At 62.5% G+C, this 886,380-nt stretch carries 967 protein-coding genes, 13 tRNA genes and 39 pseudogenes (2 of these 1019 only partly in view); 555 read left to right on the plus strand and 464 right to left on the minus strand.

All coding sequences use genetic code 11. The features are described from left to right. Together LIW51_RS01195 and LIW51_RS01200 are read left to right on the plus strand one after the other, a co-directional pair. Positions 1-490, plus strand: the 3' portion of a protein-coding gene (locus tag LIW51_RS01195) for an SAM-dependent methyltransferase (protein ID WP_227375440.1). It extends 41 nt beyond the left edge of the window; the window shows 490 of its 531 coding nt (coding positions 42-531); its start codon lies beyond the left edge, outside the window; its stop codon occupies positions 488-490. 130 nt (positions 491-620) lie between these two features. Next, entirely contained in the window at positions 621-824 is a 204-nt protein-coding gene (locus LIW51_RS01200) for a heavy-metal-associated domain-containing protein (protein WP_227375441.1), read from the plus strand. A 115-nt stretch (positions 825-939) separates the two neighbouring features. On the opposite strand, the gene LIW51_RS01205 is transcribed toward LIW51_RS01200, so the two are convergent. Continuing rightward, positions 940-1,365, minus strand: coding sequence for a UPF0146 family protein (locus tag LIW51_RS01205; protein ID WP_227375442.1), 426 nt, complete (start codon positions 1,363-1,365; stop codon positions 940-942). Between the two features lie 39 nt (positions 1,366-1,404). Between LIW51_RS01205 and LIW51_RS01210 the strand changes: the two genes are divergently transcribed. Beyond that, positions 1,405-1,941, plus strand: coding sequence for an archaemetzincin family Zn-dependent metalloprotease (locus tag LIW51_RS01210; protein ID WP_227375443.1), 537 nt, complete (start codon positions 1,405-1,407; stop codon positions 1,939-1,941). A gap of 37 nt (positions 1,942-1,978) precedes the next feature. On the opposite strand, the gene LIW51_RS01215 is transcribed toward LIW51_RS01210, so the two are convergent. Next, positions 1,979-3,355: an NHL repeat-containing protein gene (locus LIW51_RS01215; protein WP_227375444.1), complete on the minus strand. Its 1,377-nt coding sequence runs from the start codon at positions 3,353-3,355 to the stop codon at positions 1,979-1,981. Positions 3,356-3,409: 54 nt separating this feature from the next. Here LIW51_RS01215 and LIW51_RS01220 point away from each other — a divergent pair, with 54 nt between their 5' ends. Both LIW51_RS01220 and LIW51_RS01225 read left to right on the plus strand, forming a co-directional pair. Further along, a complete protein-coding gene (locus tag LIW51_RS01220) occupies positions 3,410-3,811 on the plus strand; it encodes a hypothetical protein (RefSeq protein ID WP_227375445.1) in 402 nt (133 codons plus the stop codon). Between the two features lie 79 nt (positions 3,812-3,890). Beyond that, positions 3,891-4,070 carry a glycine zipper domain-containing protein gene (locus LIW51_RS01225; RefSeq protein ID WP_227375446.1) on the plus strand — a complete coding sequence of 60 codons (180 nt, stop codon included), beginning with the start codon at positions 3,891-3,893 and terminating at the stop codon, positions 4,068-4,070. A 90-nt stretch (positions 4,071-4,160) separates the two neighbouring features. Here LIW51_RS01225 and LIW51_RS01230 read toward each other — a convergent pair whose 3' ends face one another. Beyond that, a complete protein-coding gene (locus LIW51_RS01230; RefSeq protein ID WP_227375447.1) occupies positions 4,161-5,972 on the minus strand; it encodes a ribosome biogenesis/translation initiation ATPase RLI in 1,812 nt (603 codons plus the stop codon). 2 nt (positions 5,973-5,974) lie between these two features. Continuing rightward, complete coding sequence (locus LIW51_RS01235) at positions 5,975-6,286, minus strand: EMC6-like membrane protein (RefSeq protein WP_227375448.1); 312 nt, start codon at positions 6,284-6,286, stop codon at positions 5,975-5,977. A gap of 184 nt (positions 6,287-6,470) precedes the next feature. On the opposite strand from LIW51_RS01235, the gene LIW51_RS01240 reads away from it, so the two are divergent. Further along, positions 6,471-7,883: a dihydrolipoyl dehydrogenase family protein gene (locus tag LIW51_RS01240; protein ID WP_227375449.1), complete on the plus strand. Its 1,413-nt coding sequence runs from the start codon at positions 6,471-6,473 to the stop codon at positions 7,881-7,883. Positions 7,884-7,905: 22 nt separating this feature from the next. On the opposite strand, the gene LIW51_RS01245 is transcribed toward LIW51_RS01240, so the two are convergent. Further along, the gene (locus LIW51_RS01245; RefSeq protein WP_227375450.1) at positions 7,906-8,982 is read right to left on the minus strand and encodes a YihY/virulence factor BrkB family protein; all 1,077 of its coding nucleotides are present in this window, start codon (positions 8,980-8,982) and stop codon (positions 7,906-7,908) included. 173 nt (positions 8,983-9,155) lie between these two features. On the opposite strand from LIW51_RS01245, the gene LIW51_RS01250 reads away from it, so the two are divergent. Continuing rightward, entirely contained in the window at positions 9,156-9,452 is a 297-nt protein-coding gene (locus LIW51_RS01250; protein WP_227375451.1) for a DUF6432 family protein, read from the plus strand. 42 nt (positions 9,453-9,494) lie between these two features. Beyond that, positions 9,495-10,616 carry a CAF17-like 4Fe-4S cluster assembly/insertion protein YgfZ gene (gene ygfZ / locus LIW51_RS01255; RefSeq protein ID WP_227375452.1) on the plus strand — a complete coding sequence of 374 codons (1,122 nt, stop codon included), beginning with the start codon at positions 9,495-9,497 and terminating at the stop codon, positions 10,614-10,616. 69 nt (positions 10,617-10,685) lie between these two features. On the opposite strand, the gene LIW51_RS01260 is transcribed toward ygfZ, so the two are convergent. Beyond that, positions 10,686-10,919 (minus strand): DUF8593 domain-containing protein, encoded by a 234-nt coding sequence (locus LIW51_RS01260; RefSeq protein ID WP_227375453.1) that lies wholly within the window; start codon positions 10,917-10,919, stop codon positions 10,686-10,688. A gap of 95 nt (positions 10,920-11,014) precedes the next feature. On the opposite strand from LIW51_RS01260, the gene LIW51_RS01265 reads away from it, so the two are divergent. Both LIW51_RS01265 and LIW51_RS01270 read left to right on the plus strand, forming a co-directional pair. After that, positions 11,015-11,257, plus strand: coding sequence for a DUF8593 domain-containing protein (locus tag LIW51_RS01265; RefSeq protein ID WP_227375454.1), 243 nt, complete (start codon positions 11,015-11,017; stop codon positions 11,255-11,257). A gap of 196 nt (positions 11,258-11,453) precedes the next feature. After that, positions 11,454-12,380, plus strand: a complete 927-nt coding sequence (locus LIW51_RS01270; protein WP_227375455.1) for a sulfide-dependent adenosine diphosphate thiazole synthase — start codon at positions 11,454-11,456, stop codon at positions 12,378-12,380. Positions 12,381-12,462: 82 nt separating this feature from the next. On the opposite strand, the gene LIW51_RS01275 is transcribed toward LIW51_RS01270, so the two are convergent. Next, the gene (locus LIW51_RS01275; RefSeq protein WP_227375456.1) at positions 12,463-13,140 is read right to left on the minus strand and encodes a class I SAM-dependent methyltransferase; all 678 of its coding nucleotides are present in this window, start codon (positions 13,138-13,140) and stop codon (positions 12,463-12,465) included. Between the two features lie 92 nt (positions 13,141-13,232). Beyond that, positions 13,233-13,850, minus strand: coding sequence for a DUF309 domain-containing protein (locus tag LIW51_RS01280; RefSeq protein ID WP_227375457.1), 618 nt, complete (start codon positions 13,848-13,850; stop codon positions 13,233-13,235). Positions 13,851-13,950: 100 nt separating this feature from the next. Between LIW51_RS01280 and LIW51_RS01285 the strand changes: the two genes are divergently transcribed. Together LIW51_RS01285 and LIW51_RS01290 are read left to right on the plus strand one after the other, a co-directional pair. Then, positions 13,951-14,313, plus strand: coding sequence for a DUF7344 domain-containing protein (locus LIW51_RS01285; protein WP_227375458.1), 363 nt, complete (start codon positions 13,951-13,953; stop codon positions 14,311-14,313). A 302-nt stretch (positions 14,314-14,615) separates the two neighbouring features. Then, positions 14,616-15,365, plus strand: coding sequence for a class I SAM-dependent methyltransferase (locus LIW51_RS01290; protein WP_227375459.1), 750 nt, complete (start codon positions 14,616-14,618; stop codon positions 15,363-15,365). 44 nt (positions 15,366-15,409) lie between these two features. Here the strand turns inward: LIW51_RS01290 and LIW51_RS01295 are convergent. Then, a tRNA-Arg gene (locus LIW51_RS01295) sits at positions 15,410-15,482 on the minus strand. Positions 15,483-15,645: 163 nt separating this feature from the next. Between LIW51_RS01295 and LIW51_RS01300 the strand changes: the two genes are divergently transcribed. Together LIW51_RS01300 and LIW51_RS01305 are read left to right on the plus strand one after the other, a co-directional pair. Further along, positions 15,646-16,188, plus strand: a complete 543-nt coding sequence (locus LIW51_RS01300) for a hypothetical protein (RefSeq protein WP_227375460.1) — start codon at positions 15,646-15,648, stop codon at positions 16,186-16,188. 150 nt (positions 16,189-16,338) lie between these two features. Next, complete coding sequence (locus tag LIW51_RS01305) at positions 16,339-17,844, plus strand: single-stranded DNA binding protein (protein ID WP_227375461.1); 1,506 nt, start codon at positions 16,339-16,341, stop codon at positions 17,842-17,844. Positions 17,845-17,902: 58 nt separating this feature from the next. Here LIW51_RS01305 and LIW51_RS01310 read toward each other — a convergent pair whose 3' ends face one another. Beyond that, entirely contained in the window at positions 17,903-18,109 is a 207-nt protein-coding gene (locus LIW51_RS01310) for a hypothetical protein (protein WP_227375462.1), read from the minus strand. A gap of 121 nt (positions 18,110-18,230) precedes the next feature. On the opposite strand from LIW51_RS01310, the gene LIW51_RS01315 reads away from it, so the two are divergent. Next, positions 18,231-18,662, plus strand: a complete 432-nt coding sequence (locus tag LIW51_RS01315; RefSeq protein ID WP_227375463.1) for a histone — start codon at positions 18,231-18,233, stop codon at positions 18,660-18,662. Beyond that, complete coding sequence (locus LIW51_RS01320) at positions 18,659-19,675, plus strand: histone deacetylase family protein (protein WP_227375464.1); 1,017 nt, start codon at positions 18,659-18,661, stop codon at positions 19,673-19,675. Before LIW51_RS01315 ends, LIW51_RS01320 begins: the two co-directional genes overlap by 4 nt. Before the next feature lie 205 nt (positions 19,676-19,880). On the opposite strand, the gene LIW51_RS01325 is transcribed toward LIW51_RS01320, so the two are convergent. After that, a complete protein-coding gene (locus tag LIW51_RS01325) occupies positions 19,881-20,057 on the minus strand; it encodes a YHS domain-containing protein (RefSeq protein WP_227375465.1) in 177 nt (58 codons plus the stop codon). Positions 20,058-20,171: 114 nt separating this feature from the next. Between LIW51_RS01325 and LIW51_RS01330 the strand changes: the two genes are divergently transcribed. From LIW51_RS01330 to LIW51_RS01360, 7 genes are all read left to right on the plus strand, one after another. After that, complete coding sequence (locus LIW51_RS01330) at positions 20,172-21,350, plus strand: glycosyltransferase (protein WP_227375466.1); 1,179 nt, start codon at positions 20,172-20,174, stop codon at positions 21,348-21,350. Then, entirely contained in the window at positions 21,322-21,993 is a 672-nt protein-coding gene (locus tag LIW51_RS01335; RefSeq protein ID WP_227375467.1) for a glycosyltransferase family 2 protein, read from the plus strand. The genes LIW51_RS01330 and LIW51_RS01335 overlap by 29 nt, the downstream gene beginning before the upstream one ends. Beyond that, positions 21,990-23,291 carry a sulfatase-like hydrolase/transferase gene (locus tag LIW51_RS01340; protein WP_227375468.1) on the plus strand — a complete coding sequence of 434 codons (1,302 nt, stop codon included), beginning with the start codon at positions 21,990-21,992 and terminating at the stop codon, positions 23,289-23,291. Before LIW51_RS01335 ends, LIW51_RS01340 begins: the two co-directional genes overlap by 4 nt. Continuing rightward, positions 23,288-24,745 (plus strand): oligosaccharide flippase family protein, encoded by a 1,458-nt coding sequence (locus LIW51_RS01345; protein WP_227375469.1) that lies wholly within the window; start codon positions 23,288-23,290, stop codon positions 24,743-24,745. Before LIW51_RS01340 ends, LIW51_RS01345 begins: the two co-directional genes overlap by 4 nt. A gap of 108 nt (positions 24,746-24,853) precedes the next feature. Next, entirely contained in the window at positions 24,854-25,270 is a 417-nt protein-coding gene (locus LIW51_RS01350) for a hypothetical protein (protein WP_227375470.1), read from the plus strand. Between the two features lie 90 nt (positions 25,271-25,360). Continuing rightward, a complete protein-coding gene (locus LIW51_RS01355) occupies positions 25,361-25,579 on the plus strand; it encodes a hypothetical protein (RefSeq protein WP_227375471.1) in 219 nt (72 codons plus the stop codon). A gap of 12 nt (positions 25,580-25,591) precedes the next feature. Further along, positions 25,592-25,828 (plus strand): FlaD/FlaE family flagellar protein, encoded by a 237-nt coding sequence (locus LIW51_RS01360; protein WP_227376700.1) that lies wholly within the window; start codon positions 25,592-25,594, stop codon positions 25,826-25,828. Here LIW51_RS01360 and LIW51_RS01365 read toward each other — a convergent pair whose 3' ends face one another. The 4 genes from LIW51_RS01365 to LIW51_RS01380 all read right to left on the minus strand — a co-directional run bounded on the left by LIW51_RS01365 (position 25,829) and on the right by LIW51_RS01380 (position 28,703). Then, entirely contained in the window at positions 25,829-26,788 is a 960-nt protein-coding gene (locus tag LIW51_RS01365; protein WP_227375472.1) for a hypothetical protein, read from the minus strand. Positions 26,789-26,999: 211 nt separating this feature from the next. Further along, on the minus strand, positions 27,000-28,310 hold the full coding sequence (locus tag LIW51_RS01370; protein WP_227375473.1) for a DUF8593 domain-containing protein: 1,311 nt from the start codon (positions 28,308-28,310) through the stop codon (positions 27,000-27,002). Positions 28,311-28,478: 168 nt separating this feature from the next. Continuing rightward, positions 28,479-28,553, minus strand: a tRNA-Ile gene (locus tag LIW51_RS01375). Between the two features lie 77 nt (positions 28,554-28,630). Continuing rightward, positions 28,631-28,703, minus strand: a tRNA-Asn gene (locus tag LIW51_RS01380). Positions 28,704-28,805: 102 nt separating this feature from the next. Between LIW51_RS01380 and cca the strand changes: the two genes are divergently transcribed. The 6 genes and pseudogenes from cca (at position 28,806) to LIW51_RS01405 (ending at position 32,171) form a co-directional block, all read left to right on the plus strand. After that, on the plus strand, positions 28,806-30,155 hold the full coding sequence (cca, locus tag LIW51_RS01385) for a CCA tRNA nucleotidyltransferase (RefSeq protein WP_368411749.1): 1,350 nt from the start codon (positions 28,806-28,808) through the stop codon (positions 30,153-30,155). Positions 30,156-30,296: 141 nt separating this feature from the next. Beyond that, entirely contained in the window at positions 30,297-30,464 is a 168-nt protein-coding gene (locus LIW51_RS01390) for a PAS domain-containing protein (RefSeq protein ID WP_227375474.1), read from the plus strand. A gap of 27 nt (positions 30,465-30,491) precedes the next feature. Beyond that, positions 30,492-31,181: a PAS domain-containing protein gene (locus LIW51_RS01395; RefSeq protein WP_227375475.1), complete on the plus strand. Its 690-nt coding sequence runs from the start codon at positions 30,492-30,494 to the stop codon at positions 31,179-31,181. 15 nt (positions 31,182-31,196) lie between these two features. Next, positions 31,197-31,412 (plus strand): annotated as a pseudogene (locus tag LIW51_RS38360) (PAS domain-containing protein); the annotation flags it as partial. Positions 31,413-31,442: 30 nt separating this feature from the next. Beyond that, a complete protein-coding gene (locus tag LIW51_RS38365) occupies positions 31,443-31,712 on the plus strand; it encodes a sensor histidine kinase (protein ID WP_255767428.1) in 270 nt (89 codons plus the stop codon). A gap of 279 nt (positions 31,713-31,991) precedes the next feature. After that, a complete protein-coding gene (locus LIW51_RS01405) occupies positions 31,992-32,171 on the plus strand; it encodes an HVO_0416 family zinc finger protein (RefSeq protein ID WP_227375476.1) in 180 nt (59 codons plus the stop codon). 72 nt (positions 32,172-32,243) lie between these two features. Here LIW51_RS01405 and LIW51_RS01410 read toward each other — a convergent pair whose 3' ends face one another. Continuing rightward, on the minus strand, positions 32,244-33,140 hold the full coding sequence (locus LIW51_RS01410) for a DMT family transporter (RefSeq protein ID WP_227375477.1): 897 nt from the start codon (positions 33,138-33,140) through the stop codon (positions 32,244-32,246). A gap of 93 nt (positions 33,141-33,233) precedes the next feature. Here LIW51_RS01410 and LIW51_RS01415 point away from each other — a divergent pair, with 93 nt between their 5' ends. The 3 genes from LIW51_RS01415 to LIW51_RS01425 all read left to right on the plus strand — a co-directional run bounded on the left by LIW51_RS01415 (position 33,234) and on the right by LIW51_RS01425 (position 36,903). Beyond that, the gene (locus tag LIW51_RS01415) at positions 33,234-33,392 is read left to right on the plus strand and encodes a DUF7563 family protein (protein WP_227375478.1); all 159 of its coding nucleotides are present in this window, start codon (positions 33,234-33,236) and stop codon (positions 33,390-33,392) included. 63 nt (positions 33,393-33,455) lie between these two features. Next, positions 33,456-35,315, plus strand: a complete 1,860-nt coding sequence (locus LIW51_RS01420) for a UvrD-helicase domain-containing protein (protein ID WP_227375479.1) — start codon at positions 33,456-33,458, stop codon at positions 35,313-35,315. A 76-nt stretch (positions 35,316-35,391) separates the two neighbouring features. Beyond that, entirely contained in the window at positions 35,392-36,903 is a 1,512-nt protein-coding gene (locus LIW51_RS01425) for a carboxypeptidase M32 (protein WP_227375480.1), read from the plus strand. A gap of 42 nt (positions 36,904-36,945) precedes the next feature. On the opposite strand, the gene LIW51_RS01430 is transcribed toward LIW51_RS01425, so the two are convergent. Then, complete coding sequence (locus tag LIW51_RS01430; protein ID WP_227375481.1) at positions 36,946-37,188, minus strand: DUF7533 family protein; 243 nt, start codon at positions 37,186-37,188, stop codon at positions 36,946-36,948. Between the two features lie 123 nt (positions 37,189-37,311). Between LIW51_RS01430 and LIW51_RS01435 the strand changes: the two genes are divergently transcribed. Next, positions 37,312-37,899 (plus strand): riboflavin synthase, encoded by a 588-nt coding sequence (locus LIW51_RS01435; RefSeq protein ID WP_227375482.1) that lies wholly within the window; start codon positions 37,312-37,314, stop codon positions 37,897-37,899. Positions 37,900-37,943: 44 nt separating this feature from the next. On the opposite strand, the gene LIW51_RS01440 is transcribed toward LIW51_RS01435, so the two are convergent. Beyond that, positions 37,944-38,378: an ester cyclase gene (locus tag LIW51_RS01440; protein ID WP_227375483.1), complete on the minus strand. Its 435-nt coding sequence runs from the start codon at positions 38,376-38,378 to the stop codon at positions 37,944-37,946. 141 nt (positions 38,379-38,519) lie between these two features. Further along, the gene (locus LIW51_RS01445; RefSeq protein ID WP_227375484.1) at positions 38,520-39,575 is read right to left on the minus strand and encodes a PrsW family intramembrane metalloprotease; all 1,056 of its coding nucleotides are present in this window, start codon (positions 39,573-39,575) and stop codon (positions 38,520-38,522) included. A gap of 131 nt (positions 39,576-39,706) precedes the next feature. On the opposite strand from LIW51_RS01445, the gene LIW51_RS01450 reads away from it, so the two are divergent. Together LIW51_RS01450 and LIW51_RS01455 are read left to right on the plus strand one after the other, a co-directional pair. Beyond that, a complete protein-coding gene (locus tag LIW51_RS01450; protein ID WP_227375485.1) occupies positions 39,707-39,874 on the plus strand; it encodes a hypothetical protein in 168 nt (55 codons plus the stop codon). A gap of 135 nt (positions 39,875-40,009) precedes the next feature. Further along, positions 40,010-41,422, plus strand: a complete 1,413-nt coding sequence (locus LIW51_RS01455; RefSeq protein WP_227375486.1) for a ribonuclease FAU-1 family protein — start codon at positions 40,010-40,012, stop codon at positions 41,420-41,422. 223 nt (positions 41,423-41,645) lie between these two features. Here the strand turns inward: LIW51_RS01455 and LIW51_RS01460 are convergent, their stop codons facing one another. The 3 genes from LIW51_RS01460 to LIW51_RS01470 all read right to left on the minus strand — a co-directional run bounded on the left by LIW51_RS01460 (position 41,646) and on the right by LIW51_RS01470 (position 43,173). Continuing rightward, positions 41,646-42,032 (minus strand): NifU family protein, encoded by a 387-nt coding sequence (locus LIW51_RS01460; protein WP_227375487.1) that lies wholly within the window; start codon positions 42,030-42,032, stop codon positions 41,646-41,648. Between the two features lie 128 nt (positions 42,033-42,160). Beyond that, complete coding sequence (gene azf, locus LIW51_RS01465) at positions 42,161-42,904, minus strand: NAD-dependent glucose-6-phosphate dehydrogenase Azf (RefSeq protein WP_227375488.1); 744 nt, start codon at positions 42,902-42,904, stop codon at positions 42,161-42,163. A gap of 50 nt (positions 42,905-42,954) precedes the next feature. Next, positions 42,955-43,173, minus strand: a complete 219-nt coding sequence (locus LIW51_RS01470; RefSeq protein WP_227375489.1) for a DUF8151 family protein — start codon at positions 43,171-43,173, stop codon at positions 42,955-42,957. 85 nt (positions 43,174-43,258) lie between these two features. On the opposite strand from LIW51_RS01470, the gene LIW51_RS01475 reads away from it, so the two are divergent. Next, positions 43,259-43,486, plus strand: a complete 228-nt coding sequence (locus LIW51_RS01475; protein ID WP_227375490.1) for a DUF7860 family protein — start codon at positions 43,259-43,261, stop codon at positions 43,484-43,486. 51 nt (positions 43,487-43,537) lie between these two features. Here the strand turns inward: LIW51_RS01475 and LIW51_RS01480 are convergent, their stop codons facing one another. Further along, complete coding sequence (locus LIW51_RS01480) at positions 43,538-44,146, minus strand: translation initiation factor IF-2 subunit beta (protein ID WP_227375491.1); 609 nt, start codon at positions 44,144-44,146, stop codon at positions 43,538-43,540. A gap of 83 nt (positions 44,147-44,229) precedes the next feature. On the opposite strand from LIW51_RS01480, the gene LIW51_RS01485 reads away from it, so the two are divergent. From LIW51_RS01485 to LIW51_RS01500, 4 genes are all read left to right on the plus strand, one after another. Continuing rightward, entirely contained in the window at positions 44,230-44,643 is a 414-nt protein-coding gene (locus LIW51_RS01485) for a dihydroneopterin aldolase family protein (protein WP_227375492.1), read from the plus strand. Positions 44,644-44,834: 191 nt separating this feature from the next. Further along, complete coding sequence (locus LIW51_RS01490; RefSeq protein ID WP_227375493.1) at positions 44,835-45,581, plus strand: helix-turn-helix domain-containing protein; 747 nt, start codon at positions 44,835-44,837, stop codon at positions 45,579-45,581. Positions 45,582-45,639: 58 nt separating this feature from the next. Next, positions 45,640-48,201 carry a heavy metal translocating P-type ATPase gene (locus LIW51_RS01495; protein ID WP_227375494.1) on the plus strand — a complete coding sequence of 854 codons (2,562 nt, stop codon included), beginning with the start codon at positions 45,640-45,642 and terminating at the stop codon, positions 48,199-48,201. Between the two features lie 439 nt (positions 48,202-48,640). Then, the gene (locus tag LIW51_RS01500; protein WP_227375495.1) at positions 48,641-49,111 is read left to right on the plus strand and encodes a DUF5790 family protein; all 471 of its coding nucleotides are present in this window, start codon (positions 48,641-48,643) and stop codon (positions 49,109-49,111) included. A gap of 24 nt (positions 49,112-49,135) precedes the next feature. Here the strand turns inward: LIW51_RS01500 and LIW51_RS01505 are convergent, their stop codons facing one another. Beyond that, the gene (locus LIW51_RS01505; RefSeq protein ID WP_227375496.1) at positions 49,136-49,873 is read right to left on the minus strand and encodes a creatininase family protein; all 738 of its coding nucleotides are present in this window, start codon (positions 49,871-49,873) and stop codon (positions 49,136-49,138) included. A gap of 100 nt (positions 49,874-49,973) precedes the next feature. Between LIW51_RS01505 and LIW51_RS01510 the strand changes: the two genes are divergently transcribed. The 4 genes from LIW51_RS01510 to LIW51_RS01525 all read left to right on the plus strand — a co-directional run bounded on the left by LIW51_RS01510 (position 49,974) and on the right by LIW51_RS01525 (position 53,500). Next, a complete protein-coding gene (locus LIW51_RS01510; RefSeq protein ID WP_227375497.1) occupies positions 49,974-50,288 on the plus strand; it encodes a DUF5789 family protein in 315 nt (104 codons plus the stop codon). A 191-nt stretch (positions 50,289-50,479) separates the two neighbouring features. Further along, complete coding sequence (locus tag LIW51_RS01515) at positions 50,480-52,039, plus strand: alpha,alpha-trehalose-phosphate synthase (UDP-forming) (protein ID WP_227375498.1); 1,560 nt, start codon at positions 50,480-50,482, stop codon at positions 52,037-52,039. Beyond that, a complete protein-coding gene (gene otsB / locus LIW51_RS01520) occupies positions 52,036-52,881 on the plus strand; it encodes a trehalose-phosphatase (protein ID WP_227375499.1) in 846 nt (281 codons plus the stop codon). Before LIW51_RS01515 ends, otsB begins: the two co-directional genes overlap by 4 nt. Positions 52,882-52,987: 106 nt before the next feature. Further along, positions 52,988-53,500, plus strand: coding sequence for a hypothetical protein (locus LIW51_RS01525; protein WP_227375500.1), 513 nt, complete (start codon positions 52,988-52,990; stop codon positions 53,498-53,500). Positions 53,501-53,511: 11 nt separating this feature from the next. Here LIW51_RS01525 and LIW51_RS01530 read toward each other — a convergent pair whose 3' ends face one another. Next, on the minus strand, positions 53,512-55,464 hold the full coding sequence (locus LIW51_RS01530) for an ABC transporter ATP-binding protein (protein ID WP_227375501.1): 1,953 nt from the start codon (positions 55,462-55,464) through the stop codon (positions 53,512-53,514). Positions 55,465-55,568: 104 nt separating this feature from the next. Further along, positions 55,569-55,838 (minus strand): DUF7538 family protein, encoded by a 270-nt coding sequence (locus tag LIW51_RS01535; RefSeq protein WP_227375502.1) that lies wholly within the window; start codon positions 55,836-55,838, stop codon positions 55,569-55,571. 85 nt (positions 55,839-55,923) lie between these two features. Between LIW51_RS01535 and LIW51_RS01540 the strand changes: the two genes are divergently transcribed. Both LIW51_RS01540 and LIW51_RS01545 read left to right on the plus strand, forming a co-directional pair. Continuing rightward, a tRNA-Val gene (locus tag LIW51_RS01540) sits at positions 55,924-55,997 on the plus strand. A gap of 82 nt (positions 55,998-56,079) precedes the next feature. Next, positions 56,080-56,220: a hypothetical protein gene (locus tag LIW51_RS01545; protein WP_227375503.1), complete on the plus strand. Its 141-nt coding sequence runs from the start codon at positions 56,080-56,082 to the stop codon at positions 56,218-56,220. A 2-nt stretch (positions 56,221-56,222) separates the two neighbouring features. Here the strand turns inward: LIW51_RS01545 and LIW51_RS01550 are convergent, their stop codons facing one another. The 3 genes from LIW51_RS01550 to LIW51_RS39815 form a co-directional block, all read right to left on the minus strand. Further along, positions 56,223-56,876, minus strand: coding sequence for a hypothetical protein (locus LIW51_RS01550; RefSeq protein WP_227375504.1), 654 nt, complete (start codon positions 56,874-56,876; stop codon positions 56,223-56,225). Between the two features lie 51 nt (positions 56,877-56,927). Continuing rightward, positions 56,928-57,065 (minus strand): DUF7331 family protein, encoded by a 138-nt coding sequence (locus LIW51_RS01555; RefSeq protein WP_227375505.1) that lies wholly within the window; start codon positions 57,063-57,065, stop codon positions 56,928-56,930. 82 nt (positions 57,066-57,147) lie between these two features. Then, positions 57,148-57,255 (minus strand): zinc-ribbon domain-containing protein, encoded by a 108-nt coding sequence (locus tag LIW51_RS39815; protein ID WP_438267344.1) that lies wholly within the window; start codon positions 57,253-57,255, stop codon positions 57,148-57,150. A 136-nt stretch (positions 57,256-57,391) separates the two neighbouring features. On the opposite strand from LIW51_RS39815, the gene LIW51_RS01560 reads away from it, so the two are divergent. Continuing rightward, positions 57,392-57,465, plus strand: a tRNA-Phe gene (locus LIW51_RS01560). Between the two features lie 120 nt (positions 57,466-57,585). Then, complete coding sequence (locus LIW51_RS01565) at positions 57,586-57,879, plus strand: hypothetical protein (RefSeq protein ID WP_227375506.1); 294 nt, start codon at positions 57,586-57,588, stop codon at positions 57,877-57,879. 350 nt (positions 57,880-58,229) lie between these two features. On the opposite strand, the gene LIW51_RS01570 is transcribed toward LIW51_RS01565, so the two are convergent. Beyond that, entirely contained in the window at positions 58,230-58,769 is a 540-nt protein-coding gene (locus LIW51_RS01570; RefSeq protein ID WP_227375507.1) for a hypothetical protein, read from the minus strand. A gap of 310 nt (positions 58,770-59,079) precedes the next feature. On the opposite strand from LIW51_RS01570, the gene LIW51_RS01575 reads away from it, so the two are divergent. Continuing rightward, positions 59,080-59,268, plus strand: coding sequence for a hypothetical protein (locus LIW51_RS01575; RefSeq protein ID WP_227375508.1), 189 nt, complete (start codon positions 59,080-59,082; stop codon positions 59,266-59,268). Positions 59,269-59,522: 254 nt separating this feature from the next. After that, complete coding sequence (locus tag LIW51_RS01580; RefSeq protein WP_227375509.1) at positions 59,523-59,906, plus strand: hypothetical protein; 384 nt, start codon at positions 59,523-59,525, stop codon at positions 59,904-59,906. A gap of 76 nt (positions 59,907-59,982) precedes the next feature. Here LIW51_RS01580 and LIW51_RS01585 read toward each other — a convergent pair whose 3' ends face one another. Further along, positions 59,983-60,411 carry a hypothetical protein gene (locus tag LIW51_RS01585; RefSeq protein ID WP_227375510.1) on the minus strand — a complete coding sequence of 143 codons (429 nt, stop codon included), beginning with the start codon at positions 60,409-60,411 and terminating at the stop codon, positions 59,983-59,985. Between the two features lie 419 nt (positions 60,412-60,830). Between LIW51_RS01585 and LIW51_RS01590 the strand changes: the two genes are divergently transcribed. The 3 genes from LIW51_RS01590 to LIW51_RS01600 all read left to right on the plus strand — a co-directional run bounded on the left by LIW51_RS01590 (position 60,831) and on the right by LIW51_RS01600 (position 62,882). Further along, positions 60,831-61,724, plus strand: coding sequence for an aldo/keto reductase (locus LIW51_RS01590; RefSeq protein WP_227375511.1), 894 nt, complete (start codon positions 60,831-60,833; stop codon positions 61,722-61,724). A gap of 368 nt (positions 61,725-62,092) precedes the next feature. Further along, on the plus strand, positions 62,093-62,557 hold the full coding sequence (gene gvpH, locus LIW51_RS01595; protein WP_227375512.1) for a gas vesicle protein GvpH: 465 nt from the start codon (positions 62,093-62,095) through the stop codon (positions 62,555-62,557). Positions 62,558-62,687: 130 nt separating this feature from the next. Further along, the gene (locus tag LIW51_RS01600; protein ID WP_227375513.1) at positions 62,688-62,882 is read left to right on the plus strand and encodes a cold-shock protein; all 195 of its coding nucleotides are present in this window, start codon (positions 62,688-62,690) and stop codon (positions 62,880-62,882) included. 233 nt (positions 62,883-63,115) lie between these two features. On the opposite strand, the gene LIW51_RS01605 is transcribed toward LIW51_RS01600, so the two are convergent. Continuing rightward, on the minus strand, positions 63,116-63,742 hold the full coding sequence (locus tag LIW51_RS01605) for a DUF2238 domain-containing protein (RefSeq protein ID WP_227375514.1): 627 nt from the start codon (positions 63,740-63,742) through the stop codon (positions 63,116-63,118). 160 nt (positions 63,743-63,902) lie between these two features. Here LIW51_RS01605 and LIW51_RS01610 point away from each other — a divergent pair, with 160 nt between their 5' ends. The 3 genes from LIW51_RS01610 (at position 63,903) to LIW51_RS01620 (ending at position 66,096) form a co-directional block, all read left to right on the plus strand. Next, positions 63,903-64,514: a metal-dependent hydrolase gene (locus LIW51_RS01610; RefSeq protein WP_227375515.1), complete on the plus strand. Its 612-nt coding sequence runs from the start codon at positions 63,903-63,905 to the stop codon at positions 64,512-64,514. A gap of 61 nt (positions 64,515-64,575) precedes the next feature. Continuing rightward, positions 64,576-65,106, plus strand: coding sequence for a 50S ribosomal protein L16 (locus LIW51_RS01615; RefSeq protein WP_227375516.1), 531 nt, complete (start codon positions 64,576-64,578; stop codon positions 65,104-65,106). Between the two features lie 123 nt (positions 65,107-65,229). Continuing rightward, positions 65,230-66,096, plus strand: coding sequence for an ATP-grasp domain-containing protein (locus LIW51_RS01620; protein ID WP_227375517.1), 867 nt, complete (start codon positions 65,230-65,232; stop codon positions 66,094-66,096). Here the strand turns inward: LIW51_RS01620 and LIW51_RS01625 are convergent. Together LIW51_RS01625 and LIW51_RS01630 are read right to left on the minus strand one after the other, a co-directional pair. After that, a complete protein-coding gene (locus LIW51_RS01625) occupies positions 66,083-66,472 on the minus strand; it encodes an Hsp20/alpha crystallin family protein (protein WP_227375518.1) in 390 nt (129 codons plus the stop codon). The two genes, LIW51_RS01620 and LIW51_RS01625, sit on opposite strands and share 14 nt — an antisense overlap. Positions 66,473-66,985: 513 nt before the next feature. Further along, on the minus strand, positions 66,986-67,999 hold the full coding sequence (locus LIW51_RS01630; RefSeq protein WP_227375519.1) for a type II glyceraldehyde-3-phosphate dehydrogenase: 1,014 nt from the start codon (positions 67,997-67,999) through the stop codon (positions 66,986-66,988). Between the two features lie 121 nt (positions 68,000-68,120). On the opposite strand from LIW51_RS01630, the gene LIW51_RS01635 reads away from it, so the two are divergent. Continuing rightward, positions 68,121-69,065: an aminopeptidase gene (locus LIW51_RS01635; protein ID WP_227375520.1), complete on the plus strand. Its 945-nt coding sequence runs from the start codon at positions 68,121-68,123 to the stop codon at positions 69,063-69,065. A 23-nt stretch (positions 69,066-69,088) separates the two neighbouring features. Continuing rightward, complete coding sequence (locus LIW51_RS01640) at positions 69,089-69,421, plus strand: CHY zinc finger protein (protein ID WP_227375521.1); 333 nt, start codon at positions 69,089-69,091, stop codon at positions 69,419-69,421. A gap of 59 nt (positions 69,422-69,480) precedes the next feature. On the opposite strand, the gene LIW51_RS01645 is transcribed toward LIW51_RS01640, so the two are convergent. Continuing rightward, entirely contained in the window at positions 69,481-69,711 is a 231-nt protein-coding gene (locus LIW51_RS01645; RefSeq protein WP_227375522.1) for a hypothetical protein, read from the minus strand. A 75-nt stretch (positions 69,712-69,786) separates the two neighbouring features. On the opposite strand from LIW51_RS01645, the gene LIW51_RS01650 reads away from it, so the two are divergent. Genes LIW51_RS01650 through LIW51_RS01670 form a run of 5 tightly spaced genes read left to right on the plus strand, consistent with a single transcriptional unit; the run spans position 69,787 to position 73,106 of the window. Next, on the plus strand, positions 69,787-70,014 hold the full coding sequence (locus LIW51_RS01650; protein WP_227375523.1) for a hypothetical protein: 228 nt from the start codon (positions 69,787-69,789) through the stop codon (positions 70,012-70,014). A gap of 59 nt (positions 70,015-70,073) precedes the next feature. After that, positions 70,074-70,724 carry an HVO_0476 family zinc finger protein gene (locus LIW51_RS01655; protein WP_227375524.1) on the plus strand — a complete coding sequence of 217 codons (651 nt, stop codon included), beginning with the start codon at positions 70,074-70,076 and terminating at the stop codon, positions 70,722-70,724. 1 nt (position 70,725) lies between these two features. Continuing rightward, positions 70,726-71,370, plus strand: a complete 645-nt coding sequence (locus LIW51_RS01660) for a protein-L-isoaspartate(D-aspartate) O-methyltransferase (protein WP_227375525.1) — start codon at positions 70,726-70,728, stop codon at positions 71,368-71,370. Positions 71,371-71,406: 36 nt separating this feature from the next. Further along, positions 71,407-72,318: a class I SAM-dependent methyltransferase gene (locus LIW51_RS01665; protein ID WP_227375526.1), complete on the plus strand. Its 912-nt coding sequence runs from the start codon at positions 71,407-71,409 to the stop codon at positions 72,316-72,318. 26 nt (positions 72,319-72,344) lie between these two features. Next, positions 72,345-73,106: a protein-L-isoaspartate O-methyltransferase family protein gene (locus tag LIW51_RS01670; RefSeq protein ID WP_227376703.1), complete on the plus strand. Its 762-nt coding sequence runs from the start codon at positions 72,345-72,347 to the stop codon at positions 73,104-73,106. A gap of 33 nt (positions 73,107-73,139) precedes the next feature. On the opposite strand, the gene LIW51_RS01675 is transcribed toward LIW51_RS01670, so the two are convergent. After that, complete coding sequence (locus LIW51_RS01675; protein ID WP_227375527.1) at positions 73,140-73,484, minus strand: DUF7382 domain-containing protein; 345 nt, start codon at positions 73,482-73,484, stop codon at positions 73,140-73,142. A 305-nt stretch (positions 73,485-73,789) separates the two neighbouring features. Between LIW51_RS01675 and LIW51_RS01680 the strand changes: the two genes are divergently transcribed. The 3 genes from LIW51_RS01680 (at position 73,790) to LIW51_RS01690 (ending at position 74,995) form a co-directional block, all read left to right on the plus strand. Further along, a complete protein-coding gene (locus LIW51_RS01680; protein ID WP_227375528.1) occupies positions 73,790-74,161 on the plus strand; it encodes an ATP-binding protein in 372 nt (123 codons plus the stop codon). A gap of 97 nt (positions 74,162-74,258) precedes the next feature. Further along, positions 74,259-74,645: a fluoride efflux transporter CrcB gene (crcB, locus tag LIW51_RS01685; RefSeq protein WP_227375529.1), complete on the plus strand. Its 387-nt coding sequence runs from the start codon at positions 74,259-74,261 to the stop codon at positions 74,643-74,645. Further along, positions 74,642-74,995 carry a fluoride efflux transporter FluC gene (locus LIW51_RS01690; protein WP_227375530.1) on the plus strand — a complete coding sequence of 118 codons (354 nt, stop codon included), beginning with the start codon at positions 74,642-74,644 and terminating at the stop codon, positions 74,993-74,995. The genes crcB and LIW51_RS01690 overlap by 4 nt, the downstream gene beginning before the upstream one ends. 17 nt (positions 74,996-75,012) lie before the next feature. Here LIW51_RS01690 and LIW51_RS01695 read toward each other — a convergent pair whose 3' ends face one another. The 5 genes from LIW51_RS01695 to LIW51_RS01715 form a co-directional block, all read right to left on the minus strand. Further along, positions 75,013-77,523, minus strand: a complete 2,511-nt coding sequence (locus LIW51_RS01695) for an efflux RND transporter permease subunit (protein ID WP_227375531.1) — start codon at positions 77,521-77,523, stop codon at positions 75,013-75,015. After that, on the minus strand, positions 77,524-79,152 hold the full coding sequence (locus LIW51_RS01700) for a COG1361 S-layer family protein (protein ID WP_227375532.1): 1,629 nt from the start codon (positions 79,150-79,152) through the stop codon (positions 77,524-77,526). 374 nt (positions 79,153-79,526) lie between these two features. Then, positions 79,527-79,599: transfer RNA gene (locus tag LIW51_RS01705), tRNA-Asp, on the minus strand. Between the two features lie 100 nt (positions 79,600-79,699). Continuing rightward, positions 79,700-80,131, minus strand: a complete 432-nt coding sequence (locus LIW51_RS01710) for a group I intron-associated PD-(D/E)XK endonuclease (protein ID WP_227376704.1) — start codon at positions 80,129-80,131, stop codon at positions 79,700-79,702. A gap of 232 nt (positions 80,132-80,363) precedes the next feature. Beyond that, a tRNA-Asp gene (locus LIW51_RS01715) sits at positions 80,364-80,436 on the minus strand. Positions 80,437-80,712: 276 nt separating this feature from the next. On the opposite strand from LIW51_RS01715, the gene LIW51_RS01720 reads away from it, so the two are divergent. The 9 genes from LIW51_RS01720 (at position 80,713) to LIW51_RS01760 (ending at position 90,783) form a co-directional block, all read left to right on the plus strand. Then, positions 80,713-80,940 carry a DNA-directed RNA polymerase subunit H gene (locus LIW51_RS01720; RefSeq protein WP_227375533.1) on the plus strand — a complete coding sequence of 76 codons (228 nt, stop codon included), beginning with the start codon at positions 80,713-80,715 and terminating at the stop codon, positions 80,938-80,940. Then, positions 80,940-82,496, plus strand: a complete 1,557-nt coding sequence (locus tag LIW51_RS01725) for a DNA-directed RNA polymerase subunit B'' (protein ID WP_227375534.1) — start codon at positions 80,940-80,942, stop codon at positions 82,494-82,496. The genes LIW51_RS01720 and LIW51_RS01725 overlap by 1 nt, the downstream gene beginning before the upstream one ends. A 1-nt stretch (position 82,497) precedes the next feature. Then, complete coding sequence (rpoB, locus tag LIW51_RS01730; protein ID WP_227375535.1) at positions 82,498-84,324, plus strand: DNA-directed RNA polymerase subunit B; 1,827 nt, start codon at positions 82,498-82,500, stop codon at positions 84,322-84,324. A 1-nt stretch (position 84,325) separates the two neighbouring features. Further along, positions 84,326-87,256 carry a DNA-directed RNA polymerase subunit A' gene (locus LIW51_RS01735; RefSeq protein ID WP_227375536.1) on the plus strand — a complete coding sequence of 977 codons (2,931 nt, stop codon included), beginning with the start codon at positions 84,326-84,328 and terminating at the stop codon, positions 87,254-87,256. Continuing rightward, positions 87,249-88,430 (plus strand): DNA-directed RNA polymerase subunit A'', encoded by a 1,182-nt coding sequence (gene rpoA2 / locus LIW51_RS01740; protein WP_227375537.1) that lies wholly within the window; start codon positions 87,249-87,251, stop codon positions 88,428-88,430. The genes LIW51_RS01735 and rpoA2 overlap by 8 nt, the downstream gene beginning before the upstream one ends. Beyond that, positions 88,430-88,867 carry a NusA-like transcription termination signal-binding factor gene (locus LIW51_RS01745; RefSeq protein WP_227375538.1) on the plus strand — a complete coding sequence of 146 codons (438 nt, stop codon included), beginning with the start codon at positions 88,430-88,432 and terminating at the stop codon, positions 88,865-88,867. The genes rpoA2 and LIW51_RS01745 overlap by 1 nt, the downstream gene beginning before the upstream one ends. 92 nt (positions 88,868-88,959) lie before the next feature. Next, positions 88,960-89,532 (plus strand): hypothetical protein, encoded by a 573-nt coding sequence (locus tag LIW51_RS01750; RefSeq protein ID WP_227375539.1) that lies wholly within the window; start codon positions 88,960-88,962, stop codon positions 89,530-89,532. Between the two features lie 202 nt (positions 89,533-89,734). Continuing rightward, a complete protein-coding gene (locus tag LIW51_RS01755; RefSeq protein WP_227355588.1) occupies positions 89,735-90,163 on the plus strand; it encodes a 30S ribosomal protein S12 in 429 nt (142 codons plus the stop codon). 2 nt (positions 90,164-90,165) lie between these two features. Further along, on the plus strand, positions 90,166-90,783 hold the full coding sequence (locus tag LIW51_RS01760; RefSeq protein WP_227375540.1) for a 30S ribosomal protein S7: 618 nt from the start codon (positions 90,166-90,168) through the stop codon (positions 90,781-90,783). 498 nt (positions 90,784-91,281) lie between these two features. On the opposite strand, the gene LIW51_RS01765 is transcribed toward LIW51_RS01760, so the two are convergent. Continuing rightward, positions 91,282-92,037, minus strand: coding sequence for a DUF5781 family protein (locus LIW51_RS01765; RefSeq protein WP_227376705.1), 756 nt, complete (start codon positions 92,035-92,037; stop codon positions 91,282-91,284). Between the two features lie 217 nt (positions 92,038-92,254). On the opposite strand from LIW51_RS01765, the gene LIW51_RS01770 reads away from it, so the two are divergent. Next, positions 92,255-94,444, plus strand: coding sequence for an elongation factor EF-2 (locus tag LIW51_RS01770; protein WP_227375541.1), 2,190 nt, complete (start codon positions 92,255-92,257; stop codon positions 94,442-94,444). 106 nt (positions 94,445-94,550) lie between these two features. Here the strand turns inward: LIW51_RS01770 and LIW51_RS01775 are convergent, their stop codons facing one another. Continuing rightward, positions 94,551-94,694 (minus strand): hypothetical protein, encoded by a 144-nt coding sequence (locus tag LIW51_RS01775; RefSeq protein WP_227375542.1) that lies wholly within the window; start codon positions 94,692-94,694, stop codon positions 94,551-94,553. A 189-nt stretch (positions 94,695-94,883) separates the two neighbouring features. Between LIW51_RS01775 and LIW51_RS01780 the strand changes: the two genes are divergently transcribed. The 8 genes from LIW51_RS01780 to LIW51_RS01815 all read left to right on the plus strand — a co-directional run bounded on the left by LIW51_RS01780 (position 94,884) and on the right by LIW51_RS01815 (position 100,528). Next, positions 94,884-95,423, plus strand: coding sequence for an amino acid-binding protein (locus LIW51_RS01780; RefSeq protein WP_227375543.1), 540 nt, complete (start codon positions 94,884-94,886; stop codon positions 95,421-95,423). Then, entirely contained in the window at positions 95,420-96,370 is a 951-nt protein-coding gene (locus tag LIW51_RS01785; protein WP_227375544.1) for a homoserine dehydrogenase, read from the plus strand. The genes LIW51_RS01780 and LIW51_RS01785 overlap by 4 nt, the downstream gene beginning before the upstream one ends. Positions 96,371-96,513: 143 nt before the next feature. Continuing rightward, positions 96,514-97,779, plus strand: a complete 1,266-nt coding sequence (gene tuf, locus LIW51_RS01790; RefSeq protein WP_227375545.1) for a translation elongation factor EF-1 subunit alpha — start codon at positions 96,514-96,516, stop codon at positions 97,777-97,779. Between the two features lie 3 nt (positions 97,780-97,782). After that, positions 97,783-98,091: a 30S ribosomal protein S10 gene (rpsJ, locus tag LIW51_RS01795; protein ID WP_227355580.1), complete on the plus strand. Its 309-nt coding sequence runs from the start codon at positions 97,783-97,785 to the stop codon at positions 98,089-98,091. A 100-nt stretch (positions 98,092-98,191) separates the two neighbouring features. Next, complete coding sequence (locus LIW51_RS01800; protein ID WP_227375546.1) at positions 98,192-98,806, plus strand: rhomboid family intramembrane serine protease; 615 nt, start codon at positions 98,192-98,194, stop codon at positions 98,804-98,806. Between the two features lie 8 nt (positions 98,807-98,814). Next, positions 98,815-98,886: transfer RNA gene (locus tag LIW51_RS01805), tRNA-Ala, on the plus strand. A 747-nt stretch (positions 98,887-99,633) separates the two neighbouring features. Continuing rightward, complete coding sequence (locus LIW51_RS01810; protein ID WP_227375547.1) at positions 99,634-100,110, plus strand: Lrp/AsnC family transcriptional regulator; 477 nt, start codon at positions 99,634-99,636, stop codon at positions 100,108-100,110. 112 nt (positions 100,111-100,222) lie between these two features. Next, on the plus strand, positions 100,223-100,528 hold the full coding sequence (locus LIW51_RS01815) for a HalOD1 output domain-containing protein (protein WP_227375548.1): 306 nt from the start codon (positions 100,223-100,225) through the stop codon (positions 100,526-100,528). Here the strand turns inward: LIW51_RS01815 and LIW51_RS01820 are convergent, their stop codons facing one another. The 6 genes and pseudogenes from LIW51_RS01820 to LIW51_RS01845 all read right to left on the minus strand — a co-directional run bounded on the left by LIW51_RS01820 (position 100,529) and on the right by LIW51_RS01845 (position 104,388). Beyond that, a complete protein-coding gene (locus LIW51_RS01820; protein WP_227376706.1) occupies positions 100,529-101,149 on the minus strand; it encodes a uracil-DNA glycosylase in 621 nt (206 codons plus the stop codon). A 17-nt stretch (positions 101,150-101,166) separates the two neighbouring features. Then, the gene (locus tag LIW51_RS01825) at positions 101,167-102,447 is read right to left on the minus strand and encodes a ribonuclease catalytic domain-containing protein (RefSeq protein ID WP_227375549.1); all 1,281 of its coding nucleotides are present in this window, start codon (positions 102,445-102,447) and stop codon (positions 101,167-101,169) included. Positions 102,448-102,489: 42 nt separating this feature from the next. Next, complete coding sequence (locus LIW51_RS01830; protein ID WP_227375550.1) at positions 102,490-102,792, minus strand: DUF7562 family protein; 303 nt, start codon at positions 102,790-102,792, stop codon at positions 102,490-102,492. 49 nt (positions 102,793-102,841) lie between these two features. Then, positions 102,842-103,321: an RNA-binding protein gene (locus LIW51_RS01835; protein WP_227376707.1), complete on the minus strand. Its 480-nt coding sequence runs from the start codon at positions 103,319-103,321 to the stop codon at positions 102,842-102,844. An 86-nt stretch (positions 103,322-103,407) separates the two neighbouring features. Continuing rightward, entirely contained in the window at positions 103,408-103,611 is a 204-nt protein-coding gene (locus tag LIW51_RS01840; RefSeq protein WP_227375551.1) for a hypothetical protein, read from the minus strand. A gap of 100 nt (positions 103,612-103,711) precedes the next feature. Next, positions 103,712-104,388, minus strand: a pseudogene (locus LIW51_RS01845) (DUF1028 domain-containing protein). Positions 104,389-104,498: 110 nt separating this feature from the next. Between LIW51_RS01845 and LIW51_RS01850 the strand changes: the two are divergent. Next, a complete protein-coding gene (locus LIW51_RS01850; protein ID WP_227375552.1) occupies positions 104,499-104,858 on the plus strand; it encodes a cell division protein SepF in 360 nt (119 codons plus the stop codon). Here the strand turns inward: LIW51_RS01850 and LIW51_RS01855 are convergent. The 3 genes from LIW51_RS01855 to LIW51_RS01865 form a co-directional block, all read right to left on the minus strand. Next, a complete protein-coding gene (locus LIW51_RS01855; RefSeq protein ID WP_227375553.1) occupies positions 104,855-105,247 on the minus strand; it encodes a DUF5611 family protein in 393 nt (130 codons plus the stop codon). The two genes, LIW51_RS01850 and LIW51_RS01855, sit on opposite strands and share 4 nt — an antisense overlap. Positions 105,248-105,449: 202 nt before the next feature. Then, entirely contained in the window at positions 105,450-106,256 is an 807-nt protein-coding gene (locus LIW51_RS01860; RefSeq protein WP_227375554.1) for a DUF7093 family protein, read from the minus strand. A 52-nt stretch (positions 106,257-106,308) separates the two neighbouring features. Then, positions 106,309-106,947 carry an FAD-dependent oxidoreductase gene (locus LIW51_RS01865; protein WP_227375555.1) on the minus strand — a complete coding sequence of 213 codons (639 nt, stop codon included), beginning with the start codon at positions 106,945-106,947 and terminating at the stop codon, positions 106,309-106,311. Positions 106,948-107,052: 105 nt separating this feature from the next. Here LIW51_RS01865 and LIW51_RS01870 point away from each other — a divergent pair, with 105 nt between their 5' ends. The 4 genes from LIW51_RS01870 (at position 107,053) to LIW51_RS01885 (ending at position 112,189) form a co-directional block, all read left to right on the plus strand. Then, positions 107,053-108,807, plus strand: coding sequence for a 2-oxoacid:acceptor oxidoreductase subunit alpha (locus tag LIW51_RS01870; RefSeq protein ID WP_227375556.1), 1,755 nt, complete (start codon positions 107,053-107,055; stop codon positions 108,805-108,807). Then, the gene (locus LIW51_RS01875) at positions 108,804-109,667 is read left to right on the plus strand and encodes a 2-oxoacid:ferredoxin oxidoreductase subunit beta (protein WP_227375557.1); all 864 of its coding nucleotides are present in this window, start codon (positions 108,804-108,806) and stop codon (positions 109,665-109,667) included. The genes LIW51_RS01870 and LIW51_RS01875 overlap by 4 nt, the downstream gene beginning before the upstream one ends. A gap of 195 nt (positions 109,668-109,862) precedes the next feature. After that, positions 109,863-110,642, plus strand: a complete 780-nt coding sequence (locus tag LIW51_RS01880) for a PHP domain-containing protein (RefSeq protein WP_227375558.1) — start codon at positions 109,863-109,865, stop codon at positions 110,640-110,642. Between the two features lie 170 nt (positions 110,643-110,812). Beyond that, the gene (locus tag LIW51_RS01885) at positions 110,813-112,189 is read left to right on the plus strand and encodes a geranylgeranyl reductase family protein (protein WP_227375559.1); all 1,377 of its coding nucleotides are present in this window, start codon (positions 110,813-110,815) and stop codon (positions 112,187-112,189) included. Positions 112,190-112,208: 19 nt separating this feature from the next. Here the strand turns inward: LIW51_RS01885 and LIW51_RS01890 are convergent, their stop codons facing one another. The 11 genes from LIW51_RS01890 to LIW51_RS01940 all read right to left on the minus strand — a co-directional run bounded on the left by LIW51_RS01890 (position 112,209) and on the right by LIW51_RS01940 (position 122,828). Then, positions 112,209-112,829 carry a class I SAM-dependent methyltransferase gene (locus LIW51_RS01890; RefSeq protein ID WP_227375560.1) on the minus strand — a complete coding sequence of 207 codons (621 nt, stop codon included), beginning with the start codon at positions 112,827-112,829 and terminating at the stop codon, positions 112,209-112,211. 96 nt (positions 112,830-112,925) lie between these two features. Beyond that, positions 112,926-113,120, minus strand: a complete 195-nt coding sequence (locus LIW51_RS01895) for a cold-shock protein (protein WP_227375561.1) — start codon at positions 113,118-113,120, stop codon at positions 112,926-112,928. An 82-nt stretch (positions 113,121-113,202) separates the two neighbouring features. Further along, positions 113,203-113,946, minus strand: coding sequence for a 4-phosphopantoate--beta-alanine ligase (locus LIW51_RS01900; RefSeq protein WP_227375562.1), 744 nt, complete (start codon positions 113,944-113,946; stop codon positions 113,203-113,205). Between the two features lie 45 nt (positions 113,947-113,991). Next, positions 113,992-114,822, minus strand: a complete 831-nt coding sequence (locus LIW51_RS01905; protein ID WP_227375563.1) for a pantoate kinase — start codon at positions 114,820-114,822, stop codon at positions 113,992-113,994. Positions 114,823-114,925: 103 nt separating this feature from the next. Further along, positions 114,926-115,138, minus strand: a complete 213-nt coding sequence (locus tag LIW51_RS01910) for a hypothetical protein (protein WP_227375564.1) — start codon at positions 115,136-115,138, stop codon at positions 114,926-114,928. A 341-nt stretch (positions 115,139-115,479) separates the two neighbouring features. Beyond that, complete coding sequence (aspS, locus tag LIW51_RS01915; protein ID WP_227375565.1) at positions 115,480-116,775, minus strand: aspartate--tRNA(Asn) ligase; 1,296 nt, start codon at positions 116,773-116,775, stop codon at positions 115,480-115,482. A 55-nt stretch (positions 116,776-116,830) separates the two neighbouring features. Beyond that, positions 116,831-117,442, minus strand: coding sequence for a TetR/AcrR family transcriptional regulator (locus tag LIW51_RS01920; protein ID WP_227375566.1), 612 nt, complete (start codon positions 117,440-117,442; stop codon positions 116,831-116,833). Positions 117,443-117,485: 43 nt separating this feature from the next. Next, on the minus strand, positions 117,486-118,289 hold the full coding sequence (locus tag LIW51_RS01925) for a DUF2705 family protein (RefSeq protein ID WP_227375567.1): 804 nt from the start codon (positions 118,287-118,289) through the stop codon (positions 117,486-117,488). Next, positions 118,282-119,166: an ABC transporter ATP-binding protein gene (locus LIW51_RS01930; RefSeq protein ID WP_227375568.1), complete on the minus strand. Its 885-nt coding sequence runs from the start codon at positions 119,164-119,166 to the stop codon at positions 118,282-118,284. Before LIW51_RS01930 ends, LIW51_RS01925 begins: the two co-directional genes overlap by 8 nt. Before the next feature lie 140 nt (positions 119,167-119,306). Continuing rightward, positions 119,307-120,029: a phosphoglycerol geranylgeranyltransferase gene (locus tag LIW51_RS01935; protein ID WP_227375569.1), complete on the minus strand. Its 723-nt coding sequence runs from the start codon at positions 120,027-120,029 to the stop codon at positions 119,307-119,309. Positions 120,030-120,344: 315 nt separating this feature from the next. Further along, positions 120,345-122,828, minus strand: a complete 2,484-nt coding sequence (locus LIW51_RS01940; RefSeq protein ID WP_227375570.1) for a DNA topoisomerase I — start codon at positions 122,826-122,828, stop codon at positions 120,345-120,347. Between the two features lie 197 nt (positions 122,829-123,025). Here LIW51_RS01940 and LIW51_RS01945 point away from each other — a divergent pair, with 197 nt between their 5' ends. The 3 genes from LIW51_RS01945 to LIW51_RS01955 all read left to right on the plus strand — a co-directional run bounded on the left by LIW51_RS01945 (position 123,026) and on the right by LIW51_RS01955 (position 126,101). Further along, positions 123,026-123,787: a histidine kinase N-terminal 7TM domain-containing protein gene (locus LIW51_RS01945; RefSeq protein WP_227375571.1), complete on the plus strand. Its 762-nt coding sequence runs from the start codon at positions 123,026-123,028 to the stop codon at positions 123,785-123,787. 353 nt (positions 123,788-124,140) lie between these two features. Then, on the plus strand, positions 124,141-124,560 hold the full coding sequence (locus LIW51_RS38370; protein ID WP_255766944.1) for a HalX domain-containing protein: 420 nt from the start codon (positions 124,141-124,143) through the stop codon (positions 124,558-124,560). A gap of 143 nt (positions 124,561-124,703) precedes the next feature. Further along, positions 124,704-126,101 (plus strand): MATE family efflux transporter, encoded by a 1,398-nt coding sequence (locus LIW51_RS01955; RefSeq protein WP_368411761.1) that lies wholly within the window; start codon positions 124,704-124,706, stop codon positions 126,099-126,101. Between the two features lie 66 nt (positions 126,102-126,167). Here LIW51_RS01955 and LIW51_RS01960 read toward each other — a convergent pair whose 3' ends face one another. The 3 genes from LIW51_RS01960 to LIW51_RS01970 all read right to left on the minus strand — a co-directional run bounded on the left by LIW51_RS01960 (position 126,168) and on the right by LIW51_RS01970 (position 129,246). After that, a complete protein-coding gene (locus LIW51_RS01960; protein ID WP_227375574.1) occupies positions 126,168-126,878 on the minus strand; it encodes a lytic transglycosylase domain-containing protein in 711 nt (236 codons plus the stop codon). A 218-nt stretch (positions 126,879-127,096) separates the two neighbouring features. Next, positions 127,097-128,614, minus strand: coding sequence for an Asp-tRNA(Asn)/Glu-tRNA(Gln) amidotransferase subunit GatB (gene gatB, locus LIW51_RS01965; RefSeq protein WP_227375575.1), 1,518 nt, complete (start codon positions 128,612-128,614; stop codon positions 127,097-127,099). After that, positions 128,611-129,246, minus strand: coding sequence for a histidine phosphatase family protein (locus LIW51_RS01970; protein WP_227375576.1), 636 nt, complete (start codon positions 129,244-129,246; stop codon positions 128,611-128,613). Before LIW51_RS01970 ends, gatB begins: the two co-directional genes overlap by 4 nt. Before the next feature lie 147 nt (positions 129,247-129,393). On the opposite strand from LIW51_RS01970, the gene LIW51_RS01975 reads away from it, so the two are divergent. From LIW51_RS01975 to LIW51_RS01985, 3 genes are read left to right on the plus strand one after another with little or no spacing between them, the layout of a single operon-like run. After that, positions 129,394-129,624 carry a DUF7518 family protein gene (locus LIW51_RS01975; protein WP_227375577.1) on the plus strand — a complete coding sequence of 77 codons (231 nt, stop codon included), beginning with the start codon at positions 129,394-129,396 and terminating at the stop codon, positions 129,622-129,624. A gap of 22 nt (positions 129,625-129,646) precedes the next feature. Continuing rightward, the gene (gene smc / locus LIW51_RS01980) at positions 129,647-133,225 is read left to right on the plus strand and encodes a chromosome segregation protein SMC (protein WP_227375578.1); all 3,579 of its coding nucleotides are present in this window, start codon (positions 129,647-129,649) and stop codon (positions 133,223-133,225) included. After that, the gene (locus LIW51_RS01985) at positions 133,218-134,096 is read left to right on the plus strand and encodes a segregation/condensation protein A (protein WP_227375579.1); all 879 of its coding nucleotides are present in this window, start codon (positions 133,218-133,220) and stop codon (positions 134,094-134,096) included. Before smc ends, LIW51_RS01985 begins: the two co-directional genes overlap by 8 nt. 9 nt (positions 134,097-134,105) lie before the next feature. Here LIW51_RS01985 and LIW51_RS01990 read toward each other — a convergent pair whose 3' ends face one another. Next, on the minus strand, positions 134,106-135,173 hold the full coding sequence (locus LIW51_RS01990) for a pyridoxal-phosphate-dependent aminotransferase family protein (RefSeq protein WP_227375580.1): 1,068 nt from the start codon (positions 135,171-135,173) through the stop codon (positions 134,106-134,108). A gap of 59 nt (positions 135,174-135,232) precedes the next feature. Continuing rightward, positions 135,233-136,081, minus strand: coding sequence for an S-methyl-5'-thioadenosine phosphorylase (gene mtnP / locus LIW51_RS01995; RefSeq protein WP_227375581.1), 849 nt, complete (start codon positions 136,079-136,081; stop codon positions 135,233-135,235). 107 nt (positions 136,082-136,188) lie between these two features. Here mtnP and LIW51_RS02000 point away from each other — a divergent pair, with 107 nt between their 5' ends. After that, on the plus strand, positions 136,189-137,601 hold the full coding sequence (locus LIW51_RS02000) for an MATE family efflux transporter (protein ID WP_227375582.1): 1,413 nt from the start codon (positions 136,189-136,191) through the stop codon (positions 137,599-137,601). A gap of 38 nt (positions 137,602-137,639) precedes the next feature. Here LIW51_RS02000 and LIW51_RS02005 read toward each other — a convergent pair whose 3' ends face one another. Continuing rightward, a complete protein-coding gene (locus LIW51_RS02005) occupies positions 137,640-138,362 on the minus strand; it encodes a phosphoribosyltransferase (RefSeq protein ID WP_227375583.1) in 723 nt (240 codons plus the stop codon). Positions 138,363-138,546: 184 nt separating this feature from the next. Here LIW51_RS02005 and LIW51_RS02010 point away from each other — a divergent pair, with 184 nt between their 5' ends. Both LIW51_RS02010 and LIW51_RS02015 read left to right on the plus strand, forming a co-directional pair. Further along, positions 138,547-139,887: a chymotrypsin family serine protease gene (locus LIW51_RS02010; protein WP_227375584.1), complete on the plus strand. Its 1,341-nt coding sequence runs from the start codon at positions 138,547-138,549 to the stop codon at positions 139,885-139,887. A 378-nt stretch (positions 139,888-140,265) separates the two neighbouring features. Beyond that, a complete protein-coding gene (locus LIW51_RS02015) occupies positions 140,266-141,165 on the plus strand; it encodes a PhzF family phenazine biosynthesis protein (protein WP_227375585.1) in 900 nt (299 codons plus the stop codon). On the opposite strand, the gene LIW51_RS02020 is transcribed toward LIW51_RS02015, so the two are convergent. Continuing rightward, positions 141,162-141,509: a KTSC domain-containing protein gene (locus LIW51_RS02020; RefSeq protein WP_227375586.1), complete on the minus strand. Its 348-nt coding sequence runs from the start codon at positions 141,507-141,509 to the stop codon at positions 141,162-141,164. The genes LIW51_RS02015 and LIW51_RS02020 overlap by 4 nt on opposite strands. Before the next feature lie 173 nt (positions 141,510-141,682). On the opposite strand from LIW51_RS02020, the gene ppsA reads away from it, so the two are divergent. From ppsA to mfnA, 5 genes are all read left to right on the plus strand, one after another. Then, positions 141,683-143,983: a pyruvate, water dikinase gene (gene ppsA / locus LIW51_RS02025; RefSeq protein WP_227375587.1), complete on the plus strand. Its 2,301-nt coding sequence runs from the start codon at positions 141,683-141,685 to the stop codon at positions 143,981-143,983. A 133-nt stretch (positions 143,984-144,116) separates the two neighbouring features. After that, positions 144,117-144,245 (plus strand): twin-arginine translocation signal domain-containing protein, encoded by a 129-nt coding sequence (locus LIW51_RS02030; RefSeq protein ID WP_227375588.1) that lies wholly within the window; start codon positions 144,117-144,119, stop codon positions 144,243-144,245. Between the two features lie 24 nt (positions 144,246-144,269). Further along, the gene (locus LIW51_RS02035) at positions 144,270-145,034 is read left to right on the plus strand and encodes an extracellular solute-binding protein (protein WP_227375589.1); all 765 of its coding nucleotides are present in this window, start codon (positions 144,270-144,272) and stop codon (positions 145,032-145,034) included. Next, complete coding sequence (locus LIW51_RS02040) at positions 145,034-145,531, plus strand: type 2 periplasmic-binding domain-containing protein (protein ID WP_227375590.1); 498 nt, start codon at positions 145,034-145,036, stop codon at positions 145,529-145,531. The genes LIW51_RS02035 and LIW51_RS02040 overlap by 1 nt, the downstream gene beginning before the upstream one ends. Before the next feature lie 60 nt (positions 145,532-145,591). Then, a complete protein-coding gene (gene mfnA, locus LIW51_RS02045; RefSeq protein ID WP_227375591.1) occupies positions 145,592-146,644 on the plus strand; it encodes a tyrosine decarboxylase MfnA in 1,053 nt (350 codons plus the stop codon). Here mfnA and LIW51_RS02050 read toward each other — a convergent pair. Next, positions 146,639-147,169, minus strand: a complete 531-nt coding sequence (locus LIW51_RS02050) for an HVO_2922 family protein (RefSeq protein ID WP_227375592.1) — start codon at positions 147,167-147,169, stop codon at positions 146,639-146,641. The two genes, mfnA and LIW51_RS02050, sit on opposite strands and share 6 nt — an antisense overlap. Before the next feature lie 108 nt (positions 147,170-147,277). On the opposite strand from LIW51_RS02050, the gene LIW51_RS02055 reads away from it, so the two are divergent. Both LIW51_RS02055 and metG read left to right on the plus strand, forming a co-directional pair. After that, on the plus strand, positions 147,278-147,853 hold the full coding sequence (locus tag LIW51_RS02055; protein ID WP_438267347.1) for a YqaA family protein: 576 nt from the start codon (positions 147,278-147,280) through the stop codon (positions 147,851-147,853). 310 nt (positions 147,854-148,163) lie between these two features. Beyond that, positions 148,164-150,269, plus strand: a complete 2,106-nt coding sequence (metG, locus tag LIW51_RS02060; RefSeq protein ID WP_227375593.1) for a methionine--tRNA ligase — start codon at positions 148,164-148,166, stop codon at positions 150,267-150,269. On the opposite strand, the gene LIW51_RS02065 is transcribed toward metG, so the two are convergent. Next, positions 150,270-150,554 carry a GYD domain-containing protein gene (locus tag LIW51_RS02065; protein WP_227375594.1) on the minus strand — a complete coding sequence of 95 codons (285 nt, stop codon included), beginning with the start codon at positions 150,552-150,554 and terminating at the stop codon, positions 150,270-150,272. A gap of 139 nt (positions 150,555-150,693) precedes the next feature. On the opposite strand from LIW51_RS02065, the gene pyk reads away from it, so the two are divergent. The 6 genes from pyk to LIW51_RS02095 all read left to right on the plus strand — a co-directional run bounded on the left by pyk (position 150,694) and on the right by LIW51_RS02095 (position 156,076). Then, on the plus strand, positions 150,694-152,442 hold the full coding sequence (pyk, locus tag LIW51_RS02070; protein WP_227375595.1) for a pyruvate kinase: 1,749 nt from the start codon (positions 150,694-150,696) through the stop codon (positions 152,440-152,442). A 32-nt stretch (positions 152,443-152,474) separates the two neighbouring features. After that, entirely contained in the window at positions 152,475-152,654 is a 180-nt protein-coding gene (locus LIW51_RS02075) for a DUF7312 domain-containing protein (protein WP_227375596.1), read from the plus strand. Between the two features lie 38 nt (positions 152,655-152,692). Further along, entirely contained in the window at positions 152,693-153,226 is a 534-nt protein-coding gene (locus LIW51_RS02080; RefSeq protein WP_227375597.1) for an NfeD family protein, read from the plus strand. Between the two features lie 81 nt (positions 153,227-153,307). Further along, the gene (locus LIW51_RS02085) at positions 153,308-154,459 is read left to right on the plus strand and encodes an SPFH domain-containing protein (protein WP_227375598.1); all 1,152 of its coding nucleotides are present in this window, start codon (positions 153,308-153,310) and stop codon (positions 154,457-154,459) included. A gap of 80 nt (positions 154,460-154,539) precedes the next feature. Then, a complete protein-coding gene (locus LIW51_RS02090) occupies positions 154,540-155,154 on the plus strand; it encodes a winged helix-turn-helix transcriptional regulator (protein ID WP_227375599.1) in 615 nt (204 codons plus the stop codon). A gap of 55 nt (positions 155,155-155,209) precedes the next feature. Beyond that, a complete protein-coding gene (locus LIW51_RS02095; protein WP_227375600.1) occupies positions 155,210-156,076 on the plus strand; it encodes a ribonucleotide-diphosphate reductase subunit beta in 867 nt (288 codons plus the stop codon). On the opposite strand, the gene LIW51_RS02100 is transcribed toward LIW51_RS02095, so the two are convergent. Next, positions 156,073-156,309: a DUF7123 family protein gene (locus tag LIW51_RS02100; protein WP_227375601.1), complete on the minus strand. Its 237-nt coding sequence runs from the start codon at positions 156,307-156,309 to the stop codon at positions 156,073-156,075. The two genes, LIW51_RS02095 and LIW51_RS02100, sit on opposite strands and share 4 nt — an antisense overlap. 193 nt (positions 156,310-156,502) lie before the next feature. Here LIW51_RS02100 and LIW51_RS02105 point away from each other — a divergent pair, with 193 nt between their 5' ends. Continuing rightward, a complete protein-coding gene (locus LIW51_RS02105) occupies positions 156,503-158,326 on the plus strand; it encodes a flippase-like domain-containing protein (protein WP_227375602.1) in 1,824 nt (607 codons plus the stop codon). 81 nt (positions 158,327-158,407) lie between these two features. Here the strand turns inward: LIW51_RS02105 and LIW51_RS02110 are convergent, their stop codons facing one another. The 4 genes from LIW51_RS02110 to LIW51_RS02125 all read right to left on the minus strand — a co-directional run bounded on the left by LIW51_RS02110 (position 158,408) and on the right by LIW51_RS02125 (position 160,534). After that, positions 158,408-158,773, minus strand: a complete 366-nt coding sequence (locus LIW51_RS02110) for a GNAT family N-acetyltransferase (protein ID WP_227375603.1) — start codon at positions 158,771-158,773, stop codon at positions 158,408-158,410. A 63-nt stretch (positions 158,774-158,836) separates the two neighbouring features. Further along, positions 158,837-159,169: a hypothetical protein gene (locus LIW51_RS02115; RefSeq protein WP_227375604.1), complete on the minus strand. Its 333-nt coding sequence runs from the start codon at positions 159,167-159,169 to the stop codon at positions 158,837-158,839. 49 nt (positions 159,170-159,218) lie between these two features. After that, positions 159,219-159,749, minus strand: a complete 531-nt coding sequence (gene yjjX / locus LIW51_RS02120; RefSeq protein WP_227375605.1) for an inosine/xanthosine triphosphatase — start codon at positions 159,747-159,749, stop codon at positions 159,219-159,221. A 35-nt stretch (positions 159,750-159,784) separates the two neighbouring features. Then, positions 159,785-160,534, minus strand: coding sequence for a helical backbone metal receptor (locus tag LIW51_RS02125; RefSeq protein ID WP_227375606.1), 750 nt, complete (start codon positions 160,532-160,534; stop codon positions 159,785-159,787). Between the two features lie 253 nt (positions 160,535-160,787). On the opposite strand from LIW51_RS02125, the gene LIW51_RS02130 reads away from it, so the two are divergent. The 4 genes and pseudogenes from LIW51_RS02130 (at position 160,788) to LIW51_RS02145 (ending at position 164,136) form a co-directional block, all read left to right on the plus strand. Continuing rightward, the gene (locus LIW51_RS02130; RefSeq protein WP_227375607.1) at positions 160,788-161,750 is read left to right on the plus strand and encodes a transcription initiation factor IIB; all 963 of its coding nucleotides are present in this window, start codon (positions 160,788-160,790) and stop codon (positions 161,748-161,750) included. A 64-nt stretch (positions 161,751-161,814) separates the two neighbouring features. Then, positions 161,815-162,843, plus strand: coding sequence for a DNA-methyltransferase (locus LIW51_RS02135; protein WP_227375608.1), 1,029 nt, complete (start codon positions 161,815-161,817; stop codon positions 162,841-162,843). Positions 162,844-162,890: 47 nt separating this feature from the next. Beyond that, positions 162,891-163,567 (plus strand): annotated as a pseudogene (locus tag LIW51_RS02140) (type I 3-dehydroquinate dehydratase). Between the two features lie 152 nt (positions 163,568-163,719). Further along, positions 163,720-164,136, plus strand: coding sequence for a zinc ribbon domain-containing protein (locus tag LIW51_RS02145; RefSeq protein WP_227375609.1), 417 nt, complete (start codon positions 163,720-163,722; stop codon positions 164,134-164,136). A gap of 28 nt (positions 164,137-164,164) precedes the next feature. Here LIW51_RS02145 and LIW51_RS02150 read toward each other — a convergent pair whose 3' ends face one another. From LIW51_RS02150 to trpC, 6 genes are all read right to left on the minus strand, one after another. Continuing rightward, the gene (locus tag LIW51_RS02150; RefSeq protein WP_227375610.1) at positions 164,165-165,334 is read right to left on the minus strand and encodes a 3-dehydroquinate synthase II; all 1,170 of its coding nucleotides are present in this window, start codon (positions 165,332-165,334) and stop codon (positions 164,165-164,167) included. Between the two features lie 70 nt (positions 165,335-165,404). Beyond that, on the minus strand, positions 165,405-166,193 hold the full coding sequence (locus tag LIW51_RS02155; protein ID WP_227375611.1) for an SDR family NAD(P)-dependent oxidoreductase: 789 nt from the start codon (positions 166,191-166,193) through the stop codon (positions 165,405-165,407). 169 nt (positions 166,194-166,362) lie between these two features. After that, positions 166,363-167,157 (minus strand): 2-amino-3,7-dideoxy-D-threo-hept-6-ulosonate synthase, encoded by a 795-nt coding sequence (locus tag LIW51_RS02160; RefSeq protein WP_227375612.1) that lies wholly within the window; start codon positions 167,155-167,157, stop codon positions 166,363-166,365. A gap of 27 nt (positions 167,158-167,184) precedes the next feature. Beyond that, positions 167,185-167,994 carry a tryptophan synthase subunit alpha gene (gene trpA / locus LIW51_RS02165; RefSeq protein ID WP_227375613.1) on the minus strand — a complete coding sequence of 270 codons (810 nt, stop codon included), beginning with the start codon at positions 167,992-167,994 and terminating at the stop codon, positions 167,185-167,187. Continuing rightward, complete coding sequence (trpB, locus tag LIW51_RS02170; protein WP_227375614.1) at positions 167,991-169,238, minus strand: tryptophan synthase subunit beta; 1,248 nt, start codon at positions 169,236-169,238, stop codon at positions 167,991-167,993. The genes trpA and trpB overlap by 4 nt, the downstream gene beginning before the upstream one ends. Further along, positions 169,235-170,005: an indole-3-glycerol phosphate synthase gene (gene trpC, locus LIW51_RS02175; protein ID WP_227375615.1), complete on the minus strand. Its 771-nt coding sequence runs from the start codon at positions 170,003-170,005 to the stop codon at positions 169,235-169,237. The genes trpB and trpC overlap by 4 nt, the downstream gene beginning before the upstream one ends. Before the next feature lie 85 nt (positions 170,006-170,090). Between trpC and LIW51_RS02180 the strand changes: the two genes are divergently transcribed. Beyond that, positions 170,091-170,552 (plus strand): MGMT family protein, encoded by a 462-nt coding sequence (locus LIW51_RS02180; protein ID WP_227375616.1) that lies wholly within the window; start codon positions 170,091-170,093, stop codon positions 170,550-170,552. A gap of 95 nt (positions 170,553-170,647) precedes the next feature. Then, a complete protein-coding gene (locus tag LIW51_RS02185) occupies positions 170,648-171,247 on the plus strand; it encodes a GNAT family N-acetyltransferase (RefSeq protein ID WP_227375617.1) in 600 nt (199 codons plus the stop codon). Between the two features lie 28 nt (positions 171,248-171,275). Here the strand turns inward: LIW51_RS02185 and LIW51_RS02190 are convergent, their stop codons facing one another. Further along, positions 171,276-171,737, minus strand: a complete 462-nt coding sequence (locus LIW51_RS02190; RefSeq protein ID WP_227375618.1) for an 8-oxo-dGTP diphosphatase — start codon at positions 171,735-171,737, stop codon at positions 171,276-171,278. Positions 171,738-171,885: 148 nt separating this feature from the next. On the opposite strand from LIW51_RS02190, the pseudogene LIW51_RS40375 reads away from it, so the two are divergent. Continuing rightward, a pseudogene (locus LIW51_RS40375) lies at positions 171,886-172,161 on the plus strand (DUF7994 family protein); the annotation flags it as partial. A 95-nt stretch (positions 172,162-172,256) separates the two neighbouring features. Here LIW51_RS40375 and LIW51_RS02200 read toward each other — a convergent pair. Beyond that, positions 172,257-172,733: a DUF7984 family protein gene (locus tag LIW51_RS02200; RefSeq protein ID WP_227375620.1), complete on the minus strand. Its 477-nt coding sequence runs from the start codon at positions 172,731-172,733 to the stop codon at positions 172,257-172,259. 299 nt (positions 172,734-173,032) lie between these two features. On the opposite strand from LIW51_RS02200, the gene LIW51_RS02205 reads away from it, so the two are divergent. From LIW51_RS02205 to LIW51_RS02215, 3 genes are all read left to right on the plus strand, one after another. Further along, positions 173,033-174,949 carry a beta-CASP ribonuclease aCPSF1 gene (locus LIW51_RS02205; RefSeq protein ID WP_227375621.1) on the plus strand — a complete coding sequence of 639 codons (1,917 nt, stop codon included), beginning with the start codon at positions 173,033-173,035 and terminating at the stop codon, positions 174,947-174,949. Positions 174,950-175,051: 102 nt separating this feature from the next. Beyond that, positions 175,052-175,219: a hypothetical protein gene (locus LIW51_RS02210; protein WP_227375622.1), complete on the plus strand. Its 168-nt coding sequence runs from the start codon at positions 175,052-175,054 to the stop codon at positions 175,217-175,219. A gap of 42 nt (positions 175,220-175,261) precedes the next feature. Beyond that, positions 175,262-175,633, plus strand: a complete 372-nt coding sequence (locus LIW51_RS02215) for an NUDIX domain-containing protein (RefSeq protein WP_227375623.1) — start codon at positions 175,262-175,264, stop codon at positions 175,631-175,633. On the opposite strand, the gene mce is transcribed toward LIW51_RS02215, so the two are convergent. Both mce and LIW51_RS02225 read right to left on the minus strand, forming a co-directional pair. Beyond that, positions 175,630-176,013 carry a methylmalonyl-CoA epimerase gene (mce, locus tag LIW51_RS02220; protein ID WP_227375624.1) on the minus strand — a complete coding sequence of 128 codons (384 nt, stop codon included), beginning with the start codon at positions 176,011-176,013 and terminating at the stop codon, positions 175,630-175,632. The two genes, LIW51_RS02215 and mce, sit on opposite strands and share 4 nt — an antisense overlap. A 59-nt stretch (positions 176,014-176,072) precedes the next feature. After that, positions 176,073-177,755, minus strand: a complete 1,683-nt coding sequence (locus LIW51_RS02225; RefSeq protein WP_227375625.1) for an acyl-CoA mutase large subunit family protein — start codon at positions 177,753-177,755, stop codon at positions 176,073-176,075. A gap of 141 nt (positions 177,756-177,896) precedes the next feature. Here LIW51_RS02225 and proS point away from each other — a divergent pair, with 141 nt between their 5' ends. From proS to gltB, 3 genes are all read left to right on the plus strand, one after another. Then, on the plus strand, positions 177,897-179,354 hold the full coding sequence (gene proS / locus LIW51_RS02230; RefSeq protein WP_227375626.1) for a proline--tRNA ligase: 1,458 nt from the start codon (positions 177,897-177,899) through the stop codon (positions 179,352-179,354). A gap of 333 nt (positions 179,355-179,687) precedes the next feature. Further along, entirely contained in the window at positions 179,688-180,188 is a 501-nt protein-coding gene (locus LIW51_RS02235; protein ID WP_227375627.1) for an Lrp/AsnC family transcriptional regulator, read from the plus strand. Positions 180,189-180,391: 203 nt separating this feature from the next. Then, complete coding sequence (gene gltB / locus LIW51_RS02240; protein WP_227375628.1) at positions 180,392-184,846, plus strand: glutamate synthase large subunit; 4,455 nt, start codon at positions 180,392-180,394, stop codon at positions 184,844-184,846. A 49-nt stretch (positions 184,847-184,895) separates the two neighbouring features. Here the strand turns inward: gltB and LIW51_RS02245 are convergent, their stop codons facing one another. After that, entirely contained in the window at positions 184,896-185,630 is a 735-nt protein-coding gene (locus tag LIW51_RS02245; protein ID WP_227375629.1) for a GNAT family N-acetyltransferase, read from the minus strand. Positions 185,631-185,735: 105 nt separating this feature from the next. On the opposite strand from LIW51_RS02245, the gene LIW51_RS02250 reads away from it, so the two are divergent. The 3 genes from LIW51_RS02250 (at position 185,736) to LIW51_RS02260 (ending at position 188,244) form a co-directional block, all read left to right on the plus strand. Beyond that, complete coding sequence (locus LIW51_RS02250; RefSeq protein WP_227375630.1) at positions 185,736-186,725, plus strand: NAD-dependent epimerase/dehydratase family protein; 990 nt, start codon at positions 185,736-185,738, stop codon at positions 186,723-186,725. Positions 186,726-187,051: 326 nt separating this feature from the next. Next, the gene (locus LIW51_RS02255) at positions 187,052-187,189 is read left to right on the plus strand and encodes a hypothetical protein (RefSeq protein ID WP_227375631.1); all 138 of its coding nucleotides are present in this window, start codon (positions 187,052-187,054) and stop codon (positions 187,187-187,189) included. Between the two features lie 5 nt (positions 187,190-187,194). Further along, positions 187,195-188,244, plus strand: a complete 1,050-nt coding sequence (locus tag LIW51_RS02260; RefSeq protein WP_227375632.1) for an NAD(P)-dependent glycerol-1-phosphate dehydrogenase — start codon at positions 187,195-187,197, stop codon at positions 188,242-188,244. Positions 188,245-188,271: 27 nt separating this feature from the next. Here the strand turns inward: LIW51_RS02260 and LIW51_RS02265 are convergent, their stop codons facing one another. The 3 genes from LIW51_RS02265 to LIW51_RS02275 are packed head-to-tail and all read right to left on the minus strand — an operon-like array spanning position 188,272 to position 190,892. After that, the gene (locus LIW51_RS02265; protein WP_227375633.1) at positions 188,272-189,105 is read right to left on the minus strand and encodes an ABC transporter permease; all 834 of its coding nucleotides are present in this window, start codon (positions 189,103-189,105) and stop codon (positions 188,272-188,274) included. After that, positions 189,102-190,037 carry an ABC transporter ATP-binding protein gene (locus LIW51_RS02270; RefSeq protein WP_227375634.1) on the minus strand — a complete coding sequence of 312 codons (936 nt, stop codon included), beginning with the start codon at positions 190,035-190,037 and terminating at the stop codon, positions 189,102-189,104. Before LIW51_RS02270 ends, LIW51_RS02265 begins: the two co-directional genes overlap by 4 nt. Before the next feature lie 60 nt (positions 190,038-190,097). Beyond that, positions 190,098-190,892, minus strand: coding sequence for an ABC transporter permease subunit (locus tag LIW51_RS02275; protein WP_227375635.1), 795 nt, complete (start codon positions 190,890-190,892; stop codon positions 190,098-190,100). On the opposite strand from LIW51_RS02275, the pseudogene LIW51_RS02280 reads away from it, so the two are divergent. Next, positions 190,893-191,162, plus strand: a pseudogene (locus LIW51_RS02280) (GNAT family N-acetyltransferase); the annotation flags it as partial. It lies immediately after the preceding gene. Positions 191,163-191,176: 14 nt separating this feature from the next. Here LIW51_RS02280 and LIW51_RS02285 read toward each other — a convergent pair. The 3 genes and pseudogenes from LIW51_RS02285 to LIW51_RS02295 form a co-directional block, all read right to left on the minus strand. After that, positions 191,177-191,407 (minus strand): annotated as a pseudogene (locus LIW51_RS02285) (M48 family metalloprotease); the annotation flags it as partial. 27 nt (positions 191,408-191,434) lie between these two features. Beyond that, positions 191,435-191,992, minus strand: a complete 558-nt coding sequence (locus tag LIW51_RS02290; RefSeq protein WP_227375636.1) for a hypothetical protein — start codon at positions 191,990-191,992, stop codon at positions 191,435-191,437. 369 nt (positions 191,993-192,361) lie between these two features. Next, positions 192,362-194,164 carry a S9 family peptidase gene (locus tag LIW51_RS02295; RefSeq protein ID WP_227375637.1) on the minus strand — a complete coding sequence of 601 codons (1,803 nt, stop codon included), beginning with the start codon at positions 194,162-194,164 and terminating at the stop codon, positions 192,362-192,364. A 263-nt stretch (positions 194,165-194,427) separates the two neighbouring features. On the opposite strand from LIW51_RS02295, the gene LIW51_RS02300 reads away from it, so the two are divergent. From LIW51_RS02300 to LIW51_RS02310, 3 genes are all read left to right on the plus strand, one after another. Further along, a complete protein-coding gene (locus LIW51_RS02300) occupies positions 194,428-194,673 on the plus strand; it encodes a HalOD1 output domain-containing protein (RefSeq protein ID WP_227376710.1) in 246 nt (81 codons plus the stop codon). A gap of 4 nt (positions 194,674-194,677) precedes the next feature. Continuing rightward, positions 194,678-194,866, plus strand: coding sequence for a hypothetical protein (locus tag LIW51_RS02305; protein WP_227375638.1), 189 nt, complete (start codon positions 194,678-194,680; stop codon positions 194,864-194,866). 339 nt (positions 194,867-195,205) lie between these two features. Further along, positions 195,206-195,820: a DUF7344 domain-containing protein gene (locus LIW51_RS02310; protein WP_227375639.1), complete on the plus strand. Its 615-nt coding sequence runs from the start codon at positions 195,206-195,208 to the stop codon at positions 195,818-195,820. A gap of 42 nt (positions 195,821-195,862) precedes the next feature. Here LIW51_RS02310 and LIW51_RS39820 read toward each other — a convergent pair whose 3' ends face one another. Continuing rightward, positions 195,863-196,402, minus strand: a complete 540-nt coding sequence (locus LIW51_RS39820; protein ID WP_227375640.1) for a hypothetical protein — start codon at positions 196,400-196,402, stop codon at positions 195,863-195,865. Between LIW51_RS39820 and LIW51_RS02320 the strand changes: the two genes are divergently transcribed. The 5 genes from LIW51_RS02320 (at position 196,380) to LIW51_RS02340 (ending at position 199,615) form a co-directional block, all read left to right on the plus strand. Further along, on the plus strand, positions 196,380-196,796 hold the full coding sequence (locus tag LIW51_RS02320; RefSeq protein WP_227375641.1) for a hypothetical protein: 417 nt from the start codon (positions 196,380-196,382) through the stop codon (positions 196,794-196,796). The genes LIW51_RS39820 and LIW51_RS02320 overlap by 23 nt on opposite strands. Continuing rightward, positions 196,783-197,718, plus strand: coding sequence for an ABC transporter ATP-binding protein (locus LIW51_RS02325; protein ID WP_227375642.1), 936 nt, complete (start codon positions 196,783-196,785; stop codon positions 197,716-197,718). The genes LIW51_RS02320 and LIW51_RS02325 overlap by 14 nt, the downstream gene beginning before the upstream one ends. Further along, positions 197,715-198,560, plus strand: a complete 846-nt coding sequence (locus tag LIW51_RS02330; RefSeq protein WP_227375643.1) for an ABC transporter permease — start codon at positions 197,715-197,717, stop codon at positions 198,558-198,560. The genes LIW51_RS02325 and LIW51_RS02330 overlap by 4 nt, the downstream gene beginning before the upstream one ends. 110 nt (positions 198,561-198,670) lie before the next feature. Next, positions 198,671-198,778, plus strand: a complete 108-nt coding sequence (locus LIW51_RS02335; RefSeq protein WP_227375644.1) for a twin-arginine translocation signal domain-containing protein — start codon at positions 198,671-198,673, stop codon at positions 198,776-198,778. Positions 198,779-198,781: 3 nt separating this feature from the next. Next, positions 198,782-199,615: a peptidoglycan-binding protein gene (locus tag LIW51_RS02340; RefSeq protein ID WP_255766967.1), complete on the plus strand. Its 834-nt coding sequence runs from the start codon at positions 198,782-198,784 to the stop codon at positions 199,613-199,615. Between the two features lie 25 nt (positions 199,616-199,640). On the opposite strand, the gene LIW51_RS02350 is transcribed toward LIW51_RS02340, so the two are convergent. The 4 genes and pseudogenes from LIW51_RS02350 to LIW51_RS02365 form a co-directional block, all read right to left on the minus strand. Continuing rightward, positions 199,641-200,372, minus strand: coding sequence for an alpha/beta hydrolase family protein (locus tag LIW51_RS02350; protein WP_227375645.1), 732 nt, complete (start codon positions 200,370-200,372; stop codon positions 199,641-199,643). A gap of 332 nt (positions 200,373-200,704) precedes the next feature. Next, positions 200,705-201,289 (minus strand): annotated as a pseudogene (locus tag LIW51_RS02355) (S9 family peptidase); the annotation flags it as partial. A gap of 31 nt (positions 201,290-201,320) precedes the next feature. After that, positions 201,321-203,750 carry a dihydropteroate synthase gene (gene folP, locus LIW51_RS02360; protein WP_227375647.1) on the minus strand — a complete coding sequence of 810 codons (2,430 nt, stop codon included), beginning with the start codon at positions 203,748-203,750 and terminating at the stop codon, positions 201,321-201,323. Between the two features lie 71 nt (positions 203,751-203,821). Beyond that, positions 203,822-204,334, minus strand: a complete 513-nt coding sequence (locus LIW51_RS02365) for an SHOCT domain-containing protein (protein ID WP_227375648.1) — start codon at positions 204,332-204,334, stop codon at positions 203,822-203,824. Positions 204,335-204,494: 160 nt separating this feature from the next. On the opposite strand from LIW51_RS02365, the gene LIW51_RS02370 reads away from it, so the two are divergent. Further along, a complete protein-coding gene (locus LIW51_RS02370; RefSeq protein ID WP_227376711.1) occupies positions 204,495-205,223 on the plus strand; it encodes an alpha/beta fold hydrolase in 729 nt (242 codons plus the stop codon). Between the two features lie 27 nt (positions 205,224-205,250). Here the strand turns inward: LIW51_RS02370 and LIW51_RS02375 are convergent, their stop codons facing one another. Both LIW51_RS02375 and purH read right to left on the minus strand, forming a co-directional pair. Further along, positions 205,251-205,517: a zinc ribbon domain-containing protein gene (locus LIW51_RS02375; RefSeq protein ID WP_227375649.1), complete on the minus strand. Its 267-nt coding sequence runs from the start codon at positions 205,515-205,517 to the stop codon at positions 205,251-205,253. Positions 205,518-205,719: 202 nt separating this feature from the next. Beyond that, a complete protein-coding gene (gene purH, locus LIW51_RS02380; RefSeq protein WP_227375650.1) occupies positions 205,720-207,336 on the minus strand; it encodes a bifunctional phosphoribosylaminoimidazolecarboxamide formyltransferase/IMP cyclohydrolase in 1,617 nt (538 codons plus the stop codon). Between the two features lie 167 nt (positions 207,337-207,503). On the opposite strand from purH, the gene purB reads away from it, so the two are divergent. The 3 genes from purB to LIW51_RS02395 all read left to right on the plus strand — a co-directional run bounded on the left by purB (position 207,504) and on the right by LIW51_RS02395 (position 209,391). Continuing rightward, positions 207,504-208,883: an adenylosuccinate lyase gene (purB, locus tag LIW51_RS02385; protein WP_227375651.1), complete on the plus strand. Its 1,380-nt coding sequence runs from the start codon at positions 207,504-207,506 to the stop codon at positions 208,881-208,883. Positions 208,884-209,050: 167 nt separating this feature from the next. Beyond that, on the plus strand, positions 209,051-209,230 hold the full coding sequence (locus LIW51_RS02390) for a DUF5518 domain-containing protein (protein ID WP_227375652.1): 180 nt from the start codon (positions 209,051-209,053) through the stop codon (positions 209,228-209,230). Next, the gene (locus LIW51_RS02395; protein ID WP_227375653.1) at positions 209,227-209,391 is read left to right on the plus strand and encodes a hypothetical protein; all 165 of its coding nucleotides are present in this window, start codon (positions 209,227-209,229) and stop codon (positions 209,389-209,391) included. Before LIW51_RS02390 ends, LIW51_RS02395 begins: the two co-directional genes overlap by 4 nt. Before the next feature lies 1 nt (position 209,392). Here the strand turns inward: LIW51_RS02395 and LIW51_RS02400 are convergent, their stop codons facing one another. From LIW51_RS02400 to dapA, 6 genes are read right to left on the minus strand one after another with little or no spacing between them, the layout of a single operon-like run. Then, complete coding sequence (locus LIW51_RS02400; protein WP_227375654.1) at positions 209,393-210,460, minus strand: M20 family metallopeptidase; 1,068 nt, start codon at positions 210,458-210,460, stop codon at positions 209,393-209,395. Continuing rightward, positions 210,457-211,293, minus strand: coding sequence for a diaminopimelate epimerase (gene dapF / locus LIW51_RS02405; protein ID WP_227375655.1), 837 nt, complete (start codon positions 211,291-211,293; stop codon positions 210,457-210,459). The genes LIW51_RS02400 and dapF overlap by 4 nt, the downstream gene beginning before the upstream one ends. Further along, positions 211,290-212,531 carry a diaminopimelate decarboxylase gene (gene lysA, locus LIW51_RS02410; RefSeq protein ID WP_227375656.1) on the minus strand — a complete coding sequence of 414 codons (1,242 nt, stop codon included), beginning with the start codon at positions 212,529-212,531 and terminating at the stop codon, positions 211,290-211,292. The genes dapF and lysA overlap by 4 nt, the downstream gene beginning before the upstream one ends. Beyond that, complete coding sequence (locus LIW51_RS02415; RefSeq protein ID WP_227375657.1) at positions 212,528-213,352, minus strand: 2,3,4,5-tetrahydropyridine-2,6-dicarboxylate N-succinyltransferase; 825 nt, start codon at positions 213,350-213,352, stop codon at positions 212,528-212,530. Before LIW51_RS02415 ends, lysA begins: the two co-directional genes overlap by 4 nt. Continuing rightward, positions 213,349-214,110: a 4-hydroxy-tetrahydrodipicolinate reductase gene (gene dapB / locus LIW51_RS02420; protein ID WP_227375658.1), complete on the minus strand. Its 762-nt coding sequence runs from the start codon at positions 214,108-214,110 to the stop codon at positions 213,349-213,351. Before dapB ends, LIW51_RS02415 begins: the two co-directional genes overlap by 4 nt. Beyond that, the gene (gene dapA, locus LIW51_RS02425) at positions 214,107-214,997 is read right to left on the minus strand and encodes a 4-hydroxy-tetrahydrodipicolinate synthase (RefSeq protein ID WP_227375659.1); all 891 of its coding nucleotides are present in this window, start codon (positions 214,995-214,997) and stop codon (positions 214,107-214,109) included. The genes dapB and dapA overlap by 4 nt, the downstream gene beginning before the upstream one ends. A 273-nt stretch (positions 214,998-215,270) precedes the next feature. Between dapA and LIW51_RS02430 the strand changes: the two genes are divergently transcribed. The 3 genes from LIW51_RS02430 to LIW51_RS02440 are packed head-to-tail and all read left to right on the plus strand — an operon-like array spanning position 215,271 to position 216,838. Then, positions 215,271-215,603, plus strand: a complete 333-nt coding sequence (locus LIW51_RS02430) for a DUF8070 family membrane protein (protein WP_227375660.1) — start codon at positions 215,271-215,273, stop codon at positions 215,601-215,603. Between the two features lie 46 nt (positions 215,604-215,649). Further along, positions 215,650-216,291, plus strand: a complete 642-nt coding sequence (locus LIW51_RS02435) for a metallophosphoesterase family protein (protein ID WP_227375661.1) — start codon at positions 215,650-215,652, stop codon at positions 216,289-216,291. 49 nt (positions 216,292-216,340) lie between these two features. After that, positions 216,341-216,838, plus strand: coding sequence for a LabA-like NYN domain-containing protein (locus tag LIW51_RS02440; RefSeq protein ID WP_227375662.1), 498 nt, complete (start codon positions 216,341-216,343; stop codon positions 216,836-216,838). Here LIW51_RS02440 and LIW51_RS02445 read toward each other — a convergent pair. Further along, on the minus strand, positions 216,835-217,011 hold the full coding sequence (locus tag LIW51_RS02445; protein WP_227375663.1) for a hypothetical protein: 177 nt from the start codon (positions 217,009-217,011) through the stop codon (positions 216,835-216,837). The two genes, LIW51_RS02440 and LIW51_RS02445, sit on opposite strands and share 4 nt — an antisense overlap. Before the next feature lie 147 nt (positions 217,012-217,158). Between LIW51_RS02445 and LIW51_RS02450 the strand changes: the two genes are divergently transcribed. The 3 genes from LIW51_RS02450 to LIW51_RS02460 are packed head-to-tail and all read left to right on the plus strand — an operon-like array spanning position 217,159 to position 218,791. Next, entirely contained in the window at positions 217,159-217,629 is a 471-nt protein-coding gene (locus LIW51_RS02450; RefSeq protein WP_227375664.1) for a PUA domain-containing protein, read from the plus strand. A gap of 50 nt (positions 217,630-217,679) precedes the next feature. Beyond that, positions 217,680-218,072, plus strand: coding sequence for a nascent polypeptide-associated complex protein (locus tag LIW51_RS02455; protein ID WP_227375665.1), 393 nt, complete (start codon positions 217,680-217,682; stop codon positions 218,070-218,072). Next, positions 218,069-218,791 (plus strand): methyltransferase domain-containing protein, encoded by a 723-nt coding sequence (locus tag LIW51_RS02460; RefSeq protein ID WP_227375666.1) that lies wholly within the window; start codon positions 218,069-218,071, stop codon positions 218,789-218,791. The genes LIW51_RS02455 and LIW51_RS02460 overlap by 4 nt, the downstream gene beginning before the upstream one ends. A gap of 433 nt (positions 218,792-219,224) precedes the next feature. Here LIW51_RS02460 and LIW51_RS02465 read toward each other — a convergent pair whose 3' ends face one another. Both LIW51_RS02465 and LIW51_RS02470 read right to left on the minus strand, forming a co-directional pair. Continuing rightward, a complete protein-coding gene (locus LIW51_RS02465; protein WP_227375667.1) occupies positions 219,225-219,536 on the minus strand; it encodes a transcription factor S in 312 nt (103 codons plus the stop codon). 45 nt (positions 219,537-219,581) lie between these two features. Beyond that, entirely contained in the window at positions 219,582-219,839 is a 258-nt protein-coding gene (locus LIW51_RS02470) for a DUF5789 family protein (protein WP_227375668.1), read from the minus strand. Positions 219,840-219,926: 87 nt separating this feature from the next. Here LIW51_RS02470 and LIW51_RS02475 point away from each other — a divergent pair, with 87 nt between their 5' ends. After that, positions 219,927-221,177: an MFS transporter gene (locus LIW51_RS02475; RefSeq protein WP_227375669.1), complete on the plus strand. Its 1,251-nt coding sequence runs from the start codon at positions 219,927-219,929 to the stop codon at positions 221,175-221,177. Here LIW51_RS02475 and LIW51_RS02480 read toward each other — a convergent pair whose 3' ends face one another. Then, entirely contained in the window at positions 221,178-221,954 is a 777-nt protein-coding gene (locus tag LIW51_RS02480; RefSeq protein ID WP_227375670.1) for an enoyl-CoA hydratase/isomerase family protein, read from the minus strand. It lies immediately after the preceding gene. Between the two features lie 116 nt (positions 221,955-222,070). Here LIW51_RS02480 and LIW51_RS02485 point away from each other — a divergent pair, with 116 nt between their 5' ends. Further along, complete coding sequence (locus LIW51_RS02485) at positions 222,071-222,571, plus strand: DUF5797 family protein (protein WP_227376712.1); 501 nt, start codon at positions 222,071-222,073, stop codon at positions 222,569-222,571. 12 nt (positions 222,572-222,583) lie between these two features. On the opposite strand, the gene LIW51_RS02490 is transcribed toward LIW51_RS02485, so the two are convergent. After that, positions 222,584-223,636 (minus strand): DUF5787 family protein, encoded by a 1,053-nt coding sequence (locus LIW51_RS02490; protein WP_227375671.1) that lies wholly within the window; start codon positions 223,634-223,636, stop codon positions 222,584-222,586. Between the two features lie 325 nt (positions 223,637-223,961). Between LIW51_RS02490 and LIW51_RS02495 the strand changes: the two genes are divergently transcribed. Further along, on the plus strand, positions 223,962-224,435 hold the full coding sequence (locus LIW51_RS02495) for a DUF7827 domain-containing protein (RefSeq protein WP_227375672.1): 474 nt from the start codon (positions 223,962-223,964) through the stop codon (positions 224,433-224,435). A gap of 22 nt (positions 224,436-224,457) precedes the next feature. Here the strand turns inward: LIW51_RS02495 and LIW51_RS02500 are convergent, their stop codons facing one another. Beyond that, complete coding sequence (locus tag LIW51_RS02500) at positions 224,458-224,886, minus strand: bis(5'-nucleosyl)-tetraphosphatase (RefSeq protein WP_227375673.1); 429 nt, start codon at positions 224,884-224,886, stop codon at positions 224,458-224,460. Between the two features lie 194 nt (positions 224,887-225,080). Between LIW51_RS02500 and LIW51_RS02505 the strand changes: the two genes are divergently transcribed. After that, a complete protein-coding gene (locus LIW51_RS02505; protein ID WP_227375674.1) occupies positions 225,081-225,413 on the plus strand; it encodes an uS10/mL48 family ribosomal protein in 333 nt (110 codons plus the stop codon). A 54-nt stretch (positions 225,414-225,467) separates the two neighbouring features. Here LIW51_RS02505 and LIW51_RS02510 read toward each other — a convergent pair whose 3' ends face one another. Beyond that, the gene (locus tag LIW51_RS02510) at positions 225,468-225,728 is read right to left on the minus strand and encodes a DUF7513 family protein (protein WP_227375675.1); all 261 of its coding nucleotides are present in this window, start codon (positions 225,726-225,728) and stop codon (positions 225,468-225,470) included. After that, positions 225,725-227,242: a Na+/H+ antiporter NhaC family protein gene (locus tag LIW51_RS02515; RefSeq protein WP_227376713.1), complete on the minus strand. Its 1,518-nt coding sequence runs from the start codon at positions 227,240-227,242 to the stop codon at positions 225,725-225,727. The genes LIW51_RS02510 and LIW51_RS02515 overlap by 4 nt, the downstream gene beginning before the upstream one ends. 276 nt (positions 227,243-227,518) lie before the next feature. Between LIW51_RS02515 and LIW51_RS02520 the strand changes: the two genes are divergently transcribed. The 3 genes from LIW51_RS02520 to LIW51_RS02530 all read left to right on the plus strand — a co-directional run bounded on the left by LIW51_RS02520 (position 227,519) and on the right by LIW51_RS02530 (position 229,957). After that, positions 227,519-228,802: an amidohydrolase gene (locus LIW51_RS02520; RefSeq protein ID WP_227375676.1), complete on the plus strand. Its 1,284-nt coding sequence runs from the start codon at positions 227,519-227,521 to the stop codon at positions 228,800-228,802. Continuing rightward, positions 228,799-229,509 (plus strand): plastocyanin/azurin family copper-binding protein, encoded by a 711-nt coding sequence (locus LIW51_RS02525; protein ID WP_227375677.1) that lies wholly within the window; start codon positions 228,799-228,801, stop codon positions 229,507-229,509. Before LIW51_RS02520 ends, LIW51_RS02525 begins: the two co-directional genes overlap by 4 nt. A 130-nt stretch (positions 229,510-229,639) precedes the next feature. Next, complete coding sequence (locus LIW51_RS02530) at positions 229,640-229,957, plus strand: HalOD1 output domain-containing protein (protein WP_227375678.1); 318 nt, start codon at positions 229,640-229,642, stop codon at positions 229,955-229,957. Between the two features lie 61 nt (positions 229,958-230,018). Here the strand turns inward: LIW51_RS02530 and LIW51_RS02535 are convergent, their stop codons facing one another. After that, the gene (locus tag LIW51_RS02535) at positions 230,019-231,428 is read right to left on the minus strand and encodes a geranylgeranyl reductase family protein (RefSeq protein ID WP_227375679.1); all 1,410 of its coding nucleotides are present in this window, start codon (positions 231,426-231,428) and stop codon (positions 230,019-230,021) included. Positions 231,429-231,552: 124 nt separating this feature from the next. Between LIW51_RS02535 and LIW51_RS02540 the strand changes: the two genes are divergently transcribed. Beyond that, entirely contained in the window at positions 231,553-231,888 is a 336-nt protein-coding gene (locus tag LIW51_RS02540; RefSeq protein WP_227375680.1) for a 2Fe-2S iron-sulfur cluster-binding protein, read from the plus strand. Here the strand turns inward: LIW51_RS02540 and LIW51_RS02545 are convergent. Both LIW51_RS02545 and LIW51_RS02555 read right to left on the minus strand, forming a co-directional pair. Then, positions 231,885-232,683, minus strand: a pseudogene (locus LIW51_RS02545) (AAC(3) family N-acetyltransferase). The gene LIW51_RS02540 and the pseudogene LIW51_RS02545 overlap by 4 nt on opposite strands. Then, the gene (locus LIW51_RS02555; RefSeq protein WP_227375682.1) at positions 232,680-233,264 is read right to left on the minus strand and encodes a flavin reductase family protein; all 585 of its coding nucleotides are present in this window, start codon (positions 233,262-233,264) and stop codon (positions 232,680-232,682) included. The pseudogene LIW51_RS02545 and the gene LIW51_RS02555 overlap by 4 nt, the downstream one beginning before the upstream one ends. Positions 233,265-233,272: 8 nt before the next feature. On the opposite strand from LIW51_RS02555, the gene LIW51_RS02560 reads away from it, so the two are divergent. The 3 genes from LIW51_RS02560 to LIW51_RS02570 are packed head-to-tail and all read left to right on the plus strand — an operon-like array spanning position 233,273 to position 234,483. Beyond that, positions 233,273-233,461: a hypothetical protein gene (locus tag LIW51_RS02560; RefSeq protein ID WP_227375683.1), complete on the plus strand. Its 189-nt coding sequence runs from the start codon at positions 233,273-233,275 to the stop codon at positions 233,459-233,461. Further along, complete coding sequence (locus LIW51_RS02565) at positions 233,458-234,231, plus strand: YihY/virulence factor BrkB family protein (RefSeq protein ID WP_227375684.1); 774 nt, start codon at positions 233,458-233,460, stop codon at positions 234,229-234,231. Before LIW51_RS02560 ends, LIW51_RS02565 begins: the two co-directional genes overlap by 4 nt. A gap of 39 nt (positions 234,232-234,270) precedes the next feature. Next, the gene (locus tag LIW51_RS02570; RefSeq protein ID WP_227375685.1) at positions 234,271-234,483 is read left to right on the plus strand and encodes a hypothetical protein; all 213 of its coding nucleotides are present in this window, start codon (positions 234,271-234,273) and stop codon (positions 234,481-234,483) included. On the opposite strand, the gene LIW51_RS02575 is transcribed toward LIW51_RS02570, so the two are convergent. After that, positions 234,480-235,607, minus strand: coding sequence for an MBL fold metallo-hydrolase (locus LIW51_RS02575; protein WP_227375686.1), 1,128 nt, complete (start codon positions 235,605-235,607; stop codon positions 234,480-234,482). The two genes, LIW51_RS02570 and LIW51_RS02575, sit on opposite strands and share 4 nt — an antisense overlap. A gap of 80 nt (positions 235,608-235,687) precedes the next feature. On the opposite strand from LIW51_RS02575, the gene LIW51_RS02580 reads away from it, so the two are divergent. Both LIW51_RS02580 and LIW51_RS02585 read left to right on the plus strand, forming a co-directional pair. Then, positions 235,688-236,302, plus strand: a complete 615-nt coding sequence (locus tag LIW51_RS02580) for a rubrerythrin family protein (RefSeq protein WP_227375687.1) — start codon at positions 235,688-235,690, stop codon at positions 236,300-236,302. Between the two features lie 258 nt (positions 236,303-236,560). Beyond that, entirely contained in the window at positions 236,561-236,827 is a 267-nt protein-coding gene (locus LIW51_RS02585; RefSeq protein ID WP_227375688.1) for a hypothetical protein, read from the plus strand. 132 nt (positions 236,828-236,959) lie between these two features. On the opposite strand, the gene LIW51_RS02590 is transcribed toward LIW51_RS02585, so the two are convergent. From LIW51_RS02590 to LIW51_RS02620, 7 genes are all read right to left on the minus strand, one after another. After that, positions 236,960-237,232 (minus strand): hypothetical protein, encoded by a 273-nt coding sequence (locus LIW51_RS02590; protein WP_227375689.1) that lies wholly within the window; start codon positions 237,230-237,232, stop codon positions 236,960-236,962. Between the two features lie 60 nt (positions 237,233-237,292). Further along, positions 237,293-237,718, minus strand: coding sequence for a hypothetical protein (locus tag LIW51_RS02595; protein WP_227375690.1), 426 nt, complete (start codon positions 237,716-237,718; stop codon positions 237,293-237,295). Positions 237,719-237,892: 174 nt separating this feature from the next. Continuing rightward, the gene (locus LIW51_RS02605) at positions 237,893-238,603 is read right to left on the minus strand and encodes an outer membrane protein assembly factor BamB family protein (protein ID WP_227375691.1); all 711 of its coding nucleotides are present in this window, start codon (positions 238,601-238,603) and stop codon (positions 237,893-237,895) included. Next, the gene (locus LIW51_RS02610) at positions 238,600-238,785 is read right to left on the minus strand and encodes a twin-arginine translocation signal domain-containing protein (RefSeq protein WP_227375692.1); all 186 of its coding nucleotides are present in this window, start codon (positions 238,783-238,785) and stop codon (positions 238,600-238,602) included. Before LIW51_RS02610 ends, LIW51_RS02605 begins: the two co-directional genes overlap by 4 nt. Before the next feature lie 297 nt (positions 238,786-239,082). Continuing rightward, complete coding sequence (locus tag LIW51_RS02615) at positions 239,083-240,321, minus strand: mandelate racemase/muconate lactonizing enzyme family protein (RefSeq protein ID WP_227375693.1); 1,239 nt, start codon at positions 240,319-240,321, stop codon at positions 239,083-239,085. An 80-nt stretch (positions 240,322-240,401) separates the two neighbouring features. Then, positions 240,402-240,527: a hypothetical protein gene (locus LIW51_RS38375; protein WP_255766987.1), complete on the minus strand. Its 126-nt coding sequence runs from the start codon at positions 240,525-240,527 to the stop codon at positions 240,402-240,404. A gap of 206 nt (positions 240,528-240,733) precedes the next feature. After that, the gene (locus LIW51_RS02620) at positions 240,734-241,279 is read right to left on the minus strand and encodes a hypothetical protein (RefSeq protein WP_227375694.1); all 546 of its coding nucleotides are present in this window, start codon (positions 241,277-241,279) and stop codon (positions 240,734-240,736) included. A gap of 24 nt (positions 241,280-241,303) precedes the next feature. On the opposite strand from LIW51_RS02620, the gene LIW51_RS02625 reads away from it, so the two are divergent. Next, complete coding sequence (locus LIW51_RS02625; RefSeq protein ID WP_227375695.1) at positions 241,304-241,462, plus strand: hypothetical protein; 159 nt, start codon at positions 241,304-241,306, stop codon at positions 241,460-241,462. Between the two features lie 29 nt (positions 241,463-241,491). Here LIW51_RS02625 and LIW51_RS02630 read toward each other — a convergent pair whose 3' ends face one another. Next, complete coding sequence (locus LIW51_RS02630; protein WP_227375696.1) at positions 241,492-241,983, minus strand: DsbA family protein; 492 nt, start codon at positions 241,981-241,983, stop codon at positions 241,492-241,494. Then, positions 241,980-242,198, minus strand: coding sequence for a hypothetical protein (locus LIW51_RS02635; RefSeq protein ID WP_227375697.1), 219 nt, complete (start codon positions 242,196-242,198; stop codon positions 241,980-241,982). The genes LIW51_RS02630 and LIW51_RS02635 overlap by 4 nt, the downstream gene beginning before the upstream one ends. Positions 242,199-242,436: 238 nt before the next feature. Between LIW51_RS02635 and LIW51_RS02640 the strand changes: the two genes are divergently transcribed. Further along, on the plus strand, positions 242,437-243,540 hold the full coding sequence (locus LIW51_RS02640) for a cellulase family glycosylhydrolase (protein WP_227375698.1): 1,104 nt from the start codon (positions 242,437-242,439) through the stop codon (positions 243,538-243,540). Here the strand turns inward: LIW51_RS02640 and LIW51_RS02645 are convergent. Together LIW51_RS02645 and LIW51_RS02650 are read right to left on the minus strand one after the other, a co-directional pair. Beyond that, the gene (locus LIW51_RS02645) at positions 243,524-244,336 is read right to left on the minus strand and encodes a NosD domain-containing protein (RefSeq protein ID WP_227375699.1); all 813 of its coding nucleotides are present in this window, start codon (positions 244,334-244,336) and stop codon (positions 243,524-243,526) included. The two genes, LIW51_RS02640 and LIW51_RS02645, sit on opposite strands and share 17 nt — an antisense overlap. Positions 244,337-244,402: 66 nt before the next feature. Then, positions 244,403-245,317: a dihydrodipicolinate synthase family protein gene (locus LIW51_RS02650; protein ID WP_227375700.1), complete on the minus strand. Its 915-nt coding sequence runs from the start codon at positions 245,315-245,317 to the stop codon at positions 244,403-244,405. A gap of 98 nt (positions 245,318-245,415) precedes the next feature. On the opposite strand from LIW51_RS02650, the gene LIW51_RS02655 reads away from it, so the two are divergent. Together LIW51_RS02655 and LIW51_RS02660 are read left to right on the plus strand one after the other, a co-directional pair. After that, positions 245,416-245,688, plus strand: coding sequence for a MoaD/ThiS family protein (locus LIW51_RS02655; protein WP_227375701.1), 273 nt, complete (start codon positions 245,416-245,418; stop codon positions 245,686-245,688). Positions 245,689-246,270: 582 nt separating this feature from the next. Further along, a complete protein-coding gene (locus LIW51_RS02660) occupies positions 246,271-246,429 on the plus strand; it encodes a hypothetical protein (protein ID WP_227375702.1) in 159 nt (52 codons plus the stop codon). On the opposite strand, the gene LIW51_RS02665 is transcribed toward LIW51_RS02660, so the two are convergent. Together LIW51_RS02665 and LIW51_RS02670 are read right to left on the minus strand one after the other, a co-directional pair. Further along, the gene (locus tag LIW51_RS02665; RefSeq protein WP_227375703.1) at positions 246,426-246,575 is read right to left on the minus strand and encodes a YHS domain-containing protein; all 150 of its coding nucleotides are present in this window, start codon (positions 246,573-246,575) and stop codon (positions 246,426-246,428) included. The genes LIW51_RS02660 and LIW51_RS02665 overlap by 4 nt on opposite strands. 52 nt (positions 246,576-246,627) lie before the next feature. Further along, entirely contained in the window at positions 246,628-247,851 is a 1,224-nt protein-coding gene (locus tag LIW51_RS02670) for an HAD hydrolase family protein (protein ID WP_227375704.1), read from the minus strand. Positions 247,852-248,025: 174 nt separating this feature from the next. Here LIW51_RS02670 and mutL point away from each other — a divergent pair, with 174 nt between their 5' ends. Next, positions 248,026-250,167, plus strand: a complete 2,142-nt coding sequence (gene mutL / locus LIW51_RS02675; RefSeq protein WP_227375705.1) for a DNA mismatch repair endonuclease MutL — start codon at positions 248,026-248,028, stop codon at positions 250,165-250,167. Positions 250,168-250,224: 57 nt separating this feature from the next. Here the strand turns inward: mutL and LIW51_RS02680 are convergent, their stop codons facing one another. After that, the gene (locus LIW51_RS02680) at positions 250,225-250,968 is read right to left on the minus strand and encodes a M23 family metallopeptidase (RefSeq protein ID WP_227375706.1); all 744 of its coding nucleotides are present in this window, start codon (positions 250,966-250,968) and stop codon (positions 250,225-250,227) included. A 574-nt stretch (positions 250,969-251,542) separates the two neighbouring features. Here LIW51_RS02680 and LIW51_RS02685 point away from each other — a divergent pair. Next, positions 251,543-252,168: pseudogene (locus LIW51_RS02685) on the plus strand (hypothetical protein). A 31-nt stretch (positions 252,169-252,199) separates the two neighbouring features. After that, the gene (locus LIW51_RS02690) at positions 252,200-252,385 is read left to right on the plus strand and encodes a DUF7333 family protein (RefSeq protein ID WP_227375707.1); all 186 of its coding nucleotides are present in this window, start codon (positions 252,200-252,202) and stop codon (positions 252,383-252,385) included. A gap of 433 nt (positions 252,386-252,818) precedes the next feature. Here the strand turns inward: LIW51_RS02690 and LIW51_RS02695 are convergent, their stop codons facing one another. The 6 genes from LIW51_RS02695 to LIW51_RS02720 form a co-directional block, all read right to left on the minus strand. Further along, positions 252,819-253,790 (minus strand): phosphoadenosine phosphosulfate reductase family protein, encoded by a 972-nt coding sequence (locus tag LIW51_RS02695; RefSeq protein ID WP_227375708.1) that lies wholly within the window; start codon positions 253,788-253,790, stop codon positions 252,819-252,821. A gap of 241 nt (positions 253,791-254,031) precedes the next feature. Continuing rightward, positions 254,032-254,607, minus strand: coding sequence for a DUF7110 family protein (locus LIW51_RS02700; protein ID WP_227375709.1), 576 nt, complete (start codon positions 254,605-254,607; stop codon positions 254,032-254,034). A gap of 104 nt (positions 254,608-254,711) precedes the next feature. Beyond that, positions 254,712-255,059 (minus strand): glutaredoxin family protein, encoded by a 348-nt coding sequence (locus LIW51_RS02705; RefSeq protein WP_227375710.1) that lies wholly within the window; start codon positions 255,057-255,059, stop codon positions 254,712-254,714. Positions 255,060-255,100: 41 nt separating this feature from the next. Continuing rightward, a complete protein-coding gene (gene gfcR, locus LIW51_RS02710) occupies positions 255,101-255,727 on the minus strand; it encodes a transcriptional regulator GfcR (RefSeq protein ID WP_227375711.1) in 627 nt (208 codons plus the stop codon). Continuing rightward, positions 255,724-256,788, minus strand: coding sequence for a glucose 1-dehydrogenase (locus tag LIW51_RS02715; RefSeq protein ID WP_227375712.1), 1,065 nt, complete (start codon positions 256,786-256,788; stop codon positions 255,724-255,726). The genes gfcR and LIW51_RS02715 overlap by 4 nt, the downstream gene beginning before the upstream one ends. A gap of 52 nt (positions 256,789-256,840) precedes the next feature. After that, the gene (locus LIW51_RS02720) at positions 256,841-257,041 is read right to left on the minus strand and encodes a hypothetical protein (RefSeq protein WP_227375713.1); all 201 of its coding nucleotides are present in this window, start codon (positions 257,039-257,041) and stop codon (positions 256,841-256,843) included. Here LIW51_RS02720 and LIW51_RS02725 point away from each other — a divergent pair. After that, positions 257,029-258,069 carry an NAD(P)-dependent alcohol dehydrogenase gene (locus tag LIW51_RS02725; protein WP_227375714.1) on the plus strand — a complete coding sequence of 347 codons (1,041 nt, stop codon included), beginning with the start codon at positions 257,029-257,031 and terminating at the stop codon, positions 258,067-258,069. The two genes, LIW51_RS02720 and LIW51_RS02725, sit on opposite strands and share 13 nt — an antisense overlap. A gap of 108 nt (positions 258,070-258,177) precedes the next feature. On the opposite strand, the gene LIW51_RS02730 is transcribed toward LIW51_RS02725, so the two are convergent. Beyond that, entirely contained in the window at positions 258,178-259,125 is a 948-nt protein-coding gene (locus LIW51_RS02730) for an AIR synthase family protein (protein WP_227375715.1), read from the minus strand. A 90-nt stretch (positions 259,126-259,215) separates the two neighbouring features. Here LIW51_RS02730 and rpl12p point away from each other — a divergent pair, with 90 nt between their 5' ends. After that, positions 259,216-259,536, plus strand: coding sequence for a 50S ribosomal protein P1 (rpl12p, locus tag LIW51_RS02735; RefSeq protein ID WP_227376714.1), 321 nt, complete (start codon positions 259,216-259,218; stop codon positions 259,534-259,536). An 85-nt stretch (positions 259,537-259,621) separates the two neighbouring features. Here the strand turns inward: rpl12p and LIW51_RS02740 are convergent, their stop codons facing one another. Then, the gene (locus tag LIW51_RS02740) at positions 259,622-261,139 is read right to left on the minus strand and encodes an alpha,alpha-trehalose-phosphate synthase (UDP-forming) (protein WP_227375716.1); all 1,518 of its coding nucleotides are present in this window, start codon (positions 261,137-261,139) and stop codon (positions 259,622-259,624) included. A 71-nt stretch (positions 261,140-261,210) separates the two neighbouring features. After that, positions 261,211-261,351: a hypothetical protein gene (locus LIW51_RS02745; protein ID WP_227375717.1), complete on the minus strand. Its 141-nt coding sequence runs from the start codon at positions 261,349-261,351 to the stop codon at positions 261,211-261,213. 72 nt (positions 261,352-261,423) lie between these two features. Between LIW51_RS02745 and LIW51_RS02750 the strand changes: the two genes are divergently transcribed. The 5 genes from LIW51_RS02750 (at position 261,424) to LIW51_RS02765 (ending at position 264,046) form a co-directional block, all read left to right on the plus strand. Continuing rightward, the gene (locus LIW51_RS02750) at positions 261,424-261,594 is read left to right on the plus strand and encodes a hypothetical protein (RefSeq protein ID WP_227375718.1); all 171 of its coding nucleotides are present in this window, start codon (positions 261,424-261,426) and stop codon (positions 261,592-261,594) included. Between the two features lie 87 nt (positions 261,595-261,681). Beyond that, positions 261,682-262,929: a type III ribulose-bisphosphate carboxylase gene (gene rbcL / locus LIW51_RS02755; protein WP_227375719.1), complete on the plus strand. Its 1,248-nt coding sequence runs from the start codon at positions 261,682-261,684 to the stop codon at positions 262,927-262,929. A gap of 96 nt (positions 262,930-263,025) precedes the next feature. Continuing rightward, complete coding sequence (locus LIW51_RS38380) at positions 263,026-263,157, plus strand: hypothetical protein (RefSeq protein ID WP_255766998.1); 132 nt, start codon at positions 263,026-263,028, stop codon at positions 263,155-263,157. A 137-nt stretch (positions 263,158-263,294) separates the two neighbouring features. After that, on the plus strand, positions 263,295-263,582 hold the full coding sequence (locus LIW51_RS02760) for a hypothetical protein (RefSeq protein WP_227375720.1): 288 nt from the start codon (positions 263,295-263,297) through the stop codon (positions 263,580-263,582). Between the two features lie 119 nt (positions 263,583-263,701). Beyond that, positions 263,702-264,046 carry a hypothetical protein gene (locus LIW51_RS02765; protein WP_227375721.1) on the plus strand — a complete coding sequence of 115 codons (345 nt, stop codon included), beginning with the start codon at positions 263,702-263,704 and terminating at the stop codon, positions 264,044-264,046. 73 nt (positions 264,047-264,119) lie between these two features. Here the strand turns inward: LIW51_RS02765 and LIW51_RS02770 are convergent, their stop codons facing one another. The 3 genes from LIW51_RS02770 to LIW51_RS02780 form a co-directional block, all read right to left on the minus strand. Further along, complete coding sequence (locus LIW51_RS02770) at positions 264,120-264,812, minus strand: helix-turn-helix domain-containing protein (RefSeq protein ID WP_227375722.1); 693 nt, start codon at positions 264,810-264,812, stop codon at positions 264,120-264,122. A gap of 188 nt (positions 264,813-265,000) precedes the next feature. Then, a complete protein-coding gene (locus LIW51_RS02775; RefSeq protein WP_227375723.1) occupies positions 265,001-265,669 on the minus strand; it encodes a helix-turn-helix domain-containing protein in 669 nt (222 codons plus the stop codon). Positions 265,670-265,737: 68 nt separating this feature from the next. Beyond that, positions 265,738-266,130 carry a MaoC family dehydratase gene (locus LIW51_RS02780; protein WP_227375724.1) on the minus strand — a complete coding sequence of 131 codons (393 nt, stop codon included), beginning with the start codon at positions 266,128-266,130 and terminating at the stop codon, positions 265,738-265,740. A gap of 85 nt (positions 266,131-266,215) precedes the next feature. Here LIW51_RS02780 and LIW51_RS39825 point away from each other — a divergent pair. After that, positions 266,216-267,121: pseudogene (locus LIW51_RS39825) on the plus strand (alpha/beta fold hydrolase); the annotation flags it as partial. Between the two features lie 128 nt (positions 267,122-267,249). Continuing rightward, positions 267,250-267,468, plus strand: coding sequence for a helix-turn-helix domain-containing protein (locus tag LIW51_RS39830; RefSeq protein ID WP_438267351.1), 219 nt, complete (start codon positions 267,250-267,252; stop codon positions 267,466-267,468). A gap of 1 nt (position 267,469) precedes the next feature. Here the strand turns inward: LIW51_RS39830 and LIW51_RS02795 are convergent, their stop codons facing one another. Continuing rightward, a complete protein-coding gene (locus LIW51_RS02795; protein ID WP_227376715.1) occupies positions 267,470-268,327 on the minus strand; it encodes an SDR family oxidoreductase in 858 nt (285 codons plus the stop codon). 435 nt (positions 268,328-268,762) lie between these two features. Here LIW51_RS02795 and LIW51_RS02800 point away from each other — a divergent pair. Then, positions 268,763-268,864, plus strand: a pseudogene (locus LIW51_RS02800) (ABC transporter ATP-binding protein C-terminal domain-containing protein); the annotation flags it as partial. Positions 268,865-268,891: 27 nt separating this feature from the next. Beyond that, positions 268,892-269,218 (plus strand): annotated as a pseudogene (locus tag LIW51_RS02805) (3-oxoacyl-[acyl-carrier-protein] synthase III C-terminal domain-containing protein); the annotation flags it as partial. A gap of 94 nt (positions 269,219-269,312) precedes the next feature. Here the strand turns inward: LIW51_RS02805 and LIW51_RS02810 are convergent. Beyond that, on the minus strand, positions 269,313-270,743 hold the full coding sequence (locus LIW51_RS02810) for a carotenoid oxygenase family protein (protein ID WP_227375726.1): 1,431 nt from the start codon (positions 270,741-270,743) through the stop codon (positions 269,313-269,315). 131 nt (positions 270,744-270,874) lie between these two features. Here LIW51_RS02810 and LIW51_RS02815 point away from each other — a divergent pair, with 131 nt between their 5' ends. Further along, positions 270,875-271,594 carry a fumarylacetoacetate hydrolase family protein gene (locus tag LIW51_RS02815; RefSeq protein WP_227375727.1) on the plus strand — a complete coding sequence of 240 codons (720 nt, stop codon included), beginning with the start codon at positions 270,875-270,877 and terminating at the stop codon, positions 271,592-271,594. Positions 271,595-271,739: 145 nt separating this feature from the next. Here LIW51_RS02815 and LIW51_RS02820 read toward each other — a convergent pair whose 3' ends face one another. Then, positions 271,740-271,976 carry a hypothetical protein gene (locus LIW51_RS02820; RefSeq protein ID WP_227375728.1) on the minus strand — a complete coding sequence of 79 codons (237 nt, stop codon included), beginning with the start codon at positions 271,974-271,976 and terminating at the stop codon, positions 271,740-271,742. A 110-nt stretch (positions 271,977-272,086) separates the two neighbouring features. On the opposite strand from LIW51_RS02820, the gene LIW51_RS02825 reads away from it, so the two are divergent. Beyond that, positions 272,087-275,491: a phosphodiester glycosidase family protein gene (locus LIW51_RS02825; protein ID WP_227375729.1), complete on the plus strand. Its 3,405-nt coding sequence runs from the start codon at positions 272,087-272,089 to the stop codon at positions 275,489-275,491. A 63-nt stretch (positions 275,492-275,554) separates the two neighbouring features. Here LIW51_RS02825 and LIW51_RS02830 read toward each other — a convergent pair whose 3' ends face one another. Continuing rightward, positions 275,555-276,394: an RNA ligase family protein gene (locus LIW51_RS02830; protein ID WP_227375730.1), complete on the minus strand. Its 840-nt coding sequence runs from the start codon at positions 276,392-276,394 to the stop codon at positions 275,555-275,557. Between the two features lie 93 nt (positions 276,395-276,487). Then, positions 276,488-276,940, minus strand: a complete 453-nt coding sequence (locus LIW51_RS02835; protein WP_227375731.1) for a hypothetical protein — start codon at positions 276,938-276,940, stop codon at positions 276,488-276,490. Between the two features lie 99 nt (positions 276,941-277,039). Between LIW51_RS02835 and LIW51_RS02840 the strand changes: the two genes are divergently transcribed. Further along, positions 277,040-277,267, plus strand: coding sequence for a hypothetical protein (locus tag LIW51_RS02840; protein ID WP_227375732.1), 228 nt, complete (start codon positions 277,040-277,042; stop codon positions 277,265-277,267). A gap of 94 nt (positions 277,268-277,361) precedes the next feature. Then, positions 277,362-278,048 (plus strand): metal-dependent hydrolase, encoded by a 687-nt coding sequence (locus LIW51_RS02845; protein ID WP_227375733.1) that lies wholly within the window; start codon positions 277,362-277,364, stop codon positions 278,046-278,048. A 28-nt stretch (positions 278,049-278,076) separates the two neighbouring features. Here LIW51_RS02845 and mutS (LIW51_RS02850) read toward each other — a convergent pair whose 3' ends face one another. Continuing rightward, the gene (gene mutS, locus LIW51_RS02850; protein ID WP_368411750.1) at positions 278,077-280,737 is read right to left on the minus strand and encodes a DNA mismatch repair protein MutS; all 2,661 of its coding nucleotides are present in this window, start codon (positions 280,735-280,737) and stop codon (positions 278,077-278,079) included. Positions 280,738-280,843: 106 nt separating this feature from the next. Next, complete coding sequence (locus LIW51_RS02855) at positions 280,844-281,143, minus strand: hypothetical protein (protein WP_227375735.1); 300 nt, start codon at positions 281,141-281,143, stop codon at positions 280,844-280,846. A gap of 185 nt (positions 281,144-281,328) precedes the next feature. On the opposite strand from LIW51_RS02855, the gene LIW51_RS02860 reads away from it, so the two are divergent. Then, positions 281,329-282,519 (plus strand): aryl-sulfate sulfotransferase, encoded by a 1,191-nt coding sequence (locus tag LIW51_RS02860; RefSeq protein WP_227376718.1) that lies wholly within the window; start codon positions 281,329-281,331, stop codon positions 282,517-282,519. Between the two features lie 42 nt (positions 282,520-282,561). After that, entirely contained in the window at positions 282,562-282,909 is a 348-nt protein-coding gene (locus LIW51_RS02865) for a four-helix bundle copper-binding protein (protein ID WP_227375736.1), read from the plus strand. 209 nt (positions 282,910-283,118) lie between these two features. Here LIW51_RS02865 and LIW51_RS02870 read toward each other — a convergent pair whose 3' ends face one another. After that, positions 283,119-283,388, minus strand: coding sequence for a hypothetical protein (locus tag LIW51_RS02870; RefSeq protein WP_227375737.1), 270 nt, complete (start codon positions 283,386-283,388; stop codon positions 283,119-283,121). Here LIW51_RS02870 and LIW51_RS02875 point away from each other — a divergent pair. Then, complete coding sequence (locus LIW51_RS02875) at positions 283,377-283,646, plus strand: hypothetical protein (RefSeq protein WP_227375738.1); 270 nt, start codon at positions 283,377-283,379, stop codon at positions 283,644-283,646. The two genes, LIW51_RS02870 and LIW51_RS02875, sit on opposite strands and share 12 nt — an antisense overlap. Before the next feature lie 3 nt (positions 283,647-283,649). Here LIW51_RS02875 and LIW51_RS02880 read toward each other — a convergent pair whose 3' ends face one another. The 4 genes from LIW51_RS02880 to LIW51_RS02895 are packed head-to-tail and all read right to left on the minus strand — an operon-like array spanning position 283,650 to position 288,070. Next, the gene (locus LIW51_RS02880) at positions 283,650-284,600 is read right to left on the minus strand and encodes an LLM class flavin-dependent oxidoreductase (protein WP_227375739.1); all 951 of its coding nucleotides are present in this window, start codon (positions 284,598-284,600) and stop codon (positions 283,650-283,652) included. After that, positions 284,590-285,966 (minus strand): bifunctional hydroxymethylpyrimidine kinase/phosphomethylpyrimidine kinase, encoded by a 1,377-nt coding sequence (thiD, locus tag LIW51_RS02885; protein ID WP_227375740.1) that lies wholly within the window; start codon positions 285,964-285,966, stop codon positions 284,590-284,592. Before thiD ends, LIW51_RS02880 begins: the two co-directional genes overlap by 11 nt. Continuing rightward, entirely contained in the window at positions 285,963-286,976 is a 1,014-nt protein-coding gene (locus LIW51_RS02890) for an AIR synthase family protein (protein WP_227375741.1), read from the minus strand. Before LIW51_RS02890 ends, thiD begins: the two co-directional genes overlap by 4 nt. A gap of 38 nt (positions 286,977-287,014) precedes the next feature. Further along, positions 287,015-288,070, minus strand: a complete 1,056-nt coding sequence (locus LIW51_RS02895) for an AIR synthase family protein (RefSeq protein WP_227375742.1) — start codon at positions 288,068-288,070, stop codon at positions 287,015-287,017. A 99-nt stretch (positions 288,071-288,169) separates the two neighbouring features. Between LIW51_RS02895 and LIW51_RS02900 the strand changes: the two genes are divergently transcribed. Continuing rightward, positions 288,170-288,934, plus strand: a complete 765-nt coding sequence (locus tag LIW51_RS02900; protein WP_227376719.1) for an NAD-dependent epimerase/dehydratase family protein — start codon at positions 288,170-288,172, stop codon at positions 288,932-288,934. Here LIW51_RS02900 and LIW51_RS02905 read toward each other — a convergent pair. Next, entirely contained in the window at positions 288,931-290,733 is a 1,803-nt protein-coding gene (locus tag LIW51_RS02905) for a glycoside hydrolase family 15 protein (protein ID WP_227375743.1), read from the minus strand. The genes LIW51_RS02900 and LIW51_RS02905 overlap by 4 nt on opposite strands. Before the next feature lie 169 nt (positions 290,734-290,902). Here LIW51_RS02905 and LIW51_RS39000 point away from each other — a divergent pair. From LIW51_RS39000 to LIW51_RS02920, 4 genes and pseudogenes are all read left to right on the plus strand, one after another. Further along, positions 290,903-290,947: pseudogene (locus LIW51_RS39000) on the plus strand (DUF6735 family protein); the annotation flags it as partial. 67 nt (positions 290,948-291,014) lie between these two features. Next, positions 291,015-291,416 (plus strand): DUF6735 family protein, encoded by a 402-nt coding sequence (locus LIW51_RS02910; protein ID WP_368411763.1) that lies wholly within the window; start codon positions 291,015-291,017, stop codon positions 291,414-291,416. Between the two features lie 41 nt (positions 291,417-291,457). Next, positions 291,458-292,192 (plus strand): endonuclease NucS, encoded by a 735-nt coding sequence (gene nucS, locus LIW51_RS02915; RefSeq protein ID WP_438267364.1) that lies wholly within the window; start codon positions 291,458-291,460, stop codon positions 292,190-292,192. A 182-nt stretch (positions 292,193-292,374) separates the two neighbouring features. Then, on the plus strand, positions 292,375-292,911 hold the full coding sequence (locus tag LIW51_RS02920) for a metallophosphoesterase family protein (RefSeq protein WP_227375745.1): 537 nt from the start codon (positions 292,375-292,377) through the stop codon (positions 292,909-292,911). Between the two features lie 120 nt (positions 292,912-293,031). On the opposite strand, the gene mutS (LIW51_RS02925) is transcribed toward LIW51_RS02920, so the two are convergent. Then, positions 293,032-295,608 (minus strand): DNA mismatch repair protein MutS, encoded by a 2,577-nt coding sequence (gene mutS / locus LIW51_RS02925; protein WP_227375746.1) that lies wholly within the window; start codon positions 295,606-295,608, stop codon positions 293,032-293,034. Positions 295,609-295,805: 197 nt separating this feature from the next. On the opposite strand from mutS (LIW51_RS02925), the gene LIW51_RS02930 reads away from it, so the two are divergent. From LIW51_RS02930 to LIW51_RS02945, 4 genes are all read left to right on the plus strand, one after another. Next, positions 295,806-296,876, plus strand: a complete 1,071-nt coding sequence (locus LIW51_RS02930) for a guanosine monophosphate reductase (protein WP_227375747.1) — start codon at positions 295,806-295,808, stop codon at positions 296,874-296,876. A gap of 73 nt (positions 296,877-296,949) precedes the next feature. After that, a complete protein-coding gene (locus LIW51_RS02935; RefSeq protein WP_227375748.1) occupies positions 296,950-297,600 on the plus strand; it encodes a DsbA family oxidoreductase in 651 nt (216 codons plus the stop codon). Between the two features lie 28 nt (positions 297,601-297,628). Next, a complete protein-coding gene (locus LIW51_RS02940; RefSeq protein WP_227375749.1) occupies positions 297,629-297,952 on the plus strand; it encodes a DUF7471 family protein in 324 nt (107 codons plus the stop codon). Beyond that, positions 297,949-298,461: a winged helix-turn-helix transcriptional regulator gene (locus LIW51_RS02945; protein WP_227375750.1), complete on the plus strand. Its 513-nt coding sequence runs from the start codon at positions 297,949-297,951 to the stop codon at positions 298,459-298,461. Before LIW51_RS02940 ends, LIW51_RS02945 begins: the two co-directional genes overlap by 4 nt. 22 nt (positions 298,462-298,483) lie before the next feature. On the opposite strand, the gene LIW51_RS02950 is transcribed toward LIW51_RS02945, so the two are convergent. Together LIW51_RS02950 and ubaA are read right to left on the minus strand one after the other, a co-directional pair. Then, positions 298,484-299,488: a hypothetical protein gene (locus tag LIW51_RS02950; RefSeq protein ID WP_227375751.1), complete on the minus strand. Its 1,005-nt coding sequence runs from the start codon at positions 299,486-299,488 to the stop codon at positions 298,484-298,486. 225 nt (positions 299,489-299,713) lie between these two features. Continuing rightward, on the minus strand, positions 299,714-300,532 hold the full coding sequence (gene ubaA / locus LIW51_RS02955) for an SAMP-activating enzyme E1 (RefSeq protein WP_227375752.1): 819 nt from the start codon (positions 300,530-300,532) through the stop codon (positions 299,714-299,716). Positions 300,533-300,708: 176 nt separating this feature from the next. On the opposite strand from ubaA, the gene LIW51_RS02960 reads away from it, so the two are divergent. Beyond that, positions 300,709-301,725 carry an NADP-dependent oxidoreductase gene (locus tag LIW51_RS02960; RefSeq protein WP_227375753.1) on the plus strand — a complete coding sequence of 339 codons (1,017 nt, stop codon included), beginning with the start codon at positions 300,709-300,711 and terminating at the stop codon, positions 301,723-301,725. Positions 301,726-301,780: 55 nt separating this feature from the next. Here LIW51_RS02960 and LIW51_RS02965 read toward each other — a convergent pair whose 3' ends face one another. Continuing rightward, entirely contained in the window at positions 301,781-302,395 is a 615-nt protein-coding gene (locus LIW51_RS02965; protein ID WP_227375754.1) for a TMEM175 family protein, read from the minus strand. A 243-nt stretch (positions 302,396-302,638) separates the two neighbouring features. On the opposite strand from LIW51_RS02965, the gene LIW51_RS02970 reads away from it, so the two are divergent. Beyond that, the gene (locus tag LIW51_RS02970) at positions 302,639-302,794 is read left to right on the plus strand and encodes a hypothetical protein (protein ID WP_227375755.1); all 156 of its coding nucleotides are present in this window, start codon (positions 302,639-302,641) and stop codon (positions 302,792-302,794) included. Positions 302,795-302,887: 93 nt separating this feature from the next. Here the strand turns inward: LIW51_RS02970 and LIW51_RS02975 are convergent, their stop codons facing one another. From LIW51_RS02975 to LIW51_RS02990, 4 genes are all read right to left on the minus strand, one after another. After that, positions 302,888-303,187: a M23 family metallopeptidase gene (locus LIW51_RS02975; RefSeq protein WP_255767016.1), complete on the minus strand. Its 300-nt coding sequence runs from the start codon at positions 303,185-303,187 to the stop codon at positions 302,888-302,890. 5 nt (positions 303,188-303,192) lie between these two features. Next, entirely contained in the window at positions 303,193-303,483 is a 291-nt protein-coding gene (locus tag LIW51_RS02980; protein ID WP_227375757.1) for a hypothetical protein, read from the minus strand. Positions 303,484-303,506: 23 nt separating this feature from the next. Then, positions 303,507-303,620: a twin-arginine translocation signal domain-containing protein gene (locus LIW51_RS02985; protein WP_227375758.1), complete on the minus strand. Its 114-nt coding sequence runs from the start codon at positions 303,618-303,620 to the stop codon at positions 303,507-303,509. A 382-nt stretch (positions 303,621-304,002) separates the two neighbouring features. Continuing rightward, the gene (locus LIW51_RS02990; RefSeq protein WP_227375759.1) at positions 304,003-304,593 is read right to left on the minus strand and encodes a 50S ribosomal protein L15e; all 591 of its coding nucleotides are present in this window, start codon (positions 304,591-304,593) and stop codon (positions 304,003-304,005) included. Positions 304,594-304,980: 387 nt separating this feature from the next. Between LIW51_RS02990 and LIW51_RS02995 the strand changes: the two genes are divergently transcribed. Beyond that, on the plus strand, positions 304,981-305,127 hold the full coding sequence (locus tag LIW51_RS02995; RefSeq protein ID WP_368411764.1) for a DUF1328 family protein: 147 nt from the start codon (positions 304,981-304,983) through the stop codon (positions 305,125-305,127). Here LIW51_RS02995 and LIW51_RS03000 read toward each other — a convergent pair. Both LIW51_RS03000 and LIW51_RS03005 read right to left on the minus strand, forming a co-directional pair. Continuing rightward, a complete protein-coding gene (locus LIW51_RS03000; RefSeq protein WP_227375761.1) occupies positions 305,110-306,027 on the minus strand; it encodes a serine/threonine-protein kinase RIO2 in 918 nt (305 codons plus the stop codon). The genes LIW51_RS02995 and LIW51_RS03000 overlap by 18 nt on opposite strands. 199 nt (positions 306,028-306,226) lie before the next feature. Then, entirely contained in the window at positions 306,227-306,535 is a 309-nt protein-coding gene (locus tag LIW51_RS03005; protein WP_227375762.1) for a hypothetical protein, read from the minus strand. A 715-nt stretch (positions 306,536-307,250) separates the two neighbouring features. Here LIW51_RS03005 and LIW51_RS03010 point away from each other — a divergent pair. The 5 genes from LIW51_RS03010 (at position 307,251) to LIW51_RS03030 (ending at position 310,659) form a co-directional block, all read left to right on the plus strand. Continuing rightward, positions 307,251-307,685 carry a putative immunity protein gene (locus LIW51_RS03010; protein WP_227375763.1) on the plus strand — a complete coding sequence of 145 codons (435 nt, stop codon included), beginning with the start codon at positions 307,251-307,253 and terminating at the stop codon, positions 307,683-307,685. A 298-nt stretch (positions 307,686-307,983) separates the two neighbouring features. After that, on the plus strand, positions 307,984-308,472 hold the full coding sequence (locus LIW51_RS03015) for an Lrp/AsnC family transcriptional regulator (RefSeq protein ID WP_227375764.1): 489 nt from the start codon (positions 307,984-307,986) through the stop codon (positions 308,470-308,472). Beyond that, positions 308,469-309,608, plus strand: a complete 1,140-nt coding sequence (locus LIW51_RS03020; protein ID WP_227375765.1) for a pyridoxal phosphate-dependent aminotransferase — start codon at positions 308,469-308,471, stop codon at positions 309,606-309,608. Before LIW51_RS03015 ends, LIW51_RS03020 begins: the two co-directional genes overlap by 4 nt. Before the next feature lie 87 nt (positions 309,609-309,695). Then, the gene (locus LIW51_RS03025; protein ID WP_227375766.1) at positions 309,696-310,088 is read left to right on the plus strand and encodes a VOC family protein; all 393 of its coding nucleotides are present in this window, start codon (positions 309,696-309,698) and stop codon (positions 310,086-310,088) included. A 166-nt stretch (positions 310,089-310,254) separates the two neighbouring features. Then, positions 310,255-310,659 (plus strand): hypothetical protein, encoded by a 405-nt coding sequence (locus LIW51_RS03030; protein ID WP_227375767.1) that lies wholly within the window; start codon positions 310,255-310,257, stop codon positions 310,657-310,659. A gap of 37 nt (positions 310,660-310,696) precedes the next feature. Here LIW51_RS03030 and LIW51_RS03035 read toward each other — a convergent pair whose 3' ends face one another. From LIW51_RS03035 to LIW51_RS03045, 3 genes are all read right to left on the minus strand, one after another. After that, positions 310,697-311,107 carry a VOC family protein gene (locus tag LIW51_RS03035; protein ID WP_227375768.1) on the minus strand — a complete coding sequence of 137 codons (411 nt, stop codon included), beginning with the start codon at positions 311,105-311,107 and terminating at the stop codon, positions 310,697-310,699. Positions 311,108-311,263: 156 nt separating this feature from the next. Then, complete coding sequence (locus LIW51_RS03040; protein ID WP_227375769.1) at positions 311,264-311,989, minus strand: RDD family protein; 726 nt, start codon at positions 311,987-311,989, stop codon at positions 311,264-311,266. Then, on the minus strand, positions 311,986-312,435 hold the full coding sequence (locus tag LIW51_RS03045) for a hypothetical protein (protein ID WP_227375770.1): 450 nt from the start codon (positions 312,433-312,435) through the stop codon (positions 311,986-311,988). The genes LIW51_RS03040 and LIW51_RS03045 overlap by 4 nt, the downstream gene beginning before the upstream one ends. A 70-nt stretch (positions 312,436-312,505) precedes the next feature. Between LIW51_RS03045 and LIW51_RS03050 the strand changes: the two genes are divergently transcribed. Together LIW51_RS03050 and LIW51_RS03055 are read left to right on the plus strand one after the other, a co-directional pair. Next, positions 312,506-313,063, plus strand: a complete 558-nt coding sequence (locus tag LIW51_RS03050) for a YbhB/YbcL family Raf kinase inhibitor-like protein (protein ID WP_227375771.1) — start codon at positions 312,506-312,508, stop codon at positions 313,061-313,063. A 135-nt stretch (positions 313,064-313,198) separates the two neighbouring features. Then, on the plus strand, positions 313,199-314,008 hold the full coding sequence (locus LIW51_RS03055; protein ID WP_227375772.1) for a lipoate--protein ligase family protein: 810 nt from the start codon (positions 313,199-313,201) through the stop codon (positions 314,006-314,008). On the opposite strand, the pseudogene LIW51_RS39835 reads toward LIW51_RS03055, so the two are convergent. Further along, a pseudogene (locus tag LIW51_RS39835) lies at positions 313,998-314,403 on the minus strand (cupin domain-containing protein). The gene LIW51_RS03055 and the pseudogene LIW51_RS39835 sit on opposite strands and share 11 nt — an antisense overlap. Before the next feature lie 171 nt (positions 314,404-314,574). On the opposite strand from LIW51_RS39835, the gene LIW51_RS03065 reads away from it, so the two are divergent. The 3 genes from LIW51_RS03065 to LIW51_RS03075 all read left to right on the plus strand — a co-directional run bounded on the left by LIW51_RS03065 (position 314,575) and on the right by LIW51_RS03075 (position 315,904). Continuing rightward, positions 314,575-315,414: a deoxyribonuclease IV gene (locus LIW51_RS03065; protein WP_227375773.1), complete on the plus strand. Its 840-nt coding sequence runs from the start codon at positions 314,575-314,577 to the stop codon at positions 315,412-315,414. A gap of 52 nt (positions 315,415-315,466) precedes the next feature. Then, the gene (locus LIW51_RS03070) at positions 315,467-315,622 is read left to right on the plus strand and encodes a hypothetical protein (RefSeq protein ID WP_227375774.1); all 156 of its coding nucleotides are present in this window, start codon (positions 315,467-315,469) and stop codon (positions 315,620-315,622) included. An 81-nt stretch (positions 315,623-315,703) separates the two neighbouring features. After that, positions 315,704-315,904 carry a hypothetical protein gene (locus tag LIW51_RS03075; RefSeq protein WP_227375775.1) on the plus strand — a complete coding sequence of 67 codons (201 nt, stop codon included), beginning with the start codon at positions 315,704-315,706 and terminating at the stop codon, positions 315,902-315,904. An 83-nt stretch (positions 315,905-315,987) separates the two neighbouring features. Here LIW51_RS03075 and LIW51_RS03080 read toward each other — a convergent pair whose 3' ends face one another. Both LIW51_RS03080 and LIW51_RS03085 read right to left on the minus strand, forming a co-directional pair. After that, positions 315,988-316,305, minus strand: a complete 318-nt coding sequence (locus LIW51_RS03080) for an AzlD domain-containing protein (RefSeq protein WP_368411765.1) — start codon at positions 316,303-316,305, stop codon at positions 315,988-315,990. Positions 316,306-316,332: 27 nt separating this feature from the next. Beyond that, positions 316,333-316,974, minus strand: a complete 642-nt coding sequence (locus LIW51_RS03085; RefSeq protein ID WP_227375777.1) for an AzlC family ABC transporter permease — start codon at positions 316,972-316,974, stop codon at positions 316,333-316,335. A 151-nt stretch (positions 316,975-317,125) separates the two neighbouring features. On the opposite strand from LIW51_RS03085, the gene LIW51_RS03090 reads away from it, so the two are divergent. Continuing rightward, positions 317,126-317,917, plus strand: coding sequence for a class I SAM-dependent methyltransferase (locus tag LIW51_RS03090; protein WP_227375778.1), 792 nt, complete (start codon positions 317,126-317,128; stop codon positions 317,915-317,917). A 39-nt stretch (positions 317,918-317,956) separates the two neighbouring features. Then, positions 317,957-319,048 carry an aminopeptidase gene (locus tag LIW51_RS03095; protein WP_227375779.1) on the plus strand — a complete coding sequence of 364 codons (1,092 nt, stop codon included), beginning with the start codon at positions 317,957-317,959 and terminating at the stop codon, positions 319,046-319,048. A 130-nt stretch (positions 319,049-319,178) separates the two neighbouring features. Here LIW51_RS03095 and LIW51_RS03100 read toward each other — a convergent pair whose 3' ends face one another. Beyond that, positions 319,179-319,826 (minus strand): DUF7095 family protein, encoded by a 648-nt coding sequence (locus LIW51_RS03100; RefSeq protein ID WP_227375780.1) that lies wholly within the window; start codon positions 319,824-319,826, stop codon positions 319,179-319,181. A 251-nt stretch (positions 319,827-320,077) separates the two neighbouring features. On the opposite strand from LIW51_RS03100, the gene LIW51_RS03105 reads away from it, so the two are divergent. Beyond that, positions 320,078-321,220 carry an MBL fold metallo-hydrolase gene (locus LIW51_RS03105; RefSeq protein WP_227376721.1) on the plus strand — a complete coding sequence of 381 codons (1,143 nt, stop codon included), beginning with the start codon at positions 320,078-320,080 and terminating at the stop codon, positions 321,218-321,220. A gap of 21 nt (positions 321,221-321,241) precedes the next feature. On the opposite strand, the gene LIW51_RS03110 is transcribed toward LIW51_RS03105, so the two are convergent. Next, on the minus strand, positions 321,242-321,385 hold the full coding sequence (locus LIW51_RS03110) for a hypothetical protein (protein ID WP_255767028.1): 144 nt from the start codon (positions 321,383-321,385) through the stop codon (positions 321,242-321,244). Between the two features lie 66 nt (positions 321,386-321,451). On the opposite strand from LIW51_RS03110, the gene LIW51_RS03115 reads away from it, so the two are divergent. The 3 genes from LIW51_RS03115 (at position 321,452) to LIW51_RS03125 (ending at position 323,468) form a co-directional block, all read left to right on the plus strand. Continuing rightward, a complete protein-coding gene (locus tag LIW51_RS03115; RefSeq protein ID WP_227375781.1) occupies positions 321,452-321,637 on the plus strand; it encodes a hypothetical protein in 186 nt (61 codons plus the stop codon). Between the two features lie 339 nt (positions 321,638-321,976). Beyond that, positions 321,977-322,984: a tRNA 2-thiolation protein NcsA gene (gene ncsA / locus LIW51_RS03120; RefSeq protein WP_227375782.1), complete on the plus strand. Its 1,008-nt coding sequence runs from the start codon at positions 321,977-321,979 to the stop codon at positions 322,982-322,984. Between the two features lie 265 nt (positions 322,985-323,249). Next, entirely contained in the window at positions 323,250-323,468 is a 219-nt protein-coding gene (locus tag LIW51_RS03125; RefSeq protein ID WP_227375783.1) for an outer membrane protein assembly factor BamB family protein, read from the plus strand. Between the two features lie 32 nt (positions 323,469-323,500). Here LIW51_RS03125 and ftsZ (LIW51_RS03130) read toward each other — a convergent pair whose 3' ends face one another. From ftsZ (LIW51_RS03130) to LIW51_RS03140, 3 genes are all read right to left on the minus strand, one after another. After that, on the minus strand, positions 323,501-324,691 hold the full coding sequence (gene ftsZ / locus LIW51_RS03130) for a cell division protein FtsZ (protein WP_227375784.1): 1,191 nt from the start codon (positions 324,689-324,691) through the stop codon (positions 323,501-323,503). 3 nt (positions 324,692-324,694) lie between these two features. Beyond that, positions 324,695-324,874 (minus strand): transcriptional regulator CdrS, encoded by a 180-nt coding sequence (cdrS, locus tag LIW51_RS03135; protein ID WP_227355341.1) that lies wholly within the window; start codon positions 324,872-324,874, stop codon positions 324,695-324,697. Between the two features lie 185 nt (positions 324,875-325,059). Continuing rightward, the gene (locus tag LIW51_RS03140; RefSeq protein WP_227375785.1) at positions 325,060-325,599 is read right to left on the minus strand and encodes a double zinc ribbon domain-containing protein; all 540 of its coding nucleotides are present in this window, start codon (positions 325,597-325,599) and stop codon (positions 325,060-325,062) included. Between the two features lie 125 nt (positions 325,600-325,724). Here LIW51_RS03140 and LIW51_RS03145 point away from each other — a divergent pair. After that, positions 325,725-325,798 (plus strand) — tRNA-Tyr (locus LIW51_RS03145). A gap of 308 nt (positions 325,799-326,106) precedes the next feature. Here the strand turns inward: LIW51_RS03145 and LIW51_RS03150 are convergent. Next, positions 326,107-327,906 (minus strand): SLC13 family permease, encoded by a 1,800-nt coding sequence (locus LIW51_RS03150; protein ID WP_227376723.1) that lies wholly within the window; start codon positions 327,904-327,906, stop codon positions 326,107-326,109. 287 nt (positions 327,907-328,193) lie between these two features. Here LIW51_RS03150 and LIW51_RS03155 point away from each other — a divergent pair, with 287 nt between their 5' ends. From LIW51_RS03155 to LIW51_RS03165, 3 genes are all read left to right on the plus strand, one after another. After that, positions 328,194-329,375: a M24 family metallopeptidase gene (locus LIW51_RS03155; protein WP_227375786.1), complete on the plus strand. Its 1,182-nt coding sequence runs from the start codon at positions 328,194-328,196 to the stop codon at positions 329,373-329,375. Between the two features lie 68 nt (positions 329,376-329,443). After that, positions 329,444-330,127 (plus strand): DUF7504 family protein, encoded by a 684-nt coding sequence (locus tag LIW51_RS03160; RefSeq protein ID WP_227375787.1) that lies wholly within the window; start codon positions 329,444-329,446, stop codon positions 330,125-330,127. A gap of 19 nt (positions 330,128-330,146) precedes the next feature. Continuing rightward, the gene (locus LIW51_RS03165) at positions 330,147-332,231 is read left to right on the plus strand and encodes a hypothetical protein (RefSeq protein WP_227375788.1); all 2,085 of its coding nucleotides are present in this window, start codon (positions 330,147-330,149) and stop codon (positions 332,229-332,231) included. Here LIW51_RS03165 and LIW51_RS03170 read toward each other — a convergent pair whose 3' ends face one another. After that, complete coding sequence (locus tag LIW51_RS03170) at positions 332,232-332,369, minus strand: DUF7503 family protein (protein WP_227375789.1); 138 nt, start codon at positions 332,367-332,369, stop codon at positions 332,232-332,234. It abuts the gene before it with no gap. A gap of 108 nt (positions 332,370-332,477) precedes the next feature. Continuing rightward, a complete protein-coding gene (locus tag LIW51_RS03175; RefSeq protein ID WP_227375790.1) occupies positions 332,478-332,828 on the minus strand; it encodes a histidine kinase in 351 nt (116 codons plus the stop codon). Between the two features lie 118 nt (positions 332,829-332,946). Between LIW51_RS03175 and LIW51_RS03180 the strand changes: the two genes are divergently transcribed. The 6 genes and pseudogenes from LIW51_RS03180 (at position 332,947) to chrA (ending at position 338,163) form a co-directional block, all read left to right on the plus strand. Beyond that, positions 332,947-333,243 (plus strand): hypothetical protein, encoded by a 297-nt coding sequence (locus LIW51_RS03180; protein ID WP_227375791.1) that lies wholly within the window; start codon positions 332,947-332,949, stop codon positions 333,241-333,243. A 64-nt stretch (positions 333,244-333,307) separates the two neighbouring features. Beyond that, positions 333,308-334,081: pseudogene (locus tag LIW51_RS03185) on the plus strand (nucleotide-binding protein). Continuing rightward, entirely contained in the window at positions 334,078-334,629 is a 552-nt protein-coding gene (locus LIW51_RS03190) for a DUF8054 family protein (RefSeq protein WP_497007383.1), read from the plus strand. The pseudogene LIW51_RS03185 and the gene LIW51_RS03190 overlap by 4 nt, the downstream one beginning before the upstream one ends. A 119-nt stretch (positions 334,630-334,748) precedes the next feature. Next, positions 334,749-335,201, plus strand: coding sequence for a hypothetical protein (locus LIW51_RS03195; protein ID WP_227375793.1), 453 nt, complete (start codon positions 334,749-334,751; stop codon positions 335,199-335,201). A gap of 114 nt (positions 335,202-335,315) precedes the next feature. After that, the gene (locus LIW51_RS03200) at positions 335,316-336,764 is read left to right on the plus strand and encodes an arylsulfotransferase family protein (protein ID WP_227375794.1); all 1,449 of its coding nucleotides are present in this window, start codon (positions 335,316-335,318) and stop codon (positions 336,762-336,764) included. A 52-nt stretch (positions 336,765-336,816) separates the two neighbouring features. Further along, positions 336,817-338,163 (plus strand): chromate efflux transporter, encoded by a 1,347-nt coding sequence (gene chrA, locus LIW51_RS03205; protein WP_227375795.1) that lies wholly within the window; start codon positions 336,817-336,819, stop codon positions 338,161-338,163. Between the two features lie 35 nt (positions 338,164-338,198). On the opposite strand, the gene LIW51_RS03210 is transcribed toward chrA, so the two are convergent. Continuing rightward, the gene (locus LIW51_RS03210; protein WP_227375796.1) at positions 338,199-338,549 is read right to left on the minus strand and encodes a helix-turn-helix transcriptional regulator; all 351 of its coding nucleotides are present in this window, start codon (positions 338,547-338,549) and stop codon (positions 338,199-338,201) included. Between the two features lie 26 nt (positions 338,550-338,575). Then, the gene (locus LIW51_RS03215) at positions 338,576-339,277 is read right to left on the minus strand and encodes an NRDE family protein (protein WP_227375797.1); all 702 of its coding nucleotides are present in this window, start codon (positions 339,275-339,277) and stop codon (positions 338,576-338,578) included. A gap of 94 nt (positions 339,278-339,371) precedes the next feature. Between LIW51_RS03215 and LIW51_RS03220 the strand changes: the two genes are divergently transcribed. Then, complete coding sequence (locus LIW51_RS03220; RefSeq protein ID WP_227375798.1) at positions 339,372-339,968, plus strand: CHRD domain-containing protein; 597 nt, start codon at positions 339,372-339,374, stop codon at positions 339,966-339,968. Here the strand turns inward: LIW51_RS03220 and menE are convergent. The 6 genes from menE to LIW51_RS03250 form a co-directional block, all read right to left on the minus strand. Then, positions 339,956-341,446, minus strand: a complete 1,491-nt coding sequence (gene menE / locus LIW51_RS03225; RefSeq protein ID WP_227375799.1) for an o-succinylbenzoate--CoA ligase — start codon at positions 341,444-341,446, stop codon at positions 339,956-339,958. The two genes, LIW51_RS03220 and menE, sit on opposite strands and share 13 nt — an antisense overlap. Next, positions 341,443-342,465 carry a mandelate racemase/muconate lactonizing enzyme family protein gene (locus tag LIW51_RS03230; RefSeq protein WP_227375800.1) on the minus strand — a complete coding sequence of 341 codons (1,023 nt, stop codon included), beginning with the start codon at positions 342,463-342,465 and terminating at the stop codon, positions 341,443-341,445. The genes menE and LIW51_RS03230 overlap by 4 nt, the downstream gene beginning before the upstream one ends. A 10-nt stretch (positions 342,466-342,475) precedes the next feature. Then, positions 342,476-343,417: a 1,4-dihydroxy-2-naphthoate polyprenyltransferase gene (locus LIW51_RS03235; protein ID WP_227375801.1), complete on the minus strand. Its 942-nt coding sequence runs from the start codon at positions 343,415-343,417 to the stop codon at positions 342,476-342,478. 112 nt (positions 343,418-343,529) lie between these two features. Beyond that, a complete protein-coding gene (locus tag LIW51_RS03240) occupies positions 343,530-344,291 on the minus strand; it encodes a creatininase family protein (RefSeq protein ID WP_227375802.1) in 762 nt (253 codons plus the stop codon). 225 nt (positions 344,292-344,516) lie between these two features. Beyond that, the gene (locus tag LIW51_RS03245; protein WP_227375803.1) at positions 344,517-345,260 is read right to left on the minus strand and encodes a DNA-directed RNA polymerase subunit epsilon; all 744 of its coding nucleotides are present in this window, start codon (positions 345,258-345,260) and stop codon (positions 344,517-344,519) included. 358 nt (positions 345,261-345,618) lie between these two features. Next, positions 345,619-346,515, minus strand: coding sequence for a 1,4-dihydroxy-2-naphthoyl-CoA synthase (locus LIW51_RS03250; protein ID WP_227375804.1), 897 nt, complete (start codon positions 346,513-346,515; stop codon positions 345,619-345,621). Positions 346,516-346,714: 199 nt separating this feature from the next. Between LIW51_RS03250 and LIW51_RS03255 the strand changes: the two genes are divergently transcribed. Beyond that, positions 346,715-347,878 carry a pyridoxal phosphate-dependent aminotransferase gene (locus LIW51_RS03255; RefSeq protein ID WP_368411752.1) on the plus strand — a complete coding sequence of 388 codons (1,164 nt, stop codon included), beginning with the start codon at positions 346,715-346,717 and terminating at the stop codon, positions 347,876-347,878. A gap of 19 nt (positions 347,879-347,897) precedes the next feature. On the opposite strand, the pseudogene LIW51_RS39010 reads toward LIW51_RS03255, so the two are convergent. Then, a pseudogene (locus LIW51_RS39010) lies at positions 347,898-348,108 on the minus strand (cell division protein); the annotation flags it as partial. A gap of 15 nt (positions 348,109-348,123) precedes the next feature. Here LIW51_RS39010 and LIW51_RS03260 point away from each other — a divergent pair. The 7 genes and pseudogenes from LIW51_RS03260 to LIW51_RS03290 form a co-directional block, all read left to right on the plus strand. Continuing rightward, positions 348,124-348,726 (plus strand): annotated as a pseudogene (locus LIW51_RS03260) (DUF7286 family protein); the annotation flags it as partial. After that, the gene (locus LIW51_RS39840; RefSeq protein WP_438267365.1) at positions 348,708-349,172 is read left to right on the plus strand and encodes a DUF7286 family protein; all 465 of its coding nucleotides are present in this window, start codon (positions 348,708-348,710) and stop codon (positions 349,170-349,172) included. The pseudogene LIW51_RS03260 and the gene LIW51_RS39840, both read left to right, overlap by 19 nt. A gap of 8 nt (positions 349,173-349,180) precedes the next feature. Continuing rightward, positions 349,181-349,639, plus strand: coding sequence for a DUF5791 family protein (locus tag LIW51_RS03270; RefSeq protein ID WP_368411753.1), 459 nt, complete (start codon positions 349,181-349,183; stop codon positions 349,637-349,639). Positions 349,640-349,676: 37 nt separating this feature from the next. Then, positions 349,677-350,546 carry an SDR family oxidoreductase gene (locus LIW51_RS03275; protein WP_227375807.1) on the plus strand — a complete coding sequence of 290 codons (870 nt, stop codon included), beginning with the start codon at positions 349,677-349,679 and terminating at the stop codon, positions 350,544-350,546. 51 nt (positions 350,547-350,597) lie between these two features. Next, positions 350,598-351,779 carry a DHH family phosphoesterase gene (locus LIW51_RS03280; protein WP_227375808.1) on the plus strand — a complete coding sequence of 394 codons (1,182 nt, stop codon included), beginning with the start codon at positions 350,598-350,600 and terminating at the stop codon, positions 351,777-351,779. 68 nt (positions 351,780-351,847) lie between these two features. After that, positions 351,848-352,987 (plus strand): DUF373 family protein, encoded by a 1,140-nt coding sequence (locus LIW51_RS03285; RefSeq protein ID WP_227375809.1) that lies wholly within the window; start codon positions 351,848-351,850, stop codon positions 352,985-352,987. A 38-nt stretch (positions 352,988-353,025) separates the two neighbouring features. Continuing rightward, the gene (locus tag LIW51_RS03290) at positions 353,026-353,730 is read left to right on the plus strand and encodes a diphthine--ammonia ligase (protein WP_227375810.1); all 705 of its coding nucleotides are present in this window, start codon (positions 353,026-353,028) and stop codon (positions 353,728-353,730) included. Between the two features lie 120 nt (positions 353,731-353,850). Here the strand turns inward: LIW51_RS03290 and LIW51_RS03295 are convergent, their stop codons facing one another. Both LIW51_RS03295 and LIW51_RS03300 read right to left on the minus strand, forming a co-directional pair. Next, on the minus strand, positions 353,851-354,828 hold the full coding sequence (locus LIW51_RS03295; RefSeq protein WP_227376726.1) for a nucleotidyltransferase family protein: 978 nt from the start codon (positions 354,826-354,828) through the stop codon (positions 353,851-353,853). Positions 354,829-354,978: 150 nt separating this feature from the next. After that, positions 354,979-356,994, minus strand: coding sequence for a bacterio-opsin activator domain-containing protein (locus tag LIW51_RS03300; RefSeq protein WP_227375811.1), 2,016 nt, complete (start codon positions 356,992-356,994; stop codon positions 354,979-354,981). 93 nt (positions 356,995-357,087) lie between these two features. Here LIW51_RS03300 and LIW51_RS03305 point away from each other — a divergent pair, with 93 nt between their 5' ends. After that, complete coding sequence (locus LIW51_RS03305) at positions 357,088-357,384, plus strand: transcriptional regulator (protein ID WP_227375812.1); 297 nt, start codon at positions 357,088-357,090, stop codon at positions 357,382-357,384. An 87-nt stretch (positions 357,385-357,471) separates the two neighbouring features. Here LIW51_RS03305 and LIW51_RS03310 read toward each other — a convergent pair whose 3' ends face one another. The 7 genes from LIW51_RS03310 to LIW51_RS03340 all read right to left on the minus strand — a co-directional run bounded on the left by LIW51_RS03310 (position 357,472) and on the right by LIW51_RS03340 (position 363,912). Then, a complete protein-coding gene (locus LIW51_RS03310) occupies positions 357,472-358,158 on the minus strand; it encodes an alkaline phosphatase family protein (RefSeq protein WP_227375813.1) in 687 nt (228 codons plus the stop codon). 464 nt (positions 358,159-358,622) lie between these two features. Continuing rightward, positions 358,623-359,033 (minus strand): Rieske (2Fe-2S) protein, encoded by a 411-nt coding sequence (locus tag LIW51_RS03315; protein WP_227375814.1) that lies wholly within the window; start codon positions 359,031-359,033, stop codon positions 358,623-358,625. Positions 359,034-359,069: 36 nt separating this feature from the next. Next, entirely contained in the window at positions 359,070-359,933 is an 864-nt protein-coding gene (locus tag LIW51_RS03320; RefSeq protein WP_227375815.1) for an aminotransferase class IV, read from the minus strand. Then, positions 359,918-360,493, minus strand: coding sequence for an anthranilate synthase component II (locus tag LIW51_RS03325; RefSeq protein ID WP_227376727.1), 576 nt, complete (start codon positions 360,491-360,493; stop codon positions 359,918-359,920). The genes LIW51_RS03320 and LIW51_RS03325 overlap by 16 nt, the downstream gene beginning before the upstream one ends. Positions 360,494-360,918: 425 nt before the next feature. Next, positions 360,919-362,445 (minus strand): anthranilate synthase component I family protein, encoded by a 1,527-nt coding sequence (locus LIW51_RS03330; RefSeq protein ID WP_227375816.1) that lies wholly within the window; start codon positions 362,443-362,445, stop codon positions 360,919-360,921. After that, positions 362,429-363,091 (minus strand): helix-hairpin-helix domain-containing protein, encoded by a 663-nt coding sequence (locus tag LIW51_RS03335; protein ID WP_227375817.1) that lies wholly within the window; start codon positions 363,089-363,091, stop codon positions 362,429-362,431. The genes LIW51_RS03330 and LIW51_RS03335 overlap by 17 nt, the downstream gene beginning before the upstream one ends. 26 nt (positions 363,092-363,117) lie before the next feature. Then, positions 363,118-363,912, minus strand: coding sequence for a shikimate dehydrogenase (locus tag LIW51_RS03340; protein WP_227375818.1), 795 nt, complete (start codon positions 363,910-363,912; stop codon positions 363,118-363,120). Positions 363,913-364,002: 90 nt separating this feature from the next. On the opposite strand from LIW51_RS03340, the gene LIW51_RS03345 reads away from it, so the two are divergent. The 5 genes from LIW51_RS03345 to LIW51_RS03365 all read left to right on the plus strand — a co-directional run bounded on the left by LIW51_RS03345 (position 364,003) and on the right by LIW51_RS03365 (position 368,736). Next, complete coding sequence (locus tag LIW51_RS03345; RefSeq protein WP_227375819.1) at positions 364,003-365,292, plus strand: calcium:cation antiporter family protein; 1,290 nt, start codon at positions 364,003-364,005, stop codon at positions 365,290-365,292. A 43-nt stretch (positions 365,293-365,335) separates the two neighbouring features. Then, complete coding sequence (locus LIW51_RS03350) at positions 365,336-366,658, plus strand: D-aminoacyl-tRNA deacylase (RefSeq protein ID WP_227375820.1); 1,323 nt, start codon at positions 365,336-365,338, stop codon at positions 366,656-366,658. A 77-nt stretch (positions 366,659-366,735) separates the two neighbouring features. Beyond that, positions 366,736-367,878 carry a cell division protein FtsZ gene (ftsZ, locus tag LIW51_RS03355; protein WP_227375821.1) on the plus strand — a complete coding sequence of 381 codons (1,143 nt, stop codon included), beginning with the start codon at positions 366,736-366,738 and terminating at the stop codon, positions 367,876-367,878. Between the two features lie 244 nt (positions 367,879-368,122). Beyond that, positions 368,123-368,290: a protein translocase SEC61 complex subunit gamma gene (locus tag LIW51_RS03360; protein ID WP_227375822.1), complete on the plus strand. Its 168-nt coding sequence runs from the start codon at positions 368,123-368,125 to the stop codon at positions 368,288-368,290. Positions 368,291-368,298: 8 nt separating this feature from the next. Further along, a complete protein-coding gene (locus LIW51_RS03365) occupies positions 368,299-368,736 on the plus strand; it encodes a transcription elongation factor Spt5 (protein ID WP_227355294.1) in 438 nt (145 codons plus the stop codon). 106 nt (positions 368,737-368,842) lie between these two features. Here the strand turns inward: LIW51_RS03365 and LIW51_RS03370 are convergent, their stop codons facing one another. Continuing rightward, entirely contained in the window at positions 368,843-369,724 is an 882-nt protein-coding gene (locus LIW51_RS03370; RefSeq protein WP_227375823.1) for a CPBP family intramembrane glutamic endopeptidase, read from the minus strand. A gap of 155 nt (positions 369,725-369,879) precedes the next feature. After that, positions 369,880-371,871, minus strand: a complete 1,992-nt coding sequence (lonB, locus tag LIW51_RS03375) for an ATP-dependent protease LonB (RefSeq protein ID WP_227375824.1) — start codon at positions 371,869-371,871, stop codon at positions 369,880-369,882. A 167-nt stretch (positions 371,872-372,038) separates the two neighbouring features. Between lonB and LIW51_RS03380 the strand changes: the two genes are divergently transcribed. Together LIW51_RS03380 and LIW51_RS03385 are read left to right on the plus strand one after the other, a co-directional pair. Next, the gene (locus tag LIW51_RS03380) at positions 372,039-372,557 is read left to right on the plus strand and encodes a nicotinamide-nucleotide adenylyltransferase (protein WP_227375825.1); all 519 of its coding nucleotides are present in this window, start codon (positions 372,039-372,041) and stop codon (positions 372,555-372,557) included. Positions 372,558-372,650: 93 nt separating this feature from the next. After that, complete coding sequence (locus LIW51_RS03385) at positions 372,651-373,394, plus strand: SAM hydrolase/SAM-dependent halogenase family protein (RefSeq protein WP_227375826.1); 744 nt, start codon at positions 372,651-372,653, stop codon at positions 373,392-373,394. A 28-nt stretch (positions 373,395-373,422) separates the two neighbouring features. Here LIW51_RS03385 and LIW51_RS03390 read toward each other — a convergent pair whose 3' ends face one another. Genes LIW51_RS03390 through LIW51_RS03400 form a run of 3 tightly spaced genes read right to left on the minus strand, consistent with a single transcriptional unit; the run spans position 373,423 to position 375,393 of the window. Beyond that, a complete protein-coding gene (locus tag LIW51_RS03390; protein WP_227375827.1) occupies positions 373,423-374,751 on the minus strand; it encodes an APC family permease in 1,329 nt (442 codons plus the stop codon). A gap of 48 nt (positions 374,752-374,799) precedes the next feature. Next, entirely contained in the window at positions 374,800-375,087 is a 288-nt protein-coding gene (locus tag LIW51_RS03395) for a hypothetical protein (protein ID WP_227375828.1), read from the minus strand. A gap of 42 nt (positions 375,088-375,129) precedes the next feature. Continuing rightward, a complete protein-coding gene (locus LIW51_RS03400; RefSeq protein WP_227375829.1) occupies positions 375,130-375,393 on the minus strand; it encodes a DUF7520 family protein in 264 nt (87 codons plus the stop codon). A 108-nt stretch (positions 375,394-375,501) separates the two neighbouring features. Here LIW51_RS03400 and LIW51_RS03405 point away from each other — a divergent pair, with 108 nt between their 5' ends. Then, a complete protein-coding gene (locus LIW51_RS03405; RefSeq protein WP_227375830.1) occupies positions 375,502-376,371 on the plus strand; it encodes a DUF5694 domain-containing protein in 870 nt (289 codons plus the stop codon). Between the two features lie 25 nt (positions 376,372-376,396). Here LIW51_RS03405 and thsA read toward each other — a convergent pair whose 3' ends face one another. Then, on the minus strand, positions 376,397-377,959 hold the full coding sequence (gene thsA / locus LIW51_RS03410; RefSeq protein ID WP_227376728.1) for a thermosome subunit alpha: 1,563 nt from the start codon (positions 377,957-377,959) through the stop codon (positions 376,397-376,399). 157 nt (positions 377,960-378,116) lie between these two features. Here thsA and LIW51_RS03415 point away from each other — a divergent pair. Further along, positions 378,117-378,913: pseudogene (locus LIW51_RS03415) on the plus strand (amidohydrolase family protein). A 29-nt stretch (positions 378,914-378,942) separates the two neighbouring features. Here LIW51_RS03415 and LIW51_RS03420 read toward each other — a convergent pair. Further along, positions 378,943-379,341: a hypothetical protein gene (locus LIW51_RS03420; RefSeq protein ID WP_227375831.1), complete on the minus strand. Its 399-nt coding sequence runs from the start codon at positions 379,339-379,341 to the stop codon at positions 378,943-378,945. Positions 379,342-379,495: 154 nt separating this feature from the next. On the opposite strand from LIW51_RS03420, the gene LIW51_RS03425 reads away from it, so the two are divergent. After that, the gene (locus LIW51_RS03425; protein ID WP_227375832.1) at positions 379,496-380,548 is read left to right on the plus strand and encodes a S66 family peptidase; all 1,053 of its coding nucleotides are present in this window, start codon (positions 379,496-379,498) and stop codon (positions 380,546-380,548) included. A 39-nt stretch (positions 380,549-380,587) separates the two neighbouring features. After that, on the plus strand, positions 380,588-381,016 hold the full coding sequence (locus LIW51_RS03430) for a CopG family ribbon-helix-helix protein (protein ID WP_227375833.1): 429 nt from the start codon (positions 380,588-380,590) through the stop codon (positions 381,014-381,016). A 20-nt stretch (positions 381,017-381,036) separates the two neighbouring features. Here LIW51_RS03430 and LIW51_RS03435 read toward each other — a convergent pair whose 3' ends face one another. Next, positions 381,037-381,384: a DUF192 domain-containing protein gene (locus LIW51_RS03435; RefSeq protein ID WP_227375834.1), complete on the minus strand. Its 348-nt coding sequence runs from the start codon at positions 381,382-381,384 to the stop codon at positions 381,037-381,039. A gap of 61 nt (positions 381,385-381,445) precedes the next feature. Between LIW51_RS03435 and LIW51_RS03440 the strand changes: the two genes are divergently transcribed. Further along, a complete protein-coding gene (locus tag LIW51_RS03440; RefSeq protein ID WP_227375835.1) occupies positions 381,446-382,078 on the plus strand; it encodes a DUF7097 family protein in 633 nt (210 codons plus the stop codon). On the opposite strand, the gene LIW51_RS03445 is transcribed toward LIW51_RS03440, so the two are convergent. Continuing rightward, the gene (locus LIW51_RS03445) at positions 382,057-383,325 is read right to left on the minus strand and encodes a cation:proton antiporter (RefSeq protein ID WP_227375836.1); all 1,269 of its coding nucleotides are present in this window, start codon (positions 383,323-383,325) and stop codon (positions 382,057-382,059) included. The genes LIW51_RS03440 and LIW51_RS03445 overlap by 22 nt on opposite strands. A 216-nt stretch (positions 383,326-383,541) precedes the next feature. On the opposite strand from LIW51_RS03445, the gene LIW51_RS03450 reads away from it, so the two are divergent. After that, positions 383,542-384,933: an NAD-dependent succinate-semialdehyde dehydrogenase gene (locus tag LIW51_RS03450; protein WP_227375837.1), complete on the plus strand. Its 1,392-nt coding sequence runs from the start codon at positions 383,542-383,544 to the stop codon at positions 384,931-384,933. Here the strand turns inward: LIW51_RS03450 and LIW51_RS03455 are convergent, their stop codons facing one another. The 5 genes from LIW51_RS03455 to LIW51_RS03475 form a co-directional block, all read right to left on the minus strand. Continuing rightward, positions 384,934-385,737 (minus strand): endonuclease III domain-containing protein, encoded by an 804-nt coding sequence (locus LIW51_RS03455; protein ID WP_227375838.1) that lies wholly within the window; start codon positions 385,735-385,737, stop codon positions 384,934-384,936. 41 nt (positions 385,738-385,778) lie between these two features. Then, on the minus strand, positions 385,779-386,435 hold the full coding sequence (locus tag LIW51_RS03460; protein WP_255767053.1) for a DNA polymerase beta superfamily protein: 657 nt from the start codon (positions 386,433-386,435) through the stop codon (positions 385,779-385,781). After that, a complete protein-coding gene (locus LIW51_RS03465) occupies positions 386,432-386,572 on the minus strand; it encodes a hypothetical protein (RefSeq protein WP_227375840.1) in 141 nt (46 codons plus the stop codon). The genes LIW51_RS03460 and LIW51_RS03465 overlap by 4 nt, the downstream gene beginning before the upstream one ends. Positions 386,573-386,619: 47 nt before the next feature. Further along, positions 386,620-387,036, minus strand: coding sequence for a DUF371 domain-containing protein (locus tag LIW51_RS03470; protein WP_227375841.1), 417 nt, complete (start codon positions 387,034-387,036; stop codon positions 386,620-386,622). 72 nt (positions 387,037-387,108) lie between these two features. After that, entirely contained in the window at positions 387,109-387,261 is a 153-nt protein-coding gene (locus LIW51_RS03475; protein ID WP_227375842.1) for a hypothetical protein, read from the minus strand. A 413-nt stretch (positions 387,262-387,674) separates the two neighbouring features. Between LIW51_RS03475 and LIW51_RS03480 the strand changes: the two genes are divergently transcribed. Next, positions 387,675-388,538: a coiled-coil protein gene (locus tag LIW51_RS03480; protein WP_227375843.1), complete on the plus strand. Its 864-nt coding sequence runs from the start codon at positions 387,675-387,677 to the stop codon at positions 388,536-388,538. A 62-nt stretch (positions 388,539-388,600) separates the two neighbouring features. Continuing rightward, positions 388,601-389,626 (plus strand): signal peptide peptidase SppA, encoded by a 1,026-nt coding sequence (sppA, locus tag LIW51_RS03485; RefSeq protein ID WP_227375844.1) that lies wholly within the window; start codon positions 388,601-388,603, stop codon positions 389,624-389,626. 77 nt (positions 389,627-389,703) lie between these two features. Here sppA and LIW51_RS03490 read toward each other — a convergent pair whose 3' ends face one another. Beyond that, on the minus strand, positions 389,704-390,687 hold the full coding sequence (locus LIW51_RS03490; protein ID WP_227375845.1) for an NAD-dependent epimerase/dehydratase family protein: 984 nt from the start codon (positions 390,685-390,687) through the stop codon (positions 389,704-389,706). Between the two features lie 123 nt (positions 390,688-390,810). Between LIW51_RS03490 and LIW51_RS03495 the strand changes: the two genes are divergently transcribed. Together LIW51_RS03495 and LIW51_RS03500 are read left to right on the plus strand one after the other, a co-directional pair. Next, a complete protein-coding gene (locus tag LIW51_RS03495; protein ID WP_227375846.1) occupies positions 390,811-391,899 on the plus strand; it encodes an aldo/keto reductase in 1,089 nt (362 codons plus the stop codon). A gap of 206 nt (positions 391,900-392,105) precedes the next feature. Then, positions 392,106-393,263: an MFS transporter gene (locus LIW51_RS03500; protein ID WP_227376729.1), complete on the plus strand. Its 1,158-nt coding sequence runs from the start codon at positions 392,106-392,108 to the stop codon at positions 393,261-393,263. On the opposite strand, the gene LIW51_RS03505 is transcribed toward LIW51_RS03500, so the two are convergent. Continuing rightward, positions 393,243-393,395 carry a hypothetical protein gene (locus LIW51_RS03505; RefSeq protein ID WP_227375847.1) on the minus strand — a complete coding sequence of 51 codons (153 nt, stop codon included), beginning with the start codon at positions 393,393-393,395 and terminating at the stop codon, positions 393,243-393,245. The genes LIW51_RS03500 and LIW51_RS03505 overlap by 21 nt on opposite strands. A gap of 62 nt (positions 393,396-393,457) precedes the next feature. Between LIW51_RS03505 and gvpH (LIW51_RS03510) the strand changes: the two genes are divergently transcribed. The 7 genes from gvpH (LIW51_RS03510) (at position 393,458) to LIW51_RS03540 (ending at position 399,755) form a co-directional block, all read left to right on the plus strand. After that, positions 393,458-394,033 carry a gas vesicle protein GvpH gene (gene gvpH, locus LIW51_RS03510; protein ID WP_227375848.1) on the plus strand — a complete coding sequence of 192 codons (576 nt, stop codon included), beginning with the start codon at positions 393,458-393,460 and terminating at the stop codon, positions 394,031-394,033. A 142-nt stretch (positions 394,034-394,175) separates the two neighbouring features. After that, positions 394,176-395,291, plus strand: coding sequence for a glycosyltransferase family protein (locus LIW51_RS03515; RefSeq protein ID WP_227375849.1), 1,116 nt, complete (start codon positions 394,176-394,178; stop codon positions 395,289-395,291). 26 nt (positions 395,292-395,317) lie between these two features. Next, a complete protein-coding gene (locus LIW51_RS03520; protein ID WP_227375850.1) occupies positions 395,318-395,791 on the plus strand; it encodes a DUF7109 family protein in 474 nt (157 codons plus the stop codon). A 24-nt stretch (positions 395,792-395,815) separates the two neighbouring features. Continuing rightward, positions 395,816-396,412 (plus strand): NUDIX hydrolase, encoded by a 597-nt coding sequence (locus LIW51_RS03525; protein WP_227376730.1) that lies wholly within the window; start codon positions 395,816-395,818, stop codon positions 396,410-396,412. A 603-nt stretch (positions 396,413-397,015) separates the two neighbouring features. Next, entirely contained in the window at positions 397,016-397,798 is a 783-nt protein-coding gene (locus LIW51_RS03530) for a DUF7388 family protein (protein ID WP_227375851.1), read from the plus strand. A 68-nt stretch (positions 397,799-397,866) separates the two neighbouring features. Beyond that, positions 397,867-398,631, plus strand: coding sequence for a creatininase family protein (locus LIW51_RS03535; RefSeq protein ID WP_227375852.1), 765 nt, complete (start codon positions 397,867-397,869; stop codon positions 398,629-398,631). Beyond that, entirely contained in the window at positions 398,628-399,755 is a 1,128-nt protein-coding gene (locus LIW51_RS03540; RefSeq protein ID WP_227375853.1) for an NAD(P)/FAD-dependent oxidoreductase, read from the plus strand. Before LIW51_RS03535 ends, LIW51_RS03540 begins: the two co-directional genes overlap by 4 nt. Before the next feature lie 12 nt (positions 399,756-399,767). On the opposite strand, the gene LIW51_RS03545 is transcribed toward LIW51_RS03540, so the two are convergent. Further along, entirely contained in the window at positions 399,768-400,145 is a 378-nt protein-coding gene (locus LIW51_RS03545) for an Hsp20/alpha crystallin family protein (protein WP_227375854.1), read from the minus strand. Further along, on the minus strand, positions 400,142-400,300 hold the full coding sequence (locus LIW51_RS03550) for a DUF7559 family protein (protein WP_227375855.1): 159 nt from the start codon (positions 400,298-400,300) through the stop codon (positions 400,142-400,144). The genes LIW51_RS03545 and LIW51_RS03550 overlap by 4 nt, the downstream gene beginning before the upstream one ends. A 295-nt stretch (positions 400,301-400,595) precedes the next feature. On the opposite strand from LIW51_RS03550, the gene LIW51_RS03555 reads away from it, so the two are divergent. Continuing rightward, positions 400,596-402,323 carry a radical SAM protein gene (locus LIW51_RS03555; RefSeq protein WP_227375856.1) on the plus strand — a complete coding sequence of 576 codons (1,728 nt, stop codon included), beginning with the start codon at positions 400,596-400,598 and terminating at the stop codon, positions 402,321-402,323. 305 nt (positions 402,324-402,628) lie between these two features. Here the strand turns inward: LIW51_RS03555 and LIW51_RS03560 are convergent, their stop codons facing one another. The 4 genes from LIW51_RS03560 to LIW51_RS03575 form a co-directional block, all read right to left on the minus strand. Beyond that, positions 402,629-403,057: a TRAM domain-containing protein gene (locus LIW51_RS03560; RefSeq protein ID WP_227375857.1), complete on the minus strand. Its 429-nt coding sequence runs from the start codon at positions 403,055-403,057 to the stop codon at positions 402,629-402,631. Positions 403,058-403,459: 402 nt separating this feature from the next. Beyond that, positions 403,460-404,110: a YkgJ family cysteine cluster protein gene (locus LIW51_RS03565; protein ID WP_227375858.1), complete on the minus strand. Its 651-nt coding sequence runs from the start codon at positions 404,108-404,110 to the stop codon at positions 403,460-403,462. A gap of 28 nt (positions 404,111-404,138) precedes the next feature. Further along, positions 404,139-404,882: an MBL fold metallo-hydrolase gene (locus LIW51_RS03570; protein WP_227376731.1), complete on the minus strand. Its 744-nt coding sequence runs from the start codon at positions 404,880-404,882 to the stop codon at positions 404,139-404,141. A gap of 98 nt (positions 404,883-404,980) precedes the next feature. Beyond that, positions 404,981-405,232, minus strand: coding sequence for a MarR family transcriptional regulator (locus LIW51_RS03575; protein WP_227375859.1), 252 nt, complete (start codon positions 405,230-405,232; stop codon positions 404,981-404,983). Between the two features lie 145 nt (positions 405,233-405,377). Here LIW51_RS03575 and LIW51_RS03580 point away from each other — a divergent pair. Beyond that, positions 405,378-405,775: pseudogene (locus tag LIW51_RS03580) on the plus strand (PPOX class F420-dependent oxidoreductase). Here the strand turns inward: LIW51_RS03580 and LIW51_RS03585 are convergent. Further along, a complete protein-coding gene (locus LIW51_RS03585; RefSeq protein WP_227375860.1) occupies positions 405,772-405,930 on the minus strand; it encodes a hypothetical protein in 159 nt (52 codons plus the stop codon). The pseudogene LIW51_RS03580 and the gene LIW51_RS03585 sit on opposite strands and share 4 nt — an antisense overlap. Positions 405,931-406,049: 119 nt before the next feature. Between LIW51_RS03585 and LIW51_RS03590 the strand changes: the two genes are divergently transcribed. Both LIW51_RS03590 and LIW51_RS03595 read left to right on the plus strand, forming a co-directional pair. Continuing rightward, positions 406,050-406,757, plus strand: a complete 708-nt coding sequence (locus LIW51_RS03590; RefSeq protein WP_227375861.1) for a class I SAM-dependent methyltransferase — start codon at positions 406,050-406,052, stop codon at positions 406,755-406,757. Between the two features lie 60 nt (positions 406,758-406,817). Beyond that, complete coding sequence (locus LIW51_RS03595; RefSeq protein WP_227375862.1) at positions 406,818-407,729, plus strand: glycosyltransferase family 2 protein; 912 nt, start codon at positions 406,818-406,820, stop codon at positions 407,727-407,729. A gap of 213 nt (positions 407,730-407,942) precedes the next feature. On the opposite strand, the gene LIW51_RS03600 is transcribed toward LIW51_RS03595, so the two are convergent. Beyond that, positions 407,943-408,027: transfer RNA gene (locus tag LIW51_RS03600), tRNA-Ser, on the minus strand. Positions 408,028-408,129: 102 nt separating this feature from the next. Here LIW51_RS03600 and LIW51_RS03605 point away from each other — a divergent pair. Then, positions 408,130-409,080, plus strand: coding sequence for an AAA family ATPase (locus LIW51_RS03605; RefSeq protein WP_227375863.1), 951 nt, complete (start codon positions 408,130-408,132; stop codon positions 409,078-409,080). A 37-nt stretch (positions 409,081-409,117) separates the two neighbouring features. Here LIW51_RS03605 and LIW51_RS03610 read toward each other — a convergent pair. After that, a pseudogene (locus tag LIW51_RS03610) lies at positions 409,118-409,513 on the minus strand (GNAT family N-acetyltransferase); the annotation flags it as partial. A 39-nt stretch (positions 409,514-409,552) separates the two neighbouring features. Between LIW51_RS03610 and LIW51_RS03615 the strand changes: the two are divergent. Beyond that, positions 409,553-410,002, plus strand: a complete 450-nt coding sequence (locus LIW51_RS03615) for a hypothetical protein (RefSeq protein WP_227375864.1) — start codon at positions 409,553-409,555, stop codon at positions 410,000-410,002. 53 nt (positions 410,003-410,055) lie between these two features. Here the strand turns inward: LIW51_RS03615 and LIW51_RS03620 are convergent, their stop codons facing one another. The 5 genes from LIW51_RS03620 to LIW51_RS03640 form a co-directional block, all read right to left on the minus strand. Continuing rightward, positions 410,056-410,553, minus strand: coding sequence for a DUF7519 family protein (locus LIW51_RS03620; protein ID WP_227375865.1), 498 nt, complete (start codon positions 410,551-410,553; stop codon positions 410,056-410,058). After that, entirely contained in the window at positions 410,550-411,824 is a 1,275-nt protein-coding gene (locus LIW51_RS03625; RefSeq protein WP_227375866.1) for a DUF58 domain-containing protein, read from the minus strand. Before LIW51_RS03625 ends, LIW51_RS03620 begins: the two co-directional genes overlap by 4 nt. Further along, on the minus strand, positions 411,821-412,390 hold the full coding sequence (locus LIW51_RS03630; RefSeq protein ID WP_227375867.1) for a DUF7269 family protein: 570 nt from the start codon (positions 412,388-412,390) through the stop codon (positions 411,821-411,823). The genes LIW51_RS03625 and LIW51_RS03630 overlap by 4 nt, the downstream gene beginning before the upstream one ends. Continuing rightward, positions 412,387-413,325, minus strand: coding sequence for a DUF4129 domain-containing protein (locus LIW51_RS03635; protein WP_227375868.1), 939 nt, complete (start codon positions 413,323-413,325; stop codon positions 412,387-412,389). The genes LIW51_RS03630 and LIW51_RS03635 overlap by 4 nt, the downstream gene beginning before the upstream one ends. A gap of 108 nt (positions 413,326-413,433) precedes the next feature. Further along, on the minus strand, positions 413,434-414,423 hold the full coding sequence (locus LIW51_RS03640; protein WP_227375869.1) for a GNAT family N-acetyltransferase: 990 nt from the start codon (positions 414,421-414,423) through the stop codon (positions 413,434-413,436). A 38-nt stretch (positions 414,424-414,461) separates the two neighbouring features. Here LIW51_RS03640 and LIW51_RS03645 point away from each other — a divergent pair, with 38 nt between their 5' ends. After that, a complete protein-coding gene (locus LIW51_RS03645; protein WP_227375870.1) occupies positions 414,462-415,925 on the plus strand; it encodes an Hvo_1808 family surface protein in 1,464 nt (487 codons plus the stop codon). Here LIW51_RS03645 and LIW51_RS03650 read toward each other — a convergent pair whose 3' ends face one another. Then, entirely contained in the window at positions 415,926-416,930 is a 1,005-nt protein-coding gene (locus tag LIW51_RS03650) for a transcription initiation factor IIB (RefSeq protein WP_227375871.1), read from the minus strand. A gap of 235 nt (positions 416,931-417,165) precedes the next feature. Here LIW51_RS03650 and LIW51_RS03655 point away from each other — a divergent pair, with 235 nt between their 5' ends. Continuing rightward, positions 417,166-418,383, plus strand: a complete 1,218-nt coding sequence (locus LIW51_RS03655; protein ID WP_227375872.1) for a polysaccharide deacetylase family protein — start codon at positions 417,166-417,168, stop codon at positions 418,381-418,383. A 36-nt stretch (positions 418,384-418,419) separates the two neighbouring features. Here LIW51_RS03655 and LIW51_RS03660 read toward each other — a convergent pair whose 3' ends face one another. Further along, complete coding sequence (locus LIW51_RS03660) at positions 418,420-418,899, minus strand: ester cyclase (protein ID WP_227375873.1); 480 nt, start codon at positions 418,897-418,899, stop codon at positions 418,420-418,422. Between the two features lie 103 nt (positions 418,900-419,002). On the opposite strand from LIW51_RS03660, the gene msrA reads away from it, so the two are divergent. Further along, positions 419,003-419,536: a peptide-methionine (S)-S-oxide reductase MsrA gene (gene msrA, locus LIW51_RS03665; protein WP_227375874.1), complete on the plus strand. Its 534-nt coding sequence runs from the start codon at positions 419,003-419,005 to the stop codon at positions 419,534-419,536. 59 nt (positions 419,537-419,595) lie between these two features. Here the strand turns inward: msrA and LIW51_RS03670 are convergent, their stop codons facing one another. After that, positions 419,596-420,009, minus strand: coding sequence for a hypothetical protein (locus LIW51_RS03670; RefSeq protein WP_227375875.1), 414 nt, complete (start codon positions 420,007-420,009; stop codon positions 419,596-419,598). Positions 420,010-420,103: 94 nt separating this feature from the next. Between LIW51_RS03670 and LIW51_RS03675 the strand changes: the two genes are divergently transcribed. After that, entirely contained in the window at positions 420,104-420,304 is a 201-nt protein-coding gene (locus tag LIW51_RS03675; RefSeq protein WP_227375876.1) for a 30S ribosomal protein S17e, read from the plus strand. An 86-nt stretch (positions 420,305-420,390) separates the two neighbouring features. Beyond that, the gene (locus tag LIW51_RS03680) at positions 420,391-421,365 is read left to right on the plus strand and encodes a WD40/YVTN/BNR-like repeat-containing protein (protein WP_227375877.1); all 975 of its coding nucleotides are present in this window, start codon (positions 420,391-420,393) and stop codon (positions 421,363-421,365) included. A 42-nt stretch (positions 421,366-421,407) separates the two neighbouring features. Here the strand turns inward: LIW51_RS03680 and LIW51_RS03685 are convergent, their stop codons facing one another. After that, positions 421,408-422,817: a S9 family peptidase gene (locus LIW51_RS03685; RefSeq protein WP_227375878.1), complete on the minus strand. Its 1,410-nt coding sequence runs from the start codon at positions 422,815-422,817 to the stop codon at positions 421,408-421,410. Positions 422,818-422,983: 166 nt separating this feature from the next. On the opposite strand from LIW51_RS03685, the gene LIW51_RS03690 reads away from it, so the two are divergent. The 4 genes and pseudogenes from LIW51_RS03690 (at position 422,984) to LIW51_RS03705 (ending at position 425,486) form a co-directional block, all read left to right on the plus strand. Beyond that, positions 422,984-423,418, plus strand: a complete 435-nt coding sequence (locus LIW51_RS03690; RefSeq protein WP_227375879.1) for a DUF7548 family protein — start codon at positions 422,984-422,986, stop codon at positions 423,416-423,418. Positions 423,419-423,509: 91 nt separating this feature from the next. Continuing rightward, positions 423,510-423,944: a hypothetical protein gene (locus tag LIW51_RS03695; RefSeq protein ID WP_227375880.1), complete on the plus strand. Its 435-nt coding sequence runs from the start codon at positions 423,510-423,512 to the stop codon at positions 423,942-423,944. A gap of 274 nt (positions 423,945-424,218) precedes the next feature. Continuing rightward, a pseudogene (locus LIW51_RS03700) lies at positions 424,219-424,568 on the plus strand (FAD-binding oxidoreductase); the annotation flags it as partial. Between the two features lie 789 nt (positions 424,569-425,357). Further along, the gene (locus LIW51_RS03705; RefSeq protein ID WP_227376732.1) at positions 425,358-425,486 is read left to right on the plus strand and encodes a BBE domain-containing protein; all 129 of its coding nucleotides are present in this window, start codon (positions 425,358-425,360) and stop codon (positions 425,484-425,486) included. Here the strand turns inward: LIW51_RS03705 and LIW51_RS03710 are convergent. Further along, positions 425,470-425,736 (minus strand): hypothetical protein, encoded by a 267-nt coding sequence (locus LIW51_RS03710; protein ID WP_227375881.1) that lies wholly within the window; start codon positions 425,734-425,736, stop codon positions 425,470-425,472. The genes LIW51_RS03705 and LIW51_RS03710 overlap by 17 nt on opposite strands. Positions 425,737-425,840: 104 nt before the next feature. Between LIW51_RS03710 and LIW51_RS03715 the strand changes: the two genes are divergently transcribed. The 9 genes from LIW51_RS03715 (at position 425,841) to LIW51_RS03755 (ending at position 434,525) form a co-directional block, all read left to right on the plus strand. After that, a complete protein-coding gene (locus LIW51_RS03715; RefSeq protein WP_227375882.1) occupies positions 425,841-426,722 on the plus strand; it encodes a sulfurtransferase in 882 nt (293 codons plus the stop codon). Between the two features lie 67 nt (positions 426,723-426,789). Next, a complete protein-coding gene (locus LIW51_RS03720; RefSeq protein WP_497007387.1) occupies positions 426,790-427,032 on the plus strand; it encodes a DUF8152 family protein in 243 nt (80 codons plus the stop codon). Between the two features lie 66 nt (positions 427,033-427,098). Beyond that, positions 427,099-428,808, plus strand: coding sequence for a dihydroxy-acid dehydratase (gene ilvD, locus LIW51_RS03725; RefSeq protein ID WP_227375884.1), 1,710 nt, complete (start codon positions 427,099-427,101; stop codon positions 428,806-428,808). A 325-nt stretch (positions 428,809-429,133) separates the two neighbouring features. Next, complete coding sequence (locus LIW51_RS03730) at positions 429,134-430,459, plus strand: dicarboxylate/amino acid:cation symporter (RefSeq protein ID WP_227375885.1); 1,326 nt, start codon at positions 429,134-429,136, stop codon at positions 430,457-430,459. 20 nt (positions 430,460-430,479) lie between these two features. Then, complete coding sequence (locus LIW51_RS03735; RefSeq protein WP_227375886.1) at positions 430,480-431,796, plus strand: aspartate aminotransferase family protein; 1,317 nt, start codon at positions 430,480-430,482, stop codon at positions 431,794-431,796. A 46-nt stretch (positions 431,797-431,842) separates the two neighbouring features. After that, complete coding sequence (locus LIW51_RS03740; RefSeq protein WP_227375887.1) at positions 431,843-432,814, plus strand: ABC transporter ATP-binding protein; 972 nt, start codon at positions 431,843-431,845, stop codon at positions 432,812-432,814. Beyond that, positions 432,811-433,590: an ABC transporter permease gene (locus tag LIW51_RS03745; RefSeq protein WP_227375888.1), complete on the plus strand. Its 780-nt coding sequence runs from the start codon at positions 432,811-432,813 to the stop codon at positions 433,588-433,590. Before LIW51_RS03740 ends, LIW51_RS03745 begins: the two co-directional genes overlap by 4 nt. Positions 433,591-433,697: 107 nt before the next feature. Further along, complete coding sequence (locus tag LIW51_RS03750; RefSeq protein ID WP_227375889.1) at positions 433,698-434,159, plus strand: hypothetical protein; 462 nt, start codon at positions 433,698-433,700, stop codon at positions 434,157-434,159. 129 nt (positions 434,160-434,288) lie between these two features. Continuing rightward, a complete protein-coding gene (locus LIW51_RS03755; protein WP_227375890.1) occupies positions 434,289-434,525 on the plus strand; it encodes a hypothetical protein in 237 nt (78 codons plus the stop codon). Between the two features lie 16 nt (positions 434,526-434,541). Here the strand turns inward: LIW51_RS03755 and LIW51_RS03760 are convergent, their stop codons facing one another. From LIW51_RS03760 to LIW51_RS03810, 11 genes are all read right to left on the minus strand, one after another. Further along, positions 434,542-435,522, minus strand: coding sequence for an isocitrate/isopropylmalate dehydrogenase family protein (locus LIW51_RS03760; protein ID WP_227375891.1), 981 nt, complete (start codon positions 435,520-435,522; stop codon positions 434,542-434,544). Continuing rightward, positions 435,519-436,130: a 3-isopropylmalate dehydratase small subunit gene (gene leuD, locus LIW51_RS03765; RefSeq protein ID WP_227375892.1), complete on the minus strand. Its 612-nt coding sequence runs from the start codon at positions 436,128-436,130 to the stop codon at positions 435,519-435,521. The genes LIW51_RS03760 and leuD overlap by 4 nt, the downstream gene beginning before the upstream one ends. Next, complete coding sequence (gene leuC / locus LIW51_RS03770) at positions 436,127-437,548, minus strand: 3-isopropylmalate dehydratase large subunit (RefSeq protein WP_227375893.1); 1,422 nt, start codon at positions 437,546-437,548, stop codon at positions 436,127-436,129. The genes leuD and leuC overlap by 4 nt, the downstream gene beginning before the upstream one ends. Next, on the minus strand, positions 437,545-437,841 hold the full coding sequence (locus tag LIW51_RS03775) for a DUF7989 family protein (RefSeq protein WP_227375894.1): 297 nt from the start codon (positions 437,839-437,841) through the stop codon (positions 437,545-437,547). The genes leuC and LIW51_RS03775 overlap by 4 nt, the downstream gene beginning before the upstream one ends. Then, positions 437,834-438,883, minus strand: a complete 1,050-nt coding sequence (gene ilvC / locus LIW51_RS03780) for a ketol-acid reductoisomerase (protein WP_227375895.1) — start codon at positions 438,881-438,883, stop codon at positions 437,834-437,836. Before ilvC ends, LIW51_RS03775 begins: the two co-directional genes overlap by 8 nt. 4 nt (positions 438,884-438,887) lie before the next feature. After that, positions 438,888-439,553, minus strand: a complete 666-nt coding sequence (gene ilvN / locus LIW51_RS03785; RefSeq protein WP_227376733.1) for an acetolactate synthase small subunit — start codon at positions 439,551-439,553, stop codon at positions 438,888-438,890. Positions 439,554-439,663: 110 nt separating this feature from the next. Beyond that, entirely contained in the window at positions 439,664-441,457 is a 1,794-nt protein-coding gene (gene ilvB, locus LIW51_RS03790; RefSeq protein ID WP_227375896.1) for a biosynthetic-type acetolactate synthase large subunit, read from the minus strand. A 145-nt stretch (positions 441,458-441,602) separates the two neighbouring features. Further along, on the minus strand, positions 441,603-441,779 hold the full coding sequence (locus LIW51_RS03795; protein WP_227375897.1) for a hypothetical protein: 177 nt from the start codon (positions 441,777-441,779) through the stop codon (positions 441,603-441,605). Positions 441,780-441,809: 30 nt separating this feature from the next. Then, entirely contained in the window at positions 441,810-443,015 is a 1,206-nt protein-coding gene (locus tag LIW51_RS03800) for a LeuA family protein (RefSeq protein WP_227375898.1), read from the minus strand. A gap of 314 nt (positions 443,016-443,329) precedes the next feature. Then, positions 443,330-443,974 (minus strand): twin-arginine translocation signal domain-containing protein, encoded by a 645-nt coding sequence (locus LIW51_RS03805; protein ID WP_227375899.1) that lies wholly within the window; start codon positions 443,972-443,974, stop codon positions 443,330-443,332. 294 nt (positions 443,975-444,268) lie between these two features. After that, positions 444,269-444,484, minus strand: coding sequence for a DUF7545 family protein (locus LIW51_RS03810; protein ID WP_227375900.1), 216 nt, complete (start codon positions 444,482-444,484; stop codon positions 444,269-444,271). Between LIW51_RS03810 and LIW51_RS03815 the strand changes: the two genes are divergently transcribed. Next, positions 444,468-444,635, plus strand: a complete 168-nt coding sequence (locus LIW51_RS03815; RefSeq protein WP_227375901.1) for a hypothetical protein — start codon at positions 444,468-444,470, stop codon at positions 444,633-444,635. The genes LIW51_RS03810 and LIW51_RS03815 overlap by 17 nt on opposite strands. Here the strand turns inward: LIW51_RS03815 and LIW51_RS03820 are convergent. Beyond that, a complete protein-coding gene (locus tag LIW51_RS03820) occupies positions 444,602-445,666 on the minus strand; it encodes an ABC transporter ATP-binding protein (RefSeq protein WP_227375902.1) in 1,065 nt (354 codons plus the stop codon). The genes LIW51_RS03815 and LIW51_RS03820 overlap by 34 nt on opposite strands. Before the next feature lie 134 nt (positions 445,667-445,800). Here LIW51_RS03820 and LIW51_RS03825 point away from each other — a divergent pair, with 134 nt between their 5' ends. From LIW51_RS03825 to LIW51_RS03835, 3 genes are read left to right on the plus strand one after another with little or no spacing between them, the layout of a single operon-like run. Continuing rightward, positions 445,801-446,958 (plus strand): ABC transporter substrate-binding protein, encoded by a 1,158-nt coding sequence (locus tag LIW51_RS03825; protein WP_227375903.1) that lies wholly within the window; start codon positions 445,801-445,803, stop codon positions 446,956-446,958. Between the two features lie 3 nt (positions 446,959-446,961). Continuing rightward, positions 446,962-447,888, plus strand: a complete 927-nt coding sequence (locus LIW51_RS03830) for an ABC transporter permease (protein WP_227375904.1) — start codon at positions 446,962-446,964, stop codon at positions 447,886-447,888. 1 nt (position 447,889) lies between these two features. Beyond that, positions 447,890-448,768 carry an ABC transporter permease gene (locus LIW51_RS03835; protein ID WP_227375905.1) on the plus strand — a complete coding sequence of 293 codons (879 nt, stop codon included), beginning with the start codon at positions 447,890-447,892 and terminating at the stop codon, positions 448,766-448,768. Here the strand turns inward: LIW51_RS03835 and LIW51_RS03840 are convergent. Then, complete coding sequence (locus tag LIW51_RS03840) at positions 448,738-448,926, minus strand: hypothetical protein (protein ID WP_227375906.1); 189 nt, start codon at positions 448,924-448,926, stop codon at positions 448,738-448,740. The genes LIW51_RS03835 and LIW51_RS03840 overlap by 31 nt on opposite strands. A 103-nt stretch (positions 448,927-449,029) precedes the next feature. Here LIW51_RS03840 and LIW51_RS03845 point away from each other — a divergent pair, with 103 nt between their 5' ends. The 5 genes from LIW51_RS03845 to LIW51_RS03865 are packed head-to-tail and all read left to right on the plus strand — an operon-like array spanning position 449,030 to position 453,534. After that, positions 449,030-450,040, plus strand: a complete 1,011-nt coding sequence (locus tag LIW51_RS03845; RefSeq protein WP_227375907.1) for an ABC transporter substrate-binding protein — start codon at positions 449,030-449,032, stop codon at positions 450,038-450,040. A gap of 45 nt (positions 450,041-450,085) precedes the next feature. Beyond that, positions 450,086-450,802 carry an ABC transporter permease gene (locus tag LIW51_RS03850; RefSeq protein WP_227375908.1) on the plus strand — a complete coding sequence of 239 codons (717 nt, stop codon included), beginning with the start codon at positions 450,086-450,088 and terminating at the stop codon, positions 450,800-450,802. Next, entirely contained in the window at positions 450,799-451,563 is a 765-nt protein-coding gene (locus tag LIW51_RS03855) for an ABC transporter ATP-binding protein (RefSeq protein ID WP_227375909.1), read from the plus strand. The genes LIW51_RS03850 and LIW51_RS03855 overlap by 4 nt, the downstream gene beginning before the upstream one ends. Before the next feature lie 28 nt (positions 451,564-451,591). Continuing rightward, complete coding sequence (locus LIW51_RS03860; RefSeq protein ID WP_227375910.1) at positions 451,592-452,332, plus strand: TOBE domain-containing protein; 741 nt, start codon at positions 451,592-451,594, stop codon at positions 452,330-452,332. A 59-nt stretch (positions 452,333-452,391) separates the two neighbouring features. Then, the gene (locus LIW51_RS03865; RefSeq protein WP_227375911.1) at positions 452,392-453,534 is read left to right on the plus strand and encodes an NAD(P)/FAD-dependent oxidoreductase; all 1,143 of its coding nucleotides are present in this window, start codon (positions 452,392-452,394) and stop codon (positions 453,532-453,534) included. Between the two features lies 1 nt (position 453,535). On the opposite strand, the gene solA is transcribed toward LIW51_RS03865, so the two are convergent. Further along, entirely contained in the window at positions 453,536-454,660 is a 1,125-nt protein-coding gene (gene solA, locus LIW51_RS03870; protein ID WP_227375912.1) for an N-methyl-L-tryptophan oxidase, read from the minus strand. 203 nt (positions 454,661-454,863) lie between these two features. On the opposite strand from solA, the gene LIW51_RS03875 reads away from it, so the two are divergent. The 4 genes from LIW51_RS03875 to LIW51_RS03890 all read left to right on the plus strand — a co-directional run bounded on the left by LIW51_RS03875 (position 454,864) and on the right by LIW51_RS03890 (position 457,743). After that, the gene (locus LIW51_RS03875; RefSeq protein ID WP_227375913.1) at positions 454,864-455,475 is read left to right on the plus strand and encodes a hypothetical protein; all 612 of its coding nucleotides are present in this window, start codon (positions 454,864-454,866) and stop codon (positions 455,473-455,475) included. Positions 455,476-455,816: 341 nt separating this feature from the next. Further along, positions 455,817-456,296, plus strand: a complete 480-nt coding sequence (locus tag LIW51_RS03880) for a hypothetical protein (RefSeq protein ID WP_227375914.1) — start codon at positions 455,817-455,819, stop codon at positions 456,294-456,296. Positions 456,297-456,445: 149 nt separating this feature from the next. Further along, complete coding sequence (locus LIW51_RS03885; protein WP_227375915.1) at positions 456,446-456,829, plus strand: DUF7344 domain-containing protein; 384 nt, start codon at positions 456,446-456,448, stop codon at positions 456,827-456,829. A 149-nt stretch (positions 456,830-456,978) separates the two neighbouring features. Next, complete coding sequence (locus LIW51_RS03890) at positions 456,979-457,743, plus strand: hypothetical protein (RefSeq protein WP_227375916.1); 765 nt, start codon at positions 456,979-456,981, stop codon at positions 457,741-457,743. Between the two features lie 9 nt (positions 457,744-457,752). Here the strand turns inward: LIW51_RS03890 and LIW51_RS40380 are convergent, their stop codons facing one another. Continuing rightward, the gene (locus LIW51_RS40380) at positions 457,753-458,265 is read right to left on the minus strand and encodes a potassium channel family protein (RefSeq protein ID WP_227375917.1); all 513 of its coding nucleotides are present in this window, start codon (positions 458,263-458,265) and stop codon (positions 457,753-457,755) included. Here LIW51_RS40380 and LIW51_RS39020 point away from each other — a divergent pair. Together LIW51_RS39020 and LIW51_RS03900 are read left to right on the plus strand one after the other, a co-directional pair. Next, positions 458,183-458,401: pseudogene (locus tag LIW51_RS39020) on the plus strand (ABC transporter permease); the annotation flags it as partial. The gene LIW51_RS40380 and the pseudogene LIW51_RS39020 overlap by 83 nt on opposite strands. After that, positions 458,395-459,189 (plus strand): annotated as a pseudogene (locus LIW51_RS03900) (oligopeptide/dipeptide ABC transporter ATP-binding protein); the annotation flags it as partial. The pseudogenes LIW51_RS39020 and LIW51_RS03900, both read left to right, overlap by 7 nt. Positions 459,190-459,191: 2 nt before the next feature. Here LIW51_RS03900 and LIW51_RS03905 read toward each other — a convergent pair. The 4 genes and pseudogenes from LIW51_RS03905 to LIW51_RS03915 form a co-directional block, all read right to left on the minus strand. Further along, positions 459,192-459,812, minus strand: coding sequence for a DUF7974 family protein (locus LIW51_RS03905; protein WP_227375918.1), 621 nt, complete (start codon positions 459,810-459,812; stop codon positions 459,192-459,194). A 289-nt stretch (positions 459,813-460,101) separates the two neighbouring features. After that, positions 460,102-460,475, minus strand: a pseudogene (gene ddfA, locus LIW51_RS39025) (DdfA family disk-determining factor). Between the two features lie 30 nt (positions 460,476-460,505). Beyond that, a complete protein-coding gene (locus LIW51_RS39845) occupies positions 460,506-460,835 on the minus strand; it encodes a DUF7344 domain-containing protein (protein WP_438267353.1) in 330 nt (109 codons plus the stop codon). 90 nt (positions 460,836-460,925) lie between these two features. Next, on the minus strand, positions 460,926-463,436 hold the full coding sequence (locus tag LIW51_RS03915) for a bacterio-opsin activator domain-containing protein (protein WP_227375919.1): 2,511 nt from the start codon (positions 463,434-463,436) through the stop codon (positions 460,926-460,928). 242 nt (positions 463,437-463,678) lie between these two features. Here LIW51_RS03915 and LIW51_RS03920 point away from each other — a divergent pair, with 242 nt between their 5' ends. From LIW51_RS03920 to LIW51_RS38395, 3 genes are all read left to right on the plus strand, one after another. Further along, entirely contained in the window at positions 463,679-463,861 is a 183-nt protein-coding gene (locus tag LIW51_RS03920; RefSeq protein WP_227375920.1) for a hypothetical protein, read from the plus strand. 216 nt (positions 463,862-464,077) lie between these two features. Continuing rightward, positions 464,078-465,097, plus strand: coding sequence for a hypothetical protein (locus LIW51_RS03925; RefSeq protein ID WP_227375921.1), 1,020 nt, complete (start codon positions 464,078-464,080; stop codon positions 465,095-465,097). Between the two features lie 102 nt (positions 465,098-465,199). Continuing rightward, positions 465,200-465,325, plus strand: a complete 126-nt coding sequence (locus tag LIW51_RS38395) for a hypothetical protein (protein ID WP_255767090.1) — start codon at positions 465,200-465,202, stop codon at positions 465,323-465,325. A gap of 115 nt (positions 465,326-465,440) precedes the next feature. Here the strand turns inward: LIW51_RS38395 and LIW51_RS03930 are convergent, their stop codons facing one another. Both LIW51_RS03930 and LIW51_RS03935 read right to left on the minus strand, forming a co-directional pair. Then, complete coding sequence (locus LIW51_RS03930; RefSeq protein ID WP_227375922.1) at positions 465,441-465,728, minus strand: hypothetical protein; 288 nt, start codon at positions 465,726-465,728, stop codon at positions 465,441-465,443. 82 nt (positions 465,729-465,810) lie between these two features. Beyond that, entirely contained in the window at positions 465,811-467,265 is a 1,455-nt protein-coding gene (locus tag LIW51_RS03935; protein ID WP_227375923.1) for a DoxX family protein, read from the minus strand. Between the two features lie 1,027 nt (positions 467,266-468,292). Between LIW51_RS03935 and LIW51_RS03940 the strand changes: the two genes are divergently transcribed. Further along, entirely contained in the window at positions 468,293-468,979 is a 687-nt protein-coding gene (locus LIW51_RS03940; RefSeq protein ID WP_227376734.1) for a M48 family metallopeptidase, read from the plus strand. A 277-nt stretch (positions 468,980-469,256) separates the two neighbouring features. Here the strand turns inward: LIW51_RS03940 and LIW51_RS03945 are convergent, their stop codons facing one another. The 3 genes from LIW51_RS03945 to LIW51_RS03955 all read right to left on the minus strand — a co-directional run bounded on the left by LIW51_RS03945 (position 469,257) and on the right by LIW51_RS03955 (position 472,018). Then, entirely contained in the window at positions 469,257-470,090 is an 834-nt protein-coding gene (locus LIW51_RS03945; RefSeq protein WP_227375924.1) for an alpha/beta fold hydrolase, read from the minus strand. A gap of 106 nt (positions 470,091-470,196) precedes the next feature. Next, entirely contained in the window at positions 470,197-471,024 is an 828-nt protein-coding gene (locus LIW51_RS03950) for a helix-turn-helix transcriptional regulator (RefSeq protein WP_227375925.1), read from the minus strand. A gap of 742 nt (positions 471,025-471,766) precedes the next feature. Further along, the gene (locus tag LIW51_RS03955; RefSeq protein WP_227375926.1) at positions 471,767-472,018 is read right to left on the minus strand and encodes a DUF7571 family protein; all 252 of its coding nucleotides are present in this window, start codon (positions 472,016-472,018) and stop codon (positions 471,767-471,769) included. 259 nt (positions 472,019-472,277) lie between these two features. Between LIW51_RS03955 and LIW51_RS03960 the strand changes: the two genes are divergently transcribed. Then, positions 472,278-472,442, plus strand: coding sequence for a zinc ribbon domain-containing protein (locus LIW51_RS03960; protein WP_227375927.1), 165 nt, complete (start codon positions 472,278-472,280; stop codon positions 472,440-472,442). Between the two features lie 221 nt (positions 472,443-472,663). After that, complete coding sequence (locus tag LIW51_RS03965) at positions 472,664-472,870, plus strand: cold-shock protein (protein WP_227375928.1); 207 nt, start codon at positions 472,664-472,666, stop codon at positions 472,868-472,870. A 1,401-nt stretch (positions 472,871-474,271) separates the two neighbouring features. Here the strand turns inward: LIW51_RS03965 and LIW51_RS03970 are convergent. Next, positions 474,272-476,662: a hypothetical protein gene (locus LIW51_RS03970; RefSeq protein WP_227375929.1), complete on the minus strand. Its 2,391-nt coding sequence runs from the start codon at positions 476,660-476,662 to the stop codon at positions 474,272-474,274. A 414-nt stretch (positions 476,663-477,076) separates the two neighbouring features. On the opposite strand from LIW51_RS03970, the gene LIW51_RS03975 reads away from it, so the two are divergent. After that, positions 477,077-478,093, plus strand: coding sequence for a DMT family transporter (locus LIW51_RS03975; protein ID WP_227375930.1), 1,017 nt, complete (start codon positions 477,077-477,079; stop codon positions 478,091-478,093). Positions 478,094-478,599: 506 nt separating this feature from the next. On the opposite strand, the gene LIW51_RS03980 is transcribed toward LIW51_RS03975, so the two are convergent. From LIW51_RS03980 to LIW51_RS04015, 8 genes are all read right to left on the minus strand, one after another. Beyond that, the gene (locus LIW51_RS03980) at positions 478,600-479,610 is read right to left on the minus strand and encodes an NAD(P)-dependent oxidoreductase (RefSeq protein ID WP_227375931.1); all 1,011 of its coding nucleotides are present in this window, start codon (positions 479,608-479,610) and stop codon (positions 478,600-478,602) included. Between the two features lie 14 nt (positions 479,611-479,624). Then, positions 479,625-480,437 (minus strand): sugar phosphate isomerase/epimerase family protein, encoded by an 813-nt coding sequence (locus tag LIW51_RS03985; protein WP_227375932.1) that lies wholly within the window; start codon positions 480,435-480,437, stop codon positions 479,625-479,627. Further along, positions 480,434-481,813 (minus strand): glucoamylase, encoded by a 1,380-nt coding sequence (locus LIW51_RS03990; RefSeq protein WP_227375933.1) that lies wholly within the window; start codon positions 481,811-481,813, stop codon positions 480,434-480,436. The genes LIW51_RS03985 and LIW51_RS03990 overlap by 4 nt, the downstream gene beginning before the upstream one ends. Positions 481,814-481,827: 14 nt before the next feature. Further along, entirely contained in the window at positions 481,828-482,979 is a 1,152-nt protein-coding gene (locus LIW51_RS03995) for an ABC transporter ATP-binding protein (protein ID WP_227376735.1), read from the minus strand. 63 nt (positions 482,980-483,042) lie between these two features. Further along, positions 483,043-484,167 carry an ABC transporter ATP-binding protein gene (locus LIW51_RS04000; protein WP_227375934.1) on the minus strand — a complete coding sequence of 375 codons (1,125 nt, stop codon included), beginning with the start codon at positions 484,165-484,167 and terminating at the stop codon, positions 483,043-483,045. 2 nt (positions 484,168-484,169) lie between these two features. After that, complete coding sequence (locus LIW51_RS04005; protein WP_227375935.1) at positions 484,170-485,069, minus strand: carbohydrate ABC transporter permease; 900 nt, start codon at positions 485,067-485,069, stop codon at positions 484,170-484,172. A 3-nt stretch (positions 485,070-485,072) separates the two neighbouring features. After that, positions 485,073-485,978: a carbohydrate ABC transporter permease gene (locus LIW51_RS04010; RefSeq protein WP_227375936.1), complete on the minus strand. Its 906-nt coding sequence runs from the start codon at positions 485,976-485,978 to the stop codon at positions 485,073-485,075. Between the two features lie 34 nt (positions 485,979-486,012). Then, positions 486,013-487,386 (minus strand): ABC transporter substrate-binding protein, encoded by a 1,374-nt coding sequence (locus LIW51_RS04015; protein ID WP_227375937.1) that lies wholly within the window; start codon positions 487,384-487,386, stop codon positions 486,013-486,015. A gap of 155 nt (positions 487,387-487,541) precedes the next feature. On the opposite strand from LIW51_RS04015, the gene LIW51_RS04020 reads away from it, so the two are divergent. Together LIW51_RS04020 and LIW51_RS04025 are read left to right on the plus strand one after the other, a co-directional pair. Further along, positions 487,542-488,630, plus strand: a complete 1,089-nt coding sequence (locus LIW51_RS04020; protein WP_227375938.1) for a TrmB family transcriptional regulator — start codon at positions 487,542-487,544, stop codon at positions 488,628-488,630. A 304-nt stretch (positions 488,631-488,934) separates the two neighbouring features. Beyond that, complete coding sequence (locus LIW51_RS04025; protein ID WP_227375939.1) at positions 488,935-489,834, plus strand: polysaccharide deacetylase family protein; 900 nt, start codon at positions 488,935-488,937, stop codon at positions 489,832-489,834. Here LIW51_RS04025 and LIW51_RS04030 read toward each other — a convergent pair. Further along, a complete protein-coding gene (locus LIW51_RS04030) occupies positions 489,831-490,802 on the minus strand; it encodes an asparaginase (protein ID WP_227375940.1) in 972 nt (323 codons plus the stop codon). The genes LIW51_RS04025 and LIW51_RS04030 overlap by 4 nt on opposite strands. Positions 490,803-490,937: 135 nt before the next feature. Between LIW51_RS04030 and LIW51_RS04035 the strand changes: the two genes are divergently transcribed. From LIW51_RS04035 to LIW51_RS04045, 3 genes are all read left to right on the plus strand, one after another. Further along, complete coding sequence (locus tag LIW51_RS04035) at positions 490,938-491,630, plus strand: glycosyltransferase family 2 protein (RefSeq protein WP_227375941.1); 693 nt, start codon at positions 490,938-490,940, stop codon at positions 491,628-491,630. 111 nt (positions 491,631-491,741) lie between these two features. Then, positions 491,742-492,935, plus strand: coding sequence for an MFS transporter (locus tag LIW51_RS04040; RefSeq protein ID WP_227375942.1), 1,194 nt, complete (start codon positions 491,742-491,744; stop codon positions 492,933-492,935). 186 nt (positions 492,936-493,121) lie between these two features. After that, positions 493,122-493,778, plus strand: coding sequence for a dihydrofolate reductase family protein (locus LIW51_RS04045; protein WP_227375943.1), 657 nt, complete (start codon positions 493,122-493,124; stop codon positions 493,776-493,778). Positions 493,779-493,961: 183 nt separating this feature from the next. Here LIW51_RS04045 and LIW51_RS04050 read toward each other — a convergent pair whose 3' ends face one another. The 3 genes from LIW51_RS04050 to LIW51_RS04060 form a co-directional block, all read right to left on the minus strand. Next, on the minus strand, positions 493,962-494,426 hold the full coding sequence (locus LIW51_RS04050; protein ID WP_227375944.1) for a nitroreductase/quinone reductase family protein: 465 nt from the start codon (positions 494,424-494,426) through the stop codon (positions 493,962-493,964). Continuing rightward, positions 494,417-494,887, minus strand: a complete 471-nt coding sequence (locus LIW51_RS04055) for an ATP-binding cassette domain-containing protein (RefSeq protein WP_368411767.1) — start codon at positions 494,885-494,887, stop codon at positions 494,417-494,419. Before LIW51_RS04055 ends, LIW51_RS04050 begins: the two co-directional genes overlap by 10 nt. 177 nt (positions 494,888-495,064) lie before the next feature. Beyond that, complete coding sequence (locus LIW51_RS04060; RefSeq protein ID WP_227375945.1) at positions 495,065-495,778, minus strand: class I SAM-dependent methyltransferase; 714 nt, start codon at positions 495,776-495,778, stop codon at positions 495,065-495,067. 198 nt (positions 495,779-495,976) lie between these two features. Between LIW51_RS04060 and LIW51_RS04065 the strand changes: the two genes are divergently transcribed. Further along, a complete protein-coding gene (locus tag LIW51_RS04065; protein ID WP_227375946.1) occupies positions 495,977-496,618 on the plus strand; it encodes a helix-turn-helix domain-containing protein in 642 nt (213 codons plus the stop codon). 239 nt (positions 496,619-496,857) lie between these two features. On the opposite strand, the gene LIW51_RS04070 is transcribed toward LIW51_RS04065, so the two are convergent. Together LIW51_RS04070 and LIW51_RS04075 are read right to left on the minus strand one after the other, a co-directional pair. After that, complete coding sequence (locus LIW51_RS04070; RefSeq protein ID WP_227375947.1) at positions 496,858-497,334, minus strand: hypothetical protein; 477 nt, start codon at positions 497,332-497,334, stop codon at positions 496,858-496,860. Between the two features lie 1,440 nt (positions 497,335-498,774). After that, a complete protein-coding gene (locus tag LIW51_RS04075; RefSeq protein WP_227375948.1) occupies positions 498,775-499,185 on the minus strand; it encodes a hypothetical protein in 411 nt (136 codons plus the stop codon). Positions 499,186-499,338: 153 nt separating this feature from the next. On the opposite strand from LIW51_RS04075, the gene LIW51_RS04080 reads away from it, so the two are divergent. Then, entirely contained in the window at positions 499,339-500,415 is a 1,077-nt protein-coding gene (locus tag LIW51_RS04080; protein ID WP_227375949.1) for a saccharopine dehydrogenase family protein, read from the plus strand. Between the two features lie 28 nt (positions 500,416-500,443). Here the strand turns inward: LIW51_RS04080 and LIW51_RS04085 are convergent, their stop codons facing one another. Continuing rightward, a complete protein-coding gene (locus LIW51_RS04085) occupies positions 500,444-502,093 on the minus strand; it encodes an acetate--CoA ligase (RefSeq protein WP_368411754.1) in 1,650 nt (549 codons plus the stop codon). 75 nt (positions 502,094-502,168) lie between these two features. Here LIW51_RS04085 and LIW51_RS04090 point away from each other — a divergent pair, with 75 nt between their 5' ends. From LIW51_RS04090 to LIW51_RS04115, 7 genes are all read left to right on the plus strand, one after another. Beyond that, positions 502,169-502,360: a hypothetical protein gene (locus LIW51_RS04090; protein WP_227375951.1), complete on the plus strand. Its 192-nt coding sequence runs from the start codon at positions 502,169-502,171 to the stop codon at positions 502,358-502,360. Between the two features lie 31 nt (positions 502,361-502,391). Then, the gene (locus LIW51_RS04095) at positions 502,392-503,558 is read left to right on the plus strand and encodes a glutathione-independent formaldehyde dehydrogenase (RefSeq protein ID WP_227376736.1); all 1,167 of its coding nucleotides are present in this window, start codon (positions 502,392-502,394) and stop codon (positions 503,556-503,558) included. A 125-nt stretch (positions 503,559-503,683) separates the two neighbouring features. Continuing rightward, the gene (locus tag LIW51_RS04100) at positions 503,684-504,907 is read left to right on the plus strand and encodes an ornithine cyclodeaminase, nickel-pincer nucleotide-dependent (protein WP_227376737.1); all 1,224 of its coding nucleotides are present in this window, start codon (positions 503,684-503,686) and stop codon (positions 504,905-504,907) included. Between the two features lie 43 nt (positions 504,908-504,950). Then, positions 504,951-505,085 (plus strand): hypothetical protein, encoded by a 135-nt coding sequence (locus LIW51_RS38400; protein ID WP_255767104.1) that lies wholly within the window; start codon positions 504,951-504,953, stop codon positions 505,083-505,085. 151 nt (positions 505,086-505,236) lie between these two features. Beyond that, positions 505,237-505,494 carry a hypothetical protein gene (locus tag LIW51_RS04105; protein WP_227375952.1) on the plus strand — a complete coding sequence of 86 codons (258 nt, stop codon included), beginning with the start codon at positions 505,237-505,239 and terminating at the stop codon, positions 505,492-505,494. Between the two features lie 125 nt (positions 505,495-505,619). After that, positions 505,620-506,210 (plus strand): hypothetical protein, encoded by a 591-nt coding sequence (locus LIW51_RS04110; protein ID WP_227375953.1) that lies wholly within the window; start codon positions 505,620-505,622, stop codon positions 506,208-506,210. 71 nt (positions 506,211-506,281) lie between these two features. Next, positions 506,282-507,148, plus strand: a complete 867-nt coding sequence (locus tag LIW51_RS04115; RefSeq protein WP_227375954.1) for an NmrA/HSCARG family protein — start codon at positions 506,282-506,284, stop codon at positions 507,146-507,148. Between the two features lie 63 nt (positions 507,149-507,211). On the opposite strand, the gene LIW51_RS04120 is transcribed toward LIW51_RS04115, so the two are convergent. Together LIW51_RS04120 and LIW51_RS04125 are read right to left on the minus strand one after the other, a co-directional pair. Then, positions 507,212-507,655, minus strand: coding sequence for an AAA family ATPase (locus LIW51_RS04120; RefSeq protein WP_227375955.1), 444 nt, complete (start codon positions 507,653-507,655; stop codon positions 507,212-507,214). 105 nt (positions 507,656-507,760) lie between these two features. Then, entirely contained in the window at positions 507,761-508,462 is a 702-nt protein-coding gene (locus tag LIW51_RS04125; RefSeq protein WP_227375956.1) for a hypothetical protein, read from the minus strand. 109 nt (positions 508,463-508,571) lie between these two features. Between LIW51_RS04125 and LIW51_RS04130 the strand changes: the two genes are divergently transcribed. Next, positions 508,572-508,910, plus strand: a complete 339-nt coding sequence (locus LIW51_RS04130) for a DUF6176 family protein (RefSeq protein WP_227375957.1) — start codon at positions 508,572-508,574, stop codon at positions 508,908-508,910. 231 nt (positions 508,911-509,141) lie between these two features. On the opposite strand, the gene LIW51_RS04135 is transcribed toward LIW51_RS04130, so the two are convergent. Next, positions 509,142-510,038, minus strand: coding sequence for a universal stress protein (locus tag LIW51_RS04135; protein WP_227375958.1), 897 nt, complete (start codon positions 510,036-510,038; stop codon positions 509,142-509,144). Positions 510,039-510,182: 144 nt separating this feature from the next. Between LIW51_RS04135 and LIW51_RS04140 the strand changes: the two genes are divergently transcribed. From LIW51_RS04140 to LIW51_RS04150, 3 genes are all read left to right on the plus strand, one after another. Next, positions 510,183-511,511, plus strand: coding sequence for a sodium/calcium exchanger protein (locus LIW51_RS04140; RefSeq protein WP_227375959.1), 1,329 nt, complete (start codon positions 510,183-510,185; stop codon positions 511,509-511,511). Positions 511,512-511,684: 173 nt separating this feature from the next. Next, positions 511,685-512,425: an esterase/lipase family protein gene (locus tag LIW51_RS04145; protein ID WP_227375960.1), complete on the plus strand. Its 741-nt coding sequence runs from the start codon at positions 511,685-511,687 to the stop codon at positions 512,423-512,425. A gap of 70 nt (positions 512,426-512,495) precedes the next feature. Beyond that, positions 512,496-513,692: a low temperature requirement protein A gene (locus tag LIW51_RS04150; RefSeq protein WP_227375961.1), complete on the plus strand. Its 1,197-nt coding sequence runs from the start codon at positions 512,496-512,498 to the stop codon at positions 513,690-513,692. Positions 513,693-513,912: 220 nt separating this feature from the next. On the opposite strand, the gene LIW51_RS04155 is transcribed toward LIW51_RS04150, so the two are convergent. After that, the gene (locus tag LIW51_RS04155; protein WP_227375962.1) at positions 513,913-517,005 is read right to left on the minus strand and encodes a PAS domain S-box protein; all 3,093 of its coding nucleotides are present in this window, start codon (positions 517,003-517,005) and stop codon (positions 513,913-513,915) included. Positions 517,006-517,317: 312 nt separating this feature from the next. Between LIW51_RS04155 and LIW51_RS04160 the strand changes: the two genes are divergently transcribed. The 7 genes from LIW51_RS04160 (at position 517,318) to LIW51_RS04190 (ending at position 523,129) form a co-directional block, all read left to right on the plus strand. After that, entirely contained in the window at positions 517,318-517,506 is a 189-nt protein-coding gene (locus tag LIW51_RS04160) for a hypothetical protein (RefSeq protein ID WP_227375963.1), read from the plus strand. After that, positions 517,503-518,531: an isocitrate lyase gene (gene aceA / locus LIW51_RS04165; RefSeq protein WP_227375964.1), complete on the plus strand. Its 1,029-nt coding sequence runs from the start codon at positions 517,503-517,505 to the stop codon at positions 518,529-518,531. The genes LIW51_RS04160 and aceA overlap by 4 nt, the downstream gene beginning before the upstream one ends. Further along, positions 518,524-519,444: an HpcH/HpaI aldolase/citrate lyase family protein gene (locus LIW51_RS04170; RefSeq protein WP_227375965.1), complete on the plus strand. Its 921-nt coding sequence runs from the start codon at positions 518,524-518,526 to the stop codon at positions 519,442-519,444. Before aceA ends, LIW51_RS04170 begins: the two co-directional genes overlap by 8 nt. A 216-nt stretch (positions 519,445-519,660) precedes the next feature. Next, positions 519,661-520,260 (plus strand): DUF6230 family protein, encoded by a 600-nt coding sequence (locus LIW51_RS04175; RefSeq protein ID WP_227375966.1) that lies wholly within the window; start codon positions 519,661-519,663, stop codon positions 520,258-520,260. Between the two features lie 39 nt (positions 520,261-520,299). Then, entirely contained in the window at positions 520,300-520,713 is a 414-nt protein-coding gene (locus LIW51_RS04180) for a DUF6114 domain-containing protein (RefSeq protein ID WP_227375967.1), read from the plus strand. 197 nt (positions 520,714-520,910) lie between these two features. After that, positions 520,911-521,564, plus strand: coding sequence for a helix-turn-helix domain-containing protein (locus LIW51_RS04185; protein WP_227375968.1), 654 nt, complete (start codon positions 520,911-520,913; stop codon positions 521,562-521,564). A 149-nt stretch (positions 521,565-521,713) separates the two neighbouring features. After that, entirely contained in the window at positions 521,714-523,129 is a 1,416-nt protein-coding gene (locus LIW51_RS04190) for a hypothetical protein (protein ID WP_227375969.1), read from the plus strand. 57 nt (positions 523,130-523,186) lie between these two features. On the opposite strand, the gene LIW51_RS04195 is transcribed toward LIW51_RS04190, so the two are convergent. Together LIW51_RS04195 and LIW51_RS04200 are read right to left on the minus strand one after the other, a co-directional pair. Continuing rightward, complete coding sequence (locus tag LIW51_RS04195) at positions 523,187-524,173, minus strand: TackOD1 domain-containing metal-binding protein (RefSeq protein ID WP_227375970.1); 987 nt, start codon at positions 524,171-524,173, stop codon at positions 523,187-523,189. A gap of 205 nt (positions 524,174-524,378) precedes the next feature. Beyond that, positions 524,379-524,906, minus strand: coding sequence for a hypothetical protein (locus tag LIW51_RS04200; protein WP_227375971.1), 528 nt, complete (start codon positions 524,904-524,906; stop codon positions 524,379-524,381). Between the two features lie 222 nt (positions 524,907-525,128). Between LIW51_RS04200 and LIW51_RS04205 the strand changes: the two genes are divergently transcribed. Both LIW51_RS04205 and LIW51_RS39850 read left to right on the plus strand, forming a co-directional pair. Next, positions 525,129-525,356, plus strand: coding sequence for a hypothetical protein (locus tag LIW51_RS04205; protein ID WP_227375972.1), 228 nt, complete (start codon positions 525,129-525,131; stop codon positions 525,354-525,356). Between the two features lie 21 nt (positions 525,357-525,377). Then, the gene (locus tag LIW51_RS39850; RefSeq protein ID WP_255767112.1) at positions 525,378-526,397 is read left to right on the plus strand and encodes a hypothetical protein; all 1,020 of its coding nucleotides are present in this window, start codon (positions 525,378-525,380) and stop codon (positions 526,395-526,397) included. 35 nt (positions 526,398-526,432) lie between these two features. On the opposite strand, the gene LIW51_RS04215 is transcribed toward LIW51_RS39850, so the two are convergent. After that, positions 526,433-528,133 carry a class I adenylate-forming enzyme family protein gene (locus tag LIW51_RS04215; protein WP_227375973.1) on the minus strand — a complete coding sequence of 567 codons (1,701 nt, stop codon included), beginning with the start codon at positions 528,131-528,133 and terminating at the stop codon, positions 526,433-526,435. 523 nt (positions 528,134-528,656) lie between these two features. On the opposite strand from LIW51_RS04215, the pseudogene LIW51_RS04220 reads away from it, so the two are divergent. Together LIW51_RS04220 and LIW51_RS04225 are read left to right on the plus strand one after the other, a co-directional pair. Then, positions 528,657-528,941, plus strand: a pseudogene (locus LIW51_RS04220) (DsbA family protein); the annotation flags it as partial. Between the two features lie 184 nt (positions 528,942-529,125). Next, positions 529,126-530,100, plus strand: a pseudogene (locus LIW51_RS04225) (formate/nitrite transporter family protein). Between the two features lie 21 nt (positions 530,101-530,121). On the opposite strand, the gene LIW51_RS04230 reads toward LIW51_RS04225, so the two are convergent. Continuing rightward, positions 530,122-530,460: a DsrE family protein gene (locus tag LIW51_RS04230; protein ID WP_227375974.1), complete on the minus strand. Its 339-nt coding sequence runs from the start codon at positions 530,458-530,460 to the stop codon at positions 530,122-530,124. 192 nt (positions 530,461-530,652) lie between these two features. Here LIW51_RS04230 and LIW51_RS04235 point away from each other — a divergent pair, with 192 nt between their 5' ends. Continuing rightward, positions 530,653-531,429 carry an SDR family NAD(P)-dependent oxidoreductase gene (locus LIW51_RS04235; protein ID WP_227375975.1) on the plus strand — a complete coding sequence of 259 codons (777 nt, stop codon included), beginning with the start codon at positions 530,653-530,655 and terminating at the stop codon, positions 531,427-531,429. A gap of 79 nt (positions 531,430-531,508) precedes the next feature. Further along, complete coding sequence (locus tag LIW51_RS04240; RefSeq protein ID WP_227375976.1) at positions 531,509-532,162, plus strand: helix-turn-helix domain-containing protein; 654 nt, start codon at positions 531,509-531,511, stop codon at positions 532,160-532,162. 397 nt (positions 532,163-532,559) lie between these two features. On the opposite strand, the gene LIW51_RS04245 is transcribed toward LIW51_RS04240, so the two are convergent. Next, a complete protein-coding gene (locus LIW51_RS04245; protein WP_368411769.1) occupies positions 532,560-533,879 on the minus strand; it encodes an MFS transporter in 1,320 nt (439 codons plus the stop codon). 692 nt (positions 533,880-534,571) lie between these two features. On the opposite strand from LIW51_RS04245, the gene LIW51_RS04250 reads away from it, so the two are divergent. Both LIW51_RS04250 and LIW51_RS04255 read left to right on the plus strand, forming a co-directional pair. Then, complete coding sequence (locus tag LIW51_RS04250) at positions 534,572-535,135, plus strand: SCP2 sterol-binding domain-containing protein (protein WP_227375977.1); 564 nt, start codon at positions 534,572-534,574, stop codon at positions 535,133-535,135. After that, complete coding sequence (locus LIW51_RS04255; RefSeq protein ID WP_227375978.1) at positions 535,135-536,337, plus strand: acyl-CoA dehydrogenase family protein; 1,203 nt, start codon at positions 535,135-535,137, stop codon at positions 536,335-536,337. The genes LIW51_RS04250 and LIW51_RS04255 overlap by 1 nt, the downstream gene beginning before the upstream one ends. A gap of 53 nt (positions 536,338-536,390) precedes the next feature. On the opposite strand, the gene LIW51_RS04260 is transcribed toward LIW51_RS04255, so the two are convergent. After that, positions 536,391-536,918, minus strand: a complete 528-nt coding sequence (locus tag LIW51_RS04260) for an SCP2 sterol-binding domain-containing protein (protein WP_227375979.1) — start codon at positions 536,916-536,918, stop codon at positions 536,391-536,393. Between the two features lie 216 nt (positions 536,919-537,134). On the opposite strand from LIW51_RS04260, the gene LIW51_RS04265 reads away from it, so the two are divergent. After that, positions 537,135-537,425 carry a hypothetical protein gene (locus LIW51_RS04265; protein WP_227375980.1) on the plus strand — a complete coding sequence of 97 codons (291 nt, stop codon included), beginning with the start codon at positions 537,135-537,137 and terminating at the stop codon, positions 537,423-537,425. Positions 537,426-537,503: 78 nt separating this feature from the next. On the opposite strand, the gene LIW51_RS04270 is transcribed toward LIW51_RS04265, so the two are convergent. After that, complete coding sequence (locus LIW51_RS04270; protein WP_227375981.1) at positions 537,504-538,688, minus strand: PKD domain-containing protein; 1,185 nt, start codon at positions 538,686-538,688, stop codon at positions 537,504-537,506. 241 nt (positions 538,689-538,929) lie between these two features. Between LIW51_RS04270 and LIW51_RS04275 the strand changes: the two genes are divergently transcribed. After that, on the plus strand, positions 538,930-539,997 hold the full coding sequence (locus LIW51_RS04275) for a M42 family metallopeptidase (RefSeq protein WP_227375982.1): 1,068 nt from the start codon (positions 538,930-538,932) through the stop codon (positions 539,995-539,997). Positions 539,998-540,015: 18 nt separating this feature from the next. Here LIW51_RS04275 and LIW51_RS04280 read toward each other — a convergent pair whose 3' ends face one another. Genes LIW51_RS04280 through LIW51_RS04305 form a run of 6 tightly spaced genes read right to left on the minus strand, consistent with a single transcriptional unit; the run spans position 540,016 to position 548,476 of the window. Next, a complete protein-coding gene (locus LIW51_RS04280) occupies positions 540,016-541,839 on the minus strand; it encodes an IucA/IucC family protein (protein ID WP_227375983.1) in 1,824 nt (607 codons plus the stop codon). A 2-nt stretch (positions 541,840-541,841) separates the two neighbouring features. After that, positions 541,842-543,221 (minus strand): lysine N(6)-hydroxylase/L-ornithine N(5)-oxygenase family protein, encoded by a 1,380-nt coding sequence (locus LIW51_RS04285; RefSeq protein WP_227375984.1) that lies wholly within the window; start codon positions 543,219-543,221, stop codon positions 541,842-541,844. Further along, positions 543,218-543,811, minus strand: a complete 594-nt coding sequence (locus LIW51_RS04290; RefSeq protein ID WP_227375985.1) for a GNAT family N-acetyltransferase — start codon at positions 543,809-543,811, stop codon at positions 543,218-543,220. Before LIW51_RS04290 ends, LIW51_RS04285 begins: the two co-directional genes overlap by 4 nt. Beyond that, complete coding sequence (locus LIW51_RS04295; protein ID WP_227375986.1) at positions 543,808-545,580, minus strand: IucA/IucC family protein; 1,773 nt, start codon at positions 545,578-545,580, stop codon at positions 543,808-543,810. The genes LIW51_RS04290 and LIW51_RS04295 overlap by 4 nt, the downstream gene beginning before the upstream one ends. Then, a complete protein-coding gene (locus tag LIW51_RS04300) occupies positions 545,577-547,097 on the minus strand; it encodes a pyridoxal phosphate-dependent decarboxylase family protein (RefSeq protein ID WP_227375987.1) in 1,521 nt (506 codons plus the stop codon). Before LIW51_RS04300 ends, LIW51_RS04295 begins: the two co-directional genes overlap by 4 nt. Next, on the minus strand, positions 547,094-548,476 hold the full coding sequence (locus tag LIW51_RS04305; protein WP_227375988.1) for a diaminobutyrate--2-oxoglutarate transaminase: 1,383 nt from the start codon (positions 548,474-548,476) through the stop codon (positions 547,094-547,096). The genes LIW51_RS04300 and LIW51_RS04305 overlap by 4 nt, the downstream gene beginning before the upstream one ends. A gap of 279 nt (positions 548,477-548,755) precedes the next feature. Between LIW51_RS04305 and LIW51_RS04310 the strand changes: the two genes are divergently transcribed. The 3 genes from LIW51_RS04310 to LIW51_RS04320 are packed head-to-tail and all read left to right on the plus strand — an operon-like array spanning position 548,756 to position 550,710. Then, entirely contained in the window at positions 548,756-549,403 is a 648-nt protein-coding gene (locus LIW51_RS04310; protein ID WP_227375989.1) for a metallophosphatase, read from the plus strand. Between the two features lie 12 nt (positions 549,404-549,415). Then, complete coding sequence (locus LIW51_RS04315) at positions 549,416-550,207, plus strand: 5'-nucleotidase C-terminal domain-containing protein (RefSeq protein ID WP_227375990.1); 792 nt, start codon at positions 549,416-549,418, stop codon at positions 550,205-550,207. 35 nt (positions 550,208-550,242) lie between these two features. Continuing rightward, entirely contained in the window at positions 550,243-550,710 is a 468-nt protein-coding gene (locus tag LIW51_RS04320) for a hypothetical protein (RefSeq protein WP_227375991.1), read from the plus strand. Between the two features lie 8 nt (positions 550,711-550,718). Here LIW51_RS04320 and gatA read toward each other — a convergent pair whose 3' ends face one another. Then, positions 550,719-551,987, minus strand: coding sequence for an Asp-tRNA(Asn)/Glu-tRNA(Gln) amidotransferase subunit GatA (gatA, locus tag LIW51_RS04325; RefSeq protein ID WP_227375992.1), 1,269 nt, complete (start codon positions 551,985-551,987; stop codon positions 550,719-550,721). Next, a complete protein-coding gene (gene gatC, locus LIW51_RS04330) occupies positions 551,984-552,262 on the minus strand; it encodes an Asp-tRNA(Asn)/Glu-tRNA(Gln) amidotransferase subunit GatC (RefSeq protein ID WP_227375993.1) in 279 nt (92 codons plus the stop codon). The genes gatA and gatC overlap by 4 nt, the downstream gene beginning before the upstream one ends. A gap of 319 nt (positions 552,263-552,581) precedes the next feature. On the opposite strand from gatC, the gene LIW51_RS04335 reads away from it, so the two are divergent. After that, a complete protein-coding gene (locus tag LIW51_RS04335; RefSeq protein WP_227375994.1) occupies positions 552,582-553,556 on the plus strand; it encodes a transcription initiation factor IIB in 975 nt (324 codons plus the stop codon). Between the two features lie 93 nt (positions 553,557-553,649). Here the strand turns inward: LIW51_RS04335 and LIW51_RS39855 are convergent, their stop codons facing one another. Then, positions 553,650-554,336: a hypothetical protein gene (locus tag LIW51_RS39855; protein ID WP_255767136.1), complete on the minus strand. Its 687-nt coding sequence runs from the start codon at positions 554,334-554,336 to the stop codon at positions 553,650-553,652. Between the two features lie 85 nt (positions 554,337-554,421). Here LIW51_RS39855 and LIW51_RS04345 point away from each other — a divergent pair, with 85 nt between their 5' ends. From LIW51_RS04345 to LIW51_RS04370, 6 genes are all read left to right on the plus strand, one after another. Further along, positions 554,422-555,084 carry an ATP-binding cassette domain-containing protein gene (locus LIW51_RS04345; RefSeq protein ID WP_227375996.1) on the plus strand — a complete coding sequence of 221 codons (663 nt, stop codon included), beginning with the start codon at positions 554,422-554,424 and terminating at the stop codon, positions 555,082-555,084. After that, the gene (locus LIW51_RS04350) at positions 555,062-555,211 is read left to right on the plus strand and encodes a hypothetical protein (RefSeq protein ID WP_227375997.1); all 150 of its coding nucleotides are present in this window, start codon (positions 555,062-555,064) and stop codon (positions 555,209-555,211) included. The genes LIW51_RS04345 and LIW51_RS04350 overlap by 23 nt, the downstream gene beginning before the upstream one ends. Next, complete coding sequence (locus LIW51_RS04355; RefSeq protein ID WP_227375998.1) at positions 555,208-555,879, plus strand: ABC transporter permease; 672 nt, start codon at positions 555,208-555,210, stop codon at positions 555,877-555,879. The genes LIW51_RS04350 and LIW51_RS04355 overlap by 4 nt, the downstream gene beginning before the upstream one ends. Before the next feature lie 58 nt (positions 555,880-555,937). Beyond that, the gene (locus tag LIW51_RS04360; protein WP_227375999.1) at positions 555,938-556,420 is read left to right on the plus strand and encodes an NUDIX hydrolase; all 483 of its coding nucleotides are present in this window, start codon (positions 555,938-555,940) and stop codon (positions 556,418-556,420) included. Between the two features lie 40 nt (positions 556,421-556,460). Continuing rightward, positions 556,461-556,619: an SIR2 family protein gene (locus LIW51_RS04365; protein WP_227376000.1), complete on the plus strand. Its 159-nt coding sequence runs from the start codon at positions 556,461-556,463 to the stop codon at positions 556,617-556,619. Between the two features lie 127 nt (positions 556,620-556,746). Continuing rightward, positions 556,747-556,959 (plus strand): hypothetical protein, encoded by a 213-nt coding sequence (locus tag LIW51_RS04370; protein WP_227376001.1) that lies wholly within the window; start codon positions 556,747-556,749, stop codon positions 556,957-556,959. 21 nt (positions 556,960-556,980) lie between these two features. On the opposite strand, the gene LIW51_RS04375 is transcribed toward LIW51_RS04370, so the two are convergent. Beyond that, positions 556,981-558,051 carry an asparagine synthase C-terminal domain-containing protein gene (locus LIW51_RS04375; protein ID WP_227376002.1) on the minus strand — a complete coding sequence of 357 codons (1,071 nt, stop codon included), beginning with the start codon at positions 558,049-558,051 and terminating at the stop codon, positions 556,981-556,983. Beyond that, complete coding sequence (locus tag LIW51_RS04380) at positions 558,051-558,734, minus strand: PHP domain-containing protein (protein WP_227376003.1); 684 nt, start codon at positions 558,732-558,734, stop codon at positions 558,051-558,053. The genes LIW51_RS04375 and LIW51_RS04380 overlap by 1 nt, the downstream gene beginning before the upstream one ends. A gap of 125 nt (positions 558,735-558,859) precedes the next feature. On the opposite strand from LIW51_RS04380, the gene LIW51_RS04385 reads away from it, so the two are divergent. The 5 genes from LIW51_RS04385 (at position 558,860) to purL (ending at position 562,753) form a co-directional block, all read left to right on the plus strand. Continuing rightward, entirely contained in the window at positions 558,860-559,030 is a 171-nt protein-coding gene (locus LIW51_RS04385) for a hypothetical protein (protein WP_227376004.1), read from the plus strand. 210 nt (positions 559,031-559,240) lie between these two features. Continuing rightward, the gene (locus LIW51_RS04390; RefSeq protein ID WP_227376005.1) at positions 559,241-559,402 is read left to right on the plus strand and encodes a hypothetical protein; all 162 of its coding nucleotides are present in this window, start codon (positions 559,241-559,243) and stop codon (positions 559,400-559,402) included. A gap of 483 nt (positions 559,403-559,885) precedes the next feature. Then, on the plus strand, positions 559,886-560,152 hold the full coding sequence (locus LIW51_RS04395) for a hypothetical protein (RefSeq protein ID WP_227376006.1): 267 nt from the start codon (positions 559,886-559,888) through the stop codon (positions 560,150-560,152). A gap of 282 nt (positions 560,153-560,434) precedes the next feature. After that, the gene (locus tag LIW51_RS04400) at positions 560,435-560,578 is read left to right on the plus strand and encodes a hypothetical protein (RefSeq protein ID WP_227376007.1); all 144 of its coding nucleotides are present in this window, start codon (positions 560,435-560,437) and stop codon (positions 560,576-560,578) included. Positions 560,579-560,632: 54 nt separating this feature from the next. Continuing rightward, positions 560,633-562,753, plus strand: coding sequence for a phosphoribosylformylglycinamidine synthase subunit PurL (gene purL, locus LIW51_RS04405; RefSeq protein ID WP_227376008.1), 2,121 nt, complete (start codon positions 560,633-560,635; stop codon positions 562,751-562,753). 294 nt (positions 562,754-563,047) lie between these two features. Here purL and LIW51_RS04410 read toward each other — a convergent pair whose 3' ends face one another. Then, on the minus strand, positions 563,048-563,191 hold the full coding sequence (locus tag LIW51_RS04410) for a DUF7550 family protein (RefSeq protein WP_227376009.1): 144 nt from the start codon (positions 563,189-563,191) through the stop codon (positions 563,048-563,050). Positions 563,192-563,548: 357 nt separating this feature from the next. Then, on the minus strand, positions 563,549-563,782 hold the full coding sequence (locus tag LIW51_RS04415; protein WP_227376010.1) for a hypothetical protein: 234 nt from the start codon (positions 563,780-563,782) through the stop codon (positions 563,549-563,551). Positions 563,783-563,894: 112 nt separating this feature from the next. Between LIW51_RS04415 and hisF the strand changes: the two genes are divergently transcribed. Next, positions 563,895-564,710: an imidazole glycerol phosphate synthase subunit HisF gene (gene hisF / locus LIW51_RS04420; protein WP_227376011.1), complete on the plus strand. Its 816-nt coding sequence runs from the start codon at positions 563,895-563,897 to the stop codon at positions 564,708-564,710. Between the two features lie 43 nt (positions 564,711-564,753). Here the strand turns inward: hisF and LIW51_RS04425 are convergent, their stop codons facing one another. The 6 genes from LIW51_RS04425 to coxB (LIW51_RS04450) all read right to left on the minus strand — a co-directional run bounded on the left by LIW51_RS04425 (position 564,754) and on the right by coxB (LIW51_RS04450) (position 569,457). Then, positions 564,754-565,542, minus strand: coding sequence for a TrmB family transcriptional regulator (locus tag LIW51_RS04425; RefSeq protein WP_227376012.1), 789 nt, complete (start codon positions 565,540-565,542; stop codon positions 564,754-564,756). Positions 565,543-565,587: 45 nt separating this feature from the next. Continuing rightward, positions 565,588-565,986 carry a DUF7344 domain-containing protein gene (locus LIW51_RS04430; RefSeq protein ID WP_227376013.1) on the minus strand — a complete coding sequence of 133 codons (399 nt, stop codon included), beginning with the start codon at positions 565,984-565,986 and terminating at the stop codon, positions 565,588-565,590. Positions 565,987-566,064: 78 nt separating this feature from the next. Then, on the minus strand, positions 566,065-567,060 hold the full coding sequence (locus LIW51_RS04435; RefSeq protein WP_227376014.1) for a lysylphosphatidylglycerol synthase transmembrane domain-containing protein: 996 nt from the start codon (positions 567,058-567,060) through the stop codon (positions 566,065-566,067). Positions 567,061-567,184: 124 nt separating this feature from the next. Continuing rightward, positions 567,185-567,469 (minus strand): DNA-directed RNA polymerase subunit L, encoded by a 285-nt coding sequence (locus tag LIW51_RS04440; RefSeq protein WP_227376015.1) that lies wholly within the window; start codon positions 567,467-567,469, stop codon positions 567,185-567,187. Positions 567,470-567,659: 190 nt separating this feature from the next. Then, a complete protein-coding gene (locus tag LIW51_RS04445; RefSeq protein WP_227376016.1) occupies positions 567,660-568,523 on the minus strand; it encodes a cytochrome c oxidase subunit 3 in 864 nt (287 codons plus the stop codon). A gap of 130 nt (positions 568,524-568,653) precedes the next feature. Next, on the minus strand, positions 568,654-569,457 hold the full coding sequence (coxB, locus tag LIW51_RS04450; protein ID WP_227376017.1) for a cytochrome c oxidase subunit II: 804 nt from the start codon (positions 569,455-569,457) through the stop codon (positions 568,654-568,656). Positions 569,458-569,558: 101 nt separating this feature from the next. Here coxB (LIW51_RS04450) and cyoE point away from each other — a divergent pair, with 101 nt between their 5' ends. From cyoE to LIW51_RS04480, 7 genes are all read left to right on the plus strand, one after another. Next, complete coding sequence (gene cyoE, locus LIW51_RS04455; RefSeq protein WP_227376018.1) at positions 569,559-570,947, plus strand: heme o synthase; 1,389 nt, start codon at positions 569,559-569,561, stop codon at positions 570,945-570,947. Next, a complete protein-coding gene (locus LIW51_RS04460) occupies positions 570,944-571,606 on the plus strand; it encodes a DUF7546 family protein (protein WP_227376019.1) in 663 nt (220 codons plus the stop codon). Before cyoE ends, LIW51_RS04460 begins: the two co-directional genes overlap by 4 nt. A gap of 40 nt (positions 571,607-571,646) precedes the next feature. Then, positions 571,647-571,775 (plus strand): hypothetical protein, encoded by a 129-nt coding sequence (locus LIW51_RS38415; RefSeq protein WP_255767145.1) that lies wholly within the window; start codon positions 571,647-571,649, stop codon positions 571,773-571,775. Next, positions 571,772-571,966 (plus strand): hypothetical protein, encoded by a 195-nt coding sequence (locus LIW51_RS04465; protein WP_227376020.1) that lies wholly within the window; start codon positions 571,772-571,774, stop codon positions 571,964-571,966. The genes LIW51_RS38415 and LIW51_RS04465 overlap by 4 nt, the downstream gene beginning before the upstream one ends. 386 nt (positions 571,967-572,352) lie before the next feature. Beyond that, positions 572,353-573,291, plus strand: coding sequence for an ABC transporter ATP-binding protein (locus tag LIW51_RS04470; RefSeq protein WP_227376021.1), 939 nt, complete (start codon positions 572,353-572,355; stop codon positions 573,289-573,291). After that, positions 573,288-574,100, plus strand: a complete 813-nt coding sequence (locus LIW51_RS04475) for an ABC transporter permease (protein ID WP_227376022.1) — start codon at positions 573,288-573,290, stop codon at positions 574,098-574,100. Before LIW51_RS04470 ends, LIW51_RS04475 begins: the two co-directional genes overlap by 4 nt. A gap of 68 nt (positions 574,101-574,168) precedes the next feature. After that, positions 574,169-574,639 carry a hypothetical protein gene (locus LIW51_RS04480; protein ID WP_227376023.1) on the plus strand — a complete coding sequence of 157 codons (471 nt, stop codon included), beginning with the start codon at positions 574,169-574,171 and terminating at the stop codon, positions 574,637-574,639. On the opposite strand, the gene LIW51_RS04485 is transcribed toward LIW51_RS04480, so the two are convergent. Further along, positions 574,612-575,202 carry a DUF420 domain-containing protein gene (locus LIW51_RS04485; RefSeq protein WP_227376024.1) on the minus strand — a complete coding sequence of 197 codons (591 nt, stop codon included), beginning with the start codon at positions 575,200-575,202 and terminating at the stop codon, positions 574,612-574,614. The two genes, LIW51_RS04480 and LIW51_RS04485, sit on opposite strands and share 28 nt — an antisense overlap. 20 nt (positions 575,203-575,222) lie before the next feature. On the opposite strand from LIW51_RS04485, the gene LIW51_RS04490 reads away from it, so the two are divergent. From LIW51_RS04490 to LIW51_RS04505, 4 genes are all read left to right on the plus strand, one after another. Further along, on the plus strand, positions 575,223-575,459 hold the full coding sequence (locus LIW51_RS04490) for a hypothetical protein (protein WP_227376025.1): 237 nt from the start codon (positions 575,223-575,225) through the stop codon (positions 575,457-575,459). A gap of 153 nt (positions 575,460-575,612) precedes the next feature. After that, positions 575,613-576,029: a cobalamin B12-binding domain-containing protein gene (locus tag LIW51_RS04495; protein ID WP_227376026.1), complete on the plus strand. Its 417-nt coding sequence runs from the start codon at positions 575,613-575,615 to the stop codon at positions 576,027-576,029. Further along, complete coding sequence (gene meaB, locus LIW51_RS04500; protein WP_227376027.1) at positions 576,026-577,024, plus strand: methylmalonyl Co-A mutase-associated GTPase MeaB; 999 nt, start codon at positions 576,026-576,028, stop codon at positions 577,022-577,024. Before LIW51_RS04495 ends, meaB begins: the two co-directional genes overlap by 4 nt. A 44-nt stretch (positions 577,025-577,068) precedes the next feature. Then, positions 577,069-578,007 (plus strand): alpha/beta fold hydrolase, encoded by a 939-nt coding sequence (locus tag LIW51_RS04505; protein WP_227376028.1) that lies wholly within the window; start codon positions 577,069-577,071, stop codon positions 578,005-578,007. Here the strand turns inward: LIW51_RS04505 and LIW51_RS04510 are convergent. The 5 genes from LIW51_RS04510 to LIW51_RS04530 all read right to left on the minus strand — a co-directional run bounded on the left by LIW51_RS04510 (position 577,984) and on the right by LIW51_RS04530 (position 581,896). After that, positions 577,984-578,355: a Zn-ribbon domain-containing OB-fold protein gene (locus tag LIW51_RS04510; protein WP_227376029.1), complete on the minus strand. Its 372-nt coding sequence runs from the start codon at positions 578,353-578,355 to the stop codon at positions 577,984-577,986. The two genes, LIW51_RS04505 and LIW51_RS04510, sit on opposite strands and share 24 nt — an antisense overlap. A 55-nt stretch (positions 578,356-578,410) precedes the next feature. Beyond that, on the minus strand, positions 578,411-579,577 hold the full coding sequence (locus LIW51_RS04515) for a thiolase C-terminal domain-containing protein (RefSeq protein ID WP_227376030.1): 1,167 nt from the start codon (positions 579,575-579,577) through the stop codon (positions 578,411-578,413). Between the two features lie 148 nt (positions 579,578-579,725). Beyond that, positions 579,726-579,995: an HAH_0734 family protein gene (locus LIW51_RS04520; RefSeq protein ID WP_227376031.1), complete on the minus strand. Its 270-nt coding sequence runs from the start codon at positions 579,993-579,995 to the stop codon at positions 579,726-579,728. Between the two features lie 45 nt (positions 579,996-580,040). Next, positions 580,041-580,937, minus strand: a complete 897-nt coding sequence (locus LIW51_RS04525) for an alpha/beta hydrolase (RefSeq protein ID WP_227376032.1) — start codon at positions 580,935-580,937, stop codon at positions 580,041-580,043. Positions 580,938-580,990: 53 nt separating this feature from the next. Further along, positions 580,991-581,896: a hypothetical protein gene (locus tag LIW51_RS04530; protein WP_227376033.1), complete on the minus strand. Its 906-nt coding sequence runs from the start codon at positions 581,894-581,896 to the stop codon at positions 580,991-580,993. A 199-nt stretch (positions 581,897-582,095) separates the two neighbouring features. Here LIW51_RS04530 and LIW51_RS04535 point away from each other — a divergent pair, with 199 nt between their 5' ends. From LIW51_RS04535 to LIW51_RS04555, 5 genes are read left to right on the plus strand one after another with little or no spacing between them, the layout of a single operon-like run. After that, positions 582,096-582,377 carry a 50S ribosomal protein L44e gene (locus tag LIW51_RS04535; RefSeq protein WP_227376034.1) on the plus strand — a complete coding sequence of 94 codons (282 nt, stop codon included), beginning with the start codon at positions 582,096-582,098 and terminating at the stop codon, positions 582,375-582,377. Positions 582,378-582,381: 4 nt separating this feature from the next. Beyond that, on the plus strand, positions 582,382-582,555 hold the full coding sequence (locus LIW51_RS04540; protein WP_227355123.1) for a 30S ribosomal protein S27e: 174 nt from the start codon (positions 582,382-582,384) through the stop codon (positions 582,553-582,555). Continuing rightward, positions 582,552-583,352, plus strand: a complete 801-nt coding sequence (locus LIW51_RS04545; RefSeq protein WP_227376035.1) for a translation initiation factor IF-2 subunit alpha — start codon at positions 582,552-582,554, stop codon at positions 583,350-583,352. The genes LIW51_RS04540 and LIW51_RS04545 overlap by 4 nt, the downstream gene beginning before the upstream one ends. Then, positions 583,349-583,531: an RNA-protein complex protein Nop10 gene (locus LIW51_RS04550; RefSeq protein WP_227376036.1), complete on the plus strand. Its 183-nt coding sequence runs from the start codon at positions 583,349-583,351 to the stop codon at positions 583,529-583,531. The genes LIW51_RS04545 and LIW51_RS04550 overlap by 4 nt, the downstream gene beginning before the upstream one ends. A 5-nt stretch (positions 583,532-583,536) precedes the next feature. After that, positions 583,537-584,295, plus strand: coding sequence for a proteasome assembly chaperone family protein (locus LIW51_RS04555; RefSeq protein WP_227376037.1), 759 nt, complete (start codon positions 583,537-583,539; stop codon positions 584,293-584,295). On the opposite strand, the gene LIW51_RS04560 is transcribed toward LIW51_RS04555, so the two are convergent. Next, entirely contained in the window at positions 584,292-584,861 is a 570-nt protein-coding gene (locus tag LIW51_RS04560) for a DUF7344 domain-containing protein (RefSeq protein WP_227376038.1), read from the minus strand. The two genes, LIW51_RS04555 and LIW51_RS04560, sit on opposite strands and share 4 nt — an antisense overlap. 161 nt (positions 584,862-585,022) lie before the next feature. On the opposite strand from LIW51_RS04560, the gene LIW51_RS04565 reads away from it, so the two are divergent. Beyond that, the gene (locus LIW51_RS04565) at positions 585,023-585,589 is read left to right on the plus strand and encodes a J domain-containing protein (protein WP_227376039.1); all 567 of its coding nucleotides are present in this window, start codon (positions 585,023-585,025) and stop codon (positions 585,587-585,589) included. Here LIW51_RS04565 and LIW51_RS04570 read toward each other — a convergent pair. Then, the gene (locus LIW51_RS04570) at positions 585,582-586,364 is read right to left on the minus strand and encodes a DUF7839 domain-containing protein (protein ID WP_227376040.1); all 783 of its coding nucleotides are present in this window, start codon (positions 586,362-586,364) and stop codon (positions 585,582-585,584) included. The two genes, LIW51_RS04565 and LIW51_RS04570, sit on opposite strands and share 8 nt — an antisense overlap. 106 nt (positions 586,365-586,470) lie before the next feature. Between LIW51_RS04570 and artA the strand changes: the two genes are divergently transcribed. Further along, positions 586,471-587,445 (plus strand): archaeosortase A, encoded by a 975-nt coding sequence (gene artA, locus LIW51_RS04575; RefSeq protein ID WP_227376041.1) that lies wholly within the window; start codon positions 586,471-586,473, stop codon positions 587,443-587,445. Next, complete coding sequence (locus LIW51_RS04580; RefSeq protein WP_227376042.1) at positions 587,432-588,118, plus strand: metallophosphoesterase; 687 nt, start codon at positions 587,432-587,434, stop codon at positions 588,116-588,118. Before artA ends, LIW51_RS04580 begins: the two co-directional genes overlap by 14 nt. A 25-nt stretch (positions 588,119-588,143) precedes the next feature. Here the strand turns inward: LIW51_RS04580 and LIW51_RS04585 are convergent, their stop codons facing one another. Beyond that, positions 588,144-588,665 carry an NUDIX hydrolase gene (locus tag LIW51_RS04585; protein ID WP_227376043.1) on the minus strand — a complete coding sequence of 174 codons (522 nt, stop codon included), beginning with the start codon at positions 588,663-588,665 and terminating at the stop codon, positions 588,144-588,146. Positions 588,666-588,741: 76 nt separating this feature from the next. Between LIW51_RS04585 and LIW51_RS04590 the strand changes: the two genes are divergently transcribed. From LIW51_RS04590 to LIW51_RS04605, 4 genes are all read left to right on the plus strand, one after another. Next, entirely contained in the window at positions 588,742-589,932 is a 1,191-nt protein-coding gene (locus LIW51_RS04590) for a threonine synthase (RefSeq protein WP_227376044.1), read from the plus strand. Positions 589,933-590,293: 361 nt separating this feature from the next. Beyond that, positions 590,294-590,437, plus strand: a complete 144-nt coding sequence (locus LIW51_RS04595) for a hypothetical protein (protein ID WP_227376045.1) — start codon at positions 590,294-590,296, stop codon at positions 590,435-590,437. After that, on the plus strand, positions 590,438-591,571 hold the full coding sequence (locus tag LIW51_RS04600) for a sodium:solute symporter family protein (RefSeq protein ID WP_227376046.1): 1,134 nt from the start codon (positions 590,438-590,440) through the stop codon (positions 591,569-591,571). Next, entirely contained in the window at positions 591,568-591,792 is a 225-nt protein-coding gene (locus tag LIW51_RS04605) for a hypothetical protein (protein WP_227376047.1), read from the plus strand. Before LIW51_RS04600 ends, LIW51_RS04605 begins: the two co-directional genes overlap by 4 nt. A 58-nt stretch (positions 591,793-591,850) precedes the next feature. Here the strand turns inward: LIW51_RS04605 and LIW51_RS04610 are convergent, their stop codons facing one another. Both LIW51_RS04610 and ribH read right to left on the minus strand, forming a co-directional pair. Beyond that, positions 591,851-592,993 (minus strand): pyridoxal phosphate-dependent aminotransferase, encoded by a 1,143-nt coding sequence (locus tag LIW51_RS04610; protein ID WP_227376048.1) that lies wholly within the window; start codon positions 592,991-592,993, stop codon positions 591,851-591,853. Continuing rightward, complete coding sequence (ribH, locus tag LIW51_RS04615; RefSeq protein ID WP_227376049.1) at positions 592,990-593,397, minus strand: 6,7-dimethyl-8-ribityllumazine synthase; 408 nt, start codon at positions 593,395-593,397, stop codon at positions 592,990-592,992. Before ribH ends, LIW51_RS04610 begins: the two co-directional genes overlap by 4 nt. Positions 593,398-593,478: 81 nt before the next feature. Between ribH and LIW51_RS04620 the strand changes: the two genes are divergently transcribed. The 17 genes from LIW51_RS04620 (at position 593,479) to LIW51_RS04700 (ending at position 610,840) form a co-directional block, all read left to right on the plus strand. Further along, on the plus strand, positions 593,479-595,230 hold the full coding sequence (locus LIW51_RS04620; protein WP_227376050.1) for a flippase activity-associated protein Agl23: 1,752 nt from the start codon (positions 593,479-593,481) through the stop codon (positions 595,228-595,230). A 64-nt stretch (positions 595,231-595,294) separates the two neighbouring features. Then, positions 595,295-596,515, plus strand: a complete 1,221-nt coding sequence (locus tag LIW51_RS04625; RefSeq protein ID WP_227376051.1) for a 5-(carboxyamino)imidazole ribonucleotide synthase — start codon at positions 595,295-595,297, stop codon at positions 596,513-596,515. After that, complete coding sequence (purE, locus tag LIW51_RS04630) at positions 596,512-597,132, plus strand: 5-(carboxyamino)imidazole ribonucleotide mutase (protein WP_227376052.1); 621 nt, start codon at positions 596,512-596,514, stop codon at positions 597,130-597,132. Before LIW51_RS04625 ends, purE begins: the two co-directional genes overlap by 4 nt. 186 nt (positions 597,133-597,318) lie before the next feature. Continuing rightward, positions 597,319-597,726 carry an NADH-quinone oxidoreductase subunit A gene (locus tag LIW51_RS04635; RefSeq protein ID WP_227376053.1) on the plus strand — a complete coding sequence of 136 codons (408 nt, stop codon included), beginning with the start codon at positions 597,319-597,321 and terminating at the stop codon, positions 597,724-597,726. Continuing rightward, positions 597,723-598,424: an NADH-quinone oxidoreductase subunit B gene (locus LIW51_RS04640; RefSeq protein ID WP_227355144.1), complete on the plus strand. Its 702-nt coding sequence runs from the start codon at positions 597,723-597,725 to the stop codon at positions 598,422-598,424. Before LIW51_RS04635 ends, LIW51_RS04640 begins: the two co-directional genes overlap by 4 nt. Then, positions 598,421-600,079, plus strand: a complete 1,659-nt coding sequence (locus tag LIW51_RS04645) for an NADH-quinone oxidoreductase subunit D (protein ID WP_227376054.1) — start codon at positions 598,421-598,423, stop codon at positions 600,077-600,079. Before LIW51_RS04640 ends, LIW51_RS04645 begins: the two co-directional genes overlap by 4 nt. Next, positions 600,076-601,170 (plus strand): complex I subunit 1/NuoH family protein, encoded by a 1,095-nt coding sequence (locus tag LIW51_RS04650; RefSeq protein ID WP_227376055.1) that lies wholly within the window; start codon positions 600,076-600,078, stop codon positions 601,168-601,170. The genes LIW51_RS04645 and LIW51_RS04650 overlap by 4 nt, the downstream gene beginning before the upstream one ends. Beyond that, positions 601,167-601,628 (plus strand): NuoI/complex I 23 kDa subunit family protein, encoded by a 462-nt coding sequence (locus LIW51_RS04655; protein WP_227376056.1) that lies wholly within the window; start codon positions 601,167-601,169, stop codon positions 601,626-601,628. Before LIW51_RS04650 ends, LIW51_RS04655 begins: the two co-directional genes overlap by 4 nt. A gap of 56 nt (positions 601,629-601,684) precedes the next feature. Then, entirely contained in the window at positions 601,685-601,951 is a 267-nt protein-coding gene (locus tag LIW51_RS04660) for an NADH-quinone oxidoreductase subunit J (protein ID WP_227376740.1), read from the plus strand. Continuing rightward, a complete protein-coding gene (locus LIW51_RS04665) occupies positions 601,948-602,304 on the plus strand; it encodes a proton-conducting membrane transporter (RefSeq protein ID WP_227376057.1) in 357 nt (118 codons plus the stop codon). Before LIW51_RS04660 ends, LIW51_RS04665 begins: the two co-directional genes overlap by 4 nt. Then, entirely contained in the window at positions 602,304-602,612 is a 309-nt protein-coding gene (nuoK, locus tag LIW51_RS04670) for an NADH-quinone oxidoreductase subunit NuoK (protein WP_227376058.1), read from the plus strand. Before LIW51_RS04665 ends, nuoK begins: the two co-directional genes overlap by 1 nt. Position 602,613: 1 nt before the next feature. Beyond that, positions 602,614-604,638, plus strand: a complete 2,025-nt coding sequence (nuoL, locus tag LIW51_RS04675) for an NADH-quinone oxidoreductase subunit L (protein WP_227376059.1) — start codon at positions 602,614-602,616, stop codon at positions 604,636-604,638. After that, on the plus strand, positions 604,639-606,201 hold the full coding sequence (locus LIW51_RS04680) for a complex I subunit 4 family protein (protein ID WP_227376060.1): 1,563 nt from the start codon (positions 604,639-604,641) through the stop codon (positions 606,199-606,201). Further along, positions 606,201-607,697, plus strand: a complete 1,497-nt coding sequence (locus tag LIW51_RS04685; protein WP_227376061.1) for an NADH-quinone oxidoreductase subunit N — start codon at positions 606,201-606,203, stop codon at positions 607,695-607,697. Before LIW51_RS04680 ends, LIW51_RS04685 begins: the two co-directional genes overlap by 1 nt. A gap of 239 nt (positions 607,698-607,936) precedes the next feature. After that, positions 607,937-609,421 (plus strand): DHH family phosphoesterase, encoded by a 1,485-nt coding sequence (locus LIW51_RS04690; protein ID WP_227376062.1) that lies wholly within the window; start codon positions 607,937-607,939, stop codon positions 609,419-609,421. Between the two features lie 143 nt (positions 609,422-609,564). After that, positions 609,565-610,317 (plus strand): CBS pair associated ParBc domain-containing protein, encoded by a 753-nt coding sequence (locus LIW51_RS04695; protein WP_227376741.1) that lies wholly within the window; start codon positions 609,565-609,567, stop codon positions 610,315-610,317. Positions 610,318-610,690: 373 nt separating this feature from the next. Next, positions 610,691-610,840: a hypothetical protein gene (locus LIW51_RS04700; RefSeq protein WP_227376063.1), complete on the plus strand. Its 150-nt coding sequence runs from the start codon at positions 610,691-610,693 to the stop codon at positions 610,838-610,840. A gap of 50 nt (positions 610,841-610,890) precedes the next feature. Here the strand turns inward: LIW51_RS04700 and LIW51_RS04705 are convergent, their stop codons facing one another. After that, positions 610,891-611,157, minus strand: coding sequence for a hypothetical protein (locus tag LIW51_RS04705; protein ID WP_227376064.1), 267 nt, complete (start codon positions 611,155-611,157; stop codon positions 610,891-610,893). 130 nt (positions 611,158-611,287) lie between these two features. Here LIW51_RS04705 and LIW51_RS04710 point away from each other — a divergent pair, with 130 nt between their 5' ends. From LIW51_RS04710 to acs, 3 genes are all read left to right on the plus strand, one after another. After that, positions 611,288-612,988 (plus strand): methylmalonyl-CoA mutase family protein, encoded by a 1,701-nt coding sequence (locus LIW51_RS04710; RefSeq protein WP_227376065.1) that lies wholly within the window; start codon positions 611,288-611,290, stop codon positions 612,986-612,988. A gap of 78 nt (positions 612,989-613,066) precedes the next feature. After that, the gene (locus LIW51_RS04715) at positions 613,067-613,819 is read left to right on the plus strand and encodes a competence/damage-inducible protein A (protein WP_227376066.1); all 753 of its coding nucleotides are present in this window, start codon (positions 613,067-613,069) and stop codon (positions 613,817-613,819) included. 94 nt (positions 613,820-613,913) lie between these two features. Beyond that, a complete protein-coding gene (gene acs, locus LIW51_RS04720) occupies positions 613,914-615,887 on the plus strand; it encodes an acetate--CoA ligase (RefSeq protein ID WP_227376067.1) in 1,974 nt (657 codons plus the stop codon). A gap of 234 nt (positions 615,888-616,121) precedes the next feature. Here acs and LIW51_RS04725 read toward each other — a convergent pair whose 3' ends face one another. The 9 genes from LIW51_RS04725 to LIW51_RS04765 form a co-directional block, all read right to left on the minus strand. Further along, positions 616,122-616,520, minus strand: a complete 399-nt coding sequence (locus LIW51_RS04725; protein WP_227376068.1) for a universal stress protein — start codon at positions 616,518-616,520, stop codon at positions 616,122-616,124. Between the two features lie 24 nt (positions 616,521-616,544). Further along, complete coding sequence (locus tag LIW51_RS04730) at positions 616,545-616,811, minus strand: DUF7520 family protein (protein ID WP_227376069.1); 267 nt, start codon at positions 616,809-616,811, stop codon at positions 616,545-616,547. 172 nt (positions 616,812-616,983) lie between these two features. Beyond that, a complete protein-coding gene (gene ctaD / locus LIW51_RS04735) occupies positions 616,984-618,696 on the minus strand; it encodes a cytochrome c oxidase subunit I (protein WP_368411770.1) in 1,713 nt (570 codons plus the stop codon). Between the two features lie 160 nt (positions 618,697-618,856). Then, entirely contained in the window at positions 618,857-619,084 is a 228-nt protein-coding gene (locus tag LIW51_RS04740; RefSeq protein ID WP_227376071.1) for a DUF6684 family protein, read from the minus strand. Positions 619,085-619,132: 48 nt separating this feature from the next. After that, positions 619,133-619,498, minus strand: coding sequence for a DUF7541 family protein (locus tag LIW51_RS04745; RefSeq protein WP_227376072.1), 366 nt, complete (start codon positions 619,496-619,498; stop codon positions 619,133-619,135). Positions 619,499-619,760: 262 nt separating this feature from the next. Beyond that, positions 619,761-619,997, minus strand: coding sequence for a hypothetical protein (locus LIW51_RS04750; protein ID WP_227376073.1), 237 nt, complete (start codon positions 619,995-619,997; stop codon positions 619,761-619,763). A 148-nt stretch (positions 619,998-620,145) separates the two neighbouring features. Next, a complete protein-coding gene (locus LIW51_RS04755) occupies positions 620,146-620,580 on the minus strand; it encodes a DUF7313 family protein (RefSeq protein ID WP_227376074.1) in 435 nt (144 codons plus the stop codon). Between the two features lie 56 nt (positions 620,581-620,636). Then, positions 620,637-621,359 carry an NAD(+)/NADH kinase gene (locus LIW51_RS04760; RefSeq protein WP_227376075.1) on the minus strand — a complete coding sequence of 241 codons (723 nt, stop codon included), beginning with the start codon at positions 621,357-621,359 and terminating at the stop codon, positions 620,637-620,639. Positions 621,360-621,446: 87 nt separating this feature from the next. Further along, a complete protein-coding gene (locus LIW51_RS04765) occupies positions 621,447-622,757 on the minus strand; it encodes a M20/M25/M40 family metallo-hydrolase (protein WP_227376076.1) in 1,311 nt (436 codons plus the stop codon). Positions 622,758-622,992: 235 nt separating this feature from the next. On the opposite strand from LIW51_RS04765, the gene pdhA reads away from it, so the two are divergent. After that, positions 622,993-624,033, plus strand: a complete 1,041-nt coding sequence (gene pdhA / locus LIW51_RS04770; protein WP_227376077.1) for a pyruvate dehydrogenase (acetyl-transferring) E1 component subunit alpha — start codon at positions 622,993-622,995, stop codon at positions 624,031-624,033. Positions 624,034-624,084: 51 nt separating this feature from the next. Further along, on the plus strand, positions 624,085-624,327 hold the full coding sequence (locus LIW51_RS04775; RefSeq protein WP_227376078.1) for a hypothetical protein: 243 nt from the start codon (positions 624,085-624,087) through the stop codon (positions 624,325-624,327). On the opposite strand, the gene LIW51_RS04780 is transcribed toward LIW51_RS04775, so the two are convergent. Both LIW51_RS04780 and LIW51_RS04785 read right to left on the minus strand, forming a co-directional pair. Beyond that, positions 624,328-624,585, minus strand: coding sequence for an MTH865 family protein (locus LIW51_RS04780; protein WP_227376079.1), 258 nt, complete (start codon positions 624,583-624,585; stop codon positions 624,328-624,330). Positions 624,586-624,832: 247 nt separating this feature from the next. Next, entirely contained in the window at positions 624,833-625,048 is a 216-nt protein-coding gene (locus LIW51_RS04785) for a hypothetical protein (protein ID WP_227376080.1), read from the minus strand. A gap of 164 nt (positions 625,049-625,212) precedes the next feature. Here LIW51_RS04785 and LIW51_RS04790 point away from each other — a divergent pair, with 164 nt between their 5' ends. Further along, the gene (locus tag LIW51_RS04790) at positions 625,213-625,782 is read left to right on the plus strand and encodes a plastocyanin/azurin family copper-binding protein (protein ID WP_227376081.1); all 570 of its coding nucleotides are present in this window, start codon (positions 625,213-625,215) and stop codon (positions 625,780-625,782) included. Here LIW51_RS04790 and LIW51_RS04795 read toward each other — a convergent pair whose 3' ends face one another. Together LIW51_RS04795 and LIW51_RS04800 are read right to left on the minus strand one after the other, a co-directional pair. Continuing rightward, positions 625,783-626,340, minus strand: a complete 558-nt coding sequence (locus LIW51_RS04795; protein ID WP_227376082.1) for an NAD(P)/FAD-dependent oxidoreductase — start codon at positions 626,338-626,340, stop codon at positions 625,783-625,785. Positions 626,341-626,374: 34 nt separating this feature from the next. Continuing rightward, the gene (locus tag LIW51_RS04800; RefSeq protein WP_227376083.1) at positions 626,375-626,851 is read right to left on the minus strand and encodes an SRPBCC family protein; all 477 of its coding nucleotides are present in this window, start codon (positions 626,849-626,851) and stop codon (positions 626,375-626,377) included. Positions 626,852-626,885: 34 nt separating this feature from the next. On the opposite strand from LIW51_RS04800, the gene LIW51_RS04805 reads away from it, so the two are divergent. Next, positions 626,886-627,581, plus strand: coding sequence for an arsinothricin resistance N-acetyltransferase ArsN1 family B (locus LIW51_RS04805; RefSeq protein ID WP_227376084.1), 696 nt, complete (start codon positions 626,886-626,888; stop codon positions 627,579-627,581). Here the strand turns inward: LIW51_RS04805 and lrpA1 are convergent. From lrpA1 to LIW51_RS04835, 6 genes are all read right to left on the minus strand, one after another. After that, positions 627,574-628,002 carry an HTH-type transcriptional regulator LrpA1 gene (gene lrpA1 / locus LIW51_RS04810; protein WP_227376085.1) on the minus strand — a complete coding sequence of 143 codons (429 nt, stop codon included), beginning with the start codon at positions 628,000-628,002 and terminating at the stop codon, positions 627,574-627,576. The two genes, LIW51_RS04805 and lrpA1, sit on opposite strands and share 8 nt — an antisense overlap. 104 nt (positions 628,003-628,106) lie before the next feature. After that, positions 628,107-629,042 carry a thiamine pyrophosphate-dependent enzyme gene (locus LIW51_RS04815; RefSeq protein WP_227376086.1) on the minus strand — a complete coding sequence of 312 codons (936 nt, stop codon included), beginning with the start codon at positions 629,040-629,042 and terminating at the stop codon, positions 628,107-628,109. A gap of 1 nt (position 629,043) precedes the next feature. After that, entirely contained in the window at positions 629,044-630,933 is a 1,890-nt protein-coding gene (locus LIW51_RS04820) for a 2-oxoacid:acceptor oxidoreductase subunit alpha (protein WP_227376087.1), read from the minus strand. Positions 630,934-631,365: 432 nt separating this feature from the next. Continuing rightward, positions 631,366-631,698: a hypothetical protein gene (locus LIW51_RS04825; RefSeq protein ID WP_227376088.1), complete on the minus strand. Its 333-nt coding sequence runs from the start codon at positions 631,696-631,698 to the stop codon at positions 631,366-631,368. 417 nt (positions 631,699-632,115) lie between these two features. After that, the gene (locus LIW51_RS04830; protein WP_227376089.1) at positions 632,116-632,343 is read right to left on the minus strand and encodes a DUF7976 family protein; all 228 of its coding nucleotides are present in this window, start codon (positions 632,341-632,343) and stop codon (positions 632,116-632,118) included. A gap of 2 nt (positions 632,344-632,345) precedes the next feature. After that, on the minus strand, positions 632,346-633,380 hold the full coding sequence (locus LIW51_RS04835) for an Mrp/NBP35 family ATP-binding protein (RefSeq protein ID WP_227376090.1): 1,035 nt from the start codon (positions 633,378-633,380) through the stop codon (positions 632,346-632,348). Between the two features lie 185 nt (positions 633,381-633,565). Here LIW51_RS04835 and moaA point away from each other — a divergent pair, with 185 nt between their 5' ends. The 16 genes from moaA to rpsB all read left to right on the plus strand — a co-directional run bounded on the left by moaA (position 633,566) and on the right by rpsB (position 641,820). Then, positions 633,566-634,525: a GTP 3',8-cyclase MoaA gene (gene moaA, locus LIW51_RS04840; RefSeq protein WP_227376091.1), complete on the plus strand. Its 960-nt coding sequence runs from the start codon at positions 633,566-633,568 to the stop codon at positions 634,523-634,525. Between the two features lie 43 nt (positions 634,526-634,568). Next, the gene (locus LIW51_RS04845) at positions 634,569-635,345 is read left to right on the plus strand and encodes a succinylglutamate desuccinylase/aspartoacylase family protein (RefSeq protein WP_227376092.1); all 777 of its coding nucleotides are present in this window, start codon (positions 634,569-634,571) and stop codon (positions 635,343-635,345) included. Beyond that, positions 635,342-635,626: a hypothetical protein gene (locus LIW51_RS04850; RefSeq protein ID WP_227376093.1), complete on the plus strand. Its 285-nt coding sequence runs from the start codon at positions 635,342-635,344 to the stop codon at positions 635,624-635,626. The genes LIW51_RS04845 and LIW51_RS04850 overlap by 4 nt, the downstream gene beginning before the upstream one ends. A gap of 75 nt (positions 635,627-635,701) precedes the next feature. Continuing rightward, a tRNA-Ser gene (locus LIW51_RS04855) sits at positions 635,702-635,786 on the plus strand. A 16-nt stretch (positions 635,787-635,802) separates the two neighbouring features. After that, a complete protein-coding gene (locus LIW51_RS04860) occupies positions 635,803-636,312 on the plus strand; it encodes a 30S ribosomal protein S13 (RefSeq protein WP_227376094.1) in 510 nt (169 codons plus the stop codon). Continuing rightward, positions 636,312-636,833, plus strand: a complete 522-nt coding sequence (locus tag LIW51_RS04865; protein WP_227376095.1) for a 30S ribosomal protein S4 — start codon at positions 636,312-636,314, stop codon at positions 636,831-636,833. The genes LIW51_RS04860 and LIW51_RS04865 overlap by 1 nt, the downstream gene beginning before the upstream one ends. After that, positions 636,830-637,216 (plus strand): 30S ribosomal protein S11, encoded by a 387-nt coding sequence (locus LIW51_RS04870; RefSeq protein ID WP_227376096.1) that lies wholly within the window; start codon positions 636,830-636,832, stop codon positions 637,214-637,216. Before LIW51_RS04865 ends, LIW51_RS04870 begins: the two co-directional genes overlap by 4 nt. A 3-nt stretch (positions 637,217-637,219) precedes the next feature. Then, complete coding sequence (locus tag LIW51_RS04875; RefSeq protein ID WP_227376097.1) at positions 637,220-637,966, plus strand: DNA-directed RNA polymerase subunit D; 747 nt, start codon at positions 637,220-637,222, stop codon at positions 637,964-637,966. 195 nt (positions 637,967-638,161) lie between these two features. Beyond that, positions 638,162-638,246 (plus strand) — tRNA-Leu (locus tag LIW51_RS04880). Positions 638,247-638,276: 30 nt separating this feature from the next. Then, positions 638,277-638,630, plus strand: a complete 354-nt coding sequence (locus tag LIW51_RS04885; RefSeq protein ID WP_227376098.1) for a 50S ribosomal protein L18e — start codon at positions 638,277-638,279, stop codon at positions 638,628-638,630. Further along, positions 638,627-639,064 (plus strand): 50S ribosomal protein L13, encoded by a 438-nt coding sequence (locus LIW51_RS04890; protein ID WP_227376099.1) that lies wholly within the window; start codon positions 638,627-638,629, stop codon positions 639,062-639,064. The genes LIW51_RS04885 and LIW51_RS04890 overlap by 4 nt, the downstream gene beginning before the upstream one ends. Next, positions 639,058-639,453 (plus strand): 30S ribosomal protein S9, encoded by a 396-nt coding sequence (locus LIW51_RS04895; protein ID WP_227376100.1) that lies wholly within the window; start codon positions 639,058-639,060, stop codon positions 639,451-639,453. The genes LIW51_RS04890 and LIW51_RS04895 overlap by 7 nt, the downstream gene beginning before the upstream one ends. A gap of 12 nt (positions 639,454-639,465) precedes the next feature. Beyond that, positions 639,466-639,666, plus strand: a complete 201-nt coding sequence (locus LIW51_RS04900; RefSeq protein ID WP_227376101.1) for a DNA-directed RNA polymerase subunit N — start codon at positions 639,466-639,468, stop codon at positions 639,664-639,666. Then, complete coding sequence (locus tag LIW51_RS04905; protein WP_368411755.1) at positions 639,666-639,848, plus strand: DNA-directed RNA polymerase subunit K; 183 nt, start codon at positions 639,666-639,668, stop codon at positions 639,846-639,848. The genes LIW51_RS04900 and LIW51_RS04905 overlap by 1 nt, the downstream gene beginning before the upstream one ends. After that, positions 639,845-641,050 (plus strand): phosphopyruvate hydratase, encoded by a 1,206-nt coding sequence (gene eno, locus LIW51_RS04910; protein WP_227376103.1) that lies wholly within the window; start codon positions 639,845-639,847, stop codon positions 641,048-641,050. The genes LIW51_RS04905 and eno overlap by 4 nt, the downstream gene beginning before the upstream one ends. After that, positions 641,047-641,820: a 30S ribosomal protein S2 gene (gene rpsB / locus LIW51_RS04915; RefSeq protein ID WP_227376104.1), complete on the plus strand. Its 774-nt coding sequence runs from the start codon at positions 641,047-641,049 to the stop codon at positions 641,818-641,820. Before eno ends, rpsB begins: the two co-directional genes overlap by 4 nt. 90 nt (positions 641,821-641,910) lie before the next feature. Here rpsB and LIW51_RS04920 read toward each other — a convergent pair whose 3' ends face one another. Next, entirely contained in the window at positions 641,911-642,726 is an 816-nt protein-coding gene (locus tag LIW51_RS04920; protein WP_227376105.1) for an MBL fold metallo-hydrolase, read from the minus strand. 252 nt (positions 642,727-642,978) lie between these two features. Here LIW51_RS04920 and mvk point away from each other — a divergent pair, with 252 nt between their 5' ends. Then, on the plus strand, positions 642,979-643,962 hold the full coding sequence (gene mvk, locus LIW51_RS04925; RefSeq protein WP_227376106.1) for a mevalonate kinase: 984 nt from the start codon (positions 642,979-642,981) through the stop codon (positions 643,960-643,962). Continuing rightward, positions 643,959-644,699 (plus strand): isopentenyl phosphate kinase, encoded by a 741-nt coding sequence (locus LIW51_RS04930; RefSeq protein ID WP_227376107.1) that lies wholly within the window; start codon positions 643,959-643,961, stop codon positions 644,697-644,699. The genes mvk and LIW51_RS04930 overlap by 4 nt, the downstream gene beginning before the upstream one ends. A gap of 49 nt (positions 644,700-644,748) precedes the next feature. Here LIW51_RS04930 and LIW51_RS04935 read toward each other — a convergent pair whose 3' ends face one another. From LIW51_RS04935 to LIW51_RS04970, 8 genes are all read right to left on the minus strand, one after another. Then, positions 644,749-645,003, minus strand: a complete 255-nt coding sequence (locus tag LIW51_RS04935; RefSeq protein WP_227376108.1) for a DUF7314 family protein — start codon at positions 645,001-645,003, stop codon at positions 644,749-644,751. Further along, positions 644,996-645,373, minus strand: coding sequence for a DUF7315 family membrane protein (locus LIW51_RS04940; RefSeq protein WP_227376109.1), 378 nt, complete (start codon positions 645,371-645,373; stop codon positions 644,996-644,998). The genes LIW51_RS04935 and LIW51_RS04940 overlap by 8 nt, the downstream gene beginning before the upstream one ends. 15 nt (positions 645,374-645,388) lie before the next feature. Next, positions 645,389-646,147, minus strand: a complete 759-nt coding sequence (locus tag LIW51_RS04945; protein ID WP_227376110.1) for a cytochrome b family protein — start codon at positions 646,145-646,147, stop codon at positions 645,389-645,391. A gap of 5 nt (positions 646,148-646,152) precedes the next feature. After that, a complete protein-coding gene (locus tag LIW51_RS04950) occupies positions 646,153-646,956 on the minus strand; it encodes a cytochrome b (protein WP_227376111.1) in 804 nt (267 codons plus the stop codon). A gap of 1 nt (position 646,957) precedes the next feature. Beyond that, a complete protein-coding gene (locus tag LIW51_RS04955; RefSeq protein ID WP_227376112.1) occupies positions 646,958-647,803 on the minus strand; it encodes a Rieske (2Fe-2S) protein in 846 nt (281 codons plus the stop codon). A gap of 3 nt (positions 647,804-647,806) precedes the next feature. After that, positions 647,807-648,193, minus strand: a complete 387-nt coding sequence (locus LIW51_RS04960) for a DUF7318 family protein (RefSeq protein WP_227354983.1) — start codon at positions 648,191-648,193, stop codon at positions 647,807-647,809. Further along, on the minus strand, positions 648,194-648,892 hold the full coding sequence (locus LIW51_RS04965; protein WP_227376113.1) for a plastocyanin/azurin family copper-binding protein: 699 nt from the start codon (positions 648,890-648,892) through the stop codon (positions 648,194-648,196). Between the two features lie 88 nt (positions 648,893-648,980). Further along, on the minus strand, positions 648,981-649,769 hold the full coding sequence (locus tag LIW51_RS04970; protein WP_227376114.1) for a DUF7319 domain-containing protein: 789 nt from the start codon (positions 649,767-649,769) through the stop codon (positions 648,981-648,983). Positions 649,770-649,858: 89 nt separating this feature from the next. Here LIW51_RS04970 and LIW51_RS04975 point away from each other — a divergent pair, with 89 nt between their 5' ends. After that, a complete protein-coding gene (locus tag LIW51_RS04975; RefSeq protein WP_227376115.1) occupies positions 649,859-650,344 on the plus strand; it encodes a DUF7321 family protein in 486 nt (161 codons plus the stop codon). Between the two features lie 18 nt (positions 650,345-650,362). On the opposite strand, the gene nth is transcribed toward LIW51_RS04975, so the two are convergent. The 3 genes from nth to LIW51_RS04990 all read right to left on the minus strand — a co-directional run bounded on the left by nth (position 650,363) and on the right by LIW51_RS04990 (position 652,874). Continuing rightward, a complete protein-coding gene (nth, locus tag LIW51_RS04980; RefSeq protein ID WP_227376116.1) occupies positions 650,363-651,049 on the minus strand; it encodes an endonuclease III in 687 nt (228 codons plus the stop codon). 81 nt (positions 651,050-651,130) lie between these two features. Next, positions 651,131-652,435 (minus strand): MFS transporter, encoded by a 1,305-nt coding sequence (locus LIW51_RS04985; RefSeq protein WP_227376117.1) that lies wholly within the window; start codon positions 652,433-652,435, stop codon positions 651,131-651,133. Positions 652,436-652,514: 79 nt separating this feature from the next. Then, on the minus strand, positions 652,515-652,874 hold the full coding sequence (locus LIW51_RS04990) for a hypothetical protein (protein WP_227376118.1): 360 nt from the start codon (positions 652,872-652,874) through the stop codon (positions 652,515-652,517). A 278-nt stretch (positions 652,875-653,152) separates the two neighbouring features. Between LIW51_RS04990 and LIW51_RS04995 the strand changes: the two genes are divergently transcribed. The 5 genes from LIW51_RS04995 (at position 653,153) to LIW51_RS05015 (ending at position 658,176) form a co-directional block, all read left to right on the plus strand. Further along, a complete protein-coding gene (locus LIW51_RS04995) occupies positions 653,153-653,509 on the plus strand; it encodes a DUF7344 domain-containing protein (protein ID WP_227376119.1) in 357 nt (118 codons plus the stop codon). 26 nt (positions 653,510-653,535) lie between these two features. Next, positions 653,536-654,165 (plus strand): nucleotide exchange factor GrpE, encoded by a 630-nt coding sequence (locus tag LIW51_RS05000; protein WP_227376120.1) that lies wholly within the window; start codon positions 653,536-653,538, stop codon positions 654,163-654,165. A gap of 186 nt (positions 654,166-654,351) precedes the next feature. Next, positions 654,352-656,247 (plus strand): molecular chaperone DnaK, encoded by a 1,896-nt coding sequence (gene dnaK, locus LIW51_RS05005; protein ID WP_227376121.1) that lies wholly within the window; start codon positions 654,352-654,354, stop codon positions 656,245-656,247. Positions 656,248-656,344: 97 nt separating this feature from the next. Further along, on the plus strand, positions 656,345-657,490 hold the full coding sequence (gene dnaJ, locus LIW51_RS05010; RefSeq protein ID WP_227376122.1) for a molecular chaperone DnaJ: 1,146 nt from the start codon (positions 656,345-656,347) through the stop codon (positions 657,488-657,490). Between the two features lie 59 nt (positions 657,491-657,549). Beyond that, a complete protein-coding gene (locus LIW51_RS05015) occupies positions 657,550-658,176 on the plus strand; it encodes a cupredoxin domain-containing protein (protein ID WP_227376123.1) in 627 nt (208 codons plus the stop codon). Between the two features lie 113 nt (positions 658,177-658,289). Here LIW51_RS05015 and LIW51_RS05020 read toward each other — a convergent pair whose 3' ends face one another. Beyond that, a complete protein-coding gene (locus tag LIW51_RS05020) occupies positions 658,290-659,720 on the minus strand; it encodes a short-chain fatty acid transporter (RefSeq protein ID WP_227376124.1) in 1,431 nt (476 codons plus the stop codon). A gap of 99 nt (positions 659,721-659,819) precedes the next feature. Here LIW51_RS05020 and LIW51_RS05025 point away from each other — a divergent pair, with 99 nt between their 5' ends. Then, positions 659,820-660,539 (plus strand): acyl-CoA synthetase family protein, encoded by a 720-nt coding sequence (locus tag LIW51_RS05025; protein ID WP_227376125.1) that lies wholly within the window; start codon positions 659,820-659,822, stop codon positions 660,537-660,539. Here LIW51_RS05025 and LIW51_RS05030 read toward each other — a convergent pair. From LIW51_RS05030 to LIW51_RS05040, 3 genes are read right to left on the minus strand one after another with little or no spacing between them, the layout of a single operon-like run. Then, a complete protein-coding gene (locus tag LIW51_RS05030) occupies positions 660,536-662,512 on the minus strand; it encodes an AMP-binding protein (RefSeq protein WP_227376126.1) in 1,977 nt (658 codons plus the stop codon). The two genes, LIW51_RS05025 and LIW51_RS05030, sit on opposite strands and share 4 nt — an antisense overlap. A 46-nt stretch (positions 662,513-662,558) precedes the next feature. After that, positions 662,559-662,870, minus strand: coding sequence for a DUF7565 family protein (locus LIW51_RS05035; protein WP_227376127.1), 312 nt, complete (start codon positions 662,868-662,870; stop codon positions 662,559-662,561). Between the two features lie 46 nt (positions 662,871-662,916). Further along, the gene (locus LIW51_RS05040; RefSeq protein ID WP_227376128.1) at positions 662,917-663,552 is read right to left on the minus strand and encodes an HAD family hydrolase; all 636 of its coding nucleotides are present in this window, start codon (positions 663,550-663,552) and stop codon (positions 662,917-662,919) included. A 109-nt stretch (positions 663,553-663,661) separates the two neighbouring features. Here LIW51_RS05040 and LIW51_RS05045 point away from each other — a divergent pair, with 109 nt between their 5' ends. Then, a complete protein-coding gene (locus tag LIW51_RS05045) occupies positions 663,662-664,396 on the plus strand; it encodes a PHP-associated domain-containing protein (RefSeq protein WP_368411771.1) in 735 nt (244 codons plus the stop codon). Here LIW51_RS05045 and LIW51_RS05050 read toward each other — a convergent pair. The 4 genes from LIW51_RS05050 to LIW51_RS05065 form a co-directional block, all read right to left on the minus strand. After that, complete coding sequence (locus LIW51_RS05050) at positions 664,390-664,869, minus strand: metal-dependent hydrolase (RefSeq protein ID WP_227376130.1); 480 nt, start codon at positions 664,867-664,869, stop codon at positions 664,390-664,392. The genes LIW51_RS05045 and LIW51_RS05050 overlap by 7 nt on opposite strands. Before the next feature lie 58 nt (positions 664,870-664,927). Continuing rightward, a complete protein-coding gene (locus LIW51_RS05055; protein ID WP_227376131.1) occupies positions 664,928-665,437 on the minus strand; it encodes a CinA family protein in 510 nt (169 codons plus the stop codon). A 38-nt stretch (positions 665,438-665,475) separates the two neighbouring features. Next, a complete protein-coding gene (locus LIW51_RS05060) occupies positions 665,476-667,347 on the minus strand; it encodes an ABC transporter ATP-binding protein (RefSeq protein ID WP_227376742.1) in 1,872 nt (623 codons plus the stop codon). A 394-nt stretch (positions 667,348-667,741) separates the two neighbouring features. Then, positions 667,742-668,101, minus strand: a complete 360-nt coding sequence (locus LIW51_RS05065; RefSeq protein WP_227376132.1) for a nuclear transport factor 2 family protein — start codon at positions 668,099-668,101, stop codon at positions 667,742-667,744. 75 nt (positions 668,102-668,176) lie between these two features. Between LIW51_RS05065 and LIW51_RS05070 the strand changes: the two genes are divergently transcribed. From LIW51_RS05070 to LIW51_RS05085, 4 genes are all read left to right on the plus strand, one after another. Beyond that, positions 668,177-669,277 (plus strand): pyridoxal phosphate-dependent aminotransferase, encoded by a 1,101-nt coding sequence (locus LIW51_RS05070; RefSeq protein WP_227376133.1) that lies wholly within the window; start codon positions 668,177-668,179, stop codon positions 669,275-669,277. A 361-nt stretch (positions 669,278-669,638) separates the two neighbouring features. Further along, the gene (locus LIW51_RS05075; protein ID WP_227376134.1) at positions 669,639-670,628 is read left to right on the plus strand and encodes a presenilin family intramembrane aspartyl protease PSH; all 990 of its coding nucleotides are present in this window, start codon (positions 669,639-669,641) and stop codon (positions 670,626-670,628) included. Positions 670,629-670,674: 46 nt separating this feature from the next. Beyond that, complete coding sequence (locus LIW51_RS05080) at positions 670,675-670,935, plus strand: hypothetical protein (RefSeq protein WP_227376135.1); 261 nt, start codon at positions 670,675-670,677, stop codon at positions 670,933-670,935. Between the two features lie 58 nt (positions 670,936-670,993). After that, positions 670,994-671,440 carry a hypothetical protein gene (locus LIW51_RS05085; RefSeq protein ID WP_227376136.1) on the plus strand — a complete coding sequence of 149 codons (447 nt, stop codon included), beginning with the start codon at positions 670,994-670,996 and terminating at the stop codon, positions 671,438-671,440. Positions 671,441-671,450: 10 nt separating this feature from the next. Here the strand turns inward: LIW51_RS05085 and LIW51_RS05090 are convergent, their stop codons facing one another. Both LIW51_RS05090 and LIW51_RS05095 read right to left on the minus strand, forming a co-directional pair. Next, positions 671,451-672,449: an ornithine cyclodeaminase family protein gene (locus LIW51_RS05090; protein ID WP_227376137.1), complete on the minus strand. Its 999-nt coding sequence runs from the start codon at positions 672,447-672,449 to the stop codon at positions 671,451-671,453. Positions 672,450-672,497: 48 nt separating this feature from the next. Further along, entirely contained in the window at positions 672,498-672,713 is a 216-nt protein-coding gene (locus LIW51_RS05095; RefSeq protein WP_227376138.1) for a DUF8015 family protein, read from the minus strand. A gap of 477 nt (positions 672,714-673,190) precedes the next feature. On the opposite strand from LIW51_RS05095, the gene LIW51_RS05100 reads away from it, so the two are divergent. Next, entirely contained in the window at positions 673,191-673,832 is a 642-nt protein-coding gene (locus tag LIW51_RS05100) for an SdpI family protein (protein WP_227376139.1), read from the plus strand. A gap of 27 nt (positions 673,833-673,859) precedes the next feature. On the opposite strand, the gene LIW51_RS05105 is transcribed toward LIW51_RS05100, so the two are convergent. The 3 genes from LIW51_RS05105 to LIW51_RS05115 all read right to left on the minus strand — a co-directional run bounded on the left by LIW51_RS05105 (position 673,860) and on the right by LIW51_RS05115 (position 675,380). After that, a complete protein-coding gene (locus tag LIW51_RS05105) occupies positions 673,860-674,264 on the minus strand; it encodes a TIGR03618 family F420-dependent PPOX class oxidoreductase (RefSeq protein WP_227376140.1) in 405 nt (134 codons plus the stop codon). Positions 674,265-674,355: 91 nt separating this feature from the next. Beyond that, on the minus strand, positions 674,356-674,766 hold the full coding sequence (locus tag LIW51_RS05110; protein WP_227376141.1) for a DUF3054 domain-containing protein: 411 nt from the start codon (positions 674,764-674,766) through the stop codon (positions 674,356-674,358). Between the two features lie 23 nt (positions 674,767-674,789). Beyond that, a complete protein-coding gene (locus LIW51_RS05115) occupies positions 674,790-675,380 on the minus strand; it encodes a class I SAM-dependent methyltransferase (protein WP_227376743.1) in 591 nt (196 codons plus the stop codon). A gap of 146 nt (positions 675,381-675,526) precedes the next feature. Between LIW51_RS05115 and LIW51_RS05120 the strand changes: the two genes are divergently transcribed. Continuing rightward, positions 675,527-676,084: a GNAT family N-acetyltransferase gene (locus tag LIW51_RS05120; RefSeq protein WP_227376142.1), complete on the plus strand. Its 558-nt coding sequence runs from the start codon at positions 675,527-675,529 to the stop codon at positions 676,082-676,084. Between the two features lie 65 nt (positions 676,085-676,149). Here the strand turns inward: LIW51_RS05120 and LIW51_RS05125 are convergent, their stop codons facing one another. Further along, positions 676,150-676,365, minus strand: coding sequence for a hypothetical protein (locus LIW51_RS05125; RefSeq protein WP_227376143.1), 216 nt, complete (start codon positions 676,363-676,365; stop codon positions 676,150-676,152). 111 nt (positions 676,366-676,476) lie between these two features. Between LIW51_RS05125 and fen the strand changes: the two genes are divergently transcribed. The 3 genes from fen to LIW51_RS05140 all read left to right on the plus strand — a co-directional run bounded on the left by fen (position 676,477) and on the right by LIW51_RS05140 (position 678,102). Continuing rightward, complete coding sequence (fen, locus tag LIW51_RS05130; protein WP_227376144.1) at positions 676,477-677,457, plus strand: flap endonuclease-1; 981 nt, start codon at positions 676,477-676,479, stop codon at positions 677,455-677,457. A gap of 40 nt (positions 677,458-677,497) precedes the next feature. After that, positions 677,498-677,782 carry a hypothetical protein gene (locus LIW51_RS05135; protein WP_227376145.1) on the plus strand — a complete coding sequence of 95 codons (285 nt, stop codon included), beginning with the start codon at positions 677,498-677,500 and terminating at the stop codon, positions 677,780-677,782. Between the two features lie 74 nt (positions 677,783-677,856). Continuing rightward, positions 677,857-678,102: a BolA family protein gene (locus LIW51_RS05140; protein WP_227376146.1), complete on the plus strand. Its 246-nt coding sequence runs from the start codon at positions 677,857-677,859 to the stop codon at positions 678,100-678,102. Between the two features lie 92 nt (positions 678,103-678,194). Here LIW51_RS05140 and LIW51_RS05145 read toward each other — a convergent pair whose 3' ends face one another. After that, positions 678,195-678,518 (minus strand): hypothetical protein, encoded by a 324-nt coding sequence (locus LIW51_RS05145; protein ID WP_227376147.1) that lies wholly within the window; start codon positions 678,516-678,518, stop codon positions 678,195-678,197. Positions 678,519-678,778: 260 nt separating this feature from the next. Between LIW51_RS05145 and LIW51_RS05150 the strand changes: the two genes are divergently transcribed. Further along, positions 678,779-680,191, plus strand: a complete 1,413-nt coding sequence (locus LIW51_RS05150; RefSeq protein WP_227376148.1) for a class II fumarate hydratase — start codon at positions 678,779-678,781, stop codon at positions 680,189-680,191. Positions 680,192-680,265: 74 nt separating this feature from the next. On the opposite strand, the gene LIW51_RS05155 is transcribed toward LIW51_RS05150, so the two are convergent. Continuing rightward, the gene (locus LIW51_RS05155; protein WP_227376149.1) at positions 680,266-681,204 is read right to left on the minus strand and encodes a hypothetical protein; all 939 of its coding nucleotides are present in this window, start codon (positions 681,202-681,204) and stop codon (positions 680,266-680,268) included. A 178-nt stretch (positions 681,205-681,382) separates the two neighbouring features. Here LIW51_RS05155 and LIW51_RS05160 point away from each other — a divergent pair, with 178 nt between their 5' ends. After that, positions 681,383-681,844, plus strand: a complete 462-nt coding sequence (locus tag LIW51_RS05160) for a PH domain-containing protein (protein ID WP_227376150.1) — start codon at positions 681,383-681,385, stop codon at positions 681,842-681,844. After that, positions 681,841-683,322, plus strand: a complete 1,482-nt coding sequence (locus LIW51_RS05165) for a PH domain-containing protein (RefSeq protein WP_227376151.1) — start codon at positions 681,841-681,843, stop codon at positions 683,320-683,322. The genes LIW51_RS05160 and LIW51_RS05165 overlap by 4 nt, the downstream gene beginning before the upstream one ends. Here LIW51_RS05165 and LIW51_RS05170 read toward each other — a convergent pair whose 3' ends face one another. The 3 genes and pseudogenes from LIW51_RS05170 to LIW51_RS05175 form a co-directional block, all read right to left on the minus strand. Further along, positions 683,323-683,790, minus strand: coding sequence for a sensor histidine kinase (locus LIW51_RS05170; RefSeq protein ID WP_255767447.1), 468 nt, complete (start codon positions 683,788-683,790; stop codon positions 683,323-683,325). It abuts the gene before it with no gap. Then, a pseudogene (locus LIW51_RS38420) lies at positions 683,773-683,916 on the minus strand (histidine kinase dimerization/phospho-acceptor domain-containing protein); the annotation flags it as partial. The gene LIW51_RS05170 and the pseudogene LIW51_RS38420, both read right to left, overlap by 18 nt. A 12-nt stretch (positions 683,917-683,928) precedes the next feature. Further along, positions 683,929-685,140, minus strand: coding sequence for a PAS domain-containing response regulator (locus tag LIW51_RS05175; protein ID WP_227376152.1), 1,212 nt, complete (start codon positions 685,138-685,140; stop codon positions 683,929-683,931). Between the two features lie 276 nt (positions 685,141-685,416). On the opposite strand from LIW51_RS05175, the gene gatE reads away from it, so the two are divergent. Further along, positions 685,417-687,285, plus strand: a complete 1,869-nt coding sequence (gene gatE, locus LIW51_RS05180) for a Glu-tRNA(Gln) amidotransferase subunit GatE (protein WP_227376153.1) — start codon at positions 685,417-685,419, stop codon at positions 687,283-687,285. A gap of 96 nt (positions 687,286-687,381) precedes the next feature. Further along, positions 687,382-688,247: pseudogene (locus LIW51_RS05185) on the plus strand (formate/nitrite transporter family protein). Between the two features lie 46 nt (positions 688,248-688,293). On the opposite strand, the gene LIW51_RS05190 reads toward LIW51_RS05185, so the two are convergent. The 5 genes from LIW51_RS05190 to LIW51_RS05210 form a co-directional block, all read right to left on the minus strand. Beyond that, entirely contained in the window at positions 688,294-688,815 is a 522-nt protein-coding gene (locus LIW51_RS05190; RefSeq protein ID WP_227376155.1) for an HPP family protein, read from the minus strand. 57 nt (positions 688,816-688,872) lie between these two features. Further along, on the minus strand, positions 688,873-689,256 hold the full coding sequence (locus LIW51_RS05195) for a universal stress protein (RefSeq protein ID WP_227376156.1): 384 nt from the start codon (positions 689,254-689,256) through the stop codon (positions 688,873-688,875). 89 nt (positions 689,257-689,345) lie between these two features. Then, positions 689,346-690,191, minus strand: coding sequence for a phosphatase PAP2 family protein (locus LIW51_RS05200; RefSeq protein ID WP_227376157.1), 846 nt, complete (start codon positions 690,189-690,191; stop codon positions 689,346-689,348). Between the two features lie 26 nt (positions 690,192-690,217). Next, positions 690,218-690,967: an RNA methyltransferase gene (locus LIW51_RS05205; RefSeq protein ID WP_227376158.1), complete on the minus strand. Its 750-nt coding sequence runs from the start codon at positions 690,965-690,967 to the stop codon at positions 690,218-690,220. After that, positions 690,964-691,488 carry a DUF8114 family protein gene (locus LIW51_RS05210; RefSeq protein WP_227376159.1) on the minus strand — a complete coding sequence of 175 codons (525 nt, stop codon included), beginning with the start codon at positions 691,486-691,488 and terminating at the stop codon, positions 690,964-690,966. The genes LIW51_RS05205 and LIW51_RS05210 overlap by 4 nt, the downstream gene beginning before the upstream one ends. Before the next feature lie 174 nt (positions 691,489-691,662). Here LIW51_RS05210 and LIW51_RS05215 point away from each other — a divergent pair, with 174 nt between their 5' ends. The 11 genes and pseudogenes from LIW51_RS05215 (at position 691,663) to LIW51_RS05265 (ending at position 700,030) form a co-directional block, all read left to right on the plus strand. Beyond that, a complete protein-coding gene (locus LIW51_RS05215; protein WP_227376160.1) occupies positions 691,663-692,076 on the plus strand; it encodes a methyl-accepting chemotaxis protein in 414 nt (137 codons plus the stop codon). After that, positions 691,992-692,579 (plus strand): methyl-accepting chemotaxis protein, encoded by a 588-nt coding sequence (locus LIW51_RS05220; RefSeq protein ID WP_255767185.1) that lies wholly within the window; start codon positions 691,992-691,994, stop codon positions 692,577-692,579. The genes LIW51_RS05215 and LIW51_RS05220 overlap by 85 nt, the downstream gene beginning before the upstream one ends. Before the next feature lie 55 nt (positions 692,580-692,634). Next, on the plus strand, positions 692,635-693,333 hold the full coding sequence (locus LIW51_RS05225; protein WP_227376161.1) for a DUF7504 family protein: 699 nt from the start codon (positions 692,635-692,637) through the stop codon (positions 693,331-693,333). Further along, positions 693,330-693,599 (plus strand): hypothetical protein, encoded by a 270-nt coding sequence (locus LIW51_RS05230; protein WP_227376162.1) that lies wholly within the window; start codon positions 693,330-693,332, stop codon positions 693,597-693,599. The genes LIW51_RS05225 and LIW51_RS05230 overlap by 4 nt, the downstream gene beginning before the upstream one ends. 95 nt (positions 693,600-693,694) lie before the next feature. Then, entirely contained in the window at positions 693,695-693,835 is a 141-nt protein-coding gene (locus LIW51_RS05235; protein ID WP_227376163.1) for a hypothetical protein, read from the plus strand. A gap of 162 nt (positions 693,836-693,997) precedes the next feature. Further along, entirely contained in the window at positions 693,998-694,654 is a 657-nt protein-coding gene (locus LIW51_RS05240; protein WP_227376164.1) for a hypothetical protein, read from the plus strand. A 27-nt stretch (positions 694,655-694,681) separates the two neighbouring features. Then, on the plus strand, positions 694,682-695,425 hold the full coding sequence (locus LIW51_RS05245) for a caspase family protein (RefSeq protein ID WP_227376165.1): 744 nt from the start codon (positions 694,682-694,684) through the stop codon (positions 695,423-695,425). A 39-nt stretch (positions 695,426-695,464) separates the two neighbouring features. Next, positions 695,465-696,277, plus strand: a pseudogene (folP, locus tag LIW51_RS05250) (dihydropteroate synthase); the annotation flags it as partial. A 124-nt stretch (positions 696,278-696,401) separates the two neighbouring features. After that, positions 696,402-697,091: a 6-hydroxymethylpterin diphosphokinase MptE-like protein gene (locus tag LIW51_RS05255; RefSeq protein WP_227376167.1), complete on the plus strand. Its 690-nt coding sequence runs from the start codon at positions 696,402-696,404 to the stop codon at positions 697,089-697,091. 59 nt (positions 697,092-697,150) lie between these two features. Beyond that, positions 697,151-698,557, plus strand: a complete 1,407-nt coding sequence (locus tag LIW51_RS05260; protein WP_227376168.1) for an FAD-binding oxidoreductase — start codon at positions 697,151-697,153, stop codon at positions 698,555-698,557. A 124-nt stretch (positions 698,558-698,681) separates the two neighbouring features. After that, positions 698,682-700,030 (plus strand): annotated as a pseudogene (locus LIW51_RS05265) (PQQ-dependent sugar dehydrogenase). A 51-nt stretch (positions 700,031-700,081) separates the two neighbouring features. On the opposite strand, the gene LIW51_RS05270 reads toward LIW51_RS05265, so the two are convergent. After that, complete coding sequence (locus LIW51_RS05270; RefSeq protein WP_227376169.1) at positions 700,082-701,767, minus strand: thiamine pyrophosphate-binding protein; 1,686 nt, start codon at positions 701,765-701,767, stop codon at positions 700,082-700,084. Positions 701,768-701,921: 154 nt separating this feature from the next. Here LIW51_RS05270 and LIW51_RS05275 point away from each other — a divergent pair, with 154 nt between their 5' ends. Next, positions 701,922-702,914 carry a DMT family transporter gene (locus LIW51_RS05275; protein ID WP_227376170.1) on the plus strand — a complete coding sequence of 331 codons (993 nt, stop codon included), beginning with the start codon at positions 701,922-701,924 and terminating at the stop codon, positions 702,912-702,914. Between the two features lie 93 nt (positions 702,915-703,007). Continuing rightward, positions 703,008-703,343: a hypothetical protein gene (locus LIW51_RS05280; protein ID WP_227376171.1), complete on the plus strand. Its 336-nt coding sequence runs from the start codon at positions 703,008-703,010 to the stop codon at positions 703,341-703,343. Here LIW51_RS05280 and LIW51_RS05285 read toward each other — a convergent pair. The 3 genes from LIW51_RS05285 to LIW51_RS05295 form a co-directional block, all read right to left on the minus strand. Then, positions 703,340-703,750: a luciferase domain-containing protein gene (locus LIW51_RS05285; RefSeq protein WP_227376172.1), complete on the minus strand. Its 411-nt coding sequence runs from the start codon at positions 703,748-703,750 to the stop codon at positions 703,340-703,342. The two genes, LIW51_RS05280 and LIW51_RS05285, sit on opposite strands and share 4 nt — an antisense overlap. After that, a complete protein-coding gene (locus LIW51_RS05290) occupies positions 703,747-704,061 on the minus strand; it encodes a 2Fe-2S iron-sulfur cluster-binding protein (protein ID WP_227376173.1) in 315 nt (104 codons plus the stop codon). Before LIW51_RS05290 ends, LIW51_RS05285 begins: the two co-directional genes overlap by 4 nt. Before the next feature lie 75 nt (positions 704,062-704,136). Further along, entirely contained in the window at positions 704,137-705,138 is a 1,002-nt protein-coding gene (locus LIW51_RS05295; protein ID WP_227376174.1) for a TIGR04024 family LLM class F420-dependent oxidoreductase, read from the minus strand. Positions 705,139-705,283: 145 nt separating this feature from the next. On the opposite strand from LIW51_RS05295, the gene LIW51_RS05300 reads away from it, so the two are divergent. Beyond that, entirely contained in the window at positions 705,284-705,790 is a 507-nt protein-coding gene (locus LIW51_RS05300) for an RDD family protein (protein ID WP_227376175.1), read from the plus strand. 49 nt (positions 705,791-705,839) lie between these two features. Here the strand turns inward: LIW51_RS05300 and LIW51_RS05305 are convergent, their stop codons facing one another. Next, positions 705,840-706,598 (minus strand): SDR family NAD(P)-dependent oxidoreductase, encoded by a 759-nt coding sequence (locus LIW51_RS05305; RefSeq protein WP_227376176.1) that lies wholly within the window; start codon positions 706,596-706,598, stop codon positions 705,840-705,842. 207 nt (positions 706,599-706,805) lie between these two features. Between LIW51_RS05305 and LIW51_RS05310 the strand changes: the two genes are divergently transcribed. The 4 genes from LIW51_RS05310 (at position 706,806) to LIW51_RS05325 (ending at position 712,455) form a co-directional block, all read left to right on the plus strand. Continuing rightward, complete coding sequence (locus tag LIW51_RS05310) at positions 706,806-707,882, plus strand: putative sulfate/molybdate transporter (RefSeq protein WP_227376177.1); 1,077 nt, start codon at positions 706,806-706,808, stop codon at positions 707,880-707,882. 25 nt (positions 707,883-707,907) lie between these two features. Beyond that, a complete protein-coding gene (locus LIW51_RS05315) occupies positions 707,908-709,122 on the plus strand; it encodes a lactate 2-monooxygenase (RefSeq protein WP_227376178.1) in 1,215 nt (404 codons plus the stop codon). 156 nt (positions 709,123-709,278) lie between these two features. Next, entirely contained in the window at positions 709,279-710,235 is a 957-nt protein-coding gene (gene ddfA, locus LIW51_RS05320) for a DdfA family disk-determining factor (RefSeq protein WP_227376179.1), read from the plus strand. A 75-nt stretch (positions 710,236-710,310) separates the two neighbouring features. Continuing rightward, the gene (locus tag LIW51_RS05325) at positions 710,311-712,455 is read left to right on the plus strand and encodes a hypothetical protein (protein WP_227376180.1); all 2,145 of its coding nucleotides are present in this window, start codon (positions 710,311-710,313) and stop codon (positions 712,453-712,455) included. Here LIW51_RS05325 and LIW51_RS05330 read toward each other — a convergent pair. Next, entirely contained in the window at positions 712,452-712,592 is a 141-nt protein-coding gene (locus tag LIW51_RS05330) for a DUF7503 family protein (protein ID WP_227376181.1), read from the minus strand. The two genes, LIW51_RS05325 and LIW51_RS05330, sit on opposite strands and share 4 nt — an antisense overlap. A gap of 296 nt (positions 712,593-712,888) precedes the next feature. Here LIW51_RS05330 and LIW51_RS05335 point away from each other — a divergent pair, with 296 nt between their 5' ends. Continuing rightward, positions 712,889-713,287 (plus strand): DUF7344 domain-containing protein, encoded by a 399-nt coding sequence (locus LIW51_RS05335; protein WP_227376182.1) that lies wholly within the window; start codon positions 712,889-712,891, stop codon positions 713,285-713,287. Between the two features lie 51 nt (positions 713,288-713,338). Here LIW51_RS05335 and LIW51_RS05340 read toward each other — a convergent pair whose 3' ends face one another. Beyond that, positions 713,339-714,883 carry a long-chain-fatty-acid--CoA ligase gene (locus LIW51_RS05340; RefSeq protein WP_227376183.1) on the minus strand — a complete coding sequence of 515 codons (1,545 nt, stop codon included), beginning with the start codon at positions 714,881-714,883 and terminating at the stop codon, positions 713,339-713,341. On the opposite strand from LIW51_RS05340, the gene LIW51_RS05345 reads away from it, so the two are divergent. The 4 genes from LIW51_RS05345 to sod all read left to right on the plus strand — a co-directional run bounded on the left by LIW51_RS05345 (position 714,882) and on the right by sod (position 717,165). Continuing rightward, entirely contained in the window at positions 714,882-715,073 is a 192-nt protein-coding gene (locus LIW51_RS05345) for a hypothetical protein (RefSeq protein WP_227376184.1), read from the plus strand. The two genes, LIW51_RS05340 and LIW51_RS05345, sit on opposite strands and share 2 nt — an antisense overlap. Further along, the gene (locus LIW51_RS05350) at positions 715,070-715,747 is read left to right on the plus strand and encodes a DUF2270 domain-containing protein (protein WP_227376185.1); all 678 of its coding nucleotides are present in this window, start codon (positions 715,070-715,072) and stop codon (positions 715,745-715,747) included. Before LIW51_RS05345 ends, LIW51_RS05350 begins: the two co-directional genes overlap by 4 nt. A 65-nt stretch (positions 715,748-715,812) precedes the next feature. After that, positions 715,813-716,433 (plus strand): superoxide dismutase, encoded by a 621-nt coding sequence (locus tag LIW51_RS05355; RefSeq protein ID WP_227376186.1) that lies wholly within the window; start codon positions 715,813-715,815, stop codon positions 716,431-716,433. A 120-nt stretch (positions 716,434-716,553) separates the two neighbouring features. Next, positions 716,554-717,165 carry a superoxide dismutase [Mn] gene (sod, locus tag LIW51_RS05360; protein WP_227376187.1) on the plus strand — a complete coding sequence of 204 codons (612 nt, stop codon included), beginning with the start codon at positions 716,554-716,556 and terminating at the stop codon, positions 717,163-717,165. A 78-nt stretch (positions 717,166-717,243) separates the two neighbouring features. Here the strand turns inward: sod and LIW51_RS05365 are convergent, their stop codons facing one another. Continuing rightward, the gene (locus LIW51_RS05365) at positions 717,244-717,393 is read right to left on the minus strand and encodes a hypothetical protein (protein WP_227376188.1); all 150 of its coding nucleotides are present in this window, start codon (positions 717,391-717,393) and stop codon (positions 717,244-717,246) included. Positions 717,394-717,592: 199 nt separating this feature from the next. On the opposite strand from LIW51_RS05365, the gene LIW51_RS05370 reads away from it, so the two are divergent. Continuing rightward, positions 717,593-717,859: a DUF5827 family protein gene (locus LIW51_RS05370; RefSeq protein WP_227376189.1), complete on the plus strand. Its 267-nt coding sequence runs from the start codon at positions 717,593-717,595 to the stop codon at positions 717,857-717,859. Beyond that, entirely contained in the window at positions 717,856-718,644 is a 789-nt protein-coding gene (locus LIW51_RS05375) for an ATPase (RefSeq protein WP_227376190.1), read from the plus strand. Before LIW51_RS05370 ends, LIW51_RS05375 begins: the two co-directional genes overlap by 4 nt. Positions 718,645-718,669: 25 nt before the next feature. Here the strand turns inward: LIW51_RS05375 and LIW51_RS05380 are convergent, their stop codons facing one another. Continuing rightward, positions 718,670-719,248, minus strand: coding sequence for an MBL fold metallo-hydrolase (locus LIW51_RS05380; protein ID WP_227376191.1), 579 nt, complete (start codon positions 719,246-719,248; stop codon positions 718,670-718,672). An 86-nt stretch (positions 719,249-719,334) separates the two neighbouring features. Between LIW51_RS05380 and LIW51_RS05385 the strand changes: the two genes are divergently transcribed. Then, positions 719,335-719,832 (plus strand): hypothetical protein, encoded by a 498-nt coding sequence (locus LIW51_RS05385; RefSeq protein WP_227376192.1) that lies wholly within the window; start codon positions 719,335-719,337, stop codon positions 719,830-719,832. A 1-nt stretch (position 719,833) separates the two neighbouring features. Here the strand turns inward: LIW51_RS05385 and LIW51_RS05390 are convergent, their stop codons facing one another. Continuing rightward, entirely contained in the window at positions 719,834-720,319 is a 486-nt protein-coding gene (locus LIW51_RS05390) for an Lrp/AsnC family transcriptional regulator (protein ID WP_227376746.1), read from the minus strand. A gap of 250 nt (positions 720,320-720,569) precedes the next feature. Between LIW51_RS05390 and LIW51_RS05395 the strand changes: the two genes are divergently transcribed. The 3 genes from LIW51_RS05395 (at position 720,570) to LIW51_RS05405 (ending at position 725,647) form a co-directional block, all read left to right on the plus strand. Then, positions 720,570-721,469 carry a DMT family transporter gene (locus LIW51_RS05395; protein ID WP_227376193.1) on the plus strand — a complete coding sequence of 300 codons (900 nt, stop codon included), beginning with the start codon at positions 720,570-720,572 and terminating at the stop codon, positions 721,467-721,469. 40 nt (positions 721,470-721,509) lie between these two features. After that, complete coding sequence (locus tag LIW51_RS05400; RefSeq protein WP_227376194.1) at positions 721,510-724,539, plus strand: FAD-binding and (Fe-S)-binding domain-containing protein; 3,030 nt, start codon at positions 721,510-721,512, stop codon at positions 724,537-724,539. A gap of 61 nt (positions 724,540-724,600) precedes the next feature. After that, entirely contained in the window at positions 724,601-725,647 is a 1,047-nt protein-coding gene (locus LIW51_RS05405) for a ferredoxin--NADP reductase (protein WP_227376195.1), read from the plus strand. 69 nt (positions 725,648-725,716) lie between these two features. Here LIW51_RS05405 and LIW51_RS05410 read toward each other — a convergent pair whose 3' ends face one another. Continuing rightward, a complete protein-coding gene (locus LIW51_RS05410) occupies positions 725,717-726,457 on the minus strand; it encodes an SDR family oxidoreductase (RefSeq protein ID WP_227376196.1) in 741 nt (246 codons plus the stop codon). Between the two features lie 101 nt (positions 726,458-726,558). On the opposite strand from LIW51_RS05410, the gene LIW51_RS05420 reads away from it, so the two are divergent. The 3 genes from LIW51_RS05420 (at position 726,559) to LIW51_RS05430 (ending at position 729,143) form a co-directional block, all read left to right on the plus strand. Beyond that, complete coding sequence (locus LIW51_RS05420; RefSeq protein ID WP_227376198.1) at positions 726,559-727,710, plus strand: metal-dependent hydrolase family protein; 1,152 nt, start codon at positions 726,559-726,561, stop codon at positions 727,708-727,710. A gap of 51 nt (positions 727,711-727,761) precedes the next feature. Then, on the plus strand, positions 727,762-728,952 hold the full coding sequence (locus LIW51_RS05425; protein ID WP_227376199.1) for a helix-turn-helix transcriptional regulator: 1,191 nt from the start codon (positions 727,762-727,764) through the stop codon (positions 728,950-728,952). Between the two features lie 116 nt (positions 728,953-729,068). Then, positions 729,069-729,143, plus strand: a tRNA-Glu gene (locus LIW51_RS05430). A gap of 164 nt (positions 729,144-729,307) precedes the next feature. Here LIW51_RS05430 and LIW51_RS39860 read toward each other — a convergent pair. The 4 genes and pseudogenes from LIW51_RS39860 to LIW51_RS05445 form a co-directional block, all read right to left on the minus strand. Then, positions 729,308-729,607, minus strand: a pseudogene (locus tag LIW51_RS39860) (DUF7344 domain-containing protein). A 295-nt stretch (positions 729,608-729,902) separates the two neighbouring features. After that, on the minus strand, positions 729,903-730,136 hold the full coding sequence (locus tag LIW51_RS05435; protein ID WP_227376200.1) for a bacterio-opsin activator domain-containing protein: 234 nt from the start codon (positions 730,134-730,136) through the stop codon (positions 729,903-729,905). Between the two features lie 159 nt (positions 730,137-730,295). Then, positions 730,296-730,970, minus strand: a complete 675-nt coding sequence (locus tag LIW51_RS05440) for a class I SAM-dependent methyltransferase (protein WP_227376201.1) — start codon at positions 730,968-730,970, stop codon at positions 730,296-730,298. A gap of 147 nt (positions 730,971-731,117) precedes the next feature. After that, a complete protein-coding gene (locus tag LIW51_RS05445; protein WP_227376202.1) occupies positions 731,118-731,861 on the minus strand; it encodes an Lrp/AsnC family transcriptional regulator in 744 nt (247 codons plus the stop codon). 144 nt (positions 731,862-732,005) lie between these two features. On the opposite strand from LIW51_RS05445, the gene LIW51_RS05450 reads away from it, so the two are divergent. The 3 genes and pseudogenes from LIW51_RS05450 to LIW51_RS39045 all read left to right on the plus strand — a co-directional run bounded on the left by LIW51_RS05450 (position 732,006) and on the right by LIW51_RS39045 (position 735,701). Further along, positions 732,006-732,371: a hypothetical protein gene (locus LIW51_RS05450; protein WP_227376203.1), complete on the plus strand. Its 366-nt coding sequence runs from the start codon at positions 732,006-732,008 to the stop codon at positions 732,369-732,371. A 91-nt stretch (positions 732,372-732,462) separates the two neighbouring features. Next, positions 732,463-733,144, plus strand: a pseudogene (locus LIW51_RS05455) (potassium channel family protein). Between the two features lie 222 nt (positions 733,145-733,366). Further along, positions 733,367-735,701 (plus strand): annotated as a pseudogene (locus tag LIW51_RS39045) (amino acid permease). A gap of 58 nt (positions 735,702-735,759) precedes the next feature. On the opposite strand, the gene LIW51_RS05470 reads toward LIW51_RS39045, so the two are convergent. Continuing rightward, complete coding sequence (locus tag LIW51_RS05470; protein ID WP_227376205.1) at positions 735,760-736,098, minus strand: hypothetical protein; 339 nt, start codon at positions 736,096-736,098, stop codon at positions 735,760-735,762. A 44-nt stretch (positions 736,099-736,142) separates the two neighbouring features. Here LIW51_RS05470 and LIW51_RS05475 point away from each other — a divergent pair, with 44 nt between their 5' ends. From LIW51_RS05475 to queC, 4 genes are read left to right on the plus strand one after another with little or no spacing between them, the layout of a single operon-like run. Further along, a complete protein-coding gene (locus LIW51_RS05475) occupies positions 736,143-736,301 on the plus strand; it encodes a hypothetical protein (protein WP_227376206.1) in 159 nt (52 codons plus the stop codon). A gap of 52 nt (positions 736,302-736,353) precedes the next feature. Further along, positions 736,354-736,791, plus strand: a complete 438-nt coding sequence (locus LIW51_RS05480) for a 6-pyruvoyl trahydropterin synthase family protein (RefSeq protein WP_227376207.1) — start codon at positions 736,354-736,356, stop codon at positions 736,789-736,791. Positions 736,792-736,793: 2 nt separating this feature from the next. Further along, complete coding sequence (locus LIW51_RS05485) at positions 736,794-737,564, plus strand: 7-carboxy-7-deazaguanine synthase QueE (RefSeq protein WP_227376208.1); 771 nt, start codon at positions 736,794-736,796, stop codon at positions 737,562-737,564. A 4-nt stretch (positions 737,565-737,568) separates the two neighbouring features. Beyond that, a complete protein-coding gene (gene queC / locus LIW51_RS05490; protein ID WP_438267356.1) occupies positions 737,569-738,300 on the plus strand; it encodes a 7-cyano-7-deazaguanine synthase QueC in 732 nt (243 codons plus the stop codon). A 3-nt stretch (positions 738,301-738,303) separates the two neighbouring features. Here queC and LIW51_RS05495 read toward each other — a convergent pair whose 3' ends face one another. The 3 genes from LIW51_RS05495 to LIW51_RS05505 form a co-directional block, all read right to left on the minus strand. Next, positions 738,304-739,209, minus strand: a complete 906-nt coding sequence (locus LIW51_RS05495; protein WP_227376209.1) for a DMT family transporter — start codon at positions 739,207-739,209, stop codon at positions 738,304-738,306. 78 nt (positions 739,210-739,287) lie between these two features. Continuing rightward, positions 739,288-739,974: a CPBP family glutamic-type intramembrane protease gene (locus LIW51_RS05500; RefSeq protein WP_227376210.1), complete on the minus strand. Its 687-nt coding sequence runs from the start codon at positions 739,972-739,974 to the stop codon at positions 739,288-739,290. Next, positions 739,971-740,261: a DUF5789 family protein gene (locus LIW51_RS05505; protein ID WP_227376211.1), complete on the minus strand. Its 291-nt coding sequence runs from the start codon at positions 740,259-740,261 to the stop codon at positions 739,971-739,973. The genes LIW51_RS05500 and LIW51_RS05505 overlap by 4 nt, the downstream gene beginning before the upstream one ends. A gap of 646 nt (positions 740,262-740,907) precedes the next feature. Here LIW51_RS05505 and LIW51_RS39050 point away from each other — a divergent pair. After that, positions 740,908-741,721: pseudogene (locus LIW51_RS39050) on the plus strand (cell division protein CdpA domain-containing protein). Between the two features lie 24 nt (positions 741,722-741,745). Here the strand turns inward: LIW51_RS39050 and LIW51_RS05515 are convergent. Genes LIW51_RS05515 through LIW51_RS05525 form a run of 3 tightly spaced genes read right to left on the minus strand, consistent with a single transcriptional unit; the run spans position 741,746 to position 744,353 of the window. Continuing rightward, a complete protein-coding gene (locus LIW51_RS05515; protein WP_227376213.1) occupies positions 741,746-742,180 on the minus strand; it encodes a Mut7-C RNAse domain-containing protein in 435 nt (144 codons plus the stop codon). Next, positions 742,180-743,919 carry a DNA polymerase/3'-5' exonuclease PolX gene (locus tag LIW51_RS05520; RefSeq protein WP_227376214.1) on the minus strand — a complete coding sequence of 580 codons (1,740 nt, stop codon included), beginning with the start codon at positions 743,917-743,919 and terminating at the stop codon, positions 742,180-742,182. The genes LIW51_RS05515 and LIW51_RS05520 overlap by 1 nt, the downstream gene beginning before the upstream one ends. Next, the gene (locus LIW51_RS05525) at positions 743,916-744,353 is read right to left on the minus strand and encodes a DUF5788 family protein (RefSeq protein ID WP_227376215.1); all 438 of its coding nucleotides are present in this window, start codon (positions 744,351-744,353) and stop codon (positions 743,916-743,918) included. Before LIW51_RS05525 ends, LIW51_RS05520 begins: the two co-directional genes overlap by 4 nt. Positions 744,354-744,470: 117 nt before the next feature. Between LIW51_RS05525 and LIW51_RS05530 the strand changes: the two genes are divergently transcribed. Genes LIW51_RS05530 through LIW51_RS05550 form a run of 5 tightly spaced genes read left to right on the plus strand, consistent with a single transcriptional unit; the run spans position 744,471 to position 749,141 of the window. After that, entirely contained in the window at positions 744,471-745,169 is a 699-nt protein-coding gene (locus LIW51_RS05530) for a class I SAM-dependent methyltransferase (RefSeq protein ID WP_227376216.1), read from the plus strand. A 56-nt stretch (positions 745,170-745,225) separates the two neighbouring features. Further along, positions 745,226-746,122, plus strand: coding sequence for a rhomboid family intramembrane serine protease (locus tag LIW51_RS05535; protein ID WP_227376217.1), 897 nt, complete (start codon positions 745,226-745,228; stop codon positions 746,120-746,122). Beyond that, positions 746,122-746,952: an endonuclease V gene (locus LIW51_RS05540; protein WP_227376218.1), complete on the plus strand. Its 831-nt coding sequence runs from the start codon at positions 746,122-746,124 to the stop codon at positions 746,950-746,952. The genes LIW51_RS05535 and LIW51_RS05540 overlap by 1 nt, the downstream gene beginning before the upstream one ends. A 24-nt stretch (positions 746,953-746,976) precedes the next feature. Next, on the plus strand, positions 746,977-747,828 hold the full coding sequence (locus LIW51_RS05545; RefSeq protein ID WP_227376219.1) for an SDR family oxidoreductase: 852 nt from the start codon (positions 746,977-746,979) through the stop codon (positions 747,826-747,828). Continuing rightward, positions 747,825-749,141, plus strand: coding sequence for a glycerate kinase type-2 family protein (locus LIW51_RS05550; protein WP_227376220.1), 1,317 nt, complete (start codon positions 747,825-747,827; stop codon positions 749,139-749,141). Before LIW51_RS05545 ends, LIW51_RS05550 begins: the two co-directional genes overlap by 4 nt. A gap of 15 nt (positions 749,142-749,156) precedes the next feature. On the opposite strand, the gene LIW51_RS05555 is transcribed toward LIW51_RS05550, so the two are convergent. The 4 genes from LIW51_RS05555 to LIW51_RS05570 form a co-directional block, all read right to left on the minus strand. Continuing rightward, complete coding sequence (locus tag LIW51_RS05555; protein ID WP_227376221.1) at positions 749,157-750,212, minus strand: ArsA family ATPase; 1,056 nt, start codon at positions 750,210-750,212, stop codon at positions 749,157-749,159. A gap of 514 nt (positions 750,213-750,726) precedes the next feature. Continuing rightward, a complete protein-coding gene (locus LIW51_RS05560; protein WP_227376222.1) occupies positions 750,727-750,954 on the minus strand; it encodes an H/ACA ribonucleoprotein complex subunit GAR1 in 228 nt (75 codons plus the stop codon). Beyond that, a complete protein-coding gene (gene srp19, locus LIW51_RS05565; RefSeq protein ID WP_227376223.1) occupies positions 750,954-751,235 on the minus strand; it encodes a signal recognition particle subunit SRP19 in 282 nt (93 codons plus the stop codon). Before srp19 ends, LIW51_RS05560 begins: the two co-directional genes overlap by 1 nt. Positions 751,236-751,307: 72 nt before the next feature. Continuing rightward, a complete protein-coding gene (locus LIW51_RS05570; RefSeq protein ID WP_227376224.1) occupies positions 751,308-752,399 on the minus strand; it encodes a PGF-CTERM-anchored ABC transporter substrate-binding protein in 1,092 nt (363 codons plus the stop codon). Positions 752,400-752,462: 63 nt separating this feature from the next. On the opposite strand from LIW51_RS05570, the gene btuC reads away from it, so the two are divergent. Further along, positions 752,463-753,572: a vitamin B12 ABC transporter permease BtuC gene (gene btuC, locus LIW51_RS05575; RefSeq protein ID WP_227376225.1), complete on the plus strand. Its 1,110-nt coding sequence runs from the start codon at positions 752,463-752,465 to the stop codon at positions 753,570-753,572. After that, positions 753,569-754,822: a heme ABC transporter ATP-binding protein gene (locus tag LIW51_RS05580; RefSeq protein WP_227376226.1), complete on the plus strand. Its 1,254-nt coding sequence runs from the start codon at positions 753,569-753,571 to the stop codon at positions 754,820-754,822. Before btuC ends, LIW51_RS05580 begins: the two co-directional genes overlap by 4 nt. Before the next feature lie 106 nt (positions 754,823-754,928). Here LIW51_RS05580 and LIW51_RS05585 read toward each other — a convergent pair whose 3' ends face one another. Continuing rightward, on the minus strand, positions 754,929-755,168 hold the full coding sequence (locus tag LIW51_RS05585) for a hypothetical protein (protein ID WP_227376227.1): 240 nt from the start codon (positions 755,166-755,168) through the stop codon (positions 754,929-754,931). Positions 755,169-755,504: 336 nt separating this feature from the next. Here LIW51_RS05585 and crtID point away from each other — a divergent pair, with 336 nt between their 5' ends. Genes crtID through cruF form a run of 3 tightly spaced genes read left to right on the plus strand, consistent with a single transcriptional unit; the run spans position 755,505 to position 758,704 of the window. Further along, the gene (crtID, locus tag LIW51_RS05590) at positions 755,505-757,031 is read left to right on the plus strand and encodes a bifunctional phytoene desaturase/3,4-desaturase (RefSeq protein WP_227376228.1); all 1,527 of its coding nucleotides are present in this window, start codon (positions 755,505-755,507) and stop codon (positions 757,029-757,031) included. Between the two features lie 19 nt (positions 757,032-757,050). Beyond that, positions 757,051-757,878: a prenyltransferase gene (locus LIW51_RS05595; protein ID WP_227376229.1), complete on the plus strand. Its 828-nt coding sequence runs from the start codon at positions 757,051-757,053 to the stop codon at positions 757,876-757,878. Then, the gene (cruF, locus tag LIW51_RS05600; RefSeq protein ID WP_227376230.1) at positions 757,871-758,704 is read left to right on the plus strand and encodes a bisanhydrobacterioruberin hydratase; all 834 of its coding nucleotides are present in this window, start codon (positions 757,871-757,873) and stop codon (positions 758,702-758,704) included. The genes LIW51_RS05595 and cruF overlap by 8 nt, the downstream gene beginning before the upstream one ends. Here the strand turns inward: cruF and LIW51_RS05605 are convergent. The 5 genes from LIW51_RS05605 to LIW51_RS05625 form a co-directional block, all read right to left on the minus strand. Beyond that, positions 758,701-759,648: a phytoene/squalene synthase family protein gene (locus LIW51_RS05605; protein WP_227376748.1), complete on the minus strand. Its 948-nt coding sequence runs from the start codon at positions 759,646-759,648 to the stop codon at positions 758,701-758,703. The genes cruF and LIW51_RS05605 overlap by 4 nt on opposite strands. Before the next feature lie 85 nt (positions 759,649-759,733). Next, a complete protein-coding gene (locus LIW51_RS05610) occupies positions 759,734-759,880 on the minus strand; it encodes a hypothetical protein (protein WP_227376231.1) in 147 nt (48 codons plus the stop codon). Then, positions 759,835-760,269, minus strand: coding sequence for a GerW family sporulation protein (locus tag LIW51_RS05615; RefSeq protein WP_227376232.1), 435 nt, complete (start codon positions 760,267-760,269; stop codon positions 759,835-759,837). The genes LIW51_RS05610 and LIW51_RS05615 overlap by 46 nt, the downstream gene beginning before the upstream one ends. A 14-nt stretch (positions 760,270-760,283) precedes the next feature. Next, positions 760,284-760,589 carry a hypothetical protein gene (locus LIW51_RS05620; protein WP_227376233.1) on the minus strand — a complete coding sequence of 102 codons (306 nt, stop codon included), beginning with the start codon at positions 760,587-760,589 and terminating at the stop codon, positions 760,284-760,286. Between the two features lie 91 nt (positions 760,590-760,680). Beyond that, on the minus strand, positions 760,681-761,490 hold the full coding sequence (locus tag LIW51_RS05625; RefSeq protein WP_227376234.1) for an ArsR/SmtB family transcription factor: 810 nt from the start codon (positions 761,488-761,490) through the stop codon (positions 760,681-760,683). Positions 761,491-761,592: 102 nt separating this feature from the next. Between LIW51_RS05625 and LIW51_RS05630 the strand changes: the two genes are divergently transcribed. Next, positions 761,593-761,931 (plus strand): DUF7344 domain-containing protein, encoded by a 339-nt coding sequence (locus LIW51_RS05630; RefSeq protein ID WP_227376235.1) that lies wholly within the window; start codon positions 761,593-761,595, stop codon positions 761,929-761,931. Between the two features lie 66 nt (positions 761,932-761,997). Further along, a complete protein-coding gene (locus LIW51_RS05635) occupies positions 761,998-762,444 on the plus strand; it encodes a hypothetical protein (RefSeq protein ID WP_227376236.1) in 447 nt (148 codons plus the stop codon). Between the two features lie 8 nt (positions 762,445-762,452). On the opposite strand, the gene LIW51_RS05640 is transcribed toward LIW51_RS05635, so the two are convergent. Continuing rightward, positions 762,453-762,659: a DUF7501 family protein gene (locus LIW51_RS05640; protein ID WP_227376237.1), complete on the minus strand. Its 207-nt coding sequence runs from the start codon at positions 762,657-762,659 to the stop codon at positions 762,453-762,455. A 96-nt stretch (positions 762,660-762,755) separates the two neighbouring features. On the opposite strand from LIW51_RS05640, the gene LIW51_RS05645 reads away from it, so the two are divergent. The 3 genes and pseudogenes from LIW51_RS05645 (at position 762,756) to LIW51_RS05655 (ending at position 765,219) form a co-directional block, all read left to right on the plus strand. Continuing rightward, positions 762,756-763,610 carry a GHMP family kinase ATP-binding protein gene (locus tag LIW51_RS05645; protein ID WP_227376238.1) on the plus strand — a complete coding sequence of 285 codons (855 nt, stop codon included), beginning with the start codon at positions 762,756-762,758 and terminating at the stop codon, positions 763,608-763,610. Beyond that, positions 763,591-764,322, plus strand: a pseudogene (locus LIW51_RS05650) (TIGR00266 family protein). The gene LIW51_RS05645 and the pseudogene LIW51_RS05650 overlap by 20 nt, the downstream one beginning before the upstream one ends. A gap of 54 nt (positions 764,323-764,376) precedes the next feature. After that, positions 764,377-765,219, plus strand: a complete 843-nt coding sequence (locus LIW51_RS05655; protein ID WP_227376239.1) for a cytochrome c oxidase subunit 3 — start codon at positions 764,377-764,379, stop codon at positions 765,217-765,219. A 5-nt stretch (positions 765,220-765,224) separates the two neighbouring features. Here LIW51_RS05655 and LIW51_RS05660 read toward each other — a convergent pair whose 3' ends face one another. Both LIW51_RS05660 and LIW51_RS05665 read right to left on the minus strand, forming a co-directional pair. After that, positions 765,225-765,785: a hypothetical protein gene (locus tag LIW51_RS05660; protein WP_227376240.1), complete on the minus strand. Its 561-nt coding sequence runs from the start codon at positions 765,783-765,785 to the stop codon at positions 765,225-765,227. Beyond that, entirely contained in the window at positions 765,782-768,046 is a 2,265-nt protein-coding gene (locus tag LIW51_RS05665; RefSeq protein WP_368411772.1) for a DUF6789 family protein, read from the minus strand. The genes LIW51_RS05660 and LIW51_RS05665 overlap by 4 nt, the downstream gene beginning before the upstream one ends. A 196-nt stretch (positions 768,047-768,242) precedes the next feature. Here LIW51_RS05665 and coxB (LIW51_RS05670) point away from each other — a divergent pair, with 196 nt between their 5' ends. Continuing rightward, a complete protein-coding gene (gene coxB, locus LIW51_RS05670; protein ID WP_227376749.1) occupies positions 768,243-769,010 on the plus strand; it encodes a cytochrome c oxidase subunit II in 768 nt (255 codons plus the stop codon). Continuing rightward, on the plus strand, positions 768,938-769,147 hold the full coding sequence (locus LIW51_RS05675) for a hypothetical protein (protein WP_227376241.1): 210 nt from the start codon (positions 768,938-768,940) through the stop codon (positions 769,145-769,147). The genes coxB (LIW51_RS05670) and LIW51_RS05675 overlap by 73 nt, the downstream gene beginning before the upstream one ends. Before the next feature lie 40 nt (positions 769,148-769,187). Here LIW51_RS05675 and LIW51_RS05680 read toward each other — a convergent pair whose 3' ends face one another. The 3 genes from LIW51_RS05680 to LIW51_RS05690 form a co-directional block, all read right to left on the minus strand. Beyond that, positions 769,188-769,565, minus strand: a complete 378-nt coding sequence (locus LIW51_RS05680; RefSeq protein ID WP_227376242.1) for a hypothetical protein — start codon at positions 769,563-769,565, stop codon at positions 769,188-769,190. Between the two features lie 262 nt (positions 769,566-769,827). Beyond that, positions 769,828-770,538 (minus strand): DUF2270 domain-containing protein, encoded by a 711-nt coding sequence (locus tag LIW51_RS05685; protein ID WP_227376243.1) that lies wholly within the window; start codon positions 770,536-770,538, stop codon positions 769,828-769,830. A gap of 91 nt (positions 770,539-770,629) precedes the next feature. Further along, positions 770,630-772,213, minus strand: a complete 1,584-nt coding sequence (locus tag LIW51_RS05690; RefSeq protein WP_227376244.1) for a class I adenylate-forming enzyme family protein — start codon at positions 772,211-772,213, stop codon at positions 770,630-770,632. 202 nt (positions 772,214-772,415) lie between these two features. Between LIW51_RS05690 and LIW51_RS05695 the strand changes: the two genes are divergently transcribed. Then, the gene (locus tag LIW51_RS05695; RefSeq protein ID WP_227376245.1) at positions 772,416-773,546 is read left to right on the plus strand and encodes a GNAT family N-acetyltransferase; all 1,131 of its coding nucleotides are present in this window, start codon (positions 772,416-772,418) and stop codon (positions 773,544-773,546) included. After that, positions 773,510-774,151 carry a hypothetical protein gene (locus LIW51_RS05700; RefSeq protein WP_227376246.1) on the plus strand — a complete coding sequence of 214 codons (642 nt, stop codon included), beginning with the start codon at positions 773,510-773,512 and terminating at the stop codon, positions 774,149-774,151. Before LIW51_RS05695 ends, LIW51_RS05700 begins: the two co-directional genes overlap by 37 nt. Here LIW51_RS05700 and LIW51_RS38435 read toward each other — a convergent pair. The 4 genes and pseudogenes from LIW51_RS38435 to LIW51_RS05720 form a co-directional block, all read right to left on the minus strand. Beyond that, positions 774,148-777,826 (minus strand): annotated as a pseudogene (locus LIW51_RS38435) (glycoside hydrolase family 97 N-terminal domain-containing protein). The gene LIW51_RS05700 and the pseudogene LIW51_RS38435 overlap by 4 nt on opposite strands. A gap of 866 nt (positions 777,827-778,692) precedes the next feature. After that, positions 778,693-778,905, minus strand: a complete 213-nt coding sequence (locus LIW51_RS40385) for a DUF7972 family membrane protein (protein ID WP_497007384.1) — start codon at positions 778,903-778,905, stop codon at positions 778,693-778,695. 83 nt (positions 778,906-778,988) lie between these two features. Continuing rightward, positions 778,989-779,495, minus strand: a pseudogene (locus tag LIW51_RS40390) (DUF7972 family membrane protein); the annotation flags it as partial. 11 nt (positions 779,496-779,506) lie between these two features. Next, the gene (locus LIW51_RS05720; RefSeq protein WP_227376247.1) at positions 779,507-779,782 is read right to left on the minus strand and encodes a DUF7972 family membrane protein; all 276 of its coding nucleotides are present in this window, start codon (positions 779,780-779,782) and stop codon (positions 779,507-779,509) included. 642 nt (positions 779,783-780,424) lie between these two features. Here LIW51_RS05720 and LIW51_RS05725 point away from each other — a divergent pair. Next, positions 780,425-780,595: an acyl-CoA dehydrogenase family protein gene (locus LIW51_RS05725; RefSeq protein ID WP_438267366.1), complete on the plus strand. Its 171-nt coding sequence runs from the start codon at positions 780,425-780,427 to the stop codon at positions 780,593-780,595. A 4-nt stretch (positions 780,596-780,599) separates the two neighbouring features. On the opposite strand, the gene LIW51_RS05730 is transcribed toward LIW51_RS05725, so the two are convergent. The 3 genes from LIW51_RS05730 to LIW51_RS05740 form a co-directional block, all read right to left on the minus strand. Next, positions 780,600-781,106 carry a GNAT family N-acetyltransferase gene (locus LIW51_RS05730; protein ID WP_227376248.1) on the minus strand — a complete coding sequence of 169 codons (507 nt, stop codon included), beginning with the start codon at positions 781,104-781,106 and terminating at the stop codon, positions 780,600-780,602. 141 nt (positions 781,107-781,247) lie between these two features. Next, entirely contained in the window at positions 781,248-781,931 is a 684-nt protein-coding gene (locus LIW51_RS05735) for a TetR/AcrR family transcriptional regulator (protein WP_227376249.1), read from the minus strand. Between the two features lie 74 nt (positions 781,932-782,005). Next, complete coding sequence (locus LIW51_RS05740) at positions 782,006-782,926, minus strand: DMT family transporter (RefSeq protein WP_227376250.1); 921 nt, start codon at positions 782,924-782,926, stop codon at positions 782,006-782,008. A gap of 353 nt (positions 782,927-783,279) precedes the next feature. Here LIW51_RS05740 and LIW51_RS05745 point away from each other — a divergent pair, with 353 nt between their 5' ends. Both LIW51_RS05745 and LIW51_RS05750 read left to right on the plus strand, forming a co-directional pair. Continuing rightward, positions 783,280-783,582, plus strand: coding sequence for a hypothetical protein (locus LIW51_RS05745; protein ID WP_227376251.1), 303 nt, complete (start codon positions 783,280-783,282; stop codon positions 783,580-783,582). A 70-nt stretch (positions 783,583-783,652) separates the two neighbouring features. Then, the gene (locus tag LIW51_RS05750; RefSeq protein ID WP_227376252.1) at positions 783,653-784,930 is read left to right on the plus strand and encodes a site-specific integrase; all 1,278 of its coding nucleotides are present in this window, start codon (positions 783,653-783,655) and stop codon (positions 784,928-784,930) included. A gap of 8 nt (positions 784,931-784,938) precedes the next feature. Here the strand turns inward: LIW51_RS05750 and LIW51_RS05755 are convergent, their stop codons facing one another. From LIW51_RS05755 to LIW51_RS05780, 7 genes are all read right to left on the minus strand, one after another. Further along, positions 784,939-785,139, minus strand: coding sequence for a hypothetical protein (locus LIW51_RS05755; RefSeq protein WP_227376253.1), 201 nt, complete (start codon positions 785,137-785,139; stop codon positions 784,939-784,941). Further along, complete coding sequence (locus LIW51_RS05760) at positions 785,136-785,471, minus strand: hypothetical protein (RefSeq protein WP_227376254.1); 336 nt, start codon at positions 785,469-785,471, stop codon at positions 785,136-785,138. The genes LIW51_RS05755 and LIW51_RS05760 overlap by 4 nt, the downstream gene beginning before the upstream one ends. Beyond that, positions 785,464-785,856, minus strand: a complete 393-nt coding sequence (locus LIW51_RS05765) for a hypothetical protein (protein ID WP_227376255.1) — start codon at positions 785,854-785,856, stop codon at positions 785,464-785,466. The genes LIW51_RS05760 and LIW51_RS05765 overlap by 8 nt, the downstream gene beginning before the upstream one ends. Next, positions 785,853-786,185 (minus strand): hypothetical protein, encoded by a 333-nt coding sequence (locus tag LIW51_RS05770; protein WP_227376256.1) that lies wholly within the window; start codon positions 786,183-786,185, stop codon positions 785,853-785,855. The genes LIW51_RS05765 and LIW51_RS05770 overlap by 4 nt, the downstream gene beginning before the upstream one ends. Beyond that, positions 786,182-786,616, minus strand: coding sequence for a hypothetical protein (locus tag LIW51_RS05775; protein WP_227376257.1), 435 nt, complete (start codon positions 786,614-786,616; stop codon positions 786,182-786,184). Before LIW51_RS05775 ends, LIW51_RS05770 begins: the two co-directional genes overlap by 4 nt. After that, entirely contained in the window at positions 786,616-786,738 is a 123-nt protein-coding gene (locus LIW51_RS38440) for a hypothetical protein (RefSeq protein ID WP_255767257.1), read from the minus strand. The genes LIW51_RS05775 and LIW51_RS38440 overlap by 1 nt, the downstream gene beginning before the upstream one ends. A gap of 261 nt (positions 786,739-786,999) precedes the next feature. Beyond that, positions 787,000-787,500: a hypothetical protein gene (locus LIW51_RS05780; protein WP_227376258.1), complete on the minus strand. Its 501-nt coding sequence runs from the start codon at positions 787,498-787,500 to the stop codon at positions 787,000-787,002. Between the two features lie 252 nt (positions 787,501-787,752). Here LIW51_RS05780 and LIW51_RS05785 point away from each other — a divergent pair, with 252 nt between their 5' ends. The 4 genes from LIW51_RS05785 (at position 787,753) to LIW51_RS05800 (ending at position 792,083) form a co-directional block, all read left to right on the plus strand. Continuing rightward, a complete protein-coding gene (locus tag LIW51_RS05785) occupies positions 787,753-787,977 on the plus strand; it encodes a MarR family transcriptional regulator (RefSeq protein WP_227376259.1) in 225 nt (74 codons plus the stop codon). Between the two features lie 592 nt (positions 787,978-788,569). Then, the gene (locus tag LIW51_RS05790) at positions 788,570-789,916 is read left to right on the plus strand and encodes a hypothetical protein (protein ID WP_227376260.1); all 1,347 of its coding nucleotides are present in this window, start codon (positions 788,570-788,572) and stop codon (positions 789,914-789,916) included. Positions 789,917-790,424: 508 nt separating this feature from the next. Beyond that, complete coding sequence (locus tag LIW51_RS05795; RefSeq protein WP_227376261.1) at positions 790,425-791,414, plus strand: hypothetical protein; 990 nt, start codon at positions 790,425-790,427, stop codon at positions 791,412-791,414. 3 nt (positions 791,415-791,417) lie between these two features. Further along, positions 791,418-792,083: an ASCH domain-containing protein gene (locus tag LIW51_RS05800; protein ID WP_227376262.1), complete on the plus strand. Its 666-nt coding sequence runs from the start codon at positions 791,418-791,420 to the stop codon at positions 792,081-792,083. 568 nt (positions 792,084-792,651) lie between these two features. Here LIW51_RS05800 and LIW51_RS05805 read toward each other — a convergent pair. Then, a complete protein-coding gene (locus LIW51_RS05805; RefSeq protein WP_227376263.1) occupies positions 792,652-793,638 on the minus strand; it encodes an HNH endonuclease in 987 nt (328 codons plus the stop codon). Positions 793,639-793,698: 60 nt separating this feature from the next. Between LIW51_RS05805 and LIW51_RS39055 the strand changes: the two genes are divergently transcribed. Together LIW51_RS39055 and LIW51_RS05810 are read left to right on the plus strand one after the other, a co-directional pair. Beyond that, on the plus strand, positions 793,699-794,130 hold the full coding sequence (locus tag LIW51_RS39055) for a DUF6884 domain-containing protein (RefSeq protein ID WP_368411756.1): 432 nt from the start codon (positions 793,699-793,701) through the stop codon (positions 794,128-794,130). Beyond that, the gene (locus LIW51_RS05810) at positions 794,127-794,984 is read left to right on the plus strand and encodes a GIY-YIG nuclease family protein (protein ID WP_227376264.1); all 858 of its coding nucleotides are present in this window, start codon (positions 794,127-794,129) and stop codon (positions 794,982-794,984) included. Before LIW51_RS39055 ends, LIW51_RS05810 begins: the two co-directional genes overlap by 4 nt. 656 nt (positions 794,985-795,640) lie before the next feature. Here the strand turns inward: LIW51_RS05810 and LIW51_RS05815 are convergent. The 3 genes from LIW51_RS05815 to LIW51_RS05825 form a co-directional block, all read right to left on the minus strand. Further along, positions 795,641-796,249, minus strand: coding sequence for a RipA family octameric membrane protein (locus LIW51_RS05815; protein ID WP_227376265.1), 609 nt, complete (start codon positions 796,247-796,249; stop codon positions 795,641-795,643). After that, on the minus strand, positions 796,246-796,695 hold the full coding sequence (locus LIW51_RS05820) for a TIR domain-containing protein (protein WP_227376266.1): 450 nt from the start codon (positions 796,693-796,695) through the stop codon (positions 796,246-796,248). Before LIW51_RS05820 ends, LIW51_RS05815 begins: the two co-directional genes overlap by 4 nt. Before the next feature lie 166 nt (positions 796,696-796,861). Then, positions 796,862-797,122 carry a hypothetical protein gene (locus LIW51_RS05825; protein WP_227376267.1) on the minus strand — a complete coding sequence of 87 codons (261 nt, stop codon included), beginning with the start codon at positions 797,120-797,122 and terminating at the stop codon, positions 796,862-796,864. 53 nt (positions 797,123-797,175) lie between these two features. Here LIW51_RS05825 and LIW51_RS40395 point away from each other — a divergent pair, with 53 nt between their 5' ends. From LIW51_RS40395 to LIW51_RS05835, 3 genes are all read left to right on the plus strand, one after another. Next, a complete protein-coding gene (locus tag LIW51_RS40395; RefSeq protein ID WP_497007388.1) occupies positions 797,176-797,355 on the plus strand; it encodes a hypothetical protein in 180 nt (59 codons plus the stop codon). Between the two features lie 189 nt (positions 797,356-797,544). Then, on the plus strand, positions 797,545-798,090 hold the full coding sequence (locus LIW51_RS05830; RefSeq protein WP_227376268.1) for a hypothetical protein: 546 nt from the start codon (positions 797,545-797,547) through the stop codon (positions 798,088-798,090). A 180-nt stretch (positions 798,091-798,270) separates the two neighbouring features. Further along, complete coding sequence (locus LIW51_RS05835) at positions 798,271-798,438, plus strand: hypothetical protein (RefSeq protein WP_227376269.1); 168 nt, start codon at positions 798,271-798,273, stop codon at positions 798,436-798,438. Between the two features lie 95 nt (positions 798,439-798,533). Here the strand turns inward: LIW51_RS05835 and LIW51_RS05840 are convergent, their stop codons facing one another. Together LIW51_RS05840 and LIW51_RS05845 are read right to left on the minus strand one after the other, a co-directional pair. After that, entirely contained in the window at positions 798,534-798,833 is a 300-nt protein-coding gene (locus LIW51_RS05840; protein WP_227376270.1) for a hypothetical protein, read from the minus strand. A gap of 312 nt (positions 798,834-799,145) precedes the next feature. Continuing rightward, the gene (locus LIW51_RS05845) at positions 799,146-799,421 is read right to left on the minus strand and encodes a hypothetical protein (RefSeq protein WP_227376271.1); all 276 of its coding nucleotides are present in this window, start codon (positions 799,419-799,421) and stop codon (positions 799,146-799,148) included. Between the two features lie 560 nt (positions 799,422-799,981). Here LIW51_RS05845 and LIW51_RS05850 point away from each other — a divergent pair. The 7 genes from LIW51_RS05850 (at position 799,982) to lrp (ending at position 821,746) form a co-directional block, all read left to right on the plus strand. After that, complete coding sequence (locus LIW51_RS05850) at positions 799,982-802,453, plus strand: hypothetical protein (RefSeq protein WP_227376272.1); 2,472 nt, start codon at positions 799,982-799,984, stop codon at positions 802,451-802,453. Continuing rightward, positions 802,453-806,166, plus strand: coding sequence for a DUF6603 domain-containing protein (locus LIW51_RS05855; RefSeq protein WP_227376273.1), 3,714 nt, complete (start codon positions 802,453-802,455; stop codon positions 806,164-806,166). The genes LIW51_RS05850 and LIW51_RS05855 overlap by 1 nt, the downstream gene beginning before the upstream one ends. Next, a complete protein-coding gene (locus LIW51_RS05860) occupies positions 806,163-810,317 on the plus strand; it encodes a hypothetical protein (RefSeq protein ID WP_227376835.1) in 4,155 nt (1,384 codons plus the stop codon). Before LIW51_RS05855 ends, LIW51_RS05860 begins: the two co-directional genes overlap by 4 nt. After that, entirely contained in the window at positions 810,314-817,957 is a 7,644-nt protein-coding gene (locus LIW51_RS05865; protein ID WP_227376274.1) for a hypothetical protein, read from the plus strand. The genes LIW51_RS05860 and LIW51_RS05865 overlap by 4 nt, the downstream gene beginning before the upstream one ends. Next, positions 817,954-820,695: a hypothetical protein gene (locus LIW51_RS05870; RefSeq protein ID WP_227376275.1), complete on the plus strand. Its 2,742-nt coding sequence runs from the start codon at positions 817,954-817,956 to the stop codon at positions 820,693-820,695. The genes LIW51_RS05865 and LIW51_RS05870 overlap by 4 nt, the downstream gene beginning before the upstream one ends. Positions 820,696-820,967: 272 nt before the next feature. Beyond that, positions 820,968-821,195: an SWIM zinc finger family protein gene (locus tag LIW51_RS05875; protein WP_227376276.1), complete on the plus strand. Its 228-nt coding sequence runs from the start codon at positions 820,968-820,970 to the stop codon at positions 821,193-821,195. 92 nt (positions 821,196-821,287) lie between these two features. Next, complete coding sequence (gene lrp / locus LIW51_RS05880; protein WP_227376751.1) at positions 821,288-821,746, plus strand: HTH-type transcriptional regulator Lrp; 459 nt, start codon at positions 821,288-821,290, stop codon at positions 821,744-821,746. Positions 821,747-821,805: 59 nt separating this feature from the next. Here the strand turns inward: lrp and LIW51_RS05885 are convergent, their stop codons facing one another. Then, positions 821,806-821,973 (minus strand): hypothetical protein, encoded by a 168-nt coding sequence (locus LIW51_RS05885; RefSeq protein WP_227376277.1) that lies wholly within the window; start codon positions 821,971-821,973, stop codon positions 821,806-821,808. A gap of 281 nt (positions 821,974-822,254) precedes the next feature. Beyond that, positions 822,255-822,494, minus strand: a complete 240-nt coding sequence (locus LIW51_RS05890) for a hypothetical protein (RefSeq protein WP_227376278.1) — start codon at positions 822,492-822,494, stop codon at positions 822,255-822,257. A gap of 271 nt (positions 822,495-822,765) precedes the next feature. Here LIW51_RS05890 and LIW51_RS05895 point away from each other — a divergent pair, with 271 nt between their 5' ends. Next, positions 822,766-823,071 (plus strand): SWIM zinc finger domain-containing protein, encoded by a 306-nt coding sequence (locus LIW51_RS05895; protein ID WP_227376279.1) that lies wholly within the window; start codon positions 822,766-822,768, stop codon positions 823,069-823,071. Between the two features lie 146 nt (positions 823,072-823,217). Here the strand turns inward: LIW51_RS05895 and LIW51_RS05900 are convergent, their stop codons facing one another. Both LIW51_RS05900 and LIW51_RS05905 read right to left on the minus strand, forming a co-directional pair. After that, positions 823,218-823,622 (minus strand): DUF5518 domain-containing protein, encoded by a 405-nt coding sequence (locus tag LIW51_RS05900; protein ID WP_227376280.1) that lies wholly within the window; start codon positions 823,620-823,622, stop codon positions 823,218-823,220. A 465-nt stretch (positions 823,623-824,087) separates the two neighbouring features. Then, positions 824,088-825,161: a glutamate-cysteine ligase family protein gene (locus tag LIW51_RS05905; RefSeq protein ID WP_227376281.1), complete on the minus strand. Its 1,074-nt coding sequence runs from the start codon at positions 825,159-825,161 to the stop codon at positions 824,088-824,090. 482 nt (positions 825,162-825,643) lie between these two features. On the opposite strand from LIW51_RS05905, the gene LIW51_RS05910 reads away from it, so the two are divergent. Beyond that, complete coding sequence (locus tag LIW51_RS05910) at positions 825,644-826,804, plus strand: site-2 protease family protein (RefSeq protein ID WP_227376282.1); 1,161 nt, start codon at positions 825,644-825,646, stop codon at positions 826,802-826,804. A 423-nt stretch (positions 826,805-827,227) separates the two neighbouring features. Here LIW51_RS05910 and LIW51_RS05915 read toward each other — a convergent pair whose 3' ends face one another. Further along, a complete protein-coding gene (locus LIW51_RS05915; protein WP_227376283.1) occupies positions 827,228-827,887 on the minus strand; it encodes a thermonuclease family protein in 660 nt (219 codons plus the stop codon). Between the two features lie 1,477 nt (positions 827,888-829,364). Here LIW51_RS05915 and LIW51_RS05920 point away from each other — a divergent pair. After that, positions 829,365-829,793: a helix-turn-helix domain-containing protein gene (locus LIW51_RS05920; protein WP_227376284.1), complete on the plus strand. Its 429-nt coding sequence runs from the start codon at positions 829,365-829,367 to the stop codon at positions 829,791-829,793. On the opposite strand, the gene LIW51_RS05925 is transcribed toward LIW51_RS05920, so the two are convergent. Beyond that, positions 829,790-829,987: a hypothetical protein gene (locus LIW51_RS05925; RefSeq protein ID WP_227357328.1), complete on the minus strand. Its 198-nt coding sequence runs from the start codon at positions 829,985-829,987 to the stop codon at positions 829,790-829,792. The genes LIW51_RS05920 and LIW51_RS05925 overlap by 4 nt on opposite strands. A 4-nt stretch (positions 829,988-829,991) precedes the next feature. Beyond that, positions 829,992-830,189: a hypothetical protein gene (locus tag LIW51_RS05930; RefSeq protein ID WP_227376285.1), complete on the minus strand. Its 198-nt coding sequence runs from the start codon at positions 830,187-830,189 to the stop codon at positions 829,992-829,994. 217 nt (positions 830,190-830,406) lie between these two features. Here LIW51_RS05930 and LIW51_RS05935 point away from each other — a divergent pair, with 217 nt between their 5' ends. The 4 genes from LIW51_RS05935 (at position 830,407) to LIW51_RS05950 (ending at position 838,989) form a co-directional block, all read left to right on the plus strand. Further along, positions 830,407-830,748, plus strand: coding sequence for a hypothetical protein (locus LIW51_RS05935; protein WP_227376286.1), 342 nt, complete (start codon positions 830,407-830,409; stop codon positions 830,746-830,748). A 193-nt stretch (positions 830,749-830,941) separates the two neighbouring features. After that, complete coding sequence (locus LIW51_RS05940; protein WP_227376287.1) at positions 830,942-832,285, plus strand: TrbL/VirB6 family protein; 1,344 nt, start codon at positions 830,942-830,944, stop codon at positions 832,283-832,285. A 3-nt stretch (positions 832,286-832,288) separates the two neighbouring features. After that, positions 832,289-835,408 (plus strand): VirB4 family type IV secretion system protein, encoded by a 3,120-nt coding sequence (locus tag LIW51_RS05945; protein ID WP_227376288.1) that lies wholly within the window; start codon positions 832,289-832,291, stop codon positions 835,406-835,408. Then, entirely contained in the window at positions 835,408-838,989 is a 3,582-nt protein-coding gene (locus LIW51_RS05950) for a type IV secretory system conjugative DNA transfer family protein (RefSeq protein WP_227376289.1), read from the plus strand. The genes LIW51_RS05945 and LIW51_RS05950 overlap by 1 nt, the downstream gene beginning before the upstream one ends. 168 nt (positions 838,990-839,157) lie before the next feature. Here the strand turns inward: LIW51_RS05950 and LIW51_RS05955 are convergent, their stop codons facing one another. Next, positions 839,158-839,721: a hypothetical protein gene (locus tag LIW51_RS05955; RefSeq protein WP_227376290.1), complete on the minus strand. Its 564-nt coding sequence runs from the start codon at positions 839,719-839,721 to the stop codon at positions 839,158-839,160. 165 nt (positions 839,722-839,886) lie between these two features. Between LIW51_RS05955 and LIW51_RS05960 the strand changes: the two genes are divergently transcribed. After that, positions 839,887-840,333 (plus strand): universal stress protein, encoded by a 447-nt coding sequence (locus LIW51_RS05960; RefSeq protein WP_227376291.1) that lies wholly within the window; start codon positions 839,887-839,889, stop codon positions 840,331-840,333. Between the two features lie 57 nt (positions 840,334-840,390). Here LIW51_RS05960 and LIW51_RS05965 read toward each other — a convergent pair whose 3' ends face one another. Together LIW51_RS05965 and LIW51_RS05970 are read right to left on the minus strand one after the other, a co-directional pair. Next, positions 840,391-841,728, minus strand: a complete 1,338-nt coding sequence (locus tag LIW51_RS05965) for an MFS transporter (RefSeq protein WP_227376292.1) — start codon at positions 841,726-841,728, stop codon at positions 840,391-840,393. A gap of 299 nt (positions 841,729-842,027) precedes the next feature. After that, complete coding sequence (locus tag LIW51_RS05970; RefSeq protein WP_227376293.1) at positions 842,028-842,417, minus strand: hypothetical protein; 390 nt, start codon at positions 842,415-842,417, stop codon at positions 842,028-842,030. Between the two features lie 197 nt (positions 842,418-842,614). Between LIW51_RS05970 and LIW51_RS05975 the strand changes: the two genes are divergently transcribed. Beyond that, positions 842,615-843,649 carry a DUF7972 family membrane protein gene (locus LIW51_RS05975; RefSeq protein ID WP_227376294.1) on the plus strand — a complete coding sequence of 345 codons (1,035 nt, stop codon included), beginning with the start codon at positions 842,615-842,617 and terminating at the stop codon, positions 843,647-843,649. Between the two features lie 31 nt (positions 843,650-843,680). Here the strand turns inward: LIW51_RS05975 and LIW51_RS05980 are convergent, their stop codons facing one another. The 4 genes from LIW51_RS05980 to LIW51_RS05995 all read right to left on the minus strand — a co-directional run bounded on the left by LIW51_RS05980 (position 843,681) and on the right by LIW51_RS05995 (position 845,661). Further along, positions 843,681-843,869: a DUF4177 domain-containing protein gene (locus tag LIW51_RS05980; protein WP_227376295.1), complete on the minus strand. Its 189-nt coding sequence runs from the start codon at positions 843,867-843,869 to the stop codon at positions 843,681-843,683. A 689-nt stretch (positions 843,870-844,558) separates the two neighbouring features. Further along, positions 844,559-844,807, minus strand: coding sequence for a helix-turn-helix domain-containing protein (locus LIW51_RS05985; RefSeq protein WP_227376752.1), 249 nt, complete (start codon positions 844,805-844,807; stop codon positions 844,559-844,561). Beyond that, complete coding sequence (locus LIW51_RS05990) at positions 844,735-845,229, minus strand: bacterio-opsin activator domain-containing protein (protein WP_227376296.1); 495 nt, start codon at positions 845,227-845,229, stop codon at positions 844,735-844,737. The genes LIW51_RS05985 and LIW51_RS05990 overlap by 73 nt, the downstream gene beginning before the upstream one ends. Before the next feature lie 216 nt (positions 845,230-845,445). Continuing rightward, entirely contained in the window at positions 845,446-845,661 is a 216-nt protein-coding gene (locus LIW51_RS05995; RefSeq protein WP_227376297.1) for a hypothetical protein, read from the minus strand. A gap of 357 nt (positions 845,662-846,018) precedes the next feature. Here LIW51_RS05995 and LIW51_RS06000 point away from each other — a divergent pair, with 357 nt between their 5' ends. From LIW51_RS06000 to LIW51_RS06025, 6 genes are all read left to right on the plus strand, one after another. Then, positions 846,019-846,336: a DUF7344 domain-containing protein gene (locus LIW51_RS06000; protein ID WP_227376298.1), complete on the plus strand. Its 318-nt coding sequence runs from the start codon at positions 846,019-846,021 to the stop codon at positions 846,334-846,336. Between the two features lie 526 nt (positions 846,337-846,862). Beyond that, a complete protein-coding gene (locus tag LIW51_RS06005; RefSeq protein ID WP_227376299.1) occupies positions 846,863-847,696 on the plus strand; it encodes a TrmB family transcriptional regulator in 834 nt (277 codons plus the stop codon). A 241-nt stretch (positions 847,697-847,937) separates the two neighbouring features. Beyond that, on the plus strand, positions 847,938-848,501 hold the full coding sequence (locus LIW51_RS06010) for a TATA-box-binding protein (RefSeq protein WP_227376300.1): 564 nt from the start codon (positions 847,938-847,940) through the stop codon (positions 848,499-848,501). A 228-nt stretch (positions 848,502-848,729) separates the two neighbouring features. Further along, positions 848,730-849,380, plus strand: a complete 651-nt coding sequence (locus LIW51_RS06015; RefSeq protein ID WP_227376301.1) for an HAD family hydrolase — start codon at positions 848,730-848,732, stop codon at positions 849,378-849,380. Between the two features lie 319 nt (positions 849,381-849,699). Further along, entirely contained in the window at positions 849,700-850,515 is an 816-nt protein-coding gene (gene tbsP / locus LIW51_RS06020; protein ID WP_438267357.1) for a transcriptional regulator TbsP, read from the plus strand. 303 nt (positions 850,516-850,818) lie between these two features. Further along, the gene (locus LIW51_RS06025; protein ID WP_227376303.1) at positions 850,819-851,046 is read left to right on the plus strand and encodes a DUF8015 family protein; all 228 of its coding nucleotides are present in this window, start codon (positions 850,819-850,821) and stop codon (positions 851,044-851,046) included. 9 nt (positions 851,047-851,055) lie between these two features. Here LIW51_RS06025 and LIW51_RS06030 read toward each other — a convergent pair whose 3' ends face one another. The 4 genes from LIW51_RS06030 to LIW51_RS06035 form a co-directional block, all read right to left on the minus strand. Next, positions 851,056-851,253 (minus strand): hypothetical protein, encoded by a 198-nt coding sequence (locus tag LIW51_RS06030; protein ID WP_227376304.1) that lies wholly within the window; start codon positions 851,251-851,253, stop codon positions 851,056-851,058. Between the two features lie 229 nt (positions 851,254-851,482). Next, positions 851,483-851,677, minus strand: coding sequence for a DUF7563 family protein (locus LIW51_RS39865; RefSeq protein WP_438267358.1), 195 nt, complete (start codon positions 851,675-851,677; stop codon positions 851,483-851,485). 15 nt (positions 851,678-851,692) lie between these two features. Continuing rightward, positions 851,693-851,893 carry a DUF7835 family putative zinc beta-ribbon protein gene (locus LIW51_RS39870; protein ID WP_438267359.1) on the minus strand — a complete coding sequence of 67 codons (201 nt, stop codon included), beginning with the start codon at positions 851,891-851,893 and terminating at the stop codon, positions 851,693-851,695. Positions 851,894-852,145: 252 nt separating this feature from the next. Next, positions 852,146-852,430 (minus strand): HalOD1 output domain-containing protein, encoded by a 285-nt coding sequence (locus tag LIW51_RS06035; RefSeq protein ID WP_227376305.1) that lies wholly within the window; start codon positions 852,428-852,430, stop codon positions 852,146-852,148. A gap of 1,067 nt (positions 852,431-853,497) precedes the next feature. On the opposite strand from LIW51_RS06035, the gene LIW51_RS06040 reads away from it, so the two are divergent. Next, positions 853,498-853,698: a DUF7835 family putative zinc beta-ribbon protein gene (locus LIW51_RS06040; RefSeq protein ID WP_227376306.1), complete on the plus strand. Its 201-nt coding sequence runs from the start codon at positions 853,498-853,500 to the stop codon at positions 853,696-853,698. Positions 853,699-853,954: 256 nt separating this feature from the next. On the opposite strand, the gene LIW51_RS06045 is transcribed toward LIW51_RS06040, so the two are convergent. Continuing rightward, the gene (locus LIW51_RS06045; protein WP_227376307.1) at positions 853,955-854,368 is read right to left on the minus strand and encodes a helix-turn-helix transcriptional regulator; all 414 of its coding nucleotides are present in this window, start codon (positions 854,366-854,368) and stop codon (positions 853,955-853,957) included. A gap of 116 nt (positions 854,369-854,484) precedes the next feature. Further along, positions 854,485-854,652: a DUF1931 domain-containing protein gene (locus LIW51_RS06050; protein ID WP_227376308.1), complete on the minus strand. Its 168-nt coding sequence runs from the start codon at positions 854,650-854,652 to the stop codon at positions 854,485-854,487. Between the two features lie 262 nt (positions 854,653-854,914). Between LIW51_RS06050 and LIW51_RS06055 the strand changes: the two genes are divergently transcribed. After that, complete coding sequence (locus tag LIW51_RS06055; RefSeq protein ID WP_227376309.1) at positions 854,915-856,570, plus strand: bacterio-opsin activator domain-containing protein; 1,656 nt, start codon at positions 854,915-854,917, stop codon at positions 856,568-856,570. Positions 856,571-856,681: 111 nt separating this feature from the next. Next, positions 856,682-857,050, plus strand: a complete 369-nt coding sequence (locus tag LIW51_RS06060) for a DUF7344 domain-containing protein (RefSeq protein WP_227376310.1) — start codon at positions 856,682-856,684, stop codon at positions 857,048-857,050. Positions 857,051-857,409: 359 nt separating this feature from the next. Here the strand turns inward: LIW51_RS06060 and LIW51_RS39875 are convergent. The 3 genes and pseudogenes from LIW51_RS39875 to LIW51_RS06070 form a co-directional block, all read right to left on the minus strand. Further along, positions 857,410-857,763 (minus strand): annotated as a pseudogene (locus LIW51_RS39875) (DUF7344 domain-containing protein); the annotation flags it as partial. Positions 857,764-858,794: 1,031 nt separating this feature from the next. After that, entirely contained in the window at positions 858,795-858,959 is a 165-nt protein-coding gene (locus LIW51_RS06065; protein ID WP_227376311.1) for a HalOD1 output domain-containing protein, read from the minus strand. Between the two features lie 264 nt (positions 858,960-859,223). Then, on the minus strand, positions 859,224-859,550 hold the full coding sequence (locus tag LIW51_RS06070) for a DUF7344 domain-containing protein (protein ID WP_227376312.1): 327 nt from the start codon (positions 859,548-859,550) through the stop codon (positions 859,224-859,226). A gap of 238 nt (positions 859,551-859,788) precedes the next feature. On the opposite strand from LIW51_RS06070, the gene LIW51_RS06075 reads away from it, so the two are divergent. The 6 genes from LIW51_RS06075 (at position 859,789) to LIW51_RS06100 (ending at position 864,644) form a co-directional block, all read left to right on the plus strand. Beyond that, positions 859,789-861,129, plus strand: a complete 1,341-nt coding sequence (locus LIW51_RS06075) for a DUF7504 family protein (RefSeq protein WP_227376313.1) — start codon at positions 859,789-859,791, stop codon at positions 861,127-861,129. Between the two features lie 155 nt (positions 861,130-861,284). After that, positions 861,285-861,485, plus strand: coding sequence for a DUF7835 family putative zinc beta-ribbon protein (locus LIW51_RS06080; RefSeq protein WP_227376314.1), 201 nt, complete (start codon positions 861,285-861,287; stop codon positions 861,483-861,485). Between the two features lie 233 nt (positions 861,486-861,718). Beyond that, a complete protein-coding gene (locus tag LIW51_RS06085; protein ID WP_227376315.1) occupies positions 861,719-861,925 on the plus strand; it encodes a hypothetical protein in 207 nt (68 codons plus the stop codon). Between the two features lie 431 nt (positions 861,926-862,356). Beyond that, a complete protein-coding gene (locus LIW51_RS06090; protein ID WP_227376316.1) occupies positions 862,357-862,563 on the plus strand; it encodes a hypothetical protein in 207 nt (68 codons plus the stop codon). A 49-nt stretch (positions 862,564-862,612) separates the two neighbouring features. After that, entirely contained in the window at positions 862,613-862,843 is a 231-nt protein-coding gene (locus LIW51_RS06095) for an Lrp/AsnC family transcriptional regulator (protein WP_227376317.1), read from the plus strand. A 709-nt stretch (positions 862,844-863,552) separates the two neighbouring features. Further along, complete coding sequence (locus LIW51_RS06100; protein WP_227376318.1) at positions 863,553-864,644, plus strand: Gfo/Idh/MocA family protein; 1,092 nt, start codon at positions 863,553-863,555, stop codon at positions 864,642-864,644. A gap of 18 nt (positions 864,645-864,662) precedes the next feature. Here LIW51_RS06100 and LIW51_RS39880 read toward each other — a convergent pair whose 3' ends face one another. Beyond that, a complete protein-coding gene (locus LIW51_RS39880; protein WP_438267360.1) occupies positions 864,663-865,022 on the minus strand; it encodes a DUF7344 domain-containing protein in 360 nt (119 codons plus the stop codon). A gap of 1,002 nt (positions 865,023-866,024) precedes the next feature. On the opposite strand from LIW51_RS39880, the gene LIW51_RS40400 reads away from it, so the two are divergent. Next, on the plus strand, positions 866,025-866,267 hold the full coding sequence (locus LIW51_RS40400; RefSeq protein WP_497007385.1) for a PRC-barrel domain-containing protein: 243 nt from the start codon (positions 866,025-866,027) through the stop codon (positions 866,265-866,267). A gap of 713 nt (positions 866,268-866,980) precedes the next feature. On the opposite strand, the gene LIW51_RS06110 is transcribed toward LIW51_RS40400, so the two are convergent. After that, positions 866,981-867,268, minus strand: a complete 288-nt coding sequence (locus tag LIW51_RS06110; protein ID WP_227376320.1) for a hypothetical protein — start codon at positions 867,266-867,268, stop codon at positions 866,981-866,983. Positions 867,269-868,295: 1,027 nt separating this feature from the next. Here LIW51_RS06110 and LIW51_RS06115 point away from each other — a divergent pair. After that, complete coding sequence (locus LIW51_RS06115; RefSeq protein WP_227376321.1) at positions 868,296-868,541, plus strand: hypothetical protein; 246 nt, start codon at positions 868,296-868,298, stop codon at positions 868,539-868,541. Positions 868,542-868,953: 412 nt separating this feature from the next. Here the strand turns inward: LIW51_RS06115 and LIW51_RS06120 are convergent, their stop codons facing one another. Beyond that, positions 868,954-869,328 carry a DUF7344 domain-containing protein gene (locus LIW51_RS06120; RefSeq protein WP_227376322.1) on the minus strand — a complete coding sequence of 125 codons (375 nt, stop codon included), beginning with the start codon at positions 869,326-869,328 and terminating at the stop codon, positions 868,954-868,956. A 742-nt stretch (positions 869,329-870,070) separates the two neighbouring features. On the opposite strand from LIW51_RS06120, the gene LIW51_RS06125 reads away from it, so the two are divergent. The 4 genes from LIW51_RS06125 to LIW51_RS06140 all read left to right on the plus strand — a co-directional run bounded on the left by LIW51_RS06125 (position 870,071) and on the right by LIW51_RS06140 (position 873,544). Further along, complete coding sequence (locus LIW51_RS06125) at positions 870,071-870,718, plus strand: helix-turn-helix domain-containing protein (protein WP_227376323.1); 648 nt, start codon at positions 870,071-870,073, stop codon at positions 870,716-870,718. A gap of 324 nt (positions 870,719-871,042) precedes the next feature. After that, positions 871,043-871,702 (plus strand): helix-turn-helix domain-containing protein, encoded by a 660-nt coding sequence (locus LIW51_RS06130; protein ID WP_227376324.1) that lies wholly within the window; start codon positions 871,043-871,045, stop codon positions 871,700-871,702. A gap of 163 nt (positions 871,703-871,865) precedes the next feature. Further along, the gene (locus tag LIW51_RS06135) at positions 871,866-872,096 is read left to right on the plus strand and encodes a DUF7120 family protein (RefSeq protein ID WP_227376325.1); all 231 of its coding nucleotides are present in this window, start codon (positions 871,866-871,868) and stop codon (positions 872,094-872,096) included. Positions 872,097-872,488: 392 nt separating this feature from the next. Next, the gene (locus LIW51_RS06140) at positions 872,489-873,544 is read left to right on the plus strand and encodes a DUF7972 family membrane protein (RefSeq protein ID WP_497007386.1); all 1,056 of its coding nucleotides are present in this window, start codon (positions 872,489-872,491) and stop codon (positions 873,542-873,544) included. Between the two features lie 257 nt (positions 873,545-873,801). On the opposite strand, the gene LIW51_RS06145 is transcribed toward LIW51_RS06140, so the two are convergent. From LIW51_RS06145 to LIW51_RS06160, 4 genes are all read right to left on the minus strand, one after another. After that, positions 873,802-874,776 carry a DUF7972 family membrane protein gene (locus LIW51_RS06145; protein WP_227376327.1) on the minus strand — a complete coding sequence of 325 codons (975 nt, stop codon included), beginning with the start codon at positions 874,774-874,776 and terminating at the stop codon, positions 873,802-873,804. Between the two features lie 547 nt (positions 874,777-875,323). Then, positions 875,324-875,530 (minus strand): HalOD1 output domain-containing protein, encoded by a 207-nt coding sequence (locus tag LIW51_RS06150; protein ID WP_227376328.1) that lies wholly within the window; start codon positions 875,528-875,530, stop codon positions 875,324-875,326. 166 nt (positions 875,531-875,696) lie between these two features. After that, positions 875,697-876,053 (minus strand): helix-turn-helix domain-containing protein, encoded by a 357-nt coding sequence (locus tag LIW51_RS39060; RefSeq protein WP_368411757.1) that lies wholly within the window; start codon positions 876,051-876,053, stop codon positions 875,697-875,699. 236 nt (positions 876,054-876,289) lie between these two features. Next, on the minus strand, positions 876,290-876,583 hold the full coding sequence (locus LIW51_RS06160) for a HalOD1 output domain-containing protein (RefSeq protein WP_227376329.1): 294 nt from the start codon (positions 876,581-876,583) through the stop codon (positions 876,290-876,292). Between the two features lie 1,485 nt (positions 876,584-878,068). On the opposite strand from LIW51_RS06160, the gene LIW51_RS06165 reads away from it, so the two are divergent. After that, entirely contained in the window at positions 878,069-878,359 is a 291-nt protein-coding gene (locus LIW51_RS06165) for a PadR family transcriptional regulator (protein ID WP_227376330.1), read from the plus strand. Between the two features lie 388 nt (positions 878,360-878,747). On the opposite strand, the gene LIW51_RS06170 is transcribed toward LIW51_RS06165, so the two are convergent. Next, on the minus strand, positions 878,748-879,026 hold the full coding sequence (locus LIW51_RS06170) for a hypothetical protein (protein ID WP_227376331.1): 279 nt from the start codon (positions 879,024-879,026) through the stop codon (positions 878,748-878,750). A 137-nt stretch (positions 879,027-879,163) separates the two neighbouring features. Between LIW51_RS06170 and LIW51_RS06175 the strand changes: the two genes are divergently transcribed. Together LIW51_RS06175 and LIW51_RS06180 are read left to right on the plus strand one after the other, a co-directional pair. Further along, on the plus strand, positions 879,164-879,679 hold the full coding sequence (locus tag LIW51_RS06175) for a cation:proton antiporter regulatory subunit (RefSeq protein ID WP_227376332.1): 516 nt from the start codon (positions 879,164-879,166) through the stop codon (positions 879,677-879,679). A 2-nt stretch (positions 879,680-879,681) separates the two neighbouring features. Next, a complete protein-coding gene (locus LIW51_RS06180) occupies positions 879,682-880,899 on the plus strand; it encodes a cation:proton antiporter (RefSeq protein WP_227376333.1) in 1,218 nt (405 codons plus the stop codon). Positions 880,900-881,173: 274 nt separating this feature from the next. Here the strand turns inward: LIW51_RS06180 and LIW51_RS06185 are convergent, their stop codons facing one another. From LIW51_RS06185 to LIW51_RS06195, 3 genes are all read right to left on the minus strand, one after another. After that, positions 881,174-881,659, minus strand: coding sequence for a pentapeptide repeat-containing protein (locus tag LIW51_RS06185; protein ID WP_227376334.1), 486 nt, complete (start codon positions 881,657-881,659; stop codon positions 881,174-881,176). A 160-nt stretch (positions 881,660-881,819) separates the two neighbouring features. Beyond that, complete coding sequence (locus tag LIW51_RS06190) at positions 881,820-882,539, minus strand: DUF2270 domain-containing protein (protein ID WP_227376335.1); 720 nt, start codon at positions 882,537-882,539, stop codon at positions 881,820-881,822. Positions 882,540-882,942: 403 nt separating this feature from the next. Then, the gene (locus LIW51_RS06195) at positions 882,943-883,950 is read right to left on the minus strand and encodes a DUF7972 family membrane protein (protein ID WP_227376336.1); all 1,008 of its coding nucleotides are present in this window, start codon (positions 883,948-883,950) and stop codon (positions 882,943-882,945) included. Positions 883,951-884,213: 263 nt separating this feature from the next. Here LIW51_RS06195 and LIW51_RS06200 point away from each other — a divergent pair. The 3 genes and pseudogenes from LIW51_RS06200 to LIW51_RS06210 all read left to right on the plus strand — a co-directional run. Beyond that, positions 884,214-884,590 (plus strand): annotated as a pseudogene (locus tag LIW51_RS06200) (DUF2270 domain-containing protein); the annotation flags it as partial. Positions 884,591-884,593: 3 nt separating this feature from the next. Next, a complete protein-coding gene (locus LIW51_RS06205) occupies positions 884,594-885,562 on the plus strand; it encodes a diacylglycerol/lipid kinase family protein (protein ID WP_227376338.1) in 969 nt (322 codons plus the stop codon). Between the two features lie 694 nt (positions 885,563-886,256). Continuing rightward, on the plus strand, positions 886,257-886,380 hold the 5' end (the start) of the coding sequence (locus tag LIW51_RS06210) for a YqaA family protein (protein WP_227376339.1). It continues 428 nt past the right edge of the window; 124 of the gene's 552 nt are visible here — the first part of the coding sequence; its start codon is at positions 886,257-886,259; its stop codon lies off the right edge, out of view.

Consider the following 886,380-nt stretch of genomic DNA (forward strand, 5'->3'; position numbering starts at 1 on the left):
CGACATCGGCGCGGGCGAGGGTCGTGACGCGGTGTGCCTCGCGGAGCAGGAGTACGGTGTCCTCGCAATCGACCCCGTCCCCAACGAACTCGACAAGGCCGAGCGACTCGCCGGGGAGCGCGGCGTCGAGATCCAGACCCGAGAAGCCGACGTGAACGACCTCGACTTTCCGGCGATGGACGTGGTGTACTCCTGCGGGATGCTCCAGTACCTCCGCCCGGAGAACAGATCGCGACAGTTCGAACGGTTCAAAACCGGCACCACGGACGGAGGTATTCACGTCCTGTTCGCCTTCGTCGACCGCCCCGATATTCCGACCCCGCCCGATTGGGGAGCGAACGAACACTTCTACGAGCGGGACGAACTCCGGGGCTACTACGACGATTGGGAGGTGCTGGCGGAAGACGATTTCGTCTTCAACGACGATTCCAGCGGAGAACCGCACCGACACGCGACGGAGACGCTGGTGGTACGGAGACCGGAGGAGTAGACGCTCCCACCTGTGGTGCGAAGCACGCTCGTCGCCACGTTCGCCGACGACAGTCGAATCGGAAGGATAGTCAATAAATATACACGGTGTTGGGGGATTAATTGAACCGAGGCCGTCTTTTCGACCGCAGATGGAAGAATACAGCCTCGAAGTAACCGGCATGGATTGTAAAAGCTGTGAGTGCACGGTTCGTGAGGAAGTGACGGGCCTCCGCGGAGTGAGCAGCGTCTACCCCGACGCCCAAGCCGATGAAGTCACCGTCAGTGGCGAACTCGGAACGTCCGAGCGCGTCCGTCAAGCGATAATCAAAATCGGCTACGAAGCCGAAGTGTAAGGCGGTAAACCGGCCTTCAGGACGGCGACGAAAGCGGAACCCTCCCCTTCTCCACCGGATGACCTCACTTTCCTCGCGTAAATCGCTCTCAGCCTCTTGCAGACAAGCCGTTTTTTCACCGCTCCGTTTCGGCTCTGCCGCGGTCGGTGCCCGTTTTCCGCGCCCAGAACAGCGTCTCCCCCGGAATCGTCTCCCGTCGAACCGGAATCGCGGGTTGGTCGCCGCCGAGCGTCGTAAACACAAAATCGGCGTCGCAAGCGCGCGCGACCGCCAGTGCGGGGCGATGTAGTTCGGGCGGGAGGTTGAGCGCGTAGACTACGTCCGCGCCATCGTACGCCGCCGCGTCGGGGTCGGTCACGTCGTCCAGCGCGAATCGAACGCCGTCGGGAACCTCGCGGGGCGTGATGTCGGTCGCGGTGACGGCGACCCCCGCATTCGAGAGCGCCTCCGCCACGTCGGTTCGATTACCGATTCCGATCTCGACGGCGCGCCGATGGTCGGCGAGGCGGGCGACGATTCCGTCGCGGGTGTCCGGGTTCACGGCGGGATGTTTATGGGGCGTCCCCCCATAGGGGTTGCTATGTTGATTGACATCGTCCCCGTGGGGGACGTAGCGGGACGGGTCAAGCGCGAGGCGTCTGCGGCCCTTCGGACTATCTACGACTGCGATGTAATGGTACACGACCGACAGGAGATACCGGCCGGGTCGCACGACCCCAACCGAGACCAGTACCGGGCGGAGGATTTCATCGAGCTAGCGAGTCGCATCGGAACGGGGGAGAAGAACATCGCCATCACGCCGCAGGATCTCTTCTACCGCCGCCGAAACTACGTCTTCGGTCTCGCCTATCTCGACGGGAGCGGGAGCGTCATCTCCACGTTCCGGCTTCAGCCCGCGTCCGACGGTCTCTCCTCCGACGGCGGCATCTCGACCAAGCCCGCGGACGAGGTGTTCTCCGACCGCGTGCGGAAGGAAGTCGTCCACGAAATCGGACACACGTTCGGCCTCGAACACTGCGATAACTCCCGCTGTGTCATGAACTTCTCGCCGACCGTCCGCGAGGTGGACGTGAAAGAGGAGAACCTCTGTGGCACCTGCCAGCGACGGGTGCTCTGAACTCCGACAAATCCCGTCGAGCTAACTTCGGAAAGCGTTAGCGCCACCGCTCGATGCCGGTTCCGACGAGCGCGAACAGACCGAGTACGACGACGAACGACTGTTTTGCGAGGTTGTCCGGTGCGACGTACTTCACCATCGAGATCGCCCACGAGCCGCGTTCGTGGATGACCGACGCGCCGCGCGTCTCGTTCGGTATCCCCGCCTCGCGCGCGGTCGGCCCGTCGCTACCCTCTCCTGGCAGGCGGTCCACCTCATAGGGGAGCGACCCAGTTTCTATCGCCCAAACGATGTCGCCGTCCTCGTTCAGTTCCACAACGCGGTCGTTGTACGAGTCCGCGACGAGGGTGTGGCCGTTCGGCAGGCGGTCGGCGTCCCGGGGCCAATCGAAGACCGCGCTCCCGCCGTACTCCCAGACGATTCTCCCGTTTCGAACTTCGAGCACGCGGTCGTTCTCGCTGTCCGCCACGAGCAGAGTATCGCCGAGCGTGTCGGGGTTGTGCTGCTCGTGGAGAACGTCGCCGCGCTTCGAAAACGAGTCCGGGCCGACGACCGGTTCGACGCGAACCGACTCGTCGTCGCTTCCGGTCGCGTCGCTCTTGACGTGCAGATCGACCACCGTGTCGAAGTTCCGGAGGCTGACCCGGAAGACGCCCGGTTCGACTCTGTCGACGTCGTTGGCGTGCGTCCAGTCCCCCTCCGCTCCCATCTCGGGCGGGCGCTCGTAGCGGTCGGTTGCGTTCCACCACCAGAGGATCTCCTTCGCGCGGTTCACCGCGAACACGCGGTCGTTGCCCATGTCCACGAGCACCCAGTGGTGTTCGCCGTCGACTGTGTAGTGGTCGGCGTCGTGCAGTTCGTGCGCGTGGAGCTTCGCGTCGAACCACGCGTACTCCCACAGGGTCGCCTTCGTCTCTTTATCCACGACCCGGAGCGCGTTTCGCACGCAGTTTCGATGGCCGTCGTCGCGGAACCGGGCCGGGCAGCGCTCGTCCGGAATCTCGTCGGCCACGGCGATCTGGACGCGATTTGGCCCGAGGGCTTCCACGTCGAACACGTCGTCCGCCTTCGCGTACTCCCAGACGACCTCGCCCCGCGGATTCACTTCGATGGCTCGCCCCTCGTGTTCGTAGCCTTGGAGAGCGATGAGGGTGTTGTTCGCGGGACGCTCCTCGTCGACCGTCGGATGGGGTCGGTCGGGTGCGGTGAGCGCCCCGACTCCGGCGGTCGCAAAGAGCGAGACGGCGAGGAAAGCGAACAGTTTCGCGCGGTTGTCGGAGACCGAGAGCCACGCGACGAGCGTCGAAATCACTGTCGGGCGATACGTCGGGTCGGAAAAAAGGTGATTCGGTTCGCCGTCGCCGTGAGCTGCCAGTGCAAGCGACCGGAAAACCGACCCGCCGACGCGACACAAAGCACTTATCGGCAGAAAAGTTAGAATTACATGATGTTTGGACGACTGATAGATATGGCAGGATTACTCGTCCTCTCGCTCTTGCTCGCCGGTTGCTCTGGTCTCTCTCCGAGTCCCGGCGCGGCGGAACCGGCGACGGTCGAATCGACGACGCCGACCTCGACCACCGAGACGACTGCGACACCGACGACTAGCACCACAGAGACGATGCCCGCCTACGGCACGGAGTTCCTCTCGGTCTCGGAACTGAACGAGAGCGAGGCGATGGCGTTCGACGCCAGCGAACGGGTCGCCTTCGAAAACCACTCGGCGGAGTGCAAGGAGGTGGTCGAAGAGGCCGTCGAGTGCGATTGCTCCGTGACGCTGGACGGCGAGTTCAGTTTCCACAACGAGAAGCGCGTGAAGGTCGTGCGGTACGAGGGCGGATACTACTACCTTCGAGTCGCTATCGTCTGAAACGGAGGCTCCACCCCGATGACTACCTTCGGTTCTTTCACCAGCAGTTTTATCGCTGAATACGGCGAAGTAATGTTCAATGGCTTCCGCGAACGGAGAGGACGGTTCCCAGCGAAACACGGGTGCAGGGATGTCGATTGGACTCGTACTCGGCGTCGCCATCGGTGTCGCGATGAACGAATTGGCTATGGGTATTGCTCTCGGAATCGTCCTCGGTGCGGGCATCGAAGCTGGCTGGCCTCGAAAACAGCAGTCGTAATTCATTCGTGATACGCACACGACCTCCTTGTCAGTCAATTCACGTACGTGAGTGTTGAACTAATAGGGTTTCTACGTAGAGAACGGATGGTTAGCTGTAGTAGTACTCGCCCTCGCCCTTCTGCTGGCGGTCGAGTTGGCTGCCGGGCTTATTGATGCGCGGGCGGCCCACGTTTTCGTCGCGGCGGAAGGTGATGTCGAGGTTGGCGAGGAAGTCGTTCATCCCTTCTCGCATCCCCTTCGGGCGGCCGGCGTGACCGTGCTGGGCGGGTTCGCCGTCGAACACCATCAGGCGGTCGGAGACGAGGTCTATCATGTAGATGTCGTGGTCGATGACCAACACCGTGGCGTCCTGCATCTCGGCGTAGCGCCGGATGGCGCGCGTCGCCCGGACGCGCTGTTCCACGTCGAGGTACGCCGAGGGTTCGTCCAGCAGGTAGAGGTCGGCGTCCTTCGACAGACAGGCCGCGATTGCGACGCGCTGGCGCTCGCCGCCGGAGAGGTCGGTCAAGTTCTGCTCCATGATACGGTTGAGCAGCAGCGGTTGGGCGATCTCGGTGTTCCAGTACGAGGAGCCGAAATCGTCGGTCAGCGACGAGAGGAAAGCGTCCACGCGCATCGGCTGGTCGATCTCGATGTACTGCGGTTTGTAGGAGATGCCGAGGTCGAAGTCCACGCTCCCCTCGTCGGGTTCGAGTCGCCCGGCGAGCAGTTTGGCGAACGTCGATTTCCCGATTCCGTTCGGGCCGACGATGCCGAGCACCTCGTTTTCGTAAATCGTCCCGCCCTCGACGTCGAGCGAGAACTCGCTTTCGCCGTAGGATTTCGAGAGGTCGGGATACTCCGCGAGCGGGTCGGCGGTCGTCGCCTCGCGCGGCGCGTGCTCGTCGAACTCGATAGGGTTCGGTCGGATGCGCATGTTCTCGTTGTTGAGGTAGCCTGCGAGATACTCGTTGATACCGTTGCGCACCGATTTCGGTGTCGTGATGACACCGTACGCGCCGGGTTCGCCGTAGGCCACGTGCAGGTTGTCGGCCACCAGATCGAGGATGGCGAGGTCGTGTTCGACAACGAGCATCGACCGCCCGTCCTCGCCCGCCATCTCCTGGATCAAGCGCGCGACCTTGACGCGCTGGCTGATGTCGAGATACGGCGTTATCTCGTCGAGGAAGTAGAAGTCCGCGTCGCGAGCGAGCGCCGCCACGAGCGCCACGCGCTGGAGTTCGCCGCCAGAGAGGCTGTCGATGTCTTGTTCCATCACGTGCTCGATTTCGAGACGTTCGAGCAGGTCGTCCAACACGCCGCGCTCGTCGGTCCGGGAGAGCAGTTTGGCGGTGCTCCCGTCGAATCGGTCGGGAATCTTATCGACGTACTGGGGTTTTCGCGCGACGGTCACGTCGCCGTCCCGCACGTCTTCGAGGTAGTTCTGCAACTCCGTCCCGCGGTAGCGTTCGAGCACGGCGTCCCACCCCGGTGGGTCTTGGAACTGGCCGAGGTTCGGCGCGAGTTCGCCCGCCAGAATCTTCACCGCAGTCGTCTTCCCGCTCCCGTTCGGGCCGAGGATACCGGTCACCTGCCCCTCTTGGGGAATTGGGAGACCGTACAGCGCGAAAGCGTTCTCGCCGTATCGGTGGGTCGGGTCGTCCTGTAGCTCCTGCGGGAGGTTGATGATCTCGATGGCGTCGAAGGGACACTTCTCGACGCAGATGCCGCAGGTTTCGCCGAGACAGATCTCCTCGCTGATGTGGATCTGGTCGGGCTGTCCCTCGTCCGCGTCCTCGCCTCGGAGCGTGATGCACTCCTTGCCGGTTCGGTTCGGCGGGCAGTAGTTCTTACACTCGTAGTTGCACCTATCGGGTTGGCATCGCTCCAAGTCGACGACGGCGATACTATCCTCCGCCATGATTACACCTGCACGTGGTTCATGAGCAGAATTCCCCACGTGATGAACCACAGCGAGAACGTCATGAACGCCACGTAGAGATGGTCTTTGACCCCGTCGAGTTCGTATCCGATGAATCGGAGCAGAGGGATCTGGACGACCACGAACGCGAGTACGATGGCCAGTCCCATCTGGTCTTTCGCCGCCGCTGTCGTCGTCCCCACCATGGCGGCGGAGACGAACGCCGCGACGATTCCAGCTATCGAAGCGAGCGACGTGACGGTGATACTTCGGAGATGGGCCGCCCGTCGCTCTGATGCCTGTTCAGTCGCCATGCGTGGCACTCGGGTACCCTGCCTCAAAAGGTGTTCGTTTGTCTGTATCTCGTTTCCGTCCCACCCGTTGCAAAATCGGGGCGCGACTCGGCGGCCGAACTGGACCGAAATCATCGCACGCCACGCACCTGCGGTTTCCGTCGCTACCTCAATCCCTAAACCTCCGTCGCCCGTTGCTCGATGCATGGCGATTCACGTACTCGTCGTCGGGGCGTACGGAAGCGCGGGCGTCGCCGTCGCGCGACGCCTCGCCGACGAACCGAACGTCCGGCTGATCCTCGTGGACGATGGGGAACCGGGCGGCGGGTTGTGCATCCTCAAGGGATGTATGCCCTCGAAGGAAGTGCTGTCGGCGGCGGCCCACCGCTATCACGCTCGCCACGACTCCCGGCTCTCCGGAACGCCCGAAGCAGACCTCGAATCGGTGGTCGACCTGAAGGACGAACACGTCCTCGGCTTCGCGGAACACCGCCGCGCCGCGGTTCACGACCTCGCGGAGCGCGAGAACGTCGAGTTCTACCACGACTCCGCCCGTTTCGTGGACAACCACACCGTCGCGGTCGACGACCGCGAGATCGAGGCGGATTACGTCGTCGTCGCCACGGGGTCGGTCGTGAACGTCCCCGAATTACCTGGCCTCGAAGATGTGGAGTACATGACCAGCGCGGACGTGTTGGACGCGACCGAGTTCCCCGACTCGGGCATCGTGATGGGCTTCGGGTATGTCGGTCTCGAACTCGTTCCCTACCTCAGCGAGGCGGCGGGGATGGACGTCACCGTCGTCGAACACGACGAACGACCGTTGGACGAGGCCGACGAAGCGTTCGGAGACGAACTGCTCGACATCTACCGCGAGGAGTTCGACGTCGACATCCTCACCGAAACCCGCGAGAAACGCGTCGAGCCGACAACTGACGGGGTTCGCCTCCACGTCGAGCGCGACGGCGAAGAGGGCTGTGAGGAGCACGCGATCGACGCCGACCGGCTCTTTCTCTTCACGGGTCGGCGACCGGACCTCGACGGACTCGGGCTGGAGCACACCGCGCTCGAACCGGGGACGGGCTGGGTCGACGACACGATGCAAGCCCGCGACGACCCCCGAACGTTCGTCGTCGGGGACGTGAACGGGAAAGAACCCATCCTCCACGTCGCCAAAGAACAGGGATTCACGGCCGCCGAGAACATCCTCGCGCACGCTCGCGGGGCCGACCTCGACCGGTACGAGAATGTCCACCACCACGTCATCTTCTCGGCCGTCGGCGTCTACCCCTTCGCCAGAGTCGGCGTCTCGGAGCGCGTTGCTGGCTCGGAGGGCAGGGAGTACGTGACGGTGACGCGCCGCGCGAGCGACGACGGGGTGTTCAAGACGAAACATGCTTCAGAGGGACTCGCAAAGCTCGTGGTCGACGCGAACGACGGGACGGTGCTCGGCTATCAAGGCCTCCACTATCACGCTGACGTGATGGCGAAGACGATGCAGGTCGTCGTCGAACGCGAGATGGACGTACGCGACGTTCCAAATCGGGCGTTTCACCCGACGACCCCAGAGATTCTGGATGGCCTGTTCCGCGATGCGAGTTCGAAGGTCGGACGGTGACGAGTTGCGGCGGAGCTCGGTTTCAATCGTCCGTCGACTTCGCCGGGGGGTTCGCCTCGTCGGCGACCTCCCACCGAAGCGTGACCGCCCACTGTCGGGTGTCGCCTCGGACCGAGGAGTGTTCGACCAGTTCCACGTCACCGGCGGGACGGGGATGTCCGTCGTCGGTGGCGTCGCCCACCGGACGCATCCCCTTGTAGCGACCGGCCAGTTCCTCGCGGAGGTCTCGAAGGTAGTCTGCGAGTTCGTCGCGGTTCAGCGACGCCGTGGTCTCGGTTTCGTAACTCGTCGCGCCCCGTCCGACGCCGCCCGGTGCTCCCGAGGAGTGGTCGCCGACGACCGCGTTGATCACCGCGCCGAGCAGGAGGATGAGTCCCGTGAAGTACAGGTAGGTCACGATGACGACGACGCTGCCGAGGAAGCTTCCCGAACCGGGGTCTTTGAGGACGAGGTATATCTGGAACAGCCCTTGGAGCGCCGCCCATCCGACCGCGGCGAAGAGCACGCCCGGAAGCACGTCGTCCACCCCAACCTCGGTGTCGGGAAAACGGTAGTACACGGGGAACAGCGCGACCACGAGTCCGAAAATGAGCACCACGGGCGTCAGATAACCGAGGAAGGGGACGGTGTCGGAGAACCGCGCGAAGACGGTGCTGACGCCCACCGTCGCCACGATGGCGACGACGAGTGAGACGAGGACGACGAGACCGTCCTCTAGTTGGTCGACGAACGAGTTGCGCGTCTCGGTCTCGTATATCTCCGAGAAGGCCGTGTCCAGACCGCGGAATATCTTGAGCGTTCCCCAGATCAGAACGACGAGGCCGACGAACGAGGCGCTGGCGGCCGATGAACTCCCTTCGAATATCTGTTCGACGACGTCCGCGATTGGGGCGGGGAGCCAGCTACCGGCGACCGCGGCGATGCGCGCTTCGAGACCCCCGCCGAAGATGGAGATGACGAACAGGAGCAACAGGAGCATCGGCGCGAGCGAGACGATTGCGTTGTACGCGATGCCCGCGGCCATGAACGTCACGTTCTTCTCGGAAAAATCGGAGACGACCCGCTTCGTGACCCCCTGGATATCGGAAACCCTGACCATACGTTCGGTTCGGCGGTCTGGTTTGAAATTGCTGTGGCCGTCCGGCGGAAGCGCCGTCTCGCAACCGGACGAAGAGAGTCGCCCGCCAACCGCGGACTCCGATTTTCGGCACGACACTGACCCCAGAAACGAACGCAGGTAAGGCTAAAAACCGGGGGGACATAGAGACGGATATGAAGGCCAAGCGGGAGTATCGACGCCGCCCGGACATCGAAGTCCGGGTGCTCGACGCCCTCGTGGATCGGAGCGAGGAAGGGATGACGGTCTTCGAACTCCGGTCGCACGTAGAGGCCGATATCGACGACTTGGAAGACGCACTTGCGAATCTCAAGGAGGACAATCTTATCAACGCGAAAACCGAGAACGGACGAACCCGAATTAAACCGGACGAGCGCGTCATCCCCGACCCCGACGAACGCGGCGAAGAGCCGTCCATCGTCGACCGGATCATCGACCGATTACCCCTATAGCGCATCCGACGTTTTTACTCCCCTCGGGCATCGAATACGCGTATGAGCGCTCTCGAAGAGATACACAGCGACCACGGAGCCACGTTCTGCTCGGTCGGCAACCGCCGGATTCCGCGCGACTACGGCAGACCCGAGCGAACGCACCGCGCCGTCAGAAACGGCGTCGGACTCACTGAAATGCCCTACGGCGTCGTGGTCGTCTCCGGAGACGACCGCGTCGAGTTCGTGGACAACGTCGTCTCGAACTCGATTCCGACGGACGACGGCCGGGGAACCTACGCCCTCCTCCTCGACCCGCAAGGTCGAATCGAACTCGACATGTACGCCTACTGTACAGACGACAGCCTCCTACTCTTTACGGCGCCCGGACGGGCGACCCCCCTCGTCGAAGAGTGGCGCGAGAAGGTGTTCATCCAGGACGTGGAGCTAACGGTGGCGACCGACCGGTTCGCCGTCTTCGGCGTCCACGGGCCCCACGCGACCGAGAAGGTCGCTAGCGTGCTGAACAACGCCGGCACGCCCGACGACCACCTCTCGTTCGTCCGCGGAAAGATGTCCGACGTGGGTGTAACCGTCATCCGAACCGACGCGCCCACGGGCGAGGAGGGCTACGAAGTCGTCTGTACCACTGGCGAGACGGTGGACGAGATGGGTCGCACGCGCTCGAACGTCGAACTCGTCTTCGATACCCTTCTCACCCGCGGGATGAACGCCGCACCGTTCGGCAGGCGAACGTGGGAATCGCTGACGCTGGAGGCCGGGACGCCGCTGTTCGAGTTCGAACTCGATGGGGAGATTCCGAACGTCCTCGGCTTGCGGAACGCCCTTGACTTCGAGAAAGGCTGCTACGTCGGTCAGGAGGTCGTTTCGCGCGTCGAGAACCGCGGACGGCCGAGTCGTCGACTCGCGGGACTGTTCCCCGAAACGGTGCCGGAGCAGGGGGCCGCCGTCTTCGACGGCGATGAGGCGGTCGGTGAAGTCACTCGCGCCGTCGAGAGTCCGTCCCGCGAGGAACCTATCGCCATGGCGCTGGTGGACTTCGACGTGACGGTGGGAACCGAACTGACGGTGCGGGTCGACGGCGAGGACGCGCCCGCGGAATCGGTGGCGCTCCCCTTCGTGGAGGGAAGCGACTCGTCTCAGCGCCTGCCGAGGTACGAATAGAGCGGACGGACTCCGGAGTGACGCTTCTCTTCGAGTTCCGAACCGTGGAAACCGTCACGGATACCGCGTTCAGTACTCGTTCCGGAGGTGAATCGCTTCGTCCGTTATCGTGTCCACGGCGTCGTTCCGGAGGGGATAGGTCTCCTGCTCGGTCGGCCCCCAGCCGAGGTTTAAACCGATGTCTGGGTCGCGGCCGACGTGCGCCGTTCCGTCCCGTACTTCGTCCACGATGCCGATGTGGTCGCCGTTTCCCGCGACGACGAGGCCAAGGCCGTCGTCGTCTTCAGTGACCTCGATCGACACAGACGATACTGAGGGTTCGAATCGCCGAGAATCCACCGACCGCCCGGAGCGCGGCCGCCGGGATTATGGGAGACGACGGCGTACCGTGATGCGAGATGACCGCCGAACTCAGCGACGACGACAGAGGTAAGACCGTCGTCAGCGGCACCGAACGAATCGGCACCGTCACCGACGTTAGCGGGGGGACGGCGTACGTCGACCCCGACTGGGATCACGTACCGGACGGACTCAGAGAGACGCTCGACTGGGACGAGGACGACGATACCTACGAACTCAACGAGTCGATGGTTACGGCAGTGCGGAACGCGGAAATCCGACTCCGCGACGACCTGACGTAATCGACCAGCCGAGGCGACCGCTCGCACTTAGTTTCTCGCTTCTTCGTCGAAGCACGACTCGACCGATTCGATCATCTTTTTCGAACATTGAGAGACCGTTTCGACCAGTCGAACGCCCGGTCTTTCTTTTCATCATGTTCGTGTCACCATCGGAAGGAAAACAGTTTTCAACAACTAAGTTATACCACTAGATGGTATGCAAGAGTTCGACGGATTCGCGGACGTCAGCGAGGCGGAAGTCACCCGAGCAATCGGCAGCGCGTGGAGCGAGGAGTTCGATCAGTTCTCGGAGAGCGAAGTCATCATCGTCGGTGGCGGGCCGTCCGGACTGATGGCGGCGAAGGAACTCGGCGAGCGCGGGGTGCAGACGATGGTCGTCGAGAAGAACAACTACCTCGGCGGCGGGTTCTGGCTCGGCGGGTTCCTGATGAACAAGGTCACGGTTCGCGACCCCGCCCAATCCGTGCTCGACGAACTCGGCGTCCCCTACGGGGAATCCGACGAGGCGGAGGGCCTGTACGTGGCGAACGGCCCGCATGCATGCTCTTCGCTCATCGAGTCGGCCTGCGCCGCAGGCGCGAAGATGCAGAACATGACCGAGTTCACCGACGTGGTCGTCCGCGAGAACCACCGCGTCGGCGGTATCGTCATGAACTGGACGCCGGTTCACGCCCTGCCGCGAGAACTCACCTGCGTCGACCCGATCGCAGTCGAATCCGACCTCGTCATCGACGCGACGGGCCACGACGCGGTCGTCGTCTCGAAACTCCAAGAGCGCGGCGTACTCGACGCACCCGGTCTCCGCCACGCGAACGAACACAACACGGACATGGACAAGACCGCGGATGACCAATACGGCGCGCCCGGCCACGACTCGCCCGGTCACGATTCGATGTGGGTCGCAAAGAGCGAGGACGAAGTGGTCGAACACGCCGGGAAGGTTCACGACGGTCTCGTCGCCACCGGCCTCGCCACCGCGACGACCTATGGTCTGACCCGGATGGGACCGACCTTCGGCGCGATGCTCCTCTCGGGCAAGCGCGCCGCGCAGGTCGCGCTGGACGAACTCGGCGTCGGCGGAACGGTCGAGATGTCGGAGACGCCGTCGCCCGCGGACGACTGAAAGACGATTGATGGCCAACGGTCGGTAGCTGGCTTTGCAAGTCGTTCGATTCGCGGGAAGTGGCTGACCCGATTTCGAGTCGCTACACCAACCGCCCGCCCGTGATTCGAACGACGCCCATGACGTGCTCGCTGTCCCATACCTCGACGGCGCGCTCCGAGAGCGCCCGCCGCGCCTCCGAAACTCGCTCGTCCAGCACGCTCCACGGCGGGCGTTCGAAATCCAACCCGCCGCCGGGCGTCGAAGCGACGACCAGCCCGCGGAAGGCCTGATTCACGGGCCACGAGTAGGGATGGGTGCTCTGGCCCGCGTCGAGGAGGGCGAGGTGGCCGCCGGGGCGAATCCAGTCCGCCCAATGCCCGACCGTCGCGTAAGGATCGTCCAGCATCCCCACCAGGAAGGTGGCGAGCACGGCGTCCACCTCCTCGCGGGGTTCGAACGCGGTGGCGTCGGCGTGTACGAGGTGGACGTTCTCCCACCCCTCTCGGGCCACTCGGTCGCGGGCCTGTTCGAGCATCCCGCGGGTGAAATCCACACCGACGACTTCCCCCTTGGAACCGACGTGGTTCCGAAGGTGCGGGAAGTTCGCGCCCGTGCCGCAACCCATCTCCACGACGGTGTCGCCCGGCGAGAGCGCGAGTTCGGAGACCGCACGCTCGCGCAGACTTGATAATCCGGGCGTCGTCGACGCGAGCAGGTCGTACAGTCGCGCCCACCGACCGTAGAACCGCTGGGCGGCGGAGGTTTCGCTCCGTGACATGCGTGCTCGTAGGCCGCGAATCGACAAAAGAACCGGGGCGGGATTTTCGAACCATCACCGCGGTACCTCCGTCGTCTCGGCCGAGTCTCGTACTACTCGAACAGACCGTCGACATCGCGTTCGCGCGCCGCCCGCCGTTCCGCGTGCTGTCGAAGTCGCTGAAACACCAGTCCCCGATTTTCGTCCTCCCGCACGAAATCCATGACGAGGCTGATGAACCGGCTCCCCTCGTCGCCCAATTCGAGGTCGTCACGTGCGAACTCGATGGCTCGCTCGATAGTTCCCTCGTCGTATCCGAACTCCTCGGCGAGCACGAGCGCCGCCGTCGCGGCAGCGTCGAAATCGAGGTCGTCGGGCAGGAGAACGACCTCGCGATAGGTCAACCGTGGCGGCGGCGCTCGCTCCACGTGTTCGGGGTCGTCGCGGACTGTACTGAGGTAGTCCCGAACGTCGCCGACGTTGATGCCGCGGTAGTCCGCCGGAAGCCCGTCGAGGTACGCGACCGCACTGGCGGCCAGCCCTCGAACGCCTTCCCAGTTCGAACCGCGGACGTGATACACCGCCGCGGTGAACTGGATGAGACCGTGGAGAAACCGCTCGTCGGCGGAGTCGCGTTCGAGTTCCAGCCAGTGGTCTTCCCACGCATCGTGGGCTGCGTGGAACTCGCCCGCGTTGTAGATGGCGACACCGGCTTGGAGGGAGTCCTCCATACCATCGTCTTCTCGCCGGGGGTGAAAATTCCTTCCGGAAAGAAAGGTGTTACCAAACCACAATGACTATTCGGGAGGGTAACGTACGGTTGGAGGAGGGATGCTACAGGGGTCGGTTACCGATGAACGCTCGCTCAACAAGATATTTCGCCTGCTAGCGAGCGAGCAACGACGATACGTGCTCTACTATCTCCACGAACTAGATGGCTCCGCCGACCTCGACGATATCGCCACGCAGGTCGCGGCGTGGCAGCGAGAGAAACCGTCCGAGGAGGTGACGGACGACGAGCGCGAGCGAACGCTGATTCGCTTGCAGAACGTCGACCTGCCGAAGTTGGCGGATGGAGGCGTCGTCGAGTACGATTCGAGAACTGGGATGGCTCGGTTCCGCGAACCGGGGAGACTCCTCGGACTGTTCCTCCTCTTCGCGGCGAAAGTCGAGCGACCGGTCAGAAACGAGTAGCGGTTCACGGATGCGAAACGCTTCGCTACTGGTATCGCCATCGCACGGGTGTCGCGGTATCGCGTGGAAGAAAGGTGGTTTACTTCGCCGTCTTCTTCGCGGCCCACTTCTTGGCGTCCTGTACGAACAGTCGGTAGCTCTCAAGTTTACTCATACACGAGTAAATAATCACCCGGACTTGAAAAGTATCACGGTCGAGGATACATTTGGACTGGGAACGCATAGCACGACCAGCGCTTACGATTCGTGACCAGAACTGACCGGATGGTAACGGACATACCTCCGACAGGCGTCGTTCCGGTATGGACGACCTCGAACGGAAACGACTGACGACGGCGTCGTTCGGCGAACTCGCCGACGCATATCTCGACAGCGACGTCCACCGGACGGGCGCGGATCTCGAACTGCTCGCCTCGTGGTGTGACGACGCGACCTGCGCGCTCGATATCGCCTGCGGCGCAGGACACACCGCCGTAGCACTCACGGAAGCGGGCGTCTCGACGGTGGTCGCCGCCGACGCGACGTCTGCGATGGTCGAGACCGCCACGGAAACGTTCGACCTGGTCGGCACCGTCGCCGACGCGGAGCGACTCCCGTTCGCGGACGACGCCTTCGACGCGGTCACTTGTCGAATCGCGGCCCACCACTTTCCGACCCCGAATGCGTTCGTCCGCGAGGTCGCCCGCGTGCTCGCGCCTGGCGGCATCTTCGCGTTCGAGGACAACGTCGCGCCGAACGACGAGCAACTCGCTGATTTCTTCGACCAGTTCGAACGCCTACGCGACCCGTGTCACGGCGAGGCGTTCTCGGTCGCGCAGTGGCACGACCGGTTCCGCGAGGCGGGGTTCACCGTCGACGAATCGGCGACCGTGCGGAAGGAGTTGGAGTACGAATCGTGGGTCGACCGGACGAACCCCGACGAAGAACGGCGAGAAGAACTGAACGAACTCGTTCGGCGACCGGAGGCGAAAACGGTGTACGGCGTCACCGTCGAGGACGGTGTCGTTCGCGGGTTCGGTAACGAGAAGGTGTTAATTCGGGCGACGAAATGAATCGGGAAGCAACTCGCTACGCTCGTCACGTTGGCCCCTGAAAACGTCCTGACGGAGATTTGAACTCCGGTCCCTGGCTCCGCAAGCCAAGAGGATAGTCCACTACCCTACCAGGACTCATTCATCCCTTTCGCGGTTTCGGTTATAGGGGTTACGGTCTGAAGACGCCGTGCGGATGGGGCGCAACCGAGCGTGTAACGCAGAAACCATATGAGAGTAACTCAAATCGCTGTTTTCGCCTACGGGAGTATTATTTACAACGCAGGTGTTGTTTCTTCGTATGCAACGACGGGAAATCCTCAAGAAAACGGGCGCGACGGTGACCGTCGGCCTACTCGGTGGCTGTCTCGGTCGGAGCGGCGCTCCGGGCGGGCAGGCATCCGACGACGGTTCAGGCGGGTCGGGAGGCGACACCACGACAACGACTGCGAAGCCGACCCTCGAAAATCGCTCGTTCAAAATGCTCAGCGCGAACTGCGGGAACGAGACCGACACGGCGTCGGTTTCGTTCGAAGCGGCGAAGAAAAACGTCATCGTCACCGGCACCATCACCGGCAGCGACTCCTGTGCGAAACCGGTTCTCGCAGGTGCGAACGTGAGGAAAGACGGAACCCTCACGGTCACGGTGAAGACCAAGAAGAAAAACGGCGCGACCGCCTGCACGCAGTGTCTCACCGAACTCGAGTATCGGGCGACGTTCGCGTTCGAAGGGTCGTCTCCGAAGTCAGTGAAAGTCGTCCACGAGAGTCTCGGCGAGACGAAGACGGCCGCGACAATGCAACGGGACGGTACGAGCACCACCACTACCCCCTACGGAACGTAGTCGGCGAGACGGACGAAGCGTACATTTATCTGAGAGGACGCGGGCAGTATTCTCTGTGAGCAGATTCGCATCGAAAGCGCCCGACAGCGTCGGACCGCCGACACAAAGACAACGCTTAAGCGACGGCCAACCCACCACCTTAGTACGATTATGGGCGTTATAGAGGACGTACACGGAGACCTCGACGCCGACATCTCTCTGGAGGAGTTTCGGGGTGCCGTCGAGGAAAAAGTCGAACAGATGGGCGGGCTCGCGGACGAGGAGACCGCCGCGATGCTAATCGCCCACGAACTGGACGATGACGAAGTGAACGGTGTCGCGGACGTCGAACCCGGCATGGAGGAAGCGAAGTTCGTCGCCAAAGTGACGAGCGTCGGCGACCTACGCACGTTCGAGCGCGACGGAGAAGACGCGGACGGCCACGTCCTTAACGTCGATGTCGCGGACGAGACGGGGTCGATCCGCATCTCGCTCTGGGACGAACAGGCCAAAGCCGCGGAAGACGAACTGGAACCCGGGCAGGTGCTCCGCATTAAGGGTCGCCCGAAAGACGGCTACAGCGGCACCGAGGTCAGCGTCGACCAAGTCGAACCCGACGAGGACACCGAGATCGACGTGCAAGTGCAGGACACCTACGCTATCTCTGACCTCTCGCTCGGCCTCTCGGATGTGAACGTGCGAGCGAAACTCCTCGATACGGACACTGTCCGCACCTTCGACCGTGACGACGGGTCGGAGGGCAAGGTCGCCAACCTGACCGTCGGCGACCACACCGGACGGATTCGGGTCACGCTCTGGGACGAGCGGGCCGGCATCGCCGAGGAACTCGATCCGGGCATCTCCGTCGAAATCGTGGACGGGTACGTGCGCGAACGCAACGGAAGTCTCGAACTCCACGTCGGAAATCGGGGGGCGGTCGAAGATATTGAGGAAGATATCGAGTACGTTCCGGAGAGCACACCGATCGAGGATCTCCAGATCGGCGATACGGTGGATATCGCAGGCGTGATCCGTTCGTCGGATCCGAAACGTACCTTCGACCGCGACGACGGCTCCGAAGGGCAGGTGAAGAACGTCCGTGTGCAGGACGAGACGGGAGACATCCGGGTCGCCCTCTGGGGGGAGAAAGCCGACCGCGAACTCGCTCCGGGCGACAAGGTCCAGTTCGCGGACATCGACGTTAAGGACGGCTGGGCGGACGATATCGAAGGCTCCGCCGGGTGGCAATCGACCGTCACTGTCCTCGACAGTAGCTCGCCGACGGAAACCGCGAGGGACGACACGGACAGCGATGCCACCGGACTCGACGCGTTCGCCGACGACTCCGAAGACGAATCGACGACCGCGGACTCCGGCGGAACGACATCGACGGACTCCAGTTCGACCACGGCGACAGACACCGACTCGACCGCGACGGTAGATGCCACCTCGGCAACGTCGACGGACGCCAACGCGACCACGGCAGATGCAACTGGTGGAGACGGCGAGCACGTTGAGTTCACCGGAACCGTCGTGCAGGCCGGTAACCCCGTCGTGCTGGACGACGGCGAAGAAACGGTGAGCGTCGAGACGGACGCCGACGTCCACCTCGGCCAAGAGGTCACGGCGCGAGGCGAACTCCGCGATGGGACGCTTGACGCCGACGACGTGTTCTAGCGCTCGAACAGCCGACCGTCAGACCCGTATACTGCCTGAAATGTACCGCTCAAGAGGCTTAACTCTCGAACGGCTCTTCGTCGCGGTGGTTGTCCACGTTCTGCTCGTCCGCGGCGGCGTCTTCACGATCTTGGTCGTTCTCGACCCTCGTCTCGTCTTCGAGTTCCTCTTCACGTCGTTGCTCGACCTCTTCCTCTCCTTCCGCTTCCTCCGATTCTTCTTTCTCCTTCGCCATCGTTCGGTCGCGTTCGTGTGGGTCACTCATCGTATCGAAAAATTCGCTTCCGACTTCCTTATTCGTACTGGCGGTTCGCAGCCGATCGGACGCGTTTGCCGCGAACGCCAGTAGGGAAAGATTAAGGGCGACTGCCTCCCGCTGTTGGATTATGAGCGTTGAGCTTCCGTTTGCGCCGGTCGACACGATCATCCGACGGAACGCGGGCGACCTTCGAGTGAGTGCGGGTGCTGCCGAAGAACTCGCGCGTCGCATCCAAGTTCACGGGGCTGACTTGGCTGAGGACGCCGCGAAGCAGGCGACGGCGGACAGACGGAAGACGCTGATGGCCGAGGATTTCGGCGTCCAGCAGGTCGTCGATAAGGACAACCTCACCCTGCCGGTCGCGCCGGTCGACCGCATCGCTCGTCTCGACATCGATGACGATTATCGCGTCGCCATGGACGCGCGAATCGCGCTGGCGGACATCCTCGAAGATTACGCCAACAATGTCGCGTCGGCAGCGGCGATACTCGCACACCACGCAGACCGGCGAACGGTTAAGGGCGAAGACATCGAGACCTACTTTAGGCTGTTCGAATGAAGTTCGGCTACAGCGAAGTCTGCTTGGCACACGACACGGGCAAGCGCCATCCCGAGAACCCGGATCGCCTCCGCGCGATTCGGAAGGCGCTCACGCGTAAGCACGGCGTCGAGTACGTCGAAGCCGACTCGGCGACGGAATCCGAGGTCACCGCCGTCCACGACGCGGGCTACGTCGACGAGTTCCGCGAGTTCTGCGCGAGCGGCGGCGGAAACTGGGATCCCGACACGGTCGCCGTCGAGGAGACGTGGGACGCCGCGCTCGAAAGTGCTGGACTAGCGTGCTGGGCGGCGGACGCTGCGCTAGCGGGCGAAGACGGACGCCAGACTCCCTTCTCGCTCGGCCGCCCGCCGGGGCATCACGCCGTGGCCGACGACGCCATGGGTTTCTGCTTCTTCAACAACGCCGCCGTCGCGGCCCAGTTGGTCATCGACGCAGGCGACGCCGAGCGAGTCGCCATCCTTGACTGGGACGTTCACCACGGAAACGGCACGCAGGACATCTTCTACGACGATGAAGACGTGTTCTACGCCTCGATACACGAAGATGGCCTCTACCCTGGCACGGGCGAAATCGACGAGTCGGGGATGGGCGACGGAAGGGGGGCGACGCTCAACGCGCCGCTTCCGGCGGGGTCGGGCGACCCGGAGTACCGCACCGTCTTCGACGAACTCGTCGCGCCCGCTTTCGCCGCGTTCGACCCGGACTTAGTGCTGGTGAGCGCGGGGTTCGACGCCCACCGTCATGACCCCATCTCGCGGATGCGCGTCTCGACGGACGGGTACGGCATGCTGACGGCGCGCGTTCGGGAGACGGCTGACGAGGCGGGGGCGGCCCCCGCCTTCGTCCTCGAAGGCGGGTACGGACTCGACACGCTCTCGGACGGAGTTGCGATGGTTCACGAGGTGTTCGACGGAATGGAGCCGGTGGTTTCCGAGGAAGAGGCGAACGAGGACGTGCTAGAACTCGTTTCGGGCGTGCGTGACTCACACCCGCTCTTGGATTCGGCTTAGGGTTTAAAGTTCAGGGTCACTTGAGCGAGACGGTCGCTTACGGACTCTTGGTGATTCTGGTAAGACGACCACAGCTCTCGTGCTTTTAGGACACCATGACGACTCTCGATTAACCAACGAGGGTCTATAGGAACTTCCAGACGACGTTTTCGTCCGACTCACCGGAGTCAGTGCGCTCGGAGTTATTGAACCGAACACTCGCCTCTCACTCGGCGTACTGTTCGGGATCGTTTTCGAACTCGGTTTCGTGCTCCGACGAGCAGAAGTAGTACGTCTCGCCCTCGTATTCCATCGTCGCGGGGGCGAACTCCGTCTCCTGAAAGTCGGTCTCTTGCGGACTCTCGACGTCAACGTCGGTGCCGCAGATGATGCACGTGGGCATGCTTCGTTATCCGGCGCGTATCACCGAGGGATTTGTGGCCCATCGCTTTCGAACCTTACCTGTAATTTATATTTTGACGCGGTGTAGGGTCGTCAGACCTTACGGGATGGGCCGATGAGACAGGAATCACAAAGCGTCTCTGCAGCGGTGTTGCACGACCGATTCCCCGGAATCGGGGGCGGAGAGCAGTTCGCCATCGAGGCGGCACGCGTGCTCGACGCGCCGATGTACACGATGTACGTCGCCGAAGGCGTCGAACTTCCGGACGACGTTCGAGTCGTTCCGATACGACAGGAGAAGTACACTCGGGGTGTCTCCGGGCGGTTCCTCGAATGGAAGAACGAGGGGATGAACCCCTTGGAGACGCTGTCAGTCGCGCTAGACATGACGGACGCCCACGACGAACTGGCGGGGTACGACGTGCTCGTCGAGAGCGCCCCTCTCTCGAAGTCCTACGTCCCGCAGGTCGGGCAGACGGTGCTTCACTATCCACACAGCCCGCCGCGGTGGCTCTACGACCTCTACGGCGAGCGTCTCTCGGCGTTCGATTACCCCGGCGTTCAGTTCGCGTTGAAGGCGTACGCGAAGGGGTGGCGCGCGCTCGACAAAGAGGCCAACGACTACGTCGACCGATTCGTCGCCAACAGCGAACTCGTCCGCGACCGCGTCCAGCGGTACTACGACCGGGACGCCGCCGTCATCTATCCGCCGGTGACCGGCGAGTGGCGCGACGAGGGCGACGACGGCTACTTCGTGACGTGGTCGCGCCTCGCCCCCGAGAAGCGGATCGATCTCGTCATCGATGCGTTCACAGACTTGGACGAACGCCTCCTCGTCGTGGGCGACGGCGAGGAACGCGAGAAACTCGAACGGAAGGCCCGAGGGAACGACAACATCGAGATGCGCGGATACGTGGAGCGTATCGAGGACGTGGTCGCCCGCGCCACTGCCATCGTGTACGCGCCCAAAGACGAGGATTTCGGCCTCGTCGGGGCGGAGGCGCTGTCGGCCGGAAAACCCCTCATCGGCGTGAACGAGGGTTACACCCGCCAGCAGGTCGTCGAAGGAACGACCGGCCTCCGATTCGAACCGACCGTCGCGTCGCTGCGGGATGCCATCGACCGATTCGACCCGCACGACTTCGACGCCGCCGAGATTCGGCGATTCGCCGAACGGTACGACAGGACGACGTTCGCGGATAGCCTTCTGAACCTCGTCAACAGGACCCACGCGGAAGCCGCCTCGAAGCGCTCCGCGGTCGACAATGATACGGAAACCGTACGAATCCGCTGAGCCTCGCGTCTCGGTCGTGATTCCGACCCTCCCGGCGAACGACCACGACCGGGTGGTCGCCGACCTCCGCGAACAGACGACGCGCGACTTCGAGGTGCTGGTGGTGGACGACGCGAGCCTCGACATCTGTGAGGCGCGAAACGCCGGTATCGAGGCCGCGAGCGCCGACGTGGTGGCGCTCACCGACGACGACTGTCGCCCTCCGCCGGAGTGGGTGGCTCGCGCCGACGAGGCGCTCTCGGACGATGCCGTCTGCGTCGAAGGGCGCGTCGAGGGGGGACGAACCTACCGCGGCGAAGGGAAGTACGTCGGCTGTAATCTCGCGTTCGACCGCGAGACCGCCCTCGCCGCCGGCGGATTTCGGAGCGAGTACGCCGGATGGCGCGACGACACCGAGTTCGGGTGGCGCATGGAAGAGTCCGGCCCCTGTCGCTACGACCCGAATCTGGTGATGTCCCACCCCGACCGGACGCGCGCCAGCATCGACGACGAGAAGGAGGCGCGCCTGCGACGCGAGTACCCGACCCGCTACGAGGAGCGAATCGTCCCGGATACGACGCTCGGGTGCGTCAACGACTGGCTCTGGCGACGGGGGTTCTGGGACGCTATCGACAGGGTACGCTACCCCGGGGGGAGTCGATGAAGGTCGCGCTCGTCGTCCTCGACACCCTACGAAAGGACGCCTTCGACGAGCAATTCGACTGGCTCCCCGGCCAGCGGTTCGAGAACGCCTACTCCACGTCCCACTGGACCGTCCCGGCCCACGCCTCCCTATTCGCGGGGAAGTACGCGAGCGAACTCGGCGTTTACGCCGGAGCGCAACTGTTCGACTGTCCGGAACCGGCGCTCGCCGAGTCGTTCAGGGACGCGGGCTACACGACCCGCGCGTTCAGCGCGAACGTGAACGTCTCCCGGCCGTTCGACTTCCACCGCGGCTTCGACCAGTTCGAAGGGAGTTGGCGGCTTCGGGCGCTCTCCGAGAACGTCTTCGACTGGGACGGCTTCATCGCCGAGACGCGGGAGATGGGACCGGAACGCTACCTGTTCGCCCTACGCGACGTGCTCGCCGGCGACAGCGATACGATCCCCTCGCTCAAACGCGGCGCGCTGCTCAAACTCCGCGATCTGGGCTGGGGTCGGACGACCCGCGACGACGGGGCGACCGAGGCGCTCCGATTCGTCCGCGAAACCGACTTCGGCGACGACGAGTTCCTGTTCGTCAACCTGATGGAAGCGCACACGCCCTACGCCCCGCCCGAGGAGTACCGGACGGTCGAACCGCCCGAACTGAACGGGTTGCGGGCGACGCTCGACGCGCCGGACGCCGACCCGGACAGGATTCGGCGAGCGTACCGGGATAGCGTCTGCTACCTCTCCGACGCCTACCGCGCCATCTTCGCGGAACTCCGCGAGGAGTTCGACTACGTCGTCACCCTCGCCGACCACGGCGAGGCGCTCGGCGAGTACGACGCGTGGGAGCACCTCTGCGGGCTGTACCCCGACGTGACGCGAATCCCGCTCTGCGTCTGGGGTGACGGACTCGACGGAACCCGCGACGAGACGGTGAGCTTACTCGACGTTCACGGGACGATGCTGGACATCGCCGACCTCGACGCCGAATCGCGGGGGCGATGCTTGCTCGGCAGGTTGGACGAAAGGTCCTGGCTGGCGGAGTACCATGGCCTGACGAACCGCCACCGAACGTCGCTCGCCGGGGACGGCTTCGACACCGCACCGCTCGACGCCGAACTGCACGCACTGGTCGCGCCGGGCTACTACGGCTGGGAGACGCCGGATGGCTTCCGCGAACTAGGCGAAATAGACAAGCCGCGCGAGCGAATCGAAACGCTCGTGAACCGACTCGAACGGAGAGCGGTCGAGAACGACGTGGCCGTCTCGGAGGCCGTCGAGAACCAACTCCGGGACTTGGGCTACGCGTGAGCGAAGCGGCGGGCATCAGCCTCAGCAAGGAGACGCTGGGCGGAACGGTCGCCCAGTTCACGATGGCGGCCATCGGGTTCGCCGGGACGGTCATCTTCGCGCGGTGGCTCGGCCCGAGCGCGTTCGGGGGTGTCTACCTGCTGTACGCGCTGGCGAAGCTCGCCGATCGACCGATGAACGGTTGGTCGCTGGCGGCGAAGAAACGCCTCTCCGAGTCCGACGCGCTCCGGCCGCCCGCGTTCGGAGCGCAACTGCTGTTCGACGCCGGCTGGGTCGTTCTCGCGTGTGTCGCCGTGTTCGCCGCCGCAGACGCCCTCCGGGGGTACACGAGACTCGCGGCCGCCCCCCTCCTGCTCGTCCTCCTGCTCGCCACCGAATCGGCGTACGAGACCGTCGACAGCCTCGTCCAAGGTCGCGGGCGAATCAGCGCCGCGACGTGGATAGATACTGTTCGGTCGGTGCTCACCCTCCCGCTTCAGATCGGCTTCGTCTGGCTCCTCAGCACCGCCGGAACGGTCGCCGCCGCCGGGATGGTATACGGACTCGCGGCCGCCTCGGCGCTGACGTTCCCCCTCGCGGCCGCGTTCGTCGGGGTTCGGCCCGCACTCCCGTCAGGCGCGTTCGTCCGGAGCCTCGCCGACTACGCTCGGTACAGCATCCCGACGACGGCGTTGGGGACGACATACGACCGCCTCGACGTGCTCCTGCTTGGCTTCCTGCTCGCGCCCGCCGCGGCCGGGTTCTACGAGGTGGCGTGGAAGCTCACGCTTCCGGCGGTGTTTGTCGCCGACGTGGCAGGGCGCGGACTGATGGCGGCGGTGAGCGCCCGCAGGGCGCAAGGTGCGAGCGTCGGGCGGGACGTATCGAACACCGTCGCCTACGCCGGGGTGCTCGCGTTTCCCATCTTCTTCGGGGCGCTCGCACTGTCCGAATCGCTCGTCGTGACGGTGTACGGACCGGCGTATCGGGAAGCCGCCCTCCTGCTGGTCGGGTTGGCCGGTTATCGCGTCGTCCGCACGCAGAGCGGTCCGCTCCTCCAGGCGGTCAACGGCTTGGACAGACCGGATATCGCCATGCGGCTCTCCGCGGTCGCGGTGGCCGCGAACCTCGTTCTCGGCGTCCTGCTCACGCTACGATTCGGCCCCATCGGCGTCGTCGTCGCCACGCTGGTCGCGGAGACGCTCCGGTATCTCGGTACCCTCCTGTTCCTCCGGCGAACGGTGTCGGGGTTCGTTCCCGTCTCGCGTCCAATGGTCGCCCAAATCGGGGCGAGCCTCGTCATGTTCGTCGTCGTGTCGACGGCTCACGCCTCGCTCCCCATCCGGTCGTGGGTCGACCTCGCGGTGCTCGTCTCGCTCGGCGGGGTCGTCTACATTGGTGTCCTCCTCGCCGCGAGTCCGGAAACCAGACACACGCTCGACGAGGCGGTTCGCGGAACGTTCGCCTCGCCCTGACCCGTCGATTCGCCCTTTCGAGACCTCGTCCGACGCTCCACGACGAGCGTCTCCACTCCTCCGAAATTCCGCGAACCGATCCGAACGGACGGGAAGCCAGAAGCTATAATGACGTTTGGCAACGAAGGAACCGTGATGGCGCTCTTCGAAATCAACCTCGAAAAACCCGCGCTCGTCGAAGAACGAGTGTACAGCGACGAGGACGCAGTACCCACCGGTAGGGAGCCGAAGTCCGAGTCCGAACCGTCCGGAGGACGGTCGCTCGGGAAGCTACTCGGCCCGGTGCTCGGTCTGGTGGTGATCGCCGGCCTCGGCATGCTCTTTCGCAAGCTTCGTTCGTCGTCAGACGACGACGAAGTGACGGAAGAGACGATCGAACAACCGACCGAACCCGAGGCAGACGAGTCCAGCCGGTCTCGACTGGCGCGCGGTCGAAAGGCCGCTCGCGCGGTGGGGATTCTGGGAAGCCTGCTGGGTATTGTCGTCGTCGCGCGAAAAGTCCGCGGCGGGTCGTCGGACGAGTAACCGAAAATGACGTTTTTCTGAGGTCGGATTGGAGAATCGTGCCGTGCCAAGAGTTATATAGGACGAAAGGGTTGTATTCGAAACATCAGAATGGCTACCAATCCCGCAGACTACGACCTGCACGAGCTTCGCAGGATGGCCGACGAGGACGAGGAGGCGCTCAACCTCTCCGCGGGGGGCGACGGGCGAACGGCAGAAGACCTCTACCGACTGGGCCAGCGCGAGGAGCTACTGAAACTCCAGACGAAGCTGCTGGCATCCGGGTCGCTTCCAGAGAAACACTATCTGACGGCGCTTCCGAACCGGTAAGGTGCCGAGGTCATTGTCTTCGAGTGGCTCGATTTCCTCATCGAGAAAGCCGGATTCGAGAACACCGGAAACGCGCTCTCGTACTACGAGGACGTGGACTGGCTGAGCGAAGCGGCCTACGAGAGCCTCCGGTCGTACATGTACGGGTTCTCGGAGGCAGATCGGTTCAGAGCGACCGGCCCCGCCGACCTCGATACAAACGATCACGTGTTGAGTCTCGTCTACATCGCCCAGCTCGCGTTGCTGTAGTCACTCCGCGTAGCCGAGGTTTCGCAGCCTGTCTTCTATCACGTCGTCGGTCATCTCCTCGCGCACCTCCGGCGACTCCGCCGTCACGTCGCGTCGCTCGTCCGCGTCGATTTCGGCCCATGGCACCTCTATCAGTTCGCGTTTGTGGAGTCCGCCGGGATGTCCGTAGGTTCGCATCGGTATCGGATACGTTCGCTCGCCGATGAGGTTACCGTGGTCGGCCGTGACGACCGACTTCCCCGGCAGTTCCGCGACCAGTCGTTCGACGTGCGGGAGCGTCACGTCTAGATTCTCGACGTAGGCCTCGATTATCGCCGACCTGTTCGTCGTCTCGCCGTACAGCAGGGCGTTCCACGGGTGCGGCTCGCCGCTGTGTTCGTCCGCGTCGAGCTGCATCTCGATGCCCGCGTGGCCGAGCTTCCGACCCTTCTCGCCGATGAACGGGAAGTGCGGCTGCATGAAGTGCGTGATGATGCGCTTGTCCGGATACTTCTCGAACGCCGTGAGCGTCCGTTCGACCATCGTCTCGGGCATAACCGTCCGGAACTCCTCGTTCCAGTGATCGTCTAACAGGTTGACGACGGCGTGGAACGTGCCGTCGGGGAGTTTGTGGGCGTGCGGGTTCGACGTGACGTACACCGTGTCGTGGAGTTCGCGCCCGACGAAACTCTCCCGCATGAACTCCCAACTCTCGCTCCCCGGCGAGAGCTTGCTCGTCACTCGGTCGCCGAAGTTCGCCCGCGTGGCGAACATGTCGTACCGGCAGGCGTCGAGGATGACGAGGTTGTCCCACTCTTCTGCCATCACGTCTACGCGCTCCTCGTCGTTCAACAGCCGAGAGACGTAGGCGTTCGCCCGCAGCGCGTCCTTGCGCAGTCGTCGCGTTTCCCCGCGAACTAGAGATGGATCTTTGAGAACTCGAAGGGCGTTCTGGAGATTGTACCGACCCCGAATAGACATACCGGAACGCTCTACCGCCACCGCCTTATTTATGGCCTGTTTAAAGGCTCAGCGTCCGGGGAGTAGAGCGGGAACGTCGGACTCGTGGCTCGGTCTCCCGGCAGTTCTCCCCTCCCGACAAGTTCCGTCGACACAGGGTTTCGAAGGGGTCGAACGTCGCCCGGCCACCCACTCGCCGCCGCGCCGAATCGACCAGCGGTTCGACCGCCGGCTACCCGGCGATTCGAACTTCGGTACGAGTAACCTCGTCTATCTGGTCGGCTCTGACCGGATACGTGTCCTCGTCGTGCTCCTCGATACCGAGTTCTGCCTTGACGCGGTCGGTGAAACTGGGGTTGGGGTCGACGTAGATGGTGTCCCCTTCGACTTCGGCGACCATGCCGATCTTCTCGCCGTCGCGGTTCACGACGTTCTTCCCAGTGTCACGGTTGTTGAGGGAGACGGCTTCGCTTTCGGTTTCCGTCGCTCCTTCCATCTCCGCGGTCTCGGTTTCGGTCGTCTCCGTCTCCATCGTCTCGTCCTCCGTCATCTCCGTCTCGGTCGTCTCTTCGACGACCGTTGATTCGGTCGTCCCCGTGACCACTTCGGAGCCGAACTCCCGCTCGACGTACTCGGCATCGACGATATCGCTCTCGACGAGGTCGGAGGTCGCCGTCGTACTCTCGATGACCTCGCTCTCGGTCAAGTTGTAGACGTTCTCGACTCGGTCGACGATCTCGTCCTCGACGAGTCGTCGCTCGAACAACAGGCTCTCGATGATCCGGCCTTCCGTGAACTCGCTCTCGATGTGCCCCGCTTCGATGGCCTCATTGACCGGCATTTCGCCGAAGAGGTCGCTCTGTAGGAGCGTTCGTTGGACGCCTTCGATGTCGACCACGCTTTCGAGCGAGTCCTCTTCGAGAACGTCGCGCTCGGCGACGTCGACGTCGACGACCTCGCTCTCGATTCGCTTGCGCTCCACGACCTCGCGGCGCACCAGACGCGTCTCGTCGAATTCGAGGACGAGGGTGTCGTCGTCGACGAACTCGGGTTCGGTGTCGGTCAGTTCGCGCCGGATGAGTTCGGTGTCGATGATTCGGTCGGCGACGATTTCGGAGTCGACGACTTCGCTCTCGATGGTCTCGGTTTCGACGATTTCGCGCTCGATGATGCGAGTCTCCGTGATTTCGCTCCTGACGGTCTCGCCGTCCAACAACGCCTGTTCGACCTCGGCGTTTTCGAGCGTCGCCCGCTCCGCGACCTCCGAGCGCGGGACGACCTCGTACCGTTCCGCCTCCTCGTCCGTCGCCGGATACCGGATGACCGCCATCTCCTCGTCGTCGAACGTTTCGAGGAACTCCTCCCACTCCGCCTCCTCTACCTCTACGTCGGCGTGTCGCTCAGGCGAGTAGGCGAACGGCGACCGCGTCTCCGCGTCGGTTCGGTACGCGGGCTGCCAACCGCTCTCGTCGGCCCACGTTCTAATGGTCTCTCGGTCAGTCGTGATGCGCGTCTCGCCAGTCGTTTCTGGATTCTCAGACATTATCTCCCACCAGTTGAATACTAGCCAATGAACTACTTAGATATGTTGGTAATTTTACTAGCGTCGGAATGTGTTGAATCACAGGACAATAGAGGAGTCCGGCGTTTATTTCCTCCTGGCGCGGTCGCTCGCACACGCCTCGCGGTGCTCACAGGAGTCAGGAAGAAATGGGCCCTGTCGGATTCGAACCAACGACCACCCGGTTATGAGCCGAGCGCTCTAACCAGACTGAGCTAAGGGCCCTCTCGGCAGTCGATAATCTGTGACGCCTCTTTAACGTACCGGGTTTCGACGATTCGAATCCGTGACGACCCGAGAAGCGCCGCCGCCAGGGCTCGAACCTGGGACAACCTGGGTAACAACCAGGTGCTCTACCAACTGAGCTACGGCGGCTTCTGACTGCATCCGTCCATAGATGGAGTTCTTTGATAGGGCTTTCGTTTTTCCCCGGCGGCATCGATACGCTTTCCCGCGTTCGTGGAAAACCATCGCGTGATGGAACGCTTCGAGGACGTCATCGCGGCGGTTCGAACGCGGGTCGAACCGGACGCCGACGAGCGAGCGCACCTCCGGCGCGTCGCCGACGCACTGGTGGAGCGAACCGAGGAAGCGGTCGCCCGCTTGCCGGTCGAGGCCGACGTGAAACGAGTCGGGAGCACCGCCCGCGGAACGTGGATCAGCGGCGACCGGGACATCGACCTATTCGTTCGATTCCCCCCCGCCATCGACCGCGCGACGTTGGAATCCTACGGGTTGGAAGTCGGCCACGCGGTGCTTCCGGACGGCCACGAGGAGTTCGCCGAACACCCATACGTCAAAGGCGAGTTCGAAGGATTCAATATCGACCTCGTCCCCTGCTACCGCGTCGAGTCGGCGTCGGCCATCCAGTCGGCGGTCGACCGCACTCCGTTTCACACCCAGTATCTCGAAGCGCGATTGGACGACGAACTCGCCCGTGAGGTGCTGCTGTTCAAGCAGTTCTTAAAGGGAATCGGCGCGTACGGAAGCGACCTCCGGACGCGGGGGTTTTCGGGCTACCTGACCGAACTCCTCGTCCTCGAATTTGACGGCTTCCGCGACTTGCTCGAAGCGGCGGCGGAGTGGCATCCGCCCGTTCGATTCGACCCGGAAGACCACGGACGGGCGACGTTCGATGATCCGCTGGTGGTCATCGACCCGACCGATCCGGAGCGCAACGTCGCCGCCGTCCTCTCCGCCGAGAACCTCGCGCGACTCCAACACTACGCCCGCGACCTCCTCGCCGAGTCGCGCGAATCGCTCTTCTTCCCCGACTCGCCCGACCCGCTCTCGCCGGCCGAACTCCGCGAATCCGTCGCCGAACGCGGAACAGCGCCTGTCGCCATCCGATTCGACGCACCGGACGTGGTGGACGACCAACTCTACCCGCAACTCCAGAAGTCGCTCTCGGGCGTCGGAGACGCCCTCGACCGACGGGGATTCGAAGTCCTGCGGGCAGAGCTATTCGCGGACGACACCGCGGCGCTCTTCTTCGAACTGGCGGTGACGGAGCGACCGACCATCGAGCACCACGACGGACCTCCCGTCCACGTGCGCTCCCACGCGAGTGGCTTCTACGAGAAGTACGCCGACTCTGACGCCTACGGTCCGTTCATCGACGGCGACCGCTACGCGGTCGAACGAGAACGGGAGTTCACGACCGCCGTCGAGTACCTCGAAAGCAACGCCGTCTTCGACGCCGCGCTGGGGGTTCACGTCGAGAAGGCGATGACGGACGGGTACGAGGTGCTCTCGGGTGACGAGATCGCCGCGCTGGCGGAGGAGTTCGGTGTCGAACTCGCGCGCTACTTCGACCCGACCCCGTAACCGCCGCGTCGCACTCGTCCGTCGCGGCTCCGTCGGAGAGTAACATACATACGAGAAGAAAGAGCATATCTTTCGAAGAGAACACGATATAAATCCGTCCGAAGGGACAACACTCCCTCCGACGACGTGGCGGTCGAAAATATGGTGTTTCGACGCCTCGTGCAGCAGACGACGGACGCCGTCGTCATCGCGGCCAGCGACGGCACCATCGTATTCGCAAACCGCGCTGTGGAAGACGTGTTCGGCCACGCCCCGGAGACGCTGGAGGGCCGCCAGCTCACGGCGCTCATTTCCGAACGCCTCCGTTAGCGCCATCAGGCCGGCTTCGAGCGGTACGTGCGAACTGGCGAGCGAACGATTCCGTGGGATGCCATCGAGCTACCAGGACTTCGGGCCGACGGTACCGAGATTCCGCTCTCGGTGTCGTTCCACGTCGACGACGCCAGCGAGACGGACGGTCAACGGTTCATCGGCGTCATGCGCGACATCTCCGACCGGAAGCGCATCGAGCACCGACTGGACGAGAAGACCGAACAACTGGACGAAGTGTTCGACGCGAGTCCCATCGCTCTATCCATTCGCTCGGCGGACGGGACGATTCTTCGGACGGACGAGCGCGCCGACGAGCTAGTCGGCATCCTCGGTGCCGCGGGCGACGTCACGGACGAGACCCAACTCTACGGTTCCGACGGCGAATCGCTCACCAAAGTCGACTACCCGTTCGCCCGCGTGGTGGAATCCGGACAGGCGGTGGACGACGTCGAGTTGTACGTCGACAGGCCGACCGGCGAACGGCGCTGGTTCATCGTGAACGCGAAACCGATTCACGGAGCCGACGGGACGGTCACGCAGGTCATCACGGCGGGGAAAGATATCACACAGGTCAAACGTTACCAGCGCGAACTCGAACGCCAGCGCGACGACCTGGAGCGGGAACTCGACGAGGTGTTCGACCGCATCGACGACGCGTTCTACGCACTCGACGAGGAGTGGCGGTTCACCTACGTGAACGAACGAGCCGAGTGACTCCTCGGTCGCGACGAATCGGAGTTACTCGGTCGCATCGTCTGGGATATCTTCCCGGACTCCTGCGAGACGAAGGGGTACGAGGCGTTCCGCCGGCCGGTCGAAACCCAGAAACGAGTGACTTACGAGGAGCGTTGGTCGCCCTTCGACGCTTGGTTCGAGGTTCACGTCTACCCCTCGGAGAGCGGCGTTTCCATCTACTTCCGCGACGTCACCGAGCGCAAGGAGCGCGAACAGGAACTCAAACGCGACGAAGCGACGTTGGAGATTGCAACCGAGCGGGTCGTTCACGCAGAGCCGACCCGCATCAAACAGCTCTTGGAGAACCTCTTCCGGAACGCCATCGAACACGGCGGGGAGGACGTGATCGTTCGCGTCGCGGATATCGACTCGACGGACGACTCCGCCCGCGGGTTCTACGTCGCCGATGACGGAACGGGGATTTCGGAGACGAAACGCGAGACCGTGTTCGAGGCGGGCTACACGACGCAACGGAACGGCATCGGTCTTGAACTCACGTTCATCGCCTAGATCGCCGACAGCTACGACTGGACGTACACCGTCACCGAGAGCGAGGCGGGCGGCGCGCGCTTCGAGTTCACCGGTCTCGACCCCTCCGCCGAGTGACGCAGGCTCTGCTTTCCTCCGATAATCGGAACTTGTAAACGGACACGTCGCCCACGCGCTTCTCGCGACGATTCGAAACCGAACGCGTCGAGCCTCGACAGGGTCGTATTTCGAAGAAGAACGAATCTCGGCGTCCGTCCTACCACCAGTGTTATATGGGTGGTGTGCATTACCATAGCACGTATGGCCTCCGCACCAACCGGCAACGACGAATCCGTTTTCGACCAGTTCCTCGCCGACCGCGGTCACGAGACCGAACGAGTAGACTGGGAGCAGGAGTACAACAAAAAGCAGTGCCCGGAATGCGGCGGACTCCACGACCTCGCAGCGAGCGAATGTTCCGTCTGCGGATGGCATCCGTAGTCGCGCTCGTCGAGTAGTGGAATCACGGCATCCGCGCCACAGCGCGGATCGAATTCCCGATGTTTCTCGTCCTTACAACGCGGTGATGATACCGGCACCGACGACGACCAGCGTCTCGCCCGCGACGATTCCACGGGTGACCCGTTCGACGTCCTGAAGCAGGAAGTACGCGAAGACGGTCGTGAACAGCGGTGCGGTTCCGGTGAGCGGGTCGACGATGGCGACCCGTCCGTTGGGGAGCGACAGCGCCGCGAACAGCGACAACAGTGCGACGGCGGTGAGCACGCCGCTCACCGCGAACAAGCCGTAGGTTCCGCGGGGCGCGGCGAACACGTCCCGACGGTTCCGCGCGACGGCGTACCCGAGGAGTGCGACGAGCGCCGCCGTCTCGTTCAGCGCGACCGCTTCGAGCGGCGTCGCCTGCGTGGTCTCCAGTCCGAACCGTCGGACGACGTTTCCGACCGCGAACGCCCCCGCGGCCGCCAGCGGAAACGAGAGATCGCTGGGATCCCACCCGCCGATGTCGCCGCCTTTCGCCAGCGCGAGCACCGCGAGTCCCGCAACGAGAACGACAATTCCGACGGCGGTGGCGACCGAGAGCGGTTCGTCCAGCACCGCGACCGCCAGCATCGTCGCGAAGAGCGGCCGCGTGCTGATACCGGCGCTGTTGATGCTCGCACCGACTCGCCTGATGCCGCCGAATGCGGCCAGTCGGCCGACCGCCGTTCCGACGAACCCTGCAAAGATGAAGATGGCGACGGTTGCCCGCGGGAGGTCAGCGAGCGGGTTCAGCCCTTCGAGAACGACGAGAGCGGCCCAGAACAGGGTCGAGTCCACGACGACGACGACCAGCGATGCTTGAAGCGAGTCTCCCCCGGCGGCCATCCCTCGCTTCGAGACGACCGGTTCGAACCCCCAGAGGACGGCGGGAACGAGCGAGAGGAGATACACTTCGAGAGGGAGTGCCATCGAAGAAGGTTTTCGGCCGAGTGCTTAACTTTCGTTCGAGTCGATGTCGATAGACATATACTGTAATATTGTAAACCGTTGACGAGAGAGAAAATGCCAGAGTGTCAGAACTGTGGTTCGTTCGTGACGGCAGCCTATGCGAGAGTGTTCACGCCGCGAGGGACGGAGAATCCCCGCGTCTGTCCCGACTGCGAGGATAAGATTCGGGACGGTGCCGAGATACGCACCGCACGTTCTCCGCGCGGCACCTGAGCCGATAAAATATCCGCTTCGATTCACGTCGTTTTATACGTCATTAGCCCCTGAGGTGGTGTAATGACCGTGCCAACGGCGGAGACGGACGCGAAAGTGACCCGGTTGTTCGGCGGACCGGGGAGCGGGAAGACGACCGAACTGTTAGATCGAGTGGAGGAGATCCTCGCCAGGGACGGCGTCACGATGAACGACCTTCTCGTCGTCTCGTACACCCGCGCGGCCGCGAACGAAGTCCGCGAACGACTCGCGGAACGGCTCGACGTCGACCCTCGCTCCCTACAGGGTAACGTCTGCACGATGCACGCGAAAGCGTACGAACTGCTCAACCTCTCGCGCGGCGACGTGGTCGGCGAGAAGCACAAGAAGGAGTTCTGCGAGAATTTCGGGCTGGAGTACGAGGACGAGTACAGCGGCTCCGGTCGCCGAACCGCGCGCTCGACCACGCTCGGCAACAAGATAATCGCCACCTCGCAGTGGCTCCAGCGCACGCGCCGACAGGTCGCCGACTGGTACGACGTTCCCTTCCAGTGGGATGTAGAGACGGTTCGGCTGCCGCCGGATATCGACCCGAACGCGCAGGAGGGCAACAAGTACACTCCGACGTGGCCCAGCAGCGACGACCGATTCGACGTGCCGGAGGCCATTCGAGCGTGGCGAGCGTACAAGGGCGACGAAGGACTCGTCGGCTTCGCCGACATGCTCGAACGCGTGAAACAGCGCTCGCTCCTGCCGAGCGTCGATTATCTCATCATCGACGAGTTTCAGGACATCACGCAGTTACAGTTCGACATCTACGAGGAGTGGAAACCCCACATGAAGAGCGTCCTCATCGCGGGTGACGACGACCAGGTCGTCTACGCATGGCAGGGGGCGGATCCGAAACTACTCCTCGGCGAAGGCGGCGAAGACGTGATTCTCGACACCTCGCACCGACTTCCCTCCCGCGTTCTCAAGGTCGTCCAGAAGGAGGTCAGCCACATCGAGGAGCGACAGGAGAAGAACCTCAAGCCGCGTAAGGAAGGCGGCGTGGTGGAGGCCGTCACCGACCCGTCGATGCTCGACCTCGTGCGAAATGTCCGCTACACCATCCGCGAGTTCGACGGCACCGTGATGGTGCTGTTCCGCGCCCGCTACCAGATGTTCCGATTCGTCGACGAGTTCATCGACGAGGGGATCCCGTTTAAGACGCTCACCGACCAGCGGATGTGGACCGACCGCCTGAACCAGTACGTGGACGCGGTCGAGCAGATAGAGGCGGGCGAACCCATCGACGGGTTGCAGGCTCGCAGACTCGCGGACATGCTCGCCGATTCGACGTTCGGGACGAACGAGCGCGACGAGATGTTCGACGCCATCGACGAGCGCAAGGAGGAAGCGGACGCGGACGACCTCACCGAACTGGAGTTCGAACCCGACTTCGTGAAGAACTTCGCGCCGTTCATGCCCGGCCCCACGTCGGCGTCGGATATGGTTCGGAAGGTCACGAGCTACCAGAAACGCTCCATGGACGCCTACTTCAACGGGAAGTATCAGGACATGGAACGCGACCGCCTCCGCATCGGCACCATCCACAGCGCGAAGGGTCGTGAAGCAGACCACGTGTTCGTGGCGACCGACCTCACCGAGAAGGTCGTTGAGCAGATGGCGGCAACGGTCGATAACGAAGGTATCGACGTTCCCATCGAAGGGGAGTTCACCGCCGGAACCGACCCCGTTCCGATTCTCACCGACAACGAGCGCCGCGTCTTCTACGTCGGGATGAGCCGCGCCCGCGAGCGACTCGTGATAATGGAGAATCTCGTCAGCGGCGCGCCGACCCTCAAACTCGACGTGCTGTTGTTCAACGAACCGAACGGGAAGTCGGTCGAGGACATCCTCGGCGAGGAAAACGAGGAAGTCGAAGAGATAGAAGCGAAGTAGTCGAAGCGGTCGAACGTGTTCGTTTCCGTTTTCCGATACCCGTGCATTGATACTGCCCCGCAGAGCAGTAGGTCGCATGGCAACTTCCGAACATGAATCCGAATCCGAGTATGACGAACTGCTCGACCGGGTGAAGCGAATCTCGAACGTCGGGGACGCGACCGGCATCCTCTACTGGGATCAGCAGACCAAGATGCCGGAAGGTGGGACGCCTGCACGCTCCAAACAGCTCTCCGCGCTCCAGTCGATCAGTCACGAACTGCTGACCAACGAGCGCACGGGCGAACTGCTCGACGCGCTCGAACGCGAGATGTTGGACGACGACCGGGCCGCGGTCGTCCGCGAGGTACGCCGCCAATACGAGCGAGCCGTCGACGTTCCCGGCGAACTGGTCGAAGAACTCACCGAGACGATGAGCGAAGCCCAGCAGGCGTGGCGCGACGCGAAAGCGGACGACGAGTTCGAGACGTTCGCGCCCTACCTCGACCGACTGCGCGAACTCCACGTCGAACGCGCAGAGCACATCGACCCCGACGGAGACCCCTACGAGGTCATGTTCGAGGATGGCGAGCCGTACCTCCCGCTCGACACCGTCGAGCGAATCTTCGACGAACTCCGCGAGGGGCTGGTTCCGCTCATCGAGGACGTCCAGGAGAATGGCGCGAACATCGCGGACGACGCCTTTTCCGGAACGTTCGATGCCGAGACGCAGGAAGAACTCTGCCGGGACGCGCTCGACCTGCTCGGGTACGACTGGAACCGCGGCCGCCTCGACACCGCGCCGCACCCGTTCATGTCCGGCACGCAGTTCGACGCCCGCGTCACGACGCGGTACAATGAGGACGACCCCATCGACTCCCTCACTGCGACGATCCACGAGTTCGGACACGCGACCTACCAACTCGGCCTGCGCGACGACGCCTACGGAACCCCGCTCGGCGATTCGCGGAGTTCGGGCATCCACGAGTCGCAGTCGCGGTTCTGGGAGAACCACGTCGGGCGGACGAAGGCGTTCTGGGAGCTGTTCCTGCCGACCGTGAAAGAGCGATTCCCCGAGACGGAGGACGTGACGGTCGAGGAGGCCTACGAGGCGGTCAATCAGGTGTTCACGGACAACCTCATCCGCGTGGAGGCGGACGAACTCACCTACCACATGCACATCATCCTCCGGTCGGAGATAGAACGGGAGTACGTCTCCGGCGACCTCGACGTGGACGAGATTCCTGGTCGCTGGAACGAACTGATGGACGAGTACCTCGACATCGTGCCCGAGACGGACTCGGAGGGCTGCCTGCAGGACATCCACTGGACGAGCCGGTTTGGCGGGTTCCAGAACTACACCGTCGGGAGCGTCTTCGCCGCCCAACTCTGGGCGACCATCGAGGAGGAACTGGACGACCCGGCGGAACTCATCCACGAAGGGAACTTCGACCCCATCCGCGAGTGGCTGACCGAGAACATCCACGAGCAGGGCCAACGGTACACCACCGACGAACTCATCGAGGAAGCGACCGGCGAGCCGCTGACCGCCGACTACTTCTTGGAGTACGTGACCGAGAAGTACGGCGAAATCTACGACCTCGACTAGTTCGATTCGATGTCGTATCCGATTCGTTTTCGCTCCTCGTCGTTACTCCTTTTCGTCCTCGGTTTTGGCGACCTTCCCGACCACTTTCTGCGCCGCGCTCGCCGGAATGTCGGTCGGCGTCGTCAGCCACTCGCGGAGGACGACCATGAGGGCGGCGATGACGACGAACGCGCCGCCGAAGAGGGTTTGGCCCGCGAGCAGGCGCTCGACGCCGAAGAGGGCGATGGGGATGGCGAACACCAACGTCGCGGCCAGACTCACGGTGTCGAGGATTCCCAGCTTCATGCCCCTCCGTACCCGGCCACCGACCAAAAGTGCGCCGCCATGAGTCGACGAACGACGCGACACCGACGTCGCGGCTCGGACGATTCGGAACGGTTTTCAACCGCTCGGCGTCACAGTTCTGTTATGTTTACCGGAATTGTTGCAGAGGCGGGCGAAGTGCGCCGCGTCGAAGACGCGGACGGCGGCCGCCGTCTCGTCATCGCGGCGGACGAGGCGCTTTCGGACGTGGAACACGGCGCGAGCATCAGCGTCAACGGGGCCTGCTTGACCGTCGAGCAATTCGACGAGGAGACGTTCGAGGTGTTTCTGGCGAGCGAGACGGTGGCGAAGACCTACCTCGGGGAGATAGAGGAGGGCGACACCGTCAACCTCGAACGCGCGCTCCGGGCGGACGCCCGCCTCGACGGGCACTTCGTGCAGGGTCACGTCGACACGACAACCGAGGTCACGGACGTTCGGCAGGTCGGGGAAGACTGGGAGTACGAGTTCGCCGTCCCCGAGGGGTACGGGAAATACATCGTGGAGAAGGGTTCCGTGGCGGTGGATGGCATCAGCCTCACGGTGGCCAACAGGCGCGAGGACACCTTCACCGTCGCCATCATCCCGACGACCCGCGACGTGACGAACCTTTCGGAGAAAGAACCCGGCGACCCGGTTCACATCGAAGTCGACGTGCTGGCGAAGTACGCCGAGCGACTGCTCGCGGAGTAGTTCGATACGCCACCAAAACGGAACGTGGAGTTCGGTTTCGAGCGTCAGTCCACGGGCGACTCGACGACGCCGAGTTGTTGGAGCATCCCCAGCGTGTCGGGTTGCACCCACCGTTCGGCTATCTTCCCGTCTTCGATGCGGGTGAAGACCGTGTTCTGCACCTCGAACGAGTTTCCGGTCGGCTCGATTCCCATGAACTCGCCCTCATGGGTGCCTCGGAGTGTCACGCGCATGGCGACCGTGTCACCCTCGGCGACGATATCCTCCACCGTCGCCTCGAAGTCCGGGAACGCGTCGATGAAACTCCGAAGCTGCTCCTCGTTCGCTCGTATCCCCTCCGTGCTTTCCCCGAACGGCCCGTGTTCGACGCAGTCCTCCGCGTACACCTCCTCGACGAGGTCGATGTTCCGTCCTGTGGCTATCTCCTCCGGCACGCGGCGTGCGAGTCGCTTGTTCTCCTCAATTGTTGCTGTTGCCATCTATACCTCCGTGGCGTTCGTCTCGACGTTCCTCGACACCTCCCCATCCACGCGACGAACGCTACTCGTAGTTTCTACGCTCGCAACGATAATCGTTATCGTATAGCACGGTTCAAGGGGGCGAGCGCGGACGTCAGCGATCTACTCCGAGTCGAACTCGGCCGTCTCGCTCGAGGAGTGTTCTTTCCTCTCGCCTTCGCTGACTTCCTCCTCGTCTCCGCCGAACGACACCGATTTCCGCCGGTTCGACCGGTTGTATAACTCTCGGTACCGTGTGATTTTACGGTAGAGCAGGTAGCCGAAGAAGCCGTCGTAGACGAACACGAACGCGATGTAGGCCACCGCGGGCGTGACGGACGGGAAGAAGTACGAGACCAGTCCGGGCACCAACCCGACCAGCGAGTTGTACGTCGCGTGGATAAACGCTGCGATGAGGAGACCCTTCACGACGATCGGACCGGCGTTCTCGCGGTTGAACTTCGCCAGCCCGAGGTAGTAGCCCGCGAACGAGGAGTAGATGACGTGGCCCGGACCGGCGAACAGCCGGAAGACGGCGGTTTGGCCGGCGCGAAGGAACGGATCGGTTCCCGCGGTAGTGAGATACTCTTGGCTGATGTAGATGGCGTTCTCGATGGTTGCGAACCCCAGTCCAGCCATCGCGCCGTACACCGCACCGTCGATGACCGCGTCGAATCGGTCGCTCCGGAAGGCGTACAGGCGCACCGCCAACCACTTCACCGTCTCTTCGACCGGCCCGACGACGATGTAGAAGAAAAGCACCATCCCGACGACCGGAATCTCCGTGAAGAGCGACTGTGTGTACGAGTTGAACACCGCCGCAAATCCGGCGAACAGCACACCGAGCAGGAATGTGGCGACGAGCGTCGGAAGCGGTTCTGACATCGTCACATCGGCGCGCCAGATGTATATGGCGAAGGCGAACGCAGGGACGATGGAGAGCAGGATGAACGTCCCGACCCACGGATCGGTTATCGCCGCTAATCCACCGAGTGCGAACTGTACGAGGAGAATCGCCAGCGCGAGTAGGATGACGACCACGCGTGCCGTCGCCACGATACCACTGTACAGTTTCGAGGAGAACCAGTCGAGGCGCGTTCGCTGCTCCCACGTCGAGACGCCGTAGAGATCGACCGAGTCGCCCATCCCTCGTGCGACCGGATCGCGTTTATCGTCCATAGTCCGCATTCACGCGGATACGGAGTAAAGCGTTCGGCGATGTCGTCCTAGTATCCCTTATACGCATATATTTTACATATACTCATGTAGGGGTGAATTTAATAACGGTAATCGCTGATTCGTGATACACGATGACACCCACGAGTCACAGCCGAGGAATCCTGTACTCGGCCCCGCCGACGAAAACGACACGAAACGACGCATCGGCCGAAGACGAGAGCGCGGAAGCGTCCGACGAAGAACCGACTCCCGCGACGACCGACGCGAACTGGACCGGTACCGTTCCCGCGGACGACTGACGCGGGCGCCGACAACCGACCTCGTCACGCTAAAAACCCCTCCACACCAAACGGGGGTATGCCACCCACCTTCCTTTCCGCCGCGACGACCGCCGATCACATTTCTCGTGACGACCACCGTTCTCGCGTCCAGCCATGAGCAGGGTTCGCATTCGCGGTATCTACACCACGGCCCTCACCGCATCGCTCGTCGACGAGTTCGACGTGGTGCAGGCCTCGCCGCCCATCCGGCGCCGGTTTGACCGCGAGTTCGAGATCGGGGAGTACGACGCGACGGTCGAGACGACCGACGATAGACAAGGCGTCGGAATCTTCGGCGACCCGGACGCGGTCAGAACGCTCGCCGAGCGACTGGCGGATATCGGCGTCGATACCTTCCACTGGAGCGACGCCGCCGCCCGCGGTGCGCTCTTCGACGGCGTCGTCGGCGAGACGCTCGGAAGCGGTGCGGTCGTGAATCTCGGCGACCGCGACGGCTTTCTCCCGTACGGGAAGATAGACCGTCGAATCGACGAGGGCGACCGCGTGCGAGTACAGGTACACGAACCTGCGCCGCCGTGGGCGCGCGACCGACCGCTGCTCGGAACCGACGTACGGGTGTTCGGCGGCGTCGCCGGCCTCTCGAAAGGCGTCAGTCGCGTCGTCGCCGACGCCCCAGACGACGCCGGTAGGCGCGAACTCGCGCGAACGACCGAGATGCTCCCGACCGACGTGCCCGACGGGTGGGGCGTCCGATGGGAGTACGCCGCGAGCGACGCGGACGTGGGCGAGATGGACGGCGCGCTCTCTCGGGCCGTCGAGCGCGCCGAAACCATCGACAGGGCGCTCGGGAACGATTCGGACGAGAGCGACTCCCCGCGAGCCATCGTCGAACCCGAAGCGACGGCGTGGCTCTGGTTCGGCAGGGAGTCCCGATTCGAACTGGACGACCTCCGCGGAGAGGTCATGACCACCATCCCCGGTCACCACCGAATCAAAGCCGCCGACGAGTCCGCGAGCGCGGCGGTCGATTTCGCGGAAGACCTCTACGACCCCGACGGGGAGTTTCCGACGGGCGCGACCCTCCGGCAGTTCGGGCCGGAGGAGGGCGGCGAGGTGTTCATCGACCACGGCAAACCGGACGGGCGCTGTTTCTCGCTCGGCAAGGGCGAGGTGGCCGAGTGCGACTTCGAGGAGGGGAAGTACACCGTCCGCCGCGAGATGCGCGGGTCGGGCACCTACGACGCCCTCGGCACCGAACGCGAGGCAGGCGACATGGCCGTCACGAAGTTCCGCGAAGGTCGATGGTGGTATCCCACCGCCTACCGGAGCGACGACGGTGAGTCGAAGGGCACCTACGTCAACGTCTGCACGCCGGTCGAGTTGTTTCCGCGATCGGTGCGCTACGTCGATTTGCACGTCGACGTGGTTAAGCGCCCGGACGGAGGCGTCGAGCGAGTGGACGACGACGAACTGGACGCGGCGGTGGAGGCGGGCCACGTTTCGGAGGAACTGGCCGAAAAGGCTCGGAGCGTGGCGGCGAGCGTGGAGAAAGTGTTAGACAAATAACTGAGGCAAAGAGGCCACGGCGGTCGGCCAATGACACAACCGCCGGAGGGCTAGCAGTTCCACCGCGAGTGAGGAACGGAGTGACGAACGAGCGGGCCAACGACTGAGCGGAACGGAGTGAAGCAAAGGAGGAGTGCTTTTGGTCGAGCTTTTACAGGGAGACGGTCAGCGCCTGCGTCGCTGCGACGCAGGCGCTGACCCTCGACCCTCGTAAACGGTCGTTTTAGAAGTGGTCGTTCTCGGACGAAGTGCCCATCTTTCCGCCCCGCCCGCCCTCGCTACGGTCGATTCCCATCACGCTCTCAGGCTGGTCGACCTTCCAGTCGCCGGTTCCGTCGTCGGGGACGCGAACCGTCACGTCGTCTATCTCGTCGAACTTCTTCAGGAGGTCGGCTTCGATGTTCTGGGACGTGACGGAACTGATGGCGCAGCCGCTACAGGTGCCGCCGAGTTCGATGACGACTTCGCCGTCCTCGGGGTCCGCCTTGCGAACCGCGCTCGTCCCGCCGTGCATCTGGATGATGGGCATCTGGGCGGAGAGCCAGCGCTCGACCCGCGATTTGAGGTCGTTCTCCTGTCCGTCGGTTTCCGGTTCGCTGGTCTCTGTCATTGGGTGGACGTAGGTGCTGGAAGTATGGGAATGTTGGGATTCGTCCGCGAGATGGTGGGAAATTGCTGGTCGATTCGATTCGATTCCACGAGAGGGTCGGAACTCTCCCAACGACGATTTCGAACCGCTCAGTCGTGGTGGGCGGAGTTGTCCTGCGGGTCGTACCCCAGCACCTCGCGCGCCCGGTCGATGGAGTAGTATTTCCGGTCGTTGTCGGAGATGCCGTAGACGATTTCGTACCCGTACTCGGCCGCCAGACAGCGGTCGAACAGGTGGGCGCAGTCGCGGTAGGAGAGCCACATCGCCTGTCCGCGTTCGTACTCCTTAGGGGGGTGACCCTCGGTGAGATTCCCGATCCTAACGCAGGCGACGCTGATGTCGAACTCGTCGTGGTAGTAGCGCCCGAGTATTTCACCGGTCGCCTTGCTCACGCCGTAGAGGTTGCTGGGGCGGGGGAGTTCGGTGCCGTCGAGCCGAAACGCGTCGTGTTCGCGGTAGAGGTCAGGCGTTCGCTTTTCGGTCTCATAGCCCCCGACCGCGTGGTTCGAAGAGGCGAAGACGAACTTCTCGACGCCCACGTCGGCGGCAACTTGCAGGATGGTGTGCGTCCCGTCGATGTTGTTGCCGAGGACGCTGTTCCACGGCGCTTCCGGTCGCGGGTCGCCGGCGAGGTGGACGATGGCCCCCGCACCCTCCGCCGCCTCGCGGACTGCGTCGTAATCGGTGATGTCCGCGACGAAAAACTCGTGAGATGGTTCTTCCGTCGGCGGTTCACGGTCGAGCAGTCGCCAGTCGTACTTCGAACCGAGATCGCCCAGAATCGCCGACCCGACGCGGCCCTCGGAACCCGTGAGCAGAACGGGATCGTCCATTCAGTCGGCTAGAAGCACAAGGGCGATAAGAACCATGCGATTTTGAGACGTTACGCTAGCGCGCGCCGGATGACTTTCTCGCGGGCGAGCGTGACGCCGGCGACGAGCGCGACGGTTCCCATGTAGATGAGCCATATCGCCAGCACGTTGTCGCCGGACGCCGCGCTTTGGACTCCGTCGTACTCCGCGAGCAAGCCAAGTGCGGTCAGCAGTCCCGACCCGAGGAGGTAGAGCAGAAACGCGCCAACTTCGAGAAGCGGTTCGTACATGCCCACCTATCCGGACGTGGCACGCAAGAACTTTTCGCTGGGCGCCAGCGAAACGCTTTTCCTCGATAGCCGTAGAACTGCTCCTATGGGACGATACGGCGACCTCGACTATCCGAAACTCACGAAAACGGGCTTTCTCCTCGGCGTCTCGCTGTTCGCACTCGGCGCGCTCGGCGAGTTCGTCGGCGCGACGCTGTACGGTTCACTCCCGGGCTGGGAGAACGTTCTCTTCACCGACCTCGAAATCCTCGGTATCCTGCTCGGACTGCTCTCCCCGTTCGTGTTCGGCATCGTCCTCCCGCTGACAGAGTAATAGCGCGAAGCGGGAGTAACGACGCGATCCGAGAAAATAAGTCGAGAAGATCTACGCGAGGCGGGAGAACGCGAGGTTTCCGCGCACGCTCTCGACGAAGATGGTGACGACCTGTCCTTCCTGCGCGCCGGGGACGAAGATGGTGTACTTACCGCGCTCTGCGACTCCATCACCTTTGCGCCCGGTGCCGGTGATCTTGACCTCGTAGGTGCGTCCCTCCTCCACCGCGTTCTGCTGGTGCGTTCGGCTCGTCGAACTCCGTTTCGTTACCGGTCGGAACGCGCCGCAGGCGTCGCAGCGAAGCATGAGGTTGCGGTTTTCTCGTACGAGGCGGGTGTCCGGCAGGCCGCACTCGGAGCAGATGACGAACTCCTCGACGTACTCGTCCAGCGCCGTCTCGAAGTCGGACGGCGAGAACGACCCGCTGTAGCGCGCCTGACCGGCCTCGTACTTCCCGCTCGTTCCCAGTTCGCGCTGGAGCGCGCTGTGAACGTGCTCGCCGTCCCGCGAGAGGGCGTCCGCGATGTCGTCCAGATTCGTCAGTCGCGTGAACGAACCGTCCTTCTGTACCGCCGGGTCGGGGAAGCTGAATCGCTCATCGCTGGTTTCGAGGTCGGGAACCGCGTCCATGCCTCTGTCGAGGGCTGAATTGTAATCCATACGGACACGAGGTGACGGAAACGTAAAGGTGCTCCGTGTCGCGTGTCATCACGAATTTAACCCCCGCACGCCTCACGGCAGGCATGGAACCCACCGCACGAGACGCCGCCTGCTTCGAGGCGGGCATCAAGTTCGGCGCGCTTTACCACCAGTTCGCGGGCACGCCCGTCAGCCTCGAGAGCGCGCCGAGCCTCGAACGCGCCATCGAGGAGAGCATCGAAAACCAGCCCTTCTGCGAGTCGGTCACGGTGGATATCCTGACCGACGATCTGGCCGCAGCCATCGACCACGTTCCCGCGAGTGAACATGAGGGGGAGCAAGGAAATGGTAGTCTCGCCGAAGGCGAAGAAGCGATTTCCCCCGGCTATACGGAACTCACTGGTCGGTTCATGGAAGTCGAGATAGTCGTCGAACACGAGGGAACCGAAGTCGTCACCCGAATGGAGATGGAAGGCGGGTATCCGTTGATGAAGATCGAGTCGGTGCGCGAGGAATGACGCAAAGAGCGGATCGAACGAGCGACGACCGGGACAATGGGCGCCAGACTTCCCGTGTTCGTTGAAGTACCTAATCAGTCATGGGTTTTGGCGAACATACTGCATAGAGGGCGCGTATCGGTCAGCGGTGGACGATGAAAGCGCGAGCTCTCGTCAACGCGTTCATACCCCTCTCCACCCTATACGACCGTATGCGTGAACTCGTCTTCGCCCTCGAATATGTTCCGGGAACCAACGCCGTTGCCGACATCCTCACCGCTAATCCGGAGACGAAGATTCGTTCCCTCTCCTGCCACGTCACCCCCGACAATCTCTGGCGCGTCGATTACGTAACCGGTGGTCAAAACGCACTCGACGAACTCATCGAAACCGTCGCCAACGCCGAGTACTATACCGACTGTCTGGCCCGCCGCGACTGCGAAGCCGACTGGGAAACTCAGATCCTCGACCACATCGACGACGCACTCGTCCTCTACTCGTACTGGACACGTACCCCTTCCTGTACCTCGATCCCCCACCTCGCACTCGACCACTTCGGTGACGGCCTTATTTTCCAAACGACATGGGTCGGCCACCGGTACGAGTGGCGCATCATTGCCCCTGACAACACCGCCTACCACGCCTTCCGCAGCGCCATCGAGAACGAAATCGACGACACCACTGGTGTCACCTTCGTCAGAGTCGGCGACGCGGACGACGCCACCACGGACGATGGCGAACCTTCGCTGACGCCCGAACAGGATGCTGCCGTGCGAGCCGCCGTCGAACACGGCTACTACCAGACACCCCGCAAGATCGAAACCTACGAACTCGCCGAAGAACTCGGTGTTCCCGGTTCGACGCTCTCCTACCGGCTCCGCCGTGCCGAAGCGCAACTGGCTGAAGCCTACGTTACTGACCACTTTCCGTCCACCCACCTCTCTTCACCCGACGCCTAACTGGAGTTGGTATACACCAAACTAATGGGTTTGTCGTCTCGGGCCGTCTATACGCACAATGACTACGAACGCAACCGGTTCGGATGACTTGACATCCCGAACCGTGAAACTCGATGTACCGGGGATGGATTGTCCCTCCTGCGCGGAGAAGATCGTCAACAGTGTCTCCGAACTTGATGGCGTTGTTACTGTCGAACCGCAGGTGATGACCGGCACCGTCCACATCGAGTACCTCCCCGAGAAGGTCGCGGTGAATGCCCTTATCGAACGCGTGCAAGCCGCTGGCTACGACATCGAGTCACGCGACGATCTTGAAACCGAACGGTTCGACGTGCCCACAATGGACTGTGCGTCCTGTGCAGGCAAAATCGAGAACGCACTTGATACTGTCGCGGAGATTCGGGAACGCGAGACACTTCCGACGACCGGCACTGTCATCGTCACCTACGACCCGGAGCAAACCTCTCGCGCCGACCTCGTCGCCGCCATCGAGAGTGCGGGCTACACCGTCGAAGAGACTGGGCCAGAAAGAGAGGAAGAAGACCCCGTCGAGGAGAACCGGGCGCGAGACGTGTGGCTGAGTCCTCGCGCTCTCAAGACTTGGATCGGCGGAGGGCTGTTGCTCGTCGGCCTCGTGCTGGAGTTCCTGCTGTCGGGACTTGACGTGACGCTCGTGGGGCTCCTCGGGCGCGAGTTCGGCACCGCCGAACTGTTCTACTTCGCCGGCGCGGTGATTGGCGGCGAGGAAATCCTCCGGAACGGATACTACTCTGCCCGCATGCGCTCGCTGGACATCGACCTTCTGATGAGCCTCGGTATCCTCGGCGCGATCACCGCGAGCCTCGTCTTCGGCGAGGCCCTCTACCTCGAAGCCGGGATGCTCGCCGTGCTGTTCAGCATCGCCGAGTTGATGGAAGAATACGCGATGGATCGTGCCCGCTCCTCGCTCCGCGAACTGATGGATTTCTCGCCGACGACTGCGACCATCCGCAGGGACGGCGAGGAAACGACCCTCCCGGTGGAGGAACTGCGCGTTGGCGATCACGTCATCATGCGTCCTGGAGACCGCATCCCCGCCGACGGCACAGTCGTCGAGGGTGAGAGTGCGGTCAATCAGGCTCCGATCACTGGTGAGAGCGTGCCCGTAGACAAGACGGACGGCGACGAGGTTTACGCCGGGACGATTAACGAGGAAGGGTATCTCGAAGTGGAGGTCACGGCGGAGGCCGATGACAGCACGCTTGCCCGCATTATCGAACTCGTCGAGGACGCCCAACGGGACAAGACCGAACACGAGCAGTTCGTTGACCGGTTCGCCGGCCAGTACACCCCGGTGGTGGTCACGCTGGCCGTCCTCATCGCCGCCGTGCCGCCGCTACTTATTGACGGGAGCGTGTCGCTCGGCCTCGCTGGTCAATCATTCGTGTTCGTCGGCAACTGGGCGACGTGGTTCAAACGCGGACTGGCACTTCTCGTGCTCGCCTGTCCGTGTGCGCTGGTCATCAGCACGCCCGTCAGTGTCGTCTCCGGAATCACGAGCGCCGCGAAGAATGGCGTGCTGATCAAGGGTGGCACGCACCTCGAATCTGTCGGGACAGTCCGGGCGGTCGCGTTCGACAAGACGGGGACACTCACGCACGGCCAACTCACCGTCACCGATGTCGTCCCCGCCAGTGGTGAGTCCCGGGAGTCGGTGCTGTCCGCGGCGGCGAGTCTGGAGGCGCGCAGCGAACACTCAATCGCGGAAGCAATCGTCAAGGCCGCCGACGAAGCGGGTGTCGAGACCGGCGATGTCTCGGTGTTCGAGAGCCTGACCGGGAAGGGTGTCCAGGCTAAACTAGACGGCGAAATGTACTTCGCCGGGAAGCCCGCACTGTTCGAGGAGTTGGGTCTCTCTCTCGACACCGTCCGTCCCGTGTCTGACGGTGGCGTCGCGGTCGAAGATTCCAGCAGTCACGATACCGCCGACGCTGGCAGTGATACGATTGAAGACCTGCAGGCCGACGGGAAGACTGTCATCCTTGTCGGAACCGAGAAGCGGATCGTGGGAGTTGTCGCAGTGGCGGACGAGGTACGCCCGGAGGCGAAGCGAGCGGTCGAGCGGCTCCATGACCTCGGTGTCGAGCGCGTCGTGATGCTGACCGGTGATAACGAGGTGACTGCGAGAGCAGTCGGTGAAACGGCGGGAGTCGATGACGTGCGTGCTGAGTTGTTGCCCGAGGAGAAAGCCGAGACGGTGGCCGCACTCGATGCGGAGTTCGGCGGGGTGATGATGGTTGGTGATGGGGTTAATGATGCGCCGGCGCTTGCGACGGCGACGGTCGGGGTAGCGATGGGTGCGGCGGGGACTGATACGGCGGTTGAGTCGGCAGACGTCGCGCTGATGGGCGACGAGCTGTCGAAACTTCCGTATCTCTGCGCGCTGTCGGGGAAGGCGAACGGTGTCATTCGGGAGAACATCTGGGCGAGTATCGGTGTGAAGGCGCTGTTGGCGGTAGGCGTCCCCTTTGGATTGGTGAACGTCGCGGTCGCCGTCGTCGTTGGTGACATGGGGATGAGTCTCGGTGTGACGACGAACGCACTTCGACTGGCGAGAATTAAACCCGACCGTTTCGAGTAACGATATCGTTCAAAATTCTGCTCTCACCGTAGTGAGGCTGAGTCCGACCGTGTTTCTGAAATTGTGAGAGCCCTTTGCTGAATACATCCTCTGTCTTCAGCACACAATTTCTGCCATGTAATGAAAATTTCAACAAGATAAATTTCCTGGCAAGAACCAGAAACCCTCCGCGAGCGACGAGTGAAACGAGGAGCAAGAGGCAATTGAACTTTTCACCGAGACCCAGCAGTTCCACCGCGAACGAGGAGCGAAGCGACAAGTGAGCGGACCCGGCGCGGACTGAAAGGAGCACCAAGGTTTTGGTCCAGGTTTTGCAAAGGAGGAAGGCCAAAAGCAGCGCCACATGGCGCTGCTTTTGGCTCCCGACCGCAGCAAAAGGTGGGTTTTCACTTTCAGTTTCGGGTCACCGTTTAAATGCGTTCCCGCCGAATAATCTTACATGAGCCAATCGACATTCGACGACGAACTGTTCGGTGAGGCGGCGAACGAAATGCGCGAGGATGTCGAAGAACACCTCGCCGCCGCCCGCGCGGAACTCCCGCCGGTCGACGCCGTCTGGGAGACCGACGCCGACAACACGCTGGGGGCGCTCAACGCGCTTCGCTCCGCGCTCGACGTCGGCGACGCCGCAGACCACCTCCACGACGCGAAAAAGTGGTACGCGATGGGCGAGCGCGCCGACGCCTTCGAGGATGCGGACGATCTCGAAGCGGAGATCGAGACGCTCGATTCGGCCATCGACGACATCAAGAACGCCCGCGAGCAGGTCGGCGAACTGGCGAGCACTATCCCCAGCTTGAAAGGCGCGCTCGAAGACCTGCACGCCGCGGATGAGGAAGACGGGACGGAGGACGAGGCCGAAGCGGACGCCGCGGACGACGATGGAGCGGAAGAGGTCGAAGCGGAGTAGCCGAGTACCAGACGAAGAAGGTGTTTAACGGTGTTCGGGACGCTCCACGTCCCGCGTAGCCACTGCTTCGAGCAGTTTCACCAGCGACCGCGTCGCCAGTTCCAGCAGTTCTTCGCCGCGCTCCTCGTCTCCCGCTTCCGGGTCGCCGACCACGCCGTTCTCCGTGAACTCTGCGCTGTCGAACGCGAGGTTGGTGTACGACACCCACTCGCCCCAGCCGTCGCTCGCGCCCTCGCGGGCCTCGTCGATTCGGTCTTCGCGGACGAGTTCTGGGTGGGCGTGTCGCAGGAGTGCGGTCTCAAGCGTCCCGGCGTGACCCATGTCGCTCCGGTGGTCGCCGACCGCCTCGAACCACGTGAACGAGACCGCGTAGGAAGCGTCGTGACGCGTGATCTTTCCGGCGACTTCCCGAAGCGCGGCGACGTTACCGCCGTGACCGTTGACGAGCACGACCCGGTTCCAGCCGTGGTGCGCGAGGCTGGCGACCGTTTCGCGGACGTACTGCCGGAAGGTCTCCTCCGAGACCCACAGCGTCCCCGCGAACTGTCGGTGCTCTTCGCTCACGCCGACCGAAACGGGGGGCGCAACGACCACGTCGCCGTCGTACGCCTCGGCGGCCGCGTCCGCGACCGCCTCGGCGTTCAGTCGGTCGGTGCCGAGAGGGGCATGCGGGCCGTGTTGCTCGGTGCTTCCGACAGGGAGGAGCGCGAGGCTCGTCTCCACCGCGTCCGCCTCGGTCCACGTCGCGTCAGAGAGGTGCATACCTGCCACGTGCGCGGGCACTACCTTGTACCCGACGAACCGAATCCGCTCCGGCGAACTAGCCAGAAGGTCTTACTCGGTCACGGCCATTCCTTCAGACATGGCCGACGAAGACCGCGAAATGGGCGTCGAACTCGGCGAACTGGGCGAGAAACTCGACAACCACGACTACCCCGCAACCGCGGACGAACTGGTCGAAGCGTACGGTGACTACGAGATAGAGTACGAGAACGGTTCCGAGACGTTCGAAGAGATTCTCGGGCCGATGAATGACACCTTCGAAGGCCCGGACGGCGTCCGTCAATCCATCATGACCATGGTTGATAGCGGCGCGGTAGGTCGTCAGCGGTACTCCGACCGCGGCGCGGGGGCGGAACAGAGCGAGGGTCAAGACCCCGACCAAGAGTCGTTCTGAAGCGGGAAACGGGCCGTTTCTTTCGGTATCGTCGGCTTACGTCGGCGGTACGTCGCCGTTAACTCTGTTCGTTCGGTCGAACGCAGATGAACGGACGACTGCCTTATTCCTCGCTGTCGGCAACCACCGACGTACCCGATGAGAGGTGAGCACAGACTTGCAGGTCTATCCCGCGGCCTGTGGACGACGTAATGACGGGTGAACCGCCGACAGCGGAGACGGTTTCGACGCTGCTCGAAGACCGCGAACTGGTCATCGTCTCGAACCGCCAACCGTACAGCCACGAGTACGACGATGACGGAAACGACTGGGAGGGAGACGACGGTGACGGACGAGGCGATAGGGACGGCATCACCGTGCAGCGGCCCGCGGGCGGCCTCACGTCCGCGCTCGACCCGGTCGTTCAGTCCGCCGGCGGCACGTGGGTGGCGTGGGCGAGCGGCGACGCGGACGACGAAGTGACCGACGAGAACGGGCGGGTGGGCGTCCCGCCGGAGTCGCCCGCCTACGACCTGCGTCGCGTCCGACTCTCCGACAAACAGGTCGACGGCTACTACTATGGCTACAGCAACCAGGTGCTCTGGCCGATCTGCCACGTCGACCCGGCGAAGATGAACGCCGACTCCGACTTCTGGAAGCAGTATCGATCGGCGAATCGCGCGTTCGCTGACGCCGTCGTCGAGGAGACGGACGACGAGTCGGTGGTCTGGTTTCAGGACTACCACCTCGCGCTGGCTCCGCGGATGGTGCGCGAGGAGCGTGACGCATTCTGCATGCAGTTCTGGCACATCCCGTGGCCCTCGTGGGACACCTTCCAGACGTGCCCGCAGTACGAGCACCTGCTCGATGGACTGCTGGCGAACGACCTGCTCGCGTTCCACACCCACCGCTACTGCCAGAACTTTCTCGACTGTGCGGCGATGATACCCGATACGATGGTCGACCGCGCGACCCGGAGCATCGTCTACGACGGGCGGCGAACGTTCGTCCGATCGTTCCCGCTCGGCATCGACGCCGATTACCGGCGGGAACTCGCCGACTCGGAGGACGCGACCGCGTTCTGGCGCGAGTTCCGCGAACGTCACGACCTCGGCGAGACGCTCGCGGTCGGCGTCGAACGACTCGACTACACCAAAGGAATCCCAGAGCGACTGGCGGCGCTGGAGGAGTTCTGGGAGACGCGTCCGGAGTGGCGCGAACGCTTCACCTACGTCCAGAAGGCAAGCGAAAGTCGGAGCCGGATTCCGGAGTACAGGGAGCTTCAGGCCGAAGTCGAGTCCGAGATCGAGCGACTCAACGACCGCTTCGGAACCGACGATTGGACGCCGGTCGTCTACCTGAACAAGTTCCTCCCGCCCGAAGGTCTCGCAGCGCTGTACCGCGAGGCCGACCTCGCCATCGTCAGTCCGCGCCGCGACGGGATGAATCTCGTCGTGAAGGAGTTCGTCGCGTCGCAGGTGGACGAACTGGGCGTTCTCGTCCTCAGCGAGCTGGCGGGCGCGAGCGAGGAACTGGGCGACGAGGCGGTGTCGGTGCATCCGCACGACACGCCAGGGTTCGCGGACGCCATCGAACGCGCGCTTTCGCTCCCCGAGTCCGAGCGAGCGCGCCGCATGCGCGACCTCGGACGACAGGTGCGTTCGAACGACGTGTACGCGTGGATGACCGCGCAGTTCCGAACGGTGGAGGCGATTCAGCGCGGACGCGACGTCGCCGCCAGATCCGTCCAACGACAACGATACGAGCAATGACTAGTACCGAGACACCCAATCCCCTCGACGAACACCTCTATGCGCTGGTGAACCGACTGCTGAACGCCGACGGACTGCTCGCCATGTTCGACTTCGACGGGTCGCTCGCACCCATCGAAGACCGCCCCGACGAGGCGGCGCTCCCGCCGGCGACGCGAACCGCGCTCGAAGATCTCCGCGACGCCCCTGACGTGCGGGTCGGTATCGTCAGCGGTCGCGGACGGGAAGACCTCCGCGATCGCGTCGATATCGATGGTATCTCGTACGCCGGCAATCACGGGTTGGAACTCCACGCCGGCGACGAACGACGCACCCACCCCGCCGCCGCAGACGCCAGAGACGACATCGAAGCCCTCAGTGACGAACTCGAATCACGGCTCTCCGCCGTGGACGGCGCGTTCGTCGAAGACAAGGGCGTCACCGCGTCGGTGCACTTCAGACTCGTCGACGACGACGAGATTCCCGCGGTCGAGCAGGCGGTGCGGGAGGCGGCGCGGGAGGCGGACGACGTTCGCGTCACGGCGGGCAAGCGAGTGTTGGAACTGCGGCCCGACGTGGACTGGCACAAGGGGCGGGCGATTCGCTGGCTGTACGACCACCACGTCCCCGACGACGAGACGTGGCTTCCGCTCTACGTCGGCGACGACCGAACCGACGAGGACGCGTTCGACGTGTTACCCGAGTCGGGGCTCGCCCTCAAAGTCGGACACGAACCGCCGACTATCGCGGGCTACCGCGTCGCCGACCCGACCGCGGTTCGCTCGATCATCGAGTGGCTCGCGGAGTACGGCGTTGAGTTCCTCCGGACGGAGTCGGAGGAACGCCCCGTCGCTCCCATCTGAGAAACTCCGCGTTACCGTATTCGAAACGCGGGCGCACGGCGGCGAACGGTCTAAACGGTCACGTCAGTTTATTCGCCGCTTGTGAGTATCCTGCTGGCGAGAGCCAATGGCAACCGACGACGACACCGACCGAGCAGTGCGTGACGAATCGACGAACGACTCCGCGACGGACGACCCGGCGACGGATGACTCGGAGGAACGGCGGACAGAGAGGGAACGAGCCCCGGGACGCTCGGCGACCCCGTCACGATACGAAGGCGGGCGACGGCCGAACGAAGGGTCTCGACGGCCGGAGCGGTTGTCCCGTCCGTCTCGCTCCGCTTCGTCCGATCGATCCCGTGACCGGGACGAACGCGAGCTGTGCGAGCCTGAACCGCCGCAACGTGAACCGACGCGAGAAGCGTCCCGTCCGCGGCGGAGCAAAAATCACCGTCGGTCCGAACCGACGGAGGTGCTGAAGTACGGCGGCCCGCGCGACCCGGCGTGGGAACGGCAACGGCGACGAGAACGGGACGCCGAAGTTCGGCGGTACGAACGCGGGGTGAACGCGGCGCTCGAACGCCAGCGCGACTTCCAGCGGGACAAAAGCGGGCGGAGATATCACCGCGGACGACGCTGATATCGCCTCGTTCAATCGTCGGCGTCAGTCCGCGCGGTTCTGCGAGTGGCGCGTTCGATGAACTCCTCCGGGAGTTCGTCGATCTCACCGGCCTGCACGCCCCAGAGGTGCGCGTAGAGGCCGTCGAGCGCCAAGAGTTCGTCGTGCGATCCGCGCTCCACTATCTTCCCGTCTTCGAGGACGACGATCTTGTCCGCGTCCTTGATGGTCGAGAGGCGGTGGGCGATGGCGAACGTCGTGCGGTCTTCGGTGAGGCGGTCGAGACTACGCTGGATGAGCATCTCCGTCTCGGTGTCGACGTCGCTGGTCGCTTCGTCGAGGATGAGGATCTCCGGGTCTTTGAGGATGGCGCGGGCGATGGAAATGCGCTGACGTTGGCCGCCGGAGAGTTTCACCCCGCGCTCGCCGACCTTCGTCTCGTACCCCTCCGGCAGATTCGTGATGAACTCGTGGGCTTCGGCGGCCTTCGCCGCCTCCTCTATCTCCGCGTCGGTCGCGTCGAACGTGCCGTATTCGATGTTCTCTTTCACCGTCCCGTAGAAGAGGAAGGTGTTCTGGCTGACGTAGCCAATGGCCTGTCGGATACTCGGCAGGCTCACGTCGCGGAGGTCGGTGCCGTCGATGCGAATCGCACCCTCGTCCACGTCGTACATCCGGAGCAGGAGTTTGAGGACGGTGGATTTGCCCGCGCCGGTCGGGCCGACCAGCGCGAGGGTGTCGCCGCCCTCGACCTCGAACGAGATATCCTCAACGATGGTCTCCTCGTCGTAGCCGAACGTCACGTCGTCGTAGACGACCTCGCCCTCGCCGACCACGAGGTCTTCCGCGTCGGGCTCCTCTCGGATTCGGCTCGGTTCGTCCATCAGTCCGAAGATGCGGGCGCTGGAGGCGTAGGCGCGCTGGTACATATTGATGATGGAGCCGAACTGTGCCATCGGCCAGATGAACCGCTGGGTGAGGAGCATGAACGTGACGAACTGCCCTGCTTCGAGGGTTCCCGAAAAAAACCACGGTCCCTCGCCGTTGAACACCCACAGTCCCCCGACGATGAACGTCAGTGCGAATCCGAGACCCGAGAGGATCTGGAGCGACGGGAAGAACTTGATACGCGTGACGATGGCGTCCCAGTTTGCGCCGAAGTACTCGTTCGACACGTCGTTGACGCGGTCGGACTCGAAGGACTCCGTGTTGCTCGTTTTGATGACCTGGATGCCGCCGAGGTTGTTCTCTAATCGGGAGTTCACCTTCCCGACTGAGGAACGTACATCGGCGTACTTCGGCTGGATGATTTGGATGAACTTGTAAGTGAACAGCGCGATGAGCGGCACCGGCACCAGTGCGACGAGCGCGAGTTGCCAGTTGATCTTGAGCAAGACGGCCGCGATGGCGACGACCATCACGCCCAGACGGAACGCAGAGTTCATCCCGTCGTTGAGAAACCGCTCCAATCGGTTCACGTCGTTCGAGAGGATGGACATCATCTCTCCGGTCTGCTTATCCGAGAAGAACTCCATGTCCAATCGCTGCATCTTGTCGTACGTGTCGGTACGAATCGAGTGTTGGATGTTCTGAGCGAACGAGTTCCAGCCCCAATTTCGCGCCCAGTGGAACGCCGCGCCGATGCCGAACGCCACCGCGACGACGCCGACGGAGAACCAAAACTGCCCTCGAGGCGAACCCGGCGCAATCTGAGTGGCGACTCCCCGCGAGAGAAACGGAACCGATTCGGTGAGCGCTTTGGAATACGGAATCTGCTTTCCATCTTGAAATAACGCGTCTAGAGCAACGCCGAGTATGATAGGCGGTAGGAGATTCAACACCCGAGCGAAAAAACTCGAAACGACTCCGACGACGAAGGCGAGCCTGTTCTCACCCCCGTATTCGAGGAACAGCCGTCGCATCGGATTCTCGGCGTTCTCCCGTTGTTCCTCGAACGGGTCGTCTTCGTCTGCGTGTATGCTCATTATTCTCTCTCAAGGGACACAGGATTGATAAGAGTTTCCTACGAACCGAAACACGGACTTACAGAAGAAGGTCGGTGGTTTTAGCGCACCGCGGAACCGCCTTTTCACAGATTGCGACTTTCGATTTCGGGGGCAATTCCTGCTTCGGCCAAATCCTGTCGCACGCGGTCGCGCAGGGGCGTGGGAACCGTGTTGCGCCCGACCGGAACGGCCACCTCTCCGTCGCCTTTCACTTTCCAGTAGAGCACGCACTGGCTAGGTTGGTAGAACTCGATACTGTAGTGGTCGTCCGCGCCGCGGTAGTGGACTCGGGCGGCGAACTCGTCTACCTTCCAGCCGTCTTGCTCGCCGAGCGCAGAGAGCGAGTCGTCCATACCTGCGGATTGCTAGCGGGAGTGGTAGTCGTTTCGAAACCGAGAAAGTAACAGTTATTCCTGCGGAGTGATTTCTCCCGGATACGGGTTCGTGGTCTAGTTGGTTATGACGCGGCCCTTACAAGGCCGAGGCCAGTGGTTCAAATCCGCTCGAACCCATACGAAATAAATTAAGAAGTCGTCCGATTTCTTCTGCAACGCTTGGAGGTTCTGTTATCGGGTGCGGACACGGTATCGAACGATGTTCGACCTACTTGGGACAACATCGACAGAGCAGGACGATATGATGGACATCAAGGAGGTGGGTCGACCCGTCCTCACCGCACACTTGACAGACTCGGTCGCGTGCTCTGATCTGTTCCGCCTCGCTTCTCGCCGATGAACTCACTGCTCACTGATGGTGAACAACCGTCGATACCCGATGCTCGCCAACAGGGCGAGGAAGGGAAGCGGGTAGAGCCAGTACGCTCGGTACGCGCGAACGAACAGCGGAATCGTCATCGAGAGCGCGAGAAGCGTCGTCGTCACCAGCGGCGCGTTCGACGATGGAACCAGTCGCTTGAGACCGCGGTCGGTCAGCGCCAGCTGAATGGCTATCGCCGCAGGCACGATCAGAATGAGGTGTTTCGTCCCCTCCCGGTAGAGGGATCGCATCCACTTGTCCGTATCTCCGATGAGTGACGGAACGACCGGGTTGGTCGCGTACTTCCCTGCGACTCCGAACGTCCAATAGATAGCTCCGTAGAACGACTGCGAACCCCAGACCGCGTAGACGAACGCGAACGTCACGGCGGCCACGCTCAAACCGGCGAGTGCGAACGCGGTCATCCACCGAACTCCCGAACGACGGTCGAGTTCGCGGACGAGGTCGTACGCGAGCACCGGGATGGCGAAGACCGCGTGCTGGGAGAAGAGGCCCGCAACTGCGACGGCGCCCCCGCGACTCGTCGGGTTCCGAGCATACCACGAGAGCAGTATTCCAGCCATCGCGAACGAGCGCACGTTCACAACGGTTCCGCCGGCGGCGGGCACGCTCACCAAGAACAGTAGCCCCGATATCTTTTGGACGCAGGGCGGAATCGGTCGGCGCTACGCCTGTCGTACGAGTTCGATGCTGGTGTCTGACCAGATCCACGCGTCTTCGTTCTCCGGATCATACAGTTCGACGCCGCCGTCGATTTCGCGTTCCAGGCAGTCGCCACGTTGTTCGGTGTTCTCTTGCACCATCGGGTACGTCCGGAGTGCAGAACCGTGTTGGAATAAGCTTTGTCCCTCTGCGGCTTTTCGCCGCTATCTATGCGTTCACGAGTCACCCGTCGTCCAGTATCGCTCCGCAGTCAGGGCACTCGTCGTCCACCGTCGTCACCTGCGCGTCGCATTCGGGACAGAACTCTAGATAGCAGGCCGGGTCGCCCATGATAACGAATACCACGACACTCGGTAAATGGCTTGCGTCTAGCGGCTGTCGGGGTGTGGCGTGTCGCCCCGCCGCCCGCGCGCCGTCCGGCGCATTTCGAAATCCTTTTTTGTCCCATGCGCTTCGTACCGAGTGCGCCGCCTTAGCTCAGACTGGGAGAGCACTCGACTGAAGATCGAGCTGTCCCCGGTTCAAATCCGGGAGGCGGCATAGTTTTCCGCGAGACAATACGTCGAGTGGAAAGTACCCTCACCGACCGCGATTTAAAGGATTCACTCGCACCGCCAATCCGCTCGAACTTTTTTTAGCCCTCCCACCGTACCGATATCCATGGAGATAGAACGTGCTCGCGACGAACTGAACGTGACCGGCGACTTCGACGAGTCGGCTGCCGAAGAGCACCCGACGATCGTTCGCATGATGCAAGATGTTTTGGAACACGGTGAGGTGCACGCGAAGTGGGCCGACTCGGACGAGTACGTGGAAGTCCGTCAGGGAACCGCAACGTTCGACTTCGAGGGAGCGGTCATCCTCCTCGACGACGGCATCACGACTCACACGTTCGCGATGGCACAGGTCGTCAGCTGGGAAAAGCCGATGAACGTCTTCGAAAGCGAGGCGTGAACGCCCGGACGATGCTCCGATTCGGCCGGAACGTGTCGAATCGGACATCTCACTAATGGAGACGATAGCCTTAGTTTTCTTTCATGCGCTGTGAACCTCAGTCGATTTCGTTATTGCACGAATTGGCATCACCACGTCGACAGAGGAGAGTACGACTCACTATCCGACTCGCAGAGGGTGCTGCCAGCGTCCCCCGACGACGTGACCGACTACACCGACGAACCTAGGCTTGACTGAGGACTCGGAAGAGTACGGGGCGGTAAATCGGGTTTTTCTACCATTGTTTCGGATTCGGGACGGCACTTTTCCTTCGAGATACACCGCGAGGAATCGAGTTCGTCTCTCAGTCGCTATCCGAATCGGAAGTCGATCTTGGTCGAGTTCTCGACGGACTGATACCCGAAGTGCTTCAACACTCGCTGCTTGAACGGGCTCTGCAGTACGAGATACAACAATCCTAGCAATCGCTCCCTCTCGTGAGAACTCGTTACCGTAACTCGCGTACCATCATCACTGGGCGCAATCGATAGTTTGACCGCCGCTTCGTCCTCCCCGAACTGGATTTGAACGGAATCATCGTTCGTACGCGTCACGTGGAGCGAGTACTCGCGGCGGAATAACTTCAGGAGCGTGCCTTTGAGAACCGCCGTGGCACCTCCGCCGTCCGTCGACTCCTCGTGAATCTCGTCAGCCCACGCGACCGGAAACGCAGCTATCGGATTGAGGAGTTCTTCGAACTTCTCGCGGACTGGCACCGGGGACTTCTCCGTTTCGAGGGCACCTTCGGTACGCAGGTCGAACAATGGAACTGTATCGACGAGATATAGCACGAGAAACACGTCACCGGCGACCAGGAAACCCTCCGTCGAGAAGCTGTACCAAACTACCACGCCCCAGAGGCTGAGAAACGCGAGGTGAACTCCCCCGTGAGCCGATAGTATCTGGTCACGACTGTTTTGACATCTCTATCGAGTCGACCACTCACATTGTTCATACAACATAAAATAAATAATCGAACATAAAATTTGATTTGTGAACGGATTGTTTTCGTTCCCTCCGTCCGTCATCACGAACCGAGGATGCCGACCTCGGTTCGAAATCCGATTACAACGTACCTCTCACCGAACGAGAGAATTGTCTCCAAACGAGCGTCCCCAAACCTATCTATCTCGCGCACTTACTCTCGAAAGGGAGAATACGATGACCGATCAGAACTCGGAATCCCATGACGAAGAGGAGAACGAGGAGCAAGACGAGGATACCCAGTACGGCGGAGGGGCCGAGGAGACCGACGCCGTGGAACAGACGGAACTCCGCGAGGGGGAGACGGAGTCCCCGGAGGAAGACGACGAAGACGACGAAGACGGAGATGAGGACGAGGACGGATAGCCGCTCCGGAAACATCTCGGCGATACACACGTTCTTCGGTGAGACACTTTCGTATGGCGTGAGTGGCGTTACTCACCGATTCGTTCTCCGTTCGAATTCGAGCGCCAACCCGCTTTTTGGCGCTCCCCTTTTCGATCGCTTCCGCATCGATTTCGGCCGAGACCCCACCTGCTACTTAGCGGAGCACGACGGGAGTCCGAGCGCGCATCGACCGTCCCGACACCGCTAACTGGCGCGGCGAGAGAGGACGGTACATGGGAGAGCGTGATGCTATCGCGGAGATGTCCGACGACGAGCGTGCAGCCGTCGAAGAGGTCGAGCGGGCGCTCGAAACGTTTCATCGCGCCCACGGCGCGCTCATCGAGTTCCACCATTCGGTCGGCCGCGCGATGGAGCACGTCGACGAGGCCGAATCTCACCTGCGAGGCGAACACGACGAACTCGCCGACCACCTCGAAGAGGAAATCCTCCCGGCGGGTGTCACCGCCGACGGGAAGCTGACGTACCAACTCGTCGCCGAGTTCGAGGACGGGCTTCTCGCGGAGGTCGAATCGGCCGCCGACTCGGCGTTCGAGGAACTCGCCGACGGCAGGCGCTATCCGATAGAACGCTCCCAACGGGACGGCTCGAGCGAGTGACCGTCGACTCGCGCCCGCGAGAGACTTCGACTGCAGCTTTTCCCACCTCTACCGTGGGCGCACCGGTTGCAGTGATTCAGCGACCGTTTTCGCCGAAATCCGCCGCGGCGATGACGTTCTCGTCGTCTTCCTCGGACTGACGGTACCAGAGTAGATCGAACTCGTGTCCGTCGATCTCCGTCCCCTGTTCGATTCGATAGTCGTCATCGACTTCGCCCCACGACTTCTGATCATCGTCGGTCGTCGGACGGCCGATCGGAGTCGAGCGCGTCTCCTCTTCGAGTTGTTCGGGGAAATCGATCGGGACGTAGAAATCCCCGAGTCGGTCGTCGTTGAAGTAGAGACGGGTGATCTCGTTCGGGTTTTTCGACCACGGGCTCACGACTTCTCCGTCGTAGAGGAGTCTAAAGTCGATTCGGTCGTCCGACATTCGGTCTTTCAGTTCCTCGAGTCGGTCGTTGTCCTCGAACACGGTGAGGTGTCTGATTGCTGTATCGTTCGTCATAGTATGGTTGACTGCGTTCTCGCTGGTCGGCTTACGGTGCACAGAAAACAGGAGTTCTACGGCGCGAAACGATAAGAATATGTTGCCGTCAGGGGTTCGCTTCGGGCGATAGAATCCCTTCCGACAGTCACCTTACTGGAGGATGCGCGACGAACGACCGGACGGTCGGACGGAGGTGTCGGTCGAAAGCTACCCCGACTGATTCGGGAGGCGGCGTGATTATGCCGCGAATCGACGAGGGAGCGAAGCGACCGCGTCCGTGAGTGGCAACCTTGTCCGTGACCGCGATTTGACAGAAATTGGTGGAGAGCAACGAGTTTCGGAGGATCGCAGTGACGAAGGAACTGATCCCGAAAAAAATCACGCGCCCAGTCGTCATCACGGCGGAGCTTTTTGCCCCCTGCTCACGTCCCACCGATATGGAAACTCGCCTGCTCGGCACCGCTGGTCACGACAGCTCGGTACTCACGTTCGGCGCAATCGCACTCGATTTCCTCTCGCAGTCGGAGGCGAACGAGATGGTCGAAGACGTTCTCGCGGCCGGCGTCAACCACTTCGACGTCGCACCGACTTACGGTGATGCGGAGCTGAAGCTCGCGCCGAAACTCGGCGAACATCGCGACGAGATCTTCCTCGGCTGTAAGACCCAGGAACGCACCTACAACGGTGCGTGGGGCGAACTCCACAGGTCGCTGGAGCGCCTCGACACCGACCACATCGACCTCTACCAGTTCCACGCGGTGACGCGCTACGACGAACTCGAAACCATCGTCGGCGAGGGGCAGGGCGCGAACGGTGACGACCCCGGCGCGCTGGCCGCGTTCGAGGACGCCAAACAGGACGGTCTCGTCGACCACATCGGCCTGACGAGCCACGGCGACCCGAGCGTCATCCGGACGGCGATGAGACGCATCGACGGATTGGAGACGGTGATGTTTCCGATGAACTACACCCTGTCGAGCAAGGACGGGCCGGAGTACGACTACGAAGCGGTGCTCGACCTCGCCGAGGAGCGCGGCATCGGCACCTTGGGCATCAAAGCCTTCGCAAAGGGGCCGTGGCCGGACGACCTCGACGTGGACGACCGCCCCTACGACACGTGGTACGAACCCTACGACGAGAAAGATGAACTCGTTGCCTGCTTGCGCTTCGCCCTCTCGCAAGGGTTGACCTCGATCACGAACGCGGGCGACCCTGCACTCGTCCCGGCGATCCTCGACGCCGCAGCCGACTACGAGCCACTGAGCGCAGACGAACAGGAGTCGCTCATCGAAGCCGCTCGGGAGCGCGATTCGCCAGTTCCGAGTCCGTAGGCTGTCCCGCCGTCGAACGCCCGATCTTTCGACTCGGTTCGATGTGTCTCCGTCGGAGCACTGGACAGCGGCGTCGAGGAACGCCACCCCGAATCTCCGGAGCAGTGCGTTCCGGCCGGCGGAGCCGGTCAGTTTCGTCTCAGAAGTGAACGGGCTAACAGTGCCGGCTATCGGATTCGTGTACTCGAATCTCTGTCTCGAAAACGATCACAGGAAAGGGACGTGGTGGTGGCCATCGATTTTTGGTTCGATTTTCGAACGTATGGGATCGTGTCGAGATGATTGCCAACCATTAGGCCGTGCTTTTTGGGTATCGGCAACTAGTCTCGGTGATGGTCACACGACCGTGCGACCGAGAGTAAAGCACGATGCTAAGTCCAGACCCGACAGACGAAAACGACGAACGCGCCGAGTCAGAGGGAGGGGACGACCGGTCGCAGCGACGAGATTCGGAAATCGACGTCACAGTTGCGGTTCGGGCACTGACTAATCCCGTGAACCAATTTTCGGAGACGGAGGACGCTCGTCCGTCTCACGACCGCGGTCGTCGGCAACCGACGGAGCGCGGAAGCGATACGAACCGGACGTCGGAATCGGACGACTACCACGTACGGATACATCGATTCGAGGACGAAGTGGTCGTCGTCGGGGACGTTCCCGGCGTCGGTGGAGACGAACTGTTCGTCGGACTCGACGAGGAATTTCCCGCGCTCATCGTCGTCGTGAACGAGACCGTCGTCGATCACGTTTCGCTCCCGGAGAACGTGAAGACGGGTTACCGAGGCGACGCTGAAAAACGGCGTTCTGCACGTCCACCTTCGACCGTCCGGTAACCGCGCAATCGGCGAGTAAACCACCTCGACGGGACTTTTTCGGCCCTGCCAGGCGGTCGGTACTCATGACTCGCGTGCCAACGTCCATCTCGGAAGCCTTATGCGTGTCCCGCTATTTTGTTTAGAAGCAATGGCGAAAGGAAAAGTTGATTTCTTCAACGACACTGGCGGCTACGGTTTCATCTCGACGGACGACGCGGACGACGACGTATTCTTCCACATGGAGGACGTTGGCGGCGACGATCTCGAAGAGGGGCAGGAAATCGAGTTCGATATCGAGCAGGCACCGAAAGGTCCCCGCGCGACGAACGTTACCCGCCTGTAAGTAGCTCGAACTACTCGCTACTTCGGTAGCAGAAACGAATCCAATTTTACTTAGAGCCGATTAACGGAGCGTAGCCGCCGGTTTCCTCCAGCACCGCTTTTCTCCGCTCACGGGTCTCGTGGCCGCTTTCTGCGTTTCTCTCCTCACTGTCGGGTACCGACCGCGGACGTGGCACGTCAACGGCGATATTCTGTCGGGCGACGTGACGGGGTGAGACGCTCCGGAGGAGTGAGTCACTTGGATTCGCTCCTCGACAGTCGCGCGACGAGCGAGTCTATCGTGCCAGAGAGCACGCCGGTTCCGAACAGCGTGACGAGAATTGCTCCAGCGACGTCGAAGATGAGGTCGACGATAGTATCTTCGAGCCCGTACTGGATGAGTACAGGCTCAATTCCGACGACGCTGGCGAACCCCCGCACGGTGAACTCCAACACTTCCCAGACGACGCCGAACGCGAGCGTGAAGAGGAGGACGTAGACGAACATGAACTGCGGCGGGAAGTGAACCGCGTCGGAGTGTTCGTCGAACGCCACCGCCGTCGCGTAGCCGACGCCCGCGACGAGCGTGGCGGAGAGCGTGTGCGTCAGGTGGTCCCACCACCAGACCACGTCGTAGAGACCGAGCATCCCGACCGCGTGGAAGAAGACGGCGGCGGTGATCCAGAGCGTCAGCGCAGGGTCGAGCGCGAGGCGGTAGTCGCGCTTTAGCACCGCGGGAAGGACGGTCACGCCGAGCGCGAAGACGCCGTTCACCAACACGCCGACGTTCCGGGTCACGAGACCGACAAAGACGACGCTCACGATCGCGAGTTGCATCCCTCGCACCACGTATCGCGAATGGTCGTCGATCGTCTCTCCCATTCCATCGAACGTACGGGCCGAAGGGAATTAACGGTCGCTCTCGTGGTGCACCTCGTTCCCGTGCGCTTCGACGACCGTTCGCTCCATCGCTCCTTGACGAACGTTCGTTCTTGCGCTCTCCGACAAGGGTTTACGTGAATCTCGCCTATCGGTGAGCACAATGATGGCAACCACGCACGCTCTTCTCGGCGTGCTCATCGGGAGTGCGGCGCTGTTCGTCGCACCGGAGTTCGCCCCCGTCGCGGTTGCGGCGGGGCTGGTCGGCGGTCTGTTCCCCGACCTCGACCTCTACGCCGGCCATCGGAAGACGCTCCACTTTCCCGTTTACTACTCGATGGCGACGGTGGCGGTGCTCGCGGTCGCGGCGCTCGTCCCGACTGCGCCGACGGTCGCACTCGGGGTCTTTCTTCTCTCCGCGGCGGTTCACTCTGTGTCCGACGCCTTCGGCGGCGGACTGGAGTTGAAGCCGTGGCTCGGCGAATCGGATCGGGCGGTGTACGACCACTTCCGCGACCAGTGGATTCGCCCCCGGCGGTGGGTTCGGTACGACGGCGCGCCGGAGGACTTCGCGCTCGGATTCTTCTTCGCACTCCCGAGCCTCATCCTCCACGAGGGAACGGTTCAGACGCTCGTGGTGGTCGCGGTTCTCGTCTCGGGCGTCTACTCCCTGTTCCGCAAGCGCCTCGTGCTCGCGGCGGAGTGGTTGGTCGACCGAATACCCACCTCGATATTGGCCTACGTTCCGGAGCGATTCGTCCGAGACCTCGTGTAGAAGGTCGAACGCGCTTCGAAGGGTTTATTCACGGCCTGACCATCAGACTTCAGTAGTAACCATGTCCGACAAACCTGCCTCGATGTACCGGGCCATCAACAAGCCCGCGTACACGCGACGCGAGTATATCACGGGTATCCCGGGTTCGAAGATCGCACAGTACAAGATGGGTAACGTGGAGAGCGACGAGGACGACTACCCCGTCCAGATTTCACTCGTCGTCGAAGAGGAGTGCCAAATCCGCCACGGCGCGCTGGAGGCCTCCCGCCTCTCCGCCAACCGCTTCCTGCTCAAGCAGTTGGGACAGGAGAACTACAAGATGATCCTCCGCAAGTTCCCCCACCACGTTCTGCGCGAGAACAAGCAGGCGACGGGTGCGGGTGCAGACCGTGTCTCCGACGGAATGCGACAGGCGTTCGGGAAGCCGGTCGGCACCGCCGCGCGGATTCAGACGGGCGAGCGCGTGTTCACCGCGTGGTGTAACGTCGACGACGCGACCGTCGTGAAAGACGCGCTCCGCCGCGCGTACAACAAGATATCCCCGCCGTGCAAAATCGTCGTCGAGCGCGGTCAGGAGAAGCTGGTCAGCTAAAACGGACTCGTTTTTTCGGCGTGGTTGGGTTTCCGCAGAGCGATAGCGACGTGGACTACGGGGGTCAGAGATTCGCCTCCCGACTACACATCTTTTTACGGGCTGCCGCGGAACCCCCGTCCGATGCTGAACCTCGCGGTCGCGTACAAACAGGAGTCGTTCGCGCGCATGCGCGACCCCTTCGCGGAGCGCGAAATCCGAGTTCGACACGTCCCGAGCGAGGCTCGAACCTTTGACCTCGCCGACCCGCAGTGGGGCCCCGACGAGTTCGACGTCGGCTTCGTCTACCCCTCCCGAGCAATGGAAGGCGGCGTGGTGGACGCCCTGCTCTCGGTGCCGTGGGTGAACGATCGCGAGGCGGTGCTCACCTCGCGCAACAAGGGCGGCGTCGTCGCCCAGCTCGGGCGAGCGGAGCTTCCGGTTCCGAAGACGGTCGCGGTCTCGAATCCGGTCGATGAGAGCGACCTACGGGCAGTCTTCGCGCGGTTCGACCCCCCGGTCGTGGTGAAGCCCAACTCGACCACGCGCGGGACGGGTATCGCCAAGGTCGGCGACCTCGATTCCTTCCTCGGCGTCGTCGACTACCTGAACCTCGTCCACGACTACCGAGCGACAGGCGATAAATCGTTCCTCGTACAGGAGTTTCTCCCCGGCGCGACCGACTACCGCGCGATGGTCGTGGACGGCGAGTACGTCGGCGCGGTCGAACGCCGACTGCCGGACGACGCGCTCGCCGACGGTCGGTGGAAACACAACGTCCATCGGGGTGCGGAGGCGCGCGGGAGTACTCTCTCGAAAGAACACAGAGAACTCGCGGAGCGGACTGCGGAGGTGTTGGAGATACCCTTCCTCGGCGTCGACTTGCTCGATACCGGCGACCGGGTCGTGGTGAACGAAACGAACGCCCGGCCGACGATCGACGCGGAGACGAAGTACGAAGATGGCTTTTACGACCGTCTCGCCGAACTCATCCGGGCTACTCGACGTTGATGTTCGCCGACTCGTCCGTCTTCTCCAGCGTGACTTCGAGGATGCCGTTGTTGTAGGTCGCTTTCGCGGAGCGTTCGTCCACGCGCGCCGGGAGCGAGATGCGTTCGTCGTACTCGCGGTGGTCGCTGACGGCGCTGATGGTCAGCATCTCGCCGTCGCACTTGAGGTTGATGTCGCTTTTCTCGACGCCGGGGAGGTCGGCGATGACGCGAATCGTCTCATCGTCTTCGTGGATGTCGATGTGAGTCTCCGAACCGAAGCCCGACGTGCCGGTGTCGACCCCCATGTCGACGTTCCCGCCCATCATATCGTTCATCATGCGCTCGATTTCGCGGAAGAGATCGTCGAAGGGGTCGTCGCGGTCGTCTCGTCGCATACCCGAGAGTAAGCCCTTGCCGGGGAAAAGGTTTTGGACGTTCACCGAACGCGCCGCTTCCGTGAGGTCAGAAATCACCGGGTTCACGTTCGAAACGCTTGGTTCGTCGATTCGATGCGCGTCGCGCCGACCGACGCGAAAAAATAGAATGAGGTGTCAGATTCACGACTAGTACTGCTCCTGCTGGTTCTCGTTTTCGGCTTCCGAGTAGGCGACCTGAGCGTTGCTGTTGCTCTGGGAGCTAGCCTGGACGGCCGACGCGTCGCCTTTGTAGTACGAGACGGCGGTGTTGTCGTCCTGAACGTTGATGTTCGCTGTATCACATCCTGCTCTTGATCCACGTCGGACTCAGCGTACTGCCAGCTATTCCTGTTTCTTCCACCACGGTGTGTATGCCACGGCCGTACTCGCGAAGCCGACGGCGAACAGATTCCCACGATGGTCGCCGCTCACGGGGAATGGGGCAGTTCGTACGGTACCGTTGGGTCGAAAAGGTCGAATCGAACGCCCGGTTCAGAAGCTGATGCCGAGCGCGTCGTTCGTCGTCTCGACGCTCTCGCGGGCGTCCGCGGCGTTCGTCACGGCGCGAATCGCGTCCACGTTTTCGGGAACCACGTCGCTCTCCTGGTGGATGGCTTGGAAGAGGTAGAGGTCGTTGTCCTCCATCGAGATCGACTCGCCCCAGACGCAGTTCTCCCAGAAGTCGGCACGCGGCCTGCCCCTGTCCATGGCGAACTCCTTGAGTTTGCCGGCGCCGTCGATGTCCATGTGCTCGGGGACGACGAACAGGCGCGACTGGCTTTCGAGCAGTTCGCGCACCTCCTCGGCGCCCGGTTCGGCTTCGAGCGAGACGTTGATGCTGTGCATGTGCATCAGCGTCGCCGGAACCTTCAGCCCGAGCGTGTCGATGGCGAGGTCGGGGAAAATGGTCTTCACGTCCGGTCCGTGGTGCGACGGCAGCGAAATCGGGTTCGGCAGGATATCATTGATGGGGCCGCGGCCCGACTGGGCCGGGTCGCCGCCGCGTCGGACGAGGGTCGCCCGAACCTTCTCGACGCCGTATTCCTCGCGAAGTGGCGCGATGAGCCGCGAGAGTCCGGTCGTGTTACAGGAGACGACGCGGACGTGCCGTGCGCCCACCGCGTCCTCGAAGTTGGCGCGAGCATTGAAACTCACGTCGCCCACGTCGGCGGATTCGCCGCCCTGATACAGCGCGGGCGTGTCGTGCTCGTCGTACAGCGATTTGTTCTCGGCGCCGATTCCGGAGGGACAGGCGTCCACGACCACGTCGGCCTGTTCGACCATTTCGTCTACCATCCCGGTGAGTTCGATTCCCGCGTCGTCGAACCGCTCCGCCCGCTCCTCGATGGCGGCGTAGAGCGAATACCCGTTCTCGATAGCTCCCTCGGCCTCAAAGTTGGGTCGGGTCTTCGCAACACCAACGACCTCCATATCCGGTTGCGCGCGGACGGCGTCAGCGACTCGCTTCCCGATTGTCCCGTACCCGTTAATGCCGACCTGTAGCATGTGTGTCTGGCTCCAACGCCCGCCACCAAAACGGTTTCGAGCTGTTTCGACGGAAAACAACTCTCCTGCGAGTAAGTCGCTAAAGGGAACATCTAACCACCCCCGAGCGCAAGCTTCGACCATGAGTTTGGACGACGCGGCGCGAACCGCCGTCGAACAGTGTATGGCGCTCCAACCGGATGAAACCTGCGCGGTCATCACCGACGATAAGCGGTGGGACATCGGCAAGGCGCTGTACGACGCCGCCTACGAGGTAACGAACGAAGTGGTCATCGCGCGCTATCCGGTCGGCAACCAGCACGGCGAGGAACCCCCCACCCCCGTCGCCGCCGCGATGGCCGGCGCGGACGTGGTGCTCGCCCCGACGACCAAGAGTCTCAGCCACACCCGCGCACGCGGAAAAGCGAACGAGGCGGGTGCACGAGCCGCGACCCTCCCCGGCATCACGGAGGAAGTGATGGTCACCGGCCTCGCCGCCGACTACGAGACCATCGGCGCACACTGCCGAGACGTGCTCGAACAGGCCGAGGGCGCGGACGAAATCCGCGTTACCACCGAGAAAGGAACCGACATCACCTTCGAACCCGGCGACCGGAAGTGGTACGACGACACCGGTCTCTGCCACGACCCCGGCGACTTCACCAACCTTCCCGCGGGAGAGGTGTTCGTCAGCCCCGAGAACGCGAACGGTCGCTACGTCGTCGACGGAACGATGCGCCCTCACGGCCTGCTCGACGAGGGGCAGACCCTCGGATTTGAAGTCGAAGACGGCTACGTCACGGAAATCAGCGACGACGACATCCGCGAGCAGGTCGAGACCGGCGCGGAAGAAGTTGGGCGAGACGCGTACAATCTCGCCGAACTTGGCATCGGGACGAACGTCGCCGTCACCGAACTCGTCGGCTCCGTCCTGCTGGACGAGAAGGCGGGCGGCACCGTCCACATCGCCATCGGCGACGACGCAGGAATCGGCGGCGACACGGACGCTCCGCTCCACCTTGACGGTATCATTCGGGAACCGACCGTCTACGCGGATGGTGAGGAAGTTGAACTGCCACAGCCCTGAACCCTTATCGAATCCTCCACTGAATGACACTCGTCCACGGAACCCAAGTTCATGGCGTTGACGTAGACACGGAGACGCGCTGTTCGCACTACGACACCGAGCGAGACGTAATTGCGATTCGGTTCCCTTGCTGTGACGAATTCTATCCCTGTTACCGGTGTCACGATGCAGTAGCCGACCATCCCCGAGAAGCGTGGCCCGAAATAAAACGAGCTGCGGAGGCGGTGCTGTGCGGTGTCTGCGGTGCCGAACTGATGATTGCCGAGTATCTCGCCTGTAACTCTCAGTGTCCCGAGTGCGATGCAGGATTCAATCCCGGCTGTGCTGAACACTACGAATTGTACTTCGAGGGCTGAGTTCGGGTGGTCGCCATTATGAGAAAGGTACAGTGGACGTTTCACCCATCACAAAAGCATTACTTCGTGTCAACCGAGTGGTCGCCATGAATCGCCGTGCCCTCCTCGCCGAACTCACCGTTCCTCTCGTCGGCGGCGCTGCCATCGTCGCCCGAAGGCTCGATTATCGCCGCGATAAGAACTTCTCCATTCGAACCGAGCCGCCCATCCCGGGACACTAGTTCGAACTCGTCGGCTTTGATGAACGATACGATGAAGAAAACGCACCGGATGACTCTCTTTCTAATCATGCGGAGGCCGAGTTTGATTCATCCGACAACGGTATTCGAATTGCGGGTCGGATTCCGAGCGGCGGTCGTTCCTGTATGGAAACCGAACTCAAGACGCTTCGGTACGACGAATCGTCCGATACCCTTTCTGTAGCCGTTTTTGACGACTACGTCCACCACGTCATCTGCACATTGGAGTTGGGCCCTATCTTGAATGCCGTCTCCGTGAGCTTCGAATCGAATCTCCCATCGCGCGTCGTCGTCAGACACGTCAAGGATGGCAATGGTGTCGTCTACGAAAAACCGTTCATTCGACAACGCTGAGCCTGAACGCTTCTCCCAACTCCACGCACTTTTACGCTCGCAGTCCGTACCACGATGATATGAGCGAAACTGCGGAGCGCGTGGCAGTCCCCTGCCCGTCGTGTTCCCCCGAGTTAGAGACCGTCCACGAGGTGCTCAAACCGAGCGGACAGGCGACGGTTCGCTGCACCGAGTGCGGCCACGTCCACAAGACGAAGATAGCTGAAGAGAAGACCGAAGAGATCCACGTCGTCGTCTCGCAGGGTGGCGAGTCGTTCAGCGCGACGGCGGACGTACCGATAGAGGAGACGCTGGCGGTCGGCGAGGAGTTCGTCCTCGAAACCGAGGAGGCCATCTTCGTCGTCCGAATCACGAGCCTCGAACAGGACGCAAATCGCCGCGTCGAGGAGTCGGTCGCCGAGGGCGTCGAGACCATCTGGACGCGCGCCGTGGACAACGTCTCGGTCAACGTCACCATCCACCCGAACGACGGACGCAGGGACGATTCGCGGAGCGTCACGGTGAACATTCCGGGCGACTACGAGTTCGTCGTCGGCGAGACGGAGGAACTCGCCGACGAGGAGTTCACCGTCGACGGGATTCTCGTCACCGACGATGCGACGGGCTACAACTTCGACCGACTCGACCACGACGGCGACACCGTCTTCGCCAAGGACGTGAAGCGAATCTATGCCGAGGACGAGAGTTCGACCGCGTGGTCGGCGTGGTAGCATGTTCGGACGCGGAAGCGACGACTTCGAGACTGAACGGAACGCCCTCGTCGGGCGTCTCGCCGACCGCGACCGAATCGAGCATGAGGCGACGCTAGACGCGCTCCGGGCCGTCCTGCGCCACGAGTTCGTCCCCGAAAGTAAGCGCCGAGAGGCGTACGCCGACCGCCCGCTCCCCATCGGCGAAGATCAGACCATCAGCGCCCCGCACATGGTCGCCATCATGACCGACCTGCTCGACCTCTCGCCGGGCGAGCGGGTGCTCGAAATCGGCACGGGATGCGGCTATCACGCCGCCGTCACCGCCGAAATCGTCGGCCCGGAGAACGTCTGCAGCGTCGAGTATCACGAGTCGCTGGCGGAGGAGACCCGGAAGCGATTCGCCGATCTCGGCTACGACGAAATCTCGATTCGCGTCGGCGACGGACACGACGGCTGGTCCGAGCGCGCGCCGTTCGACGCCGCCTACCTGACCTGCGCCGCCTCCGACTTCCCGACCGCCGTCGTCAAGCAGGTTCGCCCCGGCGGTCGCCTGCTCGCGCCGCTCGGCACCGCGACGCAGCGCCTCGTTCTCGCACGCGAGCGCGAAGACGGCACGCTCGACCGCGAACGACACGGCGCGGTGCGGTTCGTTCCGATGCAGTGAGCGTAGCTTTTTTCGGCTCGCCCACGAGCGGACGGTATGGACTATCGCGTACTCTGCCTGCTGTGGGCCGCCCGCGAGACCGGTATCGTCGACGCCGTCGCGTTCGACGCCGGAACGCCCGACGAAGTCGCCGACAAAACCGGGGTCACCCGCCGCGCGGCCCGAATCACGCTGGAAGCGATGGCCGAGTTGGGCTTTCTCGAACGCGTCGGCAACGAGTACGAACCCACGAACCGGGCGCTCGGCCTCTTCGCCAAGGTGGACGTGCGCTCGATTGGAAGCGTGCCCCACCGACTCGACTGTCTCGACCGATGGCTGGCGCTTCCGGAAACCATGCGAACCGGCACGCCGCCCGAAACGCCGGACGAGTGGACGACGAATTTCGTCGGAGCGATGGCCACCGTGGACGAGACGACAGTTCGAGCGTGCGTCACCGAGGCGGTTCACGAACGCCCCGACGCGGAGCGCGTCCTCGATATCGGCGGTGGCCCCGGCGTCTTCGCCAAGGAGTTCGTCCGCCGTGGGTTCGAGGTGACGCTCGTTGACCAACCCGCCGTCATCGACATCGACCGCCGATTTCTCGAACGCGAACCCATCGAACTCGTCGCCGGGGATATCACCGACGACCTGCCGACGGACTTCGACGTCGCGTTCTGCTCCCGGGTCGCGCACGCGCTCGGCCCCGACGAAAACCGAATACTCCTCCGGAACGCCTTCGCAGCGCTCGACTCCGGCGGCGTGGCGGTCTTCGTCGACCGCATCCGCGGCCGGGCCGACGGTGCGGCGTTGATGGGGGCGCACATGCTCGCGCAGACCAAAAACGGCGACGCGTACACCGCCGAGCAGTTTTCGGACTGGTTCGAGGATGCCGGCTTCGAGAGATTCGAAATCCGTGACGTTCTGGGGACGAATCTGCAAGCCGTCGTCGGACGAAGGCCGCGCAATTGAAGAACGTTCGAACCCAACGCCAGTTTATGGAACCGGCGGTGTTGCGCGACGACATGGTCGCCAGTTTGGAGCACGAGACCAAGGGATTCGTTCGAAGCGAACCGGTCAGTCTCGCGCTCCGGACGGTGCCACGTCACGAGTTCGTCCCGATAGACGCCGACCAAGGCGCCTATTCGGATCAGTCGTTCGACCACCGAGGGACTCGGATACTGGCTCCGAGCACCGTGGCTCGGCTACTGGAAGCGCTCGACGTGGACGAGGACGATTCCGTCCTCATCGTCGGCGCGGGCGTCGGCTACACCGCGGCGGTGCTGGCGGAGATGGTCGGCGACCGTAACGTCCACGCCGTCGATATTACCCGCAGAATCGTCTACGAAGCTCGGCAGAACCTCGACGCCGCGGGGTACGGCGGCGTGTTCGTCGACTGCCGCGACGGGGCCGACGGGCTGCCGGAGTACGCGCCGTTCGACCGAATTCTCGTCGAAGCCGCGGCTATCGACCCGCCGCGAGCGCTCGTCGAACAGCTCGTGCCCGAGGGACGATTGGTCATCCCCCTCGGCGGCGGCAACCAGCGATTGGTCGCCGTCGAACGGTCGGCGACCGGAGCCGCCGAAACGGCCGAGCGGTTCGGAAGCGTCGCCTTCACGCCGCTTCTCGTCGACGGCGAGCAGTCCGACTCCCTCGAACGGAACCGAACTGCTCGGGAAGACCGCGAGTTCGCGGAGCGCCACGCGCAGACGCGGCGCGGTTGGGAACACGAGTGGATCGACTGGGACGGGTACGGATAGGTCGGGCAGCTACGGAGAGGCCGGAGCGGGCGATCAACCGGAGACGACCAGTATCCGCGTATTTTCCCGCTTGTCGGCGAACTCGCTTCCTGCGGGTGGTTTGATATCTACGTCGAGCGTCCCGTCGTCCTGATTCGGCCCCAGTTCGGGATGTATCGAGAAGCTCGCCCGTCCGTCCGCTCCCGTGGTCACAGTTCCGATATCCTCCAGTGTCGGGGAATCTCCTTTCACGACGACCGTCGCGTCGGCGACCGGTTTTCCGTCTGAATCGATGACGAGTATTTCGACCGTCTGCCGATCGGGTTCGAGAACATCCGGCTGGGGCTTCGCGTCGAGTTCGCTCACCGCCAGTCCGTTGAGTCCCGACAGCATGTTCATATCCCTATCTCCGTATAGAAAACGTATAGAAAACCGACCCACCAATGGACATGCCGCGAACAGCTACCCAACACACTTCAGCTTCCGTTGAAACCCTCAATGAATGATAGGTTCAAAAGGACGTGCTGAATACAGGGCGCGTATCGGTCACGAAACGAGGGCAAAATTTCTAAGGGAACGTTCTTCAGCCTACAGGAGTGTTGGGACGATAGCACCGGCGAAGAGCATCAGAACAAGCAGGTGCAACTCGCGGCGAGAATGATGACGCGACGCCGGAGTCGATACGGACGCTTCCTTGGTTGGTCGTGGACGAGGCGCACGTTTTCTTCGACGGCGTCGTCGAACCGGCGCTTCGGACTATCGTAACGCGCGGTCGGCGACCCGGTGTCAGTTTGGTCGCGGCGGCACAGCACCCTGTCGCGCTTCCGGAGGCGGCGATTTCACAGTCGGACGTGCTCGTCGCACATCGGTTGACTTCTCGTCCCGACCGCGATGCGCTCGCTCGCACCCGGCCGGCGTACATGCGAGAGTCGTTCGCCGACCGGATGCCGGAGACGCCGGGCGCGGCGGTCGTCATGGACAACGCGACCGAGAGCGTCCACGCGGTTCGAATTCGAGAACGACGGGTGGCACACGGCGGGGGAAGTCCGAGTGCGAGCGAACTTCGAAAGGGATAGGTTCCGGTGCGAACTGCGAACGAACACGAGCGATGGGTCTCGCTCGCCGACTCGGTCGGGAACCGCCTACTGAGCTGATAGGCTCTCCGAAGAAACGATGTCGCAGGCCACGCACACACTCGAACGGTTCGAACCGCTCCTCCTCGTCGCGGTCGGAGGGTTCGCCGGCGCGATCCTTCGTTCTGCGACGAGCGCCGCCCTCCCCGGCGGCTTTCCGTGGGGAACGCTCGCGGTCAACGTCGCCGGAAGCTTCGCGCTCGGCGTACTCCTCTGCGAGGCCCACCTGACGGATTTGCTCGCACCGGAAACGCGGTTACTCGTCGGAACCGGATTCCTCTCGTCGTTCACGACTTACAGCACCTTTGCGGTTCAGACGGCGGGTCTCTCGCCGACGCTCGCCGCCGCGAACGTGGCCGTGAACTACGTACTCGGCATCCTCGCCGTCTTCCTCGGTCGCCGGGTCGTCGGAGGTGACGTCTCGTGAATCCGATCTTCCTCGTCGGCGTCGGCGGGATGCTCGGCGCGCTGAGTCGTCACCTCGTCGGGCAGTCGCTTCCCGGCGAGCGCCGGGACACGCTCGTGGTGAACGTCGTCGGGAGTTTCGTTCTCGGAGCGCTGACCGCCGGACTGAGCGACAATTCCGCCGTGTTGACCCTGTTCGGCACGGGGTTCTGCGGCGCGTTCACCACATTCTCCAGTTTCGCCTTCGAGACGGTTCGACTGTACGAGCGAGGGAAACGCCGCCGAGCGGTCGGCAACGCGGCGGTGAATCTGGTCGGCGCGCTGGTTGCGGTCGCGCTCGGCAGCGCCGCGGCGACCCTGCTTTCTGTCTGACGGAGCTACGTCCGAACTCACCTCGCCGACGCCCTCCGCGAGAGGGTCGTCCACGCGACGATCACGGCGGGCGTCACGAGGAGCGCGGTGAGGTACGAGTAGAAGATGCTCAGCGCCGTCACGAGACCGAACTGCCCGAGGACGGGGGTGATGGCGAGGCCGAGTATCCCGGTTCCGGCGATGGTCGTGAGCATACTTCCGGTCAGCGCGCCGCCGGTTCCGCGCACGGTTCGGGAGAGCGCGTCGAAAACCGCCGTCTCCCTGTCGTGTTCGATGTGCTCGTCGCGCGCGTCGTACTCGTCGGTGAACCGCTGGACGACGTGGGCGGAGTAATCGATACCTAACCCAAGGGCGATGGCGAGGACGGTCGCGGTGAGCGCGTTGAACGGAATCCCGAGCAACCGCATTGTCCCGGCGAGCAGCGCGACCGAGACGATAATCGGGACGAGATTGATGACGCCGAACACCGCGCGTCTGGCGAGGACGCGATAGACGAGCGTGAGAAAGATCGCCGTCGCGATCAGCGCCACGGCGAGACTCCTGATCGCCGACGTGAAGATGAGCGACGCGATGGACTGGAAGACGACGATTTCGCCCGTTGCGGTCGCGTCGAAGCGATACCGTTCGGCGACGGCGCGAGCGTCGCGCGTGATGGCCTCCTGTGACGCGCCGCTCTTCGTCGCGTACACGACCTGCGCGCTTCGTCGGTCGTCGGAGATGTACTGTAACGCTTGCCCGCGAGCCGGCGAGGAGAGCAACCGGTCGTAGATCGTTTCGAGATCGTCGTCGGGGATGCCGTCGCCGTCGATATCGTTCCGTTCGACGAGGCGGCGGAACTCCTCCGACTGTGCGCTGTAGTTCTGAATGACGGTGATGATGCTCTCCGCGCTCGCCCGTCTCTCGTCCGCGACGAACGACTCCGGTGGATTTCGATTGGCCTGGTGGATCGATTCGAGCGCGTAGTCTTCCTGCAGCGGCCCTTCGACGAAGATTGTGACCGTGTCGTCCTCCGCGGTGGCGAAGTTCTCGTCCAGGAACTCGATGTTTCGGGTGACGGTGTAGGTTTCGGGCGCGAACGGTTCGGGAAGCGATTCGAGGTATGCCGGCGTCTCCTCGGGCGGGAGGAAATCCTCGTTCGAGAACGACGTGTCGATGCCCGTCGCGTAGTATCCGGAAGCGACCGTCAGGACGAACGCGACGACGAGCACCGACCCGGCGCTCCGACGGGTGAGCGCGACGCTGACCTGTAACGTTCGTCCCAGCAACGACCCTTCCTCTCCGAGTGGGCGGCCGCCGAACGCCGGAACTCCGAGCCGAGCACGGAGTCGGTCTGCCGCGACCTTCGCCGCGGGGAGGAAGATGCCGAAGATGAGGAAAGTGAACACGATGCCGACCGCGGCGACGACGCCGAACTCCCGAATCGGCTGGAGGCGGCTCGTGACGTTCGACGCGAATCCGAGCACGGTCGTTCCGGTCACGACGAAGAACGCGACGAGCAGTTGATCGGTCGCTCGCCGCATCGCGCGTCCGACACCTCCCTCGACGTGCACTCCGTCCTCGACGATGCGCTCCTCGCGGTAGCGATTTATCACGTGGATTCCGTAGTCGATGCCGACCGCGAGTAACAGCGGCGGTACGGCGACAAGTAGCTGCGTGAACGGGATTCCGACGATACCCATGAATCCCAGCGTCCAGACGACGGTCATCACCAGCGACGCGACCCCGAGCAGGAGGTCGACGGGGTCGCGGTAGGCGAACACCAGAAAGACGAGGATGAGTATCGCCGCGGCGGGAACGACGATGACGAGCGAATCGAAGACGACGTTCGAGAGCTCGGCGGTGACGATGCCGCTCCCGAAGACTCGGATGTCGCTATCGACGGTTCCGACGACCGACTGCGCGCGGTTCTGTATCTCCGCCAGCGGGTCGTCCCCGCTGGCTTCCGCGCCCGCCTGTTCGGGGATGCCGCGCGGAATCCGATGCTGGACGATTCCGATGGTCGCCGACGCCGAGGCCGCGCGACGGTTGAAGTCGTCGCTCAGCAGCGTCCTGAATTCGGGGTTCGTCGCCGCCCGTCTCACCGCGGCTTCGATTTCGGTGGGCGTCGCCCGCTCCAGGGCGCGAATCTGCGCTTCCAGCGTCGTCGCGTTCCCGTCGAGCGTTCGCGCGACGATACCTGCCGCGCTCACCGTCGAACCGACGCGCAGTTCCTCTCGCCGTTCAAGTCGATGCTGGGCTTCCAACATCGCCAGCAGTTCGGGCTTCGACAACACGTTTCGCCCCGTCTGGATGAGTTGGGTGCTCCCGTTCTCCGCCGCGAAGGGGGGCGCGAACTCGCGGTCGACGGCGTCGAACGCCTCCTGAGTCGGGGTGTCCTCGGTGAACTGGCTCGTCCCGGCTTCGGTCGAAACGCGGGTCAACCCGACGCCGAATCCGACGGAGAGGACGAGAAAAATGAGCAGAACCACCCTCGACCGCTCGACGATCCACTCGTCAAGCCGGTCGATAACCGCTTGGTACCCGACCACTCACCGCCACCTCCGAATCGCGCCGACGCCCGCGATACCGAGGAGAACGCCGATGGCGACGACGAGCGGGAAGTCGAGTTCGGAATCGGTCGAAAACGGAAGTATTCCGTCCCGTTCCGGCTCGACGATTCGAATCGGAACCTCGTACGTCTCGGAAAGCTCCTCGTCGCCGTCAGGGGTTTCGTACTGGAAATCGAGAGACATCGGATACGTTCCCGCCAGCGCCCCGCCGTTCGCGCCAACCGTGAACCGTATCGTCGCCGATTCGTTCGGTTCGAGTCGCGGCACGAACGCTTGGTCGTCTTCGACGGTCAGCGGGCTGTCGACGAACGCCCGCGCGTCGATGTTTCGGAGCGTCCTGTCGTCGCGGTTCGTGATGATGAGCGAGACCGTCGAACTCGAACCGGCTTCGACCGACGCTCCCTGCGGCCTGACGGCGAACTCGTCTCGCTGCGGGGAGACGAGTACTCGAGCCTCCAGCGATTCGCTCTGTCGCGGGTCGCCGTCCTGGTTCTGGTATCCGACGACGAAGGATAGCTGTCGCGGCCCGCGGTCTGCGCTGTCGCTCACGTCGATTCGGTACTCGAAAGGAATCGACTCGCCGCGGTCGAGGGTGCCGAGCGCGTACTCCGTTTCCTTCGGAAAGACGTTCTCCCCCTGCGACGTGAGGACGAGCACCGCGTTCGGCGCTATCTGCGGCCCTTCGTTCGTGACGGTTCCGGTGACCGACCCTTCGTCGCCGACGCGCAAGGTGCTGTTCAGGTCGCCGAGCGAGAACGACTGTTCCGGTGCGGGGATGACGCCGACCACTTGCGGTGCGGTTCGGGTTCGATTTCCGTCCTCCCGATACGACACCGAGATGAAGAAGGGATAGCTCCCGACGGTGGTGTCGTTTCTCGCCGTCACCTGATACTCGAAGCTCACGTCCTCGTCGGTCGGCCACTCCTCGACGAACTGGCTGGCGTTGCCAGACTGCCCGAGCTGGAGTTGGTCGTTCGCCGATTGCAGGGTAACGATGGCGTCGCTCACGTCCCGTCCGGTGTTTTCGAGCGTGAGAGAGATCGTGCCCGTATCGCCTGCTTGTACGTTCGAGGAGATGGCCGTCACTTCGAACCGCTCCAATCGAATCGTCTCGGCGGGCGTCACGTCGAACGTGAACGGCCCGGCGCGCTCGCGCGACCCGTCCTCGGCGGTGTACGAGACGAACGCCTGAAAGGGGTAGCTCCGCAGTTCCGCGAACTCCTCCGCGAGAAGTCTGAACTCGACGGTTCGGCGCTCGCCGGCCGACCAGTTGCCCACGAACTGGCTGGCGTTCTGCGCCTGACCGAACCGAACGCTCTCGTTTGGGGACTGCACGGCGATACTCGCGTTGGAGACGTCCGTTCCGGTGTTCTCGAACGTGACGGCGAGCGTGCCGGTTCCGTTTATCGGCACGTTCGAGGAAACCGAGACCAGTTCGAACTCGCCGCTCGTTCGTTCGTTCGTGGTCTGCGTAATTGTCGTCTGCGTGGTCGTTTGCGCGGTCGTCGTCTGTTGGACTGGCGATCCGTGCTCCGCAACGACGGACGTCCCGCCCTGCGAAACGAGCAGGAGCGCGACGGTGAGTCGAATGAGCGCCCCCCGATTCATGCGTCGTGTTCCGCGAGAGTCTCCCCACTCTCCGCGATGTGCGTCATTTCTCTCTTCCCCCAGTCCTGTCACGCGACGGTGATTCCTATAGATTTGGCCCAGTTTTGACGGTCCCCGAGAATCGGTTTGCTTTCGTGTTCTGTAAGCGCGATGTGGTTCCTGCTCACCATTCGCTGCGCGGATGTGTTGCCGACGGATTCGGATCCCTTGGTACCATCGGAGTTGAAAAAGCGCCTGAGGCCGGATTTGAACCACGTTCGAGAATCTGCGCGAAGCGCAGAACCTCGGCTTACTTCAAATCCGCGTGTGTTCGTCTTCCGAATTCGGCACTCACTCGACGCACACGCCTCGCTCGCAGGTCGAGTTCGAAAGAACGCCCGAGGCGGGATTTGAACCCGCGTCACAACCGTGACAGGGTTGTATGATGGGCCACTACACCACCCGGGCTTCGTAACGCACTCTTCTCTTTTCTCTGCCCTTATTAACCGGTGTCGATTTCGTCGTTCATTGAGAGAGCTTGACGCACACTCGTGGTGACTTACTGACTCTACGGAATCTCCCCGCTGAACTCGTATTCTTCTGCCCAATTAATCGAAGGATGATTCAGTTCGGCATCGAATCGGAGTTCCATCTTTTGTTCAGTTGCATCGTCAATTCCTATCCAGTAGATTTTCTCGTTTTCAGGATATCGGACGAGAAAAGCATTCACTTCACCGTGATACGTATCTTCGTGATATTTTCCAGCTTTGGTCGTCTGGGAGTGGGTGTTGAACTGCATCGTGTTTTCTTTATTCGTCCACCTCATTTTGCGTTGAATCCGGTATAACTCTCCACCGTCATCCATGATGATATCGTACTTGTCGTTGTCTTCAAAAGGAACCGAAACGCTGTATCCGCAGGAAATCAATTCGCGAATAATTTTCGCCTCAGTTTCGTCACCTTTGTCCTTCGTATTCTCATTTCTCCCACGTTCATTTATTACCGTTTAGTAGTTCTATGCTCATAAAATAGTCTATTTTGGCGAAAGAGGTAGTCGATAAGACGTGAATCGTTTCGTTAAGAGAAATGATTCTTTACGTGAGTGTCGACAGAGAGCGTTTTGTTAGAATCCCATCTCGATGCCGAAAATTGGAACTATTTTTCGTTCGTTACTATCGTCGCGCTCGCGGCGTAACTTGCTACGTCTTGCTCGCGAATCAGATTTGAAAAAGCGCCCGAGGCGGGATTTGAACCCGCGTCACAACCGTGACAGGGTTGTATGATGGGCCACTACACCACCCGGGCTTGGACGCACTCTCTCCTTTCTGGCTTGTAGGCTTAAGGCTTTCCAAACGGAGGAGGCGTGCGGATTCGTATCGAGTGACGGCACCGCACCGGCCCAAACCATTTATACCAGAACGAAGTAGGTACTGGTGTTAGAGAACTGCCCGCACGGAGGTGCGGGGTGCGATAGCCGGGCGTGTGCGCTCTAGTTAGCAAGCCTTAAATGAGTGCCGCCAGTAATACCCTGTAGTATCTCGTGATAGCCATTTCTCCCGCTGGCCAGAAAATCGCGCACACATGGTAGACGTAAGCAAACACAAGCTGGTTCCCGAGCACTCCGTCGTCGACGAGGGCGAACTGGACGAAGTGCTCGAGGAGTACGACATCAAAAGCACCGACTTACCAAAGATCAAGCGGGCGGATCCCGCGTTGCCGGACGACGCAGAGGTCGGCGACGTGATCAAGATCGTCCGCGACTCACGAACGACCGACCGAGCGGTCGTTTACCGACTCGTGGTGGAATAATGCAAAGGGAAGACCGACGCGCACTATCGAAAGAGTATTTCTCGAAAGAACGGCTCGCAGAGCATCACTACCGCTCGTTCAACTCCTTCCTGACCCGCGGTATGCAGGAAGTAGTGACCGAGAAGGAGACCATCGACACCGACATCGGGGACAAAGAGGGCGAAGAACCGGTGTACGTCGAACTCGGCGACATCAGGGTCGTCACTCCGCGCGTACGTGAGGCGGACGGGAGCGAAGAACTCCTCTATCCGCAGGAGGCTCGCCTCCGCAACATCACCTACGCCGCGCCCGTGTTCATGGAGATGACCATCGTAAAAGGCGAAGGCGACGACAAGCGGGTCGTCGATTCGACCGAGACGAAGGTTGGGCGGATGCCGATAATGGTCGGCTCCGAAAAGTGTAACATCGCGAACTTCGACGCCGACGACTTGGTCGAGATCGGCGAAGATCCGGCCGACCCGGGCGGGTACTTCATCGTCAACGGCTCCGAGCGCGTCCTGATGACCTCGGAAGACCTCGCGCCGAACAAGATCCTCGCCGAGTACGACACGAAGTACGGCGACGAGATTCAGGTGGCGAAGACGTTCAGTCAGCGCCGGGGCTACCGCGCGCTAGTGTTGGTCGAGCGGACGCGCGACGGCCTGCTCGAAGTGTCGTTCCCCTCGGTTTCGGGAAGCGTCAACTTCGTCACGCTCGTGCGGGCGCTCGGGCTGGAATCCGACGAGGAGATCGTCCACCGCGTCTCCGACGACCCGGAGATCGTGAAGTTCATGCTCGAGAATTTGGAGGCTGCGGAGGTGCAGACCCAAGAGGGGGCCATCGAGGCGCTCGGAAAGCGGGTCGCCTCCGGACAGGGCAAGAACTACCAGTTGAAACGCGCCAACTACGTCATCGACCGCTATCTCCTGCCGCATCTCCACGAGGAGGGCGTCGATGAGGAGGAAGTGCGGATCAACAAGGCGTACTACCTCGCCCGGATGGCGGAGGCGTGTTTCGAACTCGCGCTGGGTCGGCGCGACGCGGACGACAAAGATCACTACGCCAACAAGCGCCTGAAGGTGTCCGGAAACCTGATGAAAGACCTGTTCCGCACGGCGTTGAACAAACTGGCGCGGGACGTGAAGTATCAGCTTGAACGCGCGAACATGCGGAACCGGCAGCTCTCGGTGAACACCGTCGTTCGCTCCGACGTGCTCACCGAGCGCCTCGAACACCCGATTGCGACCGGAAACTGGGTCGGCGGTCGCTCCGGCGTGTCGCAGTTGGTCGACCGGACCGACTTCATGGGCGTTCTGTCGCACCTCCGCCGCCTCCGGAGCCCGCTCTCGCGGAGTCAGCCGCACTTCGAGGCGCGCGACCTGCACGCGACCCAGTGGGGTCGCATCTGTCCCTCCGAGACCCCGGAAGGGCCGAACTGTGGGCTGGTGAAGAACTTCGCGCAGGCGATGGAACTCAGCCAGAACATCGAGGACGAACAGGAGCTCAAACAGGAACTGTCGTCGATGGGGGTCGAGGGTATCCCCGGAATCGAGAGCATCGAAGGGAGCGCAGACTAACATGAGTCAGGGACGAGAAGCAAAAGTATACGTTAACGGTAGTTTGGTCGGGACGCACCCTGACCCCGAACAGCTCGCAGATCAGGTACGAGAGGCGCGCCGACGCGGCGACGTCAGCGAGATGGTGAACGTCTCGGTCAAAGACCGCACCCGCGAGGTCATCATCAACGCCGATGCGGGGCGCGCCCGCCGCCCTCTGCTCGTCATCGAAGACGGCGAGACGCTCATAACCGACGAGGAAGTCGAGGCGCTCAAACAGGGCGACTTCTCCTTCGAAGAACTCGTCGAGCGCGGAAAGATCGAGTTCATCGACGCCGAGGAGGAAGAGGACATCTACGTCGCTGTCGACGAAGAAGACCTCAATGGGGATCACACCCACCTTGAAATCGACCCGCAACTCATCTTCGGTATCGGTGCCGGGATGATTCCGTACCCCGAGCACAACGCCAGCCCGCGCATCACGATGGGTGCGGGGATGATGAAACAGTCGCTCGGTCTCCCGGCGGCGAACTACCGCATCCGCCCGGACACGCGCCAGCACCTCTTCCACTACCCGCAGTTGTCGATGGTGAAGACGCAGACGACCGAGCAGATCGGCTACGATGACCGCCCCGCGGCGCAGAACTTCACCGTCGCCGTGATGAGCTACGAGGGGTTCAACATCGAAGACGCTCTCGTGCTGAACGGCGGGTCGGTCGACCGCGCGCTTGCCCGGTCGCACTTCTTCCGCACCTACGAGGGCGAAGAACGACGCTACCCCGGCGGACAGGAAGACCGCTTCGAGATTCCGAGCGACGACGTGCGCGGCGCTCGCGGCGAGGACGCGTACACGCACTTGGACGAGGACGGACTGGTCAACCCCGAGACGCGAGTGGACGAGAACAGCGTCCTGCTCGGCAAGACGAGTCCGCCGCGATTCCTCGAAGAGCCGGACGACATGGGCGGTCTGTCGCCACAGAAACGCCGCGAGACGAGCGTGACGATGCGTTCGGGCGAATCCGGCGTCGTGGACACCGTCACGCTGATGGAGGGCGAAGACGGCTCGAAGCTCTCGAAGGTGTCGGTGCGCGACGAGCGAATCCCCGAACTCGGCGACAAGTTCGCGTCGAGACACGGCCAGAAGGGTGTCGTCGGCCACATCGCGCCGCAGGAGGATATGCCCTTCACGCAGGAGGGCGTCGTCCCCGACCTCATCGTCAACCCACACGCGCTCCCGTCGCGTATGACGGTCGGTCACGTGCTGGAGATGATCGGGGGCAAAGTCGGCGCGCTGGAAGGACGGCGCGTCGACGGGACGGCCTTCACCGGCGAAGATCAGGAAGAACTCCGCTCGGCGCTCGAAGAGCGCGGCTACAAATCGTCCGGGAAGGAGATAATGTACTCCGGCATCACGGGCGAGAAGGTCGAGGCCGAGATATTCGTCGGCACCATCCTATATCACAAGCTCTACCACATGGTGTCGAACAAGCTCCACGCTCGCTCGCGCGGCCCGGTACAGGTGCTCACGCGCCAGCCGACCGAAGGTCGCGCCCGCGAGGGTGGCCTGCGCGTCGGGGAGATGGAGCGCGAGGTGCTCATCGGTCACGGCGCCGCGCTGGCGCTCAAAGAACGACTTCTCGACTCCTCCGACCGCGAATGGATCTACGTCTGCGGTCAGTGCGGGATGAGCGCAGTCGAGAACATCGACCAGAACCGCGTGTACTGTCCGAACTGCGAGGAGGAGACGGACATCCACGAGATCGAGATGAGCTACGCGTTCAAGCTCCTGCTCGACGAGATGAAGGCGCTCGGAATCGCGCCGCGACTCGAACTGGAGGACGCAGTCTAACATGGCAACGAATCAAACTCCCAAGGAGATTGGCTCCATCAGCTTCGGGTTGATGGACCCCGAGGAGTATCGAGAGATGTCGGCGACGAAGATAATCACCGCCGACACGTACGACGACGACGGTTTCCCCATCGACATGGGGCTGATGGACCCCCGACTGGGCGTCATCGACCCCGGACTGGAGTGTAAGACCTGCGGGCAACACTCCGGGTCGTGTAACGGTCACTTCGGTCACATCGAACTCGCCGCGCCGGTCATCCACGTCGGATTCACGAAGCTCATCCGCAGACTGCTTCGGGGCACCTGCCGGAACTGCTCACGGCTTCTCCTGACCGAGGACGAGAAGGAGAAGTACCGGAACATGCTCACCCGGACGAAGGAACTCGGCAACGACGTCAACGACGTGACGAAGGCCGCCATCCGGGAGGCGCGGAAGAAAGACCGCTGTCCGCACTGCGGCGAGGTGCAGTACGACATCAACCACGAGAAGCCGACGACCTACTACGAAGTCCAGCAAGTGCTCACGAGCGAGTACAGCGAACGCATCGCCACCGCGATGCAGGGTCGCACCGAAGACGGTGAAGAAGACGAGGAGCGAGAACCCGTCTCACCGCCGGATCTCGCCGAGCAGACGGGTATCGACCTCTCGCGTATCAACCAGATAATGTCGGGCGAGTTCCGCCCGCGCGAGGAAGATCGCAAGGCCCTCGAAAAGGCGCTCGACATCGACCTCACGACCGAGGACATGAACAAGCTGATGCCCTCGGACATCCGCGACTGGTTCGAGGACATCCCGGACGAGGACGTGCGCGTGCTCGGCATCGACGCCGACCGCTCGCGCCCCGAGTGGATGATCCTGACCGTCCTCCCGGTGCCGCCGGTGACGGCCCGTCCCTCCATCACGCTGGACAACGGCCAGCGGTCGGAGGACGACCTGACCCACAAGTTGGTGGACATCATCCGCATCAACCAGCGGTTCATGGAGAACCGCGAGGCCGGCGCGCCACAGCTCATCATCGAAGACCTGTGGGAACTGCTCCAGTACCACGTCACGACGTTCATGGACAACGAGATATCGGGCACGCCGCCCGCTCGCCACCGCTCCGGGCGTCCGCTCAAGACGCTCAGCCAGCGGTTGAAAGGGAAGGAAGGGCGATTCCGCGGCTCGCTGTCCGGGAAGCGCGTGAACTTCTCGGCGCGTACCGTCATCTCGCCCGACCCGACGCTCTCGCTGAACGAGGTCGGCGTCCCTCAGCGCGTCGCCCGCGAGATGACCCAGACGATGAACGTCACGCCGCGGAACATCGAGGAAGCCCAGCGCTACGTCCGCAACGGACCGGAAGGACATCCCGGCGCGAACTACGTCAAGCGTCCCGACGGACGACGCCTGAAGGTCACCGAGAAGAACTGCGAGGAACTCTCGGAGAAGGTCGAAGCAGGCTGGGAGGTCAACCGCCACCTCATCGACGGCGACATCGTCATCTTCAACCGCCAGCCGTCGCTCCACCGGATGTCCATCATGGCCCACGAGGTGGTCGTGATGCCGTACAAGACGTTCCGCCTGAACACGGTTGTCTGTCCGCCGTACAACGCCGACTTCGACGGGGATGAGATGAACATGCACGCGCTTCAGAACGAGGAGGCTCGCGCGGAGGCGCGCGTGCTCATGCGCGTGCAAGAACAGATACTCTCCCCGCGCTTCGGCGAGAACATCATCGGCGCGATCCAAGACCACATCTCGGGCACCTACCTCCTGACCCACGAGAACCCACAGTTCAACGAGACGCAAGCGTTAGACCTGCTCCGTGCGACTCGGATCGACGAACTGCCCGAAGCCGATGGTGAGCAGGAGGACGGAACGCCGTACTGGACGGGCCGGACGCTGTTCTCGGAACTCCTGCCCGACGGACTGGAACTGGAGTTCACGAGTTCGGCCGGCGACACCGTCCTCATCGAGAACGGCCAACTCACCAGCGGCACCATCGACGAGGACGCGGTCGGCGCGTTCGGCGGGGAGATCGTCGACACCATCTGTAAGGTGTACGGTGAGACCCGCGCCCGCCACTTCATCAACGAAGTTGCGACGCTGGCGATGCGCGCCATCATGCACTTCGGGTTCTCCATCGGTATCGACGACGAGACGATTCCGATGGCGGCTCAGGAACAGATCGACGAAACCATCGAGAACGCCTACGACCGCGTTGAAGACCTCATCACGACGTACGAGAACGGCGAACTCGAATCCCTGCCCGGCCGCACCGTGGACGAGACGCTGGAAATGAAGATAATGCAGACGCTCAGCAACGCGCGCGACTCCGCCGGTGACATCGCGGAAGACCACTTCGCCGGCGACAACCCGGCGGTCATCATGGCCGAATCCGGTGCGCGCGGGTCGCTGCTCAACTTGACTCAGATGGCCGGCTGTGTCGGCCAACAGGCGGTTCGGGGCGAGCGAATCAACCGCGGTTACGAAGACCGAACCCTCAGCCACTATCAGGAGAACGACCTCTCCGCGGACGCCCACGGCTTCGTGGAACACTCCTACACCGGCGGCTTGACCCCGCTGGAGTTCTTCTTCCATGCAATGGGTGGCCGCGAAGGGCTGGTGGACACGGCGGTTCGCACGTCCAAATCCGGCTATCTCCAGCGCCGCCTCATCAACGCGCTGTCCGAACTCGAAACGCAGTACGACGGTACGGTGCGCGATACCAGCGACACCATCGTCCAGTTCGAGTTCGGCGAGGACGGCACCTCGCCGGTTCGGGTGTCCTCCGACGAGGAGAACCCCATCGACGTCGCGGATATCGCGGATCGTATTATAGACGAGGAGTTCGACAGCGACAACCGCAAACGGGAGTTCCTCGGTGAGCAGCGCCCGCCGACGAACCTCTCCGAACACGCCGACGCACGGCAGGTGGAATCCGATGACTGAAATCACCGACGACATGGAAGCCGTCGTGGAGGACACCGACCTCCCCCGACGGCTCAAAGACGAAGTGTACGAGACCATCGAATCGCGCGACGGCATCACCGTCGAGCAGGCCGACGAGATCGCACGTGCGGTCGAGACTCGCTATTTCAACACGCGGGTCGACCCGCTCGACCCCGTCGGAACGGTAAGCGCCCAGTCCATCGGTGAACCGGGAACGCAGATGACGATGAACACGTTCCACTACGCGGGCGTGGCGGAGATCGACGTGACCCAAGGGCTGCCGCGCCTCATCGAACTCGTGGACGCCCGCAAGACGCCGGACACGCCGATGATGACGGTGCACTTGGACGAGGAGTACGCCGACGACCGCGAGCGCGCACACGAAGTCGTCTGGCAGATCGAGGCGACGAAGATCCTCGCGCTCGGCGACATCTCGACTAACGTCGCCGACATGATCGTCTCCATCAACCTGAACGAGGACACCCTCGAGGAACGGATGATAACGCCCGAAGAAGTTGCGAGCATCATCGAGGATAGCCTCGGCGTGGAGACGACCCAGCAGGGAACCGCCATCGAGTTCGGTCCCGACCAGCCCAGCTACCGCAAACTCTTGCAGTTGGTCGAGGAACTCCGCGAGATAGTCTTCAAGGGTATCGAGGACATCACCCGCGTCGTCATCCGCAAGGAGCAGACCGACGACGGCGAGGAGTTCGTCCTCTACACCGAGGGGTCGGCGTTCGGCGATGTTATCGAAATCGAAGGCGTCGACGCTTCGCGCACCACCTCGAACAACATCCACGAGATCTACCGGAACCTCGGCGTCGAGGCGGCCCGCGAGTCCATCATCGAGGAGACGATGGACACGCTGGAAGAGCAGGGCTTAGACGACGTGAACGTTCGCCACCTGATGCTCGTCTCGGATATCATGACCAACCGCGGCACCATCGAGTCCATCGGTCGCCACGGTATCTCCGGCAGCAAGGAGTCCGTCCTCGCGCGTGCGGCGTTCGAGGTGACGGTGAACCACCTACTCGACGCCGCCATCCACGGCGAAATCGACGACCTGAACGGCGTCATCGAAAACGTCATCGTCGGCAAGCCCATCAAACTCGGCACGGGCGACGTGAACCTCCGCATGGGTTCGGTGAGTCGCGGAGCCGAACCCTCCGACTGATGACCGTCACCCTCTCCGACACGGCTCGCCAGTACATCGCCCTCTTCGAAGACGAGACGGGAGCGACCGCCCGCGACTGCGTCGTGCTCGACGGTGAGGACGGCCACGGAAAGCGCGTCGTCTTCGTCGTCAAGCCGGGCGACATGGGTCGGGCCATCGGCCCCGGCGGAAAGAACGTCCGGAGCGTCCAAGACCGACTTGACGCGAACGTCGAGCTAGTCGAGGACGCGGACACGGCGGCCGGGTTCGTCGCCAACGCGCTGGCTCCCGCCGAGGTGCGCCACGTCACCATCAGCGAGAACGACGACATCGTGGCCTACGTCGAGGTAGCGCAGGACGACACTGGCGTCGCCATCGGAGCGGGCGGACGCAACATCGAGACGGCGAAACTGCTGGTCGAACGTCACTTCGACGTGAGCGACATCCAGTTGACGTAGTCTGGTGCCGATTTTGGCGCAGTTTCCGCGTCGAACGCAGACGTTACGACTCCTCGACAAAAACTATATGCTATCGAAGCTGACTATCAGCTATGTCTCTCGCCTCGCTTGCTCGGCCTCGCCGAAGGATGGTGTTCCCGTTTGCCACCGTACTCTCCCCATGTCTGTGGTTCATCTATCGGGATGCGACGGTTACCGCAAGCGGTCGCTCCGCGGCGAACGTTTTTCCGCAAGCGATCGCGTTCGCTGCTGGCGCAGTGATTCTGAGTTACGTCATTGCGACGGCGATAGCCGCGATAGCGGCCACGGAGGAGCAGCCATTACCGAGGTGGAAACGATGGTTGTTTGCGCCGTCAAATCAGGTGATCGGGCTGTTCGCTTCGGTTGCGTTAGCGTTCGATATCTACATCGTCGCTGGAACGGTTCCACGGTGGTTCGACGTCGTGGCGGTTCCAGTGGGTGTCATCGTCGGGTGGCCACTGATGCTACTCGTCGTCGGTTCGATAGCCGTCGTGAACGCGTTCGGACAGCAGTTCGCGGTGATCGAGTTCGTCGCGGTTGCGGTCGGCGTCGCCCTCTCGGTCGCGTGGTTGTTCCTCCTGTTCGGCTGGCTCACGGATGCCGTCGGGCGGTTCGTCGGAACCGCGGTTTCGACGGACGAGTGACGACGGCCCACCGCTCGTTCGTCACAACGCCGAACGTTTCGGACGGAGACGAACGAGAACCGACGAACGAATCCATTGGCTCGGCTTAGAATCACTGCAACGCTCTCAAATCGCTTTATCGATCCCTTTCGAGCGACCTGCGGGCGTTTCACCGAAATCAAAAGAGGACGCTTAAGTAGCTCCATCGGATAGTCCACGTCATATGGCGAACGGCAAGTATGCAGCTCGAAAGCTGAAGAAAGACCGCCAGAACCATCGGTGGTCTGACTCCGATTACGCCCGACGCGAGCGCGGTCTCGGGGAGAAATCCGATCCCCTCGAAGGCGCGCCACAGGGTCGAGGTATCGTGCTGGAGAAAGTGGGCGTCGAAGCGAAACAGCCCAACTCCGCGATTCGAAAGTGCGTCCGCGTCCAGCTCATCAAGAACGGAAAGCAGGTCACGGCGTTCCTTCCCGGTGACGGTGCAATCTCGTTCATCGACGAGCACGACGAGGTCACCATCGCGGGAATCGGCGGTGCGAAGGGTCGCGCGATGGGCGACCTCTCCGCCGTCAACTACAAGGTAGAGAAAGTCAACGGCGTGAGCCTGCAGGAACTGGTTCGCGGGAACGCGGAGAAACCGGTGCGATAACCATGTCGGCAGACGAAGAACAACCGGAACCCGACTCGCACGTCGGCACGGAAGGCGAAGGCGCAGCGGCGAAGCTGTTCGGCACGTGGGACGTGACGGAAATAGAGTTCCGCGACCCGAGCACGGAGCGGTATATCTCGGTCACGCCCGTCGCGCACACGATGGGTCGCCACGCCGGAAAGCAGTTCCAGAAGAGCGAGGTCAGCATCGTCGAGCGCCTCATCAACCGTCTCATGCAGACGGAGGAGAACACGGGCAAGAAACAGCAGACGATGAAGATCGTCCGCGCTTCGTTCGACATCATCCACGACCGCACCGAGGAGAACCCGATACAGGTGCTCGTCCGCGCAGTCGAGAACGCCGCCCCGCGCGAGGAGACGGTTCGCCTGAAGTATGGCGGCATCTCCGTCCCGAAGGCGGTCGACGTCGCACCGCAGCGTCGCGTCGACCAGTCGCTCAAGTTCATCGCCGAGGGTGCCTACAGTGCCTCGTTCAAGTCCCCCACGGACGCCGAGGACGCGCTGGCCTCCCAGCTCATCGGCGCGGCGAACTACGACGTGCAGACCTACGCTATCAACCAGAAAGAAGAGAAAGAGCGCGTCGCCGCCGCGGCTCGCTAACGTCACCGACTCGAATCTCTCTGGGTTAGATTCATTCTTCTCTCGTTTGTCGGTCTCGTGGAGAGCGACTGGTTCGACAAGGGTTGGTTTCGGAAGGTTTCCAGGCGGTATCGTTCAGTACGACTCGGTAGAGAACGGTGGAAATCAGTACGTTTTGTCGAGGACGTTCTCGACCGCTCTGCTTGTGCCGAGTGAACCACTGTTGTCGTCTCGTCACGGAAAGCCCCGGACACTCACCCCGCCGGGCCAGACTCATTGCGCTCATCCACCGTCGGAGCTCGTCTCTTTGGTGGACTGAAAGGGCGAGGCGCGCGAGTCATGCGAACGAGGTGAGCGTGCCGCACGCCCGCGCAGCGACCGACGTGAGCGAGCAGGAACGGCTTCCGGTGGCGTAACCCACGAGGGCTTTCGGAGACGATTCCACTGTGGTTGCTTGTTCGTCACGTAGAAAACGCTAGCGAGTATTCCCAAATCCTCGAACCACCGCCGACAAAACCGCTAGTCCGCTGCTTGTCTTTCGTCGCCACCATCGAGGACGTACTCGCGCGCCGCACCGACCAACTCCTTCCGGTACTCGCTCTCGTCGGGGTCGTCGGCCAGCGAGAGGAACCGATACTTGAACCCCTGTACGTCCACCGTCGGCGCGTCGCGGGCCGCGGTGCGGGCGAGGTCGTAGAGGCGGTGGTCGCGTCCCACGAGGTCGTGGCGCTCGACCAGTGCGAGGGCGAAGGCGGCGTTGACGGCGGTCATCTCGGGGTCGGCGGTGGCGGTCGTTCGCCGACCGCGGGGGAAGGCCGGCCGATCCGCGACCGCGGCGGCGAGTTCGGATTCGAGGAAGGCGACGAGTTTATCGGTCGGGCCGACGCGCAGCGTGATGTCGTCGGCGTAGATGTCCTTCATGTGGTTGGCGATCTGGTAGCAGTGGGTGAGCTTTCGGCGCTCGACCGACCGTCCGGAGAACGCGAGGAACAGCGCCTCGGCGGTCGACTGCATGTGCGAGGGGTGCGCCTGCTCGTGGCGGGCCATGTGCGAATACTCGTGGAGCGCGAGTTCGCGGGCCATCGCGCTGGTCGCTGCCTGTTCGGAGATGTTGAGGACGTGGTAGTCGCCGGGGTGGGCGGTCCACGTGCGCTCGTCCGGGTCGGAGCGAACGCGCACGCGGACGGGGCGGTCTAAGTCGTGCTCGGTTTCGAAGAGGTCGGATGCGCTGAGAAACGGGGTCGTCGGTGCGGCTCCTTGCACACGAATATCCATGCGTGATGTTGTCACGGGTTGGACGGCTATTAGATTGCCGGTTGGAGCAATTCACCCGAGGTCGCTAACGGTCGGACGAACGGTGCAACGACCGCCAACCGACGAGGTTTTTATGCTCTATGTGACCGATTCGCAGGGAAACGCGGCGTTTCTCGACCGTTCGTGGGCGGGCAAAACACTACGCTTTTCAACCTCGTACAGGTAGGGATACCCATATATGGGCAGACGAAAGAAGATCGTCGAACAGTGCGAGCGGCTCATGGACAAGCCGGAACAGATCCGGAATATTGCCATCGCCGCACACATCGACCACGGTAAAACGACACTTACGGACAACCTCCTCGCTGGTGCCGGAATGATCTCCTCGGAGACTGCTGGTCACCAGCGCGCGATGGACACGGAAGAGGACGAGCAGGAACGCGGTATCACCATCGACGCCGCGAACGTCTCGATGACGCACAATTACGAGGACACCGACTACCTCATCAACCTCATCGACACCCCTGGCCACGTGGACTTCGGCGGGGACGTGACCCGCGCGATGCGCGCCGTCGACGGTGCGCTCGTGGTGGTCGACGCCGTCGAAGGGACGATGCCACAGACGGAGACCGTCCTGCGTCAGGCGCTCCGTGAGGGCGTCAAGCCGACCCTGTTCATCAACAAGGTCGACCGCCTCATCAACGAGCTACAGGAAGGACCGCAGGAGATGCAAGAGCGTCTCCAGAAGGTCATCCGCGAGGTGAACGAACTCATCCGCGGCATGGAAGAGGAGAAGTACGAGCAGGGCTGGAAGGTGTCCGTCGAGGACGGCACTGTCGCGTTCGGCTCCGCGCTGTACAACTGGGCGGTGAGCCTCCCGTCGATGCAACAGACTGGCATCGACTTCGGCGATATCATCGAGCTGAACCGCCAGGGCGAGGAGGGAATCGAAGAGCTGAAAGATCGAACCCCGCTCTCGGACGTCGTGCTCGACATGGTCGCGGAGCACTTCCCGAACCCGCTCAACGCGCAGCCCGAGCGTATTCCGACCGTTTGGCGCGGTGACGACAGCACGCAGCTCGCGGAGGACATGCGACTCGTGAACGCGGACGGCGAGGTCGTCTTCATGGTCACGGACATCGGCATGGATCCGCACGCGGGCGAGATCGCCACGGGTCGGCTGTTCTCCGGCACCCTCGAAAAGGGCCAAGAGCTGTACGTCTCCGGTACGGCGGGCAAAAACCGCATCCAGAACGTCGGTATCTTCATGGGCGGCGAGCGCGAGGACGTGGAGCGCGTCCCCGCGGGGAACATCGCGTCCGTCACCGGCCTCCGAGATGCCATCGCCGGTTCCACCGTCTCCTCGGTCGAGATGACGCCGTTCGAGTCCATCGAACATATCTCGGAACCCGTCATCACGAAGTCCGTCGAGGCGAAGAGCATGGACGACCTGCCGAAGCTCATCGAGACGCTCCGACAGGTGTCCAAGGAAGACCCGACCATCCAGATCACCATCAACGAGGACACGGGCGAACACCTCATCAGCGGTCAGGGCGAACTCCACCTCGAAGTCATCACCCAGCGTATCGAGCGCAATCAAGGTATCCCGGTGACGACCGGTGAACCCATCGTCGTCTACCGCGAGCAGGTTCAGGGCGGCACGGAGACCGTCGAAGGTATCTCGCCGAACCGCCACAACCGGTTCTACCTGACGGTCGAACCGCTCAACGACGAGATCGTCGAGAAGGTACGACTCGGCGACGTGTCGATGGACATGCCCGAGCAGGAGCGCCGCGAGGCCCTGCAGGAAGCCGGCATGGACAAAGACACCAGCCAGAACGTGGAACACATCCACGGGACGAACATCCTCATCGACGACACGAAGGGTATCCAACACCTGAACGAGACGATGGAGCTCGTCATCGAGGGGTTAGAAGAGGCGCTCGACGACGGACCGCTCGCGGCCGAACCCGTGCAGGGGACGCTCATCCGCCTCAACGACGCCCGCCTCCACGAGGACACCATCCACCGTGGTCCGGCGCAGGTCATCCCCGCAGTTCGTCAGGCGGTTCACAGCGCGCTCATCCACGGTCACGTCAAACTCCTCGAACCGATCCAGAACGTCCGCATCGACGTGCCGAACGAGCACATGGGTGCCGCGTCTGGCGAGATTCAGGGCCGACGTGGTCGCGTGGACGACATGTATCAGGAGGGCGACCTCATGGTCGTCGAGGGTATCGCGCCGGTCGACGAGATGATCGGATTCGCCAGCGACATCCGCTCCGCGACCGAGGGTCGCGCCTCGTGGAACACGGAGAACGCAGGCTTTCAGGTCATGGCCGACAATCTCCAGCGGGAGAAGATCATGGAGATCCGCGAACGCAAGGGTATGAAGCTGGAACTGCCGCAGGCCGTGGACTACTTCTAAGCGACACCGGTTGCTTTCTTTGCGGTTTCTTCCGCTAGAAGCGCCCGAGACGAGTCGCTCCGTTTCGATTCGGCACGACCGGAACAGTGACTGCTACGGATGTGTTTTATCGTTCACCCCGATGGACGATTCTTGCGTCGCACATCGGGCAGACCTCCTCTCGGCTGTCGAAGGCCGTCTGGCAGAACGCACAGACGTGGTTCGTCTCCGCACCGGTACTTCCCGCGCCGACCGCATCAGTGAATCGCATCTCTGTCACCTGACTTCCCGGTTCCATCTCCAGCGGTATTACTACGCGCTCGTTAACACACCGTGTAGTGTCTGACTAACTCTCGTTGCAGACGGTTGTGCTCCCGTTGCATCACGTTGCAACCTCCGGAACGGAGAATTTTGTAACCGACTGAAGCTTTATTGTCGCCCGCGCTCGAATCCTGCTACCATGACCGACCACGGCGACGGACGGGTGCAGGCGTACACGGTTCGGCTGGAACTGGCCGACGAACCGGGTGAACTGCTCCGCGCCCTCGAACCCATCGCCGATTCCGGTGGAAATCTGCTCAGCGTCTTCCACGAACGCGGGTCACTCACGCCGCGCGGCCACATCCCGGTCGAGGTGGACTTGGAGTGTCCCCCGGATCGCTTCGACACCATCGTCTCCGCACTCCGCGAGGGGAGCGTGAACGTCGTCCGCGCCGGGGCAGAGCGATACGACGAGGAGATAACCGTCATCCTCACCGGCCACATCATCGACACCGACATCTCCGATACTCTCTCGCGGATCACGACCGAGGCGCGCACGTCGGTCGTCGACATCTCGCTTTCGGCTCCGGAAGGGACGAGCGACGTGTCCAGCGCGCGACTCCGACTCGCCACCGATTCGACGGAGACGGTTCACGTCATCGACACCGTGAACGGCATCGCCGACGAGAAAGGATTGACGGTCATCGAACCGCTGACCGACAGGGAGGGCGGCGTATGAGGCTCGCAGTGCTCGGCGCGGGTGCCGTCGGCCGCTCGGTCGCCGAACTCGCCGGGGAGTACGGCCACACGGTGACGGCTCTCGCCGATTCCGAAAGCGCAGTCGTAGACGCCGCAGGAATCGATATCGAATCCGTTTTCGCCCGCAAGAACAGCGAGGGTCGCGTCGGTTCGCTCGACCCGGACGCCGCGCTCGTAAGCGAGTACGACGCGTTGGTCGAGGCGACCCCGACGACGCTCGGCGACGCGCGACCGGGGTTCGAGCACGCGCGCGAGGCACTCCGCGCCGACCGGCACGTCGTACTGGCGAACAAGGGGCCGGTCGCCGAACGCTACCGGGAGTTGCGAGCGCTCGAACGGGAGAGCGAGGGTCGCGTGCAGTTCGAAGCGACCGTCGGCGGCGCGATACCCGTGCTCTCGACTATCACGGACATCGGCGCGAAAAACGTCACCGCGGTTCGTGGCGTGCTGAACGGCACCGCGAACTTCGTCCTCTCGCGGATGGCCGCGGAGGGGCTCAGCTACGAGCACGTGCTCGCGGAGGCCCAAGATCTCGGCGTGGCGGAGGCCGACCCGTCGTTCGACGTGGACGGGACCGACGCCGCGCTGAAGTGCGTCATCCTCGCCAACGTCCTCTTCGACGGCGAGTACACCCTCGCCGACGCCGAGGTCGCCGGTATCCGGGACCTCCCGGGGAGCGCACTCGAACTGGCCGCCGAGGACGGCCGAACGATTCGCCTCGTCGGCGAAGTCGCGCGCGACGGCGTCCGGGTCGGTCCGCGTCTCGTCCCCGAACACGGCACGCTCGCGGTGTCCGGCACGCGAAACATCGTCCAGTTCGAGACGGAGCACGCCGGACGACTCAACATCAGCGGGCGCGGTGCGGGCGGCCCCGAGACGGCGACCGCCGTGCTGTCGGACGTGACGCGATTGGAACGCGAGGAGTAGCCCGCCACCAGACACGCCATAGCGTGTCACGTGTTCCCACTAACCGCCAGACGGCGGCGAGATAGCCTGCATGACGTATCGAAATGGTTTTAACCGCTTCTGCCAAATAAATCCGACAGAGCGCATCTGCGCGTGAGATACCAATGAGCGACAAACCACACCAGAACTTGGCCGTCATCGGCCACGTCGACCACGGCAAGAGTACGATGGTCGGGCGACTCCTCTTCGAGACGGGGAGCGTCCCGGAGCACGTCATCGAACAGCACCGCGAAGAAGCGGAAGAGAAGGGTAAGGGCGGCTTCGAGTTCGCCTACGTGATGGACAACCTCGCCGAGGAGCGCGAGCGCGGCGTCACCATCGACATCGCCCACCAGGAGTTCGACACCGACGAGTACTACTTCACCATCGTCGACTGTCCGGGCCACCGCGACTTCGTGAAGAACATGATCACGGGCGCGAGCCAAGCCGACAACGCGGTGCTCGTCGTCGCCGCCGACGACGGTGTCGCGCCGCAGACCCAGGAGCACGTCTTCCTCTCGAAGACACTGGGCATCAACGAGCTCATCATCGCGGTCAACAAGATGGACGTCGTCGACTACGACGAAGAGAAGTACAACGACGTGAAAGAGCAGGTCTCGAAGCTCCTGAAGCAGGTCAACTTCAAGTCCGACGACGCGACGTTCGTCCCCACCTCGGCGTTCGAGGGCGACAACGTCTCCGAGCGCTCGGACAACACGTCCTGGTACGACGGACCGACGCTGCTCGAGGCTCTCAACAACCTCGAAGCGCCGGAACCGCCGACGGACGCAGACCTCCGCCTGCCGATTCAGGACGTCTATACCATCTCCGGTATCGGAACCGTCCCGGTCGGACGTATCGAGACGGGGACCCTGAATACGGGCGACAACGTCTCCTTCCAACCGAGCGACGTCGGTGGCGAGGTCAAGACCATCGAGATGCACCACGAAGAGGTACCGAAGGCGGAACCCGGCGACAACGTCGGTTTCAACGTTCGCGGAATCGGTAAGGATGACATCCGTCGCGGTGACGTCTGTGGTCCGGCGGACGACCCGCCGAAGGTCGCCGACACGTTCACGGCCCGGATCGTCGTGATGCAACACCCCAGCGTGATCACGGCGGGCTACACGCCGGTCTTCCACGCCCACACCGCGCAGGTCGCCTGCACCATCGAATCCATCGACGCGAAGATCAACCCGTCCACCGGTGAGGTCTCCGAGGAGAACCCGGACTTCATCAAGTCCGGCGACGCAGCGAAGGTTACGGTTCGACCGCAAAAGCCGCTCAGCATCGAGCCGGCTGGCGAAATTCCGGAACTCGGATCCTTCGCTATTCGTGACATGGGCCAGACCGTCGCGGCCGGTCAAGTCCTCGAAGTCAACGAGAAGTAAACGATGCAGCAAGCACGAGTCCGACTCGCAGGAGCCAACCCCGGCGACCTTGACGATATCTGCGACGATGTCCGAGAGATTGCCGAGAAGACCGGCGTCTCCCTGAGTGGTCCGATTCCGCTCCCGACAAAGACGCTGGAGATTCCCACACGCAAGTCGCCCGACGGAGAGGGCACCGCAACGTGGGAGCACTGGGAGATGCGCGTCCACAAGCGCCTCATCGACCTCGACGCGGACGAGCGCGCGCTTCGACAGCTGATGCGCATCCAGGTTCCGAACGACGTGAGCATCGAAATCGTTCTCGAAGACTAAGCGACGAACATCGTCTGCCGCCACTTATCTATCCGTTTTCTCGCCTCAACCAGCGACGGCGTCGGGTCGATTTTTGTAGCTCCGGCGAACAGTAGTTAGTATGCGACTCTCGCGCTCCCCGACGATACAGACGCTCGCCGTCTTCCTCGTCGTGTTCGCCCTCCAGTCGGCGTTGCGGTTCGTCAGCCCGCTTCTCGCGGCGAGTCTGTTCGTTCTCGCTCCGCCCGTGGCGGTGCGCCCGTGGACGCTTCCGCTGAGCGTCTACGCCCACGCCAACGTCCCGCACCTCATCTCGAACGCCATCGCCCTGCTGTTCGCCGGGCTGTTGGTCGAGCGCGTGACGACGACCCTCCGATTCCATGCCTACTTCCTGGCGATCGGGATGCTGGCCGGGGTGGCGCAGGTGTGGGTGACGGGGCTGTTCTCGCCAACAGCTCCGGCCGTCCTCGGAGCCAGCGGCGCCGTGTTTGGCCTGTTCGGCTACCTGCTCGCGGGCAATCCGGTCGCCGACGCGGTGCTCGGTCGCCTCCGCCTCTCCCGCCGGGCGCAGATCGCGGTGGTGTTCGTCCTCGCCTTCCTCGCGACCGCGACGACCGCCGCCCCAGGCGTGGCGCTCGTCGCCCATTTCACCGGCTTCGCCGTCGGGCTTTTCGCGGGACGACTTCACATCCTCCGCACCGAAACACAAGCTACAAATAACGACCGTCCGGTATAATAGACCGAGGGCTCGTAGATCAGTGGCAGATCGCTTCCTTCGCAAGGAAGAGGCCCCGGGTTCAAATCCCGGCGAGTCCACTTTCTTCCGCTTCGTTTCACTTCGCTCCAGTCAGTGGACTCGCCTACCTTCGCAAACGAACCGCGTTTGCTCAATCCCGGCGAGTCCATTCAACCTTTTACGACGGTCAGCGACGGCGTCGGCAGCTGACGCCGTCGCTGACGCTTCCCTATGAAAGGTTGATCAAAAGCACTCCTTACCTCCTTCCGTCGCTCACTCGGAAGAGCTTCGCTCTTCCTCGCTCGCTTCGTCGGGGGTTCGTCGCCCCGGAAAATCTTCGATTTTCCGAAGAGTAAACTAGCCTCCGCCGGTTGTGCCACCTGCCTATCGTTCACTCCGTTCGCTTCTAGTGTGAAACGACTCCACCTTCTCACACCCCCGTTCTCGAACCCTTCCATCGACCCAAAACCTGTCAGCTATCTTCCTCTCTACCACCGTTTCAGAGACCGAAACCCGACTCACACCCGTTTGAACCGCAACCCCCACGGAATTCCAGCACTGACAAAGACCACCGTTTCACACAGTTTTACCCGTCTTCGGCTCAATTATTCGGAATATAATGAAGGGGGTAGCAGTGTTTTGACCAAGTACGCCCGGAGCCCGGGTGTGACAGACCTGGCAGTGTTCGACGTTGCCGGAGGCTCTGGTGGCGAGCTGGCCTCTCGCCGAGTTTCGGCCAAGCCTCCCACGAAAGTTTGTCGTCTCGGACGACTGCCGACTTTTTCGAATGGAATCGCGCCGGAGAATCGTAGTTTCGATAAAGAGCCATGAGCCAGGATACACTCGATGAGGTTGACCGCGGCATCCTTCACTTGCTCCAGCAGGACGCTCGCAACACGACGACGACCGAGATGGGCGAGGCAGTCGGCGTCTCCGCTAGCACGGTCGGAAATCGGCTCCAGCGACTGGAGAACGAGGGAATCGTTAAGGGGTATCACCCGCAAATCGACTACCACGAGGCGGACTTCCCGCTCCGCGTTCTCTTCGTCTGTACCGCGCCGATTCCGGAGCGCGAGGAACTCGCGGAACGTGCGCTCGAAGCGAACGGCGTGGTGAACGTCAAGGAGATTATGGCGGGCGTCGAAAACGTCCACGTCGAGGCGGTGGCGAGGGATCGAGACAACATGGTCGCCATCGGGAGATCGCTCGACGACGCCGGATTAGACGTGATGAACGAGATGTTGGTGAAGGACGAACACGTACAACCGTTTGACCACTTCGGAGACGGAGCGACCGACGAGTAGTCTCCTCGTAGGAATTCATTCGAAATCCGGAAAATACTAGGTTCAGAATCGGATTCGGACATATTTATCCGGTATGTTTATCAATTGTTGAATCCATTGGGTCGATACCGTAATGGAACGCACTTCCTACTGTCTGCAGGACAGCGAAACCCCGTCTATCGCCGTCGTCAATGCGATTGCAGAGCACGAGGAGGCGTCGCCCGACGACATCGGGCAACAGTTGTACGATGTTATCGATCCGGATGCGCTCGATGCGCTCTTTCGCCCGCGAACGGACGGAAAATCGCGGAGCGATGGCAACGCGGTCTTCACCTACCACGGCCACCGCATAACGTACCGGAGCGACGGTTGGGTGTACGTGACCGACGACACAGACGCTCCCTCGGGAGCGTCCGAAAAGAAGCCCGCAGACGAGTGATCACGCGAGTGCTGTGAGTTCAGCATCGATAGCGGCGACGTACTCCGCCCGGTCGTAGCCGAGTCGTTCTCGCCAGATGTTCTCGTACGACGGGTGTAAGAGCGGAAGAAGCGTCACGTCGAGCCGCTCGCACTCGACGGGCGAGAGAACCCGGTCGAGAAACCCGTCGAGCGGAATCGACTCGAAATCGAGAATGGCCTCCGTGGCGTGTTTCCCCGTCGAAACGACGACGGCGGGACGCACCCGTTCTATCTCCGTTCGCAAATGGGAGAAACATCGGTCGAGTTCCTCGCGTCGAGGCTCCCGGTTCGACCCGTCGTCGCCCTCCGGAAAGCACTTTACGGCGTTCGTGAAGTAGGCGTCGTACCCCAGTTCGTCGAACAGCGCGCGAACCTTCCGCCCCGAGTGACGAGACGTGTACGCCATCCCCGTCCAGTTGCCGCCCCGCCACCGCTCCGCGTCGGGATTTCCCGCGCTGGGCGCTTCGCCGACGACCATCACGTCTGCATTCGACGACCCGTTTCCCCACGAGATGCGGTTCCTGCACGCGGCGAGGTCGGGACAGCGCGAGCAGTCCGGTTCGAGGACGTTCCGCGAGTCGGGGTCTGGAAAGCTGGGCATTCGTCCGTTAGACACGCTCACTCCTCTTCGACTACTTCGATACCGCGGTTGTTGACCGCGTTCGGGTCGAGTCCGACCTCCTCCAAAAACTGCTTGTACTCGCGCTCGCAGGCCTCGGCGTCCGCCTGCTTGTCGCTGGCGCGGTCACAGAGCGCCACGAGGTCTTCCGGCACGTCGTTCGTGTAGACGATCCAGTGGTTGATGAGGTCGGAGAGCCGCCGAATCGGGCTGGTGAAGTGACCGTAGATCTCGAAGTTCAGCGCGTGGTGACCGCCGAACGGGTCGCTCATGTACCGGGCGCGGGGCATCACCTTCATCACGGCCCACTGGATCTTGTCGAGTTGGCGCGGCGGTGCCTCTTCGAGCGTGGCGTTGACCGCCTTTCGGGGGTCGTCCCACGTACTCCCCGGAATCGAGACGCCGTCCAAATCCTGAATCTCCTGTAAGGCTTCGCCCCACTCGTCGGGCGTCGGTTGCGGGTGGACGCGGTACATCGCCTCGACGCCGCGACCCCACATCAGTTCGTGCGTGACCGCCTTGTTCGCCTTCAGCATCGACTCCTCGATGATGGTGTGCGCGCGGTCGCGCCGGGGGTTCAGGACGAGACTGCCGTCTTCCTTGCGCTGTTCGTGCATCCGGTCGGCGAGTTCGAAGGAGAGTTGGCACTCCTCGTGGAGCGGCGCGTCCTCGTCGTCGATACGGTTCTCCGCCTGCGAGTAGGTGAGTCGCTCGTCGCTCCGGATGACGGATTTGTAGATGTCGATGGTCTCGTAGGAGAGGTTCTCCTTGTCCAGATGCATCTCGACGGTGTGAGCGAGGCGGTCTTCGTTGGGCACGAGAGAACAGACCGTCTCGGCCAGCATCGGGGGGAGCATGTGAATCGTGTAGGCGGGCAGATACACCGTGTTCCCCCGCTTCACGGCTTCCTCCCACATGTTCGACTCGGGGTGGACGTAATGGGTCACGTCGGCGATGTGAACCCAGAGGACGTACTCGTCGTCGCGCTCTTCGACGGAGATGGCGTCGTCGAAGTCCTGCGCGTCGACGGGGTCGGTCGTCCACGTCGTCATATCGCGCAGGTCTTCGCGCTCGTCGACTTCATCCTGGATCTCCTGTTGGATGTTCTCAGTTCGTTTCTCCGCCTCGGTCATCACGGCCTGCGGAAACTCGTCCCGAATTTCGAACTTCTCGAATAGCTGTTCGCGCTTCTCGTCGAGTCGCTGGGCGAGTTCCGGCGATATCTCGACCGGCCCTTGTCCCTCGGCCGTTCCGGCCTCGGCCTGTGCGTCGCTCGTCATGGCCGTCGGTAGGGGAGTCGGCAAGTTAGTCGTATCGACTGGTCAGCCTTCTCGCTCTTCCAGCGGTCCGTAGCGGTCGCGGACGGCGGTTTCGTACCGGGTGAAAAATTCGCCCTGATCGACACCTCCCGCGTCGATCTCCACGAGGATGGTTTCCAGTTCGTCGCGCGGTTGGTGGCAGAGGTCGCGGTGGCACGCCTTGCAGAGATGTTCGAAGGTTTTCCCGTTCCGCTCCCAGCGGTTACCCTCCTTGTCGTACTCGCGGGCCGCAGAGCGGTTGACGGCGTCGCCACACGCGATGCAGACGACTGACTTTCTCTCCCGGTTCCGCCGGGAACCCCACATACCCCTCCCTTCGACGTCCTCCCACTTCGCCCTTTCCCCGGCGGGGCGACTACACCGTGAACTCGTAGAGGTCGTCGCCGACGTAGTGAACCGATGCGACCACCTTTCCGGAGTCGCCGACCATGTCATCGCCGGTCGTCTTCGCGCGACCGATGGCGAGCACCTTGCCGTGGGTCTCCTCCGCGATGGCGACGAGATCACCCGGTTCGATATCCTCGTCGGCCTCGACGATGCCCGGACGCATCACGTCGGCCCCGTCGCTGACGAACGACACGGCCCCTGCGTCCACCGTGACGACCCGACTCGTCGGCGGATACGTGTTCGCGCCCTGTACTGTGAGGAACGGTTGGTCGTCCACGTACACGACGACAGGGTCGCCGTTGACCAGCACGATGTCGAACTCGGTTCCGTCCAACTCGACGAGTTCGTAGGTGTCCGCGTCCAGTTCGACGCCGAGCGAGTCCGTGAGCGCGTCTTCTATTTCTCTGACCTCGTCGCTTCGGAGGTGATGACGAGATTTGACTTCCATATCCGCAGGTGTGTCGTTTTCGGCCATAAACCCACCCGTTTCAGTCGAAAGAACTGCGGGACGTGCTGTCAGTTGCTCGCGGCCGCTCAGAAGGCGTACGCGTCGGCGTCATCGTCGTAGTCGAGTAACCCTGCCCGTGCCGCTGCTTCTAACATGTACAACTCGTCCCACATCAATCCGGAAAGGGTAGCATCGAACGTCCCCGCTTCCGACATTCCCTGCCAATCGGTCGCGTTCGTTAGCCCGTCACCGTACTTCCCCTCATACGGAGCTATCCTGGATATTCTCATCCCAAATACGCATATCTCCGTTTCCGTGGGCGGCCTATTGACTACGTTTCGTCATCGCCTCCGCGAACGTCGTCACCACCATCTTCGATATCGTCTTCCTCTACGCATCCGCGTATCGTTCGACGGCCATCTCGAACCCTTCGCGGGCGCGTTCGTAGATCGCCCGGAGGTCCTCGATAGGCGTTTCGCTCGCGTCGACTCAGAGGTCGTCGTAGTACGGTTCCATCTCGCGGTCTTCCGTCGTCTCGACCAGCAGGGCAGCACTCTGGACGTGGAGTTCCTCTCGCTTGTCGCCACCCTCCGCCTGTCCCGCCGCTAAGGCGTCGATGAGCCGTTCCGCGAGCGGAGCGTCACGGTCGCCGTTTTCGTACGCGCTGGCGGTTTCGTCGACGACGGACTCGCCGACCAGCAGATTTCCTGAAACGGTGTAGTTCTCCCCTTCGACGTGCCCATACCATCCGTTGCACTCCTCGCCGGAGAACGCGAAGGTTCCGTCGGCGTCCACGCCGTGCAGTTGGCGCTGTTCCGCGTCGTCGTCGGCGTTGAGGAGCGCTCGCAGGGCGTCGTCCACTGCGATGCCGTCGTCCAGATACTCGACGCCCTTTCGTCCCAGTTCGACGTTGACGAGGCTCTGGGTGGTGACCGCGCCGTTCTCGCTGGGGAACGGACACACCGTCCCGACCGCCGCGCGGCGGTCGGGACGGCGACGCCGAACCGATACCGGTCGTTCCCGTCTTCGTCGACGTACTCCTCCCTGACACAGATGCTGAACGTCACGCGTCGGAACGGGGTGTGTATCGTCAAAAAAGTCTGTTTCGCGGCGAAGCGCTTTCGAATTCCGAACGTCTGACGTAAGAACTATACTCGTTCGATGACCCCATCTTCCTATGGGCTTCATGAACAAGATTCTCGGCGATGGACCGTCCGGAAGCGTCGGCGATTACGTCGAACTCGACCTGGACGACTTCGAGACAGCGTCGGACGAAGCGGGAATGAGCATCCACATCGCGGAAATCGGCGGCCAGCAGGACGTTATCGCTATCAAAGACGCGGTGTACGACGGAGACCTCGTCGTCGCCGACATCACCCGCCTTCGAACTGAGGATACGACCGTCGAACGGATCACCGACGAACTACAGCAGGTCGCCCGCGAGGTCGACGGCGACATCGTCCAGAAGGGTGACGACCAACTCATCGTGACGCCGTCGGGCGTCCACATCAGTCGGCAAAAACTCGGACGTAACTAAACGTTGTCCGGCGTGTCGGCTTCATCTTCGACGGTGCGCTTCAACGAGTCGCGGCGGGCTTTGGCGTCGCGCCCAGTCGCTTTGAGGAGGAACTCGTTTTTCTTGCTGACGGCGTCCGCGGCTGCGTCGGCGTTCCCTTCCGCGATAACGTCTTCGGCGGGGCGCTCTTCGAAGTGGACGGCGAGCTTGTCCTTCTTACCGCTGTACGACGCAGCACCCGCGATGATCTTCTCGAACACCGGGTTATCGGGCTCCTCGACCACGTAGAGTTCGTGTCCGTTGAACTCGTCCGTGCCAGTTACCGGCCCGAAGTACTCCTCGATACTCGCTTTCAGGTCTGGCATGCGGTCTTCGAGGTGCTCGCCGCGTCGCATCTTGTACTCCTTCATGCGTTGGCACCAGATTGGAGGGGTGGATGTTTACTCTTTTCGCGTCACGTTCGCGGTGCTGCAAGCAGAGCGAGCCCTGCTTTAAAAGAGAGCGCCGGACGACTTTCCGCGACCGCCATCGAGAAAACGTCGTTCCGGCGACTGAATGAAATTCCACCCCCGACGCGTCGAACGCTGTGCGAGCCGAATGTTTCGAGACGCGTCACTCCCGTTCGCTGAGATACCCGCGGCGACACTCCGGACAGATGTCGCCCGCGCGGAGCGACGACCCGGCCGCGTCGTCGATGTGCCCGCACTCGGGGCAGACGAGTTCGGCGTCCGGTTTCGATTCAGAGGCTTGGTCGGGGCTGGGCGCTTCGCGCGCCCGGGTGAACCCCGTGTCGGTCTGCGGCTCCGGTCGCGTCGTTCTGACGAATCCTGTCTCCTCACGCGGTTCCGCTTCGACGTACTCCGTCTCATCGCTCGCCTCGGGTGCGCTCTCCGGGGTGAGACTCCCGCCGAAGCTCACGTCGGCACCGCCGCCGTCGCCCGGATCGGCGTTGAACCCTTCGTCTTCGAATCCCGTGTCCGGCCACTCGGTCGGTGCGCGTTCGGAATCGTCCACGTTCGTATCCTCCGGGTCGGGCCACTCCCCGCGCTCGCGCCCGTCGGGTTCGTCGTCCTCCTCGTCTTCGAGGATGATGCCGTCGTCCTCTTCCGCGCTCTCCGGCGGTTCGAAACCGTCGTCGTTGAATCTGACTGGCGCCGGTTCCGGTTCCTGCACTTCGGTCGGTTCGGGTGTCGACTCCGGCTCGTCCGGTTCTCGACTCTCTATCAGTTCGGGCGCTGGCTCCGGTTCTTCAAGCGCGGTCACTTCCTTGTTCTCGCTGACGACCTGTTGGTCGCCACAGCGCGCACACTCTTGGAACTCTCGAACCGTCACCACCACTTCGTTGCCTTGTTCTTCTCGCTCGCGCTCGATTTCGGACTCGCCGTAATCGTGCCCCAGCAGCGAACACCTGAGACCCATTGAGTGTGGGTTATTTTCACGGGACGATAAAAGGGTACTGCTTTTCGCGGCGCTATCCGAAGTTTTCGACCTTCGCGTCGTCGGGGTCGTGCCCGGTCGCCGCCAGCGCGTCGTTCGCGTCGTCGAGGAAATCGGCGAACCCGTAGACGAATACCTGACCCGTCGCTTCCGACAGCACGTCCAGCGCGTCGTCGCTGTCGGCCAGCGGTTCGTCGGTCACGAGTACCGTCGCGCCCGCGGCTTCGAGTCCCCGTAAGCGATCTTCGTGCGCCGGTTCGTCGTCCCGGTAGACGACGACCGCCTCGCCTCCGTCCGCCATCGCGCGCTCCGCGATGCCGACCGCCGGGCCGACGCCCGGCCCGCCCGCGAGAACGACGACTCGCGGCTCGTCCTCATAGTACGAGCGTCCGAACGGTCCCGCTACTTCGAGCGTGTCGCCCTGCTCGCGCTCCCCGAGCCACGGACTGAGGTCTCCGTCCGGGTCGATGCCGACCGTCATCTCGAACGTCTCGTCGGCGCCCGGCGACGACAGCGTGTAGTGGCGGGCTATCTCCTCGCCGTCGACCTCGCCCGCGACCTGAAGGAACTGCCCCGGGCGGGCGTCGAACTCCGGCGGCGATTCCAGAATCAGTGCGACCGTGTCCGGGCCGACGGTTCGTACCGACCGAACGACGACTTCGGTGCTGTCCATGGTGGTCTGTTTGGCCGTCCGGCACAAATCCCTTCTTGTCCTTTCCCCCGCTCGCCGAACCTGCTTCAGAAGGCTTTTGATTTGTCACCGGTTAGCTTAGCAACGATGCAAGACCTGAACTGGGCCATCGGCGGGGAAGCCGGCGATGGAATCGATTCGACCGGGAAAATCTTCGCAACGGCCCTTTCCCGCGCGGGGCGACACGTCTTCACGTCAAAGGACTTCGCCTCTCGCATCCGGGGTGGGTACACTGCGTACAAGATCCGGTCGTCTACCGACCGAGTCGAGAGCGTCGTCGACCGACTGGATATCCTCGTTGCGCTGACCCAGCGAACCATCGACGAGAACCTCGACGAACTTCACGAGGACAGCGTCATCATCTACGACGGGGAGCGCACCGAGATGGAGGACGTGGACATTCCCGAAGAGATGTTCGGGCTGTCCGTTCCGCTCAAGCGTCTCGCAGAGGACGCTGGCGGAGCCATCATGCAGAACATTGTCGCGCTCGGCGCGGCCTGCGAGGTGGCGAACTTCCCGATAGAGAATCTCGACAGCGCGCTCGATAAGAAGTTCGGAGCCAAAGGCGAGGCCATCGTCGAGAACAACAAGGAAGCCGCGCGCCTCGGACAGGAACACGTTCAAGAGGAGTACGACCACGACTTCGCCTACGACATCGAGACGACGGACGAAGACTACGTTCTACTCAACGGCGACGAGGCCATCGGTATGGGCGCTATCGCCGCCGGATGCCGGTTCTACTCCGGCTACCCCATCACGCCCGCGACCAACGTGATGGAGTATCTCACCGGCCGCATCGAGCACTTCGGCGGCACCGTGATGCAGGCCGAGGACGAACTGTCGGCCATCAACATGGCGCTCGGCGCGGCACGCGCGGGCGCCCGAGCGATGACGGCAACGTCAGGTCCGGGTATCGACCTTATGACCGAGACGTTCGGTCTCGTCGCACAGAGCGAGACGCCGCTGGTCATCTGCGACGTGATGCGTTCCGGTCCCTCGACCGGGATGCCGACGAAGCAGGAGCAGGGCGACTTGAACATGACGCTGTACGGCGGCCACGGCGAGATTCCGCGGTTCGTCGTCGCGCCGACGACCGTCTCCGAGTGTTTCCACAAGACGGTCGAGGCGTTCAACTTGGCCGAGAAGTACCAAACGCCGGTCTTCCTACTGTCTGACCTGGCGATGGCGGTCACCGAACAGACGTTCTCGCCGGAGGAGTTCAACATGGACGCCGTCGAGGTCGAGCGCGGTAACATCGTGGACGAGAACGATATCGAGGCGTGGACCGACGAGCAGGGTCGCTTCCAACCGCACTTCCCGACCGCGGACGGCGTCAGCCCTCGGGCATTCCCCGGCACGAAGGGCGGCGCGCACATGTCCACCGGTCTTGAACACAACGCGCTCGGTCGCCGGACGGAGGACACCGAGATTCGCGTCGAGCAGGTGGACAAGCGAAACCGCAAGGTCGAGACGGCGAGAGAGGAAGAGGACTGGGAGCCCCGCGAGTTCGGCGACCCGGATTCGGACACGCTCGTCATCTCGTGGGGGTCGAACGAGGGGGCGCTGCGCGAAGCGTTCACCTACCTCGAAGAGGACGACGTGAGCGTCCGGTTCCTCTCGGTACCCTACATCTACCCGCGTCCCGACCTCACCGAGGACGTCGAGGCCGCGGACGAGGTCATCGTGGTGGAGTGTAATGCGACGGGACAGTTCGCCAACCTCATCGAACACGACGCCCTTACCCGTGTCGAGCGGATAAACAAATACAACGGCGTGCGGTTCAAGGCGGACGAACTGGCGGACGAAATCAAGGCGAAACTCGGACAGGAGGTAACAGCATGAGCTCGGACGTGAGATTCACCGACTTCAAGTCGGACAAGCAACCGACGTGGTGTCCCGGCTGCGGGGACTTCGGGACGATGAACGGAATGATGAAAGCACTCGCCGAAACCGGAAACAGCCCCGACGACACGTTCATCGTAGCGGGTATCGGCTGTTCCGGGAAGATCGGGACGTTCATGCACTCGTACGCCATCCACGGCGTTCACGGGCGCGCGCTCCCGGTCGGCACCGGCGTCAAGCTCGCCAACCCCGACCTCGAAGTGATGGTCGCGGGCGGCGACGGGGACGGCTACTCCATCGGCGTCGGCCACTTCATCCACGCGGTTCGCCGGAACGTGGATATGAGCTACATCGTCATGGACAACCGCATCTACGGGCTGACGAAGGGTCAGGCCTCGCCGACCAGCCGCGAGGACTTCGAGACGAGCACGACGCCGGAAGGGCCGAAACAGCCCCCGGTGAACCCCCTCGCGCTCGCGCTGTCGGCGGGCGGAACCTTCATCGCGCAGTCGTTCTCGACCGACGCACAGCGCCACGCGGAAATCGTCCAGAAGGCCATCGAGCACGACGGCTTCGGCTTCGTGAACGTCTTCTCACCCTGCGTGACGTTCAACGACGTGGACACCTACGACTACTGGCGCGACTCCATCGTCGACCTCGCGGACGAAGACCACGACCCGACCGACTACGGCGCGGCCAAGGACAAGATCCTCGACGCGAGCAAGGAGTATCAGGGAATCATCTACCAGGACGAAGACAGCGCCCCGTACCACGAACTTCACGGCGTCGAGGGGAACATGGCCGAGATTCCCGATGGTGCACCCGAGGGTGCGATGGACTTGGTGCGCGAGTTCTACTGACGACGCGATTTCGTTTTTTCCGGTGCGACGATTTCCCCGACCAGAGCGGTCGGAGTGACCGAAACGTCCGTCCTCGCCTTCGTCGGAAACGAGGCGTTTCCGGACTGTAATCGCCGTAGAAGGGCCGATGACGGAGGTTTCGGTCGAACACCGTTTTCCCCAACTGTTTACTCTTTAGACCTCCCCTCTCGTCCCGTGCAAGACTGCCACATCCACTCGAACTACTCGGACGGGCACTTCCTCAACGCGATGGTTCGCGCCGCCGAGGAGACGGAACTCACGGGCGTCGGATTCGCGGATCACTGTAACGTTTCGCCTCGTGAGGCCATGGCGGACACGCGCGCCTTGCAGGGGTTCAACCTCGACGTCACCTACGAACGCCGCCGCCGCGCCATCCGGCGGCTTCGAGAGGACGCCGACATCGAGATATACGACGCGGTCGAGTTAGATTATGAGCCCCGCGACGAGACACGGATTCGAAACTTCCTCGACGAGAGCGAGTTCGACTATGCCATCGGGAGCGTCCACTGGATCGACGACACGAATATCCAAGTCGACTCGAACTTCGCCGGAAAGACGGCCGACGAACTGGACGTTATCGTCGACCGGTACTTCGAGAAGCTCGTGGCGCTCATCGAATCGGAGTTATTCGATATCGCCGCTCACGTCGACCTCGTGGAGCGTACGGGGGCGCTCCGCGGTCGCGCCACTCGGGAGCACTACTACCGGACCGCACGGGCGCTCGTCGACTCCCGGACGATTCCCGAAATCAACGCCGGGCGCGCGCTGACGGACGCGGGCATCGTCCACCCCGATTCCGCGTTCCTCGACGTTCTGCGCGAGTACGACATCCCGGTTACCGTCGGAACCGATTCACACCGCCCAGACGAGTTAGGCCGACGAGCCGAGTTCATCGCTGAACTTCTAGCGGAACGCGACCTCGAACCGGTCGCTCCGTCCGAATTTCGGCCGTAATCGAGCTGCTCCGCGATGAATCCGATCCGAAACGACACATTTCGTCCGGAGCCGAACCAAACGGCGAACCGAAAATAGCCGATTTCTGACCTACCTATCCCGACGAAATCGAGTCGCTCGGGCGCGTTTGCGTCTGTTTTTTATGATATGACCAGTAACACCGTATAGAGATGACTGCGGAAACATATGACATCGTCGTCGTCGGAGGGGGCACCGCCGGAGCGTTCGCTGCGGCGACGGCCGCCGGCGAGGGTACCGATGTCGTCCTGCTAGAGCGCAAGTCCCCCGAGGAGGCGGGCCACATCGCCTGCGGCGACGCTATCAAGGGGAAGAGCACGTTCCCGAACGTGCTCGACCGCGACCGACTGCGCGAGGAGGCCTTTAGCAACCAGAACATCCGACGGGCGGTGTTCGAGAACCCCCTCTCGGGCGAGAGCATTGATATCCCGTTCGGCGATATCAACGGGTCGGTGCTCGACCGCAAGCGCTACGGCGAGGTCATCCTCGACGAGGCCCAGCGGGCGGGCGCGAACATCCACTACGACACCGTCGTGCAGGACGTGATTCAGGACAGCGATGGACGAGCCACGGGCGTACGTGCGACTCGGAAAGGAAAACCGCTCGCCTACGAGTCGACGGTCGTCATCGACGCCGCCGGGGCGCTGTCGCTGTTGCAGGACAAGGCCGACCTGCGCGAGTCAACGTTCGACACGAACGTCAACTACTCGCAGTTCTGTTCGGCCTACCGCGAAATCGTGGAAGTGAAAGAACCCGTCGAGTGGGACGACGCCATCGTCTTCAAGCCGACCGAGGAACTCGGCTACCTCTGGTACTTCCCGCGCTCGGGCACGGAGATAAACGCGGGTCTCGGCTTCCAGATGAACAAAGAGCCAATGGAACTCGTGGAGATCCTCAAACGCGACCTGCGAAATCGTGCGGAGTTCGCGGGCGCGAAGGTGAAGGACAAACTCGGCGCGGCCCTGCCGACCCGGCGACCGTACGATTCCGCCGTCGCGCCCGGCTTCGTGGCGGTGGGCGACGCTGCGGGGCACGTCAACCCGACGACCGGTGGCGGAATTCCGGGCGCGGCGAAGTCCGGCGCGTGGGCGGCCCGACGCGCAGTGGAAGCCGTCACCGAAGACGACCCGAGCGAGGAACGCTTTTGGGGGTACAACCACGAGGTGATGACCGACTTCGGCAAGAAGTTCGCCGCGATGGACGTGTACAACATCTTCGGCGGCGCGCACGACGTGGAGGAACTCACCGGTCTTATCACGACGCTTCCCAGCCAGCAGCTCGTGGACGCGCTCGGGTCGAAAGGGACGACTTCGATGGGGCTGGGGCTGAAAATCAAGACGCTGTTCAAGACGTTCGGCCACTGGGACTTGCTCTGGGAGATGTCGCGCGTCCAGAAGAAGGCGGGCGAACTCAAAGACCACTACGACGCCTACCCGACCTCGCCCGACGGACTCGAAACGTGGCAGGAACAGCGCGACAGCATCATGGACGACATCTATAGCATCACCGGTGCGGAGCCGAAATACTAGCTGCTATCGAACGCGACCATTAGTCTCGCGTCGGTCGAAACGCCCGAAGCGTGTTCCGTTCGACCGGTTCGGAATCGACTTCGACGAAGCCTCGCTCGGCGAAGACGCGGTTCCAGTTCCGGTAGTACAGCGGGAAGTCATCGTTGACGTAGTTCACCGTCGGCTCGGCGGACTGGCGGTCGTCCTCCCCCTCGTTTTCCACCGTGACGAGCAGGTCGTCCGTGATTCGGGACACCTCCTCGAACACCCAGTCATTGTCGGGGTGGAGGTGCTGGAGCGTCTCCACCGAGTACACGACGTCGAAGCGCCCGTCGTCGAAGTCCGTGATGGTGTTCTCGATGGCGTCGATGTAGAACGTTCCGCGGGCGAAAAGATCGGGGTAGGCGTCCTCCATCACGTCGAGCGCTTCGTCGTTGATCTCGATGCCATGCAGATTCTCGTAGCCGTGGTCATGGAGGTGAGAGAGATGGCGACCCGAACTGCATCCGAGTTCCAAGACGGTCGCGTTCGAACCCACGAGCGAGTCAAGACGGGCGCGTATCGACTCGCTTGCTTCGTTCGGGCCGTAGTAGGCGTAGTAGTCCGGAGAGAACTCTCCCGACCGGTCCGCCCATCGCCGAAGAACTTCGTTGGTATCCACGGGTATCTACTCACCGTCCATCCGTAAAGCCCCGGCGAACTCCTCCGAGATTCGAAGCGTTCGCGGAGATACCGTGCGATTTCTCCGTTCGATTCCTTACAGCCGAGTGAGGTTCGTCGCTCGCGGCCCTTTGTCGGCCTGTTCGATGTCGAACTCCACTTCTTGGCCCTCCTCCAAATCGGGGCCGTCGACGTCTTCCATGTGGAAGAACACGTCCTCGTCCGCGTCTTCGGTGTCGATGAAGCCGTACCGTCCGCTGTCGTTGAAGAAGTCTACCGTACCGGTTGCCATTGTAACTAGCTCCACTGTCCTTTAACAGCGCTGGTCGAATATATCTGTTGGCGGATGAACCGGTCGCAACGTCTACCGAGCGCTAGATATCTCGAATCGCGCGCTCGGCGTCTCGGAGCGCCTCTTCCCGGTCGAACTCCGCGACGATGGCTTCAAGTTCCGCACGCGGTGCGTCCGCCAACTCTCGCGCGTGAGCCGTCACGTTCGGCACGGCCCGAACGATGTTGTCGACGATGGGTATCGCGGCGGTTCGCGGCGAGCGCGAGAGCGGGTTGAGGTCGATGACGATTTCGGTCTTTCCCATCGCGGCGAGTGCCTCGGCCCGGTCGCCGTCTTCCAAGGGGACGAGTACCACGTCAGCGACGTATATTCCGTCTTCGTCCACCTTGCCGCGCTCGTGCTCCAATCCCGGAATCCGAGCGTCCGCGTCGAGTCCCTTCACCTCCTCGGCACCGTGCTCGCGCAGGTGGTCGACGATGGCCCCCATTCGCTCGTCCGTGCGATTGAACAGGTTGACTTCGATGTCCGCGCCGGTCACCTCGGCGAGCGCGACGATCTCGTTGGGCACGAGCGCTGCGACGTTCCCGTTGACGGAAAGAACGGCGTGCTCCGCGAGCAGCAGTTGGGCCGCCGCGACCCGCTCCGCATCGTCCGCGCTCGGAATCGTCTCCTCGCCGAGCAGGTAATCGAACGCCTCGCCCCGCCCTTCGGCGATGAGGCCCTGTTTGCTCGTGACGCCTCTCTCGACGCCGTCCTCGATTCGGTGGCGCGTGAGCAGCGACTGGTAGCGGGGATGGTCTTCGGGAATCTCCCCTACGTCGGTCATGGTCGTCCTTCGGAAGAAGCGGTAAAAAATCGGTACGGTTTCGCGTCAGTCGAGCAGCGTCGCCCCGGCGTGGTGCGATCGACAGGCGTTCGCGTCGTACCCCGCGTTACTGAGGCCGCCGTCGAGTGCGAACACCGTCCGGCCGAGCATCGCCATCGACGCTCGGCCGCCCACGTCGTGTACGTCTTCGATTACGTCACTGACTTCGTCGGTCAGCAGCCCCGTCCTCTCGGCGAACCTCCGCGATTCGCTCATGAACGTCTCCAGCGTCGGTTCGTTCACGAGCGCCACGAGAGCTTCGACGCCCGCCTGCGAAATCCTCTCCGTGCTCCCCGAGAGCACCTCGGCGGTCGAGAGTTCGCCGAGCGAACGATACTCGATACGCGCTCGTTTCGGGACGCCGTCGAGGCGGTTGTACTCGGGTGCGCCCGGTTCGAGTCGAATTGGAATCCCGCCACGCGCCTGCGCGACCACGTCGCCGAGTCCGGTACCAGCCTCGACCTCCGCGACGTGGGCGACGGTGACGAGTTCGTTCTCCGAACGTCCGCAGTCGAACCGTTCGTTCGCGGCGAGCGCCGTTCCGAGGGCGAGCGCTCCGGAGACACCGAATCCCGCCCCGAGCGGAAGGTCGGTTTCCGCCGTCACCCGCGCCGTCACGCCGAGCACGTCGAGCACGCGCCGCCCGGATTCGACGGATGACTCGCCGTTCAACGCGATACTCGTCTCCTCGGAGGGTTCGACCGTGACGGTCACCCCTTCCGAGAGCGTCACGCCCGCTCCCCGAGACCCGGCCCGCTCGCTGTCGTCGGCTTCGTGGATGCTGAAGAACCCGGTGACGTGTCCGGGGACGAACGCGCGACCTGCCTCGTCACTCATACCCGCCAGTTTCGGGCGACGGCGTATAACCCTTAAAATTCGGCGTCGTCACTCGGAGTCCTATGCTCGAAAGGTCGAGGGGTCGTCCTCAGTTACCGAGCTCTCAACAGTCGCCGAAGTATTCGCCCGTGTTGGGGTCGTACCTGCAGTCGCAGTCGTCGTCGACGCAGTACGCGTTCGGCGTGACGGTGGCGTCGTTCGTGACGACGCTGTCACCGGCATCGCTGGCGGTGATGGGCGCGGCTATCCCCGGGCCGGCGAACGTTGCGACGAGCAATACGGCGATGATCAGGCTGAACAGTATTGCTTTCTTCATCGTTTCTCTGGGTGTTACTCGCACCCACCTTCTCTATCTCGCAGACAGTATATGATTGCCAAATTAAAAAACATAAGTAATATTCGAACAGGTGCAATTTTCTTCGATAACGATAAAATCCTGCGGAATTTAATCGAACCGAAGGCGTCGAATCTGACCCACGACCAATGTCTCTCCATTCTTCCCGTGCGAAGGACGTCGGCGAGGAGAGGTTGCTTTGGTCGCTTCGGGGAAACGTTCGATACGTCTGGTCGGCGACTTCGCCTACGAACTCAGTCGCTGACGATCTCGCGGGAACACGTTCGTTCCGTTTTGCTCCACTCTCTGCTCCCGCTCGCCGACTACGGCGAGAGCCGTTGTCGGTCTCGCGGGAACAGTACGGCCTCGCGGATGTTGTCGAGCCCGAGCATCGTCATGACCAGTCGCTCGCCGCCGAGTCCCCAACCGGCATGGGGCGGCATGCCGTACTTGAACATCTTCGTGTAGTAGTCGAAGGCTTCGGGGTCGAGACCTTGCTGCTCGAAGCCTTCGACGAGGCGGTCGAAGCGGTGTTCGCGTTGGCCGCCCGAGACGAGTTCCATCCGCGGGTGCATCATGTCGAAGCCCGTCGAGAGTTCCTCGTCGTCGTGGTCTTTGATGTAGAACGGTTTTATCTCGCTGGGCCAGTCGGTGATGAAGTAGTGACTGCCCACGTCCTCGCCGAGCGCCTTCTCGCCCTCGGTCGGCAGGTCGTCGCCCCAGACGAGCATCTCGTCCAGTTCGCCGGTGGCGTTGATTCGCTCGATGGCCTCCTCGTAGGTGAGTCGCGGGAAGTCGCCCTCTGGCACTTCGAAGTCGACGTCGAGCGCGTCGAGTTCGTCCTGGCAGTTCTCGGCGACGCCCTCGTAGGCGGCTTTGACGACCGACTCGCAGGCGTCCATCGCTTCGGTGTGGTCGATGAACGCGCTCTCGAAGTCGATGCTCGTCGCCTCGTTCAGGTGTCGCGGCGTGTTGTGCTCCTCGGCGCGGAAGATGGGGCCGATCTCGAACACGCGCTCCAGCCCGGAGCCGACCATCAACTGCTTGAACAGCTGCGGCGACTGGTTCATGAACGCCTCGCGTCCAAAGTAGGTGATGGGGAACAGCTCGGTTCCGCCTTCGGTGCCCGTCGCCACGATCTTCGGCGTGTTGATCTCCGAACAGCCGAGTTCGCGGAACTGCTCGCGCACGGAGCGGAGCACTTCGCCGCGAATCTTGAACACCGCCTCCACGTCCTCCTTTCGCGCGTCGAGCGTCCGGTTGTCGAGGCGCGTCGAGAGGTCGGCGTCCACCTTTCCGCTGGGGTCGAGCGGAAGTTCCGGCTCCGCCGACGCGACGACCTCGACCTCCGTCGGGACGATTTCCACGTCCGTCGGCGCGCGTGGCTCCTCCTTCACGTCGCCCGAGATCTTCACGACGCTCTCGCGGTTAACGCTGAGTCCCGTCTCTACGAGGTCGTCGTCCATCTCGTCCTTCTCGAACTTGACCTGAATCTTGCCGGTCGTGTCGCGGACAATGAGGAATGCGATACCGCCGAGGTCGCGGATCTCGTGCACCCAGCCAGCGACGGTAACGCTATCGCCGGGTTCGGCGTCCGCGGTGTAGGTTCGGTTCTGCATACGGCGCAGTTCTTCCGGGGCGGCCTTAAACGCGTTCGTTTCCGCCCGCCGGGGTTCACTCCGTCGGCCGCGTCAGTCCCGCCGCGATGGTCTCGATGAGCGTGTCGCGGACGGTGGGGTAGTACTCTCCGAACTGCTCTCGATACAGGGGGAGGAACTTCACGACGCCCATCGTTCCCACGATGGCGTACGGGTCGCCGTCGCGGATCGTCCCCTCCGCCTGCCACCGTTCGACGTACGGGAGCACGTAGGCGAACGAGGCCGCCCTCCGCGCTTCGAGTTCTTCGTCCGAGAGGTCGTCCATCGTCCGCATCATCCGCGCGAGTTCGTCGCCGTCGAGCAACTGCTGGAACAGTTTGTTTTCTTCCATCGTCTCGACCAGTAGGCGAAGGAATCGCCGAATCGCTCGCTCGGGGTCGTCTTCCGCCGCCAGCGAGTTTGCGACGAGTTCGTCGGCGAGTTCGTGGCCTTCCCGTTGAACGACCTCGAAGTACAGTTCTTCCTTCGAGTCGAAGAACCGGTAGAACGTCCCGTTGGCGATACCCACCGCGTCGGTGAGGTCGGCGATGGTCGTCTTCCGCGGTCCGTACTGCGCGAACAGGTCGCGGCCCGCCGCCATCAGTTCCTCTTGAATCCGTTCCCGTTCTTCCTCGTCGAAGCCCCTCATGCGATGTCCTCCGTTGTCCGATCTCTCCTCATTCGATATCTCCTCACGCGATATCCTTCCGTCGGAAAATGGCGCGGCTCACGAGCACTAGCGCGACGGTTCCGACGAGCAGTACGGCGGCGCCCATCCAGTCGTATTCCCCGGAGACGAGAATCGCCGTGGGGTCGTAGTAACGCGTCGGGCTGATCGCGCCGAGCCAATCGACGTCCGCCGACTCGCTGACGGAGTCGAGCAGGAACAGGGCGAACACCGCACCGAGACCGCCGCGCTGGGCGAGGTCGGCCCGGTTGAATATCACCGACAGCAGGAGCCCGATAGCCCCGCAGGCGAGCAGATACGGGATCGACAGCAGGTGAACCATCGCCACGTCGGCGGCCGAGATCGATTCGCCGATGGCGACGATGCTCCCGTACACGACCACCCCCACGACGACGTTGAGGACGAGTATCGTCGACAGCAACGAGACGAACTTCTCGACCAGCACCTTCGAGCGCGAGATGGGTGCGGCGAGTAGGATGTCCAGTCGGTCGCGCTCCACGTCGCCCGCGATGAGGTTCCCGGCCACGTAGGCGACGTAGATGCCGAGCATGAGGAGCCAGAAGAACTGGTATATTTCGACTGCGAGGAATCCCTCTAACGTGGATATCGAGAAGCCGCCGCCCGACACTCCGAACGCCGCCTTCATCGCGGGCGGAAGGCTCTCCCAGTATTCGTCGATAGCTGCACCGGAGGATTCGATGGATGGGAACAGGGCGACCATCAGCACCGACAGTATGCCGAGCAGCACGGAGAGCACGACCGCGCCCTTGTACCGCCGGGAGGCCTCGTAGCGCACGATTTCAAGCATGTGCCTCGCCTCCGTAGAACCGCATAAACACCTCGTCCAGCGGTGCTTCCTCCACGTCCAAATCGACGACGTGGAACGCCGCCAAGTGGTCGATGAGCGCGTCGTACTCGCCCGTGAACGTGAACCGCACTTCGCCGTCCAGCGAGAGATTGTGAACGCCCGCGATATCGAAATCAGCCGGGTCGACCTGCTCTTCGACGTTCACCCGGACGCGCTTGCCGCTCCGGTCGAGCAGCGTTTCCACGTCCTCGGTCGTGACGAGTCGCCCGTCGCGGATGATGCCGACCCGGTCGCACACCTTCCGAACCTCGCTCAGGATGTGACTGGAGAAGAAGACGGTCTTCCCGCACTCCTGTTCGGCTTGGATAAAGTCGTAGAAACGCTCCTGCATCAGGGGGTCGAGACCCGAGGTCGGTTCGTCCATGACGACGAGATCGGGGTCGTGCATGAACGCCTGTACGATGGCGAGTTTCTGCTTGTTCCCGCGGGAGTACGCGCCGATCTTCCGGTCGGCCGGGGCGTCGAACAGGTCGAGCAGTTCGTCGCGTCGCGCATCGCCCTTCAGCGACGCTTGATAGTCGAGGAACTGCTCGCCGGTCGTATCCTCGTCGAAGCCGGGGTCGCTCGGCAGGTAGCCGACGTGACGTTTGGCGTCGATGAGGTCGCGCTCGTCGCGCACGTCGCGTCCGAGCACCGTCGCTTCTCCCTCCGTGGGTGCGATGAAGCCGAGCAGGGTTCGAATCGTCGTCGTCTTTCCGGCTCCGTTCGGGCCGAGGAAGCCGAACACTTCGCCTTCCTCGACGGCGAGGTTCAGGTCTTCGATACCCCGCGTCTCGCCGTAGAACTTCGTGAGGTCGCGCGTCTCGATGGTCGACATTGGTCTCTCACCGTGAATCTCGGAGCTATGAATACATGAATGCATCGTTCATTCATTTTCGAAGCGCGAAATCGACCGCGCCCGTCGGAGACGAATCTGGGCATCGTCACTGACTGAAACCTCGCGGAGAGAAAGTAGCTCTACGCCGATTCGGCGCGCGTCTTCTTTGCGTCGCTCGCTCCTTCGACCGTCTCTCGGACGGCGTCAACGCCTTCGTCGTGGACGAGATTACCGACGACGACGACGTCCGCGTGTTGAGTCATCGCGTACGCGGAGTCGTAGTCGTGGATGCCGCCGCCGTAGAAAAGCGCCGCCTCGTCCAGCGCGTCCTGCGCCGCCGCGATGATCTCGGGATCGCCGAACGTGCCGGAGTACTCGACGTAGATTATCTGCTGGCCGAGCATGTGCTCCGCCAGTTCGGCGTAGGCCGCGACGTCGTCGGGGGTCTGGTCGCAGTTTGCCTCGGTGTACTCGGCGACGCTCGAATCGGGATTGAGGACGATGTACCCCTCGGTGAACGTCCTCGACCAGTCTACCTCCGTGATGCGCACCCACTCTTTATGAAGGCCGGCGATCCACGCGACGTCGCGCGTGTTCAGGACAGTCGGCACGAGGTAGCCGTCGAGCGCGTCGTTCTTCACGACGACCGCCGGATTGCTCGGTTCCTGATACAGCGGCACGTCGTGTTCGGCGCACGCTTCGATTACCCGCGTCATCTTCTCCTCGGTCATCCCCAGCGTCCCCCCGATTTCGAGGGCGTCCGTCCCCGTCGAACACACGTCGGCGAAGGTGTCGTCGCCCGCGAGGGTCTTGTCTGGGTCGATTTTGGTGATATGGCTCCAGTCGTCCCACGGCGCAGTCATAGGCCCCTCTTCAAAATTGCGGGCTAAAACAGCTTCGAAACGACCACCACGACCTTTTTCTGCGGTCGAGAATCAGCGCCTGCGTCGCAGCGACGCGGGCACTGATAGTCTCCCTGGAAGACGCTCGACCAAAAGCGCTCCTCCCTCACTTCGCTGCGCTCCGTTCAGTCGTTCGCGGTGAATGTCACTAGCCTCTGGCAGTTGCGTCACCTGTCGATTTGTGGTGTATTTGTCGTCTGCTATACCACGGCGGTAGGTTAGAAAGCCGATTTCAGAAACAGAACGACGGGAACTGGATCGGACTGGTGACGACCTCTAATCCGCTTTCGCCTGCCAACTCCGCAACCGGTCTTCGCTCACGCCGCTGACCCGCTCCGCGACGGTCTCGACCTCCGCGCTCTTCAGGTCGTCGACGTTCTGGATACCGGCTTCGGCGAGCTTCTCGACGGTCTTCGAGCCGATTCCCTCGATGGCTTCGAGGCCGCTCTCGGATTCGCGCTCCTTGAACTCCCGGTAGTTACAGATGGGACAGCCGAGTTCCCACGGCTCGTCGCCGCCGTGGACGACGAGTTCAGGCAACCCGTGTTCCTCGCAGTGCTCGTCCGTCACCTCGATGTCGCCCCGGCGAGGGAGGGGGAGCGAGTAATCGCAGTCGGGGTAGCGTGTACAGCCGACCAGCCGCGAGCCGGTCTGGAGTCGTTTGATGGCGAGTTCGCCGCCGTGCTCTTCGCCGCACTCCGGACAGTCGCCGATGACGCGGTCTTCTTCCTCCTCGGCCGCTTCCGCCTTGCACAGCGGACAGCCGTGGACGAAGGTGCCCCGCCCGGCGAGCATCTTCACCTCGCGCAGGTCGTGTTTCTCGCACGTCTCGTCCAAGAGGAGCGGTTTTCCCTTGTTCGGCAGCGGAAGCGTGTAGGTACAGTCGGGGTAACCGTCACAGCCGACGAAGTACGACCCCCGCCTGCTCTGGCGGATGAGCAGGTTCTCGCCGCAGTCGGGACACGGACCGAGCGTCTTGTCCTCCTTCAACGACTGCTGGAGGTGTTTGCCGATCTCCTCGCGCGATTCCTCCAAGTCGTCGAACACCTCGGCCAGAATCTCGCGCGAGGAGTCGGCCACGTCGCCCAACTCGGCGTCGCCCTCGGCGATGGCGGTCATGTCCTCTTCGAGTTGGCGGGTCATCGTCTCGCTCACCACGAGGTTGGCGTAGTCTTCCGCGGCCTCCACGACCGCCTGCGCGAGACGCGTCGGTCTTGGCGGGTCGCTTTCGAGGTACCCCCGGTCGTAGAGCTTCTGGATGGTGTTGTGTCGGGTCGATTTCGTTCCGATGCCCATCTTCTCCATCGTCTCGATGAGCCGCGACTGGCCGTACCGACGGGGGGGTTGGGTCTCCTTCTCCTCGATTCGCGTGTCGGTCACGTCGAGCGTTTCGCCCTCTTCGACGTTTGGCACATAGTTCTCGCTGGTGTTGAAGTAGGGATAGACCCCGTGGTAGCCCTCTTCGAGCAGTCGCTTTCCGTTCGCCTTGAGCGAGAGGTCGGACACCACGGCGACCACCTTGAGGTGTTCCCACTTCGCCGAATTCGCGACGGTGGCGAAGAAGCGTCGAACGACGAGTTCGTACACCTCCCACTCGTCGTCGCCCAACTCGCCTTTCGTCGGGATATCCTCGGTCGGGTGAATCGGCGGGTGGTCGGTCGTCTCCTCGTCGCCCTCCGTCGGCTGGATGTCGTCTCGCTCCAGCAGGCTCTCCGCGTCCTCGCCGAAGTGGTAGTCCCCGACGAAGGTGTCGAGCAGTTCTTCGGGGTCTAAATCGTCCGGATACACCGTGTTGTCGGTACGGGGGTAGGTGATGTATCCGGCGGTGTAGAGGTCTTCCGCGATGCTCATCGCGCGCTGGGCGGAGTAGCCGAGACTGCCCGCCGCGCGGATGAACTGCGTCGTGTTGAACGGCGCCGGCGGGTCGTCGGTTCGCGTGCGCCGCGAGACGCGCTCGACGGTCGCCTGCGTCGCCTCCCGGAGCGTTTCGTACGCTTTCTCGGCGGCGTCCCCGTCCCAGACGCGCTCGGCCTCGTTGCCGTCCTCGTCGCGGTAGAAGTACTGGGCTTCGAACTCCTCGCTTGCTTTTCGGAGGTCGGCGAACAGCTCCCAGTAGTCCTCGGGGTCGAACGCCTGAATTTCGCGCTCGCGATCGACGATGAGTTTGAGCGTCGGACTCTGCACTCGCCCGACGCTGATGAAGTCGTTGCCGAGCTGTCTCGCCGAGAGCGAGAGGAATCGGGTCAGCGCGGCACCCCAGATGAGGTCGATTATCTGGCGCGCTTCGCCCGCCGCCGCGAGGTCGAAATCGAGTTCATCGGGGTTCTCGAAGGCGGAGACGACTTCGTTCTCGGTGATCGAGGAGAACCGTACTCGATTGACCGGAACGTCCTCGTTCACCTCGCGGACGAGTTCCCACGCTTCTTTTCCGATGAGTTCGCCCTCGCGGTCGTAGTCGGTCGCGATGGTCACGAGCGTCGATTTGCGCGCGAGCAACCGTAGGGTGCGGACGATGTTTTCTTTGGTCGGTTGTTTCTCGATGTCGGCGTCGATGAGTTCGACCGGTTCCACGTCGCGCCAGTCGTTGTACTCGGGGGGGAAGTCTACCCCGACGACGTGACCCGATAGGCCGATGCATCGCTTGCCGCCCCACTTGTAGACGTTGACGCCGTTCTGTCGGTCGGCGTCGGCGCTCCCGCCGGAAAGAATGTCGGCGATCCGGCGCGCAGCGTTGTCCTTCTCGGTGATGATGAGTTCCACTTACCCATCACCCCGGTTCGTGTCGGTCATCGCCCTCGGCTACGGTCATCGTGCTGGTAAACGTTTCGCCAGCGAAAATCGTGTGCAAACGACGGGGTCGGGCTCCTGCCGTCTCCCGACGCTGTCTTCCGATTATCTGGCCTGATAATGGAAGAAACGGCTATATCGCGTCTCACCGTATCGAAGAGTATTCTGACATGTCCGAAGCCATCACGTTCCCCCGCTGGTGTCGTACTCGCGGGAACCGCGGTCGGATGCGGTGTCGGGTTCGTACTCGCACGGTACGCGTGGTCGACCGGGACGTCCCGGGTGCGAGGTCGTTCTCGACACTGACGCTTGCCATCGCGGGCTGGCGTCTCCTCTCGTTGCTCCTCACGAGTTCGACGCGCTCCCGCGCCGCCCTCTGGGCAACGCTCGTCGGCGTGTGCGTGACCGTCGTCCCGTTCTTCTGGCTGACCTTCGCGCTCAAATACGTCGGTCGGGACGACTGGCTGACCGCGAAGACGGTTCCGCTCATCTGGGCGGAACCGGTCATCTACGGCCTCTTCGAACTCGCCACCTCCGGATACGGGTTCACGAACGAGAGCGCTCGCGTGGCGTCGATGGGGGGTCTGACCGTCGTATCCGCCGCCCACTCTCCGTCGTTCTACTTCCACCTCGCGTATCTGTTCGTGGTCATCGTGACCGGGTTCGCGTTCCTCATGCGAGTCGACCACCTCTATCGAAAACAGACGGCTGCCATCGTCTTCGCGGGGCTGTTCCCGCTCACCGGTGCTATCTTTTTCACCTTCGTCGTCCCGCGCTACGTGCTCACCCTGACGCCGGTCTTCTTCGCGGGAGGCGGCATCCTCGTCGGTTTTGCACTCTTCCAGTACGATTTTCTCGACGTCGCTCCCCTCGCCGCGGAAGTCGTGCTGGACGAGATGGATGACCCAGTTATCGTTGCCGACGACCGTTGAATCCTCGAATACAACGCGGCGGCGGAGGCGCTGTTCGAGTCGTCGGACGTCGTTGGCTGCGACCTCGAATCGGTCGTTCTGGGGCTGCTCGAAGCGGTTTATGCGGACGAACCGTTCTCACCCCCTCCCGTCTAGGCGGACGGCGGCACTGTCTTGGAGAACTCGGTGTACGACCCGCAACGAACCACGATACGCGACCACCACGGCATCCACCGAGGCGAAATCCTCGTCCTTCGGGAAATAACCGTCCAGAAGCGTCGAGAAGAGTCGCTCCGGGCGCTTCAGTCCGCGAGTCGTCGGTTCATGGACGCAAAGCGATCACGACGCTCGACCGACTCACGGAGCGTATCGACGTGGCGCTTCTCGACCGAAAGATGCCGGTGTTGGGCGGCGAGACCGTTCTCGAAACAATTCGTGACCGCGGGCACGACTGTCGGGTCGCCATGATGACGGCGGTCGCGCCCGACTACGATATCATCGACATGGAGTTCGACGAGTACGTCACGAAACCCGTCGACGGCGAAACCCTCCGAGAGACGGTGACGTCGCTCCACTCTCGGGCGGAGTACGCGGACAGGCTGACGCACTACTACTCCCTCGTCACAACCCACGCGAGCCTCGTGGCCGAACGCCCCCGCGACAAACTCCGTCGAAACGAGGAGTTCGTCTCCCTCGAATTCGAAATTGAGACCGTCCGTCGCGCCCTCGACGACTCGGTCGATCTCGGCGACCACCGCGAGTTTCAGCACGTTCTCCGCGAATTTCGGCAGTGAATCGGCGCTTCGACGCCTACCACCGAACGTTTCCATCCTCGGTCGAAAATCCGGCAGCGAGGGGCCGGAACACGTGCGTTTAAGAACCGGTCGACCAATGTGGCGATAGATACGTGTCCCGACGAGCCGAGAGCCGCGTCGATATGACCGACGGCCCCGTCACGCCGAAACTGATGAGCCTCGCGTGGCCGTTAGTCGTCGGAAACCTCCTCCAGACGTTCTACAATATCACAGACATGTTCTGGGTTGGGCAGGTTAACACCGCCGCCGTCGCCGCCGTCTCGCTCATGTTTCCGACGTCGTGGCTGTTCGTCTCGCTGGCGATGGGACTCACTGCGTCGTCGGTCGCGCTCGTCTCACAGCACGTCGGCGCTGGCGACGACCGGGCCGCGGACAACATCGTCGCGCAGACGACGCTGCTCACCGTTCTCGTCGGCGTCGTCCTCGCGTCGCTCGGCTACGCCTTTCGGCACCCACTACTCTCGCTCGTCGGCGCTGAGGGTGCGGTGTACCGCGAGGCGCTCCAGTACATCGAGGTGCTCTTCTTTTCCATCCCGTTCACGTTCCTCTTCTTCGTCTTCCGCGCCGTCCTCCGCGGCGCGGGCGACACCAAAACCGCGATGTGGCTGATGGTGCTCTCGGCGGGTTTGAACGTCGTTCTCGATCCACTTCTCATCCTCGGATACGGCCCGTTCACCGCCATGGGAACTCGCGGCGCGGCGGTCGCCACGCTCGTCGCTCGCGTGTTCGCGGCCGCCGTCGGCGTCTACGTGCTCCTACGCGGCGATTGGGGTATCCAACTTCGGCTCGACGATTTGCGCCCGGACTGGCCGGTATTGAAGAAACTCGTCACCGTCGGCTCCCCGGCGACCGTCGACGGCGCGGCCCGGAGTTTCGCCGCCGTGGCGATGGCCGCGCTGGTCGCCCGATTCGGACCGGTTCCCACCGCCGCGTACGGTATCGGCGTCCGGATGATGTCCGTCTCGTGGACCATCTCGGGCGCGGTCGGACAGGCCGCCGCGACGGGCGTCGGCCAGAACCTCGGCGCGGAGACGCCCGAGAGGGCCGCCGAAGTGACGTGGAAAGCGACCGTCGGCACGCTGGGCGTGCTCTTCGCCGCCGGCGGGTTGATGGTCGCGTTCCCCGCCGCGGGGGTACGGGTGTTCACGAACGATCCGGCGGTGGTCGCGGAAGGCGTCGACTTCCTCTACGTCATCGGCCCGTTTCTGGCCTTCTTCGGCGGTCTGATGGTGATTCAGGGCGGTTTCCGCGGTGCTGGCGACACCGGCGTCGCGATGTCGCTTTCGTTCCTCTCGCGCTGGGTGCTCCGCATCCCCATCGCGCTCCTGCTCGCCTACCAGTGGACTCTGTCGCTCGGGCCGGTCGTCGTCTCGGGGCTTGCGTGGGGCGTCGGCGGTCTCTGGTGGGCGTGGTCGATTTCGGCCATCGGATCGTTCGTCGTGGGCGCGCTCTGGTTCAGCCTCGGTCGCTGGCGACGGGGCGTGTTGGACGAAGAACGCAAACCGACGACCGCGGACTGACCGCGAGGTGGACGAGCGTCTCGTTCGGTCCGCGGCCAAAAACGGTCGAGCGAGTGCGTCGGGCGTCTACGCGTAGGTGAGGTACCGCTCAACCGACCAGCCCCAGACGTTGCGGTCGAGCCAGTGGACGCCCCACCACGTGTAGCCGTCCTCGGTCGTCGGCCCGTTCATGATCTCGCCGACCTCACCGGGGGAGACCGTGGCGACGACCGGCGACTCCGTCCCGGGCTGTTCCCGCGTGTTCAGATTGGCGGTCGGCGTGACTCGGTCGCCATCGACGAAGCCCCCACCGCCGCCACCGCCGTAGGCATCGCGGTAGTACGCCGCGGCGTTCTTCACGTCGTTGACGTACGCCCAACTGTGGTTGTAGGCGTACAGCGCACTATCCCAGTCCTCGGGCGCGCCCGAGGCCGTGAGGTAGTTGGCGGCGGACGGAATCGCGTCCTGGTAGTCGCAGATGTTCGCGTACCCGTCGCCGTCGCCGTCGAGACCGTAGGCGTCCCACGTCGAGGGCATGAACTGCATCGGCCCTTTTGCTCCCGCCGACGACGTGTCACAGCCTGCCTCGTACTGGCCGTGTTGGGTCTCTATCCAGCCGATGCCGGCGAGATATGTCCAGTCCAGTCCCCAGTTCGAACCCGTGTCGCGGTACTCTGCGAGGTAGTGTGACGGGATGGAACCGGGCGCGGCGGCGGCGGAGCCCGACAGCCCCGAAACCGCAACCGCCGTCGTTCCTGCCGCACCGAGCTTCTTGAGCATGTCGCGTCTTGATTGCATGATACATTTATCACGACATAGCACGCGTTAATATAATTTTCTACAAATAATATTAATAAATCAACCACTGCTGTCGGTCGAACCCCGTCTTGAAGACGGATGAGAGTGCTTCGGCTATTAGACGGGAGAAGGCACGCTTCTGAGCACGCAATCGGGAACGGAGCGCATCTTCGAGTGGGTCGCGGTGCCGTTGGGTGCCGACCTTCAGGCGACGCTGATCACTCGTCCAATCGCTCGCGGAGCATCCCGTTCACGCTACCGGGATCTGCGCTTCCGCCGGTCTTCTGCATGACCTGCCCGACGAGGAAGTTGATGGCACCGCCCTCTCCGGCGTGGTAGTCCTCGACCGTGTCCGGGTTTTCGTCGATGGCCGCCTCGACCGCCCGCTCGACTTCGCCCGTGTCGGCCTTGCCGAGGCCCTCGCGCTCGATGACGGTTTCGGGGTCGTCGCTCTCGTCCAACATCTGGCGGAGAACCGTCTCTTCCGCGTTCTTGACCGTGATATCGTCCTCGGCGACGAGACGGATGAGGGTCGTGAATTCGCCCAGTCGACCCTCCACGTCCGTGATCTCCATGTCGCGGTAGTTGAGTTCGCCAAGCAGGTTGTCGGCAACCCACGTCGCGGCGAGGTCGGAGTCGAACTCCTCGGCAACGTCCTCGTAGAAGTCCGCGACCTGCTTGCTCGACGTGAGTTTGCTCGCGGCTTCCGCGCTCAGCCCGTACTCCTCGCGGAAGCGTTCGCGGCGGGCGTCCGGCAGTTCTGGAATTGCCACCGTCTCCTTCCAGTCGCTCACCCGTAGCGGCGGGATGTCCGCCTCGGCGAAGTACCGGTAGTCCTTCTCCGCCTCCTTCGAGCGCATCGAGACTGTCGAACCGTGCGTCTCGTTGAAGTGGCGCGTCTCTTGTTCGACCGCCTTCCCCCGCCTGATGAGGTTGCGCTGGCGGCTCTCCTCGTAGGCGAGCGCGCTCTCCGCGCCCTTGTGACTGGAGATGTTCTTCACCTCCGTTCGGTTCGCGTCCGCGCGCACGTCCTCCGAGATGGTGCCGTCCTCGTCCACGTCCTCGGCGGGGACGATGGAGAGATTCGCGTCCACACGCAGGCTGCCGTCCCGCGTCGAGTCGAAGACGCCGAGGTACTCCAGCACCTCCTCGAGTTTCTCCAGGAAGGAGACCACCTCGCCGGGTTCGCGAAAGTCGGGTTCCGTGACGATCTCCATCAGGGGCGTCCCGGCGCGGTTGTAGTTGACGAGCGTATAATCCGCGCGGTCGATGCCGACGGTTCGCGTCTCGATGTCGCCGCTCCCGTCGCGGACGTGGCGGAGGCTGCCGGGGTCTTCTTCGAGGTGGGCGCGGTGGATGCCGACGGTTCGCGTCTCGCCCTCGTGGCGGAACTCCAACTCCCCGTCCTGACAGATGGGGGCGTCGTACTGGGTTATCTGGAATCCCTTCGGCAGGTCGGGGTAGAAGTAGTTCTTCCGGTGGAAGCGCGTCTCCTCGGGGATGTTGGCGTCGATGGCCTTCCCGACCTTGACGGCGTACTCGACGGCGGCCTCGTTCAGCACCGGGAGCGACCCCGGAAGCCCGAGACAGACCGGGCAGGTGTAGGTGTTCGGCTCCGCGTCGTCTTGCTCCGTCGAACAGCCGCAGAAGATCTTCGTGTCCGTCTCCAGTTGGACGTGTATCTCGAGGCCGATGACGGCCACGAGTTCGCCCTCCTGAACAGCCTGAGCGGTCATTGTCCGTTGGTTGGTGCGGTACGCGTTAAAAGCCTACGGAGACGGCCCGAACGGCGCTGCTCTCCTATTTGGAGTACCGACGCGCTATCGCCGCGAGTTCCCCGTCCGCGAACCGCGCTTCGTAGACGTCCGGCGTCGTCAGTTCCTCCTCCCAGAAGTCGAAGCGGTCGTCGTAGCTGTTCAGAACGAGCGTCAGGAGGTTGCCGTGGGGTGCCGACCACGACCGATTCGCCTTCGTAGCGTTCCAACGTTCGTTCTACGGCCGCTACGCCGTGCTCCTGCGCCGCGAAGTTCGACTCGCCGCCCGGCCACGCGAACGCCCAATCTTCCCAGACGCCGGCGATGGCACTCTCGAACGTCTCGCCGATGGTCTCGACCGGGCCGTCGGTCAACCGACGCTCGTGGAAATCGTCCTCGACGGTCACTTCTAGTCCGTGGCGGTCGGCGACTGGCCGAACCGTCTCGGCCGCGCGGGCGTAGGGGCTGGAGACGACGGCGTCGACGTCGCGGTCGGCGAGCAGGTCGGCGACGCGAGCGGCGTTTCTCCGACTGCGTTCCGAGAGGGGACGTTCCGCTTCGCGGTCGGGTACCCACGAGGAGTGGGCGTGTCGGACGAAGTAGACGGTGGTCACGTCCCGTGTCGTCGCTTTTTTCGGCCGATAACGGTTCCGATTCGCTCCGGTCGACGCTCAGGTCGGAATCGTTTCGGCGCTCGACGGGCGGCCCGTCTGCCGAGCGTCTGACGCACCTTTATGAGGAAACCGTGACGCATACGTGATATGACGAGCCAGCGCGACCGAATCGAGTCGCTCGAATCGCGGGTGGAAGAGTTAGAAGCGACGATTCGTGGCTTGACGGAGGAACTCGTGGACGCCAACCAGCGACTCCGGGAGTTAGAGGCAGACCAGGAATCGACTCAGGCCGAAGAGGCTAAAACCGACGAGTCCAAGGAAGAAATAGAAGAAGACGAGGGCGGATCCGACCCTAGCGACGATATCATCGTGGCGTAGGTTCGCCCTCTACGAGCAACCCATGCACATCAAATCGCTCGTCCTCGACAAGTTCAAGAGCTTCGGCAGGAAGACCGAAATCCCCTTCTACGAGGATTTCACCGTAGTCACGGGGCCGAACGGCTCCGGTAAGAGCAACATCATCGACAGCGTCCTCTTCGCGCTCGGCCTCGCTCGAACGCGAGGCATCCGCGCCGAGAAGCTGACCGACCTCATCTACAATCCCGGCTACGACGAGGGTGAGGCCGAGCGAAACGGCCCGCTCGAAGCTTCCGTCGAAGTCGTGCTCGACAACTCCGACGGCACGCTGGACCGGTCGCAGATCGTCAACGCCGCGGGGACGGACAACGTCGGAGACGCGGACGAGATCACCATCAAGCGCCGGGTCAAGGAGACCGAGGACAACTACTACTCCTACTACTATCTGAACGGTCGCTCGGTCAACCTCTCCGACATCCAGGACTTGCTTGCGCAGGCGGGCGTGACCCCGGAAGGCTACAACGTCGTCATGCAGGGCGACGTGACCGGCATTATCAACATGACGCCATACGAGCGCCGCGAGATCATCGACGAAATCGCGGGCGTCGCGGAGTTCGACGCGAAAAAAGAGGACGCCTTGGAAGAGCTCGAAGTCGTCAAAGACCGCGTCGAGGAAGCCGAACTCCGCATCGAGGAGAAAGAAGACCGACTCGACCAACTCCAGGATGAGCGCGAGACGGCGCTGGAGTACCAGGGCCTCCGCGACGAGAAAGAGGAGTACGAGGGCTACCTGAAGGCGGCCGAACTCGAAGAGAAGCGGGCGGACCTGGAGGCGACCCGGGACGACATCGAATCCCGCAAGGAAGAACTCGTCTCCCTCCAGCGGGAGTTGGACGAGCGACAGGGTCGCGTCGTCCGCCTCGAAGACCAGTTGGAGGAACTCAACACCGAGATCGAGCGCAAGGGCGAGGATGAACAGCTCGCTATCAAGAGCGAGATAGAGGAGGTGAAAGGCGAGATCGCTCGCCTCGAAGACCGCACCGAGACGGCGAAAGAGAAGATTCAGGACGCCGAAAATCGCAGACGGCAGGCGTTCGTCGAGATCGACCGCAAGCAGGAGACGGTCGACGAGTTGGACGGCGACATCCGCGACATCAAGATCGAGAAAGCCTCGGTCAAGGGCGAGATCGGCACGAAAGAGGCCGAATTCGCGGAGATAGAGGAGGAGATCGAGAGCGTCGACACCGAGTACGACGAGGTGAAAACCGACCTCGAGGAGAAAAAGGAGGTGCTGGAGGAAGAAAAGAGCGCGAAGAACGAGCGCCAGCGCGAGAAAGACCGCCTGCTCGACGAGGCCCGGCGACGCTCGAACGCGGTGAACGAGAAGCAGACGGAGCTCGATTCGACCCGCCAGCAGATTCCGGAACTCGAAACTGAACTGCAGGACCTCGCGGACGAACTGCTGAAGGCGGAACGGAACGCCGAGCAGATAGCGGACGTGGTCGCCGACCTGAAATCGGAGAAGCGCGAACTCCAGTCCGACCTCGATTCGGTCGAAGACCGCTTGCAGGCGAAACAGCAGGAGTACGCCGAACTCGACGCTCGCGCGCAGGAGAGCGGCGATTCCTCCTACGGGCGTGCGGTTTCGACCATCCAGAACGCGGAGATGGACGGCGTGCACGGCACCGTCGCCCAGATCGGAAGCGTCGGCCAGCAGTACGCGACCGCCTGCGAGACGGCGGCGGGCGGACGGATGGCGCACGTCGTGGTCGACGACGACAACGTGGGCCAGCAGTGTATCGAGTACCTGAAGCGGCAGAACGCGGGGCGTGCGACCTTCCTACCCATCACGAAGATGCGCGACCGCGGTCTCCCGTCCCCGCCGAGTATGCCCGGCGTGGTCGATTTCGCCTACAACCTGATTGACTTCGATTCGGAGTATTCGGCGGTGTTCTCCTACATCGTCGGCGACACACTCGTCGTCGAGGACATGGAGACGGCCCGCGAACTGATGGGCGATTTCCGCCTCGTCACGCTGTCGGGCGAACTGGTCGAGAAGAGCGGCGCGATGACCGGCGGTTCGACCAGCGGGTCGCGCTACTCCTTCTCGGCGTCCGGCAAGGGCCAACTGGAGCGCGTCGCACGGCAGATAAACGAGTTGGAGGACGAACGCCAGTCGGTTCGTGAGTCCATCCGCGGCGTCGAAGAGCGGTTGGACGACGCCCGCGACCGCCAGAGCGACGCGGCGGATCAAGTTCGATCCATCGAGAACGACATCGAGCGCAAGGAGGACGAACTCGAATCGGTTGAGACCCAAATCGACTCGCTCGGGGACGAAATCGAGGAGTTGCAGGCCGAGCGCGAGTCGGTCAACGACCGAATGCAGGAGCTCGAATCCGACATCGCGGCGCACGAGGAGACCATCGCGGACATCGAGAGCGCCGTCGCGGAACTCGAAGCCGAACTCGCGGATTCGAAGATTCCCGAACTGTCGAGCAAGGCAGACGACGTGAACGAGGAGATCGACGCCCTCGAAGACCGGATGGACGAGCTAGACGGTCAGCTGAACGAACTGCAGCTCGAAAAGCAGTACGCCGAGGACGCGATCGACGACCTCCACGACGACATCGAATCCGCGCAGAACCGCAAGGCCGAGCAGGAAGAACTCATTGAGGAACTGGATGCGGAGATCGAAGACCGCGAAGGACGCCTCGAAGCGAAACGCGAGGCGGTCGAAGAACTCGAAGACGAACTCGCGGAACTCAAAGACGAGCGGAGCGAGCTGAAAGAGGAGCTACAAGACGCGAAGTCAGAACGCGACGACCAACAGCAGCAGGTCGAAGCGGTCGAGAATCGGCTGGAGAGTCTCAGGCGAAGCGCGAATCGACTCGAAGCCGACGTGGCCGAACTCCGGCAGGAAGTCGGCAAGTACGACCCCGAGGAAGTGCCTGACCACGACGAGGTGCGCGAGAACATCGACCGCCTCAAACGCCGGATGGAGGCGCTCGAACCCGTCAACATGCTCGCCATCGACGAATACGACGACGTCGAGAGCGACTTAGACGACTTGAAAGAGCGCAAGGCAACGCTGGTGGAGGAGCGCGACGGCATCCGGGAACGCATCGACTCCTACGAGTCCCAGAAGAGAGCGACGTTCATGGACGCGTTCGACGCCATCGACGACCACTTTCAGGACATCTTCACGCGTCTCTCGGCCGGGTCGGGCGAACTGTTCCTCGAAAACGAGGACGACCCCTTCGACGGCGGCCTGACGATGAAAGCCCAACCCGGCGACAAGCCGGTGCAGCGTCTCGACGCGATGAGCGGCGGTGAGAAGTCGCTGACCGCGCTCGCGTTCATCTTCGCCATCCAGCGGTACAACCCCGCGCCGTTCTACGCGCTGGACGAGGTGGACGCCTTCCTAGACGCGGTGAACGCCGAGCGCGTCGGCGAGATGGTGGACGAACTCGCGGGCGACGCCCAGTTCGTCGTCGTCTCGCACCGCTCGGCCATGCTCGACCGCTCGGAGCGCGCCATCGGCGTGACGATGCAGGGCGACAACGTGAGCAGCGTGACGGGCATTCGACTGGACGGGGAACAGGAGGTGGCCGCCGGTGACTGACGAATCGCCGCTGGACATCACCGGCCACGAGAAACGCAGGCGAGAGGGGACCGACCTCGGAGACGAGCGACCCGACGAAAACGGCGAGGAGGTCGAACCGGTCGAACTGCTCGTCCAACTCGCGGAGGACGGCGAGATAGAACCCTGGGACATCAACATCGTGGAGGTGACGGACAAGTTCCTCGCGCGACTGGACGAAGCCGACCTCCGAACGTCGGGGCGGGCACTCTTCTACGCCAGCGTCCTCCTGCGGATGAAGAGCGACGCGCTCCTCGCGGACGACGAACCCGAGGAAGAAGAACTCGAACCGTGGGAAGCCCCGATGGCGATGGACGACGCGGGCGGCTTCGACCCTGTGGCGTCGCTCGAAGACGAGATGGAGCGCCGACTGGAGCGCAAGCACGCCCGCGGAAACCCGGAGACGCTGGACGAACTCGTCCGCGACCTGCGCGAGCGAGAGAGCGGGTCATGGTGGAAGGAATCCCGCACCTACGACACCAGCGACTCACCAAAGGGGTTCCGCCGGGGGACGCAGACCCTGGACTACCACGCGGGCGACGACATGCGGTTTGACGACGAACCGACCGAGTCCGAGGTGACCGGCACAACCCACGACGAGGACATCGAGGCGGTTATCGACGACGTGGAGGCCGCGCTCGTCACCCAGTACGAGGCGGGGCGAACCGAAGTGTTGTACGCCGAGATCGACGGCGTCGGCCCGACACGGGTCGAAACGTATCTCGCGCTGCTGTTTCTCGCGCACCGCAACGCCATCACGCTCGAACAAGACGACCTGTTCGGCGACCTCTGGGTGCAGGACGCTCGCAGCGCGGAGAAAGAAGAGGAACCGGCGGAGCTACTCGCGGATTAGTCCGGCCGACTAACCGAGAACCTTCTCCAGCGCGTCCATCGTCTTCTCGACGCGCGGTTCCTGCGCGTTGTACCCCATATGGCCGACGCGCAGTATGTCGTCGGCCATCTCCCCGAGTCCGGTGGCGACGAGGATATCGTGGTCGTCGTGGAGTCGCTGCTGAACGTCTTTCGCTCGCCCCTCCATCTCGAAGGCCGTGACGGTCGGCGAGCAGAGCGAGTTGGAATCGGGGAACGGTCCCAGTCCCAACTCGCGGCCGCGCTCTCGGCAGCGTTCCGCCGCGCGCCGGTGACGGTCGAACACCGATTCCAGCCCTTCGTCCAGAATTCGGTCGAGAGAGGCTTCCAGCGCGTACAGGTTCGAGACGAGGTGGGTGTAGGGGAGGAAGGAGAAGTCCGGCTCTCGCCACGGTTCCAAACTGGTGTAGAAGGAATCCTGTTCGGTCGTCGCGACTTTCTCCCACGCCGAATCGCTCACCGACAGCGTCGTCAGACCGGGCGGCGAGCTGAAACACTTCTGGGAGGCTCCGAGACAGACGTCGATGCGTTCGACCGGAATCGGCGTCCCGCCGAGCGACGAGACGGCATCGACGACGGTGAGCACGCCCGCGTCCCGCAACGTCGTCAGTGTCTCGTCGAAGTCGTTCAGCAGGCCGGTCGGCGTCTCGCAGTGAACCATCGTCGCGGCGGTGAACTCCCTCTCCTCGACCAGCGACGCAATCTCGTCGGCGTCGAATCCCTCGGTGTACTCGATACTGTGGGCGACCACTTCGCCGCCAGCCATCTCCACGAAGTCCGAAAAGCCGTCGCCGTACAACCCGTTCGCGAGACAGAGCACCTTTTCGCCGGGCGCGACGAGCGAATCGACGGCGGTTTCGAGGCCGAGGATTCCTTCGCCGCCGAGAATCACCACATCGTCGTCGGTGTCGTAGACGGTCGCCAGTTTGTCGAGGAGCGTTTCGTAGTACGACGCGAACTCGGGGTCTACGTCCGGGTTGACGGCGGGGCGGGCCATCGCCTCCCGCACGTCGTCCGGAACCGCGGTCGGTCCCGGCGTCATCGTGAGCGTTTCGTCCATAGGAGGTAGCTCTCGTGACTGAAGCTAAAATCCTGCGCAAGCGGGAACCGGAACCGAAGTTAGAGATACTCGCCGACCAGCAGTTCGACGCGCTCCCGCGTCTCGTCCGAAATCGCTTCCGTCGGCGTGTTGATGGTGCCTTCCAGCGCGTGTCCGCAGTCGCAGTCGCGCTCGTCGGGCATCGTCCGAATCGCGTGCTCGACCACGTCTTTGATGGATTTCTCGTTCTTCGCGGCGTTTTCGAGCACTTCCTGCAGGGTGACTTCGCTGTCCGACTTCCACACGTCGTAGTCGGTGACGCCCGCCACCGTCGCGTAGCACATCTCGGCTTCGCGGGCGAGTTTCGCTTCCGGAATGGCGGTCATCCCGATTATCTCGAAGCCCTGTGCGCAGTAGAACTCGCTCTCGGCGCGCGTCGAATACTGCGGCCCTTCGATACAGACGTAGGTGCCGCCCGATTGGTGGTTCGCGTCGGTCGCCTTGTCGCTGGCGTCCGAGAGGTGCGAGACCATGTGCGGGCAGTAGGGATCCGCGAAGGGCATGTGGACGACCATCCCGTCGCCGAAGAACGTCGGCGTCCGATGTTTCGTCCGGTCGAAGATCTGGTCGGGGATTACAAGCGTTTGAGGCGGTAGTTCCTCGCGGAGACTGCCGACCGCGTTGCTGGCGAGAATCCGCTTTACGCCGAGTTGTTTCAGCGCGTGGACGTTCGCCCGGTAGGGGGCTTCCGTGGGCGTGTGCCGGTGATTCGGTCCATGACGGGGCATGAACGCCACTTCCTTTCCGGCCAGTTTGCCGATGGTGACCGGCGCGCTCGGGTCGCCGAACGGGGTCGTCACGCGCTCTTCGCGGGTGTTTTCGAGCGGCAGTGCGTCATAGATTCCGCTTCCGCCGATGAAGCCGATCATGGCGGGCACTGCGTTCGGCGGTCACCTAAACGACTCGGGTTCGATTCGTGTCGAGTGATATCACATCGTACGAGAGTTGAAATACCAGCGATGGGTCGTAACGCTCCATGTCCCCTTCCCTCCCTTCCGGCGAACTCACCGACGGGCCGCTCGTCGGCCCGATGGTGCGGCTCGCGTGGCCCATCGTCGTCATCCAACTCCTACAGGTCGCGTACAACGTCGCCGACACCTTCTGGCTCGGCGCACTCTCCTCGGACGCGGTCGGTGCGCTCTCGCTGGCGTTCCCGCTCATCTTCTTCCTCATCTCCATCGGCGGCGGGTTCACCGCGGCGGGGAGCATCCTCGTCGCACAGTACATCGGCGCGGGGAGCGAGGACGAAGCGAGCGCGGTGGCCGGACAGACGCTCTCGTTCGTCTCCATCGTCGCGGTCGCCATCAGTCTCGTCGGTTTCCTGCTCGTCGACCCGATGCTCGGTCTCTTCCCCGCCGACGATCGAACCGCCGCGTTCGTCGTTCCGATGGCCGCCGACTACATGCGGGTGTTCTTCCTCGGCTCGCCGTTTCTCTTCGGTTTCTTCGTCTTCGTCTCGCTGATGCGCGGCTACGGCAACACCCGGACGCCGATGCGGATTATGGCCGTCAGCGTCCTCGTGAACGTCGTGCTCGACCCGATTTTCATTTTCGGCTGGGGGCCGATAACGGGGATGAAAATCGAGGGTGCGGCGATAGCGACCGTCCTCTCGCGCGCGTTGGCGACCGTCATGGGGCTGTACGTCATCTTCGGCACCGACGCCGGCCCGGAAGTGCGACTGAACCATCTCACGCCCGACTTCGCTCGAATCCGCGAAATCGTTCGACTCGGCGTGCCGACCGCCGCCGAGCAGTCCACGAGTTCGCTGGCGATGGTCGTGCTCACCGGAATGGTGGCGACGTTCCCGCCCGCGGTCGTCGCGGCCTACGGCCTCGGCAATCGCCTCTCGTCGCTGGTCTTCCTACCTGCGATGGGACTCGGACAGGCGACGAACACGATGGTCGGGCAGAATCTCGGGGGCGAGCGACCGGACAGGGCGGAGCGTGCGGTTCGACTGGCCGTCGCGCTGGTCGCGGGCGTGATGCTCGCTGTGTCGCTCGTCGCCGTCCTGTTCCCCGAACCGCTAGTGTCGGTCTTCCTCAGCGCCGACACGCCCCGCGTCGCCGAAACCATCGACCACGGGAGCGACTATCTCAGGATCATGGCCGTCATGTTCATCTTCATGGGCGTCCTGCAGGTCGTCCTCGGCGCGTTCCGCGGCGCGGGTAACACCAGAACCGCGCTCGTCTTCTCGATGGTGACGCTGTGGGTCGCCCGCGTCCCCGCGACTTACTACCTCGTCTTCGTCGAGGGCTGGGGGCCGACCGGAATCTGGGTGGCCGTCGCGCTCGGCGACATCGTGGGGGCGATCGCCGCGGTCGCGTGGTTCCTCCGGGGAACATGGAAGCGGACGGTGGTCTCGGCGAGCGACCCGGCGCTCGCGGATTGAACCGGAGAAATATCGCCGCGAAAAGACCGTACCGCTGCTTACTGCACGCCACTTGCGTTTTCGAGCAGTCGCCAGCCCCCATCTTCGCCCGTCTCCTCGCGTGCGAGCACGTCCCGGCGCTCCATTTCGGCGAGCACTTCGTCCAGTCGGTCGGGTTGCGCGATCTCCATCTGAATGCGCTCGATGTCGTGGTACTCGTTCAGATAGTGGCGGATATCGTCCTTCGAGAACACCTCGGCGTCGGCTCTATCCATCGTGCCACTGGCGATGTCTATCATGTCCTCGATGAAGTTCCACGGGTAGACGATCCAAGCCCATTCTTCGAGGCGCTCGCCGATGTAGTTGGGCTCAAACTCGCTCGTCTGGAGCAGTTGGAGCGTCCCCGTCCTGACCTCCCCGGCCTCGCGGTCGGTCACGTACTCGTGGGCGCGTTCGATGGAACCGCCGGTGTCCGCGATGTCGTCGATGATGAGCACGTCCTTACCCTCGACGCTCCCTTCGGGCATCGGATAGCGAACTTCGGGTTCGCCCGATTTCTGGGCCGTGCCGACGTAATGTTCCATCTTGAGGCTCGTGAGATCGTCCAGTCCGAGAAAATCGCAGATGCAGCGCCCGGCGAACCAGCCCCCTCGTGCGAGCGCGACGACGACGTCGGGTTCGAACTCCGAGCCCTTCACTTGGTCGCTTACGTCCCGACAGAGGCCGTAGATGTAGTCCCAGTTGGTTATCGTGCATTTGAAATCGTCCGGGAGGTCGCTCATACCAAATCGAGAGTCGCGCGCCATGCCACTTAACGGTTTACAGGTGGGCGCTGTATCCGTCCTAGTCGTGGAACGCGAGACGGAACGACCTCGAACGACGAGCATCCACTTCTATCATTTTATTCGAATAATTTTCGTTCGAATTAGTATTTGTGGCTGGATAACCATTCCGTAAGTACGCCCTATGACCCACACTCAAGATTTCGAAGACCTCCTCGACTGCAAGAACGTGCTCGGCGTCGAATACGACGAGGAGACAAACACGGTCACGGTCTTCGTCTCCCAAAAGCTTCCCGACAGCGAACTCGCCGACGAGGACAACGTGAAAAAGCGCGTCTCCGGCGTCAACGTCGTCGTGGAAGACGCGGGATTCGGGGAAGAGCGCGATGGGTTCGACGCCCTCGCGCTCGTCGAACCGATTCCCGAGGCCGAGAAAGGCCGAAAAGAACGCCACCGCCCGGTCGTCGCGGGCGTCAGCGAGATCAACGCGAAATCGACCGCCGCGACCGCTGGTCCGTACCCCGCCCGCGTGACCGACACCTCGAGGGCGAACTGGAGCGACGCCGTGTCGACGGGCGACCTCGTTCGCCTCTCGAACAACCACGTCTACGCTCGCGTCAATAAGGCCCAGTTCGGCGAACCCGTCATCCAACCCTCCCCGCGCGACGGCGGTAGTCTTCCCGACGACAAGACCGGCGAACTCCGAGGGTACGTCACCGTCGAAGACGGCTCGCTGGTGGACGTGGCGGCGCGGTCTGCCGACCCCAAACGGGAGTCGCCGGAGTACCACGAACTGGACGACACGTGGCCCACGGGCGTCCGGCGCAAGAAGTACCGCTCGCTCAAAGGGAAGACGGTCACGAAGACGGGGCGAACGACCGGCGTCACGAAAAGCCAAGTGAAGGCCGTCGGCGCGAGCGTTCGCGTGAACTTCGGCGAGGCCGGAACCCTGACGCTCCGCGATCAACTCATCGCTGGCGCGATGTCGAAGGGCGGCGACAGCGGTTCGCCCGTCTTCGACGATTCGTCCGGCGAACTCGTCGGCTTGCTCTTCGCTGGATCGAAACAGCAGACCATCCTCAACAAAATCGGCAACGTCGAGTCCGAACTCGGCGTCGAACTGCTGACCGCGGAATCCGGTGGTGGCGGTGGCGGCGGTAAGGGCGGCGGCGGTGGAGATGGTGGCGGTAAGGGAGGTGGCGGCATGTCGCCCACCTACCGCGAGACGCTAGATACGACCGTCACCGTCTCGATGAATAGTCCGGAACTCTCGCTGAAGTCGTTCTCGGTTCGGGGGTCGCCCTCCCCCGGCGGACGGGTCGACGCCACCGCGGCGGTGTCCGGCACCGCGCCGGGAACCGGGTGGTTGGAGGTGCAGGGGACGCGCACCACCTTCGAACTGACCGAGGAGCACGCCCGAGGCGAGCAGTACGTCCGCGACGTGGCGGTGACGGTTACCGTCCCGGAGTCGCCGGGTGACTCGTTCGAGGTTCACGTCGAAGGCGGGTACGTCGATTCGGCGTAGGCGGCGGTCGTCGTGAGCCGCTGGACGAATTTTTCGAGTTGTCGCTGGAGATTCAGCGACTGCGTTTTCGAAAGCTTCCAGACGCTCTCGTTTAAACGATTCTGACAACGAGGTAACCACGTCCCACCCCACCGCCACGCCAGCGCACCACTCCCTCCCGGTCAATTCCTTCCGTTCGTTGCACTCTCTCCAGTCGTCCCTCACACGAAGTCTGGCGGTGGCGGCGAGGACAATTCGTCCGAGCCGCCACGCCAGCGCGCGCCACGCGGATAGTTCCGATTTTCGATGCGACGAAAACGAGAGAGCTTCAAATCCTCCATCAACCCCAACCCGACGGAGAACCGAGAATTAAACCCTCCCCCGACTCACACTTCGAGTATGCCAACCGTCCGTGCGCTCCTCGTAGACGCCTTCACCGACGAATCGCTGGCCGGAAACGCGGCGGGCGTCGTGCCGGAAGCCGACGAGTTAACCGACGACCAGATGCAGGCCATCGCCCGCGAACTCGCGGTGAGCGAGACGGCCTTCCTCCGGACGAGCGAGGGGGCAGACCGCCGCGTGCGCTACTTCACCCCGGCGACTGAGGTCGACCTCTGCGGCCACGCCACCATCGCGTCGCACGTCCACCTGCTCGAAGACGGTGTCGTGGAGTCGGGCACGCACACCCTCGAAACGAACGTCGGCGTGCTCGACATCGAAGTCGGCGACAACGGCACGGTCTGGATGACGCAGGAGGACCCCCACATCGAGCCCGTCGAACTGGACTACGACCGAGTGGGGGGCGCGCTCGGCATCGACTCGGCGGCACTCCGCGACGTGGGAGCCGACCTCCCGCTCGCGGTGGCCTCCACGGGTCTTCCGTTTCTCGTCGTGCCCGTCAACTTCCTCGAACACGTCGGCGGCGCGGAGCCGGACATGGCAGCCATCGAAGCTCTCTGTGAGGAGGTCGATGCGGTCGGCGTCTACGCGTTCACCTTCGACGCCATCGACGCCGACTCGACGCTCCACGGGCGGATGTTCGCACCGCTCGCGGGCGTCCCCGAAGACCCCGTGACCGGGACGGCCAGCGGGGCGGTCGGCGCGTATCTCCGCGATTCCGAAGCGTTCGAAGATTTCCCGGACGAGATGCGCTTCGAGCAGGGTCACTTCGTGGACAGACCTGGCCATGTTCGCGTGCGCGTGGACGACGAAGTGCGGGTCGGCGGACGGGCGATCACCGTACTGGACGGCCAATTGGTCGTTCCCGAGGCGGATGACGACGGCATCATCGAACTCTAACGAATCCGCCGATACTCGTACTCGCCCCTGATGTTCTCGTGGAAGTACGACCCGTGCGATCCAGCGCTTAGCAGTTCTTGATACACCGACTGCGGGACGTTCGCGTACCGATAAACCCCACCGCTGTGGAATTCGATTTCCAACGCTTCCTCGTTCGGATCATAGCCGATACTCGCTAGATTGGACGAGGTCACCGGCGTTCGCGTCCGCGTCACGTACTCCAATTTCTCGTACGGCACGTACCCCACCACACCCTGCTCTCGGTCTCTGAGTACGATTCCTCGCTGCGCTTCCTCGAACTCGTCGCACTCGACCGTCTCGCCCCCTGCGATGTGTGCTTTCATCGTCTGACGGACGACGGCATATCGCCTCAAATCATCGGCCCTCGAAGTGGCCACCTCCGAATCAGTGCTGTCGTCGGCTATCGACTTACAGTGTACTCGACTGCGAGTTAATTATCTTCGGCGTTTTGGTCGGAACATTCTTTATGTGCCTGCTTGTTCCCACCCATACGCACATGGTTGTACTCTGGCTGGAAGATCTCAGTGCAGACGACCTCGAACTGGTCGGTGGCAAGGGTGCGTCGCTCGGTGAACTCACGGGCGCGAACCTCCCCGTCCCGCCGGGATTCGTCGTGTCCGCCGAAAGCTATCGGCGGTTCATCGAGGAGACCGGCATCGCGGACGAATTATTCGAGGCTGTCGACGTCGATACCGAGGATTCTGCGGCACTGGCAGAAGCCGAGTCCCGGGCGGAGGAACTCATCCTCGGAACCGAGATTCCCGACGATATTCGAGAGGGAATCCTCGCCGCTTACGACGATCTAGACGACGGGAAGGCGTTCGTCGCGGTTCGCTCGTCCGCGACGGCGGAAGACCTCCCCGACGCCTCGTTCGCGGGCCAACAGGAGACGTTTCTCAATATCACCCGCGACGACCTCGTCGAGCGCGTGAAAGAGTGCTGGGCGTCGCTTTTCACGCAGCGAGCTATCTACTACCGACAGGAGAAGGACTTCGACCACGAGAAGGTGGATATCGCGGTCGTCGTCCAGCGCATGGTGGACGCGGAGAAGAGCGGCGTCATGTTCACCAGCCACCCTTCGACCGGCGAGAAGAAGATCATCATCGAGTCCGCGTGGGGTCTCGGCGAGGCGGTCGTGTCGGGGTCCGTCTCCCCGGACAACTACGTCGTCGACCGATCCTCCGGTGAAACGGAGGACGTTACCATCGCCGACAAGAAGGTGATGCACGAGAAAGACCCCGAGACCGGCGAAACCGTCGAGAAGGACGTCCCCGAGGAGAAGCGAAACGCCCGCGTCCTCTCCGAGGACGACATCGACCGACTCGTGGAACTCGGCGAGGAGGTCGAAGACCACTACGGAACCCCGCAGGACGTGGAGTGGGCCATCGTCGCCGGCGAGGTTTACATGCTCCAGTCGCGTCCTATCACGACCATCAAGGAGGGCGGCGACATCGAATCCGAAGCCGACACGATGGAGGGCGTCGCCGACGGGAGCGGTGCGGTCGAGACGACGAGCGCCGACAAACAGGAAATCGTCGTGAGCGGGCTGGGCGCGAGTCCGGGCATCGCCAGCGGCGCGGTGCGGATCGTGACGAAACTCGACCAACTCGACAAGGTCGAGGAGGGCGACATCATCGTCACCGAGATGACGACCCCGGACATGGTGCCCGCGATGAAGCGCGCGGCGGGCATCGTCACGGACGAGGGCGGTATGACCAGTCACGCCGCCATCGTCTCGCGCGAACTCGGCGTCCCGGCGGTCGTCGGCTGTGGTAACGCGACCGACTCGCTCGAAGACGGCCAAGTCATCACGCTGGACGGCGACAAAGGAACCGTTCGGGAAGGTAAAACCGAGCGGGAACAGGAGCGCGAACCCATCGAGGAAGCCCGCCCGAAGACTCCCGTCAAACCGATGACGGCGACGGAGGTCAAGGTGAACGTCTCCATCCCGGAGGCCGCCGAACGCGCCGCCGCCACGGGTGCCGACGGCGTCGGCCTGCTCCGGATGGAGCATATGATTCTCTCGACCAACAAGACGCCCGAGCGATACATCGAAGACCACGGCGTCGACGCCTACGTGGACGAGATCGTCGAAGGTGTCCGCGGCGTCGCGGAGGAGTTCTATCCGCGACCGGTTCGCGTTCGCACGCTCGACGCGCCGACCGACGAGTTCCGACAGTTACAGGGCGGCGAGAACGAACCGGACGAGCACAATCCGATGCTCGGCTGGCGCGGCATCCGCCGCAGTCTCGACAAGCAGGACGTGTTCCAGCACGAACTCGACGCCTTCCGCGAACTGTACGGGATGGGCTACGACAACGTCGAGATCATGTTCCCGCTCGTCAACGACGCGGAGGACGTGTACCGCTCCCGCCGCCTGCTCTCCGAGACGGGCATCGACCCCGACAAGCGCACGTGGGGCGTGATGATCGAAACGCCGGCGAGTGCGCTCCAGATAGAGGAGATGGCCGACGCGGGCATCAAGTTCGCCAGTTTCGGGACGAACGACCTTACCCAGTACACGCTCGCGGTCGACCGAAACAACGAGAACGTTGCCGGGCGGTTCGACGAACTCCACCCCGCTGTGCTCGAACTTATCGGACAGACCATCAACTGCTGCCGAGAGCATGACATCAACACGAGCATCTGCGGACAGGCCGGGTCGAAACCGGAGATGGTTCGGTTCCTCGTCAACCGCGGCGTCTCGTCCATTTCGGCGAACATCGACGCCGTGCGCGACGTACAACACGAAGTGAAGCGCGTCGAGCAGAAACTGATGCTCGATTCGGTCAGATAGACGGAATCGCTACCGACGCTCGGACATCCCATCGAGATCACTTTTTGTCACGTCTTGTTTCGTAGCGACGTGTCTGCCGACCGCCAGACGACTATAACCGTATCCGTAATCTCTAGCGTGTGAGGTGAACGAGATGGGGAGAAACGACGCGAACTCGGTTTCCCGCCGCGCCTTCCTGCGGACGACGGGCGCGATGGGAACGGCGGCGATCACGAGTCAGACGGCCAGTGCGCGACAGACCGGGACGACGATGGTGCCGTGAGGTGCCGACGCGGACTTTGCGTCCGTGAGGGGAGCGCTTCAGCAACTGTTATGGGACATCGGACTGCCCCGAAACATCGAAATCATCGCCGGAACCGAGGAGACCGACATCCGCGAGGACCAGTACACGCGGTGGATGTCGGCAAACCTTTCGGAGCCGGATCTGATGCTCACCGACAGCGGTTGGACGTTGAACTTCGTCATCCGCGACGAACTGCTGAACCTCGACCGGAACCTGTCGAAGTCGGTGCTCGACCGGGTGAAGAACGGATACTTCGAAGCGAGCGTCTCGACGGCGATGGGGCCCGACGGTAGCCTCTACGCGGTTCCGCTGTATCCGGACTTCGGGATGATGCTGTACCGCAAAGATCTCGTCGAGAAAGCTGGATACGACCCGGACGGCGAGAACTGGGCGCGGAACTCGATCACGTGGGAGAAGTTCTCCCGAGTCACGAAGGACGCGATGGAGCGGTCGGGCGTTCCGTACGGCTTTACGTTTCAGGCCGACCTCTACGAGGGACTCCCGTGTTGCGATTTCAACGAATTCATCTCCACGTGGGGAGGGGCGTACTTCGGCGGACGGAACTACCTCTTCGGCCCGGTCGGCGAACGCCCGGTCACCGTCGCCGACCCCGCCGTCGTGAACTCGATACGGATGGTTCGAACGTTCGTCCGGGGAGCGGACGACCCGTCCGCGCTCGACGGCTACGCCGGGCCGATAGCTCCGACCGGCGTCTCCAGTGGACGGAGGACACCTCCTTCGGGCCGTTCGGCGCGGGCGATGCGGTGATGCACCGAAACTGGCCGTACGCCATCGCCAGCGCGGGAGCCGAGAGCGCGCTCGGAACGAACCTCGGGGTGATGCCGATTCCCTACGCGGTCACGGAACGACAGTCTGAGTACGCGGGCGTGGACGGTTCGACGTCCGCGCTCGGCGGGTGGCACATGGCCATCAACCCGAACTCCACGAAGATCGACGCCGCGGTTCGGGTGCTCGAAGCCATGACGGACTGGCGGATTCAGCTGATGCTGTTCGAGGAACTCGGTTTGCTTCCGCCCGAGATTTCCGTCCTTGAATCGCGCGCGGCGAGGCGGGTGCCGATAATGGGGTCACACGTCGACACGCTCCGTACGGCGGGGGAGAATGCGATGCCGCGTCCGGTCACGATCGCTTGGTCGCAGGAGTCGACGAAAATCGCGGAACTCGTTCACGCGACGTATTCCGGGGACGTGGCACCGGAACCGGCGATGCGGGAACTGCGGTCGCAGCTCGAAAAGATAGAGTAGTTCAACAGGTTGTGACGCGGAGAACGGAACCGATAAACCCGACGTACCGAATCTGAGGGTATGCAGGTGGCCGCGCCGCAGTCGTTCCGCCGGGTGCTCTCGTCGATGTGTACCGAACCTCATCCGGCGGCCCGTGATGCAGCCGCGCGATTTTTGGCGTCGAACCCGGGCGACCCGACGACGTATCCGACCGTCTCCGCGCTCGAAGACGATGCGGTGGCGCTGTTGGGCGAGATAACCGGTCTTCGAGAGCCGCATGGCTACGTCGCCAGCGGTGGCACCGAGGCGAACGTTCAAGCGGTTCGGGCGGCGCGCAATCTCGCGGAGACGGACGCGCCGAACATCGTCGCTCCCGAGAGCGCCCACTTCAGTTTCCAGAAGGCGGCCGAAGTGCTCGGCGTCGAACTGCGACTCACGGCGGTCGGCGCGGAATACCGCACCGACCCGGAGGCGGTGGACGAACAGGTGGACGACGACACCGTCCTCGTCGTCGGTATCGCTGGAACGACCGAGTACGGGCGCGTCGACCCGATTCCGGCGCTCGCCGAGATCGCCCACGATGCCGGGGCGCTGTTCCACGTCGACGCGGCGTGGGGCGGGTTCGTACTCCCGTTCACCGACCGCGAGTGGCACTTCGGGCACGCGGGTGTGGACACGATGACCATCGACCCGCACAAGATGGGGCAGGCGGCGGTTCCGGCAGGCGGATTTCTAGCTCGGGAGAAGCGGGTACTGGACGCGCTGGCGGTCGAGACGCCGTATCTCGAATCGACCTCGCAGGCGACCCTGACGGGAACGCGAAGCGGTGCGGGCGTCGCCAGCGCGTGGGCCGCGATGGACGCACTCTGGCCGGACGGCTACCGCGAACAGTACGAACGTTCCCAAGCCAACGCCGAGTGGATCGCCGAGGCGTTCGAATCGAACGGCTACGACGTGGTCGAACCTGTGTTACCGCTGGTCGCGGCCGACGTCCCTCGGGAGACGGTCGAGGAACTTCAGGCCGAAGGGTGGCGCGTCTCGTCGACGGGGTCGGGCGAACTCAGAATTGTCTGTATGCCCCACGTCACCCGTTCGATGCTGGAGGAGTTCGCCGCCGACCTCGATTCGCTATAGCTCTTCGACGGGCGCGCCGAGCGCGTTCCGCTTGACGCTTCTGATGCCCTTCTTCACAGCCTGTTTCGAGGAGTACCCCCCGCCGCCGTCGGCGATGATGTTCCCGTTCCGGTGGACGAGTCGCCAGCGCCAATCGCCGGTCTTGTCTTCGTACACTTCGAAGGACGCCTGCGCGGGCGGGCGAAGTGCCTCGACGACGCTTCCGTCATTCTGCGTCACCGCGACGGGCCACGATTCGGGCTCCGCGGGCCCGGTTCGGTCGGTGAGTCGACGGGCGAAGCGGGCGAGCGTCGTCCCGTAACGTTCGAGCAATTCCAGCGAAACGTCGCGTTCTAAGAGCGATTCGCCGTCCGAGGTGATGCTGATTCGCCGCCCTCTGAGCTCGAGACCGCCGGAGGGTTCGTCCCACTCGCCGTCGCGTCGGTAGTCGACGGTGAGACGGATCGCCCCGTCGTCGGCATCGTAGGTCACCTTCGCCCGGAGGTTCGGGTGGACGGCGACGCGGTATTCACTGTCCGAGTTCACACCGGTTCATTCGTACCGACTCCGTATGAGTCTGTTCGCCAATGGTAATTTCCGCAGACAGGTTCGCCGATGTTAAAGTTTACATCGGTCGGCCACCGAAGGACTCTCGTGTCTGAGATTCTCGCCTTGTTCGTCGATTCAGTCGTGAACTCGGTCTCGTTCGGGTCGTTCGGTTGGTTGGAGGATGCGGTCAGGGGTGCGACGGGGTGGGCCGGACTAGTACTCATCGCCATCTACTCGTTTCTCATCTCTTTTATCCTCCCGCTTCCCAGCGAAGTCGTGTTACTCGCACCTCTCAGCCTCGGTGTCGGCGAAGTGGCGCAGTATTCCCTCATCGTTCTCGTCAGCGGACTCGGCAAGGCCGCCGGAAGCGTGTTCGCGTTCCACATCGGACAGGAAGCGAAGCAGTCCGGGCCGGTCATCAAGGCGCTCCGGCGCTCGCGGTTCGACGTGGTGGAACGGTCGGAGAAGAAGACAGTCGCGCTCGCCCGGAAGTGGGGGTACGTTGGATTGGCGCTGGCGCTCTGCGTTCCGTTTTTCCCGGACACGATTTCGATCTACGCGTTCTCGATTCTGGAGGAGGATTACGCGAAATTCGCGGCGGCCACCTTCGCGGGGAGCGTCGGCCGATTGCTACTGACCTTGGGTCTCGGTGCCGGTGTCATCGCCCTATCTGTTCCCTGACCTGTCACCCGAAGGGACGGTGCGATTCGAGAAGCGTCCCCGTTCGCGGCCGAGGGTTTATATACTGTCACGAACATATCAGACACCATGCGTCGGACGGCCAACCCCGTCGCCCTGCCTATGCGCGGCCAGCAGTAGCGTCGGGTGAATCCTTCTGGGCCGGGTGGCGGTCGGTTCTCCGGGGGTGAAACCCGGCAGTTCGAGTATCGCTCGCGAGCCACAGCTGTACCCACCAACAAATCACGCGAAATCCACATGACGAGGCAGCGAAACCGGCGGGTTTTACACCCGCACCGAAGGAGATGCTAGTATGAGCCACGACGACTACCCAACTGACAACCCCGCGGTGGTGACGTGCGGTCTCCCCTACGCGAACGGGGACTTACACATCGGTCACCTGCGGACGTACGTTAGCGGCGACGTTCTGGCACGGGCGTTCGGAAAACTCGACCAACGGACGGCCTTCGTCTCCGGGTCGGATATGCACGGAACGCCGGTCGCCGTCAACGCCGAGAAGGAGGGCGTCTCGCCGCGCGAGTTCGCGCTCCGCCACCACGAGAAGTACGAAGCGACGTTCCCGAAGTTCGGTATCGAGTTCGACAATTACGGCCACACCGACGACGAGACGAACACTGAACTCACCCGCGAAATCGTCCGCAAACTGGACGAGGAGGGGTACGTATACGAGAAGGAGATCATGGTCGCGTGGGACCCCGTCGAGGACGACCCGCTTCCCGACCGTTACGTCGAGGGAACCTGTCCCTACTGCGGCGCGCACGCCCGCGGCGATGAGTGTGACGAGGGTTGCGGTCGCCACCTCGAACCCGGCGAGATCGAAGACCCGACGAGCACTCTGACCGGCAATCCTGCGGAGTACCGCGAGCGGACGCACAAGTTCTTCCGCGTCTCGGAGTTGCAGGAGTACCTGAAGGGGTTCATCGACCGCCTCGAAGGGACGGACAACGCGAAGAACCAGCCCCGCGAGTGGATAGAGGGCGAACTCAAGGACTGGTGTATCACACGCGACATGGACTGGGGTATCGACTACCCGGAGAGTAGCGTTGCTCCTCGGGAGCAACGAGACAGAGACGGTGAAACCGTCGAAGATAGCGAAGACCTCGTGCTCTACGTCTGGGTGGATGCACCGATAGAGTACATCGCCAGCACGAAACAGTACACCGAGCGCGTCGGCGCGGACATCTTCGACTGGGAAGACGTGTGGAAGGATGACGGGGAGATCGTTCACATCATCGGACGCGACATCATCCAGCACCACACCGTCTTCTGGCCCGCGATGCTCCGTGTCGCGGGGTTCAACGAACCGCGCGCGGTCATGGCAAGCGGCTTTGTCAATCTCGACGGCGAGGGGTTCTCGACCAGTCGCAACCGCGCGGTCTGGGCCGACGATTATCTGGTCGAAGGCTTCGACCCCGACCTCCTGCGCTACTATCTCACCACGACCGGCGGCTTCGAGCGCGACGTGAACTTCTCGTGGAACCAGTTCCAAGAGCGCGTCAACGGCGAACTGGTCGGCACGGTCGGCAACTTCGTCTACCGGAGTCTGCTCTTCGCGGCGCGGAACTACGACGGCGCGCCAGACGCCGAAGCGAGCGACGAGGTTCGCCACCGCATCGAATCGGCCGTCGACGACTTCGCGGCGGCCATCAACGACTACTCGCTCAAACGACTCGGCGACGCCGCGACCGCGCTCGCCGCCTTCGGCAACGAGTACATCCAGCGCAACGAACCGTGGAAACTGACCGACGACGACCCCGACCGGGCCGAACAGGTCATCTACGACTGTGTGCAGTTGTCGAAGGCGCTCGCCGTGCTGTTCGCCCCCGTCCTCCCCGACGCGGCGGCGACCCTCTGGTCGCAACTCGGCGAGGATGGTTCCGTTCACGATGCCGCGCTGGACGACGCGCTCGCCGCACCTCGCGGCGACTTCGGCGAACCGAACGAACTGTTCGAGAAGATAGAGGACGAGCGCGTCGAGGAGCTGAACGAGAAGTTACGGGAGCGCATCGAAGCGGCTACGTCGGACGACGAGGAAGCGGAAGACGAAACCGTGAACGACGACTTCCAACCCGTCTCGGACGACCGCATCAGCTTCGACGAGTTCCAAGACCTCGACCTCCGGGTCGGGCGCATCGAGACCGCGGAGCCGATAGAGGGCGCCGATGCTCTCGTCCGCCTCGAAGTCGACATCGGCGTCGAAACGCGCCAGATCGTCGCGGGGCTGAAACAGCTTCACGACGTGGACGACCTTCCGGGGACGAAGATAGTCGTGGTGGTGAACCTCGAAAAAGCCGAACTGTTCGGCGTCGAGAGTAACGGAATGTTGCTGGCTGCGGGCGAGCAGGCCGACCTACTGACGACCTACGGCGACGCCGAGCCGGGAACGAAGATACAGTAATCAGAGGTCGTCGACGAGACCCGCGAACTCCGCCATCGGGATTATCTCCATCGTCTGCATGTCGAGACCGTAGCGTTCGATACACAGCGACGCTTGGTAGGCCGTGTCACGACTCTCGGCGTCGATGAGGAGGAGGAAATCGTACTCCCCTAAAATCGCGTACGTCTCTTCCAACGCCGCGTCGTGCTGCTCCAGCTCCGTCCGGACGTCGCCCCAGATAGACGCGAGCTCTTGGACGTTCTGATAGTTCTGTTCGACGTTGACGAGCGACGCGTATTTGGACATATTTTCCGGTTTTGAAGGGGACACAAATAGCGGTTGTGGCTAGTTTTCATACCTTCGCCTGCTTTCGTTTTCGCCCGCAGTGGACTCGACCGTGAGTTAACTGCGAGGTTTTTTTGCACAATCACACCAATCTACGGCCATGAGAAATGTGAAGATCGTCTGCACCCTCGGACCTGCGTCCGCTTCGCAGAGTCGGGTTCGAGAGCTCGCGGACGCCGGAATGACGGTCGCCCGGGTCAACGCTAGTCACGGGTCGTGCGACGACAGAGCCGAACTCGTCGAGACGATTCGCCGAGCGGACGAAGCCACCGAAAGTCCGCTAGCCGCGATGCTCGACCTCCAAGGCCCCGAGATTCGAACCGCGGAGGTCGAGGAGCCGATCACGCTCGAAACCGGTTCGACCGTCCAGTTCGTGGAGGGCGACGACGCGACGCCGGAGGAGGTCGGTCTGTCGGTCGGCATCACCGGCGCCGAACCGGGTGACGCCATCCTCTTAGACGACGGACGAATCGAGACGAGGGTTGAGCGAGTCGAGGACGACGCCGTCGTCACCCGCGTCGTCAGCGGCGGCGAACTCCGCAGTCGGAAAGGCGTCAACGTCCCCGGCGTCGAACTCGGTCTGGACACCGTTACCGAGAAAGACCGCGGCGACCTCGCGCTCGCCGCCGAGAAAGAGGTCGATTTCGTCGCCGCGAGCTTCGTCCGCGACGCGGACGACGTGTACGAGGTGAGCAAGGTGCTCGAAGAGGCCGGTGCCGATATCCCCATCATCGCCAAGATAGAGCGCCGCGGCGCGGTCGAGAACTTAAACGAGATAGTCGACGCGGCCTACGGCGTGATGGTCGCCCGCGGCGACCTCGGCGTCGAGTGTCCGATGGAGGACGTGCCGATGATTCAGAAGCGCATCATTCGCACCTGCCAGCGGGAGGGCGTCCCCGTCATTACCGCGACGGAGATGCTCGATTCGATGGTTCACTCGCGCAGACCGACGCGCGCGGAAGCCTCCGACGTGGCGAACGCAGTGCTCGACGGAACCGACGCCGTGATGCTCTCCGGTGAAACCGCGGTCGGCGACCACCCCGTCCGCGTCGTCGAGACGATGGACAGAATCGTCCGCGAGGTCGAAGGGAGCGAGGAATACGCCGAAACACTCGAACAGCGCGTCCCGGCTGGTGACGACACCCGAACCGACGCGCTGGCTCGGTCGGCGCGCTACCTCGCCCGCGACATCGGCGCGAGCGCGGTCGTCGCGGCCAGCGAGTCCGGCTACACCGCGCTGAAGGTGGCGAAGTTTCGCCCCGGCGTCCCGGTCGTGGCGACGACGCCGAACGACCGCGTCCGACGAAAGCTCACGCTCTCGTGGGGTGTCAACGCCCAGTACATCGACCTCGGTCGGAGCGTCGAGACTATCATCGAGGACGGCGTGCAGGCCGCCCTCGACGCGGACGTCGCGGAGAGCGGGGACACCGTGGTCGTGCTCACGGGGATGATGAGCGAACTCGAAGGCTCCGACACGGCGAACATGCTCAAAGTCCACGTCGCCGCCCAGACCATCGCCACCGGGCGGAGCGTCGTGCGAGGGCAGACCGCCGGGCCGGTCGCGCGCAGTACGACGGGCGATCTCTCCGACGTTCCAGGCGGAACCGTGCTCGTGCTCGAACCGGAGTTCGACGGGGAGTTCACCGGCGATACGTCGCGCCTCGCGGGCATCGTCGACGCCCGCCCCGGGATGACGGGATACCCGGCGCTGGTCGCCCGCGAACTCGACATTCCGATGGTCAGCGGCGCGCCGCTCGGCCCAGAAGTGGATGACGGCGACGTCGTGACGATGGACGCCGAGCGCGGCGTCGTCTACGAGGGCGACGTTCGTTCGCGCGACCGCTCGTAGGTCTTTTGTCGCCGCGCGCCGTATCGCGTCGCATGTCCGATTGGAAGTTCGACACGGACGAAGTCGGCGACGACGACGCTCCGAAGCGAGAGATTTCGCCGGAGGACGAGACCCTCGAACCGGGGTCTCCATCGGCCGAGAACGTGTTTTTCGTCCTGCTCGGCGTCTTCATGACCGTCTTCATCTTCCTCCGCCTGCTCGGCTTGGCGTAACCCACAAACCCTTAATCGTTCGACACCAAGACCACGACATGGCATCGCCCCTCGATTCGCTCCCGCTCTTGCTCGTCCTCGCGGGTGCGGGGCTCACGCTCGTGGAGGCGCTCATCCCCGGCGCTCACTTCATCGTCCTCGGCGTCGCGCTCTTGCTCGCGGGGCTGATAGCGGTCGCGTTTCCGCCGCTGGCACAGCCGTTCGTGCTCGCGGCGCTCGTGCTCGGATTCGGGGCCGTCTCGCTGTACGCGTACCGCGAACTCGACCTCTACGGCGGGAAAGGGACGGGCCGAACCAAAGACTCCGACTCGCTGAAAGGGACGACCGGTCGGGTGACCGAGCGCGTCACGCCGTCGGAGGGACAGGTGAAACTGGACGACGGCGGTTTTAACCCGTACTTCGCCGCGCGCTCGATGGACGGCGAGATTCCGGAGGGAACCGAGGTGATGGTCATCGACCCCGGCGGCGGGAACGTCGTCACCGTCGAACCGCTCGGCCACATCGAGGACAGCATCGACCGGGAACTCGCGCGCGAGCGAGCAAATAGCGAGCGCGAGACGGAAGAACTCTGACGCCTGACCTCTTTTCGTGCGGAAATGTACACCAAACATTAGCAGAATACTTAACACGTATCTCTCCTAACACCCGGACGTATGCTGCCCACTGTACCTCTCCAAGCGGCCCCCCTCGGCGGAGGGCTGATGATAATCGCACTGTTGTTTCTCGTCCTCGCTATCGTCACCGTCTGGTCGGCGGTCGAAATCGTGGACGCGACCGAAAAGCGGGCGCTGACGGTGTTCGGCGAGTACCGCAAACTGCTCGAACCGGGTATCAACTTCGTCCCGCCGTTCGTGAGCAACACCCATCGCTTCGACATGCGAACCCAGACGCTCGACGTGCCGCGACAGGAAGCCATCACGCGCGACAACTCGCCCGTGACCGCGGACGCCGTCGTCTACATCAAGGTGATGGACGCCAAAAAGGCGTTCCTCGAAGTCGAGGATTACAAGCGCGCCGTCTCGAACCTCGCCCAAACGACCCTCCGCGCCGTGCTCGGTGACATGGAATTGGACGACACGCTCAACAAGCGCCAGGAGATCAACGCCAAGATCCGACGCGAACTGGACGAACCCACGGACGAGTGGGGAATCCGCGTCGAGAGCGTCGAAGTCCGCGAGGTCAACCCCTCGAAGGACGTTCAACAGGCGATGGAACAGCAGACCAGCGCGGAGCGCAAACGCCGTGCGATGATCCTCGAAGCGCAGGGTGAACGCCGGAGCGCCATCGAGACGGCGGAAGGTGACAAGCAGTCCAACATCATCCGCGCGCAGGGTGAGAAACAGAGCCAGATCCTGGAAGCGCAGGGTGACGCGGTCTCGACCGTCCTCCGCGCGAAGTCCGCCGAATCGATGGGCGAACGCGCCATCATCGAGAAGGGGATGGAGACGCTCGAAACCATCGGCCAGGGCGAATCCACGACGTTCGTCCTGCCACAGGAACTCTCCTCGCTGGTCGGTCGGTACGGCAAACACCTGACCGGAAGCGACGTTTCCGTCGACGGCAAGCAGGACTTGGAGAGCCTCGAATTCGACGAGGAGACCCGCGAACTGCTCGGACTCGACGACATCGACGAGATTCTCGGCCAGATAGACCAGGAAGCCGAGATGGACGTCGAAGCGATGGAGAAGGAAGCGCAGGCGATAAAGGAGGGCGAAGACCCGGCGAACATCAAGAGCGCCGACGAGGTCATCGAGGAGATGGACGCTGAGATGGACGAGTCGGAGATGGAGACGGAAGTCGAGTAACAAACCCGCTCTCACCACTCGGTTGTACGCGTCTTTCCAAACGAAGCAATTTTACGTCCCCCTGTCGTATAGCTGTACAGATGGTTGAACGCGGTAACGTGGATGAAAATAAGCGCGCCACCCTCCGCCGCTTCGCGGTTCTCGGGGCGGCGACGCCGCTGACGAAACTCGCCGACGCGAACCCTTCGGGTGAGCGAAGCGAGGCCCGCGAGGCTATCGCGGGCTACATCTCCACCACGCCGGGTGCTCACTTCTCGAAGATACGCGACGACCTCCAACTCGGAACCGGCGAGACGCAACACCACCTCCGCCACCTCGTCGACCTCGGCGTCGTCGAGAGCCACCGGGACGGCGACTACCGACGATTTTTCCCCGCCGGGAAGTTCTCCGCGTTCGAACAGGTGGCGCTCGGCTATCTCCGCCGGAACACCGCACGCGGGATGCTCATCGAACTGCTCCGCAACCCGACGGCGACCGGCGGCGACCTCGCAACCGCGCTCGACGTGTCCCGTCCGACGGTGAGCAAGTACGCCGCCGACTTGGAGGAGAAGGGGCTGCTCTCGCGCGAGGACGGCTACGCCGTCCGTCGCCCGGAGACGCTCATCACACTGCTCGTTCGGTACGCCGATTCGTTCGACGCCAACGCCGAGACGTTCGCCAGCGAGGCGGCGGGCCTCATCTCGTTCGACCCGTAAACCGCCGCCCATGCGAGGCGTAAACTGATTCCCTTGGAGTTCTAACGTCGAATCGATGCAACTCGACCACGCCGCCCGCTCGTTTCGGTACTATCGAAATGCCGTCGAACGACACTGGGATCCCCATGACATCGACCTCGCCGGCGACCTCGCCGCGGTCGCCGACTTGGACGACGACGCCCTCTTCGGTCTCAAGCAGACCCTCGCCCGCTTCGGCGCAGGCGAGCAGGCGGTCACGGAAGACCTCACGCCGCTCGCCGTCGTGCTGGACGACGTGGAAGACCAGCTGTTCGTCACGACGCAGGTGTACGAGGAGGCGAAGCACACGGTCTTCTTCGACCGCTACTGGGACGAAGTCATCAACGCCGAAGAGGAGCGTCGGGGACAGGAACGCTCCTCGCCGACCGAAGACCGGTGGTTCAACGAGGGGTACCTCGAACTGTTCGACCGCAACGAAGCCGTGATGAATCGACTGCTGGACGACGACACGCCCGTGAACCGGGCGGTGGCGTACTGTCACTACCACCTCACCATCGAGGGCATCCTCGCCCAGACAGGGTACTATGGCCTGACTCGCTCTTACGACGGCGAGACGTATCCGGAGATTCCCGTGTTGTCCGGACTGATCGAGGGGTTGACGAAGATTCGCGGCGACGAGGGTCGCCACGTCGGCTTCGGGATGGCGAAGCTGAAGGAACTGGTCGCGTCGGATGCGGTCGATACCGACCTCTTACGGACGACCATCGACGAACTCCTCCCGCTCGTGCAGGCGACCATTCCTGAACGCGACGAGGACGGTCCGGGGCCGTCGCCGACCGAACTGGTCGGCTACGCGACCGAAAAACACGGCCAGCGGATGAACCAGATAACGACCGGAAGCGAGGATATCCCCTCCGTCGAGGAGCTGACGAGTATCGATTAAGCGTCGACTTTCCACGTGGTAGATGAGGAGTAGCCCCACTTCTCGACTTCCACGTCGAAGTCACCGTCGGCGATGGCGGTCATGTTCGTCCCGACCTCCTTCGCCGTGAGTCCGAGGTCGCTCCCGATGAGGCGGGATTTGAAGTACGTCTTCGTGCCACCGTTCTCGCGGAGGTAGCGGAGGATGCGCTGTTGTTTGTCGGTGAGTGCGGTCGTGCCAGCAGTCGTGCTCATGTCTCTGCAGAGAACGGATACTCCCTTAGTGAATTTGGTACGAGTGGCTAACGCATCGCCGTCTTGTGTTTTCCAGACTGATGAGTGTGAAATGAACTCGCTCCGTGGGGCGGGTTGGTACGGTTGGTTAACGCCGTCGTGACACCGATTGGCCCAGAAGCTACTTACGGCGTGGTGCAGTGGGATTTTAGTAATGAGCGGTGGTTCCGTAGACGTAAGTGTCGTCCTTCCCGCCTACAACGAGGAGACGACCATCGAGAACACCGTCGAGACGACCCTCGACACGCTAGAATCGTTTCTGCCGCCCGATAGCTTCGAGGTGATCGTCGCTGAAGACGGCTGTGACGACCGAACGCCGGAGATCGCGGATCGGATGGCCGAACAGGACGACCGAGTCCGTCACTTCCACAGCGACGAACGACTGGGGCGCGGGGGAGCACTGAATCACGCGTTCGAAGCCGCAGACGGGGGGACGTTGGTCTACTTCGACACGGATTTGGCGACGGACATGCAGCATCTGGAGGAACTCGTCGAGAGCGTTCGCTCCGGCGAGTACGACTTCGCCACCGGGTCGCGGTGGATGCCCGAGAACGTGGCCGACCGACCGGCGAAACGCGATTTCGCCAGTCGCGGATTCAACGGTCTGACGCGCTTTTTCCTCCGTTCCGACCTGCGCGACCACCAGTGTGGGTTCAAGGCGTTCGACCGCGAGGCGCTGTTCGAGATACTAGAAGGGGTCGAGGACAAACACTGGTTCTGGGACACGGAGGTGCTCATTCGCGCACAGCACAAGGGGTACCGCATTAAGGAGTTCGCGGTCGACTGGACGCCGAAAGGCGATACGAAAGTCGAACTCGTGCGCGACGTGTTCGGCATGGGAAGCCAGATAGGTCGATGTTGGTGGGAGTTCACCGTCCAACCGCGCATCACCCGCCGGGTGTCCATCGCGGTGGGCGTTCTGATGACCGTCGTCGCCGTCCTACTGATGGGCAAGTACCTTCCGATGACGGAAGTGCTCGACCAGATGAGTCACGCGAACCCGGTGCTCGTCGGTATCGCGGCGCTCATTTACGTCCTTTCGTGGCCGCTTCGCGGCGTCCGCTACCGGGATATCCTCGAAGAGCTCGGTTTCACGGAGCAGGTCGGCTTCCTCACCGGAGCGATATTTGTCAGCCAGACGGGGAATCTCGTGTTCCCTGCTCGTGCCGGTGACGCGGTGCGTGCCTACGTCGTGAAAGCGCGCCGCGGGATACCGTACCCCTCGGGATTCGCGTCGCTCGCCGTGGAACGCGTCTTCGACCTGCTCACCATCACCGTCATGGCCGGAACCGTCCTGCTCGGTCTGACGGTGACCGGGCAGGCCGCCGAAATCGTGCAGGCGATCACGGGCGCGGAGAACCAGCAAGCGGCGCGCATGGCGGTGTACGTCGCGGCGGGCGTCGGCGGCGCGGCGTTCGCGGCGGTCGCTGTCATCGTCGCCAGCGCGCGCTCCGACCGGAATCTCGTCCGCGCGGCCGTGAAGAAGGTTAGCTCCGACTCCTACGCCGACCACGTGGCCAGCATCATCGAACGGTTCACGGGCGATGTGCAGACCGTGGCGAGCAATCGGAGTGCGTTCGCTCGCGTCGGCGCGAGCAGTCTCGCCATCTGGACGCTCGACGTGCTGACGGCCATCCTCGTGCTGACGGCCTTCGAGGGCGTCGCGCTCGACCCCGTGACGCTGATCGCCGTCGGCTTCTTCGCGGTGAGCGTCGGCAACCTCGCCAAGGTGCTCCCGCTCTCGCCCGGAGGCGTCGGCCTGTACGAAGCGGCGTTCACCGTCTTCGTCGCCGGCTTGACGCCCATCTCGTGGCCGGTGGCGTTCGGTGCCGCCATCCTCGACCACGCGGTGAAGAACATCGTCACCCTCGTCGGCGGCGTCGGTTCGATGTTCTCGCTCAACGTCTCGCTCACGCAGGCGGTCGAGGAAGGAAGGGAGGTGTCGGTGGAATCCGACGCGGCGTCGATGGACGACTAGCGCGACCCTCACTCCGTTTCGTAGTGTCCCGACGGTTCGGATTTACGTCCATATTGATTTCGTATACGCGAGTCTCAAGCCCTATCGTACCATGTTGTTCTGACTGGTGCTGGCGAACCGAGCCTCCCCGACGACGAGGTCACAGCCCTCGCGTTCGGCGACGAGCATCCGCCGACGCACCAACGCCATATGGCACCCCCGTCCTCGGAAATCCGGGCGCGTCGCAGCAGCCGCTAGCGACCCGATTCTGCTTTTCGCGTGGAGGACGCCGACGCTCGCCGGAACACCGTCGACGCACGCCACGAAGAAGCGCCAGGCCGCTCGGTCGGCGAGTACTTCGTTGTTGGCGGCGACGCCCGACCGGATGTCGTCCGGCAGTCCAAACCCCTCCACGTAGACGTCGGCGAACAGGTCGAGCTCGCCACCCGTCAGTTCCCGACGCGTCACGCCCGGCGGTGACCGACGCTCTTCGAGCGAAGGGGTTCCGTACAGGGCGGAGTGGAACTGCGACTAAACGAACCCTCGGTCGGCCAACGCCGCGAAGAGGTCGGAGCTCGCGCGGGTCGGTGCGACCTCAACCCGACAGGGGGTCTCTTGCCGTCGATAGAACGACGCGATGGCCGGGATTCGTTCTCCCTCCGCGGCTCCGACACCTTTCACCGTGTTGAACGACGGTCCGGGGGCGTTCCGCGCGACGAACGCGGTAGCGTCGCCGAACTTCCGGATTTCGACGCCCATCGGATTTCCGACTCGTCCTCGTACTGCCTCCAATCTCGACCGGAGCGTCTCGATTTCCGCTCGTTCGACGCGGGATGCCAACGCCTCCGATACGACGGGATTCATCGACCGGGTCGGTTCTCGTGAAGAAGGTATCAGTGTATCGCTCCACGAGTCACTCCCGGTCGTAGACGTCGGTGACGAACAGGGCGAGCGCCCCGGCGACCGCGTGTTCCAACGCTTCTTGTCGGTCGATGATGCCGTCCGTGAGCGCCCCCGCCGCACCCTGCTTTTTCGCCACGTCGGACTCGCCGAGCACGTCGTCCATGACGGGGCCGAGTTCCTCCCCATCTCGAATCCGGAGAGCGACCGGTTCGGGGAGTTGCAGGCGCGGCCCGCTTCCACGTCCCAGCGATTCCCCGTCGGTCACGGCGGCCCACATGGTGAGGTAGAGACCGTCCGCGTCGGCAACCTCGCTCACTCCGCCTTCGAGTCCGACGCCGAGGTCGCGTCCGGCGGCGGCGCGGCGAGCGCGGTTCTCCGCGCCCGCTAGCGTTTCGCGCTCGCCGAACGGCTGCTCGGCGACGCCGGATTCGGCCCCGACCGACTCGACGACGACCGGGTCGACCTGCGTCTCACGGGCGTCGAAAACGGCTTCGACGGCGGCGATCTTCACGGGATTTCGACTGCCTACGCCGACTCGCATGTCCGCCTCCAGTCTCCGACCGAACTTGGCTATTTCTACTCCATCGCTTCGGGGTGGAGCGTAGCGGCCATCGTCTCGATTCCGTCCATCAGCCGCGGACTCGGCTGGTTCAGTACGGAGTCGTCTAACACGTGAACCGCGTCGCGTTCGAGCGCGGGAACCTCCCAGTCGCGTTTCAGCACGGCTTCGCGGTCGCTTCGTTCGCCGCGTCCGCAGACGTGGAGAAAGACGTGTTCCGGTTCGGCGTCTTCGACCGCACCACGTTCGACCTCCTGCGACCGCTCGCCCGGCGCGCAAAAGGGGTAGCGACCGCCGGCGACTTCCACCACGTCGGGAACCCAGTTTCCAGCGGCGGTCGGCGGGTTCGACCACTCCTCGCAGTAGACGACGGGGCGGTCGCGTCCCGCGACCAGTCGGCGGACGCGTTGGATTCGGTTTCGCGCTCGCCACGCGAGGTCGTGACCCGCTCGCGGCTTCCCGACCGCACGCCCGAGCACGCCGAACGACTCGACCACTTCGTCGAGCGTCCCAGGTTCGACGTGGACGACGCGATGCCCACGTTCCCGGAGTTCGTCGCGCGCGTCGGTCTGCAACGGGTCGGCGGTGAGCACGAGGTCGGGGCCGCGCGCTTCCACCGCCTCGAAATCGGGGTTCAGCCAGCCGCCGACCGCCGGCGCGTCGACCGAGCAGTGGTGCGTGACGCCCTCCAGTCGGTCGCCCGCGCCGAGCGCGCGGAGGATTTCGGTCGCACTCGGTGCGAGCGAGACGACGCGATTCGGAGCCATCGGTAGCACGTTCGTCTGAGGCGGAGTAAACGTTCCCTTACCGGAGGGTAATACCTCCTTAAACATTTCGTTCGCCAGACGCCGGACGGTGATTTCACGGCCCGTGTGACTGTTTCACGAACCCAAACCCAGTCAAAAACGAAGTCTTTAAGTGCTTTTCGTCATAACGGCACGTTAAGACTACGCGGAATCCGGGTTTTACAGGTTTTTCCTGCCCGGTAGCCGACGCTCTCCCGCGCTGGGGGTACTCACCATGCCAAATACGTCAATCCGAACGAGAACCGAAGAAACGGAAGTAGAGGAAGAACGAACCGGGGGCCAGAGCTGTCCCGAATGTAGCGGTAAGCTCATCGCGGACTCGGGCCACGGCGAGACCGTCTGTCAGGACTGCGGGCTGGTCGTCGAGGAAGACAACGTCGACCGCGGCCCGGAATGGCGCGCCTTCGACGCGAAAGAGAAGAACGAGAAGTCCCGCGTCGGCGCGCCGACCACGAACACGATGCACGACAAGGGGCTTTCGACCAATATCGACTGGCGGAACAAGGACGCCTACGGGAACTCGCTGGGGTCGCGCCAGCGCGAGAAGATGCAGCGCCTGCGGAAGTGGAATGAGCGGTTCCGCACGCGCGACTCGAAAGAGCGCAACTTGAAGCAAGCGCTAGGCGAGATCGACCGGATGGCGAGCGCGCTCGGCCTGCCGGACAACGTCCGCGAGATGGCCAGCGTCATCTACCGCCGGGCGTTGAACGAAGACCTCCTTCCGGGGCGTTCCATCGAGGGCGTCTCGACCTCCTGCGTCTACGCCGCCGCGAGACAGGCCGGCGTCCCGCGCAGTCTGGACGAGATAACGGACGTGAGCCGAGTCGACAAGAGCGAAGTGGCGCGTACCTACCGCTACGTCGTACGCGAACTCAGCCTCGAAGTGAAACCCGCCGACCCCGAGAGCTACGTCCCGCGGTTCGCATCCGGACTCGACCTCTCGGACGAGTCCGAACACCGCGCCCGCGAACTCCTGCGGAACGCGAAAGAACAGGGCGTCCACAGCGGAAAATCACCGGTCGGTCTGGCCGCCGCCGCGGTCTACGCCGCCGCCCTCCTCACGAACGAGAAGACGACGCAGGCCGAAGTGAGCGACGTGGCGGACATCAGCGAGGTCACCATCCGCAACCGCTACCACGAACTGCTCGAAGCCGAGGAAGGCACGGTCGCGCTGTAATCTTCCTCGACCGGTTTGAAAAGAGGTTTTTGCGGTGCGCCGATACATTTAGATAGCAACCGCAATGGAGACCGAGCACGAGATTCACGTCGGCGACGCGAGCCAGAGTTCGCTCCCGGACGATTCGATAGACCTCGTCGTCACCTCGCCACCGTATCCGATGATAGAGATGTGGGACGACCTGTTTGCCGAGTCGAACCCCGCAATCGAATCGGCGCTGGCGCGGGAGGACGGCGACACCGCCTTCGAGTTGATGCACGACGAACTCGCTTCCGTCTGGGCCGAACTCGCCCGCGTGCTGAAACCCGGCGGTATCGCGGTGATAAACGTCGGCGACGCGACCCGGAAGATAGACGAAACCTTTCAGCTATTTCCGAACCACTCGCGGGTGCTCAGCCGACTGCGGGACTGCGGCCTGCGCCCGCTTCCGGACATCCTCTGGCGCAAACCCTCGAACCGCCTGACGAAGTTCATGGGGTCGGGGATGCTCCCGCCGAACGCCTATACCGCGCTCGAACACGAGTATCTGCTCGTCTTTCGGAACGGCGACCCCCGCGAACTCGAACCGGGGTCGAACCGGCGCTACGAGGCGGCGTACTTCTGGGAGGAGCGAAACGAGTGGTTCTCCGACCTCTGGGTCGAAGTTCGCGGCGAGATACAGGAACTCGACCACGACGACCTGCGCGAGCGCTCCGCGGCGTTTCCGTTCGAACTCCCCTACCGACTCGTCTCGATGTTTTCGGTCTACGGCGACACCGTCCTCGACCCATTCTGGGGGACGGGAACCACCTCGCTCGCGGCGATGGTCGCCGGCCGCAACTCGGTGGGCTACGAACTGGAAGCGGAGTTCACGGGCGTCTTCGAGCAGCGCGTCGAGTCGGTGCCCGAACTCTCGCGCGACATCGTCGGCACGCGACTCGACGACCACCGGGAGTTCGTCCGCGAGCACGACGGGACGCTGAAGTACGACTCTCGCCACTACGACTTTCCGGTCAAGACGGCACAGGAGCGCGACATCCGATTCTACGAGGTGACGGACGTGGCTCGCACCGGCACTCGATTCGTCGCCACGCACGAACCGTACCGCGAGTAGTCGATTCGTCCGAGTAACCTTTTGTTCGGGCGGGCCGACAATCTGCCATGGAGTTCGACTCGTTCGCACTCGCGGCGAGCACCGCCGATCTCGGGGGGGGGAACCCCGCGCCCGCACCCACGCCGACCTCGTCGAGTTTCGGATGGATTTGGCGGACGACCCGCTCGGCGCACTTTCGGCCTACGACGGCGAGCTACCCGTCCTCGTAACGAACCGAGCCGCGTGGGAGGGCGGCGAAGCGACCGGCGACGACGAGCGACTGGATGCCCTCGCCGGGGCCGCGGAACGCGCCGCCGTTGTCGCGATCGACGTCGAACTGGAGAGCCTGTTCGCGGAGCGCGGGGCGGCGGTCGCGGACCACGCTCGCGCGAACGACGCTGCGGTCGTCGCCTCGGTGCACGACTTCGAGACGACGCCCCCTCGGGCGAAACTGCGAGAACTGCTGGAAGACGCCACCGACCACGCCGACGTGGGAAAGCTCGCGGTCACCGCCCGGACGCGCTCCGACGTGCTCGACCTGCTCGCGGTTACGGTCAACCTCGCGAAGCGCGGGCGACGGGTGGCGACCATGGCGATGGGCGAGGTGGGCAGATACTCGCGTGCGGTCGCGCCGCTCTACGGCTCGAAGATCGGCTACGCGCCCCTCGATTTGGCGGACGCGACCACGCCGGGCCAGTACGACCTAGCGACCCTCTCACGTCTCGTTCGTGAGCTGCGCGGGTGACGATTCACGGAGAGTGTCGCCCGCGGTACTCGTCTTTCGTTTCGACCCGCGGAACCCGACACAGCGTGCGACTCTCGTGCGAATTCGGAGCGGTCGTTTCGCCGAAAACGTATCGGAAGGGTTTAACACTACCCGACAACAAATCTCGGCTAGTGACGCAGAACCGAAAGCGCCCGTGGCTCGCGGCCCTGCTCGCGTTGGTCTACCCCGGGCTGGGCCACGCCTACTTACGCCAGTGGCTTCGCGCGCTTCTCTGGTTCGGTTTCGCCCTGACGACGGCGATGGTGTTCATCCCCGAGCAAACGTTTCAAAGCGTCGAAACCGGCGGCTGGTCGGCCTACGTGCAGGCCACTCAAGGTCTTCCGAAGGAGGTTGTCATCCCGATCCTCGTCGTCCAACTGTGCAACATCCTCGACGCGTACTGGGCCGCCCTCCGCGGCAATCGAGCCGTAACGACCGCGGGCGGACGCGGCATGCAGTGTCCGAACTGCGGCCGAGAGGTGGACGATGACCTTGATTTCTGCCAGTGGTGTACCGCGCCGCTCGAAAGTGACGCGACCGCGCAGTAGAACGGTTCTTGACGCGACCGCGAGCGAACTACTGCTCGATGATGCTCTCCTCGACGCGCTCGCCGAAGTGCCGAGCGCCGCCTTCGAGGAGGAGCTTCACTTCGTCGCCGACTTCAAGGTCAGTCACCGCCTTTCGCCCGTCGCGTGTTGCGACCTTGATCGTCTCCGCGTTCTGGAGGAGCGTCTCCACGCGGTCGCCATCCGCCGTCTCGACTTCGAGGCGGAACATGGGGCGTTTCTCTATCTTCACCCGTCCGACCACCGCCTCGCGGGTGTTGCCGTCGAGGTCGACGACCTGCACCTCGTCGCCGCTCTGGAGTTCCGCGAGGTACTTCGTCCCGCCGTCGGACGTCCGGACGTAGGCGTGAACCGCCCCTGCGTTCACACGGAACGGTCGGGAGGCGACGTAGGGCGACTCGGCGGTCTCCGCGTGGACGAAAAAGAGACCGCGAGACATCGACCCGACGAGCATCCCCTCGTCGTGTTCCATCAGCGACCCGGAGTCGACGCAGACGCGGTCGGCGCTCCCCGTCTGCTCGACGGTTCGCACCTCGGCCCATTCCAGGTCGAGTTTCTCGCGCTCGGCGGCGTCCCGAACGTCGACCGTCGCGCGAATCTCGTCGGGGTCGTCGGTATCCAGCAACACCGCATCCGCGCCGAGTTCCAGCGTCTCGAACGCGGTTCGGGCCTCCTCGGCGTTCGAGACGCCCGCGACCAGCTTCGTCTCCTCGCCGATTCGCGCGATGAGGTTCTCCAGCGGGATGATCGTCCAGTCCTCGCCGACGACGATCGTGTACGCCGCCTCCTCGGCCGCCGCCTCGGCGAACGCTTCGTACTCCTCGCTCAAGATTCGGACGTAGGCTCCCTCGGCTTCGCCGTCTCGCCGGAGCGTCGAGAGGTCGGCGGAACCGGAGAAGTCGGACGGGAGGTCGACCGTCCCGTCGCCCTCGCCGTCCTTGCCGACGATACGCGCATCGACTTCGGGGCTGTCGTCCGTTTCGGCGTCCATCACGTGAACGTCGCCGTCGGAGCGGAACGCCGCGACGTTCACCTCGCCGAGTTCACGGACGCGCTCTACGTCGTGTTCGTCCACGAGCACCCAGTCGACGCCGGCCTCCAGCCCTGCCGTGATTCGTCTGCGTCGGTCGTCCCAGTCGCCGACCGCCGAGTCGGCTTTCAACCACACGGAGCGTGTCATAGTTCCACGGTCGAATCGGGGTGGCTTCAACGTGGCGGAATCCGCAACTTCGCTGCGGTGGATTCCCCGTTCAGCAGATCTGCCACCCGCCGTCCACGTGCAGGAGTTCGCCGGTCACGTACTCCGCGTCCTCGCTCGTCAGGAAGAGCGCCGCTCCGGCGACGTCCTCGGCATGCCCCGGCCTCCCGAGCGGAATCGATTTGAGAAATCCGTCAGTCCTGGTGTCCTCCTCCATCTGCTCGGTGAGACCGTCCACGAACTCGGTCGCTATCTGGCCGGGAGCGACCGCGTTCACCCGAATCCCGCGTTCCGCGAGTTCGAGGGCCGCGCCGCGAGTAATCATTCGAACCGCCCCCTTCGTCGCGTCGTACTGCACCTGCCCATGCTGAGCGAGGTTCGAGGAGATGGAGGCCGTGTTGAGAACGCATCCCGGTTCGTCTCGCTCCACCATGTCATTCGCAGCGGCCTGCGTCCCGAAGAAGACGCCGCGGGCGTTGACGGCGAAGATGCGGTCGAACTCCTCCGGCGAGATATCGACGAAGTCCCCGTCCACGAACAACCCGGCGTTGTTGACCATCACGTCTACTCCGCCCAGTTCGCGGGCCGCCGCCACGACCGATTCGACTTCGTCGGGGTCGGAAACGTCCGTCTCGACGAACCTCGCCTCGCCGCCGCGTTCTTCCACGAGTTCGTGGGTCGGAACCGATTCGCTCACGTCCTTCGGGTCTTCGCGCACGTCGGCCACGACGACCGTCGCGTCCGCCTCGCCGTAGCGTAGCGCCATCGCTCGTCCGATGCCCGAACTGCCGCCGGTTACGACGACCGTCTCGCCGCCGTAGTCGTACGTCGGTGAACCCATACGGAAACGTAGCGGAGGGTGGTGGTTATTCGTTCGGCCGATTACGACGTCGACGTCAGCCTACTGTCGTTTCCACGCTGGCCCAGAGGACGGCCAGTGACTCGATGGTCGCCGCCAACGACGCCACGCCGCGCAGAAAGGAATCGGATGCACCGGGGCGAATACCGACCTACGCTTCGACGTACAGTCCGGCGCTGTCGAGCGCGTCCTCCGCGGGGAGGTCGTCGTGAACCACGCCCGCCACGGCGTGCGCGATGGCTTCCGGGTCGTCGTGCTGGAAGACCGACCGTCCGATGGAGACTCCCGCCGCGCCCGCGTCAATTGCGCCGCGAACCGCGGCGAGCGTCGCCCGGTCGCCCTCGGGTTTGCCGCCCGCGATGATGACGGGGAGGCGCGTCGATTCCACGACGTGTTCGAAGCTCTCGGCGTCCCCGCTGTACGCCGTCTTCACCACGTCCGCGCCGACCTCCTCGGCGAGTCGAACTGCGTGGCCGAGGCTCTCGGCGTCGTGTTCGTCGATACCCGGCCCCCGCGCGTAGGACATGGCGAGCACCGGGAGACCGAATCGGTCGGCCTCGGAACAGACCCGCGCGAGTTCGCTCGTCTGCTTCGGTTCGTGGTTGCTCCCGACGTTGATGTGAAAAGAGACGGCGTCCGCGCCGGCGCGGATGGCGTCTTCGACGGTGCCGGTCGTGCGTTTGTCGTTCGAGTCTGGACCGATGGTCGTCGAAGCGTTCAGGTGGACGATGTAGCCCGCGCCGTTCTTGTTCGGGTGGACGCGCGGCGCGATGCCTTTCTGCGTGAGGACGGCGTCGGCACCCCCCCGGGTGACCGCGTCGATGGTCGCTTCGATGTTTTTCAGTCCGCGTACCGCTCCGAGCGTGATTCCGTGATCCATCGGGACGACGACGTAGCGCCCGTCGCGCCCGATGCGGTCGAGTCGTGCTGCAGTTCCTGTGTTCATAGTGTGTGAGAGTGTGGCAAGCAGTTTTCAAGTGCGTTCCGGTTCCGGCGTTTCGTGCCTCCCTTCAAGCGCCCCGGATTTGAGTTCCGCGGCTTTCGATTCGAGGCGAGCGGCGACGTTCTCGCCCGACGCGACGATGTCGACGAGGGCGCTTCCGACGACGACGCCGTCCGCGCCCGCCGCAACGATTTCGCGGGCGTGTTCGCCCTCGCTCACGCCGAAGCCGACTGCCTTGGGGAGGTCGTCGTCAGCGAGGTGCGCGAGGCTCTCGTGGGTCGCGCCGCTCACGTCCGCCTGTGCGCCCGTCGTTCCCAGTCGTGCCTGCACGTAGACGAATCCCGACGCGCGTGACAGGATGCGCTCCCTGCGCTCGTCCGTGGTCGTCGGCGCGACGATGAACACGAGGTCGAGTCCCTGATCGTCGCAGGCCGCCCGGAGCGGCCCGCTCTCTTCGACCGGGAGGTCGGGGACGATGAGACCCGAAAGACCGGCGTCCGCCGCGGCTTCCACGAACGATTCGACCCCCTCCTCGTTTCCGAACTGATAGAGGAGGTTGTAGTAGGTCATGCAGACGACGGGTACGTCCGCGTCGAGGTCGGCTACGAGTTCGAGGTAGCGGTCGGGCGTCATCCCGGCATCGAGGGCTCGCTGGATGGCGTTCTGGATGGTCGCCCCGTCGGCGATGGGTTCCGAGAACGGGAGGCCGAGTTCGATAACGTCCGCCCCGCCCCGCGCCAGCGCCCGGACGTACTCCTTCGTCGTCTCCGGGTCGGGGTCGCCCGCCACGACGTAGGGAATCAGGGCTGGTTCGTCCGAGAAGGCCGATTTGAGGTTCATTCGAAGACCCCCATCTCCGGCGCGCTCTCGATGCCGCGCTTCTCGCTCTCCTCGATGACCGTGTCAATGTCTTTGTCCCCCCGTCCGGAGACGTTGACGACGACGAGGTCGCCGAGGTCGTCGGCTTCGTCTACGAAGGCAACCGCGTGACTCGACTCCAGCGCGGGGATGATTCCCTCCAGTTTCGAAAGGCGGTGGAACGCTTCGAGCGCCGCGTCGTCGCCGACGCTCACGGGCGTCACGCGCCCCGTCTCGACGAGGTGGGCGAGCTCCGGGCCGACGCCGGAGTAGTCGAGTCCGGCGCTCACGCTGTGGGATTCGAGAATCTGGCCGTCGCGGCTCTGGAGCAGTTTCGTCCGAGCACCGTGGAGGACGCCGTCCTCGCCCGCGGCGAGCGACGCGGAGTGCGGGGCCACGCCCTCGGCTTCGTCGACGGTCAGGCCGGAACCCCCCGCCTCGACGGCGTAGAGGGAAACGTCCTCATCGCCGACGAAGCGGTGGAACGCGCCCATCGTGTTCGACCCGCCGCCGGCGCAGGCGACGACGCTATTCGGTAGTCGTCCCGCCCGTTCTCGAATCTGCGCGCGGGCCTCCTCGCCGATGACCGCTTGGAAGTCGCGCACCATCCGCGGGAAGGGGTGCGGGCCGACGACGCTCCCGATAACGTAGTGGGTGTCCTCGACGTTCGCCGCCCAGTCGCGCATCGTCTCGTTGATGGCCTCCTTCAGCGTTCCAGACCCCACGTCGACGGAGTTCACCTCGGCGTCGTGGGTTCGCATCCGGAAGACGTTCGGGCGCTGGCGGTTGATGTCGGTGCGACCCATGTACACCTCGCAGTCGATGTCGAGGTAGGAGGCGGCCATCGCCGTCGCGGTGCCGTGTTGGCCCGCGCCCGTCTCGGCGACGATTCGGTCTTTGCCCATGTACTTCGCCAGCAGAACCTGTCCGAGCGCGTTGTTCAGCTTGTGCGCCCCGCCGTGGAGCAAGTCCTCGCGTTTCAGGTAGATATCGCGGTCGTACCGCTCGCTCAGCGCGTCGGCGCGCTGGAGCGGGGTCGGTCTCCCGCCGAAATCGCGGAGGTGACGGCGGAACTCGTCCACGAACTCGTCCTCGTTCTCCCGAACGTATCGCTCGTAGGCCGAACGCAGTTCCTCGACGGCGGGCATCAGCACCTCGGGGACGTACTGACCGCCGTACTCCCCGAACTTGGTCTCGGTTTCCCGCTCCGCCTCGCTCCCGCTCATGCTTCGACCAACCTCTGCGTGTTCTCGGTCACGTCCCCGTCCATGATGGCGCTCCCGACGAGAAGCCCATTCGCCCCCGCCTCGCGCATCCGTCGGACGTCTTCGGGGGTCGTGATTCCGCTCTCCGCGACAAGGGCCACGTCGTCGGGCACCGCGGGCGCGACCGATTCGAAGGTTTCGAGGTTCACGTCGAGCTCGGCGAGGTCGCGGTTGTTCACGCCGACGATCTCCGCCCCCGCGTCGAGGGCCACCGCCAGTTCGTCGCGGGTGTGCACCTCCACGAGCACCTGAAATCCGCGCTTGCGGGCGGCGGCGAGCAGTCCGTCGAGGTCGTCCACGAACCGCACGATGAGGAGGACGACGTCCGCTTCCACCGCGTCCAGTTGCGCCTCCCGTAGGACGAAGTCCTTGCGGAGAACCGGCACGTCCACCGCCTCCCGAACTCGACGCAGGTTCTCGGGCGACCCGCCGAAGTGCTCCGGTTCGGTGAGCACCGACAGCGCGGCCGCGCCTCCGTCGACCATCTTCCGGGCCAGTTCGACCGGATCGTCGGTTCGGCTCCCGTCTGTCGTCGGACTGGTCGGTTTCACCTCCGCGACGAGCGGCACGCGCCCGTCCGACTCCGCGCGAGCGAGCGCGTCCGCGAGCGAGCGCACCGAGTGCGCGTCCATGGACACGCGCCCCTCGCGTGCGTCGAGCGCGTCGCGCGACCGCGCGGCGCGAAGGATGGATTCGACCGCGGGTGCGAATTCACCTTCTGCGTTCATTATCGTACATCAATGGACTAGTTTATACATAAGACTTGCGTCCGGGGGACGAATCTTGAAGTTTCCGAGGGGCGTTCCCCCCAGCATGGACGAGAACGCCGGAATCTACGCGCGGGAGTCGCCGTATCTGGAGCGATTCGTGCAGCTAGGGGTAGCGAGCGGGCGCGTTCTGCGCGTGACCTTTCCCCGCGACGCCGACGAGGACGCCGAGGCGGAGCACGCGGTTCTCGACCGAATCATCGCGTATCTGGAGGGCGTGGAGGACGATTTCGTGGACGTACAGGTCGCGCTGACGCTTCCGACCGACCAGCGACGCGTCCTCGAAGCGGTGCGGGCGGTGCCCTACGGCGAACAGGTGAATGTGGAGACGCTGACCCGGATGACGCCCGATTTGGATCACACCGAGGAGGCCGATCTACAACTCGTGCGAACCGCGCTGGACGAGAACCCCGCGCCGATTCTGATTCCCGACCACCGGGTGCGCGACGGGCCGAGCGCCGCGCCGCCGGACGTAGAGCAGAAGTTGCGGTCGCTGGAAGAGCTGTAGTCGGCGTCACGGTCGCCAGCTAATCGCGGTCGCCGTCGCTTTCGCAGAATCCCAACCGCCACACCTTTTTACGCCCTGACAGCGAATCTCTCACCATGTACGTCCGGGACGCGAAAAACAGAGAGGAGGTCTGGCTACTCGACAACATCGAGGCGATGGGACTTGACGAGACCGCCTTCCGTTCCCGGGATTACGTCGTCGCCATCGACGAAACGTCGAACGAGAAGGCTGGGTTCGGTCGAATCCGCATCCACAAACCGGAGGATGTGCCCGACATCTGCGAGTTGACGAGCATCGGCGTCGTAAAAGCGTGGCGCGGACAGGGCGTCGGCGCGCACGTCGTCGAGCGCCTCATCGACAAAGCGAGCGACGACGGCTTCGAGGAGGTGTACGCCCTCGTCGGGGTGCCCGATTTCCTCGGGCAGTTCGGCTTCGAGATCATCGACACCGACGAGTTGCCCGACAAACTGCGCGACCGCCTCGACGCCAAACGCGAGCGAATCGAACCCGACGCGGTGCCGATGGTGCTCGCGGTCAAGGCGTTCGAGATGCCCGACCGCCTGCGCGAACGATTCAAGGACGCTCGGCCTCGGGAGGGCGGCTCCTCACAGGAGACCGACACCGATTCGATGGCGGAGGAATTCGGCATCGACCCCGACAACGCGACCTACAAGTACGACACCGGGCGGCGGTAGGTGGGCGTCGCGGCGTTGGACGGTCGCCTCAGAACTCAACGCCGACGTTCAGGTCGTGTTCCACCAGCGCCTCTCCCTCGGCGTCGAACCGAAACCACCCGGCGAACGTCTCGCCCGAAAAGAGGTGGGGCATCCAGAGTCGGTCGTCCTCCCACATCTCGTCGTAGGGTACGTCCTCGAAGTCGAACCATCGGGGGTCGGCCTCCGCCGTCTCCCGCGGTTCCCCGGCGAACTCCTCGGTGCGGAAGACGTGGACGAACATCCGAGGGTCGTCCCCGAAGATGAACTCGAACTCGCTGATCTTGGTCGGGTCGGTCACCGTCAGGCGAATCTCCTCTTCGACCTCCCGAACAACCGTCTCGTGCGGCGTCTCGCCGTCCTCGACCTTCCCGCCGGGGCCGACGAACTTCCCCTCCCCGAGGCCGCGCTTCTTGCGGATGAGCAGGACACGTTCGTTCCGAACGGGGTAGCAGAGCGTCGCGGATTGCATGTCTGTCGGCTGTCACCCTGATTCTATCAGTGTTCCGAATCTCTGGATGTGGCGAATTTGCGTGCCGAACGACGAGACAAGGGTTTTACGGTCAGTCCGCCAACAGAAGTGCGTGAAAGCGCCGATCATTCGAGCACCCACGGGCGGAATGAAACGACGATGGACTCGCTGGCTCGGAATACTCATCTTGCTCCTCAACTTCGGCCTGCTCTTCGTCTTCGGGTTCGACGTACTGAGTGTCCCGAGTCGATTCGTTCAGGTCGCCCTCGGCGTAATCGGTGGTCTCCTGCTCATCCTCGCGTCCATAGACCTCCCGTGGAACGTCGAATGGCATCGACTGGCTGGCGTCGGCTATCTCTGCTTGGCGGCGTCGTATTTGTTCGCCAATCTGCTCGCCGAGGACGGTGCCTTGTGGGTCGTCGGCGCACTCGCGCTCGCATACATCGGGTACGACATCGCCCGCGGCGGGCGTCACTTCGAACATCGACGCCGACACCTGACTCGGCCCGGTTCCTTTACTCATTCCACCGAAAACGGACTCTCGCTCTCCGTCCACGTCCACCCCGGCAGTCGCGTCTGGAATCCGGCGGCCAGCGCAGCGTCCAGGTCGTCCAGTCCCGCCGCCTCGTCGTCCGCGTGGTGCATCACGTCGGTGTAGTGGAAGGTCGCCTCGCCGAGCAAGCGCAGGGGTTGGTTGCCGGCTATCATCCCGGCGAGTTCCCTGCCGAGTAGTTCGTCCACGACGAAGCCGGGATAGTCGTCGTCCACGTCGAGGTCGCGGAGGATGACGACCAGCGCCGCGACGTTCACCGCGAGGTCGCCGTCAGCGAAGACGGCGTCCACCTCGTCGCGGTACGCCGATTCGGTGACGCTCGCCACGTCCGTTCCGAACGCTTCGCCGAGATCCGCTCGGACGCGGTTGATGAGCGTCACGGCTTCTGTTCGAGAGCGAACCCACTCGCGTTCGTCGGCCACCGCGGACGGGGATAGCTGCATGGGGAACGCGTCGACGGGCGTGGATTTAGCATTTTTGAGAAGGCTTTTATAATCGCACCGTTTACTGGGTGATAAGCGGGTTTTCCTGCGTCTACCTTGAACGGTTGGCTTTCGGAGACCAGGACTACAGTACGCGCGACCGCGCAATCACACAATCCCGCAGAAAAATCGAGACAATCTATGTTGTGCTGGACGAGTCGTAGTGGTCACGGTGGTCGAACTCACCGTCTACGGCGCCGCCCGAACCGTCGGAACGACAGCACGCCGTCTCGCAACGGACGAAGCAGACTGTTTTCACCATGAGTAAAGTAGAGCAACAACTCGAAGACCTCAAAGCAACGATCACGAGCGAACTGCCGAGCGACATTTCGGTGTCGGACGTGAAGTACGAAGGACCTGAACTCGTCGTCTACACACGCGACCCGAAGAAGTTCGCGCGCAACGGCGACCTCATCCGGAAACTGGCGAGCCAGCTTCGAAAGCGAATCACGGTTCGTCCCGACCCGGACGTGCTCTCCCGACCCAAGAGCGCCCGAGAAGATATTCTCGAAGTCATCCCCGACGAAGCGGGCGTGACCGACCTTGACTTCCACGTGGACACCGGGGAAGTCGTCATCGAAGCCGAGAAGCCGGGGATGGTCATCGGCAAGCACGGAAGCACGCTCCGCCAGATAACGCAGGAAGTCGGCTGGACGCCGGAAGTCGTCCGCACGCCCCCCATCGAATCGTCGACGGTGTCAAACGTCAGGAACTTCCTGAAACAGGAGCGCGAAGACCGCCGGAACGTCCTGGAGAAGGTCGGCAGGCAGATACACCGCGAGGAGATGAGTAACGAAGAGTGGGTTCGCATCACGACCCTCGGCTGCTGCCGGGAAGTCGGCCGGGCGAGTTTCATCCTCTCGACGCCAGAAACCCGGATCCTCATCGACTGCGGTGACAAACCCGGCTCCGACGACGTGCCGTACCTGCAAGTCGAGGAGGCGCTGGGCGCGGGCGCGAGCACCATCGACGCGGTGGTGCTCACGCACGCTCACTTGGACCACAGCGCACTCATCCCGCTCCTGTTCAAGTACGGCTACGACGGCCCGATATACACGACAGAACCGACCCGCGACCTGATGGGACTCCTCCAACTCGACTACCTCGACGTGGCCGCGAAGGAGGGGCGCGTCCCGCCGTACGAGAGCGAGATGGTTCGGGAGGCGATCAAACACACCATCCCGCTGGAGTATGGTGACGTGACCGACGTCGCGCCGGACGTGAAACTCACGTTCCACAACGCGGGTCACATCCTCGGCTCCGCCGTCACGCACTTCCACATCGGCGACGGATTGTACAACGTGGCATTCTCGGGCGACATCCACTACACCGACACCCGCCTGTTCAACGGTGCGGTCAACGACTTCCCGCGCGTCGAGACGTTGGTGCTCGAATCGACCTACGGCGGTCGCAACGACTACCAGACCGACCAAGCGGACTCCGAACGCAATTTAAAGCGGATAATCAACGAGACGCACGAGAAGGGTGGCAAGGTCGTCATCCCCGCGTTCGCGGTGGGGCGCTCGCAGGAGATGATGCTCGTCATCGAGGAGGCGATGCGGAAGAGCGATATCCCGACCATGCCCGTCCACCTGGACGGGATGATCTGGGAGGCGACGGCCATCCACACGACATACCCCGAGTACCTGCGCGACGACCTCCGCGACCGCATCTTCCACGAGGACGAGAATCCGTTCCTCGCGCCGCAGTTCAACCACATCGACGGCGGCGAGGACGAACGACGGGACGTGGCCGACGGCGACCCGGCCATCATCCTCTCGACATCCGGGATGGTCACCGGCGGCCCGATCATGTCGTGGCTCGAACATCTCGGCGGCGACGAGCGCAACACGATGGTGTTCGTCGGCTACCAGGCGCAGGGGACGCTCGGGCGTCGCATCCAGAGCGGTTGGGACGAGATTCCGCTCAACGGACGGGGCAACCGAAGCAAGACCCTCAGCCTGAAGATGGATGTCAAGACGGTAGACGGCTTCTCCGGCCACGCCGACCGACAGGGACTGATGGACTTCGTGAAGACGATGAACCCCCGCCCCGAGAAGGTGCTCTGCGTCCACGGCGACGAGAGTTCGACGCAAGACCTCTCCTCGTCGCTCTACCACGAGTACAACATCCGCACGTTCGCGCCGAAGAACCTGGAGACGTTCCGCTTCAAATAGTTGTTGTAGCTTCGAAATCGGAAACCGTTTTGTCGTCTTTGACGCGAAGGGTCGATGTAATTCCGATTAAATTATATTTCTCGTGCTACTGGGATGGAACCCATGTCCATCGAGATAAATCGCACGGCGATCGAAAACCGGATGGAACGACCCCAAGGAGAGTACGGAGAGGTGCCCGTCGAAGACCAGACGTGGGAGCGACCGTCCGAAACGTTCACCGAAGTTCTCGGCTACGCCCGCGACGGCTATCTCGGTGGTGCCTATGCGTGAGTCATCCGGAATCAGGCGGATGCGCCGTCACTGACTAACACAATGCCGGACGATGCCCTCGATGACCACCCTCGGGTGTTAATGATTCTCGGTCGTGGGGCGGATTCGTGGGGACTGCCCGGCGGTGGACGGGAGGGCGGCGAGACGTTCGAGGAGACGACCGTTCGAGTAGTTGAGGAGGAGACGAACGTTCGCTGTTCGCTCGCGGAACCGTTCTTGCTCCGCAGGGCGATGGTCGTCTCCGAAGAAGACCGCGAGGAGCGAATCCATCTCCTGTACGTCTTCTTCGACGCTGAGTATCGAAGCGGGACGATTGCGATCCAAGGCGGTGAACTGAATGGTGCGGCGTGGTTTGCGGAACCCCCGAAACGAATGCTTCCGGCGAACGAACGACGTGCAGACGACTGGTTTTAGTGCTCGACGTACTCGACGAGCACGCCGCCCGTCGATTTCGGATGCAGGAAAGCGACGTCGTGGCCCCACGCGCCAGGTCGCGGTTCGTCGTCGATGAGTTCGACCCCGTGCTCGCGGGCCGTCTCCAGCGCGCCATCGATGTCCTCCGTTCGGAGTGCGGCGTGGTGGATACCCGCCCCGTGACGGTCGAGGTAGCGCGAGACGGTTCCCTCCTCTATCGGTTCGAGCAGTTCAAAGTAGCTCCCCTCGAAGTCGAGGAAGACGACTTTCAGGCCGTCGAACTCCTCCTCGTGAGCGACGGGTGCGCCAAAGAGCGCGCTGTACCGGTCGGCCAGTTCGTCGGCGTTCTCGGTGGCGACGCCGAGGTGGTCGATTCGCATGCTTGCAACTCGTCGTCGGTCGGTTTAACTACCGTGAAACGCCTCCGTCGGTTCGAACGTCACACCGCCGTCCCGGGCTGGTACTCCCCGAACACGTCCCGAAGCACGTCGCAGATTTCGCCGACCGTGGCGTAGGCTTTCACCGCGTCGACGATGTACGGCAGGAGATTATCGCTACCCTCCGCGGCGTCGCGGAGCGCGGCCAACTTTGCCTCGACCGCTTCCTCGTCGCGCTCCTCCCGAACCTCGTTCAGACGGTCTATCTGCCGGCGTTCGTCCTCCTCGGTGACCTCTTGGATGTCCATCTCGGGCTCTTCGTCCACCTCGAACTCGTTGACGCCGACGATGATTCGCTCGCCCGCCTCGACCTCCTGTTGGCGGTCGAACGCCACGTCCTGGATCTGGCGCTGCACCCACTGGCTTTCGATGGCCTGGAGCATCCCACCCTTCTCGTCGACGGTGTCGATGAGGTCGAACGCCTCCGCTTCGAGGTCGTCCGTGAGCGCTTCGACGTAGTAGCTTCCGGCGAGGGGGTCGATGGTGTCGGCGGCACCGCTCTCGTGGGCAAGGATCTGCTGGGTGCGGAGCGCGGTTCGAACGCTCTTTTCGGTCGGGAGCGCCAGCGCCTCGTCTTTCCCGTTCGTGTGGAGACTCTGCGTGCCGCCGAGGACGGCGGCGAGCGCCTGATACGCGACGCGGACGACGTTGTTCTCGATCTGCTGGGCGGTCAGGGTGGAGCCCGCGGTTTGCGTGTGGAATTTGAGCTGCTTCGATTTCGGGTTCTCCGCGCCAAATCGTTCCTCCATGATGGTCGCCCACATCCGCCGGGCGGCGCGGAACTTGGCGACCTCTTCGAGAATGTCGTTGTGCGCGTTGAAGAAGAACGAGAGTTGCGGGGCGAACTCGTCCACGTCCAATCCGGCGTCGAGGGCGGCTTCGACGTACTCGATTCCGTTGCCGAGCGTGAAGGCGAGTTCCTGCGCCGCGGTCGCGCCCGCCTCGCGGACGTGATAGCCCGAGATCGAGATGGTGTTGAACTTCGGCGTCTCCTCGGCGCAGAACTCGAAGATGTCGGTGATGATGCGCATCGATGGCTCCGGCGGGTAGATGTACGTGTTCCGGGCGATGTACTCCTTCAGCAGGTCGTTCTGGATGGTGCCCCGGAGCTGTTCGCGGGGAACACCCTGCTCATCGCCGACCGCGATGTACATCGCCAGCAGCACCGAGGCGGGCGCGTTGATGGTCATCGACGTGCTCACCTCGTCCAGCGGGATTCCGTCGAAGAGCGTCTCCATGTCCGCCAGCGAGTCGATTGCCACGCCGGACTTTCCGACCTCGCCGGCCGACATCTCGTCGTCGGAGGTGTACCCCATCTGCGTCGGCAGGTCGAACGCGACCGAGAGGCCGCTCTGCCCGTTATCGAGCAGGTAGTGGTAGCGTTCGTTCGTCTCCTCGGCCGTTCCGAAGCCGGCGTACTGGCGCATCGTCCACAGTCGTCCGCGGTACATCGTCGGGTAGACCCCGCGCGTGTAGGGGTCTTCGCCGGGGAAGCCGAGGTCGTCATCGTAGTCCGCGTCGGCCACGTCGTTCGGCGTGTAGAGTCGTTCGACCGTCTGCCCGTCCGTGTCGGTCGTGAACTCCTCTTTCCGCTCGCCGAAGCGCTCCAACGTGGGTTCGAGCGTCTCGTCCTCCCAGTCGTCTTTCTCCCGGCGGATCGCTTCGAGGTCGTCCGCATCGAACATTGTCTGAATCGTTGCGGTGCTGAGCCTTAAGAGTTGAGAGACGCTCGTCTCCGCCGACCGAGTCCTCGATTCGAATCGGTGCGTCCGGCCGAGTCGTTAGCTTCAGGGGATTTAAGAGCGCATCCGGACTGGGTAGATGTAATGAGCGACAATGAACAGGAACTCGGGATAACCAAAAGCAAACAGCACGAAACCGGGGACTGGTACGCCGAAGTGGTACTGAAGGCTGGACTCGCGGATTACGCCCCTATGGGCGGGTTCATCATCACCCGTCCCCGGGGGTACGCCCTCTGGGAGGGCGTGCAAAACCACCTCGATTCGTGGTTCAAGGAGACGGGGTCGCAGAACGCCTACTTCCCCGCGCTCATCCCTGAGAGCTACCTCGAACGCGAGAGCGACATCGTTGAGGGGTTCGACCCCGAGGTGGCGTGGGTGACCCACGGCGGCCACGACGAACTTGAAGAGCGACTCGCGTTCCGACCCACCAGCGAGAGCATCATCACGCCCTTCATGAGCCAGTGGGTGCGAAGCCACCGCGACCTCCCCCTTCGACTCAACCAGTGGTGTAGCGTCATCCGGTGGGAGGCGACCGACACGAAGCCGTTCTTCCGCACCAAGGAGTTCCTCTGGCAGGAAGGCCACACCGCCCACGCGACTGAAGAGGAGGCGTGGGACGAGACGATGACCCGCCTCGGGCAGTACGCGCGCCTCTACGAGGACGTGCTCGCCGTCCCCGTCATGCGCGGTCGCAAGCCCTCACACGACAAGTTCCCCGGCGCGGACACTACCACAACGGTGGAGGCGCTCATGCCCGACGGAAAGTCGGTGCAGGGCGGCACGAGCCACTACCTCGGGCAGGGCTTCGCGGAGGCCTATGACCTCCTGTTCACCGACGAGAACGAGGACGAGCGGGTGGCCCACACCACCTCGTGGGGACTGTCGTGGCGGGCGCTCGGGGCGCTCATCATGACCCACAGCGACGAGCAGGGATTCGTCTGCCCGCCCACTCTCGCGCCCGAGCAGGTCGTCATCGTCCCCATCTGGCAGGAGGAGAACCGCGAGGAGGTGCTCTCCTACGCGGCCAACGTCGCGGACGACCTCGAAGACGCCGGCGTCCGCGTCGAACTGGACGACCGCGACGAGCGCAACCCTGGTTTCAAGTTCAACGAGTGGGAGCTGAAGGGCGTCCCTGTCCGCTTCGAGATCGGCCCGAACGAGGTCGAGGACGACGAAGTGACGGTCGTCCACCGACCCGACAGCGAATCGGTCGCGGAGAGCCGCGTCGGTATCGCCGACGCAGTTCGAGACCATTTCGACGCGGTGTATGACAAACTATACGAATCGGCCGAAGAGAACCTCGAAGCGAACATCCGCGAGGCCGACTCCCGCGCCGACATCCTCGGTACCATCGGTCAGCACGGCGGCTACGTGAAAGCCCCGTGGTGCGGCGACGAAGCGTGTGAAACCGAAATCAAGAAGCCGATTTCCGCGGAGATCGTCATGGTTCCCCTCGACCGCGACGAAGAACCCATCGGCGACGAGTGTGCCGTCTGCGATGACGAGAGCGAGGAGACGGCGTACTTCGCCAAGACCTACTGAGTCCTCAGCGTTCTCCGTTTTAAATCGTGGCCGAACGCTCGCGCGATTTCGAAGCGGTTCGCCAGTCCGTGCGACGGTGTTCGAACACCGACGACCGGTGATGAAGGAATGCGACGATTTACGGTGTCTTCCGCGGAAAGCGCGACTGCTATCTTCGAATGCGGATGTGAAAAGAAAATTATTTAGCGATTCGACTGGGGTTTTCACACGACTTATTGAGGAAACTTGGGACAATCGCTTCGAACGACACGTATTGCAATCCATAGAATCTAGATTTAACCAACTTCATAATTCTTAGCAAAGTTTTAGAAACTCGGCTACGATTGGTTGGATATGGCAGACGTCAATCTGGACGAAAAGGACTTCAAAATCCTTCGATGGCTCGACAGAGAAGGTGACATCGACGTGGACGAAGTGAGCGACGAACTCGGAATCAGCACTTCGACGGTGTACTACCGACTCGATAAGTACCGCAAACAGGGTATCCTGTCGGGAACCGTCTCGAAACTCGACGCCCGCGAACTCGGACTCGAACTCACGGCCATCACGGAGATTCGGAGCGAGTACGGCCCGGACTACGAGGATATCGGCGAGAATCTATGCGATATCTCGGGCGTGCAGACCGTCTACTTCATGCTCGGCAATAAATCGTTCACCATCATCGCCCATCTACGCGACCACGACCACCTGCAAGATTACATCGACAACATCATCCACACCGACGGCGTCGAACACTCTTCGACGCAGATCGTGTTGCGAACGTTCAAGGACGAATCGCGGCTTCTCGTCAACTACGACGAAGACGACCTAGAGGCGCTCATCGAAGACGAGTAGCGAATAATGTCTGGGCATTCATGGCATTTAACCCGGATATCGGAATCAATTGAACATAAATAGAGCGATAAACAGTTTATTTTGGTTACTATCTCCGTGCTATTCCATCGTTTACTCACTATATAAGGTGATAGTATTGACAATAGCATTCATTTAGACCTTCAGGAGTAATCTCTTATACCGCCTAGCCATGCGGTCACACAATGACTCACGGACTCGCCGACCCGACTGACCAGCGGTCGAACTGTGGTGTCGGTATCGTCATGGATCTCGATGCCGACGCCAGCCACGAGATAGTATCCGACGGCGTCTCGTTGCTCGCCAACCTCGAACACCGCGGAACCACGGGTGCGGAAGCGAACACCGGAGACGGTGCCGGCATCCTCGTCCAACGACCGGACTCCTTTTTCGCGGCGGAACTCGATTGCGACCTTCCGGAGACGTACGCCGTCGGACAACTGTTTCTCCCGCACGACGAAGATGTCCGCCGCGAACTGCGACGAATCGTCGAGGAGGTCTTCGAGGCGGAGGGACTGACGGTGTTCCACTGGCGCGCGGTTCCGACCGACAACGCCGACCTCGGCGAGACGGCGCTCGATTCGGAACCCGCGGTCGTTCAGTGTTTCATCCGGCCATCGACGGATCGGACGACCGAAGCGTTCGACCGAAGCCTGTACGTCGCGCGGCGCGTCCTGGAGAAGGAAGTCGAGACGCGCGACGACGAACTCTACGTCTGTTCGCTCGACCGGAAGACGCTGGTCTACAAGGGACTGCTGACGGGCGAGCAGCTCCCACGGTACTACCCCGACCTCGCAGACGAGCGGTTCGAGTCCACCCTCGCCATGGTCCACGCACGGTTCTCGACGAACACGCTCGGCGCGTGGCACCTCGCACACCCCTACCGTCGCGTCGTTCATAACGGCGAGATCAACACCATCCGGGGGAACGTAAACTGGATGGCGGCGCGCCAGACCGACCTCGAGAGCGAGCGCCTCGGCGAGGACGTAGACCGTATCACGCCCGTCACACACGCTGACCAGAGCGACACCGCCATCGTCGACAACGTCCTCGAACTCCTCTTACAGGACGGCCGCGACCTGCCACACGCCCTCCGGATGCTCGTGCCGGAAGCGTGGCGCGAGCGTACTGACGGCGACCGACGAGCGTGGTATGACTTCCACGCCTCGCTGGTCGAACCGTGGGATGGCCCCGCTCTCGTCGCCGCGACCGACGGCGAGCGCGTCGGCGCAGTGCTCGACAGAAACGGTCTCCGACCCTGCCGGTACGACGTGACGGAAGATAACCGACTCGTCGTGGCGAGCGAAGCCGGTGCGCTCGACACCCCCGACGAGGAGATCGTCGAGCGCGGTCGTCTCCAGCCCGGACAGCTCTTCCTCGCCGACCCCGAGGCGGGACGGGTCGTCTCCGACGAAGAGGTGTTCGACGACCTGACTGACGAGAAGTACGCCGAGTGGGTGGAGCGAGAGCAACTATATCTACCCGACGTCGCCGACCCCACCCCCGACGAGCTACCGGGGTCGCTTCGCGCCCGGCAAGTGGTCTGGGGGTACACCCACGACGAACTGACCGAACTCCTCGAACCGATGGCGAACGACGGCAAAGACCCGGTCGGGTCGATGGGCGACGACACGCCGCTCTCCGTGCTCTCGGAGTTCGACCGCCCGCTGTTCTCCTACTTCAAACAGCTGTTTGCGCAGGTGACGAACCCGCCGTTGGACTACATCCGCGAGGAACTAGTGACGAGCCTCGAAACCCGGCTCGGTCGCCAGCGCAACCTCCTCTCCGAGTCGCCGGCCCACGCTCGACAGCTCGTCCTCGACTCGCCGGTACTGACCGACCCGGAGCTGGCCACGGTGAAAGAGGCGGGTCTCCCGACCGAGGTCGTGGACATCACGTTCGACCCCGAAACCGACCTCCGAGAGGCGATTGACCGAGTCAGACGCGAGGTTCGCGCCGCGGTCGAAACCGGCGCCGAAATCGTCGTCCTCTCCGACCGAAGGACGGGCGACAACCGCGCTCCGATTCCGTCCCTGCTGGCGACCGGCGCGGTGCACCACCACCTCGTCCGGGAGGGGCTTCGAACCCGAACCGGACTCGTGGTCGAATCCGGCGACCCCCGAACCGTCCATCACCTCGCCACCCTCGTCGGCTACGGCGCGGGAGCGGTCAACCCCTACCTCGCGTACCAGACTATCGCGGATCTGGTGGCGGGGCCGGACGGCGCGGAGGAATCGGAGGCCGTCGAGGCCTACGTCTCCGCGCTAGAGGCGGGATTGCTGAAGACGACGGCGAAGATGGGTATCTCGACGGTCGAAAGTTACCGAGGGGCGCAGGTGTTCGAGGCGGTCGGTCTCGACGGCGAGTTCGTCGCGGAGTACTTCGAGGGCACCGAGAACCGAACCGAGGGCATCGGCATCGAGGAGATAGAAGAAGACGTGCTCGCGCGTCACGAGGCGGCGTTCGAGGACGAGTCGAGCATCGACCGACAGGGCGAGTTCGAACACCGCTCGAACGGTATCTATCACCAGTGGAACCCGAAGACGGTCGGCGCGCTCCAGCGCGCGGTCAGGCAGGAGAGCGACGAGGAGTACGGGGAGTTCGCCAGCGCGATAAACGACCAGCAAGAACGACTTCAGACGCTCCGGGGACTGCTCGATTTCGACGCCGACGGGCGCGAGTCGATTCCCCTCGACGAAGTCGAACCCGTAGAGGACATCGTGAAACGCTTCTCGACGGCGGCGATGAGCCTCGGCTCGCTGTCGCCCGAAGCTCACGAGAACAACGCCGTGGCGATGAACCGAATCGGTGGGAAGGCGAACACCGGCGAGGGCGGCTCGCCGCCCGAGCGATTCGACACCGAACGCGAATGTTCGGTGAAACAGGTCGCCAGCGGACGGTTCGGCGTCACGAGCCGATACCTCCAAGCGGCGGACGAACTCCAGATAAAGATGGCGCAGGGGTCGAAACCGGGAGAAGGCGGCCACTTACCGGGGAAAAAAGTGAACGAGACGATAGCCCACGTCCGCCACGCCACTCCTGGCGTTGGTCTCATCTCGCCGCCGCCGCAGCACGACATCTACAGCATCGAGGACTTGAAACAGCTCGTCTACGACCTGAAGGCGGCGAGCGACGGAGCCGACATCAACGTGAAACTCGTCTCAGAGGCGGGCATCGGAACCATCGCGGCGGGCGTCGCCAAGGCCAACGCGGACGTCGTCCACATCTCGGGTCACTCCGGCGGAACCGGCGCGAGTCCGCGCACGTCCATCAAGAACGCCGGACTCCCGTGGGAACTCGGCCTCGCCGAAGCGAACCAGATGCTCCGACAGACAGGGCTTCGCTCGCGCATCAAAGTCAGCGTCGACGGCGGTCTGAAAACCGGCCGAGACGTGGCCGTCGCCGCCTTGCTCGGAGCCGAGGAGTACATCTTCGGCACGGCGAGTCTCGTCACTAGCGGGTGCGTGATGGCCCGCCAGTGCCACGAAAACACCTGTCCGGTCGGCATCGCCACGCAGGACGAAGACCTCAGGGCGCGCTTCCCCGGCGAACCCGACCACGTCGTGAACTACATGACGTTCATCGCGCAGGAACTCCGCGAGTACATGGCCGAACTGGGATTCGAGACGGTCGAGGAGATGGTCGGGCGCGTGGACGCGCTTCGCCAGCGCGAGACGACCCACCCGAAGGCCCGACATCTCGACCTCTCGTCGGTGCTCGCCGCTCCCGACGACTCCGACGGACGAACCAAGACGCGGGAGCAAGACCACGAACTGGAAAAACACTTCGACCGCGACCTGCTCGCCGCCGCCCGCCCCGCCCTCGACGACGGGCGAGCGGTCGAACTCGAACGGTCGATTTCGAACCGCGACCGGGCCGTCGGCGCGCTGCTCTCGGGGCGCATCTCTGCGAAACACGGCACGTCGGGGCTTCCCGACGGAATCATCACCTGCCGCCTCGAAGGCACCGCGGGCCAGAGCTTCGGCGCGTTCTGCCAGTCGGGCGTCGACCTGTTCCTGACCGGAGCCGCGAACGACTACGTCGGCAAGGGTCTCTCCGGCGGTCGCATCGTCGTGCGGACGCCCGATGACGCGGGCTACGACGCCGAAAACGTCCTCGTCGGCAACGTCGCACTCTACGGCGCGACCGCGGGCGAGGCGTACGTCAACGGCGTCGCCGGGGAACGATTCGGCGTCCGAAACAGCGGAGCGAAAGCGGTCGTCGAGGGCGTCGGCGACCACGGCTGCGAGTACATGACCGGCGGCGTAGTGGTCGTGTTGGGCGACACCGGCGAGAACTTCGCCGCCGGGATGACCGGCGGCGTGGCCTACGTCCTCGACGGCGGGACGTTCGAGGAGAACGTCAACGACGGAACCGTATCGCTCTCGGACGAGTTGGACGACCGCGACGAGGCCGTGCTCCGGCGCTTGGTCGAGAATCACGCCGCCGGCACCGGGAGCGAGAAGGCGCGGGCGCTGTTGGAGAACTGGGAGACGGCGAAAGAACGGTTCGTGAAGGTCATGCCCGACGCCTACCGGCGTGCCATCGTGGACGGCCAAGAGGACGTTCGCACCTCGCCGCCCAGTTCGGTGTCGGCGGGCGGGCAGTCGTCGGGGTACGAAGTCGTCTCGGACGACTGAGCACGGTCGGACATCGAAGACGGTCGGACGACGGAGACGGGGTGGACGATTAAAGGTACGCCGCGTCCCACCGCGTCGCCTTACGCTTGTTTCCGCACTTGTTGCACTCGATTCGCTCCATGCTGTCCATCGAGTTGTCGAACGACTCGCAGTTCGAGCAGAAGTACCCGTAGCGGTTCTTGGCCGCCTCGTCGGTGAACACGACGAAGAACGGGGCTTTCGAGCCGCGACTGCTCTCTGCGCGGTTGATGTAGAGGGTTTGACCTTCGACCTCTCGGGGCTCCAGCACCGTCTTGTCGGTTTCCGTGTAGACGTTCTCCGTGTAGGTTTGGTCGCCGATCGTCGCTGTTCGCTCGCTCACCTTCTCGAAACCGTGTTCCCGATAGAACTCGTTGCCCACCTCGTTGTCGGCGAGCACTAGTCCCGAAAGCGTCTTGACGCCTTTCTCCGTGAGAACCTCCTGCGTTCGCCCGAGGAGCGCGGTTCCGACGCCCCCGCCCCGGTAGTCAGGGTCGACGTGCAGCCAGAGGATGTTGCCCTCCGGAACGTCCGGAAGCATGTCGCTCTGCGTGAAACCGACCACGTCGCCCCCTTCGAGCGCGACGAGAAACAGCATCCCGCGGCTCTGGAACTCGGATTCGAGGCTCTTGTCGGAGAACCACTCCTCGACGGCGTGGTCGATGACGTCCTCGTCCAAAAAGTGACTGTACGTCGACGCGAGCGACCGTGACGCTACATCTCGAATACCGGACATGTCTTCGGTTCGTGCTTCGCGTACCTGCATATGTAGACTACTCCCGCGCGGAAGTTAAACATTGTACCGGCCACCGTCCTCCCGGCCACCTTCCGCCTTCGGTAGCGTTTTGCCACAGTACGTGCGTGTCCCGATATGGATACTGCACTCGTCATTGGGGGGACGCGATTCATCGGTCGCCACCTCGTGACCGACCTGCTGGACGACGGCTACGACGTGACCCTCTTCAATCGCGGCAATCACGACAACCCCTTCGCAGAGACCGAGGGCGTCGACCATTTCGAGGGCGACCGGACGAACGACACGGCCCTCGAACGGGCCGCAGAGACGGTCGATCCGGACATCGTCGTGGACTGTGTGGCGTACAAGCCGCACGACGTATGCGCCGCGACGGAGATATTCGCGGACGTGGACGGCTACGTCTACATCTCCAGCGGGAGCGCCTACGCGAGCGAGGAGATTCCCAAGCGCGAGGGCGAGACGGAACTCTGCGACTGCACGTCCGAGCAGGCCACGGACGACTCGCACGACACCTACGGCCCGCGGAAGGCGGGGGGCGACCGTGCCGTCTTCGAGGCCGCCGAGCGCGGCGTGAACGCGATGAGCGTCCGCCCGTGCATCGTCTACGGCCCCCACGACTACACCCAGCGCCTCGATTTCTGGCTCGACCGCGTGAACGACTACGACCGACTGCTCGTGCCCGGCGACGGCCAGAACATCTGGCACCGCGCCTACGTCGAGGACGTGGCGAGCGCCCTGCGAATCGTCGCGGAGCGCGGCGAACCGGGCGAGGTGTACAACGTCGGCGACCGCCGACTCGTCACGATGGACGAGATGGTCGGACTCATCGCGGACACCTTCGACACCTCGGTCGAACTCGTCCACGCCAGCGACCGCGAACTATCCACGGCGGGTCTCTCGGTGGACGATTACGTCCTCTACCGGGACTACCCGCACGTCCTCGATACGAACAAACTCGCTTCGCTCGGGTGGGATTCGACGCCCGTCGAGGAAGCGATGGCTCGAACCGTCGACGAGCATCTGGAGAGCGATCGCGACGGGAGCGAGCACGACCCCGGACGCGAGAAAGAAGAGCGAGTTCTCGGTGTTTTAGAGACGATTTGAGGGGGGCGTATCGACCTCTGTTGAGGAAGAACGGCTCGTCTCAGCAGTTCAGGTCGATGACGGTTCCGACGGCAGCACCCCGCCGATACCGAGTAGCAAGCCGAGAAACATCACTCAAATCCCGGATTCCGCGAAGAACCCGGTGCTGTTGGTGGCGAGGAATCCTCCGAACACGACGAGTAACAACCCGAGTTGATACCAGCGAGATACCATGCCGAAAACAGATAGTTCGATGGTATACATGTATCTACAGTTCGCCTACGTCGTCCGCTTTACTTCAGAATGGGGGGGAACAGTGAAAGCGGTGTTACGGATCCGAAAATCATATGCTCGGGAGACGTGCCTCCTGGTGCACTCCGAATCTCGTGACCGCCGAGGACGAACCGGAGCACCGACCCCGCCCGAACGCAGTCCCCTCGTTCGTCGCGGGAGCGGAACTGGTTTCACAGTCCCTAGACGAATGAGAGGTATGTTCGAGAAAACGACGTGGATACGTCTTCCGCGGAACGTGGTGGTGGGCCACGGGGTTCTCTCGGAAACGGTGGACGCCATATCCGAGCTACACCTCCACGGCGACCCCCTCCTCGTGACCAGCCCGACGCCCAACGAGGTGGCAGGCCAGCGCGTCGTAGAGCAGTTCGAGGACGCGGAAATCGACGTGAAGACGGTCGTCATCGAGGAAGCGAGTTTTGCCGTCGTCCAGCGAGTCATGGAGGCGGCCCGCGAGGTGGACGCGGGCTACCTCGTCGGCGTCGGCGGCGGGAAGGCCATCGACATCGCCAAGATGGCGAGCGACGAACTGGGCCGGGGCTTCGTCTCGATTCCGACCGCGGCGAGCCACGACGGCATCGTCAGCGGTCGCGGCTCGGTTCCGGAGAAGGACACCAGACACAGCGTTGCCGCGGAACCGCCGCTCGCGGTGGTCGCCGACACGGAGATACTCGCCGACGCGCCGTGGCGACTCACCACGGCTGGCTGCGCCGACATCATCAGCAACTATACTGCGGTCAAGGACTGGCGACTCGCCAATCGGCTCCAGAACGTCGAATTTTCCGAGTACGCCGCCGCACTCTCGGAGATGACCGCCGAGATGCTGGTTGACAACGCCGGTTCCATCAGACCCGGCCTCGAAGAATCGGCATGGGTGGTCACCAAGGCGCTCGTCTCTTCCGGCGTCGCCATGAGCATCGCCGATTCCTCACGTCCGGCTAGCGGCGCGGAGCACCTCTTCTCGCACAAACTCGACCGAATCGCGCCCGGCGCAGCACTCCACGGTCATCAGGTCGGCGTCGGCTCCATCGTCATGGAGTACCTCCACGGCGGCGACTGGCGCGGCATCCGCGATGCGCTGGCGACCCTCGGCGCGCCGACGACGGCGGACGAACTCGGCGTCGACGCCGAAACCGTCGTCGAGGCGCTCACGACGGCCCACGAAATCCGCGACCGCTACACGATTCTCGGAAACGGGATGAACGAGGCCGCGGCCGTCGAGGCGGCGGAAAGAACCGGTGTGATTTAGTCGGCTATTTTGTGGGTTCGGTCGGTTTCAGCCTAGGTCGACGCGCTGGAACCGCCAGTAGCCGAGCGCGACCGGAACGACCAGCCAGGCGAGGAGGATGACCACCAGGAACCACTCTTGGAGATAGAAGGGGATGTCCCCGCCGAGCATCTGCTCGATCTGGGTCGCGGTGTTCGGATTTACGAGATGCGTCGAGAGGGTCGAGTAGGCGTTCTTCGGGTTTATCATCTGAACGAAGAAGTACCACGCCGGAAGTCCCTGCATGACGGTCGGCATTCCTCCTTCGACGACGTAGTAGACGCCCAGCGGAACGAAATCCCAGATTAGTTGGAAGATGAAAAACAGCCCTATCGCGCCCGCCATCGCCCGCGACCGGGTCGCCATCATCGCCGAGAAGCCGACGGCGATGCCGACGAACACCAATCCGAAGAACAGGGTGTTCAGGCCGAGCAGGGCGAACTCGACGACCGGAAGCGAGCCGTGCTGGACGAGCAACACGACTGCTCCCGCGAGGAACGCGACGACGGTCGCCACGGCGACGACGGTCGCGCGGCCGAGCAGCTTTCCGAGCACCACGTCTCGCCGGGTGTGAGGAAGTCCGAGCAGTATCTTGATGCTCCCGGACTCGCGTTCGCCCGCGATGGCGAGGTACGCGACGACGAGCGCGGCGAGCGGAACTATCATTGCCGCCGGTGCGCCGAGCCACTGCAGCGCCTCGCTTGCCCTCTGCTGGTCGAGTACGACGCCGGCCGCGTACATCCCGCCCGCCGTCGTCAGCACGAACAGGGCGGTGATAGCCCAGAGCATCTTCGAGCGCGCCGCGTCCTCAAAATCCTTGCGCGCGACGACCGCCCAACTCATGCTTCCACCTCCGATTCGATCCGCTGACTGTCGGATTGGGTGGTGTAGGTTTCGAAGAGGTCTTCGAGCGAGGACTCCTTCGTCGTGATGTCGGTGACGCTCGCCCCGGCCTCTTCGACACGGTTGATGACCTTCGCTTTCGCGCTCGATTCGGTGTACGATACGGAGATTCGGTCGCCGTCGACCGCGACGTTCGTCACACCCTCGACCTCCGTGAGCGCCAGATCCGGAATGCTATCGACGGTGAGTTCCATCGTCGCGCCCGAATCGGTCGCCTCTCGCAATCCTTCGATGGTGTCCACGGTGACGAGTTTGCCCTTATTCATGATTCCCACGCGGTCGCAGACCGCCTCGACCTGTGAGAGAATGTGGCTGGAGAAGAACACGGCGGTGCCGCGGTCTGCCTCCGCGCGGATGATCTCGCGCATCTCGCGGACGCCGTGGGGGTCGAGCCCTGAGGAGGGTTCGTCCAAAATCAACAGGTCGGGATCGCCGACGAGCGCCATCCCGAGGGTGACTCGCTGGCGCATCCCTTTAGAGTAGTCGCCCGCAGGGCGAGCGGCGTCCTCCGCCGAGAGACCGACCCGGTCTAAGATATCGGCTGCATCCTCGTCGGTATCTTTCGAGTCGATGGCGAACTGGATGTGCTTGTGCCCGGAGAGGCGCCCGTAGAGATCGAACGCGTCGGGGAGGATGCCGATGCGCTCGTGGATCGCTTGCGTCTCCTCTTGGGCGTCGTAGCCGAGCACCGTGGCGCTCCCGGCGGTCGGTCGGACGTAGTCCAATAGCATGTTGATGGTCGTCGACTTCCCCGACCCGTTCGGGCCGAGGAAACCGAAGACTTCCCCTTCCTCGACGGTCAGGTCGAGGTCGGAGACGGCGACTACGTCGCCGAATCGCTTGGTCAGGGACTTCGTTCGGATGGCGGCCATAACCTCCGATTGTAGCCTCTTCCATTTAAAATTACGTTGACGTGACATACCACGGCACGGTCATCCGAGGTCGGCGCGGTCGAACGACAGATAGCCGAGCACGAGGGGGACGACGAGCCACGCACCGAGCACGACCAGCATAAACCACTCTTCGAGATAGAACGGGACGGTCGCGTTCCGTCCGAGCGTGCGGAAGAAGTAGATCGGATGCTCCGTGAAAACGAGCCCCGCGGCGCGCTGGAAGGCGTAGGGAGGGCTGACGAGGTAGACGAACTCGTATATCTGCGGGCTGAGGCTCAGCCCGAGCGTGTCCTCGGTGACGAACTGAAGCGCTTTCGACGGTGAGATCTGCGGTACCGTCCAGAGAACGTTGAAGACGAAGAACACGCCGACCGAACTCGCCATTGCGCGCGACCGCGACGCGCAGGCCGCCGAGAGACCGACCGCGATGCCGATGTACGTAACCGTGAAGAACGACAGCAACAAGAAGAACTGTGCGAATACGACGAAATCGACGGAGTCAAGCATCGCCACGTCGAACGCACTAGCGACGCCGAACGCGAGGACTAACCCGACGGTGACGACGAGGGAGCGGCCGACGAACTTCCCGACGACGAGGTCGAGACGCGTGTTCGGAAGCCTCAGAAGGTATTTGATGCTCCCCGACTCGCGTTCCCCGGCGATGGAGAGGTACGCGATAATCAGGGCACTGATGGGAACGATGAAGATTCCGATCATCGAGACGAGCCGAAGGACGTTCGTCATGGTGACGTACGACGGAGCGACGTAGACGCTGAGCGCCAACACCACCACGTAGAGGGAGACGAGCGCGACGGTTCGGTCGACTTCGTCCACGTCGCGCCGGTTCCGGACGAGGGGAACGTCGCACTGCTCGTCCGCATCTACGTCCTCCCGAACGAGTGGGGCTCCGGTCTCGGCACCCGGCTACTCAACCGCGTCGAGCGACGGTTGCGCGACGGGGGCGTCGAACGACTCCGATTGAGCGTCTTCGCCGACAACGAAGTCGGCGTCGGATTCTACGAATCTCGCGGCTTCCAACGCATCAAGGAACGCGAAGCGGAGGGGTTCGGCGTCGCCGAGTACGTGTACGAGAAAGCGTTGTAGATCGTTCGTCGTCGTCAGTCGTTGCCCGTCGCCGTGGAACCGGGCCGGATTCGGTCGAGTCGTCGCGAGACGGACGGATAAGTCGAGAGCAGTTCGTTCGTCCTACCGACGCTCCGGGGAAAGAGGCTCAACTCCGTGAGGTCGACGAGCGCGTTGGACATCGCCGACTCGCTGGTCGCTCGGGCGGCGTATCGATCCGCATCGTGCTCCAACCGTCTGGACAGCGCACGGAAAAAGAGCCAGAACGGGACGGCGAGCGCGAGGCAGTGGAATCAGTACCCGACGTTCGTCGTCAGCAGGGCCACCGCGACCGCGAGTGCCCCGCTCACGAGCGCCACTTTCAGTCGAAGGTGGTGCCGACGATGGTGCGCCCGCTCGTGTTCGACGACCGCGGAAACGGCTTCCGGCGCGAGCTCCGACAGCAGATACGACGTCGGATAGATGGCCCGATATCCCAATAGGATACCGACCGCCAAGCCGCTCGCGATTTTCGTTCGTTCGGTCTCCAGTATTGCGATTCGAATTCCGTCCTCTCGAATCCCGATACGGGCGCGTTCTTCCGGGTTGAGTTCCCCCGTTTCGTTCGCCAGTTCGACGATGAAGGGTTCTACCGCACCGATGGCGGCGTACGCAATACCGACAACGAGGCCAGCCGCGAGCCTCGCCGGTGCGGATTCGGCGAGCCACCAGAGGTGGAGCCGAACCCCGACGCTCACCGCGTAATCGGCCGAAAACCGCCGAGTGGCGGAGCGCAGTGGTTCGTCGGTGCCGCGGACTCGTTGCACCGCGGCGTACGAAATGAGGTACACCACCAAGCCGTGACGAACCACGGGCTGACCGCGAGTACGGTGAGGAGGACGAGTAGTCGGCTGAACCGGACGGTGAGAATCGGCAGTTCGAGAGCGGTCGGTAACGAGTCGCCGACGCCGGGCAGCAGGCTCATCACGAAGAGTATCGCGCAGAGAACGATGTAGCCGAACTGCGAGACGGCCGTGATACGGCCGATAGCTCGCTTCGCATCGCTGTTCCAGAGGACGATTCGGGTGCCTCACGCGAACACCGCAGTCGCGCCGACGAGCAGTAGAATCCACAGATAATAGAGCGCCAGTGAATTGACATTATCTGATATATGAGGAGAAACGATAGTACACGTGGTTATAAAACCTTCGCCATAGGAGACGTCGGCTGGTGTCCTCGTCTCAGACGTGTTCGTCCAAAAACTCGGCTATCGTCGTGTACGCCTTGATGCGGTTCTCCAGTTTCGAGAAGCCGTGCCCCTCGTCCGGGAAGACCAGTTTCTCGACCGGAACGCCCCGTTCGGCGGCCTCATCGGCTATCTGTTCCGCCTCCCCAACCGGGACGCGGGGGTCGTTCTCACCGTGGAGGACGAGCAGTGAAGCCTCGATGCTCCGGACGTTGTTGATAGGGCTGACCGATTCGAGGAACTCCCGGTCGTCTTCGAGCGACCCGTACTCGGCTTCCCGCAACTCCCGCCGCCAGTCACCCGTGTTCTCCAGGAAGGTGACGAAGTTGGCGATGCCGACGATATCCACCCCGGCGGCCCAAAGGTCGGGGTACTCGGTCAGTGCCGCGAGCACCATGAACCCGCCGTACGAGCCGCCCATGGCGACGATGCGGTCAGGGTCGACGACGCGCTGGTCGTGGAGCCACTCGACACCCGCCTCGATATCCGCCACCGAATCCATCCGTTTTTCCACATCGTCCAGATGGGAGTACTCCTTGCCGTATCCGGACGAGCCGCGGACGTTCGGCTCGAAGACGGCGTAGCCGCGATTCAGGAAGTACTGCTTGGTCGGGCTGAACGACGGCCTGCGCTGGGACTCCGGCCCGCCGTGGATATCCACGATAACGGGCGTCTCGCCCGGCGTCGCGTCCTCCGGCACAGAGAAGAACGCCGGAATCTCCCGGTCGTCGAAGCTCTCGAAGTGGACGAGTTTCGGGCGGACGAACGTTTCGGGCGGGATTCCGGCGGTGGAGGCGTCCGTCCAGCGTTCGGCGGTGCCGGTCTCGGTTTCGACCACGTAGACGTTCTCGTTGGTCGTGCTTCCGGTGACGGTGACCGCGAACCGCTCCGCGTCAGGGTCGAAGCTCACGCCGCCCGCGATGCCCCGTGGGAGGTTCGGCGTCGGGAACTCGCGGATGGTCGTCTCGCCGGTCAACTCGCCGACCGTGAGTTCGGTGTAACCGTCCTCGTTGCGTGAGTAGACCAGTCGCCCCGTGTTCTCGTCGAGCGTGACGCCGTCGACGTTCCACTCGCCGCCTTCTTCGACGACCTCGATATCTCCCGAATCGAGGTCGAGGCGCGCGAGGTATGTCGTGTCGCTCCCCTCGTCCGTGACGAGGTAGAGCGCGTCGCCGTCCGGCCCCCAGTTGACGCTCCGGTATCGAACGTTCCCATCGTGCGAGGTGACATGTTCGACGTCACCCGACTCGATATCGAGGACGTGGAGGTCTTGGTCGAACGAGGAGTGCGATTCGACCACCGCGAGTCGGTCGTCGTCCGGACTCCACCCCGCGACCGAGAGCCAGCCGTCTCCTTCGTGCACCAATTCGGCGTTGCCTCCGGTTTCGTCGCGGTCTTGCACGTACACGTCGAAGACGGCGTGGTTTCGGCGGTTGGACGCGAACGCGAACCGCGACCCGTCCGAGTTCCAACCGCCCCAGCGGTGCTTGGCGTCCGGCGTCTCCGTGAGGGGCGTGATGATCTCGCCGTCGCCGTCGAGTCGGAAGAGCTGCTGGCGCTCGTTGCCGCCCTCGTCCATCCCGAAGATCAGTTCGTCCTGCTCGGGCGACCACGACGCGAAGGTGACTCGTTCGTCGTAGAACGTGAGTTGGTCGGGCCACGTTTCCGGGTCGTCCAGTCGCCACACCTGCGGAACGCCCGTCACGTCCAGCAGAAAACTCAGCCGCTCGCCGTCCGGGCCGAACGAACCGCCGTACGCGCTTCGGACGTTTAGATACCGCTCGAAATCGTACGCCATCGTGTTCCCTTTCGATTCGGGTGTGAAAGTGTTTTGGCAAGCGGTAGCGGGCGACGTTTTAACGTCCCGAAAAAAAGTAGGATATATTACCTCTAATATTATTTAAAGGATGGAGATGCGAAGCCACAGACTTTGGAGAACCTATATGTCTATTCAAATTACGATAAATAATATATTATAGGAATACATCTTCCGATTCAAATAATGGTTCAGAGCTGATACATCAGTTCTCGTTCGACAGAGGGCAGGCGGACAGTATCATCATCACCATCAGCAAGGCGATATCCCACGTGACCGATACGCCGATGGAGGAGATGCCGCCGCTGCAGGAGACGGTCGATTGTGACGCGCTCGAAGCCCTCATCCACTCGTTCGGCGCGGACGGGATGGCCGGTATCGGGATGATGCAGTTCCCGCTTCATGGCTGTACGGTGCGCGTTGATACGACCGGGACGGTGCAAGTGTTCGACGACAATCGGCGACTACCCTCCGACGACACCGGGTGCTAGGATCGTGACCGGCGAACCGGAGCTGCTTTCGTTGGACGAGTTCGAAAAGCGTCTCAGCGAACTCGTCGAGGTGAGCGCCCGAAACGGAATCGGATTCGACCGCTTGTTGACGTTCCGCCGCTCGGGCGACGCTCCGGACGTGATGGTCGAGATCACGTATCTTCGGAAAGGGTCCGAAGAATCCGGACGATAACGTTCTCGTTTGCGTCTCTAGCCGTCATTACCGTCGAGTATCCGGCACCTAACGAGAACGCGCTCCACCTCTTTTTCGTCGGGAGATCGGTGACTCTGTCCGTCACGAAGCGAGTCCGTTCAATTCTCGGTATCATCGCGTGGAGGATGTGACGAACGGAACTGGAAGCGGAACGACGCCGGCGGGGCCGAAGGTATCGTGTCCTCGGGAAAACAGTTCAATTCCGGATTTGCTAGCCGGACAACCGTTCACGTGACGGCGACATCGGTTGATACGAACTGAACGGAGTCGTCGGTTTATGCGGCTTCTCGGCGTCCGGACGGTAATCGGGGTGGAGGAATGAATACGACAACGCAAGAGACACACGACCGGACGCAGTCGTCCGACCAGACACGGTCGCGTTCGTTTTCAGAACAGGAGGTGTACGACGCGGTGAAGAATCTGCGCCGTCGGTACGTGTTGTATCACGTCAACCGCGAGCGCCAACCCGTCGAACTGGGGGAACTCGCCGAACAGATCGCGGCGTGGGAGAACAACACCGTCGTCGAAGACGTCACGCCGGAACAGCGTAAATCGGTGTACAGCGCGCTATATCAGACGCATCTCCCGAAACTGGAGAACATCGGCATCGTCTCCTACGACCGCGAATCGAAGGAGGTGTCGTTCACCGACAGCGCAGAGAACTTCGAACTGTACCTCGCAACGGACTCGCAGACGACAATTCCATGGCACAAGCTGTATCTCGCTCTCTCGGGGGTCGGCGCGCTGTTGGTCGTCGTCGGATGGCTCGGTCTCGTTCCGTTCTCCGGGTTCCAGCTATCGGTGTTCGTTCTCGTCCTGTTCGGGATGACCGCGATGACGCACTTCTACGACCACCGCTGCTGGCAACGACGGTTCCAGGATTCGACGCCCGACCTCGCGCTAGGGTTCGGCGACGGTCGATGGTTCCAGTGACGGTGCGGGCGTTCGCGGTGCGAACCGTATGAAAGAAAACTTTTACTTTCGCGTTTCGTGGCGATGCGTATGCGCGTCGCGTTCGTCGCAGAGGTGACGGCCCAACACGAAGAGACGGGAGCAACACGCCGACTTCGGCGTACCGCGGAACTCCTCGCCGGTCGCGGTCACGACACGCTTGTCTTCTGCGCCCGGTGGTGGGACGGCGACCACGAGACGTTCGAGCAGGCGGGCGTGACGTACCGCGCGGTGACGACCGAACCGCCCGGTGAGGCTCCGTCGGGACGATTCGCACTCTCGATTCCTGGCGCGCTCCGCCGCGCGAAACTGGACGTTATCCGCGCCGCGGTGGTTCCGAAACACGTGCTGGCGGCGAAGACGGCTAGCAAACCCGCGCGCGCACTTCTCGTCGTGGACTGGTACGAGCCACCGCCCGCGGTCACGGTGACCGCATCGAAGAGTCTCCGGATGGCCGCGCGCGCCCGACGAAGTTATCACGCCATCGGAGACCGTGAAGACGCGCGTTCGGGAACTGGGCGCGAGCGCCGACGACGACCGCGTGATTCCGAACAGCATCGACATGGACGCAATCCGCGACACAGAGGTAGTCGAGGGAGCCGAGATCGACTACTCGCGCCGCCTCGACGAGGACGCCAATCCGGAGAGCCTCCTGCTCGCGCTGGCCGAACTCCGGGTCAAAGGTTGGCACGCGGTCGTCGTCGGCGACGGCCCCGAGCGCCATCGGTACAAGCGACAGGCCGCCGACCTCCCGCAGATGACGGAGAACGAGGAGTTCGCGCGGTACGACCATCGACCCTGCTGGAGCGGTACCTCGACTGCTATCGTGACGTGCAGGATTCGTTCGGTTTCTTCTGAGGGCCGATATCGGATATTTCGGGTGGCTCAGTGCCTGACAGTAGCATTCAATCTGGCTTTATATAGTCACGACCCATATAAATTGTATGGCTGCTATTGAGCTAAACAGCGTAACCAAACGGTACGGAGACGTGACCGCGCTCCGCGACGTCGATCTCGTCGTTGAGGAGGGCGAAATCTTCGGCTTCCTCGGGCCGAACGGCGCGGGGAAATCCACGACTATCGACGTACTGCTCGACTTCGTCCGGCCGACCGCCGGGAGCGCCACGGTGCTCGGCTACGACGCCCAGCGCGAGAGCCTCGAAGTCAGAAAGCGCGTCGGCGTCCTGCCTGACGCCTACCACGTCTACGACCGACTGACAGGCCTCCAGCACGTCGAGTTCGCCGTCCAGTCGAAAGGTGCGGACGACGATCCGATGGCGATTCTCGAACGCGTCGGTATCGCTGACGCCGCCGACCGGAAAGTCGGCGGCTACTCGAAGGGGATGACCCAACGCCTCGTCTTCGGGATGGCACTCGTCGGCGAACCGGAGTTGCTCATCTTGGACGAACCCTCGACCGGACTCGACCCGAAAGGTGCCCGCGAGATGCGCGAGATAATCAACGAGGAGCGCGACCGGGGCGCGACGGTGTTTTTCTCCAGTCACATCCTAGAACAAGTCGAGGCGGTCTGCGACCGCGTCGGCATCCTGATGGGCGGTGAACTGGTCGCTGTCGACACCATCGACGGACTGCGCGCCACCGTCAGCACCGAGCAGACGCTCTCCGTCAGCGTCGATACTCCGTTGGACGAGACGACGCTGGACGCGGTTCGCGCGGTTGACGGCGTTTCGCAAGCCACCGCAAGCGGGACGGCGGTCGCCGTGACACTGGAAGCCCGCTCGAAGGCGGCGGTGTTGAACACGCTCGAAGAACGCAGCGTCGGCGTCGAGGACTTCAGCACGGGGGAGACGTCGCTGGAAGAGCTGTTCATGGCCTACACCGACGGACGCTCGACCGCCAGGGTGGAGGTGTCAGCATGACCTGGGCGGTCGTCGCGCGCAAGGATTTCCAAGACGCGCGTCTCTCGAAGGCGCTCTGGGCGCTGTCGGCGCTGTTCGTCGTCTTCGCCGCGGGGATGGCGTACCTCTACGCCGAACTCCCCGGACTCGGCGGCGACGCCGGAGACCTCTCGGCGCTCGGACTTGTGTTCTTCCTCTCCGCGCCCGCCACGCTGTTCGTCTCTATCACGGCGGTCGTCCTCGCCGCCAAATCCGTCGCCGGCGAGCGCGAGAGCGGGAGCATGAAGCTCATGCTCTCGTACCCCCACTCGCGCCGCGACGTGGTGCTCGGAAAGCTCGCCGGTCGGTCGGCCGTGCTCGCGCTCCCCATCGTCCTCGGCTTCGCCGTCGCGGCGGTCGTGGTGGTTGCGAAGTATGCCACCTTCACGCCGGTCGATTACGCGCTGTTCGTCCTGCTGACGGTGCTGTACGCGTTCACCTACATCAGCATCGTCGTGGGCCTCTCGGCCACGACGGGGTCGGGTGCTCGCGCGACCGCGATGGCGATCGGGCTGTTCGTCGTGCTCGAACTCCTCTGGGACGTCGTACCGATCGGCGTCCTCTACCTGCTGGAGGGTCGTCTCGTTCCGCCGCAGGAGTTCCCGAACTGGGCGCTGTTCCTCTCGGGACTCACTCCGAGCGCCGCCTACGTGACCGCGATGGGTGCGGTGTTGCCGGAGTCGCCCACCGCCGTCCTCGGCATCGGGCCGACCGGCGACGTACCGTTCTACCTCGCCGACTGGTTTGGACTCGTCCTGTTGGTGGCGTGGGCGGACGTTCCGGTTAGTTTGGGCTACCTCAGGTTCCGCGCCGCCGACATCTAAACGCCACCGTTCTTCTTTGAATCCTTTCTTGTTCGAACATATTATCACTGATTTAAAACACTAGAAAAACTTTTTACTCACTAATTCGTGTTGTAATTTGGGGTTCAGCCATGGAAGAGAAACACACGCGACGGAACTTCCTTCGTACCGCCGGAGCGGCCGCGGTCTCGCTCCCGATCATCTCCTCGACCGCCAGCGCGGCGACCGACTTCGTCTAGCCGATGACCGGCTACATCACGTCGCCGTACGGCCCGCGCGGTAACGGCTACCACTACGGCGTGGACATCGGATACTACGGCGAAATCGGCCATCCCATCTACGCGGCGCGCAGCGGAACCGCCTACACGGCCGAAGACCCCGGCGGCTACGGAAACTACATCTACATTCAACACGACGGCGGCTACGTGTCGGAGTACGGCCACCTCAACAGTTTCGGCATCTCGCACGGTCAGTACGTCGGTCAGGGAGACTACATCGGTGGAATGGGCGCGGACGGGAACGCCCAAGGCGCGCACCTCCACTTTGAAGTCGAACGAAACGGCGGTGCAGTTTCCCTCCCCGGATACGACGGCCAGAACGTCACCGCGGGCGCTGGCATGTCGAAGGACTTCCCCGGAATCGGCGGCGATGGCGGTGGCGGCTACAGTTGGCCGATCTACTCGAACGGTGACCAAGGCGAGGCGGTGTACTCCATCCAATATCTTCTGGAACACCACGACTACAACCTCCAGTACCACGACGGGATTTACGGCTCGGAAGTGACGAGCACCGTCCAGAGTTTCCAGTCCGCAAACGGGCTGAGCGTGGACGGCGTCGTCGGCCCGAACACGTGGAGCGCGCTCATCGTGACGGTGCAGAGCGGAAGCGCCTACTGGCCGACCTACGCGGCTCAACACCACCTGCGCTACGACGAAGGCCACAGCATCGCCGTCGATGGTGTCTATGGCCCGGAAACGCAGGGTGCCATCGAGAGCTTCCAGTCCGGCGCTGGACTCACCGTCGACGGCATCGTCGGCCCAAACACGTGGCAGGCGCTCGTCGACATCGGCAACTGAGTAATCGGCGGCTTCGCAGTTCCTTTTAGAGCGCTGGGTCGTGGCGCTCGAACCAGTCAGTGAGCGTCCGCAGGCGGTGGCGGGTGCGCTCCGGCGCGCCGATGTTGTGGTGTTCGTCCGGATAGACGACGAGCTTCACGGGAACGCCCCGCTTTTTCAGGCTGACGTAGAGTTGTTTCGCCTGCGTGGGAGGACAGCGCCAATCGTTCTCCCCTGCGGTCACGAGCGTCGGCGTGTCTACCTCTCCCACTTCGGTGATGCTCGGCATGGCGCGGTAGGCGTCCGGTTCTTCCCACGGTACGCCGACGTCGTTTTCGTACCAGTGGTGTAGGTCACCCGTCCCGAACAGCGAGTAGAAGTCGTAGATGCCATGTTCAGGTGCGGCGGCCGCGAACATATCGGTTCGCGCGATGACGTGGACGGTGTTGACGCCGCCCTGCGAGAAGCCGGTGACGAACAGCCGATCGTTGTCCGCCCAGCCCTGTTGAACAGTCCACTCGACGCCCGAGATGACGTCGTCGCTCTCGCGCGGTCCCCACTCGCCGCGGATAACCTCGCTGAACTCGCGTCCGTACGACGTGCTCCCCCGGTAGTTGACCCGGAGGACGACGTAGCCCTGCCCCGTCCAGTAGCAATCGTCGAAGCCGAACCCCGGCGCGTCGTAGGCCATCGGCCCGCCGTGTATCGCGGCGACGAGCGGTCGCGGTTCGGGGTCGTCGAAGTCGAAATCCGACGGTAGATACGCGATGGCTTCCACGGTGTCGCCGTCGCTGTTCTCGAACGTGACGCGTTCGCACTGCGGCGTCTCGATATGGTCTATGAGGTCGGCGTTAATCGTCGTAAGTCGCGTCGGCTCGCCTCCCCCGTCGACGTTTTCGAGGGGTGTGGCGTACGCGTCCGCGGGTTCGCCCGGCCCGGTGAGACAGAGCGCGACGGTCGATTCCGCGGCGTCGAATGACCGTATCGTCCGGTACTCGCCCTGTCGGTCAAATACGCGTTCCGGCGCGTCGCGGGTGACGTCGAGTCGAACGAGTCACGTCCGTGCACCGTCGCCGACCGAACAAAGGAGCGTCCCATCGTCCGTCCACGTCGGCGCGCCGCGCGGGTTTCTACGTCCACGACGAATAGGTAGCTCGTGACGCCGTCGAGCCACCCCTGCCCGTCGGCCTTGTGCTGCAGGCGCTCGATTTCGACCGGCGCGTCTTCCTCTCGGCGGACCTCCAGATACTCTCGTTCCTCCTCGGTCGGGTCGCGCGCCGAGACGACGAGGCGGTCGCTCTCCGGTCCCCAATCGAACTCGCGGATGCCCCCCTCGCGGTCGGTCACCTGCCTAGTGTCGCCGCTGCGTTCGAGGTCGAACACCCACACCTGCGATTTCGGCTCGTCGGGCGCGTCGTCTTCGCGTCCGACCCGGAGCGATACGTCGCGCTCGCGGCTCGCGACGAATCCGAGTTTCGTCCCGTCCGGTGACCACTTCGGCGACCCTACGCCGGGAAGGCGCGTGAGGCGATGCGGGTCGTCGCTGGCGTCCGTCGGTACCACGAATAGCGACCGATGGTCCTCGTCGGCTTCCGTCACGACGAACGCGACACGGTCGCCGTCGGGAGAGAGAGAGCAGTCAGAAACGCGCCGTACGTCGTAGATGTCGTCCAGTTCGAGCGGGCGAACGTCCATATCACTGCCGTCACGATGCGGTTATATCATCCTATGGTTCGTTGAACTTTGCGGGCGATTCGGCCGCCGCTACCGCCCGAACCGCCGAGACGTTCTCCTCGACGTCGTGAACGCGGACGATATCCGCCCCTCGCTCCGCGGCGATGGTCGTCCCGGCGACCGTCGCGGCGGTCCGGTCGTCCTCGTTCACTGGATTGAACATCGACTTGTGCGAGTGGCCGACGAGGACGGGACAGCCGAGCGCGTGTAACTCCCCCGTCCTGCCAAGCAACTCGAAGTTTTCCGCGGGCGTCTTCCCGAAGCCGAGTCCGGGGTCGACGATTATCTGACTCCTGTCGAGGCCCGCCTTCTCCGCGAGCAGAACGCGTTCTTCCAACTCCGCGATAACGTCTTCGACCACGTCGTCGTACTCGACCGACCGGTTCGGAACCACGGGTGCGTCGAGGCTGTGCATCACCACGAGCGGGGCGTCGTATTCGGCGGCGACGAAGCGCATCTCGGGGTCTTCGAGTCCCGACACGTCGTTGACGATGTCCGCACCCGCTTCGAGCGCGGCGCGGGCGACCGCCGCCTTCCGCGTGTCCACCGAGAGCATCGCGTCGAGGTTGCGGATCTCCTCGACGACCGGGACGACGCGCTCTATCTCCGTCTCGACCGGGATTTCGTCCGCGCCGGGGCGCGTGCTCTCACCGCCGATGTCGATAACGTCCGCGCCCGCCTCGACCATCTCGGTCGCGCGCTCGACGGCGTCCTCGCGGGCTTCGTACTCCCCACCGTCGTGGAAACTGTCCGGCGTGACGTTGAGGATGCCCATCACCGCCGTCCGTCCTTCCCACGGGTAGCCCCGCTCGTCCCGCTTTCGCCGGATGCCGAGTGCGTTCCGGAGTTCGTCGGCGAACACCGACAGGCCGTAGGGTTGTCCGTCGAGTTTGTCGGCGAGGCGCTTGAACTGCGCCAGCGTACCCATCAGCAGCACGTCGATGTTCTCGTCGTCCCGGTCGTTCAACCCGGACTGGGCGCACTCGCCTCCGAGGCTGAGCATCTCCTCTTTGACGTACTGGGCCTGCCGGGTTTGAACCCGCGTCTTCAACACTCGATGGACGGCCTTCCCGCGCATCCGCCAGACGCCGGGCGGGGTGACGTGCGTCCCTTCCAGCGCCTTGCGCGCTTCGTCCAGATTCCCGATTCGCTTCGGAATCTCGTCGCGCGTCCACCGCGCTCGCGCCTCGGCCACCGCGAACAGCGACCCGGTGACGAGCACGAGGTCGTTCGCGTCCGCCTCGGCCAGGGCGTCGTCCAGCGCACTCTCGACCGAACTGATTCGCTCGACGTCGTCGGCGCGGTCCTCGAACACCTGCGCCACGACTTCCTCGTCCTCCGCGCGGTCAATGTTCGGGTGACACGCGACGACCCGATTCGGCGTCGGGAGCGCGTCGGCCATCCCCCGCACGTCCTTGTCGTGCATCGCGCCGAAGATGAGGTGGAACTCGTCGTACTCGAACTCGTCGACGGTGTCCGCGAGCGCCTCGCACGCGCCGGGGTTGTGCGCCCCGTCGAGCACCACGAGGGGGTCGGTGCCCATCACTTCGAACCGCCCCGGCCAGAACCCCTTCCGGAGTCCGCACGCGAGCGTGGCTTCGTTCACGTCGGCGACCTGCCGGGCGAGCACCGCCGCGATACCCGCGTTCTGGGCCTGATACTCGCCGAGCAGCGGGATGGCTGTCTCGACGTTCCAACCGTCGCCCGACACCGAGATCGCAGCCTCTGTGTGGTTCGTCCTCCCCTCGTAGGTGGCCCGCACGTCGCCCGAGTCGCCCACCACGACGACGTCTCCGGCTTGCTCCCGAACTGCGTCCAGCGCAGCACCCGCCGTTCCGGTGACCAGCGGCGCGTCGGCGGGCGCGACGTGCGCCTTGTCGCGGGCGATCTCCTCGACCGTCTCGCCGATGATACCGGTGTGTTCGAGCGTCACGCTCGTCACCGCCGAGGCGACCGGTTCGACCACGCTCGTCGCGTCGTAGCGCCCGCCGATGCCGACTTCGAGGACGGCCACGTCCACGTCCTCGCGCCCGAAGTACCAGAGCGCCATCGCCGTCATTCCCTCGAAGAACGTCGGGGAGTCGCCGTCAGCCGCCCGGTCGGTCGCGTAGTCGTGCACCGAGTCCACGAACTCGGTCACCGCGGACTTCGGTATCTTGCGCCCGTCGACCGTGACGCGTTCGCGCACGTCGTCGAAGTGCGGCGACGTGTAGAGTCCGACGGTCAGCTCCGCTTCGCGGAGCACCTGCTCGGTCATCCGGGCCGTGCTTCCCTTCCCGTTCGACCCGGCCACCTGTACGAACTGCACGCCGTCGTGGGGGTCGCCAAGGTACGCGAGGAGGTCTGCGGTGGACTCCGTCCCCGGCTTCGGGCGGAACCGCCGCAGGTCGAAAAGAAAGTTCGCCGCCTCGTGGTAGTCCATACCTGTGACGACAGAAGCCGGGCGCTTTAGATTGTCGAACTCTGACGGCGGGCGAAACGGACGGGTCGGCGCTATCGCTCGAACTCGCGCTCCGCTCGCTTTCGCTCTCGCCGCGCTCGGTCGTCGTCGGAGCCGTCCATCAGCCGCTTCATCCGACGCTCGAACTCGGTTTCGCCGATTTCACCCGCGACGTACCGCCGTTTCAACTCGTCCATGCGGTCTTCGCTCGTCGGTTCGACTCGCTTCGACAGACCGAGCGAATTGGCTTTGGGGTGCAGTCGCTCGGCCCGTCGGACGAGTCCCGCCAATCGGTCGTCCCGCGGTATCGACACGCGTCGGGCGGCGGCGATCGTCAGCGCGACGAACAGCAGCCCCGCGACGAGACCGTCTAGCAGGAGCGCCACGATGTACGGCGCGGCGGCGTTGAGGACGACCAGCAGCAGCGGCGTGTTGGCGGCCCCGGGATTGCCGAGCGCCGAGAGCGCCGCGAGCAGTCCGAGCGCGGCGATGCCGACGAGCACGACGAGCGAGAGCACCAGCCCCGCGAGCAGCGCCTTGACCTTGGAGTCACCGAGCAGTCCCATCGTCCGGACGTTGGTGGCGAGCGTACTTTAATCGTATCCGGTTCGCTCGGCCGCGGCGATTTTACCCATGTGAGTCGGGCGAGGCGTGATAACCTACGAACGGTGCAACGGAGCGGAACTCTAGTTCGAGGACGAGGGGGAGGGGACGCCGGTCGTCTTCCTGCCGGGTGTGATGACCGGGATTCGATTCTTCGCGCCGCAGTTGGCGGCGCTCTCGGACGACTTCCGGACGGTCGCGTTCGACTACCGAAGTCACGACCGGTCGGAGAAGACGGAGACGGGACACACCGTGCCCCAGTACGCCCGCGACCTGCGCGCCTTCCTCGACCGGAGAAATCCGAACGACGTCGTTCTGGTAGGCTGGTCGATGGGCGCGTTCGTCGCGTGGGAGTACGTCGACCGATTCGGTATCGACGGGATTCGGGGACTCGTGGTCGTGGACATGTCGGCCTCGGCGTTCCGGTGGGACGACTTCGAACACGGGAGTAATGACTTGGAACGCCTCGTCGGCACCCTCGAACTGGTGCAGACCGACCGTTCGAGCCTCATCGAACGGCTCGTCGGGGCGGCGTTCGATGAACCACCGTCGGACGAGACGAGAACTCTCGTATTCGACGAACTCTCCCGAATTCCGCGGCCGATAGCGAGCGCCATCCTCTTCGATTACACGGTGCGCGACTACCGTGACGTGCTCCCCGAAATCGACGTACCGACGCTCGTCTGCGCCGGCGCGGACGAGAAGTGGCGAACCGTCGCCGCGGTCGAGGACGCGGCGGCTCGCATCCCGAACGCCGAGTTCGAACTGTTCGAGGAGAGCGGACACTGCATCACGCTGGAAGAACACGAGCGGTTCGACCGCGTGCTCACGGCGTTGTTCGACGGATTGTGAATCGGTGGCGAAGCGGCGGAGGTGTCGTTACGGTGCAGCAGTCAGAGGTTCGTCACAGTAGTGGCAGGCGGTTCGGTCGGCGGGATTCCGAGCGCCGCACTCGGAACAGCTGCGCTTCGGCTCTGACGGCGTTCCCTGAAAGAAGCCGCTCAAGTCGGCCAGTTTGAGGACTGCGAGAAGGACGAATATCCCGATGTTCCAGCCGAACGGCCCCATGTAGAAGAATATCACGAGGAAGGCGATGACGACGAGCCAGACCGCCAGATAGACGCCGTGTTCTGCTCGCAGATTCATAGAAGACCGTAAACCGTTCGGATAATAAGCTTTCTCCCGAGCGAACGCTCCTTCACTCCGTTCAGTCGTGGCGGAAACCGCGCGAGACGTCACCCTTCGCGTGCTGCGACCACTGGCTTCGGACACGATTGAGCGAAGAGAAATCGTGTCTAAAACACCGCCAAAGCTTGCTCTGACGAACTTTACGCGCTCTCCACTGCGTTCAATCGTGCCTAAAGCACCGACTCCCCGTGAACACCATCGCCATCCCGTACTCGTTTGCGGCCTCGATAACGTCCTCGTCGTTGACCGACCCGCCGGGCTGGACGACCGCCTCGATTCCGGCCTCGGCGGCCTCCTCGATGGCGTCCGAAAACGGGAAGAAGGCGTCGCTCGCCATCACCGCGCCGTCGGCGTCCTTGCCTTCCGCGTCGCGCTCGGCTTTCATCTTCGCTATCTCGACCGCGTCCACGCGACTGACCTGCCCCGCGCCGACGCCGACCGTCTCGGTGCCCTTAGCGAAGAGGATGGCGTTCGACTTGACGTGCTTGATGGTCTGCCACGCGAAGAGCAGGGAGTTGAGTTGTTCCTCGGTCGGTTCGCGCTCCGTGACGACCTCGAGGTCGTCGCGGCTTGGCGCTTGCAGGTCGCGCTCCTGCGTGAGTCGGCCGCCGACGAGGTCTTTTTCGGTGTGAGTTTCGGTGATTTTGCCCAGTTCGCCCACGGCCAAGACTCGAAGGTTCTTCTTCTCGCGGAGGGTCGCCAGCGCCTCGTCGGTGTAATCCGGCGCGACGACGACCTCCTTGAACGAGTCGATTATCCGCGCCGCCGTCTCCTCGTCGCACTCCCGATTGAGGGCGACGATACCGCCGAAGGCGCTCTTCGCGTCGGTCGAGAGCGCGCGGTCGTAGGCTTCCGCGAGCGAATCGGCGGTGGCACAACCGGCGGGATTGGTGTGCTTGATGACCGCGCATGCCGGGCAGTCGAACTCCTTAACGAGGTTCAGCGCGGCGTCGGCGTCGTTGTAGTTGTTGTACGACAGCGCCTTCGCGCCCTCGTTCAACTGTTCCGCGCGGACGACGCTCGCCTCTTCGCAGGCGGCGTTGGCGTAGAGCGCGGCGTCCTGATGGGGATTCTCGCCGTACCGAAGCGTCGCTGCCCGATCTGCGGTCTCGACCCGCCGAGCCGGGAGCGGGCCGTCTTCGTCGCCCTCGACGCGAACCGCGTTCGCCTCGTAATCGACGTCGACCGTCCCCTCGGCGAACCAGCGCACCGCACGGGGGTAGGCTTTGAACTCGCCCCGATGGAGCACGCGCTCTTTCAGGGTCTCTCTCGTATCGCCTTCGTAGACCGGAATCGGCTCCTGCGTGACGACCGGGCCGCTGTCGACTTCGCCGGGGTCGACCGCGCCCGCCTCGTCCGTCGCCTCCGTGACGACGTGCACCGTACAGCCGGTCACGCTCACGCCGGCGTCGAGGGCGTCGCCCCATGCGTCCGTGCCGGGGAACGAGGGGAGCAAGGAGGGGTGGACATTCAGCGTCACGGGCACTTCGTCGAGAAACTCGCCCGTGACGATTCGCATGTAGCCGTCGAGACAGACGAGGTCGAAGTAGTACCTCGAAAGGGCGTCGAGCACCCGCCGCTCGTGCTCCCGCCGCGACTCGTCGTCGCCCAGTTCGACCGCTTCGGTCGGAATCCCGCGCTCTTCGGCTTTCTCCAGTACTGGCGCGTCCGCGTCGTTCGTCAACACGACCGCGAGTTCCGCCCCGCCCGGAGCGAGGTCGTCGATGTGCAAGAGATTTCGACCGCGGTTCCCGGCCATGCCCGCAATCTGTGTCATGGTCGGAAGACCGTGCGGCGCGGGCAAAGTAGTTGCGGTCGAGTTCCAAAATCTATGCAACTTTGTGCTCATATTTCGTACCGATTCGCCTGTTCACGCGATTTATATGCACGTCTGTGCGTCATCGTACCGATACGCTTTTGCCGAACGCCCCGGCAGGCACACGTATGGATTCCCTGTTCGCCGTTTCGCCGCTGGACGGGCGCTACGCCGGTCGCACTGCGCCCCTCCGCGAGTACGCGAGCGAGGCCGCGCTCATGCGCGCTCGCGTGCGAGTCGAAGTGGAGTATCTGCTCGCGCTGGCCGACCACGACGCGACGCCCTTCGAGATTTCGTCCGACGACCGCGACGCGCTACGCGAACTCTACGAGGAGTTCGACGAAGACGACGCCGGCGCGGTCAAGGCGCTCGAAACCGAGGGCTACGCCGGATACCCCGCGACGAACCACGACGTGAAGGCCGTCGAGTACTTCGTCCGCCACTCGCTTCCGGACCACCTCGAAGAGCTCTCCTCATGGATTCACTTCGCGCTGACGAGCGAGGACGTGAACAACCTCGCGCACCGACTGCTGGTCAAACCCGCCGTCGAGGAGGTCTTGCTCCCGGAACTCGCCGCCGTCCGCGACGACCTCGCCGAGATGGCCCGCGAGTACCGCGACGTTCCGATGCTCGCCCGAACGCACGGCCAACCGGCGACGCCGACCACGTTCGGCAAGGAGATGGCGGTTTACGCCGCCCGTCTCGGGCGGGCCGTCGGTCGCGTTGAGCGGGCGACAGAGTCCCTCTCTGGCAAACTTGCGGGGGCGAGCGGCACGTACGCCGCCCACGTCGCTGCCTACTCCGATGTGGACTGGCGGTCGTTCTCGCGCGAGTTCGTGACGAACCTCGGACTCGAACACACCGCGCTCGCCACGCAGGTCAACCCCTGTGACGATCTCGCCGAGTTGTTCGACGCGCTCCGGGGTGCAAACAACGTCTTGCTCGACCTCGACCGCGACGCGTGGCTCTACGTCAGCGACCGTTACCTTGGACAGGAGGCGACCGCGAGCGAGACGGGCAGTTCGACCATGCCCCACAAGGTGAACCCAATCGACTTCGAGAACAGCGAGGGGAACCTCTCGAAGGCCAACTCCGACCTCGCGTTTCTCGGCGACTACGTCACCACCTCGCGCCTCCAGCGCGACCTCTCCGATTCGACCGTCAAACGAAACGTCGGTGCGGCGTTCGCCTACTGTTTGCTCGGCTACACGAAAGCGGAGGACGGACTCGGGAGGGTCGTCCCGAACGAGCGGGTCATGCGCGAGGAACTCGAAGCGACGCCCGAAATAATCGGCGAGGCGGTACAGACCATCCTCCGGCGGGAGGGTCACGAGGACGCCTACGAGCGCGTCAAGGATCTGACCCGCGGCAAGCGCGTCGCGCTCGCCGACTTCCGCGACCTCTTCGACGACCTGGACGTGGACGAAGACGTGCGCGAGGAACTGCACGACCTTACTCCCGCTGGATACACCGGTTTCGCCGACGAACTGGTGGACGAACTCGACTGACCTCGCCGGTTCGACCGAACTTTATCCCGCTCCCGAAGCATCGTTACGTCGCTCGGCGACGTGTCCGGTTTCGTGTTCTCGAATTCGATCCGCAATCGAACCGGCCGTCTAATTTCGACGGACGGCTTCCTTGACGTTTATCTCCGCTGGCGTCCAATAGATGTCGTATGGGAAACGATAATAGACTCGTCCACGCGGCTATCGGGGCCGTCGTGACCATCGTCACCGCCTTCCTCCCGTTCTCCCCTATCCTCGGCGGCGGCGTCGCCGCATATCTCGGCGACGCCAACAAGAACGAAGGCCTCCGAATCGGTGCTGTCTCGGGCGCCATCGGAGCGTTCCGATGATCGTGCTCGGGTTTCTGGTCGTGAGCGTCTTCTCCTTCGGCGGCGCGCCGGGCGGATTCTTGGCGTTCGTCCTCGTGCTCGCGGCGTTCGCGCTGCTCTACACGATGGGTCTGAGCGCGCTGGGCGGCTACGTCGGCGCGTATCTGGCGAACGAATACTAAACTACGCGAGCAGTTCGGACAGCGTTTCGGTCACGGCGTCGGCCGCCGCGGTCACGTCCTCGGCGCGCACGTACTCCCGTGGAGCGTGCGCGACCGCCCCCTCCTCGTCTGCCAGCACGCCCGGCCCGAACACGACGGTCGGCGCGACCTGCGCGAAATAGGAGGCCTCCGTCGCCGCGCCGAACGGTTGCACTTCGCCGCCGCCGGCGTCTCGGAGCGTCCGCACCAACCGCGAATCGGCCGGCGTCTCGAACGCTTCGAGAAACGGCGTGTCGCGTTCCGCGAGCGCGACCGTCACGTCAACCTTCGCGGGCGCGGCCTCTCGGAGGTGGGATTCGAGCGACCCGCGGAACTCCTCGGCGCTCTCCGGCGGAACGCTCCGCCTGTCCACGACGAAGGAGCACTCGGCGGGGATCTGGTTCGTCGCCGTTCCGCCCTCGACCGTCGTCGGCGTGAGCGTCGGCGCGCCGAGTTCGGGATGTTCGTCGCCTCCGTCGAAGGAGTTCAGCGCCTCCAGCACGGGCGAGAGAGCGCCCACCGCGTTGACGCCGTCCTCCGGATTCGCGGCGTGGGCGTTCGCTCCCCGGAGCGTCACGGTCGCCTGAAAGCGTCCGCGGGCCGCGTTGCACACGTCGAGACCGGTGGGTTCGCCGACGATGACCGCGTCCGCGTCCACGTCGAGCGCGGCCGCCCCCGTCGAGTTCGTCTCCTCGTCGGGCGTCACGGCGAGCGTCACGCGTCCTCGCTCGGGGTTCATCGCGAGGAAGGCGTCGAGGAGTGCGGCGAGCGGCCCTTTCGCGTCGCAGGAACCCCGTCCTCGGATTTCGTCGCCGTCGCGCGAAAAGGGGACGTGCGGCGGGACGGTGTCGATGTGCGTGTTCAACACGACGTGCGGGCCGTCTTTCGGGCCGTCGCGCTCAGCGAGGACGTTTCCGGCGTCGTCGACGCGAGGTTCCGCGCCCCCCGAGTCGAGCGTTTCCACGAGCAGGGTTCGCATCTCGCCGACCGATTCATGCGACTCCGTCCGAACCGCCCGTTCGAGGAACGAGATGTGGTCGAAGCCGGTCATGCTTCCGAATCGAGCCGCCCCGTCGCGGACAGGCTCACGTCACCTTCGAACTCCCGTTCGACGGGGCCGGAGAGCGACACGGTTCGGTCGCCGACCGTCACGTCGAGGTCGCCGCCGGGCGGCGACACGGACACTCGTTCGTCGTCGGCGAGTTCGAGTCGCCGGGCGACGGCGGCGATGGCGACCGCACCGGTTCCGCAGGATCGGGTCTCGCCTTCGACGCCGCGCTCGAAGGTTCGCTGGTCGAACCCGTCCGGTCGGCGCGACGCGAAGGTGACGTTCGCGCCCTCCGGGAACGCGTCGGCGTGACGGATTTCCGGCGCGACCTGCTCGATGTCCACTGCGTGCACGTCGTCCACGAAGGCGACGGCGTGCGGAACGCCCGTGTTCACCGCGGTCACCTCGTAGTCGCCGACTCGCTCCCGGACGAGCGGTTCGTCTCGGGCGACCGGAACGGCGTCGGGCGCGAATCTCGGCGGCCCCATCTCGATGGTCGCACTGCCGTCGCGCACTCTCGCATAGCGCGTTCCGGCCAGCGTGTCTATCATCACTTCGTCCGCGTTCGCTCGCTCGGCGGCCCAGACCGCGGCGCACCGCGCGCCGTTGCCGCACATCTCCGCGGTGCTCCCGTCTGGTTGGACGAGCGTCATGACGACCCGCGGCGGTCGGTAGTCCGGTTCGAGCGCCAGGAAAAGCACGCCGTCCGCGCCGATTCCCTCGGCCCTGTCGCAGGCTTCGCGGGCGAACGCGGCCCGGTTTGGGACGCAGATGTCCGCGTCCACGACGATGAAATCGTTCCCGGTGCCGTGGTACTTCTCGAACGAGAAGTTCATCGCCACGCCACCTCCCGTTCGGTCGCGGTCACGTCGGCGAGCGTCTCGCGGCGGTTGACGACGTCCGCGAGGTCGCCGTCCACGACAACGACCGCGGGGCGGGGCCGCGAGTTGTACTGGCTCGCCATCTCGTAGCCGTACGCCCCCGCGTTGCCGACCGCCAGCAGGTCGCCGCGCCGCGGTTCGGCCATCGCGTGTTCGCCGAACGTGTCCGAACTCTCGCAGATAGGTCCGGCGACGGTCGTCTCGACTTCGGGGCCGTCGCCGGTGACGTTTCGGACGCGGTGATACGCGTCGTAGAGCGCGGGTCGCGCGAGCGTCGTCATCCCGGCGTCAACGCCGACGACGGTCGTCTCCGTCGCTTCCTTGACCGTGTTCACGCGAGTCAGGAGGACGCCGGCGTCGGCCACGAGGTAGCGACCCGGTTCGACGACGAGCGTCGCATCCACGTCGCCAAGCGCGTTTCGGGTCGCGTCCGCGACTGCGTCGATGTCGAGCGGAGGTTCGTCGGGTCGATAAGGAACGCCGAATCCGCCGCCCACGTCCACGAACTCCAGCGAGAAATCGAGGCTCCGCGCCAGTTCGCCCATCTGCGAGACGAGTTCGCGGTGGTTGCCGAGGTCGTCGCCCGAGATTCCGCTTCCGGCGTGGGCGTGGACGCCGACCACGTCGAAATCGTCCGCGGCGTCTTCGAGCAGGGCCGCGGCGCGGTCGTAGGGAACGCCGAACTTGGCGTCGGCGCCGGTTCGAACCTTCTCGTGGTGTCCGGCACCGACGCCGGGGTTGACGCGGAGACAGAGCCGCCCGTCGTAGCCTCGCTCGGCGAGTCGGTCGACGGTGTCCTTCGCCCCGGCCGTGATAGTCAGTCCGGGGTGTTCGTCGGCGAGTTCGACCGCCCTGTCGAGGTCTTCGCCCGGCGGATTGACGGCGGTGTAGTGGACGCGCTCTCCCTCGAATCCGGCGGCGAAGGCGCGTTCGGTCTCGCCCGCGGACGCGCACTCGACGCTCGACCCTTCGGCTTCGAGCGTTCGGAGAACTGCCCGCGACGTATTCGCCTTCGCGGCGTAGTGAACGTCCGCGTCCGGGAACGCGCCCGCGAATCGCCGGTAGTTCTCGCGCACGCGGTCGAGGTCGGTGACGTAGAGCGGCGTCCCGTGCTCCTCGGCGAGCGAGGCGAGCCGGTCGGAAGACCAGTCGGCGAGGCGGCGTACCGGCGGGGTGTCGGTCGTCGCGCTCATCGCAGCGCCTCCTCGCGTTCGACCTGCGCGAGCGTGTCGGCTTCCACGTCGAGTGCGACGACGGCGGGCTTGTAGGCCCCGCCGTCGAACAGGTCGTGGTCGCCAAGTCCGGACTCCACGAACCGAGTGAACGCCCGGCGGTTCGGCGGGAGGTGCCCGTACAGTATCTCCTCGTCCATGAGGTCGTAGACGGGAATCCGCGGCGTGAGCAGGGTGTTCTCCCCGACGATGCTCCCCTCGCCGACGACGAAGCCCGAGGTGACGCGACAGCCCGCGCCGAGCGACACCTCGTCTTCGACGACGACGGGAGTGCTCTCGACCGGTTCGAGGACGCCGCCGATGAGGGCGTTCGCGCCGAGTTTGACGTTCTCGCCGATCTGCGCGCAGGAGCCGACCGTGTCGCAGGAGTCCACCAGCGTCCCGTCGCCGACGTACGCGCCGACGTTGACGAAACTCGGACTCATCAGGATGCAGTTCGATCCGACGTGTGCGCCCCGGCGGAGGACGGTTCCGTCGGGGGTGTTTCGGGTGCCCCTGCCGGGGAAGTCGTCGGTCTGCCGGAGCGGGAGCACGTCGTGGTAGGTCACGTCGCCGTACTCGCGCCCCTCAATGTCCCGGAGACCGAAGTTCAGCAGGATTCCCTGTTTCACCCACTCGTTCGTCTCCCAGCTTCCGCCGCGCTTCTCGGCGGCGCGGGCCTCGCCCGCCTCCAGCGCGTCGAGGAAGGCGTTCAGGGTCGCGTGTTCGTCGCCCCCGGCGCTCTCCGCGTTCAAATCGTTCGACTCGTATCGATGCCACAGCTCTCGTATCTCGTTTCTCATTCGCCGATCACCTCGCTAAAATCGTACCATCCCGGATTCCGTCCGGCCAGCCACGCCGCCGCGTCGAGCGCGCCGTCGGCGAACACCGCCCTGCTCCCGGCGCGGTGGACGAGGCGCAGTTCCTCGTTCTCATTTGCCAGCAGCACCTCGTGTTCGCCCCTGATTCCGCCCGCCCTGCGCGCGTGGACGCCGACTTCGCCCGGCCGGCGCGGGGCGTCTCCCTCGCGCCCGTGAACCCGTTCTTCGGGGCCGCCAGCGGACGCGATTCTGTCGAGGAGCGTCTTCGCCGTGCCGCTCGGCGCGTCTCGCTTCCCGTTGTGGTGGGTCTCGGTCAGCTCCACGTCGTAGCCGGGGAGGTCGGCGACCGCGCCTTCGACCGCCCGGAGGAGCGCTTGGATACCCCGCGAGAAGTTACTCGCTTTGAGGACGGGGACGTGGTCGCTCACGCTTCGGAGAACCGATTCGCCCTGCTCGTCGAAACCGGTCGTCCCGACGACGCAGGCGACGCCCGCTTCCCCGCAGACGGCGACGTAGTTCTGACTGCTCGACGGGGCGGAGAAATCGACGAGCACGTCGGGGTCGTACTCCCTGAGCACTGCCCCGAACTCCTGCGCCGGTTTCGTCGGAACCCCGGCGACGTCCGCGGGCGGGTCGCGGCTCACGCCGCCGACGACCTCCACGTCGTCTCGCTCCGCCGCGGCCTCGATGACGGTGCGACCCATCCGTCCCGTCGCGCCCGTGACCGCGACCCGTCTCATTCGGACTCCTCCAGCGAGTCGAGTACCGCCGCGAGGTCCTCGTAATGCTCCGAGGAAAGCGGCGACAGCGGAAGCCGGAGTTCGCCCGGACCATAGCCCCGAATCTCCATCGCGGCCTTCACCGGAATCGGGTTTGTCTCCCGGAACAGCGCGCGGAAGAGCGGCCCGAGTTCGCGGTGGAGTTCCCGCGCCCGTTCGTAGTCGCCGGCGAGCGCCGATTCGACCAGTTCGCAGGTGCGCTCGGGTTCGACGTTCGCCGAGACGCTGATGGTTCCGGTCGCGCCGATGGCGAGCATCGGGAGCGTGAGCGCGTCGTCGCCCGACAGCACCGCGAACTCCTCGTCCCGCGTTCGCTCGATTATCTCGCCGATCCGCCCGAGGTCGCCGCTCGCGGCCTTGTAGCCGACGACGTTCTCGTGTTCGGCCAGCGAGACGGTCGTCTCCACGTCGACGTTGCGGCCCGTCCGGGACGGAACGTTGTAGACGATCTGCGGGAGGTCGACCGCGTCGGCGATGGTGCGGTAGTGCCGTTCCATCCCCTCTGGTTCGGGCTTGTTGTAGTACGGCGAGAGGAGGAGGAGTCCGTCCGCCCCGGCGTCCGCGGCGCGCCGGGAGAGTTCGAGGGCTTCGCGGGTCGCGTTGCTTCCCGCGCCCGCGATCACGGGCACGTCCACCGCGTCCGCGACCGCCTCGATCACCTCGACGTGTTCGTCGTGGGTCATGGTCGCGCTCTCGCCGGTCGAGCCGACGGGGACGAGGCCGTGAACCCCAGCCCGTTCGAGGCGCTGGGCGTCGCTGCGAAGTTGGTCGAAGTCGATACTCTCGCCCGCGAAGGGCGTCGTCATCGCGGGGTAGACCCCGCGGAACGGTGAATCTGTGTCTGTCATCGGTTTCTGGTCGGAGGTCGGTCGGCGCGCGGTACAGAACGAGGATGGCTCGAAACGGGGTCGCCACGCCCGCCACGAACCTGTTACGCCGCGCGTTTTGTGCGTTTTCCGACCGTGCTGTCGCTCTCCCGCCCGAAATAGCGAGCAGCGAGCGTCACAGCACATGGCATGTGGAACAATGGCTGTTCCCCGAGGACTTATGCCTTGCGCCGTCGGCAGACCATGCGACACCTCTCGGGCAGATTCAAATACCTATCAACCGTTCGTCCATTAATGGACTGGCATCTCATCGCCCGATGCGGCGCGCGCTACGCGCTCGTCTACGCTGGGGCGACCGTCGCCGCCGTCTCGGTCGTCACGCGGTCGGACCTCGCGCTCGTCTCCCTGTTCGGCCTCGGGCTGGTCACCATACTGCTCGTGCTCGGCGGAACCGGCACCGTCCGGATGGGCGCGGCGATGACGAACCAGCAGGCGATGGGGTTCCGAAGCGGCATCGTCGACCCGGCGGACCTGACGCCGAAGCAGATGGACAACGACGTCAAACTCCTCTTCTACGGCGTCAGTCTCCTATCGTTCTCCGCAGTCTGGCTTGTTCTCCTCGGGTGAATGAAATCCGGCGGTCTTATCACGTTGTCCGAAATACATCTCACCGATGCTCGTCCTCGGAGACGCCCACGCGGCTGATCCCGACAATCGGCGCGCCCTCTTCGCGGCCTACCGAGAGGCGGATGCCGATGTCGCGCTGCAGCTCGGCGACCTGATGTACTACGATCTCCCGAAGCCGACGTGGTTCATCGCGGGCAACAACGAGGATTTCGACACCATCGCGGCGCTGCGCAACGGGCTGGTTTCGAACTCGGACGTTCGAAACGCCACCCTGCTCGCCAGCACCACGGTCGACCTCGACGGCGTCCGCGTCGCCGGGCTATCGGGGAACTACGCGCCGACGCAGTACGACCGCCCGCGCGCGAACCTCGTCGCCGAGCGCCGTCGTCACTTCACGCGCGAGGACGTGGAGCGCGCGATGGCGCTGGAGTCCGTCGACGTGCTGCTGACCCACGAAGCGCCCCACGGTCTACCGGTCGCCGAGGACTATGACGTGGGCTGTTCGCACGTCGACGACCTGCTCTCAGTGCTCGACCCTGAACTCTGTCTCGTCGGCCACCACCACCAGCACGCGGAGACGGCGCTCGGAGACACTCGCGTCGTCAGTCTGGCGCCGACGTGGGAGCGATATTACATGCTCGACCCCGATTCCCTCTCGCTCACGTGGTTCGAAACACCAGTCGAGTGATGAGTGCAGAGCAGGAACCTCTTTATGCCAGTAGTTATCACACCATGGTATGACCGAGATTCATCCGGATCAGCGCGTCACGGTGTTGGCGGACGCGCAAAACCTCTACCACACCGCTCAAAGCGTCTATAGTCGAAATATCGACTACTCGTCTCTGCTCTCGAAGGCGGCGCAGAACCGCCGGGTGACGCGAGCTATCGCCTACGTCATCCAAGCCGACAGCCCCGACGAAGACCGCTTTTTCGACGCGCTCACCGAGATCGGTTTCGAGACGAAGATAAAGGCCCTGAAGACGTTCGGAGACGGGTCGAAGAAGGCCGACTGGGACGTGGGGATGTGTCTCGACGCCATCACGCTCGCACCGAAGGTGGACACCGTCGTGCTCTGTACGGGCGACGGCGATTTCGCCCGGCTCGCCATGCATCTCCGTCACGAAGGAGTACGCGTGGAAGTGATGGGATTCGAAGAATCGTCCGCCGAAGAACTCGTCGCCGCCGCCGACGCCTTCATCGACCTCAGCGAACGGGCAGACACGTTCCTCCTTTAGACCGGCCGACCGTCTTCGGCGGTTCCGTACATCAGCGCGCCGCCGGCGAGCGCCAGCGTCGAGAGCCCCGCGAGGACGTTCGTCACGAGCGTGCCGGTCATCGTGGAGACGCCGATGATGAGGACGGTTCCCACGACGAGGAGCGCGATTCCGAGCAGTTCTTTCGAGTTCATACGCGCTCTTGGGTCTCCCGACTAATAAATCGCTCTCAAATCGATAACCCGCTCCGTGGTACTCTATGACAATGTCATGCCATAACAAACCAATTGTTGGTGAGCGGATTCGAAGGGCTTTCCCCCACCCGTTTCGAAACCGGACTGATGACCGATGCCGAGGATCTGCCCGCGCTACGCGTGACCGCCGACTACCAGTTCGGAACCGGTGCCGGCACCGCCCTATTCCACCCCGACGACGACCTCGAAATCCGGAGGTCGTCGTCGGGGCGACCGCAGCAGGTGCATGCCGACGGGTCGCGGCTCGTCACCTACGCCACCGACGGGCGATTCACGCTCGGTATCGCGGGTGGGAGTCGCCTCGCGGACGCCCTCGACTCCCCGGCGGGTCGCGTCGTCGTCGGCGACGAGAGCGAACCGTTCGTCCGCGACGGCAAGAACGTCTTCGCCAAGTTCGTCGCAGAGGTCGACCCCGACGTTCGCGCCGGCGACGAAGTGCTGGTGACGCACGAGGACGGTGACCTGCTCGCCGTCGGCCGCGCTGAACTCGACGCCGACGCGATGCTGGATTTCGACACCGGGATGGCGGTGAAGGTGCGCGACGGCGCTGGCGAGTAGTCCGCCGCGCTTGCGTCACGCTTTTGCCCCTTCGTTCCGACGATTCGCGTATGTTCGGAGGAGGCGGCGGTGGACTCAATCCACGCAAGATGCAAGAGATGATGAAGCAGATGGGCATCGAAGTAGACGACGTCGATGCCGAGGAAGTGATCATCCGCACGGGTGACGGCGAGGAACTCGTCTTCAGCGACCCGGAAGTCACGCGGATGGACGCCCGCGGACAGCAGACCTACCAGATAGTCGGCGACGCCGAGACGCGCAAAGCGTCCGGCGGTGCGGGCGGGACGTCCGTCGACCAGAGCGCTGCGGACTCCGCGGGCGCGGTTCCGGACGCCGACGTAGAGATCGTCGCCCAGCGCACGGGCGCGAGCGAGGACGAAGCCCGCGAGGCGCTGGTCGCGACCGACGGCGACCTCGCGGCGGCGGTCGAGCGACTGGAGTGACGATACTTCTCGTCCACGGCGACCGAGAGTACCTGCGCGACCCTGGCGAGGAACTGCAGACCGACCTCGGGGTCTTGACCGTGCCGGAGAACGCGCGACCGGGGGACGTCCTCACCACGCATTTGGACGAGGAGTTCACGGTTCGCCGACTTCGCGGGCCGGACCTCTTTCACCACTTCGAGCGAACCGGCGCGCCGATGCTCCCGCGAGACGTGGGTCTGATAGTCGGCGAGACGGGCGTCGCCGCGGGCGACCGCGTGCTCGACGCGGGCACCGGAACCGGCGTTCTGGCGGGCTATCTCGGCCGAATCGGTGCAGAGGTCGTGACGTTCGAGCGCAAACCGGAGTTCGCCGACGTGGCCCGCGAGAACATCGAGATGGCCGACGTGGCTGACGCGGTGGACGTTCGAACCGGCGACGTGACCGAACGGTTCGGCGACCTCGGCGAATTCGACGTGCTCACGCTCGACACGCCGGACGCGGCGGAAATCGTCGCACACGCGCCCGACCTACTCGCCGACGGCGGCTCGCTCGGCGTCTACTCCCCGTTCGTGGAGACCGCCCGCGACGTTGCCGAGGCCGCGCGCGAAGCGAACCTCGACGACCTCCGGACGATGGAGACCATCCAGCGCGAGATGGACTTCGACGAACGCGGGACGCGCCCCACGACCACCGGCGTCGGACATACGGGTTATCTGACGTTCGCGCGGAAGGCGTAGCGACGAACCCTTTAATACCGGAACGGAGCCAGAAACGAGTTGTCTCCCGCGATCGCTGACATCGCGACACGACGGAAGTCGCTAGGGCCAACTCCGCACCGCCTGCAAACGGGCGGCCCCGGTTCGGGCCGCCCGTCCTCGTGGCCCCATCCCCTCCCGGGGAGCGTGCGTCCCGAAAGCGGTCGATCGGCTTACCAGCACGCTGTAGCAGTGACACAGCCGCTAAAAATCAGCAAGCGACACGACCGCCGGGAGTCGGCCGGTGACGCAACCGCTAGAGTCTTCCGTCGCTCATCGCGGGCGAAGTGAGCGGGCCAAGGAACCTTCGAAGGCGCGACCGAAAGGAGCGCCTGAGGAGGTGACGCCGTGCTTTTGGTCGAGCTTTTCATCGAGCGGGTCGGCGGCGCCGACCCGCTCGATGAAAAGCTCGGTATTAATGATCGTCTTCGCGCCACTTGTGCTCGCACTCGGTGCAGACGAAAAATCGCGTTTCGCTCTCGTCGGCCGAGCGAATCTGTTGCATGTACCAGTAGGCTTCGTCGTTGTCGCAGTTGGGACACTGAGCGGTGGTGGTCGGAAGTCCGCTGCTTCCGCCGCCGCTCTCGATGATCTCGCTGGCTTCTTGGTCTTCGGTGATGACGTACTCGGCGGCGTCGCCTCTCGGTTTCTCGTAGCCGCAGCTCCCGCAGACCCAGAGACCGTCGTCGGCTTTCATCATGGAACCGCACTCGTCACAGAACTCCATCGTTGTCCCGGGATAGCCGACGCGTCCATTTAAAGGACCTGCTTCTCAGCCCTCGCCTTCCGACTGGTACGGTTCGCCGACCGCCCGCCGCGGCAGATTGTTGAGAATCTCGTTTTCGAGATCGTCCACCGAGTCGAACTCATCGTCGTTGGATTGCGAGACGTGCTCGCCGAGGTTCTTCTCGCCGTCGGCGAGGATGAGCGTAACGTCCTCCAACTGCTCGGCCGCGTCACCGCGCGAAATCGGGTAGGACAACTCTTCGATGACGGACTCCACGTGATTGAGCTTGACATCTCGTGTCATGGTAATACGGATGACGGTCGCGGTATTAGTTGTTATCACGGCCGCCATCACAATCGTCTTGAACGCGGGGCGGATACTTCGAATCGAATGTTCGGTATCGACAGACGAGTGCTGGCGCTGGCGCTGGCGCGGATGGCGGACGCGGTCGGTAACTCCTTCCTCATCGTCGTCCTCCCGGTGTACATCGCGAGCGGCGCGGTTTCCGGCGATACGTTCGGTCTCGCGGAAGCGATGGTGACGGGCATCGTCCTTTCGCTGTTCGGCTTTCTCAACAGCTTCACGCAACCGTTTGCGGGGCGCATCTCCGACCGAACCGGCAAACGCAAGGTGTTCATCCTGCTCGGTCTCGCCATCTTGGCGGTGACGAACGTCGCCTACGCCTTCGCCGAGAGCTACGTCTCTCTCGTCGTCATTCGCGCGCTCCAAGGGGTCGGCGTCGCCTTCACGATTCCCTGCACCATCGCGCTGGTCAACGAACTCGCCACGACCAACACGCGCGGCGGAAACATGGGCGTGTTCAACACGTTCCGATTGCTAGGCTTCGGCCTCGGCCCCATCGCGGCGGGGTCGGTCGTGGACGGCGGCCCCTACGACATCGTCGGCGTCCAGTTGACCGGCTTCGACGCCGCCTTCTACTTCGCGGCGGTCGGCGCGTTCGTCAGCTACCTGCTCGTCACTCTGCTGGTGAGCGACCCCGAGCGCACCGAGGCCAGCGCAGGCGAGAACTTCGACCTTGCGGTGCGCGGACGGCGCGGCGGACTCGACTCCGTCTTTACGCTCGGGCTTGCGACGCTGTTTCTGGCGATCAGCATCGCCCTGCTGGCGACCATCGAACCGATGATAAACGAACGCCTCCACCAAGGAAAGACGTGGTTCGGACTCCAGTTCGCGGCGTTCGTCCTCGCGCAGGTCGTCCTCCAGACTCCCATCGGTCGAGCGAGCGACCGGTGGGGGCGGCGACCGTTTATCGTCGCCGGTCTCGTCATCCTCGTCCCGTCGACGCTGGTGCAAGGGTTTGTGAACACTTCGGTACAGATGCTCGTCGCCAGACTCGTCCAGGGCGTCTCGGGCGCGCTGGTGTTCGCACCCGCGCTCGCACTGGCCGGCGACCTCGCGCGCGAGGGCCAGTCCGGCACGCAACTTTCCATCCTGACGATGTCGTTCGGGCTGGGAACCGCCATCGGCCCGCTCGCGTCGGGATTTCTCGTCCAGTTCGGGTTCGCGGTTCCGTTCGAGTTGGGCGCGGTGCTGGCGGCGCTCGCGGCGCTGCTCGTCTACACGCAGGTCGAAGAGACGGTTTCGCCGGGCGCCGACGTGCGCCCGGCGCCGCAGGACTGATTACTCGAACTCCGCGTCGCGGTCTTCGAGGAACGCCGCCATCCCCTCGCGCTGGTCGTGCGTGCCGAACAGCGAACTCCACAGTCGGCGCTCGTACGTCAGCCCCGCCGACTGCGACTCCTCGTGCACCTGATTCAGCGCTTCCTTGGCGGCTCGCATGGCGAACGCCGGACGCTCCGCGAGGTCGCTCGCCATCTCCGAGACGCGCCCTTCGAGCAGGTCGTGGGCGACGACCTCGCCGACCAGCCCCATCTCGTGGGCGTCCTGCGCGTCCACTCGCTCGCCGAAGAAGACGAGTCGGCGAGCGAGTTCGTCGCCGACGATGCGCGAGAGTCGCTGCGTACCGCCCCAACCGGGGATGATGCCGAGGTCGATCTCGGTCTGGCCGAGGACGGCGTTCTCGCTCGCCACCCGCAGGTCGCAGGCCAGCGCGAACTCGCAGCCGCCGCCGAAGGCGTAGCCGTTGATGGCCGCGATGACGGGCGCGGGGAACGACTCCAGCGCGTCGGCGACGCCGTGGCCCAACTCCGCGTACTCCTGCGCCTCGGCGGTGGAGAGGTCTTGCATATGGCTGATGTCAGCCCCCGCGATGAACGCCGTCTCGCCGGCGCCCGTGAGCACCAGTGCGCGGGCGTCCTCCGCCTCGGCTTCGGCGACGGCTTCGCGGAGTGCGTGCAACGTCTCGACGTTCAGCGCGTTGAGTCGGTCGGGTCGGTCGACCGTGAGCGTCGCTACGCCGTCTTCGAGTTCGAGTCGTACCGTGTTCCACTCGGGCATGGGTGAGGTGTCTCCCGGCGGTCGGTTAATCGTTGCGACGCGAGGTGCCGCAGTTTTGGGCATCGCCCATCCCGCTCCGGAACTGGGAAATAACACCCCGCCATATCCACCGGACGATGACGCTGTCCGAGGAGGCCCGCGAACGACTCGCCGACTTAGTCGAACTCCAACCCACGAAAAACAGCGAACTGCAGGAGCGCTGGGGATTGGAGAGCGGGAGCGAGGTTCACCAGTATCTGGAAAACGAACTGAAAGAGTACTACTACCGCGACGAGAACAGCTACATCTGCGCGACGACGGAGGCGAACGACCTCGTCGACGTGGAACCCGGCATAGTCGCTGACGAGGAGGGCGACGTGCCGAGCATCGTCCGCGTGCCGACGCTCCAGCGACAGGTGTTCGACGTGCTCGCCGGGCCGGACGACCGCTCAGAGAGCGTCGTCTCCGTCCTCAACAAGCTCCGCGAGGAGTTCGGCGTCGACCCCGACGTCGACGACGTGCGTTCCGCGCTCCAGAGCTTGAAACGGAAAGGCGTCGTGGAAGTCGTCTACCGCACCGTCCCGACGTTCAAACTCGCCGCATCGCGCGAGGATATCTCGGTCGAAGAGTCCGGCTGACGCCCGCTCCGCCTATCCCGGTCGGCTCCGCTCCCGGCGCGATTCGAGCAGTCGCCGAATCGCCTTCCCCGGCCCGCCCTCGATGGGCCAGCCCTTCTGCCGCCACGCCGGGGGTTCGGGTTCGAACTGCGAACATCGCGCCGAACACTCCGCCGCGGTCTGGTGGCACTCCTTCGTAGCGCAGTATGGCAGCATCGTCTCGTTTTCGTGTCGCAGTTCGTAGTACCGACAGTCCGGACGCATCGTGCGAGTGTACGACCGCCAGCCGCGCTCGTAGGCGCGCTCCGCGATTTCAAGTCGCTTCTCGCGTTTCGTCTCGGGCGAGACGTACTCGAACCGCGCCGCCGACTGGTCGTACTTCTCGCCCGTCGGACGCTCCAGAATCCGCGTTCCCGGAGCGTTCGCGTCGAGCGTTCGGGGGAACCACGCTACTTCGGCATCGCTCCCAGCCACGTCGGCCGCCGCCTCGGTATCTCTGCTGAATGTCAGGATCCCGGCCTCGACGGGTATCGATTCGAGCAACGCGGGTTCGACTCGGTCGCCCGTCGCTCGCGTGGCGACCCACACTTCGTCGGCCAGCGCGAGGGCGACGTCTCGTTCCAACTGCGGTCGCAGATCGCGGGCGGCGCTGGCGACCAGGTCGGGTTTGTTTTCGATGGCGACGACGCGCCGAACCCACTCCGGATACTCGTGTCGCCGCCGGATTTCGAGGCGTCGTCCTCGCTTTCGAACGTCCAGGATATCGCGATCGTCCGCCTCGTGAATCGTCTCGCGGAGGTAGCGCCACGGATAGCCGGGGTCGGGGAGGGCGTCCCGGTACCACGTCCACTCGCCCGGCGCGTGACGCACCACGTGAAGCAGGTCGCTGCCCAACCGACGGCGACCGAACTGGGCACGTTGGACGAGCGCGCCCGCGTCCACCTCCACGACCACCGTGTCCCACCGCCTGCGTTTCGTGCCGAGTTGCCGGGCGACGAGCACGTCGCGGTCGCGGCCTTCGGGCGGCCAGTGGCGCTCGACCCAACGGCAGACGCGCAGTTCGAAGGTGAACTCCGGTTCGGCCATACGCGTTCGTCGCACCGCGGACGGGTAAGCGATTCGACTGGAACCGAATAACAAGAAATATTTGTATATATAAAAGAAATATCAAACTACTCTCGTCACAAGACGGATGTGTGCGGTTCTACCGCTTTGGTGATCCGATAACCATGAACGTACGACATGCCCTGACATCTCTGGTGGTCATCTCGCTCCTCGCTAGAACTGCGGTCGCTGGTTCCGCCGGAAGCGCCGCGAACACCGCACCGAACCCCGCTGTACAGTCCCCCTGCTCTTCCAAAAGGCGGGCGATGGCAACGGTACCGTCGCCTTCAACGACTCCATCTACGATATGGAGCAAGGTGAAACAGCCACGATCAACCTCAGTCTTAGCGGTCTCGACGGTATCACCGTCTTGGTCGGCGGCGGTCAGGCGGCCTACGAGCTGAACGCCACCGTCACCGACGGTAGCGGCGACGGACGGGTCGTCCTGCTGTTCGACACCTCGAAGGCGGGAAGCGGAGACGGCGCGGCGCTGACGACGAAAGCGGACGCCGACAGCCTCACCGTCAAAAACGAGACGAAACTAGACGGTAGCCTCGGTACAGGGATGTACGGCATCACCGTCTACAACGGAACCTCCGAGAACGTCTCCGCCATCGCCCACGGCGGTCTCAACGTCCAAGGCGACGGAACGACCGACGGCACGACCACGACGACCGGCGACACCACGACCATGACCGAAAGCGACGGCCAGCCCGGTTTCGGCGTCGGCCTCGCAGTGGCCGCCCTCGCGGGCGTCGCGCTGCTGGCGCGACGCCGATAACGCCTCGAAAAACGATTTTTCTTCAGACGTCGTCGCTGCCGTCGAGGAACTCGTGCGCATCGCGGAGGATGTCTCGAGGACCGTCCTGCGTGATGGTGTTGATAGCCTGTTCGTAGTCGCGCCACTGCAGGTCGCGGTGTTCGTTCGAGAGTTCCGCGCTCGCCTCGTGGGATTTCGCGATGAACAGGTGGACGGTCTTGTGAATCGTCTTCCCGTTGGCCTCGAAGACGTAGCTGTAATCGTCGCGGAAGCCGTCGAGGAGGCGGAAATCGTCGATTCCCGCCTCTTCTTTTATCTCTCTGATCGCCGTTTGCTGTAGCTCTTCGTTCCCCTCCACGCCGCCTTTGGGGAACTCCCAGTCCCCCGGACGGCTCTTGAGGAGGAGGTACTCCCTTCGACCGCGGGTATCCCGAAAGAGGATCGCACCCGCGCTCGTAGCTTCGACTGCCATTGCGTTCATCTATGAGGTTCGCCATTAAAGGAATGTCGGACCTATACGGTCGTTATCCGACGCATTCCGATTTTCAGGTTGTATTCCGTGACACGCGGTGTTATTGATAGAATAGTAGTTATGAAATATACGGTGCGCAAACCAGAAGCAGACGTTTTACGTAGGGGGACGATATACAACCTACAGAGCCAGCCATGACGTTTATCACAAAGATACTCCTTCAAAGCGGCAACCGGCCCGTACTCGACAGGGTAGTGTCGGATATTCGGTCGATGGTCGAGCGAAAGGGGGCCGAACTACGGGGGCCCCACTCCGACCCGCCGGAACGGCTTCGGGTTCCGCAGTACAAGACGCTCTCGGGAGACGAAGGGCGGCAGTTCCGAAGCTGGGAGTACACGGTGTACACCCGAAAGATGGAGATAATCGGCCACAACGAGGCGACTCGTCGCATCGCCGACATGGAGTTCCCGCTGGGCATCCGCGTCGAAGTCGAACTCGAACAGATTCAGGGTATGGGTACGGCGTAGTCGCTTCGTCTTCTCTTCTGCTTCGAAGGGGTATCTCTGCGCCCCCGACCGGCGCTAGAACGTTCCTTCGTCTATCGACTCGATGAACGTCGCCCGTCCGGTGTGGTCGTTCGTATCGAACTCCTCGACGCGGAGTAGCACGCGGGTGTCCACCGCTTCGGCGGGAACGCCGTCCACGTGAAGTATCGTATCGCCGATGCGGGCGACGGCATTCCCGTTCTCGTACCCCGTGATGAAGGCGTCTATCTCCTCGCCCGTGTCGAATTTGGGTTCGTTCGTGCGGAACGTCCACCCCTTGAGGTACTTCTCTATCATACCCGAGCCACCTCCTCGGCGCGGCGGTCGGAGACGTACTCTAGTCCGAACCCGGTGAGCGCGGAGAGTAAGAACACGCCGAACAGGAACCAGCCGTGGAAGACGTACAGCCACACCTCGGCGGGGTTGACGAGCATCGACTGCGTGAACCAGTCGAACCGCTCCACGAGGCCGATCATCGTCGCGTAGCCGACCAACACGCCACCACCCCACGGGAAGATATACCCCATCGCGGAGCTGTTGGCGTCGAGGATGTTCGCGCGTCGGTAGCCGTTGACGTTGAATCGCTGGCCGATGCGGGCGATGTACGGCGCGATGGCGATTTCGGCGGCGGTGTTGATGGTTATCATCGCGTTGACCATCGCGGTTCCGAGTACCATCGTCGTCTCCGCGCGGCGGACGCTCGTGGCGACGCTGTTCAGCAGCCAGTCTTGAAGCGCCGCGAAGCCGCCGCCTCGAATCATTATCTGTGCCCCCGCGACGATGAGTAGAGTCAGCACGATGAGCGCGAAGAAGCCCTCCGCCCCGGCGTAGAGGCTCCCGCTGACGGTGCCAGCGTTATCTGCGTCCGGTGCGACGACTTGTACGATTGGCAGGAATCCTAACTCCTGGGCGAACGGACCGTTTCTCGGTGCGTAGAAGATCAACAACTTACCGATCGACGCGAGGCCGAGAGCGATGTTGACGACGACCGCGAAGATGAGCCCCCACGAGATTGCCTCGACGATGTGGCGGCCTGATATCGCCGTCACGATGACGATGAGCATCGAGAGAAGATGGACGAGACCGACAGGATCCCCCTGCAAGACGCCCTCGGCTGAGACGGGCGTCCCCTGCATCATCGACCCCGCGACGACGTACCCGACGAACGCCAATATCGCGGCGAAGATGGCGTATTTGAATCGGGAGGCGACGACGCCGCCGATATCCGAATCCTGCGTCACCGCGCTTACGATAGTCGTGTCGCTGACCGGCGCGAGGTTGTCGCCGAACACTGCGCCTGAGAGTATCGCGCCGAACATCAACACCGGACTCGCGCCGATGAGGACGCCCGCCGGGAAGAACAGTCCCGTGAACGCGATGGTCGTCCCATAGCCGGTGCCGATACCCGTCGCCAGCAGCGCAGCGAGGATGAACGTCGCCGCCGGGAACAGCGCGGCACCCACGCTCAGCGCTTCGGCGGCCCAGACGAGCCCCTGCACGAAGCCACCGTCTTGGAGCACCTGCGCGAACATGCCCGCCCACAGCCACGCGACGATGGCGGTGGCCGCGACGCGCTGGGTCATCCCTTCGAAGATGGTGTTCGCGTAGGTCTTCCAGTCACCTTTGGCGAACAGCATCCCGACGATGAGCGAGACGAGCATCCCGATGACGAGACCTGTCGTATCGCCGACGCCGAGGAATCCGCTCTGGAAGATCGCCCAGGCGATGAACAGTGCGATGGGAAGCGTACTCATCCACTTCCCGCCGTAGAACTGTATCTGGGGTTCGCTCCGCGCCCGTTCTGCTTCCATCAGTTCTTCTTCCACTTCTTCGTCGACCGGTTCGTCGCGCCTGTCGTCTGAAGCACCCATCTAGCTCACCTCTATCAGTTTGTGCCATGCTGTTCCGATGTTATAAATCATGGCTCATTTCGGCTGATACGTCGGAGAGCTGAGAGTCGATACGCGACCCGATTGCGATTTTCACACGGATATCCGTTCGGTGACGGAACTCCCGGCCCGACTCCGAAACGTGCAACGCCTGCCCGCTCTAGAGAATTTAAGGCCGCGCTCTTCGTCCACCCCGACATGAGCCAGCAAACTCGCCGAGACCGATTGGTCGAACTCCGCCGCGAACTCCACCGCCACCCGGAACCGGCGTGGCGCGAGTTCTACACCACCTGCCGGATCGTAGACGAACTCGAAACCATCGGCGTGGACGAACTCTACGTCGGCCCGGAGGTGCTCGCCGAGAACGAGCGCATGGCCGTCCCCGACGAGGACGAACTCGCGCGCTGGTACGACCGAGCGCGACAGGCCGGCGCGCGCGAAGATATCCTCGAACGACTCGAAGGGGGGTACACCGGCGCGCTCGCCGTCGTCGAACGCGGTGAGGGCCCGACCGTCGCCCTTCGCGTGGATATCGACGGACTCCTCCGCGAGGAGTCGACCGACGACGACCACGTTCCGGCCGAAGCGGGATTTCGCTCCGAACACGCGGGTGCGATGCACGCCTGCGGGCACGACGCGCACGCGACCATCGGACTCGGCGTCGTCGAAGCCATCAAAGATAGTGACTTCGAGGGGACGGTGAAGGTACTTTTCCAGCCCGGCGAGGAGATGGTGGCGGGCGGGAAGCCGATGGCGAAAAGCGGCCACGTGGACGACGTGGACTACCTGCTCGCGGTTCACGTCGGCCTCGACCACCCGACCGGCGAGGTCGTCGCGGGTATCGACGGCTTCCTCGCGGTGAGCCACTTCCGCGCGGAGTTCGAAGGGGTTCCGGCCCACGCGGGCGGCAAACCCGACGAGGGCGAGAACGCGGTTCAGGCGATGGCGACCGCCATCCAGAATCTCTACGCCATCCCTCGCCACAGCGACGGCGCGACGCGCGTCAACGCCGGACTGGTCGGCGGCGGGACGGCCACGAACATCATCCCCGAACACGCCTTCATCGAGGGTGAGGTGCGCGGCGAGACGACCGAACTCAAAGATTACATGCGAGAACGCGCCGACCGAGTCCTCGACAACGCGGCGGAGATGCACGGGTGCACGGTCGAACGGAGCACGGAGGGCGAAGCCCCGAGCGCCGAGAGCGACGAGGGACTGGTCGAAATCGTCCACGGCGTCGCGGGCGAGACGCGCGGCGTGGACAACCCCGTTCGCCGGGACACGCTCGGCGGAAGCGAGGACGCGACGTACCTCATGCAGGAGGTGCAGCGGAACGGCGGCCTCGCGGCGTACGTCGGCGTCGGCACCGACCACCCCGGCGGTCACCACACCGCGACGTTCGACGTGGACGAAGATAGCCTCCCCATCGCGGTCGACCTGCTCTCCGATTCGATTCGGGAGATCGCTCGCCGGCGTCCGTGATCGCTTTCGATACGGGTAACGGGAGGTCTACCTCTCACGAAAATCGCAGCCACGACGCTCCGATTCGGATCGACCCTCGGCGGGCGAAACACACTTTTTTCGAGAACGTCGATGGGCCGCTATGGGGGGAACCGAAACGACGCGGCGAGACTTCCTTTGGTGGGCTCACGGGGGGCGCGACCGGCGGCGGCGTCGCCGGTGCCGCCGCCGCCGAAGTGGTCGCACAGGGCCAACAGACCGTCGAGATGACCGACAACCTCGTGTTCGACCCGGACTCCGTGACCATCGCGTCGGGAACCACCGTCATCTGGCGGAACACCGGCAGCATCGGCCACTCGGTGACGGCGTACGAGGACGAGATTCCGGGGGAGGCGGAGTACTTCGCCAGCGGCGGGTTCGACAGCGAGCAGGCCGCCCGACAGGCGTACCCCGAAGGCGAGATCGGCGGCGGCGAGCAGTACCAACACACCTTCGAAGTCGAAGGGTCGTACCGGTACTTCTGCATCCCGCACGAGACCGCGGGGATGGTCGCATCTATCGAGGTTGCAGCGGGCGGAGGGACGACCGCCGGTGGCGGGGGCGGTGCGCTACCGGCGGTGCCGAACAGCGCGAAAACGCTGGGCGTTGCGACCGTCTCGGCGCTCCTGTCGGTGCTGGCGCTGGCGTACTTCTTCCTCAAGTATGGCGGCGACTACGGTCTCGACTGACGGTCTCGTACCGCCGGATAGACTTCGAATTTCCAACCTTTTCAATCAAAAACGGCAATTTTTATAAGCACCTACGCCATCGATCTGCATAGACCGAAGCGCAACGAGTTGCTTAACAGGTTTGACACTTATGAACGGGAACATCAACGACAGCGATACCAGTGATGTCATCGCCAGCACCGGTCAGCAGAACCAGTACGTCAGTTACACGAACGAGGAGCCGCTCAGCACGGCGGTGGTCATGGCGCTCGCCGAAGTGGCGGGAGACGACCCGGCCGAGGTCGGCATGCCACTCTACGACGCCATCGACCCCGACGCGTTGGACAACCTCTTCGGCGACAAGCACGACGGTTCGCCCCGGATGGGCGGCGAAGTCGTGTTCACCATCTTGGACTACGAGGTGACCGTCCACAGCTACGGTGAAATCGTCGTCAGAGAGCGGAACTGAGCGGTAGTCGGAAGAAGACTCGATCTCTATCGTCGACTCTTCTCGGCCATCGCCCCGGAGTTCAGTACTTCGGTGCCGCGCCGGTCGTGGCGTACACTTTGTCCATCAGGTCGTCCCGAACCTCCTGCCACGCTGGGAGGCCCCGCGGGTCGGTCGGGTAGTGGTCGTAGTGGTCGATTATCTCGTCGGCCACGTTCTTCGTCTTGTAGAGGTCGTAGATGAATCGCCAGTGGTCGCGGGCGTCGATGGCGGTCTGGAGCTTGAGCCGCCAGCCGATGTTCGCGCTTCCCGAGTAGAGCGCCTCCGAGAGCTTCTCGGTCGGGAGCGCCCCGAGCATCCCCATCAGGTCGTCCACGTCCACGGCGGTGGTGAAGATGTTGTAGATGTCCAACCCGGCGTAGCGCGAGCCGAAGTGATCCATGACGCGCTGGTTGTACCGCCAGAGGGTGTGCTCGCTCACGTCGCCCACCTCCAACGCCTCGATGGCTTGCTCGCCCGCGTACTTGCCCGCGTAGGCCGCGCCCGCGATGCCGCCTCCGGTCGTCGGGTTGACGTGTCCCGCGGCATCGCCGACGGCCATATATCCGGGCGCGACGGCGGAGTCGTACGGTCGCCGAGTCGGCAGCGCCGCGCCGAGTTTATCCTCGACGGTCGCGCCGTGGAACTCGGGCCGGTTGCGCAGGTCGCGTTTCAGGTCTTCGACCAGCGTCATCGGTTCCTCGTTCATCTGGAAGCCGAGACCCGCGTTTATCTCCGTGCTCGTCCGCGGGAAGTACCAGAGGTAGCCCGCGGCGCGCGTCGTCGGCTTGAAGACGAGCGCGTCGTCCCACTCGACCGGTTCCTCGACGTGGACGATCTCACGGTAGGCCGAACAGAACTGCGAGTAGGTGACGTTCGTGTCGAACGTCGAGTCCGAGAAATCCGCCTTATCTTGCAGAATCGAGAGTGACCCGGCGGCGTCGACCAACAACTCGGATTCGTACTCCACCACGTCACCGTCGCGTTTCGCCCGAACGCCCGTGACGCGCCCGTCCTCCTGCGTCACGTCTTGGACGACGGTGTCGTAGTGGAACTCGGCCCCGGCGTCTTTCGCGCCGTCGATGATGCGCCGTCCGTACTCCCAGCGGTCGATGACCGCGAGTTCACCGGGAACGGGGATTTCGAGGACGGTATCCTCCTTCGGAATCTCGAACCGGCCGTGGTCGACGTCGGTGTTCGTGAACGCGGGCTGGATCTTCTCCTTCGGGATGGCCTCGGGGAAGGCGTCCGCCCCCTTCAACGCGTCCCCGCAGGCGATGTGTCCCGCCTCTTTCTCGTTTTTCCGCTCGACGACGACTACGTCGTACCCCTCGCGGGCGACGGTCGCCGCGGCGTAACATCCTGCCGTTCCCGCGCCGACGACGACCACGTCACCGGACCACGTCCGAGCACTCGGTGCGGTTTCCCCGTCAGTGCCGTACTGTTCGGTCATGCATTTTGATACGAGAGGGAAGCGAGAAAACTCTTTATCCCCTATTGTGTCCCCTCGAAAACGACTCAGAACGCCCGAGGGCGTGCATAAAGAGTTTTGTCTGGGTCTTTCGTATCCACGGAACATGACAGAATACACCGTCGAATTCGTTGGGACGGGTGAGACCATCAAGGTCTCGGACAAACAGACAATTCTCGGGCAATGCATCGAGGAAGGCATCGCCCAGGAGTACTCCTGTCGCGTCGGCATGTGTCTCGCCTGCTCGGCGGAGATCGTCGAGGGCGAGGTCACTCAACCCGCCGCGCGCGGCCTGACCGAAGCCGAGACCGAGGAGTACGCGCTCACTTGCATGGCTCGCCCGCAGAGCGACCTGAAACTCGACCGAGGCAAGTACCCGCCGAGCATCGAGGCCGACGTCGAAGCGATGGACGCGGACGCCGCGGCGGCGGACGACGACTAACGAGTTCGACCAAACCACTCGCTGGCGAAGTCAACTAGTTCTCGCTGGCTCACGACGACCGAATCGGCACACCCGACCTGTCCGCGAGCGACCGCGTCCGGCCGTTCGCGCTCGAACGCCTCGCCGACCTCCTCGAAATCGCCGTCGTCGATAGCTGGCGCTTCGAGCGTGATCCATTCGCGCTCGCCGTCCTCCAACACGGGCGCACCGTCTGTCACGATCTCTTTTTCGTACTTCCCACGATATTCAGCGAGATGGAGCGACGTGTTGCTGTCGTGGCCCGCGCCCAGCAGGAGCACGCTCCCTCCGAGTTCGTACAGTCGCGCGAGCGGCGACGACTCGTCGAGACCGAAATCGTACTCGTGGTCGGCGACGACCGACTCCGCGTCCGCCCCTCGCGCGGCGAAGGAGTAGTGCGGATGCCGACTCCCGACGACGCCGGGGTAGTTCCGGAAGCACTCCGGAATCGCACCCATTCCGTGAGTCGGCGTCACGTCGGGGCGATACGGCGGCATCGTCGCCCGGATTTCGTCCGTCCAATTGTCGGGCACCGGCGGGTTCTCCCAATCCTCCGGGTCGGAGTACTCCGTGTGGGTCGGCATCACGACCGTCCCGTCCTCGGTGACGACGTTCAGGAGCGCGTCCACGACCGCCGGATACCCAACAGAGCGCCGAAAGCGACGAGTGGACGAGCACGGCGTCGCCCGCCGCGAGGCCGTGGTCGCGGAGGTCGGCTTCGAGTCGGTCGGCGGTGACGGGTTCGTCGCTTCGCTCCACCGCGTCTCGTTCGGTCACGGCGGTCGCTCCATCGAGAACCGGTCGGTCGTCCGGACGTAGCCGCTGCCGGAGAGACGCCCTACGGCGTCGATCTTCTCCACGTCGAGCTTTCCGTCGGTCGTCACCTCGTCCGCGACGTGCACCCACTCGACTTCGCCGAGCACCATCGTCGACGCGCCGACGGAGACCATCTCGTACAGCGAACACTCGAACGCGACCGGCGAGTCGGCGACGCGCGGCGCGTCCACCGCGGTCGACCCCGCGCGGTCGAGTCCGAAGCGGTCGAACTCGCTCTCCCCGTGGGGGAGCGTCGCGCTCGTCTCGTTCATCGCCGCCGCCAGCGGTTCGGTGACGACGTTGACGACGAACTCCTCCGTCTCTCGGACGTTGGCGGGGGTGTCTTTCAGCCCGTCCTCGTCGTCGACCGGCGCGAACATCACGACCGGAGGTGCGACGCTCACCACGTTGAAGAAGCTGTACGGCGCGAGGTTGTCCACCCCGTCCGGACTTCGGGTGCTCACCCACGCAATGGGTCGCGGGACGACCGCCCCCGCCAGCGTCCGGTAGAGCGAGCGCACCTCCGTCGGGTCGAGTTCCATATCGGTTCGTGGAAACGAGTCGGCAAACCAGTTCCGGGTACGGTCGCCTCTGCCGGAACCGCATCCGCTCGACCGAATCGACCGACTCGCCCGGTTTCGGTCGCGGGTTCATCCTTTCGTTCGCGCAACCATCGCTACACGTCGTCGCCCGGATGGCCGAACAAAACATTACGGCGGAGGGTGACTCTCCCCCATGAGCGTCTCCGCGACGGCGCGCTCGGTGGTCAGTGTCGTCCAGGAGCGAAACGTCACGTTCCTCGCGGCGAGTTTCGCGTACTACGCGTTCGTCTCCATATTCCCGCTCGCACTGCTCGCGATAGCGGTCGGATCGCTCGTTGGGGGTGAGGCATTCGCTCAGACCCTCGTTCAGCAGTTTCGAGGCTTACTCACCGGTCAAGGTGCCCGATTTCTCCAACAGGCGATAACCAGCTCGTCGGGGCGTGCGAGTGCATCGGTCATCGGTGTCGTCGTTCTGCTGTGGAGCGCGCTGAAACTGTTTCGCGGGCTCCTCCTCGCGTTCGAAGAGGTGTATCAGTTCACCCCCGACGCTGGACTGGTCGAACAGATAAAGAAGGGAGTCGTCGCGTTAGTCGCCGTCGCGTTGGGAATCGCGCTGATGGTCGCCATCGGAGCGGTGCTTCGGATGCCCTCGTTCGAAGCGATACCGTTCATCGACTTCGCCGGAACGCTCTCCCTCCTGCTCGGTCTCGTGTTCGTCTTCCTTCCGCTGTACTACGTCCTTCCGCCGGTGGAGATGACGCTCCAAGAAGCCCTTCCGGGAACGGTTTTCGCCGCCGTCGGTTGGATACTCTTGCAGGCAGGATTCCAGTTGTACGCGCTGAACGCGGACAAGAACGCGGTGTACGGCGCGCTCGCCGGGGTCATCCTGTTCCTCACGTGGCTCTACTTCGCGGGCATCCTCCTCCTTGTCGGTGCCGTGATAAACGTCGTGGTCGCCGGGCGGTGAGCCACCACACCAAAGTACGGGACGACCGTACTTTTGAGCATGGCCGAGGATGACCACGACCGAGCGAACGAGATGGAAGCGGAGCGCGAACGCGAGGTCGAAGAGGAACTCGAACGGGTGGACGAGGAGATGGACTCGGCGGAATTCCAGCAGTCCGACGCGGAGGGCATCCCGGACGAGGACGTAGACGGCGACGAAGACCGCGCCGACGGACGGCACGTCGACGTCGAAGAGGACACCGACAGCGCCTAAACCGCGCAGTTGTTCGGTCCGAGCTCCAGTTCGAACGCCGTCTCTTCTCCGACGTCCCGCTCTCCGAGGTTCACCGCTACGATTTCCTCGTAGTTGGCGGGTCGGGGCGGTAGGTCGTCCGCGACGCGCTCCACGAATCGCTCGCGGTCGAGTTCGAGTAAGGGAACCGACTCGCGCACGGTCGCCAGTCGCGCGGTGAATGTTCCGTCCTCGGCCCGCGGCGTCCGGATGTGGACGTGTCCCGGCGCGACGATCGTCGTCTCGGGAAGCGCGAGCAGTCGGTCGTGAAGCGTCTCGTAGAGGTCGTCCGCGAGCGACGATGCTCCCTCTGCACCCGCTTGGAGGTCAGGCCGCCCGACCCCGTCCAAGAACAGCGTGTCGGCACTGAACAGCGCGTTTCCGAGTCGGAACAGCGTCATTTCGCTGGTGTGGCCGGGCGCGTGGACGGCGGTCAGCGCGGTCTCTCCGACGGCGACGAACTCGCCGTCTTCGACCAGTTTCGCGTCGAACGCGAGTCCGCGCTCTCGCGCCCCACTCGGCATCACCGGTTCCGCCTCGCTCCGCTCGGCGACCTCGCGGATTCCGCTGACATGGTCGGCGTGGACGTGCGTGTCGACGGCGTACCGGAGTTCCGCGTCGCGTTCCCGCGCGTCTTCGACGTAGCGGTCGGCGAACGCCCGTAGCGGGTCGACGACGGCGGCCTCGTCGCCCGAGACGACGAGGTACGACAGGCAGCCGCTGGAGGGTCGTTCGTACTGGAACACTGTTTCGTCGCTCCCTTCGACCTCGCGGGCGACGTACACCCGCGACCAACCGTTCATCCCGTCTTCCAGATTCATCGCGTCGACCCCTGCGTCGCGGAGCAAGGACGCGACCCGGTCGCTCGCGTCCCCGCGGGGACACACGGCGACGACCGGTTCGTCGAGGTCGAGCGACTCGGCGAGTTCGGGCACGTCGTCGCGCACCTTCGCACTCAAAAACTCGGCGTAGGGCGTCTGCACCGTCTTCGGGGCGTCGATGTGCCACGTCTCGAACTCGTCGCGGTTACGAACGTCGAGCAGCGTGAGCGGCTCGCCGCGCCGGAGTCGGTCGTACAGTTCCGCGGCGGAGAGGGCGTCGGCCATACGTCGAGTACGCGATTCGAAGGCAAAAGCTGTCGCCCCCGTCGCCAAAACGTTTTGTCTCGCGTCGCCGTCTCGTCGGTATGAACGCGGACGACTTCGCCGACTCGGTGCGAGACGCGAAAGCGACCGAACTCGACCGCCTCGGCTCCCAGCAACTGCTCGTCGCGCTCACGGGTGCCGACCTCGAACCCGAGGTTGTGCTCACCGCGGTGGCGGGGAGCGAGCGCACCGCCTCCGAGACGTTCTCCGCGTGGGCGGAGGAAACCGGACGCGAGGCGTTCGAGCGACTGGCCGAGCAGGAACGCGACCACCACGAGCGCGTCGTCGCGGAATTGGACGAGTTCGAACCGTCCGACCCCGACCCGATGCACGCCCTCCTCCGCGAGCTGGACGACGACGCGTCGCGGACGGGCGGTCTCGTCGGGCGGTCGCTCGTCGCCGACCGGACGCTGTTGCAGGTCGTGAACTTCTTCGTCAATCGAGGGGACGAGCGCCGGGCGAACCTGTTCCGCAACCTGCGCGAGGACACCCGGGAAAACGTCTCCGACGGGGTCTCCTTGCTCGCCGATTGGTGCGAACGCGAGGAGGATTGGGAGCGAGCGCACGAGGCGGCCGAGGAGACGATTCAGACCGCCTACGACGATTACGCCGACACGCTGACCGGGATGGGACTCGACCCGAAGCCGATCTGCTGACGCGGGAAGAAAGCGCCGCACGTCGAGCTGCTATCGCCTTCGCGTTTTCCGGCACTTCGCCGCGCATTTTTCGTCCGCTGACCGTGAATAACCGTCATCGAAAATATCTAGAAAATATCATAAACCACTGGTCTTATTCGCAGTCAATGTTGGACGTTCGAACCGATACGACCCGAAACAGAATCGACATCACCCACACCGGGAAGACATCCGAAGACGAGGCGAGCAAGCGTCGAGTAAAGGCAAGCGTCGAGTAAAGTGATCTCCGGACTCGAAAAGCTCGACCCCGGTTTCGCCGTCGTCAACGATATGGCCGAGTACAAGTCGGTGTCACAGGAGATCAAAGCGGAGATAGCGAAGGTGAAACAGGCGATCGACGAGAGCCGGGTCGGCACCGTCGTTCGCGTCGCGCCCGAGTCGACCATCGCCAACATGCAGATGGACAGGGCGGGCGAGGTCGAATACGCCGTGGAAGTTGCGGACACCGTCGAGGCGGCGGAAGCCCTCCTCGACGAAAAGGCGTAGCCAATTCGCCGCTACCGTACGACACTCCATCTCGTCTTCCTCGATTTAGAACGTCGGATTCGATCACAGTTTCGCGGGGAGACGAGGACTCGGAAGATCGAGAAGGAACGGTAGACGACTCTAAATTCTCGCTTACAGATACATCCGGACGCTCCAGTACAGGCCGGAAAGCGCGTTTCGTAGGCTCGATGCCGGCGTAAAACCGGAATCCGGATTCTCGGAGCGTTTGAACTCAGCGGCGAGGGTGGAAGACGAAATACGGCATATCTCCCCGGTATTGACGCGCCGGCCGTCGGCGTCGGTGACTCGCAACAGCGTCACCTCGTCGGTCGCTCCCACGACGCGGTAAACGCACGGCTCGCGTGCGGGGTCAATCAGCCGGTAGTGTTCGCCGACGGTGGCCATACGGTGCGATAGGTCGGTTAGGAGTATGAATCTACGCCGTATCTCCGGCGGGAGCGAGAATCAGTCGCTCCCGTCGATGCGACTACGGAGGTACGCACCGACGTCCGCGACTCCCCCGACCGCGGTGAGGATTCGGAATCCCGACTGGCCGTCCGTGGCGGTCACGGTGGTTCCCGTCTCGCTCGCCAACCCGGTCGTACTCGCCTCCCCCGTTCCCGAAAGTCGCGTCGTGGTGGTCGACTCCGTCGCGGTCGTCTTCCCGGTCGTCCCCTCGCTCGTCGTAGTCGCTCCGTCGTCCGGGTTATCAACGGAGCGGAGGACGTGGAAATCGCCGTACTCGGTGTACATCCAGTCGAGGGTTGACCCCATCGGATAGGTCGCGGTGAACATCTTCCCGTCGGCGACGACTGGCGTGTTGGCGGCGGGACCGTAGTCGTCGAAGTCCCAACTACCGAAGGTGTGTCGCCACTCGCGTTCGCCGGACACAGCGTCGAAAGCGACGACGAGCGCATCCCCGGTGTCGGGTTCGGGGGTCGTCCGTCCGCCGGCGTAGAGGGTTCTGTCGCCGACCGTCGGGGCACCGGCGAGTTCTGCGTCCGCCTCATACGTCCACGCTTCCGTGCCGATTTCGGCGTCGAGCGCCCGTATCGCGTCGCCGAATCAAAAGAAAACGCATCCGCTGGCGACCGCGAGTCGGTCGGCCCACCAGTAGCCGGTCGTCCGGAGCGAGTACGACCACTGCACCGTCCCGTCGTCGGCCGACCGCGCCCGGACGACGTTCTCCGCGTCGCTCCCGTTTACGGTGCCGTACACCAGTCCATCCGTGACCGTCTGCAAATCGTCTGCGCTTCCGGACGTGTCCCACAAAACAGAACCGTCGGCGGCGTTCAGCGCGACGCCACCGCCGTAGAAGAGAGTTCCGTCGGCGTAGCACGCGCCGCCGCCGACGCCGTCGGTCTTCCAGCGCACGTCGCCCGTTTCGGAGTCAAGTTCGCAGGCGTCCCCCGAGGCGGTTCCGTACAGTCGACTCCCGGCGACCAATGGGTCGCCCAATCCGAACGACTCCGATTTGTGCCACTTCGTCTCGCCGGTGGCGCTGTCGAGCGCGAAGAATCCGGTCGCCTCGGCGTCCTCGGAACCGCCGGTGTCGAAGTAGAGGGTTCCGTCGCCGACGGTCGGCGTCCCCGGGCGGGAGACGTCGTCTCGCTTCCACAACTCGTCGCCCGTCTCCGGGTCGTAGGCGGCGACGTAGCCCTCGCTGACCGAAGGGGTGTGCGCCGTCGTCACGGCCAGGTACAGCGTTCCGTCGCCGACGACCGGTTCGACGGTATACATCCCGCCACCTAAATCGAACGACCAGTCGGTCGTCACGTTCGAACCGGGGCCGCTGTCCGCGGTCGCCCCGGTTCGCCCGGCGTTTCCGCGAAAGGACGTCCACGAACCGCTGACTCGTCGGCCCCCGCCACGCCGGGCGCGAACTCGGCACCGACCGTGACCGTCGCACCGAGCACACCGGCCGCGTCGAGGAACTCCCGCCGATTCGTTCCGTTCATGCCTTATTTGGCTGTATCATCGAGGAATAAGCCTTGTGACTGGATTATTTAGAAAATTTTCCGGCAATTGACCGTTCAACGATCTGTTCGTGAATTTAACCCGACCGTGAGATTTCTCCGTCATCGGGCGACAAGTACCGTCAGTCGTCGGCCGATAACTGTCGATATTTGTGATTTATCACTCGAATACTATCGTCGAAATCGTCGTACGTATTGGTCCGTTCCGGTCGAGGCACGCTCGACGAAGCCACGCCTCGTCGAACACAACGGGGCCAAGCTTCGTGAGCTTGATTTCGGCTACGCCTCGTCGAACAACTCCTCGCCCTCGACCATATGCTCCTCGACGACGTCCATATCGAGCGTCACGCCGAGACCCGGTTTCTCGGGGATCTCGATGTACCCGTCCTCGATGACGGTCTCCTCGACGAGGTCTTCCCACCAACCGAGTTGGTAGGAATGGTACTCCACCGCCAGCGAGTTCGGGATTGCGGTGCCGACGTGGGCGCTCCCCATCGTGGCGACGGGCGAGGAGACGTTGTGCATGGCGACGGGGATATAGTACATATCCGCGAGGTCGGCTATCTTCTGCGTCTCGCGCATGCCGCCGACCTTGGGCATGTCGGGTGCGACGATGTCCACCGCCTGCTGTTCGATGAGTCTGCGCTGGCCGTGCTTGCGGTAGACGTTCTCGCCCGCCGCGATGGGCGTCGTTGTGTTCGCCGTCACCTCGCGCTGGACGTCGTGATTCTCCGGGGGAACCGGGTCTTCGAGCCACCACACATCGTACTCTTCGAGTGCGTCGGCCAGTCGCTTTGCGCTCCCGGCGGAGAACGTCCAGTGGCAGTCGAACGCCACGTCCGCGCGGTCGCCGACGCGTTCAGTCACCGCCTCCACGATGCTGACTTTGTGCTCTATCTCCGGATTCCGGAGGTGTCGATTCGCGCGGTCTTTCTCGTGACCCGAGGGAACGTCAAGGTCGAACTTCAGGGCGTCGTAGCCGAGTTTTTCGACCACGCGCTCCGCCTCGTCGGCGCAGGCTTGGGGGTCGGCTTCCTCCGCGGTGTGGCAGTCGCAGTATACTCGAACCTCGTCGCGGTACTTCCCGCCGAGCAGTTGGTAGGCAGGCGCGTCGAGCACTTTGCCCGCGAGGTCGTGAAGGGCGACGTCGATGCCCGAGATAGCCGTCACGGTGACGCCTTGAATGGAGCCTTCGCCCGACATCTTCTGGACGAGGTGCTCGAACAGGCGGTCGATATCGAGGGGATTCTCGCCGACGAGGAAGGGTTTCATCCGTTCGACAAGTTCGGGTACGCCCGCGCCCCAGTAGGCTTCGCCCGTACCGACGATGCCGGCGTCGGTGTAGACGCGGACGAGCGTCCACGGGAAGTTACCCTCGACCATCGTCGTCTGCACGTCGGTTATCTCGATGTCGCGTGCACCGCTTCGATTCGCCGTGAGGCCCATCGACTCGGTCGAGAGGTCGCGCATCGTGTACTCCGCGTTGGGGTCGTGTAACATCGCGTAGTCGCGTACCATACTTCCGGGTACTTCGTCCGTAGTAAAAGTTCGTCTGGTAGCGACTGTTCTTACTGGAGCGCGCCCGGCGAGTTCCCTGCTTACTGGAGAACGTCCACCGGCTTCTCCGCGCTGATCCACGCGTGGACGGAATCTTCAGCTCGGAGTTCGTACCGACCTCGGCGGTAGTAGCCGACGACCCTGGATTCGGTCTGCTGGTCAGGCATCTCGACTACTCCTTCGACGCCCGTCGTCCTTACTATTGACTAGTTAACCGGTCGCACGGTCGAATAGGCGAATCGTTCCCGTCCGTCCGCCAACGGGTTTCCGGTTACGCGCCCTCGCGGATTCGTCGCTTCTGGTGGCGATTAAGCGGTATCTAAAGTGTCTTCGTTCCGACGAAATGTCCGCTGGTTGGCTATCGAGGCGGCGACTACGCCCCGTCGAACACGAGGTAGCCGACGGACTCGCTGTTGCGGTGGAAGACCTCGTCGTCGCTCCGTTCTTCCTCGATGCGCACCTCGACGCCCGACGATGAGAGAGTTCGGTACCGAACCTCGGCCGCGTCGGAGCCGTTGTACGTCTGAACGTCCGCCACGAACCGCGGGTCGTCGTACGATCGGTCGAACGAAATCCGGTGCCACCGGTGGGTGACCGAATCTGGCGTCCAGCCCGCTTCGAAGGCCGCGCCGCCGAGCGACCCGCGTCCTTCTTCGACCGCGAGATAGCCGACCGATTCGTTCATGTGCGCGCCATAGCTGTTCTGCTCTTGGAGTCGAACGCTCATCCCGTTCGACGAGACGTTGCGGTGGCGCGTCACGACCGCGTGGGGGCCGCGGTAGGACTCGGCCTGACTGAAGACGACCGGCGTCGAGGAGAAGTTCTGGTCGAATCCGAGGAAACGGAAGGAGTGGTCGGTCGTCACGCGCCCCGCCTCGGCGTTCACGCCGTCGAGCGGGTGCGTCCCCGATTCGAGCACCGTGTATCCGAGCGTCTCCTGTGCGTGCCAGCCGTCCTTGTAATCCTACTCTTCGAGCGCCGCGTCGAAGTGGTCGCTCCCGACGTTTCGAAGCCGGACGTGGGTCGGGTGGTTACCGTTGTACGACAGCGACGTGGCGATGACGGTCGGCGAGTCGTACGACCCCGCGAGGCCGACGCGTGACCAGTCGTCCCTGTCGCGCTGTCCGACGGTTACGGAACCGGACTCGCCGACGGGGGCGCTGCTCGAACCGACATCGGCAGCCGATTCTCGATCCAGTTCAGGATATCCTGCGTGTCGTGGTGTGGGGGCGTCGTCTCCCCATTTAGTTCGAACGTCGGCGTGAACCCGACGCCGTCGTCGCCGGCGGCGTAGCGGGTCTGATAGACGGGGTCTTCGTAGCGCCCGTCTTTCGCCCACGAGATGGCCGTGTCCCGTTCTTCGAGGTCGGACTGACGCATCCGGTCGCGCATGTCGTCGTAGGTCACGTTTCCGGACACCTGACTTTCGAACATGTCGCGGAAGAACGCCCAGTACTCGTTTGGTTCGGCGTTCCACGCGCCCATCGCGCACTCGGAGATGCGCGGGTCACTGCTAGAGATGTAGTAGTACGAGGAGCCGTGCGAGGACTCGCCCGGCGGTTCGTAGGCCAACGCCCGGTAGCGGATGTCGAGGCGTCCGGGTTCGACGAACTCCCGAATCACGTCTTCGAGGTTGTTGAGGACGAAATCCTTCGTGTACGGGCACTTGAAGTTCCGTACAGCGTCGCGGTCGGGTTGTTTCCCTCACCCATCGTTGCGTAGGTGAACTGGTTGGGGTCGTTTGGTACCGGCGCACCGGAGACGGGACCGCTCGTCGTGTGATTTGCACTCGCAGCGCCTGCCAAGCCGAGGAAGGCCGCGCCGCCGGAGAGTCGCATGAACTGTCATCGTGTCGTCTTTCGCGTCACGTTTCCTGCCGAATGAGTGTTTAATATAAAACAGAATAATCGTTTAGCGTTGCTAGACGCGACCTAATGCGTTGCAGACCGTTGCAAATCGTTGATTTCATCGTTTATACGTGTCGAACTGAATTGGATACAAGCTTATATAACGTTTTATCGTTCTGTCGGCGAGCGCACCATCACTTTGAGGTTGGTCGGCGTCGTCGGCAACCGTATGAGTCGTCGGTGTACGAGACGGGGGTTTCTCGCCGCTAGTATCGCGTCCGCCGTTCCGATCGCCGGGTGTACGACGCTCGCCGCCGACCCTCCGGTCGACGTTCGCGGTGCGCTGTACATTCCGGCCCGCGCATTCAACTTCTTCCAGATGTGGCACACCTACGAACCGGGTGTCACGGAGCGCGACATGGGCTTCGCTTCCCGGCTGAACCTGAACGCCATCCGGACGTGGCTCAGCTACGAGGCGTGGCTGGAAGACCCTGATGGGTTGCGAAAATCCATCGACCACTTCCTCTCGACGGCGGAGTCGCACGGGATTCGCGTCCTGCTAGGAATCTTCGAGGGCGTCGGGCGGAAGCCGACGCCGAAGAACCTGCACAACACCGACCCGTGGACGGCCACGGGCGTCTTCTCGCCGAGCGAGGAAGTGATGAAGAATCCCGACCGGTGGGACGAACCGCGACGGTTCTCCCGGTGGGTGATGGAGCACTACGGCGACGACGAGAGACTGCTCGCCGTCGAAGTGATGAACGAACCGGGGTGGACACCGTGGAAGAAACGGTTCGCCCGCGAGATGTTCGGCGTCATCCGCGAGAATCGGGGGAGCGTCCCGCTGACGGTCGGTTCGACGAGTTTGGCGAACGTCGCCGACTACTTCGACTGGGGTATCGACGTGGTGCAGTTTCACTACAACTTCCCGGACACGCCGACCATCTACCGCGACCTGCTCCGGCAGGCCACCGACCTCCAACGGAGCATCAGCATGCCCGTCTGGTTGACGGAGTGGCAACGTATCGCAAGTTTCGGCTGGGGGAACGGGGATATCTCGCGGGAGCAGGCGACCCCGAACTACGCCTCGCTCGCGCCGGTCATCCGGGAGTCGGGTGTGGGGAACTTCTTCTGGTCGCTCATGCTCCAACCCGCGTACTCGCTAACGCAGCGCAGGCGCGGCGTCATTAACGGCGTCTTCCACGAGGACGGCGCGGTCTGGAGCACGGACGACGCCAGCGCCATCAAGTCGATGTCGGGCGACGAGGATTTCGACGGGAACGAGCGTCAGCAGTGGCCGGCGTGGGCCGAGTCGGTCAACCGGCGCTCGTGAGTCCGGCGTAGGCCAGTATGTCACCGTGGTCGAGGGCCCCGTCGCCGTCGAAGTCGAGCGCGGTCTGTTGTTCCGTCGGCACCTCGCCGATACCGACCGCGTCCGTCGCCACGACGACCGGAAACGCCACCGCATCCCAGAGTCCCGTCTCACCGTTCCCGGTCAGGTCCTCGTAGCGCCCGTCGCGGTCGGGGTCGAGCGGCGGGCCGAGCGTGAGCCGGACACCGAACACGTCGACGACTGAGAGGGGCGCGTGAACGTCGACGCCGCGGTTCTGGCGGATGACGTTGTTTCGGAGTTCGTCGTCCCACGGGTCGGCGAGGGCGACCCCGTGAAGGTCGCCGGTGACGGTGTTATCGATCAGTCGCGCGTTCGAGTCCTCGACGTCGATACCGATGGCGTTGTTCGTGGCTCTCACGCCCCGAATCGTCACGTCAGAAGCGTTTCTGACCGCGACACCACGATTCCAGTCCTTCACGCGGACGTTCCGGACGGTCACGTCCGAGGCGTTCTCGACGAGGATACCGCTCGTGTCGCTGACGCCAAACCCGTCGAGCGTGTGACCGCGACCGTCGAGCACGACGTCGTCCGCCCGAATCACGACGCAGCCGGTCGAGATGCGCGTCTTTCCGTTGTGAACGTCGCTTCCGAGGACGTAGTGGCCGGATTTCGATATCGTCGTACAGGAGTCGATGGGGGACGTTGGCGTACCGGACTGCGGGCCGGCGGCGGTGGTGACGCCGCCGAAGACGCAGACGAGAGCGAGGCCGACCGCGAGAACGGCAGAGAGCTTCATGCTCAAATGCACACCGTCCTTCTTGTTATAGGCTATCCCCGAAAAACGACAGTATCGCGGAATCGACTAGAGCAGGTCGAGCGCGCGGAGGTCGGACTCCAGTGACGCCCGCGCCGCGTCGTCCATCTTTCGGAGGGGACTCCGGAGCGGGCCGGGCGAGAAATCCACGTCCCGCAGGTCGAGCGCCGTCTTCACGCCGGCCATGTATGACCCGCCCTTCAGGGCGTCTCGAACTGCGTACACCTCGCTCTGGAGCTCTCGCGCGCGTTCTTCGTCGCCGGCGTCGTAAGCGTCGTAGAGGTCGACGACCAGCTCCGGGAAGGCGTTTGCGACCGCGCTGACCATGCCCGTACAGCCGACTTCAAGTCCGGGGAACAGCAGGGAGTCGGAGCCGGCGAGGAACGTGAGTTCGGAGTGCGCGTCGATGGCTTGCGCGAGCCACGGAACGTCCTTGCTCGAATCTTTGACGCCCGCGATATTCGGGATGGCGGCGAGCTCGGCGAGGGTGTCGAGCGACAGCGAGTTCCCGGTCTTGCTCGGGATGTGGTAGACGTACACCGGCAGTTCGACCGCCTCGCAGACGCGCCGGTAATGGGAGACGGCAGCGTCGCGGTCTAGCGGGTAGTAGTACGGCGTGACGACGACGACGCCGTTAGCGCCGACCGATTCAGCATGTTCGGCGTGGGCGACGGTCTCACGCGTGCTCGGCGCGCCGACGCCCGCGATGACCGGAACCTCGTCCACGGCGTCGGTGACCGACTCGACGACGCCACGACGTTCCTCGCCCGTCAGGAGTGGAAACTCCCCGTTAGTTCCGAGGGGGAACACGCCGTGTACCCCGCCGTCCGCGACGAACTCCGCGTGCGCCGCTGTCGATTCGTAATCGACCGATTCGTCCTCGTGGAACGCGGTGATCGTGGGCGGAATGACTCCGTGCAACGAGAGCGGGTCGTCCGACCCCGGTTCGGGTGCGTGTGCCATGGCGGAACATCATCGCCCGAGCCAATAAGGAGTTTTGCTCCGGCAGTTCTTTTTCGGTAGTGAGTAAACTTTTAATCCCGGGGTTCCTACGTACGAGTATGAACGTCACAGTCAAACTCTTCGGCCCGCTGGTCGCGCGAACCGGAACTCGCGACGCCCGCGTCGCGGTTCCCGAGGAGGCGACCGTCGAAGACGTGGTCAACCAACTCGGCGAGAAGTACGGGCCGCAGGTCAGCGCCGGTATCGTGGACGGACTCGGCATCCGCTCGGACACCCGTATCCTCCGCGAGTCGGAGCGCGAGGTCGAACCGCTCTCGGCTCACAGCCCCGTCGAAGCGGGCGACACGGTCTGCGTCCAACCGAACGCCTGAGTCGGCGCTCGTCGTTTCTTCTCGGCTCTTTCCTCTCTTAATAAAGTAAGATATATAACACATTCTGATCGTTCTGCGGTATGGTTTCTCGACGAGAGGTGTCCCCGTGAACCGGCGACTCAGAGGCCTGCTCTATTTCGTGTTGGCCATCGCGTTCGCCGCCAACACCCTTTGGCTGTTTCCACACGCCGACCAACTGCGGTACGAGTATCGCGCTGTGGAGTTGAACGAGTCGAACGCACACTACTACATCGAAGTACATCCGTCCGTCCGTCGTTGCATCGTCGAAAAATCTCGCACCTGCAGACTCGAGCTACGAGCCAGAAACGAACCTATCGCACTCGACGCCGAGAATACGGAGTTGTACGCGGACTACCGGTACGTTGCGACTCGCAACGGATACTACGTCCCAACGGTCGAGAACCGAAAGGGGACGGGTTCGTCTCATCGCGAAAAGTACCCCGAGCGAACGTTCTCTCGGATATCGCGTACTCCCCGACTCCCTCCGCCACAAAATACGACAGAGCGATACAGAATGCGGTCGAGGACGGCCGCGCGGTCTCGTCCCGCGAAATCAATGCGTTGCACCGTATCGTCCGCGACGATGGACGATACTACGTCGTACAGGACTCGTGGATATTCGACCTGCTCTCACCGGTTCAACTCCTCGCTCTGCGCATACTCCTCTTGCTCGCCACCGTCTCGCTTTCGGTCGCCAGTTTCGTCTACCGGTACGGTTAAGCGCCGGCGTACTCGCCCGGGGCGTTCTCGAACTGCTCGCGGTGCTCCGCCGAGCAGAACCGGTACTGTTGTCCGATGTGACGGGTGACGAACTCCGTCTCCCGATTCTCGTAGAGGTTCGTGCCGCAGACTGGACACTCTCGCATGGTTGTCGCTTCGGCGTCCGGACGAAAGGCCGCTTTGCCTGCGAGGGCAAGGCTACCCGAGGCGTGCGAGCCGGTTCAGCGCGTACACCGTCCGCAGCACGTCGCCCGCTTTCCCGCGGTCGAAGACGAGTTCGTCGGTGCGGACGACGTGGTCTAACGCGTCGCGGGAGGCGTGCTCGGGCGCGGCGGCGATTCCCCGGTCGTTCTCCGCCGCCCACCGCATCACGCGCAGGTCACTCTTGCTGTCGCCCATCACCAGCGTGAAGGGGTCGTCCACGCCGAGCACCTCCAGCGCGGCCTCCACGCCGACCACCTTGTTCAACTCCCGACTGCCGATCTCGGCGGCGTCGCCCTCGTAGTAGGCCACGTCGATTCGTTCGAAGGTGTCCCGCACGTTTTCCGGAATCGCCGCCGCGTCGTGCTCGGGCGTCTCGCCCTGTTCTTCGAGCACGCCGCGAATCTCGGGGTCGCTGTCGACGTAGTAGGCTCGCGCCCAGTCGCTTCCGTCTTCGGCCACCGTCTCGCCGAGCAGGTCGAGCAGGTAGACCAGCGCGTCGTCGATGACCTCCACCGCCCGCGAATTCCCCGTCTCGAAGTTCGGCTTCATCGTGACGTTGAACTCATTGCCTTGCAGGTGGGTGCACCGCCGGAGTTCGTCCGGGGCGGCCGAGAGCACCCGCGAGCGAACCGTGTCGAAGACCGTCCGAATCTCGTCGTCCAACTCCTCGTACAGCAGGCGCTTCGTGTCCGCGCCGTGGCCGGGCGTGAACACCCCAGTTCCCGCTTCGTAGACGATACTCAGATTTCCGGAGTGGACGATCTCGTTGCCGAGCCCCTGGATTGCGAATCCCTTGACGTTCTCCAGGGTCTGTCCAGTGCAGACGACGATGGGAACGCCCTTCTCGTGGAACTCGGTGAGCAGGTGGAGCGTCTCGCGGGGAATCTCGTTGTCCGTCCCGCCCGCGGAGCGCAGCGTTTCGTCGACGTCCAGCACCAGCGCGTTCACCGCCCGTCCGTACTTCGAGTAGAGATCGAGCGCGGTGAACGCTTGGTCGCGCGTGGCGTGCGCTGCGATGTCGGCGTAGGTTTCGCCCGCGTCGAACTCGTCGCGAATCTCGTCTTTCTTCGCGTCGAGTTCCTCGCTGACGGACTGCCAGTGTTCCAACGCCACTCGGGAATCGACCGGCGGGAACAGATTCACGAAATCCTGGTACGCTCTGAGGGTCTTCGCGTCGAACTCGTCGTAGAGCCGATAGAGGGCATCGTAGCGTTCCATAGTGGACGTGGGTCGCTCTGTGGGATAAAGTTCAGGGAGGGCTGTTCGGACGGCGGTTCGCCGTAAACCGATGATACACCGCGCGACACCTCGCGTTCAACACGCCGATCCGCGGCAAACGAGCCAAGCCAAACACGCGAACATTGAAGACGCCGGGACGAAACGATTCGAGAGATGACCGACGGCGAGACGAACATCCGCCCGCTTTCCGAGACGACCGTCCAGCGAATCGCGGCGGGGGAGGTGGTCGAGCGACCGGCCTCCGTGGTGAAGGAACTGGTCGAGAACAGCCTCGACGCGGACGCTTCGCGCATCTCGGTGCGCGTCGACGGCGGCGGGACGGAGCGAATATCCGTCACCGACGACGGCGCAGGGATGAGCGAGGCGGACGTGCGGGTCGCCGTCGAAGAGCACACGACGAGCAAGATTCGGAACATCGACGACCTTGAATCGGGCGTCGCCACGCTCGGCTTCCGGGGCGAGGCGCTCTACACCATCGGCGCTGTGTCACGAATGAGCATCCGGACGAAACCTCGGGGCGGGGAGCGCGGCACCGAACTCCGACTCGTCGGCGGCGGCGTGGAGAGCGTCGGGCCCGCGGGCTGTCCGGAAGGCACGACGGTCGAAGTTGTGGAGCTGTTCTTCAACACCCCGGCACGAGAGAAGTACCTGAAGACAGACGCGACCGAGTTCTCGCACGTCAATCGCGTCGTTACGCAGTACGCGCTGGCGAACCCCGACGTGGCGTTCTCGCTGGAACACGACGGGCGCGAGGTGTTTTCCACGACGGGACAAGGCAACCTTCAGTCCGCGATTCTCTCGGTGTACGGACGGGAAGTCGCCACCGCGATGGTCTCCGTCGATGGGTCGACGGAGGTGGACGTCTCAGGCTACGTCAGCCACCCCGAGACGACCCGGAGCACCCGCGAGTACGTCGCCACCTACGTCAACGGGCGGTACGTCCGCTCCGCGGTCGTCCGCGAGGCCGTGCTCTCGGCCTACGGAAATCAGCTCGCGCCCGACCGATACCCGTTCGCCGTCCTCTTTCTCGACGTGCCGGGGGACTCCGTCGACGTGAACGTGCACCCCCGGAAAATGGAAATCCGTTTCGGAGACGAGGGCCGAGTCCACCGGAGCGTCTGCGACGCCGTAGAAGATGCCCTGTTGGATGAGGGACTCGTCAGGTCGTCCGCGCCCCGCGGTCGCTCCGCACCCGCCGAAGCCGACGTGACTCCCGAAGGGGTTCAGTCGGAGCTCGAAACGAGCACCCGAACCGACGAAGACGGAGGCGGCGAAGGCGGGGGCGGCGAGACAGGAAGCCGACGGGAAGCGACCTCCGGGAGATCGGGTGGCGAGCGAGAACCGACCACCGCCGGGTCGAAGGCGGGACGGGCCGAGACGCCGAACCCGCAGACCGACCGAACGACCAACGCGGAAAGCGCCGCGACGACCGGCCACTGGAACTCGCCGGGCGGCGGCGACACCGCGAGCGGGCGAGGCCGAGCGAACGGGACACCGGCCGCGACCGACGAGAATCCACATCGGACATCGGCACGCGATTCGCCGTCGGCGCACAAGACGACGCCACCCCGAGAGACCGCAAGTTCGAACCCAGAATCCGACCGCAAGTTCCGAGCGCCGACGGAGGCGGGGACGCTCGCGAAGTCGTCCGAGGGGGAAAGCGCGGAGTTCGACACCCTGCCGCCCATGCGCGTCCTCGGCCAGCTGCACGACACCTACGTCGTCGCCGAGACGCCAGACGGGTTGGTGCTGGTCGACCAACACGCCGCGGACGAGCGCGTGAACTACGAACGACTCCGCGAGCAGTTCGCGGGCGACACCACGACGCAGGTGCTCGCCGCGCCGGTCGAACTCGAACTGACGGCGGCGGAGGCGGCGCTGTTCGACGAGTACCAGGAGGCGCTGGCGCAGTTGGGCTTTCACGCCGCACGCGCCGGGGAGCGCACGGTCGAAGTGACGACGGTGCCCGCCGTGCTGAGCGAGACGCTCTCGCCAGACCTCCTGCGGGACGTGCTGAGCGAGTTCGTCTCGACCGACCCGGACGAGCGCGACAGAAATTCGGCGGAGGCGGTGGCCGACGCGCTCATCTCCGATCTGGCGTGTTACCCCTCGGTCACCGGAAACACGTCGCTTCGGGAGGGCGACGTGGTGTGTCTGCTCTCGGCGCTCGACGACTGCGAGAACCCCTACGCATGCCCGCACGGGCGGCCCGTCGTCATCGAGTTCGACGGAGGAGAGATAGGAGACCGGTTCGAGCGCGACTATCCGGGCCACGCCGGACGGCGGTCGAAGTGATTGCCTCGGCGTCGAATCCCCGCGGAAAAACGGTCGTTGTCGGACACGCTGGCCGAACTACAGGCCGCTGTAGTCTCGCGAAATCGCCCCGCCGGCGTTAACGGTTTGACCGTCGCTGCCGGGGATCGGCTTCGGGTCGTTGTTCTGTTCGATACCGAAATGGAGATGTGGCCCCGTCGAGTTTCCGGAGTCGCCCATCCCGGCGATGTGCTGTCCTCGGCTGACGCTCTGACCGTCGGAGATGGCGAAGCTGTTGACGTGGCCGTACTCCGTCTCGTAGCCGTTTCCGTGGACGATGTAGACATAGTTGCCGTAGCCGCCGGAGTCGTAGGCGGTGTAGGCGGTGCCGGCCCGCGCCGCGTAGATGGGCGTGCCGATTTCGCCGTTGTGGCCGATGTCCACGCCGCCGTGGAAACCGCTCGACCGCTGGCCGTACGGCGATGTGATGTAGCCGTCCATTGGCCAAACGATGTCGGTTTCTGCGCTGCTGGTGGAAGCGAGATACCGCTCAACCGACCAGCCCCAGACGTTGCGGTCGAGCCAGTGGACGCCCCACCACGTGTAGCCGTCCTCGGTCGTCGGCCCGTTCATGATCTCGCCGACCTCACCGGGGGAGACCGTGGCGACGACCGGCGACTCCGTGCCGGGCTGTTCCCGCGTGTTCAGGTTGGTCGTCGCTTCGACTCGTTCTCCGTCGCTGAAGGCGCTGGCCGAACCGCTGAGTGCTGCTGGAACAGCCAGTCCCGTCGCGGCTGTTCCGAGTACTTTACCGAACGTTCGTCGATTCAATTTGCGCGTCATGGTCGTTGGGAGTCGAGTTTTCGTCGCGTTCAGTTGTTCGTGCGCTCGCTGCGATGGTCTCTTCGACGCGCAACGGTTCCCGATACCTGTCGTATCGACAACCAGTACACGTTCGAGGCGATCCACCGCGGGAGGACTCGTCGGAATCCGTCCTCGACACGATTGATGTACTCGAGGATGAAATATCTTACTATAACAGAAATAAAAACGTAATTAATATCTCCACGTTCTGTAGTTAATGGTGTCCGGTCGGGACGGCCGTCTCCGGCGCGACGAATGGCGACAGTCGACGGGGGAAGAGAATCCGTTTTCAAGCTAAATGTGAATAGATATCGCTCATATAGACAAATTTTTGACATGAGACAGTTCGATGCCACCGCTCCAGTGACCACGAACTTCCAATCTCGGAACTCATAAAGGGGATCATTCATATCGGCGTGTCGAATGGAACCACAGTATGGCACGCGGGACGAGTCAGGGAGGACTCATCGGCGCGATACAATACGACATACAGCAACTACATATCGGATGGATGGCGCTGTTCTTTCCGCGATAGCGACAGCAATCGCACTCGGTGCTCGGGAAGTGGACGCCACAGAGCACGATGGGGAAGACAGCCTATCGCGGGTGGAGCCCGGTCGGCGCGCGAGTCGTCGCACTGCTCTACCCGTTCGTCCTGTTCGGATTCGCGGCGCGCTACTACACGAGTCGCATCGACCGGACGGCGGCGAGCCTCGGGATACTGGGCGTCGTCCTACTCTCGGTGGTCGTGTGGGGTAGCCTCGCGGCGCTGGCGCGGATGTGCTTCTCGACGGAAGGCTTTCTCGCCGTCACCGCGGCGGGGGCGTCGCCACCGTCGCGGCGGTGTTGGCGTTCCTCACCAGCAAGTACGGCGGTCGGATAACGACGGTGCTGTTCGCCTACCCCTTCGGTATGACGTCGCTGTTCCTACCGCCCGTGGTCGCGGCGCTGTACTCGCCGACGCTCTCGAACGTCGTCTTCCCGAACAACGAGACGCTCGCGGTGTGGTTGCTCGACAACGTGCTCACTTACCGCGGAATCGACGAGTACCTCCGGGTGCAGTTCGACCTCGAAGGACTCGCCTACGACGGTATGTGGTTCGGTATCGCGGTTCCGCTTGGTTGGCTCCTCGGCTTCTTAGTGACGCTGGCGAATCTCATGCGCCCGAAATCGGAGTAAGCCTTTTTATCGAGTCGGCTAACGTTCACGTATGAAGTTCGACGAAGTTACGACGGCAGTCGCGTTTCTCGTGCTCTTGGCCGTCGCCCTCGGCGGCACGCTGACGAGCGGAATGCCGCGGACGATCTCGATGATGGTCAGCGCGGGCGTGGTGATTTTCAGCATCCTCGTGTTGGCACTCGGCGTGAAACACGGCGAGTATCGCGCGACGAGATGATCGTTCGACGCGCTCGAAGGATGTGGTTCGATAGGTCGGTGACGGTCGGGTCTTTGCGGAGGGTTCGAACGACCTCCCAACTCGTTCCTGCACCTCCTTATTGACCGAGTGAAATGAGAGAGAGATAGGCAGACCGACCAACCGCCAAAAACTCCGCGAATCTTCGCCGACAACTGAAATCGGCAGGTGAACTGCCGCCAGCAATCAGCAGGCGACGCAACTGCCGGAGGCCGGCGCACTCTCCGCGAGTGAGGAACGAAGTGACGAGAGAGCGGGCCGACGACTGAATGGAGCACGAACTACTCGCGCCGCGAGTAGTTCGTTCGAAATGAAGGAGGAGCGTTTTTGGTCGAGCTTTTTCCAGGGAAGTAGGCCGAAACCGGCGTCACAGTGACGCCGGTTTCGGCTCCTGACCGTCGAAAAAAGCTCGTTCTTACATGTAACCGAGGTCGCGCAGGCGCTCCATCAGGTCTTCTTTGTCCTGGGCGCGGCCTGCGCGCTCGGTCGTGTTCTCCATGTCCTGCAACCACGCTGGGTCTTCGTCGCTCTTCTCGGTGCTGACCTCGCTCCCGAGCGAGCGGAACCCTTCGAAGTACTTGGGTGAGACGGGGATATCTTCCTGCGTGAGTCCGTTCGGCAGATCGTCGTACCCTTCTGGGACGTAGCCTTCGTCGGGGTAGTCCTCGACGGTGTCGGGCACGACGAAGTGCCAGAAGGCGTCCCAGACGGCCGCCTCGTCGAACTGGAGGATGGGCTGGATGCGGTCGTGGGGCGGGTAGATGTCGGGGTCGTGGCGCGGGCTGAAGAACGTCTCGTCGGCGCGGGCCTCCTGTTCGTCCCAGCGGACGCCGGAGATGACGCCGTCCACGTCGTACTCCTCGAGCGCGTCGTTCAGCGCGACCGTCTTCAGCAGGTGGTTGCCGACGTAGGTGTCGAGCAGGAACGGGAACGTGTCCTCCTCGTATTCGAGGAGGTTACGCACGTGGTGCTGGTTGTGTTCCGATAGCTCGGAGACTGGGATGTCGTCGCCCGGTTCGAGGTCGTGTTCGTCCACGTACCCGCCGACGTCCTCGTTGCGGGCGTAGATGACGTCCAAGTCCCACTCGTCGGCCCAGCGGTCGACGAAATCGTGGATCTCCTGGAAGTGCTGGTAGTGGTCGATGAACACCGCGGGCGGGACTTCGAGGTCGTGCCGCTCCGCGACTTCCTTGATGAAGTAGAGCGTGAGCGTGGAGTCTTTCCCGCCGGTCCACATGACGACGGGATTTTCGTACTGTTCGAGACCCTGTCGCGTCACGTCGATAGCCTTCTCGATCTTATCTTCGAGCGAAGGGTAATCCTCGGGATTCTCGCCTTCGCCGTCGGTGTAATCTACGTCGAGATAGTCTGGAAACTCGTCCGGCATGACTCATAATTAGATATAATTAGGGGCGTAAAGTGCTTTTCGGCTCAGCGTGAAGGATCGTTCGGGATAAACGAGTCGCGTTCTCGATTCGCGTCGGTGGCCGCATCGGTGCGCGGTCGTGGGCGATAGTTCGAGAACCGAGCGTCCTGCAAGTCCGAAGGAGGCGGCACGCCGAAGAGAGAGCGACTTGGACGGCAGAATCCGTTTCAGCGGGCAACGACCGGAATCGGAACCCTCAAGATCAGCTGATGAACTTGTTGTCGCGCCAGTTCACGCCGCTGGACGATGAACTCTCCTTTCGCGGTCCTTCCACGACCTCGATGGAGGCGGGACGGTCGTCCCCATCCACGATGCGAGTCGCTTCCAGATCACCGTCGACCTCGGAGATCGCGGTGAGCGTACCCTTCTCCGCTTTGCGGGCGAGCGCGCAGAGTACTTCGAACATCGAGTACTGAACCGCACTGTTTTGAAGGACGGTCTCGCGGTCGCCCTTGAACGCGGCCATCTCGATGAGTTCGCCCGTGGGTTCCTCCTCGTCTTCGTCGTAATCCTCGCCCCATCGCGGAGCGTTGCGCCGCGCCTCCTCCTCTTCGGTGAAGACGCGCGTCTCCGAGACGCTCGCTTTCAACTGTGCGGTCGGCGTGTACTTGCTGATGCTTTCGTCTGTCGACACCGCGCTGATGATGAGCGTGTTGTTGCGGCGAGTGATGTCGACGCTGTCGATCTTCTCCGGTAGCTGGGGGTCGCTTTCGAAGTAGTCGTAGACGGTCTCAAGCGGCAGTTCGAGCGTCGAATGCAGTCGGTATACCTGGCTCATTTGTAGTCGGTGGTTCCGTCTCCCGTCGGCTGTCGGTTACTTATACGCGCCCCGAACATATAGGGTCTACTCTTTCGGTTGCGGATACAACCATCGAAATGACCTTATTCGGTTCGGAGCGTCTTTCCCAGTTCGTCGCGCTCTTCCATCTCGGCCAAAACGTCGCTCCCGCCGATGAACTCGCCGTGGACGAACGTCTGCGGAATCGTCTCCCAGCCGCTGTGACGCGAGAGCGCCTCGCGGTAGGCGTTCAGGTTATCGAGCACGTCCACTGTCTCGAACTCGTCGCTGCGATGTTTGCCGATGAGCTCGAGCGCGCGCTGGGAGTACCCGCACTGCGGCATCATCGACGTTCCTTTCATGAACAGGACGACCTCCTCGTCCTCGATGGCCGAATCGACTCGTTCCGCTGCTTCCTCGGCAGAGAGCTGTTCGCCGGGTGTGAACGTCATACGCTTACGTAGGAACCGACGCCGCAAAGAAGTTGCGACTGTCACTCCTCGCTACCGACGCCGATGACCTGCACCAGCGAGTAGACGGGGACGCCCTTCAGTTCCTCGAACCCTTGCTTGTCGGCGAGGACGATACAGGCGACCGGTTCGCCGCCCTGGTCTTCGATGGCGTCGATGGTCTCGCCCATCGTCGTTCCGCTGGTGATGGTGTCGTCTACGACATAACACTCGCGGTTACGAATCTGCGCGAAGTTGCGCGAGAAACTTCCGCCGTACTCGTCGATGTCGCCCTCCTCCCATTGGTGCTTTCGCGGGGCGTACGTACCGAGGTCGGTGTCGAGTTCGCGGGCCACCACCGTCGCCAGCGGCGCGCCCGCTTTCTCGATGCCGATGGTCAGGTCAACTTCCTCGCCGTGTTTCGACAGCATGTCGGCCATCGCCGCGCCAACGTAGGAGAGGCGGGCGCTGTCGCGCCCGACGGCGCTCCAATCGACGTGGATGTCCTGCGGGCCGCCCTTCGGTTCGGGGGTCGGGGCGCTCCCGCTGCGCTCGACCAGCCAGCTGGCCGTCTCGCGCGACACGTTCAGTTCGTCCGCGATTTCGCCTTTCGAGAGGCCGCGCTCCGCGAGTTCGGCCGCGCTCTCGATGAGGTCGTCTACGTTCTTCATTGGTGGTAGAATTTTACCGCCGCCTTTATTGTCGTTTCGTCGTCCGCAAAGGCGTCCGCGAAGTTCGACGCATCGTGGACGCCGGTGACGAGGTCGTCTTTCAGCCAGTCGGGCAGCGCGGTCAGCGTCTCGACCGCCGCCTCGAAGTGCCGGTAGTTAGAGTTGACGCTTCCGACGAGCGCCTTGTTCCCTAGAACGAGGTCGCGGTGGACGCTCCCGCCGTCGATCTCGAACGACCACGATTCCGGAACCCCGAGCAGCGCCGCGACGCCGTTTGGGGCGAGCGCCTCGACGGACTCGAAGGCGTGTTTCGCGTAGCCCGTCGCCTCGTAGACGAAGTCCATCGGTTCGTAGGCATCCGGAACTTCGGTGACGGGCGTCTCGCGCGAATCGACGTACGTCGCGCCCAGTTTCTCGACGATGGCGATGGTCGGGTCGGGCCTGTCGCGCCGTCCGAGGCAGTAGGTTCGATCGAACGAATCACCGAGCATCGCCAACGTGAGCAGGCCGAGGTTTCCGTTTCCGAGCACCAGCGCGCTCTCGGGTCGCCAGTCGAACGCAGACCGGGAAGCACGGGCCATCTCGACGGCCTTCTCGGAGATGCTTATCGGTTCGATCAGAAAACCCCACTCGGCGAGGTCGTCGGGGACGGAAACCAGAAACTCGGCGGGGCTGGTGAAATATTCGCTCATGAAGCCGTGAGCCCCCGAGATGCCGCGCTCGACCACTTCGTCCGCCGGTGCCATATCCGGCTCGCCGTGCTCGAAGAACTCGGTCGCGCCGCCCGCGAGCGGTCGTCGCACGGTCGGGACGACCACGTCCCCGGCTTCGAAGGCGGTTCCGTTCGGGTCTTCGACGACGCCGATCGCCTCGTGGCCGAGGACGAGGTGGTCTTCTCCTGGGGGGAAACTACCGTGGCGTCCGGCGATGACCTCGTGGTCGGTGCCGTCCACGCCGACGAGAAGCGTTCGCACCAACACCTCCCCGGAGTCGGGCTCCGGGCGAGGCTTCTCCAGGATTTGGGGGGCATCGGCCCCGCGTTCGAGTGCGACTGCGTCCATACTCCACCCCTTGTCGGCGCTCGTTCAAAACATTTATTCTTTCTCGAGTAAATCATTCGAGCGCGGGTGAGTGGCCGACGACCGTGGTCTCGCGCTCACGTTCGAACCCGAACGCCTGTCCAACGCGCCGTACCGCCGCTCGGCCCACCCACGTTTCGACCTCGCGTTCTCCGACACCTCGTTCCGATAGCGTACTCCGTCGCCACAACACCTGTTGTCCTCCGCGTCGTGATTCGACCCATGCGCGCCGCACGACTCCACGAGTACACCGACGAGATGGGTGACGCCCTCTCCATCGACGACGTAGACCGCCCCGAAGCGACCGAAGGCGACCACGTCGTCGTGGAGATCGAAGGCGCGGGCTGGTGCCAGACCGACAACCACGTCATCGAGGGCATGTGGGAAGAACAGATGAACCAGTCGCTCCCGATGACGCTCGGCCACGAGAACGCCGGCGTCGTGGCCGAAACGGGGGAGGACGTGACCGTCGTCTCGGAGGGCGACGCCGTCCTCTGCCATCCCGCGATGACCTGCGGCGTCTGCCGAGGCTGTCGCCGCGGGCAGGACATGCACTGCGAGAACCTCGTCTTCCCCGGTCTCTCGACCGACGGCGGCTTCGCGGAGTACCTTCTGACGAACGAGCGCGCCGTCGTTCCGCTTCCGGACGGAGTCGACCTTACCGAGATCGCACCCCACGCCGACGCCGGAATCACGGCTTACCACGCGGTGAAGAAGGCGGCCCGCGAACTAAACCCCGGCGAGCACGCCGTCGTCGTCGGCGTCGGCGGTCTCGGCCACATCGGCCTACAAGCCCTCCGAGCGATGAGCGCGGCCGAAATCACGGCCGTGGACGTGAAAGACGAGGCATTGAAACTCGCGCACGACCTCGGCGCACACCACACCCTGAACTCGCGCGACGAGGACGTGGCGGACGAGGTGGACGCCCTCACCGACGGTTCGGGCGTCGAGCAGATCCTCGACTTCGTGGGCGCGGACGAGACGTTGGACTACGCGCCGAACCTGCTCGCGGCGGGCGGCGACCACCACGTCGTCGGCTACGGCGGCCACGTCCACGAACCGGCGCAGGCGCTCGTGAACGGCGATTTCGACTATCGGGGGACGCTTGTCGGCACCTATCCCGAACTCCAAGAACTCGTGGCGCTCGTGGCGGCGGGCGACGTGGAACTGCGCACGTCGCGGTACGAACTGGACGAGATAAACGACGTGGCGGAGGAGTTAGAGCGCGGAGAAATCGAGGGGCGGGCCGTCATCACGCCCTGACCGGAGCGGCCATCCGATCGGTCGGCCGGTCGAGCGCATTTACGGCACGGGAGCGTTCTCCGCATTCGAAACGCTATCGTCAGAACCGCGAGCTTCGTCGCGCAGTCGCTACTCCCAGAGGTCGTAGAGATCGTCCCCTGAGGGTTCCGAAATCACCTCTCCGTCCAAGGCGAGTTCGCCATCACCGTCAACGACTCGTCCGATTTCCGCACCCGTAATCCCCGCGTCGCGAAGCTCTCCGAGTACCTCGTCCACCGAGTCCTCCGGAACCACCGCAATGAGCGCTCCCGACCCGAAGATTCGGAGCGGGTCGACGCCCATCGTATCGCAGAGTACCCGAGTCACCTCACGAACTGGCACGTCGTCGCGTGCGATTTCCAGTCGAACCCCTGCGGCTTCGGCCATCTCCAGCAAACCCGTCACGACGCCGCCCTCGGTCGGGTCGTGCATGGCGGTCGCGTACTCCCGGAGGATTCGAGCGTCTTCGACGACGCTGATCTCCCCGAAGAACGATTCGCCTCGTTTCGCCGCCGAGCCGACCTCGTCGCGGAAGTCGGTGGCGAGGATGGCCGTGCCTTCGATTCCGGCCCCTTTCGTCAGAACGAGTCGGTCGCCCGGTTCGGCGCCGCCGGTCGGGACGAACTCGTCCGCGAGACCCATGCACGTCATCGAGACCATCGGGCGTGAGAGGTCGGGCGCGTACTCGGAGTGCCCGCCGACGACGGCGACACCGAGGTCGGTCGCCGCGTCGTCTATCTGCCCGGTCACCGCGTCCAGCGTTTCGCGGTCGTCGTCGGGGAGGAAGACGACGTTCGTCAGCCAGCGCGGGTCGGCCCCGGAGGCCGCCACGTCGTTGCAGGCGACGCTCACGGCGAGGGTGCCGAGTCGCTCGTGGGCCAGCGAGAGCGGGTCGGAGCTGACGACCAAGGTTCGGTCGCCCACTCGAATTGCGGCGGCGTCCTCGCCGTACGCCGGGCCGACGAGCACGTCGTCGTCCTGCGCGCCCGTTCGCGAGACGACCATCGCGAGGTCTTCGGGGTCGAGTTTGCCGATCATGGCCCGACGTTCTCAGGGCGGCCCAATGTGCGTTTCGCCGCGCCGAAGCCGATTTGGCGATCGGTGGCGAAGAACGATCGGGGGTGGAGCATGGAGTACATCTACGCCGCACTCGTCCTGCACGAGGCGGGAGAAGACGTAACGGAAGAGAACCTGACCGCCGTTCTCGACGCGGCGAACGTGGACGTCGAAGAGGCTCGCGTGACGGCGCTGGTCGCCGCGCTGGAGGACGTCGACATCGAGGAGGCGCTCGCCGAATCGGCCGCCGTGCCCGCGGGTGCGCCCACCGCGCCCGCGGAGGCGGAAGCCGAACGAGCCGAAGCAAAGGAGGAAGAAGCCGCTGAAGCTGAAGAAGAAGACGAGGACGAAGAGGACACGACCGGCGAGGGGCTCGGCCAACTGTTCGGCTGAGTGCCGGGACGATTTTCCGACTCTCGAAAGAGGGTTCCTATTCGAAGATGCCGAAGAACGTTCTAGAGATCACTCCTCGCCGCTCTCACGCCGTCGCGGCCTCGTCTTTCTGTTCTAAGATTTTGTTCGCCTGTCGGAGCACGTTCCGCTTCCACGCGTCGATATCGTTTGATTCGACCTGCTGTCGCATCGTTTCCATCCGGGTCGAACGCTCCGACGGTTCCATCGCCAACGCCTGCTGGATGGTGGCGGCGAACGATTCGGTGTCGTTGGGATGCACCGTCAGCGCCGACTCGCCGAGTTCCTCGTGCGCGCCGACGAGTTCGCTGAGAACCAACACGCCCGGCTCGTCCACCTGCGAGGCGACGTACTCCTTCGCCACGAGGTTCATCCCGTCGCGGAGCGAACTCACGAGACAGACGTCCGCTTCGCGGTACAACGCGGCCAGCGCCGACAGCGGGAGGTAGTCGTCGACGTAGACGACCGGCTGCCAGTTCTCCGTTTCGAATCGGTCGTTGATCTGCTCGATTTTCTTTTTGACGTTCGTCTGCACCTGCTGGTACTCCTCGATTCGACTCCGGCTCTCGCTCGCTTTCTGCACGTACGTGAGTTGTTCGCGGTGCTCCGGATACCACTCCCACAGATGTTCGAGGGCGGCGAGTCGCTGTTCGATTCCCTTCGTGTAGTCGAGTCTGTCGACGCCGACGGCGATCCGCCCGTCCTCGGGGAGCGGGTAGGACTCGCGCAGCGACTCCCACTGTTCGTCCGCCTCGGTGGACTGGGCGAGGGCGTTTCGTTCCGCGGCGTCGATGCCGAGGGGGAACGCCGCGACACGAATTGTTCGCCCGTCGTAGCGGATACGACCGTTCTCCCGGTCCACCTCGGCGTCGAGCGTGCGGGAGACGCAGTCGAGGAAGTTCCGGCAGTACTGGTCGAGGTGGAAGCCGAGCAGGTCGTTCGCCAGCAATCCGTCGAGCAGTTCGTCGTATTGCGGACAGCTCTGGAACACGTCCCACGAGGGCCATGGGATGTGCCAGAACTGCATGCAGAACGCGTCGGGCGACGCCTCACGCACGTATCGCGGTGCGAGCGCGAAGTGGTAATCCTGGAACCAAATCACCGCGTTCGACGGGTTCGTCTGCTCCCGAATCGCCTCCGCGAACTGCCGGTTGGTCTCCCGATAGTGCCGCCAAAACTGGGCTTTCGGTTCCATCTTGGCGGTGTCCGAGTGACAGAGAGGCCACAAAACCTTGTTACTATAGCCGTAGTAGTAGTTCGTCACCTGTTCGTCGGTGAGAAAGACCCGTTTCAGTTCGTACGACGGCGAGTCAGGCGGCACGCGAACGCAACCGTTCTCGTCGCTCACCTCGTCGTCCGCGTCGCCGCTCGCCCACGCCACCCACGTGCCGCCGGTGCTCGCCATCATCGGGTCGAGAGCCGACGTGAGACCCCCTTCCGGTTTGACGACCCGAATCTCCTCGTCGTCGCGTTCGTGGACGTATGGCTCTCGGTTCGACACGAGAATCAGTTCGCGATTCTCGAACGCGCCTGCCGTCGACGTGGAATCGTTCGATTCTGAGGTTGCTCCTACGGAGTTGTCCATTGGTTTAGTTCGCTCGTTCGGTAGTGGGGCCGACAGCCCATTCACGGCATGGGTTGCGCTCGCAAGTTCTTTTATGTCGAGAGGATGTTCGGCGCGGGAGAATCACCCGACGTAACGGCCCTCGTTCGAACGGGGGCGTCCGAACGGACGACCGCCTCGTCACCGCCGGCTGGGGCGCGAATCGGTGGCTCTCCCTCATCGACTCTAATCACGGAATCATACGACGGACGGGGACAAAGTCCTGACGGGGTAGTTTTTACCTGCTGAAAACCGTCTCTATCCCCATGTTCAAAGCACAGATCTCCGACGGCGAGCAGATATCGTGCACCGACTACGAGAGCGGCGAATTCGGCGTCAGACTCTTTGGCGAAGACCGCGAGTTCCTCGCGTTCGTCCCCTACGCGCATCTGCTGTGGATCGGGCGCGTGGACGACGCCGAGCGAACCCTCTGGTAGCGGGAACTGACCCGCCCGGTCGCGGGCGAACCGTCCGGCCCGAATCGGCGGTCGGTTTTTTAACCGATGACGACGAAGAAACAGGTTATGCCCGGAATAACCTACGAGGATTTCCTGAACCTCGACTACGACCCCGCCGAATCGGAACTCCTCTGCACCTTCTACGTCGAACCCGCGGAGGATATGGACATGGAGGCCGCCGCGTCGCGCGTCGCCAGCGAGAGTTCCAACGGAACGTGGGCGGAGCTACAGGTCGAAGGCAATATCACCGACCTCAGCGCCACCACCTTCGACATCGACGGCAACGAGGTGAAAGTCGCCTACCCCGACGAACTGTTCGAGGACGGCAACATGGCGCAGGTGCTCTCGTGCATCGCGGGCAACATCATGGGTATGAAGGCGGTCGACCGCATCCGCCTGCTCGACTGCGAGTGGCCCGAATCGCTCACGACCTCCTTCCCCGGCCCGCAGTTCGGTTCGGCGGTGCGAAACGATATCTTCAGCGCGGGCGACCGACCCATCACCGCGACCGTCCCGAAGCCGAAAGTCGGCCTCTCGACCGACCAGCACGCCCAGATCGGCTACGAAGCATGGTTGGGAGGTATCGACCTCCTCAAGGACGACGAGAACCTGACCGACCAGTCGTTCAACCGCTTCGAAGACCGCCTCACCCAGAGTTTGGCCCGGCGGGACGACGCGCAGGACGAGACGGGCGAGAAGAAGAGCTACCTCATCAACATCACCGCGGACGCGAACACCATGCTCGAACGCGCCGACGCGGTGGCTGAACAGGGCTGCGAGTACGTGATGGTCGACGTGGTCACCACGGGCTGGGCCGCCGTCCAGACCGTCCGCGAGCGATGCGAAGAACTCGGCCTCGCCATCCACGCCCACCGCGCCATGCACGCCGCGTTCGACCGCGTGGAAACGCACGGCGTCTCGATGCGCGTGCTGGCGCAGGTCGCTCGCATCTGCGGCGTCGACCAACTCCACACCGGAACCGCCGACCTCGGCAAGCTCGAAAACGAGGATACGGAGGGTATCAACGAGTGGCTGTACTCCGATCTGCACGGCCTGAACGACGTACTCCCGGTCGCCTCGGGCGGTCTGCACCCCGGACTCATTCCCGAACTCATCGACCGCGAGGGGACGAACATCTGCATCCAGGCCGGCGGCGGCGTCCACGGCCACCCCGACGGAACCAGAGCAGGCGCGGCGGCGCTCCGACAGGCGGTGGACGCTTCGGTGGACGGTACCTCGCTCGAAGCGTACGCAGAAGACCACCCCGAGCTTGACACCGCGTTGGAGAAGTGGGGCACCGAGACGCCGCGATAACGGATTCGGCGACGAAATCGGACGAGCACGGTCGCCGAATCGCCGCGAGTTCATCGAGAGCGTGAGGCGTTTATTCACCGAGAACGTAGGAAACGTATGAACTTGGACGCCCTGAAACCCGACTTCCTCACGCCGAACTGGAAGTGCAGCGCGTGCGGGAAGAAATACTGGCGCAACCGACGGCAGTGCGGTCGGTGTCAGAATACCGTGTTCGACCGCGCTCGGTAGGAGATAGCGGAGAATTCACCGATCGCCGTCGCGCCGAAACTCCCCGCACCACTCGTCGGAAAAGTAACTTTCCCCCTCCGTTCCGACGGAAGAGAGCCACAACGTTTACTCCCGTTCGAGCAGTGCAAATACCTGACATGGAATCGTTCACCGAGACGCTGGAAGTCGTCGACTTGGGTAACCGGATCAGGATCGAACTCACGGACGGGACGGTGTTCGAAGGCCCTGCAAGTCCGATCGACTACGTTCCGGACGACCGATTCCGACTGGAGATCGAACCGCGTCACGAGGAGATTCGTCGGTGTGAGGTCAGCGCGGAGTGCGTCGACGGCGAGTGGACGACGCCGGAGGTTCGCCACTTCAGCCTCGGCGACGACGACTGGACGGTTGTCGGAGAGGCCGACAACATCGACATCGTCCGGTAGTTAACACGCCCCCGTTTTTCGTCCAGATTCGACCGGAGACTCCTGCGAGCCGTTCTGTAATCCTCGGAATCGGTTCGTCGGCCCCAATCCATAACCCTCCAGCGAAGTAAAATCAGCGCATGAGGGACAACGACCCCACTACCGACGAGGCGTACGAGACGGACGACCACGCCGATTCGTTCTTCCCGTTCACCGGCTCCGCGTTCCCGTTCGGGCTGTCGGCTCTGTCCCGCGAGAACGTGGGCGGCGAGACCGTGGACGAGGAAACAGCGCCCGCGGGCGAGACGACCGCCGCGGATACGACCGAAGACGAAGGTGATAGTTGGTGGGAAGAGGGGCTGATATCGCTGCTCCTCGTCGCCGGTGTCGTGTTGTTCGTCATCCCCGAACCGGCGACCTCGGCGCTCGGGATACTTCTCATCAGCGTCGGCGTCGTCGCGTGGCTCGTCGATTGGGCCCTATAGATTCCGATTCGGCAGGAGTCGGAACCCCCGACTCCCGCGTTCCGCCGACGGGGTAGAACCCGTCCGAGGAGCGCTACTTCCCGGTCAATCCACCGACGCCGCTGTCGTTGACGAGCGTAGTTCTCACGATATTTTCGTGGCCGCGCCGCAGCCGTTCCGAGAGCGCTTGGTGTGTGATGCCCAACTCGTCGGCGAGCTCGTCGGCGGTCGTCTCTCGCGGAATATCGTAGTAGCCTCGCTCGTATGCGAGCACGAGTGCCTCCCGTTGTTCGTCCGTCAGTTCCAAGCGCCCCTGCTGGCCGTCTTCGAGCCGATAGATGTTCCGAACGTCCATCGTCAGTCCGCTCTCCTCGAATCGCTCGTAGGTTCGTGATAGCGCCCGGCGATCGGGGAACAGGGTTCGAAGATTCCACCGCTCTCCATCACCCGTCACGGCGAGAATCGCACTCTCTTTCGTGAGTATTCGGAGGAGCGTTTCGATGTGTCCGACCCACTTCATCCGATAGAGCCACCGGTCGGCGAGGTCTATCAGCAACTCCGTCTCGCTGACGCTCGGGTCGTCGGTGAGAAGCGTTTCGACTCTCGCGCGATCGGCGTCGGTACTGCTCACCCACACGAACGGCATCACGTGGCTGCTGTCGTGGGCGACGACGCGTTCGACCTCGCAGCGAACGCCGTCGAGGACGGACAGCGTCCTGCCGAGCGCGAACTCGTCGATGGGTATCTCGGCTTCGACGATGGTTCCGTTTTCTCGTGTTTCCGTCATGACCAGCAGTGAGCGACTTCGTCATTCGTGTGCGGTTCTCGTGGGGCGTTTTCCACGTTCGTAGTTGCTCACCGTTCGCGCAAGAGACCGCGGGCGCAGAATTAACGGCTTTTATAAATAGAACCGTGTCGGTACGGACGCGGGTCGACGGCGAAGAGGAAAACGGGGAGTCGGACTCCCGAGACGGGTCACTCCTCGTCGCGTTCTCGGTTCGCGGTGATCGTCAGCGTGTTTCGAATGAGATTGGCGGAACCGCGGCGTATCCGCTGTGAGATGGCGTTCGCCGAGAGACCGAACTCGTCGGCCAGTTCCTCGATGGAGATGTCGCGCGGTACCTCGAAGTACCCCTCGTCGAGCGCCGTCACCAGTGTGTCGCGCTGTTCAGGGGTGAGGTCGTACTCCCGTTGTCGCGGAGCGTCCGGGCGATACAGTCGGTTGACCTCGAACGTGATGCCCTTGTCTGCGAAGTGTTTCTGGAACAACGTGACCTGTCCTTCCTTCGTGAACCGCAACTTCAGTCGCCAGTTTCCGTTGCGGGCGTCGGCCTCGACGATAGCCGCGTGTTGGTTTATCATCTCGTCGATGAGGTCGATGAAGCTTTGATTCCACTTCAATTTGTACAGGACGCTTTCGTTTCGTTCCGCGGCGACGGTCGCGCTCTCGACCGTCGAATCGTTCCGTAACGCCTCCCGGAACGTCTCGAAGTCGCCCTTCGACGCCCAGAGAAACGGGAGCACGTCTTCGGTGCTGTGTGATGCGAGGCGGTCGGCCCGGACTATCATATCTGGAGCGTCGGCTAACGCCGTATCGAGCGCGAACGACTCCGCCGGAACGGTGAAATCTCCGATGACGGCCATACACTCCGTGATTCCGCGCGGAACTTTTTATCGATTCTTGCCGCTTCGCCGTACCCCCCACCGAGACGCTACTCGTGCGGAAGCGGGAGAACGACCGCCTCCCCGGAGAGCACCGGTCTGTCCGTCTCCGCATTGATCTCGATTCCGAGTCGGTCGTCGCCGAGATCCTCGACCACGGTGGCGGTCGCGGTGACCGTCTCGCCGGGTCGAACCGGGTTCTCGAACGAAAGGTTCTGCGAGAGGTAGACGATGTCGCCGTCGAGGCGAGCGAGCGCCGCGCTGACGACGCTCGCAGTGAGCGCGCCGTGCGTCACGCGCCCGCCGAAGAGTCCGTCGCTCGCGTAGTCGGCGTCGACGTGGAGCGGATTGTCGTCCCCGGTTAAGGCCGCGAACCTGTCGATGCGTTCCTGCGTCGCTTCGAGCGCGCTCTCTGTCGAGTCGCCGACGGATGCGATTGGCATACGCGAACCCCGGAGTTCGTCGGGATGAATTGCCGGGTTAACATGTGAAATAAGGAGTTGATTACGCTCTCGCGTCGATTTACCCATGCCATTTGCTGACAACGGCGGTGTCTCCCTCTACTACGAGGAAAGCGGGCCGACCGACGCCGACCCCGTCGTCTTCGTCGAAGGACTCGGCTACGCCCGGCGGATGTTGCGCTGGCAGCGAACGAGATTCGAAGAATCGTTTCGCGTCGTCGTCTGAGACAACCGCGGAACGGGGGATTCCGACGCACCCGATGGGCCGTACTCCGTCGTGGAGATGGCGAGCGACCTCGAAAGCGTCCTCGACGACCTCGGCGTCGACTCGGCGCACGTCGTCGGGGCGAGCATGGGTGGGATGATAGCCCAACGGTACGCGCTCGACTTCGACCGGGCGGCGTCACTCACCCTATTCTGCACCTCACTGGGCGGCGACGATGCCGTCCCGACGCCGCCGGAGACGCGGGCAAGGATGTTCGACGTTCCCGAGGAGTACGACGAGCGCGAGGCGATTCGGTACAAGATGGCCCCGGCAGTAACCGACGAGTTCGCGGAGGCGAACGACGACCTACTCGCCGACATCGTGGACTGGCGACTCGCCGGCGACGCGTTCGACGACGCCCGGAAAGCGCAGGCGGCGGGCGTGGCGAACTTCGACGCAAGCGAGCGACTGGGCGAAATCGACGTTCCGGTGCTGGTCGCCCACGGCACCGACGACCGCGTCCTGCCCGTCGAGAACGCCCGCGTCCTCCGCGACGGACTGCCCGACGCCGAACTCGAACGGGGGTTGCTGGCGCTCCACGAACACGACAATATGCACGAGTGCGCCCTGCTCTCGAAGCGGGACAACGTCGCGCACATACGGACGACCATCGGGCAGACGGAGGCGATGCGAGCCATCCGCAACCACGACGGCTACATCACCGGCCCGTTCTACATCGAGGGCGGCCGCGAACTCTGGCATGTCGGGTTCGACCACGAGGGCGTCGCCGACGACGCCCTCTCGCAACTCGAATGGAAAAACGAGTTCGACGTCGTCTCGCGGGAGAACCCCGACCTGCCCGACCTCAGAATCTCGTGCAGAACGCGGGTGCCACGATGGCGCTCATCGAAGGCTGCCGCGACCTCTCGAACGTGGAGCGCGAAACGCTGGAACACGCGGTCAAAGACGGCTACTTCCAGAGTCCGCGGTCGGCGACTCTCGGCACGTTGGCCGACGAACTCGGCGTCTCGAAGCCCGCCGTCTCTAAGAACCTGCGCCGCGGCCAGCGAAAGATGATCGAGCGCGTCGTGGAGGCGCTGGAACTGCTCGACTGACTCAGTCGTAGGTCAGCGTCATCCCACCGTCGAACAGGAGGTCGCCGCCGTTCAGGTGTCGGGCGTGCTTCGAGAAGCCGAAGATGAACAGGTTCGCCACGTCCAGCGGCGTCATCATCTCCTTCGTGCGCGACTGACCGAGCATCACGTCCTCGACGACTTCGTCCACCGAGATGCCGCGCTGGTCGGCGGTGTCCGGAATCTGCTCCGTCACGAGCGGCGTCTTCACGTACCCGGTGCTGACCGAGAACGCGCGAACTGCTCCCTCCCCTTCGGCCGCGATGGACTGGGTGAGACCGCGAATCCCGAACTTCGAGACATTGTACGCGACCTTGTCTGCGGTAACGTAGTGGCCGTGAACCGAGGCCATGTTGCCGACGCACCCCGTTCCGTCATCGCTCGCGCGCATGTGGGGGTGGCAGGCTTTCGCCAGCAGAAACGGTGCGCGCACCATCACGTCGTGGAGCAGGTCGAACTGCTCGGTCGGAAACTCGTCGACGGGGTCGATGTGTTGCAGTCCGGCGACGTTGGCGAGATATTTGACGGCACCCGCGTCAGCAGCGCGCGAAACGATTCGGTCGACGTGCTCCGAGTCGGTGAGATCCGCGGTGACCGTCCTGATGCGCCCCGCGAGACCCAGGTCGTCGGCCCGAGCGACAGTTCCGTCTAGCCCATCGTCGTCCACGTCGCAGCCGAGAACCGTGAGTTCGTTCGCCGCGAGCGCGAGCGCGGTCGCCCGCCCGATGCCCGACGCTGCGCCCGTCACGATGGCTACGTTCTCGGATTTAAAGCGGTCGTCGTCGGGGAACAGTACCTCCTCGGGGTCGAACTCCGGCGGTGTTACGCGATCGTCCGTCACGTTCTCGTAGGCGACCGGAACGGTGGAAAATTGCGGGGTTGATATGTGAACCGCGGGTCGGTGCGTCAGTTCACATGTTAATCCAGCTGTATTTGCCGTTTCTCGCACCGAATACACACGTCATGGCAAACCATGAACTCCGACAGCGGGATGTGCTCATCTCGGCGGGTACTATCGGAGTGGCTGGACTAGCAGGGTGTACCGGAAATAACGATGGCGACACAACGACAACCAACGGAGGAACCGGCGGTATGACGAGTAAGACGATGACGAAGAACGTCTCCGGCGCGGTCAAGGTCGGCGTCCTACAGCCGATATCCGGCGACTTGAAATACTACGGGCAACAGAGCCTCTGGGGATTCCTCTCCGGTCTCGCGTACAAAGCGAACGCGACGCCGAAGATGGGCGTGAAGAGCGGGAAGACGACCGTCTCGGTCGGCCATCGCCGACGGGCCGCCGGGCGACGTGCGCGACGACCCCGACGTTCAGAGCGCCTACCTCGGTGGCTACGAGTCCGGACAGGAGGGCGTCGCGTGAGCCTTCTCGCTGTCGAAGACGTTCACACTGAAAGAGCGACTGGCGGACGTCAGCCGCTCGAACTTCCTCGCGGTCGCCGACGACGCCCTCGAACTATCCGGCTACGGACGCGACGACCTCGATTTAGTCGCGCTCACACACACGGAGCGGTCGTTCCACGAACTGCTCCGTTCGAAACTCGACGCGCGGGGCTGCTATCTGGATGAGTTCGGTCACGTCCAGAGCGTCGACCAGGCGCTCGCGCTGGACCCCGGAGTTCGGGAGGGGCTGGTCGAACCCGGCGACGTGGTCTGTTTCCTCGCCGCCGGAACAGGCTACACGTGGGCGGCGACAGTGCTCGACTGGCGCGGCTGACCGCGGGCGAACGCCGAGGTGCGAATTCCCCGACTCAGCTCCAGTGGCTCCTCGCCGACTCCGACAACCACAACGCGGTCGTTGCCGGCTGGTTTTACGACGTTATTTCAGGGAAGAACTCGCCGTGGAATCCGAACGGGATGTGGTGCGGAACGTGCGCCCGCGCCCGCTCAGCGAACGTCTCACTGTCGAGGACGAGCAACAGCGACCGCTCCGTCTCGACGTCGAGGACGGGTGCCAGGACGACGCCGCGATCCTCGTCGGACGCCCCCTCTTCCGCCGCGGGGTCGGCGACGAAGATCGGCTCTCCGGCGTACTTCGCCTCCTCCCACCATTCCCGCGAAGTCCCCGTCTCGACGTCGACTTTCACCAGCCCGTTCTCTCCTCGACGCCCGGTCGCTTGTCCGTAGGCGTACCGGTAGGGGCGCGTGCGCGCCGACGGAGCTACGCGCGGAAGTTCGATTCCGCGATACGACGCTCGTCGTCCGATTTCGCCGCCGTCGGTCGGAACACGAAGCCGTGTGAGGACTCCTTCGGACGCGCCCGGAAAGGGTTCGGCGTCCCGCGACGCGCCCGCCGACCCTCCCTCGACCGAGGCCATGAAGAGGTCTTCCACGATGGTGGCGTCGTCGTACGCGACGAGGTCGACGACGATCTCGTCGCCCGACTCGAACGCGTTAACGGTGTGGAAGAAGAAAAACGGGTTCGTCGTCGGTTCGGCGACCCGCTCGCCCGACGAACGGTCGAACACGAGAAACCGGGTGCCTCGTTCCGGTCGCCACCTGAAGTGGTCGATGAACCCGCCGCCGGGCAGGAAGAATCGGAACGGATTCACGACGTACGGCGGTTCGACGAGCACGACGTATCGGGGCGTGAGCGCGAAGCTGTGCAGGTACGCCGGTCGCTCTACCTCGACGGACGCGAGGGGAACGCGCTCGGGTCGGTCGTCGGGAACGCCGTAGACGTGGTATCGGTTCCGACGGCCGAACTCGGTCATGTAGCCGACCGTTTTGCCCGCCTCTCGGTCGTGCTGGAGGTGGGCGGTGACGTGGTGGCCGGTGAGGTCGTCCTCGTAGACGAGGTCGCCCCGGGCGGACAGCGTCTCTGGGTCGAACCGCACGCGCCGCGACGTCTCGGTCAGCGCCACGTACTCGCCGTCGAGTTTGGCGACGTTCACGTTCGCGTTGTCCGTCGGCTTCCCGACGAACGACCTAAGTCGGTCCAGATAACCGCCGGACGTCGCAAACTGGTTCGACAGCGTTCCCTCTTCGACCGCCTTCTCGAAGGTGTCGGTTCGCAGGAATCGATTGCTGTAGACGACGTCGCCGTCGGCGAAGCGGAACTTGTGGAGCATCGCCAGCCCGTCGAACCAGTGCTCGACGCGGCGCCCCCCGACCTCGAACATCGCGGGGCCGTTGCGGACGAGCGACCCCGAGAGCCACGCCGGTATCTCGCCTTCGACCGCGAGTTCGAGCCCGTCGCGTTCGACGTCGAGGGAGCGAAATCCGGGACTGTAGGCTGGCATCGGTCGAACACTTAATCGGGCGTGCGATACAAAAAGCGACGGGCCGGACGCCGTCTCGGATTTCGACCGGAGCGGAGGTCGCAGCGGCGCTATCGAAAGAGATAGACGGCTCCTCCGAGTGGCTTCGACGTATGCGTCTGGCACGAATCCGTACGGCGGACGGCGTGTTGACCGGCGAGTACGGGGACGGAACGGTGGCCGTGGACGGAGCGACCTACTCCGTCGGCGAGGACGCCGAACTGCTCGCCCCGTGCGAACCGTCGGCGCTGTACTGCGTCGGGCGGAACTACGCGACCACGAACGACCAGATGGGGTACGAACGACCGGAGTGTCCCGACTGGTTCATCAAACCCCCGGACTCGGTGCGCCCTCACGGGGCGACGATACCGTACCCCTCGTGGACGAGCGAACTGACGTACGCCGGCGAACTCGCCGCGGTCATCGACGACCGATGTTCGAACCTCGCCGTTGACGATGTGGACGACGCCGTCCGGGGGTACACGATACTGAACGACCTCGACGCGCTCGACCAGGAGGGACGAACCGCCCGGAAGGCGTTCGACGGGTCGGGGCCGCTCGGACCGTGGATAGAGACGGACGTGGAGCCGGACGACCTCGACATGACGACCCACGTTGACGGCGAGCGCCGACAGGAGGCGAACACCTCGGAGATGCTGTTCTCCGCGCGCGAGGTCGTCGCCTTCCTCTCGGAGCGATACGCGTTCCGACCCGGCGACGTCGTCTCGTTCGGCAGCCCCGCCAACCCCGGCCTCGTCCGCCCCGGCGACGAGGTCGAAATCTGGTACGAGAACGTCGGCACCCTCCGAAACACGATTACCGACGCGAACTGACCCGTCGTTCACCGCGGGCGTCTTCCGGTTACCTCGGTGATAGACCGCGACTCCTTGGAGCGGTACTTCGCTTCGAAGAAGCGGTATAGTTTGATAGCGGCGTAAATCCCGAGCGACGCGAGCGTCGCGACCATCGGATATTTGATCAGCCCGAAGATTGCGAGCGACCCCAGTTCGGTGAGGTTCTCCGTTGTCGAGAGGTAGTGGGCCCGCCGCCGCAGAGGACGAGTATCGTCGCGACGGTCGAGAACACCGCGAGTTTCGCGGCGTACCGTCGCAGGCGGTCGAGGTTCATCCCTTCCGAAAGCGGTACGGAGATTTTTAATTCCGGCGGTGAGCGAGCTTCGACACCGTTCCGAGACTCGTTCGTTCTCGTATTCAACGCACTACCCAGTGTGAGAACGTTAGTGGAGTTTCTATCTCAAGAAACAATTAATCAATGAAATAAATATCAATTAATATCAAATCATTGGAACATCATACCATACCGGGATGCCTCGAAGAACCGAGCAAAACGCGGTATCCGAATCGAGACGGAACTACCTCAAGAGCTTCGGCGCCGCGGTCTCCCTGAGCGGGGCCGCGACGTCCGGAACTGCGGGCGCGTCGGACACCAGCCGGTTCACGAGCGACCTCGGAGAGATCGGGGACGCGACGCTCTCGGCGGTCACGGGCGACGCCATCGTCGTCGAGAGGAACTCGGCGCCCGTCGCTCCCGGCGTCGAACGTCGCTCGTTCACCCGTCTCACCGAACGCGGCTGGCTCGAATGCGATCTCCTCTCGGTGGCGCTCGACGAGGAGTCGGACGACGCCGTGCTCCTCTCCCCGGGCGTCACGAGCAGGGAGACGGTGTCGAACCTCGCCGACGCGGAGGGGGCCGTCGCGGGCGTCAACGGCGACTTCTTCGACATCGGAAACTCCGACGCGCCGGTCGGAGCCGAGATCGGGGCCGGCCGACTTCGGTCGTCGCCCGCGCCCGGACGGGAGAACGCCGTCGCCGTCGGTCGCGACGGTCTCGCCCGCATCGCGCGGGTCGCGCTCGACGGTCGCGTCGGGCTGCCGGACGGAAACCACCGGATAGCGGCGCTGAACCAGCCGTCGATTCCGGCGGACGGCATAGGACTCTACACGCCGCTCTGGGGCGACGCCGCCCGACCAGGGGCGGTCGAAGTGTTCGTCCGTGACGGCGTCGTTGCGTCTGAACCGTCGCCGGTCGGCGACGGTGCGGTTCCGGAGGGAACGTCCGCGCTCGTCGGCCGCGGCGCGGGCGCGGACGCGCTGTCGGCGCTCTCGAAGGGAGATTCCGTTTCGATCGGTTACGCTCCGAAGACCGACGCCGGCTCGCCCCTCGACGCGGCGGTAGGCGGCGGAACGCGATTGCTTCGGGACGGCAAACTCCTCGCCGGTCTCGACGACGACCGACTCGAACCGCGAACCGCCGCGGGCGTCTCCGCCGACGGGACGACGCTGTTCCTGTTCGTCGTGGACGGTCGCCAACGCGATAGCCGCGGCGCGAGCCTCCGAGAACTCGGCGAAGCTATGCGGGATTTCGGCGCGAGCGACGCGCTCAATCTCGACGGCGGCGGCTCCTCGACCGTCGTCGCACGCGAACCCGGCGAGGTCGGCGTCCGCGTGCAGAACGACCCCTCCGACGGTTCGGAACGGCCAGTCTCGAACGGGCTGGGGCTGACGACCGCGGACGGTAGCGGCACCCTCGACGGATTCTGCGTGACCCCCTCGCTCGACGGCGAGAACACCCACCGCGTCTTTCCGGGGCTCTCGCGGCGGTTCAAGGCGAGCGGTCACGACGAGACCTACGCTCCGGTCGACGCGACGCCTCGACGCTGGCGGGCGGTGCCCGCTAAACTCGGACGATTCGACGACGATGGACGGTTCACCGCTTGGAAGTCGGGCTCCGGCGAAGCCGTCGCCCGTCGGCGGGGTACGAAGGGGACGACCCGACTCCGCGTCCTCGACGAACTGCGGCAGGTCGAGACCGACGCGGAGCGACTCGCGCCCGGAGATTCGGCCACGTTCGCGGTGCTCGGATTCGACGCTCGCGGGTACGCGGCCCCGGTGGTGCCGCGGGACGTATCGCTCGACTACGACGACTCGCTCGTGACGGTCGAGCCGACCGACGAAGGGACGTTCCGCGTCGCGCCGACCGGCGAAAGCGGCTCGACGATCGTGACCGTCTCCGTGCTCAGCGAGGAGGCGTACGTCCCCGTGGCGGTCGGGCTAGCGACCAAACGGGTTTCCGGCTTCGAGGATTCGTCGGCATGGTGGTTCATGCGCTATCCGAGCGAGGTCGAGGGGTCGATGTCGTTCGTCGAGGGGCGCTCCGGAACGGGATTGCGCCTCGACTACGACTTCACCACGACGACCGCCACGCGGGCGGTGTACGCCAGAGCTGAGTCGAAGATCGACCTCCCCGGCGAACCCCAGCGAATCGGGCTGTGGGTCAAGGGCGACGGGAAGGGCGCGTGGTTGCGGGGCGTCGTCACCGACGCGGCTGGGGTCTCACATCGCCTCGATTTCACCTACAGCGTCGATTGGACAGGCTGGAAGCGTCTCGAAGCGACCGTCCCCGCGGGCGTCGAGTATCCCCTCCAGTTCTCGCACTTCTACCCGGTCGAGGCGTCGTCCGACCAGCAGTACGCGGGGAGTCTGGTGTTCGACGACCTGACGGTGAAGGTGACGCCGCCGGTCTCGATACCCGAGCAGTCGACCCGTCCCGACCCCCTCGTCGTCGAGAACGACGCCCTCGACGACGACCGCTGGACGTTCGCGGTGATGGCCGACAGCCAGTTCGTCGCCGACGACCCCGACGGTCTCACGGTGGAACTCGCGCGACGAACCCTCTGGGAGGTCGTTGCGGCCGCGCCCGAGTTCCTCGTCATCGTCGGCGATTTCGTGGACACCGGTTACCCGCGGGATTTCGAGTTCGCCCGACGGATCCTCCGCGAAGAGATCGGTGACGCGCTCCCCGTCTACTATGTCCCGGGCAATCACGAGCGCGTCGGCCCGGACGACCTCTCGAACTTCGAGGCCGCGTTCGACGAGACGCGGTACGCGTTCGACCGCGGGAGGACGCGCTTTTTCCTGCTAAACTCCTCCACCGGTTCGTTCCGGACCGTGGAGTTCCAACAGTTGCTCGACCTCCGGCGCGGTCTCGACGAGGCCGCCGAAGACGAGGCGGTGGAGAACGTCGTCGTGATGGCCCACCATCCCCCGCGAGACCCCCTACCGACCGACAACAGCCAACTCGGCGACCGCATGGAGGCCGAACTGATCGAGGAGTGGCTGACCGCCTTCCGCGAGCGCTCCGACGGCAAAGGAGCCGCCTACGTCGCCGGTCACGCCGGAACAGTGGACGTCAGCCGCGTCGAGGGCGTCCCGTACGTGGTCGTCGGGACGACCGGAAAAGACCCGTACGGCCCGGCCGACGAGGGCGGCTTCCGCGAGTGGACGCTGTTCGGCGTAGACTCGCGCCCGACGCCGAGCGGCGAACCGGCCGAGCGAATCGACTGGCTCCGAGCGAAGGTTCGACCCCTGCTCGACGACGTGGAGTTCGACGCGCCGTCCTCCGTGACCGTCGACGAGATGGCGACGGTTTCGGCGACGGGCGTCCAGACCGGCGGTCTCGCGTTCCCGCTGGAATACCCCGCAACCGTCCGGTGGAGCGGAAGTTCGAACCTGTTCGTCCGCAACGAGGGTGGCGATGAACGCGAGGAAGATAGATACGACGGCCACGACGAAGACGATAGAGACGACGGTGACGACTACGTCGCGGCGTTCGATCCTGAAACGGGCGAGTTGACCGGACTGCACCCCGGAACGGTGACCCTCCGCGTCACGTCGAACGGCGTGACCGGTGTGACGACGGTGCGCGACTGAACGGAGACCGGTTGGGAGCGTCCGGACGACTATCCGCCCTTCGTCGCACGACGACACGCCGATTTAGGCGCGTTCGGCCACGAACCGCTGCGCGAGGGACGCCAGCTCCGAGCGAAACGCCCGAACGTCGATATCGCGGTCGTCGCGGAACAGTCGCTCGTGTTCTTCCCGGGCGATCTCCTCGAAGACTCTATCGCACAGCGCGTCGACGGTCACCGGCTCGCCTCCGCGTTCGAGTTCGGCCGCGATCCGTTCGAAGCGGCGGTCGGTCGCGTATCGCCGGGTCAACTCCTCCGCCGGCGCGTCGGCCAGGGTCGCATCGTCGGTCTCCTCGAAATCGGGGTGTAACAGCGCGGCGCGATTCCCCGTCTTGTTCCGGAGGACGACGCCTTTCGCGGGGCCGTCGTACCAGTTCGACCGCGGAATCTCGTAGGAGCCCGGGTCGAAGTCGACCGCCCGAACCTCCTTTTCGAACGCGTTCACCGGCGCGAGACCGAGTCGCCGGTAGATCTGCTCGACGGCGTCCGGCGGGAGAAATCGCTCGTCGACCGCCGACCAGACGTCGACGCCCAGAAACGAGGGCGTGCGCTCCCAGTCGTAGTCGATCGCGCGTTTGTGCGTCGCCACCCCGAAGAAGACGATAGACTCGACGTCGTCGACGGCGGTTCGAAACGCCGACCGGTCGAGACTCTCCCGAACGTGTCGTGCGGTGTGCCGGTAGGGAATCGGTATCTCGTCGGAATCGTACGCTCGGTTTCGGTCGCCGAATTGAATCAATCCCGACTCCTGCAACCAAAAGCGAACGCTCGCCCCGTCGACCAACTCCCGAATCCAGAGATGCCCGCTCTCGAACAGTTCGGGGGGTGCGTCCTCGACCCGCGGAATCGGTGGGAACGTCTTCATCTGCGTTCGATTGTCGCTCCTTCTTCTTAACGGTTCGAAAGATTTTCCGGCAGCACCGGGAACTCGCGTCCTACGGTCTACAGCCGTCGGTCGTCACAGTCGGTCGATGCCAGCCGACGACCGTTTCAGCCGAAGACGGCGAAGCCGCGGCGGAATACGTCGTTTCTGAATCCACCGCCGGACGGGTCGAGGCAGCGTCCGCGGAGCGGTGCGTCTCGCGAGTACCCATCGACCGACGAGAACCGTCACGCAGGCGTTGAAGAGACCGACGAGGAGGAGGTCGGTGCTGACGAACACAACGAACAGTCCCGTCAGCAGCACCCGGACGCTCAACGCCAGCGAACCGACGACCGCCGCGGCGGTGAGTAGCGCTCGCGTCCAGCCGTAATCCCGTCGCATATCTCCGGGTTCGAAGTGAACCGGGGAACGCGCGGTGACGGACGCTTTCAGGTCGACGACGCCGACTCGCGGCGGCGTCAGTGACACTAGCGTCGATTCGTAACAGCGTGCGAGCGACTCTCGCCGGTGGCGAGTGCGTCGCAGCATTCGTCCGTAGGTAGGTGGCAGGGGGCCTTTAAAGCCCGTCAGACGGAAGACTGACGCCGGGCAAAAGAATTAGCGTCCCGCGCGACCGACCACGACTTGATGCCCGACGCCCGAGAAGATCTGTTACAGCGGCTGAACGAAATGCAAGCGGTCGACGGTATTGACTCCGAAACCCGGGAGATCATCGGACTTCTCAGTGCGACGATCCGCTCGCTCGGCGCGGAAATCGACGACCTTCAACAGCGCGTGGAGGAGTTGGAGGAGGCCGTCGACGACGACGACCGGCGAAAACGGATGTGGTACTCGGAGCGAGACTCGTCGGAGTGAGATGATTCCCTCGAACGGACGTCTCGGCGGCGGAACGGCGTAATCGCGCCGTCATGACGCCGGAACGACACGACCGGCGGCGAACAGTGGGATTTTGTTCGTCGGTTCGCTACCGTACGGTGATGAGTGCTCCTCATGTCGCTCCGCGACCCGCGTTCCCTCTGTACTTGCCCTCTCGCGTCGGCGCTCGCCGGACGGTGATGCGACCGTGATGCCGTGGGGGCACGCGGCGTTCGGCTACGTCCTGTACTCGCTCGGACACCGCCTCGTGACGCGGAAAGCACCGACGGCCGCCGCGGTCGTCGCGGTACTGTTCGGAACCCAACTGCCGGACTTGGTCGACAAACCGCTCTCGTGGGGGTTGCACCTCTTTCCGCAGGGTTACTCCGTCGCCCACTCGCTGTTCGTGGCGATTCCGGTCGGACTGCTCGCTCTCCTCGTTGCGGCACGCAGCGGGCGCTCGACCGTCGGTATCGCGTTCGCGGTGGGATACTGGTCGCATCTGCTCGGCGATGTGATACTGGCGGTTCCGAAACGGAACGTCGCGCCGCTCGACCGCGTCCTCTGGCCCGTCGTAACGCTCCCGCCGTACGACCACGAGACGACGCTGTTCGGCCGGGTCTTCGACATACTCGGCGGCTTTCTGCACTCGCTGACGGCGAGACAGCAGTTGGTCTTCCTCGGCGTGTACTCCATCCCGTACCTGTTCGCGTTCCTCCTCTGGCTCGTCGATGGCGCGCCGGGGGTCGGAGAACTTCGACGGGCGATAACCGGCGAGTGACGGAAACTCGGCCCTCGTTATCGCCGATTCACGCGCCGTCGAGGCGCTTTTGCCACTCCTGTACCTTCGACATCAGCTCAATCGGCGAGATATCCGCGACCTCCATCCCGGCGAGTTCGTCCAACACGGCCTCGGTTTCGGGGTCGAGTTCCGGCCCGCCGTCCGATTCCGCATCGACGTCCTCGCTCGCGTCGTCACCCGTCCGCTGAAACTCGCCGCTTCCGAGGTCGAAGACGGCCTGCACGGGGTCGTTCGACCCGCCACCTTTCGCCTCGATGGCCTTCTCCTTCCGCAGTTTGTCGAGCACGTCGCGCGAGCGTTCGACCACGGGGACGGGAACCCCCGCCAAGTCCGCGACGTGGATACCGTAGGAGCGGTTGGTCGGCCCGTCTCGAACGGTTCGGAGGAAGGTCACGTCGCCGTCTCGCTCGTCGGCCGAGACGTGGACGTTCTCGACGCGAGGGAGGTGATCCGCGAGGGTCGTCAGTTCGTGGTAGTGGGTGGCGAACAGGGTCTTCGCCCGAACTTCGTTGTGCAGGTACTCCGTCGCCGCCCACGCGATGGAGATGCCGTCGTAGGTCGCGGTTCCCCGACCGACCTCGTCCAGAATCACGAGCGAATCCTCGGTCGCGGAGTGGAGGATGTTGCTCAACTCCTGCATCTCGACCATGAACGTCGAGCGTCCCTGCGCCAACTCGTCCAGCGCGCCGACGCGGGTGAAGATGCCGTCGACCAGCCCCACGCGCGCCTCCCGCGCCGGGACGAACCCGCCGACCTGCGCGAGCAGGGTGATGAGCGCAACTTGCCGCATGTACGTCGATTTCCCCGACATGTTCGGGCCGGTGACGATGAGGAACTCGCGGTCGTCGTCCATCCGCACGTCGTTCGGGACGAATTCGGTCGTCTGCTCCACCACGGGGTGACGACCCTGCCGGATGTCCAGTCCTGACTCGGCGAGTTCCGGTCGCACCCATCCGTTCTCGACGGCGTGAACCGCCAGACTCGCCAGCACGTCGAGTTCGGCCAGCGTGCGCCCGACGTCCTGTAAAAGTTCCGCGCGGTCGGCCACCCGCGCCTGGAGTCGCTGAAACAGTTCGTACTCCATCTCGCCCCGGCGCTCTTCGAGGCGCAGAATCTCGCGCTCTCGCTCCCGGAGTTCCTCGGTGACGTACCGTTCGGAGTTCTTCAGCGTCTTGACGGCCTCGTACTCCTCGGGCACCTTGCCCGTCTCCGACTTGCCGACCTGGAGATAGTAGCCGTCCGTCTTGTTGCGGTCGACTTGCAGGTGCGCGATACCGGTTCGGGACTTCTCGCGCCCCGCGAGCGTGTCGAACCACTCCAGATTCGATTCGTGTTGGTCGATTATCTCGTCCAGTTCTTCGTCGTACCCCCGGCGGAACATGCCGCCCTGCGTGACGGTGTTCGGCGGGTCGTCCGCCAGTGCCTCGGCCAACTCCCCGCGCAGGGCGACCGCCCGCTCCCTATCCGGTCGAGCCGCGAGTTCGGCGAGCGGCGAACTCGTCAGCGAGGGCGCGTTTTCGATGGCGTCGGCCACCGTCGGAAGAACCGCGAGGCTGTCGCGCACTCGGAGCAGGTCGTGGGCGTCCGCGCTTCCCGACGCCGCCTTGCTCGCCAGTCGTTCGAGGTCGTAGGCGTCCGACAGGCTCTCCCGAATCTCCTCGCGGGCCAGGGCCGACTCCGCGAAGGCGGCGACGTTCGACTGGCGTTCGCGGAGCAGGTCGAGCGACCGCCGAGGGCGCTGGAGCCACTCCTTCAGCAGGCGGCGACCCGCGCTCGTCTTCGTGTGATCGAGGGTGTCGAACAGCGACCCATTCCGGTCGCCGTGCATCGTCTCGGTGAGTTCGAGGTTCCGCTGCGTCGTCGCGTCGAGTTCGACGTGGTCGTCGGCGCGGTACGACTGGAGGCGCGTCATCGACCCGAGGACGCCCGCCCCCGTCTCTTCGACGTAGGAGAGCACCGCCCCCGCCGCGCGGACTTCGGCCCCCTCGCCCGCGTCCAATCCGAGGCTCGCGAGCGTCTCCTTGCCGAACTGTTCGCGCGTTCGGTGGGTCGCCTTCCCCGGCGCGAAGGCGTTCGCGTCGTGCACCGACAGGGAGGCGTCGGTTCGCTCGCGCACTCGTTCGAGGAACGAATCGTCGTTACGAACGTCCGGGCCGGGCAGCACTTCGGCGGGAGCGAACCGATACAGCTCCGTCAGCGCCCGTTCGTCGGCGTCCGGCCCCGAGATGGCGGTGACCAGAAATCGCCCCGTCGTCACGTCCGCGAAGGCTAGTCCGTAGCCGTCTTTGACGCGGACGACGCCCGCGAGGTACTGGGCGTCCGCGGACGTGGTTTCGAGCAGGGTTCCTGGCGTCACAACCCGCGAGATTTCGCGGGTGTGGCCGTTTTCGGTCTCGTGCTGGTCGGCGACGGCGACCCGGTAGCCGCGCTCGACCAACTGTTTCAGGTACGGCGTCAGTTCGGAGAGCGGGACGCCGGCCATCGGATAGCTGCTCCCGTGGCTCGACTTCTGCGAGACGTTCAGGTCGAGCACCTCGCCGACCAGTTCGGCGTCGTCGGCGAAGAACTCGTAAAAGTCGCCGACCTGCATCGTCAGCACGTCCGCGTCTGTCTCGGACTTGAGCGAGAGAAACTCCCCGACGATGCCGCCTTCGCTCACGGTGGACACCCCCGGAAACGGGCAACCGAAATCATGTACGGAGGAAGTTCGAGCGCGGATAAAACGGTGTGGATTCCGCGGCGACGGTCGCGTCCTGCTCGGACGAGAGCGGTCACTATCGCGGGTCGTCCACGACCGCGGCGAGTTCCTCGACGGTCGTCTTCAGCGAGTCGATGTCGTCGTCGAACCGAGCGAGGAACGTCGCGGCTCGGTCGGTCGTGACCGCACCGTCGTCGGTCGGCCGCAACAGTCCTTCCGCTTCGAGTAGCTGGAACGACCGTCTGACTCGGTGTTTGGGGTAATCGGTTATCGTGGAGGTGTGTCGGGTGCCGAGCGGTTCTTCCGCTTCGACCAGTTGGAGGAGTTCGACCGTTCGGGCGACGAGTTCGAGTTCTTGCTGCAATCCTTCGAGCACTACCGTTCGAACGGCGACGCGTCGGCTAAAATGTTACTTTTGCTGAGTTCTCGTGCGGAAGCGACTCGTCGAACCGAGAACGTTCGAATCCGCGGCCGGCACGGTTTTGTTCCCCGGCGACGTTCCACCGCCAGCACGTGGTCTCCGTGGTTCCTCGGTCGCGGCGCGGACTCGGCGTCCGGTTGATGGGGTTCGCCGTCCTCGGCTTCGCGCTCGTTCTCGTCGCCAGCGCCGCCGTCGCTCCGCCGATCTCGAACACCGCCCTGAGCGATACCGAAGGCGAAACCATCGTCGGCGTCCAGTCCACGACGACGAAGGGTCGCGTCGCCGTTCTCGACACCCGCGGACGAGAGCGCTGGGATTACGGGAACGCCGTCAGCTACCATGACGTGTCCCGGCTTCCGAACGGCTCCGTCCTCGCCTCGTTCGCGGCTCGAGGCTACCGCGACTGTGGCCGGTACGAATCTCCCTGCGTGCGAACCGGCGTTCGAATCATCGACCCGACCCCCGAGCCACACGTCGTCTTCGAGTGGTCGTTTCCCGTTCGGACGAGCCTGAACAGCGAGGTTCACGACGCCGAATTCCTCCCCTCCGGCGAACTGCTGATCGCGGACATGGACGGGGAACGAGTGTTCACGGTCGCACGAAACGGGACGATAACCTGGCAATGGAACGCGAGCGAGTTCTACGACGCGCCGCCCGACCCCACGAAGACCGACTGGCTCCACATCAACGACGTGGATAGAATCGGCGAGGGACGCTACCTCGTCAGCGTCAGAAACGCAAACCAGCTCGTCGTCGTCGAGCGCGGAAAGGGCGTCGTAGAGGTGATAAACGAGAACCGCGACCCGACCGTGCTGAACAACCAGCACAACCCGCAGTGGCTCGCCGAGGACGCCGTCCTCGTCGCCGACTCTGAGAACGATAGGGTGGTCGAACTTCACCGGGAGGGCGGCGAGTGGCGGGTCGCATGGCAGGCGCGCGGCGCGGGCGGCATCGCGTTCGACTGGCCCCGCGACGCTGACCGCCTGCCGAACGGCAACACGCTCGTCACCGACAGTCGGAACAACCGCGTCGTGGAACTGAACGAGTCCGGGACGATGGTCTGGAGCGCCCGCGTCCCCACGGTTCCGTACGAGGCGGATCGCGTCCCTGGCGAGTATCCCGCCGGAGCGCCCTACGACTCGGAGGGCGACCTCGGCGAGCGGACGACGAAACTCCCCGTATTCAGTTACCTGCTCGCCAGCGCCCGGCACGTCGTCGAACTCCCCTACTGGCTGGCGGGCTGGCACCTCGCGGTCGGCTCCGTCGCGTCGGTGACGTTCCTCGCCGGACTCGGACTGTTCGTCACCGGAACTGAAAAAAGGGCTGAGTGAGCAACCACGGCTTCTTCCGGTGAGGCCGTCGTTCCTCCGGATATGGCGCTCCAAGAGATCGACCACCTGTCCGACGAGATGGCCGACTGCGTAGACAACTGCTTCGAGGCCGCACAAGCCTGCGAGTGGTGTGCCGACGAGTGCGCCGGCGAAGGCGAGGAGATGGCCGAGTGTCTCCGGCTCTGCCGCGACGCGGCCGACCTCACCACCCTCCACGCCCGGTTCATGGTGCGGAACTCGAACTACAGCGAGGAACTCGCGGAAGCCTGCGCGGGCGCGTGCGAGGAGTGCGCCGAGGAGTGTTCACGTCACGACGCCGAGCACTGTCAGGTCTGCGCCGACGTGCTCGAAGCGTGCGCCGAAAGCTGTCGGAACATGATCGCGTCGTAAGTCGGTCGTTCGTCACACCGTCGCAACGGTGAGTAAGGCGACCCTGGTGACGAGTGCGGGCGCGAAGAACACGACACCCCCGAGCGCGCTCAGGGAGAGCGTGACCGCGACGCTCTAGACGATGACCGCGGATAAAATACTTCGTTTGGTTCCGGTCGGGAAATCCCGTCTTCTCTCCGTCGGTTCGCCGCGTTCGATGCCCGTCTCCCTCATCGTCTCCGGTACTGCGGATTCCCGGTAGCATAATGTACTCCCGGTTTCCTGTCCGAACTATGACCAACGGGCGCGAAGCGTGCGCCGACCGCGAGGGGAGTTCCGACGACGATCACGCCCTCCCGCTCGAAGACCTCTGCTAGCCCGAGTTCGTCTTCGAGGGCGGAGGAATCGCCGCCGACGGGTCGTTCGACCTCGAAGCCGACCTCGACCGCGAGGGGATGGCCGACTGGTTGGACGACCTCGCCGGCGGGATGGCGAGCCACGATGTCGCGGTCGAATCGCCGGAGGGCTACGTCACGTTCGGCGTCGGCGCGTCGGGAGTTCGGATGTCGTTCGACCCCGGCGAGGACGGGGTCGGCGATCTCGAGGTGACGTTTGAACTGCGCGCGAAACCGATATTCGTCGCGGGCGACCCCGAGAAGTCGAAGGTCGGCGCTCGCGGCGGAGTGGGATTCGTCCCCGTCGAGATGCTGACGACCGATCGCGAGACGTTTCACTGTTACAACTGGCTGGACGACTGAGCGTCAAACTACCGTCTCCGCCAGGAGGGCCAGACTGTCGTCGTCGGGAGCGTCGGGGATGCTCAGCATGAACGACTCGATGCCGACGTTCTCGTATCGCTCTAACTGCCCGCGAACGTTGTCGGGCGTTCCGACGAGTGCCGTGTTGAGGTACCCCGCGAGGAAGAACTCCCACGGTTCGCTCGGCTCCTCGGGAAGATACTGGTCGGCGAACCGCTCGCGCTTTCGCTCGGCCGCCTCGCGGTCGTCGGCGACGAACGCGAACAGCTCCGCGGATTTCGTGATGTCGCGGTACCGCTCGTCGTCCTCGCAGTGGTCTCGGAGCACCGCGAGTTTCTCCGCGAACCCCTCCGGGTCGAGGGTGCCGTAGTTCCACCCGTCGGCGAGTTCGGCCGCGTACCGGAGCGTGAACTGCTCGCCTCCGCCGCCGATCCAGACGGGCGGATGCGGCTCCTGTACCGGCTTGGGGCGACAGAACGCCCCGTCGAGGTCGAAGTGCTCCCCGTGATGGGTGTACGTCTCGTTCGTCCAGAGTCCGCGCAGTACCTCGACGGTCTCCCGCAGCCGCTCGATGCGCTCGGCAGGCGGTTCGCGGAACTCGTAGCCGAACCGGTTGAACTCCGCCTCATACCACCCCGCGCCGAGGCCGAGGTCGAGGCGACCGTCGCTCGCGCGGTCGACGCTCGCGGCCATCTTCGCCAACAGGGACGGATGGCGGTACGCCTGACAGGTGACGAGCGACCCGATCCGTATCCGCTCGGTCGCTTCCGCGAGCGCCGACAGCGTCGTCCAGCACTCGTAGGCGTCCCGCTCCGGGTCGCCGATCCACGACTGGAAGTGGTCTTCGAGCCAGACGCCGTCGTACCCGTGACGTTCGGCGGCGGTCGCCGCGTCGCGAATGGCGTCGTAGTCGTGACCGTACTGCGGGAGGATGACGCCGACGTCAGCCCTCATGCTGGCCCCCTAACGCGGAGAGCACCGCGAACGTCCGCCGTTGCAGCGTCTCGGCGTCTTCCGCAAGTAATTTCACGATGGCTTCCTTCCCGACTTCGCCGCGGTCGATTATCGCCACGGGTGTCTCGCCCGTCGACTCGAACGCCTTTCTCGCACCCCACTGCATCGTGCTCCCTTCCTGCGCTTTCACGCCCTCGGGCTCCGCACCGCGGTCGAACTCAGAGATTTCACCGTTGAGCGCCGAAAGCGCGCCCTCCACGTCGTCGTCGAACCGACAGTTGACGGCGAACCGCAGGTCGGGGTCGAACTCGCGCGCCGCGAGCAGGAATCGGGCGACGTGGCTCGACGCGCCGAAGCGAACGCCGCGATTCGGGTTTACGCCCGACATCGTACGGGTGATTCGTCCTTCGACCGCGGCGGTTTCGCCGACCCGCTCGGCGTACCGTGTCGCGCCGACCACGTTCATCCCGACCTCGGGTACGAGGGTGCTCACGTTCCGTTCGACGAACGACCGGACGACGCCCTCGACCGCCTCCGCGGTGGGATGACGGTCCGCTCGCTCTCGGAGCGCGGCGAGGTGGTGAACCGACCCCGGCCCCTCTCCGACGTCGAGCGAGTAGCGCACCGCGCGCTCCATGAACCCCGTGGCGGCGGCGACCGCGTCGCGGATGTCGTCGCCGTGCGCGAGTCGGGCGGCGATCGCGCTGGCCAAGGTGCACCCCGACCCGTGCGTCGCGTCTGTCTCGACCCGGTCGTGTTCGAAGATCTCGATCTCCTCGTCGGTCACTAGCACGTCCCGAACCGTCGCGCCGGGGATGTGGCCGCCCTTCACTAGCGCGGCGTCGGCACCGAGGTCGAGCAGCGCGTCGGCCGCCTCGCGCGCGCTGTCGTCGTCTTCCGGCAGCACGCCGGTCAACACCTCGGCTTCGTCGGCGTTGGGCGTCACCAGCGCCGCGCGGTCGAGGAGCGATTCGTAGGCCTCCTCGCCCTCTGAGTCGAGCAGTCGGTCGCCCGACGCAGCGACCATCACGGGGTCGACGACGACCGGCGCGTCGAGCGATTCCACCTGCTCCGCGACGCTTCGCACGACCGGGGCTTCCGCGAGCATGCCGGTCTTGACCGCTTGAACGTCGAAGTCCGAGAGGACGGCGGAACACTGCGCCTCGATTTCGTCGACTGGGAGCGTGAACGCTCGCTCGACGCCGCGCGTGTTCTGGGCCGTGACGCTGGTGAGGACGCTCGTGCCGAACACCCCGTGGGCCTCCATCGTTTTCAGGTCGGCCTGGACGCCCGCACCGCCGCCGGAGTCGCTTCCGGCGATGGTCAGCGCGACGGGCAACTCGACGGGGGCGGGTTCGCGGGTCATTCCAATCGCCCCATGAACTCCTCGAACGTTCCCCAGAAGGGGTCTTCCTCGGGATGTTCGATGCGTTCCCCGTCGACCGTGACGCCCTCTCCTTCGCCGACTTCCCCGATGTCGGCGGCGAGAACGTCGGCGTCGGAAAGCGCCGCGAGCACGTCGTCGGCGTCCTCGGGCGCGACCGAGAGCAGGAGCGTCCCTTCGCTGATGGACGACCATGGGTCGATGTCGAAGAACTCGCAGGCTTCCAGCACGCCCGGCAGGACGGGAATCGAATCGCGGGACACGTCGAGTCGGACGCCGCCCGCGCGAGCCATCTCGACCAGTGCACCGTGAACGCCTCCTTCGGTCGCGTCGTGCATCGCGGTGACCGCCCCCGCCTCCGCGGCGACGAGCGCGTCCTCGACCGGACTCATGTCGTAGAATCGTGCTTTCGCCTCCTCGACGGTCTCGTCGGGCAGTTCAAGCAGTTCCTCGAACTGGATGGAAAGCAGGCCGACCGCCTCCACCGCGGGCCCCTTCGTGACGAGGACGCGATCGCCGGGGAGCGCTCCGTCGGGGCGCACGATATCTGCGCGGTCGCCGACGGCCATCGCGTTCGCCCCGCCGACCATCGGGTAGTTGCAACCGGCGTATCGGGCGGTGTGGCCGGTGACGATGCTGACGCCCAACTCACGGGCCTCGCGGTCGAACGTTTCCCAGATGGTCTCAAACTCTTCGTCCGTTATCTCGGGCGGGAGGTTGAAGTCCACCGCGAGGTGCGTTGGTCGCAGGCCGCTAACCGCCACGTCGCTCATGACGACGTGGAACGCGAACCACGCGGCGCGCTCGAAACCGAGCGAGGGCATGACGAAGATGGGGTCGGTCGCCGTCACGATCGCTTTTTCGCCGACCTCGATGACGCCGAAATCGACGCCGTGCCGCGGCCCGAGCGCCACGTCGTCGCGCTCTGCCCCGAGGTGGGGGTAGATGTACTCCTCGAAGAACTCTCTGTCTACTTTGCCGAGGTTACTCATGTGCGGGATTATTACTCGGTCGTACTTACCAATGGTGTTTACTCCCGGTCTGCGTACTCGGCGAACACCTGCCACGAGGGGTCGACGTCGGGATGTTCGATTCGGTTCGTATCGACGTACACCCCATCGCCCTCGCGCACCGTACCCATTTCGGCCGCCGGAATTCCGGCGTCGGTCAGCCCCGCAAGCACGTCGTCCACGCCCTCGGGCGCGACGGTCAGGAGTAGGGTTCCTTCGGTCGTCGATTCCCACGGGTCGATGTCGAAGAACTCGCAGGCTTCCAGCACGCCCGGCAGGACGGGCACGCCTTCGTGTGATACGTCGAACTGAACCCCTGCGGCCCGCGCCATCTCGACGAGCGCGCCGTGAATCCCACACTCCGTGGCGTCGTGCATCGCGGTGACCGCCCCCGCCTCCGCGGCGACGAGCGCGTCCTCGACCGGACTCATATCGTAGAACCTGTCTTTGGCGCTCTCGACGGTATCTTTCGGGAGTTCGACCTGCTCCTCGAACAGGGTGACGAGAAAGCCCGCGGCCTCGATGCCCGGCCCTTTCGTGACGAGGACGCGGTCGCCGGGGTGCGCCCCGTCGGGGCGCACGAGATTCTCACGGTCGCCGACCGCGAGCGTCGTCGCGCCGCCGACCCACGGATATCGACAGCCCGAGTACCGGGCGGTGTGGCCGGTGACGATGCTGACGCCCAACTCGCGGGCCTCGCGGTCGAACGTTTCCCAGATGGTCTCAAACTCTTCGTCCGTTATCTCGGGCGGGAGGTTGAAGTCCACCGCGAGGTGCGTTGGTCGCAGGCCGCTAACCGCCACGTCGCTCATGACGACGTGGAACGCGAACCACGCGGCGCGTTCGAAGCCGAGTCCGGGGAGGATAGAGAGCGGGTCGGTGGCGAGGGCGACGACTCGCTGGCCGAGTTCGATACCGTCATCGGACTGCGTCTGATCGGCTATCGAGCCGACTTCGATGACGCCGAAATCGACGCCGTGCCGCGGCCCGAGCGCCACGTCGTCGCGCTCCGCCCCGAGGTGGGGATAGATGTGTTCGTCGAAGAAGTCGCAGTCTACCTTCCCGAGGTCGGTCATACTCGGGATATCCCCCGGTGGCACAAATCGGTGGTGGTTCGCCCGGCGGGATGTCGGGTGGCCGGGACTTATACGTCGCCGGACGCCCATCTCCCCGACATGACGAGAATCGCCGTGACCGGCGCGGCGGGCAACGTCGGGCGCGAATCGCTCGCCGCCCTCGAAGGCTACGACGTGACGCCCGTCACGCACAGCGAGCACGAGGACATCGACGGCGAAGTGTGCGACGTGACCGACTACGACGCGCTCGCCGACGTGCTCTCGGGCCACGACGTGGTCGTTCACCTCGCCGCGAACCCGTCGCCGGAGGCCGACTGGCGAAGCACCGTGGACGTGAACGTCGAGGGGACGCGAAACGTCTTCGAGGCCGCCCGTGAGCACGATATCGACCGCGTCGTCTTCGCGTCCTCGAACCATGCGATGGGGATGTACAACGCCGACGACCCAGCGGAGACCGAAACGATGGTCACCGGGGACGCCCACCCCGTCTACCCGGACGACCCGCCGCGCCCGGACTCCTACTACGGCGTGAGCAAAGTAACCGGAGAGGCGCTCGGCAGCTACTACGCCGACCGTCACGGAATCGAAGTCGTCAACCTCAGAATCGGCTGGCTTCTCTCGGAAGACGACCTCCGCGAGGAGCAGGACGGGTCGCCGGAACACGCCAGATTCGCTCGCGCAATGTGGCTCAGCCCCTGCGACTGCCGAGACGTGATCCGCGTTGCATCGACCGCGTCGCTTCCCGAGCGGGTCGTCACCGTTCACGCCATCTCGCGCAACGACGACCGATTCCTCTCGATTCTCGAGACCGAACGGGCGCTCGGCTACCAACCGCGGGACAACGCCTCCGAAGTCCTCGACTAAGCGCCGACTGGCTCCGATTCGGCTTCTTCCTCTTCCATCGTCTTCAGATACACCGCGGCGTTGACGAGTCCGACGTGGCTGAACGCCTGCGGGAAGTTCCCGAGCTGTCGCCCCGTCTCCGGGTCGATCTCCTCCGCGAGCAGCCCGAGCTGACTAGCGTGCGAACGAACCACGTCGTACACTTCGCGCGCCTCCTCGACGCGCCCCGACAGCGCTAGAACGGACACCAGCCAGAACGAACAGAAGACGAACGTGCCCTCGTCACCCGGTAATCCGTCTTTGCCGTCGTACCGATGGACGAGGCCGTCGGTTTCGAGGCGGTCGCGGATGGCGTCGATGGTTCCTTGCACGCGCTCGTCCTCGAACGGGAGGAAGCCGACGAGGGGGATGAGCAGTCCCGTGGCGTCCAGCGCTGTTCCGTCGAACGACTGCGTGAAGCTACCGATTTCGTCGTCGTAGCCGCGTTCTAGCACCGATTCTCGTATCTCTTCGCGTACGTCCCGCCAGCGGGTGCGCGGCGCGTCGAACACCCACTCGTCCGCCATCTTCAGGCCGCGGTCAAGCGCGACCCAGCACATCACCTTCGAGTGGACGAAGTGACGGGGGCCGCCGCGAACTTCCCAGATTCCCGCGTCCGGTTCGTCCCAAACGTCGCAGACGTAATCGACGATACGCCGAATCGAATTCCAGTCGTCTCCGTCGAAGCTGCTTCCGTCGCTCGTCTCGTGGATAACCAAGAGGAGTTCGCCGAACACGTCGAGCTGTCGTTGGTCTTTCGCCGCGTTTCCGATGCGGACGGGGTCAGAGCCCCGATAACCCGATAGCCCTTCGAGAATCTCCTCTTCGAGGTTCGGGTTTCCGTGTAGCCCGTACAGCGGTTGCATCTCCTCCGGCGGCACGTCCCGACAGAGGTCGAGGAACCACTCGACGTATGCCTCCGCTTCGGAGAAGTGACCGAGATTCGCCAGCGCCTGAATCGTGAACGCGGCGTCTCGAATCCAGTTGTACCGGTAGTCCCAGTTGCGAACGCCGCCCACGTCCTCCGGAAGCGACGCTGTCGGCGCGGCGCAGATCGCCCCCGTCTCGTGGTGCGTCAGGAGTTTGAGCACCAGCCCGGAGCGAACGGCGAGGTCGTGATCCGCCCCGTCGAAGATACACCCGTTCGGACAGTCGTGCGACCACTCCCGCCAGTAGTCGACGGTTTCGTTCAGTTTTCGCTCGCGCTCCTCGTCGGTCGCGTCGGGTTCCTCGTCGTGTCGCAACACGAACCAGCGCGTCTCGTCCTCGGAGAGCGTGCAGGTCGCGTGCGCGTCGGCCCCGTTCACGTCGAACGACGCGTCTCCCGTCAGATAGAGTTGGTCACCGTCACCGGCGGCGCGAACGCCGTCGTCGGTCGTCCGAACGTCCGTGTCCGCCCGCGCGTAGTCAAATCGCGGCCTGAACGTGAGTTCGAGGTCGACGCTCCCTTCGACACTCTCCACCTTGCGGTAGAGCGCCCGCTCCCTCTCGTCTTCCCAAATCGGCATGAAATCCAGAATACTGACCGTGCCGGAGTCGGTCTCGAACGAGGTTCGGAGGACGTTCGTCCGAACCAGATACGACTGCCGGGAGTCGAACGGTTCGGAGGGACACAGTTGGAATCGCCCCCCGTCCTCGGCGTCGAGGATCTTGGCGAAGACGCTCGGCGATTCGACGTGCGGGAGCGGGAGCCAGTCGACGCTCCCTTCGTCGCTCACGAGCGCGCTCGTTTCGAGATTTCCAACGATACCGTATCGTTTTAGCGGACGATAGCGAGTCATACTGGAGATGTTCTGGCCGAGGTAGCTCCGTCGAAGCGCACGATTAAATTATTGTGGAAACGCTCGGTTCAGTGTTACGGGCGTTCGTCGCACGGAACGTTTCTGCGGTTCGACTTCCGCCGCCGACGCGAACGTTTATAACCGAAACCGGAACCACTGCGGACTACCCGTGGGACACCGAGCACTCGTCGCCTACGAGCGACCGGACGGACGCTACGACCGTCACTACGCGCACTGGGGGAGTCACGTCCTTCTCGCTCCGCCATCGAATCGCGCCGGAGATGCCTTTCGCCGACGACACCGGCGACCGATGGACGCCCGCCGTCGAACCCGCTCCGGAGGCGACCGCGCTTTCGTTCGAGGACGCCGCGACCTTCGATTACCGGCAGTTCGAAGCGTTCTACGTCGTCTCGCTCGCGTGGGTCGCCACAGCGTATCTCCCGCTCTGGTTCGGTTCGGCGCCCGTCGCCGACGGAGATTCCGACACCGACGTAGGCGCGCTTGTCGCCATCTGCGACGACCGGGACGCGGCGCACGTGCGACGGTGGTTTCGCGCCACGCGAGCGGTGGTTCGGGATATGGTTCGCCGAGGTGCCGTAGACGAACGCGAATCGACCGACTACCTCGACGATCGCGTCGCCGAGTGGGCGGGCGACCACCGGGAGGTGGTCTCGATGGTCTGACGGCGGTCGGTTTTTATCCGGTCGCCGACTATCAAACGGTAGTGACGCAGACGGACGGTAGGGGAGAACCCGCCACACTCCTGTCACCGACGCACCGCGAGGCGCTAGTCCACATCGAGGCGGCGCTCGCACGGGGCGACCTCGTGACCCTGTTCGGTCGCTGTACCGTCGAGTACGACGGACGGGCCGAGAGCTACCTCGGGTCGGGCGACCGACTTCTCGTGCTCAAACCCGACGGAACCGCGCTCGTCCACACCGAGGAGGGACAGAAACCGGTCAACTGGCAACCGCCGGGCGGGACATTCGACCCCGAACTGAACGACGAGCGACTGCTCGTCACGAGTCACAGGCCGAACCCGGAGGAGTCGCTGAAGGTTCACTTCGAGCGCGTGACGCAGGTGTCGGCGTTCGACGTGGCCGACGCGAAGGAACTCTCGCTCGCCGGAACCGAGGAAGACCTCCGTCGGCGCATCTTGGACGACCCCGACCTCGTGGAGGAGGGGTTCACGCCGCTGGCGACCGAGCGCGAGACCGCCGCCGGAGCCATCGACATCTACGGAAAAGACGCCGTCGGAACCACGATGGTCGTCGAACTCAAGCGCAGGCGCGTCGGGCCGGACGCGGTCGGCCAACTCCGGCGGTACATGGACGCGCTCCGGCGAGACCTCCACGCGGGAGCGGAGATACGAGGCGTGTTGATCGCCCCGTCGGTGACCGAACGCGCCCGGAACATGCTCGCAGAAAGCGGGTTGGAGTTCGTCTCTCTTGAACCATAGGGTCTGTCGAGCCATCGCAAGCGGGCGCGGCCAGTGGCAACGCTGGAAGCGGACGGAAAGGCTTCGCACTGCAGGTCGATAGCGTCGCGTTACGGTTACTACGAGGGGACATCGTCTCGTCGGTCTCGACTAGCCGAGTTACCGTTCGCAAGATACTAATCAATTAGGGGACACATCGTTCTATGGAAGTCGCAATCCTCTCCGACACGCATATCCCCGAACAAGAGCAACGAATTCCGGACGATTTCCGTCGGCGCGTTCGGGAGGCCGATTGCGTCGTCCACGCCGGAGACTTCGGTTCGAAAGACGCTCTCGCCGACGTGCGAGCACTCGCCTCGGATTTGACCGCCGTTTACGGAAATGCGGACCCGAACGACGTCGACCTCCCGGCGGTGGCGTCGGTCGAGGTCGGTGGCGTGACGTTCGTCGTCGTGCACGGTATCGTCAACGTCGTCGATAGTGCGGTGTCCAGTTCGGAGGGGGTCGTCATGAACCGCGACGATTGGTTGGACGCCGTCGCCGACGCGACCCGGGCGAGGGCCGACGAGCCGATGGTCGGGATCGGCGGCCACACTCACGAAGTCGAGGATACGGTTCACGACGGCGTTCGGTTGTTGAATCCGGGGTCGGCCACGGGAGTCGGGCGGGCCGAGGGCGCGACGATGATGACCGTGGAAGTCGCCGACGATGACCTGAGCGTGACCCTCCACGAAGCCTGAGATAGCCGTAAATCACGGAAAAGCAGTGTAAGACACTAGTTAATCAGACGAAACGTGAATCGATTTCTCGTCCTCCACCTCGTCGCGCTCAGGGCGACGGAACGATTCGCCTGACGCGAGTTACTCTAGCTGCTGTTTCAATCGGTCAAGCAGTTGCAACGCTTCCAGCGGCGTCGTGTCGGCGACGCTCGTGCGCTTCAGTTCGGCGAGCGCGTCCTCCGTCGCCGCATTGGGGGTCGGTGAGAGGGCTTCGTCCCCGTCTTCGGCCCGACCGGGTTCGGCTCCGTCGTGCTCCGCTTTAAGCAGTTCCTTCGACCGTCGGATGACCGACTCTGGAACACCCGCGACTTGCGCGACTTCGACGCCGTAGGACGCTGTCGTCGCACCCGGTTCGACGCTGTGTTCGAAGACGACTTCGCCGTCGCGTTCCGTCGCGCCGAAGTGGAGGTTGAGGGCGTTCGGTAACTCGTCCGCGACGGCGGTGAGGTCGTGGTGGTGGGTGGCGAACAGAGTTTTCGCGCCGAGTTCGTCGTGGACGTACTCCGTCACCGCCCGGGCGATGGCGAACCCGTCGGTCGTGCTCGTGCCGCGACCCACTTCGTCCAGCAGGACGAGCGACCGCTCCGTCGCGTTTCGGAGGATATCCGAGAGTTCGGTCATCTCGATCATGAACGTCGACCTCCCGCCCGCGATGTCGTCGCTCGCGCCGACGCGGGTGAAGATGCGGTCGACCAACTCGGTCCGGGCTTCGTCGGCGGGGACGAAGCTACCGACCTGCGCGAGCAGGGTGATGAGCGCGACCTGCCGCATGTACGTCGACTTCCCGGCCATGTTCGGGCCGGTGATGACGGCGAGCGTGTCGCGGTCGAGGTGCGTGTCGTTCGGGACGAACGACGTTTCGGTTCGCTCGACCACCGGATGCCGGCCGTTCCGAACGTCGACGCCCTCGCCGCCGATTTCGGGGCGCGAGTAGCCGTGTTTCGCGGCGACCTCCGCGAGCGCGACGAGCACGTCGAGTTCGGCCAGCGTGTCCGCGAGCGCCTGCACTCGCTCGGACTCCTCGGCGACCGCCTCGCGCACCTCGCGGAACAACTCGTATTCGAGGTCGTCGGCGCGCTGTTCGGCTCGGACGATCTCGTCCTCGCGCTCCTTGAGTTCCGGCGTGTAGAACCGCTCCGAGTTCTTGAGCGTCTGTCTACGGGTGTAATCCTCGGGCACTTTGTCGAGGTTCGGGTCTGTCACCTCGATGTAGTAGCCATGTACCTGATTGTAACCGACTTTGAGTGACCCGATTCCGGTCCGCTCGCGCTCGGTCTCTTCGAGGTCGTCTATCCACGCTTTTCCCGACCGCTCCGTCTCTCGGAGCCGGTCGAGTTCGTCGTCGTAGCCCGATCTGATGACGCCGCCCTCGGTGACCTCGATGGGCGGTTCGTCGCAGACGGCGCGCCCAATTCGGTCGCGCACGTCGGCCATCTCGTCCAGATTCTCGTGGAGGATGGTCAGTTTCTCCGACTCCACGTCGGCCATCGCCTCCGCGACGCGCGGCACCACGTCGAGCGTCTCCTTCAGCGAGCGCAGGTCGCGGGCGTTCGCCCGACCGCGAGCGACGCGGGAGATGAGGCGCTCGATGTCGTACACGTCCCGCAAAAGGTCGTGTACCTCCTCGCGCGCTTGGACGCGCGTCGTCCACTCCTCGACGGCGTCGAGTCGCGCTTCGATTCGGTCGCGTTCGAGCAGGGGTCTGCGGAGCCAGTCCTTCAGTTTTCTCCCGCCGAGCGCGCAAGCGGTTTCGTCAAGGATGCCGACGAGTGTGGCGTCCTCCTGTCCGTGGACGGCTCGCGGTTCAAACAGTTCGAGGCTCGTGAGCGCGACGGCGTCCAACAGCATGTACGACCGGGGGTCGTAGCGTGTGAGGTGGTTGAGGTAGTCGAGGTGACCATCCTCGCCGCCGCGGACGTACTCGGCGTACGCGAGGAGCGCGCCGCAGGCACGAACCTCGGCGTCGGTGGCGAGGAGGCGTTCCGGCGGGCCGAAGTAGTCTGCGACGAGGTCGCCCGCGCTGTCGACGTCGAAGGCCGACTTGTCGTACCCGGTGACCATGCAGGCGGCGTCAAACGGCGATTCGGGTGCGCCGGGAGCGACGATGGCCTCCCTGGGGGCGAAGCGACCTACTTCGTCGCGGACTGCACCCTCCGTTTCGACCGTCGTCGCGTAGAAATCGCCGGTGGAAACGTCGAGCACGGCCAGGCCGTAGCCGTCGTCGCGTGTGAGACAGGCGACGAAGTTGTTATCGTCGGTGTGGAGCAGTTCGTCCTCGGTGAGCGTGCCTGGCGTGACGACCCGCGTGACGGCGCGCTCGACCACGCCGGACGCATCCGCGGGGTCTTCGACCTGATCCGCGACGGCGACGCGGTAGCCCGCATCGAGGAGCGGCTCAATGTACGATTCGACGTTGTCGATGGGGATGCCCGCCATCGGGTATGTTCCGGTGCTATCCTCGCGCTTCGTGAGCGTGATCTCCAGCAAGCGGGAGGTTCGCTCCGCGGCCTCGCAGAACGTCTCGTAGAAATCGCCTACCTGAAACAGCACCAGCGAGTCCTCGTACTGCCGACACAGCTCGAAGTACTGACGCATCATCGGCGTCAGCTCCTCACTGTGTTCGGCCATCTTCTCGGGTGCCCCTAGCGCCGCGTCCATGCGAGAAACCCAGTGCTTGCGCGGCAATAAGCGTCCGGAATCGAATCGGTCGAGGTGGGCCGTGGTCAGGTGTTCGGCGCACCCGCGTTGTTCGGGTGGGCGAGGTGGTTCGGGAGTCGAGGGAGTTCGGTGTCGATGAAGCCGGGGGCTTCCAGTGAAGTTAAGTAGCGTCGGTCACTCGGAAGGGAAGGTTACCGATGGATATCAGGACCGGTCTCTCGTACGACGACGTACTGCTGATTCCGCAACGCTCTCCGGTCGATAGTCGAAGCGACGTCTCGCTCTCAACGAGGCTCACGCCCGACCTCGACCTCGAAGCGCCGCTTCTGAGCGCGCCGATGGACACCGTCACCGAGGCGAACCTCGCCACCGAACTTTCGGAGATGGGGGGTCTCGGTACGATTCATCGCTTCTTGAGCGTCGACGAACAGGCCGGACAGGTACGAGCGGTCAAGGAGGCGGGCGGACGAGTCGGCGCCGCCGTCGGCATCGACGAGGAGTTCGTCGACCGGGCGGAGGCCACGCTCGAAGCGGGCGCGGACTGCGTGATGGTCGACGTCGCGCACGGCCACATGGAACGCTGTCTGGACGCCGTCTCGCGTCTCGACCGGGGGTTCCCCGACGCCGAACTGGTCGCCGGAAACGTCGTCACGCCCGAGGCCGTCGAAGACCTCTACTCGGCCGGGGCGGACTGCGTGAAAGTCGGCGTCGGTCCCGGTTCGCACTGCACGACCCGCCGAGTCGCCGGCGCGGGCGTTCCGCAGTTGACCGCCGTGGACGACTGTGCGGAGACGGCCCGCGACCTCGGAATCACCGTCGTCGCGGACGGCGGCATCCGAACCTCCGGCGACGCGGTGAAGGCGCTGATGGCCGGAGCCGACACCGTGATGCTCGGCAGTTTCTTCGCCGGAACCGCCGAAGCACCCGGAGAGACGGTCACCGTCGACGGTCGAAGGTTCAAACGCTCGCGGGGGATGGCCTCCACCGCCGCGAACGAGAACCGCACCGACAAAGACCTCACGCCCGACGCGGACGAGGGTATCGCGGGACTGACCGAGTACACGGGACCGCTCGCCGACGAGGTCGCCACCTTCCTCGCGGGTGTCAGGTCGGGGCTGAGCTACTGCGGCGGCCACGACATCGAGGCGGCCCGCGAGAACGCTGAGTTCGTCCGGGTCGCGCCGGGTGCCCGCGAGCGGGAGGGAGCGCACTCGGTCTTCGTGGGGGTCGAGGAAGAACCGGAGTCCGAGTTGGCTCCGTTGCGATGAACCGTTTCGAGCCGGTCTCAGCGGTCGCTTCCGCCGTCCTGTGGCTTTTATCCGTGGAGTCGGTAGTTCCGGTATGAGCGACACCGATTCGCTGACTGTCTACTCGGACTACATCTGTCCGTTCTGCTACCTCGGAAAATCCTCCCTCGAAAACTACCGGGAAACCCGCGACGGCCCCCTCGACGTGGAGTGGCACGCCTACGACCTTCGGGGGAACAAACGGGAAGAGGACGGGAGCATTGACCACGACGCGGACGACGGAAAAGACGACGCGTACTTCGAGCAGGTGCGCGAGAATGTTAGAAAACTCGCCGAACGCTACGACGCCGAGATGAGCCTCGACTTCGCGCGCGAAGTGGACTCGTGGAACGCGCAGCAAGCCGCCCTCTACGTCCGTCGGACGCACAACGACGGGACGTTCCGAGCGTTTCACGACGCTGTCTTCGACGCGCTCTGGCAGGACGGCCGCGACATCGACGACCCGGACGTGCTGGCCGATGTCGCCGAAGGCGTCGGCATCGACCCCGACGAGGTCCGTTCCGCGATAGCGGACGAGACACTCAAAACCGAACTGCGGGAGCGGTTCGACGATGCGCAGGAAGTCGGCGTCTCGGCGGTGCCGACGTTCGTCTACGAGGAGGACGGCCGACCGCTCGCCGCGCAGGGTGCCGTGCCGCCCGCCCAACTCCGGCGACTCGTGGAGGGTTCGGAACCGAACCTCTGAGGTACGTCGAGCACCAACCTCGGAGCAGATGACCGCCGCGTCACAACCGCTTCACGCCGTCGCGTCCGGTAGCGACTTGCTCCTTCCGACCGTCATCGCGCTGGCGGCGCTGGGGTCGGCGCTCGTCCTCGCGCTCGCGCTGGTCGCGTTCCGGCAACGGCGCACGTTTCCCTACCTGCTGGTGACGCTGGCGTTCGCGGCGCTAGCGGGGCGGGCGGTCGTCGGGGGACTGACGACCGCCGACTATCTCGCCATGAGCACGCACCACATCGCGGAGCACGCGCTGGACGTGGTCGTCGTCGCCCTACTCGTCGGAGCGGTATACTACACGAGGACGGTGGAAACGCGATGACCGAGACGCGAACCCGGATAGCAGAGCAGGTCGAATCCCGTCCCGGCGTCCACTTCAACGACCTCGTCCGGCGGTCGGAACTCGCGCCCGGCCAAGTGCAGTACCACCTCCGGGACTTGCTCTCCGAGAACCGACTCGCCAGCGAGCACCTGTACGGCAAGACGCACTACTACCCGCCGGAGTACGACGACTGGGAGCGGTCGGCGCTCGCCCTGCTCCGGCGCGAAACCGCCCGCAACGTGCTCGTCTCCCTGTTGGAACGCGAGACGGCCCGACCGGCGACGCTCGCGGACGACATCGGCATCGCCCGGAGCACGCTCGAATGGCACGTCGGGCATCTGGTGGAACAAGACCTCGTCGAGAAACGGCGGGACGCGAGAAATCGGGTGACGCTCGCCCCGACTCGCCCCGAGGCGACCGCTCGGTTGCTGGCCGCCATCACGCCGTCGTTTCCGGAGCGCATGGTCGACCGGTTCACGCGACTCGTGGACGACCTGCTGTCCGAGTAGCGTTGAGTCGCTCGGAATCGAACTACTTGTTTTGGACGCCGAACCACACCAGATTCCCGGCAAGCAGGGCGACGCTGGCGACGAAAAAGAGCGCCCCGACCGGCGAGGAGAGGTCGACAAAGAGCCAGTAGAGCGGTGCCGCCGCGGACGGTCCGACTGACACCACTGCGAGTTCCGAGATGATGGGGCCGCAGCAACAGCAGGCGTTGGGAGCCGCGACGGCCGCCGTCCCGGAGGTGACCTCCGTCGTTCCGGTTCTCGTTCCACCTTGCCACTGGTAGGCGATGACCGCGCCGTTCAGGCCGACGAGCGCGGCGACGACCCCGATCTGGATCAGCATTCCGAGCGAGAACACGCAGGCGAACGGAATCTGCGGGAAGCTGAACTCCAATGCCGTCCAGTAGACGATCGGATTGGCGACCGGAGCCGTTACGACGAACGCTCCCTCCGGCACGCCGACGCCGTGCTCCGGGACGAAGGTGAGCATCCCCATCGAGAAGGCGAAGAAGAGTCCGGCGAGCACGCCCGTTCCGACGCCGAACCACCGAGCGGGGCGGTCGCGGGTGACCCACGCCAGCGGTTCGCGGGCGTCGCGCCAGTGGAGGTATCCGACACCCAGTGGTAGGCCGAGGACGAGCAGATAGCCCAGCGGATGCGTTCGCGCGCCGAACGCGTCCATCGCCGCGGGGTAGGCGACCCACGCGCCGAGCGCCATCCTGAGTCCGGCGTAGCGCGGGCGTTTGGGCCACTTCAGGCGGCCAGCGACGAAGCTTCCGACCGCGATCACAGTCCCGGCGGCCAGCGTCAGCGGCTGATACCACTCCCTGCTGAGGGGTGCCTGCGACGCCCGAATCGTTTCGACCGGCGACAGCTGCACCAGTCCGACCGCGCCCGCGGCGGTGACGAACAACCCCGCGAAGACGCCCCAGAGCGCGAGCGTTCGTCGCCGTTCCCACGCGGTGCGTCCGAGGTGGACGCTTCCCCGACGACCGCGACGCCCGCGAACAGAACCACCAGCGCGAGCCACTGCGGATACGGCGGTGCGTGTCCTCCGCCGTGGGCGGAGACGACCGGAAGCGTCCCGAGCGCCGACAGCGCGACGAGTATCCGGCTACTCCACGCCCCCACATTCGATTCCATGGTCAGTTCTAGCCGCCTCGTCGTCATGTATGCACTGGATTCGTTCGCTCGAAAACTTCCTTCGAAAATCGCCGGAAAAAGCACGCTCAGCCGAGGACGGAGTGCGAACGAATCACTCGGCTTGCACCGCACAAGACTCTTCGGCGTACTCCACCGCTTCGATGGAGTCGATGGCGTCCTCGCCGCAGACTGGGCAGTCCGGATTCCGCCGGAACTCAACTTCCTCGAAGCTCATATCCATCGCGTCGTAGAACAGCATCCGACCGTCCAGCACGTCGCCGATTCCGACGAGGTACTTCACCGTCTCGGTCGCCTGGATACAGCCGACGGTGCCCGGAAGCACGCCGAGAACGCCCGTCGTCGCGCAGTCGGCGACCATCCCCTCGGGCGGCGCTTCGGGGAACAGACATCGGTAGCACGGCCCGTCCGTGGTGAACGTCGTCACCTGCCCCTCGAACTTGTAGATCGCGCCGTGGGAGAAGGGCGTCTCCGTGAGCGTACACACGTCGTTGACGAGGTAGCGCGTCCGGAAGTTGTCGCTCGCGTCCACGACGAAATCGTAGTCCGCGACGAGCTCTTCTGCGTTCTCCGGTTCGACCCGCAGTTCGTGCGTCTCGACGCTCACGTCGGGGTTCAGTTCCGCGACGAACTCCGCCGCGCTCTCGACTTTCGGTCGTCCGATGTCGTCGTCGCCGTGGATGACCTGTCTTTGTAGGTTGTTTCGCTCCACCGCGTCGTCGTCCGCGATGCCGAGGGTTCCGACGCCCGCCGCCGCGAGATACTCGATGGCGGGTGCACCGAGACCGCCCGCGCCGACGACGAGGACGGCGGAATCGAGGAGCGCCTTCTGACCCTCCGGCCCCACTTCGTCCATGATGATGTGCCGTGAGTAGCGGTCGAGCTGTGTCGCGTCGAGCGAGAGGCCGCTCATAGCTCCGGATTGGGGGTATCGGGCTATAAACCCGCGGTTCGAATCTTCTGACTCGACGACGGTTCGTCGGGCGACGCTTTCGCAATCATCGTGGCCGCGGCGGTCTTCTCGCCGCACAATCGGCAAACGCGGCTTCTGCCGAAGTACCCTTGTCCGAGGGGTTTGTACGTTCGCGCATGGCGACCAACCGCAAGTTCCAATTGTCGAAGCGTCCCGAGGGAACGCCCGACCGCGATACGTTCGAACTCGTTGAGGAGAGCGTACCGGAACCGGGGCCGGGCGAAGCGCTCGTTCGAACGCTGTACCTCTCGGTCGACCCGTACATGCGCGGGCGGATGCGCGCCGGCGAGTCCTACGCCGAACCGTGGGACGTCGGCGAACCGCTTCAGGGTGGCGTCGTCGGCGAAATCGTCGAGTCCAACGGCGCGGGCTTCGAAGAGGGAGACGTGGTCGCCGGAAACCTCCAGTGGGCGAAGTACGCCACCGCTTCTGGCGGTTCCCTCCAGTCCGTGAATCCCGACCTCGCACCGATTTCGACCGCGCTCGGCGTCCTCGGGATGCCCGGCAGAACCGCCTACTTCGGGATGCACGAGGTGGTCGAACCGATGGCGGGCGACACCGTCGTCATCTCCGGGGCGGCGGGTGCGGTCGGTTCGGTGGCGGGCCAGATAGCGAAGCTTTCGGGAGCGCGAGTCGTCGGCTTCGCCGGGTCGGACGAGAAAGTCGCGTTCCTCGAAGAGGAGTGCGGCTTCGACGTCGGAATCAACTACGAATCCGCGGACGACTACGGGGCCGCCTTGGACGAGGCCGCGCCCGACGGCGTGGACGCCTACTTCGACAATGTCGGCGGCGAGATAACCGACGCCGTTTTCTCGAAACTGAACGTGGACGCGCGAGTCGCAGTGTGCGGGCAGATCGCGCTCTACAACGAGGAGTCGGTTCCGACCGGGCCGCGCAAACTCGGCAAACTCATCGAGAAGCGAGCGCGAGTCCAGGGCTTTCTCGTCGGGGATTTCTCGCCCCGATTCGAGCAGGCGACGCGGCAGTTAGCCGAGTGGATTTCGTCGGGCGAACTCGCCTACCGCGAGACCGTGACGGAGGGCTTGGAGAACGCTCCCGACGCCTTCTTGGGGCTGTTCGAGGGCGAGAACATTGGCAAGCAGCTGGTGAAAGTCGGCGAGCGTGGGGAGTGACGAGTCGGTTCGGGCGACCGCCTTCGGGATACCCGTGCATTCCGCCTTTCACCTCCTATCCGACCAATCGCTTTCGGATCGAGTCGGCGAAAAACAGGAGAAACCAGGAGTACATCGCCAACCGCGCGCTCACGGTGGCTATCAGAACCGACCCGGCGAAAACGACGGACGGGGTGAGAATGCTGAGGGTGACGTCGTGCATCCGTTCCCCGTCGACCGCGTCGTCGAGTAAGTCGTTCGACCACGCGTACCGCCACAGGATGGAGAGAACGACGCCCGTTAGCGTGAGCGTTCCTGCGTAAACCATCACGGGAAAGCCGCCTGGGAAGTCGCCGATCAGCGAGGTCGAAAACGGAATGAACGCGATGAACATGAGATAGATGATGTTCAACCAGAGAAGCCCTCGGTCGTACCGCCTGACGTCCTCGAAGATGCTGTGGTGGACGATCCAGTAGTTCCCGATGACGAGAAAACTGATGACGTAACTCAGAAAATCCGGCCACTCCTCGAGAACCCGGTGCATGCCGACCGTCGCCGACGCGGTCGAATCGGGTAGTTCGATGTTCAGAATCAACAGCGTGATGGCGATTGCGAAAACGCCGTCGCTGAATCCCGACAGTCGAGCCAGTCCTTCCAGTCGCCGTCGATCAGACGCCCCCGAGTCCCTCATCGATTTAGATAACTATCTCCCCGTTGATATTGATTGTGCAGGGCCTGAGCTCGATGCTCGGCGACGGGGTTCCACATCCGGGGCCACGAACGTCGTCGGAACGACGACGAAGCATCCCTTTCCGGGGGAGTCTTCCGTCGTTTCCGTACCGTACTTCGATGCCCGCCGGCACGATCCGTCCGTAGCCGCCCCTCGGCAGCACGAAGAATTTTCCGTGTCGCTGTCGTACCCATGTCGGTCAGCATGAAACTACAGGTGGGGGAAGAGGTCGTGAACGAAATGCAGTGGAAGATAGACGCGAAACTGGCCGAGTTCGAGTTCGAATGGGGGCCGTTCGAGTTGGAAATCGAACTCGGGGGAGACGCGGAGATCGAACTGGAACTGAAGGAGGACGACTGACTCCGGGCGCGCCGGTCGCGCTTCGATTTCGGTTTCGGTTTCGGCGGGTGATACGCGGAAAAACGAACCGGCGAGAAACGTCGCCAATTCGGGCTATAGGTCGGCGTAGTTCTTCGCGACGCCCGACTCCGAGTGAACTTCGTCGCCCGTGTTGCCGGCGACGTACACCTCGCTCCCGTTTCGGTTAACCTCGAAGTGGACGTGCGGTCCCGAGGAGTGGCCCGAACTGCCCATCGTTCCGACCTGCTGGTTCCGTTCGACGTACTCCCCGTGGGAGACGCTGAATCCCTGCAGGTGGCAGTAGAGCGTCCGGTAGCCGTCTTCGTGGTCGATGTAGATGTAGTTCCCGCAACCGCCCTCCTCGTACGCTCTGTAAGCCGTACTGTTCAGCACAGCCTTCACCGGCTGCCGTAGTCGTTGGCGATATCCACGGCGCTATGGTAGCGGCCGCCGCGGTCGTCGTAGTCCGAGGAGATGTACTCGAGGGACGGGTAGGTGATGTCCGCCGGGTTGAAGTTTCGGTTCGGTATCCAACCGGAAACCCGACCGTTGTCGCCGTCGCCGTTCTTCTGGCATCGCCACCATCTGAACCCGTCCTCGTCTATCGGCCCGTCGACGATGCCGCCGCCGGTGTGCTTTTCCGCCGTCGCCCGGATGCCGTTTTCCGTTCCGAGGCCGTTCGAACCCACGTGTTCTCGGTCGTGTAAATCGGTTAGCTGATGTATCGAGCGGACACGGTTCCGCTCGTCGCGGTCAGACCGACGGCGCCGACGATGGCCGAGCCCGATGCCTTCAGTAACTTCCTCCTGCTTGTTTCGTTTGTCACCGTGGAATCTCGGATTATAGTATGAAACGATAGAAAATAAATTTTTATACAGAAAAATATAATTTTAATTGGCTATCCTATCCCCCGCCGAACTTACTCGACTTCGAGATTCGCCGAGAAGGACGCGGCCGCTTACGTCGCAAAACGCTCGACGTTCGCGGCGACTGGCGATTTCATATCGCTGTACGAAGTGTACCCATTCGAAATGGTCGCCGCCCGCTCTCGGTTTTGCTATCGAAGCCGCTGGCTAACTCCGCAGGGGACGTTCGAACGAGAGCGTCGCTTCCCAGAGCGACGTCTGACCGACGAACGTTCGAAATACGGCTACTCCGCTTGCAGAGGGTTGCTAAAAAACGAACCGACGCGGTGCGAATCGGGCGGGTTACTTCCCGCGACCTTTGCCTTTCGAGTTGCTGGGGCGGGTGTGTTCGGTTCCCTTCCCGCGCTGTTGCAGGCCGCGGTTGCTCTGACCCGCGCTCGTGAGACCGCGCTGGGCGCGGCCGCGGTGGACATCGTCACAGATCCAGTTCAAGTCGTCGTCGTTCTGGATGGCGGGGTGTTCGGGGTCTACGAGGATGACCTCGTGCCACTTCTGGCTTCCGTCTTCGCCGACCCAGTAGGAGTTGAGCACGCGAAGGTTCGGGTACTTCTTGCTGACGCGCTCCTCGGCGATGCGCTGGATGTTCTTGCGCCGCCCGAGGCGGTTGACACCCTGTCGCTTGGAACGGCGACCGGCCTTGAATCGCTGCTTCCGCGCGCCGCCCTTGCGGACGCTCGCGCGCACGACGACGACGCCCTGCTTGGCCTTGTAGCCGAGTTCGCGGGCGCGGTCGAGTCGGGTCGGGCGTTCGATTCGCTCGATAGCGCCCTGTTTGCGCCAGTCCTGTTTTCGTTGCCACTGGAGTTCGGCGAGTTTGCCGTCGTCCGGGTCTTTCCACGCTTCTCGGATGTGAGAGTAGAAGCTTTTTGCCATGGTCTATCACCACGGGCGTTGAGTGGTTCAGCGTCTTCGGCGGAAGTCCGCCTCTCCGCGGTTCGAGGATCCGCGCACGCCACATTCCGGCCTGCGTTCGCAGGTGCCCGCTGGTGCCCGTCGTCCAGCGAGTTATCCGGAATTTCCCGGTTCACGGGTTTAAGGGCTTCGTCTTCTCTCGGGCGAACTCGGCGATCGGTCTCACGGCCCATCGGACGGAAGCGAAGCCGAGCGACGATACGGAATGCCTTCGCAGGATTCCGCGAAAGCACGGCTCTGATAATCACCTTGCTAACTCATGCCACGAGGAAAAGTCGTCCAGTGGTGTAGTTCACCTATGACCTTCGTAGCCCGATACGAAACCGACGGGGTGACACGCTGATGGCCATCCTCGAACTCGCGGTCGCGTTCTTCGTCCTCGCAATCATCGCCGGAGCGATGGGTGCGGGCGGCGTCGCGGGGCTGTCGATGGACGTCGCCAAGTGGTTGGTCATCATCTTCCTGGTGTTGGCCGTGCTATCGCTCATCTTCTGAGTGGTCGCGCACCGATCCGAACCGTCCGTCCGCGATGGCCTGCGCGACGCTCGGAACGTCAACCTCGCCGACGAGACGGGGGTATTTCCGCCGGAAGTAGCTCACCACGTTGCGAACGTCGCGCTCCAGAAACTCCGCCGCGTTCTGGTGGTCGGTGGGGACGGCTTGCGGCCAGTCGAAGACCGTGACGCCCTCGCTGTTGACAAACACGTTGTACTCGCTCATGTCCGCGTGAATGTATTCGTGCGCGTAGGCCCCGCTCACCTCGCGGAGCACGAGATCTAACACCGGCACGACCTGCTCGTCCTCGAACTTCGCGCGCGCGAGTTCCACACCATCGACCTTCTCCATCACGATGGCATGGCGGTTGTGGTCTATCGGTCGGGGCACGCTCACGTTCGGATACAGTGCTTCGAGCACGCTGTGTTCGCGTTCGGCGGCTTTACGCGCCGTGTAGAGCCACGAAACGTGCTCGTGTTCGGACGTGTAGTCGCGCTCTTTCATCACCTCGCGGAAGTTGGTGTACCCCTCGCGGTGGTACTTCAGCGCGAGCGGGCGGAACGACTGCACCTCGTACACGTCGCTTTCCTTCCCAACCCCGAGCGGCGAACCGACGCCCTGAATCGTATCGCGCTCGGCGAACGCCCGAAGCGCCAGCGCGTCGTACCCTTCGAAGGTGAGAGTGTACCCCTCGTACTGGATGGTCTTGCGCTCCAGCAGTTCCCGGTCGAGACAGCGGTCGATTCGGTAGTCCACCTCCTCGGCCGTCAGCCGCGAGAACTTCGGAATCTTCTCCTTTTGTACCCACTCGCTGAAGCGCATCCCTTGCTCGACGCCGGAGAGTAGATAGAAATCCTCCGGCTCCAGCTCGGCCATCTCCGGCGCGACGTTCCGAACCATCACCGGCAACTAGCTGTCCGCGGCGTAAGGCATTTGCGACCCGGACGGCGGTGTTAGAAACACCGCTGGATTCGGATTCCACTTCCTTCTCGGCATCTGCCGTCTAGCGACGAGACACCGAAAGCGGCGACGCGAGGTTCAGTCCCGATACTCCAAACGGAACGACCGAAAATACGTGGCTCTCGCGAGGCGGGTGACGCTACTTATTGGGCGTACTCGGCGACCGAGGTGAGGGGTGCGTTCCCGGCGCCTTCTCCGAGAAGCTACTGAACGGATTCGGCGACCGGAGGAGCGCGATCGCACTCCACATGACCTCCGTGAGAACCGCCCCGAACGCCGAGAGCGTCATCCCGAGAGTGGCGAAGGCCGTTCCGTAGATTAGCCCGATGATGGCCGACGGGAGGGTCGTCCCGAGCGGGATGGTCGCCATCTCGTCGCGGAGGGTCGGGCCGAGCACGACGAGCGAGAATACGTTTCCGGCGAGGAAGATGAGGTCTTGCCAACTCATCGTATCACCCGGGATTGCTTAGCGTTCGAACGTTTTTCAACACCACAGCCGAGATGAGACAACCGGTTCTCGTCTCGTAAGTTCCTCACCAGAATCATCTCTGGGCGTGAACGACTACGAGGCGGAGTGTGGAAGACGTCCGTGGTGGCACGAGGACGCCGGAACCGAAGAACGCGTCTTTTTCGACTTCGAATCGCAGGTTCGCTGGTAGAACACGCGCTTTACGGCTCGTTCCCCGGTTCGAATTTCGGGCGAGTGAGTCGACGATAAACCACGGAGTGCGATATAAAATCGCTCGGTACGACGATACTCTCACTTCGGCAAATAACTCATCGGACGAATCCTCGCTGTCAGACGTAGCTTCATTCGGTTTCCAGCACCTACCTACCGCTGTCGATGAACTACCGACGTCCGTCATCGTGAGGATGGACGAATTGCCACTATGAACTGAATACGGGATTTCAACGGTGGGCACCGCTCGTTGGCTCGAAACTGATGCGGGCCGGTGCTGAGCCGAATGCGGTTTTATCCGCCTTGCTTTTCTCCCTCACGAGATCCTTAACCTCACGATACACGCGCTCTGTCCGTCACTTGTCTGCGATACGCCTACCACTGGCACGTCCACGAAATGATAAACAAATAATATCATCTGGGTCGCCGCCCAAGTGCCGCGTATGAATCCACTAGCAAGCCGGCAGCGGAAGGAGGAAGGGAAGTGAACCTAAACGAGGGGGATCACAGGTCATTGGCGCTCTGGGCCGCCGACTGCGCCGAGCACGTACTCCCGCACTTCGAGGAGGAGTACCCGAAAGACAACCGCCCTCGGAAAGCCGTCGAAGCCGGGCACGCCTGGGTGCGCGGTGAGGTCGGGGTGAGCGAGGCGCGCGAGGCCGCACTCGCCGCCCACGCCGCCGCACGCGACGCCGATCGAACTGCGGCCACCGCCGCCGCTCGTGCCGCCGGTCACGCCGCTGCAACCGCCCACGTCGACGACCACGCTCCGCACGCTGCCACCTACGCTGTCAAAGCCGTTACCGCCGCCGTCCCCACCGACGCCGACGCTGCCACCGCCGAGGAACGCGATTGGCAATTCAGACAGCTTCCGAAGCACCTTCGATCAGTCGCGTTTCCCGACCGAGGCGACGATTGACCGGGGTGCCGGTCGGACACGCTAAGGGCGTTGGGTAGGTTCACGCGCGGTACACGGAGGCTGCCCGGGCGGGTCGGTGGTGTGGTCGCGTCAGCGTGAGTTTCTGCGCTGTTCGTGACCGTCGGAGAACAGTGGAGATAAGGTAATTTCACCCCCGTTTTCGTTCATAGGTCGGTCGAGTTCGGAACCTGTGGCGACACTCGACTGCTCCTCGCCACTCCACCTCCGTTCGACCTGTCTTCACGCAGGATTGGCAGGTGCGACCAGATACTTGTGCCCACCCCCGTAAGAGAGACGCATGGACGCGAAACGGGAACTACTGAACGTCCTGCTGTCGAACGCCCGTGTGAGCACCGCCGACCTTGCGCGTCAGACGGGTCTGTCGGAGTCCGAGGTCGAGTCGCTCGTCGCGGAGCTCGAATCGGAGGGCGTCGTCCGCGGCTATCACGCGGTCGTCGACTGGAACCAGTTATCGGAAGAACACGTCGAGGCGGAGGTAGAACTCAACGTCGAACTCGACCGCGAAACAGGGTACGAAGAGATCGCACGGCGAATCGCCAAGTTTCCGGAGGTAGCGTCGCTTCGCCTGGTCAGCGGTGATTACGACTTCGCCGTCGACGTCGAGGGCGAGTCGATGCACGACGTTTCCAACTTCGTCTCCGAACAGATCGCACCGATTCCGGAGGTGACCCAGACGGTGACCCACTTCGTGATGGAGACGTACAAGAAGCGCGGCATCGAGTTCGACGACCGCGACGAAGACGACCGCCTCTCCGTCTCGCCATGAAACCAGCCGACAGGGTCGACCGAGTGCCGCCGTCCGGAATCCGGCGCTTCTTCGAACTCGCGGAGGAGCGAGACGACATCATCTCGCTCGGCGTCGGTGAACCGGACTTCTCCGCGCCGTGGGCCGCTCGCACCGCCGCCATCGACTCGCTGGAGCGCGGGCGAACGTCGTACACCGCCAATCGAGGACGCCGCGACTTGCGGGAAGCGATCGCGGATCACGTTCGGCGGTACGACCTCGACTACGAACCGGACGAGGAGATTCTGGTGACGGCGGGTGCGAGCGAGGCCGTCGACCTCTCGATGCGGGCGCTGGTCGACCCTGGCGACCGCGTCGCGGTTCACCAACCGTCGTACATCTCCTACGTCCCCGGAATAGTTTTCTCGGGCGGCGAGCCGGTTCAGGTGCCGACTCGCGCCGCCGACGATTTCGCGCTCACATACGAGGCGCTTGAAGACGCGGGCGCGGCGGATGCCGAGGCGCTGGTGCTGTGTTATCCCAACAATCCGACGGGCGCGACGATGACCCGCGACGAACTCGCGGAGGTCGCGGAGTTCGTCCGCGAACATGACCTGTTCATCCTCTCCGATGAGATATACGCCGCGCTCACCTACGACGGCGACCACACCTCCATCGCAACCTTCCCGGGGATGCGCGAGCGAACGGTCGTGTTCAACGGGTTCTCGAAGGCGTACGCGATGACGGGGCTGCGATTGGGGTACGCGCTCGGCCCGAAGGAAGCCATCGACGCGATGAACCGCATCCACCAGTACTCGATGCTTTCGGCCCCGGTGACCGCCCAGTACGCCGCGCTGGAAGCACTTCGCAGTTGCGAGGAGAGCGTCGCGGAGATGCGCGACGAGTACAACCGGCGGCGACGATTCGTGCTCTCGCGGTTCGACGAGATGGGTCTGAACTGCTTCGAAGCTAGCGGCGCATTCTACGCTTTCCCCGCCTGCGGGGGCGACGACGAGGCGTTCGCCGAAGACCTCCTCCGGGAGGAAGGCGTTGCGGTCGTGCCGGGGAGCGTCTTCGGTGCGGGCGGCGAGGGACACCTGCGCGTCTCCTACGCGACCGGGATGGCCGACCTCCGCGAGGCTATGCGCCGCATCGAGACGTTCGTCCGCCGCCGGTGACCGGCGAAACCCTCTCCGCGACCGAAGGCGCGTTCACGTTCGCCCGGTGACGAACGATTATCTCCGCTCGGGGGGTGAGAGCAGTCGATGATAACGGAAATCGGACGGACGACGCTCCTCGTCGATGACCACGACGATGCGCTCGAATTCTACACCGAGACGCTCGGATTCGACGTGCTGTACGACGACGAACTCGAAGACGGATTCCGCGCGGTTCACGTCGGACCCTCCGACCGACGACCGGTCGGCATTTGGCTGATGGAGGCGGTCGGCGACGAGGAACGTGCATTGATAGGGAACCAGACGGGACGCGAACCGACGTTCGTCTTTTACACGGACGACTGCCGGGAAACGTACGAAACGCTCCGCGGCCGGGGTGTCGCGTTCATCGTCGAACAGGAGGCGAGCGAGAGCGGCGTTCACGTCCACTTCGAAGACCTGTACGGTAACCGAATAGTGCTCGCCGAACTCCCCGAGTGACGACGGGGTAACGACCCTCTTCGAACTGTTCCTCGTCGGAGTGCGTCGAGTCGGCAACAACGCTTTTCCGCGGATGTCTCGGAGTCTTTGGTTGCTATGGATGGAGTCGAACACGGTGACACCGTCAGCGTCTCGGAGGCCGTCTAGGCCGAGTTACACCACTGACATGAGGGAGGAAACGCCAGACCGCGGCGTCGAACTCCGACGCCGCAGATGGAAGCCACGGGACAGCGGCGACGAACACGAGGTGCTGGAGGTCGCGGTGCCTGTCGTCAATCCGCAGTCGACGACCCGCGACTCGGCCGTCGACGGCGACGTACTCGTCGGCGAGATTCCCATCTCCAACGCCGAGGTTCCCCCGGCCGACGAACCGCTGGACGCGGCGGCGGTCACCATCCTCGAAGAGCGCGTCACCGCCTACTACCCGCGGGCGGATCGACTGTTCACCCTGACGTGGGTCGCCAGCACCGACGACTGGGAGTACGACGAACACGGCTCGCCGGCCGGCGAGTTCGACCTCGAAGATTCGACCCTTGACGCCGAGGAGGCCGTCCTCTGGGAACGCGAATAGGTGCGGACGAAGCGTCCGAAAGCGAACGACCTCGATCTCATTCGGGTGCGACGAGTTCGACCTTGACGCGCTCCGGGTCTTCGAAATAGACGGCGTAGTGGTCGTCGCCGCCCGCGAATGGGTGGTCGTATTCGTACAGTATCGGCACGCCTCTCGCACGCAGTTCGTCGGTCAGGTCGTCCACCTGCTCGCGCGACTCGGCGTGGAAGGCGAGATGGTTCAGCCCCGGCCGACAGCGGTGGTAGGGTACGTCCAGATACTCCTCGTCGGCTTGTACGAGGACGACGTAGGTTTCCCCACGCTTCCACGACCGACCGTCGTCCCAGTCCTGATAGACCGAGTAGCCGAGTTCACCAAGTAACCAGCCCCAGAACGAGGACGACGCGGCGAAATCGGAGGCGTACAGTTCGACGTGGTGGAGGAGTCCGGCGTTGGAATCGGGAGTCACGACCGAACCGAGAGACAGGAGGACGATACGTCCGTCGAAACTTTCCCGCGTCGTTACACCTTCACGACGACGGTGTTCGCCGCCAAATCGCCGAGTCGCTGTCGACGGTCTGTCAACACCATCGTCAGAAATCCGAGCGCGTAGAGAAAGACGAAATCAACCGGTCGGAGCAGATTTCGAAGTGCGAGCGCGCTTCGAGGGTGCTGACCCGTCCTTCGTGACGACGGTGACCCCGAGCAACCGTTTACCTGGCGTGCTTCCGGCCAGCGTCTCCAGCGCGAAGTGAAACAGTAGCGGTGTGACGAGAAATCCGACGAAGAAGGCTATTTCCGTGGAAACCACGTCCGTCAGCAACGCGCCGTTCGCCATCGCCAGCGTGACGACGAATGCACCATCGACGATCGCCGCGACGACCCGCCGGAGAATCGGGATCTCCGTCGTCTGCGGTCGTGGCCGCACTGCGGCACTGTTGGAGTCGTCTTCTGCCGGTTCCGGACTCTCGGTCACGTCGCCTCCGTGCCGGAGCCACCGCGGACGGTACGCACGGGTGACGGCGAGGGTTCGACCGACCGCGCCGGTCGTTAGCCCCGACAGATGCGCTTTCCCGGTTATCAAACATGCCGACCCATAGCCCTCTCGCTCGGCGAGTTTTTCGGCGGTGTCGAGCATGAACTCGTTTCGCGTCCGAACCATCCGCGTGGCCACCACCAGATACACCAGCGCCAAAGTCAGCGCGAAGAGCCACGAGAACGGTGCTCGAGTCGAGACGACCCAGAGCAGTCCCCACGTCAGCGGTAGCGCCATCGCTGCACCCGCGGGTCGATTCCAGCGCGCGACGAGGCCGGGGAGCGTCCACACCGCCACGAAGATTGTGACGGTCACGGCGGCCGCAACCGGACGCGACCTCGCCAGTGGCGCCAGCAGACCCAGTTCACGACCGACCAGCACCACCGCCCGTCGTTCAGGATTTGAAGCGGATGTCTGTCGACCGCGTGCAGTGCAACGTCGCGCTCGTCGGCGTACTTCCGCGCGACGACGAGTTCCATCGGCAGGACGTTCCGCAGTCCGACCACGAAGAACGGGACGAAGAGCAGGAAGTAGAACGCGGTTCCGACGAGCACGAGCGGATTCTTCACCAGTGCGAGCGCCAGCGACCGAAGCGCCAAATCTCGCAGATACTCGACGAAGAGAGCGTCCGGGTCGTCGGCGTAGTCCGCGAGTTCGTCCGCGACCTTCCGCGATCTATCGAAGTGAATCGACCCGAACAGCGAGAGGTCGAGCGGTCGCGCCTGCTCGTCGCGTCTCTCCGCCCGCGCTTCGGTAGCCATCGTTCTGCCAGAACCACCGTTCTTCCGATATTTATCGTCTCCTGATTTATCGCGGTCAACTCGTTTCGAGATGCACATCCGAACCGCCGCAACCGACGACATCCCGTCGCAGATGGCCGCCACGCCTATTGATTTCTGCGTCGAATCGCCATGCATGAGCGACCTCTCGATTCGAACATCCGCATTCACCCACGGCGAATCGATACCCGAGAAGTTCACCTGCGAAGGGGACGACATCTCCCCAGAGCTGACCATCGGCGACGCGCCCGACGAGGCCGAATCGCTCGCCGTCATCGTGGACGACCCGGACGCGCCGGACACGACATTCTCCCACTGGCTCGTCTGGAACCTGCCGCCTGACACGGTCGAGATTCACGAGGGCGTTCCGCAGACCGAAACTGTCGGTACCCTCGACGGCGCGCGCCAAGGACGAAACGATTTCGGCGAAGTGGGCTACCGCGGCCCCTGCCCGCCGGAGGGTCACGGCACCCACGAGTACCGGTTCCGACTCGTCGCGGTCGAGGAGACGTTGGATCTGGAACCGGGTCTCCCGCGCCGTGAGTTGGACGACGCGCTCGAAGACGTTCGACTCGCGGAAGCGCAGTTCACGGGGACGTTCGAACGCTGAGTCGACCGACCGAGTTTCCTCGCAGACGCTAACTCGTCCCGACCGACCCGTCACGGACACCGACTACCGGAGGCCGACCGGTCGGCGCATCGCTCGTCCGCAACCCACATTATCCGCCTCCTCCAATCTCCGCGCATGACACTTGCGGACAGGGAGTGGCGGCTGATTCGGGAGGAGTCGCGGGACGGGCCGCCGACCATGGCGCTGGACGAGATCGCCGCGGAGACCGCCGCCGAGGGCGGCCCGCGCACCCTTCGCGTGTATCGCTGGAAGCCGAGCACGCTGTCGCTCGGTTACCGGCAAGACGCTGAGACGGTGAACTGGGAGTTCTGCGAGCGCGAGGGGGTCACCGTCACCCGGCGGCCGACCGGCGGCGGCGGCATTTATCACGACAACTTCGGCGACATCTCCTACTCTATCGTCGCCCCCGCCGACGAACTGCCTGGCAATCTGATGGAGACGTACGAACTGCTCTGTGACCCCATCTTCGACGCCTTCGAGCGCATGGGAATCGACGCGACGTTCTCCGACGAAAAGCTCCCCGCCATCTACCAACCGGCGTGCTACCTTCGGGAACTGCACCCCGCCCACGACGTAGTGGCAAACGGGCGAAAGATCAGCGGAAACGCCCAGTATCGGCGGAAAGACGCCGTCATCCAGCACGGCTCGCTGAAGTTCGCGCTCGACGCGGAGCGCCACCTCGCCACGTTCGCCGACCCGCGAACGACGCCCGAGGAGTTCCACGAGCGCGTGACGACCATCCGAGAGGAGGCCGGAATCGACCGCGGGGAAGCCGTCACCGCGGTCGAAGAAGCCCTCCGTGACTGGGGCGACGCCGAGGAGGGGTCGTGGACCGACGACGAACTCTCTAGCGCACGCGACCACGCGCGCGAGAAGTTCGGAAGCGACGAGTGGACGAGGCGGCGTACCGACCCTACCGCGTGAATCGCCCGGTCTCGGCTCTGCACTCGACGACGATTATCCCTCCCTCGCGCGAGTTTCGCTTCGGTTTGCTCCTCGCACTTCGGACAGTCGCGCCGGAGGTCGACTCGCTCGTCCTCGACGCGCGGTGCGCCGAGCGCCAGCGCGACGACGCGCTCCGCCCCGCGATTCGTCCCGCGCTGGAACTCGCCCGGAGCGAACCGCACGAGTTCACCCGCACCGACGGTCACGGCCCCGAACTCCGTCTCGAACGTCGCCGTACCGGACTGGACGTAGAACACCTCTTCCTGTTCGTGGTGGCGGTGATAGCAGAAGTCGAAGCTATCGCTGGGGGCGAATTCGTAATAGTTGACGGCGACGCGTTCGGTTCCGAGGGCGGCGGAGAGCGGTCGGAACACGTCCCCGGCGCTGACGAACGAATCGACTTCCTCGACGGTTACCTTCTACATCGGAGAGCGTTGAATCAAATCGTTGATAATTCTATCGATTTTCTCCCGATTCGACTGCGGTTCGACCGCGGCGAACGCTATTCGAAGTGCATTTGACCCCCGGCTTATTAGTCAGCGTACATGCGAGTCGGAGCACACGTTTCCGTTGCGGGCGGCGTGGACAACGCCGTGGAACGCCAGTTGGACGTCGGCGGTAACTGCGGGCAGATATTCACACACTCCCCGCAGGTGTGGCAAGACCCGAACATCGGCGACGAAGAAGCGGCGTCGTTCCGCGACGGAACCGCAACGCACCTCGACGGGCCGTGGGTCATCCACTCGTCGTACCTCGTCAACCTCTGCACGCCGAAGGACGACCTTCGTGCGAAATCCATCGACAGCATGCAGAAAGAGGTGGACGCGGCGGCCAAACTCGGCGTCGAGTACGTGAACGTCCACCTCGGCGCGCACACCGGGGCGGGCGTCGACGGCGGCCTCGACAACGCCGCCAGCGCACTGGACGAACTGGACGTTCCGGACGGCGTCACCGTCCTCATCGAGAGCGACGCCGGAAGCGGGACGAAACTCGGCGGAGACTTCGAGCATCTGAACGAAGTACTCTCCCGGTCGGAGCAAGACCTCGACGTCTGTCTCGACACGGCCCACGCGTTCGCGGCGGGCTACGACCTATCCACCCGTGAAGGCGTCGAAGGAGCCGTCGAGGAGTTCGACGACATGGTCGGACTGGAGCACCTCCGGTGCGTCCACCTGAACGATTCGAAACACGAGTGCGGGACGAACAAGGACGAACACGCCCACATCGGCGAGGGTCTCATCGGCGAGGAGGGCATGGATGCGCTCATCAACCACTCCGACCTCGAAGACGTTCCCCTCGTCCTCGAAACGCCAAACGAGGACGGGAAGGGCTTCGCCGAGAACATCGCCCGCGTGAAGGAGATCCGCGAGAACGGCGACTGCTGAGTGGTCGCGGCGCCCTCCGAATCTTTTTATCGTCTCGGCAGGAGATTCCGCTATGCGTTTCCAATCTCGAACCCTCCAACTCGTCAGTCTGCTGGCGTTCGTCGTCGGTCTCGTCGGCTATACTGTCTTCGGCTGGCGGTTCGACTCCTCCGGTAGTTCGGTCGTTACGGCCCTCGGAATCATCGTGCCCTCGTCGCGGTCGCGCTGACGATTCTGCGCGCTCGGTGAGGGAGTTCGTTGCAACCTGATTTTCGAAATAGGTTAATCGGTTGACTCCCATCGAGAAAGCATGAGCTACCTCCGACGCGCGGGAACGTACACGACGCAGGCGTTCCTCTTCAACCTCGTGTCGGCTCCGCTCGTCCTCGCGGCGTTTGGCGGGTCGGACGGATCCCCCTTTCTCGGACTCCTCGTTTCGCTGCTGACCGTCTGCGAACGCGCTCATCCTGTTCTACAACGTGGGAACCTTCGTGAGGGACATATCGGGTGAGTACGGGACGTCCCCCGACGATTCCGAGGCGTCGAAGGACTTGGTGAAGTTCTTCGACGACGAGATCTGAGGTCGGTGAGGATTCACGCAAGCACGAAGCTCAGCAGCCACATCGCGCCCATTCCGACGACCAGCGTCGCCAAGATGTCCTCGGTTCGCCACGCGACCAGCGCCGCCAGCGCGCCCGCGAACAGGCGAACGTTGTCCAACGAGAGCGAAACGGCACCGTCCGTGTAGAGCAGTTGCGGAACGACGAGCGCCGAGAGCACCGCCGCCGGGACGAACCGAAGCGCCTGCTCGACGCGTTCCGGGACTTCGTCGAACAGCCCGAACAGCGCGATGAACGACAGCCGGATGGCATACGTTCCGACGCCCGCCGCGAGGATGATGAGCCACAGCATGCCCCCGCCGAACTCGGTTTGGGGCACTCAGGCCACCTCCTCGACCAGCACACCGGCGGCGATGCCGGTGACCGCGGCCACGATGAGTCCGAGGTCGAACGGCAGTCCGTTGGCGGCGACGGCCGTCGTCCCGCCGACGAGCGCCGCGACGACGGTCGGTCGGTCGGTGACGGCCGGCACCAGCACCGCGAGGAAGACGAGCGGGATGGCGAAGTCGAGGTGCCAACCCGCGGGGACGTTGGCTCCGAGGAGGATTCCAGCGACGGTCGCGGCCTGCCACGTCACCCAGAGGGGCACCGCCACGCCGAGGTAGTACCACCGCCGATTCGTCGTCTCGTTGTTCTCGAACTCCACCAGCGAGACGGCGTAGGCTTGGTCGGTGAGCAGGTACGAGAGCCCCCCCTTCCACCTCGTCGACAGGGGTTCGAAGTGCGGTGCGATGGACGCACTGTACATCATCATCCGGAGGTTGACGATGAGAACCGTCAGCACTATCACTGCGGCGGGCGCGCTCTTGCCGATCAGCTCCACGGCGGCGAGCTGCGACGCCCCGGCGAAGATTACGACCGACATTGTGAGCGCGTGTACCGCGGGGATGCCGACGCTGACCGCCGCGACGCCCGCGACCGTTCCGAACGGGACGATACCGAGCGTTATCGGGAGGGCCACACGAACTCCGGAGAGAAAGTCTGCACGTGGTGACGACACTGTCTTTCCGTAGGTCCGCTGGAGGGTATCAACTTTGGTATCCTGGCGACCTTCGGCGGAGACCGCCCCGCTTTTCCCACCGTCGCCCGAAATGAGGGTGAGGAACTCGATAGTGCGAGCATTCTCCGCAGACTACCTTCGACGGACGCGAGAGGGGTTGTGGGAGTCCCGTGAGGCGCTCCGCGACCTCGAACTCGACACCCGCCGGCGCGCGCTGGACATCGGCTGTGGTACGGGGGAACTCACCCGCGTTCTCGCGGACGAGACGTCGGGTGAAGTCGTCGGCGTGGACGCCGACCGCGACCTGTTGACCGTCGCGACAGAGTCCGTTCCGGTCGTCGCGGGCGACGCCCATCGACTTCCCTTCCCCGATGATAGCTTCGACCTCGTCGTTTGCCAAGCCCTGCTTATCAATCTCCCCGACCCGGAGCGAGCGGTGCGGGAGTTCGCCCGGGTCTCGTCCGACCTCGTCGCGGCCATCGAACCGGACAACTCGTCGGTGTCCGTCGAATCGACGGTTTCCGCGGAGAGCGACCTCTCCCGACGCGCGAGGGCGGCATACGTCGCGGGCGTGGACACGAACGTCGCGCTCGGCGGCGGAGGAACGCGGGAGGCGTTCCACGCCGCCGGACTCGACGACGTGTCGACTCGCACGCACCACCACGCGAAGACGGTCGAACCGCCGTACTCGGCACGCGAACTCGAAGCCGCGAGGCGAAAGGCGACCGCGGGTGCGCTGACGGACAGACGCGAGACCTTGGTCGGCCCGCTCGCGCCGGACGAGTACGAGCGACTGCGCGCCGACTGGCGCGAGATGGGTCGCACCGTCGTCGACCAGATGCGGGCGGGCGAGTACCGACGAGCGGAGGTCGTTCCGTTCTACGTCACGACGGGCCGCGTGTGAACTGAAACCGTTATCTCACGCACGAGTCAGGGATACGATATGGATCCACGAATCCGAAGGCACGCAGAGATAATCGTCGACCACTCCGTGAAGGTCGAGAAAGGCGACACGGTACAAGTTGCTGCTCCCGCAGTCGCCGAAGACCTCGTGGTCGCGCTCTACGAGCAACTCGGCGAGCGCGGTGCGAAACCGTCGCTCTCGATGCGGAGTTCGCGAGCAGACCGTGCGTTCCTCCGGGCTTGCGACACCGACGATTTCGAACTGCACGAGCACTCGATGGCGGAGATGGAGGAGACGGACGCGGTAATCATCGTCAAAGGCTCGGAGAACGCGGCGGAGACGAGCGATGTACCGCCCGAGAAAGTCGCTGCACGCACCAGCGCCAACGCGCCGATTCAGCGAGAACGGATGGGAAAACGCTGGGTCGGCACGCAGTTCCCCGCGCCCGGCGAAGCCCAGCTAGCTGAGATGAGAACGTCCTCCTACGAGGAGTTCGTCTACGGGGCGATGAACAAAGATTGGGACGAGCAGCGCGAGTTCCAACGGCAGATGGTCGAGATTCTCGACCCCGCCGACGAGATGCGTATCGTTTCGGGCGACACGACCGACCTCACCATGTCGATCTCGGGCATGAAGACCATCAACGATTACGGCGAGAAGAATCTGCCCGGCGGTGAGGTATTCACCGCGCCCGTGCCCGATTCTGTCAAGGGCGAAGTGCTATTCGACAAACCGGTCATGCGACAGGGGCGGGAGATAGAAGGCGCGTGGCTCCGCTTCGAGGGTGGTGAAGTGGTGGAACACAATGCGGAGAAAAACGAAGACGTTCTCGTCGGCGTGCTCGATACGGACGAAGGAGCGCGCAGACTCGGCGAACTCGGCATCGGGATGAACCGCGACATCGACCGATTCAGCTACAACATGCTGTTCGACGAGAAGATGGGCGACACGATTCATCTCGCCATCGGGAAGGCGATCCGCGAGACGGTGCCGGAGGAACGACCGTACAACGAGAGCGCCGCGCATCTCGACATGATCGTCGATATGAGCGAGAACTCGTTCATCGAAGTAGACGGGGAAATCGTCCAACGAGACGGAACGTTCCGGTTCGAAGACAACTTCGACGAGTAGAGCCACCAGTCTGCCGAAGTTTCAAGTATCAAAAATAGACCAGAACCGGCGTGACCTGAGAACCACCGCGCGGGTGGTCGAGGCGTTCGTGTGGCACACCCCCGCGCGGACAGCGTGCCGCCTGTTCGCCTTACACCACGTCGCCGCGAACCGTCGTCCCTTCCTGCCGTCGACGATAGGATTCGACCGCTTCGGCGGCCTCGGCCGTCTTCGTTTCGTCTAGACCGAGCATCTCCAGCGCGTCGGGGAGCGTCGGGAAGGCGAACTCGCTGGCACGCAACTTCCGAAACGCTTCTTTGCTTCGCTGGCCGTCGACCCAGAGACAGACGCCGCGCGGGTCGAGGATCTGCTCGTAGGCGTCGCGCGAGATAGCACCCTTGAGTCTCTGCGTAACGTTGTCCTCGAAACTCGAATTACAGACTTCGAGGTGGACGGGTTCGTCCGCAGGCAGTAGGTGCGCCGCGAGACATTTCTCCGGAGCGGCGTAGCCGTTGTCGTTCGCGCGGAGCAGGTCGGAGTTCTCGTCGGCCCACCCCGCACGAACCGTCTTTCCGACGCCTTTGACGCCGAGAGAGTCTACGAACTCTGCTTCGCGGTCGGCGTCGTCGTCCCGAAGCAGGATGTCCTTCGTCACGTACACGTCGAGTCGGTCGATGGGGTCGAGTCCGAGCGCCACGTCGCCGTACACCCAGATCTCGCGGACGGGGACGGGCATGGTCTCGTTCTCGACCGTCTCGACTATCCCCTCGATTCGCTCGATTGCCACGCTTCGCTCCATCGGTGTTCTGGTCGCAGTTCGCGTTTGGCGCGGATAAGTGCGCTGGAACGCTGAGAGGAAGGTACGAAAATCGGGGACTTGCGTCGAAGTGACCGACGATCGTGGCCTCGTGACGACACCGGTGCAAACGAGTCGTTCACTATCGCTGGGCTCAACACCGCACTGCAGACGACGTATCTCCTCCGCAATAGTATTGTACTATTTACCCAACACCCAACACGATTATGAACGTGGATACCCAACCCGCGTTCATGGTCAGAGAGATCGCTCCGGAGGAGCTAGCGGACAAACAGGACGCCGGAGAGAACTACGCGCTCCTCGACACGCGACCGGAGGAGAGCTTCGAGTCGTGGCACATCGAAGGCGCACAGAACTTTCCGTTCGGGGCGGACGAATCGCTCTCGGAGGAGGGCGCGGAGGAAATTCGGTCGATGCTCGACGGAACTGACGAGATTCTAACGGTCTGTGCGAAAGGAATCTCGTCGAGTCATTTCGCCGACGAACTCCGAGAACAGGGCTTCGGGGGCGTGAAAGTCGTCGAAGGCGGCATGGAAGCGTGGAGTCGAGTGTACGAGCACGTCCCGATCGAAACCGACGGTGATGGGGATATCGTCCAAATCCAGCGCCGCGCGAAAGGCTGTCTCGGCTACATCGTCGGAAGCGACGGGGCTGCCGCGGCTATCGACGTAAGCCGTCATACCCGCGAGTGGCGCGAAGCGGCGGCGGCGAGAGGCTACGAAATCACGCACGTTTTCGACACGCACGTTCACGCGGATCACATCTCCGGCGGGCGGAAACTCGCCGACGAACTCGACGTTCCCTACCATCTGAGCGAACGCGCCGAAGAACGCGGCGTCGAATACGAGTACGATTCGCTCGGCCGAAACGAGGTCGTTCGAGTCGGCGACACCGACATAAAGGCCATCTCCACGCCGGGCCACACCTCCGAAATCGCCAGCTACCTCGTGAACGACGAGGCGGTGCTGACGGGCGACACCTTGTTCGTGGACTCCATCGGGCGTACCGAACTCCAGTTCGGTGAAGCAGACGCGACGAGTGGGGCCGAGATGCAGTACGACTCCCTCCACGAAGTGCTCATGAGCGAACCGGACGACGTCGTCGTCCTGCCGGGGCACGTCACCGTCACCGAGGACGGGCGCTTCGCTCACGGCAGTCCCGGCGACCCTGTTCGGTCTACGGTCGGCGACCTCCGCCGCGAACTCGACGTGCTCCAACTGGACGAGGACGAGTTCGTCTCGCGCCTCTCCGAGAACACCCCCGACAAACCGCCGAACTACGAGACGGTCATCGCCATCAATTGCGGTACGGACGAACCGGAGGACGAAGAGGCCGCGACCGAACTGGAACTCGGCCCGAACAACTGTTCCGCCTAATATCTGGCTAATTCGGGCGCTTCACCGCCGAAACGCGTACACCGCGTCGCTCGAGGCGTATACCCGCTGGCCGACCGCGACGCTCTCGACTTCGCCGCCCGTCTCGAATCGCCGGAGTTCCGTCCCGTCGTCCGTCGAAAGGGCGTACACCCGGCGGTCGCTCACACCGACGTACACCGTTCCGTCCGCGACGATCGGAGTGCAGAGCGCGCCGAACAGGAGGAACTTCGGATGGAACGTCTACGTCACTTCACCGTCGTCGAGCGCAACGAGCTACTCTCGGCGACTGGTTCCGGTCTCGTGACGCTCGTCGTCACGGCGTACACGCCACCGTCGGCGACGAGGCTCGATACTGACTCCTCGCGGTCGAGCGCCACTCGCCACCGTTCGTTCCCGCCGAAATTATTAGTTCATTAAGCCGAGCGTACCGCCCGCCGCCGGCCGATTCGATGGCTCCCCTTACGCCCCGCCTCGGGGTCTGTACCCGTCGTTAATCACCGCTTACTGCAGCCCGATTCGCCGAAGCGCGTCCGGACGAACTCCGATTCGAGATCGCTCCGAAACTGTATCTTTCCTGTAGATATCGATGCGATTCCTCTCCGTTCTGTCCAAATTCGGTCGAAAACGGTCACGGAAGGGCGTGATTCGAACGAATTGATTCAGTCACATTCCTGACTGCTTTTTGATTTAATATAGCGATATGGAATTTATCGCGGAGCGAAACGATGAAACGGCCCGCGGCGTAAGCGACAGGTAATGGACTGCGACAAGTGCGACCGGGAAGCGGTCATGCACGCTGCGTACTCGGGGCTGCATCTCTGCGACGACCACTTCTGTCGGTCGGTCGAAAAACGCGTCCGACGGCGCATCCGCGACGATAATCTGCTCCCGGCGTCCGCCACGCCCAACGACCCACAGATGTGGCTCGTCGGCCTCTCCGGCGGCAAAGATAGCGTCGTCCTCACGCAGATTCTCCACGAGACATTCGCCGACGACCCGCGCGTCGAGATAGTCGCGTTGACGATTCACGAGGGAATCGAAGGCTACCGCGACAAGAGTTTGGACGCCTGCCTCGAACTCACCGACGACCTCGAAATCCGCCACGAGGTCGTCACCTACGAGGAGGAGTTCGACGTGCGGATGGACGACGTGGTCGAAAAAGATCCCGAAAACATGGCTGCGTGCGCCTACTGCGGTGTGTTCCGACGCGACTTGCTCTCGAAGTACGCCGAGGAGTACGGGGCGGACAAACTGCTCACCGGCCACAATCTGGATGACGAAGCCGAAACCGCGCTGATGAACTTCCTCGAAGGCGACGTCGCTCAGATCGCCAAGCACTTCGACGCGAGTCTCGGCGGATTCGAGGACGACGCGCGAGGAAGTTCGAACGACGAGGACGCCCCGACGAGAAGCGACCAAGACGCCTTCGTCCCGCGTGCGAAACCGCTCCGAGACGTTCCCGAAAAGGAGGTCGCGCTGTACGCGCACCTCGAAAATCTGCCCGCGCACATCACCGAGTGCCCGCACTCCAGCGAGGCTTACCGCGCCGAGATTCAGAAGTTGATGCTCTCGCTGGAAGAAAATCACCCCGGAACGCGCCACTCCATCATGGCCGGGTACGAGGAGCTCGCCGCGCTCGCCGCGGACGAGTTCGGCGCCGGCGAAGGGAAGCGCCAACTCGGTGAGTGCGAGCGGTGCGGCGCGTCCACGACCCGCGACGTGTGTCGGAAGTGCGCGCTCGTGGACGCGATTCACGCGGTGTAGTTTCCGCTTTCTCACGTATAGTTGAGAAAACTTATCGTCCGCTATCACGACGCCGTAGGCTGTCCTCCAGACGACGGTTTCTCGCGTTCGGTGCCGCCACGGCGTTCGCCGGCTGTATGACGGTGGCGGACGAGCCGCCGAAACCGGGTTCGACGCAATCGACGAATCCTGACAGACACATCTACGGAGCCGACGGTGAGTGATCGAGTTTCGGCTGTAACGCGAGTAATACGCGCGGAGTCGCCGACGGAAAAGCACCCGTGGTGTGTCCGAACGGTGGCGGGTCGAGGTTCCACAGACGACGTATTACGAACCACTCGTCGCGGATAGACGCGTGTATCTGCCGAACCCCACCGAACTTCGCGTTTACGACGCGGCGGACGGTTCCGAACTGTGGACGAAGGTGAACGTCGATACGACGCCACTCGTTCGTGGCGGTATCGTTTATGCAGGCGTCGGTAACCGACTGCTCGCGCTGGAGTAGGTCGTTCCGCGAAAAGGAATAGTTTCGGCGAACTACCGAATTACGTCGAGACCGTTGTTCTGTTCTACCTCGTCGCGGCCCCCGTCGCTCTGCGTGCCGAAGGTGCCGCCGCTGACGCTATCGACGTTGTTGCTGGCGTCGTACGACTGTGCGTTCACGTCGCGCATCTTCTCGCGCGAACGGTCGGCCTGCTTCTGAGTCGTCGGGCCGAGCACCTGCGCGCTCTGGACGCCGGTCATGATCGCCATGACGCGAACCTTGCTCTTGTAGTTCTCCTGGATGCGCGCGCCCCAGATGACGTTGGCGTTCGCTTCGAGGCGTTCGGTGATGTTGGCCGCGATGCCCTCCGCCTCTTTCAGCGTGAGGTCGGGACCGCCCGTGATGTGGACGAGACCGCCCGACGCTCCGCGGTAGTCCACGTCGAGAAGCGGGTGGTTCATCGCATCGCGCACCACTTCCTCGGTTTTGTTCTTGTCCTGCGTCTCGCCGACGAGCATCACCGCGACGCCGCCTTGGTTCATGATGGACGTCATGTCGGCGTAGTCGAGGTTGATGAGGCTCGGCTGTGTGATGGTCTCCGAGATACCTTTCACCGTCTCGGCGATGATCTGATCCATCACCGAGAACGCCTTGCCAATCGGGAGATTTGGGACGTAGTCGAGGAGACGGTTGTTGTCGAGGACGATGATGGAGTCGGCCTCGTTGCGGAGGTTTTCGAGTCCCTCCTCCGCTTTCACGGTTCGGGCACGCTCGACGTTGAACGGCGTGGAAACCATACCCACGACGATAGCGCCCTGGTCTTTGGCGATCTTCGAGACGACCGGCGCCGCACCGGTACCCGTTCCGCCGCCCATGCCCGCGGTCACGAAGACGAGGTCGGCGTCGCCGAGCACTTCCTTGACGGTTCCCCGTGCCATCTCCGTGGCACGTTCTCCCATCTGCGGGTCGCCACCCGCGCCGAGGCCGGACGTCAGGGACTTCCCGACGAGAATCTTCGTGTCGGCCTCGATCATCTTCAGGTGTTGTTTGTCCGTGTTGATGGCGACCGTGTCAGCGCCATCGACGCCGATGTTGTACAGGCGATTGATGGTGTTGTTCCCCGCGCCGCCACAGCCGACGATGACGATTCGGGGGTCGCCGAACTCGTCGTCCGTCGTCGCGGCGTCCATCTCACGCTGCTCGGATTCTGCGTTCTCCAGCGCTTCTTGAACGATGTCCTGCATCGTTTACACCTTCGCCCAAGTGCGCTTGTTCGTGGTCTCGGTTCCCGCGCCGTCGTGCTCGTTGAGCATATCGCGGACGGCAGCTCGGATCGCTTCGCTCCGGTTCGGGAACTCGCCGGTTTCGACCATCTGTTCGACTTCTTCGATTTGCTGTTTTGGGATTCGTAGTGTCACGCGCTCCATAGTTGGATTCCCCTTGTATCGGTAAGACGACACGCGGCGAACGATATCGTCCGTCTTACGCCATTCAGGTGGCCGAGACGCCATAATTCGACCGGGTAGTTGCTGGCGTAAGACAATCGTCTTACGTAGAAGTATCCAACAAAGGCACAGTATATATAATTAACGGCGCGCGTAAAACAAGCGTTTTACGACGAGTCCAAAACGTCTGCCGAAGGCGTTCTCCGCCCGCAACCCGGGCAGAACGCCCAGTCTGAGCGAATCTCGTCACCGCAGTCACAGAAAACGCGGTGGGTCGCTTTCTCCCCGCAGTTCGGGCAGTAGACGTGTCCGGAGTCCAACGATTCGCCACACTGGCCGCACGTATTACCTTTCTGACGTGTGTCGGCGGTCGTCCGACGCGCGGATTCCGTCTCGTTCGGCGTCGCCGTCCCTTGTGACTCTGCGTTTTCTCGTGCGCGAACCTCGCCGGCACCTTCGACGGTGACGTTGACGTTGATGTCTTGCGCGCGGTCACCCCCGCTCGAGCCGCCGAGTCGTTGGTCGATGAGCGCGTCCACGCGCTCATCGAGGGCGGCGTCGAGGCTTCCTTCGGCGCGGTCCATGGCGTCGCTGTGGCCGTCCAAATACTCGCGGAGTGCCTCGCGCATCACCTCGCTCTTGGAGGCGTCGAGCGATTCTATCCGCTCGATGAGGTCGTCATCCGCCCGAAATGTTATCTTGCTCATGTCGGCCACCTCGTTATGTACGTGTTCCGATACACACAGCCTACCATACTTGAACCTTTCTGTCTTCCCTCTGCGTGGCCCCGAATAATAATTCTTAAGTCCGGCAGCGGGATAGGTGTGAGTGCCCGCCCTTAGCTCAGACTGGTAGAGCAGTCGACTGTAGATCGACTTGTCCCCCGTTCAAATCGGGGAGGGCGGACTTTTCCTGCGAACATCGTGAGAAGTGAACAGTCTGATCGAGGCGATTCGAGCGAAATTCCGCCGATACTCCGGTTCTACTGGCGGTAGTCGGCATCCCGGAACGAATTCAATTCGATTGGATAGGGTCGTGAGAGCGTGACGGTGATTCCATGCAGTTTTCGAGACGGATACGTGATACTACTTTCCGGTTCTCAAACTGGCCATCCGAAAAAAGCCCCGTAAACGCCCATTTCGGGCGATTTCCCCCGCGTGTGACTGAATCTGGTAAATATAATAATTTCGATGGGAGACGGTGTAATACGTTTCTCATACTCCCCAGAAGATGGCGATCCCGAGCACAGTCACCACCGACAAGATCAGCTGCAGCGGCGCGCCGACGCGGAAGTAGTCGGTGAACTTGTACCCGCCTGGTCCGTAGACGAGGAGGTTCGTCTGGTAGCCGATGGGCGTCATGAAGTCGGCGCTGGAGGCGAACGTCACCGCGAGGACGAACGCGAAGGCGTTGCCGCCGACGCGGCTCGCCGTCTCGACCGCGACGGGGAGCATGAGGATGACGCTCGCGCTGTTGCTGACGACCGCGGTTACGAGCGTCGTGATGACGTAAAACAGCCAGAGTACGCCGATCACGGGGAGGAACTCCGCGCTCGTCGCCACCAGCGCGCCGATGAGATCCGCCGCGCCCGTTCGCTCGAACGCGATGCCGAGCGGGATGAGGCCCGCGAGGAGGAAGATCACGTCCCACTCGACCGAGTCGTACAGCTCGTTCGGCTTCACGATTCCCGTCAGTATCATGGCGACGACGCCCGCGAGCGCGGTGGTGAGGATGTCGAAGACGCCCAGCGCGGCCAGTCCGACGACGCCGAGGACGATGACGACGGCGACGGGAATCTTCGACCGCCGGTAGTCGGGTTCGCTGGGCACCTGCGCGACGACGAAATCGCGACTCGTCGCCAGCCGGTTGATGCTGTCCTCCGTCGCCTGCACGAGTAGCGTGTCGCCCCGGCGGATCTGCGTCTGTTGCATTCGCTCGCGGAGTAACTCCGACCCTCGCCGAATGGCGAGAACGTTCGCGTCGTAGCGTTCGCGGAAGGTCGAACTTTCCAGCGTCTCGGTGACGAGCGACGACCACGACGGGACGACGAGTTCGACGAGATTTTGTCCCGCTTGGTCGGCAGCAAGTTCCTCCTCGGTCACCTGCGAGAAAGCGACCAGCGACAACCCCTCGGTTATCATCAGTTCGCGGAGCGTGCTGAAGTCGGCACGAACGATGAGCACGTCTCCCGGGCGAATCGTCTTCCCCGCGAGTGGTTCCATGAACGTCGCTTCCTCTCTCACCAACTGGAGGACGTCCACGTCGAGGTCGATCTCCGCCAACGTCTCCTCGACCGTTCGACCGACCAACGCCGAGTTCGTGCCCACGACGACTTCGGTCAGGTAGGGCGTCAGCTCGTAATCCTCGAGGATGTCTTCCTCGGGGCTGATTCGTTCCGGAATAAGTCGGCGTCCGACGGTCATGAGATACACCGTGCCGACGACGAAGACGACGGCTCCTAGCTTCGTGAACTCGAACATCGAAAATCGATGGAGTGAGGGATACTCCCCGGCGAGTCGCGCGGTGACGCTACTGGCGATGAGGTTCGTTGAGGTGCCGATGAGCGTGAGCATCCCGCCGACCATCGAGGCGTAGGACAGCGGGATGAGCAGTTTGGAGGGCGAGGTTCGTCCTCGATTTGCGAGGTCGGAGACGACGGGGACGAGCATGGCGACGATGGGCGTGTTGTTGAGGACGCCGGACGGAATGCCCGCAAACGCGAGCGTCGCCGCGAGTTGCTTGCGTTCGTCGGTGCCCGCGAACGAGGCCATCCGCTCCCCGAGTTCCTGCACTGCCCCGGTTCGACTGATACCCGAACTCAAGACGAGCATCGCCAACACCGTGATGGTCGCCTCGTTCGAGAACCCCGAGATTCCCTCCTCGGGCGAGATGCCGGTCACCGGCCCGAGGACGATGAGGACGACCATTACGATGATGGCGGTGATGTCGGGCGGAAATATCTCCGTGGCGAACATGACGAACGTCGCCACTGCGATGGCGAACACGACGGCCATCTCGGGCGTCAGCTCCGGAATCGCCGGACCGTTCTGGACGAGAACGAAGACGGACGGAACCATCCAGCGCGAACCGCGACGCCCATGCAGTAAAGAATGCAGTGTAAAACGGTCGTAGTCGCGTCGTACCGCGTCGATAACGCGTCGATTCTCCCTCGATATCCGCGGTCGACTCCTCGATGCAGAAATCGATACTGCCAGCTGCGGAAACGCCCCGGTCGAGTCGGTCGTCGAGGCCGTCTTGCTGGCACGTCAATACTTTTGATACGTCGGATCAACTTCGAGGTATGCCGACACGCGTTCCTGATTCTGAGTTCGAAGACCGTCTCGCTGACGTACGCGAGAAGCTCGGTGAAGCGGGTGCCGACGCGGGCGTCTGGTTCGGTGCGACGAGCATCGAGTATCTCACCGGCTTCGACCATATTCAGACCGAACGGCCGGTCGTTCTCGCCGTGACCGACGACCGAATCGAGATAACGATGCCACGGCTCGAAGTCGAGCGCGTCCAGCCTAACCCGCGCATCGACGCAGTGCACCACTACTTCGACTACCCGGGCGGCAAGCCGCTCGAAGTCGCCGCCGAGATGCTCTCCGGTCTCGACGCGCGGATGGTCGCGGCGGACGCCGACGGCGCGCCGGGCGTGATGGGCTACGACGGCCCGTCCCTCTCGGAGTTCGTGGAGGTCGAATCGCAGGACTGGGTGAGTCGGATGCGCTGGGCGAAATCAGACGCCGAGGTCGCGCTCATTCGCGAGTCGGCGAGGTGGGGGAACCTCGCCCACCGATATCTCGCCGACTACACCGAACCCGGAGCGCATCCGGCCACCGTCAGCCAGCGAGCTTCGATGGATGCCTCCCGTGCTATGCTCGATACGCTCGGCGACCGTTACGTCGCGCGCACGCGCGGAGACGGCCCCGCACGCGCGGGTTACATCACCGGGCCGCAGACCGCGCTCCCGCACGGACACACCGCGAACCGCCGAATCGAGGAAGGTGACGTGCTCGTCACGGGGGCGTCCGCCAACGTCGACGGGTATTACTCCGAGTTGGAGCGGACGATGTTCGTCGGCGATCCGACGGACGAACAGGCGCACTATTTCGAGTTGATGCTCGAAGCGCAGACCATCGCCATCGACGCGCTGGGGCCAGGTGTCCCGTTGTCGTACGTCGACCAGCAGGTATGGGACTACTTCGAAGAGCAGGGCGTCACCGACCTCGCACAGCACCACGTCGGCCACAACATCGGAATGGGCGGGCACGAACCGCCCTACATCGACCGCGGCTGGGGGGAGCACGTGGACGACGGCGACGCCGAGATGGAGCCCGGTCACGTTTACACCATCGAACCCGGACTCTACACCGATACGTACGGGTATCGTCACTCGGACACAGTCGCCGTCACGGAAGACGGGACGGAGATGCTGACCTACTATCCCCGCGACTTTGAATCAAACGTAATCACGTGGTAGCTCGCCGCTAACACGAATGACGAGACGACCCCAAACCCTTATTTTGCATCGAAACGTCCGCCTTATCAATGGCTTCTCGCCTCGAATTTCGGAGCGGGTCGGGCGAGGATTCGGACGAACTCGACGTGACGTTCACCGAATGGCTCGCAGGGCTGAAATCCCATGGGAGCAACCTGCTCGTCACCGGTGACGTACCCAGTGAGACGAGCGCCGCGTTCAGTCGGACGCTCTTCGGAGAAGGGCAACGAACGCGCGTTCTCGCACTCACCGACCCGACCGCGCTCGACGCCGACGCGCATCTTCCGGCCTCGTCCGACGATCCGAACACCCGCGTCGTCGACCGTCGAATCGACCGGCGAGCCGCGGCGGCCACCGCGACCACTGCTTCATCAGAGTTCGACCGAGAGACGCTCCGGACGGAGGTGATCTCCGCTATCGGTCGCTGCGGCGTCGAAGTCGGGGGATTCGATCCCGCCGAACTTCGTCTCGGCGTCGACTCCGTCGAGGCGCTCTCCGGCGGCGACGACCTCGTCACGCTCGAACAGTTTCTCCGTAGTCTCACCGCCATCGTCCGAGGTAGCTCCGGAATGGCTCACTACCACCTTCGCCTGTCGGACGACGACCCGCTCGTGGACGACCTTTCGTCGCTGTTCGACGCGCGAATCGAACTCCGGAAGCGACCAGGACGGGCCGAACAGCGGTGGCACGTTCCTGCGCTCGATGAGACGACTCACTGGGTAGAACTATCGTAATCGGTATACACCACCTGCTATGGAACTTTGGCGGCATCCCGACCGTGCCGGGCTCGACATCTACGACCCCATCGAGAACGTCCGATTCGCGTTGTTTACGCCCGAACCGATTCGCCCGATGCCCGTCGAAACTACCTCGTTTTACTTCCCCGTCGATGCCGCCGTCGCCATCGAAACGACGGCGCTCGAAGTCCCGAAACTCGTTCCGCTCACGATACGGCGACAGGACGGGACGATGGTCGTCGAAACCTCCGACGGCCGCGACCGAACCCTCGACGCCGACTCGTATCTCGTCGAACTGAGCACGGCCCCGATGAAACTCTATCTCGCCGTTGAGAGCGCCGCCCGACTCGAGCATACGGACTCCGAAGTCGTGTTCCATTTCGGCGAGGAGACTACGGTTCGCGTCGGGGTGCGCTCCTATCACGACCGCCCGGCGGGGACGATAACCGTCACCGACGACACCGAAGACGTGATGCGCGCAGTGTCGCTGTTCGGGTCGGCGCTGAAGACGACCAGCCCCGAGCGGTCGTTTCCCACCCTCCGCGGCCACCCGCCGCTCGTCGAACGCGGGGAGTCGTTCTCCGCTCCCGCCGGTGTCGAGCGCCCGGAGACGGGCGTCGAACTTGTCCTTCCGCCCGACCGCGAACACGTCTTCCCCGCCGTATCGCTCGCGTACTACCTCAGCGCGGAGGTCGTCCCCGGAACCGACCCGCGCCTCGTCGCGGGGTCGTTCGAACGCTCGCTCGACGGAACCGGCGGGTACGAAGCGACGGTCAGCCGCGTGTTCCGGCAGACGTTCTTCCTCGACTGTCTCACCCGTACCGAGGGCTACTACAAGGTAGCCCTCCACGAGCGCCAGCATGTCGAACCGCTGGTCGACCTCGATTTCGCGGCGCTCTACGACGCGCCGATGCCGGAACGCCTCGACCACTATCTCTCGATACCGTTCGAGACGATCAAACCGTACGTGCCGAACTGGCGACTCGGCGTCGACGTTACGCCGACGGTCGAAAACGTCGAATACGCGCCATATCTCGCCAAAGACCTCGCGCTCGTTCGAATCCCGGAGCATCCGAACCCGAAGTCGGCGTCGCCGATGTCTGACGCCCAGACCGAGTTCTTCCGCGCACCGTCCTCGGACGTGTTGGTACGCGGGTCGGATAGCTGGGACGCGGTGGACGATCGCGACGTGTTCCAAGTCGATCCGATGCCGAACGTCATCGAGCAGGCGTGGGCCGGGGCGGGCTATCCGCTGGAGGTCAACAAATTCGACGTGCGCGCGCTTCGACGGCGCGTCGACCGCCAGCCCTCGTCCGACACCATCGACATTCACGTCGTCTGTAACGACGGTAAGATGCAAGACGAGGACGTGGTGCGGGAACTCTACGGCGTGCGCGATTTGCTCCGGTTCGAGGTCACTGCTCACTACGACCTGACGCGCGACGAACTCGCGGAGTTGCTCGCTGGGACGGCCGATTTCCTCCACTACATCGGTCACGTCGACGACCGCGGACTCCTGTGTGCTGACGGCTCACTCGACGCTAGTTCGCTCGACGAAGTTCGCGTGAAGGCGTTCCTCCTGAACGCCTGCGCGTCGTACGAGCAGGGTCACGAACTCGTCAAGAAAGGGAGCTACGGCGGCGTCGCCACGCTCTCGCCGGTCGGCAATCCGATGGCGACCGAGCTCGGCCAGATTCTAGCTCGCCTCTTGAACTGCGGATTTTCGCTCCGAGCGGGACTGTCGATCGCACAGCAACACTCAATGCACGGCTATCAGTATATCGTTCTCGGGGACGGCGGCGTGACGCTCGTGCAAAGCGAGAGCGGAGTGCCGCTTCATCTTCGCGTCGAATCACTGGACGACGGTCGGTTCGACGTCGAAGTGAACGCCTATCCGAACGACTTGTACGGTATCGGGACGATGAACGTATTCCATGCCGATTCATCGAATACCAGATACATCTCGTCGGCACCGTTGACCACTATCGAACTCTCTCCCGAAGAGTTCAATTCGAGTCTCAAATCCGAGACGATGCCTATCGAAATCGGTGACCAGTTGTATTGGAGTGACGAGCTGTCTGCGATGAATATCGACGGTTAATTACGGTCCACCTTCCGATCCTCCTGCATTCGCGAGAACGTTTCCTGCGTGCATCAGCGCGACACTGAGCGCGAACAGCGCGCCGATCATCCGCGGGTACGTTGCCAAGTAGTCGCCCATCGCATTCTTCCGTGCCATCGCATACGAAAGATGATACCCACACGAATTATAATTTTTTTAATAATACATAAATAATATTAATAAGTGCAAGTATAGAATAATAACATCAATCTATGCTACGCATTCTCACTGAGCAAAACCACCGATAGCGTCCGACAATGGGTCGTTCAGTTCGTGAAGCAACGCATCCAACTCTTCGGACAGTCGTCGGAGCAGTTGAGCGTGAGCCGTCGAGGCGAGCGTGTACTCCGGATACACACCTCCCGTCTCGGTTTCTTCGATCAGGTCGAGATCGAGGAGGTCGTCGCGGTGAGCCGTCCACGTACTCGGGGCAGTTCCGGCGTGGACTGCGAGTTCGGTCGCGCCGAAGCTCTCGCCGGGATTGTCAGCGAGAACGCTGAGGAACTTCACGCGCGCCGGATAGACCAGCACGCGAGCGAGCGGAGGCGTCGTCAGGTCGCTTTTCGGGGACTCCATGTGGTATGCTACTGCACAGTTGTTTGAAAACGATATCGAATTTCGTCTCGACATCAATGCACTTAACATACACGTATGGCTAGAGTAAATTTTCATACAATGTGTGTTGTAGTCGGGAGTGGGATGTGCGAGAAACGAACGAACGGTCGATTCGAACTTACGACTCTCTAACTGGTCACCGCCGCTCGACCAGTGGACGAGCGATGCACTGCGACACGTCGTCTGCATCGTCGTCGCCGGACTGCTGCGTGCATCCCGCTGTCGCCAGTCGGCTCAAAACGCTAAGACTGACTGGCTTCACCTTGCCTTGCGGTTCCCGCTGACAGCCCCATTGGTCGCTCTTCTCGACGCCCTAGAACGGTCGATAGCGGTTTCCCTCTCCGTCTTGCGCACACCGACGGAACTCGGTCGGTAGCGTCCATCTTTTCCGCGGTCGAAGGGCACGAATTTTTAACCGATGGCGACCGGAGTGTAAGACGATGGTCGAGGCGTTTGCGGTTGCGAGCGGTAAAGGCGGGACTGGAAAGACCTCGAACACGCTTTCGCTCGGGATGGCCCTGTCCGAGGAGTACGACGTGACGGTCGTGGACGCCGATACGGGGATGGCAAACCTGCTCTTCCACGTCAGGTTGACCGACGTGGAAACTACGCTCCACAACCTCCTCATCGATGAGTGCGGCGCGAAGGTCGAGAACACCGTCTACGAACGCTTCGGAATGCGGGTCGTCCTCTGCGGAACGAGCCTGTCCGCGTTCGAACGCGCCGACCCCGACCGTTTACAGGACGTGGTCGCCGAACTCGCGTCCGAGACCGACGTGCTCTTGCTCGACTCGCCCGCGGCACTCGGCAGCAAGAGCGTCGTCCTCCCCGTGATCCTCGCCGACCGAGTCGTCGTCGTGCTCCAGCCGACAATTCCGTCGCTCAGCGACGGCCTGAAAGTCCAAGAGTACGCCCGGTCGTGCGGCACGGAGACGGCGGGTGTGCTGTTCAACAAGGTTCACGAGGACGAGAACGTGGTGGCGATAGCGGACAAGAGCGAACGCTACTTCGGCGGGCCGACGCTCGCCGCAGTTCCCGACGACGACGCGGCGCGCGCCGCCTAAAAGTCGGGCGAACCCCTCCTCGCGCACGCGCCCGAGAGCGCGGCAGCGCGAGCCTACCACGACGCGGCCGCCGCGCTCGACGTTCGGACGGGCGAATCGGAGGGGGTCGCCGAACGCTTCCGGAGTGCGGTCATCCCCGACTCGCCATGAGACTCCCGCGTGGCGAACTCGTTCGTTCTCGCGTCGTCAGCGACCCGGTGACCGCGCTCGTCGCCGCGGCGGAGCGCGAATTAACCGGGTACGCCGTATTCGAGCCGCAGGACTCGCTCCTCCTCGACGCGGACGGGCGGGGCGTGGTGACCTTCGAGGCGGGCGTGCCGGTGCTCGCGTACCACACCGGAACCGACCGCGGTGGCCCCGAGGCGATAGCTGACCTCGCGGTGCCCGGCCCCTACAGCGTCGACCTCCACCGACTGCCCCGGATGAACTCGCCGCTGTTCACGAAGCGGATGAGCGACGAGTTCCGCCGGGGATGCCCGCCGAGCGACTGGCGGGCGACCCGGAACTTGCCGCGCAGACGCGCTCGCGTGCACCAGCGGATACGGTCGCTAGACGGCGACCGCGAGGACTCCCAGACCAGCGCGCTGGAGGCGTTTCTCGACGACGACGAGAAGATCGGCGCCATACAGGAGCAGGCGCGGGAGGAAGCGGAACGCCGGGCCGAGGAGTGGGGGCTGGACGACCAGTTAGGCGGCTGAGTCGCGCCTCTCGTCCGCAGCTTCGTGTCCCGACCGTTCGGGTCGAAAGTCAGGCGAAAGCTACAGTAGGAACGACGGCGTGACGATTAGGGTCGGCAGCGCGCCCGACGTGACTCAGCATGGAAAGTGAGGAGAGCGACGACGAGGGGAGAGCGACGGACGACGAACGCGGCGGAAGCGAGCGTCAGTTTCGTCTCGGTCTCGGCGGGTTGTCCCTCGACCTCTCCGGCGTGACGGCGGACATAGACGAATTGTCGGTCGGTCTGGACGAAGTGGAACTACGCCTGTCGATGAGTTCGGATTCGCGGGGCGGCGAGACCGAGTCGCGGTCGGCGGAGCGTCGTCCGTCCGGCGGCCGCGGAGCGCGAGTCGGTTCGTTCCTCGGCCGTGAGGTCGGTCGCCTGCTCGGACGCGCCCTCGAAACCGAACTACGCGCCGTTCGGAGCGGGGTACGTTCTCGTCGGGACGATTCCGCCGACGGAGGAGACGGTAGCGCGTCGGACAAATCGTCTCGTTCCGACGAGGAGCTGGTCGAGCGATTGGAGCGCGTCGCCGACCGCGATTCGAGTTAGGTCGGTGACGTATGAGGGAGAACGGATCAACCCCCTCGGCTCTGGTAGTCGATATCACGCATCCGTTTCACACTGTGCCGGAAAGATTAAACTCCCGCTGGTGAAGTTTTCCGTATGGTTTCGAAGTCTGGTCTTCGCGCCGCTTTTGCGGTGTTGCTGATACTCTCCGTTCTTCCGGTCGGATACGGGTACGTAACCGCGAAATCCGACACGACGTTCGAACAACATCTCGACGCGGACGGGGTGACGACGCGCGAACCGATCGTACCGCCGCGCGACAATATCACGGTCGTTGCCACGGACTCGAACTCGTGGCGAGGCCAGCAGAGCGAGGGGCCGCGGGCGCGCGCCGAACTGGTCGCGTTCAACCCCGACGGAAGCGTCCTATACTACAACGATACGCACACTCGGTACTGGGACGTCGACCCCGTTCCCGGCACTCGGGCGACCGTCGAATACTCCTACGCGGATCATCTCGACCCGAAGGAGTGTCCTGAAACGTGGAATCACAGCGACTACGCCGTCGACAACGCCACGTGGAACGAGTATCTCGATGTTCACGGCGACATCCGCGCGTGCACGCGAAACGGGTTCGAGCGCGTCAACTTGACGACCGGCGAGACGACGCGAGTGTGGTCGCAGCGAACGCCGGGGAAGGAGGCGTCCCGCTACCACGATATCGACCGCATCAACGGGACGCACATCGCCGTGGCGGACATCTACCTCGACCGCGTCTTCATCGCAAACGCGAAGACCGACGAGATAGTCTGGACGTGGAACGCCAGCGACGCCTTCTCGCCGTCGAAGACCGGCGGTCCGTATCCCAAGGATTGGAGCCACATCAACGACGTCGAAGTTCTCGAAGACGGGCGGTTGATGGTCAGCATGCGTAACCACGATCGCGTCGTGTTTCTGAACCGCGACGGACTCGTCCGAAACTGGACGCTCGGCGAAGAGGACAACTACAGCATCCTCTACGAGCAGCACAACCCCGATTTCATCCCCGAATCGAACGGCGGCCCGGCGGCCATCGTCGCCGACAGCGAGAACAATCGCGTCGTCGAGTACCAGCGCGAAGGCGGTAAGTGGACGCGCACGTGGACGTGGCGTGACGCGCGGATGCAGTGGCCCCGCGATGCCGACCGTCTCCCGAACGACCACACCCTCATCGCCGATTCGAACGGGAACCGGGTCTTTGAAGTGAACCGGCAGGGCGATGTCGTCTGGCGCGTGAACATCGCGTTCCCCTACGAGGTCGAACGCCTCGGGACGGACGACGAGAGCACGGGCGGCGAGAGCGCGCAGAGCGCCGAACTGGCGACGAGGACGGGGACGCTGAGCGACCGATTCTGGATCACGGTGAAGTCGTTCATCCCCGGAAAGTACCTGAACGGCTTGATGTACATCACGCCGGTGTGGCTCGGCATTCAGGAACTGCTCGGTCTCGCCGTCGGCCTCGTCGTCGCGCTCGTGTGGGGCGGTGCGGAGGTGCGCTGGCTCGTGCTGCGACGGTTGGGTTCGCCGACGGAACTCCTCCGCGAGAAGACCTCGAAAGAGGACTGAACCGCCGCATCTCGCGGGCAACTTTTTCGTCGCGGCCTCCGGAGTAATACCGATGGGTGACGACACCGTCGCCGGCGAATCGGCGACCGGCTACAAAGGAACGCCGTCGCGCGCGCGACTCCTCGAAGTCGCGGCGTTCTTTCTGAAGATCGGGCTGGTCGGATTCGGCGGCCCGCTGGTTCACATCGCCATGATGGAAGACGAGTTGGTCGGCGAGGGGAGCGAGGGGTGGACGGACGAATCGACGTTCGCGGAGGGGCTCGCCATCTGCAACGTGCTCCCCGGCCCGGCCTCGACCCAACTCGGCATCTTCATGGGATGGATTCGGGCGGGCACGCTCGGCGCGCTGGTGGCCGGCGCGACGTTCATGCTTCCGACGTTCACGCTCGTGGTCGGCTTCTCGTACCTCTACTTCGCCTACGGTCGATTCCCGGCGACGATGATGATGTTCTACGGCATCAATCCGGTCGTCATCGGACTCATCGTCGGCGCGTCCTACTCGATGGCCCGGAGCGCCCTCGGACGGGGTGACGACACGTTCTCGTTCAGCGTCGGAGCCGACGATTGGTCGGTCGATTGGAAGCTCCTCGGACTCCTCGTCGGGGCGCTGACCGCGACGGTTCTCGTCAATCCGAATCCCGTGCTTGAGTTCGTCGTCGCGGGCGTCGCCGCCGTCGCCGTATATCGAACGGAGTGGCTGCGAGAGAACCCGCGGTCGGTGAGCGTCGGCGTCGCCGTCGCGGCCGTCGGCAGCGTCCTCTACGTCCTCCGCGACCGTCTCCTCGGCTGGCTGGTTCGTCTCGTTCCGTCGAGCGGCGTCGCCCCCATCGTCGGCGCTATCTGGGGCAACCTCTGGCTGAAACTATTCCTGTTCATGCTCTACACCGGGTCGTTCATCTACGGCGGCGGGTTGGTGCTCATCCCGTTCATCGAGAAGTACGTCGTCGGCGAGTTCGGGTGGCTCTCCTCGAACGCGTTTGTGGACGGAATCGCCATCGGCCAGTTGACCCCCGGACCGGTGGTGATGACCACGGCGTTCGTCGGCTACGAATTGATGTACGAAACCTACGGAGCCAGCGTTTTCTGGGGCGTCGTCGGCGCGTTCGTCGCCGCGGTCGGCGCGTTCGCCCCCTCCTTCGTCTTCATCATGGGACTGTTTCCGTACGTGGCACGCATCCGCGAGAACGAAGTCGTTCAGGTCGCGCTGACGGGAATCAACGCGGCCGTCGTCGGAGCCATCGTGGGTGCGACCGTGACGCTCGCCCGCGAGGCGCTCGTCGACCCGTTCACGACCCTCCTCGCGGTCGTGACGTTCGCCCTGTTCGTGCGCGGCGTGGACGCGGCGTACCTCATTGTCGGCGGCGGTGTGGCCGGTCTCGTCGTCGGCTCCGTCGTCTGAGATTCCGGCACCGTTTCGCGGAAAGCGGTTTTTCTCTACTCTTCGTAGGCGAGGTTCATTATCCACTGCGAGAAGGCGTCGCTCTCGGGGTCGATCTCTTCCTCCCCGATGAACGGCGAGAGCATGTCGCCCGCCATCAGAAGCGAGAAGTCGAGGTCTTTCGCGGCGGGCGTGACGAAGTAGGTGTTGTGCCCGTCGTAGACGGTCTCCTGTCGCTGGACGAGCTCCTTTTCCACCAACGACTCGATGATCCGACTCCCCTTCCGCGACGAGACGTCGAGTTGTTTCCAGAAGTCACTCTGGTGGATACCGCCCGTCTCGCGGACGAGTTCGAGTCCCGCGAACTCGTCCTCGGTAAGGTCTTCCTCGGACGTTGCCGTGCTCATGTTCCAATACTGGGATGGGCGGGCGTTTAAAGGTGACTTTCCACGTCCTCGTACTCCGTCTCGCAGGGCGGCCCGTCGGCGAACTCGTACGCTCCGGTGCCGTCGGCGTCGACGGTTACGATGGACGACGACCGAGTTCCGTACCCCTCGCCGTGGACGCACGCGCCGATGTCGTGGTCGCGGAGCACCGCTTTCACTCGGTCGCGCCACTCGGGAAGCGACACGTCTTCGCCCGGTTCGGGATGGGATTCGGCCCGGATGCGCTCGGCTTTCGGCGCGGCGCCGTTCAACCCCTCGTTGACGACGACGTGGATTCCCGGTTCCAGGTGCGTCGTTTCGAGGATGCCGTCCCACTCCAACAGGGTCGCTTCCTCCGCGTCTGCGATGAAGAGGTTGAACCCCGCGAACCGCCATTCAGCGAGTTCGTCGTGAACGAATCGGAGGGCGTCCGCCGCGGATTCGCGGGCCAACGCGTCCCGAACCAGCAGCCCGCGGGAGCGTTCACCTTCTATGTCGGCTCGGCGGTTCGTCACCCCGACGAACAGCCCGTGCTCGTTGTAGCCGATCCACGTCCCCCCGGCCTCCTCGTCCTGCGGGGCGACGACGGTCGGCTCGCGGTCGAGAACCCCGGGCGAACGCGACGGACGCGACAGGGCTTCGTCCCGATTCGCGGCGGCGACGACCGGCGTTCCGTCGAACACCCGCCACGCGACGATGAGTGTACACACGCCGAACAGTAAGGCGGCATCGAATAAAAGGATTCGTCGCCGGTACCCCCGTCACTTATGCGTCCGCCTGTGGATATTCACCGGGGGAAAACGCATGCTCGACAGACGCGACGTGCTCAAGGCGGGGGTATCACTCGGTGCGGGAGCCGGCGTCGTCACCGCACAATCGCAGGACGGAACGACGCTCAGCGCGGGACGAATGACGGGTGACGAGCAACCGGATACGGTCGAGACGAACGCCGAAGGGGCGGCGGTGTTCGTCCGGGAAGGGCCAGGAATGCGCTTCATCCTGCTCGCCACCGGAATCGAAAACGTCACGCAGGCGCACATCCATCGCGGAAGCGAAGGGGAGAACGGCCCCGTCGTGACGTGGCTGTATCCCGACCCGCAGGCGCGACAGCCGCAGCGCGTTCCGGGTCGGTTCGACGGCGTCCTCTCGGCGAGGCGGTTCTTCGCGGGCGACCTCGTCGGCCCACTGGAAGGACGCTCGCTCGACTCACTGACTTCCGCTATCGAGAACGGTAATGCGTACGTCAACGTTCATACGAAATCGAATCCGGCGGGCGAGATTCGCGGTCAGCTCTCGTCCGTCTCGACCGCGCGGGTTCGGTTCCGACAGCGGATCGGCGTGGACGCGGGAGACGGGTTCGGCGTCTCCCGCTCCGTCGGTTTGCAGGTTCAGGGATCGTAGCGGAGTCGCTCACGAACCGCTTCGCGGTCGACCGTCCCCGACGCGGTTCGGGGCAGTTCCTCGGCGGTTTCGAGCATGCGGGGGTGTTTGTAGCCGGCGAGTCGACCGCCGCAGAAGGCGCGAACCGATTCGAGCGTCACCGCCTCGTCGGTCTCGGGCACCACGAGCGCACCGACTCGTTCGCCCCACTCGTCGTCTTCGATACCGACGACCGCGGCCTCCCGAATCTCGGGGTGTTCCAGCAGCACCTCGACGACCTCGCCGGGATGCACGTTCTCGCCGCCTGTGACGATACGGTCGGAACGCCGATTCAACACCCAGATTCGGCCGCCTTCGTCGCGGTAGCCCACGTCCCCCGTGTGCAGGCCGTACTCCCCGAACGCGCTCTCGGTCGCGCTCGGATTGTCGTAGTAACCCGCCATCACGGTCGGCCCGGAGACGACGAGTTCGCCCGGTTCGCCCGCCGGAACGGGATCGCCGTTCTCGTCGACGACCGTGACCTCCGTGAACATCAGCGGTCGCCCGACCGTGCCGACGCGGGAAAACGCCTCTTCTGGGCGGGCGGTGGCAATCTGCGAGGCGGTCTCCGTCATCCCGTAGGTCGGGCAGACCGGCACTCCTCGCGCTACGCACTCCGCGACGAGGTCGTCCTGGGCGGGCGCGCCGCCGAGGAGGACGAACCGCAAGGAATCGGAGAGGTCGCCCTCCTCCAGCAGTCGGCGGAGCATCGTCGGCACGAGCGAGACGCCGGTGGCTCCGTACTCGCGGAGGTGCGACAGCGTTTCCGCGGGGGAGAACCCCTCTTGTACGACGACCGCGGTCCCGTACACCGTCGAACGCAGGAGCGGCGCGAGACCGCCCATGTGGTACGACGAGAGGCAGAGGTGCCAGCGGTCGCCGGGGAGGACGCCCAACCGGAACGCGGAGGCGGTGGCGCTCGCCAGCAGGTTCCCCGTCGTGAGCGCGACCGCCTTCGGATTCCCGGTCGTTCCCGACGTGAACAGCATCACCTGCGGGTCGTCGCACGCCCACTCCGCCGGGACGAAGTTCGCTCGCTCGGACTCGGCGAGCGTCGCCCCGTCCGACGGGTCGACCGAGACGACCGGCACGTCCCCGGCGACGTCGCGCGCGACCGACTCGGTGTCGGCGTCGCAGACGAGCGCCGACGGGTCGGTCACCGCGACCTGTCGCCGGAGTTCGGGCGGGGCGAGTCGAACATTCAGCGGGACGAGCACGCAGCCGAGTCGCATCGCGGCGTGGACGAGCCGAACCGCCGCCATCCGAGTCTCCATCAGCACGCCGAGGTGGTCGCCCGCGCGGAGACCCAGTCCGGCGAGCCGTCCGGCCGTCTTCTCCACCGTCGAATCGAGGTCGGCGTACGTCCGCTCGCTTCCGTCTTCGGCTTCGACGACGGCGGTCGCGTCCGGCGATATCTCCGCCCGGTGTGCGAGCCAGTCTCTCGTTTTCGTCCACCTCATAGCTGTCCCCACGTGTCGGCGACGCCGTTGCCCGGTTCCTGCGGGACGCTCACCGCTCCGTCGACGATTCGCGTGCGGTTCGGGCCGAGGTCGCGGGCCAGCAAGGTTCCGGTGGCGAGACCGCAGGCCGGGCGGTCGGGGATGGCAGCCGCGACGTGTATCGCCGCCGTCCGGGCGACCACCCCGTCGATGGTCGTCGTCACGACCGGGGTCACGCCCGCGTCGCGGGCCCGTTTTGCGACCTCGACTGCCATGTCCGGGCCGCCGAGCACCATCGGTTTACAGACGAGCACGTCGGCGGCCCCGGCACCGAGCACCTCGTCGACCGAGGTTTCGGCTACCGACTCGTCCGCCGCGACGCCGACCGACCGACTGCGGAGGTCGGCGAGACCGTCCAAGTCGTCCGGGGGGAGGGGTTGTTCGACGTAGGCTATCCGGAGGGAGTCGAATTTGTGAAACGCTTCGCGCGCCTGCGCACGCGACCACGCACCGTTCGCGTCCGCGCGGAGTTCCACGTCGGAGCCGACTTCGTCGCGAACCGCTCGAAGCCGAACCACGTCGTCGGTGACCGAGCGCGCGCCGACCTTGACCTTCACGCACTCGAACCCCGCTTCGACCGCCTCACTCAGCGCCGTCGCCGTGTCGGACGGCGAACAGTCGCCGACGGTCGCGTTGACGGGGACGACCTCGACGGTCTCCGGCCCGCCGAGGTGTCGGTAGAGGGGTTCGTCGATGCGTTTCGCTCGAACGTCGGCCAGCGCGAGCGCGAGCGCGTGGCGGGCCGCGGGCGTCGAATCGAGGTCGGTCAGCGCGGCGTCCGGGTCGCCCACACCGGCGAGCGCCGCCTGACAGGCCGGGAGCGATTCGGTCCAGCCGGGGAGGGGTGTCGCCTCGCCGATCCCGACCTCGTCGCCGTCTTCGATTCGGACGAGAACGCCCTCCCGACGCTCTATCTTCCCACGCGCCGTGTCGAGCGGTGATTCGAGCGGAAGCGAGAACTCTCTCGTTTCGATTTGCATGGTTCGATTCTCAGAGCACCATCCCGAGGGCGAACAAGAGCGAGTGGACGGCCAGCAGTTTGCCGGTCTGTTCGAGGGCCGGGTTGAGCGCCTCGCCGGAGGCATTCGTGAGCACGCTTCCGGCGATCGTCGCGGCGTAGGGTATCGTGAGCAGCGGAAGGAGGACGACCGCTCCGAACGTATCGCTCGCCCAGAAGTACACCGGAACGAGGTACGAGAGCGCTAGCATGCCGACGAACTCCGCCCGGCTCACCCGGTAGCCGACGAGCACCGCGAGCGTCCGCTTGCCCGCCTCGCGGTCGGTCTCCAAGTCGCGGACGTTGTTCACGACGAGGATGTTCGTGGAGATGGCCGCGACGGGAAGGCTGGCGAGGAACGCTTGCCACGTGACGGTTCCGGCGGGGATGCCGAGCGCGAGGGGGGCGGCGAGCACCGCCGCGGCCTGCACGTAGACGGTGCCCATCACGGCGACGACGCCGAAGAAGACGAACACGAACAGGTCGCCCAGTCCGTGCGAGCCGAGGGGGTACGGCCCGCCCGCGTAGGCGATGCCGCTAGCGACGCTGGCGAGACCGACGACGAGAATCGGCAGGCCGCCGATGTAGACGAGGTAGACGCCGACGAGGACGGCGAGCAGGAATGTGGAGTACATCGCGCGTTTGACCTCGCCGGGCGGGATGAGTCCGGATTGGGTCACGCGGGTGAACCCCGTCCGTTCGTCGGTATCGACGCCCTTCACGGCGTCGTAGTAGTCGTTAGCGAGGTTGGTGCCGATCTGGATGAGCGCCGCGCCGACGAAGGCGGCGAGCGCGGGAAGCGGGGCGAACAGCCCCTCGTGAACGGCGAGGCCGACGCCGACGATGACGGGAGCGGCGGCGGCGGGCAGGGTGTGCGGTCGGGCCGCCATCAGCCACGCCTTCGTGCGGGAAATCTCCGTCGCCGTTTCGGTCATTACTGCAGTAGTTTTGACGTGAGGGGCATAGCGTCTGCGGTTTCGGAGGGTGCTGCTCTCGGTCGATGGAGCGCATCGAGTTGCGCGGCCGGAGCGGCGGACTCCGAGGCGATCATTTGGCAGCGTCGCGCTCGGCCTCGATTCGCTCGACGTACGCGGTCGTCACCTTCTGGAGGATCGCCTCTCCCGCCTCGGGGGTCGCTTCTCGGGGGTCGCCGAGGACGCCGTTTCGAGTGATGGTTTTGAACCCCTCGCTGAGTAGTCGTGCTGTCGATATCTCTCCCTCGCGGCCGACTTCCAATTCGTCCGTTCGAACGAGCCCTTCGTCCACCGCCAGAACGATGGCCGTTTCGGCGGCACCCGCGTGAATCACCGGTTCTTCGTACTCCACGTCGGCATCGCGCAGCCCCTCGTTCATCAACGCCATGTGCTCGTCGAGGTTCGCCAAAGCGATCACGTTCGCGTCGATCTCGTGGGCGATTTCGGGAGCGGCGGTGTTGACGGGCGCGAAGTTACCGCCGTGGGTTGGCACGAGGACGATGTGTTCGAAACCGTGTTCGTCTAACGACCGGCAGTACGAGCGGATCAGATCCATCAACGTTTCGGGTGGTATCGTTATCGTCCCGGGGAACTCCATGTGGTGTCCCGAGCAACCGGGTCGAATCGTGGGCGCAGCAAGGGCGTCCCCGAGTTCTTCGGCGATGCGCCGCGCGAGTTCGTCACCGGCTAACGTGTCCATGATAAGCGGGAGGTGTGGGCCGTGTTGTTCGACCGAACCAACGGCGACGATAGCCGTTCGCGTTCCACCTTCGAGCGCCGTCTCGACCTCCGGCCAGCTGTGCTCCTCGAGAAGTACGGACGTATGCGGAGACATACTATCACTGAACGAACCAGAATAGCTTAGGTTTGGGGGATAGCGCCGGCATCGGCTCGCGCTTCCGATTCGGCACCGTTCTCGTCAGAAGAGGTTTCGATTTAACTGCTTCACGCGATAACGGATAGATACGAGGAAGGTTACTTTGGATTCTTCTCTCCTCGATTCTCTGATTCTCACCTCAGAACCGCTTCCTGCCGAGATTCCTCTCTCCTCCGTGACCCTTCAATCTCGTCTCTCCCCTCGACTCGTGAGGCTCGGGAGGTTCGGGTCGCGGTGAGGGTTCCGACCGTGGACAGCGAACTCAATCCCCTGTTCTTCTATCTGCTCTTTGAGCACCCGCCGGAGTCGGTTGAGGCTCGTGATGTCGAGACCGTGTTTCTCCGTGAGTTCGTCGAAGCGGTCGTCGTCGGTGAGTGATTGGAACTGGTCGTATAGGTCACCTAGTCGCTCGGACGGCAGTTGGCCGATCCACTCGCTGTCGTGCAGTCCGAGGTAGTGTTCGCGCTCTCGATCGACGACGTGGCGGATGACGACCAGCGCGACCTTCGGGATGGCCCGCTGGCTTCCGAAGGCGGTGAGGTTGAGTTCCGCCATGATACCGATGACGCAGTCACGTTGCCACGGGGTCAGCGCGAGGTCGTTGCAGAGCGCGTGGCTGACCCTGAGTTTGTCGAGGTGGTGCATCCGACTGCTGTGGCCCGCCATCGCCGAGTGACGCTCCTCGTGCAGCCTCCGAATGTTCTCCCCGACGTCCGATTCTGGGGACTGCGCTCGCCCGATGAGCGTCGCGCTCGGCGTGACAGGCCCCCAGCGCCGAACCGATTCGTCGCGCTGGAGATCCGCCCGCCGAACCGCACCGTCGCCCGGAAGTCGGCTGAGCGGCCGATTTCGCGGGTCGTCCGGCTCGGCGGTCGCTCCGGACTGCCACTGCCAACTGGCCGCTTGCGAGTCGCCGTCTCGACGCATCGCTCCCCATTACTCGGTCGAGGTAGTTCAAAGGTAGGTTTGCGGCGGTCGTCCGAACGCGCGACCGACACGCAGTGCTCTTCGGCCGGTGTGACTTCCATCAGAATCAGCCCCGCTCCGTCCATATCTTTCCCTTGTCACGAGAATCACTTAAAGCGGAATCGAGACATCGACCGCGGTCGTCCGGGCGCGAGTCGTTGAGAATATCACGACTGACTCGTCGGGTACAGCCCCGGCTACTGGGTGATGGGGTACGTTAGAATGGATCTCACTTCCTCTATATCTCTCCTTTGTCGCGAGAACTACTTAAATCGGAATCGCCGTCCGGGTTCGGCGATTCGTCGAAGAAAAAGCTGCGTCAGTAGTGCCAGGGGTACTCCGAGAAGTCCGGGTCGCGCTTCTCCACGAAGGCGTCCCGACCCTCCTGCGCTTCGTCGGTCATGTAGGCGAGGCGCGTCGCTTCGCCCGCGAACACCTGCTGGCCGACCAGTCCGTCGTCGGCCATGTTGAAGGCGTACTTCAGCATCCGCATCGCGGTCGGACTCTTCGAGTTGACCTCCGCGGCCCACTCCAGCGCGACCTCCTCCAACTCCTCGTGGGGTACCGATTCGTTTACCATGCCCATCTCCGCGGCATCCTCGGCGGAATAGGTCTTCCCGACGAAGAACACCTCGCGGGCTTTCTTCTGACCGATCTGCTTGGCGAGGTAGGCCGAGCCGAATCCGCCGTCGAAGCTCGCCACGTCGGGGTCGGTCTGGAGGAACTTCGCGTGCTCTTCCGACGCCAGCGTCATGTCGCAGACGACGTGGAGGCTGTGGCCGCCGCCGACGGCCCACCCCGGCACCACGCAGATGACGGGCTTCGGAATGTGGCGGATGAGTCGCTGGACTTCGAGGATGTGAAGGCGACCCGCCTTCGACGCGGCCTCGTTGGCTTCGTCCTCGCCCTGATATTCGTACCCCGCGCCGCCGCGAACGCGCTGGTCGCCGCCGGAGCAGAACGCCCACCCCTCGTCTTTCGGCGACGGTCCGTTGCCGGTGAGCAGGACGCAGCCCACGTCGGTCTGGCGCTTGGCGTGGTCGAGGGCGCGGTAGAGTTCGTCCACCGTTCCGGGTCGGAAGGCGTTGCGAACTTCGGGACGGTCGAAGGCGATTCGAACCGTGCCCTGGTCGGTCGCCCGATGGTATGTGACGTCGCAGAAGTCGAACTCCGAAATTTCCTCCCAGCGCTCCTCGTCGAAGAGTTCGGATACCATGCTCGAAACTGAAGACGGAGCGACCTAATAGGTTCCCGTCCACCTCCAGTTCGCTTCCGGTCAGCTCTCAGCTATCCCTCAGCCAGCCTTCAGTCCGCCCCCTGTTCACCCCTATCCGCCCTCCGACCGACCACCCCAACCCGGCAAGCCGCGGGGGGACTGCGAAGCTACTTGCACCGAAGGGTCGAGGGTTGGTACCATGACAAAGATTTCCGCGCGGGCGGCCGCGTTCGAACGCTCGCGGATTCGCGTGATGTTCGAACTTGCGGAGGCCCACGGCGGCGACCTCGTCCGTCTGGAGGTCGGCGAACCGGACTTCGACACGCCCGAACACGTCATTGACGCGGCCGCGCGGGCCGCGCGAGACGGCGCGACCCACTACACGTCCGGGGCCGGTATCCCTGACCTTCGTGCGGCTATCGCCGACCGAACTGAGCGCGAGACCGGCGTTTCGGTGAACCCGGTGACTGGCGTTTCGGTCACGAACGGCGCGATGGAGGCGCTGTCGCTCGCCCTCGCGGCCATCGCGGAACCGGACGACGAGGTGCTGATACCGACCCCCGCATGGCCGAACTACAGTAATCAGGCGAAGCTCGCGGGAGCCACCCCGGTCGAAGTGCCCCTGCCAGCCGACGAGGGGTTCGACCTCGCGCCCGACCGCGTCGTCGAGGAACTGACCCGGGACACCGCCGCGGTAGTGTTGACGACGCCGTCGAACCCGACGGGACGGGTCTACGACGAGGACGCCGTTCGGGCGGTCGTCGAGGCCGCCGCCGACCACGACGCCTACATCATCGCGGACGAGGTGTACGCTCGCCTTACGTACGGCGGCGATCATAGACGCGTCGCGTCGTACGCGGACTACGAAGGACTGCTGACGGTCAACTCTTGCTCGAAGACGTACGCGATGACCGGGTGGAGAATCGGGTGGCTCGTCGGCCCGAGCGACGTGGTCGAAGCGGCGACCAACCTCGGCGAGAGCACGACCGCCTGCCCGTCCAGCGTCGGCCAGCACGCCGCGCTCGCGGCCCTGACCGGAACGCAGGAGCCGGTTCGTAAGATGCGAGCCGCGTTCCGCGAGCGCCGCGAGCGCCTCGTAAAGCGCGTCGAGGAGATCCCGAAAATCTCCTGTCCGCACCCGGAAGGCGCGTTCTACGCGTTCCTCGACGTGAGCGCGCTCGACGGAACCAGCGTCGACGTGGCCGAGCGACTGCTTTCCGAGTACGGCGTCGTCACGGCACCCGGCGCTGGGTTCGGCGACGCCGGAGAGGGGTACTTACGACTGAGCTTCGCCAACAGCACGGAGCGCATCGAACTGGGTCTCGACCGCATCGAGCGGATGGTTCGAGACGAGCGCGACTGATCGGAACGGGTTATCGGATTCAGATCAGGTTGTCGAGTTGGTCGTTCTGGAACAGGCCGGCGGGGTCTCTCTTTTGCTCTTCCTGCTTGTTCGCCGCCTTCGCGCGCTCCATGAACTTTCATCCGGGGCAAACGCTCGATGCCGCCGAGTAATATCAACGACGCGAGTCGGTCGCTCTCCATCGGGAAATCTCTACCGCGAACTTCTAGACTTCCGGTCTCCTCTTCGACTTGACCGATCTCTTGGTGCCGACGACCGAACGCGGGAAGCTCTGGGCCGACACCATCCTGAACACGGCGGGGCCGCTTCGGGACGAGCCGACGGATATCTCCGCTCCCTCCTCGACGCACGCGCCCGAAAACGGAACCGTCGTCGGCGTGAACGAGTCGGCGGACAGAGCGCTGCTCGACCTCATCGGTGATGGCAAGGACGGTGAGAGTGACGAGAAGAACGGGTTCGCCGCCGCCGTCACGTCCGCGTATCGGGTCACCGTCCGGCCCGTGGCGACCGTCCGAACGGTTCGTGACGAATCGTGGCCCGGACCCCGACCGCCGGGAGAGAATTGGACGCTCGTCGAACGACGCACGGAGTCGCGGACATCGGTCGGCGGAGCCGACGGGACGACTCTCGGAACTCCCGGCGGATGGCATCTCCTCTGGGATGGCGCCTGGCGAGTCGTCCGAACGCACACGGTCGTCCGCCGATGGAAGCGAGGGAATCGAACGACGCGCATGACTCGTCGCTGGAGGGACGAGTTCATCGTTTCGCTCGACGTCGCGGGTGACCACGTGACGACCGAGTACGCTCCGTCCCGGTCGCTTCCCACCGCATACGAGTCGGGTGGCCCGTTCTCCGGGCCGAACCTCGCGGGCGTCGGTCGGACGGTGGTCGAACGACTCATTCACGAACGCGGCGGGGCGGACGAACTAGCACGGCGCGCCGTCGACGGGACGTTAGATACTCGCCCGCAGACGGTTCGGGGACGCTCCCCGACCGAACTTCGTTCGTGGGCGTACCGCGACGTTCGCGCGCTTCGAGCCGAATCCGAAACCTCTCGGTGACGGTTTCCCGCGGCGGTATCGCCACGGGGAGGATGAATCCGGCGACTGAACTCGCTCGAAAACTTCGGGTGCGACGGAGCGACTTCGTCAGTGCACCCGCGACCTACGACAGCTCGGCCGAACGAGCGCGCTACGCGGTTCGAGCGGCGTACGTCGATTCGGTTCTCGAACGGCTCGACGATAGGGCAGAACGCACCCGACGAACGCTCTCCGGGGTGGACGAACCGGAGTGACAACCCATTTGACTCGCGCGACCCTCGTGACGACCATGCTCTACGACGAGATAGACGACCCCGGTGAACTGACGCCGGAGGAACTGCGCGCGCAGTACGTCGAAGAACTCGCGGAGATGGTCGCGTCGGTCGGCGTCGACGAAGTGGCGATGCAGACGGAACTCGACCGCGAGACGGTGGCGTCGCTCGCGGACGGTGACTCCCCCGAGATAACGCTGGAAGACGCCGCCGCCGTGCTCGCCACCGGTGAGGATGCCCCATCGAAGGACGCGATCCTCCTCGAAGTGCGCGACCACCTGCTGATGGGGATGACGACCGGCGTGCTCGATGTGGACACCCTCGCGTCCGACATCGATAGCGACCTTGGCCCGAAAGCCATCCAGCAGAAGATCGAGGGACGAGCACCGATGACGCTCGAAGAGTACGCGCTCGTCCACCATTACATCGCCGAACGAAACGACCGATAGACGGCGGAGTTTTCCGCGACCCGATCGAAAAAAGCGTATGAACGTCGCCATCATCGGTTGCGGATACGTCGGTCTCGAACTCGGTCGGCAGTTGGTTCGGACGGGTCACGACGCGGTCGGCGTCCGGCGATCCGCCGACGGAATACGGGCCATCGAGAACGCGGAATTCACTGGTGTTCGGGCGGATGCGACCGACGCGGACTCACTCGCGGCGATTCCCGATGTGGATGCCGTCGTCTACGCCGCGAGCGCGGACGGCCGCGATTCGGACGCCGCACGGAACGCGTACGTCGACGGGCTTCGGACGACGCTCGAACACTTCACCGAGCGCGACTCGCCGCCCGGACGAACCGTCTACGCGTCGAGTACAGGTGTATACGGTGACCGTGGCGGGGCGTGGGTGGACGAGTCCACACCGTTGGAGCCGAAGACCGAGCGACAGGAGATACTGGTCGAGGCCGAACGAATCGTCCGCGAAGCGAGCCACGCGGACTGGACGATCGCTCGGTTCGCGGGACTGTACGGCCCCGACCGCTATCGAATCGAGCGATATCTGGACGGGCCGGTGTCGGAGCGGTATCTGAACTTGATCCATCGGGACGACGCGGCGGGTGCGGTTCGATACGTGCTGGACGAGGGGTTGGCGCGAAACGACACCGTCCTCGTCGCCGACGACAAACCGGTTTGGAAACCGACGCTCGCTGACTGGCTCGCCGAGCAGTGCGGCGTCGAGCGTTCGTCGACGGGGTGGGAGACGAAGACGGAGGCGACCTCCAAACGAGCGCGAACGAGTAAGCGATGTTCGAACGAAAAGCTCCGAAGGATAGGTTACGAACTCCGATATCCGACGTTTCGGGACGGATATCGTGACGCCGTTTCGTCGTGCGGGGAGCCCACAAGCGTCTGACAACTGTAACCGTTGGGAAAAGTTCTTGTCTTCGGGTATCGACCACGGAGTATGGAGTTTCTGGCCGACCAGTCGGTTCGGGGACTGTTCCGGGCGGCCGAGGTTTACGGCTCCGAAAATCCGCTGCTCATCGTCGGTGCCGCGCTCGGGGCCGTCGTGCTCGCGGTGTCGCTCTGGCTGGTCGTGCGCTGGATTCGGCGGCCGATGGGCGCCAGACTCAAACGGGCGCTGGCGAAGCGGGACGAATTCGTCGTCCTGATGCATCCGAACCCCGACCCCGACGCGATGGCTTGCGCAATCGCTGTCGCGTATCTCGCCGAGACGGTCGATACGGAGACGACGATTCAGTACTCCGGGCAAATTCGCCACCAGGAAAACCGCGCGTTCCGAACCATTCTCGACCTCGAACTCGAACGCGTCGAACACGTCACCGACCTCGCTGCTTCTACCATCGTCCTCGTCGACCACAACACGCCCCGCGGGTTCGACGGTGCGGAGCGAATCGAACCGTACGCGGTCATCGACCACCACCCCGGAAACGGGTCGGGCGAAGTGTTCACCGACAAACGGACGAGCTACGGTTCATGTTCGACCATCGTCGCGGAGTATTTCGGCGAACTCGGTGCGACGCCGGTCGGCCCGGACGAAGCCACTGACGAAAACGAGTTCGTTCTCCCCTCCGACATCGCCACTGGCCTCCTGTACGGCATCCAATCGGACACGAAACATCTCACGAATGGCTGTATCGAAGCCGATTTCGCGTCGAGCGCGTACCTCTATCGGGGCGTCGACGAACACAGTCTCGACCGAATTGCGAATCCGCAGGTGAGCGCCGAAGTGCTCGAAGTCAAATCGCGAGCCATCACCGAACGAGAGGTTCGCGGCTCGTTCGCGGTCTGCAACGTCGGCGAACTCACGAACGCGGACGCCATCCCGCAGGCTGCGGACGAACTCATGCAACTGGAAGGGGTCACCGCCGTCGTCGTCTACGGGCGGCGCGACGACACGCTCCACATCTCAGGACGGTCGCGCGACGACCGGGTTCACATGGGCAAAGCGCTCCAGACCGCGGTGGCAGACATTCCGGGGGCCGACGCGGGCGGTCACGCGCGCATGGGCGGCGGACAAGTCCCCGTCGAATCGGCGGTCGTCGCGGGCGGGATGGAGAGCAGTTTGTGGACTGATCGGGAGTTCACTGACGGAATCTTCGACGCGCTGAACGGCAACGTCTGACGAGACGCGACGAATAGTTACAACAAAGAGAGATTTTTATCCCCTGACCGTCTGGATTGAGATACCGAATGAGTACGCTGGTGGTGTGTGTCGACCGAAACAACGACATCGGGCGCAAGACCGGACTGGAGATGCCCGTCGCGGGGTGGGAGGCGGTTCGGTCGCTCGCCACCGATGTCGGACTCGAAGACCCGGAGGATTCGAGTGTCAACTGTCTGCTCGAAGCCCTCCGCGTCGCCCGCGACCTGCGAGACGAGGACGAGGAGACGACGGTGGCGGTCATCTCCGGCACCGCCGAGACGCGGGTGGGCGCGGATCGCGCCGTCGCCGCGCAGACGGACGAACTTGTGGAGGAACACGATCCTGACTCGGCGATCATCGTCATCGACAGCGCGGAGGACGAGCGTCTCGTCCCCATCGTCGAGAGTCGCGTCCGCGTGGACGCGGTCGACCGCGTGGTCGTCCGGCAGGCCCGCGACATCGAATCCACCTACTATCTGTTGAAGCAGTTTCTCGCCGACGAAGAACTCCGCCAGACTGTGCTCGTCCCGACCGGTATCGCGCTCATCGCCTTTCCCGTCCTGCTCATGCTGTCCGGCCCGGCGCTGGCGGCGGCGGCCATCACCGCCGTCATTGGGCTGTTCACGCTCTACAAGGGACTCGCGATCGGCGATTATTTCCGCGATTTACCCGCGCAGGCCCGCGACGCGCTGTACTCCGGCCGGGTATCCATCGTCACCTACGTCGTCGGGGCGGGGCTGTCGCTCATCGGCGTCTTCGCCGGGGCGTACCGCGCCGCGCCGATGGACGCTTCCGACGGCGTGCTCATGCCCGCGATGGCGTTCACCTTCGCGAGCGTCCCGTGGCTCGCGGTGGCCGCGCTCACCGCGAGCGCGGGCCGATTGCTGGACGAAGCCATCCGCAACGACCGGGTGCGCAACTCCTACCTGAACCTCCCGTTCGGCGTGCTCGCGGTGGGGCTGGTCGTCCGCGGCTTTTCGGCGTACTTCCTCCAGCAGGCCGAGAAGATTCCTCCCGTCACGGTGCCGGAGGTCGCGGTCGGCCAGACCACCGTCGACCAGTTCACGCTCAACCCCGGAACGCGGCTGGCGGTGTACGTCTTCCTCGGCGTCTTCGTCAGCCTGCTCGGCGTTCGCGTGGCCTCCTACGTGAGCGGGACGACGCTGGAAGACGAACTGGTGGAGTAATCGGGGCGCATTTATCCCCCGAACCGCAATCCGAGTCCATGAACCAGCAGGCGTGGGTCAGCCTCTTTTCCGGCGGTAAGGACTCCTCATGGGCGCTCTACCGGGCGCTCGAAGACGGTCTGAACGTCGAGCGACTGCTCACCGTCCACTCGGCGGGCGACTCGTACATGTACCACGTTCCGGCGACCGACCTCGCAGCGCTCGCCGCCGAGAGCATCGGCATCCCGCTCGTCGAGGTCGAAGGCGATTTCGACGCCGAATCGGCCGAGGACGCCGGCGAACAGGGTGACAAGGAAGTCGAGACGCTGGAAACCGCCCTTCGCAACCTCGACGTCGACCTCGCGGGCGTCACGGCGGGCGCGGTCGAAAGCGAGTTCCAGACGAGCAGGATTCGGGCGCTCTGCGACCGCCTCGGCGTTGAACTGTTCGCCCCCCTCTGGCAACGCGACCCCCGCAAACTCGCCCGCGAGATGCAAGACGCCGGGTTCGAGATTCGAATCGTGCAGGTGGCGGCCCGCGGACTGGACGAATCGTGGCTCGGTCGAACGCTGGATGCCGACGCGCTGGCCGACTTGGAACGACTCAACGAGGAGTACGGCGTACACATATTGGGAGAGGGCGGCGAATTCGAGACGCTGGTGACGGACGCGCCGCACATGGAACGCCCCATCGAATTGGAGTATGAAACGGAGTGGGACGGAACGCGAGGGCGGTTACGGATTACGGGCGCTCGGTTGGGGTGAGCGTCGTCTCCGCGAGCGAACGCAGTGAGTGAGCGGACTTTTTGGTGCAGAAAGCTGCGCAACTGCGCGAGTGCTATCGCTCGTGAGGTACGGTGCAGCTTTAGAAGCAGGAGACCACCGTTACGCTTCGTCTCGTCCGTTGGTGATCTGCGTGTGCGCGCCGATGAGTGCGCCGGCCAAATCCATGTTCTCGATGTGCGTCTCCTCGTCGATTATCGAATCACGTACGTCGCAGTCCTGCACCGTCGCGTCCGAGAAGATGATCGCGTTGTTGAGACTGGCGTTGACGAGTTTCGCGCCGTCCATCACATGAACATTCTCGCCGACGGTCGCGTTCTCCAACGTGGCCGACTCGGCGATATATGACTCACCGTCGAGGTACCACGCGACGGCGTCGAGGTAGCTCGCGGGCGTGCCGATGTCGAACCACGCCTCCTCGAACGTGTAGGCGTACACCGATTCTTGGTTCTGCAACCACTGGACGAACCAACCGGGTTCGTCGGGGTTGTTGCCGTCTTCGAGGTACCGTTCGAGCGCCGGGAGGTTCTCCCGGGTGAAGGCGTAGCAGGCGATGGAGACGAGCGTGGACTTGGGGTCGACGGGCTTCTCCTGGAAGTCCACCACCCGGTCGCCGTCGAGTTCGACCAACCCGTAGGATTTTGCCAGCTCTCGGCTCCCCACGTCGTAGGCGGCGAGACACGGGGAGCCTTTCGTTTCGAAGAAGTCGACGAAGTCGCCCACGTCGAAGCTGATGAGGTTGTCGCCGGCGATGACGACGAGGTCGTCGTCGACGTTCTCGCGCTCGACGAGTTGGGCAAGTGCGCCGACGACGCCGAACTTCTCGTCTTCCTCCGAGGTGTCCTCGACGCTGAGTTGAGGTTTTTCGAATCTACTGTCGGCGAGGTAGGTTTCGAAATCCTCGGCGAAGCGTTCGTTGGTGCTGACGTAGACGGTGTCGATGCGGTCGTCGGCTTCCAAATCGGCGAAGATGCGGTCGATGACCGTGGTCTCGCCGATCGGCAGGAACATCTTGGGTCGATGTTTCGTGATCGGCCACAGGCGCGTCGCGTATCCGCCCGCGAGGACGACGGCTTTCATAGCCACATCGTCACGCCCGGCCCGTAAGTCCTTTTTCATCTCCGCGGCCGGATCCTGTTCAAACCGGTTCCCCTCCCCGACATTCGGGCCTCGACGCGGCGGTTCTCGTGTTGCGCGCTCGTGCTCGCTATCGCTCGCCTTCGTGGTGCGCTACTCGTCGAAGAAGGCCGCGAGCAGTTCGTACTGAGCTTTCCGAAGGTGGTAGTGGAGCGTCGGCGACGCGATGTCGAGCGACCCCGCGATCTCCTCCGCCGTGCTTCCCCGCGGCCAGTCGTAGTACCCGGCGAAGTACGCGGCCCGAAGAGCTGTCTCCTGTCGATCGGTGAGGCGGTCGGTGAGCGTCTGCCTGAACTCCTGGGCGGTCTGGATGGACCGGTCTACCGTGCGCTTTCCGATGAGCTTCGACTCCGGATAGGCCGCCTGAAACGTGTCCACGACCCTCCGAACGTCCGCGTCGTGCGGCACTTCCGCGACGAGGAACACCTTGCCGCCGTCCGCGGTAGCGGACTGGACGGCGGCACCGGCCTCGACCAGTCGCTTGACCGTCGATTCGGTCATCACGGTTTCCAGGACGAACCCTTTCTCGTCGGTGTCGATGAGCCGGCATTCGGTGACGTGTTCCGAGTCGGAGACCATTTTCTCGACATGTTGCGGCGGTGCACCTTCGACCCGCACGTAGTGGAGCAGTTGTCCCTCCGAGGCCGGGACGAGACCGTGTAAGTGACACGTACAGTTCAGTCGACGGGAGACGGACAGAAACACTCCTCGGGTGTCACTCACCTGAAATTCGAGTTCGACGGAGGTGTCCGACAGCAGGAGCTTCTTGTTCTTCGCGGCGTTGATGGCGAATCCGATGGTGTCCCCGAGGATTTCGAGGGCGGCTTGCGCTCGCTCGCTCAGCACGCCCGTCCGCGTCGAGACGAGCGAGAGCGACCCGTACATTGTGTTTCCGTACGAGAGCGGGATGGAGATCCCCGATTCGATTCCTCGGGAGACCGCTTCTTCCCGAACCGTCTGCGGGAGCAGGTCGGTCTCCCGAACGTCCCGGATAACCTGTAGTTCGTCGTTCTGCATCGCCATCGTGGCGGGGTCGTCGCCGATGTCCGCCTCGAGCGCGACGAGCGTGTCGAGATAGCCGTCGATACCGCCGGCACGGATTCGCGGTGCGATGCCGTCCCGGCTGACTTCGCTCTCGTCGGTCCACGCGAGTTCGTACAGCCCCGATTCGACCATCCGCTTGCACGCCAACTGTTCGATATCGTCGCGTGTCGCGGCGCGGACGAGTTCGTGGATGACCTCCTGGATCAACCGATGTATCTGGTTCAGCATCTCCAGTTCGTCGTGTTGCCGCGCCAGCGTGCGTTCGCGCTCTCGACGCTCCGTCACGTCACGAGCGACCCAGACGACGACATCCCGCCCGTCGATTCGGGTTCCGAGCGGCGTCGTCCGAGCCTCGAACCAGCGCGTCCCTTTCGCAACGTCCAGCGGGTACTCCATCGTCTGGACGTTCCCCGTCTCCAGCGTTCGGTGAATGTGCGTGAGGAACTGCTCCGCCGTTTCTTCGGGAAACACGTCGTGGAGTTGTCGCCCGACGAGATCGGGCGGGGCGGCGGCGGCGAGACTCTCGGTGTTCGGCCCGACCAGCAACTCGCGGTAGCGCCCTTCGTCGTCGAGGAGGAAGGCGACATCCGGAAACGCGGTCATGAGCGCCCTGATGCGGCTCTCACCGCGACCGGTGAGGTGCCTGTCGATGGCGGTCTCGATTCGCCCGCGGAGGTCGTCCAATCCGTCGATGGCGTCTCGGGGGAGATAGTCGCTCACGCCCTCCACGACGGCCTCGCTGGCGATTCGCTCGTCACCCGCGCCGGTGAACATCACGAACGGGAGGTTCGGATGCTCGTCGCGCACCGATTCGAGGAGGTCAAGACCGTCGCCGTCCGGCAGGTCGTAGTTGCTTACGACGCAGTCTATCGCTTCGGCTCCGAGACGGATGAGACAGTCCGCCGCGGACGATTCGACGCGGACGGTCACGTCGTCGTGTTCGCGGTCGAATCGACCCGAGATATCGGTCTCGTGTTCCACGAAGAGAACGGTACGACTGCTCGACGTGGTGATGGCGTGTGAGGTGGTTTCGGTATCATGTGTCTGGAACGGACGCTCCCCCATCGTAGCGTAGCACATGCACTCCGACGGGAAAACGGTTTATGTTGTCACTTTCGTCGCGGTAGAGATTTGAACGAGCGCCGGGTATCGCATACCATGCGTGACGATGAAACGACGCGCGAGCGGATCGCGGCCTTTCTCCGGTCGGAGTCCGCCACGCCGAGCGCCATCGTAGCGGAGTTCGACATCACCGCCGGAGCGGCGATTCGCCACGTCAGGCACATTGCGCGGTCGGTCGAATCGAATGGGGAACGACTGCTCGTCGCCCCGCCGGAATGTCGGGACTGTGGGTTCGACCGCTTCGACGACCCGGCAAACCGCCCGTCGCGGTGTCCGGAGTGCAAGAGCGAGGCCATCGAGGAACCCGCGTTTACGATCCGCGGCGACGAGTGACGACCCACGCTTTCGGTATGCACCGACGCGAGTCGGAGACGTTGCTCCGTCTTTTCGGCTCGAAAGGCGTTCGCGTCTTTCGACAGTTCAGCGGTATCCGAGCGCTTCGAGATGGTTTTCGACGGCGATTGTGTCCTCGTCTTCGCTCTTCGGCGTATGCGTCTCCGCGTCGGTGGCCGTGGTTACCGCCCACGGAACTTTCTTGACGACCGGGAGCGGAACGCCCGTCGGGTGGCCGTGAATGCGACCCTCGCCGAATACTTCGCCGTGGTCGGACGAGATGATGACTCGCTCCGCGTCGAGGTTTTCGAGCAGGAGTTCGACGTCGTCGAGCATGTATCGCAAGTTTTTGAGGTACATGTCCCACGCTTCCGCCCGGCTCAGATTGCCTCGACGGAGCGCCGACCACGGTTTCGTTTCCACCTGCGTGAGTTGGTCGCCGGTATGGGCCGCCCTGGACATGTACGGCGTGTGTGGCTGCGCGTAGTGGAACAGGCACCGCTCGGCGTCGACCTCGCGGGCGGTTTCGATGGCGTGGTCGGTGAGGTACCGGGGCGGGACGTTGCCGAGTTCGTCGTCGTGGCCCTGTCGCCAGGCCGGGACGTACTCCTTGAAGTCCGCTGCGGTGCCGACGTTGTCTCGCAGCCAGCCGAACGGCATCGAGACGCTGGGCGCGTATCGCCCCTTGATGAACGCGTTCCGGTCGAAACCGTTCGCGGTGACGAGCGCCGTCTCGCGGACGTCCGAAAGATGGTCGGTGGTGAACGTTTTCACGAGCCACTCGTAAGAGCCGCTGCCGACGGACCAGATCGAGCCGATGCGCTCCTATTCGAGGAAGTCATACTCGTCGGCGACGGTTCGTAAGGCGTCGACGCGACAGGCGTCGAGGATGATGAGCGTGTCCCACTCGAGGTCGTACACGTTCGGAACGAACGTGTGCCGCGAAGTGAGGGTAAACCACGGGCCGAGATACGTACACTAGAGGGCTTGCATCAGAGCGCGTGAGGGGTTCTTTCGAACGTTCTCACGAAATTCGGAGATTCAACCTCGGAAGCTAACGGGCATCTTCTGAAAGTATTCTAAATGGTGAAAGTATGGTTTATAGGCTATATAAAATAATGTATTATAAGTGTAAAATTATTGTATCTTATATGCGATGGCGATAAATAAGCGCGGGTCGCGGACGGGATTCCGCCACGGCGGTTCGCTCTCGTCCGGTGAATCGGAAGTTCGAGCCGCTAATCGAATCCCAACGACCGGTTCGAAGATAGATCGTACTCTATCGATGACCCCCGCTGAACGAACTCGTACTCCGGGTCGGTGAGGTAGACCGCGCCGTCTTCCACCGCGATATCGACTGCTTCGAGCACGGCACCCTCGCAGGGACCGTAGGTGCAGACCCCCGAGTCCGCCTCGAACAGCGCGCCGTGTTTCCCGCAGACGAGCTCCCCGTCGCGCACGGTCGCGCCATCGCCCTTGTCGAAGCGAACGTCCGTCCAGTGCTGGCAGTAGTTCCGCCACGCTCGGATTTCGCCGTCCTGTTCGACGAGGATGGCTTCCTCCTCGTCGAATCCGTTCCGAATCGTGAACAGAAAGGTCGTGTCGTCCGGAATCTCGGAAACGGCGGCGATTCGGTGGTCGTCCTCCATCGACCGGGAGTAGCCGGCGCGGACGTTTGAGACTTTTCAATAGTGGCGCGACTCGACCAGCGCGTCGAACGCGTCGGAGAGTTCTCGGGTGACGGTGCCGCCCCGAATCTCGACGTCGTCCAGTCGGGCGAGAGGTCGAACCTCCCACGTCGTGTTGGTCAAGAACGCCTCGTCGGCGCGTCGAACCGCCTCGGGGTCGTAGTGGCCCGTCTCGGTCGGAACGGCGGATTCCGCCGCGAGTTCGAGGACAACCCGGCGCGTGACGCCGGGGAGAACCGGCCCCGCGAGCGACGGGGTGTGGAGCACCCCGTCGCGGACGAAAAACAGGTTGCTCGTCGCACCTTCCGTGAGATTCCCTTGCGAGTCGAGCATGAGTGCTTCGTCGGCGTCGGTTTCGAGTCGCGCGAGGATTCCGTTCAGGTAGTTGTGCGTCTTCGCGTGCGCGGGGAGCGCGGCGTCGGGCGCGCGCCGGGTTTCGACCACCTCGGCGGTGGCCGGCGCGTCCCACACCGACTCGCCGGAGCCATCGTCGTTTCTGCCGCCTCGCGGAAGTTCGGCGACGATGACAACGACGGTCGGTTCCTCGGCAGGGCCGGGGGTGAGCTTTCCCGGTTGCGCGCCCCTCGAAATCGAGAGTTTGACGTAGGCCTCCCGTAGGTCGTTCGCGTCGAGGGTTGCGCGGACGCGCGCTCGGAGGTCGTCGTCGCCGATGCCGTGGTCGAGCGAGAGCGCGTCGCAGGTCGCCCGCAGGCGGTCGGCGTGGGCGTCCCACTCGAACACGTCGCCGCCGTAGGTGCGCAGGGTTTCGAACGCGGCGTCGCCGTACATGAATCCGCGGTCGCGCACGCTCACCATCGCTTCGTCGGCAGGGACGAGGTCGCCGTTTACGTGGTACAACATAGCTCACGGAAGTTTCGGACGAGTCGTTTCCCCTCGTCGGTGAGGATGCTCTCGGGGTAGAACTGGACACCGACGTGGGGTAACTCGGCGTGGCGAACACCCATCACGGTTCGGCGCTCGTCGGCGGTTCGGGCAGTCTCGACCAGCGCGTCGGGGATGTCGCGTCGCTCGACCGCCAGCGAGTGGTAGCGCCCGACTTCGAGCTCCTCCGGAAGGCCTTCGAAGATTCCCCGCCCGTCGTGGCTCACCGCTGAGGGTTTGCCGTGGACGACTTCGGGGGCGCGGACGACCGGTGCGCCGTGGGCCGCACAGAGCGCTTGGTGGCCCAGACAGACCCCCAGTGTGGGGTAGGTCGTCTCCGCGAAGATGGGGATGGAGACGCCCGCGTCGGCGGGCGTTCCGGGGCCGGGTGAGACGACGATGCCGTCTGGGTCGAGGTCGCGGATGCCGGCCACGTCGACGGCGTCGTTGCGCCGAACGACGACCTCGTCGGCGAACTCGCCGATGTATTGGACGAGGTTGTAGGCGAACGAGTCGTAGTTGTCGATGACGAGGATCATTTTCGCGTGGATGTCGTTGGTTTCAGGAGTCGCGCCGAACGTGTTGGTCGATGTTCGAAGTGTCACAGGTAAAAGGTGCTGGTCGGCCTTCGAGAAAGCTCAGCTGTCAAAACGACGATGTCCTCGGACGTCGTCGGATAAACGAGTTACTTCTATCTGTCTTCGAGCGCCCGATCCCTTTCGGTCCCGCCCCTACCGCCACCGCACCTCGTCCTCCCCAGCCTCCTCGCTCCCAATGGTCGCTCGTCCCTCGCGTGATAGCCAGGCAGGCCCTCGCTGGCCTCGGGCCTGCTGGCGCACGCGCCAGTGCGGTAAGTGTCACGCCGAGACGCCTGGATTTTCCACGGTAACGCGCACCGACGGGGTGGGGTAGCCTACTCAGGGATTTTCGAGGACGAACTGAATACTCCAATATCTCGTCTCTCCTACTCCACGGAAAACCCGTCTTTTCGACCGAGAGCCTCGTCAATAGCCTTCACGAGTGCTTTCCCCTTCGCCAGCGTCTCCTCGTACTCGCGCTCCGGCACGGAATCGTGGACGATACCCGCCCCGACGCGCAGGTGGTACTCGTCACGATGACGAACCAGCGTCCGGATGACGATGTTCAGGGCCGCTCGGTCGTCGAAGCCCAACACCCCGACGCTCCCGGTGTACGGCCCCCGGCGAGTCGTTTCCAGTTCGTCGATTATCTCCATCGTCCGAGGTTTCGGCGCGCCCGTGATGGTGCCGCCGGGGAACACCGCCGCGATGGCGTCCGTGAGGTTCACGTCGGGGCGACGACGCGCGGCGACCTCGGAGACGAGGTGCATCACCTCGGAGTAGCCGTCCACCCGGCGGTAGTCGGTCACCTCGACGCTCCTGTACTCGGCGACCTTCCCGAGGTCGTTCCGTTCGAGGTCGACGAGCATCGCGTGTTCGGCGCGTTCCTTCTCGTCGCCGAGTAAATCCGCCTCCAGTTCCGCGTCCTCCTCGGGATTCTTCCCGCGCGGTCGCGTCCCCGCGATTGGTTCCGTCAGAACGCGGTCGCCGTCCACGTCGAGCAGGAGTTCCGGACTGGCGCTCACCAGATCGACGCCGGGGAACTCTAACAGCGCGGAGTAGGGTGCGGGATTCACTCGCCGCAGGGCGTCGAACGCCTCGACCGGGTGGACACCCGCGGGCGCTTCGAGTCGCTGGGAAATGTTCGCCTGAAACGTCTCGCCGTCGCGGATGTGGCGCTTGACTGCCCGTACGCGCTCCGCGAACGCCTCGACACCGCACGCGCTGACGAACGACCCCTGTTCGTCGGTGGGCGGTGCACCGACGCTCGCGTCCCCGTTCGTGGCCGCCCGCGCGAGCGCCAGCGCCCGCTCGCGGGCGGCGTCGTACGTCGCGTCGAGGTCGGCGGTCGCGCCGGGGTCATCGGTCACGTCGGCGTCACCGAGTCGCAGGCACGCGGTCGCTCGAAGCGTGACGCTCTCTGAATCGTTTCGCGCCCGCCACGCCGCAACGCAGTCGTACAGCCCGAATTGGAGTCGCGGCAGTCCCCGGTCGTCGTCGGCCGACCCCGGTAGCGCTTCGAGTTCTCGCGCGAGGTCGTAGGAGAGCCAGCCGAACAGGCCGCAGGGGTACGGTACGTCGCACTCCCCGCGCACCAGTCGCTCGTCGTCCAACACGCCACCCAGTGCGCCGAGACTCGGCCCCGGAGCGTCGGTGAGCGACACCGCATCAGGGTGCGCTTGCAGTCGCGCCGTCGGTTCGACGCCGAAGTAGCCCCAACCGGACTGTCCGCCGGTCGTGGCGAGATAGAAACCGCCAGCGCCGTCTCGCGCCCGCCGATACGCGAGGAACGGGTCGTCCACCCGAACCCGCGCTTCGACGGGAATCCGCGCCCCCGTCGGTGCGTCGCGGGCCGTCTCGCGGTACGACGCCCGCGGGGTGACGACCGTCGGTTCCTCACATCGATTTCGCACGCTCTATCCAGCCTTTGACTCGCTTCGGCGAGAGGTCGGTTTCGTCCGCGAGTTCCTCGGCGTCCGCGGTCGCCAGCGCCGCCGAGTCCTCCACGCCCGCGTTCCGCAGTCGCTCGGCGTACGCCGGGCCGATTCCCTTCACGTCTTCCAGGGGTCGTCCCACTTCAGCTTCGATTTCGGACTCGTCCTCCGCTTCGTCTTCCTCGGCCCCCGGTCGTTCAACCTCCTCTGTCGTCGGCTCGGTTTCGACGTCTCCTTCGGTTTCGGGTACCCCTTCGACCGCTTCGTCGGACTTTTCGTCGCCCTCTTCCGGCCCCGGTTCGGGTTCGGTCGCCTCCGTCTGCGCCGGTTGCCCGGCTTCGGGTTCCGGTCCGGTCGCCTCCGCCGGTTCGGCGGCGGTGTCCGGTTCGGCTTCTTCGATGTGTTCCGTCGGTTCGCCCTCGTCCACGACGTCCTCTGTCGAGACGCTCGTGTCTTCCGCGGGGGACTCGTCGGTCTGTTTCACTGCCTTCTCGTTAGTCGTGTCGGGTTGCTCGCTCGCCTCGGTCGGTTCGCGCTCTATCGTCACGCCCGAGTCGCTCCGGCGCGTCTGCGACCGTTCCTCGCCGAGACCGAGCAAGGATTTCAGCCGTGTGATAAGCCCCATTGTGGGACAGTACAGAGTCCCTTCACTTAAAGGCGTCTTCGCAGGACGGCGTTCATCCGTTCCACGGGAGCGTTCCGGCCAGTCCAGAGTTCGAACGCCGCGACTCCCTGAAAGAGAAGCATCCACGCCCCGTCGATGGTCGTCGCCCCGCGCGCGCCCGCCTCGCGGAGCAATCGCGTTTCGAGCGGGCGGTACACCGCGTCCATCACCGCGAGGTCGCCGTGAAGCGCGTCGGCGGGAACCGGGGAGACGTCGTCTTCCATCCCGACGCTCGTCGCGTTGACCAGCACGTCCGCGGTCGAAACGAGTTCGGGCAGCGAATCGAGTCCGTGCGCGCTCGCGCCCGGCACATCCGCGGCCAGCGACTCGGCGCGCGTGACGGTTCGGTTCGCTATCTCGACCGCCGTCCCTTCGTCGGCCAGCGCGAACGCGATGGCCCGGGCCGCCCCGCCGGCACCGACGACGACTGCAGATTGTCCGTCGAGTGTCACGCTGTGACGCTCGAATGCACGACGCGCGCCCTCGCCGTCGGTGTTGTGGCCCGTGGGCGTCGATGTCGAGAAGTCGACGGTGTTCACCGCGCCGATCCGCTCCGCGAGCGCGTCGGGTTCGACGTGTGCGAGAACGTCCTCCTTGAACGGAATCGTGACGTTTAGTCCCCGAACGCCGAGCGCCCGCGCTCCTTCGACCGCCGGGCCGATAGCCTCCGGTTCGAAGGTAACGTAGCGCGCGTCCAATCCGAGTTCGTCGTAGGCCGCCTCGTGCATCGGCGGCGACAGCGAGTGACCGACCGGGTTGCCGAGCAGTCCGTACACGTCCATGGATACTACGCTATCCTCTCGGACGATTAACCCCTTCCATCCGATAACGCAAAATCTACTTAAGGTCCCACGCTACAGGTGACAAGAGACATGTCTAACCGATTACGACATCCCCTCGTTGCGGTTCTGTTCTCGGTGCTGCTGACGCTACCGTGGCTTGCCGTAAAGATCACGGGGATGAGAGAATCGCTTTCGAGACCCACGGTCATCGCGCTCACGGGAATCTCGATCCTCGGCGCGTCGTTCCTCCTCGCGTGGGCCGCCGAAACCGCCGAGGAAGACGTTCCGCGCGCGTTCGCGCTGGCCGTCCTTGCGGTGCTCGCCGTCGCGCCCGAGTACGCCGTCGACGCGCTGTACGCGTGGGAAGCCGGAGCGAACGTCGGAACACCGCTCGGCGCGGAGAAGGCGAGTCTCGCAGTCGCCAACATGACGGGTGCGAACCGCATCCTCATCGGTATCGGCTGGTCAGCCATCGCCATCTTCGCCATCTACAAGGCGCGCAAGACGGACGACCCGGCGGTTGAACGACGGAGCGGTTTCCTTGCCGACTGCGTCCGACTCGACAAGGACATATCGACCGAAATCCTGTTCCTGTTCGTCGCCACCATCTACGCCTTCTTCGTCCCGTTCGGCGGCGGTATCGGCGCCACGGATATGCTATTCCTCGTCGGACTGTACCTCATGTACATCTACTTCACCCTACAGGCGGAGCACACCGACGAAGAACAGGTCGGCATTCCGGCGTACTTCCAATCATTCAAGAAGAGCATTCGCGTTCCCACGTACGTCGGAATGTTCCTCTTCGCCGGAGCGGTGATCTTCATCGCGGTCGAACCGTTCGCGCACGGACTGGAACAGTACGGGGAGCAGATCGGCATCCCGCCGTTCCTGATGATTCAGTGGGTCGCCCCGCTCGCAAGCGAGAGTCCGGAACTCATCGTCACGGCGTACCTCGTGAACAAGGCGCGTTCGACGGCGGCGTTCAACGCGCTCATCTCCTCGAAGCTGAACCAGTGGACGCTCCTCATCGGCACGCTCGTGCTCGTTTACAGCATCTCGCTGGGCTACTACGCGCACCTCCCACTCGAACAGAAGCAGATCGGTGAGATATGGTTGACCGCGGCACAGAGTTTCTTCGCGCTCGCCATCCTCGTCAATTTCAACATCAGCATCCGCGAGGCGCTCGCCCTGCTCGTGTTGTTCCTCGTGCAACTCTGGCCCGACTTCCACCACTACGAGGCGCTCATCGCGTTCAGCGCCATCTACATCGTCTTGGGCGTCGTCCTACTCGCGCTTCGACGCGAGGCGCTCCAGCTGCTCGTCGGGCGCGTCTATTACCGCATTACCGGTCGGAAGCGAAGGCCGGCGGAGCAGGTCTAACGCCATCGACGCCCTTTTTTCGGTTTAGCGCCGACTCCCGACCGTGATCGCCGTTCTCGTCAGTCGCGCCGACCACGCCTCCGAACACATTGGCGAGCACCTGCGTTCGGAGACCAACTGGACAGCCCACGAAGACGAAACCCGCCCGGACGCCGAGGGCGGGGGTCGCTACTACCGAACGGACGGGTTCGAACTCCGCGAGTTCGACGCGCTCCACCTCGACATCGAGGGCGCAGCGGACGCCTTCGCCGACCCCGACCTCCTCGTCTTCGCTTCCCGGCACTCCGGCGATACCGGACCGTTGCTCACCGCGCACTTCACGGGGAACTTCGGCCCGGCGCAGTTCGGCGGCGAGGACGGCGAACTGGCTCGGGCGTGCCCGAACGCGCACGCCCAACTGCTTCGCGCGTTCGACGAGCACGCGCCCCCCGAGTACGACGTTGGCATGGAGTGTACTCACCACGGGCCGAGCACCGTCGGCGTCCCCTCGATGTTCGTGGAACTGGGGAGCGACGAGGACCAGTGGCGCGACTCCGAGGCCGCCCGCGCCGTCGCGCGCGCCATCCTCGACCTCCGGGGCGTCGACTCCGCCCGAGAGCGCCAGTTCGTCGGCTTCGGCGGCGGCCACTACGCCCCGCGATTCGAGCGCATCGTCCGCGAGACGGAGTGGGCGGTCGGGCACATCGCGTCGGACTGGAACTTGGAGGCGATGGGGTCGCCCGCGGAGAACCGCGAGACGATTCGGCGTGCGTTCGAGCGAAGCGACGCGGAGTACGCCGTCTGCGAGGGCGACTACCCCGAACTGGCGTCGGTCGTCGCCGACCTCGGCTATCGAACCGTGAGCGAGACGTGGGTTCGAGAGGTGTCCGGCGTCCCTCTCTCGCTCGCCGAGCGACTGGAAGCCAACCTCTCGTCGGTCGAGTCGGGGCTCCGATTCGGCGACCTCGCGGACGCGTCGGGGGAGTTCAAGGTCGTCGGGCTTCCCGACGACCTGGTCGCCGTCGCCGCGGGAATCGACCGCGAGCGGGTGCGCGAACTCGTCGCCGAGCACACCCTCGCGTTCGAGACGGAAGAGGGTGGCACGCTGGCGGCCGGGAGCGCGGCGGTTCGCGGCCCGAACGATTACGACGCCATCGTGGCTGAACTGGCGGGTGTACTGGGGGAGAAGTACGACGACGTGGAACGCTTCGCGAACGAGGTCGTGGTGCGGAAGGTCGCCTTCGACCCTCAGAAGGCTCGCCGATTGGGCGTTCCGGAAGGCCCCGAGTTCGGCAAACTCTCGTCCGGCGTCGCGGTGACGGTGAACGACGAGACGATTCCACCGGACGCGGTTCAGACCGAACGCATCCGCCGTTATCACGTATGAACCGTGACCTGTCGTCAGACGTACGTCATCCAGAGGGGAAAGATAATTAATCTGCGATCGTAATTCAAGTCTCAAGGATGGATTCGATTGTCGAAGACGCCATTGAGGAGGCGGAAGGGGAGCAACAGTCCCCCGAGCAGAACCAAATGGGTGGTGCCACCAAAAAGGCAACTCCGTCGGGCACGATGACCGACGAGGAGCTTCAGGACGTACTCAAAGACCTACAGACTAACATCACCGTCGTCGGTTGCGGCGGCGGCGGCGGAAACACAGTGAACCGGATGGCCGAAGAGGGCATCCACGGCGCGTCGCTCGTCGCGGCGAACACCGACGTACAGCACCTCGTGGGGATAGAAGCGGACACGAAGATCCTGATGGGCGAACAGAAGACCAACGGGCGCGGCGCGGGGTCGCTCCCGCAGGTCGGCGAGGAAGCCGCCCTCGAGAGTCAGGAGGAGATCTACGACGCGATTCAAGGGTCGGACATGGTGTTCGTCACCGCCGGCCTCGGCGGTGGCACGGGAACCGGGAGCGCCCCGGTCGTCGCCAAGGCGGCCCGCGAGGCCGGCGCGCTCACCATCGCCATCGTCACGACGCCCTTCACGGCGGAAGGCGAAGTCCGGCGCACCAACGCGGAGGCCGGACTCGAAAGACTGCGCGACGTGAGCGACACGGTCATCGTCGTCCCGAACGACCGACTGCTCGACTCCGTAGGCAAACTCCCCGTCAAGCAGGCGTTCAAGGTGGCCGACGAGGTGCTCATGCGCTCCGTGAAAGGTATCACGGAACTCATCACCAAGCCCGGCCTCGTAAACCTCGACTTCGCCGACGTTCGCACCGTCATGGAGAAGGGCGGCGTGGCGATGATCGGTCTCGGCGAGAGCGATTCCGACTCGAAGGCCCAGGACTCCGTGAAGAGCGCCCTGCGCTCGCCCCTGCTCGACGTGGACATCAGCGGCGCGAAATCCGCGCTGGTCAACGTTACGGGCGGCAACGACATGTCCATCGAGGAGGCCGAAGGCGTGGTCGAGCAGATCTACGACCGCATCGACCCCGACGCCCGCATCATCTGGGGCACCTCCATCGACGAAAGCCTGGAGGGAACAATGCGCACGATGATCGTCGTCACGGGCGTCCAGTCGCCCCAGATTTACGGCCGTAACGAAGCCGAGCAGGCGAAAGCCAAGAGCCGGATGGAAGACATCGACTACGTCGAATAGTCGGCATCCACGTCGTGACACCCGCGATCCGTCTCCAATGCTTCGACGCCGACGAAGCACCATCAGAAGTCGAACGAACAGATGATGCGGGCGTAGGTCGTCTTCGCGTCTTCGTTTCTGACGCGACCCGTGGATTCGCGCCGGGCGCACCCCTTCGATAGCACCGGTCATCGACTTTCGGGCGAGTGTCCGCTGAGTGACCTTGGAAAGATAGAAAAAGCCCGATAGCCAAACACAACTAACAATGGACGTCAAACTCGACCTCGCGTCGTACGTGCGCGTGCTCAAACTGGCGAGTACGCCCTCGTGGGACGAGTTCTCGAAGATATCGAAGATCGCTGGCGCGGGCATTCTGCTCGTCGGACTGCTCGGCTTCGTCATCTACGCGATCATGAGCGCCTTTCCGGTGTAGGTGAAACAATGGGAATCTACGCAGTAAAGACCACGGCAAGCCAGGAACGCACAGTCGCGGACATGATCGTAAACCGCGAAGAGGAGGAGATTCACGCCGTCCTCGCCCCCGACTCGTTGACGAGTTATGTGATGGTCGAGGCGGACGACGACGCGGTCATCAGGCGCGTGCTGGAAGAGATTCCGCACGCCCGAAGCATGGTGCCCGGCATGAGCAGCATCTCCGAAGTCGAACACTTTCTCTCGCCGACGCCGGACGTGGAGGGCATCGCAGAGGGGGACATCGTGGAACTCATCGCCGGTCCGTTCAAGGGCGAGAAGGCGCAGGTACAGCGCATCGACGAGGGCAAAGACCAGGTGACGGTCGAACTGTACGAAGCGACGGTTCCGATTCCGGTGACGGTGCGGGGCGACCAGATTCGCGTGTTGGACAGCGAAGAACGGTAGTTCTTCTAGCTCCCGTTCGTTTCTCTCACGAGAACGGCGAGGAACGATACGTTCCTCGGGCCGTGCGCAAATTCGGAAGAGCGGTCGCTCCGTCCTCGGAGCTTTTTCACGTCCCCCGCCCGGCGTGAACCACGAACTCCAGCGCGTTGACGAGGTAGTGGGCGACGACCACGACCAGCAGGCTACCGGAGAGGACGAACGCGGCGGCGAGGACGCCGCCGAGCGCCCCCGTCACGAGGATTCCGCCCGTCCCTTGCGCGCCGTGTCCCACCGCGAACGCGACCGTGGAGCCGACCACGAGGAGCCACGGCGAGACGCCGTACCCCGCGGTCAGCGCGCCGACGAGCGCCGCGCGAAAGAGGAACTCCTCGAACCCGGCGATGACGGGGAGGACGACGCCGAGCAGGAGGAGCCACCCGCCGGGCGAGTCCGGCGTGAGCATCTCGCGCAGGCCGTCCTCGTAGTCGATGCCCAGCGCGTCTGCCCCCCGCTGGCCGAGTTCGTTCGCCGCGAACAGTGCCCCGCCGAGAGCGACGCCCGCGCCGAACTCCAGGAGGGTCGGCGACGCGGCTCCAAGCGCCGCGGGCGGAATCGCGGCGAGCACCGCAGCCCCGACCAGTACCGCGCCGAACAGTCCCTGACTCAGCGCGACGTTGAGGAGGAGCTTCCCCGGCGTGAGTTCCTCGGCCGGTTCGACGGCGGGGGTCGCCGGTTCGGCGGTGTGTCCGGACACTCCCGGTTTGGTCGCGTGGCCGGCAGTTTCCGACTCGCCGGCGCGCGTCGTCTCCGGTTCGGCGGTGTGTGCGACAGCCTCCGATTCGGCGGTTACGTTGTCGAGACGTGCGGTGCCATCATCCTCGGAACGTTCGACTTCGTTCTCCTCTCGCGGGCCGGCCAACATCGCCTGCGACGCTCGCGCCAATGCTATCAGGACGGCGAGGACGAGTAGCACGACGGCGGTGAAGGCGTTCCAGTTCGGCGCGGGCATTCGAACGCGAGTTGGACGGCGTGCGGGGAAAAGTTGTCTACTCCGCTTTCGACATCGTCGGGTGAGTTTTGAACCGCGGTGATCGGTGATGCTAGTCGAAAGCGCGCTCCTCAACGCGAAAAACGACGGAAAACGAAGACGACTCGGGAGCGTCGTTACTGCGGGCTGGGACGACCGGAGGTGCCGCCGATTTCGTGTTCGAGGGCGCTTCCGGTGATGTTCTTCAGGCGGTCGATGAGGCTGTCCTTCTCGGGTTCGCCCGCGAGGGCGACTTCGAGGACTTCGCTGATGTGCGAGACGGGGATGATCTCTATCATTTCCTCGTACTCCTCCTCTATCATCACGTCCTGCTCGTTGGACTTTGGGATGATGACCGTCTTGATGCCGGCCTTCGCGGCGGCCTCAATCTTGTGCGTCACCCCGCCGACCGGGAGCACGTCGCCGCGCACCGACAGCGAGCCTGTCATCGCCACGTCCTGCTGAACCGGCGCGTCCTCCAGCGCGCTGATGACGGCGGTGGCGACCGTGATAGACGCCGAATCGCCGTCCACGCCCTGCTGGCCGGCCTGCACGAACTGGATGTGCACGTCCTTCTCGCTGATGTCCTCGTCGCTGAACTTCTTGATGATGGCCGAGACGTTCTTCACGGACTCTTCGGCCATCTCCTTGAGTTGCCCCGTGGCGATGACGTTGCCCGGCCCCTGCGACGGCGTCACTTCGGCCATCACGGGGAGCATGATACCGGAGTCCTCGCCCATGACCGCGAGACCGTTGACGCGACCGACCACGTTGCCGTCGGAGACGGTGAGCTCGTAGTCCTTGCGCCGCTCGATGTAGTCGTCGGCGATCTGCTGCTCGATGGAGCGCGACCGGCGCTTCGCCTGCAATACGTGGTCGCGGGTCGTATACTCCGCGTCCTCCGCACGGGCGATGTCGCCCGCCACGCGGACGAGACCGCCGAGGTCGCGCAGTTTGAGCGTGAGGTGGTCTTTCCGCCCGGCGCGACGCTGGGCTTCGAGGATGACTTCCTCGACGGCCTCCGCGTCGAAGTGCGGGAGACGACCGTCCTTCTCGACTTCCTGCGCGACGAACCGCGAGTACTTGCGGCGCATCTCGGCCGTGTCCTCGATGGTGTCGTCCATGTACACCTCGTACCCGTACCCCTTGATGCGCGAGCGGAGTGCAGGGTGCATGTTCTCCATCGCGTCCAGGTTCCCCGCCGCGACCATGACGAAGTCGGTCGGGACGGGTTCGGTCTGCACCATCGCACCCGAGGAACGCTCGGACTGGCCGGTGATGCCGAACTCGCCTTCCTGAATCGCGGTCATCAGCTTCTGCTGGCTGCGGATGTCGAGCGTGTTGATCTCGTCGACGAACAGCACGCCTTTGTTGGCTTTGTGGATGGCACCCGGTTCCACGCGGTCGTGGCTGGGGGTCTCCATGCCGCCGGACTGAAACGGGTCGTGGCGCACGTCACCCAGCAGGGCACCGGCGTGGGCACCCGTCGCGTCCTCGAACGGCGCGCTGGTCACGTCGCTGTTGTTGACCAGCAGGTTCGGAATCATCGCGTCGCTTCCGCGGGAACCGTAGCGGAACGCGAGGTAGATGACACCTGCCGCGAGGATGCCGAGGAGCGGTCGCCCGGCGATGAGCAGGGCGTACCCTACCACGATGGCGATGATGACCCACATCAAGAACGAGCGCATCTGGTTGCGCTTGCGAGCCTCCTCTTTGTGGGCTTCGATGATCTGGTCGCCCTTCCCCGCGGGAACGGTTCTGACCTTCGGTTCGTTCCCATCGTCGGGATTGTGGTAGACGAGTACGTCCTGCAAGTCCTCCTTGGGGAGGAGTTGGCTCATCGCTTTCGCCAGCATCGACTTCCCGGTACCGGGCGTGCCGATCATCATCACGTGACGGCGCTGCTTGGCCGCCTTCATCACCACGTCACGGGCGTGGTCTTGACCGATGACCTGATCCACCAGTCGGTCTGGGATCTCGACCTCTTCCGTGCTTCCTATCTCTAGTCCACCGAGCAGGTCGTCTTCGGCAACGTCGTCGTTACCTTCGACGTCCACTTCGCTACCGAGGCTCTCGACCTCTTGCTCGGCTTCCTGCTCCGGTGGTGGTGCTTCGGTGTCGTTACTCATAGAATTCGTTCAGTGTAATCGAAAACAGGGCAGGCGAACTGATATACTTTCTCCCTCCGACTGCGAGTGCCGCTTTCTCGCGTCCACCTGTCACGGCGTGAGACTCCGAAGTCACGCTTCGACCGGGACTCGTCACCCTTATAAAAATGTTCCTCGTCGAGTCGACCATGACCCGCGGGTTCTACATCGGGCGCTTCCAACCCTACCACAACGGCCACCACAGCGTCGTCGAAAACATCGCCGAAGAAGTCGACGAACTCGTCCTCGGTATCGGAAGTGCGGGCGACTCGCACACCCGTCACGACCCGTTCACGGCGGGCGAGCGAATCATGATGATAACGAAATCGCTCGTGGATTTCGACCTCGTCACTTACGCGGTTCCCATCGAGGACTTGGACAGGAACTCCGTGTGGGTGAGCCACGTCCAGAGCATGAGTCCGGACTTCGACGTGGCGTTCTCGAACAACCCACTTGTCATCCAACTGTTCTCGGAGGCGGGCGTCGAAGTGCGCCAATCGCCGATGTTCAACCGCGACGTACTCGAAGGCACCGAAGTCCGCGACCGGATGATAGACGGAGGTAACTGGCGGAAACTCGTCCCCAAATCGGTCGTGGAGGTCATCGACGAGATCGACGGTATCGAGCGCATCCAACGCGTCAGCCAGACCGACTCGAACGGCGAGTGACGCGCCGAAACTCATCTGAGGTCGTCCTTTTCTGTACGACGGAATAAGGATGTCGACACCGCCGTTTTTACGGCCGAGTTCCTACGTCACCCTATGATAACCCTCTCATCGGACTTCGGCACCCCGTATCCGGCGGCGATGAAAGGCGTCATCCTCCGGCGTAGCGACGCCCGACTCGTCGACGTTGCACACGATTTTCCCCGGCAGGACGTGCGAGCAGCCGCGTTCTGGTTGCGCGAAGTACTTCCTTATTTCCCGCCCGCCGTCCACCTCGTCGTGGTCGACCCCGGCGTCGGCACCGACCGCGCGGCACTCGCTATCCGGACGGGCGACCACGCGCTCGTCGGGCCGGACAACGGCGTCTTGCTTCCGGTCGCCCGCGAACTCGGTGACCCGGAAGTGTTCCGAATCGAATACGGAGATGCGAGTAGTTCGACGTTCCACGGGCGGGACGTGTTCGCACCCACCGCCGCGCGAATCCACGAGGAAGGCGTCGATTCGCTCGAAACCCTATCCGACATCACGCCGACGGACGATTTCGAAGACCTGCGGTTTCCGGAACCTGCGGTCGGCGAGCGCGAGGCGACGGGCGAACTCCTCGTCGTGGACGACTTCGGGAACGCCGTCACGAACGTTCCCGGCGAGTTCCTCGACGTGGGCGAAATCGAGGCGAACGGAGCGCGAGCGCCGGTCACACCGTCCTACGCGCACGTCGAACCCGGTCAGCGTCTCGTGACGGTCGGCAGCCACGGAAACGTCGAACTCGCAGTGAACCGCGGTCGGGGCGACGAGGCGTTCGGAGTCGCGGTCGGCGACGAGGTTCGGTTGGAAAAATGACTATTCGGCGCGAGCGAACGCCGACCGTCTACACCCGCTTTTCGATATCGCGGACACCTTCCACCACCGACCTTCGTTCGAAGTAGAGGAGTTCGAGCAGCAACACGGCGACGGCGATACCGACGACCAGCGCGAGTATCCCGCTCTGGGCCGTGTAGAGGTGCCACAGCAACAGCGGCAGGAAGACGGCGCTTCCGACCATACCAATTGCGGGAATGGCGGCGTTTATCTCCTCGCTGTCGCGTTCCCTGAACGCGAGGTAGCTCATCGCGCCGAACACCACGATGAACGACAGGGACGCGAACTCGGTTATCGCTTCGAGGCTCCCGTACACCGTGAACGCTATCGTGAACAGGCCGATGATGACTAGCGTCCGCGTCGGCGGCCCCTCGGCGGAGGCGTCGCCGATTTTGTCCGGCAGGAGGTCGTCCGCGAGCATCCCCTTCGAGAAGAGCGCGGTGCTGAACATGGTCGCGTTGATGGCGCTAGCGGTCGAGAGGAGCGCCGCGACGCCGATGAGGACGTAGCCGATCTGCCCCGCGAACCGCCGGGCCGCGATGGCGAGCGCCACGTCCGGATGTTTGGCGACCTGGCCTTGACTCACGAGGCTGATGGTCACGAGCGCGACGGCCATGTAGATGAGCGTCGAGACGGGAATCGAGAAGTACACCGCCTTCGTGATGTTCTCGACCGGGTTCTCGATGCTATCCTGGTCGTACATGAGCAGTTGCCACCCCTCGAAGGAGACGAACGAGACGGCGGCGGCGACGAACGGCCCGACAGGGTGACTCATCGCTTCCGAGACGCCGAGTTTCAACTGGCCGTGCGTGTAGGCGAACCAGATGCCGACGATGCCGAACAGCACCACGATTCCGACCTTGAGCACGACGAGCACGTCTTCCGCCACGCCCGACTCGCGGACGCCGACGACGTTGAGGCCGACGAATCCGGCGACGACGAGCGCGGACATGATAGGTCGGGTCGGCAGCCCGAGCACCGGAATCGTGGACAGGCCGAATATCTGGCCGAAGTACGCGCCGAAGGCGAACCCGTACATCGCCATCGTGCCGATGTAACCGACGACGAGCGTCCAGCCGACCATTCCGGCCAGCGTCGGTCGGTTGACGAACTCCTCGATGAACGTCACCGACCCGCCCCGCGAGTCGCTCAATCGGTTCAGTTTGACGTAGGAGTAGCCGGTACACATCGCGACGATACCGGCGGCGAAGTACGCGATCCACGCGGTCGGGCCCGCGACCTTGGCGACGACGCCCAACACCGCGAAGATTCCGCCGCCGATGATTCCGCCGAGCGCGAACGAAACCGACTCTCCGAGACCGAGCGTTCCCTCACCCATGCACCTCCCTTCCGCCCCTGTCGTTTTTACTGTTCTCGCCGAACCGGACTACCGATACTTCCACGCCCCCGCCAGCACGGGCCCGAATGCGAAGGAGACGACGACCAGAGCACGGCGAAGACGAGCGCGCCACTCATCGTGGTCGTGCCGAAAGAACCCCACGCTCGCGGTGTCGTACGTGTCGAGCGTGACGTAGAACGCGAAGAGCATCGGCGCGTTCGCCAGCAAGACGGTCGCGGCGATCGCAAGCGTTTCGCGGGTCGGATTTCGCCCTCGACGACTTCGAAGGGTGGCACGGACTACGGAACGGCGGTCTGACGTCGAAAAATGGTTCATTACACGACAATTCCAACGTTCGGACGTAAGTGTGCCCTTCTCTCACGACGCCCGTTCGTTGTCGAACCGCGAGGCGTACGAGACCAGTCCGAACAGGAGAATCAACACGCCGGTCGTCAACGCCATCCCGAACAGCGCCATCGTCGCGGGGGACATCTCGAACAGCGGGACGCCGAAGACGGCCATCGCCGTCCCGCGGTTCTGTCCGGTCGTACCGACGACGAATCCGATACCGCCCGCGACGAGAACGACGACCGCGGCGGTGATGAGAAAGATGGGGCGGCTGGAGACGATACGGTCGCTCATCGTCCGGAGTTGACGTTCAGGAGGGTTAGGGTTTGCTACTCGGGTGTGAACGTACGGTTTATAGGTGGCACCCTAACAGTTACGTTCTTCTCCCAACTATCACTCTTAGTGACAAGTAAACGACAACAGAGGGCAGTTCCACCGGAATGGCCCCGGCCGGAACCCGAGCAGGTTCGCGTGATGCTGCTCGGCACCTACCACATGGACAATCCGGGGTTGGACGAGTTCAATCTGAAAGCCGACGACGTCCTCGCGCCGAAACGACAGGAGGAGTTGCGGAATCTGACGAACCGACTCGCGGATTGGCGTCCCGACCGAATCGCCGTCGAACGCCCCTACGAACGACAGGAAGACGTGAACTCGCTTTACGAACGGTTCCGTTCCGGAGAGCGACGGTACGACCGGCGACCGTCGGATTCGACCGCCGATTTCCGTGAGCTGGAATCCGACGCCGAGGAGGAGATTCGAAGCGAAGTCGTGCAGGTCGGCTTTCGATTGGCAGACGAGTTGAACCACGACGAGGTGTACGCTATCGACGCCCCGATGGACATCAGCAATGAGGAACTCGAAGCGTTGGAAGAGCGCGACTTTCAGCCTGAATCAAAGATGGAGTACGACGTTCCGGACGGGAACGACGTCATACGTGGATGCCAAGAACGACTGGTCGATTCGATCGTCATCGAGTTCTTGCACTGGTTGAATCGGAGTCGTTCTTCCCGATTCAACCACGAACTGATGTTCGATAAGGGCATCCGATGGGGAGAAGGGGACAACTTCGGCGGGCCACGAATGCTGGCGGCGTGGTACGACCGCAACGTTCGCACGGTACACAACCTGTGGCGAGTAGTAGAAGTGGGCGACGAACGAGCACTCGTACTCGTCGGCTCCGGTCACGTTCGCGTTTTGCGGCATCTCCTCGACGAGTCACCGATGTTCTGCCCGGTGAGTCCGCTGCCGTACCTGCCGCACGAAAAATAAACGAAAACGATTTTTTCGCCGGTGCTTACTTCGCGGCGATAACGTCGTCGATGCGGGCGATCATCGTCGCGGCTTCGGTGGCACTCTCGACGGCCTCGCGCTTGACGGCGGCGGGGTCGATGACGCCCGCCTCGACGGGGTCTGCGATTTCGCCGGTCTCGCCGGAGGCGATGATTCCTGCGCGCCCCGGCGTGTCGTCGTTACCCGCGCGGAGGTCGACCAGCGCGTCGATGGGATCCATGCCGGTGTTTTCCGCGAGGGTGCGCGGGAGCACTTCGACGGCGTCGGCGAAGGCTTCGATGGCGAGTTGCTGGCGACCTTCGATGCCCGCGGCGTCTTCGCGGACGCGGCCCGCGATGTTGATCTCGGTCGCGCCTGCTCCGGGGACGACGTTGCCGGTGTCGACGGCGGAGGCGACCACGTCCAGCGCGTCCGTCAGTGCGCGCTCCAGTTCGTCGACGACGTGTTCCGTGCCGCCGCGGACGAAGACGGTGACGGACTTCGCCGCCGCGCCGCCCTCGACGAACGCGAGGTCTTCGTCGCCGTACTTTTCGACGTAGACGCTGTCGGCGTGGCCGAGTTCGTCGTCGTCGATGTCGTCCGGTTTGCCAGTGCGCTTGCCGCCGGTTGCCTGCGCGATGGCGGTCGTCAGGTCGTCGTCCACGTCCTCGAACGCGAGGATGCCGTGGTCGGCGAGGTACGAGGCGGTTCGGTCGTCGATGGAGGAGTTCGAGAAGACGACGTCGACGCCCGCGTCGGCGATGGCGTCGGCGAGGTCGCGGAGTTGGCGGTCTTCCGCGTCCATCGCGGCGGTGAGCTGATCGACGTTGTCGACGGAGTACTCGGCGTCGATGTCCGTCTCGCGGACGCCGAAGGTGCCGTCGGTGGCGAGGATGGTGGCGTCCTCGACCGAGCGCGGCATGTTCTTGTGCGCAGGGTCGGCGTCGGTGACGATGCCCTCGATGAGTTCCGTCGCGCTGGAACTCGACCCGACCTGCGTGTGGACGCGCACGTCGTCGCGTTCGACGCGGTCGTCGCCCTCGACGTGGCGGATGGCTCCGACGACGACTTCCGCGAGTCGTTCGGTCGCCACGTCGCCAGTTCCTTTGCCGGTCATGCTGGACTCGGCGACCTGCCGTAGGAGTTCGTCGTCGATGTCGGCGTCGAGTGCGAGTTCGTTGATCGCTTGCAGCGCGATGTCGCGGGCGCGGGCGTAGCCCTCCACGATGGTCGTCGGGTGAACGTCCTGTTCGAGGAGGTTCTCGGCCTTGGCGAGGAGTTCGCCGGCGAGCACCGAGGCGGTGGTCGTCCCGTCGCCGATCTCGTCTTCCTGCGTCTGGGCGACTTCGACGATCATCTGGGCCGCGGGGTGCTCGATGTCCATCGAGTCGAGGATGGTCGCCCCGTCGTTTGTGATGACCACGTCGCCGGAGTCGGAAACGAGCATCTTGTCCATTCCGCGGGGGCCGAGCGTGGTGCGTACGGCCTCGCTTACCGCTTTCCCTGCCGTGATGTTGGAGGATTGAGCGTCTCGACCGTGCGTTCTCTGTGTCCCCTCGCTGAGGATGAACATCGGTCGTCCGCCCATGCGTCGCTGTCCGAAGCCTGATTCTGACATCAGTATAACGAATGATTGATGTTCTATATAAACATTTCTACTGCAACCGCAGGATGCGACGGAACTGCACGCTCGTCCGTCCCCCGACCGATAGATTCAAACTGGATTATCCCCGAAAAATGGTGCGATGCTGGAACTGGAGCACCGCTTTCGCGTGGTGGACGTACACGCTCGACTTCCCGTCGAAGAACCCGTCACGGCGCGGGGGCGGGCCATCTCGCCCGAGAAGCTGGAGCGCGAGATGCATCAGGCGGGCGTCGTCGCCGCCGTCGTCTTTCCCGGCCCTCGTGAGGGAGAGCTATCTGCGGGCGAACAACGCCATCGCCCGGCGGAGCGATAAGCGCCCGTTCGTCGCATTCGCTCGCATCAACGGACCGCGCGACTGCGGAACTTCGGCGCGAGCCGAAAGGACTGGCACCCAGCGCCGGACGACATCGAATAGTACGCCTACGACGACCGGTTCCACGGCTTCAAGATCGACCCGACGTGCGACGGCCTGCCGGACGACGACGTGCTCGGCCAACTGGAAGACGTTGGCCTCCCTCTCATCGTCCACGCGGGCGAGGGATTTCCGCCCGGTGCGGCGGCGGAGACCCTGCTCGACCGGTCGTTCCCCGTCGTCCTCTCGCACTTCGGCGGCTATCCGCTGAACCGCGACCTGATGGACGAGGCCATCGACATGCTCGATTCGTACGACGATTGCTATCTGGACACGAGTTTCGTGCGCTACCGCCAACAACTGGAGCGCGCCGTAATGGAACACCCCGATCGCGTGCTGTTCGGCAGCGGCGCTCCGAACGCCCCTCGAACGTCGCGGTGATGGAGGTTCTGACGCTCGACGTGCCGGAAGACGCCATGCGGAAGGAGTTCTCGAAGAACCCGTCGCGGGTGGTGGCGGCGCTCGCGTCGGACAGCGAAAACTGAGTGACCGAAGACGGTTTTCGAACGAGAAATTAGAATAGCAACAGGAAATTGTGCACGCCCAGGAATCCGTACCACGCGCCCGCCGCGAGGTACGTGGTCGTCCGGAACGCCGCCGGGTACCCCTTCGGCACCCACGATTCGGGGAGCAGACGCTCGACGAGGAGGCCGCTTTCGGCGAGGATAGCCACGCCGACCACGGCGAAGAGGAGGGTGACGAGCGACCCGCCGACCATCCCGAACTCCTGCATGAGTTTTCGCGTGAGCCACACGGACTCGAACACGTCGTCTCGGAGGTGGAGGACGGTGATGGTGCTCACGGCGTCGAGCGTTTTCCCGCCGACGAGCACCGCCAGCAACCACGCTCGGTTCGGCGCGAACGACGGCCATTCGACCGCCGTCTCGTACCCTCCGGCGGAGCGGTTCGACATACGTCGACTTACGCCCGAACCCGACTTTGTTATGTCACGGTTAAGCAAGGTGCAGGGCGACGTTTCCGGGGACGTATCGGATTAGCCGACAGTTAGCCGCAGACGAAACGGTACGGAAAAACTACTTGACACGCTCCGCCGAACCTATCAACGAATGAGCGAGTTCGTCGTTCCGCCAGCACTCGAATCGGGGGACAAAGTCGCCATCGTCGCGCCGGGAACGAGCCACGCGGAGCTGTTTCCGCACGTCTACGAGTTGGGACTCGAACGCGTTCGGGAGTTCGGACTGAAACCGGTCGAGTTTCCGACCGCGACGAAGTCCCCGGAGTGGCTGTACGAGCACCCCGAAGCGCGAGCGACGGACGTGATGGACGCCTTCTCCGATCCCGAGATTTCGGGTGTCATCTTGGTCATCGGCGGGGCCGGCCAAGTACGAATCCTGCCCCATCTCGATTCCGACGTGCTCCGCGAGAATCCGACGCGGTTCTACGGAATCAGCGACAACACGAACCTCCAGACCGTGCTCTGGAACGTGGGCGTCGTCTCCTTCTACGGAGGTACTCTCTTCACCGAGTTCGCCATGCAGGGGGCGATGCACGACTACACCGTAGAGCATCTGCGCCGGGCGATATTCGAGGAGTCGTTCGGCGAACTGCGCCCCGCCGAGCGGTTCACCGACGAGGATTTGGACTGGGCCGACCCCGACGACCTCGACCGACGGCGCGAGATGGAACCCAATCCGGGGTGGCGGTGGCGCGGCGGAAGCGAACGCGTCACGGGTCGGACGTGGGGCGGCAATCTCGAAGTCGTCGACCTCCAGTTGTCGGTCGACCGCTACCTCCCTGACCCCGGCGAACTCGACGGAACGGTGCTCCTGCTCGAAACGTCGGAGGAACTGCCGAGCGAGTTCGACGTTCGCTGGACGCTGATGGGCATGGGCGAGCGCGGTCTCCTCTCGCGCTTCTCGGCTGTGCTCGTGGGGCGAGCGAAGGCGCGGTCGATGGACGTCGAGCGCCCCCCCGACGAACGCGAAGCGTACCGCGAGCGCCAGCGCGAGGCAGTCGCCGACCTCGTCTCCGAGTACAATTCCGACGCGCCGGTCGTCTTCGACCTCGATTTCGGCCACACCGCGCCGGTCGCCCCGATTCCGATCGGCGGCGTGGCGACGGTCGACCTCGAACGCGAGCGCATCGAGTTCTCGTACTGATAATAAGGTTCTAATAGCGAACGGGGCCTGAGTTAATACATGACCGTCGTCAGCGTCTCGATGCCGGACGAACTACTCGACAGAATCGACCAGTTCGCCGACGAACACGGCTACACCGGTCGGAGCGAAGTCGTCCGCGAAGCTAGTCGGAACCTCCTCGGCGAGTTCGAAAACCGCCGACTTGAAGACCGCAAGTTGATGGGTATCGTCACCGTCCTCTTCGATTACGAGACGACGAGCGTCGAAGAGCGGATGATGCAGTTGCGCCACGAACACGAGGGTCTCGTCGAGTCGAACTTCCACAACCACGTCGGCGACCACTACTGCATGGAGCTGTTCGTCATCGAAGGAACGCTCGACGAGATATCGACCTTCGTCGGCAAGATTCGCGCCACGAGGGACACGCTCACCGTCGATTACTCCGTCACGCCCGTCGACGACTTCAACCCGCTCGCCGAGACGAGTTGAGCGATTACGATTCCGCGGAATCAGTCGACCAGCCGAACTGAATCGCCGACCTCGACCGCCGACGCGCTTCCGGCCGGCAGTTCGAACATCACGTCCGCGTCTGCTTTTGCTCGCCCGAGCCACGGGCGCAGGCGTTCGACTCGCCGGACGTCTTCGTCCCGCGTCCACACCATGTCGAGCGGGAACGGGACGAACACCATGTGAACGTCGCGCGCGGCGGCGGCGTCGAATCGAAAGGCGAGGGCGTAATCGTCTAGAATCGACCGCCGAAACATCAGCCCGCGAGCCTGTGAGAGAAAGGGGTCCGCCGTCTCAACGTTCGTCGCCAGCGTCTTCGACGCTCCATCGGATTCGTGTACGACGCGCACGTCGCTCACTGTTCACGGAGGAGACAAAGCTTTTGTGCGATAGCGTCCCCACGAACAGAGCATGGAGAAGACCCCGTCGGGAACCGCCGTCGGCGTGGACGACCCCTACGACCACGCCGGACTCTGCGACCACCTGACCGACGAGGGGTTGTGTCGATACGCCTTCGAACACCCGCAACACGACCCCGAGTTCGCCCGCGAACGCCGGGAAGACGAGTTTGCGTGTCCGGTTGCGCGCGAGGCGGGCACCGCCTCGGAACGGACGACCGAGGAGCGAAGCGACTCGCGAGCGGATTCCGATGGCGACTGGAACTGGAGCGACTGTCCGCACTTCCGGTGTCGCAACCGCGACCGCCGGTGTATCCGATGCGGCCTCGAAGAGCGCCGGATAGCTCACTCGAACGAGCGACCGCTGCTCGAAGAGCACCACCTCTCGTACGCCGGTGAACTGCGTTCACCGAGCAATCAGACGCAGTCCGATGACGCGGGCGAGGGGGAGACGCTGAGCCACGAGATAACGGTCTACCTCTGTCGGTGGTGCCACGCCAAAGTCCACAAGTCATGGGCGCGCATCCACGACGACGTGAACCCCGACCCGGAGGCCATCGCCGAGGCGGAAGGCCGCCGGAGCAGGGAGCAGGTCGAAGCCGCGTTCGAGACCGCCGCGGATCGTTACGACGATTCGATGGAGTAGCATTTTCGTTCGACCGCTCGTGACGGGTCGTTCATCCACTCGTGTCGGGCCGTTTCTGATCCGCCCCTGATTGCCTCGCTTTTTTTCGCCTCGGAGCGGTTGACCGCCCGCTTCAACAGCGACGGTGTCAGTAATACCGAAATGATGAAGACGACCAGATACGCGACGAAAATCCGATTCCCGACGATTCCTTGCGAGACGCCGAGTGCGACGATGGCGATTCCGGACTCGGAACGCGGCAGCAACGCGAAGCCGAAGACCAGCGAATGTTCCCGAGGGCCCCCGGCGAGGAGGTTTCCGACGTAGCCCGCGACGAAGTTGGAGAGGAGACCGAGAACGGCGAACACGACGACGAACGAGTTGAGCGTCAATTCTCCCAAGTTCATCCGCGTCCCGATGGCGACGAAGTAGAGGGGGATGAATACCCCGTAGGCGATACCGTATACGTTCGACTGGAGGTCTTTGCCTTCGAGTCGCTCATTCGTCGAGACGATCAACCCGATGGCGAGCGCGCCGATGAAGTACGAGAGGTTCACCGCGTCGGACGCGTAACCGAAAACGAAGAGGAGGCCCAAAATCGCGATGAAATCCGCCTGGTCGACTTTGAATTTCGCGAGGAAGTTCGCTATCGGGTCGAGGAGGAACCGATAGAAGACGGCCACGGCGACGAAGAAGAGCGCGGCCAGTCCGAGCGCGGAGAGCGTCGCTCCCGTCCCGCCGCCGACGAAGAACAACGGAAGAATCGAGATGCCAAGGAGGCCGATGACGTCGTCGACCGCCGACGCGCCGAGAATCCACCGACCGTACTGCGTATCGAGTTTGTCGAGTGAGAGTAGCGTCCGAACGACGATGGAGACGGATGTCACGGAGAGGATGAGACCGAGATACAGGGTCGATTCGAGTTCGAAACCGAACCACGCTCCGATTCCGTAACCGACCACGAAGGGGAATATCACGCCCGAGAGTCCGATTATCAGAACCGGTCGAAACGCTGCGAGCAGTTGGTCTAAACTAATCTGTTGGTATCCCGCGTCGAAGAACAACAGGAGCCCGCCGATGGTCGCGATGAGGATGAACGGGTTGTTCTGATTCGTGTTGATGAGCACCAGCACCGACGGGCCGAGCAAGATACCGGCGACGATCTCCCCGAGAAATCCCGGCTCACCGAGACGCTCGATCGCTTCGCTCAGAACCAGCGAGAGCAGTAGACTCGCTCCGATGACGAGAAACAGTTCGAGCGAGGCCATCTACGACGACCACACCCCGATAGCCGTCCCCTTGTCGTCCCCCATATCGCATTCGATGTGCGTTTCAGACGGCCATAAGTATGCGGCGCGTATGCTCGTCAACGAGCCGTTATCGCGGTCGAGACGGGAGGAAAACGAGGCGAACGTCGACGTACCTGAACCCGTTCTGACCGTTCTGCCGGAGGGTACATGCCCTAGCGCGGCGTCAAACTGAACATGGAGAGTCTCAACCCCGCGACGGGCGAGGTGCTGGAGACGATGGATGGGGACGACGAAGGGACGGTGGACGAGAAGCTTCAGCGCGCCCACGAGACGTACGAGGAATGGCACAGGCGACCAATCGAGGAGCGTCAGCGACTCCTCTCGAAGGCGGGCGAGGTCTTGCGCGAGAACGAGCAGGAGTACGCCGAACTGATGACGAAGGAGATGGGGAAACCCATCGACAGCGCAGTGTCCGAGGTCGAGAAGTGCGCGTGGGTCTGCGACTACTACGCCGAGCACGCGGGCGAGTTCCTGCAAGACGAGCGCGTCGGCACCGAACCCGGCGTGGAGAGCTACGTCTCCTACGAACCGCTCGGGCCGGTGCTGGCGGTGATGCCGTGGAACTTCCCCTTTTGGCAGGTGTTCCGGTTCGCCGCGCCGAACCTCACGGCGGGCAACGTCGGCCTGCTCAAACACGCCTCGAACGTCCCACAGTGCGCGACGGCCATCCAAGAGGTGTTCGAGGAGGCAGGCTACCCCGAAGGGGCGTTCACCGCCCTGCTCGTCGGGTCGGACGAGATGGAGACCGTCATCGAGGACGAGCGAATCGAAGCGGTGACGTTGACGGGAAGCGACCGAGCGGGACGCTCGGTCGGCGAAACGGCCGGAAAGAAGCTCAAGAAGACCGTCCTCGAACTCGGCGGGAGCGACCCCTTCGTGGTGCTCCCCGACGCCGACATCGAGGACGCCGCGACGACCGGCGCGCAGGCCCGGTGCATCAACAACGGTCAGTCCTGCATCGCGGCGAAGCGGTTCGTCGTCCACGACGACGTGTACGACGAGTTCGTGGAGCGATTCGCCGAGGAGATGGAGTCGATGACCATCGGCGATCCGATGGACGAGGACACCGACATCGGCCCGCAGGCCCGCGAAGACCTGATGGAAGGCCTCCATGAACAGGTCGAAGAGAGCGTGGAGGCGGGCGCGAGCCTCGAACTCGGCGGCGAACCGCTCGACCGCGAGGGAGCGTACTACCCGCCCTCGATTCTCACCGACGTACCGGACGGCAGCCCCGCCGCGGACGACGAGATGTTCGGCCCGGTCGCGGCGGTGTTCCGAGTCGCCGACACCAAGGAGGCCATCGACCGCGCCAACGACACGAGATTCGGTCTCGGCGCGAGCGTCTGGACGCAGGACGAGGCGGAGGCGAAGCGCGTCGTCCCCGAGATAGATGCCGGGATGGTGTTCGTCAACGAACTCGTCAAATCCGACCCCCGTCTTCCCTTCGGCGGCGTGAAGGACTCGGGTTACGGACGCGAACTCTCCCGGCAGGGGATTCGGGAGTTCACGAACAAGAAGACGGTGTGGGTGACGGACGTGTCGAGCGACGAGGGCGGGGTGGAGTAGTCAGTCGGCGTCCGCCGGGTCGACCACTTTTCCGCTCTCTACGTCAACCCCGACCTGCTCGCACAGATCGGACATCGGACACGCCTCCGGCCCGTCGAGACACGCGGGCGTCCGAGCCGAACAGAACTCCCGACCGAACTGGATGCTCGCGGTGTGCCCGAAGCCGCACTTCTCCGCCGGAACCTCGCGCTCCAGCACCGCCCGAACCTCCTCGTGGTCGGCATCTGCTGGCGCGATACCGAGCCGACGATAGATTCGGTGGACGTGGGTGTCGACCGGAAAGACGCCCGACCGCCCGCCGGAGAAGAGCAGGACGCAGTCCGCCGTCTTCGGGCCGACGCCGTTCATATCGAGCAGGGCGTTTCGCACGTCGCTCGGTTCGCCCTCGGTGACGAACCGGTCGAACCCCTCGGCTCCGCCGTACTCCGCGATGACGTGCTCCCCCGCCTCGACGAGCACCTCGGCTTTCTGGTTATAGAGGCCCGCCGAGCGAATCGTGTCGGCGAGTTCGGCGTGCTCCGCGCAGTCGAGGCTTTCGGCGAGGTCGCCGCCAGCGTACTTCTCGACGAGCGCGTCGTGCGCCGGTTGGCTGGCCACGTCGCTCGTGTTCTGGCTGAGGACGGTTCGAACGAGGCAGGTGAAAGCGTCTTGGCCGCCGTAGGTCTTCTGCCAGTACAACTCGCCGAGTCGGTCGACGACCTCCTCGGCGCGCGTCTCGGCGTCGGCGGGGTCGAACTCGGCGGCGATACCGCCCCCCTCCGCCCCGCCGCTGATGTTGTCGATGGGTTCCGGGTCGTCGCTCATGGACACCGATTACGGCGTCAGGCTATAGAATCCGTCGGTGGTCAACCACGTACCTCGCGCATCCAATCGTTCAGCCTCGCCCGATACGCCTCCTTGTCGACGCGACGCGGCGGGTCGATCTCGCCGAACAGTCGCGCGATCTGCTCGTCGGCCCGTTCGGCGAGCGAATCGTCCACGACAGCCGACTCGCCGGTTCGCTTGGCCGCGACGAGTTCGTCGACCAACTCGGTGTCGCCGAGGGTGTGCGCCGAAAGCTCGTAGATGTCGGCGGTTATCGCGTGCCGATCGATGACGTACTGCGCCCCGAACAGTCCCCGGAGCATGTAGAGGTAGTTCTTCGCGGTCGGGGTGTACGACTCCCGATTTAACTCCAGTCGTTTTCGGTAGTTCGCCTTCTCCATCCCGTAGTACGTTCGCGGCACATCGAGCGGTAGTTCGTCTTCGACCAGTCGCCCGAGCACGTCGAGTTCGGACGGTACCTCGTTCACCACCTCGATACCGTCGAAGACGACCTCCAAGACGTTGAAATTCGCGTCGTAAAGCAACGAACCGAACTTCTTGAGTTCGTAGCTGACGAGGTCGATATCCGCGTCCTCCTCGAATTCCGGAGTAACTTCGCCTTTATTAACGACGATCTGTTCGGCGGGTTCGTCGAGAAGCGCGTACCGCTCACCGTCCGCGAGGTGGAATCCTCTCACGTCCACTCGCCGTCTTCGCTCGGAAATCCGTAGATGTGACTTCCGGCGACGGCGTAGAACGCGGGACGATTCCCTGCGTCGTCGCGTCTAACCGCTCTCTCGACCACTCGTTCGATTCGCTCGGTGTCGTGTTCCACGCCCGTTCTCCGCTTTCCTTGATTCTCCTCGACCTGCCTCGATGAGTCTACGCCTTGACTCGAATCGTCACGACGACCTCTGCACCCTCGCTCAGCGCGGTGACGAGTCCTCGGTCGAAGCCGTCCGCGGCGAACTCGGCACCGACCAAGACGGTTCGGTCGTCCACGTAGTCGCTCGTTCTGCCGACCATACTTCGGTCGCTCTCGAACGCGAACTCGGAAGTGCCACGTCCGGTGACGGTTTCTTCGTGGTCGTCGGCTTCGATGGTGACCGAGATGGTCGCGTCGGGGTCACGGCAGGCGTCCACGAACTCCGGGGCAAAGTCGGCGGGCGCGCGGTCGGCCTCGACGGCGAGGATGCAGTCGCCCGCGGGCGTGAGATAATCGTCGGTCGTCACTTCGAACGTGCTCGCGTGCCGGGCGGTGACGTTCTCGTGTCCGCGTGCGCGAATCGTCTCTTCCATGCTCTACCCTTCGCGCCGAACAACTTCAGGACGGTTACTCGCATCGATTCGTTCGGGTGCCACGCTGGCAGGCTACTTCGTGACGGTGACGGTCACCGCACCGCAGTCGCACTCGTAAGCGCGTCGGGTTCCCCCGGGGGTTTCCATCACGAGCATCAGGTTTGATTCCCGAAGTTCGTGCTCGCACCCGGCCGCTTCGCACTCGCATCGCAGGGTCTCTATCATACGTTCCCGTCCGTGCGCCGACCACGTTAAACCGACCCATCCCCGGAGTGAAAGTGAAAGTGGTCGCCGGCGGTATTCACGGCGGTGTTTGCCAACTTGGTGTTTCATCCCGACGTGCGACAACAATGGCTTGCGATAGCTACGGGATTCTTTATATACCCCCTGGCCGGAGGTATGCTAAGCGTTTCCACGCGTTTCGGGGCGTGTGCTAAGCGTTTCCACAGGTTTCGATGGCACAAGATTTAAATAGCTATGCCGAATATCTGGTAGTACCTGAACGCTTCCGGCGTCACGGTAGAACCGCGCGTCAACCAATGAAACGGGAATATTGTAACCGGCTGGTTGGTAATAGAAGACAGAGAGTAGCGACGCCCGCGTGCGCCGGAGCGGAAGGAACCGAGGTATAACTAAGCATGGTAAGCGTAACAGAAGAGGAACTTCAGAACAAGTCGAAAGGTGAACTCATCAAACTCGCAGGACAGCTCCGCGACCGACGAAACGAGCTGAATCAGAAGGCGAGCAAGCGCGCGTCCAACCGCGACGAACTCAACGCAAAGACGCGCGAGAAGGTGGACGAAGCGCAGGAACACCGCGAGAAGCGCGACGAACTGAACGAGCAGGTTCAGGAACACAAGAAACAGCGCAATGAACTCAACGCCGAGGCAAACGAGCTGTTCGAGCGCGTCGAAGAGCGGAAATCGGATCTCGAATTGGACGAGGGAAAGGACTTAGAGCAGCTCAAGAAGGAGATCGAGGAGCTCGAGTTCAAACAGCAGACCGAAGTGCTCTCCACCGAGGATGAGCGCGAACTCATCGAGAAGATCGAGGCCAAGCGCGACGAGTACCAGCAGCGCAAGGAGAAGCTCGACCAGAGCGACGACTTGGAAGAACTCGTCGAAGAAGCCGAGGAAGTTCGCGCCGAGGCGAGCGAGCACCACGAGAAGGTGACGGAACTCGCTGACAAGGCCCAGCAGCACCACAACAACATGATCGAGGCCTACCGCGAGGCCGACGACATCCGCGACGACGCCGACGAGATGCACGAGAGCTTCGTGGAAGCGCAGGAAGCCGCCGACCAGCACCACGAGGACTTCGTGCGCGTCCAGAAGCGCCTGCGCGAACTCGACAAGAAAGAGGAGAAAGAGCGCAAGTCCGAGAAGGCCAAGGAACGCGAAGAGGCCAAGAAGGAAGCCGAGGAGATCTACCAGCAGTTCAAGGAAGGCGAGACCCTTGACACGGAAGACCTGATGAAGCTCCAGAAGACGGGGCTGCTGTAAGCTCGATTCTACTGTCTCTCTTTTAGCGAACGTTTAACGGCGTCGACCGCTCACTCGTGGGTATGGCAAACGGAGACGCATCCGACGGCGATAGCCGCGCCGCGCGTAGAACGTTCGTGCTCGTCGCCGTACTGCTCACGGTCGCGGTCGCGTGGTGGCTGTTCGTCGTCACGCCGGACTCGTTCGCGGAACTGCTCGGCGTCGTGTTCGTCCTCGTCGTCGGACTGTTCGGCGCGCGATTCGCCGCCCGAATCGCGGCCCGACGCTATCCGGACTACGATGTGGCCGAGGTCGCCGTGGAAGGGCCGATAAGCAGGAGCGGACGCGGGCCGGTTCCCTCGTCGGTCGGTACGCCGGCCGACGACGTCGTCGAGCAGATAGAACGGGCGGACGACGACTCCAACGCGAAGGCGCTGTTGCTCCGACTGAACACCCCCGGCGGCGAGGTCGTCCCGAGCGACGACATCCGACTCGCCGCGCAGCGATTCGACGGTCCGACCGTCGCCTACGCGACCGACGTGTGCGCGAGCGGCGGCTACTGGATCGCCAGCGGGTGCGACGAACTGTTCGCCCGGGACGCCAGCCTCGTCGGGAGCATCGGAGTTATCGGCTCGCGGGTGAACGCCGCCGACTTGGCCGACAAACTCGGCCTCGCCTACGAGCGACTCGCGGCGGGCAAGTACAAGGACGCGGGCGTCTCGCTGAAGGAGATGGGTGACGATGAGCGCGACTACCTGCAGGGCATCATCGACGGGTTCTACGAGGATTTCGTCGAGCGCGTGGCGGCGGGGCGCGACATCGACCCCGCCACGGTGCGCGAGACGGAAGCCCGCGTCTACCTCGGCGACGACGCCCGCGAACTCGGCCTCGTGGACGAACTCGGCACGCGCGAGGACGTGGAGGATCGAATCGCCGAGCGACTGGACGTAGACGAGGTGTCGGTACAGGAGTTCGAACCCCGCCGCGCCCTGCGCGAACGATTGAACGTCGGCGCGCAGGGCGTCGCGTACTCGTTCGGCGCCGGCGTGGCGAGCGTGTTCGGGGACGAGCGGGACGGCGTGTGCGGGTTCGAGTTCCGAGTTCGATAGGGGGTCTCCGTCGAGCGTTCGAGGTACTGGGTCGTCCCAAGCCATGGAGATCGTTCGTCGGGTCTCGCTGCGAAGGATTAGCCGGTCAACTCTTCGATGAGCGCCAGTTCGGTTTCGCGCGCAGGGCCGAGCTCCTCGCCCGTGCGTCCCGATCCTGCGTGCTCCTCGACGGTTCGGGAGAACGCGTCCGCAAGCGGCGTCGACTCCCAGCCGAGGCGCGCCAGTTTCTCGGTCGAGACGACGGCGGGTGACGGCGTGTAGAGCGGGAAGTCCGTCGGCGAGAGGTCGCGCCGGGCCAGTTCGCGCTCGCTAGCGTGGACGAGTTCGAGGTCAGTGTCGAAGGCGTCCGCCGCGAGTTCCAGCGACCGGTCTAGCGACACCGTCTCCCGGTCGGCGACGTTGTATGCTTCGCCGGGAGCACCTCGATCCGCGAGGATTCGGAGCGCTCGTGCGCCGTCGACCGCGTACAATTGGTGGAGTAAGCTACTTCCATCGCCCGGAACCAGGACGCGGTCGAACGTCGCCACGCGGTGGAGCCAGTAGTCGAACCGCTCCGTGTAATCGTGCGGACCGTAGATGAGCATGGGGCGGGCGACGAGCGCGTTCACCCCCTCGTTGGCGGCGGCGAAGCAGACGCGGTCGAACTTTGCTTTGCGCGGGCCGTAGGTCTCCATGGACTCGTCTTCGGCCTGTTTTTCGGAACATTCGTGGAGCGGCGTCTCCTCGCGCATCGGAACCGGGTTCTCGGCGTACGCGCTCCCGCTGGAGACGTAGACGTAGGCGTCCACGTCGGCGAACAGCTCCGTGGCGGCTTCGATCTGACGCGGGAACATCCCGCAGAAATCGATGACGACGTCCGATTCGACCGCGTCGCGGGCGTCGACGAGAGCTTCGCGGTCGTTCCTGTCGCCCCGGTAGTTCGAGACGCCCTCGCGGTCGACGAACGGGTCGCCGGACTCCCCGCGAGTGAACGTCGTCACGTCGTACCCGTGCGAGAGGAGTTCCTCGACGGTCTGGCGACCCATAAATCGCGTCCCGCCAACGAGCAGTGCGCTATTCATGTCCCTCTTCGACCGCGAGTCACGATAAAGATACGAGAAACGACGCGTTTCGGGCGAGAATTCGAACGCTCACGAACGGTTCGACTCCGCGCGCTTATCCCCCGCCGTCGACTATCCCGGAGTATGGCGACCGAATCGGGAACCCACGAGTATCGCACGGAGCACGGCGACGAGTTCGGGCGCACGTACTTCCGCCGACTCGGCGACTGCGCGGTGTCGAGCGTCGGCCTCGGAACCTACCTCGGCAACCCGACCGACGAGGTGGACGCGGCGTACCGCGACGCCATCACGACGGCGCTCGAAGGCGGTATCAACGTCGTGGACACCGCCATCAACTACCGCTGTCAGCGAAGCGAGCGCACGGTCGGTCGGGCCATCAAAGACGCCGAGGTCGACCGCGACGCCGTCTTCGTCGCCACGAAAGGCGGCTTCGTCCCGTTCGACGGCGAGCGACCCGAGAATCCGGGCGCGTTCGTCAAGGAGGAGTACGTCGACACCGGTCTCGTCGACCGCGACGACCTCGTGCGCGGGAGCCACTGCATCGCGCCGGAGTACATCGACGACCAACTCGACCGGTCGCTCGACAACCTCGGACTGGACGCCGTCGACTGCTACTACGTCCACAACCCCGAGACGCAACTGCTCGAAACGTCGCGCAAGGAGGTGTACGACCGACTCGAAGCCGCCTTCACCCGACTCGAAGAGCGCGCCGCCGAGGGCGACATCCGGCACTACGGCGTGGCGACGTGGACGGCCTTTCGAGTTCCGAAGAGCCACGACGATTACCTCTCGCTCCGGGAAGTCGTCTCGCGCGCCCGAAAGGCCGCGAAGGCGGCGGAGAACACAACGACCCACTTCCGCGTGGTGCAACTCCCCTTCAACGTCGTCATGGCCGACGCTTTCACCGTCGAATCGCAGGATGGCCCGGAGGGAGAACAGAGCGCGCTCTGGTTCGCACAGGAGGCTGGACTGAACGTGATGACCAGCGCGAGCATCGCGCAGGGCAGTCTCGCCGAGGAACTCCCCGAGGACGTGGCGGCGCAACTCGACGGCGACACGACCGCCCAGCGCGCCATTAACTTCGCTCGGAGCGCGCCCGGCGTGACCTGTTCGCTGGTCGGCGCGAGCGACCCGAACCATGTCCGAGAGAACCTCGACGCCGGGCGTTTCGACCCGATGGGTGCGAACGCGTTCGACGCGGTCTTCGAGTGAAGCGAACTACAGCACCTTCCACTCGCCACTCTTCTTGTACATCAACAACACGCCGGGTGTCGAGGTCATCACCTTCTCGAAGCTCTGGGAGATGCGAACGAGTGGCAAGCAATAACGCCTTCTTTGCCCGTTTCGGAAGCTTTGACTGTTGACTCCAGAAACATTCGGGCGTGTCCCGTGGACGCCTCTTCGCGTCGCTCAGCTCGATGGTCTTCCTGGTCAACTTCGCCCGCGTGGTGTTCGCGCCCCTCCTCGAACCGCTCAAGGCCGCGTTCGGCGTCGGCGACGCTACGGTCGGTCTCGTCGCCACTATGGTCTGGCTCGGGAGCGCGCTCCCGCGAATCCCGACTGGCTACCTGCTCACCCGCGTTCCGCGGCACCACGTCGTCCTCGGTACGGGCGTCGTGCTGACCAGCGCGGCCGCCTTCACCGCGCTCGCGGACTCCATCCCGATGCTCGGCGCGGGCGCGTTCCTGATGGGCGCCTCCAGCGGCGCGTACTTCATCGCCGCGAATCCGCTGGTGAGCGAACTCTACCCCGACCGCGTCGGTCGGGCCCTCGGAATCCACGGCACGGCCAGCCAACTCGCCGCGGTCGCCGCCCCCCTGTTCGTCGGTGTAGTGCTGGCGACGACCGGTTGGCGAAGCGTCCTCGGCCTGCTGGCGGTCGTCGCCGCGCTCACGACGGTCGTCTTCGTCGTCGTCGCGCGGCGGTCGAACCTCCCCGAAGCGGGGGCGGCCGACCGCGACCTCTGGACGGCGTTTCGCCGTCAGTGGCCCATCATCCTGAGCGGCGTCGCCATCATCGGCGCGACGGGATTCGTCTGGAACGGCCTGTTCAACTTCTACCCGACATATCTTCGCGCGGAAGGTCTCGCGCCCGGAACTGCGAACCTCATGCTCACCGTGACCTTCGCCGCGGGCGTCCCGGCGTTCTGGCTCACCGGGCGACTCGCGGATCGGCTACCGCACGTCCCGCTCATGCTCGCCATCCTCGCCGCGTTCATCGCCTGTCTGCTGGCCGTGACCGCGGCCCGGAGCGTCGTCGCGTTCGTCGCGGTGTCGATAGTGCTCGGCTACGTCGTCCACAGCATCTTCCCCGCGCTCGACACCTACCTGCTGGACTCGCTCCCGGACGAGAACCGTGCCAGCGCGTACGCCCTCTACAGCGGTATCATGATGGTCTTCCAGGCGGCGGGGAGTTCGGTCGTCGGCGCACTGACGGACGCGGGATTTGCCTTCGACGAGGTATTCCGGACGTTCGCGCTCGGCCTGCTCGCCATCCTCGCGGTGCTCGTCGTCCTCCACCACGTAAATCGCCTACCGACCGAAGCGGCGACGAGTTTAGAGGAGGGGACGGGATAAATTACGTCGCTGACGGATCGGCGCGAGAAGTGCGGTTCCGTCGTGGCCGGTTTCGGCGACGAACCGTCGGTTCGTTCCGTCGACCTCGTTCTCTTTCTCAACAGTAAGTCTCCCGGTTACACGAACGCACATTTGATTAGCCTCCTGTACCTCTGAGTAACGTACTCAGGGTTCGCCGCCCGGAGGATAGCACGATGCCACCATCAGATTCAGACGAACGCGACGAGGACGAACGCGAACCGTCCGATTCGACCACCCACGACGATTCGCGGCGTCGAGGTTCGGGCGTTCGGCTCGAAATCGGACTTCGACCGGTGACGGATTTGCTGAAAGGACTCGTCGACGCGGACGTTTCGAACTCGCCCCCCGAACCGGGCGACGGGCGAGACGACGAACACCGGCATCGAACGAACCGCGAACCGACGCCTCGGTGGTCGAAGCCGATCAAGGTGCGCAGGAAGCGAGCGCGGGCGGAGTCGGACGCTCCGCGACACGAGTCCGATTCGTATTACGTCACCACCCATCGTTCGGACGACGGAGTGACCATCGTCGCCGATCTGCCCGGCGTCGACGAGGACGACCTCTCCATCGGACTCGCCAAGGATTCGAACGCATTCGTCATCGCGGTGCGCGGAACTGTCGTCAGGAGTGTCTCGCTCCCCTGGAACCGCGCCGCGGTGAGTAGGGCTCGGTTCAACAACGCCGTCCTCGAGGTTCGTCTCCATCCGCTTGACGACGCGGACGACGCGGGCGATTCGGTCGAAGGATAGCGCCCGTCATTCCACGGTCGAGCGCCGGCCGAATCGGCCGGCGATCGGTTCGAACGTCTCCGCCCGAGAGCGGACGAACAGGTATCGTTCTCTTCTGCCGACTTCACGCCCTTTTTCTTCCCCCTCTTCCAAGCCCCTGTCAATGGAGTACGTGCAGGAGCGGGTGACGACGCTTCACGACCTGACGGGCCGGGTTCCCGACGCCCCGACCGACAGCGCCGCGGTCGTCGTGCCGATGACCGAGCGCGAACATCGGTCACGAACCGCCGGGCGCGTCCTCTCGGAACTCGAAGCGGTCGGCCCCGGTCGCGTCGTCGTCCCGCTTCGCGCGCCGCCCGAACGCGTGGGGGCCGTTCACCGCTGGCTCTCGGAGTTCGACCTGCCGCTCACGGTGCTCTGGTGCAACAGCCCTCGCGTCGTGCGCCTGCTGAAGCGACACGGTTTGAACGGCGACGCTGGCAAGGGCCGCGACGTGTGGCTCGCGCTCGGCGTCGCGGCCGCGGAGTCGGAGTTCGTCGTCTGCCACGACGCCGACGCGAAGACCTACGGCGCGGAGACTGTCCCGCGACTGCTCGCGCCGCTGGCGTTCGGATTCTCGTTCGCTAAGGGGTATTACGCCCGCGTCGAAGACGAACGACTGTACGGTCGCCTCTTCCGACTCTTTTACGCGCCGCTCGTCCGGGCGCTTCGGGAGGCGCACGACGCGCCCGTTCTCGAGTACCTCGACGCCTTCCGGTACGCGCTGGCGGGCGAGTTCGCCGCGACCGCCGACCTCGCCGCGTCCCTGCGAATCGAGCGCGACTGGGGGCTGGAGGTCGGAACGCTCGGCGGGGCGTTCGAACGCGCCGGTTTCGACGGGAGCGCGCAGGTCGACCTCGGCCGATACGAACACAACCACCGAACCGTCTCCGGGCCGGGAGGCCTCTCGGCGATGAGCGAGGGGGTCGGACGCGCACTACTCCGGGTGTGCGAAGCGCACGGCGTCGAACCGACCTACGAGACGCTCCCCGAACGCTACCGGACGACCGCGCAGGGCTTCGTCCGTCGGTACGCCGCCGACGCCGCGTTCAACGGACTGCGGTACAACGCTACGGCGGAGCGCGAACAGGTCGAGACGTACGCCGAAGCGATCGAACCACCCGAAGCCGTCGAATCACAGGAAAGCGGCGCAGTGCTTCCGGCGTGGACGGACGCCCCCGTCGACCCCGAGGAGGTTCGGACGGCGGCGTCCCCGACCCTGCGCGAACGCCAACACTGATATCGGTGGCCCGACGCTTCCCGATAATGAGCAAGATGAAGGACGAACTCGCCGGGGTGGTGGATTTGTTTGGAGCCCTCACGCGCGACGAGCTAGCCGAGGCGCTCGCGGAACTGGCGTTCAAACAGGGTAAAGCGGTGGACGAATCGGCGCTCGAGACCGTCATTGAGGACGCCGTGACGGACTACTACCTCGTCGAAGCCGACGCCGACGGGGAACGGGTGCTCGTTCCCGGCCCGGTCGCGTTCCCCTCGATGCCCAAGAACGGCGAGGACTTACCGCACATCATGGACGTGCCGGAGCGAAGCGTCGACCAGGAGGGACTCGGCGACCGCGTCAAAGAGCGCCTCGAAGCGGAGGCCGAAACGGTCGGCGGGGGCGACGAGGAGCGCGCGAGCTACCTCATCGACGTGAGCTACGACCTCGAAGCGTGGTCGCCGGTCGAGGCGGACGACGTGCGCTCGCGGTTGGACGAATCGACCGGCGACCGGGCGAGTTAAGGGCGAACGGAGCAATCAATGGGCATGAACCTCGGTCGGGTGGCCGACCACGAACCGCGGTCGATCACGGACGAAAAGCGCAACGCCGCCGTGCTCGTGCCGGTCGTCGCCCACGAGGACGGACACCACCTCCTGTTCACGAAGCGGGCCGACCACCTCGGCGAGCACCCCGGCCAGATGAGCTTCCCCGGCGGGGGCCGGGAGCCGGGCGACGACGACCTCTGGCAGACCGCGCTCCGAGAGGGGTACGAGGAGATCGGCCTCCGGCCCGACGAACCCGAACTCGTCGGACGACTGGACGACATCCGGACGATAACGAACTACGCCGTGACGCCCTTCGTCGTCCGGATTCCCGACCGGGAGTACGACCCCGACGAGCGCGAGGTGGCCGAGATCGCCGTCCTCCCCGTGGCCGGACTCACCGACCCGACGAACTACGAAAACGAGCGGCGCGACCACCCCCACTATGGCGACATCGTCATCCACTTCTTCCACGTCGACGGCTACACCGTCTGGGGCGCGACCGGACGCATCTTGGTGCAGTTGCTGGAGTTGACCACCGACTGGCGCGCGCCAGAGCGGATAGATCGGTACGTCGATACCGACCCCGACTTGGGGTAGGAATGTGGGGGTGAGTCCGGCATTCTCGCGGTGAAACTGTGCTGTTCGTGCTTGTAGCGATGACCGTACGGAACGTTTTTCGGACGCTCCGTTCGGAACAGCGCTGGTGTTAGAATTGTGTCCGCGAACGCCCCCGGACGAATACGCGACTTCGACTCTTCGAGTACCGCGAACCATTCCGGCGCATGCGCCGGCAGGCTCGAGGGTTCACCGCCGAGGGCCTGACTGGCAAGCGCGCGAGGGATGAGTATCACAGGGAGCGGGAGCGACTGAGAAACGCAATCGGTTGGGGAGGACGGGGGGCGGTGGCGGTTTGGGGTGGGACTGAAAGGGGCCGCTGCGACGACCGAGCAAGCGCGAACGCCCAGGGCGTTCGAAGTCTACACCAAAACAGTCGGACTCGATCTGAATCTACCCACCACTGTTCGTAGCGAACGTCCGAATACGTTTGAGAACGACGATACCCCACGTCGCACTCGTTGCCGTCGCCGACAACCTTTTGCCCGCAACCGAACTACGGAGAGGCACATGGTCGCACAGACGATGGATCGCGTTCCGCGAGTACAGTAGACGACTAGTTCTGAGTGCGGGAGTTGAACGCAGATGCTGACCAGTAACTACGCCGTCGCGCGCACGGGGCTCGACGCCGCCGCGCTGAAGCCTGCGGAGTGCGACGTGCGCCGCGCGCTGGAGTTGCCATTCGACGCCGTCACCGTCGACTACGAAGGGCGCGAGCACCTCCCCGACACCGAAACGCTGGCCGAGTTGGTGGCCGAGAAGGACGTTCGCCTGACGGTACCCGTCCGGGCCGACGGCTTCGACCCCCTCGGCGACGACTCGCTTTACGACCGACTGCCGGAGGGCGTGAAGACGGTGCTCGTCGCCGGGCATCCCGCCTACCTCACCGAGGGCGAGCGACGGCGGGCTATCGCACCACGATTCGGGGCGGCGCTCGACCGCACACCCGACGCGTGGGTCGGGACGGAAGGCGTCGAGCGAGTGGCCGCCGCCACTGGCGCGGCGCAGTTCGAACTCCTCACGCGTTCGACCGCCCGCGACCTGCGGGCGCTCCGGGCCGCCGGCTTCGACGGTACTATCGCGGTGTACGCGCCGACCGTCCTCACCAGCGACGAGGACGCCATCCTCGACGCCGTCGGCGCGTACGTCGCCCGGCGAAAGCCCGTCGCGCGGGCACTCCCCGAGACCGCCCAGCCAGATGCTCGCGCAACGGGACGCGCCCGCGAGGTGCTCTCGGCGGCGAGCCGGGACTTCGCGCTCGTCGGCGCGGTGGACGAGATCGGCGAGCAGGTCGCGGGGCTGAAGAACGCCGGTGCGGACTGCGTGGTCGGCTACCCCGCAAGAGGCGTCGAAGCGTTCCTCGACTGAGCGTCGGTCTCCTTCTCGCGTTCGCCGCGACACCCAGTTTGAAATACCGTGAACGCAATCCCCAGTCCATGAGTCTGCTCCACGAACACACGACCACGACGGCGGCGGACGCCCTGGACGACGCGGAGGTCGCACTGCTGCCGACCGGAAGCGTCGAACAGCACGGACCGGCCTTGCCGCTGGGAACCGACTTCATGGCGGCGGAAGCGGTCGCGCGCAGCGTCGCTGACCGCGGAAACGTCGTCCGTCTCCCGACGGTTCCGGTCGGCGTGAGCGAACACCACCGCCAGTTCGACGGAACGCTCTGGACCGACCCGGCGACGTTCGAAGACTATGTCGCGGACATCGTCACCAGCTTCGCCAGCCACGGCGTGAAACGGGTCGTCGTCGTGAACGGTCACGGCGGTAACAGCGGCGCGCTCCAGCGCGTCGCGCGCCGCCTCCGACGCGAGGAAGTCGCCTTCGCCGTCCCGTGGAACTGGTGGGGCGGCATCGGCGACGTGCTCGAAGATGAGTTCGGGACGGGAATCACTCACGCCGACGAGATCGAGACGAGCATGATACTCGCCGTCGCGGAAGACCTCGTTCGGGAGGCAGCGCTCGCGGAGGCGGAAGCGGGCGCGGGCGGTGCGTGGGGCCACGACGTTCACGGCGCGAACGTCGGCTTCGACACCATCGATTTCTCCGACAGCGGCGTCGTCGGGCGCCCGACCGAAGGTTCGCGCGAGGCGGGCGACCGACTGCTCTCGGCCTCTAGCGAACAACTCGACGCGCTGGTCGAGTGGCTCGCCGAACAGAACGTCGCCGACCTCTGGCCGCAGGAACACCGATGACCGTCGCAATCGTCGGCGGCGGCGCGGTCGGCGTGACGGCGGCCCACGACCTCGCGGTGCGCGGCGCGGACGTGGTGCTGTTCGAGAAGGGCGAGATTCCGAATGCGGACGCGAGCACGGAACGGGCCGCGGGCGTACTGTACGACGCGTTCGCCGCACCCGAAGACGCGCGCGTCGGCGACCGAGCCATCGAGCGATTCCGCGAGTTTTCCGGCACGGGAGGCTTCGAGTTCGAGGAGACGCCTTACGTCTGGTTCGCCCGAGACGGTGACGATAAACGCGCGGAGGCCATCCGCGATCAGGTGCCGCGGATGCGAGAACAGGGTCGGGACGTGTCGCTCATCGACGCCGAGGAACTGGCCGACCGCTATCCCGCGCTGAACGCGGACGACGTGGGCGTCGCCGCGATCGCCCGAAACACGGGACGAACCGACCCCGGTAGCTACGCGCGGGCGATGGCCGAGGAAGCGGAGAAGGCGGGCACAGAAGTACGAACCGGCGTCGAGGCGCGCGTTCGAACCGACCCGCCTCGCGTGCTCACCGAGGACGGCGAAGAAGCGTTCGACGCGGTGGTCGTCGTGGCGGGCGCGCACACGAAGCGCGTGCTCGCGGACGCCGGAATCCCCGTCGCGCTCAAACCCTACCGAGTACAGGCGCTCACCTGCGAGTTCGAGCGGAGCGTGCCGATGGTGTACGACGCCACCGAAGGCTACTACTTGCGCCCGCATCCGGAGGGCCTGTTGGCGGGCGACGGCACGGAAGCGGTCGAGAGCGATCCGGACGAGTGGACGCGGGAGGGCGACGCAGAGTTCCGCGAGGCGATGGAAGCGCGTCTCGCACACCGCCTCGATTTCGGGTCGGAGGTCGATTCCGGGCCGACCGTCGAACGCGCGTGGGCCGGGCTCTGTAACGCCACGCCCGACTACGACCCGCTCCTCGGCAAGCTCCGGTCTGGTCTCTACGTCGCGGCGGGGTGGCAGGGCCACGGGTTTATGCGCGCGCCGGCGCTCGGTGAGGCGGTTGCGAAGGACGTGCTCGGCGAGGGCGGGATTCCGGAGTTCGACCCGACGCGGTTCACCGGCGACGAGGAGTTCGACATCATAGAAGGGATGGCCGTGGAGTAGATTCGGTCGTCGCTACTTCGCTTTCGGTACGTACACTTCGAGCGCCCCCGAGTCGGTCAGTGTCGCCGTCGAGCGTTTCGCGTCCACCTCGGCGTCCGCGGGAAGTTCGACGCGCCCGTCGAGCGACATCCCCCGACCGGGGAACACCATCTCGAAGCCCTCGTGGAAATCGCGGAAGCGGTCGATTCGGACCAGCACCGCACCCTCGGCGAACCGAACCTGGACGTCGCTCCCGGTCGCGCCCGCCGCGTCGAAGACGACGAGGTAGGCGTCCTCGCTTTCGAGCAGGTCGGACGGAATCGGTCGCTTCTCCTGTACCTTGCTCGCGGCGCGACCGACGCGCTCCGCGACCGCCGTCACGGTCGAGCGGCCGAGGTTCCGGAGCGTCATAGTTCGATGGCTTCGAGACAGTCGGTTCCGGCGCAGTACGGACACTGGAAATCGCTCACACCGATATCATCGGGCATGTCGTAGGTGTAGTGTAACTCGAACATATCGAGTTCGCAATCGCCGTCCGTACATTTCACTTCGAGCGTCGCGGGCATGGGCGGCAGTACGTTCCGGACGAAAATAAACGCGTGGACTTCGGCTCTACCCGACTCTCCAGTCGTTCGTTGGCATCCTCCATCTTTCGTTCGCTGGAATCGTCGTTACTGCAGAGTCGCTAGCTGTTGCCGACTCCCGTGAAACCGCCACCGCACCTCGAACCTCCCCAACCTCCTCGCTCTTTCGTCGCTCGTCCCTCGTGCGCGTCCTCGCACGCGCCGGGGTGGATAACGGCTGGTGGGGAGAAAAACGAGTGTAGTCACCGTTTTACCTGTCGAGCGGCAAAATTGGTGTATGACCGACCCCGCGACCCTCGACGTGACGCTCGTGGACGGCTACGTCGACGAACCGGCGCACTTCGGCGTGCCGCCGTACCTCTCGACGTATCCGCGGTACACCGCCGGGGCGCTCGTGGACGCGGGGGTGCCCGAGGAGCGGATCACGTACTACACCGTCGACGAACTGCGCGAGGACAACGCGAAGTGGGGCGACGTGGCCGACGCCGACCTGTTCGTCTACATCGGCGGGATGACCGTCCCCGGCAAGTACGTCGGCGGGACGCCCGCCGAACCGGACGAGGTGCGGAAGATGGCGTGGACCGCCGACGGAACGAGTTTGATGGGCGGTCCCGTCAAGTTCGGCGTCGGCGAGGAGAACGCCGGAGGGACGGAGACGGCGCGCGACGACCTCGATTTCGACTTCGTGGCGAAAGGCGACGTGGAGGCCGCAGCCTTTGACTTGGTGGAGAGCGGGCTGGAAGGCTTCGGCAACCGGATGCGCGACAACGCGGAGATAGACCGCTGGGCCGAGACGGGTGCGTTCGTGGTCGAGCAGCATCCGAACCACCCCGACTACCTCATCTGCGAGATGGAGACTTCACGAGGCTGTCCGTATCGGTGTTCGTTCTGCACGGAACCGCTGTACGGCAACCCCTCCTTCCGCGAACCGGAATCAGTCGTGGCGGAGGTCGCGGGACTCTACGACCGAGGTGCCCGGCACTTCCGCCTCGGGCGACAGGCCGACATTCTCGCCTACGGCGGCGACGGTGAGAAGCCGAACCCCGACGCCCTACGGGAACTGTACGGCGGCATCCGCGAGGTGGCTCCGGACCTCGGGACGCTCCACCTCGACAACATGAACCCCATCACCGTGGTCGAGTGGCCCGAACTGTCGCGGGAGGGGATTCGCGTCATCGCCGAGCACAACACGCCCGGCGACACCGCCGCGTTCGGCCTCGAATCGGCCGACCCCGTCGTCCAGGAGGAGAACAACCTGAACGTCACGAGCGAGGAGTGCTTCGAGGCGGTGAAGATCGTCAACGAGGAGGCGGGGTGGCGACCCGGAGAGCGTCGGCGCGACGCGCCGACGTACGGTCCCGACGCCGAGAATCGACTGCCGAAGCTCCTGCCCGGCATCAACCTCCTTCACGGGCTGAAAGGCGAGCGCCGGGAGACGTTCGACCACAACCGAGAGTTCCTCCGACGCGTGTACGACGCCGGGTTGATGCTTCGTCGGGTGAATATCCGGCAGGTGATGGCCTTCTCCGGCACCGAGATGAGCGAGGTCGGCGCGGACATCGCCCACGACCACAAGAAGCTGTTCAAGCGATACAAGCGCGAAGTGCGCAAGGAGATCGACAATCCGATGCTCCAGCGCGTGACCCCGCCGGGAACCGTGTTACCGAACGTCCACCTCGAATACCACAAGGACGGGCGAACCTTCGGGCGACAGCTCGGCACCTACCCCCTGCTCGTCGGGATTCCGGGCGAGCGCGAACTCGGCCGAACCATCGACGTGGCGGTCGTCGACCACGGCTATCGCTCCGTCACCGGGGTTCCCTACCCTCTTGACGTGAACAGCGCGACGATGGACGAACTCACCGCGATTCCCGGATTAGGAAAACAGCGCGCCGGAAACGTCATCGTCAACCGCCCCTACGAGACGCCGGACGACCTCGCCGAGACGGTGGACGTGGATCTGAGCAAGTTCGCCTCGGCGGACGAACCGAGAAGCGCGGACTGACGACGACACCGCCAGCGACACAACCGCCGGAAGATCGGCGAACGACACGGTTTTCGGGAGTCAGCAATCGACGCAACCGCCGGAAATCAGAGGCAACGCGGCCGCTAGAAAGTGAGCAGTTCTATCGCGAGTGAGGAGTGAAACGACGAACGAGCGGGCCGAGGACCGAATGGAGCTGGGAAGAGCGAAGCTCTTCCCACGCGAACTGAAAGAGGAGTGCTTTTGGTCGAGCTTTCACAGGGAGACTGCCAGCGACCGTGCCGCGCGGCACGGTCGCTGACCCTCGACCGTCGTAAAAGATCGTGTTAGAACTCCTCTTCGATGATTTCGCCGACGGCGAAGTTCGATTTCACTTCCGTGATTTCGACCTTCACGCGCTCGCCGATCTCCGCGCCGGGGACGATGATGACGTAGCCCCGTTCGACGCGTGCGATGCCGTCGCCCTGCTTTCCGATATCCTCCACTTCGACGTAGCGGATTTCGCCGGCTTCGACGGGTGGCTGTGGCTCCGACGAAACCGTGTTGGTGTTGGTCGTGCTGTCGTTCGCGGTGGCTGTCTGGCTTTCTTCCGATTCGACTTCCGTTTCGCGCGAGATGAGCGCGACGCGGTAGGTTTCTCCCGGTTCGACCGACCCCGTGTCGATTTCGCGTCGTGGGACGGTGACGACGTACTCGTCGCCCTTCATAGTAACATCAGCGCTGAACAGACACAGGAGTTTGTCAGAGATTTCCAAGGGTCGTAGACCTCCAGTTGATACCAAGTAGTCAACCATTAAAGAATTATCGAACACGAGCTTTTGCTGCGGAAGTGCACCTTCGGCGCGCCTCCTGGCAAAAGTTCGACCAAAAGCACCGGAAGATGTTCCTGCTCGCTGCGCTCCGCGAGCTACGACTTCCGAGCCGTTCGTTCGCTTCGCTCACGAAGACCTTCTTCACCCCCTCCGTCGCTCCCTTGGGGGTTCGTCGGCCTGGAAAATCGAAGATTTCCGGTGAATAGGCCAGTCTCTAGCGGCTGTGTCACCGGCAGTCTTCCGGTGGTTCGTGTCGTCGGCAGACTTCCGGCGGTTGGTCGGCTCGTCGTTCCGGCGGTCGCGTCGCCCGCCTATCGCTCGCGCTCTCTTCGTTCGCGCTCGCTTCTACCCTCCCGTCTCGTACTCGGTTCCGTCGGGACTCTTCGCACCTTCGGAGTCGTAGACGACGACGTCGCCCTCCTCCGGATTCGCGTACTCGTAGTTGTCTCGCACGCCGATAGCCTCTTCCAGTTCGCGGACGGCGCGGGTTTTCAGGGTCTCCGCGAGGTCTTCGGCGTGCTCGCGGTCGATGTCCCGCCCGAGGCCTTCGCACTCGTGAGCGCGGACGACACCGGACTCGTCCACCGCCTCGCCCATCGGTTGGCTCGTGCTGCCCAGCGCCACGCTGAAGGGGTAGGTCTGGCAGATGAGCGGGCGGTCGGGATGCACTGAGCACGCGCCCACGCCGTCGTCCTCCTCGTAGAACCGACAGTCGCCGCAGTCGTCGGTCTGAAGCGCCCACTCGAACGTTTGGCCCGTCCCGTCCGTCAGGCCGTAGGGCATGGGTCGCGCCACGTCGCGGAAGTCGTACCCCGTTTCGGCCTGCAACTCGCGCACCTCGTCCGGAAAGACGGTGGCGGTGTGAGGGTCGTCCGCTTCGCTCTTGCAACACGCCCCGCAGCGCGTACACTCGAATCCGATATCCTCGATAGCGTCCGCGAGGTCGGACGCGTCGAGGGCTTTAGCGCGCTCCAGTTCGGCTTCGAGACTCTGCACGGACGCTAGTTCGCGTCGGCAGGGAAAGTCATTGCGGCGCGGCGCGCTCGCCGTCCCACGCCACGTCTCCCTCGACCGCTAGCTTTTCCAAGTGGGCGGCGACGGTTCGCTCCGCGAACTCCCTGACGGCGGAGATATCCTTGTCGTACACTTCGTCCGTCACCTCGGCGACGGTGCGCGCACCGCCGTGAACCGCGGCGCGAACCTGTTTCTCCCGGGCGAGTCGGTGGTCGATGACCCGCCGAATCGTCTTCCGAGGATGGTCGATGACCGGGCCGTGTCCGGGATAGAGGACGTCCGGGTTCCGGGCGTACAGTCGCCGGAGCGAGGTTAGATAGGCGCGTAGGTCGCCCTCCCCGGCGGCGACGACGACGCTTCCCTCCGCGACTACGAGGTCGCCGGAGATTATCTCGTCGCCGGTCGAAAACGAGACATGGTCGGGGGCGTGCCCCGGCGTTTCGAGGACGGTCAGCGGGCCGACCGTCGTTCCTTCGCGGAGGGTTCGGTCGGGGGCGATTCCGGTGAGTGCCTCGAAACGGTTTTCGCGCCCCGCTCGCGCCCAGACGGTCGCGTCGCAGGCGTCGGCGTAGTGGGCGACCCCGCCGACGTGATCTGGGTGGGTGTGGGTCACGAGGACGTGGTCGACGCCGTCGGCCGCGCGGTCGAGTTCGTCCGTCCTGCCGGCGGGGTCGACGAGGACGTTTTCGACTATGTAGGCGTTCGTCGCCCCGTGCGGGGAGAGCGTGTCGGTCGGGACGGGGATGGGGTTCATGCACGGGGTGACGAACCCCACCGGGAAAGGGCTCACGCCATCGTCGTCACTTGCGAGGGGGTGAGAGTCGTGAGAAGGATCATACGGAAGACGGACGTTCAGTCGTTCAGAAGGTAGACCTGCTTTCGCGCATCGCGGAAACTGTGGCGCGAGACGACGAGATCCTGGTCTTCGAGGCGGGTCAGCGCGTAGCGGACGGTTCGGTCGGGGAGGAGCGACTCTTCCGCGAGTTGGCCTTGCGTCAGCGGTTCGCCAGTCTCTAGCACCTTTGCCACGAGCTTGGCGCTGGGGGGTAGCTCCCTGAGTCGTTCGCGGAACTCGCCCGCCGGTTTGCTTGCAGTCGTGCTCATACTACCACACGCCTGCGGTGAGATGGTAAAACTTGGCTATATGTACGTCTATACAATACCAATACCTTTAAGGTGATTATATCTCTATCAAAAGTTCCGACACGACGGGCGGAAGCTACTCCACTATTCCCGTCGTTACGCCCGTATGGAACGGATTTCCGACGACTATCACGACCTGTTCGAGCGAAAGTCGTTCGCCAACTTGGCGACCCTCACGCCGGACGGGACGCCGCAGATAGCGCCCGTGTGGGTTGGGTACGACTGCGACCACCTCCTCGTGAACACTGCGAAAGGTCGTCAGAAAGAGAAGAACGTCCGGCGTAACCCCAAGGTCGGTATCAACGTGCTCGACCCGGACGACCCGTATCGCTACGTCTCGGTTCGCGGCGAGGTGGTCGAAGTGACCGAGGACGGTGCGGTCGAGCACATCAACGAACTCACCGAGCGGTACATGGGTCGAGACGAATACCCGAATCTCGGCGAGGAGGAGGGTCGCGCGTCATCATCCGGATTCGACCGGATCGCGTCGTGACGACCGGTTAAACTCGGCGGTCGGTTTTCGGCGGTCCACTGTGCCGATTGTACGTCCCGAGCACGTAGCCACAATCGGGACAGTGGACGATGACCGTTCTTTCGTACTCGTGGCGGACGAGGTCGTCCGCGGCGAACTCGCCGCCGCAGTGTTTGCACGTTGGCATCGAAAACCTCGACACTTCGTATGCCAGCGATACTGAAAGTCGTTCGCCCCCGTTCGGTCACTTATCCGCTTTCAGTATCGTTTTATGCACCGGGGGAAGTACACCCTTACGAGAGAAGTGTGAAAGGGCAGGAGTGGTACCAAGCGACCGAGGTGGCCGAGGAGTACGAAGAGAAGCGGTTTTCCCGCGGCGGTCGGCTCATTGACCGGCGCGAAAAGCAAGCCGTCCTCGACGCCATCGGACCGGTCGAGGGCAAGCGCGTCCTCGAGATCGCCTGTGGAACCGGCCGGTTCACGGTCATGCTCGCCGAACGCGGGGCCGATATCGTCGGTCTCGACATCTCGTCGGCCATGCTCCAGCAGGGACGCCACAAGGCGCGGAACGCGGGCGTCGCGGATCACTTGGAGTTCATGCGCGGCGACGCGGCCCGCCTCCCGTTCCCCGACGACTACTTCGACACCGTATTCGCCATGCGGTTTTTCCACCTCGCCGACACGCCGGCGTCGTTTCTGAGCGAGATGTGTCGCGTCTCGAGCGAGCAGGTCTTCTTCGACACGTTCGCCGGTCCGAGCACGCGAAGCATCTACAACTGGCTTCTCCCGATGGGGTCGCGGCTCTACTCGCTTGACGACGTGGAGAAACTGCTCGCCGACACCGGCCTCGCGCTGGTCGACGCCGAACACGACTGGATTCTCCCCTACGGCTTCTACCGCAAGATTCCGGACGCGGTCGCGGAGCCGATTCGAGATATGGACTCCGCCATCGGCGAGACGATACTCGGCGACCCGCTCGCATCCGTCTCCTACTGGAACACCCACGTCGAGTGAGTTCCGTCGAACAGGCGCGTGCCGAACTGTTTTTACGTACTCGGTATCTGAAAAGCGGGTATGAACCTGTCCGTGGTGGTTCCGACGTTGAACGGTCGTGAACCACTGAGCGACTGTCTCGACGCGCTCGCTCGTCATGCGCCCGACGTCGAGGTAGTCGTGGTCAACGGACCCTCTGCGGACGGGACGACCGGAATGGTGTGCGACCGCGACGACGTAAGCACGCTGGTTGAGATATCCGACCGAAATCTCAACGTCGCGCGGAACGCCGGTATCGTCGAAGCGACCGGCGACGTGATCGCGCTCGTCGGACAGGACGTGACGGTCGAAGCGTCGTGGTATGACGGTATCGAGGAGGCCATGGCGACGGACAGTGATGCGGTAACCGGTCCGATTCACCGACTGGTGCGGGCGGGTATGACGACCCAGACGGTCGAGACGCAGACGATCGCCGGGCGGGACGTGACTTACTTCGCGGGCCAGAACGTCGCGTTCTCCCGCGACGCCATCGAGACGGTGGACGGGTTCGACGAGAACCTCCGAACCGGCGGCGCGCGCGACTGCGCCCATCGGCTCGCCGGACTGGAGCGGACGGTCACGTGGGAACCGACGGTGAGCGTGCGCCACGACGAGCCGGGCGACGAGGGAATCGAGCGCGAGTGGGGCGTGAAGTATCGGTCGCTTGCCTACCGCATGGTGAAAAACTACGGACCGCGTCTGACCGTCTTCCGGCGGACGCTCCGTGACGCCGTCATCGACGCCCGCGAAACCGGCCGGAAGGTCGTGTCGGGCGACGCCGAACCCTCCTTGTGGGCGAGCTGCGGAAAGCGCGTCTGCAAGGGTATCGCGGTCGGCGCCAAAGACGGTGCTCTCGCCCGCGTGCGCGACCGAAGCGAGGCTCGAAATCCCGCTGGTCTCTCGTCGCGGGCCGACCGCGCCGTGGAACGCTACGACTGGCGCGACGAGGCGTAGGCGGGACAGTCGTGCCTCTCGCCGTTTTGCGCTCGGAGAATGACATCGAGAGGGTGATTTGAACCACCTGAAGACGCTTCCTCGCCTTCGGCGAGACTGCCTCTTCCGTCGTTTGAAATCTCCTCTGGACGTTTTCCAACGTAGAGACGTGTCTCGACTCCCGTTCGCCTTCGCTCACTAGAGTTTCGACTGGTCGTATTGCGTTGGAAAAAGCGCCGAGAGGGAGATTTGAACTCCCGTGTCCGTGAGGACAGCAGATTTCGAATCTGCCGCCTTGGCCGGGCTAGGCTATCTCGGCTCACCCACACCTACCCCGCTGTTCGTTTTATGGGTTTCGATTCGCGGAACCAGAATTTGTGCGACCATCAAATTAAAATTGGTGGCCCTTGCGAAAGATTTCATGGACGTTACAGACGCGAACGCGAAGAGCGACTCCGTCCTCGACGCAATCGGTACCGCCGTCATCGCCGACCGCGAGTTCCTCGAAACGGTTCTCCTCGGAGTCATGGCCCAAGGCCACGTTCTACTGGAGGACGTGCCCGGAACCGGAAAGACCCTCACGGCGCGGAGTTTCGCCTCCGCGCTCGGCCTCTCGTTCAGCCGCGTGCAGTTCACGCCCGACCTGCTCCCGGCGGACGTGACAGGCACCCACGTCTTCAACGAGCAAGACCGCGAGTTCGAGTTCAACGAAGGTCCCATCTTCGCCAACGTCGTCCTCGCGGACGAGATCAACCGCGCACCGCCGAAGACGCAGGCCGCCCTCCTCGAAGCGATGGAAGAACAGCAGGTGACGATGGACGGCGACACTCGCGAACTCCCCGACCCGTTCTTCGTCATCGCCACGCAGAACCCTGTCGAACAGGAGGGGACGTTCCCGCTCCCCGAGGCGCAGGTCGACCGATTCGCCGTCAAGACCAGCCTCGGCTATCCCGACATGGACGGCGAAGTCGAACTCCTGCGCCGCCGGGCCGACCGCCACAGCCAGAGTCCGAGCATCGAGAGCGTCCTCGACAACCGGTCGGTCACCGACCTGCAGTCGGTCCCCGAGTCGGTGCGCGTCGAGGAGGACTTGCTGGAGTACATGGCCGCCGTCGCCCGCGAGACGCGCGACGACCGCCGGGCCGAGATCGGCGTCTCGCCCCGCGGAACTCAGCGCCTCTTCGAAGCCTCCCGCGCCCGTGCCGCCATGCAGGGGCGGGAGTTCGTCACCCCCGACGACGTGAAGCGCGTCGCCTACCCCGTGCTCACCCACCGCGTCGTCCTCACCCCGGACGCGAAGGTGAACAACGTGCGGAAAGACGAGATAATCGAGGCAGTGCTGGACGGCGTGCCTGTGCCGACGGTGGAGTGAGACGGAACCAAACGCGCTCGAAACACGGTCGCAACGACTATTCTCGCTCTCGCTCGCGCCACTCCCGACGGAGGAGTCCGTACTGAACCATGTCGCGGTGCTCGCCGTCGATAAACATGTACTTGCGGCGGCCCGCCTCGGCGAACCCGAGCGACTCCAGCAGGCCCCGGGAAGCGTCGTTGAAGTCGTAATCCTCCGCACCCACGGCGGGGGTATCGTACGACCGAAAGACGTAGTCGATAACCATCGAGACGGTTTTCTTGCCTTAGCCTTGACCGTGCACCTCCGGGACGAGCCAGTAACCGAGTTCGGGTCGTTTCCAATCGGCGTCCATTACAGTCACTGCGCCGATTCGCGTCACGTCGGCCTCGTCGGGTTGTCCCGGGCTTGCCTCTCCCACCTCGAGACAGACGAGAAATCTGTCAGAATCTTCGTCCTCAACGTTTACGTGGCAACATTCTACGAGTAGCGTATGGCCGCCACACTTCGAATCCCGTCACAGCGTACCGCCAGCGCGTGGGTTGTACTGACAGCCTACGTCATCGTTTGCGCGCTCATCGTGGTTGCCCCGGCGTCACTCCCCTTCCTCGGGATGATTGGGGTGTTTACGCTGGCTCTCGTCGCCGTGTTCGTCGTACTCGCCCGCGAAGCGCCGAGACCGGCGTTCGTCCTCCTCGCAGTCCCTCTGCTCGTCGTGGCAGCGGTAGACGTTCTCAAAGGCTGTCCCGCTGTCGGTTGTGCTACGCCGCCGGGGTACGAACCGTGGTTGAACGTGAAATTTTTCGCAAAAATGACGCTCATCGGCCCCACGCTGGGCGTGTCGAGCCAACTGCCACCCTGTGCTGCCGTCTGCCCGCATCGCATCGAACTGGTACCACTGGTCGCGGGCTACCCGGCGGTGTGGAAAGGATACGACGGGTAGGGGGCGTCTCCGTCGAAGTTGCCTCGTCGAAAGCGTCTCCAGAAAAAGACGACTCACGCCCGTAACGCCGACGTGAGCGCCAGCGCCGCGATCAACAGGAACACCAGCGCGGTCATCGGTTGCCCCCCGCTTCCGAGCAGATACATCCCGTAGCCGACGCCGCCCGCCGAAACCGCGACCACCGTGCTCGCGGCGGCGTGGGTGAGTTCGAGGCGCTGCGTGTCGGCTTTGCGGCCGAGTTGCTCGCCGACGTTGATGGCCTGTTCGCCGAAGTCCCACGCGAGCACCGTCGCCATCGCGCCGGGAATCAGGAGTTCGGCGGGGGCGGAGACGAGTCCGCCTGCGAGCACGCCGCACAGGAGGGCGAAACTTCCGACGGTCACCCCACGGCGTGACCCCCGGACGACTCCGAGGGCGACGACCGCCAACCCGAGCAGGCCGGCGAGCGCGCCGACGCCGCCGACGAATGCGCTCGCACCGAGCGCGACCGAACCGGCGATGATGGCGAGCAGTTGGCTCACCCGAGCGGGCGAGCGGTCGACCTCGTTCATCGGAGCCACCTCCGATTCGCTCGGGCCAGCGTCACGCCGAGCAACTCCTCGGTGTCCCAATCGACGACCCGAAGCCCGCCGGCCCGGAGCGACTGGAGTCGCCGGATTCGCTCCGACCGGGCGAGTCGCTGTCCGGGCGTTGCGTCGCCGGTCGGGTCGGGGCTGATGACGGTCACGGCGTGACCGCCAGCGTCGAGTCGCCGAGCCACCTCCGGCGCGAAGCGGTCGCAGAGCGGCGAGAAGAACACCACCTGCGCGTCCGTCGGGAGTCGCCGCAGGAGCCACCGCATCCGCAGCGTCGAGTAGAACATCCCGGTCGGCGGCTCGCACGCGAACGCGTCCGCGTGCGAGAGCAGTTCCCGCGCTTCCGCCCGGTGGTACGTTCCCGTGCCGGGCGACAGCCACGCTTCTTCGGGGCCGAACGCGGCGATTCCGACCCGGTCGCCGTTGTCCAGCAGGGCGCTGAACGCGTCGCCAGCGGCGCGAACCGCGTGCTCGACCGCGCCGGGGTCGTCGTCGTCGTCACGCGCGAGATACGCTTTCGCTCGCGCGTCCACGAGCAGGACGACGGTCGCGGTCTGCTCCTCCCGGAACTCGACCGTCGTTAGCTCGCCCGTCCGCGCCTTCCGATTCCAGTCGATGCGCGAGAGAGGGTCGCCGGGTCGATACTCGCGGGTGGCGTGGAACTCGACGCCGGTTCCGCCTTCGCGCGTCGCCACCCGTCCGGTGTATCGAATCGTCTGTTCTCTGAGCGGAACCGCCTCCGCCGTCGCCGCGAGTCGGGGCGTACACGTTATCGCCGTCTCGTCCGCCAGTTCGAACTCGCGTTCGACGGCTCCGCTGAAGTCGCGGGCTAGCACCTGCGCCGGTTCGAAGGCGTGCTCGCTGCGAACCGCCTCGACGCTGTAGGCGAACGCCGCCCGTTTGCCGGGACGGAGTGCGGTTCCGAGTCGGGGCGACCCGGAGGTCACTTCCAGCGCTTCGGGCACGCCGTCGACGATGCGGAGGTCCGGGACGGTCGCGCTCCCCGCGTTCTCGACCGCCACCTCGACTCGAATCTCGTCCCCCGGCTCCGGCGTCGCGTCGCTCACGGTGCGCGTCAGTTCGAGGTCGGTCGTCGGGGGCGTCGCGGTTCTCGCGTAGGCCGCGAACGTGACGCCGACCACGCCCACGAGGAGCGTGACCGGACTGCCGACGAACACGCCGACCGCCGCGGCGAGAAGCGCGACCGCGCTCACGCCGTGCCAGCGGTTCGTCTCGCGGACGGTCATCGGTCGTCCTCCACGTAGTCGGTGACGGCGTCGGCGGTTCGGCGCGCTCGCCGTTGGAAGGTCGTCTCGCCGCCGAGCGAGCGACGGAGCCACTCGCGCCACGAGCGCCGAGGTGCGGACGGGCCGCCGAGGAACGCCGCGGCGTACGGGTCGTCCGTCCAGTCGCCGGTCTCCATCCGCGCCTTTGCGTCGTCCTCCGAGCAACCTTCGCGCTGAACGATGGCTTCGAGGAGCGACCGTTCGAGGTGCTCCCTGAGTCGTTTCCGCGACTGGAAGCGCTGCGACCGCGACCCGGAGTGGACGGTTCGGAGGCGCTCGTCGAACTCCCGACCCGGCGTGGGATGCGTCACGTTCGTCTCCGGGTCGCCCGTCACCGCGCCTTCGACGTCGCGGCGGCGTCTGCTCTGGACGACGCGAAGTCCTTGGACGAGCGCCAGTATTCCGACGAGATTCACGAATATTTCTCCGGTCGAGACCACCGCCGCGAGCTCCGGCGCGAACACGACGGCGAGTCCCCAGCCGACGGCGAGGATTCCGACCGTCGTGAGAAGCGGTCGGTCGTTCATCGCTCGCCCTCCGCGTAGTGGCGTTCGATTCGGCGGAGCGCGGACACGGCCCGTCGCTCGCGGTCGCCGGTCGCGTCCTCGCCGCCGTACCGAACCTCCTCGAAGACGGTCGTCAGTTCGGACACGTCGTTCCGGCCCATCCCGGCGTCGACCGCCGCCGCGGCGAACTCGCCGGGCGTGCTCGATTTGGGGGCGGACACGTCGAGATGGCGGGTCATCTCGCGCCACGCGCGGTACACCTCGTTCTCGACGCTCGCTTCGGATTCGATGCGATCCGCCGCCTCTCCCGCCGCCCGCCCGACGGCGGCGATGTCCTCTTCGTCGGGTGCTTCCTCGGCCTGCTGCGCGTCAGGTTCGCTTCCGCCGGAGCTCTTCACGAGGAGGACGACGGCGCCGACGAGCGCAATTCCGAGGACGACGAACAGCACGAGCGAGGGCGTCACCACGGTCGCCGCGCCGTCGCCGGCGCCGCCGGAACCGCCCGCTGGGAGCGAGAAATTGCTCCGGTTTCCGGGGAAGAGGTTGCCGTCCGACCTTCGAGAGATCGAAACGGTACACGCGGTCAACAGGGCGTGAACCAACAGTATTGGGACGCCGACGGGGCCAACGACGGCGAAGGCACCGAGGAGTCCGCTCCGTCGGTAGGCGATGCCGACGAGCAGGAGAAACGCACCCCCGATGGCGAGTATCACGGGGCCGCTCGCGAGGACGGGGTAGCAGGGGAACTCTATCGGAACGGCCGGGCCGGCTCCCTGCCCCCCGGACGGGGACGACTGGTTCTTCTCGCCGAATCCGGTGCCACCGGAACCGAAGCCGAACCCGGTGCCGCCGGAACCGTCTTCGGTCACGGCCGAGTTCAGCGTCGCGGCGGCGAGGGAGATAGCGAGGACGCAGAGGAGCGCGATGACGACGGGGCGGGCGGTGTCTAGATCCACGATACCGAGTAGCGGGATTGAAAACTTAGGTTTTCTGTCTTCTCGCAGGAACGACCGTCGCCTTCGAACGAACGGAGGGACACTCCCTCCTCCCGCCGTATTTTGGCCTCAGAGGTACGAATCGTCGTACTCTTCGGTCGAGCGCGAGACGTGGGTGTTGCCGCACTCGGTACACTCGATGCGCTCCACGTTGTCCATCGTCGTGTCCAACGAGCCGCAGTTACTACAGTAGTAGCCGAACTTCTCGGTGCGTTCCTCGTCGGTGTAGGCGGCGTAGAAGGGGCCTTCGGTTCCCGACTCTTCCTCGTCGCGGTCGACGTACATCTCCTCTCCGTCGTTGGTCGTCGCGGTCGTCACACCGTCGCGCGTCTCCGCGTTCGGCAGTTCCGCGTCCTTCGCCGATTCGGTCGGCGTTCCGTCGGCCTCCTCCGGTTCGACGTACACGTACTCCACGAGTGATTCGTCTCCGATCTCCACTCGACGGTCGTCCGTCCGCTCGAAGCCGAACCGCTCGAAGAAGTCGTCCCCCTCCGTGTTGGATTCGAGGGTCGTCGCGGAGACCCGCTCCGCGCCTCGCTCTCGAAGCGATTCGACGGCGGTTTCGAACAGCCGAGTGCCGACCCGCGCGCCGCGGTGCTCGGGGTCGACCATCAGCCACTGCACCTCGCCCTCCGACCCGTCGCGCTCGCCGACGACGAAGCCGACCACGGTGTCCCACTCCTCGCTCTCCGCGACGAGCGCGACGGCGTCCGAGTCGTCGAACGTCCGCGTCAACCGTTCGTCGCCGAACTGCTCCTCGGCTATCGTCTCGATCTGCCGAGGGCTGAGCGCGTACGACGTCGTCATCGCGCTCTGGGCGAGCTCGCGCATTCGCTCCGTGTCGTCCGAGGTGGGTTCGCGGAGTTCCATGGTGTTGTCTTCGCTCGCCACGTCGATAAATCCGGTGACGGAATCCCCGGTACTACGACCGTCTGATTCCGAACCCGGTTCGCGGGCGGTGGCGCGGTGTCCGTGCTCCTGTCGGAGTCTGGCTTCGCCATCCCGGATAAACCTCCGTTCGGTTCCGAGCAAATTCGAGAGATGCGATGTGGTAACCAACAGCTAACCGTTATGCTCCCGGCGTCCGTGTCGCCTGTATGCGAGGTGTGGGGGTACTCGTCGTCGTTCTTCTCGTCTGTATCGCACCGGTACTCAGCGTGGCCGATAGCGCGGCCGGTGACCGCGGGAGCGCCGGCGCTCCGCCCGATCCCAACTCCGATGTGCTCGGGTGGGAAAACGGCTACTGGCACGACGAGCGCATCGCCGTCGACCAGAGCGACGGGCTGACGGACGCCGAACTACGGGCCTACGTGGGTCGGGCGATGGCGCGCGTGGAGTTCATCCGCAGGCAGGAGTTCGACCGGAACGTGACGGTCGAATCGCTCCCGCGAGAACGGTACAGCCGAATCATCCGGGATCAGTTGCGAGCGCAGTACACGCCCGCACAGCGCGCGTGGGAGAATCAGATATGGGAAGCGATGTTCGCCAGCGACGAACCGACGGACGCCGCCCGGGAACGAACCCGACTCTTGCAGGAGCGCATCGCCGGTTTCTACGTGCCGGGTAAAGACGAGATCTTCGTCATCTCCGGCGACGAACTCGTCGTGGACAACGAGACGCTAGTTCACGAACTCACGCACGCGCTCCAAGACCAGCAGGGAGGACTGAACCCCTCGCAGTCCGGAGCTCGGACGATGGACGGACTGCGAGGTCGCCAAGGGTTGACCGAGGGCGAAGCGTCGTACGTCGAGAAACGATACGCGCAACGGTGCGGTGCGGAGTGGGAGTGCGTCGAGACGCCCGGCCCGCAACCGAAGCGGACGCCCTACGGCGGCGGCCCGCTTCCGTCCTACAACCTCGCCATGCAGGTGGCGACGATTCAACCGTACTCCGACGGCCCGGCGTACGTCGCGTCGACCGTCGAATCGGGCGGCTGGAACGCGGTCGAACAGCAGTACCGAAATCCGCCGAAGTCGTCCGAGCAGGTCATCGACCCGGAGACGAAAAACGCCCCGCCCGCGTCGCTCCGGCTCGGCGAGCAGGCTAGAAACGGGTGGCGACTCTACGGCGAGAAGGGAGAAAACGGTTCGGAGACGGTCGGCGAAGCTGGAATCTACGCGATGTTCTGGTATCAGGGCCGAGTCTACGACAACTCCGTCATTCGGTGGCAGGAGTTCGAAGACCCCGAGGCCGGCGAGTTCGACGTTTTCAACTACACCAGCGAACCCTCCGACGGGTGGGCGAATGACCGACTCTGGCCCTACCACAAGGGCGACGAGCGAGGCTACATCTGGCGGACGAAGTGGGACACGTCCGAGGACGCGACGGAGTTCGCGCGAGCGTACCGCGACCTCCTCCACGGACAGAACGCGACGCGCGTCGCTCCCGGTACGTGGGTCATCGACGGCGGTGGGTTCGCCGACGCCTTCCGCATCGTCCGCGACGGGCGAACCGTGACGATAGTGAACGGGCCGACAGTCGCTGACCTGAGGGATATCCGACCCGATTCCGGGGACGATACTCGTCAGTCCTCGTCATTGCGCGCGCGAAAATTCGATTGATTACGCCGTCGCCCCGTCGATGGAGACGTTCGACGGGAGCGCCTGCGTCTCGTCGGCGGCGGCCAGCAGGTCGTGGTAGCGGTTGCGGATGGTGACAGTGCTCACGCCGCTGATCTCGCTCACCGCGTCCTGCGTCAGATCCTCGTCCTCGAGGAGCGCGGCGGCGTACAGCGCGGCGGCGGCGAGGCCGATTGGCGATTTTCCGCTGGTGACGCCAGCCTTCTGTGCGGTCGAGAGCAGTTCGTGCGCGCGGCGTTTCGTCTCCGCGCCGAGGTCGACCTCGCTCTCGAACCGGTTGAGGTACTGCACAGGGTCGGCGGGTTTCACTTCGAGGCCGAGTTCGCGCACGATGTAGCGGTAGGTGCGCTTGAACTCCATTCCGTCGATGCGGCTGACGCTCGCCACCTCGTCCAGACTGCGCGGAACGCCGGTCTGGCGGGCCGCCGCGTAGAGCGAGGCGGTCGCAACGCCCTCGATGGAGCGTCCCGGAAGGAGATCTTCTTTCAACGCCCGGCGGTAGATGACGCTGGCCGTCTCGCGGACGTTCTTGGGAAGGCCGAGCGCGCTCGCCATCCGGTCGATCTCGCCTAGCGCCTGTTTCAAGTTGCGTTCTTTGCTGTTGCGCGTGCGGAAGCGTTCGTCCCACGTGCGGAGTCGCTGCATCTTCTCGCGCTGGCGCGACCCGAGCGAGTTTCCGTAGGCGTCCCTATCCTGCCAACCGATGCTGCTCGACAGCCCCTTGTCGTGCATCATCTTCGTCGTCGGCGCGCCGACGCGGGATTTCGAGTCGCGTTCGGCTGCGTCGAAGGTGCGCCACTCCGGACCGTGGTCGATAGCGTCCGCTTCGACGACGAGACCGCATTCCGCGCAGGTCGTCTCGGCGTGTTCGTCGTCGCCGACGAGGCGACCACCGCACTCGGGGCACGCGTCTCGTTCGGCGCTCTCTCGTTCTTGTTCGGTGTTCGGTACAGTTCGGTCTCTCTGGTGAATCGTCGTACTCGTCATGATGAGGATGGAAACCGGCTCTCAGAAGGAAGAAAATGGAGGCCGAGAGCCAGCTTACTAACCTATAGTTAGGTTCGAAAGTATTTAAACCTTCCGCGGGCGGTGTGACGTCGTTTGCCGGAGTAGTAGTGTCCGATTCGGATTAAGACGACGAATCTCGGTTCTATTTTGAGGATTTCTGCCCGCATTAAATTCCCCATAAGAATATACGGCGGGTTCTTCCAGACCACCAGCGATGACGCGACAGACGCGACGAGCGTTCCTCGCCGCGGCCGGTGCGGCCGGACTCGCGGGGTGTTCGTCGTTTACTAGAAAGGTGGCGAAGAGCGACGATGCCGGAAAGGCGAGCGGTTCCGGAGCGGCGAACGTAGCGGTCGCCGACGATTTCGAATCCCTCGACCACTGGCGGGCAGTCGAACGACAGGGGTCGCTCTCGAAATCGACCGACGCCTACGAAGGGCCACAATGCGCTCGCGTGACCGGAAGCGGGGAGACGAAAGAAGGGCACATCGTCCGGTCGCTTTCAGGTGCCGACCTCCGCGGGACGAATTTCTCGATGGCCGTCAAATTAACCACCCACGAACAGGCGAAGGTCGCCGTCGAACTCCTCGCGCCGGACGACGAGCGGAAGGTCGTCCTCAAGCGAACCGTGCTCGGCCCGAAAGACCGCTGGGTGCGCGTCAACTTCGGCGTCACGGGTCGGACGGACGGGGCGAACCTCGCGCAGGTGCGGGAACTCCGCGTCGTCGGGCGACCGCTCGACCCGAACGCCAAGCGACCCGTCGAATTTCTCGTGGACGACCTCCGGACGGTCTCCAGCGCGGACACCGGCTACGTGACGTTCACCTTCGACGATAGCCACGCCAGCCACTACCGCGCGTTCGAACTGATGGAGAAGTACGGGTTCGCGGGCGTCGAAGGCGTCATCCCCGAGAGCGTCGGGAACGACGACCGACTGACCGAAGACCGGTTGTCCGCGATGGCGAAGGGCGGGTGGGATATCGCGGCCCATCCCAACGTCGGCGCGCAGTTCTTCCCGGAGTTCTCCGCGGACGACCAGAAGGACCTCCTCGTGGATGCACGGAACTACCTCGAATCGCGGGGGTTCGACGACGGCGCGCGCCACCTGCTCGTCCCGAAGAACCTCCTCGGCCCGGAGACGTTCGACCTCGCTCGGCGGTACTACGACACCGTCTTCAGCTTCGGCGGCTGTCCGAACGCCGTGCCGTTCGAACGCGAGGACGCCATCGTTTCGCGGGTGTACGGCAAGGACGTGGAGGTGGTGAAGGAGTACGTGGACTACGCCGCCGAGTACGGCCAACTCGTCGTCCCCCTGTTCCACGAGGTCGGGAAGGACGGCGATATCGGCGAAGACGAGTTCGAGAGTCTGCTGAAATACGTGAAAAAGCAGGACGTGAAAGTCATCACCGCCTCCGATTTTCTGGAACTGTGATTCGGCCGGCTTCGAACCGACCGGCGTGCGAGAACGCTACTCCGACTCGTCGCGGCGGTCGCCCCCCGTCGAGTCGGCGTCGAGCTGTTTCAGCATGCCGTACACGTCGAAGTTCGCCCATCGATCGGCTATCTTTCCGTCTTCGAGCCGCACGACGCCGATTCCCATGATGTCGATTCGGTTCCCGGTCGGCGGGATGCCGAAAAACTCGCCCTCCTGTGTTCCGGTCACCCGTCCCCAGAAGGCGACGAAATCGTCCTCGGCGATGGTTCCCTCGATATCGTATCGGAGGTCGGGGAACGCGGCGCGGTAGCCGCGTATGAACTCCTTGAACTCGTCGACGTGCTCCGCGCCGGAGAACGTCGGGTCGTGGTACACTTGCTCCTGCGTCAGTATCTTGTCCGCGGCGTCTGCGTCGCCCTCGCCCCAAACCTCGTCGGCGTACCGACGAACGACCGTTCTGTTTCGCTCTTCCCGCGTGGAAATGGTGGCGTGTACGTCGCGTGACGAATTCACCTTTGCGTCCGTACCTCGGCCGCTCCGTCACGGTCTTGGCCAACCGGTCACAGCGTTGGCCGCCACCGGTGCACCTTAACGCCTCGACCTCCTACGTTCGCGTATGACGAAACGAGCGACGCTCGCCGGTGGGTGTTTCTGGTGTCTCGAACCCGCGTTTGAGGAGTTGGAGGGCGTGGAATCGGTCACGTCCGGGTATGCTGGCGGGTCGGTCGAGTACCCGAGCTACGAGGAGGTCTGTTCCGGTAGTACGGGTCACGCCGAGGTCGTGCAGGTCACCTACGACCCCAACAGAGTCGGCTACGACGAACTGCTACAGGTGTTTTTCACCATCCACGACCCGACGACGCTGAACCGACAGGGGCCAGACGTGGGGTCGCAGTACCGCTCCGCCGTGTTCTACCACGACGACGAACAGAAAGAGACCGCCGAGCGGTTCATCGACGAACTCGAAGCGGCGGAGGCGTTCGACGGCCCCATCGTGACCGAGGTGGAGCCGTTGGAGGCGTTCTACGAGGCCGAGGGGTACCACCAGGATTACTACGAGAAGAATCCGAACGACGCCTACTGCACGGTGAACGCCCAACCGAAGCTTCGGAAGGTGCGCGAGAAGTTCGCCAAGAAGATCCGAGAGTAGCGAGGAGGCGGTTCGGAGACGACCAGTGCGTCTTCTCCGCTGTTTTTCCGTCGAAGCGGTCACGATTCGGCGCGTTCCGGAGACGTGCGTCGAAATCGGGAGCGTCCGCTCCCGAGCACGTACAGCACGCCGGCACCGACCACCGCGTAGGGCGTCCGCGAGTACAGAAAGAGCACGCGCCCCGGCGAGAGAATCATGCCCGCGAGCGCGTTTCGAACCAGGTAAGCCGTCATATCGCCGAGGAGGGGCGACGTTCCGAGGGTGAGACTCGCTACGACCGAGCGACGGTGGTAGCCTGCACCGACCACCAGAACGCCCCCGACGACCAGCGAGAGCGTGTAGAGGAGCGTCCGCTCGGGAAACGCGGCGTTGACGGCGACGACGAGCACGAACAGCACGCCCGCGGTGAGGGACAGTCGCCGACGGTCGATGAGCGCCGTCCCCGTCGTCGCCACTGAGTCGAATCGTTTCATTCCTACGGTGACGCGACCGCCGGTTAAATTGGCATCGTCGGGAGCCGAGCGTCATCAATCGTTTTACCGGCTGCCGTGGTTAGTATCGGTACCGATGCCAGTCCGTCCCGCCTACGTGAAGAAAGTGGGGAATCTCCTGCTGGAACGCTACCCCGAAGCGTTCACCGACGACTTCGACCAGAACAAAGAAAGTGTAGAGAAACTGACAAACGTCACGTCGAAGGACGTTCGCAACCGAATCGCGGGATACATCACGAGGAAGCGAGGGCAGGGGGAAGAAGAACGGTACCTGTGACGGCTCGGTCGACGCCACCCTCTGTTCTAGTAAGATAGATGTCACGTCCGGATAGATTCAGGCATCTGTAGCGCGTAGTCGTGAGTATGGAACTGTACGCCGCGATGCGGGGCGGACTCCTCGTCGCCGACGAGACGGGGACGAAGGGGGTACGACTGGACGCCAACGACTTGGAGTGCATCGCCGCGACCGCAGACCGCGTCTTCTACGGGACGTTCGATGCCGGTCTCTTCCGGAGCGAGAACGGGGGCGAGACGTTCCGTTTGGTCGGCGGAGAGACGATCCGGGAGTCGGTGATGTCGCTCGCCGTCGACCCGGACGACCCGGAGACGGTGTGGGTCGGGACGGAACCTAGCGCCGTTTACAGAAGCACCGACGGCGGCGATTCGTGGGAGCGGCGCGAGGGGCTGACCGACCTTCCCTCCGAACCGCAGTGGTCGTTCCCGCCGCGACCGCACACCCACCACGTCCGATGGATCGAACCCGACCCCGACGACCCGGAACACCTCTACGTCGGCATCGAGGCCGGTGCGCTCGTGCAGACGCACGACGCGGGCGAGACGTGGGAGGACAGGGTTTCGAGCGCTCGTCGGGACAACCACTCGCTGACCACCCATTCCGACGCGCCGAACCGCGTTTGGTCCGCCGCGGGCGACGGCTACGCGGAATCCGATGACGGCGGCGAGACGTGGCGGTATCCGCAGGACGGACTCCGCCACCGCTACTGCTGGAGCGTCGCCCTCGCGCCGGACGACCCGGACACCGTCCTCCTCTCCAGCGCCAGCGGCCCCCGAACCGCGCACAACGCCGATTCCGCCGAATCGTACGTCTACCGCAAGCGAGACGGCGAACCGTGGGAGCGACTCGACGGGTTGCCGACCGGCGACGGCGTCACCCGGACGGTGTTCGAATCGGGAACCGCCGGCGGCGAACTCTACGCCGTCAACAACCGCGGCGTCTTCCGAACCGAGGACGCCGGAACGACGTGGGACGAACTCGAAATCGAATGGCCGACGGGATTCGAGAAACAGACAGCGAGAGGGTTGACGCTGCTCCCGTAGGTCGACTGGCGGGACATCAGTCGAGTGGGGAGTTCCGGCGTCCTACTGCGCCGAAACCCGCCGGGCGAGGAAGTCGTCGACGATTTCGAACGAGCGAATCTTCTGGTCGATGTCGGTGCTTCCGTGGCCTTCCTCCCCGAGTTCCTCGTACTCGTAGTCCCGGTCTTCGCCCTCTTCGAACCCGACTTCGTCCAGCGCGTCGCGGAACAGTCTGGCCTGCGAGACGGGCACCCGGCGGTCGTTGACGCCGTGCACCATCAACAGTGGCTTGTCAAGATTCTCGGCGTACTCGATGGGGCTACGCTCCCGATAGAGGTCGTGGTTCTCCTCGGGGTCGCCCAGATATCTCTCCATGAGTCCGGTCTGGAAGTGTGGCATCGTGTTCTCGTATATGTCGTGGAGGTCGGTGACGCCGACCCACGCGATGCCCGCCGCGTACAGTTCGGAATACCGCACCATCTGCCAGTAGGCGCTGTAACCGCCATAGGAACCGCCGTAGACGATGACTCGCTCCTCGTCTATCCGCTCCCGTTCGCGGAGCCAGCGGACGCCCTCGGCTATGTCGTCCTGTTCCGCGCCGCCCCAGTCGCCGATGAGGCTGTTCTTGAACTCGCGCCCCCGGCCGAACGAGCCGCGGTAGTTGATTTCGAGTCCGTCGTGCGATTCGAAGATGACGTACTCCGCGTCCGCGAACGAGTCGAGGTCGATATCGCCGTACTCCGGTTCGAGGAGTGTCCGCGTCGCGCCGGATTCGACGTCGTGGACGAGCAGCGCGGGTCGCTGCGTCGGCGTCGTCTGCTCCACGAGCACTCGTCCGTCGCCGAGTAAGGCGGCGTCGCCGTACTGGGGAAACGACGCGACGCCGATTGGCAGGTGGAGTTCGGTCGCGTCTCCTCCGAGGTCGTAGACGAGCGGAACGACGGCGGCACGGCGCGTCCGGAGCGCGATAAAACCACCGCCGTCGGGGAGGAACGCGACGGGATTCTCGACGTACTCGCCCGACCCGAACCACTCGACGGAGTCCGATTCAAGGTCGTAGATGCCGCAGCGCGTCTTATCTTTGGTGTCGTCCGAGACGAGCAGTCGGGTTCCGTCGGGCGACCAGTCCGCGAAACGGGGTTCGCTCCCATCGATTCCGATTTCGAGATTTTGTACATCCGACCCGTCCGCGTCGGCGACGTACACGTCACTGTTGTTCAGGTCGTCGGACTCGTTTGTAACGTACGCGATTCGGCCGCCGTCGGGCGCCCACATGAACGGCCAGCGCGCGTTCCGCGGCACCTCACCGTCGCTCACCCATCGCATCTCGCCCGTCGCCACGTCGATGACGTGGAGTTCGTTGCGACCGGTTCCGTCGTAGTAGACCGCGACCCGCTCGCCGTCGGGTGAAGAGGCGGGATGGTGAAACTCCGGAAGGCTAGCGAGGTCTTCGAGTGAGAATTCCTCCGTCATCGACTCGAAGTGAAATATATCGGCTCATAAGTATTTCCCGAACAACGATTCTGTAATTTTGCAACCATTTCCGCCGACCTCGGTCCGTTCGCCCCACATCCCGACCGATCACGTCCACGCCTCGGTCGCCCTCGTGCTTATGGAAATCCACGGTGTGAGTGCGTACATGCGACACCGAGACGCAGCGACGACCGTTTGTGCCGCGGTCTGTCTCGCAGTGCTCGGTGCGTTCGCGGTACCGTATCTTGTGACGAATCCGGAGAGCGTCGCCGTCTACTACCGCGCGCCGGTCGCCGGGATGCGGTTCGCGGGTGTGCTCACGTTTCTCGTCCTCCTCGCGGTCGGCGTCGGCTACGTCGGACGCATCGACCGGACGGTGCTCGCGGCCGTCATCGTCGTTCTCGGCGGGTACGCGTTTCTCCTCACCGTCTGGTGGGCGGTCACCCTACCGCCGCACGTCGTGATGGAGCTATCGACCGCCGACGAGTTCGCGTACCACCGATGGCTCCTCGTCGGTCTGACGCTGCTCGTTCCGCTTGCCGGTCTCTGGTACGCGCGGTCGGTTCGGCGCGCGACTCGAACCCGAGCGGTCGAGGCGTAGATTTTCGGGGTGACGCACTCGTCCCTCGGCAGCCCTTCGACCGGCGCTCGGGCCGACACCCCTTTGCGACCGGCGAACCTCTTGGACGACGATGGTGCCGGCTACCGACGGCGACCCGTCCGGCGAGATCGACGTGGTCGAGAGCGACGCGGAGCGCATCGAGAGCAGCGAACACGAGTTCGCGATGCGAGCGACCGCGACCATCGACGGCCCCGCGGGGCGGTTGGCCGTTCGTCGACAGTACGACGCGCTTCCGTACCACAACGACGTGGTCTACCCGGACGGCCCCGACTCGAACGACGAACGCGTCGAACGCCCCAACGAGATTCACGTCCACACCCGGTTCTACGCCGTCTCCGACGACTCCGACGACGACGAAGCCGAGTACTTCGCGGACGCTCACGAGACGTGGACGTCCGAGGAACCGACGGTTCTGAGTGACGCGGACGAGTTGGCGAGACTCTGTACGGATCATCATCTGGCCGACCCCGCCGCGCTCTACCGAGACGCGATGGAACGGCGGTAAAGACGTTCGCTCTCGCCCGAACTACGGTTTCGCTGGGCCGCTGGACGGGACTCGGCGTCGAAACGGAACGTTCCGTAATTTTCTCCCGATATTCGTACCAGACGCTACGCGATATACGGCTTTGCTCGTGGCGTGCTAACAGAGAACGGGGAGAACGATGGACACGAAAGACCTTCTAACCGACGACGTACAGGCACTCCAAGACGGGTTTCAAGGCGAACTGCTGCGACCCGGCGACTCCGGCTATGAGGGGGCGCGCCGGATATGGAACGGGATGCGAGACGCGCATCCGGCGGTCATCGCCGTCTGTTCCGGGGTCGCCGACGTGAAAGCCGCCGTGAAATTCGCCCGCGAGCGCGACGTTCCGGTCGCGGTTCGCGGCGGCGGGCACAACGTCGCCGGAACCGCGACATGCGACGACGGCATCGTCATCGACCTCTCGGGGATGCGGAACGTCCTCGTCGATCCGGAGGAACGCCGGGTCAGGGCGCAGGGCGGTGCGACGTGGACTGGGAGACGCAAACCTTCGGACTCGTCGTGCCGGGCGGCGTCGTCACCGAGACGGGTATCGCCGGACTCACGCTCGGCGGCGGCTACGGTTGGACGCGGCGCAAGTGGGGGCTCACCTGCGATGCCCTCGTCGCGGCGGACGTGGTGACCGGGGAAGGGGAGTTCGTCAGGGCGAGCGAGGAGGAGAACGCCGACCTACTCTGGGCGCTTGGCGGTGGCGGCGGTGGAGTCGGCGTCGTCACCGCCTTCGAGTACGAGTGCTACCCGCTCGGCCCGGAGGTGTTCTTCCTCGGCGCGCTCTACCCTCTCGACAACGGAGAGGAGGTGTTCGAACGGTGGGACGAGTTCATGGCCGACGCGCCCGACGAGATAACCGCGGACGTGACGATCTGGAGCGTTCCGGAGCATCCGATGTTTCCGGAGGAACTCCGCGGAACGCCTTTCGTCGGTGTACTCGGGATGTACGCCGGTGCGGCCGAGGAGGGAGCCGAAGCGATGCAACCGCTCCGCGAGTTCGGGACGCCGCTGCTCGATCTGAGCGGGCCGACGACCTACCTGCAGGTGCAGTCGATGTTAGACCCGATGTTCCCGGACGGCGACCGCTACTACTGGAAATCGCACTATATCGGCGACTTCGGCGATGCGGAGATCGAGACGATACTCGACTTCTGCCGCGAGCGACCGTCGCCGTGGTCGCTCGTTCCGGTTCGGTCGCTCGGCGGGGCGATAGCCCGCGTCGGAGCCGACGAAACCGCCTTCGGCGATCGGGACGCTTCGGTACTGCTCAGCATCGACGGGACGTGGGAAGACCCGGCGGACGACGAGACAAACGTCGAGTGGGTTCGGGAGTTCTGGGACGCCACGGAGCGGTATTCGACCGGCGCGACCTACGTCAACTTCTCGATGCTCGAAGAGGACGAAGCGGTTCGCTCCTCGTTCACGGCGAACGAAGAACGGTTGACCGCGGTGAAACGGCTGTACGACCCCGACGGGGTGTTCGGACGAATTTCGCCCGTTAGCGTGGCGGACTGACTCGGCCGCGCTGACTAACTCGGTCGGGTCGACCGTCGAGCGCCAACAGGAGGCGCTCGAAGTCGGCGTCCGAGCCGTCGGTCTGGAGCAGTTCGACGGCCCGCCTGCCGCCGTCGACTCGCCTCCGGAGCCTCGCGTATCGTATCCCGAGTTCGAGTTTCGCATCGGCGATGGCGATTCGACCGTCACGAATCGCTTCCCGCGATTCGTGGAGCGTCGCGACCGATTCTCGGAGGACATCGAGAGCCATGCGACGACCGACGCGAGCCACGCGATTAGTGTTGCCGGCTCGGTGGGGGTCGCCGGTCATCGCTGGCCATGAGAGTTTAGGAATACTGCGTGTTTCATCCACCGATGACCGAGTACGAAAACGACGTTCTGGTTTCAGCGGATTGGGTGGAAGACCACATCGAGGAGTTCGAGAGCGACGACCCCGAGTACCGACTCGTGGAGGTGAACAGCCCCGAATCGCCAGACGAGGATTTCCCGTCGCGCTACGGCCAAGGACACGTTCCGGGGGCCATCGGCATGCAGTGGGACGAGGACCTCTCGGACGAGACCGAGCGAGACATCCTCAAGAAGGAGGACTTCGAACGGGTCGTCGGCGACCACGGTATCAGCGAGGATTCGACCGTCGTCTTCTACGGCGACGGCTGGATTCCGAACTGGTTCGCACTGTTCGCTTACTGGGAGTTCAAATACTACGGCCACGAGGACGCCCGCGTGCTGAACGGCGGGAAAGACTACTGGGTCGAGAACGACTACCCCCTGACTGACGACGTGCCCGACCACCCCGCGGTCGAGTACCGCGCGAAGGGGCCGTTCGAGGGTATCCGGGCGTACAAGGACGATGTGGACAAGGCGATGGAATCGGGGCTGCCGCTGGTCGACGTTCGGTCGCCCGAGGAGTTCACAGGTGAAATCATCGCGCCCGAGGGGCTCCAAGAGACGGCTCAGCGCGGCGGCCACATCCCCGGTGCGAGCAACGTCCCAGTCGCGCAAGTGCTCGCCGACGACGGGCGGTTCAAGTCGGCGGACGAACTGCGCGACCTGTACGCCGAACACGACGTGGACGGCGACGAGTCGGTCATCACCTACTGCCGGGTCGGCGAACGCTCCTCCATCGAGTGGTTCGCGCTCCACGAATTGCTCGGCTTCGGCGACGTGCGCAACTACGACGGCTCGTGGACCGAGTGGGGGAACGTCGTGCGCGCACCCATCGAACGAGGGGAGTAGCGACACTCCTTTTTTCCGCCGGCACGAATCGCCGACCATCACCGACATCCACGAACTCGTCGCCGACCTGTACGCTAACCTCGAAGCGACCGAACGACGTCCGGTGGAGACGCGGGCGAACCAGTACCTAGGGGAGGCTCAGGCGGTCGTGGCGGACGCGAGGCGTGCTCCGGAATCGGTCGTGAAAAAGCGCGTCTCGCAGGCGTCCGAACTGCTCTCGCACGTCGAGGAAACCGGCGATTCGGAGGCTGACGAACGCGTCGAGCGGGCGCGCGAGCTGGCGACGGAAATCCTGTCCGAACTGGACTGAACGATTCGACAGCAAGGTCTGTCGCTTCGGGAGGCTTTAACCCCCGCGTCACCCTTACTCACGGTCATGAGCAAAACTGGCGAGAAGGACGAAGGGTTGCGAAGCCGCGAGGTCACCGAGGGGCCGGAACGCGCCCCGCACCGGGCGATGTTCCGGGCGATGGGGTTCGACGACGACGACCTCTCCTCGCCGATGGTCGGGGTCGCCAACCCCGCCGCCGACATCACGCCCTGCAACGTCCATCTGGACGACGTGACCGAATCGGCTATCGAAGGGGTCGATTCGGCGGACGGGATGCCCGTCGAGTTCGGAACCATCACCATCTCGGACGCCATCTCGATGGGAACCGAGGGGATGAAAGCCAGCCTCGTCTCGCGCGAGGTCATCGCCGACAGCGTGGAACTCGTCGCGTTCGGCGAGCGCATGGACGCCCTCGTCACCGTCGCGGGCTGCGACAAGAACCTCCCGGGGATGATGATGGCGGCCATCCGCACCGACCTGCCGACCGTCTTCCTGTACGGGGGTTCCATCCTCCCCGGCGAGCACGAGGGGCGCGAAGTCACGGTTCAGAACGTCTTCGAGGGCGTCGGCGCGGTTGCCCACGGCGATATGTCCGAGGAGGAGTTGGACGACCTCGAACGCCACGCCTGCCCCGGCGCGGGGTCGTGCGGCGGGATGTTCACCGCGAACACGATGGCCTCCATCAGCGAAGCCCTCGGACTCGCGCCGCTCGGCTCCGCGAGCCCCCCCGCCGAGTCCGACGAACGCTACGAAGTCGCGGAACAGGCCGGCGAACTCGCGCTCGACGCGGTGGAGAACGACCGCAAACCCTCCGACATCCTCTCCCGGGAATCGTTCGAGAACGCCATCGCGGTGCAGGTGGCGATGGGCGGTTCGACCAACGCCGTGCTCCACCTGCTCGCGCTCGCGGCGGAAGCCGGAATCGACCTCGCCATCGAGGATTTCGACGAGATATCGCGCCAGACGCCCAAGATAGCCAACCTCCAGCCCGGCGGGTCGAAGGTGATGAAAGACCTCCACGACGAGGGCGGCGTACCGGTCGTCCTCCGCCGCCTGCTGGACGCCGGACTCGTCCACGGCGACGCGATGACGGTGACGGGTCGCACGGTCGCGGACGAACTCGACGAACTCGGCGTCACCGGCGAGGCGGACGCCGAGTTCATCCGGCCCGTGGACGACCCCTTCAGCGACGAGGGCGCGATAAAGATTCTGACGGGGAATCTCGCTCCGGACGGGGCAGTGTTGAAAGTCACGAAGGACGATACGTTCCACCACTCCGGCCCGGCGCGCGTCTTCGAGAACGAGGAGGACGCCATGAGGTACGTGCAGGAAGGCGACATCGACTCCGGCGACGTGCTCGTCATCCGTAACGAAGGACCCCGCGGCGGCCCCGGCATGCGCGAGATGCTGGGCGTCACCGCGGCGGTGGTCGGTCAGGGTCACGAGGACGACGTGGCGCTCATCACCGACGGGCGCTTTTCGGGTGCGACCCGCGGGCCGATGGTCGGTCACGTCGCACCCGAAGCGCGCGACGGCGGCCCCATCGCGGCGCTGGAAGACGGCGACGAGGTGACGGTGGATATCACGAATCGGGAGCTCTCGGTCGCGCTCTCGGACGAGGAACTCGCGGAGCGACTGGACGACTGGGAACCCGACGAACCGCAGTACACGACCGGCGTCCTCGCAAAGTACGGAACCGCGTTCGGGTCGGCGGCGAACGGCGCGGTGACGAATCCCGGCGCGAAGCGGGAGTGACCCGCCGATCCAGTCGACCCACGCGGTACGTTTCGAACGCGCGCCCGAGACGGTGCCGACGAAATCCGCCCTTCCATTTATAGGCTGACGAGGGCGACGGTCGGCGCGAGAAGACCAACGACCGGCGGGGCCGACGGCCGTCGACTGGTCGAATAATCTTTCGGAATTGAACGGATGGGACGAAATCCGCTGTCTGAACCCGCGTAACACGGTGCAAGAAAAATATATAAAATAAGTAATTTAATATGGTATACTCATGGATTCATATAGTTTCTACGAAAAACCGAAATAGATTTTAAACAGTTTTTGAACACACTGTTACTGTATGTCGTATACCGCACAGCGACTGTGGCGGCGATATCGTTCGGTGCCGATCATCTATCGTATCGCGGCCGCGTTCATCCTTGGTTCCGTCGTCGGAATCGTCGTCGGAAAACCGGCAGCGTCCCTCCAACCACTCGGCGATCTGTTCGTCAGGCTTCTCAAGATGGTCATTGTTCCCATCGTCGTCTTCACCCTCATCATGGCCGCCCGGAACCTCTCGCCGAAGAATCTGGGAAAGATCGGCGTCGAGGTCGTCGCGTTGTACCTCCTCACGACGATGGTCGCCATCGCCATCGGACTCGGAATCAGCAACCTCATCGACCCTGGCGTCGGAATCGAACTGGCGAAGAATGCGAACGTCAACGCGGAGAAGGCCCCACCGCTGGGTAAAGTTCTCCTTGGAATCGTCCCCGAGAATCCCATCCACGCGATGGCGGAGGGGCAGATGCTCGGCGTCATCTTCTTCTCGCTCATCTTCGGCATCGGACTGACCGTGGTGCGAGACGAGGCCGAACCAGGGTCGAAACTCGACGACGGCGTCTCGGCCATCTTCGATGCCGTCGAGGTGGGCACGGAAGTGATGTTCAAGGTCGTCTGGGGCGTGATGGAGTACGGCGTCATCGGCGTGTTCGCCCTGATGGCCGCCCTATTCGGCCAGACCGGTATCGGTGCCATCGTCTCGCTGCTCAAGCTCTGTGCGTCGCTGGCCATCGCCATCGCCATTCACATCTCCGTCGTCTACCTGCTCATCATCATGCTCGGACTGGTGGGTAAATCTCCCGTCGACTTCCTGCGCGGCGGGAAAGACGCCATGATGACCGCGCTGAGCATCCGTTCGTCTAGCGGGACGCTCCCGGTTACGATGTCGAACGCGGACGAGAACCTCGGCGTCGACGAGGAAGTCTACAGCTTCTCGCTTCCGCTCGGTGCGACGGTCAACATGGACGGAACCGCGATGTACCTCGGTATCGCCGCCATCTTCACCGCCAACGTGGTCGGCAAGTCGCTCACGCTCGCCGAGCAGTTGAGCGTCCTCCTCACGGCCCTGCTCGCCAGCATCGGGACGGCGGGCGTGCCCGGTGCGAGCCTCATCATGATGTCCGTCGTGTTCACGCAGGTCGGTCTGCCGCTCTCGGCCATCGCCATGGTCGCCGGCGTCGATCCCCTACTCGACCGGATGCGCACCATGAACAACGTCACGGGCGACCTCGCGGTGACGACGCTCGTGGCGAAGTGGAACGACGCCATCGACTTCACCACCGGCGTGTGGGCCGACGCTCCGGCCGACGTCGGCGGCGTAGCCAGCAGCCCGACGACCGACGACTGATTTCTCCCGATTCGATACTCATGACTTCTGATCTAACCAGAGACGCGACGCGAAGCCGCGAGATTGTCGAACGCGCCCGCGAGGTGATTCCGGGCGGCGCGCAGACCGGTCTCCGGGCGCAGGCCTACGACACCGGCGATATCGCTTTCGAACGCGCGAACGGGGCGACCCTCGCGACCGTCGACGGCGAGGAGTACACCGACTACCACCTCGGGTTCGGGCCGATAATCCTCGGGCACACCCATGACGCGGTGGACGAGGCGGCCCGAGAAGCCATCGACGGTGGCGTGCTCTACGGCGCGGGGACGACCCCACTCGAAGTCGAGGTGGCCGAGCGGCTGGTCGACCTCCTGCCGAGCGTCGAGCGGGTCAACTTCTGCAATAGCGGGAGCGAGGCGACCTACCACGCGATCCGCCTCGCCCGCGCGCACACCGGCAACGAGAAGATACTGAAATTCGAGGGCTGCTATCACGGCTGGCACGACTACGTCGACGTGAGCGTCTACCCGCCCGAGGAATGCCTCGGCGAGCGGTATCCGGAATCGGACGGCATGCTCCCGGCGGCCGTCGAGAATACACTCGTCGCCCCGTTCAACGATCCCGAAGCGGTCGCTGAGGCGGTTCGAGAACACGCCGACGACCTCGCCGGCGTCATCCTCGAACCCATCCCGCACTCAGTCGGATGTCTCCTCCCACAGGAGGAGTTCCTCGAAACCCTGCGCGAGGTGACCCGCGACGCCGACGTGCCGCTCATCTTCGACGAGGTCATCACCGGCTTTCGTCACTCGCCGCACGGCGCGCAGGGGGAGTTCGGCGTCACGCCCGACCTGACCTGCGTGGCGAAAGCGCTCGGCAACGGCTACCCCGTCGCGGCGGTGGGCGGCCGGAACGACCTGCTCGCGCAGGCCGGCGGCGACAACGAGACCGGCGTCGTCATCAGCGGGACGTACTCCGGCAACCTTCCGGGACTGGCCGCGGCGCGTGAAACCATCGACACCATCGTGGAAGCTAACGTGCAGGACTACGTTACCGACCTCGGCGAGACGTATCGCGCCGGACTCCGAGATCTGCTCTCCGACCGCGATATCGAGGGGAGGGTCGTCGGCCATCGGAGCATCTTCAGCGTACAGTTCGGCGTGACCGACGAGCCTCGGAGCTACGAGGACGTGCTCGGACTGGACGAAGCGAAGTTCCGCGAGTTCGCCGCCGGAATGCGAGAGCGCGGCCACTTCTTCACGCCGAACCCCTACAAGCGACACCACCTCTCGTTCGCACACGGCGAGGAGCACGCGGAGTCGTACTTAGACGACGCGGACGCCGTGTTGGGGACGCTCTAACCGGGTTCAGCAGGCTTAACCCCATCCGTCCGTTACGAGGTTTCGAATGAGTTCTGCGATACGGATTCAGAATCTGGAGAAGGAGTACGGGGAGGTGCGAGCGCTCGACGGCGTCTCACTCGACGTTCCGCAAGGGTCGTTTTTCGGACTGCTCGGCCCGAACGGCGCGGGGAAGACGACGTTCATCAACGTCCTCGTCGGCCTCGTGAAGAAGTCCGGGGGGACAGCGGAGGTGTTCGGCGCGGACGTGGAAGACGACTACCGCGAGGCTCGAAATCGGATCGGCCTCGCGCCGCAGGAGTTCAACGTCGACCGGTTCTTCCCCATCCGCGAGGTGCTGGAGCACAAGGCGGGCTATCACGGTATTCCGAAAGGGGAGGCGCGAGAGCGGGCCGACGAGGTGCTGAAACAGGTCGGCATCTACGACAAGCGCAACACGCGTTTCGACTGGCTCTCGGGCGGGATGAAGCGTCGGTTCATGCTGGCGCGGGCGCTCATCACCGACCCTGACCTGCTCATACTCGACGAACCGACCGCGGGCGTGGACGTGCAACTCCGCCACGACCTCTGGGACCTCATCACCGACCTGAACGAGAGCGGGACGACCATCCTGCTCACGACCCACTACATCGAGGAGGCGGAACGCCTCTGCGACGAGGTCGCCATCCTCGATTCGGGGGAGATCGTCGAGGTGGCGAGTCCGGAGGAGCTGATGGGTCGCGGGCCGGACAAGGTCACCGTGACCCTGCGGAATCCACCCGAGACCACCCCGTACCTCTCCGCCGGACGCGACGAGATCGAGTCGGTCGAACTGGACGGGGACGACCTCGTCATCACGGCGCAGGAAGGGGGCCTCCTTGCACCGGAACTCGTGCGCGAACTCGACCGGAAGGGCTTCGAGATCGTCCACTTCGACATCTCGCATACTTCGCTCGAAGAGGTGTTCGTGGCGATGACGCGTGACGAAGCGGACGGCGAAGAGCAGGTATCCGCGGTGGCGGACGGAGGGCGGGCGTGACCGGTCTCACCGGTTTCCTCACGCTCACTCGTCGCGAGATCTTGCGCTTCTTGCGGAGGCCGCGGAACACGTTCGTCCCGCCGCTCGTGACGAACGTGCTGTACTTCTCGGTGTTCGGCGTCGTTCTAGGCGGACGCGTAGGGAAGATGGAGTTCAGCGGGGTGACCGTCGACTACATCGTCTTCATCCTCCCCGGACTGGTCGTCCTCGGGGCTATCTCGAACGCGTTCGAGAACTCGTCGTTTTCCATCTTCCACGGCCGGTGGAACCGCTACATCGAAGAGGCGCTCACCTCGCCGATGTCGTACTCGCGGATGGTCGCGGCCTACATCGTCTCCGGAGCGACCCGGGGTCTGCTCGTCGGCATCCTCATCGCCGTCGTCGGCGCGTTCTTCACGCCGGTCGGCGTGGCCCGCCCGCTCTACCTCGTCGCGTTCGCGCTGGTTATCACGCTCCTCTTTTCGAGCATCGGCGTTGTCGGTGGTCTCTGGGCCGACGACTGGGACAACCTGACGATGATGAACCAATTCATCGTCCGCCCGCTCGTCTTCTTCGGCGGTGTCTTCTACACCGTAGAGAGCCTGAAATCGGAAGTCGTTCGCACTCTCACCCTGCTCAATCCGATGGTCTACATGGTAAACGGCGTCCGGTACGGCTTCCTCGGCGCGGCGGAGGTCGACCCGAACGTCTCGCTCGCGGTACTCTCGGGGTTGACCGTCGCGGTGATGGCGCTCGACGCCTACCTGTTCCGACGCGGCTACGGTCTGATGGACTGAGCGACGGATATCCGAGCGGGACGCCGCTAGCCGTCTCTCCGACCCTTTCATACCTGTCTCACTGAATACGAAACCCCTTGTTCGCTCGCCGGGAGTCGTCACTATCGATGAACCCGACAGCGGGTGCGGTGGCGCTCGGTTGCTTGCTCGGCAGCGTCGCGGTCGACGTCTGCGTCCACGAGGCGCTCCACGTCTGTTTTCTTCGGGCGATCGGCGTTTCGTGTTGGATGGAGTATCTTCCGAACCGCGCGACGACCGGCGTCGCCGTCGGTCTGCTCGGCGGGTCGTGGGCGCGCGTGACGCTCTCGGAGATTCCCGAGGCGACGTCGGTTCGCGGACTCCGACTGGCGACGTTGAGTCTCCTGCTCATGCTGACCCCGTTTTCGCTCGTCGCTCTCGGCGCAGCCCCCGACCCGACGACGCTCGAGAACCCGTCGCTGCAACTGGCGACCGTCGGGTGGTTCGCGACTGTCCTTCCGAGTCCGCAGGATTTTGCGATGTTCTGGCGGGCGAATGACCTGCACGGATACACCGACGCCTATCGGGGCGAGTGGTTCGAAACCGCGTGAACGAACTCCGTCCGGTCGGGACGATTCGTTGCAGTGGGGGTTCGTCGTCGGTGACGGACGGAGCCGAGGGACGTGACGGAACCACCTGTCAATTTAAACACCATTCTGAGAAAATTTCGAACGGAAAACATGCCTAACACCGCGAAAATCGTCCTCGGACTCGGCGGAATCTGTATCGGTCTACTCGGCTACCGCTACGCCTACTACCTGTCGCGGTTCGGCGAAGAACTGGACGCCATCGGAAGCACGAGGCCGATGGGCGAGGTCGAACCGACGAACTGGAAGGTAATCCTCACGCAGATTAGCTTCCTCTTTCTGGCCGCGCTCGGAGCGTTCACCGCTCTCTCCGGGATGTTCGCCCCGTAGTCGAGAAGGTGAACCGCTACAACCGTCCGAGAACCGCCTCGGTGACCTCCTCGGTTCCCGCGTCGCCGCCGAGGTCGGGCGTCCGCGGACCGTCTTCCAGCACCGATTCCGTCGCCCCACGAACCGCCCGTCCCTCGTCGTCGTAACCGAGATACTCCAGCAGCATCGCGGCGGAGAACACGGTCGCGCAGGGGTTCGCCACCCCTTCGCCCGCGATGTCCGGGGCAGTGCCGTGGACGGGTTCGAACAGGGCGCGTTCCGGGCCGATGTTCGCCGAGGGGAGCAGCCCCAGACCGCCGACGAGTCCGGCGGCGAGGTCGGAGAGTACGTCGCCAGCGAGGTTCGGGCAGACGACCACGTCGTACTCCTCGGGGTGCAGACAGAGGTGGGTCGCCAGCGCGTCCATCAGGGCCTCGTCGTGGGATACGCCGCGCTCGTCGGCCACGCGAGCCACCGTATCCCGAAAGAGGCCGTCGGTTTCGCGCATCACGTTCGCCTTGTGCGCGACGGTGAACCCGTCTTCGCCGCGCTCGTCGACGTACTCGCAGGCGAACTCGGCGAGTCGCTCGGAGGCGGATTCGGTGACGACGCGGGTCAAGGTCGCAACGTCGTCGCTGAGGCGCGATTCGTGGCCCGCGTAGACGCCCTCCGTGTTCTCGCGGAGGAAGACGAGGTCGGTCTCCGGTCGGAGCGCGTCGGTGCCGGGGTGGGCTCGCGCGGGCCGGACGTTGACGAACGCGTCCACCGCCCGGCGGAGCGGGAGGATGACGTCCGCCGCGGTTTCGCCCGCCGCACCGAACAGGGTGGCGTCCGCGCCGGCGACGACGTCGCGCGTTTCGTCCGGAAGGGCGGTTCCCGTCTCGGCTTTCACCGCGTCGCCGGCGTAGGCCGTGACGAACTCGAACTCCGGCTCCGCGGCTTCGAGGACGCGTCGGGCGGCAGGGACGACTTCCCGCCCGATTCCGTCGCCGGGGACGACCGCGATTTGCTCGGTCATGTGTCGACGTAAGGGAGGCTCCGGGCCGTCTCCTCGATGGCCTGTTCGTTCGACTTCATGAGGGCGGTCGTGTCCCAGATACCCTCCACGAGCGCCTTCCGCTGGGCGTCGTCCACGTTCGCCGCGATTTCGCGGTCGTCGTAGCGCACCGCCTCGCCCGCCACGTCGACCTCGATTTCAACGTCGGGGTTCGATTCAACGTAGTTCTGGAGGTCGGCGATCGCCTCGCCGTCGGCGGTGACGGTCGGAATCCCGAGCGCGAGGCAGTTGCCCGCGAAAATTTCGGCGAAGCTCTCGCCGACGATGGCGTCGATGCCCCAGCGCGCTAGCGCCTGCGGCGCGTGTTCGCGCGAGGAGCCGCAGCCAAAGTTGGCATTGACGACCAGCACGGACGCCTCCCGGTGGTCGTCGTCGTTGAAGGGGTGGTCTTTCTGCTCGTCGTCCTCGTCGAACCGCTGGTCGAAGAACGCGAACTGGCCCAGTCCGTCGAAGGTGACGACCTTCATGAACCGGGCCGGGATTATCTGGTCGGTGTCGATGTCGTTACCCCGAACCGCGATACCGGTTCCCGAGGCCCGCTCGACTTTCTTCACTCCGTCGTCGCTCATGCCGTCGCCACCTCCGACAGTTCGCGCACGTCGGTCACCTCGCCGCGAACCGCGGCGGCGGCGACCATCTCGGGATTCATCAGGACGGTTCGACCCTCCGGACTACCCTGCCGCCCGACAAAGTTGCGATTCGAGGAGGACGCGGAAGCTTCGTCGCCCTCCAACTGATCCGCGTTCATCCCGAGACACATCGAACAGCCCGCGTCGCGCCAGTCGAAGCCGGCCTCGCGGAAGGTTTCGTCCAGTCCCTCTCGCTCCGCGGCGGCTTTCACGCGTTGGCTTCCGGGGACGACCATCGCCCGCACGTCGTCGTGCACTTCGCGGCCCTCGACGACGCTCGCGGCTCGGCGCAGGTCGGGGAGGCGAGCGTTCGTACAGGAGCCGAGGAACGCCACGTCGATGTCGTACCCTTGCATCGTCTCGCCGGGTTCGACGCGCATGTGCTCCTGCGCTTGCTGGGCCGTCTCGCGTTTCGATTCCGGCAGGTCGTCCGGCTCCGGAATCGGCTCCGTGACGCCGACGCCCTGTCCGGGCGTCGTTCCCCACGTTACCATCGGTTCGAGCGCGGAGCCGTCGATCTCCACCACGTCGTCGTAGGTGGCGTCGTCGTCCGACCGCACCGACTCCCAGTAGGGTTTCAGGCGCTCGAACTTCTCGGGGTCGTCCTGAAAGGCGTCCGTCTCGCGCAGGTACTCGAAGGTCGTCTCGTCGGGGTTGACGTAGCCCGCGCGGGCGCCGCCCTCGATGGACATGTTACAGATGCTCATCCGACCTTCCATATCCAAGTTATCGACGGCCTCGCCCGCGTACTCGTAGACGTAGCCGACGCCGCCGTCGGTTCCGAGTCGGCGGATGATCTCGAGGATAACGTCCTTCGCGGAGACGCCCTCTCCGAGGTCGCCCGTCACCCGAATCTGGCGCACGTCCTGCTTTTCCATCGCCACGGTGCCGGTCGCCAACACGTCCCGAATCTGGCTCGTGCCGATACCGAACGCCAGCGCGCCGAACGCTCCGTGCGTGGCGGTGTGGCTGTCGCCGCAGACGACGGTCGTGCCGGGTTGCGTCAGACCTTGCTCCGGACCGATGACGTGGACGATACCTTGGTCGCCCGTTTCGGGTCTCGAGAACTCGATGCCCGATTCGCGGACGTTCGTCTCCAGTTCGGCCATCATCTCCTCCGCGGAGTCGTCGTCGTAGGGCCGCGACTGGTCGGCAGTCGGGACGATGTGGTCGACCGTGGCGTGGGTGCGGTCGGGGTATGCGACCTCCATGTCGCGCTCCCGCAACATGCCGAACGCCTGCGGGCTCGTCACCTCGTGGACGAGGTGGAGACCGACGAACAACTGGGTCTGTCCGGTCGGGAGTTCGGTGACTTTGTGGTTCTCCCACACGGTATCGTACAGCGTGCCTTTGCTCATCGATTCTCCACCTGCTCTTCCGTCTCTACCTGCTTCTCGTAGCCGCGTTCGAACACGCTGTCCGCGTCACCCGCGCCCTCCGGCGGGGTGTGAGGCACGTCGGCCATGGTTTCGGTTTCCTCCTCGGCGTCCTCGTCGGAATCCCCGCCCGCCCGAGAGTCGATTTGATCACCGCCGTCTGTGACGACCGGCCCGCGGTCGAAGACGCGCGTCATCGCCCCCTCGTCGGCGTACGGATGGGTGTGGCTGATGTCGCCCATCGCCCGTCCGTCACCGTCCGATTTTTCAATCATCGGCCGCCACCTCCGTTTTCTCCTCCTCCGGCGACTCCGACACCTCGGCCCACGCGAACAGGTCTCGGAGTTTCTCGCCCACTTCCTCGATGTCGTGGCTCTTCTCGGCCTGCCGCCGCTGGCGGTAGCCCGGGCGTCCGGCCTGATTCTCCAGAATCCACTCGCGGGCGAACTCGCCGTTCTGAACCGCCTCGAGCACTTGCTCCATGTTCTCGCGGGCGTGGTCGTCCACGATGACCTCGCCGCGGGTGAGGCCGCCGTACTCGGCGGTGTCGGAGACCGAATCCCACATCTCGCCGAGGCCGCCCTCGTACATCAGGTCGACGATGAGCTTCATCTCGTTCAGACACTCGAAGTAGGCCATCTCCGGGGAGTAGCCCGCGTCCACGAGCGTCTCGTAGCCGGCCTTGATGAGTTCGGTGATGCCGCCGCAGAGCACGGCTTGCTCGCCGAACAGGTCGGTCTCCGTCTCCTCGCGGAAGGTGGTCTCCACCACGCCCGCCCGGGTGCAGCCGATGGCCTTCGCGTAGGCCAGCGCCTCGGCTTTCGCCTCGCCGCTGGCGTCTCGGTAGATGGCGAGCAGGCCCGGCGTTCCCTCGTCGGCCTCGTAGTTCCGGCGGACGAGGTGGCCGGGTGACTTCGGCGCGACCATCGTCACGTCCACGTCCTCCGGCGGTTCTATCTGTCCGTAGTGGATGTTGAAGCCGTGCGCGAACTGGAGCGTGTCGCCCGGTTCGAGTTCGGGTTCGACGTCGTCGTACACCGCGGGCTGGACGGTGTCCGGAACGAGCACCGAGACGATGTTCGCCTCGCTAGCCGCTTCCTTCGGCGTCGCCACGCGCAGGCCGTCGGCCTCGGCCGCGTCGCGCGAGGACGACCCTTCGCGGAGGCCGACAACCACGTCGACCCCGCTGTCGGCGAGGTTCTGGGCGTGGGCGTGGCCCTGACTGCCGTACCCCAGTACGGCGACCGTCGCGTTCGCAAGTCGTTCGTCGTCCGCGTCACTGTCGTAGTATATCGTCGTGTCGGGTTCGTCTGTCATGGTTTCAGTTGTCGGATGTGTCGGTCGCGTCGCGCGTTTCTTCGCTATCTCGCTCGGGAGTCGGCGCGGTGGAGTGTCCCGGCTCCTCGCCGGGCGTGGTCGGCGTGTCGCCGCGGGCGAGCGCGGTCTGGCCGGTTCGGGCGATCTCGATGATGCCGAACTGTCGGAAGGCGTCGACCGCGTCGTCTATCTTCTGCTGGTCGCCAGTGATCTCCACCGTGATGGTTCGCGGCCCGGCGTCCAACGTCCGTCCCTCGTACATCTGCGTGATCGCGTGAACCTTGTCCGGCTCGTCGCCGCGAACCTTCAGGAGCACCAACTCGCCCCGAACGGCGTCGTCGTCCAGTTCGCCCACCTGGATGACGGGCTTGAGCTTCGTCAGCTGTTTTTTCACCTGGTCGATGCCGGGGTCGGTCTCCTCGACCACGAGCGTGATGCGGGCGTGACCCTCGACCGTCGTCGGGCCGACCGTCAGGCTCTCGATGTTGAACCGCCGCCGGGAGAACAGCCCGGAGACGCGCGATAGGACGCCCGGTTCGTGCTCGACCAGCGCGGAGACGACCGCGGTTCGGTACCGGGGTTCAGCCTCCGCCTCCGGGTCGACCCGGATGCCCTGCTCGTTGCGGCGACCCTCGGGATGAGGGCGCTCTTTCGGAGCGGGACCGGGCATCCCGGACGACGGCACGTCCGACTCGGCTTCCGCGGCCGACTCCGGTCGGTCTTCCACCGAGAACTCCGACTTGGCGTCGTCGCCGGAACTCTCGACCGCGTCCTCACCGCTCATAGTTGCTCCTCCGACAGGGCGAACTTCCCGTTCGCGCCGCCGCTTGCGACCATCGGGTAGACGTTCTCGGCGGGGTCGATGTGGAAGTCGATGACCGCCGGACCGTCGTAGGCCAGCGCCGATTTGATGGTGTCCGGCACCTCGTCGTAGGTGTCGACCCGGAAGCCCTGCGCGCCGAACGCCTCGGCCAGCTTGTCGAACTGCGGACACCAGTCGTAGTCGGCGGCCATCCGTCGGCCCTCGAAGAAGGCGTCCTGCCACTGGCGGACCATTCCGATGTACTCGTTGTTGAGCACGGCGACCGTGATGTCGAGGTTCTCCCGAACCGCCACCGAGAGTTCCTGTATCGTCATCAGGAACGAACCGTCGCCGTCGACGCAGACCACCTGCTGGTCGTCGTCCGCGGCGAGGCGAGCGCCGACGGCGGCGGGGAGACCGTACCCCATCGTGCCGAGGCCGTGCGAGGAGATCCACCTCCGGGGGCTGCGGAACGTCCAGAACTGGGCGGCCCACATCTGGTGTTGTCCGACGCCGGTCGTGACGATGGTGTCGTCCGGCGTCGCCTCGTCCAGCGCCTCGACGACGAACTGCGGCTTGAGCGGTTCGTCCTCGGGCGTCCCGTAGGCCAGCGGATACTCCTCCTTCCACGTCCGGCACTGCTCGCGCCACTCCTGCCAGCGGTCGCCGGTGCGTCCCGACGACCGCCCGTCCGGCGAACTCGACATCGCCGCGTGGAGCTGGTCGACGACCGTTCCAGCGTCGCCGATAAGCGGGTAGTCGGCGTGGACGTTCTTCGATATCTCGGCGGGGTCGATGTCGACGTGGACGACCTCCGCCTCGGGCGCGAAGGTGTCGACGCCGCCGGTCAGCCGGTCGTCGAACCGACAGCCGACGGCGATCAACGTATCGCAGTGCGTGACGGCCATGTTGGCGTAACCGGTGCCGTGCATGCCCGCCCACGACAGGCAGAGGTCGTGGTCTTCGGGTATCGAGCCGATGGCGGGCATCGTCGTCACGACCGGGATTCCGTGCTCGACGGCGAAGCGCCGCGCCTCCTCGCAGGCTTCGCCTTTGACGACGCCGCCGCCGAACAGGAGCAGCGGTTTCTCCGCGCGCTTAATGGCGTCGGCCGCGGCCGCGACCGCCTCGGAATCGGCTTCCTCCCGCGGCGAGTAGGTCGACGGCGTCTCGGTGGGGCCGGGTTCGCGGTCGGTCTCGTCCATCGTGGTGTCCTTCGGCAGGTCGACGAGCGTCGGCCCGGGACGCCCCTCGTCGGCGAGGGCGAACGCCTCGCCGACGACGTCGCCGACCGAGTCCGCATCGCCCGCGAAGTAGTTGTGCTTCGTGATGGGGGCGGTGACGCCGGTCGTGTCCGTTTCCTGGAAGGCGTCGGAGCCGACCATGGTCGAGGGAACCTGCCCCGTCAGCGCGAGCATCGCGTCCGAATCCATGTTGGCGTCGGCGATGCCGGTGACGAGGTTCGTCGCCCCCGGCCCGGAGGTGGCGAGGCAGACGCCCGGTTCGCCTTTGACGACACCGTAGGCGTCCGCGGCGTGGGCCGCACCCTGCTCGTGGGCCATCGTGACGTGGCGGATGTCCGAGTCGAACAGCGCGTCGTAGACGGGCATGATGGCGCCGCCCTGCACGCCGAACATCGCTTCGACGCCGACCGCTTCGAGCGCGGCGACGATCGCGCTCGCGCCCGTCGCCTCCGCCTCGTTCGATTCTCGGTCGGTTCCGTCGCTCTCCTCCGTCTCTCGGGAGACGGCGTCGACTACCGGCTCGCTCACGGTGTGTTCACCTCGATTCGTCGGTCGTTCGTCGGTCGATACGTGCTTGCTGTCGTTCGTGTCTTTGACATCGGTTTCTGCGCGTGCTCGGTACTGTTCGGTGGCGATTCGGTAGGGGTCGGGGAGAAGGAAGGTAGAGGGGCGGTTATGCCCCTACAATAATGAGTACGCGCTCGGCAGCCTCGACGCTCGACACCTGCGGATTCGGAGTCGTGCGCGACTGTCGCATCTCTGGTTGTACGTTTCTTACCTCGACGGAAATAGCCCTTGCGCGGCGGGCAATACTTGCCTCGCGGTAGCCCGTCCCGTGGCAGTTGCTCACGAGGCGTCGCGCGAACGCGGGAGGTCATGGTCAGGCCGTCGCCTCCTCCCGAGAATCGACGCCCAGTTCGCGGGCGTATCGTCGAACGTCGCCCACGGTGACGCGCTCCTTCTCGGCGCCGCGGTCTTTGACGCGGCGCGTTATCTGCCGGACTTCCGTGTCGGTGGGGTCGAACCCGGCTTGTCGCAGGTGCTTGCGAACCGAATGGGTGCCGGTGTGTTTGCCGAGGACGAACTCCCGGTTCGCGCCGACCATCTCGGGCGTCATCACGCCCGTCTCGAACGTGTCGCTGTTCTCGATGACGCCGGCGGCGTGGATTCCGCTCTCGTGGGCGAAGGCGTTCGCGCCCACCACCGGCTTGTTCGCGGGGACGCTCACGTCGCTGCAGCGTTCGATCAACTCGGAAACGGTGGCGATCTGCGGCGTGTCGATGCCGGTATCGACGCCGTAGACGCTCTCGGCGGCCATGACGACCTCCTCGAAGGCGGCGTTTCCGGCGCGCTCGCCGATTCCGTTGACGCTCACCTGCACCTGCTCAGCGCCCGCTTCGAGACCGGCCATCGCGTTCGCGGTCGCCATCCCGAAGTCGTCGTGCGTGTGCACGTCGATGCGAGCGTCGGTGTGCTCGCGGATTCGCGCTATCAGGTCGGCGAATCGTCCGGGTGTGGCGACCCCGCAGGTGTCGGGGACGTTTATCCACTCCACGCCGGCGTCGGTGACGGCTTCGACGACCTCGCCCATGTACTCGGGGTCGGTTCGGGTCGCGTCCATCGGCGAGAACATCGGAATCGCACCCGCCTCGGCGACTCGCTCGACCGCCTCCACGGCCCGCGATTTTACTTCGTCCCGCGTGGCGTGCATCGAATCCTCGATCTGCACGTCGCTGGTCGAAGCGAAGACGTGAACCATCTCCGCGCCGGTGTCGAGCGCGGTCTCCACGTCCCCGTCCACGACGCGAGCTAACGCGCAGGTGGTCGCCCGCGTCGAGTCGGCGATGTCGCTGACGGCCTCGAACTCGGCGTCGCCATTGGCGGGGAACCCGGCCTCGATGACGTGGGTTCCCATCTCGTCCAGCGTCGCCGCTATCTCGCGCTTCTCGTCGGGCGAGAACGAAGTGCGTGGCGTCTGCTCACCGTCGCGGAGCGTCGTGTCGAAAACTCTGACTGTCTCAATCTCGTCGGTGTGGGCTAACGTGCCCTCGAAGAACTCGACCCCCCCTCTCGGAGGTGGTGTCATTTTCTGACATTGTACTCGATTGGAGTGGCGAACTTCTATTTAAGCGTTGCGCTCAGACAGGTCGTTTCAGCGCCCGAGAACGACGGTTCGGTTCGCGGATTCGGTAAAATCGCGTGCCATCGTCGGAGTGGTATGACATTAGATTGTTTAAGGGGCCTGAATCGATGGCCGGTAGCGTCGCGTCGACGGGCATGCTATCGGACTCATTCGAGGTCGATTCGCGGCGCTATCTTCCGCACCCGCGGTTGCGATGTCCGTCCGCAGACGGTCGCCGCGCGAAAAACGACGGGGGCAATTATCGTTCGGTCGCCAACTTAGCTACCGCCGTCGGACTGGTTTCCGCCCGTCTGATTGCCGCCGGTTTGGTTGCCGCCGCCGGTCGTCTGGGTGTCGCCACCCCCACCACCGCCACCCTGTTGCTGTTGCCACCAGTCGTCGTTTTCGAGGATATTGGTCTCCTCGTTCTCGGGAATCGTGCTGAAGTTAACCGTCACGAGGAACGCGGAGTCGCCGAAGACGGTGAACTCCTGATCCATCTCGTAGACGTTCGGCTGCTGGGAATCCTGTTGGTCGGTCACGAAGCCGAGGTTGTCGTTGAACTGACCGATGTTCGCGTCCCGCGCGACGAATAACGGCACCTGTTCGTTCGTGTTCAGGTACCGAATCATGCGCGTCTGGTAGTTCGTCCAGACGTTGTCCTGCACTTCCGGCACGTTCGGAACCCACTGAACGACGCCCGAGGTGAACACGAATCGTGCACCCGGTCGGAACGAGTTCTGTAAGATCAGCCCTTTCGGTCCCTCTTGGAGTGCCGTCGCGTTAGCTCCCGTCTCGGCGCTCGCGGCACCGCTTCCGAGGGTGAGCGCGGTGCCGACCGACGCGAGGGCACCCGTCTTGAGGAACGTTCGTCGTGTCGATGCGTCTTGCTCGTCTGCTCGCTGATTCTCATCGGTAGGCATCGTTGTCCCTCCGAGGACGATTGTGCGTTCCAGACGAGTCTCAAAAAGACGGGGTGACCGTTTTTCACCCGCCCCGCGCGCAACGGTCGAATCAGTACGCTGGGTTTGCCGGCTCGTAATCGGCTCTTCAGCGGACGGGGCGACCGAGATGGCCGACGGAATAAGTGCAATTTCGGGCGTTAATGACGCCGTTTCGTTCTATAACGGGACGGTTTCGATGGTCGTGTTGGTAGCTACTGTCGAGCCTCGTCACGCCCTCACTCGGTTGCCCGTTGCCGCCGCGGTTGCAAGCCGTCAGTGTCCTTCCGTCGTCTCGTACCCCGTCACGTCCTCGAACGACGCGCCGAACCGCGCTTCGAACAGCGAGTGCATCCGGTCTTCCAGCTCCGGCAACTCGCTTCCCGCTTCGCCTTCGCTTCCGTGAACCGCCTCGTGGACGCGCTGGGCACAACTCAGCATCGTCACGTCGGCGACCACGTCCGCGGTCTTCTCGATGCGGAACGAGTCCACGACCGTACCGTCGACGGCGGCGGACGACCGAGTGTTCGAAGAGAAGGTAACAGACGAGGAGGCGAACTGCGGCGGGCGTGGTAGTCGTGGTGGTATCTTCTGCGGCTTCTTCGTCTCCTATCGTTTGAAGACGACCGCCGCTCCACGCTGAATATCGAACGAAGCGCGGTCACCCCGTGATATCGGCGTGTTGCGTCCCTGCGTGACGATTCGAACGTCGGAGATGGGGGCGGAATCCGGCTCGACGATGTAGTTCGTCTGGTCGCCCTGAAAGTAGCGTTCGGTGACGACGCCCCGAAAGGTACCGCCGTTGCTGGCGAGCGAGAAGTCCTCCGGGCGAATCGAGACGGTCACCGGCCCCTCGTCAACGCGCTTTTCGTGCGGGAACGAGACGTTTCCGTCGCCGATCTCTATCGTCGTCGTCCCGTTCTCCGTTCGCGCGCGTCCCTCGAACAGGTTGGTGTCGCCGATGAAATCAGCGACGAAGGCGCTCGCGGGTTCGCGGTAGATCTTTTCGGGCGTTCCGACCTGCTCGATGCGACCGTCGTTCATCACGGCCATCCGGTCGGAGAGCGTCATCGCAACTTCCTGGTCGTGCGTGACGTAGAAGAACGACCCCTCGGTCTTCTCGTGAATCTTGCGGAGTTCGACCTGCATCTGCTTGCGGAGTTTTCGGTCGAGGCTCGACAGGGGTTCGTCGAAGAGGAGGACGCTCGGTTCGTTGACGAGCGCCCGCGCGAGTGCGACGCGCTGTTGCTGGCCGCCCGAAAGTTCGTTCGGATTGCGGTCTTCGAACCCGCCCAAATCGACCAGTTCGAGGTACTCGCTCGCTTTCCGTTTTCGCGCTGCTTTGCCGACACCGGACTTCTTCAGCCCGTACTCGACGTTCTCGCCGACGGTCATGTGGGGAAACAGGGAGAGATGCTGGAAGACGAGGTTTGTGTCCCGAGCGTTCGGCGGGACGCCGGTCATGTCCTTCCCATTGAGGGAGACGGTCCCTCTCGTCGGCGTTTCGAACCCGCTTATCATCCGGAGCGTCGTGGTCTTTCCACACCCCGAGGGACCGACGAGCGAGAAAAACTCCCCCATTCGAATCGTGAAATCGATATCGTCCACCGCCGTCACCTCGTCGTACTCCTTGTGGACTCCCTGTAAATCGATGAGAACGTCGCCTTCTGGCATACGACACGGTTTCTCACCCAAAAGTATAAATCTATCGTGACATTTAACTAATTTTTATGTCGGCGAGAATTACCCACGATTAGATTACCTTTTTCTGCCAAAGATTTAATAATACCTGGATGAGTTCCTTTGGTATGAATATTGATGACAAGGAATATAGTTCACAGACGACTAATGGTCGCACGGCGCGTCGGCGGTTTCTAAAAGCGACCGGAATCGCGGGAGCAACCGGGATGACGGGGCTCTCGGGCTGTCTCATCGGCGGTGGCGGCGGTGGCGGAAAGAAAACCATTAACATCCTCACGTGGGAGGAGTATGCCGATCTGAAAAAGCAAATCGAGAATCGCCTTGACGTCACCGTCAAGTTCACGAAATCCACATCTTCGTCGGACATGTTCACGGGCTGGAAATCCGGCAAGGACAAGCAGTTCGACATCGCAGTACCGAACAACAACTACGTGCCGAAGATGATGGACGCGGGGTTGGTCGACCCGGTTCCAGACGACATCGTCAAAAATCAAAAGAGCATCTACGACACGTTCCAGCAGTTCAGCAAGAATCAGTTCACGGAAGGCGGAAAGAAGTACGGCGTCCCCATCCGATTCGGCTGGTACGGCTACTCCTACGACTCTCGGAAGATTCCCGAGAGCCACGAACAGAGTTACAAAGTGCTGTTCAGCGACAAGTACAAGGGAACGAACCTGAAGGGGAAAGCCGTCATGTACGACAACCACTTCAAGGCAATGAGCGCGACCGCGCTCTATCTCGGCTACAAGAAGGCGTTCGAGGGGAGCAAAGTTAGGCTCTCGGAGAAGCAAATCAAGAAAGTCAAACAGACCCTCATCGAGCAAAAACCGCGACTGCACGGTTACATCGCCGCCGACCCGTCGTACATCAAATCGTTCAAACAGGGCAACTTCTACGTCGGCCAGTCCGGGCGAAACGAAATCGTCGAAATGTGGGCGAACGGCACCGACTGGCCGAAGATGGCGGCACCCAAAGAGGGGTCGCTCGCGTGGTTCGAGTCCGCCGTCGTCTCAAAGAAATCGAAGAACAAAGACCTCGCGTGGAAGGTCGTCAACGAGTTCATCGCGCCGAATCTCGGCGCGAAACTCGCCAAGGTGGGTTATTCGCCAAGCTGTAATCCCAAGACGCAAAAACACCTCTCGAAGGAGCAAAACGACATGTTCGGTGCCATCAAGCCGTCGCGCCTGAAGAGTTTCATCCCGTTCAAAGCCGTCGAGAACGAGAGCGCGTGGCAGACCGCGTGGGACGAAGTCAAAACGGCCTGAACAATGTCCACCGACAGTTCCACCTCCAGACGGGCACGGCTCATTCGTGCGTTCGCGTCGCGCAAGCGAACGCTCGGGCTCACGCTCGGCCCGAGTCTCGTCTGGCTGTTGCTGTTGTTGATGGCACCGCTGACGTTCATGGTCGTCGTTAGTTTCATGAGCGTCGACAGCGAGAGCTACAGCATCATCTGGGAGCCGACGCTGAACAACTATTCGACGCTGTTCAGCGGGTCGGGGCCGTTCTGGGAGACGCCGTTTTTCGACGCGCTCGTTCTCTCGTACGCCGTCGCCGCGATAACTACCGTCCTCTGTCTGCTGATGGCGTTCCCCCTCGCGTACTTCCTCGCGCGTCGTGACGGGCAGACGTTCAAAATCGTCATCTTCCTCGTCCTGCTCCCGTTCTTCACGATGTACCTCGTTCGCGCCTACTCATGGTACCTGATGTTCGGGCCGAGCGGCATCATCAACCGGACGCTGATGAAAATTGGCCTCGTCAGTGAACCGACGTCGCTGTTCAGCTACGGCGTTCCGGCCATCGTCATCGGTCTCACGCACGCCTACTTCCCGTACATGCTGCTGTCGCTGTACGCGAGCATGGAAGGCATCGACTTCACCCTCGTCGAGGCGGCCCGCGATTTGGGTGCGAGCCGATTCGGGACGCTCAAGGACATCATCCTACCCCTGACGCTTCCGGGCATCATCAGCGGCGGCCTGTTCGTGTTCGTCCCCGCGCTGGGGGCGTTCGTCACGCCGCGCTTCCTCGGACAGGGGAAGGTGTTGATGATCGGACAACTCATCGAGGGACGAATCACCGGCCAGTACGCCATCGACTACGGCAGCGCGGCATCGATGTTCATCGTCGTTTCCATCGTCATCGCGTTCGCGCTCGCGTTCCGCTACGTCAGCATCGAAGAACTCGGAGGTGTCTGAGATGGCGACCGAAACCGGAACCACGACCGAAAGCAGCGAGGTGACGGGGTCGACTCTGCTCGACCATCAGCAGAAACAACGACTGCTCCAGCGTGGACTGTACGCCGTCGTCGTCCTCCTACTGGTGTTCCTGTGGATTCCGCTGGTCGCGATGATGTTCCTTTCGTTCGCGGTCAACGCCAGCACTTTCTTCCCGTTCCGCGGGTTCACGTTCGCACACTACTCCGCGACGTTCGCCGACGGCGCGCTGATGACCGCGCTGTTCAACAGCGTTCAGGTGGCAACTTACTCGGCGACCATCGCCACCATCCTCGGCGTGTTGGCGAGTTTCGCGCTCGCGCGCTACGACTTCCCGTACAAGGAGGCCTACCGAACCTTCGGCATCCTGCCGATGGTCATCCCCGGCGTCGTGTTGGGCATTGCGCTCATCATCTACTTCCAGACGATAGTCGGCATCTCGACAGGGCCGCTGACGCTGATTCTCACCCATAGCATCTACGGCTTCCCGTTCGTCGTGCTGATGGTGACGGCGCGCCTCTACACCTTCGACAGGTCGCTGGAGGAGGCGGCGCGGGATTTGGGAGCCGACCCGCTCACGACGTTCCGCGACGTGACGTTCCCCATCGTCGCCCCCGCAATCGGGGCCGGATTCCTGTTCGCGTGGATTCGCTCGTTCGAGGACTTCATCCGCGCGCACTTCGTGCAGGGGACGACGGACGTGCTCACGACCGCGATGTACTCGATGATAAAGTACGGCACCGCACCGAAGATGAACGCCATCTCGTCGTTCATCGTCTTCCTCATCGCCGTGATTCTGGCGGTGGCGATGAACGTGGGCAACGTCACCAGCTACGTCGCGGGGACGGAAGAAGAGCCGTAAGTCGGCATCTCTCCGACTCGCTCCTTCGGCTTCCTCGCACGCTCGCGGCCGACCGCGGATACATCGTCCGCGGTAACCGATATCGGTTTGGATTCGACGCTGGGGCGGATTCGAAACGCAGCGACTCCGACGAAAACGACGGCCACTACTGCGGTCACGACCGCCTCTCCTTTCTCCGAGACGCGACATCGAATCGGCGTAACCGTTTTCGATCACGTCAATGACGCAACCCTTATCACCCCCTCACGCAACGTTGTTTCCATGTCGATACAACGACGACGGTTCGTTCAGGCGGCGGGCGTCGGTGCCCTCGCCGGACTCGCCGGGTGTACCGGTTCGTTGGGCGCGAAGAACGGAACGAAAGAGAAGGACGACTCCGGCGGCGGGAAGATCGGCGACGGCGAACTCGTGCTCGCCACGACGACGAGCACGTACGACACGGGGTTGTTGGGCGAACTCAACCCCGAGTTCGAGAAGGCGTTCGGCGTCACCGTCAAGACCATCTCGAAAGGGACCGGTGCGAGCATCCGAACCGCCCGCGACGGAGACGCCGACGTGATTCTCGTCCACGCGCGCGGCGCGGAGGACGAGTTCCTCAAGGACGGCCACGGCGTCAACCGCCGGGACGTGATGTTCAACGACTTCGTCATCGTCGGGCCGAAGGACGACCCTGCCGGAATCGGCGGGATGAAGAGCGCGACGAAGGCGTTCTCCACCATCGCCGGGAAGAAGGCGACCTTCCTCTCGCGCGGCGACGACTCGGGAACTCACAAGAAAGAACGGAGTATCTGGGAGGAAGCGGGCGTGCAACCGAGCGGGAAGTGGTACCGCGAAATCGGCAAAGGGATGGGCGACACCCTCACGCAGGCGAACCAGTCCAACGCCTACACCCTCGCCGACCGCGGCACCTACCTCTCGATGAAAAAGGAGATCGACCTCGTCATTCACGTCCAAGGGCCGCTCAAGGGCGGTCCGGTCATCCTGAAGAACCCCTACGGCGTCATCCCGGTCAACCCCGAGAAGCACCGGAGCGTCAACTATCAAGCCGCGATGGCCTACGCGGGATTCCTGACCAGCCCGAAGGGACAAAAGCTCATCGACAACTACACCGCGAACGGGTCGCAACTGTTCTTCCCGAACGCGCTGTCGAAGAAGCCGAACTTCGGCCAGTACGTCCCGCAGGGCTACTCCGCCAAGCAGACCAAATCCCTCTCGCGCGAGGATAAACAGTTCCTCTACTGGGTCGAACGGGAAGTGCCCGCGGACTACTGACCCCGGCGCGTCGAATCCACCGTCGCTAGCCATCGAATCGCTACCATGCTTCAAGAATTCGCTTCGGGCGCGGACTGGCAGTACTTCGTGAGCGTCGCCCTCGTCTCGCTGTACGTGAGCACGACCGCCGTGGCGCTCTCCACGCTGGTGAGCGTGCCGGTCGCGCTCGTCATCGGCTTCACCGAGTTCCCCGGAAAACGGGGCGTGGCCGCGGTCATCAACACCGGGATGGGGTTTCCGAGCGTCGTGGTCGGGCTACTCGTCCTTCTCTTACTGTCGAATCAGGGGCCGCTCGGCGAGCTGGGACTCGTCTTCACGCCGACCGCGATGATCGCCTCGCAGTTCGTGTTGGCGACGCCCGTCGTCACGAGCATCAGCCTCTCGGCCGTCGAGTCGGTCGGGCGGGACGTGCGCGACGCGGCGTTCACGCTCGGCGGCACAGACGCCGACGTCGGCCTCCTCGTCGTCAAGGAGGCGCGCTACGGCATCGTCACCGCCGTCCTCGCCGGCTACGGACGGGCCATCAGCGAAGTCGGCTCCATCCTCATTGTCGGCGGGAACATCGTTCTGACCGACACGACCGGCGCAAAGACCTCCTACACGCGAACCCTCACGACCGCCATCACGGTCGAAGCGCGGCAGGGTCGCTACGAGGCGGGGCTGGTGCTCGGCGCGATGCTGTTGGTGCTCGTCCTCTGCGTGAACGTCCTCGGGTCGTGGGTCCGCAGTCGGAGTCGCGGACGCGGGGAGGTGCGCCGATGACGCTCGCCGCCGCGAACGTCTCGCACGGGTTCGACGGCGAGCGCGTCCTCTTCGACGTGTCGCTCTCGGTCGACCCGGGCGAGGTGGTCACGGTCGTCGGCCCCTCGGGAACCGGGAAGACGACTCTCTTGCGCCTCCTCGCCCTCTTTCGCTCGCCCGAGTCCGGCACCGTCCGGTGGCGCGACGAGAACGTCTGGGAACTCCCGGACGACGACCGACTGGCGGTTCGTCGCCGTGTTAGCATGGTGTTTCAGGAGCCGTCGCTGTTCAACGCGCCCGTCGAACGGAACGTGACCTACGGGCTTCGCGTCAGGCGACCGTGGCCGCAGCGCCTCCGCGCGGCGATGGCGCGGTTGGTCGGTCGTCGGGACGCCGCGACCGTGACCGAGGCGCTCGAAACCGTCGACCTCGTCGGTAAGGGCGACCAGAACGCCCTCTCGCTCTCCGGCGGCGAAGCCCAACGCGTCGCGTTCGCGCGGGCGCTCGCCACCGACCCCGCCGTGCTCCTGCTGGACGAACCGTCGTCGAACCTCGACCCGCGAAACACGGCACTCATCGAGGACGCCATCGCCGACGCCGGGGCGCAGGGGGTCGGCGTCGTCGTGGCGACCCACGACATGCACCAAGCGGAACGCATCTCCGACCGCGTCGCCGTCCTGCTCGACGGGACGGTGATCGAAACCGGCCCGCCGGAACAGGTGTTCGAGGCGCCGGAGGACGACCGAACGCGGAAGTTCGTGGCGGGGGAATTGATGTACTGATGGGCACGATGAAGAGGAGGACGCGACGATGACCGACGACACCGAGACGACGGAAGGAGCGACGGCGGAGGACGACTCGCCGCAGGCGACGTTCGACGCGCAACTCGTCGCCGGAGACGTGAGTTTCGGCGCAGAGGACGCACGCCTGCTCCGGGCCATCGACGACGCCGGGTCGCTCAACGCGGCGGCGACCGCGCTCGGACGGTCGTACGCCCACGCGCAGCGACGCGTCGTGGCGTTGGAGGACGGCCTCGGGGCGCTCGTGCGCCGGGAGCGCGGCGGGGCGCACGGCGGCGGGAGCACCTTGACCGAAAACGCCCGGAGCCTGCTCCAGCGGTTCCGCAGGCTCACCGCGGAGTCGTCCGGCCTCGCGGAGGTGGACGAGACGGTGCTCGTCGGGAGCGTCACCGAACGGGACGGCGAGTTCGGACTCGTGCAGACCGATGTGGGAGTCGTTCGGGCGCTCGTCCCGCCCGATTCCGAGGCCGTCGAAGTCGCGATCCGCTCGGACGTGATAACCCTCCATAGCCCGGGGTCGGCTCCGCGAGGCGACGAGACGAGCGCCAGAAACCAGTTCGTCGGCGAGATTCGGGGGGTCGAACGCGGCGAGAGGATAGCCCGCGTCGCGGTCGACGTCGGAACCGACACCCCGTTTCTCGCGTTGATCACGACCACGAGCGTGGAGCGATTGGGGTTGGAACCGGGGACGGAGGTCGTCGCGTCGTTCAAGGCGACCGCGACGCGGGCGGTTCCGCGTCGCGGAGCGTGACGTCTGCATGAATCGCCGAGACCGATACTTCCGAGTCGCTGCCGGTTCGACAACGACGCATGTACGACACCATCGTCGTCGGAGGCGGCATCGTCGGCGCGTCGGCGGCGTATCACCTCGCCCGCGGCGGCGCGGAGACGCTCCTTCTCGACCGCCACGACGCCGGACGGGCGACTGACGCCGGGGCGGGGATACTGTCGCCGGCGACGAGCAGCCGAACCGACTCGACCGCGTGGTTCGAGTTCGCGCTCGACGCCGCGGACTACTATCCGACGCTGGCCGACCGCTTGACCGAGGAACAGGACGGCGAGACCGGTTACGCGCCCTGCGGCCTGCTCTCGGTCGCCGTGGACGAGGACGAGCGCGCGGCGTTCGAGACCGAGTTCGAGCGAATCGCCGACCGACAGGAGACGTACGGACGCCCCGCCCCGGGGTCGGTGTCCGAACTGTCTTCCGACGAGGCGCGAGCGCTGTTTCCCCCGCTGGCGGAGACCGACCGCTGTCTCGCATACGACGACGCCGCACGGGTTGACGGGCGCACGTTCACGGCGGCATTCCGTCGGGCGGGGAGGAATCACGGTCTCGCCGTCGCCGATAAGGACGTCACCCGAATCGACCGCGAGGACGGCTCGATTTCCGGCGTCGGAACAGCGGACGGCGACCGGTACGACGCCGAAACCGTCGTCGTCGCCGGTGGGGCGTGGTCGGGGGCGTTCGAGGAGTCGTTGGGCGTCTCGATTCCTGTCGAGCCCCAGCGCGGCCAGATACTCCACCTCGACCTGCACGACGCCGACACCGAGACGTGGCCCATCGTCGGCGGCTTCCGCGGCCACTACATGGTTCCGTGGCCGGACGACCGCGTCGCGGTCGGCGCGACGCGGGAAACCGGCTCCGGGTTCGACGCCCGGACGACGGCGGGCGGCGTCCGCGAAGTGCTGGACGAGGCGCTCCGCGTCGCCCCCGGCCTCGCCGACGCCGAAGTGCGGGATATCCGGGTCGGACTGCGGCCGCGTTCCGCCGACCGGTTGCCCGTGTTGGGACCGATTCCGACCGTCGATGGTGTCCATCTGGCGACCGGCCACGGCGCGACGGGGCTGCAACTCGGGCCATACAGCGGAAAGCTCGTCGCCGATTCGATCCTGGGCGAACCGGCGGACGAGTCGGCGGAGTTGGAGCGGTTCAGCGCCGCTCGATTTTCGTGAGTTAGAACCGGTCGAGCGAGAACAGGTCGATGTCGTGTCGGCTCTCGCCCTCCGTCGCCAGTTCGGCCAGAATCTCGCCGACGACGCTCGATAGCTTGAACCCGTGACCCGAGAAGCCCGCGCCGACGACGACCTGCGGGTGGTCGGGGAGTGTGTCGACGACGAAGTGTTCGTCCGGCGAGTTCGTGAACAGACACGTTTCGAGGCGCATCGTCGGCCCCGCCGCGTCGGGGAAGTAGCGTTCGGTGAAATCGCGGAGGACGCGCTCGTCGGCGCGCGTGGGTTCGGCCACCTCGTCCGGGTTCACCCGCTCGTGGAAGTGGTTGTACTTGCCGACCTTGTAGCCCGGAACGCGATACTCGGGGAAGCCGTAGAAGTAACCTTCGTCGCACTCGACGATGAAGACCGGGAACGATTTGGGCTGGATCCCTTCCGGCGAATCCGGTCGGAACCAGCCGAGCACCTGCCGCTCCGGCACTGCCTGCAAGTCGAGCATCGGCAGCAATTTCGCGGCCCACGCGCCCGCTGTGACGACCATAGCGTCGGCGGTGTAGCTATCGCGGTTCGTCTCGACTCGCACCCCACCGTCCGGCGTCGGTTCCCAGTCGAGCACCTCTTCGCGGGCGCGAATCTCCGCCCCGCGGCGGTGGGCCGCGGCGACGTGCGCGACGACGCACTGTTCGACGTGGAGGAAGCCGCCTTCCGGTTCGACCACGGCCACGAAATCGTCGGGCAGGTCGTAGCCGGGATAGCGGTCGCCGACCTCCGTCGCGGTGAGCAGTTCGTACTCGATGTCGTGTTCCTCGCAGGAGTCGCGCGCCCCGACCACCTTCTCGCCGTCCTCCGGTCCCGCGACGACGCAGCCGGTCGTGTGCAGGAGTCGGGTCGGATGCGTCTCGTCCAGTTCGCGCCACAGGTCGTATGCGCGCTCCAGCAGGGGAACGTAATCCGGGTGTTCGTAGTACGCTTTTCGGATGATGCGCGTCACGCCGTGCGACGACCCCTTCGCGTGGGGGACGTCGAAGTGCTCCAGTCCCAGCACTCGCTGCCCCCGTCGCGCGAGGTGGGCGGTCGTCGCGCTGCCCATACCGCCGACGCCGACGACTATCGTGTCGTACTCCGTCATCTGGTACGACCATGGTGGGCGGGGACAATAGTGGTTCACCAAGAAACCGCAATGGAGCGACGTCGTATTCGAACTCCGCCGGATCGTTGCCACTCGCCCGCTTTACGATGCGCGACACCCCCGAAAAAAGGCACATCGGCGTATCGATAGCGGTATAACCCCAAGGTGAATATCGGTGCGAAAACGGGCACGGAGCGTACAACGTGACGGGACAGACCGACTACATCGACGACGACATCGCGGACGCGATACTGAACGGTTCGGCGTACGAGCGACTCCGCGTCCACCAGCACAGCCACTTCGACCAATCGATACCGACGAAACTGGCGTGGCAGAGCGCCCTTCTGCTCGCGCTGGCGCTCGTCGCGCCGCTGACGCTCGCCTATCCGTCGTCGGTCGTCGCGCTCTTTCCGGGCGGCGACCCCTTGGCGGCCTCGCCGACCGTCCTGATGCCCGGCGCGCTCGTTCTCGTCCTCGAACTCGGAGCGGCGATCGGACACGTCTCGGTCGCCGTCGCGGTGCTCCGGGGCGAGTCGGCGCTGAGCGAACGCCGGATGCGACAACTCCTCAGCGTCGAGGAGATGTCGTCGTTCTACGGCTTCGTGGGGGGTGCGCTCCTCCTCGCCGTGACGCTCGCGTTCTTCCTCCTCGGCTACGCCGGAGTCGAGACCATCCAGCAGTACTCGGCGGGCGGACAGCAGGGACCGTTCGACCCATCGGGTACCGGACTGAGCGTGGCGACCGTCGCCTTGACCGCGTTCGCGGGAAGCGTCGCGCTCTTCGCGGTGAGCCGCTACCTCGCCGCCCGACTGTAACGCTCGTGGACTCGTCCTCGGGACTCTCCGCTCGGTCGAAAAGTCTCGTCAGCGCCACATTTTCAGTTCGGCCGTGACCCCGTTTCAGGCCTATTTCGGTGCGATTCGTTCGGTCTTGCTGTGGTATCGACCGTCTTCGAATCACGAAGAACGCGCGTCTTTTTCCAGGCTTCTTCGAATGTTCTAAATCCGTTCTATAATTCCTTCGGTGGGATAAAATTCTTAGAAATATATCTAAAATAACGTTATACAATAAAATATTAAGTATAATTAAAGAAACAATCAATATTGTATATATTTATACAAAGATAATCAGGAGATAATCAATTCCCGACTCGGAAGTGGGGTCGGTCACCATCGCCGACACGACGGTTCGCGTCGACGGGAGTTCGAACGCGGTGCAGATTCAACAGGCGGCTTCGGTCACCAATCCCGGAAAGGTCACCTGCGACCGCCTCACGGTCACCGGCGACGCGCCGGGTTCGACGTGGCGAGAAGCGATCCGATGTAATCAGGACGGGTGCGAGTTCACCGATTTGACGGTGAGCCAACCGGGCCCCGACCGACGCGACGGACTCCTCGTCAACGGGAACAACGTCCGCACGGTCGGCGGTCGCTACGAGGCGACTCGATGGCCGGTCGTGCAGAACGAGAACGCCTTCGTCGACGATATCTACGCCGATTCGCTTGACGACGCATCGGTCGTCCGTCTGTCGGACGGGTGGCAAAACGCAACCATCACGGACAGCACGCTCCTCGGCGGATTCGGCAACGCCAGTAGCTGTCCTGGCCTGACCACGGCCGGAAATCAGTACAGCTGAGCGCTGACTCTCCGTTTTTCGGCGGACGACGGGGTGGCGTCGTTCGATCTCTCGGGTGTCGACCCGAGCTGCGACGATGACGCGCCCCCATTTCAATAGCCTTACTACAAAAGCACGACTCCCGTGCACCCACGCTAAAAGATGTAATCATGGCAAACGACAGACCGACCGAATCGACCCCGGCCACGGACGGAACTACTCCGCCAGCGAGCGAAGAGGCGGTCTTCGATACGCTGTTGGACGTTCTCTCGTACTCGCGACGGCGTCAGATCCTCTCTCGCCTCGACAGCGGTCGAACGCCGATGTCGCTAGCGAACCTCGCCGACGAAATCGTCGTCCACGAACGAGACGCGCCGCTCGCCGAGATTCCCGCCAGGGACGTGAAACAGGTGTACATGTCGCTGTACCATTCGCACGTTCCGCGTCTGGAAGACGCCGACTTGGTCGAGTACGACCAAGAGCGAGACGCGGTTTCCCTTCGGGAGAGAAGTCCGGTCGTGGATCGGTACGAAGCGCTCGTTGCGCGGTGCTAAGCGCCTTTTTCGACGGACGACCGACCACCGGAGAGCGGTAGCGCCGTCGCCCGCAAGGGGTCGGACGCGAGCGACGAACTACTCGTCCGAACGAGGAACCCCCTCGTGCCAGTTCATTTAACCGCGTTCGTCTACTTAACCGATACTGGATGAGCTATCGAGACGCGGTCAAGGCGGCGAAGTACGCCGGAGGGGCGAACGAACAGGCGACCGCGCTCCACGAACGACGTCTTGAAACGGTCGCGGCCGGCGCGGGATACTTCGACTTCGACGAGCCGCGAGGAGTCGTCCTCCACGTCGTCCCGACGGGCGTCTACGACGACGGGTACGCCATCGACCTCTCCGAACGCGGGGTGTTGCCGGAGGCGAATCCCACTCGACCTGCGCAGCTGCCGGTGCTCGGCGGCGACGACGCACGCGGAACGTGGACTGCGGACGGATTCGGGGCCTACGTTGCGTCGAACGACCCGGACGGGCGATGCGCCGGCTACGCACATCTCTTCTCGAACGGGGTCGTCGAATCCGTTTCGGCGCTCCCGTTCGGCGGCTCCTCGACGGACGTCGGAGCGCCCCGCCTCGACGGTCGGACGGTCGAACTCGCCACGGTGGTGTGCGTGCGCCGGTATCTTCGGGTGCTTTCGTACCATCAGGCGACAGCACCGATCCACGTCGCGTTGAGCGTCTACGGAACCGAGGGCTGTCCGCTCGACCCGGGCGACGCCGCCGAACCGCGGAAGATACGCGAGGACGTGCTCGCGCCGTTTCCCGTCAGCCTCCGGAACTTCGACGCCGACGTTCGAGCCGAACTGGCCGACCCCATCGACGCGCTCTGGCGAGCCGCGGGCCATCCGGGGTCGCCGTTCTTCGCCGACGGCGAGTGGACGCTTCGCTCGGCGTTCGAAGAGTCGCGCTAAGCGGCCGCGTTACCGCAGTGATTCGACCGCCGCTTCGACGGCGTCCGTCGTACCGAGGAGCGTGATTCGGTCTCCCTCTCGAATGACGGTGTCCGGCCCCGGAACTTTGTACTCCCCGTCCCTCCGAACGAGTACCGCCGTACAGTCGTTTGGGAGCGTCACGTCGCCGAGCGTGCTACCCGCGGTTTCGTTTGCCCCGACAACCACCTCTGAGATATCGTTTTCCTCGCCGACTTCCGAGAGCCACTCGAAGAGACTTGGCCGGAGGATCATATCGTCCATCGTATCGACGGACGCCAACGTCGGCGTGATGGTTCGGACGCCGAGGTCTTCGAACGCCTCCTCGTTCTCGACGTCGTTCACCCGCGAGATGAGGTCATCCACGCCGAACTTGATGCGGGCTGTTTGGCAGGCGAGGATGTTCTGGTCGTCGTCGCCGGTCGTCGGCGTCAGCACGCCGTCGTTCTGGATTGGACTGATGCTGATAATCGTCTTCGCGTACCACCTGAACTGGTTCCCCACGACGGGACTCGTCCTTCCGTGGGCCGCACCGAGTTCGGTCGAAGGAGCGTCATCCCGGCTCGACGTGCTGCGACTGACGGTGATGCATCTCCTCCTGCCGACGCTCTCGCTCGGCACGCTCCAGATGGCCGCCATCCGCACGCCTTCTCCGACGGGCAGCGCCAGCGCGTGAATCTCGCCCGCGCCCTGAGCGTGAACCTCGATTTCATCGTCTGCGACGAACCGGTCACGGCGCTGGACGTGTCGATACAGGCGCAGGTGTTGGACACCATGCGCAAGCTTCAGGACGAGTTCTGGCTGACGTACCTGTTCATCGCCCACGACCTCTCCGTCATCCGCCACATCAGCGACCGGGTGGCGGTGATGTATCTCGGACAGTTGGTCGAACTCGCGGACAAAGAAGAGCTGTTCGAGAATCCGCAGCACCCCTACACGGAGGCGCTCCTCGAATCGATCCCGGTGCCCGACCCGCGTGTGGAGGGAACCCGCGGCGTCCTCGAAGGCGACGTTCCGAGTCCCATCGACCCGCCGTCGGGCTGTCGGTTCCGAACGCGGTGTCCGAAACTCATCGCACCGCCCGAGTACGAGTTCACACAGAAGGAGTGGGCGAACGCGCGTCGGTTCCTGCGCGAAGTCCAGCGTCGGTCGTTCGAACCGACCGACAAGGCCGACGTGGAAGCCCGGTTCTTCGCCGACGCGAGACCGAGCGGGGAGGCGGGTCGCATCGTCGACGACGCGATAGACCGAATCACGAGCGACGACTGGGAACGCGCGGCCGAACTGCTCGTCGAGTCGTTCGCCGAACCGAGCATCTGCGCCCGGCAAATCCTCGAGTACGAAGTGCCGACGGAGTACGGTACGTCTCCTCACGCCGCGGCGTGCCATCGCCACCGCGACGACGTCGTCGGCGGACTCCAAGAGTAAATTTAGCGGAGCGTGACGGTGGTCTCGTCCCGCGGGCGTTCGTCCTCGGTGGCGACGTAGGCGATTATCGCGTGTTCGCCCGGTTCGGCGGGGACGCGGCGGGACGACCGGTCGGTTCGTTCGAATCGCCCGTCCCACGTCACGCGAGCCAGCTTTCGTTCCCGCGCCCGGAAGTAGAACGCGTTCGGTCGGTCGCGGACGTAGTACGCCTCGTCGCTCGCTTCGAGTTCGCCGTCCACCTCCCAGCCCCAGAGTCGCTGTCGTGGCGTCTCGACCGCCACCGGAAACGGAAGTCGGTTCTCGAACTCGACCGAAATTTGTATCTCGTCGCCGACCTCGTACCGCGGTCGGTCGGTGCTCACGGCGACCGCGATACCTCGCCGCGCTATCCACTGCGGCACGACGGCTCTGAACGCGCGTCCGAGATAGTCCACGTTCTGGTCGAATCCCATCTGGTCGTCCGAATCGGTGGGTGACATGTTTCGCCGTTCGTTGCAGGTAGACCGCGATTCGTGGTGTTTCTTCCGGTTCGATGCGGATGAAATCCGATTACGGTCGGTGTGTTGGGTCGGCGCGCCGAACCGTCGGTGGCGTTTCGCGCCCGAATCTTTTTGACGTTTCATGATTTAGGTTAGCCTAATAATGGTGTTTAGCGACCCAGTTCCGCGAACGAACTGGCGAACCGGCACGGACGAAATCGAGAAATCGCGAGAATGAACGGACCGAGAACGAAACGTGCGGAAGCGTGGGCGTACGTCCACCTCGCGCTGTTCGGCAGTTCCGACGAGGCGGAAGCGACGGAGGAACCGGGAAACGAACGGTAGCGGTGCCCCAAACGCCTTCGCTCGAACTCTCAGAAGCTGACCGGTGAACAGCGTGGCGGTGTCGAGCGACTGCGGAGAGCCGAGGGTATCAGTGCAACGCGGACTCCGATGGTTCGAGCTCGACTTCACCGTCGTTAGTGACCGTTACCTGATAGCCGGAAAACGTGAATGACACGCGACCGCCAGCACGAGAAGAACCGTCGTTCAGGGATTCGAACAGGTGTCGAGTGCCTCCGGATCGATGTAGTCGTATAGCGGTTCGAGCTCGTCCGCCGAGAGTTGTTCGCGCGTCGCCACCGCCGTTACCACCCGCGTACTCAATCGGCCAGCGGTCTGACGAGGGTGTCTCGTGTTAGGAATGACAACTTCCTCCGATGCTGATTTGCGGTCACGCATAACGGATCTCAGGAAGAGGAACTCTGCCTCCGCTAATAGTTTCTCTATCACCACACCGAAAAACATCGGTTGCTATTAGGTGATTCACTCCCGAAATTATTCGAGTAGGTGGTCGAGGTGAGGGTGTCCCCGATAGTGAATCGTCTGACGCCGATGATCGTACTCGAGAACACCGAGATCGGCCAAAAACGGCAGATGGACGTGATGTAGCCTGATTCGGAGTCGATGACGCTCCGCTGAGTCCGTTTCCTTGACCGGTGTTCGTTGACAGAGTTGGTCTAAAAGCTCGTCCAACGTTCCGTCCGGAGTGGAATTCAGACACTTACAGATCGCACGACGTTGTCGATTTCTCAGAATTTCCGTCAGCCCCTCGGTCGAGGGGGCGGAGTCGTTCGCACCTGTAAGGGAAGAATTGGGCGATACCATGGGAAGCCACCTTTATTCGTGAAGGTTCGTAACCGTATCGAGTGTTGTGCCTCAACAGTGAGGTAGTCAATCTAGAGACGGGTAACGGCCTCATTCGGGTTCGTCTTCGGAAGTGAATACGGTCGTGAGCAGTTTGCGCTGTGCGGCGTGCAGATGTTGGTGGAAGGTCGGAGATGCGATATCGAGTGTATTCGCGAGGGTTTCGCCAGTACTTGCGCGCGGATAGTCGAAGTATCCGCCGAGGTAGGCCGTCTGAATGACCTCCAGCTGACGCTCGGTGAGCGTTTCCTTGAGTTCGTTCAGGAAACTAGTTCGTGAGTGGACTGAACGGGCCCGCCGCCGCTTGGCGAGCAACGACGCACCCGGATAGACTGCTCGTACCGCCTCGACGAACGACCGAACTTCGGTATCGGCCGGTACCTCGAAAGTGATCGACCCCTCGCCGTCGACGGCTCTCCCGCTCTGAATGTAGGCGCCCCGCTCGATAAGCATCTGAGAGGCTGTTTTAGCGCCCCGAAATACGAATTCGAAGGAACTTCCCTCGTCCGTCTCCCCGATCAATCGTGCGCGATCGACTTTGGACGACGCCCGTGCTCGCTCTCGGAGCCAACGCGGTGCGATATCCGTGGCGGTGACGTAAAACAGCAACGTACCGTCTGCTGACGGGACGACACCATCGAGCGTAATGGTGCACTCATGCTCGTCCGAGACGGTGAAGAAGAAGGCATCGGTACCGGTGAGTGAAAATTCAAGTTCCAGAACTTGATCCGTATGGAGGAGCTTCTTGTTTTCAGCGGCGTTGATCGCGTGTCCTATCGTTTCCCCTAACTCCGCGAACACCGTCTGTTCCGGTTCCCCGACCAGTTCCGGCTGCGACGCGTACACGACTACTACCCCATAGGTCGTATCACCGTATTCGATCGGAATACAGGCGGCCGACCGATACTCCCGTGCTATCGCGTCTTCTTTGACGGCTGCAGGAAACGTCGGACTCGTCGAGATATCCTCCACGATGAAGAGGGTGCCCGTCCGGAGGGTCGTCGCCGCCGGCCCGTGTTCCGTTGCAGGCGCTGCGGCTGTGACCGCTTGGAGGTAGGGCTCGTCGATTCCGGCTGTGGCTCGGAGGTTCAGCCCGTGCTCCGCGGACGAAAGATCCGCGATAAGCGCACCGGGATAGCCGTCCGAAGCGGCGAACCGCTCGCACACCGTTCGTTCGATTTCCTCGCGCGTGGGGGCGGTGACGAGCGTTTGGTTGATGTCGCGAATGATCGCGTTGAGTCGGTTCAGGGTTGCCAACTCGTTGCGGTGGCGGGCAACCGCTCGCTCACGCTCGGCGCGCGTCAAGGCTGCTTCCGTATTCGCGGCAAGGATGCGCATGAGGTCGTAGTCGATGCGGTCGAAGTCGCGAACCGAGGTCGACGCCGTGATGAGTACGCCGTGTTCACCGAGTGATGTGATGATAGCGCTTCGAATCGGTGTCTCCTGCGTCTGGTGGTTCTCGATCTCTTGTAAGTCGGAAATCGCTCGTGATGCACCCATCTCGAAGACGTCCCAAACGAGCGTATCTTCGGGAGAGAGTGTCGGAGGAGAACCGTCGAATACTCTGTCGACTGCTTCGGAAGTTATGACCGGTTCGAGCGTCTTCTCGTTTTCTGCGTGGAGGTGAAGCCCGGTGATTGGCAACTCCAGCACCTTCGTCGCGGTTTGTACCGCTTTGGAACAGATCTCCTGCTGGGACGAGGTTTCGAGCATCCGCTGGGTTGCCGTATGCAACGCTTGAAGCGCATCCTCCCGTCGCTTTCGATCGCTGATGTCGCGAAAAATCCCTTGAATCACCCGTCGGTCTTGGAGGTTGGTGACGCTCGAGTTGATGGCGACCGGGATACGCTGTCCGTCAGAATCGACAACCATCAGATCGTCGTTTCGTTCGAACATACCACCTTGTTCGCGATGGCCTCGAAACAGCTGTTCGTAGCGTTCGACCTCCTCCGACGGATGAAGCTCGGTTTGATGCATGCCCTCGATTTCGCTGACCGACCGCCCGAGCAGCTCAGACGCGGCTCGGTTCGCTTCTCGGATGACTCCGGTTTCCGCATCGGCGACAAAAATCGCATCCGGAGCAGCTTTGACGAGTGTCTGATACTTTTCGGTCGCCGCTTTCAACGCTTTCTGCTGTTGTTCTCGTTTCGATATATCCCGAAAAATCGCCGTAAAGAGGCGTCGGTCGCAGTACGTGTGTTCGCGAAGCGAAAAGGAAAGAGGGACGTTAGTGCCGTTCTTGCGACGCCCAACGCGTTCGAGATCGGTGTATTCGGCCGCCGTCCCGGTTTCGTGCATGTACCGGTGCATTTCGGCGAAATACTCGTCGCGATACTGCTCCGAGAAGAGTTGGTCGACCGGCTGTCCGATGAGTTCATCGACCTCATAGCCGAATATACGGCCTACTGCATCGTTTGTAAAGAGGATCGTCGCGGTCTCGTCGAGGGTGATAATCCCACCAACCGCGTTGTGAACGAGCTGTTTAAAAAACGAATCCTCGTCAGGTATTTCGAATCTCTTGGTGGCAGTATCCGAGTCGTTCGACCTGGGTGGTTTAGTCATGATTATCGGTTACATTGAAGCCACAGCGTTGAATACGTTTTCCGCACCTATCCGGCACTATTCCGATTAAACCAGACTGCGATAGATAAACACTCATCCAAGGGCATTATTTATCAAACGTCATCTCACACCCGAAAGGAGATCGAGATTCGGCAGCGACGTCTGCCAAGACAACGTACGGAGTTACCGCCTTTCGACGGGCGAAACAACCAATATCCCTTACGTGTGAACTATTATTCAAGATGATCAAAGCAAATGGATTCATGAGTATTGGTATCGTCTTCGTGGCATCCACCGTCGTCCTGTCGAGCGCCCCCGTCCTACCGTATCTCTACGACTCGCCTCTCTTGAAAGCGACCGGCGCACTCGGCCTCGGACTGATTCTGCTCTCGCTCGGGTTGCAAACCTTCCGCGAGACGGCGTGAGAACGATACTCGCTGGTGTGCCACCGGCTAGTCCACGATCCGATTCTTTTCCGCACCCGGTACGGGTTTCGGACTCTCCACGATAAATGTCGAAGTTCACCAAATCATTAACTATCTTTCCCCCGTAATGTATGTATTTATCGCAGTATATTTAGATATAATCGCAGTATCCGGAACTGATTTTAATCGTTGCAAAAAATCGACGCGTAGTGGCTCATGTACCCATCCCGCGTCCTCCCCTCGCCGACTCGAACGCTGGTTTTCCTAATCGTCGCGGGACTTCTCCTCGCCGGAAGTCTCGCCCCGTCCGCGGGTAGTACCGGTGATGCACGAATCTCACCGCCACTGACGACGGACGACGGGCAAGAACCGCACGTCACGTTCCGATGTTACCGGGCGACCATCGAAACGACCACGACCGCGACCGTCACCCTGCATTTCCCCGACGGTCTCGAACAGCAACTTGTGCTTTCCCCGGGGACACACACCGTGCGGGGCACCGGTATCAACCAGGGCAAACCGCTGACCGCTCTCACCGTCGCCACCGGGGTTTCGGTTCAGCGGCACGACAACCCGCGGTATCCGGGGTGCGAACGAGGGCAAAACACGATGACTACGACGACCACTACCACGTCAACGTCAACCGCTACAGCAACGACGACCACTAGTACGTTAACTACTACCACTAGCACGACGACCACCACATCGACACCGCCTCCGACTACGTCCACTCCCACATCGACGACCACCGAAACGCCGACGACCACAGCCACGACTGCGACGACACCGCCAACGACGACGCGGACGTCCACGATGACCGGCGACGCGCCAACGACGAGTACATCGGCGTCCCGACCGGCACCGGACTCGGCGACCACCGCCCGAACGCCGGCATCGGCAGCACCGGAGTCGGAACCGACCCAGCGAGAATCGACGCAACAGACTACCGCAGGCGATGATACCGATACGACGGGGACGACTTCGGTGACGGAGACGGACACCGAACGAGGGTCGCCGACGGGGACAGCGGTGCCGAACGGCTCGAACGCGAACTCGGGCGGGGGAGAGTTCGATCCCCCGCGAAGCGGCGGTGATATGCCGGAAAACGAGTGGACGGTCGGGGACACGGTGGCGATCCTGCTGATCTGTCTCGGCGGACTACTCATCGTTGCTCCGAGTGCTCTCGGGGTAGGTTCGAGCGTAGTTTCGCGCGTGACCGCGTCGCAGGAACGGTAGCGACGCCACGAGTCCAGAGCCTCGCTCGACGCGACGCCAGCGTTCGTGGCAACCCAACCGTTAACTTTCGTGAGGTACGAACGTCATGTGGAGGCGTTACTAATGGCTCCGGTTCCACACTTCCCGACTGACGAATCGGACGACAAAGGTGCGCCCGACATCGGCGACATGGTCGACCGCATCCTGAACCGTGGCGACGGCTCGACGCTGACATCGCAGGACGCGTGACCACCGATGCCGGTCGTTCGAGAGATATTCTTTTGCCTCGCCGGTGCTCCCAAACGCGGAACGGTCACGAGGAAAAACGTTCGCCCGGTGAACCGCCGGTTCGCCCGACCGAGGCTCAGTCGAACGACACTTCGGCGATGTGCGTGTGGTACGGGTCTCGTTCCTCAGCGTCCGGGTCGACGTCGATGTCGGGCGAGTACTGGCTCACGGTCCAGAAGCGCCCCGAAGTCGGGTCGACGGAGACGCCGTTGTAATCGCCCCAGCGCATCACGTCGGAGCCTTCGCCGTAGTCGTACCGCGACTCGCCGTCCCGTACGACGACCGAGTCCTCCAGTTCGTTGGGGGTGTGCCCCGCGGTTCGCCCCGCAACGTTCATCCGCGGGAAGGTGTCGGGGCTGCTCACGTTGTGTGATGATCGTACTGTCGTCGTCCGACCCGACCGTTGGGATGAAGTAGGACGTGTTCGGTTCGCCGTAGACGCCGCTCTAAACGACTTTCCGCGCGTCAGCGTCGATCTCGTACCACTTGATGGCCGCGACCGCCGTGCCGTCGCCGTTCCAGTCGTACTGGATGGAGTGTGCCGCCCAGAGCGTCCCGTCGTTGTAATCGAGGTTCATCAGTCGCGTACCGAGGGTGTCGATTCTCGCGTCGGAGTCGGGTTGGCGCGCGACCGGCGGATAGCCGAACTCCTCGACGTCGACGGTGAAACATTCGAGCGTCGGGTCGTCGAGCGGATCGGTCACTTCCCAGAGCGTGAGCGCGTCGGCGGTCGGCGACGGGAAGACGCTGTTCAGGAGGTAGAACGTCCCTCCGCTACCGCCCGAAAACGGTTGGAGCGCGGGCTGTACCGTAAAATCGTCCTTGACGACCGCGGGATTGTCCATCGCGGTGAAGTGGTACGTCGTGACGTCCTCGCCGGCGTACAGGGTCGCCTTGTCGAGGGTCACCATGGTCACCTCGAACTGCTCGCTGAAGAAGTTCTGCGAGAGGTAGGCGGCGTCTCGGTCGAGCCCGAGCGTCGGATAATCGACGAGTCCCTCGTTGTTCAGCGGCGGAATCCGGTAGACGTGCCACTTCCCGTTCGGGTTGCTGTCGTCGGAGACGGCGAGGCACCACCAGCCTTGCGGAGGTCGTTGGAGGGGTTCTAGGTCGCCTTCATCCCCTTCTTCTACTCGCTCTTCCATCTCCTCCCGGTCGACGATCTCTCCGCTCTCCGTGATTCCGGGTTCGTACTGTACCGCGGCGATGACGAACCGCTTCGCATTGCGGTCGTACCGCGCCCGCGGGTCGAAGACGAAGGGGTAGCCGTAGGCGAACCCACCTTCGGGCGCGTCGATGACTGGAAGGACGACGTCCTCCAGTTGGACTTTCAGTTGCTGGTTTCCAGAGTGTTTGTTGAAGATAGCGGCCTGTTGGTTGAGCGCGTGGACGACCTTCCCGTGACCCGCGGCGATCTGCGAATCGGACGGGACGCCGCCGCGGGTTCCCTCGGCACCGACGCCGTCGTACTCAGTTCCGATCGTCAGTTCGTCGCCCCCGTCGTCGTGATGCACGTGATCGTGCCCGCGGTCGCGTTGGTCGTGCCGATGCTTGCCGTGCTGGGTTTCCGCCCGCAGTTTCTCGATTTCCTTCTCGCTCACCGGTGACTTCGGGCCCGAATCCGCCGCTTTATTCTTTTTCCCTCGTTTCGATTCCAACAGCGCCAGATTCACCGTCGCACCAGTCATGATGATCACCAGCCCGGCGGCGGCCAGCGGCGTGAGCCACTCCCGGATGTGAAGGACTCCGGGCAGGATCAGGCCGATCGCGCCGAGGACTTCGGCCACGGCGATGAACTGCACGAACAGACCCGGCAGCAGCACCGGCGTCTGTGGTAATATTATCCCGATCGGCGTGATCAACTTCAAACCCCCGGCGAACAGAAAGACGAGCGCGAGCAACCCTTATACGATCCAAAGCGTGTAGTGTACGATCGGGGCTCGCCGTCGCGTCGCATCGACGTCTCTCCGCACGCGGGGGTCGGACGTTTGCTGTCATTTAGATTTCTATCGTGTTCTTTGATTTACTGTTTCAGTGCGGTCGATACCTCCCGACGTTCGAGCGCGGGGTGTAGCATTGGTGTCGTTTGGCAGGATGAGTTCTCCGCAGTAGAGGTTGGCTCGCCACGGGCTTAATTAGAGCACCCCTCGCTTTTCGCTCACTAGTCGAAAGGACGGCTAATTGCGTTCCATCGTTCGACGAATAAATATCGCTTCGTATAGCCACCGATACCTACTCACTTTTCGTTTCGAATCTACGGTTGTAGGGAGAACACACGGACGTGGTCGAACCGTAGCTCAGCACGTTGTGACAACCACCCATCGACGCTCTCCCTGCGCCATGCAGCTTTCGTTCGGAACTCTCCGGCAGTTCCGCTCTCGGGTTTCCGGCGCGAACTGGAAGTCAGAGGCGTGACGAGGAGGGGGTCAACGCGATGGCGCTAGACCCAACCTCAATCAGGGGAGCAGGCTTCTCGTCACAGATGGTACGTTTACCGGGTCTAGTAAATGCTTTGTGGGTAGCTACAACGCGCAGAGAACGAACTACGTCTCGGTCGTTCGAAGACCACGTCGGACGGGAAGCGAGATTATCGTCATCATATTCTTGTTCTTTCGGAAATACGTCTGAATATGGCTCGGCTCTCCGATGCTCGATTGTCCATTCGGATGTGTGTAACGCTTCTCCTTCTCTTGCTCACAATGGTTGCAACGGCACTGATGAGTGGAGTTGCGCTTACTATCATTTTCACGTTCGTCTCCGTCATCGTCTTCCCAGAGATTCCCGCAACGTGGCTTCTTCTCACGATTCTCGGCGGTTCGACGGTCTGTGTCCTCGCCGTCGTCGCTTGGGAGGAACGGCATGCGTCCGACCACATGATTTCCGCGCTCGCGTGCGACTCGAATCGACGAGGGGGAGTATCCGGAACTGCTGGCGCTCGTTCGGTCGGTCGCTCAACGGGCAGATGCACTCGTTCCGAGGGTCTACGTCGCACCGACGGCGACCCCGCTGTCGCTGACGACCGGGTTTTGGCCTCGAAACGTCCGACTAGTCGTCAGCGAGAGCCTCGTCGAGACGCTCGCTGACGCCGAACTCGAGGCGATCGTCGCGCACGTCACGAACCGCGATACGGCGGTGATGACCGCGGCCACACTCCCCATCGGCGCGGCCGACCGCGTCGTCACGCTTCTCATGGGACATACGCGAGGAGTCGAATACGGACAGCCGAGTCGTGCTAGCTACGCGGACGCGCTCATGACCCTCGGCCTGATATTCGTTCCCCCGATCTGGGTCTGTGGCTACGTCCTTTGGGCGTCGCTGTCCCGAACGCGGGAGTTCGCCGCTGACAGGGGAGCGGTCGCCATCACCGGCAATCCGACTGCGCTTGCGAATGCGCTCGGGCGTCTCGACGAGGAGATAGCAACTCGATCGACAATCGGTCTACGGTCGGCCGAAATCGCGGCGTTCGCCATCGTCGAGTCGAACCGAACCGCTCCCGTCGGTTCGATTCCGCTCCTCGGTCGCCCGCTGGCCGCCGCGTTCCCGACGCACTCTGCGACGGCGACCCAAATCGACCGCCTCCGGGAGGCCGAACGAGCCCAGGAGCAGGTGTCGTGATTCGAAGGGGGAATCGTCCGACTGCCATTCGAAATCTCGAGACGGTACTCGCTCGATTTGATAGAGACGGATCGTGCGTAGTACGCTCGAATCGATTTCCACTTCTATTGTGCTGGCTCTGTTGGAACACTTCACAACTGATAGGAATTGCGTGCTGAATACGAGGAGTGATCCATCACGAGAATTTCGTTCAGAAAGCTTGTTCTGAACCAATCGTTCCGTAAGCGTGCGTATCGAACAGCCGCTGGAGTTGAGGGAGTGATCGATTGCCGAATAGTTAGTTCGATTCCCGGATAAACGTACGCACCTCGTCGATGAATCGGTCTGATGCTGTGTGCATCGCCATGTGTTGTTCGCCCTCGAAGGTAACGATCCGGCTGTTCAGAAGCGCGTCGTAGACCGCTTCTGTCGCGTCTTTGTAGAGTGGAGGGCTTTCGCTGCCGGACAACAACAAGGTCGGCGTGGTCACGTCTGCAAATCGGGTAGCCTTGAACTCGTACTCGCGGATTGTTTGCAATTCACGGGGAAGTGTATGGGCCGCGTCAACCATATCTTGCCATATTGGTGCCGAACGAAGCGCGTCGAGTTCGTCGGGCGGAAGACCGGCGATGTCGCGCACAAACAATACGAGCGCCTGCTCGTTTTCACCGTGATCCACCAGCGTCCTCATCTCGGTGATTTCCTCAGCAATGTCGAGTTCGTTGTTGCCGACTGGAATCGGTGGTTCATAAAGGATGAGGTTACGTAGGTTGTCGGTTCGCAGAGCCGTCTCCAGCGAATAAAGGGCTCCACCGGAGTGGCCAAGCAACGTCACTGGTTCATCGATCGCCTCGACGACTGCTGCCACGTCCTCGACCTCCCGTTCAAGTTCGTACCCGGCGGCATCACCGCTCTCGCCGCGACCACGGCGCTCAATTGCGTAGACTGTGTAGTGATCCGCGAACGCAGGAAGGACTCCTCCCTCTTCCCAGAATTTGTGAACATCGCCATTCCCGTATACGAGCACGAGCGGTGGCCCGCTTCCGGTTCGTTTGAACGCAATCTCGGTTCCATCGGCTGTCGTGACGGTTTGCATTTCTTCCCCCGTGACGGGCGATGTTGCTTCGGTCATAGTCGTTCACCTATCTGCTTGTGGAGCGACGGCGGACGTGATAATGTAACTATCCAGTGAAATATTGCACGGCGTGCAAACGAAACACGCTTGCTAATGGGTCTTACTACGGGACCGTAAACTGCTCGGGGATCGGGGTGACTAACGCGGCCTCATCGACTGGCCGTGCCTTCCGGCGGTATCGCTCGAAGATGGACCATGCCCACTCCCGGGCCTCGGGTGTGTCCGTATCGATCCACGCGCGCAGCGCTCTGGTCTCGACATCGTGACAGCAGATGCCGACACGATCATCGAAGATGTCGATCCCACACCGCGTCCTGTCGGGGAGGTCGTCGTGGACGAGGACAGTGCAGTGGTCTCGGGCGGCCACCTTCTCGAACAGTTCGGGATTCCAGGCGACGGTCGCCGCCAGAACCGCCGGTGAATACACGTACTCGATTTCCATGCCATTGAGGGCGGCCCGACAGAACGCCTCATTGGCGACCGATTTGAACACCGTCGCTCCGATGCCACACATTGAGTCGCTCTCCTCGACCAGTTGTATCACTCGCTCGACGGGTTCGTACGGGTAGCCTGGATCTGGATAGGCGACGACGGCGTCTACGAACAAGTCCACGGAGAACCCCTCCATCTCCCGCGGGAGCCACCGCCAGACGTCACGGAGCTTCCCCTCGGTTTCCATCGCATCGCGGAGATTCGCGAACTGTTCGGTGACGAACTCACCGAGCGGTGTTAGTTCGTACATCGGCCCGCTCCGTTCGATCCACCGTCGCTCCTCAAAGTCGCTGAGTACACGTCCGATGGTCGACGCATGGGCACCAGTCTCAGACTGCAGGTCAGCCCGGTCACAGGCCCCCTCGGCGAGTGCGTCAAGTACCCCGACCCGGTGTTTCGAGCTTGCGATAAACTCGATTTCTTCGATTGGTGGGTCCATGTTAGCGGTACGCATGGCCGAGATATAACCTCTTTTGAGGCACCCATCGACTCAATTTGAATCGTTCTCAGGCTTGGCTCGCGATGAATTCGTGCCCTATATGCAGCACGGTCGTTGCAAACCTAGGCAGTTGTTGTCAGAAGTGACGTGCTGGGTACAGAGCGTGTTTGCAGCAACTACGACTTGGGGCTGATGACTGTGGTTTTTACGAGTTGGTCTCCAACCATGCTTCGTTGTCGACCGAGACTGCACGTCCTTGTGGATCGTCTCGTAAATCTCCATCATGTCCTCCATGGGCTCGATGTCGAAACTGAGGGCCGGTTAGCTTGGACCGACGGTACCATTCCGACGAAGGAATTCGATCATCTGTCAGCTGGCGGCCCAAGCGATGGTGCCCACACCACCTACCAGTCCCACCGCAATCCTTTCTGACGGTTCCTGGAACCACCTGCGGTGACGGTAGCCCATGCGGGCGCAGTATTCCATGTCGAGTACGCTTCTTTGAGAACGAGTCTCTGAGCGTACTGATTACGCGCGTTCTATAGCAGCAGCGTCTGAGCAAACTACGCAACGACTGTTAGTACCAGTGTGCGAGATACAGAGGATGTATCCATCACAGAGGTCTCGCTTATATCGTCTCATCGACACTGAACCAACCGCTAACTAGACATATCTATTGAATGGCTGTACCAGCTGAAATATTGGTTGAGAGGTAGGGTGCCGTTCAGGAAGACACAGGGTTTCAATTCCAGCCAGGGTCCTGACCGGTGCGGTCGATAAGATCGGACCGACACGCTGGGCAATAGTCAGGGGTGACAGATTCGCTTCGAGGGACGTACACCGCACCGCCGCACTCCACGCACGCATCCGCAACGATGGTCGCGCAGTCCGCGCAGAGGTTGAAGTCGTCAACTGTGAGGTCGCGCAGCGGTTCGAGTTGTTTATCCAAGTTGTACTCGTCGATGACCGACTGACAGCTGTGGCACGGTTTCATGGCGATGCACTAGCACCATGCGACCACACCTTAAATACCTGCCTCCGAGAACTGACAGACTCACGGTAGCCCAGGCGAACAGTGTTCTTCTGGAGTTGTCGATGGTTTCTGATACTGATTCCGAACCAGAACCCTCACGAAGTGATTGGATCGTGCGTATTCACCGTAGTGATCTTTCCGCTACGTTCCGCTTATCGGCATCAGACTAGAAATGGATCTCAAGCCAATGCTTATTCGCGTCGCGATCCTATCTCACCTAATGAGCCTGTTCAGTAACGTCGGAAGGAAGTTCGAAAAAACGAAACGGACGTTTATCGATGACGAGGCGGCGGAGTATGCCTGTATGTCATGTGAAAACCCCGTGGATGAAGAATACGAATACTGCCCCCACTGTGGCAAGGAAACAGTTGAACCGGTCGAGTGATTCTGTCCAACAATCCGCACCCGTATCCGAGTACTACGTGGTCTATAGTTGTTGCCTGCTCCTGACCAGTGTTTTCGTTTCCTCTCGACGGGCCGTACTCTTGAACGATACTCCTCTGTGAATCGGCTGACCTCTACACCTACGTGCCAATTGTAGCGGAGAGTCATGGTACCTTAACTCTCGGAAGTGTTATCCGTACGTGGGGACTTTGTTTGTTTGTAATGGCAAACGGTAAGGTTGACTTCTTCAACGACACGGGCGGTTACGGTTTCATTTCGACTGACGACGACGACGTCGACGACGACGAGGACGTGTTCTTCCACATGGAGGACGTCGGCGGCCCCGACCTCGAAGAAGGACAGGAAGTCGAGTTTGACATCGAATCATCCCCTAAGGGACCGCGCGCGACGAACCTCGTCCGTCAATAATCGCGAATTTCACCCGTCGTTCACAGCGATGGATGACAACTCCGTTCTTTCACTGTCACGCGCCGTAGCTGATGCTATTTGTGCGCTCTATACTTTGCTATACGATCAAGCTCAATCTGAGAATCCTCTGTGCTGCATATGCGCCCTGTATCTCGCAGAGCCTCAACGAACTCTCGAACAGCTATCAGTAATTGCGTGCTGAATACAGAGGGTGTATTTACCGTGCTGAGTTGTAATTCTCAAGAAAGTATTTACTGGTCAATAATGTTTCTTCGCTATGAATAGACGCCGGCTCTTGGTTCACGGCACTGCCCTCCTCTCTGGCTGTAGCCGCTTCCAGCGGTCGATACTCGGTCACCATCTTGGCCACAATGTAACAATCCTTAACGGCATTGGCTCTCCCCTCCGATTGTGATTTACATGTGAAAAACGCAACCGATGAAGTGCTCTTGAACGAATATGCGACGATTGCGTATGACCATGGATGGACGAGTCGCCCATTTCGTGGACGCCCAACTACCATCCAAATCACCTTCAATGAACGTACTCGCGGCGAGACGGTATTTGAGAAGGGTGAGCGGTGGGAGAGACAATGGCCACGCCCACCATATGGTGAATGCACAGATGCGACTCTGTCAACCGCATTAGTTTATTTTTCAAAAAGATGAAACATACCTACAGGGTAGCTGTGAGACGATCACCACCTGGTAAAAATAGTCCTACGCCGTTTCGACCGCAAACAACCGGTAGGAGACGTGGAGATAGTTCAAAATGGGTCAGCGGACTGTTTGCCGCGAGTTACCTCTGCGGGGTTTCTGCGAAGAGTAGTGTCGGAATCCACTGTCGGAGGTCAAGATACATAGAGCAGTCGTGCAGCTCACATTGAACGGGTGGGAGTACTAATACGCACCACGAACGCTACAGCCAGTAAGCGTAGAGTGAAAGATATGCGCCCTCTATTCAGCTCGCTTGCCAAAACCTGTCACTTGATGCGGGTTTCAACGGAGCCGATTCTCCTAACGAGCATCGCTCTGGCCGCGAAAACGCGCGTCTTGAGACGAATCGGATTGTCTGGAAGAGGGACTGCGGAGCCTTGCCCCTGCGAAACGACCGGACGCGTGTCCGGCGTCGGACGATGGTGTCACACCTTCTGTCAATTTTAACAGAGCCACCGTGAGTACTATGCGGGGGAGGTCAAAGAGTTCGCCCGGAAGTATCCGATAGCGTAGCGGTCGCTCTCCATCAACTGAGCCACCCCAACCGAACGACGCACCGAACGAGGTGCCGACCGGAGGACGTACTTTCGACGGTAATCGGTACTACCATATCCGGACTCCGACCGTGGCCCGAAACGGCCGGCGGACGGGAAGAAAACGGCACCCAGAGCAACGGATTCACGGTTTACACGGTCAGCTCTTCGAGTCGGTCGTCGCTGATCGCTTGATCGAGGAGAATCTGTCCCGTCCCGCGCATCGCCGTACTCACGACCTCGGTAACGTCGACGTCGTTCTCTTCGAACTCCTCATGGAGTTCCATGTACTGGGCGACTGCGTACAGCGTGATACCGGTCTTGTAGACGCGTTTCACGTACTCCTTCCCGGCGTCGGTCAACGAGTGCGCCGTGAAGAACTGCCGGAGCGGTGCCGCGTCCATGTTGATGTGGAGGTCGAGCTCGTCGTCGTAGTCCATCACCTGAACGACGGTGTCCTCGTCGAAGGCGCGGTCGTACGAATCCCAATCCTCCTTATGGATCGGATGCGTGTTCGGCAGAATCATGTCCTTCGGCGCCGACCCGTGCGCGTCCGCCTCGGTACGCGTTCGACCGCGGTCGTCGTTCACTTCGACGTACTCGATCGTAAACCGTCGTTCGAGCGTCGTCTCGCCGTCGGCTCCGGCGGGCTGTACCTCAACGCGGACAGACGTTCGCTCGCCGGGCGTCGCGTTTTCGGCGGGTATCAGCGTGAGCGTGAGGACGCCGTTCAGCAGTCGCGTGGATTTGACGACCTCGCTCGGAGAGACCGCAACCGAACCGGGGTCGGCGTCCCGAGCGAGGAAGTCGTTCGGCGCGTCAAGGACGAGTCGCTGCCTCGCCTGCCCGCCTGTCGGCACCTCCTTCACGAATTCGGCTTCGGCGGAGGTCCCGTCGGCGGCGCTGGAATCTGGCCCCCAGACCTCGTAGTCGTTCGGCCCGTGGTACGTCTCGATGAGGTCGAGCGTCTCCGGGTATCGGTGATCCGGATCGTCGCCGACGGTAGCGTCACGAATTCGCGGCGGCGCTATCCGGTCGCCGGTGGCAAAGTACCGTTGGAGCGCCGGATTGCGTTCGAGAATCGTCATCAGCACGTCCTCCACGAGTTCGTCCGAATCGTCGCCCGGGAGTCGTTGCCGCCGACGTTGCTCCTCGTCGACGAGGATGTCGTTCGACGCGATGAGCGACTCCAGTTCGCGTTTCAGCGTGCGTCCGACGTGGCTGTTCCGCAGTCGGTCGCGCGACGCGGGGAACAGGTCGACGACGCTCGAATCGTCGAGGTCGGAGAAATCGACGAACATGAGGACGTCGCCCGCGACGTGCGGCAGACTGCATCGGTTCTTGATGAACGTCCGGCCCTGGTCGCCGTGTGTTTGCCCGTTGATAGCGAAGAAGATCGCCTGCTCTCGGTGTTTCTCGCCGCCGACGAAGTGTCGGTTCTTCACCGTCACGGGGTCGTATCCGCGTTCGTGCGTGAATTCTCCGTCCGCACTCCCGAGGTCGTCGAGCGTGGCGTCATCCTCGAAGAGAACGATGCGAACGTCGCGGGTACCGAGCGTCGAATCTTCGAAGTCGTACGTGATGGTTTGGTCGGCGGCGATCAACTCGTCGTACGCGTCGAGCGTCGAGAACAGGCCGTGCGTGGTCGCCGCATTCGGCGACTCGCCACGCTTATCCTCGAACGTCAGCGGCACGGGGGAATCGAGTAGATACCGCTCGAGGCGGTAGCGAAACGTGGTGGTGAACCGCGACGCCGCCTCCACGTTGTAGTCGAACAGCTTAATGATAGTGCCGGTGGAACGACCGTCGACCGTCCCGCTGAAGGTCGACACGTCGCCGCCGAGCGTGAAGTACTCGTAGCGGTCTTTCGCCTTGTTCTTTCGAATCAGCGTCCAACTCCACTCCTCGGGCCGCTCGACGCTCGCCGACAGGACAAGCTTGTAGCCCTGCATGCCGCAGAAAGGGAGGACGCCGGAACTTCCCATTCCGTACTTCCCTTGGAGGAACTCGTACTCCTGTTTGATCTTCCCGGGTTGGAGGAAGCCGAGGAACGTCTCCTCGAACCGCTCCGGCGGCTGTCCGCAGCCGGAGTCGGAGAGGGTCAGCGAGACAGACTCGTCCCTCGTCCCGTCGGCGGCGAGTCGTATCCCCTCGTCGTCAGGATCGACGAGCGTGTCGGCGGCCGCTTCGAGCGTCTCGAACTCGTCGCCGGTGTACTCGTCGCCGACGCGCTCGTGGTAGTTTTTCAGGAGGATGGCGTCGATGCTGTTGACGATGAGTTCCGTCATCGCGGCCATCGGGTCGGCCTGTTGGTTCTCGACGATGCCGTAGTTGTTTTCGATACCGCCGAGCGGTTTCCACTGGGCGGTCTCGAAGGGGGCATCGGTCAGCGCGGCCGTCACGTCGGCCTCGGTCTCTGCTGCTAGTAACTGTGCAGCGTCGTCTTGCGTGGTGTTGTACTGAATCGACATGGTATCGTGCAGCAAGTTGTATTTCGAATGCTGCGGGTGCGTTGCTGGTGTCGTCTCTCGAACGTGCTCCACGGGTGGTTCACGGACGATATCCTCGCGTTCTTGACGTCGTCTCCGAACCGCTTTCCGGCCGGTGTTGAATGAACCTCCGTGCGCCGTCTCGCGGGTCGTGCGCCGTAGTACGAGTGGTCTACGGCACTACCATTAGTAGTAACTTGACGTGGTTAAATATCTCGGTCGTTGTTCGGAGAAACGCCGGAGAAACGGTCGAAGCTGGCGATTCTCCCAGAATTTGATGTTCGACATCGCCTCGATGCTCGTCGTCTGATTGGACGCGTTCCGACGAGCGACGAATCGGGTATAACGGAGATGCAACTCCTAGTTTACGGGGGCGAAAAGCATTCACAGCATTGCGATTGTTAAATAGATTTTCCGACGAGTGTTCCCTCTCGGCATCGTTAAGCGTGTATCCAGTGTACAAATAGTATGAGTACGGCAACTGACCAGGACAGAAACGAGAGTGAGACCAGAGCGGATTCTGGTCGTCGAACGCTTCTGCTATTTATTATTACCTCGTTGACCTTCGGCACTGCCTTCGTTGGTATCAAGACTGGATTGATCGATATTCCACCGATACTGTTCGCAGCGTTGCGCTACGACATCGGTGCGGCTGTCCTTCTCACATACGTTTACTGGCGCGGTGGCTACTGGCGGCCGCGTACCCGCGGCGACCTAATGGCGGTCGTCATCGCCGGTTTCTTTCTATCGGGGCTAAACGCCACACTCCTCTTCTCTGGCCAGCAATACCTCACGACAGGGACCGCCGCTGTGATATTCAGCCTCGTCCCCGTCTTGGCGCCACTATTCGCACTGGCGTTGTTGCCTGAGGAGCGCTTTGATCCGCTTGGAATGGTCGGCATTCTACTCGGATTTGTCGGAGTGGCGATTATTGTCGGGTTGAATTCGCTATCTACGACCGGAGAGTCGACTATCCTTGGCGTCACACTAGTCGGGGGTGCTGCTGTCGCGGCGGCGTTCGGGAGTGTTCTTCTGAGCCGAACTGACCGCTCGATTCCAGGGTTGGGTATGACGGCGTGGGCACTCGTGCTAGCTGCTGGGTTAGTCCATAGTATCAGCGTGTTGATAGGTGAATCACCGGGGGACGCCACTCCAACGCTTCGGGCGCTCGTAGCTGTCCTTTGGGTTGGGATGCCGGCGACGGCGTTCGCCTTCCCTGCTTATTACGGTCTCATCGATCGCGCCGGGCCAGTCCGAGCAAACCTCACTAGCTATACGGTTCCGCTTGTGGCAACCGGCGTGGGTGCTGTCGTTCTTGGCGAGATAATCCCCGTGAGAACCGTCTTTGGCTTTGCAGTCATCGTCGTCGGCTTCATCCTAATCGAACGGCACAATCTCCTGTACGAAATACGGCGATTGCGAGGATTGCCCGTCCCGCCTGAGCACGGTGATGAGCATATCTGTGAATCCGCTCCTCGAGGGTAACGCGTCGGCCCGTTTCAGTGAACACAGCTCCGAAAAACGATGGAATAGGAGATACAGATCGCATTGAATTGTCCCCAGTTGCGGTGCTCGTCGGCGTCCTACGTCAGTGAGATCGTCATCTCGTCCGTTGCTGGATCGGAGAGTATCGTCTCAGTAGTAGCGAGTGAGTACCGTAGTTTGCGTTGTCAGTTATCACTAGTTTTTCGACGACGTTACGCAATTGCTTCCATGTACTCATCATGTGTGCCACCGTTCAGATGCGATGCCCATTCAGCACTCCTAAAGTATCAAAACTCATTATTGATGGTGTCCACAACCTTCTGACGATCAAATAGCTATTCTTCCTTGAGAATCTCGGGCTACGGGCCCTTCTCGTATGTCGGCTATTGGCCGAACTGGTCGGGATGACGTTCGACGTCCACATCACCACCGACCGGGGCTGGTACGAGGTTACGGCTATCCTCCGAGTCGAGTAATTATTTTGGACGGTCTTCGTACCCGTCCGTTCAGCCGAAGTGCGCGACGAGACTCTCCGCCCACCGTCGGTTGGCGTCCTCCGTCCGTCCGGCGATGTGCGGCGTGTGAACGACGTTATCCCGCCCGAGGAGCGGATCGTCCAACGGCAGCGGTTCCTCGTCCCACACGTCCGCGGCTAAGATGAGTTCGTCGGCGAGCACGCGCTCCCGAAGCGCCGCCATATCGCAGACGCCCGCCCTGGTGATGAGGACGACAAGACAACCCTCCGGGAGCGTGTCGATGTGGTCGGCCGTGATCAGCCCGCGAGTCGCCTCGGTGAGCGGGACGGTCGGCGCGAAGATGTCGGCGTCGCGGACGAGCGCGTCGAGGTCGTGCACCCGACGCGCACCCGAGCGGTGGAAACAGGGTTCGTCGGCGTACGGGTCGTAGGCGGCGACGTCGGCGCCGAGAAAGTCGGCGACGCTCGCGTATCGGCTGCCGATGTTGCCGACGCCCGCGACGCGTACGCACTTGCCCGAGACTGTTCCGTTCACGAACGAGAGGTCGTCGGCGAACTGGTGCCCCCTGGCCTCCGGAATCTCGTTGTCGAGTTGGTCGAGATCCCACGGGTCGTGGCTCTCGATCATCCCCCGGTACTTCTGGGGGAGCTTTCGTAGCGCGTCGATGGTCAGCGCGATACCGAATTCGGACACCGACTCGCTCCAGAAGCCTTCGTTCGTGTGGTCGTGGACGGTCACCCCGCGGTCTTCGAGCGCGACCGAGACGGACTCGTCGATCGAGTACATCGACGTGGTCATCACGAACGCTTCGGTTAGGTTCGAGAAGGACGACAGCCGCGTGTCGTCCACCCTGACGCCCAGCGAGACGAGTTGCGTGACGCTACTCGGGTCGGCGACGGCGTCCGTCAGAGGCGTCGCTCGTTGGTCATCCAAGCGAACGAATTCGACCGGCCCGTCGCGTTCCCACAGACGGCGGAGATGCTTCACCGCGAGGGGCCAGACGTCTTCGAAAAGCGGGTCGACGACAATGGTGCGTGACATTGATGTGTATCCTCCTATGGTTCGAGTTTTCCTCTGTCGAAGAGATACCGCACGTTTTCGAGCACTTGGGCCGGCATCCGTTCCGGGGACGAGGGGTACGGCGGCACTTCGGCGGTGATCCAACCGTCGTACTCGATAGCCGCGAGCGCATCGACGACGCTCTCCCAGTCGATGTCGCCTTGGAGCGGGTACGTCGGTCGATGTGCGTCCGTGAGCCAGTCCTTGACGTGTATCTTGGAGATGTGTTCTCCGAGTTCGCGTATCCATCGGTTCGGAAGTCCCCACCGGAACCCATTGCCGATGTCGAAGTACGCGGTCACCGGCCCGGCGTCGGCGGCGGCGTCCAGAAATCGACCGAACTCCGACGGGGAGTAGAGGAAGTCGTTCTGGACGTTCTCGATGGCGACGCGGACGTCCCGCTCGGCGGCGTACCGGGCGAGTTCGCGCACGGATTCGAGCGCCCGGTCGTAGCAAGCGTCGTACTCGGCGGACGGTTCGACCACCGCCGGGACGACGAGCACCTCGTCGGCGTCGAAGGTCGCTGCGGCGTCCACCGTTTCTTTCCCGATTTCGATGCCTCGCTCCCGCGTCTCGTCGTCGGGACTCGACAGCGGATACTCCCAGTAGAGTATGGTGGAGACCGCCGGGATGGCGAGGTCGTTCGCCGCCGCCACCCGCTTCATTTCTCGGCGGCCAGCGTCGGTCGTGATCGCGCCGTCCGCGGTGTAGTTCGGTTCGACGCCGTCGTAGCCCGCGGTCGAGACGATATCGCACGTTCGCTCGAAGTCGTCGGTCGGGAATCCAGCTTGGTTCAGTCCGTAGTTCATGGGTTCGTGGATGTTGATTCGGGTGATTTCGATTCGCGTCGTCTCACCGCGTTCGCCCGACGAAGCAACGCCGTCAAGAACTCGGCGTGACTCCACGCCAGCGGCAGCGCGAAGCTGACGACGTTGCGCTCGGTCGTCTGGTCCGCGAGATCCCGATACGCGTCCTTCATGTGGCCTAACTCTTCGACCACGAGGTCGAAGGGGACGTCGCGGAGAACGTCCTCGTCGAACTCCTTCTCGAAGTCCCGTCTCGTGTGCCACTCGTTTTCCATGAACGACTCGAACCGCGCGCGCGTCGTCAGGTGTTCCGGGATGTGGCCCCTGCCGTCGGCGTACCGGGCGATGGTTTCGAGCACGGCGTCCCCACGCTCGATGTCGCCGCGGTCGAACCGATACTGCGCGTGCCACGCCGTGTACTGCATCCATGGGCCGTTACCGCCGTGCTGTTGCACATCGTAATCCCGGTAGAACCCGAGGAACCGCTGGAGACCGCCGAGTTCCGGGTCGTCGAGCGCGGCGACCGCCCGTTCGGCGGCTTCCTCCGCGCTCTCGCCGAAGAGATCCTCGAGTCCGAAGTAGTAGGGTGCCAGCAAGGTGATGTCGGGTCGCGTATCGATGTCGCCGGTCGGCGAGTACCGACGGGGGACGTGTTGGGTGCTCGTGAACGCCCGTTTTACGCCGCCTTCCAGTTGCGTTCGAAACTCCTCGATGGTCTCGACGACGGCAGGAGTGTCGTCGCGGAGGGTAGACAGCGCATCGACGGTTCGCCGAAGGGCGGCGACGAAGGTGCAGTTCACCCACAGCGTGTAGCCGGACTCGATGCGCCCCTCGTGGATGCTCGTCGTACTCTCGATTAGCTGCGCGTTCGGGTCGTACAGTTCGTCCCGAACGAACGCGACGGCGCGCTCGACGGCCTCGGTGGCGGTCGCGGAGAAGTCATCGTCGACGGCGTCGACCGAGTCGGTTTCGTCGAGCGCGATGAGCGCGTGCGCGAGGACGCGCAGCCCATGTCCGGTGTTGTCCTCTTGGATGTAGATACTCTTGTCCATCCCGTCGAGCGCGTATCGTTGCTGCCACGCTCCGTCTTCGCCGTGGACGGCGAGCAGGAATTTGGCCGCGTCGACGACGTGTCGTTTGCAGTCGTCCGGCCGAACGTCGGCTTCGACGGCGGCCAACCACGCTCGCGTTATCGAGGCGATGTCGCGCGGGTAGGCGTACGGGTATCGGTTGTCGGGCGAACTGGCCAACGGCACCGCACCGCGACACTCCGCCGGATACACTAGATCGTCCAACACGTCGAGGTGGAACTCCGGCGTCAGGATGCGGTCGGGGACTTGTTCGACGGCGCTTGCATGCTGCAGTGAATCGTCGGTCATGGATCGATTGACACTTATTCGGATTGCGTGAGAGGTTGATTTTCGCGCGACTGTGCGGCGGTACCTCGCGTCTTCAGAGCTCGCTCCGACTCGGGGTCGAAGAGGTAGACGTCGGCGGGGTCGACCGAAACGCCGACCGTCTCGCCCGGATTCGGATACACGTCCGGCGGTACCCGCGCGGTGAGATTCTGGTCGGCGGTTGACAGGTGGAGGAAGTTGTCGTTGCCTTGGTACTCGGCGACGGTCACGGACGCTTCGAACGAAGCCGACTCGGCGGCCTCGTCGACCCGGAGGTCTTCGGGTCGCAGCCCCGCGCGCACCTCCGCTCCGTCGTCGCAAGGAACCGAGTCGGCGGGGAGGGTGGCGAACGCGACTCCTTCCCGACGAAGCGTCACCTCGTCGCCCGACGCGTCGACGCGAGCGTCGAAGGTGTTCATCGAGGGGCTGCCGAGGAACGTCGCCACGAACTCGTTCACGGGGTGGTCGTACGCGGTTTCCGGCGGCGCCACCTGCTGGAGTTCGCCGTCATCCATGATGGCGATGCGGTCGGCCATCGTCATCGCCTCCGTTTGGTCGTGCGTGACGTACACCGTCGTCACGCCGAGGTCGTCCTGGATGTCCTGGAGCTCCGTCCGCATCCGCGACCGCAGCTTCGCGTCCAGATTCGACAGCGGTTCGTCGAGCAAGAACACGTCAGGATCGCGGACGATGGCGCGTCCGAGCGCGACGCGTTGTTTCTGCCCGCCGCTCATCTCGTCGGGGATATCGTCGAGTAGTTCGGTGATGTCCAGCAAGGCCGCGACGTCCTCGACCTTCTCCTCTCGCGCTCGCTCGTCCAAGTCGGTCGAGTGTTTGAGCCCGTACTCGATGTTCTCCCGGGCGGTCATCTTGGTGTAGAGCGCGTAGCTCTGGAACACCATCGCGAGGGAACGCTCGCTCGGCGCCAGTTCCTGCACTTCCCGGTCGCCGATTTCTATCGTTCCCGACGTGACGGTTTCGAGTCCGGCGATCATTCGGAGGGTCGTCGATTTCCCGCAGCCGGACGGACCGACGAAGACGACGAACTCGCCGTCTTCGGCGGCGAGGTCGAGCTCCTCGACCGCGGTTTCCCGGCCCTGTGCGTCGTCGTAGATCTTCGTGAGACCGTTCAGTTCAAGCGTCGCCATCGATATCACCTCGTTCGTCCGCAGTCGCGTCGCCGTTCGCACGGCGTATTCGAGACCGTTCACTCATCGCACCGCCTCCCCGTCGTCGAACGCGTGCAGTTCGTCGACGTCGAAAGCGACGTCGACGCGATCACCCTCGGAGAGGCCGGCGGGGAGGTCCCGAAGCCGCGCGGTGAAGCGCGAGCCGTCCCGAACCAACGCGAGTTCGTACGCGTTTCCGAGCGGTTCGACGACGGCGACGTCGCATTCGAACGTGTCGCCGTACTCCGCGTTCGAACTCGGCCGTCCGCCGCCGTTCGTCAGGTGGACGTTCTCCGGGCGGATGCCGACGGTGTCCGCATCGGCCGGGAGCGACGTCCCGAGCGAAACCGGCTCTCCGTCGGGAAAGAAACGAACCTCCCGGCCGCCGTCCACGTCGAAGAAGTTCATCGGCGGGTTCCCGATGAAGCCGGCGACGAACTCGTTCACCGGTCGTTTGTAGATTTCCTCCGGCGTACCGACCTGCTGGAGTTCTCCGTCGTTCATCACCGCGATCCTATCGGCGACGCTCATCGCCTCCTCCTGATCGTGAGTGACGTACACCGTCGTCGTCCCCAGTCGCTGTTGGAGCTCCCGAATCTCGAACCGCGTCTGGACGCGCAGTTTCGCGTCGAGGTTCGACAGCGGTTCGTCGAGCAGGAACGCCTTCGGTTCCCGGATGATCGTCCGGCCGACCGCGACGCGCTGGCGCTGTCCGCCGGACAGTTGTCCGGGCTTCTTATCGAGCAGATCGCCGATTTCGAGCAGTTCGGCCGTCTCCTCGATCTTCCGCTTCTTGTCGTCCTTCGAGAGATCCATCTTCCCCAGCGGGAACGCGAGGTTCTCCCGCACGGTTTTGTGGGGGTACAGCGCGTAACTCTGGAACACCATCGAGAGCTCTCGCTTCTGCGGAAGGGTTCTGGTGACGTCGGTGCCGCCGATGTCGATGGTGCCGTCCGTCGGCGTCTCCAGTCCGGCGATCATCCGGAGCGTCGTCGATTTCCCGCAGCCGGACGGTCCGAGCAGGACGAGGAACTCGCCGGACTCGACCTCGAGCGAGAGGTCGTCGACGGCGACGACACCGTCGTACTCCTTTCGGAGCCCGTCGAGCGCGATGCCAGCCGCGTCGCCCGATTCGGCGGCCCGGTCAGTGGGTGCGTTTACCGCCATCGTTATCCCTCCACCGAGCCGAAGGTCAGACCCTCGACCATGTACTTTTCGAGGTAGATGAACATGACGATGATCGGAATGCTCGTCATCAGCGATGCGGCCATGATCTGCCCCCAGACCTGATGGAATCCCGTCGAGAGCGCTTCGAGCCCGATGGGGAGGGTGTAGTTGCTCTGGCTCCGGAGGAAGATACTGGCGAAGAGGTACTCGTTCCAGGCGATCATGAACGTGTAGATGAACACGGCGACGATGGCCGGTGCCGAGAGCGGGAGCGTGATTCGGAAGATCACCTCGAGCCGCGAGTAGCCGTCCATCATCGCGGCTTCCTCGATCTCGGGCGGGACGCTCCGGAAGTAGTTCCCGAGCATGTAGAGCGAAACCGGGAGCGTTTGAACGAGGTACGTGATGATGAGACTCCCCGGCTTGTCGACCAGCCCGAGCCAGACGACGATCTGGAAGAGCGGGACGACGAGCAGGATGCCGGAGAACATGTAGACGAGGAGCACCCCGCGGGAGAACAGTCCCCGCCCCCGGTACTCCAGCCGTGCGAAGCTGTACGCGCCGAACGTGGCGACGACGACCGACAGGCCGCCGGTGATCACCGAGATGATGAGGCTGTTCTTGAAGTACGTGGCGAACGGAAACGTCTGCGGACTGAAGACGCTCTCGTAGTGTTTGAGCGTTAGATCCTGCGGGACGAGCGTCGGCGGTAGCGAGTAGATCGCGCTTTCGCCCATGAAGCTCGTCACTACCATCCAGTAGAACGGGAACAGGGAGACGAACAGCGTCACCCCTATCGAGAGGTAGAACACTAACTGTTCCCACCGGCTTGTCTCGATGTGATTGCGTCCGAACGCGCTCTTGAACCCGTCGACTGTCGTCGTGTATATCATCTTGAGCATGTATCACCACTCCAGTACCCAGCTGACGTACATGAGGACGAACCCCATGAGGGCGAGGAACAGCACCATCGCGATGGCGGCGGCCTGCCCCTGATTGTAGTTGGCGAACGCGGTCTGATAGGCGTAAATCGGTAGCGTCTGCACCTGCCGCGTCAGCAGCCAGATGTCCGCGAACTTGTTGAAGTTCCATATCCAGCGAAGCAGAAACACGGTGCCGAGGACGTACTTCAGTTCGGTGAGCGTGATGTCCTTGAACTGCGCGAGACGCCCGGCCCCGTCAATTTTCGCCGCTTCGTACATGTCCGATGGAATCGCTTGCAGGCGTGCGATGATCATGAGGAAGGCGAAGGGAAAGTACCGCCACGCGTCGAACAGGACGACCATCGGCAGTGCGGTCTTCGCGTTGTTGAGCAAGTCGAGTTGCCCGCTCGACCAGCCGAGAACGTTGGTCAGCAGGAACGGTACCAGTCCGTACAGCGGGTCGAGCAGCCACTGCCAGATGTACGCCACCGCGATGAGCGGTGCGACGTAGGGGAGCAGCATGAGTCCCCTGGCGATCCGCCGACCGCGGAACTGGCGGTTGAACAGGAGCGCGACGGCGAGTCCGCCGATGGTGGCGAGACTGTCGCTGAAGAACGTGAAGACGACCGTGTTCTTCAGCGCCGCCCAGAACGCGGCGCTCGAAAAGAGCGTCTCGTAGTGGCTCAGTCCGACCCACGTCGGCGATTCAGTGGGCGAGATCGGAACCCGATTGAAGCTCAGGTAGACGTTGTACGCCACCGGGTACAGGATGACCGCGGCGACGAGGACGATGGCCGGCGCGATGAGTAAGTAGCCGAGGATCGCTTCTTTCTGCTCTATCGTGTACTCTCCGTCGGGTTTCAGCTTCGACGTTGTTTTCGTTGACATTGGTGAAAATCACCGCTGGCGAGCGTCGCGTCGGCTACTGCCCGATGGCCTCGCGCATCTTCTTCGCCTGCTCCTTGGCGACCGTGGCGGCGTCGTCGCCGCCGGCGACGCGGGAGACGGCCTCGGCGATCAGATACTTGTTCGTGATCTGACCGAGTTTCGGGAACGATTTCCCCTCGACGTAGCCGAACCGCTCGATGTTCTCGAACGCGCCGGAGATATCCTTGAGGGTCGACCCCCACGCTTTCAGCGTCTCGTCGTTCTTGAACTGCTTGCTCTGCGCGGTCGGTTTGAGGACGGGGTTCATCCCGCCGGGGGCCATGTGGAGCCACTTGACGTAGTTATCGCCGGTCATGAGGTACTCGGTGTACTTCTTTCCGGCCTTCAGTTTCTGCTTCGACGCGGAGCTGAAGTGACTGAGCGTGACGACCTGCCCGAAGGAGCTTTTGCGCTTCTTCTCTACGTGCGGCGCGAACCCTGTATCTTTCACCATCTTCGACCCCGCCTTCGCGGCGTCGCCCATGAGGTACGACGAGTATTCGACGAGGTGACACTGCTTGTTGAGGTATGTGTGGTTGGCCGTCTTCCACGTGTCCTTCCCCGGGGGCGTGTACTGGGCCAACTTCCCGTAGAACTCCAGCGCCTCGATCATCTCCTTGTTGTCGAAGACGATGTTCCCCTGTTTGTCGAACACTCGCGCGCCGTTCGACCGCGCGAACGGTGTGAAACACTGACGAGCGAACGAGGTCTTTTTCGTCCCGACGACGATGCCGAACTGGTTCTTGTTCGGCTTGTGGAGGGTCTTCGCGGCGTTCAACAGCGCATCCCACGTAGTCGGTTGTTTCAGACCGTTCTCTTCGAGGACGCTCTTGCGGTACCAGAAGCCTTGCACCCAACCGTGCATCGGTACCGCGTAATGTCCACCATCGGGTGCGCGGGTGAGGTTGAGAGCGCCGTCGTAGAACTTGTCCCTGCCGATTGATTCGATCACGTCCTTCGCGGCGCTCTTCGAAAGCAGTCCGCTACTGCCCAACTTCTGCATCGGGGAGAGGCCGAACTCCGCGACCGTCGGAAGCGTGTTCGACGCCCGTGCGGAGGAGATGCGGGTCGGCAGTTCGTCCTCCTTCACGGTTCGCATCTGAACGCTCGTCTCGTGGCTCGATTCGTACCCCTTGATTAGCTCCTTGATGACCTGCTGTCGGTCGTTCTCGACCTGCGTCGTCCAGAACGTTATCGACGACCCTCCGTTACCGCCTTGGTTGCCTCCGTTCTTCCCCTCCGTCCCGTCGTCGCCACCACCATAGAGGCTTCCGAGACACCCCGCGAGGGACGTCGCAACGGAGGCCCCTCCGACCGCCTTGAGAACGTTACGTCGGGATTTCGAGGCCGCGTCGATGTCGTCTGTCATGGTATGGCTTCGCACCAACGTTCTTAGACAAAATATATAAAATTTGCCCTCTGTGTTGATACTGTAGTGAATATGAATGCGTATGAACGAACATTTACGACTGCGCCGCGCGATTTGCGGGAACCTTTACCGGTGGAGATTCGAGGATGCGGTAAATGAACGAAGAGGAGTTACGCGACGGGCTGGCTGAAGCGGGGCTGTCGGAGTACCAAGTGAAGGCGTACGTCACGCTCTTGGAACTCGGGAGCGCGGCGGCGACGGACTTGGCCGAGAAAGCCGACGTTCCGCGGTCGCGGATCTACGACATCCTCCGCGACCTCGAAGATGAGGGGTACGTCGAGACGTACGAGCAGGATTCGTTGCGCGCTCGGGCGCAGGATCCGACGGAGATCTTCGAAGAGCTCCAAGCGCGTGCGGACGTGCTGAGCGACACGGCGGAGGAAATCAGAGAGCGGTGGCAGAAAACTGGCGTGGGCGGACACCGAATCAGCGTCCTCAAGCGAGTCGAAACGGTGCTCGAACGGGCGGAGTTGGCAATACGAGACGCGGAAAATCAGGTGCAACTCTCGATCCGACCCGGCCAGTTCGACCGTCTGAAACCGGCGCTCCGTTCCGCCGTCGAGAACGACGTGTTCGTCACGGTCTCATTCAACACGTCGCCCGAGCAGCCGTCCTCCCCGCCGACCGACGACGAGATGCGCGACGTCGTGACGGAAGCCCGGCACAGGGATCTACCGGCACCGTTCCTCGTTCTGGTTGACCGGGAAGTGACGTGTTACGCTCCTCACATGCGTTCGGTCGGTCAGTTTGGCGTCGTGTTCGAGGATACGACGCTGACGTACGTCTTCCACTGGTACTTTCAAGCGGCGCTCTGGGAGTCGTGGCCGGTCGTCTACACGACCCGCGACGACGGCCTTCCGGCCGAGTACGTCGACATCCGGGAGTGTATCCGCGATATCGCCCCGCTTCTTGCCGACGGTGCGACCATCGCCGCGTCCGTTCGCGGCAAAGACGCCGGGCGGAAACGAACGCACGACCTCCGAGGCCGAGTGACCGACGTTCTCTACGCGAATCCGGACGGCGACGAGAGTGCGACGCCGTCCCTCTCCAGTTTGGCCGGACAGGCGACGCTCGTGCTGGAGACGGACGAGGGGGAGTACGGCATCGGCGGTTGGGGAGCGATCCTCGAAGATATCGAGGCCGAACGGGTGATCATCGAATCGGTACGGTTCGACGACGCGTGAGTACGCCCGGGGAACCGATCGCTGGTCTCGTTCCCTGGGGGTCCTCAAACCCGAACTTCCGACCGGAATCCGAAGATCACCCGCTCCATTTGGCCGTTGTTGCTCCGAACGAAGTACGGTAGTACGTCGACCCACCGGTTAGAGGAACGACCGCACGTCGTTATCGAACCGCGAACGGTCGTCTCGTGGGGAATCCACAACTGTCGTCGATCGAACGAAACCGGGAATGCAGACCCGACGCCGAGGCGAATCGTCGCCTCCGCCCGCCAGTATCGTTATGCCGGGCAACGTGCTACGAATCCGCATGGGAGATATCGACGTCGCCATCGGCGTGGACGCGGACTGCGTCGCCGGGTGGCTCGGATCGTACGGTGGGGAAGATTCGCCGGCGGATCTGTCGCGGGGGCTCTCGGCTGGTAACGAAGGCATTCCGCGGATGCTGGAACTGTTCGAGACCGAAGACGTGACCACGTCGTGGTACGTCCCCGGCCACACCATCGAAACGTTTCGGGACGAAATCGAAGCGGTCGCGGACGCGGGTCACGAACTCGGCATCCACGGCTATTCGCACGAGAATCCGACGGATCTCACCCGTGAGCAGGAGGACGCGATCATGGAAGCGTCGATCGATCTGATAAAAGATATCACCGGAGAGCGGCCGGCCGGCCACCGCGCGAGTTGGTGGGAGTTCAGCGAAAACACGCCGGAACTCGTGGAGAAACATGATTTCCTCTACGACAGCAGCCTGATGGAACGGGAGTTCGAACCGGGGTACATGCGAAAGGGAGACCGGTGGGAGAAGATCGACTACGAGCGAGATCCGGATACGTGGATGGAGCCGTATCGATACGGCGAAGAGACGGACGTCGTCGAGATTCCGATCAGTTGGTACCGCGACGACATTCCGCCGATGATGTTCATCAAACACCCTCACTACAACATGGGGTACGCGAGTCCGAGGATGATCCACGAGGAACTCTACAAGGCGCAGTTCGACTTCCTCTACAACCGCCGCGGTGCGGGCGTCTACACGCTGACCATCCATCCGGACGTCCATGGGAAGCCCCACATGATTCCGCTCCTCGAGGAGTTCATCCAGTACGTCAAGGGCCACGAGAACGCCGAGTTCAAGACGCTCGAAGCTATCGCTCGAAAGTACGAGGACGACCCGTCGGTCTACGAGAGCGACGGCGAGTACGTCTAATCCTCGAACAGCGCTTGAATCGATTCGAGGTCGTCGTGTTCTGACAGCGCGAGCGTCAGCTTGAGGCGCGCTTTCTGCGCCGGCAAATCTCCCTCGAACATCGCGCCGTACTCTCGAAGCTTCGCCCCACCGCCCACTCCCCCGTAGATTGGCGCGGTTCGACCGGCGATGCACCGCGATGTCACGACGACCGGAATCCCGTCGTCGACCGTGGACCGGACGAACGCCCCGAGTTCGGCGGTGACGTTCCCGAGTCCGGTCCCTTCGACGACGAGTCCGTCGGCCCCCCGCTCGACGACCGCCTTCCCTACCGTCTCGTCGACGCCCGCTCCGCTCCGTATCGCGTACACCGACGGTTCGAGCGATCCGTTCGCGATAGGGGTCGTTTCGCTTCGCGGTCGGCGGAGTATCCGCACGCCCTCGCGGTCGACCGTGGCGACCGGGCCGACGTCGGGCGAGTCGAACGCGTCGAGCCTCGACGTATGGACTTTGGTCCCGAACCGGGCGGCGTGGACCGTCCCGTCGAACGCGATGAACGTTCCGCCCCGTCCCTCGTTCGCGAAGGTTCTGGCGGCCTCGAACGTCGTGACAAGGTTCGCCGGCCCGTCCGAGGACACCTCGTCGGGACGTCGCTGCGCCCCGGTGAGAAACACCGGCGTCTCCGGTTGTAAGGTGGCGTCGAGGTAGTACGCCGTCTCCTCCATCGTGTCCGTCCCGTGCGTGACGACCACCGCGTCGACTGCCGCGTCGCCGATTCGGTCGTAGACGCGGCCGCCGATCGCTTCGAGCGTCTCCGCGTTCAGTTCGTAGCTCGGAATCTGGGCCACCTGCTCGACTTCGATATCGCCGACCGCGTCCAGTTCCGGAACCGCCTCGACGAGTCGGTCGCCGCCTTCCGTCGGTACCGCACCGTTTTCGCCCGCCGTACTGGCGATCGTCCCGCCGGTGCTGAGCACGGTCACGTTCATGAGCGCCGGTACGTCCTACAGGAAAAATCGGTGCGGGGTTCTCTCCGATGGTGGCCCGAATCTCTTAGAACGGGCTCCCACTGATGCTATCGTACAATTACTATTAACGGACGGCCGTTTACTATCGACTTATGGATGGAACGCCCTACCGTCTCGATCGTCACCGCGGCGTACAACGCGGAAAAACACATCGAACGGGCGCTCGAGAGCGTCCGACGACAAACCGTCGACACGTTCGAAATCGAGCACATCGTCGTCGACGATGGTTCGGTCGATAGAACGGCGGCTATCGTCGAAGCGTTCGACGCATCGTACCTGCGTCTCGTAGAAAACGAGCGAAACAGCGGCGACGGGACGATAGCCTGCAATCGAGGAATCGAGGAGGCGCGCGGCGAGTATCTCGTGGTGCTCGACGCGGACGACGAGTTTCTCCCGTCGTTGGTCGAGCGGATGTCGGACGTTCTCGTGGCTCGGCGGGATATTGATTTCGTCTACGGCGATTACTACGAGCGATTTCCCGACGGTGAACGAGTCCGAGTCGATACGGGGACGGACATCATGAACACCGTCAAAGTCGGGACGATGCATCGGACGGAACGACTCCGGGAATTCGACCTGTACGACTCGGAGATGATCTTCGCGGAGTACGATCTGTTACTGCGGTACCTAGACGCTGGCCTCGATGGCTACCACATCGATAATCCGCTGTTCGTATACCATCGACGAAGGGACAGCGAAACCGCCGACCGTTCGAGAGTCGAAGCCGGCAGAGAGGAACTGAAAGCGAAATACGGTCGGAACCTTCAGTTCCGGGATTACGAGTTCTGAGCGGGGTTCGAAGGGGCCAAGAGGTGAGGGCGTTCCCGTCGAGTCGCCGGGCGACCGACGGACGTGACGGTAGTGTCTTCAAGCGTTCCTCCTAAAGGGAAACCGAACACCATGTCAACTCGTCGGAATCGTGTCGCGCTCGCCGGAATCATCTTCGTCATCCTGCTCGCACAGGTGCTGCTGTATCCGGGTATCGACACGTTGGTCGTCGTCTTCGGTGGGGCGGAAACGCTCTCCGCGAGCATGTGGTTTCTCGCCGCCGAGTTCGCCGCGTTCGTCGCGTTCGCCGGTCTCTGGGGTGCGGTGAGCGACGCGACGGGTCGACGCGTCCCGTTCATCGTCGCCGGGACGGTCGGCGGCTTCGTCGGGTACGGTCTACTCGGTCTGTTGCCGACGCTCGGTGTGGCTACCTTCGGCGCGGCGGTCGCACTCAGGGTCTTTCAAGGGGCGGCGACCATCGGCGCGTTCTCGCTGGCGATCACGATGCTGATGGATCTCGAGGGCGGCCACGGTCGGAACATGGGGGCGGCCGGAATCGCCATCGGCGGGGGAACCGCGCTCGGGGCACCGCTCGGCGGCCAGCTCTACGAACTCGGGCCGCTCGTCCCCGTCTATATCGCCAGCGGACTGCTGCTGGTCGTCGCGCTCGTCGCGGCGGTCGTCCTCGAAGATAGCGAGACGAGCACCCGTCGGGAGGGAGTTTCGGGCGCTATCGTCCGGATTCGGCAGACACCACTGTTGCTCGTCCCGTACGCCTTCGGGTTCATCGACCGCCTGACGGCCGGGTTCTTCGCGCTCGTCGGGACGTTATACTTTCGGGAGGTCTTCGAACTCGACCCCGGGACGACCGGCCTCATGCTCGCGCTCTTCTTCGCGCCGTTCGCGCTCCTCCAGTATCCGTTCGGCGTCGTCTCGGACCGAATCGGGCGAACGATTCCCATCGTCGTCGGGTCGACGCTGTACGGCGTCGCCGTCGTCGGCGTCGGCGTCGCGCCGTCGGTTCGCGCGGCCGCGCTGGCGATGATTCTCGTCGGCGTCATCGGCGCGATGATGGCTCCGGCGACGATGGCGCTCGTCACCGATCTGGCACCGAGCAGCGACCGAGGAGTCGCGATGGCCGGCTTCAACGCGTTCGGTAGCGTCGGATTCTTGGCCGGTATCCTCGTCGGCGGCGCGGTGGCCGACCGGTTCGGCTACGTGTCCGCGTTCGTCGTCGCCGGCGGCGTCGAAATCGCCCTCGCGGTGCTCGTCCTTCCGGTGGTCTTCCGGGTCGACCGGTTCGAGACGCCACATCCGCGGTGGTAATACAGTCTCTACTTAGCACCTTAGCCACCGAGCTGTTAGATTTGTGGTGCGAATGTACCACGGGTTTCCCCCCGGAAATGAGACGACTCGATAACCGCCGTGCTGAATATAGAATATAACTTCAGCGGACCTCGATCTGATCGGCCAGAACAGTCTTTGACGGATACAGCGATTTAGATGCCTACGATGAGCGAAACGAACGCAAACGAAGCAACTGGGAAACTTGTCGTGGGAACATTCCTGACGCTCGATGGTGTGATGCAGGCACCAGGTGGCCCCGAGGAGGACCGTGACGGTGGCTTTGAACAGGGTGGCTGGTCGGTGAACTACTGGAACGAGCAGATGGGCGAGATCATAGACGGCCAGTTCGCCGAGGCCGACGCGCTGCTGCTCGGCAGAAAGACGTACGAGATCTTCGCCGCACACTGGCCCAACGTCGATGCGGAGGATGATCCCGTGGCGACGAAACTGAACAGCATGCCCAAATACGTCGCCTCCAGGACCCTCGACGTGGTGGAGTGGAACAACTCGACGCTCCTCTCGGGTGACGTCGCGGAGGCCGTCGAGGATCTCAAGACGGAGCGCGGGGACGTGATCATGGTGCAGGGGAGCCACGATCTGATCCAGACGCTGCTCGCACACGACCTCGTCGACGAGTTCTGGCTCTGGATATTCCCCTTGGTGCTGGGGGACGGGAAACGGTTGTTCGAGGCGGGGACAATTCCTGCGGCCCTTGAACTGACGAAGGCGGAGACATCGAGTACAGGGGTGCAGATGCTTCGATACGAGCGGTCGGGAGAGATTGATCTTGGCTCGTTCGCATTGGATGATGTAACGGAGTGATTCTCGGTACTGACGCGAGTCCGTCACCACTAAAAGCCGAGCAAAATACGAGGTCTGAGACGCGTCCTGTATTCAGCTCGTGATTTCTACCAACCATACGTTAGGTCAAGATCAACCGTGGCGCTGCAAGGGCGCTGTTCCCTTGCCTGGACGCCCTCTAGCGGCCGACCTTGGCGGGTGCTTTCACGCCTTGGTCCTCGGCGCGATCCGGAACACGGGGTACCGGCCCGCCACCTCCTCGAACTCTTCGAGCGGCGCGTCCTTGTTCACGGGGATGTGCACCCTGGCGTTCGGCGCCCGCCCCAGGTAGGCCTTCAGAACGGGCGCGCGCCGTTCCGGCGCCACTTCCTCCAGGCGCACCTCCTCCCGGCGGCCGTGGCGCAGGACGGCCTCTCCCTCGACCGCCCTGACGTTGCGCACCCAGTTGGCGCCCTCCCCGAGCATGGATACGAGGTAGCGCTCGCCCCCCACGTCTGCCACGACGAGCGGCAGGCTCACGGTCCGGCCGGACTTCCGGCCCGGCACCTCCAGGGTGACGAGGTAGTCCGGGCCGACCCCGCGCGCGGAGAGCGCGGCGGTGAACCGGTCGGCGAGGCGCGCGATCCGATTGGGGCGTCCGCCGCGGTACAACCACTTCCTCAGTTCCATTGTTTGTCTCCTTTCCCCGGGGGCAGGCAGTCCCGTGCGCGGTCCCTGGCGGTCCAGTCGCCGACTCGACCGGCACCGCGGAGGTTCTCTTGCATCCGTCCCAACATGGCCGCGAGCGCGCGTGCCTCCTCCTCCAAGAAACCGGCCAGGAGTTCCTCGTCCACGCTCGTCTCTTGGGCCATATAGCCGATGGACGAGCGGACAGCGCCCGCTTTGCCGACGACATCGAACCCGTTGACCGTCTCCGACCTAGCAGTAGGACGTAACAGCGTCACGAACGTCTTGATAGCGGTTGTCTTGCCTGCCCCGTTCGACCCTAAAAACCCGAAGAATTCATCCTTGGGGGTTTCGAGGTCGATACCGCGAACCGCTCGGGTACCGTCCGAGTACGTGAGTTCGACGTTCCTCGCTGTGATCGCAGTCGAGGAAACCTCCTGTGTATCGGTCGTTTCGATAAACAAGATCACACTCCCTCCGTTTCATTCAGAACCGGTCGTGAAGCGGCTTCATTTGGAGCGTCGTTGTATCCCTTATCGGTACCTTGCTTCTCCATCACGTAGGGACAGTGACCAATTGTTCTCGGATGTAACGCAACCGCGAAGGCACGGCGTGGTGCCTCGATCGGCAGAGAATCGTATTTACGAAGAGACATACTCCCTCCTGTCGATTCGGCTATTAGTCTCGGTATGGCTCACTGGCGTGGCAGTTCCGCGCACGAAGGGTCTGAACGGGCTAACACCGATACTCAGCGTTTCGATCTCGTCGAGAGCGAAGGGACCCGCTGCAATCCAGTCGTCCGTTCGACGGTTGAGATGGCAACCGTTGTCGACCCGTTTCCAGAGTGGTGTCATCGCGTCCTGAACGTAGCCACGCAGACCGTCCGACCGAACGTGTTCGAGAAAGCGGAATTCGCCATCCTGCTTCACGACGCGGTGGACTTCCTTGAGGGCCCGAGGAGGGTCCTGTACCGTACAGAACACCGCGGAGGCGATGACCACGTCGAACGTATCGTCCGCATAGGGCAGGGATTCAGTCCGTCCTGATCGCAGATGCATGTCCAGATCGTGCGCGCTGGCTGTTCGCTTCGCCTGCCTCCGCCTGTTGGGATCCGGTTCGATTGCATGCAGGTGGAGTGTTGGCTCACGCTGGACTGCTGTTCGCAGGTACGGGACCATTGCACCTCTCCCCGCGCCGAGATCCAGTATCACTCCTTCGAGATCGCGTGCAAGATACCGCCGATGATCAGCAAGGTCAAAGCGCTCAGAGAGCGCGGCGACGATCGGCTGATCAGGAGTTGGTGGTTTCGTTTCCGTCCGGTTCGTGTTGCCTCTTTCAGCTTTTCTGCTCGGCATGAGTTGGTGATATGGACGATCCACCTATGCATGCGAATAGCGCCTCACACCTGAGGCAGGTTTAAATATGCATGTTACATACTCTTCCTTTGATGCGCCACCGCTCGCGACAGACGCAGCCCAATCAACTCGTTACTAGACAGAGCGGCCGGATACAGTCGTCCCGGGCACTACGGACACAAAGAACGGATCGATAGCGTGAGATATATTACGTTCGTCATTCCTCAGATCGACGATGAACGCTGTCCTAACGGTGAGTGCGCTACCGATTCAGCAGTGAAAGGTGAAGCGATTCAGTACATCAACCTCTTGGATGACGGAACTGGCGTAGGACTGTATCAACTCCGTGGTGACCTCGAACAGGGAACGGAAGTCCTAGAGGCGAACCCAGAGGTGCTATCAGTCGAGCGGTCTGAGGCATCGGAAGGGCTTGTCTACCTCCATTTTCGAGCAAATGCCCTCATGACCGACCTCCTCAGTATATTCCGACGGTATGAGATCGTTGTGGACTGGCCGATGGAATACACCGATCAGGGTGGGCTTCGAGTAACCATGATTGGAGAGGACAAGAAGATCCGAGAGGCAATCACGCAAATCCCCGACGAGATTCAGATTACGCTCGAAGGGATCGGCGAGTATCACCCGGATATGCGCCAGCTCGCGTCGCTGCTGACGGATCGCCAGCAAGAACTGTTGGAACTAGCGGTCAATGAGGGCTATTACGAGATGCCGCGGCGTGCGACCCTCAGCGACCTTGCAGATCGAGCGAATATCTCTGCGGGGACGATAGGTGAGCACCTGCGGAAAATCGAAACGAAGGTCATCATGGAACTCGTTTGACACCGACATTGTTCAACGAAACGGTCGTCTCAACTCGTACGCCTCGATGTGACTGAAACAGGCAGGTAGATCGGTCATGCACGACCAGTATCGAATCTATCTCGACAATCTATATTTCGCAGGTAGCTCTGCATGACGAACCCACCTAGCTGACTTCTAATGTACAACTCGTGGTGCGAATTATGCAGCCATCAACTACCGTTCAGTAGCCTCATTGAGACCGAAGTGAGCCTATCATTCTACTGCTCTGTCGTCGTGGTCGTTTTTTGCCTCCCAAAGTCGTTCCCGTTTATCAATTCAATCCAATAGACTTGCACATCGTATGTGGTGAGATAGTCCCCAGTCACACCCTCGTATCCATCAGTGACCGCCTCGTACTGCTGGAATCTATCGATCAGGGACCAGAACGCATCGGGAGGTGATCCACCTCGTTCGACGGTAAATCCGTATCTCCCGATGGCTTTGTTTACGAGTTCGCGCTCAGCATCGGAGAGCCCTGAGAGTTCGAACGTGTATTGGTTGTGGAGCTGCTTTCCATACGCTTCGACGGTCGGTGCAAGTTGATGAGCCGTGTAACGGTACGTTTTGAGCGTCACGTCTTTGGAGTTCGAGCCGGTGATCGAGAACTCCGCACGTGAGCCAGACTTCCATTCAATAACCGAGCGATCGGGAGTCGGTACGAGTGCCGATTGATTTCGGTCAGTATTTGCGTACACGAATGTCATCCCAACATCAAGTGGTGTGTCGGACCCCCACAGCGTTGTCTCCAAGGCCAACTAACCGAAACTTCTCGCGATCGAGACGCGGAAGTTCGTCGAAATGCACGATGTCATCCTGGTCAGCCTGTTGCACAGGAGTGAAATCCCAGAAGTAGCGAGTCGTCGGGCGTTCGTTTCGTACCTTATACGAGAGTCGGTACACACTGCCGTCGCACACCCATGGTCCACTGCCTTTCCAGATCGGCGGTGATTGGTCGTCGACCATCGTCGACCCGTTTTGTACGGCTCGCTTGATGACGCGTCAACCCTTCTCTGAATTCTCCCTCATAGATAGGGTATGCCGTCCACCGATGTCTCTGTTATCTACTGCTGTCATCTGTAACCGAGCAGCCAGAATTGGGTTTCCATCTGATTCGGAACTTCGTTGAGGACTACTGTCTTGGTCGATTGAACCGAAACCGCTGGTACACCCGGCTATCGCGGCCGTGAGAACCGTTGAGGCGGAGACGAGAAACACACGACGGGAGTGATTCATTGTGACGTAATATCATGGAGAACGCCGATAATTACTGCAATAACACAAAGAAGTATTTGACGCATCCAACAGACACATGACTGACTCTGCAAATGAGCGGGGATTATAGAATGGAAGCTCTATATTCGGCATGAAGCCGATTTCCTTTCGCCTAAAAGCGTGAGCAGAAATAGGCTCCCGTACCCTCAGCTCAACCTATGCGAAGTTCGCGGTGCGGACTGAATGACCGATTTCAATGAAGGTGAGTCCGTGGTGCGACAACATCCGGAATCACTGCATCGAGGGTTCAGTGGTCGTAGTAGCCATTTCACAACGTTCACTCGGGTTACTGGTGTGCCAAATCGTAAGGTCTGGAGTGTCGTGTCACTTAGTGTTCACATCGCCGATTCGCAGTATAAGTCCAAGAATGTCGCCGTTGAAGTCGGCCAGGTTAATAGATTGCTACTTCGTCCGGGCGTCCAGGCGTGCGCGCAAAATGTAATTTGCCCGCCTTACCATCCCACGCACACAGCAAAACTGCTCCCCCAGGGCCACTATCGTTACTAGCCGTCGCTTCATGGTCTGCCCAGTAAATGGGCTGGCCATTACACTCGACAAGAACGTGAACGGTGTATGGTTCGTACGCATGGTTGTGAATGGAGATCTTGCCGAGTACTGGAGGAGCAGACGACCTCCCGAGTGAGAGACACCCCCCGCTGGTTGCGGCACCAAGTAACGTGAGGAAGTGACGGCGGCGCATGGTCTTCTTGTCAATATACTCTACTAAACTATTTGTTATATTTAACTTGAATAGCGGGTATTCATCCTTAGAAGGCTGCAAAATACACGCTCTCTATCTATCAGTGATACGATTTCCTCATCTAGTAGCAGAGTGACAGCGACCGCTACCGTGACCGTCGTCACTAGAATTCGGCGTCCCCCAGCGTCTTCACCTCCCAGTCGTCGGCCTCGCGGAGGTAATCGGGAATCTCGTCGTCGTCCATCCGCTCGCGGATGTGAATCGTCTTGTCGTCCACCCCGCCGCGCCCGAGGTCGACGAACAGTCGCCGGAGACCGCTCCGCCAGCGCGTATCCACCAGTTGCCGCCAACACGCTTCGAAGGCGGCCTGTTCCGTCTCCGTCGGCCCGCCGCTTTCCCGGGCGAGTTCGAGACAGCACTCGGGACAGTTGTAGACGGACACGCCGTCCGCGAGGGCGTGGACGTGCCCGTCGAAGGTGACGATGGGCGCTCGCCGCTCCATCTCTCCGTGCCGGTCGCACGCGGCGTCTTCGGGGTCGGTGCCGATGTAGATGGGTCGTCGGTTCGAAGTCATGGGTGGTGGAACTCGGCGGGTTCGTCGGCCGGCCGGCCGAGCACCGCCGAGTCGATTGCCAACGACCAACGGCCGATACGCCCATCAAGTTACCGGCGGGAGACCGCGGCGACGGCCCCGCCAGTTTTGTCCGTCGATGCGCAACCGAACACCATGGAGGACGAACTGCTCATCTACGGGTCGTACGGGTACACGGGAGCACTGGTCGCGCGAAACGCGGTCAACGAAGGGCTATCGCCGACGCTCGCCGGGAGAGACGCCGAACGAGTCGAGGAGCAGGCGATGGAACTCGGCTGTGACCACCGGGTGTTCAGTCTGGCGCACCCGGAGGTCGTCGAGAAGCACGTCGAGGACGCCTCCGCGGTATTGAACTGCGCCGGACCGTTTTCGAATACCGCAGACCCACTCATTTCGGCGTGTCTGCGGGCCGGTACGGACTACCTCGACATCAACGGGGAGATCGACGCCCTCGAAACCGTTGCGGAACGCGACCGGGACGCCGAGCAGGCCGACGTGAGCCTCCTTCCCTCGATGGGGTTCGACACCGTCCCGACGGACTGTCTGGCCGGACACCTCGAAAGGCGGTTGCCGAGCGCGACCCGCCTCGTGCTGGCGATAGACGGCCTCGGGACGTTCTCGCCCGGCACCGTGAAATCCATCATCGAAGGGCTCGCCAGACCGGGCGCTGTTCGGGCGGACGGCGAGATTCGGACGGTTCCGGCGGCGTGGAAGACGCGCCGGGTAGATTTCGGGCGGGGAGCGAAGACCGCCGTGACCATCCCGTGGGGCGACGTTTCGACGGGATACTACACGACCGGCATCCCGAACATCGAGGTGTACGCCACGGTGCCGGAGTACGCCGTGACGGCGATGCGGAGAACGCGCGTGCTCAGCCCGCTGTTCGGCGCGAAGCCGGTGCAACGAGCGGCGAAGCGAGTGGCCGACGCCGTGGTCTCCGGGCCGACCGCGGAGCAGCGAGCGCAGAGCGTGACCCGAATCTGGGGTCGCGTCGAGAACGACGACGGTCGCCACGTCTCCGCCCGCCTCCGAACGCCCGACACGTACGAGCTGACCGCCCAGACCGCGGTCGAGGCCGCCCGACGCACGCTCGCGGGGGAGGTCGAACCGGGATTTCAGACGCCGGCGTCGGCGTTCGGCCCGGACTTCGTCCTCGATTTCGAGGGCGTCGAGCGCGAGGACGTAGAGGAAAAAACGACCGTCACGTCGTAACCGTCTGCCGAAGAGGGTCGGAAGGAGTTCAGTTCGTCTCGTCGCGCAACTCGGTGCGGCGAATCTTCCCCGTCACGGTCTTCGGGAGGTCGTCGCGGAACTCTATCTCGCGGGGATACTCGTGCGCCGACAGCTCCTCTTTGACGTGTTGTTTGATGTCCTCTTCGAGTTGGGGCGTGGGGTTCGTCCCCTCGCTCGGAACGACGTAGGCTTTGACGATGGTGCCGCGCTCCGCGTGCGGTTTCGGAACCACGGCGGCCTCCGCGACGGCGGGGTGTTCGCCCAGCGAACTCTCGACCTCGAAGGGACCGATGCGGTAGCCGGAGCTGATGATGACGTCGTCGGCGCGACCCTCGAACCAGAAGTAGCCGTCCTCGTCCACGTGACCGAGGTCGCCCGAGAGATACCAGTCGTTCACGAAACATTCCGCCGTCTTCTCGGGTTTGTTCCAGTACTCGGCGAAGAAACAGGGGTAGTCGCCACGTTGGGCGATTTCGCCCGTCTCGCCCGGCTCCAGCGGTTCACCCGTCTCCGGGTCGACGACGGCGGCCTCCACGCCGGGGAGCGGTCTCCCCATGCTCCCCGGGCGAACCTCCATCGTCGGGTAGTTGTTGATTATCATGTTCCCGGTCTCGGTCTGCCCGTAGGTGTCGTGGATGGTGACGCCGAGCGTCTCCTCGCCCCACTCGACCACGCCCGCAGAGAGCGGTTCGCCGATGGACAGCGCGTGGCGGAGGTCGAGGTCGATATCCTCCAGCACGACTTCCTTCTCCCGGAGCATCCGGTAGGCGGTCGGGACGCTGAACAGCACCGAGACGGGAAACTCGTCTAACAGCCCGGCCCAGGTTTCGGGGTCGAACTCGCCCTCGTAGGTGAAGAGGCTCGCGCCCCAGAACCACGCGCCGAGGGTGTTGATGGGGCCGGTCAGCCAGCCGAGGTCGCCCGTCGACCAGTAGCAGTCGCCGGGCTGGAGGTCGACCGCGAATCGCTGAGTGGCGGCGACGCCTGCGACCCACCGGTGCTTGTGGAGGACGCCCTTCGCCAATCCCGTCGTCCCGCTCGTGTAGTACAACAGCGCGTCGTCCTCGCCGCCCGTTTCGGCCGTCTCGTACTCGCGGCTCGCGTCCGCCAGCGCGGCGCGATAGCTGACGTCTCCCCGTCGAATCCCGGTTCCGTCATCGCTGACGACTATGACGTGTTCGACCGACGGCGCGTCGTCGAGCGCCGTCGAGACGGTGTCTCGGTTGTCCGGCGTCGTGACGACCACTTTCGCATCGCAGTCGTCGAGTCGGTAGGAGATGCCGTCGGGGCCGAACCGTTCGTTGACGCCGCCCCACACGCCGCCCGCCTTGAGCGTCCCGACGAGGGCGACGTAGTGTTCGGGAATCCGCGGCATGTAGGAGAACACCCGGTCGCCCGATTCGATCAGCTCGTCGAGAACGTTGGCGAACCGATTCGACCGCTCGGCGAGTTCCCAGAAAGTGAGTTTCTCGCGTTCGCCGTCTTTGCCCGCGTAGTAGAGTGCGACCTTCTCGCGGTTTTCCGCGTGCCGGTCACAGACCTCGTGGGCGATGTTCAATCGTTCGGGCGAGTCCCAGTCGGCCTCGTCGAAGATGTCGTCCCACTCGAACGTCTCCCGTTCGTCGTCGTAATCGTGTAGATTGTGACCAGACATCACGCCCATAGTCGGAGGCGGCGCGTATAATCGTTATCCAACGGTTCATCTCCGGTTACCTATCGAGCGGACGAGGGGTTGGAGCGCCGACCGGCCGAAGGAGCCGACGGCGGGGAGCTCGCCGCACGGAGCGATGTCGTCTCCGCCGACCGGACGCCGAGGCGGTATCGGATTCGACACGAACGAGCGGGAAAGAAGCGGGCTGACGCCTCCGTTCAACTCGTAGCTATCATGTCGATTCGAATAACACCTTATCTGTCACCGGCGTAGCCAACCGATTGCGGGGTGGGAACTTATGACAATGAACGCGGTCGTTTACCAAGGACCGTACGACGTAGCGGTGGAATCGGTCGACGAACCCAAAATCGAACATCCGAACGACGTCATCATCGACATATCGACGACGGCTATCTGTGGGTCGGATCTCCACATGTACGAGGGGCGAACGGTCGCGGACGAAGGAATCGTCTTCGGGCACGAGAACATGGGTACGGTGGACGAAGTCGGAGACGGCGTGACCACGCTCGAAGAGGGCGACCGCATCGTCCTCCCCTTTAACGTCGCCTGCGGGTTCTGTCGGAACTGCGAGAACGGCTACACGGGCTTCTGTCTCACCGTAAACCCCGGAACCGCCGGTGGCGCGTACGGGTACGTCGGAATGGGCCCCTACAAAGGCGGGCAGGCCGAGCGTCTCCGAGTTCCGTTCGCCGATTTCAACGCCCTCAGGCTGCCGGAGGGTGACGAACACGAGGACTCGTTCATCCTCCTCGCAGACGTGTTCCCGACGGGGTGGCACGGAACTGAGTTGGCGGATCTCCAACCCGGCGAATCCATCGCCATCTTCGGCGCGGGGCCGGTCGGAACGATGGCCGCCTACAGCGCGAAGATCAAGGGCGCGGCGGAGATATACGTGGTCGATAGGGTGCAGAGCAGGTTGGAACTTGTCGAAGAGTACTGTGACGCGACGCCGATCAACTTCGAGGAGAGCGACCCGGTCGAGCAGATCAAGGACGCCCACGGCGGCGGGGTGGACAAAGGCGTCGATGCGGTCGGCTATCAGGCCATCGACCCCGGAACCGACGAAGACGAAGCCGACGGCGCGTACGACCCGGCGCGGGAGAACCCGGCGGTGGTACTCAATCAACTCATTCGAACGGTTCGCGCGACCGGGCAGGTTGGTGTTCCGGGATTGTACCTCCCGGTCGACCCCGGTGCGCCGGACGAGATGGCCGCGGAGGGTCGACTCGGCATCGACTTCGGCAAGCTGTTCGAGAAGGGCCTTCGGTTCGGCACGGGCCAGTGCGACGTCAAGCGATACAACCGTCGGCTTCGAGACCTGATAACCGAAGGACGCGCCGACCCGAGTTTCCTCGTCTCGCACCGCGTCGACCTCCAACAGGCACCGGAGATGTACGAGCGGTTCGACGAACGCGAGGAGGGCGTCACGAAGGTGCTACTCGAACCCTGAGCGAACGCTCCCGTTTTCGGCGGCGACGATGACGAACAAGTACGAGAGTGCCGACGGCCACCCGCCCGGCGTCGCTCGTTGACGCCGACGTAACGCTGATGGCAGTTACGTGCGTCCACATTCGCATGGTGAACGCTCGCACGGTCGAGCTGGAGGGGCACATCATCGACTCCGGCATGATGCAGCGGTGTTTCGGGGTGGTGATGGATCTCGACGGCGATTTCGAGGTCGAGGAGTTCCGGGTCGGCAAGCACAAAGACGAGGAGTCCTACGCCCGGATGACGGTCACCGCGGACGACGAGGAGACGCTCCGCTCCATCCTCCACGAACTCCACCAGAACGGGGCACATCTCACGAATCCGCCGGACGCGACGCTGAAACCGGCCCCCGGTGATAGAGTGGTTCCGGACGGCTTCTACTCGACGACGAACCATCCGACGCAGGTGCGCTACGAGGGGGAGTGGCTCCCGGTCGAGAACATCGAGATGGACTGTGCGGTGATCGTCGACCCCGACGAGCGGACGGCGAGGACGAAGGTGCTCAACGCCATCGAGGAGGGAGACCTCGTCGTCACGGACGAAGCCGGCGTGCGCGTCGACCCGCCGGAGCGCCCGCGCGGGTCGGGCGGCCCGTTCGGATTCATGCAGGGTGGCGTGTCGAGCGAGCGTCCGTCGGAGTCGCTCATCCGAGAGATCGCCGAGACCATTGTCGAGACGAAAGAAGACGGTGGGAACGTGCTCGCGGTCGTCGGCCCGGCGCTCATCCACTCCGGCGCCGGCGACGACCTCGCGCGCCTCGTCCGCGAGGGGTACGTCGACATGCTCAGCGCGGGCAACGGTTTCGCCGTCCACGACATCGAACACGGGCAGTACGGCACGTCGCTCGGGATGGACATCGAGACGCTGGAACACCCCCGAAAAGGCCACAAACACCACATCTACACCATCAGCGAGGTCATCCGTGCCGGGGGTATCGCCGAGGCGGTCGAAGCCGGTCGCATCGAGGAGGGCGTGATGTACGAGTGCGTGACGAACGACGTGCCCTTCGTGCTCGCGGGGTCGATACGCGACGACGGACCGCTGCCGGACACCATCACCGACGCGGTCGAGGCACAGAACGCCATCCGCGAGCAGGCCCACGAGGCCGACCTCGTGTTGATGCTCTCGACGCTCCTGCACTCGGTCGCGGTGGGCAACTGCCTCCCGTCGACCACGCGCGTCGTCTGCGTCGATATCAATCCGGCGACCGTCACGCAGTTGCTCGACCGCGGGAGCGCGCAGGCCATCGGAATGGTCACCGACGTAGGAACCTTCGTCCCCGCGCTCGCCGAGAAGGTGTTGTCGGAGTAGTCGGCGACCCGGAAACGACATCCTACGCTCGGCCGTCTTCCGGATGCGTGAGGTAGGCCCAGTAGTCCGTTCCTTCGTAGCGAACCACGTACTGTCCGTATCCGCGCTCGCCGACCACCGAGTCGCGGAATCGCTCGGCCAGCGACCGGACGCACCGGACGGGCTACTGCCGACGTGACTTGTGTACTACACGAATACTTTCTGATTTGATTCACCGTGAATCGATGGACCAGATGAATCGCGGACGACCCGTGGGAGCGACCCGCCCTGGCAGGTGACGGCGAGAGGTTCATGCTCGCCGGAGTCCTACATCCCAAGGAGGAATAGCCATGAAAGCGTGGGGGAGCAGAACCGCGAGACGGGACGAACGGCGACAGGAACGAGAGCAACTGATTCGGTTACAGCGTCAGATCGACAAACAGCACCGCAAGATCGCCGAACTAGAGCGGGTGAAGAACACGGTGCGAACCGTACCGGCCGGTACGATAACGTACGAAGGCACCTGCGCCGAGTGCGGGGTCGGCGTCATCGTCCGAACCAACGACACGCTTCGATGCACGGTGTGCGGGTTCCGTAGTTACCTCTGAACCGGCCATCGGTATCGCGACGATGCGACGGAGGACGGTTCGCCGAGCGCGAGAGCGTGCGTTCGAGGACGTCGAACGTGTCGCATCGAGCGGTGGCGTTGAGTGTTTATGGACGTGGAAGCCGCATGATAGCCATGGACATCGACGACCTCGAATCGAGCGAACTCTACTCCGAGGAACTCGACATCGACCTCTCGTCGGGCGACGACGACGCGGTGTTCGAGTGGTTCCTCGCCAGCGTCCTCTTCGGGGGACGCATCTCGGAGGACATCGCCAAGCGAACGTATCGAGCGTTCGAGCGACACGACCTCCTCACCCCAGGGGACATCGTGGACGCCGGTTTCGACTTCTTGGTCGACCCGGTGATGCAGGAGGGCGGGTACGTCCGGTACGACAACCAACGCTCGGAACAGATACTCCGTAACTGTCGAACGCTCCTCGACGAGTACGACGGAAGATTGAACGAACTTCACGAAGCCGCCGAGGACGAGGACGACCTCGAAGACCGACTCGACGCGTTCTACGGCGTCGGGCCGGTGACGGTGAACATCTTCCTCCGCGAACTGCGCCCCGTGTGGGAAAAGAGCGACCCCGACCCGCTCGACACAATTCGGGACGCCGCGGAACGCCACGACGTCGACCTCGACCGCTACGACCGAAAAAGCGAGACGTTCGCCCGGGTCGAAGCCGGTCTCGTCCGGCGGCGGCACGAGTGACCGAGCGCGCTTCGAGACGGAAAACGCTCGTGGCTCACTCCTAAGTGAATGGAACGCCTCCATCCAGTACCATGTCACAAACCACTCCAACCAGCGTGCTCGTCGTCGGTGCAACGGGGACGCAAGGCGGTGCCGTCGTCGACAACCTGCTCGGTTCCGACGCGGACTTCGACGTGCACGGACTGACGCGACATCCCGAGAGCGACTCTGCCCGGCAGTTGGCCGACCGCGGCGTCACGGTCGACGAGGGGAACTTGGAGGAGAAAGATACGCTCAGACCCGTCGTGGAGGACGTGGACGCGGTCTTCGGCGTGACCGACTTCTACGAAGCCGGATACGACGGGGAAGTGAGGGAGGGAACGAACCTCGCGGAAGTCGCCGCCGACGTCGGCGTCGAACACTTCGTGTTCAGTTCGGTCGGCGGGGCCGAGCGCGACACCGGCATCCCGCACTTCGACTCCAAGTACGAAGTCGAAGAGCGCATTCGGGAACTCGACCTCCCCGCGACAGTCGTCCGCCCCGTCTTCTTCATGCAGAATTTCGAGGGACAGCGCGACTCAATCGAAGATGGAACGCTGGCGCTGGCGCTCGACGAAGGCGTCTCCCTCCAGATGGTTGACGTGGATAACGTCGGCGCGTTCGTCGCGCGGGCGTTCGAGAATCCCGAGCAATACCGAGGCGAAGCGGTCGAACTGGCGAGCGACGAACACACGGTGGAGAGCGCTGCGGACGCCTTCTCGGAGGTGCTCGGCCGCGACGTCGAGGCCCGACATCTCTCCATCGAGGACGTTCGCGAGCAGATGGGCGACGAGTCCGCCACGATGTTCGAGTGGTTCAACGAACACGGGTACGAAGCCGACATCGACGCTCTCAGGGAGGAGCACGACGTCGACTTGACGCGGCTCGAAACGTATCTGCGCGAACACGGCTGGGGATGAACAGCGGCGGTGACGTGCGGCGAGCGAGAAACGCGCTTCCCTCCGCTGTGACGGGTCGGGGTATCAGTCCGTCAGAACGGGCCGTAACTCCCGGAGGATTCGCTCGACCGCTCGCTCCGGCGTCGTTCGCGTCGCGTCTATCGTCACGTCCGCGTTCGGTTCCTCGAACTCGTACCAGATGATGTGAACCGCCCGTTCCTCGATGGGGTCGTCGCGCTCCCGGTTTCGTTCCAGACACGTCTCCAGATCCGCTTCGAGATACACCACGACCGCGTCGTCGAGCGCGCGGAACCGCCGTAGCCACTCGCGCTTGTAGAACGTCCCGTCGAGGAGCCAATCGTCGTCGGAGTTCTCGACTCGCTCGTACATCCGGTCGTACGTGTTTCGGCTGAACTGATCCGAGTGCAACATCCGAAACGAGCACCCTCGCTCGGCAAGTCGCTCGCGGAGTTCCGTCGCTACCGTCGTCTTCCCGACGCCCGCCGGGCCGCAGATGATTACGATCACGGGTCGTCTCCCGTATCGGTGCCGGAACGTCCTACGAGTGACGGGGCGGTGTTCGGCCCGCTATCTCTGCGAGTCCATCGGACGGTGGAAAACCTCACGGTTTCGTCACCGAACGCTATGCATCAGTCGGAGCAGTTCCGCTTGATAGGCGTCGCCGTTTCGGTCGAAGACGTCCCGTAACATCGCGTCCGTCGGTCGCGCGCCGGAGGTGAGAATCAACGACTTGCGGGGGCGTGAAACGTCGAAGTAGAGGATCGTCCTCACGCGCCCGTCCGGCCGAACATGCGGGAGTTCGGAGGCGGTCGGAAGCGAGTGTGCCACGTCGTACCCGATGTCGTAGTACGCCTCGTACTCGGCGGTCACCCGTCGTGGCGAGGTCTCGCGCTCCGCCGGAGGCCGCTCTCGAAGCGCCGAGAAACCGCGATTCCGGGCGGTTCGTTCGAAGCGACGCTTCGCCAGCCCTGCCACCAGCGACGGTTGCGCGAAGACCGAGAGCGGCGAGTCGAACGTGACGCGGGTCGCCGTGAACGCGCCGACGATCCCGTCGAAGTTCCGGCGTAGTCGTTCGTCGAGCGCGTCCGTGAGCCGCGAATCCTTGTAGATAACCGTCGTCGCGTACGCGTCGCCGAACTGCCAGCCCTCGGTTCGAATCGGGATGTGATCGGTCAGCGTCGCTTCGACGTCCCACCATCGAATCGCCGGGGATGTGACGGTCGGTGCGCGATACCGCCGCTGTCGCGCTCCGGCGACACCCGCGCCCATCGCCGCGAATCCGCCCACCCCTTCGAGGAACTCCCTTCTATCCATGGTGATGGAGCGTCGGTTCCCGTCCCGATAGCCTTCACGGCCGGGACGGACTCACGAACAACTTATCTAGAGGATAACTGTTTTGTCACGAGCGGATAGAGCTACGACCATGTCCGAAGCCAAGCTCGCTCGTGCCCCCATCGAATTCGGGAAGGAGGCCCGACTCCGTGCCTGGTTCGACGAACTGCGCGAGCGAGAATCGGAAGTCGTCGAGACGCTCCGCCACGAAGGAGTCCACACCGAGACGGCGTTTATCCAGTCTTTTGGCGGAACGACGTACCTCTACGTTTACATGGAAGCCGAGAATCTCCGGGTAGCCGACGAGGCCGGCGACGAGGAGAAGTATCAGGTCGACGAGGAGCACCACGACGTTCTCCGAGACGTTCGAGTCGGCGACTGGGAAGAACTGGAGACGCTCGGCCACTTCGTAAATCCGTCTCTGCGGTGACCATCTTCTCCCGGACTGCGGCGCAGTCGTCCGCCGTGGAAATCAACTCCGCGCTCTCGTCGGTCGGTCGCGCCGTCGGCCCGCTCGCGAGCGGGGCGCTCGCGTCGCCGGTGAGCTATCGGTTGGCGTACCTTAGCGTCTCCGTCGTCAGGGAACTCGTCTTGCTAACGCGCGTTCGCGGTCGCCCGTCGCGGAACGAATCACCCCTCCGCCGGAGCGGGGTAGCGCCGACTACGTCTCCGCCTCCTCGGTCGCCGTCACGACCAACACCGGAACGTCGACCGCGTGAACGACGTGGTTCGTGACGCTCCCGAGGAGTTGCCCGCCGAGGTTCGCCTCGCCGCGGGAGGCCATGACGACGAGGTCGACGTCGTTGTCGGCGACGTACTCGCGGATACCGGCGTGCGGCGTGTCGCGCACGACCGCCGTCCGAAGGTCGATGCTCGCGTCCGCGTCTCGAACATCGTCCGCGATTCGTTCGACCGCCTCGGTGCCCTCCGATTCCAATCGCCCGATGAACCGCTCCGAGACGCCGCCCGCGCTGAACAGTCCGCCCTCCGTCTGTACGTCGACGACGTTGAGGACGTGGAGCGTCGCGTCGTAGCGTTTAGCAACGTCAACGCCGTACGGCGTCGCGCGTTCGGCGTTCGAACTCCCGTCCGTCGGGAGGAGAATTGTCTCGTAGGTCGCGCCGGTGTCGTCCGCGATATCGCCGCTCGGAACGGTCAACACGGGGACGTCGGTTGTGCGGAGCACGCGATCGGTGACGCTTCCGAGTAGGTGGTCGCCGAGTCTCCGTCGCCCGTGTCGACCCATGACGAGGAGGTTCGCGCCGGTCTCGGCCGCGAACGCGGCGATGGTCTCGTGCGTCTTGCCTTCCTGCACGTGCGTATCGACCGAAACGCCGACGGTGGCGGCCATCGATTCGGCGTCTTCGAGGAACTCGGCCGCCTGCTCCTTCCGCGCGGTTCGCTCCTCCTCCGATTCGAGGGAGCGAAACCGCCTGCGGTCTATCACGTGAAGCACGTCGGCCGCCGCGTCGTGCGACTTCGCGAGTTCGAGTCCGTACTTCACGGCGCGCAGCGCGCCCTCGCTTCCGTCGACGGGGATGAGGATCCGGTCGAACATGGTGGTCACGTCGTCCCGAAGGTACGGCGGATTTGACCATAAGTGGTGACCAGCGACCCGGCGGAATCTTCGCCATCGCGGTTCGGCGCTTTCCGCGAAGCCGACAGAGCCGTTATCTTATCCACCGTCGTTCACCGAGAACGCATGGCATCCCTGATTCGAAATCCGCTCACCGCCGTCGTCGGGGCGGTCTTGCTCACCGTGCCGTGGATCGGCGTCTGGTCAGCGAGCGCCGACCACGCTCTCGGGACGGTTCCGGTCGTCGTCGTGAGCGGTCTCGCCATCCTCGGCGCGTCGTTCCTCCTCACGTGGGGTGCGGAAACCGCGGAGAAGGACGTTCCGCGCGCGTTCGCGCTGGCCGTCCTCGCGGTGCTCGCCGTCGCCCCGGAGTACGCCGTCGACGCGTACTTCGCGTGGACCGCCGGAGCGAACGCCGGGACGGAGGCCGGACGAGAGGCCGCGAATCTTGCGGTTGCCAACATGACGGGCGCGAACCGCATCCTCATCGGTCTGGGCTGGTCGGGTATCGCCCTGTTCTCCATCCGCGAGGCCCGCCGAAACGACGAGGTGCGCTACATCGATCGAGAGGGGTCGCTTCGGGATGCCGTTCCGCTAGACCGGGACATCGCAACGGAGATATTCTTCCTGTTCAGCGCGACCGTCTACGCCTTCTTCGTCCCGTTCGGCGGCGGTATCAACGCCGTCGATTCCGTCGTTCTCGTCGGCCTCTACGTCGTCTACATCGGCATCATCATCCGGGGCGACGTGGCTCACGAGGAGCAGGTCGGCGTTCCGGCGTACTTCCAGCGCCGTCGCCGGTCGATGCGAATCCTTATCGTGCTCGGGTTGTTCGCCTACTCGGGCGTTCTCATCTTCACGGCGGTCGAACCGTTCGCCCACGGACTGGAGGAACTGGGTCTCCGGGTCGGCATTCCTCCGTTCTTCATGCTCCAGTGGATCGCCCCGCTCGCCAGCGAGAGTCCGGAACTCATCGTCACGGCGTACCTCGTGAACAAGGCGCGTTCGACGGCGGCGTTCAACGCGCTCATCTCCTCGAAACTGAACCAGTGGACGCTCCTCATCGGCACGCTCGTCGTCGTCTACAGCATCGCGCTCGGTCGGTACGGGCCGCTCGCGTTCGACCAGAAACAGGCGGCCGAGATCTGGCTGACCGCGGCGCAGAGCTTCTTCGCCATCGCGGTGCTCGTCAACTTCCGCATCAGCGTTCGGGAGGCGGTGACGCTCCTGACGCTGTTCCTGTCGCAGGTGGTGGCGGAGTTCGTGTTCATCCGGACGCTCCCGACGGCGCAGGCGACGACGTACTCCTACTGGTTGCTCATCGGGTTCACGGTGCTCTACCTCCTGCTCGGATTCGCGCTGTTCGCGCGGCGTCACGCGGCCCTCCGCGAGGTGCTCCGACTGACCGCGACGAACGTCCGTCGCGGACACGTCCACGAGCGGTCGGACGACTGACGACCGCGTCGGCGATTCGACTGTAGCGAACCGTCCACGCAATCGAAGACGGACGCCCCGCTATCTCGTCTCACTCTCGGAACCACGCAGAGGGTACGGGAAGATAAAAACCGGCGCGTATCGACGGCAACAAAGGTACTCTCTTACTGAACGAATAGGACACGACACGTCGTATGACACGATTCGATACCACATCGACGCGGCGGTCGTTCCTCCGGAAAACGGCGCTCGGAGGATCCGCGCTCGGCGTCGCGGCCGTCGGGTCGGCGTCGGCCGCCGAAACGCCGCCCGGTTCCGAACCGGTGTTGCTCGTTCACGGATACATGGACACCGGCGAGACGTCGTGGTGGGAAGTCGTCAGGGACTATCTGGTCGACGTCGGCTACTCGGCGGACGACATCTACGTCCTCAGTTTAGGCGACGTTCCCGGGACGACCACCGACTCGCCCACCGAGTACGCCGACGCGGTGGGGCAGCGCCTGAAGACCATCGGCGAAGCGCACGGGAGTCCCGTGGACATCGTCGCCCACTCGATGGGCGGACTCGACTCGCGGTGGTGCATCGAGAAACAGGATGGCGCGCAGTACGTCGACGACCTCGTCACGCTCGGCACGCCGCATCAGGGAACCTACGCTGCCTACCTCGGTATCCTGACGGAAGGTGGCAGGGATATGATACCCGGAAGTACGTTCCTCGAACGACTGAACGATGGGACGCTCGCCGAGGGAGTGAACTACACCGCGCTCTGGAGCACCGCCGACGAACTCATCGTCCCGAGCGAGTACGCGAGCCTCCCGTCCCCCGAGTTCTCGTCGGTCGACGTGGCTCGAAACATAAACTCCGGCTATCAGGAACACATCCAACTCGTGCACGACCGAGCGGTGTTCGACCAGTACTACCGACTGCTGGACTGAGTCGGCGTTCTCCGACGGTTCTCCGGAGCGTCAGTGGTATCCCCTTGGCCGGCGATACACACAGCGAGAGATGCTCGACACGTGGCTTCGGCCTCCACAACTGCGAACTGTCGGTTCGATGGACAATGACCGGCACGCCACCTGGTTAGAACTGTTCTTCGATCTGGTCTTCGTCGCCGCCATCGCCGAACTCGTCCACGGGTTGCGCGACGACCTCACCTGGATGGGCGTGTTAGGGTTCGTGGCGCTGTTCGTACCGGTGTGGTGGGCGTGGGTGGGGTCGACGTTCTACGCGACGCGATTCGATACGGACGACGTGGAGTATCGGCTCCTGACGGCGGTCGAGATGTTCGGCGTCATCGCGCTCGCGGTCAACGTCCACGGCGGCCTCGCCGAAACGTCGCGTGGGTTCGCGCTCGCGTACGTGCTCGTCCGAGGCGTGCTTATCTTCAAGTACGTTCGTGCGCAGCATCACATCCCGGAGGTACGCGCGCTCACTACTCGGTTACGTACCGGGTACACAATCGCCGCGAGCCTCTGGCTCGTCTCGGTGTTCGTTCCACCGCCGTATCGATTTCTGTTGTGGGGGTTAGGAATCGCGATCGACTTCGGAACGCCGATCACCGCCGGGAGGCTGCACGTCGAGATACCCGTGCACCCGACGCACATCCCCGAACGGTTCGGTCTGTTCACCATCATCGTCCTCGGCGAGACCATCGTGAGCGTCGTGACCGGAATCTCGACGCAGGAGTGGACCGTGACGTCGGTGTTTATCGCGCTCTTCAGCACGGCGATCGCGTACAGTCTCTGGTGGATATACTTCGATAACCACGACGAGTCGGCCATTCTGGCGGCCCGCGAAGGAAGGCGGATCCGGGCGTACTGGGAGTGGATCTACGTTCACCTCCCCTTGGTGATCGGAATCGCGGCGGCCGGTGTTGGGGTGTTCCGCGTTTTCACCGGCGACCTCGATACTCCGCTCCCGATGGCCGAACGCTGGCTACTCGCCGGGTCACTCGCGGTCTGTCTCTTCTCGCTCGGTCTCCTCCACCGGACGACCGTCTCGTGCGCCGGGCGGCGACCGACCGGCGGCGTGCAGTCGCTCTATCGGTTCGGAACGGCGGGCGTCGTCCTCGCCATCGGAATCGTCGGCGGTCGGATTTCCCCGCTCGGGTTCGTCGCGCTGCTGGCGTTCGTCTGCATCGTACAGATTGGCCTCGACCTCAGAATCCGCGAACCGCCGACGGCCTCCGCCGTTTCGGATTGATTCGACAGTCGGGGGAGACGCACCCATCGAACCGTCGGACGGAGGAAATCTCCCGACGGTACCGTTCGCACCACCGAACTGCGCGGAAATTCCGACTCGATTCCGGCCGAAAATCGCGGACGGACACGGTCGTACCGACCGTCGATAGAAACGCTCGCGCTCGACTGCGCCCGCTCGTCGGACTACTTCGGTCGCTCGCCCACCTCTCATTCGCCCTTCTTTACCGGCGGTTGCCGGTCGCCTCGTCGGTCGTCTCGACGCCTCGAATCTCGAATCGGGCACCGCCGTTCGCCGCGTCGGTCACGGTTATCTCCCACCCGTGCGCCTCGGCGATCTCTCGGACGATAGCGAGTCCGAGTCCCGTCCCTTGGCTCGGGGAGTAGCCGTACTCGAACACTTTGCACCGCTCTTCGGGCGAGATTCCCCGTCCGTTGTCCTCCACGTAGAGACCACCGATAGACTCGTCGGGCGGCGCGGGGGTCGCTTCGTCTCCGGCGTCCGGCAAGAGTCCGACGCGGACTTCGACGTCGTCTCGCCCGTGTTCGACGGCGTTCCGAAACAGGTTCTCGAACGCGGTTTGGAGTCGATTCTCGTCGGCCAGAATCGTCCGACTCGTCTCGTCGACGTGGATGGTCGCTTCGGCCGTCTCCACGTATCGCCACGCGTTCTCGGCGACGTTCGAGAGGGATACCGGGTTCGATTCCGTGACTGTCTGTCCCTCTCGCGCCATCGTCAACAGGTTCCGGATTATGGTCTCCATCCTGTCGAGCGCTCGCTGCACTTCGTTTAAATCGTCCGGGTCGCCGTCGTTTCGCGCCATCGTCAGATACCCCTGCGCGATTCCCAGCGGATTCCGGAGGTCGTGCGAGACGACGCTCGCGAACCGGTCTAATTTTCGCTCGCGCTCTTTGCGCTCGGTGATATCCCGAACGACGCCGACGCGTTCGCCGGACGGTAGGAGCGCGAACGTCGCCTCGGTTCGGATCGTCTCGCCGTCGTCGGGGTGGATGTCCATCTCGATCTTCCCGGTGTCCCGCTCCCCGACCCGAAGTTCGCGTTCGAGTCGGATGGCTAGTTCTCGTATCTCGTCGCTGGTGACGAGCGAAACCTGCGACTCCACGAGCTCCTCCGGCGAGTAGCCCGTCATCTTCGCGTACGTCTCGTTGACCATCGTGTAGTAGCCGTCTTCGTCCACGGTGTACACGCCGTCGTTTACGGTTTCGATGATGGTCTCGTACTGTTCGAGTTCGCGTTCGCGCTCCACCCGTTCGGTGATATCCTGTGCGAAGCTCAACCCGGCGAATATCTCCCCGTCGGCGTCTCGCACGGGCGTCGTCCAGACTTCGAATGTTCGCCCGGCGAAGTCGGCTTCGGAGGAGTTCGTCTCGCCTTCGAGCGCGCTCCGGAAGAGGGGTTTCAGCGCGACGGAAGTTTCGGAAGAAAACACCTCCGCGACGGTGTGCCCTTCGATATCCTCGGCGGAGTTTTCGAGGTCGTCGAAGATGGCCCCCTCCACGAGGGTAAATCGGAGGTCGTAATCGTAGAGGCCGACCGCGCCGTCCGGAAAGTGCTCGGCGAGCACGCGGTACCGTTGTTCCGACTTTTCGAGTGCCCGTCGCTGTTCGACCTGTTCGGTGACGTCTTGGGACATCCCCATCCCCGCGAACACCTCGCCGTCGGCGTCTCGAACCGGAATCGCCTGAATGAGAAGGATACGGTCGCCGTAGTCGACCTCGAAATTGCTCTCTTCGCCGTCGAGCGCGGCGCGGTAGTGGCGCTCGAACGTCGCACGGACTTCCGGCGGGTGGGCGTCACCGACGTTGCTCCCGACCATCTCCTCGCGTTCGACACCGAGCTGATTCGTGAGCGTCCCCTCGACGAGCGTGTACTGGAGGTCGTGGTCGAACAGTACGACCGAGCCGTTCGGGAAGTGTTCGGCGAGGGTTCGGTAGCGTCGTTCCGATTCCGCGAGCGCCCGTTCGTATTTGACGCGCTCGCTGACGTCGCGGAAGTAGACCGACAGTCCCGTCTCGGAGGGGTACGCGTTGAACTCAACCCAGATATCGAGCCCCCGGTAGTAGTTATCGAAGCTGGTCGGCTCCTGCGTCTCCATCGCTTCGTAAAACTCCTCCCAGAGTGCGGTTTCGGCGGTGTCGGGGAACACGTCCCAGATAATCTCCCCTAACACCTCCGTCTCGGAAAGCTGCATGATCTCCTCGGCTCTTTCGTTGACGTGCGTGAACCGCCACTCCTCGTCGAGCGCGTAGAACGCGTCCGAGACTCGACCGAGAATCTCGCTCAGTTCGGTTTCGAGATGCTGCTCGCGCTCTTTCAAAGCGGTGATATCCTCGCTGGCGGTGATGACCCGTTCGAGGCTACCGTCGGGGTTGAACACGGGAGCGGCGTTCACGGAGAACCACATGCGTTCGCCGCTCGGCTTCTCGACGGCGACCTCCTCGTCGAACACCGCCTCCTCGTGCTCCAGCGCGTGAGCGGTCGGCGAGTCGTCGTGGGAGATGGGGTCGCCGTCGGCGTCGTAGAAGCTCCACTCGCCGATGTCCTCCGGCGTTTCGATAATCTCGTCCTCGGAGAGTCCGAGGAAGTTCTGTGCGCGTTGATTCGCGTGCAGTATCGTCCCGTCGGACGCCCGCACCGACAGCGAAACCGGCGCCGTGTTCAGTATCTCTTCGGTCAGGTCGCGTTCCTGCCGGAGCTGTTGTTCGTACTCCCGGCGCTCGGTCATATCGCGGGTGACTTTGGTGAATCCCGTGAGCGTTCCGTCATCGTCGCGGATGGCGGTTATCGTGACGTTGGCCCAGAACTGGGAGCCGTCTTCGCGGACGCGCCACCCCTCGTCTTCGACCTGACCCTGTTCGCGCGCCTTTTTAAGGTTCCGTTCGGGGACGCCGTGATCGCTGTCCTCCTCGGTGTAGAAGTTCGAGAAGTGTTTTCCGACGATATCCTCGGCGTCGTATCCTTTGATCTGCCTCGCACCCTCGTTCCACGTGACGACGTACCCGTCCGGGTCGAGGAGGAAGATGGCGTACTCCTTGACGGTGCCGACCAGCGAGCGGAACTGGGCGTGGTCGGCCGATTTGGCGTCGCTCTGTAACCACCAGACGCGAGTCCCCCCGCCGACCGTCTTGGTCCTCACGTCGCCGTGCTCGACCAGTTCGTGGAGCGTCTTAGAGGCGACCTGCGGAGGGCAGTTCAGTTCCGTCGCGAGTTCGCTCGCCGTAACCGGTTCGCCCGGCGTCCCGAGACTCTCGAGGGACGCGAACGCTTCCGCGAGCGTGATTCGCTTGGAACTCATTACGCTTTCTTCTCGGATGGATTATCATAGGTCTTTCTCCTTTTTCTCGCCGTCCTTGGACATCCACGGGCGAGGGGGAGCCGAAACCATTCGGCGAACTATAATGTGAGACAATCACAATCAATTAAAGGCCCTTATTCACCATCCAAGCGTAGATACGCATTAATGAATATTAACATTATAAATCATAATGTTTATATCCCGAACGCTGGTCAAGCCCGATGCGGTGAAATAAATGCCAGTATCCGTAGACCGCTCCCGACGCCGCGGTAGAATAGCCCTTCAGCTACCCCAACAGACGACCCGACTGATATGACCAAGCCGACTCGATACGACCGCACCGAAGTCGAAGGACCGACCGTTCCGAACGTCTCGCGTAGAGGCGGACGACCGCGCTCGACCGACGAAGTCGACGCGCTTAAGCGAGAGCTCGTGACGATCCACACTCGACTCGACCGAATCGAAGCTACACTCCAGAACACGACCGCTGACGACCGATGATTCCAGACAAAGATGTTACCACGACGAACCTCGAGAATCGCGCCGCACAAGAGTTCCGCGACATGCTGAACAACCAGGATTACGTGTTCGCGCCCGGGCTCTACCACGCGCTCGACGCCCGCCTCGCCGAGATGGCCGGCCTCGACGCTGCGTACATGAGCGGCTACTCGACGGTGTTGGGACAGTTCGGCTTCCCCGACTTGGAGATGGTGACGATGACCGAGATGGTCGAGAACGCCAAGCGGATCGTCGAGGCGAGTAACATCCCCGTCATCGCGGACTGCGACACCGGCTACGGCGGCATCCACAACGTCCGCCGCGCCGTCCGCGAGTACGAGAAGGCGGGGGTCGCCGCCATCCACATCGAAGACCAGACGACGCCGAAGCGGTGCGGCCACATCGCGGGCAAGCAGATCGTCTCGCGCGAAAAAGCCCGCTCTCGGTTCGAGGCCGCGGTGGACGCGAAGCAGTCGGACGACACGGTCATCATCGCCCGAACCGATGCATACGGGTCGGCGAACGGCGATTGGGAGGAACACCTCGAACGCGGTCGCATCTACGCGGACGCAGGCGTCGACATCGTCTGGCCCGAGATGCCCGACCCGAGCCGGGAGGACGCGGTCGAGTACGCCGAGACCATCCACGAGACTCACCCCGACCTCAAACTCGCGTTCAACTACTCATCGTCGTTCGCGTGGTCGGAGGAAGACGACCCGCTCACGTTCCAAGAGCTGGGTGACCTCGGCTACAAGTACATCTTCATCACGCTGTTCGCGCTCCACTCGGGCGCACACAGCGTCTACGAGGACTTCAATAAGCTGTCGGAGTCGGACGAACAGGCGCAGTTCGACCTCGAAGGGCGGTATCTCGACCACCCGACCGAGTCGCACCACGAACTCTCGTTCGTGAGTCGGTATCAGGACATCGAGAAGCAGTTCGACCCCGAGGCTCGCGAGCGTATCGAGGGCTCCGAAGGGTACAGCGAAGATCAGACCGACCCTATCAAGTCCGAGACCGATGATTGAGACGAACGGCGTCAAACTGCGGCGGAGTCAACTGGCGACGCCCGGAAGCGACCCAGAGATGATATCGAAAGCGCCGTCGTCGGGTGCCGACGAGGCGTTCCTCGACCTCGAAGATTCGGTGGCTCCGAACGAGAAAGTGGCCGCCCGCGAGAACGTCATCGAGGGCCTCATCGACGGGGACTGGAGCGAGACGCTCCCCTGCTTCCGGATGAACGGGGTCAAGACGGAGTGGTGGTACGACGATATCATCGAAGTCGTCGGTCAGGCCGGCGAGTACGTCGACACCATCATGGTGCCGATGGTTCACGGGCCGCGCACCGTGCACACCGTCGAGAACCTGCTCGCGCAGGTCGAGGTCAACAACGACCTCCCGGTCGGCGAGATCGGCTTGCAGACCCAGATAGAGAGCGCCGAAGGGATGAACAACGTCGTCGAGATAGCCAAGGCGAGCGAGCGCATCGAATCGCTCGTGTTCGGTCCCGGCGACTACACGGCGAGCGTCGGTGCGGCGGGTCTCACCATTGGAAGCGGCGACGGCTACCCCGGTCACTACTGGCATTACCAACTCGCTCGCATCGCGCACGCCGCGAAGGCGGAAGGCTTGCAGGTGATGGACGGGCCGTTCGCGGAGATAGAGGACACCGAGGGCTTCCGCGACTCCTGTCGCTACGCGAGCATGGTGGGCTGTGACGGCAAGTGGGCGATCCACCCGAGCCAGATCGAACCGGCGAACGAGGTGTTCGCCCCGAGCGAGACGGAAGCGGAAAAGGCGCGCCGCATCGTCGAAGAGTACGAGCGAGCGACCGCGGAGGGTCGCGGTGCGGTGTCCGTCGACGGCGAGATGGTCGACGAAGCCACGAACAAGATGGCACAGAACATCGTCGCGCAGGCCGAACAAGCGGACCTCTACTGACTATCTGACGAACCACGACGTTCGTCGCGTTCTTTTTTGTCGCTCGTCTTCGGCAGAATCGTCGTCGCGCACCTCTCGGCAGTTTTGAAAATGAAAACATTCTGGTAATAGAGTATTCGTCTCACAGTAAAAAATCTGATTCAACATCGGCACCCACTTATATCCCCGGTTTTAGCCGCGGAAATCCTTAATATATTAAATAGTGATAAACCGGGTATGGCAATCGATACCAGGAAGTTCGCGATAACGATGGTTGCTGCGCTCGTGTTCCAAACAGGCGTCGTTGGCGCAATCATGACCGGCGGTGCCGCCGTCGCGGTTCCGACGGCAGGTGTCGGCGGCTTCACGGTGACGTTCGACAAGCTAGAGGGGCAAGGATTCACGCAGTACGCATCGATGGAGAACTCCAGCGAGTGTCCGGCCTATCCGTCGGCGGTTGCGAAGATCGATAAAGGGAGCATACACAACATGAAACTCTACAAGGACATCAAAGTCCCCAAGGAGATGCCCGGCGGTGGGAACACTGTGAGGGTTCTAATCGCGGCGGACAAGCCGGTGAAATTCACCGGCTTGACGCAGAAGTTCACCTACCTGGAAGGGAACCTCCAGATGAAAAACCAGCAGATATCCTCCGATCCGGGGAGCATGAAGAGCGCCCTCTCGCTCTCGGCTCCGTCCATCGTCATCAAGGACGGGAAGATTCACGCCCAGAGCCAGTTCCTGCGGAGCATCACGCTGAAGGGAACGCACGTCCAGACCAAGGTGAACCCCGACAACGACACTAAGTTCCCGGCGAACCAGTGCGCGGCCTCGTAAACGAGAGCTAACGGAAAATCCACCAAGAGGAATCCAACAATGTCCACAACCTACGGATCACAGTTCGGGACGTACCGCTCACGGTTCGCGTCGTGGCGACACGACCGACCCTTCTGGGGCGGCGCGCTCGTCCTTCTCGGCGGACTCATCATCGGCATCATCCCCGCCGAACTCGCGCTCACCTTCGCGCTCGTCCCGAGCATGTTTATGTTCGCCGGACTGGTGTTCGCCATCTTTGTCATCCTCTGTGGCGTCTTCGCGCTGCTGCGGCCGGATTTCGCGGAGTTCTTCGGGGCCGCCGCCATCCTGTTGTCTATCGCTTCCATCGTCGGGGCGCTCGGCGGTTTCGGCATCGGGATGATGTTCGGCGTGCTCGGCGGTGCGATGTGCGTCGCGTGGGAAGACCCCAGAGAGACGGAATCGACTTCCGACGAGCAGGCGGCGGTGGCGTGACGCTTGACGCTCGCTGACTCAACCTGCTTTTCGTTCGGTACTCCCGATTCGCAGCCACCGCCACCGACTCACGAACCGTTCCCGTTTCCGGAACAGCAGTACCGATAAGGGACGTTTCAGCGATCTCAGGACGTCTCCCGTCCGAACTTAGGAGACGTATAATAATGTACGTCTCCAAAGTTATAGGAACACTGACAATGAGATATCTCACCCTCAGGCTGATGCTGGACGGCGACGGGATTCACCCGGTCGGCGATCTCATCGCGGCACACCCTGCCATCCAGCGGGAGGAACTCATCCACGTCAACGCCCTGTTCAGCGGGGACGGTGTGCTCTTTTACCGGCTTCGAGGCGACGTGGACGCGCTCGCCGAGGAACTGGACGCCCACGAGTCGGTTCTCGCGTACGACATCCTCGACAGGCAGCAAGCGCAGTTTCACATCTACATCTACGTCGAATCCGGCGAACCGGCCGGGACGCTCATGCACATCGCCGAGAAGTACGCCCTGATAATCGACACGCCGCTCACGTACACCGACTCCGGCGATATCTTGGTGACCGTCGTCGGTACGGAGGAGATGGTGCAACGAGCGTTCCGAGCGCTGCCGCAGTGGATCGACATCGAAGTCGAGCAGACCGGCGAGTACACGCCCAACTTTGGCTATCTGCTCTCGCAGCTGACCGACCGACAGCGCGAGGTTCTCGAAACGGCGGTCAGACTCGGCTACTATCAGATTCCGCGGCAGGTCACGCACGCGGACATTGCGGAGCGACTCGAATGCGCACCCAGCACCGTCGACGAACATCTCCGAAAGAGCGAACAACACCTCTTTTCGACGCTCTTCGGATAGTTTCTACTCGAAAACACGACGTACGACAACGCTCACCGCCATATAAATAACCGGAAATGCACAAGGGAATTAATTTACTGCTGAAGGTGCATGTTAGTGGTAGTCATAACCGACAGTGAATATTCATGGGGCACTCGATCACCATAGCCGTGGTAGTTTGTGTCGCGTTCGCCTCGGTCGTTCCTGCGTCGGCGGCGTTTCGCTCCGACGAGGTTCAATCGCCTGCGGATCGAACCCTTACGGGCGAGACGCAGTGTTATCAGGACGTGACGTACCGAAACGTCCGATTCCCCGCCCACGGGCAAAACGCCCACGACCTGCGGGTTAAAGGGGCCGTCTCGGGATACCTCGACTCCGACGAGAGTTCGAGCGACGCACCGATAATGATTCGCATAGCTCGGTTCCACGCCGAGAAGGTGTGTCTCGAGACAAACAGCTCGGACGGTACGCCGGGAGTCCAACTCACGTTCAAGCAGGCGGAGTTGGAGAACGCGACCGTTCGCGGACCGAATCTCCTGTTCGAGCGGGCGACGGCCGACTCGATCAGCTTCGACGTTCCGGAGGACGTCGGTCGCCGACTCATCTCTCGATTCACCGGGAACGGGAGCGAGAACGGAACCGGCGGACTCCCCGGCTCCGGCGGCAACGTGACCGACCCGTCCGAACGGGTTCCGGGCAACATCGGTGACGACGAGTCCGGAACGCAGATTCCGAACTCGACCGACGAGGTCGAGAACCGAACGGGCGTCTCCGGAGACGGCGTCGAAAATACGACGGACGGCGTGAAAGACGGCGTGAACGACACCACGGACGGAGTCAAAAACACCACAGGTGGCGTGAAAGATGGCGTCGATAACACGACCGACGGCGTCGATAACACGACGGACGACGTGAAAGACGGCGTGAACGACACCACGGACGGTGTCAAAAACACGACGGACGACGTGAAAGACGGCGTCAACGATACTACTGACGGCGTGAAAGATGGCGTCGAAAATACGACGGATGACGTGAAAGACGGCGTGAACGACACCACGGACGGAGTCAAAAACACCACAGGTGGCGTGAAAGATGGCGTGAAAAACAGTGTCGATAACACGACGGACGGCGTGAAAGATGGCGTCGAAAATACGACTGATGGCGTGAAGGACGGCGTCGAGAACACCACGGACGGAGGCAAGAGAACGGCAGACAGTCTACAGGACGGGGTTAAAAACACGTCCGATGGCGTACAAGATGGCGTTCAGAACACCTCCGACGGCGTGACGGACGGTGTTACGGAGACGGCCGGCAGCGTGAAAGATGGCGTGAAGGATACGACGGGTGACGTCACGGACGGCGTCGGCGACACGACCACCACCGAGACGACCACTGATACGACCACGGATACCGCGACTTCATATACGACGACCGAGACGACCACGGACGATGGACTAGGACTGCTCGATACGACGACGTTGAACACGACGACGGAGACGAACACCACGACCGGGGGGACGGACGGAACGACCACGACCGACGACGGACTGCTGTCGAAACGCTTCGTCGGCGCTAAAATCGCGTAACGGCGGTATCGGGCGGAAACGGTTTCCTTTTTGAATCCGCTGGGATGTTCGTTCTTCCTACCCGTTCTGGGGTTTGAAGATATCGGCGATTCGTCCGACGAACGAGTTCCCCGCGTCGGCGTCCTCCGCGACTTCGTACTCGCGTCGGAGGGAGCCGTTTTGCAGACTCAGGACGGCCATCCCGTCGCCAGAAACGAGTTCTTCGACGTTCCCCCCGACTACCGACCCGGAAGTGGTGACTAGCGTCGCGCGTGCATCCGCGTCCGACGCGACCGATCGGAGCGCCGCGACGTCCCTCTCGTCCGGTCGTTCGTGGACGGCGGCGACCACGTGGTCGTTCAGCAGTTCGTCCCGCGCGTAGACGTGGACGGGAACATCGTCGCCCTCTCGGTCGGTCACGGTGGTGTCTATCTCCGTCTTCAGCTTCCTGTCCTCGAATATCTCGGCCACCGACTGTCGCGCGGTCAGTTGCTCTTCGACCCACTCGGCCCCCCGTTCGCTGAGGTAGTATCGGTAGAGAATCCGCTCGATGGTCTGCAACGGCGGGAAGACGAAGTGACAGTCGCGGCAGCGAAGTCGGTGCTCCGGAGTTTCGAATATCTCCTCGCAGTCCTCGCAGACGTGCGCGGCGTCCGATTCGAGGTGTTGTAACGATTCTAACGCCGTCTTGCACTCGGGACAGACGACGCCGTCCGCCTCAACGAACTGCTCCCGGATTCCCTCGTACCCGCAGTCCGAATGTCGATACCGATCCGTCCGAATCGTCAGCGGGGACTCGCAGGTGGGACACGCCGTCGTGTACTGCATCCCCTTCGTCTCGCACCGCGGACAGATGTACTGCTTTTCCTGAAACTCGCGGTGGAGGAGTTCCCGTTCGGCGAGCGTCTCCAGTACGTCGAAGGTCTCACCGTCGCGTTCGTCAAGGCGTTCGTCAGCGTCGGGATACGTGACCTCTCCCGTCCCCGTATCGAGTGTCGGCCGAATCTCGTCGAGCGAATCGTCCCAAAGGGCGGTCAACAACCGAACCGTACCCGGCGAAGCCATGCTGTCAACTAACAAGGTTCAACTATTTAACCATCACTCAAATAGTAACCATTAATTTATAATCTTTGTTTAAGGTTCGGCCGGGCGCGCCTCAAAGCGTTCCGCTCGGGCGTGAAACGAACTACGGTCTCCTGCTCTCGACCGCGGGGAGCACGAGCGTGGCCGGACGTTCGCTCGAATTATCGATATCCGTGATCTCGACGAATTACTTCTCCATCACTTGTCCGTAGGCGACGCCCAGCATCCCGCCGTACAGCACCCACACGAGGATACCGAGGTCGACGTTCGGCACCGGTACCGGGATGTTCATGACGTACCGCAACCAGACCGGCAACAGCAGCGCGTAGAGGACGAGCGCGAGCGCGAGTCCGTACGCGAGTCCGAGGTTGAACGCGGTCAGCGTCAGCGCAGACCGCCGGAGGAGCGGCACCAGAAGCTTTCGGAGGTGCTCCTGTTGGCTCGACATAGTGATCACCCAAGTGACGAACGAGTTGACCGTTCGGGAGAGGAACTCGACGAACACGAGGGCGAATGCGGCGCTCACGACGAGCAACACGATCCACCCAACCGAGTAGCTAGCACCCACGAGGCGTCCGAACTCCGTCACCGCAACGTTGCTGTTCGTCACTTGTAGCAGAATTCCGACGAGAATCGCCCCGGAGAGCGCCGCCAGCGTCGCCGCGTGCGCTTCCTCCCTGGTGATGGCGGTTCGCGTCTGTAGTCGTACGGACATGGTTGTTACATGTTCACAACCCTCGATGAAGCTACTGCGCCGTTTACACGGCTATTTTTATCCGGTTCGATTTTCGAGACGGCGAGGCGGGGACGAGAGATTTCGAATCCTGCACGGGCTTCGAAAACTCGTCCTACCACCAGTTGATAAAATGTGAACATCTGTCTTCTCTATTCGATTACTTTAAAAATGTTGGTGTCCTTGCCAAATTAGTAACGTCGTGTGCTTGTCGATACCGTATCGATGGAGAGACGAAAACGAGTCCGTTCCGCGTTCCTGCTCGTCGCGCTCGTTCTGTTCGCGTCCCTCGGTGTCAGTTACGTCACCGCCACCCAGCACGCGTCGGCGGATCAGTCGGGCCAGACGGAGCGGTTCACCTCGCGCACCGGTCAGAAGCAGGTCGCTCCGGCGAGTTCGAACACGACCGTCATCACGTCCGTCGCGTTTTAAGGATACACGCAGTCGGCGGAGATGATGGCGATATCGCCTGCCGGTACGGTCGTCTACTACAACGACACGTACGATTCCTACTGGGACGTCGAACCCACCTCGTCGGGGTCGAAGACGGTGCTCTACTCCGCGGCCGAGAAAGTGACGAACGAGAGCCTTTGTTCGGATACGCAGTGTCTCCGAAACGTCGTCGAGCAGGTCAACCTCTCGACCGGGAACGTCACCCGGCTCTACTCGCGGGTCGAACCCAACTACCACAACTCGGAGTGGCACAACGTCGACCGCATCAACGAGACGCATTTTCTCGTCGCCGACATTGCTCCAGAACCGCGTGTTCGTTGTCAACGCGTCGAGCGGCGTCATCACGTGAGAGTGGGAGGCGCAGAGTCACTTTCCGCTCGCGGCGGGTGGCCCCTACCCCCACGACTGGTCGCACATCAACGACTTCGAACTGCTGGACGACGGCCGAATCATGATGAGTCCTCGGAACATGGATCAGGTCATCTTCGTCGACCGAAAGACGGGACGCGTGCGGTCGAACTGGACGCTCGGCACGGACGACGACCACGCGACCCTCTACGAACAGCACAACCCCGACTACATCCCCACCTTCAGTCGCCCCGCGACGCAAACCGCCTGCCGAACGACCACACCCACGTCACCGATACGCACGGCGACCGTGTTCTCGAAGTGAACCGGCAGGGCGACGTCGTCTGGAGCGTCGCCGTCATGCTTCCATACGAGGCGGAACGGCTGGAAACCGGGGACGGTTCGACCAACGGTTTAAGTGCGACCGCGGCGGGACTCGCCTCTCGCGGGGGCGGAACCGCGGAGGAATCCGGCGGGCGGGCCGGCGTGCTTTCGCGGGTCGCCGATAGCTTGCCGCCGAAACTGGTCAACGGCATCCTCTTCGTGATACCGCGTTGGATGGGGCTGTTCGAAATCGCGGGGTCGCTCCTCCTCGTCGCCGTGCTGCCCTCTGGGGGCGCTCGAACTCTACTGGTCGCCTCTCTCGGTTCGGATTCGGTACGGCAAGGGTAACGCCGACGAGACTTCGTTCTCGGCTCGTCGGTGCCCTACTCGACTGTGGCTTCGTCGCCGTCGTGTCGCTCTCTCAGTTGCTTCTTGTCGGTCTTGCCGATCGCCGTCAGCGGTATCTCCTCGACGAACTCGACCGATTCGGGTCGCGCGTGACGCGGCACCTCGTCCGCGAGGTACTCCCGGATGTCGTCGGCCGTGAGGTCGCCGTCGTAGGTGGGGTCGGGTTCGACGTACACCTTGACGAGTTCGCTCCCCGGTCGGTCGGGGTCGGGGACGCCAACGGTCGCCGGTCGTCGCACGCCCTCGTGGCCGAACAGTATCTCGTCCACCTCCTCGGAGTACACTTTCAACCCGGAGACGTTTATCATGTCCTTGACGCGGTCGACAACGTAGAATCGACCCTGCTCGTCGACCCTGACGACGTCCCCGGTGGGGACGAACCCGTCGTCGTCGAACGGCGAGGTCTCGGCGTCGAGGTAGCCGAGCATGCGCTGGGGGCCGTTCAGATACATCTCCCCTTCCAGTCCGTCCTCGATGGCGCGCGCCATCGGTATTTCCTCGCCGGAGTCGATATCGACCAACTTGACCTCGGTGTCGGGCACCGGAACGCCGATGGTCGGCTGGTCGAGACCGTCGTCGTCGGGGGCGTTTCCGAGCATCATCTCGTACACGCCGCGGATGTCGAAGTGCGTGATGGGGGACATCTCCGAGAGACCGTACCCCTGCGAGACGCCGGTGCTGCTGCGCTCGAACGACTCCTTCGTCTCGCTCGCCAGCGGCGCCGACCCGGAGATGCCGACGACGCTCGTATCGAGTTCCTCGTCGACGATGTCCATGAACTGCGTCGGCACGCCGAACAGCAACACCGGACCCTGTTCGTCGATGAGGTCGACCATCGATTTCGTGTCCCGTGGGTCGGGAGCGAGCAGGACGGTGACCGGCAGATCGAGCAAGGAGTGGGTCACCGAGTAGCCGTAGGCGTGGTAGATGGGAAGCGCGAGGAGCGCGGATTCGCTCCCACGGAGCATCGCCGCCAGTTGCGACATGCTCGCCACCCCTTGTCTGGCGTTGGCGAGGACGTTGCGATGTGAGAGCAGACATCCTTTCGGTCGCCCGGTTGTCCCGCCCGTGAACAGGATGGTGTGTACGTCCGACTCGACGTCGAACTCCACGTCCGGCGGGTTCGGTTGGGTGTCCTCGATGACGTTCACGAGCCACTCGGCGTTCGGGGCTACGTCGTGGGTCGGCGGGTCGGTCGAGTAGTCGTCTATCTCCGTGATCAGGAGGTGTTCGATGTCGAGTTCGTCGTACAGGTCGTAGAGGAGTTCGCTGTTCTCGGCGTTTCCGACGAGCACCTGCGGGTTCCCCTGTTCGAGTCGGTACTTCAGATCGGATTCGGCGTCGAGGAAGTCGTTCGAGATGTGGACGCCGCCCGCCCGCGTGATGGCGTGCTCCGTGACGATGAACTGGATGGACGTCGGCAGCACCGTCGCGACGCGAGTCCCCTTCTCGACGCCGCGTTCCCGAAGCGCAGTCGCGAGGCGTTCGACGTGGTCGTGCAGTTCGGGATACGTGACGGTGCGCCCGCGCTGGACGACCCCGGCGTCCGGATAGTCGGTCGCGGCCTCTTCTATGATCTCGTGCACCGGCGTATCCGGATACGGGCGAAGCGACTCCGGAATGCCGAACTCGCGATACTCCCGAAACCACGGTTTTCCCATCTCCGACTGTGTCATGCGTTAGATTCTCTCAAGCTTCACCTAAGTCGATACGCCCCGCATGGGGAGCCATTGAAGGCGGCGACCGTCGCGTTTCGGAACGGACGCGACTCGCCGATACGGGTGAATCGACTCGACATCCGGCGCACCACCCCGTCGCTGTCGTCGAATAGGCGGAATAGCTAACCCTGTTCACGAGGTACTGTTGCACGCTACGAGCGTCACGGGGTATCACTCCGTGACGGAGTCACGACTCGACTTGGGGGTGTGTCAGTCATGAGTAAACGGGAGGAGAGAATGTCGAGAACTGAATCGCCGAGACGACCGTTCGCCGAACGCGGCGATTCAGTTCGCTCGCTCGCCGACTTCGAGCCGGCAAGGGAAAGCGGTGCGTGTCACCGCTCGATGCCGGTCGGGACTCGAACGACGTTCCGACCCTGTTCGAGGGGAGGGTGGTCGAACGGTGAGTAGATCCGAACTGTCGGAACTCACCGAGCCGGTGAGCGAGCGCGACCACGTCAGGGGCCCGGATGACGCCGCCGTGACGCTCGTCCAGTACGGGAACTTCGAGTGTCCCTCTTGCGGCGACATGTTTCCCGTCCTGAAGCGGATTCGAGACCGCCTCGGCAATCAACTTCGGTTCGCCTTCCGTCACTTCCCGCTGGCGCAGAGTCACCCCCACGCACAGCAGGCGGCCGAGGCCGCCGAGGCCGCTGCGGCGCAGGGGGCGTTCTGGCGGATGCAAGACCTGCTCTACGAGAACCAGCGCGCGCTCACCCGCGACGACCTCGTGGACTACGCCGCGGAGCTGGGACTCGATACGGAGCAGCTCGAGCGCGAATTGGCGGAGGGCGTCCACGAAGAGCGCGTTCACGAAGATTTTTTCGAGCGGCATGCGAAGCGGCGTCAACGGAACCCCCACGTTCTTCATCAACGGCGAGCGCTACGACGGCTTGCTGGAGTTCGAACCACTGTTGTTGGCGCTAGCGGACGCGGGCGGTATCGCCGAGATGCAGGTGTCGGTTCGCCGCGACAACGTCGAACTCCGGGACACCATCGACCGCTCGGAGCGGGGCGCGCCGGCGGCGGGGCAGGCGCTCCACGACCTGTTCTCTGCCGACGAGATATTCCAGCGAATCACCGCGACCGCCGACGAGGAGGTCAACCAGAGCGCCCGACTCCTGTTTTTCAACGGTCTCGCCGCGGGGTTGGTCATCACGCTGTCTTTTTTCGCGCGGTCGGTCATCGCCGCAGCAGTTCCGCAAGACCCCACGAACCTCCTCGCCAGTTTGGCGTACCCTATCGGGTTTGTCTTCATCGTCCTGGGTCGCTCGCAGCTCTACACCGAGAACACGCTGACCCCCGTCACGCTCGTGCTGACTCGAATCGTCAGCGTTCCGATCCTCCTTCGCGTCTGGGGAATCGTACTGTTCGCGAACGTCCTCGGGGCGGCCATCGGCGCGTACCTGTTGGCGACGACCGGCGTCTTCGACCCCGGCGTCGGGGACGTCGCCGGAGAGTTCGGCGAGCACGCGCTCTCGGTGGGATGGTCGGCGCTCTTCTAGAAGGGCGTGTTCGCGGGGTGGCTGGTCGCCGGAATGGTCTGGCTCACGCACGCCGCGCGGGATACGATTACGCGATTCTTCCTGGTCTACGTCATCATGTTCCTCATCCCCGCCGGGGGACTCTTCCACTGCATCATCGGTGCGTGCGAGGTGTTCTACCTCGTCTTCCGGGGAAGCGTGGAGTTCACGGGCGCGTTCTTTCAGTTCTTCGTCCCCGTGTTGCTCGGGAACACGGTCGGCGGCGTCGTGCTGGTGGCGCTGTTGGTGTACGGGATGACGGCCGACCGTCGGTTCCCGAACCGGAACTACCGTCAGCTAGAACTCTCGTGGTTCGAATGGTTGTTCGGTCGGCACACCGGCCAGCCGCGAACCGTCTCGTCGAGGGACGCGTCCGCCGACTCCGAGGAGTCGACGCCGTGAGTACGGACGCGCCTCTCGTCCCTACGGACGCAGGTACGCGTAGCCTTCGTTCTCCAACCGCGTGACTTCGACGGCACCTTCCGGAACCGTTTCGATACCGTCGACGAGGTCGGACTCGTCGAGGTTCATCATATCGAGCGTGTTGCTGCACGCTTTGAACGCGACACCCTCGTCCAACAGCGACCGCACCTGCTCCTCGCTGTCTCCCCCGGCGGTGACCGACTCGATACCCTTCGACTGGGCGACGACCGCGACGTCGTCGATGGTGCCGCTCTCGTCGTTCAAGAGATTTTTCACGATGGCGAGCGCGGTCTGCCGTTCGTCCTCGTCTCCCGACACGAGGTGGACTACCGATTGCATAGCTTGAGAACGGTCGCTCGAAATGTACTAAAAACTGCTGGCTACGCCTACGAGGCCGCCATCGTCGGCTGACCGATTCGGAACGCGGTCGGGAGCGGGCCAACCTAAGGAGGAAGTCCCCCGGCTCGATATAAAGCGCCGCGCATCCGGCGAACAAGCGACTTCCGCCCGCTTTCCGACGATACGAACGAGATGGATTTCGGACTCGATGGCCGAACCGCGCTGGTCACGGGCGGCGGCGGACGAATCGGAAGCGTCGACTGTGAAACGCTCGCGGCGGAAGAGGCGGAGATCATCGTCCTCGACGTGGACGTGGAAGCGGCACAGACGGTCGTCGACGACATCGAAGACGACGGCGGCGTGGCGGCCGCGGTCGAGTGCGACCTCACGGACAGGGCCGAGGTGTCGGCGACCGTCGAGGAGATACGCGACGAGTTCGACGGAATCGACGTGCTCGTCAACAACGCCGGAATGGTCGACGCCCAGTCGAAACTCGAAGACTACGACGACGACATCTGGGACCGCGACATGGATATCAACCTCACCGGGACGTACAACGTGACCCAAGAGGTGTTTCCGGCGATGTGCGACCGCGAGTGGGGTCGAATCGTCACCATGAGTTCGATAGCCGGTTGGCAGGGCGGGTACGGGCAAGCGTCGTACGCCGCGACGAAGGCGGCCCTCATCGGGTTCGGGAAGACGCTCGCGCTCGAAGGTGCCCAACACGGCGTGACCTCGAACGTCGTCGCGCCGAGCATCGTCGTCGGTGCGCTCGCAGATCTCCCGCTGGAACAGTTGAAGGAAGTCAACGAGTACTACGGTCGCATCGCCGAGGCGACGCCGATGCGCCAACTCGGTCGGGAAGAGGACGTCGCGAATCTCGTCGCCTACCTCGCCAGCGAGCAGGCGAGTTACATCACCGGGCAGGTGGTCGGCGTCACCGGCGGCGTCGACCTCTTCTCGTTCTGAAGCCGCGCCGAGACGAGCCGCCGGATTTGTCTGGTCATAATCGAAAAAACATTTAAGATTATTCTTCTCATCTATTGATATGCGGTACGTCAAGTTCGTTCTCATCCCCGACGACGGTGGGCTTCACCCGATCGACAAAGCGTTCGCGTCGGAACCGTCGCTCAACCGGCAGTTCATCCACGAGATATCGCTACTCAACGACAGGACGGCGATCACGATCTATCAGCTATCCGGTGACGCCGACGTGGTCGAGGATATCCTCGCCGACCACGACGAGGTGGTGATGTCGCACGTCTCACAGCCGCGGGACAGCGTCCACGTCTACGTCCAGTTCGAGCCGAACGACGTCATCGAGACCTTGCTGGAGATTCCGCGCGAGTACGAACTCATCGTCGACACGCCGCTGGAGTTCACCGACCGCGGCGGACTCCGACTCACGGTCGTCGGCGAAGAGAAGAAGGTTCGACGGGCCATCCCCGAACTTCCCACATCGCTCCGCCCGAAGTTGGAACAGACCGGGGATTACAAACCGCAGAACGAACGGCTCTTTTCCGTGCTCACCGAGCGCCAGCAGGAGATACTAAGGACGGCGGTGGAACTGGGCTACTACTCGGTTCCGCGTCGCGTGACTCACGAGGATCTGGCCAGCGAACTCGACTGCTCTCCGAGCAACGTGGGCGAACTCCTCCGCAAGGTCGAGTCGACCATCCTCACCGAGGTAACGCCCCGCTGATCTTCTTCAGTCGGCGGTCACGTCGCGGTATAATAAATGTTGAGACTACACGGGCTATAACTCCGCCAGAATGCACGATTTCACCCGAACCAACGAACTGGAACTGATTCAAACTGGGCCTCGAAAGCCGATTCAATTAGCATTCTAACTCGTTCTTCTTTAGAAGAGATTTAAGCCAGCGTTGCCGCAATGATTCGGAAAACCTCGCGTCGAGATACTCGTGTTGGTAGCATGCCTACTTCGATGTTTCTCGGAAATTCTCACTACCAGTGCACATCCACACCGGCACCTGCACGCTGTCCATTCGTGTCCTGCCTGCTCTCCGACTCTTGTGGGGGCCGTAAGGTCGGTTATGTACGGCCCTACGACAGCCGATGTTTTAGCCGTGACTTGATCCCTAATCTCCATCGAATTTTCCTGATTCTGGCAGTGAATCGAGGCCAACATTGAATTCCTCTGGGTTGATATCGTTCATCGCTGGAAGGTGACGTAATTGCGGCTGTACTGCGTAGAAGAGGCTCACAGATCCAAGCATTAACCCAGCTACTGCCATCGTGCTCACAGACCTGATTGTGCTGCCCACTACACCGCCAAGCAAGGCACCAATCGGTAATGTGAGCGTCGATGCGCTGGCGGTAACGGAAGCAACACGACCAAGCAGGTGGTTCGGTGTCACTACCTGCTCCAACGTATTTCCCATCACGCCTGCAATACCGGCCGGAATCCACGCGAGAACGAACAAGCCGACGGCAAGGGGTGGCCACGGTGCGTAGACTACTCCGAGCCACAGGATGCATCCACTGGCAGCGGTGACGATCCGCAGGTGACCGAACTGTATCGTCTCCAGTCTCGATGCGAGAGCTGCACCGACTGCTCTTCCAACCCCGAGCGCTCCGAGCATCGCTCCAAAGAGGGCTGGTCCAGCCCGAATATCCGCAAAGCTCGGCAGGACTGCGGGCGTCATTCCAGTACCGAAATTCGAAACCATCGTTACGAGCGTCATGTCGACGAATACCGACCCACGCAAGCATCTGAAGCCATCAGCCATGTCGGCGAGATACCCGGACACGTCGATTTCACTGGCTTCTTCGTCTGGGCGTTTCGTTGGTGGAATCCGGACGCCGACGAACAAGAGCGCCGCGACGACGAACGTGACCGAATCCAGCACGAAGAGCGATGCTGCTCCGACGAGGGCGATGAGTATCCCGCCGAATGCTTCGAAGAGTATATCTAACCCGTGGAACGTGAACGAGAACGCGGAATTGGCACGTGTCAGTTGGTCGTCGGAGACGGTCCGGGGGAGCGCAGCACTCTGTGCCGGATAGACGAACTGATTCAACAGCGCGAGGAGCGGAATCGTCACCAGCAGGAGTTCGACCGTTAGATTCCCCGTATACGCAGCAACGGGAAGCGAGAGAATCGCAAGGGCTTGGATGAGTTGTATCGACACCAGCGTACGGATGATAGGCCACCGATCGACGAGCGGCCCGGAGATGAACTGCAACACTAGTGGGAGGAGGAGCAACGCCTCGGCGATGCCGGTAAATACCATCGATCGTGTGATGTCGTACACTAGCCACATCGCTGCGACGGCGTAGAGACTATCGCCGGCGTTCGTCACCAATCGCCCGAGCAGGAGCCGCAGGAAATCCCGATTTTTTCGGAGCGATGGATAGCTCTCGTCCGCAGCCTGCGCTGACTCTATCTGATTACTTATCTCCGTGACCTCGACGAATGTCTGGTTGTGCGCTCGTCCCGTCGGTCGGTGAGGGAGACCGGATCCCCATTCCGCCGAACGTGACAGTTGTGTGATTTATCGTGGTAGCTGCTGGCTGTATGTCAACTGGAGTCGGTTCGAGTTGCGGACCGATTGCGTCTCCAGCGCTGTCCTGACCACTGGGGATCAGGAACTCGGTGGGTGTCGGCATGTGCGTGCGTGTGTTCTACTGAAGAAGTTACAACTACGGAACACGTAGTGAGGCGACCCGGGTGTTGCTGCTATCCGACCTATTGCGCAGCTGGGCGCGTGAGGGGATCAAAAACCGGCCGAAGTACGAGCCAGCGGGTCATAAGCCTCTACTCTCTATCCGTCAAACGATTAGCATCTTATAACTTCCGATCGAACCGACAAGTAGTCGGTCATCTACACTCGATATCGAGGTGTAGCTGTCAGAGCTAAAGGAGAGTCGGTAGTGAACTCTCTATGACCGTTGCCGCCACTCCGATCACTATATGAGTAGTTTTGAGGAGAGTCCTATGCATTGGGAGCGCCGGTCTCAACTTCTGGGATATAAAAATCCCCGTGTATGCGACGAAGTAGACCCTTCGGCGTTTCGTTCGAACTATCGCACGCAGACGCCCCGGAACACCCCGTCTCGGGGTGTCCGGGTCACACAGGTGGTGACACTGATGACCGACGATCTGATACAACGCATCGAAGCCGCGACGGAAAAGTCAGACGAAGAACTCGAACGCGAACTTCCGGGACTGCTCGACGAGATAGACGGGCAGGAGCGGGAACTCGTCCGCGAGCATCCGGTGACGTTCGGTCGCGTCGTCGACCGGATGAAGACGCTCGACACCGCGGAGTTCGTCTCGGAGAACCCGGAGACGGCGGATCAGTTCCAGGAGCTACTCTGGGCCGGCGTCGAGGTGCTCGTCGAGCAACAGCCGGAGGTACAGGAACAGATAAACGACGACATCACCGTGAACTTCTCGGCGACTGACTGCCAGATGGATGGCCACCTCGAAGTGGACAAGGACGCGCAGATGATGCGTGGCGGTGCCGGGACGCTGGACGACCCGATGCTCGAGATCACCGGCCCGGCCGACACGCTCGTCGGACTGGTCACGGGGAACGTCGACCCGATACAGGGGTTCATGCAACAGAAGTACGAGATGGACGGTCCGGTCAACAAGGGGACGCGCCTCGCACCGGTCATCAACTCCGTCTCCGATAACATCCCGAGCTAATGCAGTTGACAGACAAACAGCGGGCGTTCCGCGAGAATCTCCGTCGGTATCTGGACGAGAACGTCGAACCGGTCGTCGACGAGCAAGACCAGGAACCGTTCACCAGAGCGGAACTGCTGGAGTACGTCGACGACCTCCGCGAACTCGGCATCGGGTTCGATCCCGAGACCGCGGAGTCGTACTTCGGCGACCTGCGGCGATACACCATCTGCTCCGAGGAGATGAGCCGCGTCTGGCCGAGCCTCAACGTCGCGCTGAACATGTCGTTTCCGTCGCTGTTCGCCCAGTTTGCGAGCGACGCCACGCGGGACGCGATGCGCTCGAAGCTGAATGCGGGCGAGTGTATCGGCTGTCTCGCGGTGACCGAACCGGAAGGCGGGAGCGACACCGCCCGTCCCCGGACGACGGCGCGAAAGGAGGGCGACGAGTTCGTCATTAACGGGCAGAAGACGTGGGTCGGAAACGCCCAGATCGCCGACGTGGCGCTCGTCGTCGCCCACGACGAGAGCACCGATTCGCAGGACATGTTCCTCGTCGACCAGGAGATCGCGCCGTTCGAGACTGAGGGCATCAGCAAACTGGGCTGGAAGGCGGTGCCGAACGGTCACATCTACTTGGACGAAGTGCGCGTCCCGGTGGACAACCGCCTCTCCACGATGTTCGAGAACGCCATTCTGGAGGGCAAGGATATCTCGGACATCGTTCCGTTCCCCGATAGCGTCACGCAGTTGTTTCTCGACCAGAAGCCGCTCAACGCGACGTTCTCGTTCATGCGAACCGGGATGGCGTTCATGGCGGTCGGCATCATGCAGGCCGCGTTCGACGAGTCGCTGGCGTACGCGAAAGACCGCGAGACGTTCGGCGAGCCCATCGGCCAACACCAGTTGATCCAGGAGAAGCTCTACGACATCAAGTGCGCCCTCGAATCCTCGCGGTGTCTCGCCCACCGCGTCGTCGAACTGCTCGAAGAGGGCAGCTCGGACGCGCGCATGATGTCGTCGCTGGCGAAAGGGTACGCCTGCGAGAAGTCGGTCGAAGCGACCTCGGACGCCATCCAAGTCCACGGCGCGGAAGGGCTGAAGACCGATAACCGCCTCGAACGCTACTACCGCGACGCGCGGACGATGCCCATTCCCGACGGGACGACGGAGATCCAGAAGCTCATCGTCGGTAAGGAACTGACGGGGATGGCCGCCTATTGACGGAGTAGTTGGCGACACCCCGCAACTCTTCTGCGAAAAAGTGAATCGACGAACTATGTGAACTTCTCTCGCGCGAACCTCGCGTCTATCGACGCGGCGAGCGACGTGAGCCGCTGTGCAGAGTCCGAATACTGCAGTATCTTCTGCATGTCGCCGTCGAGTTCGAACTTCCCGCTCATCAGCCCTTGGATGATGTCAGTGTCGCCGCGGAGCAACGCCTCCCAGTCCTCGTTGTGAGCGGTGAGGTGGAAGCCGTTATCGACGGCGTCCGGGCCGGTTATCAGATCCGACCCCGTACACCGACCGTCCTCCAGTCCGAGGTACGCGTACCCTGTGTAGCCGTTTTCCGTCTCTGTCAAGTACTGGTCGAGTTCGTCCTGTAGGTACTCCGGCATCGCCGCGACGTCGAGGTCGTCGACCGGCATGTCGGTCATCTCAAACACGATGTCGCCGTCGAACCCGACGCCCCACCCTTCGCTCATCTCGTTGTACTCGTCGTCGTCGTTGATTGTCTTCTCGTACCGGGAGAACCACGCTTGACTGGGGAAGTACAACGGCTCTGGATAGTCATTATCTACCATGCGAATTCGTTTGGATACTCGCGTAGCGAGGAGAATCAAAATTCTCCGCCGTATCGACGGCGCTTTATTATGCCGGCGACGCCGGTTTGGAGACCGTTTCGGTCGATGTGTCGGTCGCCGGTAGTCGAACGTTCTAGCAGTGGAACCATCCGTGCACGGTACGCTCTCGCACGGGAGATACCACCGAAAAACTGCACAAGCCGAGATTAGAGTCTTGTGTTTCGGTTGGTCGTGACCCTCTGTCTGAGCCTCGCGGTCACCGCACTTCTCGGCACCGAAGCCGGTCTCAGTCTCTTCGTCGCCGTCGTCGGTCTCCACGTCGCCGCGCAGATATCGGCGGCGACCCGCTGGAACTCCATCTCACCCTCGTTCGCGAGCGGTGAGGCCGCCGAACTGTCGGCGGTCGTCGGACGAGTCGTACGAGGGCTTAACCTCCCCGTGTCGAACGTCGTCATCGAGAATTCGTCGGTTCCGAACGCCTACACCGTCGGCGTCCTCCTGAACTGAAGTCGGCTCGTCGTGACCCGAAGGTTGTATTCGCCTCCGCAATTCAACGCTAAATGAGCAAAATCCCTCGATTTCCGACTAATTCACCGTGGTGATGGTGACTTCGTCGGTGGTTTTCGCGCCCTTGTCGTCGGTCACTTGCAAGATGACGCGGTAGCTTCCGCACTTGTTCAGCGTCATCTTCGCCGTCTTCCCGTCGGTTTCGAACGAGCCGTCGCCGTCCAAGTCCCACATGTACTCCACGATTTCGCTGTCGCCGTCCTCGGATTTGGACGCGTCGAGCGTGACGGCCTGGCCCTTTTCGAGCGACCCGTCGCTCACGTTGCTCGGCGTCGTCCGAATCCGCGCGACGGGAGGTTCGTTCTTCTCGTCGCCGGAGCCGGTGTCATCGTTTCCACTGTCTCCACCATCTCCGCCTTTGTTTCCTTCGTCGCCATCCCCGCCATCGCTACCCTCGTCGCCGTCTCCGCCGTCGCCCGACGTCGCCAGTAGCTCCTCTTCGACGAGTTGCTGGGCGAGTTTCGTGTGCCACTGCACGCGCTTGTCGAGCGACGTATCCTGCGAGGTCACCTCCGCGAGGTAGGCGCGCGCACCGAGGTCTCGGGCCGCCTTGTGGGTGAACAGGTCGTTCGGTTCGTTCGAGGTCGGGGAGAACGCGTCAGTGGAGAACTCGTACCCGTCGCGGGAGACGTAGTTCTCGTTCAGGTAGTCTGCGGTCGTCTTGGCCTCGCTGGACGCCGCTTCTTCCCAGCTGTAGAAGATCGCCTGTCCGACGCCGCCGACCATGTCGCCGTCGTAGATGCCGACCGATTCGTGGAGGTCGGCGACCATGTCGGGCTGGTACTCCTCGACGACGCCCCAGATGGCGCGGGCGAGGTCCGTCTCCGGCGCTTCGCCCGTGGGGAACTGTCGGTTCAGATCGCCGTCGCCGTCGGACGTCCGCGAATCTTCCTCGACGGCTTCGGCGTTCACCCTCGGGATCGTCACGAGCGTCCCGCGCTTGATGTCCCACTGGGCGATCTTCTCCGCGGCTCTGTATCCAGCCTCCTCGTTCCCGTGCATTCCGCCGACGATGAGCGCCGTCGGCCCGGATTGATCCGCCTTCGTCACGTGCACTTTCGTCGCTTTGTTGGTTCCGCTCATGAGGATGAACGACTCCCTCGAAAGCGACGACGTGTCGCTCTCACCGCTCGTCTGTACTGCGCCAAGTCCGAGTAATCCTGCGGTTCCGGCTGCCGTCAAGAACGTGCGTCGTGTTGTCATTGCTGCTCAGTTGGTCGTTGAAGCGCGGCGTTATGTTTTTTCGGGTTTCGTCCAAAAATAGACGGCTTTCACACATAATAATGCAGAAATGTCGGTCGTATTATTGAGAATATAATTATATTTCCATTTTCATATGATTTGTGGAACTGGAAAACGGTCAGAACGGTCGAACGGAATCTCGAGGAAGCATCCGGATTGCGGTTACCCGAACGGTTAACCTTCGTTCGAACTCGCATCACGCATGCACGTTTCGCTCGACGACCTCGAAACGCTGGTCGAAGCGCCCGGTGCGCCCGGAAACGAGTACGCCGTCGCGGATCGGTTCGCCGAACTAATAGAACCGCACGTGGACGACGTCTCCTTCGACGCGATGGGGAACGTCGTCGCCACGAGCGAGGGGAGCGACTTCGAAATTGCGCTCGCGGCCCACACCGACGAACTGGGATTTCTCGTCGACAGCGTGGACGAAGACGGCTTCATCCGGTTCCGAATGCTGGGCGGTCACTACAAGGGAAATCTGTCCGGTCAGCGGGTTCGCGTCGGGCCCGACGGTGTCCTCGGCGTCGTCGGGCCGCGGTGTCGCCACTACATGAGCGACGAGGAAAAGGAATCCCTGCCGAAGAACCTCCGCATCGACATCGGTGCCGCTTCACCCGAAGAGGTGGCGGCGTTGAACGTCGAACCCGGCGACTACGCGACGTGGGACTGCGGCGTCTCTGAACTCTCCAACGACCGCGTCGCGGGGCGGGCGCTGGACGACCGCATCGCGCTGGCGGTGCTGCTCGCCGTCGCGCGCGAGGAGGACGCGGATGCCACGGTTCACTACGTCGCCACCGTGCAGGAGGAGGTCGGTCTCCGCGGGGCGCGGGCGGCGGGACACAACATCGACCCGGACGTCGGCATCGCAATCGAAATCTTTCCGGTGGACGACTACCCCGCCGGGAGGAGCGATGGCGTGAACGCGACGCTGGACGGCGGCCCCGTCGTCGAGTTCGCCGACGGCACCTCGGAGTACCTCTTCGGCGGCGTCATCGTCGACAGGCAGACCAGAACGTGGCTCCGCGACGCGGCGGAGGCGGCGGGCGTTTCGGTTCAACACGACGTGATGCTCTCCGGTTCGACCGACGCGACCGAACTCCAGCAGGTGCGGGGCGGTCGCCACGCCGGAGCAATCGCGGTGCCCTGTCGCTACTCGCACTCGCCGGTCGAGACGCTCTCGATGCGCGACGCGGAGGAGACCGCGGAGGTACTGCTTTCGGCGCTCGGACGGGAGTTCCCGGGTCGGGACGAGATTCGACGGCCGCGGTGAGCGTCGGTCGACCGACGCTCACTCGGTCTCCGCCGCGACCTCGTGGAGCGGGTTCGGAACCGTCCCGTGCTCGGAGGCGTGCGGGCGACCGTCGGCGTCCTCGTAGCCGTACTCCAGCAGTCGGTTCCGGTTCAGACAGAGTTTCGTGAACTCGGGGCGGAGCAGGTCGAACAGTTCGAAGCGGTCTTCGAGTTCGGGGAATCGGGACTGGTAGTCGAGCACCGCCTCCCGCACCTGCATCCAGAACCGCTCTTCCGGGTAGTCCGAGTGCCTCGCCAGCGTATCCGCGACGTACCGGAAGACGCAGACGAACAGCCCGGAGAAGACGAACTGGCAGAGTCCCTCCGGCGGTTCCGCGCGGAGGACGGCCCGGAGTTCGTCCGGAAGCGATTCGAGTTCCGGAAGCGGTCGGTCGCTGACGTTCACGTCGTCCACGAAGTCCTTCACTGCGAGGCGGTGCGGTTGTCCCTCTTTCAGCACGAGGATGGCGTTCTGACCGTGCGGGGAGAACACCGTCCCGTAGCGATAGAGGTAGTGAAGCAGCGGCGGGAGTACCGTCGCGAATAGTTCGTCCAGCCACCCTTCCATCGTCAACCCCGACCGTTCCGCGAGCGATTCGAGGAACGGGGTTCCGTCCTCCTCGTGCATCAGTGCCGACAGCGTGACGGCTCGCTCGTCGTCGTCGAGGAAGGTGTAGATGCTCTCGCGCCAGACGCAGCCGAGCAGTTCGTCGTACTGGTAGGCCGAACCGTCGAGTTCGGCGAAGTCCGGGTGGTCGTAGTTCACCCCCGCGATTTCGCCGGGGAGGACGAGGTCGCACTCCTCGCGCAGGAACTCGTCGTCATCGCGGATACGCTTTACGTACTCCGTGACGACAGGGGCGACTTCCGTGCGCTCGCCCGGCAGGCCGCGGTAGACGAGCGTGTTGAGGATGCGCATCGGCACCTTGACGTGGTGGCGCTCCTCCTCGTCCACGTTCACGAACGTCCGTATCGACTGCTGGGGGAGGTACTCGTCCGGCCCGTCCCCGAGCGGAACGATGTTCCCCGACGCGATCTCGTCCGCGAACAGTTGGACGATGCTATCGTTCCACTGCCACTCGTGCACCGGGAGGAAGTAGTAGCCGTCCGGGTCGAGTCCCCGCGAATCGAATTTCGCCCGGAACCGCTCGCGGTGCCGGCCGAGTTCGCTTTCGACCAGCGAGTCGTGGTCGAGTCCGGAGACGGCGCTGAACGTCGCCCGGTCACGGGAGACGGCGACCCACACCAGTTTCGTCGTCTCCTTTCTCTCCGGCGCGTAGTCGAGGTAGTCGTCGTAGCCGAAGCCGAGGCGACCCTTGTTGTACGTTATCCACGGGTGGCCGGTCATCTCACCTTCGAGTTCGGCGTAGTCGAGCGCCGTCGGGTCGAACGCCTCTCGCTCGCGCGCTCTGGCTTCGACGTGCGCGTCGGCGAGCATCGTGTTCCGATACTCCCGAATCAGATGGCCCGCCGTCATGTCGGAGACGCCGACGGTCTCCTGCGCGTCGAGGAGGAACCGGACGGGGTCAGTCGCCGGTTCCCAGTCACCCGTCCCCCGACGCGCTATTGATTCGGGGCGGACGCTGAGCCAGTCGAACAGTCGCTCCTCGGCCTCGAACCGATACTCGACGCCGTCGGTCAGTCCGAGGTGATAGTGTCCGTCCTCCGTTTGCTCGGGAGCGACGAGTTCCTCGTAGCTGAACTCCGCCAGCATCTTCGCCAGCAGTCGCCGGCCGACTGTCGCCCAGATTTCTGGCGTCAGTGCGTTCCGCAGTCGTTCGTACTCGATTCCGTCGTCCGCGTCGGTGGTGAGTTCCTGCATGGTCAGTCCTCCTGTAACGGGGTGGCGTTTCGCAATCGCTCGCTGTCGGGCGCGTTCGAGACGAACCGCTCGACCGAGAAGTCCTGGAAGACGGTGTCCTCGTCTATCGGATACACTTCCTCCCCGACCAGTGATTCAATGATGGTCGCGTTTCGATAACAGCCCAATCCGAGGTCGGGCGTCCCGACGCCGTGGGCGTGGAGTCCGGCGTTCTGGACGAACACCCGACCGGACGCGTCGAACGCGACTTCGTAGTTCTCGTCGATGCGGAGTCGTCCCTTCGCGTCGCGGTCGATGTCGTCCTCGATACCGACGAGGAACTGCGGCGTCGGGCGGTGGTAACCGGTCGAGAGGACGACGACCTCGCTCTCGTGGGCGAACCGCTCGCCCTCCTGCCACTGCTCACAGGTCAGTCGGTAGCGGTCGCCGGTTCGCTCGATATCCTCGACCTCGGTCGTGGCGAGCATGCCGACCTCCGGGTCGGCGTCGCCGACGGAGCGCTCGTAGAGCAGGTCGAATATCTCCTCGCTGGTGCCCTCGTCGATGCCCTTGTACAGTAAGTCCTGTTCGGGCAGCACGTCGTCTTTCGTCGCCTGTGGTAGGTCGTGGAAGTACTGTGTGTACTCCGGCGTGAAGTGCTGAAGTCCCAGCTTCGAGTACTCCATCGGGAAGAAGCCCTCCGAGCGCGTGAACCAGTCCAGCCGATAGCCCGCCCCCGGTTGCGCCCGGAGCAGGTCGAGGAACACCTCGGCGGCGCTCTGGCCCGACCCGACGACCGTGACGGAATCGGCGTCGAGACAGCGTTCCCGGCGGTCGAGATACGACGCCGAGTGGAACACGTCCTCGTCCGGATGGCCCCGGAGCGATTCGGGGACGAACGGGACGCTTCCGACGCCGACGACCACGTCGTTCGCGCGGTACTCGAACGTCTCGCCGCCGTCGGGGTCGCGGGCAGTGACGCAGAAGACCCCCTCGCCGTCGTCGTACCGCACGTCGGTCACCTGCCGACTGAACCGCGTACTGTCCAGGTTCTCTGCAACCCACCGACAGTAGTCGTCGTACTCCCGGCGCGGAACCTGGAACGTCTCGTAGAAGTAGAACTCGTAGATGCGGTCGTGTTCGCGGAGGTAGTTCAGGTAGCTGTGCTCGCTGGTCGGGTCGGCGAGCGTCACGAGGTCGGCGAGGAACGGGACTTCGAGGGTCGCGTCCTCGATGAGCATCCCGCCGTGCCACTCGAACTCGGGTTTCTGCTCGAGAAACGCCGCCTCGCAGTCGGTGTCGTCCAGTAGCGCAGCGAGTCCGAGGTTGAACGGGCCGAGTCCGACGCCCACGACGTCGTACACATCTGCCTGCGTCTCGTCGGCTTGCGAACTGTCGGTCATCGACCCGTCACCTCCGACTCGAATCGCTCGCGCTCGCAGACCATCAGCAGGGCGTCCTTTTTGCCCATCGAAATCTCGCGTCGGGGTTCGAAGCCGCACTGCTCGAATACGTGGATGACCGTCTCGTTGCGAACGTCGGGTTCCGTCACTACCCGCTCCGTCTCGTCCTGACGGAACTGGAAGGCAGTCATCGCCCGGAGGAGCGGTTCCGCGTAGCCGTGTCCGAGAAACTCCGGGACCCCGATGAGCAGGTGGATGCCCTGGTCGGCGGGGTGGGCGTCGTAGTAATCCGCGAGGCCGTCGTCCGCCGCCCAGTAGGACTCCCAGTAGCTCATTGGTACGTGGTCGAGGTGGCCGACGTAGAGCGTCTGGTGGGCGTCGTCCAGCTTCTCGGCGAGCCTCGTCCGGAACTCGGGAAGCGGGTCGTCCCACTGCCAGTACGGGAGGACGTGCGGTTCGTTCAGCCAGCGGTGGAGGCGACCGAGGTCGCGCTCCATCGACGCCCGCCGGAACGATATCGTCTTCTCGATGGCGTCGTCGCGGGTCTGGTAATCGTAATTCGACGCCACAATTCCGGTCGGGCCGGTCATGCTCTCACCTCCAACTCCCGCACCAGGGGGTTGGGAATCTCCGTGTAGACGGACTGGTTTTCGAGCGACCCCGTCAGTTCGTCCATGCCGCGGAATCGCGTCAGCAAGTTCGCCTTGCAGGGGAGTCGCCGGTTGGAGAGGAGACTCGAAACCAGCGACGACTCCTCGCGGTCGAACTCACGGAGCGATTCGAGCTCCTCGCGGAGGATCGAAAGCAGGTCGCGTTCGTCTACGAGTCCGGCGGTTCCGAAGGCGTTGACGACGCCAAACGCGTTGTTCAGCACGACGTAGTACCGGATTCGCTCGTCCGCCACCGCGTCGGTGACCAACGTGTCCGCGCGCTCCGCGACGCCCGGCAACAGGTCGTCCACCTCCTCGTGCGTCGATTCAGTAAAGTAGTAGCCCTGATTGTCCCGATACCGGTACTCGGCGGGGTAGCCGTCGCGGAGCGTCAGGACGCCGTTCTGCTGGTGCGCTTCGAGACCGACGCCGTAGGTCAGGTACAGCCACAGCACGGGCCGAATCGAGACGGCGAGATACCGGCGGAACCAGTCCTCGCTCACGGCGGAGGTCGTCCTCCCTTCGCAGTCGGCGATTTCCTCGACGACGTTGGCGAGTCGCGAGTTGCCGCCGAACGCATGGTCTTGACAGAGACCGACGACGGGCGTCGCGTTTCGCGCGTCGTCGCCACGGAAGGGGTTCTCTCGCAGGACGACCTCGAACCCGGACTCCGGCTTCGACCCCGCTTCGACGGTCAGGTAGGCCGGGTCGCGCACGACGTCGAAGTCAGGGAAGCGCGACCGCAGTTCGGAGCCGAGGTCGGTGGCCAGCAGTTCGGTGATGGCGACGCCGCGCTCCAGTTCGGGGCGCTTGTTCGTCCGCTCCGAGTTGGTGATGTTTACCGCGAGCGACCCCTTCACCATTAACGACGATTCCGGGGAGTACAGCGTCCGAACCGACGATGTGGGGTGGAATTGACGCCCGCGACCGCCGAGGTAGCTGAGAGAACCATCCGCCAGCAGCGACTCGACGTGCGGCTGGTTCAACAGATGTTCGGCCTGCCACGGATGAACCGGAATCAGCGCATCACCGCTCTCGACGTGCTCCCGGCGGAACGACGCCGAAATCGCCGGGTCGTCGCGCAGTTCCGACTTCACCCACTCGGCGGCGCTCTCGTCCCGCGCCGAATCCTGTACGACGACGCCGGGGTCGGCCCGGAAGTAGTGCAGGGGGAACGAGCCGCGCAGCTCCGGGGCGTACGTCGGCGCGTCGCGCTCCGCGATTCCCTGCCGACTCTTCGGCGTCGGATGGAGGAGGTGGCCGAAGACGAGCGACTGCTCGGCGTCTACGAAGTCGAACTCGGTTCCGTAGAGCCGGTCGCCGTCGTCCGCGCGGGCAGCGACGAACCGCTCGGTGGCTCGCTCGCTCGAAAGGACGCGGCGAAGTAGCTCGTCGGCGACGTGGTCGCCCGCCCGTTCGAGCGACAGTTCCTTCGTGACGAGGCTCGCCAGCGTCGCGTAGTCAACGTCGTTCCAGTCGCCGCCCGCCCGGAACCGAACTGGGGGATCGAACAGGTGTCGCCCCGTCGGCGAGCGATACGACAGCGGCGCGAGCAGTTCAACGCCGACGGTTGACAGTTCGATGCGCATCGACTCGCCCGTCGACGCCGAGTCGTCCGGCACGATGTCGTAGTTCCCTGTCTCCCGGAGATAGGAGTTGAGGAACGCGTGGAGCGTCGCCGATTTGGCGGCGGCCGCCTCGTCGCTCATCGTCCCACCCCCGGCGAGATGGCGCGAAGGGAATCGCCGCGACGCTCTATCTTGTCCAGGATGGTCGCCGCGTCGGAGAGCGTCGTGCGCGGATTGAGCAGCGTGAACTTCAGCGCGCCGACGCCGTCGACCTCGGTGCGGGCGACGACGGCCTCGCCCTCTCGGAGCAAGGATTCGCGTACCGCCTCGTTCATCCAACCCACGTGCTCGTCCGTCGCGTCGAGGTCGTCCGGGCGGTAGCGGAAGACGACGGCGTTCAGCGTCGGCTCGGCGACCAACTCAAACGCCGAGTCGGTGGCGAGGAGGGACGCGACCTCCTCGGCGAGGTCGATGGTTCCGTCGATCAACTCCGCGAGGCCGCGCCGACCGAGCGCCCGAAAGGCGACGAACGGTTTCAGTGCGTCGAACCGTCTGGTCGTCTGCACCGACTTGGCGACGAGGTTCGGGGCGGAATCGTCCTCCGGGTTGAGGTACGAGGCGTTCTGCGCGACGAGTTCGTACCGCGAGCCGTCGCGCAGGAGGAACGCGCCGCAGCTTATCGGCTGGTAGAACAGCTTGTGGAAATCGACGGCGATGGAGTCCGCACGGTCGATGCCCGCGAGCAGGTCGGAGCGGCGGTCGCTGAGCGCCAGCGCGCCGCCGTACGCCGCGTCGACGTGGAACCACAGTCCGTGTTCCTCGGCGCGTTCGGCCAGTTCGTCGAGGGGGTCGATGCTCCCGAAGTCGGTCGTCCCTGCGGTGCCGACCAGCGCGAACGGGAGCAGTTCGCGCTCGTGCAGTTCCGCGAGCGTCCGGTCGAGCGCGTCGGGGTTCATCCGTCGGCTTTCGTCGGTTTCGACGGGTACGACCGCGTTCTCCCCGAGTCCGAGGTGGGACGCGGCCTGTTCGGCGGTGAAGTGGGCGTCCTCCGAACAGAGGAGTCGCAGCGCCTTTGCCCGGTGGGGCAGTCCCGAGCGCTGAACGTCGGTGCCGAATCGGTTCTGGGCGTACCAATCTCGGGCCAACAGTAACCCCATAAAGTTCGACTGCGTCCCGCCGCTCGTGAACACGCCGTCCCCGGCGTCGTCGTACCCGAACAGGTCGCAGAGTTCCTGGACCATTCGGGTTTCGAGCACCGTCGCCGCCGGACTCTGATCCCACGAATCCATCGACTGGTTCGTCGCCGTCAGCATCGCCTCCGCGGCGAGACTCGGCACCATTGGCGGACACTGGAGGTGGGCGACGCAGCGCGGGTCGGAGACCCCGACCGAGTGTCGCAGTATCGGCCCCGCCGCGTCGAGCGCCGCGTCCATCCCCTCGCCGTCCTCCGGAATCATCGCCGCGTCTTCGAGGCGCTCGCGGAGCGATTCGGGACTCTCGCCCGAGTAAGGCGTCGCGCTCTCGACGAAAGCGTCGAGCACCGCGTCCGTCGCTCGCTCCATCGCTGTTCGGTAGGCGTCCGCGCTCCCGTCGCCGCCGAGGAACAGCGATTCGGCCCGAGCGTCGAGCGAGCGCCGGAGTTCGGTCGCTTCGCTCATGTGGCGGTCACCTCGCGCGAGGTGACCGCCTCGCCGACCGCTTCGTGGAAGCGTTCCGCGATGGCGTCCACGTCGTCTTTCGTGACGACGAGCGGCGGGAGGAATCGGACGGTGCTGCTGTGTCGCCCGCCCAGTTCCACGACGAGACCGCGCTCGAAACACGCCGTCCGGATGGCCGACGCGCGGTCGGCGTCGGTGGGGTAGCTCCCGAGGTCGTCCGGCTCCGCCTTCGGGTCGACGATCTCGACGCCGAGCATCAGCCCGCGTCCGCGAACGTCGCCGACGCAGTCGAACGTCTCGGCGGTCGATTCGAGACGACTTCGCAGTCGGTCGCCCATCCTCGCGGCGCGATCGTCGAGGTCGTTTTCGACGATGTACTCGATGGTCGCGCGACCCGCCGCCATCGCCAGTTGGTCGCCGCGGAACGTTCCGGCGTGCGCGCCGGGCTCCCACACGTCGAGTTCCTCGTCGTAGACGACGACCGCCAGCGGCAGGCCGCCGCCGACCGCCTTCGAGAGCGTCACCGCGTCGGGGACGATGTCGGCGTGCTCGAAGGCGTACAGTTCGCCAGTGCGACCCAGTCCGGTCTGTATCTCGTCCACGACGAGTGGAACGTCGCGTTCGCTGGTCATCCGCCTAATCTCCCGCGTCCAGTCGTCGGGAGCGGGAATCGCGCCGCCCTCGCCCTGCACGAGTTCGAGCACCATCCCCGCCGGGTCGGTGATGCCGCTTTCCGGGTCGTCCAGGACGTGCTCGACGTACCGACTGGCGGTTCGGTGGCCGGATTCGCCGCCGATGCCGAACGGACAGCGGTAATCGTAGGGGTAGGGCAGGTGGTGCACGTCGGGCATCGTCCCCGGCACGTCCGCCTTCGGGTCGGCGTCGCCCATCAGACCCAGTGCACCATGGGTCATCCCGTGGTAGCCGCCCTGAAACGCGAGAACCGAGCGATTACCGGTCGCGGTCTTGACGAGCTTCAGTGCGGCTTCGACGGCGTCGGTTCCCGCGGGGCTACAGAACTGCACCCGCGCGGAGTCGGCGAACTCGTCGGGGAGGCTGTCGAACAGCGCGTCCACGAACCCGTCTTTCGTCGGCGTTGTGAGGTCGAGCGCGTGCAGTGGGCCGTTCGCCTCCAACACCTCCTCGATGGCCTGCACAACCACGGGATGGTTGTGTCCGAGCGCGAGGGTTCCCGCGCCCGCGAGGCAGTCGTAGTAGACGTTCCCGTCCGCATCCTCGACCTCGACTCCCTCCGCACGCCGAATCGCCATCGGGAGGTGGCGGGGGTAGGTTCGCGCGTTCGATTCGTGGCGGGCCTGCTTTTCTAGCAGGCGCTCGTTTTCGGTTCGGCTCACGGCGACACCTCCGTTGAGTCGCATCGCAGAGCCGCAGCTATTCGTCCGTTCTGTGGCTTGCATCGGCGCATCACAGGCTTTAGGCTAACCTAAAACGAGTAAAAGCTTGCGGTTTTTAGGCACGCCTAAATGATAACGGGACAATAGATTTCGGTTGATCGTCGGCTAATCCATCGGTATCGATTCGAGTTCGCAAGGGAAGTTCCGCGGAGCGATTCGTCGCGATATCGGCCCACCGACGAACCGGACGGGTCGGCTCCGTTCCCGAAGATTTACTTCGTAATATCTAGGAATTGTCATTAGATGGTCGTCCGACTCCTACAGTACGCCGACGTGGAGAACACGTACGATTCTCCCCAGCGAATTGGTCGACTCGCCGGCTGTATCAAAGAGTTGCGCGACGAGCGAACGCTCGTCTGTGGGGCCGGCGACGACACCGGCCCCGGCGTCCTCTCGCTCGTCACCGAGGGGAGACAGTCGCTCCCGTTCTTCGACACCGTCTCGCCCACCTTCGAGACGTTCGGCAACCACGACTTCGACCACGGGTTCGACGCGATCCGCGAGATAGTTCGGAGATCGCCGCAACGATGGATCGCCGCGAACGTCGAACGAAACGGAGCGCAGTTCGCCGCGGATGACACCGCCCCGACCGCGCTGGTCGAACGCGGCGGCCACCGAGTTGGATTCGTCGGCGTGACCGCTCCCGAAACGCCGGATATCAATCCCGCCGCGGAGGAAATGACGGTTCTCGACCCGAAGCCGGTCGTCCGCGAGGCGACGGCGAGCCTCCGCGACTGGGGTGCCGACTACGTCGTCGTCGTCTCGCACTGCGGCGACGACACCGAACTCGCGGAACTCGACGTCGACGTGGTTCTCGGCGGTCACGAGCACGAGGAGCGAATCGAGCACGTAGACGGAACGCTTCTCACTCGACCGGGCGACCTCGGATGAACCCTGCTCGAAGTGGAACTCGGCGAAGGACGCCCGACCCCGACGCACCACGACACCGGAGATGCGACGCCCGACACGGACGTGGTCGCCGCCCTCCGAGACCTGATGGACGAAACCGGCCTGACCGAGGTGGTCGGGTCACTCGACGAACCGATACTTCGACACGACCGCACCCGGAAAGCCGGCGAGAGTCGCCTCGGTAATCTCGTCGTCGACGCTCACCGCTGGCGCGCCGACGCCGACGTCGCCCTCTCGCTCGGAGGAATCCGTCCGGGCGACCCATTAGAAGGTGCCGTCACGGCCGCCCACCTCGTCGGGGTGATGCCCTACGGCAACGACCTCCTCGTGGTCGAACTCCCGGGCGAGCGTCTCGCTGAAGCGTTCAGGAAACTTTCGCTGTCGTACCAGTTTCCCGACTCGCCGCGGTACATGTTCGGTCACGTCTCGGGCGCGACCGTGACGTGGGACGACCGCCACGATACGTTATCGGAGGCGACCGTCGACGATCGACCACTCGACTGCGAGAGGCGGTACGAAGTCGCCGTCTCGGAGTACTTCGTGGAAGCGGACAACCTTTTCACGGCGTTCGACCGCGACGCCGCGATTCGAACCTGCGGAACCGTCCCGACGCGCTGGTCGAGTACGCCCGCGAGCGCGGACTCACCCCGACCGTCGACGGCCGCATCCGACGACCGCACTTTGACCCGCCGACGGTTCGCTGATATCGATACTCGTCGGAGAATTCGGCGGCGTTCCGGCGTGCCCCGGTCAGCACACGAAGACCTGACCGACAGTTCGACGTAGAGACCGTAGTAGGTTCCGTCCCGTTCGAGATACGCGTGCCTATCCTCGGCCTGTCGTTCCGCGCGTTCGGCGACGCGGTCGACGAACCGGTGGAACACGTCGGAGGGGTCGCACGTCCCGTATCCGCCTTCTTCGACGACGGTTCGGAGGATCGATTTCTCGGCGGACGAGAGCGTCGAAAGCGGGATGGGTGCGTACTCGCCGCCGAGTTCGGAACGAACTCGCTCGACTCTAACGACGCTGTCGTGCATCCCGTCGTGCGTCTCCCCGCAGTCGATCGAGCGCTCCCAGTCGGTCAACGACGAGTCGTTATCGCCGGTCTTCTCGCTCTCTCCGGGTCGCTCGCGTTTCGTCTTTTCGGACGTGCTACCCGGAGTCGACCGGCCGAGACAACCGCCAACCGCGAAAACGGAGGGGAGACCGGCGACGAACGCGCGACGGTTCATACCGGTCGTACTCGCCGTTCGCTCCTAATAGTTCGGAAGGCTGAAAGAACCGTTTGACCGTTCGACTACTCCAGCGCGCTTCCGGCCCGAATCACGCGCTCCTCGCTGAACTTCGGCCCGATGAACTGCACGCCGACCGGGAGGCCGTCGGTGTCGCCCGCCGGAACCGAGATGGCGGGGAGGTCGGCGAGGTTCACTGGGACGGTGTTGGCGTCCGCGAGGTACATCTGGAGCGGGTCGTCCAGACTCTCGCCGAGTTCGAACGGCGGCGTTGGCATGGTCGGGCTGGCGAGCACGTCCACGTCCTCGAAGGCGGCGTCGAAGTCCTGCTTGACCCACGCCCGAGCGTCCTGTGCTTTCTTATAATACTTGTCGTGGTAACCCGCCGAGAGCGCGTAGGTTCCGAGTAAGATTCGTCGTTTTACCTCGTCGCCGAAGGCCTCCTCGCGGGCTTCCGAGAATACTTCGTTCCAGTTGCCGTCGAACCCGCCGGAGTGGCCGTAGCGCACGCCGTCGTAGCGCGCGAGGTTCGAGGACGCCTCGGACATGGCGATGACGTAGTAGGCTTCGACCGCGTGCTCGACCGAGGGGAGCGAGACCTCATGTACCGTCGCACCCTCTGATTCGAGGGCGTCCATCGCGGCCCGGAACCGTTCGACGACGCCCTCGTCGGCACCCTCCACCAGTTCGGTGGGGATGCCCACGTCGAGTTCGGCCACGTCGCCGTTCGCCGCGCCTGCGTAGTCAGCGCCCGCACCCTCGTCCCTGGTCGTGGAGTCGTGCTCGTCCGGCCCGGCGATAACGTCGAGTAGTTCGGCGGTCTCCTCGACCGTCGGGGCAATCGGGCCGACCTGTTCGAGGCTGTTTGCGTACGCGACCAGTCCGTACCGCGAGACGAGACCGTAGGTTGGCTTGATGCCGACGACGCCGCAGAAGGCGGCGGGACAGCGAATCGAGCCGCCCGTGTCGGTGCCGAGCGCGAGGTTCGCTTCGTCCGCCGCGACCGCCGCGGCGCTGCCGCCCGAAGAACCGCCCGGAACGCGCCCCTCGGCGACGGGATTTTCGGTCGGGCCGAAGGCAGACGTTTCGGTGGTCGTGCCCATGCCGAACTCGTCCATGTTCGCCTTGCCGACGATGGTCGCGCCCGCATCTTTCAGCTTCGTGACGACGGTGGCGTCGTATGGCGGAACGTAGTCGTCGAGCATCGAGGAGCCGCAGGTCGTTCGAACACCCTCGGTACTGATGTTGTCCTTGACGGCGACCGTCTTCCCGGCGAGTGGGCCGTCTCCCTCGCCGTCGATGGTCTCCTCGGTGATGAACGCGTTGTGGTTCATGAGACGTTCGGCCCCTTGAAGTAGCCTTCTTCGGACTCCGGGGCGTTCTTCAGCGCTTCTTCCTGTTCGAGACCGTCGCGCACTTCGTCCTCGCGCATGACGTTCACGAGGTCGGATTCGCGTTCGATTTCGGGCACCTCGTCCAGCGTCTCGAAATAGCCGAGGATGTCCGCGAACTGCTCGGCGAATCGCTTGGCTTCCGCGTCGGCGATGCCGACGCGGGCCAACCGTGCGATGTACCGAACTTCGTCGGGGCCGGGAGGCGTATCGCTCATGTGTTGACGAACCCGCGGACGAGCGGTAAGGGTTTCGATACGCTACCTCACCGGTCGCCGATCTTTATAAAGTGGGCTAGCACCTGAGTCGTGCACACGTTTCGAATACTGCATTCTTCCCGAGAAGGGTCGGATGAATCCGTATTTTAGCGACTGAGAAAATCGGCCAATCATCCACTGGACTTAAGTAGATGGAAGTGCTACATGATATGTCTATCGATTACTTCGAATCTCGGTCTATCGACCAACTTCTGAGTGCCATATACGCGACTAACACACGTACCCGACCGGACGCAAAAACCGAACACAGCACGCGCCCATGACTGATACACGCACCCGAACGAACGACGAAACTGAGACCAGCGACGAGCGAACGGAAGAGCGAGCCGACGAGCGACAGCGTTGCCCTGAATGCGGTGGCCCGCTCGTGACCGATGAGGAGCGAGGGGAGCGAGTGTGCGCCGACTGCGGACTGGTCGTCGAAGAGGACGCCGTCGACCGCGGTCCGGAGTGGCGCGCCTTCGACGCGGCCGAACGCGAACAGAAGTCCCGCGTCGGTGCGCCGACGACGACGATGATGCACGACAAGGGACTGTCGACCAACATCGACTGGCGCGACAAGGACGCCTACGGGAACTCGCTGGGGTCGCGCCAGCGCGAGAAGATGCAGCGCCTGCGGAAGTGGAATGAGCGGTTCCGCACGCGCGACTCGAAAGAGCGCAACTTGAAACAGGCGCTGGGCGAGATCGACCGGATGGCGAGCGCGCTCGGCCTGCCGGACAACGTCCGCGAGATGGCCAGCGTCATCTACCGCCGGGCGCTCGACGAGAACCTCCTCCCAGGACGCTCCATCGAGGGCGTTGCGACCGGGGCGCTCTACGCCGCCGCCCGACAGGCGCGAACGCCGCGCAGTCTGGACGAACTCACCGCCGTCTCGCGCGTCGAGAAGGACGAGATAGCCCGCACTTACCGATACGTCGCCCGCGAACTCGGCCTCGAAATCGAACCGGCCGACCCGAAGAGCTACGTCCCGCGGTTCGCCTCGGAACTCGACCTCTCGGACGAGACCGAGCGCCGCGCCCGGTCGTTGCTCGATTCGGCGATCAAACAGGGGCTCCACAGCGGCAAATCGCCGGTCGGTCTGGCCGCCGCCGCGGTCTACGCCGCCGCCCTCCTCACGAACGAGAAGGTGACCCAGAGCGAGGTGAGCGAGGTGGCGAGCATCAGCGAGGTCACCATCCGCAACCGCTACCACGAACTGCTCGACGCCGAAGAGGGAACCGTCGCGCCGTAGCGACCGTCCCGCTTTTTCCACGTCGCGAGAAGACCACTTCGACGCGACCTCGACGCGGCGTAAATCCGATACCGCGCACCGACTCCAAACCCCTTATTCCGACACCGCGTCCGACTCCGCTCGTAACACCGTTTCTAGAAGCTTCGCCTCGCCTTTTTGGAGGTGTTCGGAGCGCTGCCCAGTCGTTCGGCCACGTCCTCGTGCGTGGCTCTCCGCGGGTGGTCGTAGTACCCGAGTTCGAGAGCGGCCAGTACGGCCTCGCGCTGGCGTTCGCTGAGCGTCGAAACGGGCGACTCCCGACCGACGTCGGACTCGCCGACGGCGTGGATATCGACGTCGACGCTCGGCGGGAGGTCGGCGACCACGGACTGGAGGACGGATGCGGTTCCGACGATGCACGCGTGTACTCGTCCGTCCCGGTAGACGATGGCCGTCCCGGTAGACGATGGGCTTGACGACGACGAGATCCAGCCTGGTCAACACCGGAAAAACGGCTCGCATCAGCGGTATCTCCGAGACTCGAAATCGAACGAGCAAGTAGAAGCGGTCGTCCGTAATCCGACTGATGACGGCGTCGATGACGCCCGAAACGTCGGCCAGGCCGCCCCGAATCCGTTCGACGTCGCCGTCGATCTCGAACAGGATGGTCGCGGAGTCGCTGTCGGCCAGATTCCAGTCACACAGGCGCGTCTCGGTCACGTGCGAGCCCCCGGCCCACAACGAAAAGACGCGGGGTACTCGTTCCGGTTCCGGCGTCCCCGTCAGCCGGAGATATTTCATACGGTGAGGGTGTCGAGGCGTCGGTATAAACCCCCCGGCTATACCCGTCAGAAGGAGTATCGGAGATTCGCTCTTTTGTTTTCGTATGGAAGCAGACGAAGCGCGTTCGATACGCATCGACGGCCTCAGGCGCGAATTCGGGGCCATCACCGCGCTCGACGGGGTGACCCTCGACATCGAGGAGCCACAGATAGTCGGCGTCGCCGGTCCGAACGGGTCGGGAAAGACGACGCTCATTCGCACCTTGCTCGGAACCCTCCTACCCACTTCCGGGTCGGTCGAGGTCAACGGCATCGACCCGCTGTCGTTCACAGGGACTGATCGCGCGCGACTCGGCTACATGCCCCAGAACGAGACGGTGTATCCGGATCTCATGGTTCGAGAGAACGTCACCTTCTTCGCCCGACTCTACGGCGTCGAGAACGTGGCGGACGCGGTCGACCGAGTGCTCGGATTCGTCGACCTCTCCGGTCGCCGAAACTCGCTCGTCGGCGACCTCTCGGGCGGGATGGGTTCGACGGACGAATCTCGCCTGCGCGGTCGTCCATCGACCGAACCTGCTGTTTCTGGACGAACTGACGGTCGGTCTCGACCCGCAACTCCGGGCGTCCATGTGGGAGGGATTTCGGGAACGGCGCGACCGCGGTACCCTCATCGTCGTCTCGACTCACTACCTCGGCGAAGCGCGGCACTGCGACCGCGTCCTCTTCCTGCGCGACGGTCGGGTGCTCGCGTTCGACGCACCTGAATCGTTTCTCGAAGCGACCGGAACCAAAACGCTGGACGACGCGTTTCTCGCGCTTCTCGACCGCAACGCCGCGAACGAATCCGTCGGCGAAGACCAAGAGTCCGCGGGCGAGGAGGTGGCGTCGTGAACGGCGCGGTCACGGTTTCGCGCCGCCTTCTGCTGGCGCTCAGGAGCGACCGACGAACCTTCGGTCTCGTGCTCGTCGTGCCCGCGTTCATCATCTACCTGCTCAGCGAAGCCTTCCCTCGTCCGGAACCCGTCGCGCCGATACTGCTCGCCGTCTTCGTCTTCTTCCTCACGTACCTCCTCACCGCCGTCGGCTTTCTCCGCGAACAGACCGCCGGAACCTTGGAATGCATCCTCGTCTCGCCGATTTCGAGGGGTGAACTCGTCCTCGGGTACGTCGTCGGATTCGGTCTCCTCGCCGCCGTCCAGTCGGTCGTACTGCTGGGTGCCAGCGTCTACTTCCTCGACGTGGAGTTCGCCCACGGCGTCGGTCTCTTTTTCCTCCTCTCCCTGTTCGCCGAGAACGAGTTTCAAGCCCTCCAGTTCATCCCGGTGGTCATCGCGCCGCAGGTCATCCTCGGCGGGACGTTCAGACCGGTCGAGGAACTCCCGATATTTCTCGAACTTCCCGCGCGAGCGATGCCCATCACCTACCTTGTCGACGAAATGGAGTACGTCGTCATCGACCGCGGAAGCGTCGAAGATGCGTGGCTGGCGATGGGCGTCCTCGCCGTCCTGACGACCCTTTCGATAGCGACCGCGGCCGTGGCAGTTCGACGAGCGGATTGAACCCGCGGTTCACCCGCTAGACCGTAAGCAGCAAGTACCGCCTTCCCGCCGTTCCACCATGGAGACGACGCGACACTTCACGGCGACGACGTACGTCGTCCACGACGGCGACTGTCTGCTCCACCAACACGACCGACTCGGCATGTGGCTCCCTCCGGGCGGTCACCTCGACCGCGACGAACTTCCCCGCGAGGCCGCCCTGCGGGAACTCCGCGAGGAGACGGGGTTGGACGCGACCCTCCTCGAACCGGAGACGGACGTGTCCGCCAAATTCGGGCGGGAACTCTCGCCCGCCGAGCGCACCATGCTCTACGACATCGATACCGCGGACGGTGAGGTAGCCCACCAGCACGTCGACTTCGTCTACTACGCCGAAGCGTCGAACCGAACTCTCTCGCCTGACGACGGCGAGGCGAAGGCCGGCGAGTGGCGGTGGTTCTCCCCCGACGAACTGCGCGACCGGGGCGGGCTGACCGAGGAGGTCACGACGCTCGGAATCGAGGCCATCGAGCGCGTCGAATCCGCTCGACCCGGTGATTAAGCGGTGTATAATAAGGTCGATTCGGTGGATGGCCGACTCCATGAGCATCATCGACCGGCTACAACAGCGGCTCGGCGGCGACAACGACGACGAACCGCGACCGACCTACGTCTGCACTGGTTGCGGGAAGGCGTTCGACGCGGAGCGCGAACTCTGTCCCGACTGCGGGGGCGAGAACGTCATAACGCCGCGACACTGACAGAATTCATACCTGTCGATATATGATATTTGATTATTACCTCGATGGTATTTCGGCAAAATCCGAATTTGCGCCTGAAATAGCGTTCTACGGGGGTTTACCAGGTGTATAATAATGGGGATTCTCCGTGTCGAACGATTCAGAGATGAGATTTGTCAGGAGGATGGGTCTGGACTTTGGGAGCCCGGGCCCGGCACGATTCGAGTGTAAGGGCTGTGGGACGCCGTACGAACTCGACCGACAGGTGTGTACGGAGTGTGGCGGCTGTTGTATCGGTTACCGCGATTCGTGGCTCGAACGAGAACTAGGAGAGCGGGCGTCGCGGCCACGAACGTACTGAGTCACTCTCCCGCGGGGCGAGTCACTCCAACCGCGAGCGAACGTACTTCGTCACGTGGTCGTCCATCCGGCGCTTGTACCCGGCCTGCCGTGCGAGACGGTCGAGTTCTCGTGCTACGAGACTCCCGTACTGAACCGCTTTCTTCCGCCGCGTCGCCACATCGTCGGGGACGAACCGCCGGGCCACCTCCCTGAGCGCCCACTTTCGTACCCCTTTGTCGGAGACGAGCATGCGTCCGGACAGTCGAAGCGCGGTCACAACTACTCGGTCGTCCAGCAGTGGCGCGACGGGGTCGACGCCCGCGGCCCGAAGTGCGAGCACGTCCCGGGGCAACTGCTCGGGGAGGGTTCGAATCGTCTCGCGGACCGCGCCTCGCACCGTCTCGGCCTCGACGCGATGATCCGCGCGGGCGACCTTCTCGTAGCCGCCGAACAGTTCGTCCGCGCCCTGTCCGACCGCGAGCCGGTCGTACCCGTCCGCCTGCGCTCGCTCGGCGGTCAGGTACAGCGGGAGCGCGATCTGCACGTCCATCGCGTTCGTGCGTCCGATGGCGCGGGCCACCTCGGGGACGGCGCGTTCGATATCGTCGTGGGCGAGTTCGACCACCCGAACCTCGCGGCTCATTCGTTCCACCGCGGTTCGGGCGGCCTCCACGTCGTGGCTATCGGGAAATCCCGCGACGTACAGCGGGCAGTCGAAGGCGCTGGCGACGACCGCCGAATCGACGCCCCCCGAGAACGCCACCGCGAGGTCGGCGTCGGAGACGTCTTTCAGACTCGCGTCGATGGCGTCGCCGACCGCCGATACCGCTTCCGCCTCGTCCGCGAAGACGGACGGGCCGGGAAGCCGCCAGAGTCGTTCATCCCCGTCTCGCGTCCGGGCGTGGCCCGCCGGAACCGGGTCGGGGCCGTCCAAGTCGGTCGGGTCGAAACTCCACGCCGTCGGGTCGGTCGATTCGGAGAAGAGCGGGTAGCGTCCGAGCACGTCCCGAACGAGTCGGCCGTCAAGTTCGCCGGCGAACCCTCGCGTGCCCGGAAGCGGGTTACCCCCATCGATAGCTCGGCGAACGAGGTTCGGGTCTGCGCCCCGCATCAGCCGAAGAACTGCGCGACGCGGCTGACAACTCTGCGTTTCGCGCCGCCCGCGGCTTGGCGGAAGCTGATGCGCCACGGCGTTCGTTTCCCCTGCACTTCGGTTCGCCCCTCCGCGATGGCGTCGAGGATGGCCTGCACGTCGGGTGCGGCGTCGATTCTCGTCACGGCCTGTCCGACCATCTCGCTGATGTGGGCGTCGCTTCCCGCCGTCATCGGAATCCTATGTCTGCGGGCGAACGCCTTCGCCCGGCGATTACCCCGTCCGGTCAGCAGGCGCGAGTTGTACACTTCGATGGCGTCCGCCTTGATGAGTTCTGCGCGGTCGATGTTTGCGACGACGCCGCTTCGGGACTTTTGGAAAGGGTGTGGAACGACGGCGACGCCGCCCTGTTCCCTGATTCGGTCGAGCGTCTCGCCGAACGACAACCCCGGCGGAACGCGCTCTCGGACGCCGATTCCGAGGACGTGTCCGGCGCGCGTCGTGATCTCCATGCTCGGAATGCCGACCAGTCCGTAGTCGGGTGCGCGTTCCGCGACTTCGAGGCTCGCCTCGATCTGGTCGTGGTCGGTGACGGCGATGGCGTCGAGACCGACCGCTTTCGCCTGTTCCAAGATGAGGCCAACCGGGTCGCGGCCGTCGTGCGAGAGCGCGGAGTGACAGTGCAACTCGACCGAAAGCACGACCGACCGTTGGGCGAGTGGGGGGAAAAACGCCTCGGTCTGCGACGAAGGACGCGTTTTCGTGAAACGGCGTCGACCCTTCTGTGTCCGGAGTAGCGAGTCCTCCCGCTCGAATTCGATAGTAGGTGAGGAATCTCGAACCCGTCCTCGGAAGTTACTACGATCGATTCTGGGCGTCGAGTACGGACATCGAAAGCGGCGACATCACTCACGAAACGACTCGAAAGGCAAGTGTTGCACGAAAAACGGCGACGGCACGGTGCATCGCCGTCGAAGATACGGATAGCGGGGCGTAGACCAGCAATCACAGAGTCATGGTAGGTCGTCGTGGTAGCGTTCCCTCGCTTATTCTCTCCCTCCTATTTGGAACATCAGAACTACGCGGCCGCTACGTGATGACGTTCGGAACGCAGCCGCGAAAAGGAGCTGATAGCGGAGCAGAAAGTATTTATCAGGAGGCGACCTCCGTCATCTTAACCGGACGGTAAACCGTCCGTGACCACAAAATGAACGCCCTCCACACATTCCCCGAGCGAATCGCCGTAAAATCAGTCACATTCGCGTTGACCCCCGTCGCAATTCTCATCGTGGCGATGGCCCTCATCTTCGAAGGACGATTCACCGAGTCGGTATCGTGGGTCTTCGGCGATTGGAGAGATCCGCTTTAAGAGATAGACCTCGATGGAACCGATCGAAACACACGGTTAGAGGGATCGTTTCGATTGTAACACCGTTTTCCCCTCGAGACGAGGTGAGCGTCCGTAACTCGAACGGCACGGATTTTCGTTCGGCTCGTCGTGGCGAGCCTTACAGCGAGAGTCGCTACTACCGTGGGTTCGGAATGTGACGGTATAATTGACGAGAAAGACCTCGATACGAAGAACGGTTACTCTTCTATGGCACGAGAATGGCACCTGACGGGCCTGACGCGAGTTAGACCGAACACCGCAAACACTTTCGAAACCGATTCTGTGATCCCCCGTACTTCGTACGATGGCCGCATATCGGACAGGCGGCGGAGTCTTCGTCCGCCGCGGTGGGGTGTACGCGCTTTTGTTTGCGTGAACCACCAGGTTTAATGTACTTTCCTATCTTGAGTAACAACATAGATAATCAAAATTACTAACTTGCTCAAGTGAGAGCGGAACACTATGAAACGGAGGTCTGGAACTAGCGTCACCAAGCCACCGGAAACGTATCTCCCACCAACGACCGAGTTTTCAGTCGAGGAAATCGTCGAGATTGCTAGCGAGGCAAGGACGCTCTTCGAAGTGTGCCAACGGACGCGCCTCTCGCGGCAAACCATCCGAAAATTACTCCGCGCTTCTGAGGCGTATCACGAAGTCGAGTTCGGGTTCGGAAACGACGTGGAAAGCTCGATTACCCGTCTCGAGAAATTGAGAGAGGAGTTCGGGTAGTATTTTCGTAGCCGCCGCGGAAGCGCGCTGGTTCGACTTCGTCGTGCGGTTCACGCCTATTTTACCCCGTACAGACGGAATCTATCCACAGTCGGACCGTACTACAACTATTGATTACCGCGTGTTATTTTCTAATTCTGTTAGTTAAGTTTATGACCGATCGGGAGGGACACTGAACTGCCCCTCTAAAGGGCAAAAAACGATAGCCAGTGACCGTGGCAGACGGACAAGGAAAGAATGGGCTTCACCTCCCTTCGTTTTGATTTTCCGGTGGTGAATGTAGTGAGAGCCGTCGGCCAATTTCGCACCGTCGGACAGACGCTCACCCTTCGGACGACCTCCGGGTGTCGAACCCGGCCGCTGTTCGTTCGAGTCACCGTTTTCTTCGTGTCGCGGTACCTCGAAGCATCGGTGTTCAAGGAGTAGCACGTTCGTGCACATAGAAAGGCATTAATCCGCCCTGTCTGTACAGGACAGTGAATGAGCCTGTCCGAGTCCGACCGAGAGTTGGTCGTCGCCGAACTCGGCCGCGACCCGACTCCGGCCGAGGAAGCGCTGTTCGAGAACCTCTGGAGCGAACACTGTGCGTATCGTTCGTCGCGTCCCCTACTGTCGGCGTTCGAGTCGGAGAGCGATGACGTGGTCGTCGGCCCCGGCGACGACGCCGCGGTCGTCGCGCTCGATAACGAGACCTACATCACGATGGGTATCGAGAGCCACAACCACCCCTCCTACGTCGACCCCTACGACGGCGCGGCGACAGGCGTCGGCGGCATCGTCCGCGACACGCTCTCGATGGGTGCCTACCCCATTGCGCTCGCGGACAGCCTCTACTTCGGCGGATTCGACCGCGAACACTCCCGCTACCTGCTGGAAGGGGTGGTCGAAGGTATCGCCGACTATGGGAACTCCATCGGGGTTCCGACGGTGACGGGGAGCACGCAGTTCCACCCCGACTACGAGGGAAACCCCCTCGTCAACGTGGCCTGCATCGGACTGCTCCCGGCCGACCGCCTCGTTACGGCGAACGCGCAGACGGCGGGCAATAAGCTCGTCCTCGTCGGCAACGCGACCGGTCGGGACGGACTCGGCGGCGCGAGCTTCGCTAGCGAAGACCTCTCGGAGGACGCCGAAACCGAAGACCGTCCCGCGGTGCAGGTCGGCGACCCGTACACTGAGAAACTGCTCATCGAAGCGAACGAGGAACTCGTCAACGGTGGGCTCGTGGAATCGGCCCGCGACCTCGGCGCGGCGGGCCTCGGCGGCGCGTCCAGCGAGTTGGTTGCGAAGGGCGGTCTCGGAGCCGACATCGAACTCGACCGCGTCCACCAGCGCGAACCGAACATGAACGCGCTCGAAATCCTACTCGCGGAGTCCCAAGAACGAATGTGCTACGAGGTTCGCCCCGAAAACGTCGACGCGGTGGCCGCCATCGCCGAGAAGTACGACCTCGGCTGTTCGGTCATCGGCGACGTGACCGAGGGGAACTACGTCTGCTCGTTCGAGGGCGAGGCGGTCGTGGACGTGCCCGCCGAGTTCATCGGCGACGGCGCGCCGATGAACGACCTGCCCGCAACGGAACCGACACGACGCGAACGCGACTTGCCCGACGCAGATCTTCACGAGGCGTTCGACGCGGTCGTCGGCTCACCCAACTGCGCGAGCAAACGGTGGGTCTACCGGCAGTACGACCACGAAGTGCAGACCCGCACCGCGATCGCGCCGGGCGACGACGCGGCGGTGCTCGCCATCAGGGACGCGAACCTCGCCCTCGCCTTCTCCGCGGGCGCGAACCCGCACTGGACGACCGCCGCGCCCTACGACGGTGCTCGCGCCGTCGCGCTCGAAAACGCGACGAACCTCGCGGCGAAGGGCGCACACCCTCTCGCGGCGGTGGACTGCCTGAACGGCGGCAACCCCGAAAAGCCGGACGTGTACGGTGGGTTCAAGGGAATCGTTGACGGTCTCGCGGACATGTGCAGCGCCCTCGCGGTTCCCATCGTCGGCGGGAACGTCTCGCTCTACAACGACTCACCGAGCGGCCCGATTCCGCCGACGCCGACGCTGGCGATGGCTGGCACGACCGCCGACTACGACGCTCCGCCGGCCAAACTTTCGGGAGACGGTACCCTGCTCCTCGTCGGCGAACCCTCCGGCGCACTCGGCGGGTCGGAGTACCTCGCGCAGGTCGGCGGGAGCGACCGTTTCCCCGAACTCCCCGAGAACGCCCGCGAACTCGTCGCTCGCCTGCGCGAAGTCGCTACGCAGGAAGGAACGCTCGCGATGCACGACGTGAGCGACGGCGGTCTCGCGGTGACGCTAGCCGAGATAATCTCCGATGACGCGGGCGCGTCGGTGTCGCTTTCGGGCGATGCGACCGCCGCGGAACTGCTGTTCAACGAACTCCCCGGACGAGTCGTGGTCGAGACGACCGCCCCCGAGGACGTATTCCGCGCGTTCGACGGCGTCGCACCGGTCGCCGAAATCGGCGCGGCGAACGACTCCGGCATGCTCAAGATCGAGGTCGGCGACGAGGAGCTTCGCCGTTCGGCCAGTGAGATTGCCGGACTTCGAGACGTGCTCGCCCGAGACCTAGAGTAGTGCGGTTTCGATTCCGGAACCGCAGTAGGCCTCGAAATTGTCACATAAAATATACAACCCACCGCTATTCGTTGCGGATACGGTCCCTCGTTCGCGTCGTGCGGCCCCTCGACGGTGCTGCGTTCTCGTTCGTCGGCTGGTCGCTTCGGAGTTGATCGCCGTCGTCGGCTATTCGGTCGGTCTAACGGGCCGAAAAATCGAAGCGACGACCGGGTTCGAAACGGAAGCCTAATTTCCGGCGTTCAGTCTCGAACGCGGCGGACAGTTCGGAGAACGTCGAGAAGAGGTCGGTGCTCAGAGCAACAGCGGGACGCCGAACGTGACGACCAGTCCGACGACGAGGACGAGCAGTCCGGTCGTCACCTGGCTCATCGTAAAGTCCTGCTGCGGTGCCGTCACTCGGTCTCTCTCTTCGGCGTCGTACTCGTGACCACTCATACCCGGAGTTGTGGGTGCCCGGTACTTCGATGTATCGGTGTTAGTATCGCGTTACGAGGGAGGTATTCGAATTGGGGTGGTAACTCGTCGGTCGTTGCGGGCGCTTTCGTCGTGATGAGCGAGTTATCGCAGTGAAGTTCTTGGAGTGAAGTCGTCCCGGAAAGCCCCCGCACGCTCGACTACCGGAAGCCGTTCCTGCTCGCTCACGTCGTTCGCTGCGCGGGCGTGCGACTTCCGTGATCACCCTCACTGCGTTCGCGTGACTCGCACGTCTCGCTGCGCTCCTCGGTTCAGTCGCGTTGCTCCCTCACCGTGCGGTACTTAGCTGGCGAGAGCGAAGCTCTCGCTGCCTCCCCCTCACTCACATTCGTTCACTCGCGAGAGCGTCATCGTGCTTCGCCGACTGCCCGGCCCTTTCAGTCCCCCCGACCGCCACAGCCACCGCACCTCGTCCTCCCCAACCTCCTCGCTCCCTACGGTCGCTCGTCCCTCGCGTGACGGCCAGACAGCCTCTCGGACGACCGCCGTCCTCGGGCCCGCCGGCGCACGCGCCGGGCGGAGAAATCGACGCTCTACGGCTACGGTGGCCACTTCTACACCGGGTGACCCATTGGGCCACCGGATCAGCAACTGAACGGTCGGTCGCCAACGCTACCTCAAACCGATCCCTTTTGACGACCGACTCCCTACCGTCTTCCAATCGATGACCCTCACCAAGCGAATTGTTCCGTGCATCGACGTGGACGTGGACGAGGACGGGAACCCGGCGGTCTACACCGGCGTCAACTTCGAAGACCTCCGGTACACCGGCGACCCGGTGGAGATGGCCCGGCGGTACAACGAGGCGGGCGCGGACGAGTTCGTCTTCCTCGACATCACGGCCAGCACGGAGGGGCGCGAGACGATGCTCGGCGTGGTCTCCGCGGTGGCCGACGAGGTGTTCATCCCCCTCACCGTCGGGGGCGGCATCCGCACGCGCGAAGACATCAAAGAGACGCTCCGCGCCGGCGCGGACAAGGTCTCCATCAACACCGCCGCGCTGGAACGCCCGGAACTCGTCACCGAGGGCGCGGAGGCGTTCGGCAACCAATGCATTGTCATCAGCGTGGACGCCCGCAGGCGATTCGACGAGGAGGGCGAACACTACGCGCAGGTCGACGGCGAATCCTGCTGGTTCGAGTGCACCGTCAAGGGCGGCCGTGAAGGAACCGGCGTGGACGTGGTCGAGTGGGCGACGGAAGCCGAATCGCGCGGCGCTGGCGAACTGTTCGTCAACTCCATCGACGCCGACGGGACGAAAGATGGCTACGACGTACCACTGACGAGAGCGGTCTGCGACGCCGTCTCCACGCCGGTCATCGCCTCTTCGGGTTGCGGCGGTCCGGAGGACGCCTACGAGGTGTTCACCGAGGCGAACGCGGACGCGGCGCTCGCGGCTTCCATCTTCCACTACGGCGAATTCTCGATTCGGGAGGTCAAGGAGTACCTCGCGGAGCGCGACGTACCGGTTCGGCTGTAGTCTCCGCTCGGTCGACCGACGCGACCGCTTCGCGGTCCGGTGTTCATTCGGTCGTTCCAGTGCCGCCACCCCGCTCCGCGAGCAACTCGCGTATCCAAGTGGCGAATCCGTGGTCGTGGCCGTGAGTCCACACCGCCGTCTCCTCCGTCACCTCTGGAAGGTCGCTCTCCTCGACGCCGCTGGCGAGAATCGCGCGATGGTCGACCAGCGCCAACTGTCCCGGCCACTTCTTCTCGACTTTATCCGTCTGCTCCAGTTTTTCCGTGACCGTAATGTGTGCGTTCGGGACAGCCTGCCCGATGCGTTCCCCTACCGACTCCGACGGTGCCTCCACCGTGACGGCGACGCCGCGGTCGGTGGCGGCCGCCAGTCGGTCGAGCACCCGATCTCTGAGCACCGTCTTTTCGGCGACGATGAACGCGACGCTGTCTTCCGCGTCGTCGAGCAGCGCCACCAGCCTGTTGCTCACGTGTTCCGCGTCCCCGACCGCCCACACCCCTTTGTCCTCCCCCGTCTCCGTCGACTCTACTTCTTCGAGCGCAGCGTTCGCCGCCTCGATGTTGGCGTGATAGTTCCGTCGGCCCACGTCGAACGCCTCGTCCTTGGGAACCGCCCTGTACTCCCGCGGGTCGGACTCTTGGATGTCCGCCAATCCACGCTTGTGGAGACGTTCGACCGTGTCGTAGACACGCGACCGAGGAACCTCGGAGAGTTGGCTGATATCCTTCGCGGTGGTCTTGGGAACGCGAGTGAGCGCGACGAAACACTTCGCCTCGTACTCGGTCAACCCCAAATTCTCCAACGCGCTGACCGCCTCGCGTTCGCCAGTCATGGGACGAGTAACGGAGCGACGGATAAACCCGCGTTGGCGGCGAGGCTACCGTCGCTGCTCGACCAGTCGGAGGAGCACTCGAACTCGTCCGACGCGCTCCGCAAGCGAAACTGTGTGTCGCTTTTGATCGTACTCCACGACGCTCGCGTCCGCAAGTTTCGGGACATGTTTGTGATAGAGCGATAGATAGATTCGCTTTACCTCCTCGACCGGAACGTCCGATAGCCGCGACTCGTATTCCCGCACCGCGACCTCGTCCGCCAAGTCGGCCAACGCGATAGGCGACCCGTGCGTTTCGATGCATCGAAGGATGCAACGACGGCGTCGATGTGCGACGATGTCGAACTGCTCGTCGAGGGGAAGGGTTTCTCCGATCGTACGAACGTCGCGTTCGGTATCCATCATCGCGTCGTAGCAGACGACGATATTTAAGTAAACTGTCATCATTGGCGGTGCAACGCGCCGTTTACTACGGAGATAACAACGCCGAGAACCGCGGAAGATGCGCCGTGAGTCCGGCGCTCAGACGGTGTACGTCTCGTAGAGCGCGGCCACCCCCCCGAAAGCAAGGACGAACCAGTAACTCGCCACCCGGTAGACGAGCGCGATAGCGGCCGCGGTGTCGGCCGACACCGACGCGAGGGCGACGAGGAGCGCCACGATGGCGACCTCGACGCCGCCGAGACCGCCGGGGGTGGGGACGATTCCGGCGACGGTGCTCGCCGGGACGACGAACAGGACGACAATGGGGTCGAGGCGAACGCCGAACGTCAATCCTGCCAGATAGAGCGGTAGCGCGAAGAACAGCCACCCCACGTAGGCGTACGGGAGCGTCCGTTTGACGGCGGTCGGATGGGTTCGAATCTCGTCGATTCCGAGGAAGAACTCCCGAATCCGTTCACGAACCGACTCCATCTCGACGCGCGAGGTGCGAGCGGCGAGCGGTTCGAGGAGGCGGGCGACGAATCGCTCGACGAGTCCCCGCTTTCGCCAGCCCGCGTACGCGACCGCCGGGACGACGACCGCCAGTCCGGCCAGTCCGGCGACGAGGAGGTTCGTCCGCCCGGTGATGTCGGTTCGGAACGCTAGCGCGACTCCCCCCACGGTAGCGAAGGTGAAGAACGGAAAGAGATTCAGGAGGTCGGCGGCGACGACGCCCGCGAAACTCTCCTGGAAGTTGGCGCGCTCGTCCGACGAGAGGACGAGGGCGATGAACGGACCCCCGCCGGCCTTACCGAACGGGGTCGCGTAGTCGGCGAACGTCGCCGCGAAGTAGGTGACGACGAGCGACCGAAACGGAATTCGAACGCCGACGGCCGAGAGAACGATGTGCCACGCCTTCGACCAGATGACGAGGCTGACGACGCTCGACGCGCACCCGACGACGATCCACCTCCAGTCGGCCTCCGCGAACGCCTGCTGTATCGCTCCCCACCCGACGACCCGACCGAATAGATACAGAAGTAACCCAGCGACCGCGAAGCCGACGAGCACCTTCGCCACCGTACGACTTCCCACCGCAGTTTTAGTTCCTGACATGAATCCCTGTTTTCGGTTCACCCTACGGCACTGCTAGTTCTCACGGGAATCCTAGTCGGGACCGACGGTTGTGTCTGTTGGCGTCGGAAACGCGTCCGAAGAATCAGGCCGCGGTCTCGAACGCCTCGCGGAAGGCGCTCGCCTTATCTTTGATGTTCTGCGCGCCGGCTTCCAGCGCGTCGAGGGGGTCTATGCCGATTTCGGTTTTGAGACTGAGAATCGGGTCGGTCTGACCGCCGGACTGTTCGGGGTTCACGTCGTAGGTGGCCGCCGAGACGCCCTCGGTTTCGAGGAGCGCACCCTTGAGCACGTTCATGAACGTGTGGTTCTCGCCCCCGATTTCTATCTGGAGTTCGGTGTCGCTCTTCTCGATAACCCGCAGTTCCATACTCACGAATTCTGCGTTGTCGCGTTTCAATCTTGCGAAGCGTGCGTTTCGGGCGGTTTCGTGATCCGGGATGTCGCCGTAGTACCGTCGCTCGTCAGCGCCGAAGGCTCCGCTGCGACGGCAATTGCTGGGACTTCGCGCATGCGGACGGTGAGCGCCGGTCGCGCGAACGAAAAGTAAATCGGCCGGTTCAGATGTTCATCTCCGCGCCGAAGTACAGCACGACGACGAGGAAGATCCAGACCGCGTCCACGAAGTGCCAGTACATTGAAACCGTCGTGACCGAGAGGTGTCGGTCGGCGGAGTACTGTCCGTAGAGCGCGCGCACGAAGACGATGCCGATGAGCACCGCGCCCATGGAGACGTGCAGGCCGTGCAGTCCCGTCAGGCCAAAGAACGCGCTGTTGAACACGCCGCCCGTGAACGTGAAGTGGTGTCCGTGGATGAACTCGTAGTACTCCAGAACCTGGCCGCCGATGAACACGATACCCAACAGGAGCGTCGCGCCCATTCCGGCGAGGAACCGACTCCGATTGTTCTTTCGGAGTTCGACTTCAGCCCAGTGGAGCGTGATACTGCTCGCTATCAGCAGCGCGGTGTTGATGAGCACGAGCGAGGTCGTCAGTTCAGGAAGCGAATCACCCGCCGGAGGCCACGCTCCCGTGCGGATGAAGAAGTAGTAGACGAACCCCGCGCCGAACGTGGCCACTTCCGACCCGAGGAACGCGATCATGCCCCAGCGGAGCGCGTTCGCGCCGGATTCGTGCGCATCTCTGCTCCAGAAGTGCTTGACGAAGGCGTGATACACCCAGCCGTACAGGCCTGCGAGGAAGACGACGGTGCTGGCGATGAACACCGCCGGGCCAATCGTCGGGCCGACGAGATTGTTTCCTCCGTGTCCGAGGATGAACAGCGCGGCACCGACGTAGAATCCGGCGCCGCCGATAGCGGTGACGAAGGGCCACCACGACGCCTCGCCGAAGCCCTTCGGCCAGTCCTCGACGGCCGGGAGGTGGTGGCCGTGCTCCTCTGTCGAATCGTCCGTTACCGTCATACTGAGACGGTTACCGTCCGACCACTAAAAATGCACCCAAAAGCCTCCGCTGTCTCAAACGTTCGCGCCGCGTCGGATGAAGTGGTTGTATCGCTGACGTATCCCACGATTGAAGGGAGAAAAGTCGGTCTCAGGCCGAGCTGTTGTTGCCGCCCGAACTCCCGTTACCTGAACTACTGTTGCCGGCCGAACTACTGTTATTACCGCCGCTCTGCTGGCCCTGATACCCCGGCTGGTTCTGGAGCCACTGCTGATACTCGGATTGATTGACGACCTTGACGGTGCCGAGCATACTGGAGTGGCCCACTCCACAGTACTCCGCGCAGTAGAGCTGATACGTTCCTTCCTCCGTGGCCCTCGTCTTGATGACGTTGTGCTGGTTCGGGATGGCATCCTGTTTCAGCCCGAGTTGGGGGACGTGGAACGCGTGAAGCCAGTCCTTGGAGGTGACGTTGAAGTAGACCGGGCGGTTCTTCGGGATGACCGCGTTCGTGGAGGCCGAGACGTTCTGACCTTTGTAGTTGAACGTCCACGCGTACCGCTCGGCGACCACTTCTATCTCGACCGCGTTCTTCTCCACGTTCTGCGCCTGCTCCGGCGTCGTCGTGACGTACTCGTTCGCCATCACGCCGTAGGAGGCGTAGCCGACGAACAGCAGGACGATGGCGGTGGCGACCGTCCACGTGATTTCGAGTCGTCGGTTCTCCTTCGTCGGGAGCGGGTTCTCGTTGTTGCGGAACTTCCACACGGTGTAGATGAGGATGCCCTCGACCAACACCGTGATGGGAATCGCGGCGTACAGCAACTGGGTGTTGAGCGTCCGGATGAGTTCCTCGGTCGTCGAGTCGTACCCCTGCGCGAGCGCGGGGTCTACCGCGACCGCGAGGAGGGCCGCGCCGAGCACCGAAACGAACGCTATCCGCTTCGAATCCATACTACCTTAGGCTTGGGAAGTGCTCCATAAATATGTGCTGTCTTCGTCTTCGGGGGAAGTCGGATGGCCTAAGTACGCGGGAAGGCAACCGTCGTACAACGGTGGCATCGCAGGATATTCCCTCGGGTCGGTTCGAACGCGCGCTGACGGCAACAGCAGTCGGCGTCTACTTGCTGGTCGTCGTTGGTGCGACCACGTCGCTGACGGACGCGGCAGCGGCCTGCCCGACGTGGCCCGCCTGTAACGGCCACTGGGTCGTCTCCTTCGACGACCCGAAACTCGCCATCGCATGGGGTCACCGCGTCGTCGCGCTCGCCGTCGGTCTGCTCCTCGCCGTCACGACGCTCTTCGCGTGGCTGCGCGACTCGCGACCGCGGGTTCGAGCGACCCTCTCGATCGCCGCGGTGCTCTACCCGGTGCAGATCGGACTCGGCGCGCTCGCGGCGACGACGGCCACGACCGCGTCGTTCGCCGCCGTCCACCTCGTCGTCGGGATGACGATCTTCGCGGGCTGCGTGCTCGCGCTCGCGTGGACGCTCGAACCCGCGGAGCGGGACGCCCCGGTCGAGACGAGCATCCGGCCCGCGGGGGTGCCCGCGACGCCGGACGAAGGGCGGACCTCGCCCGGCCCGAAAGCGACCGCCTACGCCTACTTTCAACTGATGAAGCCGCGACTGATGTGGCTCCTGTGTCTCGTCGCGTCCGCCGGGATGGCGCTCGCGGCGGGGCCGAACCTCGAAGTGGGAACCGTCGTCGCCACGCTCACGGGCGGTGTCCTCTCCATCGGCGCGAGCGGGACGTTCAACCACGTCCTCGAACGCGACGTCGATAAGCGGATGTCCAGAACGGCCGACCGACCGGCGGCGACGGCGCAGATTCCGGTTCGGAACGCGGTCGCCTTCGGACTCCTGTTGGCTGTGGCCTCCCTCGCCGTCTTCCTCTCGGTGAACCTCCTCGTCGCGGTGCTGGGGCTGACGGCCATCGTCTACTACAGCGTCGTCTACACCCTCCTGTTGAAGCCGAACACGGTGCAGAACACGGTCATCGGCGGCTTTGCGGGGTCGCTTCCGGCGCTCATCGGCTGGGCCGCCGTCACCGACGGCGTCGGCTTGCCCGCGCTGGTGCTCGCCGGGGTCATCTTCCTCTGGACGCCGGCGCACTTCTACAATCTCGCGCTCGCGTACAAGGACGACTACGCGCGCGGGGGCTTCCCGATGATGCCGGTCGTCCGCGGCGAGGTCGAGACTCGGAAACACATCATGTTGTGGCTCGGGGCGACGCTCCTCGCGGCGGGCGCGCTCGCCACGGTGACGACGCTCGGGTGGCTGTACGCCCTCACGACGCTCGTCTTCGGAGCCGTTTTCCTCGCGGCGGTCGTCAAACTACACCACGACCGCGACGAACGGGCGGCGTTCCGTTCGTTCCACGCCTCGAACGCCTACCTCGGGGCGCTCCTCGTCGCCATCGTGGTCGACGCACTCGCACTATGAGCACGCAAATCGCGCGATTTCGACCGAGCGGAGAAACCCTACTGTGGGGAGCGGCCCTGCTCAACGCCGAGTTCCTCTTGCTTTTGTTGTACTTTTCCGTCTCCAACCAAGCCGGCGGCGACCTCCGCTACCTCCTCTACCCCTTCGTCTGGATAAACGTCGCGCTGTTCGCGGTGTGGGGAACGAACCCCGTCGCTGAGAGCGACCGCGACCGAGTCCTGGGAATCGTCGTCGCCGCGGGCTACTTCCTCGTCCTCGGCTACGTCGGCGGACTGTTCGGCCCCGGCCACTCGATGCCCGGAATGTCGGCCGGTAACTTCCGAATTGCGTGGCTTCCGCCGGGGTGGGGTCCGGCCCTGCTCTATAACGGCGACCTGCTTCGCCTCTCGATCCTCCCGTTCAAGCTGATCGGCTATCTCGCCCTCGCGTACCTCGTCTACGCCACCGTGCTCGACGCCGCGGGGTCCGTCGTCGCCGGACTCCTCGGCCTGTTCTCGTGCGTAAGTTGCACGTTCCCCGTCGTCGCCTCCGTCGTCACCGGTATCGCGGGTGCGGGAACGGGACTCGCCGCGACGGTTTCGTCCGGTTCCTACGACATCTCGACGGTCGTGTTCGTCGTGACCGTCGCGCTGCTCTACTGGCGACCGACGATTCGATAATCGAAGCAGTGATTGTTCTCGGTTGATATTTTTCGGTCGAATGAACTGGGAAGCCGACAGAACCCTTCGACTTCGGATGGCGCTCGCGCTCTGTCTCGTCGCCGTCCTTCCGTTCGAGTTCGTCGCCCCCTCCTCGTCCTCGTCGGTGTCGCGTTTCCGCACGTCGTGACGGGTTCGAACCTCCGGCTCGGACTCGGGATGATCGTCGTCGGAACGCCGCTCTTGCTCGGATTTCTGTACGTCGTCGGCAAGTGCGCGACGCTTCGGTCGGTCGGTGTGCGCCGGGTCGGACGGGACGAAGCGCCCGTCGTTTCAAAGTTCTTCATCAGTCGGACGAGCGTCGCAAGTCGATACAGGTGACGGCGTTTGGAAAAGTCGTAATCTCGGGCGAGCGAGTTCGTCCGACTGTACCCTCGTACAGTCGTTCGCAGAGTCGTCCGTAGCGGTGGCGACTTTCAGCACGATCCTCTCCGTCTCGGTCGCCTGAGATTTTCCTCGGTTTGGCGTTCCACGGAGAGCGAGTAGACTGCGTTCTTTCCGTGCTCGGTCGGTTCCAGGTCGTCGATTCGCGCGTTCGGGAACGCCGTCGCGGATTTCGCCGTCGGAAAGCGGGTCGTCCGACGAACCGTCTCGTCCGTCGGAACTCTCTCCTGTCATTCGCGTTTCGAGCGACGGGAAGTTCACCCATATACTTTCCCGGACGCCGAATCGAACCCCTTACCTGCGGACGAGGGTAAGTTTCGAGCATGACCGACGCACTCGTCGCCGAGAACCTTCGACGGCGATACGGCGACACCGTGGCGCTCGACGGCGTCTCGCTCTCTGTCGGCGCGGGCGAGGTGTTCGCGCTCATCGGCCCGAACGGCGCGGGGAAGACGACGCTCGTTCGGTCGCTCACCGGGACGACGACGCCCGACGAGGGAGAGGTGTCCGTCCTCGGCGTGCCGCCAGCCGAGGTGGACAAATCGCGGGTCGGTCTGCTCCCGCAGTCGTTCGACCCGCCCGCACGTCTCTCGGCGCGGGAACTCGTGCGGTACTATGCGGGGCTGTACGACGACGCCCGCGACCCGGACGAAGCACTGGCGGAAGTCGGACTGGCGGACGCCGGAGATACGTGGTACGAGAACCTCTCCGGCGGGCAACGGCGTCGCGCCTGTGTGGCGGCGACGCTGGTCAACGACCCCGACGTGCTCTTTCTCGACGAACCGACCACGGGCATCGACCCCGCGGGACGACGCGCGCTCTGGTCGCTCGTCGAGACGCTCGCGGACGGCGGAACGACCGTCTTCCTGACGACGCACTACATGGCGGAGGCCGAACGACTCGCCGACCGGGTCGGTCTGCTCGCCGACGGCGAACTCGTCGCCGTCGGCACGCCGGAATCGCTCGTCGCGGATCACGGCGGGGAGAGTCGTCTCGTCGTGGAGACCGAGGCGTCGCGCACCGCGGTCGAGACTCGGTTCACCGTCGAAGAGACCGAAACCGGCCTCGTCTTCGACGGGGTCACCCCGGCCGACATCGGTGCGGTGGTGTCGGAGCTGAACGACCGCGGTATCGAGTACGAGGCGCTGACGTGGACCGAACCCGACTTGGAGGACGCGTACCTCCGATTGACGGGCGCGTCGCTCGGCCCGGAAGCGACGCGAGAAGCGAGCCAGACCGCCGTCGCGGAGGGTGAGCGATGACCGGAGCGACGACTGCGACGCGGCGAGTTCGCGCGGAGGCGGGCGCGGCGTGGCGGTCGTTCCTCCGGCGGCGCACCGCCGTCTTCTTCACGTTCTTCTTCCCGGTCATCCTCATCCTCATCTTCGCGGTGCTCGTGCAGACGAACCCCGGCGACAGCGGTTCGGGCGGCGGTCTCTTCGCGGAGCCGCCCGCGTACTACCTGCCGGGCTACCTCGCGGTCGTCGTGCTGTTCACGCCGCTCTCGCGGGTCGGCAGTTCCGTCTCTCGTCACCGCGAGTCCAACCGCTACGAGAAACTGGCGACGACGCCGCTCACGCGCGCCGAGTGGTTGCTGGCGCACACTCTCGTCAACGTCGTCATCATCGGACTGGCGGGTCTAATCATCCTCGCGCTGATGGCGCTCGTGACGAACGCGGGCGTCTCGTTCGCGGCGTTGCCGCTCGTCGCCGTTTTCGTCGCGCTAGCGGTCGCGCTGTTCTGCGGCGTCGGCGCGCTCCTCGGTAGTTTCGCGGGGTCGCAGGACGGCGTCATCGCGGCGAGCAACGCGATCGCCCTCCCGCTCCTCTTTCTCTCGAATACGTTCGTCACGCCGGAGCTCCTGCCGGCGTGGTTCCGGCCGGTGATGAATCTCTCGCCCCTGACCTACTTCGCCCGCGGCGTACGGGAACTGACCTACGACGCACCCTCCACCGCCGTCGTCAGTGGTTCGAATCCCCTCGGCGGGTGGGAAATCAACCTCCTCGTCCTCGCGGTGCTCGCGGTCGCCTTCTTCGTCGCCGGGGCGCGTGCGATTCCGCGAACCGACTGATTCGGCCCGTCTGATTTCGACGGAATCGTATCCGGAACGAATATTACAAGCCGGCGTCACTTTCCCGCATGGTTGGTCGCCCCTCTTCGCAATCGAACACCCGTCGATGGCATCGGCTCGTCGAACACTACACGCCGGACGGTGCCCTCGGGAGAGTCCTCCTCGCGGCGGCATCTGGGTCGGTCAGCGGGTTCGCCTTGCTCGCAACGCTCTTCAGTATCGCCGAGCCCGACCTGCTTCTGTTCGTCCTCTTTCCACTCTGGGCGGGACTCTGTCTCGGAACCGCCGTCCTGACCGTCGTCGCGCTCTGGCCGGTGTATCTCTCCCTCATCGGAAACGTGGCGTCGGCGAAGGATTATCCGCGAACCTCGTCCCCGTCCTCGTCGTCGGACGGGAGCGACGAAACCGACCCGATTGAAACCGACAGCGTTCCTCACTCTGTTCGAACGCGCCACGTATCCCGCATCGAGCGAGACGACGCCGGCGGCGGGTTTAAAATTAGGGAAGTTTCTCACATCGTGACGTGCGTCCAGCCGTAGGTGTGGTTCAACATCACGTAGGTGACGACGCCCAGCACGAGCGAGAGAATCCACGCCGAGGCCGCGATTCGACCCACCCTCGCGTGCGACGTGCTCCGCAGTTCGGCGGGCGTGTGGGTCAGACCGAGCACGAGGGCGTACAGCACGACCGGAACCGAGACGACCGAGAGCACGATGTGTATCGCCAACATGGCGATGTAGGCGTAGTAGACGAGTCCCGGCGCGAGGTCGATGTGTTTCTCTCCACCGCCGCCGACCTTCGTAAGGTAGAGCGCGAGGAAGACGAGGATGAGGGCGAACGCGGTGAGCATGGCGACCCGGTGCTTTCGAACGTCGCCCTTGCGAATCCAGTACCAGCCGAGGACGAGCGAGACGGTCGCCGCGCTGTTGACGACCGCGATGGCGTCCGAGAGCAGATTGATTGTTTCGATGCCGATCTCCGGATAGATGGGGAGGACGCCCGCGAACGTTCCGAGCACGAGTACGTACCCGACCGCCGAGAGCACTGCCGTCACCTTCGCCGGACTCTCCCGTGCGCGCTGTCGCGCGGTCGCCGTGGCCATGCGCGGGAGTAGGGAGTGGTGTGGTAAGGTGCCTTCGTTTCTCCTTCGACGTTCCCGACTCGCCGACTATCAACTCGACCACCGCCGACGCAACCGCAGAAATCGTAGAGCCAAAAACCGCAACCGCACCGCATCAGCCACACCCTCCCCAACCGATTCCTTCGCTCCCTATCGGTCGCTCCGTCATCCCTCGTGCGAGCGTCTGGCGGCTCGGCCGACCGCCGGCCTCGCCGCCGCGCCAGCGCGCGCCGAGGTAACATTGTCGAACTCGCGTCCCTCGATAGTTCGTCCAGCCGGTGTGCAACGTCGGCCGTCTCGCCTATCTATCACAACTTGAGTTGCCTATTTTCAACTGTGATTTCACACGTATTTCCGTTAAAGTGAAACCCGGACGCGGGGAAGGGTGGAGTATGAGCGCAGATCAGGAACAGCAGTCGATTCGCTGCCTCGTCGCCAAGGTCGGTCTAGACGGTCACGACCGCGGGGCGCATGTCATCGCCCGCGCCTTCCGCGACGCGGGATTCGAAGTCGTCTACTCAGGTCTCCACAACGCCCCCGACGAGATCGTGCAGGCCGCCGTACAGGAGGACGTGAACGTCCTTGGGATCTCCATTCTCTCCGGAGCGCACAACACCCTCATCCCCAAGATAGTCGACGGGCTGAAAGAGTACGACGCCTTCGAAGACACCCTCATCCTCGTCGGCGGCGTCGTGCCGGACGACGACAAGGCGAAACTCAAGGAACTCGGTGTCGCGGAGGTGTTCGGTCCGGGCACGCCGATGGAAGAGACTATCCGATTCGTCCGCGAAAACGCGCCCGAACGATGAGCGCGAAGCACGCGGAGTTGCTGGACGACCTCCTCGCTGGAAAGCACCGGGCGTTGGCGCGCGTCATCACGAAGATAGAGAACCGCGATTCCGGCTACCGAGAACTCGTTTCGGAACTGCACGACCACACCGGCGACGCCGAGGTTATCGGCATCACCGGCAGTCCCGGCGCGGGCAAATCGACGCTCGTGGACAAGGTGGCGAACCGCTACCGCGAGCGCGGCGAGACGGTCGGCGTCATCGCCATCGACCCCTCCTCGCCGTTCACCGGCGGCGCGGTGCTCGGCGACCGCATCCGGATGGCGAGCAACGTCGGCGATATGGACGTGTTTTTCCGGTCAATGAGCGCCCGCGGCAGCCTCGGCGGCCTCTCCACCGCGACGACGGACGCCGTGAAGGCGCTCGACGCCTTCGGCAAGGACAAGGTGATAGTCGAGACGGTCGGTGCGGGACAGAACGAGATCGATATCGTGCGAACCGCCGACACGGTCGCGGTGCTGGTGCCTCCGGAGAGCGGCGACGCCGTCCAGATGCTCAAGGCGGGCATCCTCGAAATCGCCGACGTGTTCGCGGTGAACAAGGCCGACCTCCCCGGCGCAGATCGGGCGGTACAGGAACTCACGGAGATGATAGAGATGCGCGGCCACCAGCCCACGCTCGAATTCGCCGACGGCGTGGAGGGGTACGACTGGACGCCCCGCGTCGTCGAGACGGTCGCGAAAGACGGCGAGGGCGTCACCGAGTTCGTGAGCGTGCTGGACGAGCACCACGATCTGCTCGAATCGACGGGAATGCTGGAAGCGAAGGCACGAACCCGCTACGCCGAGGAGATTCGAACGCTTCTGCGCGAGGATGTAAACGAACTCGTCGCAGAGGAGATCGAGGCTCAGGACGGGATGCGGGAGTTGGTCGACAGCGTGCTCGAACGCGAAACCGACCCCTACTCCGTGGCCGACGAAATAATCACGCCGATCGAAGACTGCCTACACGACTGATTTTTGGCATAACCGATAAACCCGTTCGCACCGCCTTGGTACGTATGAAACTTCGTCGACTCGCCACGGCCACCGCGGGCGGGCTGGGACTCGCCGCGCTCGCCAATCGGACGCTAGCTCGGCAGGTGGAACCACTCGACCCGCCGCTGTCGGGGGAGCAGGGAACCTACCACTGGCGCGGGTTCGACGTGGCCTACACCGAAGCGGGCGACCCGAACGACCCGGACGTGCTCTTGCTGCACGGCATCCACGCCGCCGCCTCGAACAAGGAGTTCGACAAGATCTTCGAGCAGCTCTCGACGCAGTATCACGTCCTCGCACCCGACTTCCCCGGTTTCGGTCGCTCGTCGCGCCCGCCGGTCGAGTATTCGGCGTCGCTGTACACCGCCTTCGTCGTGGACTTCGCCGAGGACATGACCGACGACGCCATCTGCCTCGCGTCGTCGCTCTCCGGAGCCTACGCGACGCTCGCGCAGAACGAAACGGGGGCGTTCTCTCGGCTGGAACTCATCTGCCCAACCGCCGACACCGGTTCGCGGCGGTCGTGGCTTCGGGCGCTCTTTCGCGCTCCGGTCGTCGGCACCGCACTGTTCAACGCCCTCGCCAGCAAACGCTCGATTCGGCGGTTCAACGAGCGCGACGGCTACTTCAGCGAGGCGTCATACACGGAGCGCGACGTGGAGTTCGAGTGGCAGACCGCGCATCAGCCCGGCGCCCGGTTCGCGCCCGCGTCGTTCGTGGCGAACTACCTTGACCCCGACGTCGATCTCGGCGAGGAGCTAGCGCGAGCGGACGTGCCGGTGACCCTCGTCTGGGGGCGGGAAGCGAAGGTCACGCCGCTAGAAGACGGCCAGAAGCTCGCGGACCAAGGAGATACGCGGCTCATCGTCTTCGACGAAGCGCGACTCCTCCCGCACGTCGAACATCCCGGCCCGTTCTTGGAAGTGCTGTTCGACGAGCTAACGGCGCTCGAACAGCAATAATCGTTCGCCCGCCGTCTCCGTCTCACCCACGGCCGCGGCGACCTTCGTGCCGACTCCTACGTCGTCGTTCGCCACGCCGGTCAGTCGAACCGGGCCGAAGTCGGCGATGGCGGTCGTGTAGGGCACGTCGTCCGCGAACGACGGCGCGGCGACGTGGACGACGGTGTACGTCTCTATCTCGCCCGTCTCGGGCAGCGTCGTCTCTTCGAGGTCGGTCGCGCCGCACCGGGGGCAGACTCGACGCGGCGGGAGCGAGCCGTGACCGTTCTCGCATTCCAGGTAGTAACTCTCGCCCTCGGCGACGGCGTCAAGCCACTCGTCGTAGCCCGTGTTAGCGTGGTCGCTCATTCTTCCACCTCCAGAGCACAGCTCTGGCGTACTCTCGTTCGCTCGCAGTGCTCGTTCACGAGACCACCTCCAGCACGTGGACGGTGGCGCTGGCGACGGTACCACCCGCGTTGTGAGCGACGCCGACAGTTGCGTCCGGCACGGTGTCGCTGTTCGGGTGGTCGCCGCGCAGGAGGCGCGTCAACTCCGCGAGTTGGCTCGTCCCCGTCGCGCCGACCGGGTGGCCCTTCGCCTTCAGGCCGCCGGAGAGGTTGACCGGGCGCTCGCCGTCGCGGGTCGTCTCGCCGCGCCGTGCCGCGCCGATTCCTTCGCCGGGCGCGTAGAAGTCGAGGGCTTCGAGCGCGAGGACTTCGGCGATAGTGAAACAGTCGTGCACCTCGGCCACGTCCACGTTCGTCGCGTCGATGCCCGCCTCGGCGTAGGCCTCTTCGGCGGCCTCCTCGGCGGCCGGCGAGCGGGCGAGATACTCCCGACCGTGGAGAGCCATGCGGTCGCCGCCTTGTCCGGTGCCCGTGATGGACACCGGCGCGTCGAGTCCGTGTTCTGCAGCGAACTCGTCGCTGACGAGCACGGCGGCTGACGCCCCGTCGGTGATGGGGCAGGCGTCGAACAGCCCGAGCGGTTCCGCGATCATCGGGGCGTCGAGCGCCTGCTCCACGCTGATCTCCTTCTGGAACTGGGCGTGTTCGTTCGGCAGGGCGTGCTCGTGGTTCTTGACCGCGACGTGGGCCAAATCCTCGTGCGAACCGCCGTATCGCTCGAAGTAGGCGCGAGCCATCAGCGCGTAGGCACCGGGGAAGGTCATTCCGGCCCGAACCTCGTATAGGTCGTCCGCGGCGATGGCGAGGGCTTCGGTGGTTCTGGCGGTTCCGAGGTTGTTCATACGCTCCGCGCCGCCGACTAGCAGGGCGTCGGCTTCGCCGTTGCGGATGTCCTTGACGGCCTGCCGGATCGCCACGCCACTGGAGGCGCACGCGCTCTCGTAACGCGTGGCGGGCGCGCGAACCCCCGCGGCCTCGGCCATTAGCGGCCCTTGGTGGCCCTGGTGTTCGGCCAACTCGCCCATGAAGTTGCCGTAGTAGAGTCCTTCGATGTCCTCACGGGAGACGTTGCCGTCGGCGAACGCCGTCGCGCTCGCCTCGGCGAAGAGGTCTCTCCCCGTTCGCTCGGGATGCTTCCCGAAGTGGGTCAACCCGACTCCCGCAATCCGAACGCCTGTCATACCCGTAGTTACGGGTGGCAGAGTTAAGTAAGCCACTCCTTTCAAACTCGAGAGACGGGAACCCACTCGGCGGCCGATAGAACGACGAAAATGCGTACCTCTTGGAAACTCGAGAACGAAAACGTCGGGGGAGAAATCGACCGGCGAGTTACGACACCGCGACTTCGTCAGCGTGTTTGATGACCTCGACGGTCTCGGCGTCGACGACCTCGGTGTCGAGCCAGTGGGGAACGTAGTTTCGAGCCTCGAAATCGTCGCGTTCGTCTTCGCCGCCGATGACGCACCAGAGCTGAGGTTCGTCCGGACCGTGCCAGTCGCCCTGCCGAGTGACGGAGAAGCAGACGACCTCGGCACCGTCGTGTTCGATGATGGCGTTCTTGCGAATGCCGGGGTCGCCGTGGATGATGAGCCGCTTCATACACAGGGGTTCGGAAGGCGGTCAATTAAGCGCTTCGCAACCGCCTTAGCCGTACGAGGAATCGTTGGCCATGTGGTAGACGACGTCGTCCGCGCAGTTGGCCATGTACCCCGAGTGGTTCGAACCGACCTGCGAGGTCACGTCGTTCTCGACGTAGTTGCTCGGAACCGTGCCGTCCTCGTAGCCCGTCTCGCCGAGCGCGCGGTCGGCTTCGCGCGGCCAGTAGAGGTTCTGGAGCGTGCTGTCGTCGTCGCTATGGTAGTTGAACGTCGCCGACGTCTCGTTCAGGATGGCGTAGTAGGTCTTCGGCCACTCCTTGGTCGGCGCTTCGTTGTCCTGCGCCGCGCCGAGGAAGTGGACGCTGGCGAATCGAAGGTAGCCGTCGTCCCAGTAGGAATTCGTATCGAGTATCCGGAGCGCGTTCAAGACAACCTGCGCGCCGAGTGAGTGGCAGGTGAGTCGGAGGTCGCCGTTCGGGCATGCGTACTTGTAGTCGAGAGCGAACTGCGCGAGCGCGTACCCGTTCTTCTGGGCGATCTCCTGCCCGGTGCCGAAGCCGCCCCAATCGCCGGGATCGTACTTGTCCGGGGCGTTCGAATCCCACGAAAATCCGGCGACTTCGCCGCCGTATCCGACGCTCGTCAGGTTGTGGTAGGCTTCGTCGAAGTTGTTCAGCGCACCCTGTCGGTCGTTGTCGTATCCGTGGACGTGCACGGTCAGTTCACCGGTACAGCCGGTGTCGACGCCGGGGACGCTCCCGTCAGTATCATAATCGGTCTGCGCATACCCGGCGTTGAGGTCACCCGAGCTGTTGTAGTGACCCCTCGTCGAGATGACCGAGTAGCCGTGGGCCGACGCGAGACCGGCGGTTCCGAGAACGCTGAGTCCGGTCGTTGCTGCTGCTGTGCCGCGGAGATATCGTCTGCGGGTAAATCGTTTCATTTCGTATCGGTCGCTAGTCCGCGCGTTCGTGAAATCGGGACTGACGTACGCCGTCAGTCGTAGGACGGCACGTTGTTCATGTGGTAGACTATCTCGTCGCCGAGGTGGTCGAGGTAGCCCGAGTGGTCGTGACCCACCTGCGAGGTGGCGTCGAACTCGTTGTAGTTCGGCGCGGGCGTGTTACCGCTCTCGTAGCCCGTCTCGCCGAGGGCTTGGTCGAATTCGTAGGAGTTGTATATCCACTGGAGCACGTCGTCCTCGTGGCTGTGGTAGTTGAACGTCGCCGCCGTCTCGTTGGCGATGGCGTAGTAGGTGTTCGACGACTCTTGGGTCGGTTTCTCGTTGTCGGTTGCGCCGCCGAGGATGTGCGTCGAGTACACCTGGTGGCCCTGATTATCCCACCACGAAGTCACGTCGAGCGAGCGGAGCGAACTCAACAGCACCTGCGCGCCGAGCGAGTGACTGGCGAATCGGAGCGTCGCGTTCGGACAGTAGTATTTGAAATCGACCGCGAACTGCGCGAGTTTCTGCCCGTTCTCCTGCGCGACGGTCTGGGCCGTCCCCCAGCCATAGTCCGCGTCGCCGCTTCCGGCGTCGTTGTCCCACGAGTAGCCGACGAGCGTTCCGCCGTACCCCGCGTTTGCGAGCGTGTTCTTCGCGTCGAGGAACTTGTCCTTCGCGTCCTGCTCGGGGTTGTCGCCCTTCTTGTGCCAGCCGTGGATGAACACGGTCAGGTCGTTTACGCAGGAAGTGTCGACGCCTGGCACGTCGCCTGTCGTGTCGTAACTCGTCTGCGTCTCGCCCGCGGCGAGGCTACCGTCGTCGTTGTAGTGGCCGCGCGTGGAGACGATGGGAATGCCGTATCGCTCCGCGTTGGCGGTGCCGATGCCGAGCGTCGCCAGTCCGGTCGCGGCGACGCCCGTTCGCTCGAGAAACCGTCGTCGGTTAACGTCTACCATGGGTGGTACGAAGTATGTTTCGGACCGCTACTACTTCAAAATTTTTATTTCGGATATAGGATAAAATATCTCAGAACGAGACGATATATAGGTGTTGCTCGGAGTAGTCGTCCGAAGCAGTCGTGCGATCCCACCGCCGGACGCGAAACCAAACGGGTTTTAAGTCCCGGTCTACAAACTCTCCGTAAGGTCGATATCTATGCAGATGCCACGTCGATTTAACACGTATTGTCCGCACTGTCACGAACACCAAGAACACGAGGTCGAGAAGGTTCGAACCGGCCGCCGAACGGGCATGAAGTGGAACGCCCGCCAGCAGAAGCGCGGCAAGGCCGTCATCGGTAACGCCGGTGGCTTCTCGAAGGTGCCCGGCGGAGACAAGCCGACGAAGAAGACCGACCTCAAATACCGCTGTAGCGAGTGCGGCAAGGCCCACCTCCGCAAAGGATGGCGCGCCGGCCGACTCGAATTCCAGGAGTAACACCATGGCAGGAAACTTCTACACCGTTCAGTGTCCGGACTGCGAGAACGAACAGACCCTCTTCGGGAAAGCCGCGACCGAGGTCAACTGCGTCGTCTGCGGGCACCGACTCGCCTCGCCGACCGGCGGTGAGGCCGAAATCGACGGCGACGTCGTAGAAACGATTCAATCCCGATGAAGTACAGTGGCTGGCCGGAAATTGGCGAACTCGTCGTCGGGAAAGTCGACGAGATAGAGGACTTCGGGGTGTTCATCGACCTCGAGGAGTACGAGGACAAACGCGGTCTCGTCCACGTCAGCGAAGTCGCCAGCGGGTGGATAAAGAATGTCCGCGACCACGTCAACGAGGGCCAGACGGTCGTCTGTAAGGTGCTCGACGTGGACGAGGGGTCACAGCAGATAGACCTCTCTATCAAGGATGTCAACGAACACCAGCGCAGCGACAAGATACAAGACTGGAAGAATGAGCAGAAAGCCGACAAGTGGATGTCCCTCGCGTTCGGCGAGGAGATGACCGACGAGCAGTACACGGACGTCGCCAACGAACTCCTCGCTGAGTTCGGCAGCATCTATGACGGCTTCGAACAGGCGGCCATCCACGGACCGGAGGCGCTCGCCGACACCGACCTCTCGGACGAAGAGATCGATTCGTTGGTCGAGACCGCCCGAGAGAACGTCTCGGTACCCTACGTCAACGTCACCGGCTACGTCGACCTCAGGAATCCGGGGAAAGACGGCGTCGACGCCATCAAGGAGGCGCTGAAAGCCGCCGAAGGAAACGGTGACATCCCCGAGGAGATCGAACTCGCCGTGACGTACGTCGGTGCGCCCGAGTACCGGATTCGGGTCAAGGCACCGAACTACAAGACCGCCGAGGCGCAACTGGAACAGAGCGCCGCCCGCGCCGAGGCCGTCATGGAGGAGGTCGGCGGTACCGCCGCCTTCCACCGCGACCGCCACACCGACGACGAATGAAATCCGACATCCGGGTGTGTTCCGCGTGGGAGGCGGAGCACGACCGCCCGGTGTACACCCTTTCTTCTACCTGTCCGGAGTGCGGAGCCGAGGCCGTAAACAGCGCCCCTGCCCCGTTCGACCCGGACGACCCCTACGGCGAGTACCGACGCGCTCTTAAGCGGCGCGCCCGCGAATAAGCCACATGGACGAAGTTGATATCGAGATCGTCGCAAATCCGGACGTAGAAGCCCCGATACTCATCGAAGGGCTACCAGGCGTCGGCCACGTCGGCAAACTCGTCACCGAACACCTCCTCGAAGAGAAGGAGTGCGAACTCGTCCGGCGGGTGTACTCCGAGCACCTACCACCGCAGGTGAGCGTCGGCGACGACGGGACGACCGAACTGGTCTGCGTCGAACTCCACGCCCTAACGCTCGACGGACAAGACGTACTCCTTTTGACCGGGGATTATCAGGCGCAGGACAACGTCGGTCACTACCGACTCACCGACGCTTTCCTCGACGTCGCCGAGGAGTTCGGCGTCGAGCGCGCGTTCGCCCTCGGCGGCGTGCCGACCGGCGAACTCATTGAGGAGTACGACGTGTTGGGCGCGGCGACGACATCCGAGTTCGTCGCGGAACTCGAAGACGTCGGCGTCGAATTCCGCGAGGACGAACCGGCGGGCGGCATCGTCGGCACGAGCGGTCTCCTGCTCGGTCTCGGCCAGCGCCGCGGCGTCGAAGTGGCCTGCCTGATGGGCGAAACGAGTGGCTACCTCGTCGACCCGAAGAGCGCGCAAGCGGTGCTCGAAATCTTACAGGAGCTGCTCGGATTCGAGGTGGACTTCGGCTCACTCGAAGACCGCGCGGAGGAGATGGAGGAAGTCGTCGGCAAGATAGAGGAGATGGAGTCACAGCAGGCCGCGATGCCGTCCGACGACGACCTCAGGTACATCGGCTAGAACAGCGCCTTTTCTTGTTCGCTGTAGATGTGGTAGAGCGCGGACAGGACGAAAAGCGCGAGGAAGAACCACGTCCAGAACTCGAAATCGAGTATCTCCACCGAGAAGAGGCTGAGCTTCGCCGCGAAGAGGACGACGAGTTCGAGTGCGCCGAGACCGAGGTAGTACGCCGCCCACGACACGTCGTGTTGCGGGACGACCTCCATGTACACTTCGACCTCTCGCACTCGGTCTTCGAGCGTAAGCTCTTTCGACCGTTGGTCGTACGCCACGATACCGAGATCGTCCAGTTTCGGGAGATGCGTCTGGTGGAGCGAGACGTAGACGCTCTTTCTGACGTTCCGCGGCGGCGGCGATTCGCTCGTCTCTAGCGTGGCGATGTGCTCCGAGAGATCGTCGACCGACAGCGAGCCTTCCGATTCCCGGAGGTATCGAAGCGTCTCACGTCGTCTGTCGTTCCGTAGGACGTTGTGAATCTCGCTCTCGTCGAGTTCTCGTCTGTCCTCCGGTTGAGTGAGTTTCATGATGGAGACATCGATGTTGATTCGACAGGGTTCGTTACTCATACACATCATAACCGACGGGTATTAAGTTTGCCATTATTTCAGGACGCCAACTCGGGAATGATTTGTCGGAGAGGGTGAATCGTAGTGAACCGAGTACAGGTCAGTTCGCTTCAGCGTTCTCGGCGGGAGTTTCTTTATTGTTGGTCTCCTACAGGAACACCATGCCCGACTGGCTGGTTCTGGGCCTGTGGTTGTCGGTGGCGGTGGCGGTGGTCATCACCGGGATATTTCTCGTCGGTGCGCGCCTGTTTCCTACTCGCCGAGCGACCAACGCCACCTACGTGTTCGGCGAGGGGAAACGCCGAACCGAGATCCGCCAGTATCTCCGCGCCATCGGCGAAGATTTCGCGGAAGACCACTTCGTCGCAGGCCAGCACGTCGCGTTCTACCTCCCGAAACGGGACGTCGCAATCACCTTCGACGCTCGGGCGTTCTTCCGCATCGAGAAATCAGAGACGTACGCCGTCCTCGTCGAACACGAGATGCCCGGCTACCACCTCGGCGACCGCCTCCCGTTCGAAACGCCAATACTGGACGACGAGCAGGAAGTCGATACCACGCGGGCCGCGTTCGCAGTTCTCGGAGTGCCGACCAACGCGACGCTCTCGGAGATCAAATCGGCCTACCGCGAAAAGGTGAAAGACGTGCATCCCGACCACGGCGGCACGCGGGAAGAGTTCCAGCGCGTCCGCGAAGCATACACGACCGCGAAGCGACGCGCTAGCTGACGTTCGCCACTTCGTACGCGACGCCCGCATCGCGGAGGGCGTCCGTCACCCTCCCTACGCTGTCGGCGGTCGCAACGATGACCACGTCGAGCCCGCGCTCCGCTCCCTCGGCGGCGACTTCGCCCGCCGCGAACGTCGTGTCCGGTTCGACGTTCGCGGCGCGAAGGGCGACGACGGCTTCGACGCCGGTCGCCGCGAGCACGTCGCCTCGTTCGCACGCCGCCGCCAGCGCGTCGGAATCGACCGCTCGACTCCCGCCGGAGCGAACCGGCGGAATCTGGTACACCGCCACCCGGCCTGGTTCGAGGTCGATGATGCCCTCGAACTCCGTGACGCCGACCTCCTCGCCCGCCTCCGCGTCGGTCGTGGCGATGCCGGTGGCCGGTCCCTCGTCGCTCGGTCGGGCGTGGAGCAGTCCACCCCGTAGCGAGAGCGTCACGGCCGACCCTTCCTCGACGTCGGTTATCGCTATCGCGGCGTCCTCGCCGACGTTCCCGAGGATGTCGTCGGTGACATGGTCGGCAAACCGGCGCACGTCAGTCGCCGACTGTAGGAGCCAATCGACCCCTTCTTTCGTCACGCTGTAGCGCGAGCGACCCTCCTTCTCAACGAGTTCGTCGTCGACGAGTCCCCGGATGTACTCGCTCACGGCCTGACTCGTGACGCCGACGGCATCCGCTATCTCGCCCTGGCTCACCGCCGGTTGGCGGTCCGCTATCTCGGAGAGGATGCGAAACCGGGTCGCGGCACGCTTGTCCTCCAGCACGTCGGCCATGTGCGAACAGTCGGGCGGAGCGATAAAAATACCAGCGGTGTTCCGCCGTCCTCCGGCAGTCCGGAAGAGCGTCAGGTCTATATTTTGGGACGACAACCCACGAACAGTGACCGCAGCACTCCCTGAAATCCTCCCCGACGTACCCCTCACCGCCCTTCCCGACGTACTCGCGTGGCTGGTCGTCGCCGCGTTCGTCGCAACCGCGGTGCTCGAACGGTTCGACCGCCGAACGGCCCGAACCGTCGGAGCCGGGGCGTGGGTGCTGTTCGGCGCGTTCTGGGGCGTCCTCTTCCCACGGTTCGCGTTCGAGATGAAGAGTTTCGTGGAAGGGGCGCTCAGCCTCGCGGCGGTGCCCCTCTGCGTCTACGCCGGGTACCAACTCTACGCAGGTCGAGACTCCCTGTTCGTGCTCTCCCGCGCCGTGGCGGCGATGGGCGTCATCTACCTCCCATTTACCGGCGTCGGCTTCCTCCGCGAGTGGCTGGTCGAGACGGTGAGTTACCAGACGAACGCCGTCATCGAACTGCTCGGCTACAACCCGGCGTTCACGACGGCGAAGAAGAACGGCTATCACAGCGCCTTCGTCTTCACCGACGACGTGGGCCACACCTACTACACGTACCTCGTGCTCGCCTGCACCGGCATCGGGAGCATGAGCATCTTCGGCGGCCTCATCGCGGCGGTGAAAGCGCCGCTCCGTCGGAAACTCCGAGCGTTCGTGATAGCCGTCTCCATCATCTGGGTGCTGAACGTCGTCCGCAACGTCTTCATCGCGCTGGCGTTCGGCAACCAGTGGTTCCAGTTCTTCGTCGGCCCCATCACGAATCTCGTCGGCTACAGCGACCCCGGGATGGTGTCGTTCTTCATCGCCGACCGCGTGCTCTCCCAACTGCTCGCGGTGGTCGCGTTGGTTGGCATCCTATGGCTGGTCGTCCGCGACCTGCCAGAACTGCTGACCGTCATCGAGGACGTGGCGTACCTCGTCACGGGCAAGGAGTACGACCTCTCCCGCACCATTGGCAGCGACGATAGTACCGCCCAAGGCGACGACGCCACGGTCAGGGCCGATGGAGGACGCTGAGTTCGCAGACCGGGCGGTGTACCTCCCCACAGCTGACGCGCTCGTTCTCGCGGACCTTCACGCCGGTAAGGACGCCACTTCCAGCGTCGAGCTCCCGCTCGGCGAGCGGCGCGACCTCACGACCCGATTCGAAGCACTGCTCGACCGATTCTCCCCGAGCGAAGCCGTCCTCGCGGGCGACGTGCTCCACGCGTTCGACCGACTGCCGGACGGCGTTTCGGAGACCGTCGCCGACCTCCGAACGCTCGCCGACGAGGCGGGCGCGGAACTCATCGCGGTTGAAGGCAACCATGATTCGATGCTCGCCGAACTGACCGACTGCCCCGACGAACACCGCCTCGCCGACGACACGCTGATCTGTCACGGCCACGCGGAACCCGAGGGAACCGCCCCGCGCTACGTCGTCGGCCACGACCATCCGGCCATCGAGATCGAGGGCAAACGGCGACCCTGCTACCTCTGGGGGGCGGGGACGTACCGCGGTTCGGACGTGCTCGTCCTCCCGGCGTTCACCCGACTCGCCAGCGGAACGGTGGTCAACGGGATGCGAGGAAGCGACTTCCAGACGCCGCTCGTCGCCAGTTCTGACCCGTTCCGCCCCATCGTCCGCGACGAGGAGGCAGACGAGACGTACCGATTTCCGTCGCTCGGAAAGTTTCGGGAGATGTTGTAAATTCTCACGGGAAGCGGTCGTATCGCTACCCTCTCGGTGCTAACGAACGAATATCCTCGGTGAACTGCGTCTCTTTGGATAGTTCGTCCATCGAGAACCACGCGGCCTCTTCGATCTTTTTCTTGCCCGTGCGCGCTCGCCCATCCACGCGCCGGGTGAGAAACCCGGCATGCAAAACGGGCGCGAGTACTGACTCTCCGTAGTCGAACTGGAGTGTCTCGGTGAACAGCAGGTTGGCCACCTCGCACTCGATTCCCGTCTCGTCGCGCGTCTCGCGCTCGGCGGTTTCGGCGACTGTCTCTCCGTTTTCACCCTTCTCTCCCGGCGGTTCCCACGAAAACGAGTGTCCGGAATCCCGCACCAGCAGGATTCGTCCGTCGTCCGCGACCCACGGAAAGATGTCGTCGGGTGTCTCCGGAAAGTCGTGTTCCGTAACGCGAATCGGGTCGCGCACCCGGTAGGGTAGTTCGCCCCAGCGTTCCGTCAGCGAATCGCGGCGTTCCTCGCCGCGATCGGCGAGTTCCGACCCGACGACGTCAAGTTCCACGCCTGTCACTTCGCAGCTAGGAGCAAAAGGTACGGGGGATGAACAGGGCTTAGTGTTCGCCCGCAAACGTCCGACTATGGAGACGACGGACGCTTTCATCGGTCTGACGTGTGTTGACTGCGGCGAGACGTTCGACGCCGAAACCGGAACCCACCGCTGTCCCGACTGTGGCGGTATCCTCGACCCGGACTACGACTACGACGCCATCGACCTCTCGCGGCGCGACCTCGAATCACGGCCCTTCGAGACGATGTGGAAGTACGCGGAACTGCTTCCCTTCACGCGCGACTCCGCGGTGACAATGGACGAGGGCGCAACCCCCCTCGTCGAATGTCCGACCCTCGCGGAGGAGATGGGCGTCCGCCGCGTCCTGTTCAAGGACGAGGGGCGCAACCCGACTGGGACGTTCAAAGACCGCGGGCAGACGACGGCGGTGACGGCGGCGGCACAGCACGGCGCGACCGACGTGGCCCTCGCCTCGGCCGGAAACGCGGGACAGTCCGCCGCGGCCTACGCCGCCCGCGCTGGACTCGCCTCGCACGTCTTTCTCCCGGCGCGCGCCGGATTCACGAACAAGGCGATGGTCAACGTCCACGGCGGCGATATGACCGTCGTGGGAGGACGGATCGGCGACGCAGGCGCGGCCTACGCCGACGCCATGGAGGACGAGGACTGGTACTCCGTCAAGACGTTCGTCACGCCCTACCGCCACGAAGGCAAGAAGACGATGTTCTACGAGATCGCCGAGCAGATGGACTGGGAAGTCCCCGACGCGGTGGTCTATCCCACAGGCGGCGGCGTCGGATTGATCGGCATGCACAAGGCCGCCAAGGAGTTCCGCGACTTGGGGCTAACCGACGACCTTCCGGCGATGTACGCCGCCCAATCGACCGGCTGTGCGCCCATCGTGGAAGCGTGGGACGAGGGAAGGGATGTACACGAAGCGTGGGAGACGCCCGACACCATCTGCGGCGGTATCGAGATTCCCGACCCCGGCGCGAGTCCGCTCATCCTGGACGCCCTCCGCGAGAGCGACGGCGGAGCGGTCGCGACGAGCGACGAAGACATCCTCGATTCAGCCGTGGCCGTCGCGCAGAAAGAAGGGTTGGAGATGGGCGCGACCTGCGCCGCCGCCGCGAGCGGCGCGTGGGAACTCGCACAGCGCGGCGAGTTCGACGAAGACGACACCGTCGTCCTGCTCAACACGGGTGCCGGGAACAAGGACGACGACGTGCTCCGCAGTCACCTGATGGGCAAGGGTATCTGACTCGTCGAGGCGATTTCTCCCGTAGGTTTATATCGAAAGCCGGAACCAGACCGACCCGAATGGCCGGTTCCGACATCGTTCCCGAGGGCGCTATCCGGTAAACTGTTCGGGGACTTCGTCCGACGAAGTCCCCTCGGCAAGTCTTTCCCACAGCTCTGACGCGACATCGACCGGAGAACGTGACGCTCCATCTCTGAACCGACCATCATCGCCGATATCGACCGCGTTTCCTCGTTTCGAGGGAGAGGGTGTATTCGCCGCCAACAGTCTCGGTTTAGGCACGATCTGCATACGGGCCGACGATGGAACATCCCAATCTCGATGCAGCGGGGCACCGCACGACCGAACCGACTCCGGAGCCATGACCGTCCTCGGGCTACCGCTCTCGACGTTCCTCGTGTTCGTCGCAACGTTCGTCGCGGGGAGTCTCGGCGCGGTCCACGACTTCGTGGTACACGTCCTCCGGGACGAATCGTTCGACCGGTACGACGTGGAGGGTGCGTAGATGGCGGTGAGCACGGTCTACCTCGTCACGTTCGCGGCGTATCTCCTCCTCGTCCTCGCGGTCGGCGCGTGGGGCTACACCCGAACGAACGACGTGGAGGACTTCTGGGTGTACGGGCGCGACTTGGGTCCGTGGCTCGCCACGTGGTCGTACGTCGCCAACTTCGTCAGCGCGGTGGCCGTCGTCGGCTTCATCGGCGCGATCTACGACGTGGGCTACGCCGTGATGGCCGGCATCTCGTTCGGGCTGATACTCGGCATCAGCTGTCTCTACTTCGTCGTCCATCGAGTGCGCGAACTGAACCACGTCACGCTGCCGGACATCATCGCCGACGTGACGGGGCGTGAGTGGTCGCGCCCGATAGCCGCTATCGTCATGCTCGGCAACGCATGGCTTTACCTCATCATGCAACTCGTCGGGGCGAGTATCCTCGTAACGACCATCACGGGCGTCCCCTACCGCTACATGGTGTGGGTCATCGGCTTCGTGTTCATCGTCTACACGGTCATGGGCGGGCTGGTGAGCGTCGCGTGGACCGACCTCATGCAGGGAGTCGTGATGTACGCGATGGTCGTGCTCGCGCTCGTCTACCTCGGCGGTATCGGGTCCATCAACGCGCAGTTCGCCGCCTTGGACGCCGCGAACACTGCTCCGCTCGGGAAGGGCGTCTACACCGTCGTCGGTATCGTCGGCTCCATCGTCGCGTTCTTCGGGACGGCGTTCACCAGCCAGAGCAACATCATCCGCATCAACGCCACCCGTGACGTGAAGACGGCCAAGTTCCACCTCGCGGCGGCGGGCGTCCTGCTCGGCGTCTTCGAGGTCATCCTCGTACTCCTCGGCGGTGCGACGAGCGTCGCTCTCCACAACGCGGGACTCACCATCCAAAACACCGACCGCGCCTTCCCGGTGCTCATCACCGAGTACCTGCCCACGGAGGTCGGCGTCATCATCATTCTCGCCGCGATGAGCGCAATCCTCTCGACGACCGACACTCGCCTCCACGCGACCGGCGTCACCACGGCGCGCGACATCTACGGGTACTTCGAGCCGGACGCCGACGAGTCCCGGCAGCTCGCCGTCTCGCGCTACGCAACCGTCTTCTTCGGTCTCGCACGACGGTCGTCGCGGTGAACCCGCCGGCCGCGATCATCAGCCTCTATGAGTTTCGCGCCGTGTTGCTCACCTGCGCGTTCCTCCTGCCCGTGTACGCGGGCCTCTACTGGCGGGGCGTCGCGGGACGCGCGCTCGTCGCTTCGATGGTCTCCGGAACCGTCGTCGGCGTCGGCCTGCGACTCGCCGGTAGCCCGACGGGTATCCGCCCACCATCGCGGGCGTCGGCGTGGCGGCGCTGACGCTCGTCGGCGGACACCTCCTCGCGGAAGACGCGTCGAAATCGGCGTCGGCGACCGATTAGACGTATTCGTTCTCGACCAGTCGCTCGATGGCCTCCTCGATTCGCTCGATGTCCGCCGCGTAGGAGATGCGCGCGTAGCCCGGCGCGCCGAAGGCGCTTCCCGGCACCGTGGCGACGTGAGCCTCTTCCAACACGTTCTCACACCACTGCTGGTCGTCGTCGGCTACCGGCAGCATCAGATAGAATGCCCCGTCGGGCGTCCGAACGTCCACGTCGTGCTGTTTAAGCAGGGCGACGAGGCGGTCTCGGCGTTCGTGGAACGCTTCAACCATCTCGCCGACCGCGGCGTCGGTGTCGCGCAGGGCTTCGATTCCGGCGTGCTGGACGAAGTTCGTCGCCGACGAGACGGAGTGTGAGTGCAGTTTCGCCGCCTCCGAGACGAGTTCCTCCGGCGCGGCGAGGTAGCCGAGCCGCCAGCCGGTCATCGAGTAGGCCTTCGAGAAGCCGTTTATCGTGACCGTTCGTTCGAACATCCCGTCGAGCGTGGCGAGGCTCGTGAACTCGACGCCGTACGTTATCCGCTCGTAAATCTCGTCGCTGATGACGGTCACGTCGTGTTCGACGGCTAGATCGCGGACGCCTTCGAGCGCGGCGTCGGAGTACACCGCCCCGGTCGGATTCGACGGCGAGTTGACGACGAGCAGTTCGGTGTCGTCCGAAACGGCGTCGCCGAGGTCGCCGAGGGCGGGTTCGAGTTGGAAGTCGTGCGGTGCGAGGTTCACGCGGTTCAGGTCGCCCCCCGCGAGTTTCACCATCGCCTCGTAGGAGACCCACGCCGGGTCGAGGAGGACGACCTCGTCGCCATCGTCCACCACGGTCTGCACCGTCTCGTAGAGCGCCTGTTTCGCGCCGGGCGTGACGATGACGTTGTCGGCTCGGTAGTCCAGACCGTCGGCCTGTAATTTCTCGGCGACGGCTTCGCGGAGTTCCGGAACGCCCTTCGACGGTGGATAACCCGTGTGGCCCGCTTCCACCGCCCGTTCGCAGGCTTGGACGACGTTCTCCGGCGTGGCGAAGTCCGGTTCGCCCACGCTCAGGTCGATGACGTCGACGCCGTCCGCTTCGAGTTGCGAGGCGAGGCTGCTGATGGCGAGCGTCGCGCTCGGTTCGACGCGCCGGATTCGTTCGGAGAAGTTCATGCCGGGAGCTCCTCCGTGAGGTCGACGGCTCCTTCGACCGCTCGCGCGCCGTAGTCGGTGCGTTCGCGGGCCTCCGCCCCCGACATCCCCGGCCCGGTGATGCCGAGCGCGACGGGCGTGTCCCGGTTCAGGCTCACGTCCGTCAGCTTCTGGGTCGCCGCGGTCGTGATGACTTGGTCGTGGTCGGTGTTGCCTGTGACGACCGCGCCGAGCACCGCGACGGCGTCGATGTCGTCCCGCCGGGCAAGCCTGTCCGCCGCGAGGGGCGTGTCGTACGCCCCCGGGACGTGTAACGTTTCGACGATCTCTGCGTCTCGCTCGGCGGCAGCCTCGCGCGCCGACGCCTCCATCTGTTCCGTTATCGGAGCGTTGAACTCCGCAACGACGAGTCCGAGCGTTACCATGTGTGGCGGGAGGCCAGCGCGACTAAAAGAACTACCGCTCTCCGCAACGCTTGTATTCCCCCTCTGTCTTGAAAGAAAACGATGAGTTCAGACGACCGACCGTCCTCCGGGTGGATATCTTCCAACCGGACTCTCGTCACCCTCCTCGCCGTCTCGGCGCTCGCGCTGGCGCTCCGGCTCTTCCGCCTCGGAAACCGGGTCGCCCACTGGGACGAGGCCCGCGTCGGCTACTGGATACTCCGCTATCAGAAGACGGGAATCTGGGAGTATCACGCCGTCATCCACGGACCGTTCTTCCCGCAGGTGAACAGCGTCCTCTTCCAGCTGTTCGGCGCGAGCGATTTCGTGGCTCGGCTGCCCGTCGCGCTCGTCACCGGATTGCTCCCGCTCGCGGCGTGGCTCTACCGCGACCACCTCCTCGACTCCGAGATGATCGCGCTCGCGCTCTTTCTCGCCGCGAACCCCATCCTCCTCTACTACTCGCGGTTCATGCGAAACGACGTGCTCCTCGCGGCGTTCATGCTGTTCGCCCTCGGATTTTTCCTTCGTGCACGCGCGACGGGGAAGGCTCGATATCTCTACGCGGGAACGGCGATGTTGGCGCTCGGGTTCACGACGAAGGAGAATGTTCTCCTCTACGTCCTCTCGTGGCTCGGCGCGGGCGCGTTGTTGCTCGACCACCGACTGTTCCTCGCCCGCAATCACGACCGAGGATGGACTGGCGTGTTCGTCGAGCACGCGACGCGGACGAGTCGATGGCTGCTGCGGTTCGCCCCGCACCTCGCGCTCGCGGTGGTCGAGTTCTTCGCCATTATCGTCTACTTCTACGCGCCCCGAGCGCGCGGCGTCGAGGGGCCGGGACTGTGGAAAGCGTTCGGAGACCCCGCGATGTTCGGCGCGGTGGTGTGGGAAGCGACGGTCGGGTCGTGGAACGAGCTCACCGACCAGTGGGTCACGAGCCAAGACCACTCGTATCTTCCCTATTTCGAGCACTTCGTGGACGTGCTTGAACAGGGTGCGCTTCCGCTCGTCGTCTTCGCGGTGATCGGATTCCTCGCGGCCAGATACGTGGACGAACGCCCCCGCGACCTCGTTTCGTTCGCGTTCTACTGGGGTGCGGTCGGCGTCCTCGGCTATCCCCTCGTCACGGATATCCAAGCAGGATGGGTCACCGCCCACGTCGTCGCCCCGCTCGCCATCCCGGCGGCGGTCGGCGTGGCACTCCTCTACCGGTGGGGTCGAGAGGCGTACGAGGACGGCGACGATACGGGCACCGCCGCCGCCGCGCTCGTCGCCCTGCTCGTCGTCGCGCAGGTCGCATTTCCGGCGGTGAGTTTCGTGTATCTCCACCCGCAAGACCGGCACGTTCCCGGTCCGTTCGGCGGCCAGCAGGATAACCACATCGTGCAGTACGGCCAACCGGCGGACGGAATCGCCCCGACGCTGGAGAAGATGCAGGCCGTGTCGAGGGCCAACGAGAACGGAACGGACGTGCTCTACTACGGGTACATCAACGAACAGAGCGATTACATCTTCTACGTCCCGGACGAGAGCGACAACGACCGCTGGCCCGCCGCGAACAGTTGGTACAATCGCTTACCGTTGCCGTGGTACACCGAGTTGTCGAACGCGAGCGTCGACAGTACGATGAAAAACGAAATACTCCGGAATCGACGACCGCCGGTCGTCATCACCAGGACGGAGAAGAAACCCGATATCGATCAGTATCTGAACGGGTACGTGGCCTACGACCACGAACTCACGCTGCATGGGAGCGAAACGACGATATACGTCAAGCAGAGCGCGCTCCGCGAGGCGAACTCGACCGCATAATCGTGCATATTCTTCGCTGAAGTTGGCAAATCTTATGCACCCACAGCGATAACCAGCGGACGACATGGTTACGGCTTCACCGCCAACGCTGGGTGTCGTCGGCGGCGGACAACTCGGTCGGATGCTGGCGGAGGCGGCCGCTCCGCTCGGCGTCGAACTGATCGTCGTCGACCCGACGCCCGACTGCCCGGCGTCGCCGGTCGTCCGCGACCAGATCGTGGGCGACTTCGACGATCCGGACGCGATCCGCGAACTCGCCGACCGCGCCGACGCGCTGACGTTCGAGATCGAACTCGCCGACCCCGACCTGCTCGACGCGGTCGGCGAGCAGTACGACGTACCGGTTCACCCCGACCCCGACACGCTCCGAACCATCCAGGACAAACTCGTCCAGAAGCGCGCGCTTCGGGAGCGAGGGGTTCCGGTGCCCGACTTCCGCGCCGTCGAAGACCGCGACGACCTGCTCGACTCGGGCGAGGCGTTCGGCTACCCGATGATGCTGAAAGCCCGCCGAGGCGGCTACGACGGTCGCGGAAACCTCCCTGTCCAGTCGCCGGACGAGGTGGACGACTTGCTTGCGGAGATGTCGGGCGAACTGATGGTCGAGGAGTTCGTCCCCTTCGAGCGCGAACTCTCGGTCATCGCCGTCAAGGGCAACGATGAGGTGGCGACCTTCCCCGTCGGCGAGAACGTCCACGAAGAAGAGATCCTCCGCGAAACGGTCGTTCCCGCGCGCGCACCCGAACAGGTGCGAGAGCGTGCCGAGGCGGTCGCGCGCGACGTGCTCTCGGCGCTGTCCGGACGCGGTGCGTACGGCATCGAACTCTTCGAACGCGAGGACGGCGCTATCTCGGTGAACGAAATCGCGCCGCGCCCCCACAACTCCGGCCACTACACCATCGAGGGGGCGCTGACCTCGCAGTTCGAGCAGCACGTTCGCGGCGTCCTCGGCTATCCGCTCGGCGCGACCGACCTCCGGTGTCCCGTCGCGATGTCGAACGTGCTCGGCGACGTGGCGGAGACTCGACCGGCCGACCTCTCTGGATTCGAAACGGTTCTCGCCGCGCACGGCGCGTCCTTCCACTGGTACGGCAAACGCGAGGTGCGACCCCTCCGGAAGATGGGGCACGTCACGCTCGTCGGCGATTCGCGCGTGCGCGAATCGCCGACCGGAAGGTCGGCCGCGGAGGAATCGTCCACCGACGACCCGTCCGGTCCCGAATCGTCCGTCAGCGATCTGCTGGCCGAAGCGCGTTCGCTCACCGACTCACTCACGTTCCGATGACTACCGTAGAATCAGTAACGAACCTCGTCGAACAGTTCGAAGCCGAAGCGGAGCGCGGTCGCGCTCCCGAAGCGACGCCGGAAGTGGGAATCGTCATGGGGAGCGACTCCGACCTCGACGTGATGTCGGGGGCGTACGACGCCCTCACGGAACTCGGCTTCAAGGAAGTGACCGACTACGACGACCCGCCGGAATCGCGGTTCAGCTTCGAGACCTACGTCGTCTCCGCCCACCGCACCCCCGAACTGATGTACGCCTACGCGAAGACGGCGGAAGCCCGAGGGTTGGACGTTATCATCGCCGGGGCGGGCGGCAAGTCCGCCGATCTGCCGAACATGACCGCCTCGCTCGCCTACCCGCTTCCGGTCGTCGGCGTTCCGGTGCAGGAGAAGTCCGTCTCGTCGGTCATCGGGATGCCGACGGGTGCGCCCATCGTCGCCGTGGATGCCGGCAAGTCGTTCAACGCAGCACTCTCCGCGGTGCAGATTCTCGCCCGCGAGCACGACGAACTTCGGAAACGATTGGTCACGTACCACGACGAACTGCAAGAGAGCGTCGGAGAAGTCTCCAGAAATTTACACGAATCGGGGACTCCGGCGTTCCGAGACCGGTCGTAAACTATCTATCTTCTTTCTCCTCCGCCGTGACGGCCATTCCGTTCGCCACGGGAAATGTTCCGTTACGGAAAAGAAAGCGTCAGTTGCCACGAGACGGACGGAAGAGCCGCTGACCGGCCTAAATCGCAAGAATCAACGCTTATAGGGGTGCGCTCACAAAACACCGCCTGCTAGGAGAATACCGGTATGAATCCATGGGTAGCTATTGGCGCGCTGGCGCTGGTGGGGATCGCCATCCCGTTGAGTATGATGGCGATTTCGAGCCTCCTCAGGCCGAGCGTACCAGAACAAGGCAAATCCGCCACCTACGAGAGCGGTGAGGTTCCAACGGGGACGACGCGCATCCGTTTCAACATCCAGTACTACATGGTTGCGCTGCTGTTCGTCATTTTCGACATCGAGACGGTTCTCATCTTCCCTTGGACCGTCATCTATCGAAACGCCATCGAAAGCGGTGTCGACCTGGCGACGATACTCGTCCCGATGTTGGTCTTCATCGCCGTTCTCGTCGTCGGGCTCGCGTGGGCCTGGCGTAACGGTGCGGTGCGGTGGGTTCGCAGCCCCCGCGGAACACAACGGAGCGCTGAACAATGAGCAACGAACCACGGGAGTTTATACAGGGTAGCACAGTCCCGCAGACGAAGACCCGTGAGGCACGAAAAGGAGACGCCGACAACCGTTTCAACTCGAAACTTCGGGAAGCGTTCGGCGCGTCGCCGTTCATCCTCACGAAGTTCGACAAGTTCATGAACTGGGTGCGGGGATCGTCGATGTTCATGCTCCAGTTCGGCATCGCCTGCTGTAGCATCGAGATGATGCACACCTACGCCGTCAAACACGACTTAGACCGCTTCGGCTCCGGTGTGCCGCGCGCCTCGCCGCGACAGGCCGATGTAATGATCGTGCCGGGCACCATCGTCTCGAAGTTCGCGCCTCGGATGAAGCGCGTCTACGACCAGATGCCCGAACCCAAGTTCGTCGTGAACATGGGGTCGTGCGCCATCAGCGGCGGACCGTTTCAGGAAGGGTACAACGTCATCAAGGGCGCGGAAGAGGTCATCCCCATCGACATCCACGTCCCCGGATGCCCGCCGCGCCCCGAGGCGCTCGTCTACGGCGTCGTGAAACTGCAAGAGCGCATCGCCAACGGCGAGAGCAGTCCGGTCGTCGTGAAGCCGTACGAACTGGAGCAGTTCAGCGACCTCGAACGCGACGAATTGGTCGAATCGCTCGCCGACCAGATCGACGAGGACTCCCTCGTCATGCGCTACAACTGGGCTGATTCACCATGAGTTCGCAGGAAGAAGCACCCCCGGCGGTCGAGAGCGTCGACGGCGACGAACTCGCGGAGTTGCTCGGCGACCACGTCGTCGGGCGCGAGGAACACCTGAACGCGCCGGGGATCGTGATTCGGCCCGACGAGGTGCAGGACGTGCTCACCACCCTGCGCGACGAGGCCGGATTCGACCACCTCTCGATGGTGACCGCACAGGACTACGAGGATCGCTACGAGAGCATCTACCACCTGAAGAAGTTCGCCGACCCGACGCAGGAAGTAAGCGTCGTCGTGCCGACGCCCCGCGATGCACCGAAGAGCCAGACGGCGGAACCCGTCTACCGCACCGCGAACTGGCAGGAGCGAGAGGCGTACGACCTCGTCGGCATCGAGTACGACGGACACTCCGACCTGCGGCGCATCCTCCTTCCCGAGACGTGGCAGGGCCACCCGCTTTCCCGAAACTACGACCAAGATAGACCCCAGATCGTCTCGTTCAACGAGCATCAGAATCCGATTCAAGGTGACCATCACGACGAGGAATCGGATACGATGTTCCTCAACATCGGGCCGCACCACCCGGCCACCCACGGGGTGCTCCACCTCAAGACGACCCTCGACGGCGAGCAGGTCGCCGACGTCGACCCGGACATCGGCTACCTCCACCGCTGCGAGGAGCAAATGGCCCAGAACGGGACGTACCGACACCAGATTATGCCGTACCCCGACCGTTGGGACTACGCGTCGGCGGGCCTGCTCAACGAGTGGGCGTACGCGCGCGTGGCCGAGGATTTGAACGATCTCGACGTGCCGGAGTACGCGCAGGTCATCCGGACGATGAGCGCGGAACTGTGCCGCATCGCGGCGCACATGCTCGCGGTCGGGACGTTCGCGCTCGACATCTACGGCGACTTCACTGCCATCTTCATGTACGCGATGCGCGACCGGGAAATCGTCCAGAACATCTTGGAAGATCTCACGGGGCAGCGCATGATGTTCAACTACTTCCGCCTCGGCGGCGTCGTCTGGGACATTCCGGAGCCGCGCGAGGAGTTCTTCGAGAAGACCCGGGATTTCCTCGACGGGCTTCCGGAGGCGCTCGACGAGTACCACGACCTCGTCACGAGCAACGAGATCTTCCAGATTCGAACCATCGACACGGGTATCCTCGAACCAGAGACCGCGAAGCAGTACGGCGCGACGGGGCCGGTCGCCCGCGGATCGGGCATCGACTACGACCTGCGCCGCGACGACCCCTACGGCTACTACGACCAACTCGACTGGGAAGTCGTCACCGAGGATGGCTGCGACAACTACTCGCGCTTCCTCGTCCGGATGCGCGAGGTCGAGGAGTCGGCGAAGATAATCGAGCAGTGTCTCGAACTGCTCGAAGACTGGCCGGAAGACGACCGCGAGATTCAGTCGAACGTTCCCCGGACGCTCAAGCCGGACGCTGACACCGAAGTGTACCGCGCGGTCGAAGCCGCGAAGGGTGAACTCGGCATCTACATCCGGAGCGACGGGACGGACAAGCCGGGACGGTTCAAGATTCGCAGCCCGTGTTTCTGTAACCTCTCGGCGCTCGGCGAGATGTCCAGAGGGGAGTACATTCCCGACCTCGTCGCCACGCTCGGCAGTCTCGACGTTATCCTCGGGGAGGTAGACCGATGAACTTCGTCCCGCTTCAGGGCGACAGTCCGGTGCTCCTCCCCGAGCAGATCGCCCGCGCGCTGGGCGGCCAGAACCCCAGCGCGCCGATAGAGCTGCTCTCGGCGCTCATCGCGGCGGCCATCGTCGGCACCGTCATGCTGACGATGACGGCGTTCGCGGGACCGTGGGCGAAGCGGAAGATCACCGCGGCGTTCACCGACCGTATCGCGGTCAACCGGGTCGGACCGTTCGGCCTGCTCATCATCGTCGCGGACGCAGTGCGGCTACTGTCGAAAGAGCTCATCATCCCGGAGGGCGCGGACCGTCCCGCCTTCGACCTCGCGCCGGTCGTGATGGCGGGGTCGGCGCTCCTCGGCTTCGCGGTCATCCCGATGGGGTACCTCTTCGGCATCAACATGCAGCTCGCCGACCCCGAGACTGGGTTGGCGTACGTGTTCGCCGTGGCGTCCATCGCCACCCTCGGACTGACGATGGGTGGCTACGCATCAAACAACAAATACTCGCTTCTCGGCGCGCTCCGCGCAGTGGCACAGAACATCGCATACGAGATTCCGCTCATCATAACGGCGGCGTCCGTCGTCATCTTCGCGGGGTCGCTCCAGACGAGCCAGATCGTCGCACAGCAGCAACAGACGCTGGTGTCCATCGCCGGAGTCAGCATTCCCGCGTGGTACGCGTTCGTGAATCCGTTCGCGTTCGTGCTGTTCATGGTGGCGAACCTCGCGGAGGTCGGACGCAACCCGTTCGACATTCCGGAAGCACCGACGGAGATCGTCGCCGGGTATCAGACGGAGTACTCCAGCGTGTACTTCGTGTTGTTCTACCTCGGCGAGTTCCTGCACATCTTCCTCGGCGGAGCCATCATCGCCACCGTCTTCCTCGGCGGTCCGGACGGCCCGGCGTCGGGTTCCATCGGCTTCGTCTGGTTCACCGTCAAGATATGGGCGGTGTTCCTGTTCACGCAGTGGGCGCGCTCGGCGATTCCGCGCGTCCGTATCGACCAACTCATCGAGATCGGCTGGAAGGGCATGCTCGTGCTTTCGTTCGCGAACTTGGTTCTCACGGCCATCATCGTAGGGGTGATGCTATGATCGGACTACTCAAAGGAATGGCAACGACGATGAAACACGCATTGGACGGGTCGACGTTCACGGTGGAGTATCCGGACGTGGCACCCGAAGTGAGCCCGCGCTTCCGCGGCATCCACAAGTTCAGTCAGGAGCGCTGCATCTGGTGTCGCCAGTGCGAGAACGTCTGTCCGAATGACACCATCCAGATCGTGATGGACGAGCAACGAAACGGCGAGCAGTACAACCTCCACGTCGGCCAGTGCATCTACTGCCGACTCTGCGAGGAGGTCTGTCCCGTCGACGCGATCCTCCTGACGCAGAACTTCGAGTTCACGGGCGATACGAAAGACGACCTCGTCTACAATAAAGAACAGTTGAAGAACGTCCCGTGGTACAAAGACATCGACCCGCTCGAATCCCGCGAGCCGGACAGAGGCGCGTGGATCGGAGAGGGCGAGGGAGCAGTCGACTATCAGTGAACACGCCCGTCTCGAAATGTTAAAAGGGCGTTTCTCCAAACCATAAGGTGACTGAAATGGCATATGAGATGATCGCGTTCGGACTGTTCGCCGCCATCACCGTGGCGAGTAGCCTGAGCGCTGTCCTGGTGCGGGACGTGTGGCATGCCGCGCTGCTGCTCGGCGTTTCGTTGCTGAGCTTCGCGGTGCACTACGTCATGTTGCAGGCGGAGTTCGTTGCGGCGATGCAGATCCTCGTCTACGTGGGCGGGGTTCTCATCCTGATAACGTTCGCCGTCATGCTCACACGTCGAACAAGTACAGAGGAGGTGACCAACGCATGACGTCGCGGCCACGGATGCGCGACCCGGCGAAGATGCTTCCCGGCATCGTCGCGCTCGTGCTGTTCGTCGTCCTCGCCGTGGTGTTCCTCGGCGCGTCGTTCGGCGCGCCGCAAGGCTTCCCGAACGGAGCCAACATCACGGCGAGTATCGGCTACGCGATGTTCAACATCTTCAACGTCGGAGGGGAGAACATCGTTCAGAGCGAGGGTTTCCTCATCGTGTTCGAGATAATCGACCTCGTCCTCGTCGCGGCGCTGGCGGCGGCGGTGATGCTCGCCCGCCGCGAGGACGTCGGCATCACGGAGTCGATTCGAACCGACGGTGGAAGAGAGGAGGGAGGTGACGACGAGTAATGGCGGCAGTACCAGTCCAATACTACCTCCTGCTTTCGGCGGCCGTGTTCTGCACGGGGCTGTTCGGTATCCTCACCCGGCGGAACGCGCTGATGTTCCTCATCAGCGTCGAGCTGATGCTGAACGCCGCGAACATCAACCTCGTCGCGTTCTCCCACTACCACGGTAACCTGACCGGCCAGACGTTCAGCCTGTTCACGCTGGCGCTGGCCGCCGCGGAGGTCGCGGTGGGTATCGGCATCATCCTCGTGTTGTATCGCAACTTCAACGACGTGGACGTGACCCAAGCGACGACTATGAGGTGGTAAGATGGCGGCAACAGCATTCGAACTGGCTCCGGTTATCGCACTCCTGCCGTTCGTATCGTTCCTGATTGCGCTGTTCGGCGGCGAGTTCGCCCGCAAAATGCTTCCGAAGGGCGGCGCGCTGCCGGGCATCGCCGCCACGGGCGGCTCACTCCTCCTGTCGCTGTGGGTGATGCTCACGGTGGCCGGCGGACAGAGCTACCATCAGAACATCGTGTGGGTCACGGGTCACGAAACCTTCAACCTGCACTTCGGCATCTTCCTCGACCCGCTGTCGGCGATGATGCTCGTCATCGTCTCGCTGGTCGCGTTCCTCGTCCACATCTTCAGCCTGGGCTACATGAACGACGAGGGCGAGACCGGCCTGCCGCGCTACTACGCCGGTCTCGGCCTGTTCACCTTCAGCATGCTCGCGTTCGTCTTCTCGGACAACCTGCTGATGGCGTTCATGTTCTTCGAACTGGTGGGCCTGTGTTCGTACCTGCTCATCGGGTTTTGGTTCCGCAACCCCGGGCCTGCGAGCGCCGCGAAGAAGGCGTTCCTCGTCACCCGCTTCGGTGACTACTTCTTCCTCATCGGCGTGGTGGCAGTGTTCGCCACGTTCGGCACGGCGCAGTTCGCGGGCGACCACTCGTTCGTGCATGCGGCCGAGCAGGCGCTCGGCGAAGGCGGCGCCGGCGACGTGACCACCTTCTTCGGCCTCGGGCCGCAGGCGTGGTTCTCCGTCGTCGGCCTGCTCGTGTTGGGCGGCGTGGTCGGCAAATCCGCGCAGTTCCCGCTTCACACGTGGCTGCCGGACGCGATGGAAGGCCCGACGCCTGTCTCCGCGCTCATCCACGCGGCGACGATGGTCGCGGCGGGCGTCTACCTCGTCGCGCGGATGTACGGCTTCTACGCCCTGCTCCCGCAGGTGCTCGCCATCATCGCGTTCATCGGCGGTTTCACCGCGCTGTTCGCGGCGACGATGGGCGTCGTCAAGCGGGAGATAAAGCAGGTGCTCGCGTATTCCACCATTTCTCAGTACGGCTACATGATGCTCGGACTGGGCGCCGGCGGCTACGTCGCGGCGACCTTCCACCTGATGACCCACGCCTTCTTCAAGGCGCTCCTGTTCCTCGGAGCGGGGTCGGTTATCATCGCCATGCATCACAACGAGGATATGTGGGACATGGGCGGTCTCAAGGAGAAGATGCCGGTCACCTACTGGACGTTCCTCTCCGGGTCGCTCGCGCTCGCGGGCATTGTTCCGTTCGCCGGCTTCTGGTCGAAAGACGAGGTGCTCTACGAGGCGCTCATCCACGGGATGGGGAACCCGATTCTGCTCGCCGCCTACGCGATGGGACTGCTCGCGGTGTTCTTCACCGGCTTCTACACCTTCCGGATGGTCTTCCTGACCTTCCACGGCGAGCCGCGCACCGACACGGCGCGCGACCCGCACGGCGTCGGCTGGAACGTCAAGTTCCCGCTCGTCGTGCTCGGCGTCCTCGCGGCGACGGCCGGTCTCGTCAACATGACGCCGGTCGCCGAACTGACGGGGGCGCACATCGAGTACCTCCACACGTGGCTCAACGGCCCGGTCGAGGCGACCGGCGCGCACCACTACGAGGAACTCGTCGCGGGCGCCTACGGCGAACCAGGACAAATCTCGCCGCTGATCCCCGGCGCGATGTCGCTCGCCCTTGCCCTCGCGGGCGCGGGACTCGCGTGGACGCTCTACAACGTCCCCGAGCCCGTCGAGCACACCGACAAGCTGGGCGGCGCGAAGACGCTCCTGTTCAACAACTACTACCAGGACGAGTATCAGGTCTGGCTCGCGAGCGGCCTCACGCTCCCGCTCGCGCGAGCGGCGGACAAGTTCGACGCGGGCGTCATCGACGGCGTCGTCAACGGCGTCTCCAGCGTGAGCCTGTTCGGCGGTAACCGCGTGAAACGGATTCAGAGCGGTATCGTGACGAACTACGCGCTCATGCTGGCGCTCGGCTTCGTCGTCCTGCTCCTCGTCATCGGCTTCACGGGAGGTTGGTTCTAGATGATGATTGAAGCACTCATCGCGGTTTCACTGCTCAGCGCGTTCGCGGTGTTCCTCGCGCCCGACAAGGTCGCAGGAAAGCTGGCGTTCGTGCTGAGTCTGCTCCCGCTCGGCGGGAGCCTCTGGATGTACAGCGTCTTCGAAGAGACGGGTGCGAGCGGAAACGCCCTCTTGGGTGGCACCCTCGCCTTCGAAGAAACGTTCCAATGGGTCGCACTCGGCCCGTACACCTTAAACTGGCACGTCGGCCTGGACGGCATCAGCATGCCGCTTCTGGTACTCACGACGGTGCTCACGCCCCTCGCAATCTTGGCGGCGTGGACACCGATCGACACGCGCCAGAGCCAATTCTACGGCTTGATGTTGTTCATGGAGACGAGCCTCCTCGGCGTCTTCTCGGCGCTTGACTTCTTCGTCTGGTTCGTCTTCTGGGAGATGGTGCTGGTACCGATGTACTTCCTCATCGGCGTCTGGGGCGGACCGCGCCGCAAGTACGCGGCGATCAAGTTCTTCGTCTACACGAACGTCGCCTCGCTGGTGATGTTCATCGGCTTCATCGCCCTCGTCTTCGGACTGGGCGACTCGGTGAACACGCTGGATCTACCCGCCATCGCACTGGCGTTGAACGACGGCCAGCTCGGCGGACTCGGCGCGGTGGACGCGAACACCCTGAAGGTCGTCGCGTTCTTCGCCATGTTCGCCGGATTCGGCGTGAAGGTGCCTATCGTCCCGTTCCACACGTGGCTGCCGGACGCCCACGTCGAGGCACCGACGCCGGTGTCCATCATGCTGGCGGGCGTCCTGCTGAAGATGGGGACGTACGCACTCTTGCGGTTCAACTTCACGATGCTCCCCGGCGTGGCGAAGGATTACGCACTCCTCATCGCCGTCGTGGCGGTCGTGAGCGTCATCTACGGCGCGATGCTCGCGCTGGCGCAGTCCGACCTCAAACGCATCGTCGCGTACTCCTCGGTGTCGTCGATGGGGTACGTCATCCTCGGACTCGTCGCGTTCACGATGTACGGTATCGGCGGCGCGACGTTCCAGATGATCGCGCACGGTCTCATCTCGGGTCTGATGTTCATGGCGGTCGGCGTCATCTACAACACGACCCACACTCGGATGGTCTCCGACATGTCCGGGCTTGCGAACAAGATGCCCATCACGGTCGCGGTGTTCGTGGCGGGCGCGTTCGGCTACATGGGGCTCCCCCTGATGGCCGGGTTCGCGGCGGAGTTCTTCATCTTCGTCGGCGCGTTCGAATCAACCGTGCTCGCCGGCACCGCGCTGGGAACCCACGGTCTCGCGCTGTTCACGGCTGCGGCGATGTTCGGTATCGTCATCGTCGCGGGCTACCTGCTCTTCGCCATGCAGCGCACCCTGTTCGGTTCGTTCGACCTCGAAACGGACTACGAGGTCGGTCGCGCCGCGTTCCACGACGTGGCACCCCTCGTGGTGCTCATTCTGCTCGTCATCCTGCTCGGCGTCCAGCCGGACATCTTCTACACGATGATCCAGGACGCCGTGGGTGAGATGGACCTCATCGCGGGAGGTGGTCACTGATGGCACAAGCGCTCGGATGGCCGACGTGGTCCGCGATGGCTCCCGCCATCGTCCTCGGACTAACGGCGCTCCTGCTGTTGGTCGTGGACAGCATCCGACCCGACTCGACGAACCGCCCGCTCCTCGCGGGCATCTCGACCGCTGGGGCGCTCGTCGCCGGCGGTCTCGCGGCGTGGTTCATCGTCGCCGGAACGGGCGAGAACCCGATTTCGCTGTACGACGGCGCGCTGGTCGTGGATACGATGAGCCTCTTCTTCGCGCTCATCTTCGCCAGCGTCACCGCGCTGGTGTGCGTGGCGAGCTACGACTACCTGAAAGGCCACGCCTATCAGGCGGAGTACTACACGCTGGTAATATTCGCGGCGACGGGGATGACGCTGATGGCGAGCGCGAACAGCCTCGCCACGGTGTTCGTCAGCATTGAGCTGTCGAGTCTCCCGTCGTTCGCGCTGGTCGCCTTCCTGAAGAAGAACCGCGGGAGCGTCGAGGCGGGACTCAAGTACTTCCTCATCGGCGCGCTCTCGTCGGCCATCTTCGCCTACGGAATCAGCCTCGTCTACGCCGTCACCGGCCACCTGCAGTTGGATCTGGTCGCGGCCAACCTCGGCGGGGCCGACCTCGCGAGCGTGCTCGGCGTCGGCGTGCTGATGGTGCTCGGCGGCTTCGCGTTCAAGACCGCGAGCGTCCCGTTCCACTTCTGGGCACCCGAGGCGTACGAGGGCGCACCCGCGCCCATCTCGGCGTTCCTCTCGTCGGCCTCGAAGGCCGCCGGATTCGCCGTCGCGTTCCGCGTGTTCACCACCGCGTTCCCAATCGCCGATGTGGCGAGCACTTTGGACTGGGTGCTGGCGTTCCAGATCCTCGCCGTCGTCACGATGACGCTCGGCAACTTCGCCGCCGCGACCCAGGACACGGTCAAGCGCATGCTCGCGTACTCCTCCATCGGACACGCGGGCTACGCGCTCATCGGACTGGCCGCCCTCACCGTCGACGGCGGTGCGACGAACGACTTCGTCATGGGCGGCGCGATGATGCACCTGCTCGTCTACGGCTTCATGAACACGGGTGCGTTCCTGTTCATCGCGCTGGTCGAGTACTGGGACGTCGGTCGGACGTTCGAGGACTACAACGGACTGGCGACGAGAGCGCCGATGGCGTGCGTCGCCATGACCGCGTTCATGTTCAGCCTCGCGGGACTCCCGCCGTTTGCGGGCTTCTTCAGCAAGTACGTCCTGTTCGCCGGCGCGGTGCGGGCCGGCTTCTGGTGGCTCGCCGCCGTCGGTGCCATCAACAGCGCGCTGTCGCTGTACTACTACAGCCGCGTCGTCAAGGCGATGTGGATAGAGGAGCCGACGGGCGAGTTCAACATCCGGAGCACGCCCACCGGCCTCTACGTCGCGGTGCTCGTCGCTGCTGTTGCGACGGTGCTCCTGCTTCCGGCGTTTGGCCTGGTGGCCGACACGGCCATCAACGCCGCCGCGACGCTGTTCGCCTGAGACGACCGCACGAAGCGTCGTTCGCTTCAACGTCGATTTTTTAGCGTCTGACTGCGAGCGGCAGCGATCGACGTATCTCACTCTCCCCGACCGCACGGTTTTCCAACCGACCCCCGACGATGCTCGGTACCGTTTCCACCGCCGCACTCGTTTTCGGATTCGACCCGGCGCGCGCTCGAAATCGCGCGTAGAAGGATCCCCAACAGGTTTTAGGTCTCCGGACAGCAATCGGTGGTAGAATGGTTTCGCGGCTCATGCTCGGCTGTGGTTCCGTCGGGCATGCAATCGTCGAGGCGGTGGCGGAACGCCCCGGAAACATCGTCGTCGTGGACGATAGCGAGAGCCGCGTCGAAACGCTCCGCACCGAAGGCGTCTCGGCGACCCGCGGCGACCCCACCGACCCCGACGTCATCGCCGAGCGCCCGCTCGTGGACGTGGCGTTCGTCGCGGGAGACGACCCTGAACGGAACCGACGGGCGGCGAGAGCACTTCGACAGGAGTACCCGAACGCCTATCTCGTCGCTTACACGGGCGACCGGCCGTCCCTCGAGGCGCGCGACGAACTAGCCGACCTCGCCGACAAACTGATTGACCCCGGCGAGGCCATCGTCGAGCGCCTGCTGTCGATGACCAGCGAGGACGCGGCGTTCAGAACTCACGAACTTCAGCGCGTGCTCCGCGATATCGACGGGAAACTCGGCATCTTCATGCACGACAATCCTGACCCTGACGCCATCGCCAGCGCGGTCGCACTGGCAGAGATCGCGGAGGCGGTCGGCACCGAGGCCGAGACGTGCTACTACGGGGCCATCTCCCATCAGGAGAACCGGGCGTTCGTCAACCTCCTCGATCTGACCCTCCGCAATCTCGACCCCGACGACGACCTCTCGGAGTTCGCCGGCATCGCGCTCGTCGATCACTCCAGTCCGAGCGTCAACGACCAACTACCCGAAGACACGCCGGTCGACATGGTCATCGACCACCACCCGCCGAACCATCCGGTCGAGGCGGGGTTCGTAGACCTCCGCAGCGGCGTCGGCGCGACGAGTTCCCTGCTCGCCGACCACCTCGAACACCTCGGAGGCGACCCCGACGAGCGGGTCGCAACCGGTTTGCTGTACGGCATCCGCGTCGACACGAAGAACTTCACGCGCGAGGTGTCCGAGGCCGATTTCGAGGCGGCGGCGTTCCTGCTCCCCCACGCCGACACCGACATCTTGGAGCGCGTCGAGAGCCCGTCCATCAGCCCCGAAACGTTCGAAACCATCGCCCGCGCGATTCGGAATCGAGAGCTCGACGGTACGGTGCTGGCGAGTTGCGTCGGCTCGCTCTCCGACCGCGACGCCTTGGCGCAGGCCGCGGACCGCCTGCTCGACATGGAGGGCGTCAATGTCACGCTCGTCTTCGGATTCACGGACGGAGTCGTGTACATCTCCGCGCGCGCCCGCGGCACCGACATCGACCTCGGCGAGACCATGCGGGCCGCCTTCGGACAGATCGGCAGTGCGGGCGGGCATGCCGACATGGCCGGCGCGCAGATTCCGCTCGGCCTGCTCGGCGAGGTCGAGGAGGAAGAGGAGGTATCGCTCACCACCATCGTCAGCGAGATTGTCATCGACCGCTTCTTCGAGACGGTTCGTTCCCGCCCCGACGTCGACGAGTACGGCTCCGGCCGCGAACGGGTCGCCTCCTTCGACATCAAACTCGCGGAAAGCGACGAGTAGCGGTCGGGAAGTTTTTTGTCCGATAGCGCGTGCATACCTGCATGGACGAGGCCGAGGAGGAAGACCGTCGCCGCACGTCACCCGACGTTCGAACCCTCTCCGACGGCGGAACGGAGGGTATCAAACCGAAGGTCAAAGAGTACATGACCCGCGACGTGGCGACCGTCTCTCCCGACGCGACCGTCGAAGAGGTCGCCCGGCGCATCGCAGAGAGCGACGGACACAATGGATTCCCGGTGTGCGACGGGCGGCGCGTCGAGGGGTTTGTGAGTGCGCGCGACCTGCTGCTGGCGGACGACCGGGAGCCGATATTCAAGGTGATGAGCCAGGAACTCATCGTCGCCCATCCCGACCTCGACGTGAACGACGCGGCGCGCGTCATCCTCCGGTCGGGCATCCAGAAGCTTCCCGTGGTGGACGACGCGGGCAATCTCGTCGGCATCATCAGCAACACGGACGTCATCCGCAGTCAGATAGAGCGCGTCACGCCCGAGAAGGTTGGGAAGCTGATGCGCACCCTCGAATCAATCCACGACACCGAGGTGTCCCAGAAGCGGCGGAAGGTGCGCCTCGACGACCTCGTGCCGACGCAGTCGAAGGTCTACGCCGACGAACTGGAGGGTCGCGTGTACGAGATGGAGCGCGGGCTGGCGGAACCCCTCGTCGTCATCGAGAACGGACGGACGCTCCTGCTGGCGGACGGGCACCACCGGGCGAAAGCCGCCGACAGACTCGATATCGGGGAAATGGACGCCTACGTCATCGTCACTGACCACCGGGTCGAACTCGGAATGGCCGAGACGGCGCGCAAGGAAGGACTGGAGACCATCGACGACATCCAAGTGGTCGATTACGCCCGCCACCCGCTCGTGGAGACGACGAAGCGGTTGCAGTAGCTACTCGATCGTTTACCACGGTTAGATTCTCTCGAGCGTCAGCGTCGGCGCGTCTCGTCGCCGAACAGCGCGAACGCCTCGGAAGGTGAGAGTGAAACGGAATCGTCGCCTGCCACGTCCGACGATTTACATCTTCGTCTCACAACGTTTTCGTATCAATCTCCAGACTGAACGTCGATTCCGGAAACCATTATACTCCTTACACGACTGGTACGACCTTGCACGCTGAACTCAGTCGACCGAGTTCGAAAACCACCGACGAGACGACGAGCGCGCGCGAAACCGTCGTCCGCGTCAAGAACCTCATCGTAGTTGTTCCGCACGCGGGCGTACCGACTCACGGTCGACGGGTCGGTGCCCGACGCGACGCACGATGTCAGACGGCGTCCGTCTCTTGGAGTTCCCGGCGGAGAGTCTCGCGATCTTACTCCTGACGGCAGTGGGATACGTCGCTCTCAGATACCTCTTTTTCGACCGGGCACAACGCCGCGCCCGCCGGAACGGCGTCCTTGGCCACTACTGACGGCGCTGGGGTACCTGTTCGACCGACGGGGCGAACCGCTACCACCGTCTCTACCACCACTTCCACTTTCCACGAACTTCGGCACTGCCGCCGTAGGTGTACGGATTGCTCAGCGTGTGCCGAACCATCAGCCCGACGCCGAGCGCGAGGATAGCCACTCCGAAGTTCGCTATCAACGCGACGGCGTACGCGCCGGTCGGGGCGGACGACCAGAAGAGAAGTTCGACGAGGATTCGAATCCCGTTGAGTCCGGTGACGACGCCGAGGGCGAGCGACGCGTAGCAGAAGACGACGAAAAATTTCGAGTCTGCGGTCATCGTTCTCGAACTCCGTCGTCCCGAGTAAATCTCTTGTGGTGGCGAACGCCGCGAATTCGAGTCGAAACGCGATTCAACCTCGAAATCTTCCACCGAATCCTTAATGGATTCCCCGGCAGAAATTACGAACATGTACGACGAGGATGACCTGCGGGAGATTCAGCAGGCCAGAGAGGAGTGGGAAGACGACACCCTCTCGCCCGTGCTGGAGCGGTTCGGCGAGCGAAAAGACCGCTTCGCGACCGTCTCGAACCTAGAGGTAGACCGCATCTACGACCCGGACGACGTGGCGGATTTCGACTACGGGGACGACCTCGGATTCCCCGGCGAGGAGCCCTACACGCGCGGGGTCTACCCGACGATGTACCGCGGGCGGACGTGGACGATGCGCCAGTTCGCCGGCTTCGGCACGGCCGAGGAGACGAACGAGCGATTCCACTACCTCATCGAGAACGGGCAGACCGGCCTCTCGACGGCCTTCGACATGCCGAGCCTGATGGGCAAGGATTCGGACGACCCGCTCTCGGACGGCGAGGTCGGCAAGGAGGGCGTCGCGGTGGACACCCTGCGCGACATGGAGATTCTCTTTGAGGGCATCGACTTGGACGAGGTCTCGACAAGCTTCACTATCAACCCGAGCGCGCCAGTCATCTTCGCCATGTACGTCGCGCTGGCCGACAGTCGCGGCGTCCCACGTGAGAAACTTCGCGGAACCTTCCAGAACGACATGCTGAAGGAGTTCATCGCGCAGAAAGAGTGGGTTGTCCCGCCGGAGCCGTCGCTGGATGTCGTTACCGACACGGTCGAGTTCGCCATCGAGGAAACGCCGAACATCAAACCCATCTCGATCTCGGGCTACCACATCCGCGAGGCCGGTTCGACTGCGGTGCAGGAACTCGCGTTCACGCTCGCGGACGGTTTCGCCTACGTCGAGGACGCGACGGAGCGCGGGCTGGACGTGGACGAGTTCGCGCCGCAGCTCTCCTTCTTCTTCAACTCGCACAACTCGCTGTTCGAAGAAGTGGCGAAGTTCCGCGCGGCGCGGCGAATCTACGCCACCGTGATGGACGAGTGGTACGACGCGAACGACCCGAAATCGAAGCAGCTCAAGTTCCACACGCAGACCGCCGGACAGTCGCTCACCGCCCAACAGCCGCTCAACAACATCGTTCGTGTGACGATTCAGGCGCTGGCGGGCGTCCTCGGCGGCACGCAGAGTCTCCACACCAACAGCTTCGACGAAGCCCTTGCACTCCCGGGCGAGGAGGCGGTTCGCGTCGCCTTGCGCACCCAGCAGATAATCGCGGAGGAGAGCGGCGCAGCGGACATCATCGACCCCTTGGGTGGGAGTTTCGCCGTTGAATCGCTCACCGACGAGGTCGAGGAGAAGGCGATGGCGTACATCGAGGAGATAAAGGAGATGGGCGACGGCTCGGTGCGAGACGGCGTCCTCGAAGGCATCGACCGGGGCTACTTCCACCGCGAGATTCAGGAAGCCTCCTACGAGTACCAGGAGCGCGTCGAGGAGGGCGAGGAGGTCGTCGTCGGCGTCAACGAGTACGAGATAGAAGAGGACACGCGACCCGACATCCTTCAGGTGGACGAGGAGACCCAAGAGCGACAGCTCGCGCGGTTGGCGGAGGTCAAAGACGAACGCGACGACGACGCGGTCGACGCCGCCCTCGACGACCTGCGCGACGCCGTCGAGAACGGCGAGAACGTCATGCCCGCCATCGTGGACGCGGTGAAAGCGTACGCGACGATGGGCGAGATAATGCAGGTGTTCGAGGCGGAGCACGGTTCGTATCAGGAGAAGATCGGACTGGCCTGAGCCGGACGACCGCGATTCTCTCAACTGGATGACGCTCACGGAGATTTATGCGGCGAGGGGGGCTCTCTGGAGATAACCATGGAGGTCGCACTTCTCACGGTCGGCGACGAAATCCTCGCCGGAGACACGGTGAACACCAATGCGTCGTGGTTAGCCGCCGAAATCGGGGAGCACGGTGGGTCGGTGCGACGGATCCTAACCGTCCCGGACGATGAGACCGTCATCGCCGAGTTCGTCCGCGAGTGGTGCACGGCGTTCGACGCGGTCGTGGTGACGGGCGGTCTCGGCGGAACCCCGGACGACGTGACGATGGCGGCGGTGGCGAACGCGCTCGACCGGGAGCTCGTGGTGGACGAAGACGTGCGGCGTCGCCTCCGCGAGAAGGCGCGGCGGTTCGCCGAGGAGAACCCGGATCTGACCGACGAGTACGACTTCGACTTCGATTTCGACGCCGCGAGCGCGCTTCCGGAAGATGGTCGCCCGCTCGTCACTGACGCCGGGTGGGCCCCGGGCTGTGTCGTCGACGACGTCTACGTCCTCCCAGGAATCCCCCGCGAGATGAAGGCGATGTTCGCGCTCGTTTCCGACGAGTTCGTCGGCGATGTCGTCGCCGAAACGTTGTACACACCGATCCCGGAGGGTGCGCTCGGCGACGTTCTCTCCGGCGTCCGCGAACGATTCGACGTGTCGGTCGGGAGTCACCCGGGCCGAGACGACGACCCCGGCCGCTTGAGAGTCACCGCCACGAACCGGTCGGAACTCTCGGCGGCGGTGTCGTGGCTTCGCAGTCGCGTCGAGACCGTCGAACGGTCGGAAGCGGAGGACGGATAATCGCCGTCGGTACCGGCGACGGCGGTCAGTTTCAAGCACGTTCACGTGATAGCGCAAATCTTTATGGCTCTGCTGAAAGCATTCTAATGTGGATATGCCAGACGATACCGTGGAACTCGAAGCTCGGCTCGAAGAGGCGGAATCGTTCGAGCCGCCGGAATCGTTCGTCGAGCAGGCGAACGTCTCCGACGAGGGAATCTACGAGGAGTTCGAGGAGAACTGGCCGGAGTGCTGGGAGCAGGCGGCGGACTTGCTCGACTGGTACGAGGAGTACGACACCGTGCTGGACGACGACGACGCACCGTTTTACGAGTGGTTCACGGGCGGATCGCTCAACGCCTCGCACAACTGCCTCGACCGCCACTTGGACGAGCGCGGCGACGAAACCGCCATCGAGTGGGTTGGCGAACTCGGCGAGACGCAAACCTATACCTACGAGGAACTCCACCGCGAGGTAAACGAGTTCGCGGCGTCCTTGCACGAGTTGGGCGTCGGCGAGGACGACGTGGTGACGATGTACATGCCGATGGTGCCGGAGCTACCCATCGCCATGCTGGCGTGCGCACGAATCGGCGCTCCACACAGCGTCGTCTTCGCCGGGTTTTCGGCGGACGCGTTGGCGACTCGGATGAACGCGGCCGCCTCGGAGTACCTCGTCACCTGCGACGGCTACTACCGGCGCGGCGACCCGCTCCAGCACAAGGAGAAAGCCGACGAGGGTCTCTCGCAGGTCGACCACGACGTGGAGGGCGTCGTGGTCGTCGACCGACTGGGCGACGAGTACGACCACCCGATGGAGAACGGCGAGCAAGACTACGCCGACCTCGTCGCCGAACAGGACGGTGCGGAGGTCGACCCGGTCGAACGCGACGCCGAGGATATGCTCTTTTTAATGTACACCTCGGGCACGACCGGCGAGCCAAAAGGCGTCAAACACACCACCGCGGGGTACCTCTCCTACGTGACGTGGACCTCGCAGGCGGTGCTCGACGTAAAACCCGACGACACGTACTGGTGTGCCGCAGACATCGGCTGGATCACGGGTCACTCGTACATCGTCTACGGGCCGCTGGCGCTTGGAACGACCAGCGTGATGTACGAGGGGACGCCGGACTACCCCGAGAAAGACCGCCTCTGGGAAATCGTCGAAGAGTACGGTGTGGACATCTTCTACACCGCACCGACGGCGATTCGCGCGTTCATGAAGTGGGGGAGCGAGCACCCCGAACAGCACGACCTCTCCTCGCTCCGCCTGCTCGGAACCGTGGGTGAACCTATCAACCCGCGAGCGTGGAAGTGGTACTACAAGCACATCGGCGACGAATCCTGTCCTATCGTGGACACATGGTGGCAGACCGAAACCGGCGGCATGATGGTCACCACCCTCCCGGGAATCGGAACGATGAAACCCGGCTCTGCTGGCCCGCCGCTCCCCGGTATCGACGCGAAAGTGGTAGACACGGCGGGCGAGGCGGTCGGCGCGGGGCGTGCGGGCTACCTCACGATTCAGAAACCGTGGCCGGGGATGCTCCGGACGGTCTACAAGAACGACGACCGCTACATCAGCGAGTACTGGCAGGAGTACTCAAACCCCGACGCGGACGAGTGGGTGTACTTCCCCGAAGACGGTGCGAAGTTGGACGACGACGGCTACATCACCGTCTTGGGGCGCGTGGACGACGTGCTCAACGTCTCGGGTCACCGCCTCGGCACGATGGAGATAGAGTCCGCCATCGTCGGCGTCGAGGGCGTCGCTGAAGCCGCCGTCGTCGGCGGTCGCCACGAGGTGAAAGGCGAAGCCGTCTACGCCTACGTCATCACCGAGGAGGGCTACGAGGGCGACGACGAGATGCGCGACCGCATCGTGGCGAGCGTCGAGGATTCGATCGGTCCCATCGCCCGCCCCGAGGAGGTCGTCTTCACGCCCGAACTGCCGAAGACGCGCTCCGGGAAAATCATGCGTCGACTACTGGAAGACATCGCCAACGAGGACGAGTTGGGCGATACCTCGACGCTACGAAATCCGGACGTGGTCGAGGACATCCAGCAGAAGGTGCAGAGCGACTAGCGCGTCGTAGGATTTCGAAGGACGCTGTACCTTTTCTCGACGTCGCCGTGATTCGGTTCGAGTGAAAACGCGCCGCCTCTGGAGTCGTAGCCCTACCCCGGACATCGGCGGTCGAACCGCGTCGTTCCGCCATCCCACCACTGAACGAAGGTCGCTCGTAGAGCAACAGTAGCGGACGTATCGGTCGCGGCGCGTCACCCCAGCCCTCCTATTGCACTCTTGGCGACGCCCGTTCTACTGTTGGCCTTCGCCCGCGACGAGCACCGGTCGTTCCGCGTTCAGGATGACCGATTGCGCGACGCTCCCGAACAGGGCCTTCCCGGCGGGCGAGCGCCTGCGACCGCCGACGCAGATGCAGTTGACGTCCCGCTCTTCGGCCACGTCGAGGATGATGTCCGCCGGGTTTCCGCTCGTCTCGACCAAGTCCGTGTCGATGCCCGCGTCTTCGAGCGTTTCCTGCGCACGTCGGACGCCCGCGACCTGCAGGGCGGACGCACCGCTGGGGTTGTCGGTGAACGAGTAGAGGAGCGTGGCTCGTACCGCGGTCGCCGACTCTGGAAGGTCGGCGACCGCGGTGGCCTGTGCCACCGCGCGCGATTCGTTTTCGTCCAGTGCGATGAGGACGTGATACATATCGGAACGTCCATCGGACTCGGCTTAGCCCTTGGGGTGGGCGTCGTCGTAGCGATCGGCGACGAACACGACGAGAAAGAGCAGGATGCCGAGGAACAGGCCGATGGTCACCATCCCGAAGATGGCCAGTCCGACCGGCGTCGGCTGTAGCTCGACGAGACCAAGCAGTTCGACGGGTCGGAGGTCGTCCGGACCGAACGCACCGAGCAGGACGCCGATGAACCCCGCGAACGCGACCAAGAAGACGTACAGCCCGACGACGAGTATTCGACCTGCGAGTCGAGATGGCACGGGAGAAGCTTACGATAGGGCAAGGATTAGCCTTTTCATCCACTCGCGCCTAGGTCGCGTATGTCCGAAAAAGAACTGCTGTTGGTCGTCCTCGGTGGCATCGCCGTGCTCATGTTCGCGATGGGAATAATCCTCGCGACGACGTAGCGAAAACGAGCCGAGTCCGAGTCGTCTACTCTTCCGAGTCGATCTGCTCGCCACCGTCCGCGAGCGCCGTCTCACGCTTCTTCTCGAACCACGTCCACTCCTTGGAGCGCAGGCCGTCGTCTTCGAGGTGCCACGGGTCGGCGCTCCTGACTGGGGGACCTTCGAGCCACGACTGAACGATGTTCCAGACGAAGATGAGCTGACCGATACCCATGATGAACGCGCCGAGGGTTGCGACCTGATGCCACGTGGCGAACTGCGGGAGGTAGGTCGCGTACCGCCGGGGCATGCCGCCGTAGCCGAGGAACAGCATGGCAAAGAACGTCAGATTCGAACCGATCATGGTCAGCCAGAAGTGGATGTGCGCGAGCTTCTTCTGGTACATCTTGCCGGTGTAGATGGGGAACCAGTAATAGATGCCCGCGAAGCCGGCGACGGCGATGGCTCCCATCACGATGTAGTGGAAGTGACCGACGACGTAGTAGGTGTCGTGAAGCACGAGGTCGACCGGGATGGCCGCGAGGAAGACGCCGGTGACACCGCCGATGATGAAGTTCTGCACGAAGCCGAGACAGAACAGCATCGGCGCGGTGAGGCGTAGGCGACCGTTCCACATCGTGGTTATCCAGTTGAACACCTTCACCGCACTTGGGATGGCGATCGCCATCGACACCGCCATGAAACTCACTCGGAGGCGCGGGTCGATGCCGGTGGCGAACATGTGGTGGGCCCAGACGCCAAAGGAGAGCACGCCGATGGCCAGCGTCGAGTAGACGATGAACTTGAACCCGAACAGCTTTCGGCCCGTGAAGCGCGGGAGGATGAGGCTGACGAGTCCCATCGGCGGCAGGACGAGGATGTACACCTCCGGATGGCCGAAGAACCAGAAGAGATGTTGCCAGAGTATCGGCCCGCCGCCTTGGGCGGCGAAGAAGGTAGTGCCGAAGTTGCGGTCTAACAAGAGCATGATGAGCGCGCTGCCGAGCAGCGGGAACGCGAACAGGATGAGGCCCGACTGCGTGAGGATGGTCCACGAGAAAATGTCGAGGTTCGGCCAGCCGACGTCCTCGCCGCGCTCGGTGAAGATGGTGGCGATGAAGTTGATGGCACCCATCGTCGCCGACACGCCGGTCAGGTGCAGGCCGAGGAGCATCATATCGACGCCGGGGCTCGCCATCGCCTGACAGCTGGCTCCGCTTCCGCAGGCCGACAGCGGCGTATACATCGTCCAACTTGTCTGGGACGGGGCGACACCGGGGATGAAAAAGCCCGCCCAAATGAGCAGTGCGCCTGGCGGAAGGAGCCAGAAGGCGATGGCGTTGATGCGCGGGAACGCCATGTCGTCCGCCCCGATGAGTAACGGGATGAAGTAGTTCGAGAACGCCGCGATGATGGGCGTCCCGAACAGGAACAGCATGGTGATACCGTGCGTGGTGAGTAGGCCGTTGTAGAAGTTCGCGCTGATGATGTCGGTCTCCGGTGCCATGAGTTCGGTGCGCATGATGAGCACCGCGAGACCGCCCCACGCGAAGGCGAGAATACCGTACGTTCCGTACAGCATCCCGATATCCTTGTGGTCGACTGTCGTCAACCAGCGAATGATTCCGGCAGGCTTCTCCTCGTGTGCCTGCCCGGTCCGGTCTCCGTATCCGTAGCCCCCTCCGCTGAGGGGTGTGTAAGACCGCCAGTCCTCGATACGGGCGATGAACATGGCGACCGCGAGTAGAAACACCCCCATAACGACGGTGAGCGCTATTTGCCCAGTAGCTGCCATGCGAGAGCGTCGGGACTACAGGGTAAAGAAAGGTTAGGTTACGGCTCGGAGGGGTTCAGAAACGTTAGCATACGACAGGTGATACCGCACGACACGCCCGGGGGTGTCTGGCGCGAGTAAACGGTTAGGTTGCGTCCGGACCCTCGATTTTAATCGCCGCGATGTACGTCAACAAAGCGAGCGAGACGAAGGGAATCACCAACAGTCCCCAGCCGATCACGTCGATGAAGAAACTTCCCGTCCACGGTCTAGCGGCGACGAAGAGGACGAGGAAGAACGCCATGATTCCGAGTGGGACGATGTTGACCGTGAGGTCGAGGATCGTTTCTCGGTCGAAGACTCGTTCTGCCATAGTACGAGAACGTAGAGAACAGGGCGTCAAATAGGTTTGTGATTCGGCTCAGATCGCTTGCGGTTGCCAGAGTGCCCCCGCGATACCGCCGACGAGCAGGACAGCGCCGCCGACGAGGATGGCAGTGCCGCGTAGTTTGACCGACCCGGTCGTCATCGTCCAAATCGCACCGCCGACCAGAAACGCCACGCCGGCTGAGACGACGAGTCCCTTCCACGGGTTGCGGATGTACTCCGATTCGCGGAGGATGCCGACGACGCTCCCGACGAACATCAGCATGCCGCCGACTGCGACGGGAAAGAGAACTTCTGCCATCACGATACCGACCTCGAACAGCGCGAGACCGAACGCGACGAACAGCGGCCACGGACTGGATTTTCGGTACTGGTCGGAGAGTCCCGGTTGTTCGTCCATGCGCGGCCTTGGGGCTTCAGCGGTTTGACCGTTGCGTCTTTCGACGCCCGCAGTTCGTCGCGTTCTCGAACTTTCTAGAACTGTATGACTCACGGCCGGCGAGAACGGAAGCTGCTCCGGTCACCGTCGTCGATTCCGCAGTGTACGTGGCCGATGGTGCCAGCCACGTTTACGGCATCTGGCGAGCACGACCGCACTCCTACGATACCTCCTCTTAGAGGCTCTCGAAACTGACAGAAGGAGCGTGATGAGTACGGAACATCTACCGTTCACTCTCGTCCGACGGAGTGGAAACTGACCGTTCCGCTTCGCGTTCGTCTCCCAGCTCTTCGACGCGCTTTTCGAGTTCGCCGATGCGCTCGCGTTGCCCGGTGCGGGTGGCTTCCATAATCGCACCGAAACCGAACACGAGAACGACTCCGTCCAGGAATCCGATCACCCCCGCGAGATTTCCCCTACGATTCCCGCCAGCATCGAAACGACGACCCAGCGTATCCAACTACTATCGTTCGCCATCGATTAAATAATATTCATTGGGTAGATAAATATTACTGACAGTGCTCTTCGGGCCACGCCGTCCTGTTTTGTTAAAAATCAGCTACAGACTGACGGTTTAGAGAAACGGAGAAGCGAAGACGAGAACCGGTTCAGACCACGGCGCTCCAGAACGGTTTGATGAAAGTGAACAGACTGAGGTACGCCACGTACAGGAACACGACGAAGGACGCCGCGAGTGCTCCTTTCGGCTTGTCCAGCGGGACGCCGCGACGCATCTCGACGGAACGGGCCTCGACCTCGAAGAAGTCGGTGATGAACAGCCCGAGCACGAGTGACGAGAGGACGATTCCGGCGTGGTGGTGGGTCGTCAGGAAGTAGAACGAACCGAGCACGAGCAGGACGTTCGACAGTTCGTGCGGAATCCACCGGTCGAGCGTCTCGCGGTCGTCGTCCGTCGCCTGCTTCGAGTAGTTCCGGTACGCGAGCCATCGCGTTCCCATGTTGAGCAACACGAGCGCGAGGACGACGTACTCCACGAACGGTTCGATCACGTCGACCGGCCCGAGCAGCGATAGGAGTTGCATGTCCGAAACTCAGTCGGACAGTGTATTATATTCTTTCCAATTCGCTCGCCAGACTGCTACGCGAAGAAACTCTGACTCGCGTCCACGGACGTCAGTTCGACTGTCCCGTCGAACGCGATCTCCACCGGTTCGTGCGGCTCCACCGGACACACTTCGCGGTCGTCCGCGAGGAGCACCACCGCGTCCTCATCGCGTTCGACGGCGAGCGTGACCGGGCCGCGGAGCACCCAGTCGTCGACGTGGATGGCGAACGGCGCGACGGGGACGACAGAGACGACCTCCGTCCCCAACTGAACGACCGGGCCGCCGGCGTCCCGCGCGTACCCCCGACTGCCGGTAGGCGTTGCGACGACGACTGCGTCTGCCCGGAACTGGTCGACGAACTCGCCGTCCGCGTGAACGCTGTACTCGGAGATTCGTGCCGGTTTGCTCGTCACCAGCGTCGCGTCGAACAGCGCGTCGGCGACGCGTTCGCCGCCGACCGACGCCGAGAGGAGCGGTCGGTTTCTCGTCGTCCACTCCTCCGCGAGGAGTTCCTCGACGGCCAGTTCGACTTGGGATTCTGGAACGCTCTCCAGCCCCGACCCCGCACCGACCGGAAGAATCGGAATCGACACTCCGGCGCGGATGAGGCCGGTGACCGCCGATTCGCCGGGTGCGACAACGACCGACGGGTTCGCGTCGAGAACGGTGCGCGGGTCGTCGTCCACCGCTCGCTCGACGCCGTCGTCTATCGCCTCGTCGATTCGACGGACGAGGCGCGCGTCACCCCCCGTCACGACCCCTATCCGCATCGTCTTCCCCCATGTGCTCGCTCGCTTCTCATCACCCGAACAGTCTCGTCCCGTCCTGAAAAGGATACCGCGCTACTCGTCGTAGGGCCAGTCGCCGATCACCTTCATCCCTGCCGCTTGGTCTTCGGCTTCTAGTGCGGCAGCGATCTCCTCGGGGTCTTTATGCGCGACCTCGAATTCGTCGCTTGCGAGGGTCACCGTAAGGTCGGTGAGCAAGATGGCCTGCTCGCGGAGGTCGCGGACTTCGATCTTGTCTAGCGTGTCGGCGAAAGTGTGACCCCAGCCACGCCCTTCGTCGCCCGTCTCGCTCATGACGTGGTAGCCCGGAACGCCCCACTGGACGAAGGGCCAGTGGTCGCTGTGCGGCCCCTGTTCCGGAATCGTGGTGATGGGATGGTCGAACTTCTCCGCAACGTCGTGGGCCGCCTCGTCCAACTCCTCGAAACCGTGGGTGAAAAACGATAGCGTACGCCCGCGAACGACGCCGTCGTTGTTCACGATTGCCTTGATGCTGTCGTGGTCGGTGACGCTCGCCATGTAGTTCGACCCGTCGAGGCCGACCTCCTCGGCGCCGAAGGCGACGAAGTGGACGCGCGTATCGAGTTCGTCTTCGCGCTCGGCGAGGGCGCGGGCCAACTCGACGACCATCGCCGTTCCGGCACCGTTGTCCATCGCTCCTTCGGCGATGTCGTGGGCGTCCACGTGGCTGGTGATGAGCACCCGTTCGTCGGTGTCCGGCCCGAGTTCCGCGTGGACGTTCTGGCTGGTCGCGTCGTGTATCTCGGCGTCGACTTCGACCGTCACGTCCTCACCCTCCCACCGCCGAGCGAGGCGCGCCCCGACTTCTTTGCTCACGCCGACGGCGGGAACGTCGCCGATCGGGTCGTCTTCGGTGCCGACGCTCCCGGTCGGCGGGAGACAGCCTTCGACGTGGTTGCGGAAGACGAAGGCCGCCGCTCCGCCTTCGACCGCGTAGTAGTACTTCTCTCGGCGGTGGATGAAGCGATCGTAGTGATCCGGGACGTTCGAGGCGACCATGACGACCTTCCCCTCGACATCGTTGTGCTCGAAGTCTGACGGAAGACCGTAGCCGAGGTCGACGAACTCGCCCTTCGCGCCGTCGGTGGGACTGCGGGGCAAGGCGATGCAGTCTTGCGTCGTGCCGCCCGCTCGAATCGCGCTATCGCCGCGTGTCCATCCCTGAACGTCGAATTCTTCCAGTCGAGTGTTCCGCGCCCCGACCGATTCGAGGGCGTCGCGGGTCGCTTCCGCACCGCGTCGTTCGCCGTCGCTTCCGGCCATCCGATCGCCGATATCCACTACCGTTTCGAGGAGATTCCATCCCGCATTGCTCGTGAACGTCCGGCCGATCCATCGTGACATACGCTTCCACATCTCGCGGGGGGTCGCCTAAGCGTTTCGAACCGTAATATCCCGACGATTCGTCGGTTCTCTCCGTCTGTTTATCCCCAAAATCGGCAGTTCGTAACCCGCGTATTTAAACTATCTTCAAACTCTCGGCGGTTTCGTTAGTGTAGCGATGCTTTATAATGAATGGGGTTGTTTCACCGATAGACGGTCGGAGTTTCACTCAAATATGGCTTCACAAGCACCTGATATGGCGCGCGTAGTTGGACTCGACGGAAGTGTCGAAAGGGACGTGAACCTCTCGGCGACGGACGTGGAGAACATGTACCGGTTGCAAGTGCTCGCGCGCACGTTCGACCGGAAAGCAGTCTCGCTCCACCGACAGGGGCGTATCGGAACCTACGCACCGCTGCAAGGACAGGAAGCGGCGCAGGTCGGGGCGGCGTACGCGCTCTCGCCGGACGACTACTGTTTCCCGACGTACCGCGACCACGCGATGTATCTCACTCGCGGGCACGCCATGCGGGATATCCTTTTGAACCTCTCCGGAGCGGGGAACTACGTCGACCGCGAGGACGCCGACGGACTTCGGACGTTCCCGCCGACGATTCCCATCGCCACACAACTTCCCCACGCGGTCGGCGTCGGCATGGGAGCCAAATACAAGGACGACGACTGCACCGTGCTGGCGAGTTTCGGCGACGGCGCGACCAGCGAAGGCGACTTCCACGAGGCGATGAACTTCGCGGGCGTGTTCGAGACGCCGACGGTTTTCTTCTGCCAGAACAACCAGTGGGCGATATCGGTGCCCAGGGAGCGCCAGACGGCCAGCGCCACCATCGCGCAGAAAGCGCAGGCGTACGGCTTCGAAGGCGTCCGCGTGGACGGAAACGACGTGTTCGCCGTCTACAGCGCGGTGCGCGACGCCCTCGCGCGCGCGAAAGGTGGTAAAACGTTACTCATCGAAGCCGTCACCTACCGACGGGGCGCTCACACCACGACCGACGATCCCTCGAAGTACCGCGACGAAGCGGAGGTCGAGTCATGGGCCGAGAAAGATCCGCTCGAACGCACCCGCGAGTACCTCGAATCGGAGCACGAGTGGACCGACGAGGACGAACGGGCGCTCCGCGAAGAAGCGACCGACCGCGTGGCCGAGGCGGTCGAGGCCGCCGAAGCGCACGACGGGTACGACGCCGACGCCATCTTCGACCACGTGTACGACGGCGAACATCCCCGATACGCCCGCCAGCGCGCCGCCGTCCCCGAGAACCCGGACGTGGAACGGTAGTCGCCAGCACAGTTATGTGCCGGGCTGTGGTATCCGGTACGGGGTGTTACGATGGAACGTCAAGACGCGCGGATGGGGGAGTACGGGGCCGAAACCGAGGAAATAGCGGATATCGCCGAGATGGAGATCACGGAGCCGACGTTGACGTGGCTCGAGATCTCCCATCCGCAGCAACCGATTCCGATCGGCGAAAACGATAGGGTGTTGAACAGCTACTTCAACGAGCAACAGGACGTGTGGGAAGTGTTGCTCGTCGCGCTTCCCGACGAGGAGACGGACGCTGACGAAGAGTGATTACAGCATGTCCTTCTGCTTCATCCCCTCGATGAGGTCATCGACGAGCGTGTCAACGTCCTCGTAGGGGAAGTCCTGCGAGTCGTTCATCTTCGTCGACAGCTCCATCGCGGTGAAGCTCGTGTCGCCGGCTTCGAAGCGCGTGCCGGGACCGTTCGGGAGCGCCGGAACGAGATCCATCGGGTTGCTGACTGGGTAGTCTGCACCTTTGAACGCATCGCGGAACTGCTGCCGGAATTCTGCTTCCTTGTCGGCCATGTCGTTTCATGTGTGAGTATCCGGCAAAAACGTTCCGAAACAACTAGAAACAAGTTGTAAGTTTATCCTACGTAGTGGGAAGTTCGTACTCCGGATGTTCGACTCCTCGTACCGCATTTTTCGGAACCGAGACCGGTAGGTACGACAAGACGCTGGAACTTCGACTCGGTTACGCCAGCGACGAAACGGCGAGTGAAACGAGTCGTTTCGAGCGATAGGCAGGTGACACAACCGCCAAGGTGCTAGCTCACTCTCCGGAAAATCGGAGATCTTCTGGGCCGACGATCCGCCGACGGAGCGAGGAAGAGCGAAGTTCTTCCGAGGGAGCGACGGTAGGAGTGAGGACGGTCTTCGTGAGCGAGTTCTCGCGAGCGACGAAGGAAGAACGAGAGCAGGGGAGAGCTTCCCACTTCTCGAGCCAGCAGGAACGTTCACGAGAGCGATGCTCTAGTGCGCCAATCATAAATCGACGATTTCCGCTGAGGTCTTCCGGTGCTTTCGATCGGCCTTTTACCAGAGAAGCAGGTCAAGACGCGTATCGTGCGGTCCGCGTCTCGGCTCCCGACCGCAGAAAAAGGTCGTGGTGAAACCAAAGTATTCAGTACCCGTCGGTGCCAAGCCTCTCCCATGACAGATGGGGAAGCGGACGAATCGATTACTCGACGCGGGTTTATCCTCGGCTCTGCGGGTGCAGCGGCCGCCGGTGCGGCTGGAACGGCGGCGGCGCAGGAGGGTGGCTCCGGCGGCGGTGGCGGCGGAACGAAGACGGTGAAGGTCGGCCCCGGTGGAAATCTGACGTTCGAACCGTCCGAACTGTCGATTCCGCCAGGGACGACGGTGAAGTGGGTCTGGGAGTCGAACACCCACAACGTCGTCCCCGAGAGCCAACCTGAAGGGTCGAGTTGGCAGGGGTCGAAAGGCGCACCGAACAAGACGTACGATTCGGGTCACACCTACTCGCACACGTTCGACACGCCCGGTACGTACGAGTACTTCTGCCAGCCGCACAAGTCCGCCGGTATGACCGGTTCGATAACCGTCGGAAGCAGTGGCGGTGGCTCGTCGAAACCGGCGGTTCCGTCCAGCGCCAAGACGCTCGGCATCGCCACCTCGGGCGCACTGGTGTTCACCCTCGGACTGGCGTACTTCTTCATGAAGTTCGGCGGCGACTACGGCGAGTACGGCGAGTACGAGTAGTTACTCTGCGTCGTCCGGCGTATTGAAGTCGTGGAACGCGCGACCCTTCTCCGCGCTCAGGATGTCCAGCCCCGCGGCTGCACCGCCACCGACCGAGATGGCGGCCTGAATCTTGTCCGCGCGCGCCGTCCACCCGGCGGCGTAGGCGTTCTCGACCGTCGTCGCGTTGTCCATATCGATTTCGACGGTGCCGTCGTCGGCCAGTTCACAGCCGAGCGCCTCGGCCATGTCGCGCGAGCGTCCGGTGGTGAAGACGACGTACTTGGCGTCGTACTCGTCGGAATCGGTGGTGACGGTGAAGCCGTCGTCCGCCCGTTCGACGGCGGTTACTTCCCCCCCTTGCTTTCGCTCCGCGCTGTGGTCGTCCACTTGCTTGCGAGCGACCTCCATGAACTCGTCGCCGGCGATGCTCTCGATGCCAAGGTAGTTGTAGAGCCACGCGGCGTGCATCGCCGTGTCGTCCGTGTCGAAGACGACCGTATCGAGGTCGTTTTTCGCGGTGAACAGTGCGGCGCTCAGTCCGGCGGGACCGCCGCCGATGACGGCTACGTCTGACATACGACGTCACGTAGCATTGACGCGTCTATAAAACTCATCGCTCCAGCAACTCCTTCGTCTTTCGGTGGCGGTAGCGAAACATTGGTTCGAACCCGACCTTTGCGAGCGGACTCCCCGCCGTCCCGAGTGCCGGGAACCGATACTCTACCCTGTCGCGCACCAGCGTTCGTCCGTCGCCGTCGTGGAACTGGTGGGTGTGTCGCCATTCCGGAAACGGACCGTCCCTCATCTCGTCTTGAAACAGGGCGGATCCGTCGCGCTCTTCGCGGCGGGTGATTTTGGACGTCCATCGCTGTCGCGGACCGACGCCGAGGGGTTGGAGCGACAGGCGAATCTCCGTGCCCGTCTCCAGCACGACCTGTTCCGGGTCGCCGTCCGGCCCCCGAATCCCTTCGACGCGGAGGTGCATCCATTCGGGGGTGAGCGCCTCCAGCCCGTCAGTGGCCGAGTAGAACCGCCACACGTCCTCGAACGGTGCGTCCACCCAGACCTCGCGCTGGTAGGTAGCCATCGTCGGGACTTTCGTCGCCGACGTAAAGTTTCTTATGCGCGGTAGCCGGGACGACGATTTATCCCGGTTCGACGCGCACGTCGAAGGGATGGTCTCCGTTCGACTCGCCGAGGCGGACGACGCGCCGCAGATCGCGGCCATCTACGCGCCCCTCGTCCGCGAGACGGTCGTTTCGTTCGAAACCGACCCGCCGGATGACGGGGAGATGGCGGAGCGAATCCTGACGACGCTTCCGACGTACCCGTGGCTGGTCTGCGAAAGCGGCGACGAGATTCTGGGGTACGCCTATGCGTCCGCCCACCGCACGCGGGACGCCTATCAGTGGTCTGTGGACGTGTCGGTGTACGTCCACGGTGAGCACCGTCGCTCGGGCGTCGGGCGAGGCTTATACGAATCGTTGTTCGCTCTCCTCTGGCGACAGGGATTCTACAACGCCTACGCGGGAATCGCGCTTCCCAATCCGGCGAGCGTCGGTCTCCACGAGTCGCTCGGCTTCGAGGAGGTGGGCGTCTACCGGAGCGTCGGGTACAAAAACGGGGCGTGGCGCGACGTCGGTTGGTGGCACCGACGACTGCGCTCCAGCGACCCCGACTCGCCAACCAACAGCAACTCGTCGGGGGGCCTCAACTCGTCGGACGACCCCGAGCCGCCGTCGTCGCTGACCGAACTGGAATCGATAACGAAGGCCGAGGCGATGGAACGAGGCGTGCGGTCGATACGGATCACTTGAGACGCTCTTGGAGGAACGACGGATGGGCCGCGGAGACGCCGTCGATGACGAGAATCTGGTCGCTTATCACACCCCCGACCGCGTCGCCGTTCGGCGCGCGAACCTCCGCCATCAGCATGTGGTCGCCGCTGCACGTGTACAGCGTCTCGATGTCGTCGAGCTCCTTGAGCGCCCGCGTCGCCTCCACGTAGCGTTCGCTTTCCACATCGATGCCGACGAGCGCGATGCTCTGACTGGAGAGCTTCTTCGGGTCTACTTCCGCCGAGTAGCCGACGATGACGCCCTCGTCTTCGAGCTTGTCGATGTACTTCCGAACGGTCGGCTTTGAAACCCCTGCGCGGTCTGCGATCTCCGAGTACGACGCCTGCGCGTCGTGCTCCAAAACACGAAGGATACGGTCTTCGGTCGATTCCGTGCTCATGTTAGTGGGTTGTTTCCCGTACAGGAAAAAATACCTTGCGAAGTGGAAAACACATTGTGGACCGCGAAAAGCTTGTACGAACCTCGGACGGAAGCGAAACGAGATTACTTGTGGCGGTCGAGGATGTCGTAGCTCCGTTCCCACTCGTACTCGTCGTCGAAGTACCGCTCCGCCAGCGGCGTCTCCGGCATGTCACCCGTGGCTTGTTTCTCCTGCTGGTAGGACGGGCGGTCGTCGTCGATGTAGAAGCGGCCGGTGAGCACCGTCCCCTCGTAGAGTTCGTCCTCGGCCTCGTACATCATCTCGGCCGCCTCGCGTCGGTCGTTCACGTCGAAGTCGTAGTCGTCGCTGTCCTGCACGTCGATGTACGGGACGTATTGCTTCGCGTCCTTGTTCCACGTCGGGCACTGCGTGAGGAAGTCGATGTGCGCGAACCCGTTGTGTTCCATCGCCTCGGCGAGGATCTGCTTCGCCTGATTCGGGTTGACCGCCGCCGTTCGGGCGACGTACGACGCACCCGAGGTGAGCGCGAGCGACAGTGGCCGAATCGGGCTCTTCGCGCTACCGTGTGGCTGGGTCTTCGACTTGTGACCCTTTGGGCTGGTCGGGGACGTCTGGCCCTTCGTCAGCCCGAAGATCTCGTTGTCGAAGACGATATAGGTCATGTCGTGGTTCTCGCGGGCGGTGTGCATGAAGTGGTTCCCGCCGATACCGTACCCGTCGCCGTCACCGCCCGCGGCGATGACTTCGATGTCCGGATTGGCGAGTTTGGCCGCGCGCGCGACTGGCAGGGCGCGTCCGTGGATGGAGTGGAAGCCGTAGCTCTGGAAGTAGCTCGACAGCTTCCCGGAACAGCCGATCCCTGTGACGAGTAGCGTCTCGTCCGGCGTTCGACCGACCTCGGGCATCGCCTGCTTCAGTGCCTTCAGGACGCCGAAGTCACCACAGCCCGGACACCACGTCGCCTGCGGTTCGAGACTCGGCGTGAACTCGTTCGAATCGATCTCTCGTTCTTCTCCGATTGCGTTGAATACACTCATTTTAGTCACCCGTTGCGGATTCGATGTGCGTGTTGTAGTCGGTCTCGGCGTTCTCGTCTAGTCTCACCTCGAAGCCGTCGACGATCTCGGCGGGTTCGAATGGATTGCCGTCGTACTTCAGCAGGCTGAACATCTTCTCGCCGAAGCGTCCCGTCTGGCCCTGAATGTGTCTGCGGAACTGCGCCGTGGCGTTCATCTCGACGACCAGCGCCTCGTCCACGTCTTCGAGGAACTCGCTGACCTCGTCTTTCGGGAACGGAACCATGTCGCTGACGTTCATCGCCTTGACCGAGTGGTCGTCCTCGTTCAGTACGTCCACCGCTTCCTCGACGGCACCCTTCGTGCTGCCGAAGTTGAGGATGGCGTAGTCGGCGTTGTCGGGGCCGTAGACGGTCTGGTGTGACTCGTCCATCGCGTCGAGTTCCTCGCGGATGGCGTCGAGTTTCGACATCCGGCGGTTCATCTGTGTGACGCGGTTGTTCGCGTCCTCGCTGATGTGCCCTGCCTCGTTGTGCTCGTTTCCGGACGCGAGGAAGTTGCCGCCCTTCTGTCCCGGCAGGGAGCGCGGGCTGACGCCGTCTTCGCCGTCGTAGCGGTAACGCTTGAACCGTCCCGCGAGACGTTCGCCCGCTTCGATATCCTCTTCGGTCACGACGCTTCCGATGTCCGGGTTCGGCTCGCGGTCGAACACCGACTCGGGAACCGTCTCGTGCCCGCCGGAGAGCTTCTGATCGTAGAGGATGATGGACGGAATCTGGTACTCGTAGGCGATTTCGAACGCCTTACGCGTCTGGATGTACGACTCGCGCGCGTCACCCGGCGCGAAGACGACACGGTTCGAGTCGCCTTGACTCGTGTAAAGTACGTGTTCTAAGTCACCCTGCTCGGGTTTCGTCGGCATCCCCGTCGAGGGTCCTGCGCGCATCGACTCGACGAGCACGAGCGGCGTCTCGGTGATCTCCGCGAGACCGAGCGGTTCGGACATGAGCGCGAACCCGCCGCCGGACGACCCGCTTATCGCCTTCGCGCCCGCGTGGCTTGCACCGACGGCGAGACACGCAGCGGCGATCTCGTCCTCGACCTGCTCGGAGATACCTCCAAGGTCGGGGAGGTGTTGGGTCATGATCGTGAACACGTCGGTCCACGGCGTCATCGGATACCCCGAGATGAATCGGCATCCTTCGTCGATTGCGCCGTACGCGATTCCGTGACTACCGGAGATGAGCACCGGCTCTTCGTCGTGTTCGCTCTGGGAAACCGTCACGCCGACGTCCGTGTCGTAGTTCTCCGAAACGTCCTCGTAGGCTTCCCGGAGGATCTCGAGGTTCGGTTCGAGGATCTTCTCCGGCATCGCCTCGCTCATCAGCTCTTCGACGACGTCGAGGTCGAGGCCGATGATGGCACAGGTCGCCCCGACCCCTGCGGTGTTCCGCATGACTTCCCGGCCGTGCTCCTTGGCGAGTCCGCGAAGATCCAAGTCGAAGACGTGCCAGTTGTTCTCCTCGACGCGCTCCTCGAAGTTCGGAATGTCGTCTGTGTCGAGCAGTCCAGCGTCGTAGATGATTACGCCGCCTTCTCGTAGCTCGTCCAAGTTCTCCGTTAGCGGTTTGATCTCTTCGTTGCCGTAGTAGGCTTCTTCCTGTGGGTTCCGCGCGAAGCTGTCACCGAGTGCGAGGAGGAAGTTGTAGTTGTCTCCCCGTGATTTCACTTCGTGATCGGCCGCGCGAATCTCCACGTAGGTGTGGCCGCCGCGAATGCGCGACGGATAGTGTCGATGCGTGAATACGTTCAACCCCGATCGCATCAGGGCTTTTGCGAAGTTCTGGCTCGTCGAGTCGATTCCGTCCCCGGAACCCCCTGCGACTCGCCAAATTAGTTCTTCATCCGTCATAATTGTAACTCCTGGCCTCCCCGGCCTAGTGTATTACGGTAGTAGCGCAAGGTGGTAAAGCCTTTGCCATAGATTAGCAAGGGTTTATCGTGATAGATGGGGTCTAACGGTTGATTTCGCGGTTTTCGAAGATGGAAATGTCTCGTTTCTTAATGATGGTTTATAGCTCAATGAACACCCTCTGTCCTACCCCCTTATCTCGGGATTTGGGTTACTATGTTAGAGTAATTACCATCTAAACTTTATTCTCATCTAAAATAGAATTTTCACTATTCAAAGAACTTTCATGAAGGATTTCAATGATTATCCAGCCTAAATTTAGAGCTCCACTAAATGTCCACCCAACCGCAGCTGTTAATATCCCGACGATAAAGGTTGCCAAAGCAATAAAATAGAGAAACTTCCAGAAGTTACTTTGGTCAAGGAGAATTCCTAAGGTAGCGAAGAGGAGCATTCCAAACACAAATTCAAAAAACCTGTGGTAAGTGACTCCTTCCCTGGTATGATTGGTGTTGTTCCTTCGTTCATCCCTTGTAATTGGCCCGTGATAACCTTTCCAGTGAACGCCAGAATAACTGCTCCAATCAGGAATAGAGGATAAAAATTAACATTATCAAAGGGGATGTTGACGATTTCAACTTCCAATACATTTTCCACCACATTGTTAATAGAAAATAGACCGACAGCAACTCCACCAAGCCAACACAAAGACAACCCAAAATTCGATATGCGTCTTCCTATTGGAATCCACCGAGTTTTCTCCATCTTATTTTTCAAATGGTGTAGAATTGCAATAAAAAGGTACGCATCAACAAGTGGGAGAATTGAGAGAAGTGATCGAATATAGATATGATCTTTATCTTTAGATTTTCCCTTCGTATAATCACATCTTAGCATCAGCAATGCTATTTGCGAACACTATTACGATAACAAAATAGTGTCAGGAACCGCCAATTTGACAACCGTTCCTGTAATTAGGGACACATCTTCTCCGTATAGTGACGCATATACCAGGAGGATAATTCCACCACCGAAAAAGAATACGACTTATACTCCCGAACCTTCGGCGAGAAACTCAGCGGCAGTCACAAAATCGGTGAAATTCCAATCGCGTATCCGATACTCGTCCTGTTCGGTGTTGCAGTGCTCGCCCAACGATTGCGCTGAGGACGAACGATTTCTTTATTCTCCTTTTCCACCGGCGTCTTTCGTCCGAAGTATTTCGCGCATGTTGATGTAGATATCTTTCGGAGACGTATTCTCGTCGGGGTCGAACAGATCGCTCACTCGGTAGAGCATCGCCGCGACCTGCTTGCTCTCGCTGCTGTCACCGCGAACGTCGTCGGCGATCTCGCGGAGGATCGCCACGCGCTCCGCGTCCGGTTCGAACGATTCCGTCTCGCGTGCCATACTCAGGATTGCTTGCGGCGGTTGATAATCCCGACGTTGTTGGCGACGTTCTCCGTCAACACGCGGAAGGAGTCGCCCGTCTCGCTCTCGTCGTCGAGGACGATGGGCGTCCCCTCGTCGCCGCCAGTTCTGACTGACGGGTCGAGCGGGACGGCACCGAGAAACGGCATATCGTGCTCTTCGGCGAAGGCCGCACCGCCGCCGCGTCCGAAGATGTCGTGTTCGCTCCCGCAGTCGGGGCACCTGAACGCGCTCATGTTCTCCGCGATGCCGAGAACGGGCGTCTCGTGTTTGCCGAACATCTGGAGACCCTTCTCCGCATCATCGAGCGCGACACGCTGTGGCGTGGTGACGATAACCGCACCGGTGACGGGGACGCTCTGGAGCAGCGTGAGTTGCGTATCGCCGGTTCCGGGCGGCAAGTCGACGACCATGTAATCGAGTTGTCCCCACTCCACGTCCTCCCAGAGTTGGGTGAGCACCTTGTGAACCATCGGGCCGCGCCAGATGACGGGGTCGTCTTGGCCGGTAAGAAACGCCATACTCATCAGTTTCACGCCGAACTTTTCCGGCGGAACGAGTTTCCCGTCTTCGGTCGCTCGCGGTCGTTCGTCCGCATCGACCATTCGCGGGACGTTCGGTCCGTACACGTCGGCGTCGAACAGCCCGACGCGAGCGCCGAGTTTCGCTAACCCCGCGGCGAGATTGACGGCGATGGTGCTCTTTCCGACGCCGCCCTTTCCGGACGCGACTGCGATGATGTTCTTGACGCCGGGAAGTACCTGCTCATCCGGCGAGAGATTACTGTCGACGCGAGCCGAGAGCTGCGTTTCGATCCCTTCCTCGGCGAGCACTTCGCGGACGCGGTTCGCAATCGCGGTTTCGTGCGGCGCGTACGGTGCACCGAGGGCGAGCGAAATCCGTGCAATTCCCTCTTCGACTGTTACGTCGTTAACGAGACCGAGTGAGACGATATCCTCGTCGAGGTCGGGGTCTGTAACGGTTCGAAGGAGTTCTCGAACGTCAGCTTCGTCCATGGTGACGGCTAGGGTGTGACCTGTCGATAAGACTTGTGAACCGGAAGAAAGGCTGATAAACCGGAGGACTCGATTCCGTCGTCGGAGGCAGTAGTTTCGCTCCGTGGCTGGCGTAAATAGATTCAGTTACGTTCCGATGGTGTTCTCCCACGAGTTTAAGAATACTCGTCCGAAAGAGGTGTGTGATGCTCGAAGATTCGTTCGGGCGCGAGGTATCGGGTGTGCGCGTCTCGCTCACCGACCGGTGTAATTTCGACTGTATCTACTGCCACAACGAGGGACTCGGGGATACGCGCGGTCCAATGGAGGCACAGGACGACGAGATGAGCGCCGACGACGTCGTTCGATTTCTGGAAGTCGCCCGCGAGTTCGGCGTCGAGAAAGTGAAATTCACCGGAGGAGAGCCGATGCTCCGACAAGATCTGGAGGAGATAATTCGTCGGACGCCCGACGAGATGGAGGTTTCTCTGACGACGAACGGAACCTTCCTCCCGGGGAGGGCCGAGCAACTCCGTGAAGCGGGACTAGAGCGCGTGAACGTCTCGCAGGACGCGCTCGACCCCGAAGCGTTCGCGGAGGTGACGAAAAGCGGCGCGTACGACAAAGTGCTAGAAGGCGTCGAAGCGGCGCTCGACGCCGGTCTCGACCCGGTGAAACTCAACATGGTCGTCTTCGAGGCAACCGCGGGCTACGTCCCTCGGATGGTCGAACACGTCGCCGAGAACGACGGACTTCAATTACAACTCATCGAGTACATGCCGGAGTTGACCGGCAAGCCGGAGTGGGCCATCGACATCCAGCGTGTCCACGATTGGCTCGAAAAACAGGCCGAGGAGATCGAGGTACGGGAGATGCACGGCCGAAGACGGTACTGGGTGAACGGCGGGATGGTCGAGATTGTCGACCCGGTCGAGAACCCGAGTTTCTGTTCTAATTGTCATCGCGTACGCGTAACGCACGAGGGATATCTCAAGGGGTGTCTGAATCGCAACGACGACCTCCGGTCGATGGGTGAGATGACGAAACCCGAAATCCGCGAGACGTTCCGCGAGACGGTAGCGAACCGCGTCCCCTACTACGGCGAGTACATGATTCGAAACGACGAGAACGAGTGGGAGATAAACGACCGGTACATCGACGTCTGAGTCGGCGATAAAGTTCATAGGGGCTGGCTACGCCCACTCTCGTATGCGACGACGGGCATTTCTCGCGAGGTCTAGTGCGTTGGCAGGCGGGTGCGCCGCGACGTCGGTCGTCGGAAGCGGACGACCGGTGGGGAAACCTTCGTCGTACACCATTCTCGATGGGACGAAGTACGCGACGGAGGTGTTCGTCCGAAAAGCGGGTGACGGCCCGACGGCACTCGTCGTCGGAGGGATGCATGGCGACGAACCGAGCGGCTATCGCGCGGCAAGGGACGTCGCAAAGTGGCGAATCGACGGCGGAACGCTCGTTGTCCTTCCGAAGGCGAACCGCGTGGCGATTCGGAAGAGTCGGCGCGAAGGTGCGAACGGGGACTTGAATCGACAGTTCCCCACCGATGAGAACCCGCAGACGACGCTCGCTCGAGCTATCTGGAACGTGGTCTCCCGCCACGACCCGGACGTAGTGTTCGACTTACACGGTTCCATCGGTATCTACGGTTATCACGAATCGTCGGTCGGTCAGGTCATCTGGCCGACCGACGCGGGAGACGCGAGCGAATACGCGAAACGAACCGTCGAACAACTTAACGGCGACGTCGTCCCGTGGTACATGCCATTCCACGCCTACCGTCGCGGTGATGAACTGGGTGGGTCGAGTCCGATGCTCGTCCACAAGGTGGCGGGTGACCTCGACAAAGAGGGGTACATCGTGGAGACGACGAAGTTCCTGCTCGATCCCGATACGAGGGTTCGGTGGACGAAACGGGCCACCGCCGATCTCCTCTCCCGGCACGGAATCGAACGGAGGACAGATCGATGAACGTGCGAGAAGTGTTCGCGGGGCGGGCGGTGTGGGGGTCGTATCTCGCGCTGGTCGGCCCGCTCGTTCTTGGTGCGCTGGATAACCGGCTCATGACGCCGCTCGCGCTGCCGGGCTATCTCGTTTTCACGCTCGGGAGCGCCGTCGGCAGTCGCCTATTTCCGACGCTCGAACTGTGGGTGTTCTGGGCTCCGTTTCTGGTCGGCTCGTACGTCGTCTCCGTGGTGCTGGCGGCGGGATACCGCGTGCTTCAGAAGACATTCGTTGCGTTTAAATACTAACCTCCGGTAGGATGAGTTGCAGACAACTGTAGGGATACGTGTCCCGAGTCCGGAAGGGCGAACGTAAGAGTATGTGTCGAGGTAGCCTAGTCTGGCCCACGGCGCAGGGTTGCTAACTCTGTGGCGTCAAGCCTCGAGGGTTCGAATCCCTCCCTCGACGCTCCAACCTATCAACCATGAGCACGGAACAACCACAGGACGAAGACGACGACCTTCGGTACTTCGTCCGCATCGGGCAAACTGACCTCGATGGGACGAAGTCCGTAGAGCGGTCGCTTTCCGAGATGAAAGGGATCGGTCGTCGCACGGCACGAATTATCGCGCGGGAGGCGGGCATCGACCGGACGGCGACGTTCGGTCGACTCGACGACGACGACATCGAAAGCGTCGTCGACGCCGTGGAGAACTACACCGACCGAACCCCGGAGTGGCTCGCGAACCACCGCAAGGGGTACTTCTCCGGCGAGACGACCCACGAGACCGGCAACGACCTGTCGATGACCCGTCGACAGGATATCAACCGAATGAAGATGATCAACTCGTACAAAGGCGTCCGTCACAAGCGAGGGCAGAAGGTTCGCGGTCAGCGAACCAAGTCCACGGGCCGTACCGAGGGGACGGTCGGCGTGAACGTCGAGGAGATCAAAGAAGAGGCCGCAGCGGCCGCCGAGGAGGGTGACGAATAATGTCGCTCCCCGGAGAGAACACGAAGTTCTACGAGACGCCGAACCATCCGTTCCAGGGCGAGCGAATCGCCGAGGAACGCAGTCTGATGGATCGCTACGGCTTGAAGAATAAAGAAGAACTCTGGCGAACCCAGAGTCAGCTTCGTAACTTCCGCCGCGAGGCCCGCCGACTGCTCGGTAGCATCACGGGCGACGAGGCGGAGGAGAGCGACGAGTTCCTCTCCCGACTGAAGCGAATCGGCGTCCTCGACGAGGGCGACGAACTCGGCGACGTGTTGCTCCTCGACATCACCGACGTGCTGGAGCGCCGACTCCAGACCGTCGCCTACCGGAAAGGACTGGCGCACACACCGCAGCAGGCGCGACAGTTCATCACCCACGGACACATCACCGTGGGCGATAGTCGAGTGTCCATCCCGTCGTACAAGGTCGAAGTGGACGAGGAAGATTTCGTCGCCTTCGACGAGACAAGCCCGCTTGCGGACGAACTCCACCCGGAACGCGCGGAGGGTAACGAATGAGCAACAACGACGAGAAGTGGGGTATCGCCCACGTACACGCATCGTTCAACAACACCATCATCACCATCACCGACCTCACCGGTGCGGAGACGATTGCAAAGTCGTCCGGCGGGTCGGTCGTGAAACAGAACCGCGACGAGTCCTCGCCGTACGCGGCCATGCAGATGGCCGAGACGGTCGCCGAGGAGGTCATAGCCGCTGGTATCGACGGCCTGCACGTTCGCGTGCGCGGCCCCGGTGGCAACCTACAGCAGAACCCCGGCCCCGGTGCGCAGGCGACGATTCGCGCACTCGCCCGCGCCGGTATCGAGATCGGTCGTATCGAGGACGTGACGCCGATTCCGCACGACGGCACTCGCGCACCGAAAGGTAGTGGGTTCTAACACATGACCGAAGACTTCGACGTAGAGTTCATCGACCGCGACGAACGCGAGGCTCGGTTCCTCGTCCGCAACGTCACCCCGGCGTTCGCCAACGGGATTCGCCGGGCCATGATAGCGGACGTGCCGACGCTGTCCATCGACACGCTCCGAGTCATCGAGAACTCCTCGGTGATGTTCGACGAGCAAATCGCGCTACGGCTCGGTCTCGTCCCCTTGACGACGCCCCCCGGCGAGTTCGAGGAAGGCGACACCGTGACGCTCAGTCTCGACGTGTCGGGACCGGGCACCGCGTTCTCGGGCGACCTCATCAGCTCCGACGAGATGGTGCAGCCAGCCGACGACAACGTCCCGATAATCGACCTGAAAGACGGTCAACGACTCGAACTGGAGGCCGACGCGGTGCTCGGTTTGGGCAAGGAGCACGCCAAGCATCAAGGTGGCGTCGCGGTCGGCTACCGTCACCTACAGCGCGTCGAAGTCGTCGGCGACCGGGACGAGTTCGGAGAGGAAGAACCGCAGATTCTCCGTGGCGTCATCGAGGACGACGGCGAACTCGTTCCGACGGAGGCGTTCGACCACGACCTCACCAACCGGTTCCCCGGAAAGGAGGTCGCGGTTCACGACGTACCGAACGCCTTCGTGTTCCACGTCGAGAGCGACGGGTCGTTCACCATCGAAGAGCTGGTGACGCAGGCGGTCGATTCGCTGTCGGCGCGCGCGGACGAACTCGAACAGGCAATTCAACTATAACCATGATAGGACCTTCGAACCTCCCTGACGCGTCCGCCGATTCGACGCGGAGTACCGACTCCCGAAACCGGCGGGCTCGCGGGCGGTGCCCGCTCGCGGTATCCGAGGCGCTCCGCGCCTCGGCAACCGAAACAGGTTTGAAGGGCCACAGTCAACACTGTGTTGCCCGCGAGGGTATGCACGTGTTCTCAGCGTGCAGGGATAGCCAAGTCTGGCCAACGGCGCAGCGTTCAGGGCGCTGTCTCGTAGGAGTCCGCAGGTTCAAATCCTGCTCCCTGCACTTCAGTTCTCAGTACTTGGAGGAAGCAGCATGAGTAAAACTAATCCGAGGCTCAGTAGTCTCATCGCCGAACTCAAGTCGGTGTCCCGCGATTCGGACGCCGACGTGTGGAGCGACGTTGCGACACGTCTCGAGAAACCACGGAGCACGCACGCAGAGGTCAACCTGGGCCGCATCGAGCGGTACGCACAGGAAGACGAGACCGTCGTCGTGCCCGGCAAGGTTCTCGGGAGCGGTGTCTTGCAGAAGAACATCACCGTTGCAGCAGTCGATTTCTCCTCGACTGCACAGACGAAGATCGAGCAGGCGAACGGCGAACCGATTCGACTCGAACAGGCAATCGAACAGAACCCCAACGGCTCGAACGTCCGGGTGATTCGATGAGTATCGCGGAGTTCGACGCTGACGTTATCGTCGACGCCCGAGACTGTATTCTCGGTCGCGTGGCGAGTCAGGTCGCACAACGGGCGATGGACGGCGAACGAATCGCCGTCATCAACGCCGAACAAGCTATCATCACCGGGAGCGAAGAGGACGTCAAGGAGAAGTTCGAGACGCGCTTCAACTTAAGCTCCGACCAGGGTCCGTACTATCCGAAACGTCCGGACATGATCGCCAAACGTTCCATCCGCGGCATGCTTCCGTACAAGAAACCGCGGGGCCGCGAAGCCTTCGAGAACGTGCGCGTCTACGTCGGCAACCCCTACGACGAGGACGGCGAAATCCTCGACGATACGTCGCTAGACCGACTCTCGAACATCCGCTTCGTCCAGTTGGGCGAAGTCAGTCAACACCTAGGTGCTAACGTCACATGGTAACGAACACGAGCGGCAAGAAGAAGACAGCCATCGCCCGCGCCACGGTCAAGGAAGGCGAAGGTCGCGTACGAATCAACTCGAAACCGGTCGAACTGGTGGATCCGGAGATGGCCCGCCTCAAAATGCTCGAACCGTTCCGCATCGCGGAGGATGAGCGCGAAGGCGTGGACGTTGAGGTCACCGTTTCGGGCGGCGGAATCACCGGACAGGCGGATGCAGTCCGCACCGCGATCGCCCGCGGACTCGTCCAGTACATGGGTGACGCCGAACTCCGCGATGCGTTCATGGAGTTCGACCGCTCACTGCTGGTCAACGACGTTCGCCAGTCCGAACCCAAGAAGTGGGGCGGCCCCGGTGCCCGCGCCCGCTACCAGAAGTCCTACCGCTGAGGTGGTACAACCATGATGATCCCAGTTCGGTGTTTCACGTGCGGTAACGTCGTCGGCGAACACTGGCAAGAGTACAAGGCTCGCGCCGAGACCCAGATGGGCGAGGAAGATCCGGCGAAGGTTCTCGACGACCTCGGCGTCGAGCGTCACTGCTGTCGGCGGATGCTCGTCTCACACAAAGACCTCGTGGACATCGTCGCTCCTTACCAGTGATGGCTCAACAACACTACTCCCGATACGAGAAAGCTCGAATCCTCGGCGCGCGCGCACTGCAAGTGTCTTACGGCGCTCCGGTGCTCATCGACACCCAGGAGTCACAGCCGATCCTCATCGCGGCAGAGGAGTACGACGCGGGCGTGCTCCCGTTCACCGTCCGTCGTGGAGAGGAGCGATGACGCGCATCGAACGCGTTCGACTCCGGCAGGTGCTCGATTCGCGCGGCAACGCAACCGTCGAGGCGGACGTGCTGACCGAGAGCGGTGGATTCGGTCGCGCCGCCGCGCCGAGCGGGGCGAGTACGGGCGAGTACGAAGCGATAGAACTCGAACCCGGTGAGGCGATCGCCTCGGCCCGCGAACACGCGGTGCCGCGTCTCGAAGGGACGGTGTACGTCGGCGACCAGCGCGACGTCGACCGAACGCTTCGCGTCGCGGACGGAACCGACGACTTCTCGGAGATCGGCGCGAACAGCGCCGTCGCCATCAGCATGGCCGCCGCGAAGGCCGCGGCGGACGTGCTCGGTGCGCCGCTCTACCAGCACCTCGGCGGTGCGTTCCGCGGCAAGAACTTCCCGATTCCGCTCGGCAACGCCATCGGCGGCGGCGAACACGCCGCCGACGCGACGGCGATTCAGGAGTTCCTCGCGGCCCCGGTCGGCGCACCGAGCGTTCAGGACGCGGTGTTCGCTAACGCCGCAGTCCACCGAGAAGTCGCTGACATCTTGGACGACCGTGGCATCTCCGCCGCGAAAGGTGACGAAGGCGCGTGGGCGCCGTCCATCGACGACGACGAAGCGTTCGAGGTGATGGAGGAGGCCGTCTCGACCGTCGCCGACGAGTTCGGATTCGACGTGCTGTTCGGACTCGACGTGGCCGGTGCCGAACTGTACGAGGACGGCGAGTACCACTACCGCGACCGGACGCGCTCGACGGACGAGCAGATAGAGTACGTCGCGGAACTCGTCGACGAGTACGACCTCGTCTACGTCGAAGACCCGCTGGACGAGAACGATTACGACGGATTCGCGGAACTCACCGACCGAGTGGGCGAGCGGACACTCATCTGCGGTGACGACCTGTTCGTCACGAACGTTGAGCGACTATCGGAGGGTATCGAGCGAGGTGCCGGAAACAGCATCCTCATCAAGCCGAATCAGATCGGAACGCTCTCCGACGCCTTCGACGCGGTCGAACTTGCGGTCGAGAACGGGTACGACCCGGTCATCTCGCACCGGAGCGGAGAGACCGAAGACACGACCATCGCACACCTCGCCGTGGCGACCGACGCGCCGTTCATCAAGACGGGCGCGGTCGGCGGCGAGCGAACCGCCAAACTCAACGAACTCATCAGAATCGAGCAGAACGTGACACGACTATGAGCGAAAACGAATCTGAACAGGTAGAAGACGAAGCGGACGGTTTCGACGCCGCGGAAGAGGAAGTCGACGCGGAAGCCACCGGACAGGCCGGTGCGGAACCCGACGTCGACCCCGACGAAGATGTCGCCGCACAAGCGGACGAGACCGAAGAAGAACCACGATTCGACGAGGACGTGCTCGGCGACGAGGAGGCGGATCTCCTCATCCCCGTCGAGGACTACCTCGGCGCCGGTGTCCACATCGGTACGCAACAGAAGACCCAGGACATGGAGCGGTTTATCCACCGCGTCCGAACCGACGGACTGTACGTCCTGGACGTGAGCAAGACCGACCAGCGAATCCGCACGGCGGCAGACTTCCTCGCCAACTACAACCCCGAGCAGATACTGGTCACGTCCTCGCGCCAGTACGGTCGCTTCCCGGCGGAGAAGTTCGCCGATGCCGTGGGCGCGCGCGCTCGCACCGGCCGGTTCATCCCCGGCACGCTGACGAACCCGAAGTACGACGGCTACATCGAACCCGACGTGGTCGTCGTTACCGACCCCATCGGCGACGCGCAGGCGGTCAAGGAGGCCATCACGGTTGGCATCCCCGTCATCGCCATGTGCGACTCGAACAACAACACGAGCAACGTTGACCTCGTCGTCCCGACGAACAACAAGGGTCGCAAGGCGCTGTCGGTCGTCTACTGGCTGCTGGCCAACGAGACGCTCGACCGCCGCGGTGCCGAACCCGCTTACTCGCTCGACGACTTCGAGAGCGAGATTTAATCGCCGAATTTTCGAAACCGGATTTGCGTTGTTTTACGGATTAGCTGAGGAATTACGGTGTTGAGCGCCTTCTACCATCAACTCGACAGCTCAAAGCTGATACTCCGCGAAGTCGCGCCCAAGTTCGTATTCCGTATCGGCCGCGGCCGATCGCAGCTCCGCTGTCGACATCCGTTGGAAGTGTTCGTTGCAGTTCACCAGCACCGTCCGGTCGGCGCTCGCCGACTCCAGCGCAGATCGCAACTCCGCCTCCGAACCGTGCCCCTCGGCGCGAAACAGCGCCACACCCTCTGCGAACAGAAGGTCTGCGTTCTCGTACTCCCGCCCCGCTTCGCGGTCGGGGAGGAACCCCCGTACGTCGGGCGCGTAAACGACCTTGGCGTCGTCGTGGTAGACGGCGAACCCGAGCGTGTCGAACATCGGTCGCCCGTGATCGACCGGAAACGGTACGACTCGCATGTCGCCCACTCGAACCGCATCGCCGTGCGCGAGCAGGTTCAGGTCGAGGTGCTTTGCGACGTGGGCATTCGAGTAATTGAGGTGAAGACACGCCGTCGGAGTGAGAAAGACTTCGAAGCTCGCTTTGCGAGGGCGCTCGTCCGAAGCGACCGCTCCGGGGTTGAGCATGTGTTCGTCGAACGCCATAGCAGCGTGGTTGAGTTCGTGAAGGCCGCCAGCGTGATCGAAGTGATGGTGGGTGACGAAGAACGCGTTCACGTCCGGCATTTCAATCGCGTGGAGCTGTTCTTTCACATCGGGAGACACGTCGAGGACGACTGTCGCACCCGCCATTTCGACCAGTAGACCCGGCCGTCGTCGTCTTTCACTCGTCCGACAGTACTCGCAGTCGCACAGCGGGGCCGGGACGCCGAGGGCGTCGCCGGATCCGAGCAGCGTGACGTCCATGCGAAGAGGTTGACACGATGCGCGAAGACGGTGTCGGTCGTGCAGGCGACCAGTCGTACCGGATCAGTGCGACCGTGATATTTCGAATCCGCCCGAACCCACCGAATTTTGCGAGGAACGTACGTGACGAGTAAATTCCTCCGCGAGGGGGATTCGGAATAGACCGAGCACAGCGAAACCAGCATGTCCGGGTGCAGATCGATTTCGCTTCATTCGAAAAAAGTGATACCCCCGGCTCACCGAGAGTACGGCATGATAGTTTCGAGCGCCCCGGGGAAGGTGTATCTATTCGGGGAACACGCCGTCGTTTACGGCGAACCCGCAGTGCCCTGCGCCATCGAACGTCGGGCGACGGTCACGGTCGAATCTCGCGATGACGACCGCCTCCGCGTCAATGCGAAGGATCTCAGCCTCAACGGGTTCACGGTCGAGTACAGCGGTGGAACCGATGAGACACCCGACGTGAACGTCTCCGAATCGCTCGTCCGTGCCGGAGTGGGGTACATCGACGCCTCGATCGAACAGGCCCGCGACGCGACCGACACGCCGGACGCCGGTTTCGACATCACCGTCGAGAGCGACATCCCGTTGGGTGCCGGACTCGGCTCCTCGGCGGCGGTGACGGTGGCGACCATCGACGCCGCGAGCCGCGAATTGGGCGTCGAACTCCCGACCGATGAGATCGCAGACAGGGCGTACCGTGCGGAACTCGCGGTACAAGACGGGGAAGCTTCGCGCGCGGACACCTTCTGCTCGGCGACCGGCGGGGCGGTCCGGGTGGAGGGTGACGACTGTCGAGCTATCGAGGCTCCCGACCTCCCTATCGTCGTCGGCTTCGACGGCGGCGCAGGCGATACGGGAAAACTCGTGGCGGGCGTTCGCGCGCTCCGCGAGAAGTACGAGTTCGCCACCGACACAGTCGAGAGCGTCGGCGACATCGTCCGACGAGGTGAACGGGTGTTGGCCGAAGGAGACGTTGACGAACTCGGACGACTGATGGACTTCAATCACGGCTTACTGGAGGCGCTCGGCGTCTCCTCGCGCTCGCTAGACAACATGGTTTGGGCGGCCCGCGACGCGGGCGCGCTCGGCGCGAAACTGACCGGTGCGGGCGGCGGCGGCTGCATCGTCGCTCTCGACCCGACGGACGAGACGAAGACCGCACTCCGGTTCACGCCGGGCTGCGAGGACGCCTTTCGCGCGGAACTCGACACCGAAGGGGTGCGCGTAGAATGAGTCTCACTGTGCTCAAACTCGGCGGGAGCGTCATCACGGACAAAGACCGCGCCGACACCCTGGACGGCGCGACCCTTGATCGCGTCGCCGACGCGGTGAGCGAGGCCGACGCGGAGAACCTCGTGCTCGTCCACGGCGGCGGGAGTTTCGGTCACCACCACGCGAGCCGACACGACGTCTCGACGACGGTGGGGAGTCACGACGCGGGTGCCACGATGGATATCCACGGCGCGATGAAGACGCTGAACGAGTTCGTCCTCGCGCGCCTCCATGAACGCGACGTCCCCGCCGTCCCGGTGCATCCGTTCTCCGCCGCAGCACGCGATTCGAACGCGAATCTCGAACTCCCGACGAAACAGGTCGAAACGATGCTCGGCGAATGGTTTGTCCCCGTTCTGCACGGCGACGTCGTGGCCCACGCCGGAGCGGGTATCACGGTCGTCAGCGGAGACGAACTCGTCGTCTCGGTCGCCAACCAGCTCGACGCCGACCGAGTCGGCTTCTGTTCGACGGTGCCCGGCGTCTTGGACGAGGACGACTCGGTGATCCCCGAAATCACCGCCTACGAACAGGTCGCGGACGTGCTCGGCGAGAGCGAATCGACGGACGTGACCGGCGGTATGGCGGAGAAGGTTCGTGCGCTTCTCGAACTCGGCGCTCCAGCCTCCATCTTCGGCCCGGACGACGTTGCCGCGTTTCTCGCCGACGAGACGCCGGGGACGCGCATCGACGGCTAGTTGGAGTTACGGTTAGTGGACATTCGAGTACCGCGGAGAAAAAGCCGTGTTACGTCCGCGCTCGCCGGAACTTCCGCATGGCGGGGACGAGAACCCAGAAAAACACCATGGCGGAGATGGCGAACCAGAAGAACGCTTCGCGCAGGAGGATGGCGAGACTGCCGTACATATCCAGGTTTCCCGGAACCTCGCCGACGAGTTGGGTGTCCTCGAAGCCGGGGGTCGTGTACCACCCCGACAGAACCATCCAGGCGAGACCTGCGGCCGTGGCGATACCGAGTCCCTTTACGAATTCGTCAGCCATTGTTCGATGGTTCGTCGGAGCCGTCTTTAGACTTTCCCATTCCCTCGGCGCGAAATCGCGTGGAGAAGGCGTACACCGCGGCTCCGGCCGCGATGAGCGCGAGCCCGAAGATGGCGAGCGGGAAATCGACTTTCGGAAGCGGGACGGTCGCTCGCTCGGTCGCCACGTCCAGCGCGATGAACCCGCCGACGACCGTAACGACGGCGAAAAGCGTCGAAAAGACCGTCACCGCCTTGTACACGCGAAGCGGGACGACCACGTCGCGGGAACGGAGCCCGGATGAATCGGCGCTGTCGTCGCTCTTCTCGTCACTCGCGTCGTCGTCGAACACCGAATAACTAGTCTCGAACTCGTCGTCACGACCGGACATGAGAAAAGAACTCGCTCACTTCGGCGGTCGCAGGCGGTAGTACCGTCGGTTCAGGCTGAACATGTAGCCTTCCCGCATTGACTTCAACACCGCGTACGCCATCGTTCCCGCCACGATGGGAATGAGAAACGTCAGGTCGAACGCGAGGTGTGCGTTGATGGGGAGCAGGTTTTTGATGGACAGCGCGCTGATGGTGATCGCGAACGTGACGCCGAAGACGCCGACCGCCGCCCAGAACGGTTGCTCGACCGGGCGTCGGGCGCTCCCTTTGTTCAGGAACGGGACGATAGCGATTATACCGACGACGATGACGTTCGCCACGACGCCGTAGGTTCGATCCGCCATCAGCTTGTCACCGCCGAGGATGGCGAGTTCGGGGTTGAGCGGCCCCAGCTTCAGCAGGCCGAACGACCAGTAGAGATACCAGTCGGGTAGGATGATCGCCGGGGTCGAACTCGGGTCGGCGGGCGGGCCGAGGTGCGGCGGGAGCGTCGCCGAGAGAAACAGGATCATCCCGACGAAGAAGCTCGTGATCGAGAGATTACGGATCATCTCGTGGGGCCACGTCGGGAACGCCAGCACGTCGCGCTCGACGTAGCTGGACTCCTGTCGGAGGTCTTGGTCTTCGCGGCGGGCGCGCTCGAAGTACTCGTAGGTCAGCCGAGAGAGACCTTGCGTACGCTGTTTGCGCTCCAGCCACGAGGGGGTCTCGTCGTCCGGCGGGACGATGCCGGTGCCGCTTCCGTCGGTTTTTGGTTCGTTTTCGTCGGTCATTGGTATCAGTGTGGTTCGGCGATGCCCTGCATCCAGACGATGCCGATGTGGACGGCGATGAGCGTCGTCACGACGAATGGCAGCAGGAATACGTGCAGGATGTACATTCGTTGGAGCGTCGATTGACTCAGGCTGAAGCCGCCGAACAGCAGTTGAGCGACCCATTCGCCGATGAGCGGAACCGAGAGACTCATCTCGACGCCGATCTGTCCGGCCCAGAACGCGAGCTGATCCCACGGGAGCAGGTAGCCGGTGTAACCGAACACCATCGTCAGGCTGATGAGGAGGATGCCGATTATCCAGTTGACTTCGCGCGGTTCCTTGTACGCGCCCGTGAAGTAGACGCGGAGCATGTGGAGGAACACCGCGGCGACCATCACCTGTGCCGACCAGCGGTGGATACTCCGGAGCATGAACCCGAAGTTGAGGTCGGTCATGATCAACGTCAGTTGTTGATACGCTGCCGATGGGTCTCCTTGGGCGGCCGCCGTCGATGGCGAGTAGTAGAAGCCGAGTAACGCGCCGCTGATGGCGGCAACCACGTACGCGATGGTCGAGAAACTACCGAGCGCGTACAGCGGATACCAGTACCAGAACTTGTTGTCCAGCCCGTACTGTTCGGTGTGGCTTTTCGGCATCTGGAGGTTGACGCGGTAGTACAGCGTCTCCAGTATCTCCAGATAATCGACGATGCGGAACCGGCGATCCATCCATATGAGCGTCGTGAGGAACGTGCTCTCGATGGGCGTGAGGTCTTTCTCACGGAGCCACTCGCCGTGGTCGTGCTCGTCTTTTCGTTCGATACTCATTTTACTCGTCCTCCGGCCGTGGCAGCGCCACGAACGATTCCTCGATGATGCTGAAGGGGTCGTACACCGACTGGTGGCACGGGCAGTAGATTTCATCCGCCGCGCCGAACTTCGCGGATCCGGCGATGCCTTTGAACGAGGGCACGCAACAGAAGTGCGTACATTTGTTCAGATGGGCGATGAATCCTTTTTGGGTGGTCGCTTTGAGCCACTCGCTGTTGTTCGCTATCTCTTCGACGTTCGTGCTTCGAATCACTTCGACAGTCAGCGTCTGGCTCGCGGGCACGTCCTGTGAGCGCCACGTCACGCTCGCCGGCTTCCCTAAACCGGACTTACCGATTCCGTTGCCCCACGTTTTGTAGTCGCTGAAGTCATCGACGTGGACTTTGTTGCCGGGTTTGACCTCGCTAGATTGCCAATCGTACCCGCCTTCCTTGTATCGGAAGTAGTTGTCCATGTCGGCCTCTGGGTCGACACCCTTGTACGTCTGGACGCCGCAGTACTGGAACCACTCCACGGAGTATGTGAGACCCGCGATCTTTGTCTCGGCGACCGTCACTTCTCGTCCCTGCACCGTCTTCGTCTCGGGTTTTGGGAACAACCCTTTCAGATATCCTTCGCCGTCGATTTCGATCGGAATCTGGGGCATCCCACGCGGTGCGGGGCCGTCCGTGTTTTCCACGCCCATGAACTTCGTGATACCGCCACCTTCGCCGGTCGGAGACGTAGCCGTCTTGAGCGCGGCGGCCGTGGCGGTGCCGAGGCCTGCGAGCGTCGCGCTTCCGACGACGCCTTTGACGAAACGGCGGCGACCTGTGCTTTCCGGATATTTGTCGTCTTCTGCCATTGTTTATCGTTTGTAGTAGGGGTACACTGCTCGTTTGAAATGATCCCACGCGTCACCGAACGACTCGGTTCCGTACTGTTCTTCTTCGCGCACGTAGAGGTCTTCCCACTTGCGCCGACGCTTCTTGACGATCATCACATCGGGGAGGAACTCCTTTCGGTACAGCATGAGAACGAATGCGAGGTCGATGAAGATGACGGCGAGGATGCCGCCGAGGTACATGTTGCCGACCTCCGAGAGACCCCAGCCGTTGAGTAGGCCGTAGGTGAACAGGCCGACGAACACGACCTCGATGATCGTCAACAGGACGATGGCGATGGCTGCGGTCGTGCTCTCGCGGGCCGGTTCGTATCGGTGAATGTCGCCGTAGGTGCTTCCTGACGATGACATCTATCTGTTCCCTCCGCTGGTGTGTGCGGACTCGCCGTACTTCAGGAAGAAGAACGTGTAGATGATCGAGACGACCATCATCAGAATCGTCGCGATTCCGACGTAGTGCGCCTGAAACGGCACGCCCATCTCTTCGGGGTCTGCTTCCTCGGCGGCACCGCCGCCACCGCCGCCACCGCCGCCGACCTGGAGCGTCCCGGTCATACCGGCGGACTTGTGCGGCTGGCAGAAGTACTCGTACGTACCGGGCGTGTCGAACGTGTGCGAGTAGGTGTGACCCGAATCGTACGTCTTGCTCGGTGCGCCCGGCGTTCCCTTCCAACTCGACCCGCTGGGTTGGCTCTCGGGGACGACGTTGTGGGTGTTCGACTCCCAGACCCACTTCACCGTCGTCCCTGGCGGAATCGACAGTTCGGACGGTTCGAACGTCAGGTTTCCGCCGGGGCCGACCTTCACCGTCTTCGTGGGGCCGCCACCGCCGCCGCCGCCACCGCCACCGCCTTGTGATTTGTTCCCGCTAGACTGGTTGCCACTCGACTGGTTGCCACCGCCCGACGTCTGGTTTCCGCCAGACCCGTTCCCGCCGGACTGGTTTCCACCTCCCGACGTGGTCGTCTGCTGCGCACCAGCGGGTGCCGCCGCCGCGGCAGTTCCGCCAGCAACGCCGCTGGCCGCCAGTAGAAAGTCCCGCCTCTTCATACACGTGTTTCTCAGGATGGGACTTGCTTAAAGCCACCGATGCCGTTGGATTGCCGGCATCGACGGCCTCGGAACTCCTCCCGTCCGTTCAGTCGTCCTGCTCGTTCTCGTCTAGCGGGAGGAAGTCGGGTCGTTCGCCCGACTCGACACCGGCAGACCGGAGCCGATTTCGATACTCTTCCGAGCGGAACCTATCCGAAAGGCGAGCGTTCGCCACGAGGAGCAGGACGAACAGCCCGAAGACGAGGAAGCCGCCTCCGACGATGGCGAGGAGCGCAGCCGCGTTTCGCACGTTCTCCGGAACGCCGAGAACTCGGAGCGTGACGAGCAGCCAGCCGAGCAGCAGACCGATTCCGGCGAGGATGTGGATGACCGCGATAGCCTGCATCAGTTTGTTCCCCAACTCGCCGCTCCCCTCCGGAACCTCGTGCGGTTGCGGCAGTTGGTCGCTGTCGGGCATCTCCGGTACGTCGTACTCCTCCATCGACGCTAGTGCCACCGTCGGTTTCACGTCGCGGAGCACCGTTCCGCGTCCTTCGACGCTCCCGTCGGGGTAAACGATGGCGTAGCCCTCGTCGGAGTACGCGACCAGTTGTGGCTCGCCGTCGCGGGTGATGCGCTCGACGACGGCGAACACTTCGCGGACGGCGATTCGGTGTTTCAGGTCGGCCTCGACTCGATCGAGCAGGTCGCGTCCCGTTATCCACGCGTCCGGGTCGAACGCGACTTCCCACTCTTCGAGCGACATCTCCGCCATGTCCTCGGGGCCGAAGTTCTCGAAATCGTACTTCTCTTCGACCTCGCGGCGGAGTTCCTCGCGGGATTTCTCCGGCACATCGTCGTCTGCGCCTTGCGTCCCACTGTCGGAGTCGGCCATTATCCGGAAGTTACGCTTCGACGGCTAAACATCTTCTGTCCTGCCGGGCGTTTCGCACGCTTTAACGCTCCGCGCTCTAACCACCGAATATGGTCAGCGACGCGGCGATTGCGACGGCGGTCGCGGTAGTCGTGACGGTGAGTTTTCCGTTCTATCTCTACGGCGCGTGGGTGATCATCGAATCGGAGACGGTGACGTGGGACGTGCTCACCTATCACCTGAAGTTCATCCTCGTCGGACTGCTGCTTACGACGATTCCGGTTCTCGGGTGGATGGCCCCGCGCCTCTTGGATCAGTTGGGCGGTCTCGCCGCGGTACACGTCTTTCTCGGTCTGCAAGCCTACGCAATGTTGGTGCTCGCGCTCACGGGAATCGTCAGGATCTTTCAGGTGAAGCGCGCCCACGACCTGTACGGCAACCCGCGAGACGACGTGGATATCAGCGAACTCCACGAGAACATGGATTCGTGGCGCAGGCGGCTGCGCGTCGGCGTCGCAGGCTACGTCCTCTTCTGGCTGTTCGCGTGGGTGCTCGGGATGATTCGGTTCCTCATCAAGTACACCGATTACTTCTAACCGCTTCCCGTCGACTTCTCAGTCCCACGTCTCGCCGCTAGCGAGGTCGATCTTATGGTCGAGTTGTGATGACGGGCAGACATCCTCGACGATGCAGTCGTCGCAGTCGGGATTCCGGGCCGTGCAGGTCGCCCGTCCATGGCTGATGAACAGGTGGGTCAACTGCTGCCAGTCTTCCTCGGGGACGAACGTCATCAGATCGGATTCGATGGTCTTCGGACGCTCCTCTTCCGTCAGTCCCAGTCGCCGCGATAACCGCCGGACGTGCGTGTCCACGACGATTCCTTCCACCGTGTCGTGACCGTGCTGGAGCACGACGTTCGCCGTCTTCCGCCCGACGCCCTTCAGGTCGGTGAGTTCGCTCATGGTGTCCGGAACTTTCCCGTCGTGTTCCTCCACGATGGTTCGGCAGGAGCTTTTGATCCACTTCGCCTTGTTGCGGTGGTAGTTGATGGAACTAAGGTCGTCGTCGAGTTCGTCCACGTCTGCGTTCGCGTAGTCCTCCGGCGACTGGTACTTCTCGAAGAGATGTTCGGTCTCCTTGTTCACGCGCTCGTCGGTACACTGCGCCGAGAGCATCACCGCGATGAGCAGTTCGAGGCGATTCGTGAAGTTGAGCGAGATGGTCGCGTCCGGGTACTCGTCGTTGAGTCGATCCAGAACTTCGTCCAACTGTTCTTCTCGCATCTCCAGTGGGTCGCCCATACCGGAGGTATGGCTGGACAGGGTTTCAGTAATTCGATATTCTCGGCGGTGGGAAGGTGGATTCGGTCGACTCGTATTTTTCTAATCCCCTGCAACTGCGTCGACACACTCCCCCGGCGCGGGGTCGGTGCTGTAGAGGACGACGAAGACGGCGGACGACACGACGATGAACGCCGCGGCGAACCAGAACGCCACGAACACGTTCGTCGCGTCCCAGATGGCTCCGATGAACACCGGCCCGCCGACCTGCCCGACCTTCCACGCGATAGACCGCAGAGAGAGACTGGAGGCCACCGCATCGAACTGCTCGCCCTCCGCCACGAACAGCGACATGCTCGCCGGGAGTCGGAGGCTATCGCCGATTCCGAGCACCGCGTAGGCCGCGAAGAGGACGAAGAACGCGCCGGGGAGCGCCATCTCTCCGCCGAAGGCGCTGACGGTCGTATCGGGGATGTAGTGGTGGGCTACGCCAGCGACCGGGATGAGTGCAGTCCCGAGCGCGTACACGAGCGCGCCCGCGAGGATGAACCTGTGGGTGCCGTCCACGCGGTCGGTCCAATTGCCGACCTTCCCCTGCGTCAGCGACTTGGTCAGCTTTCCCCCGGCCATGATACCGCCGACGACGAACGGGTTGATGCCGAACTCCGTGTGGGCGTATATCGGGAGGAACGTGATGACCGCCATCTTCCCGACGCTGAACGAGAGGCGGAAGAACACGAGCGCCTTGATGGCCGAGCGGTCGAGGAGCGTTTGGATGGTCTCGCGCCCGCTCGTCTCGTCGGCGTCTTTCCGCCCGCCGGGGTTGTCCCGGAGGAAGAGGAGCACCGCGACGAACGCCCCGATGGTGATGACGGAGAGCACGATGTACGTGAGCCTGAAACCGTAGAGGTAGAGCAGGAGTCCGCCGAAGACGTCGCCGACGAGGCTGGAGAGCGCGCCGACCTGATTATACGTGCCGATCCACAACCCCCGCGAGCCGTCCTCGCTGATTTCCCCGACGACGGTCATCCCGGTGAGCCAGAGGATGCTCGCGCCGGTTCCCTGTAGAATCCGGACGAGGATGACGTGTTCGACGCTCTCGACGAACATGAAACCGATGAAGACGGCGACGTTGAGCAGCAGACCGACGAGCAGGATGCGCTTCGAGTTTCGCGTGTCGATGTACCGCCCGAGCGGGAGGACGATGAAGAGTTGTACCACCGCGAACGCCGTACCGAACAACCCTTCGACGGTGCTCGTCGTGTGGAACATGTCGGCGTACAGCGCCAGCGCGATGAGGATGGTCGAGTACGCCTGACTCCGGGCGAACGCGGTGCTCGCCAGCGCGACGAACTCCCGGTTTTCGAACAGACGGAGCGAACTTCCGCTACTCGACTCTCCCGCCACTGTTACGAATCGAAATAGGGGGTGTGAAGTATAAGAATCTCCGTTTTCGTCTACGAATTGCCGAAAGATGAGTGACAGTTCAGTCTTCGAGCGCGTCCGCGATACGCTGGAGCTGACGGGTGGCGTCGCGGACTTCGTCCCGAAGCTGTCGAACCTCACGGACGAGTTCCTCGTTGCCGCCGGATTCGCCGCCCGGACCGCCGCCCATCGAACCGGGGCCGCCACCCATCATGCCGCCCATCATTTGGGCGAAGGGGTTGCCGCCCATGCCGCCGGGGCCGCCGCCTCCTCCGGGGCCGCCGCCGCCGAGCGCCTCCTTCAGTCGCTCGTCGCGGTCTTCGTCGCCTTCTTCCGCGCGTTTCTCCCGGATCTCCTCGACTCGCTCTCGGAATGATTTCTCTTCGTCGTCGCCGTTCTCGTTCGGTTCTTCGTCTGGCATACGTTCGAGTTCTCTCGCCCGCCCGAAAAGAGTTGTGTCCCACGCTGGCGCGAGTAGGCCGACGATTCTTCCCGACGAGGCCTTCGAACGAGACCTTATCCCCGAGAACCGGTCGTTACCGCGGAATCATCCCCGACGAAACGGCCATATCGGAATTCGCTCTCCGGACAATCGTACCCCATACTCGGTCGCGCTCGACTCACCTCGCGTTACAGACGGTAAACGATGGAAACGGTTGGCGGGGTTAAAATTCGTCCGCGGCGACAGTGGAACGACGGATGCCCCGTAGTTCTGTCGGTTCGGTGCTTGCTAGCCTGTCCGAGCGTCGCAACCGCTACGTGCTCTACTCGCTCGCACGGCACGCCGGAACCGCGCCGATGGAATTGGAGGTGCTCGCAAGAGAGGTCGCCGCGTGGGAGCGGGACGTGTCGTCCGAATCGGTGTCCGACGAGGCGTTCGAAGCGGTGCTCGCCGACCTCTCGCGGACTCGCCTCCCCACGCTCTCCCGTCGCGATCTGGTCGAGTACGACCCGCTCAGCGGTCTGGTCGGGCGGCCGCGATACAGCGTTCCCGCGGAGGCGCTCGTCGACCTCTTGGCGCGAACCGAACTCGCGTCCCAATTCTGTAACGCTTAAACGCACGCAGGGATTTTCGACTACGTATGACCGAGGAAGAGGCCGCCCAGACGGCGGACGAGGAACAGGCCGAACAGGACGCGGAGGAAGACGTGCTCGGCCCGGAAGGAACCGGCCTCGTCGCGCGCGTCGCCGTGGCCGACGAGAGCCTCGCCGCCGACGTGGAAGAGCGCCTCGTCGCCGCGGAATCGGAGCGACGGGAACTGGAAGCGGAAGTCGACGACCTCAGAACGCGACTGAAACGAAAGCAGGCCGACTTCCAGAACTACAAGAAACGGGCGAAAAAGCGCCAAGAACGGCTCGAAAAGCGCGCGACCGAGGACCTCGTTCAGCGACTCATCGACGTGCGAGACAACCTGCGACGCGCCGTCGAAGAGGAACACGAGAACGTCGAGAGTCTCCGCGAGGGGGTCGAACTCACGCTGAAGGAACTCGACCGCGTGTTCGAGGACGAGAACGTCACCGAGATACGCCCCGACCCCGGCGAGGAGGTCGACCCCCAACGCCACGAGGTGATGCTCCGAGTCGAGAGCGACCACCCCGAGGACACCATCGCCGAGGTGTACCAGCCGGGATACGAGATGGCCGAGAAAGTCCTCCAGTCGGCGCAGGTCACGGTCAGCGACGGGAACGGTGACGAGGACGACGAAGAGTAGTATGTCGGCTGATCGTCGTGGGCGCGCCGCCCGCGCGACCGAGTGGAGTATCGGTTCGTCATAAAGTTCCCGAATGTGAGCGACTACCGCACCACGAATCGCAAGCGGGCGCCGGGGCGTCACTCAGGGCCGAGCCGTGACATCTAGTAACCTTTAACCGGCGCAAACGGGTAGGTTGGCCCAACAATGGCGAGTAACAAGATACTGGGTATCGATCTTGGTACCACGAACAGCGCGTTCGCGGTGATGGAGGGCGGCGACCCGGAGATCATCGTCAACGGCGAGGGCGACCGAACGACGCCCTCGGTCGTCGCGTTCTCCGACGACGGCGAGCGTCTCGTGGGGAAACCGGCCAAGAACCAGGCGGTGCAGAACCCGGAGAAGACGATCCAGTCCATCAAACGCCACATGGGCGATGAGGACTACACGGTCGAGATAGAAGACGAGGAGTACACGCCGGAGCAGATATCGGCGATGATCCTCCAGAAGATCAAGCGCGACGCCGAGGAGTACCTCGGCGACGACGTGGAGAAGGCTGTCATCACGGTTCCCGCGTACTTCAACGACAAGCAGCGACAGGCGACGAAGGACGCTGGGGAGATCGCGGGCTTCGACGTGGAGCGCATCGTCAACGAACCGACCGCGGCGTCGATGGCCTACGGACTGGACGACGACACCGACCAGACGGTTCTCGTCTACGACCTCGGCGGCGGCACGTTCGACGTTTCTATCCTCGACCTCGGCGGCGGCGTCTACGAAGTGGTCGCCACGAACGGCGACAACGACCTCGGCGGGGACGATTGGGACCACGCCATCATCGACTATCTCGCCGATGAGTTCGAGTCGGAATACGGCATCGACCTCCGCGACGACCGGCAGGCGCTCCAGCGACTCAAGGACGCCGCGGAGGAGGCGAAGATCGAACTCTCCTCGCGCAAGGAGACGGACATCAACCTCCCGTTCATCACGGCGACCGACGACGGTCCCGTCCACTTGGAGGAGAGTCTCACCCGTGCGAAGTTCGAGTCCCTGACCAGCGACCTCATCGACCGCACGGTCGAACCGACCGAACAGGCTCTCTCGGACGCGGACTACGACAAGAGCGACATAGACGAAGTCATCCTCGTCGGCGGTTCCACCCGGATGCCGCAGGTGCAGGAGAAAGTCGAGGAGATGACCGACCAGGAGCCGAAGAAGAACGTCAACCCCGACGAAGTCGTCGCGCTCGGCGCGGCGATTCAGGGCGGCGTCCTCTCCGGCGATGTGGACGACATCGTCCTGCTCGACGTGACGCCCCTCTCGCTCGGTATCGAAGTGAAAGGCGGCCTGTTCGAGCGCCTCATCGACAAGAACACGACCATCCCGACCGAGGAGTCGAAGATATTCACGACGGCGGCCGACAGCCAGACCTCGGTGCAGGTGCGCGTCTTTCAGGGCGAGCGCGAGATCGCCAACGAGAACGAACTGCTCGGCGAGTTCCACCTCTCGGGCATCCCGCCGGCGCCCGCCGGCACCCCGCAGATCGAGGTCGCGTTCAATATCGACGAGAACGGAATCGTCAACGTCTCCGCGGAAGACCAAGGCTCGGGCAACCAAGAGGAGATCACCATCGAAGGCGGCGCGGGCCTCTCGGACGAGGAGATCGACCGCATGCAGGAGGAGGCCGAACAGCACGCCGAGGAAGACAAAGAGCGCAGAGAGCGCATCGAGGCCCGCAACGCCGCCGAAGGGGCGGTGCAGCGCGCCGAGACGCTCCTCGAGGAGAATGAGGAGAACGTCGACGATGACCTCGAATCGGACATCCGCGCCGAAATTGAGAACGTCGAGGAGACGCTCGAAGACGACGACGCGACGAAAGACGACCTCGAAGACGCGACCGAGAGCCTGAGCAAGGCGCTTCAGGAGATCGGCAAGCAGATGTACGATCAACAACAGCAGGCCCAGCAGGCCGGTGCCGCAGGCCCCGGAGGTATGGGCGGCGGCGCAGGTGCGGGTGCCGGCCCCGGCGCCGAGGGCGCCGGCGACGGGAGCGCCGACGAGTACGTCGACGCCGACTTCGAGGACGTGGACGAGAACGAATGACGTTCTCGTCCGCCGACCGAAGCAGGACGGTTACGGCGACGAGGACGACGAGTAGACGGACGATTCAAGTACCATCCTACTTTATCAACGATAACTGATGAGCGAGGACTTCTACGACGTGCTCGGTGTGAGTCGGGACGCCGACGAGGACGAGATTAAGCAGGCGTATCGGAAGAAGGCCACCCAGTACCACCCGGACGTGAGCGACGACCCGGACGCCGACGAGAAGTTCAAGAAGGTGAAGAAGGCGAAGGAAGTGCTCACCGACGAGGAGAAGCGCCAAGCCTACGACCAGCTCGGTCACGACCGCTTCGAGCAGGCCAAAAAGCGCGGCGGTTTCGACGGCGGCGCTGGCGGTGCCGCGGGCGGCGACCCCTTCGGCGGCGGTGGCGGCATGGGCGGTATGGGCGACATCTTCGAGCAGTTCTTTGGCGGTGGCGGCGGTCGGAACGCGAACCGACCCAGACAGGGGTCGAACCTCCGAACCGGGCTGGAGATTGACCTCGAAGACGCGTTCGAGGGCGTGAAAAAGCAGGTGACGGTTCGACGTCCGGAACGCTGTGACGCCTGCGACGGGGAGGGTCACCCGCCGGGAGCCGACGTGCAGACCTGCCCCGAGTGTCGCGGGCAGGGACAGGTCACGCAGGTGCAACAGACGCCGTTCGGTCGCGTCCAGCAGTCGCGCACCTGCCCGCGCTGTCAGGGCGACGGCCAACTGTACGAGGAGCGGTGCGGCGAGTGCGGCGGCGACGGCGTCGTCCACCGTGAGGCGAAACTGACCGTCGATATCCCCGCGGGCATCGCCGACGGGCAGACGCTCCAGATGGAAGGCGAAGGTGCGCCGGGCGAGAACGGCGGGCCGAACGGCGACCTGCTCATCGAGGTTCACGTGCGCGAGCACCCCGATTTCGAACGGGACGGGGCGGATCTCTTCTACCGAACGCCCGTCTCGTTCCCGCAGGCCGTGTTCGGCGACGACGTCGAAATCTCCACGCTCGAAGGCACGGTCGAGATGGACGTTCCCGCCGGAACTCAAAGCGGCGAGACGTTCCGCCTGCGCGGAAAGGGGATGCCCCGTCTCCGGCGGCGCGGCCACGGCGACCTCTACGTGCAGGTGCAGGTCGTCACGCCGGAATCGCTGAACAAAGAACAGCGCGAGGCGCTGGAGGCGTTCGCGGAGGCGGGCGGCGAGGAGGTGGAGGTCGGACAGGGTTTTTTCGAACGGATCAAGAACAGCTTCTGAGTTCCGTCAGGCCGAACGAGCTAAAAACGCACGTCTCGTTACAAATACCGTCCCCTCAAATGACTCGGATCTCTCGGAGACGGTTCGTACAGGCGGTCGTCGGAGCGCGCGCGTCGGTCGGTCTGGTGCGCGGACAAGCGACGACGTTCGAACTCGGCGGTCGGCTATCCGGCTGGGTGGGTCGGTCGCCGGAGTCCATCGCTGACGAGACGAATCCGACGCTTCGGCTACAGGTCGGCAAAACCTACGTCATCGCGTGGGAGAACTTGGACGGGCAACCGCACAACATCGCCATCGGCGACGGAAATGGAACCGTGTTAAAGCGGACGGAGCGCGTGACCGAGATGGGAAAGACCCAGACGCTGGAGTTCACCGCGAAACCAAAGATGGCGACCTACTTCTCGGAGTTCAATCCCGAGACGATGCGCGGGAAGGTCGTGACGAGACGGCCGACGACGACCGCGAACGGAACCGCGAACGCGACGGCCACCGCGTCGGTTACGACCGTCCCGACCGCGACTTCGGCGACGACCGGTTCCTCGACCGAATCTGCGGGGACGACGTCGGCGGAGACGACGACCGCGACGGACTCCACGGCGACCGACAACGGACTACCAGGATTCGGGTTCGTGGCCGCACTCGGGAGTCTGGCGGGTATCGGGTACCTGTTTCGGCGAAGCGACTGAGCACACGGCGCGTCTCGCGTCGCGCTTTCGGTCGAGCTTTCACGGGGAAGCGTTTGCGAGGACTTCGGCAATCGAAGTCCTCACAAACGCGCCGACCGTCGTAAACGGTCGTATCACATCGGCAGGACGGTGATGCCGACGGCGATGATGAGACCGCTACCGAGCAACACCATCACACAGTAGCCCATGATATCTCGAACCGAGAGTCCGCTGATGGCGAGCAGCGGAATGGCCCAGAACGGCTGAATCATGTTCGTCCACGCGTCGCCCCACGCGGCTGCCATGGCGACCCGGGGAACGCTCTCGCCGCTCGCCTGCGCCGCGGTGACGAGCGTCTCGCCGACGACCGCCCACTCTCCGCCGCCGCTCGGAACGAAGACGTTGACCAGTCCGGCGGTCAGGAACGCGACAGCGGGGAGCGTTCCGTCGGGGGAGACCTGCACCATCCCCTGCGCGATCTGCGTGGCGAGGCTGGTCGACCCCTCCGGCGCATAGCTCATGATACCCATGATGCCCGCGTAGAAGGGGAACTGGAGGATGATGCCCCAGACGTTCTCGACGGCTTCCTTCATCGCGTCGATGTAGGCCGCCGGGGTGCCGTGAAGCAGGATGCCGAGGAAGAGGAACGTGAAGTTGACGATGTTCAGATTGAGGTTGTTCCACGGCATCGTCCCCTCGGCGACCCCGCGACCGAAGTAGCCGACGATGGCCAGCAGTCCTCCGAGTCCAATAGCCCACGCGAGGGGGCGAGAGTGTTCAATTCGCTCCGCGAACGTCATGCTCCCGGTGGTAACCGTCGGGGCGGCGGTTCCGCCGTCGGTTGCGGTTTCGGACTCATCGGGGTTGATCGGGCGTTTCTTCTCGTCGTTCTCCGGGTACATCAGCGAGAACAAGAGCGGGAGGAAGACGAATCCGACGACGACGAACAGGACGAGGTTGGCGACCGTGAAGATGGTCTGGCCGGTCGAGATGGTCGAACCCAGCACCCCGTCGGCGAGCAGGAAGTTGCCGTTTTCGGCCGACGAGTTGAGCACCAGCGGAATCGACCCCGCGAGACCGCCGTGCCAGACGATGAACCCCGAGTACGCACCGGCCACGATTATCGGGAAATCGACGGTTCGAAGCTGCTCCGCGACCTTCCGCGCGAAGATTGCTCCGACGACTAAACCGAGCCCCCAGTGGACGAAGGAGGCGGCCGCGGCGACGACCGGAACCAGCGCCGCGGCGCTTCGTTCGCTCGACGGGACAGCTGCCATCGACGAGAGGAGTCGGTTGACCGCGGTCGACTGCGCGAGGGCGTACCCCGTCATCAGGATGAGCGTCATCTGCATGGCGAAGGTGAGCAGTCCCCAGAACCCGCCGTACCAGCCGTCGACGATGAGGCTCTCCGCGTGCCCCAGATAGTCCGCCCGCGGTTCGACCGCCCAGAATGCGAGTCCGTACGCGACGAACGTGAGCAGGATTGCGAACAGGAACGCGTCCGGTAAGTAGCGTTCGACGAGTCGTGAACTGCCTTCCGCCATTCGACGAATTGCGTTTGCCATAAATCCGTCAGAGTGTGTCTAGCAAGGAATCATAAACGTTCGTCAGACGACTCGACGGCGAACCGTCGGGCTTTTGCGCGCACCGAGACGAGGTTTCGCATGGACACGTTCGGCGACCTCGCCGCCCGCGAGCGACGGAGCGACGACCCGGCGCTGGCGGTGCCGGACTCCCGGGGGTACGACTACCATCGATTCCTGACGACGGCGTGGAAAACGGGGAACTTCCTGCGCCACCTCGGGGTCAGGGAGGGCGCGACGGTCGGCATCGTTTCGTCTCCCGCAGCTCCGCCCGTCCTCGGCTTCCTCGGGAGCGTCCTGCTCGGAGGGGGCGTCCGGTTCGACCCGCCGAGGGAGGTCGAGGCTCGCGTCCTGCTCGCGCCCGGTGATTCCGTCGGCGAGTACGACCTCCCGCCCGGCGGCCAGTTCATCGCCTACGGCGAGGCGGCGGACGACCCCCGCGTCTCGCAATTCGAGAGCGACGTGTGGAGCGAGAACCCGGTGTTCCCCGAGACGCCCGTACCCCCCGAGACGACAGCACTCGCGGGTGAACCCGAGATGTCGCACGCCGACCTGCTCGACGCGGGGCGAGCGGTCGCGGAGGAGCGGCACCTCGAACCCGGCGACTCGGTCGTCATTCGCGCGCCCCTCTCCGACCCGCGGGCGGTCGCCGCCGGAGTCGTCGCCCCGCTCGTCGCGGGAGCCGAAATCGGCCTCGACGCCGAGCGAACCGGCGATTTCTCCGTCGCCGTCGAGGACGCGCCGGAGAAGGAAGTCGCGCGGGTCGCGGACGTTCCGCTCTCGTTCGACTCCTCGATTTAGCTCGCCTTTTCGAGCTTCTCCAGCGAATCGGGATTCTCGATGCTGCTCATGTCGCCCAACTCCTCGCCGGTGTAGGTCGCCTCGATGGCCCGCCGGATTATCTTCCCGCTCTGGGTCTTCGGGAACTCGTCCACGAACAGGATTTCGCGTGGGCGGAACGGTTTGCCGAGTTCGTCGCCGACCTGCTCGCGCAGTTCCGCGCGCAGGTCTGCGGTCGGTTCGTAGCCGGATTCGAGGATGGCGTAGGCGACGACGGCCTGCCCGGTCGTGTCGTCCGGTACGCCGACCGCGGCGGCCTGATTCACCGACACGTGGTCGATGAGCGCGCCCTCGACCTCTGCGGGGCCGACCTTGCGTCCGGCGACGTTGATGGCGTCGTCGGCGCGCCCGTGGAGGAACCAGAAGCCGTCCTCGTCCTTCTGCGCCCAGTCGCCGTGGTTCCACATGTCTTCGAAGGTAGACCAGTAGGTGTTCAAATACCGTTCGTCGCCCGACCAGAGCGACTTGGTCATCGACGGACAGGAGTCGCGGGCGACGAGGAAGCCGCGCTCGTGCGTGTCCGCGATGGACTGCCCCTGCGAATCGACGATATCGACGTCCATCCCGAGACCCGGCCCGCCAAGTGTGCAGGGTTTGAGCGACTGGATGGGCATGGGCATGAGGAAGCAGCCGCAGATCTCGGTGCCGCCGGAGATGTTGATGATGGGCGCTTCGCTCCCGCCGACGTTCTCGTAGAACCAGAGCCACGATTCGGAATCCCAGGGCTCGCCGGTCGAACCGAGCAGGCGGAGCGAGGAGAGGTCGTGGCCGGAGAGCCACTCGTCGCCGTACTTCCGGAGCGCCCGAATCGCGGTCGGCGAGATGCCGAACACGGTCAGGCCGTGCCGGTCGACCATCTCCCAGAACCGGTCGGGGTCGGGGAAGTCGGGCGCGCCCTCGTACATGAAGATGGTTCCGCCAAAGGCGTGGTTGCCGATGAGCGTCCACGGACCCATCATCCAGCCGATGTCGGAGACCCAGAAGAACCGATCCGAATCCTTGTGGTCGAATCCGAAGTAGATCTCCTTCGCGCACTGCATCAACTGCCCGGCGTGGGTGTGGACGATGCCCTTCGGCTTGCCGGTCGTCCCCGAGGAGTACAGCAACATCGCCTCGTCGCTGGCGTCGAGTTCCTTCGTCTCGTACTCATCGTCCTGCGGAAGGACGGCCTCGTCCCACCGCTCGTCGCGCTCGTCGTGCCATGCGACGTCCGCACCCAGTCGGTCGTAGACGATGGTGTGTTCGACGTGGCCGACCTGCTCGATGGCCTCGTCCGCCGTGTCCTTCAGGACGATTTCGCTTCCGCGGCGGTAGAAGCCGTCACCGGTGAAGAGCACCGAACACTCCGAGTCCTCGATTCGGGTCGCCGTCGCGTCGGTGCCGAACCCGGAGAAGATAGGCACGGCGATGGCGCCGACCTTGAGAACGCCGTAGAGGATCGAGATGACCTCGGGCACCATCGGCATGTAGAGGCCGACGGTGTCGCCCGTCCCGATACCGCGCTCTTCGAGGGCGTTCGCCACCTTGTTCGACTCTCGGTGGAGTTCGTGGAACGTGATTTCGCGCACGTCTCCGGGTTCGCCCTCCCAGATGCAGGCGACTCGATTTCTGTTCGGACTGTCGACTCGCGCGTGGCGGTCGACCACGTTGTGCGCGATGTTGATTTTGCCGCCCTGATACCAGTCCGAGAACTGCGGCCCCTTGCTGTCGTCCCGAACCGTGTCGTAGTCCTCGTAGAACTCGACGCCGAGGTAGTCCACGAGTTCGTCCCAGAACCAATCGACGTTTCGACAGGTTCGTTCGATGAGTTCGTCGTAGTCCGCGATGTCGTGCTCCTGCATGAACTGCCAGACGTTCGTGGACTCCACGAACTCCGCGTCGGGTTCGTGGACGATTTCGTCTACGTCCGCAAGCGTATCCGTAGCATCCTCCATGTGGCAAAGATTGCGCACCCGCCTCAAAATAGTTTACTTCGCCGCGTCAGGGGAGTTCGTTGCTTCTGTGCTCGTCCAATCGTTCGACGACTCGCTGGAGGTTCGCCGTCTCCTCGATCTCGTCGCGGATTCGCTCGCGCGTCCGGACGTCATTCGAATCGGCGTCGTACGCGCAGACGTACTCGGCGCGCGAGTGTTCGTCGAACGTGTGGCGGATGGCGAAGTAGCCGTCCGGAACCACCGACCCGCACACCTTGCACTCTCGGCGCTCGTGCTCCGACGTCTGGTGGACGATGGCGTCCTCGACGCTGTCGAAGCGTTCTCCGCAGCCGTCGATATCACATTCCCAGGCGGGCATTCGTACGTTGACTCTGTAATCCCGGTGATAAACCTTTTCCTGCTCGTCAGGCGACGATACCCCGAACCGACGAAAGCTCCCCGATGACGTTATCAGCGCGCGAGTCGCTCGATTTCGAGAGCCAGACCCCCGTGAATCCCGATTCCTGTGCCGGAAGTACGTCCCGTTCGAAGTCGCCCGCCACGAAAACATGTTCGTCGTCGGGAAGTTTCTCCCTCGCTATCCCGAATATCTCGCGGTCGGGTTTCCCCGCGCCGACTTCGCAGGACGCGACGACCGTCTCGAAGTACGCCGCCAACCCGCAGATTTCGAGTTTCTCCCGCTGGACGCGTCCCGCACCGTTCGTCAAAATACCAAGCGGATGGTCGTCCGCGAGTTCGGCGAGTAGTTCGGGCGCTCCGTCCGCAACCTCGATACAGGACAGTTCCGTCTCGACGAGCGCCTCGGCGAACGCCTCCCCCTCGGTCAGAAGGTCGAACTCCTCGCAGAGGTCTCCCATCGCTGCACGGTACGGTTCCGGGTGGCAGTCCGCGAAGTAGTCCAAGAACGCCATAGTGTAGCTCTCGTAGAGACCCGGGCGGGCGGAGAGATTCAGTTCTCGTCGCGCGCGGTCGAACAGTTCCTCGAACGGGACGGTGTGGTGAACCAGCGTCCCGTCGAGGTCGAAGTGGAGAGCGGTCATCGAGGGAAAATTTCTCTTTCCGTTACTTCTAGCTGCTGGAATCAGAACCCATATCGTCTACCCTTCGAAACGATACATTGTGACCGACTGCGACGAGTTCCGGGTCGATATGCACGTCAAAGTGCTGGACGAACAGGTCGTTCAACGAGCGAAAGACCGCGGTCTCGATGCACTCGTGTACGCGCCGCATTTCGTCCGACTGCCGGAGATTCGTCGACGCGCGGAGCGCTTTTCGGACGACGAGTTGCTCGTCGTCCCCGCGCGCGAGGTGTTCGCCGGAACGTGGCGCAACCGTAAGCACGTGCTCGCCGTGGGACTCACCGAACCGGTTCCGGATTTCATTACCCTCACGGGAGCGATGCGGGAACTCGACCGGCAGGGTGCCGCCGTTCTAATTCCCCACCCGGAGTTCCTGAACGTCGGCGTCTCGGAAGCGGACGTTCGCGTTCACGGCAACGTCATCCACGCCGTCGAGACGTACAACCTCAAACATCTCGACCGAAACAACCGCCGGGCGAACGAGATAGTCGACAACACCGGAAAACCCCCGTTCGGGTCGTCCTACGCGCACCTCCGGCGAACCATCGGCGAAGTCTGGACCGCGCTCGACGCGCCCGTCGAAACCGAAGCGGAACTGATCGACCGGCTCCGGGCGGGAGGTATCGCTCGCGTCGTCCATCGCAGAGGCCGTCGCCACAAACTCCGACGGAGATTGGAGTTCGCGCATCTCGGCTGGGAGAACACGTGGGGAAAGTTCGACCGACTGATCCTCTCAGGGACGGAACCGACCCACCCGAGCGACGACCTCTACGACGGGCGCTTCGATGACGTGCGCGTTTACTGAAGGCCGACGGCGGTGAGGCCGGCCTCCGCAACCAACTGTCGATGGACGAGTAGCGAGGCGACGACGAGTTCGAACGCCGTCACGACGAGCGTCACTATCGTCGCGTGCCGACTGCTAACCGAGACGCCGAAAGGTGCGCCGAACTCCTTCTCGTAGGGGTAAAACAGCGCGAGTCCGCGTTTGCTCCCGAGCATGTCCAGCGCGTAGTGGGTGAGAATGCCGATCCAAACGAACCGGAGGTTGTCGAACACGAGCGGAAAGTAGGTGAACAGCGCGAGCACGGGCAGGTTGTGCAGGGTCTTTCTGTGTCTTCCGAACGCCGTGTCCACGTCCGGAAAGAGCGCGCCCAGAACGACCGGTACGCCCACCTCGACGATGGTGTAGAAGGTGATGGTGTCGCCCGACGGATGCAGGATATAGCCGAGCCCGATGCTCAGGAGCGCGGCGTTCAGGACGTGCTCTTTCCGATTCATTCGGTCTCACGTCCCACCGCGGGGTATCAAGGTTTTCCTTTTCCACCGCCGGATTCGATCATTCCAGTTCCGAGAGGGCGTCTTCGAGGGCCCGCCGAGCGATTCGCGCTTTTATCTCCCGTCGCGTCCCGTCGAACTCGTAGCGTTCGACGGTCGAGTAGGAGTCGCCGCTTCCCCACTCGCCGGCGTAGGCGACGGCGACGAAGACGGTGCCGACCGGCTTCTCTTCCGTGCCGCCGGTCGGCCCCGCGATTCCGGTCGTGGCGACGCCCCACGTCGTCCCGGCTACGTCACGGGCGCCACGAGCCATCTGGCGGGAGACGGGTTCGCTCACCGCGCCGTGTTCGTCCAGCGTCTCACGGCTGACGCCGAGGTGTTCCATCTTCGCGTCGTACGAATAGGTGACGAACCCTCGGTCGAAGTAGTCGCTCGACCCCGACACGTCTGTCAGGAGCGAGCCGATGAGACCTCCCGTGCACGACTCGGCGGTTGCAACGGTCGCACCCGCGTCGCGGAGCGCGTCTCCCAGTCGCTTCTCGACCGGCGTATCGTCGGCGAATTCGTCCATATCGGCGGTACGTGCGAACCAGTTATGTAGCTACTCGCTCACCGCGAGGGAATCTCTTCGAGCATTCCGGCTTGTACGCCCCAGAGGTCGGCGTACAGGCCGTTCTCGGCGAGTAATTCCTCGTGCGCACCGCGTTCGACGACCCGGCCGTCTTCGAGGACGAGGATGGTGTCCGCGTCCTTGATGGTCGAGAGGCGGTGCGCGATGGCGAGAACGGTTCGATCCGCGAGGAGCGCGTCGAGGCTCTCCTGGATGTGGAGTTCGGTCTCCGTGTCCACGTCGCTGGTCGCCTCGTCGAGGATGAGCACCGCAGGATTCTGCAGGAGGACGCGTGCGATGCCGACCCGTTGGCGCTGCCCGCCCGATAGCTTCACGCCGCGCTCGCCGACTTCCGTGTCGTATCCGTCGGGTAGCTCCTCGATGAACTCGTGCGCCTTCGCGGCCTTCGCGGCCTCGACCACATCGTCTCGGGTCGCTTCGAAGGAGCCGTAGGCGACGTTTTCGGCGACGGTACCTGCAAAGAGGAACGTCTCTTGGCTGACGTAGCCGACCGCCTCGCGGAGGCTGTCGAGCGAGGCGCCGCGAACGTCCCGTCCGTCGATGCGGATCGCACCCTCATCCACGTCGTAGAGGCGCAGTAGGAGTTTCAGGACGGTGGATTTCCCCGCGCCGGTCGGCCCCACGAGCGCGAGCGTCTCGCCGCCACCCACTTCGAAGCTCACACCCTCGACGACCGGTTCGTCGTCGTAGCCGAACGTGACGTTCTCGTACTCGACATCGCCCTCCGAAACGGCGAGATCCGGGACGTCGTCGTCGGTGTCCAGTCCGCTCGGTTCATCCATCAGTCCGAACACGCGCTCGGCGGACGCAACCGCCTGCTGGTACATGTTGATCAGTTGACCGAACTGCGCGAGCGGCCAGACGAACCGCTGGCTCAGGAAGACGAACGTGACGAAATCTCCCGTCGAGAACCCCCCCGAGAAGACCAGCGGCGCGCCGCCGAACACCCACAGTCCGCCGACGACGAAGGTGAGGACGAAGCCGAGTCCGGCGCTCAACTGGAGCCCGGGGAAGAACGTGATGCGGGTGCGGATGGCGTCCCAGTTCGTGTCGTAGTACTTCTTGGAGGTGTCGGTGACGCGGCCGAACTCGTAGTCCTCGGCGCTACTGGCCTTGATGACCTCGATGCCGCCGAGGTTGTTCTCCAGCCGGGAGTTGAGCCGTCCGACCGTCGATCGAACGTCGGCGTACTTTGGCTGGATGATCTGAACGAACTTGTGAGTGAACAGCGCGACCACCGGCACCGTCGCCAGCGTGACGAGCGCGAGTTGCCAGTTCAGGTAGACGAGGATACCTGTGACGCCGACGACGGTGACGCCGATCATCGTCAGGACGTTGAGTCCGCCGTTGAGGAACTGTTCGAGGCGGTTGACGTCGTTGTTCAGGATGCTCATCAGTTCGCCGGTCTGCTTCTCGGCGAAGAAGCCCAAATCGAGGCGCTGCATCGCGTCGTAGGTGTCGGTGCGAATCTCGTGCTGGATGGACTGTGCGAACTCGTTGAGTCCCCACCCTTTCACCAGCGCACCGACCGCCCCGCCCACGAACGTGACCACGATGATCACCGCAGATAGCCAAAACTGTCCGACGTGTCCGTCGGGAATCCACGACTGCGGCAGCAGCGGTAGTTCGTATGGCTTCGTGCTTCCCGGCGAGAAGATCGCATCGACCGCGACGCCGAGGATGAACGGCGGCACGAGCGAGAGGAAGTGTGCCGCGACGCTCGCTACCACTCCGACCGAGAGCGGGAACCAATGCTCACGACCGTACGTTGCGAACAGTCGACGGATTGGTGCGTCGACGCGGTCGCGTTGCGCGCTGAAAGTGTCGTCCGAATCTGTGTCGTCTTTCATCGATGATGTTGTGTAGAGGTTACTTCGGCTGGTTCGTCCGACGGCCGAAACGGTGGATTTCGGGTTCGGAGGTCGCCAGACGGTCGAGACGGGTGTCACGGCGGTCGACTCGGGGGCTTCGAATCCGAAAGTCGTGGATAGGGGGAGCTAACGCCGGTTTCGCTAGCTCGGTGCCGTGGCTACGGCGGGCAGGCACCCGGAGCAAATCGGCAGTGCAGGAACGACCGACCTCGTCGCAGGACGGTGTCGTTCCGTTTCAGTTGGACGCGAAAAGGATCATTGTCGTTAGTAATCATACAATTATGACTGCTCGACATAAATCTTTGCGAGTATCGGTAACGTATCACGCAGTATGCGGCCGGGAAAACGGCCGTCCAACTTTGGGTGCGTTCTCCTACACCTCGTCGCGGTCGGTGTACGTGATACGTTCCGCTATCCGGCCGTTTTCGTCGAACCGGTGGAAATCGGCGAAGCCGAACGACACGCGCTCGTCGTCTTGCACGCCGGAGAACCGTCCGCGGGCGGCGACGGTGTCATCGCCGACCACCAGTTGGTCGATTTCGTGTTCACCGTCTTCGAGTGGTCGGTCTTCGAGGTAGAACTCGCGGAACTCGGCCATCCCGTTCAGACTCGCCTGTCCGGGACGTTCGTAGACGATGTCTTCAGCGAACAGTTCGAATACGTCCTCGTACGCCTCGGCGTCGATGTAATCGTAATACGACCGAACGGCGTCGGGGTCGACGCTGGGTGTCATCGCTAGAAGGTGACGACCCGACGACTAATCGTTTCGGGGCGAAAGAAAGACTTGCCAGTACTACGACCCCTCGGTATGGACTACGAGACGCCGTTGTTCTTTCACGTGATGGCGTACGCGACGGACGCCGACCGCGACGTGATCGACATGGTGAGCGGCAATCCCGACTGGGGGTCGCCGCCGGGAATTGCGGATGGATTGCACGAGTACGCCGACCTCGGCGGCGCGGATTTCCAGTATCCGCCGAGCGAAGGGCTTCTCGAACTTCGAGAGGAGATCGCCACCCGGCGAAACGTCGAACTATCGCAGGTCGTCGTGACGTGCGGCGGCGGCGAAGCGAACTATCTGGCGATGGCTCGCGCGATGGAACGCGACGCAGGTGACGAGTTCGTTCTGACCGACCCGGTTTATCCCTACTATCCGGGCAAGACGAAGATGCTCGACGCGACGGCGCGGTTCGTCGCCACTGCCGACGACGGCCAACTCGACCCCGAATCGGTTCGAGAGCAGGCGAGCGACGACACCGCGGCGATCGTCGTGAATTCGCCGAATAACCCCACCGGCGCGGTGTACGCCGAGGACGCGGTGCGCGAACTCGTCGCTATCGCGGAGGAGTACGACGCGCTACTGGTGAGCGACGAGGTGTACGATCACTTCGATTTCTCGGGCGAGTTCACCAGCGCACTGGCGTTCGATTCGTCGCATCGCGTGGTGACGAACTCGTTCTCGAAGTCGCTCGCTATCACCGGATTTCGCGTCGGTTACGCCGTCTTCCCGCCCGAACTGGTGGACGTGGCAAAGACGCGCCACATGCTGACGAACGTGGCCGGCAGTCGTCCCGCGCAGTACGCAGTGCTCCACGCCCTCCGCGAGACGGGGACTGACTACTACGAGGAGAACCGTCGACTGCTCGAATCGCGGGTGGAGACGTTCACCGACGCGCTGGACGAGGCGGGCGCGGACTACACGCAACCGGACGGGGCGTTCTACGTCATGGCGCGATTCCCCGATTTCCCCGGCACGCTGGCGAACGTCGAGCGACTCGTCGACGAGGCGGGCGTGGCAGGAATGCCGGGCGAAGCCTTCGGCTCGTCGCGCGCCGATTGGTTCCGGTTCGCGCTGGTGACGCCGCGCGCGGAGGAGGCGGCGGCACGGCTCGCGGCGTACTTCGAGTAAACGACGGATAGATATCTGAAAGGCGTCGAATCGCCGTCTGAGAGGCGCACCCTCGCGGGTTAGGCAGACTGTCGGTTTGGACCGTCGATATCGTTCGGTCTCGACCGGGAGCGTCCGGCGGAACTGGTTTCGTCTTCGTATATAAATTCTCGTGTGAGAAGCGGGGTTCTGATACTGTTGCTCAGCTGTTTTTCGGGATTAAATCTCGATGGTGCTAGCATCACGGTCACATCGTTGCTCTGAAATTTATCGCTACGAAGACTCCCAAGACCAGTCGAAGGCTCGCTGAAGCGCCGATATCGTCTCCTTCGAAGCTGTCGAACCCAAAACCACAAAGAGGGATCACTTCCTTGCTCCGTCCATGGAACAACGAACGCGGGTTCTCTTCGCGTCGGGACTGACCGTCGCCATTTTCCTCGGGGTGCAACTGGGCGCGCTGGCGCTGGTCGAACCGTTCGAATCGGCCGGGTACCAGACGGTCGAAGACCCCTCCGACCCGACGAACAGCCTCCTCTACATCGCGGTCATCCTCGTCTTCACGGCGGGGATGCTCACCGTCATCAAACTCGGCGTCGAGTGGATTCTGCGGGCGGTCATCATCCTCACCAGCGGGATGATCTCGCTCTACGTCTTCAGCGTGGTCATCCCACCCGTGGTCGAGACTTCGGTTGACGGGGCGTCGGTGAACGTCCTCGCGTGGGTCGCCGCCGCGCTGGTCGCCGTGGCGCTCACCGTCTACCCCGAGTGGTACGTCATCGACGCCGCCGGCGTCGTCATGGGCGCGGGCGCGGCGGGGCTGTTCGGCATCAGCTTCGGCCTCCTCCCGGCCATCCTCCTCCTCGTCGTTCTCGCCGTCTACGACGCCATCAGCGTCTACGGAACGGAGCACATGCTCACGCTCGCCTCCGGCGTGATGGATCTGAAGATACCCGTCATCCTCGTCATTCCGCTCACACTCTCCTACTCGTTCCTCGACGAGACCGCGCAAGCCACCAGCGAGGGGGCGGTCGACGAAGACGCGAATCCCGGCGAGGGCGACCGCGACGCGTTCTTCATCGGTCTCGGCGACGCCGTGATGCCGACCGTGCTCGTCGCCAGCGCGGCCTTCTTCTCGCCCGCCGACGCGCTCGTCTCCGGCACGGCCATCAATCTCCCCGCGCTGACCGCGATGCTTGGGACGCTGGCCGGACTGCTCGTCCTGCTCTGGATGGTACTCAAAGGTCGGGCGCACGCCGGCCTCCCCCTGCTCAACGGCGGCGCTATCGGTGGCTACCTCCTCGGCGCGCTGACGAGCGGAATCTCGCTGGCGCGGGCGCTCGGCGTCGAGCAGTATCTGTCGCAACTCGCGTAAGCGGACGGCCGGAAGGCCCTACTGTCGCCTCCGAGTAGGTCGACCCATGCCCGACATCGGCACGGCAACCATCGTCTACGACGACCCCGACGAGGGGACGACGGAGCGCGAAGTCGAGAACGACAACCTCGTCTACTTCGACGACCACTGGCTCATCAAGGTCGACGAGACCGACGAGGGCGACGACGTGGTTCGGCGCATCCCCCGCGAGCGCGTTCATCACGTCGAACGCTCCATCGACGAACTCGAGAAGAAAGTCGAGGGTGCGATAGAACAGGCGAAAGAGCAGTTCGGCTGGTGGAGCTAATCGCCGACTCACGGAGTCGCCACCAACACTATTCGCCAGCCGTCCGTAGTTCTGCCGCATGAGTTCGAACGTGAAAACGGGATTCGTCGGCGGTCTATTCGGCACCGTCATCATGACGGCGTTCCGCGAACCGGTCGCCCGGTCGCTTCCTCCGACCGCCGCGTTTCTCTCGAAGTTCGTCGGCGGCGAACCGGACGACCACACCGTCGGCGCGCTGTTGCTCCACCTGCTGTACGGCGGTGCCGCTGGGAGCGTCTTCGCCCCGGTGCTGGCGGTCGGGTCGGCAGAGTCGCCCTCGTCGCTCGAACCGGAGACGGAAGGGCTGCTTGCGGGACTGGTCTACGGACTCGCGCTCTCCGTCTTCGGAGAGCGCTTCCTTCTCGAACGCCTACTGGAGATGAATCTCGAACGGGACGAGCGGGCGGTGTTCCACGCCGGGCACGTCATGTACGGGCTCTCGCTCGGCGCGTGGGTCGGCTCCCGGTCGAAAGGGGCGTCGGAGTAGGCGGTCGGACTCACTTGCCCGTCAACGCCTCGCTGGCGGGCGAGAGCGAGACGGTCGACCCGAGTCCCTTCGCATCTGCTTTCTCGTAGAGCATGTACGCGGAAGCGACCGTCTCGATGGCGGTGCCGCCGCTGTCGAAGACGGTTATCTCGTCGGCCGTCTCCCGACCCGGCTTCTCGCCCGCGACCACTTCGCCGAGTTCCGCGTGGACGTGGTCTTCGGTGATCGCACCCGACTCCACCGCGAAGCGGAACGATCCGGCGTCCCGCGTCGTTCGTTCCCGCAAGTCCGGAACGTAGGTCGCGCGCTCGATGGTCGTCGCGTCGAGTTCGCGTTTCTTCGGGTGGTACTGCCCCATCGCGGTGACGTGCGCCCCGTCTTCGAGCAGGTCGCCGTCGAAGACCGGTTCGCTCGCGGTGGTCGCGGTGACGACGATGGCCGCGCTCTCAACCGCGGCAGCGCTGCTGGCGACGGCTGCCACCGAGGCGTCCAGTTTCTCGTTCATCTCGGCGGCGAACGACTCGCGGTTCTCCTTCGTCGGCGAGTACACCCAGACGGTTTCGATATCTCGAACCGTCGCCGCCGCTTTCAACTGGCCGCGGGCCTGCGCTCCGCTTCCGATGAGCGCGAGCGTCGTCGCGTCTTCCCGAGCGAGCGCGTCCACGCCGACCGCACCCACGGCGCCCGTCTTGAAGGGATTCATGCTCGCTCCGTCGATGAGCGCGAGGGGTTCACCGCTCTCGGCGTCGAATAGGGGCGTCACGAACCACGCGTCGCCCGCGCCGAATCCGGCGGAGTACGTATAGCCGCCCATCGCGCCGGTTTCGGGGAGGATGGCGGAGTAGCCGGTCAGCATCCCCGTCGGGTCATCGTTCACCAGCGTCGTTCGGGGTTTCGCGGGCGCACCCATCCCTCGTTGACGGTATCCGTCGCGGACTGCGTCGACGTACTCGCCTGGCGTTGCCAATCCCGCAACGTCGTCGCTCGTCAGAAATAATGCGTCTGTCATGGCTGGCAAAACGGAAGCCAGCGACAAAACCGTTGAGGAAAGAGAGAGTTAGTCCGCAGAGTTGACTGGAGTAGACGATTGGAGCTGAGGCGATTCGTCGACGGGTCCGTTGATGAACAGCGCGTGTCCGATGAGCAACACCGACGCGGTTGCTCCGAGCGGAACTGCCATCGTCAGTGTGAGTCCAGCGACGCTGAACGCTCCGGTTACGCCGATCAGTGCGAGCGGAATCAGGCCCAGAATGAGGTCATAGTATCCAGTCATAATCCATTATAGAATATGTGGACAGGGTATAAAACTCTTTCCCATATGCGCGACAGTCGTTCTCTGTATGTCTTCGGTATTCACCATCTCACAGACGCACTGGTTTTCTATAAGTTATAATGATTGACTCAGAATACAGGAGCTGTGTATCGGTTGTTCGGGGCTTTCTGCGGTCGTGAGTTCGGCGACTGACTCCATCACCGCTCGCCGACCGGGGTGACTGTATTCGTGCGAAAAAGTAGCATGAAACCGGACATTGGGGATAACTACAAGTAATCGCCCGTTGGACGGGCTCATCGTCACCGCGGAGGCGACGACCTGCCACCACCGTGAGAAGCCGATGCACGTCCTCCGTACGCGCGGCGTAGTCGACGTCCTTTTCCGAAGTCGCCACGTCGAAGCCGACCGTTCGACGATCGGAGTTGTGCTTCGGATAGCTCACGTAGGTTTATACATCAAAACGCTAAACCATCACGCATGAAAGGGCGAACGAAGTACTTCGTCGCGCTCGCGTTCGTTGTCGTCGCGTTCGGAGTCAGTGCGTACTACTATCCGCAGATGCCCGAGCAGATGGCGACCCACTGGAACGCGAGCGGCGACGCCGACGGCACGATGCCGAAACTCTGGGGGTTATTCTTTCTCCCCGCGTTGACCGCCGGGCTCCTCGTCCTGTTCGCGGTGATTCCCAAAATCGACCCGCTCGGCGAGAACGTCGAGGCGTTCCGCGAGCACTACGACCTATTCGTCGTCCTCTTCGTCGCGTTCATGCTCTACGTCCACCTGCTCGTCGTCCTCTGGAATCTCAGCTATCGATTCGAATTCACGGCGGTGCTCGCGCCCGCGATCGGTGCGCTGTACTACTTCGTCGGAACGCTGATGAACCGCGTCGAACGCAACTGGTTCGTCGGCGTCCGAACCCCGTGGACGATGACGAGCAACAAGGTGTGGAGGAAGACCCACTCTCGCGCCGGACCGCTCTTCAAACTCGCCGGACTCGTCGCGCTCCTCGGCGTGCTCGTTCCGGGGTACGCGGTTTACCTTATCGCCGGACCGGCGATCGTCGTGGCCCTCTATCTCACGGTCTACTCGTACGTCGAGTATCGGCGCGTTACGGCGTGAAGGGTCGCGGGTGCGGCGGTGCTCCGCTCAGTCCCCGCCGTGCGCGATAACCTCGTCCGGACGAATCTCGAGCAACACCCGCGAGGTCTGGATGGTCGGCTGGTACTCGTCGGCGTCGGTGTACCGCCGCGCGAGTTCGTCGATGTGCTCGCGCGCGCCCTCCTCGGTTATCCCGTCGACTTCGCCGAGGATGGATAGCGCCCGGTATCGGTCGTCGGGGTCGGTCATGCTCAGCCCTACCTTCGGGTTTTGCTGGACGTTTCGTTCCTTGCGGCGACCGCGTTCCGTGTTTACGAGAACGCGGTCGGCCTCGGCGTCGTAATCGATCCAAACCGGCGTCACGTGCGGAACGCCTTCCGGCGTGAGCGTCGCCACGTGCGCGAACACCGGCTTCTCGAACAGGTCGTGGAAGTCACTGGGTATCGACGACATCGGCGAAACGCTTTCTTCGCAAATCACTTTACGCTGCTGGGCACCCCCCGTTTCGCCCGGTGATCGGAGTCGATGACGTCGCGGCGTCTCCTCACGACACCGCCGCCGCGAGACCGCGCCAGACGACGAAGAACAGCAGTCCGAACCCCGTCACGACGGCGGCGAACGTCAACGGCGAGTCGCCGTGGAAGAACCGGGTCGAGCGAAGGAGGAGGCCGATACTCGCTGCGACGATCCACGTCCCGCCGGCCAGAAGCACCGCGTCTCGAACCGACTGGCGCGCCCGCGAACCGTATGTCCCGAGCGCCAGCGCCGCGACGAGCCACCCGATAAAGAATGGCGCAATGGTGTCCGCGAACACCAGCGGCGACGTTATTGGATTCACGTCGTGCCGGAGTTCGCCGATGGCGAGGAAAGTTGCTAGCACCAATAGGTCACCGACGACGAGTCCGGCGGTGGCTTGCGAGCGGTCGAAGCGCCGGGAACCGAACACACTGCTCATACCGTCCCCTCGGAACGCGGGGGTTATGGCGTTCCCGGTGTGCGTTTGACGCCCGCCACGGTGTAGTCGAAGCCCCGATTTCGAACTCGGGGGACGAGATTCGCATCGGAGAGCTTTCGAACCAACTCTTCGGGCGTGAAGAATCTGGAGTTCATGCCGACGAGATGTTCACCCCGGACGAGCAGTCTCCCCCGAATCGTCGCCGGATTGTACTCGCGGACGACGACGACGCCGAGCGGTCGGAGGACGCGGGCGATCTCCGAGAGGGTGGCCGTCGCGTTCCCGACGTGATGGAGGGCGTCGGAGATGACGACGGCGTCCGCCGATTCGGAACGGAGGGGCAATCGGGAGGCGTCTCCGCGCACGCAGTTGAGTCCGCGAGCGCGCGCCTGCGCGAGCATCTTCCCCGAGGCGTCGAGCACGATTCGCTCGTCGGCGTTGAGCGCCCTCGCGGCGCGTCCGGTTCCGCCGGCCACGTCCACGACGCGCTCCACGGGGCGCTCCGCCTGCGAGAGCCCCTCCGCGAGGATATCGGCGTCGGCGTCCGGCGAGAAGAGGTCGTAGAAGCGTGCGACGCGGTCGAAGTGGGATACGTCCCCGGTGGAACTCGACATGACGAGAGAGACGGCGGCTGGCGAGTAAAACTCGACGGGCGAAACGTACCGTCGAACGCGAGTCATCGTGCACGCTCGCCGAATCGCCGGGCGAACGGACGTGAACGGGCGTCAGACAGTATAGGCTCGCATCCGAACCGCTCGGTATGGAGTACGCGATACTAGGCTGGCCCGAGGACGAACCGACCCTCCGCCTCGACCACGAGTGGTTCAGCTACGCCGGCAAGTTCGTGATGTCGAACACGGGAAAGGCGGTGGTTCGAGAGGAGCAAGACGGGGCGGACAGCGAGGACGACGACCGAGGACGTATCATCGCCGCCATCGCGTTCAACGAGGACCGCACCGACGAGGAGACGATGTGGCTCCGGTACGTGACGGTGAGCGCGGAGCGACGTGGCGAGGGAATCGGCCCGAGACTGGCAAAATTCACGACGGAGCGGATTCGCGCTCGAAACTACCGGCGAGTGAAGATCGCGGTGAACAACCCGTTCGCGTACCAGGCGCTCTACCGGGCGGGGTTCGGTTTCACGGGCGAGGAGACCGGCATTGCGGAACTCGTGTTGGAAAATCCGTCCGAACGGTCGCGCGAGGCATATCGGGCCGGACTGGACGTATTCCGTGAGCGAGAGCTTTCGCCGGAGGAGGAGGCGTTTCTGACCGAGAAGGACGGTGCGAGTCCGCCAGAGATTTCTGACGCTCGGTGATGAGTTCGACACGAACGCTGCTCTTCGACTCCGATCGCCGGACGGGGCTTCCTTCCGAGCGTCGTTCACGGCTTGCCGTCGCTCGTTCTCGTCGTCCTCTTTCTCGAAAACACCGTCGCCCGCGGGTCGACGCCGTCTTCCGGAAGTGCGCTGGCGATGACGGGAGTGGTTGCGCCTCCGATCTGAAGCTCGTGAGCGTCCTGTTCGCGCTCTGGAGCGCCGTCATCTGGGTGGCGGCGGATTCGACACGTCCGCAACGTCATCCGACGGCTTGCCGTCATCTCCGTTGGAATTCCGGTGCTCGTCTCCGTCGGCGTGAGCGTGACGGGCGTTTCGATTCCGGCGTCGTCGGACGGTAGCTTTCAAGCCTATCCCGCCCTTACTTCCCGCAAATGGGTAATTCCGCACTGCGGCAGCTCGCCGCCATCGAGGAAGTCGGCTTCGACGAGTTGGACGGTTCGCTGGTGGCGGTGGACGCGCACAACTGGCTCTATCGCTATCTCACGACGACCGTGAAGTGGACGCGCGACGAGGTGTACACCACCGACGACGGCACCGAGGTGGCGAACCTCGTGGGCATCGTGCAGGGGCTTCCGAAGTTCTTCGAACACGACCTGACGCCCGTCTTCGTCTTCGACGGGCGCGTGACCGACCTGAAGAGCGACGAGATAGAGAGTCGGCGCGAACAGCGCGAGAAGTTGGAAGACCAACTGGAAGAAGCGCGCGAGGAGGGCGATACGATAGAGATCGCCCGGCTCGAAGCGCACACCCAGCGACTCACGCCCGTCATCCAGGAGACGACGCGGGAACTGCTCGACTTGCTCGACGTGCCGGTAATCGAAGCTCCCGCCGAGGGCGAAGCGCAAGCGGCGCACATGGCCCGGACGGGCGCGGTCAATTACACCGGAACCGAGGATTACGACGCCCTGCTCTTCGGCGCACCCCTCACGCTCAGGAAACTCACGAGCAAGGGCGACCCGGAGCTGATGGATTTCGACGCCACGCTCGCCGAGCACGACGTTACGTGGGAGCAACTGGTGGACATCGCCATCCTCTGCGGCACCGACTTCAACGAGGGACTCTCCGGCGTCGGACCGAAGACGGCGCTCTCGGCGGTCAAAGAACACGGCGACCTCTGGTCGGTTCTCGAAGACCTCGGCGAGTACATCGAGTACGCGGATCGCATCCGCGACTTGTTCCTCGACCCCGATATCACCGACAAGTACGAGTTCGACGCCGAGATGAACCCGGACATCGCGGCGGCGCGCGAGTACGTCACGGAGGAGTGGAAGGTGCACGAAAACGAGGTCGAGCGCGGGTTCGAGCGAATCGAGGAGAGCGTCACGCAGACCGGCCTCGACCAGTGGACGTAGGGCCGACACGTTGACGGAATCCGAGGCGGTATGCGGAGCCGTGACTGACGAACTATCGCCGAACGACCTCGCAGAGGGGATGACCGTCAGACTCGAATGGTCGCCGAAGAACGCGGGGGCCGGTGGAACCGCCGAAGGGGAGATAACTCGCGTCTGGCGACCCGACGACGACGTTCGGGAGTTCACCGTCCGGGCGGACGACACCCTCTGGAACGTCTACACCGAGTACCGAGACCCGCCGGTCGAGCGAGTCAATGAAGACGGCGACGAACCGGAGACGAAGACGGTCGGTCGACTCGATACGGTCGCCCTTCTGGGTCGCTGATTCGGGTTCGATTCCCCGGTCGCGTCGGAACCGATTCCGTCCATCTTTTGCTCTTCGACGAGAAACGTCTCACCATGAACGCGGACGAGGTCGCGGAACTCATCGAATCGGGATTCGAAGACGCCGACGTGACGGTCACTCACCCGCGCGGGAGCCACGACGAAGACCATCTCGCCGCGCTCGTCGTCTCCCCGACGTTTGAAGGGAAGACGCTGGTCGAACAACACCAGATGGTGTACGACGCGCTGGGCGACCACATGACGACGGATATCCACGCCCTCGAAGTGAAAACCTACACGCCCGAGGAGTACGAGGAGTAGCGAGACGAAAGCGGACGAGACTGGAACGCGAGAAGACGAGAAGGAGGGGAAAGATGGAGGACGAAACGAGAGGGGCGGGGGAGTGAGGCCGACTAGTGATTCGGAATCGACACGTCCGAGGTGTCGAGCGCGCGATTTCGCAACGTCTCGCCCTCTCGGTGTCGAACAGGTGTATCGCCTCTTCCGGCACGCGATCGACGACCTCCTGTCCCGCTTCGACGGTTCGCATCCCGCCGAGCGTGACCACGAAGGTTCGGCGCTCCTCCGCCGGTTGATCCGCCGTCGGCCGTCCCGTCGCCGATGACCCCTCGTCGCCCGCGTCGGCGAATTGGATGTAGACGTTGTTCTCGTTCCCCATCAGCTCGACCACGTCCACGACGGTTCGGAAGTCGTGGTCGCCGTCGCCGCCCGTCCACCAGTGTTGTACTTCGACTTTGTTTCCGCCGCCCCGTTACCGACGAGACAACCGGCGAGGCCCGCGGTGCCGGCCGCACCCGCGCAACCCGTTACTTTCAGATACTCCCCTTCGAAGGAGTCCTCCCTTATTTTTCTCAGTCTATTTCGTCATCGGGTTTATAACACCATGACGTAAATTGTGAAAAGATATGGGCAGTGGGTTCAGGGGACGGTGCCTTTCGATGGGTTTTACGCCCGCCCGCGACCACCCTCCGAACGCATGAGCGACGAGGATTACCGAATCGAGGAGGACAGCCTCGGGGAGATGCGGGTGCCCGCCGACGCCTACTGGGGCGCACAGACCCAGCGCGCGGTGGAGAACTTCCCCATCTCGGGCATCACGTTCGGGCGGCGGTTCGTCCGCGCGCTCGGCGTGGTGAAGAAGGCCGCCGCGCAGGCCAACCGCGACCTCGGGATGATAGAAGACGACGAGGCGGAGGTTATCATCGAGGCCGCGGACGAGGTCATCGGCGGCGAACACGACGACCAGTTCCCGGTCGATGTGTTCCAGACCGGTAGCGGCACCTCGACCAACATGAACGCCAACGAGGTCATCGCCAACCGCGCGGCCGAGATCTACGGAAGCGAGGTCGGGAACCGCGACATCCATCCGAACGACCACGTCAACTTCGGCCAGTCGAGCAACGACGTGATTCCGACCGTGATGCACGTCTCGGCGCTCGAAGCCGTCGAGAAGGACGTGCTCCCGGCGCTTGACGCCCTGCGCGAGGCGCTCGAAGAGAAGGAAGCGGAGTTCGACGGCGTGGTGAAGACGGGTCGCACCCATCTGCAGGACGCTACTCCGGTTCGACTCGGACAGGAGTTCGGCGGCTATCGGACGCAGGTCGAAAAGGGACTCGCCCGCGTCGACCACGTCAGAGACCACCTAAGCGAACTCGCGCTCGGTGGAACCGCGGTCGGGACGGGGCTGAACACCCACCCCGAGTTCCCTGAACTCGCGGCGGAGTACATCAGCGAGGAGACCGGCGTCGAGTTCCGCGAGGCGGACGACCACTTCGAGGCGCAGGCGGCCCACGACGCGATGGCCGAAGCGCACGGCGCGCTCCGCACGGTCGCGGGCTCACTCAATAAGATCGCCAACGACCTGCGACTGCTGGCGTCCGGTCCGCGAAATGGCCTCGGCGAGGTCGACCAACCCGAGAACCAGCCCGGCAGTTCCATCATGCCCGGGAAGATAAATCCCGTCGTCGCGGAGGCGGTTAATCAGGTTCACAAGCAGGTTGTCGGCAATGACACTGCGGTCGAGTACGGCGCGGCGGAGGGCCAACTCGACCTCAACCTCTACAAACCGGTGCTCGCGCACAACTTCCTCCAGTCCGCCGAAATCCTCTCGAACGCGAGCGAGGTGTTCGCCGAGAAGTTCGTCCGGAAACTGGAAGCCGACCGGGAGCACTGCGAGGAACAAGTCGAAGAGAGCATGGCGCTCGCCACCGCCCTCAACCCGCACATCGGCTACGACAAAGCAGCCGAAGCCGCGAAGACGGCGCTCAAAGAAGGAAAGACGGTTCGTCAAGTCGTCGTCGAGAAGGGCTACTTGAGCGAGGAGGAAGCGAACGAAGTTATCGACCCCGAAGCGATGACCCACCGCGGTATCCTCGGTCGGGACGAGTAGCGCGCTCGCCCCTCTTCGACCGCCATTGAAAACGGAGACGCGGTGAAAACGAGGACGCTACGACGAACGGGCGGTCAGAAGAGGTTCGTGAAGAACGACACCACCGAGTTTATCGCTGAGGCGAAGCCGTTCCATAGCTTATCGAGGAACGACTTGTTCTTCTTTGTGTTCACGCCGGACGTGCCCGTCGTGGTCGTGGACGTCGTCGTCGTTTCGCCACCCCCGCCGTTGCCCTTCGTCGTCTTCTTCGTGGTCGTCTGTTTCGACCCTGACTCGCACGCTTTGGTCGTTATCTTGACCGGCTTGTTCATCTTCAGTTGCGTCCGGGTCGGGTTGTTGATGTCTCCGGAGAGCACCTGCCACCTCTCCACGTTTCCGTTGTAGTTCCCGCCCGCGTCGGAGAGGAGCGCCTGCTTGTTGAACTTCGGGTGAATCGTGAACTCGAACTTGTCTCCGAGTCCGCGGTACACGGCGCCGTCCGCCCGCCCGCCCTGCCACGTCCAGTGGATGGTGGCCGTCGCCGTCTCCTTGCCGTTCCAGTTGCGGTGTTTCGAGTAGTCGAACGTGTCCCGGTTCGTCGGCCCGTCGTACTGGTCGTCCTTGATGACGAACTTCCCCTTGACGGGGAGGTTCGTGACGTTGAACGAGACCGCACCGCCGTTTCCGGCCTCCAGTTTGTCGTGTACCATCACGAGGCTCAGCCCCATCGGCCCCTTGTAGAGAAAGATGATGCTGGTGTTCTTGCGCTGGAGGCTCTCGGTACCGAAGGAGGCGTACTTGTACGACGACGGGTCGGTGTCGGGCGTTCGGTAGTCGTAGAACTGCTCGACGGGAAGTCCCGACATAGAGAGCGGTTGAATCGGGATGCATTTACCGTCCTGTTCGATGGTGTACTGCGTGTTACCGTCCGATTGGAGTGCACCTGCCGACGAGACACCCCCGAGTATCGCGGTGGAGGCGACGGTCGCCGAGATGAACCGGCGACGGCTAATTGTTGACGAGTTCTCGGTCATGCTGTCCACGAAGGATACGGTTTTCCGGCGTCTTTGTTCCACGCCGTCTGATTCGAATCAGCGCAGGTCGAACGAATCGGTAAGCACGTCTTTCCTCGCGGTAAGGCGACGATAATCCGGAGGTGGAGGCCGCTACGTCACGCCTACCTTTATACGGCATCTGTTTCGTAGTGTGGGTATGGAGACACTCGATTCCCGCGTCCGCATCGTCTGGCTCGCGGGCGTCCTCGTCGCCGCGGTGCTTGTCGGGGGTGCGCTAGTCGGTGTACAGCGGTTCCTCATTGAACTCGCGGTGTGGCTCGTTGCGGCCGCGACGCTCGCCGTGGTCGCTCTCGGCGCGGCCTACGTCGTCTTCAAGTACCGAGTCTGGCGGTTCGAGATACGCGACGACGACCTCTACCTCGAACGTGGCGTGTTCACGCGCGTCACAACCGTCGTCCCCTTCGTCAGGGTACAGCACGTGGACACGCAACGCGGACCTATCGAGCGACTCGTCGGCCTCGGAAGCGTCGTCGTGTACACCGCCGGGTCGCGCGGCGCCGACGTGACGATTCCGGGCCTCACGCCCGAGCGGGCGAGCGACCTCCAACGTCGTCTCCGGAACCTCGCCATCGAGAGCGAGTTCGAGGACGCCGTATGAAACTCCACCCGCTCTCGCTTCCCTACCGGGCGGTCACTCGGAGCGTGAGCGTCGGCTCGACCCTCCTTTTCGGCGGGTTAGCGCTAGCAGGAGCGGTGGAGTCTCTCACCGTCGTCACGGTCGTCGTACTGGTCGCGGTCGGACTGTCGCTCGCGGTCGGGTGGGAGTACGCCTACTACCGGCGGTTCGAGTACGTCCTCACCGCCAACTCGCTCGACATCGACTCCGGCGTCGTCTCGCGCCGCCGCCGAGAGATTCCGCTCCGGCGCGTGCAGAACGTGGATATCCGACGAAATGTCGTCCAGCGCGCGCTTGGACTCGCCGCCGTGAGCCTCGAAACCGCGGGCGGCGGCGACACGGAGGCGAGCCTTCGGTTCGTATCGGACGAGGAAGCGAGACGCCTCCAGCGCGAGATACAGCGCCGCAAACGGGGCGCGGTGGCGGACGAGGAGAGCGAACGACCGGAACCGGAGGCCGACCTCCTGTACGGAATCAGTTCGACGGAGCTACTCGTGCTCTCGGCCATCTCGCTCGAACCGCGCGTCTTCGGCCTCGTGTTCCTCGTCGTTCCGCTGTTGACGGACGCCGCGAACTCGCTCGGCGGACTGACGCTGCTGGTCGGACTCGCGCAACTGGCGGTCTCCGCGCTCGTGCTCTGGGTGGCGAGCGCGATGGTCACGTTCGCGCGCTACTACGATTTCCGGCTCACGCGGGTCGACGACGAACTTCGGTACGAACGCGGCCTGCTCCAGCGGTACGACGGGAGCATCCCCCTCGACAAGATCCAGACGCTCACCCTCCGCGAAAACCCGCTCATGCGACTCGCGGGATACGCGACGCTCTCGGTCGAGACGGCGGGCTACGCCCCCGGACAGGGCCCGTCCGGGGGGTCGGAAGCGGCGGTTCCGCTCGCAGTCCGCGGGCGCGTCCTCGCGCTGGCACACTCCATCGAGTCGTTCGACGACCCGACGTTCGAGCGACCGCCGGGGCGCACTCGCCGCCGCTACGCCGTTCGCTACGCGCTCGTCGTCGGTGGTCTGACGGCGCTGGCATACGGTTTCGACCGGTTCACCGGCCTGCTCGACTTCTGGTACGCGCTCCTCGCGCTTGTCGTGCTCGCGCCCGTCGCGGGACACTACCAGTGGAAACACCGCGGCTACTTCGTCGGCGACGACCACGTGCAGACGCGAAACGGGTTCTGGCGCAGGACGACGCACGTCGTCCCCTACTACCGGGTGCAGACCGTCGTCCAGCGGGAGACGATCTTCCAGCGTCGCTGGCGACTGGCGACGCTCGTCGTCGACACGGCGAGTTCGGTCGGCCTCGGCGGGCAGGACGCCCGCGCCGCGGACGTGGACGAGGGCGACGCGAGCGACCTGCGCGAACTGGTCGCGCGGCGATTGGGCCGACAGGTTCGACGCCGAAAGGCGCGGTTCCGCCGGAGGAACTCCGAATCGAAGCCGTCCCGCCGCGAGTGACTACTCCTCGGCGGTGTCGATATCGCGAACTTCGAAACGCGCACCGCCGAGTTCGCCATCGGTCGCGGTGAGCGTCCACCTGTGGGCGTCGGCGATCTGTTTCACGATGGAGAGTCCAAATCCCGTTCCTCCCTGCTCGGTCGAGAACCCGTCATCGAAGACCCTGTCGCGCTGCTCGGGAGGGATGCCGGAACCGTCGTCCCCCACAGCGAACCCGTCGCGTATCGCTTCGACGCGGACTTGCGAATCGTCCCCGGCGTGCGTGACCGCGTTGTCGAGCAGGTTTTCGAGGAGTTCGCGGAGACGGCTCTCGTCGGCGCGAATCGTCGGGAGTTCGTCGGCGACGTCGAGAGTCGCCGTCTCGCTCCCAGTTATCGACCACGCGTCGTGAACCGCGTCGCCGAGGCCGAGGGATTTCGTCTCGCCGACGACGCGTCCCTGCCGAGTGAGCGTCAGCAGGTCGGTGATGAGCGTGTCCATCCGGTCGAGCGCGAGCGATACATCCTCCAAGTGCTCCGAATCCCGCTCCCGGCGTTCGAGATCGGTTCTGACCTGCGCGATGTCGAGCGGATTGCGGAGGTCGTGGGAGACGACGCTGGCGAACTCTTAGAGGCGCTTGTTTTGCTGTTTCAGTTCCTGCTGGCGGTTTCTTCGTTCGGTCATGTCGTCGACGGTGGCGATGACGCGTTCTATGTCGCCGTCGGCCGACTGTATCGGTGCCGCGCTGATGGAGAGGAGGCGCCACTCGTCGCTCGGACTTTCATACCCCATCGGCATGCCTCGTATCGTCGCTCCGTCTTCGAACACCTCCAAGAGGGGGTTTTCGCCCGCCGAAAACGGGTTCCCTTCTTCGTCCGTCGTCGTCCACTGCGAGGAGTCGTAGGTTCGGTTCGTGATCTCTTCCTCGGTGACTTCGAGCAGTTCGACCACTCGTTCGTTGGCGCGCGTTATTTCGCCCTCCGAATTTATGACGAGGATGCCGACCGGACTCGTCTCGAACACTCGTTCGAGCAGTTCCTTCTCTCGGTGGTGCTCTTTCCGCATCTCGTTCGTTTCGGTCACGTCGCGGAAGTAGACGGACAGCCCCTCCTCCGACGGGTAGGCGTGGACTTTGAACAGCATGTCAAGCGGCGGGTAGTGCGCCTCGAACATCGTCGGTTCCTGCGTCTCCATCGCCTCCCGGTACTCGTCCTCGAACTGGCTGTTGAGCGCGTCGGTGAACTCGTCCCAGACAACTTTCCCGAGTAGCTCCTCTTCCGTCCTGCTCAGCAGTCGCTCACCTCGTTCGTTGAGATACGTGAATCGCCACTCCTCGTCGAGTGCGAAGAAGGCGTCCGTCACCCGTTCGTAGACGTTCCGCATCCGCTCTTGGTACTCCGTCGCGGCGCGTTCCGCCCGGTAGCGGCCGACGACGTTCTCGATGCGGTTCGCCAGCACCGTGTACTGATCAGCGCCGCCACCTTTCTGGAGATAGTCGGTGACGCCCGCGGAGATGGCTTCGCTCGCTATCTCCTCGCTCCCTTTACCAGTAAAGAGGATGAACGGGAGGCGCGGAAAGCGGTCTCGAACCACCTCCAGAAATTCGAGTCCGTTCATCGCGCCCATGTCGAAGTCGCTGACGATGCAATCGACGGAGAGGTCGTCGTCGAGGCTGGCGAGCGCCGCCGTCGGGTCGGTCTCGGTGTGAACGACCGCGTCCGTGAGATGTTTCGTCAGAAGGGATTCGGAAAGCCGAACGCGAGCCGGATCGTCGTCCACGTGAAGCACCCGGATGGGCGTATCACCGCCGAATCCGTTCGCCCCCAGGATACCAGTCATACGGGAGTAACGTTTTTCTTCATGTTTAAATCCACGGGCCATTCGACGACCGCTGAAGCTTCACGTCGGAAATACCGTGAGACGGACGATAACGCATGTAGTCCGCATCTATAGCTGAGTGGGAAAATTGGATAATCCGATGGTGTATTAGTAGGAATTACGTGTATCGTATCTTATCGTTCGTGGGCATCGGACGGCTCGTTCGACGGCCGTAGCGATGGGAGAACTCGCCCGAACTGAACGGTTTTTTACCCCTCCGCGTCTCACGTGCGACCAATGAGCGAGTACGATTACGCGGATCTCGGTCTGGTGGCGGGATTGGAGATCCACCAGCAGCTCGACACCGAGACGAAGCTGTTCTGCGAGTGTCCGACCGACCTGCGCGAACCGGACGACGCGGCGCGGACGTTCACCCGATACCTCCACCCGACGAGGAGCGAACTCGGCGAGATAGACAAGGCGGCCCTCGAAGAGAGCCAGATCGACCGCGAGTTCGAGTATCTGGCGTACGACACGACCTGCCTCGTGGAGGAGGACGACGAACCGCCGCACCGACTGGACAAAGAAGCGCGAGAGGTCGTCCTCGAAATCGCACAACTGCTCGACATGGACGTGGTCGATCAGGCGCACGTCATGCGGAAGATAGTCGTGGACGGCTCGAACACGTCGGGGTTCCAGCGGTCGACGCTCGTCGCTACCGACGGCGAGATAGAGACGAGCGACGGCCCGGTCGGCGTCGAAGACCTGATGTTAGAAGAGGAGAGCGCCCAGCGCGTCGAAGAGCGCGACGACGGCGTCCTCTACAGCCTCGACCGCCTCGGCATTCCGCTCGTGGAGATCGGCACGAGCCCGGACATCCGATCCCCGGAGCAAGCCCGCGAAGCCGCCGAACGAATCGGAATGCTCCTGCGCTCGACCGGACACGTCAAACGCGGTCTCGGCACCATCCGACAGGACGTGAACGTCTCCATCGCAGAGGGTGCGCGCGTTGAGATGAAAGGCGTTCAGAGCCTCGATGACATCGACGACCTCGTTCGACTCGAAGTCGGACGACAGGTCGAACTGCTCGCCATCAGCGACGAACTCCGGTCGCTCGACGCGGCGGTCGGCGACACGCGGAACGTGAGCGGGGTGTTCGAAGACACTGACAGCGGCGTCATCCGAGGCGCCCTCGACGGCGGCGGCAAAGTCACGGCCGTCCCCCTCTTCGACTTCGACGGACTCGTCGGTCGGGAGATTCAACCCGACCGCCGCCTCGGCACCGAACTCTCCGACCACGCCAAGCGCCACGGCGCGGGGGGTATCTTCCACACCGACGAACTCCCGGCCTACGGCGTGACCGAGGCGGAAGTCGACGCCCTTCGAGAGGCGGTCGGCGCGGGCGACGAGGACGCGGTCGCCATCGTCGCCGCCGCCCCCGAGATCGCCGATAGTGCTATCGAAGCCGCCGCCGCCCGAGCCGAGGTCGCCATCGAGGGCGTGCCGGAGGAAACCCGCGGCGCGAACGAGGACGGGACCTCGCGCTACCTCCGACCGCTCCCCGGCGCGGCGCGGATGTACCCCGAGACCGACGTGCCGCCGGTCGACCTCGACCCGACCGAGGTGGAGACGCCCGAACTGCTCACCGAGAAGGTCGACCGCTACCGGTCCGAGTTCTCGCTCGACGCCGGACTCGCCGAACAGGTCGCATACGGTCGCCGGATGCCCCTGTTCGAGCGCGCGGTCGAGACGGGCGCAGACCCGACGTTCGTCGCCGGACTGGTCGAGAGCACGGTGACGGAACTCCGGCGCGACGACGTGCCGGTCGAGAATCTGGACGACGACGATTTCCTCGGCGTTGTCGAACTCGTCACGGAGGGCGACTTGGCGAAGGAGGGCGTCAACGACGTGCTGACGCTGCTCGCGGAGAACCCGCAGTTGTCGCCCGAAGAGGCGGTCGAGAAAGCGGGCCTCGCGGGCGTCGGCGAGGACGAAGTCCGCGACGCGGTCGTCACGGTCGTGGAGCGCAACGAAGAACAGGTCGAAGCGGAGGGGATGGCGGCGTTCTCGGGCCTGATGGGTGAGTGCATGGGTCAGCTCCGCGGGAAAGCCGACGGCGACCTCGTGAGCCAGATCTTGCGCGAGGAAATTCAACGGCGCGTCTGACCCGCCGTCTTCGCCAGCAGGGTTTTGTCGAACCGAACCGACACTCCGATCGAGAATGGTTCAGCCGAGTCCGTCTCGTTATCGCGGTGATGATGGATGAGTTCGAACCCGGACGTCGACCCGTCTGGGGCGACGCTGTCCTACGGCAATATCCTCGAACGCGAGATAAAAATGCGCTGAAGGAGATGGATCGCCCCTCGAAGGGACTGTTCCTCTCGGGGCTCGCCGCCGGTCTCAACGTGAGTTTCGGCGCGCTATTCATGGGGATGGTGCTGACGTTCTCGCCGTCGTTTCCGTCCCCGCTCGTCGAACAGTTCCTGCTGGCGCTCGCGTCGTCCATCGGTTTCCTGTTCGTCGTCCTCGGTCAGACGGAACTGTTCACGGCCCACACCACGATGGGCGTCCTGCCGGTGCTCGACGGACGAGCGTCTCGCACCGACCTCGGCGAACTCTGGGGCGTCGTTTACGTCTCGAATCTCGTCGGATGCGTGCTCTTCGCGGGCCTCATCACGGTTCTCGGGCCGCCGCTCGACATCGCGGAACCCGCCGCGTTCGGAACCCTTGCGAACGCGCTCGTCCCGCTCCCGGCGTGGGTCATCTTCTTCAGCGGAGTCATAGCGGGGTGGCTCATGGGGCTGGTGACGTGGCTCGTCGCCGCCAGCCGCGACACGGTGAGCCGAATTCTGTTCGTCGTCATCGTCACGACGAGTATCGGGTTCGGGCCGTTTCACCACTGCCTCTTGGGGACGACGGACGTACTGTCGGCGATGTTCATGGGTCAGGGCGTTACGCTCGGCGAATTCAGCCATTTCCTCGTCTGGACGACGCTCGGGAACGTGGTCGGGGGAACCGTGTTCGTCGCCCTCGTGAACTACGGTCACGTCGCGCTCTCCGAGGAGTACCGGGCACGACGGAACGACGCCGACGAGGAAAACGGCACGTTCACTGGCGACGTCGAGTAGGACGCTACCGGTACCGGCTAATTTCGGTAAATTCGTGAAGGAACCGTCATCGCTCCAGATAGGTGCTCTCGAAGGCGTCGAACCCCGCCGTGATGCGGTCAGCCGTCAGCAGGAGACGCTGCACGGCGACGAGCGCGAGCACCGCCGCGAGTATTGTCACTCCTTCGACGAGGGTCGACAGGAGCCCAAGGGAGACGATGAGGGTCGTCGCACACGCTGGCGGATGGCGGACACGGAAGAGCAGCATACCCGCCACGGTGAGGAAGACGGCGACGCCGCTACTGGCGGCGAGGCGGAGGCCGGGAACGGAGAGGGGAGCGACCGGCGTCGCCATCGTCAGTCCGGCCGCGAAGACGGAGTACGCGAGCAGTCCGGCGACCACGCCGATGGCGTGACTGCCGACCACCCGTCGAGTGTCGCTGGCCTCGCTCTCGGGGAACATCGCCAGCACGAACGCGGACGGCTCAAGGCTGGGAAACAGGACGGGAAAGCCCGTCATCCACGCGAACGCGCCGAGCACCGCGACGAGAAAACCCGTATGGAGACTCGTCGCCAGCCGACCGTCCATATCCCCATTCCGTTCGTCAGGCAGTAAAACGACTCGATATCGGTCACCTCTCGGCCACTATCGAACGACCGTCACCGGAACCGGCGAGTTTCGGACGACGGTTTCGGCCACGCTCCCGAGCAACATCCGCGAAACTCCCGTCCGTCCGTGGCTTCCCACGAACAGTTGGTCGACATCGTTCTCGGCGGCGAACAGGACGACCATTTCGGCGGTGTCGCCCGATTCGACCGTCGTCTCAATAGATACGCCGTGCTCGGCGGCCGTCTCCCGCACCCAGTCGAAGATTTCGTCGGCGTCGTCTCCCTCGCCATAGCTCGCTTGGAGCGGGTCGCTGACGTGGATGGCGACGACGCTGTCCTCGGGAAACAGCCGAAGGACGTGGTCGAGCGCGGCTCTCGCCGGTTCCGAGTCGTCCACCGCGACGAGCAGTCGTCTAGTCACGGGTGCGACGACGGTTTGGAGGTACGTAACGTTGTTCCGTTTCGGCGGGAGCCCCGTCGGGACGACTGCCGATTTTCGTTAGGTGCCCTCTATCGTCCGGTGGTTCGACGAACTGCCGCCATCGCCTCGCGCGAGACGACCGACCACCGGGGTTCGCTGACCTTCTGGGAGAGGTAGTACGCGCACGCGACGAGCACCACGGCGAAGGCCGCGTCGGTCAGCCAGTGGACGCCGAGGTAGATCGTCGAGAAGACGATGGCCATCGCAAGCACCGCGGTCGTGTAGGCGTACGCCGTGTCAGCCTTCCGGGCGTACAGCGCCGCGAGTACCGACAGGCCGGTGTGGAGGCTCGGGAACGCCTTCACCAGCGTGTCGGTCGAGTGGATGCCGTACTGGATGGCGGGGCTGAGTTCGTACATCAGCGGTTCGACCGTCGTCAGGTAGAGCGACGACACCTTCACCGGAAACAGGAGGAAGAAGGGTACGGCTAACAGGACGAGGAAGACGTACGCCAGCGCGTATCGCTGGGCTTCCTCTTCGTCGTGTACCTTCAGCTTGAAGTACGTGAAGAGCACGACGAACGGGAAACCGACGAGGTAGATCGCGGTGAACGCGACCGTCAGCGGCGTCGAGGCGATTCCCTGAAAGGTCGCCACGGTCGCTCCCTCGATGGCGTACACGACGCCCGTGAACGTTCGTCCGACGTGGAAGTGGAGGGCGAGCGTGTTCACGATGTTCGTGACGACCCACGCGACGCCGAGGTACTTCCAGTCCGTCTTGAGGAAGTCACTAAACAGCGTTCGGATGCGCGCGTCGGGGAGGAACACTTGTTTCCCGACAAGCAGCAGCAGGACGCTCGGAACCGCGACGAGCAGGGTGAACTGCGTCCCGAGCGGGAGGGAGTGGAAGTGGAGGGCGGACAGCATGTTACTCATTACTGAGACGACACGACATAAAGTAGTTACCTATCGTACCGAGTGCTTCGGCGCGAGTCGGACGACCCTGCGCGCCGACTCGCCTGTCGAACGATACCGCGGAGCGTGGAGATCTCTCGACCGGTCGGGTGTGCGCGCCCGACGAGTCGGCGGATCATCCGCAAGGCTTTCTCCCGTTTCTCCTCGGGATGGTCGACGCTATCGAGGAGATCGGCGAACGTCTCGTAGAACCCCTCGATAGCCCGTTCGTCCGCGCGTTCGCGTTCCACGTCCGGAAGTTGGCGGTCGTCGACCGTCAGGTCGCGCAGTTCGTACAGCGTGACGGTGGCTGCCTGTCCGAGGTTCAGCGAGGGGTAGGCCGCGCTCGCGGGAATCGCGCATACTTCGTCGACGCGCGACAGCTCCTCGTTCGTCAGACCGTCCGACTCGCGCCCGAAGACGAGGACGGTGTCCGTCTCGACCGCGGCGAGAGTCTCGGCCAGTCGGCAGGGCGTGGTGAACGGAAACCGGACGTGGCGTCCGTCGTTCTCGTTCGTCGTCGCCGTCATCCCGACCGTGTGGTAGTTTGCGACTAGCTCGTCGAACGTCACCTCGTCGTAGTTCGGAAGCACGTCGTTCCGGGCTTGCCCGGCGAACCCGTACGCTTCGCTGTCGCGCCCGAACTCCGGCGGGTTCACCAGTTTCAGGTCGTGGAGACCGAAGTTCTTCATGGCCCGCGCGATGGTGCCGATGTTGCCGGGCGTCTTCGGCTCGACGATAGCGACGGCCGGTTTCATCCCGGGTAGTCCTGTGAGAAATCCACGTCGCGGAGGTCTATCTTCTCCTTCTCGTCCTCCGGAAGCTCGACGTTCATCGCTTCGAGGTCGGGTTCCGGCGGCTCCGGCAGGTCGTCGGGGTCTGTATCGACGTGTTCCATCTCGCCGTACCCCTCCGGCGCACGTCCGCCGTCGGCGAACCACTCGTGGAACTCGTCTTGGAGTTCCGCCTCGCCCCGGAACCGTTCGCCGCGCTCTTCGAAGTACCAGTAGAGGAAGTCCGATTCGTGTTCCGCACAGACCGCTATCTCCGCCAAGGGTTCGCCGTACACGACCTCGGTCACGTTACACTGCTGTAGGTTCTCGTCCCCGTGAATCAGCCAGCAGGCGTCGCAGGGTGATCCGACGAGGGCCGACAGGCGCGCGAGTCGTTTCCGCGTATCGGTGGACATCTCGTCCATCGGTCGGTAGTTCCCCTCGTCGGTGAACACCTCCTCCTCGTCGAATCGCCAGCCACGAAGCCCAATGCTCACTTTACCCATCACGTTCCCGTAGCGACCGGAAGACCAAAAAATGCGTGTCTGCGTCGTCGGTGCCGGTACCGGGGTTCTCACGGCGAATCTCTCCTCGTACCGCTCTCCGGGACTTCGATTCTCACCGCGCGCCCCAATATAATATCTGATAAATTATATGTCGTGCGAGTAGAAAGTCCCGCCATGGCACAACCGGCGCCCCGAGATAGAGCCGAGATAGAACTGGACGAAACGGTCGAAGACGAACTTCTCGATACGGAGTACGACGACGAGGACGCGAACGAAGCGCGCGACGGACTGCTCGAACTGTACGAGTCCTCGGAGGAGATAGCCGAGAGCGTCGGCGAGATCGCCGCGCTCTCGACCGACCAGTCCACCGGGATGCGAACCGTTGCGACGGAGGTGTCGGAACTGAGCGCGGCGATCCAGCAGGTCGCGGCGTCGGCGGAGCAGGTGTCCACCGCGAGCGAGCGAAGGACGGACAGCTATCCGCCGAAGACGTCGGTGCGGCGATGGAGGCGATACGGGAACTCGCCGGGAACGTCACCTGGGACGTGTACACGATTCGAAACGGTATCGGGGAGATTGAGAAGATAACCGAGGTCATCAACACCATCGCCGACCAGACGAACCTCCTCGCGCTGAACACGTCCATCGAGATCGCCCGCGCCGGGGATGCGGGATGCGGATTCGGGGTCGTCGCCGACGAGATAAAAGCGTTGGCGACGCAGTCGCAGGAACAAGCCGGGGATATCGAACGGATGGTGACGCAGATTCAGGACGACGCCGAAAGCGCGGTTACGCGACTCGACGAAGGCGAATCGCAGATAAATGCGAGCGTCGAGCGAATCGACGAGACGATGGAGATCCTCGACGAGATCGGCGACGCGGTCGAGGAAGCGACGCTCGGTATTGAGGAGGTCGCGGACGCGACCGACGAGCAGGCTGCGAGCGCGGAGGAAGTCGCGTCGATGATAGACCAGACCGCACAAAATGCGAGCGATATCGGGGACGAAGCGGGCGAAGTCGCCGTCGCCGTCGAGGAGCAGACGATGGTGATTCGGGACGTAAACGACGCGATGAACGAGGTGGTGGACTGAACGATCGGCACGAACCGAATTTTTATCACCACCTACTTCCATCGGTTTCTCACTAATGCGTCCCGCAGAGATCTCGTTTCGCGGCGGGAACAGCGCACCCAAGTTTCACGACGCTCTCGCCGATTTCAAACGGCGAGGGTGTAATATCCTCGTCACCGGACGGGTCTCCGAGACGACGACGAACCGAACGACGATACAACTGCTCGGTGCGAGCACGGAAGAGCGAAAGCGCGTTCTCGTTCTCACGGACGCGACCACCCGGTACGCTGGCGCGAAACTCCCCGCGGGCACGAGGATGGACGACGCCGACGTGTGGATCATCGACTGGGGGGACGACGAGCGCGCCGCCCGGGCGATGCCGACCCCGACCATCCCGCGACCGAACGACTCCGCCGAGGTCGGTCTCCGCGACCTCCGGTCGGATATCGTCACCGCCGTCAGTTTCTTCGATGAGTGGGCGGGCGGTCTCGCCCCGTTAGAACTCCGACTGTCGCTCGATTCGCTCGTCAAACCGCTCGAACGGTACGACCGAGACACCGTCGAACAGTTCCTTCGAATCGTTACGGCGCTCGTCCGCGGCGTCTCCGGCATGGCACACTTCCACCTGCCGATTCCGGACGACGACACGCTGGTGCAAGAACTGTCGCAGCTGTTCGACGCGCGCGTCGAAGTGAAGCAGGGTGACGGACTGGTGCCGAAACAACGCTGGCACGTCCCCGAGTACGACCAGACGACGAACTGGGTTCGGTTATGAATCGAGAGGATTCTGACGGCGAGACGACTGAGCCGAGATTCGAGCCGATTTCGAGTCCATCGGGCGTAGCGATATTCGATCCGATCGAGAAAATTCGGTTCGAACTGCACACGTCCGACCCCGTAACGTTGCAACCGACCAGTACGGATGACTTCCCGTTTCCGATGGATTCGGCGGTCACGTTATCGACGCGGCGGATCGTCGTTTCAGAAACGATTCCGATAAACTTCTGGGCTGGAGAGAACCCGTCGAACGGTGTGATTTGAACACGGACGAACTATCCGTCGCACCCAACGAGTACTGTCTCGAAATTGTATCGGTACCAATAAAACTCTATATCGGCCTCGAATCCGCGGTTCTGGTGAAACGTGACGACGAAACGACCATCGTCGAATTCGACGACGATCGGTCGGTGTGTATCGGCGTAAGGTCGCTACATACACGTCCGGCAGGGACGATAACGGTGACGGACCACGTCGAGGACGTGATGCGAGCAGTATAGCTGTTTGGGTCGGCACTGAAGACGACCAGTCTCGAACGGGCGTATCCCACACTCCGCGGCCATCTGCCTACTATCGAACGCGGTGCGGAGTTTTCGACGCCGAAGGAACTTGAACCGCCGAACACGAACGTCAAACTCGTACTCCCACCAGAGCGCGAGTACGTGTACCCAGCCGCGTCGCTCTCGTACTATCTCGGGGCGGAACTCGTTTCGGGAAACGAACCCACCCTCGTCGCGGACGGATTCGAGTATCCGTTGGCCGGTTTGGAAGGCTACGAATCGACCGTCGGCCGCACTCTTCGTCAAGCATTGTTCCTCGATTGCGTGGTTCGAACCGAGGGCTACTATCAGATCGACCTCCACGAGCGCCAGCAGGTCGAACCGCTGGTCGACCTCGATTTCGCGGCGCTCTACGACGCACCGTTGTCCGAGCGTCTCGGTGTGTATCTCGATGTTCCCTTCGAGACGCTCGAACCGCACGTGCCGGAGTGGCACTTGACCACCGACATTGTGCCGACACACGAGAACGTCGACGCGCTCCCGTTCGTGGCGAACGACCTCGCTCTGATTCGGTGTCCGTCACGAGTGAACGACGCCACGATCAGCGCACCACCACATACACTGACCGAATTCTGCCGAAGCACGGGCTCGGTATTCACCGAGAACGAATCAAAACCGCTGATAGTCGAACCGGACACGGTCGAGAGTATCGAGCATGCGTGGATCGGTGACGGGTATCCGATAGGAAGCAACAAGGCGTCCGTCAAGTCGTTACGACGGAGATTCGAAACGCCTCGCGCCGCCGACCCGACCATTTGAATTCAGGTCGTCTGCAACGGCGAAAGCATGCGCGAGGAAGAGACGGTCGGGGACTTGTACGGATTCCGTGATATGCTCGACTACGACGTCGAAATCGCGTACGACCTCACGACCGACCAACTCCGCGAACAGTTTGCAGCATCCATAGATTTTCTCCACTATATCGGCCATGTCGATCATCAGGGAATCCATTGTGTCGACGGCGTTCTCGACGCGCGGAGCCTCAGTACGGTGAACGTGCGAACGTTCTTACTCAACGCTTGTCGCTCGTACGAACAGGGTGCTGCGTTGGTCGAAAAGGGCAGTCATACGGGCGTCGTCACCCTCTCAGAGGTGTCCAATCAAGCTGCTACGAAAGTCGGTCGAACGCTCGCCCGATTTCTCAACGCTGGCTACCCATTCGGTATCTCGCTGTCTATCGCACGGCAGCAGACGCTCGCGGGACACCAGTATATCACCATCGGCGATGGGAGGACGATACTCTGTCAATCAAGTGCTGGCGGATGTCCCTACCACCGTCTCGGTCTGGTCGACGAGGAGACATTTCACATAACACTAGAGTGGTACATCGACTTCCATTTTGGTATCGGCAGCAACATTGGACTGAACGTAGAAAGCGTAACGAAACAGTATCTCGGCCCTGGAACCATCGAATCGTTCGAACTGACGGCAGAAGAACTCGATAGATATCTCGAACTGGATCAGTCCCCGATCGAGTACGACGGCGACCTCTACTGGAGCGGCGAGATCACCGCCGCCGATCTCGACTGAAAGGGCCGATTTTTATTCCTCCGCTCCCCTCGTCCGAGTATGCAGAACGTCTCCGCCGCAGGACTCGGAATCGGGCAGGCGCATCCGCCCCGAATCATGGGCGTGTTGAACGTCAGCGAGGAGTCGCCGTACGACCCGAGCGTCTACGACGACCCGGATGAGGCCGCCGAGTACGTCGATTCCGAACTCCTCGACGAAGGCGCGGACATCGTGGACGTGGGCCTCGAATCGGCGAACAAGCGGTTCGAAGTGCTGACCGCCGAGGAGGAACTCGACCGCCTCGACGCGGCGGTCGAGACCATCGAACGAGTCTCCGGCGACGCCGTCTTCTCCATCGAGACGCGGTACAGCGACGTGGCGGACGAGGCGCTTTCGCGCGGATTCGACGTGGTGAACGACATCTGCGGCTTCGCCGACCCGGAGATGGCGTCGGTCTGCGAGCGCCACGACGCCGCCGTCGTGAAGATGGCGAGTCCGCCGGACTTGCACCGACCGGGCGCGATAGCGCGAGTGGACGATATATACGACGCGCTGGCCAGCGAACCCCTGACCGACAAGACCATCTTCGACCCGGCGTTCGGAGGGTGGAGCGAGGAGAAGACGCTGGCGGACGACCGGGAAACGTTCCACCGACTCGCCGAGCTTCGGAAACTGGGGCGGCCCATCCTCGTCTCCATCAATCGGAAGAATTTCCTCGGCGACGTGGTCGACAGGGACACCGACGAACGACTCCCGGCGAGCCTCGCGGCGACGGCGCTGGCGGTCGAGCGCGGCGCGGACGTGATTCGGACGCACGACGTGGCGGAAACGGTGGACGCCGCGACCATCGGGCACGTACTCGGACGAAACCGCGAATGACGGGAAGACTTATACCGGACGACCATCCAACGGGAGGTAAGCCGGAAGTGCTTCCATGGGTAGGGGTACTCGTCGGGTGCACTTCTCGCGCGGACATTCAACTCCTCCGGAGCGACGCATGAACTTCGACGAATGGGAGCCGGTGTACGCCGCCATCCTCGAAGCGTTCGGCTTCTCCCGCGCGGACGACGAACGCGCCCGTGACGTGCTGGCGGAGCGTTCCGTCCCCTTCGACCTTGATCGATTCGACGATTTCGCCGGGAAGACGGTCGCCGTCGCCGGGGCGGGGCCGTCGCTCGACGCCGAACTTGACCGAGCGCGCGAGGCCGAGTTCGTGCTGGCGGCGTCCACTGCCGCGGATACACTCCTCGACGCGGGACTCGACGTGGACTGCATGGTGACGGATCTGGACAAGAACCCCGAAACGGCCCGCGAGTTGACCGAACGGGGAGTTCCGGTCGCGGCGCACGCCCACGGCGACAACGTTTCGGCCATCCGGGAGTACGTCCCGACGTTCGATGCGGAGCACGTGCTGGCGACGACGCAGGCCGAACCCCGCGGCCCGGTTCGTAACTTCGGCGGGTTCACCGACGGCGACCGAGCGGCCTTCCTCGCCGACCACTTCGGGGCGGGGGACCTCGTCTTCCTCGGGTGGGATTTCGACGACCCCTCGGTGGACGCCGTGAAATGGCGGAAACTGCGCTGGGCGGAGCGCCTGCTCTGCTGGCTCGAACTGCGACGGGACGAGCGATTTTCGGTGCTCGACGGGCGACGCGAGGATATCGACACGAGCGCGCTCCCGCCGTGATTTCCTTCCCTCGCTTGCACGGCGGAGTTTTTATCGTCCGCCTTGTCCATTGCCAGCGTATGACAGGCGACTGTTCGTTCCTCCGCGATCTCCCGCTCGGCGACGACCAGCTATCGTTCGACGACTCCCAGCGCGACGGACACGCCGGCGACTGGGGGACGCCGGAGTCGGAGCGGGTGCGCCCGGACGCTGTGGTGTGGCCCGAATCGACGGACGACGTGGCGAGCGTGCTCGCGGCGGCGGACGACCGAGGAGTGCCGGTCACGCCCTACGCGGCGGGGACGAGCCTCGAAGGGAACGCGACCCCCTCCCGCGGCGGAATCAGCATGGACGTGAGCCGAATGAACGCGGTGCTCGACGTGCGCCCCGACGATTTTCAGATCGACGTCGAACCAGGCGTCTTCGGCTCGGTCGTGGACGAGACCGTCGCTAGCCACGGTCTCTTCTTTCCGCCCCTGCCGTCGTCGGGCGACATCTCGACCATCGGCGGGATGATAGCCAACGACGCCAGCGGAATGAAGACGGTGAAGTACGGCGAGGTGAGCGACTGGGTGCTCGAACTGGAGGCCGTGCTGGCTGACGGGTCGGTCATCACTGCGGGGAGCGGGGCGGTCAAAACCTCCAGCGGCTACAACCTGAAAGATCTCGTCGTCGGGAGCGAAGGAACTCTCGCGGTCGTCACGCGGGCGACGCTCGAACTCGCCGGGCGACCCGAGCAGATTCGGGGCGGTCGCGCCATCTTCGACGCGCTGTCGGACGCGGTCGAGGCGGTCTCCGACGCGGTTCGCTCCGGCGTGGACGTGGCGACCATCGAACTTGTGGACGAGACGAGCGCCGCGATGGCGAACGCCTACACGGGGTCGTCCTTGCCGGACTCCCCGATGGTGTTCGTCGAGTTCCACGCGAATCACGGCGTCGACAGAGAAATCGAGTTCTGTCGCTCGGTGTTCGAGGCGCACGACGTGTCGCAGTTCGAAACAGCCGAGGGCGACGAGATGGACGACCTCTGGCAGCCCCGGCGAGAGCTGGCGTACGCGGTGCAGACCTACGACCCGGAACTCTCGCCACTCCACCCCGGCGACGTGACGGTGCCCATCAGCAAGTACCCAGAGACGGTTCGACACGTGCGCCGACTCGCCGAGGAACACGACCTATTGATTCCCTGCTTCGGCCACGCCGGGGACGGAAACCTCCACCACTCGGTGCTGGTGGACGAGTCCGACGACGACCACGTCGAGCGCGCCCGGCGGGTACAGACCGAAATCGTGAAGCGGGCCATCGATGTGGGCGGCACTTGCACGGGCGAGCACGGCGTCGGACGCGGGAAGCGCGAGTACCTCGAACTCGAACACGGCGAGGAAAGCGTCGAAGCGATGCGCCGGGTGAAACGCGCCCTCGACCCGAACGACACGCTGAACCCCGGGAAGATATTCCCCGAAACGAGGGACGGCGGGTGGATGCGGTGAGTGTCGCCCTCGGCGAGAGCGAAGCGGGGCGGAACGCGCAGTTTCGCCGCGCCGCGTTCGAATCGCGGTTCGAATTCCGTTTCGCATCCCCTCCCTTTTGCCGCCCGGACGCGTATCGGCGGACATGAAGCGGCGACGCTTTCTTGAAGCGACGCTCGCCGGCTCGGTGACGGGACTGGCCGGCTGCGGGCAACCGACCAGCCGCAACGCCCAACCGAATTCGACCGGCACGGAAACGGCCGGGACGACCGGAACGTCGGGGACGAACACGATGGCGGGTAACCCACCTGACTCGGTCGGTGTTCGAACATTGGCCAGCGGCATGGATGTGCCGCTGGACGTGGCCTTCGCACCCGACGCCGACCGTCGGTACATCGCCGACCAGGTCGGTCTCGTTCACCTCCAGAAATCGAACGGCCTCCGCGACGAGCCGTTTCTCGACCTGCGTGACACCGTCGAAGCAGGCGGCGAAAGGGGACTGCTGGGGATAGCGCTCCATCTCGACTTCGCCGAGAACCGCCGGCTGTTCGTCCGCTACACCGCCCTGCCGCGATCCGGAACGCCACCGGACTACAGTCACACGTTCGTCCTCTCGGAGTTCGCGGCGACCGAAGACGGCGGCCGAGCAAAGCGCGACTCCGAACGTGTCGTCTTGGAGATTCCCGAACCGCAGAGCAACCATAACGCCGGAGACCTCAAGTTCGGGGGGACCGCTACCTCTACGTGGCGGTCGGCGACGGCGGCGGGGGCGGCGACCAAGGGACGGGTCACGTCTCCGACTGGTACGACGCCGTCGACGGAGGCAACGGGCAGGACGTGACCGAGAACCTCCTTGGGAGCATCCTCCGTATCGACGTCGATAGCCGAGCGAACGGGAAGGGTTACGCCGTCCCCGACGACAACCCGCTGGTCGGTACCGACGGCCTCGACGAACACTACGCGTGGGGGTTCCGAAATCCGTGGCGGATGTCCTTCGACCGCGGAGAGTTCTTCGTCAGCGACGTTGGGCAGAGCCGGTACGAGGAGGTGAGCCTCGTCGAGAAGGGCGGCAACTATGGGTGGAACGTCAGGGAGGGAACCCACTGCTACGAGGTGGGCGACTGCCCGAGTCGGACGCCTGACGGCATCCGCGGCGGCGAGCGGCTCACCGCGCCCATCATAGAGTATTCTCACTCGGGCGGTTCCGTCAGCGGAATCTCGGTCATCGGCGGGTACGTCTACCGCGGGTCGGCGTTCCCGGAGATGCGAGGGACGTACGTCTTCGGCGATTTGCAGGCCAATGGGCGACTGTTCGCCGCGACGCGTCCCGACGACGGCGGTCGGTGGCCGACGCGGGTCGTCACGGTGGCCGGAAACGGCGGAAACAAGTTAGAGCAGATTTTCTCGTTCGGCCGCAACGACAGCGGGGAGCTGTACGTGCTCGGCACCGGAACCGACGGCGGCGGGCTCCACCGTATCGTCCCCGCTGGGTGACGATCTTCGCCGGACGACCGCGGCTTCACCGCCGACTCGGCGGACGTAACTTCAATCGTGAATCAGCACGTCCACGACGCTCGGGCCGTCTTCGGCAAGCGCGGTTTCCACCGTCTCCTCGATGTCGCCGGGCGATTCGACCAGATACCCCGTCGCGCCGTGACTCTCCGCGTTCTTCGGGATATCGACCGGCGGGTCGAAATCCATCCCAACGAACTCGTGGTCGTCGTCCGTCCCGCCGAACAGCTTTATCGTGTTGTCCTTGAGGATGCGGTAGTTGCGGTTGTCCGGAACCACGACGGTCAGATTAACGTCGTACCGGGCCGCCGAGTAGAGCGAGTGAGGGTAGTAGAGGTACGACCCGTCGCCGACGAAGCCAACGACCGGTCTGGGATCGTCGCGCTCCGCCTCGGCCATCGCGGCACCGACCGCGGCAGGGAGGCCGTAGCCCAGTCCCCCGCCCTTGTTCGAGATGTACGATTCGCGCTCGAAGTCCCAGCGCGTGAGCAGGGCGTACTTCGAGGTGACGCCCTCGTCCACGATGTAGGCGTCCGGGACGACCGAGCGCAGGGCGTCCACGAGTTCGGCTTTCGAGGCGCGCGGGTCGTCCGCCTCGTCTTCGCCCATCGACGCTATCTTCTGCTGTGCGAAGGATTTGAACTGCTGGACGCGCTCCAGTCGCCCCGCCAGTTCGTCGTCCGCGAGTTCGACTCGCTCCGCGATGGCGTCCATGACGAGGCCGAGGTCGCCGACCGCGGCGACGTCCGCCGGCGCGTTCTTTCCGACTTGCCACGGCTCGTCGTTCAGGTCGACGATGGTCGCGCGTTCCGGAACGAGGTCGCGGTCGTGGCGGATGAGCGTCGTGTTGGTCGAACAGCCCGCGAAGATGAGCGCGTCGGTGTTCATAACGGTGGCGGCCAGATCCTCGTCCGGCGGGACGTGGGAGACCCACTGCTCGTGGTCGGTGGGGAAGGCCACCTCGCAGGAGAGGATTTCGGCGTGGACGCGCGCGCCGGTCGCCTCCGCGAGTCGAATCGCCGCGTCGACCGGGTCGGTCTCCGACCGCGCGCCGTGGCGAGGGACGTGGTCGCCGACGACGAGCACCGGGTCGTCCGCCTCCGCGAGCAGATCGGCGGCCCGCGCTATCGCCTCGGGGTCGCCAGCGCCGGGGTTCTGGATGCGCCCGAGTCGCTGGGGTTCGGCGTCCGTCTCGGCCATCATCACGTCCAGCGGGAGGGCGAGGAAGACCGGGGCGGTCGGCGGCGTCTGGGCCACGCGGAACGCTCGCCGGATCATCGTCGGAAGCGCGGACACGTCGGTCACTTCTGCGCTCCACTTCGTGAACTGGTCGGTCATGGCGAGCAGGTCGCCGGAAAGGATGGGCTCCTCGTGGCGGAAATCGAGGCTGTGCGCGCCCGCGGTCACGACCAGCGGGGAACCGGTCACCGATGCGCCGTAGAGGTTGCCGAGTCCGTGCGCGACGCCCGGCGCGACGTGGAGGTTGACGACGCCGACTGGATTTCCGTTTTGCGCATCGTACTGACGGGTGCTGGCGTAACCCGCGGCCATCCCGACCGCGATGTCCTCATGCGGTGCGAGAACGTACTCCAACTCGCTGTCGCCCAACGCTCGCATGACCGGCAGTTCGGTCGTTCCGGGGTTGCCGAAGACATGCTCGACGCCGTAGGATTCGAGGGCATCGGTGAACAGCTCCGCCCCCGTGCGTGAAGCTACCATGGCGGTGACTGAACGCGAGGGACTAAACAATTTCCGGGGTTCACCGACGCCGGGGTGTGCGACTCTGTGAATTGGTATCCCAGCCCCGGCAATTTTGAAGTATCGCGGGCTGTTAGCGGTGATACCCGCTCTCCGAGGTGTTCGATCGAATCCCATGAATCTCTCACGGTATCGAAACGCAGCGTCGTTCCTCCTGCTCGCGATCATCTGGGGGTCGTCGTTCGTCGCCATCGAAACCGGTCTCCGCGCCTTTCCGCCCGTGCTATTCGCTGCGCTCCGGTACGACGTGGCGAGCGCGGTGCTGTTGGCCGTGGTTGTCGGACTCGGCTTTCGCCGAGACGACTTCCAGTGGCGACCCACGACGCGAACCGACTGGGCGAACGTCGCCGTCGGGGGCGTCTTCCTCTTCGGCCTCTATCTCGCGCTCGTCTTCATCGGCCAGCAGTACGTCACGAGCGGCGTCGGGAGCGTCGTTCTGAGTTTGAAGCCGGTCGTCACGCCGCTGTTCGCGCTCGCGCTCCTTCCGAACGAACGCTTGGACGCGCTCGAAATCGCGGGCGTCCTAGTGGCGCTGGTCGGCGTCGTCGTGGTTGCCAACCCGAGCCCGACTTCCCTCGGCGGCACCGCCGTCGGCGTCGGCTTGCTGTTCGCCGCGGCGGTCGTCTTCGCGCTCGCCTCGGTGCTGACCCAGCGAATGTGGACGACGCTTCCGACGCTCACACAGCAGGCGTGGATGATGGTCGTCGGCGCGCTCTTCCTCCACGTCACGAGCGGCGCGCTTCGCGGCTGGCCGACGGTGTCACCGTCGCCGATGGCGCTGGCCTCTCTCGTGTACCTCGCGTTCGTCGCCAGCCTTGCGGGCTACTTCATCTACTTCGACCTGCTGGGGCGGGTCGGTGCGAATGAGGTCAACCTCGTGAACTACGTCGTCCCGGTCGTCGCCACCCTCTTCGGGTGGCTCCTCCTCGGCGAACCCATCACCGGGAACACGATACTCGGCTTCCTCGTCATCCTCGCCGGGTTCGTCCTGCTGAAGTGGGCGGCGCTGAAACGCGGCGTCGTCGCGGCTCGCAGGCCGTCGCGTTCGCTTCCGGGAGCGTCCTCCTCAGAGACGGTGGTCGTCGCGGGGAACGTCTACTATCGGTAGCGATTTTCAATAGTTCGCCCCAACTTACAATAGAAACACGGTCGTCACGGACTCTATGGCCATCTGTCCGTACTGTGAGTCCGACATCACCGAATGGGCGCAACGACTCGAACGCGCGTCCGCCGCGAGCACGCCGAAAGTCTGGACGTGTCCGGAGTGCGACCGCGTCTTGGGCATCTCCGACTGGGGGTCGGCGTGATGCCGATTTCGGGATGGCGACGCCGGGAGGATCTGGAAGGCGGCAAACAGATTCGAGTCTGGCTCCGCGAGGACGGGGACGAAGAGCTGTACGTCGAGAACCTGACCTACCGCGACGAGGGGTACGCCGTCTACGTCTACGACGTGGAGAGCGACGAGTGGGAGACGATCGCCGAGACGGACTCCAGAGCCGACGCGGTCGAGAAGGCGACTGACTGGGCCGAGAGTTAGAGTAGGTCCCTCACCCCGTCGCTCGGTTCGAGCGCGGCGAGTTCCGCGTCGACATCGAGTCCCGAGAGGGCGTCCCGGCCCGCGTTGGTCTTGTGTACCGCTTTCGCGTGACTCAGATACGAGAGACGCAGCAACCAGAGCGCGCCGTCCACGTCGTCCGCTCCCTCGACGTGGAACGTCGTCCACCCCGATTCGGGGTAGACGTGGTGCGGTTCCGTTCGCCCCTCCTCGACTAGCCGGTCGCGCACCCGGCGCGGAAACGCGACGTCGACGATGCCCCAGCGATGGACGTGTCCCACCTCCCGCGGGCCGAGGCGAAATTCGGTCCCGCCGAACGGGTGTTCGCCCGCTTCGACGCCGTCCCACATCGATACCTCTGCGACGATTCGGTCGATTTCGTCGCTCACGTCTTCTGCCCCCAGAACCCCTCGCGTTTTCGCACCTCAACGTCATCAAGCACGCGTGTCTGGCACGCGAGTCGGAGGTCGGAGTCGAGGTCGTGCGGCGGTTTCGAGAGGCGGCGCTTCTCTCTCGGTTCCGGGTCGCTCACCGCCCCGTCGACTTCGACCGCGCAAGTGCCGCAGGCCGCCTTCCCCCGACAGTTCAGATAGTGTGCCGTGCCGTTGTACGGCGTCTCCCCGGCGTCGAGGAGCACGTCGCGGAGATTCGCGCCATCTTCGCACTCGATCTCTCGTCCGCGGAATCGGACGGTCAGCATGGTTTACCAGTCGCTCCCGACCGAGTTACGTCTTTCCACGAACGATGCCAGTTCCGGCGAACGCAGGTCGGCGACTCAGGGAGCCAACGCGGCCATCGTCTCGCGGGCTTCCTCGACCGTCGCGCCACGAGGGAAGCCGACCGCGACTGCGTCGACGCCGTCGATGGCGGCGAACTTCTCGACTTCCTCGCGTGTGCGCTCGGGCGTCCCCGCGGCCCCGAGGTCGTCGAGCAGGTCGTCGCCGACGAGTTCGGTCGCCCGCTCCTTGTCGCCGCTCCCCCACGCCGAGGAGATGTCGTGGGCGAGTTCCTCGTATCCCTGTCGTGCCAGCGAATCGCGGTAGTAGGTTCCCATCCCGCCGACGTAGAAGGCGGCGTGCTGGCGGGCGAGTCGTCGGGCGCGCTCGCCGTCCTCCAGCGCGCAGCAGGTCAGCGACAGCGTCACCCGCACGTCGTCGGGGTCGCGGTCGCCGAGTTCCGCCCCGCGGCGCAGGTCTTCGAGTCGGTCGCGCAGGCCGTCCGGCGTGAAGACGATGGCGTGCCAGCCGTCGGCGAAGCGCCCGGCGAGTTCCACCGACTTCGGCCCCATCGCCGCGGCGTCGATGGGCGGCGGCGTCTCCGGCGGGTCGCAGCGCAGTCGAAAGCCGCCGACCGTGAAGCAGTCGCCGTCGTAGTTCACCGTCTCGCCCAACAGCACCTTCCGGACGATGTCGATAGTCTCGCGGGTGCGCCGGAGCGGGCGGTCGAACTGCTCGCCGTGCCACCCTTGGATGACCGCCGGGCCGCTCGGCCCGAGGCCGACCCGGAACCGACCGTCCGACACTTCCTGTAGCGTCGCCGCGGTCTGGCCGATGAGCGCGGGCGACCGCGAGTAGACGTTCCAGATAGACGGGCCGAGACCGATCTCCTCGGTGCCGAGGGCCATCGCGGTCAGACTCGTCACCGCGTCGCGGCCCCACGTCTCGGGGAGCCACGCGTGTTCGTACTCCAACTCTTCCGCTCTCCGAGTGAGTTCGACCAGCGTGTCGACGCTCGGCTGTGCCGCGACCGGGAGGTGAACCGTTCTGTCTGCGGGCATTTGCTTCGAATGGTTCGTGCGGACACCTATCAGTACCGGTGTTCGCGGCGAAAACTCGTGGAAACGACGCCGGGCGTCGGCGTCGGGAGGGCAAATCGACGGGCGTGTACGAAAAAACAAGTGGAACACCCGAGAACACCAGGGTATGGACAACGACGAGACCGACGCCGAGCCGAGCGAACCGACGGGCATGAAGAAAATCTACCTCGCGTCCTGGGGCGACCGCTTCGTCGCGTGGTTGATCGACGTTATCCTCGTCGGCGCGGTGCTCTCGGTGTTCGGCCAGATCGTCGGGTTCTTCTCGCTTGTCACCGGCGGTCTCGTTCCGACGAATCCGTTCCTTGGTGCCAACGGATTGGGTCTTTGGCTCTACTGGACCGCTCTCGAAGGATATAGCGGCCAATCGGCCGGTAAGATGGTCGTGGATATCGCAGTCACCGACGAACGAGGTGACGACATCGACCTTCTCGCGGCGGGAATCGAGAGTTTCGGAAAAGCGTTCCTGCTGCCCCTCGACGTGCTGATCGGCTGGCTCGTCGTGGAAGACGAGTACGGTCGCTTGTTCAACAAACTATCCTCGACAATCGTCGTCGAGCTTCCCGAAGATGGGAGCATTCCGGAGGGCGTCGAGTACGTCTCCCCGAAAAGCTGACTCGAGACGCGCCCGTTCTCGAACAATTACCGAATCGCGCGTTCGCGGTTCAGGCCTCGGGCGTCTTCATGATGTCGGGAACGCCGGCCGCCGTGAGCGTCTCGCCGACGACGAACGACGATGCCGGGCTGGCGAGGAACTGCATCACGTCGGCGATCTCCTCGCTCAGCCCAACCCGGCGCTCCACGTCCTCGCGGTCGATCTCCTCGGCGCTGATACCCATCTGCGATTCGAGTCCCGGCGTGGCGACGAACCCCGGTGCGACGCAGTTCACTCGGACGCCCGCGCCCGCCCACTCGAACGCGAGCGTTCGCGTGAGATTGATGATGCCGGCCTTCGCCGCGCCGTAATGGCTCATGTACGGCGACCCCTGTTGGCCCGCAACGCTGGCCACGTTGATGACCGACCCGCCGCCGTCTTTCAGGTGCTCGCCCGCGACCTGCGTGCAGTGGTAGGTTCCGGCGAGGTTGATGTCCACGATCTTCGCCCAGCCGTTTGGGGAGATCTCGTCGAACCCCGCCATGAAACTCGCCCCGGCGTTGTTCACCAGCACGTCCAGTCCGCCGAACTCCTCGACTGTCGCCTCGACCAGCGCCTCGACCGCGTCGCGGTCGGTCACGTCGCACTCGACCGCGAGGGCGTTCTCGCCGATCGCTTCCGCCACGAGGTCGACGTTCTCCTGTTCGCGCGAGCAGACGACGACGTTCGCTCCGTCGTCCGCGAACCGCTCCGCGACCACCTCTCCGATTCCGCTCGACGCGCCCGTCACGATGGCCGTCTTCCCCGAAACGCCGAACTGCTCCCTCACGTTTCGTTCCCTCCGGCTCGAATCCCGTGCATGCCCGGCGATACTCGAACTCGAAGGATAGTTCTTGCCGTGGTCATCCGAACCTGCTCTCGCGGTCGTCGGAGAGTCGCGTTCGGACGCAACCGAAATCGGTTCCTCGACCAGCTATTTTTCGCCGAATTCCGTTTCTCAGTAAACCTATGTAGGTTGCGCCCGTCACCGTCTTCGATGGCCGAGAGCACGTTCGGGAGCGGGCGGCGACTCGACTTCTCGCTCTCGGAGGTAACCGGGGCGGTCGGCGATTCCATCACCGTCCTCCCCGTCGCGGTCGCCGTCGCCGCGCTCACCGACCTCGAACTTCCGGTTTTGCTCCTCGGTTTCGCCGTCTTTCAGGTCGTCTGGGGTCTACACTACGGAATCCCCGTCTCGGTCGAACCGATGAAGGCGCTCGCCGCCCTCGTCCTCGCGGGCACACTCACGACCGGCGAGTTCGTCACCGCCGGTCTGCTCGGCGGCGTCCTCCTCCTCGTCCTCGGAACGACGGGGTCGCTCGGCCGACTCGCGGCGCACGTCGGCGATCCCGTCGTTCGAGGCGTGCAGGTGGCCGTCGCGCTCCTCCTCGCGCGAACCGGCATCGAACTCGGCGTCGCGGCTCCGACGAGCACGCTCCTCGCAGTCGCGGTCACCGCAATCGTCGTCGCGCTCGGCTACCGGCGCACGAGCGCGCTCGCGGTGCTCGCGCTCGGATTCCTGCTCGCGGGGTTCGACGTCGGCGTTCCCTCGCCCCGCCTCCCCGCCGTCTCGTCCGGCGTTACGCTCGCGTTCACGTCGGGGATGCTCTCCGCGACGGCCGGACAGTTGGCTATGACGGTCGGGAACGCGGCCGTCGCCACCTCGCTCCTGCTCGCCGACCTGCTCGACGCCGACGTGTCGCCGGACGAACTGGCGACCAGCATGGGCGCGATGAATCTGCTCGCAGTTCCGCTCGGCGCGATGCCGATGTGTCACGGCAGCGGCGGCGTCGCCGGGAAGTACGCCTTCGGCGCGCGAACCGCCGGAGCTAATCTCGTTTTGGGCGTGTTGTACGCGCTGGCGGCCGTGTTCGCGGTGTCGCTCGTCGCTGCGTTCCCCCTCTCCGTGCTCGGCGTCGTCCTCGTCCTCGTCGCGGTCGAACTCGGAAGGGCAGGACTCGACACCGACGACCCGTTGCTCGCGGTCGGAATCGGCGTGTTCGGCCTGCTCACGAACGTCGGCGTCGCCTTCGTCGCCGGGGTCGGAGCGTGGTGGCTTCGGAACAAAGTATAATTTGCACGGGAATCTCTCACGAGCCATGGACGACTCCTCGGAAGACGATTCCTCGGAATCGTTCGGCCCGAACCGCCAGCGCGAAGTGTACGCCTCCGGGATGCTCGCCGACCAGACGCCCGACCTGCCCACGTCGCCCGAAAGGCTCGCCGAACTCGCCCGCGAGGAACTTCCGCCTGAGGCTCACACCTACGTCGCGGGGTCGGCGGGCGAGGAGAGCACCAAGGACGAAAATCGCCGCGCGTTCGACCGCTGGCGAATCGTCCCGCGGATGCTCCGCGACGTGGAAGAACGCGACCTCTCGGTCGAACTCTTCGGACGGGAGCTTCCGGTGCCGGTACTGCTCGCGCCCGTCGGCGTCCAATCGATCATCCACGAGGACGGCGAACTCGCCGCAGCAAGGGCCGCCGCCGACCTCGACGTGCCGCTCGTCCTCAGCTCCGCGTCATCGGAGACGATGGAAGACGTAGCCGACAAACTCGGCGACACACTCGGCTGGTTCCAACTCTACTGGAGCGCCGACCGCGACGTGACCGCCAGTTTCCTCCGTCGAGCAGAGGAGGCGGGCTACGAGGCCGTCGTCGTCACGCTCGACACCCCGATGATGGGCTGGCGGGAGCGCGACGTGGAACACGCGTACCTCCCCTTCCTCGACGGGGAGGGCGTGGCGAACTACCTGAGCGACCCCGCGTTCCGCGATTCGCTCGACGCCTCGCCGGAGGAAGACGAAACGGGCGCTCTCTGGCGGTTTACGGAGATATTCAGCGACCCGTCGCTGACGTGGGACGACCTCGGTTTCCTCCGCGAGCACACCGACCTCCCCATCGTGCTGAAGGGCATCCTCCATCCGGACGACGCCAGCGAGGCGGTCGAGCGAGGTGTCGACGGCATCGTCGTCTCGAACCACGGAGGACGACAGGTCGACGGCGCGATCGGCGCGCTGGACGCTCTTCCCGGCGTCGTGGACGAGGTCGGCGACGAGGTGCCGGTGCTGTTCGACAGCGGAATCCGCCGCGGTGCGGACGCCCTCCGGGCGATCGCACTCGGTGCGGACGCGGTCATGCTCGGCCGTCCGTACATCTATGGCCTCGCGGTCGCCGGGGCCGACGGCGTCCGAGAAGTGCTCCGGAACTTCCTCGCCGACCTCGATCTGACCCTCGCCCTGTCGGGCCACGCCTCGTTCGAGGAGATAGACCGGTCGGTGTTAGTGGAAACGGACGGAACGCAGGCCGGCGAGTGAGTCGTTTCACCGACCGTCGGGGCCGGAAATCGAGAGTGCGTAAATCGCGAGCGACGAACCGTCGTGAACGATTTGGATAAGCTTCAGAACGGCCCACCACGATTCAAAAGATTGAGAGAATTTATAAGTAATACAGTGCTATTTGGGAGAAGAACCATGGATGGAGAGGACGGTAGTGGCCGGTCATCGGAATCCGGCATCACGAAGGTACACGAGCCGAATGCATGGCGAAACGACCGAATGCTCGGCACGACGGTGGTCGAAACCGTCGCCGAAGCGGCCGGAGTAACGCCCGCCGATATAGAAGTACCGCTGTACGACGTTATCGACCCGGACGCGCTCGATGCCCTGTTCGCTCCCAGACCGGACGGGAGAGACCGAACCGCCGGAACGGTCTCGTTCGCGCTCCACGGGCACTACGTTACGGTCTCCGCGGACGGCGTCGTGGAGGTCGAATCCGAACTCGCCCGGATAAAGCAGACGGGCGGAAACCTCCTACTCACGGGGCTAGTGCCCGACCACGTCGTGGATGCGGCCAGCGTCCAACTGTTAGGACGGGACGACCCGGACAGGACGCAGGTCGTCGCGCTCCACGACCGAAACGTGACGACGGCTAGCGGAAGACTCTCGGGTGCCGGGACGACCTCGAACGACGGTCGCGTCCTCAACTTCAGCACCGAAGCCCGGTCGGCGGTTTCCGATGCGGCCGGTGCGTCCGCCACGGCCGACTATCGCGTGACGGAGGTCGTCGGAGATATTTTCGACTTCCAGCGGGAGATCGACCGAACGTTACGGGAGATCGACTACGAACGCCGCGGACTGAACCCTGCCGAACTTCGGTTCTGTTTCGATTCCCTCCGCCCGGTCGTCGACGAACATCGGGAGAGCGACGTGACGCAGTTCCTCGAAGGCTGTTTCGACACCGTCGAAGACCTCTCCGGAGTGGCCCACTACGTCCTTCCGGCGGAACTGGACACCCCCGAGGTGGCCGCCATCGAACCCTTGTTCGACGCCACGGTCGAACTTCGCGTCGGCGAAATGGGTCCCGAGCAACGCTGGCACCTCCCCGACACGGAGTTTACGACAGATTGGTTCGGTCTCGAACTCGAGTAGAATGGGCGGAAATCGTCCACCCGCCGATACGTCGGCGAGTGGTCGCCGGACGGAAGTCGGACGGGGGAGATCCGCGTGAAACCGACGTTCTCGCCGACCGACGGCCCTCGACTGTCGGTGTTCGACCCCATCCACGACCGTCGGTTCGAACTCGGAACGTCCTCGCCGGTTCGTCCCATACGAATCGACACCGACCGGTTCACCGTCCCGACCGACAACGCAGTCGAGATCGACACCGCTCGACTGGTGCTCCCGTACTTCGTCGAAGCCCACATCCGCCACGGGGACGGCACCCTCGTCCGCGAACTCGAACGGGATAGTCGGGAGAAACTGGCGGCGGCGGAATACTGTATCGAACTCCACGCGCCCATCAAGCTCTCCCTCTTCGTCGAGAGCGAGGTGACGGTCACGTCCGCGCTCGAACGCGTCGCCTTCGATTTCGGAGCGGAGACGACCGTGCGAGTCGGCGCGCGGTCGTATCACGAACGCCCGGCCGATACGGTGCGGACGACGGCCGACGCGGAGGACGTGATGGCGGCGATATCGACGTTCGGATCGGCGCTGAAAACGACCAGCCCCGAACGGTCGTTTCCCACCCTCCGCGGCCACCCGCCCGCCATCGAACTCGGCGACCGACTGGAAATCCCCGACAGACTGACGCCCCCCGACACCGGCATCCACATCGAAATTCCCCCCGAGCGCGAACGGGTGTACGTCGTCGCCCCGCTCGCGTACTACCTCGGGGCGACCGTCGTTCCGGGGGAGCGGTCGCGCATCGTCACCGACAGCGGGTTCGAACACTCATTGGACGCCGACCGCGGATTCGACGCGGAGGTCGAACGGGTCCTCAAACAGGTGTTGTTCTTCGACTGTCTGGTCAGGACGGAGGGGCTGTACCCGGTCGAACTCCACGAGCGTCGTGCCGTGGAAGGGAACGTCGAACTCCCGCTCGCAGACCTGTACGACGAGTCACTCTCCGAGCGACTCGACGCCTACCTTTCGGTACCGTTCGACGCCGTTCGGGACGCGGTTCCGACGTGGCGGCTCTCGATGTCGGTGACCCCGGAAGCGGACAACGTCGCGTTGCTTCCGTACCTCGTCGACGAGCTCGCGGTCGTGCAGCGAGCGACGGCGGGGACGTCCGGGCGAACGCGGGCAACGACGCCGTCGTACGTGGACGAGTTCGTGCGCTCGGGAGAATCGAGTCGCTCGGCGTCGTTCGCTCGTCCGGCGGAACTCACTCGCTCGACGGAGTTCGGTCGGTCGATGGACGTTCGTCGCGGACGGGAGGAGATCGACGAACCGTACGTCGCACCTGCGGAGACCGACGCGCTGGAGCAGGCGTGGCTCGGAATCGGACGGCCGTTCGGCGCGAACAAGCTGCTCCGGAGCGCGTTCGACCACCGCTGGGAGCGAACCGCATCCGACGGCGATATCGACATCGACATCGTCTGCAACGACGACCGGATGCGCGCCGAGTACGATCACGACGACCGCGCGCTGTACGGCCAGCGGGACGAACTCCCGTTCGACGTCACCGTCCACGAGAACCTCACCACCTCGGCGCTGGAGCGACTGCTTGCGTCGGAGACGGATTTCCTCCACTACATCGGTCACATCGACGAGCGGGGATTCGTCTGCGCGGACGGAACGCTCGACGCGCGGTCGCTCGACGAAACTGGCGTCGAGACGTTCTTCCTGAACGGCTGTAACTCCTATCGACAGGGTTTCGGTCTCGTCGAAAATGGTAGCGTCGGTGGAATCGTCACGCACGGCGACGTCGGCAACGACGGGGCCATCGCCATCGGTCGGCAAGTCGCGCGCCTACTCAACGCGGGCTTTTCGCTCCGCTCGGCGCTGGCGGTCGTCGGAGAGCACCGGCTCGTGGCGAAGCAGTACACCGTCATCGGCGACGGGAGCGTCGAGGTCGCGCAGAGCGAGAGCAGCTTTCCGGCGCTGTATCGGCTCCACACCGACGGGACGGACGACGAGTACCGCGTGAAAATAACGACGTATCCGACGGCGGACAGGGGAATCGGTTCCCTCTACGTCCCGTACCTCGACGACGTCGACTCCTACTTCCTCGCCGGCGGGGCGATTCCGGAGTTCTCCGTTTCGGCCGCCGAACTCATCTACCTCTTCCAACTGGAACAGCTTCCCGTCTTCTTCGACGGTGAGCTCCGCTGGTCGACGGAACTCTCCTTCGACCTCCTGTCCTAAGGTCCGGAGATGCCGCCGCCGTGCGCAGCCGCGGTGTTACCCGCTTGCGTCAGCGCGAGCAGGACAGCGAAGGCGACGCCCATCATTCGTGGATTCTCTGCGAGGTAGTTCCGTAACGCTTCGTTTCTCTGCGACATGCAGGCTTACGGGTGCGTCCGGAGGACATATATTTATCTTAAGGATTAATATCCGGAAGTAATTGTGGCATGCCATTTTCTCCCGAAGATAATCAGCTTCTAGTCCGGCGGTACACTCGGATTACCCCGCGGTAATCGCCTCTTTTCTTGCTTCGGTCGAATAAACGACGGATTTCCGCGCAGTAACCCATCCGTTTCCGTTCGTACGGTCTGCTCTGCGCATATATTTTCACCAACTGTTCTATGATGAAATTATCGTGTGGTTTTATCCGTCGACCGACCAAGAATTGGTGACCATGTCGAACGACGCCTTCGAGTTGCTGATTCGAGAACACGGCTCGGTCAAACCGCTCGACGACGTTCTCGTCGACGGCGACGTTTCTCTGGAGGTGATTCTGGACGTACTCGCCAACCGTCGCCGCCGATACGTTCTCTACTATCTCCGCGAGCACGGGACGGCGGTCGTCGAATCGCTCGTCGAACACGTTCGAACGAGGGAAGGGGAGACGGCTATCGCGCCGTCGCCGTCCGAGCAGCGACGACTCCGCGTGGAGTTACTCCACACGCACCTCCCGAAACTCGCCAGCGCCGACGTCGTGCGGTTCGAGCGGGCGGGGGAGTTCGTGGAGTACGACGCGCAGTCCGAGGCGTTCGAACTGTTTCTGGAACTCGCGGCGAACGTTGAGGAGAGCTAACCCCGGCAGCAAACGAAATCGGATCTCCGAAGATACGCCGGGCGTTCCGGATTACGACCGCTCTCGGAGTTCGAACTTCTGTACCTTTCCGGTGGTCGTCCGGGGCAGTTCCTCCACGAACTCGACCTCGCGGGGGTGTTTGTACGCGGCGAGGTTGTCCAGACAGAATTCTCGAATCTCGTCGGCCGTCACGTCGGCGTCCGGAACCGGGACGACGACGGCTTTCACCGTCTCGTTTCGGCGCTCGTCCGGAACGCCGATGACAGCCACGTCCGCGACCGCCTCGTGCTCGAAGAGGAGTTCCTCGACCTCGCGGGGATAGACGTTGTAGCCCGCCGTGTTAATCATGTGTTTCTTCCGGTCGACCACGTAGAAGAAGCCGTCCTCGTCCCAGTAGCCGATGTCGCCCGTGTGGAACCAGCGTTCGCCGTCCGCCTCCGTGAACGCCTCCTCAGTCGCCTCGGGCAGTCCGGCGTAGCCGAGCATCACGTTCGGCCCGGCGACGACTATCTCGCCGGTCACGTTGTCCAACTCCGCGTCGTCTTCGGCGAGCGGCCCTTCCTCGACCGGCGGAAGTTCCTCGAAGTCGTCGCCGACCACGCGAGAGTTGACGCCTGGAACGGTCGTTCCGATGCTCCCGACGCGTCGCCCATCATCGGGCGTGTTGAAGTGCGTGACGGGACTCGTCTCGGTCAGGCCGTAGCCCTCGTAGATCTTCGCGTCGTACAGCTCCTCGAAGCGTCGGAGCACTTCGATGGGGATTCCTCCTCCGCCCACTCCAGCGAGTCGAATCGAAGCGAGGTCGAACTCCTCCGCATTCGGCTGGTTGATGATATCGTTGTACATCGCGGGCACGCCGTGCATCAGCGTCAGTTCCGCGCCTTCGATGAGCGAGAGCGCCTGCTGGGCGTCCCACGAGGGGAGCGGGTAGAACGCCCCGCCGCGGAACAGCGTGGCGTTCATACAGACCGTCATGCCGTAGATGTGGAACAGGGGGAGGACGCCCAATTGCGAGTCGTCCGGGCAGATTCCCCCCGGAATGAGGTCGGCCGCCGCTGCGGCGTTCGAGGCGAGGTTGTGGTGCGTGAGTCGCACGCCTTTGGGCGTTCCGGTCGTGCCGCTGGTGTACGGCTGCACCGCGAGGTCGTCGTACGCGCGGTCGGCGGTCTCGGGGTCGCCCTCGCCGAGAAACTCCTCGAACCCGCCGTCGCCCACGGATGCGACGTGCTCCACGTCGGTGTCCTCGCGGACTTCGTCCACGAACGGAACGAGATCCGGAAGCGTCACGACGACTCGCGCGCCGCTGTCCGCGAGCAGGTGGCTTATCTCCCGCGCTCGGTACTGCGGGTTCATCGGGACGACGACGCCGCCGGCTCTGAGCGTCCCGTGAAACGCGGCGACGAACTGCGGCACGTTCGGCAGGTACAGCGCGACTCGGTCGTCGACGCCGACGCCGCGCTCCGTCAGCCCCGCGGCGAAGCCGTCGATCCGTTCCCAAAGCTCGCGATACGTCAGCGCTCTGTCGTCGGTAATGACGGCCGGGTCGTCCGGGTGTTCGCGTACTGTCTCCCTGACGTCATTGACGAGGTTCGCCATGACTAATGATAACGAAGACACCGGTCTAAAGTGTTTGGCACACAGCAACACGGACCGTAGACCCTGCGAGGAATCACGAACCGTCGCCGCCGACGTCGAAGTGGCGGAGCACGGCGGGGAGCGTCGCGGTTCGAAATCCGGTCGAGTCGCCGTCACGGCAAAGTTCGAGGGTGCCGTCTTCCGACCATGAGCGACGACGAAAACGAGGATTACGACCCCGAAGCACCGGAACACCGAGAAATCGGTCGCGGGGTGGCGACGGAGGATACGGAGTTCGGCACGGCGCTCGCGCACTTCTACCGGGGGGAAATGGACAGGACGAACACGTGGCGACAGCGACTCGACCAGACGACGTACTGGGCGATCACGCTCATGGCGGCCATCCTGACGTGGGCGTTTTCGAGCCGCCAGAATCCGCACTACCTGCTGCTCATCGGAATACTCGTCGTGGCCGCGTTTCTCGGGATGGAAGCGCGACGCTATCGCGGCTACGACATCTGGCGCTCTCGAATCCGCGTGTTACAGGAGAACGTGTTCTCCACCGCGCTGAACCTGGCCGAGGAAGTCGAGTCCGTCGATTGGCGCGCCGCGCTGAGCGACGACGTTCGCCGACCGACGCCGAACATCTCCACCGCGGCGGCGCTCGCCCACCGCCTCCGGCGGGTGTACCTCCCCCTCCTGGGTCTCCTCCTCGTCGCGTGGGTTATCCGCGTCTCGACGTTCGAGCCGAACCGGCCGTGGTCTCGAACCGCGGCGATAGGATCGATTCCCGGAACCGCCGTCGCCCTGTTCTACGTCGGGTTACTGGTCATCGCGCTCTGGCCGGGAACGCACCATGTGAGAGGCGAAATCTACGACGACTAGTCGCACCGGTCGTTCGCCTAAACGCTTAACACGACCACCGTTGACCAGAGCACGGGGGATTTAGAATGGCGACGTACGAACTACCAGACCTACCGTACGACTACGACGCACTGGAACCGAGCATCGACGCGCGCATCATGGAGCTACACCACGACAAACACCATCAGGGGTACGTCGACGGTGCGAACTCCGCACTCGACAAACTGGAAACGATGCGGGAGAACGGCGAGTGGGGCGACGTGAAGGGGGTCGAGCGGAACCTCGCGTTCAACCTCTCAGGCCACGTCAACCACTCCGTGTTCTGGGAGAACATGTCGCCGGACGGCGGCGGCGACCCCGACGGCGAACTCGCCGCCGCCTTGGACGAGCACTTCGGAGGGGTCGACCAGTTCAAGTCGCACTTCTCAGAGGCCGCCAAAGGCGTCGAAGGCTCCGGTTGGGGGATGCTGCTGTACGACCACGCCGCCGGCAAGCCCATCGTGAGCATGGCCGAGAATCACCAGAACCAATCGCCGCAGGGGGCGACGCCGCTCCTCGTACTGGACGTGTGGGAGCACGCCTACTACCTCCAGTACGAGAACAACCGCGGCGAGTACGTGGACAACTTCTGGGACGTGGTGAACTGGGACGACGTGGCGGAACGGTACGACCGGGCGAGCACGTGGACGCTCTCGGGAACCGAGTGAGTCGGCACGCAGAACGCCCACAACCGGACTATTTTGCCGCGATGTCGTGCCGTATGCTATCAACCATCTCCTCAAAGTTTAACAGCACGAGGTGAGATGTGTAAGGTGGAGGAGCAAACTATGCCAGAACAATCCAATGCGGAACTGCCACCGCTTCCGTACGACTACGACGCGCTGGAACCACACCTGTCCGAACAGGTGCTCACGTGGCACCACGACACGCACCATCAGGGCTACGTCAACGGTCTGAACGGCGCCGAGGAGACGCTCGCGGAGAACCGCGAGTCCGGCGAGTTCGGCTCCTCGGGGTCGGCCATCCGCAACGTCACCCACAACGGCTGTGGACACTACCTCCACACGCTGTTCTGGGACAACATGGATCCGAACGGCGGCGGCGAACCCGAGGGCGAACTCGCCGACCGCATCGAGGAGGACTTCGGCTCCTACGAGGGCTGGAAGGGCGAGTTCGAGGCCGCCGCGAAGAACGCCTCCGGCTGGGCGCTGCTGGTCTACGACCCGGTCGCCAAGCAGCTCCGGAACCTCGTCGTAGACAAACACGACCAGGGCGCGCTCTGGGGTAGTCATCCCATCCTCGCACTCGACGTGTGGGAGCACTCCTACTACTACGACTACGGTCCGGATCGCGGCGATTTCATCGACAACTTCTTCGAGGTCGTCGATTGGGACGAGGTTGCCGACCAGTTCGAGAACGTCGCGTCGCGGTTCGAGTAAGGCCGAAGCTACCGATATTTTTTGGACGAGATTCGCAGAAGAGCGGACGCCGTCCTTACAGTCGCGCCGGGAGCACGGTCAATCTTTGGTCGGCGTCACCGACGGAACGTCGTAGCCGGACGCGATATCGTTCACGTGTCGATAGAGCGATTCGTAGTCGTGTCCGCCGGGTCGTTGGTCGAGACTGGCGAATACGCCGACGTTCCGTTCGTCGTCCGCGAAGAACATCCGAAACTGCTCGAAATCGCCGAACCCTCGAACCGTGTATTGGTAGAAAGCGCAGCAACTGGTCGTACGTGTCCCGAGTGATGAACCCGATTCGCTCGTTATCGACGTATTTCCCGACGTCTATATCTTCGAGTTTCGCGGCGACGGTGGGGCGACTCGATTCGTGAGGTTTTACGCTCGTTCGCGCGTACCATCGGGTATGCCCAGACCGAAATCGGAGTTCGAGGAACTGTATCCGTGCGACTTCTACGAACCCGACGAACTGCTCGAACCGGATTCGATGTACAGCGTCTACGAAATCGCACGTCTCTTGCAGGGTCTCGACCCGAACGCCGAGATCGACGTGGAAACCGAAGACATCCTGCTCGACTGGGCGATTCCGTGGATTATGGTCAACGCCGACGACCTCGTCGTCGCGGAACCCCCGAGCGAGGAGGAACCCGGCTACTACGGACTGAAGACATGACGATACTCGTCGCCGGAAGCGACCGGATCGATGCAGGGAAGACGACGTTCACGGTCGGTCTCCTCTCGCAGTTCGACGCCGTCGGGTTCAAGCCTCGCGCGGGCAACGACTTCTGGTTCGACCACGACGACGCCGCGACCGCGATCTCCGCGGGGCGACTGTACGGCAAGGACGCGACGCGACTCGCGGACGCGAGCGCGGGCGACCTCGCGCCCGAGGACGTGAACCCGGTTCACCGGCTCTGGCGGCCCGCACCGGGGAAAGGGCAAGGACTGCTCGGACAGGAACGTCGGGAGTTCCTCGTCGACCGCGTCGGTGAGACGTTCGTCGTGAACGGAACCGTCTCCCTTCCCGACCTCGTGTGCGAGCACCTTCCGCTCGTCGACGCCGTGACGGTCGAGTCGCTTCCCGAACTGAACGACCAGACCGAGCGACGCTACCTCCCCCACTTCCGGGCACTGGCGGAGCGAATCCGGAACGAAGACGGGGCGGTCGTGGAGTCGTACAGCGACATCGCCCGCCCGATTCATGGCGTCGAGTTCGGGACGGTCGCGGTCGTCGAACCCCGACGCGTCAGGGTGTACGACGGGGCGCGCTACCTGAAGGCCTGCGAATTCGCGGACGGCAGCGCGCGCGACGGAACGATGGAAAAGCGCGTCCAGGACGTGGTGAGCCTGCTTGACCCGCGCTCGACCCACGCCCTCGAACCGCTGACGAAAACCGAGCGCGACGACCCCGAGGAGATCGCGGCGGTCTACGAAACCGCCTACGAGGCGCTTCGGTAGCTGATTTCGAGGGGGTCGAATCGCGTCAGTACATCCGCGCGGTCTGCGAGGCGAGTTCGATGTCGTGGTATGGGTTCGTCGTCACGCTCGGCCCGTGGCCGGTGTGCATCTCGCGCAGCTCCTCGTCCGCCGCGGCGAGCACGCGGTCGATGCTTCGGACGAGCGTCTCTCGGTCGCCCTCTTCGAGGTCGGTTCGCCCGAAACTCCCGTTCTGGAAGACGAGATCGCCGGCGAACAGCACACCCGCCGATTCGGAGTAGAAGCAGAGGTGGTCGTTTTTGTGCCCCGGCGTGTGGAGCGCGCGATAGTCGTCGTCGCCGAGCGCGACCGTCTCGTCGTCCTCGATTTCGACGTCGACGCCGTGCTGGTTCGCGTCGAAACCGAACGCTTCGACGTCGAAGGTGTCTTTCACCGTCTCGACGTTTCCGACGTGGTCCGGATGCGTGTGCGTGAGAACCACCGCGTCCAAACCGCCCGCCAGTTCCTCGACTCGGCCCACGGCGTCGAAGTTCGACCCCGTGTCCACGAGGACGGTTCGCTCGCCGACTACGAGAAAGGCGTTGCTGGTGAACGACTGGACGCCCGACGCGATGTTACGAATCATGCCTCGGCGTAGGGGCGGGTGGGGCTTCCGGTTTTCGTTTGCATCGAGTAGACAGAACTATCTCCGCCACCTTCGAACGCCGACGCGTGAATCGTCGTCGGTTCCTCGAAGCCGGGGCGGTCGGCGCGCTCGCCACGACAGCGGGCTGTACGAAAGCGGTCGTCGGAACGAACCGAGGGAATGTCGTGGCGAAGGCGGTTCGCGGCGGCGGCGAGACGCTGGTCTCCGCCGGGCGGGACGGGGCAACGGCCCGCGACGACTATCCCGGCGACGTCAGCGCGAGAAACGTCTCTGTGAGCGACGGGGCGGCGAAGGAGCTCCGGCGAGCGTACGGAAACCCAACCTACGAAGTGACCATCGACCACTATCGGGTGGCGTGGCCGAACGACGCGAAGAAAGGCGAGCGAAAGCGGTACACCACCTATCGGTCGCTGTTCAATCGGATTCAGGTCGGCGACAGCGTGACCTTCCAGCCGGAGCCGACGAACACCGGCACCATCAGTTCCGTCTCCTGCATCGCGCCCGACCGCGAATCGCTCTTGGTGCGGTGTTCGACCGGGAACGATGACGGCGCGCCGATGTAAGTCACTCCTCGGCGAGTTCGTCCACGAGCGTATCGAGGCTGTAGCTCTGGAGCACGCGGTGGGAGTCTCGAAGCGTGGAGATGACGAACGTGGAGTTCGTTCGCTCGACCTCCTCGATGCTCTCGAAGTCGCTGATGAGTCGTTCGACCATCTCGCGCCCGGTGAGATGGGCGACCACGATGAAGTCCGTCTCGCCCATCGTGAAGTACGCCTGCGTGACGCCCTCGATGTCGAGTATCTTCTCGCCGAAATCCGCGTACGATCCCGTGTAGTCGGCGAACACCTCCACGACGACCGTGACGCCGAGTCCGAACGCTTCGAGGTCGATGTCGTAGAGATCGTTCTCGATGATGCCCGCGTCCCGGAGGTTGTTGAGTCGGTAGTGGATGGTGGAAACCGGAATCCCCGTCTCCTCGTGGAGTTTCTCGGGACTGCCGGTCTCCAGATCCGAGATCGCCTTGAGCAGGGTAACGTCGCGTTCGTCCATCGACTCGGTGTTGGGGAGTCCCACTACTTAATCCCTGTATTTCGATCAGGACGAGAGGGAGACGGACGTCGGATGCGCTCGCACGGCGGATCGGTTTGGAGCGAGATCCCATTCTCCGCTCGAAATCCGACTGAGATGCAGTGTCAAACGAATCTGTTGTAGAAGGATTTAACAACCGGCAACGGATAGGCTTGGATAGAAATCCATGTTACGGTCTAAATATAGCGGATTACTCCCACTGAATGGGGTGATGTTCGTACTGCTCGCTATCTTCTGGGGTGCCTCGTTCGTCTTCATCGACGTCGGGCTTCGCTACTTCCCGCCCCTCCTGTTCGCGGCCATCCGGTACGACGTGGCCGGACTGGTCATCCTCGGCTACGCCGCGGTCGCGACCGACCGCTGGCGACCTCGGAGTCGAGCGGACGTGCTGGCGGTAGCGACCGTCGGCGCGTTCGTCATCGCGGGCCATCACAGCCTGCTCTACCTCGGACAGCAACACGTCCCCGGCGCGCTCGCGGCGGTCGTCGTCAGCCTCTCGCCGGTGCTCACCGCCGTCTTCGCCAGCGGGCTTCTCGCGGACGAGCGCGTCACGCCCCTCGGCGTCGTCGGGTTCGCTTGCGGCGTCGTGGGCGTCGCCATTGTCGCCGACCCGAACCCGGCGGATATCCTCGCGACCGACGTGCTCGGCATCGCGCTCGTCTTCCTCGGCGCGGCGAGTTTCGCTCTCGGTTCGGTGCTCGCCCGCCCGCTCCGAACCGATATCTCCATCCCCGGATTACAGGGCTGGGCGATGGTGTTCGGGTCGGGACTCCTCCACGTAGTCAGCGTCGCTCGCGGGGAGTCCGCCGCCGCGATACGCTGGTCGCTCCCCGCGGTCGCGTCGCTTTCTTACCTCACCCTCGTCTCCGGCGTGGTCGCGTTCCTGCTCTATTTCCACCTGTTAGACCGCATCGGCCCGACGGAACTCAACCTCGTCGGCTACCTCGAACCGGTCGTGGCCACGCTCCTCAGTTGGCTCCTGCTCGGCGAACTGGTGGCCGAGACGACCGTCATCGGCTTCGCCGCGATCTTCGTCGGCTTCGCCCTGTTGAAGCGGGACGCCCTGTTCGCGTTCGCGCGGTCGGTCTCACCGACCGCGCGGCGGGTCTGACCCCGCATCACTTTTCGGGTTCCTCTTCCTACGCCTCCGCATGGCAACACGCGACGCGGGCGAGACGGACGACCCGGCCCGCGACGACCGGGCGAACTACGACTACCACTCCGACGACGTGGCGCGCCCCGGACTCGTCGCTGACCTCCGGAAGCGAGTCGAGGGCGAGGTGCGCTTCGACGAATACTCCCGGCAACTCTACGCGACCGACGCGAGCGCCTACGAGGTGACGCCCATCGGCGTCGTTTTCCCGCGCTCGACGGCGGACGTGTCCGCGGTGATGGCCTACTGCGCGAAGCGCGAGATTCCGGTGCTCCCGCGCGGAGGCGGCACCAGTTTGGCGGGGCAGTCCGTCAACGAGGCGGTTGTGCTCGATTTCACCCGCCACATGGACGCGCTGCTCGACTTCGACCCCGAGGGTCGAACCGCGCGCGCCCAACCGGGCATCGTCCTCGGCGATCTGAACCGCGCGCTCGCCGACCGCGACCTGAAGTTCGCGCCCGACCCCGCGTGGGGCGACAAGAGCGCCCTCGGCGGCGCGATCGGCAACAACTCGACGGGAGCGCACTCGCTGAAGTACGGGAAGACGGACGCCTACGTCGAGGAGTGCGAGGTGGTGCTCGCGGACGGAACGGTGACGCGATTCGGCGAGGTGACGATAGACGAACTGCGCGAGGCGGCGGACGGAGACTCCCTGGAGGCGGAAATCTACGCCGAAATCCTGCGAATCGTCGACGAGGAAACCGAAGCGGTTCACGACGCGTTCCCGCAACTCAAGCGCAACGTCTCGGGGTACAACCTCGACAGACTGGTCGAAGAGGCCGACGACGGTTCGGTCAACCTCGCGCGCCTCCTCGCCGGAAGCGAGGGGACGTTGGCTATCGTCACGGAAGCCACGGTGAGCCTCGAACCCGTCCCCGAGACGAAGTCGATGGCGCTCCTGACCTACGGGAGTCTGAACGCCGCGATGGAGGACGTGGCACCCATCCTCGACCACGACCCCGCGGCGGTCGAGGTGCTGGACGACGTGCTCGTCTCGCTCGCCCGCGACACCGAGGAGTTCCGCGACGTGGTGGAGATGCTGCCCGAGGGAACCGACTCCGTCCTCCTCGTGGAGTTCTACGCAGAGGACGACGAGGACGGGCGCGAAAAGGTCGCTCGCCTCCGGAACGACCGCGAGGGTAACCGGGCGCTCGCCGCGATGGAGGCCCACGACGAGGCCGAACGCGCCCGATTCTGGAAGCTCCGGAAGTCCGGTCTCCCCATCCTGCTCTCGCGGACGACCGACGCGAAACACATCTCGTTCATCGAGGACGCCGCGGTGCCGCCCGAGAACTTGCCGGAGTACGTCGCGGAGTTCCAGCAGGTGCTCGAAGAGAACGACACCTTCGCCAGCGTCTACGCCCACGCCGGACCGGGGTGTCTGCACGTCCGCCCGCTCATCGACACGAAGAGTCCGGCGGGGGTGAACCAGATGGAGGCCATCGCCGACGGCGTGACCGACCTCGTGGTGGAGTACGGCGGGAGCGTCTCGGGCGAGCACGGCGACGGGCGCGCGCGAACGCAGTGGAACCGGAAGCTGTACGGCGAGCGCGTCTGGAACATCTTCCGCGATCTGAAATCCGCCTTCGACCCCGACTGGTTGCTGAATCCGGGGCAGGTGTGCGGCGACGTGAGCGTGACCGAGAACCTCCGATTCTCGCCGGATTACGGGTTCGATGCGGGGTTCGACCCGGCGCTGAACTGGGAGAACGAGAACGGCTTTCAGGGGATGGTCGAACTCTGTCACGGCTGCGGCGGCTGTCGCGGCGGGCAGGAGACCACCGGGGGGGTGATGTGCCCGACCTACCGCGCCGCCGACGAGGAGATAACGAGCACCCGCGGCCGGGCGAACATGCTCCGGCAGGCGATGAGCGGGAGCCTGCCGGACGACGAGCAGTTCGACGTGGAGTTCATGCACGAGGTGATGGAGCTCTGCATCGGCTGTAAGGGCTGCGCCCGCGACTGTCCCTCGGAAGTCGATATGGCGAAGCTGAAAGCCGAAATCGAACACGAGTACCACCAACGTCACGGGGCGAGTCTGCGCGACTGGCTCTTTGCGCACATCGGGCGACTGTCGGCGCTCGGGAGCACCCTCGCGCCGCTGTCGAACTGGGCGACGAAGCTTCCGGGGTCGCGCACCCTCGCCGAGAAGACCGTCGGCATCGCCAGCGAGCGAAGCCTGCCGACGTTCCACCGCGAGAGCCTCGAAGACTGGTTCGAGGAGCGCGGTGCTCGCGTCGCGGAGGAGGACGCCGACCGGCGCGTCCTCCTTTTTCCGGACACCTACACGAACTACAACCACCCTGAGGCCGGAAAGGCGGCCGTTCGGGTGCTCGAAGCCGCAGGCGTCCACGTCCGACTACCGGACGGTGTCACCGCGAGCGGTCGGCCCGCCCACTCCAAGGGCTTTCTCGACAGAGCGCGCGGACAAGCAGAGCGCAACGTCGCGACGCTGGCACCCTTCGTCCGAGACGGGTGGGACGTGGTCGTGGTCGAACCCTCCGACGCGGTGATGTTCCAGTCTGACTACCTCGATCTGCTCCCCGCGAGCGAGGAATCGGGATCGTCGAGCGGCCAGTACGCCGAACCTCGCTCCGCCGACCCGGAAGCGGGTGGTATCCGAACCGAAGTCGAACGCCTCGCGGCGAACACCTACGGCGTCTGTGAGTACCTCGACACCTTCGACTTCGACCTCCCCTTCGACGGGAGCGGGTCGCTCACCTACCACGGTCACTGCCACCAGAAGGCGACGAAGAAAGATCACCACGCGGTCGGCGTCCTCCGGCGCGCGGGTTACGAGGTGGACGCCCTCGATTCCGGCTGTTGTGGAATGGCGGGGAGTTTCGGCTACGAGGCCGAGCACTACTCGATGAGCAGGGCGATCGGGTCGATACTCTTCGACCAAGTGGACGCCAGCGACAGGGACACCGTCGTCGCCCCCGGCGCGTCCTGCCGAACGCAGCTCGGCGACTGGCAGGGGGAGGAACCGCCACATCCCATCGAGAAAGTCGCCGACGCGCTTCGGTAGTGCGCTCCGATAGGCGAGAAACGTTTTGTCGGTCGTCTCCGTCACTCTAAGCAGACCGGCCATGAAGGTTCCACCTCAGCACTCACAACACGAACGGGCCGAGGAGTTGCCGCTGATGACGGACTCGGCGACGGTCGCTGACGTCGGACACATGGGCCACAACCGCACCGAGGAAGTCGTCGAGCGCGTCGCCGACCTGCTCAGGGGACGCGGGCACGACGAGTGGGTCGAGCGCGTCGAACGCCCCACGGCGAACGACGTCGACTGGGACGAACTGGATTCCCTGCTGGAGGACGAGGAGGGTGGTCACGAACGTCTCTACACCATGCTCTCGTCACTGAAAGCGCGGTACGACCGCGCGTACCCGACCCTTCTCACGGCGCGAATCGACGTCGAAAACGGGTTCGGTTTCACCCCCGGCCAGTACGTCACGGTTCGCTACCGGCGAACGCCGCGACCGTACTCAGTCGCCAGTTCGCCGAACAAAGACGCGCTCGAATTCTGCGTGCGGCGCGTTCCGCAGGGGCGACTCACGACGAAGCTGTTCGGCGACCTCTCGACAGGCGACGAGGTGACGGTTCGCGGGCCGAACGGGGATTTCGTCCTCGAAGAGCCGTCCGGGCGCGACATGGCGTTTCTCGCCACCGGAACCGGCGTCGCGCCGCTTCGGAGCATGATTCGGTACACGTTCGAGGAGGGCCGAGACGAGGTCGGCGGCGACCGACGCGACCTGTGGCTGTTCCTCGGCGCGACGTGGAAAGACGACCTACCGTACCGCGAGGAGTTCCGCGAACTGGCCGACGAACACGACAATTTCCACTTCGTCCCGACCTGCTCGCGCGAGGAGTATCTCACCGACTGGGAGGGCGAGACCGACTACGTCCAGCAGACGCTCGTGAAGTATCTCGCTGGGGATGCGGCGACCGACCTCCCGGACGAAATCATCGAGTTCGCGGATGACCCGGCGTACGACATCGATGCGCGAATCGTCCCGGAAGAACTGGAAGTATACGCCTGCGGCGTCAACGCGATGGTGTCACGACTCGCCGGAACCGCGCGCACACTTGGCGTTCCGAACGAACACGTCCAGTACGAGGGGTACGGATAGGAAGGGTACGGAGCGAAAGAGTACGGTTGGGAGATAGCGACGAGAAGCGATACTGGATAGGAAGAACGGTCAGAAGTGGGCGAACTTGTCGCGCCGATATATGTCGAGTTCGCTGACCGTCGCCACCTCCTGTCGCGCCGCGAACGCGATAGCAGCGGCGACCTCCTCCGGTTCGGTCACGCTTCCGGGGTCGAACCGGTCGGCGAACGATTCACCGTGCTCCGACCCGAACTCGGTGCGAACTTCGGACGGATTGACGACCGTTATCGCCACGCCGTCCTCGCCGACCTGCCCTTCGAGGCTGTGAGCGAACCCGCGAACCCACCACTTCGTCGCAGCGTAGACGGGATTGAAAGGTCGGGGATACTGGCCCGCGAAGCTTCCGAGAAATATCAGGTTGCCCGACGACTCGCGGAGATGCGGGAGCGCCGCCCGCGCAGCGAAGAAGACGCCGTCCACGTTCGTCTCCTGCATCGTCCGGAACTCGTTGGTTGAGAGATCTTCGACCGTGTCGCCGCGCGCTAACCCCGCGTTGTTCACCAGCACGTCGAGGCCGCCGAACGCGGAGACCGTCTCTTCGACCATCGACGCTACGTCGTCTTCGTCGCGCACGTCGGTCGGGCTGACGAGCGTCTCCGTGCCGTACTTCGATTCGAGCGACTCCGCGAGGTTGGTCAGTTTCGATTCGCGGCGCGCCGCGAGCGCGACGCGCGCACCGTCGCGGGCCAGCGCGTGCGCGGTCGCCCGTCCGATGCCCGAACTCGCGCCCGTCACCAGCGCGCACTTTCCGGAAAGCGGTGTCTCCGCCATACGTCCGCGTTCGCCCTTGGGCGTGTTCGCTCTTTTGCCCGCGATTTGCTCCTCCTGCCGCGACCCCGACAGTTATCTCCCCGGCGCGTCTCACGCCAGCCATGCTCGTACTCCGTGGTGGCGACGTGGTAGACGCCACCGGAATCCGGGAGGCGGACGTGGCGGTCGAAGACGGGAAAATCGTCGCGGTTGGTGACGCTCCCGGCGCTGACGAGGAGATCGACGTGAGCGGTCAGTTCGTCGCGCCGGGCCTCGTCGACTCGCACGTCCACCTGATGATGGACGGCCGACCCGACCCCGCGTCGGTGCTGGCCGACAGCGAAACGATGCTCGCGTACCGCGCGACGGCGAACCTCGCGGCGGCGCTCGAAGCGGGCGTGACGACCGTGCGCGACCTTGGCGCGCCCGCAACGCTCGCTCTCGACGCGGCGCGGGCGGTCGAGGAAGGGGTCGTTGATGGGCCGCGAGTGCTCGCCTGCGGGGAAAACGTCGTGATGACCGGCGGGCACGGCCACTGGTTCGGGCGGGAAGCCGACGGGCGCGCGGAGGTCAAGAAGGCGGTTCGAGAACAGCTCAAGCGCGACGCCGACGTGATAAAGTGCATGGCGACCGGCGGCGTCCTCACCGAGGGTGCCATCACCGGCGCGCCGGAGTTGGACGAGGAGGAACTGACCGCGCTCGTCGAGACCGCCAGCGCGAAGCGCGTGCCGACGGCGGCCCACGCGCACGGAACGGCGGGCATCAAGAACGCCGTGCGCGCCGGAATTTCGAGCATCGAGCACGGAACGTTCATGGATCGGGAAGCGGCGGAACTCATGGCCGAGCGCGGAACGTACTGGGTACCGACCGCGAAGGCGCTCCACGGAATCGTCGAAGCCGGAACTGACCAAGGAATCCCCGAGTACGCGGTCGAGAAAGCCGAAGAAACCGCCGACGCGTTCGAGGAAGCGTTCGAACACGCCATCGAGGCCGGGCTGTCGGTGGCGATGGGAACCGATGCCGGGACGCCTTTCAACTTCCACGGCGATATTCCGGAGGAACTCGAATTGATGGTGGAGTACGGTTTCTCGCCCGACGAGGCGCTGGAAGCGGCGACCGTCAACGCTGCCGACCTGCTCGGTCTGTCGGACGTGGGATTGGTCGAAGACGGCTATCGAGCCGACCTCGTGGTGCTCGATTCCGACCCCCGCGAGGACGTTTCAACGTGGCAATCGCCAACACGCGTCGTGGCATCTGGGAGCATAGCGCGCTGACGACTGCACGTCACAAGGTCTTTTATATCCGGGCATGGACGAATTAGGTACATGAGACGGCTCCTGGCTGTCGGCCTCGTTACGGTGCTGCTCATCGGGTCGTTTCCCGCTCTCGGGACGACTCAGAGTAGTAGCCAGGCAACTCCACAGACGTTCACCACTCCTCAGGAGTTCGACGACGTCGAATTTCACATCACTATCTACAGAGATTACTCCGCACGCTGGACGTTCCGATACGAGAAAACGCTGAACAATGACAGTGAGCGACAACAGTTCCAGCAGTTCAAAAAGGAGTTCAACAACGGAGAGACGGAACTATACGCGGATTTCAAGAATAATGCAGGAAATCTCACCGAAACGGCGACCAACCGGACGGGCCGGGGAATGGTCGCGAAGAACTTCTCGAAACGGGCCTACGTCGGCGGCGGCGGCCTGAATCAAGACGCGCAGCGAGGCGTCGTGGAGATGTCGTTCCGCTGGACATCATTCGCATACAGTGACGACGGGTACTACGCTATCGGCGACGTGTTCACGGGGGGACTCTACCTCGGAGAACATCAAACGCTCGTCATCGAACCCGCGAACGGGATGAAATTCGACTCTGCGGAACCGCAGGGAAACAAGTTTCATAAGACGGGTCAATCACTCGCGGAGAGCGAAACCGTCTCATGGACGGGGCCGCGCGAGTTCAACGACCAACGACCGATGGTTCGGTTTACGCCCCCGCCGGACGACGAGATGTCGACCACGACCACCTCCCCGCCGAACGGTGGAGATAACCCAGGTGACGGTGACGAGCAACCCACCGATTCGCCGATGATGCTGTTCGTCGCCGCCGTGGTCGTGCTCATCGGCTTGGCCGCGGTGTTCGCATGGCGACAGGGAGGTTTCGGCTCGCTTTCGTCCTCGCCGAGCAATCCCGGCGGCGGTGGGGGCGGTAGCGGCGGTGGCGGTTCCGCACCGGCGACGTCGAGCAGCAACTCCGCCGAACCTGCGGTGAGTGACGAGGAACTACTGACCGACGAGGCACGCGTGAAGAAACTGCTCCGCGAGAATGGCGGGCGGATGAAGCAGGTGAATATCGTAGATGCGACCGGCTGGTCGAAATCCAAGGTGAGTATGCTCCTCTCGGAGATGGAAGACGACGGCGACATCAGTAAACTCCGGGTCGGCCGCGAGAATATCATCAGCCTCGACGGTCACGAACCGGACGCCGCCGGGTCGCCACTCGACAGGGAGTGACTCGTTTCCCGACGGTTCGAGCGCGAATACGCGTCGCGCTCCTGAATGTGCCAATTCGGGTCACAGCGTGGCGAAAGCGCAACTGTTAAACAGTCCCTACGAGTAGCGAAAAACGCGCTCCGTTGGTGTAGTCCGGCCAATCATCTTGCCCTCTCACGGCAAGGACCAGGGTTCGAATCCCTGACGGAGCACTCATTCTTACACCGTCTCCTGGTTTTGAGCTGTGACATAGGAGAATCAGTATGCCACTACAGGGCAATCACGTAATTCGGACGACTCCACCACGCCTTATAGCGGGAAGACTCCGAAAGAAACTATTTCAATCGAGTCATGGCCGTTCTACGATCTTGGCGACCTAGAGAATGGCGTCAAACTTTGGCGGTGCCTCGGTGAGTTCTATCGTCCCCGCCTCAGAATCGTACTTGATGTACTCTGCTTCAGATACTTTTGGTAAATCAGTGTGCAGGAGCTCGACTTCGATTCGGTCGAATTTTTCCTTGGGAATGGATACTAATGCATGGTCAGTTTCTCACTCAGCAACTTGCTCTGTGACCTCATATACGGTGACCGGCCCCTCTTGTTGTTCAAGATAGTACAATGCGTACCGTCGCCGTTGTTTTCCGAGGAGGTCAAAGACTCGATCTAACGATACCATCGCATCCTCTAGCTCTTCCAAAATGATAACGATTATGTCACGGATGCTCACCGGATGAAGTCACCGTTGCCGACGCGCATCGCAGCTATTAGGGACTCAACAGAGTGTAGGAATCGTACTGAGAAGTCGATTTGCACCGCGAGCCTTGGTAGTTAAACTCGGTTAGTGAAACGACTAAACCGCATACCGAACAAAGACATACACTCTGCAGTTAGATCACCACCATCTTCTGATCACTCGGAAGGTGAGAACACGAGTCGACATTCCACCTCCGTTTGGATAGTGAGATGTTCTCTTAGAGCTCCTCGTAGTCGTCGGGTTTCACGATGTTCGTAGTGGATGGATCGTCTTTCACTGCCGTTTCGAACGTGGTGTAGTCGCCGCCCCGAACCCAGAAATACGGCATCAGTCGAGTCTTGTCGTGAGCGACAACTCGCTCAATGTCGACTATCATCTCGGGAACTGCTTCTAACGTCTTTGACAGTGCAAGTGCGTCAGCTTGAACCGAAAATTCAGCGATAACACTCATATTCGTCTATTGGCACAGTACGAATAAGAATATATCCTCGATAGCCGAACCAATTCACAGGAGAAGGCAGCGAATGCCCTGACGGAGCAGCTAATCTCCCCACTAGCCCATATGTTTAGTTCTGCCACAGCGGAGAACGACCGATTAAAATTTCGGGTGTTACTTCTCAGGTTTCCGACCGATGAGGGTCACTTGCTGAAACCGAAAGAGATACTTTGCAACGGCGGTCTTCACCTTAGCCTTGAGCGGGCCGCTTACGTCACCGATCCGTGTTTCTCTCGCTTCGAAGTGCGAAATATCGAAACCTGCTCTACCGACCGTAGAGCGGACTTGTGACGGCGCGAAATGGTACGGATGTAATCGGTCGACACACCCCATCCGCCGACGTACCGCACTCGGGAGGGAGAAGCAGTTGGCGTCGAGGTAGAGTTCACCCCCCAGCTGCACGACCCGGTACATCTCGTCGATCGCCCCTTTCGGGTTTCTCATGTGGTCGATGACGTTGAACGTCCATACCGCGTTGAACGTGTTCGCTGCGAACGGGAGTCGTTCTCCGACTCCTGTGATAAGGTGCGCGTCGCTATCCTCGATGACGTCGAGGAAATCGTTCGTAAGCGGGTCGACACCGACCGCGTAGCAATCGATAGGTAACGTGTGAACCACGCCGGTTCCGGAGCCGACGACGAGGATCTTCTCGTTTGCGAACGTCGATATGTCGATGCCGAACTCGCCTTCGAAATACGCACGGATATCGCTTGCATCCCACGTTTCTTCGTGAGCCCAACTTTCGGATTCACCCGCTTGGGCTCGTTGCCAGCGTTGGAGGCTGACCATGTCTCTCGTCAATACGTTCTCGGTATTGACTCTTATCGCTACCACGAATACGATAACAATCGGGTCGACAGCAGTCATACTCCACTTCGTCGTTCGTACGTTCGATACTGCTGCCAGTGATTCGATACCGAAGCGACGATCGAATCGTCACTCCCCCACGAACTCCCGCAGAACGTCCTGCGAAACGCCCCCTCTGGAGAAGACTGTCACGACATCGTCGGGCCGAATCCAAGTACTTCCTTTCGGAGTGAGAACCGAATCGTCGCGCTCGATCGCGATTACGAGGAGTTCGTCGCCGATCAACCCTTCCCGTCCCGCCTCTTTCAGCGTCTTATTGGCGATCGGTGCATCGGAGTTGATCACCAACTCGACGACGTCCGCCTCGCCGGAGAGACTGACGAGGTCGGTCATCGAGATGTGACCCTGTCGTTCGTCCGGCCCGAACTGGTGATAGGGATGGAATCGCTCGTTCTGGATGAGGTTCTCGTTCTCGATTTCGAGTCCGCGATTCGAAAGCTCGTTGGCGATACGGGAGAGGTCGCTCGTATCCTCGCTCACCGCTTTGACCTGTAGATTTCCTCGTCCGGTCATGAGTTCGCGGACGTTTATGACGCCGGGGATTTCGAGGATGCCTTGCGCGAGTCCCTCCCTACTCGGAACCTCCGCCGTGCAGGTGAACAGACTTGTCAGCCTCCCATCGACGCGCTCGAAATCGATGTTCGTGTGGAATCCGGTGATAATTCCGTGCTCTTGCATCTTCTGCACTCGATTTCGTATCGTCCCAGCCGAGACGCTCACCTCGTCCGCTATCTGGGGTGCGGAGGTATCCCGAGCATTCTGCATCAGTCGGTAGATGATCCGCTTATCGATTTCGTCGAGCCGATATCCCATAGCTAGCTCTAATCAGAGACACGCTAAACCGTTTTTCGTCCCGATTCCCGTTCGGTAACCGATACGGCCGTACAGTCGATTCGCCCACTATCGATGGTGAGGATATGGGTAGTCGCCCCTCGGAGTTGCACCGAATTTTTCTCCGTGAAAGAGATCGAAACAGACGGGTACGCCGGAATATTACTCCCTGACTCGACCGAGAAACGACCAATGAAGCAAGGGTTCGTCGCTCGCAATCGAACGTTCGATTCGTACGCGGTAGAGGTACGATCCGTGCGGGCAGTCATCGCAACCGTCGGCGCAGGGTGGTTCTTCGTTACCAGCGTGTATCCGTACCGCTCGCTGATGCCAACTATCTCTTCATCAGTCCATTTTTTTAATCAGTTCCACTGCGGGCAGTCGACCGTCGAGGAGGGTTTGGGCGTAGCTGACGACCTCCCGAAGCGTGACATCGTCGAGAGTGGCCAATTCCTCCACTATCGATCGGGGCAGGTCGTTATTGGAGCCTGAATTAACGTGCACCAGATTGGTCTTCGTCACGGCTACTTATATACTCAGTTGAGCAATCCTATATACGTCCAGCGAGTAGGGCGCTACAGGGATGTATCTCATAATCGTCGGGGCGGGAAGCATCGGGCGTCAATTGATCGCGCTCGCCGCGCAACAGCAAAACGACGTCGTCGTCATCGAGAAGGATTCGAACGTCGCAGAGATCGCGGCGGCGAACTACGATTGTTTGGTCATCAACGACGATGCGACCGTCACCGATATGTTAGAGGAAGCCGGCGCGGAGCAGGCCGACGCGATCATCAGCACGATCGACGAGGACGCGATAAACATCATGGTGATGCTGCTCGCTCAGGAGCTCGAAATCCCGTCGCTCGTCTCGGTCGTCCACAACGAGGAGCACATGGAGGTGTTCCGCCAGATCGACGTGAACGTCATCGAGAATCCCCAACATCTCATCGCGGAGTACCTTTACCGCGCCGTTCAGCGTCCGTCCGTCAAGGGCTTCATGCACCTCGGGGACAGTGCGGAAATCTTCGAGATAACTGCCACTCGCGGGAGTGAAATCGCCGGAAAAACTCCTCGAAAGGCGGGAGAGATCGGTGCGTTGGACGAGGATATTCTCATCGTCGCAATCCAGCGCGACCGGACGGTCATCACTCCACGTGGTGAGACGGAAATTCGGGGGAGATCTCGTCACGGTGTTCTCGAAGCGGGGATTCGCGCCGGAGGTCATGGCGCTGTTCAGGGGGTCGGTAGGTGACCGTCTCCGGTAGAATGGTAAACCGAAGAGAATCACCGCGTTACGTTTTCACCAATCGGCGTCATTCCCTCGATGATCCGAAATTCAGCATTCGTCAATTCATTTAAGTGTCCAATTGATTTTTGAACATTCAAGATGCAGAGTAGACACGAATACCTAACGAACCACCGAGCGAAGGGTCGGTAAAGACGGAACAGACGGGGCGGAGGGGGTCGAAACGGAACTCTCGCGGGATATGAGCCTCTTCGATATCACGTTCATCGGCGTCGGCGCGATGATCGGTGCGGGCGTGTTCGCCCTGACCGGTTTCGCGGCGGGCATCGCGGGTCCTGCGCTCACTGTCGCATTCATCCTCAACGGGTTCGTCGCGATGTTCACCGCCGTCTCGTACGCGGAACTCGGCGCGGCGTTCCCTGAAGCAGACGGTGGCTATCTCTGGGTGAAAGAGGCGCTCGTCGATCCGAACGGCTTCTATGCCGGGTGGATGAGTTGGTTCGCCCACGCAGTAGCATGTTCGCTCTACGCTGTGACCTTCGGCACCTTCTTCGTCCATTTCGTCGAAATTCTGAACCTCGCTCACTTCCCTGCATTCGGCTTTGGTTTGCACTTCTACGAGAAACTCCTTGCCGTGCTGATGATTTCGGCGTTCGCGTACATCAACTTCCGCGGGGCCGAAGAGACGGGGAAGGCGGGCGTCATCGTCACCGCCATCAAGGTCGTCATCCTCGGTCTCTTCGTCGGCTTCGGCATTTGGGCGACCCTCCAACAACCAAACTGGACATCGAAGTTCCTCAACAGTCCGAGCTTCGCGCCCGGCGGCTGGATGGGTATCGTGGGTGCGATGGGATTCACCTACATCGCGTTCGAAGGATACGAAATCATCGTCCAGTCCGGCGAGGAAGTCGTCAATCCCGGAAAGAACGTGCCGAAAGCGGTGTTCTACTCGATGTACATCGTCGTTCCCATTTACGTGCTCGTCGCGTTCGCGGCTATCGGCGGCATTGAAATCACGCCACAACTCATCTCCGGCACGGCCATTCCAGATACTGCAAGTCCGTCGTTGCCGACGTGGGAAGCGCTCGGCTACATGGGTGAGTTGGGCATCATCAGCGCGGCGGGCCAGTTCGTTCCCTATGGCGCTCCCTTATTGCTGTTCGCCGGTCTGGCGGCAACGATGAGCGCGCTGAACGCGACGGTATACTCGTCCAGTCGCGTCTCATTCGCGATGGGTCGCAACCGTGCACTGCCCGGCATCTTCGACAGTATTCACTCGGACAAGCGAACGCCTCATTGGGCGATTCTCATCTCGGCGGTTCTCATCGCCGCGATGGCGGTCGCGTTCCCTCGAGAGCGTCGCTGCCTCGGCGGACATCATGTTCATCCTGCTGTTCGTGCAGGTGAATTGGACCGTCATCCGGATGCGCCAGACCCACCCCGACCTCCCGAGGACGTACACAGTACCGTTCATGCCGTGGCCGCCGCTCATCGGTATCGTCCTCCAGGTCTTCCTCACGCCGTTCCTCCTGCTCGAACTCGGACTACAGCCCGGCCTGACGGGACAGAACTCCCACGGATTCGTCGCACTCATCACGACCGCGGTGTGGATGCTCCTCGGGCTCGGCATCAACTACGGCTACTCGAAACAGCAAGAAGCCGAAAAGCTCGAAAAGGAGACACCGACCGTGATCTCCCCCGAACCGACTTCGTCCGCGGAGAACCAGATCGTCGTCCCCATCGCCAACCAGGAGAACGCGAACCAGTTGATGCGAACCGCCGTCGACCTCGCACGCGACGAAGAGACGTATCCGAACGGGGAGCTCCTCGTGATGAGCGTCGTGACGGTTCCGCAGCAGACACCGCTCTCGGAAGGGCGCGAGTTCGTGACGGACGAACCCGATGTGCTCGACGAAGCGATGGATATCGCCCGACAGGCCGACGTGCCGGTCAGCGGAACCATCCGAATCGGCCACGACGTGGCGCAGGCGATCCTCAACACCGTCGAGCAGTACGATAGCGACGTCGTGTTGATGGGCTGGAAAGGTCAGCACAAAACCCAACGCCGCGATATCGTCCTCGGTAGTAACGTCGACGAAGTCGTCCAAAACGCGAGGTGTGACGTTCTCGTAGAACGGATCGGGAACGACTTAGGCCAGGTCGAATCCATCCTTGTCCCGACCGCGGGTGGCCCTCACGCCGACTTCGCCGCCGACGTTGCCGATACCATCGCGCGCTCACAGGACGCACAGGTGGATATCGTTAACATCGTCGGATCCGACGCCGGTAACCGAGATCGCCGCGAAGCGCGGAAGATAGTCGAAAAGACGGCGGATAGATTCCAGAATCAACAGTCGGTTTCGGCGACCGTTCTCGAAGGCGACGACGTCGTCGAAACGGTCGTCGCTCGATCCGAATCGTACGACCTCACTATCGTCGGCGCGACGCGGGAAGGCTTGCTCCAGCAGTTCGTCTTGGGGGCGATTCCCGAACAGATAGGATGGAGTGCGAACGGCACCGTCATCATGGCGAAACGCAACCTCGGCATCGTCTCTCGCCTCGAACGGTGGCTGTGACCCGGCGAGCTAGTTTCAGTAACCATGGCAACCCCCTTAAAAGGTGGTTAGCGCACATTTACTCGGTCGCTTTCACGAGTATGTGGATGTCGGCGTTCGGGTTGTTTCTGTACGTCGGTGTCGGATTCGTTTTTCTGCGGGTCGGTCGCGGAAGCGCGCAGTACCCGTTCTTATCGGTAACTCGTGGCCCGATACTGAACGTCGTCGCCATCGTGTTCGCGGTCTCCGACTGTCTTTCGATGGCTCCTCTCATCGTCGCCACGACGGTTTCGGAGTTGAAATCGCACCGTTCAGTACGACAATCCGCGAACGTCGTCGTATTGCTAGCGAGTTTCATCGGTTTGGGTTTCGGTATCTCGATACTCAGATACACGCTTCCGATTACTCTGAAAGTCATCCGTAAACTCACGCCTCTTTGACGAAGGCAGACGACGGAAGCCGATGCTTGCATTTTCAACCATAAGCGACACCCGCGTAGCCGACGCAATTCGAATCATGCTCTCGGTACTCACCCCCATCCGGTCGGTGCTTCGCTCGGCCATCAACCTCGTCATCGCCATCATCACGCTTCCGCTTCGAATCCTGCGTCGGCTGCTGTAACCGGAACGTTCGCAGTAGCATTCTTTAAGTATTCTCTCGATAAGCTTCAGGTATGCCTGAGTCTATACTGGAATCACCGCCCGAACGAGCCCTTCACATCGGACGCGACCGACCGATTCGCATTAGTTCCGGACACAGACTGCTCCACCACGACGGAAAATGTAGCCGACCGCACGGCCACAACTACGAAATCGAGGTGACGGTCGTCGGTGAACTCACGGAGGAAGGGTGGGTCGTCGACAAGGGAGATATTACCGCAGTCATCTCCGAGTGGGATCATCGGTTCCTGCTGGAGATGGGCGACCCACTCGTCGAAGCGTTCGAGCGGAGCGGCGATTCGGACGCCATCGTCCTCTTCGACGCGCCGCCGACGGCGGAGGTGATGAGCATCGAACTCGAACGCCGACTCCGCAAGGAACTGCCGGACACGGTCTCCGATATCGCAGTACGGGTCAGCGAAACCGCGGAACTCTGTGGCGCCCCCGTCTGACCATGCCGGTGAACACCGACGTGAAGGCAAAGACTGAGACGGATTCCAGCGACCAGTCGCTCCCCGTCAACGAACTGTTCTACTCGCTTCAGGGCGAGGGGAAACTTGCTGGCACGCCGAGCGTCTTCGTCCGAACGAGCGGTTGTAACCTCCGGTGTTGGTTCTGCGATTCGTACCACACCTCGTGGGAACCGACCCACGCTCGGATGACGCTCTCCGAAATCGTCGCGAAGATCGAATCGCACGACGCGAATCACGTCGTCGTCACGGGCGGCGAGCCGTTGGTTCACGACGACTGCGTCACCCTCCTCGACCGACTCGCAGAGGCGGGCTATCACACGACGGTCGAGACGAACGGTACGATCTTCAGGGACGCGCCCATCGACTTGGCGAGCGTCAGCCCGAAACTCGTCTCCTCGACGCCGACCGCGGAAACCGACCCAAAAGGAGACGGCGAGTGGGCGTCGCGCCACGAAGCGCGCCGAATCGACGTGGAGGAGTTGGCGAAGCTCGTGGACGCCTACGAGACGCAGTTGAAGTTCGTCGTCACGGACGACTCCGACCTGCAAGAGATCGAGAAACTCGTTTCGAGGGTTCGCGACGCTACCGACACGGCCATCCGAGATACCGATGTGCTCTTGATGCCGGAAGGTGCGACCCGCAACCGATTGGACGAAACCCGCGAGCGAGTCGCCGAGTTGGCGATGGAGCACGGCTACAGATACACGCCGCGATTGCACGTCGACCTCTGGAACGACGCACCCGGAACCTGAACACATGACACGAAAAGAAACGACCGCGATACGAGGAGAGATGGACGAACCGTCGACGCCGAACTGGGCTGTCATCCTCGCTTCGGGCGGCATGGATAGCGCGACTGTGGCCTACGAAGCCCGCGAGAGGGGGTACGAACCGTACTTCCTGCACACCTCCTACGGCCAACGAACCGAGGGAAAGGAGTTCGACTGTGCCAAACGGCAGGCTGACGAACTCGATTCCGAGTTCCTCCGCGTCGAGACGAGTCATCTCGCCACCATCGGCGGGTCGAGCCTCACCGACGACGAGATGGCTGTCGAAGACGCGGATCTGGAGAGCAACGAGGTGCCGGACACCTACGTCCCGTTTCGGAATGCGAATCTGCTCTCGATGGCGGTCTCCTGTGCGGAGGCGAACGACTGCGACGCCGTGTTCATTGGCGCGCACAGCGAGGACTTCTCGGGATATCCCGACTGCCGACCCGCGTTCTTCGAGGCGTTCCAGCGGGTCGTCGACGTCGGGACGAAACCCGACACGACCGTCGAACTCGTCGCGCCGTTCGTCGAGTGGAGCAAGACCGACATCGCCCAGCGAGGGGTCGACCTCGGCGTTCCCTACGAACATACGTGGAGTTGCTATCGCGCGTCGGAACCCGCCTGCGGGACCTGTGACGCTTGCGCGTATCGATTGCAGGCGTTCCAGAACGTCGGCGTGCGCGACCCCATCAAGTACGAGGAGCGCCCCGACTACTGAGTATCAGCGTGCGGTCGACGTGACGTAGATTCCGCTGAGAACGACGAAACCACCGAGGACGGTGGCGATTCCCGGCACTTCGCCGAGGATGGCGAGAGCGAGGAGAGTACTGCCCACGGGTTCGCCGAGAAGGGAGACGCTGACGACGCTCGATTCGACGTACTTCAACGCCCAGTTGATGACCGTGTGGCCGAAGATACCCGGTCCGACGGCCATGCCGAGAAACAGAAGCCATTCGGTCGGTCGATAGGCGGTGAGCGCGACGGTCGCGTCGCCCGCCAGCGCGACGCCGAACAGGACGACGGTGCAGACGCCGTACACGACGGTCACGTACGGAACGAGCGAGACACGCTGGCGGAGCGACCGCCCCGCGAGGACGTACCCCGCCGCCGCGATTGCCCCCACAACCGCGAGTGCATTTCCGTAGAGCGGATTATCCCCGGTGACTGCGGCACCCGAAAGCAGGCCGCCGAACGACATCGCAACCATTCCGACGAGCGCGACGAGGATACCGACCATCGTTCGACGGGTGACTCGCTCGTCAAGCAGCGCCCACGCGCCGAACGCGACGAACAGCGGTTGCGACTGCACGAGCGTCACGGAGGCGGCGACCGTCGTCCACTCCAGACTCTCGAACCACGTGACGAAGTGGCAGGCGAGCGCGCCGCCGGTGACGATAGCGATGAGGAAGTCCCGGCGCGAGAAGGTTCGGAGGTCGGCCCGATAGCGCGTGACGGCGAGCGGCGCGAGCAGGAGCGTTGTGAAGAGCACCCGGTAGAACGCCTTGATGATGCTGGGCGCGTCGCTCAGTTCGATGAGGATGGCGCTCGTGCTCACGGCGACGATGGCGACGGCGAGGGCGACCATCGGGGGAACTTCGTCTTCGACCCGCTCGACCACGTGAAACATCACTCGTCAGGGACTGGTTTCGGCATCTGATTTAAAGTTCCGGGTGACGTCCGCAACGCACTCCCGGTTCCTATCCCGTCACAACGGAATTCGAAGCCACGAGAGCCAGTCGACCACCGTCTCCGGGCGAACGAGCGGGTCGTGAAGCACCAGCCAATCGAGGAGGACGAGACCGAGTCCGTGTGCGACGACGGAGGGTAGCAACGAATCGCAGTCGTAGTCCACCGCGCCGAAGAGCACGTCGGTCGGTCCCGAGAGAAGGAGTTCGATGGGTGGTTTGCCGAGGTGGTGGAGGGCGTACACGATCGGGCTGATGAACACGCTCTTGAACCCAACTTTCCGCACGCCGACGCAGAGCAGACCGCGGTAGTACGTCTCCGCGGCGACGACGACGGCGAACTGCTTTGCGGCGTGCGGGAGGAAACTCCCGAGTTCGGCGGTCGTGCTCCACATCGGATAGTAGGTTCGAATCGACGGGAGCGACGACCCGACGACGTAGAACGGAACCACGAACGCCGCGAGAACGACCGTGTTGCGGATCGCTTTGCGGTCGATTCGATAGCCGAGATGGCGTCCGTGGGTCACCGCCAGCACACCCGGAATCGCCACGTACAGCGTCACGTCGCGGATGACCCGCGCGTTCAAACTGTTGCGCGGAATCTCCCACCATGACCACGCGACCGTCAGCGCCGCACCGACGAGCAGCGATAACTGCACCCACGTCAGCCCGAACGTCCGCCCTTCGACCGACCGGGCGACGTTCACGAATCGTCTGCGGTCGGAACCGGCCCCGTGCCGCCGGCGTCCCGAACCTCCCGCGTGAACTCGTGTTCGCTCTGGAAGTACGTCTCGTCCACGTCTTCGAGTACGTCCGAGAGTTTCCGCGGGCCGTCGGGGGTTCGAACCGTCTGGTCGCCGACCTTCCGAACTATCTCGCTCTTCTGAATCGGCCAGAACAGTCGGGAGGAGAGGCGCGCGACCGGCGCGCCCTCGACGCGCTCTCGCTCGCCGAGTTCGACGGCGGGGCCCTCGTCTTCGTTGTCGTCAGCCATACTCGCCCGTTTGACACCCCGGGGATTAGGCTTTTCGACACGGCCTTTTGCTGCGGTCGGGTGCTGAGACGAGCGCCGCGCGTCGCTCGTCTCGGCCTGCCTCCCTGGCAAAAGCTCGACCAAAAGCGCTCCTCACCCCTTCGGGGGTTCGTCGGCCCGGAAAATCTTCGATTTTCCGGTGAGTGGGCTAGCCTCTGGCGGTTGTGTTACCTGCCACAGCGCGGCGACAAGCCGACCAATCGCTTTCAGGACGCATCAGGGAGCAGGCTGAGCCAGTGGTCGGCAAAGCCTGCTCCCACGCGCGGAGGACTGGGGCCTCGCGGCTCGTCGTGCGATGGTCGCACAACGAACCGCATTGCGGTTGCGGTATTTTGCCCTAGCGACTCCTGCTGTGCAGTGCTGGTTTCAGCAACTCCCGCGGTGTGGTGGCTGAACCTAGCGACTCCTGCGTGGCGGTATCGGCCTTAGTAGTTGGGTCGGAACGAACCACTCAGATTCGGTCGAAACCGAGCAAATCAATAACTAATTTGACCGATCGAAGACGCCGCCACAGCACTCTTTTTAGTGCCGATTTCGTGCCGAACCGTCCTCTTCGTGATAATTGTCTGACGCAGTAGTTTAGTAGGTGGCCTTCAATGACGGATACATGACAAGCCTCGGGGAAACCTACGAAGGGCGCGACGGGGTCAAGAAGCGCCCGAAGCGCCTCTACCTCGGCGTCGGCCTGTTTCTCGCCGGGTCTCTGCTCGTCGTCGTCGCCATCCTCGCGGCGACGACGAGCCTCTTTTCGGCGGTCGGCTTGGACGTCTACGGCCCTCGAAAGCTCGCGGGCATCACAGCCGGTTTGGGCGTTCCGGCGGTGTTCGTCGGCATCTTCGCCGTCCTCCCGGCGACGAGCAACCGCGTCCGCGCGGCGGCGGCCATCGGATCGAGCATCTCCGTCCCTCGGCGTCGGGATGTTCTGGTACGCCTATCCGCTCCACTGGGCCCAACACGGCGAACACCTCACCTTCCCTGTCGTCGCGGTCTACTTCCTCGGCCTCGTCGTCACGTTCTGGTGTCTGTTCACCGCCGTCGTGAACTTCAAGACGCGCAACGACCCCGGCGGAACCGTCACGATGGAGGTCACGCGCAAGGGCGAGACGAAGGTCGTGGAGGTCGAACGCTCGCGCGGATTCGGCAGCATCGGCGTCTTCGGCGACCAACCGGACGGCGAGATCGGCGCGGCGAGCGACCCTGTGAGCGACGGAGGTGCGACGAACGACGACATCACCTCGCCGATCTCCCCGCAACGCGAACGACCGCCCGAAACGACAGCCACGGCGACCGACACATACTGCGGGAACTGCGCCCACTTCGATTACGTCCGCACCGACGACGGGATGACCCCCTACTGCGGTCTCTACGACCGGCGGATGACCGATATGGACGCCTGCGACCGGTGGACGCCGAATCGCTGACGCCGACCATCGACCGCTAACGCCTCACCGTCGGATTTCTTCGAGCGTCCGTTCGACCGACGCCCAGTGGCTCCCCTTCCAGAACCGTTTTCCGCAGTCTCGACACCGCCAGACCGTTTTCTCGTCGGGCGCGTGGTCGGGTTGCCGACCCGCTTCGCGCACCAACGTCCCGTTACAGTCCGAGCACCGAGCGGGTTCGGAGAGCGAGAGGTCGAGACCTCGACCTCGGAGTTCTCGCAGTTGGTCGGTCACGTCGAGCGATTCGACGAGGATGGAATCGTCGGTTCGCGCCGCCAACTCCTCGTCCCGCGTCACGAGCGTCCGGCCCTCCTCTCGCGTCATTTCGAGAATCGCGTCGTCGTCCTCGATACCCCTGTCGAGGGCGTAAGCCGCGTCGTACCCGCACATCCGGAGGTAGGTCGTGAGCTTTCCCAACATCACGTCGAGAAAGAGGGCCATCAGTGGCAGAACTCCCGAAGGCCCTCTGCGTCGCGGGTGTTGAGCACGTCACCGGCCTCGGCCCACCCGCGTCGGGCGGTGTGAATCCCGTACCGGACGTTTCGGTACTCGCCGGGGCTGTGGGCGTCCGTATCGATGGCGACGGACGCACCCTCTTCGACCGCGACCTGCACCGCCGCCCCCCAGAGGTCGAGGCGGTGCGTGTTGCTGTTGATTTCGAGTGCGACGCCGTGTTCCGCGGCGGCTTTCGCCACCTCGCGCACGTCGAAATCGACGCCGGGGCGTTGGTTGATGAGGCGACCGCTCGGGTGGCCGAGTACGTCGACGCTCGGGTGTTCGATGGCCCGAACCAGGCGTTCCGTCGCGTCTCCGTTGAGTCCGCTGTGCGGCGAGGCGATCACGACGTCCAAGTCGGCCAGCACGTCGTCCGCGACGCTGATTCCCCCCTCCGCGTCGATGTTCGCCTCTACGCCGGCGAACACGTCGATCGGCGCGTCTTCCGCGACCGTTCGAATCGCTTCCATCTGCTCGCGGAGTTCGTCGTCCGAGAGGCCGACGCCGCCGACCATCCCCGGCCCGGTCGCGTGGTCGGAGACGGCGATGTAATCGAGACCGAACTCGGCGGCCCCGTCGACCATCTCTTCGACGGTGTAGCCCCCGTCAGACCAGTCCGTGTGGAGGTGGAGATCGCCGCGAACGTCGCCCTCTTCGACGAGATCCGGAAGCTCTCCGGCGACCGCGGCGTCGATTTCACCCCTGTCTTCGCGCATCTCGGGTGCTATCAACGGCAGGCCGAGCGCGTCGTACATGCTCTCTTCCGTCTCGCCGGCGATTCGCTCGCCGACTCGCTGGCCCGCGTCGGGGTCGTCCACCTCTGAAACGTCGAACACCCCGTACTCGTTCACCTTCAGGTCGCGTTCGATGGCGTAGTTCCGCAGGGTGATGTTGTGGTTCTTGCTCCCGGTGAAATACTGCAACGCGCTCCCGAACTCCTCGGGCGCGATGGCCCGGAGGTCGATACGCACGTCCGAGACGCGGATGGCGGCCTTGTCGGTGCCCGCCTCGATGACCTCCGTCGCGCGTTCCCAGTCGGTGAAAGCATCCACGACCGCCTGCTTGTCCTCGCTCTCCGCCAGCACGTCCACGTCGCCGATGGTCTCGCGCCAGCGCCGCAGGGAACCCGCGAGTTCGCAGCGTCCGACGCTCGGCACGTCGGCGAAGAACGCGAGCACCTGTTCGCCCACCGGCCGGGCGTCGCCGAGCAGTTGCCGACCGCGAACGGTGCGGGCGAACTCGATTCCGTCGAGAATGTTCTGTTCGGTCTTCTGCCCGTACCCCTTGAGTTCTTGGATCTCCCCGTCGCGGGCGGCCTCCTCCAAGTCGTCCAGTGTCTCGACGCCGAGTTCGTGGTAGAGGTCGCCGACAGTCTTCGGCCCGACGCCTTCGACGCGGGTCAGTTCCTCCATCCGGACGGGTAGCTTCTCGCGCTCCTCTTCGAGCGCCTCTATCTCGCCCGTCTCGAAGTACTCGACTACCTTCCCGGCGATGGAGTCGCCGACCTGCGGAATCCGTCCGACTTCGGCCGGGCCGCCCGCCGCCATCTCCTCGATATCCTCGGGGTAGTCCCGGATGTTGTCCGCGGCCCGGCGGTAGGCTTGGGGTTTGTACCCTACGTCCTGCGCTTCCAGTAGGTTCGCGTACTCCTCGAACAGGTCGGAAATTTCGGCGTTTCTGCTCATAGTCGTGACCGTTTACCGGCGTTTTCGTGCCCCAGCGCTTTCTTCAGGAACGACATCCAGCGCTTCATGTCCGCGGTGTCTTTCGCCCGCTCTTCCGCTTCGAGGTCGGTCGGCCCCAGACTCTCCAGCGCGTTCAGCGCCCGGTCAATACCGATGATGCTCTCGACCAGACGCTCACCCTCCTCGCGGGAGATATCTTCGTTTTCGAGTCGCTGTCTGCGCTGGAGGCGTTCCCGGCGCAGGTTCGACTTGGCCCGGTCTACCTGGTCGCGCTCGCCCGGTGGAATCGTCTCCCGGCGCTTGATTTCGAAGACGAACTCACGCAGGTTGATATCCTCCCCCTGCACCGTTATCGTCTCGGGGATGGCCGCGCCGACGGTCGCCCCCTCGCGTTCGACGCGCTCCAGTAGCTGTTTTCGCTCGTACCCTTTCACACGTGCTACTCGTCGTCGCAGACAAAAAGTTCCTGCCCCTATGCGTCCCGAGAATAGATTCCCCACCCGCAAATGAGGCCGGAAAAAGCATTACTTGCTCGGGCCGCTAAAGGGAACATGAAGAAACCCGGCGAAGTGTTCGAAGATTCTCGCGTCTACGACCCCGGCATCGAGGCCATCGTCCCGCGGTACGACGAACTCCACGACGCGATTTTGAACGTGCCGCCGCAGGAGCGCACCGACGAGATTCGCGTCCTCGAACTCGGCGCGGGAACGGGGGAACTCACCGCGAAACTGCTCACCCGCTTCTCGGAGAGCAGCGTCCTCGCCGTCGACCACAGCGAGAAGATGCTGGCCGAAGCCGAGCGCAAACTGGAGACGTTCGGCGACCGGGTCGATATCGAGCAGGGCGCGTTTCCGGATGACCACCCCGCCTCAAGTGGGGAGTTCGACCTCGTCATCTCGTCGCTCGCCGTCCACCACCTCTCCGCCGAGGAAAAGCGTACCCTCTTCGACGCCGTCTTCGACGCGCTCGTCCCCGGCGGCTGGTTCGTCAACGGCGACGTGATCCACTTCGATGCGCCGCACCTGGAGACGCTCTCGGACGCGATGATCAAAAACTGGGTTCGCGCCAAAGGCTGGGAAGAAGAGGAGTTCATGGAACGCTGGCAGGCCAGCGACGAGTACGACGACCCCGACACCCTCACCGACCAACTGGTGTGGCTCCGCGAATCGGGATTCGACTCAATCACGTCCATCTGGCAGTACTACAACTTCGCCGTCTTCGGCGGGCAGCGGCCGGAAGACCCCCGATAGCGACGGGCACCGAACCACCCAAACCCATTTCTGCTGTCGGTTCAAACGACAAACCAATGGCGAACTGCGACCTGTGTGGTCAAAACGAGAACATGCCGTACAAATGTCGGATGTGCGGCGGGACGTTCTGCGGCGAACATCGTCTGCCAGAAAATCACTCCTGCCCGGGGCTGAACGAGTGGAACGACCCGAAAGGGGTCTTCGACAGCGGGTTCGACGACAGCGTGGAGAACCGAGGACGGAGCGGGACGTTCAGCGTGAACACCGGAACCGGCGGCCCCCTCGCGTACTTCCGGGGGAACATGACGTTCGTCTTCCTCGGGTTGATGTGGCTGACGTTCATCGCTGAGTTCCTGGTTCTCAACTTCGGAAGCGAACAACTGTTCAGCGAGCTATTCCTCCTCCAATCGACGCACATCGAGCGCGTTTGGACGTGGGTCACCTCCATCTTCGCCCACGACCCGAACGGATTCTTCCACGTCGCCGTGAACAGCATCGTGTTGTACTTCTTCGGCCCGGTGGTCGAACGACGCATCGGGAGCAAGAAGTTCACCGCGCTGTTCTTTGGAGCCGGAATTCTCGCCGGACTGGCGCAGGTCGGCGTCGTGGCTCTCACGACTCCCGGTGAACCGTCCGCAGTCCTCGGCGCGAGCGGGGCGGTGGCGGCCATCATGGGCGTGCTCACGGTGCTGAACCCCAACCTCCGCATCTACCTCTACTTCATCATCCCGATGCCGCTCTGGCTTGCGACGCTCGCGTTCGCCGTCTATTCGGCGTTCACCAGCGTCTCCGGCGGTATCGGCGCGGGCGGCGTCGCGCAGCTCGCGCACCTCACCGGCCTCGGACTCGGTCTGCTGTACGGCGCGAAGCTCAGGAAGGAAGGTCAGCGCGCGCCGAAACAGCTCGAATTCGGCGGTGGTGGCAGGGGCGGAATGGGTGGCAGACGGTTCTGATGACCGTCGCTCATCCCGAGTTCGTGCCGGACGCTTCGCTATCGCGCGAGGAGATGGAGGCGCTCCAGCACGAAGTGGCCGAGACGGCGGTGTTCGAAGACGAGTTCGGGTTCGACCCGATCGCGGTTCAGGCCGCGGCCGAAAACGCGCAGACTCGGCTTCCGACCGGAGGCGGTGACGGCTCTGAGGGGGACCGCGAGCGAGACGGAACCGACGCGCCGGTCGTGGTTGGCGTCGACCAAGCGTTCGTCGGCGACTACGCGGTGAGCGCGATCGTCGCGCTCCGCGACGGCGAGGTCGTCGAGCGCGCTCACGCCGCGGTCAAGACGGAGATTCCGTACATCCCCGGCCTGCTGTCCTTCCGCGAGGGAGGGGCGATTCTGGCGGCGTTCGAGGAGCTGGCGGTCGACCCCGACCTCGCCATCGTTGACGGGAGCGGACGAATTCACTTCCGACAGGCGGGCATCGCCACACACATCGGCGTCATGCTGGACGTGCCGGCCATCGGCGTCGCCAAGAACTTGCTCTGCGGGAAACTGCGCGACCCGCCGCAGGGTCACATGGACGAGGGCGAGCGCGTTTCCATCGTCGCGAACAATCGGGTCAGCGCGCCCAACGGAACCGTCATCGGCTACGCGCTCCAGTCGCGCCAGTACGACAACCCCCAGAAGCGCCATGTCAACCCCCTCTACGTCAGTCCCGGCCACCGGGTGAGCGCCGGGACGGCGGCGGAGCTTGTCTGGAAACTCTGCGCGGGCTACAAACTTCCGGAACCGACCCGGCGGGCGGACGCCTACGCCGACGAGGTGAAGGAAACCGTTGGTACTTAGCCACCCCCCTTCGAAGGAAACCCCATGGCCGAGACTGTGCTGATTACGGGCTGTTCGTCGGGAATCGGCAGGGAGACCGCCCTCTCGTTCCTCGCGGACGGCTGGGAAGTGTACGCCACTGCCAGAAACCCCGCCGATATCCAAACGCTCGGCGAGCAGGGCTGTCACGTCGCCACGTTGAACGTCCGAGAGGACGATGACGTAGACCGCGTCGTCTCGCGCATCGTGGACGAACACGGGCACGTCGACTGTCTGGTCAACAATGCGGGATACGCCCAACCTGGCCCCGTCGAAGACGTACCGATAGAGCAGGTGCACGCGCAGTTCGACGTGAACGTCTACGGCCCTCTTCGCCTCGTGCGGGCCGCCCTCCCGCACATGCGCGAGCGAGGGAAAGGAACCGTCGTCAACGTCTCCAGCGCGGTCGGGCGCGTCGCCGTCCCCGGCATGGGAATCTACAGCGGGTCGAAGTTCGCACTGGAAGGAATCTCCGACGCGCTACGTTCGGAAGTCGCGGAGTACGACGTCGACGTCGTGCTGGTCGAACCCGGCCCGGTAGACACGCAGTTCTACGAGTGGGCGAACGGGGAGATAGAAGGCGTCGAACGCTCCGGAGCCTACGAACGATTCTACGAGATGTACGGCGACCGGCAGGCGGTCGACGGCGGGATGCCCGGCGCGGTGCATCCGAAGGAAGTCGCCGACACCATCCTCGACGCGGCGAACGTCCAACACCCCGAGGCGCGCTATCCCGTCGGCACCGTCGCCGAACTGACCGATTACGCGCGAATCCTCCCGGCGGCGTGGCTCGACAAGCTCTACGGAACCGTCTCGGAGCTTTCGACCAGCGACTGGGCGAAGAAGTTCCTCGGATGATAGCAAATCGAGAGGCGCTCGCCGCGACGCCCGCACGCGACGCGGCGCTGGCCTGTATCGAGGCCGGAATCGAGGCGGCCCACCCGCGAACCGTCGTCCGCGAGCAGGTCGTACTCGACGGGGAGGCGCTTCGAATCGGGAACGAAAAGTACGATCTCTCGGTGTACGACGAGGTGGTCGTCATCGGTGGCGGGAAAGCCGCCGCGCAGGTCGCGGTCGCGCTCGAATCCGTTTTGGGCGACCGCATCGCTCGCGGCGCGGTCGTGACCAACGACCCCGAGGAGACGACGACCGTCGACGTGCTTCCGGGCGACCACCCCGTGCCGAGCAAGGAAGGCGTCGAGAGCACCCGACGGGTGCGCCGCCTCGCCGACTCCGCCGACGAGGAGACGCTCGTCTTCGCGGTCGTCACCGGAGGCGCGAGCGCCCTCCTGCCCGCGCCCGCGGACGGAATCTCGCTGGCGGACCTACAGGGAGCGACCCGCGACCTGCTCGATGCGGGCGCTAACATCGACGAGATAAACGCCGTTCGCAAGCACTGTTCAGCGCTGAAAGGCGGGCAACTCGCCCGCGCGGCGGCTCCCGCCACCGTCGTCGGTCTACTGTTCAGCGACGTGGTCGGCGACGATCCCGGCGTCATCGGTAGCGGGCCGACCGCGCCGGACGGGACGAGCTTCGAGGACGCGCTGGCCGTCCTCGACCGGTACGGCGTGGAGTCGGCCGTTCGAGACCGATTGGAGCGCGGTGCCTCCGGCGAACTGTCGGAGACGCCCGACGAAGACGACCACGTCTTCGACCGCGTCACGAACCACGTCCTCGCAAACGGGTTCACGGCGCTCGACGCTGCCCGCGAAGTCGCCGACGAACGAGGGTACGAAGCGATGATCCTCTCCTCGCGCGTTCGCGGGGAAGCGCGCGAATCCGCCGCGACCCACGTCGCCGTCGCCGAGGAAGTTCGGGAGACAGGAAATCCTCTGGTTCCGCCGGCGATTCTGCTCTCGGGCGGCGAGACGACGGTCGCGGTTCGCGGAGCGGGCGAGGGCGGCCCGAATCTAGAGTTCGCCCTCGGTTCCCTCCTCGAACTCGACGCGGGCATCACGGTCGCCAGCGTCGATACCGACGGACGGGACGGAAGCACCGACGCCGCGGGCGCGCTCGTGGACGACGAGACGGCGGTTGAGGGCGGGGAGGAGGCACTTCGGGAGAACGACGCGCACCCGTTTCTCGATTCGGTTGGGGCGCTCGTGGAAACCGGGCCGACGGGAACGAACGTGAACGATTTGCGAGTTTTAGTGGTCGAGCGGCGCGACTGAGGGTCCGGTCGAAAATCAGTCCAAACACGCCGCGACGACGCGCAGCATCTCCTCGCCCCGCACCTCGTCGGCGAAGAGGGGAACGCGCTTGATGTCGTGGCCGCGGAACACGTCTTGGGCCTCCTGAAGCGCGCGCTGTTGCACCTGCCATCGCTGTTGGCAGAACTCGCAGGTCTCCAAATTCGGCGTGACGAACTGGCTCGAATCGACCGCGTCAGTCACGTCGGCGAGGTTCTCCATCACGCGATTGACGACGACCGTCCCCACTGGAATGTCGAACTCGTCGAGCTGCGAGAGCAGGCGCTTCGACTCGAAGACGCTCATCTCCTCGGGGATCATCACGACGCGGAAGTCGGTCCGCGAGGGGTCGCGGAGGGTCGTTCGAAGGCGCTCGATCTGACCCTTGAGCGCTTCGAGGTCGTCGATACCCTCCTCCGGGGCGCTCTCGCCGCCGAACACGCCCTTCACGCCGTCCATCATCCCCTGCAATCGCTGGCGGAGCGACACTATCCGCCCGACCACCGTGTCCATTATCTCGGGGAGTTCGAGCAGGCGGAGGGTGTGGCCCGTCGGCGCGGTGTCCACGACCACCCGGTCGAACCGGTCGTCGTCCAGAAATTCGATGAGTTTCTGCATCGCGGCGGCCTCGTCGGCCCCCGGCATCGCCCCGCCGAGCAGGGAGGCCATCGGCCCGTCGTCCTCGCCGCCGAGGAGCCCGCCGAGCGGACTCTCGCCATCGAGCGGGCCGTCGTCGCCGAACACCCCGGCCTGCTCTTCCAGCGCTGCGTCGGGGTCGATCTCCGCGGCGAAAAGCGGGACGTCCTCCCGGATCCGCGTCGCCTCCGCCGGAACGTCTCGCTCGAAGGTGTCGGACAGCGAGTGCGCCGGGTCGGTCGAGACGACGAGCGTTCGCGTCCCGTCGCGCGCGCTCGCCAACCCCGTCGCGGCGGCCATCGTCGTCTTGCCGACGCCGCCCTTGCCGCCGTAGAGGACGTACTCCGGGGCCTCCACGCCCGCAGGCACGTCCGCCTCGTCGATTCGCTCGACGGGTTCCACGTCGATTTGGCTCATGGCAGTGGATATCGGGCGCGGACACGTGTACCCGTCGATCTCTACGCGACTCCATTTGGAGGCGATGAAAAGTGGGCATACGGCGATGTCTCGTCTGTCTCGTCTCGGAAGGCTCCAGAACGACTTCGTGGTGATTCACCCCTTTCAGTCCCACTCGACCGCACCCGCCACCACGACGGCTGGCCGACCAGCCGCAGTAGACACACTTCCCTTCGCCGAGAAGCGCGCTATCTCGTCCGTTCCACATCCTGGCGGACTGAAAGGGCGAGGGGTGCGAGGCGCAGTGCGCCTCGATTACGAATGGTGCAACCGTGAGTGGGGTCGGCGAAGCACGAACCCCTAAGCACCGCAGGAGCGAACGAACGTGAGCGCTGAGGAGCGCAGGGCGGTTCGCGCGAGCATAGCACACGAGGGCTTTCTGAGAATCGAACGCTCCGCGAACGAAGTCGGCGATAAAAGCAACAAGTACGATGATTCCCGGAGAAGCTAACGCTCCAGCAACAGAGACGAGTCGCTATCGCGCGTACAGTTTCGATCCGACAAGGGCGGCCAGTCGCGTCCCCTCGTCCGGCGACACCGCGAGGTACGGTCGTTCGACCGGGCCGAACACGTCGACGACGCGACCCACAGTCTGTAAGCTCTCGTCCACCACCTCGGTGCCGAGGTCGGGGTACACCTCGCCCGGCGACCGGACGATGGCGAGACCCTGCGCGGTTCGAACGACCTGCCCGAGTCGGCGCATCAGTCGCGCATGGCCGACACATAGGCGGCGACGGCCTGAACGAGGTCGTTCTTCGAGGAGTCGTCCGCGTTCTTCACCAGCACGCGACCGCGCTCTTCCCATCCCTCGCGCGAGTAGGCTTTGTCGCGTTCGATGACGGTGTCGTACCCGACCTGCTGAACCGCGCGGGCGATCTCGTCCACCGTCGGCTCCTCGACGGCGGCGCGCTCGGGCACCCGCCGCCCCTCGCTCCGAGTCAACTCCGCGTCGAGATACGCGGGCCAGATGACTATTTCGACCATACTTCCTCTCCGTAGTCCCCCGTTAAACGCCTTTTCGTGTCGCTCGCGCCGAGTCCTCCCCGCCGAATCGTCTCACTCGCGCCGCGCGAGGAGGGCGGTTAACGCGAGCGCCACCAGCGCGGCGGGCGTCCCGAAGCCAGGTTGCCCGCCGGAACCGGTCGTGGTCGTCTTGTTCGCCGTCGTCGTTTCGGTCGTCTCCGTCGTCGTAGTCGTACTTGTCGCGTTCGCCTCCGCGTACGCTTCGGGGTGAAGCGTCTTCGCCAGTTTCGCGATGGGGTAGACGATACGCGGAGCGGGCTGGTTCAGATAGTTCTGATTCAGCGACACCGTCCGGTTCTCCTTCGCGGCGGGCGTGTCGCCGTACGCGTCGGGGATCTTCGTGCCCGGCGAGGCGACGAACCACTCCGGTTGCCGTCGAACGACGACCTCGCTGCTGATCTGTTTGTAGCTCTGGACTCCCGCTTTTGCGGCGACGTTCGTTCCGCCCGCCGTTTCGATGATGGTGTGGATGAACGTCCCCGTTCCGGCGGTGTAGCCGCCGCCCATAACGTACAGCACCTTCGGTCGGTCTTCGCCCTCGACCGCTTCACGGACGGTGCTGACGCGGTCTTTCATCCACGAGACGGTCTCCGCCGCCCCCTGACACTCGCCCGTCAACTGCCCGGTCAACTCGGTCTTCGCGTAGATATTTCGGAGCGACTTCGACTCGCGGAACTTGTAGACGGTCAGTCCCGCGTCACGGAGTTTCCGGACGGTCTGGTCGGAGACGACGTTCGGCGCGAGCACGAGGTCGGGTTCCAGTGCGACGACCTTCTCGGGCACGACGGTCGTCATCCCGGCCCCCGAGACGTTCTTCTTCACGCTCGCACCGTCGAGGTACATCGCGTACTTCGTGACGCCGACGACCTTCTCCTTCCCGCCGATCTCCCACATCGTTTGGGCGGCGCTCGGCGAGAGCGTGACGATCTTCTGTGGTTCCTTCTGAACCGTAACCTTGGTTCCCGTCGCGTCGGTCTTCGAAATCGGGAACGAACAGGCTTCCTGTGTCGCTTCGGCGACGCCGACAGCGTCGGCAGCACTAACGGAGTTATCAGTACCAGCAGCACCGACGGAGCCGAAAATCGCGGCGACGACGAGCATCGTCGACAGCAGTAGATATCTCATGACACTCGACACGTCGAGCGTATTCAATAAATATTTACCTAAAGCAACCAGACTTGGATACAGATGCGATATGGGACGCGCGTGACGACGTGGTGCGGGGGATTGACGGTAGCGTTGGTGGTCGTCGTGCTGGCGAGCGCCGCGACCGGCCCGACGTCCCTCTCGCCGGTCGTCGTGGCGAAGACACTGCTCAACGCGCTGGCGGTACCGACCGGGGTCCGACTCGCTCAGCAGACGCTGTCGATTCCCGGTGGTCTCTCGCTCGGCGTTCCGTTTCCGAACTTCTCGTACAACCCTCTCTTCTCCTTCGCGGTGCCGCGAACCGCGGAAGTCATCGTCACTCGCCTCAGAATGCCGCGAATCGCGCTGGCCGCGGTGGTCGGCTTCGCCCTCGCCACCGCGGGCGTCGTGATGCAGGGCTTCTTCCGAAATCCGATGGCCGACCCCTCCATCATCGGCGTCTCCTCGGGCGCGGCGGTCGGGGCGGTTGCGACCATCGCGTTCTCGATTTCGCTCCCCTTCGCGCTCCCGGCGTTCGCCTTCGTCGGCGCGATGGTCGCCGCCTTCGGCGTCTACCTGCTGGCGACGCAGGACGGGCGAACCCCGGTCGCCACGCTCCTGCTCTCCGGGGTCGCGGTGCAGACGCTCCTCGGCGCGGTCGTCTCCTTTCTCCTCCTTGAGAGCGGGGAGAGCCTGCGGGAAGCCGTCTTCTGGTTGATGGGCCACCTCCACTACGCCTCGTGGGGCAAGGTCGGCGTCGCGCTTCCCGTCTCGCTCCTGGGTTTCCTCGTCCTCGCCGCCTTCGCGCAGGAACTCAACGTCCTCCTGCTCGGCGAGGAGGACGCCCACAATCTCGGCGTCGAGGTCGAGCGAACCAAACGACTCCTCCTCGCCGTCGCTAGCGTGGTCACCGCCGCCGCGGTCGCGGTGTCGGGCGTCATCGGATTCGTCGGCCTCGTCGTGCCGCACGTGATGCGCCTGCTCGTCGGGCCCGACCACCGAATCCTGCTCCCGACCAGCGCGCTCGCCGGGGCCGTCTTCCTCGTGGCGACCGACACCGTCGCCCGCTCCGCGGCGGGCGCAGAGCAACTCCCGGTCGGCATCGTCACCGCCTTCCTCGGCGCGCCCTTCTTCCTCTACCTGCTCCGCAAACGGGAGGTGCACGCGCTGTGATTCGAATAGAGGATGTGGCGGTGTGGCTCGGAACCTCCCGCGTGCTCGACGGCGTTACCGCCACCGTCGAGGACGGGCAGTTCGTCGGACTCGTCGGGCCGAACGGTGCGGGGAAGACCACCCTGCTCCGGGCGATGAACGGCGTACTCTCGCCCGAGGAGGGACGCGTACTGGTCAACGGCGACGCCGTCTCGGACCTCTCCTCGAAGGCGGCCAGTCGCCGCGTGGCGACCGTCCCGCAGGACACGTCGCTCTCGTTCGACTTCGCCGTGCGCGACGTGGTCGCCATGGGTCGCAACCCGTATCGCTCGCGGTTCGGCGGTCGCGCGGATGAGAAAAAAGCGACCGAGACGGACGCGGACGCGGTCGAGCGCGCGATGGAGCGAACCGACGTGGTCGAGTTCGCCGACCGTCCGATCACCGCGGTAAGCGGCGGGGAGCGTCAGCGCGTCTTGCTCGCCCGCGCGTTGGCGCAGGACACCCCTACCCTCCTGCTCGACGAACCGACCGCGAGCCTCGACATCAACCATCAGGTGCGGACGTTCGAACTCGTCCGCGAACTGGTTCGAGAAGGGAAGACCGTCGTCGCGGCCATTCACGACCTGAACCTCGCCGCGCACTACTGCGACGAACTCCTGCTCCTCGATTCGGGGTCGGTGCTCTCGTCCGGCCCGCCGCCGGACGTGTTGGCCGAGGACACCCTCCGCGAGGCGTTCAACGCTCGGGCGGTCGTCTCCCGCCACCCCGTGACGGGGTCGACCTACGTGACCGCGCTTCCGGAACGGACGGCCCCCGCCCGCGAGGGGCGCGTCCACGTCGTCGGGGGCGGCGGAACCGTCTCGCGCCTGCTCTACTTGCTCTCGGCGGCGGGGTACGAGGTGTCCGTCGGCGTGTTGAACGAGGGCGACTCCGACCTCGAAACCGCCCGACTGCTCGGACTGGACGCGGTGGTCGAGGAACCCTTCGCGCCCATCGGCGCGAGCGCCCGGGAAGCGGTTGAAGCGCGAATCTGCGACGCGGACGTGACCGTGCTCGCGGACGTGGAGGTCGGTGCGGGCAATCTGGCGAACCTCGAAGCGGCCGGCGAAGCCGACTCGGTCGTCGTCGTCGAAGAGCGTCCCTTCGAGGAACGGAACTACGCCGGGAGCGACGCCGCGGCGCGCTATCGGTCGCTCTGCGAGCGTGGGACGGTCGTCTCGCCGGACGAACTGCTCTCGGCGGTCGAAGCGAGCGTCGGAGCGCACTCCTGACTCGGAGATTGTCAGGTCGCGTGTCGCTTGCGCACCAGTTCGAACAGATCAGCGCGGCGAACGTGCTGGCCGCGAGCATGACGATGGCCGCGATACCGACCGGAACCTAGGGTGCGATCACCGCTCTGACGCCAAGGAGAACGCCGGATGCCAAGGCCGTCATGAAGCGTTTCACGCCCGAGAGCGACACGAACCCTTGCGCGAGCGTCGGGTCGAGACTGACAATTCGGGACCAGACGACGTACAACGTCACCACGACGAAAAACGAGAGTACTGCGACACCGAGTAACAGTAAGAATGCGTCGAGTTCCTCGTCTGGTACGTCCGTTGAGTAGGAGCGCGGCACACGCCGATATAAATTTATCTGAAATCTAATATTTTCACGAGAGTAAAGAGGTGCAGCGTGGGAGTAACGGTACCCGAGATGAGAACTTTCGTGAGAGGGTTGGTGACACTTTGGAAGGAGGCCAACCTTCCGCCAGAGCCTCTGGCACCGTCGGATTACCTATACTCACGGCTGCACACTTGCGCGCCCGAGTCAGGAAGGGCGCATCCGAATATACGGACTTTGCTACCTTTGTTATACGCCAGCTAAACGTCCGGCGAAACGACCTTATGCAATGGCAAAGACTCCTGTCCATCGGGGTGTCGTTTTTATCAGCGTCGCGCTCGCACGGTACGTATGAACCTCGTCGACCAACCCGTCGTCGTGGTGGGGAGCGGGTTCGGGGGACTTTCGACGGCGTGCTACCTCGCCGAGGCGGGTGCGGATGTGACCGTACTGGAGAAGAACGACCAGCTCGGCGGGCGCGCCAGCCGCCTCTCCGTCGACGGTTTCCGGTTTGATATGGGTCCGTCGTGGTACCTCATGCCGGACGTGTTCGAGCGATTTTTCGCGCACTTCGACCGCTCGCCGGACGACTACTACCGGTTACAGCGACTCGAGCCGCACTACCGAATCTTTTTCAAGGGCGAGGAACCGCGCCCCTCGGGTCGTGCGAGCGGCCCTGAGACGCGAGCGGCCCGTAACCCGGTCGATATCCTCCCCGACATCGAACGGAACAAGGAGACGTTCGAGGCCTTCGAACCGGGCGCGGGCGTGGAACTCCAGCGGTATCTCGACCGGGCGGAGCGGAACTACGGCGTGGGGATGGAGTACTTCGTCTACACCGACCGCGCCCGCTTTCGAGATTACCTCTCGTGGGACGTGGCGAAGAACGCCCGCGGCCTGAACCTCCTCGGGTCGATGCAAGACCACGTCGAGAACTTCTTCGACCACCCGAAGCTCCAGCAGATCATGCAGTATACGCTCGTTTTCCTGGGCGGTTCCCCGAAGAACACGCCCGCCATCTACAACCTGATGAGTCACGTCGATTTCAATCTCGGCGTCTACTACCCGGAAGGCGGCCTCGGCGGCGTGGTGGACGGTATCGTCGAACTCGGCGAGGAGTTGGGCGTCGAGTTCCGAACCGACCGCGAGGTGACCGGCATCACCGGCCATGAGGGCGATTTCCTCGTCCACGGCGGGGAGGAAGCGACCGCCGCCGACCTCGTGGTGAGCGACGCCGACTACGCCCACACTGAGCAGGAACTCCTACCACCGGAAGCACGGCGATACAGCGCCGACTACTGGGAATCGCGCACCTACGCACCGTCGGCGTTCCTCATCTACCTCGGCGTCGAGGGCGACGTAGAACCGCTCGCCCACCACACGCTCGTCCTGCCGACCGACTGGAACGCCCACTTCGACCGGATATTCGAGACTCCCGCGTGGCCCGACGACCCGGCTTACTACCTCTGCGCGCCGAGCGAGACGGACGACGCCGTGGCTCCCGACGGGTGCAGCAACCTCTTCGTCCTCGTCCCCATCGCGCCCGGCCTGCCGGACGGCCCCGCCATCCGCGACCGATTCCGCGAGAAGATGTTGGACGATATCGCCGAGAACACCGGCGTCGAACTCCGCGACCGAATCGTCTTCGAGGAGCGGTTCTGCGTCTCGGAATTCGCCGAGCGATACAACAGCACGAAGGGAACCGCGCTCGGACTGGCACACACGCTCCGGCAGACCGGCCCCATGCGTCCCGGCCACCGCTCGCCGAAGGTCGACGGACTGTACTTCACGGGGTCGTACACCACGCCCGGAGTCGGCGTGCCGATGTGCCTCATCGGCGGGCAGCACGCCGCGGACGCCGTCGTCGAAGACCGGTGAACCGAAAGCATCCGACACGATGATTCGACAGCTGTTGAAACTGTCGCGCCCGCGGTTCTGGCTCTACCTCGCCGGGCCGGTGTTGGTAGGGGTCGCCTACGGAGCGTCTTCGGTCGACGAACTGCTCTCTTTCCCCGCGCTCGCGCTGTTTGCCTACTTCCTCGTCCCGGCAAACGTCTTCCTCTACGGCGTAAACGACATGTTCGACGCCGACGCGGACGAGGTGAATCCGAAGAAAGACGACCGCGAAGGCAGGTATCGCGGAAGCAGGGCGGTTCCGGTCGCGGTCGTCGTTTCCGCCCTGTTCGGACTCTCCCTCTTGCTCGTCACGCCGTCGGTCGCGTGGCCGTGGCTCCTCGCGTTTCTCGTCCTCGGAGCGGGATACTCCGCGCCGCCGCTGCGATTCAAGACGACGCCGTTCATTGATTCCGTCTCCAACGGTCTTTACGTCCTGCCGGGAGCCGCGGCCTACGCCGTGCTCGCGGGAAGCCGTCCACCCCTGCTCGCCGTCGCGGGCGGGTGGCTCTGGGCGATGGCGATGCACACCTTCTCCGCGATTCCCGATATCGACCCCGACCGTCGGGCGGAGATACGAACGACCGCGACGGTGCTCGGAGAGCGCGCAACGTTGGCCTACTGTGCAGTCTGCTGGCTCCTCGCGGCGGGCCTGTTCGCCCTCCTCGACCCCCGCGCAGGCGCGCTGTTGCTCGCCTACCCCGCCCTCGTCGCGACGTGGGTCGTCGGCGACGTGCGAATAGACCGCGCCTACTGGTGGTACCCGGCCATCAACGCCGCCGTCGGGATGGTGCTGACGCTCGGCGGTCTGTGGGGTGTCGTCCGTGGATAGACGCGACGCGGAAGTGAGGCTGTCGGAACTCGTCCGGAACAACCGGTTTACCATCGCCATCGTCTTCCCCCTAGTCGGTGCTCTACTGTTCGTGGCGGGCTACGAGGGGTGGCTTCCGGCGCGACTCGCACACGACCCGATTCTCATCCTCCTCGGGACGCTCGTGATGCGGTCGCCGCTCGTCGTCGGACTCGCGCCGCTCGTCGACCGCCGGGCGGGAATCGCGCTCCTCGCGCTGACGGCGTACACGTACGCGGTGGAGTTCGTCGGCGTGACCACCGGCTTTCCATACGGCGAGTTTCGCTACGGGCTCGAACTCGGCCCAACGCTGTTCAGGACGGTTCCGGCGGGCCTCCCCGTCTTCTTCTTCCCCCTCGTGCTGAACAGCTATCTGCTCTGTCTCCTCCTGCTTGGCCCCCGAGCGCGGTCGCGGCTCGTTCGATTCGTGGCCTCGCTCGCCGTCGTGCTGGTCATCGACCTCGTGTTAGACCCCGCCGCCGTCGCCCTCGGCTTCTGGACGTACGCCGAGGGTGGCACGTACTACGGCGTTCCCCTCTCGAACTACGCGGGGTGGCTGGGTAGCGGCGCGGTCGCGGTCGGACTGGTCGAACTCGGTTTCGACTGGCGCGCGCTCCGAGAGCGACTCGACCAGTGCGAGTTCATGCTGGACGATATGGTGAGCTTCGTCGTCCTCTGGGGCGCGATGAACGTCTACTTCACGAACTGGATTCCCGTCGCAGTCGCCTTCCTGCTGTTCGTCGGCCTCCGCAGGAGCGACCGGTTCGATTTCGCCGTCTTCCGGTCGTCCCGCGGAACGCCTCGCTAGCGCGTCGGCGTCCGCGAACTGGTTCCCGCACGTCGACCGGGCCTCTCGGAAATCGCGCTCACGGTTCGGAAGACGGTTTCCGGGTTGCGGCAGAACTGCCAGCGCCAGCGTGTTCGGGCGGCGACCCACGCCGTACGGACGAGACCGAGTTGCGGGGTCGCCGAGAGCACGTCGTACTCGCGCGCCCGGATGAGTCGGTGGTGTTCGGCATAGAGTACGGCGGCGAGCAGGACGGGAAACCGGCAGTCGGCGGGGAGGTACCGGATGCCCCTGACGCCGTGCCAGTACAGCGATTCGGCCCGGCGGAGTTCGTCGCGCATCGCGGCGGCGAACTCCGCGGAGAACTCCAACCGGTGAATCTGCTCGTCGGTGACGCCGTGGCGCGCGAGCGTCGTCCGAGGGAGATAGATTCGGTCGCGCTCTTCGATATCCTCGCGCACGTCGCGAATGAAGTTGGTCAACTGGAACGCCTCGCCCAGCGCGGTCGCATGCGGTCGAGCGCGCGCAGGGTCGGCGGCGCCCACGACCGCGAGCATCATCCGACCGACGGCCGCCGCCGACCCCCGCATGTACGCTTCCAGTTCGGCGTAGTCCTCGTAGCGCCCCTTTTCGATGTCCGTCGCCATCGCGTCCACGAACGACTCGATCTCCCGATCGGGGATGTCGTGTTCGTCCGCCATCTCGCGGAAGGCGACCAGAACCGGGTCGTCGGTCGGTTCCCGACCGAGCGCCCGCGCTCGAAGACGCTCTAGCGCCGCGTATTGGTCTTCGGGCGGGACGCCCGCCGCGTCGTCCACGACCTCGTCCGCCGTTCGGAAGAAGGCGTAGAGGACGTACGTCGGGTGTCGCACCCGCTTCGGGAGGAGTCGAGTTGCGACGTAGAACGTCCGTCCAGTTTGGCGATTGATCGCTTTGCTCGTTGCGAGTTGTCGTTCCGTGACCATTCGGAAACCCCCGCCCCCGGCGACGTTCCGTTCGAGTACGACGGTGTGTTCCATAAATCGTTTGCGCCAACAGATCGATTCGTGATTACTTCCGTCCGAAAAGCACCCCGAGGACGAACCCGACGACGAGGGTGACGCCGACGCGACGCGGGTTCGAGAACCGGACGAATCGCGTCTCGTCCGGCGTCAGTTCGAGCGCGCCGACCGGCGTCGCTCCGACGCCGCCGCCCATCCCGCCGCCGTCTTCGTCCCCTCCCCCCCGAACCCGTACCCGACGCTCGCCACGGGGACGACGGTTCTATCGCCGACCGACACCGGGTCGCCGTAAACGGTCTCGACGCTCGCGCGCTCGCCGAGTCGCTCGGCCAATGACTGAATTCGTTCGAAGTTCACCGTATCACCAGCCTCCGAGTACGCCGGACAGCGACAAGGGAGTTCGGGGCGACTCGTCGAATCGGCGAGTCGTCCCGCGCCGTTCGTTCGAGGAACTATAGTGACGTATATAGTACAATTAGCGACGCTTTTCGTGTCCCAGCAGTAGATTCGGGACGTGGCGCGTTCCGGTTCCGTCATGGTACGTCGAACCGTCATCCACCGTCCGCCAGCCAGTCCGCGCGCCACACAGTCTCCTCGCCTCATCGCTCGGTTCGACCCTGCAAGAGCAAGCCGACGCCGAGCAGCCAGCAGCCGACGCCGACGCCCAGAACTCCGAGCGAGAGCCTCCCCCCCGTTCCGCCGACCGCCGAACCCCCCGCCGCGACCGTCCGAACGAGAACGGAAACCGCGTCCGTCGTCGTCGCCGACGCGACGACGATATCCGCGATTCCGACGAGAACGACGGAGAGCGAGAGGACGAGCACCGCCGCTCCCGACGCCATCGAGAGCGTTCCGACGGTGTGGATGGTTCTGCTGTCGAGCACACGCTCGACAATCGATAGCACCTGACACACCATAGTATTATCCGAGAGAACGAGACGATTCGTTCGGGTAGTCGAGGCGGACGATCCGTCGGCTTCCGCGGCGCGGCAGGGTTCACACCCGCCCGCGCCGCGCCCGGACGTACCAGACCGCGAACCCGAGCGCGAGGATCAGCGCGCCGCCCGCGAAGAAGAGCAATCCCGGCGGGAGGCCAACGCCCGCTGTCCCCTCCGCGACCGTCAGCGTTACGGTCGTGGTCGCATCACCCACCGCCGTGGTGGTCTGATCTGCGACGGTTGTCGCCGTATCCGCGGTCGTTCGCGCCGTGTCTTCCATCGTTCCGCCGTCCGCGGGCGACTGCGTCGTGGCGGTCGCATCGCCGCTTCCCGCGCTACCGCTCGTCGTTCCTTGAGCGACGTCATCGCTGCCGCCCCCGTTCGACGACTTCCCGTCGCTGTTGGAGTCACCGCTCGTCAGTGTCAACCCGCCGGACGAGAGTCGCTGGACGACGAGGCTCGCCAGTCCGAGGACGCCGAGACCGCCGAGCAGGTTTCTGAGGGCGGATTTCAACCCAACGGTGTCCGACTCGTTTCCGGCGAAGAGCACGAGGGGTTCCGCGGCCGGGGCGTACACCTTCATCTCGCGGCCTTTGCTGGAGTAGATCATGTCCGCGACCTTGACGAGGTTTCCATCCTCCAGCTTTCCGAGGTGGTACTGGGCGTTCTGCAGGGACGTATCGACTCGCTCCGCAATGGTCGCGGGGGTCGCGGGTTCCTCGTAGAGGGCGGCGAGGATGTCCCGACCGGTCTGCGAGGAGAGCGCCGCGACGAGTTTGTCGGCGTCGTCGCTGTCGACGCCGACGACGCGAGGGTCGCGTTCTTCGTCCTCGACGGAGTCGAGGGAGGAGGGCGGGAAATCGACCATACCGTGACATTCCGGGGGACTACTATAACTCTGACCGACCCAGCGATACCCGGCGTTTTATTACGCCGGACTGAAAACCCACCTATCGTTAGCCGAGAACATATGGACGGGGAGGAGGATTCGCTGCGTACGCTCTTACAGATACTCGCAGAGCCGCGGCGACGCTACGCGCTGTATCATCTCCGCCGACGCGACCGGTCGACGGTGACGCGCATCGCGGACAACGTCGCGGGGTGGATGGCCGCGGGACAAGGCGAACCCCTCTCGGGGGAGACGCACGTCAGAATCTACACTGACCTCCACCATACCGACCTTCCGAAACTCGCTGCCGCCGACATCGTGAGATACCGCGGCGACGAGCAGGTCGAAGTCGCACGATTTCCGGAGGTGCTTCACGCCTTGCTCGACGTGACGCTCGAATTCGACGATGGGGCGACCTGAGCGACCGACGGTGCACGATTTAGTCCATCACTAATAAAGTCAACAGTCCGCGAAGATTCGCGGACGATGAGTCGGATGCAGCGGGCGCTATCGCTTATCGGTGTCGCGTTCTTCGTGGCCGGTATCGTCGTCACGGTCGGCGTGGTCGACCTGCCGACCCCCGGCGTGCAGTCGCAGTCGTCCGATTCTCTCCCTACGACCGTCGTGGACGATGGCGCTAGCGGTTCCGACGGCGCGGTCGGCACGGAAGACCGGCCCGGCGCGAGCGCAGCCGAAGCGAGTGGCGAGGAAGACGAGCGAGACGAAGACGAGCGAAAACAAGAGCGGGAAGAGCGGAAAGAGCGGGCAGAAGAGGACGAGAGAGACGAGAAGGACGGGAAGGACGAGAAAAAGCAAGAAGAAAAAGAGAAGGAAGACGAGAAGAAAGACCGGGAGGAGCACGAAGACGGACACGGAAAAGACGAGTCGGGCGAGGACGAAAACGACGGAAATCGGGGACTCGGAAACGGGTGACGGCCCCGCTATCCACCCCACTCGCCGCGCATGTCGCCGCCGATCCGTTCGCGCCACAACTCGAACTCGTCGTTGCACGGCTGATTCTCCCTGATGTGTACGATGAATCCCCAACTGCCGTCGTCGAGGGGGGCATCGCAGAACGGACAGCGTTTCGGATTGTTCCACTGGAAGTCGTCCCCGCGGGCGAGGCTTGGCTCGACATACCATGACATAAGGTAGCATACTGTAAAATTTTCTGGGAAGTGATAGACATTTGGATTTGTTTTTAGGTATTTAGTGCATATATATCCACGAATACTCCTATTTTAGTGAATATTTCCACCCCTGACGACTCCGACGCGCCGGTCGGCGGATTGAAGGGTCGCTTCCGCCTCGATACCCGTATGAAAGCGTTCGCTCCGGGTAGCGTTACGGCGGTGTTCGCGCCGGCGGAGTCGGGAGACGGGTCGAAAGGTGCGAGCATGGCCATCGAGAACGGCGTCGTCGCCGACGTGCGGGCCGCGGCTCAAACCGAGGTATTCCTCGACGGCGACGCCACTGACTTCGAACCGGTCGAAGGCGTACTCGACGGACTCGGCGTCGCGGCGCGCGTCGAACTCGACGCCTCCGTCCCCGTCGGTTGCGGGTTCGGCGCGAGCGGCGCGGCGACCCTGGCGACCGCGCTCGCGGCGAACGAGTCGTTCGAACTCGGACTTTCGCGGGACGAACTCGTGCAGGCCTCGCACGTCGCGGAAGTCGAGGCGGGCACCGGCCTCGGCGACGTGTTCATCCAGTCGGCGGGCGGGCTGCTGATGGACGACGGGTCGGGTCGCAGGCGGTGGGAGCCGACCGACGCCGTCGAGTACGTCTCTTTCGGCGGCGTGGCGACGAGCGACGCCCTCGGCGACGACGAACTCATGGCCAGAGTCGAGACGGTCGGCGGGCGAGTCCTCGATTTGCTTCCCGAGGAGCCGTCGCTCGAACGGCTGACCCGCGATTCGTGGACGTTCGCCCGCGAGATCGGACTGCCGACGGACAGGATTCGGGAGACGGTAGCGGAAGTCGAATCCGCCGGCGGCGCGGCGAGCATGGCGATGCTCGGCGAGACGGTGTTCGCTGTCGGCGTCGAGGACGTCCTTCCTCACAGGACGAGTATCTCGTTCGATGGTTCTACCGTCCTGTAACTACGCAACTTCTTATAGGAAGACGGCCCTCGAATTACCGTATGGAGTACGAAATCACAAACGGGTCGAGCAACGCGGTTCTCACGGCCACGCTCGACGAGGGGAGACCATCGAAGCGAAGACGGGCGCGATGGTCAGTCGGAGCGCGAGTATGAACACCGAAGCGCGGGTCGGCGGGGGCGACGGTCTCAAGGGGATGCTCTCGCGGGCCATCAGCGACGAGCGCGAGATGGTGTCGAACACGTTCACGGCGGGCGTCGACGAGGCACACGTCACGCTTGCGCCGGACGCGCCCGACGACGTCGTCGCAATCGACCTCGCGGAGACCGGCCGCATCAAAGCCCAATCGGGGTCGCCGCTGGCGTGGACGCCCGAAGTGGAACACGAGACCGCACTCAACGACGCGCGGAACTTCTTCTCGTCCAACGAGCTAACCGTCCTCGCCATGACGGGCGACGGTATCGCGTTCCTCTCGTCGTAAGGGTCGATCTACAGCGTCGACATCGTGGACGACGACCCGCTCATCGTGGACGAAGACCACCTCGTCGCGTGGACGGACGGTCTCGACCTCACGCGCGAACGCGACGGCGGCATTAAATCCTCCGTACTCGGCGGAGAGGGGCGGATCACGCGGTTCTTCGGCGCGAGAACCGTCTGGCTCCAGACGCGCAACCCACTCGTATTCGCGAACGCGCTCTCGACCGATAACTGACGGGTCGGTCGCCGTCGGTTTTTTGCCGTTCGGCGGACTGTCTCTATCGGTACCATGTCCGACTCGGCGACCGGCGCCGACCGCGCCGCGGATCAGCGACGACGGGAGTCGAGCCATCACGAGCGGAGTCGCTGGCCCTTTGTCGCCGCGGTCGGCGCCGGAACGCTGTACGGCGGCGGCGCACTCGCGCTCTTGGGTCGGGCGACCGACGTGTTCCCCACGGTTCTCGGTATCGCCATCGCGGTCGTCGGGTTCGGGGTGTTCGTCGCGGGACTCGCTGGGTGGCTCGATTCGGCCTACGTTCGAGGGTATTGGCGCGAGCGAGCGGACGCCCGGAAACGACGGTCGTATCGGGCGACGATGGTGTTGTTCCTGCTCACCGATTTGGCGACGTTCGGCGCGGGATTCGCGTACTACTTCTTCATCCGCGTCGGCGGGTGGCCGCCGGGCGACCTCCCGCACCTCTTGAGTTCGCTCGTCCTCGTCAACACGCTCATCCTCGTGCTCAGCAGTTTCACGCTCCACTTCGCGCACGGCGCGCTGGAAGACGAGCGCCGGGGGCGGTTTCTCGCGCTCCTCGGACTCACGGTGGCGCTCGGCGTCGCGTTCGTCGCGGGGCAGGTCGTCGAGTACTACGAATTCGTCGTGGGGGACGGGTTCACCTTGTCGACCGGAATCTTCGGAAGCGCCTTCTTCGGTCTGACCGGTCTGCACGGCCTCCACGTCACGCTCGGCGTGGTGTTGCTCGGTATCGTCCTCGGACGTGCGCTGCGCGGGCAGTACGACGCCGAGCGGGACACCTCGGTCACCACCGTCTCGATGTACTGGCACTTCGTGGACGCCGTCTGGCTCTTCCTCGTCGTCGTGCTGTATGCCGGGGCGGCAATCGCCGGGTAGGTCGTTCACCGTGGCGGCCGCCGCGTTCGCTCCTCCCGTTCGAGCACCATCCGGTAGAGCGGCGGCGTGAGGATGCCCAGAACGCCGAGAAGTATCGACACCACGCCGAGCGGGAAGAGCAAGGGATCGACGGAGAGACACGAGTTCGTCGAGGCGACGGTCGCGTAGCGCACCGTCCCGCCGTCCGAGACGAGGATGCCGCGGCGGAACGCCCGGCGGTGGACGAAGCGCCCCCGAACCTCGGCCTCCCCTCGCGTGCTTCGAACCGCCTCCTCGAACGCGCGCCGTTCCGCCGGGGCCAGTTCGGAAACGTCGAAGCGGCGCAGCGTCGGCCCGGCCTGCGGGTTCGTGTACTGCTCCGACTGGCCGGGCGGATAGACGACGATGGTCGACTCCCCACACAGCCCCAGTTCCGCCTGCACCGCGGCGTAGCCGCCGAGGATGCCGCCGGCGATGCCGACCGCGACGAGGAGCGTCCCGAGGAACGGCGCGCCGTAGATCAGCAGCGTCGAAGCGGTCGGTCGGTCGTCCCGAATCGGTTCGGAAGAACGCTCGTCACCGCTCATCGTTCGACCCGCCAGCGCGCCCCGACGTACTCGAACGTGACAGACAGGCCGACCCCGTAGAACCAGTGGGCGATGAGGACGAACACGAGGTAGCCGAGGAGCTGGAGCCCGGTCTGGCCGGTGTAGAACGCCAGCCCGAATCCGACCGAGATTATCGTCGCGTACGCGATGCCCGTGACGATCCGCGGGCGGCCCGGGAGGAACTCCGCCAGCGTGGCGAACAGGAGCGCCCACGTCGTCATCCCGCCGACGAGAAAGAGGAGGTAGCCGAGGGTGACGCCCCGCATCCCGACGAGTTCCGCGAGTTCGGAGAACGACGAGAGGTCGAACACCCCCAGAATCGTCGCCGTGAACAGGACGCCCGACATGAGCATGGTTCCGACTAATCCGCCGGTCGCGGCGGCGGCGGCGATGCGCGGTATCGTTGTAAGAAGCGGTTCCACGCTCCGGAGGATGGTCGGACTCCCCTCACCGGGGACGGTCGTCGAGGACGGGCGCGTCACCTCGGGTTCCGTCGGTTCGATGTCGTACCGCTCCTCCAGTCGCCGCTCGAACCACTGCCACTCGCGGGTGAACTGCCGGGTGCGCTTCAGCCCCCACACGTCCGCGGTTCGTACCGGTTCCCCGCTCCAGTACGACCAGAGCATGTTGTACAGCCAGAGGAGGACGCTGAGACCAATGAGGAACGCGCCGACGGTCGCAACCCGCTGGGGCGGTGCGAACTCGGGCGGATAGACGGCGTACCGCCGCGGCAGGTGCAGCAAGCCCATGGCGATGAGCGTCCCGAACGTCACAACCGACCCGAAGACGAGCAGCACCGACTGGAACAGCGCGAGCTGGCGGTCGTACATCCGCCCCGTCAGGATGGGGTACCAGAAGTAGCTGGCCGCGACCATCGTGTACGGGATGATGCCCATGACGATCATGTGGAAGTGGCCGACGACGTAGTACGTCCCGTGGTAGACGATGTCGATGGGAATCGTGGCGAGGAACACGCCCGTCACGCCGCCGACGACGAACGTCCCGATGCTGGCGATGCACAGCACCATCGGCGCGGTCAGCCGGACGCTCCCCGACCAGATGGTCGTTATCCAGTTGAACGTCTTGATCGCGCTCGGCACCGCGATGGCGATGGAGACGGCCATGAAGCTCGCCCGCAGACGCGGGTCGAGGCCGGTGACGAACATGTGGTGGGCCCAGACGCCGAAGGAGAGCACGCCGATGGCCAGCGTCGAGTAGACGATGTACTTGAACCCGAACAGCTTCCGCCCCACGAATTTCGGGAGGATGAAACTCATCAATCCCGTGGCGGGCAGGAAGATGATGTACACCTCGGGGTGGCCGAAGAACCAGAAGAGGTGTTGCCAGAGGATGGGGTCGCCACCTACCGGAGCGTAGAACATCGTGCCGAAGTTGCGGTCGAGAAGAAGCATGATGAGCGCGCTTCCAAGGAGCGGGAACGCGAAGAGGACGAGACCGCTCGTCGTGAGGATTGTCCACGAGAAGATGTCGAGGTTCGACCAGTCGACGTTCGGTCCGCGTTCGTAGAGTATCGTTGCGATGAAGTTGATGGCGCCGATGGTCGTGGCGATGCCGGAGAGATGCAGGCCCAGAAGGAGGAAATCTATCTGCGGGTTCACCGTCTGCACCGAGAGCGGCGTGTACAGCGTCCAGCCGAGTTCGGGGTCGTGGAGCGTCCAGAAGAATCGACGGACGTCGCCGTGAAACCCGAGCAGGCCGAGTATCTGCCCGAGTATCTGGGCGGGGAGGCCACCGCGGACGAGGAAGAGCGAGGGAGGGAGGAGCCAGAAGCCGATGGCGTTCAGCCGCGGGAACGCCATGTCGTCGGCCTCGAGCAGCAGCGGGACGAAGTAGTTCGCGATGCCGAAGAACACCGGCGTCACGAAGAAAAAGAGCATCATGAGACCGTGGGCGGTGAAGAGGGCGTTGTAGGTTTCGGCCGACCAGATGTCGGCGGAGGGGGTGAGGAGTTCGGTTCGCATCATCATGGCGTCGGTGCCGCCCCAGAGCGCCGCGAAGGTGCCGAAGACGATGTACAGTATCCCGACCTCCCGGTGGTCGGTCGTCGTCGTCCAGCGAGCTACCGACTCCCTGAGCGTCCCGATATCGACGCCGAACTCGCGCCGCGACCGATACCCGCCGTCCGGTTCCGCGCCGTTCCGGCGGGACAGCCACGCGACGAACCAACACCCCCCGAGCACCAACCCGAGAGCGACCAGTTCGACCACCGGTCGGTTCACCGTCGAAGTCCCCCGTTGCGTCCGCTCGCTCCCCACCCCGCAGACATGCGTGTTCCGTGTCGGCACCGATTACGATAAATCCGGAGGCCGATTCGGGATGGTCGATTCGAGCGAAGCGATTCGACGAGCGGTATCCGAGCTGATATCTCACTCCGCCCGCGATAGCTATATTGACCCGACCGTTGACTCGGGAACGATGCGACTTCGTCGCGCGGGGGTGTTCGCCTGCCTTTTGGCTGCGGTCGGAATCGTCGCCGTCGCTCCAGCGGCGGCCCAATCGGTCAACAAACGGCTCATCGAGCAGTTGAACTATCAACTGCTCTACGTGGCGATTCCGCTGACGCTCTTCGTTGAGGTCATCCTCATCTACGCGGTCGTCCGGTTCAGGGACAACGACGACCCGCTTCCGACGGCGGAAGACCCGCCCCTCGAAATCACGTGGACCATCGCCACCGCCATCATCCTCCTGTTCGTCGGTCTCGCGGCGTACACGGTGCTCGCCAGCCCGTACATCACGCCGGAGCAGCCGACCGATTCGTCCCAGTCCGCCGGTAACGCCAACTCGTCCGATGCGGTGACGGTTCGCGGCCTCGCCTACCAGTGGGGGTGGCAGTTTAGCTATCCCGGCACTAACACGACGACGCAGAACGAACTCGTCATCCCTGCGAACACCGACATCTATGTCCGGATGACCTCGGCGGACGTCATCCACTCATTGTTCGTCCCGAAACTCGGCGTCAAGCAGGACGTGTTCCCGCGTCGAACGACGGTCATCCACACGCGCGTCTTCGAACCCGGAGCGTACCGCGGCTACTGCACGGAGTTCTGCGGCTCGGGACACGCGCGGATGCGAACGACCGTCAGGGTGCTGCCGGAAGACGAGTATCGGCGGTGGCTTCGAGGGAACGCGAGCGCGGGGAACGGAACCGCGACGAACGCGACCGCCGCGAACGCACCGTCGTAACGAACGATGTCGGTTCGCCCGTCCCGGTCGCTTCGTCCGCCCAGGTCGGTCTTCTGCCCGAGTCGTTTCACCGGAAAGTCGCGTCTTCCGTGTCGTTCCGCGGCGGGTCGCTCCGCTGGCGAGTCGACGGTCGATAAAAATCGGTCGAAACGAGGAACGGGAACCAGGAACCGGCGGTTAGCTACTGCCGGAGAGCTGGACGTCGTCCACGGTCACACCGACGTCTTGGACGGTGATATCGATGCGGCAGATCTCGTACGTCTCGCCGTTTATCGATACCGTCAGTCCGTCGATGGTCGTCTGCGACTCCTCGACGGTGTACGTCTGGTCTTGGATGGTGGTGTTCGGGAGTCCCGGCCCTTTGAGCTGGGTATCTTCGATGGTTATCGTCGCGTCGCTGATGGTAATCTCTTGACTGCCGATCTCGTGGACGCCATCGTCGGAGGACTGCCCGTCCGCGAGAGCGACGGTCGTACCGCCGCCGATGAGCAGCACACTTACGAGGAGGGTCGCCACGAGTTTTCGGGATAGTGGTCGCATGGTACGGTCGTCCATTTGGAGGCCAAGGGAAAAAACGGGGGTGATGGTTGGGAGGCGTTCTACTCGATTGAAGGAAGTTCATTTCGTCCAAATTTGAGATGAACAATCGCTCTAAAATCGTTGGAATCGTTCATCGAGATTCTGATGTGGTTTTCGAAGCGGCGAAAATAACCCGTCGTTCGGCGTATCGGTAGAACCGTGCACGATCGCCTAGGCGAACCCAAACGCGGGCTAAGCGAAGCCTGTCGTTCACCGTCGAGGCTTCCGCGCCGTCTCGCTACTCCACGTCCTTCCAATCTCCTGGCTCCTCGCCGTAGAACTCCCCCTTGGCCTCCCGCTCCTGCGGCCAGAACGTGAGTACCGTCACGACGAGATAGAAGACGCCGACGGCGGCGACGACGATTTCGCCCGAAACGCCCGGCACGGACGCCGTATTGTTCCACGTCTCGTTCGGAACGAACACGGTTATCCGGAACAGCCACGCCACCCCGAGCAGCACGAACAGCAGGAAGTAGACGCGCTTGAGTCGCCGGGAGAGCGCTTCTCGATACGAGACCTTGAGCATCGGCCTCCGGAGGTCGTCGCCCAGTTCTGTCCGCCAATCGTCCATGGGCGCACCGACTGGGTCGAGCACGTTCGCGTACACGTTCTCCTCGATGAGTCGGACGCGGGCGCGGACGGCGTCGTACGCTCGGTACCGGCGGACGTCGAACAGCACGAACATCGAGATGGCGACCATCCCGATGAGCAGGAGGTACGGGGACGAATCCGCGCTCTCGAACGCCAGCGCGAGAACTGCGGTGACAACGGCGATGGCCCAATCGACCGTGAGGTCGAGCCTGTCGAGGAACTTCCCCGCCTGCGACACCTCCCCGCGATAGAAGTGGGGCATCATGGAGAGAAACTCCTCGTGGTCGTACGCGGCTCTTTCGGCGACCTCCCGCGCCTCTGCGTCCGTCGGGTCGAAGTCTCTCGTGTCGTCCGTCATCGAAGACCGTAGTCGTCCAATGGGGATAACATCACGTCTCGGTTACAGTTCTCGGCAGCCCGTAGCAAACGAAAATCCGGCGGCTGGGTCGTCAGTCGTCGGCCTGCCCCCCGAGTTCGAACCGCTGTACCTTCCCGCTCGTCGTTCGCGGAAGCGTCCGCACGAACTCGATCTCGCGGGGGTGTTTGTACGCCGCCATCGTCTCAAGACAGTGTTCTCGAAGTCGGTCGGCGTCCGGGGACGACCCCGCCGTCGGGACGACGTAGGCTTTCACCGTCTCGCCCCGGCGGTCGTCCGGGACGCCGATCACAGCGGCGTCCGCGACGTCGGGGTGGTGGTGAAGCACCTCCTCGACCTCTCGGGGGTAGACGTTGTACCCCGCGGTGAGGATGAGGTCGGACTTGCGCCCGAGCACTTCGTAGTAGTTGTCGTCGTCCCGGCGGACCACGTCGCCCGTCCGGAAGTAGCCGTCGTCGGTGAACGCCGCGGCGGTCTCGTCCGGTCGGTCGTGATAGCCCGCCATGACGTGCGGGCCGCGCACGAGGAGTTCGCCCGCTTCGCCGGTCGGAACTTCGTTCCCGTCGTCGACGACCTTGCAGTCGGTCGCGCGGAACGGCTGGCCGATGGTACCGCGACGCGGGCCGAAAGTGGCGTTGATTCCGGCGTGGGTTCCCCCGCCGGTCTCGGTCAGGCCGTACGCCTCGAACAGTTCGACGCCCGCGCCCGCCTCGAATCGCTCCTGCACCGCGGTCGGCATCGTCGTGCCGCCCTCCATCGATTCCTGCAGACTCGACAGGTCGTACTCGCCGAACGAGTCGTGTTCGATGATATCGACGTACATCGCGGCGACGGCCCCGAACTTCGTGATGCGCTTCGACTCGATGGTCGCCATCGCGTCCTCCGGATTCCAGGATTCGGGGTCGCGGAGGTGGACGGTCGCACCGCGAACGAGGGGTTGCCACGTCCGGTTGACGAACCCGGCGATGTGCGATAGCGGGAGCACCGACAGGAACCGCTCTTCCTCGGCGTCGAGGGCGGTTCGCTCGAAGCCGACGAACGACTGCGCCCGGAGGTTTCGGTGGGTGAGCAGGACGCCCTTCGGCTCCCCCGTCGTGCCGCTGGTGTAGGGCTGCATCGCGACGTCGTCGTCCAACCGGTCGGCGACGAAAGGGTCGTCGTCCACCGCCTCGAACGGGACGAACCGCCCGGCGTCGTCACCGTCGTCGCGCCCGCGCCACTCGTCCCAATCATCGCCACACCCGATGATGATCGGATCGGCGTCGATGCCGTCCACCGCAGCCTCGGCCGTCCCTCGAAGGGAGTCGTCGGTCACGATGGCTGCGACGTCGGCGTCGTCGAATCGGTAGGCGGCTTCCCGGGTTCGGTACTGCGGATTCATCGGGATGAACGGCGTACCCGCCTTGAGCGCGCCGAGCGCGGCGACGACGAACGCGGGGCAGTTGGGGAGGAAGAGAGCGATACGGTCGTCGGGTTTCAGGGAGAGCGCACGGAGACCTCCGGCGAACCGTGCGGAGCGGTCGCGGAGTTCGCCGTGCGTGTACGTCTCCTCGTCCATTTCAAGCGCGAGCTTTCGGAAATGCGTCTCCGCGGTTTCGTCGTACAGTCGTGCGACGTTCCCCGTGCGTGCCGCGGCTGAAAACGCGTCGGCCTCCATGCGGACATCGGCGTGACCGGTCGGGAAAAGTGTGACAAACCGTTCATCGAGGACAGAGTCGGACTATCCGGTTAACACGAGTCTTCGCGGACGATAGGCGTGACGTACCCGTCGCTCGTCGGTTCGCAGGGGCGATATCCGCACCGCCTACGCGCGCGAACGACCATCGCGATTTACGTTTTCCGCGGGCGTCCGTCCGGCGATGGCCGACAGAACTGGGGAGTACGGGACGTCGTCCGCGGGCGATCCGTATCGGGTTCGGCAGTACGAGCCCGGCGACCGGCGCGGCGTACTGGCGCTGTATGAGACGGTGTTCGGCGACCGTCGCGGTCGCGGCGACTGGTTCGACTGGAAGTTCGTCGAGAATCCGTATCGGGTGCGGGTGCCGATCTGCGTCGCGGAGCGCGACGGGCGGATCGTCGGCGCTCGCCCGAGCCTTCCGCTGCCGCTGTCCGTCGGCGGCCGACGGGAGATCGCGCTCGTGCAGGTCGATCCGATGGTGCATCCCGACCATCGCAGACGGGGGTTGTTCACCCGGATGGCCGAACACGTCTACGACTACTACGGCCCGCGAGAGCCGTCCGTCGTCGTCGGCTTTCCGAACGAAGCCGTGAAAGCCGGACTCGAAAAGATGGCCGAGAAGCTCGCGCTCGACGACGGCATCATGGCGGCGTTCACCGAGTTCTACCGCGTGCAGAACCCCGCGGCGTTGTCGAACGCGCCGCTGGCGGGCGCGGCGTCGCCGGGCCTCCGAACCTACCTCGCGGCCCGCGACCGAACGACGCCGAGGGCGCCCGACGGGGAACTCGACCGCTACGTCGGCGTCCCGCAGACGCGCCTCGCGGAGATAGCGGCCGGCCAGCCCACCCCCCGCGTTCACGCGGTGCGCGACGAGCAGTTCTTCGGGTGGCGCTACGACAATCCGCGGTACGACTACGCGACCTACGTCTTTCGAGGAGAGGGCGGCCCGGTCGCCATCGTCGTCGGCGAGCAGGAGAACACGGACGAGCATATCGTTCACCTCTCGGACGTGCTCCCGGTCGCAGACGGGGAGACGCGGACGAGGGCGCTCTCCGCGATCCTCGGCGCGGTTCTCGAGGAGCATCGGGACGCCGACGTGGTCGCGGCGGCGGGGACGACGCTTCCGCGGTCGGTGCTCGCTCGGCACGGCTTCCTCGGCACCGACAGACTGCCAATGTCGCGGTTCGCGTCGGCGTACTGGTTCTCGGCCCGTCCGCTGGGTGGTTCGGGCGGCGAGTGGGTGGTGAACGGGCAAGCGTTGGCGGACGAGGAGAGTTGGAACTTGTCGTTCTGCGAGTTGGAAGTTGGGTGAGTCGTGAGGGTGGCCTTCGCCGAAATTTCGAAGGACGTTCGACCGCGTCCCGCGCCGACCGCGGTGACGACGAGGAGGAGCACCGACCGCGCGGTTTCGAGGAGGTGCCACGCCCACTCCCTCGGGCGGTGGAACGGCGAGAAGTTGTCCACTTTCTCGGACGTGTAGTGGTGGATTTCGAGGAACGTGGCTCGAATCCCCGCGACCGCCGCGTCCGGCGACCAGACGAGAACGAGGGGAAGATACGCCAGCACGCCCGTCACCGAACCGGCGACGAAGCCGCTCACCCACCGACCCAGCGAGGGCGCTTGTCGCCAACCGTCGTACAGCAGAACGGGAATCGCGAGGACGGAAAACTGCGAGAACAGAACCGCGATGGCCGCGAACACGCCTCGTCTGACCGCGCCGCGGCCGAGCGAGCGCTAGGGGCGTACCGTGCCGCCACAGTACGGGATGGCGAGCGTCTTACGACTCCATTCGACCGCCGGGGTAGTACGGCGATGGCGTCCAGTGAACGTAACCAAAGACGGCGCTGTATCCCCGCCCCACTCCACTCCTTTCAGTCGCTCCGTGGAGGACGAGACTTAGCGCCTGTATTCAGCTAATCGAGGGGCACGTACGGCAGCATCGCCAGCTCGTCGGCGGAGTAGTCGAGCGCCTCCGCCTGCGAGACGTCCTCGGGCGTGATCAGGTCGATGAGCAACGGCGCGTCGTCGACGGCACCGGCCGTGGCGCCATCGAACCTGTGACCTCTGGCCGCTTCTTGAACCGGGCGGAACGTCCCGTACTCTTCCGACCCCACGCCTGCGACGATCTCCAGATTCGCAGGATCGGTCCCGCTGAAGGCGTCGCGGTCGATGTCCAAGGTAACTGTTCCGGCGTCGAAGTCGACAGCGGGCCGTGGAGAGATGGTACTGCCGCTCTCGTCGGTCAGAGCCGAACCGCCCGCATCGACGGCACCCATGGTCCACCCGGTAATGTACAGGCGGTAGTGCCAGGGCCGCTCGAAGGAGACGTTCGCTCCGAGGTCGTCGAGGCTTTCGGTCGCGCCCCCGCTCGCGCTGGGGTCGCGCAGCCACAGCACGAACATGTGTGGCGAGAAGCGACCGCCCCATACGTCGTAGAGGGTCTTGACCTCGAACGTGAACCGGGCGAGACTGGGCGTCTGCGCGACGGTGACCGACGTCAGGTCGAACGCCCCGTCACGGTAGGCGTCGGCGGTCGGGTAGGTGTACTCGCCGGGACCGTAGTCGTCACCAAGCGGATCGTCGATGGTCGCGACGGTCTCGGGCGGGGTGACCGTCACGGTTTCGGTCGCCAGGGTCTCCTCATCGGTCGTCTGGACGGTTACTTCGTAGGTACCTGGTTCGTCGAGTGCGTAGGAGAGTTCGTCGGTCGCGTCCGATGTGTTGGGTGGGAACCGGACGTTCGAGATGCTGACGACCCTACCATCGACGACCAACTCGACCGTGGTTCCACCGATATAGTCGCCGTCGTTCGACCCCGTTGCCGTGATGAACGGCTCTCGGATGAACGTCTCGCTGTCGATCGTCACCTCGACGTCCTGCTCGGGCCGCTGGTACTCCGGCAGCTCGTGAATCTCTCGCCCGCGCGCCCGTCGGAGTCGGACTGCAGTGCCGCCGCTCCCGACCATCGAGGCCAACAGCGTCGTGCTCGGGGTTACGATCGCCTCGTCGATGCGGACCGGTTCGAGGTTCTCGTCGTAACTCGCGTCGATCCCGTCCGAGTAGATCTCGGCGACGTACTTCGGTCTGTTGCCGTTCCTGTGTTTCCGCCCCCGCTTGGACTGGGGGACTGAGGAACTCGAGATCGATGTCGAGGGCGCGACCGCCCTCGTCGGTCATCGCGCCGAGGTACCACGCGTCGTCCTTCTGCCGAGCTGTGACCACGTACTCGCCGATGGCCGAGTCGAGGACACGGGTGTCCTCCCAACCTCCGGCAGGGACGTCCTCGATGAACTTGAAGGCGTCGATGGTCGGGCCGCGAATCGGCGCGGTTTCCGGATCGGGCATCGGCTCGCCGGGTGCGGTGAGCGCGACCGAATCGAGGTTGAACCCGCCGGTGTCGTCATCGGCCAGCAGGACGCCCACGGTCTCGGTGTCAGCTTCGAGCGTCACGGTCGCCGAGACCGAGTTCCAGACGTCCCAGTAGTCGGTCGGCGGGAGCGTAATCTGGGCAACGGCCGATCCGTCGACCGTGACGGTCGCCGTCCGCGGTTCGTCGGCCGGGACGGCGTTGTTCTCTTCGTCGCTGGCGTACCGCAGGTGCAGGTCGTACTCGCCGGCCGCTGCGTCTTCGACCGTCCATGTGACCGTCGAGCCCGTACTGACGCTGTTAGGGTCCACCTCGAGATACCGCTCGCCCTGGGCGTTGGCCCAGCTCGAAGCCGCATTGAAACCGTCGTTGTCGCCGAACTCGGCTTGGGCGACCTCGCCAACGGAGACGGTCGATGGCCGATCGGCCAAGTAGGAGCTCGGCAAGCCGGCGACCATTTGGAGGCCGCTGAAGTAGTTCGGGTACATCGCTAGCTGCTTCGCTCGCGTCGTCTCGACGCCGCCCGACCCGGAGTCCATGTCGAAGATGCCGGGGGTGAACTCGACGGGACCACCGAGCATCCGCGTGAACGGGAATGTGACGTGATGAGATGGAGAAATCTTGCCGAAAGAGTCGTACTCCTATCCGTACACGCCCTCGCGGGTCATCAGGTTGGGATAGGACCGGCGTCGTCCCGTGGGGTGAATCGGCTCGTGCACTTCCAGCATCTGGTGGTTGGCTGCGGCCGTCCGAGCCACGAGATGATGGTGGTTGACGAGAACCTGATTGTGGTGGTTGTGCCCCTCGCCGGCGAGGTTACCATCGTCGTTGACGTACCCGGTCTTGATCGTGCGGATGCCGATGTCGTCGTACAGCGGGTAGGCCTCGTCGAGTTGGGACTCGTAGTTCCGGAAGCCGCCCGCGGTCTCGTTGTGCATCGTCATCTGGGTCGGCGGGTCGAGGCTCGGCCCGTAGCTCGTCACCTCCTGCAGATCGAAGTCCGGGTACGGTTCGGTGAAGTCGAACGCCCCGCCGCCACCGGCGGGGTAGCTCGACCAGCCCTTGTTCCATCCCTCGACGAGGACGCCCGGGATGTCGTGCTCGCTCGCGAAGTCCATGTACTGCTTCACGCGGCCGGTCTGGGCACCGTGATTACCGGTCTGCATCCCTCGGTACTCCCAATCGGCGCGGCCGGTGATCATCAGCCACCACACGCCGATGAACTTCTGTGGCTCGATCCAGTCGACGCCCTGCGGGAACTCCGCGGGGTCGTAATCCTCGTTCAAGTTGACGATCAGGTTCGACTCGACGAGATCGCCGGGGCGTTCGCCGAGCTGGATCGTCCGCCAGGGCGTCCGATGAGGTGCCGACGCCGACACTTTCGTCCCGTCGGGCAGCGGTGCCAGCGTCGACTCGAAGGTCGTTTCACCCGCCGACGTGGGTTCGACGGCCATCGCCGCGTAGTCGACGAGGTCTGCCTCGTGAACGCTCAGGTAGAGGTCGTCGTCGGCCTGCATCGTGATCGGCGTGTGCGCACCCCCGGAGAAGCTCTTGGATCCGATTTCGCTCAGCGGCGTCTCGTCGTACGCGTACTCGTAACTGTTGAAGTCGTTCGGAATCCACCAGGCAGTGTAGTCGTCCGCGAAGGCGAACTCGGTGCGCTCGGCGCTAACGACGAAGTCGCCGAAGCCGCCCTCCTCTGGGAAGACGTAACGGAATCCGACGCCGTCGTCGAACGCGCGGACCTCCACTGTGAGAGCACGTCCGTCCGCACCAGACTCGGCCAGGCCGAGGCGCAGCTCTTCGTAGCGCTCGCGGATTTCGTCGTACTGGTCCCAGACCGGCGTCCAGGTTTCGTCCGTCTCCGAGCGTTCGCTGCCGGTGACGGTGACCTCCTCGCCGAAGTCTGGTTGGTTCTGGAACTCGAAACCCACTCCCGCGTCGTCGACGACGGTCGTTCCGCGGTAGGCGACGCTGTAACTCGGCACGCCGTCCGCGACGTCCACCGACACCTCGACGGTGCCGTCTGGCGACGTGAGTCTCTGGGTGGTTCCGTCGTCACCTTCGGTCACTTGCGCACCAGTTTTGTCCCCGACGGTGAGCGAAAACGATGAAGCCGCAAAGAGCGACGTCAATCCACTGACGAATCGTCGGCGAGTCGTCGTAATAGATCCCTCTGTCGAGGCTCGATTTCTCCGCTCGGCCGTCTCCGTGCTGTTCACCATCTCCATCTCGTCCGCACCTTGGCGGTTGGGATCTCGTGACATAGGTTTCTACAAACAATCACTCATGTCCGAATAATATAACAATTAAGGGTAAGATAATTGTTAAAATATTTGTCTAAATTTAATATACTCCAAGAACTGTCAAATGATATTGCGAGCTGACTGCTGAGGATTCAAATCTACCCATGCAAAGCGAGTCCAGTATCCGACGGCGAGACAGTAGGCCAGAGCATTCTGACGTTTTCACCTACGCCTTTCAAGGAGTGATTAGTGATCCGATCGAACTCGACGGTACGAGGTAATCAAATCGAGGATTAAATCACCTTTGGGGCACGGTCCGCGGAGAAACGCGAGGAATCGATTGCCGATGCCCACGATAACTGCGCCTGGCCTACGCATCCCGCAGTAAAAGTGCCCTCCCGGCACGCCAGCGCCAAGGTGTACGGCCACCGTCACCAACGGAATCAATGCCCGTGACGTCGCGATTGACTTCAGTCATCCCCCTGGAATGCCAGCTACTATTGCACCACTCTCCGTCGCAGAAACCCTCCTTTCCGCGATACCTCGGATTAACACTGTCTATATCCCTACGTGTAGTGCTAATCGATGACGCCGAAAATAACCGTCACGAAGACTGCTTCACAGAGCGGTGATCGCGTATGTCGTGAATGAACATCGGTTAACCGCGTCAGTTGCCTGTGCTATCCACACATCGCTTCGATTTTCCATAGTTCCGCTCATTGCTCGAGAGAAATATCCGTTGAGAAGATTCTTCATCCGGTGGATTGGCGTTGTTGAAAACCCAGAAAGCAGGGATCGGCCTAGCGATTATTGTAGGATGGACAACCGATCACAGCTGACCTCCTTCACTCTGTCTCACGGTTATTGGCCGATCGGGCGGCAAACGACCCGATAAAGAGTGTCAATCGAGACATCGCCGCCAAGCGAAATACGTACGCGATCAGAAGAATGATTGGAGCAAGTGCGGCGGTTACCGCCCCGCTCACAAACAGCAATTGATGGTCGATTCCAAAAAACTGGCTGGGGAAGACTGTGGGCGCCGTATATTTGGGCGGCACAGTACGTCAGAATAATTGATGGTAACCCAGTGTAGAGAAGTCCTTCTGAAAGACCGATGTATTCTGAGTGGATGTAGTCTGTTTTAGATATTCACGGGCAACAGTGAAGAGTTCGAGGAGATTGTCCATCTCGTCGAACGCCTCGGCCTCAGTTGGGGAGAGCGTCTATTCGTGCATTTGCGGATGTCGCGTAGGGTTCGAACTTTCCCTGAGACTGCAAACCGTAAAGCTGCGGACGTCGCTTCAAATCGTCCGAAGCGGCTGTCCGCCAACAGCGCAGTCACGCTCGTCGCTTCGGTGATGACGGGCTCGGCAAACGTACTCGTTTCCTCACAGAGTGATTGATCTTCCGAGTCGGCGGTCACCTCACGAAGAAGCTCTGCTAGGTGGACGATCGCTTCCATGAGGACCTGAAGAAAGCGCGCCAGTGATGTGGGACTCGTTCACACCCCTATGTGATTTTCGATCTTCTCGCGCAACTCCATCGTTTGTTCGTAGCGGTCTTGTTGCTCGCCACCGGGCCCGAGCCCCGGTGATAAGACAAGCTGGTTAATCGAGAGGACGATTACCACGACCGAGACGATCGCTTTGAGAAGCTCGACTAGGACATCCCCGGCGAGATACCCTCTGTGAGAAACGACTGCACGGAAACCGGTCCAAACGAACCGACGAGGATGATTACGAGAAAAATTGCACTTAAGAGAACACCAGTGACGACCCAGCGGTTTGCATCGAGCTGAAACCATCGTTTTGCCCGAGTGAGTCGACGCCCAATTTGGTTCACCGGTGGTTTTCCGTACGTCGCATCGTCGATCATCTGTATTGGAACCGAATCGAGATCGCCGTCTTGTTCCTCTGATTCACTCCGGCGGGTCATTGTTTTTGATTCCAGTCTCTCTGCATCGTCATCCATGCCAATGACTGGTGCAGTTGATAATATCGTCTCACACCATACATTGTCTACACTAACTACCTGGTACGGATAATCACTTCCATTCTGCCGCTTTTGTTGAGAGTTGATTGCACAATTCCTTCTGTAATGTTCGTCAGAGAGCCAATGATGATTTTCCGTTCCGATTTCAGTGATAGCTACGTGAGAATCCCCACTTGTGAAGTGGCGTGTCCGATACGTGATGTCTTGTTCAAATGATTGAGCGAATCACGGTAGAGTTCTCTAGACGAGTTCAGAGACAGTACAGTGGAATCGCTGTACAATCTATGACTCCACCGCCACTAGTCAGTCCACAGACTCACTTCGACTAACAGTCGTCAATTCGATGGCAATGCCCTTCTGGAGAGGGAGGAGACACTGGATATTGAATGCCCGAACACGTTCACTGCACACGATGCGTTCGCGCCGTACTCGAGGCCGTATCCGATGGCGATACTGGTTCGAGTGTTCCTGATCGAGACGCTCAACGACTGGGACGACACCGCCCTCCACAACTACCTCCACGATTCGCTTACCCAGCGGCCAAGCTTACAGGTATGAACACAATCGGTTCCAAATCTGTACTCACTGTACTCTCACAACCGAGAGCAGTTCGACAAACCCATCGTGGAGATGCAGGCCATTCGCCACAAGTTCGCGGACATGGCGACACAAATCCACGCCGCACGCCTCCTCGTAGATCATCGCACGTGGCGTTCTGGAGTAGGTGTAGCAATCGTCATGACACACTTCGATTAAAAACTCAGAGAGTACGCTCCAGCTTTTGATACGTGAGTTCTGGTCCCCAATCCTGCCGCGTGACGTCCTCGACGAGTTTGAATCCGTGTTCTTCATACAACTGACGTGCTGCTTCGAGTCCCTCGTACGTCCATAGATACACACGGTCGAAACCGGTCGCGTCGCAGAACGCCATCCCTCGATTCATCAACTCACTACCGAGCCCCTGTCCGTGGAGTTCGGGTGACAGAATGACCCAGCGGAGGCGCGCGCCTTCCTCATCATCGGAATGGCCGCCATCGATGACGAGTGATCCCAGTATCTCTTGTTCGCCGTCGTCATCGGGATCGCTCATCACTAACCAGAGTCGATTGTCGGCCTCGTCGTACCGGTCGAGAAACTCCGCGAGTTCAACTGCTACTTCGCGGGAAAACTCGTAATCGAGGTTCCAATACTCGCTGTAATAGGTTTCGTGAAGTTCGATAATACGACCGAGTGCGCCGGGAACATATCCAGTTTGAATCTCAGGCATGGTATCCTCCGAAACGATGGGGCGTGGATGTAGCTGGTCCACCGTATCTAATTAACCAATTAATTAGAAATGTGTTAAAGGTTTCGCAAGCTTCTCGTCCTTGTTCGAAGAATCGATGGAAACTGTCGAGAGCAGGTGAATTCAGTCGTCCCGCACGGCGAGAAGATCGTCGAGGATTAGGTCGACGAGTGCGTCACGCACTGTGGAGGCGACGTCGCCGTGGGTGAGTGAGACGTGATAGGCACGCCCGCCAAGCATCGTCGCGAGGATGAGGGTCGCAACCTGTTCCGGGTCAATCTCGCGGAAGACCCCCTGCTCGATGCCTTCTTCGATCGTCGCGACCATCAGATCCCAGGCGTAGTCGTAATTGGCGGTGAACTGTTCGCGAAATTCCTCGTTCCGGCCAGCTTGCGCTCGCAGTTCCAACAGCGCCATACTGAGTTCCTCGCCGCCGAGCGGTGGACCGTCGCCCGCCCGTTCGATGAGTCGGTCTGGATTGTCGATCCCGACGAGGACGACGAGTAGGGCATCGACGAGCACGAGGAGCCGATCGCGTGGATCTTCGATCGCCTCGATTTCAAACTGTGCGGTGTATTCGTCGACGAGATTGTCCAGCAAGTATCCCAGGAACGCGGCGAGGAGGTTCTCTTTCGTGTCGTAATGGTAATGCAGGACAGCAGTCGTCATGTCAAATTCGTCGGCAATTTTCTGGATCGAGAGGTTAGCGTACCCGTGCTTGCAGAGCGCTCGGTGGGTAGCCTCCATAATCGCTGCCCGTGTCTCAGCGGACCCCGCTCGTTCTTGTCGGTCTTCTGGGGAACTCATTGATTTATTAATCGGTTAGTTAGCGCCATAAGCCCACCGACGCAAGGCGAACGGCGGTATCGACGACGTTCCATCTAAGAGAGCGCACATCGAAGTCGAGCTACCTCGTGTGTGAGGCTTCGATACTCGATGAGGAAGAATCCTGTCGCGATGACGATGAACCCGACGAGGGTCAGTAGTGACAATTGTTCTCCAAGAAGGAGCCACCCGAGGACTGCCGTGACGAGCGGGGAAACGTACGTGAGGAGATTTACTCGAACGGGACCCACAGATTCGAGGAGACTGAAATACGCGATGTAGCCGATAGGTGTTGCGATGACACCGTTGTACACGACCGCGAAGAGTGCAACCCGCGACCAAGAGGTAGCCGCTACTGGTTCCCCACGAGCGAGACTAAGCACGAGCATTGCGATCCCACCAACGAGCGTCGCCCATGCCGTGATAGCTAGCGAAGAGAGCGAGCCCTGGAGGTTACGGAGTGCGACACCACCGACGGCCAGCGATAGTGCAGCGAGAAAGAGGATTCCCATCCCGAGCATCGTAATTGAAAAAAGATTCGAGGGATTCGGATGCACGACGATACCGACACCAACGAGTCCGAGGATGACGCCGAACACACTTCGCCACGTGAGACGATTGCTCGGAAGAACGGCTGCGGCGAGGCCGACGGTGAGAATCGGGCTGAGACTGATGAGGATTGCCGCTGTTGCACTCGTCGTATACTGCTGTCCAATGAAGAGAAAGACGTTTGCGGCCCCAACCACGAGTCCACCACTGGCGAGAATCGTCAGATAGTCCGTATGCGACTGTGGACGAAGCGGCTCTGAGCGTAGCGCAATATACGGAAGAAGGAGGGCTGCGGCGATGAGAAATCTGAGCGACGCGAAGAACACTGGCGGAAGGTACGGCAGCCCTGCTTTATTTGCAACGTACATCGCGCCGGTGAGCATCGCCGCCGTAAAAAAGAGCCCAGCATCCCGATAGCGTAAATTCATACCTAGCGCTTCTAACTAACCAGTTAATTAGTTTGTGGGTGACCAACACTGTTCAATTTTGAAGGAATGCGGCCTCTCCGACCTCGTACTCTTTGCATTGAGCGGACCAGCCTCAACTACCGCAGACACTGTCGTATTTAGATTCCTTAATCTATAACCTGTTTATACGGTTAATGTCTCATACGTATCCGGCTGCTAAGTAGAACATCGTCTGAAGAATGGTTATGACGACCGATCTCGATTGTGTACTTGGACGATACTATGGTTGAAATTGAATCAATTCGATCGATCATCGAGCAAATAGCTCAGCGAACTTCGGTGAAGTCGGTTTACGGAGAGCCGATCGGAGTGGGGTGACAAAACTATCGTTCCCATCGCAAAAATTTGATACGGATTTGGCGGAGGATACGGCTCTAGTGATGAAGACGAAGGCGGAAAAGGTGGAGGGGCGGGGTGGCGTCTCGGCAACACCGGTCGGAGTACTTGAACCACAAAGGACAATACTCGGTTCGTTCGCTTTGAGTCGAGAAAAACGGCTTCTACTGGCGTTCATAACAGGGATTATCATCGCCCGTCTGGGGGATATCGCGCATAAAATGAGCTCAGGTGTTCCGATCGTGTTAAACCTACAAAAAGTGGCCGCAAGAATGATTTGAACCCTTTTTATGCAAGCCGGTGGAGGGCATTCAACCGAAACTTAACAATCCCACGTATGAATGGTAGGGTATGAGTACCCCTCGAACCGAGATCGACACACTCCGCTCGCGAATCGAACAGTGCGAGCGTGACATCGAGAGCGAGGTTGACCGTGAACTGTTGCTCGCGTTCAGCGACCGACTTGAATTGCTCCGCGAAGAATACAGCGACCATCGACACCTCAAGCTGCTCCGGCACTGTACTCGACTCGCCGAACACGCCGGGGAGTTGGACGCTGCGCTCACAGACAGAGACGCCGCTGAGGACGTCGTCCGCTGGATTCATCGGGAGTACGAGAATCAAGAGACGAACCGAGATTACCGTGTCGCGCTGCGTGTGTTCGGTCGTCACGTCGCCGATGAAGTGGGGGTAGACACCAACGAGGCTGGTATCCCCGAGGGCGTGGCGTGGGTGTCCTCGAAGACATCCCGAAATTACGACCCGACGCCCGACCCAGCCGACATGCTCGATTTGACGGAGGACGTCAAACCCATGATAGACGCGGCAAAGAACCCACGGGATGCTGCGCTCATTGCCGTCCAGTTCGAGGCTGGTCTCCGCGGTGGGGAATTGTACGACTTGACCGTCGGTGACGTTACTGACAGCGAGTACGGCTTTCGGCTCCGTGTTGACGGCAAAACTGGACAACGAAGCGTCTCGCTCGTCGCTGATTTCAGTATTCCGCGCCTCCAGCGATGGCTCTCCGACCATCCCGCCCGAGCGAACGGCAACGCGCCCCTGTGGTCGAAACTCAGTACGCCCGAACAATACTCCTATCAACGGTTTCTCCAGTGCTTCGTGGAATGTGCCGACCGAGCAGAGATCACTAAGCCTGTCACCCCAACGAACTTCCGCAAGTCGAATGCAACGTGGTTGGCAAAGCACCGCGACGCAAACGCTGCACTGATCGAAGATAGACAAGGGCGGACTCGAGGGAGTAAAGCCGTCGCTCGGTACATCGCACAGTTCGGCGAGGACACCGAGGCCCAATATGCCCGACTCCAGGGCAAAGAGATCGAAACCAACGAACCGGATGAACTTGCACCGGTTGAGTGCCCGCGTTGCGGGCGAGATGCCCCGCGAGACGAATCGTTCTGCATGTGGTGCAACCAAGCACTCGAACACGGTGCGCTCACCGAACTTCGGGAGAACGAACGCGAACAGCGTCGAGCGTTGCTTGCCTTCGCCAAAACTAACCCCGAGCTCCTCGACAAACTGGAAGATGTCGAGCCGCTCATCGAAGCGGTCGGTGGGGACGCCGAAATCCTCGATGCTGCACGCCGGTTCGCCGAGACCACGAACGATTGATGACGTTCTCATTCGTCTCCTCCCAGGTCGGTGAACGCCTCTAACTCGGCTTTGATGTCCTCGGGGTCCGGATCGTCGCCGTATTCGGTGAGAGCAGCGAGACACAGTGCTCGAACGAATGTATCGTTGCTGTGTTTGATAATCTCGACGAGGGTGCCCTTGTTTTTCCGCACGTATTCATCGGGATCGGGGGTATCCTGTGTACTCATGGTTTACCTCGGAACGTCCGTTGTTTGGTTCGAACACTGGATTTCTCACAGCGGACGTGCGCTTCTTCTCTCACCCGAACGGGTGCATCGAAGCGATCACATTCGGGAGTAGGCCACTCCGTGTGGCCCACAGTGGTGTGCATAATCGCGGCCGTCTCTCGCCACCCGGTGCTCGGCGAGGATTCGAGTGGAATTCGGTCGGTGTCAGTTCGCTTCCTTGAGCGTTCGTCGATGCGGTCGGTGAACGTCTGGACGTGGTCGATGGGGTCGCTGACCGACGTATCGTCATCATCGAGAACACTGGACGCTCCGAACATAGTGGAGTCACTCATCTGCAGGCACCTCCACTGGAACTGTGATGTCCTTCGGTGGCGTTGAGAGCCCCGGGAGGTGGGCGATGGTAGTGAGCGACCCAATACAACGAGCAGTCGTGTCACTGGAAGTGTGGAGGTGCTCGAAAACAGTCATAGCGGAGTCGGGCTGGCTGGTGCAGCGGTAGGTGGCTTGGTGCGTTTCGTGCTGTGCCGACGTGGTAGTCGGGAGGGCCGTCAGTACGAGATGCGGTCCACAGCGTGTCGGTGGGTGTGTCTCTCTGACGGTGCAAATCGTCCGAAGTAACTCTGTCGTCGTGATGCGAACGCGATCACCGGGTGACAGATGTTGGACGAGGTCCTCGGCCTCGCGTGGATTCAACGGCGTGGGCGCAGACCCACTCACGCCCGCTCACCTCCCGTGGGGTTGACGATGCACTTGACAGTCGTGTGGGTACACAACCAGGCGTACGTCCCGGAGGGGGTGGGTCGGTACTGAGCTAACTTGGTGTCGGTATGCTCGTACTCGTCGTAATAGTAGTACTGCAACCGATACAGGTCGTTCGTTGGTGTGGCAACGTACAAAACGCACTCACCAGGTTCGGGACCACGACAGGAGAGTGTGGGTTCGGAGTGCTCACACTGATAGACGATGCCCGTCAGCGTGCGCTTGTAGGTGTGGATCTGAATTGGATCCGTACACTCCAGTTCGAGGACCGTCGGCTGGTCGGTCATTGCTCGGCCTCCCGTTTCTGACGGGTGCGTTGACAGGTCAGGCAGGGTGCGTGCTGATCGTCTTGCGCATCTACACGAGTGCGATACGCGAGCGGGCTGTCGATAGTGAACGTACAGAGTGGTTCATTGTCCTCGTCGAGTTCGTGATAGGCGACGGTGTCGCTTGCAGGCTGGTCGACGATAGCGACCGTCTCGTCGGCGGGATAGGGATCGGCAGCGATACGCTGGCGACGTTCGGCGTCGGTGAGGTTGCTTGTGAGAGTGCTGTCACAGTAGTGAGAGTCGGTGATCTGAACCGCGTAGGTCCCACAGTGCGGACAGCGTTCGAACGTCTCGTCGATCTCGGCTTCCGTAATCTCGTCGTCTGGTGTGCATGAGTGGTCGGTGTGCTGTGCTGATGTTCGCGGTGGCTCTCGATCGTGGTGAGCCATTATGATCGCCTCCACTGGTATGTGCGCTCGTCGGATGTGACGAGGGTGGTGAGTTCGGTGGGGTCGTGGCGGTCGGTCGGGAGTCGTCGTCGCTTGCTGGGGTTCCGTGGTGTGAGTTTCATGGGTTGGAACCAAGTGTGGAGTTGCGGTTGGCTGGTGCTCTTCGAGTACGGTCTATCGTGGCCGCGTCTTCGTATATAAGGATACGCTCGCTGGCGTTTCAGGCTCGTATGCCTTGGTTGCACGTTCCCGACTAGGGGTAAATACCTTACGCACACAGTGATCGATTCTGACAGAAACGCGTCCTGGATCACAGACAGATTGTCGTGGGTTCGTGTGCCGACAGCTAGCGCTCTCTGGGAAGGGCGTTCGGTGTGGGTCATTTACGCGTGCACCTCAGTTGTGGTGGTGTGGGTGGTGGCGTCGATGTCGTAGCACCACTCGAGGATGTGCTGGTAGTGCTGGCGGGTTTCTGCTTGGGTTTCGCCCGGGGGTGTTGAAGGGAGCTCGGGGTTGCCCGTTTTGGTGGTCACGACCGAGCGGTAAGTGTCGGTGTCCTCGGGGATCTGGAAGCCCGCCTCGCTGTAGTCGATCGGGCAGCGACGTTCGAAGAATCGCTGGCAGTCTGGCGTGGCGTAGATGCAGTAGAGGTAGGGCTCTTGGCTGGTGGTCTTGGTTCGGGTTTGAAAGCCCACGCGGAGTTCGACGAGGTACGCTCGCGTGATCTCATCCTCGGAGGTGTTTTCGGGAATGGGTTGGTCGAGGTTCTGGACGGCGGTTTCGGGTGTAGGTTCGAGCCGTTTGACGGGTTCGAAGACTTTTGCGCCGAACTGGGCCTCAACGGAGAGAGCGCCGCCGTTGGGTTTCTCGTCGAAGGACGCCATTAGTCGTGTCCTCCGATACGGGGTGGTTGGTAGTCGATGCGTTTTTCTACGGAAGGGGTATTGCTAGTCATGCTTCGGTGTGGCCGAAGCGCGGTCGGTGTTCCAGCACCGGCCTTTCTGCGAGGCATCCCACGCTTCATAAGAGAGTAAACCAGCAATCCACTTAGTATTAACTACTAGTAAAGGTATACAGTAACTACAAGTCGTAGCAGCATGAACTAAGCATTTAGTAGATTTATGAACGGACAACAAATGCCGGTCAAGATCGATAGAAATTTGGAAAAGGTGCTTAAGGTATTGCAGGAGTATGGAAACGTCACAACAGGCTTTCTCGTTGACGAGACGGGTCTCTCGCGCCCCACTGTTACTAAGCGGCTTGACAGACTGCACGCTGCGGATTGCGTCGAATACTTGCATGAGCCAACGGCACTTTGGAGACTTAAACGAGATCCACGCAAGGACACTTTTAATGAATAATAAGATCTGATATATGATCCAGAATTTATACAAAGTACTTAGTATAACCAATCGCAATAATTTAGATTCTATTCGATAAAGGAACTAATTTTTCTGCCTCTTGCTTTGGGAAAGGCGCCCTGGGTTTAAATCCTGAGAGCCCGGTACTAGTTTCCAGTTATTGCCAAGGATGCAAACAGCGAGATACGACCCTGAACGGATGGATTCAACATTTCTGGACAAAGATTATCTATTTACAGAGGAGAATTAAATATGATTTCAGCACGAGATAGTACCTGTTGGTGATTTTTAGAGTGAACGGAAGTAGTTGAAGTGAGTGTTCGCAAAATACCGTCGATCGCTTTCTAACCGTTTACGAGTGCTTCAGCTGTGTAATCGTCTGTCTAGAGAGGCACTGTTTAAGATTTGAAGACGGGAAATATCGTGATTGACGCAAAAACAGGTCAGGGTATTAACTGTCCTAATGCCCAGTCTCCTATGGCTCCATTTAAATAGATAATAAACCATTATGTGATAGCGGTTCCTTGTTAATCAAGAACAAGATTGTATGATACGGATCACCGGCAATTTACGGTTTGAGGAGAAAGTTGGAATGGATCAAGCTCGTCATGTACTTAACTATGTAAAGCAGGATGCTACATACGGCACCTTCGGTGAATTTCCTGATTATTTCAAATTAGAGGATTGGAAATGGAAGATTCAGGATATTTCTCATGCTAAAGTAAATGAAAAAATTTCAGAACATGTGTTTAGGTTTACAATCAAGCTCAATTCAGATCTCATTAAAATAAAACGGGGAGGACTACAACACCTCATCGGGATTTTAGCTGGAGACTTGTTTTATTTGAGAATATCTGACATACCGAATTTCACATTTGAAGTAACAAACGTTAATTTGCCGGAATCTCTTTGGAATGAAGCCAAGTCATCCTATACTCCTAATTCCGAGTTTAGTATAAGTACGATAAGAGAAATGTTCAATTTATCATCTGAGCCTCTTTTAGCCTTTTCATTTAAACCCCGAGTAGGGTTAAAATTTGAAAAAGTACGTGAAATATCGTTAAAGGTTCTCAAATCGGGCTTTAATATTATCGAGTTAGATACTAGAAATCTAGAACTAACTGACAATAATATTGATAAGCTCGTTAATCTAGCGAAGGATGCGTCAGCCTGCAGTTCCCATACTACAGTGTTTTCCCCCAATCTTAGTGCTCCTGCTCCGATTGCGAAACAAATTTGCAAGCGGTTTGTAGACGTTCAGAATGAACCAATCCTCATCAAGATTGATGGAGGGCTTGACGGCATATCAACATGCCAGGAAATAAGACGTGATTTTCCTCCTCATGGAATTGAAGAGGATACAAAATCCCCGATCATCACTAGTTATCCGCTATTGAGAAGCAATCTCGATCCTAATGTTCCTCCTGATTTTTTTAACAGAGCATTAAGTGCGTCCGGTGCCGACATTCTTTATCCAGGAGGAAGACCAAACTTTGGTTCTGACATCCGAAGTTTAGATGCCAGCGAAATTGATAATCTAGTGAATTCGATAGAAAGGTACAGAGATATTGTCAAAAAAGGGCGACCCATGCCGTCAGTTGCCGGAGGAGTACACGCAGGCCAACTTCACCTATATTATGAATTATTAGGACCTTCAGTAGCGTACTTTTTAGGGGGCGCAGTCGCTTTACATAAAGATGGACCAGTGAAAGGAGCAGCACTTTGTTCAGACGTTATAAATAAGGCAGTAGAGTTACGTGAGAAGAATCCAAAAGCACGATATCCACCAAATCTTCCCGAAAAGATGATTAAACGTGTTGAATCAGCATATGATCCAAACACGGAATCTGAAGATTTATATAAATACCATAGTCCTGAAATAGAAATACCAAAGATACATAGCTTCGGAACTATTGAATCTTGGTTTTATAACAGGTGATCAAAACAATGAAAAATATCCTTTGGGAAATCCTTTGGAAGTATTATAATTCATCAATTATTAGTAAATTACCTTTTCTTGCAATGATTGGAGTCATTTCTTATGTGATTCCTTGGGCAATGACACACCAAAAAAAGCGTCTACCAAGCCAAGGGAGAAATACTCCATATATCGACTATAATATTAATCTTCGGTGCGCGAGGACATTAGGTGCCCTTAGTATACTATCCTCTATTATTACAATCGTCATCTACACCTTCATATATATAAACTTATCTCGTCCTCAACCTAGTGGTGCTTCAAATTTCAGAAATTTGATACTCGGAATGTATTTCTTCACTCTATTTACTTTTGTATTATTTGGCTTTTTTTATTTTAAGAAAATACGTGTAGAGGAATTACATAGTAAAATTGGCGAATGATTCAGTCATGATGAACAATAATATGGCGACAATGATTTATTGGTTAATCTTAAGCTATAAGTATACCAGCATTTTAGCAAATTAATATGGACGATCTAGATAGTGAGTCACTCCAGTTAAGGCGAAATTGGTTATATCTCGATAAACCTCCAGACTATGTAACTCGAAACCCCCTTCCTCTTCCCTTCGGCTGTGGGTTTGATGTTTCTAAACATAGGGCGTTTACTAAAAAAACAGACGACGGATTTAAGCTGATCGCTTCTACCGATAGGGAAATAGAAGGAACAACTAGCGAAAATAAAGTCGAACTCTATCCACCGTACTCAAGTGCAGGAGTTGTCAATGTTGAGAGCATTGGCGAACTCGAATTGAAATTTTGGTGTTTGAATGCTGATCGAGACCGCCAGATTGGAGAAGCGATAATTCGGCGAATGCATTATCTATCATCAATTCCAAATGGTCTATACATTGGTTGTCGATTTAAGAACGAAAAAGATCAGATGAAATTAAGGAAGAAATCGCGAAAAGAAAGAGAAATTGTGTCTAATCGATTTCAGTCTTCCGGCTGGACGGATTCGCCTGGTAGACTAATTGGCTGCGCCGTACTAAGTGAGTTACTTTTTGGAGTGCCAAAAGGACGCGATCAATTTGCAGGAAAAGTACTTCAAAATAATGACTGGAGAGAGGATTTAAAGGATGGAAATAAATTAGATAGGAAAAAAATCCTTGACAAATTACGACTGGCTTGGGGAAGCCGATTTGCAATTGATGATCCCTATATTGGATATCAAATAGGAACGGAGCTAGCAAATCATATGAAAGAAGTTGCGGCCAACCATAGATTGCCCCCTGCTGAAAGGATCGAAGTAATAAGAACGGTTGAAAGAGAAAAAGCGGAGGACTTAGTAGGCGGAAATACTAATGACTTCCTAACCAACGCTGGGTTTGACATACTCCATAAAAAGTACTCCCGCCCTAAATGGAAGATCGATAATAAAACAGGTTTAGGAATGCCGCCAGACCAGCAAGATAACACGGGTGTTTTTGAAAAATTATACTATTATACCGAGGTATGACAAATGGGAGAAATAAAACCCGATCGGCTTTTTGTTCCCCTTTCAACTCGACCATTTAAATGGTTTGAAAACGGAGCAAAGCGATGGGAAGTTCGGAGGTACGGGGGTCAATTCACCCATAGCCATGTATACAAGGGCCGAATTGTCGAGTTAAGGAAAGGGTATTCATCTGAAGAGAAAATATGGGGACAGATTAAAGAAATCATATCTACAAAGGAATTAGAAAGAATATTCAAAAATGTACCATACCACCAAATAATTCCAGATGCAAATTCTTCGGAAGAGGCTATTGAAAAAACAACTCATATTCTAAATGGACGGAACAGTGATGGATATATAGCCTTTAAAATAGATAAGAACATGGAGCACATAGAAATCGATGACGAGTTCATAAGTGATATAGAATCAGGCCGGAAAGAAACCACTATCCGTAGGGGTTTCCGGAACTATGAAACTGGGCCCGCTATCATCTTTACAGAGGAGAGAAAAATACCAATAATAATAAAAAATGTGACATATAAATTCATAAACCAATTGACAAATTATGATGCGAGGAGAGATGGGTTTACTAACCAGACAGAACTAATTGATACATTAGATAATTTTTACCCTGGAATCAACGAAAATACTCCTATAACTATCGTTGAATTCGAGGTATTACAAAAATAAAGAGACAAAGGGATCATATGAGGGCACTTTTCACCAGATGGCGAACACCAATTCGCTGCTGAAGGTCCAAAAGGTGGTTACGGATATCGAAACGTTTGATCGAGAAGTCATCGAACGTCGGGAGTTTGAGATCGTGGAATTCACGTTTGATGAGTGATCGCTCAATAACGATCGATGTCCATATTTCGGTTCCAATTGAACTTCGCGACATCTATGACGTGTACAACCAAGGTGACATAGACGAAGCGGAATCTCACCAGCTGAGTTGGCCGTGATGCGTGCGCTCCTTGACAAGCCGGGTTGGGCGCTCAGAAGCATACATAAGAGGGCAGCTTCGTACGAAGATTCACCCGTCGAGTGGACAGATCAATCCTCTACGAACTCCGTCGCGAAGGACTTGCATACACGAAGCAAAAATCCTGGTATCCAGCCGCTGAGGAAGAATGAGTAGTACTAGAGACCACTTTTAGTGGTATCTCCAGCGGATCACAGACTATTTGAAAACAAGTGAGGTCAAGATATGTTCATCATACCGAGGTTGAACGGGATGCCAGGTCTGGTTTCACAACTATTCGGTAACGAGAATTTTCTCGATTGGAACCTCCTCGATACTCGCTAGCTGATGGGCAAGCTCCCGATTGTACACTGCCCCGTCGTGGCCGTGGTGCACACGGAAGTGGCAGTTCGGACAAAGAGCAATCACCGTTTCGGGCGAATCCGGGCCACCGCCAGCGACTTCGTGAATATGGTGGGCCTGGAGATACGGCTTGCCCGTCCGACTAGTAAACGGAGCTGGATCACTGCAGCCTTCACAGACACCATTAGCCCGTCGTTTCACGTACTTTCGAATTGCGTCTGACCGGTCGTACTCGGTGGTCGTCCGCTGTTTACCCGACGAAATGGAGTCGGTTGCATCGCGTTCGGCCTGCTTACGGAGTGATGCAAGATCAGTAGGCTCCTCGCTTGATCCGGGTTGCAATGAAGGCGTATCGACTCCCGACGTCTCAGAATCGGAATCGAGCCACTGGTCCAGATCTAACTTTCGAGCTTCTGTTTGTCTGAAGCCAGTTAGGAGGTATATCTCGTCGTGTTTCTCGACGGCACCGACCGCTCGAAGCCATTCGAGATGCCGCCCAACGATTGAAGTTGGCAAGCTATAGTCGGGGTACATCCGACGGAGATGTTGCTGGATCTCCTCTTTTGTTCGCGCTCCATTGTCGATTGCGAGGAGGATCGTCTCGAAGCCTTTGACGTGTTCGGTGAGCGCGGTGAAAATCAATTGTGGGTCACCGGTCTCAGCAAACGCCTTTCCGTGAGTGGTACTCGTATAGATGTCACCATGGCGATCCAGCAAGTCGATTGCACGAACGAATTGGAGGTACATTTCAATCGTTGAGTCACTCCGCGCGGCTGTGTTTGACTGTAACCACACCCACAGATCCCGCTGATCTGGTTCTTCGGCATGAACGTACCTGAGCATTGCCTGGAGATTGGAGAGACGTCCGTCAACGCCGCCGAAGAATCGATCGGTGGTCATCCGACGTTCGTCAGCCATAGCTAGTTTCTTCCCAGTGAAACAATAAATGAGTACCACTTCGAGATATCCTATAGTACCATGACTCGAACAATCGGTCTCGTTAGTTGTACGAAGTCGAAAAAAGACGAGCCTGCACAACCCAGAGCCCTGTATGAACCATCGGCGCTCTTCCGGAAAACCAGCAAGTATTGCGAAAGAACGTACGACGAGTGGTACATTCTCTCTGCGAAATACGGTCTCCTTGATCCGGACGGGCCGCCTATCGAACCGTACGACGAGACGTTAACGAACGCATCTATCACAACCCAAAGAACGTGGGCTGAGAACGTCGCTAAAGAACTTGCCGACCGAGGCCTTCTCTGCGACGATATTCATTTGTATATTCACGCAGGGAAATCATATTACGGCGAGCTCCTTCCCCGACTCAAAGACGAGCCAGTCACCGTTTCTCTCCCGACGGAAGGACTCATGATCGGAGAGATGCTTGCTTGGTATAACAACCGACAATGAGCGAAACTGACGTTACTAGCTGGATTAATCTCGACTGGAGTTCATGGCACTCGCTAAACCCTGAATCGGGCGACCTCGCGTCACTGTCGACCGATGAAGGACTCTACCGTGTCTCACATCCTGACCACGACGGTCTTGTATACATTGGGGAAACAGGTCGCAGTCTTCGTGGTCGTATTCGTGCACTCGCTCGTGGGACATTCGCCGACCAGATGCCCTACCGGGACCCCCACACGGCTGCGCCGTGTCTGTGGGCGATTCGTGACCGCGATAGTTCTACATTGGAGGTCTCGTGGACGGCTCCATCTCTGGCAGCCAATATACAAGCACGAAAGGCAATCGAGGCTGCACTCATCGCCGTGCATCGACGTGACCACGGACGCAGTCCGACTGCAAACTTCGCTCGCATCATTCCTGGCTACAAGCAGTCGAGCTATCGAAAGAATGGTCTTGTCGGTGGTCGGCTCACTGATGATGGGATTGAACCGAATGCTGACCCAGGTATTGGCCCACTTGATTGGAATCAGTTCACGAATCTGACCGCGGACGATTGGATGGGTGTCAAGTGGAGTGAGCCTACACCGCTTGCCGAGGCATCTAAACAGATTCCCAAAGTGAGTGGTGTGTATCGACTCTGGAAGTCAGGTCATTCACAGCCGCTCGAATATATCGGCGAATCCAAGAATCTCCGCAATCGGCTGTATCGTCATCGTCGAACTCGTGACAAGAACCTACTGTATAGCTTTGCTTCACTCTCGAGGCTGGACGCGAAACACAAGCGCGAAGAAGTTGAAACGGATCTACTTGGTGCTCATTGGCTCGCCTGTGAGGCGGCACCAACTGACCAATTCTGAACAAGATATTCGTACTAGAGCCGGCGAATTGGTTCTCTCGATTCCCACCTCGTCTCTCGCGATAGTGCTGGGATTTTTTACTAGGATGAATTCTCCTCACTAATGTCTATATAGTCTCCAACGTTCGAGGAACTGAAACTGCAGGAGGTTCGTAACTACTGGCAACATGAAGAACGCGAGTTCACGCCTTGGCTTGCGGACGAAATCGCTGCCGACGGCGTCTCACATCTTGAAGATGTCCTCGGACTAGACTTAGAAGTCGTTGCACGAGAGAAGAGCGTCGGGCGATACAATATCGATATCTTCGCAGAGGTAGTTGACGATGGTCAGAATGTCGTAATCGAGAATTAGCTTACTGCTTTGGATCATGATCATCCTGGTAAATCGCTTGCTTACGCTGCCGGCGTCGATGCAGACATCATTATATGGATTGCACCGAAATTCAACGAGGTAGTGCTGTCGTAGTAAAAGTACTCTGGGATATCCTTAATCAGCTCCTCGACTCCGAGTTGAGCTCAATCACGGGCAGTACTGGCGGTGTTCAACAGCGACCTCATCCCCAAATGTATTGGAAAATGCAGCGGTTGAGATGGTTGGATGGCGGCAGAATTCGATCGTGCGAGCGATTGAAGACCACTCAGTCTAATCGTTCTCGTCTACTCTTCCCCTGTGTAATCCCAGTACTTCTGCGTCGGGCTTTTACCTCGAATTACGAAGAACGCATAAACTGCCCAGATAACGGCGAGGATACCAACTCCCCACCAATAGTAATTCAGCATTTCTAGCAGTGAGAGCGCCCCGTAAACGAACAAAATGGCGTAGAAGAATCCAAACACGCGTGGCCACCAGACTTCAACTGTAGTGTGCTTTATATAGACATCTGGTTTCTCTCCCTCTTTGAGGCGTTCCCACTCCATTTTGAACGGGTCGTACGGGAGATTCTCAGCCATTTCCCACAGAACCCGGTATTTCCCGCTGTTCAATTGCTTGTACGAGAGGATATGGAACGTCCAAAGAACGCAGAAAGGAAGGCCGATAGCACCGATAAACATGATTCCGACAGGAGTTACGTACCCCAATTTTGTCCCGATACCTGCAACGCCCAGTAGCGCAATTAGAAGGCGTAGATAGAAGCGATTGTTCTTGAGCCGACGATTGCTCACTTGGTGAGTAGAGTGACCGTAGAACTTCCACTGCTCAAGTTCGGGATTTTGTCCGATTGCCTCATTCGTATTGTTTGAACTTTCGCTCTCCTCGTTGCTCATGGAGCCAAGTCGCGAATCCCATCGACGACAGAATTGGTATTCCATCCGACCATTTTGTCTGAATGGCGTTCAACGTAGTTGGAGGTTCGGTCACTCCCCCATGGTTCGACGCCCAAGATTGGCTTATTCTCTTCTTCGGCGATTCGGATTTCCTTTCCAATCCAGTCGCTATACGTCGAGTATAATCCAGCGAGTACCACGACGACAGATGACGGTTTTATCTGTCCTTCTCGAAGTGATTCTTCTAATTCCTCGTCGGTGTCAGCGTCAATTTCCTTCTCTGAAGGGATGCTGTAGTTCTTATATTTGAGATAATTCGCGTTGTCCAGAAGGTCAACCATTCGTTCGTATTCGTCACTATAACTCCATGAGTGAGATATGAATAGTCGGTATTCGCTCCGGCGTTTCGCGTTTATTGAACTAGTTCGGTTGTTTCGGAATGACATAGTGGTGAGTCTCTGTTCGGGATTTTTGTAGAGTCTTTCTCCTTACGAGACTCTTGTTAAGCTGTACTTTGTAGTCAACTACCATGAATGTAATCCAACCGGAGTGAAAGTAGTCTCAAAGACTGGATAGTTTAGATTACGGGTCAAATATTTATAACAACCGATGTTAGTCGGAGATGATATAGCCAGTGTACTGTGAGAGCTTCTCATTTGCGCTCTCGTACTCGAGGTTCTGGAAGTAATAGAGTGCACTGTCTCGGTCGCTCACGTTCCCGTTGAGTTCGTCGTACGCAAGCAGTTTGTAGAGTTCGAATGGTTCGAGATACGTCGCTAATCCCTGTTCCTCTTCACCGGCTCCTTCACGACCCTGTTGGTCTTGCCACTCTTGATATCTAGCACACGAATCTGGAGGTTGCGGAGAATCCATTCACGCTAGGTGGATACGTTATCAAACCGGATTACGATGATCCGAATCTAGCGATCGTCGTCACGGTAAGTGACGAGAGCGACGTTGATCGGATGTCAGTATCGCGTTTCTCCACCATCTCGAAGAGGAACTATGTAACAATGTGCATACATCTCCAGTCATATTGCGACAAGGCTGGTATCAAATCGTACTCGTACAGCTATTCCGACCTAAGCTTTGAGTATCAATACTAGAAGGGCAACTAGTTGCCAGTTTTTTTGCATAACCGCAGAACTCTACTTTACTCACCCTTCTCCCCTCGTAATCTCAACTAACTCCGCTTGTGAGAACAGCCATTTGGAATTTCTGTCGATCGAGAATTTTCACTTTCGCTCCGGACGAGTTACATTTATCATGGACTGTACTCATTCTTAAGATATAATATGACTCAGTACGCTCAAGACTTCTACGAGATACCCGAAGCAATAAAAGAAAATAGCGAACTTCGCAAACGAGTCCTTGAATTGGTGGCGAATGAACCTATCCCCGGTAAGTCAATTGAGGGTGGAAACCGCATCGAAAGCCTTCGAAATATATTGAGTGCATTTTTTGAAGGAGAGGTTTCACTTCAAGAGAGCATCCAACGAATTTCGGAAGAACTTCCACGTCACGAATCCCAGTATGCACACAACAATCGTGTCTTTGCAAGCGGGTGGGATGAGCGACTCGCCAGAACGCAAATAAGCCGATTCTATAATCAGGCCGTACTTCTAACCTTGAAGGAACACGGTGAGGAAGAGTGTTTCATTCCTCCATCGGAGCATGAAGACAGAGATTCTTCGTGTACAATTCAGTTGGCTGGTAGGAAAACAGATGTTGACAGTCTGTTAGCTAGGTTAAACCGGGCATACAATGTGGGAGAATGGCATGATGAAGTTATGATTCCTGACCATCCCCATTGCACCCACACAGTCATACCTTACGAGTGAATCATCCCTGATAGCATTGGCTACAGTTGGTACGCACCTCTACTTTGTCTAGCAGATACTGTCGAGTTAAGCTGATTTTAGAAGATGAGGAGTCCCTGTAGTGGCATGGATACTAGCTGCATGAACTCTCCGGAGAAACGTTGGGCGTAGCGACTTTTGGTATTGGAGTGGCCGTGTTTGGTGTGTGGCACTGTCCTCGAAATCACTGTCAATGACGATGGCCAGTACAGCGGTGGCTATTATTTCGGCGAGTTTGAGAACCCTATCGGGGATGGCGACCACAAGAAAGTGGACGAGATCGATCTCGACGGTCAGAATACCGATGTCGTCGAATGGACTGGGAGATAGAAACGGTTGAGTACTGGGAATGTCGTGAGTGTCATCGTGGCCCCGAACCACCGAAGACGCGGTGACGGGATCACCGTTGATGTCTGATCACCTCGTCACTCTCGGAGTTCCCATCCGTCCGATGCGAGTGTTGCAGCCACAGCAACTGGTAGAACATGTGCTGTCCTCGACGTGTTGTCCGATCCAACAATGACCCGGTAGGTTTCGAATCGAACGGCACCCTCAGCAACACGTCTAAACATCCATCCGTACCGCCGGCCATCGATGGTACAATAGATGACGATGCGATCGAAGTCGATGCGCTCAATGGTCAGATCGTCACCGCTGATATCCAGCGGGGGATCACGGGAAGCGTAGACTGCAGCTTCAAATTCATCTCCCTCGTCGGCGAGCACACCAAACCCGTCCCAGACGTCCGCTTTCGGGACAGGATCTTCGGCATCTTCATCCGGTCAGAATTGCTATCGGTCATAGTCATTGCTTCGACAGCGGTACCCATGAGCGTACCGAGAGTATGACTCGCACCTACTTGATCCGGTAGGGATTCTGGTCGTCTTCGTCGTCCTGGTAGTCAATTTCGACGGTTAGCTCGATTTCTGCGCCCATGACATCGCCTGCGAACCCGCTTTCATATCTGAGGTCGGCTAGGTCGATTCGTCATGCATAGACTCCCCCGAAATTTAGACTGTCGAGACTGATTTTAGTATCTACCGCGCATGAGAAATCCACCTGCCTGAGTTCAGACTACAAGCTCCGTGACGACGATTTCGGCATCGAACGACCCCCATTCTGGCGGGCGGCCCTGATCGCCGTCGCTGCTGGCGCAGCCCCACTTCGACTAACTCGACATCGACGATGTCCGCCCGTTCGTCCGCGACCTCCTCAACGAGGTGACCGGGGAAGACGGTCTCCTTTCGGAACTCGATGTCCTCGATGACCACGCCGCCTACGGCGAGCGCGACTGAGCCGGGTCGCGGTGGCAACCGGTGACCGGCTGGTCCGACCTCGAGTTTGGGTCGACTAGGAGCAACAGTTATCATTGTAGACTGTTAACAAGTAACTATAACGGGGACGGGCAGCGCGAAACGGCGAGGCGTTCGTGTAAGTCATTCCCCGGAACGGATGGGCCAGGGCATGAGTTACGCAGACGTGGAAGCGCTCGGCGGGAATCGGTCAAGAGAGGGGACGGCCAACGGGTCTCCGCCAGTACTCGGCGTTTCTCGTGCGTCCACGATCGTCGCACGGTATGGTCCGACAACGAACGCGGACGGTCCCTCTGTATGGAAACTCGTACGCATGAACTCTCGGGACCGGCGCAACCGGTCGGTGATTGCCCGCAAGAGTCGTCCTCCGACGACATCGTGCGAGCGGTCAACAACAGGGCGGCCCACTCACGATGGATCGGCCAATCGGTCTGTGGGGTGGTGAGATGGGGGCCGAAGGCGGGTCGAACTCTGGCGCCGGAGCGAACCAACCAAACGCCAGCTGGGCGATTTCGTGGACGGGGTCGCTCAGAACAGCCAAGGAATTGCACGATAAATACATGAAAGCCCTCGAAGACCTCGTCGAGTTCCAGGAGAACAACGACGACAAGATCCTACTCTGGACAACCATCAGGGAACTGCTCGTCAAAGCCGATTCGAACGACGAGGTCAACGCCTGGGATCTATTCGGGGCGTTAGGTATCGATCTGAAGAGGCCCGAGGATCCGGTCGAGAAACTCAAAGAAGTACTCCGGCTGGAGGCTTCGGTCTACAGGCTCGGCGGCGAACAGAGCGTGGAGGCGGTGATAGCCGACCGCAACGAATTCTACTCGGAGGACCAGCGGTTCGTGCTATTCGGCCGGGAGTACGTCTTTCGGCAGGCTGAGGTCTCCGTGCGGGCGTACAAATTGATCCAATTCCTGAAGATGGGGGATCCAGACACGCACGTCTCCTCTCTGGAGGATCTCGCCGACCTACAGCTTGCTAATCTGAGTAATGACAACGTATTCTACGAGCAGTTCAAGAAGTCTCCCTACGTCGATCAGATACGCATAGTCCAGCGACTCACGGAGGACCTAGATAAGTGCAGCGTCGGCCGCGAGTTCCTCGCCGACCTCTTCGAGTACCGCCATCGGGCGATTTTCGATCCGTTCGGGTTCGTCCCGCCGCTGCCTATACTGGGGACGGACACCGGCTACGTCGAACCATTTACCCAGGTGACCCCGGCGGAGCCGGTCGATAAATCGACCGTTAGCGTCAGCGTCAAGCACTCGGACGAGCTCAAGCCGTACTTCACTGAGGATTTCAGAATTGACCTGTCGGAGTCGAACATCGCCGGGGTCCAGTTCGGAACGTACCTCAGCGATCTCCTCGGGCAGCTACTGCCGGGTCTGGGGTACTTCTACGCGACTCGCGTCAAGGACAAGAAGTATATGGAGCTGGCCAAGATGGGCCAGGAGCCATACCCGCTAACAGTTTTCGGGCGGTTCATGATCGGGGTCGTCTCGGCGTTCGCGAGCGACGACCACATCCGAACCGTGATCCGGGAGACGGACTGGACCGGGCTGACCCGCCCCGACTGGTCCGAGGATGTCCTCTCCGAGTTCCGCACGTCCGGGACGTTCGCGGAAGACGACGTCACCAAACTCGTCGTGACGATGGTCAACGGCGGCGAGGCCTTTTTCAACACATACAGGCTCCCCGGATCGAACTTCGCAACCTCGTTCAAAGGGATGTTATCCGCGCTGGTGACGTTTCACCTGTTCGCCGACTTCGGAAGCGTCGCCCGAATGGACGACGTCGAGAAGCTAGACGCCGTCCTCTCAATGGCGACGGCGGTCACCGACGCGGCAAACGTCGTCGCGCTCCACGCGAGGCGCTTGGGGGAGTACCTCAAGATCGCCGGCGTCGCTCTAAACGGGGTCACTGCGATCTTCAACTTCCTCCGGATGGCCGAGGAGTTCGCCGAAGGAGACGACGCTGGGATCGGCTACGGCATGATGGGCGTCGGGTTCGCGGTCTTCACGGGCGTCGGCTTCTACGCTGAGACCGTGACGGTGGCGACTGGGTTCACGATCCTGGCCTCCGTGTTCTGGCTGGCGATCGGCGTCGCACTCGTGGTCATCGGCACGATCCTCGTCATACTCCTCCAGGACGGACCGTTCGAGGAGTGGCTCAAGAATACCTTCTTCGGCAAGCGGTGGAGCAAGCTGGAGCGAAACGACGAGAACTTCCGAAATCCCTTCACCAAGCCACACACCTACGGCTACAAGAAGGTCATCCCGTCCACGAACTCCGTCAGGGTCGGCGGGGTTGACTTCCTCCGGCAGATGTCCGGGCTGTTCAGCACCGTCAGACCCATCAATATAACGAGGATGGACTTTGGGCGGGAAACGCGGGACGGCGAGAACCGCTGGAGGGGGCATTTCACCATCCAACCCCAACACAAGCAGCTCTTGGCGGACGGATACCTCTTTCTCCGACCCGTCCGTGTATCCGAGAAACGTCCGCCCGGCCCCGGCCCCCGCGGGATACGGCCGTCAGATCCCATAACGGACACCTGCGTCCATCGCTTCAGCCTCGACGACGGACCGAACGACGAGAATGTGCGATCGAAGACGGACCTCGGCGTCGCGATTCCGGACCTGATGGCCGCATTCGAGGGCTACGAGTTGAACTGGGCACTGGATGCCATCGAGAAGCACAGGGAGGTGGACTTCGGCAGCGGCGGTCTCGACTTGGAGATCGTGGCCGTGGATAGCGAGAAGAACGACGACGGCGAGACGGCGATCACGAAGTGGGAGGCGAAGGTCTGGGACATGTCAGGTACTGACGCCGACCGCATCTTCGGCGTCCCGAGGTCGAAGCTGGAGGCGATCTTTACAACGTACTTCGTCGAACTCATCTACGTTCCGCCGGAGTTGGCCGAGGCTATCGAGTCGGGCGGTGCCGTCTGGTTCCGTCCCGAAGAGCTCCCGACCGTCAGCCGCGAAATACACGGGGTCCGACGCGAGGACGGAGGGTTGTTCTGATGAGTCAGAACGATCCGGGTGGACACGGCCCCGAGGGACGCTTCCTCCTCGAGATAGCGCGCGTCCTCGAACCCCTCGAGGCCGCCATGGCGGGCGGGACGGAGGGCATGGCGAGGCTCCTCGACCGGATGGCGCTCGGCGAGGAGCTCCTCGAGGAGGACGTAGAGACGGTTCGACGGACCGTCGAGGACGACATCGGCGGCGCGCTCGCCACGATACGGTCCGAGCTGTTCGATCCGGAGACGGACATCGAGATCGATGACTTGGACTACCCGGCGCTGGTCGCCGCCGTCGGCGATGTCTACGCGGGGATCAGCGACCTCCGGCAGCTGGAGTTCGAGGCCGTCGACGGGGAGACGGTCGCCGACCGGGTGCTCGACTACCTGTTGGTGGAGTATCTGGATCGACACCACCGCGACGTCCACGATGCACTCGGGTTGCTGGGCATCGTCGACGAGGGACCGTCACCGTCGTTCGACTTCGAACAGATCTCCGCGCTGGTGCGTGAGCCACAGCGCCTGCCCGCCGAGGCGTTCGGGTGGGGGACACCAGACTTCACGGGGTTCCTCGCGCTGTACTACCTCCACGAGCTGTGCTGGCGGTTCAACATGCCGGCGACGCTGGCCGATCCGCCGCTGGCGGTGGTCGAGGACCTCCTTGACCGGGAGCGAAACGAGACCAACGTTGACCGGGAGCTGGACGAGACCGACGTCGAGCGGGAGTTGTGGATTCCGGTCATGAGTGTCGTCGACGATCGTGGTGCGGGGACCGTGGGTGTTCGCATCATTCCGCTCCCCGGGAGGACGATGAACGCTCTCCCGGGGCTGGCGGTGGTCCCGTTCGGGGTCGGGAGTACATCCGAAACGGTCAACCTCGGCGACGGGTGGACGTTCAACGTCGAGAGCACTGCCGACCAGACGGACTGGGGGGTCGGCGTCTGGCCCGACTCTGAGACATCGGACTCGGAGGCCGTACTCCTCGGGGAGGGCGAACTGCCGCCGGAGATCGTGACGACCGCCGCGCTCGCGTACGGCGGGCCGGACAGGACCTACGAGGAGACCCCCCTCATCGGTGATTCGGACGGCAGCCGGATCTCGGTGCGCTACGCCGAACTGAGCGCGTCCATCGAGTTCGACGACGGCGAGGCGATCTTCCGGGTGACGCTCCCCACGCGGGGGACACTCGCCGTCGATCCCGACGACCTCGACGGCTTCCTGACGTCGGTGTTTCCGGCAAACGGTCTAGTGTACGACTTCGACGTGACCGTCGGCTGGTCGTCGAATCGAGGGCTGTTCTTCGAGCACGGCAGCGGCCTCGAGGTTTCGCTCCCACAGCAGGGGCATGTCGGGCCGGTTCGCCTGACTGAACTCTACCTCGGCGTCGTGGCTAGCGACGACAGCGACGACCTGACGATCGAGGGCTCGGTGTCGGCAGATGTCGAATTCGGCCCAGTCATCGGGTCGATCACCCGGATGGGCATCGCCGCCGACGTGCACTTCCCGGACGATCGGGCCGGCAACCTCGGACCGATCGACCTCGGTATCGGCGTCAAGCCACCGGACGGGATCGGGCTCTCGATCGACTCCGGGGTCGTCACCGGCGGTGGCTTCCTCAGATTCGACCCCGAGCGCGAGCGCTACGCGGGCGTCGTCCAGCTCCAAGTTGGGGACCTCGCGCTCAACGCCGTTGGACTGCTCACCACCCGCCTCTCCGATGGGAGCGAAGGCTTCTCACTTCTCGTCCTCGTCGCGGGCGAGTTCACACCCGTTCGACTCGGCCTCGGGTTCACGCTGAACGGCGTGGGTGGGCTGCTCGGCGTCAACCGGACCGTCCACTCGGCGGCGCTCGGGGAGGCCGTCAGGCAGGGCTCGCTTGATTCCCTCCTGTTTCCGGAGGATCCCGTCGAGAACGCAACGCGGATCATAAGCGACCTCGGGGCGGTGTTCCCGCCGAAGCGCGACCACCACGTCTTCGGCCCGATGGCGAAGATCGCCTGGGGAACCCCGCCCCTCGTCACGGCCGACCTCGGCATCGTCGTCCAGTTCCCGTCGTCGGACGTCACCCTCCTCGGACGCGTCAACGCCACGCTCCCGGAAGCGGGCGTCGATCCGCTCGTCGACCTGAACGTCGGCATCGCAGGTCAGGTCGTCCCGGACGAGCAGCGCGCCGCGTTCGACGCGTCGCTGTACGATTCCCGGGTCGGGACGTGGACGGCGACCGGCGACGCCGCGCTACGCTCGCGCTGGGGCGAGAAGCCCTGGTTTCTGCTGTCTGTCGGCGGTGTCCATCCCCGGTATAACACCCCGACCGACATCCCGGATCTTGACCGGATCGCCATCTCGGGGACGCCACCGACCGGCTTCCCCCGGTTTGAGATCGAGGGATACGTCGCCCTCACGTCGAACACCGCACAGACGGGCGCGGACGTCTGGGTGGGGGCAGAGGCGGGCCCGGCGACAGTGGAGGGTGAGATTGGGTTCGACGCTCTCTTCCGGTTCGACCCGTTCGAGTTCGTCGTCGACTTCAGCGCTAAGGTTGCCGTCAAGGTGTACGGCAAGGGCCTGTCGCTCGGGCTCGACGGCACGGTCTCCGGGCCGGCGCCGTGGCGGGTCACTGGCACGATCCACGTCGACCTGTTCTTCTTCGATGTGACGGAGACGATGACCGTCACGATCGGCCAGGAGCGAGCGAGTCCGCCGCTACCGTCGACGCGAGTCATGCCGAAACTCCTCGCGGCACTGGAGACCCCGGACAACTGGACGGCCCAGCGGCCCGCGGGCGGTCAGTCCGTCGCGAGTCTTCGAGATATCGACGCCGACGGACAGGTACTCGCCCATCCTCTCGGCCGGCTCGGCGTCCGACAGACGGTCGTGCCGCTCGACTTCGAGCTCGATAAAGTTGGCAACACCCGACCGGCCGAGTTTACGCACTTTACCATCGACGACGTCGCGATCGAGGGCACCGACGGAGACGACGGCTCGCTCGCGTTCGACCGGACGCTCAGAGAACACTTCGCGCCGGCACAGTACGAAGACCTCACAGAGACCCAGAAGCTCATTCGACCCGCGTTCGAGCGGTTACCGGCCGGGCGCGAGGTGACGGCAGAACGCGTGTCCTACGGCGGGGGAACGGCCGACGAGGTCGCGGCGAACACGCGGACGACGACGCTGACCTACGAGACGAGCGTCATCGACGAACGGCGGGACGTACGCGCGAGGGAGCTCGCGGAACTCGGAAGCTTCCCGTCCAAGGCGGAGGCGACCGTCTCCATCCCGCTGGCGACAGCCGACGCCCTCTCTGAGGTGAGCGCGGTCGCGCGCGCCGACACCAGAACGACTGGGTCCGCACGGTTCCGCCTCCCAGAGCAGCAACCCGGTCGCACCGGCCTGGTGGGCTCAGGGCTTCTCGACGCCGACCGACCGACGGCACGGGGCGCGACGTACCTGGCGGGACCCGTCTCGATGGACGAGACGACCTACGTCGTCGCCCGGGCCGGCGACCTCGCACCGACATCCATCGGGTCTGCCGAGGAGCGGCCGACGGTAATGCGTCGCGCCGAGGCCCAGCAGGCCCTCGACCACCACCTCGCGAGCCACCCGGAGGACGAGGGTGACCTCCGCGTCGTCGAGGCGAGTGCGGTCCGGGGAATGGGCCGGGCCAGATCGGACGACGAACTGGATCACTCGCTGACCGTAGGCGACCTATTACAATGACGAATCACGACAAGACAGCGGCGGAGCGGATGGCACGACAGACGGAGTACACGTTCTATCCGACGGTCCGACGTGGGTATCGACCGACGAGCACGTTCGACGGCTCGACGGACGTCGCGGACCCCGGCTCGCTCGGCGTCGAGTTGACCGTGCGAGGGAGCGGCGAGAACGGAGACCGGACCGAAACGGCGAGCGTGTCGCTTCGAATGTACGGCCCGGGCGACGTCATCGGGCTCGACCGCCGGCAAGTCGTGCGCGTCGAGCCGAGCGAGAATTCGGATGGGTTCCCCCCGAACCAGTTCCCGCATATCGAGTTCGTCCGACCGGATCTCCCCTGGCTGTTCAGCCCGCAGCGGGCTGATGACTCCGGTCGGAACAGGCCGTGGCTCGCCCTGGTGTGCGTCGAGCGCGACCGCGATGCGGTCAGACTCGACCCGCCGGGGACCGGCCCGCTGCCGGTGCTCGAAACGCCGGTCGCCGAGTTGCCCAATCCGGCGGAGTCTTGGGCGTGGGCACACGCGCAGGTGACCGGCACCCACGACCCCGACGACGAACTCGCGAGGACATCCGACAGGACCATTTCTAGACTGGTGTGTCCACGGAACCTCGACGATGCGACGGCGTACGTCGCCTGCGTCGTGCCGACGTTCGAGACGGGTCGACGGGCCGGACTCGGCACGTCGGTTGGCGCGGACGAGACTGATCCGGATGGAAACCACCTCTCGCTTGCATGGGAGACCGATGGTGACAGGATCGTGCGCCTCCCGGTCTACTACAGCTGGGAGTTCCGAACGGGCCTGGAAGGGGACTTCGAGTCGCTCGTCCGAGAGTTGGAGTCGGTCGAGCTTGGCCCGGACGTCGGCTACCGCACTATCGACGTGGGCGACCCCGGTCCCGACATCCTAACGATCCCGGCGGACGACGACGATGCGACGGTCTCGTTGGGTGGTGCGCTGAAATCGGCCGACGCTGTGGGCGATGCGTACGGGAATGACCACCAGGAGGCGTTTCGAACGCTGCTCAACGTACCGGAGGGGATCGACGAAGCCGCGGGGTCATCCATCGTCGGGCCGCCGAAGTACGGACAGTGGCATGCCGGCGCCCGGACGATCGAGCCGCCGCCGACAGCGCCCGAGGGTGACGATGACTCCGAAGCGTATCCGGCGTGGTTGCACACGTTGAACACCGACCCACAGTACCGCGTCGCGGCGGCGTTGGGTGCCGAGACGGTCCGGCACCGACAGGAGGAGCTGATGGCGTCGGCGTGGGGGCAGGCCGGCGACCTCAGGGAGCTGAACGACCGGCTCCGGGGGATGCAACTCGGTCGATCCGGCGTCGCGCGCAACCACGCCCACCTCGGCGACGTCCGGCCTGAAGCGCTGCTGCAGTTCACCGCACCTGCACAGGACCGGATGGCCGTCTCGACGGCTGAACTCCCCGCGAATCACGTCCTCGCCGATTCGACCACGGGATTCGTGACGCTCCGGACGGTGTTAGCGCGAACGGCCCTACCGGACGGTGCGACCTCGCCCGCGTTCCGCCGGCTCACCCGCTCGAACGGGCCACTCGCCCGCCGAGCCACCGCGTCGTTCGATGCCGACGATGTGGTCCAAGCGCTGGTGACGAATCGAGCGCCGAGCGTGACTCTCGATGGCCTCGACCGGCGCGTTCGACTCGAAGACGCGATGAGCGACGAGGGACAGCGCGCGGCCGAGGAGGCCGTCGACGCGGGTGTGGCGACGGAGGAGTCGCTGGTCGAAGCGCTGTCCGACGCTGCGGCGGCCGACGCGGACGTCGCGAGCGACGTCCGGTTCCTCCCGGATCACCGCCGGGCGTCGGCCACCGAGTCGACACCAGCTTGGCTTACCGACGATCGTGGCGAGGCGATGACCGTCGCGGAGGCCGAGGTGTTTCACGCCGAGCGGGCCGACGCCGAGGGCGACCATCTGCTGGTCGCTCGGACGGTCAGTCGCGTCCGGAGCGCGATGAAGCAAGCCCTGCTCGCTCGCGCGCGGGTGCTAGACCTCCGGCTGGCACTCTGTGGCGAGGAGTCGGACGGGCAGACGGCGGCCCCGCCCGCGCGGGTGGTGGAGGACAGCCAGATCCTGGTGGCGGAATCCGAACGCATCCGATCGGATTCGCTCGCCGACCTCAAGCAGTTCCTGCCGGACCTCGCCGCCGATCCCCGCCCGGAGGGGATCGCTACGGCGTTGACTCCTGATCGCACTGCGGAGCTGGTCGATCGACTCCGCACTACGCACGACGAGCTAATGATCGCTGCGGAGGCGGTACGATCCGCCCTCCGGTCCGACGACCTCGACCGCAAGAGCGTGCTCGCCTCGCTCGACGCGGCCGACGAGCACCTCGCGAGCATACTCGAAGCGCTCGAGACAATCGACGACTACGTCGAAACCGGTCCCGCTGCACCGAGGCCGAGCGCGGCCGCCGAAGCGGCGGTCGCGGTCACCACCCCCACGACGGAATCCGTCTCGGAGTCCCATAGTCAGGGGATAGGCCGTAAGGCGCTCTGGGACGACGAAGACCTCGCGCTCAATTTGACCACGGTACAAGACGGAATCTCGTCGCAACTCGACCCGACAGCCGAGCTGGCACAGCTGGCCGCCGACCTCTCGGGTATCCCTAAACTCCGCGACCGCGAGGATCCAATCGCGGAGGTGCTCGCCAGGCCGACGTTCCTGGAGCCGATGTTCCGGTCGCTAGCGGAACTCGACCCCGAGTACCTGTTGCCCGGCGTGGGATCGATCCCGAAGAACTCGATAGGTGCTCTGGTGACCAACCCGCGGTTCGTCGAGGCCTATATGGCCGGCCTGAACCACGAGATGGCCTGCGAGCTGACGTGGCGGCGCTTCCCGACAGACCGCCGGAGGACGTACTTCAGTCAGTTCTGGGACCACGGCGGGAATCCGGCCGCCGGAGCCGCCGACACGGCCGACGTCGATCCGATCCACGAGTGGGACGGGAACGACCTCGGCGAGAACGGCCCAGGACGGCGACCGGACGACGATTCCGACGCGGCAGACGAGAGAGCCGCCAAGGATAAGGACGACGGCGCCACAGACGATGGGATGGTCGTGCTGTTGATCCGGGGCGAAGTGCTCCGGCGCTACCCGGACACGACGGTCTACGCGGTGAAAGCCGTCGAGGACGACGGCGACCGTGTCCCTGCCTTACCCAACACGCACGTCTCACGGCGCAGTGGACTGACCGACGACGACCGCCTCGCGGCCGCGCGAATGATGGACCACGACCACCTGCGTGGACCGTGGATCCCACCCAGCCGACCGATCGAACCGGAGCCACACCCGCCGATCGACCCGCATCCGGAGCCCCCAGACCAGGGGGATTCCCGGCCACCGTTCGATCCCACCCCGCCGAATGTTCCTGAACCCACGCCCCCGGGCGACGGCGAGCCTCAGCCGCCAGACGTCACAGAGCCGATCGGACCGCCGGAGACGCCCGCGCCCCAGCCGGACGTCAAGTACCCGGTGTTCCGGGGAACCATCGAGCCCGACATCACGTTCCTGGGGTTCGACCTCTCCGTGGCGGAGGCCGTGGCCGGGCCGTACCACAAGGGCGGTCCGCAAGAGGGCGTCTCCCACGCAACAGAGGACGAGGGGTGGTTTTTCGTCCTGGAGGAGGCGCCCGGGGAGACCCGGTTCGGACTGGACGAGGACCAGGGCGACGTGGGCGATCGGCCGTACGGCATCACCTTCACCAGCGGGAGAGTACGAGAGACCAGGCAGCTCACAACAAGGGCCGAGCAAGAGGGTGCGGAAGTCGGCTGGAGTGCGCTCTCGTGGGGACACCTGGTGACCGACGACGGCGGTGACGGTGTAACCGACCCGGCGGCTGCCATCTCCCACGTGTCCGTGGCCGACAGCCGCCCGGGTAGCGAGCAGTGGGCGGTCGAGGCTGGCGTTCGTTACCACGTGGGTGAGGACGACGAGTGGACGTCGGCGGACGCGGCCGAGTGGGGCGCGAACGCCGCACACATGGCGCGGATCACCTGGCAGCAGCCCGTCCGCGTTGCCATCCACGCCGCCGACATCCCCCCAGACACCGAGGCGCAGACGTCCGATGGTGAAGATGAGATGATGACCGATACGGACACGGACGGTGACGGTCGGTGAGCGGCCACGTACCACGTCAGCGACTCGCCCTACTCCGGGCCGAGCTGCGGACTGCAGAGCGCGAGCGCAACCGCGTGGGGATGGTGCTAGCGGCAGTGACCGAGTTCCACGAGGCCGTCAGTCGCGGCGACGCGGCAACTCCGCCGCCGTCGCTGTCGACCGCCTTCGATCGGTTCGGCCCCGCCGATGGAGAGGACAACAGACAGGAGTCACTCACGTACCTAACCGTCCCGCTCGCGCGTCGGGACGACGGGGAGGAGGAGACTGCCTTTGATCGAATTCGGTCCACCGCGCTGACGATCGACGTCTCATCGTTCGTCGACGCTCTGGAAGCGTACGTCGAAGATGCGGCCGACTGGGCAGCCGTCGCGGCCGCCTTCGAGGCCGTCCTCGGGGCAATCCAGGGCGGGACGCGAACGGACGCACTGTCGCTTATTGACGATCTCGTGAGCGTGTTCGAAGTCGCGACCGAGGCGGCGCTTTCCTATCGCGACGATCGGATTGAGCTGGTGTGCGACGCCAAATCCGAGTACTTAACGGCGCGCGACGATCCCGTGGCCGACCTCGACGGCCAGCCGGTGGCGCTCCTGCCGGTGCGCCTGGAGACCCGGTTCGTCGGACCTAAAGATGACAGCGATGCCGCTGCCGAGGAGCTGCGAATCCGGGTGTACCCGGACCAGGTCCACGTCGACTCGCACGAGCCCGAGTTGACCGATAACGAGGTCCACTGGGGGCGGACGTTCTGGACACGCGTCTGGCTGGGCTGTCACAAGCAAGTCGACCGGTGGGACGCGGGCGAAGGGGCTGGCGACGCTGACTGGATCCAACCAGACCCGAACGCAGTCCCCGCCGAGTTTCGCCCACTCGTTGACGACCTTGATCCAGCCGACTTCCAGGCGGGCGAGGACGGCTATCGGGAGATCAAGACGGCGGCCTGGCGACAGCTCACGGAGCGGTTCGGGACCGAACGGGCAAGCTGGCTGGTTCGCGCGACGGCACCCGAGACGTTCGCGGACGAGCTACTCGAGGCCCCGTTGCCAAATTCTGGGCTCGCCGAGCTCTCCACCCTCTCATTCGAACCGGTCGACCGTCGTCCGTCCACGTGGACGTCACAACCGCGTGCATGCCTGCTTCCGGACCGCTGGGTGGCGTGGCTCACCTGGGAGGACGGAGACGGCAAGGCACACGCCACGACTGTCTCCGGACCGCCGATCAGCGAGCCGCTGTCGGTCGGTCCGAGCCCCGAAGCGGCGTCTATGTGGCGACGCGACGGGGAGACGGCCGACGCGGTCGAGCCTCAAGAGGTTCCGCCGGGCATGGAGTGGCTGGTCGACTACAGCGAGGCTGCGGCGACGGGCATGGCTCTGTCGGTCGACCTTGAGTCCCTCTCGGGATTCGACGCCGGCCGCGGGTTCACGCGCGTCGTGGTACTCGGTGTTCGGGGGTCGATGGACGCCGACACGGGTGCCAACCGGCTCGCGGACCTACTCCGTGCCCACCATTACACGGACGGACTGGCGGTCCTCCCGCAGGGGACACCGACGAACGTCTTCGACCAGGAGTCGGGCTACTCGTCGAGAGACGTCCCCGAGGACAGCGTCGACATGGCGGCGGGACCGCCGTCGATCAGTCCGATGGATGGAACCGACGGAGATCGGCTGGCCCGAGCCCTCGGGTTCACCGTCGACGAAGACGACGAACACGTGTTCGGTCGTGTGGCGAACGCCGACGGGACCGAACAGCTCGACGCGCGACACATGAACTCCGCGCTGTGGCCGGCGACGCTTGGGTACTTCCTCCAGCACCTGCTCGTCTCGAACGAGTGGGTAGGTACTGAGAGTCTCTGGGACGGCGAGGCGGGGTCTGGGGCGCTGTCGGCCGACGAGCGGCGGGCGAAGCTTGAGAGACTCCTGCCATGGGTAGACGCCTATCGCGAGCACTTCGTCGAGTACGTTCGCGCTCGCGGCCCTCTTCCGGCGATCCGCGTCGGCACACAACCATACGGGATCCTGCCGACGGGCGCGCTGTCACCCGATACAGACGAGCTCCCGGAACCAGGGACGGACGGGCAGCCCAACGACGACTCGGAGGAAGCCGGTTTGGAGGACTCGACCGACAGCGATTCAGACGACGCGACTGGGGCCGATAAGCCCGCCGTGGACGAGCAGATGCCGTCCGACCTGGCCGGATGGCTCCGGCGGTTCGAACCCTCATGGGCCGCCGCCGCCGAGGACCTTCCGTGGGCGACGGGCGACCTCAATGACGAGACGCTCGTCCGGATCCTCCAGCGCGAGGGACTCTCGTACGACGTGATCCGGCGCCAGTATCTGACCGGGGCGCCCCGCTCCGAGCTGGAGGCACGACGATCCCAGGTCCGGGAGACGCTCCGCTCGCACAACATGCGCGAACTCGATCCCCGGATCGCGAATCTCGATGTCACCGGGTTGTCGCCGGCGGTCGCGAGTGCGGCCCGGACCGCCAGAGAACCGATAGACGACAACGGGCCGCCCCCGGTGTCGACTGAGCCGATCGAGCCGGCGGATTTCGTGGACAACGACGTATCTTCGACGATAAACGCTCTCATCTCCCAACCCCCGGACGCTGTCAGGGAGCTCGGGCTCGTCCTTGAGCCCGAGACCCGCCGGGCCGTGCTCGAGGCCGTTGCGTCGCCCGGATTGGACGGCGAGGACTCCGACGTGGGTAGGACGGATGGGGCAGACGTGGCGGACGTGGTCGCGGGCATGCTCGCGGAGTCAGAGGCGGATCCGCAAACGACATCGCAGATTCAGGCGCTCATCGAAGCCGTCGACCGCATGACCGAGGCCGGGGACGGCGACCTGCACGAGCCGAACTCCCTCCTCGAGGTGCTGCTGTACTACGGAACGCTGCATGCCTACCTCAACGCCCGCGTCCGGCTCGGTACACGCCACGACGACCCCGGGATCCTCGCGCCGGAGCCACAGCTCTACCTGCCCAGCCCGATTCCCGATTTTTCCGGCGATCCGCCGTACTACGCAGCACTTAGCGACACCGTTCCCGACGCGCTGACGGCCCACCCTGCAGTCGACGAGGACGACAGCTACGGCGACGCGCTCTTCGCCGGAGCCGTCGGTGCGACGCCGCCGATCTCGCTCGAGCCGCGCCTGAGCGAGTTCACAGACAGTCTGTCGTATCTGGGCGAGCGACCCCCCGCGGCGCTCGCGACGGCGATGGTCGAGTCGCTGGACCTAGCGAGTCACCGCCTGGACGCCTGGTGGACATCCCTGTCGACGCGGCGGCTGGCCGAGGTGCGCGAACACCAGGGTCTCTGGGGACCGTCCGTGGACTCCTACGAGGCGTGGGAGGTTGGTGGGGATCGATCAGTCGGCGACGATGGGCGTGAGAACACCGGCGACGGGAGACAGGATGCCGACGACGGCCGAGAGGGCGACGGCGACGGCGAGCAGCCCGGTAGTCGGCTTGACGAATCGGTGCTGAAGTCCCCGGGGATCAACGTGGGCGCATACGGGTTCATCGAGGGACTCGCCGCCGATCCGTCCGACGAAGAGGGCGAATTCGTTCACGCACCGTCGCTCCAGCACGCGACGACAGCCGCGTTGCTCCGCAGTGGTCACCTCGCCCACGAGGGCGATTCGATGGGACAGGTTCTCTCTGTCGACCTCTCGGCCGACCGGGTTCGGGAGGCCCTGGGGCTCGTCTACGGAGTCCGTGACGGACAGTCGCTCGGGGAGCAGCTTGGCTATCGGTTCGAGCGCCGTCTCGTGGATCACACGATCGACGCGGAGAGGGTCGGAGTGAACGTCCAGCAGTACAGGACCGCCTTCCGCGAGGCGTTTCGGCTCGACCAGAGCGTCGCCGCGGAGGCCATCGCTGCGACGGACGTCGTCGATGGATACGCGCTCGTCCGCGACTGGGAGAACTATCCCTTCCGCCGGAGCGACCTGCCCGCCCGGGACACGAACGAGTTCGCCAGCCTCCAGGCCATCGTTGCCGAGCTTTCCGACGCACTCGACGCGGTCGGGGATCTGTTGACCGCCGAAAGCGTCCACCAGCTCGGGAAGGGAAACTTCGAGCGCACCGCTGCGTCCCTCGACGCACTCGCGGCCGGGACAACGCCACCCGATCCAGCGGTCGTCCGGACACCACGGGAGGCAGTCGGCGTGACACACCGGACGGCCGTCCTCTTCGGCGATCCCACGACTGCGAGTCCGCCGCCCGGATGGCCGACTGGAACGCCCGTACCCATCACCGACTACCCCGCCGTGCCTGTAGGGTCAGCTTCCGCGAGCGAGGATGGTGCCGACTCTGCAGAGACGGTCGCGGGCGTTGACGGCGAGGCTGCCGACTTCCATATTCGTCGCGACGCGGAACCGGCCCTAGACGCATGGCTCGGTGAGGTGCTTCCGGCGCCGGCGGACGTCGAATTCCTGGCCACCTACCGCTGGTCGAGCGCCGAGAACCGGACGGCCATCGACGCAGATGGCCCGTCGAATCACGAGCACGTCGTTGAGCGAACGGTCACCCTGGACGAGCTCGATCCGTCGCCGCTCGACCTCCTCGCCCTGGGCGGTTCGGACGCAGACCAGGCCGCCACCGCGTTCGAGGCCCGAGCGGCCTACGTGCTCCTCCGCGATCGACCCGCACACGATCCCCCAATTCCGGTGGACGCGACGCTCGAAATCGTCACGACGGAGACGGCGCGCGACGACGCCATCCCGGTCGCCGACCTCCTCGCAGTCGTCCACAGCTTCAGGGCGCTCGTCCTGGAGGGACGGGCAGTCGACGGAACGGATCTCGCCCACCCGGAGGACGGCCCCGCTCCTGGGTACACCCCGGCGAGCGTAGACATGCTCCGCGTGCGGGCAGACGAAGCCGAGGCGACGCTCGCGACCGTTCGGGACACTCTGGAAAACCGCCTCGCCGTCCTGGACCCGCCAGGCGACGACGAGTCGCTTCTCTCCCAGCTTGAGGCCGTCACGGCGGCCGCCGAGTCGTTCGTCGAGCGCGTCCCGGTCGAGCCCCTCATCGCGACGCCTACCATGTTAGATGGCGACCTCGACGCCGAACTCGGGTCGCTGGCCGAACGACTCAAGAAGTGGGAACGCGCTCGACCGACCGTTGACGAGGCGGTGATCGTCCGGGACGAACCGTCGCAGGAGGTGTCCGGCCAGCTTCGCGTCCCCGAGTCGCCCGGCATCGCTCCGACGGACATAGGCGACGCCGGGGGTCACCGACGCGTCAAGGCGCTGGCGGAGATCGAGGGGTTCGACTCCCTGCTCGCCGACTCGTCCGTCGCCAGCGAGGAGGAGCCGTCCTCCGACGCGGAAGAACAGTCGGAAACGGGTGCCCAGTCTCCCATTGGACCCGTTGCGACTGTCCCGGATCGCTTTAGAAACGCCGAGGTCACGGTCCAGGTCTGGTCACGAACGCCGGCTGACTGGTTCGAGCGCACGGTGTTGACGACGAGCGACGAGCAGGGGGTGTTCGCTGTCGAGATTGACTTCTCGGGCGTCCCGTCCGGTACGTCGTTCGCGGTGGTCGCGACCGTCGACGGCGAGGTGACCGCTGCCAAACACGGTCGCGTTGTCGACGAAAGCGCCTGGGAGGACACGCCGAGCGACGGGCGGGTGTCGTTGACGCTTTACGACCTCGCCGCTTCTGTGCCGCGCCTCTCTCGGCTCCTGTGGCTAGACAGGGAGCGGCGACACCTCGCAGTCGGAGAGGGGACTGATTCACCCGCCCAGGCGGTCGACGTCGCTATCGCTAACACCCGGTGGCAATCTGCCAGCAAGGAGCGCGAGCTGTTCGACCCGTCGTGGTCGACGCTTTCGGAGTCCGAGCTGGCGGCGACAGATGCACTCCTCGAACTGGCGACCGTCGACCTGTCGGTCGTCGATTCCGCAGTGACGGGGGTGCTCGATGTCTTGGAGCGACTTGGCGTCTCGAAGGCGCTTACAGTCGACGGCGACGCGACCGCGTCAGGTTCTCTCCAGATCCGGGCGCGCCGGCGCGAGATTGACGCCGCAGTCCGCAACCGAATCCAGCACTTCCGGGCCAATCCCGTAGCGTTCCACCGCAACGTCGCTGACGCACTCCTGGGATTCTCTCCCGCCGCCGCGCTGGCGATCGACGATACGGACGATCCGACGCGCCTGGCCGGTTACCTGCACGTGCTGCTGGCTCAGCCCGCCGCGGTGGTTTTCGCCCTTGACGAACACGTTGACGAGCCCCATCGCCTGCTCGCGACCCTTGGGGAGTGGCTTTACGGGACTGACGCGGCCACCGCCCGGACGGATGACGTCGCGCTCGAAAACGAGATCGCTCGACTCGAAGACGCCGTCGAAACCATAGAGGGCTTCGAGACATTATTCGCACACTTCGAACGAGAGCGGGCCGACGACTCGGACAAGGCGATCCCCCACCGCACGTCGTTCGCCCGGCTACTCGGCCAGCTTCGGAACGTCATCGCCGAGTCACCGCCGGCGGTCCCGAACCCGGACACAGCGCGGGCGGCGGCCGCGAGTGCCTTCGCCGACGCTGTCGACGACTTCCAGCTTGCGCTCACCGACCACTTCCGCCCGCTACAGGCCGTCACTGCCGGCACCGAGGCGGATATTGATGCTGGTACGGCCTTCCGCCACGGGGTGCTGGAGACGGTTCGGGTCCCGCTCGTGCGTGCGTCGTACTTCGGGGTCTACGGGAGTACGCCACAGTCCCCGGTCGGCGGGACACCGACGGACGAGACGACCCTCCGCACCCAGGCTGGGGTCGTCCTGGAGCGCGTTGACGCGAGACTGGACGCGGCCGCCGACGCGACGCCGGACGAGAAGGTGTCGATCGAGCAGGCGGTCGACGCCCAGGACGCGCGACTCCGCGCGCTCTTCGGGGACGAGTTCGTCGTGCTGCCTCCGTTCGTCCCGGCTAACGGCACGGAGTTGGCCCGCACCTTCGGGAACGACGGTCTCCTCGCGGCGGGATCACCGCTTGCAGCAGAGACCTGGCTCCAGCCGATAGCCCAGGTCAACGAGCGCCAGGCCACCTTCCGCGAGGCGCTCTCGTACGCAGAGGCGCTTTCCGGCCGACTCATCAGGGACCTCTCGGTAGGTCAGCTCCCACACCGGCCGGAGGACGACTGGGTCGGCGTCGACGGTGTCGCCCCCGAACCAGGACAGCTGTCGCTCGTCGTGCAGTTCGGCCTCGGCCTCAGCCCGCCCGCCGTCACTGGACCGATCTGCGGGCTCTTCGTCGACGAGCACGTAGAGCACGTCCCTACGGACACGGAGACGGCGGGGCTCGCGATCAACTATGACGAGCCCGACAATCGAGCGCCACAGTCCATTCTGCTCGCCGTGCCACCGCCCGACAGCGAGTGGACGTTCGACGCCCTGGCATCTGCCGTCAGGGAGACGATTCGCCTCTATAAGTACCGTGGCGTCGACCTGGAGGACCTCCCGGACTTCGGGCACCTCCTCCCGATGCTGGCGGTCGCGTATAACACCGGAGTCCCGCCGGACACGCAATCGGTTGACTTCGAATCGCTCGGGACCGCCGATGGAACACGTCTGCAGGGTGTCGCCCCGTCGTACCGCGTGTTCGCGGACTACGACCTTCCGAACCGTGAGATAGGTGACGGGCGATGACCGTCCCTCGCTCGTTTACCCACTGGACGCGCTTGGAGCCGCACCCCCGTAACGACGAACTAACGGATGCGCTCCGCGCGCAGATTCGCGATCCGTTGTGGCTGCTCACCCGGCAGTGGCAGTTCGGAGAGTTCCACGGCGACGACGCGGGGTCGCCCGTACGCGCGGACGCGAGCGTCGAGCACGACCCAATTCGGCGCTACGACCTCGGGCCCCGAAACCGGGCTGACGACGGCGGGCCCCGGGAGTACGAGGGTGGACCCCTGGAGGCGCTCGTCGAACGCGAGCCCGTGCTGACGGCCGAGGACGACCCGCCGGCGCGCCTCGCTGCCGAGGCGGGTCAGTACTTCCTGCGGCTCCTGGCCGCACACGGCTACGAGACGGGCGAGGGGCCTTACACGGCCGAGGACTTCCCGGCGGCGCTACGCATCTCCGGCGTCGAGGGTGATCTCGACGCCGACGGACGGGCGTTCGACCGCGTAATGGCCGGCCGTGTGCTTGACGGGCAGGCGGTATTCGACGCCATCGTAGCCGCCGTGTCGAACATCGCCGCCGTCGCTGACGGTGCCACGCTGGACGTCTCGAATGCAGCCGCCCTCCCGCTTCCGACCGACGGTCGCCGAACCGAGGCGTTCGATAGCGCGATCGGGGAGTTCGTCGACTACTACCGAACCTTGTTCGACGAGCCGGAAGAGGCGGCGTCGGCGTGGCGACCGGAACGGATGGAGTACGAGTTCGCCGTCGCGACGGGCGAGGGCGACACAGAAACCGTGTTCTCGGCCCCGGAATACGAGGGGGGGAACCTCGACTGGTACGCATTCGCGATAGCCGACGACCGGTCGCTCGAGGGCGACGCCGACGACAGACGGGTCGACGATCTCGGCAACGATAGAGGCCGCGAGCCCGGAGACGACCCAGACGAGGGCAATCCGGCGTCCGAGTCCACGATCCGGACGATTCCCACGCGCGCCACGTTCCCCGGGATGCCCGCAACGCGGTGGTGGGAGTTCGAGGACGCCGCCGTCACGCTCGAAGACGTTGCCGGGGCCGGTGCGAACCTCCCTCGGCTACTCCTGTTGGAGTTCGCCGTTCAGTACGGCAACGACTGGTTCCTCGTCCCAGTCGAGACTCCGGTCGGATCGCTCGAGCGCATCACGTCGCTGTCGATCACCGACTCGTTCGGCTGCAGCCAGTCCATCGAGCCGACGGTCGACAGGACCGACGAGTGGAACGCGTTCGCTTTTCGGGACCTCCCGAACGCCGACGAACCCGGGCTGTTCGTGCCGCCGGTGCTCCCCACGTCGATCGCGTCCGATCCGGTTGAGCGTGTCATCCTCGCCCGGGACGAGCTGGCGAACCTCGGGTGGGGGATCGAGCGACTCGTCGAGGGTCCCGTTGGCGATCCGATCGATCGCGCCGAGTTCGCGTCCCCCTCGCTCAATATCGCCGCCATCTCGCCGGCCGAGGACGACGACGAGACGACCGAATTCGTCGACCTCGAGAACCTAGGGGACGACGACCTCGACCTGGTCGGCTGGACGGTCCGACGCATCGCGGACGGCGATGAGACGACCGTCTTCGCGTTCGAGGACACGGTCATTCCTCCGAGAGGCATACTCCGCCTCCACACGGGTGCGTCCGGGCGTACACCGACGAATGGTGACCGACTCGACCGCTGCTGCGAGCGCAGTACACCTATCTGGACGGACGCGGTCGCGCTACGCGTCGTGGACGAGTCCACCGACCCTCCGCGAGTCGTCGCCAATGCGCGCCTGCGCGAGCCAAGCGAGGCGTTTGCCGACTATCGCATCTCGACGGCCGTCGAGGACCACTGGTTCCCGTTCAAAGTCGACCCGACCTCGCCGACGGACCACCGGCTGGAGCGCGCTCGGTTGCTCGACGCCGAGACGCTGGACGTCGATCCGGCACACCTCCCGGAACCCCTGGGAAGGATCCTAGACCCCGATCCCGCGCTCCTTGAGGCAGACGCCGACACGCTTCGGCTCTACGAGGAGGAACTCACCCGTGGCGGAACGGAGGTCTCGCGCCACTACCAGCTCTCGTCCTGGTCCACCGGCCGACAGCACCTCTGGGCCGGCCGCCGCGTTCGCGCGGGCCACGGGGAGTCTTCGAGCGATCTCCGGTTCGACTTGCTTGAGGACCGCTCCGAGACCGGCGTCTCGATCGTCGACGGGGTAGACTCCTCGGACGATTCGGACCAGGAGACGGACAGGGACACCGACGGCGACGAGGACGACGGCACAGGCGACGGAGATAGCGATGTGGACGAGGAGATACCACGAGGAGAGACGAGCGTCGGACTGGGCGAGAACGTCGTCGCCGCCCTCGCGTACCTCTTCGGATGGCTCTCGGGGATCATCATGTTGCTCGCAGTGCACGAGAGCGGGTATGCTCGCTTTCACGCCGCACAGAGCGTCGTCATCTTCGGCGCGCTCTTCGCAGCGCGAATCTTCCTATGGGTCGCACAGGTCTTCGTTTTCGTCCTCTACAACCCGGCCTATCCGGCCGGCTTCTACTACCCGGGCGGTCCATCGGACCCCACGACCTACCTCGTGCTCTCGTGGACCGTTAGCCAGATCACTCTCGGGCTCTGGCTGGTCGTGGCGGCGCTGTGGCTCTACCTCGTTGCCTGGAGCGCTCTGGGCAGGGATCCACACGTTCCAGGTGCTGTACGCCTCGCACGTGCCCTCGCACGTCGCGTCTCACCTGACCGATAGACCACGGCGTATCCCTGTCGCTCCCGCCGGTCCGGTACACAACACCCAAGGGAGGATCAACCGAATCCGCACACCGATGAACGAGATGATCATCAACCTGCTGGCGGCGAACGCGGACCACGCCGCGGCGTTCGCCTCGCGGTTCGACGACGCAGAAACGCGCACAGGCCGAATAATTTGCCTTCGACGTCGAGGCCCCTGGACTCGTTGAGGTTACCACCGAGAGCCACGAGAACCCCGCAGCCCACCAGAACAGCGTCTCCATCGACGACGTGAGCGAAGAACTGATGGCCTGTACGTGCCCGCACCACATCCACCGCAATGCCTCCTGCAAGCACATGGCTGCCGTCAAAACCGCGACTGACGATGGGACGCTCGAGGCATTCCCATCGGAGGACAGCGAAGACGATGCCGAACCAGAAGACTGTGATTGTGACGGCCTCGGTGGTTTCCCATGCTGGCCGTGCGTGCAAACGGGACGGAAAGAACTGCCGAACTAATCTCTGCCCTCTCTCTTACTGGGTTGATTTTCAACCGGCAGTATTTAGACATTAGTCAAGAAGTAAGCGTCTGGAACGACATCACATGTCTAATGACCTACGAAAATTTAGATACAGAATTAATCAATGTCTTACTGAATGACGGTCGAGCGAGTCTCCGTGGTATTGCCGAGGATCTAGATGTCTCGGTAACAACGATTTCAAATCACCTCGAAGACTTGCAGGACACGGACATCATTACTGGCTACACCCCGACGATTGATTATGGTTCGTTAGGCTACGATGTAACAGCTGTTATTCAGCTCAAAGTGGAAGGAACGGCACTTCCGGACGTCACTGCTCGTCTGCAAGATCAACCGCAGATGATCAGCGTTTACGAAGTCACCGGTGACCATGACATCATTACGATCGGCAAATATACAGATACTGATGAAATGAATCAACAGATCAAAACGCTCCTTAGTGATGCAGACATTAATGAAAGCAACACTAGTGTAGTTCTGAACACGGCTAGCGAACATGAACAGTTCGAAATTGGAGAAGAGAGCTAAGATTGTAGAGCCACTCGAGAGGAGAGGTCACTCAAGCAGATGAACATTGTTGTCTATATCTATTCTAAACACGCGCTCGTGTGGCAATCTTGTACGTCGTCGCGGATACCGATACCCGCGATCACGATGAGCGCGATTCCAACCACGGCAGCAACCGTCTTGCCAGCAGTCGCGGCAAGCCAGTCGTGGCCGAACAGGGTGAACGCGCCGAGCAAGACAAACAACATCTCGTTGTGTCTCGAATGTAAGTGATGGCGTTCATGGGCTAATCGGCGGATGTTGCCTGTCCCGCCCCGCCGGGAGCGGGCTGACCGACACGGCACCCCAAAAAATGGGGGGGTCTCGGCCTTAAATTAGACCGAGGATTTTCATCGCTGTTGCGACCGAACCGAATGCGTAGAAGGCGATTTGACTTTTTTCAGCACTTGGTCAGCGTCTTCGTCGGCCATGGTTACTTTGCGAGGTCGGGCATCACGCCCTCTTCGCTGTCAATCCCTACGAGCGACAGTTATCCCGGACGAATCCATATCATCCGACGAGCTTCGGGCTTCTTCTTTCGAATCTCGTCGTTTTCATGGAGACGGCTGAGAACGTTATACGCCGACCGTCGGGACCACCCGAGTTCGTCCGCGATCTCGCTCGTCATGTAGGGTTCGAGCGGCCTCATGACCTCTAATACGGCCTCTTCGGTGTGCTCTTGGACATACTCTCCACTCTCATTACGCGCCCTCTCATCGTTCTCTGTCATACCTGTTCCTTCATTTCCGCACGACATAAGCTTATTCCTTGTATGGAAAACGGTGGTTTTATTACCTATGCCGTATAAGGAATAAGTAGGGAGAACGGTGCCCTCAGGCGTGTCGAAACGCGCCGGGTGTTACAGCACCCGGCACCGGTCTTCCAAAATGCAACTCTGGAAAGACCATGAGTACGAAACCGCCTGTGGAACTTGAAGCTGACGAGACGGCACAGAAACGCGCGCAGTGGGAACAGTTCGGCTTCCGCGTTGAAGCCCCCGGATGGTCGATGTGACTAACGAGAGCTACGACAACCCCGCTGAGCATCAATACGTCGTCACGCTGGACGACGTGACGGGCGAGGCAATGGCGTGCACCTGCCCGCACCATGTTCACCGTGACGCGTTCTGCAAGCACATGGCTGCCGTCGAAACCGCGACCAACAACGGTACGCTCGATGCGTTCCCGTCGGAAGACGACGAGACGGATGAAGACGATACTGAACCGGCAGAGTGCGACTGTGATGGCCTCGGTGGCTTCCCGTACTGGCCGTGCGTACGGACCGGACGGGAGGAACTGCCACACTAACCACTCCTTTAATTTGTCAGTCAATGGATAGACACTGACGCCGAAGAGTAATCCAGAGGATGTTTGACTGGATAGTCGATTTCAGAACGGATCTCAAAACAGAATTAGGAGCGATGCGGTTCGAACCGGGCAAAAAACGGTTCAGGTCAGCGACTGGCCGGGCGCCCTGCCCTGCGTTTGGCCGAGCGACCCTGCAACCACGCCCCGAGCGCACCGCCCACAGCGCCGGGGATTGCGGCGACGATGACGAACAACACGCCGAAGGCGAACAGTCCCATCGCTGCAAGTGGGCCAGCCATCAATCCCACGAGAGTCAGGACGACGAGGGCAATGATAGCCCCCGCGGCGCTTGCGACACCGCCGTTAAGCGCGCCGTCACCGAGTTTGGTTCCGGACACGTAGCCAGCCACGAGACCACCGATGATGCCGGTCACCAAAGCACCGGTGACGGGGAGTGCCATATTCGTGAATGGGACGACGGCACCACTGAGGAGGCCGACGATGATCGTTGCGACGATTCCGTATACGATGGCTCGGAGTTTGAAGTCCATACCTAATGGTAGACTCACAACATCTTAACTAATTTTCATAATTCAAATATACATTTCAAAGATGGTACAAGCGGATAATTAGAATTTCGTTACAAAACAGATAGTTACGGTCACATCTCAGATTGGCAATTTTTCTCTGTGTCCGCTGACCAGTCAGCGAGCAGTAGGTAGAAACATCAATGGCGGTGCTCGGTGCGGACCTGATGTTTCGTACTGTGTTCGGCGTTACTCGTCCCCACTGTGGTTCGAACAAGCTCTCTCGACGGTTGAGGAAGCCTTCTCCGACAACCCGTACGCTGATTCATTCAAACATCTCGTGAGCACGCTGATTCTCGCCGAAACGCAGTGGACTGTAGTGGACTTGCTCGATCGCTTGGAGCGTGTCTGTTGCCATCTCCGTATTTCGATCCACAGTGATGGCCACGAGATTTGCATCCACCAGCTTCGGGAGAGAGACATCATCCGTCAGTCCTGGAGAAGATTGGACACGTCTTGTCGCAGTAGTTCTCCATACTGACACCGTAGATCACGCGCTTCATCGAAACTGATGAACTCACGCTCGTCGATGCGTGGCGTAATCGGATCGTATTCATGGACGTTGAATCCCATCCGTTCAAGGTACGTGGCAGTGGATGGCGATTCCAATCCACTGTGGATGGCCTTCTCAACATGGTGGCTGACAGTCTCGAACTCTGGAAGCGTAACTTCGTCACTTCTCACCGCACCCGTTTGATCCCCGATGTTAACGTTGGTGTGGTGGATCTGCTCCATCACTGCGTCTACCTCCTTGACGAGGCGAAGAATCTGACTTGGGAGGGCCGTATCGGGCGATCGCCATTCGACAGTTGGCATTTCATCACGTAACCGAATCGGTGTCCAGACGACATTATCGGGCGCGAAATTCGCGTGCATGCTCTCTTCATCAACACCTGCCTCGATGGCTGCTGTTTTGAATTCCTCAAAGCATTGGTCGAGGCGTCTTTCCCACTCTGCGACGGTATCGACGTAGTCCCAGAGTTTCCCGTGGTGGGGAAAGTTCTCGTACCCCTTTTTCCGATAGATATACGCACGGGCATCGTTGGCGATTCGTTCACCCTGGAAGTACGATGACGAGCTGGTCAATGCGAGCGCTGGATCAAGAGCAATGAGTGTATTAAGTTGGTCTGTAACGTTTCGCTTCTCAAAGTGAATGTGTGTTCCAGCACAATACTTCGCGTAGTCGTGGTTCGTTCCAAGAACCTCCCTCTGTATTTCACCACGGTCGCTCGGCCACTGTTCGATTGACTCGCAATTGATTGGCGTCCCGAGCGGCACAAGTATCTTATCGAGGTCATCTGCTTTTGAAAGGACTGCATCTAATTGCTGGATGAACGTCGATTCGAGGTCAGCATACGTTTCACATGGCGGTGTTTTCAGTTCGAAGAGTGGTTTGACGAACTCCTCTTCGGCATACTCAGACTCTTCTGCCAGCGCTCCTGGCGTCGTGAGCATTCCATTTCGATCGATAACCCAGTACTCTACCTCGATGCTTTTTTGCATTGATTATATCCCTGCTTGTACTCGGAGTCGTTCCTGCGTTCCGTTCCCACTGAGGCATATATCGTCAAGCAACTCGGCAGCGGGATCAGTAAGTCCCATACGGTTCCAGCTTTCAGGAGACACCGATACTAAGCGACACTCGACGAAGAATTTGCCACAGAAAACTTCATTGCATGATCGAATGCTAAAGATGGCTCACACGCCATCGAGGGCACACCTCTCGGTTGGTTATCAGAGACATCCTCTGTCGAGGATCCGAACTCACTCAGTTCAAAACGAACGGTATTGGATGAGATATGCTTCCTGGACATTATCATAACTACATGCCGGAGAGGGAAAGTCTCATGGGAGGAAAATGCGGTACTCCGAGATTAGTTCAATGGCAGTCGCTATCTGGAAACAGAAATTCGCTTGTCGGTCCGAACCACCAACGTTCGCTATTCGGGGGATTACCTGATAGGGCTTGAACCCGTAGTAGGTACATGGCGAGTCTCCGTTTCGGTTCGCTGTTCGGCATCCCGATCAGATTGGGCGTTTCGTTCTTGTTGATCCTCCCACTGCTGGCCTACCTCATCGGTTCGCAGGTTGGCCTCACAGTGAACTTGATCAACGGGATCTTCGGGACGACACTCGATCCTGCACCGCTTACCGCGGGGTTACTCCCCTGGCTCTTGGGAGTGGGCGCTGCACTCGGCCTCTTCGCCAGCGTTCTCTTGCACGAACTAGGCCACTCACTCGTAGCACGCCGGTATGGCCTTGAGACTGAATCGATCACGCTGTGGTTCTTGGGCGGTCTTGCACAGTTTGCGGAGTTGCCTGACGACTGGCGCCAGGAGTTCGCGATTGCCATCGCCGGCCCGGTCGTTAGCGTTGCACTTGGGGTCCTGTTCTACGGGTCGTTCGAACTGCTCGCTGGCAGGCTCCCCGCAGTTCGGTTCGTGATCGGCTACTTAGCTGTGCTCAACGTGGTGCTTGCGGCGTTCAATATGCTTCCGGGATTCCCGATGGATGGTGGGAGAGTCCTCCGCGCGGTGCTCTCGCGTAACCGGTCGCGCCTGCGGGCGACCCGCATCGCAGCTGCCGTCGGGAAAGGATTCGCGTTCCTACTTGGAATCGCTGGGGTCGTTACGTTCAACCTGTTTTGGATCCTCATCGCCTTCTTCATCTATATCGCCGCAACGAGCGAGACCAGCCAGGAGGTTATGCAGGCGGCCTTCGAGGGACTGACCGTCAGGGAGATAATGACGCCGGCGGCCGAACTCGATACGGTGACACCCGAGACGTCGATCGATACCTTGCTTGACCGGATGGTCCGCGAACGTCACACCGGGTATCCGGTCGTCGACAACGATGACCTCGTCGGCATCGTCACGCTCGAAGACGTCCAAGAACGAGCATCCGACCGCCGAGATGATGCGACAGTCGATGACATCATGTCGATAGATCTGGTGACGGTCCGACCCGGCGGCGAGGCGGCGAATGCGCTCACGACCCTCCAGCAGGAGGATATCGGTCGGCTTCTCGTAACCGAAGGCGATGGCTCGCTCGCGGGTCTGATCTCGCGGACAGACCTGATGACAGTCCTCGAAATCACCCAGACCAGTCAATCGACGGCCGCCACCTCACCGACGATCGAACGCTGAGTATGATTCATCGGGAAGGAGTTTCAACCCGAGGGCCGGAGGATCGACCTGGTTGGTGAATACGTGATTCAAAGCATCGAAGATACCTACAATCCCTCGGTCGGCCATTTTCACCTGAGTTCCTTGAACGTGTTATTGGTCACGATGGGCTATTTCGGGACAAGAGTTACTCTGTGATTTCCTGCGTGAGGATTTCGCGAAGAGAGCGAGAGACTCTGGAACTGGCGTAGTGGGTCGGGTCAAACGGACTTTTACTCATGTGCAACGCACAATGGATAATCGAGGTCGTTCGTCATCACGGAGACGTGGGGCACAGTAATTCCGCTGCCGAAGATGCAACCGTAGTGTGGTGTGTCCACTCCTGCTTAGTGCAACAGGCGGTAGTGAATGTTCGATGCAGAATATCGCGTTGAATGAGAGTGATTAGGCTGTTGTCGTGGTCGTATTCCAGCGACCGGAGCCGTTCTGTTTGGCCTGCTGCTGTTTTTGCAGGAACTGTTGGCGTTTGCTGAACTGGCCATCTGGGACGCGAGCGTAGCCAATACGGACCAAATCAGTGTTGAACATGAAAGCGCCGATATAGACGTACGCTTGCATGTGGCCGTTTACTGTGTTCGCCTGCGGATCAGTGACGACGGTGACGACTTGATGATCTAATTGCGAGTTCGTATAGCAGAGCGCCTGCTTTTGGATCGTCCCATTCTCGGGAACGCTTACACCGATCAACTCCACGATTTGCGTTGTTCCGTCGTGTTTGATCTTGATTGTGGTCGGATCGATGATCGTGGTGACGCGCGCTTGGAATCGATCACTGCCCTCGGGAGTATCAATTCTCGCAGTCGTCGGCTGCCGCAGAGACGTCGTCTGCGTCCGTGTCTGCGTCTGGGTTTCTGTGGTCGTCGTGGTCGCAGTAGTCGACTCTCCCGCTGCTGTCGTCGTGCTGACGGTCGTCTGCGTCTGTGTCTCTTTGTTCGTGGTGGTCGTCATTGGAGTCTCGCTACTGCCACCGAATCCGAGACCACCGAGACAGCCTGCACACACGATGAGCAGTATTAGGCTGAACGCGGGGAGCGAACGATGCATACCGGTGGTCGTCACTCTGTTTAGTTCAACATTGCGGGTACCGAATGATGCGCGTTGGCGAGCGAATGGAAGCGAACGCTCCGCACCGACTGGTCTCAGCTGACCGCCCAGCAGCGCCGAATGACCGCCACTGGCGAACGGTGGACAGTCGGCCGGCACAGACGGGTGCCCACCCAGCTGAAACACACCGGATTTCATCTGCTTTTCCACCGGCCAGACAGTCAGCTCCAGCTCCTGACAGTCCCGCTGATGACACACCAGGGTTCCGCTGTAAACAGCGCTCGCTTGACAGTCCCACCATCACTAGATCTAACGCTCTCCTGCTGGTACGCAGAGGACAGTCCACCGGGCTCTAGCCTCCTTATCCTACTGTGTTGCTCAGTCTTGGACAGTCCAATATGCTGGTCTGTACCTGGCTCAGGGCAGTCCTCTGACCTCCTGTGGACAAGTCTGGTAGTGCTGTTCACTGTCGCCTTCTCGTGCGTTCTGTGGAAGACTGTCGCTCTCCTGTAGACATCCCAGTATGGCGTCCATGTGGCACCCCACCTCTGTCGTCACACGGGCATGTCGTGAGCACGTGCCGCTGGCACCCCAGTTAGTGCACCAAGACTGGTTGACTGCGTGTCGCTCGTCGGCACCTCACTCCAGTGTGGATACTGGCACCCCATACAGGCGCTCAGTGGTTCCCTCTTCTGTCCCAGCAGGGCAGACTGTCTCCTGTACTCTCGTCTGTTGCTATTTCAAGGGTGTCACGGCCATACTCGTTTATGCTGGCCGTCATTCCACTTCCGCTGTCGCGGTCGCTGTGCTGATGCGGCCTCCCCGCTGTGCGGTACACTGCCCGGTGCTACTCATGGCAGCTTGCCGCCAGTGCTGTATCGCTGTTCCTGTTGGCACCACGCAGTTCTCAGCGGATCCGCTGGTCGCACTCCTGGACTGTCCCCCCTTTCGTTGTTCGTTTTCTCACGGTTGTCCGGCACGGCCTGACTGTCCCATCTCTTGGTGTTCTTCTTTCCCAGTTGTTCTGCATGGTGGACTGTCCTATTCTTCGTGTCCTGGCCGTCGTCGACGCTTCGCTCTGGGAGACTGTCTGGGTGCTGTTGCTCCCGGCTGGCTGCTCTCTCGCATTACCCAGATGCCTCTGCTGGTCGCCTGTTGGGGTGCCTCTATTCACACCGCTCTAGCTAAATTTTCTCGTGTGTCATTCTGGGGTGCCCTCTTGCTGGTTACTGGCTCAGCATTTACCCTGCTGACAATAGCTCCACCTATCTGACATGCTATTCTGGTGGCTTGCATTTTCTTCGCAACCACCACTGCGAGACCAGGGCTAGGTCATCAGAGGAAACCCAGTGCCTAACTGATCCTGTTGGAATTTCGCTTCCATCCCACAGGTGATTCTCCCTCTATTATTGTCGGGAGGATGAATTTGATGTACAATTGTCGGTAAAATTTTGACGGTCGTCGTGGTAGTGAGAGTATGGACGAACCTAAGTCGTGGGATGCTTTGATCGACGAACTTCGCGGCAACCGCGCCGAACTCCTGTTAGCGATTAACGATAATTATCCGGCCGAGACACCGAAGCGTGAGCTTACTGACACCGTCAACTCCGTGAATTACCACCTCGGCATTCTCGAAGAGTGGGGCCTGATCGAGGTCGTCGCTCACGAGCAGCAGGGCGACCGAATCCCCGCCCGTGTGTTCTCGCTTACCGACCGGGGCCGTGAGGCGGTCGAGGACTTGTTCGAACAGACGGATGCTCGGCCGATTCCGTCGGCTGTTGAGCAGCATATCGAGGACCTCCGACGCGAGATTGAGGATGTAAGAGCGGAGGCACAAGCAGCTCAAGAGCGGGTCGACCAACTCAAAGAGTGGATCCGCGCGAATGTGACTGAAGTGGAGAGCTAGGTATCAGACTCAGGCTTGGCGAAGTAGACGTTCACGACGAGGCTGGTAATGATGAGGGCAGCCGCGGCTGCAGCCATACCTCCGATGACAAAGCGGAGGACGCCAAAGGAAATGAGGAGCAGAGGGAACCCTACTGCGGACCGCTTGATGGTCTGAATGATTTTCTGGCTGAACGTGAGGTTCGAGGAGCTCATCTCGTTAGTCAGTCTCGTTGGATACGTATTCGTCGAACCGCTCTAAAAGCCCTTCGCCGTGTTCTGATCGCGATTCGAGGTCTTTCTTGATGAATTCTTGAAGCCGATCGCCGACTTTGGGGTAACTTCGGGGGACGGTTTGTTTCCAATCTTGCCACGTGTCTTCCTCGTCGTCGGGTATTTCGAGCGGGTACGTGATCATTCGTTTGTCAGGTGTTCCCTAGTTAGCCATAAGTATCTTCGTGGTTACCTCCACTATTGATAGCTTACTAATGGTTAGCTGTCATTACCATATGATAGCTAATATTTTGATAGACTACCGTGGGTTAGCTATTAGTATCCTCAGGTTATCTTTGACGACGAGGTCGCCCCGAATGAAACCTACAATCGACCATCTCGGCAAATTCTTGCACCGATTCATGACTCCGAAAACACTGGCGATCACCGCAGGTGTCGCGCTCATCGCCATCGACCCCGTGGCGGCAGCGGGGGCCTGCGACGTCCCCAATGCGTCGAACGGTATCAACCAAGGCGGGCAACTGCTCCGAAGTATCCTCGTTCTCGCCGGAATTTTCGTCGGTGGGAAATCTATGATATCCTCGCGCGGTGGCGGGAGTCACGGCAAGGCAGGCTCGCGGAAAACCCTCGGGGTTGCCGTCGGCCTGTTGTTCGCTGGCGCGGCACTTCCGCAACTCGCTGGATGGATTCTCGGGATGTTCGGGAGTTCGCTTTCCGATGTTGGTCTCGGCTGCATGTTTTAATCACCGACGAACGGCCTACTGACCATCCTCCTTCGATCACGCCATGACCAATCACACTGTGTTTCGAGTGCTCTCATGTCTACTCCTCGTGAGTACGTTTACTGTCGGGCTTTCTGTGGGCCAGTCAACACCGACTGCCACGCCTACGGATAACTCGACGAATGCGAGCACTGGAAACGCGACGAATCAGACGATGACGCAACAACCCACTGTTAACCCATACGGACAAGGGTATCTGAACAAGACGGGGAAATACAACTCGAATAACAGCACCCTCGGTGTGTATAATAACTCGACGGGGATGCAGAAAGGCGGCGGCGGATTCATTTATAACTCAATATTGGATGGCTTCCTCACCATTTTGAGTTACTTCGTGAAGGGCCTGTTCTGGCTGATTGACGCCTTTCTGGGGCTCGCCGTGAAGATGATAACGTTCACGCCCGCCCCGCATTGGGGAAGTGGCTGGTACCAGGACCCTGGCAATACGATTTGGCCCGAGAAGTACCACGATTGGAAGTCCAACGCTCAGCCATGGACATTCTTCATCTGCATCATGGCAACGGGAATTTACCTCGCACTCGGACAACGTGGCTTCGGCATCCTTCCCGCCCGGTATGAGCGGCAGGGATCGAAACATCTCATCCTTGCGTGGGTGATGGCCTTCTGGGGCTGGCAACTTGTCGGATTCTGGCTGAACATCTCCAACGCACTCGGCCATGGGATAACCGCCGACCTCACCCAGACGTCGATCGCGTCAAACGGGCTGAAAGGTGTGTTGCTCATCGGGTTATTCTTTGTCGCGATCTGGAATATCTGGATATTCCTCGTCATCATCTCGTTAGTGAGCCTGCGGTTCATCGGGCTGACGGCACTCTCCCCGTGGATACCGTTTTTCTTCGCGTTAAAGGCGCTGCCCATTCGCGGATTGGGAATGGTCGGGGATGGCCTCACGAAGTTGTGGTTTATGCTCTCGCTGGTCACGCTTCCTGTCTCGATCGCCCTGTCTGTGGGTTTCAGTCCGATGACAACAGACATCTTCAAGACCTACGGCATCGGCGGGCTCCAGCTCATTGCGATGCAGCTCGGGACGGCCGTCGCGTGTCTCGTGATGCCTTACGTGATGTATCAAAAGGGCGGTCAGGCACTCGCCTCTGTAGGCGTGGTTGGATCGGCACCGACCGCCGAAGGGATGCGCCAGTCCTATCAGAACCAACGCGAACGTGCAGCCGAAGTCAAGGAATCGACCCGACTGACCGTAAATGGTGCGCGTGACACCCATCGCGGGTTGCGTGGTGCCGACCCCGTTGGTGATGGTGGCACTGGCTACGCGACCGGGCAGGCCGGACGCCAGACCTTCCAGACGTACACCCAGCCGATCAACCAACGGATTCAGAACATCCGTGGCGGCAGTAGCATCGACCCTGAAACTGGTGGCGAAATCCAGCACGGACTTGAGCGCCATTTCCCGGAGAACGATGAATTAGAACAACTCCGGCAGGACCGACTGAACGAAATCCGAAACAAATTGCAGGACTAAACCATGAGTGACGACAATAGCAACTCAGGCGGGCGTATCGGCCTTGAAACAATCATTCCTCAGGAAACGACCGGGAGCGTCTTCGCGACGGTGCTCGGGCTTTCCATCGGGGAGCTAGCTCTAGTTGTCCTCCCTACCGCTCTCTTAGCCTACATCGAACTGACGTATGTCTCGGTGCCGGTGATGTGGTTCTTCATCTCGGTGGGGGGACTGGCGGGCGGGCTGTACTTCGCCGTCAAACGAACGCCGTGGTACGCGACACCGCTCGAGACGATCTCGAAGAAGTTCGACTACCTTCGCTCGCGCTTCCGCATGCCGCTCGTGGGCCCGGACGCGGCGGACGTCCCCGGTGTGACGGGCGTGCATCCCGAATATGATGCACTCGAAACTGACGATGGGACACTCTTCACGCACGTCACGGTTGACCTCCAGAACGTTTCGGAACATGACCGGGCAGAATGGATTCTCGACGCCGCAAGCCTCGCGAACGGCATCAACAAGCACATCGCACAGGCCGAGTCCGACGGTTTCGACGTGAAGATTCACCTGCCACAGACGCCTCCGCGCGATATCTCACAAACGGACGCCCTTGACGAAGCGGCCTTTGACGAGACGCTTCCCCAGGCGGCGCGTGAGTATGCGAGTTCGCAAGCAGAGCACTACGTCGAGTGGCTGGCAACGTCGGGGATGATGGAACGAACGTGTACCATCGTCGTCTGGATAGCCCCGCATGAAGTTGAGACGCCGACCGTCGATTCAGGATACATCGCCCAACTTGCCGACCTCTTTGGCTCCGGTGTCTTCTCGGCGGGCGATGTAACGAAGGACAATCAAGCCGTCGCCCTCGATCACCGGGTTGAGACGGTACAGAAAGCAGTTGCGAGTGTGTCAAACGGAACGCGCCTCTCTGCCGATGAGAGCGTGGCCTACCTCCGACAGTTCTGGTTGGACGAACAGACGCCGTTCAGCTACTCCAAGATCACCTCTGACGCGCCGATACCAGATACTGCATACGTCAGTGGCGACCGCGATGAGAGCGACGAGACGGGCGCTGACGACGACCAGGACGGATGGCCACAGAAACTCCAGCCAGTACGCGACTGGTTTGCCCAACAGACGTCCTCGAATGCACGCGAACGGGCGATCTACGGCCCGGCGAACGTCAACGAGCAGGTCAACAGTGTGGGTGTCAACGACGACTTTTACACGAGCAGCCTGTGGGTTGTTGGCTGGCCGTCGTCGCCCTCTCCCGGCTTCCTGACCGATGCTCTCACTGTTCCCGGTGTCCGACTCGACACGTCTCTCTACGTCCACGCAACGGACTACCGGGAGAAGATGGACGAACTCGCCACCGACCAGGAGTGGCTATCGGCGATGGGTATCGAGAAGGAAGGGAAGCAGGCAAAGGCCGATGACGCGGACGTCGCCGCCACACAGAAGATTATCCTTCGCGATCACATGCGCGATAACGGTGTCGAGTGCTCGGAGGTGTCGATGGTCGTCACCGTGCGGGCAGACACCCGAGAAAAAGCCTTGCAACTCCGCAAGCACGTCAAGACGGAGTTCTTGGGACCGAACGATATCGTGGCGACCGAGGCGGACGACCGCCAGCTCGCCGCGATGAAAACCACGAGTCCAACGCCCGGGGACGCGTTCGACGATGCCTCACAGAACGACACGCGATTCGAGATGCCCTCCGACACGTTGGGAGCCATGTTCCCGATGGCGGGCGGGTATCAGACCCACGAATCGGGGACTATCTACGGGATGGCACTCGTGCGCTCCGGCGCACCACTCGGGTTACTGCAGGTTGACCGCCGGACGCTGTCGGTCCCCCATCGGTTCTGGGTTGGTCGGTCGGGATCCGGCAAGTCGTTCAACATTAAGGATTTGCTGATTGCCGATATGCTCCGCAAGCGCAACCTCCGAACCATCATCGTCGATATCGCTCGCGGGTTCGATGGCGTGGTTGAGATATTCGACGGCGGAAAGGTCGTCGTCGGTGAGACGAACATCAACCCGTTCGAGGTCCGTGCTCCCGGCGAACACGGGGAGGGCTTCACGGCTGACCTCTCCTCGAAGATCAACCTCATCGCTGATATGTTCTATCTGTACCTGCAGGAGAACGCGACGGATCCCGAAGAACTCCGTGCGACACTCGTCGACCTGATTCGAAAAACGTACTCACAGGCGGGGATCACCGACGACCCACAGACGCACTCGAAGGAGAAGTCACCGACGATGGTTGACTTCTTCAGCGTTCTTGGCGACGCTGCGAACAATCCCGAGGACTACACGACGGAAGGAACGGACGTCGAGGTCGAGGACATGATCGAGCATGCGGGGACGCTGCTCACGGCACTTCGGCCGTTCAAGCCGACGCCCGACGACGAACCCGATGCCGCCTTTGAGTGGATGAGCGGTGAGTCGGATGTCGATCTCTCTTCACGCGTGCTCTACTTCGATATGCAGAAGTTCGAGGGGAAGCCCGCCGTCGAGAAGGGGATGGCGATGGCCTACATCCTCTCCATCGCCCCGGAAGTGGCGAAACAGACGAACAACTACGTGGATGTCGTCATCGACGAAGCACACGATCTCTTCCGGGAAGTCGCACAGGCTGGCCGTCTCGAATCGATGGTTCGCGCCGGGCGGAATGCAGGGTTGATGTTCGACTTCGTCAGCCAAGCGGACGACGACTTCAACGAGGACGCTGCCAAGCGAATCGCCAAGCAGTGTGCCATCTCGGGATGGCAAAATTTCGGGAAGATGGGGCTGTCTGACCCCGAGCCGTTCGGGCTGACGGACATGCAGGCCGGACAACTCGCGGGCGGGTTGGCCGCCGGGGACGATAAACGGACGTCCTATTCCGAATGTCTCGTCGACGTGGACGGTGACGTGTATCGGGTTCGCAAGCGCGTGAGTGACTACGCGAAGGCCATTCTCGACTACCGTGAGTCCGACGACGGCGACTTTGACGACTACCTTGCCCGTGAGTTGGCCGACAATGCTAGTGACCAGGAGGACAGCGAGACGGACGACACAGAACGCACCGACGAGACTGCCGAGGAAGAGAGCAGCAGCGAACCACAGTCATTTGCACCGAAACCGATGGAGGCTGACTAATGACGACTGAAATAGGCGAACTCACCGAACGACTCCGGCAGAACCGCAAGCGAAAGAAGATCAGTGACATCGAAGCGTTCGAACTCGGCATGAAAGAGCGGGGCATCATCGACCGTGAGAGCGAGCAACTCGATAAGCCGGTCTACAAGGTGCGTCCGTATCGCGGTGAGGGTGGGGTTCGCGAGGCGATCACCCTGTTGAACGGGATGCACGAGACGGCCGGGAGTCCCGAGACACACGCCTTCGAAATCGTGTATGATGAGGAGATCCTTGACTTCCGATTCGTCCCTGGGAGTGGTATCATCGGGAAGAATCTTCGCGACCAGTTGTTCGAGGACTATCCCGATTCGACGGTTGAACAGCTCCCCGAGGCGTTCCCGGCGTGGGAAGACGATGAGTACGTCGCCGGAGCCCGGATGCATTTCTTCAAGAGTACGGAGTACCCGATTCGGCACATCGACATTGACGGGTTCGGGGACGAAGACGGTGGTCGGAAGAACGTTCGGGATCCGTTCAAGAATATTCTGACGAAGGTCACCGGCGGGAGTACTGACGTGATGCTGCAGGTCGTCTTTCGGCCTTCCCAACAGGGGTTCCGGTACCGCGGGAAGATGGCGAAGGTCGCCGATCGAATGCGAGCGCCGAACACACGTTTCCTGACCGATTACCCCGCGACGGACGTCGAGAAACAGGCCGCGGATATCATCGAAAATCAACAGAATGAGTCGATGTATGAGATTGAAATCCGCGTTCTAGCGGCTTCAAGTACGAAGGAAGCGGCCGAAGGCCGGGTTCACTCGGTCGTGCACGCCCTTGATGAGTTCTACGAGAGCCACAACCGACAGGGGTTCTACGGGACACCCGTCGGGAATACCACGTTACGGTCGGCACGGAGCGACATGCATTCGTTCCTGTCGGCATCGGCGAGTCGATCGTTCGAAGACTACACGAACATGAAATGCACAGCATCAGAACTGGCGGGTGTCGTCCATCTCTCCGGGGACGTGAACAACCCGCACATCGACTATTCCGAGTCACGCGCTGGTATTCCCGTCCCGATCGGGACGCCACGCTTTGACTTCGCCCGTGCAGGGTTAGACGAGACGGCGACACCACTCGAACGGCAGGTCGCGATGTTCAACGCCAGCGCTCCCGGAAAGCCGTACTGGATCGGCACCGGTGCACGAAAAGGTACCGAGGCAGGCATCCACGAAGACGTGTTCAAACGCCACGTGTTCGTTCCCGGGTCGACAGGATACGGGAAGACAACCCTGCTAAAGAACCTCTTCCGGCAGATGATGGATCGCGGTGTTGGTGGGATGTTCTACGATCCGAAAGGCGACGATGCCGAAGACGTCGTTTCACTCGTTCCTGAGGGACGCGAGGACGACGTGATCTACATCGAACTTGGAGGGAATCGGGACAAACAGGTCGGTTTCAACTTCCTCGAAGTCCCGTCGAGTGCCGACCCGGACACGCCAGCATACAAAGAGGCGGTCGAAGCCCTTGCCGACGACCTGGAGGCGCTGATCTCCCTCGCTGGTGGTGAAGAGGACTACTGGGGGCCACGGATGAAACGAGTCGTTCGGAACATGGTTCGGGGCATGGCGAAAGCGGGCTACGACTGTACGTTGCTGGACATGTATTTCGCACTCGTCAGTCAAGAGCGCCGCGAGCAGTACGCACAGATGCTCGAGGACGAACGGATTGACTGGATTGTCGAGTACGCCCGTGAGCAACTGGCGGACATGGAGGATTCGGATCTCGAACCCCTGGTTGGCCGGCTACAACAGTGGATTGAGAACCCGATCACGCGCGAGCTCGTCTCGTACCCGAAATCCACGTTCTCCGTCGAGGACGCCATCCGAGAGGGGAAAATCATTGTCGTCGAGGACAACACAACCTCCGAGACGGTAGGAACGATGGTCGCAACTGCGTTGATTCGGCGTATCTGGGTGGCCGTTCGCGAACAGTCACGGATGGGTGAGAAGCCGCCGATGTTCTACTCCATTCTCGACGAGTTCGACAAAATCATCTCCTCGAACTCGAACATCGCCCGCATTCTGTCGTTGGCACGATCGAAGAATCTCTCCATCATCGGTGCGTGTCAGGATCTTTCGAATCAATTGGAAGGCAAAGAACAGATCCAGAACGCGATTCTCGGCCAGTGTGGGACGATTCTCAATTTCAACCCACAGCGACCGGGAGAGGCACGTCTCATGGCGAAACGGCACAGCGAGGATATCGGGCAACAGGACTTGGCCAACCTCGGGAAGTACCAGCTCTATATGCGAACGGACAACGAGCACGGTGAACCCACCAAGACCTACAAGGTCGGCACGTTCCCCCCGATTGACGAAGTTGAGGACGTTGCCCGGACAGCCGAGGACAGAGAGGCGCTCATCGAACGGTCGCTCGAACAGTACGGTGGTGATCGCCGGACGAGCGAAGATCAGAAACGAGATTCCAAATTCTATGACTACGATGAGACTGACGAGGACTACGAACTCACCGAGGAACGCGAGACGTTGATTCTCAAAGCCGCCTACGACGTTGCACTCACCGACGACGAGAACACGGATGGCTACGTCCGCGACGAACGCGTCTGGGAACAGGCGAAAGACTGGATGGGATTCGACACGCTCCGCGGTACTCAGTTCTGGGGCATGGTCGACTACATCCCTGACACGCGATTAGACCGAAGCGAACGCGACGGGGATATGTACCTCAAGTGCACGCCGGAAGGCCGGGCGTTCTTCCTCGCGACGGGCGTATCCTCGACCTCGGGCAAGGGTAAGCATCGCGAACTACTCAAAGACGCCTATGACCCGCTCACCTGTGCTGGATTGGACGTCCGTCTCCCTATCCAGACGGGAGAGGGAGCCGCCGATGGCATCGCAAAGGTACCGTTCGAGACGACTGTCTCACTTCGGAACGCCGATAAAGTACGTGCACAGCTCGAAGACGAGTATCCTATCTTGTTCGAACTCACTGACGGGGCGGATGTCGCTCTCGAATCGGAGTCATCGACCGGGAAAACGCAACCTTCCCAAACACTCGTCAACCTCGGGAAAGCCGTCGCAAACGGCCAGAAGTGCGTGTTCCTGTGCCGGGAGAAGACAGCGGATACCGTAGAGGGAACGCTGACCGACCCGCCATTCAAAGCAAAAGATGGGTCGTTCTACAATCACTCTGGTCATCCAGTGCGAATCAACGGCACCACGTTCCCCCGGCCAGACGGGATGACCGAGACAGTCTGGCGCGAACGCGATGAGCAGTACGTCCTCGAAGACCAGGATGGACGGGTCTATGCCCGCTTCGATTCGCGCGACGCCATCTTTACAGACGCAAACTCCTACCCCGAACGGCGATTAGACGGGGACGGAACAGGCTGTATCACGAAGCCTGTGATTCCCGGCGAGTGGTCAAGCGACGACTACGAGATCCTTATCGTTCCTGAAGACGCTGAGACACCGCGGGACATCGTTGTCCGTCGTGAGGGTGAGGACATACTGTTGGTTGAGTTGCACCATGCGGAAAAGGACTCGTCGTCGTTCGCTGAGCGGTTAGACGCGATCTGAGAGAGGAAGTAGAGGCGACGCATCCGGTGATTAAAGGACGCGGAATTTTGCGTTGCTATTTAGGAACCTTGCCAAGCTGGCTGAAGAGGTAGCCGAGCCGAGTGACTCCTGTTCGGCGAGTTCAGCATAGCCACAACGAGATCTATAATCCCTTGATGACAGTCACGTTCACGTCTCAGACGGTCGTCCGTTGATCGCCTCTGGTGAGGCGGCGGATTCAGGCCCATATCGACGACGAACAGCCTGAATGCCAGCCATAAGGAGAACTGCGAGCGCTGCAATTACAAGGGACTGAATCGTCGGAAATGACCCAATTGCTGCGGCGAACGTTGCGACGTACGCCATCGGCTGGAGCGTATTCAAGAGATAGAAGACGCCGGTCGTCCCTGCGAGTGCAACGAATGCACTTCCAATCACGCGAAGTGCTGGTTCCGACATCGGTTCGACAGCAGTGGGTGCAATCCCCTGTGCAAGTGCCATGTATGCTACCCAGCCGACGCCTAATGCAGCTGTGTAACTGATGATAACGACTGCCGGGGCATTATCTGAACTGTGAGCATCAAGGGCGAGAAGATATGCTGCAGGACCAAGTGCAAGGATGATCGCCCAATAGCCTGAAACGAATACGGTCCCCCCGAGAACAAGGAGAAGCAGGAGACCGTGTCCGCTGGCCCATAGCACGCGCTCGTTCACACTCATGACTTCAACTTCGTGATCGTCGTGGATGTGCATTACGCATTTGAGCCCTCTACAGGGTGAGCAGGGCGAGTGCCTCGGGGCGTAACTCCGAGGCAGTTCACCGACTCCGCGCTTCGTTTGGAGACATTGAAATCGGAGAGTTAGTGACCAACGTTATACCGTTTCGCAAAGTACCGTTCTAGAGGGACGAACCAACGTATGTTCGACCGAATACTCATTCCGACGGACGGTAGTGACCCAGCTAAGCCTGCGGTGGAGATGGCACTCAATCTGGCCAAAGTCCACAACGCCACGCTTCATATACTCTACATCGTCGATCAGCCGGTGTCCGTCTCTGGAATGGGCGAGGGGTTCTCCGGCTTGGACGACCTTTTAGATGCGCTTGAAAAGAGAGGCCAGCAGGCAACGAAAGCCATCGTCGAACAGGCCAGAGAACGAGATATCGAGACGACGGCGGCTGTTCGCCGTGGAAACCCGCATGACGATATCCTCACCTACGCAGAGGAATATGATATCGACGTCATCGTCATGGGGACGCACGGGCGGACTGGCGTCAAACGAGCCCTCCTCGGAAGCGTCACCGAAAACGTTGTGCGTCACTCCGAGATTCCGGTATTAACTGTCCACCGAGATCCCGAAGAGTAAGACACGAACGTTAACAGTGTATTTGCTACTGGGTAAGAGTAGGTGAGTGAAGAGAGGCTAGTGAAGAGCAGCTTCGCCAGCAGTCTCTTCGGGCTCCGAAATCAGCCATTTGAGAGCTGCCGCAACGATGACACAGAGCAGGCTCAGTACGATGAAGACGGCAAAGCCTCTCGCATAGCCGATGTGACCATATATGTCCACGAAGAGTCCCATTAACGGAAGGATGACGAGCGTTCCGCCGCCGCCGATGCCACTGATCCACCCCGATGCCCCACCAACTGCTTCCGGGATGAACTTCGGCACCAGTTCGAACACAGCTGCGTTGGCGAATCCCATCCCGGTTCCGAGCACCATCATGCCGAGGATAGCCGGCCAGAATCCAGTGACAATCGTCATGATCGCTCCACCGAGGGCCATAATACCGAAACTGATGATAGCAACAATTTCGCCGCCAAATCTGTCGCTAACACTGCCAGCGGGAACCCGGATGAGCGACCCGTAGACGATGAAGATACCCGCGAGAAGGCCTGCTGTAGTGAGTGTGAGTTCGTGGAACTGCTCCCAGTAGGTGGGGAACCAAGCCGAGAGGGAAGTGAATCCACCACCGAAGGAGACTGTGTAGAGGAAGACGAGAATCCAGGTTCGACGGTTTCTCGCGGACGTTTTCAGAGAGTCCCACGTGCCACCCGACGGGAAGATGTCTTGGCCGAGGTCTTCCGCAATTTCTTGCGATTCCTTGGGGGGTTTGCCCTTCTTGCGGAGTTGGAAGTAGTACGGATCGACAGCGTACACTGCGTAGATCGCGGTGGCGACAAGAAGAAACACCAACCAGGCCGAGTACGCCATCGTCAGTCCCCAGATGCCGATGAGGACGGGAAGGACGTAGACGACCATCCCAGGGCCGATGTTACCGACGCCGGCGAACGCACCGAGTGCGAAGCCCTGTTCATCACTGGGATACCAGTAGGAGGTTTGTGTGATTCCGGCCGAGAACGTCGCTCCACCTGCACCCGCCAGGAATCCGAAGAAAACTAGGATGGGGTACAGACTCATGTCGAAATTCTCCGGATAGGTCAGGAATAGCGTGATAACTAGACCTGTCGTTCCAACGATTGTCGATGCCATGAGGATGAGGAGTGGTTTCCGTCCGCCGACTTCGTCTACCCATGCACCGAACGGGATTCTGAGAATCGCTTTGCTAAGGTGAGGTGAACCCAGTAGTAATCCGTGGAGCACGCCGGCAAGCGCTAAATGCTCTTCTAATATTGGCCCTGCCGCACCGTAGAAGACGATAGTGGTGAGGCCCGCATAGAAGACGAGCGTGGACATGATGAGCCCGCGTTTGGGCGTCCCTGCAATGTCGTGTTCATCCGCTAGTTGTCCTGCTTCAGCCATATTACTCAATAGTGTTTTCCTGTCGTCTACGATATTCGACCAGATCTTCATCAACACCTTCAGCTATGCAGCATTGCCTTCGCTCGATATTTGGGAGATGTGTCGTAGCCATCTTCGTACAGTTTGAGTCACGACGACGGCCCCCCTTGTCTTTGTCGAATTATTTTTTGAGTGTCAATTTTTGAAAACCCGAATTCCGTATTCTCAGTTCCTCGCGGGTACTGATAAACTGCTGCAGGTTGATATCTCATCAGGTTCCAAATGCTTACCTCGTGCTAGTGTATGATCGGAATTTGAGACTAGATGATCGACTTGGAGTCTACGTTCACAGTGAGACGCTCAACAAATTTATCATCGTAGTCTGTAGCAGTGAGAAATGCTGTCTCCCCGACAGGGAATGAACCGGTAACGCTTGTCTGCCCAGCCTTGACCGGTTCTGACCAATAATCTGATCCACTCGATTGAATTACGGTCAGTTCTCGCACACCGAGGCTAGTTGTTGCAGCCTGCGTCAAACCGATGCTTATCGTCGCATGTTGAGTTGTCCACGATTCAGCTGGCTTTAAACTCTTGAAGACACGTGATTCTGAAAGAGTGGGTGCCTTAATCGTCGGAGAAATACTCAGACAGCCCCCACATAATAGCTCTCCTAGAAGTACTCCTGCTGTGAGGAACTGGCGTCGGTTCATCGAATCACACCGCTTAGAGACGGCATCTTCTTCAAAACCAAACATCGTGATTTCATCTTGGTTCTAGATACCAGGCACATCGACACGAGTGTTATGCTTTCGCTGACAACCCTCTATTAGTGGGCTCTGACAAGGATCAAAGAATTATGGTCATCTCCTTCGAATGACCTTTCCGGTTGAATAGTGAATAAGATTGTATGAGTGAATCAGGATCTGGTAACACGATGCGAGAGCGTGTCGGTAACCGACGAGATCGGATACGTCTCTATATCTTGCTCAATCTTGACCGTAGAGTACTGACCGGTGCACTAACTGGCGGGATGTTCCTTGTGTTCCTCATAGCTGGTGCATACAGTGTTCCTCCGTTTCGGATGTATATGCGGAGTATGGGGCCAACTCGGTATCTCTTCCAAGCCTTTGTTGGGGCGCTTATTACTGGCCTCACACTCGTTGTCACCATCAATCAACTTGTCCTTTCACAGGAACTCGGTCCGCTTGGAAGTCAACGGGAACGTATGAATGGAGCGATGGGATTTCGAGGAGATGTCGAAGATGTCCTTGGATCGGTGAGTCCACCCGAACCGGAGGCATTTCTCCAGGCACTCATCGACAATAGTCGTGAGAGGGCACAGACGCTCCAAGAGACCGTTTCCGAGAATCCGAATGACGATCTCGTCAAGTATACGAACCAGATCACCAACGATATTATTGAGAACGCAGAGGTCGTAACCGATCAGCTAGAGAATAGGAACTTCGGTGAATATGCAGTTGTCAAAGCAGCCCTTGATTATAACTATTCGTACAAAATTTATCAGGTTCAGCGCCTTAGAGATAAATACGCCGACGATCTTTCTGACGAAGAATTGTATTTGCTTATTGACCTCCTCAAAATCTTCACGTTTTTTGGTTCCGCCCGGGAACACATCAAAACATTATATTTTCAATGGGAATTGGTTGACCTTTCCCGAGGCATCATCTACTCGTCAATCCCTGCAATTGCAGTAACCGGAACAATTGCGCTGTACCTTGCTCCGGCATCGTTTTCCGGTATAACTTTCGGTATCGATAATCTCATCTGGATCGTCAGCGCTGGCACGGCAATCGGTACGTTCCCATTCTTCTTTCTCTCAACCTACATCCTTCGCCTCGCGACAATCGCAAAGCGTACACTCGCGATTGGTCCATTCATCCTCCGTGGCTCTGAGCGTTCTTCCGAGATTGAATGGGAGTGATCTCCTCAACCCTCTTCAACAAATGAATTCGCTACGAATCGGTAGGACGGTAGAACACGAAGAGTAACGATGAACTGTCAATTCTGACTGAATCAACTAGTTTCCACCCCTCTCCGGCGTATTCATTGAGTATCTCGTTGATTTTGTGTCGCTCATCTCGAAGCTCTGTTGGAGCAATAGAAACCGGTTCAACCTGGTACTCGTGCTGCTGGTTCGCCATATCTCATGTAGTGACTGAAAAGGCAAAAGTATTCGATAACCGATGCCCTCTATCGTCGAGATTATTCTAGTAGAAATAGCTGTAATTCGGAACTAGAAGAAATATTTCAAATGAACTGTATTCTCTTGCTCTTCCCTCTACAATCGCCCAGCGGACTGCCGCCGATTTTGGTTCATTTCTGCTACGACGCTAGTCCTCTTCTCAGAGTTCGCTGACGTTAATAAGATGATAAAGACAAATGTACTCCTATCCGATGAAAAATCGCTGTGAATTCACTGGAGTAATTTCAACCATTATAATAAAGAAATAAACGGTAGCGATGCTGAGAAAGATCTCATGAAAATCGGAGATAGCTAAGTAGCCTTTGCCCATAGATCGATAAGAGAGGTATCGGGGGTCATCCACTTCTGCTTAGGGATTTATGGGGAAAAGGAGTTGGAGTAAGCGATCTCGATTCCAAATAAATACTTCAAACGCTGAGTACCCGTGCTCGACAGGCGGAACTCCAAGAGGTTCATGCATTTTTCGCCAGCTCCGGCAATTTGTTGTTAATAACGATCTTAACCAACAAAATCCGGTAGCCACCCGTTCAGTGTTGGTTAAGATCATACGTTCGTCTGTCGAGCTTTAGACTAGGAGTCACTCCCTCTCCTATTGAGAGATACAGGTATTCTCTCCACAATACTCCGTTAGCGATTACGATCTCTATCCTCATCGCCAGGGATATCCGGGATGACCTTCTTGAGAATTCCCTTCGTCCCCCGGCGGAGCCATTCGGAAAGCGCTTGGTGTGAGACGCCAAGTTTCTCGGCCAACTCAGATTGGTCGGTTTCTCGTGGGACGTCGTAGTAGCCGTGTTCGGTGGCTAGGGCAAGCGCTTCTTGTTGGTCGTCGGTGAGATCGAACCGAACGCGCTGGGCGCTATCGACATCATAGATCCGGGAAACATCGAGAGTGAATCCGTGCTCGTGCGCATACTGACTGCCGAAATCTTGTTCTGCTCGGGAAAGAGTACACGAAGATCCCATTGATGATCGTACGCGGTTGCCTGCTGCACGGTCGCGCCCTGTTCAAGCAGCATATACGCGATGATCTGGGTCTTGGTGATCCATTCCATTCGGTAGAGCCGCTCGTCCTCAAGCTCGGTGAGAAGCTCGACATTTCCGACACTAGGATCGTCTTCGAGTGCCGCGGTCAGCGTCTCAAAATCACCGTTGGATGCCCAGACGAACGGCATTACGTAATCCGTATCGTGTGCGACCACTCGGTCGATTGTGAACACCATCTCGGGTAGGCGCTCCAACGTCTCGGATAAGGCGAACTCCTCCGCCGGGATACTAAATTCCGCGATCGTACTCATGTCTCTACGTGGTTTTCAGGGGCTTATGGGAGTTACGGGGCAGCAGAGCTCCAGCAAGTGCCGCGATCACATATCCCATGAGAATAGATAGAGACACACTACGAACTCCACATAGATTTGGAGGCGGCTATCAGAGGTTTCTACTTATGCTTAAGCAATTGCTGTTGAATCCATTCTGACCACGGAGCATGGTTGAGGAAGCAGGTTGACGTCGTGCTACAGGTACTCATCGGGGAGTTCGCCACCGTGGTTATTCGGGAGATCCAACACTGGGGTGATGGCGTCGAATCGGGGGCCCTTCTTCACGAGATTCTCGTCGTGATCCCAGGTGAGAAAGCCGTGTTCCACCAATGTAGAGAGGTCGGTATGACGGAGTTTAAGACGAAGTCGGGCCACATCTTCGTCGACAGAGGGTGGGTCGTTCTCAAGCATACAGAACCACTGGTCACCCAACCATATAAACAAGTGACAATTTCACGAAGATGTAACGTGTGAGGAACCGGATAAAAGAGCGGCGAAAAGAGGAGACGCTCGAGAGAGTTTCTCATTAATACGAGATTTGTGATTGAATTTCATCAGTTGTCGCAGTCACGGCAAACTCATTACGGAGGATTCTGCCAGCCGTTCTCCCTCGTGTGGAACGATAGTAGTCGTCTGGAGTTCCGCTTAGGTCGAGACGGTCGACACGTCTCTTCAGCATGTGGTTTGCAGGACGTGTCACTTATTTCCACACACCACTAGTTTCCGTGAAAATGAGGTGTATTTATGGCTATGTGAATATTATTGATTATGATCATGCTCAGCAAACAGTTATTTATTCTGTCAAATTATCACAGACGACAATTACTCATCGCCTTAGCACAACGTAACCCTCAATCCGACCCGACAAGCGCTTTTGATGCGTCGGAGACGAACAGCGACACCCAGGATCAGGCGATCGCGATGCGACATATCCATCTCCCCCTGTTAGCAGACCACGGGATCATCGACTGGGATCAAGACGCACAGATCGTGGCACAAGGCCCCCAATTCGACGAGCTCGAGCCACTTCTCACAGCAGTGGGTGAGCAGGAAGAAGCACTAACTGATGGGGGCATCCCGGACTAATCGATCGTGATCGAAAACTACCACGAGAGTGGTAGTTACAGCACAGAGCGGCGATTGGTTGGGACCCTTTCGAGCTCCGTGCCATATACTAGTTCAAGCTCCCTCACTATAGTCCTACTGTGATTATCTGAGTGAATGAGTGAACTGCTGATGAACTGACTCAGTGACACAGGTCGTCGAGGACACTGTCTCAGCGATGCCAATCGCGGTAGTCTCATCACGTACTCTTGTTGCACCATTAGCGTGCCTGGTACCATCTCTTGGTGCTGAATCCGTGATTTTGAGCGCATATTCTGCGCTTTTCTGATTTGCGGACTGCGGTTTCCCGTATTCACAGCGAGATAGGTGGGGAATCAGCAAGTTGTTGGAATTTGCATGCGTGTGATTCATGGTGGCTGAGCCATTGCAAAGGGATACGAACAGGCGTCCTGGCAGCTGCTCTCGATCAACTGGACAGGAATTGACTTGTGAGCAGCGACACAATACCATAGATAGCACCGGCCCCCCGGTCGCGTGGTTGGGATCCATGAACGACGTATCTCATCACCAGCAAGCAGTCGAATTGCTTCAACAACTCGGATTAAAAGAGTACGAGGCGAAGTGCTTAGTCGCGTTATCACGCCTCCCGAAAGGCACCGCCAAAGACATCAGCGAGACCTCTGACGTTCCGCGCACGCGCGTCTACGATGCGATCAGAGTGCTCGAAACCAAAGGCCTCGTCGAAATCCAACACTCGAACCCCCAGCAGTTCCGGGCCGTCCCGATCGAAGAGGCCGCCGAAACTCTACGCCAAGAGTACGAGTCGCGGACGGACACGCTGGTTGAGACGATAGCAGATCTCAAACAAGTACAGACAACGAGTGATGAGGAAATCTCGCACGAAGTCTGGGCACTCTCGGGTGTCACATCGGTTGCGAATCGCACCCAACAACTCATTGATGCCGCTGACAAGGAAATCGTTCTTATCATCGGGCATGAAGACGTCATCACTGATGAGCTGGTTGCCCATTTGCAGGCCGCTCTGGATAGTGGACTCAATGTTCTCGTTGGCACAGCGACAAAGCAACTCCACACAAAGATCGTAGAGACACTGCCCGAAGCAGAGGTGTTCGTCTCCGAGTTGGAGTGGCTACATAGTTCGCCACTCGATCTCGATGACGAGACCACAATCAGTCGATTGCTGCTCGTTGATCAGAATACGATTCTGGTGAGCTCGATACATGAAACAGAGACTGGCGGGATTGACACGGAGAAAGCCGTGTTCGGCAGGGGTTTCGACAATGGCATTGTCGTAATTGCTCGGCGACTGATGGCGACCGGATTGCAACCGGCCGTTGACCCAAAAGTGTCCGACGAATAACGCGTATGAAAGCCGCGGTTACTTACGTTGACAACGCTACTCGGGGTGATTGTCGAGCAGTTTAAGTCCGATCGTGTGATTGCTGGTGACAGTCACTTCGTAGCCACAATTTTACTGCCATAAAAACAGGTGGTTCGAGAGACCATTCATCCTTTTACCTCACTGTGGTGCTCTACTGAGCTACGCAGCGAAACAAAGAAACAGGGTGGTTTTTGCCCTCGACATCGGAACACTAGTAATAATGACTGAAGATGGTTTGGTATCACTACAGATTGAAAACGTAGTGGCGTCGTCGGCGCTCAATCAAGAACTCGATCTAGAGCAGCTAGCAGATGATTTATCGAATGCCACATACAACCCAGATAACTCTCCGGCAGTGATCTATCGAGCGCCAGAGTCAACATCAACGATTTTGCTCTTCCGCTCGGGAAAACTGGTGAGCACAGGTGCAGATAGTCTGGCAGCCGCTAATCACGATTTTGCCCATCTCTTTACTCTCCTTACCGATCTCGGGATTCAGGTTCCTGACGATCCTTTCATTACAACCCAAAATATTGTCTCGGTGGCTGACCTTGGATACTCGCTTAATCTCAACGCGCTTGCGATTGGTCTCGGGCTTGAACAGGTTGAGTATGAACCCGAACAGTTCCCCGGCCTCATCTACCGGCTTGACGATCCCTCGGTTGTGATTCTCCTCTTCGGCAGTGGGAAGCTCGTCATCACTGGGGCTGCAACGAGACAGGAAGCAGAGGCGGGCGTTGATCAGGTTCGGACACGACTGGCCGACCTCGGCATGTCCAACTAATTCTGCGATAGCGCTTGCCGCAACGGGTATAGATTGTCTTCCAGTTCGAATATTCTGTCCCTCATGAGTAGTTTCTTAATGAGAATCTCCAAGATCAGTAATGCACTGGCCAGCGTTGCGCCACCACCGTATCGTTTTGCTTTATTGACCGTGCTGCTCTTGGAGTGTAACAGGACTATCGGGGCTGAAGCCGGAACTGGCTTCTGATGAAAACTGGAGGTACAAAGTATGATCCGAGTGCAGGCAATCCTGTTTGATATGGATGGGGTGCTGGTTGATTCCGAACCATATTGGCAGCGATTCTGGCGTGAAGAAGTGTTCGCTGACGTTGAGAACGGTGACCCATGTTTAGAAGACGTGACCGGCCGCAATTTCCGTGAGAGTCTCGTGGAGCTTGCGCAAACATATGGCCTTCCAGGTGGCCCCGAGCGCTATGCACGTCAGTTTGAAACCGCTGCTGACACCGTGTATGGAGAACATGTGTCGATTACGTCCGGAATCCCAGAGCTTTTTGAAACGCTTCGGGAGCGAGGGTTCGATGTCGGGATTGTTTCTTCAGCCCCAGTCGACTGGATCGAAACGGTCGTTGAACGGTTTGACCTTACGCCAGTCGATGTTGTGGTCAGCGCCGAACACCTTGATGATCCGGGGAAGCCTGAACCGTTCATCTATGAGTATGCCGCCGCCGAACTTGACGTCGACTCCACCGCCTGTATTGTTGTTGAGGACTCTGTCAACGGTGTTCGGGCGGCAGCACAAGCTGGGAGTACGGTGATTCGATTCTGTCAAGGAAGCGAGGTCAAACCCACTAATGAGACTGATTTCATCGCTAACTCCCCGCAGGATCTTCGACGAACGCTTCTCGAAGTACTTTCTTGACGGGTATTTCTTGTCCGTTGAGTCTCGGAGATATGAATCTACGCCACACAACTCGCCTTATTGATATCATATTAGTTGAATAGAATATGCTGAGCGGTTCTATGTTCTGATTCATACCTTAGGCGGTCAATTATCCATGGGATGTTTAGACTGAGTCCCGTGACCACATTTTGATCTTGTTAAAAACCCTTTCTCATCTTTAAGACAACAACGACAAGAATGGATTCGTTACCAGTCATATTGGCAATTAAGTGATAATTTCCCTTTAGTAAGGAACTCGGAACAAAGTAAAACGAGCCACTCTAGATAAACTATGGCTATGTCAGCAACCATGCTCGATGATGATACTGTCGAGCTCCTCCAGAGGATCTTCGAGGAAACGACAGCACCACTCGTCGTTGTCAATCCAGCACCAGACGTGTTAGAATCAATAATCATCGCTGCAACTGAGCATGAACCTGAGCTCCCTGAGATCCGGGTCTTAGCCGCTGAGGACACGCTCAAAACCATGGCTGAAGATTTCATCATCGCAAGCCAGGCAGCCGACCTCATTGCCGATGAGACACTATCTCTTCGCACAACCGAGATTGCGCGGACTTCGATGCTCGTCACGCCAGAGCAGGTCATCGTCCTCCTCGCTATTGACAGGCAGACTCGTGGGATGGAATCAGACGACCCAGAGTTAGTGGAAACAGTTCATGAGACGTTTCTGAGCGAGTGGGAGAGTGCAGAGGATTTCACCCTTCGGACACCCCCATATTCACGAGTACTCAACAATCTTGAAGACGAAATTGGCGCCGAGACGAAAGAGGATTTTGCCGCTGTGATCGACTCGGTCGAGACAGTTCGTGGAACTGGTGGCGAGTTGGATGAAGTGGAGATCAGTCTCTTAGTGGCGGCGAAAAACGAGGTGCTCTTCTATGATATCGGTAAGTGGGGCGAGGATAGCGGTGTTGCAAGCAAGGCAACCTTTTCACGTATGAAAACCAAGCTTGAGGATCAAGGGCTCATTGGCACGGAAAAAGTGCCAATCGATGTTGGTCGCCCGCGACTCCGCCTCCGTTTGGCGACCGAGGACTTACAGAATACAATTATTGAAGAGCTAGCGAGTCGTGCACAAGAACAACTCGCCTGAGTGCCCACGACTGTAATCGTGCGTCTGTAGCTGAGGTTCCGTCGTTAAATTGTGATTGGAGGCAAAGCATTGCTTGGCGTTGATGTCTGCAAACGTCTCGATCCCGAGGATCGTAGGCAAAATCTTGAGTAGTCGTTTCCCATTCACAGTGGGTGTGATTCGCGAAGCGTGTATCACTTCTTCATTCCTGTCTTACGAACATCTTCTCCAACTTTCGAATAACTTATAGAGTGAGCACGTACACCATTTATAGTGGGTATGGAAAACAGTTAAGTATCTCTTCTGCATGTGTTAGAACACATCATGACTAGATACTACGACCTCATCCTCGGACTCATCCCCCTCGCACTCATTGGCATCACCGGTGCACTCAGTATTGTCGGATACACACTTACAGTGGCTGTCTCACTCGGTGCTGTCGTCTCCGTTCTCTTGATCGGCCACGCGTTGTTCGTCAATGGCCCGGTCACCGACACCCCATCGGCTGCGTCGACTCCCACATCGTCCCCACCAATTAACACGACTGACTAATCCACGTTTTCACCAAATGTAGGTAGCGCCTTCTCCCATTTTGATTTCAAACCCAAGTAGATAACAGGTGGTGAATCGATTTGCTGCGGTATCGATAAGCTTGAGTTCCCATTGATCTCTCTTCTTTTGGGTGGGAGCACAATGATTGGGAGAAAAAATCTGCTCTGCTTCGAGTGTCAGCTCAAGAGTATCATTGTGGACTCCCATTTCACCCCCGCGTACTTGCGTTATTGTTCAGCCGGCCGGGAGTTGCTGCTGTTCCAAAAGAGGTGGCATAAATATTTATTCGCTCGCCAGTCTAATCCCTATTCTGGCATTAAGCGCCCTCAAACAGCCTCGTCGAGATCCATCAGCTAGTTTGTCTATCTTCGGTAGATTTTACTAGTAAAAAATATTAGTTATAAGACATCTGAAAGCGTAGAACGGTAATTATCGTCTACTCACGTTGTGGGTAGCTGGCCATGCCAGCTTTGACCTCAGTTGCGCTCATACAGTTTAAGCAGCCTTGAACGGTATTTTGATTATCGCCGAAGACCCGTGCGAAATCTCGCGTGATGAAGCTCTCACAGCTCTGACACCGGTTATCAACGATGCGTGACTCCATCCCTCTTTGTGAAGTGGTCTTTTCCATGGGTCAACACCTATATTACATATCATTCATCCGCTGTTTGCGTGTGGCCGCACATTGCTGGCACTCTGTTATCCGGTAGGGTTCTCGCGAAAAGGCTGCATTTTGGGAATCCTCGTTCTCGGTAATGAGCTTGATCGTCACTTGATGTGGCGTCATCGCAGCACAGTTGTCACATCGTTCTACGAGCTGACTGTCAGCGGATCTTTTTGCTCCCATAGGTTTGTGGTTTTTCCGTCTGGGGTGGTTTCAGCGCAGCACTGGCATCAGGTGGTTGTCTCTGTCTTCTTCACACTAGACACATGTTAACATATGAGTAGGGAATATCTCTACCTATGGGCTGAATATGCAGGCTCATTAACCGCCAGCAAATGATTATATTTTTATGCAGATCAGAGAGCGTAGATTGAGAAACCGTTGGCAACACGTCTCAAGTGGTAGACATTCGGCAAAGAGGTGGAGTGACGTCACCTATCCATCTGTGGTTTGAGAGGCAACTTTGATTTTCACGGTTCCATCGCCCCAAAGTGTGACTAACACGTCATCGGTATCGAACGCGACAGTCGTGTTGGCAGTGGCGTCTTTGCGAAAGAGATTATTGAGCGCATCTGTGTTGATATCGTTATAGAGCTGGAACTCTGCCTCAGTTACCTCCGTGTCTTTCAGATCTGCGACCGTCTCTACAATCGCGGTACTCAGCTCTCGATCGTCGTCTGGATGATACAACTCGCTCTCTTGGTTACTCTGTGTGTCCATATGCTACCAGCACACGGAATCTGAATAACCGTTCTGGGCGTTAATCCACTCTTTCTATTTAACTGATGCATGCTACTCGTTTATCTCCTCACTGCCGTCATGTGGCCAGAGCACCTAAGCACGCGAGAGTCTCTCATATTTTTCGGGTGGAGGAGCCACAGTGAGACACTGGTGCCAGAACCATCAGCTTCACCGACAACGCGGGCAGTGCAATTAGGACTTCATCACTACTTACTCAAGTTTCAATACCAACACAGTATAAGATACGAAAGTGTGCAGACCGTTCCGTTACGAACGCTTTTCCACTATGTGGATAAGGTACTTCGTCTCTCGTTACCAACCCACACACTAGGGAGAGCTATGAGTGTCCTCGACCGACTCAAGGCGGTATTCAGTAGCAAGGAGGAACAGAGACATAGATACCAGTGCATAGACTGTCAGACTACATTTGAATCGTCAGAGTCCCGTATGGCGAAAGTCACGTGCCAAATGTGCGGGTCAAGCAGCGTCCAGAGCGTCGCCTAAATTCGGCATCAGCGACAACGATGGTGACTCTGTTCACGTCTCCTAGGCCAATCTTTACTGAAGTTGCTCAAAATGCCTCATAGCAAGGGTATAGTCTGACCACGCTCATCCGACAGAGTCGCCTCTGCGCACCGACCTGTGAGGAAGAAACACGAACTGACGGCCGAGTTACGTTTATGTATACTGGCTATGAGGTCGTCATTCACAACAGATGGTCAGAGTCATCGAAACGCGGGATGGGAACGAACAGCACTGACCTGATTCTCCGCCGCTGCAGTTCCTCACGCTGTCGGGTGGAAACGAACCTCTTGAGCAGTCATCCCCGACAATGATTACCGTGTTATACAATAGCAAGATAATTTGGAAAGCGGCAAAAGTGATCATATTCAATGCCTCATTGTTTTCTGACGGTTACCCCCTCTATTTGACCATTTCCGAGAGCTCTCTCTGGTAATGGTTCAAAATTCTTCGAACACGGACTAACAAAGGTCGCTGTTTATACTTCTCTTAGTAGTTTCACAAGCTGCGGAAGGGGGGTCACCATGACAGCGAAACACCAAGAATCTCAGACGGTGGTGGAACGATGTGAGAACTGCGACCGTGAGACCTCGCATACAGTTTCAGTCGAGATCCGGACAGAGAGCAAGAAGAAAGAGAACGCCGAATTCTCGCGCGAACCATACCGAATTGCGACGTGCCAAACATGCGGTGAGATGACGAGCCAGCGGATGAACAACGCGTGACGCGGACACTGCAAGAAGTCCTCGTCGGTCTTCTCAGGATATAAATTTCAGCGAGAAGAGCTTGCACATGTATTTTCGACGACCCCTCCTGGGGCTATTCACTTCCGCTTATCATGGAAATGGATAGACGCTTCAGTGCTATCGTTGAGGTTCCTCCCTCTTGACTCTGTGCACTGTTGACGCTGCTGTGGAGTCAAGGATTGAGGAAAGCACTATATTCAGTAACGGTAGTATTTTTACTGGATATTATTATCATTTATCCGTTTGTTTCTTCGTGACGTTTTTCTGCGGAAGGGGATCTGTCTAGCTCGTTTTCAACCAATGTAACGATCTTTTCTCGCCCGAGACGGAGTCGAGTAAGCTGGTCATCTGCTTCCATTTCTGTGAGTCGGATACTCACTGTTGCTTTTGACCAGTCAGTCATGTCAACGATTTGTTTCTGGCGCATTCGACCGCCATTCTGGGTGAGAAGAAGACGAATCTGAGCGTGCGCTTCAGCCTTGGAGAGTCTCTGTTTCGATGAGTTAGAGTTGTCAGGTGTCTGTTTCGGTGGGTTTTGGATTGTTCGCTGTCTCATCCATTGGGAAATGAGGAAGAATCCAACTATCCCTAGAATCACTCCAGCTACTACAAATTCGATCTTTTCGAGGAGAAGGCTGATTGTGACCATGACTACAGTCTGCCTGCAGTACCACGGATAATCTCATCATTCTTAGTGTCTTCACCGCTACTAGTATGTCATCAAATATTCGAATTTTATACTAAACGGAAAGAAGAGGTATATAGCTACAAATCCCGGGGTTGGACGGTTTTCCGGTCGTTTTCCTCGGCGCGGCGTGCGGCGTTGTCGAGCACGGTCGCGACTTCGCCATCGAGCGCCTCATAGAAATCACTCACGACATTCATGTCTTCGAGCTGTTCTTTCACTGCTGCTTTGTCAATCAAATCAGCCATACAGGCATCTAACCGATATAATACTATAAAAATCAGTAGTAAAAATCGATCTCACACGGAGGTCAACGGCGGACTGATGAGTTCGTGTATCGTTGTTCTACGTGTCTGCTTACACCCAGTGGCCAAGATATTTATTGTCAATTTCACTCTGTATTAATCGCGTATGATCTATAGAAGATGACCAAACATGTTTATCCATGTACTCAAGTATGAAGTATACCAGCCCAGCGAGAAGGCAGTGAATTTCATCATAGCGAAAGCAATGACCGACGAGAATTCATCCACCGAAAATGCATTCGCCGCTGCAGCAGTCGATCTAGATGAGGCATCCTACTTCCGGACACTCGTCGAGAACACCTCGGATGCCATTCTCACGCTCAACGAAGAGAGTACCATTATCTTTGCAAATCCCGCCGTCGAGCGCCTCCTCGGCTATCAGCCAGACGAATTGGTCGGACACTCCACGACAGTGATCATCCCTGAACGACTGCGCCAACGCCACGAAACAGCACTCAATCGGTATCTCGAAACGGACGAACGAAGTCTCGATTGGGATGGCACGGAACTCCCTGCTTTGCACAAGAATGGTCATGAGGTGCCCGTCTCGATTACATTTCGAGAGCATAACGACAGTGGCCACCGCCTCTTTACGGGCATCATCCGGGATATCTCGGCGCAGAAAACGCGTGAACAGCAGTTACGCCACCAGCGCGATACGCTCGAACGGATTCGCCAAGTCACAGAGAGTCTCCGACTGACCAATCAGATTCTCGTCCGCGCCTCAACCCGAGACGAGATCGAGCAAATGATCTGCGATCGGCTGGCGACCTCAGAAGCATACGCATTTGCTTGGATTGGAGATTATATTAGTGAACACAAGCAGATCGAACCGCACACGTGGGCTGGCGTCGAGGACGACTATCTCTCAGAGGTCGAAGTTACAGCTGACGAAAGCGACACTGGGTATGGGCCAGCTGGGCAGGCAGTCCGTACACGGTTAGTGCAGATCGTGCAGAATATACGTACTGACTCTACGTTTGAGCCGTGGCGTGACGAAGCACTCCAACGAGGATATCGTGCAGTGGCGGCTGTTCCCCTACAGTATGGTGAGACGATCTACGGCGTCCTTGTCATCTACTCGTCTCGCGCATTCGCGTTTGATGAATACGAGCAAACGCTGCTGGGGGAACTCGGCGAGCGAATTGGCCATGCGATCCACGCTGTGGACAATCAACAACTGCTGCATACCGATACCGTGGTTGAACTTACGTTCCAATTAACGGAGAATGATGCTGTCCTCATCGAAGCCTCCGATTATTTTGAGTGTCAACTGACGCTCGAGACAATCACGCCCGTCTCAAATCAAGGATTTGTCTGTTATACCACGGTTGAGGGGGCAGCACCAGAAGACGTCTGTGAGCGCTTACGAGAGACCCCTCAGATCGACCAGGCACGGCCGGTTCGTATGACCGGTGAGACAGGTGCCATCGAATATACCATTACCGGTGGCTCACCGAGCGTGACGTTGATCGAGTACGGAGCTACTATTCAGTCACTTACGATAGAGCAAGGTGAAGCGACCATTATCGGTGAGGTCGCGCCGGACACAAACACACGCCAAATTATTGAAGGGATGCAAACGGCACACCCGGAGATCACGTTCATTGCTAAACAGACGAGAGATCGGCCGGCCCACAGCGCCGATGAAGTGGATTGGCATGTTCTTGCTGATATCTTGACGACACGTCAACGTGAGGTGCTAGAAGTGGCGTATCACGCAGGGTATTTCGCGTCACCACGCGAGACAACAGGCGAAGAACTTGCCGAGATACTTGATATTGCGTCGCCAACCTTCTATCAGCATATTCGGAAAAGTACCCAGAAACTCTTGGACGTAATCCTTGTTGATGAGCAGTGACTTGGTATCGAACCTAGATTACTAGGCTTGCAACAAATATATTGATTTTCTGAACATTGCATCCTAGTCCTCGCGATTTTCCCACTCGAATAAGAACTCAAGAGTGAACACATGAGTGATACACAAACTCCCCGATCGAATGCATCGACTATCGACTCTCGGCTCACCCCCACTGAGATTTTCGATCTCCTCAGAGACGACCGACGGCGGTACATCCTCCATACCCTTACTAAGCGCACAGATGCTGTTGACCTCAACGCGCTTGCGACGGCGATCGTGCAGTGGGAACAGAAGATGGACATAAGAATGGATAATCACTACGAGCGTGTCGTGACCGATCTCGCCCACCACCACCTCCCACGACTCCTCGATGCTGAGATCCTCGTGTATCAGCATGAGCAAGAGACAGTCACACTCTGCGACACGGCGATTTCCCTGACACCCTACCTTGAGCTTGCCGCCAATGCCGATTTCAACTAACATCAAAATAGAGTCCCTCCAGCGGAGGGATTTCTAACAGAGGCCTCATGGGTTACTACCTCTCGTGTACCATCTGCACATTTGAACGCGAGGCTGAAACGCTTGCAATGGCTTTAAACCTTGAAGAAACCCACGTCGACCAGTGGGGTGCCAAACATATTATCGAAATCGAACATCATGACTAACGATCAACGACCCTGAGTTGGTCGTTACTGCCCTTCGATACGACGCAGTTTTGGTGGTATCTCCTGCAGAATATACTTACGGTAGTAGAGATACTGGCTGATCGCTACAATACTTTATGCGGTGTAGATTACTATCACAGTCACAAGATTGGAGAGGAGCGAAAGCGGATAGATCTAGAACCAAACTCTGCTGACAAGTAGAATACTCCCGAATGAAAGGACGAGATAGTAGAGATTCCATGGAATGCCCGGTGACATATCATCAAGATGCATGTCGAGAACCAGACTACGTCGTGAGAGATGTATCTCCACGGTTTCACGCTCGTATTCGATAATTCTAGCATTGGTGAGTTTCGGCAGATATGTCTGGTAGAGCGAGATAAAGATGCGTTTTCGTTGCTCACTCATTAGCTCTGCCGATATGGTGTTGTATTTCCATGCCGCCACTTGGTTGGTCAAGTCGGACAGTTCGACGAGTCTCTCTTCCCGTCGGAGATGGTAGAGGGCGTATCGTCGCCGAGGGCTTTTTAGAAGCTCAAAAACCTGATTTTCTGAGAGTTATGAACTCTCCATAGTACAGGTGTTTGCTGACTGCTTATCAGTACTAATCCTGCTCTCTTCGAACCCATGACCAGACTGGAGTAATAGATGCCACCACCGCATATAGGAAATGCCACCTGTGTTCACTTTGTTACTCAGGTACTGTTTCCAGGTAGTGTCATGTTTCTCCACAGCTTGCCAACCGATGACCATCTCGTCGAAGCATTCTACCGAACGTCGGCTGAGTCTGAGGCTATCCTTCTTTTTCTGCTGGTACAGCCTACCTACAGGGTCGTTCCGCGGCTCTCCATAACACTACTTTTGCGGTTACCAATGATTGAGTAGTATGGGTAGAATGAATGATATCGCTGTCTATCGGTTTTAGGCGTATCTCCGTTCAGACGTCCGGTGAGCCATGAAACGAAGTATCATCTGAGTTCTGTTGGCCGAACCACGTTGAAACTGCTCATTCTTAGAGGCGTTTTCGATAGAAGTCGTCAACGGGCCTAAAACACCATCTGCGACCAACCATAGAAGTGCAGATAAGAGCGAGACTAGCAGTCACAAGGATTCGTGCATAGTTAACGCGGTAATCTCGGGGCGGTGAAGAAAATGGTATCGAGCTGACTTAGAGGACGATACTTCCGACCCACCAAACAAGCAGGAGGAGTCCGGCCCAGACAAATAACTGAATCATCACCACCAGACGAAGGTACAATGATCGTTTGCTTACAGCCATGTTATCAATAACCATGGCCGAGGATGTTAGTTATAGAGTTCAGAACGCTATCGAAGACGGACACTACTCATATACTTTTGATCTGCGCTGGCGGTGATGGGTTTCGTGCTTCCCGGAAGGCACTGCTGGACGGGTAGGATTTGACCAACAGAGGTGGGAAAGGGTACTACTGATGTTCTATAAATGGCTCAGCGTGAATCGTCCGATCGCTGGTGGCCGTCACTTCGTATCCGCAGCAGGAGAATGTGACACCTCCGTCCGTTCGCGGTTGCCCATCATATCATGGCGAAAAAAGCTCTTCGAGCGCATCAGGATTGATGACATCGTAGATGGAGTCAAGGCCAACGGCAGGGACACCCTCACGCCTTGCGACTTCTCGTACGATGGCCGTACTCACTGCTTCGTCGTCTACCGGTTCTCTCCCGTCTTCGAATGTCGTACTCACAAGCATGATTGAGTGCTTCTCCAGCCACTGACTGTTGTCTCTGGATCGCTCTCTGAGTGGCGTGCATTAGCGCACAACCGGCCAGGTATAAAGTCACTGTGAATCGTGATTCACACTCATCAGAACCTCGCAAACCCTCACGCATAACATAGAACCACTAGTCGTCCAACCGTGTGAACCAGGGACTTTTTCACGGAGACGTGACGGTTGCTGAACGGAGTGAAAGAGAGAGGGACAAGCAGTAAACTCTCAAGATAGTTTGTCTCACTCACCCTGGGCGGTCACCTTGAGGAAGGCTTCACTCGCCGTGCTCCCTCGATACCGAATTGTCTGACTCCGTGGATCATACTCGATGAGTCGGTGATCGGCGAGAGCTGGGAGATGCTGATGTACCAGCACAATCCGTGCGTGTTGGCGCGACGTGACTGCCTCCACGTGCTTCTGAACATTCTCGGCCAGCTCGTCAAGCGTTGCAACGTCCGTGTTCTTCGTTCGAAGATATGAGAGCACTGCGCGACGACATGGGTCAGCGAGTACTTTCAACAGTGCGTCGACCGGGATGTCGTGCGTGGTGTGCTTACAAACTGTCATTTTGTCTCCCTTCAGTGTGGCGTGGCAGACCTCGCAGGAATACCACTAATGGGCATCTATGAGTATCGTCCCGCTGAACTCCACACTGTTAAATATTCACAGTAGTGCTATCGTCTTAGTCTCTCTAACCAGATATTCAAAACACTACGAATCCTACTCTTGTCTGATTTTACAGTGCTTTCTTCGGAATAATTGACCAAAGTAGCTACTGCAATCGTTTCTCTGTTCTCTACGTTGTATGGGAACATATGTCTCACTGGAATTTTTACGCCTCGAAGGTGAAAGGGAGACACCAATGACCAGTGAGCCATACCTGTCTCAAGATCTTTTTCAACCTGGCCTCTGCCATCAGGTCTCTGTCGACGAGAATGGTCAAGAACCGCTGAGTATGCGAGTGAGTGAGGCGATGGCAACGGTTGTTAAGAACGATCCACATGAAATTCCACCCCTCTACGATGTCATCGACCCAGACGCACTCAATAACATCTTTCATCCTCTCTCGGCGGATACACAACAGTCAGGACAATCACCCACTGAGATCCTGTTTTCATGGTGTGACCACGCTGTTCGCGTGCGGCAAACGGGTGAGATTAGCATCACGAACGAATCCATCATCCCTCAGATCGGCACAGAAGCAGTCTTATCCGCTATGTTCTCTGCTGAAGCACTATCTGACACAGATGGGGTCGCTTCTGAGTATGCCCCAGCCGAGGACGTAGGGACAGCAGTTGTCCTCGCAATTGCCGATGAAGTCGGGGTTGAACCGCGAGAATTACAGGAACAACTATCGGATCGCATCAATCCGGATGCACTCACCAACTTGTTTGGCCCGAAACTCGATGGAACATTGCGAACTGGTGGGTATGTCTCGTTCGCATTCCAAGGGTATTTTGTCACAGTCTCAAGCGACGGGACAATCACACTGCAGTCAGAACTAGCCCAGCTGAAACAAGATGGTGGGAATGTCCTCGTGGTTGGAGATGTCCCTGATGATGTATTCAACACTACACGCTCATTCCTCGGTGGAGAACCAAAGCCGACTCAACACAATCTGTTTGCGTTACTTGACCGTTCGCCTGCGGCACTCCAACAGTCTGCAACACCAAGACAGCCCACTCTGGGCACCAGCGAGATTCTCGATCATCAAATACCAGTAAGATCGGCGGGAGCAAGTGAATCTCCAGCAGAGCAACCGACCCAAAATACCCAAATTACGCAGATTGAAGGAGATCTTTCCAACCTTCGAAGAGCACTGATTCAGTCCCTCACAAGATATGAGCATGACACAGATGATTCTGATATGGCGGATCTCCGGCTTTACATGGATTCGCTTCGACCGATTCTTGATGACGCTGACACTGACGTCGCCACGTTTTTACAGCCACTCCAGCACGCTGTGAGCGCTGTGGGTGCAGTCGGGTATTATCTTCTCCCGGGCGATCGAAATGCGCCAGGGATCCGAGAGCTTAAAGCAGACTTTGATGCCGTAATCGAACTCCGCATTGGCACATCCGGCCCTGAGCAACGGTGGTCTCTTCGCCAGACCGGCTATACGACGCGGTGGTTTTCAATCAACTGATGAAACCCTCGTTGTCTACTGACGTTCTCCCTCTCTATTTGGTCATTTCCGAGAGATCCATTTCTAGTAATGGTCACAACTGTCCAAACGCGGGCTAACAAAGGTCGCTGTTTATACTCGTATTAGTAGTTTTACAAGCGGAGGAAGGGATCGCTATGACAGCAAAACACCAAGGATCTCAGACGGTGGTTGAACGATGTGAGACCTGTGGCCGTGATACCTCGCATACGGTTACAGTTGAGATCCGGACAGAGAGCAAGAAGAAAGAGAACGCCGAGTTCTCACGGGAACCATACCGAATTGCGACGTGCCAAATATGCGGTGAAACGACGAGCCAGCGGATGAACAACGCGTGACGCTAGCACTGTAAAAAATCCTCGGCAATCACTCTCTGGATATGCATCTCAGTGAGAGGAGCTTCCACGCAGATTTTCGACGACCCCTCCCGGAGGTATTGCACATCCGCTTAGGGAATTAGTGGAGTGTCGGAAGTATGTTCCTTTGGCTGATTACCCTTTAACTGTAGCAGAGAGGTAGATACCCGGTACATTCCCCATAACTTTTGCCCTTGGAGCGCAACGAAAACAGTATGCTCGAAGCAACCCAGGAGCGAGCAAGAGAGCGTGCACAGTATCAAGTAGAGAGGGCGAAAGACGAACTTGGGAGACAGCTGTTTCTCGTTCTTGAAGACCACTTTCCAGAGCAGACGAAAGCACGTCGTCAACAGGATAGCCTGCAGATGTTTGTCGTTGGTGTCGCTGTCGGTATCCTCCTTCGCCACCTTCTCAATCAGTAAGCCAAGGCGATCTCTCCATTAACTACTCAAGTAAGGCTTGAGGCGGAGACCTATAGCGGAAAACGCAGAGAGTAATGATTCATTCACAGTTTCGAGTTGCGACTGGGGGCGATAAGTCGGAATTGATCGAACGAGGATTACCTCCTTGTAATCGCTCGAGAGCTAGCTCAAGATCCCGCCTACAAAAGCTTCGCTAGCGCAGACAATAAAATCTGGTTCGCCGAGGGCACCGACTCGGCCAGTTCTATTTCCGCTTAGGCGGTTATGGAGCAGAAAATCGGTCTCATCTGATTAGAGGGCGTGTTCGTGCCAGCGACAACACGCAGAGACGCAGAACGGCACGTTCAGAAATCGATTTGGGGAAGTTCTGGTTGTATAGGTCGTGTGCTGGCAACAGAACCTCTATAGTGGGAGAAATGGTAACACTATACATGCCAGGTAAGGAGCAACAGATCGAGGAGATAAGTGAAACTGAACGAGAGGCACTCCACGAAGTCGAATTGGGCATCGAACGGCTTCATCGAGCACACGGACACCTCGTAGCGTTTCATCACAGTACAGGAAGAGCGATGAACCACTTAGCAGCGGCAGAGGATCTCCTCCATGAGTGCGACCACCATGACCTCGCTGAACACTAACGCTATGATACCTGCGCCCATCTAGTATCATTCAAGGAGGAGCATTACAATGGTTATCGCATACGTCCTAATCAAGGCAAATGTACCAACTGTGGATCAAATACGAGATATGATTACAGAACTCGACGGTGTCGAGGAAGCGCATATCGTAGCTGGCGACGTCGATATTATCGCCAAAGTCATCGTCGAGACACCAGCAGCTGTCAGAGAGATCGTCGCGTCCGGAGTCTTGACTATAGATGGAGTCGAAAACACCTACTCATACATCGCAATGGAATAAGTATTCGCACGACCACCACAGAAACATCTCTCGTCCGTGAGTCCAACGAAGAATAGTCGGGGTCGAAGCTACTATATTTAGGTACATGAGTGAGGGAATCTTGCTACTATTCATGTGAACAGATTCACTTGATTCAGAGGCCAGGCACGAAGTCAGTCTCGGTGAGTCGGGTGGCACCGTGTTCGACAGCTTGGTCGACCGAAAGTCGATCTTTCATCAAAAAGAAATTATGGTCGTCACGAGTCCAGTGCACGACAGCATTCCGAAAGATCGCCTTATACGACGTGTATTGCTCTTTCACAACGCAAAACGTGGCGAAGTCATCATCAGCGATAATTATGGGTTCGTAATAGTAGTCTTCGAGCTGGTCACGTACCGTGGCGAACTCGCCGTGTGTTTGTTATCAATCCCTTAGCACTGGTAGCGTGAGTAATCCAACCACAATCGGCGATACGCATTCGTCGCTGCGTCAGAGGATGGCAGATCGACCACCGATGAAAGGTTGGGCATCGTTTTGGTGGTCGGTATCAGGGTAATTCGACTACCACGTCTAGGTGGTGGTCTCGTTTGGTCGGTTGTATTTTCAGTTTTCTATCCTCTGTGATGAAATACTGCCGATACCACTGCAAATCCTTCACTGAGAAAGGAGTTAGTTCCCTCCAGATATTGCGGCAAGCTACTAAGTAGGTGGTCGTCGTCAGAGTGTGCAATGTCAGCAATTAACTCACCTCCTACTGATGCAGGCGATGATCCAGTACGGATTGGTATCATCGGACTTGGGAATATCGGGCACTATCATGCCGATCGCCTACGTGACTTCAATGTGAACCTCATTGGTGGCGCCGATATTAGCGCCGAGGCTCGCACACAGTTTGCAGCGAAATACGAGACACAAGTATTCGATACCGCTGACAAGCTCTTTGCGGCTGATCTGGATGGCGTGATCATTACGACACCCAATCGATTTCACGAAGAATATGCGATTGCAGCGTTCGAAGCAGATGTTGCTGTTTTCCTTGAAAAGCCACTAGCGCACACACTTGAAAGTGCAGAGCGGATCGCAGAGGCTGCTGAAGACGCGGACACGTTCTGTATGGTTGGGTTCCATACGCGGTTTTATCCGTCAGTTCGCGCCATTAAGGGGTATCAAGATGCAGGCCGATTTGGCGAGATTCGTCACATCGAAGCGAATTTCATCCGTCGTCGGGGCATCCCTGGGCGGGGCACGTGGTTTACAACGCACGAAGTCGCTGGCGGTGGTGCACTGATCGATATCGGTGTGCACGCGATTGATCTAGCACTTTATATTCATGGATTTCCAGCAATTTTGGAGGTAAGCGCCACGACTCGCTCACAATTCGGCGCTCGCGAGGACTACACGTATCTAAATATGTGGGGTGAAGATACGGGGACAAGCCAATTCGACGTTGAGGATTCTGTCAGCGCGTTTCTCCGGTGTGCTGATGGTAAAACGATTGCACTGGAAGTGGCATGGGCGGCCAATCGACCGGCAAATCAAGCGTATTTCATCCGCGGCACCGAAGCGGGGGCCCAGTTCGACCGGGACACCGAGTCACTCACAATCTATGAATCGAGTCCGGTCGGCGCCGATCACCTCTCCGATGCAACGCTTCAAACGCGGCCAGAAGACGCCTTTACGGCCGAACAGCGAGTATTCGTGGACGGGGTGCGAACAGGGACTGCCCCGAATCAGAACACCGTCGAACAAGCTCTTACCGTCCAGCGAGTAATCGATGCAATTTACCGGTCAGCGGCTGATGAGCAGGCGGTATCACTCTAGTACACCCCACACTCATCGCTAGTCGATATAATATTTCTGGGGAGTGAGTTCGTACGGACGCAACGCTGGTTTCACGTACTGAACACGCTCTGTAAGCGTGACCACGGTCTGCTCGTACGTTTGCTTCTGGGTGAGCAATCCTGCCTCTCGCAAACGAGGAATGTGCTCTCGTGTGAGTGATTCATAGACCTCATTATAGTTGTCGGAGTGAGACTCTTGACTAGAGTTGTCGCTTTCCTGGGTAGCGATATAGCGTGTGAGTTCGGTAAGTGGGAGAGGACGGTCTTGCTGGAGTAAATAACAGAGAATACCACGGCAGCGTGGCTGGGCGACGAGTTCGAAGATTTCTGCGGGTGTATCCTCGGAGATCTCAGGCATGATCTGTTCCAGCAGTCAATTCTGTGGAACCACCGCGTAATCCACAGAATTTTACGCGGTGGTATGAGTGGCTAGTACCTAGTTAACATAAGCCATCACTGTAAGCGTGGTGGCTCTCTCTTCTGATTCGTATTTAGAGATCCTCGACCGCTCAAGGTCTACTTGGATACTGGTAGCTCTGTATGTGCCATGCTTAGGCATTGCTGACCGTGTCTTTAGCTATCTCATGCTCTCTCGAACTATCTTTAATACCTATAGTGCGGACTGCCGCAATTGAGTACTGCGTGCGCACCGACAGCGGATCTCAGGCTCGTTCACAGTCCCATGTGATACCCAGTATGGATGCGCACGTACCATAACCATTATATTTTGTCGAGTCAGCCGGAGACTGCTGATTGCGGTGTTCTGTTGGCACGTGATACACTAATTATGCTATTTGGTATTCTGCTGGCGGAAGAAATGACCGCGCATCGTCGAGCGAGAATTGGCTAGCCGGTAAGTATCATTGGCGCACCTTGAGCTGTCGAGGTGTACAAACGGCCGATCATCAGTCTCGATTCGTCCCCTCCCTTTCTCGTGCTAGAAGCAGTTTCGAGTCACGCCTGCCGATTGATGTCGGTGTACGCAATAGGTTTTTTGGGCTTCCGTCCACTGTATCTGCTATTGCAGTGAGCAGCTACTGCCAGCGCTGATTCTCGACGCGGTAACTGCCACACTCCGGACAGACATGCCATTGGAGCTGCAGCCGGGTACCACAGGCGAGACACTCATAGCAATGAGCAGGTGATCGTTCGTCGCGGCCCTGCCCCCACGTTCGTCGTAACAAGCCCATCTGGTCCCACCATAACTTCGAGTATAGTATCCCGAGAGTGAAAAGTATGACGTGCGAAATAATTCAATTCTGCAAGTACATAGATGAGTTCTTTAGTCAAGTTGAGCTATAAGTGACTTGCAGTTGCAGCCGGTACACTCACTCCTAAAGGACAGAATCTTCTGTATGCGATGGCACGAGAATTCACTTCCGACGATCACGGCAAAAACGTTGTCACCGCTGACGGTGATCGACTTGGGACTGTCTCAGATGTTCGAGAGGGACGGGCCCATGTCGAACGTGATGAGAACACGAGTCTGACTGACAAGGTAAAATCCATGCTCGGGTGGAACGATTCCGATGACACTCATAAACTTCAGCAGGATCATGTCGATCGCGTTGACGAGAACGAGGTTCGTCTCAGGCAGCCTTGAACAGATCACTCCTAATTTTTCACCGTGAGTCAAGAGGAAGTGAGCTTTTCTAGTCCGTTAGTTCTCATTCTGGAAACGTCGTGTTAGATTCTCAGTTATGATGAATATCTAACCGAATTACCGCCGAGAGAGCCATCCTAGCCGGTATAAAGCAATAAAAATTCAAACATGGCCAAGAATAAACGCAGATGTGAATTCACCCGTCGAGCAATCTTGCCACACCTCTCACGATAATAGACACTATCCGTTCATTATCTGAGTAGGTAGACGTCATGATGATGTGCATCGCCGACACAGTACCTCCAGGCCTCCTAGGAGGATACACACGGTGCATATCTTATGATTTCTAAACTGGTTGAAGGGGATGTCAAGCTTGAATTGGAGAGCTATTTGTATGGGTGAAGAGGACATTCGTCTCTGATTCGCTCGTGAAAAGAGTACTTGTGCAAGGGGTGAAATCGGGCGTGTTCGTCGGGACTGAGTTCGGTTTGGACGTCATTAGTATCGCCATTCGTGTTTGACATGCTCATAGACACCCCACCTGTTCATGGAGTAGTGTACGGCCAAGACACGAAAACATCCCTTCTCGCCACCTTTGGGGATCGGAAGCAGTCACCGATTCGGAGTGACTGGCGCGACACACTACGATTTCATCTGGTCGCCCTCCCGCCACTGGAAATACCAGTACTGGTTGTCGTTGATGGTCTTCGTCGTCAGCGTCGCCTTCGCTGGCACCCCCGAGGCGAAATCTCATCCCAATCGATAGCATCTTCGGGGATGTCCTTTGCGTGGACTTTCTCGGCGAGTTCGTCGGCTGTCACCGGGTCAACGTCATGGTCTTCGGCGGCCAGGGCGCGCGTGGCATGTGCCTGCGCCGCCCGATATAAGCGGAGTTCTTGGGTATACGCCTCAACGTCGTTCAGCGTCTCGACATCCTGCTTTTGCAGCCCCTCGGCAAGATATTTCGGCAGTGAGTCGGGTGGGGTGGGAATAGTCAGCATCAGTAATTCACTCCCTTAACAGACAATACAGCGGGAGAGGAGATAGCTATGTTAGTTACTAGGAAAACATCAGTCTCGGAGGGATCTCCACGACATCCAAGTATCGTAGTCAAGTAGTTTTTTTGTCGTGTTCGGTTACTTGATAACCAGTAATACGACAAAAATGGCAAGATTATGAGTTAAAATATCCATCTGAAACTCGGTCATGCTTCCCGGTTCCTGTTTTGTTATCACCACCTAGCAGTGACTAATTGACGGCACTAGCACCAGTACTGGTAATAGTGATAGCGGACGGCTATCTGGTACGAGCGTACCTTCATTGCTACCGATGAATTTGACTCTTGGACTACTACTTGTACCTGTGTTTTCGGCTCCACTATCAGATCTGTCTGAACTGTCCTGGTTCTGAATCGACCGCCACCAGAAAACGCTTCTAATTACGTATGATTTTCTCAGTCTTCGATCGAGCTTGATTGTGAGTAACACTCCACAATAATAGCTGGGAGACAACTACCCCCTGTAGCTGCGTACACAAGTAATAACTAAGGGTGAGTCACGCGATGAAAGAACTACCCCGAGCCTGTAGGCGTGAAGCGGGTTCGAGGGGTGCGGTGGACGCGTGGCGGTGCCGAGAGCTCTGGTGGTGGGCTGGCTTCCCGTCACTATGACCACACCCTCTCCACGAAAGTTCTCGTTCTACGCGTCCTCCAGGTATCTTATATTGTTTCGTGTTCATTTTTCTCGTGAACGATATTTTGTGTAGATCAACGATCTGAGGCGCTGGAGAGAGCAAGGGAGGAGTCTTCCAGGAATGGGTCACGTCCATTTTAGAAATAACGGGAGGAGGTGCTGCCGCGTCTCGAAATTCTCAGCTGATGTGGGTGGTTGTCGACTTGCGATTGTTATATATTCTGTTGGTAAATAGATAACATAATTCATGCTGTTGGCGCACGTACTAAGGGTAGAGATTCACTCCGCCTGCTCAGTAACGTCAGGAGTGAGGATCCACGGCAAGGAGGAATGCAAAATGACAGTGAACGATGAGATGTGGCAGTACGGAGATCCGCAGTTTGAGTCCCAGTCTCCCGTATTCGACGAGCAGTGGTTCTATGGTGATCCACAGCATGAACCAGCTGCGCCACTCAACGTTGAGCTTCGAGAGTCGCGCGCATATTTGCGTTCCTGGACACGGTATGCAAAGCAACAGGGACACCGCGACCTCGACGTGGAGCGCCCGATTTCCCACCCACCATCAGTCGCCCCTCCACGCTGAGGCGATGTTGAGCGACTCCCGACAAGTGAGGAATACATCGGAAGCCTATTGCCGTCTTTATCTTACTTCAAGGACCAACTGCGAGCGTCGCACTGAACGTGGTATCACGGTGAACGCTCGATAACCCAAAAATATGTCGCGTTGTGAGCAATGCCATATTCATAGTTGACGTAGGTGGTCACTCCACCGCCCCCACGTTTCTACTCTACAGGGAATTCTGGGATACGAACAGTTGCTTGTAGGTAAGAATACTCTCAATATGCGTCGGGTCTGATAGTGTCAGTGGCAGCTCTCTCATAGTAGCCTTGATGGTTCGATTCCATCCTTGTTCGTCTCTTTACGCTCAGTTGGCTTCTAATAACGGATTCAGGTTGTACACCTATTCTAGGTACATTCTTCCCTCTTGGATAGCTTATTTGGGAGGATCTCTGAGATACTGAGTAAGTCGGCCGGCGTTGCGCCACCACCGAACCATTCTGCTTTGTCGATCATATCGCACGATATCATGCGCTGCCAGTGCTGGCAGATGAACTGTCCAGACCGCCGCTGCGATGTGCTCAGACAGCGTAGCTGCTGTCTCACTTGGATGGATATCAATCTCCTGAAACGTTAGGTGGTCAATCATCGCCGCGATGTTGACCGGGCCATCATGGGCCTCCAGGTACTGAAGAATGGCACGACATTGGCGGTCTTCGAGGAACTCCCGGATCGTCGCGTCTGGCAATCCGGATGAGATATTCTCGTTCAGTGCATCAAAGAGATAGGTATCACCTTGTGTGGTTGTCATGGTGTCCTCGGCTGCTCTCTCGAATTCGGTGTTGAGCTAGTTCACAAACGGCGGGAGAGACGATAAAACTCCTTGCCGTCCAGATTGTCTCATAGTATGAAAAATGATGGGTTTGAGTTGGAGAGTTACTTGTATGGATGAATAAGACATTCATCTCTGATTCGTTCGCGGAAGAGAGCAATCCGTCGGCGGTGGCTCGGTGTTACTGCCCATTTGTAGTGGTTCACGGTCTCCATGGCGGTGAGCAGTGCTTCGATTGCGTGGCGTTTCGTGGAGACTGTCCCAAGCAGATAACAGGTGGTGAATCGATTTGCTGCGGTATCGATGAGTTTGAACTCCCATTGATCTCTCTCCTTTTTGGATGGATCACGTTGATTTGACGAGCGTATTTGCTCTGTTTGCAGTATCAAATGATGAGTCTCATTTCGGACTCCCATTTCACCTCCTCGTACCGAGGTTTGCATCCAGCCGGCCGGGAGTTGCTGTTGTTCCAAAAGCGGTAGCATAAATGTCTATTCACTCGCCAGTCTAATCCCTCTTCTGGAAGCAGGCACTCTCAAACAGCCTCGTCGAGGTTCATCAGCTCGTTTATCTACCCTTAAAGAAACTTACTGGTCAAAAGTATTAGTCCTGAGTTATATGAAAGCGTAGAACGGCAATTATCGCCTACGCACGTTGTGGGTAGCTGTCGCCACCTTTCAAGGGGCCGATTCGTTTTCTATCTCCAGTACGTACTGAGTCTATGTTCGTTGCGACGTTTTCGATCCCGGCTGATGGATTTGCGCTCGAACACGCGCTTGACGCAGCTCCAGATATAACAGTTAAAGCTGAACGAATTGCTGCTCACGGTACTGTCTGGGTGATGCCTTGTCTCTGGGTGGCAGGTAATGATCTCGACGCCTTCGACGCAGCACTCAAAGCCGATCCGACGGTCGACACAATCGTTATGACTGAGAAATTCGATGAGGAGAGGTACTATCAGGTCGAATGGAGCGAGACTGTGGAACAGTTCATCAACGCACTTATTGACACAGAAGGGTCAATTCTCAACGCTGAGACCCACAACGATAACTGGCATCTTCGTATTCGCTTCGCGACCCGCGATCAGTTGGAGAACTTTCAGGATTACTTAGCTGAGCAAAATCATCCATTTCACTTACTCGACCTCTATGAACCAAGCTCACCCCGACAAGAGATGGGGGAACTGACAACAGCGCAGCGTGACGCACTCGTCGCGGCTGTCGAGCAGGGCTATTACCGCATCCCGCGTGATGCTACGATGGAAGAGGTGGCGAATAAACTTGATATCTCCAGCCAAGCTGCCTCAGAACGACTTCGAAGGGGAATCGAGCAACTGGTCACGAATATCCTCATTACACCGGAAGAATAAACGCGCCCGATCAGATATACTCTTAAGAGCATGACTACATCATGCCGTACTATCAACCACTTATAGCAGAGTATCCCCAAAAATGGCGAGGATTTGTCGGAGCACAATGACGGAACCAGCTAATAATACCTATCAGCCTCAGTCACTCGAGCCGGCTGCACGGGCAGGGAATCACTGTCAAAATTATAGTGTGTTCGGGAAGTGTGACTTCATCCGCATATTCGACACTAACGAGAACGAGGTATTTGGCTGTCTCACGTATCTACCCGTGATAGCGGTGACAAACGGAGGGGAACAGCGTGACGAACCATTAGCGACTGACCAATGACGACTGGAACAGTTGCTGAGGTCGAGATCCCCGCTGATGAATTCGCCCTTGGTCAGACTTTGAGTACGATTGACGGATTGACCGTTGAAATTGAACGTGTTGTTGCTCACTCTAATGACCACCTCATGCCATTCGTCTGGGTGAGCGACAAGAATCACGAGGCGACCGAAGCGGTTCTTGCAGAGGATCCCAGTGTCAAACACATTGAATTACTCGTAGATCTCAAAGATGAGCGGCTCTACAGAATGGAATGGGTCGACCAGATTGAAATGCTTGTCCAGCTTCTGACTGAGGAAGAAGGGACAATGCTTGCCGCAAGGGGCGCTGAGCAGAGCTGGCACTTCCGTATCCTGGTTCCGGAACGGGCGGCGCTTTCGCGAACCTACGAACACTGTCAGGAACACGGCCTCTCGCTTACAATCCGGAATCTGTACCGCTTAGAAGATGGCCGACACGGCCGCTTTGGCCTCACTAAAGAGCAACAAGAGATGCTCATACTCGCCCATGAGCATGGGTATTACACGGTGCCACGTGAGATTGATGCAAGTGATCTCGCTGACGAACTCGGGATCTCACACCAAGCCGTCTCTGAACGTCTCCGGCGCGGCCATGAAAAGCTCATGAAAAATACGTTGATTAGTAAGAATGCTGAATGACGGCCAGAAAAGAGAGGACATCTATTACTCTGCCGGCACTGCTGGTCGGCAACTATATGGTCGACATCATCGACCTGGCATCAATCTCTGGAATAAAACAGCATTACTCTGTAGTGATATTCTAGCCCAAGAGTTAATCCACTTCCAGGAATGAATTTTGTCTATGGTTACGTTTGAGGTGACGCTGTCCGACCGTATTGATAGTGATATTGACCGCCTCGTTGAGCAGGATGATTTCCTGAATCGCGAACAAGCAATCGAAGAACTCCTATCACTCGGTGTATCGTCTTCTGGTGTAGATGACGACTCTGAAGAGGAATTGGTTGACGATGTATTTACCCAAGCCGTCGACGACCAGCAAGATCCGGCCAGTCACCGAGATGACCGGCTCTAGTTCTAATTGAGAGAGGATAACCCGTTACCAGCGGATAGCACAAAGACAGTAGATCCTTCTTCGTACGTGAGGAGCATTCACGCACCGTCCACTCTCAAGGATTGAGGTCAACTCGGTAATCGATCAATGTATGATACGCGCATTGACTGATTCGGTATTGATCTTGATAATTCTAAGCCCGTTCAATTGTCGAAATAATCCACCAAACGGTGGCGGAGTAAGGACAAACCGGCTGATTAGGTGCACACGAACTGCCCACAGATTGATTCAGGGATCTCGGGGTCATTCCACTTCCGCTTATGGTCTAAGAGGTAGTAACCGACTGTTTCCGTGGATATTAAGAGTAGGAGAGATGCACAGGAGTTTATTGGTCATCAATTCAACTGGTGGTGATGAGTGATTCGAGTGGCGGAACGTCATCTATGAATTCGATAAGCCAACGTGCGGGTGCTAGCCAGCTCAAAATCAAGATCTTATTGGAGGTAAATCGCTGGGTCATCGTTGGCGGCCTTGCAGCGAGCGTCTTCGTCACGGTCGTTCTCGTCGGAACCTTCGGTCCTGCCCCGATTCCAGTGCTTCTACAATACCAAGACCCAATCGATACCCTGTTTCAGGGCCTTGTCAGTGGCGTCATCACAGGCGTCACCCTTATTCTGACAATTAATCAGTTGGTTCTCTCGCAGGAACTCGACCCAATCGGGGCTCAGCGTGAGCGGATGGAGGGCGCACTGAGTTTTCGCCAAGATCTCGAGGATACGACGGGCCTTGCAGTGAGTCCTGCACAGCCGTCCGCGTTTCTCCGAGCCCTCATTGAAGCAATCCGGAGGAAAGCGATCGCCCTTGAAGACGCTATGGATAGTGGTATCGATGGGGATATGCGTGATGAGATCGAAGATACTGTCGATGGCATCACCGATAATGCGGAGGAAGCACAGGAACAACTGACCGATTCTCAGTTCGGGACGTTCAACGTTCTCGGCGCGGCCTTAGGTTTCAATTATTCGCGCAAGGTTCACGACCTACGTCGACTCCGGAACTTGCATAGCGATTCCCTCCCGGATGAGGTAAACGAGCGGCTGAACGATCTCCTCGAGGTGATCAAGTTCTTCGGCCCGGCGCGTGAACACATCAAAACACTATATTTCCGATGGGAACTGATTGACCTCTCGCGGGCAATTCTCTATACTGCAATTCCGGCGCTCACCACCACCTTTCTCATGATTCTCTTTTATACCCCGAGAGAGATCCCAGGAGGAATACTCGGGGTACCGAACACGCTCTGGATCGTCAGTCTAGCCGTGACAATTGCGACCCTCCCATTCCTTATTCTTCTTGCCTATATCCTCCGGATTGCGACCGTCGCGAAGCGAACCCTTGCAATTGGACCGTTTGTTCTGCGGACAACTGATCGCAATGAGGAGATTGAGTGGGAAGACGACTTTGAGTGAGTTGTCGATAGCCGATCAGGAGGGAGATTAGTTTCGTTTGGTTGACGAGAAACGTCTCGATTGAGTAGTCGGGTGACGATGCTTGCATCAGGATGCGGAAGAGAAGAGAGACACCCAAGAGGACACGAGAGATAAGCATAAGATGCTAACTTGAGTGTGGTCAACAAACTTTGCTCGTACCTCCGTCAGAAGGGGCACTGATTAGAGAGGATGTGAACTAGTTATGAAGTAGTGTTGGGTGTGCTAGGGCCGGCTTCCTATTGCTCCTTGATGCGTGCAATTGGGGGAACAAACGATCCAACGGACACAGTATAAAATGTCACAGTTGCGACCCGAAGCAGGTATGAGATAATCACCATGAGCGGCAAGAAGATGACCCCTGCGGCGACGCTCGTCACTAACGGCATGTAGACTTCCGGGATCGCCGTCGGCATCGATGACGCAGACGTATACACGTGTGAGAGGTAGTAGGTGATGAGAACGGCTGCCACTCCCGTGTAGATGAGTTGTCGGGAGAGCCGCGCCAGATCCTGTTGGATGGTGAGTGTTTTGAAAAATTGTCGCATCGTCGCAACCCCTTTCAACAGCGTTAGGATGTCGTCTAGCGTCTCGTCGGCGTCATCCGACAGGTCATTTGCAACCGCCTGCAGGCGGCGGGTTTCCGTTAAATTCTGGGCGTATCCCGTCCCTAGGGTAAGCACGAGTACCTCAAACGGATCATTGGTATCTTCGGCATTGGCGAGGTGATCGCCATAGGTAATAATACGTTTAGTGAATTGCTCAAAGTCATCGGAGAATGCACTGTTCGCTTTGATGTGAGTGTGCAGCTGCTCCGCATGATCTATCAGCGTCCGACCGATGAGAGCGAGGAACTCGTCAGGATCGTTCGGACTTATTGGCACGTCGGCGATTCGTTCGACACTCTCTTGGAACTCGATACTCCCCTCGACTGTGTCGGTCAAGTTTGACGGAGAGCCGAACACGCGTGAGAGGATGAGCTGGTTGATAGAAAGAGTGACTGTGATCAACGTGAGAAGTCCGGAGAGCAACCCGCTCGCTAGCGCCGTCGCAAGGTTGCTTCCGGCTTTAACGTAGACGATCCCCGTTATGGACAGTACAGCTGAGAGTACGACAATGCAGACAGTAAGTCCAATTGCGAATCCTGTTCGACTTCCTGTAAGGAGTACCCATCGCTTGACGGGATTCTCAACGTCACTTTGACTCGAACTCATTCAGAGAATAGGCATCTATTCGTGGTGCAATCACTTTATTGGCTGTGTTTCATCACGTGATTGAACTCCCCTTTAATCCAATGTTCGAACCTACTCTGCGATGTGTTAAGAGAGACAGCGGACAGCCAACCCATTCGTAGGCATGGAACGAGGCTGGAGTAATGCAAGATAGGACGCGTTGGATTCCGTGATGTCGCTGTATATGGAGATTTTAAGGGAGCAGACTTTGATGAGACTGCGGAACGCCTGGTGATCATTGCTTATTAGTGAGAATTAGAGTCACAACCATTTTCGGCATGTCTCAAATAGTAGTGTGCATATCGGTGAGGCCATGGCACAAAAGATGTATTGAGAAAGACCTACTTCGCCACCGTACTACAAATGGAAACCAAGCGAAGGGTGATTCGTGGAGTGTTCAGCTGGGCGCGTCACTGCATGCCCCGTTTCACTATAATGAGCGATCGCTTGGCAGGTGACCTCATCGCGTGAGATCCTGGTTGTCGTACTCACGTCCCACTCACAGACAGTACAGCACAGGCTGTATTCGTTAGTCATCTTTATCAATAGAGATCATTTGCTCAGCAGCAATTGAGATGTGATAGCCAGCATAGTCGAACTCAACCGCTGGTGAGCCGTGCCTGTAGAGCGCATCGAGGGCATCGGGATCAATCGCCTCATACAGCGGTGGGAGGTCACAAGGATCACATTCAGCTGCATCAGCAACCTGTTGAATAATCAAATCGCTAAGTCGCATTGTACGCGCGGGCTGTGCGGTTGGTGAGGATCGATCTTGTGATGTATTAGTTTCAAAGATCATCTCTTTCAGTCTATTCTTTGTATTCTTGCTACGAGTTCGCTTTGCCAGACTCTGTAGGACGGTTATATACGTGTGAGAAATTGTCACACACAGAATGATGCGCTCACTTACTCTGATGTAGGAGGGTATTGACAATGAGATTGCGATGGCCACGCCGGAGGCGTTCAGCAAGTGATTGGCGGGAGATTCCGAGTTCTTGAGCGATCCCTTCGAGCTTGGTTTCTCGTGGCTGGTTGAAATAGCCCGCTTCAAAGGCGGCGATGAGCGCTTCTTCTTGGGCCGTCGTAATTTGATACTGGTCACTAGTTCGGAGTTCTGAGAGCGTATACAGTCGAGTAACCGTGAGAGGGATACTGTGCTTGCGACAATACTGTTGAAACTGAGTAACACCGTTGGTATCCGCTGACCGGAGTTGAAATTCCCACCCAGTCTGTGTCCCGATGGCAGACAACAGCGTCAACTCGGTTTCCTTGATGCCTCTTAATATACTTTCGTTATTTAATCGCCAGTCCCCACGAAAGAGGCCACCCCCAGGAACAGTATCTACGAATTCAATGGCAGTGATAGTCGAATTACCAGTGAAGTGTGCTGGGATCGCCTCAACATCATCCCCCCAGATCCAAAAATAGGGGAGAATAGTGTGATTTGTGGGGACAGCTCGACACCTCCAGAAGGGTATACTTTACTTGATCGGCGTCACGCGATTTTTCGGAATGTGGCCATTCCATCCTGATGGATTGTAATCCGATATCCCTCATACGTGAACTCGATTTGTGCTTGTGCAGCCTCGGGTGGTGGACTCGAAAACAGATTACTGACAAAATGATCGATCGCATCATACACCGGCGTCAATTCAGATGTATTCTTCCCTTCGAGCTCTGCCACCACTTCCGCAACAGCGACTTGTGGATCACCGTCATCAGCCGAAGCTAACTCGGTATGGAAAACTGTTTTCTCGGGATTCTGGTGGATGTCTTTGTTCTCGGCCATATCACTGTTCATTGAGCGTGATCGTCGTAAACGAATTGGCTGTAATACTAACAGGAAACTAAGTGGTCAGACAGGTAAAACTGAGAGACATCGACTTCAAATTGAGATCCTGTCCGTACCTTCGCCTGTTCGTCAGACGAGATCGTCCCAATTTAACTCAGAAAGGTCATAGGCGAGCTGAGCAGTTCGATCAGCAGGATCGTACTTGATGAGATTTGCCTCATCTAGAGAATATAGCGACGACGCTCGTCGCGTAGTGCATTAAATAACACGTCAAGTGATTCATCAGAACTCGATGGTGAGAGCTCCGATACTGTCGTTGCAAACCCCATACACTGGTTTTCGGGAGTGTGATTGTGGGCACATTTGTCTAAGTTCGTACCATACGCAATAGCCTTGAGATGTAAAGGTCTGATGGCTAAATGATTAACCATGATATTCTGCTCCACAAAGGCTACTGGAGTTCTGTCGTGCAACATTTGATCTTACTCCTGTTCGAACAATTCTCCACATCGATAATATGATTGCTCGTCAAAAAATCCTTGAATAGCACCTGCGCATATGTTCGAGCGGTGATACCAGGATTGTTGGTGAAGAGCGACGCCGATTGGCTAAGGCCCGCGAAAAATCGGGGGAAAGGTGGGGGAAGTGAGTGACGTGTGGATGACAGGCAAAACACTCTCCCCACGAGTGTGTGGTGTGTGCTCCAGTAGCATGAATCCAGAGGGTTGATCCCACTGCCGGTTACGTCGAACCAACGTGCATCATTACAGCGGCACTCTTGGGTGGTGAAGAAAAATATCGAGCCGGTTTAGAACACACTACTTGCAGCCATCCAGACGAGCAGGAGAAGTCCGACCCAAAAAAGTAACTGAATCATCAACACCAGACGGAGGTACACTGTTCGTTGGCTTGCTGCCATGGTACCAATACACAGGGGAGCCATGTTAGTTATAAAGTTCTGAACTCTATAGAAGACGGATACTACTCGTATACGCTTAGTCTACGCCGGCAGGTGACGAGCGTTCAGAACCGGCGCGCTTTCGTGACGATACTATTCGTGAGCAATAGCAGTCGAAGCGTGGGGAGGTGACACTATGAGTCGGGGTCCGTATGAGCCGAGCCGTACTCAGATTTCGGTGTGCTCCCCACGGTTGAAGGTGTGTGCTGAAGTAGCATGAATTCTTGGGGTGTCTGGGTTAGTATGCTGTACTAACCTACTCGGTGGAAAATTGAGTAAGCTTACTCAGCTTTCCATCTTCTCCGGGGAACCTTCGCGCATCGATTACAGCGGCACCTCCGGGGTGGTTACACTTCCGCTTACGATTTTAGCCAGTAGTAACAGAATTTTGATAGTTTCTATATCCATGACTTAAGATAAAAACTCAGCGTTACAAACCATCGTTATACAACTGATTACCCCTGTGAACTCACACATACCGTAAAGAATTTCATAAATATGTGGCAATGGCTAGTGGGAGAACAATGCACGATCTGACTGGCTTTCAACGAGACCTGTTGTACGTGGTGAAGGGGTTAGATGAACCACATGGACTTGCCATCAAAGATGACCTCGAAGGCTACTACGACAAGGAAGTCCATCACGGGCGGCTCTATCCAAATCTGGATACACTCGTCGACAAAGGGCTGATCGAGAAGAGTGAAAAAGACCGCCGGACGAATATCTACACACTGACCCAGCGTGGCCAGCGAGAAATCGAAGCTCGGAGAGACTGGGAGCAAGAGTATCTCGAGCAGGATGCGCCGACTGCCTAACAATCGCATCCGTAGCCTGCCTTTTCGCAAACCGCTACGCCGACAACTCAACCACTGAAAAGACAACTGTACTTCCGAGAAGATGCTTTTGCAGTCCTGAACAGGCGCTCACCCTCATGATGATGAAATTGATGTCTTGTTCGTGCTATACTCAGCGATTGCTTCGTGTAGGATCCCTTTGAGAACAGAGCGTTCGAATGTAATGCTCGGTTGCAAGCTTACCGAGTATTGCAGTTGGAAGGCGATTTTACAGGAATTGAAATCACTGTCAAACAGGCGAACACGACACTTGATCTCTTCGTCGATGACCACTGACTTTGTTCTAACCTCAAACTCACAGCGTTGTGTCAAAATTGGAAGCAGAAGCCGTATCGGAGAATAGCATGATTTAATTAACTCGATGATTGTCGACCGCATCTCGGATTTCGCGTGCTTTCACCCGGCCATGAGCAAGGAGCGGCATGATCACAGATGTTTGATAGCGAAGTTTTGCTTGGGCACCGTGTTTGGAACCTTCGTCAGAAAGAATCGCAAGAAGCATTCCACCTAAGTCTCGATATTCAATCGATCCGTTCGCTTTTTTCGATTGGATTCCATCGACTGACTGTGTGATGAGGTCGTGGGCATCTTCTTTCTCGAGATCTAGATAAATCGTCCTAAAGCTCATTATCGTACTAGTTTATCCGGTCTCCATTTCAAGTACTTGGTTAGCATAGACGACATGAGTTTCTATTTGAACCCTCTATCACCTTTTAGAAGATTTCAAAACTGAGGTTCATCAGACTTGGCGTTTTAGCTCCCTACATGACCGTTTACGAGGCTGATGTTCCTGGGGTTGGAAAGAAATTTGAGATAGATCTAGATGATGAAAATCGCTTGATTATCCTTATTCATCATGATGGGCGACGAGAAGTGTACCATCGTCTCGGTGAGGATGCTGACAGTGAGAAGCTGTTTTCCCTGACTGGCAAACAGGCTCGTCAAGTCGGGTCAATTTTAGAAGGCGCATACTTCCAACCCGTCGAACTGGATGAGGTGACTGTTCCTCTCGGAGATGCCATAATTGAATGGACTGAAATCCCATCCGCTTCCGATATTGTAGGAAAAACGTTGCAGTCGCTGAATCTCCGCCATCGGACGGGTGTATCGGTTATTGCTATCCAGCGAGGGGAAGAGACTGTTCCGAATCCCAACCCGGAAGAAACAATTCAAACAGACGATATCTTAGTAACTATTGGTACACGTGACGAGCAGGCTGTACTCTCTGAACTTGTTACCGCTGATCAGTCTGATGGAAACATCGACAGCTCTGATGACTAACAATGGCTGACTTGCTCCTTGTCGAAATTGGGATTGCCTTAACAGCAATCGCGGTGGCAGGCACACTCGCGAACCGAATTAATTTATCAGTTATCCCGGCCTACATACTCGTCGGTATTCTCATTGGTCCGCACGAACCGACATCAATCGGTGGAATTTCCCTCCAGCTTGTTGAGAGTCGTGAAGTCATTGACGTGCTGGCAGAGCTTGGCATCGTCTTCCTCCTATTCTTCTTGGGCCTTGAATTCAGTGTGAGCCAACTTCTGAAAGCCAGAAAGCGCATTGGGAAGATCGGATTTGTCGACTTTACAGTTAACTTTGGACTTGGCCTCGCTCTTGGAGTATTGTTCGGGTGGTCGCTTCTGGAAACGATGTTTCTTGCGGGTATTATCTATATCTCTTCAAGTGCTATAATTACGAAGTCACTTATTGAGACCGGCTGGATCGCAAACCCAGAAAGCGGGCCCATTCTAGGGACACTCGTTTTCGAAGATATCCTTATCGCGATCTACCTTGCGATCCTCTCGGCTGTCGCTTTTGGCGGAGGCGACCTTGCAAATGCTGCTATCTCAATTGGGACTACCTTCCTCTTTCTGGGTGTGTTAACAGCTATTGCGTGGTACGGTACAGGACTCGTCGAACAAACATTTGAGACAGATTCCGATGAACAATTCCTCCTACGAGTGCTTGGTGTGACGACACTCATTGCTGGTGTAGCCCTCGCAAGTGGTGTTAGTGAGGCTGTTGCCGCATTCTTTGTTGGAACAGCATTTAGTCAAACAAACCATCTTGAACGCGTGGAGCAAGTTGTTGCTCCGGCACGCGATCTATTTGCAGCGGTCTTCTTCTTCGCAATTGGCTTGACAACAGACATCACTCTCCTATCGAATGTTGCTGGACTGCTTCTGGTTGCAACTGTACTATCGGTTGTCGGAAAAGTAATTAGTGGGACAATCTCCGGTCGAACGTATGGCCTCACACCAAAACGATCGTTTCGCGTCGGACTTAGTATGATTCCGAGAGGGGAATTTTCACTTGTTATTGCCACACTTGCAGGAGGGCTGAGTAGTGTTGCATTCGAATCCATAATTCCTGCTTTCACGGTCGGCTATGTGCTTTTCATGAGTATTATTGGAACGGTACTGATTCAGTATGCAGATCGGCTTACGGAAACCCTGGTACCATTTGTCAGCTATCTCCCCTTCCCTAATGAGCCATAAATCAAGGTGAAAAAGCAGGAATTTTTGACGGATCTTCAAACTACATCTCAATTGAACTACGGAGTTCGTCGGAAGGCATACAGTCGATGCTTTGCTCTTTACTAGTATGGGAAAGATAGCGAACTTTTGGAAGTCACTGTGGAATAATTCTCTGATCTTCTCAGATATAGACTTCAAGTGTCCTGGATGTGGTGGAACTGTGAAAGAACAACAAGAATCGTGCCCTCATTGCGGGCGACAACTAATGTGAGAAATTAATTGGTAGAGCGACTGTTCATATCACTCTCTTGTCTTTATTCACATCTGAAAATATTGCCTCATTAAGATAGGCATCGACGATTTTTGCACTTCGAAGATCAGTCTTAGAAATGATTGTACCTTCAAGATCTGCACCACTAAAATCGGCATAGATTGCATTTGTATCCTTAAACGTGGAGAATTTCAGATCGGCGTTAGAAAATTCAGTCGCACGGACGTCTGCCCGTGTAAAATCTGCATTAACTAACGAGACTCGCTGAAACCAATCAACATCTCGAAGCGTCGCTTCTTCAAGATAGGCACCATCTATGTGTTCATCGGGTTTAGGTTTCAATTCTTTTAGATCGTCGATTGATTTCCCGGGCTCCTTTGTGTGCCAGACACAGCGATCATGATTATCCCACACTGGCTGATAACAAGTCAATTCTGGAATGTTTTCATGGATAGGTGTTACCTCAGGACTGTATCCACACCGATCAGATGGTTGTTCGCTGGACGTCATCTGTCATTCCCCCATCTTTCCTATGCATCACAGGATTATTGGACTGACTATGGTACTAATACAGGCCGAGAACTTTACACAAGCAAAATCGCTTGAACAGTCGAAGAAAAAGACACCGTCAGTGAGACGACGATAGAGAAGGATACATCCAGTGAGGAACTCATTCCGAGTCGTTCCACTTTTCCTGCTCTACGTGCTGCCGGTCAAAATCCTCCTTAGCGTGCCGGGGACGCGGTCGGAACGCGATCCACAGTAAACCGAGATAAAAGACAGCAACAAGACCGAGAATGATGGTTCCTGGTACGATCCCGATCGCGGCGTTTTCGACCCACGTTCCATTCTTTGCGAAGGCGATAATGCGAAAGAACCAAGCAGCGAGTAAGATGAATAGTAGTGGAAGATATACTCTGCGCAGTCGTCGAGCGACGGCCTCTGGATATGGAGTTTTCAACGCCGGATCGCGCAGGTCATCAGTGAGTTTTCGTCGCCAATCGTGATGTTCAACGCCTTGAGATGGATCAAGTGCGTTCGAGAAGAGGTTCTCCTGAAGTATGCGTATGCGCGCTCGGTAGAGATCATAGTCTTGATAGCGACGTGCTTCGATCGCAAGAAAAACTGATGTAACGATGATTCCAGCAAGAAGGACAGCAGGTGTGCCACTCGTTGAAAATCCATAGGCAAGCAGGGCCGCAATGACTGTCACCGTCCACTTCGTCGTTTCATCGAGTCGTTGGCGCCACGTTGTTACTCGATCCATTTCACCACGATAAAAGTGGGCCATCACGGAACCAAGTCCAGTACTTTGATCGACCATTTCACGCCCAATTTCACGCTCTTCCGGCGCTTCCGGGTCGAATTCACGGTTCTCATCGGTATTCATAGTACTGATTACGTAGTCTCGTTCCTTAACTGATCTTGCTCAATTTTGGTGGGCAGGATGTGAGCGTGCCACAATGGAAAACGAACCCGTCAGTATCTCCACGTCGAACGCGGTCGACATACTTACCGTAGCTTGCCATGAGGATATCCAGCCAGAACTTTCCGCTTGGCGGGAAGTTCATTGTCTATCTATGGCGTTTTGCACTACTCACGCAATTCACCGGCGCTAACGGTTAACTAGATAACATATTTGTCATTATTGGAGCTACTCGCACGGTGGATACGTGTCGTTGTTTCATAAGCGGAGGCAGAGGATTAGAGCTCTCTGTCGGCAAGTAGTACTCAATCTGTTGCTCTATCAGGGATGGTGTCGCATAGATCTCATTCCTCACCGGACACGGGGCTCACTCGTTTTGTTCTATAATTCGCTGGTGTTCCTCGTGGGGAATGAACGGGCCGAATGCGGCGGTTCGCTGGGCAATCAGCGCAACACGCACGATGTAGGCAGAAAGGATAGCAAGCGGTGCGAGCGAGGCAGCGACTGTCGCACTCACGAGCACCACGATGAGAGGTCGGGGAATTGAAAGCCCTGGCATGTCCCGATATGTGAAAATCGCTAGGCCGGCGAGCAGGATCGCTGGGATGCCAGTATAGATGAGTACCCGAGAGAGCTCAGAGAGTTCACGCTGGATGAATAGCGTTTTGAGGTACTGGCGTGCGGCGTCGAGCTCCATGAAGAGTTCCTGTATCTCTCCGAGTCGGTCGCTTGTCTCATCTGAAAGCTCATCGGTATGTTCGTTTTGGAGGCGGCGTACCCTGTGAAACTGTTCTGAGTCGTGATAATCGAGGAGAACTAAGAACGTATCGATTATCTCGAAATCCATGTTCTCTAATATACTGCTCGCATGATTGGTCTGCTGGGAGAGCGTCTCTGCATAATCGTCGATTTCATCGTTCAACTGCTGGTCGATATCTCCGTTACTTGCATCCCCGAGCGCGTCAGCGCGGTCGTTAAGAGCGACGAACAAATCATGGAAAAACTCCGCCGATTGAGGTGAACTCACGTCGACGCCAGTCGTGTTCTCGACCCGCTGGCGGAAGTCGAGCGTGTTCTCGACCCGAGAGTATAAGTTATTCATCGATCCCAACTCCTGCGAGAGAACGATCTGATTGATACCCACGGCGATCGGGATGAGCGTGAGGAGTCCATTAATGGTTCCATTGAGAAACCAAAGCATCCGGTCTGGTTTGCTGATGGTGACGATGCCAGCGAGTCCAAAGATGAGAAAGGTGATGAATATCACCGCGACAATGACTCCGGAAACGGCGAGGCGATTGCCGCCAAGCAACAGCCATCGAGTCAGCCGATCGGTCGTTGATGAGTCCGGCTGACTTCGTTCTGAGTCGACCATGAGGGATCGTCCCTCTCTCGCCCTAAATTAGTTCTGAAGCGGCCACGGTCACTTTCCCACCGACTTAGCTACCTAACACTGTGCCCGGCTCAAACAAACGTGATTCGAGGTCACATTGAATCGCTAGACGACCAGTACCGGGTCTAACAGGTGGTTTGTGAAGCGGTGAATCCGCTGGAAGACAGTTTAGTGAGAGACATCCATGTCGAAGAGTTCGAGCACGGCGGCCGTCTCCAGGAGTAAGAGCCCGAGAAAGGGGTGAAATGGACCGTGAGACGACGTGGCGGCAACGACCTGACCAGACAACTAACTGGGCGGTCACGCTTCTGGCGGCGATACTCGCGTATGAATTCTCAAGCACGGACAGACGTACTATTCTCTTATTCAGGACGGTAATAACCGTCGTGTTCCTCGGTATCGAAACCCAGCGGTACCGGGACTACGACGTGTATCGAGCCCGGATTCGAATGGTTCAGGAAAACTTGTTTGCGAACGCGCTTGACCCATTAACTGGTGTTGAGCACCATGATTGGCGAACCAAGTTGAACGACGATTTCCGCAATCCAACGCTAAAATCTCGGTGCAAGAAGCACTCGCCCATCGGCTCCGACGCGTCTTTATTTGTGTATACAGAATAATTCCCATGGGACAGGACGAGGAGCTACCTGTCGATGAACGAAACGAAGAGGGACCGTCCACTACCGGATCAAACCGACACTGGCTTATCTTGAACCCGACCAGTGGGACGGCCGACCACGTTGAGCAGATACGGCACTTGGCCACCGACCGGGGGTATCGAATCGAAGAGACGGAGGAGGAAGAGCACGCAGTCAAACTTGCGGAAGCGGCCGCAGCGGACGCCGTCGATGTACTCGCCGTGGCTGGGGGCGATGGCACGGTTCATGAAGCCGTGCAGGGCCTCGTCAGGGGAGATGCGCTCGACGATGTGACGCTCGGTGTGATTCCGACAGGGACGGAGAATATCTTTGCGACGAACATCGGAGTTCAGGATATCGAACAGGGATTCAATATCCTCGAAACGGGAGAGAGACGACGGATTGACATCGGCATTGCCGGGGATGAGCCGTTCGTGATGTCCTGTATTGCCGGCCTGCCCGCAGACGCAAGCGTGGCCACGAGTTCAGCGTTGAAAGAACGCTTCGGGTCGCTCGCGTTCGTTATCGCAGGACTACAGGAAGTCGCGACGTTCGAGGAGCTTCATCTGGAGATAAACGCGATCTCCCAGGACGAGGAGACGACATGGACAGGGGAGGCCTTGTGCGTCCTCGTCGGGAACATCCGCCGCTTCGCAAAGCAAGGCGGGCAGGCGAACGTTGAGGACGGTCTCTTCGACGTCGTGATCATCGAGCGGATGCCTGGAAGCGATCTCGTCGCCGAGACGGTGGCCCAGCGAGTACTCGGTCAAGACACTAAGCATGTGCTCCATGTGCAAGCGAGTCAGTTGGAGATCGACGGACAACATGGTGAATCAATCGATTTCAGCCTCGATGGCGAACTGAGCGCGCACAAACAATTGGCGTTGCATACCCGTCCGCATGCACTCACCGTCTGTGTTGGGCCCGAATACGACCTTGACCCGATAGGCGAATAATGCCTAACGGTCATGACCGACGAGTCGCTGCTGGGGTGGTGATGGCAGGAAGGAAATAGGGCAAGTGACGCACAGTCCAAGGCCGTACTCGCCCCACGTCGCATTTATTTTACCGACGTCGAGCACCCGCGCTCGACAGGTTTGACTACAGTAGATGGGTTCATGAGTTTTTCGCCGAACTACTCGTGTAAGTTAGTACATTCTGATGAATGTGATCGGTTAGCTCGTCAAGCGGCGCGACATTCGTGTCCTTTGTCCAGCGATAAAATAGAACCGTGTGGCGGCAGAGGTCTACAAGTACCTTCAAGAGTGCTTTGACCGACGTTTCATGATACTATGCTTAATGGTTCTTTTTATATAATAGGTTAACGATGTTTTTTCCACCACAATTTCACCGCGCCCCAAATAATCACCGCCAAAAGGCCAACAAGCAGTGCACTGATCTCTAGTATAGTTTCCATGCAATTAACAGAGTTCTCTCAGTCATTGGTGATAAGTAATAGGCTTTTCAATACATTATGTGATGGTAGTGGAGGTTTAGACTCTAAACCGCTATTTTGTGCTCTAGTGTAGATATAATCCCAATCAAAGATATAGCTCTATCAAGAAAACTGAAAGGAATCCGATGTGAGGCCCTCAAAGGATAAATACTTACTACTGACTTCCCCGCATATCGCATTGTGACTACGTCTCGATGCATGGTGAATTAATTCGATATACCCTTTTGGCCAGCTTCACTGATGGGCTTCACACTGTCATCGAAACGGCAACGGGCTGGCCAGGGATAGGACTCGTGTTCATCTACTCGTTTCTGATCG

It is taken from the genome of Haladaptatus halobius (assembly GCF_020618475.1).
Taxonomy (GTDB): domain Archaea; phylum Halobacteriota; class Halobacteria; order Halobacteriales; family Haladaptataceae; genus Haladaptatus; species Haladaptatus halobius.

Coding starts and splice junctions, on each gene's coding strand:
- LIW51_RS01200 (WP_227375441.1), top strand. CDS start 621: ATGGAAGAATACAGCCTCGAAGTAACCGGCATGGATTGTAAAAGCTGT.
- LIW51_RS01210 (WP_227375443.1), top strand. CDS start 1,405: ATGTTGATTGACATCGTCCCCGTGGGGGACGTAGCGGGACGGGTCAAG.
- LIW51_RS01220 (WP_227375445.1), top strand. CDS start 3,410: ATGGCAGGATTACTCGTCCTCTCGCTCTTGCTCGCCGGTTGCTCTGGT.
- LIW51_RS01225 (WP_227375446.1), top strand. CDS start 3,891: ATGGCTTCCGCGAACGGAGAGGACGGTTCCCAGCGAAACACGGGTGCA.
- LIW51_RS01230 (WP_227375447.1), bottom strand. CDS start 5,972: ATGGCGGAGGATAGTATCGCCGTCGTCGACTTGGAGCGATGCCAACCC.
- LIW51_RS01235 (WP_227375448.1), bottom strand. CDS start 6,286: ATGGCGACTGAACAGGCATCAGAGCGACGGGCGGCCCATCTCCGAAGT.
- LIW51_RS01240 (WP_227375449.1), top strand. CDS start 6,471: ATGGCGATTCACGTACTCGTCGTCGGGGCGTACGGAAGCGCGGGCGTC.
- LIW51_RS01245 (WP_227375450.1), bottom strand. CDS start 8,982: ATGGTCAGGGTTTCCGATATCCAGGGGGTCACGAAGCGGGTCGTCTCC.
- LIW51_RS01250 (WP_227375451.1), top strand. CDS start 9,156: ATGAAGGCCAAGCGGGAGTATCGACGCCGCCCGGACATCGAAGTCCGG.
- ygfZ (WP_227375452.1), top strand. CDS start 9,495: ATGAGCGCTCTCGAAGAGATACACAGCGACCACGGAGCCACGTTCTGC.
- LIW51_RS01265 (WP_227375454.1), top strand. CDS start 11,015: ATGACCGCCGAACTCAGCGACGACGACAGAGGTAAGACCGTCGTCAGC.
- LIW51_RS01270 (WP_227375455.1), top strand. CDS start 11,454: ATGCAAGAGTTCGACGGATTCGCGGACGTCAGCGAGGCGGAAGTCACC.
- LIW51_RS01275 (WP_227375456.1), bottom strand. CDS start 13,140: ATGTCACGGAGCGAAACCTCCGCCGCCCAGCGGTTCTACGGTCGGTGG.
- LIW51_RS01280 (WP_227375457.1), bottom strand. CDS start 13,850: ATGGAGGACTCCCTCCAAGCCGGTGTCGCCATCTACAACGCGGGCGAG.
- LIW51_RS01285 (WP_227375458.1), top strand. CDS start 13,951: ATGCTACAGGGGTCGGTTACCGATGAACGCTCGCTCAACAAGATATTT.
- LIW51_RS01290 (WP_227375459.1), top strand. CDS start 14,616: ATGGACGACCTCGAACGGAAACGACTGACGACGGCGTCGTTCGGCGAA.
- LIW51_RS01300 (WP_227375460.1), top strand. CDS start 15,646: ATGCAACGACGGGAAATCCTCAAGAAAACGGGCGCGACGGTGACCGTC.
- LIW51_RS01305 (WP_227375461.1), top strand. CDS start 16,339: ATGGGCGTTATAGAGGACGTACACGGAGACCTCGACGCCGACATCTCT.
- LIW51_RS01310 (WP_227375462.1), bottom strand. CDS start 18,109: ATGAGTGACCCACACGAACGCGACCGAACGATGGCGAAGGAGAAAGAA.
- LIW51_RS01315 (WP_227375463.1), top strand. CDS start 18,231: ATGAGCGTTGAGCTTCCGTTTGCGCCGGTCGACACGATCATCCGACGG.
- LIW51_RS01320 (WP_227375464.1), top strand. CDS start 18,659: ATGAAGTTCGGCTACAGCGAAGTCTGCTTGGCACACGACACGGGCAAG.
- LIW51_RS01325 (WP_227375465.1), bottom strand. CDS start 20,057: ATGCCCACGTGCATCATCTGCGGCACCGACGTTGACGTCGAGAGTCCG.
- LIW51_RS01330 (WP_227375466.1), top strand. CDS start 20,172: ATGAGACAGGAATCACAAAGCGTCTCTGCAGCGGTGTTGCACGACCGA.
- LIW51_RS01335 (WP_227375467.1), top strand. CDS start 21,322: ATGATACGGAAACCGTACGAATCCGCTGAGCCTCGCGTCTCGGTCGTG.
- LIW51_RS01340 (WP_227375468.1), top strand. CDS start 21,990: ATGAAGGTCGCGCTCGTCGTCCTCGACACCCTACGAAAGGACGCCTTC.
- LIW51_RS01350 (WP_227375470.1), top strand. CDS start 24,854: ATGACGTTTGGCAACGAAGGAACCGTGATGGCGCTCTTCGAAATCAAC.
- LIW51_RS01355 (WP_227375471.1), top strand. CDS start 25,361: ATGGCTACCAATCCCGCAGACTACGACCTGCACGAGCTTCGCAGGATG.
- LIW51_RS01365 (WP_227375472.1), bottom strand. CDS start 26,788: ATGTCTATTCGGGGTCGGTACAATCTCCAGAACGCCCTTCGAGTTCTC.
- LIW51_RS01370 (WP_227375473.1), bottom strand. CDS start 28,310: ATGTCTGAGAATCCAGAAACGACTGGCGAGACGCGCATCACGACTGAC.
- cca (WP_368411749.1), top strand. CDS start 28,806: ATGGAACGCTTCGAGGACGTCATCGCGGCGGTTCGAACGCGGGTCGAA.
- LIW51_RS01390 (WP_227375474.1), top strand. CDS start 30,297: ATGGTGTTTCGACGCCTCGTGCAGCAGACGACGGACGCCGTCGTCATC.
- LIW51_RS01405 (WP_227375476.1), top strand. CDS start 31,992: ATGGCCTCCGCACCAACCGGCAACGACGAATCCGTTTTCGACCAGTTC.
- LIW51_RS01410 (WP_227375477.1), bottom strand. CDS start 33,140: ATGGCACTCCCTCTCGAAGTGTATCTCCTCTCGCTCGTTCCCGCCGTC.
- LIW51_RS01415 (WP_227375478.1), top strand. CDS start 33,234: ATGCCAGAGTGTCAGAACTGTGGTTCGTTCGTGACGGCAGCCTATGCG.
- LIW51_RS01420 (WP_227375479.1), top strand. CDS start 33,456: ATGACCGTGCCAACGGCGGAGACGGACGCGAAAGTGACCCGGTTGTTC.
- LIW51_RS01425 (WP_227375480.1), top strand. CDS start 35,392: ATGGCAACTTCCGAACATGAATCCGAATCCGAGTATGACGAACTGCTC.
- LIW51_RS01430 (WP_227375481.1), bottom strand. CDS start 37,188: ATGAAGCTGGGAATCCTCGACACCGTGAGTCTGGCCGCGACGTTGGTG.
- LIW51_RS01435 (WP_227375482.1), top strand. CDS start 37,312: ATGTTTACCGGAATTGTTGCAGAGGCGGGCGAAGTGCGCCGCGTCGAA.
- LIW51_RS01440 (WP_227375483.1), bottom strand. CDS start 38,378: ATGGCAACAGCAACAATTGAGGAGAACAAGCGACTCGCACGCCGCGTG.
- LIW51_RS01445 (WP_227375484.1), bottom strand. CDS start 39,575: ATGGACGATAAACGCGATCCGGTCGCACGAGGGATGGGCGACTCGGTC.
- LIW51_RS01450 (WP_227375485.1), top strand. CDS start 39,707: ATGACACCCACGAGTCACAGCCGAGGAATCCTGTACTCGGCCCCGCCG.
- LIW51_RS01455 (WP_227375486.1), top strand. CDS start 40,010: ATGAGCAGGGTTCGCATTCGCGGTATCTACACCACGGCCCTCACCGCA.
- LIW51_RS01460 (WP_227375487.1), bottom strand. CDS start 42,032: ATGACAGAGACCAGCGAACCGGAAACCGACGGACAGGAGAACGACCTC.
- azf (WP_227375488.1), bottom strand. CDS start 42,904: ATGGACGATCCCGTTCTGCTCACGGGTTCCGAGGGCCGCGTCGGGTCG.
- LIW51_RS01470 (WP_227375489.1), bottom strand. CDS start 43,173: ATGTACGAACCGCTTCTCGAAGTTGGCGCGTTTCTGCTCTACCTCCTC.
- LIW51_RS01475 (WP_227375490.1), top strand. CDS start 43,259: ATGGGACGATACGGCGACCTCGACTATCCGAAACTCACGAAAACGGGC.
- LIW51_RS01480 (WP_227375491.1), bottom strand. CDS start 44,146: ATGGATTACAATTCAGCCCTCGACAGAGGCATGGACGCGGTTCCCGAC.
- LIW51_RS01485 (WP_227375492.1), top strand. CDS start 44,230: ATGGAACCCACCGCACGAGACGCCGCCTGCTTCGAGGCGGGCATCAAG.
- LIW51_RS01490 (WP_227375493.1), top strand. CDS start 44,835: ATGCGTGAACTCGTCTTCGCCCTCGAATATGTTCCGGGAACCAACGCC.
- LIW51_RS01495 (WP_227375494.1), top strand. CDS start 45,640: ATGACTACGAACGCAACCGGTTCGGATGACTTGACATCCCGAACCGTG.
- LIW51_RS01500 (WP_227375495.1), top strand. CDS start 48,641: ATGAGCCAATCGACATTCGACGACGAACTGTTCGGTGAGGCGGCGAAC.
- LIW51_RS01505 (WP_227375496.1), bottom strand. CDS start 49,873: ATGCACCTCTCTGACGCGACGTGGACCGAGGCGGACGCGGTGGAGACG.
- LIW51_RS01510 (WP_227375497.1), top strand. CDS start 49,974: ATGGCCGACGAAGACCGCGAAATGGGCGTCGAACTCGGCGAACTGGGC.
- LIW51_RS01515 (WP_227375498.1), top strand. CDS start 50,480: ATGACGGGTGAACCGCCGACAGCGGAGACGGTTTCGACGCTGCTCGAA.
- otsB (WP_227375499.1), top strand. CDS start 52,036: ATGACTAGTACCGAGACACCCAATCCCCTCGACGAACACCTCTATGCG.
- LIW51_RS01525 (WP_227375500.1), top strand. CDS start 52,988: ATGGCAACCGACGACGACACCGACCGAGCAGTGCGTGACGAATCGACG.
- LIW51_RS01530 (WP_227375501.1), bottom strand. CDS start 55,464: ATGAGCATACACGCAGACGAAGACGACCCGTTCGAGGAACAACGGGAG.
- LIW51_RS01535 (WP_227375502.1), bottom strand. CDS start 55,838: ATGGACGACTCGCTCTCTGCGCTCGGCGAGCAAGACGGCTGGAAGGTA.
- LIW51_RS01545 (WP_227375503.1), top strand. CDS start 56,080: ATGTTCGACCTACTTGGGACAACATCGACAGAGCAGGACGATATGATG.
- LIW51_RS01555 (WP_227375505.1), bottom strand. CDS start 57,065: ATGGTGCAAGAGAACACCGAACAACGTGGCGACTGCCTGGAACGCGAA.
- LIW51_RS39815 (WP_438267344.1), bottom strand. CDS start 57,255: ATGGGCGACCCGGCCTGCTATCTAGAGTTCTGTCCCGAATGCGACGCG.
- LIW51_RS01565 (WP_227375506.1), top strand. CDS start 57,586: ATGGAGATAGAACGTGCTCGCGACGAACTGAACGTGACCGGCGACTTC.
- LIW51_RS01575 (WP_227375508.1), top strand. CDS start 59,080: ATGACCGATCAGAACTCGGAATCCCATGACGAAGAGGAGAACGAGGAG.
- LIW51_RS01580 (WP_227375509.1), top strand. CDS start 59,523: ATGGGAGAGCGTGATGCTATCGCGGAGATGTCCGACGACGAGCGTGCA.
- LIW51_RS01585 (WP_227375510.1), bottom strand. CDS start 60,411: ATGACGAACGATACAGCAATCAGACACCTCACCGTGTTCGAGGACAAC.
- LIW51_RS01590 (WP_227375511.1), top strand. CDS start 60,831: ATGGAAACTCGCCTGCTCGGCACCGCTGGTCACGACAGCTCGGTACTC.
- gvpH (WP_227375512.1), top strand. CDS start 62,093: ATGCTAAGTCCAGACCCGACAGACGAAAACGACGAACGCGCCGAGTCA.
- LIW51_RS01600 (WP_227375513.1), top strand. CDS start 62,688: ATGGCGAAAGGAAAAGTTGATTTCTTCAACGACACTGGCGGCTACGGT.
- LIW51_RS01605 (WP_227375514.1), bottom strand. CDS start 63,742: ATGGGAGAGACGATCGACGACCATTCGCGATACGTGGTGCGAGGGATG.
- LIW51_RS01610 (WP_227375515.1), top strand. CDS start 63,903: ATGATGGCAACCACGCACGCTCTTCTCGGCGTGCTCATCGGGAGTGCG.
- LIW51_RS01615 (WP_227375516.1), top strand. CDS start 64,576: ATGTCCGACAAACCTGCCTCGATGTACCGGGCCATCAACAAGCCCGCG.
- LIW51_RS01620 (WP_227375517.1), top strand. CDS start 65,230: ATGCTGAACCTCGCGGTCGCGTACAAACAGGAGTCGTTCGCGCGCATG.
- LIW51_RS01625 (WP_227375518.1), bottom strand. CDS start 66,472: ATGCGACGAGACGACCGCGACGACCCCTTCGACGATCTCTTCCGCGAA.
- LIW51_RS01630 (WP_227375519.1), bottom strand. CDS start 67,999: ATGCTACAGGTCGGCATTAACGGGTACGGGACAATCGGGAAGCGAGTC.
- LIW51_RS01635 (WP_227375520.1), top strand. CDS start 68,121: ATGAGTTTGGACGACGCGGCGCGAACCGCCGTCGAACAGTGTATGGCG.
- LIW51_RS01640 (WP_227375521.1), top strand. CDS start 69,089: ATGACACTCGTCCACGGAACCCAAGTTCATGGCGTTGACGTAGACACG.
- LIW51_RS01645 (WP_227375522.1), bottom strand. CDS start 69,711: ATGATTAGAAAGAGAGTCATCCGGTGCGTTTTCTTCATCGTATCGTTC.
- LIW51_RS01650 (WP_227375523.1), top strand. CDS start 69,787: ATGGAAACCGAACTCAAGACGCTTCGGTACGACGAATCGTCCGATACC.
- LIW51_RS01655 (WP_227375524.1), top strand. CDS start 70,074: ATGAGCGAAACTGCGGAGCGCGTGGCAGTCCCCTGCCCGTCGTGTTCC.
- LIW51_RS01660 (WP_227375525.1), top strand. CDS start 70,726: ATGTTCGGACGCGGAAGCGACGACTTCGAGACTGAACGGAACGCCCTC.
- LIW51_RS01665 (WP_227375526.1), top strand. CDS start 71,407: ATGGACTATCGCGTACTCTGCCTGCTGTGGGCCGCCCGCGAGACCGGT.
- LIW51_RS01670 (WP_227376703.1), top strand. CDS start 72,345: ATGGAACCGGCGGTGTTGCGCGACGACATGGTCGCCAGTTTGGAGCAC.
- LIW51_RS01675 (WP_227375527.1), bottom strand. CDS start 73,484: ATGAACATGCTGTCGGGACTCAACGGACTGGCGGTGAGCGAACTCGAC.
- crcB (WP_227375529.1), top strand. CDS start 74,259: ATGTCGCAGGCCACGCACACACTCGAACGGTTCGAACCGCTCCTCCTC.
- LIW51_RS01700 (WP_227375532.1), bottom strand. CDS start 79,152: ATGAATCGGGGGGCGCTCATTCGACTCACCGTCGCGCTCCTGCTCGTT.
- LIW51_RS01720 (WP_227375533.1), top strand. CDS start 80,713: ATGGTAGACGTAAGCAAACACAAGCTGGTTCCCGAGCACTCCGTCGTC.
- LIW51_RS01725 (WP_227375534.1), top strand. CDS start 80,940: ATGCAAAGGGAAGACCGACGCGCACTATCGAAAGAGTATTTCTCGAAA.
- rpoB (WP_227375535.1), top strand. CDS start 82,498: ATGAGTCAGGGACGAGAAGCAAAAGTATACGTTAACGGTAGTTTGGTC.
- LIW51_RS01735 (WP_227375536.1), top strand. CDS start 84,326: ATGGCAACGAATCAAACTCCCAAGGAGATTGGCTCCATCAGCTTCGGG.
- rpoA2 (WP_227375537.1), top strand. CDS start 87,249: ATGACTGAAATCACCGACGACATGGAAGCCGTCGTGGAGGACACCGAC.
- LIW51_RS01745 (WP_227375538.1), top strand. CDS start 88,430: ATGACCGTCACCCTCTCCGACACGGCTCGCCAGTACATCGCCCTCTTC.
- LIW51_RS01750 (WP_227375539.1), top strand. CDS start 88,960: ATGTCTCTCGCCTCGCTTGCTCGGCCTCGCCGAAGGATGGTGTTCCCG.
- LIW51_RS01755 (WP_227355588.1), top strand. CDS start 89,735: ATGGCGAACGGCAAGTATGCAGCTCGAAAGCTGAAGAAAGACCGCCAG.
- LIW51_RS01760 (WP_227375540.1), top strand. CDS start 90,166: ATGTCGGCAGACGAAGAACAACCGGAACCCGACTCGCACGTCGGCACG.
- LIW51_RS01765 (WP_227376705.1), bottom strand. CDS start 92,037: ATGGATATTCGTGTGCAAGGAGCCGCACCGACGACCCCGTTTCTCAGC.
- LIW51_RS01770 (WP_227375541.1), top strand. CDS start 92,255: ATGGGCAGACGAAAGAAGATCGTCGAACAGTGCGAGCGGCTCATGGAC.
- LIW51_RS01775 (WP_227375542.1), bottom strand. CDS start 94,694: ATGCGATTCACTGATGCGGTCGGCGCGGGAAGTACCGGTGCGGAGACG.
- LIW51_RS01780 (WP_227375543.1), top strand. CDS start 94,884: ATGACCGACCACGGCGACGGACGGGTGCAGGCGTACACGGTTCGGCTG.
- LIW51_RS01785 (WP_227375544.1), top strand. CDS start 95,420: ATGAGGCTCGCAGTGCTCGGCGCGGGTGCCGTCGGCCGCTCGGTCGCC.
- tuf (WP_227375545.1), top strand. CDS start 96,514: ATGAGCGACAAACCACACCAGAACTTGGCCGTCATCGGCCACGTCGAC.
- rpsJ (WP_227355580.1), top strand. CDS start 97,783: ATGCAGCAAGCACGAGTCCGACTCGCAGGAGCCAACCCCGGCGACCTT.
- LIW51_RS01800 (WP_227375546.1), top strand. CDS start 98,192: ATGCGACTCTCGCGCTCCCCGACGATACAGACGCTCGCCGTCTTCCTC.
- LIW51_RS01810 (WP_227375547.1), top strand. CDS start 99,634: ATGAGCCAGGATACACTCGATGAGGTTGACCGCGGCATCCTTCACTTG.
- LIW51_RS01815 (WP_227375548.1), top strand. CDS start 100,223: ATGGAACGCACTTCCTACTGTCTGCAGGACAGCGAAACCCCGTCTATC.
- LIW51_RS01820 (WP_227376706.1), bottom strand. CDS start 101,149: ATGCCCAGCTTTCCAGACCCCGACTCGCGGAACGTCCTCGAACCGGAC.
- LIW51_RS01825 (WP_227375549.1), bottom strand. CDS start 102,447: ATGACGAGCGACGCACAGGCCGAGGCCGGAACGGCCGAGGGACAAGGG.
- LIW51_RS01830 (WP_227375550.1), bottom strand. CDS start 102,792: ATGTGGGGTTCCCGGCGGAACCGGGAGAGAAAGTCAGTCGTCTGCATC.
- LIW51_RS01835 (WP_227376707.1), bottom strand. CDS start 103,321: ATGGAAGTCAAATCTCGTCATCACCTCCGAAGCGACGAGGTCAGAGAA.
- LIW51_RS01840 (WP_227375551.1), bottom strand. CDS start 103,611: ATGAGAATATCCAGGATAGCTCCGTATGAGGGGAAGTACGGTGACGGG.
- LIW51_RS01850 (WP_227375552.1), top strand. CDS start 104,499: ATGGGCTTCATGAACAAGATTCTCGGCGATGGACCGTCCGGAAGCGTC.
- LIW51_RS01855 (WP_227375553.1), bottom strand. CDS start 105,247: ATGAAGGAGTACAAGATGCGACGCGGCGAGCACCTCGAAGACCGCATG.
- LIW51_RS01860 (WP_227375554.1), bottom strand. CDS start 106,256: ATGGGTCTCAGGTGTTCGCTGCTGGGGCACGATTACGGCGAGTCCGAA.
- LIW51_RS01865 (WP_227375555.1), bottom strand. CDS start 106,947: ATGGACAGCACCGAAGTCGTCGTTCGGTCGGTACGAACCGTCGGCCCG.
- LIW51_RS01870 (WP_227375556.1), top strand. CDS start 107,053: ATGCAAGACCTGAACTGGGCCATCGGCGGGGAAGCCGGCGATGGAATC.
- LIW51_RS01875 (WP_227375557.1), top strand. CDS start 108,804: ATGAGCTCGGACGTGAGATTCACCGACTTCAAGTCGGACAAGCAACCG.
- LIW51_RS01885 (WP_227375559.1), top strand. CDS start 110,813: ATGACTGCGGAAACATATGACATCGTCGTCGTCGGAGGGGGCACCGCC.
- LIW51_RS01895 (WP_227375561.1), bottom strand. CDS start 113,120: ATGGCAACCGGTACGGTAGACTTCTTCAACGACAGCGGACGGTACGGC.
- LIW51_RS01900 (WP_227375562.1), bottom strand. CDS start 113,946: ATGACCGACGTAGGGGAGATTCCCGAAGACCATCCCCGCTACCAGTCG.
- LIW51_RS01905 (WP_227375563.1), bottom strand. CDS start 114,822: ATGAGTGACGAGGCAGGTCGCGCGTTCGTCCCCGGACACGTCACCGGG.
- LIW51_RS01910 (WP_227375564.1), bottom strand. CDS start 115,138: ATGAAGAAAGCAATACTGTTCAGCCTGATCATCGCCGTATTGCTCGTC.
- aspS (WP_227375565.1), bottom strand. CDS start 116,775: ATGCAGAACCGAACCTACACCGCGGACGCCGAACCCGGCGATAGCGTT.
- LIW51_RS01920 (WP_227375566.1), bottom strand. CDS start 117,442: ATGAGGGGCTTCGACGAGGAAGAACGGGAACGGATTCAAGAGGAACTG.
- LIW51_RS01925 (WP_227375567.1), bottom strand. CDS start 118,289: ATGCTTGAAATCGTGCGCTACGAGGCCTCCCGGCGGTACAAGGGCGCG.
- LIW51_RS01930 (WP_227375568.1), bottom strand. CDS start 119,166: ATGTCGACCATCGAGACGCGCGACCTCACGAAGTTCTACGGCGAGACG.
- LIW51_RS01935 (WP_227375569.1), bottom strand. CDS start 120,029: ATGACTGCGCCGTGGGACGACTGGAGCCATATCACCAAAATCGACCCA.
- LIW51_RS01945 (WP_227375571.1), top strand. CDS start 123,026: ATGTCCGAAGCCATCACGTTCCCCCGCTGGTGTCGTACTCGCGGGAAC.
- LIW51_RS01955 (WP_368411761.1), top strand. CDS start 124,704: ATGACCGACGGCCCCGTCACGCCGAAACTGATGAGCCTCGCGTGGCCG.
- LIW51_RS01960 (WP_227375574.1), bottom strand. CDS start 126,878: ATGCAATCAAGACGCGACATGCTCAAGAAGCTCGGTGCGGCAGGAACG.
- gatB (WP_227375575.1), bottom strand. CDS start 128,614: ATGACCGCTCAGGCTGTTCAGGAGGGCGAACTCGTGGCCGTCATCGGC.
- LIW51_RS01975 (WP_227375577.1), top strand. CDS start 129,394: ATGACGAGCCAGCGCGACCGAATCGAGTCGCTCGAATCGCGGGTGGAA.
- smc (WP_227375578.1), top strand. CDS start 129,647: ATGCACATCAAATCGCTCGTCCTCGACAAGTTCAAGAGCTTCGGCAGG.
- LIW51_RS01990 (WP_227375580.1), bottom strand. CDS start 135,173: ATGGACGAAACGCTCACGATGACGCCGGGACCGACCGCGGTTCCGGAC.
- mtnP (WP_227375581.1), bottom strand. CDS start 136,081: ATGATCGGCTTCATCGGCGGAAGCGGAATCTATGACGCACTGCCGCTC.
- LIW51_RS02000 (WP_227375582.1), top strand. CDS start 136,189: ATGTCCCCTTCCCTCCCTTCCGGCGAACTCACCGACGGGCCGCTCGTC.
- LIW51_RS02005 (WP_227375583.1), bottom strand. CDS start 138,362: ATGAGCGACCTCCCGGACGATTTCAAATGCACGATAACCAACTGGGAC.
- LIW51_RS02010 (WP_227375584.1), top strand. CDS start 138,547: ATGACCCACACTCAAGATTTCGAAGACCTCCTCGACTGCAAGAACGTG.
- LIW51_RS02015 (WP_227375585.1), top strand. CDS start 140,266: ATGCCAACCGTCCGTGCGCTCCTCGTAGACGCCTTCACCGACGAATCG.
- LIW51_RS02020 (WP_227375586.1), bottom strand. CDS start 141,509: ATGAAAGCACACATCGCAGGGGGCGAGACGGTCGAGTGCGACGAGTTC.
- ppsA (WP_227375587.1), top strand. CDS start 141,683: ATGGTTGTACTCTGGCTGGAAGATCTCAGTGCAGACGACCTCGAACTG.
- LIW51_RS02030 (WP_227375588.1), top strand. CDS start 144,117: ATGGGGAGAAACGACGCGAACTCGGTTTCCCGCCGCGCCTTCCTGCGG.
- LIW51_RS02040 (WP_227375590.1), top strand. CDS start 145,034: ATGCACCGAAACTGGCCGTACGCCATCGCCAGCGCGGGAGCCGAGAGC.
- mfnA (WP_227375591.1), top strand. CDS start 145,592: ATGCAGGTGGCCGCGCCGCAGTCGTTCCGCCGGGTGCTCTCGTCGATG.
- metG (WP_227375593.1), top strand. CDS start 148,164: ATGAGCCACGACGACTACCCAACTGACAACCCCGCGGTGGTGACGTGC.
- LIW51_RS02065 (WP_227375594.1), bottom strand. CDS start 150,554: ATGTCCAAATACGCGTCGCTCGTCAACGTCGAACAGAACTATCAGAAC.
- pyk (WP_227375595.1), top strand. CDS start 150,694: ATGAGAAATGTGAAGATCGTCTGCACCCTCGGACCTGCGTCCGCTTCG.
- LIW51_RS02075 (WP_227375596.1), top strand. CDS start 152,475: ATGTCCGATTGGAAGTTCGACACGGACGAAGTCGGCGACGACGACGCT.
- LIW51_RS02080 (WP_227375597.1), top strand. CDS start 152,693: ATGGCATCGCCCCTCGATTCGCTCCCGCTCTTGCTCGTCCTCGCGGGT.
- LIW51_RS02085 (WP_227375598.1), top strand. CDS start 153,308: ATGCTGCCCACTGTACCTCTCCAAGCGGCCCCCCTCGGCGGAGGGCTG.
- LIW51_RS02090 (WP_227375599.1), top strand. CDS start 154,540: ATGGTTGAACGCGGTAACGTGGATGAAAATAAGCGCGCCACCCTCCGC.
- LIW51_RS02095 (WP_227375600.1), top strand. CDS start 155,210: ATGCAACTCGACCACGCCGCCCGCTCGTTTCGGTACTATCGAAATGCC.
- LIW51_RS02100 (WP_227375601.1), bottom strand. CDS start 156,309: ATGAGCACGACTGCTGGCACGACCGCACTCACCGACAAACAACAGCGC.
- LIW51_RS02105 (WP_227375602.1), top strand. CDS start 156,503: ATGAGCGGTGGTTCCGTAGACGTAAGTGTCGTCCTTCCCGCCTACAAC.
- LIW51_RS02115 (WP_227375604.1), bottom strand. CDS start 159,169: ATGAATCCCGTCGTATCGGAGGCGTTGGCATCCCGCGTCGAACGAGCG.
- yjjX (WP_227375605.1), bottom strand. CDS start 159,749: ATGCGAGTCGGCGTAGGCAGTCGAAATCCCGTGAAGATCGCCGCCGTC.
- LIW51_RS02125 (WP_227375606.1), bottom strand. CDS start 160,534: ATGGCTCCGAATCGCGTCGTCTCGCTCGCACCGAGTGCGACCGAAATC.
- LIW51_RS02130 (WP_227375607.1), top strand. CDS start 160,788: ATGCCAAATACGTCAATCCGAACGAGAACCGAAGAAACGGAAGTAGAG.
- LIW51_RS02135 (WP_227375608.1), top strand. CDS start 161,815: ATGGAGACCGAGCACGAGATTCACGTCGGCGACGCGAGCCAGAGTTCG.
- LIW51_RS02150 (WP_227375610.1), bottom strand. CDS start 165,334: ATGACACGCTCCGTGTGGTTGAAAGCCGACTCGGCGGTCGGCGACTGG.
- LIW51_RS02155 (WP_227375611.1), bottom strand. CDS start 166,193: ATGGGTTCACCGACGTACGACTACGGCGGCGAGACGGTCGTCGTAACC.
- LIW51_RS02160 (WP_227375612.1), bottom strand. CDS start 167,157: ATGAACACAGGAACTGCAGCACGACTCGACCGCATCGGGCGCGACGGG.
- trpA (WP_227375613.1), bottom strand. CDS start 167,994: ATGAACCTCAAATCGGCCTTCTCGGACGAACCAGCCCTGATTCCCTAC.
- trpB (WP_227375614.1), bottom strand. CDS start 169,238: ATGAGCGGGAGCGAGGCGGAGCGGGAAACCGAGACCAAGTTCGGGGAG.
- trpC (WP_227375615.1), bottom strand. CDS start 170,005: ATGAACGCAGAAGGTGAATTCGCACCCGCGGTCGAATCCATCCTTCGC.
- LIW51_RS02180 (WP_227375616.1), top strand. CDS start 170,091: ATGGACGAGAACGCCGGAATCTACGCGCGGGAGTCGCCGTATCTGGAG.
- LIW51_RS02185 (WP_227375617.1), top strand. CDS start 170,648: ATGTACGTCCGGGACGCGAAAAACAGAGAGGAGGTCTGGCTACTCGAC.
- LIW51_RS02190 (WP_227375618.1), bottom strand. CDS start 171,737: ATGCAATCCGCGACGCTCTGCTACCCCGTTCGGAACGAACGTGTCCTG.
- LIW51_RS02200 (WP_227375620.1), bottom strand. CDS start 172,733: ATGCAGCTATCCCCGTCCGCGGTGGCCGACGAACGCGAGTGGGTTCGC.
- LIW51_RS02205 (WP_227375621.1), top strand. CDS start 173,033: ATGAGTAAAGTAGAGCAACAACTCGAAGACCTCAAAGCAACGATCACG.
- LIW51_RS02210 (WP_227375622.1), top strand. CDS start 175,052: ATGTCCATCGAGATAAATCGCACGGCGATCGAAAACCGGATGGAACGA.
- LIW51_RS02215 (WP_227375623.1), top strand. CDS start 175,262: ATGCCGGACGATGCCCTCGATGACCACCCTCGGGTGTTAATGATTCTC.
- mce (WP_227375624.1), bottom strand. CDS start 176,013: ATGCGAATCGACCACCTCGGCGTCGCCACCGAGAACGCCGACGAACTG.
- LIW51_RS02225 (WP_227375625.1), bottom strand. CDS start 177,755: ATGTTCGATGCGGACGACCTCGAAGCGATCCGCCGGGAGAAAGACGAC.
- proS (WP_227375626.1), top strand. CDS start 177,897: ATGAGCGACAATGAACAGGAACTCGGGATAACCAAAAGCAAACAGCAC.
- LIW51_RS02235 (WP_227375627.1), top strand. CDS start 179,688: ATGGCAGACGTCAATCTGGACGAAAAGGACTTCAAAATCCTTCGATGG.
- gltB (WP_227375628.1), top strand. CDS start 180,392: ATGACTCACGGACTCGCCGACCCGACTGACCAGCGGTCGAACTGTGGT.
- LIW51_RS02245 (WP_227375629.1), bottom strand. CDS start 185,630: ATGCAGGTACGCGAAGCACGAACCGAAGACATGTCCGGTATTCGAGAT.
- LIW51_RS02250 (WP_227375630.1), top strand. CDS start 185,736: ATGGATACTGCACTCGTCATTGGGGGGACGCGATTCATCGGTCGCCAC.
- LIW51_RS02255 (WP_227375631.1), top strand. CDS start 187,052: ATGCTCGGGAGACGTGCCTCCTGGTGCACTCCGAATCTCGTGACCGCC.
- LIW51_RS02260 (WP_227375632.1), top strand. CDS start 187,195: ATGTTCGAGAAAACGACGTGGATACGTCTTCCGCGGAACGTGGTGGTG.
- LIW51_RS02265 (WP_227375633.1), bottom strand. CDS start 189,105: ATGAGTTGGGCGGTCGTCGCGCGCAAGGATTTTGAGGACGCGGCGCGC.
- LIW51_RS02270 (WP_227375634.1), bottom strand. CDS start 190,037: ATGGCCGCCATCCGAACGAAGTCCCTGACCAAGCGATTCGGCGACGTA.
- LIW51_RS02295 (WP_227375637.1), bottom strand. CDS start 194,164: ATGGCGTACGATTTCGAGCGGTATCTAAACGTCCGAAGCGCGTACGGC.
- LIW51_RS02310 (WP_227375639.1), top strand. CDS start 195,206: ATGAATACGACAACGCAAGAGACACACGACCGGACGCAGTCGTCCGAC.
- LIW51_RS39820 (WP_227375640.1), bottom strand. CDS start 196,402: ATGTCGATGCTGTTCGGAATCACGCGGTCGTCGTCGGCGCTCGCGCCC.
- LIW51_RS02325 (WP_227375642.1), top strand. CDS start 196,783: ATGGCTGCTATTGAGCTAAACAGCGTAACCAAACGGTACGGAGACGTG.
- LIW51_RS02330 (WP_227375643.1), top strand. CDS start 197,715: ATGACCTGGGCGGTCGTCGCGCGCAAGGATTTCCAAGACGCGCGTCTC.
- LIW51_RS02335 (WP_227375644.1), top strand. CDS start 198,671: ATGGAAGAGAAACACACGCGACGGAACTTCCTTCGTACCGCCGGAGCG.
- LIW51_RS02340 (WP_255766967.1), top strand. CDS start 198,782: ATGACCGGCTACATCACGTCGCCGTACGGCCCGCGCGGTAACGGCTAC.
- folP (WP_227375647.1), bottom strand. CDS start 203,750: ATGGACTACCACGAGGCGGCGAACTTTCTTTTCGACCTGCGGCGGTTC.
- LIW51_RS02365 (WP_227375648.1), bottom strand. CDS start 204,334: ATGGGACTGCTCGGTGACTCCAAGGTCAAGGCGCTGCTCGCGGGGCTG.
- LIW51_RS02375 (WP_227375649.1), bottom strand. CDS start 205,517: ATGAATCTGCGAGCAGAACACGGCGTCTATCTGGCGGTCTGGCTCGTC.
- purH (WP_227375650.1), bottom strand. CDS start 207,336: ATGACACAGATTGCGGGCATGGCCGGGAACCGCGGTCGAAATCTCTTG.
- purB (WP_227375651.1), top strand. CDS start 207,504: ATGGATTCCCTGTTCGCCGTTTCGCCGCTGGACGGGCGCTACGCCGGT.
- LIW51_RS02390 (WP_227375652.1), top strand. CDS start 209,051: ATGGGAAACGATAATAGACTCGTCCACGCGGCTATCGGGGCCGTCGTG.
- LIW51_RS02395 (WP_227375653.1), top strand. CDS start 209,227: ATGATCGTGCTCGGGTTTCTGGTCGTGAGCGTCTTCTCCTTCGGCGGC.
- LIW51_RS02400 (WP_227375654.1), bottom strand. CDS start 210,460: ATGACCGGCTTCGACCACATCTCGTTCCTCGAACGGGCGGTTCGGACG.
- dapF (WP_227375655.1), bottom strand. CDS start 211,293: ATGAACTTCTCGTTCGAGAAGTACCACGGCACCGGGAACGATTTCATC.
- lysA (WP_227375656.1), bottom strand. CDS start 212,531: ATGAGCGCGACGACCGACACCCCGCCGGTACGCCGCCTCGCCGACTGG.
- LIW51_RS02415 (WP_227375657.1), bottom strand. CDS start 213,352: ATGAGAAACGAGATACGAGAGCTGTGGCATCGATACGAGTCGAACGAT.
- dapB (WP_227375658.1), bottom strand. CDS start 214,110: ATGAGACGGGTCGCGGTCACGGGCGCGACGGGACGGATGGGTCGCACC.
- dapA (WP_227375659.1), bottom strand. CDS start 214,997: ATGACAGACACAGATTCACCGTTCCGCGGGGTCTACCCCGCGATGACG.
- LIW51_RS02430 (WP_227375660.1), top strand. CDS start 215,271: ATGGACTGGCATCTCATCGCCCGATGCGGCGCGCGCTACGCGCTCGTC.
- LIW51_RS02435 (WP_227375661.1), top strand. CDS start 215,650: ATGCTCGTCCTCGGAGACGCCCACGCGGCTGATCCCGACAATCGGCGC.
- LIW51_RS02440 (WP_227375662.1), top strand. CDS start 216,341: ATGACCGAGATTCATCCGGATCAGCGCGTCACGGTGTTGGCGGACGCG.
- LIW51_RS02445 (WP_227375663.1), bottom strand. CDS start 217,011: ATGAACTCGAAAGAACTGCTCGGAATCGCGCTCCTCGTCGTGGGAACC.
- LIW51_RS02450 (WP_227375664.1), top strand. CDS start 217,159: ATGACCGATGCCGAGGATCTGCCCGCGCTACGCGTGACCGCCGACTAC.
- LIW51_RS02455 (WP_227375665.1), top strand. CDS start 217,680: ATGTTCGGAGGAGGCGGCGGTGGACTCAATCCACGCAAGATGCAAGAG.
- LIW51_RS02465 (WP_227375667.1), bottom strand. CDS start 219,536: ATGGAGTTCTGTGACGAGTGCGGTTCCATGATGAAAGCCGACGACGGT.
- LIW51_RS02470 (WP_227375668.1), bottom strand. CDS start 219,839: ATGACACGAGATGTCAAGCTCAATCACGTGGAGTCCGTCATCGAAGAG.
- LIW51_RS02475 (WP_227375669.1), top strand. CDS start 219,927: ATGTTCGGTATCGACAGACGAGTGCTGGCGCTGGCGCTGGCGCGGATG.
- LIW51_RS02480 (WP_227375670.1), bottom strand. CDS start 221,954: ATGCCCGAGTGGAACACGGTACGACTCGAACTCGAAGACGGCGTAGCG.
- LIW51_RS02485 (WP_227376712.1), top strand. CDS start 222,071: ATGACGCTGTCCGAGGAGGCCCGCGAACGACTCGCCGACTTAGTCGAA.
- LIW51_RS02490 (WP_227375671.1), bottom strand. CDS start 223,636: ATGGCCGAACCGGAGTTCACCTTCGAACTGCGCGTCTGCCGTTGGGTC.
- LIW51_RS02495 (WP_227375672.1), top strand. CDS start 223,962: ATGGAGCAAGGTGAAACAGCCACGATCAACCTCAGTCTTAGCGGTCTC.
- LIW51_RS02500 (WP_227375673.1), bottom strand. CDS start 224,886: ATGGCAGTCGAAGCTACGAGCGCGGGTGCGATCCTCTTTCGGGATACC.
- LIW51_RS02505 (WP_227375674.1), top strand. CDS start 225,081: ATGACGTTTATCACAAAGATACTCCTTCAAAGCGGCAACCGGCCCGTA.
- LIW51_RS02510 (WP_227375675.1), bottom strand. CDS start 225,728: ATGATAGAGAAGTACCTCAAGGGGTGGACGTTCCGCACGAACGAACCC.
- LIW51_RS02515 (WP_227376713.1), bottom strand. CDS start 227,242: ATGGAAGCAGAACGGGCGCGGAGCGAACCCCAGATACAGTTCTACGGC.
- LIW51_RS02520 (WP_227375676.1), top strand. CDS start 227,519: ATGAGCCAGCAAACTCGCCGAGACCGATTGGTCGAACTCCGCCGCGAA.
- LIW51_RS02530 (WP_227375678.1), top strand. CDS start 229,640: ATGAACGGGAACATCAACGACAGCGATACCAGTGATGTCATCGCCAGC.
- LIW51_RS02535 (WP_227375679.1), bottom strand. CDS start 231,428: ATGACCGAACAGTACGGCACTGACGGGGAAACCGCACCGAGTGCTCGG.
- LIW51_RS02540 (WP_227375680.1), top strand. CDS start 231,553: ATGACAGAATACACCGTCGAATTCGTTGGGACGGGTGAGACCATCAAG.
- LIW51_RS02555 (WP_227375682.1), bottom strand. CDS start 233,264: ATGGAACTCGACCCGACGGAGGTGCGCTCGCTCTACCGGACGCTGGCG.
- LIW51_RS02565 (WP_227375684.1), top strand. CDS start 233,458: ATGAGCGTCTCCGCGACGGCGCGCTCGGTGGTCAGTGTCGTCCAGGAG.
- LIW51_RS02570 (WP_227375685.1), top strand. CDS start 234,271: ATGGCCGAGGATGACCACGACCGAGCGAACGAGATGGAAGCGGAGCGC.
- LIW51_RS02575 (WP_227375686.1), bottom strand. CDS start 235,607: ATGGCCGACGCCCTCTCCGCCGCGGAACTGTACGACCGACTCCGGCGC.
- LIW51_RS02580 (WP_227375687.1), top strand. CDS start 235,688: ATGAACGCGGACGACTTCGCCGACTCGGTGCGAGACGCGAAAGCGACC.
- LIW51_RS02590 (WP_227375689.1), bottom strand. CDS start 237,232: ATGGCCACCGTCGGCGAACACTACCGGCTGATTGACCCCGCACGCGAG.
- LIW51_RS02610 (WP_227375692.1), bottom strand. CDS start 238,785: ATGAACGGAACGAATCGGCGGGAGTTCCTCGACGCGGCCGGTGTGCTC.
- LIW51_RS02615 (WP_227375693.1), bottom strand. CDS start 240,321: ATGGTACGCGACTACGCGATGTTACACGACCCCAACGCGGAGTACACG.
- LIW51_RS38375 (WP_255766987.1), bottom strand. CDS start 240,527: ATGCCTGACCAGCAGACCGAATCCAGGGTCGTCGGCTACTACCGCCGA.
- LIW51_RS02635 (WP_227375697.1), bottom strand. CDS start 242,198: ATGCGACTCTCCGGCGGCGCGGCCTTCCTCGGCTTGGCAGGCGCTGCG.
- LIW51_RS02640 (WP_227375698.1), top strand. CDS start 242,437: ATGAGTCGTCGGTGTACGAGACGGGGGTTTCTCGCCGCTAGTATCGCG.
- LIW51_RS02645 (WP_227375699.1), bottom strand. CDS start 244,336: ATGAAGCTCTCTGCCGTTCTCGCGGTCGGCCTCGCTCTCGTCTGCGTC.
- LIW51_RS02650 (WP_227375700.1), bottom strand. CDS start 245,317: ATGGCACACGCACCCGAACCGGGGTCGGACGACCCGCTCTCGTTGCAC.
- LIW51_RS02655 (WP_227375701.1), top strand. CDS start 245,416: ATGAACGTCACAGTCAAACTCTTCGGCCCGCTGGTCGCGCGAACCGGA.
- LIW51_RS02665 (WP_227375703.1), bottom strand. CDS start 246,575: ATGCGAGAGTGTCCAGTCTGCGGCACGAACCTCTACGAGAATCGGGAG.
- LIW51_RS02670 (WP_227375704.1), bottom strand. CDS start 247,851: ATGGAACGCTACGATGCCCTCTATCGGCTCTACGACGAGTTCGACGCG.
- mutL (WP_227375705.1), top strand. CDS start 248,026: ATGACCGACGGCGAGACGAACATCCGCCCGCTTTCCGAGACGACCGTC.
- LIW51_RS02680 (WP_227375706.1), bottom strand. CDS start 250,968: ATGACGCGCAAATTGAATCGACGAACGTTCGGTAAAGTACTCGGAACA.
- LIW51_RS02690 (WP_227375707.1), top strand. CDS start 252,200: ATGAAGTTCGACGAAGTTACGACGGCAGTCGCGTTTCTCGTGCTCTTG.
- LIW51_RS02695 (WP_227375708.1), bottom strand. CDS start 253,790: ATGCCGGACGAGTTTCCAGACTATCTCGACGTAGATTACACCGACGGC.
- LIW51_RS02700 (WP_227375709.1), bottom strand. CDS start 254,607: ATGAGCCAGGTATACCGACTGCATTCGACGCTCGAACTGCCGCTTGAG.
- LIW51_RS02705 (WP_227375710.1), bottom strand. CDS start 255,059: ATGACGTTCACACCCGGCGAACAGCTCTCTGCCGAGGAAGCAGCGGAA.
- gfcR (WP_227375711.1), bottom strand. CDS start 255,727: ATGAAGAACGTAGACGACCTCATCGAGAGCGCGGCCGAACTCGCGGAG.
- LIW51_RS02715 (WP_227375712.1), bottom strand. CDS start 256,788: ATGGACGCAGTCGCACTCGAACGCGGGGCCGATGCCCCCCAAATCCTG.
- LIW51_RS02725 (WP_227375714.1), top strand. CDS start 257,029: ATGCGCGCCGCACGACTCCACGAGTACACCGACGAGATGGGTGACGCC.
- LIW51_RS02730 (WP_227375715.1), bottom strand. CDS start 259,125: ATGATCGGCAAACTCGACCCCGAAGACCTCGCGATGGTCGTCTCGCGA.
- rpl12p (WP_227376714.1), top strand. CDS start 259,216: ATGGAGTACATCTACGCCGCACTCGTCCTGCACGAGGCGGGAGAAGAC.
- LIW51_RS02740 (WP_227375716.1), bottom strand. CDS start 261,139: ATGGACAACTCCGTAGGAGCAACCTCAGAATCGAACGATTCCACGTCG.
- LIW51_RS02750 (WP_227375718.1), top strand. CDS start 261,424: ATGTTCAAAGCACAGATCTCCGACGGCGAGCAGATATCGTGCACCGAC.
- rbcL (WP_227375719.1), top strand. CDS start 261,682: ATGCCCGGAATAACCTACGAGGATTTCCTGAACCTCGACTACGACCCC.
- LIW51_RS38380 (WP_255766998.1), top strand. CDS start 263,026: ATGAACTTGGACGCCCTGAAACCCGACTTCCTCACGCCGAACTGGAAG.
- LIW51_RS02760 (WP_227375720.1), top strand. CDS start 263,295: ATGGAATCGTTCACCGAGACGCTGGAAGTCGTCGACTTGGGTAACCGG.
- LIW51_RS02765 (WP_227375721.1), top strand. CDS start 263,702: ATGAGGGACAACGACCCCACTACCGACGAGGCGTACGAGACGGACGAC.
- LIW51_RS02770 (WP_227375722.1), bottom strand. CDS start 264,812: ATGACGGAAACACGAGAAAACGGAACCATCGTCGAAGCCGAGATACCC.
- LIW51_RS02775 (WP_227375723.1), bottom strand. CDS start 265,669: ATGGCCGTCATCGGAGATTTCACCGTTCCGGCGGAGTCGTTCGCGCTC.
- LIW51_RS02780 (WP_227375724.1), bottom strand. CDS start 266,130: ATGCCAATCGCATCCGTCGGCGACTCGACAGAGAGCGCGCTCGAAGCG.
- LIW51_RS39830 (WP_438267351.1), top strand. CDS start 267,250: ATGGCGCTCATCGAAGGCTGCCGCGACCTCTCGAACGTGGAGCGCGAA.
- LIW51_RS02810 (WP_227375726.1), bottom strand. CDS start 270,743: ATGCCAGCCTACAGTCCCGGATTTCGCTCCCTCGACGTCGAACGCGAC.
- LIW51_RS02815 (WP_227375727.1), top strand. CDS start 270,875: ATGCGTCTGGCACGAATCCGTACGGCGGACGGCGTGTTGACCGGCGAG.
- LIW51_RS02825 (WP_227375729.1), top strand. CDS start 272,087: ATGCCTCGAAGAACCGAGCAAAACGCGGTATCCGAATCGAGACGGAAC.
- LIW51_RS02830 (WP_227375730.1), bottom strand. CDS start 276,394: ATGAAGACGTTCCCACCGATTCCGCGGGTCGAGGACGCACCCCCCGAA.
- LIW51_RS02835 (WP_227375731.1), bottom strand. CDS start 276,940: ATGCTGCGACGCACTCGCCACCGGCGAGAGTCGCTCGCACGCTGTTAC.
- LIW51_RS02840 (WP_227375732.1), top strand. CDS start 277,040: ATGCCCGACGCCCGAGAAGATCTGTTACAGCGGCTGAACGAAATGCAA.
- LIW51_RS02860 (WP_227376718.1), top strand. CDS start 281,329: ATGGGGTTCGCCGTCCTCGGCTTCGCGCTCGTTCTCGTCGCCAGCGCC.
- LIW51_RS02865 (WP_227375736.1), top strand. CDS start 282,562: ATGGCGCTCCAAGAGATCGACCACCTGTCCGACGAGATGGCCGACTGC.
- LIW51_RS02875 (WP_227375738.1), top strand. CDS start 283,377: ATGGCGAGCCACGATGTCGCGGTCGAATCGCCGGAGGGCTACGTCACG.
- LIW51_RS02880 (WP_227375739.1), bottom strand. CDS start 284,600: ATGAGGGCTGACGTCGGCGTCATCCTCCCGCAGTACGGTCACGACTAC.
- thiD (WP_227375740.1), bottom strand. CDS start 285,966: ATGACCCGCGAACCCGCCCCCGTCGAGTTGCCCGTCGCGCTGACCATC.
- LIW51_RS02890 (WP_227375741.1), bottom strand. CDS start 286,976: ATGAGTAACCTCGGCAAAGTAGACAGAGAGTTCTTCGAGGAGTACATC.
- LIW51_RS02895 (WP_227375742.1), bottom strand. CDS start 288,070: ATGACCGACCTCGGGAAGGTAGACTGCGACTTCTTCGACGAACACATC.
- LIW51_RS02900 (WP_227376719.1), top strand. CDS start 288,170: ATGACGAGAATCGCCGTGACCGGCGCGGCGGGCAACGTCGGGCGCGAA.
- LIW51_RS02905 (WP_227375743.1), bottom strand. CDS start 290,733: ATGACTCGCTATCGTCCGCTAAAACGATACGGTATCGTTGGAAATCTC.
- LIW51_RS02910 (WP_368411763.1), top strand. CDS start 291,015: ATGCCTTTCGCCGACGACACCGGCGACCGATGGACGCCCGCCGTCGAA.
- LIW51_RS02920 (WP_227375745.1), top strand. CDS start 292,375: ATGGAAGTCGCAATCCTCTCCGACACGCATATCCCCGAACAAGAGCAA.
- mutS (WP_227375746.1), bottom strand. CDS start 295,608: ATGGACGCGGCGCTAGGGGCACCCGAGAAGATGGCCGAACACAGTGAG.
- LIW51_RS02930 (WP_227375747.1), top strand. CDS start 295,806: ATGGATATCAGGACCGGTCTCTCGTACGACGACGTACTGCTGATTCCG.
- LIW51_RS02935 (WP_227375748.1), top strand. CDS start 296,950: ATGAGCGACACCGATTCGCTGACTGTCTACTCGGACTACATCTGTCCG.
- LIW51_RS02940 (WP_227375749.1), top strand. CDS start 297,629: ATGACCGCCGCGTCACAACCGCTTCACGCCGTCGCGTCCGGTAGCGAC.
- LIW51_RS02945 (WP_227375750.1), top strand. CDS start 297,949: ATGACCGAGACGCGAACCCGGATAGCAGAGCAGGTCGAATCCCGTCCC.
- ubaA (WP_227375752.1), bottom strand. CDS start 300,532: ATGAGCGGCCTCTCGCTCGACGCGACACAGCTCGACCGCTACTCACGG.
- LIW51_RS02960 (WP_227375753.1), top strand. CDS start 300,709: ATGGCGACCAACCGCAAGTTCCAATTGTCGAAGCGTCCCGAGGGAACG.
- LIW51_RS02965 (WP_227375754.1), bottom strand. CDS start 302,395: ATGAGGGACTCGGGGGCGTCTGATCGACGGCGACTGGAAGGACTGGCT.
- LIW51_RS02970 (WP_227375755.1), top strand. CDS start 302,639: ATGAAACTACAGGTGGGGGAAGAGGTCGTGAACGAAATGCAGTGGAAG.
- LIW51_RS02990 (WP_227375759.1), bottom strand. CDS start 304,593: ATGGCAAAAAGCTTCTACTCTCACATCCGAGAAGCGTGGAAAGACCCG.
- LIW51_RS03000 (WP_227375761.1), bottom strand. CDS start 306,027: ATGGTTCGGAACGTCGCGCCGGAGATGGCCGAGCTGGAGCCGGAGGAT.
- LIW51_RS03005 (WP_227375762.1), bottom strand. CDS start 306,535: ATGAGTTGGCAAGACCTCATCTTCCTCGCCGGAAACGTATTCTCGCTC.
- LIW51_RS03015 (WP_227375764.1), top strand. CDS start 307,984: ATGGACGCGAAACGGGAACTACTGAACGTCCTGCTGTCGAACGCCCGT.
- LIW51_RS03020 (WP_227375765.1), top strand. CDS start 308,469: ATGAAACCAGCCGACAGGGTCGACCGAGTGCCGCCGTCCGGAATCCGG.
- LIW51_RS03025 (WP_227375766.1), top strand. CDS start 309,696: ATGATAACGGAAATCGGACGGACGACGCTCCTCGTCGATGACCACGAC.
- LIW51_RS03030 (WP_227375767.1), top strand. CDS start 310,255: ATGAGGGAGGAAACGCCAGACCGCGGCGTCGAACTCCGACGCCGCAGA.
- LIW51_RS03045 (WP_227375770.1), bottom strand. CDS start 312,435: ATGGCTACCGAAGCGCGGGCGGAGAGACGCGACGAGCAGGCGCGACCG.
- LIW51_RS03050 (WP_227375771.1), top strand. CDS start 312,506: ATGCACATCCGAACCGCCGCAACCGACGACATCCCGTCGCAGATGGCC.
- LIW51_RS03055 (WP_227375772.1), top strand. CDS start 313,199: ATGACACTTGCGGACAGGGAGTGGCGGCTGATTCGGGAGGAGTCGCGG.
- LIW51_RS03065 (WP_227375773.1), top strand. CDS start 314,575: ATGCGAGTCGGAGCACACGTTTCCGTTGCGGGCGGCGTGGACAACGCC.
- LIW51_RS03070 (WP_227375774.1), top strand. CDS start 315,467: ATGCGTTTCCAATCTCGAACCCTCCAACTCGTCAGTCTGCTGGCGTTC.
- LIW51_RS03075 (WP_227375775.1), top strand. CDS start 315,704: ATGAGCTACCTCCGACGCGCGGGAACGTACACGACGCAGGCGTTCCTC.
- LIW51_RS03080 (WP_368411765.1), bottom strand. CDS start 316,305: ATGCTGTGGCTCATCATCCTCGCGGCGGGCGTCGGAACGTATGCCATC.
- LIW51_RS03095 (WP_227375779.1), top strand. CDS start 317,957: ATGGATCCACGAATCCGAAGGCACGCAGAGATAATCGTCGACCACTCC.
- LIW51_RS03100 (WP_227375780.1), bottom strand. CDS start 319,826: ATGGAGCGAAGCGTGGCAATCGAGCGAATCGAGGGGATAGTCGAGACG.
- LIW51_RS03105 (WP_227376721.1), top strand. CDS start 320,078: ATGGTCAGAGAGATCGCTCCGGAGGAGCTAGCGGACAAACAGGACGCC.
- LIW51_RS03115 (WP_227375781.1), top strand. CDS start 321,452: ATGGAACGTCTACGTCACTTCACCGTCGTCGAGCGCAACGAGCTACTC.
- ncsA (WP_227375782.1), top strand. CDS start 321,977: ATGGACTGCGACAAGTGCGACCGGGAAGCGGTCATGCACGCTGCGTAC.
- ftsZ (WP_227375784.1), bottom strand. CDS start 324,691: ATGCAGGACATCGTTCAAGAAGCGCTGGAGAACGCAGAATCCGAGCAG.
- cdrS (WP_227355341.1), bottom strand. CDS start 324,874: ATGGAGCGCGTGACACTACGAATCCCAAAACAGCAAATCGAAGAAGTC.
- LIW51_RS03140 (WP_227375785.1), bottom strand. CDS start 325,599: ATGAGCAAGATAACATTTCGGGCGGATGACGACCTCATCGAGCGGATA.
- LIW51_RS03150 (WP_227376723.1), bottom strand. CDS start 327,906: ATGGCCGTCGTGTTCGCCATCGCAGTGGCGACGTTCGTCATGTTCGCC.
- LIW51_RS03155 (WP_227375786.1), top strand. CDS start 328,194: ATGCCGACACGCGTTCCTGATTCTGAGTTCGAAGACCGTCTCGCTGAC.
- LIW51_RS03160 (WP_227375787.1), top strand. CDS start 329,444: ATGGCTTCTCGCCTCGAATTTCGGAGCGGGTCGGGCGAGGATTCGGAC.
- LIW51_RS03165 (WP_227375788.1), top strand. CDS start 330,147: ATGGAACTTTGGCGGCATCCCGACCGTGCCGGGCTCGACATCTACGAC.
- LIW51_RS03170 (WP_227375789.1), bottom strand. CDS start 332,369: ATGGCACGGAAGAATGCGATGGGCGACTACTTGGCAACGTACCCGCGG.
- LIW51_RS03175 (WP_227375790.1), bottom strand. CDS start 332,828: ATGGAGTCCCCGAAAAGCGACCTGACGACGCCTCCGCTCGCTCGCGTG.
- LIW51_RS03190 (WP_497007383.1), top strand. CDS start 334,078: ATGAGACTCCCGCGTGGCGAACTCGTTCGTTCTCGCGTCGTCAGCGAC.
- LIW51_RS03195 (WP_227375793.1), top strand. CDS start 334,749: ATGGAAAGTGAGGAGAGCGACGACGAGGGGAGAGCGACGGACGACGAA.
- LIW51_RS03200 (WP_227375794.1), top strand. CDS start 335,316: ATGGTTTCGAAGTCTGGTCTTCGCGCCGCTTTTGCGGTGTTGCTGATA.
- chrA (WP_227375795.1), top strand. CDS start 336,817: ATGGGTGACGACACCGTCGCCGGCGAATCGGCGACCGGCTACAAAGGA.
- LIW51_RS03210 (WP_227375796.1), bottom strand. CDS start 338,549: ATGAGCACGGCAACGTCCGAGGAAGACCTTACCGAGGACGAGTTCGCG.
- LIW51_RS03220 (WP_227375798.1), top strand. CDS start 339,372: ATGCTCGACAGACGCGACGTGCTCAAGGCGGGGGTATCACTCGGTGCG.
- menE (WP_227375799.1), bottom strand. CDS start 341,446: ATGAGGTGGACGAAAACGAGAGACTGGCTCGCACACCGGGCGGAGATA.
- LIW51_RS03230 (WP_227375800.1), bottom strand. CDS start 342,465: ATGCAAATCGAAACGAGAGAGTTCTCGCTTCCGCTCGAATCACCGCTC.
- LIW51_RS03235 (WP_227375801.1), bottom strand. CDS start 343,417: ATGACCGAAACGGCGACGGAGATTTCCCGCACGAAGGCGTGGCTGATG.
- LIW51_RS03240 (WP_227375802.1), bottom strand. CDS start 344,291: ATGTCTCCGCATACGTCCGTACTTCTCGAGGAGCACAGCTGGCCGGAG.
- LIW51_RS03245 (WP_227375803.1), bottom strand. CDS start 345,260: ATGCGTCGAGACGGCGACTCGCAAGCGGCCAGTTGGCAGTGGCAGTCC.
- LIW51_RS03250 (WP_227375804.1), bottom strand. CDS start 346,515: ATGGTATCCGAACTCTTCGACGAGGAGCGCTGGGAGGAAATTTCGGAG.
- LIW51_RS03255 (WP_368411752.1), top strand. CDS start 346,715: ATGACAAAGATTTCCGCGCGGGCGGCCGCGTTCGAACGCTCGCGGATT.
- LIW51_RS03275 (WP_227375807.1), top strand. CDS start 349,677: ATGAACGTCGCCATCATCGGTTGCGGATACGTCGGTCTCGAACTCGGT.
- LIW51_RS03280 (WP_227375808.1), top strand. CDS start 350,598: ATGGAGTTTCTGGCCGACCAGTCGGTTCGGGGACTGTTCCGGGCGGCC.
- LIW51_RS03285 (WP_227375809.1), top strand. CDS start 351,848: ATGAGTACGCTGGTGGTGTGTGTCGACCGAAACAACGACATCGGGCGC.
- LIW51_RS03290 (WP_227375810.1), top strand. CDS start 353,026: ATGAACCAGCAGGCGTGGGTCAGCCTCTTTTCCGGCGGTAAGGACTCC.
- LIW51_RS03295 (WP_227376726.1), bottom strand. CDS start 354,828: ATGAAAGCCGTCGTCCTCGCGGGCGGATACGCGACGCGCCTGTGGCCG.
- LIW51_RS03300 (WP_227375811.1), bottom strand. CDS start 356,994: ATGGGGGAGCGTCCGTTCCAGACACATGATACCGAAACCACCTCACAC.
- LIW51_RS03305 (WP_227375812.1), top strand. CDS start 357,088: ATGCGTGACGATGAAACGACGCGCGAGCGGATCGCGGCCTTTCTCCGG.
- LIW51_RS03315 (WP_227375814.1), bottom strand. CDS start 359,033: ATGGAGGACGACCACCGAATCGCCGCCGTTTCCGAGATTCCGGACGAC.
- LIW51_RS03320 (WP_227375815.1), bottom strand. CDS start 359,933: ATGTTGTACCACGTAAACGGCGACCTCGTCCCTGCCGACGAAGCGATG.
- LIW51_RS03325 (WP_227376727.1), bottom strand. CDS start 360,493: ATGATCCTCGTCATCGACAACTACGACTCGTTCGCCTACAACCTCGTC.
- LIW51_RS03335 (WP_227375817.1), bottom strand. CDS start 363,091: ATGGGGCTTATCACACGGCTGAAATCCTTGCTCGGTCTCGGCGAGGAA.
- LIW51_RS03340 (WP_227375818.1), bottom strand. CDS start 363,912: ATGGACGTGTACGGACTGCTCGGCAACCCGGTCGGTCACTCGCTGTCG.
- LIW51_RS03345 (WP_227375819.1), top strand. CDS start 364,003: ATGTCTAACCGATTACGACATCCCCTCGTTGCGGTTCTGTTCTCGGTG.
- ftsZ (WP_227375821.1), top strand. CDS start 366,736: ATGGATTCGATTGTCGAAGACGCCATTGAGGAGGCGGAAGGGGAGCAA.
- LIW51_RS03360 (WP_227375822.1), top strand. CDS start 368,123: ATGGACGTCAAACTCGACCTCGCGTCGTACGTGCGCGTGCTCAAACTG.
- LIW51_RS03365 (WP_227355294.1), top strand. CDS start 368,299: ATGGGAATCTACGCAGTAAAGACCACGGCAAGCCAGGAACGCACAGTC.
- LIW51_RS03370 (WP_227375823.1), bottom strand. CDS start 369,724: ATGCCCGCGCCGAACTGGAACGCCTTCACCGCCGTCGTGCTACTCGTC.
- lonB (WP_227375824.1), bottom strand. CDS start 371,871: ATGAGTAACGACACCGAAGCACCACCACCGGAGCAGGAAGCCGAGCAA.
- LIW51_RS03380 (WP_227375825.1), top strand. CDS start 372,039: ATGACCCGCGGGTTCTACATCGGGCGCTTCCAACCCTACCACAACGGC.
- LIW51_RS03385 (WP_227375826.1), top strand. CDS start 372,651: ATGATAACCCTCTCATCGGACTTCGGCACCCCGTATCCGGCGGCGATG.
- LIW51_RS03390 (WP_227375827.1), bottom strand. CDS start 374,751: ATGGGTGAGGGAACGCTCGGTCTCGGAGAGTCGGTTTCGTTCGCGCTC.
- LIW51_RS03395 (WP_227375828.1), bottom strand. CDS start 375,087: ATGAACCATTTTTCGACGTCAGACCGCCGTTCCGTAGTCCGTGCCACC.
- LIW51_RS03400 (WP_227375829.1), bottom strand. CDS start 375,393: ATGAGCGACCGTATCGTCTCCAGCCGCCCCATCTTTCTCATCACCGCC.
- thsA (WP_227376728.1), bottom strand. CDS start 377,959: ATGGGCGGACGACCGATGTTCATCCTCAGCGAGGGGACACAGAGAACG.
- LIW51_RS03420 (WP_227375831.1), bottom strand. CDS start 379,341: ATGTCGAACCGCTCCGCCGGAGGGTACGAGACGGCGGTCGAATGGCCG.
- LIW51_RS03425 (WP_227375832.1), top strand. CDS start 379,496: ATGAGCGAGTTCGTCGTTCCGCCAGCACTCGAATCGGGGGACAAAGTC.
- LIW51_RS03430 (WP_227375833.1), top strand. CDS start 380,588: ATGACCGTCGTCAGCGTCTCGATGCCGGACGAACTACTCGACAGAATC.
- LIW51_RS03440 (WP_227375835.1), top strand. CDS start 381,446: ATGGAGAAGACCCCGTCGGGAACCGCCGTCGGCGTGGACGACCCCTAC.
- LIW51_RS03445 (WP_227375836.1), bottom strand. CDS start 383,325: ATGGCCTCGCTCGAACTGTTTCTCGTCATCGGAGCGAGTCTACTGCTC.
- LIW51_RS03450 (WP_227375837.1), top strand. CDS start 383,542: ATGGAGAGTCTCAACCCCGCGACGGGCGAGGTGCTGGAGACGATGGAT.
- LIW51_RS03455 (WP_227375838.1), bottom strand. CDS start 385,737: ATGAGCGACGACCCGGAACCCATCGACAACATCAGCGGCGGGGCGGAG.
- LIW51_RS03470 (WP_227375841.1), bottom strand. CDS start 387,036: ATGGAAGAGACGATTCGCGCACGCGGACACGAGAACGTCACCGCCCGG.
- LIW51_RS03475 (WP_227375842.1), bottom strand. CDS start 387,261: ATGATAGAGACCCTGCGATGCGAGTGCGAAGCGGCCGGGTGCGAGCAC.
- LIW51_RS03480 (WP_227375843.1), top strand. CDS start 387,675: ATGGTAAGCGTAACAGAAGAGGAACTTCAGAACAAGTCGAAAGGTGAA.
- sppA (WP_227375844.1), top strand. CDS start 388,601: ATGGCAAACGGAGACGCATCCGACGGCGATAGCCGCGCCGCGCGTAGA.
- LIW51_RS03490 (WP_227375845.1), bottom strand. CDS start 390,687: ATGAATAGCGCACTGCTCGTTGGCGGGACGCGATTTATGGGTCGCCAG.
- LIW51_RS03495 (WP_227375846.1), top strand. CDS start 390,811: ATGGCGACCGAATCGGGAACCCACGAGTATCGCACGGAGCACGGCGAC.
- LIW51_RS03500 (WP_227376729.1), top strand. CDS start 392,106: ATGGTCTTCCTGGTCAACTTCGCCCGCGTGGTGTTCGCGCCCCTCCTC.
- LIW51_RS03505 (WP_227375847.1), bottom strand. CDS start 393,395: ATGTGCGTTCGTGTAACCGGGAGACTTACTGTTGAGAAAGAGAACGAG.
- gvpH (WP_227375848.1), top strand. CDS start 393,458: ATGCCACCATCAGATTCAGACGAACGCGACGAGGACGAACGCGAACCG.
- LIW51_RS03515 (WP_227375849.1), top strand. CDS start 394,176: ATGGAGTACGTGCAGGAGCGGGTGACGACGCTTCACGACCTGACGGGC.
- LIW51_RS03520 (WP_227375850.1), top strand. CDS start 395,318: ATGAGCAAGATGAAGGACGAACTCGCCGGGGTGGTGGATTTGTTTGGA.
- LIW51_RS03525 (WP_227376730.1), top strand. CDS start 395,816: ATGAACCTCGGTCGGGTGGCCGACCACGAACCGCGGTCGATCACGGAC.
- LIW51_RS03530 (WP_227375851.1), top strand. CDS start 397,016: ATGCTGACCAGTAACTACGCCGTCGCGCGCACGGGGCTCGACGCCGCC.
- LIW51_RS03535 (WP_227375852.1), top strand. CDS start 397,867: ATGAGTCTGCTCCACGAACACACGACCACGACGGCGGCGGACGCCCTG.
- LIW51_RS03540 (WP_227375853.1), top strand. CDS start 398,628: ATGACCGTCGCAATCGTCGGCGGCGGCGCGGTCGGCGTGACGGCGGCC.
- LIW51_RS03545 (WP_227375854.1), bottom strand. CDS start 400,145: ATGACGCTCCGGAACCTCGGCCGCTCGACCGTGACGGCGGTCGCGGAG.
- LIW51_RS03550 (WP_227375855.1), bottom strand. CDS start 400,300: ATGCCCGCGACGCTCGAAGTGAAATGTACGGACGGCGATTGCGAACTC.
- LIW51_RS03555 (WP_227375856.1), top strand. CDS start 400,596: ATGACCGACCCCGCGACCCTCGACGTGACGCTCGTGGACGGCTACGTC.
- LIW51_RS03570 (WP_227376731.1), bottom strand. CDS start 404,882: ATGAACCCCATCCCCGTCCCGACCGACACGCTCTCCCCGCACGGGGCG.
- LIW51_RS03575 (WP_227375859.1), bottom strand. CDS start 405,232: ATGAGCACGACTGCAAGCAAACCGGCGGGCGAGTTCCGCGAACGACTC.
- LIW51_RS03585 (WP_227375860.1), bottom strand. CDS start 405,930: ATGCCAACGTGCAAACACTGCGGCGGCGAGTTCGCCGCGGACGACCTC.
- LIW51_RS03595 (WP_227375862.1), top strand. CDS start 406,818: ATGAACCTGTCCGTGGTGGTTCCGACGTTGAACGGTCGTGAACCACTG.
- LIW51_RS03605 (WP_227375863.1), top strand. CDS start 408,130: ATGGACGTTACAGACGCGAACGCGAAGAGCGACTCCGTCCTCGACGCA.
- LIW51_RS03615 (WP_227375864.1), top strand. CDS start 409,553: ATGGCCGCCACACTTCGAATCCCGTCACAGCGTACCGCCAGCGCGTGG.
- LIW51_RS03620 (WP_227375865.1), bottom strand. CDS start 410,553: ATGAACGAGGTCGACCGCTCGCCCGCTCGGGTGAGCCAACTGCTCGCC.
- LIW51_RS03625 (WP_227375866.1), bottom strand. CDS start 411,824: ATGACCGTCCGCGAGACGAACCGCTGGCACGGCGTGAGCGCGGTCGCG.
- LIW51_RS03630 (WP_227375867.1), bottom strand. CDS start 412,390: ATGAACGACCGACCGCTTCTCACGACGGTCGGAATCCTCGCCGTCGGC.
- LIW51_RS03645 (WP_227375870.1), top strand. CDS start 414,462: ATGCGAGGTGTGGGGGTACTCGTCGTCGTTCTTCTCGTCTGTATCGCA.
- LIW51_RS03650 (WP_227375871.1), bottom strand. CDS start 416,930: ATGACGAGTACGACGATTCACCAGAGAGACCGAACTGTACCGAACACC.
- LIW51_RS03655 (WP_227375872.1), top strand. CDS start 417,166: ATGACGCGACAGACGCGACGAGCGTTCCTCGCCGCGGCCGGTGCGGCC.
- msrA (WP_227375874.1), top strand. CDS start 419,003: ATGACGAAACGAGCGACGCTCGCCGGTGGGTGTTTCTGGTGTCTCGAA.
- LIW51_RS03670 (WP_227375875.1), bottom strand. CDS start 420,009: ATGAAACGATTCGACTCAGTGGCGACGACGGGGACGGCGCTCATCGAC.
- LIW51_RS03675 (WP_227375876.1), top strand. CDS start 420,104: ATGCCAGTCCGTCCCGCCTACGTGAAGAAAGTGGGGAATCTCCTGCTG.
- LIW51_RS03680 (WP_227375877.1), top strand. CDS start 420,391: ATGGAACTGTACGCCGCGATGCGGGGCGGACTCCTCGTCGCCGACGAG.
- LIW51_RS03685 (WP_227375878.1), bottom strand. CDS start 422,817: ATGACGGAGGAATTCTCACTCGAAGACCTCGCTAGCCTTCCGGAGTTT.
- LIW51_RS03690 (WP_227375879.1), top strand. CDS start 422,984: ATGCGACACCGAGACGCAGCGACGACCGTTTGTGCCGCGGTCTGTCTC.
- LIW51_RS03695 (WP_227375880.1), top strand. CDS start 423,510: ATGGTGCCGGCTACCGACGGCGACCCGTCCGGCGAGATCGACGTGGTC.
- LIW51_RS03705 (WP_227376732.1), top strand. CDS start 425,358: ATGCTCGAAGAGGACGAAGCGGTTCGCTCCTCGTTCACGGCGAACGAA.
- LIW51_RS03710 (WP_227375881.1), bottom strand. CDS start 425,736: ATGGCTCTCGATGTCCTCCGAGAATCGGTCGCGACGCTCCACGAATCG.
- LIW51_RS03715 (WP_227375882.1), top strand. CDS start 425,841: ATGACCGAGTACGAAAACGACGTTCTGGTTTCAGCGGATTGGGTGGAA.
- ilvD (WP_227375884.1), top strand. CDS start 427,099: ATGAGCAAAACTGGCGAGAAGGACGAAGGGTTGCGAAGCCGCGAGGTC.
- LIW51_RS03730 (WP_227375885.1), top strand. CDS start 429,134: ATGTCGTATACCGCACAGCGACTGTGGCGGCGATATCGTTCGGTGCCG.
- LIW51_RS03735 (WP_227375886.1), top strand. CDS start 430,480: ATGACTTCTGATCTAACCAGAGACGCGACGCGAAGCCGCGAGATTGTC.
- LIW51_RS03740 (WP_227375887.1), top strand. CDS start 431,843: ATGAGTTCTGCGATACGGATTCAGAATCTGGAGAAGGAGTACGGGGAG.
- LIW51_RS03750 (WP_227375889.1), top strand. CDS start 433,698: ATGAACCCGACAGCGGGTGCGGTGGCGCTCGGTTGCTTGCTCGGCAGC.
- LIW51_RS03755 (WP_227375890.1), top strand. CDS start 434,289: ATGCCTAACACCGCGAAAATCGTCCTCGGACTCGGCGGAATCTGTATC.
- LIW51_RS03760 (WP_227375891.1), bottom strand. CDS start 435,522: ATGACCGAGCAAATCGCGGTCGTCCCCGGCGACGGAATCGGGCGGGAA.
- leuD (WP_227375892.1), bottom strand. CDS start 436,130: ATGAGCGACGACGGAGTGAAGAAAGTCGAGCGGGCCTCGGGAACCGGT.
- leuC (WP_227375893.1), bottom strand. CDS start 437,548: ATGAGCAAAGGCACGCTGTACGATACCGTGTGGGAGAACCACAAAGTC.
- LIW51_RS03775 (WP_227375894.1), bottom strand. CDS start 437,841: ATGATTGAAAAATCGGACGGTGACGGACGGGCGATGGGCGACATCAGC.
- ilvC (WP_227375895.1), bottom strand. CDS start 438,883: ATGACAGACGAACCCGACACGACGATATACTACGACAGTGACGCGGAC.
- ilvN (WP_227376733.1), bottom strand. CDS start 439,553: ATGCCCGGTCCCGCTCCGAAAGAGCGCCCTCATCCCGAGGGTCGCCGC.
- LIW51_RS03800 (WP_227375898.1), bottom strand. CDS start 443,015: ATGACACCACCTCCGAGAGGGGGGGTCGAGTTCTTCGAGGGCACGTTA.
- LIW51_RS03805 (WP_227375899.1), bottom strand. CDS start 443,974: ATGCCTACCGATGAGAATCAGCGAGCAGACGAGCAAGACGCATCGACA.
- LIW51_RS03815 (WP_227375901.1), top strand. CDS start 444,468: ATGCGGAACGAGTCCACGACCGTACCGTCGACGGCGGCGGACGACCGA.
- LIW51_RS03820 (WP_227375902.1), bottom strand. CDS start 445,666: ATGCCAGAAGGCGACGTTCTCATCGATTTACAGGGAGTCCACAAGGAG.
- LIW51_RS03825 (WP_227375903.1), top strand. CDS start 445,801: ATGAATATTGATGACAAGGAATATAGTTCACAGACGACTAATGGTCGC.
- LIW51_RS03830 (WP_227375904.1), top strand. CDS start 446,962: ATGTCCACCGACAGTTCCACCTCCAGACGGGCACGGCTCATTCGTGCG.
- LIW51_RS03835 (WP_227375905.1), top strand. CDS start 447,890: ATGGCGACCGAAACCGGAACCACGACCGAAAGCAGCGAGGTGACGGGG.
- LIW51_RS03845 (WP_227375907.1), top strand. CDS start 449,030: ATGTCGATACAACGACGACGGTTCGTTCAGGCGGCGGGCGTCGGTGCC.
- LIW51_RS03850 (WP_227375908.1), top strand. CDS start 450,086: ATGCTTCAAGAATTCGCTTCGGGCGCGGACTGGCAGTACTTCGTGAGC.
- LIW51_RS03855 (WP_227375909.1), top strand. CDS start 450,799: ATGACGCTCGCCGCCGCGAACGTCTCGCACGGGTTCGACGGCGAGCGC.
- LIW51_RS03860 (WP_227375910.1), top strand. CDS start 451,592: ATGACCGACGACACCGAGACGACGGAAGGAGCGACGGCGGAGGACGAC.
- LIW51_RS03865 (WP_227375911.1), top strand. CDS start 452,392: ATGTACGACACCATCGTCGTCGGAGGCGGCATCGTCGGCGCGTCGGCG.
- solA (WP_227375912.1), bottom strand. CDS start 454,660: ATGACGGAGTACGACACGATAGTCGTCGGCGTCGGCGGTATGGGCAGC.
- LIW51_RS03885 (WP_227375915.1), top strand. CDS start 456,446: ATGGCAAACGACAGACCGACCGAATCGACCCCGGCCACGGACGGAACT.
- LIW51_RS03890 (WP_227375916.1), top strand. CDS start 456,979: ATGAGCTATCGAGACGCGGTCAAGGCGGCGAAGTACGCCGGAGGGGCG.
- LIW51_RS03905 (WP_227375918.1), bottom strand. CDS start 459,812: ATGAAACGTCAAAAAGATTCGGGCGCGAAACGCCACCGACGGTTCGGC.
- LIW51_RS39845 (WP_438267353.1), bottom strand. CDS start 460,835: ATGGTATCGCCCAATTCTTCCCTTACAGGTGCGAACGACTCCGCCCCC.
- LIW51_RS03915 (WP_227375919.1), bottom strand. CDS start 463,436: ATGACTAAACCACCCAGGTCGAACGACTCGGATACTGCCACCAAGAGA.
- LIW51_RS03920 (WP_227375920.1), top strand. CDS start 463,679: ATGATCAAAGCAAATGGATTCATGAGTATTGGTATCGTCTTCGTGGCA.
- LIW51_RS03925 (WP_227375921.1), top strand. CDS start 464,078: ATGTACCCATCCCGCGTCCTCCCCTCGCCGACTCGAACGCTGGTTTTC.
- LIW51_RS38395 (WP_255767090.1), top strand. CDS start 465,200: ATGGCTCCGGTTCCACACTTCCCGACTGACGAATCGGACGACAAAGGT.
- LIW51_RS03945 (WP_227375924.1), bottom strand. CDS start 470,090: ATGACCGAAGCAACATCGCCCGTCACGGGGGAAGAAATGCAAACCGTC.
- LIW51_RS03950 (WP_227375925.1), bottom strand. CDS start 471,024: ATGGACCCACCAATCGAAGAAATCGAGTTTATCGCAAGCTCGAAACAC.
- LIW51_RS03955 (WP_227375926.1), bottom strand. CDS start 472,018: ATGAAACCGTGCCACAGCTGTCAGTCGGTCATCGACGAGTACAACTTG.
- LIW51_RS03960 (WP_227375927.1), top strand. CDS start 472,278: ATGAGCCTGTTCAGTAACGTCGGAAGGAAGTTCGAAAAAACGAAACGG.
- LIW51_RS03965 (WP_227375928.1), top strand. CDS start 472,664: ATGGCAAACGGTAAGGTTGACTTCTTCAACGACACGGGCGGTTACGGT.
- LIW51_RS03975 (WP_227375930.1), top strand. CDS start 477,077: ATGAGTACGGCAACTGACCAGGACAGAAACGAGAGTGAGACCAGAGCG.
- LIW51_RS03980 (WP_227375931.1), bottom strand. CDS start 479,610: ATGTCACGCACCATTGTCGTCGACCCGCTTTTCGAAGACGTCTGGCCC.
- LIW51_RS03985 (WP_227375932.1), bottom strand. CDS start 480,437: ATGAACTACGGACTGAACCAAGCTGGATTCCCGACCGACGACTTCGAG.
- LIW51_RS03990 (WP_227375933.1), bottom strand. CDS start 481,813: ATGACCGACGATTCACTGCAGCATGCAAGCGCCGTCGAACAAGTCCCC.
- LIW51_RS03995 (WP_227376735.1), bottom strand. CDS start 482,979: ATGGCGACGCTTGAACTGAACGGTCTCACGAAGATCTACGACGACGCA.
- LIW51_RS04000 (WP_227375934.1), bottom strand. CDS start 484,167: ATGGCGGTAAACGCACCCACTGACCGGGCCGCCGAATCGGGCGACGCG.
- LIW51_RS04005 (WP_227375935.1), bottom strand. CDS start 485,069: ATGCTCAAGATGATATACACGACGACAGTCGACGGGTTCAAGAGCGCG.
- LIW51_RS04010 (WP_227375936.1), bottom strand. CDS start 485,978: ATGTCAACGAAAACAACGTCGAAGCTGAAACCCGACGGAGAGTACACG.
- LIW51_RS04015 (WP_227375937.1), bottom strand. CDS start 487,386: ATGACAGACGACATCGACGCGGCCTCGAAATCCCGACGTAACGTTCTC.
- LIW51_RS04020 (WP_227375938.1), top strand. CDS start 487,542: ATGAACGAAGAGGAGTTACGCGACGGGCTGGCTGAAGCGGGGCTGTCG.
- LIW51_RS04025 (WP_227375939.1), top strand. CDS start 488,935: ATGGGAGATATCGACGTCGCCATCGGCGTGGACGCGGACTGCGTCGCC.
- LIW51_RS04030 (WP_227375940.1), bottom strand. CDS start 490,802: ATGAACGTGACCGTGCTCAGCACCGGCGGGACGATCGCCAGTACGGCG.
- LIW51_RS04035 (WP_227375941.1), top strand. CDS start 490,938: ATGGAACGCCCTACCGTCTCGATCGTCACCGCGGCGTACAACGCGGAA.
- LIW51_RS04040 (WP_227375942.1), top strand. CDS start 491,742: ATGTCAACTCGTCGGAATCGTGTCGCGCTCGCCGGAATCATCTTCGTC.
- LIW51_RS04045 (WP_227375943.1), top strand. CDS start 493,122: ATGAGCGAAACGAACGCAAACGAAGCAACTGGGAAACTTGTCGTGGGA.
- LIW51_RS04050 (WP_227375944.1), bottom strand. CDS start 494,426: ATGGAACTGAGGAAGTGGTTGTACCGCGGCGGACGCCCCAATCGGATC.
- LIW51_RS04060 (WP_227375945.1), bottom strand. CDS start 495,778: ATGCCGAGCAGAAAAGCTGAAAGAGGCAACACGAACCGGACGGAAACG.
- LIW51_RS04075 (WP_227375948.1), bottom strand. CDS start 499,185: ATGACTTCGAACCGACGACCCATCTACATCGGCACCGACCCCGAAGAC.
- LIW51_RS04080 (WP_227375949.1), top strand. CDS start 499,339: ATGGAGGACGAACTGCTCATCTACGGGTCGTACGGGTACACGGGAGCA.
- LIW51_RS04095 (WP_227376736.1), top strand. CDS start 502,392: ATGAACGCGGTCGTTTACCAAGGACCGTACGACGTAGCGGTGGAATCG.
- LIW51_RS04100 (WP_227376737.1), top strand. CDS start 503,684: ATGGTGAACGCTCGCACGGTCGAGCTGGAGGGGCACATCATCGACTCC.
- LIW51_RS38400 (WP_255767104.1), top strand. CDS start 504,951: ATGCGTGAGGTAGGCCCAGTAGTCCGTTCCTTCGTAGCGAACCACGTA.
- LIW51_RS04105 (WP_227375952.1), top strand. CDS start 505,237: ATGAAAGCGTGGGGGAGCAGAACCGCGAGACGGGACGAACGGCGACAG.
- LIW51_RS04110 (WP_227375953.1), top strand. CDS start 505,620: ATGATAGCCATGGACATCGACGACCTCGAATCGAGCGAACTCTACTCC.
- LIW51_RS04115 (WP_227375954.1), top strand. CDS start 506,282: ATGTCACAAACCACTCCAACCAGCGTGCTCGTCGTCGGTGCAACGGGG.
- LIW51_RS04125 (WP_227375956.1), bottom strand. CDS start 508,462: ATGGATAGAAGGGAGTTCCTCGAAGGGGTGGGCGGATTCGCGGCGATG.
- LIW51_RS04130 (WP_227375957.1), top strand. CDS start 508,572: ATGTCCGAAGCCAAGCTCGCTCGTGCCCCCATCGAATTCGGGAAGGAG.
- LIW51_RS04135 (WP_227375958.1), bottom strand. CDS start 510,038: ATGTTCGACCGGATCCTCATCCCCGTCGACGGAAGCGAGGGCGCGCTG.
- LIW51_RS04140 (WP_227375959.1), top strand. CDS start 510,183: ATGGCATCCCTGATTCGAAATCCGCTCACCGCCGTCGTCGGGGCGGTC.
- LIW51_RS04145 (WP_227375960.1), top strand. CDS start 511,685: ATGACACGATTCGATACCACATCGACGCGGCGGTCGTTCCTCCGGAAA.
- LIW51_RS04150 (WP_227375961.1), top strand. CDS start 512,496: ATGCTCGACACGTGGCTTCGGCCTCCACAACTGCGAACTGTCGGTTCG.
- LIW51_RS04155 (WP_227375962.1), bottom strand. CDS start 517,005: ATGAGTTCCAAGCGAATCACGCTCGCGGAAGCGTTCGCGTCCCTCGAG.
- LIW51_RS04160 (WP_227375963.1), top strand. CDS start 517,318: ATGACCAAGCCGACTCGATACGACCGCACCGAAGTCGAAGGACCGACC.
- aceA (WP_227375964.1), top strand. CDS start 517,503: ATGATTCCAGACAAAGATGTTACCACGACGAACCTCGAGAATCGCGCC.
- LIW51_RS04170 (WP_227375965.1), top strand. CDS start 518,524: ATGATTGAGACGAACGGCGTCAAACTGCGGCGGAGTCAACTGGCGACG.
- LIW51_RS04175 (WP_227375966.1), top strand. CDS start 519,661: ATGGCAATCGATACCAGGAAGTTCGCGATAACGATGGTTGCTGCGCTC.
- LIW51_RS04180 (WP_227375967.1), top strand. CDS start 520,300: ATGTCCACAACCTACGGATCACAGTTCGGGACGTACCGCTCACGGTTC.
- LIW51_RS04185 (WP_227375968.1), top strand. CDS start 520,911: ATGAGATATCTCACCCTCAGGCTGATGCTGGACGGCGACGGGATTCAC.
- LIW51_RS04195 (WP_227375970.1), bottom strand. CDS start 524,173: ATGGCTTCGCCGGGTACGGTTCGGTTGTTGACCGCCCTTTGGGACGAT.
- LIW51_RS04200 (WP_227375971.1), bottom strand. CDS start 524,906: ATGTCCGTACGACTACAGACGCGAACCGCCATCACCAGGGAGGAAGCG.
- LIW51_RS39850 (WP_255767112.1), top strand. CDS start 525,378: ATGATGGCGATATCGCCTGCCGGTACGGTCGTCTACTACAACGACACG.
- LIW51_RS04215 (WP_227375973.1), bottom strand. CDS start 528,133: ATGACACAGTCGGAGATGGGAAAACCGTGGTTTCGGGAGTATCGCGAG.
- LIW51_RS04230 (WP_227375974.1), bottom strand. CDS start 530,460: ATGCAATCGGTAGTCCACCTCGTGTCGGGAGACGAGGACGAACGGCAG.
- LIW51_RS04235 (WP_227375975.1), top strand. CDS start 530,653: ATGGATTTCGGACTCGATGGCCGAACCGCGCTGGTCACGGGCGGCGGC.
- LIW51_RS04240 (WP_227375976.1), top strand. CDS start 531,509: ATGCGGTACGTCAAGTTCGTTCTCATCCCCGACGACGGTGGGCTTCAC.
- LIW51_RS04250 (WP_227375977.1), top strand. CDS start 534,572: ATGACCGACGATCTGATACAACGCATCGAAGCCGCGACGGAAAAGTCA.
- LIW51_RS04255 (WP_227375978.1), top strand. CDS start 535,135: ATGCAGTTGACAGACAAACAGCGGGCGTTCCGCGAGAATCTCCGTCGG.
- LIW51_RS04260 (WP_227375979.1), bottom strand. CDS start 536,918: ATGGTAGATAATGACTATCCAGAGCCGTTGTACTTCCCCAGTCAAGCG.
- LIW51_RS04270 (WP_227375981.1), bottom strand. CDS start 538,688: ATGACAACACGACGCACGTTCTTGACGGCAGCCGGAACCGCAGGATTA.
- LIW51_RS04275 (WP_227375982.1), top strand. CDS start 538,930: ATGCACGTTTCGCTCGACGACCTCGAAACGCTGGTCGAAGCGCCCGGT.
- LIW51_RS04280 (WP_227375983.1), bottom strand. CDS start 541,839: ATGCAGGAACTCACCACCGACGCGGACGACGGAATCGAGTACGAACGA.
- LIW51_RS04285 (WP_227375984.1), bottom strand. CDS start 543,221: ATGACCGACAGTTCGCAAGCCGACGAGACGCAGGCAGATGTGTACGAC.
- LIW51_RS04290 (WP_227375985.1), bottom strand. CDS start 543,811: ATGACCGGCCCGACCGGAATTGTGGCGTCGAATTACGATTACCAGACC.
- LIW51_RS04295 (WP_227375986.1), bottom strand. CDS start 545,580: ATGAGCGACGAGGCGGCCGCCGCCAAATCGGCGACGCTCCACGCGTTC.
- LIW51_RS04300 (WP_227375987.1), bottom strand. CDS start 547,097: ATGAGCGAAGCGACCGAACTCCGGCGCTCGCTCGACGCTCGGGCCGAA.
- LIW51_RS04305 (WP_227375988.1), bottom strand. CDS start 548,476: ATGCGACTCAACGGAGGTGTCGCCGTGAGCCGAACCGAAAACGAGCGC.
- LIW51_RS04310 (WP_227375989.1), top strand. CDS start 548,756: ATGGTCGTCCGACTCCTACAGTACGCCGACGTGGAGAACACGTACGAT.
- gatA (WP_227375992.1), bottom strand. CDS start 551,987: ATGAACCACAACGCGTTCATCACCGAGGAGACCATCGACGGCGAGGGA.
- gatC (WP_227375993.1), bottom strand. CDS start 552,262: ATGAGCGATACGCCTCCCGGCCCCGACGAAGTTCGGTACATCGCACGG.
- LIW51_RS04335 (WP_227375994.1), top strand. CDS start 552,582: ATGACTGATACACGCACCCGAACGAACGACGAAACTGAGACCAGCGAC.
- LIW51_RS39855 (WP_255767136.1), bottom strand. CDS start 554,336: ATGAAATATCTCCGGCTGACGGGGACGCCGGAACCGGAACGAGTACCC.
- LIW51_RS04345 (WP_227375996.1), top strand. CDS start 554,422: ATGGAAGCAGACGAAGCGCGTTCGATACGCATCGACGGCCTCAGGCGC.
- LIW51_RS04360 (WP_227375999.1), top strand. CDS start 555,938: ATGGAGACGACGCGACACTTCACGGCGACGACGTACGTCGTCCACGAC.
- LIW51_RS04365 (WP_227376000.1), top strand. CDS start 556,461: ATGAGCATCATCGACCGGCTACAACAGCGGCTCGGCGGCGACAACGAC.
- LIW51_RS04375 (WP_227376002.1), bottom strand. CDS start 558,051: ATGCGGGGCGCAGACCCGAACCTCGTTCGCCGAGCTATCGATGGGGGT.
- LIW51_RS04390 (WP_227376005.1), top strand. CDS start 559,241: ATGAACGCCCTCCACACATTCCCCGAGCGAATCGCCGTAAAATCAGTC.
- LIW51_RS04395 (WP_227376006.1), top strand. CDS start 559,886: ATGAAACGGAGGTCTGGAACTAGCGTCACCAAGCCACCGGAAACGTAT.
- purL (WP_227376008.1), top strand. CDS start 560,633: ATGAGCCTGTCCGAGTCCGACCGAGAGTTGGTCGTCGCCGAACTCGGC.
- LIW51_RS04410 (WP_227376009.1), bottom strand. CDS start 563,191: ATGAGTGGTCACGAGTACGACGCCGAAGAGAGAGACCGAGTGACGGCA.
- hisF (WP_227376011.1), top strand. CDS start 563,895: ATGACCCTCACCAAGCGAATTGTTCCGTGCATCGACGTGGACGTGGAC.
- LIW51_RS04425 (WP_227376012.1), bottom strand. CDS start 565,542: ATGACTGGCGAACGCGAGGCGGTCAGCGCGTTGGAGAATTTGGGGTTG.
- LIW51_RS04430 (WP_227376013.1), bottom strand. CDS start 565,986: ATGACAGTTTACTTAAATATCGTCGTCTGCTACGACGCGATGATGGAT.
- LIW51_RS04440 (WP_227376015.1), bottom strand. CDS start 567,469: ATGGAACTGCGGGTTATCGAGAAGAGCGACACCGAACTCCAGATAGAA.
- LIW51_RS04445 (WP_227376016.1), bottom strand. CDS start 568,523: ATGACGGTAACGGACGATTCGACAGAGGAGCACGGCCACCACCTCCCG.
- coxB (WP_227376017.1), bottom strand. CDS start 569,457: ATGGATTCGAAGCGGATAGCGTTCGTTTCGGTGCTCGGCGCGGCCCTC.
- LIW51_RS04460 (WP_227376019.1), top strand. CDS start 570,944: ATGAGCACGCAAATCGCGCGATTTCGACCGAGCGGAGAAACCCTACTG.
- LIW51_RS38415 (WP_255767145.1), top strand. CDS start 571,647: ATGAACTGGGAAGCCGACAGAACCCTTCGACTTCGGATGGCGCTCGCG.
- LIW51_RS04470 (WP_227376021.1), top strand. CDS start 572,353: ATGACCGACGCACTCGTCGCCGAGAACCTTCGACGGCGATACGGCGAC.
- LIW51_RS04475 (WP_227376022.1), top strand. CDS start 573,288: ATGACCGGAGCGACGACTGCGACGCGGCGAGTTCGCGCGGAGGCGGGC.
- LIW51_RS04480 (WP_227376023.1), top strand. CDS start 574,169: ATGGTTGGTCGCCCCTCTTCGCAATCGAACACCCGTCGATGGCATCGG.
- LIW51_RS04485 (WP_227376024.1), bottom strand. CDS start 575,202: ATGGCCACGGCGACCGCGCGACAGCGCGCACGGGAGAGTCCGGCGAAG.
- LIW51_RS04495 (WP_227376026.1), top strand. CDS start 575,613: ATGAGCGCAGATCAGGAACAGCAGTCGATTCGCTGCCTCGTCGCCAAG.
- meaB (WP_227376027.1), top strand. CDS start 576,026: ATGAGCGCGAAGCACGCGGAGTTGCTGGACGACCTCCTCGCTGGAAAG.
- LIW51_RS04505 (WP_227376028.1), top strand. CDS start 577,069: ATGAAACTTCGTCGACTCGCCACGGCCACCGCGGGCGGGCTGGGACTC.
- LIW51_RS04510 (WP_227376029.1), bottom strand. CDS start 578,355: ATGAGCGACCACGCTAACACGGGCTACGACGAGTGGCTTGACGCCGTC.
- LIW51_RS04515 (WP_227376030.1), bottom strand. CDS start 579,577: ATGACAGGCGTTCGGATTGCGGGAGTCGGGTTGACCCACTTCGGGAAG.
- LIW51_RS04520 (WP_227376031.1), bottom strand. CDS start 579,995: ATGAAGCGGCTCATCATCCACGGCGACCCCGGCATTCGCAAGAACGCC.
- LIW51_RS04525 (WP_227376032.1), bottom strand. CDS start 580,937: ATGAAACGATTTACCCGCAGACGATATCTCCGCGGCACAGCAGCAGCA.
- LIW51_RS04530 (WP_227376033.1), bottom strand. CDS start 581,896: ATGGTAGACGTTAACCGACGACGGTTTCTCGAGCGAACGGGCGTCGCC.
- LIW51_RS04535 (WP_227376034.1), top strand. CDS start 582,096: ATGCAGATGCCACGTCGATTTAACACGTATTGTCCGCACTGTCACGAA.
- LIW51_RS04540 (WP_227355123.1), top strand. CDS start 582,382: ATGGCAGGAAACTTCTACACCGTTCAGTGTCCGGACTGCGAGAACGAA.
- LIW51_RS04545 (WP_227376035.1), top strand. CDS start 582,552: ATGAAGTACAGTGGCTGGCCGGAAATTGGCGAACTCGTCGTCGGGAAA.
- LIW51_RS04550 (WP_227376036.1), top strand. CDS start 583,349: ATGAAATCCGACATCCGGGTGTGTTCCGCGTGGGAGGCGGAGCACGAC.
- LIW51_RS04555 (WP_227376037.1), top strand. CDS start 583,537: ATGGACGAAGTTGATATCGAGATCGTCGCAAATCCGGACGTAGAAGCC.
- LIW51_RS04560 (WP_227376038.1), bottom strand. CDS start 584,861: ATGAGTAACGAACCCTGTCGAATCAACATCGATGTCTCCATCATGAAA.
- LIW51_RS04565 (WP_227376039.1), top strand. CDS start 585,023: ATGCCCGACTGGCTGGTTCTGGGCCTGTGGTTGTCGGTGGCGGTGGCG.
- LIW51_RS04570 (WP_227376040.1), bottom strand. CDS start 586,364: ATGGCCGACGTGCTGGAGGACAAGCGTGCCGCGACCCGGTTTCGCATC.
- LIW51_RS04580 (WP_227376042.1), top strand. CDS start 587,432: ATGGAGGACGCTGAGTTCGCAGACCGGGCGGTGTACCTCCCCACAGCT.
- LIW51_RS04590 (WP_227376044.1), top strand. CDS start 588,742: ATGGAGACGACGGACGCTTTCATCGGTCTGACGTGTGTTGACTGCGGC.
- LIW51_RS04595 (WP_227376045.1), top strand. CDS start 590,294: ATGACCGTCCTCGGGCTACCGCTCTCGACGTTCCTCGTGTTCGTCGCA.
- LIW51_RS04600 (WP_227376046.1), top strand. CDS start 590,438: ATGGCGGTGAGCACGGTCTACCTCGTCACGTTCGCGGCGTATCTCCTC.
- LIW51_RS04610 (WP_227376048.1), bottom strand. CDS start 592,993: ATGAACTTCTCCGAACGAATCCGGCGCGTCGAACCGAGCGCGACGCTC.
- ribH (WP_227376049.1), bottom strand. CDS start 593,397: ATGGTAACGCTCGGACTCGTCGTTGCGGAGTTCAACGCTCCGATAACG.
- LIW51_RS04620 (WP_227376050.1), top strand. CDS start 593,479: ATGAGTTCAGACGACCGACCGTCCTCCGGGTGGATATCTTCCAACCGG.
- LIW51_RS04625 (WP_227376051.1), top strand. CDS start 595,295: ATGGTTACGGCTTCACCGCCAACGCTGGGTGTCGTCGGCGGCGGACAA.
- purE (WP_227376052.1), top strand. CDS start 596,512: ATGACTACCGTAGAATCAGTAACGAACCTCGTCGAACAGTTCGAAGCC.
- LIW51_RS04635 (WP_227376053.1), top strand. CDS start 597,319: ATGAATCCATGGGTAGCTATTGGCGCGCTGGCGCTGGTGGGGATCGCC.
- LIW51_RS04640 (WP_227355144.1), top strand. CDS start 597,723: ATGAGCAACGAACCACGGGAGTTTATACAGGGTAGCACAGTCCCGCAG.
- LIW51_RS04645 (WP_227376054.1), top strand. CDS start 598,421: ATGAGTTCGCAGGAAGAAGCACCCCCGGCGGTCGAGAGCGTCGACGGC.
- LIW51_RS04650 (WP_227376055.1), top strand. CDS start 600,076: ATGAACTTCGTCCCGCTTCAGGGCGACAGTCCGGTGCTCCTCCCCGAG.
- LIW51_RS04655 (WP_227376056.1), top strand. CDS start 601,167: ATGATCGGACTACTCAAAGGAATGGCAACGACGATGAAACACGCATTG.
- LIW51_RS04660 (WP_227376740.1), top strand. CDS start 601,685: ATGGCATATGAGATGATCGCGTTCGGACTGTTCGCCGCCATCACCGTG.
- LIW51_RS04665 (WP_227376057.1), top strand. CDS start 601,948: ATGACGTCGCGGCCACGGATGCGCGACCCGGCGAAGATGCTTCCCGGC.
- nuoK (WP_227376058.1), top strand. CDS start 602,304: ATGGCGGCAGTACCAGTCCAATACTACCTCCTGCTTTCGGCGGCCGTG.
- nuoL (WP_227376059.1), top strand. CDS start 602,614: ATGGCGGCAACAGCATTCGAACTGGCTCCGGTTATCGCACTCCTGCCG.
- LIW51_RS04680 (WP_227376060.1), top strand. CDS start 604,639: ATGATGATTGAAGCACTCATCGCGGTTTCACTGCTCAGCGCGTTCGCG.
- LIW51_RS04685 (WP_227376061.1), top strand. CDS start 606,201: ATGGCACAAGCGCTCGGATGGCCGACGTGGTCCGCGATGGCTCCCGCC.
- LIW51_RS04690 (WP_227376062.1), top strand. CDS start 607,937: ATGGTTTCGCGGCTCATGCTCGGCTGTGGTTCCGTCGGGCATGCAATC.
- LIW51_RS04695 (WP_227376741.1), top strand. CDS start 609,565: ATGACCCGCGACGTGGCGACCGTCTCTCCCGACGCGACCGTCGAAGAG.
- LIW51_RS04700 (WP_227376063.1), top strand. CDS start 610,691: ATGTCAGACGGCGTCCGTCTCTTGGAGTTCCCGGCGGAGAGTCTCGCG.
- LIW51_RS04705 (WP_227376064.1), bottom strand. CDS start 611,157: ATGACCGCAGACTCGAAATTTTTCGTCGTCTTCTGCTACGCGTCGCTC.
- LIW51_RS04710 (WP_227376065.1), top strand. CDS start 611,288: ATGTACGACGAGGATGACCTGCGGGAGATTCAGCAGGCCAGAGAGGAG.
- LIW51_RS04715 (WP_227376066.1), top strand. CDS start 613,067: ATGGAGGTCGCACTTCTCACGGTCGGCGACGAAATCCTCGCCGGAGAC.
- acs (WP_227376067.1), top strand. CDS start 613,914: ATGCCAGACGATACCGTGGAACTCGAAGCTCGGCTCGAAGAGGCGGAA.
- LIW51_RS04725 (WP_227376068.1), bottom strand. CDS start 616,520: ATGTATCACGTCCTCATCGCACTGGACGAAAACGAATCGCGCGCGGTG.
- ctaD (WP_368411770.1), bottom strand. CDS start 618,696: ATGGGGGTGTTTCTACTCGCGGTCGCCATGTTCATCGCCCGTATCGAG.
- LIW51_RS04740 (WP_227376071.1), bottom strand. CDS start 619,084: ATGGCAGAACGAGTCTTCGACCGAGAAACGATCCTCGACCTCACGGTC.
- LIW51_RS04745 (WP_227376072.1), bottom strand. CDS start 619,498: ATGGACGAACAACCGGGACTCTCCGACCAGTACCGAAAATCCAGTCCG.
- LIW51_RS04755 (WP_227376074.1), bottom strand. CDS start 620,580: ATGCAACTCCTATCGCTGCTCGGGCCGGTCGACGTGATCGAACCGTTC.
- LIW51_RS04765 (WP_227376076.1), bottom strand. CDS start 622,757: ATGTCACGATGGATCGGCCGGACGTTCACGAGCAATGCGGGATGGAAT.
- pdhA (WP_227376077.1), top strand. CDS start 622,993: ATGGCGCGCGTAGTTGGACTCGACGGAAGTGTCGAAAGGGACGTGAAC.
- LIW51_RS04775 (WP_227376078.1), top strand. CDS start 624,085: ATGGAACGTCAAGACGCGCGGATGGGGGAGTACGGGGCCGAAACCGAG.
- LIW51_RS04780 (WP_227376079.1), bottom strand. CDS start 624,585: ATGGCCGACAAGGAAGCAGAATTCCGGCAGCAGTTCCGCGATGCGTTC.
- LIW51_RS04785 (WP_227376080.1), bottom strand. CDS start 625,048: ATGATTGGCGCACTAGAGCATCGCTCTCGTGAACGTTCCTGCTGGCTC.
- LIW51_RS04790 (WP_227376081.1), top strand. CDS start 625,213: ATGACAGATGGGGAAGCGGACGAATCGATTACTCGACGCGGGTTTATC.
- LIW51_RS04795 (WP_227376082.1), bottom strand. CDS start 626,340: ATGTCAGACGTAGCCGTCATCGGCGGCGGTCCCGCCGGACTGAGCGCC.
- LIW51_RS04800 (WP_227376083.1), bottom strand. CDS start 626,851: ATGGCTACCTACCAGCGCGAGGTCTGGGTGGACGCACCGTTCGAGGAC.
- LIW51_RS04805 (WP_227376084.1), top strand. CDS start 626,886: ATGCGCGGTAGCCGGGACGACGATTTATCCCGGTTCGACGCGCACGTC.
- lrpA1 (WP_227376085.1), bottom strand. CDS start 628,002: ATGAGCACGGAATCGACCGAAGACCGTATCCTTCGTGTTTTGGAGCAC.
- LIW51_RS04815 (WP_227376086.1), bottom strand. CDS start 629,042: ATGAGTGTATTCAACGCAATCGGAGAAGAACGAGAGATCGATTCGAAC.
- LIW51_RS04820 (WP_227376087.1), bottom strand. CDS start 630,933: ATGACGGATGAAGAACTAATTTGGCGAGTCGCAGGGGGTTCCGGGGAC.
- LIW51_RS04825 (WP_227376088.1), bottom strand. CDS start 631,698: ATGGAGAAAACTCGGTGGATTCCAATAGGAAGACGCATATCGAATTTT.
- LIW51_RS04830 (WP_227376089.1), bottom strand. CDS start 632,343: ATGGCACGCGAGACGGAATCGTTCGAACCGGACGCGGAGCGCGTGGCG.
- LIW51_RS04835 (WP_227376090.1), bottom strand. CDS start 633,380: ATGGACGAAGCTGACGTTCGAGAACTCCTTCGAACCGTTACAGACCCC.
- moaA (WP_227376091.1), top strand. CDS start 633,566: ATGCTCGAAGATTCGTTCGGGCGCGAGGTATCGGGTGTGCGCGTCTCG.
- LIW51_RS04845 (WP_227376092.1), top strand. CDS start 634,569: ATGCGACGACGGGCATTTCTCGCGAGGTCTAGTGCGTTGGCAGGCGGG.
- LIW51_RS04850 (WP_227376093.1), top strand. CDS start 635,342: ATGAACGTGCGAGAAGTGTTCGCGGGGCGGGCGGTGTGGGGGTCGTAT.
- LIW51_RS04860 (WP_227376094.1), top strand. CDS start 635,803: ATGAGCACGGAACAACCACAGGACGAAGACGACGACCTTCGGTACTTC.
- LIW51_RS04865 (WP_227376095.1), top strand. CDS start 636,312: ATGTCGCTCCCCGGAGAGAACACGAAGTTCTACGAGACGCCGAACCAT.
- LIW51_RS04870 (WP_227376096.1), top strand. CDS start 636,830: ATGAGCAACAACGACGAGAAGTGGGGTATCGCCCACGTACACGCATCG.
- LIW51_RS04875 (WP_227376097.1), top strand. CDS start 637,220: ATGACCGAAGACTTCGACGTAGAGTTCATCGACCGCGACGAACGCGAG.
- LIW51_RS04885 (WP_227376098.1), top strand. CDS start 638,277: ATGAGTAAAACTAATCCGAGGCTCAGTAGTCTCATCGCCGAACTCAAG.
- LIW51_RS04890 (WP_227376099.1), top strand. CDS start 638,627: ATGAGTATCGCGGAGTTCGACGCTGACGTTATCGTCGACGCCCGAGAC.
- LIW51_RS04895 (WP_227376100.1), top strand. CDS start 639,058: ATGGTAACGAACACGAGCGGCAAGAAGAAGACAGCCATCGCCCGCGCC.
- LIW51_RS04900 (WP_227376101.1), top strand. CDS start 639,466: ATGATGATCCCAGTTCGGTGTTTCACGTGCGGTAACGTCGTCGGCGAA.
- LIW51_RS04905 (WP_368411755.1), top strand. CDS start 639,666: ATGGCTCAACAACACTACTCCCGATACGAGAAAGCTCGAATCCTCGGC.
- eno (WP_227376103.1), top strand. CDS start 639,845: ATGACGCGCATCGAACGCGTTCGACTCCGGCAGGTGCTCGATTCGCGC.
- rpsB (WP_227376104.1), top strand. CDS start 641,047: ATGAGCGAAAACGAATCTGAACAGGTAGAAGACGAAGCGGACGGTTTC.
- LIW51_RS04920 (WP_227376105.1), bottom strand. CDS start 642,726: ATGGACGTCACGCTGCTCGGATCCGGCGACGCCCTCGGCGTCCCGGCC.
- mvk (WP_227376106.1), top strand. CDS start 642,979: ATGATAGTTTCGAGCGCCCCGGGGAAGGTGTATCTATTCGGGGAACAC.
- LIW51_RS04930 (WP_227376107.1), top strand. CDS start 643,959: ATGAGTCTCACTGTGCTCAAACTCGGCGGGAGCGTCATCACGGACAAA.
- LIW51_RS04935 (WP_227376108.1), bottom strand. CDS start 645,003: ATGGCTGACGAATTCGTAAAGGGACTCGGTATCGCCACGGCCGCAGGT.
- LIW51_RS04940 (WP_227376109.1), bottom strand. CDS start 645,373: ATGTCCGGTCGTGACGACGAGTTCGAGACTAGTTATTCGGTGTTCGAC.
- LIW51_RS04945 (WP_227376110.1), bottom strand. CDS start 646,147: ATGACCGACGAAAACGAACCAAAAACCGACGGAAGCGGCACCGGCATC.
- LIW51_RS04950 (WP_227376111.1), bottom strand. CDS start 646,956: ATGAGTATCGAACGAAAAGACGAGCACGACCACGGCGAGTGGCTCCGT.
- LIW51_RS04955 (WP_227376112.1), bottom strand. CDS start 647,803: ATGGCAGAAGACGACAAATATCCGGAAAGCACAGGTCGCCGCCGTTTC.
- LIW51_RS04960 (WP_227354983.1), bottom strand. CDS start 648,193: ATGTCATCGTCAGGAAGCACCTACGGCGACATTCACCGATACGAACCG.
- LIW51_RS04965 (WP_227376113.1), bottom strand. CDS start 648,892: ATGAAGAGGCGGGACTTTCTACTGGCGGCCAGCGGCGTTGCTGGCGGA.
- LIW51_RS04970 (WP_227376114.1), bottom strand. CDS start 649,769: ATGGCCGACTCCGACAGTGGGACGCAAGGCGCAGACGACGATGTGCCG.
- LIW51_RS04975 (WP_227376115.1), top strand. CDS start 649,859: ATGGTCAGCGACGCGGCGATTGCGACGGCGGTCGCGGTAGTCGTGACG.
- nth (WP_227376116.1), bottom strand. CDS start 651,049: ATGGGCGACCCACTGGAGATGCGAGAAGAACAGTTGGACGAAGTTCTG.
- LIW51_RS04990 (WP_227376118.1), bottom strand. CDS start 652,874: ATGCCAGACGAAGAACCGAACGAGAACGGCGACGACGAAGAGAAATCA.
- LIW51_RS04995 (WP_227376119.1), top strand. CDS start 653,153: ATGCCCCGTAGTTCTGTCGGTTCGGTGCTTGCTAGCCTGTCCGAGCGT.
- LIW51_RS05000 (WP_227376120.1), top strand. CDS start 653,536: ATGACCGAGGAAGAGGCCGCCCAGACGGCGGACGAGGAACAGGCCGAA.
- dnaK (WP_227376121.1), top strand. CDS start 654,352: ATGGCGAGTAACAAGATACTGGGTATCGATCTTGGTACCACGAACAGC.
- dnaJ (WP_227376122.1), top strand. CDS start 656,345: ATGAGCGAGGACTTCTACGACGTGCTCGGTGTGAGTCGGGACGCCGAC.
- LIW51_RS05015 (WP_227376123.1), top strand. CDS start 657,550: ATGACTCGGATCTCTCGGAGACGGTTCGTACAGGCGGTCGTCGGAGCG.
- LIW51_RS05020 (WP_227376124.1), bottom strand. CDS start 659,720: ATGGCAAACGCAATTCGTCGAATGGCGGAAGGCAGTTCACGACTCGTC.
- LIW51_RS05025 (WP_227376125.1), top strand. CDS start 659,820: ATGGACACGTTCGGCGACCTCGCCGCCCGCGAGCGACGGAGCGACGAC.
- LIW51_RS05030 (WP_227376126.1), bottom strand. CDS start 662,512: ATGGAGGATGCTACGGATACGCTTGCGGACGTAGACGAAATCGTCCAC.
- LIW51_RS05035 (WP_227376127.1), bottom strand. CDS start 662,870: ATGCCCGCCTGGGAATGTGATATCGACGGCTGCGGAGAACGCTTCGAC.
- LIW51_RS05040 (WP_227376128.1), bottom strand. CDS start 663,552: ATGACCGCTCTCCACTTCGACCTCGACGGGACGCTGGTTCACCACACC.
- LIW51_RS05045 (WP_368411771.1), top strand. CDS start 663,662: ATGCACGTCAAAGTGCTGGACGAACAGGTCGTTCAACGAGCGAAAGAC.
- LIW51_RS05050 (WP_227376130.1), bottom strand. CDS start 664,869: ATGAATCGGAAAGAGCACGTCCTGAACGCCGCGCTCCTGAGCATCGGG.
- LIW51_RS05055 (WP_227376131.1), bottom strand. CDS start 665,437: ATGGACGAATTCGCCGACGATACGCCGGTCGAGAAGCGACTGGGAGAC.
- LIW51_RS05060 (WP_227376742.1), bottom strand. CDS start 667,347: ATGAAAGACGACACAGATTCGGACGACACTTTCAGCGCGCAACGCGAC.
- LIW51_RS05065 (WP_227376132.1), bottom strand. CDS start 668,101: ATGACACCCAGCGTCGACCCCGACGCCGTTCGGTCGTATTACGATTAC.
- LIW51_RS05070 (WP_227376133.1), top strand. CDS start 668,177: ATGGACTACGAGACGCCGTTGTTCTTTCACGTGATGGCGTACGCGACG.
- LIW51_RS05075 (WP_227376134.1), top strand. CDS start 669,639: ATGGAACAACGAACGCGGGTTCTCTTCGCGTCGGGACTGACCGTCGCC.
- LIW51_RS05080 (WP_227376135.1), top strand. CDS start 670,675: ATGCCCGACATCGGCACGGCAACCATCGTCTACGACGACCCCGACGAG.
- LIW51_RS05085 (WP_227376136.1), top strand. CDS start 670,994: ATGAGTTCGAACGTGAAAACGGGATTCGTCGGCGGTCTATTCGGCACC.
- LIW51_RS05090 (WP_227376137.1), bottom strand. CDS start 672,449: ATGACAGACGCATTATTTCTGACGAGCGACGACGTTGCGGGATTGGCA.
- LIW51_RS05095 (WP_227376138.1), bottom strand. CDS start 672,713: ATGACTGGATACTATGACCTCATTCTGGGCCTGATTCCGCTCGCACTG.
- LIW51_RS05100 (WP_227376139.1), top strand. CDS start 673,191: ATGAAAGGGCGAACGAAGTACTTCGTCGCGCTCGCGTTCGTTGTCGTC.
- LIW51_RS05105 (WP_227376140.1), bottom strand. CDS start 674,264: ATGTCGTCGATACCCAGTGACTTCCACGACCTGTTCGAGAAGCCGGTG.
- LIW51_RS05110 (WP_227376141.1), bottom strand. CDS start 674,766: ATGAGCAGTGTGTTCGGTTCCCGGCGCTTCGACCGCTCGCAAGCCACC.
- LIW51_RS05115 (WP_227376743.1), bottom strand. CDS start 675,380: ATGTCGAGTTCCACCGGGGACGTATCCCACTTCGACCGCGTCGCACGC.
- LIW51_RS05120 (WP_227376142.1), top strand. CDS start 675,527: ATGGAGTACGCGATACTAGGCTGGCCCGAGGACGAACCGACCCTCCGC.
- LIW51_RS05125 (WP_227376143.1), bottom strand. CDS start 676,365: ATGACGGCAAGCCGTCGGATGACGTTGCGGACGTGTCGAATCCGCCGC.
- fen (WP_227376144.1), top strand. CDS start 676,477: ATGGGTAATTCCGCACTGCGGCAGCTCGCCGCCATCGAGGAAGTCGGC.
- LIW51_RS05140 (WP_227376146.1), top strand. CDS start 677,857: ATGAACGCGGACGAGGTCGCGGAACTCATCGAATCGGGATTCGAAGAC.
- LIW51_RS05150 (WP_227376148.1), top strand. CDS start 678,779: ATGAGCGACGAGGATTACCGAATCGAGGAGGACAGCCTCGGGGAGATG.
- LIW51_RS05155 (WP_227376149.1), bottom strand. CDS start 681,204: ATGACCGAGAACTCGTCAACAATTAGCCGTCGCCGGTTCATCTCGGCG.
- LIW51_RS05160 (WP_227376150.1), top strand. CDS start 681,383: ATGGAGACACTCGATTCCCGCGTCCGCATCGTCTGGCTCGCGGGCGTC.
- LIW51_RS05165 (WP_227376151.1), top strand. CDS start 681,841: ATGAAACTCCACCCGCTCTCGCTTCCCTACCGGGCGGTCACTCGGAGC.
- LIW51_RS05175 (WP_227376152.1), bottom strand. CDS start 685,140: ATGACTGGTATCCTGGGGGCGAACGGATTCGGCGGTGATACGCCCATC.
- gatE (WP_227376153.1), top strand. CDS start 685,417: ATGAGCGAGTACGATTACGCGGATCTCGGTCTGGTGGCGGGATTGGAG.
- LIW51_RS05190 (WP_227376155.1), bottom strand. CDS start 688,815: ATGGACGGTCGGCTGGCGACGAGTCTCCATACGGGTTTTCTCGTCGCG.
- LIW51_RS05200 (WP_227376157.1), bottom strand. CDS start 690,191: ATGAGTAACATGCTGTCCGCCCTCCACTTCCACTCCCTCCCGCTCGGG.
- LIW51_RS05205 (WP_227376158.1), bottom strand. CDS start 690,967: ATGAAACCGGCCGTCGCTATCGTCGAGCCGAAGACGCCCGGCAACATC.
- LIW51_RS05210 (WP_227376159.1), bottom strand. CDS start 691,488: ATGGGTAAAGTGAGCATTGGGCTTCGTGGCTGGCGATTCGACGAGGAG.
- LIW51_RS05215 (WP_227376160.1), top strand. CDS start 691,663: ATGGCACAACCGGCGCCCCGAGATAGAGCCGAGATAGAACTGGACGAA.
- LIW51_RS05220 (WP_255767185.1), top strand. CDS start 691,992: ATGGAGGCGATACGGGAACTCGCCGGGAACGTCACCTGGGACGTGTAC.
- LIW51_RS05225 (WP_227376161.1), top strand. CDS start 692,635: ATGCGTCCCGCAGAGATCTCGTTTCGCGGCGGGAACAGCGCACCCAAG.
- LIW51_RS05230 (WP_227376162.1), top strand. CDS start 693,330: ATGAATCGAGAGGATTCTGACGGCGAGACGACTGAGCCGAGATTCGAG.
- LIW51_RS05245 (WP_227376165.1), top strand. CDS start 694,682: ATGCGCGAGGAAGAGACGGTCGGGGACTTGTACGGATTCCGTGATATG.
- LIW51_RS05255 (WP_227376167.1), top strand. CDS start 696,402: ATGAACTTCGACGAATGGGAGCCGGTGTACGCCGCCATCCTCGAAGCG.
- LIW51_RS05260 (WP_227376168.1), top strand. CDS start 697,151: ATGACAGGCGACTGTTCGTTCCTCCGCGATCTCCCGCTCGGCGACGAC.
- LIW51_RS05270 (WP_227376169.1), bottom strand. CDS start 701,767: ATGGTAGCTTCACGCACGGGGGCGGAGCTGTTCACCGATGCCCTCGAA.
- LIW51_RS05275 (WP_227376170.1), top strand. CDS start 701,922: ATGAATCTCTCACGGTATCGAAACGCAGCGTCGTTCCTCCTGCTCGCG.
- LIW51_RS05280 (WP_227376171.1), top strand. CDS start 703,008: ATGGGCGCAACGACTCGAACGCGCGTCCGCCGCGAGCACGCCGAAAGT.
- LIW51_RS05290 (WP_227376173.1), bottom strand. CDS start 704,061: ATGCTGACCGTCCGATTCCGCGGACGAGAGATCGAGTGCGAAGATGGC.
- LIW51_RS05295 (WP_227376174.1), bottom strand. CDS start 705,138: ATGCCCGCAGACAGAACGGTTCACCTCCCGGTCGCGGCACAGCCGAGC.
- LIW51_RS05300 (WP_227376175.1), top strand. CDS start 705,284: ATGGACAACGACGAGACCGACGCCGAGCCGAGCGAACCGACGGGCATG.
- LIW51_RS05310 (WP_227376177.1), top strand. CDS start 706,806: ATGGCCGAGAGCACGTTCGGGAGCGGGCGGCGACTCGACTTCTCGCTC.
- LIW51_RS05315 (WP_227376178.1), top strand. CDS start 707,908: ATGGACGACTCCTCGGAAGACGATTCCTCGGAATCGTTCGGCCCGAAC.
- ddfA (WP_227376179.1), top strand. CDS start 709,279: ATGGATGGAGAGGACGGTAGTGGCCGGTCATCGGAATCCGGCATCACG.
- LIW51_RS05330 (WP_227376181.1), bottom strand. CDS start 712,592: ATGTCGCAGAGAAACGAAGCGTTACGGAACTACCTCGCAGAGAATCCA.
- LIW51_RS05335 (WP_227376182.1), top strand. CDS start 712,889: ATGTCGAACGACGCCTTCGAGTTGCTGATTCGAGAACACGGCTCGGTC.
- LIW51_RS05345 (WP_227376184.1), top strand. CDS start 714,882: ATGACTAATGATAACGAAGACACCGGTCTAAAGTGTTTGGCACACAGC.
- LIW51_RS05340 (WP_227376183.1), bottom strand. CDS start 714,883: ATGGCGAACCTCGTCAATGACGTCAGGGAGACAGTACGCGAACACCCG.
- LIW51_RS05350 (WP_227376185.1), top strand. CDS start 715,070: ATGAGCGACGACGAAAACGAGGATTACGACCCCGAAGCACCGGAACAC.
- LIW51_RS05355 (WP_227376186.1), top strand. CDS start 715,813: ATGGCGACGTACGAACTACCAGACCTACCGTACGACTACGACGCACTG.
- sod (WP_227376187.1), top strand. CDS start 716,554: ATGCCAGAACAATCCAATGCGGAACTGCCACCGCTTCCGTACGACTAC.
- LIW51_RS05365 (WP_227376188.1), bottom strand. CDS start 717,393: ATGTTCTTCGCGGACGACGAACGGAACGTCGGCGTATTCGCCAGTCTC.
- LIW51_RS05370 (WP_227376189.1), top strand. CDS start 717,593: ATGCCCAGACCGAAATCGGAGTTCGAGGAACTGTATCCGTGCGACTTC.
- LIW51_RS05375 (WP_227376190.1), top strand. CDS start 717,856: ATGACGATACTCGTCGCCGGAAGCGACCGGATCGATGCAGGGAAGACG.
- LIW51_RS05380 (WP_227376191.1), bottom strand. CDS start 719,248: ATGATTCGTAACATCGCGTCGGGCGTCCAGTCGTTCACCAGCAACGCC.
- LIW51_RS05390 (WP_227376746.1), bottom strand. CDS start 720,319: ATGGACGAACGCGACGTTACCCTGCTCAAGGCGATCTCGGATCTGGAG.
- LIW51_RS05395 (WP_227376193.1), top strand. CDS start 720,570: ATGTTCGTACTGCTCGCTATCTTCTGGGGTGCCTCGTTCGTCTTCATC.
- LIW51_RS05400 (WP_227376194.1), top strand. CDS start 721,510: ATGGCAACACGCGACGCGGGCGAGACGGACGACCCGGCCCGCGACGAC.
- LIW51_RS05405 (WP_227376195.1), top strand. CDS start 724,601: ATGAAGGTTCCACCTCAGCACTCACAACACGAACGGGCCGAGGAGTTG.
- LIW51_RS05410 (WP_227376196.1), bottom strand. CDS start 726,457: ATGGCGGAGACACCGCTTTCCGGAAAGTGCGCGCTGGTGACGGGCGCG.
- LIW51_RS05420 (WP_227376198.1), top strand. CDS start 726,559: ATGCTCGTACTCCGTGGTGGCGACGTGGTAGACGCCACCGGAATCCGG.
- LIW51_RS05425 (WP_227376199.1), top strand. CDS start 727,762: ATGAGACGGCTCCTGGCTGTCGGCCTCGTTACGGTGCTGCTCATCGGG.
- LIW51_RS05435 (WP_227376200.1), bottom strand. CDS start 730,136: ATGAGTGTTATCGCTGAATTTTCGGTTCAAGCTGACGCACTTGCACTG.
- LIW51_RS05440 (WP_227376201.1), bottom strand. CDS start 730,970: ATGGTCAGCCTCCAACGCTGGCAACGAGCCCAAGCGGGTGAATCCGAA.
- LIW51_RS05445 (WP_227376202.1), bottom strand. CDS start 731,861: ATGGGATATCGGCTCGACGAAATCGATAAGCGGATCATCTACCGACTG.
- LIW51_RS05470 (WP_227376205.1), bottom strand. CDS start 736,098: ATGACTTTCAGAGTAATCGGAAGCGTGTATCTGAGTATCGAGATACCG.
- LIW51_RS05475 (WP_227376206.1), top strand. CDS start 736,143: ATGCTTGCATTTTCAACCATAAGCGACACCCGCGTAGCCGACGCAATT.
- LIW51_RS05480 (WP_227376207.1), top strand. CDS start 736,354: ATGCCTGAGTCTATACTGGAATCACCGCCCGAACGAGCCCTTCACATC.
- LIW51_RS05485 (WP_227376208.1), top strand. CDS start 736,794: ATGCCGGTGAACACCGACGTGAAGGCAAAGACTGAGACGGATTCCAGC.
- queC (WP_438267356.1), top strand. CDS start 737,569: ATGACACGAAAAGAAACGACCGCGATACGAGGAGAGATGGACGAACCG.
- LIW51_RS05495 (WP_227376209.1), bottom strand. CDS start 739,209: ATGTTTCACGTGGTCGAGCGGGTCGAAGACGAAGTTCCCCCGATGGTC.
- LIW51_RS05505 (WP_227376211.1), bottom strand. CDS start 740,261: ATGGCTGACGACAACGAAGACGAGGGCCCCGCCGTCGAACTCGGCGAG.
- LIW51_RS05515 (WP_227376213.1), bottom strand. CDS start 742,180: ATGGCCCTCTTTCTCGACGTGATGTTGGGAAAGCTCACGACCTACCTC.
- LIW51_RS05520 (WP_227376214.1), bottom strand. CDS start 743,919: ATGAGCAGAAACGCCGAAATTTCCGACCTGTTCGAGGAGTACGCGAAC.
- LIW51_RS05530 (WP_227376216.1), top strand. CDS start 744,471: ATGAAGAAACCCGGCGAAGTGTTCGAAGATTCTCGCGTCTACGACCCC.
- LIW51_RS05535 (WP_227376217.1), top strand. CDS start 745,226: ATGGCGAACTGCGACCTGTGTGGTCAAAACGAGAACATGCCGTACAAA.
- LIW51_RS05540 (WP_227376218.1), top strand. CDS start 746,122: ATGACCGTCGCTCATCCCGAGTTCGTGCCGGACGCTTCGCTATCGCGC.
- LIW51_RS05545 (WP_227376219.1), top strand. CDS start 746,977: ATGGCCGAGACTGTGCTGATTACGGGCTGTTCGTCGGGAATCGGCAGG.
- LIW51_RS05550 (WP_227376220.1), top strand. CDS start 747,825: ATGATAGCAAATCGAGAGGCGCTCGCCGCGACGCCCGCACGCGACGCG.
- LIW51_RS05555 (WP_227376221.1), bottom strand. CDS start 750,212: ATGAGCCAAATCGACGTGGAACCCGTCGAGCGAATCGACGAGGCGGAC.
- LIW51_RS05560 (WP_227376222.1), bottom strand. CDS start 750,954: ATGCGCCGACTCGGGCAGGTCGTTCGAACCGCGCAGGGTCTCGCCATC.
- srp19 (WP_227376223.1), bottom strand. CDS start 751,235: ATGGTCGAAATAGTCATCTGGCCCGCGTATCTCGACGCGGAGTTGACT.
- LIW51_RS05570 (WP_227376224.1), bottom strand. CDS start 752,399: ATGAGATATCTACTGCTGTCGACGATGCTCGTCGTCGCCGCGATTTTC.
- btuC (WP_227376225.1), top strand. CDS start 752,463: ATGCGATATGGGACGCGCGTGACGACGTGGTGCGGGGGATTGACGGTA.
- crtID (WP_227376228.1), top strand. CDS start 755,505: ATGAACCTCGTCGACCAACCCGTCGTCGTGGTGGGGAGCGGGTTCGGG.
- LIW51_RS05595 (WP_227376229.1), top strand. CDS start 757,051: ATGATTCGACAGCTGTTGAAACTGTCGCGCCCGCGGTTCTGGCTCTAC.
- LIW51_RS05605 (WP_227376748.1), bottom strand. CDS start 759,648: ATGGTCACGGAACGACAACTCGCAACGAGCAAAGCGATCAATCGCCAA.
- LIW51_RS05610 (WP_227376231.1), bottom strand. CDS start 759,880: ATGGGCGGCGGCGTCGGAGCGACGCCGGTCGGCGCGCTCGAACTGACG.
- LIW51_RS05625 (WP_227376234.1), bottom strand. CDS start 761,490: ATGGTCGATTTCCCGCCCTCCTCCCTCGACTCCGTCGAGGACGAAGAA.
- LIW51_RS05630 (WP_227376235.1), top strand. CDS start 761,593: ATGGACGGGGAGGAGGATTCGCTGCGTACGCTCTTACAGATACTCGCA.
- LIW51_RS05635 (WP_227376236.1), top strand. CDS start 761,998: ATGAGTCGGATGCAGCGGGCGCTATCGCTTATCGGTGTCGCGTTCTTC.
- LIW51_RS05640 (WP_227376237.1), bottom strand. CDS start 762,659: ATGTCATGGTATGTCGAGCCAAGCCTCGCCCGCGGGGACGACTTCCAG.
- LIW51_RS05655 (WP_227376239.1), top strand. CDS start 764,377: ATGTCCGACTCGGCGACCGGCGCCGACCGCGCCGCGGATCAGCGACGA.
- LIW51_RS05660 (WP_227376240.1), bottom strand. CDS start 765,785: ATGAGCGGTGACGAGCGTTCTTCCGAACCGATTCGGGACGACCGACCG.
- coxB (WP_227376749.1), top strand. CDS start 768,243: ATGCGACTTCGTCGCGCGGGGGTGTTCGCCTGCCTTTTGGCTGCGGTC.
- LIW51_RS05680 (WP_227376242.1), bottom strand. CDS start 769,565: ATGGACGACCGTACCATGCGACCACTATCCCGAAAACTCGTGGCGACC.
- LIW51_RS05685 (WP_227376243.1), bottom strand. CDS start 770,538: ATGACGGACGACACGAGAGACTTCGACCCGACGGACGCAGAGGCGCGG.
- LIW51_RS05690 (WP_227376244.1), bottom strand. CDS start 772,213: ATGGAGGCCGACGCGTTTTCAGCCGCGGCACGCACGGGGAACGTCGCA.
- LIW51_RS05695 (WP_227376245.1), top strand. CDS start 772,416: ATGGCCGACAGAACTGGGGAGTACGGGACGTCGTCCGCGGGCGATCCG.
- LIW51_RS05720 (WP_227376247.1), bottom strand. CDS start 779,782: ATGACCCGCCGGAGTGAATCAGAGGAACAAGACGGCGATCTCGATTCG.
- LIW51_RS05730 (WP_227376248.1), bottom strand. CDS start 781,106: ATGCCTGAGATTCAAACTGGATATGTTCCCGGCGCACTCGGTCGTATT.
- LIW51_RS05735 (WP_227376249.1), bottom strand. CDS start 781,931: ATGAGTTCCCCAGAAGACCGACAAGAACGAGCGGGGTCCGCTGAGACA.
- LIW51_RS05740 (WP_227376250.1), bottom strand. CDS start 782,926: ATGAATTTACGCTATCGGGATGCTGGGCTCTTTTTTACGGCGGCGATG.
- LIW51_RS05750 (WP_227376252.1), top strand. CDS start 783,653: ATGAGTACCCCTCGAACCGAGATCGACACACTCCGCTCGCGAATCGAA.
- LIW51_RS05755 (WP_227376253.1), bottom strand. CDS start 785,139: ATGAGTACACAGGATACCCCCGATCCCGATGAATACGTGCGGAAAAAC.
- LIW51_RS05760 (WP_227376254.1), bottom strand. CDS start 785,471: ATGAGTGACTCCACTATGTTCGGAGCGTCCAGTGTTCTCGATGATGAC.
- LIW51_RS05770 (WP_227376256.1), bottom strand. CDS start 786,185: ATGACCGACCAGCCGACGGTCCTCGAACTGGAGTGTACGGATCCAATT.
- LIW51_RS05775 (WP_227376257.1), bottom strand. CDS start 786,616: ATGGCTCACCACGATCGAGAGCCACCGCGAACATCAGCACAGCACACC.
- LIW51_RS38440 (WP_255767257.1), bottom strand. CDS start 786,738: ATGAAACTCACACCACGGAACCCCAGCAAGCGACGACGACTCCCGACC.
- LIW51_RS05780 (WP_227376258.1), bottom strand. CDS start 787,500: ATGGCGTCCTTCGACGAGAAACCCAACGGCGGCGCTCTCTCCGTTGAG.
- LIW51_RS05785 (WP_227376259.1), top strand. CDS start 787,753: ATGCCGGTCAAGATCGATAGAAATTTGGAAAAGGTGCTTAAGGTATTG.
- LIW51_RS05790 (WP_227376260.1), top strand. CDS start 788,570: ATGGATCAAGCTCGTCATGTACTTAACTATGTAAAGCAGGATGCTACA.
- LIW51_RS05795 (WP_227376261.1), top strand. CDS start 790,425: ATGGACGATCTAGATAGTGAGTCACTCCAGTTAAGGCGAAATTGGTTA.
- LIW51_RS05800 (WP_227376262.1), top strand. CDS start 791,418: ATGGGAGAAATAAAACCCGATCGGCTTTTTGTTCCCCTTTCAACTCGA.
- LIW51_RS05805 (WP_227376263.1), bottom strand. CDS start 793,638: ATGGCTGACGAACGTCGGATGACCACCGATCGATTCTTCGGCGGCGTT.
- LIW51_RS39055 (WP_368411756.1), top strand. CDS start 793,699: ATGACTCGAACAATCGGTCTCGTTAGTTGTACGAAGTCGAAAAAAGAC.
- LIW51_RS05810 (WP_227376264.1), top strand. CDS start 794,127: ATGAGCGAAACTGACGTTACTAGCTGGATTAATCTCGACTGGAGTTCA.
- LIW51_RS05815 (WP_227376265.1), bottom strand. CDS start 796,249: ATGAGCAACGAGGAGAGCGAAAGTTCAAACAATACGAATGAGGCAATC.
- LIW51_RS05820 (WP_227376266.1), bottom strand. CDS start 796,695: ATGTCATTCCGAAACAACCGAACTAGTTCAATAAACGCGAAACGCCGG.
- LIW51_RS05825 (WP_227376267.1), bottom strand. CDS start 797,122: ATGGATTCTCCGCAACCTCCAGATTCGTGTGCTAGATATCAAGAGTGG.
- LIW51_RS05830 (WP_227376268.1), top strand. CDS start 797,545: ATGACTCAGTACGCTCAAGACTTCTACGAGATACCCGAAGCAATAAAA.
- LIW51_RS05850 (WP_227376272.1), top strand. CDS start 799,982: ATGAAAGCCCTCGAAGACCTCGTCGAGTTCCAGGAGAACAACGACGAC.
- LIW51_RS05855 (WP_227376273.1), top strand. CDS start 802,453: ATGAGTCAGAACGATCCGGGTGGACACGGCCCCGAGGGACGCTTCCTC.
- LIW51_RS05860 (WP_227376835.1), top strand. CDS start 806,163: ATGACGAATCACGACAAGACAGCGGCGGAGCGGATGGCACGACAGACG.
- LIW51_RS05870 (WP_227376275.1), top strand. CDS start 817,954: ATGACCGTCCCTCGCTCGTTTACCCACTGGACGCGCTTGGAGCCGCAC.
- lrp (WP_227376751.1), top strand. CDS start 821,288: ATGACCTACGAAAATTTAGATACAGAATTAATCAATGTCTTACTGAAT.
- LIW51_RS05885 (WP_227376277.1), bottom strand. CDS start 821,973: ATGTTGTTTGTCTTGCTCGGCGCGTTCACCCTGTTCGGCCACGACTGG.
- LIW51_RS05890 (WP_227376278.1), bottom strand. CDS start 822,494: ATGACAGAGAACGATGAGAGGGCGCGTAATGAGAGTGGAGAGTATGTC.
- LIW51_RS05895 (WP_227376279.1), top strand. CDS start 822,766: ATGGTCGATGTGACTAACGAGAGCTACGACAACCCCGCTGAGCATCAA.
- LIW51_RS05900 (WP_227376280.1), bottom strand. CDS start 823,622: ATGGACTTCAAACTCCGAGCCATCGTATACGGAATCGTCGCAACGATC.
- LIW51_RS05905 (WP_227376281.1), bottom strand. CDS start 825,161: ATGCAAAAAAGCATCGAGGTAGAGTACTGGGTTATCGATCGAAATGGA.
- LIW51_RS05910 (WP_227376282.1), top strand. CDS start 825,644: ATGGCGAGTCTCCGTTTCGGTTCGCTGTTCGGCATCCCGATCAGATTG.
- LIW51_RS05915 (WP_227376283.1), bottom strand. CDS start 827,887: ATGCATCGTTCGCTCCCCGCGTTCAGCCTAATACTGCTCATCGTGTGT.
- LIW51_RS05920 (WP_227376284.1), top strand. CDS start 829,365: ATGGACGAACCTAAGTCGTGGGATGCTTTGATCGACGAACTTCGCGGC.
- LIW51_RS05925 (WP_227357328.1), bottom strand. CDS start 829,987: ATGAGCTCCTCGAACCTCACGTTCAGCCAGAAAATCATTCAGACCATC.
- LIW51_RS05930 (WP_227376285.1), bottom strand. CDS start 830,189: ATGATCACGTACCCGCTCGAAATACCCGACGACGAGGAAGACACGTGG.
- LIW51_RS05935 (WP_227376286.1), top strand. CDS start 830,407: ATGACTCCGAAAACACTGGCGATCACCGCAGGTGTCGCGCTCATCGCC.
- LIW51_RS05940 (WP_227376287.1), top strand. CDS start 830,942: ATGACGCAACAACCCACTGTTAACCCATACGGACAAGGGTATCTGAAC.
- LIW51_RS05945 (WP_227376288.1), top strand. CDS start 832,289: ATGAGTGACGACAATAGCAACTCAGGCGGGCGTATCGGCCTTGAAACA.
- LIW51_RS05950 (WP_227376289.1), top strand. CDS start 835,408: ATGACGACTGAAATAGGCGAACTCACCGAACGACTCCGGCAGAACCGC.
- LIW51_RS05955 (WP_227376290.1), bottom strand. CDS start 839,721: ATGCACATCCACGACGATCACGAAGTTGAAGTCATGAGTGTGAACGAG.
- LIW51_RS05960 (WP_227376291.1), top strand. CDS start 839,887: ATGTTCGACCGAATACTCATTCCGACGGACGGTAGTGACCCAGCTAAG.
- LIW51_RS05965 (WP_227376292.1), bottom strand. CDS start 841,728: ATGGCTGAAGCAGGACAACTAGCGGATGAACACGACATTGCAGGGACG.
- LIW51_RS05970 (WP_227376293.1), bottom strand. CDS start 842,417: ATGAACCGACGCCAGTTCCTCACAGCAGGAGTACTTCTAGGAGAGCTA.
- LIW51_RS05975 (WP_227376294.1), top strand. CDS start 842,615: ATGAGTGAATCAGGATCTGGTAACACGATGCGAGAGCGTGTCGGTAAC.
- LIW51_RS05980 (WP_227376295.1), bottom strand. CDS start 843,869: ATGGCGAACCAGCAGCACGAGTACCAGGTTGAACCGGTTTCTATTGCT.
- LIW51_RS05990 (WP_227376296.1), bottom strand. CDS start 845,229: ATGAGTACGATCGCGGAATTTAGTATCCCGGCGGAGGAGTTCGCCTTA.
- LIW51_RS05995 (WP_227376297.1), bottom strand. CDS start 845,661: ATGCTTGAGAACGACCCACCCTCTGTCGACGAAGATGTGGCCCGACTT.
- LIW51_RS06000 (WP_227376298.1), top strand. CDS start 846,019: ATGATCATGCTCAGCAAACAGTTATTTATTCTGTCAAATTATCACAGA.
- LIW51_RS06005 (WP_227376299.1), top strand. CDS start 846,863: ATGAACGACGTATCTCATCACCAGCAAGCAGTCGAATTGCTTCAACAA.
- LIW51_RS06010 (WP_227376300.1), top strand. CDS start 847,938: ATGACTGAAGATGGTTTGGTATCACTACAGATTGAAAACGTAGTGGCG.
- LIW51_RS06015 (WP_227376301.1), top strand. CDS start 848,730: ATGATCCGAGTGCAGGCAATCCTGTTTGATATGGATGGGGTGCTGGTT.
- tbsP (WP_438267357.1), top strand. CDS start 849,700: ATGTCAGCAACCATGCTCGATGATGATACTGTCGAGCTCCTCCAGAGG.
- LIW51_RS06025 (WP_227376303.1), top strand. CDS start 850,819: ATGACTAGATACTACGACCTCATCCTCGGACTCATCCCCCTCGCACTC.
- LIW51_RS06030 (WP_227376304.1), bottom strand. CDS start 851,253: ATGGGAGTCCACAATGATACTCTTGAGCTGACACTCGAAGCAGAGCAG.
- LIW51_RS39865 (WP_438267358.1), bottom strand. CDS start 851,677: ATGGAAAAGACCACTTCACAAAGAGGGATGGAGTCACGCATCGTTGAT.
- LIW51_RS39870 (WP_438267359.1), bottom strand. CDS start 851,893: ATGGGAGCAAAAAGATCCGCTGACAGTCAGCTCGTAGAACGATGTGAC.
- LIW51_RS06035 (WP_227376305.1), bottom strand. CDS start 852,430: ATGGACACACAGAGTAACCAAGAGAGCGAGTTGTATCATCCAGACGAC.
- LIW51_RS06040 (WP_227376306.1), top strand. CDS start 853,498: ATGACAGCGAAACACCAAGAATCTCAGACGGTGGTGGAACGATGTGAG.
- LIW51_RS06045 (WP_227376307.1), bottom strand. CDS start 854,368: ATGGTCACAATCAGCCTTCTCCTCGAAAAGATCGAATTTGTAGTAGCT.
- LIW51_RS06050 (WP_227376308.1), bottom strand. CDS start 854,652: ATGGCTGATTTGATTGACAAAGCAGCAGTGAAAGAACAGCTCGAAGAC.
- LIW51_RS06055 (WP_227376309.1), top strand. CDS start 854,915: ATGACCGACGAGAATTCATCCACCGAAAATGCATTCGCCGCTGCAGCA.
- LIW51_RS06060 (WP_227376310.1), top strand. CDS start 856,682: ATGAGTGATACACAAACTCCCCGATCGAATGCATCGACTATCGACTCT.
- LIW51_RS06070 (WP_227376312.1), bottom strand. CDS start 859,550: ATGACAGTTTGTAAGCACACCACGCACGACATCCCGGTCGACGCACTG.
- LIW51_RS06075 (WP_227376313.1), top strand. CDS start 859,789: ATGGGAACATATGTCTCACTGGAATTTTTACGCCTCGAAGGTGAAAGG.
- LIW51_RS06080 (WP_227376314.1), top strand. CDS start 861,285: ATGACAGCAAAACACCAAGGATCTCAGACGGTGGTTGAACGATGTGAG.
- LIW51_RS06085 (WP_227376315.1), top strand. CDS start 861,719: ATGCTCGAAGCAACCCAGGAGCGAGCAAGAGAGCGTGCACAGTATCAA.
- LIW51_RS06090 (WP_227376316.1), top strand. CDS start 862,357: ATGCCAGGTAAGGAGCAACAGATCGAGGAGATAAGTGAAACTGAACGA.
- LIW51_RS06095 (WP_227376317.1), top strand. CDS start 862,613: ATGGTTATCGCATACGTCCTAATCAAGGCAAATGTACCAACTGTGGAT.
- LIW51_RS06100 (WP_227376318.1), top strand. CDS start 863,553: ATGTCAGCAATTAACTCACCTCCTACTGATGCAGGCGATGATCCAGTA.
- LIW51_RS39880 (WP_438267360.1), bottom strand. CDS start 865,022: ATGCCTGAGATCTCCGAGGATACACCCGCAGAAATCTTCGAACTCGTC.
- LIW51_RS40400 (WP_497007385.1), top strand. CDS start 866,025: ATGGCACGAGAATTCACTTCCGACGATCACGGCAAAAACGTTGTCACC.
- LIW51_RS06110 (WP_227376320.1), bottom strand. CDS start 867,268: ATGCTGACTATTCCCACCCCACCCGACTCACTGCCGAAATATCTTGCC.
- LIW51_RS06115 (WP_227376321.1), top strand. CDS start 868,296: ATGACAGTGAACGATGAGATGTGGCAGTACGGAGATCCGCAGTTTGAG.
- LIW51_RS06120 (WP_227376322.1), bottom strand. CDS start 869,328: ATGACAACCACACAAGGTGATACCTATCTCTTTGATGCACTGAACGAG.
- LIW51_RS06125 (WP_227376323.1), top strand. CDS start 870,071: ATGTTCGTTGCGACGTTTTCGATCCCGGCTGATGGATTTGCGCTCGAA.
- LIW51_RS06130 (WP_227376324.1), top strand. CDS start 871,043: ATGACGACTGGAACAGTTGCTGAGGTCGAGATCCCCGCTGATGAATTC.
- LIW51_RS06135 (WP_227376325.1), top strand. CDS start 871,866: ATGGTTACGTTTGAGGTGACGCTGTCCGACCGTATTGATAGTGATATT.
- LIW51_RS06140 (WP_497007386.1), top strand. CDS start 872,489: ATGAGTGATTCGAGTGGCGGAACGTCATCTATGAATTCGATAAGCCAA.
- LIW51_RS06145 (WP_227376327.1), bottom strand. CDS start 874,776: ATGAGTTCGAGTCAAAGTGACGTTGAGAATCCCGTCAAGCGATGGGTA.
- LIW51_RS06150 (WP_227376328.1), bottom strand. CDS start 875,530: ATGCGACTTAGCGATTTGATTATTCAACAGGTTGCTGATGCAGCTGAA.
- LIW51_RS06160 (WP_227376329.1), bottom strand. CDS start 876,583: ATGGCCGAGAACAAAGACATCCACCAGAATCCCGAGAAAACAGTTTTC.
- LIW51_RS06165 (WP_227376330.1), top strand. CDS start 878,069: ATGCACGATCTGACTGGCTTTCAACGAGACCTGTTGTACGTGGTGAAG.
- LIW51_RS06170 (WP_227376331.1), bottom strand. CDS start 879,026: ATGAGCTTTAGGACGATTTATCTAGATCTCGAGAAAGAAGATGCCCAC.
- LIW51_RS06175 (WP_227376332.1), top strand. CDS start 879,164: ATGACCGTTTACGAGGCTGATGTTCCTGGGGTTGGAAAGAAATTTGAG.
- LIW51_RS06180 (WP_227376333.1), top strand. CDS start 879,682: ATGGCTGACTTGCTCCTTGTCGAAATTGGGATTGCCTTAACAGCAATC.
- LIW51_RS06185 (WP_227376334.1), bottom strand. CDS start 881,659: ATGACGTCCAGCGAACAACCATCTGATCGGTGTGGATACAGTCCTGAG.
- LIW51_RS06190 (WP_227376335.1), bottom strand. CDS start 882,539: ATGAATACCGATGAGAACCGTGAATTCGACCCGGAAGCGCCGGAAGAG.
- LIW51_RS06195 (WP_227376336.1), bottom strand. CDS start 883,950: ATGGTCGACTCAGAACGAAGTCAGCCGGACTCATCAACGACCGATCGG.
- LIW51_RS06205 (WP_227376338.1), top strand. CDS start 884,594: ATGGGACAGGACGAGGAGCTACCTGTCGATGAACGAAACGAAGAGGGA.